Source organism: Desulfoluna sp. CYM3A, assembly GCF_056829965.1.
This window is the reverse complement of the sequence record NZ_CP186556.1, coordinates 5,153,754-6,068,835: the sequence shown is the minus strand read 5'-3', so window position 1 is coordinate 6,068,835 and position 915,082 is coordinate 5,153,754. Positions and strand designations below refer to the sequence as shown.

General features: G+C 59.1%; 831 protein-coding genes, 8 tRNA genes and 48 pseudogenes (2 of these 887 only partly in view). 454 read left to right on the top strand and 433 right to left on the bottom strand.

Going from position 1 to position 915,082, the window contains the following annotated elements; genetic code table 11:
- The 4 genes from serC to ACOYW1_RS30525 all read left to right on the top strand — a co-directional run.
- Window positions 1-188: the end of a 3-phosphoserine/phosphohydroxythreonine transaminase gene (gene serC / locus ACOYW1_RS30540; protein ID WP_482420931.1), read on the top strand. Its footprint begins 898 nt before the window's first position; 188 of the gene's 1,086 nt are visible here — the last part of the coding sequence; the start codon falls outside the window, past its left edge; the stop codon is at window positions 186-188.
- Window positions 189-265: 77 nt separating this feature from the next.
- Window positions 266-928, top strand: coding sequence for a uracil-DNA glycosylase (ung, locus tag ACOYW1_RS30535; RefSeq protein ID WP_482420930.1), 663 nt, complete (start codon window positions 266-268; stop codon window positions 926-928).
- Between the two features lie 89 nt (window positions 929-1,017).
- On the top strand, window positions 1,018-1,542 hold the full coding sequence (locus ACOYW1_RS30530) for a peptidylprolyl isomerase (RefSeq protein WP_180137404.1): 525 nt from the start codon (window positions 1,018-1,020) through the stop codon (window positions 1,540-1,542).
- Between the two features lie 65 nt (window positions 1,543-1,607).
- Window positions 1,608-2,255: a metallophosphoesterase family protein gene (locus ACOYW1_RS30525; RefSeq protein WP_482420929.1), complete on the top strand. Its 648-nt coding sequence runs from the start codon at window positions 1,608-1,610 to the stop codon at window positions 2,253-2,255.
- Window positions 2,256-2,332: 77 nt separating this feature from the next.
- Here ACOYW1_RS30525 and ACOYW1_RS30520 read toward each other — a convergent pair.
- Window positions 2,333-3,334 (bottom strand): annotated as a pseudogene (locus ACOYW1_RS30520) (DUF3187 family protein); the annotation flags it as partial.
- A gap of 331 nt (window positions 3,335-3,665) precedes the next feature.
- Here ACOYW1_RS30520 and ACOYW1_RS30515 point away from each other — a divergent pair.
- From ACOYW1_RS30515 to ACOYW1_RS30495, 5 genes are all read left to right on the top strand, one after another.
- Window positions 3,666-4,649, top strand: coding sequence for an ABC transporter substrate-binding protein (locus ACOYW1_RS30515; protein ID WP_482420928.1), 984 nt, complete (start codon window positions 3,666-3,668; stop codon window positions 4,647-4,649).
- Window positions 4,650-4,910: 261 nt separating this feature from the next.
- Entirely contained in the window at window positions 4,911-5,798 is an 888-nt protein-coding gene (locus ACOYW1_RS30510) for an ABC transporter permease (protein ID WP_482420927.1), read from the top strand.
- Window positions 5,795-6,589: an ABC transporter ATP-binding protein gene (locus tag ACOYW1_RS30505; RefSeq protein WP_482414500.1), complete on the top strand. Its 795-nt coding sequence runs from the start codon at window positions 5,795-5,797 to the stop codon at window positions 6,587-6,589. Before ACOYW1_RS30510 ends, ACOYW1_RS30505 begins: the two co-directional genes overlap by 4 nt.
- A gap of 21 nt (window positions 6,590-6,610) precedes the next feature.
- A complete protein-coding gene (locus tag ACOYW1_RS30500) occupies window positions 6,611-7,165 on the top strand; it encodes a hypothetical protein (RefSeq protein ID WP_482420926.1) in 555 nt (184 codons plus the stop codon).
- A 390-nt stretch (window positions 7,166-7,555) separates the two neighbouring features.
- Window positions 7,556-8,545, top strand: coding sequence for a 4Fe-4S binding protein (locus ACOYW1_RS30495; protein ID WP_482420925.1), 990 nt, complete (start codon window positions 7,556-7,558; stop codon window positions 8,543-8,545).
- Window positions 8,546-8,900: 355 nt separating this feature from the next.
- Here ACOYW1_RS30495 and ACOYW1_RS30490 read toward each other — a convergent pair whose 3' ends face one another.
- The 6 genes from ACOYW1_RS30490 to ACOYW1_RS30465 form a co-directional block, all read right to left on the bottom strand.
- Window positions 8,901-9,074, bottom strand: coding sequence for a hypothetical protein (locus ACOYW1_RS30490; protein WP_482420924.1), 174 nt, complete (start codon window positions 9,072-9,074; stop codon window positions 8,901-8,903).
- A 119-nt stretch (window positions 9,075-9,193) separates the two neighbouring features.
- Window positions 9,194-9,805, bottom strand: a complete 612-nt coding sequence (locus tag ACOYW1_RS30485; RefSeq protein WP_482420923.1) for an MBL fold metallo-hydrolase — start codon at window positions 9,803-9,805, stop codon at window positions 9,194-9,196.
- 6 nt (window positions 9,806-9,811) lie between these two features.
- Window positions 9,812-10,714 carry a DUF3141 domain-containing protein gene (locus ACOYW1_RS30480; RefSeq protein ID WP_482420922.1) on the bottom strand — a complete coding sequence of 301 codons (903 nt, stop codon included), beginning with the start codon at window positions 10,712-10,714 and terminating at the stop codon, window positions 9,812-9,814.
- Window positions 10,708-11,931: a DUF3141 domain-containing protein gene (locus ACOYW1_RS30475; RefSeq protein WP_482420921.1), complete on the bottom strand. Its 1,224-nt coding sequence runs from the start codon at window positions 11,929-11,931 to the stop codon at window positions 10,708-10,710. Before ACOYW1_RS30475 ends, ACOYW1_RS30480 begins: the two co-directional genes overlap by 7 nt.
- 202 nt (window positions 11,932-12,133) lie before the next feature.
- Window positions 12,134-12,604 (bottom strand): universal stress protein, encoded by a 471-nt coding sequence (locus ACOYW1_RS30470; protein WP_482414495.1) that lies wholly within the window; start codon window positions 12,602-12,604, stop codon window positions 12,134-12,136.
- A gap of 108 nt (window positions 12,605-12,712) precedes the next feature.
- Window positions 12,713-13,786, bottom strand: coding sequence for a formylglycine-generating enzyme family protein (locus ACOYW1_RS30465; protein WP_482420920.1), 1,074 nt, complete (start codon window positions 13,784-13,786; stop codon window positions 12,713-12,715).
- A gap of 396 nt (window positions 13,787-14,182) precedes the next feature.
- On the opposite strand from ACOYW1_RS30465, the gene ACOYW1_RS30460 reads away from it, so the two are divergent.
- The 4 genes from ACOYW1_RS30460 to rocF all read left to right on the top strand — a co-directional run bounded on the left by ACOYW1_RS30460 (window position 14,183) and on the right by rocF (window position 16,137).
- Window positions 14,183-14,383, top strand: coding sequence for a hypothetical protein (locus ACOYW1_RS30460; protein WP_482420919.1), 201 nt, complete (start codon window positions 14,183-14,185; stop codon window positions 14,381-14,383).
- On the top strand, window positions 14,371-14,535 hold the full coding sequence (locus tag ACOYW1_RS30455; protein WP_482420918.1) for a hypothetical protein: 165 nt from the start codon (window positions 14,371-14,373) through the stop codon (window positions 14,533-14,535). The genes ACOYW1_RS30460 and ACOYW1_RS30455 overlap by 13 nt, the downstream gene beginning before the upstream one ends.
- Window positions 14,532-15,263, top strand: a complete 732-nt coding sequence (locus ACOYW1_RS30450; RefSeq protein WP_482420917.1) for an ornithine cyclodeaminase family domain — start codon at window positions 14,532-14,534, stop codon at window positions 15,261-15,263. Before ACOYW1_RS30455 ends, ACOYW1_RS30450 begins: the two co-directional genes overlap by 4 nt.
- Window positions 15,264-15,384: 121 nt before the next feature.
- Entirely contained in the window at window positions 15,385-16,137 is a 753-nt protein-coding gene (gene rocF / locus ACOYW1_RS30445) for an arginase (protein WP_482420916.1), read from the top strand.
- A 16-nt stretch (window positions 16,138-16,153) separates the two neighbouring features.
- On the opposite strand, the gene ACOYW1_RS30440 is transcribed toward rocF, so the two are convergent.
- From ACOYW1_RS30440 to ACOYW1_RS30430, 3 genes are all read right to left on the bottom strand, one after another.
- Window positions 16,154-16,687 carry a dihydrofolate reductase family protein gene (locus ACOYW1_RS30440; RefSeq protein ID WP_482420915.1) on the bottom strand — a complete coding sequence of 178 codons (534 nt, stop codon included), beginning with the start codon at window positions 16,685-16,687 and terminating at the stop codon, window positions 16,154-16,156.
- 362 nt (window positions 16,688-17,049) lie between these two features.
- Window positions 17,050-18,456 carry a M14 family metallopeptidase gene (locus ACOYW1_RS30435; RefSeq protein ID WP_482420914.1) on the bottom strand — a complete coding sequence of 469 codons (1,407 nt, stop codon included), beginning with the start codon at window positions 18,454-18,456 and terminating at the stop codon, window positions 17,050-17,052.
- Window positions 18,450-19,304, bottom strand: a complete 855-nt coding sequence (locus ACOYW1_RS30430; RefSeq protein ID WP_482414489.1) for a D-alanyl-D-alanine carboxypeptidase family protein — start codon at window positions 19,302-19,304, stop codon at window positions 18,450-18,452. The genes ACOYW1_RS30435 and ACOYW1_RS30430 overlap by 7 nt, the downstream gene beginning before the upstream one ends.
- Window positions 19,305-19,733: 429 nt before the next feature.
- On the opposite strand from ACOYW1_RS30430, the gene ACOYW1_RS30425 reads away from it, so the two are divergent.
- From ACOYW1_RS30425 to recD2 (ACOYW1_RS30410), 4 genes and pseudogenes are all read left to right on the top strand, one after another.
- Window positions 19,734-20,444, top strand: a complete 711-nt coding sequence (locus ACOYW1_RS30425) for a septal ring lytic transglycosylase RlpA family protein (protein ID WP_482414488.1) — start codon at window positions 19,734-19,736, stop codon at window positions 20,442-20,444.
- Between the two features lie 129 nt (window positions 20,445-20,573).
- A complete protein-coding gene (locus ACOYW1_RS30420) occupies window positions 20,574-21,014 on the top strand; it encodes a D-glycero-alpha-D-manno-heptose-1,7-bisphosphate 7-phosphatase (RefSeq protein ID WP_482420913.1) in 441 nt (146 codons plus the stop codon).
- A 12-nt stretch (window positions 21,015-21,026) separates the two neighbouring features.
- Window positions 21,027-21,602, top strand: a pseudogene (locus ACOYW1_RS30415) (YrrC family ATP-dependent DNA helicase); the annotation flags it as partial.
- Window positions 21,603-21,621: 19 nt separating this feature from the next.
- Entirely contained in the window at window positions 21,622-23,202 is a 1,581-nt protein-coding gene (gene recD2, locus ACOYW1_RS30410; RefSeq protein ID WP_482420912.1) for an SF1B family DNA helicase RecD2, read from the top strand.
- Window positions 23,203-23,218: 16 nt separating this feature from the next.
- Here the strand turns inward: recD2 (ACOYW1_RS30410) and ACOYW1_RS30405 are convergent, their stop codons facing one another.
- Complete coding sequence (locus tag ACOYW1_RS30405) at window positions 23,219-23,653, bottom strand: DUF1178 family protein (protein WP_482420911.1); 435 nt, start codon at window positions 23,651-23,653, stop codon at window positions 23,219-23,221.
- A gap of 440 nt (window positions 23,654-24,093) precedes the next feature.
- Here ACOYW1_RS30405 and ACOYW1_RS30400 point away from each other — a divergent pair, with 440 nt between their 5' ends.
- The 3 genes and pseudogenes from ACOYW1_RS30400 to ACOYW1_RS30390 all read left to right on the top strand — a co-directional run bounded on the left by ACOYW1_RS30400 (window position 24,094) and on the right by ACOYW1_RS30390 (window position 26,502).
- A complete protein-coding gene (locus ACOYW1_RS30400; RefSeq protein WP_482414485.1) occupies window positions 24,094-24,726 on the top strand; it encodes a TIGR04211 family SH3 domain-containing protein in 633 nt (210 codons plus the stop codon).
- A gap of 137 nt (window positions 24,727-24,863) precedes the next feature.
- Window positions 24,864-26,096 (top strand): annotated as a pseudogene (nadB, locus tag ACOYW1_RS30395) (L-aspartate oxidase); the annotation flags it as partial.
- A 121-nt stretch (window positions 26,097-26,217) separates the two neighbouring features.
- Window positions 26,218-26,502 (top strand): hypothetical protein, encoded by a 285-nt coding sequence (locus ACOYW1_RS30390; RefSeq protein ID WP_482423857.1) that lies wholly within the window; start codon window positions 26,218-26,220, stop codon window positions 26,500-26,502.
- Between the two features lie 707 nt (window positions 26,503-27,209).
- On the opposite strand, the gene ACOYW1_RS30385 is transcribed toward ACOYW1_RS30390, so the two are convergent.
- Window positions 27,210-28,076 carry a TSCPD domain-containing protein gene (locus tag ACOYW1_RS30385; RefSeq protein WP_482420910.1) on the bottom strand — a complete coding sequence of 289 codons (867 nt, stop codon included), beginning with the start codon at window positions 28,074-28,076 and terminating at the stop codon, window positions 27,210-27,212.
- Window positions 28,077-28,158: 82 nt separating this feature from the next.
- Window positions 28,159-29,418, bottom strand: a pseudogene (locus tag ACOYW1_RS30380) (adenosylcobalamin-dependent ribonucleoside-diphosphate reductase); the annotation flags it as partial.
- Between the two features lie 127 nt (window positions 29,419-29,545).
- Here ACOYW1_RS30380 and ACOYW1_RS30375 point away from each other — a divergent pair.
- The 7 genes from ACOYW1_RS30375 (at window position 29,546) to ACOYW1_RS30345 (ending at window position 37,163) form a co-directional block, all read left to right on the top strand.
- A complete protein-coding gene (locus ACOYW1_RS30375) occupies window positions 29,546-29,716 on the top strand; it encodes a hypothetical protein (RefSeq protein ID WP_482420909.1) in 171 nt (56 codons plus the stop codon).
- Between the two features lie 309 nt (window positions 29,717-30,025).
- Window positions 30,026-30,421, top strand: a complete 396-nt coding sequence (locus ACOYW1_RS30370; RefSeq protein ID WP_482414482.1) for an acyl-CoA thioesterase — start codon at window positions 30,026-30,028, stop codon at window positions 30,419-30,421.
- A gap of 135 nt (window positions 30,422-30,556) precedes the next feature.
- Window positions 30,557-31,969 carry an MFS transporter gene (locus ACOYW1_RS30365; protein ID WP_482420908.1) on the top strand — a complete coding sequence of 471 codons (1,413 nt, stop codon included), beginning with the start codon at window positions 30,557-30,559 and terminating at the stop codon, window positions 31,967-31,969.
- Between the two features lie 142 nt (window positions 31,970-32,111).
- Complete coding sequence (locus ACOYW1_RS30360; RefSeq protein ID WP_482420907.1) at window positions 32,112-33,845, top strand: VWA domain-containing protein; 1,734 nt, start codon at window positions 32,112-32,114, stop codon at window positions 33,843-33,845.
- 272 nt (window positions 33,846-34,117) lie between these two features.
- The gene (locus ACOYW1_RS30355; protein WP_482420906.1) at window positions 34,118-34,582 is read left to right on the top strand and encodes a DUF3015 family protein; all 465 of its coding nucleotides are present in this window, start codon (window positions 34,118-34,120) and stop codon (window positions 34,580-34,582) included.
- A 64-nt stretch (window positions 34,583-34,646) separates the two neighbouring features.
- Entirely contained in the window at window positions 34,647-36,494 is a 1,848-nt protein-coding gene (locus ACOYW1_RS30350) for an Lnb N-terminal periplasmic domain-containing protein (protein WP_482420905.1), read from the top strand.
- Between the two features lie 183 nt (window positions 36,495-36,677).
- The gene (locus ACOYW1_RS30345; protein ID WP_482420904.1) at window positions 36,678-37,163 is read left to right on the top strand and encodes a hypothetical protein; all 486 of its coding nucleotides are present in this window, start codon (window positions 36,678-36,680) and stop codon (window positions 37,161-37,163) included.
- A gap of 74 nt (window positions 37,164-37,237) precedes the next feature.
- Here the strand turns inward: ACOYW1_RS30345 and ACOYW1_RS30340 are convergent, their stop codons facing one another.
- Window positions 37,238-37,981: a hypothetical protein gene (locus tag ACOYW1_RS30340; RefSeq protein ID WP_482420903.1), complete on the bottom strand. Its 744-nt coding sequence runs from the start codon at window positions 37,979-37,981 to the stop codon at window positions 37,238-37,240.
- A 463-nt stretch (window positions 37,982-38,444) separates the two neighbouring features.
- Between ACOYW1_RS30340 and ACOYW1_RS30335 the strand changes: the two genes are divergently transcribed.
- The 3 genes from ACOYW1_RS30335 to ACOYW1_RS30325 all read left to right on the top strand — a co-directional run bounded on the left by ACOYW1_RS30335 (window position 38,445) and on the right by ACOYW1_RS30325 (window position 41,602).
- A complete protein-coding gene (locus ACOYW1_RS30335; protein WP_482420902.1) occupies window positions 38,445-39,107 on the top strand; it encodes a response regulator transcription factor in 663 nt (220 codons plus the stop codon).
- A gap of 34 nt (window positions 39,108-39,141) precedes the next feature.
- Window positions 39,142-41,187 carry a hybrid sensor histidine kinase/response regulator gene (locus tag ACOYW1_RS30330; protein ID WP_482420901.1) on the top strand — a complete coding sequence of 682 codons (2,046 nt, stop codon included), beginning with the start codon at window positions 39,142-39,144 and terminating at the stop codon, window positions 41,185-41,187.
- A gap of 118 nt (window positions 41,188-41,305) precedes the next feature.
- Window positions 41,306-41,602: an Hpt domain-containing protein gene (locus ACOYW1_RS30325; protein WP_482420900.1), complete on the top strand. Its 297-nt coding sequence runs from the start codon at window positions 41,306-41,308 to the stop codon at window positions 41,600-41,602.
- Between the two features lie 316 nt (window positions 41,603-41,918).
- Here ACOYW1_RS30325 and ACOYW1_RS30320 read toward each other — a convergent pair whose 3' ends face one another.
- The 7 genes from ACOYW1_RS30320 to ACOYW1_RS30290 form a co-directional block, all read right to left on the bottom strand.
- Window positions 41,919-42,362, bottom strand: a complete 444-nt coding sequence (locus ACOYW1_RS30320; protein WP_482420899.1) for a C-GCAxxG-C-C family (seleno)protein — start codon at window positions 42,360-42,362, stop codon at window positions 41,919-41,921.
- Window positions 42,363-42,495: 133 nt separating this feature from the next.
- Window positions 42,496-42,744 carry a helix-turn-helix transcriptional regulator gene (locus ACOYW1_RS30315; RefSeq protein WP_482420898.1) on the bottom strand — a complete coding sequence of 83 codons (249 nt, stop codon included), beginning with the start codon at window positions 42,742-42,744 and terminating at the stop codon, window positions 42,496-42,498.
- Window positions 42,680-43,243, bottom strand: a complete 564-nt coding sequence (locus ACOYW1_RS30310) for a DUF6597 domain-containing transcriptional factor (protein ID WP_482420897.1) — start codon at window positions 43,241-43,243, stop codon at window positions 42,680-42,682. The genes ACOYW1_RS30315 and ACOYW1_RS30310 overlap by 65 nt, the downstream gene beginning before the upstream one ends.
- Before the next feature lie 7 nt (window positions 43,244-43,250).
- On the bottom strand, window positions 43,251-43,700 hold the full coding sequence (locus ACOYW1_RS30305; protein ID WP_482420896.1) for a DUF1499 domain-containing protein: 450 nt from the start codon (window positions 43,698-43,700) through the stop codon (window positions 43,251-43,253).
- Window positions 43,701-44,027: 327 nt separating this feature from the next.
- Window positions 44,028-44,657 (bottom strand): class I SAM-dependent methyltransferase, encoded by a 630-nt coding sequence (locus tag ACOYW1_RS30300; RefSeq protein ID WP_482420895.1) that lies wholly within the window; start codon window positions 44,655-44,657, stop codon window positions 44,028-44,030.
- Between the two features lie 519 nt (window positions 44,658-45,176).
- On the bottom strand, window positions 45,177-45,314 hold the full coding sequence (locus tag ACOYW1_RS30295; protein WP_482420894.1) for a hypothetical protein: 138 nt from the start codon (window positions 45,312-45,314) through the stop codon (window positions 45,177-45,179).
- A gap of 1 nt (window position 45,315) precedes the next feature.
- Window positions 45,316-46,206: a threonine aldolase family protein gene (locus ACOYW1_RS30290; RefSeq protein ID WP_482420893.1), complete on the bottom strand. Its 891-nt coding sequence runs from the start codon at window positions 46,204-46,206 to the stop codon at window positions 45,316-45,318.
- A gap of 591 nt (window positions 46,207-46,797) precedes the next feature.
- Between ACOYW1_RS30290 and ACOYW1_RS30285 the strand changes: the two genes are divergently transcribed.
- The 6 genes from ACOYW1_RS30285 to ACOYW1_RS30260 all read left to right on the top strand — a co-directional run bounded on the left by ACOYW1_RS30285 (window position 46,798) and on the right by ACOYW1_RS30260 (window position 50,567).
- Entirely contained in the window at window positions 46,798-47,211 is a 414-nt protein-coding gene (locus tag ACOYW1_RS30285) for a TetR/AcrR family transcriptional regulator (RefSeq protein ID WP_482420892.1), read from the top strand.
- 28 nt (window positions 47,212-47,239) lie between these two features.
- Window positions 47,240-47,584 (top strand): ArsR/SmtB family transcription factor, encoded by a 345-nt coding sequence (locus tag ACOYW1_RS30280; RefSeq protein ID WP_180137443.1) that lies wholly within the window; start codon window positions 47,240-47,242, stop codon window positions 47,582-47,584.
- Between the two features lie 300 nt (window positions 47,585-47,884).
- Window positions 47,885-49,030, top strand: a complete 1,146-nt coding sequence (locus ACOYW1_RS30275; protein WP_482420891.1) for a permease — start codon at window positions 47,885-47,887, stop codon at window positions 49,028-49,030.
- A gap of 29 nt (window positions 49,031-49,059) precedes the next feature.
- Complete coding sequence (locus ACOYW1_RS30270; protein WP_482414466.1) at window positions 49,060-49,293, top strand: thioredoxin family protein; 234 nt, start codon at window positions 49,060-49,062, stop codon at window positions 49,291-49,293.
- 126 nt (window positions 49,294-49,419) lie between these two features.
- Window positions 49,420-49,791, top strand: a complete 372-nt coding sequence (locus ACOYW1_RS30265; protein WP_482420890.1) for a thioredoxin family protein — start codon at window positions 49,420-49,422, stop codon at window positions 49,789-49,791.
- Between the two features lie 74 nt (window positions 49,792-49,865).
- Window positions 49,866-50,567, top strand: coding sequence for a cytochrome c biogenesis CcdA family protein (locus ACOYW1_RS30260; protein WP_180137447.1), 702 nt, complete (start codon window positions 49,866-49,868; stop codon window positions 50,565-50,567).
- 270 nt (window positions 50,568-50,837) lie between these two features.
- Here the strand turns inward: ACOYW1_RS30260 and fabG (ACOYW1_RS30255) are convergent, their stop codons facing one another.
- The 5 genes from fabG (ACOYW1_RS30255) to ACOYW1_RS30235 form a co-directional block, all read right to left on the bottom strand.
- Entirely contained in the window at window positions 50,838-51,557 is a 720-nt protein-coding gene (gene fabG / locus ACOYW1_RS30255) for a 3-oxoacyl-ACP reductase FabG (protein WP_482414463.1), read from the bottom strand.
- A gap of 17 nt (window positions 51,558-51,574) precedes the next feature.
- On the bottom strand, window positions 51,575-53,089 hold the full coding sequence (locus tag ACOYW1_RS30250; protein ID WP_482423856.1) for an acyl CoA:acetate/3-ketoacid CoA transferase: 1,515 nt from the start codon (window positions 53,087-53,089) through the stop codon (window positions 51,575-51,577).
- Window positions 53,090-53,149: 60 nt separating this feature from the next.
- Window positions 53,150-54,505, bottom strand: coding sequence for a GntP family permease (locus ACOYW1_RS30245; RefSeq protein WP_482420889.1), 1,356 nt, complete (start codon window positions 54,503-54,505; stop codon window positions 53,150-53,152).
- A 267-nt stretch (window positions 54,506-54,772) separates the two neighbouring features.
- Window positions 54,773-55,285: a hypothetical protein gene (locus ACOYW1_RS30240; RefSeq protein WP_482420888.1), complete on the bottom strand. Its 513-nt coding sequence runs from the start codon at window positions 55,283-55,285 to the stop codon at window positions 54,773-54,775.
- A gap of 243 nt (window positions 55,286-55,528) precedes the next feature.
- Window positions 55,529-57,115 carry a sigma-54 interaction domain-containing protein gene (locus ACOYW1_RS30235; protein WP_482420887.1) on the bottom strand — a complete coding sequence of 529 codons (1,587 nt, stop codon included), beginning with the start codon at window positions 57,113-57,115 and terminating at the stop codon, window positions 55,529-55,531.
- Between the two features lie 510 nt (window positions 57,116-57,625).
- Here ACOYW1_RS30235 and ACOYW1_RS30230 point away from each other — a divergent pair.
- The 5 genes and pseudogenes from ACOYW1_RS30230 (at window position 57,626) to ACOYW1_RS30210 (ending at window position 60,326) form a co-directional block, all read left to right on the top strand.
- Window positions 57,626-57,949 carry a LysO family transporter gene (locus ACOYW1_RS30230; protein ID WP_482414458.1) on the top strand — a complete coding sequence of 108 codons (324 nt, stop codon included), beginning with the start codon at window positions 57,626-57,628 and terminating at the stop codon, window positions 57,947-57,949.
- Window positions 57,939-58,202 (top strand): LysO family transporter, encoded by a 264-nt coding sequence (locus ACOYW1_RS30225; protein WP_482420886.1) that lies wholly within the window; start codon window positions 57,939-57,941, stop codon window positions 58,200-58,202. The genes ACOYW1_RS30230 and ACOYW1_RS30225 overlap by 11 nt, the downstream gene beginning before the upstream one ends.
- A gap of 23 nt (window positions 58,203-58,225) precedes the next feature.
- Window positions 58,226-58,533 (top strand): annotated as a pseudogene (locus ACOYW1_RS30220) (LysO family transporter).
- 55 nt (window positions 58,534-58,588) lie between these two features.
- Window positions 58,589-59,416, top strand: coding sequence for an AraC family ligand binding domain-containing protein (locus ACOYW1_RS30215; RefSeq protein WP_482420885.1), 828 nt, complete (start codon window positions 58,589-58,591; stop codon window positions 59,414-59,416).
- 484 nt (window positions 59,417-59,900) lie between these two features.
- Window positions 59,901-60,326: an AzlC family ABC transporter permease gene (locus ACOYW1_RS30210; protein ID WP_482420884.1), complete on the top strand. Its 426-nt coding sequence runs from the start codon at window positions 59,901-59,903 to the stop codon at window positions 60,324-60,326.
- A gap of 4 nt (window positions 60,327-60,330) precedes the next feature.
- Here the strand turns inward: ACOYW1_RS30210 and ACOYW1_RS30205 are convergent, their stop codons facing one another.
- The gene (locus ACOYW1_RS30205; RefSeq protein WP_482420883.1) at window positions 60,331-60,513 is read right to left on the bottom strand and encodes a hypothetical protein; all 183 of its coding nucleotides are present in this window, start codon (window positions 60,511-60,513) and stop codon (window positions 60,331-60,333) included.
- A gap of 78 nt (window positions 60,514-60,591) precedes the next feature.
- On the opposite strand from ACOYW1_RS30205, the gene ACOYW1_RS30200 reads away from it, so the two are divergent.
- On the top strand, window positions 60,592-60,912 hold the full coding sequence (locus tag ACOYW1_RS30200; RefSeq protein WP_482420882.1) for an AzlD family protein: 321 nt from the start codon (window positions 60,592-60,594) through the stop codon (window positions 60,910-60,912).
- Between the two features lie 198 nt (window positions 60,913-61,110).
- Here ACOYW1_RS30200 and ACOYW1_RS30195 read toward each other — a convergent pair whose 3' ends face one another.
- The 6 genes and pseudogenes from ACOYW1_RS30195 to ACOYW1_RS30170 form a co-directional block, all read right to left on the bottom strand.
- Window positions 61,111-61,920, bottom strand: a complete 810-nt coding sequence (locus ACOYW1_RS30195) for an efflux transporter outer membrane subunit (protein ID WP_482420881.1) — start codon at window positions 61,918-61,920, stop codon at window positions 61,111-61,113.
- A 19-nt stretch (window positions 61,921-61,939) separates the two neighbouring features.
- Window positions 61,940-62,470 (bottom strand): annotated as a pseudogene (locus ACOYW1_RS30190) (TolC family protein); the annotation flags it as partial.
- Between the two features lie 42 nt (window positions 62,471-62,512).
- Window positions 62,513-64,816: an efflux RND transporter permease subunit gene (locus ACOYW1_RS30185; protein WP_482420880.1), complete on the bottom strand. Its 2,304-nt coding sequence runs from the start codon at window positions 64,814-64,816 to the stop codon at window positions 62,513-62,515.
- Window positions 64,777-65,580 (bottom strand): annotated as a pseudogene (locus tag ACOYW1_RS30180) (efflux RND transporter permease subunit). The gene ACOYW1_RS30185 and the pseudogene ACOYW1_RS30180 overlap by 40 nt, the downstream one beginning before the upstream one ends.
- Window positions 65,581-65,756: 176 nt before the next feature.
- Window positions 65,757-66,914 (bottom strand): efflux RND transporter periplasmic adaptor subunit, encoded by a 1,158-nt coding sequence (locus ACOYW1_RS30175; RefSeq protein ID WP_482420879.1) that lies wholly within the window; start codon window positions 66,912-66,914, stop codon window positions 65,757-65,759.
- A 436-nt stretch (window positions 66,915-67,350) separates the two neighbouring features.
- Window positions 67,351-67,671, bottom strand: coding sequence for a MarR family winged helix-turn-helix transcriptional regulator (locus tag ACOYW1_RS30170; RefSeq protein ID WP_482420878.1), 321 nt, complete (start codon window positions 67,669-67,671; stop codon window positions 67,351-67,353).
- Between the two features lie 373 nt (window positions 67,672-68,044).
- On the opposite strand from ACOYW1_RS30170, the gene ACOYW1_RS30165 reads away from it, so the two are divergent.
- Window positions 68,045-68,965: an alpha/beta fold hydrolase gene (locus tag ACOYW1_RS30165; protein WP_482420877.1), complete on the top strand. Its 921-nt coding sequence runs from the start codon at window positions 68,045-68,047 to the stop codon at window positions 68,963-68,965.
- Between the two features lie 42 nt (window positions 68,966-69,007).
- Here the strand turns inward: ACOYW1_RS30165 and ACOYW1_RS30160 are convergent, their stop codons facing one another.
- A complete protein-coding gene (locus ACOYW1_RS30160) occupies window positions 69,008-70,123 on the bottom strand; it encodes an NYN domain-containing protein (protein WP_482423855.1) in 1,116 nt (371 codons plus the stop codon).
- Between the two features lie 578 nt (window positions 70,124-70,701).
- Between ACOYW1_RS30160 and ACOYW1_RS30155 the strand changes: the two genes are divergently transcribed.
- Together ACOYW1_RS30155 and ACOYW1_RS30150 are read left to right on the top strand one after the other, a co-directional pair.
- On the top strand, window positions 70,702-71,319 hold the full coding sequence (locus ACOYW1_RS30155) for a LysE family translocator (protein ID WP_482414447.1): 618 nt from the start codon (window positions 70,702-70,704) through the stop codon (window positions 71,317-71,319).
- A gap of 6 nt (window positions 71,320-71,325) precedes the next feature.
- Complete coding sequence (locus tag ACOYW1_RS30150) at window positions 71,326-72,144, top strand: hypothetical protein (protein ID WP_482420876.1); 819 nt, start codon at window positions 71,326-71,328, stop codon at window positions 72,142-72,144.
- Here the strand turns inward: ACOYW1_RS30150 and ACOYW1_RS30145 are convergent.
- The 3 genes from ACOYW1_RS30145 to ACOYW1_RS30135 all read right to left on the bottom strand — a co-directional run bounded on the left by ACOYW1_RS30145 (window position 72,107) and on the right by ACOYW1_RS30135 (window position 74,334).
- Entirely contained in the window at window positions 72,107-72,913 is an 807-nt protein-coding gene (locus tag ACOYW1_RS30145) for an SDR family oxidoreductase (RefSeq protein ID WP_482420875.1), read from the bottom strand. The genes ACOYW1_RS30150 and ACOYW1_RS30145 overlap by 38 nt on opposite strands.
- Window positions 72,914-73,024: 111 nt before the next feature.
- Entirely contained in the window at window positions 73,025-73,738 is a 714-nt protein-coding gene (locus ACOYW1_RS30140) for an enoyl-ACP reductase FabI (protein ID WP_482423854.1), read from the bottom strand.
- The gene (locus tag ACOYW1_RS30135; RefSeq protein ID WP_482420874.1) at window positions 73,654-74,334 is read right to left on the bottom strand and encodes an ecotin family protein; all 681 of its coding nucleotides are present in this window, start codon (window positions 74,332-74,334) and stop codon (window positions 73,654-73,656) included. The genes ACOYW1_RS30140 and ACOYW1_RS30135 overlap by 85 nt, the downstream gene beginning before the upstream one ends.
- 379 nt (window positions 74,335-74,713) lie before the next feature.
- Here ACOYW1_RS30135 and ACOYW1_RS30130 point away from each other — a divergent pair, with 379 nt between their 5' ends.
- A complete protein-coding gene (locus ACOYW1_RS30130) occupies window positions 74,714-75,976 on the top strand; it encodes a hypothetical protein (RefSeq protein WP_482420873.1) in 1,263 nt (420 codons plus the stop codon).
- 64 nt (window positions 75,977-76,040) lie between these two features.
- On the opposite strand, the gene ACOYW1_RS30125 is transcribed toward ACOYW1_RS30130, so the two are convergent.
- The gene (locus tag ACOYW1_RS30125; protein WP_482414441.1) at window positions 76,041-76,892 is read right to left on the bottom strand and encodes an acid phosphatase; all 852 of its coding nucleotides are present in this window, start codon (window positions 76,890-76,892) and stop codon (window positions 76,041-76,043) included.
- Between the two features lie 849 nt (window positions 76,893-77,741).
- Between ACOYW1_RS30125 and ACOYW1_RS30120 the strand changes: the two genes are divergently transcribed.
- On the top strand, window positions 77,742-78,401 hold the full coding sequence (locus ACOYW1_RS30120) for an RIO1 family regulatory kinase/ATPase domain-containing protein (RefSeq protein WP_482420872.1): 660 nt from the start codon (window positions 77,742-77,744) through the stop codon (window positions 78,399-78,401).
- A gap of 20 nt (window positions 78,402-78,421) precedes the next feature.
- Here ACOYW1_RS30120 and ACOYW1_RS30115 read toward each other — a convergent pair whose 3' ends face one another.
- Window positions 78,422-79,009 (bottom strand): methyltransferase family protein, encoded by a 588-nt coding sequence (locus ACOYW1_RS30115; RefSeq protein ID WP_482420871.1) that lies wholly within the window; start codon window positions 79,007-79,009, stop codon window positions 78,422-78,424.
- Window positions 79,010-79,238: 229 nt separating this feature from the next.
- Complete coding sequence (locus tag ACOYW1_RS30110; RefSeq protein WP_482414438.1) at window positions 79,239-80,369, bottom strand: alpha/beta fold hydrolase; 1,131 nt, start codon at window positions 80,367-80,369, stop codon at window positions 79,239-79,241.
- Between the two features lie 869 nt (window positions 80,370-81,238).
- On the opposite strand from ACOYW1_RS30110, the gene aqpZ reads away from it, so the two are divergent.
- The 3 genes from aqpZ to ACOYW1_RS30095 all read left to right on the top strand — a co-directional run bounded on the left by aqpZ (window position 81,239) and on the right by ACOYW1_RS30095 (window position 84,788).
- Window positions 81,239-81,928 carry an aquaporin Z gene (gene aqpZ / locus ACOYW1_RS30105; protein ID WP_482420870.1) on the top strand — a complete coding sequence of 230 codons (690 nt, stop codon included), beginning with the start codon at window positions 81,239-81,241 and terminating at the stop codon, window positions 81,926-81,928.
- 75 nt (window positions 81,929-82,003) lie between these two features.
- Entirely contained in the window at window positions 82,004-83,653 is a 1,650-nt protein-coding gene (locus ACOYW1_RS30100; protein ID WP_482420869.1) for a sulfatase-like hydrolase/transferase, read from the top strand.
- 253 nt (window positions 83,654-83,906) lie between these two features.
- Window positions 83,907-84,788 carry a DMT family transporter gene (locus ACOYW1_RS30095; RefSeq protein WP_482420868.1) on the top strand — a complete coding sequence of 294 codons (882 nt, stop codon included), beginning with the start codon at window positions 83,907-83,909 and terminating at the stop codon, window positions 84,786-84,788.
- A gap of 94 nt (window positions 84,789-84,882) precedes the next feature.
- Here ACOYW1_RS30095 and ACOYW1_RS30090 read toward each other — a convergent pair whose 3' ends face one another.
- Both ACOYW1_RS30090 and ACOYW1_RS30085 read right to left on the bottom strand, forming a co-directional pair.
- Window positions 84,883-85,569: an iron-containing alcohol dehydrogenase gene (locus ACOYW1_RS30090; RefSeq protein ID WP_482420867.1), complete on the bottom strand. Its 687-nt coding sequence runs from the start codon at window positions 85,567-85,569 to the stop codon at window positions 84,883-84,885.
- A gap of 113 nt (window positions 85,570-85,682) precedes the next feature.
- The gene (locus tag ACOYW1_RS30085) at window positions 85,683-86,051 is read right to left on the bottom strand and encodes an iron-containing alcohol dehydrogenase (RefSeq protein ID WP_482420866.1); all 369 of its coding nucleotides are present in this window, start codon (window positions 86,049-86,051) and stop codon (window positions 85,683-85,685) included.
- A gap of 188 nt (window positions 86,052-86,239) precedes the next feature.
- On the opposite strand from ACOYW1_RS30085, the gene ACOYW1_RS30080 reads away from it, so the two are divergent.
- Window positions 86,240-87,151, top strand: coding sequence for an AraC family transcriptional regulator (locus tag ACOYW1_RS30080; protein WP_482420865.1), 912 nt, complete (start codon window positions 86,240-86,242; stop codon window positions 87,149-87,151).
- On the opposite strand, the gene ACOYW1_RS30075 is transcribed toward ACOYW1_RS30080, so the two are convergent.
- Together ACOYW1_RS30075 and ACOYW1_RS30070 are read right to left on the bottom strand one after the other, a co-directional pair.
- On the bottom strand, window positions 87,100-88,239 hold the full coding sequence (locus tag ACOYW1_RS30075; protein ID WP_482420864.1) for a YibE/F family protein: 1,140 nt from the start codon (window positions 88,237-88,239) through the stop codon (window positions 87,100-87,102). The genes ACOYW1_RS30080 and ACOYW1_RS30075 overlap by 52 nt on opposite strands.
- 290 nt (window positions 88,240-88,529) lie before the next feature.
- Window positions 88,530-89,978 carry an alkaline phosphatase gene (locus ACOYW1_RS30070; protein WP_482420863.1) on the bottom strand — a complete coding sequence of 483 codons (1,449 nt, stop codon included), beginning with the start codon at window positions 89,976-89,978 and terminating at the stop codon, window positions 88,530-88,532.
- 137 nt (window positions 89,979-90,115) lie between these two features.
- Here ACOYW1_RS30070 and ACOYW1_RS30065 point away from each other — a divergent pair, with 137 nt between their 5' ends.
- Window positions 90,116-90,271: a hypothetical protein gene (locus tag ACOYW1_RS30065; RefSeq protein WP_482420862.1), complete on the top strand. Its 156-nt coding sequence runs from the start codon at window positions 90,116-90,118 to the stop codon at window positions 90,269-90,271.
- A gap of 42 nt (window positions 90,272-90,313) precedes the next feature.
- Here ACOYW1_RS30065 and ACOYW1_RS30060 read toward each other — a convergent pair whose 3' ends face one another.
- From ACOYW1_RS30060 to ACOYW1_RS30040, 5 genes are all read right to left on the bottom strand, one after another.
- Window positions 90,314-92,191, bottom strand: coding sequence for a methyl-accepting chemotaxis protein (locus tag ACOYW1_RS30060; protein ID WP_482420861.1), 1,878 nt, complete (start codon window positions 92,189-92,191; stop codon window positions 90,314-90,316).
- A gap of 680 nt (window positions 92,192-92,871) precedes the next feature.
- The gene (locus ACOYW1_RS30055; RefSeq protein WP_482420860.1) at window positions 92,872-94,890 is read right to left on the bottom strand and encodes a methyl-accepting chemotaxis protein; all 2,019 of its coding nucleotides are present in this window, start codon (window positions 94,888-94,890) and stop codon (window positions 92,872-92,874) included.
- 363 nt (window positions 94,891-95,253) lie between these two features.
- Entirely contained in the window at window positions 95,254-97,236 is a 1,983-nt protein-coding gene (locus ACOYW1_RS30050) for an acyl CoA:acetate/3-ketoacid CoA transferase (RefSeq protein WP_482420859.1), read from the bottom strand.
- Window positions 97,237-97,451: 215 nt separating this feature from the next.
- Window positions 97,452-97,631: a nucleoside transporter C-terminal domain-containing protein gene (locus ACOYW1_RS30045; protein WP_482420858.1), complete on the bottom strand. Its 180-nt coding sequence runs from the start codon at window positions 97,629-97,631 to the stop codon at window positions 97,452-97,454.
- Window positions 97,628-98,695 (bottom strand): NupC/NupG family nucleoside CNT transporter, encoded by a 1,068-nt coding sequence (locus ACOYW1_RS30040; RefSeq protein ID WP_482420857.1) that lies wholly within the window; start codon window positions 98,693-98,695, stop codon window positions 97,628-97,630. Before ACOYW1_RS30040 ends, ACOYW1_RS30045 begins: the two co-directional genes overlap by 4 nt.
- Before the next feature lie 246 nt (window positions 98,696-98,941).
- On the opposite strand from ACOYW1_RS30040, the gene ACOYW1_RS30035 reads away from it, so the two are divergent.
- Window positions 98,942-99,460: a nitroreductase family protein gene (locus ACOYW1_RS30035; protein ID WP_482420856.1), complete on the top strand. Its 519-nt coding sequence runs from the start codon at window positions 98,942-98,944 to the stop codon at window positions 99,458-99,460.
- Window positions 99,461-99,849: 389 nt separating this feature from the next.
- Here the strand turns inward: ACOYW1_RS30035 and ACOYW1_RS30030 are convergent, their stop codons facing one another.
- From ACOYW1_RS30030 to ACOYW1_RS29995, 8 genes are all read right to left on the bottom strand, one after another.
- The gene (locus tag ACOYW1_RS30030; RefSeq protein WP_482414425.1) at window positions 99,850-100,593 is read right to left on the bottom strand and encodes an IclR family transcriptional regulator; all 744 of its coding nucleotides are present in this window, start codon (window positions 100,591-100,593) and stop codon (window positions 99,850-99,852) included.
- A gap of 587 nt (window positions 100,594-101,180) precedes the next feature.
- Window positions 101,181-101,906: an aspartate/glutamate racemase family protein gene (locus tag ACOYW1_RS30025; protein ID WP_482420855.1), complete on the bottom strand. Its 726-nt coding sequence runs from the start codon at window positions 101,904-101,906 to the stop codon at window positions 101,181-101,183.
- 468 nt (window positions 101,907-102,374) lie between these two features.
- Window positions 102,375-103,745 (bottom strand): FAD-dependent oxidoreductase, encoded by a 1,371-nt coding sequence (locus ACOYW1_RS30020; RefSeq protein ID WP_482420854.1) that lies wholly within the window; start codon window positions 103,743-103,745, stop codon window positions 102,375-102,377.
- A 10-nt stretch (window positions 103,746-103,755) separates the two neighbouring features.
- Window positions 103,756-104,049, bottom strand: a complete 294-nt coding sequence (locus tag ACOYW1_RS30015; RefSeq protein WP_482414423.1) for a (2Fe-2S)-binding protein — start codon at window positions 104,047-104,049, stop codon at window positions 103,756-103,758.
- 7 nt (window positions 104,050-104,056) lie between these two features.
- Window positions 104,057-104,242: a hypothetical protein gene (locus ACOYW1_RS30010; RefSeq protein ID WP_482420853.1), complete on the bottom strand. Its 186-nt coding sequence runs from the start codon at window positions 104,240-104,242 to the stop codon at window positions 104,057-104,059.
- Window positions 104,239-104,805 carry an NAD(P)/FAD-dependent oxidoreductase gene (locus ACOYW1_RS30005; protein WP_482420852.1) on the bottom strand — a complete coding sequence of 189 codons (567 nt, stop codon included), beginning with the start codon at window positions 104,803-104,805 and terminating at the stop codon, window positions 104,239-104,241. Before ACOYW1_RS30005 ends, ACOYW1_RS30010 begins: the two co-directional genes overlap by 4 nt.
- Window positions 104,802-105,212 carry an FAD-dependent oxidoreductase gene (locus ACOYW1_RS30000; RefSeq protein WP_482420851.1) on the bottom strand — a complete coding sequence of 137 codons (411 nt, stop codon included), beginning with the start codon at window positions 105,210-105,212 and terminating at the stop codon, window positions 104,802-104,804. The genes ACOYW1_RS30005 and ACOYW1_RS30000 overlap by 4 nt, the downstream gene beginning before the upstream one ends.
- A 37-nt stretch (window positions 105,213-105,249) precedes the next feature.
- Window positions 105,250-105,630, bottom strand: coding sequence for a RidA family protein (locus ACOYW1_RS29995; protein ID WP_180137486.1), 381 nt, complete (start codon window positions 105,628-105,630; stop codon window positions 105,250-105,252).
- A gap of 425 nt (window positions 105,631-106,055) precedes the next feature.
- Here ACOYW1_RS29995 and ACOYW1_RS29990 point away from each other — a divergent pair, with 425 nt between their 5' ends.
- Complete coding sequence (locus tag ACOYW1_RS29990) at window positions 106,056-107,225, top strand: sodium:solute symporter family protein (RefSeq protein ID WP_482420850.1); 1,170 nt, start codon at window positions 106,056-106,058, stop codon at window positions 107,223-107,225.
- Window positions 107,111-107,500: a hypothetical protein gene (locus tag ACOYW1_RS29985; RefSeq protein ID WP_482423853.1), complete on the top strand. Its 390-nt coding sequence runs from the start codon at window positions 107,111-107,113 to the stop codon at window positions 107,498-107,500. The genes ACOYW1_RS29990 and ACOYW1_RS29985 overlap by 115 nt, the downstream gene beginning before the upstream one ends.
- A gap of 475 nt (window positions 107,501-107,975) precedes the next feature.
- On the opposite strand, the gene ACOYW1_RS29980 is transcribed toward ACOYW1_RS29985, so the two are convergent.
- Entirely contained in the window at window positions 107,976-108,902 is a 927-nt protein-coding gene (locus ACOYW1_RS29980; RefSeq protein WP_482420849.1) for a cation diffusion facilitator family transporter, read from the bottom strand.
- Window positions 108,903-109,190: 288 nt separating this feature from the next.
- Here ACOYW1_RS29980 and ACOYW1_RS29975 point away from each other — a divergent pair, with 288 nt between their 5' ends.
- The 4 genes from ACOYW1_RS29975 to ACOYW1_RS29960 all read left to right on the top strand — a co-directional run bounded on the left by ACOYW1_RS29975 (window position 109,191) and on the right by ACOYW1_RS29960 (window position 112,661).
- The gene (locus ACOYW1_RS29975) at window positions 109,191-109,664 is read left to right on the top strand and encodes a beta/alpha barrel domain-containing protein (protein ID WP_482420848.1); all 474 of its coding nucleotides are present in this window, start codon (window positions 109,191-109,193) and stop codon (window positions 109,662-109,664) included.
- Entirely contained in the window at window positions 109,549-110,409 is an 861-nt protein-coding gene (locus ACOYW1_RS29970) for an oxidoreductase (protein ID WP_482420847.1), read from the top strand. The genes ACOYW1_RS29975 and ACOYW1_RS29970 overlap by 116 nt, the downstream gene beginning before the upstream one ends.
- A gap of 158 nt (window positions 110,410-110,567) precedes the next feature.
- Window positions 110,568-111,875 (top strand): DUF945 family protein, encoded by a 1,308-nt coding sequence (locus ACOYW1_RS29965; RefSeq protein ID WP_482420846.1) that lies wholly within the window; start codon window positions 110,568-110,570, stop codon window positions 111,873-111,875.
- A gap of 63 nt (window positions 111,876-111,938) precedes the next feature.
- A complete protein-coding gene (locus tag ACOYW1_RS29960) occupies window positions 111,939-112,661 on the top strand; it encodes an alpha/beta fold hydrolase (RefSeq protein ID WP_482420845.1) in 723 nt (240 codons plus the stop codon).
- Window positions 112,662-112,929: 268 nt separating this feature from the next.
- Here ACOYW1_RS29960 and ACOYW1_RS29955 read toward each other — a convergent pair whose 3' ends face one another.
- Window positions 112,930-114,867 carry a [Fe-Fe] hydrogenase large subunit C-terminal domain-containing protein gene (locus ACOYW1_RS29955; RefSeq protein ID WP_482420844.1) on the bottom strand — a complete coding sequence of 646 codons (1,938 nt, stop codon included), beginning with the start codon at window positions 114,865-114,867 and terminating at the stop codon, window positions 112,930-112,932.
- A gap of 250 nt (window positions 114,868-115,117) precedes the next feature.
- On the opposite strand from ACOYW1_RS29955, the gene ACOYW1_RS29950 reads away from it, so the two are divergent.
- From ACOYW1_RS29950 to ACOYW1_RS29940, 3 genes are all read left to right on the top strand, one after another.
- Window positions 115,118-116,797, top strand: a complete 1,680-nt coding sequence (locus ACOYW1_RS29950) for a rhomboid family intramembrane serine protease (RefSeq protein WP_482420843.1) — start codon at window positions 115,118-115,120, stop codon at window positions 116,795-116,797.
- Window positions 116,798-116,905: 108 nt separating this feature from the next.
- A complete protein-coding gene (locus tag ACOYW1_RS29945) occupies window positions 116,906-117,454 on the top strand; it encodes a YceD family protein (protein ID WP_482414413.1) in 549 nt (182 codons plus the stop codon).
- A 3-nt stretch (window positions 117,455-117,457) separates the two neighbouring features.
- On the top strand, window positions 117,458-118,030 hold the full coding sequence (locus tag ACOYW1_RS29940; RefSeq protein WP_482420842.1) for a hypothetical protein: 573 nt from the start codon (window positions 117,458-117,460) through the stop codon (window positions 118,028-118,030).
- A 58-nt stretch (window positions 118,031-118,088) separates the two neighbouring features.
- On the opposite strand, the gene ACOYW1_RS29935 is transcribed toward ACOYW1_RS29940, so the two are convergent.
- The 4 genes from ACOYW1_RS29935 to ACOYW1_RS29920 form a co-directional block, all read right to left on the bottom strand.
- On the bottom strand, window positions 118,089-118,988 hold the full coding sequence (locus ACOYW1_RS29935; protein ID WP_482420841.1) for a TIGR01777 family oxidoreductase: 900 nt from the start codon (window positions 118,986-118,988) through the stop codon (window positions 118,089-118,091).
- Window positions 118,989-119,153: 165 nt separating this feature from the next.
- The gene (locus ACOYW1_RS29930) at window positions 119,154-119,345 is read right to left on the bottom strand and encodes a ferredoxin (RefSeq protein WP_482420840.1); all 192 of its coding nucleotides are present in this window, start codon (window positions 119,343-119,345) and stop codon (window positions 119,154-119,156) included.
- Window positions 119,346-119,529: 184 nt separating this feature from the next.
- Window positions 119,530-119,730, bottom strand: a complete 201-nt coding sequence (locus ACOYW1_RS29925; protein ID WP_482414410.1) for a hypothetical protein — start codon at window positions 119,728-119,730, stop codon at window positions 119,530-119,532.
- Window positions 119,723-119,956 carry a hypothetical protein gene (locus ACOYW1_RS29920; RefSeq protein WP_180137499.1) on the bottom strand — a complete coding sequence of 78 codons (234 nt, stop codon included), beginning with the start codon at window positions 119,954-119,956 and terminating at the stop codon, window positions 119,723-119,725. Before ACOYW1_RS29920 ends, ACOYW1_RS29925 begins: the two co-directional genes overlap by 8 nt.
- A gap of 532 nt (window positions 119,957-120,488) precedes the next feature.
- On the opposite strand from ACOYW1_RS29920, the gene ACOYW1_RS29915 reads away from it, so the two are divergent.
- The gene (locus ACOYW1_RS29915) at window positions 120,489-121,931 is read left to right on the top strand and encodes an aspartate aminotransferase family protein (RefSeq protein ID WP_482420839.1); all 1,443 of its coding nucleotides are present in this window, start codon (window positions 120,489-120,491) and stop codon (window positions 121,929-121,931) included.
- A gap of 3 nt (window positions 121,932-121,934) precedes the next feature.
- On the top strand, window positions 121,935-123,143 hold the full coding sequence (locus ACOYW1_RS29910) for an aminotransferase class III-fold pyridoxal phosphate-dependent enzyme (protein ID WP_482420838.1): 1,209 nt from the start codon (window positions 121,935-121,937) through the stop codon (window positions 123,141-123,143).
- A 37-nt stretch (window positions 123,144-123,180) separates the two neighbouring features.
- Here the strand turns inward: ACOYW1_RS29910 and ACOYW1_RS29905 are convergent, their stop codons facing one another.
- The 6 genes from ACOYW1_RS29905 to radA all read right to left on the bottom strand — a co-directional run bounded on the left by ACOYW1_RS29905 (window position 123,181) and on the right by radA (window position 127,871).
- The gene (locus ACOYW1_RS29905) at window positions 123,181-123,747 is read right to left on the bottom strand and encodes a prolipoprotein diacylglyceryl transferase (RefSeq protein ID WP_482420837.1); all 567 of its coding nucleotides are present in this window, start codon (window positions 123,745-123,747) and stop codon (window positions 123,181-123,183) included.
- The gene (locus tag ACOYW1_RS29900) at window positions 123,681-123,956 is read right to left on the bottom strand and encodes a prolipoprotein diacylglyceryl transferase family protein (RefSeq protein WP_482420836.1); all 276 of its coding nucleotides are present in this window, start codon (window positions 123,954-123,956) and stop codon (window positions 123,681-123,683) included. Before ACOYW1_RS29900 ends, ACOYW1_RS29905 begins: the two co-directional genes overlap by 67 nt.
- Window positions 123,957-124,647: 691 nt before the next feature.
- Complete coding sequence (locus ACOYW1_RS29895) at window positions 124,648-124,887, bottom strand: YebG family protein (protein ID WP_482420835.1); 240 nt, start codon at window positions 124,885-124,887, stop codon at window positions 124,648-124,650.
- A 225-nt stretch (window positions 124,888-125,112) separates the two neighbouring features.
- Entirely contained in the window at window positions 125,113-125,847 is a 735-nt protein-coding gene (locus tag ACOYW1_RS29890) for a YebC/PmpR family DNA-binding transcriptional regulator (protein ID WP_180137504.1), read from the bottom strand.
- A gap of 129 nt (window positions 125,848-125,976) precedes the next feature.
- Entirely contained in the window at window positions 125,977-126,603 is a 627-nt protein-coding gene (locus tag ACOYW1_RS29885) for an RlmE family RNA methyltransferase (protein WP_482420834.1), read from the bottom strand.
- Complete coding sequence (gene radA / locus ACOYW1_RS29880) at window positions 126,603-127,871, bottom strand: DNA repair protein RadA (protein WP_482420833.1); 1,269 nt, start codon at window positions 127,869-127,871, stop codon at window positions 126,603-126,605. Before radA ends, ACOYW1_RS29885 begins: the two co-directional genes overlap by 1 nt.
- A gap of 171 nt (window positions 127,872-128,042) precedes the next feature.
- Between radA and ACOYW1_RS29875 the strand changes: the two genes are divergently transcribed.
- From ACOYW1_RS29875 to ACOYW1_RS29860, 4 genes are read left to right on the top strand one after another with little or no spacing between them, the layout of a single operon-like run.
- Window positions 128,043-128,606: a histidinol-phosphatase HisJ family protein gene (locus ACOYW1_RS29875; protein ID WP_482420832.1), complete on the top strand. Its 564-nt coding sequence runs from the start codon at window positions 128,043-128,045 to the stop codon at window positions 128,604-128,606.
- Window positions 128,576-128,857: a hypothetical protein gene (locus tag ACOYW1_RS29870; RefSeq protein WP_482420831.1), complete on the top strand. Its 282-nt coding sequence runs from the start codon at window positions 128,576-128,578 to the stop codon at window positions 128,855-128,857. Before ACOYW1_RS29875 ends, ACOYW1_RS29870 begins: the two co-directional genes overlap by 31 nt.
- Window positions 128,854-129,762 (top strand): lytic murein transglycosylase, encoded by a 909-nt coding sequence (locus ACOYW1_RS29865; RefSeq protein ID WP_482420830.1) that lies wholly within the window; start codon window positions 128,854-128,856, stop codon window positions 129,760-129,762. Before ACOYW1_RS29870 ends, ACOYW1_RS29865 begins: the two co-directional genes overlap by 4 nt.
- Window positions 129,759-129,977 carry a PLDc N-terminal domain-containing protein gene (locus tag ACOYW1_RS29860; RefSeq protein WP_482420829.1) on the top strand — a complete coding sequence of 73 codons (219 nt, stop codon included), beginning with the start codon at window positions 129,759-129,761 and terminating at the stop codon, window positions 129,975-129,977. The genes ACOYW1_RS29865 and ACOYW1_RS29860 overlap by 4 nt, the downstream gene beginning before the upstream one ends.
- Window positions 129,978-130,200: 223 nt before the next feature.
- Here ACOYW1_RS29860 and ACOYW1_RS29855 read toward each other — a convergent pair whose 3' ends face one another.
- The 8 genes from ACOYW1_RS29855 to yedF all read right to left on the bottom strand — a co-directional run bounded on the left by ACOYW1_RS29855 (window position 130,201) and on the right by yedF (window position 135,247).
- A complete protein-coding gene (locus ACOYW1_RS29855) occupies window positions 130,201-130,587 on the bottom strand; it encodes a hypothetical protein (RefSeq protein ID WP_482420828.1) in 387 nt (128 codons plus the stop codon).
- Window positions 130,538-131,152 carry a hypothetical protein gene (locus tag ACOYW1_RS29850; protein ID WP_482420827.1) on the bottom strand — a complete coding sequence of 205 codons (615 nt, stop codon included), beginning with the start codon at window positions 131,150-131,152 and terminating at the stop codon, window positions 130,538-130,540. The genes ACOYW1_RS29855 and ACOYW1_RS29850 overlap by 50 nt, the downstream gene beginning before the upstream one ends.
- Window positions 131,153-131,551: 399 nt before the next feature.
- Complete coding sequence (locus ACOYW1_RS29845) at window positions 131,552-131,827, bottom strand: FmdB family zinc ribbon protein (RefSeq protein WP_482420826.1); 276 nt, start codon at window positions 131,825-131,827, stop codon at window positions 131,552-131,554.
- A gap of 429 nt (window positions 131,828-132,256) precedes the next feature.
- On the bottom strand, window positions 132,257-132,631 hold the full coding sequence (locus tag ACOYW1_RS29840; protein WP_482420825.1) for a hypothetical protein: 375 nt from the start codon (window positions 132,629-132,631) through the stop codon (window positions 132,257-132,259).
- The gene (locus tag ACOYW1_RS29835; protein ID WP_482420824.1) at window positions 132,610-133,440 is read right to left on the bottom strand and encodes a DNA repair protein RecN; all 831 of its coding nucleotides are present in this window, start codon (window positions 133,438-133,440) and stop codon (window positions 132,610-132,612) included. Before ACOYW1_RS29835 ends, ACOYW1_RS29840 begins: the two co-directional genes overlap by 22 nt.
- Window positions 133,424-133,894: an AAA family ATPase gene (locus ACOYW1_RS29830; RefSeq protein WP_482420823.1), complete on the bottom strand. Its 471-nt coding sequence runs from the start codon at window positions 133,892-133,894 to the stop codon at window positions 133,424-133,426. Before ACOYW1_RS29830 ends, ACOYW1_RS29835 begins: the two co-directional genes overlap by 17 nt.
- A gap of 303 nt (window positions 133,895-134,197) precedes the next feature.
- Window positions 134,198-134,437, bottom strand: a complete 240-nt coding sequence (locus ACOYW1_RS29825) for a hypothetical protein (RefSeq protein ID WP_482420822.1) — start codon at window positions 134,435-134,437, stop codon at window positions 134,198-134,200.
- A 216-nt stretch (window positions 134,438-134,653) separates the two neighbouring features.
- Window positions 134,654-135,247, bottom strand: coding sequence for a sulfurtransferase-like selenium metabolism protein YedF (gene yedF / locus ACOYW1_RS29820; protein ID WP_482420821.1), 594 nt, complete (start codon window positions 135,245-135,247; stop codon window positions 134,654-134,656).
- A 402-nt stretch (window positions 135,248-135,649) separates the two neighbouring features.
- On the opposite strand from yedF, the gene ACOYW1_RS29815 reads away from it, so the two are divergent.
- Together ACOYW1_RS29815 and ACOYW1_RS29810 are read left to right on the top strand one after the other, a co-directional pair.
- Window positions 135,650-136,582, top strand: a complete 933-nt coding sequence (locus tag ACOYW1_RS29815; RefSeq protein ID WP_482420820.1) for a tetratricopeptide repeat protein — start codon at window positions 135,650-135,652, stop codon at window positions 136,580-136,582.
- Window positions 136,583-136,628: 46 nt separating this feature from the next.
- Complete coding sequence (locus ACOYW1_RS29810; RefSeq protein WP_482414396.1) at window positions 136,629-137,807, top strand: TraB/GumN family protein; 1,179 nt, start codon at window positions 136,629-136,631, stop codon at window positions 137,805-137,807.
- A 200-nt stretch (window positions 137,808-138,007) separates the two neighbouring features.
- Here the strand turns inward: ACOYW1_RS29810 and purN are convergent, their stop codons facing one another.
- Window positions 138,008-138,403 carry a phosphoribosylglycinamide formyltransferase gene (purN, locus tag ACOYW1_RS29805; RefSeq protein ID WP_482423852.1) on the bottom strand — a complete coding sequence of 132 codons (396 nt, stop codon included), beginning with the start codon at window positions 138,401-138,403 and terminating at the stop codon, window positions 138,008-138,010.
- A gap of 634 nt (window positions 138,404-139,037) precedes the next feature.
- On the opposite strand from purN, the gene ACOYW1_RS29800 reads away from it, so the two are divergent.
- The 9 genes and pseudogenes from ACOYW1_RS29800 to ACOYW1_RS29760 all read left to right on the top strand — a co-directional run bounded on the left by ACOYW1_RS29800 (window position 139,038) and on the right by ACOYW1_RS29760 (window position 148,014).
- Window positions 139,038-140,156, top strand: coding sequence for an EAL and HDOD domain-containing protein (locus ACOYW1_RS29800; RefSeq protein WP_482420819.1), 1,119 nt, complete (start codon window positions 139,038-139,040; stop codon window positions 140,154-140,156).
- Window positions 140,157-140,662: 506 nt separating this feature from the next.
- On the top strand, window positions 140,663-140,989 hold the full coding sequence (gene trxA / locus ACOYW1_RS29795; protein ID WP_482414393.1) for a thioredoxin: 327 nt from the start codon (window positions 140,663-140,665) through the stop codon (window positions 140,987-140,989).
- Between the two features lie 122 nt (window positions 140,990-141,111).
- Window positions 141,112-141,354, top strand: a pseudogene (locus ACOYW1_RS29790) (NAD(P)/FAD-dependent oxidoreductase); the annotation flags it as partial.
- 47 nt (window positions 141,355-141,401) lie between these two features.
- Entirely contained in the window at window positions 141,402-142,094 is a 693-nt protein-coding gene (locus ACOYW1_RS29785; protein WP_482423851.1) for an NAD(P)/FAD-dependent oxidoreductase, read from the top strand.
- Window positions 142,095-142,097: 3 nt separating this feature from the next.
- Window positions 142,098-142,766 (top strand): outer membrane protein assembly factor BamD, encoded by a 669-nt coding sequence (locus tag ACOYW1_RS29780; protein WP_482414391.1) that lies wholly within the window; start codon window positions 142,098-142,100, stop codon window positions 142,764-142,766.
- A 278-nt stretch (window positions 142,767-143,044) separates the two neighbouring features.
- A complete protein-coding gene (gene rpmB, locus ACOYW1_RS29775) occupies window positions 143,045-143,239 on the top strand; it encodes a 50S ribosomal protein L28 (protein ID WP_180137520.1) in 195 nt (64 codons plus the stop codon).
- Between the two features lie 518 nt (window positions 143,240-143,757).
- Window positions 143,758-145,671 carry a DNA topoisomerase IV subunit B gene (parE, locus tag ACOYW1_RS29770; protein WP_482420818.1) on the top strand — a complete coding sequence of 638 codons (1,914 nt, stop codon included), beginning with the start codon at window positions 143,758-143,760 and terminating at the stop codon, window positions 145,669-145,671.
- A 64-nt stretch (window positions 145,672-145,735) separates the two neighbouring features.
- Entirely contained in the window at window positions 145,736-147,094 is a 1,359-nt protein-coding gene (gene parC, locus ACOYW1_RS29765) for a DNA topoisomerase IV subunit A (RefSeq protein WP_482420817.1), read from the top strand.
- A 95-nt stretch (window positions 147,095-147,189) separates the two neighbouring features.
- Window positions 147,190-148,014: a DNA gyrase C-terminal beta-propeller domain-containing protein gene (locus ACOYW1_RS29760; protein ID WP_482420816.1), complete on the top strand. Its 825-nt coding sequence runs from the start codon at window positions 147,190-147,192 to the stop codon at window positions 148,012-148,014.
- A 251-nt stretch (window positions 148,015-148,265) separates the two neighbouring features.
- Here ACOYW1_RS29760 and ACOYW1_RS29755 read toward each other — a convergent pair whose 3' ends face one another.
- Entirely contained in the window at window positions 148,266-149,156 is an 891-nt protein-coding gene (locus tag ACOYW1_RS29755) for a DMT family transporter (protein WP_482420815.1), read from the bottom strand.
- A 412-nt stretch (window positions 149,157-149,568) separates the two neighbouring features.
- On the opposite strand from ACOYW1_RS29755, the gene ACOYW1_RS29750 reads away from it, so the two are divergent.
- The 4 genes from ACOYW1_RS29750 to ACOYW1_RS29735 all read left to right on the top strand — a co-directional run bounded on the left by ACOYW1_RS29750 (window position 149,569) and on the right by ACOYW1_RS29735 (window position 153,266).
- Window positions 149,569-150,057: a DUF4388 domain-containing protein gene (locus ACOYW1_RS29750; RefSeq protein ID WP_482420814.1), complete on the top strand. Its 489-nt coding sequence runs from the start codon at window positions 149,569-149,571 to the stop codon at window positions 150,055-150,057.
- Window positions 149,958-151,766 carry an Lcl C-terminal domain-containing protein gene (locus tag ACOYW1_RS29745; protein ID WP_482420813.1) on the top strand — a complete coding sequence of 603 codons (1,809 nt, stop codon included), beginning with the start codon at window positions 149,958-149,960 and terminating at the stop codon, window positions 151,764-151,766. The genes ACOYW1_RS29750 and ACOYW1_RS29745 overlap by 100 nt, the downstream gene beginning before the upstream one ends.
- 352 nt (window positions 151,767-152,118) lie before the next feature.
- Window positions 152,119-152,415, top strand: a complete 297-nt coding sequence (locus ACOYW1_RS29740; RefSeq protein ID WP_482420812.1) for a DUF8180 domain-containing protein — start codon at window positions 152,119-152,121, stop codon at window positions 152,413-152,415.
- Complete coding sequence (locus ACOYW1_RS29735) at window positions 152,412-153,266, top strand: 50S ribosomal protein L11 methyltransferase (protein WP_482420811.1); 855 nt, start codon at window positions 152,412-152,414, stop codon at window positions 153,264-153,266. Before ACOYW1_RS29740 ends, ACOYW1_RS29735 begins: the two co-directional genes overlap by 4 nt.
- Here the strand turns inward: ACOYW1_RS29735 and ACOYW1_RS29730 are convergent.
- On the bottom strand, window positions 153,248-154,489 hold the full coding sequence (locus tag ACOYW1_RS29730; RefSeq protein ID WP_482420810.1) for a PAS domain-containing sensor histidine kinase: 1,242 nt from the start codon (window positions 154,487-154,489) through the stop codon (window positions 153,248-153,250). The two genes, ACOYW1_RS29735 and ACOYW1_RS29730, sit on opposite strands and share 19 nt — an antisense overlap.
- Window positions 154,422-154,934 (bottom strand): hypothetical protein, encoded by a 513-nt coding sequence (locus ACOYW1_RS29725; RefSeq protein WP_482420809.1) that lies wholly within the window; start codon window positions 154,932-154,934, stop codon window positions 154,422-154,424. The genes ACOYW1_RS29730 and ACOYW1_RS29725 overlap by 68 nt, the downstream gene beginning before the upstream one ends.
- Before the next feature lie 642 nt (window positions 154,935-155,576).
- On the opposite strand from ACOYW1_RS29725, the gene ACOYW1_RS29720 reads away from it, so the two are divergent.
- The 4 genes from ACOYW1_RS29720 to ACOYW1_RS29705 all read left to right on the top strand — a co-directional run bounded on the left by ACOYW1_RS29720 (window position 155,577) and on the right by ACOYW1_RS29705 (window position 159,936).
- Window positions 155,577-156,167 carry a DUF1254 domain-containing protein gene (locus ACOYW1_RS29720; RefSeq protein WP_482420808.1) on the top strand — a complete coding sequence of 197 codons (591 nt, stop codon included), beginning with the start codon at window positions 155,577-155,579 and terminating at the stop codon, window positions 156,165-156,167.
- Window positions 156,164-157,072 carry a DUF1214 domain-containing protein gene (locus ACOYW1_RS29715; RefSeq protein ID WP_482420807.1) on the top strand — a complete coding sequence of 303 codons (909 nt, stop codon included), beginning with the start codon at window positions 156,164-156,166 and terminating at the stop codon, window positions 157,070-157,072. Before ACOYW1_RS29720 ends, ACOYW1_RS29715 begins: the two co-directional genes overlap by 4 nt.
- Before the next feature lie 169 nt (window positions 157,073-157,241).
- The gene (locus ACOYW1_RS29710; RefSeq protein ID WP_482420806.1) at window positions 157,242-158,108 is read left to right on the top strand and encodes a hypothetical protein; all 867 of its coding nucleotides are present in this window, start codon (window positions 157,242-157,244) and stop codon (window positions 158,106-158,108) included.
- A gap of 505 nt (window positions 158,109-158,613) precedes the next feature.
- The gene (locus ACOYW1_RS29705; protein ID WP_482420805.1) at window positions 158,614-159,936 is read left to right on the top strand and encodes an MATE family efflux transporter; all 1,323 of its coding nucleotides are present in this window, start codon (window positions 158,614-158,616) and stop codon (window positions 159,934-159,936) included.
- Window positions 159,937-160,020: 84 nt separating this feature from the next.
- Here ACOYW1_RS29705 and ACOYW1_RS29700 read toward each other — a convergent pair whose 3' ends face one another.
- From ACOYW1_RS29700 to ACOYW1_RS29690, 3 genes are all read right to left on the bottom strand, one after another.
- A complete protein-coding gene (locus ACOYW1_RS29700; protein WP_482420804.1) occupies window positions 160,021-160,929 on the bottom strand; it encodes a cyclase family protein in 909 nt (302 codons plus the stop codon).
- 245 nt (window positions 160,930-161,174) lie between these two features.
- Complete coding sequence (locus tag ACOYW1_RS29695) at window positions 161,175-161,465, bottom strand: type II toxin-antitoxin system RelE family toxin (RefSeq protein ID WP_482420803.1); 291 nt, start codon at window positions 161,463-161,465, stop codon at window positions 161,175-161,177.
- Complete coding sequence (locus ACOYW1_RS29690; RefSeq protein WP_482414378.1) at window positions 161,455-161,706, bottom strand: type II toxin-antitoxin system Phd/YefM family antitoxin; 252 nt, start codon at window positions 161,704-161,706, stop codon at window positions 161,455-161,457. Before ACOYW1_RS29690 ends, ACOYW1_RS29695 begins: the two co-directional genes overlap by 11 nt.
- A gap of 1,311 nt (window positions 161,707-163,017) precedes the next feature.
- On the opposite strand from ACOYW1_RS29690, the gene ACOYW1_RS29685 reads away from it, so the two are divergent.
- The gene (locus ACOYW1_RS29685; RefSeq protein WP_482420802.1) at window positions 163,018-163,803 is read left to right on the top strand and encodes a hypothetical protein; all 786 of its coding nucleotides are present in this window, start codon (window positions 163,018-163,020) and stop codon (window positions 163,801-163,803) included.
- Window positions 163,804-164,263: 460 nt separating this feature from the next.
- Entirely contained in the window at window positions 164,264-165,094 is an 831-nt protein-coding gene (locus ACOYW1_RS29680; protein ID WP_482423850.1) for a deoxyguanosinetriphosphate triphosphohydrolase family protein, read from the top strand.
- Between the two features lie 768 nt (window positions 165,095-165,862).
- Here ACOYW1_RS29680 and ACOYW1_RS29675 read toward each other — a convergent pair.
- The 11 genes from ACOYW1_RS29675 to ACOYW1_RS29625 all read right to left on the bottom strand — a co-directional run bounded on the left by ACOYW1_RS29675 (window position 165,863) and on the right by ACOYW1_RS29625 (window position 176,564).
- The gene (locus tag ACOYW1_RS29675) at window positions 165,863-166,630 is read right to left on the bottom strand and encodes an outer membrane protein (RefSeq protein ID WP_482420801.1); all 768 of its coding nucleotides are present in this window, start codon (window positions 166,628-166,630) and stop codon (window positions 165,863-165,865) included.
- A gap of 508 nt (window positions 166,631-167,138) precedes the next feature.
- Window positions 167,139-167,486 carry a response regulator gene (locus ACOYW1_RS29670; RefSeq protein WP_482420800.1) on the bottom strand — a complete coding sequence of 116 codons (348 nt, stop codon included), beginning with the start codon at window positions 167,484-167,486 and terminating at the stop codon, window positions 167,139-167,141.
- Window positions 167,487-167,726: 240 nt separating this feature from the next.
- The gene (locus ACOYW1_RS29665; RefSeq protein ID WP_482420799.1) at window positions 167,727-168,314 is read right to left on the bottom strand and encodes a hypothetical protein; all 588 of its coding nucleotides are present in this window, start codon (window positions 168,312-168,314) and stop codon (window positions 167,727-167,729) included.
- An 89-nt stretch (window positions 168,315-168,403) separates the two neighbouring features.
- Window positions 168,404-168,751 (bottom strand): TIGR04076 family protein, encoded by a 348-nt coding sequence (locus ACOYW1_RS29660; RefSeq protein WP_482420798.1) that lies wholly within the window; start codon window positions 168,749-168,751, stop codon window positions 168,404-168,406.
- Between the two features lie 633 nt (window positions 168,752-169,384).
- Window positions 169,385-170,311, bottom strand: a complete 927-nt coding sequence (locus tag ACOYW1_RS29655) for a transposase (protein WP_482420797.1) — start codon at window positions 170,309-170,311, stop codon at window positions 169,385-169,387.
- Window positions 170,312-171,710: 1,399 nt separating this feature from the next.
- Window positions 171,711-172,232: a hypothetical protein gene (locus ACOYW1_RS29650; protein ID WP_482420796.1), complete on the bottom strand. Its 522-nt coding sequence runs from the start codon at window positions 172,230-172,232 to the stop codon at window positions 171,711-171,713.
- Between the two features lie 664 nt (window positions 172,233-172,896).
- Complete coding sequence (locus ACOYW1_RS29645) at window positions 172,897-173,349, bottom strand: transposase (RefSeq protein ID WP_482420795.1); 453 nt, start codon at window positions 173,347-173,349, stop codon at window positions 172,897-172,899.
- 218 nt (window positions 173,350-173,567) lie between these two features.
- Window positions 173,568-174,509: a zinc ribbon domain-containing protein gene (locus ACOYW1_RS29640; RefSeq protein ID WP_482420794.1), complete on the bottom strand. Its 942-nt coding sequence runs from the start codon at window positions 174,507-174,509 to the stop codon at window positions 173,568-173,570.
- Between the two features lie 216 nt (window positions 174,510-174,725).
- Window positions 174,726-175,265 (bottom strand): YajG family lipoprotein, encoded by a 540-nt coding sequence (locus ACOYW1_RS29635; RefSeq protein WP_482420793.1) that lies wholly within the window; start codon window positions 175,263-175,265, stop codon window positions 174,726-174,728.
- A gap of 267 nt (window positions 175,266-175,532) precedes the next feature.
- Window positions 175,533-176,162 (bottom strand): hypothetical protein, encoded by a 630-nt coding sequence (locus tag ACOYW1_RS29630; RefSeq protein ID WP_482420792.1) that lies wholly within the window; start codon window positions 176,160-176,162, stop codon window positions 175,533-175,535.
- A gap of 30 nt (window positions 176,163-176,192) precedes the next feature.
- Window positions 176,193-176,564: a hypothetical protein gene (locus ACOYW1_RS29625; RefSeq protein ID WP_482420791.1), complete on the bottom strand. Its 372-nt coding sequence runs from the start codon at window positions 176,562-176,564 to the stop codon at window positions 176,193-176,195.
- Between the two features lie 1,422 nt (window positions 176,565-177,986).
- Here ACOYW1_RS29625 and ACOYW1_RS29620 point away from each other — a divergent pair.
- Window positions 177,987-178,271: a hypothetical protein gene (locus tag ACOYW1_RS29620; protein ID WP_092213129.1), complete on the top strand. Its 285-nt coding sequence runs from the start codon at window positions 177,987-177,989 to the stop codon at window positions 178,269-178,271.
- A 593-nt stretch (window positions 178,272-178,864) separates the two neighbouring features.
- Here the strand turns inward: ACOYW1_RS29620 and hisD are convergent.
- The 4 genes from hisD to ACOYW1_RS29600 form a co-directional block, all read right to left on the bottom strand.
- Entirely contained in the window at window positions 178,865-180,163 is a 1,299-nt protein-coding gene (gene hisD / locus ACOYW1_RS29615) for a histidinol dehydrogenase (protein ID WP_092213131.1), read from the bottom strand.
- A gap of 376 nt (window positions 180,164-180,539) precedes the next feature.
- Window positions 180,540-182,036: a glycosyltransferase gene (locus tag ACOYW1_RS29610; RefSeq protein ID WP_482420790.1), complete on the bottom strand. Its 1,497-nt coding sequence runs from the start codon at window positions 182,034-182,036 to the stop codon at window positions 180,540-180,542.
- Between the two features lie 541 nt (window positions 182,037-182,577).
- Window positions 182,578-183,339 (bottom strand): hypothetical protein, encoded by a 762-nt coding sequence (locus tag ACOYW1_RS29605; protein WP_482420789.1) that lies wholly within the window; start codon window positions 183,337-183,339, stop codon window positions 182,578-182,580.
- Window positions 183,336-183,893: an MptA/MptB family glycosyltransferase gene (locus ACOYW1_RS29600; protein ID WP_482420788.1), complete on the bottom strand. Its 558-nt coding sequence runs from the start codon at window positions 183,891-183,893 to the stop codon at window positions 183,336-183,338. The genes ACOYW1_RS29605 and ACOYW1_RS29600 overlap by 4 nt, the downstream gene beginning before the upstream one ends.
- On the opposite strand from ACOYW1_RS29600, the gene ACOYW1_RS29595 reads away from it, so the two are divergent.
- The 9 genes from ACOYW1_RS29595 to ACOYW1_RS29555 all read left to right on the top strand — a co-directional run bounded on the left by ACOYW1_RS29595 (window position 183,868) and on the right by ACOYW1_RS29555 (window position 193,558).
- The gene (locus ACOYW1_RS29595; protein ID WP_482420787.1) at window positions 183,868-184,719 is read left to right on the top strand and encodes a sulfurtransferase; all 852 of its coding nucleotides are present in this window, start codon (window positions 183,868-183,870) and stop codon (window positions 184,717-184,719) included. The two genes, ACOYW1_RS29600 and ACOYW1_RS29595, sit on opposite strands and share 26 nt — an antisense overlap.
- 367 nt (window positions 184,720-185,086) lie before the next feature.
- Complete coding sequence (locus ACOYW1_RS29590; RefSeq protein ID WP_482420786.1) at window positions 185,087-185,740, top strand: hypothetical protein; 654 nt, start codon at window positions 185,087-185,089, stop codon at window positions 185,738-185,740.
- 1,188 nt (window positions 185,741-186,928) lie between these two features.
- Window positions 186,929-187,831: a 3-hydroxyacyl-CoA dehydrogenase gene (locus ACOYW1_RS29585; protein WP_482420785.1), complete on the top strand. Its 903-nt coding sequence runs from the start codon at window positions 186,929-186,931 to the stop codon at window positions 187,829-187,831.
- Between the two features lie 361 nt (window positions 187,832-188,192).
- Window positions 188,193-188,837 (top strand): helix-turn-helix transcriptional regulator, encoded by a 645-nt coding sequence (locus tag ACOYW1_RS29580; protein ID WP_482420784.1) that lies wholly within the window; start codon window positions 188,193-188,195, stop codon window positions 188,835-188,837.
- 4 nt (window positions 188,838-188,841) lie between these two features.
- On the top strand, window positions 188,842-189,219 hold the full coding sequence (locus ACOYW1_RS29575) for a RidA family protein (RefSeq protein ID WP_482420783.1): 378 nt from the start codon (window positions 188,842-188,844) through the stop codon (window positions 189,217-189,219).
- A 503-nt stretch (window positions 189,220-189,722) separates the two neighbouring features.
- The gene (locus tag ACOYW1_RS29570) at window positions 189,723-190,766 is read left to right on the top strand and encodes a threonine synthase (RefSeq protein ID WP_482420782.1); all 1,044 of its coding nucleotides are present in this window, start codon (window positions 189,723-189,725) and stop codon (window positions 190,764-190,766) included.
- Between the two features lie 309 nt (window positions 190,767-191,075).
- On the top strand, window positions 191,076-192,209 hold the full coding sequence (locus ACOYW1_RS29565) for a DSD1 family PLP-dependent enzyme (RefSeq protein ID WP_482420781.1): 1,134 nt from the start codon (window positions 191,076-191,078) through the stop codon (window positions 192,207-192,209).
- A gap of 135 nt (window positions 192,210-192,344) precedes the next feature.
- Window positions 192,345-192,575, top strand: a complete 231-nt coding sequence (locus tag ACOYW1_RS29560) for an RNA-binding S4 domain-containing protein (protein ID WP_482420780.1) — start codon at window positions 192,345-192,347, stop codon at window positions 192,573-192,575.
- A gap of 32 nt (window positions 192,576-192,607) precedes the next feature.
- A complete protein-coding gene (locus tag ACOYW1_RS29555) occupies window positions 192,608-193,558 on the top strand; it encodes an iron transporter (protein WP_482420779.1) in 951 nt (316 codons plus the stop codon).
- An 893-nt stretch (window positions 193,559-194,451) separates the two neighbouring features.
- Here the strand turns inward: ACOYW1_RS29555 and ACOYW1_RS29550 are convergent.
- The 13 genes and pseudogenes from ACOYW1_RS29550 to ACOYW1_RS29490 form a co-directional block, all read right to left on the bottom strand.
- Window positions 194,452-195,663: an aldo/keto reductase gene (locus ACOYW1_RS29550; RefSeq protein ID WP_482420778.1), complete on the bottom strand. Its 1,212-nt coding sequence runs from the start codon at window positions 195,661-195,663 to the stop codon at window positions 194,452-194,454.
- A gap of 421 nt (window positions 195,664-196,084) precedes the next feature.
- Window positions 196,085-196,234, bottom strand: coding sequence for a hypothetical protein (locus ACOYW1_RS29545; protein WP_482420777.1), 150 nt, complete (start codon window positions 196,232-196,234; stop codon window positions 196,085-196,087).
- A pseudogene (locus ACOYW1_RS29540) lies at window positions 196,164-197,144 on the bottom strand (efflux RND transporter permease subunit). Before ACOYW1_RS29540 ends, ACOYW1_RS29545 begins: the two are co-directional and overlap by 71 nt.
- 2 nt (window positions 197,145-197,146) lie before the next feature.
- Complete coding sequence (locus tag ACOYW1_RS29535) at window positions 197,147-197,620, bottom strand: efflux RND transporter permease subunit (RefSeq protein WP_482420776.1); 474 nt, start codon at window positions 197,618-197,620, stop codon at window positions 197,147-197,149.
- A 49-nt stretch (window positions 197,621-197,669) separates the two neighbouring features.
- Window positions 197,670-199,183: pseudogene (locus tag ACOYW1_RS29530) on the bottom strand (efflux RND transporter permease subunit); the annotation flags it as partial.
- A 73-nt stretch (window positions 199,184-199,256) separates the two neighbouring features.
- Entirely contained in the window at window positions 199,257-199,862 is a 606-nt protein-coding gene (locus ACOYW1_RS29525; RefSeq protein WP_482423849.1) for an efflux RND transporter periplasmic adaptor subunit, read from the bottom strand.
- Window positions 199,831-200,385 (bottom strand): hypothetical protein, encoded by a 555-nt coding sequence (locus tag ACOYW1_RS29520; RefSeq protein ID WP_482423848.1) that lies wholly within the window; start codon window positions 200,383-200,385, stop codon window positions 199,831-199,833. Before ACOYW1_RS29520 ends, ACOYW1_RS29525 begins: the two co-directional genes overlap by 32 nt.
- A gap of 575 nt (window positions 200,386-200,960) precedes the next feature.
- On the bottom strand, window positions 200,961-201,380 hold the full coding sequence (locus ACOYW1_RS29515) for a TolC family protein (protein WP_482420775.1): 420 nt from the start codon (window positions 201,378-201,380) through the stop codon (window positions 200,961-200,963).
- 94 nt (window positions 201,381-201,474) lie between these two features.
- Window positions 201,475-201,774, bottom strand: a complete 300-nt coding sequence (locus ACOYW1_RS29510) for a TolC family protein (RefSeq protein ID WP_482423847.1) — start codon at window positions 201,772-201,774, stop codon at window positions 201,475-201,477.
- Window positions 201,708-202,115: a TolC family protein gene (locus ACOYW1_RS29505; RefSeq protein WP_482420774.1), complete on the bottom strand. Its 408-nt coding sequence runs from the start codon at window positions 202,113-202,115 to the stop codon at window positions 201,708-201,710. The genes ACOYW1_RS29510 and ACOYW1_RS29505 overlap by 67 nt, the downstream gene beginning before the upstream one ends.
- Before the next feature lie 522 nt (window positions 202,116-202,637).
- Window positions 202,638-203,015 (bottom strand): TetR/AcrR family transcriptional regulator, encoded by a 378-nt coding sequence (locus ACOYW1_RS29500; protein WP_482420773.1) that lies wholly within the window; start codon window positions 203,013-203,015, stop codon window positions 202,638-202,640.
- A gap of 241 nt (window positions 203,016-203,256) precedes the next feature.
- On the bottom strand, window positions 203,257-204,474 hold the full coding sequence (gene serB, locus ACOYW1_RS29495; protein WP_482420772.1) for a phosphoserine phosphatase SerB: 1,218 nt from the start codon (window positions 204,472-204,474) through the stop codon (window positions 203,257-203,259).
- Between the two features lie 114 nt (window positions 204,475-204,588).
- Window positions 204,589-205,926: a radical SAM protein gene (locus tag ACOYW1_RS29490; RefSeq protein ID WP_482420771.1), complete on the bottom strand. Its 1,338-nt coding sequence runs from the start codon at window positions 205,924-205,926 to the stop codon at window positions 204,589-204,591.
- A gap of 305 nt (window positions 205,927-206,231) precedes the next feature.
- On the opposite strand from ACOYW1_RS29490, the gene ACOYW1_RS29485 reads away from it, so the two are divergent.
- A complete protein-coding gene (locus ACOYW1_RS29485; RefSeq protein ID WP_482420770.1) occupies window positions 206,232-207,065 on the top strand; it encodes a class I SAM-dependent methyltransferase in 834 nt (277 codons plus the stop codon).
- 105 nt (window positions 207,066-207,170) lie between these two features.
- A complete protein-coding gene (locus ACOYW1_RS29480; protein ID WP_482414344.1) occupies window positions 207,171-207,620 on the top strand; it encodes a CBS domain-containing protein in 450 nt (149 codons plus the stop codon).
- Between the two features lie 109 nt (window positions 207,621-207,729).
- Here the strand turns inward: ACOYW1_RS29480 and ACOYW1_RS29475 are convergent, their stop codons facing one another.
- The 4 genes from ACOYW1_RS29475 to ACOYW1_RS29460 form a co-directional block, all read right to left on the bottom strand.
- A complete protein-coding gene (locus tag ACOYW1_RS29475; protein WP_482420769.1) occupies window positions 207,730-208,908 on the bottom strand; it encodes a thiolase family protein in 1,179 nt (392 codons plus the stop codon).
- Between the two features lie 151 nt (window positions 208,909-209,059).
- Window positions 209,060-209,476 carry a hypothetical protein gene (locus ACOYW1_RS29470; RefSeq protein ID WP_482420768.1) on the bottom strand — a complete coding sequence of 139 codons (417 nt, stop codon included), beginning with the start codon at window positions 209,474-209,476 and terminating at the stop codon, window positions 209,060-209,062.
- A gap of 223 nt (window positions 209,477-209,699) precedes the next feature.
- Window positions 209,700-210,629 carry a Clp protease/crotonase-like domain-containing protein gene (locus tag ACOYW1_RS29465; RefSeq protein ID WP_482420767.1) on the bottom strand — a complete coding sequence of 310 codons (930 nt, stop codon included), beginning with the start codon at window positions 210,627-210,629 and terminating at the stop codon, window positions 209,700-209,702.
- Window positions 210,553-211,458, bottom strand: coding sequence for a 3-hydroxyacyl-CoA dehydrogenase family protein (locus tag ACOYW1_RS29460; RefSeq protein WP_482420766.1), 906 nt, complete (start codon window positions 211,456-211,458; stop codon window positions 210,553-210,555). Before ACOYW1_RS29460 ends, ACOYW1_RS29465 begins: the two co-directional genes overlap by 77 nt.
- A 1,098-nt stretch (window positions 211,459-212,556) precedes the next feature.
- Here ACOYW1_RS29460 and ACOYW1_RS29455 point away from each other — a divergent pair.
- The 6 genes from ACOYW1_RS29455 (at window position 212,557) to ACOYW1_RS29430 (ending at window position 217,509) form a co-directional block, all read left to right on the top strand.
- Window positions 212,557-212,988, top strand: coding sequence for a hypothetical protein (locus ACOYW1_RS29455; RefSeq protein WP_482420765.1), 432 nt, complete (start codon window positions 212,557-212,559; stop codon window positions 212,986-212,988).
- Window positions 212,989-213,028: 40 nt separating this feature from the next.
- Entirely contained in the window at window positions 213,029-213,751 is a 723-nt protein-coding gene (locus ACOYW1_RS29450) for an acyltransferase (protein ID WP_482420764.1), read from the top strand.
- Window positions 213,752-213,943: 192 nt separating this feature from the next.
- The gene (locus ACOYW1_RS29445; RefSeq protein ID WP_482414340.1) at window positions 213,944-214,339 is read left to right on the top strand and encodes a hypothetical protein; all 396 of its coding nucleotides are present in this window, start codon (window positions 213,944-213,946) and stop codon (window positions 214,337-214,339) included.
- Window positions 214,340-214,357: 18 nt separating this feature from the next.
- Window positions 214,358-215,251: a DUF1848 family protein gene (locus ACOYW1_RS29440; protein ID WP_482420763.1), complete on the top strand. Its 894-nt coding sequence runs from the start codon at window positions 214,358-214,360 to the stop codon at window positions 215,249-215,251.
- A 68-nt stretch (window positions 215,252-215,319) separates the two neighbouring features.
- Window positions 215,320-216,336, top strand: coding sequence for a tRNA dihydrouridine synthase DusB (dusB, locus tag ACOYW1_RS29435; protein ID WP_482420762.1), 1,017 nt, complete (start codon window positions 215,320-215,322; stop codon window positions 216,334-216,336).
- Window positions 216,337-216,771: 435 nt separating this feature from the next.
- Window positions 216,772-217,509 carry a hypothetical protein gene (locus tag ACOYW1_RS29430; protein ID WP_482414337.1) on the top strand — a complete coding sequence of 246 codons (738 nt, stop codon included), beginning with the start codon at window positions 216,772-216,774 and terminating at the stop codon, window positions 217,507-217,509.
- A 101-nt stretch (window positions 217,510-217,610) separates the two neighbouring features.
- Here ACOYW1_RS29430 and ACOYW1_RS29425 read toward each other — a convergent pair whose 3' ends face one another.
- The 5 genes and pseudogenes from ACOYW1_RS29425 to hisI all read right to left on the bottom strand — a co-directional run bounded on the left by ACOYW1_RS29425 (window position 217,611) and on the right by hisI (window position 221,201).
- Window positions 217,611-217,910 carry an HNH endonuclease gene (locus ACOYW1_RS29425; RefSeq protein ID WP_482420761.1) on the bottom strand — a complete coding sequence of 100 codons (300 nt, stop codon included), beginning with the start codon at window positions 217,908-217,910 and terminating at the stop codon, window positions 217,611-217,613.
- Window positions 217,911-217,912: 2 nt separating this feature from the next.
- Window positions 217,913-218,812 (bottom strand): GTPase Era, encoded by a 900-nt coding sequence (gene era / locus ACOYW1_RS29420; RefSeq protein WP_180138884.1) that lies wholly within the window; start codon window positions 218,810-218,812, stop codon window positions 217,913-217,915.
- A gap of 12 nt (window positions 218,813-218,824) precedes the next feature.
- On the bottom strand, window positions 218,825-219,439 hold the full coding sequence (gene yihA / locus ACOYW1_RS29415) for a ribosome biogenesis GTP-binding protein YihA/YsxC (protein WP_482420760.1): 615 nt from the start codon (window positions 219,437-219,439) through the stop codon (window positions 218,825-218,827).
- Window positions 219,440-219,683: 244 nt separating this feature from the next.
- Window positions 219,684-220,567, bottom strand: a pseudogene (gene hisG / locus ACOYW1_RS29410) (ATP phosphoribosyltransferase).
- A gap of 184 nt (window positions 220,568-220,751) precedes the next feature.
- Entirely contained in the window at window positions 220,752-221,201 is a 450-nt protein-coding gene (hisI, locus tag ACOYW1_RS29405; RefSeq protein ID WP_482414333.1) for a phosphoribosyl-AMP cyclohydrolase, read from the bottom strand.
- A gap of 329 nt (window positions 221,202-221,530) precedes the next feature.
- On the opposite strand from hisI, the gene ACOYW1_RS29400 reads away from it, so the two are divergent.
- Window positions 221,531-223,996, top strand: a complete 2,466-nt coding sequence (locus tag ACOYW1_RS29400) for a penicillin-binding protein 1A (RefSeq protein ID WP_482420759.1) — start codon at window positions 221,531-221,533, stop codon at window positions 223,994-223,996.
- Here ACOYW1_RS29400 and ACOYW1_RS29395 read toward each other — a convergent pair.
- The gene (locus tag ACOYW1_RS29395; RefSeq protein ID WP_482420758.1) at window positions 223,980-224,471 is read right to left on the bottom strand and encodes a 2-thiouracil desulfurase family protein; all 492 of its coding nucleotides are present in this window, start codon (window positions 224,469-224,471) and stop codon (window positions 223,980-223,982) included. The two genes, ACOYW1_RS29400 and ACOYW1_RS29395, sit on opposite strands and share 17 nt — an antisense overlap.
- Before the next feature lie 75 nt (window positions 224,472-224,546).
- Between ACOYW1_RS29395 and ACOYW1_RS29390 the strand changes: the two genes are divergently transcribed.
- A complete protein-coding gene (locus ACOYW1_RS29390; RefSeq protein ID WP_482414330.1) occupies window positions 224,547-225,719 on the top strand; it encodes a cation:proton antiporter in 1,173 nt (390 codons plus the stop codon).
- Window positions 225,716-227,071, top strand: a complete 1,356-nt coding sequence (locus ACOYW1_RS29385) for a cation:proton antiporter (protein WP_482414329.1) — start codon at window positions 225,716-225,718, stop codon at window positions 227,069-227,071. Before ACOYW1_RS29390 ends, ACOYW1_RS29385 begins: the two co-directional genes overlap by 4 nt.
- 189 nt (window positions 227,072-227,260) lie before the next feature.
- On the opposite strand, the gene ACOYW1_RS29380 is transcribed toward ACOYW1_RS29385, so the two are convergent.
- From ACOYW1_RS29380 to ACOYW1_RS29355, 6 genes are all read right to left on the bottom strand, one after another.
- The gene (locus ACOYW1_RS29380; RefSeq protein ID WP_180138870.1) at window positions 227,261-227,596 is read right to left on the bottom strand and encodes a hypothetical protein; all 336 of its coding nucleotides are present in this window, start codon (window positions 227,594-227,596) and stop codon (window positions 227,261-227,263) included.
- Window positions 227,597-227,598: 2 nt separating this feature from the next.
- Complete coding sequence (locus ACOYW1_RS29375) at window positions 227,599-228,087, bottom strand: PTS sugar transporter subunit IIA (RefSeq protein WP_482414328.1); 489 nt, start codon at window positions 228,085-228,087, stop codon at window positions 227,599-227,601.
- 132 nt (window positions 228,088-228,219) lie between these two features.
- Window positions 228,220-229,644, bottom strand: a complete 1,425-nt coding sequence (locus ACOYW1_RS29370) for a transferase (RefSeq protein WP_482420757.1) — start codon at window positions 229,642-229,644, stop codon at window positions 228,220-228,222.
- A gap of 203 nt (window positions 229,645-229,847) precedes the next feature.
- Complete coding sequence (locus ACOYW1_RS29365) at window positions 229,848-232,001, bottom strand: SulP family inorganic anion transporter (protein ID WP_482420756.1); 2,154 nt, start codon at window positions 231,999-232,001, stop codon at window positions 229,848-229,850.
- A 681-nt stretch (window positions 232,002-232,682) separates the two neighbouring features.
- Window positions 232,683-233,855, bottom strand: a complete 1,173-nt coding sequence (locus tag ACOYW1_RS29360) for a THUMP domain-containing class I SAM-dependent RNA methyltransferase (protein ID WP_482420755.1) — start codon at window positions 233,853-233,855, stop codon at window positions 232,683-232,685.
- Entirely contained in the window at window positions 233,797-235,938 is a 2,142-nt protein-coding gene (locus tag ACOYW1_RS29355) for a Na/Pi cotransporter family protein (RefSeq protein ID WP_482420754.1), read from the bottom strand. Before ACOYW1_RS29355 ends, ACOYW1_RS29360 begins: the two co-directional genes overlap by 59 nt.
- A gap of 443 nt (window positions 235,939-236,381) precedes the next feature.
- Here ACOYW1_RS29355 and ACOYW1_RS29350 point away from each other — a divergent pair, with 443 nt between their 5' ends.
- Complete coding sequence (locus ACOYW1_RS29350) at window positions 236,382-237,005, top strand: single-stranded DNA-binding protein (RefSeq protein ID WP_482420753.1); 624 nt, start codon at window positions 236,382-236,384, stop codon at window positions 237,003-237,005.
- Between the two features lie 96 nt (window positions 237,006-237,101).
- On the opposite strand, the gene glpB is transcribed toward ACOYW1_RS29350, so the two are convergent.
- Both glpB and glpA read right to left on the bottom strand, forming a co-directional pair.
- A complete protein-coding gene (gene glpB / locus ACOYW1_RS29345) occupies window positions 237,102-238,400 on the bottom strand; it encodes a glycerol-3-phosphate dehydrogenase subunit GlpB (protein ID WP_482420752.1) in 1,299 nt (432 codons plus the stop codon).
- Window positions 238,393-239,955 (bottom strand): anaerobic glycerol-3-phosphate dehydrogenase subunit GlpA, encoded by a 1,563-nt coding sequence (glpA, locus tag ACOYW1_RS29340; RefSeq protein WP_218950974.1) that lies wholly within the window; start codon window positions 239,953-239,955, stop codon window positions 238,393-238,395. Before glpA ends, glpB begins: the two co-directional genes overlap by 8 nt.
- 430 nt (window positions 239,956-240,385) lie before the next feature.
- On the opposite strand from glpA, the gene ACOYW1_RS29335 reads away from it, so the two are divergent.
- Window positions 240,386-241,201, top strand: a complete 816-nt coding sequence (locus tag ACOYW1_RS29335; protein ID WP_246317750.1) for a DeoR family transcriptional regulator — start codon at window positions 240,386-240,388, stop codon at window positions 241,199-241,201.
- Between the two features lie 248 nt (window positions 241,202-241,449).
- Here the strand turns inward: ACOYW1_RS29335 and ACOYW1_RS29330 are convergent, their stop codons facing one another.
- The gene (locus ACOYW1_RS29330) at window positions 241,450-242,973 is read right to left on the bottom strand and encodes an OmpP1/FadL family transporter (RefSeq protein WP_482420751.1); all 1,524 of its coding nucleotides are present in this window, start codon (window positions 242,971-242,973) and stop codon (window positions 241,450-241,452) included.
- A 495-nt stretch (window positions 242,974-243,468) separates the two neighbouring features.
- On the opposite strand from ACOYW1_RS29330, the gene ACOYW1_RS29325 reads away from it, so the two are divergent.
- Window positions 243,469-245,079: a sigma 54-interacting transcriptional regulator gene (locus tag ACOYW1_RS29325; protein ID WP_482420750.1), complete on the top strand. Its 1,611-nt coding sequence runs from the start codon at window positions 243,469-243,471 to the stop codon at window positions 245,077-245,079.
- A gap of 562 nt (window positions 245,080-245,641) precedes the next feature.
- Here the strand turns inward: ACOYW1_RS29325 and ACOYW1_RS29320 are convergent.
- Window positions 245,642-247,207 (bottom strand): YifB family Mg chelatase-like AAA ATPase, encoded by a 1,566-nt coding sequence (locus ACOYW1_RS29320; protein ID WP_482420749.1) that lies wholly within the window; start codon window positions 247,205-247,207, stop codon window positions 245,642-245,644.
- 382 nt (window positions 247,208-247,589) lie between these two features.
- On the opposite strand from ACOYW1_RS29320, the gene lpxC reads away from it, so the two are divergent.
- The 7 genes from lpxC to ACOYW1_RS29285 all read left to right on the top strand — a co-directional run bounded on the left by lpxC (window position 247,590) and on the right by ACOYW1_RS29285 (window position 254,935).
- Complete coding sequence (gene lpxC, locus ACOYW1_RS29315) at window positions 247,590-248,456, top strand: UDP-3-O-acyl-N-acetylglucosamine deacetylase (RefSeq protein ID WP_482414317.1); 867 nt, start codon at window positions 247,590-247,592, stop codon at window positions 248,454-248,456.
- A complete protein-coding gene (locus tag ACOYW1_RS29310) occupies window positions 248,453-249,025 on the top strand; it encodes a DUF4390 domain-containing protein (RefSeq protein ID WP_180138846.1) in 573 nt (190 codons plus the stop codon). The genes lpxC and ACOYW1_RS29310 overlap by 4 nt, the downstream gene beginning before the upstream one ends.
- Before the next feature lie 9 nt (window positions 249,026-249,034).
- Complete coding sequence (locus ACOYW1_RS29305) at window positions 249,035-251,335, top strand: ATP-binding protein (protein ID WP_482414316.1); 2,301 nt, start codon at window positions 249,035-249,037, stop codon at window positions 251,333-251,335.
- Between the two features lie 44 nt (window positions 251,336-251,379).
- The gene (locus ACOYW1_RS29300; RefSeq protein WP_482420748.1) at window positions 251,380-252,729 is read left to right on the top strand and encodes a sigma-54-dependent transcriptional regulator; all 1,350 of its coding nucleotides are present in this window, start codon (window positions 251,380-251,382) and stop codon (window positions 252,727-252,729) included.
- A gap of 18 nt (window positions 252,730-252,747) precedes the next feature.
- The gene (gene rsmD / locus ACOYW1_RS29295; RefSeq protein ID WP_482420747.1) at window positions 252,748-253,296 is read left to right on the top strand and encodes a 16S rRNA (guanine(966)-N(2))-methyltransferase RsmD; all 549 of its coding nucleotides are present in this window, start codon (window positions 252,748-252,750) and stop codon (window positions 253,294-253,296) included.
- A 245-nt stretch (window positions 253,297-253,541) separates the two neighbouring features.
- Complete coding sequence (gene coaD / locus ACOYW1_RS29290) at window positions 253,542-254,039, top strand: pantetheine-phosphate adenylyltransferase (protein ID WP_180138840.1); 498 nt, start codon at window positions 253,542-253,544, stop codon at window positions 254,037-254,039.
- Between the two features lie 5 nt (window positions 254,040-254,044).
- Entirely contained in the window at window positions 254,045-254,935 is an 891-nt protein-coding gene (locus ACOYW1_RS29285; protein WP_482414313.1) for a selenium metabolism-associated LysR family transcriptional regulator, read from the top strand.
- Between the two features lie 306 nt (window positions 254,936-255,241).
- Here the strand turns inward: ACOYW1_RS29285 and ACOYW1_RS29280 are convergent, their stop codons facing one another.
- Window positions 255,242-255,829 carry a YqaA family protein gene (locus tag ACOYW1_RS29280; protein ID WP_180138836.1) on the bottom strand — a complete coding sequence of 196 codons (588 nt, stop codon included), beginning with the start codon at window positions 255,827-255,829 and terminating at the stop codon, window positions 255,242-255,244.
- 6 nt (window positions 255,830-255,835) lie between these two features.
- On the bottom strand, window positions 255,836-256,498 hold the full coding sequence (locus ACOYW1_RS29275) for a protein-L-isoaspartate(D-aspartate) O-methyltransferase (protein ID WP_482423846.1): 663 nt from the start codon (window positions 256,496-256,498) through the stop codon (window positions 255,836-255,838).
- Between the two features lie 279 nt (window positions 256,499-256,777).
- Between ACOYW1_RS29275 and ACOYW1_RS29270 the strand changes: the two genes are divergently transcribed.
- A complete protein-coding gene (locus ACOYW1_RS29270; protein ID WP_482420746.1) occupies window positions 256,778-257,089 on the top strand; it encodes a potassium channel family protein in 312 nt (103 codons plus the stop codon).
- Window positions 257,071-257,772 (top strand): potassium channel family protein, encoded by a 702-nt coding sequence (locus ACOYW1_RS29265; RefSeq protein WP_482420745.1) that lies wholly within the window; start codon window positions 257,071-257,073, stop codon window positions 257,770-257,772. The genes ACOYW1_RS29270 and ACOYW1_RS29265 overlap by 19 nt, the downstream gene beginning before the upstream one ends.
- A 22-nt stretch (window positions 257,773-257,794) precedes the next feature.
- On the opposite strand, the gene ACOYW1_RS29260 is transcribed toward ACOYW1_RS29265, so the two are convergent.
- Entirely contained in the window at window positions 257,795-258,382 is a 588-nt protein-coding gene (locus ACOYW1_RS29260; protein WP_482414311.1) for a 5-formyltetrahydrofolate cyclo-ligase, read from the bottom strand.
- Window positions 258,383-258,695: 313 nt separating this feature from the next.
- Here ACOYW1_RS29260 and serS point away from each other — a divergent pair, with 313 nt between their 5' ends.
- The 4 genes from serS (at window position 258,696) to ACOYW1_RS29240 (ending at window position 264,311) form a co-directional block, all read left to right on the top strand.
- Window positions 258,696-259,970, top strand: a complete 1,275-nt coding sequence (gene serS, locus ACOYW1_RS29255; protein ID WP_482420744.1) for a serine--tRNA ligase — start codon at window positions 258,696-258,698, stop codon at window positions 259,968-259,970.
- Complete coding sequence (thrC, locus tag ACOYW1_RS29250) at window positions 259,967-261,475, top strand: threonine synthase (RefSeq protein WP_482420743.1); 1,509 nt, start codon at window positions 259,967-259,969, stop codon at window positions 261,473-261,475. The genes serS and thrC overlap by 4 nt, the downstream gene beginning before the upstream one ends.
- Before the next feature lie 123 nt (window positions 261,476-261,598).
- A complete protein-coding gene (locus tag ACOYW1_RS29245; protein ID WP_482420742.1) occupies window positions 261,599-263,350 on the top strand; it encodes a LysM peptidoglycan-binding domain-containing protein in 1,752 nt (583 codons plus the stop codon).
- Between the two features lie 205 nt (window positions 263,351-263,555).
- A complete protein-coding gene (locus tag ACOYW1_RS29240) occupies window positions 263,556-264,311 on the top strand; it encodes a tetratricopeptide repeat protein (RefSeq protein WP_482414307.1) in 756 nt (251 codons plus the stop codon).
- Between the two features lie 298 nt (window positions 264,312-264,609).
- On the opposite strand, the gene ACOYW1_RS29235 is transcribed toward ACOYW1_RS29240, so the two are convergent.
- From ACOYW1_RS29235 to htpG, 12 genes are all read right to left on the bottom strand, one after another.
- Window positions 264,610-266,835, bottom strand: a complete 2,226-nt coding sequence (locus tag ACOYW1_RS29235) for a type IV pilus secretin PilQ (RefSeq protein WP_482420741.1) — start codon at window positions 266,833-266,835, stop codon at window positions 264,610-264,612.
- 136 nt (window positions 266,836-266,971) lie between these two features.
- Window positions 266,972-267,637 carry a pilus assembly protein PilP gene (locus ACOYW1_RS29230; protein ID WP_482420740.1) on the bottom strand — a complete coding sequence of 222 codons (666 nt, stop codon included), beginning with the start codon at window positions 267,635-267,637 and terminating at the stop codon, window positions 266,972-266,974.
- Between the two features lie 41 nt (window positions 267,638-267,678).
- Entirely contained in the window at window positions 267,679-268,287 is a 609-nt protein-coding gene (locus ACOYW1_RS29225; protein ID WP_180138815.1) for a type IV pilus inner membrane component PilO, read from the bottom strand.
- Window positions 268,284-268,796: a PilN domain-containing protein gene (locus tag ACOYW1_RS29220; protein ID WP_482414303.1), complete on the bottom strand. Its 513-nt coding sequence runs from the start codon at window positions 268,794-268,796 to the stop codon at window positions 268,284-268,286. The genes ACOYW1_RS29225 and ACOYW1_RS29220 overlap by 4 nt, the downstream gene beginning before the upstream one ends.
- Window positions 268,797-268,867: 71 nt before the next feature.
- The gene (gene pilM, locus ACOYW1_RS29215; protein WP_482420739.1) at window positions 268,868-269,368 is read right to left on the bottom strand and encodes a pilus assembly protein PilM; all 501 of its coding nucleotides are present in this window, start codon (window positions 269,366-269,368) and stop codon (window positions 268,868-268,870) included.
- Window positions 269,329-269,937 carry a type IV pilus biogenesis protein PilM gene (pilM, locus tag ACOYW1_RS29210; RefSeq protein WP_482420738.1) on the bottom strand — a complete coding sequence of 203 codons (609 nt, stop codon included), beginning with the start codon at window positions 269,935-269,937 and terminating at the stop codon, window positions 269,329-269,331. Before pilM (ACOYW1_RS29210) ends, pilM (ACOYW1_RS29215) begins: the two co-directional genes overlap by 40 nt.
- Before the next feature lie 741 nt (window positions 269,938-270,678).
- Complete coding sequence (locus ACOYW1_RS29205; RefSeq protein WP_482420737.1) at window positions 270,679-271,365, bottom strand: tetratricopeptide repeat protein; 687 nt, start codon at window positions 271,363-271,365, stop codon at window positions 270,679-270,681.
- A gap of 50 nt (window positions 271,366-271,415) precedes the next feature.
- A complete protein-coding gene (locus tag ACOYW1_RS29200; protein ID WP_482420736.1) occupies window positions 271,416-272,414 on the bottom strand; it encodes an adenosine kinase in 999 nt (332 codons plus the stop codon).
- A 61-nt stretch (window positions 272,415-272,475) separates the two neighbouring features.
- Window positions 272,476-272,919, bottom strand: a complete 444-nt coding sequence (locus ACOYW1_RS29195; RefSeq protein ID WP_482414299.1) for an SH3 domain-containing protein — start codon at window positions 272,917-272,919, stop codon at window positions 272,476-272,478.
- Window positions 272,920-273,009: 90 nt separating this feature from the next.
- Window positions 273,010-273,687 carry a transcriptional repressor gene (locus ACOYW1_RS29190; RefSeq protein ID WP_482420735.1) on the bottom strand — a complete coding sequence of 226 codons (678 nt, stop codon included), beginning with the start codon at window positions 273,685-273,687 and terminating at the stop codon, window positions 273,010-273,012.
- Window positions 273,688-273,879: 192 nt separating this feature from the next.
- Window positions 273,880-274,737, bottom strand: coding sequence for a hypothetical protein (locus ACOYW1_RS29185; RefSeq protein ID WP_482420734.1), 858 nt, complete (start codon window positions 274,735-274,737; stop codon window positions 273,880-273,882).
- Window positions 274,619-275,797, bottom strand: coding sequence for a molecular chaperone HtpG (gene htpG / locus ACOYW1_RS29180; protein WP_482420733.1), 1,179 nt, complete (start codon window positions 275,795-275,797; stop codon window positions 274,619-274,621). Before htpG ends, ACOYW1_RS29185 begins: the two co-directional genes overlap by 119 nt.
- A gap of 465 nt (window positions 275,798-276,262) precedes the next feature.
- Between htpG and ACOYW1_RS29175 the strand changes: the two genes are divergently transcribed.
- The 3 genes from ACOYW1_RS29175 to ACOYW1_RS29165 all read left to right on the top strand — a co-directional run bounded on the left by ACOYW1_RS29175 (window position 276,263) and on the right by ACOYW1_RS29165 (window position 279,395).
- A complete protein-coding gene (locus tag ACOYW1_RS29175; protein WP_482423845.1) occupies window positions 276,263-277,135 on the top strand; it encodes a radical SAM protein in 873 nt (290 codons plus the stop codon).
- 252 nt (window positions 277,136-277,387) lie between these two features.
- Window positions 277,388-279,106, top strand: a complete 1,719-nt coding sequence (gene tkt, locus ACOYW1_RS29170; RefSeq protein WP_482420732.1) for a transketolase — start codon at window positions 277,388-277,390, stop codon at window positions 279,104-279,106.
- Window positions 279,051-279,395, top strand: a complete 345-nt coding sequence (locus tag ACOYW1_RS29165) for a transketolase-like TK C-terminal-containing protein (protein WP_482420731.1) — start codon at window positions 279,051-279,053, stop codon at window positions 279,393-279,395. The genes tkt and ACOYW1_RS29165 overlap by 56 nt, the downstream gene beginning before the upstream one ends.
- A gap of 264 nt (window positions 279,396-279,659) precedes the next feature.
- On the opposite strand, the gene ahcY is transcribed toward ACOYW1_RS29165, so the two are convergent.
- The gene (gene ahcY, locus ACOYW1_RS29160) at window positions 279,660-281,084 is read right to left on the bottom strand and encodes an adenosylhomocysteinase (RefSeq protein ID WP_482414296.1); all 1,425 of its coding nucleotides are present in this window, start codon (window positions 281,082-281,084) and stop codon (window positions 279,660-279,662) included.
- 226 nt (window positions 281,085-281,310) lie between these two features.
- Window positions 281,311-282,249 carry an ArsR/SmtB family transcription factor gene (locus ACOYW1_RS29155; protein ID WP_482420730.1) on the bottom strand — a complete coding sequence of 313 codons (939 nt, stop codon included), beginning with the start codon at window positions 282,247-282,249 and terminating at the stop codon, window positions 281,311-281,313.
- A gap of 300 nt (window positions 282,250-282,549) precedes the next feature.
- Here ACOYW1_RS29155 and ACOYW1_RS29150 point away from each other — a divergent pair, with 300 nt between their 5' ends.
- The 17 genes from ACOYW1_RS29150 (at window position 282,550) to ACOYW1_RS29070 (ending at window position 298,914) form a co-directional block, all read left to right on the top strand.
- Window positions 282,550-282,876 (top strand): Hpt domain-containing protein, encoded by a 327-nt coding sequence (locus ACOYW1_RS29150; RefSeq protein ID WP_482414294.1) that lies wholly within the window; start codon window positions 282,550-282,552, stop codon window positions 282,874-282,876.
- Window positions 282,877-282,916: 40 nt separating this feature from the next.
- A complete protein-coding gene (locus ACOYW1_RS29145; RefSeq protein ID WP_482414293.1) occupies window positions 282,917-284,032 on the top strand; it encodes a response regulator in 1,116 nt (371 codons plus the stop codon).
- A 5-nt stretch (window positions 284,033-284,037) separates the two neighbouring features.
- Window positions 284,038-284,472, top strand: coding sequence for an ATP-binding protein (locus tag ACOYW1_RS29140; RefSeq protein WP_482420729.1), 435 nt, complete (start codon window positions 284,038-284,040; stop codon window positions 284,470-284,472).
- A gap of 86 nt (window positions 284,473-284,558) precedes the next feature.
- Window positions 284,559-285,374 carry a class I SAM-dependent methyltransferase gene (locus ACOYW1_RS29135; RefSeq protein ID WP_482420728.1) on the top strand — a complete coding sequence of 272 codons (816 nt, stop codon included), beginning with the start codon at window positions 284,559-284,561 and terminating at the stop codon, window positions 285,372-285,374.
- Window positions 285,352-285,687, top strand: coding sequence for a hypothetical protein (locus ACOYW1_RS29130; RefSeq protein WP_482420727.1), 336 nt, complete (start codon window positions 285,352-285,354; stop codon window positions 285,685-285,687). The genes ACOYW1_RS29135 and ACOYW1_RS29130 overlap by 23 nt, the downstream gene beginning before the upstream one ends.
- A 191-nt stretch (window positions 285,688-285,878) precedes the next feature.
- Window positions 285,879-286,373 (top strand): hypothetical protein, encoded by a 495-nt coding sequence (locus ACOYW1_RS29125; RefSeq protein WP_482420726.1) that lies wholly within the window; start codon window positions 285,879-285,881, stop codon window positions 286,371-286,373.
- Complete coding sequence (locus ACOYW1_RS29120) at window positions 286,357-287,277, top strand: UbiA-like polyprenyltransferase (RefSeq protein ID WP_482420725.1); 921 nt, start codon at window positions 286,357-286,359, stop codon at window positions 287,275-287,277. The genes ACOYW1_RS29125 and ACOYW1_RS29120 overlap by 17 nt, the downstream gene beginning before the upstream one ends.
- 1 nt (window position 287,278) lies before the next feature.
- Complete coding sequence (locus tag ACOYW1_RS29115; RefSeq protein ID WP_482420724.1) at window positions 287,279-287,863, top strand: UbiX family flavin prenyltransferase; 585 nt, start codon at window positions 287,279-287,281, stop codon at window positions 287,861-287,863.
- A 322-nt stretch (window positions 287,864-288,185) separates the two neighbouring features.
- The gene (locus tag ACOYW1_RS29110) at window positions 288,186-288,437 is read left to right on the top strand and encodes a hypothetical protein (RefSeq protein WP_482420723.1); all 252 of its coding nucleotides are present in this window, start codon (window positions 288,186-288,188) and stop codon (window positions 288,435-288,437) included.
- Window positions 288,425-288,679, top strand: a complete 255-nt coding sequence (locus tag ACOYW1_RS29105; protein WP_482420722.1) for a hypothetical protein — start codon at window positions 288,425-288,427, stop codon at window positions 288,677-288,679. Before ACOYW1_RS29110 ends, ACOYW1_RS29105 begins: the two co-directional genes overlap by 13 nt.
- A gap of 381 nt (window positions 288,680-289,060) precedes the next feature.
- Window positions 289,061-290,884 carry a UbiD family decarboxylase gene (locus ACOYW1_RS29100; protein WP_482420721.1) on the top strand — a complete coding sequence of 608 codons (1,824 nt, stop codon included), beginning with the start codon at window positions 289,061-289,063 and terminating at the stop codon, window positions 290,882-290,884.
- 671 nt (window positions 290,885-291,555) lie between these two features.
- Window positions 291,556-292,968: a sigma-54-dependent transcriptional regulator gene (locus ACOYW1_RS29095; protein ID WP_482420720.1), complete on the top strand. Its 1,413-nt coding sequence runs from the start codon at window positions 291,556-291,558 to the stop codon at window positions 292,966-292,968.
- A 296-nt stretch (window positions 292,969-293,264) separates the two neighbouring features.
- Entirely contained in the window at window positions 293,265-294,632 is a 1,368-nt protein-coding gene (locus tag ACOYW1_RS29090; protein ID WP_482420719.1) for an acyclic terpene utilization AtuA family protein, read from the top strand.
- Complete coding sequence (locus tag ACOYW1_RS29085; protein ID WP_482420718.1) at window positions 294,629-294,946, top strand: DUF4387 domain-containing protein; 318 nt, start codon at window positions 294,629-294,631, stop codon at window positions 294,944-294,946. Before ACOYW1_RS29090 ends, ACOYW1_RS29085 begins: the two co-directional genes overlap by 4 nt.
- A gap of 458 nt (window positions 294,947-295,404) precedes the next feature.
- Window positions 295,405-296,199, top strand: coding sequence for an ABC transporter substrate-binding protein (locus ACOYW1_RS29080; RefSeq protein WP_482420717.1), 795 nt, complete (start codon window positions 295,405-295,407; stop codon window positions 296,197-296,199).
- Window positions 296,151-297,602: an ATP-binding protein gene (locus ACOYW1_RS29075; protein WP_482420716.1), complete on the top strand. Its 1,452-nt coding sequence runs from the start codon at window positions 296,151-296,153 to the stop codon at window positions 297,600-297,602. Before ACOYW1_RS29080 ends, ACOYW1_RS29075 begins: the two co-directional genes overlap by 49 nt.
- A gap of 277 nt (window positions 297,603-297,879) precedes the next feature.
- Window positions 297,880-298,914, top strand: a complete 1,035-nt coding sequence (locus tag ACOYW1_RS29070) for a KamA family radical SAM protein (RefSeq protein ID WP_482420715.1) — start codon at window positions 297,880-297,882, stop codon at window positions 298,912-298,914.
- Between the two features lie 273 nt (window positions 298,915-299,187).
- On the opposite strand, the gene ACOYW1_RS29065 is transcribed toward ACOYW1_RS29070, so the two are convergent.
- The 5 genes from ACOYW1_RS29065 to ACOYW1_RS29045 all read right to left on the bottom strand — a co-directional run bounded on the left by ACOYW1_RS29065 (window position 299,188) and on the right by ACOYW1_RS29045 (window position 306,465).
- Complete coding sequence (locus tag ACOYW1_RS29065; protein ID WP_482420714.1) at window positions 299,188-299,700, bottom strand: hypothetical protein; 513 nt, start codon at window positions 299,698-299,700, stop codon at window positions 299,188-299,190.
- 107 nt (window positions 299,701-299,807) lie between these two features.
- The gene (locus ACOYW1_RS29060; RefSeq protein WP_482420713.1) at window positions 299,808-300,839 is read right to left on the bottom strand and encodes an efflux RND transporter permease subunit; all 1,032 of its coding nucleotides are present in this window, start codon (window positions 300,837-300,839) and stop codon (window positions 299,808-299,810) included.
- Window positions 300,823-303,279, bottom strand: a complete 2,457-nt coding sequence (locus ACOYW1_RS29055) for an efflux RND transporter permease subunit (protein ID WP_482420712.1) — start codon at window positions 303,277-303,279, stop codon at window positions 300,823-300,825. Before ACOYW1_RS29055 ends, ACOYW1_RS29060 begins: the two co-directional genes overlap by 17 nt.
- A 390-nt stretch (window positions 303,280-303,669) precedes the next feature.
- A complete protein-coding gene (locus ACOYW1_RS29050; RefSeq protein ID WP_482420711.1) occupies window positions 303,670-305,130 on the bottom strand; it encodes an efflux RND transporter periplasmic adaptor subunit in 1,461 nt (486 codons plus the stop codon).
- Between the two features lie 21 nt (window positions 305,131-305,151).
- Window positions 305,152-306,465, bottom strand: coding sequence for a TolC family protein (locus ACOYW1_RS29045; protein WP_482420710.1), 1,314 nt, complete (start codon window positions 306,463-306,465; stop codon window positions 305,152-305,154).
- A gap of 618 nt (window positions 306,466-307,083) precedes the next feature.
- Between ACOYW1_RS29045 and ACOYW1_RS29040 the strand changes: the two genes are divergently transcribed.
- From ACOYW1_RS29040 to ACOYW1_RS28985, 12 genes and pseudogenes are all read left to right on the top strand, one after another.
- On the top strand, window positions 307,084-307,563 hold the full coding sequence (locus tag ACOYW1_RS29040) for a hypothetical protein (RefSeq protein WP_482420709.1): 480 nt from the start codon (window positions 307,084-307,086) through the stop codon (window positions 307,561-307,563).
- 980 nt (window positions 307,564-308,543) lie between these two features.
- Window positions 308,544-310,328 (top strand): annotated as a pseudogene (locus ACOYW1_RS29035) (cache domain-containing protein); the annotation flags it as partial.
- Window positions 310,294-311,877 (top strand): cache domain-containing protein, encoded by a 1,584-nt coding sequence (locus tag ACOYW1_RS29030; RefSeq protein ID WP_482420708.1) that lies wholly within the window; start codon window positions 310,294-310,296, stop codon window positions 311,875-311,877. The pseudogene ACOYW1_RS29035 and the gene ACOYW1_RS29030, both read left to right, overlap by 35 nt.
- A complete protein-coding gene (locus tag ACOYW1_RS29025; protein ID WP_482420707.1) occupies window positions 311,874-313,412 on the top strand; it encodes a response regulator in 1,539 nt (512 codons plus the stop codon). Before ACOYW1_RS29030 ends, ACOYW1_RS29025 begins: the two co-directional genes overlap by 4 nt.
- A 177-nt stretch (window positions 313,413-313,589) precedes the next feature.
- Complete coding sequence (locus ACOYW1_RS29020; protein ID WP_281374457.1) at window positions 313,590-313,715, top strand: hypothetical protein; 126 nt, start codon at window positions 313,590-313,592, stop codon at window positions 313,713-313,715.
- A 325-nt stretch (window positions 313,716-314,040) separates the two neighbouring features.
- The gene (locus tag ACOYW1_RS29015; protein WP_482418799.1) at window positions 314,041-315,900 is read left to right on the top strand and encodes an ATP-dependent helicase; all 1,860 of its coding nucleotides are present in this window, start codon (window positions 314,041-314,043) and stop codon (window positions 315,898-315,900) included.
- A 420-nt stretch (window positions 315,901-316,320) separates the two neighbouring features.
- Window positions 316,321-316,734, top strand: coding sequence for a MarR family winged helix-turn-helix transcriptional regulator (locus tag ACOYW1_RS29010; RefSeq protein WP_482418798.1), 414 nt, complete (start codon window positions 316,321-316,323; stop codon window positions 316,732-316,734).
- Between the two features lie 113 nt (window positions 316,735-316,847).
- The gene (locus tag ACOYW1_RS29005) at window positions 316,848-317,255 is read left to right on the top strand and encodes an acyl-CoA dehydrogenase family protein (protein WP_482420706.1); all 408 of its coding nucleotides are present in this window, start codon (window positions 316,848-316,850) and stop codon (window positions 317,253-317,255) included.
- Window positions 317,186-317,995 carry an acyl-CoA dehydrogenase family protein gene (locus ACOYW1_RS29000; protein ID WP_482420705.1) on the top strand — a complete coding sequence of 270 codons (810 nt, stop codon included), beginning with the start codon at window positions 317,186-317,188 and terminating at the stop codon, window positions 317,993-317,995. The genes ACOYW1_RS29005 and ACOYW1_RS29000 overlap by 70 nt, the downstream gene beginning before the upstream one ends.
- A gap of 99 nt (window positions 317,996-318,094) precedes the next feature.
- Entirely contained in the window at window positions 318,095-318,877 is a 783-nt protein-coding gene (locus ACOYW1_RS28995) for an electron transfer flavoprotein subunit beta/FixA family protein (RefSeq protein WP_180138746.1), read from the top strand.
- Between the two features lie 67 nt (window positions 318,878-318,944).
- Window positions 318,945-319,910, top strand: a complete 966-nt coding sequence (locus tag ACOYW1_RS28990) for an electron transfer flavoprotein subunit alpha/FixB family protein (RefSeq protein ID WP_482420704.1) — start codon at window positions 318,945-318,947, stop codon at window positions 319,908-319,910.
- Between the two features lie 235 nt (window positions 319,911-320,145).
- Window positions 320,146-321,132 carry an NAD(P)H-dependent flavin oxidoreductase gene (locus tag ACOYW1_RS28985; protein ID WP_482420703.1) on the top strand — a complete coding sequence of 329 codons (987 nt, stop codon included), beginning with the start codon at window positions 320,146-320,148 and terminating at the stop codon, window positions 321,130-321,132.
- Between the two features lie 450 nt (window positions 321,133-321,582).
- Here ACOYW1_RS28985 and ACOYW1_RS28980 read toward each other — a convergent pair whose 3' ends face one another.
- From ACOYW1_RS28980 to ACOYW1_RS28960, 5 genes are all read right to left on the bottom strand, one after another.
- On the bottom strand, window positions 321,583-321,735 hold the full coding sequence (locus tag ACOYW1_RS28980) for a hypothetical protein (protein ID WP_482420702.1): 153 nt from the start codon (window positions 321,733-321,735) through the stop codon (window positions 321,583-321,585).
- Between the two features lie 35 nt (window positions 321,736-321,770).
- A complete protein-coding gene (locus tag ACOYW1_RS28975) occupies window positions 321,771-322,412 on the bottom strand; it encodes an AraC family ligand binding domain-containing protein (protein ID WP_482420701.1) in 642 nt (213 codons plus the stop codon).
- A gap of 309 nt (window positions 322,413-322,721) precedes the next feature.
- Entirely contained in the window at window positions 322,722-323,117 is a 396-nt protein-coding gene (locus ACOYW1_RS28970; protein ID WP_482420700.1) for a cupin domain-containing protein, read from the bottom strand.
- Window positions 323,118-323,224: 107 nt separating this feature from the next.
- Window positions 323,225-324,559, bottom strand: coding sequence for a cell envelope integrity protein CreD (gene creD / locus ACOYW1_RS28965; RefSeq protein ID WP_482420699.1), 1,335 nt, complete (start codon window positions 324,557-324,559; stop codon window positions 323,225-323,227).
- Window positions 324,560-324,872: 313 nt separating this feature from the next.
- Complete coding sequence (locus ACOYW1_RS28960) at window positions 324,873-325,337, bottom strand: YehS family protein (RefSeq protein ID WP_482420698.1); 465 nt, start codon at window positions 325,335-325,337, stop codon at window positions 324,873-324,875.
- Between the two features lie 487 nt (window positions 325,338-325,824).
- Between ACOYW1_RS28960 and ACOYW1_RS28955 the strand changes: the two genes are divergently transcribed.
- Window positions 325,825-326,862 carry an exonuclease/endonuclease/phosphatase family protein gene (locus ACOYW1_RS28955; protein ID WP_482420697.1) on the top strand — a complete coding sequence of 346 codons (1,038 nt, stop codon included), beginning with the start codon at window positions 325,825-325,827 and terminating at the stop codon, window positions 326,860-326,862.
- A 6-nt stretch (window positions 326,863-326,868) separates the two neighbouring features.
- On the opposite strand, the gene ACOYW1_RS28950 is transcribed toward ACOYW1_RS28955, so the two are convergent.
- The gene (locus ACOYW1_RS28950) at window positions 326,869-327,219 is read right to left on the bottom strand and encodes a hypothetical protein (RefSeq protein WP_482420696.1); all 351 of its coding nucleotides are present in this window, start codon (window positions 327,217-327,219) and stop codon (window positions 326,869-326,871) included.
- Between the two features lie 604 nt (window positions 327,220-327,823).
- A complete protein-coding gene (locus ACOYW1_RS28945; RefSeq protein WP_482420695.1) occupies window positions 327,824-328,621 on the bottom strand; it encodes a hypothetical protein in 798 nt (265 codons plus the stop codon).
- Window positions 328,622-328,975: 354 nt separating this feature from the next.
- On the opposite strand from ACOYW1_RS28945, the gene ACOYW1_RS28940 reads away from it, so the two are divergent.
- Window positions 328,976-331,042 (top strand): methyl-accepting chemotaxis protein, encoded by a 2,067-nt coding sequence (locus tag ACOYW1_RS28940; RefSeq protein ID WP_482420694.1) that lies wholly within the window; start codon window positions 328,976-328,978, stop codon window positions 331,040-331,042.
- Between the two features lie 300 nt (window positions 331,043-331,342).
- On the opposite strand, the pseudogene ACOYW1_RS28935 reads toward ACOYW1_RS28940, so the two are convergent.
- The 3 genes and pseudogenes from ACOYW1_RS28935 to ACOYW1_RS28925 form a co-directional block, all read right to left on the bottom strand.
- Window positions 331,343-332,148 (bottom strand): annotated as a pseudogene (locus tag ACOYW1_RS28935) (crotonase/enoyl-CoA hydratase family protein).
- 182 nt (window positions 332,149-332,330) lie between these two features.
- Window positions 332,331-332,762 (bottom strand): hypothetical protein, encoded by a 432-nt coding sequence (locus tag ACOYW1_RS28930; protein ID WP_482420693.1) that lies wholly within the window; start codon window positions 332,760-332,762, stop codon window positions 332,331-332,333.
- A 98-nt stretch (window positions 332,763-332,860) separates the two neighbouring features.
- Window positions 332,861-333,787 carry a transposase gene (locus ACOYW1_RS28925; protein WP_482420692.1) on the bottom strand — a complete coding sequence of 309 codons (927 nt, stop codon included), beginning with the start codon at window positions 333,785-333,787 and terminating at the stop codon, window positions 332,861-332,863.
- Between the two features lie 229 nt (window positions 333,788-334,016).
- Here ACOYW1_RS28925 and ACOYW1_RS28920 point away from each other — a divergent pair, with 229 nt between their 5' ends.
- A complete protein-coding gene (locus ACOYW1_RS28920; RefSeq protein ID WP_482420691.1) occupies window positions 334,017-335,090 on the top strand; it encodes a PTS sugar transporter subunit IIC in 1,074 nt (357 codons plus the stop codon).
- Window positions 335,091-335,115: 25 nt separating this feature from the next.
- Here the strand turns inward: ACOYW1_RS28920 and ACOYW1_RS28915 are convergent, their stop codons facing one another.
- Both ACOYW1_RS28915 and ACOYW1_RS28910 read right to left on the bottom strand, forming a co-directional pair.
- The gene (locus ACOYW1_RS28915; protein WP_482420690.1) at window positions 335,116-336,366 is read right to left on the bottom strand and encodes a porin; all 1,251 of its coding nucleotides are present in this window, start codon (window positions 336,364-336,366) and stop codon (window positions 335,116-335,118) included.
- Window positions 336,367-336,844: 478 nt separating this feature from the next.
- A complete protein-coding gene (locus tag ACOYW1_RS28910; protein ID WP_482420689.1) occupies window positions 336,845-337,378 on the bottom strand; it encodes a cysteine hydrolase family protein in 534 nt (177 codons plus the stop codon).
- A gap of 175 nt (window positions 337,379-337,553) precedes the next feature.
- Between ACOYW1_RS28910 and ACOYW1_RS28905 the strand changes: the two genes are divergently transcribed.
- Complete coding sequence (locus tag ACOYW1_RS28905) at window positions 337,554-338,180, top strand: MBL fold metallo-hydrolase (protein ID WP_482420688.1); 627 nt, start codon at window positions 337,554-337,556, stop codon at window positions 338,178-338,180.
- A 36-nt stretch (window positions 338,181-338,216) separates the two neighbouring features.
- Here ACOYW1_RS28905 and ACOYW1_RS28900 read toward each other — a convergent pair whose 3' ends face one another.
- Window positions 338,217-338,972 (bottom strand): Rossmann-like domain-containing protein, encoded by a 756-nt coding sequence (locus ACOYW1_RS28900; RefSeq protein WP_482420687.1) that lies wholly within the window; start codon window positions 338,970-338,972, stop codon window positions 338,217-338,219.
- Between the two features lie 159 nt (window positions 338,973-339,131).
- On the opposite strand from ACOYW1_RS28900, the pseudogene ACOYW1_RS28895 reads away from it, so the two are divergent.
- The 6 genes and pseudogenes from ACOYW1_RS28895 to ACOYW1_RS28870 form a co-directional block, all read left to right on the top strand.
- Window positions 339,132-339,371: pseudogene (locus ACOYW1_RS28895) on the top strand (substrate-binding domain-containing protein); the annotation flags it as partial.
- A 121-nt stretch (window positions 339,372-339,492) separates the two neighbouring features.
- Entirely contained in the window at window positions 339,493-339,903 is a 411-nt protein-coding gene (modA, locus tag ACOYW1_RS28890) for a molybdate ABC transporter substrate-binding protein (protein ID WP_482420686.1), read from the top strand.
- Complete coding sequence (locus tag ACOYW1_RS28885; RefSeq protein ID WP_482420685.1) at window positions 339,903-340,334, top strand: ABC transporter permease; 432 nt, start codon at window positions 339,903-339,905, stop codon at window positions 340,332-340,334. Before modA ends, ACOYW1_RS28885 begins: the two co-directional genes overlap by 1 nt.
- A complete protein-coding gene (locus ACOYW1_RS28880; RefSeq protein WP_482420684.1) occupies window positions 340,265-340,603 on the top strand; it encodes an ABC transporter permease subunit in 339 nt (112 codons plus the stop codon). Before ACOYW1_RS28885 ends, ACOYW1_RS28880 begins: the two co-directional genes overlap by 70 nt.
- Before the next feature lie 235 nt (window positions 340,604-340,838).
- Entirely contained in the window at window positions 340,839-340,994 is a 156-nt protein-coding gene (locus ACOYW1_RS28875; RefSeq protein ID WP_482420683.1) for a hypothetical protein, read from the top strand.
- Window positions 340,995-341,061: 67 nt separating this feature from the next.
- Window positions 341,062-341,544 (top strand): ATP-binding cassette domain-containing protein, encoded by a 483-nt coding sequence (locus tag ACOYW1_RS28870; RefSeq protein WP_482420682.1) that lies wholly within the window; start codon window positions 341,062-341,064, stop codon window positions 341,542-341,544.
- Between the two features lie 947 nt (window positions 341,545-342,491).
- Here the strand turns inward: ACOYW1_RS28870 and ACOYW1_RS28865 are convergent.
- Window positions 342,492-343,937 (bottom strand): Do family serine endopeptidase, encoded by a 1,446-nt coding sequence (locus ACOYW1_RS28865; RefSeq protein WP_482420681.1) that lies wholly within the window; start codon window positions 343,935-343,937, stop codon window positions 342,492-342,494.
- A gap of 603 nt (window positions 343,938-344,540) precedes the next feature.
- Here ACOYW1_RS28865 and ACOYW1_RS28860 point away from each other — a divergent pair.
- Window positions 344,541-346,340, top strand: coding sequence for an ATP-binding protein (locus ACOYW1_RS28860; RefSeq protein WP_482418772.1), 1,800 nt, complete (start codon window positions 344,541-344,543; stop codon window positions 346,338-346,340).
- Window positions 346,309-347,625 carry a sigma-54-dependent transcriptional regulator gene (locus ACOYW1_RS28855; protein ID WP_482420680.1) on the top strand — a complete coding sequence of 439 codons (1,317 nt, stop codon included), beginning with the start codon at window positions 346,309-346,311 and terminating at the stop codon, window positions 347,623-347,625. Before ACOYW1_RS28860 ends, ACOYW1_RS28855 begins: the two co-directional genes overlap by 32 nt.
- Window positions 347,626-348,149: 524 nt before the next feature.
- Here the strand turns inward: ACOYW1_RS28855 and ACOYW1_RS28850 are convergent.
- From ACOYW1_RS28850 to ACOYW1_RS28820, 7 genes and pseudogenes are all read right to left on the bottom strand, one after another.
- The gene (locus ACOYW1_RS28850) at window positions 348,150-348,926 is read right to left on the bottom strand and encodes a LabA-like NYN domain-containing protein (protein ID WP_482418771.1); all 777 of its coding nucleotides are present in this window, start codon (window positions 348,924-348,926) and stop codon (window positions 348,150-348,152) included.
- Window positions 348,927-349,383: 457 nt separating this feature from the next.
- On the bottom strand, window positions 349,384-350,139 hold the full coding sequence (locus tag ACOYW1_RS28845) for a glucose 1-dehydrogenase (protein WP_482420679.1): 756 nt from the start codon (window positions 350,137-350,139) through the stop codon (window positions 349,384-349,386).
- Between the two features lie 2 nt (window positions 350,140-350,141).
- Window positions 350,142-351,213: pseudogene (locus ACOYW1_RS28840) on the bottom strand (phosphotransferase family protein).
- A gap of 461 nt (window positions 351,214-351,674) precedes the next feature.
- Entirely contained in the window at window positions 351,675-352,361 is a 687-nt protein-coding gene (locus ACOYW1_RS28835) for a TetR/AcrR family transcriptional regulator (RefSeq protein ID WP_180138696.1), read from the bottom strand.
- 250 nt (window positions 352,362-352,611) lie between these two features.
- Window positions 352,612-353,520: an acyl-CoA dehydrogenase family protein gene (locus ACOYW1_RS28830; RefSeq protein ID WP_482420678.1), complete on the bottom strand. Its 909-nt coding sequence runs from the start codon at window positions 353,518-353,520 to the stop codon at window positions 352,612-352,614.
- Window positions 353,521-353,597: 77 nt separating this feature from the next.
- Window positions 353,598-353,810, bottom strand: coding sequence for a hypothetical protein (locus ACOYW1_RS28825; RefSeq protein WP_482420677.1), 213 nt, complete (start codon window positions 353,808-353,810; stop codon window positions 353,598-353,600).
- Between the two features lie 197 nt (window positions 353,811-354,007).
- Complete coding sequence (locus ACOYW1_RS28820; RefSeq protein ID WP_482420676.1) at window positions 354,008-354,700, bottom strand: histidine phosphatase family protein; 693 nt, start codon at window positions 354,698-354,700, stop codon at window positions 354,008-354,010.
- A 259-nt stretch (window positions 354,701-354,959) separates the two neighbouring features.
- On the opposite strand from ACOYW1_RS28820, the gene ACOYW1_RS28815 reads away from it, so the two are divergent.
- The 3 genes from ACOYW1_RS28815 (at window position 354,960) to ACOYW1_RS28805 (ending at window position 356,818) form a co-directional block, all read left to right on the top strand.
- Window positions 354,960-355,133, top strand: a complete 174-nt coding sequence (locus ACOYW1_RS28815; protein WP_482420675.1) for a hypothetical protein — start codon at window positions 354,960-354,962, stop codon at window positions 355,131-355,133.
- 5 nt (window positions 355,134-355,138) lie between these two features.
- Window positions 355,139-355,729 (top strand): electron transfer flavoprotein subunit beta/FixA family protein, encoded by a 591-nt coding sequence (locus ACOYW1_RS28810; RefSeq protein ID WP_482420674.1) that lies wholly within the window; start codon window positions 355,139-355,141, stop codon window positions 355,727-355,729.
- A gap of 138 nt (window positions 355,730-355,867) precedes the next feature.
- Window positions 355,868-356,818 (top strand): electron transfer flavoprotein subunit alpha/FixB family protein, encoded by a 951-nt coding sequence (locus ACOYW1_RS28805; RefSeq protein WP_482420673.1) that lies wholly within the window; start codon window positions 355,868-355,870, stop codon window positions 356,816-356,818.
- Window positions 356,819-356,890: 72 nt separating this feature from the next.
- Here the strand turns inward: ACOYW1_RS28805 and rnfB are convergent, their stop codons facing one another.
- Window positions 356,891-357,865: an RnfABCDGE type electron transport complex subunit B gene (gene rnfB / locus ACOYW1_RS28800; RefSeq protein WP_482420672.1), complete on the bottom strand. Its 975-nt coding sequence runs from the start codon at window positions 357,863-357,865 to the stop codon at window positions 356,891-356,893.
- A gap of 875 nt (window positions 357,866-358,740) precedes the next feature.
- On the opposite strand from rnfB, the gene ACOYW1_RS28795 reads away from it, so the two are divergent.
- The 11 genes and pseudogenes from ACOYW1_RS28795 (at window position 358,741) to ACOYW1_RS28745 (ending at window position 366,561) form a co-directional block, all read left to right on the top strand.
- Window positions 358,741-359,184 carry a SoxR reducing system RseC family protein gene (locus ACOYW1_RS28795; RefSeq protein WP_180138684.1) on the top strand — a complete coding sequence of 148 codons (444 nt, stop codon included), beginning with the start codon at window positions 358,741-358,743 and terminating at the stop codon, window positions 359,182-359,184.
- Window positions 359,185-359,917: 733 nt separating this feature from the next.
- Window positions 359,918-360,298: a cytochrome c3 family protein gene (locus ACOYW1_RS28790; RefSeq protein WP_180138682.1), complete on the top strand. Its 381-nt coding sequence runs from the start codon at window positions 359,918-359,920 to the stop codon at window positions 360,296-360,298.
- Window positions 360,299-360,452: 154 nt separating this feature from the next.
- Window positions 360,453-360,620, top strand: a complete 168-nt coding sequence (locus ACOYW1_RS28785) for a hypothetical protein (RefSeq protein WP_482420671.1) — start codon at window positions 360,453-360,455, stop codon at window positions 360,618-360,620.
- Window positions 360,596-361,708: a 4Fe-4S dicluster domain-containing protein gene (locus tag ACOYW1_RS28780; RefSeq protein WP_482420670.1), complete on the top strand. Its 1,113-nt coding sequence runs from the start codon at window positions 360,596-360,598 to the stop codon at window positions 361,706-361,708. The genes ACOYW1_RS28785 and ACOYW1_RS28780 overlap by 25 nt, the downstream gene beginning before the upstream one ends.
- A 42-nt stretch (window positions 361,709-361,750) precedes the next feature.
- Window positions 361,751-362,689 carry an RnfABCDGE type electron transport complex subunit D gene (locus tag ACOYW1_RS28775; RefSeq protein ID WP_482423844.1) on the top strand — a complete coding sequence of 313 codons (939 nt, stop codon included), beginning with the start codon at window positions 361,751-361,753 and terminating at the stop codon, window positions 362,687-362,689.
- Between the two features lies 1 nt (window position 362,690).
- Window positions 362,691-363,287 (top strand): RnfABCDGE type electron transport complex subunit G, encoded by a 597-nt coding sequence (rnfG, locus tag ACOYW1_RS28770; RefSeq protein ID WP_482420669.1) that lies wholly within the window; start codon window positions 362,691-362,693, stop codon window positions 363,285-363,287.
- Window positions 363,287-363,535: pseudogene (locus tag ACOYW1_RS28765) on the top strand (Rnf-Nqr domain containing protein); the annotation flags it as partial. The gene rnfG and the pseudogene ACOYW1_RS28765, both read left to right, overlap by 1 nt.
- Window positions 363,439-363,882 carry an Rnf-Nqr domain containing protein gene (locus ACOYW1_RS28760; RefSeq protein WP_482423843.1) on the top strand — a complete coding sequence of 148 codons (444 nt, stop codon included), beginning with the start codon at window positions 363,439-363,441 and terminating at the stop codon, window positions 363,880-363,882. The pseudogene ACOYW1_RS28765 and the gene ACOYW1_RS28760, both read left to right, overlap by 97 nt.
- Window positions 363,883-363,900: 18 nt before the next feature.
- Window positions 363,901-364,468: pseudogene (locus ACOYW1_RS28755) on the top strand (electron transport complex protein RnfA); the annotation flags it as partial.
- 95 nt (window positions 364,469-364,563) lie between these two features.
- Complete coding sequence (locus ACOYW1_RS28750; protein WP_482420668.1) at window positions 364,564-364,752, top strand: hypothetical protein; 189 nt, start codon at window positions 364,564-364,566, stop codon at window positions 364,750-364,752.
- Window positions 364,753-364,854: 102 nt separating this feature from the next.
- A complete protein-coding gene (locus ACOYW1_RS28745; RefSeq protein ID WP_482420667.1) occupies window positions 364,855-366,561 on the top strand; it encodes a protein kinase domain-containing protein in 1,707 nt (568 codons plus the stop codon).
- A 393-nt stretch (window positions 366,562-366,954) separates the two neighbouring features.
- On the opposite strand, the pseudogene ACOYW1_RS28740 reads toward ACOYW1_RS28745, so the two are convergent.
- The 4 genes and pseudogenes from ACOYW1_RS28740 to ACOYW1_RS28725 form a co-directional block, all read right to left on the bottom strand.
- Window positions 366,955-367,098: pseudogene (locus ACOYW1_RS28740) on the bottom strand (hypothetical protein); the annotation flags it as partial.
- A 5-nt stretch (window positions 367,099-367,103) separates the two neighbouring features.
- Entirely contained in the window at window positions 367,104-367,787 is a 684-nt protein-coding gene (locus ACOYW1_RS28735; protein ID WP_482420666.1) for a hypothetical protein, read from the bottom strand.
- A gap of 418 nt (window positions 367,788-368,205) precedes the next feature.
- Entirely contained in the window at window positions 368,206-368,886 is a 681-nt protein-coding gene (locus ACOYW1_RS28730; RefSeq protein ID WP_482420665.1) for a zinc metallopeptidase, read from the bottom strand.
- 55 nt (window positions 368,887-368,941) lie between these two features.
- Entirely contained in the window at window positions 368,942-369,340 is a 399-nt protein-coding gene (locus ACOYW1_RS28725; protein ID WP_482418757.1) for an acyl-CoA thioesterase, read from the bottom strand.
- Window positions 369,341-369,533: 193 nt separating this feature from the next.
- Between ACOYW1_RS28725 and ACOYW1_RS28720 the strand changes: the two are divergent.
- The 5 genes and pseudogenes from ACOYW1_RS28720 to ACOYW1_RS28700 form a co-directional block, all read left to right on the top strand.
- Window positions 369,534-370,349 (top strand): annotated as a pseudogene (locus ACOYW1_RS28720) (HAMP domain-containing protein); the annotation flags it as partial.
- A 136-nt stretch (window positions 370,350-370,485) separates the two neighbouring features.
- Entirely contained in the window at window positions 370,486-372,615 is a 2,130-nt protein-coding gene (locus ACOYW1_RS28715) for an ATP-binding protein (protein ID WP_482420664.1), read from the top strand.
- Window positions 372,599-373,621 carry an HD domain-containing phosphohydrolase gene (locus tag ACOYW1_RS28710; RefSeq protein ID WP_482420663.1) on the top strand — a complete coding sequence of 341 codons (1,023 nt, stop codon included), beginning with the start codon at window positions 372,599-372,601 and terminating at the stop codon, window positions 373,619-373,621. The genes ACOYW1_RS28715 and ACOYW1_RS28710 overlap by 17 nt, the downstream gene beginning before the upstream one ends.
- 49 nt (window positions 373,622-373,670) lie before the next feature.
- Window positions 373,671-374,717, top strand: a complete 1,047-nt coding sequence (locus ACOYW1_RS28705) for an HD-GYP domain-containing protein (protein WP_482418754.1) — start codon at window positions 373,671-373,673, stop codon at window positions 374,715-374,717.
- Between the two features lie 192 nt (window positions 374,718-374,909).
- Window positions 374,910-375,491, top strand: coding sequence for a TetR/AcrR family transcriptional regulator (locus tag ACOYW1_RS28700; RefSeq protein WP_180138657.1), 582 nt, complete (start codon window positions 374,910-374,912; stop codon window positions 375,489-375,491).
- 1,212 nt (window positions 375,492-376,703) lie between these two features.
- Here ACOYW1_RS28700 and ACOYW1_RS28695 read toward each other — a convergent pair.
- From ACOYW1_RS28695 to ACOYW1_RS28595, 21 genes are all read right to left on the bottom strand, one after another.
- Window positions 376,704-377,504 (bottom strand): MBL fold metallo-hydrolase, encoded by an 801-nt coding sequence (locus ACOYW1_RS28695; protein ID WP_482420662.1) that lies wholly within the window; start codon window positions 377,502-377,504, stop codon window positions 376,704-376,706.
- 233 nt (window positions 377,505-377,737) lie between these two features.
- Entirely contained in the window at window positions 377,738-378,196 is a 459-nt protein-coding gene (gene dut / locus ACOYW1_RS28690) for a dUTP diphosphatase (protein ID WP_180138653.1), read from the bottom strand.
- A gap of 358 nt (window positions 378,197-378,554) precedes the next feature.
- Window positions 378,555-379,856, bottom strand: coding sequence for a M16 family metallopeptidase (locus ACOYW1_RS28685; RefSeq protein WP_482420661.1), 1,302 nt, complete (start codon window positions 379,854-379,856; stop codon window positions 378,555-378,557).
- The gene (locus ACOYW1_RS28680) at window positions 379,798-382,011 is read right to left on the bottom strand and encodes a polyribonucleotide nucleotidyltransferase (protein WP_482420660.1); all 2,214 of its coding nucleotides are present in this window, start codon (window positions 382,009-382,011) and stop codon (window positions 379,798-379,800) included. The genes ACOYW1_RS28685 and ACOYW1_RS28680 overlap by 59 nt, the downstream gene beginning before the upstream one ends.
- Before the next feature lie 169 nt (window positions 382,012-382,180).
- On the bottom strand, window positions 382,181-382,483 hold the full coding sequence (locus ACOYW1_RS28675; RefSeq protein ID WP_482420659.1) for a 30S ribosomal protein S15: 303 nt from the start codon (window positions 382,481-382,483) through the stop codon (window positions 382,181-382,183).
- A gap of 289 nt (window positions 382,484-382,772) precedes the next feature.
- Entirely contained in the window at window positions 382,773-383,018 is a 246-nt protein-coding gene (locus ACOYW1_RS28670; RefSeq protein WP_482420658.1) for a hypothetical protein, read from the bottom strand.
- Complete coding sequence (gene truB, locus ACOYW1_RS28665; protein WP_482420657.1) at window positions 382,994-383,680, bottom strand: tRNA pseudouridine(55) synthase TruB; 687 nt, start codon at window positions 383,678-383,680, stop codon at window positions 382,994-382,996. The genes ACOYW1_RS28670 and truB overlap by 25 nt, the downstream gene beginning before the upstream one ends.
- A 9-nt stretch (window positions 383,681-383,689) precedes the next feature.
- Window positions 383,690-384,649 (bottom strand): DHH family phosphoesterase, encoded by a 960-nt coding sequence (locus ACOYW1_RS28660; RefSeq protein WP_482420656.1) that lies wholly within the window; start codon window positions 384,647-384,649, stop codon window positions 383,690-383,692.
- 105 nt (window positions 384,650-384,754) lie between these two features.
- Window positions 384,755-385,135 carry a 30S ribosome-binding factor RbfA gene (rbfA, locus tag ACOYW1_RS28655; RefSeq protein ID WP_180138635.1) on the bottom strand — a complete coding sequence of 127 codons (381 nt, stop codon included), beginning with the start codon at window positions 385,133-385,135 and terminating at the stop codon, window positions 384,755-384,757.
- 142 nt (window positions 385,136-385,277) lie between these two features.
- Entirely contained in the window at window positions 385,278-386,633 is a 1,356-nt protein-coding gene (infB, locus tag ACOYW1_RS28650; protein WP_482423842.1) for a translation initiation factor IF-2, read from the bottom strand.
- 9 nt (window positions 386,634-386,642) lie between these two features.
- A complete protein-coding gene (locus ACOYW1_RS28645) occupies window positions 386,643-388,244 on the bottom strand; it encodes a translation initiation factor IF-2 N-terminal domain-containing protein (protein WP_482420655.1) in 1,602 nt (533 codons plus the stop codon).
- A gap of 104 nt (window positions 388,245-388,348) precedes the next feature.
- Window positions 388,349-389,830, bottom strand: coding sequence for a transcription termination factor NusA (gene nusA / locus ACOYW1_RS28640; RefSeq protein ID WP_482418748.1), 1,482 nt, complete (start codon window positions 389,828-389,830; stop codon window positions 388,349-388,351).
- Window positions 389,830-390,360 (bottom strand): ribosome maturation factor RimP, encoded by a 531-nt coding sequence (locus tag ACOYW1_RS28635; RefSeq protein WP_482418747.1) that lies wholly within the window; start codon window positions 390,358-390,360, stop codon window positions 389,830-389,832. Before ACOYW1_RS28635 ends, nusA begins: the two co-directional genes overlap by 1 nt.
- A 369-nt stretch (window positions 390,361-390,729) precedes the next feature.
- Window positions 390,730-391,059: a MerR family transcriptional regulator gene (locus ACOYW1_RS28630; protein WP_482418746.1), complete on the bottom strand. Its 330-nt coding sequence runs from the start codon at window positions 391,057-391,059 to the stop codon at window positions 390,730-390,732.
- A gap of 199 nt (window positions 391,060-391,258) precedes the next feature.
- Complete coding sequence (gene pheT / locus ACOYW1_RS28625; protein ID WP_482420654.1) at window positions 391,259-393,688, bottom strand: phenylalanine--tRNA ligase subunit beta; 2,430 nt, start codon at window positions 393,686-393,688, stop codon at window positions 391,259-391,261.
- Window position 393,689: 1 nt separating this feature from the next.
- A complete protein-coding gene (gene pheS / locus ACOYW1_RS28620; RefSeq protein WP_482420653.1) occupies window positions 393,690-394,697 on the bottom strand; it encodes a phenylalanine--tRNA ligase subunit alpha in 1,008 nt (335 codons plus the stop codon).
- Between the two features lie 199 nt (window positions 394,698-394,896).
- A complete protein-coding gene (gene rplT / locus ACOYW1_RS28615) occupies window positions 394,897-395,247 on the bottom strand; it encodes a 50S ribosomal protein L20 (RefSeq protein ID WP_180138621.1) in 351 nt (116 codons plus the stop codon).
- A gap of 244 nt (window positions 395,248-395,491) precedes the next feature.
- The gene (gene rpmI / locus ACOYW1_RS28610) at window positions 395,492-395,689 is read right to left on the bottom strand and encodes a 50S ribosomal protein L35 (RefSeq protein ID WP_180138619.1); all 198 of its coding nucleotides are present in this window, start codon (window positions 395,687-395,689) and stop codon (window positions 395,492-395,494) included.
- Window positions 395,690-395,940: 251 nt separating this feature from the next.
- Window positions 395,941-396,435, bottom strand: coding sequence for a translation initiation factor IF-3 (gene infC / locus ACOYW1_RS28605; RefSeq protein WP_281374464.1), 495 nt, complete (start codon window positions 396,433-396,435; stop codon window positions 395,941-395,943).
- A gap of 380 nt (window positions 396,436-396,815) precedes the next feature.
- Entirely contained in the window at window positions 396,816-397,133 is a 318-nt protein-coding gene (locus ACOYW1_RS28600; RefSeq protein ID WP_482420652.1) for a deaminase, read from the bottom strand.
- A gap of 228 nt (window positions 397,134-397,361) precedes the next feature.
- Window positions 397,362-397,922, bottom strand: a complete 561-nt coding sequence (locus ACOYW1_RS28595; protein ID WP_482420651.1) for a type I restriction enzyme HsdR N-terminal domain-containing protein — start codon at window positions 397,920-397,922, stop codon at window positions 397,362-397,364.
- A 499-nt stretch (window positions 397,923-398,421) separates the two neighbouring features.
- Between ACOYW1_RS28595 and ACOYW1_RS28590 the strand changes: the two genes are divergently transcribed.
- From ACOYW1_RS28590 to ACOYW1_RS28580, 3 genes are all read left to right on the top strand, one after another.
- Complete coding sequence (locus ACOYW1_RS28590) at window positions 398,422-399,474, top strand: deoxyguanosinetriphosphate triphosphohydrolase (protein ID WP_482420650.1); 1,053 nt, start codon at window positions 398,422-398,424, stop codon at window positions 399,472-399,474.
- 135 nt (window positions 399,475-399,609) lie between these two features.
- Window positions 399,610-400,116 (top strand): YkgJ family cysteine cluster protein, encoded by a 507-nt coding sequence (locus tag ACOYW1_RS28585; protein ID WP_482420649.1) that lies wholly within the window; start codon window positions 399,610-399,612, stop codon window positions 400,114-400,116.
- A gap of 36 nt (window positions 400,117-400,152) precedes the next feature.
- Window positions 400,153-400,929, top strand: coding sequence for a YkgJ family cysteine cluster protein (locus ACOYW1_RS28580; RefSeq protein ID WP_482420648.1), 777 nt, complete (start codon window positions 400,153-400,155; stop codon window positions 400,927-400,929).
- A gap of 183 nt (window positions 400,930-401,112) precedes the next feature.
- Here ACOYW1_RS28580 and ACOYW1_RS28575 read toward each other — a convergent pair whose 3' ends face one another.
- From ACOYW1_RS28575 to ACOYW1_RS28565, 3 genes are all read right to left on the bottom strand, one after another.
- Complete coding sequence (locus ACOYW1_RS28575) at window positions 401,113-401,310, bottom strand: hypothetical protein (RefSeq protein ID WP_482420647.1); 198 nt, start codon at window positions 401,308-401,310, stop codon at window positions 401,113-401,115.
- A 19-nt stretch (window positions 401,311-401,329) separates the two neighbouring features.
- A complete protein-coding gene (locus tag ACOYW1_RS28570) occupies window positions 401,330-401,929 on the bottom strand; it encodes an SDR family NAD(P)-dependent oxidoreductase (protein WP_482420646.1) in 600 nt (199 codons plus the stop codon).
- Window positions 401,930-402,514: 585 nt separating this feature from the next.
- A complete protein-coding gene (locus ACOYW1_RS28565; RefSeq protein WP_482420645.1) occupies window positions 402,515-403,234 on the bottom strand; it encodes a YkgJ family cysteine cluster protein in 720 nt (239 codons plus the stop codon).
- A gap of 798 nt (window positions 403,235-404,032) precedes the next feature.
- Here ACOYW1_RS28565 and aprB point away from each other — a divergent pair.
- The 6 genes from aprB to ACOYW1_RS28535 all read left to right on the top strand — a co-directional run bounded on the left by aprB (window position 404,033) and on the right by ACOYW1_RS28535 (window position 411,720).
- Entirely contained in the window at window positions 404,033-404,470 is a 438-nt protein-coding gene (gene aprB / locus ACOYW1_RS28560; protein ID WP_180138576.1) for an adenylyl-sulfate reductase subunit beta, read from the top strand.
- Window positions 404,471-404,539: 69 nt separating this feature from the next.
- Window positions 404,540-406,519 carry an adenylyl-sulfate reductase subunit alpha gene (aprA, locus tag ACOYW1_RS28555; RefSeq protein WP_482420644.1) on the top strand — a complete coding sequence of 660 codons (1,980 nt, stop codon included), beginning with the start codon at window positions 404,540-404,542 and terminating at the stop codon, window positions 406,517-406,519.
- A gap of 324 nt (window positions 406,520-406,843) precedes the next feature.
- Complete coding sequence (locus ACOYW1_RS28550) at window positions 406,844-408,115, top strand: CoB--CoM heterodisulfide reductase iron-sulfur subunit A family protein (RefSeq protein WP_482418735.1); 1,272 nt, start codon at window positions 406,844-406,846, stop codon at window positions 408,113-408,115.
- Between the two features lie 6 nt (window positions 408,116-408,121).
- On the top strand, window positions 408,122-410,446 hold the full coding sequence (locus ACOYW1_RS28545; protein WP_482420643.1) for an FAD-dependent oxidoreductase: 2,325 nt from the start codon (window positions 408,122-408,124) through the stop codon (window positions 410,444-410,446).
- Between the two features lie 103 nt (window positions 410,447-410,549).
- On the top strand, window positions 410,550-411,128 hold the full coding sequence (locus tag ACOYW1_RS28540) for a 4Fe-4S dicluster domain-containing protein (RefSeq protein WP_482420642.1): 579 nt from the start codon (window positions 410,550-410,552) through the stop codon (window positions 411,126-411,128).
- Window positions 411,129-411,132: 4 nt separating this feature from the next.
- A complete protein-coding gene (locus ACOYW1_RS28535; protein ID WP_482420641.1) occupies window positions 411,133-411,720 on the top strand; it encodes a hypothetical protein in 588 nt (195 codons plus the stop codon).
- A 778-nt stretch (window positions 411,721-412,498) separates the two neighbouring features.
- Here the strand turns inward: ACOYW1_RS28535 and ACOYW1_RS28530 are convergent.
- The 3 genes from ACOYW1_RS28530 to ACOYW1_RS28520 form a co-directional block, all read right to left on the bottom strand.
- Window positions 412,499-413,770: a sulfate adenylyltransferase gene (locus ACOYW1_RS28530; protein WP_482420640.1), complete on the bottom strand. Its 1,272-nt coding sequence runs from the start codon at window positions 413,768-413,770 to the stop codon at window positions 412,499-412,501.
- 376 nt (window positions 413,771-414,146) lie between these two features.
- Window positions 414,147-414,722 (bottom strand): hypothetical protein, encoded by a 576-nt coding sequence (locus ACOYW1_RS28525; protein ID WP_482420639.1) that lies wholly within the window; start codon window positions 414,720-414,722, stop codon window positions 414,147-414,149.
- A gap of 62 nt (window positions 414,723-414,784) precedes the next feature.
- Complete coding sequence (locus ACOYW1_RS28520; protein WP_482420638.1) at window positions 414,785-415,540, bottom strand: FG-GAP repeat domain-containing protein; 756 nt, start codon at window positions 415,538-415,540, stop codon at window positions 414,785-414,787.
- A 582-nt stretch (window positions 415,541-416,122) separates the two neighbouring features.
- On the opposite strand from ACOYW1_RS28520, the gene ACOYW1_RS28515 reads away from it, so the two are divergent.
- From ACOYW1_RS28515 to ACOYW1_RS28505, 3 genes are read left to right on the top strand one after another with little or no spacing between them, the layout of a single operon-like run.
- On the top strand, window positions 416,123-416,545 hold the full coding sequence (locus ACOYW1_RS28515; RefSeq protein WP_482420637.1) for a hypothetical protein: 423 nt from the start codon (window positions 416,123-416,125) through the stop codon (window positions 416,543-416,545).
- A gap of 47 nt (window positions 416,546-416,592) precedes the next feature.
- Window positions 416,593-416,970 carry a hypothetical protein gene (locus tag ACOYW1_RS28510; protein ID WP_482420636.1) on the top strand — a complete coding sequence of 126 codons (378 nt, stop codon included), beginning with the start codon at window positions 416,593-416,595 and terminating at the stop codon, window positions 416,968-416,970.
- Window positions 416,971-416,987: 17 nt separating this feature from the next.
- On the top strand, window positions 416,988-417,299 hold the full coding sequence (locus tag ACOYW1_RS28505) for a hypothetical protein (RefSeq protein WP_482420635.1): 312 nt from the start codon (window positions 416,988-416,990) through the stop codon (window positions 417,297-417,299).
- Between the two features lie 306 nt (window positions 417,300-417,605).
- Here the strand turns inward: ACOYW1_RS28505 and gatB are convergent.
- Window positions 417,606-419,046 (bottom strand): annotated as a pseudogene (gene gatB / locus ACOYW1_RS28500) (Asp-tRNA(Asn)/Glu-tRNA(Gln) amidotransferase subunit GatB).
- A 303-nt stretch (window positions 419,047-419,349) separates the two neighbouring features.
- Here gatB and ACOYW1_RS28495 point away from each other — a divergent pair.
- The 9 genes and pseudogenes from ACOYW1_RS28495 to ACOYW1_RS28455 all read left to right on the top strand — a co-directional run bounded on the left by ACOYW1_RS28495 (window position 419,350) and on the right by ACOYW1_RS28455 (window position 430,878).
- Complete coding sequence (locus ACOYW1_RS28495; protein WP_482418728.1) at window positions 419,350-419,613, top strand: DUF2065 domain-containing protein; 264 nt, start codon at window positions 419,350-419,352, stop codon at window positions 419,611-419,613.
- Window positions 419,614-419,616: 3 nt separating this feature from the next.
- Window positions 419,617-420,664: pseudogene (gene queA, locus ACOYW1_RS28490) on the top strand (tRNA preQ1(34) S-adenosylmethionine ribosyltransferase-isomerase QueA).
- 408 nt (window positions 420,665-421,072) lie between these two features.
- Window positions 421,073-422,200, top strand: coding sequence for a tRNA guanosine(34) transglycosylase Tgt (gene tgt / locus ACOYW1_RS28485; RefSeq protein ID WP_482420634.1), 1,128 nt, complete (start codon window positions 421,073-421,075; stop codon window positions 422,198-422,200).
- Between the two features lie 577 nt (window positions 422,201-422,777).
- On the top strand, window positions 422,778-423,959 hold the full coding sequence (locus tag ACOYW1_RS28480) for a pyridoxal phosphate-dependent aminotransferase (RefSeq protein ID WP_482420633.1): 1,182 nt from the start codon (window positions 422,778-422,780) through the stop codon (window positions 423,957-423,959).
- 778 nt (window positions 423,960-424,737) lie between these two features.
- Window positions 424,738-424,974: an OadG family protein gene (locus tag ACOYW1_RS28475; RefSeq protein ID WP_180138544.1), complete on the top strand. Its 237-nt coding sequence runs from the start codon at window positions 424,738-424,740 to the stop codon at window positions 424,972-424,974.
- A gap of 18 nt (window positions 424,975-424,992) precedes the next feature.
- Entirely contained in the window at window positions 424,993-427,083 is a 2,091-nt protein-coding gene (locus tag ACOYW1_RS28470; RefSeq protein WP_482420632.1) for a biotin/lipoyl-containing protein, read from the top strand.
- Between the two features lie 58 nt (window positions 427,084-427,141).
- Window positions 427,142-427,561 (top strand): annotated as a pseudogene (locus ACOYW1_RS28465) (sodium ion-translocating decarboxylase subunit beta); the annotation flags it as partial.
- A gap of 106 nt (window positions 427,562-427,667) precedes the next feature.
- Window positions 427,668-428,504, top strand: a complete 837-nt coding sequence (locus ACOYW1_RS28460; RefSeq protein ID WP_482420631.1) for a sodium ion-translocating decarboxylase subunit beta — start codon at window positions 427,668-427,670, stop codon at window positions 428,502-428,504.
- Between the two features lie 824 nt (window positions 428,505-429,328).
- A pseudogene (locus ACOYW1_RS28455) lies at window positions 429,329-430,878 on the top strand (acyl-CoA carboxylase subunit beta).
- Here the strand turns inward: ACOYW1_RS28455 and ACOYW1_RS28450 are convergent.
- Window positions 430,875-431,132, bottom strand: coding sequence for a hypothetical protein (locus ACOYW1_RS28450; RefSeq protein ID WP_482420630.1), 258 nt, complete (start codon window positions 431,130-431,132; stop codon window positions 430,875-430,877). The pseudogene ACOYW1_RS28455 and the gene ACOYW1_RS28450 sit on opposite strands and share 4 nt — an antisense overlap.
- A 50-nt stretch (window positions 431,133-431,182) precedes the next feature.
- Here ACOYW1_RS28450 and amrB point away from each other — a divergent pair, with 50 nt between their 5' ends.
- The 3 genes from amrB (at window position 431,183) to ACOYW1_RS28435 (ending at window position 432,822) form a co-directional block, all read left to right on the top strand.
- Window positions 431,183-432,037, top strand: coding sequence for an AmmeMemoRadiSam system protein B (gene amrB, locus ACOYW1_RS28445; protein WP_482420629.1), 855 nt, complete (start codon window positions 431,183-431,185; stop codon window positions 432,035-432,037).
- A 3-nt stretch (window positions 432,038-432,040) separates the two neighbouring features.
- Window positions 432,041-432,277, top strand: coding sequence for a hypothetical protein (locus ACOYW1_RS28440; protein WP_482420628.1), 237 nt, complete (start codon window positions 432,041-432,043; stop codon window positions 432,275-432,277).
- Between the two features lie 65 nt (window positions 432,278-432,342).
- Window positions 432,343-432,822 carry a hypothetical protein gene (locus ACOYW1_RS28435; protein WP_482420627.1) on the top strand — a complete coding sequence of 160 codons (480 nt, stop codon included), beginning with the start codon at window positions 432,343-432,345 and terminating at the stop codon, window positions 432,820-432,822.
- 358 nt (window positions 432,823-433,180) lie between these two features.
- Here ACOYW1_RS28435 and ACOYW1_RS28430 read toward each other — a convergent pair.
- The 4 genes and pseudogenes from ACOYW1_RS28430 to ACOYW1_RS28415 form a co-directional block, all read right to left on the bottom strand.
- Window positions 433,181-433,254, bottom strand: a tRNA-Gln gene (locus ACOYW1_RS28430).
- A 181-nt stretch (window positions 433,255-433,435) separates the two neighbouring features.
- Window positions 433,436-434,314, bottom strand: coding sequence for a glutamate--tRNA ligase (locus ACOYW1_RS28425; RefSeq protein ID WP_482420626.1), 879 nt, complete (start codon window positions 434,312-434,314; stop codon window positions 433,436-433,438).
- Window positions 434,315-434,366: 52 nt separating this feature from the next.
- Window positions 434,367-434,579, bottom strand: a pseudogene (locus ACOYW1_RS28420) (glutamate--tRNA ligase family protein); the annotation flags it as partial.
- Window positions 434,576-434,833 (bottom strand): glutamate--tRNA ligase family protein, encoded by a 258-nt coding sequence (locus ACOYW1_RS28415; RefSeq protein ID WP_482420625.1) that lies wholly within the window; start codon window positions 434,831-434,833, stop codon window positions 434,576-434,578. The gene ACOYW1_RS28415 and the pseudogene ACOYW1_RS28420, both read right to left, overlap by 4 nt.
- A gap of 269 nt (window positions 434,834-435,102) precedes the next feature.
- Between ACOYW1_RS28415 and rpmF the strand changes: the two genes are divergently transcribed.
- The 14 genes and pseudogenes from rpmF (at window position 435,103) to ACOYW1_RS28345 (ending at window position 444,401) form a co-directional block, all read left to right on the top strand.
- Entirely contained in the window at window positions 435,103-435,285 is a 183-nt protein-coding gene (rpmF, locus tag ACOYW1_RS28410; protein ID WP_180138532.1) for a 50S ribosomal protein L32, read from the top strand.
- An 81-nt stretch (window positions 435,286-435,366) separates the two neighbouring features.
- Window positions 435,367-436,053 (top strand): 3-oxoacyl-ACP reductase FabG, encoded by a 687-nt coding sequence (fabG, locus tag ACOYW1_RS28405; RefSeq protein ID WP_482420624.1) that lies wholly within the window; start codon window positions 435,367-435,369, stop codon window positions 436,051-436,053.
- Between the two features lie 79 nt (window positions 436,054-436,132).
- Entirely contained in the window at window positions 436,133-436,363 is a 231-nt protein-coding gene (gene acpP / locus ACOYW1_RS28400; RefSeq protein ID WP_180138529.1) for an acyl carrier protein, read from the top strand.
- A gap of 132 nt (window positions 436,364-436,495) precedes the next feature.
- A complete protein-coding gene (rpiB, locus tag ACOYW1_RS28395; protein ID WP_482418717.1) occupies window positions 436,496-436,954 on the top strand; it encodes a ribose 5-phosphate isomerase B in 459 nt (152 codons plus the stop codon).
- Between the two features lie 347 nt (window positions 436,955-437,301).
- Window positions 437,302-438,546, top strand: a complete 1,245-nt coding sequence (gene glyA, locus ACOYW1_RS28390; protein WP_482418716.1) for a serine hydroxymethyltransferase — start codon at window positions 437,302-437,304, stop codon at window positions 438,544-438,546.
- Window positions 438,547-438,622: 76 nt separating this feature from the next.
- A complete protein-coding gene (locus tag ACOYW1_RS28385) occupies window positions 438,623-439,078 on the top strand; it encodes a deoxycytidylate deaminase (RefSeq protein WP_180138523.1) in 456 nt (151 codons plus the stop codon).
- A gap of 44 nt (window positions 439,079-439,122) precedes the next feature.
- Window positions 439,123-439,584: a transcriptional regulator NrdR gene (gene nrdR, locus ACOYW1_RS28380; protein WP_180138521.1), complete on the top strand. Its 462-nt coding sequence runs from the start codon at window positions 439,123-439,125 to the stop codon at window positions 439,582-439,584.
- Window positions 439,585-439,647: 63 nt separating this feature from the next.
- A complete protein-coding gene (gene ribD / locus ACOYW1_RS28375; RefSeq protein ID WP_482420623.1) occupies window positions 439,648-440,481 on the top strand; it encodes a bifunctional diaminohydroxyphosphoribosylaminopyrimidine deaminase/5-amino-6-(5-phosphoribosylamino)uracil reductase RibD in 834 nt (277 codons plus the stop codon).
- Window positions 440,471-440,740, top strand: a complete 270-nt coding sequence (locus ACOYW1_RS28370) for a RibD family protein (RefSeq protein WP_482420622.1) — start codon at window positions 440,471-440,473, stop codon at window positions 440,738-440,740. Before ribD ends, ACOYW1_RS28370 begins: the two co-directional genes overlap by 11 nt.
- Before the next feature lie 70 nt (window positions 440,741-440,810).
- Window positions 440,811-441,467, top strand: a complete 657-nt coding sequence (locus ACOYW1_RS28365) for a riboflavin synthase (protein ID WP_482418714.1) — start codon at window positions 440,811-440,813, stop codon at window positions 441,465-441,467.
- Between the two features lie 76 nt (window positions 441,468-441,543).
- Window positions 441,544-442,765, top strand: a pseudogene (gene ribA, locus ACOYW1_RS28360) (GTP cyclohydrolase II).
- A 103-nt stretch (window positions 442,766-442,868) separates the two neighbouring features.
- Window positions 442,869-443,348: a 6,7-dimethyl-8-ribityllumazine synthase gene (gene ribH / locus ACOYW1_RS28355; protein ID WP_482420621.1), complete on the top strand. Its 480-nt coding sequence runs from the start codon at window positions 442,869-442,871 to the stop codon at window positions 443,346-443,348.
- Window positions 443,349-443,750, top strand: coding sequence for a transcription antitermination factor NusB (gene nusB, locus ACOYW1_RS28350; protein WP_482420620.1), 402 nt, complete (start codon window positions 443,349-443,351; stop codon window positions 443,748-443,750). It begins immediately after the preceding gene.
- A 21-nt stretch (window positions 443,751-443,771) separates the two neighbouring features.
- Window positions 443,772-444,401 (top strand): MBL fold metallo-hydrolase, encoded by a 630-nt coding sequence (locus ACOYW1_RS28345; protein WP_482420619.1) that lies wholly within the window; start codon window positions 443,772-443,774, stop codon window positions 444,399-444,401.
- A gap of 134 nt (window positions 444,402-444,535) precedes the next feature.
- Here the strand turns inward: ACOYW1_RS28345 and ACOYW1_RS28340 are convergent, their stop codons facing one another.
- Together ACOYW1_RS28340 and ACOYW1_RS28335 are read right to left on the bottom strand one after the other, a co-directional pair.
- Complete coding sequence (locus tag ACOYW1_RS28340; RefSeq protein ID WP_482418710.1) at window positions 444,536-444,745, bottom strand: rubredoxin; 210 nt, start codon at window positions 444,743-444,745, stop codon at window positions 444,536-444,538.
- 154 nt (window positions 444,746-444,899) lie between these two features.
- Window positions 444,900-445,298 carry a hypothetical protein gene (locus tag ACOYW1_RS28335; RefSeq protein ID WP_482418709.1) on the bottom strand — a complete coding sequence of 133 codons (399 nt, stop codon included), beginning with the start codon at window positions 445,296-445,298 and terminating at the stop codon, window positions 444,900-444,902.
- 590 nt (window positions 445,299-445,888) lie between these two features.
- Between ACOYW1_RS28335 and ispG the strand changes: the two genes are divergently transcribed.
- From ispG to ACOYW1_RS28320, 3 genes and pseudogenes are all read left to right on the top strand, one after another.
- Window positions 445,889-446,965: a flavodoxin-dependent (E)-4-hydroxy-3-methylbut-2-enyl-diphosphate synthase gene (ispG, locus tag ACOYW1_RS28330; RefSeq protein WP_180138487.1), complete on the top strand. Its 1,077-nt coding sequence runs from the start codon at window positions 445,889-445,891 to the stop codon at window positions 446,963-446,965.
- 72 nt (window positions 446,966-447,037) lie between these two features.
- Window positions 447,038-448,551: pseudogene (proS, locus tag ACOYW1_RS28325) on the top strand (proline--tRNA ligase).
- A 194-nt stretch (window positions 448,552-448,745) separates the two neighbouring features.
- On the top strand, window positions 448,746-450,887 hold the full coding sequence (locus tag ACOYW1_RS28320) for a RelA/SpoT family protein (RefSeq protein ID WP_482420618.1): 2,142 nt from the start codon (window positions 448,746-448,748) through the stop codon (window positions 450,885-450,887).
- 231 nt (window positions 450,888-451,118) lie between these two features.
- Here ACOYW1_RS28320 and ACOYW1_RS28315 read toward each other — a convergent pair whose 3' ends face one another.
- From ACOYW1_RS28315 to ACOYW1_RS28305, 3 genes are all read right to left on the bottom strand, one after another.
- Window positions 451,119-452,621 (bottom strand): HD-GYP domain-containing protein, encoded by a 1,503-nt coding sequence (locus ACOYW1_RS28315; RefSeq protein WP_482420617.1) that lies wholly within the window; start codon window positions 452,619-452,621, stop codon window positions 451,119-451,121.
- Window positions 452,622-453,039: 418 nt separating this feature from the next.
- The gene (locus ACOYW1_RS28310) at window positions 453,040-453,723 is read right to left on the bottom strand and encodes a S1 family peptidase (RefSeq protein WP_482420616.1); all 684 of its coding nucleotides are present in this window, start codon (window positions 453,721-453,723) and stop codon (window positions 453,040-453,042) included.
- A gap of 21 nt (window positions 453,724-453,744) precedes the next feature.
- Window positions 453,745-455,394 carry a BCCT family transporter gene (locus tag ACOYW1_RS28305; RefSeq protein ID WP_482420615.1) on the bottom strand — a complete coding sequence of 550 codons (1,650 nt, stop codon included), beginning with the start codon at window positions 455,392-455,394 and terminating at the stop codon, window positions 453,745-453,747.
- A gap of 838 nt (window positions 455,395-456,232) precedes the next feature.
- Between ACOYW1_RS28305 and ACOYW1_RS28300 the strand changes: the two genes are divergently transcribed.
- From ACOYW1_RS28300 to ACOYW1_RS28240, 13 genes and pseudogenes are all read left to right on the top strand, one after another.
- The gene (locus tag ACOYW1_RS28300) at window positions 456,233-457,051 is read left to right on the top strand and encodes an acyl-CoA dehydrogenase family protein (protein WP_482420614.1); all 819 of its coding nucleotides are present in this window, start codon (window positions 456,233-456,235) and stop codon (window positions 457,049-457,051) included.
- A gap of 56 nt (window positions 457,052-457,107) precedes the next feature.
- Window positions 457,108-457,374, top strand: a complete 267-nt coding sequence (locus ACOYW1_RS28295; protein WP_482420613.1) for an acyl-CoA dehydrogenase family protein — start codon at window positions 457,108-457,110, stop codon at window positions 457,372-457,374.
- Window positions 457,375-457,641: 267 nt separating this feature from the next.
- Window positions 457,642-458,427 (top strand): acyl-CoA dehydrogenase family protein, encoded by a 786-nt coding sequence (locus ACOYW1_RS28290; RefSeq protein WP_482420612.1) that lies wholly within the window; start codon window positions 457,642-457,644, stop codon window positions 458,425-458,427.
- Window positions 458,428-458,898: 471 nt separating this feature from the next.
- The gene (locus tag ACOYW1_RS28285) at window positions 458,899-459,330 is read left to right on the top strand and encodes a carboxyl transferase domain-containing protein (RefSeq protein ID WP_482420611.1); all 432 of its coding nucleotides are present in this window, start codon (window positions 458,899-458,901) and stop codon (window positions 459,328-459,330) included.
- 77 nt (window positions 459,331-459,407) lie between these two features.
- Window positions 459,408-460,620, top strand: a pseudogene (locus tag ACOYW1_RS28280) (acyl-CoA carboxylase subunit beta).
- 368 nt (window positions 460,621-460,988) lie between these two features.
- Window positions 460,989-461,408: a biotin carboxylase N-terminal domain-containing protein gene (locus ACOYW1_RS28275; RefSeq protein WP_482420610.1), complete on the top strand. Its 420-nt coding sequence runs from the start codon at window positions 460,989-460,991 to the stop codon at window positions 461,406-461,408.
- Window positions 461,387-462,427, top strand: a complete 1,041-nt coding sequence (locus ACOYW1_RS28270) for an ATP-binding protein (RefSeq protein WP_482420609.1) — start codon at window positions 461,387-461,389, stop codon at window positions 462,425-462,427. Before ACOYW1_RS28275 ends, ACOYW1_RS28270 begins: the two co-directional genes overlap by 22 nt.
- 150 nt (window positions 462,428-462,577) lie before the next feature.
- The gene (locus ACOYW1_RS28265; RefSeq protein ID WP_482420608.1) at window positions 462,578-463,099 is read left to right on the top strand and encodes a biotin/lipoyl-containing protein; all 522 of its coding nucleotides are present in this window, start codon (window positions 462,578-462,580) and stop codon (window positions 463,097-463,099) included.
- 345 nt (window positions 463,100-463,444) lie between these two features.
- A complete protein-coding gene (locus ACOYW1_RS28260) occupies window positions 463,445-464,008 on the top strand; it encodes an enoyl-CoA hydratase/isomerase family protein (protein ID WP_482420607.1) in 564 nt (187 codons plus the stop codon).
- Window positions 464,009-464,085: 77 nt separating this feature from the next.
- Window positions 464,086-464,220, top strand: coding sequence for a hypothetical protein (locus tag ACOYW1_RS28255; RefSeq protein WP_482420606.1), 135 nt, complete (start codon window positions 464,086-464,088; stop codon window positions 464,218-464,220).
- A gap of 202 nt (window positions 464,221-464,422) precedes the next feature.
- Window positions 464,423-465,433 (top strand): acyclic terpene utilization AtuA family protein, encoded by a 1,011-nt coding sequence (locus ACOYW1_RS28250; RefSeq protein ID WP_482420605.1) that lies wholly within the window; start codon window positions 464,423-464,425, stop codon window positions 465,431-465,433.
- Between the two features lie 31 nt (window positions 465,434-465,464).
- The gene (locus ACOYW1_RS28245; RefSeq protein ID WP_482423841.1) at window positions 465,465-466,199 is read left to right on the top strand and encodes an AtuA-related protein; all 735 of its coding nucleotides are present in this window, start codon (window positions 465,465-465,467) and stop codon (window positions 466,197-466,199) included.
- Window positions 466,200-466,859: 660 nt separating this feature from the next.
- Entirely contained in the window at window positions 466,860-467,519 is a 660-nt protein-coding gene (locus ACOYW1_RS28240; RefSeq protein ID WP_482420604.1) for a TetR/AcrR family transcriptional regulator, read from the top strand.
- Window positions 467,520-467,535: 16 nt separating this feature from the next.
- Here ACOYW1_RS28240 and ACOYW1_RS28235 read toward each other — a convergent pair whose 3' ends face one another.
- Together ACOYW1_RS28235 and ACOYW1_RS28230 are read right to left on the bottom strand one after the other, a co-directional pair.
- Window positions 467,536-467,925 carry a hypothetical protein gene (locus tag ACOYW1_RS28235; RefSeq protein WP_482420603.1) on the bottom strand — a complete coding sequence of 130 codons (390 nt, stop codon included), beginning with the start codon at window positions 467,923-467,925 and terminating at the stop codon, window positions 467,536-467,538.
- A gap of 435 nt (window positions 467,926-468,360) precedes the next feature.
- A complete protein-coding gene (locus ACOYW1_RS28230; protein WP_482420602.1) occupies window positions 468,361-468,666 on the bottom strand; it encodes a Dabb family protein in 306 nt (101 codons plus the stop codon).
- 486 nt (window positions 468,667-469,152) lie between these two features.
- On the opposite strand from ACOYW1_RS28230, the gene ACOYW1_RS28225 reads away from it, so the two are divergent.
- The 8 genes from ACOYW1_RS28225 (at window position 469,153) to ACOYW1_RS28190 (ending at window position 478,470) form a co-directional block, all read left to right on the top strand.
- Window positions 469,153-470,823 carry an ABC transporter substrate-binding protein gene (locus ACOYW1_RS28225; RefSeq protein WP_482420601.1) on the top strand — a complete coding sequence of 557 codons (1,671 nt, stop codon included), beginning with the start codon at window positions 469,153-469,155 and terminating at the stop codon, window positions 470,821-470,823.
- A 338-nt stretch (window positions 470,824-471,161) separates the two neighbouring features.
- Entirely contained in the window at window positions 471,162-472,091 is a 930-nt protein-coding gene (nikB, locus tag ACOYW1_RS28220; RefSeq protein ID WP_482420600.1) for a nickel ABC transporter permease, read from the top strand.
- Between the two features lie 10 nt (window positions 472,092-472,101).
- Window positions 472,102-472,956, top strand: coding sequence for an ABC transporter permease (locus tag ACOYW1_RS28215; protein WP_482418691.1), 855 nt, complete (start codon window positions 472,102-472,104; stop codon window positions 472,954-472,956).
- Between the two features lie 34 nt (window positions 472,957-472,990).
- A complete protein-coding gene (locus tag ACOYW1_RS28210) occupies window positions 472,991-473,965 on the top strand; it encodes an ABC transporter ATP-binding protein (RefSeq protein ID WP_482420599.1) in 975 nt (324 codons plus the stop codon).
- On the top strand, window positions 473,962-474,954 hold the full coding sequence (locus ACOYW1_RS28205) for an ABC transporter ATP-binding protein (RefSeq protein WP_482420598.1): 993 nt from the start codon (window positions 473,962-473,964) through the stop codon (window positions 474,952-474,954). Before ACOYW1_RS28210 ends, ACOYW1_RS28205 begins: the two co-directional genes overlap by 4 nt.
- Before the next feature lie 742 nt (window positions 474,955-475,696).
- Window positions 475,697-476,614 carry a peptidase T gene (gene pepT / locus ACOYW1_RS28200; protein ID WP_482420597.1) on the top strand — a complete coding sequence of 306 codons (918 nt, stop codon included), beginning with the start codon at window positions 475,697-475,699 and terminating at the stop codon, window positions 476,612-476,614.
- 60 nt (window positions 476,615-476,674) lie between these two features.
- On the top strand, window positions 476,675-476,932 hold the full coding sequence (locus tag ACOYW1_RS28195) for a M20/M25/M40 family metallo-hydrolase (protein ID WP_482420596.1): 258 nt from the start codon (window positions 476,675-476,677) through the stop codon (window positions 476,930-476,932).
- A 731-nt stretch (window positions 476,933-477,663) separates the two neighbouring features.
- On the top strand, window positions 477,664-478,470 hold the full coding sequence (locus ACOYW1_RS28190; protein WP_482420595.1) for an alpha/beta hydrolase: 807 nt from the start codon (window positions 477,664-477,666) through the stop codon (window positions 478,468-478,470).
- Window positions 478,471-478,482: 12 nt separating this feature from the next.
- Here ACOYW1_RS28190 and ACOYW1_RS28185 read toward each other — a convergent pair whose 3' ends face one another.
- The 3 genes from ACOYW1_RS28185 to ACOYW1_RS28175 form a co-directional block, all read right to left on the bottom strand.
- The gene (locus ACOYW1_RS28185) at window positions 478,483-479,307 is read right to left on the bottom strand and encodes a LysR family transcriptional regulator (protein ID WP_482420594.1); all 825 of its coding nucleotides are present in this window, start codon (window positions 479,305-479,307) and stop codon (window positions 478,483-478,485) included.
- A gap of 3 nt (window positions 479,308-479,310) precedes the next feature.
- On the bottom strand, window positions 479,311-480,030 hold the full coding sequence (locus tag ACOYW1_RS28180; protein ID WP_482420593.1) for an SDR family oxidoreductase: 720 nt from the start codon (window positions 480,028-480,030) through the stop codon (window positions 479,311-479,313).
- 456 nt (window positions 480,031-480,486) lie between these two features.
- On the bottom strand, window positions 480,487-480,771 hold the full coding sequence (locus tag ACOYW1_RS28175) for a hypothetical protein (protein WP_482420592.1): 285 nt from the start codon (window positions 480,769-480,771) through the stop codon (window positions 480,487-480,489).
- 12 nt (window positions 480,772-480,783) lie between these two features.
- Here ACOYW1_RS28175 and ACOYW1_RS28170 point away from each other — a divergent pair, with 12 nt between their 5' ends.
- The 5 genes from ACOYW1_RS28170 to ACOYW1_RS28150 all read left to right on the top strand — a co-directional run bounded on the left by ACOYW1_RS28170 (window position 480,784) and on the right by ACOYW1_RS28150 (window position 484,024).
- Window positions 480,784-481,257 (top strand): hypothetical protein, encoded by a 474-nt coding sequence (locus ACOYW1_RS28170; RefSeq protein WP_482420591.1) that lies wholly within the window; start codon window positions 480,784-480,786, stop codon window positions 481,255-481,257.
- 276 nt (window positions 481,258-481,533) lie between these two features.
- On the top strand, window positions 481,534-482,121 hold the full coding sequence (locus tag ACOYW1_RS28165) for a DUF2589 domain-containing protein (protein WP_482420590.1): 588 nt from the start codon (window positions 481,534-481,536) through the stop codon (window positions 482,119-482,121).
- 74 nt (window positions 482,122-482,195) lie between these two features.
- The gene (locus ACOYW1_RS28160; protein WP_482418682.1) at window positions 482,196-482,780 is read left to right on the top strand and encodes a DUF2589 domain-containing protein; all 585 of its coding nucleotides are present in this window, start codon (window positions 482,196-482,198) and stop codon (window positions 482,778-482,780) included.
- 210 nt (window positions 482,781-482,990) lie between these two features.
- Entirely contained in the window at window positions 482,991-483,305 is a 315-nt protein-coding gene (locus ACOYW1_RS28155; RefSeq protein ID WP_482420589.1) for a hypothetical protein, read from the top strand.
- Window positions 483,306-483,682: 377 nt separating this feature from the next.
- A complete protein-coding gene (locus ACOYW1_RS28150) occupies window positions 483,683-484,024 on the top strand; it encodes a UPF0158 family protein (protein WP_482420588.1) in 342 nt (113 codons plus the stop codon).
- Between the two features lie 110 nt (window positions 484,025-484,134).
- Here the strand turns inward: ACOYW1_RS28150 and ACOYW1_RS28145 are convergent, their stop codons facing one another.
- The 7 genes from ACOYW1_RS28145 to ACOYW1_RS28115 form a co-directional block, all read right to left on the bottom strand.
- A complete protein-coding gene (locus ACOYW1_RS28145) occupies window positions 484,135-484,572 on the bottom strand; it encodes a polyamine aminopropyltransferase (protein WP_482420587.1) in 438 nt (145 codons plus the stop codon).
- A gap of 20 nt (window positions 484,573-484,592) precedes the next feature.
- The gene (locus ACOYW1_RS28140; RefSeq protein WP_482420586.1) at window positions 484,593-484,850 is read right to left on the bottom strand and encodes a hypothetical protein; all 258 of its coding nucleotides are present in this window, start codon (window positions 484,848-484,850) and stop codon (window positions 484,593-484,595) included.
- A gap of 547 nt (window positions 484,851-485,397) precedes the next feature.
- Window positions 485,398-486,219 (bottom strand): EFR1 family ferrodoxin, encoded by an 822-nt coding sequence (locus tag ACOYW1_RS28135; RefSeq protein WP_482420585.1) that lies wholly within the window; start codon window positions 486,217-486,219, stop codon window positions 485,398-485,400.
- A 376-nt stretch (window positions 486,220-486,595) separates the two neighbouring features.
- Window positions 486,596-486,973, bottom strand: a complete 378-nt coding sequence (locus tag ACOYW1_RS28130; RefSeq protein ID WP_482420584.1) for a hypothetical protein — start codon at window positions 486,971-486,973, stop codon at window positions 486,596-486,598.
- 629 nt (window positions 486,974-487,602) lie between these two features.
- A complete protein-coding gene (locus ACOYW1_RS28125; protein ID WP_482420583.1) occupies window positions 487,603-488,229 on the bottom strand; it encodes a sigma 54-interacting transcriptional regulator in 627 nt (208 codons plus the stop codon).
- Entirely contained in the window at window positions 488,117-488,380 is a 264-nt protein-coding gene (locus tag ACOYW1_RS28120) for a sigma 54-interacting transcriptional regulator (RefSeq protein ID WP_482423840.1), read from the bottom strand. The genes ACOYW1_RS28125 and ACOYW1_RS28120 overlap by 113 nt, the downstream gene beginning before the upstream one ends.
- A 72-nt stretch (window positions 488,381-488,452) precedes the next feature.
- Window positions 488,453-489,106, bottom strand: coding sequence for a hypothetical protein (locus ACOYW1_RS28115; protein ID WP_482420582.1), 654 nt, complete (start codon window positions 489,104-489,106; stop codon window positions 488,453-488,455).
- 531 nt (window positions 489,107-489,637) lie between these two features.
- Here ACOYW1_RS28115 and ACOYW1_RS28110 point away from each other — a divergent pair.
- The 10 genes from ACOYW1_RS28110 (at window position 489,638) to ACOYW1_RS28065 (ending at window position 510,194) form a co-directional block, all read left to right on the top strand.
- Entirely contained in the window at window positions 489,638-499,696 is a 10,059-nt protein-coding gene (locus tag ACOYW1_RS28110) for a beta-ketoacyl synthase N-terminal-like domain-containing protein (RefSeq protein WP_482420581.1), read from the top strand.
- Window positions 499,697-499,829: 133 nt separating this feature from the next.
- Window positions 499,830-500,129 carry an acyl carrier protein gene (locus ACOYW1_RS28105; RefSeq protein WP_482423839.1) on the top strand — a complete coding sequence of 100 codons (300 nt, stop codon included), beginning with the start codon at window positions 499,830-499,832 and terminating at the stop codon, window positions 500,127-500,129.
- Between the two features lie 64 nt (window positions 500,130-500,193).
- Entirely contained in the window at window positions 500,194-500,736 is a 543-nt protein-coding gene (locus ACOYW1_RS28100; protein WP_482420580.1) for a Rossmann-fold NAD(P)-binding domain-containing protein, read from the top strand.
- Entirely contained in the window at window positions 500,706-502,616 is a 1,911-nt protein-coding gene (locus ACOYW1_RS28095) for an SDR family NAD(P)-dependent oxidoreductase (protein WP_482420579.1), read from the top strand. Before ACOYW1_RS28100 ends, ACOYW1_RS28095 begins: the two co-directional genes overlap by 31 nt.
- 757 nt (window positions 502,617-503,373) lie before the next feature.
- Window positions 503,374-503,808, top strand: coding sequence for a hypothetical protein (locus tag ACOYW1_RS28090; RefSeq protein ID WP_180138430.1), 435 nt, complete (start codon window positions 503,374-503,376; stop codon window positions 503,806-503,808).
- Window positions 503,809-503,971: 163 nt separating this feature from the next.
- Window positions 503,972-505,099 (top strand): sodium ion-translocating decarboxylase subunit beta, encoded by a 1,128-nt coding sequence (locus ACOYW1_RS28085; protein ID WP_180138428.1) that lies wholly within the window; start codon window positions 503,972-503,974, stop codon window positions 505,097-505,099.
- A 219-nt stretch (window positions 505,100-505,318) separates the two neighbouring features.
- On the top strand, window positions 505,319-506,872 hold the full coding sequence (locus tag ACOYW1_RS28080) for an acyl-CoA carboxylase subunit beta (protein WP_482418663.1): 1,554 nt from the start codon (window positions 505,319-505,321) through the stop codon (window positions 506,870-506,872).
- Window positions 506,873-506,881: 9 nt separating this feature from the next.
- Window positions 506,882-507,082, top strand: coding sequence for a hypothetical protein (locus ACOYW1_RS28075; protein ID WP_482420578.1), 201 nt, complete (start codon window positions 506,882-506,884; stop codon window positions 507,080-507,082).
- Between the two features lie 154 nt (window positions 507,083-507,236).
- Window positions 507,237-509,192 carry a biotin/lipoyl-containing protein gene (locus ACOYW1_RS28070; RefSeq protein ID WP_482420577.1) on the top strand — a complete coding sequence of 652 codons (1,956 nt, stop codon included), beginning with the start codon at window positions 507,237-507,239 and terminating at the stop codon, window positions 509,190-509,192.
- Window positions 509,193-510,014: 822 nt separating this feature from the next.
- The gene (locus ACOYW1_RS28065) at window positions 510,015-510,194 is read left to right on the top strand and encodes a hypothetical protein (protein ID WP_482418661.1); all 180 of its coding nucleotides are present in this window, start codon (window positions 510,015-510,017) and stop codon (window positions 510,192-510,194) included.
- Window positions 510,195-510,310: 116 nt separating this feature from the next.
- Here the strand turns inward: ACOYW1_RS28065 and ACOYW1_RS28060 are convergent, their stop codons facing one another.
- The 4 genes from ACOYW1_RS28060 to ACOYW1_RS28045 form a co-directional block, all read right to left on the bottom strand.
- A complete protein-coding gene (locus ACOYW1_RS28060) occupies window positions 510,311-511,138 on the bottom strand; it encodes a methylenetetrahydrofolate reductase (protein ID WP_482418660.1) in 828 nt (275 codons plus the stop codon).
- A 69-nt stretch (window positions 511,139-511,207) separates the two neighbouring features.
- On the bottom strand, window positions 511,208-511,381 hold the full coding sequence (locus tag ACOYW1_RS28055; protein WP_482420576.1) for a hypothetical protein: 174 nt from the start codon (window positions 511,379-511,381) through the stop codon (window positions 511,208-511,210).
- 11 nt (window positions 511,382-511,392) lie between these two features.
- On the bottom strand, window positions 511,393-513,027 hold the full coding sequence (locus ACOYW1_RS28050) for a long-chain-fatty-acid--CoA ligase (RefSeq protein ID WP_482420575.1): 1,635 nt from the start codon (window positions 513,025-513,027) through the stop codon (window positions 511,393-511,395).
- Between the two features lie 220 nt (window positions 513,028-513,247).
- Entirely contained in the window at window positions 513,248-514,030 is a 783-nt protein-coding gene (locus ACOYW1_RS28045) for an acyl-[acyl-carrier-protein] thioesterase (protein ID WP_482420574.1), read from the bottom strand.
- 523 nt (window positions 514,031-514,553) lie between these two features.
- On the opposite strand from ACOYW1_RS28045, the gene ACOYW1_RS28040 reads away from it, so the two are divergent.
- Window positions 514,554-516,404: a SulP family inorganic anion transporter gene (locus tag ACOYW1_RS28040; RefSeq protein WP_482420573.1), complete on the top strand. Its 1,851-nt coding sequence runs from the start codon at window positions 514,554-514,556 to the stop codon at window positions 516,402-516,404.
- A 452-nt stretch (window positions 516,405-516,856) separates the two neighbouring features.
- Here the strand turns inward: ACOYW1_RS28040 and ACOYW1_RS28035 are convergent, their stop codons facing one another.
- The 3 genes from ACOYW1_RS28035 to ACOYW1_RS28025 form a co-directional block, all read right to left on the bottom strand.
- Complete coding sequence (locus tag ACOYW1_RS28035) at window positions 516,857-518,482, bottom strand: FAD-binding dehydrogenase (protein ID WP_482420572.1); 1,626 nt, start codon at window positions 518,480-518,482, stop codon at window positions 516,857-516,859.
- 351 nt (window positions 518,483-518,833) lie between these two features.
- A complete protein-coding gene (locus tag ACOYW1_RS28030; RefSeq protein ID WP_482420571.1) occupies window positions 518,834-519,109 on the bottom strand; it encodes a hypothetical protein in 276 nt (91 codons plus the stop codon).
- A complete protein-coding gene (locus ACOYW1_RS28025; RefSeq protein ID WP_482420570.1) occupies window positions 519,078-519,431 on the bottom strand; it encodes a TetR family transcriptional regulator in 354 nt (117 codons plus the stop codon). The genes ACOYW1_RS28030 and ACOYW1_RS28025 overlap by 32 nt, the downstream gene beginning before the upstream one ends.
- Window positions 519,432-519,638: 207 nt before the next feature.
- Here ACOYW1_RS28025 and ACOYW1_RS28020 point away from each other — a divergent pair, with 207 nt between their 5' ends.
- The 12 genes and pseudogenes from ACOYW1_RS28020 to ACOYW1_RS27965 all read left to right on the top strand — a co-directional run bounded on the left by ACOYW1_RS28020 (window position 519,639) and on the right by ACOYW1_RS27965 (window position 533,409).
- Window positions 519,639-519,818, top strand: a complete 180-nt coding sequence (locus tag ACOYW1_RS28020) for a hypothetical protein (protein ID WP_180138406.1) — start codon at window positions 519,639-519,641, stop codon at window positions 519,816-519,818.
- A pseudogene (locus ACOYW1_RS28015) lies at window positions 519,733-520,455 on the top strand (biotin--[acetyl-CoA-carboxylase] ligase); the annotation flags it as partial. The gene ACOYW1_RS28020 and the pseudogene ACOYW1_RS28015, both read left to right, overlap by 86 nt.
- Before the next feature lie 67 nt (window positions 520,456-520,522).
- Entirely contained in the window at window positions 520,523-520,930 is a 408-nt protein-coding gene (locus tag ACOYW1_RS28010; RefSeq protein ID WP_482420569.1) for a biotin--[acetyl-CoA-carboxylase] ligase, read from the top strand.
- Between the two features lie 484 nt (window positions 520,931-521,414).
- Window positions 521,415-523,076 (top strand): methyl-accepting chemotaxis protein, encoded by a 1,662-nt coding sequence (locus ACOYW1_RS28005; protein ID WP_482420568.1) that lies wholly within the window; start codon window positions 521,415-521,417, stop codon window positions 523,074-523,076.
- 96 nt (window positions 523,077-523,172) lie between these two features.
- The gene (locus ACOYW1_RS28000) at window positions 523,173-523,406 is read left to right on the top strand and encodes a CcdB family protein (RefSeq protein WP_482420567.1); all 234 of its coding nucleotides are present in this window, start codon (window positions 523,173-523,175) and stop codon (window positions 523,404-523,406) included.
- A 174-nt stretch (window positions 523,407-523,580) separates the two neighbouring features.
- A complete protein-coding gene (locus ACOYW1_RS27995; protein WP_482420566.1) occupies window positions 523,581-524,792 on the top strand; it encodes an exonuclease SbcCD subunit D C-terminal domain-containing protein in 1,212 nt (403 codons plus the stop codon).
- A complete protein-coding gene (locus ACOYW1_RS27990) occupies window positions 524,789-526,474 on the top strand; it encodes an AAA family ATPase (protein ID WP_482420565.1) in 1,686 nt (561 codons plus the stop codon). Before ACOYW1_RS27995 ends, ACOYW1_RS27990 begins: the two co-directional genes overlap by 4 nt.
- Before the next feature lie 58 nt (window positions 526,475-526,532).
- Entirely contained in the window at window positions 526,533-528,239 is a 1,707-nt protein-coding gene (locus ACOYW1_RS27985; RefSeq protein WP_482420564.1) for an SbcC/MukB-like Walker B domain-containing protein, read from the top strand.
- Between the two features lie 761 nt (window positions 528,240-529,000).
- A pseudogene (gene recD2, locus ACOYW1_RS27980) lies at window positions 529,001-530,449 on the top strand (SF1B family DNA helicase RecD2); the annotation flags it as partial.
- Window positions 530,450-530,630: 181 nt separating this feature from the next.
- Entirely contained in the window at window positions 530,631-531,164 is a 534-nt protein-coding gene (locus tag ACOYW1_RS27975; RefSeq protein ID WP_482423838.1) for an ATP-binding domain-containing protein, read from the top strand.
- Window positions 531,165-531,642: 478 nt separating this feature from the next.
- Window positions 531,643-532,182: a hypothetical protein gene (locus tag ACOYW1_RS27970; RefSeq protein WP_482420563.1), complete on the top strand. Its 540-nt coding sequence runs from the start codon at window positions 531,643-531,645 to the stop codon at window positions 532,180-532,182.
- Between the two features lie 693 nt (window positions 532,183-532,875).
- The gene (locus ACOYW1_RS27965) at window positions 532,876-533,409 is read left to right on the top strand and encodes a GyrI-like domain-containing protein (RefSeq protein WP_482420562.1); all 534 of its coding nucleotides are present in this window, start codon (window positions 532,876-532,878) and stop codon (window positions 533,407-533,409) included.
- A gap of 46 nt (window positions 533,410-533,455) precedes the next feature.
- On the opposite strand, the gene ACOYW1_RS27960 is transcribed toward ACOYW1_RS27965, so the two are convergent.
- The 5 genes from ACOYW1_RS27960 to ACOYW1_RS27940 form a co-directional block, all read right to left on the bottom strand.
- A tRNA-Val gene (locus tag ACOYW1_RS27960) sits at window positions 533,456-533,531 on the bottom strand.
- 137 nt (window positions 533,532-533,668) lie between these two features.
- On the bottom strand, window positions 533,669-534,874 hold the full coding sequence (locus ACOYW1_RS27955; RefSeq protein ID WP_482420561.1) for a hypothetical protein: 1,206 nt from the start codon (window positions 534,872-534,874) through the stop codon (window positions 533,669-533,671).
- 15 nt (window positions 534,875-534,889) lie between these two features.
- Complete coding sequence (locus ACOYW1_RS27950) at window positions 534,890-535,870, bottom strand: polyprenyl synthetase family protein (protein WP_482420560.1); 981 nt, start codon at window positions 535,868-535,870, stop codon at window positions 534,890-534,892.
- Window positions 535,867-537,201 carry a 30S ribosomal protein S12 methylthiotransferase RimO gene (rimO, locus tag ACOYW1_RS27945; RefSeq protein WP_482420559.1) on the bottom strand — a complete coding sequence of 445 codons (1,335 nt, stop codon included), beginning with the start codon at window positions 537,199-537,201 and terminating at the stop codon, window positions 535,867-535,869. Before rimO ends, ACOYW1_RS27950 begins: the two co-directional genes overlap by 4 nt.
- A 124-nt stretch (window positions 537,202-537,325) precedes the next feature.
- Window positions 537,326-538,147, bottom strand: coding sequence for a crotonase/enoyl-CoA hydratase family protein (locus ACOYW1_RS27940; protein ID WP_180138382.1), 822 nt, complete (start codon window positions 538,145-538,147; stop codon window positions 537,326-537,328).
- Between the two features lie 467 nt (window positions 538,148-538,614).
- Here ACOYW1_RS27940 and ACOYW1_RS27935 point away from each other — a divergent pair, with 467 nt between their 5' ends.
- From ACOYW1_RS27935 to ACOYW1_RS27925, 3 genes are all read left to right on the top strand, one after another.
- Window positions 538,615-539,637, top strand: coding sequence for a tRNA dihydrouridine synthase (locus ACOYW1_RS27935; RefSeq protein ID WP_482420558.1), 1,023 nt, complete (start codon window positions 538,615-538,617; stop codon window positions 539,635-539,637).
- 308 nt (window positions 539,638-539,945) lie between these two features.
- Window positions 539,946-540,947: an HD-GYP domain-containing protein gene (locus tag ACOYW1_RS27930; protein ID WP_482420557.1), complete on the top strand. Its 1,002-nt coding sequence runs from the start codon at window positions 539,946-539,948 to the stop codon at window positions 540,945-540,947.
- A complete protein-coding gene (locus ACOYW1_RS27925; RefSeq protein WP_482420556.1) occupies window positions 540,877-541,224 on the top strand; it encodes an HD-GYP domain-containing protein in 348 nt (115 codons plus the stop codon). The genes ACOYW1_RS27930 and ACOYW1_RS27925 overlap by 71 nt, the downstream gene beginning before the upstream one ends.
- Window positions 541,225-541,486: 262 nt before the next feature.
- Here ACOYW1_RS27925 and ACOYW1_RS27920 read toward each other — a convergent pair whose 3' ends face one another.
- The 4 genes from ACOYW1_RS27920 to ACOYW1_RS27905 form a co-directional block, all read right to left on the bottom strand.
- Window positions 541,487-542,461, bottom strand: coding sequence for a (Fe-S)-binding protein (locus tag ACOYW1_RS27920; protein ID WP_482420555.1), 975 nt, complete (start codon window positions 542,459-542,461; stop codon window positions 541,487-541,489).
- Window positions 542,364-542,783, bottom strand: coding sequence for a 4Fe-4S dicluster domain-containing protein (locus ACOYW1_RS27915; protein WP_482420554.1), 420 nt, complete (start codon window positions 542,781-542,783; stop codon window positions 542,364-542,366). Before ACOYW1_RS27915 ends, ACOYW1_RS27920 begins: the two co-directional genes overlap by 98 nt.
- Before the next feature lie 3 nt (window positions 542,784-542,786).
- A complete protein-coding gene (locus ACOYW1_RS27910) occupies window positions 542,787-544,169 on the bottom strand; it encodes an FAD-binding oxidoreductase (protein ID WP_180138375.1) in 1,383 nt (460 codons plus the stop codon).
- Between the two features lie 145 nt (window positions 544,170-544,314).
- A complete protein-coding gene (locus tag ACOYW1_RS27905) occupies window positions 544,315-546,009 on the bottom strand; it encodes an L-lactate permease (protein ID WP_482418638.1) in 1,695 nt (564 codons plus the stop codon).
- Window positions 546,010-546,921: 912 nt separating this feature from the next.
- Here ACOYW1_RS27905 and ACOYW1_RS27900 point away from each other — a divergent pair.
- From ACOYW1_RS27900 to ACOYW1_RS27880, 5 genes are all read left to right on the top strand, one after another.
- Window positions 546,922-547,101, top strand: coding sequence for a hypothetical protein (locus ACOYW1_RS27900; RefSeq protein WP_482420553.1), 180 nt, complete (start codon window positions 546,922-546,924; stop codon window positions 547,099-547,101).
- Window positions 547,091-550,321: an ABC transporter substrate binding protein gene (locus ACOYW1_RS27895; protein ID WP_482420552.1), complete on the top strand. Its 3,231-nt coding sequence runs from the start codon at window positions 547,091-547,093 to the stop codon at window positions 550,319-550,321. The genes ACOYW1_RS27900 and ACOYW1_RS27895 overlap by 11 nt, the downstream gene beginning before the upstream one ends.
- A complete protein-coding gene (locus ACOYW1_RS27890; protein ID WP_482418636.1) occupies window positions 550,318-551,769 on the top strand; it encodes a sigma-54-dependent transcriptional regulator in 1,452 nt (483 codons plus the stop codon). The genes ACOYW1_RS27895 and ACOYW1_RS27890 overlap by 4 nt, the downstream gene beginning before the upstream one ends.
- Before the next feature lie 854 nt (window positions 551,770-552,623).
- On the top strand, window positions 552,624-552,926 hold the full coding sequence (locus tag ACOYW1_RS27885) for a Dabb family protein (protein ID WP_482420551.1): 303 nt from the start codon (window positions 552,624-552,626) through the stop codon (window positions 552,924-552,926).
- A 322-nt stretch (window positions 552,927-553,248) separates the two neighbouring features.
- The gene (locus ACOYW1_RS27880; RefSeq protein WP_180138370.1) at window positions 553,249-553,518 is read left to right on the top strand and encodes a hypothetical protein; all 270 of its coding nucleotides are present in this window, start codon (window positions 553,249-553,251) and stop codon (window positions 553,516-553,518) included.
- Window positions 553,519-553,666: 148 nt separating this feature from the next.
- Here ACOYW1_RS27880 and nifJ read toward each other — a convergent pair whose 3' ends face one another.
- Window positions 553,667-557,206: a pyruvate:ferredoxin (flavodoxin) oxidoreductase gene (gene nifJ / locus ACOYW1_RS27875; protein WP_482418634.1), complete on the bottom strand. Its 3,540-nt coding sequence runs from the start codon at window positions 557,204-557,206 to the stop codon at window positions 553,667-553,669.
- 309 nt (window positions 557,207-557,515) lie between these two features.
- Here nifJ and ACOYW1_RS27870 point away from each other — a divergent pair, with 309 nt between their 5' ends.
- Window positions 557,516-557,698: a hypothetical protein gene (locus ACOYW1_RS27870; RefSeq protein WP_482418633.1), complete on the top strand. Its 183-nt coding sequence runs from the start codon at window positions 557,516-557,518 to the stop codon at window positions 557,696-557,698.
- A 759-nt stretch (window positions 557,699-558,457) separates the two neighbouring features.
- Here the strand turns inward: ACOYW1_RS27870 and ACOYW1_RS27865 are convergent.
- From ACOYW1_RS27865 to ACOYW1_RS27855, 3 genes and pseudogenes are all read right to left on the bottom strand, one after another.
- A complete protein-coding gene (locus ACOYW1_RS27865; RefSeq protein WP_482420550.1) occupies window positions 558,458-558,619 on the bottom strand; it encodes a heterodisulfide reductase-related iron-sulfur binding cluster in 162 nt (53 codons plus the stop codon).
- A gap of 62 nt (window positions 558,620-558,681) precedes the next feature.
- Window positions 558,682-560,544 (bottom strand): annotated as a pseudogene (gene ldhH, locus ACOYW1_RS27860) (L-lactate dehydrogenase (quinone) large subunit LdhH); the annotation flags it as partial.
- Between the two features lie 65 nt (window positions 560,545-560,609).
- Window positions 560,610-561,176: a LutC/YkgG family protein gene (locus ACOYW1_RS27855; RefSeq protein ID WP_482420549.1), complete on the bottom strand. Its 567-nt coding sequence runs from the start codon at window positions 561,174-561,176 to the stop codon at window positions 560,610-560,612.
- A 658-nt stretch (window positions 561,177-561,834) separates the two neighbouring features.
- On the opposite strand from ACOYW1_RS27855, the gene ACOYW1_RS27850 reads away from it, so the two are divergent.
- Window positions 561,835-562,566 (top strand): FadR/GntR family transcriptional regulator, encoded by a 732-nt coding sequence (locus ACOYW1_RS27850; protein ID WP_482418630.1) that lies wholly within the window; start codon window positions 561,835-561,837, stop codon window positions 562,564-562,566.
- 86 nt (window positions 562,567-562,652) lie between these two features.
- Here ACOYW1_RS27850 and ACOYW1_RS27845 read toward each other — a convergent pair whose 3' ends face one another.
- From ACOYW1_RS27845 to mobA, 8 genes are all read right to left on the bottom strand, one after another.
- Entirely contained in the window at window positions 562,653-562,805 is a 153-nt protein-coding gene (locus tag ACOYW1_RS27845) for a hypothetical protein (protein WP_482420548.1), read from the bottom strand.
- A 69-nt stretch (window positions 562,806-562,874) separates the two neighbouring features.
- Window positions 562,875-563,543 carry a YkgJ family cysteine cluster protein gene (locus tag ACOYW1_RS27840; RefSeq protein WP_482420547.1) on the bottom strand — a complete coding sequence of 223 codons (669 nt, stop codon included), beginning with the start codon at window positions 563,541-563,543 and terminating at the stop codon, window positions 562,875-562,877.
- Window positions 563,544-564,265: 722 nt separating this feature from the next.
- Window positions 564,266-565,504, bottom strand: a complete 1,239-nt coding sequence (gene mltA / locus ACOYW1_RS27835) for a murein transglycosylase A (RefSeq protein WP_482420546.1) — start codon at window positions 565,502-565,504, stop codon at window positions 564,266-564,268.
- On the bottom strand, window positions 565,501-566,478 hold the full coding sequence (locus ACOYW1_RS27830; RefSeq protein ID WP_482420545.1) for a DNA recombination protein RmuC: 978 nt from the start codon (window positions 566,476-566,478) through the stop codon (window positions 565,501-565,503). Before ACOYW1_RS27830 ends, mltA begins: the two co-directional genes overlap by 4 nt.
- Window positions 566,397-566,915, bottom strand: a complete 519-nt coding sequence (locus tag ACOYW1_RS27825) for a hypothetical protein (protein ID WP_482420544.1) — start codon at window positions 566,913-566,915, stop codon at window positions 566,397-566,399. Before ACOYW1_RS27825 ends, ACOYW1_RS27830 begins: the two co-directional genes overlap by 82 nt.
- A 29-nt stretch (window positions 566,916-566,944) precedes the next feature.
- Window positions 566,945-567,427, bottom strand: a complete 483-nt coding sequence (gene moaC, locus ACOYW1_RS27820) for a cyclic pyranopterin monophosphate synthase MoaC (RefSeq protein ID WP_482420543.1) — start codon at window positions 567,425-567,427, stop codon at window positions 566,945-566,947.
- Between the two features lie 441 nt (window positions 567,428-567,868).
- Window positions 567,869-568,237 (bottom strand): molybdenum cofactor biosynthesis protein MoaE, encoded by a 369-nt coding sequence (locus ACOYW1_RS27815; protein WP_246317739.1) that lies wholly within the window; start codon window positions 568,235-568,237, stop codon window positions 567,869-567,871.
- Between the two features lie 463 nt (window positions 568,238-568,700).
- The gene (gene mobA / locus ACOYW1_RS27810) at window positions 568,701-569,315 is read right to left on the bottom strand and encodes a molybdenum cofactor guanylyltransferase (RefSeq protein WP_482420542.1); all 615 of its coding nucleotides are present in this window, start codon (window positions 569,313-569,315) and stop codon (window positions 568,701-568,703) included.
- Between the two features lie 335 nt (window positions 569,316-569,650).
- On the opposite strand from mobA, the gene pyrR reads away from it, so the two are divergent.
- Together pyrR and ACOYW1_RS27800 are read left to right on the top strand one after the other, a co-directional pair.
- Window positions 569,651-570,190, top strand: coding sequence for a bifunctional pyr operon transcriptional regulator/uracil phosphoribosyltransferase PyrR (gene pyrR / locus ACOYW1_RS27805; RefSeq protein ID WP_482418623.1), 540 nt, complete (start codon window positions 569,651-569,653; stop codon window positions 570,188-570,190).
- Window positions 570,191-570,200: 10 nt separating this feature from the next.
- Entirely contained in the window at window positions 570,201-570,704 is a 504-nt protein-coding gene (locus ACOYW1_RS27800) for a MogA/MoaB family molybdenum cofactor biosynthesis protein (protein WP_482420541.1), read from the top strand.
- 314 nt (window positions 570,705-571,018) lie between these two features.
- Here the strand turns inward: ACOYW1_RS27800 and ACOYW1_RS27795 are convergent, their stop codons facing one another.
- A complete protein-coding gene (locus ACOYW1_RS27795) occupies window positions 571,019-571,561 on the bottom strand; it encodes a phosphate-starvation-inducible PsiE family protein (RefSeq protein ID WP_482420540.1) in 543 nt (180 codons plus the stop codon).
- Window positions 571,562-571,848: 287 nt separating this feature from the next.
- Between ACOYW1_RS27795 and ACOYW1_RS27790 the strand changes: the two genes are divergently transcribed.
- The 6 genes from ACOYW1_RS27790 to ACOYW1_RS27765 all read left to right on the top strand — a co-directional run bounded on the left by ACOYW1_RS27790 (window position 571,849) and on the right by ACOYW1_RS27765 (window position 578,425).
- On the top strand, window positions 571,849-572,667 hold the full coding sequence (locus ACOYW1_RS27790) for a phosphate ABC transporter substrate-binding protein (RefSeq protein WP_482420539.1): 819 nt from the start codon (window positions 571,849-571,851) through the stop codon (window positions 572,665-572,667).
- A 115-nt stretch (window positions 572,668-572,782) separates the two neighbouring features.
- Window positions 572,783-573,760, top strand: coding sequence for a phosphate ABC transporter permease subunit PstC (gene pstC / locus ACOYW1_RS27785; RefSeq protein ID WP_482418620.1), 978 nt, complete (start codon window positions 572,783-572,785; stop codon window positions 573,758-573,760).
- A 2-nt stretch (window positions 573,761-573,762) separates the two neighbouring features.
- On the top strand, window positions 573,763-574,647 hold the full coding sequence (gene pstA, locus ACOYW1_RS27780) for a phosphate ABC transporter permease PstA (RefSeq protein ID WP_482420538.1): 885 nt from the start codon (window positions 573,763-573,765) through the stop codon (window positions 574,645-574,647).
- Window positions 574,648-574,843: 196 nt separating this feature from the next.
- Entirely contained in the window at window positions 574,844-575,620 is a 777-nt protein-coding gene (gene pstB / locus ACOYW1_RS27775; protein ID WP_482418618.1) for a phosphate ABC transporter ATP-binding protein PstB, read from the top strand.
- Between the two features lie 254 nt (window positions 575,621-575,874).
- Window positions 575,875-576,537, top strand: a complete 663-nt coding sequence (gene phoU, locus ACOYW1_RS27770; protein WP_482420537.1) for a phosphate signaling complex protein PhoU — start codon at window positions 575,875-575,877, stop codon at window positions 576,535-576,537.
- A gap of 394 nt (window positions 576,538-576,931) precedes the next feature.
- Window positions 576,932-578,425 carry a glycosyltransferase family 39 protein gene (locus tag ACOYW1_RS27765; RefSeq protein ID WP_482420536.1) on the top strand — a complete coding sequence of 498 codons (1,494 nt, stop codon included), beginning with the start codon at window positions 576,932-576,934 and terminating at the stop codon, window positions 578,423-578,425.
- An 87-nt stretch (window positions 578,426-578,512) separates the two neighbouring features.
- Here the strand turns inward: ACOYW1_RS27765 and ACOYW1_RS27760 are convergent, their stop codons facing one another.
- The 26 genes and pseudogenes from ACOYW1_RS27760 to ACOYW1_RS27635 all read right to left on the bottom strand — a co-directional run bounded on the left by ACOYW1_RS27760 (window position 578,513) and on the right by ACOYW1_RS27635 (window position 607,478).
- Window positions 578,513-580,279, bottom strand: a complete 1,767-nt coding sequence (locus tag ACOYW1_RS27760; RefSeq protein ID WP_482420535.1) for an ATP-binding protein — start codon at window positions 580,277-580,279, stop codon at window positions 578,513-578,515.
- Between the two features lie 58 nt (window positions 580,280-580,337).
- Window positions 580,338-581,036, bottom strand: coding sequence for a response regulator (locus tag ACOYW1_RS27755; RefSeq protein ID WP_482420534.1), 699 nt, complete (start codon window positions 581,034-581,036; stop codon window positions 580,338-580,340).
- 472 nt (window positions 581,037-581,508) lie between these two features.
- Window positions 581,509-581,751: a hypothetical protein gene (locus tag ACOYW1_RS27750; RefSeq protein ID WP_482420533.1), complete on the bottom strand. Its 243-nt coding sequence runs from the start codon at window positions 581,749-581,751 to the stop codon at window positions 581,509-581,511.
- Between the two features lie 493 nt (window positions 581,752-582,244).
- Window positions 582,245-583,024 carry an alpha/beta fold hydrolase gene (locus tag ACOYW1_RS27745; protein WP_482420532.1) on the bottom strand — a complete coding sequence of 260 codons (780 nt, stop codon included), beginning with the start codon at window positions 583,022-583,024 and terminating at the stop codon, window positions 582,245-582,247.
- Complete coding sequence (yjjX, locus tag ACOYW1_RS27740; RefSeq protein WP_482420531.1) at window positions 583,017-583,577, bottom strand: inosine/xanthosine triphosphatase; 561 nt, start codon at window positions 583,575-583,577, stop codon at window positions 583,017-583,019. Before yjjX ends, ACOYW1_RS27745 begins: the two co-directional genes overlap by 8 nt.
- Window positions 583,577-583,954 (bottom strand): annotated as a pseudogene (locus ACOYW1_RS27735) (ketopantoate reductase family protein); the annotation flags it as partial. The gene yjjX and the pseudogene ACOYW1_RS27735, both read right to left, overlap by 1 nt.
- A 15-nt stretch (window positions 583,955-583,969) precedes the next feature.
- Window positions 583,970-584,359 carry a ketopantoate reductase family protein gene (locus tag ACOYW1_RS27730; protein ID WP_482420530.1) on the bottom strand — a complete coding sequence of 130 codons (390 nt, stop codon included), beginning with the start codon at window positions 584,357-584,359 and terminating at the stop codon, window positions 583,970-583,972.
- 416 nt (window positions 584,360-584,775) lie between these two features.
- Entirely contained in the window at window positions 584,776-586,074 is a 1,299-nt protein-coding gene (locus tag ACOYW1_RS27725; protein ID WP_482420529.1) for a helix-turn-helix domain-containing protein, read from the bottom strand.
- A 212-nt stretch (window positions 586,075-586,286) separates the two neighbouring features.
- On the bottom strand, window positions 586,287-588,095 hold the full coding sequence (locus ACOYW1_RS27720) for an acyl-CoA dehydrogenase (protein WP_482420528.1): 1,809 nt from the start codon (window positions 588,093-588,095) through the stop codon (window positions 586,287-586,289).
- Window positions 588,096-588,378: 283 nt separating this feature from the next.
- A complete protein-coding gene (locus ACOYW1_RS27715; RefSeq protein WP_482418608.1) occupies window positions 588,379-589,008 on the bottom strand; it encodes a TetR/AcrR family transcriptional regulator in 630 nt (209 codons plus the stop codon).
- 200 nt (window positions 589,009-589,208) lie between these two features.
- Window positions 589,209-590,216 (bottom strand): radical SAM/SPASM domain-containing protein, encoded by a 1,008-nt coding sequence (locus ACOYW1_RS27710; RefSeq protein WP_482420527.1) that lies wholly within the window; start codon window positions 590,214-590,216, stop codon window positions 589,209-589,211.
- A gap of 145 nt (window positions 590,217-590,361) precedes the next feature.
- Window positions 590,362-590,916 (bottom strand): cyclic nucleotide-binding domain-containing protein, encoded by a 555-nt coding sequence (locus ACOYW1_RS27705; protein WP_482420526.1) that lies wholly within the window; start codon window positions 590,914-590,916, stop codon window positions 590,362-590,364.
- A gap of 352 nt (window positions 590,917-591,268) precedes the next feature.
- Complete coding sequence (gene carB / locus ACOYW1_RS27700) at window positions 591,269-593,416, bottom strand: carbamoyl-phosphate synthase large subunit (protein ID WP_482423837.1); 2,148 nt, start codon at window positions 593,414-593,416, stop codon at window positions 591,269-591,271.
- A 22-nt stretch (window positions 593,417-593,438) separates the two neighbouring features.
- Complete coding sequence (locus ACOYW1_RS27695; RefSeq protein ID WP_482420525.1) at window positions 593,439-594,467, bottom strand: ATP-binding protein; 1,029 nt, start codon at window positions 594,465-594,467, stop codon at window positions 593,439-593,441.
- A 342-nt stretch (window positions 594,468-594,809) separates the two neighbouring features.
- Window positions 594,810-595,946, bottom strand: a complete 1,137-nt coding sequence (carA, locus tag ACOYW1_RS27690) for a glutamine-hydrolyzing carbamoyl-phosphate synthase small subunit (RefSeq protein ID WP_482420524.1) — start codon at window positions 595,944-595,946, stop codon at window positions 594,810-594,812.
- A 286-nt stretch (window positions 595,947-596,232) separates the two neighbouring features.
- On the bottom strand, window positions 596,233-597,303 hold the full coding sequence (locus ACOYW1_RS27685) for an FAD-dependent oxidoreductase (protein WP_482420523.1): 1,071 nt from the start codon (window positions 597,301-597,303) through the stop codon (window positions 596,233-596,235).
- Window positions 597,191-598,573, bottom strand: coding sequence for a GltB/FmdC/FwdC-like GXGXG domain-containing protein (locus ACOYW1_RS27680; protein WP_482420522.1), 1,383 nt, complete (start codon window positions 598,571-598,573; stop codon window positions 597,191-597,193). Before ACOYW1_RS27680 ends, ACOYW1_RS27685 begins: the two co-directional genes overlap by 113 nt.
- 5 nt (window positions 598,574-598,578) lie before the next feature.
- Window positions 598,579-599,685, bottom strand: a complete 1,107-nt coding sequence (locus ACOYW1_RS27675; protein WP_482420521.1) for an FMN-binding glutamate synthase family protein — start codon at window positions 599,683-599,685, stop codon at window positions 598,579-598,581.
- Window positions 599,682-600,212: a 4Fe-4S binding protein gene (locus ACOYW1_RS27670; RefSeq protein WP_482420520.1), complete on the bottom strand. Its 531-nt coding sequence runs from the start codon at window positions 600,210-600,212 to the stop codon at window positions 599,682-599,684. The genes ACOYW1_RS27675 and ACOYW1_RS27670 overlap by 4 nt, the downstream gene beginning before the upstream one ends.
- Window positions 600,176-601,306, bottom strand: coding sequence for a class II glutamine amidotransferase domain-containing protein (locus tag ACOYW1_RS27665; protein WP_482418602.1), 1,131 nt, complete (start codon window positions 601,304-601,306; stop codon window positions 600,176-600,178). Before ACOYW1_RS27665 ends, ACOYW1_RS27670 begins: the two co-directional genes overlap by 37 nt.
- Before the next feature lie 1,022 nt (window positions 601,307-602,328).
- Complete coding sequence (gene asd, locus ACOYW1_RS27660) at window positions 602,329-603,438, bottom strand: aspartate-semialdehyde dehydrogenase (protein ID WP_482420519.1); 1,110 nt, start codon at window positions 603,436-603,438, stop codon at window positions 602,329-602,331.
- A gap of 192 nt (window positions 603,439-603,630) precedes the next feature.
- Window positions 603,631-604,164 carry a tetratricopeptide repeat protein gene (locus tag ACOYW1_RS27655; RefSeq protein ID WP_482420518.1) on the bottom strand — a complete coding sequence of 178 codons (534 nt, stop codon included), beginning with the start codon at window positions 604,162-604,164 and terminating at the stop codon, window positions 603,631-603,633.
- 218 nt (window positions 604,165-604,382) lie between these two features.
- Window positions 604,383-604,709, bottom strand: a complete 327-nt coding sequence (locus ACOYW1_RS27650) for a hypothetical protein (RefSeq protein WP_482420517.1) — start codon at window positions 604,707-604,709, stop codon at window positions 604,383-604,385.
- 36 nt (window positions 604,710-604,745) lie between these two features.
- Window positions 604,746-605,378, bottom strand: a pseudogene (prmA, locus tag ACOYW1_RS27645) (50S ribosomal protein L11 methyltransferase); the annotation flags it as partial.
- 121 nt (window positions 605,379-605,499) lie between these two features.
- The gene (locus ACOYW1_RS27640) at window positions 605,500-605,637 is read right to left on the bottom strand and encodes a hypothetical protein (protein WP_482420516.1); all 138 of its coding nucleotides are present in this window, start codon (window positions 605,635-605,637) and stop codon (window positions 605,500-605,502) included.
- A gap of 494 nt (window positions 605,638-606,131) precedes the next feature.
- Window positions 606,132-607,478, bottom strand: a complete 1,347-nt coding sequence (locus ACOYW1_RS27635) for a radical SAM protein (protein ID WP_482420515.1) — start codon at window positions 607,476-607,478, stop codon at window positions 606,132-606,134.
- A gap of 420 nt (window positions 607,479-607,898) precedes the next feature.
- On the opposite strand from ACOYW1_RS27635, the gene ACOYW1_RS27630 reads away from it, so the two are divergent.
- The 4 genes from ACOYW1_RS27630 to ACOYW1_RS27615 all read left to right on the top strand — a co-directional run bounded on the left by ACOYW1_RS27630 (window position 607,899) and on the right by ACOYW1_RS27615 (window position 611,546).
- Window positions 607,899-608,366, top strand: a complete 468-nt coding sequence (locus ACOYW1_RS27630; protein ID WP_482420514.1) for a hypothetical protein — start codon at window positions 607,899-607,901, stop codon at window positions 608,364-608,366.
- On the top strand, window positions 608,311-610,209 hold the full coding sequence (locus ACOYW1_RS27625) for a DEAD/DEAH box helicase (protein ID WP_482420513.1): 1,899 nt from the start codon (window positions 608,311-608,313) through the stop codon (window positions 610,207-610,209). Before ACOYW1_RS27630 ends, ACOYW1_RS27625 begins: the two co-directional genes overlap by 56 nt.
- Window positions 610,210-610,593: 384 nt before the next feature.
- Window positions 610,594-611,202 carry an HAD family hydrolase gene (locus ACOYW1_RS27620; protein ID WP_482420512.1) on the top strand — a complete coding sequence of 203 codons (609 nt, stop codon included), beginning with the start codon at window positions 610,594-610,596 and terminating at the stop codon, window positions 611,200-611,202.
- Entirely contained in the window at window positions 611,199-611,546 is a 348-nt protein-coding gene (locus ACOYW1_RS27615; protein ID WP_482420511.1) for a TraR/DksA family transcriptional regulator, read from the top strand. Before ACOYW1_RS27620 ends, ACOYW1_RS27615 begins: the two co-directional genes overlap by 4 nt.
- Before the next feature lie 609 nt (window positions 611,547-612,155).
- Here the strand turns inward: ACOYW1_RS27615 and ACOYW1_RS27610 are convergent.
- From ACOYW1_RS27610 to ACOYW1_RS27540, 15 genes and pseudogenes are all read right to left on the bottom strand, one after another.
- Window positions 612,156-612,368: a 50S ribosomal protein L11 methyltransferase gene (locus ACOYW1_RS27610; RefSeq protein WP_482423836.1), complete on the bottom strand. Its 213-nt coding sequence runs from the start codon at window positions 612,366-612,368 to the stop codon at window positions 612,156-612,158.
- A 4-nt stretch (window positions 612,369-612,372) separates the two neighbouring features.
- A pseudogene (locus tag ACOYW1_RS27605) lies at window positions 612,373-612,846 on the bottom strand (50S ribosomal protein L11 methyltransferase); the annotation flags it as partial.
- A gap of 441 nt (window positions 612,847-613,287) precedes the next feature.
- Complete coding sequence (locus ACOYW1_RS27600; protein ID WP_246317736.1) at window positions 613,288-613,668, bottom strand: hypothetical protein; 381 nt, start codon at window positions 613,666-613,668, stop codon at window positions 613,288-613,290.
- Window positions 613,665-614,315, bottom strand: a complete 651-nt coding sequence (locus ACOYW1_RS27595; RefSeq protein ID WP_482418591.1) for a YkgJ family cysteine cluster protein — start codon at window positions 614,313-614,315, stop codon at window positions 613,665-613,667. The genes ACOYW1_RS27600 and ACOYW1_RS27595 overlap by 4 nt, the downstream gene beginning before the upstream one ends.
- Window positions 614,316-614,451: 136 nt before the next feature.
- Entirely contained in the window at window positions 614,452-614,745 is a 294-nt protein-coding gene (locus ACOYW1_RS27590; RefSeq protein WP_482420510.1) for a hypothetical protein, read from the bottom strand.
- Window positions 614,742-615,830: a tRNA uridine-5-carboxymethylaminomethyl(34) synthesis GTPase MnmE gene (mnmE, locus tag ACOYW1_RS27585; protein WP_482420509.1), complete on the bottom strand. Its 1,089-nt coding sequence runs from the start codon at window positions 615,828-615,830 to the stop codon at window positions 614,742-614,744. The genes ACOYW1_RS27590 and mnmE overlap by 4 nt, the downstream gene beginning before the upstream one ends.
- A gap of 330 nt (window positions 615,831-616,160) precedes the next feature.
- A complete protein-coding gene (jag, locus tag ACOYW1_RS27580) occupies window positions 616,161-616,976 on the bottom strand; it encodes an RNA-binding cell elongation regulator Jag/EloR (protein ID WP_482420508.1) in 816 nt (271 codons plus the stop codon).
- Between the two features lie 15 nt (window positions 616,977-616,991).
- Entirely contained in the window at window positions 616,992-618,236 is a 1,245-nt protein-coding gene (yidC, locus tag ACOYW1_RS27575) for a membrane protein insertase YidC (protein WP_482420507.1), read from the bottom strand.
- Window positions 618,208-618,600, bottom strand: a complete 393-nt coding sequence (gene yidC, locus ACOYW1_RS27570; protein WP_482420506.1) for a membrane protein insertase YidC — start codon at window positions 618,598-618,600, stop codon at window positions 618,208-618,210. Before yidC (ACOYW1_RS27570) ends, yidC (ACOYW1_RS27575) begins: the two co-directional genes overlap by 29 nt.
- Window positions 618,601-618,862: 262 nt before the next feature.
- The gene (yidD, locus tag ACOYW1_RS27565) at window positions 618,863-619,111 is read right to left on the bottom strand and encodes a membrane protein insertion efficiency factor YidD (protein WP_425484394.1); all 249 of its coding nucleotides are present in this window, start codon (window positions 619,109-619,111) and stop codon (window positions 618,863-618,865) included.
- On the bottom strand, window positions 619,068-619,424 hold the full coding sequence (gene rnpA / locus ACOYW1_RS27560) for a ribonuclease P protein component (RefSeq protein ID WP_180138225.1): 357 nt from the start codon (window positions 619,422-619,424) through the stop codon (window positions 619,068-619,070). The genes yidD and rnpA overlap by 44 nt, the downstream gene beginning before the upstream one ends.
- A gap of 145 nt (window positions 619,425-619,569) precedes the next feature.
- The gene (rpmH, locus tag ACOYW1_RS27555; protein ID WP_180138223.1) at window positions 619,570-619,704 is read right to left on the bottom strand and encodes a 50S ribosomal protein L34; all 135 of its coding nucleotides are present in this window, start codon (window positions 619,702-619,704) and stop codon (window positions 619,570-619,572) included.
- A 101-nt stretch (window positions 619,705-619,805) separates the two neighbouring features.
- Complete coding sequence (locus ACOYW1_RS27550; protein ID WP_482420505.1) at window positions 619,806-620,063, bottom strand: hypothetical protein; 258 nt, start codon at window positions 620,061-620,063, stop codon at window positions 619,806-619,808.
- 53 nt (window positions 620,064-620,116) lie between these two features.
- Window positions 620,117-621,316, bottom strand: a complete 1,200-nt coding sequence (locus ACOYW1_RS27545; RefSeq protein ID WP_482420504.1) for an Rne/Rng family ribonuclease — start codon at window positions 621,314-621,316, stop codon at window positions 620,117-620,119.
- 28 nt (window positions 621,317-621,344) lie between these two features.
- Complete coding sequence (locus ACOYW1_RS27540) at window positions 621,345-623,873, bottom strand: TIGR03960 family B12-binding radical SAM protein (RefSeq protein WP_482420503.1); 2,529 nt, start codon at window positions 623,871-623,873, stop codon at window positions 621,345-621,347.
- 283 nt (window positions 623,874-624,156) lie between these two features.
- Here ACOYW1_RS27540 and ACOYW1_RS27535 point away from each other — a divergent pair.
- The 3 genes and pseudogenes from ACOYW1_RS27535 to ACOYW1_RS27525 form a co-directional block, all read left to right on the top strand.
- Window positions 624,157-624,927 (top strand): annotated as a pseudogene (locus ACOYW1_RS27535) (amino acid--tRNA ligase-related protein); the annotation flags it as partial.
- Between the two features lie 77 nt (window positions 624,928-625,004).
- On the top strand, window positions 625,005-625,517 hold the full coding sequence (locus ACOYW1_RS27530) for an amino acid--tRNA ligase-related protein (RefSeq protein ID WP_482420502.1): 513 nt from the start codon (window positions 625,005-625,007) through the stop codon (window positions 625,515-625,517).
- 250 nt (window positions 625,518-625,767) lie between these two features.
- Window positions 625,768-626,214: a methylglyoxal synthase gene (locus ACOYW1_RS27525; RefSeq protein WP_482418584.1), complete on the top strand. Its 447-nt coding sequence runs from the start codon at window positions 625,768-625,770 to the stop codon at window positions 626,212-626,214.
- A 480-nt stretch (window positions 626,215-626,694) separates the two neighbouring features.
- On the opposite strand, the gene ACOYW1_RS27520 is transcribed toward ACOYW1_RS27525, so the two are convergent.
- From ACOYW1_RS27520 to ACOYW1_RS27485, 8 genes are all read right to left on the bottom strand, one after another.
- The gene (locus ACOYW1_RS27520; protein WP_482420501.1) at window positions 626,695-627,471 is read right to left on the bottom strand and encodes a response regulator; all 777 of its coding nucleotides are present in this window, start codon (window positions 627,469-627,471) and stop codon (window positions 626,695-626,697) included.
- Window positions 627,472-627,637: 166 nt separating this feature from the next.
- The gene (gyrB, locus tag ACOYW1_RS27515) at window positions 627,638-630,055 is read right to left on the bottom strand and encodes a DNA topoisomerase (ATP-hydrolyzing) subunit B (RefSeq protein ID WP_482420500.1); all 2,418 of its coding nucleotides are present in this window, start codon (window positions 630,053-630,055) and stop codon (window positions 627,638-627,640) included.
- A 6-nt stretch (window positions 630,056-630,061) separates the two neighbouring features.
- Entirely contained in the window at window positions 630,062-630,433 is a 372-nt protein-coding gene (locus ACOYW1_RS27510; protein WP_482420499.1) for a hypothetical protein, read from the bottom strand.
- On the bottom strand, window positions 630,430-631,248 hold the full coding sequence (gene dnaN / locus ACOYW1_RS27505) for a DNA polymerase III subunit beta (RefSeq protein WP_482420498.1): 819 nt from the start codon (window positions 631,246-631,248) through the stop codon (window positions 630,430-630,432). The genes ACOYW1_RS27510 and dnaN overlap by 4 nt, the downstream gene beginning before the upstream one ends.
- Window positions 631,249-631,980: 732 nt before the next feature.
- Window positions 631,981-632,148, bottom strand: coding sequence for a hypothetical protein (locus ACOYW1_RS27500; protein ID WP_482420497.1), 168 nt, complete (start codon window positions 632,146-632,148; stop codon window positions 631,981-631,983).
- 141 nt (window positions 632,149-632,289) lie between these two features.
- A complete protein-coding gene (locus ACOYW1_RS27495; protein WP_482420496.1) occupies window positions 632,290-632,508 on the bottom strand; it encodes a hypothetical protein in 219 nt (72 codons plus the stop codon).
- 3 nt (window positions 632,509-632,511) lie between these two features.
- The gene (locus ACOYW1_RS27490; protein WP_482420495.1) at window positions 632,512-632,865 is read right to left on the bottom strand and encodes a hypothetical protein; all 354 of its coding nucleotides are present in this window, start codon (window positions 632,863-632,865) and stop codon (window positions 632,512-632,514) included.
- Window positions 632,853-633,128 (bottom strand): hypothetical protein, encoded by a 276-nt coding sequence (locus ACOYW1_RS27485; RefSeq protein ID WP_482420494.1) that lies wholly within the window; start codon window positions 633,126-633,128, stop codon window positions 632,853-632,855. The genes ACOYW1_RS27490 and ACOYW1_RS27485 overlap by 13 nt, the downstream gene beginning before the upstream one ends.
- 334 nt (window positions 633,129-633,462) lie before the next feature.
- On the opposite strand from ACOYW1_RS27485, the gene ACOYW1_RS27480 reads away from it, so the two are divergent.
- Together ACOYW1_RS27480 and ACOYW1_RS27475 are read left to right on the top strand one after the other, a co-directional pair.
- Window positions 633,463-633,849, top strand: a complete 387-nt coding sequence (locus ACOYW1_RS27480) for a hypothetical protein (RefSeq protein ID WP_482420493.1) — start codon at window positions 633,463-633,465, stop codon at window positions 633,847-633,849.
- 54 nt (window positions 633,850-633,903) lie between these two features.
- Window positions 633,904-634,533 carry a lytic transglycosylase domain-containing protein gene (locus ACOYW1_RS27475; RefSeq protein ID WP_482420492.1) on the top strand — a complete coding sequence of 210 codons (630 nt, stop codon included), beginning with the start codon at window positions 633,904-633,906 and terminating at the stop codon, window positions 634,531-634,533.
- Here ACOYW1_RS27475 and galU read toward each other — a convergent pair.
- Window positions 634,526-635,386, bottom strand: a complete 861-nt coding sequence (gene galU, locus ACOYW1_RS27470) for a UTP--glucose-1-phosphate uridylyltransferase GalU (RefSeq protein WP_482420491.1) — start codon at window positions 635,384-635,386, stop codon at window positions 634,526-634,528. The genes ACOYW1_RS27475 and galU overlap by 8 nt on opposite strands.
- A 218-nt stretch (window positions 635,387-635,604) precedes the next feature.
- Here galU and ACOYW1_RS27465 point away from each other — a divergent pair, with 218 nt between their 5' ends.
- Complete coding sequence (locus tag ACOYW1_RS27465; protein WP_482420490.1) at window positions 635,605-636,399, top strand: YkgJ family cysteine cluster protein; 795 nt, start codon at window positions 635,605-635,607, stop codon at window positions 636,397-636,399.
- Window positions 636,400-636,562: 163 nt separating this feature from the next.
- Here the strand turns inward: ACOYW1_RS27465 and dapA are convergent, their stop codons facing one another.
- Window positions 636,563-637,600 (bottom strand): 4-hydroxy-tetrahydrodipicolinate synthase, encoded by a 1,038-nt coding sequence (gene dapA / locus ACOYW1_RS27460; RefSeq protein WP_482418575.1) that lies wholly within the window; start codon window positions 637,598-637,600, stop codon window positions 636,563-636,565.
- Window positions 637,601-637,992: 392 nt separating this feature from the next.
- Here dapA and ACOYW1_RS27455 point away from each other — a divergent pair, with 392 nt between their 5' ends.
- The 7 genes from ACOYW1_RS27455 (at window position 637,993) to ACOYW1_RS27425 (ending at window position 644,791) form a co-directional block, all read left to right on the top strand.
- Window positions 637,993-638,616: a tetratricopeptide repeat protein gene (locus ACOYW1_RS27455; RefSeq protein WP_180138195.1), complete on the top strand. Its 624-nt coding sequence runs from the start codon at window positions 637,993-637,995 to the stop codon at window positions 638,614-638,616.
- A gap of 94 nt (window positions 638,617-638,710) precedes the next feature.
- Window positions 638,711-639,841: a hypothetical protein gene (locus tag ACOYW1_RS27450; RefSeq protein ID WP_482420489.1), complete on the top strand. Its 1,131-nt coding sequence runs from the start codon at window positions 638,711-638,713 to the stop codon at window positions 639,839-639,841.
- Between the two features lie 593 nt (window positions 639,842-640,434).
- Window positions 640,435-641,811 (top strand): dissimilatory-type sulfite reductase subunit alpha, encoded by a 1,377-nt coding sequence (dsrA, locus tag ACOYW1_RS27445; RefSeq protein WP_482420488.1) that lies wholly within the window; start codon window positions 640,435-640,437, stop codon window positions 641,809-641,811.
- A gap of 12 nt (window positions 641,812-641,823) precedes the next feature.
- Window positions 641,824-642,984 carry a dissimilatory-type sulfite reductase subunit beta gene (gene dsrB / locus ACOYW1_RS27440; RefSeq protein ID WP_482420487.1) on the top strand — a complete coding sequence of 387 codons (1,161 nt, stop codon included), beginning with the start codon at window positions 641,824-641,826 and terminating at the stop codon, window positions 642,982-642,984.
- Between the two features lie 84 nt (window positions 642,985-643,068).
- Window positions 643,069-643,317 carry a dissimilatory sulfite reductase D family protein gene (locus tag ACOYW1_RS27435; protein ID WP_180138187.1) on the top strand — a complete coding sequence of 83 codons (249 nt, stop codon included), beginning with the start codon at window positions 643,069-643,071 and terminating at the stop codon, window positions 643,315-643,317.
- Between the two features lie 65 nt (window positions 643,318-643,382).
- On the top strand, window positions 643,383-643,592 hold the full coding sequence (locus tag ACOYW1_RS27430; protein WP_482420486.1) for a nucleotide-binding protein: 210 nt from the start codon (window positions 643,383-643,385) through the stop codon (window positions 643,590-643,592).
- Window positions 643,544-644,791, top strand: coding sequence for a cobyrinic acid a,c-diamide synthase CobB (locus ACOYW1_RS27425; RefSeq protein WP_482420485.1), 1,248 nt, complete (start codon window positions 643,544-643,546; stop codon window positions 644,789-644,791). The genes ACOYW1_RS27430 and ACOYW1_RS27425 overlap by 49 nt, the downstream gene beginning before the upstream one ends.
- Before the next feature lie 356 nt (window positions 644,792-645,147).
- Here ACOYW1_RS27425 and ACOYW1_RS27420 read toward each other — a convergent pair whose 3' ends face one another.
- The 4 genes from ACOYW1_RS27420 to ACOYW1_RS27405 form a co-directional block, all read right to left on the bottom strand.
- Window positions 645,148-645,705: a hypothetical protein gene (locus ACOYW1_RS27420; protein WP_482420484.1), complete on the bottom strand. Its 558-nt coding sequence runs from the start codon at window positions 645,703-645,705 to the stop codon at window positions 645,148-645,150.
- Between the two features lie 684 nt (window positions 645,706-646,389).
- Window positions 646,390-648,336 (bottom strand): methyl-accepting chemotaxis protein, encoded by a 1,947-nt coding sequence (locus ACOYW1_RS27415; protein WP_482420483.1) that lies wholly within the window; start codon window positions 648,334-648,336, stop codon window positions 646,390-646,392.
- Between the two features lie 480 nt (window positions 648,337-648,816).
- Window positions 648,817-649,311, bottom strand: a complete 495-nt coding sequence (locus tag ACOYW1_RS27410; RefSeq protein WP_482420482.1) for a cytochrome c3 family protein — start codon at window positions 649,309-649,311, stop codon at window positions 648,817-648,819.
- Window positions 649,312-649,545: 234 nt separating this feature from the next.
- Window positions 649,546-650,283 carry a lysophospholipid acyltransferase family protein gene (locus ACOYW1_RS27405; RefSeq protein WP_482420481.1) on the bottom strand — a complete coding sequence of 246 codons (738 nt, stop codon included), beginning with the start codon at window positions 650,281-650,283 and terminating at the stop codon, window positions 649,546-649,548.
- Between the two features lie 466 nt (window positions 650,284-650,749).
- Between ACOYW1_RS27405 and ACOYW1_RS27400 the strand changes: the two genes are divergently transcribed.
- The 4 genes from ACOYW1_RS27400 (at window position 650,750) to ACOYW1_RS27385 (ending at window position 653,595) form a co-directional block, all read left to right on the top strand.
- Complete coding sequence (locus ACOYW1_RS27400; RefSeq protein WP_218950983.1) at window positions 650,750-651,163, top strand: MarR family transcriptional regulator; 414 nt, start codon at window positions 650,750-650,752, stop codon at window positions 651,161-651,163.
- A 2-nt stretch (window positions 651,164-651,165) separates the two neighbouring features.
- On the top strand, window positions 651,166-651,588 hold the full coding sequence (locus ACOYW1_RS27395; RefSeq protein ID WP_180138172.1) for an iron-sulfur cluster assembly scaffold protein: 423 nt from the start codon (window positions 651,166-651,168) through the stop codon (window positions 651,586-651,588).
- Window positions 651,589-651,594: 6 nt separating this feature from the next.
- Entirely contained in the window at window positions 651,595-652,044 is a 450-nt protein-coding gene (locus tag ACOYW1_RS27390; RefSeq protein WP_482418566.1) for a MarR family winged helix-turn-helix transcriptional regulator, read from the top strand.
- A gap of 255 nt (window positions 652,045-652,299) precedes the next feature.
- Window positions 652,300-653,595, top strand: coding sequence for a hypothetical protein (locus tag ACOYW1_RS27385; protein ID WP_482420480.1), 1,296 nt, complete (start codon window positions 652,300-652,302; stop codon window positions 653,593-653,595).
- A 17-nt stretch (window positions 653,596-653,612) separates the two neighbouring features.
- Here ACOYW1_RS27385 and ACOYW1_RS27380 read toward each other — a convergent pair whose 3' ends face one another.
- The 6 genes from ACOYW1_RS27380 to ACOYW1_RS27355 all read right to left on the bottom strand — a co-directional run bounded on the left by ACOYW1_RS27380 (window position 653,613) and on the right by ACOYW1_RS27355 (window position 658,402).
- Complete coding sequence (locus ACOYW1_RS27380; RefSeq protein ID WP_482418564.1) at window positions 653,613-654,062, bottom strand: hypothetical protein; 450 nt, start codon at window positions 654,060-654,062, stop codon at window positions 653,613-653,615.
- 365 nt (window positions 654,063-654,427) lie between these two features.
- Window positions 654,428-655,651, bottom strand: a complete 1,224-nt coding sequence (locus ACOYW1_RS27375; RefSeq protein WP_482420479.1) for an ABC transporter permease — start codon at window positions 655,649-655,651, stop codon at window positions 654,428-654,430.
- Entirely contained in the window at window positions 655,644-656,657 is a 1,014-nt protein-coding gene (locus tag ACOYW1_RS27370; protein WP_482420478.1) for an ABC transporter permease, read from the bottom strand. The genes ACOYW1_RS27375 and ACOYW1_RS27370 overlap by 8 nt, the downstream gene beginning before the upstream one ends.
- On the bottom strand, window positions 656,654-656,869 hold the full coding sequence (locus ACOYW1_RS27365) for a hypothetical protein (RefSeq protein WP_482420477.1): 216 nt from the start codon (window positions 656,867-656,869) through the stop codon (window positions 656,654-656,656). Before ACOYW1_RS27365 ends, ACOYW1_RS27370 begins: the two co-directional genes overlap by 4 nt.
- A 257-nt stretch (window positions 656,870-657,126) precedes the next feature.
- On the bottom strand, window positions 657,127-657,945 hold the full coding sequence (locus tag ACOYW1_RS27360; protein WP_482420476.1) for an outer membrane lipoprotein-sorting protein: 819 nt from the start codon (window positions 657,943-657,945) through the stop codon (window positions 657,127-657,129).
- A 109-nt stretch (window positions 657,946-658,054) separates the two neighbouring features.
- The gene (locus ACOYW1_RS27355) at window positions 658,055-658,402 is read right to left on the bottom strand and encodes a TehB-like domain-containing protein (RefSeq protein WP_482420475.1); all 348 of its coding nucleotides are present in this window, start codon (window positions 658,400-658,402) and stop codon (window positions 658,055-658,057) included.
- A gap of 364 nt (window positions 658,403-658,766) precedes the next feature.
- Between ACOYW1_RS27355 and ACOYW1_RS27350 the strand changes: the two genes are divergently transcribed.
- The 5 genes from ACOYW1_RS27350 (at window position 658,767) to ACOYW1_RS27330 (ending at window position 665,605) form a co-directional block, all read left to right on the top strand.
- Window positions 658,767-660,083 (top strand): dicarboxylate/amino acid:cation symporter, encoded by a 1,317-nt coding sequence (locus tag ACOYW1_RS27350; protein ID WP_482420474.1) that lies wholly within the window; start codon window positions 658,767-658,769, stop codon window positions 660,081-660,083.
- Window positions 660,084-660,595: 512 nt separating this feature from the next.
- Complete coding sequence (locus ACOYW1_RS27345; protein ID WP_482420473.1) at window positions 660,596-662,224, top strand: transporter substrate-binding domain-containing protein; 1,629 nt, start codon at window positions 660,596-660,598, stop codon at window positions 662,222-662,224.
- A 2-nt stretch (window positions 662,225-662,226) separates the two neighbouring features.
- The gene (locus tag ACOYW1_RS27340) at window positions 662,227-663,486 is read left to right on the top strand and encodes a sigma-54-dependent transcriptional regulator (protein WP_482420472.1); all 1,260 of its coding nucleotides are present in this window, start codon (window positions 662,227-662,229) and stop codon (window positions 663,484-663,486) included.
- A gap of 10 nt (window positions 663,487-663,496) precedes the next feature.
- Window positions 663,497-663,664, top strand: a complete 168-nt coding sequence (locus ACOYW1_RS27335) for a helix-turn-helix domain-containing protein (RefSeq protein WP_482420471.1) — start codon at window positions 663,497-663,499, stop codon at window positions 663,662-663,664.
- A 603-nt stretch (window positions 663,665-664,267) separates the two neighbouring features.
- Window positions 664,268-665,605, top strand: coding sequence for an ammonium transporter (locus tag ACOYW1_RS27330; protein WP_482420470.1), 1,338 nt, complete (start codon window positions 664,268-664,270; stop codon window positions 665,603-665,605).
- A 447-nt stretch (window positions 665,606-666,052) separates the two neighbouring features.
- Here the strand turns inward: ACOYW1_RS27330 and ACOYW1_RS27325 are convergent, their stop codons facing one another.
- The 3 genes and pseudogenes from ACOYW1_RS27325 to ACOYW1_RS27315 all read right to left on the bottom strand — a co-directional run.
- Window positions 666,053-666,850, bottom strand: a complete 798-nt coding sequence (locus ACOYW1_RS27325) for a sulfite exporter TauE/SafE family protein (RefSeq protein WP_482420469.1) — start codon at window positions 666,848-666,850, stop codon at window positions 666,053-666,055.
- A gap of 161 nt (window positions 666,851-667,011) precedes the next feature.
- Entirely contained in the window at window positions 667,012-667,458 is a 447-nt protein-coding gene (locus tag ACOYW1_RS27320; protein ID WP_482420468.1) for a FadR/GntR family transcriptional regulator, read from the bottom strand.
- 112 nt (window positions 667,459-667,570) lie between these two features.
- Window positions 667,571-667,738: pseudogene (locus tag ACOYW1_RS27315) on the bottom strand (GntR family transcriptional regulator); the annotation flags it as partial.
- Window positions 667,739-667,749: 11 nt separating this feature from the next.
- Between ACOYW1_RS27315 and ACOYW1_RS27310 the strand changes: the two are divergent.
- Window positions 667,750-668,055 (top strand): hypothetical protein, encoded by a 306-nt coding sequence (locus tag ACOYW1_RS27310; RefSeq protein ID WP_482420467.1) that lies wholly within the window; start codon window positions 667,750-667,752, stop codon window positions 668,053-668,055.
- A gap of 56 nt (window positions 668,056-668,111) precedes the next feature.
- Here ACOYW1_RS27310 and ACOYW1_RS27305 read toward each other — a convergent pair whose 3' ends face one another.
- The 5 genes and pseudogenes from ACOYW1_RS27305 to ACOYW1_RS27285 all read right to left on the bottom strand — a co-directional run bounded on the left by ACOYW1_RS27305 (window position 668,112) and on the right by ACOYW1_RS27285 (window position 672,990).
- Complete coding sequence (locus ACOYW1_RS27305) at window positions 668,112-668,774, bottom strand: response regulator (protein WP_482418552.1); 663 nt, start codon at window positions 668,772-668,774, stop codon at window positions 668,112-668,114.
- Window positions 668,764-670,296, bottom strand: a pseudogene (locus ACOYW1_RS27300) (histidine kinase dimerization/phospho-acceptor domain-containing protein); the annotation flags it as partial. The gene ACOYW1_RS27305 and the pseudogene ACOYW1_RS27300, both read right to left, overlap by 11 nt.
- Window positions 670,272-670,484 (bottom strand): annotated as a pseudogene (locus tag ACOYW1_RS27295) (HAMP domain-containing protein); the annotation flags it as partial. The pseudogenes ACOYW1_RS27295 and ACOYW1_RS27300, both read right to left, overlap by 25 nt.
- Window positions 670,485-670,930: 446 nt before the next feature.
- Window positions 670,931-671,935 (bottom strand): BMP family lipoprotein, encoded by a 1,005-nt coding sequence (locus ACOYW1_RS27290; RefSeq protein ID WP_482420466.1) that lies wholly within the window; start codon window positions 671,933-671,935, stop codon window positions 670,931-670,933.
- Window positions 671,932-672,990 carry a BMP family lipoprotein gene (locus ACOYW1_RS27285; RefSeq protein ID WP_482420465.1) on the bottom strand — a complete coding sequence of 353 codons (1,059 nt, stop codon included), beginning with the start codon at window positions 672,988-672,990 and terminating at the stop codon, window positions 671,932-671,934. Before ACOYW1_RS27285 ends, ACOYW1_RS27290 begins: the two co-directional genes overlap by 4 nt.
- 126 nt (window positions 672,991-673,116) lie before the next feature.
- On the opposite strand from ACOYW1_RS27285, the gene ACOYW1_RS27280 reads away from it, so the two are divergent.
- Together ACOYW1_RS27280 and ACOYW1_RS27275 are read left to right on the top strand one after the other, a co-directional pair.
- Complete coding sequence (locus ACOYW1_RS27280) at window positions 673,117-673,284, top strand: hypothetical protein (RefSeq protein ID WP_482420464.1); 168 nt, start codon at window positions 673,117-673,119, stop codon at window positions 673,282-673,284.
- Window positions 673,285-673,694: 410 nt separating this feature from the next.
- Window positions 673,695-675,125 (top strand): ATP-binding cassette domain-containing protein, encoded by a 1,431-nt coding sequence (locus ACOYW1_RS27275; protein WP_482420463.1) that lies wholly within the window; start codon window positions 673,695-673,697, stop codon window positions 675,123-675,125.
- 234 nt (window positions 675,126-675,359) lie between these two features.
- Here the strand turns inward: ACOYW1_RS27275 and ACOYW1_RS27270 are convergent, their stop codons facing one another.
- Window positions 675,360-675,782, bottom strand: a complete 423-nt coding sequence (locus tag ACOYW1_RS27270) for an HIT family protein (RefSeq protein ID WP_482420462.1) — start codon at window positions 675,780-675,782, stop codon at window positions 675,360-675,362.
- A gap of 831 nt (window positions 675,783-676,613) precedes the next feature.
- Between ACOYW1_RS27270 and ACOYW1_RS27265 the strand changes: the two genes are divergently transcribed.
- Entirely contained in the window at window positions 676,614-677,111 is a 498-nt protein-coding gene (locus ACOYW1_RS27265) for a hypothetical protein (RefSeq protein ID WP_180138131.1), read from the top strand.
- 239 nt (window positions 677,112-677,350) lie between these two features.
- On the opposite strand, the gene ACOYW1_RS27260 is transcribed toward ACOYW1_RS27265, so the two are convergent.
- On the bottom strand, window positions 677,351-678,871 hold the full coding sequence (locus tag ACOYW1_RS27260) for a sigma-54 interaction domain-containing protein (RefSeq protein ID WP_482418546.1): 1,521 nt from the start codon (window positions 678,869-678,871) through the stop codon (window positions 677,351-677,353).
- 636 nt (window positions 678,872-679,507) lie between these two features.
- Here ACOYW1_RS27260 and dinB point away from each other — a divergent pair.
- The 7 genes from dinB to ACOYW1_RS27225 all read left to right on the top strand — a co-directional run bounded on the left by dinB (window position 679,508) and on the right by ACOYW1_RS27225 (window position 687,090).
- Complete coding sequence (dinB, locus tag ACOYW1_RS27255) at window positions 679,508-680,686, top strand: DNA polymerase IV (RefSeq protein WP_482420461.1); 1,179 nt, start codon at window positions 679,508-679,510, stop codon at window positions 680,684-680,686.
- 1,115 nt (window positions 680,687-681,801) lie between these two features.
- A complete protein-coding gene (locus ACOYW1_RS27250; RefSeq protein WP_482420460.1) occupies window positions 681,802-682,848 on the top strand; it encodes a TonB-dependent receptor in 1,047 nt (348 codons plus the stop codon).
- Window positions 682,849-683,050: 202 nt separating this feature from the next.
- On the top strand, window positions 683,051-683,416 hold the full coding sequence (locus ACOYW1_RS27245) for a hypothetical protein (RefSeq protein ID WP_482420459.1): 366 nt from the start codon (window positions 683,051-683,053) through the stop codon (window positions 683,414-683,416).
- Window positions 683,325-683,993 carry a TonB-dependent receptor domain-containing protein gene (locus tag ACOYW1_RS27240; RefSeq protein ID WP_482420458.1) on the top strand — a complete coding sequence of 223 codons (669 nt, stop codon included), beginning with the start codon at window positions 683,325-683,327 and terminating at the stop codon, window positions 683,991-683,993. The genes ACOYW1_RS27245 and ACOYW1_RS27240 overlap by 92 nt, the downstream gene beginning before the upstream one ends.
- Window positions 683,994-684,312: 319 nt before the next feature.
- Complete coding sequence (locus ACOYW1_RS27235) at window positions 684,313-684,657, top strand: hypothetical protein (protein ID WP_482420457.1); 345 nt, start codon at window positions 684,313-684,315, stop codon at window positions 684,655-684,657.
- A gap of 62 nt (window positions 684,658-684,719) precedes the next feature.
- Window positions 684,720-685,112, top strand: a complete 393-nt coding sequence (locus tag ACOYW1_RS27230; protein ID WP_482420456.1) for a hypothetical protein — start codon at window positions 684,720-684,722, stop codon at window positions 685,110-685,112.
- Window positions 685,096-687,090: an efflux RND transporter permease subunit gene (locus ACOYW1_RS27225; RefSeq protein WP_482420455.1), complete on the top strand. Its 1,995-nt coding sequence runs from the start codon at window positions 685,096-685,098 to the stop codon at window positions 687,088-687,090. Before ACOYW1_RS27230 ends, ACOYW1_RS27225 begins: the two co-directional genes overlap by 17 nt.
- 450 nt (window positions 687,091-687,540) lie before the next feature.
- Here the strand turns inward: ACOYW1_RS27225 and ACOYW1_RS27220 are convergent, their stop codons facing one another.
- From ACOYW1_RS27220 to ACOYW1_RS27200, 5 genes and pseudogenes are all read right to left on the bottom strand, one after another.
- Window positions 687,541-688,491, bottom strand: a complete 951-nt coding sequence (locus ACOYW1_RS27220; RefSeq protein ID WP_482418542.1) for an electron transfer flavoprotein subunit alpha/FixB family protein — start codon at window positions 688,489-688,491, stop codon at window positions 687,541-687,543.
- A complete protein-coding gene (locus tag ACOYW1_RS27215; RefSeq protein WP_180138121.1) occupies window positions 688,491-689,279 on the bottom strand; it encodes an electron transfer flavoprotein subunit beta/FixA family protein in 789 nt (262 codons plus the stop codon). Before ACOYW1_RS27215 ends, ACOYW1_RS27220 begins: the two co-directional genes overlap by 1 nt.
- Window positions 689,280-689,428: 149 nt before the next feature.
- Complete coding sequence (locus tag ACOYW1_RS27210; protein WP_482418541.1) at window positions 689,429-691,495, bottom strand: (Fe-S)-binding protein; 2,067 nt, start codon at window positions 691,493-691,495, stop codon at window positions 689,429-689,431.
- Window positions 691,496-692,004: 509 nt separating this feature from the next.
- A pseudogene (locus ACOYW1_RS27205) lies at window positions 692,005-693,806 on the bottom strand (acyl-CoA dehydrogenase family protein).
- A 78-nt stretch (window positions 693,807-693,884) separates the two neighbouring features.
- Window positions 693,885-694,475, bottom strand: coding sequence for a TetR/AcrR family transcriptional regulator (locus ACOYW1_RS27200; protein WP_482418539.1), 591 nt, complete (start codon window positions 694,473-694,475; stop codon window positions 693,885-693,887).
- A 353-nt stretch (window positions 694,476-694,828) separates the two neighbouring features.
- Between ACOYW1_RS27200 and ACOYW1_RS27195 the strand changes: the two genes are divergently transcribed.
- Window positions 694,829-695,530 carry a potassium channel family protein gene (locus tag ACOYW1_RS27195; protein WP_482420454.1) on the top strand — a complete coding sequence of 234 codons (702 nt, stop codon included), beginning with the start codon at window positions 694,829-694,831 and terminating at the stop codon, window positions 695,528-695,530.
- 129 nt (window positions 695,531-695,659) lie between these two features.
- Here the strand turns inward: ACOYW1_RS27195 and ACOYW1_RS27190 are convergent, their stop codons facing one another.
- The 4 genes from ACOYW1_RS27190 to ACOYW1_RS27175 form a co-directional block, all read right to left on the bottom strand.
- Window positions 695,660-696,250: an ABC transporter permease subunit gene (locus ACOYW1_RS27190; RefSeq protein ID WP_482423835.1), complete on the bottom strand. Its 591-nt coding sequence runs from the start codon at window positions 696,248-696,250 to the stop codon at window positions 695,660-695,662.
- Between the two features lie 373 nt (window positions 696,251-696,623).
- Window positions 696,624-697,052: a substrate-binding periplasmic protein gene (locus ACOYW1_RS27185; protein ID WP_482420453.1), complete on the bottom strand. Its 429-nt coding sequence runs from the start codon at window positions 697,050-697,052 to the stop codon at window positions 696,624-696,626.
- Between the two features lies 1 nt (window position 697,053).
- Window positions 697,054-697,335, bottom strand: coding sequence for a transporter substrate-binding domain-containing protein (locus ACOYW1_RS27180; protein ID WP_482420452.1), 282 nt, complete (start codon window positions 697,333-697,335; stop codon window positions 697,054-697,056).
- Between the two features lie 153 nt (window positions 697,336-697,488).
- Complete coding sequence (locus tag ACOYW1_RS27175) at window positions 697,489-697,998, bottom strand: CD3072 family TudS-related putative desulfidase (RefSeq protein ID WP_482420451.1); 510 nt, start codon at window positions 697,996-697,998, stop codon at window positions 697,489-697,491.
- Window positions 697,999-698,377: 379 nt separating this feature from the next.
- On the opposite strand from ACOYW1_RS27175, the gene ACOYW1_RS27170 reads away from it, so the two are divergent.
- Both ACOYW1_RS27170 and ACOYW1_RS27165 read left to right on the top strand, forming a co-directional pair.
- The gene (locus ACOYW1_RS27170; RefSeq protein ID WP_482418534.1) at window positions 698,378-698,575 is read left to right on the top strand and encodes a rhodanese-like domain-containing protein; all 198 of its coding nucleotides are present in this window, start codon (window positions 698,378-698,380) and stop codon (window positions 698,573-698,575) included.
- 106 nt (window positions 698,576-698,681) lie between these two features.
- The gene (locus ACOYW1_RS27165; RefSeq protein ID WP_482420450.1) at window positions 698,682-699,785 is read left to right on the top strand and encodes a PQQ-dependent sugar dehydrogenase; all 1,104 of its coding nucleotides are present in this window, start codon (window positions 698,682-698,684) and stop codon (window positions 699,783-699,785) included.
- Between the two features lie 166 nt (window positions 699,786-699,951).
- On the opposite strand, the gene ACOYW1_RS27160 is transcribed toward ACOYW1_RS27165, so the two are convergent.
- The 9 genes and pseudogenes from ACOYW1_RS27160 to ACOYW1_RS27120 all read right to left on the bottom strand — a co-directional run bounded on the left by ACOYW1_RS27160 (window position 699,952) and on the right by ACOYW1_RS27120 (window position 707,616).
- Window positions 699,952-701,358, bottom strand: coding sequence for an MATE family efflux transporter (locus ACOYW1_RS27160; protein ID WP_482420449.1), 1,407 nt, complete (start codon window positions 701,356-701,358; stop codon window positions 699,952-699,954).
- A 394-nt stretch (window positions 701,359-701,752) separates the two neighbouring features.
- The gene (locus tag ACOYW1_RS27155; RefSeq protein ID WP_482420448.1) at window positions 701,753-702,757 is read right to left on the bottom strand and encodes an alpha-hydroxy-acid oxidizing protein; all 1,005 of its coding nucleotides are present in this window, start codon (window positions 702,755-702,757) and stop codon (window positions 701,753-701,755) included.
- Window positions 702,758-703,020: 263 nt separating this feature from the next.
- Window positions 703,021-703,314, bottom strand: coding sequence for a hypothetical protein (locus tag ACOYW1_RS27150; protein ID WP_482420447.1), 294 nt, complete (start codon window positions 703,312-703,314; stop codon window positions 703,021-703,023).
- Window positions 703,315-703,709: 395 nt separating this feature from the next.
- Window positions 703,710-704,381, bottom strand: coding sequence for a hydrogenase nickel incorporation protein HypB (hypB, locus tag ACOYW1_RS27145; protein WP_482420446.1), 672 nt, complete (start codon window positions 704,379-704,381; stop codon window positions 703,710-703,712).
- A gap of 34 nt (window positions 704,382-704,415) precedes the next feature.
- Window positions 704,416-704,766 (bottom strand): hydrogenase maturation nickel metallochaperone HypA, encoded by a 351-nt coding sequence (gene hypA / locus ACOYW1_RS27140; protein WP_180138094.1) that lies wholly within the window; start codon window positions 704,764-704,766, stop codon window positions 704,416-704,418.
- Window positions 704,767-704,937: 171 nt separating this feature from the next.
- Window positions 704,938-705,756, bottom strand: coding sequence for a nitroreductase family protein (locus tag ACOYW1_RS27135; RefSeq protein WP_180138091.1), 819 nt, complete (start codon window positions 705,754-705,756; stop codon window positions 704,938-704,940).
- A gap of 249 nt (window positions 705,757-706,005) precedes the next feature.
- Window positions 706,006-706,686 carry a quinolinate synthase NadA gene (locus tag ACOYW1_RS27130; RefSeq protein WP_482420445.1) on the bottom strand — a complete coding sequence of 227 codons (681 nt, stop codon included), beginning with the start codon at window positions 706,684-706,686 and terminating at the stop codon, window positions 706,006-706,008.
- Between the two features lie 82 nt (window positions 706,687-706,768).
- Window positions 706,769-706,903: pseudogene (nadA, locus tag ACOYW1_RS27125) on the bottom strand (quinolinate synthase NadA); the annotation flags it as partial.
- A gap of 62 nt (window positions 706,904-706,965) precedes the next feature.
- Window positions 706,966-707,616, bottom strand: a complete 651-nt coding sequence (locus ACOYW1_RS27120) for a LolA family protein (protein ID WP_482420444.1) — start codon at window positions 707,614-707,616, stop codon at window positions 706,966-706,968.
- Window positions 707,617-707,932: 316 nt separating this feature from the next.
- Between ACOYW1_RS27120 and ACOYW1_RS27115 the strand changes: the two genes are divergently transcribed.
- The 5 genes from ACOYW1_RS27115 to ACOYW1_RS27095 all read left to right on the top strand — a co-directional run bounded on the left by ACOYW1_RS27115 (window position 707,933) and on the right by ACOYW1_RS27095 (window position 714,335).
- A complete protein-coding gene (locus tag ACOYW1_RS27115; protein WP_482420443.1) occupies window positions 707,933-709,096 on the top strand; it encodes a molybdopterin molybdotransferase MoeA in 1,164 nt (387 codons plus the stop codon).
- A gap of 65 nt (window positions 709,097-709,161) precedes the next feature.
- Window positions 709,162-711,087: a molybdopterin biosynthesis protein gene (locus ACOYW1_RS27110; protein WP_482420442.1), complete on the top strand. Its 1,926-nt coding sequence runs from the start codon at window positions 709,162-709,164 to the stop codon at window positions 711,085-711,087.
- Between the two features lie 131 nt (window positions 711,088-711,218).
- The gene (locus ACOYW1_RS27105; RefSeq protein ID WP_482420441.1) at window positions 711,219-712,037 is read left to right on the top strand and encodes an undecaprenyl-diphosphate phosphatase; all 819 of its coding nucleotides are present in this window, start codon (window positions 711,219-711,221) and stop codon (window positions 712,035-712,037) included.
- 67 nt (window positions 712,038-712,104) lie between these two features.
- Complete coding sequence (locus ACOYW1_RS27100) at window positions 712,105-713,457, top strand: phosphomannomutase/phosphoglucomutase (RefSeq protein WP_482420440.1); 1,353 nt, start codon at window positions 712,105-712,107, stop codon at window positions 713,455-713,457.
- 677 nt (window positions 713,458-714,134) lie between these two features.
- Window positions 714,135-714,335, top strand: a complete 201-nt coding sequence (locus ACOYW1_RS27095; RefSeq protein WP_092215676.1) for a cold-shock protein — start codon at window positions 714,135-714,137, stop codon at window positions 714,333-714,335.
- A 95-nt stretch (window positions 714,336-714,430) separates the two neighbouring features.
- Here ACOYW1_RS27095 and ACOYW1_RS27090 read toward each other — a convergent pair whose 3' ends face one another.
- The 9 genes from ACOYW1_RS27090 to ACOYW1_RS27050 all read right to left on the bottom strand — a co-directional run bounded on the left by ACOYW1_RS27090 (window position 714,431) and on the right by ACOYW1_RS27050 (window position 721,733).
- Window positions 714,431-715,054 (bottom strand): DNA mismatch repair MutL family protein, encoded by a 624-nt coding sequence (locus ACOYW1_RS27090; protein ID WP_482420439.1) that lies wholly within the window; start codon window positions 715,052-715,054, stop codon window positions 714,431-714,433.
- On the bottom strand, window positions 715,051-716,298 hold the full coding sequence (gene mutL, locus ACOYW1_RS27085) for a DNA mismatch repair endonuclease MutL (protein ID WP_482420438.1): 1,248 nt from the start codon (window positions 716,296-716,298) through the stop codon (window positions 715,051-715,053). The genes ACOYW1_RS27090 and mutL overlap by 4 nt, the downstream gene beginning before the upstream one ends.
- An 83-nt stretch (window positions 716,299-716,381) precedes the next feature.
- A complete protein-coding gene (locus ACOYW1_RS27080) occupies window positions 716,382-716,564 on the bottom strand; it encodes a hypothetical protein (protein ID WP_482418521.1) in 183 nt (60 codons plus the stop codon).
- Between the two features lie 70 nt (window positions 716,565-716,634).
- Complete coding sequence (gene gatA, locus ACOYW1_RS27075) at window positions 716,635-718,098, bottom strand: Asp-tRNA(Asn)/Glu-tRNA(Gln) amidotransferase subunit GatA (protein ID WP_482420437.1); 1,464 nt, start codon at window positions 718,096-718,098, stop codon at window positions 716,635-716,637.
- Window positions 718,099-718,113: 15 nt separating this feature from the next.
- The gene (gene gatC / locus ACOYW1_RS27070) at window positions 718,114-718,401 is read right to left on the bottom strand and encodes an Asp-tRNA(Asn)/Glu-tRNA(Gln) amidotransferase subunit GatC (RefSeq protein ID WP_482420436.1); all 288 of its coding nucleotides are present in this window, start codon (window positions 718,399-718,401) and stop codon (window positions 718,114-718,116) included.
- Between the two features lie 80 nt (window positions 718,402-718,481).
- Window positions 718,482-719,204: an SPOR domain-containing protein gene (locus ACOYW1_RS27065; protein ID WP_482420435.1), complete on the bottom strand. Its 723-nt coding sequence runs from the start codon at window positions 719,202-719,204 to the stop codon at window positions 718,482-718,484.
- A gap of 62 nt (window positions 719,205-719,266) precedes the next feature.
- Complete coding sequence (locus ACOYW1_RS27060; protein ID WP_482423834.1) at window positions 719,267-719,593, bottom strand: DALR anticodon-binding domain-containing protein; 327 nt, start codon at window positions 719,591-719,593, stop codon at window positions 719,267-719,269.
- Window positions 719,506-720,918, bottom strand: a complete 1,413-nt coding sequence (argS, locus tag ACOYW1_RS27055) for an arginine--tRNA ligase (protein ID WP_482420434.1) — start codon at window positions 720,916-720,918, stop codon at window positions 719,506-719,508. Before argS ends, ACOYW1_RS27060 begins: the two co-directional genes overlap by 88 nt.
- Window positions 720,919-721,322: 404 nt before the next feature.
- A complete protein-coding gene (locus tag ACOYW1_RS27050) occupies window positions 721,323-721,733 on the bottom strand; it encodes a hypothetical protein (RefSeq protein WP_482418516.1) in 411 nt (136 codons plus the stop codon).
- A gap of 371 nt (window positions 721,734-722,104) precedes the next feature.
- On the opposite strand from ACOYW1_RS27050, the gene ACOYW1_RS27045 reads away from it, so the two are divergent.
- Both ACOYW1_RS27045 and ACOYW1_RS27040 read left to right on the top strand, forming a co-directional pair.
- Window positions 722,105-722,192 (top strand) — tRNA-Ser (locus ACOYW1_RS27045).
- Window positions 722,193-722,200: 8 nt separating this feature from the next.
- Window positions 722,201-722,290, top strand: a tRNA-Ser gene (locus ACOYW1_RS27040).
- Window positions 722,291-722,820: 530 nt separating this feature from the next.
- On the opposite strand, the gene ACOYW1_RS27035 is transcribed toward ACOYW1_RS27040, so the two are convergent.
- From ACOYW1_RS27035 to ACOYW1_RS27015, 5 genes are all read right to left on the bottom strand, one after another.
- Window positions 722,821-723,075, bottom strand: a complete 255-nt coding sequence (locus tag ACOYW1_RS27035) for a hypothetical protein (protein ID WP_482420433.1) — start codon at window positions 723,073-723,075, stop codon at window positions 722,821-722,823.
- Window positions 723,076-723,898: 823 nt separating this feature from the next.
- Complete coding sequence (locus ACOYW1_RS27030) at window positions 723,899-724,387, bottom strand: helix-turn-helix domain-containing protein (RefSeq protein WP_482420432.1); 489 nt, start codon at window positions 724,385-724,387, stop codon at window positions 723,899-723,901.
- Window positions 724,388-725,340: 953 nt separating this feature from the next.
- Entirely contained in the window at window positions 725,341-725,859 is a 519-nt protein-coding gene (locus tag ACOYW1_RS27025; RefSeq protein WP_482420431.1) for an SDR family NAD(P)-dependent oxidoreductase, read from the bottom strand.
- A gap of 29 nt (window positions 725,860-725,888) precedes the next feature.
- Complete coding sequence (locus ACOYW1_RS27020; protein WP_482420430.1) at window positions 725,889-726,020, bottom strand: hypothetical protein; 132 nt, start codon at window positions 726,018-726,020, stop codon at window positions 725,889-725,891.
- A gap of 94 nt (window positions 726,021-726,114) precedes the next feature.
- A complete protein-coding gene (locus ACOYW1_RS27015) occupies window positions 726,115-726,825 on the bottom strand; it encodes an MBL fold metallo-hydrolase (RefSeq protein WP_482420429.1) in 711 nt (236 codons plus the stop codon).
- Between the two features lie 444 nt (window positions 726,826-727,269).
- Here ACOYW1_RS27015 and ACOYW1_RS27010 point away from each other — a divergent pair, with 444 nt between their 5' ends.
- Window positions 727,270-727,404, top strand: coding sequence for a helix-turn-helix transcriptional regulator (locus ACOYW1_RS27010; protein ID WP_482420428.1), 135 nt, complete (start codon window positions 727,270-727,272; stop codon window positions 727,402-727,404).
- A gap of 265 nt (window positions 727,405-727,669) precedes the next feature.
- Here the strand turns inward: ACOYW1_RS27010 and ACOYW1_RS27005 are convergent, their stop codons facing one another.
- Entirely contained in the window at window positions 727,670-730,012 is a 2,343-nt protein-coding gene (locus ACOYW1_RS27005; RefSeq protein ID WP_482420427.1) for a bifunctional aconitate hydratase 2/2-methylisocitrate dehydratase, read from the bottom strand.
- Complete coding sequence (locus ACOYW1_RS27000) at window positions 729,991-730,176, bottom strand: hypothetical protein (RefSeq protein WP_482420426.1); 186 nt, start codon at window positions 730,174-730,176, stop codon at window positions 729,991-729,993. The genes ACOYW1_RS27005 and ACOYW1_RS27000 overlap by 22 nt, the downstream gene beginning before the upstream one ends.
- Before the next feature lie 204 nt (window positions 730,177-730,380).
- Between ACOYW1_RS27000 and ACOYW1_RS26995 the strand changes: the two genes are divergently transcribed.
- The gene (locus tag ACOYW1_RS26995) at window positions 730,381-730,773 is read left to right on the top strand and encodes a pancreas/duodenum homeobox protein 1 (RefSeq protein ID WP_180138064.1); all 393 of its coding nucleotides are present in this window, start codon (window positions 730,381-730,383) and stop codon (window positions 730,771-730,773) included.
- 31 nt (window positions 730,774-730,804) lie between these two features.
- Here the strand turns inward: ACOYW1_RS26995 and ACOYW1_RS26990 are convergent, their stop codons facing one another.
- The 4 genes from ACOYW1_RS26990 to ACOYW1_RS26975 form a co-directional block, all read right to left on the bottom strand.
- The gene (locus ACOYW1_RS26990) at window positions 730,805-731,212 is read right to left on the bottom strand and encodes a YkgJ family cysteine cluster protein (RefSeq protein ID WP_482420425.1); all 408 of its coding nucleotides are present in this window, start codon (window positions 731,210-731,212) and stop codon (window positions 730,805-730,807) included.
- 112 nt (window positions 731,213-731,324) lie between these two features.
- A complete protein-coding gene (locus tag ACOYW1_RS26985; protein ID WP_482420424.1) occupies window positions 731,325-735,218 on the bottom strand; it encodes a response regulator in 3,894 nt (1,297 codons plus the stop codon).
- Complete coding sequence (locus ACOYW1_RS26980) at window positions 735,215-735,994, bottom strand: cyclase family protein (protein ID WP_482420423.1); 780 nt, start codon at window positions 735,992-735,994, stop codon at window positions 735,215-735,217. The genes ACOYW1_RS26985 and ACOYW1_RS26980 overlap by 4 nt, the downstream gene beginning before the upstream one ends.
- Window positions 735,889-736,761 (bottom strand): hypothetical protein, encoded by an 873-nt coding sequence (locus ACOYW1_RS26975; RefSeq protein ID WP_482420422.1) that lies wholly within the window; start codon window positions 736,759-736,761, stop codon window positions 735,889-735,891. Before ACOYW1_RS26975 ends, ACOYW1_RS26980 begins: the two co-directional genes overlap by 106 nt.
- Window positions 736,762-737,387: 626 nt before the next feature.
- On the opposite strand from ACOYW1_RS26975, the gene ACOYW1_RS26970 reads away from it, so the two are divergent.
- Complete coding sequence (locus ACOYW1_RS26970) at window positions 737,388-737,732, top strand: DUF3842 family protein (RefSeq protein ID WP_482420421.1); 345 nt, start codon at window positions 737,388-737,390, stop codon at window positions 737,730-737,732.
- 169 nt (window positions 737,733-737,901) lie between these two features.
- A complete protein-coding gene (locus ACOYW1_RS26965) occupies window positions 737,902-738,105 on the top strand; it encodes a CooT family nickel-binding protein (protein WP_180138051.1) in 204 nt (67 codons plus the stop codon).
- Window positions 738,106-738,191: 86 nt separating this feature from the next.
- Here ACOYW1_RS26965 and ACOYW1_RS26960 read toward each other — a convergent pair whose 3' ends face one another.
- From ACOYW1_RS26960 to ACOYW1_RS26915, 10 genes are all read right to left on the bottom strand, one after another.
- A complete protein-coding gene (locus ACOYW1_RS26960; RefSeq protein WP_482420420.1) occupies window positions 738,192-738,731 on the bottom strand; it encodes a hypothetical protein in 540 nt (179 codons plus the stop codon).
- A gap of 206 nt (window positions 738,732-738,937) precedes the next feature.
- Window positions 738,938-739,720, bottom strand: a complete 783-nt coding sequence (locus ACOYW1_RS26955; RefSeq protein ID WP_482420419.1) for a hypothetical protein — start codon at window positions 739,718-739,720, stop codon at window positions 738,938-738,940.
- A gap of 12 nt (window positions 739,721-739,732) precedes the next feature.
- Window positions 739,733-739,867 carry a hypothetical protein gene (locus ACOYW1_RS26950; protein WP_482420418.1) on the bottom strand — a complete coding sequence of 45 codons (135 nt, stop codon included), beginning with the start codon at window positions 739,865-739,867 and terminating at the stop codon, window positions 739,733-739,735.
- 344 nt (window positions 739,868-740,211) lie between these two features.
- Window positions 740,212-740,697 carry a hypothetical protein gene (locus tag ACOYW1_RS26945; RefSeq protein ID WP_482420417.1) on the bottom strand — a complete coding sequence of 162 codons (486 nt, stop codon included), beginning with the start codon at window positions 740,695-740,697 and terminating at the stop codon, window positions 740,212-740,214.
- Window positions 740,682-742,007: an LTA synthase family protein gene (locus tag ACOYW1_RS26940; protein WP_482420416.1), complete on the bottom strand. Its 1,326-nt coding sequence runs from the start codon at window positions 742,005-742,007 to the stop codon at window positions 740,682-740,684. The genes ACOYW1_RS26945 and ACOYW1_RS26940 overlap by 16 nt, the downstream gene beginning before the upstream one ends.
- Before the next feature lie 148 nt (window positions 742,008-742,155).
- Window positions 742,156-743,148: an MBL fold metallo-hydrolase gene (locus ACOYW1_RS26935; RefSeq protein WP_482420415.1), complete on the bottom strand. Its 993-nt coding sequence runs from the start codon at window positions 743,146-743,148 to the stop codon at window positions 742,156-742,158.
- 2 nt (window positions 743,149-743,150) lie between these two features.
- Entirely contained in the window at window positions 743,151-743,567 is a 417-nt protein-coding gene (locus ACOYW1_RS26930) for a secondary thiamine-phosphate synthase enzyme YjbQ (protein WP_180138043.1), read from the bottom strand.
- Between the two features lie 222 nt (window positions 743,568-743,789).
- Window positions 743,790-744,284, bottom strand: a complete 495-nt coding sequence (locus ACOYW1_RS26925) for an amidohydrolase family protein (protein WP_482420414.1) — start codon at window positions 744,282-744,284, stop codon at window positions 743,790-743,792.
- Window positions 744,182-744,628 (bottom strand): amidohydrolase family protein, encoded by a 447-nt coding sequence (locus ACOYW1_RS26920; protein WP_482420413.1) that lies wholly within the window; start codon window positions 744,626-744,628, stop codon window positions 744,182-744,184. The genes ACOYW1_RS26925 and ACOYW1_RS26920 overlap by 103 nt, the downstream gene beginning before the upstream one ends.
- A 426-nt stretch (window positions 744,629-745,054) precedes the next feature.
- Window positions 745,055-746,773, bottom strand: a complete 1,719-nt coding sequence (locus ACOYW1_RS26915) for a class I adenylate-forming enzyme family protein (RefSeq protein WP_482420412.1) — start codon at window positions 746,771-746,773, stop codon at window positions 745,055-745,057.
- 257 nt (window positions 746,774-747,030) lie between these two features.
- On the opposite strand from ACOYW1_RS26915, the gene ACOYW1_RS26910 reads away from it, so the two are divergent.
- The gene (locus tag ACOYW1_RS26910) at window positions 747,031-748,506 is read left to right on the top strand and encodes an HD-GYP domain-containing protein (protein ID WP_482420411.1); all 1,476 of its coding nucleotides are present in this window, start codon (window positions 747,031-747,033) and stop codon (window positions 748,504-748,506) included.
- Between the two features lie 276 nt (window positions 748,507-748,782).
- On the opposite strand, the gene rsgA is transcribed toward ACOYW1_RS26910, so the two are convergent.
- Window positions 748,783-749,850 carry a ribosome small subunit-dependent GTPase A gene (gene rsgA / locus ACOYW1_RS26905; RefSeq protein WP_482420410.1) on the bottom strand — a complete coding sequence of 356 codons (1,068 nt, stop codon included), beginning with the start codon at window positions 749,848-749,850 and terminating at the stop codon, window positions 748,783-748,785.
- 335 nt (window positions 749,851-750,185) lie between these two features.
- On the opposite strand from rsgA, the gene ACOYW1_RS26900 reads away from it, so the two are divergent.
- Entirely contained in the window at window positions 750,186-751,292 is a 1,107-nt protein-coding gene (locus ACOYW1_RS26900; RefSeq protein ID WP_482420409.1) for an NAD(P)/FAD-dependent oxidoreductase, read from the top strand.
- 408 nt (window positions 751,293-751,700) lie between these two features.
- The gene (locus ACOYW1_RS26895) at window positions 751,701-752,528 is read left to right on the top strand and encodes an MBL fold metallo-hydrolase (RefSeq protein ID WP_482420408.1); all 828 of its coding nucleotides are present in this window, start codon (window positions 751,701-751,703) and stop codon (window positions 752,526-752,528) included.
- 276 nt (window positions 752,529-752,804) lie between these two features.
- Here ACOYW1_RS26895 and ACOYW1_RS26890 read toward each other — a convergent pair whose 3' ends face one another.
- The 3 genes from ACOYW1_RS26890 to glnD all read right to left on the bottom strand — a co-directional run bounded on the left by ACOYW1_RS26890 (window position 752,805) and on the right by glnD (window position 758,410).
- Window positions 752,805-754,970 (bottom strand): glutamine synthetase III family protein, encoded by a 2,166-nt coding sequence (locus ACOYW1_RS26890; RefSeq protein WP_482420407.1) that lies wholly within the window; start codon window positions 754,968-754,970, stop codon window positions 752,805-752,807.
- Window positions 754,971-755,437: 467 nt separating this feature from the next.
- Window positions 755,438-755,776 (bottom strand): P-II family nitrogen regulator, encoded by a 339-nt coding sequence (locus tag ACOYW1_RS26885; protein ID WP_180138026.1) that lies wholly within the window; start codon window positions 755,774-755,776, stop codon window positions 755,438-755,440.
- Window positions 755,777-755,809: 33 nt separating this feature from the next.
- Window positions 755,810-758,410 (bottom strand): [protein-PII] uridylyltransferase, encoded by a 2,601-nt coding sequence (gene glnD / locus ACOYW1_RS26880; protein WP_482420406.1) that lies wholly within the window; start codon window positions 758,408-758,410, stop codon window positions 755,810-755,812.
- Window positions 758,411-759,017: 607 nt separating this feature from the next.
- Between glnD and ACOYW1_RS26875 the strand changes: the two genes are divergently transcribed.
- From ACOYW1_RS26875 to metK, 19 genes and pseudogenes are all read left to right on the top strand, one after another.
- On the top strand, window positions 759,018-761,087 hold the full coding sequence (locus ACOYW1_RS26875; RefSeq protein WP_482420405.1) for a methyl-accepting chemotaxis protein: 2,070 nt from the start codon (window positions 759,018-759,020) through the stop codon (window positions 761,085-761,087).
- Between the two features lie 227 nt (window positions 761,088-761,314).
- Window positions 761,315-761,998, top strand: a complete 684-nt coding sequence (locus ACOYW1_RS26870) for an ABC transporter ATP-binding protein (protein ID WP_482418491.1) — start codon at window positions 761,315-761,317, stop codon at window positions 761,996-761,998.
- A complete protein-coding gene (locus ACOYW1_RS26865; RefSeq protein WP_482420404.1) occupies window positions 761,995-763,260 on the top strand; it encodes a hypothetical protein in 1,266 nt (421 codons plus the stop codon). Before ACOYW1_RS26870 ends, ACOYW1_RS26865 begins: the two co-directional genes overlap by 4 nt.
- Before the next feature lie 221 nt (window positions 763,261-763,481).
- Window positions 763,482-763,982 (top strand): tRNA (cytidine(34)-2'-O)-methyltransferase, encoded by a 501-nt coding sequence (locus tag ACOYW1_RS26860; RefSeq protein ID WP_482420403.1) that lies wholly within the window; start codon window positions 763,482-763,484, stop codon window positions 763,980-763,982.
- Window positions 763,983-764,417: 435 nt separating this feature from the next.
- Window positions 764,418-765,182: an MBL fold metallo-hydrolase gene (locus ACOYW1_RS26855; protein ID WP_482420402.1), complete on the top strand. Its 765-nt coding sequence runs from the start codon at window positions 764,418-764,420 to the stop codon at window positions 765,180-765,182.
- A gap of 55 nt (window positions 765,183-765,237) precedes the next feature.
- On the top strand, window positions 765,238-765,483 hold the full coding sequence (locus tag ACOYW1_RS26850) for a precorrin-2 dehydrogenase/sirohydrochlorin ferrochelatase family protein (protein WP_482420401.1): 246 nt from the start codon (window positions 765,238-765,240) through the stop codon (window positions 765,481-765,483).
- Window positions 765,470-765,814 carry a precorrin-2 dehydrogenase/sirohydrochlorin ferrochelatase family protein gene (locus ACOYW1_RS26845; protein ID WP_482420400.1) on the top strand — a complete coding sequence of 115 codons (345 nt, stop codon included), beginning with the start codon at window positions 765,470-765,472 and terminating at the stop codon, window positions 765,812-765,814. The genes ACOYW1_RS26850 and ACOYW1_RS26845 overlap by 14 nt, the downstream gene beginning before the upstream one ends.
- A gap of 241 nt (window positions 765,815-766,055) precedes the next feature.
- A complete protein-coding gene (ccsA, locus tag ACOYW1_RS26840) occupies window positions 766,056-766,757 on the top strand; it encodes a cytochrome c biogenesis protein CcsA (RefSeq protein ID WP_482420399.1) in 702 nt (233 codons plus the stop codon).
- Between the two features lie 40 nt (window positions 766,758-766,797).
- A complete protein-coding gene (locus tag ACOYW1_RS26835; protein ID WP_482420398.1) occupies window positions 766,798-767,316 on the top strand; it encodes a hypothetical protein in 519 nt (172 codons plus the stop codon).
- Window positions 767,216-767,491: pseudogene (locus ACOYW1_RS26830) on the top strand (glutamyl-tRNA reductase); the annotation flags it as partial. The gene ACOYW1_RS26835 and the pseudogene ACOYW1_RS26830, both read left to right, overlap by 101 nt.
- Before the next feature lie 100 nt (window positions 767,492-767,591).
- A complete protein-coding gene (locus tag ACOYW1_RS26825) occupies window positions 767,592-768,065 on the top strand; it encodes a glutamyl-tRNA reductase (protein ID WP_482420397.1) in 474 nt (157 codons plus the stop codon).
- A gap of 113 nt (window positions 768,066-768,178) precedes the next feature.
- Window positions 768,179-768,490 (top strand): annotated as a pseudogene (locus ACOYW1_RS26820) (ACP S-malonyltransferase); the annotation flags it as partial.
- Between the two features lie 58 nt (window positions 768,491-768,548).
- Window positions 768,549-769,181 carry an ACP S-malonyltransferase gene (locus ACOYW1_RS26815; RefSeq protein ID WP_482420396.1) on the top strand — a complete coding sequence of 211 codons (633 nt, stop codon included), beginning with the start codon at window positions 768,549-768,551 and terminating at the stop codon, window positions 769,179-769,181.
- A gap of 84 nt (window positions 769,182-769,265) precedes the next feature.
- Window positions 769,266-769,430, top strand: a pseudogene (locus ACOYW1_RS26810) (TraR/DksA C4-type zinc finger protein); the annotation flags it as partial.
- Between the two features lie 182 nt (window positions 769,431-769,612).
- Complete coding sequence (locus ACOYW1_RS26805; RefSeq protein WP_482420395.1) at window positions 769,613-769,921, top strand: PHP domain-containing protein; 309 nt, start codon at window positions 769,613-769,615, stop codon at window positions 769,919-769,921.
- Window positions 769,908-770,483 carry a PHP domain-containing protein gene (locus ACOYW1_RS26800; RefSeq protein WP_482420394.1) on the top strand — a complete coding sequence of 192 codons (576 nt, stop codon included), beginning with the start codon at window positions 769,908-769,910 and terminating at the stop codon, window positions 770,481-770,483. The genes ACOYW1_RS26805 and ACOYW1_RS26800 overlap by 14 nt, the downstream gene beginning before the upstream one ends.
- On the top strand, window positions 770,480-771,184 hold the full coding sequence (gene rnc / locus ACOYW1_RS26795) for a ribonuclease III (protein WP_482418482.1): 705 nt from the start codon (window positions 770,480-770,482) through the stop codon (window positions 771,182-771,184). Before ACOYW1_RS26800 ends, rnc begins: the two co-directional genes overlap by 4 nt.
- A gap of 35 nt (window positions 771,185-771,219) precedes the next feature.
- Window positions 771,220-772,305 (top strand): elongator complex protein 3, encoded by a 1,086-nt coding sequence (locus tag ACOYW1_RS26790; protein ID WP_482420393.1) that lies wholly within the window; start codon window positions 771,220-771,222, stop codon window positions 772,303-772,305.
- Window positions 772,306-772,446: 141 nt separating this feature from the next.
- Complete coding sequence (metK, locus tag ACOYW1_RS26785) at window positions 772,447-773,619, top strand: methionine adenosyltransferase (protein ID WP_482420392.1); 1,173 nt, start codon at window positions 772,447-772,449, stop codon at window positions 773,617-773,619.
- A 71-nt stretch (window positions 773,620-773,690) separates the two neighbouring features.
- On the opposite strand, the gene ACOYW1_RS26780 is transcribed toward metK, so the two are convergent.
- On the bottom strand, window positions 773,691-774,575 hold the full coding sequence (locus tag ACOYW1_RS26780; protein ID WP_482420391.1) for a hypothetical protein: 885 nt from the start codon (window positions 774,573-774,575) through the stop codon (window positions 773,691-773,693).
- 123 nt (window positions 774,576-774,698) lie between these two features.
- Window positions 774,699-776,267, bottom strand: coding sequence for a SpoIID/LytB domain-containing protein (locus tag ACOYW1_RS26775; protein WP_482420390.1), 1,569 nt, complete (start codon window positions 776,265-776,267; stop codon window positions 774,699-774,701).
- A gap of 130 nt (window positions 776,268-776,397) precedes the next feature.
- Here ACOYW1_RS26775 and ACOYW1_RS26770 point away from each other — a divergent pair, with 130 nt between their 5' ends.
- From ACOYW1_RS26770 to ACOYW1_RS26760, 3 genes are read left to right on the top strand one after another with little or no spacing between them, the layout of a single operon-like run.
- Window positions 776,398-777,183, top strand: coding sequence for an MlaE family ABC transporter permease (locus tag ACOYW1_RS26770; RefSeq protein ID WP_482420389.1), 786 nt, complete (start codon window positions 776,398-776,400; stop codon window positions 777,181-777,183).
- Window positions 777,184-777,197: 14 nt separating this feature from the next.
- Window positions 777,198-777,911, top strand: a complete 714-nt coding sequence (locus ACOYW1_RS26765; protein ID WP_482420388.1) for an ATP-binding cassette domain-containing protein — start codon at window positions 777,198-777,200, stop codon at window positions 777,909-777,911.
- Window positions 777,908-778,816: an MlaD family protein gene (locus ACOYW1_RS26760; protein ID WP_482418475.1), complete on the top strand. Its 909-nt coding sequence runs from the start codon at window positions 777,908-777,910 to the stop codon at window positions 778,814-778,816. The genes ACOYW1_RS26765 and ACOYW1_RS26760 overlap by 4 nt, the downstream gene beginning before the upstream one ends.
- Window positions 778,817-778,868: 52 nt before the next feature.
- Here the strand turns inward: ACOYW1_RS26760 and mobB are convergent, their stop codons facing one another.
- Entirely contained in the window at window positions 778,869-779,351 is a 483-nt protein-coding gene (gene mobB / locus ACOYW1_RS26755; RefSeq protein ID WP_482420387.1) for a molybdopterin-guanine dinucleotide biosynthesis protein B, read from the bottom strand.
- A 407-nt stretch (window positions 779,352-779,758) separates the two neighbouring features.
- Between mobB and ACOYW1_RS26750 the strand changes: the two genes are divergently transcribed.
- Window positions 779,759-780,283: a shikimate kinase gene (locus tag ACOYW1_RS26750; protein ID WP_482420386.1), complete on the top strand. Its 525-nt coding sequence runs from the start codon at window positions 779,759-779,761 to the stop codon at window positions 780,281-780,283.
- A 6-nt stretch (window positions 780,284-780,289) separates the two neighbouring features.
- Here the strand turns inward: ACOYW1_RS26750 and tatC are convergent, their stop codons facing one another.
- Both tatC and ACOYW1_RS26740 read right to left on the bottom strand, forming a co-directional pair.
- On the bottom strand, window positions 780,290-781,093 hold the full coding sequence (gene tatC, locus ACOYW1_RS26745) for a twin-arginine translocase subunit TatC (RefSeq protein WP_482420385.1): 804 nt from the start codon (window positions 781,091-781,093) through the stop codon (window positions 780,290-780,292).
- A gap of 13 nt (window positions 781,094-781,106) precedes the next feature.
- Entirely contained in the window at window positions 781,107-781,406 is a 300-nt protein-coding gene (locus ACOYW1_RS26740; RefSeq protein WP_482420384.1) for a twin-arginine translocase TatA/TatE family subunit, read from the bottom strand.
- 341 nt (window positions 781,407-781,747) lie between these two features.
- Here ACOYW1_RS26740 and ACOYW1_RS26735 point away from each other — a divergent pair, with 341 nt between their 5' ends.
- Both ACOYW1_RS26735 and ACOYW1_RS26730 read left to right on the top strand, forming a co-directional pair.
- On the top strand, window positions 781,748-782,053 hold the full coding sequence (locus ACOYW1_RS26735; protein WP_482420383.1) for a helix-turn-helix domain-containing protein: 306 nt from the start codon (window positions 781,748-781,750) through the stop codon (window positions 782,051-782,053).
- A complete protein-coding gene (locus ACOYW1_RS26730) occupies window positions 781,981-782,559 on the top strand; it encodes an IclR family transcriptional regulator (RefSeq protein ID WP_482420382.1) in 579 nt (192 codons plus the stop codon). Before ACOYW1_RS26735 ends, ACOYW1_RS26730 begins: the two co-directional genes overlap by 73 nt.
- On the opposite strand, the gene ACOYW1_RS26725 is transcribed toward ACOYW1_RS26730, so the two are convergent.
- The gene (locus tag ACOYW1_RS26725; RefSeq protein ID WP_482418471.1) at window positions 782,529-783,050 is read right to left on the bottom strand and encodes an adenine phosphoribosyltransferase; all 522 of its coding nucleotides are present in this window, start codon (window positions 783,048-783,050) and stop codon (window positions 782,529-782,531) included. The genes ACOYW1_RS26730 and ACOYW1_RS26725 overlap by 31 nt on opposite strands.
- Before the next feature lie 42 nt (window positions 783,051-783,092).
- Window positions 783,093-783,845: an S-methyl-5'-thioadenosine phosphorylase gene (gene mtnP / locus ACOYW1_RS26720; RefSeq protein ID WP_482420381.1), complete on the bottom strand. Its 753-nt coding sequence runs from the start codon at window positions 783,843-783,845 to the stop codon at window positions 783,093-783,095.
- Between the two features lie 318 nt (window positions 783,846-784,163).
- Here mtnP and mtnA point away from each other — a divergent pair, with 318 nt between their 5' ends.
- From mtnA to pabB, 7 genes are all read left to right on the top strand, one after another.
- The gene (gene mtnA, locus ACOYW1_RS26715) at window positions 784,164-785,288 is read left to right on the top strand and encodes an S-methyl-5-thioribose-1-phosphate isomerase (RefSeq protein ID WP_482420380.1); all 1,125 of its coding nucleotides are present in this window, start codon (window positions 784,164-784,166) and stop codon (window positions 785,286-785,288) included.
- Window positions 785,279-785,773 carry a siroheme decarboxylase subunit beta gene (gene ahbB / locus ACOYW1_RS26710; RefSeq protein WP_482418468.1) on the top strand — a complete coding sequence of 165 codons (495 nt, stop codon included), beginning with the start codon at window positions 785,279-785,281 and terminating at the stop codon, window positions 785,771-785,773. The genes mtnA and ahbB overlap by 10 nt, the downstream gene beginning before the upstream one ends.
- 176 nt (window positions 785,774-785,949) lie before the next feature.
- Complete coding sequence (locus tag ACOYW1_RS26705) at window positions 785,950-786,747, top strand: protein phosphatase 2C domain-containing protein (RefSeq protein WP_482423833.1); 798 nt, start codon at window positions 785,950-785,952, stop codon at window positions 786,745-786,747.
- Between the two features lie 15 nt (window positions 786,748-786,762).
- Window positions 786,763-787,449 carry an FHA domain-containing protein gene (locus ACOYW1_RS26700; protein ID WP_180137976.1) on the top strand — a complete coding sequence of 229 codons (687 nt, stop codon included), beginning with the start codon at window positions 786,763-786,765 and terminating at the stop codon, window positions 787,447-787,449.
- A 309-nt stretch (window positions 787,450-787,758) separates the two neighbouring features.
- Window positions 787,759-788,349, top strand: coding sequence for an anthranilate synthase component II (locus ACOYW1_RS26695; protein WP_482420379.1), 591 nt, complete (start codon window positions 787,759-787,761; stop codon window positions 788,347-788,349).
- A gap of 53 nt (window positions 788,350-788,402) precedes the next feature.
- Window positions 788,403-789,092, top strand: a complete 690-nt coding sequence (locus ACOYW1_RS26690) for a hypothetical protein (protein ID WP_482420378.1) — start codon at window positions 788,403-788,405, stop codon at window positions 789,090-789,092.
- Entirely contained in the window at window positions 789,004-790,629 is a 1,626-nt protein-coding gene (pabB, locus tag ACOYW1_RS26685) for an aminodeoxychorismate synthase component I (protein ID WP_482423832.1), read from the top strand. Before ACOYW1_RS26690 ends, pabB begins: the two co-directional genes overlap by 89 nt.
- Before the next feature lie 88 nt (window positions 790,630-790,717).
- Here pabB and ACOYW1_RS26680 read toward each other — a convergent pair whose 3' ends face one another.
- Entirely contained in the window at window positions 790,718-791,338 is a 621-nt protein-coding gene (locus ACOYW1_RS26680; RefSeq protein WP_482418465.1) for a TetR/AcrR family transcriptional regulator, read from the bottom strand.
- A 503-nt stretch (window positions 791,339-791,841) separates the two neighbouring features.
- Here ACOYW1_RS26680 and yhbY point away from each other — a divergent pair.
- Window positions 791,842-792,171: a ribosome assembly RNA-binding protein YhbY gene (gene yhbY / locus ACOYW1_RS26675; RefSeq protein WP_482420377.1), complete on the top strand. Its 330-nt coding sequence runs from the start codon at window positions 791,842-791,844 to the stop codon at window positions 792,169-792,171.
- Between the two features lie 172 nt (window positions 792,172-792,343).
- Here yhbY and ACOYW1_RS26670 read toward each other — a convergent pair whose 3' ends face one another.
- Window positions 792,344-792,763 (bottom strand): hypothetical protein, encoded by a 420-nt coding sequence (locus ACOYW1_RS26670; RefSeq protein WP_482418463.1) that lies wholly within the window; start codon window positions 792,761-792,763, stop codon window positions 792,344-792,346.
- 403 nt (window positions 792,764-793,166) lie between these two features.
- On the opposite strand from ACOYW1_RS26670, the gene ACOYW1_RS26665 reads away from it, so the two are divergent.
- The 5 genes from ACOYW1_RS26665 (at window position 793,167) to ACOYW1_RS26645 (ending at window position 798,741) form a co-directional block, all read left to right on the top strand.
- Window positions 793,167-793,457, top strand: a complete 291-nt coding sequence (locus ACOYW1_RS26665; RefSeq protein ID WP_482420376.1) for a hypothetical protein — start codon at window positions 793,167-793,169, stop codon at window positions 793,455-793,457.
- 86 nt (window positions 793,458-793,543) lie between these two features.
- Window positions 793,544-796,561: a hypothetical protein gene (locus tag ACOYW1_RS26660; RefSeq protein ID WP_482420375.1), complete on the top strand. Its 3,018-nt coding sequence runs from the start codon at window positions 793,544-793,546 to the stop codon at window positions 796,559-796,561.
- A gap of 234 nt (window positions 796,562-796,795) precedes the next feature.
- Window positions 796,796-797,476, top strand: a complete 681-nt coding sequence (gene trmH / locus ACOYW1_RS26655) for a tRNA (guanosine(18)-2'-O)-methyltransferase TrmH (protein WP_482420374.1) — start codon at window positions 796,796-796,798, stop codon at window positions 797,474-797,476.
- A 13-nt stretch (window positions 797,477-797,489) separates the two neighbouring features.
- Window positions 797,490-798,065, top strand: coding sequence for an RNA 2',3'-cyclic phosphodiesterase (gene thpR / locus ACOYW1_RS26650; RefSeq protein ID WP_482420373.1), 576 nt, complete (start codon window positions 797,490-797,492; stop codon window positions 798,063-798,065).
- Between the two features lie 31 nt (window positions 798,066-798,096).
- Complete coding sequence (locus ACOYW1_RS26645) at window positions 798,097-798,741, top strand: lactate utilization protein (protein ID WP_482420372.1); 645 nt, start codon at window positions 798,097-798,099, stop codon at window positions 798,739-798,741.
- A 266-nt stretch (window positions 798,742-799,007) separates the two neighbouring features.
- On the opposite strand, the gene ACOYW1_RS26640 is transcribed toward ACOYW1_RS26645, so the two are convergent.
- Window positions 799,008-799,364 (bottom strand): cupin domain-containing protein, encoded by a 357-nt coding sequence (locus ACOYW1_RS26640; RefSeq protein ID WP_482418458.1) that lies wholly within the window; start codon window positions 799,362-799,364, stop codon window positions 799,008-799,010.
- Window positions 799,365-799,563: 199 nt separating this feature from the next.
- A tRNA-Gly gene (locus ACOYW1_RS26635) sits at window positions 799,564-799,638 on the bottom strand.
- A gap of 422 nt (window positions 799,639-800,060) precedes the next feature.
- Between ACOYW1_RS26635 and ACOYW1_RS26630 the strand changes: the two genes are divergently transcribed.
- From ACOYW1_RS26630 to ACOYW1_RS26620, 3 genes are all read left to right on the top strand, one after another.
- Window positions 800,061-800,136: transfer RNA gene (locus tag ACOYW1_RS26630), tRNA-Phe, on the top strand.
- A gap of 22 nt (window positions 800,137-800,158) precedes the next feature.
- Window positions 800,159-800,236 (top strand) — tRNA-Asp (locus ACOYW1_RS26625).
- A 29-nt stretch (window positions 800,237-800,265) separates the two neighbouring features.
- Window positions 800,266-800,343, top strand: a tRNA-Glu gene (locus tag ACOYW1_RS26620).
- A 533-nt stretch (window positions 800,344-800,876) separates the two neighbouring features.
- On the opposite strand, the gene ACOYW1_RS26615 is transcribed toward ACOYW1_RS26620, so the two are convergent.
- The 4 genes from ACOYW1_RS26615 to ACOYW1_RS26600 all read right to left on the bottom strand — a co-directional run bounded on the left by ACOYW1_RS26615 (window position 800,877) and on the right by ACOYW1_RS26600 (window position 805,037).
- Window positions 800,877-801,569, bottom strand: a complete 693-nt coding sequence (locus tag ACOYW1_RS26615) for a zinc-binding metallopeptidase family protein (protein ID WP_482420371.1) — start codon at window positions 801,567-801,569, stop codon at window positions 800,877-800,879.
- Window positions 801,570-801,615: 46 nt separating this feature from the next.
- On the bottom strand, window positions 801,616-802,164 hold the full coding sequence (locus ACOYW1_RS26610; RefSeq protein WP_482420370.1) for a hypothetical protein: 549 nt from the start codon (window positions 802,162-802,164) through the stop codon (window positions 801,616-801,618).
- A gap of 80 nt (window positions 802,165-802,244) precedes the next feature.
- Window positions 802,245-804,497, bottom strand: coding sequence for a PAS domain-containing sensor histidine kinase (locus tag ACOYW1_RS26605; RefSeq protein ID WP_482420369.1), 2,253 nt, complete (start codon window positions 804,495-804,497; stop codon window positions 802,245-802,247).
- 3 nt (window positions 804,498-804,500) lie between these two features.
- Complete coding sequence (locus ACOYW1_RS26600) at window positions 804,501-805,037, bottom strand: gamma carbonic anhydrase family protein (protein WP_482420368.1); 537 nt, start codon at window positions 805,035-805,037, stop codon at window positions 804,501-804,503.
- Window positions 805,038-805,260: 223 nt separating this feature from the next.
- On the opposite strand from ACOYW1_RS26600, the gene sfsA reads away from it, so the two are divergent.
- The 3 genes and pseudogenes from sfsA to ACOYW1_RS26585 all read left to right on the top strand — a co-directional run bounded on the left by sfsA (window position 805,261) and on the right by ACOYW1_RS26585 (window position 808,441).
- Entirely contained in the window at window positions 805,261-806,004 is a 744-nt protein-coding gene (sfsA, locus tag ACOYW1_RS26595) for a DNA/RNA nuclease SfsA (RefSeq protein ID WP_482420367.1), read from the top strand.
- 434 nt (window positions 806,005-806,438) lie between these two features.
- A pseudogene (locus ACOYW1_RS26590) lies at window positions 806,439-807,379 on the top strand (NADH:flavin oxidoreductase); the annotation flags it as partial.
- On the top strand, window positions 807,365-808,441 hold the full coding sequence (locus ACOYW1_RS26585; RefSeq protein WP_482423831.1) for an FAD-dependent oxidoreductase: 1,077 nt from the start codon (window positions 807,365-807,367) through the stop codon (window positions 808,439-808,441). The pseudogene ACOYW1_RS26590 and the gene ACOYW1_RS26585, both read left to right, overlap by 15 nt.
- Window positions 808,442-808,654: 213 nt before the next feature.
- On the opposite strand, the gene ACOYW1_RS26580 is transcribed toward ACOYW1_RS26585, so the two are convergent.
- Window positions 808,655-809,065, bottom strand: coding sequence for a helix-turn-helix domain-containing protein (locus ACOYW1_RS26580; protein ID WP_180137950.1), 411 nt, complete (start codon window positions 809,063-809,065; stop codon window positions 808,655-808,657).
- A 474-nt stretch (window positions 809,066-809,539) separates the two neighbouring features.
- A complete protein-coding gene (locus tag ACOYW1_RS26575; RefSeq protein ID WP_482420366.1) occupies window positions 809,540-810,727 on the bottom strand; it encodes an MFS transporter in 1,188 nt (395 codons plus the stop codon).
- A 454-nt stretch (window positions 810,728-811,181) separates the two neighbouring features.
- Between ACOYW1_RS26575 and lon the strand changes: the two genes are divergently transcribed.
- The 3 genes from lon (at window position 811,182) to ACOYW1_RS26560 (ending at window position 815,352) form a co-directional block, all read left to right on the top strand.
- Window positions 811,182-813,626, top strand: coding sequence for an endopeptidase La (lon, locus tag ACOYW1_RS26570; protein ID WP_482423830.1), 2,445 nt, complete (start codon window positions 811,182-811,184; stop codon window positions 813,624-813,626).
- A 357-nt stretch (window positions 813,627-813,983) separates the two neighbouring features.
- Window positions 813,984-814,382 carry a potassium transporter TrkG gene (locus ACOYW1_RS26565; protein ID WP_482420365.1) on the top strand — a complete coding sequence of 133 codons (399 nt, stop codon included), beginning with the start codon at window positions 813,984-813,986 and terminating at the stop codon, window positions 814,380-814,382.
- Between the two features lie 79 nt (window positions 814,383-814,461).
- A complete protein-coding gene (locus ACOYW1_RS26560) occupies window positions 814,462-815,352 on the top strand; it encodes a TrkH family potassium uptake protein (protein ID WP_482420364.1) in 891 nt (296 codons plus the stop codon).
- A 580-nt stretch (window positions 815,353-815,932) separates the two neighbouring features.
- On the opposite strand, the gene ACOYW1_RS26555 is transcribed toward ACOYW1_RS26560, so the two are convergent.
- Window positions 815,933-817,618 carry a hypothetical protein gene (locus tag ACOYW1_RS26555; RefSeq protein ID WP_482420363.1) on the bottom strand — a complete coding sequence of 562 codons (1,686 nt, stop codon included), beginning with the start codon at window positions 817,616-817,618 and terminating at the stop codon, window positions 815,933-815,935.
- Window positions 817,619-818,016: 398 nt separating this feature from the next.
- Between ACOYW1_RS26555 and ACOYW1_RS26550 the strand changes: the two genes are divergently transcribed.
- The 5 genes from ACOYW1_RS26550 (at window position 818,017) to ACOYW1_RS26530 (ending at window position 821,660) form a co-directional block, all read left to right on the top strand.
- Window positions 818,017-819,288, top strand: coding sequence for a class II fructose-bisphosphate aldolase (locus tag ACOYW1_RS26550; protein ID WP_482420362.1), 1,272 nt, complete (start codon window positions 818,017-818,019; stop codon window positions 819,286-819,288).
- 155 nt (window positions 819,289-819,443) lie between these two features.
- Window positions 819,444-820,001 carry an NUDIX hydrolase gene (locus ACOYW1_RS26545; RefSeq protein WP_482420361.1) on the top strand — a complete coding sequence of 186 codons (558 nt, stop codon included), beginning with the start codon at window positions 819,444-819,446 and terminating at the stop codon, window positions 819,999-820,001.
- Window positions 820,002-820,093: 92 nt separating this feature from the next.
- On the top strand, window positions 820,094-820,549 hold the full coding sequence (locus ACOYW1_RS26540) for a DVU0524 family FlgM-associated protein (protein WP_180137938.1): 456 nt from the start codon (window positions 820,094-820,096) through the stop codon (window positions 820,547-820,549).
- Window positions 820,536-820,844, top strand: coding sequence for a flagellar biosynthesis anti-sigma factor FlgM (gene flgM / locus ACOYW1_RS26535; protein WP_180137936.1), 309 nt, complete (start codon window positions 820,536-820,538; stop codon window positions 820,842-820,844). The genes ACOYW1_RS26540 and flgM overlap by 14 nt, the downstream gene beginning before the upstream one ends.
- A gap of 333 nt (window positions 820,845-821,177) precedes the next feature.
- Complete coding sequence (locus tag ACOYW1_RS26530) at window positions 821,178-821,660, top strand: hypothetical protein (RefSeq protein WP_482420360.1); 483 nt, start codon at window positions 821,178-821,180, stop codon at window positions 821,658-821,660.
- Window positions 821,661-821,824: 164 nt separating this feature from the next.
- Here ACOYW1_RS26530 and hisF read toward each other — a convergent pair whose 3' ends face one another.
- From hisF to ACOYW1_RS26510, 4 genes are all read right to left on the bottom strand, one after another.
- Window positions 821,825-822,604, bottom strand: coding sequence for an imidazole glycerol phosphate synthase subunit HisF (gene hisF, locus ACOYW1_RS26525; RefSeq protein WP_482420359.1), 780 nt, complete (start codon window positions 822,602-822,604; stop codon window positions 821,825-821,827).
- Window positions 822,598-823,227 carry an imidazole glycerol phosphate synthase subunit HisH gene (hisH, locus tag ACOYW1_RS26520; RefSeq protein WP_482420358.1) on the bottom strand — a complete coding sequence of 210 codons (630 nt, stop codon included), beginning with the start codon at window positions 823,225-823,227 and terminating at the stop codon, window positions 822,598-822,600. The genes hisF and hisH overlap by 7 nt, the downstream gene beginning before the upstream one ends.
- A gap of 18 nt (window positions 823,228-823,245) precedes the next feature.
- Window positions 823,246-824,034 carry a nucleoside triphosphate pyrophosphohydrolase gene (mazG, locus tag ACOYW1_RS26515; RefSeq protein WP_482420357.1) on the bottom strand — a complete coding sequence of 263 codons (789 nt, stop codon included), beginning with the start codon at window positions 824,032-824,034 and terminating at the stop codon, window positions 823,246-823,248.
- Between the two features lie 215 nt (window positions 824,035-824,249).
- Entirely contained in the window at window positions 824,250-824,648 is a 399-nt protein-coding gene (locus ACOYW1_RS26510; RefSeq protein ID WP_482420356.1) for a CvpA family protein, read from the bottom strand.
- Window positions 824,649-825,049: 401 nt separating this feature from the next.
- On the opposite strand from ACOYW1_RS26510, the pseudogene ACOYW1_RS26505 reads away from it, so the two are divergent.
- The 9 genes and pseudogenes from ACOYW1_RS26505 (at window position 825,050) to ACOYW1_RS26465 (ending at window position 833,885) form a co-directional block, all read left to right on the top strand.
- Window positions 825,050-826,043 (top strand): annotated as a pseudogene (locus ACOYW1_RS26505) (PhoH family protein).
- Between the two features lie 174 nt (window positions 826,044-826,217).
- On the top strand, window positions 826,218-828,488 hold the full coding sequence (locus tag ACOYW1_RS26500) for an HD family phosphohydrolase (protein ID WP_482420355.1): 2,271 nt from the start codon (window positions 826,218-826,220) through the stop codon (window positions 828,486-828,488).
- Window positions 828,475-828,783 (top strand): rRNA maturation RNase YbeY, encoded by a 309-nt coding sequence (gene ybeY, locus ACOYW1_RS26495; RefSeq protein WP_482420354.1) that lies wholly within the window; start codon window positions 828,475-828,477, stop codon window positions 828,781-828,783. The genes ACOYW1_RS26500 and ybeY overlap by 14 nt, the downstream gene beginning before the upstream one ends.
- A 291-nt stretch (window positions 828,784-829,074) precedes the next feature.
- Window positions 829,075-829,503, top strand: a pseudogene (locus ACOYW1_RS26490) (pyridoxine 5'-phosphate synthase); the annotation flags it as partial.
- A 47-nt stretch (window positions 829,504-829,550) separates the two neighbouring features.
- Window positions 829,551-829,853, top strand: coding sequence for a pyridoxine 5'-phosphate synthase (locus ACOYW1_RS26485; RefSeq protein WP_482423829.1), 303 nt, complete (start codon window positions 829,551-829,553; stop codon window positions 829,851-829,853).
- Window positions 829,854-830,308: 455 nt separating this feature from the next.
- Window positions 830,309-831,421: an NAD(P)H-hydrate epimerase gene (locus ACOYW1_RS26480; RefSeq protein WP_482420353.1), complete on the top strand. Its 1,113-nt coding sequence runs from the start codon at window positions 830,309-830,311 to the stop codon at window positions 831,419-831,421.
- On the top strand, window positions 831,414-831,899 hold the full coding sequence (locus ACOYW1_RS26475) for an ADP-dependent NAD(P)H-hydrate dehydratase (protein ID WP_482420352.1): 486 nt from the start codon (window positions 831,414-831,416) through the stop codon (window positions 831,897-831,899). The genes ACOYW1_RS26480 and ACOYW1_RS26475 overlap by 8 nt, the downstream gene beginning before the upstream one ends.
- A gap of 227 nt (window positions 831,900-832,126) precedes the next feature.
- On the top strand, window positions 832,127-832,624 hold the full coding sequence (tsaE, locus tag ACOYW1_RS26470; RefSeq protein ID WP_482418436.1) for a tRNA (adenosine(37)-N6)-threonylcarbamoyltransferase complex ATPase subunit type 1 TsaE: 498 nt from the start codon (window positions 832,127-832,129) through the stop codon (window positions 832,622-832,624).
- Window positions 832,625-832,667: 43 nt separating this feature from the next.
- Window positions 832,668-833,885 (top strand): aspartate kinase, encoded by a 1,218-nt coding sequence (locus ACOYW1_RS26465; protein ID WP_482418435.1) that lies wholly within the window; start codon window positions 832,668-832,670, stop codon window positions 833,883-833,885.
- 99 nt (window positions 833,886-833,984) lie between these two features.
- Here the strand turns inward: ACOYW1_RS26465 and ACOYW1_RS26460 are convergent, their stop codons facing one another.
- Window positions 833,985-834,443, bottom strand: a complete 459-nt coding sequence (locus ACOYW1_RS26460; RefSeq protein WP_482418434.1) for a PilZ domain-containing protein — start codon at window positions 834,441-834,443, stop codon at window positions 833,985-833,987.
- 347 nt (window positions 834,444-834,790) lie between these two features.
- Window positions 834,791-835,654 (bottom strand): ribosome biogenesis GTPase YlqF, encoded by an 864-nt coding sequence (gene ylqF, locus ACOYW1_RS26455; RefSeq protein WP_482418433.1) that lies wholly within the window; start codon window positions 835,652-835,654, stop codon window positions 834,791-834,793.
- 283 nt (window positions 835,655-835,937) lie between these two features.
- Between ylqF and ACOYW1_RS26450 the strand changes: the two genes are divergently transcribed.
- Window positions 835,938-836,741: a lysophospholipid acyltransferase family protein gene (locus tag ACOYW1_RS26450; protein WP_482418432.1), complete on the top strand. Its 804-nt coding sequence runs from the start codon at window positions 835,938-835,940 to the stop codon at window positions 836,739-836,741.
- A 276-nt stretch (window positions 836,742-837,017) separates the two neighbouring features.
- Window positions 837,018-837,824 (top strand): formate dehydrogenase accessory sulfurtransferase FdhD, encoded by an 807-nt coding sequence (gene fdhD, locus ACOYW1_RS26445; protein WP_482420351.1) that lies wholly within the window; start codon window positions 837,018-837,020, stop codon window positions 837,822-837,824.
- Window positions 837,825-838,413: 589 nt separating this feature from the next.
- Here fdhD and ACOYW1_RS26440 read toward each other — a convergent pair.
- The 8 genes from ACOYW1_RS26440 to ACOYW1_RS26405 form a co-directional block, all read right to left on the bottom strand.
- Window positions 838,414-840,183 (bottom strand): fibronectin type III domain-containing protein, encoded by a 1,770-nt coding sequence (locus ACOYW1_RS26440; protein ID WP_482420350.1) that lies wholly within the window; start codon window positions 840,181-840,183, stop codon window positions 838,414-838,416.
- Between the two features lie 205 nt (window positions 840,184-840,388).
- On the bottom strand, window positions 840,389-844,492 hold the full coding sequence (locus ACOYW1_RS26435) for an acyl-CoA dehydratase activase (RefSeq protein WP_482420349.1): 4,104 nt from the start codon (window positions 844,490-844,492) through the stop codon (window positions 840,389-840,391).
- 345 nt (window positions 844,493-844,837) lie between these two features.
- On the bottom strand, window positions 844,838-845,995 hold the full coding sequence (dsrP, locus tag ACOYW1_RS26430) for a sulfate reduction electron transfer complex DsrMKJOP subunit DsrP (RefSeq protein WP_482418428.1): 1,158 nt from the start codon (window positions 845,993-845,995) through the stop codon (window positions 844,838-844,840).
- Window positions 845,996-846,007: 12 nt separating this feature from the next.
- Window positions 846,008-846,790 (bottom strand): sulfate reduction electron transfer complex DsrMKJOP subunit DsrO, encoded by a 783-nt coding sequence (dsrO, locus tag ACOYW1_RS26425; RefSeq protein WP_482420348.1) that lies wholly within the window; start codon window positions 846,788-846,790, stop codon window positions 846,008-846,010.
- Window positions 846,791-846,792: 2 nt separating this feature from the next.
- Window positions 846,793-847,176 carry a sulfate reduction electron transfer complex DsrMKJOP subunit DsrJ gene (dsrJ, locus tag ACOYW1_RS26420; RefSeq protein ID WP_180137892.1) on the bottom strand — a complete coding sequence of 128 codons (384 nt, stop codon included), beginning with the start codon at window positions 847,174-847,176 and terminating at the stop codon, window positions 846,793-846,795.
- Window positions 847,169-848,758 (bottom strand): sulfate reduction electron transfer complex DsrMKJOP subunit DsrK, encoded by a 1,590-nt coding sequence (gene dsrK, locus ACOYW1_RS26415; protein ID WP_482418828.1) that lies wholly within the window; start codon window positions 848,756-848,758, stop codon window positions 847,169-847,171. Before dsrK ends, dsrJ begins: the two co-directional genes overlap by 8 nt.
- 24 nt (window positions 848,759-848,782) lie before the next feature.
- Window positions 848,783-849,781, bottom strand: a complete 999-nt coding sequence (dsrM, locus tag ACOYW1_RS26410; RefSeq protein ID WP_482418426.1) for a sulfate reduction electron transfer complex DsrMKJOP subunit DsrM — start codon at window positions 849,779-849,781, stop codon at window positions 848,783-848,785.
- A gap of 128 nt (window positions 849,782-849,909) precedes the next feature.
- Window positions 849,910-850,512 (bottom strand): RsbRD N-terminal domain-containing protein, encoded by a 603-nt coding sequence (locus ACOYW1_RS26405; RefSeq protein ID WP_482420347.1) that lies wholly within the window; start codon window positions 850,510-850,512, stop codon window positions 849,910-849,912.
- 793 nt (window positions 850,513-851,305) lie between these two features.
- Here ACOYW1_RS26405 and ACOYW1_RS26400 point away from each other — a divergent pair.
- The 7 genes from ACOYW1_RS26400 to ACOYW1_RS26370 all read left to right on the top strand — a co-directional run bounded on the left by ACOYW1_RS26400 (window position 851,306) and on the right by ACOYW1_RS26370 (window position 857,401).
- Window positions 851,306-852,784, top strand: a complete 1,479-nt coding sequence (locus tag ACOYW1_RS26400) for an NfeD family protein (protein WP_482420346.1) — start codon at window positions 851,306-851,308, stop codon at window positions 852,782-852,784.
- A gap of 18 nt (window positions 852,785-852,802) precedes the next feature.
- The gene (locus ACOYW1_RS26395) at window positions 852,803-853,288 is read left to right on the top strand and encodes an NfeD family protein (protein WP_482418423.1); all 486 of its coding nucleotides are present in this window, start codon (window positions 852,803-852,805) and stop codon (window positions 853,286-853,288) included.
- 73 nt (window positions 853,289-853,361) lie between these two features.
- Complete coding sequence (gene floA, locus ACOYW1_RS26390) at window positions 853,362-854,348, top strand: flotillin-like protein FloA (RefSeq protein ID WP_482418422.1); 987 nt, start codon at window positions 853,362-853,364, stop codon at window positions 854,346-854,348.
- Window positions 854,348-854,944, top strand: coding sequence for a hypothetical protein (locus tag ACOYW1_RS26385; RefSeq protein ID WP_482420345.1), 597 nt, complete (start codon window positions 854,348-854,350; stop codon window positions 854,942-854,944). The genes floA and ACOYW1_RS26385 overlap by 1 nt, the downstream gene beginning before the upstream one ends.
- A gap of 170 nt (window positions 854,945-855,114) precedes the next feature.
- On the top strand, window positions 855,115-856,041 hold the full coding sequence (locus ACOYW1_RS26380) for a lysophospholipid acyltransferase family protein (RefSeq protein ID WP_482420344.1): 927 nt from the start codon (window positions 855,115-855,117) through the stop codon (window positions 856,039-856,041).
- Between the two features lie 378 nt (window positions 856,042-856,419).
- Window positions 856,420-856,635 carry a hypothetical protein gene (locus ACOYW1_RS26375; RefSeq protein ID WP_482420343.1) on the top strand — a complete coding sequence of 72 codons (216 nt, stop codon included), beginning with the start codon at window positions 856,420-856,422 and terminating at the stop codon, window positions 856,633-856,635.
- Window positions 856,592-857,401 carry a lysophospholipid acyltransferase family protein gene (locus ACOYW1_RS26370; RefSeq protein ID WP_482420342.1) on the top strand — a complete coding sequence of 270 codons (810 nt, stop codon included), beginning with the start codon at window positions 856,592-856,594 and terminating at the stop codon, window positions 857,399-857,401. Before ACOYW1_RS26375 ends, ACOYW1_RS26370 begins: the two co-directional genes overlap by 44 nt.
- 258 nt (window positions 857,402-857,659) lie before the next feature.
- Here the strand turns inward: ACOYW1_RS26370 and ACOYW1_RS26365 are convergent, their stop codons facing one another.
- The 4 genes and pseudogenes from ACOYW1_RS26365 to ACOYW1_RS26350 all read right to left on the bottom strand — a co-directional run.
- Window positions 857,660-858,883 carry an OmpP1/FadL family transporter gene (locus ACOYW1_RS26365; protein WP_482420341.1) on the bottom strand — a complete coding sequence of 408 codons (1,224 nt, stop codon included), beginning with the start codon at window positions 858,881-858,883 and terminating at the stop codon, window positions 857,660-857,662.
- A gap of 397 nt (window positions 858,884-859,280) precedes the next feature.
- Window positions 859,281-860,627 (bottom strand): acetyl-CoA hydrolase/transferase family protein, encoded by a 1,347-nt coding sequence (locus ACOYW1_RS26360; protein WP_482420340.1) that lies wholly within the window; start codon window positions 860,625-860,627, stop codon window positions 859,281-859,283.
- A 259-nt stretch (window positions 860,628-860,886) separates the two neighbouring features.
- On the bottom strand, window positions 860,887-861,339 hold the full coding sequence (locus ACOYW1_RS26355; RefSeq protein WP_482423828.1) for an AAA-type ATPase lid domain-containing protein: 453 nt from the start codon (window positions 861,337-861,339) through the stop codon (window positions 860,887-860,889).
- Between the two features lie 18 nt (window positions 861,340-861,357).
- Window positions 861,358-862,492: pseudogene (locus tag ACOYW1_RS26350) on the bottom strand (sigma 54-interacting transcriptional regulator); the annotation flags it as partial.
- 807 nt (window positions 862,493-863,299) lie between these two features.
- Here ACOYW1_RS26350 and ACOYW1_RS26345 point away from each other — a divergent pair.
- Window positions 863,300-863,923 carry a class I SAM-dependent methyltransferase gene (locus tag ACOYW1_RS26345; RefSeq protein WP_482420339.1) on the top strand — a complete coding sequence of 208 codons (624 nt, stop codon included), beginning with the start codon at window positions 863,300-863,302 and terminating at the stop codon, window positions 863,921-863,923.
- A 16-nt stretch (window positions 863,924-863,939) separates the two neighbouring features.
- Here ACOYW1_RS26345 and ACOYW1_RS26340 read toward each other — a convergent pair whose 3' ends face one another.
- On the bottom strand, window positions 863,940-864,098 hold the full coding sequence (locus ACOYW1_RS26340) for a hypothetical protein (protein ID WP_482423827.1): 159 nt from the start codon (window positions 864,096-864,098) through the stop codon (window positions 863,940-863,942).
- A gap of 458 nt (window positions 864,099-864,556) precedes the next feature.
- Window positions 864,557-864,736, bottom strand: a pseudogene (locus ACOYW1_RS26335) (MerR family transcriptional regulator); the annotation flags it as partial.
- Between the two features lie 615 nt (window positions 864,737-865,351).
- On the opposite strand from ACOYW1_RS26335, the gene ACOYW1_RS26330 reads away from it, so the two are divergent.
- Complete coding sequence (locus ACOYW1_RS26330; RefSeq protein ID WP_482420338.1) at window positions 865,352-866,812, top strand: MATE family efflux transporter; 1,461 nt, start codon at window positions 865,352-865,354, stop codon at window positions 866,810-866,812.
- Here the strand turns inward: ACOYW1_RS26330 and ACOYW1_RS26325 are convergent.
- The 6 genes from ACOYW1_RS26325 to pyrE form a co-directional block, all read right to left on the bottom strand.
- A complete protein-coding gene (locus tag ACOYW1_RS26325; RefSeq protein ID WP_482420337.1) occupies window positions 866,696-868,015 on the bottom strand; it encodes a sensor histidine kinase in 1,320 nt (439 codons plus the stop codon). The genes ACOYW1_RS26330 and ACOYW1_RS26325 overlap by 117 nt on opposite strands.
- Window positions 868,012-868,701, bottom strand: coding sequence for a response regulator transcription factor (locus ACOYW1_RS26320; protein WP_482420336.1), 690 nt, complete (start codon window positions 868,699-868,701; stop codon window positions 868,012-868,014). Before ACOYW1_RS26320 ends, ACOYW1_RS26325 begins: the two co-directional genes overlap by 4 nt.
- Before the next feature lie 232 nt (window positions 868,702-868,933).
- Window positions 868,934-870,412: a TolC family protein gene (locus tag ACOYW1_RS26315; protein ID WP_482420335.1), complete on the bottom strand. Its 1,479-nt coding sequence runs from the start codon at window positions 870,410-870,412 to the stop codon at window positions 868,934-868,936.
- Window positions 870,331-873,522: an efflux RND transporter permease subunit gene (locus ACOYW1_RS26310; protein WP_482420334.1), complete on the bottom strand. Its 3,192-nt coding sequence runs from the start codon at window positions 873,520-873,522 to the stop codon at window positions 870,331-870,333. Before ACOYW1_RS26310 ends, ACOYW1_RS26315 begins: the two co-directional genes overlap by 82 nt.
- A complete protein-coding gene (locus ACOYW1_RS26305; protein WP_482420333.1) occupies window positions 873,519-874,691 on the bottom strand; it encodes an efflux RND transporter periplasmic adaptor subunit in 1,173 nt (390 codons plus the stop codon). The genes ACOYW1_RS26310 and ACOYW1_RS26305 overlap by 4 nt, the downstream gene beginning before the upstream one ends.
- A 456-nt stretch (window positions 874,692-875,147) precedes the next feature.
- The gene (gene pyrE / locus ACOYW1_RS26300; RefSeq protein WP_482418407.1) at window positions 875,148-875,708 is read right to left on the bottom strand and encodes an orotate phosphoribosyltransferase; all 561 of its coding nucleotides are present in this window, start codon (window positions 875,706-875,708) and stop codon (window positions 875,148-875,150) included.
- A 294-nt stretch (window positions 875,709-876,002) separates the two neighbouring features.
- On the opposite strand from pyrE, the gene ACOYW1_RS26295 reads away from it, so the two are divergent.
- The 16 genes from ACOYW1_RS26295 to ACOYW1_RS26220 all read left to right on the top strand — a co-directional run bounded on the left by ACOYW1_RS26295 (window position 876,003) and on the right by ACOYW1_RS26220 (window position 890,346).
- Complete coding sequence (locus ACOYW1_RS26295; RefSeq protein WP_482418406.1) at window positions 876,003-876,710, top strand: cell division ATP-binding protein FtsE; 708 nt, start codon at window positions 876,003-876,005, stop codon at window positions 876,708-876,710.
- Window positions 876,707-877,588: a permease-like cell division protein FtsX gene (ftsX, locus tag ACOYW1_RS26290; RefSeq protein ID WP_482420332.1), complete on the top strand. Its 882-nt coding sequence runs from the start codon at window positions 876,707-876,709 to the stop codon at window positions 877,586-877,588. Before ACOYW1_RS26295 ends, ftsX begins: the two co-directional genes overlap by 4 nt.
- A gap of 29 nt (window positions 877,589-877,617) precedes the next feature.
- The gene (locus ACOYW1_RS26285; RefSeq protein WP_482420331.1) at window positions 877,618-878,958 is read left to right on the top strand and encodes a murein hydrolase activator EnvC family protein; all 1,341 of its coding nucleotides are present in this window, start codon (window positions 877,618-877,620) and stop codon (window positions 878,956-878,958) included.
- Between the two features lie 146 nt (window positions 878,959-879,104).
- Window positions 879,105-879,479, top strand: coding sequence for a hypothetical protein (locus ACOYW1_RS26280; RefSeq protein WP_482420330.1), 375 nt, complete (start codon window positions 879,105-879,107; stop codon window positions 879,477-879,479).
- On the top strand, window positions 879,370-880,335 hold the full coding sequence (locus ACOYW1_RS26275) for a S41 family peptidase (RefSeq protein ID WP_482420329.1): 966 nt from the start codon (window positions 879,370-879,372) through the stop codon (window positions 880,333-880,335). Before ACOYW1_RS26280 ends, ACOYW1_RS26275 begins: the two co-directional genes overlap by 110 nt.
- A gap of 135 nt (window positions 880,336-880,470) precedes the next feature.
- Window positions 880,471-881,412, top strand: a complete 942-nt coding sequence (locus tag ACOYW1_RS26270) for a divergent polysaccharide deacetylase family protein (RefSeq protein WP_482420328.1) — start codon at window positions 880,471-880,473, stop codon at window positions 881,410-881,412.
- Between the two features lie 280 nt (window positions 881,413-881,692).
- Window positions 881,693-882,004: a 50S ribosomal protein L21 gene (gene rplU / locus ACOYW1_RS26265; RefSeq protein ID WP_180137843.1), complete on the top strand. Its 312-nt coding sequence runs from the start codon at window positions 881,693-881,695 to the stop codon at window positions 882,002-882,004.
- Between the two features lie 154 nt (window positions 882,005-882,158).
- Window positions 882,159-882,413: a 50S ribosomal protein L27 gene (gene rpmA / locus ACOYW1_RS26260; RefSeq protein WP_180137841.1), complete on the top strand. Its 255-nt coding sequence runs from the start codon at window positions 882,159-882,161 to the stop codon at window positions 882,411-882,413.
- A complete protein-coding gene (gene obgE, locus ACOYW1_RS26255; protein ID WP_482420327.1) occupies window positions 882,410-883,420 on the top strand; it encodes a GTPase ObgE in 1,011 nt (336 codons plus the stop codon). Before rpmA ends, obgE begins: the two co-directional genes overlap by 4 nt.
- Before the next feature lie 222 nt (window positions 883,421-883,642).
- Window positions 883,643-884,782: a glutamate 5-kinase gene (gene proB / locus ACOYW1_RS26250; RefSeq protein WP_482420326.1), complete on the top strand. Its 1,140-nt coding sequence runs from the start codon at window positions 883,643-883,645 to the stop codon at window positions 884,780-884,782.
- 68 nt (window positions 884,783-884,850) lie between these two features.
- Window positions 884,851-886,107 (top strand): glutamate-5-semialdehyde dehydrogenase, encoded by a 1,257-nt coding sequence (locus ACOYW1_RS26245; RefSeq protein WP_482420325.1) that lies wholly within the window; start codon window positions 884,851-884,853, stop codon window positions 886,105-886,107.
- Window positions 886,108-886,161: 54 nt separating this feature from the next.
- A complete protein-coding gene (gene nadD, locus ACOYW1_RS26240) occupies window positions 886,162-886,851 on the top strand; it encodes a nicotinate (nicotinamide) nucleotide adenylyltransferase (RefSeq protein WP_482418398.1) in 690 nt (229 codons plus the stop codon).
- A complete protein-coding gene (gene rsfS / locus ACOYW1_RS26235) occupies window positions 886,848-887,204 on the top strand; it encodes a ribosome silencing factor (protein WP_180137830.1) in 357 nt (118 codons plus the stop codon). The genes nadD and rsfS overlap by 4 nt, the downstream gene beginning before the upstream one ends.
- Window positions 887,205-887,695: 491 nt before the next feature.
- Complete coding sequence (locus ACOYW1_RS26230; RefSeq protein ID WP_482420324.1) at window positions 887,696-888,007, top strand: hypothetical protein; 312 nt, start codon at window positions 887,696-887,698, stop codon at window positions 888,005-888,007.
- Between the two features lie 24 nt (window positions 888,008-888,031).
- Window positions 888,032-889,216, top strand: coding sequence for a 2,3-bisphosphoglycerate-independent phosphoglycerate mutase (gene gpmI, locus ACOYW1_RS26225; protein ID WP_482420323.1), 1,185 nt, complete (start codon window positions 888,032-888,034; stop codon window positions 889,214-889,216).
- Window positions 889,217-889,824: 608 nt separating this feature from the next.
- Window positions 889,825-890,346 carry a type I restriction enzyme HsdR N-terminal domain-containing protein gene (locus ACOYW1_RS26220; protein ID WP_482420322.1) on the top strand — a complete coding sequence of 174 codons (522 nt, stop codon included), beginning with the start codon at window positions 889,825-889,827 and terminating at the stop codon, window positions 890,344-890,346.
- A 7-nt stretch (window positions 890,347-890,353) separates the two neighbouring features.
- On the opposite strand, the gene ACOYW1_RS26215 is transcribed toward ACOYW1_RS26220, so the two are convergent.
- Both ACOYW1_RS26215 and ACOYW1_RS26210 read right to left on the bottom strand, forming a co-directional pair.
- Window positions 890,354-891,094 carry an AAA family ATPase gene (locus tag ACOYW1_RS26215; protein WP_482420321.1) on the bottom strand — a complete coding sequence of 247 codons (741 nt, stop codon included), beginning with the start codon at window positions 891,092-891,094 and terminating at the stop codon, window positions 890,354-890,356.
- Window positions 891,088-891,453, bottom strand: a complete 366-nt coding sequence (locus tag ACOYW1_RS26210; protein WP_482420320.1) for a hypothetical protein — start codon at window positions 891,451-891,453, stop codon at window positions 891,088-891,090. Before ACOYW1_RS26210 ends, ACOYW1_RS26215 begins: the two co-directional genes overlap by 7 nt.
- Before the next feature lie 167 nt (window positions 891,454-891,620).
- On the opposite strand from ACOYW1_RS26210, the gene ACOYW1_RS26205 reads away from it, so the two are divergent.
- Window positions 891,621-892,271 carry a hypothetical protein gene (locus ACOYW1_RS26205; protein WP_482420319.1) on the top strand — a complete coding sequence of 217 codons (651 nt, stop codon included), beginning with the start codon at window positions 891,621-891,623 and terminating at the stop codon, window positions 892,269-892,271.
- A gap of 212 nt (window positions 892,272-892,483) precedes the next feature.
- Here the strand turns inward: ACOYW1_RS26205 and ACOYW1_RS26200 are convergent, their stop codons facing one another.
- A complete protein-coding gene (locus tag ACOYW1_RS26200; protein ID WP_482418393.1) occupies window positions 892,484-893,161 on the bottom strand; it encodes a zinc ribbon domain-containing protein in 678 nt (225 codons plus the stop codon).
- Between the two features lie 503 nt (window positions 893,162-893,664).
- Between ACOYW1_RS26200 and ACOYW1_RS26195 the strand changes: the two genes are divergently transcribed.
- The 4 genes from ACOYW1_RS26195 (at window position 893,665) to ACOYW1_RS26180 (ending at window position 896,586) form a co-directional block, all read left to right on the top strand.
- Window positions 893,665-894,015, top strand: coding sequence for an ArsR/SmtB family transcription factor (locus ACOYW1_RS26195; protein WP_482420318.1), 351 nt, complete (start codon window positions 893,665-893,667; stop codon window positions 894,013-894,015).
- 199 nt (window positions 894,016-894,214) lie between these two features.
- Window positions 894,215-895,318 carry an NADH:flavin oxidoreductase gene (locus ACOYW1_RS26190; protein ID WP_482420317.1) on the top strand — a complete coding sequence of 368 codons (1,104 nt, stop codon included), beginning with the start codon at window positions 894,215-894,217 and terminating at the stop codon, window positions 895,316-895,318.
- Between the two features lie 350 nt (window positions 895,319-895,668).
- Entirely contained in the window at window positions 895,669-895,962 is a 294-nt protein-coding gene (locus tag ACOYW1_RS26185; RefSeq protein ID WP_482420316.1) for a putative quinol monooxygenase, read from the top strand.
- Window positions 895,963-896,070: 108 nt separating this feature from the next.
- Entirely contained in the window at window positions 896,071-896,586 is a 516-nt protein-coding gene (locus tag ACOYW1_RS26180; RefSeq protein WP_482420315.1) for a nitroreductase family protein, read from the top strand.
- 115 nt (window positions 896,587-896,701) lie between these two features.
- Here ACOYW1_RS26180 and ACOYW1_RS26175 read toward each other — a convergent pair whose 3' ends face one another.
- Window positions 896,702-897,379 carry a YkgJ family cysteine cluster protein gene (locus ACOYW1_RS26175; protein WP_482420314.1) on the bottom strand — a complete coding sequence of 226 codons (678 nt, stop codon included), beginning with the start codon at window positions 897,377-897,379 and terminating at the stop codon, window positions 896,702-896,704.
- A 173-nt stretch (window positions 897,380-897,552) separates the two neighbouring features.
- Between ACOYW1_RS26175 and ACOYW1_RS26170 the strand changes: the two genes are divergently transcribed.
- From ACOYW1_RS26170 to ACOYW1_RS26160, 3 genes are all read left to right on the top strand, one after another.
- Window positions 897,553-898,698 carry a DUF362 domain-containing protein gene (locus ACOYW1_RS26170; RefSeq protein WP_482420313.1) on the top strand — a complete coding sequence of 382 codons (1,146 nt, stop codon included), beginning with the start codon at window positions 897,553-897,555 and terminating at the stop codon, window positions 898,696-898,698.
- Window positions 898,699-899,201: 503 nt separating this feature from the next.
- Window positions 899,202-899,573 (top strand): hypothetical protein, encoded by a 372-nt coding sequence (locus ACOYW1_RS26165; RefSeq protein ID WP_482420312.1) that lies wholly within the window; start codon window positions 899,202-899,204, stop codon window positions 899,571-899,573.
- A 492-nt stretch (window positions 899,574-900,065) separates the two neighbouring features.
- Window positions 900,066-901,718: an ArnT family glycosyltransferase gene (locus ACOYW1_RS26160; RefSeq protein ID WP_482420311.1), complete on the top strand. Its 1,653-nt coding sequence runs from the start codon at window positions 900,066-900,068 to the stop codon at window positions 901,716-901,718.
- Here the strand turns inward: ACOYW1_RS26160 and ACOYW1_RS26155 are convergent.
- Complete coding sequence (locus ACOYW1_RS26155; RefSeq protein ID WP_180137812.1) at window positions 901,715-902,002, bottom strand: DUF503 domain-containing protein; 288 nt, start codon at window positions 902,000-902,002, stop codon at window positions 901,715-901,717. The genes ACOYW1_RS26160 and ACOYW1_RS26155 overlap by 4 nt on opposite strands.
- A gap of 167 nt (window positions 902,003-902,169) precedes the next feature.
- Between ACOYW1_RS26155 and ACOYW1_RS26150 the strand changes: the two are divergent.
- From ACOYW1_RS26150 to ACOYW1_RS26120, 7 genes and pseudogenes are all read left to right on the top strand, one after another.
- A pseudogene (locus tag ACOYW1_RS26150) lies at window positions 902,170-902,541 on the top strand (ArsR/SmtB family transcription factor); the annotation flags it as partial.
- 20 nt (window positions 902,542-902,561) lie between these two features.
- Window positions 902,562-903,086, top strand: a complete 525-nt coding sequence (locus ACOYW1_RS26145; RefSeq protein ID WP_482420310.1) for a class I SAM-dependent methyltransferase — start codon at window positions 902,562-902,564, stop codon at window positions 903,084-903,086.
- A gap of 295 nt (window positions 903,087-903,381) precedes the next feature.
- Window positions 903,382-906,951 carry a homocysteine S-methyltransferase family protein gene (locus ACOYW1_RS26140; protein ID WP_482420309.1) on the top strand — a complete coding sequence of 1,190 codons (3,570 nt, stop codon included), beginning with the start codon at window positions 903,382-903,384 and terminating at the stop codon, window positions 906,949-906,951.
- A gap of 720 nt (window positions 906,952-907,671) precedes the next feature.
- Window positions 907,672-910,557, top strand: coding sequence for an excinuclease ABC subunit UvrA (gene uvrA / locus ACOYW1_RS26135; protein ID WP_482420308.1), 2,886 nt, complete (start codon window positions 907,672-907,674; stop codon window positions 910,555-910,557).
- A 563-nt stretch (window positions 910,558-911,120) separates the two neighbouring features.
- Window positions 911,121-911,885: a hypothetical protein gene (locus ACOYW1_RS26130; protein ID WP_482418383.1), complete on the top strand. Its 765-nt coding sequence runs from the start codon at window positions 911,121-911,123 to the stop codon at window positions 911,883-911,885.
- 22 nt (window positions 911,886-911,907) lie between these two features.
- Entirely contained in the window at window positions 911,908-912,723 is an 816-nt protein-coding gene (locus ACOYW1_RS26125) for a DnaJ domain-containing protein (RefSeq protein WP_482418382.1), read from the top strand.
- Window positions 912,724-913,029: 306 nt separating this feature from the next.
- Window positions 913,030-913,842 (top strand): 2-amino-3,7-dideoxy-D-threo-hept-6-ulosonate synthase, encoded by an 813-nt coding sequence (locus tag ACOYW1_RS26120; protein WP_482420307.1) that lies wholly within the window; start codon window positions 913,030-913,032, stop codon window positions 913,840-913,842.
- Between the two features lie 441 nt (window positions 913,843-914,283).
- Here the strand turns inward: ACOYW1_RS26120 and ACOYW1_RS26115 are convergent, their stop codons facing one another.
- A complete protein-coding gene (locus ACOYW1_RS26115; protein WP_482423826.1) occupies window positions 914,284-915,012 on the bottom strand; it encodes a CocE/NonD family hydrolase C-terminal non-catalytic domain-containing protein in 729 nt (242 codons plus the stop codon).
- Window positions 914,954-915,082 carry the 3' end of an alpha/beta hydrolase gene (locus tag ACOYW1_RS26110; protein WP_482420306.1) on the bottom strand. 948 nt of this gene lie beyond the right edge of the window, so the window shows 129 of its 1,077 coding nt (coding positions 949-1,077); its start codon lies beyond the right edge, outside the window; the stop codon is at window positions 914,954-914,956. Before ACOYW1_RS26110 ends, ACOYW1_RS26115 begins: the two co-directional genes overlap by 59 nt.

The window sequence follows — 915,082 nt, the reverse complement described above, 5'->3', positions numbered from 1 at the left end:
CCTTCCGGCTGAAAGACCGTGAGCTGGAGCCCCTGTTTGTCGAACAGAGCCTGGCCTCGGGCCTTGCCGGCCTCAAAGGGCACAAATCCGTGGGCGGTATCCGCGCCTCCATCTACAACGCCGTCTCCGAAGCCTCCGTGGCCGCCCTGTGCGAGTTCATGAACGACTTCAGGCGCAAACACCGCTAAGCACCGGGAAGCCGGAGGGCCACCCGGGCCTCCGGCGAAAACCCCTTGCAATGCAAGAGAGATCACCGCATTATCATATGACTGACCATGCCCTTGATTCGTGGAAAGACCAGGTTCCCCTGCTTTCCCAAAAACCCATTGCCGATGTAGAGAAGGCGGTTTGCAGGCGGCGACGCATTGCCTCGGTCTTTCCCGCCGAAGAGAACGTCTTTCGGGCCCTCTCCCTCACCCCCTTTGACCAGGTCAAGGTGGTGATCCTGGGTCAGGACCCCTACCACGGCAAGGGCCAGGCAGACGGGCTGGCCTTTTCCGTTCCCGACGGGGTCAGGATTCCCCCGTCGTTGCGCAACATTTTCAAAGAGGTGGCCCGGGACACCGGCCGCCCCCTTGACGAAGCCTCAAGTGACCTCTCCCGCTGGGCACGCCAGGGCGTTCTTCTCCTCAACGCGGTGCTCACCGTGGAAGAGGGCAAGGCCGCGTCCCACGCAAACCTGGGCTGGCAGGAGATCACCGACGGCCTGGTCCGCGCCCTGAGCGCCGGCCGGTCCGGCCTCGTTTTTCTGCTCTGGGGAGGCTACGCCCGGGGGAAAAAACACCTCATTGACGAGGCAAAGCACCGGATCCTGGAAGCGCCCCACCCCTCGCCCCTGTCGGCGCACCGGGGATTCATGGGCTGCGGCCACTTCAGCGAAGCCAACCGCTTTCTGGCAGAACAGGGAAAAAACCCTGTATCCTGGTAATCCCAGGCAGCCAGGAGGCTCCAGCACCGACACCAACAACGAAGAAAACCATATTAATGCAAATCCTTCGACCTTAGGAGAAAAACACCATGCAGGATCTTACCGCAGTATTCAAGACCTCCAAAGGCGACATCCGCCTTGCCCTCTTTGCCGAGAAAACCCCCTACACCGTGGCCAACTTCGCCAACCTCGCCAAGCGCGGGTTCTACGATGGCCTCAACTTCCACCGCGTCATCAACGACTTCATGGTCCAGGGCGGCTGCCCCCTCGGCACCGGTACGGGCGGCCCCGGCTACCGCTTTGACGACGAGTTCGACAACAGCCTGCGCCACGAGCGCCCCGGTATCCTCTCCATGGCCAACGCGGGCCCCGGCACCAACGGCAGCCAGTTCTTCATCACCCACGTGCCCACCCCCTGGCTGGACGGCAAGCACTCCGTCTTCGGCAGCGTCATGGGCCAGGCCGATCAGGACGTGGTCAACAGCATCGTCATGGGCGATGAGATCACCTCCGTCACCATCGAAGGGGACACCGACGCCCTCTTTGAAAAATGCGCGGACAAGCTCGCCGAGTGGAACAAAGTCCTCGACAAAGAGTTCCCCGCCAAAGCATAGCCCCGCATAAAACATCGCCCCCGGCAGCCCTGCCGGGGGCAAACCCTTTCATTTGGACCGCGCCCATGCAGATTCTCCTTCTCTCCGACATCCACGGCCACACCGAACACCTTCCCAAACTCAAGGAAGCCATTGACCGGGCGGACCTCGTCTGCCTCTGCGGGGACCTCACCAGCTTTCAGGGCCCTGCCGCCGCCTTGCGGGTGGTCGCTGCCGTGAAAAAGCCCCTGGACCAAATTGTTGCGGTGTCGGGAAACTGCGATGAAAAAAACGTGGAAGAGGGCCTCATCAAAAAAGGGGTGGGAATCCATGGTAGGGTGCGGCAGATAGACGGGGTCTCGCTTTTGGGGCTGGGGGGATCCCTCATCACCCTTCGGCAACGGACGGAAGAAGAGCTGGCATCGACGCTGGAGCTCGCCATGGAAGGCGTTTCGGAAACAGGCCCCCTGGTCCTTATCTCCCACCAGCCGCCGTGGGAGTCCTGCGCTGACCGCCTGGCCTCGGGGGTTCACGCGGGCAGCCATGCCGTGGCGGCCTTCATCGACACCCACCGCCCCGTGGCCTGCCTCACCGGCCACATTCACGAATCCTGCGGCATCGAAAACCGAAACGGCACCCTCATCGTCAACCCCGGCGCCCTGGCCCAGGGCCGGTATGCCATGGTCTCCATAACAAAAAAGGGCGCCGAAGCAGAGCTCGGAACCCTTTCATAACCCAAACGCCTGTGACACAGGGCCTGGCGAATGCACGAAGCCGAACATGCCGGAGTGCACAGCAGCTTGAGGGTGTACCCCAGCTGCAACCCTGCATCGGGGCTGTTGTCGAAAAAGAAGAGGTTTTCGATGATACCGAACTCCAGCACGCCCGGCCCCACCACCTTTTTAAAACCCATGGTCAGCTCCACCACCGGCTCTTCCAGCTCCGGGTAGTCTGCCACGGCCGAAGCGTGGTTGAGGCTGAGGACCCAGGAGAAGGTATCGCTGGGCATGTACTCAATACTGTTCATGGTGGAGTACCTGAAGCGCTCCAGGTCGAGATTTTCGTCCCCGTCCCGGGTGTAGACGGTTCCGCCGATCCCGTGATAACCGGCAAAGGCACCCCGCCGCCAGCTCCAGATCCCCTGCAGGGTCACGTCCGTGCCGCTGTTCTCCTGGCTGTCGTAGATCCGTGAGGTGGGCAGCTTCACAATGGCCCGGGCCGTCAGCATGGGCCACTGGGAGACCAGCATGGAAGCGGAGAGCTGCACGTCCCCGGTGATGACCCGGTTCAACTCATCGCTTTTGTCGTGGGCCACGTTGTTTTTGTCCACCGTGATGTAGTGGCTGGAATCCCGGGGCCAGTCATCCCGATTGTGCTGTCCCACCCCGATCATGGAATGGAACCCCTCGATAAACCCGTCCAGCACCCCACCCCCTTGAATGGCAACGGGAATTTCAAAGCCCAGGGTCATGCGGTCTCCGACCCGGTAAAGGACCGACGGCACAAAGGCCAGGGTCTCCACGTCAAAGAGAAAACTCCCGTGTTTGAGCTCGTCGGTGTCCTTGAAATCGACCCAGTCAACGGATCGGTCCGACTCCACATGATACACCCAGGTATTGAGCCAGCGCACGTCCATGCCCACCTCCACGCGCCCGGGCATGGAATCGGTAAAAGGGCTGGCAAAGGCAGGAACTGTCCGGAAAAATTCACCGGCCCCCAGGGCGGGGACGCGGAAAGGCCCCAGACCGGCTGAGGCAATGGAAGGGGACAACATCTGACAAACAAACAACACAGGTACCACACAAAACAACATCCATCGGCAACGCATCAAACACCTCATACCAACTTAAAAATCTCACGGCCCGGCACACCTTAAGGCGCACATTTCCGTTTTCGCCGGAGCCTTTATCTCCCCCCCGTAAATCCTTGCATGCACCCCTCCTTAGCACAGAGGCACATGAAAAAATACAGGCAAATAGCTACCTGTTCTTATCCATAGAAACATTTTCATTGCGGGGCACGCCTTTTTCTGATTATAGTCTGGCGACACCGACCCCGAAGATGAAGCGCCGCCACCGAAAAACCTGCCGGTTTCACACGGGTCCGTCCCTGCTCACCCCCTGTATCCAAGGAGACATAAAAAAATGAAACGCCTTACTATATTGACGGCAGCCCTGGCGTGCCTCTTCCTCACCACCGCCCCGGCCATGGCAAAAAAACCCGTGGTTATCGGAATCTCGAAAATCGTGGCCCACCCGGCCCTGGACGCCCTTGAAAAAGGGGTCATGGACGGCATCACCGAACGGTTCCCGAGGGCCGTCTTCGACCTGCAGAACGCCAATGGCGAGCTCTCCACCGCCGCCTCCATCGCCCAGAAATTCAAGGCGGAAAAAGTGGACATCTCCGTGGGCATCGCCACCCCTACGGCCCAGGCCCTGGTGAACACCATCAAAAACCACCCGGTGATCTACTGCGCCGTCACCGACCCCGTGGACGCGGGGCTCATCCGCTCCTTCGACCAGGGTGAAAAGAACATCGCCGGTGTCTCGGACCTCACCCCGGTGAAAGAGCAGATCGCCTTTCTGGCAAAGGTGAAAAAAATAAAAACCCTGGGCCACATCTACTCCAGCAGCGAGGCCAACGCCGTGCGCCTGGCCGAGCTGGCCGAAGAGGCCTGCAGGGAACTGGGCATCGCCTTTGTCCCGGCCACGGTGAGCAACTCCGCTGAAGTAAAACAGGCCATCCAGACCATCATCCGGCGCGTGGACGGCATCTACATCAGCAACGACAACACCGTGGTCTCGGCCCTCTCCGCCATCACCGATGTGGCGGCAAAGCACAACAAGCCGGTCATGAGTGCCGACCCCAGCTCCGCCGAGACCATCCCGGTCCTGGCCGCCTGGGGCTTTGATTACTACAAAATGGGTCGCCGCACCGGCCGCCTCACGGCTGACATCCTCTCCGGCACCAAGCCCGAAACCGTCCCCACCATTTTCATGACCGACCCCTCGGACATCGACCTGCTCCTGAACCTCGACGTGGCCGAAGCCCTGGGCCTCTCCTTCCCAGAAGAAGCCGTGAAAAACGCGGCCACCCTCATCAAGGACGGCAAGGTCATCAAACAATAAACAAGGCAACATTTTTGGTAACTATTCAGCTCATAAAACAGCCTCCGGCGGCCACAGGTGAGCCACCTTGAAAGCAGGTTGCGGATGCGTTTTGCCTGGTTTCCTGGTCAAATCACATCCGCCTTTAAAATAAAACTCACCAAAAAGATTTTTTTAAAACCTGTTTGTTAAATTTTTTAAACATTTAGCCCCCGGCAGGGCCGCCGGCGGCAAAGATGGGCTGAATCGTTACACCAACCCACACGCAACTGGATAGACGAAATGATTGAAGGTATTTTTGTTGAGGGCCTGATCTACGGGATCATGGCCCTCGGTGTGTTTTTTACGTTCCGGATCCTGGATTTTCCGGATCTTACGGTGGACGGCTCCTTTCCCCTGGGCGCCGTGATCATGGCCATGTCCATCCAAAAGGGAATCTGCCTGTCGGCGGGGATCCTCCTGGCCTTTTCCGGCGGGGTGGCCGCAGGGGCTGTCACGGCCCTCATCCACAACAAGCTCAAGGTGCCCCACCTGCTGGCGGGGATCCTCACCATGACCATGCTCTACTCGGTGAACATCCGCATCCTGGGCAACCGGGCCAACCTGCCCCTCATGCGCAAGGAGACCCTCCTCACCAAGGCCACGGCCCTTACCCAGGGCACCCTCTCCGAGGCGTGGACCCTGCTCCTCTTTTTCGTGCTGGTGGTGCTGGTCATCAAGGTGCTTTTGGACCTCTTCTTCCTCACGGATATGGGCCTCACCTTCGGGGCCATGGGAGGCAACCCCCAGATGGTGATCTCCCAGGGGGTCAACCCCGCCACGTACAAGATCATCGGCGTGGGGCTCTCCAACGGGCTCGTGGCCCTGTCCGGAGCCTTTGCCGCCCAGTACCAGGGATTTGCCGACGTCAACCTGGGCCAGGGGATCGTGGTCTCGGGCCTGGCCTCGGTGATGCTCGGGGAATTTCTCATCCGCTCCAACCGCATCTCCATGCTCACCCTGCGGGTGGTCATCGGCGCCATCTTTTACAAGGCCATCATGTTCCTGGGGCGCTATTACGGTTACACCATCCACCTCACCCCCAACGACCTGAAGCTTGTCTCCGGCGTCCTCATCATCGGCGCCCTTGTGATTACCCAGATGAAAAAACCGGCAAAGGGGGCCAGATGATCTCCGTAGAAAACGCCACCCTCACCTTCAACGCCGGAACGCCCAACGAAAACCGGGTCTTCGACGCCCTCAACCTCTCGGTGGACAAGGGGGACTTTGTCACCGTCATCGGCAGCAACGGGGCGGGAAAAAGCACCCTGTTCAACCTCCTGGCCGGAACCGTGACCCCGGACGCCGGTCGCATCGTCTTAAGCGGCAAAGATGTCACCAAGGCACCGGAATACGTCCGCGCCAGGACCATCGGCCGCATTTTCCAGGATCCCCTGGCCGGCACCGCCTCCAACATGACCTTGGAAGACAACATGATGGTCTGCCTCAAAAAAGGGTTCAAGGGACTCCGCATCAGCCTCAACCGGGGGCGACGAGAGTTCTTCAGGGAGCAGCTCCGCTTCCTCGACATGGGCCTTGAGGACCGTTTGAAAGATAACGTGGGGCTCCTCTCCGGTGGCCAGCGCCAGGCCCTGACCCTTCTCATGATGGTGCTTTCGCGTCCCGAACTGGTCCTTTTAGACGAACACACCGCGGCCCTGGATCCCCGCAATGCCGACATCGTCCTTTCACTCACCACCCATTTTGTGAAAGAATACGGTCTCACCACCATGATGGTGACCCACAACATGCAGCAGGCCATCAACCTGGGCAACCGACTCCTCATGATGGACGCAGGGGACGTTGTTCTGGACATCCGAGGTGAGGAGAAAAAAGACCTCACCGTGGACAAGCTGGTGGCCATGTTTTCTGAAGTCCGAAACAAAACATTCACAAGTGACGAAGCCCTTTTGTCCCGCTAACAGCACAAACGGAGCCCACACATGACCTCACTCGGACGCGCTTTCCTCTCCCTTGCCGCCCTGCTCTTGTTCACTCTTCCCGCCCACGCCTTTGACGGCGCGGACTACCTGCTGGGAAGTAACGACACCGACCGCACCCACAAGCTGGCCATCGGGATGCGGGTCCACGACGAGATCAAAGCCATCCCGGAGCTTCCCCATGACCAGGGGGACCTGAGCTGGCTCCTCGCCTATGAGTATCACTCCAACGTCGCCTACTGGCAGCTCGCCCTGGGCTACACCCCGGAGAGCAACACGGACAGGGACGCCGAAGTCTTCACCCCCCAGGTGAACCTGATCTTCAAAGAGAGCATCTACCGGCTGGGGCTGGGGGCCTTGACAAGCTACGTGGATGAAGACGGAGAGACCGACTGGACCGACGTGTACTGGCAGGCCATCGCGGGCATCGAAATCTCCCTGGGCACCAACGCCTCCATTGGCCTTTTCGGCTGCTACGTCTTCAACAAGTGGGAGGACATCACCGACTCCGGCGACAACGGCCTGGCAGGCAACCTCCTTCTCTCCTGGGCTTTTTAAAAAAGCAGGCCTCCGGCGGCGATTTGCCCCTGGTTCCCAAGGGCAAATCGCCCAGGTGTTATTCCAAGCCCTCCTTTCCTGACCTAAGTCAATGACAGAAGCCCCCACTGTGTTAAAAAACGACATCAACAACATGACGCCACATTCGGCCACCTGTTCCATCCACCCTGTATCCCCGGACAAGGAGGGATAAGCGCGGATGTAACAGGTCCATGGGTTGCCCCGAGATGTCGCCATCCCGACAGCCCCTTTTGCCTGAGATGTGCTATACACCCTCTACGTGCCACCGCCTTCAAAGGGTGCTTGATTGTCCCGGGATCCCCCGGCACCATCTGCACCCGGCCGGGGCCGATTCACAAAAGAACCGATCAACCCGAGGTAACCAGGTCCATGTTCAGCCGCATTTCCCCCCGTCGTATGTCCCAGCTTTTTTTTCTGTCCCTTACCCTTTTTATCGGATGGCGCTTTGCCCTCTGGGCCGCAGCCCTTGCCCAGGGCAAGATCCCGTCCGTCACCCGGCCTCCTGCGGTGGACGCCTTTCTTCCCATCAGCGGCCTGCTGAACCTCAAGTACACCCTTGCCACAGGCACCATCCACGGAGCCCATCCGGCGGCCCTGCTCCTCTTCCTTGCCGTGTGTGCCTCGGCCCTGCTCGTAAAAAAAGGCTTCTGCAGCTTTGTCTGCCCCGTGGGCTTTGCAGGAGAAATGGCCGGCAAGCTCGGACGCAAGGCAAACCTTGCCCGGCCCCTGCCGCGGTTCCTTGATCTGCCCCTGCGGGGCATCAAGTACCTCCTCCTCGGCTTTTTCCTCTGGACCATCCTCGTCAAGATGCCCGTGCCCGCCATCCGCGGCTTTCTCTCGGGCAGCACCAACCTCACCGCCGATATTCGCATGTTCCGGTTTTTCGCCCACCCATCCACGGGCTCGCTGGTCACCCTGGGCCTGTTCCTTGTGCTGCCCGCCCTGATCAAAAACGGCTGGTGCCGCTACCTCTGCCCTTACGGGGCCCTCCTTGGCCTCCTCAGCGTCTTCAGCATCCTGAAGATCCACCGCAGCGAAAGCGCCTGCACCCATTGCGGACGCTGCGCAAAGGCCTGCCCCTCTTCCCTTGCCGTGGATCAAAAAAAGGTGATGCTCTCCGACGAATGCACCGGCTGTCTTACCTGCGTGACGAGCTGCCCGGAAAAAGAGGCCCTGCGCCTCTCCACCTCCCCATCAGGCACGCCCTGGTCCCCAAAGGCCGTTGCCCTTCTCATGGTGCTGCTCTTTTTCCTCACCGCAGGGTCAGGCCGCCTCTCCGGCAACTGGAAAAGCCACACCTCCGACAGAACGCTCAGGATGGAGGTCATGAAAATGAACATGCCCGAGAGGCGGATGTAAGCGTTACAGAAAAAGCCTCCGGCGGCCCTGCCGGGGGCCAAACTTTTGCCAATTTTATGCGTTGGGTTTGACAAACAGGTTTTCAGGAAATTTTATCTCTGCTCTGCAAAAACCAATTTCGACATGTGCATTCAGAAACATCGTAGCCTGTTACTTCGAAGCCAGTGAACCAGCCCGCACATACCATCAGCGTTTATATCGGGCGAAGCCCGAGTCGAAGGCCCTTGCGCTTTGGCCCGAGGAACGAGGGACAAAACGCAAGGGCAGTAAGCTTTCGAGGTGTTTTCGCTATAGTGGCTTCGCCACCCTCGCCGCCGGAGGCACGCTTTTTGTTTTTTAATGGATCATGACAGCATCAGGAGAGAGGGCCTGTGTGCCGGCTGGCATTGCCGACAAACCCTTTGATGCTGTTTTGGAGGTAGAAAAGCTCCCGAAGCCTCAGGGGCCCTTCCATGTCGAGGAAGGGCAGCACCAGAGGGTCGGTCTCCAGGATGGATTTGAGGACGCTCAGCTCCAGGTCCGCGCCCACCTGTCCCCGGCTGATCTCCGAGGTCGGTCACCAGTCCCACAGCCGCGCTCCCGTGCTGCCAGAGCACCCGTTCCCCGAACTCAAAGCTGCCGTAGTGGCCGTAGCAGAGGCGCTCGGGTTTAAGCTCCATGAGGGTCTCCAGGCTTTGCAGGGAGATATCGTAATAAAAGGGAGGCGGGGTGGAGGGCCGCATGTAGGAGATCCCCGAGCAAACAAGCCCCGGCAGCCTCTCCGGTGAACAGGTAGCGATCCGTCTGGTAGCTCACGTGGTGGGAGGCATGGCCCGGGGTGGGCACGGGCATCACCGAATTGGACATAAAGCTCTCGGCGGGCACAAGCCTGCTTTCGGACACGGGGCGCACCGGTCCGTACTGCACGGCGGTCTCCCCCAGGACCTTGGCCGTGCTGAGTTCCAGTTGATGGGGATTCAGCAGATGGGGGATCCCCCGGCTGTGGCACACCACCTGGGTCTCCGGACACTTGCCATCTCTGCGGCCCCCGGATGGTCCTATATGCACATGGGTCAGCAGGATATAATCCAGGCGGCTCACCCCAAGGGATTCCAAGGCCTTGACCAGGGCCCCTGCCGTCACCGACGGGCCGGTGTCCACCAGAAAGGTGACGTCCCCCACATAGATCCAGGCGGAGAGAAAGCTCTCGTACCCGGCGATGGGGGGATTGAGCCCCACCATAAAAAGGTCATCCGATACTTTGTACAGGATATGTTCCATAGGCTCTCACAGGGTTTGCCGGTCCTTGAGCAACTCTTCCAGATGACTTAGCAGGCGCTTTGCGGCCGGATCCTCACCACCCGGGCCCTGAAGGCTCGCCCGGAATATGGTCAGGGCGGTGAGGCGGTCTTCCGGGGTGCGGAGCAACTCCGGCAAGGTGCTGATGGCCAGCTCCCGGTTGAAATTCAGCAACTGAACCTGCTCACCCACCACCTTTTTGGCCTCCCGTTTGGTCATGTCCTGAAGGTGTTTGCGCCCCTTCATCAAGGCTTTGAGGGTCACCAGCTCCTGCTTGTCCACCACCTGCTTCACGCGGCCCAGGGCCACCAGCCCGCGCATCAGCCCCTGGAAAAAGCCCCCCTCCACCATGCGGGAGATCCAGTGGTCCCCGCCGTTCTCATCCAGGGCCCCGACCCCCACATCCAGGGGGGTGTCCGGCATATCCACGGCTTCCTGAAAGAAAAAGTGGGCCATGGGGTTGTCGTACATGCTGTAGAAGAGGAGTTCGCAGGTGCTGTCTCGAAGGTCCCGGTATCCGTCGAGGAGTGACACCAGGGCATCGGAACACGCACGCTCCACCTTGCGGAAGGTGTTGTCCGCCGGGGCCTCCATGCGGTGCTCCCGCACATAAGGGGTCCAGGCGCTTGCGGCGCGGGCCGCGGGGTTCATGCTGGAGACGGCATAGAGCCGTTGCCTCAACGGGGAGCTCTCCCGGATCAGGGTGGCGGTGAGTTCCGTGCCCCAGGGTTTCATCAAGGGACTCACAGCGGATTCGTAAAGTTCGGCGATCATCTCCGAGGTCTTGCGCACATGCTCAAAGGGCCGGGCGTTATAGTCACCGCCCCCCCCATGCAGATGGGAGAGGTCCCGCACCTCGAAGCGTGCCTCGCCGTCCTCCTTAATCACCATCTCATAGAGACCGGGGCAAGGCGCTTGGCACTCAGATAGCTCGAGTCAGCTCTGTGCTCCCGCTCCACCACCTTCCGCGAGACAAAGATGCCCAGGTGCCCGACCTCCTCATGGAGGAGATACACAATGATCTGGTTGCGTGCCTTGATCTCCTCCACCGAGCCCCAGACCCGCTCGATCCATCCCAGGGCCTGCTCGGGTGGGGTGATGTTGTCTCCCCTGGAGGCAAACAGGATCACCGGGTCCTTGAGCTTCCTCAAATCCACGATCTCGCCGCTGCCCCCTTCCACCTGCCCCTCTTCCAGGCGATTGCCCACAAAAAGGTCCCGGACCACGAACTGGATCTCCTCCTTGGTCATGAAGACAAACCCGTTCCACCACCGTTCGAAGAAGATGTACCGGTCCCTTTCGGTGTCCACCGACTGCCAGAGGTTGTAATCCTTTTTCCAGAGGCTGTTGGAGGGGTTGAGGTCTTCAAAGCCCCAGACCAGCTGGGCCCCGTCAAACAGGCCGTTGCCCAGGTCCGCGGAGAGGGAGGCCAGCCAGACCCCGCCGAAAAGTCCCCCGCGGTAACGCATGGGATTCTGGGTGTCGCGCCCCGCCCAGTAGGAAAGGGGTGACCCGTTAAGAATCAGGGGACCTGTGATGTCGGGACGGTCCGCGGCGATGAGGGCGGCGGCCCATCCCCCCTGGCAGTTGCCGATGATGGCCGGACGTTCCGCCTCGGGGTGGAACATGCGGATCACTTTCAGAAATTCAATATGGGCCTTGAACACATGGGCCAGGGTCTGGCCCCGCACCGGCTCCTGGGTAAAGATAAGAAAATAGACGGGATGGTTCTTGCGCATCACCATGCCCACCTCGGACTCTTTGCGAAACCCTCCGATGCCGGGGCCGTGGCCGGCCCTGGGGTCGATGATCACCACGGGCCGCGCGTCCGGGGCAATCTCCTGCCCCTCCTCAGGGGTGATGCGAGCCAGGGAGTAATTCACGGGATTGTCCAAGTCGCGTCCGTTGAAGATCACCTCGTAGTCAAAGTGAAGCACCGGGGGCAGTCCTTTGCGGTTCTCCTCTATAAAATTGTCGCCCTGCTCTCTTTTGGTGTCGAGGAAAAGGGTCATGCGCTGCCCGAAATCGATCTGGTAGGCAAGGGCCTCCTGCATCAGGGCGGCCCCTTCCGAAAACATGGGCATATAAGCGGTAAAGGGGTTTTCCATGGGTACCTCCCCTGAAAAAAACAAGTGGGTTGTGTGTTGGGGTGACTCATGTCTCAGTGACACCGAGGGCGTGGATGGGCAAAAAACTCTCCGGCTGCTGAGGCCGATGGGAAGACAAGGGCATGGGGCGAACGCCAAAGGGGCGTCTCAGGTATGACTCAACGGGGTCGCGGGGTCGGCCTGCAAAGAGCCGCAGGGGGCTTCAGGCGTCTTTTTCCGAGGGCCGGGCAATCATCACCGAACAGCTGGCCTTGTGGGCCACGCGTTTGGCGATGCTGCCGAAAATCACCAATCCCATGCCGGAAAGGCCATAGGAGCCCAGGACGACGAGGTCGCAGCCCGACTCGTCCAAATGGTTGAGGATCTCCGTGGAGACATGGCCGTCCAAAACCACGTACCGGACCTTCACCCCCCCGGGGATGGTTGCGGCATAGTGCTTCTGGAGCTTCTCCTCCACCTGGAGGACCAGGTTGCTGTCCACGCTGTCGTCAAAGGTCACCGAGGTGAACACGGGGTTATCGAAATCCGTCACCACGGGGTTCACAGGGGGCGGTACCACGTGAAGCACTTCCAGGACCGCATCAAATTTCTTTGCAAGGGTTGCAGCGGTGCGAACCGCCACATCGGCGTTTTTGGAAAAATCGGTGCAGCACGCAATGGTCTGGAAGGTCATGGTCCCTCCTTCATGTCGGCACGGCGGGCCGAAGGGATTCGGCGTGAACCGGCATCGTTGGTGAGGTATCGAGGATGGGCTATATTATAAAGGAGTTGGTAAGGCAAATCAATGTGTATCCCCTGCATGCATCGCCTCCCTTTCCAGGAGAAGCCGAAAGCCCACGTCATCGGCTGAAAACTGCGCTGAGGCAACGGGACGGAGAACCATACCGGCGTCCCCGGGGGCGTCGGCCCATCCTCCCCCCACAATCAGGCCGGGGGAACCCCCGTTGCCGGGATCACCCAGCCACTCCCAGACATTGCCCACCATGTTCACCAGGGCCACGGCCCCGGATCCGGCGGGCCTGGGGCCGCACCGATCGCACCGGGCACCGCCCTGGATCCATGCCCCGCAGGGATATCCCTCGTACCCCACGCAGTTGTTCCCCGAAAGGCAGGGTGTTTCCGGCCCCGAAAGGGTTAGAGCCCGTTGCCACTCCCCGGAGGTGGGCAGGCGGAACCGCCCCAGGCCCATGATGTTCATGCGGGCCACAAAGGTATCGACCTCACGACGGGTAACGCTCTCCACCGGGCAATTGTCTCCGCATGCGATGAACCACGAGGGGTTGTACCCCATCACCATGCGCCACTGGGCCTGGGTGACCTCACTGGCCTGGAGGTAAAGCGGAGGGGTATCCTCCCCGGGAATCCTCACAAACACCATGCCCGGCATCACGGCAACCGTTGCCTCCGGCTCCCCGGCCACCCGCACCCGGGCGCCTGAGGCAAGGGCGGCAAGACGCTCTTGGGCGGATCGCTGCCGGTCTGCATCCCGCTGGGAGAAAAGGACCCTGCCGGTGCCCAGGTCCACCACCTCCAGGAAAAAATCGCCCCGGCTGCCGGTGCCTGCCCAACGTCCCCGGGCTCCGAGTTCGGCCTCAAACACCTCCCCCACAAGGGCCAGGCAATCGGCAACCGAGGCCTCGTCCTCGCCACAGAGCCCCAGGGCAGCGTTCACCCCGTCCCCTTCAAAGAGCCGAAACCCACGGGCCAGATGGGTCACCAGCATCTCCTGGAAATAGGAAACCTCTGCCTCGGGCCTGCCCGGAGCGTCAAAGGGAAACACCACAAGCCCCTGCCCCAGGGCCTGGGAAGCAAAGGCCAGAAAAACCCAAAAGGGAACCAAACGGACCATCGTCATCGCACCCTCCCGGCACGAAACATGTCATGAATCCGATATAAGATGACTGAGAAGTAAATGAAGGGCGACTTGCGCCCCGATCAAGTGGGGGGAAAACTGAGAATCCGAACAGATACGTCGCAACCGGGAAACCCCGGCCGGAAAGGGGCAGTGCCCCGTACACCGTAAGACAAAAACCAGGCAAGCAATGCGTAAAAAAAGAAGACAAGAAGTCCTTTTATTATGACTCAACGTTTCGAAATGTCAACAGATGGCATGGGGTCTTGCGCCCCCTTTTTCGTTTTCCGTGCCGATAACCGGTGGTATAGTGAGGGATCATCACCACCGGTGTCACGCGACGCCACCCCTTCCGATCACCTGAGCATGTCAACCGCCATCCCAACGAGCGAGGCAGCCATGGATCTTATCCCCCCTTACATCCCCCCGGACTTTTCCGCAGAGCCCCTGGCCTCCGCCCCGGTGATCACCACGGAAAAGGCACCCGCCCGCATCCGGCGTCTTGCACGGATTTTCATGCCACCAGCAACCACCCCGAATACGTCCACGTCGCCCCGGGGACCTGGGTCCTTTTGCACAAAAACCGCATGGACACGGTGATTCGAATGGACGGGGAAACACCCGAGGCCGTGGAGGCAAGGCGACTGAAAAAAGGGGACAGGGTGGTGGTGGGCCGGGGAGAGGAGGGGAGAGTGTCGATATCATACTACTGTTTGCAAGGCAGGGGCCGTCCAAAAAATTCGCCTTCATGACCAGAGGCAGCCGGGAGACCCCCTTCTCGCGAAGCTACGATCACCTCTACGACATCCTCCGGCACGAAAAAAAAGAGGGGTTCATCACCTGGGTGCTGGGCCCGGCCGTGGCCTTTGACAAGGACAGCAGAGACGCCATGGCAGGGATCATCCGGGAGGGATACTGCCACGCCCTCATGGCCGGAAACGCCCTGGCCACCCACGACATGGAGGCCGGTGTCTACGGCACGGGCCTGGGCCAGGACATCTACACCCGGGAGCTCAAGCCCCTGGGCCACTACCACCACCTGGACCTGCTCAACAAGGTGCGGAGAACAGGCTCCATCCCCGCAGCCCTTGAAGGACTCGGCATCACCGACGGCATCATGCACGCCTGCGAAACCTGCGGGGTGCCCTACGTCCTGGCCGGATCCATCCGGGACGACGGCCCCCTGCCCGAGGTGGAGACCCACACAGGCAAAGCCCAGGACCGCATGCGGGTCTTTGCCGCCCAGGCCACCTGCGTCATCACCCTGGCCACCCAGCTCCACACCATCGCCTTCGGCAACATGACCCCGTCCTACCGGGTCCTGGACGACGGCACGGTGCGCCCCGTCTTTTTCTACGTGGTGGACATCAGCGAGTTCTCCGCAGACAAACTGGCCAACCGGGGGTCGGCTCAGTCCACGGCCATCCTCACCAATGTGCAGGATTTTATGATCAACCTTGCCAACAACCTGATCCCATGAACCAGACCATCCGCATCATCGGCGTCCCCATCGACCTCGGCCAGCCCCGCCGCGGGGTGGACGCCTGGCCGCCATCAGGTACGCCGGCCTTGCCGAGCACCTCGCCCGCCTGGGCTACCACGTGGAAGACCGGGGCAACATCCACGTGCCCGTGCGGGACACCGTGCCCGAGGTACAGACCGTGGCCGAAATCGCCCGGACCTCGTCGGCCTGCTACGACCAGGCCCGCAAAGCCATTGAAGACGACACCATCCCCATCTTCCTGGGCGGGGACCACACCATTGCCGTGGGGTCCGTGGGGGGCGTCACCCACGACGCCCCCTGCGGGGTGGTGTGGATCGACGCCCACGCCGACTTCAACACACCGGCCATCTCCCCCTCGGGCAACGTCCACGGCATGAGCCTCTCCATCCTCCTTGGCAACGGCCATGAGGCCCTGGTCTGTTGCGGGCGCAGCGGGGCCAAGATAAGGGCCGATCAGGTGGTCCTGGTGGGCATCCGCGATCTCGACCCCCTGGAAAAAGAGGTCCTTGCCCGCTCGGGCATCACCACCTTCACCATGCGGGACATCGATGAGATGGGCATGAGCCGCGTGGCCCGGGAAACCGTCTCCCGCCTCTCCCACCTGGGACGCCTCCACGTGAGCCTGGACATGGACAGCCTGGAACCCGCCGGTGCCCCTGGGGTCGGCACCCCGGTGCCCGGAGGCCTCACCTACCGGGAGGCCCACCTGCTCATGGAGATCCTGGCCGACTCCCACCTCCTGAGCTCCATGGACATCGTGGAGATCAACCCCATCATGGACACCTCCAACCAGACCGCCACCCTGGCCGTTAAACTGGCCGTCTCCCTCTTCGGCAAACGTATCCTGTAAGGCTGACGTAAAAATCTTATCGCTTGCGCCGGTAAAGGGTCTGCACCAAGGCACCCAGATGGACATCGGTGCGCACATGCTCAAAGGCCATGGCCTCGGGAAGGTCACCGAACAGCGGGGTGCCGCCCCCAAGCAATACGGGTACCGTGGTCAGGGTCACCTCATCGACGAGGTCCTCGTTCAGGAACCCCTGCACGGTCTTGCCGCCGTCGATATAGAGGTGGCCATGCCCCCTGCCGTGAAGGGTCTTCACAACCTCTGCAAGGGCGCCTCCAACCAGCTCGGCCTTCCCCTCGTACCCCCTCGGCAACGACGTAAGGGTACGGCTCAGGACATACACCGGTTTGCTGTACGGCCAGTCGCAGTCAAAGCCGCAGACCACCTCAAAGGTCCGTCGCCCCATGACGATGGCGTCGATGCCCTCCATGAAATCCGCCCACCCGAAATCCAGGTTGTCCGGGTTGGGCACGGACTGCAGCCAGTCCAGCCCGCCGTCCCTGTCCGCAATGTAGCCGTCCAGGCTGATTCCTATGTACACACTGATTGACATCGCGGCCTCCTGTATTGAATGAGTGCCGTGCTGAATGACTGGACCCCATCGGCCAACATGACGACACGGGAAAGATACGGTTATGGGAGTGATGACGAGAGAAGAGAAACAAGGCAGGGTTAAGCAGCTGAGTGTCAGCTATGAAAAACAGCCTCCGGCGGCCCTGCCGGGGGCCAAACTTTTAAAAAGTTTGATAAACAGGTCTTATGAACGTCTCGGCTCCGCTGAACGTTATCAGCGAGCCGACGGTTATAAATGTACGGGCATGTATCGAAAAGCGGCCCGCCTGGGGCAAGCCGAATGGGCACAAGAGAAAAAAGCCTGCGAGCACCCCAAACAGGGCCCCGCAGGCTCACCTGTGATTACACGCCATGGGCATCATGGGGAGCGGTCCCGTCGTCGAGTTCTCCCACGAGCTTTCCGGAAGGCCCCTGATCCCGGGTATTTTCCTGCCTGGCCAGGGCCTCCTTGGAGAAATCCACCAGGACCATGCCGGAGAACTTCTCCTGATTGTAGAACTCCACCCGGTAGAGCATGCCTGCCTTGTCCACGGAAAAACGGCGCTGGATGTTGCGCTGGGAGATGGGAATCCCGGATTCGTTGCGGATATTCTTCTGGGTAAAGCCGATGACGTTGACCCTCAGCCCGGAGGTGGGGTCCACGGTGAACTCCTCCCGCACCGGGACAATCTCCCCGAAGGCCACCTGCCTGCTCACCCCGTCCACGGTCATCTGAACGGAATCAACCGAGGTGTCGTACTCGAAATACTCCGGGTGCAGCCAGGTAACGCGCCTGTTTCCGTAATAGATCCGAAACCCCTGGCCGGTATCCACGGCGGCCATGAGGGGATTGCTCGGCGAGAACTCCATGGGGTTCTCTTTTTTCAAGGGGATGTACCGCAGGTTGTTCCGTGCGTTTTTGACGTCCAACACGATGCGTTTGTCGTTGAGGGCAAAGCTCACGTTGTCGTTGATGGCGTGCTTCACCCCGGCAGAGGTCAGGTCAAAGCGCCTCTGGTAGGTGATGTCGAGCTCCTTGAAAAAGGACTCGATGGCGCGGATGTGGTAATACGCCCGCTCATGGGTGGGCAATGACTTGCTGGCCTCGATGCCGAAGGCGGGCTTGTTGTTGCGGATGGTAAAGTAGGTGAGGGTCTTGGCCATCTCCACGTTGCCTTCACGGGTTCTGGTGTTCATGAAGGTGTAGGTGTGGGACGGATCGAGAAGGGCATTGTTGACCTTTTCAACCGTTCGGGTCGCCATCTCCGAGAGGTTGCCGAACCGAACCCCCTCCAGGGCATCCTGGTCCGCGATAACGCACTGCCCCCAGCGGTTGGGGTTGCGCAGTCTGTCGATGTACGTGTCGCGGTAAAACCCGCTTCCGTCATGGAGGTTCAGCACCAGGTCCACCTCATCGTTTAAGATGAGTTTCTTGATCTTTTCGATGGTGCCGTATTCCGGGTCGCTCTCCTTGATATCGGCGAACTTGCGGTTCAGGTCCCCGTAGACGCCTCTGGAGCGCTTGATGATGCTGAGGAAATTGAGGTTGGGAACCACCCAGACGCTGCCGGAGGTGATGGTGTAATGGGTGGTGATGATGGACGCGGCGTTGAAGCCCCCCGGCTCGTCGCCCTGGATGCCCCCGACAATGAGGATCGTGTTTCCGGGAACCCCGGACTCCATCTTGTGGACGGAAAATTCCAGGGATGATGCAAAGGCCGCCGACGTTGATACGATGGCGCAAACGACTAGTACGATGAATCTCAGCATGATTGCAACTTTACCTTAATATGCCATGGTTCAAAACGGACCCCGAGGTAATTCCCTTTGCTGTACCGGAGTTTGATGTAGCCCAAATCTTCGAGTTTTTTGTAGATGGGGGTGTCCGTGAACTTTTCCGTAAAATTGAGCACCCCGAACCCGACCTGACCGACATCAAAATCGCCGACGCCGTGGAAGGAGTATCCCGGGGGAGCCAGGGAGCGGGAGGCCAGGGAAAGGTTGCCGTCGTTGCTGTGGGCTTTGCTCAAAAAGAGCATGAACTGCTTGGTGACGCTTCGCAGGCCCGAGGTGAGAATAACGTCATCCCCGATGTCTTTCTTGATTTTCTTGTACATCTCAAGGGGCAGCCCCTTATACAGGTAGTTTCCCGTGTAAGGAATCTTGACGGCTTTGGGTTCGTCAATGGTGTCGGTGAGGTTCTTCAGGGGCTTGTCCCCCATGAAGCCGTAGAGAAGGCTGTCCTCATAGAAGATCATCTCCATGAAGTCCAGCTCCTTCTTGGTGAACCGCCCCACGCTTGTGTAGGCTTTGGCCGTTTTCACGGCACCATCGAAACTCAACAGGGCAAAGTGACCGTGCCCCACGATGCGTTGGATACGTTTCAGGCGACTCAGGGCGCTTTTGAGGGTCACTTTCTGATCGGCACGAAGAAAGATATCTTCGGTGTGCTTTTCGTCAAAATTCTCAATCTTATTCAGGTAATCCTTGATGTACCGGTCATCGATGGGCTGCACCTCGTCTTTGAACACGGACATCCACGCAGCGTAAGCCGGTGACGGGACCATGGACCCAAGGGTACCTGCGGCAGCAAGCCTCAAAAAATCTCTTCTGTTCATAATCACCAGAAAAATAAAACGTTAGTATCACTGCCGACGCGCCATGTTTCAGCCCGCCCCACAGCCTTTGCCGACAGTGTATAATTGCGTATCAACCTACCATAACACGTCCCCCGGATCAAACCTGCCACAAGAAAATCCAGTCGAAACCAAGGGGACTTTGCATGCCTTCATGCCACTGGAAATTCAGCATTCGCACACACGGATTCCGCCTCATTTTTTCCGCCTTATCCGCGTCGCCGTGTTTTCCTTTCCGAACGGGGCCTGGCCCTGTCTTCTTCCCCCGGGTATAAACCTGTGATATGACCCTTCTGAGATAAAAGCCCGGGCAGAAACACCTCCCATGGGAAAAAGGATTCCCCGCACGCCCCAGCGCCCGACACAACCACACGGTTTCCATCACGTTCCGAATCTCCAAGGAGTCACCATATGAACCGCACCGAACACGCTCTTCTCACCCTGTTCCTTGCAGCGCTCCTCCTGCTGACCTCGGCATGTGCCACCAAACAGCCCGCGCGGACCGCCGGCGCTCCCCGTCCCTACAAGGTCCTGGGCAAATGGTACCAACCCCTGGCAACGGCCGACGGGTACGACGAGGTGGGCATCGCCTCCTGGTACGGCCCCAAGTTCCACGGCAAGCCCACGGCAAGCGGCGAGACCTACGACATGCACGCCATGACCGCCGCCCACAAGACCCTGCCCCTGGGAACCATGGTCCGGGTAAAGCACCTGGGCAACGGCAAAACAGTCACCTTGAAAATCAACGACCGCGGCCCCTTTGTGGGCAAGCGGATCATCGACCTTTCCAACAAAGCGGCCCATGCCATCGGCATGGTGGGCACCGGCACGGCCAAGGTACGCGTCACGGCGCTGAAGCCCAAAAAAACCGCTGCGGCTAAGCCCCTTACCCGGGGTGATTTCGGTGTCCAGGTCGGCGCCTTCAGCAGCCGGAGCAATGCAGAGGCTTACGCAGCCCGCCTTACCGACCGGTACAGCCTCCTTCCCGTCAAAGCCATGGAGGGGCCAGACGGCCTCAACCGGGTGGTGGTGGGACACCTCCTCAACCGGGAAGCCGCCGTGGACCTGAAACTCCGCTTAATGGAAGACGGCTTTACGCAGGCCTTTATCCTCTCCCTATAGGACAGATTCGCATGCCCATCACCACCGTATTCATCGATCGCGACGGGGTCATCAACCAGGACTCCCCCGACTACATCAAAGCCGTGGACGAGTTCCACTTTCTTCCCCGAAGTCCCGAGGCCTTTGCCCTTGAAGGCCCACGGCCTCTCGGCCATGGTCATCACCAACCAGTCGATCATCGGACGGGGCTGGGTGACCCGAGAGACCCTTTCGGCCATCTTTGACAAGATGACAGCGGGCATTGAAGCGGCCGGGGGCTCGGTGGACGGCATCTTTTTCTGCCCCCACACCCCGGACGACGGCTGCGCCTGCCGGAAACCCAAGCCCGGCCTCATCTACGACGCCTGCAACACCCACGGCATCGACCCCGCCTCCTCGGTGATGGTCGGGGACAGCGCCAAGGACGTCCTCTGCGGAAAAGCCGCCGGGTGCGCGGCCACCGTGCTCGTACGAACCGGAAACCCCGACAAAGCCCTGGCCGCACTGGACGCCGAAGGCCAGCGCCCCGACCATGTGGCAGACACCCTCTTCGACGCGATCCGCTGGGTCTTAGACACCTTGGGCTCGTAGCAAGGCAGCTCCATGAACACCATCACCCTGTCCGGACGCATCAAGCGCATCCGCTACCGAAATGAAGACAACAGCTACACCATTGCTGACCTTGTCACCGACGACACCGGGGTCACCATCACGGTGGTGGGGACCCTTGCGGGCATCGACCTGGAAGACCGGCTGCGCCTGTCCGGAACCTGGGAGAAACACCAGCGTTTCGGCGATCAGTTCCGCATCAGCGAGTATGAGCTGATCTTTCCCGAGACCGGGGAGGAGATAAAAACCTACCTCAAGCGCCTGGGGGTCAAGGGCCTCTCCACCCCCAAGATCCGAACCCTGGTGGAACGATTCGGCGCCGAGACCTTAAGCGTCATCGAAACCTGCCCGGAGAAGATAACCGGCCTCAAGGGCTTCGGCAAGAAGACCATGGAGAGCCTGCGCGAGGCCCTCACCCGCCAGATGGAGGTCAAGCGCCTCATCGCCTTTTTAAAGGAACACGGCATCCCCGTGTCCCAATGCGCCCCCATCCACAAACGGTACGGAGCAAAGGCCACCGAGTGCATTAAAGACAATCCCTTTACTCTACTCTTCGACATAAACGGCATGGACTTTAACACCGTGGACCATGCAGCCCTCTCCCTGGGGATCGCCGAAGACGACCCCAGAGGTCCGGGCCTGCCTCCTTTTCGTGCTGGAGCAGTTCACCTCGGACGGCCATGTCTTTGCCCCGGCAGGCAGCCTCATCACCCGCTGCATGGAGCAGCACCACATGGAACACGAGCCCCTCACCGCGGCCCTGGAAGAGCTCAAGGCCAAGGGGCGCGTTGTTTCAGAGCCCCTGGAGCGAAACGGCGAAGCCATCCAGGCCGTCTACCCCAAAGAGCTGTTCCGGGCCGAAGAGGGCATTGCCCGGCGCCTGGCCATGATGCTCTCCATGCCCGAAGAGGCCCCTGCCATCACCCGGGAGGAGATCCTGGAGACGGTGCTGTCGCGGCTGGCCATAAAACTCTCCGACGAGCAGCTCGAAACCCTGGAGGAGATCCTCTGCCACCGTGTGGCCGTCATCACCGGGGGCCCGGGCACGGGAAAGACCACCCTGGTACGCTCCATCGCGGCCCTGTGCGACCACCTGAACCACGAGACCGTCATGGCCGCCCCCACGGGCCGGGCCGCCCGACGCATCACCGAGGTCACCGACAAAAAAGCCTCCACCCTGCACAAGCTCCTGAAATACGACTATGCCACCGGTGCCTTCGAACACAACCGGGACAAGCCCCTTTCCGGCGACGTCTTCATCATCGACGAGGTCTCCATGGTGGACACCCTGTTGATGCACCGCTTCCTGGACGCCGTGCCCGTTGAGGCCACCGTGGTCTTTGTGGGGGATATCTTCCAGCTCCCCTCGGTGGGGCCGGGCAACGTCCTGTCGGACCTCATCGCCTCGGACCGCCTCAAGACCTATGCCCTCACCCGCATCTTCCGCCAGGCCCAGGAGAGCCCCATCGTCATGAACGCCCACAAGGTCCGCACCGGGGAATTCCCGGATGCTCACCCGGAAGAAGGCAAGGGGCCTTCGGAGTTTTACTTCATTGAAACCGGTGATCCGGTGAAGGTGATGCAGCGGGTGGTGGAGCTCTGCGCCAAGCGGATCCCGGCCACCTACGGCTACACGCCCCTGGAGGAGATCCAGGTGCTGACCCCCATGCACAAAGGGGACGTGGGGACCATCAGCCTCAACGTGGCCCTGCAGGAGGCCCTGAACGAAACCGGAGATGCCCTCCAGTCCCTCGGGCGCACCTTCCGCGAAGGCGACAAGGTGATGCACCTGAAAAACAACTACGAAAAAGAGGTCTTTAACGGGGATATCGGGATCATCTGCGAGGTGAACAAAAAAGAGAAGACCCTGAAGGTGAATTATGAGGGAAGGAAGGTGGCCTATGAGACCGAAGAGCTGGACGAGCTGACCCTGGCCTACGCCATCAGCGTCCATAAATCACAGGGTTCGGAGTACCCGGCGGTGGTGGTTCCCGTCACCACCCAGCACTACCCGCTGTTGCAGAGGAACCTCCTCTACACGGCCATGACCCGGGGCAAAGAGCTGGTGATCCTCATCGGCACCCGGCGCGCCGTGGAGATCGCCCTGTCCAACAACCGGCCCAACATGCGCTGCTCCCACCTGGACCGACGCCTGGCCGGGATGGCGTAAGGGCCATCACCGGAAGTCAGGCGTCTTCGGTGCCTTTCTTGGCGGGAAGGGGGACCTTGAACAGGGGGACGCCCTCTTTTTCGAGGACCTTTTCCTCTTCCGGGGAGCTCACCCCCCGGATGTTCCGGGGCTCGGAGACGCCGTAGTGGATCTTCAGGGCTTCCTTGGCAAAGTTGGCCCCCACGTCGTCGAAGTTCTGCTCCATGAACTCCACGATCTTGGCGCTGACGTCTCCCACGGCCAGGCCGCTGCTCTGCCGGGGACCCGACGGGGCGTTCACCGCCTTGGGGATGGCAAAGGTGCTGGGAACGATAAACACGTTTCTGTTGTCGCAAAAGGGACAGGTAACCAGCCCCTGTTTCTGCTGGTCTTCAAAGGCTGTCTTGTCGTCGAACCACCCTTCAAAGGTATGTCCGTTGGCACACTGCAGGTCAAGTGATCCACAGATCATCACCGGTATCGATGGGATCGCTAATGATCAAAATATAGGGTTTACGCGGAATCCGGCCGTCATGGAACGGGTATACATACCATACTTGAACCATGGGTAAACAGTGATTTTTTCCTTCCAATGGGGCGGTGAGTTTGTATATGGTAAACCATCCCGAGGGATGGGAACCACACCGCCCAGGTGACGATACGCCATCGCCACGGGAGATAATGTTTTAGTTAAATTGGGATGTCCATCTGGACCGATTCAACGGTTCACCAGGGGAACGGAAAAGGCGGGTTGCGCCCATGCACCTTTCCGGGCCCCTTAAATATTGACAACACCGGAACGCCTATCCGAACCATGAACCCGGAAAGGGCTGCGACGTCACTTTCCGAAGGTCCCGTTCCAATGCCCCTCACGTGCTCTTGATTCAGGGGCCCAACGCGCAGGAGTCAACCATGAAAATCAAAGCTCTCATTACAGCTTGTCTGCTCTTTTCCGCGGCCCCGGCCGCAGCCCAAACCCTGTACATCACCGACCGTATCAACGCGACCTTTCGGGGCGGCCCGGGAACCGAGTACAGCATCCTGAGGGGACTGCCCTCGGGCACGGCCGTGGAGGTCGTCGAGGACGGAGAAAAGTGGACCCGTGTCACCGTGGACGGAGAGGCCGAAGGCTGGGTCCTGACCCAGTGGCTGGTCCCCACCCCCACCAAAGGTGTGCTCCTTGACAAGCTCCAGGCCAAGCACGACCGGGTCCTTAAGTCCCGCACCGAGCTGAAGGGCCAGCTGGCAGAGCTGAAGAAAGAGAACAACGAGCTGAAAAAGAACCTGACCGATACGGAAAAACGCGCCGCCGAATCCGGCCAGGCGTATCAGGAGCTCAAAAAGAAATCCGGCAACTTCCTGCAGCTGGAAGAGGACTACAAGGAGACCAAGAACCAGCTGGCCAACCTCTCCAAAAAGGCGGACATCTTAAACGACCGCCTGGCCAAGAAGAACATGATCTGGTTCCTGGCCGGAGCCGGGGTCCTGCTCGTGGGCTTTATCATCGGCTCCAGCTCCCGAAAGAAGAGAAGTTCATATTATTAATGTAGGGGATGCGTCCCGCCCGGGACTGCCCGCCACGGGACCGCCCCTTTTCAAAGATGTCCATGGGGCCTCTGCCGGCCGTGCCCGGATAACACGCATCGCACAGCGTCACGATTTTCATCGTTACCGAGGCCTTTATGAACATCACGTCTGATTTTCTCGTTATCGGGTCCGGCGTCGCCGGACTCACCTTCGCCCTGAAAGTCGCCGAACACGGCACCGTCACTATCGTTACCAAAAAGGCGGTCTCAGAAAGCAACACCGCTTACGCCCAAGGGGGCGTAGCCGCCGTCCAGAGCGACATCGACTCCTTTGACCTTCACATCAAAGACACCCTTGACGCCGGAGACGGCCTCTGCAACCGGGACGTGGTGGACATGGTGGTCACCCAGGGCCCCGAACGGGTCAAGGAGCTCATAGACCTCGGAGTCAAGTTCAGCCTCTGCGACGACGACGCCCACAGGGCGCCCGGCACCGACTACGACCTGGGCCGCGAAGGGGGTCACTCGGAAAAAAGGGTCCTCCACGCAGAGGACATGACCGGCCGGGAGATCGAACGCGCCTTGGTGGAACAGGTCCGCGCCACCCCCGCCATCACCCTCCTGGAAGAGCACATTGCCATCGACCTCATCACCGTCTCCACCCGGGTGAAAAGCGGAATGATCACCACCACGAGGGACACCACCTGCTGCGGGGCCTACGTCCTGGACAAGGACGCCGACACCGTCAAAACCATCGCCGCCAAGGTGACGGTCCTGGCCTGCGGAGGCTCGGGCAAGGTCTACCTCTACACCAGCAACCCGGACGTAGCCACAGGGGACGGCATTGCCATGGCCTGGCGGGCAGGGGCTTCCGTGGCCAACATGGAGTTCATGCAGTTTCATCCCACCTGCCTCTACCACCCGGAGGCCAAGAACTTCCTCATCTCCGAGGCCGTGCGCGGGGAAGGGGCCGTGCTGAAAAACGAAAAGGGCGAGTGCTTCATGGAGAAGTACGACCCCTTGAAAGACCTGGCCTGCCGGGACAAGGTCTCCCGGGCCATCGACTCCGAGCTTAAAACCAGCGGGGCCGACTCCGTGTTTCTGGACATCTCCCACAAGGACCCCGCCTTTGTCAAAAAACGCTTCCCCAACCTCTGGCGTCAGGGCCTGAAGTTCGGCTTCGACATGACCAAAGACCCCATCCCGGTGGTGCCGGCCGCCCACTACATGTGCGGCGGGGTGGCCACCGACCTGGACGGGCGCAGCGACATCAAGCACCTCTACGCCATCGGGGAAACCGCCTGCACGGGCCTCCACGGCGCCAACCGCCTGGCCAGCAACTCCCTGCTGGAAGCCCTGGTCTACGCCCACAACGCCGCGGCCAGTGCCATCGAAGACGCAAAGGCCTGGAAGGCATCGGACGTCCAACTCCCCCGCTGGGACGACGTGGGCGCCACCGACAGCCAGGCGAGCCGTGGCTTCATCAGCCAACCGCGCAAGCCGCCGCTTCATGTGGAACTATGTGGGCGTGGTGCGCTCGGACAAGCGCCTCTCCCGGGCCCTGAACCGCATCGAAAACATCCAGAGCGAGATCCGGGAATACTACTGGAACTTCCGCGTCACCGCCGACCTCATCGAGCTGAGGAACATCGCCGTGGTGGCCGAGCTCATCATCCGAAGCGCCATGAAAAGGCGCGAATCCCGAGGGCTCCACTACACCATCAACTGCCCCGAGAAAAACGACGCCGCATGGCTGCGGGAGACGGTGCTGAAACGCACCCTCACCAACATATAAGACAGGAACAACGTAACTGTTCAGCTCAAACAAGCCTCCGGCGGCCCTGCCGGGGGCCAAACTTTTGAAAGTTTGACAAACAGGTTTTAAGCAAGCCTTTCCAGGCTTCGCCGAAATAGGTTCGGCTTTTTCGCTCCATTGGGAATGTTTTTTACGGTGCTTTTTTCGTAAAAGCGCCCCCGGCGGCAAGCTGGACAAAAGATAAAAAGGGCCATGGAGATCACCTCCATGGCCCTTTTGTGTCTGATTCGTAAAAATGACTTAACAGCCTGTTGCCTGACATTCTGCAGGGTGTGCTTGCGCACCATCTGTTCGGAAAACCGACGCCTTTTGCCATGTCTATGCTGCGTGAAGGTCACCCGTGCATGGGGCTTCATGACCGTTACGATCCTTCGGCGGTGCGCAAGCGCACCCTACCTCACATCCCCTGCACCGTCGGCAGCGCGTTACATTCTCATAGGGGCTGTTCCCCAGGAATCCGCGTGTGCCGGCCCCCTACAAGCAACGACATCGTATCCTCTTACGTCGAAGCATGTGATGCCGCCCGCACAAATCATCAGCGTTTATGTCGGGCGAAGCCCGAGCCGAAGGCGATTGCGCATTTTCCTGAGGAACGAAGGAAAATACGCAATCGCAATAAGCTTTCGAGGTGGCTCACCTCGCCGCCGGAGGCAGGCTTTGCCCATAGAAGGCAGGCTTTCAACTCATTACCCGCACTTGGTGTACCCGCAGAGGTGGCAGGTGACGCACCCTTCTTCGTGGGCCATGGCGCCGCCGCAGTCCGGGCAGGGGTCATCGATGAGGGAGGGCTCCACCTTGACGCCGTTTGCCGGGCCTTTGCCTTTGAGGTAGCGTTTCTCCAGCACCCGGCCGATGGCATCGGGGATGGAGAGGACCCGGCCCCCTTTCTGGAACACGGCGTGCTCACCGCCGATGCCTTTCACCTGGTGGACGATCTCGGAGACGTCCACCCCGGAGCGAAGGGCCAGGGAGATGAGTCGACCGATGGCTTCGGTCTTGGCCGTGGTGGATTTGCCGGACTTACCGATGGTGGCAAACACTTCAAAGGGGCGGCCGTCCATCTCGGTGACGGTGACATAGAGCTGGCCCATGCCGGTGCCGATCTTGGAGGTGAAGCCTTCCAGGATCTCGGGGCGCTCCAGCACCCTGTGGGAGGGCTCGGCCGGGGCCGCCTCTTTTTTGGCGTCGGAGACGGAGAGGACCTGGTTTTCCTTGCTGCCGTCCCGGTAGATGGTGACCCCTTTGCAGCAGAGGTCAAAGGCCATGTCGTAGATGTCTCGCACCTCGTCTTCGCTGGCCTGCCTGGGCAGGTTCACGGTTTTGGAAACGGCGTTATCCGTGTGGTTCTGGAAGGCCGCCTGCATGCGGATGTGCCACTCCGGGGAGACGTCGTGGGCGGTGACGAACACGGCCCTTACATCCTCGGGGATCTCTTCCATGTGGGCGATGGTGCCGACCTTGGCGATGCGGGCCATGAGCTCGTTGCTGTAAAATCCCCGGGCTCGCGCCGTGGCTTCGAACAGGGGGTTCACCTCCACGAGCTTCGTCTCCATCCGTCGCCCGGCGCGCACGAAGGCGACCCAGGCTGGAAATGCCGCTGGAGCACCCGGCGATGATGCTCAGGGTCCCGGTGGGGGCGATGGTGGTGCAGGTGGCGTTGCGGTAGGCCCGTGCCTCGTCCCCTTTAAAGACGCTCTTGTCGATGTTGGGGAAGGCCCCCCGGGAAACGGCCAGGTGACGGGAAGCCTCGTGGGCTTCGGCCTGAACAAAGCCCATGACCTTTTCTGCCAGGGCCACGGCCTCATCCGAGTTGTAGGGAATCCCCATCATGAACAGGAGGTCGGCAAAGCCCATGACCCCCAGCCCGATCTTCCGATTGCCCTTGACCATCTCGTCGATGGCGGCAAGGGGGTAGCGGCTCATCTCGATGGTGTCGTCCAGAAAGCGCACGGCAAGCCAGACGGTCTCCTTGAGGGTCTCGTAATCCACCCGCGTTTTGCCCCCCTGGACCGCCACGCACCGGGAGAGGTTCACCGACCCCAGGTTGCAAGCCTCCATGGGCAGCAAGGGCTGCTCCCCGCACGGGTTGGTGGACTCGATCTCCCCGATCTCCGGGGTGGGGTTGTCCCGGTTGATGCGGTCCAGAAAGACGATGCCGGGGTCCCCGTTGAACCAGGCCTGGTGGATGAGGGTCTCGTAGACGGTGCGGGCGTCCAAAGAGCCCCGGGGCTCTCCGTTGCGGGGATCGATGAGGTCGTAGGCCTCCCCCTGGCGCACCGCCTGCATAAAGGCGTCGGTGACCCCCACGGAGATGTTGAAGTTGTTCAGGGCTTCGTTGTCCTCTTTGCAGCTGATGAACTCCAGGATATCGGGATGGTCCACCCGCAAAATGGCCATGTTGGCCCCCCGCCGGGTGCCCCCCTGCTTCACCTGCTCGGTGGCGGTATTAAAAATCTTCATAAAGGAGACCGGCCCCGAGGCCACGCCCCCGGTGGATCCCACCCGGCAGTTCTTGGCCCTGAGCCGGGAAAAAGAGAAGCCCGTGCCTCCGCCGGACTTGTGAATCAACGCCGCGTTTTTCACCGCATCAAAGATCCCCTCAAGGCTGTCGTCCACGGGCAGCACAAAGCAGGCCGCCAGCTGCCCCAGATCGTTGCCCGCGTTCATCAGGGTGGGGGAGTTGGGCAAAAATTTGAATTCCGTCATCAGGCGGTAAAACGCCTCGGACACCTCCGAGGGTTCAAGGCCGCCCTCGTAGTATCCTTCTGCCTCGGCAATACTGCTTGCCACGCGCTGGAAAAGCTCTTCAGGCGTCTCCTCAAGATTCCCTTCGGGATCCTTTTTCAGGTACCGTCTCTCAAGGACCGTTCGTGTATTGTCCGATATTGTCAACATACCGCTCTCTTTCATGATTCCCTCTCGCGTTGTCGCTGTCATCTTCTCTCCGTTATTCACAGGTCATCTCAACCGAATTTTATCATGTATGCTTCCGCCGGTGTCGCCTGAAAGGGGTCGGAACCCCATGGGGGGAACCAACACACCGGACACCAGAGCAGGCAGGAGACTCAAAGAGAATCACCTCTCTTTTTTCTCTCCCATGGGCCGCAACCCGCCTTTTTTTTACTGGATGGGTGTTGTCAGGAAAACGCCTCCGGGAACACCGGCTGTCTCTGGATGGGCTCAACTGCTCTAAATGCCATTTTAGCACAAGATATAGTGGCGTCAAGGCCAATTTACGCAGCATATAGCGGCATTGACATGGTTTGGGTCCGCTGCTATCGTTCTGAGTTTACCGAGACAACACAACCATGACTGACGGTAAGGGGATCGGGACCATGACAGGGAAAACACGCGGTACACAGCCGTTCCGGACGATGCAATCCGCCATCGTGACGAGGCCTTGAACGCCCACCCAGGCAGAGGTATCGGCCATGGCCATTCCCCCTTTGCCGAATCCCGGACTCAGGCAGCCCAGCCCCCCGCCACGCCAACGGAGAGCCGCATGAAAAACCACACCGAGATCAAAGTCAGGGGCTACCACCTGGACCTGTACGGACACGTCAACAACGCACGCTACCTCGAATTCATCGAAGAAGCCCGCTGGGCCCTTTTTGAGGAACACCTGGGCAACCTGGCGGCAAAGGGGTACTCCTTTTTTGTCGTGAACATCAACATCAGCTACCAGAGCCCTGCCACCCTGGGGGACACCCTGGCCATCGAAAGCCGCATCACCCGGTTCGGGGGCAAGAGCTGCACCCTCAAGCAGACCATGACCAAAAAAGGCTCGGGCACCCCGGTGGTGGAGGCAGACGTCACCTTTGTCATTGCCGGTCCCGAAGGCCGCGCCCTGCCCGTGGAAGGGGACATCCGAGAGATGCTGGCCCCCTTTGCCGCGTAAAGGCCCAAACAAGCCTCCGGCAGAGCCGCCGGAGGCATTGGTCTTGTGTGTTTTGTTCTTATGCCGCCGCGTAACGCCCTCCCAGGGGCGGACGCCCCGTCGCCACCTGTTTACGCAATGGATAAATGTGCCGCAATGAAAGAGCATTCCCCCGGAAAATGGACGGTCTTCGCGCTGGTCACCACGGGCAGCTTCATGTCCACCCTGGATTCCAGCATTGTCAACGTGGCCCTGCCCACCCTCATGGGCAGGCTGAACACCACCATGGTGACCATTGAGTGGGTGGTGCTCATCTACCTCATCGCCTTTACCTCCCTGATCCTGAGCTTCGGGCGGCTGAGCGACATTGTGGGACGCCGCCTGGTCCTGGTGGGGGGGCACGGCCTTTTTACCCTCTCCTCCCTGCTCTGCGCCCTCTCCCCGTCCGTGGGCGCCCTCATCGCCGCCCGGGCTCTCCAGGGCACGGGGGCGGCCATGATCATGTCCTGCAGCCAGGCCCTCATCGTGGACGCCTTTCCGGAAAACGAGCGGGGCAAGGCCCTGGGCAGCATCGCCACGGTGGTGGCCGCGGGGCTCACCTCGGGCCCTGCCGTGGGCGGGTTCATCCTCACCCATTTTTCGTGGCGGATGATCTTTGCCGTCAACATCCCCGTGGGGCTCACCGTGGCGGTTCTGGCCGCGCGGATTCTCAAAGGGTCCGAGGCCGACACCCGGCGCGACGAGCCCTTTGACCTGCCCGGCGGCCTGCTCATCGCCCTGTCCTGCGGAGCGCTCTTCACCGGCCTCACCCACGCCCATGCCTGGGGCTACGCATCCTTCCGCGTCCTTGGCCTCACCGGCACAGCCATTGCCCTGGCCCTGATCTTCGTGGCCCACGAAAACCGGACCGTTCACCCGGTCATGGATCCCAGCCTCTTTAAGGAGCGCATCTTCCGGCTGCCGGTTCTCTCGGCCATCGCCCTTTATACGGCCCTGTTCACCATGGTCTTTCTCATGCCCTTTTACCTGCTCTTTCCCATGGGCTACTCCGAAGCCCAGGTGGGCACCGTCATGACGATTCCCTTTGCCCTGCTCTTTGTGGTGCCCCCCTTTTCCGGCGCCCTGGCCGACCGCATGGGCTCGCGGATCCTCTGTGTCCTGGGCATGGGAACCCTCAGCCTGGCCCTGGCCCTGCTGGCCTGGCCCACGGAGGTCACCGCCTTTCCCCCCATCGCCTTCAAGCTGGCCCTGGCGGGTTTTGGCGTGGCCCTTTTCCTTCCTCCGAACAACACCACCATCATGAGCTCGGTGCCCACTCCCCGCCGGGGGGTAGCCAGCAGCGTGGTGGGCGCCGCGCGAAACCTGGGCATGGTCACGGGCGTGGCCCTGGCAGGGGCGGTTTTTAACCACACCTACACGGCCCTGTCCGGGGCCAACGGGCTTGTCACCCAGGCCCTGCAGGGCCCCTTTCTCACGGCCTTTCGCTACGCCCTCTTCTGCGGCGCGGCCACGGCGGCTCTGGGCAGCCTTCTGGCCTGGCTGCGGGGGCCGGACACTCCGACCAGGTGACCCCGGTGTGATCCAGCACATAGACGGATTGAAAACCAGCCGTATAAGCTGCATCTTCACCACCGACAAGGAGGGGCTCCCTCGAAGCCCTGTCCCGGATAATTCACGAGAACACCTTACGGCTCACATCAGGAGGTCACCCATGAAACGACTCGTCCCCCTTCTTTGTCTCATGCTCCTTTTCTGGGGATGCGCGGAAACCCTGAACCATAGATCGGCTCCCCCGGACGCTGTCGAGGCAGAAAAAGCCATGCCCCCCCTCCCCACCTTCAGAATGCACGCAGACGGGGGCTCCATGTCCCGGGAGGTAAAAAGCGCCCCGGTTCGGAAACGGGGCATAGGCGCACCCTCAGCCTCGGGGCTCAAGGCCGCCTACGCCGATGACAACCGGCAGTTCAACCACTTCCTCGATTTTCTGGAGACCTACAAAGAGGTCCCCCACATCCCCGCCGATGTCAGCGAACGCATCACCCTCACGGTCCTGGACCAGAAAGGGCGCACCTTGCCGGACTGCACCGTCCGCATCGCCCTGGAAGGCAAGACGGTGGAAACCGGGAAAACCACAGCCGACGGGATCTTCCGCACATACCCCGCCCTGTACGCGGGCACGGCACAAACCTTGGCGGCCACCTTCCGCTACGCCGGCCTGGAGAAAAAAGTGTCCCTTGATCGCAACGGACGGCGCGAGATAACCGTCACCCTGGACACCCACAGGTCCCTTCCCGCGGCCGTGCCTTTGGATCTCCTTTTTATTCTGGACACCACGGGCAGCATGGGCGAGGAGATCGAGCAGCTGAAAACCAGCATCGACCTCATCAACCTCAACCTTTCTCAGCTCTCAGTGCGCCCGCTGATCCGATACGGCATGGTGATGTACCGGGACGCGGGCGATGAGTACGTCACCAGAACGATCCCCTTTACCACCGACTTGGAAGCGTTCAGGCAGCAATTGTCCCGCGTGCGGGCCGGAGGTGGAGGAGACACCCCCGAAGACCTGGAGAGCGCCCTGCAAAAAGGCATCGACGAGATGGACTGGAACGAGGCGGGCATCCGCCTGGCCTTTGCCGTCACCGACGCGCCGCCCCACCTGGACTACGACCAAGCCTTCACTTACATGGATGCGGCCCGCACTGCCCGGGAAAAGGGCATCAAGATCTTCTCCGTGGGCACCGGCGGGCTCTCCCTTGCCGGGGAGTATGTGCTGAGGCAGCTCTCCCAGCTCACGGGGGGGGCTTACATTTTCCTCACGTACGGGGAGAGGGGGGAAAGCGACGGCGGCGCACCGGGCAGCGTCAGCCACCACACCGGCGCCAACTTCACATCGGACAAACTTGAAGCCGTTATCATCAACATCGCCCGAAACGAGCTGAACCACCTTGTGACCCAGCCGGACGAGACACACGGGGAGTACTTCGAAGGGGTTGCAGGCGGCCAGAAGCCCGACGAGGTCACGGCAGAGCTCTTTGAAAAAGCCGTGGGGCAGCTGGCGGATTACGCGGCCATCTCCCTGTCGGGGAAACCGGCCACCGCCGTCCTCCCCCTGGCCTCGGAACTCTCCGGCCCGGACGCCTCCTACCTCACCTCGGCCCTTCTCATTGCCGCAACCCGCCACCCCCTTTTCACCGTGGTGGAGAGGGACAACACCTCGGCCATGGTAGATGAGATCACCCTGGGACTCTCCGGGTTCGTGGACGAAGAGACCGCGGCAAAGGCGGGGCGCCTCACCGGTGCCGAGCTGCTCATGGCCGGTCGCGTCGTCATCTCCGGTTCCAGGGCCGATGTCATCGTTCGCCTCGTTCGCGTGGAAACCGGAGAGGTACTCTCCGCCACCAGAATTCTCATGGACACATCCCTTCTTCCGTCAGCCTGGGATTGACACCGGGAGCCGACAGCGCACACAAGGCATGGCGCGATACTCGATATCAACAGCGAATCGCGCCATGGCGCATCAATTAACATTTTTTCACGGATGTGATTTATTTCATAGAATCCCGATGAATAATTTACTATGAATGTACACTTCATTGATGATCAAGGATTCCTCCTCAAACCTGAACCCCTAATCTTACTGGGTGGACTGGGTCTTAACCGGAGAGATAATCATCGGTGAAGGTATGATAATGTAATGATTAGTTGAAAGGAAACATCATGAAGAAATGTATTGTAGCACTGGGTGCCCTTCTGCTGGTTGCCGGCACCTCTTATGCGTCCACCGTCAGCGAAAACTGCGGTTGCGGCCTCGGCAAAGAACTCATCGGCGAAAAAACCGGCCTTGCCTGGAACGTCCTCGGCACCTCCCTCAACGGGACCAGCGGGAACCAGACCTTCGGCATCTCCTCCGGGACCCTGGGTTGTGACAAGCCCGAGAGCTTCGTCAGCAACGAGCGCATGGACGCTTTTGTGGCCGACAACATGGACAGCCTGGCTGTTGACATCGCCTCCGGCAACGGCGAGAGCCTCGACGCCCTGATGGAAATTGCCCAGGTATCCGGTTCTGAAAAGGCCGCTGCATGCCAGGCCCTCCAGGCAAACTTCGACACCATCTACCCCACCGTCGACGTTGAGCACGCTGCTGTGTCTCAGTCCATCCGAGGCGTTCTTGCTCAGATCTAGCACAACATCCGCATGGAATTGCCCCCGCCTTTCGGCATGGTATTGCCGCCTGGCGGGGGCTTTTTTGCTGCTTTTTATCGCCCTGGCCCCGGCCCCGCTGTTCGCCGAATCCCCGGACGCAGGCACGGAGGAACTCGTGCGCGTCGCCCGCGAACGAAAGCTCTCCGAGAACCCGTACTGGCGGACCCTGCTCCACTGCCCCGTGGGCCTGACCCCGTACCGGAGCTATATAGACGACCCCGCCTTCTTCCTGGCAAAGACGGGCAAGACCGATGCCGACGCAGAGCTCACCGCCCTGATCCGCACGTTTTTCACGGGCGAGGCCCCCGACGACGTCCCCCTGTGCCGCTTCATCGCCCGATACACCTGGGTATACGACCAGCTGTCCGATGTCCTGGACACCCCGCCCCTGGTGTGTGAGGAGGCCGCAAGGCTCCGACCCTCATCGGCCACCCTGATCTTTCCCACCTATCATCTCAACAACCCGGCCTCCATGTTCGGTCACACCTTTTTGACCATTGAGACCGACTACCAGGCACCGGTGCTGGCCGACGCCGTGAACTACGCGGCCCTGCCCGACAGCCAGAACCCCATCACCTACATGTTCAAGGGCATCGTCGGCTCCTTCAAGGGGTATTATGCCATCCTCCCCTATTACAAAAAAATCCAGGAGTACGGGGACATGGCGCAGCGGGACATCTGGGAGTACCCCCTGACCCTCACCCCGGAAGAGACCCGGCGCATGGTCCTTCATATCCTCGAGCTGAAGGAGAGCTACAGCTACTACTATTTCTTTGACAAAAACTGCTCCTACATGCTCCAGTTCCTGCTGGAGACGGCCCGGCCCGGTCTCTCCCTCACCCATGAAAAAGGGCTCACCGTCATCCCCATCGACACCATCAAGGCCATGCAGAAAGCGGGCCTCATCTCCGAAGCCAGGTACCGCCCTTCCCTGGGAAGCCGCATCCAGGCCGGTGTACGGCGCCTCTCCAAAGACGAGGTAGGCCTCGCACAAGACCTCAGCGACGGCACCCTGCCCCCGGCGGACTTTCTCGCCATGGAGCTTCCCGATCGCACCAAACGTGTCACCCTGGACCTGGTCACCGACGTCACGCGCTACAGACGCGCCAAGAAAAAGCTCTCCCAGGAGGAGTTCAGGCCCCGGTTCCTGGGGACCCTTAAGGCACGCAAGACCCTGGGCAAGGGAAGCCCCGAAGAAAAGGCCGTGCCCGCCCCTCCCGAGCCCACCACGGGCCATGATGCGTCACGTGTCTCCGCCACCTTCGGGGTCCGCGACGGGGACAGCTTCGAAGAGCTCGCCTTTACCCCGGCCTTCACCAACCTGCTCACCACCGACTACACCCGGCGCGAAGGCGTCCAGATCGAATTTTTGCACACCCGGGTCCGCTACGACAACGAGGACAAGGAGCTGGATCTGGAGGCCTTCACCGTTCTGGACATCCTCTCCCTGTCCCCCCGAAATGCCTTTATCCGGCCACTCTCCTGGACGTTCCACGCCGGGTACGAAAAACGGATGACCGAAACCGGAGACATGAAAGGCGCCTACTCCCTGCGTGCCGCAACGGGATTGAGCTGGAACCTCTCGGACGAGAGCCTCTTTTTCATCCTGCCCGAAGCCGAACTCCTCGCCTCCAAAGGCCTGGACAAAGGGGCCTCCGTGGGGCCCGGGCTCCGGACGGGGCTCCTCTTCTCCCCCACGGACCGATGGCGGATGCTTCTTTCCGGCAACATCACCCGGCGCATGCCCGACGACACCACCGAAACCCACGCGGCCTTTGAAACCAACTTCACGGTAAACCGCAACAACCGCATCGGGCTCTCGGTCTCCCGCACCGACGTCGAGAGCCAGCACGCCTGGGAGACCAGCCTCTCCTGGCATCGTTATTTTTAGAATAGAAGGGTAAGTTGCCCCCGGCAAGGCCGCCGGAGGCAACTGAACAGTGGCGCCACCTTGAAACCACCGGCCGTCACCCGGCGTCAACACCGGCAACACATTGCGGTCCTTCCGGCTTCCATGGTAAAAGCCAAATTTAACCACTTGCCATCCATCCATTCACCCCACACCGGTGCGCCCATGAAACCACACCCCCATCGCCGTCCCAAGCCAGCGTGGCTCCTTGCCCTCTACAGGCAAAACGACCGCTATCAGCTCCACCCCATTGCCGTGCACATCCCCAACGGCATGGTGCCGGTGGCCGGAATATTTATGGCCGCAGGCTGCCTCTTTCATATCCAGGCCCTTGTCTTTGCGGCCTACGTGAACCTGGTTGTCATTGCCCTGTCCATGCCGGGGGTCATCCTCACCGGCATCGCTTCGTGGCAGCACCGGTACAAGGGTGCCACCACCGCCCTGTTCCGCACAAAGCTGGTCTGCAGCGCCCTGGTCCTTGCAGGTGCTGTCCTGATCCTTCTCCTCCAAGCCCTGTACCCGGTGAACGTTCACCGGCTCACCGGTTCGGCAAAAGCCCTTGTGGCGGCCTACCTCCTCCTGTTGGTTCCCACCATCCGTGCGGGTTCCCTGGGCGGCAAGCTGGTCTTCGGCGGCCGAAAGCAGATATAAAAAAAGGGGGAACGCGCGTGGACGCGCATCCCCCCAAAATTCACGCGGCCCCATGCGGGCCGTCACCTGCCGCCTTACAGGGACGAGAACATGGACACCTTGGGCTTGACTTCCACGGTCTGCATTTTGGCCAGCCCGTCGGCCAACGCCTTCTGAATCCGCTTCTCGCTCCAGGGATTTCGCAGGAACGAGAGGGTGGTAAACCCTTCGGCCTTGGCCTGGAACACGGCATCCCCCTTCTGGTCCAGGATCTGAATCCCCAGAACGACCCGATAACGTTTGAAGAAAAGGTACTGGTCCTGATCCTCGATCTTGAGGTTGGCAGACAGGAACGCCTCCTTCCTGTTTTTGCCCTTGAGCTCGTTGACCACCTTTTTGCGCAGGGAGGTCCCGGCCATGATGTGGTGGAACTCACGGTTGGAGGTGGCCGGGTGGACCCACTCACAGGTGAGGCTTGAAAGCAGGGCGTCCACCTGGCTGTTTCCGGTCTTGTAATCCTTGATGCGATCGAGTTTTTTTGCCCTGCGCTTGTCGGTTCTGAGGTCAAAACCGAAAGGCTCAAGGGCCTTTCTCATCTCCTTGTACGTATCCATCCCCAGGCTGCCAAAGGAGTCTCCCCCGGCCACCTGCTTGGCCAGATCGATGACATCGGCACCGCCGTCGCTGGTCACCTTGTAGTGCCCCACAAGAACGGGAACATGTTTTTTATCCATCCAGTCCGCGTCCTTCTGGACCCAGGTGGATGCGCAGCCTGTCAGCATCGTGCCTGCCACCAGTACCGTGGCCATGGCCTTCCATCTTCTACAGCCGTTTCTCACAACAAACCTCCGAAATCCCATAAATAAGGCATTCATCTACGGCCCTTTCCCACCCGAGGGCCCTTCACGAAAAAACGTTCCCCGGCCGCCTGGCGCCCCGTTTCTCCTGGGTAAGCCGAGGTATGGCCACAGGCCAATCTTCTGCCGGGGGTAACATCACCCCGCCGGATATATACATGCGGTTCTTCAGTAAAAAAAGTTAAAAGAAGGCCAAAAAAAGTACTTATAGGCACGGCAAAGCCCCTTGATTGACGATTGACTCGACACTTCTTTTTGTCATATAAGCTATGATTATTTTGCTAAAAAGATGACGCAAAGAATCATTTCAGGCAGGTACACTGTGCGCCGTCCCAAAACATGAGTCATGAAGGAACAATGCATTACTCCAATCACACCGTCTCCTCGACACAGGAGGATTATGGTGGTGAATGATCTGAAGTAAGAATCGGACAAAGCGGTTTTCATGAATATACTTGTTGTCGAAGACGAACAGACGGATTTTATCCTCATCAAACACGCCATTGAGCAACTGGGCGCATCGTACACCGTCCTGCACGCCGAAGGGTGCAGGGAGGCTGTCCAAACCATCCACGAAACCCCTGTTTCCCTGGCCCTGGTGGATATTCTCCTGCCGGACGGAGACGGCCACAAGATCACGACTCACCTGCAGAGCCACAACATCCCCTTTGTCATGGTCAGCAGCAAGTCCCTGCCCGAATCCGTGGTGCGCTCCCTGAAATCGGGGGCCGAAGACTACATCCGTAAGCCCTTTGACATCGCGGAACTGGCGGCACGCCTGGAGTGTGTCCTGAGGCGCACCCCGGAGCCCACCGCCACCACGGACGATGAGGCGCTCCCCGGTGCCGCCGCCCTCGACATCGACTTCACCCCCATCGAACACCGGCTCCTTCACCGCCTCCGCCTGCGGTTCGACACCTATGTCCCCTCGGACGAGCTCATCGAAGCGGTCTGGGGAACCGCAGGCCTGGAGACCTCCAAAGGGGCTCTGAGGACCTACATCTCCCACATCCGGAAGAAACTCACCCAGGCAGGCATCCCCCTTGCCATTGTGAGCAAATGGGGGCGGGGATACAGGCTCTCCCATACCGACGGCTCCGACGCATGACCCGCACCGGGCAAGGCGCCCCCGGGACGGCCCCATGAAACTCTCCCTGAAAGTCATCAGCATCTTTTTTATCAGCGTGCTATCCGCCCTGATGGTCATGGCGGTCATCGGCATCAACATCTCCATCAGGCAGTCCACCCGCAATCTCAAAGAGGCGGCCAACATCGCCCTGACCTCCATTGCCACCACCCTTTCCGAAGACATCGGCACGGGGTTTTCCCATGTGAAGGAGATCGCCGAACACCCAACCGTGGCTGCCCTGCTCACCACTCCGAAGGCCCACAGGAGCGAGGCACTGCTCCAGGAGGTCCGAGACCTGTGCCACCACTACCGGCAATTCAATTCACGCTTCAAGTATGTTTACCTCGGCACCCGGGACGGGAGCCTCATCGTGGACAGGGAAATTTCCCTGCCCCAAGGCTACACCCCCATTGTCCGGCCCTGGTACACCGGGGCCCTTGAAAAACCGGGAACCCCCTTCATCAACGACCTGTACAACAGCGTACCCGACGGGCTGGAGATCACCTCCATCTCCCTGGCCGTCAAAGGCCCATCCGGAGAAATCGCAGGGGTGGTGGGGGTGGACTTCCTGTTCTCCCGATACCATACCATCATGCAGAACCTGGCCTTTGAATCCGGGTTTATCGTCATCACCCACAACAACGCCTCCCTCATCGCCCACTCCCAGGACCCTGCCGCCGGCTATACCAGCCTCTCCACCCCGGAGAACAGAGACCTTGCCCGGGCCAACACCGCCGTGAACGGGGAGACCGTCATCATCCACGGCAAACGGTACACCGCCTACACACGGAAGATGGACCGGTACGACCTGAAGATCCTCACCTTTGTCTCGGAAGCCACCCTCCAGGATATCCGAAAAAGCTACATCCTCCTGTACACCCTCACCGCCGGGGTGATCCTTCTCATCGTGGGCATCACCGGGTCCCGCCTGGCACGGAACACCCTGGCCGTGGAACAGGCATCCATCCGGGCCAAGCAGGACTTTTTCAAAAACATGAACCACGAGATCCGAACGCCCTTGAACGCGGTGGTGGGGTTCATCGATCTCCTCAGTGAAACGCCCCTGGACCGGAAACAGAAAACCTACGTAAACCACACGCGTACGGCTTCCAAGCACCTGGCCGGCATTGTCAACGATGTCCTGGATATCTCCAGCATCCAGGCGGGAAAATACCGCATCGTGGATCAGCCTTATCTCTTCCACGACCTCATCGGCCATATCGTGGCCCTGGTGGAACAGACCTTAAGGGGAAAAGACGTTCGTCTCCACGTTTCCGCCTCATCGGAGATCCCCCACGCCATGAAGGGGGACAGCATGCGCCTGAAACAGGTGCTCTTCAATATCCTTCAGAACGCCGTCAAATTCACGGACAGCGGCATCATCTCCCTGCGTATCGGGTGCAAGGCGCAGGAGGACCGGATCTGCCTGGAGTTCACCATCACCGATACCGGATCGGGCATCGCCCCGGAGAACCTGCCCCATATTTTCGATGAGTTCACCCAGTTTGCCGAAACCAACGTCCAGGGAACCGGCCTGGGCCTTACCCTCACCCGCAAACTGGTGGAACGCATGGGGGGAAGCATCTCCTGCACCAGCAAGCCCGGCAAAGGGACGCGCTTCACCTTTTTCGTGGTTCAAAAGGCCGTGCAGAGTTCTGGGGTGCACCCGGACAACCGCCCGGACGTCCCTGCCGTTGCCCCCCTTTCCCAGAACTCTGTCCATGATTTCACGGCCCCGGGGGTATCGGTCCTCCTGGTGGAAGACGATCCCCTGAGCCGCACCATGGTCTCCGAGCTCCTGAAAGGGCACCGCATGGAGGTCCGCACCGCCGAGACCGGCAGGGCCTTCCTGGACACCATGACCTCGGGCCGCACCTTCGACCTTGTCATCACCGACATGAAGCTCCCGGACCTCAACGGCCGCTCCGTCGTGAGGCGTTTGAGGTCCCATGTCCCGTCCCTTGCCCTGCCCCCTGTCATCGCCTTCAGCGCCGTTGACACAGAAGAGAACCTGAAGCAGATCCTATCGAAAACCCATCGACATCGTTACCTTTCGTAAGACGCTGCTGGCATGGATCCCCCGTGAACGCGTCGTCACCGGTGCCCCCCGGCCCAAGGCACCTGCCCCCCTTCTTGCCGGGGAGACATGCCGGGAAAAATACGGCACCGGGCTCTATGTGAAACTGCTGCGCGTTTTTCTGGAGGATCATCGGAAGGGCATACGGATCATGGAGACCATGGTCAGGGAGGAACGATTCTCCGATCTCGAGGTCAGGGTCCATCGATTCAAGGGCGCCCTCCTGAACATCGGCGCCCCGAAGACGGCGGCCATGGCGGAATCCCTGGAGCACAGGCTCGAGGCCGGGGAAGCCATCGGGATCGATGAGCTGGCCCCCCTGGCCGGGGAGACGGCCAGAGTCATGAAGGAGGCCCGCTGCCTCCTGGCCGCCTTGGAAAGAGAAGCGGAAACGTAACCAGAACAAGCCTGCCTTCCATGGTTAAAGTCGAATGAACCACAGGACCAAGAGAGCTCAGCAAAAGCAATAACGATGCCTCCGGCGGCGAGGGTGGCGAGGCCACTTAGGCAAAACACCTCGAAAGCAGGTTGCGAATGCGCTTTCCCCTTCGTTCCTCAGGGAAAATAACATTCGCTGTTGTTTCAGATGAAACTGAATCTGTTTATTGAGCCCGTCGTTATGAGATCCGGCAAAAATTTTACCCCGGCAGGGCCGCCGGGGGCCTGCTTGTTTCACCCACGCTGCCCACAGAAGGCAAGCTGGCGAACACCGGTCACCCCCGCGCCAGTATCGCGTCCAGGCGGCGGACCGCACAGGCCACCAGCTCCTGCACCCGCCCTGCGGCCCGGATCGCCGCTTTGCCCTCGGGGGTGGAGGGGTCAACCCCGCCGTTGAGGGCTTGGCAGGCCAGGGCTCCATGGTCGGCCACAAACCCGTTTCGAAAGGTGTCCACCAGCCCCCTAACCCGATCCCGAGCCCCGGGCTCCGCGATGGTTTCGGGACCTGCCGCCAGGCCGATCACCAGGCAGGCCGAGGTCATCACCCCGCAGGTCCCGCCTCCGGCCCCCATGCCCCCGGCAAGGCCCGACGCCAGCTTCAGGGCACAGGCATGCCCCAGCCCCATCTCCTTTGCATAGGTGAGCAAAAGGGCCTCGGAACAGGAGTACCCGGCCTGAAGAAAATCCGTGGCAACGGCCACGCGCGTTGATGTGGTCATGTATCCCCCTTATGGTATGTCAATTCTTATGCACAGACGGCCTGGCCCCCGAAACGAGTCCCGGACCATGCCCTCAACCCTGCACCACGACGGGTGCACCTGTATTGGACAAATGCGACTTTTTCCAGGGAGGTCAGGCCATGCACTGTGAAGGGGAGTAATCGGCCAGGCTGAGGCACTCGCGGATCAGGTGGGACTGGTCAAAAAAACCGCACCGGGCGGCCACGTCGGCGGCATGGGAGGTGGAGAGGTGCCCCAGGGCACGGGAGAGACGAAACATGCGGGCAAGGTGCTTCGGAGTCACCCCGATGCGCTCATCAAAGAGTCGCTCCAGATGGCGCCGACTCACCCCGCACCGGGCGGCCAGATCCTCCATGCCCATGCGCGCCGCCCTCGACGGCAGATCGGGCAGGCCGGCCGTTGCCACCAGCCCGGGCGTAGGATAAAAAGGCGTTCCTGCGCGCCTCAAAAAAGGCATTGAACCCATGCGCGTAGACCTCCGGCGCATCGCCCCTGTTCCGGGCCACCGCCTCCACGCCCAGGCCCTTGAGTTCCCAGAGTTCGTCAAGAACCACGCACTGCCCGGCAAACTCCATCTGGGGCATGGAGAGAAAGGGGAAGACCCCGCAGGGACAAAACCGAACGCAAAAAAGCCTCAGGTCGCCGTCTGACCCAAGCCCCACCCGACGCGACATGCCCCCCAGAAGAAAAGAAGAGGACACCGTAAAGGGAGCGCGCCCCTGAACGCTTACGGACACGGGATCCCCCAGGTTGAACACCAGGGCCACCCCGCCGAAGAGCTCAAGGGCGGCCTCGCCTTTCAGGTGGCGATACGAAGAAATAAAAGGTGCGAACTCCGGAGGGGGGTCGATGACGGCCATGGGCACCTCAACGGGACACGCTGTTTTTCAAGCGCTCCACGCGCTTCCGGTTGACGCCGAAGTCGCTGTACCCCGTGCGGGAAGCCGATCGGAAATGGATGGTGCGGCTGGCCTCGTCGATATGCACCTCCAGGTCATCCACAAACCGGAAAAGGGCGGAGCGGACCTCGGCATGGAGGTAGGTGTCGGTGCGGGTCACCAGGGTGATGCGGGGGGTCTTCTCAAGGACCGAAACAATGCGCGCCATGGCCTCGGCAGGGGAAACCGTTAGTGGCAGGGGAGCAATCCCATGGGTGTCGTCGTCGGCCTGGGAGGAGACGCAGTTGGGCGAATCCGGGCAGGGGGACAGCCTGCCCTCCATGACGCCCAGGTTATCGGGCTTTTTCCCGGTAAAAAGCGAGCACCCTGAAAAGAGACAAAGGGCAACGGCGCCAAACACAAGGGCCTTGATGGTCATGGGAAACCTCCTGGTATGGGGTAGGGATGGCGATACGACACGTAAGCGTAACCCGGGTGAAACGATACAAGCACCAAAAAACTGCCTCCGGCGGCCCTGCCGGGGGCCAAACGTTTGAAAAGTTTGACAAACAGATTTTATCCAATTTCTCCGAAGCCTTCGCGAATGTCCTCGTCCTGAGGAACAGAGGGCAAGGAGCATCGCAACTGTGGGTCCGGGGATCATCCCTAGCAGCAGGAGGCACGCTTTTGAACCGACTTTAGCCATAGAAGGCAAGCTGAATCGTTACAACCTGTCAAAAAAGCGGCTCTGCCGGGCCTATCCGGGCTATTTGCGAACAAACAGAAACATGTCTGTGGTGATGCTCCCGTCCGGCTCCGGGTAATCGCTCAGATGGGTTTCCTCCACGGCAAGGTGATTCTCAGCAAGCCAGCCCTTCACCGCCTCGGGGTCGTGGTAGGTAAAATGAAGCTTGCGGCCCCCGGAAAAACCGGCGGTCTCGTACCCGTCTTTTTTCCCCACCATGAAACTCAGGTAGAGAGCGCCCCCGGGCGCCAGGCAAGAGGCAACCTCCTTGATAACGCCCCGGGCCTCTTCAGGCGAGATATGCACGATGCAAAACGAGGCAATGACCACATCAAAGGTGCCGAGCCCTGAGAGGTCCCGGATGTCCCCCACCCGAAAGCAAAAATCCCCCGACGGCATATGGGCTTTGGCCAGACTCACCATCTCGGCCGAGAGGTCGATGCCGGTGACGGACGCCTTTCTCTCGGTCATCAGCACGGCGTTGTTCCCCGGGCCGCAGCCGATGTCCAGCACAGCTGCCCCTTCCGGCACATAGCTGTCGCGAAAACGGATCATCATCTCCCGGTACGGAGCGTAATCCATGAACTTATCCGCGTAGGCAGCCGCGGAGTCATCGTAGGTGGAAATGGTGGTCTTGAGGCGAGATGTCATAACGGTCTCCGGGCTAAGGGCTAAGCGGCCAGGGCTAAGGGCTAAGGGCTAAAATAGCCGAATACATTCAGGTATCAACTCAAAAAACGAAACGTCAACACGAAAACCAACGTTTGTTTTACTTATGCCTGCGGGGGCTGAATGTTTAAAAAGTTGTAACTATTCAGCTTGCCTCCGGCGGGTCGCTTTTTTGAAAAAAAGCTCCGCAAAAAACTTTTCGGTAGAAAGGTCAGAACAGTCAGAATCACTGAAATTCATGGCAAAGCTGTCAAAGCCTGTTTGTCAAACTTTTCAAAAGTTTGGCCCCCGGCAGGGCCGCCGGAGGCAAACATAAGCTGAATAGTTACAAAAAGTTTAACACACAGCCTTAAACATTCGTCTTAAGTGAATTCCGGTTTAAATGCGGATGTGATTTGACCCGAGGACGAGGGGCAAAACGCATCCGCAACCTGCTTTCAAGGTGGCACACCTTGCCGCCGGAGGCAGCTTTTTAGCGGCACGGAACCGTAACCTTAGATATTACGCAATGGCTTTCACAGCCTCGGCAAAGGCCTGAATCTCGTTCTCCGTGGTGGCAAAGGAGGCCATGAGACGGACCTCGTTTGTCTGGTTGTTCCAGACATGGAAATGAAACCGCTGCTGGAGAGTCTCGATCATGTCAGCCGGCAAAACGGCAAAGACGGCATTGGCGTCCACGGGCTGGGTAATGGTCACTCCGGGGGCTCCCTTTAGGCCGTCTCAATTTTCGTGCCATGGCATTGGCGTGGAGAGCGTTGCGTCTCCAGAGGCCGTCCTTTAAAAACGCCTCGAACTGGGACCCCACAAAGCGCATCTTGGACACAAGCTGCATGCCCTGCATGCGGCTGTACTGAAAGGCCTCGTCAAACTCCGGGGTAAAAAAGACAACGGCTTCACCGAACATCATGCCGTTTTTGGTGCCGCCGAAGGAGAGGAAGTCCACCCCGGCGTCTTTGGTAAAGGCTGGGAAATCGAGGCCCAGGGAAGCGGCGGCGTTGGAGATGCGGGAGCCGTCCATGTGGACCAGGAGCCCGTTCTCATGGGCGTACTCGCAGATGGTTTTGATCTCATCCACGGAGTAGACCGTGCCGTACTCCGTGGTCTGGGTGATGGAGACCACCTTAGGTTGAACCCTGTGGTAGTCCGGCTCCCGCTCCACCCAGGGCCGTAGCCCTTCCACGGTGAGCTTGCCCTGCTCCGAGGGCACCGTGATGAACTTGCTGCCGGTGAACCGCTCCGGCGCGCCGCATTCGTCCATGTGGAGATGGGCGCAGTCTGAGATAAGCACAGCCTCAAAGGACCGGGTCACGGCGTCGATGGAAAGGATATTGGCGGCGGTGCCGGTCATCACCAAAAAGGCGGAGGCCTCTTTGCCAAAAACCTTTTTGAACCGTTCTGCTGCCACGGCCGTCCAGGGGTCTGTGCCATAGGCACCGGCCGTGCCTGCGGCAGCGGCCGCAACCGCTGATACAATCTCTGGGTGAGCCCCTGCATGGTTGTCACTGGCCAGGCTGATCATCTCGTCTTGCATCTACATCTCCTTCCATACATCAACACGTCCCGGTGCTATCACACCGACATTTCAAGTTCATTGGAAGAAAAAAGGTACCCCCCGGAACACCCGTTGTCAATGGGACAAAAGCCAGGCAGCAGGGTCAACGCATTTACACATTCAGTTGCCTCCGGCGGGTCGCTTTTTGAAAAAAGCTCCGCAAAAACGTTCCGGTAATAAATAAAACCTGTTTGTCAAACGTTTCAAACGTTTGGCCCCCCGGCAGGGCCGCCGGAGGCAAAAATCTACATGCGTTAACCCTGAGCCAGGTAGCACAAAGCATGCTCACCGTAGGGGACTCTGACCGGACAAGGCCTTTGAAGCACTCCGGTACGGAAAACGCCCCCATGGAGACAACACCCAGGACCCGCCATCTTGCATGGGGCCGTGTTTTTCCTGCGCGCCCGGACACCGGACTCCGTTGTGTGAACCCATACCCGCTCTCCTTTTCTGGTTCATATTGTCAATTTAAAAACATGACCCCATGTTCACCCCTGTTTGACAGCATCCCCCCGGGTGTGGGAATAATCGGCAGGTCCATTCACTACCCGCAAAGGAAAAAGAGCGCACATGAAGCCAGGGGACGCAGCAAGCAAGAAAGCCTGGATACAGACAAAAGACAAGATCCTCAAGTCCGCCGAGCGCCTTTTTTCGGATAAAGGCTTCCACAAGACCAACACCAAGGCCATCGCCGCCGAAGCCGGGGTGGCCACCGGAAGTGTCTATGCGTACTTCAAGGACAAAAAGAGCGTCTTCCTTGAAATTTACGGCACCGGCGCGCCGGGCATCGAACAGGATCGGTCCTGCCTCAATGCCTCTTGCCGACATGGTTACGAGGTACGCTTTTCGATGAGGTGGGTCCCCCTGTCACATGACGCCTCTGGGCCACAGACGATAAGCCCGCTGGGAAACAGGGCATTCGGCGTCCGTTTTTTTCCATTGTGTGTTGACATAGAGTCACCCAAACCATATATTGCCATATAACGATATATCAACCATCAGGGAGAACCCGATGAAACCGTTTATCAAAGTGATGAAAGCCCTGTCCGACCCCAGCCGGGTGAAGATCGTCAAGGCTCTGCAACATCGGTCTCTTTGCGTTTGCGAACTGAAAGAAGCCCTGGGCCTGGCCCAGTCCACGGTGAGCAAGCACCTCAAGGTCCTGGAAGAGGCCGAATTGGTGAGCTTTGAAAAGGATGGGCTCTGGGTCAATTTTCAGCTGAACCGCCAGCCGGGAAACACCTATGCCGTGGCCATGCTGGACCAGGTGAGCGACTGGCTCGAAGCCGATGCGGACATCCGGGAGATGCTGGACAGGCTCCCGGACATTGATCGGGAGTTCATCACCCGGGGCTGAGGAGTCTGCCAAATACCCATGAGTGAGTGGGGAGGGCACCGGCCCTCCCGACGATGATGGCAGCACACCGCTTCGTTATGCTGAAAGGACCTGTTTTACCCCTTGGGGCATGACAGGTTCATTCCTCCCAAAGCCCGGGGTTTTATACCGGCTCTGCGGTTTCCCGCGGGGCGGAATGGCACCAATTACATCGCCAAATGGCAATACATAGAATTATAAACCCGGCGGTCACACACGCTTCGCGTCCCTGAATTCACGGATCACCCGAGCTTAGCGTCCCCGCCACCATGGATGTCTGTTATGAAAGAACGCACCAAATTCATCTGGATCGCCGGCCTCTACCTCGCCGCCTACCTCATGCCCTGGGGCTCCCCCACCATTCGCCAGGCAGGCCTGGAGGCTTTCATGATGCTGCAGGAGTACGCCCGGCAGCACGTCCTCACCTGCCTGGTCCCGGCCTTTTTCATTGCCGGGGCCATCAGCGTCTTTGTCTCCCAGGCCTCGGTCCTGAAATACTTCGGCGCCCAGGCCAGAAAGGTTCTCGCTTATTCCGTGGCCTCTGTCTCCGGGGCCATCCTGGCGGTCTGCTCCTGCACGGTCCTGCCCCTGTTCGCCGGAATCTACGCCCGGGGGGCGGGCATCGGTCCGGCCACGGCCTTTCTCTACTCCGGGCCAGCCATCAACGTGCTGGCCATCATCCTCACGGGCCGGATCCTCGGATGGCAGATGGGCCTTGCCCGGGCCATCGGGGCCATCTGCTTTGCCCTGGTGGTGGGGGCCCCCCACGGCCTTTTCTTCCCAGCCACCGGCCCCATGCACCTTCCCGATGAAGAGGAGAACCGAAGCCTTGCCCAGAACGGAATCGTCATGGCTGTCATGGTGCTCATCCTCGTCTTTGCAGCCTTTGCCAAACCGGGCCCCGACGAAGGGGTTGTGTGGCAGACCCTTTTCGGGGTCAAATGGTACCTGACAGGGGGCCTTCTGCTTCTCCTGGCCTGGCTGCTGAAAGCCTGGTTCGACGCCGAGGAACGCACCGACTGGGTGGAATCCTCCTGGGGTTTCATGAAGCAGATCTTTCCCATGCTGGCCATCGGGGTCCTGGCCGCCGGATTCCTCCTGGGGCGCCCCGGCCACCCGGCCCTCATCCCCGAGGCGTGGATTTCGGCCCTGGTGGGCGGGAACTCCTTTTCCGCGAACCTGTTCGCCTCCCTCTCCGGCGCCCTCATGTATTTTGCCACCCTGACGGAGATCCCCATCCTCCAGGGGCTCATGGGAGCCGGCATGGGCAAGGGCCCGGCCCTGGCCCTCCTGCTTGCGGGACCGGCCCTCTCCCTGCCCAACATGATCGTCATCAGCGGCGTCATGGGCGTAAAGAAAACATCCGTCTTCGTAGCCATCGTGGTGGTGATGTCCACCCTCGCCGGCATGATCTACGGAGCCATCTGACACGTGCAAATCAATAAAAGGAAAAAACCATGATCATCAAAGTCCTCGGTCCCGGGTGCACCAAGTGCAACAAAACAGAAGCCATCGTCAAGGAAGCCGTTGCCGAAGCAGGCGTTGACGCCACTGTGGAAAAGGTCACCGACCTTCTGGCCATCGGGTCCTACGGCGTGTTCGGCACCCCGGCGGTGGTGGTGAACGAAGAGGTGAAAAGCGTGGGCAAGGTGCCCAAGAAAAAGGATGTCATCAAATGGCTCACGGCCTGATTCAGTGGCCTTGCTGCATACCTCGTCACCTGCGACCGAACCAACCGTCCGGTACTCTCGCCGCCGGTGACGAGGGGAAGACCTGTCCACACCCGCTCTGAACCACTCATCCCATGGGAGAAAACCATGAAACGACTGATTCTCGTATCAACCGCCCTGCTGTGCCTTGCCGCAACCCCGGCCCTTGCCGACACCACGCCCGCCACCGAAGTCCCGGCCAAAGGCATGGTCACCATGCTTGACCTGGGTGCCCATAAGTGCGTCCCCTGCAAAATGATGGCGCCCATCCTCGATGAACTTCAAAAGGAGTATGAAGGAAGGGCCGCCATCGTCTTCATTGATGTGTGGAAACACAAAGATGTGGCGAAAAAGTACGGTATCCGGGCCATTCCCACCCAGATTTTCTACGACAAAAGCGGAAACGAAGTGAAACGACACGTGGGGTTCATGGACAAAAAAAGCATTGAGGCGGAGTTGAAGAGCCTCGGTGTTCAGTAAACCGCGAGCCACCGCCTGCACGCCGCAGGCAAGGATGTTCAACGCAGTTTAACCATGAAAGGTAAAGCCCCCTGATGCTCTACGACCTTCTCACCACCGTCAACACCTGGATGGCCGGCACCTTCGGGCTGGCCCTTTTCGGCTGCTTTCTCTGGGGCATGATCAGTGTCATCCTCTCCCCCTGCCACATGGCCTCCATTCCCCTGATCATGGGGTACGTGGCTGGCCAGGAAAAAGCACTCCAGGCCCGGAGCGCAGCCCGATACGCCGTGGTCTTTACCCTGGGACTCTTCATCACCATCGCCCTTCTGGGCATCGCCTGCACCCTTCTGGGCCGCATGCTGGGGGACGTCAGCCCCTACTGGACCCTGCTCATGGGCGGCATCCTCATCTGGGTGGCCCTGGACATGCTCGGAGTGGAAGCCTGCGCCATGTCCGGCGGAGCCCTCTCAAAACTCCAGGTCCGGGGGCTCTTCGGGGCCTTTGTCCTGGGCCTTGCCTACGGTATTCTCTCCGGTTCCTGCACCTTCGGGTTCATGGCACCCATCCTGGCCGTCATCACCATCCAGGAAAAAATCGCCGCAGGGATCCTCCTCGTGGTCGCCTTCGGCATCGGCCACTGCGTCCCCATTGCCGTGGCGGGCTCCAGCACCGCCCTGATCCGTCGCCTCCTCACAAGCCAAAGCTTCCAGAGCGGAAGCCTGTGGTTCAAAAAAGGAGCAGGGGTCATCGTGGGGGGCCTGGGGTGCTATTTCATTGTGAGACCGTTTATTTAAGTTAAAACCATGAAAAAGCCTGCCTCCGGCGGCCAGGGGATAATCCCCTGAACCCAGGTTGCGGATGCTCCCCCTCGTTCCTCGGGGTGAAAGCATCCGCGAAGATGTTCACAAAATGCCCCCAAACCTGTTTGTCAACCGATCTAATCGGCAATGTTTGGCCCCCGGCAGGGCCGCCGGAGGCACAATCTCATTAAACAAAAAATCCCCTCCGCCGGAAACAGGGCGGAGGGGATTTCTCATAGGGGAGACTGTATGTGGGAGCGTATCTTACAGCCTCAACCCACCGTTCACCGAGAGACAATGCCCCGTGATAAAGGAGGCCTCATCCGACGCCAGGAAGAGGCAGGCGCTGGCGATCTCTTCGGGCTCACCAAGACGGCCCAGCATGGTCTTCCGGCGAATGGGGTCCAGCACTTTATCGGGAACGGTCTTCATCATCTCGGTATTGATGTATCCCGGCGCCAGGGAGTTCACCCGTACGTTGGCGCCTTTTCGGGCAAACTCTTTGGCCCAGCTTTTGGCCATGGCGATGACGCCCGCTTTTGTGGCGGCGTAATTCGTCTGACCGACGTTGCCGTACTCGCCCACCACCGATGAAATGTTCACGATGGAGCCTGTGCCCTGGTCGATCATCAGGGGTCCCACCAGCTGGGTGAGGTTAAAGACCCCTTTCAGGTTGACGTCACACACCAGGTCCCACATCTCTTCCGTCATCTTCTGAAGCAGGGCGTCCCGTGTGATACCGGCGTTGTTGATGAGCACATCGACCTTGCCGAATGTCCCCACGATGTCCTCCACAAAGGCTTTGAGGCCTTCCCGGTCGGTGACGTTGCAGGTGTATCCGAAGACGCCTTCGCAGTCGTAGTCGGGCTTGGTCATGTCCACCGCGATGACGGTGGCGCCTTCTCTTGCAAAGGTTTCTGCAATGACGCGGCCGATGCCTTGTGCGCCACCGGTGACGATGGCTGTTTTTCCACTCAATCTCATATCAACCTCCACGTGGGTTACTTGGATGGTGTGTCCAGGGTCAATCCCATGAGTCCCGGCTGAAAAATGGCCGGGTTCATGGTTTTCAGGGGCTCGGCAATGGCGGGTTTGAACCCCATGTGCCGCAGAATATCTTTTTCAAGGTCCATGCCCGGGGCGATCTCCGTTAAGGTGAGCCCCTCTGCCGTCAGTTCAAACACGGCCCGTTCGGTGACGTAGACCACCTTCTGGCCCATGCGGTGGGCATACTCACCCGAGAAGGTGACCTGTTCCACCGCCTCCAGAAACTTGCTGCCACGCCCCTCCTCCTCAATGATCAGCTTTCCATCGGCCACAGAGGTCTTCAAGCCGCCCACGGTGAAGGTGCCGCAATAGACCACTTTGCCGGCATTCTGGGAAATGTTGATAAAGCCTCCGCAGCCGGCTACTTTCGTTCCGAACCGCGAAACATTCACATCCCCTTTGCCATCGCACTGGGCCAGGCCGAGAAAGGCCACATCCAGGCCACCGCCGTCGTAAAAATCAAACTGCGCCGGTTGATCGATAATGGCCGATGGGTTGATGGCGGCCCCAAAGCTCAGGCCGCCTGCGGGCACCCCACCGATGGCCCCGGCCTCGGTGGTGAGCACCAGGTTGGTGACCCCCTCTTCATTGGCCACCATGGAGACCCCTTCGGGCATGCCGATGCCCAGATTCACGATGGCATCGGGGACCAGCTCCATGGCCGCACGGCGGGCGATGATCTTGCGTTCTCCCAGGGGCAGGGGGGGAATGCTCTTGCTGGGAATGCGGATCTCGCGAGAGTAAGCGGGGTTGTACTGCTCGGCAAAGGTCTGCATGTGCTCGCGGGGTTCTGCCTCTACAATGGCATCCACATAAATGCCCGGAATGCCCACCCGGCTGTGATCCAGGGTCCCGTTTTCCACAACCCGCTCCACCTGAAGGATCACCTTTCCCCCGGAGTTTTTGGCGGCCTGGGCAATGGCCAGCATCTCAAGGGTCAGGGCCTCCTTCTCAAAGGTGCAGTTGCCCTCACTGTCCGCATAGGTCCCGCGGATCAGGGCCACATCGATGGGCAGGGCGTGGTAGAGGAGCCACTCTTCGCCATGGATACTCACCACCTCCACGAGGTCCTCTCGGGTCACCTCATTGAGCTTGCCCCCATCCATGCGAGGGTCCACAAAGGTGTGCATGCCAACCTTGGTGAGCACCCCTGGCTTTCCGGCGGCAATCTCCCGGTAGAGATGGGAGATGGCCCCTTGGGGAAAGTTATAGGCCTCGATCTTGTTCTCAAGGGCCAGGGTTCCCAGCTTGGGGGCAAGCCCCCAATGACCGCCGATGACCCGGCGGACCAGCCCTTCGTGGCCGAAGTGGTTCAGGCCGCGCTCCTTTCCGTCGCCCTGCCCCGCTGCGTAGATCAGCGTTAAGTCCGTGGGCAACCCGGTGCTGAGAAACGCCTCCTTCACACCCCGGGACAGCGCCTCGGGGTGCATGTTTCCCACAAACCCGCCTGTGGCCGCCGTCTCCCGGATTGATCAGGACAACAGCATGGTTAGAGTTACCTGCTTAGACATCTCCATCTCCTTTGCGCTTTAAACCAAACCGGTGAGCAGGTGAAACACCATGACGCATGTCACCGCGATAAGGGGGGCGGCCACGGTCATGGCTGCCAGGTCAATATAACTCTGCTTGTGATCGAGTTTGCAGACAGACAACAGGGTGATAACGGCACCGCAATGGGGAAGGGAGTCCAGGCCGCCTGCCGCCATAATCATCACGCGGTGCAGCACCTCCGGGTGAATACCCATGGCGAGGAAATCCTTGGAGAGCACCTCAAGGGCGATGGCGGTACCGCCGGAAGCTGAGCCAACGATGCCCGCAAGAAGCGTGGTGGAGATACCGACTTTAAACAGTGAGGGGATGGCCAGGGCCACAATCCCAAGCTTCAAGGTGGTAAATGCTGCCAGGGACTTGATGACACCGCCGTATCCCACCTCGGATGCGGTGTTGAAGATGGGCAGCAGGGATCCCACAGCGCCATCGAAGATGGTCTTGTTGGACTCTCTCAGGTATCGATTCATGGAGATCAGGATGAACACAACCGCCACAGAAAGACCGATCACCACAGGCCAGGTGCCGTTTATGGCATAGCCGGCTGCGGTATACTTTGCCTTCACCGCGTCAGAGGCGAAGTAAAACTTGGTCAGGGCAAAGTTCAATATAAAAACGATGGCGATGGGTGCCATGGCCAGACCAAAGCCCGGAGCGTCCCCTTCAAGGTCCTCGAGGCCTTCGTTCAGATGGACGCCATACCCTTCTCCGGCCAGCTTGGCTTTTTTCGCACGATAGTTCAGAAAACCGGTGCCGCCAAAGAAGATGATCATGGAGCCCAGGAGCCCCAGAATGGGAGCTGCATAGATATCGGTGTCAAAATAGACCGTGGGCATGGTGTTGATGTACTGGGGAGATCCGGGAAGGGCCGTCATGGTAAACGTAAAAGCTCCCAGGGCAAGACATGCGGGGAGAAGGCGCTTGGGGACATCCGCCTCTTTAAGCAGCATGGAGCCGATGGGGTACATGGCAAAAACCACCACAAAAAGAGAGACCCCGCCGTAGGTGAGAAGGGAGGTGGCCACCACCACCGCATAGATGGCGTAGTCGGGCCCGATCTTCTCAGAGATAAAGTGGGCAATGGAACGGGCGGCTCCGGTGGCGCCCATGAGCTTGCCAAAGACAGCCCCTGCGATGAACACCGGGAAATACTTACTGATGTAGCTGGCAGCCGCAGGCATAAAGACATTGGACAGCGCAGACAAAGCGGGGATTTCGCCCGAAAGCAGTGCTGCGGTCATGGCAAGGATCGGTGCCAGAACAAGGACGGTAACACCACGATAAGCGAAGTACATTAAAGCGAACAGCGTTAGGATAATTGCGATAACTCCCAGCATATTCATGCCTCCTTCGAAATTAGCCCGGATATGTCACGAGTTGAATGCCCCCATGGTCAAGGCATCAGAGCTGCAGATGGTTCGGCTTGGCTCAAGGCTCTGATAACGCAGAAGTGGGGTGCACCCGGCTCGCCCGAAGGGTGAGAAAATTGAGCAGAAAACCGTAAATGACATGTTGTGCTTTTGAAACGCCTGATTCTTTCACGGTAACTATTCGTAACGAATTTCATTTTTTCAAATAAACCGTTTTCTCATGAACTACCCGGGTCAGGTGAGTTGCAGCAGGTATAGGATATAAAAGACAGCGAACAGCAGGCAGGTGACCATGCCCCATAACATTCCCTTCATGAAGCCAGGGCGTTTGCCGGCATGGGCCCTGTGATGCTCCGCGATGGAATCCAACCCGTCAGGGTCTCTGAATACGCTGATCAAACGATGAAGAAGGGCCACCGTGAGCAAGGCTTCCACGGTGAGCATTGCAAGGTAGGCCGCTTCAAGATTGGAGGGTAACAGATGGTCTGCAACGGTCAGCAGGCTGCATGCCATGGCCGAAGCCAGCAGCAGGTAATCGTTCTTTCCGGACGTTGCAGCGGGCGAGAGCAGATCTCTGAAGACCATATAGACAAACACCAGGGCAAGATGCAGGTATTTGTTAGGCTGAGGATAGTAAATCTGCTGGGCAAAGATCAGAACGAGAGCGCCCTTAAAAAGAAACTGAAGCCACGAAGCCTCGTGTGCAAAGTAGCGTGGAACCCATGTGGTTGATCGGAAAGACGTCATATTGTTACCTCCTGCGAACCATAAAGCAGGAAGCATGCCACCTGGAAAAGCCCCTTAGAAAAACACAAATCGTGCGATTCAAGGACCTTACAGGCATTCAATATCAATATCGACGTTCACACCCGGGAACAGCACTGTAAAGATAAGTTTACGATATCATCCCATTTCTGAAATGCGTGTTAACTTACATTTACACATACAAGCCGATCTCCCGGAGTGTAAACCAAGGTTTACACCCCCTGCTCACTTCATGCTGTACTTCTCAAGTTTTTTGTGGAGAGCCACTCTGGAGATGCCGAGATCGGCAGCGGTCTTGGTTTTATTGCCGCTGTGGAGAATCAGGCGCTCGGTGATGACCTTCCGTTCCATGTTTTCCAGAATGTACTTGAGCGGCTCCTGGCTGGCGTTGATATTGCCGCCCCTCAAAAAATGGGGCAGGTGCCACGGCTGAATCAACTCTTCTCCCTCCATAATATGGTAGGCTCGCTCCACAACATTCTTCAGCTCCCGGATATTCCCCGGCCACGAATAGGCCTGAAGAAGGCAGCTCGCCTTTGGGGAGACCCCTTTAACCCCCCGTTTCATCTTTCGGTTCAGGGCGCAGATGGCATGGCCCGCGATGAGCTCAATGTCTTCCCGCCGCCTTTTCAAAGGAGGGATGGTTAAGGTGAACACGTTGAGGCGGTAGAGGAGGTCTTCCCGAAACGTCTTCTTCTCCACCATCTCGGAAAGATTTTTGTTGGTGGCGGCAATCACGCGCACATCCACCTGTTTGGGCCGACTTGCGCCGATGTGCTCCACTTCCCCTTCCTGGAGCACTCGCAGGATCTTGGCCTGCATCTGAAGCGGCATGTCACCGATCTCATCCAAAAAAATGGTGCCGTTGTTGGCCAGCTCAAACTTGCCCAGTTTCGTACTGGCCGCTCCGGTGAATGCCCCCTTTTCATGACCGAAGAGCTCCGACTCCAGAAGGTTTTCAGGAATGGCAGCGCAGTTGACCCTGATAAAGGGCTGAAAAGATCGGGGGGACTCCTGATGGATGGCATGGGCGAAGAGTTCTTTGCCCGTTCCGCTCTCCCCGAGAATCAAAACGTTGGAGTCTGATTGGGCGATGACGCGAGCATGATTCTTCAATGACTCCATGCGTGCGTTACGCGTGAAGATCACATCCATGCAATACCTTGCCTTATGAAGCTTGGAGATCTCATTTCGATACCGGTTCAGCTCTTTTTCCATGGTCTTGAGCTTCTTATTGATCTCGCCCAGTTCATCCACATCCTGGAAGATCACCTTGCCCACAACCCCGGCAAGCTTGCCGTCCACCGTATAAGGAATGCGGGAGGCGACCATGTGGTTGCCCTGTATCCGCTGGATATCGTTGAGTTCTGCCACTCCTGTCCTGGCGACAATATGAAGGCGCGTGTTCTCCACCACCTCGGTGACGTGTTTGCCCACCACCTCCTGGTCTCTGACTCCCAGAAAGCCTTTGTAGGCATTGGACATCATGGTGATGTGCCCATGGGCATCGGTGACCACCAGCCCGTCATAAGCCGTTTCAAGAATTTGCTTGAGCAGGGATGTCTCCCGCTGACACGCTTCAAACTGCCGGGATAATTCACCCGCCTGGCTGACATCCTCAACGAGGACCACTACCCTGTCGGGATGACCCTTGGACGCCATGGGGATTACGGAGACCTCATACGTCAAATCACCCAGCATGGCTGTGGCGTTTTTGTCTTCCCCTTCTGCAATGGCATCATCCACACCAAGCTTTGAGAGAAAATCACCGGCTTTTTCATGGGAATTGTAACCGGCAGAGCCTGAAATCAAGTAATGCGCACTCGTATTCAGGCAAAGAAATTCCTTTTTCTTGTTCATCAAAAAAACAGCATTTGAGATGGTATCGAGAATATGGTTCAGGGTATCTGGCTGGTTTGCGACGGCTCTCCCACGGTCAAAACCTCCTTCTTTTCATAAACTTAATATCATCCAGAGTAAGGCTGCCAATCGCATAAAGCGGTTAATCTGCAACGGAGTTTTGTCAATCCCACTGTGTTTATGAAAAAACAGCGTACACCATCGAGTAAGGAATTTCAGGCCAATAAATGACACGACATAAAAAAACAGAACTTAGCAATGTGATACATCTCAGAGGCGCTTGAAACCGGTTCTGTAGATCCACCTTGAAATCAAGCTATTTGGTTGACATTCCCCGGAGCTTCTTCTATATCCGCAGATGCGGTGACGGCGTGATTTCAGCAGGCGCCGCCCGGTGTAATAGTCGCAGAGAAGGCCACCGACCGGCAGGCGTGGTTCCTCGCATGATTTTTGGAGTGGGTTATGGTTGAAATTCTCGTCATCATGGCAGCAGGCATGCTCATCGGCTACCTGCTGCGCCGGAAAAAAGCTCTTTTTCCCATCCTTGACCGCATCGTCATGGCGGTCATCTTTCTCCTTCTCTTTGTCCTGGGGATCTCCGTGGGATTGAACGAGACCGTGGTAAGCAGCATCCACATGATCGGCGTGAAAGCCGTGGTCCTCACCTCAGGGGCGGTTTTCGGCAGCGTCCTGTGCTGCGCCCTGGCCTACCGCTTTTTCTTCGCCGACACCTTTGCACATGCCGCATCCGAATCAGCCGACAAGGAGGTGCCCCATGAAGGGTAGCCTCACCATCCTCTGCTGCTTTATCGCCGGGGTCCTGGCCGGGCTCTTTGCCGAGCTTCCCGCCTGGGTCACCGAATCGGACCTCACCCTCTGGGTCCTTTATGCCCTCATCTTTTTTGTGGGCATCGGCATCGGGGGCGACGCCACCACCTTTTCCGTGCTGAAAAAGAGCAACGTCCGCATCTTTCTCATCCCTGGCGCCATCATCTGCTCAAAGTCCTGGCCGGGGCCGCCGGGGCCGCCGTCTTTCTGACAGGCGTCTCCGTCAAAGACGCCATGGCCATCGGGTCGGGCCTGGGCTACTACAGCCTCTCCTCCATCTACATCACCGAGATGCGCGGGGAGACCCTGGGCACCATTGCCCTGCTCTCCAACATCCTGCGGGAGATCTTCACCCTGCTAGCGCTTTGCTGGCGTGGTTCGGCAGGACCGCCCCCATTGCCTCGGCAGGGGCCACGGCCATGGACACAACCCTTCCCATCATCACCCTGAACTCCGGCAAGGACTTCGCCATTCTCGCCCTGTTCAGCGGTGTGGTCCTGACCATTGCCGTGCCCATTCTGGTGACCTTTATCCTGACGTAACGGATAGGCACAATTTCCCTTGCGATTACGGCCCAGTGGTGCTGACATAAAGGCCATGGCAAAAAAGACAAAAGACGACATACGGATCATCCGGCCCGAACAGCTTCCCGCGGTGGAGCTGCTCACCGGACGGATCCACGATCACGCCTACCGCCCCCACGCCCACGAGGAGTATGCCATCGGCGTGGTGGAAGCCGGTGTCCAGAGGTACCGGGAACCCGGGGGGACCTACCCCGCCCCGGCAGGGACCCTCTACACCCTCAACCCCGGGGACGTCCACGCCGGGGAAGCAGCCACCGAGGCGGGCTATCACTACCGCCTCGCCTATGTGCCGGAAGACCTCCTCCACAGCTACCTGGAGATCGAGCCAGGGGCCTTTCCAAGCCACCCCCACTTCCGGCAGCGCCTGACACAGGACCCCGCCCTGGCCCGGGAATTCCACCGAGTGCTGGCCTCCCTGACCAATCCCGCCACCTGCCGCGTCAAGGCAGAATCCGAGCTGGTGCTCACCCTGCGCGCCCTGTTCCACCGACACGGTGAGCTGGCCCCAAAGGAGCTCCCCGACGCCGGAGCCCATGCCATCCGCCGGGTCAAGGAGTACATCAAGCAGCGCGCGGCCGAGCCCATCACCCTCACGGAGATGGCTGAACAGGCCGGGCTCTCCCGGTACCACTTCATCCGTGTCTTCAAAAAACACACGGGCCTCGCCCCCCACGCCTACCTCACCCAGGTCCGGGTCTTCCAGGCCAAGGCCGCCATCGAATCCGGCCTCGCCCTGGCCGATGCGGCCCTTGCCTCGGGCTTTGCCGACCAGAGCCACATGACCCGTTCCTTCAAGGCCATCTTCGGCATCACCCCCGGCAAGGTGCAGAAACACCACTGAGAATAAGACCAAAGCGTGCCTCCGGCGGCAAGGTGGGGGCACCTTGAAACCCTATGGCGAATGCATGATGGCAGCCATTCGGCCTGCGTTATCGGGGCATTCGCGTGATGTGTGACATTTGGCAACCGTCTTTGAAAAAGAGGCCCATATCATTCTTCGAAAAAACACGATCCAGAACGTTTGTGATTCGCGAGTTTTTCATCATCATATCCAGGCTCTGCCGAACATGTCGGAATTGTTTCGGCGGAGCCTATGAATGATTACTTGAGACCTGTTTATCAAACTTTTTAAAAGTTTGGCCCCCGGCAGGGCCGCCGGAGGCTTTTTTGATTTGAATAGTTACCTTAGAAAGCACAATCAAAAAAGCGACCGCAATTTTGTTCAAGCCACCGGATGACAGTGCGGCTAAGCTTGCCGGGTAAACCTTCCGGGCGGCCCTGGGACGGCCCGGCCTCTTATCCACGTTTTTTGCAGGATGTTGATCATGTCGCGATTTTATGAAGGATGCAGAGATGCGCTGCCCGTGTCGGTGAGTGTGCTGGCCTACGGCAGCGTGCTGGGGGTGCTGGCCGCCAGGAAAGGGGTCTCCCTGGCCCAGCTTGCCGTCATGAACACCGCCGTCTTTGCCGGGACAGCCCAGTTTGTGATGCTGGAGATGTGGCAGGACCACCTGCCCCTCATTGAAATAACCCTTGCCGTTCTGGTGATGAACCTGAGGTATCTTCTTGTGGGCGCTTCCCTGCGTTCCCTCTTTGCCGGGAAACCCCTCTGGAAAAAGCTGGCCTTCATGCACCTGGTGGCCGATGAGAACTGGGCCATGACCATGGCCGCCCAGCGGCGGGGCGAGGCGTCCGTGGGGCATCTTTTCGGCGGCGGGCTTGCGCCACCTTCTGGAGTGCCGGGACTCTGATGGGTCACACCATGGGAGCGGCCATCTCCAACCCCGAGGCCTTTGCCCTGGACTTTGCCTTCATCGCCGTGTTCCTGGCCCTGGTGGTGGGGCTCTGGCGCGGGGCCCGCAGCGACCTTTTCCCCTGGCTCGTGGCCGCGGCGGCGGCCATCGCCTGCGAGAGGCTCTTTCCCGGCAAGTGGTACATCCTGGCGACTGTCCAGCGTTCCTCGGCCGCCGCCCTCACCGGACTCAAGCCCACAACGACACTCCTAGGGAGCCGCCCATGCCTGAGGTCACCATCCCCCAAGCCCTGGCCCCCTGGGTTGCCATCGCCCTGGCCGCCCTTGTCACCTACAGCCTCCGCACCGGCGGCCTCTTTGTCTCCCAATGGCTGCCCGAAACCGGGCCCATGCGCCGGTTCCTGGATGCCCTCCCCGGCACCCTGCTCCTCTCCCTGGTGGCCCCGGGCCTGGCCTCGGCAGGCCTCTCCGGCCTGGTGGCCGGGGGCGCTGTGGTGGGGGTCACCGTCAAAACCGGCAACGCCTTCCTTGCCATGGTGGCGGGCACCGCCATCGTGGCCGGGTTCAGGGCCCTGGGCATCTGATCGAAAAAGGCCTGCCTCCGGCGGTGAGGTGAGCCACCTCAAGAGCTTATTGCCGGAGGCAAGCTGAGCCGTTACACAAAAAAAAACGTTTGCCGCCCCCGGAAAACCGGGGACGGCAAACGTCTTATCGACAAGGAGATGTCGTATTCATGAATGCCGCTGCGGGTGCAGCGGCATTTTTTTATCGCTGCGCCTTGGTTATGAAGTCGCTTTCGCCTGCTCTTCAAGCCCTCCGCCCAGGACCTTGTAGAGGCTGACCCTGTTGGCCAGCTCCTGGCGCTGCAGGTCGATGAGGGTGGTCTGGGAGGCAAACAGGGAGCGCTGGGCGTCCAGGACGCTCAGGAAAGAGTCCACCCCTTCGGTGTAGCGCCTCAGGGAGAGGTCGTAGGCCTCCTGGCTTGCCTGAACCAGCATCCCCTGGGCCTCCAGCTGGCGCCCCAAAGTCTCCCGGGCTGCCAGGGCGTCGGCCACCTCTTTAAAGGCCACCTGCAGGGTTTTCTCATAATTCACCACGGCAATCTCCTGATCAATCTTCGCGGCTTTAAGCAGGGCTTTGTTCCGCCCGCCGTTGAAGATGGGAATGGAGATGGAGGGCCCAAGGCCCCAGGCACCGGCGTCCGAGGAGGAGAAGAGGTCCCCCAGGTCCGTGCTGGAGTAGCCGAGGCTGCCGGTGAGGGCAATGCGCGGATAAAAAGCAGCCCGCGCAGCGCCGATATTGGCGCCTGCCGCCTTCAGGGAAAACTCGGCCTGGAGGATATCCGGTCGATTCAGCAGCACCTCGGAGGAGAGCCCCACGGGGATCTCATCCATAACCGCCGATTTTTCGAGGTTTGCCGCCATGGGGATCCCTTCCAGATTCCGGGTCCCCAGGATCAGCACCAGGGCGTTCTTGTCCAGCTGGACCAGCCGGGTGTACAGCACCGTGTTTACCCGGGCGGACTCCAGGGCGATGCGTGCCTGGGAGAGATCCTGGCGGGTGGCCACGCCGTTCCGATAGCTGTCGACCAACAGCCAGGCAGGTCTGGCGACGCGTCTCCAGGGACTCCTTGGAGAGCGTCAGGGTCTCCATGTCGCTGGTGAGCTGCAGGTAGGCATTGGCCGCCTGGGCGATGAGCGAGATGGTGATGCTTTTCCTGGCCTCTTCGGTGGCCAGGTAGTTATTCAGGGCCACCTGGCTCAGGTTGTCCACCCGACCAAACAGGTCAAGCTCATAGGCGGGCATGGCCAGGCCGGCGGTGTAGGTTTCAGTGGTATTGCCGCCAAAATCCTTTTTGTACTCACCTAACTCGTCGTTGATCTCCGGCAGGAGCTTGGAGCGCTCGATGCGGTAGAGGGCCTGGGTTTTCTGGACGTTCAGGGCCGCGGTCTTCAGGTCCCGATTGTTGGCCAGGGCGGTCTCCACCACCTGCTGCAGGGCAGGGGACTGGAAAAAGCTCCGCCAGGGGATGTCGCTGGCAAGGCCTTGATACCAACTCGAGGCGTTCTCCGAACCCAGGACCAGCTTTGTGCTCACCGAGTCCGGGCGCTTGTATGTCGGGGCCAGGGAGCAGCCCGACATCATCAGGGCCCCGGCCAGCACAACGGTTGCAATTCGTTTCATTTACTTCACCTCACCCTCGCCCAGCTCCAGGGCAGGCTTCTTTTTTCCTTTTAATGACGAGACACGCTCGACGAGAACGAAAAACAGGGGCACGAAGTAGATGGCCAGGAAGGTGGCCCCAAACATGCCGCCGATGATGGCCAGGCCGATGGCGTTCTGGCTGGCCGCCCCCGCCCCGCTGGACTTGGCCAGGGGGAGCACCCCGAGAACAAAGGCCATGGAGGTCATGATGATGGGTCGGAAACGCAGCTTGAACGACTCCAGGGCCGCTTCCATCAAGGGTGTGCCTGATTCGTAGAGTTCCTTGGCGAACTCCACGATGAGGATGGCGTTTTTCGCACACAGGCCCACGGTGGTCAAAAGGGCCACCTGAAAGTAGACGTCGTTGCTCAGGCCAAAGGCCAGGGCAGCCACAACCGACCCCACGACCCCCAGAGGCAGGGCCAGGAGTACGGAGAAGGGGATGGACCAACTCTCGTACAGGGCCGCCAGGCTCAGGAACACGATGATGATGGAGATGGCATACAGCGCAGGGCCCTGGGACCCGGAGAGCTTCTCCTCATAGGAGGTGGTGGACCAGGCGTACCCGATGCCCTCGGGAAGCTCTTCGGCCAGTTTTTCCATCTCGGCCATGGCCTCACCCGTGGAGACGCCGGGGGCGTTGGCCCCCTGGATGTTGATGGAGGAGTATCCGTTGAACCGCTCCAGTCGGGGAGACCCGTAGGTCCAGTATCCCGTGGAAAAGGAGGTGAACGGCACCATCTTGCCCTGGCTGTTTTTAACGTACCACTTGTCGATGTCCGAAGGCTGCATGCGGTCTTCGGCCTGCCCCTGGACATAGACTTTTTTCACGCGGCCGTTGTCCATGAAGTCGTTGACGTACGCCGAGCCCCAGGCCGTCTGAAGGCTGGCGTTGATCTCGCCGATGGACAGGCCCAGTGCCCGAGCCTTTTCCATATCCAGCTCAATCTTGTACATGGGCACGTCGTCCAGGCCGTTGGGCCGTACACCCACCAGTTTCGGGTTCTGACGGGCCTTGGAGAGCAGCTGGTCCCGGGCCTCCATGAGTTTTTCATGCCCGGCCCCCACGTAGTCGATGAGCTGGAGGTCAAAGCCGGAAGCGTTACCAAGGTCGATAATGGCCGGCGGGAAAAAGGCGAAGATCATGGCGTCCTTCACCTGGGACATGGCCTGGGTGATCTGCCCGGCAATCTCCATCACCGTCATGTCCCTGTCTTCCCAGTCCTTGAGGTTGACAAAGGAGATGGCGGTGTTCTGGCCGTAGCCGGAGAAGCTGTACCCCACCACGGTCATGTACTCCCGGAACTGATCGGCCAGGTTGGCGTCCATGTAATCGGTGTACTTCTTCAGGGCCGTGGCGGTACGCGCCGCCGTGGCCGAAGCCGGAGTGGACACCTGGACGATGAGCACGCCCTGGTCTTCGTCCGGCAGGAAACCGGTGGGAATGCGCACGAACAGCACCCCGAGCCCCACAAAAATCATGAGGTAGACCGCCATGGAACGTTTCCAGTTGCGGGCGATGCGGCCCGAAGCCATGTGGCTGCCCCCCCGGGCCTTGTTGAACACCCGGTTGAACCAACCGAAAAAGCCGGTGGTTTTCTCACCATGCCCGGCGGCCACCGGTTTGAGGATGGTTGCGCAGAGGACAGGGGTCAGAATCAGGGCCACGATCACCGAAAAGGTCATGGCCGCCACGATGGTCAGGGAGAACTGACGGTAGATGGCCCCTGCCGATCCGGAGAAGAAGGCCATGGGGATAAACACGGCGGACAGCACCATGCCGATGCCCACCAGGGCGCCGGTGATCTGGTCCATGGATTTCCGGGTGGCCTCCAGGGGCGAGAGCCCCTCTTCGGCCATGACGCGCTCCACGTTCTCCACCACCACGATGGCATCGTCCACCAGCAGGCCGATGGCAAGAACCATGGCAAACATGGTGAGGGTGTTGATGGTGAACCCGAACAGGTGCAGGGTGGCAAAGGTACCCAGCAAAACCACCGGCACCGCCAGGGTGGGGATGAGGGTGGCCCTGAAGTTCTGCAGGAACAGCAGCATCACGAAAAAGACGAGGACAATGGCCTCCAGAAGGGTGTGGACCACGGACTCGATGGAGATCTCCACAAAGGGCGTCGTGTCATAGGGAAAGGAGTAGCTCACCCCGTCCGGCAGGTACTCGGAGAGCTCGGCCAGCTTATCCTTTACCCGCTTTGCCGTATCCAGGGCGTTGGCCCCGGTGGCCAGGCTCACGCCAAAGGCCGCTGCGGGCACCCCGTTGCGTTCCACCAGGCGTAGGTTTCCTCCCCCAGGGAAATGGTGGAGACGTCCTTCAGACGCACCTGGGAACCGTCCTCATTGACGCGCAGGATAATATCCCGGAACTGGTCCGCGGTTTTGAGCCGGGACTGGGCCAGGATGGTGGCGTTGATCTCCTGCCCTTCCACCGCAGGCGCCGATGGCCGCCCGCCACATCAGGGTTGTCTTTGATGGTCCTGCAGCACCTCATTGGTGGAGATGTTGTAGGAGTAGAGACGGTCCGGGTCCAGCCACACCCGCATGGCGTAGGGCGAGCCAAAGGTGCTCACCGATCCCACGCCCTTGACGCGGGAGATGGGGTCCTGGATGCGGGAGGCCACCAGGTCGGCCAGGTAGGTCTGGTCGATATCCGGGTTGGTGGAATGAAAACTGGTCACGAACAGAAAAGAGGTGGACGCTTTTTCCACCACCACCCCCTGGGACTGAACCGCAGAAGGGAGCTGGGGCATGGCGGTCTGCACCTTGTTCTGAACCTGGACCTGGGCGATGTCCGGGTCGGTGCCCGGCTCCAGGGTCACCTTGATCTCCACCTTGCCTGTGGCGTCGGAGGAGGAGCTGAAGTACCGGAGGTTGTCGATGCCGGTGAGCTGCTGCTCAATAACCTGGGTTACCGAGTTCTGAACCGTGTCCGCGGAAGCCCCCGGGTAAAAGGTGCTCACGGAGATCTGTGGCGGTGCCAGTGTGGGGTATTGTTCCACCGGCATCTGCGGAATGGACAAAACCCCTGCCAGCATGATGAGCAAAGCGACCACCCAGGCAAACACCGGGCGATCAAGGAAAAAACGAGACATGACTGTGTGTCCTTACATGACGTAAATCGGTAAGCCCGGTGCGGGTACAGTCCCCCCTTTGTCGGGGCGGACAGACACCGGCACCGGATCTGGATAATCTGCTGTCTGTGGAAGCGGCCCTAATCGACCAGGGCCAGTTTGGCGGGTGAGACCTCGACATCGGTGCCGGGTCGCAGGCGCTGGAAGCCCTCGGTCACAATGGATTCTCCTTCGGAGATGCCGCCTTTCACGATCCAGTTGTTCCCATAGGCTCCGTCCACCTCGATGGGGCGGGGGTGCACCTTGCTCTCCTGATCCACCACCCACACGATCCGTTTCCCGCTGGGCTGAAGAATGGCGGCCTTCTGGGGCACCAGGATCACATCGGCCTTGTCCAGGTAGAGGGTGGCGCTGGCAAAAAAACCGGGGTACAGCTCTTCATTGGGGTTGGGAAACAGGGCCCTTAAGACCACTGAGGCGGTGGTGGGATCCACAGTGACTTCGGAGAACTGGAGTTCCCCCTTGTGGCCGTAAGCCCCGTCCTTGTCCCCGTAATCCAGGGCCACCTCGACTTTTTCGGTGTTAACGCTTTTTGCCTTGAACTCAAAGAGCTTCTCACGGGCCTGCTGCATGTCCACATAGATGGGGTCCAGCTGGGTGATCTTGGCCATCATCTGGGGCTGGTTGGCTGTAACCAGGGCCCCTTCGGTGACCGTTGACTTGCCGATGCGCCCGGTAATGGGGGCGTAGACACGGGTATAGTCCACGTTGATCTTGGCCTGGGCCACGGAAGCTTCGGCCACGGCAATGGCCGCGCGAGCCTTGAGCAGCGCGGCGTGGGCATCGTCGTACTCCTGGCGGCTCACCGCCTTGTCCTCCACCAGCCGGCCGTAACGCTCTTCCCGGGCCCGGGTGGTCTCCAGCTGGGCCTTGGCCTGAAGGAGGTTGGCCATGGCCGAGGCATACACCGCCTGATAGGTGGACGGGTCAATCTGGTAGAGGGGCTGCCCCTTCTTCACCAGGCCGCCTTCCACGAAAAAGCGCTTGGTCACGATGCCCGTGACCTGGGGCCTGACTTCGGCCACCTTAAAGGCGTTAACCCGTGCGGGAACGGTCTGGGTGTACTGAATGGATGTTTTTTTCAATGACATGGCCGAAACGGGGGCCTTGGGGCCGGGCCCCTGGGCCAGGCTGACGGACGGTATCACGACGAGCCCCAGGATCACGGCGCCGATCACGGCCATGACCCCTGCGGGGCGATACGGGTTGCGCAATGCTGATGTTGATCGTTCACTCATGATGGTGTGTCTCCGAATCATACTTTTTTTTGACCTCTTCAGCCCCCGGACCAACCGGGGAACCATGATCGACCGCGCAGAGATAGCGGTCTTTATCCGGCGCGTAAACACGCAGATCGACTAAAAAAGCCCCAAAGGGGCAAGCCTTGGAAACAAGGCGGTTATCCTGATGGTTTTTGGCTCAGTGAAATAGTTAGGAAAACGAAGTGGCCCAAGCCCTTCGGTTCGGGTCGACAGGTCGGCCGCCCTCCTGCCAGGGCCCGGCGTCGTCTCCGAATAACGGTGCCGCCTTGAAAGGAGCAGAATAAAGTGTGTGCCTCGGCATCGGGGAGGCTTTGACGCCCCCTACACCTCGACTCCCAGGTTTGACAAAATCTGAAGGTGGATCCGTTGCATGGTCTCAAGCTCCTCATCGGACAGTCCGTCAAAGACCAGACTAGAAAACTCCGAAGAGATCCGGGGCATACTCATCCAGAACGTCACGCCCCTCACCGGTGAGGAACACAAGCTGCCGGCGTTTGTCCCCGCCGTCGGAGCGACGCTGGACATAGCCCCTCTGCTCCAGGCAGGCGATGATGCGGGCCATGTTGTGCCGGTTTTTCCGGGTGAGCCGTGCCAGCTCACTCTGGTGGACGCCCTCCTGGTTCACGAGCATGGCCAGTACCACGAAGTTCTCCGGTGTGATGGCGGCCCCGGCTGCTTCGAAACGCCGTTGATCCCCTGCTCCAATCTCAATGTCCATCAGATGAATAACCATGCCCCTCGCATCCCTGTTCGGAATCACGGGGTGATCGAACATCACAAATTCTTTGGGTCCTGTCTTTTTTGTTGCCATAGTAACGTTACCATAGCAACATAAATTCCGCAGATCAATAGCCTGCCGTCGATTTTTGTCAACCCGGCTGTTCCCAGAGCCAATCCGAAAAAATTATCTGTTTAAAATCAAGCAACTGCAGTTTTATTCCTCAACAAAAAAAACAACCGGTCCCATTTTTTGCATCGCCAGGGGAACAGGCAGAATTCCAGTGATCCAGGCGCATCCTTTTGCTATGATGTCAGACAATTGCCATCCGACCGACGACCCGTTTGAGCCTGCAACCCACGACCAGCAACCCACAACGAGGTGACCCATGAAACAACCCCGAATAGTGACGGTGTGTTCCCTTTTGATTGTCGGCCTTGCCCTCCTGAACCTTTCCGCATGCACTCCTCCCAAAGAGAAAAACGACACCTCCCCCCAGGCCACCCGGTCCATCACCCTGGGCTCCGGCCTCTGCCTTGAGTACCTGGAAGAGGGGTCCCCCGACGGCATGGCCGTTGTCTTTCTCCACGGCTACACCGACAGCCACGACTCCTTCAGCCGCGTTGCCCCCCTCATGCCCCGGGAGATCCGTGCCTTTTACCTCACCATGCGCGGCCACGGGAACTCGGGCAGGCCCGGAGCCTATGCCATGGAGCTCTTTGCATCGGACGTCACGGCATTCATGGACCGGGTCGGCATTGACAGGGCCGTGGTGGTGGGGCACTCCATGGGAAGCTTCATCGCCCAGGAGGTGGCCCTGTCCCATCCCGAGAGGGTCAGCGGTCTGGTCCTCATCGGCTCGGGGGCCTCGTGCAGCGACAACAAGGTCCTGGCCGAACTGAAAGCCTATGTGGATACGTTGAAGGACCCCATCGACAGGGGGTTTGTGCGGGAGTTTCAGGCAAGCACTGTGGCGGCCCCGGTCCCCGAGGCCTTTCTGGACCACGTGGTGGACGAGAGCATGAAGCTGAAGGCAGATGAGTGGCAGAAGATCCTGGGGGCGCTCATGGCCGTGGACCACCGGGAGCAGCTCAGCGCCATTGCCGCACCCACCCTGGTCCTGTGGGGAGAACAAGACGGGGTCTTCGGCGCGTCCGAGCAGCTTTTTTTGGGCACCCACATCCCGGACGACCCTGAAGCTCTACGCCGACACCGGCCACGGGCTCCAGTGGGAGCGCCCCCAACGCTTCGTGGCAGATCTCTCAGACTTTCTCCAGGCAACACAGCAATAAAAAACGCCCTGTGGTGAGTCACCACAGGGCGTCATGTTCTTCGTTCCGGAAAACCGTTGTCAGGCGAACTTCTGGGGCAAGCGCCCCAGAATGTGCTCGATATAGCTGTCGTCGTCTTCAGGCACCAGCTCCAGTAGCTTGGTGCAGATGTCGATGGCCTCGCTTCGGGAGGCGGGGAGCATCTCCTTGATCTTGTAGATCAGGCTGTACTCGAAGCGGCTGATAAAGGACTCGATGTCGTGGTACTCGGATTTCAGGGCGATGTCCCGGTCCCGGAAGGTGCCGGTGCCCGCAGGCTGCATCTGGAGCATGCTGGAGTGGTTGCACACCTTGATGTACCCGTCGAGTTTCCGGGAACTCACCACGCGCCCGTCGTCAAAGGTCATGCCCTCCAGGTCTTCGACGATGGAGTTGACGGTGAAGGTCTCGGCCCGGACCATGTTGTCGTGGATAAAGGCGAGCATGCCGTCCCGGGAAGCACGGTCCCAGTCGATGTTGAGGCCGCTGAGCTTGGCACGAAGCTTGGGGATAATGTCGTCGGCTTCGTCCCTTTTGGGAGCCCTGTTTTCATACCGGGCAGCCTTGATGTAAAAATCCCCCACGGTCTCGCTGCGCTCCACGGTGGCGACGTCGTCCAGGGCAAGGATCAGGTCGATGAACTTGCGGAACCCGTACCGGGACTCGTCAAAGGACGAGGAGATATGACGGCGGATCAGGGATTTGAGCTGGGCCCCCAGAATCCCCTGCTCCCCCACATGGCGCTCCAGAAGGTCCCGCAGCTGGGCCTTGAAGACGTTGAGCATTTCGGTGTTGCCGCCGCTGTGGGGTCTCAGCTCCGTATCAAAGATATCCTGCAGGCTCTCGTAGTTCACGAAGCGGTCACACAGCTCGGCCAGGTCTTCCGAGGCACAGTTCGCCGGGGAGACCCCCACGATCTCTTTGTTGTGCAGCTTGAGCTTTTTCAGGAGATGGATAAAATCCCGGTCCCCGCTGACAATGACGTACCGGTCGATCTGAGGGCGCTCGTAGATCATCTCCATGGCATCCACGGCCATCCGCATATCCACGGCGTTTTTCTGGCCCTTGCCCAGAACGTGCACCAGCTCCACCCCGTGCTGGTAGAGCTTGAACTGGTGCTGGTTGTAGTCCCGGTGACGCCAGTCCGCATAGGCCAGGCCGTGGTGAGCTTGCCCTGGTCTTCGGAGATCTTCAGCAGAAGGGAGGGGTCAAACAGCCCTTCGTCGCTGTCCGCCGAGTTGTTGCCGCTCAACCCGCAGATGAGGTTTTCAAAATCGATAAGCAGTGCCGTATTTTTCAGTTTCATGCCCTTATGTTATTTCCCGATCGATGGTGCGTTCTTAAAAAAATCACGGCCCGTATCGTCCCGCAACCCCATCACCTTTACCACATGCGACAAAAAAAAACAGGGTGATCCGACACCGCCGCCAAGGCCAGCGCATGAAAAAATCCGTTGCCTCCGGCGGGTCGCTTTTTGAAAAAAGCTCCGCAAAAACGTTCCGGTAAACGTAAAAATCAAGATGGGCCATGCAAGGTGGCTGTGCACACAAAAAAGCGAAGCCTGTTTGTCAAATGTTTCAAAAGGTTGGTGCCCCACAGGTCCTCCGGATGCAACATTTAAAAGAGTCAGCCCTGACCTGCAGCCCCTTGCCCGGCACTCGCGCCTTGAAATTTGCCACAAAGGATGCTCCAATACAGGCTTTACTTCTTTTTCTCAGCATCGGAGCACTGAATCATGGACATCTTTTCCTTAGCAGGGCTGGCCGCCGCCATGGTCGTACTGGCCCTGACGCCGGGCCCGGGGGTCCTCACCACCGTGGCCACCGCCCTCTCACACGGATTTCGCGGTACCCTGAGCCTTATCGCCGGGCTGGTTACCGGAGACATCTGTTACCTTCTCTTCGCCGTCTTCGGCCTCTCCATGGTGGCCGAAGCCCTGGGCGAGTGCTTTATCCTTATCAAGCTCTGTGCAGGGGCCTACCTGGCGTACCTCGGCATCCGCCTCCTTGCTGCGCGGCCCCATGAAACAGCCCGGGAATCCGCCCCATCCTCTCGCCGATCCTACACCAGCGGGCTCTTCATCACCCTGGCCAACCCCAAGGTGATCCTCTTTTACTGCGGGTTCCTCCCGGCCTTCATGGACCTTTCTGCCCTCACCCCCACAGGCATCGCCCTGACAACCCTTACCGTGGCCACGGTGGTCGCCTCGGTGCTTTGCGGCTACGCCCTGCTCGCGTCCCGGGCCCGGGCGGCCATGACCGGGCGCCATGCCGTTGCCGCCGTCCAAAAAACAGCCGGAGGCCTGATGCTCGCCGCAGGCTTCAAACTCGCCACCGACGTCATCACGGAATAAGAGAAAATGAAAAAAGCGACCCCGGTCCTCATGATCGCCGTTGCCCTCATCCTCTGCACAGGGTGCACCACCATGATCTCACGGGTTGTGGAGAAAAGCGCCCTGTCCAGCATGAAGGATAAACCCATCCACGAAGCCTTCTACGTATCCCCTGCCACCCGCTGCGGAGATACCGTCTACAGATGGTACCACCATGACGAGCTGGACAAAGACTTCGGCTCCTGGATCGAGGTGCTGGAGATCAACGGAGAAGAAATCCACCTGGCCAGTTACCCGGAAGGAGATATTTTCCTGCACCGGGTCCACTACTGGGTAAAAAACCACAAGGTGGTCAGGGCGGAGCTGCACTACAAGAACGAGGTCTTTCCCCTGAAGGTGGAACCGGCCCGGCCAAACGGTATGTTCACCGCCTTCGAAGCCCTGGACCTTGCAGTCCCCCAGGAGCTGACCTTAGGTGATACCACATACAGGGTCCACCGCATCGAAACCCTGAGCGTCCACGCCGTCACCTCGGCCATGGGCACCACCCACGGCACCGACTACAAGTCCATCCGGTACATCTCCAACGATGTGTCCATCGGCGCGGTCAAGGAAGAGACCTTCTTCAGCACCCAGGTACTCCGGGACAACTGGGAGTACGTCAAACTGGGCCTGAAGGCCCTGGACCCCATGCGCTCGTCTGCCGACACCCTCATGGGCCTGGTGCGCACCTTCCGGGAAAAAGAGAAAACCAATTTTCAGATTGAATTTTTTCAGGAAAAAAAAGAAAAACCGACGGGACCTGTGGTCACCGCCGGCCAGGCCAGCCGGAAGTGTAAAAGCTAGTCCCCTCACCGCTTCTTATGATCTCCACCCCGCAATCGATGGTGTAGACCATGCCGGAGATGGAGTTGTTTTCAAGAAGGCTCACCGAAAGGCTCGCCACGTCCTCTTTTCTCACGTTGGTTTTCAAGGGGGAGGCGTCCCTTGCCTTTTCCAGGAGCTCCAGGGTGTTGCCCACCTTGGCAAGGGAGTAGGTGGGAACAAAGCCGGGGGAGATGCCGTTGACCTTCATCTTCCTGGCCTTGCCCAGGGACTGGGCCAGGCCCCGCACCATGGATTCCAGGGCGGCCTTGGCCGCACAGACCACGTTAAAATTGGGCACCGCCACCCGCCCCCAGCGAAGGGAAACGGCCAGGATGGAGGCATCCTCCCGGAACACGTCCAGAAGCCTTCCCGAGACCTCCACCAGGGAAAAGGCCCCCACCCGGATGGCATCGGTGAACTCTCCCCATGCCACCTTCACCAGGGGCAGGTTCAGCTTGGCACCGGAGGCCGTGGAGTAGGAGATCCCGTGGACAAGGGCATCGAGCTTCACCCCTTCGGCCTTGAACGCCTCCACAAAGGCATCCAGGTCTTCGTCCTTTCTTGCGTCGTATTTAAAGAGCTTGCGGATTCCCAGGTCCTCGGCCACCTGCTCCACATCCTTTCGGGTCATCTCATCCTGATAGGTTGCATAGAGGGTGTAACCGGCCTTCTTCACCTCGGCGGCAATGGAGGTGCAGAGGCTCTCTGTGTTTCGAATCCCGATGATCAAGGCGTTTTTATCCGTCATGGTCATGGTCTCCTTGAAAAAAGCAGAAGTGCAAAAGAAGGGCGCCTCCGGCGGCCCTGCCGGGGGCCAAACGTTTGAAAATTTGACAAGCAGGTATTGAATGCACTCGCCTCAGGTCTCCTTGCCCACACGGACCAGGACGCTGGACCCGCAATCCACCACATAGGAGCCCCCATTGATGGACGGGTTGGTGATCACCTCGTAGGCGATATTTCCGATGTCCTCCAAGGTGGCGGTGCGATCCAGGGGCGTGGCGCTGCGCACGTGGTTGATGAGGTCTGAAAACCCGCCGATGCCGCTGGCGGCCCGGGTCATGACAGGCCCCGGGGAGAGGGCGTTCACACGAATCCCCTTGCCCCCGAGTTCCGAGGCAAGGCCGCGGACCAGGGCCTCCAGAATGCTCTTGACCGGGCCCATCATGTTGTAACCCTCCACCGCCAGATGGGAACCGATATAGGAGAGGGTCAGGATGCTGCACCCCGGGTTCAAGACGTCCGCGTCCAGCATCCGGCGTGTGATCTCCACCAGGGAGAAGGCGGAAATCCGGGTCGAGTCCCGAAAGCTCTTCCAGGACACCTCGTGGAGCTCTTTTCGTATCTCCGAGGCGTAGGCGATGCCGTGGAGAATGGCGTCAAGGCGCATGCCCCTGGCCCCCAGATACTCAACAATGGCATCCAGCTGCCCGGCATTGCCCACCTCAAAGGGCAGCAGGGCCTCTTCCTCCACCCCCAGGGGGTCGGTCACTTCCCTGACATGGCGCAGGGCCTTTTCGTTAAGATAGGTTGCCACGATCCGATAGCCGTTGCGATGAAGCTCTTCAGCAATTCCGGCGCTGATACTCTCCCGGTTTGCGATACCGATGACCAGGGCGTTTTTCTTTCGCATAGGTTGTCACCTCGCTGTTGGTGAAAAGCGCGTTGAGCGAAGGGGGGATTCCCGAATTCATTCGCCGTCGAAACCGTCTCCGAGGCCGCCCAGATACGGTACCGCACCTCATACCCCTCCGGCGCATAAACCACGATGGGGAGCTTGCTGTTGTAGCGGACCTTCAAGGGGGTGCCCATGACAAAGGCCTCCACCTGGGGGGCGCCTTCGGGCGGAGCCATCATCGTGCTCATCATGGCCGACGATCCCGTCACCTCATAATAGGTGTACCCCCAGCCTTCAAGGGGGCGGGGCTCGATGCTGCTGCCCAGGCGCACCAGGTTGACCCCGTCGGTCATCATCATCTTGCCCGCCATGAGCTCCACCATGCTGGCGTCCTCTTCGTCTTTTGCCTTTTCCGGAAGCACGATCACAAAACGCTCCATGCCCTCCGAAGCTTCCGGAAAGGCTTTCAGCTGCCCGTGCCCGGCACAGGAGACCGACCCGAAGACCATGAGAAACCCCAGAATTCCCGACAACATCACTGTTTTTTTCATCTTGACTCACTCCTCTGCGATAACCGTTCACAGCACTGGCCGCCCCGGGCTCAGGACGACTCTTTCTTCCCCGTTTCCCCGGGAAAAATCCTTTATGCATTCGTACCATGCCATATCCCGAACCGGCGAACATTGATTTGCATCACAGACGTGATATAGCCTTTCCGGTATACAAACGGCACGTATGACGCCCGATCCGCAGAAACAACCACCAGGGGGCCCTGACCGCCATGAAAAAAATCGTCCTTCTTCTTCCCCTTCTTCTCCTGCTTAGTCCCCCCCTCCTCTCGGCGCGGGAGTATACCGGCACAGGCATCTGCCCCACCCGCAACCAGGCGGAAAAAGAGGCCCTTCGCCTTCACCCTTTTGCGCCATCCACGTGGAGGTGGTCAGTGACTTCAGCTCCGTGGTCACCCAACATGCCACCACGGCAGAGACCATGAAAACCAAGCACCTTCAGATCTCATCCCGCCTGCCCCTTCTGGGGGCAACAGTGTCCGTTGTGCCATCAGGCACGGAATTTTCAGCCACTGCGCGCCTCTCCGAAGAGGCCCTGCCCCTGTATTCAAGCGAAATTGCCGTGACCCGCCGGGCCATCACACGGACCCTGGCCAAGGCAGACACCTGTAAAAGCCATGCAGAAAAAATCGCCGTGCTCGAAGAGGCCCTCACGGCCCTCGACCGGTTCCAGCGCCTCAGCCTCGTGGCCCGCCTTTTGGGAGGAGTCGCCCCTGCTGCTTCGGAGGTCACCGAAGCCGGTCTCAAAGCGCGGATCCGGAAACTGGAGCAGAAGGCAGATACCCTTGACGACGGACTGAAACGCATGGCCGGGCACTTCACCCAAAAGGGAATCTATATCTTTCCCCCCGCAACGGGAGCGTCCCGTGAGGTCACCCCCTTTGCAAGCGCCGTCAAAAACCACCTTTCGGTCTTTCTGGACACCTGCCCGACCCCTGCCTCCGCCGCCTTCATTCTCATCGGTGAGTACACCGTCACGGGCCAGGGCATAGAACTCACCTGCCGCCTCATGGACCGGCAGCAGAACACCCTGCAAACCGCCATGGCCTGTTTTCTCCCCTCCGCCTGCCAGGGCTACCGCACGCAACCCGAGACCCTCGATTTTGAAAAGCTCATTGCCTCGGGCCTGGTGGTCTCCAGCGACTTTTCCGTGGATATCAAGACTGCCGACGGACGAACCGACCTCCTTTACACATCCGGTGAGTCCATCACCCTGCTCATCAGGATGAACCGGCCGGGCTACTTCTACCTCATGGGCCACGCCTTCAAGGAAACCCCGTACACCTACCTGGTGGAGCTCAACGATGCCCCGGGGGACCGAAGGTTCATCTCCTACGTGGGCCCGGACGATGCCGGGAAATGGATCGAACTCGGCGAATTCGAAGCTGTGGCCCCCTTTGGTGTGGAGACCGTTCAAATCTATGCCGCCACAGGCGACCTTGAAGCAAACGTCCCCAGCACCTTCCAAGACCCGACCACCGGCCTGTTCAAGGTCGGCAGCCCTGAAACGGGAGGCTCGTCCCCTTCCAAGGCCGTGGCGACCACCCGGGGCCTCATGCGAAAAAAAAAGAAGGAGGCCGCACACGCCGAAGCAAGCCTGACCATCACCACCATGGCACGATAACCCTTCCTTTTCATGAAAAACGGCCACACCAGGCGCAACAAACCGTTTCATTTACCGGTAACCATCAGGGAAGGGGATACCTTGTCAGGGTCTCGGCCTCGGCTTCGCAGTCGCCGGACGGGGCAAGTCCCTTGGCCACAGCCACGGCATACTCGGCCTTGGCCGCTGCCAGGTCCGCGCAGAACGTCGGATCAGCGTGCAGCTTCGCCACGGTAGCCGCCCCCATGAACCGCCCCTCCATCACATCACTGTACCAATGATAGTTACAGATAACCCGACTCTCCCCAAAGGCCCTGCCGCGGGCAATGATCCTGTCGGCGCGTTCCGGGGCAATCTCGGTGAGGATCAGCGCCCAGGCCCACCCAATGGCGGTGTGACCCGACGGATAGGACCCGTCGTTTTTCAAATGGTCCTCATCCTTGGGAAAACAGGTGGGCTCTGCCTTCGCCGCAAAGGGGCGCACCCGCTTGTAGTGGTCCTTGGCCGTGTAGGTGGACAGGCCCGCATCGGCCAGGCTTCGCCTCAACAGGCGATACAGGTAGGGGGTTTCCTCTTTTGTAATGGCGATCCCCAGGGCACAGGAGAAAGTCTCGGCCGCGGCGGGAAACATCAACTCCGCATCCACGGCAGCCAGCTCCCAGCGAGGCGTATCCACAAATTTACTGCTTCGCTTCTGAACATCGGTGTCCAGGCCAAAGGCGGCGGAACCCTCTTCCGGGGGAAGGGGAATCAGGGCCAGACTGTTGGGCAGGGCTTCCGAGGGCAGGTACCCTTTAAGAATTCCCGGCTTTATCTCGGGAACGTCTGCCATGGGTGGGGGCGTGTCGGCCGTTGCACAGGCAGACAACAAAACAGCCCCCATCAGCAAAAGCATGGCACGTCGAAAGAACATCCGGAATCCGTCAGTCATCTTCATAGAAACCTCCAAGTCCTTTTTGTCATTCCATCGTGGGTTCATGCATGCCTCCGATAAAGAGACAAAGAAAACGCAAAGACAGAGCTCTCACGGATGCCGACGGGCAGCGTTCGAAAAATCGGCATGTGGTCTCCGCATGGTGCAGGAAAGGCCGTCTCTCATGGACGGGCACACTCAAAATGGCCGCGTGAATGGGTTGTCAATGATTCGACAACAGGTTATGGCAGGAATAGCAGGATGTTAAACAGAGTACCCTTAGTACCTGATAAAAAACAACAAAAAAAGAAAGACCGCCCCTTTGCGGGAAGTTCCCGGAGAGAATGCGCCCCCGTCCTCGGGGGGTTCTTGAACCCGGATTAAAAGGAGGGTATAATACCCCCCATGGTGCCTTGGACCCCGTCCTGTTTGGAAGAACAAGACAGCCAACGACACGGCAGCAAAAGGACACCATAGACATACGGTTGGACACGAAATAAGAAGAGTGTTTCGGGCACGCCCGGGACGACGACCGTGCACCGCAAGGCACGCAACCTGCGTCATCGATCTTCAGCAATACCCTCCCAGCATGTAGGCACAGCCAGTACACACCGAACCTGACCGTTCATCAGGGTGACGCATCACCCATGGCAGGAGCCCATTTGCCTCGGTAACGAGTCGCCACCCTTTACCCGGCAGGTTTACCATGTTCTCTTTTAAAACCACGCAGTTTCAGGACCTTTCCTGCGGTTCTGCCTCACGCCGCCGCACCTGCGGGCCAGGGCATGGAGCCGTTGTGCCGCTACTGACGGAAGACCATGAACCGATTTATATATCCAACCAACCACACCATGCAGAAAAAGGCCAAAAACCATGGGAAAATCGTTTACTCGACGAGATTTGGAATCCGGTGAGTACAAGGTCATTTCCAAAGGGCGATGGGGCAATGCGCAGCTCTATCAATACACCCAGGGGCAAACCACCTGGGTTGTCAAAGACTTCTCCCGCTGCCCCCCGGCCATCAAAAAAACCTGGGGCCGCCTGATGGCCAAAAGGGAATTTCTGGCCCTGAAAAAACTCAAAGGCCTTGACGGCATCCCTGCCGACCCGTTTTTTCTGGATATGTATGCGGTGTGTTATCAGTACCAGCCCGGTACAACCTTGAAGGAAACGCCTGCGGAGTTGATCAGTGATGACTTCTTTTTTGAATTTGAAGACCTGGTGAAACGCATGCATCGGCACAACATGGTCCACCTGGATATCCGAAACCACCGGAACATCCTGGTGACGGACAAGGGGCGCCCTGCCCTTTTGGATTTCCAGTCCAGCCTGAACCTGGAAAACACCCCCCGGGCCCTGCACAAGCTCATGAAGGACATTGATTTGTCCGGGGTTTACAAAAACTGGCGCAAAAAGAAGCCCGGCTCCCTGGACAGAGCCCGGCAGGAGCACCTGGACGCCTTGAATCGCATTCGCTTTTTATGGTTCCTCAAGGGCTACCCCTTGAGCACAAAAGCAGGCCGCAGGGCCTGACTTCGTCCCTGCGGCTCCCCTCAACCGGATTGGAGAAGAACAGAGACAAAGAGCAGGGCATAAAGCAGACAGGGAAAGGCAATGTTGGTCACCACGTTGTTCTGAACGATACTTTCCCTGTTGAAAGACCACAGCCCTGCCGGGTCAAACCGCTTCATCCCCGGGCGGTACGGGCGCACATCCCGGCAATAGGACGTGTACTCCTCCCCGAACAGATCTTCCAGAATCCGCTCTTCACGCCTTACCCTGTTGACCATGTAAAAGTAGTAGACAATGGAAAACCCTGCCAGCCACCAGGGACTCCCGGTTACCATCACGATGCCGAACACAAACAGAAACCGCCCCAGGTACATGGGGTTTCTTACAAACATATACGGTCCGGTGACCGTGAGACGTTTCCGGGTTTTGATGGTGGACATGCACCACAATTGAATCAGTTGCCCCACCACCGACACCAGCAGGCCGGGCACAAACCAGCCGGGCTCGACCCGGACAAGCAGCAATACGAAAAGCAGCCCCCCCAGGGGGACCCGCAACGCAAGCAAGACTTTTCTCAATGACTTGTTGTTGAAAAGAACATGGATCGGGCCTGCGACATTTTCCGGCATGACACCCCCCTTAAATGGTGATTTTCGCTCTTTTTTTCAACAGCACTGTTTTTATGATATCAATCCCTCAACAAGTCAAACTCTTTTTCGTAACGGCCTATCGCCCAGCGCACCGGAGCCGGTAGGCAACCAAGGAAAAGGGAGAAAAGATGGGGGGCGTGGAAGTCAGGTAACCACCCGGCCCGTACGAAACTGGCGCACAGACCGGATGGTATGGGGAGGGGAAAAATTATTCGAAGGACGCAATAAAGGACTTGATCCGTTCGATCGCCTTGGTGCGGATGGTGTCCTCTTCGCAGAGGATTTCATGGTATGCGGCATGCTTTCCGTTGATATCCGCATCAAACCGGACGTACTCCCTCAGCACACCGGGCCGGAGCCCGTCCGCGAAGGTCTCGTGGCCTTCGGATGTGGTAAAGTGATCGTCCACCGCCTCAAACAGCAGAAGGGGCGTGTTGATTTTCCAGGCATTGCGACGGAGTTTGAAAATGGCGGCATAGCCCTCTTCCAGCCAGCGCCAGGTCACACCGATGATGGCACCACCCGCAAGGAGCTCCGGGTGCTCGGAAAGGTACTCCTCATTGACCAGCCATCGCTTGTAGCTGTGGGTGACGGCCTCGGTGAAAAACCGCTCCTGTCCCTCCTCGTAACCCACGTCCTGCCCGAAATCTTCAGGGGCCTCCTGCTTCAGGCCATACTCTTTTCCCTTGCCGGCAATGACCTTGCCCAGGGCCAGGGCGTATCCGGCTTCATCGGACATCTTGATGAAGTCTTCGGTGTTGATCCCCTGCATGGGCGCGCACAGCACGGCCCCGTCAAAGACATTCGGGTACTTTTCCAGGTAAAGGCTCCCGATGCCCCCGCCCATGGAGTGGGCCACGAGAAAGAGTTTCTCATGCCCGTCCCGCCTCCGGACGATGTTGCTGATCAGGTAGTTTGCATCTTCCACGTAGTCGTCGAAATCCTTTACATACACCTTCATGGGGTCGGGAAGCAGCCGGCCTGAGGCGCCGTGTCCTCTGTGGTCCAGGAGATAGATGGCGCACCCCGTATCCTTCATGTCGTAGACAAACTCAGCATACTTGGTGAGGTTCTCGGATTTGCCGTGGAAAATAACGATGGCCCCTTTGTCCGAGTCTGTCTGAAAGGCCCTGTAAGCGATGTCCACACCGTCGACACCAGTAAAATACCCCTCTTCGCCCGTCTCGAAATACGGCATGACCGTTGATCTGTAATACTCCCTGTGGAGGGCAACCTCCTCCTGGGTATCGATGTCGAACACCTCTTTGCACCCTACGCCCGTGAACATGACACCCACCACGAGCAACACGGCGCACAACCTTGAAATACGATAATTCATGGACAATCCCTCTGTATTGCATTGATATATGGTTCTACATGCCGTCGGGGCGCGAGTTTACAGCCTCCGACGTTCTCCCTTATACGCAACCTTGTTCTTGCCTTGAACACATTCGCGCCGAAGGACTCAAGCGCCCCCAAACAAACAATGTTTTGCGGATAGCCAACAAAATCCACCCCTGCCCGAATGTTCATAACTCAACATCTAATGTTCACAATATTACATCACAACAGAAAGAGTGTGTATACCGTTTTTTATGAATACGGGAACAAAAAAACGATATCACCCCACAGAAAAGATGAAAACAGCGTCACTCGGGCCATAGATAAAAGGGTCTTTTAGCGTCTGGAACCACGGAGAGAAAACCATAAAAATCCTTTAGATTGGCTACAAAGACGATTCCAGGCGTCTCAGCCAACACCCAGAGCATCGACAATTCCCTGCATCCGGCAACTAGTACACGTCTGAAGCATAACAAAGGGCTGATGTATAGCCAAGAACCATCGCACCTTATTTTCGAATTCGAAAAAAGACGAGCCAACCACCGGGCAAAGTGCTATGGAACCATTGGCAGAAGGCGGAAAAGCCCGGCAGACCATATCACACCGTGGGATGCCCCACTCACCTGCGCCGGTAAGGCCTTGCCAAAACACGCCCTTAAGTATAAAATATCATTCCAAATAAAACCGCCACACCGGCCTTCCCCAAGCGCCCCGGCGTAACACCTTCCAAGCCCCATGCCCCCAGAGCCCCTCCAGCCAACCGGCTGTCCGCCAGGCGGTGGCAACATCAAGGCACACCCCTTTTCTTTTTCCAGCCCAACCCTATGCATGTTTTTGCGACCACCCTTACCCGCAAAGGAGCACATCATGAAAGCGTACGGTGCAGAATTTATCGGCACATTCTGGCTGGTTCTCGGCGGATGCGGAAGCGCTGTCCTGGCAGCGGCATTTCCCAACGTGGGAATCGGTCTTCTGGGAGTCTCCCTGGCCTTCGGCCTCACGGTTCTGACCATGGCCTTTGCCATCGGCCACATCTCCGGGTGTCACCTCAACCCGGCTGTGTCCTTCGGCCTCTGGGCCGGGGGCCGGTTTTCGGGAAAAGAGCTGGTGCCCTACATCGTGGCCCAGGTTTTCGGCGCCATTGCCGCAGGAGGAATCCTTTACCTCATCGCCAGCGGCAAACCCGGCTTTTCCCTGGCCGACGGATTTGCGTCCAACGGATACGGAGCGCACTCACCCGGAGGATACAGCCTGCCCTCGGCCCTGGTGTGCGAAGTGGTCATGACCGCCATGTTCCTCATCGTCATCTTAGGGGCCACGGACCCACGCGCCCCCAAAGGCTTTGCCCCCATTGCCATCGGCCTGTGCCTTACCCTGATCCACCTGATCAGCATCCCGGTGACCAACACCTCGGTAAACCCTGCCCGCAGCACGGGGGTGGCTGTGTTTGTGGGCGACTGGGCGGTGACCCAGTTGTGGCTCTTCTGGGCAGCCCCCATTATCGGCGGTATCCTCGGCGCCACACTGTATCGCCTTATCGGCCGCAACGATGCCTGAATGACGAGAGCCCTGCTGTAGCCACCACGGCAAAAAAGCCACCCACCTTAACCTCAGACACACAAGGAGCGTATCATGCGACTCGCAAGACTAATCGGTTTGACAGTCATCGCTTTGTCCATGGGGACCTTTGCCTGCGCCAGCGGCATTGTGCATGACGGCGAATACAATTTCGTCAAAGCCCAACACGTTGACGCATGGGCGGAACAGGACAAGCAAATTGACACAAAGCTGGCAGAAATCAGGGAGAAAAATGGAGGAAAGCGGCCCAACATCCTCTACATCCTCATTGACGATGTGGGATTCGGGGAGTTCGGCATTCCCGAACTCAACTATGTGCGCGGTACCCAGACCCCGCGCATCAACAAGCTGGCCGACGAAGGGCTCTCTTTTATGCGCATGTACACCGAGCCATCATGCACACCGACCCGCACGGCGATGATGACGGGGCGCCACCCCGTTCGAGCCGGACTCAAAGAGGTCAAGGTGGCCCTTATCGGCGAAGGGCTTCCCAAAAGTGAGGTGACCATTGCCGAGGTGCTCTCCAAGGCGGGGTATGCCACGGTTCATATCGGAAAATGGCACATGGGCGACATCAAGGAGTCCTACCCCCACAACCAGGGATTCGATTTTGCAGCTTTCCCCCTGCATCAACAGGCACAACTCTCCTTGATGACCGAAGATGCCGAGCAGGCCAACTCCTTGACCGGCCATGCAAAAAGCTCTTACACGGACAAATTCGCATTGGACAATAAATTCAAACCCGCTGGTCTTGTCACCGGCGTTGAAGCGTACAAGGGCAAGGATGCCCACGAGGTAGGGATGGAGGCTGGCGAGCAGTGGACCCAGGACAAGTACAATGAGATGAACCAGCGCTACCAGACACAGACGCTGGAGCAACTGCGAGCCCTTGCCAATCAGGAGAAACCGTTCTTCCTTCAGTACTGGCCCCTGATCCCGATCAACTTCGTCCGCAGCGACCGAGAGCAGTTCCAAACGCTCAACGGCGGCACCATGGTCGAGAGCATGAACCAGCTTGACGGATGGGTGGGAGAGATCCTCGATGAGCTGGACACCCTCGGTATCGCAGACAACACGCTGGTTGTCCTCATGGGAGACAATGGTCCGTTTCTGATGGGATACCAAGAAATCACGGGTATGAACGACATGATCTACCGCGGTGGCAAATTGGACCACCTTGAAGGCGGGGTCCGAGTCAATGCCTTTGCCCGGTGGCCTGCGGGCATCAAACCCGACACCCTGGCTGGGGACATGATCCACGTCTGCGACCTGTATACGACCTTTGCCCGCTTAGGGGACGCCACCAAATACATCCCCACGGACAGGATCATCGACGGCATCGACCAGACCGCCCTGCTCATCGAAGGGGAAGGGAACGGCCGCAGGGACTATGTGTACATCTATGAGGGGGTTGTCCTGCGCTCCATCGTCAAACAGAAATTCAAGATGCACATGCCGGGCCCCGGCGTGCCCGGAGCCGCCGCTCCGGTCTTTGACCTCGCACGGGACCCCCGCGAAATGACCCCGCTTATCAAGGCGGCATTGTGGTCGGGTGCCAGTTTTCAGGACATGCTCACACGGCACATGATGGGCATCAAAAAATACCCACACGCCAAGATCGGCAAAGGCAAGCCCTATGAAGGCATAGACAACTTGCGGCCTGAATCCCAGGAGGCCGTTGAAACCTTTATGTCATGGCATTGACATAGCAAGAGCCGAAGGGGCGGGGAGGCCGCAAGTCGGACTCTCCGCCCTTTTGCTTTCGTGTGCCTGCACCGGAGACAGAACCGTAGAGCCCCCACATCTCCCCACCCCCCGCAATTTTGTTCAAACCTCAACGATGGTTTCCTGTTATAGTCCCTTTCCACACCCCAGAGTTGCGCAATCCGCTTTCGAGGCTCACACCTCATCGCCGGAGGCGTGTTTTTTTGCCTCAGCACAAAAGGAACCACAAGCCATGACATCATACAAAAGCCACCTCCCCCTTCTCATTTTTGCTGTTTTGGGCGTTGTCTGGGGGAGCAACTTTATCTACATGAAAATGGCTGTGGACCTGATCACCCCCGGTCAGGTTGTGCTCTACCGGGTATGTTTCGGCTTCCTTCCTGTCCTGGCCTATGCAGGTGTCAGGCGGGACATGCGCCTTGCCCACGCCCGCCATGCGCACCACTTTCTGGTGATGTCGGTCCTGGCCACAGCCTTCTACTACTACTGCTTTGCCAAAGGGGCCAGCCTGCTGCTCTCGGGTATTGCCGGGGCCGTCAGCGGAGCCATCCCCCTCTTCGCCTTTGTCATGGCCATTGTCTTTATCCCCGAAGAAAAAGCCACGGTGCGCAAACTGTGCGGCGTGCTCGTGGCCCTTGCAGGGGTGGTGCTCATCGCAAGCCCCTCGGGTCAGGAGGTGCTCACCACCAACCTGGAAGGGGTCGGCTACATGGTGGCAGGGTCCCTGGGAGTGGGGGCGTCCTTTGTGTATGCCCGAAAATTCATCGTCCCCCTGCACATCCCGGCAGCCGCCCTCACCACCTATCAGCTGGGCTTCGGCCTTCTTATCCTGGCCCTTGCCACGGACACCTCGGGCATTGGACGCATCTGGACCTCCCCCCACGCCTCAGCGGGTCTCGTCGTGGGCCTGGGCCTTTTGGGAACCGGCCTGGCCTACATCCTCTATTACTACATCGTGGACACCATGGGGGCGGTTGCGGCCTCTTCCGTCACCTACCTGCCCCCGGTGGTGGCCCTTTTTATCGGTGTTCTCCTGGTGGGCGAACCCATCACGCCCGCAGACTTTGCGGCCACGGGCATGATCTTTGTCGGGGTGTTTCTTCTTAAGGAATAACGATGGAACCCATAAAAACGAAAGAGCCTCAAGAGACATCTTTTTACTTTTTTCCTCAGCCGGCTGTGACTCTTTGGCAGCCCTTTAAGAAGAACTATGCTCCGTTGAGGGCATGGGCCAGGATCCGGCGGCTCACCTCGGGGGTCACGTCCCCGGTCTCGGACAGGGCCACCATGCCGTGGGCTTCCAGGGCTTTCACCACGTCATCAATCTTGTCTTCGGTCACCCCGTAATCTGAGAGCCGGGTACGGATGCCCAGGGACTCGAAAAAGGCCCGGGTCCTTCCGATGGCTTCGTCAATGCGGCTATCCTCATCCCCTTCGGTGATGCCCCACACCCTTTCGGCATACTGGAGCAACTTGGCTCGCTTCTGCTCCTTTCTCAAGGTCCAGATGGAGGGCTGAAGCACGGCCAGGGTCTTGCCGTGGTCGATACCAAACATGGCGGTGAGCTCGTGGCCGATCATGTGGGTGGTCCAGTCCTGGGGGACCCCTGCGCCAATGAGCCCGTTCAGGGCCATGGTGGCGCACCAGACAAGGTTGGCACGGGCGTCATAGTCCTCGGGGTCTGCCAGGGTCTTTTCCCCCACCTCAATGAGAGTCTGGAGGATGCCCTCGGCCGTGCGATCCTGAAAACCTGCCGATACGGGGTAGGTGACATACTGCTCCACCGTATGGATAAAGGTGTCCACGATGCCGTTGGCCACCTGGGTGGGAGGCAGAGTAGCGGTCAGGGTGGGGTCCAGAATGGAAAATACGGGGAAAGACAGGGGGCTGAACACAGGGAATTTGCCCTTGTTGTGGCTGATGACGCCGCCGGAGTTTCATCTCCGAGCCTGTGGCAGGAAGGGTCACCACCGTGCCCAGGGGAAGGGCCTTCTCCACCGGTACCGGGTCAACCTGCAGGCCGAGAGCTCTTCGGGTACTGCTTCTTAAAGCCGGAGGCCAGGGCCACGAACTTGGTGCCGTCCATCACCGAGCCGCCCCCCACGGCCAGCAGGAAATCGACCTTCTCGGCCTTGACCACCTCCACGGCCTTCATGAGGGTGGTATATTTAGGGTTCGGCTCGATGCCGCCAAAGGTCACCACGTCCCGATCTTTCAGGGCTGTTGTTACTTTCTCCAGGGTCCCGAAGCGCTTTACGCTGCCGCCCCCGTAAAGGACCAGCACCTTGGCCCCTTTGGGGACGAGGGTGTCCAGTTCTGCCAGTCTGTCCTTGCCAAAAACAATACGTGTCGGGTTATAAAAATCAAAATCAAGCATGGATGCATTCTCCCATTGGGGTTTCAGTTTATTGCTGTAAATACAATAATACATCGCCTTTTTATTGGAATACACAATCCTCGCGAAATCATGCCCATTCCTGCTTATCAAAGCAGAACCAGGCTCTTTATGGTAGACTGTTTTTTATCCCGGACACCAGGCAAAGGTCACAAGCGCAAGGAAGCACCATGACAAAAACCGCAGAACTCATGAACAGACTCGCACCCTCGGTGGGGCTCAACGACACCCGTCTTGACGGCGTGCGAATCTACAAAGCCACCCAAAGCTCACCACGTTCCCCCCTCCTCTACACCCAGGGCATCATCATCGTTGGGCAGGGGAAAAAACGGGTCTTCTTAGGGGAGACGGCCTACGAATACACCCCGGATCGCTATCTGGTCATGTCGGTTCCCATACCCGCGGAATGCGAAGCCCCGGCAACCGAAGAGGAGCCCTTTCTGGCCATGCTCATCGACATCAACCTCGCCCACGTGAGCACCGTCATCGGCAAAATGGGAGATCATCTTCCCCCCTTTGCCGACACCGGCGACACCAACCGGGGGCTTTTCCTGGCCGAGGCCGATCCCCCCTTCAAAGAGACCACGGCCCGCCTTCTCAACGCCCTGACCTCTCCCATAGAGGCCGAAGTACTCGGAGACGCTCTCCTTAAAGAGCTGTTCTTCCGGGTCATGTGCGGAGACAACGCCGCCTCCCTCTACGCCCTGGCCGTGAAAAACACCCACCTGTCCCGCATCGACAAGGTCCTCAAACAGATCCACAGCCACTATCACCGTCCCATGGACGTGGACCAGCTCGCCGGGCTGGTGAACATGAGCCCGTCTGCCTTTCACCGCGCTTTCAAAGAGGTCACCGCCTCTTCCCCCATCCAGTACATCAAAAAGGTCCGGCTCAACAAAGCCCGGGACCTGCTGGTCCTCTCCGGGGCACGGGTCAACGAAGCCGCCACCCGGGTCGGCTACGAGTCCCCCACCCAGTTCAGCCGGGAGTTCAAACGCTATTTCGGGGAGAGCCCGGTGGTCTTCAGCAATCAGGCGGCCCGCGCCACAGCGTCACAGGCTGGCGCAGCACCCCGCCTGTAGATCACCGCCCCGCACATGGCAGTGAAAGGGGCCACGGTCACAAGGCCGATGCTGCCCGAGAGGGTGTGGATGATCTCAGAGGAGACCCACGGGGTGTTGAGCATGACGGAAAGAGGCACGTTCTGGGCCATCATGGCCATGAGAAGGGAGGTAAAGCCGCCGGAGTAGGCCAGAAGCAGGGTGGTGGTCATGGTGCCGAGGACGGAGCGCCCCACTCGGAGACCGGAACCCATGAGGGCCACGGGAGAGAGGGTGGCGTCCACACGAGCCACCTCGGCCATGCTGGCGGAAATATCCATGGCAAGGTCCATCACGGCCCCGGATGAGGCAAGGAAAATCCCTCCGATAAAAATCAGAGAGAGGGAAAGATCGGCGTGCCCGGCGTAAAGCAGGGCCTCGGAAAAAGGTTTCACGGCCCCATTAAGGTGAATGGCCTTGCCCACCACAAGGGCAATAAGGCAGGTGGCAAGAATCCCCAGAGTGGCCCCGCAAAAGGCGGTGAGCCCCAGACGGTTGAGGCCGCCCACCAGAAAGATCACGGAAAAGTTAAGGATCATCACCACCCCGAAGGAGACGAGCAGAGGGTTCCACCCCGCCAAAAGAGCCGGAATCATTACCTTCCAGATCATGGCTCCCGTCAGCACAAAGGAGACCAGCGCCCGGGCCCCGGTCTCTCCCCCCGTGATGAGGAGCAGCCCGAAAAAAAGGGCCACCATCACCCAGAGCCCCGTAAGCCGGTAATGGTCCCGCGGGGTCACGTGGAGAATCTCTCCGTCTTCCCCCACGGTGAGGACGGCAAGCATGCTGTCCCCTTCCCCGTAAAAGGCGTCGAGCTCCAGCTTGCCCATGAGGTTGGAGGCGGCCGAAACAACCTCTCCGGCATAGGGCCCGTTTTCCACCCGCAACTCCAGCTTCTGGAACCCGGTCTTGATGAGCCCGTGCTGCAACACCTGGCCGTTGTCTGCGGAAAGCACCGTGGCCCTGCACCTCACCCCGCCGTCATCGGGCCTGTCCGCAGGCCAGAAAAGCAGCACCAGGGTCACCAGCACAAACACGCCCAGAGAAACCCGATCCCGTTTTTTTGTCATCTTCACCACCCCTGGTTCGCGAATGCTCCAATCCTCGTGCCTCGGGCTGTCGCATTCGCTTACGGGCTGCGCCCGTGATTAAAGGAATTATTACGGATACAGTCACGGCGAAGCCTCCCGGCGGCCCTGCCGGGGGCCACACTTTTATAAAGTTTGACAAACAGGTCTAAAACAAGCCTTTCCAGGCTCCGTCAGTATTAGTCCAACAGGACAGTTTTTTGCTGAGCTTTTTTTCAAAAAAGAAAAGCGACCTGCCGGAGGCAAGCTGAATGGTTTCCATCGGGTTTCCCTTAAAGATTCATGACGCGGGCGATCTTCCTGGCGATGTCGGTGTTGTCGTAGCTGCCGCCGAATAGGGTGGCTCCTGGGCCGGAGGCGGAGGTGAGGACGGGCACGCCGGTGTGGGAGTAGGTGGTCCAGCCGAGGCCTGCCTTGCGGTTGAGAAGGTGGGTCAACTGCATGGTAAATGGGTCGTAGCTGCCGTAAAGCATGTAGTCGGCCATGCCGGGCTTGAGGGTTTCGCCCCGGAGGCTGGCGTCAAAGGCGCGCTTGAGTTCGGCCACTTCAAAGGGTTTCAGGGCAAGGGGGCCGTTGGCGTCCGGGGCCAGGCCGAAGTGGGCCTTGACCAGCTTCATGGCCGTCTCGAAGCTTCCCTTTTTCTTAAGGTGATCCGCAAAAACGTCGTCGAAAAAGGCCTGGTGGCTCTTGGTCTGACGGTTCATGAGGCTGTAGGAGGTGGCGTACTTGGTGCCGGAAAACCCTAAGGCAAGTCCCCCGCACTCATGGTCGCCGGTGACCACGATAAGGGTCTCGCCGGGGTGCATTTGGGCAAAGGAGGCGGCCACGGCCACGGCGTCGTCAAAGGCAAGGGTGTCCTTGACGGCGGCGGCTGCGTCATTGGCGTGGCAGGCCCAGTCGATCTTGCCCCCCTCCACCATGAGGAAAAAACCGGCCTCTCCGTCCAGAAGCTCCACGGCCTTTTCCGTGAACTCGGCAAGGCTCACATCTTTTCGGTTCCGGTCCATGTCGTAGGGCAGGGCCTTGCCGTCGGGCAAGCGGGGGTTTACGGCGACAGGTTTGCCGAGCCCTTTAAGGCCCAAGATCTCCCGCCTGGTGTCCGCCACGGTAAACCCGTTGGCCTTTGCCGCGGCCAGGGCATTGCCCCGGGGCGCCTCGGACTTTTTCCCCTCGGGGTCCTTCATGCCTCCCCCGCCGAAAAAATCCATGTCGCTTTCGGCCAGGGCGTGATCGATCTCATGGTACATGCTCCGGGAGGGCTCGTGGGCGTAGAAGGCCGCAGGCGTGGCGTGATCGATGGAGACACTGGAGACGATCCCCACCTTATAGCCCCTGCCCTTGGCCCGCTCGGCCAGGGTGGCCACCGGCCGAAAGGAAGGGTCCACCCCGATGCACCCGATGTTGGTCTTCACCCCTGTGGCCATGGCCGTTCCTGCGGCGGCAGACCCCGTAATGAACCGATCCGCCGCATGGGTGGAGGTGACTCCGTGCACGGGCATGGCCTCCATGACCAGGCGCCTCTCTTTGCCGCAATCCTTGAGAAACTCTGTGGCTGCGGCGCGCTGGGGCATGCCCAGGCCGTCCCCGATAAACAGAAACACATATTTCGCCTTTTCCCCTTTGGCGCCCGACAACGGAGCCGCTGTCGCTGAAACAGCAAAAAGCCCTGCGACAAGCACAGTGGTGGCGATGAGGATAGACAAACGACGACATGGTGACATGGGGTCCTCCCGTGATGGAATGGGTAAATAAAAGGAGCGCTGCCATGGGCTCATGCGCGCTCTTTTGTCACGGGAGACTATTATGAAAGGATGTTCGGATTGTGTGAGTGTTTGGTGATGATCCGTTGAAAAGAGCCATGGGCAGGGAACCGCTGGCCATGGGCTCCCTGCCGGTTGTAAAGTACTCCTGTTTTCAGACCTTGAACTGCCCCACCACCGAATTCAACCCACCGGCAAGCCGAGAGAGATCTTCCGAGCGGTCATGGACCGTGCTGCTGCCACCGGTAAGCTGATGTGCCGAGCGACTCACAGCCCCCATGTCCCGGGCAATCTCTTCAGCCAGCGCCGAGCTTCCGGGCCACCTGGCTGTTCACCTCCTGAAGCCCGGCCGAGGCCTGGGCCAGGTTTTCGGCTATCTCCCCCGTGGAGACGGACTGCTCTTCCACGGCTGCCGCGATGGCGGCCACCAGCTCACTGACCTCCTCGATGACCGTTGAGATGCGATTGATCCCCTCCACGGACTGCACGGATGAGGCCTGCACCCCGTCGATGCGGGAGCGAATCTCCCCGGTGGCTTCAGCGGTCTGAGCCGCCAGGGCTTTGATCTCTCCTGCCACCACGGCAAAGCCCTTGCCTGCCTCTCCGGCACGGGCCGCCTCGATGGTGGCGTTCAGGGCCAGAAGGTTGGTCTGCTCGGAGATCTCGGTGATGGTCTCCGTGACCTTGCCGATCTCTGCTGCGGCCTGGCCCAGGGCATCCATGTTTTCCCTGGCCCCATGGGCCTGGTCAACCATGTCCGAGGTCACACCCCGCGCCTTTTCAGAGCGTTCGGCGATCTCGGCAATGGTGGATCGCATCTCTTCGGTGGCCGCTGCCACGGTGTTGACGTTGGTGGCCGTCTGCTCGGACGAAGCCGCGACACTCACCATGACGGCGCTCATCTCTTCGGCGGACCGGGTGACGCCCCCTGCAAGCTCATTCATCTCACCGGCTCCGCCGGACATCTCATCCGACAACCCGGAGAGCTCTGCCCCAGATTCGGTGACCTTCTCCGCATGCAGGGAGAGCTCCCGGATGATGGCATGGATCTTCTCCACAAAGGCATTGAACCACGTGGCAAGAACCCCAAGCTCATCTTTGGATACCACCTCAAGGCGACGGGTCAGGTCCCCTTCCCCTTCGGCGATATCCCGCAGCATGTCAGAGGTGCGGTTGAGGGGCCGGGTAATGGCATTGGCAAACAGAAAAGCAAGCCCCACAAACAGGGCGAGAAGGGCCCCGCCGATGGAAACCACCGCAACCACCATGCTGTGCCCGGAGGCCATCACTTCGTCCTTTTCGATAACCCCCACATACTTCCACCCCAGCCCGGGTGAGGTGTAGACACAGGCATAGTACACGATCCCGTTTTTCTCCAGCTCCGCATGCCCCCCGGACATGCGGTCAAGGGTATGAAAGACAGGGTGATCCAGCTCCGACATCTTTTTAAAATTCGTCTCCGGGGTCTTGGGATTGGCCAGGATAGTCCCGTCCTCCTGGGCGAGCATGGCAAACCCGCGCTTGCCGATCTTGATGTCCAGGACCATCTTTGTGAGGTTTGTCAGTGGTACATCGATCCCCGCCACCCCCACCAGCGCCCCCGATGGGTCAAAGGCCGGTGCCACCACAGAGATAACACCGGCCATGGTGCCGGTGCCGGTCAAACTCTGGTACGCCGGGGTAACAGAAGGAACCCTCTCCTCGACGGCACCCTGATACCAGCCCCTCTTGCGCGGATCATAGCCGGCGGGCAAGGCACCTTTATTCGACGACACAAACCCGCCCCAACGGGTTCCGAAAAACACCTCGTAAAACGCGTCGTTGGATGCCTGCACCCCCGTCAGGGCCCGATAGATCTCAGCATTGACCCGCCCCTCTTTTTCCGGGTCGGCGGAGTGCTCTGGAGCCCCCGGAAGATAGCTCAGCACCGAGCTGTCCGCCCCCTTCAACTCCGGCCTGGCTGCCACGTACGCCACCGATGTTTTCACCATGTCCGCGAACTGGACCATGGCGTTGTCCAGCTGCTTGAGCTCACGGGTTGTTGAATCGACGAAATTCGCCTCGGAGATGGTGTTCACTTTCACCACGGTCACCGCACAGATCACCGCCACGGGAATCAATGCCACGAGAGAAAACGCAGCAATCAACTTTGTCTTGATTGTCAGATAGCTCAAAAAAAACTCCTTCATTTCAAATCCATTGAACCTGTCGATATTCCCTAAGCATTAAGAAACACGACCCCTTCCCACGGGATGGCCCAATTTCATATCGGACCGGAGCTAGAATTCTTTAATATTATTTTGCACACCATACAAATCAATCAAACAAAACGCATGATCTATGCATACAGGCACATAATCAACCCCTTGAGATACAGTAATTAAGCTATTTCGTTTTCACTGCGACACAAGCGAAATCCCTGCACCAACACCACGCACCAACGCAAAAAAAAGGCCCGGCGATTCTCAAAAATCACCGAGCCCTTCCACATGGACGCAGATATGTCTCTTTGCATGCAACCCCATGCAGCGATCAGGCAGGGGCCACCTTTTCCCTGATAGCCGACAGGACGGTCAACGCATTTAAAAAATCAGTTGCCTCCGGCGGGTCGCTTTTTGAAAAAAGCTCCGCAAAAATTTTTCGGTAATCAAGTCGCTTATCTAGTCCGCAGGGGCTGAAGATAAGCGACTTGATAAATAAGAAAAGAAGAGGGGCTATGCCCTGTAGGGACGCCTCCGCAAAAAACAAAACCTGTTTGTCAAACTTTTCAAAAGTTTGGCCCCCGGCAGGGCCGCCGGAGGCAAAAATCTAAATGCGTTAACCCTGCCTGCCAAACATCCCATCAGGCCATCCGTCACACCTTGAACTGCCCCACCACGGAATTCAGCCCACCGGCAAGCCTGGAGAGATCTTCCGACCGGTCATGGACCATGCCGCTGCCGTCGGACAGCTGATGTGCCGAGCGGCTCACAGCCCCCATGTCCCGGGCAATCTCTTCAGCCACACCGGAGCTTCGGGCTACCTGGCTGTTCACCTCCTGGAGCCCGGCCGAGGCCTGGGCCAGGTTTTCGGCTATCTCCCCGGTGGAGACGGATTGCTCTTCCACGGCTGCCGCAATGGCGGCCACCAGCTCACTGACCTCCTCGATGACCGTTGCGATGCGATTGATCCCCTCCACCGACCGCGCGGAAGAGGACTGCACCCCGTTGATGCGCGAGCGGATCTCACCGGTGGCCTCGGCGGTTTGGGCCGCCAGGGCCTTGATCTCCCCTGCCACCACGGCAAACCCCTTGCCTGCCGATCCGGCTCGGGCCGCCTCGATGGTGGCGTTCAAGGCCAGAAGGTTGGTCTGCTCAGAGATCTCGGTGATGGTCTCCGTGACCTTGCCGATCTCTGTGGCGGCCTGGCCCAGGGCATCCATGTTTTCCCTGGCCCCATGGGCCTGATCAACCATGTCCGAGGTCACATCCCGTGCCTTTTCCGAACGCTTGGCGATCTCGGCGATGGTGGCCCGCATCTCTTCGGTGGCAGACGCCACCGTATTGACGTTGGCGGCCGTCTGCTCTGACGAAGCCGCCACACTCACCATGACGGCGCTCATCTCCTCGGCGGACCGGGTGACGCCCCCTGCAAGCTCATTCATCTCACCGGCTCCGCCGGACATCTCATCCGACAACCCGGAAAGCTCGCCCCCTGCCCCGGTAACCTTCTCCGCATGCTGGGAGAGCTCCCGAATGATGGTGTGGATCTTCTCCACAAAGGCGTTGAACCAGGTGGCAAGGGTCCCCAGCTCATCGCTGGAAGCCACCTCAAGGCGACGGGTCAGATCCCCTTCCCCTTCGGCGATATCCCGCAGCATTTCGGAGGTGCGGTTGATGGGTCGGGTGATGGCGTTGGCGATGAGAAAGGCAACCCCCACGAACAGGGCAAGGAGCACCCCGCCTATGGCAACCACCGCAACCACCAGCTTGTGCATGGAGGCCATGACCTCCTCTTTTTCGATGACGCCGACGTATTTCCATCCAAGCTCCAGCAACGTGTAGACGCAGGCGTTATAGGCCACCCCATTCTCTTCCAGCTCCACCCGGCCCTCGGACATGCGGTCAAGGCTTGCAAAGACTGGATGGTCCAGCTCCGACATCTTTTTGAAATTTGTCTCAGGGGCCTTGGGGTTGGCCAGGATAGTCCCGTCCCCCTGGGCAAGGAGGACAAACCCGCGCTTGCCGATCTTGATGTCCAGGGCCATGGTGGTCAGGTTTGTCAGCGGCACATCGATTCCCACAACGCCCACCAGCTCCCCCGAGGGGTCGAAGGCAGGTGCCACAAAGGAGATCCCCCCTGCCCGGACACCGTCAGCTCCCATGCTCTCGTACGCTGACGTGACCGCGGCAGCCTTTGTCTCGGCGGCGGCCGTGTACCACTCCCTTTGACGCGGGTCATACCCCTTGGGCGGCACGGCTTTCTGGGACGACACAAAACCGCCCCATCGGCTCCCGAAGAACACCTCATGGAAGGCGGGGTTGGAGGCCTCGATCCCTGCCAGCATGTGATACATCGCGCTGTTCACCGGCCCTTCCCGCTCCGGGTCGTTGGAGTGGGCCACGGCCCCCGGAAGGTAGTTCAACACCGAACTGTCCGCCCCCATAGCCTCCGGCCGCGACGCCGCATACCGCGCCGACGTCTTCACCATGTCGGCGAACTGCACCATGGCATTGTCCAGCTGCTTGAGTTCTCGGGTCGTGGAATCGACAAAATGGGCCTCGGAGATGGTGTTCACCTCCACCAGCGTCACCGCGCAGATCACTGCGACGGGAATGAGTGCCACGAGGGAAAACGATGCGATCAACTTTTTCTTGATGGTTAAATAGCTCAAAAAGAAACTCCTTTACATCGAATCAATTGGGCTCGCCGCCTTTTCCTGTGTCCCCGGAAAAGAACTCCTGAACCGCGAGCCGGTCTCCATTCATATCGGACGAAAATAAAAATTTCTTAACCGCACCCTCATGACTCAGACCTTAAAAGAGCACCCACTTTCGACAATAATAACAAGATATTTAAACGAGACACCCCTGCCACTCTTTTTTCTAACTACCCCGCCGCAACCTCAGAAAAACCCGCCAAATTCCAATAAAAAATTATCACCCCTCCATTTTCCTAATTTTCAACAAAAAAAAGCCCGGTGGTCTGCGATGACCACCGGGCTTGGGTGCTCCCTTCTTTTCGCAAGGCTCCTACTTCAGCGCGTCAGAAGCCTCCAAAAGTGTTTCGGGAACAGTACGGGCGAAAGATTTCTCGCCTTGAGGGAATCCCCCATCTTCATCCGCATGAAGGTGCTGGTGGTGTAGCGCGTCACGTCGGAGTAGAACCGGTTCATGAGACTTTTCACCATGTCCATGTACTCATCAATGAGTTCGGGGGAGATATCGAAGTTGTCGTAATTGACGATGGCCTTGACCCTGTGCCCCACCGGCGACAAGATGGCCGCCACCTGCTCGTCGATGGTGCGGATTTCATGGCGGGACCGGATGGCCAGGCCCTCGAAGTTGACGTAAAAGACCTTCTGTTCCACGTCATAAACCAGCCGCTGGTCAATGGGGATGGAGAGGAGTTCGTCCTTGAGCCCCATGGGCTCCGGGGCGAAAATCCGGGGGTCCATGGTCCGGGGCGTCTCTGGGATCAGGGGCCGGAAATCCATCTGGGCCAGGATGTCCCGCTCCAGGTCGATGCCCGGGGCGATCTCCGTCAGCACCAGCCCCTCGGGGGACAGGGTAAACACGCATCGCTCGGTGACATACAGGACCGGGTTTCCGGTCTCTGTGGCGACATGCCCTGAAAAGGTGATCTGCTCCACGGCATCCACAAATTTTCTCACCTTCCCCTCCTGATCGATACACAGGGCCCCGTCGCAGACAGACACCTTGAGCCCCCCTGCGGTGAAGGTGCCCACGAATACGATCTTCTTGGCGTTCTGGCTGATGTTGATAAACCCACCGCACCCGGCGAGCCTCGGGCCGAACTTGCTGACGTTGAGGTTGCCGGCCCCATCGGCCTGGGCCAGGCCCAGGACCGTGATATCCAGGCCGCCCCCGTCGTAGTAATCGAACTGGTAGGGCTGGTCGATGATGGCGTCCACGTTGGCGGCGGCCCCGAAACTCAGGCCGCCTGCAGGGATACCGCCGATGACCCCCGGCTCTGCGGTGAGGGTCATGTAATCAAAGACATTCTCCTCGGCGGCCACGTTGGCCACCCCCTCGGGCATGCCGATCCCCAGGTTCACCACGCTGTTGGGGATGAGCTCAAAGGCGGCCCGCCGCGCAATGATCTTTCGCTCATCCAGGGCAAGGGGCTTGATGGAGGAGAGGGGTACCCGGAACTCCCCGGCAAAGGCGGGGTTGTAGGGGACGTCAAAGGTCTGCATGTGGTTTTCCGCCTGAGTCGCCACCACCACGCAGTCCACCATGATGCCCGGGATCTTCACGTCCCGCTGCCTCAAGGCCCCTTTGCCCGCGATGCGCTCCACCTGGGCGATAACAAACCCGTCGTTGTTTTTCGCGGCGATGGCAAGGGAGAGGCTCTCCAGGGTCAGGGCCTCTTTTTCCATGCTGATGTTCCCGTCCGGGTCGGCGGTGGTGCCCCGGATAATGGCCACGTCAATGGGCTGGGTTTTGTAGGCCAGGTACTCTTTGCCGTCAAAGGTCACGAGCTCCACCAGCTCCTCGGTGGTGCGCCCGTTGATTTTACCCCCGCCGTTGCGGGGGTCGATGTAGGTGCCAAGACCCACCCGGGTGATGGTCCTCGGCTTGTGGGCCCCTGCGTCCCTCAGCATATGGGCCAGACAGCCCTGGGGAAAGTTGTAGGCTTCGATCTTGTTGTCCATGGCCAGCTTCTGCAACTTGGGAATCAGTCCCCAGTGTCCGCCGATGGCCCGTTTCACAAGCCCCTCGTGGGCCAGGTGGTTCGCCCCCCGGTCCCTGCCGTCCCCCTGGCCCGCAGCAAAGTAGAGGGTCAGCGCCTCAGGGGACCCGGTGGAGAGGAACCGCGACTCCAGGGCCATGGCCACCTCTTCGGCAAACCCGCTCCCCACGAAGCCCCCCAGACCGATCACGTCGCCGTTCTGGACGATCTCCACGGCTTCCCGGGCCGTCACCACCTTGTTTTTGTGAATAGGCCCAGGCTCCAGGCCGGCGTTAAAGGGATGAGACAGCGTGTTTTTTTCCATCCTGTTCTCTCCTTGTTTTGCACGTGAAGGCAAGCCACTTCAAAAACAGAAATCAACACATCCGACACCAACCGATCCGGTAGACCACGGGGCATCGCCCATAGCCACAACCAGAACAACACATTGATCATACACAAAATATCCCGCAGCGCAACAACCGAAGCCGGGATCCCGACCAGCCGAGTGCGTTCACACGCCCTTCAGGAAGAATCCTTTCATGGCACCATGATCCCCACCATGGCTCCGGTCATCAAGGTGGTCAGGGTGCCGGAGACAATGGACTTCAGACCGAGACCCACAATCTCCTCCCGGCGCTCCGGGACCATGGCGTTGAGCCCGCCCAGCATGATGCCCAGGCTGCCGAAATTGGCAAACCCGCAAAGGGCATACGTCATGATGAGCTGACTCCGGGGGGAAAGGGTCCCCTCGGGAAGATTGGCCAGCCCGGCACGTAGGCCAGAAGCTCATTTAAAACGGTTTTTACCCCCATGAGGCTCCCCGCTGCCGGGGCTTCGGACCAGGGAATGCCCATGAGCCAGACCAGGGGTGCCATGAGCCACCCCAAAATCCGCTGCAGGGTCAGGGGCTCGCCCCCCAGCCCCGGCAGAAGTCCCATGCCCTGATTGATCAGGTGCACCAGGGCGATGAGAACCAGGAGCATGGCCGTGACATTGAGGAAAAGGGTCAGCCCGGCCTGGGTACCCTGATTGACGGCATCCATGCTGCTGGAGACGGTTTGCTCAGGGACAAGAGCACCCGACGTAACAGCCTCGGTTTCCGGCACCATGAGCCGTGCCACCATCAGGGCCGCGGGCACGCTGATAAGAGACGCCGTGAGGATGTGCCCAAGGGCGCCGGGAAGAATGGTGCCCACAAACCCGGCATAAAGGACAAGGACCGTGCCTGCCACGGTGGCCATGCCGCAGGTCATGACGGCAAAGAGCTCGCTTCGGGTGAGCTGGGCCAGATAGGGACGGATCAGCAGCGGGGCCTCCACCATGCCCACAAACACGTTGGCCGCAGCCCCAACCCCCAGGGCACCGCCCACGCCCATGCTGCGCGTCAGGAGCCAGGAGAACCCCTGCACAATCCTGGGCAGGATGCCCCAGTAGAAGAGCAGGGAGGAGAGGGCGCTCATCACAAGAAGAATGGGAAGGGCCCGAAAAGCCAGGATAAAGTCCGCACCCGGCACGCCGGATTCAAAGGGAAGCGGCCCGCCCCCTAAGTACCCGAACACAAACCCCGTGCCCGCCTGGGTGGCCTCCTCCAGGGCCAGTACCACCCCGTTGAGGGCAATAAAAACATCCCGGAACACGGCCCATTTCAACAAAAGAAAGGCCAGGGAGCCCTGAAGCCCCAGGCCGATGAGAATGTTGCGCCCCTGGGACACCCGGCGCTGTTCACTTATCCCCCAGGCCATGGCCGTCAACACCAGCACCCCAAACACACTTTGCAGCATATCCTCCCCCATCACATACATGTCGCCCACAATTAACCTGCCAACTCCCCGGTATCCCGAAAAGCTTCCCTCCATGTGACCAAGGCACAAAAAAGTGCCTGCTTGTCCCGCGTCGCCCCGCTTCCTATACTGTCCACAGGAAACAAGACCGAGAACAGGCCCTCGGCCAAACGCAAATCACACAAAAATAACATTGTACGCGCTGCGGCCGTATTATTCCCACCTTTTTTTATCAGGAGACAGCACATGGATCCCTTCAACATCTTTTATCAACGCAAAAGCGTCAGGAAATTTACAGAAGAAACCGTATCAAGGGAGACGTTAACGCAACTCATCAAGGCCGGCATGGCCGCCCCCACCGCCGGCAACAAACAGCCCTGGGCCTTTGTGGCCGTGGATGACCCCGAGGTGCTGGCGCGACTCGGCGCCGTGCTCCCCTACGCAGGGTTTGTCAAAGGGGCTCCCGCAGCCATTGTGGTCTGCGGTGATCTCTCCAAAGCGTTTGAGGGGGTGGAGGAACCCTTCTGGGTCCAGGACTGCTCCGCCGCCACCCAGAACATCCTTCTCGCCTGTGAAATGAAAGGGCTGGGAGCGGTCTGGACCGGCGTCTACCCCCTGCAGGAACGCATGGACGCCGTAAGCGACATCCTGAACCTGCCCGACCACATCGTCCCCCTCAACGTCATCCCCTTAGGGACCCCGTCAGGCAACCCCAAACCCAAAGAGAAATGGGCCCCTGAAAACCTCCACTGGCAGACATGGTAAGGCACGGGACGGATAATAGCAAAAAACATAGACAAATGGGGAGCCATTCCAGCCCCAAAAGACTGCCTCCGGCGGGAAGGCGGGCCACCTTGAAACCCTATGGCGAATGCATGGAGGCTGTCGTTATACATGCGTTTTCGGAGCATTCGCGTGACGTGTGACATTGGGCAACCGTCTCGCACATATCGCATTCATTCTTCAAAAAAGCACGATGCGAGGCTTTCTGGTCTAGCCTCCGGCAGAGCCGTCGGAGGCCAACTGAGCAGTTACATTTAGGGCTCAGACAGAAATCCTACGTGAATGCCGCTGCGATTTAACCCGAGGAACGAGGGGTAAAGCGCGGCGGCAACCAGCTTTCAAGGTGGCTCACCTTGCCGCCGGAGGCGTTTTTATTTTTTTGCAGGCTGGTTGAGGCGGGTTCGAAAGAAGGCGACCATGTCGTCGAGTTTGTTGTCCCACTCGGCGCCCTTCAAGGCATCCACGGTGACGGAGCCCACCACCTCGCCACCGGAGCACAGGGGAAAGGCAAGGCCCACGGCCCCGTCCACGGCCAGGTCGTAGGCGTAGCCGTAGCCGCGGTTGCGGGAGATCTCGAGGAAGAGTTTCAGGGTATCCCAGCTTCCCACCATCCGCTCCTTGAGCTCGGGCTCGTTGCGGGCCAGGATGGCGTCCCCTTCCTCAACGGGGAGAACAGACAAAATGCCTAAGGTACAGGAGCCGAGCCCCAGGGGGCGTCGTTCCCCCACCCGGCTGGAGAACACCTGGATATTGTGAGTCCCTTCCACGCGCTCCACGCAGGTGCAGTCGTCGTTGTCCCGGGAATAGAGGGATGTGGTGTACCCGAAGGTTTGGGCCGCTTCGTGGGCCAGGGGGGAGAACCGGGAGAGAATCCGCTGGTCGCGGTCGAAATTGGGTCGGATAATGCACTCGTCACCCACCCGGTACCCCTTGGTGGCGGGGTCGCAGGAGACGAACCGGCACTCCTTGAGGACCGAGAGAAGCCGGTGCACGGTGGGGGCTGGAATGCCCAGCCGTTCGCTGATCTCCCGGGGTGAAACGGTCTCCTCGCTCTCCTCCACGATAAGGGTGAGGATGTTGAGGATCCGGTATGCGCTTTGAGCTCCTTTAATCATAATGGGGTGAATCTACCAGCTCCCCTTTCAAGGGTCAACAGGGGTTCGTCAATGCGCCGGAAAGTGGCCTGATATGGTTAAAGTGGGTGGAAAAAAAGGCCTCCGGCGGCCAGGTGGGGGCACCTGGAAACCCCATGGCGAATGCATGGGTGCAGACATCCTGCAAATGGTTTCGGGGCATTCGCGTGGTGTATGACATGTGGCAGCCGTTTTGGCAGGAGAGACCCATTTCATTTTTCTGAAGACACGATGAAGGGCATTTGTGATTCACTTGACTTTAACCGGAATAACTCCGGCAGCAAGGCGTGCCACATTGAAAGCATATTGCCATTGCGATTTGCCCTTCAAACAAACGTCGCCCTGATCATTGTTTAAAGCATCGACGGATTTACATCCCCCCCCGGAACACCCTTGCCCCCTGGAGCGCCGCACTCCGGTGCGGCACGGGTAACGACGGACTAAAATGCCGCACCGGAGTGCGGCGCTCCGTTTCGGTCGAGCGTTCTCGATTTTTTTGACGGTCACGGCAGAGCCGCCGGAGGCATCGTTCACATGACGGGCCTTCCCATGGAAATCACGTCAGGCCATTACAGCCCGTGGTACCTCTTGCGTTTCACGGCGTAGCGAGCGTACTCGATGAGGCCGTCGATGTCGTAGACCGGGCAGCCGATGCGCTCCTGAATGCTCCGGGCAAAGGCGGAAAGGTCGGTGCACTCCAGCACCAGGGCGTCAAGATTGTGCTCTGCCATCAGAGCCTCAGCCGCTCCGCAGATCTCAGCCTCCAGTCGGTCCATGTCAAAGTCGGTGCGCCTGGCCTCGATGATGGTCTCCCAGAACTCGGGGCAGCCTTCCATGCCTTTGATGACCACGTCGTTGATGTCTCCCCCCACCTGGGCAAAATGCATGGGGGTCAGGGCATCCCTGCTGGCTGTAAGCACCCCGATGACGGCATCCGGCCCGTGGAGCGTCCGCACCATGGGAATCTGGATAAGGCTGGAGACAAGGACCGGAATTCTCACCGCCTCGGTGAGCTCCTTCTGAAACCGGGCAAGAAACCCGCAACTGCCCGTGATGGCCATGGCCCCCTCCCGCTCCAGCGCCCTGGCCGCCTCGATAAAGGGGGCCACCAGCTCCGGGGTGGGGTTGAAAAGAAGCGTGGGCACATCGATCCCGCGCAACACCTTGTAGGTGACCGGAAAATCAAAGGTCACCGGATTCCTCAAATGCCCCGGGGGCTTGGGAAAATAAGACTCCAGACACAGCACACCAATGGGGGTGTCCGTATGGAGAAGACCGCCCTTTAAAATCATCATCCCTCCTTGCTATGTTCGAAAAGCATGCCTCCGGCGGCGAGGTGAGCCACGTCGAAAGCTCATTGCCCTTGCGGTTTCGCCCTCGTTCCTCGGGCCAAACCGCAAGGGCCTTCGGCTCGGGCTTCGCCCGATATACTAAGTTGACGGCTGACACGGGGTGTCGCACAGGCTTTGAAATACCTGGATACGTTGCCGTGCCTTGAAGATTATCTGGTTTTGCCTGTGTGCCCCAGATTCGGGAATGCTTTTTCGCCAAAGGATCCGTATGACGATGCCCTGCGATAAGCGAAACAGGGACCGGATTGCGATCCCTGACTTGCACGTGCACCCCCACATCAAAATCATCACGGGCGAAGCCCGTCAGCGAATGTGAAGGGCGAGGAACGAGCCCTGAGCATTCGCGCCCCTGGGGTGCAGGGACGATCCCTCCTGGCTGCTGGAGGCACGCTTTTGCTTTTTCGTTTTTCCTTAGTCCCCGCCCCCGAGGCCACAGATCTCGCCGAAGAGGACCGGGCGCATGGGGGGGCGGATACGCAGGGAGCCCACGTCGGGGACCTCGCGTTCCAGGGCGTTTGCCGCGATCTCGGCCAGGGCCGGGCCGCACATGCGTCCCTGGCAGGGGCCCATGCCGCAGCGTGTCCTGACCTTGATGTCGTTGACCTCGTGGCACCCCTCTTTGACGGCCTCGCGGATGGCCGAGGCCGTAACCCCTTCGCAGCGGCAGACCAGGACATCGTCGTCCACCTCGTAGAGGTCTTTGCGGGGAGCGAACCAGCCATCCACAAACTTTCGCGGGGCCAGGGCCTTGCTCAGCACCTTGCGCGGGCGGGTGCGCTTTCGTTTGGCGTCTTCATCGGTGAGCACCCGAAGGGAGCGGGCCACATCGATACCTGCCAGCTCGCCTTTGGCCGCGGCTGCGGCGGCGCCGTGGACAAAGACCCCGTCCCCGGCCACGTAGATGCCTTCCCGGCTGCTTTTCCCGTTTTCATCGCACACCGGGTACCAGTAGCGCTGCACCGGGTTCCAGGCGTGGTCGAGGCCCAGGGCCCGGCTCATGTGGGTGCGGGGCAGGATCCCTTCATGGACCAGGAGGATGGCGGCGCTCACGCTGCGGGGGGTGCCGTCCACGGCAAAGCTCACCCGCTCCAGGCGATCCTTGCCAAAGGCGGTGATATCCGAGCCGTTCCGATAGATGGGCACGCGGCTTCGGGTCATCTTGGCCACCATCTTGAGCCCTTTGAAGAGAAAGGGGATGTCCCGGAGGGCCATGGGCATATGGGGAGCGGCTTTCATGATGTTGGCCTTGGGGGTGGTGTCTACCACAGTGGCAATGTCGGCTCCCAGCTCCAGGAGATGGTTGGTGATCAGGGGAATCAGGGGCCCGTTCCCTGCCACCACGATGGGGCCTTTGGGCACCACCGAGGCGCTTTTGTAGAGGATATCGGCGGCACCGGCGGCCATGACCCCGGGCAGGGTCCATCCGCTAAAGGGCACGGGGCGCTCCATGGCCCCGGTGGCCACAACAATATTTTGGGTCTTGTACTCCCGGGTCTGGGCGTCCCGGGTGGCCAGGACGCGTCCGGGTTCTGCAAACCATACGGTGCTGCGGGGTTCGTAGGCCGCCCCGCTCTTTTGAAAGCGCCTTAGAATCCGAAGCCCTTCGGCCCGGTCCTCCTTCTGGAGAAAGCGCCCCTTGGCTCCGGGGGCGTCCACGGAGCGGTAAATCTGGCCGCCTGCAAAGGCCTGCTCGTCCAGGAGCACCACCTCCAGGCCGCACTCCGCTGCGGCTGCGGCGGCGGAGAGTCCCGCGGTCTGGGCCCCAGAACGACAAGGTCCCACTGCTGCTGGATCATTTCCCCTCCCGCTCCGCCGGTTCACGCCGGACGGTCATTCCCTCTTGGACGATGGTAACGCAGGACTGCTGGTTGGGCCTGCCGTCGATCTCCATCATGCACTCAAAGCAGACACCCATCATGCAGTAGGGGGCCCTGGGCTCGTTGGTTACGCTGTTCTTGCAGGTGTGCCTGTCGTGGGAGTGTCCCAGGACAGCGGCGGCAACGGAGATGCCTTCCGGAACCGTCATGGATTCACCGTCCACGGTGATGGTGACGGTCTGCTCCGCCTTGGCTGGTTTCTTGCTCATGGTTTCCTCACTTGGCCCCGGTCTTGTTGAACCGTGAAAGGCTGAAAATCTTGCCGTCCTCGGGCAGCCCGTTGCCGAGCACGTAGTCGGGGAGGGTTGCCACGTGGATCCCGGAGAGGGTCACGGCGCTGTGACAGTTGAAAACAAAGACGTTGTCGTGACCGGGCACGGTGTCGTAGATGGGGAGTGTCATGGACATTCAGCAATTCGCAGGCAGCTCCAGCACCGGATCACGCGGAGCTTTGCCAGGTCGGGCCAGACAGACACGGCCCACCGCCCTTCCGAGGCCACGGCCTCGGGGGTAAAGCCGGTGTCCGTGCCCACGTACTCATGCTTGTAGCCCACCATGATGGTCCCCCCGGGGGTCTGGGTAAGCCCCAGGATGGGAATGGGCAGCACGTTGTCCTTCACCCGCTCGGTGAGGAGATCCTGGGCGCGGTCCGGGGTCACGGGCACCTTGAGGTCAAACCAGGCCCCCAGCTGCCGGTTGCTCAGGCCACCGGCCAGAACCAGCTTGTCGCAGGCGATCTCTCCCCGGCTGGTGGTGACAAGGTAGCCGGAGCCCTCGCGCCGGATCGTATGGGCGCGGCATTCGGGAAGGAAGGTTCCCCCCAAATTCACCATGGCCTTGCGCATGGCAAACATCATCTTAAGGGGCTCCAGAAAACCATCCTCTTCGCACCAGGCAGCGCCGCACACCTGGTCGCCAAAGGTGATCTTCGGGAGCAGTTTTTCCAGCTCGGACCGGCTGATCATGGTGCCGTTGTAGCCAAAGTCCCCCGCCTCTTTGCGAAGCCCTTCGATGTACTCGGCCCTCCGGTCTCCTTCTCCGACACAGGGATGAGGCCGCCGGTGGGGTTGTAGGGGATGTGGATGCCCGAGGTCTCTTCGAGTTCGGCGATGAGCCCGGGGAAATGGCGGGAGGAGTTAAAGCCCCAGCGCATGTACTCGGGGATCCCCAGGGCCTTGGATTGCACCCAGATAAGGCCCATGTTGCTGCGGGAGGCGCGGTCCACCACCGGGGTGTCGTCGATGACGCACACGCGGACGCCTTTTTTCGCCAGGCCGAACCCAACGCCGGCGCCGGTGACCCCGCCGCCGATGACGAGCACATCCACCTGCCTGCGATCCGCCGATTTTTTCGATCTGTTTCCTAATATCATCGTCTCTTGGCGATCCTGTACTCCGATGATGGCCTGGTTAGGACGCCTTAAAGGCGATGCAGTCCACTTCCACCTTGCAGTCGCACATCATGGAGGACTGGATGGTGACCCGCGCCGGTGCGTGGGCAGGTGAGAATCGGGCGGCGAACACCTTGTTGAACTCGGGGAAATCCCTGGGATCGTCGATCCACACCCCTACCCGGACCACGTTGTCCAGGGTGTATCCGGCGGTTTCAAGGACCTTCACCATGTTGTCAAAAGCGAGTTCCGCCTCTGCTTTCATGCTGCCGGCCAGCAGCTCACCCTTTTCGTTTCGCGGGACCTGACCGCTGACATAGAGCCAGCCGTCGGCCTCCACTGCCTTGGAGATGGGAAGCCCCCCGCCGGTGGGGGTGCCGTGGCGTTTGATGTCTGACATGCGACCTCCGATAAATCATATTATGAGAAAAGTTCATATTATGACCAAGTGTATACGCCACAGTTTTTCAAAGTTCAAGAAAAATCAATGCATTTGAAAAACGATCCCGCCAGCCACATTTTTATCATATAATGATAACAAGATCACATAATGAATATTTCCCATTGACAGAAATCAGATATATCAGATATTGTTCTGGAAATCGAAGCGACAAATGGCGTACACTTTTGAACATTGATGATGGCCCGACCCGCGGTTCAACCCAGGCAACGGCGCCTGCCGTACAGACCGAACCATCATCATCTTCTCCGGCCCCCACCAGGGAAACCGAGGTGTCTGTCGCTTTGATGAGAGTTCACCCGCACGGCCTTATTTAAGGCCGCGCCCGTCTCTTTCATCGAATCTACGTAGGAGGTAGAGGAAGTATGGCAGTATCCACGTTGGACATGATACTGATCTTCGGGTATTTCGCACTGGTACTCGGCATCGGCGTCTTTTCCATGAAAAACATCAAAGATTTTGACGACTACTCCGTAGCCGGCCGTTCCATCCCCATGGCCATCCTCTTTGCAACCGTTGCTGCCACCCTCTGCGGCGGCGGTTCCACCATCGGGCGTATCGCCTTTGTCCACAAACAGGGCATCATCGTCCTCATGGGCATCTCGGGCATGGCCCTGGGCCAGGTTTTAAGCGGGCTCTACATCGCCCCGAAGGTGCGTGAGGCCGGCGCCAACGTCTACACGGTGGGCGACCTGTTCGGCAGGAGCTTCGGCCGAAGCGGCCGCCTGGCATCAAGCATCGTGGCCTTTGCATTTGTCATCGCCCTGTTCGGGGTACAGATCCTGGCCATGGGCCGGATCCTCCAGACCGTCACCGGTATTCCCCTGATCCCGGCGGCCGTCATCTCCTCAGTGATCACCATCGCCTACACCTGGGCAGGCGGCATGCTGGCCGTTATCCTCACCGACGCCATCCAGTTTGTGGTCCTGGCCCTGGGCATCACCCTCTGCGCCTTCCTCTCCCTGAACCAGGTGGGGGGCATCAACGAAGCGGTGCAGACCGTCATCGCCATGGGCCCCGAGTTTGCCGACAAGGTGGACTTCTTTCGCTCGGACTGGAGCACCACCAAGATCTTCGCCTTTTTCCTCACCTTCATGTTCGGTGAGATGGCCGCGCCCTACTTCATCCAGCGCTACGCCACCGGCGCCTCCCCCAAGGACAGCAAGTGGGGGGTCACCATCTTCGGCGGCTACTACATGTTCTTCCTTGTCACCACCCTGGTCATCGGCGTGTGTTCCCTGGTAATCCAGCCCGATGTAAGGCCCGACCTGGCTCTCACCACCCTGATCCGGGAGACCCTGCCCCCGGGCATCTCCGGCCTTGTCTTCGGCGCCCTGCTGGCGGTGGGTGATGCCCACAGGCGATCCTCGGCATCAACACCGCAGCGGTTATCTTCACCCGGGACATCTACAACGAGTTCATCAACCCCAAAGCCAGCCAGCAGGAGCTCCTCTCCTGGACCAAGAAGATCACCATCGTCATCGGTGTCGGCGGCGTGGGCATTGCCCTGGCCTTCCCCAAGATCTTCGAGCTGATGATCTACGTCTACAACCTCTGGGCTCCCGCCGTGATCCCGACCCTGCTCGTGGCCCTCTTCTGGAAGAAAGGCATCTCCCCTTACGTCGGCGCCCCGGCTGTGGTGGTGGGCCTTTTAACGGCCTTTGTCTGGGGCCCCAAGGTTCTCGGCGATCCCCTGGGCCTGCCCTCCAACATCGTGGGCATGGCCGCCAACATCCTCACCATGGTCGTGGTGCACCAGATGACAAAGAACACGACACCGTCCCGAAACTTTCAACCGGAGTCTATCTAAAGGAGGGTGACCCATGCTTGAAGCCATTATCTACACATCCCTTGCCATCAACGTCCTTGCAGCGGGCTATGTGACCCTCGGCATCGTGAAATACATTCTCAGCATCAATAAATCCTGACCCCAGCCCCGAAGGCGCCCACCCCCTGAACGGGGCGCCTTCGGACTTCCTCCCCTGAGATGTGCAAAACGGGCGACCCATCACTACCGATGGTGTCGCCCGTTTTGCTTTGCAGCGAGTACCTGTAAAAAAGCCTCCGGCGGCCCTGCCGGGGGCCAAACTTTTGAAAAGTTTGATAAACAGGTTTTAAAAATCAATCCAGTTCAATTTGAATCAAAGACGAATGTGTTTTTCCCTGAGGAACGAAGGGGAAAACGCATTCGTAACCTGCTTTCGAGGTGGCACACCTCGCCGCCGGAGGCAGGCTTTTCCATGCACTATAACCATAGAAGTCAAGACGCCGGGGTGCAGAGGTATTTAATGATCATGGGGATCGCGCCTGCAGGACGCATCGGCGATGAGGGATTTGTCGTCGCAGACCTCCAGCTCGGGCTGCAACAGGACATGGGCAATGTGAAACCTTTGGCGCAGGCGCTCTTCCATGGCGGCAAGGATGGTGTTCACCCGACTCAAGGGGAGGTCTTCATGGAAGTCCACATGGGCCTCCAGGTGGATGTCGGTGTCGGTGAGCTGCCAGACATGGAGATGATGGATGTTGCGCACCGCCTCCTCTTCGAGCATGGCCGCTTCCACCGTTGAAACGTCCACGGAAGGCGGGGAAAACTGCATGAGCACGGCCAGGCTCTGCATTACCAGGCCCCAGGAGGCGTAGATCAGGTACAGGGCGATGCCCACGGAGAGCAGGCTGTCCAGGCGGTGCACCCCGAACACGGCCACGGCAACGCCCCCTGCCAGAACGGCCACGGAGGTGATCATGTCCGTAAAAAGGTGCAGGGAGGCGGAGCGGATGTTGAGGCTGCCCTCGGCTTCTTCCTTTAACAAAAGGACACAGAGCCCGTTGAGGGCAATGCTCAGGATCGCCAGGAGGATCACCGGTCCAGCGGACACGGCCACCGGATGAATAAGGCGAACCACGGCCTCCTTGATAAGGAGCAGGGCAATGGCCATGAGGGTGACGCTGTTGATCATGGCGGCCACCACCCCGGCGCGCCGGTACCCAAAGGTTTTCTCCGGGGTAGAGGTTCGGGTGATGAGTTTTTCGGCGATGGCACTGATGATGAGGGCCACCACGTCGCTGGCGTTGTGGAGGGCGTCGGAGAGAAGGGCCAGGCTGCCCGAGAGAAGGCCCCCCGCCACCTGGGCAACGGTGATGACGACGTTAATGGCGATGGTGGCCCCCAGGCGGCTTCCGCTGGGGGCATGGTGATGGTGAGCGTGGCTCATGGAGACCTCCCGAAAAAGAAGAGTTGGGAGGGTCACCGACAGCCGTCGGCGGCAGTGCGCAGGAGCCCCGGCATGGGTGACCGCTGGACCAACCGCCTGATTGTGAAGAAAAAATTCTCGCTTATTGTACCGTGCATTCAAAAAAAGCGAAAGCGCCGATATTCGCGGGTTCCTGAAGCCACACCAAGGGGAACCCCACCACCTCTCCCACTTGCATTCCACGATTTCGGGCTTACGTTTCGTCAGAACGCAATCCCCACCCATCCATTTTGAATCAAGGGAGACCCCATGAAGACGGAACCCAACCCCCTGGCCGCCCCCCTCACCCTCCCGTGCGGAGCTGTTCTGAAAAACCGCATCGTCAAATCCGCCATGAGCGAAATCATGGGAGACCGTGGCCACGGCCCCACACCGGAGCTTCATCGCCTCTACAGCCGATGGGCCCGGGGAGGCACCGGTCTTCTGGTCACCGGAAACGTCATGGTGGACAGGCGAGCCCTGGGGGAGCCCAACAATGTGGTAATTGAAGACGACCGCCACCTGGAAGCCCTGTCCCGATGGGCCGAGTGCGGCAAGGCAAACGGAGCCCACATCTGGGGTGCACGTATATCCGGGTCGCCAGTCCCCCTTTCTCTCCCCGGAACCTGTGGCGCCTTCGGCCATCCCCTACGCATCGGACCTCAAGCGGGCCTTCAACACCCCGCGGGCCCTCACCGACGCGGAGATCCTGGAGATCATTCACCGATTTGCCAAAGCCGCTGAGACCGTCAAGCGTGCCGGTTTTACCGGGGTCCAGATCCACGGAGCCCACGGCTACCTGGTCAGCCAGTTCCTCTCGCCCCTGTACAACCACCGCACCGACCGCTGGGGCGGAGACATCACCGGGCGCATGCGCTTTGTCCTGGAGACCTACCGGGCCATCCGGCGGGAGGTAGGCCCTGAGTTTCCCGTGGGCATCAAGATCAATTCATCGGATTTCAAGCAAAACGGATTCACCGAGGAGGAGGCCCTTGTGGTGATCCGCGCCCTGGACGCGGAGGGCATCGACCTGGTGGAGGTCTCCGGGGGAAACTACGAGGCACCGGCCATGATGGGCGGGAGAAAAAAAGAGGGAAGCCCCTACTTCCTTGAGTTTGCCGACCAGGCGGCCCGGACCGTCACAGCGCCCCTGGTCCTCACCGGCGGCTTTCGATCCGACGAGATGATGAAGACGGCCCTTTCCGAAACAGCCGTTGCCATGGTGGGCCTTGCCCGTCCCCTGGTGGTGGACCCCGAGCTACCGGGCAAGGTGCTTAACGGGAACACGGTCACCAGCACGGTCCGGCGCCTGACCACCGGCGTCAAGCTTTTGGACCGCATCACCATGCTGGAGATCACCTGGTACGAAAACCAGCTGCGCTACCTGGGCATGGGCCAGGAGCCCAGGCCCCATGAAAACGTCTACAAGACGGTCTGGAAGATCCTCTCGGGCATGGGCACCATGGCCTTCAAGAGGCGTCGGGCCTAATCGCACCGGGCACCGCCATTGTAGCGCATATTCAACCACTTTTACGCTTCCGTCGCCCTTTTTTATTTTACTCCCAATCAATTGCTGATATGTTGACCATCATTGTTTTTGCAGTTATTTCAATCCCGAAACCCTGACACATATCTCACGGAGATTTTATGAAAAAAGTACTCGGCGGCATTATCCTTCTTGTTCTCGTTCTTCTGATGGGCGCCCCATGGTACATCGGCAAACAGGTCGAAACCTTCTACACCCAGCTTACCGATGAGTCCCTGATGAATAACCCATCCATGGACATCAAGGACCTGGACTACCAGAGGGGCTGGTTCTCTTCTGTCATCACCGGGGACATCATCCTCAAGGCCATGGGGGAAGACCTGGCCCTTCCTGTAACGATCCGCTTCAAGAGCGAGGTCACCCACGGGCCCGTATTCTGGTCAGCTCTTTCTTCCGGTTCCCCCTTCGGCCTGGCCCTGGACCGTTCCTCCGCCTGGCTTGAGCCCGTTGCCGAGGAGGTGGATGAAAAGACCATGGCCAACGTCCGGGAGATCCCCTCCTTTGAGATGGAAAGCCACATCGGCTTCGACAAGACCATCTCCAGCGTCTACAGCATCGCAGCCTATGCCAAGGCCTTTGAGTCCGCCAGCAAACCCGCGACCATCGACTTTGCCGGACTCAACGGAAACGGCACGTACAACTGGGCCTCCAAGGACTTCGACTTTGAGGCGGAGATGCCCTCCTTTACCATCAAGGAAAATGAGACCGAAACCTTCATCGTGGACAAGATTCTCCTGTCCGCTGCCAAGGCGGGCGGCGACACCAACGCACGATACGACATCGACCGCATCGCCTTTACCAGTACGGAGTCCAACATCCGCTTCAACCTGGACAAGGCCTATGTGGCGGCCATGAGCAAGGAGGCCGAAGAGGTCTACAACTCCACCTTTGAAACCGGCTTCGACAACCTGACCAACAACGACCTGAGCTTTGCCCCGGCCAAGCTCGAAATCATGCTGGACAACCTGGACAAAGCATCCATGGACACCCTCCGGGAGACCATAAACGATGTCGCGGCCTCCGGCAGCATGAACTCCGATATGTACGGCATGATGATCATGGGCAAGCTGATGGAACTGCTTCCCGAGATCCTCAAACGTGATCCCAAGCTCACCCTGGCCACCCTGAGCCTGGGCACCGGAAAAGACGAAACCCTCACCGCCACCGGCTATGCTGAGATCATCGGGGAGCAGGCCGCCAACCTCCCCTCCATGACCATGCTCATCCAGGCCGTGGACGCCGAGTTCGAGGCCTCCCTTCCCAAGGCGTTCCTCAACACCTTTATGGACCTGGGCCAGCTCATGCAGCTCATGGACCAGGGGCTCCTCGTCTCCGACGAAAACTACTATCGCACCAAGGCCACCATCAAAGAGGGACACGTCACCATCAACGGAAACACCATTATGTAGCGTCCCCATAAAAAAAGCCCCCGGCTTCTCGCCGGGGGCTGTTCCCGCAAGGGAGATCCCGCCATGCCACAGACCATCGTCAACGGCATTTCCATGCACTACCAATCCCACGGGGACGGCCCTCCCCTCCTCCTGATCCACGGCCTGGGCTCCAGCCTCAGGGACTGGGAGTATCAGGTGGACCACTTTGCCCCCCGGTTCCGGGTCCTCACCGTGGACCTGCGGGGCCACGGCAAAAGCGACAAACCCAAAGGGCCCTACGCCATGTCCCTGTTTGCAAAGGACGTGGCGGCCTTCCTCAAAAAAATCGCCGGGGAACCGGCCCATGTGGTGGGGCTCTCCATGGGAGGGGCCGTGGCCTTTCACCTCGCCCTGGACCACGCCCACCTCGTCAAATCCATTGTCATCGCCAACATGAGCGGCATGGTGCCGGTGGACACCTTCACCCGAAAGCACCTCTACTACAGCCGCCTGATCCTCTCAGCCCTCATGGGCCCGGGGGCCGTGGGCAAATTCATCGCAAAGCACGTCTTCCCTGCCCCGGAGATGGCACCCCTTCGGCACACCATGGAGGCCAGATGGGCGGAGAACCCCCGAAGGCCTTACCTCGCAAGCCTCAGGGCCCTGAAAAACTGGAGCGTCATGGACCGGCTCCACCGCATCGCCTGCCCTGCCCTGCTCATCCACTCCGAGCACGACTACGCCCCCCTGGACCACAAAAAAGAGGTGGCCGCGCGCATGCAAAACGCCACCCTCGTGGTTAAGCCAGCACCCACCACGTGGTGAACGTGGAGGAGCCGGCCTCATTCAACGCCCTGGTCATGAATTTCCTCAAAAACCTGGAAGAGCGCCCCGCTGAGTAAAGGACGGGTTTACCAAACAGGTTTTAAAAACAGACTCAGTTCAATCTGAATCAATAGCGAATGTGATTTTCCCTGAGGAACGAAGGGGAAATCGCATTCGCAACCTGCTTTCGAGGTGGCACACCTCGCCGCCGGAGGCACGCTTTTTGAGCCGACTTTAACCATAGAAGGCATTTTTTCTGCGCGACCCTTTACCCTTCGGCAACACGGCTGAGGTTGGCGTGGATGTCCGCCACGGCCCCGGAGAGGTCCTGGAGGAGACCCGAAGCGTTGTGGGTGTTGGTGCTCTGCTGCTCCACGGCCGCGGCAATGGAGACCTGGTACTCTTCCAGGGTCGCCACATAGCCGCGCAGGGCGTCCATGGCCTGGTTGACGTTCTTGGAGGCGGAGACGATCTTTTCCGTGATCTCGCGGATGCGCACCACGGCCCCGGCCGTGGAGTCGGCCAGGCCCTTGACCTCGGTGGCCACCACGTCAAAGCCCTTGCCTGCGTCCCCGGCCCGTGCGGCCTCTATCTTGGCGTTTAAGGCCAGCAGGGAGAGGTTGTCCACGGTGTCGTTGATAAACTGAAGGACGTCGGGAATTTCCTGGCTGGCAGCCTGCAGGCCGCTGAAGGCCTCCCCGGAATCGTCCACGTTGCGCGACGCCTCTTCGGCAACGGACTTACTCTGCTGGACGTCCCGTGAAATCTCGGCGATGCTGGTGTTGAGCTCGTCAATGTTGCCGGAGATGCTCTGCATGTTGGTGGAAAGATCCCGGGTGGAGCGATCGATGGAGGCAATCTCTTCATCCTGCATGGCCCGGGCATTGATGCGGTCGATGAGCTTTTGGTTCTCATCCATGATAAAGTGGGCGCAGTGCTCCGGCTTGTTGATGCCGTTGAAGATGGCCAGGGCCATGCCTTCGCAGGAGTTGTAGCCGCAGGCCGAACAATTGTAGAGATCCGCTGCGGTGTGCTTGCCCATGCTCCCGTAGACAGCCTTGAGTTCGGCCTCGGAAGGGGTGCGGATGATGTTGTCCGCGCTTCGGTCGGTGTAGCTCCGGGTGTAGAGTCCGGGCTCCCAGTAAGCGTCCAGGAGCTTCTCCAGGCTCTTTCTCGTCCTCGCCTCGGCCCCGGGACCTGATTTCCGGTAGCCCTCCTGCATGGCCCGGCTGCGTTTTTCCACCTCGTGCTCCAGGCGGTCCGGGGACAGGTCCCGGGCCGGGGTCGCCGTGCCTCCGTTGCAGCCGTGGTCGCAGTTCAGGCAGTCCACCAGCTGGGGGGCCACCCCCTCTTTAACGCTCTGTTTCAAGGTCTTCAGGTACGGATAGACCACGGTGGGTCCTTCGATCTTCCGGGACCGGGTGTCGGCCCCGCCCTTCCAGCGCGCCACCGTCCGAAGAAGGCCACCGGGGCTGGAGAACAGCACGGCCCGCTCTGCGGGCGGGTTGGCAAACGCCACCTCAGGAAAATCCCCCAGGCGAATGCCTTCCCGCTGGAAAAAGTCGGAGAGCTCCTTCATGGTGACGTTGTAATCCCCCATGCCCACCTCTGCATACTCGCGCTTTTTGGCAAGGCAGGGAGAGATCACCACGATTTTATGGTGTGCCAGTTCCGGGTGAAACCGTTTGATCATCTTCATGGCATGGAGCATGGGGCTGTCTGCCGGGGCAAGGTGGGGAATCAGTTCGGGGGCGTAAAGCTCGATGAAGTTGACAATGGCCGGGCAGGGCTGGGCGATGACGCAGGAAGGGGAGTCGGCCTTCATGTGTTCCAGGTAGCTCTTGACGGTGAGTTCCGCCCCGAAGCTCACGTCAAACACCGCAGATACCCCTCGGGACCGGAGCCATCCATTGAGGTTGAGGGTTCGCCCCGGAAAGGCGCACGCCACGGCAGGGGCCACCACGGCCACCATCTTCTCCCGCCCCAGGTCACGTAAAAAGGCCGGGGTATCATCCAACACGGTGCGGGCGTCATGGGTGCAGACCCGCACACACTCTCCACACCCGATGCACATGGCGTGATTCACAACCACACCGTCCCCGGAGGCGTCATTACAAAACTTCACCGGACAGGCGGCGATACAGACATAACAGTTGACACATTTCTCCTGATCGATTGAAATCACTTCAGCAAGGGATGATCCCATATTTATATCGACTCCTTAATTCAGTTTTTCAAGACAGACCCCTCATATCAATTGACAAAAGCGAGCAGTATCGCCCAAACAGATCAACCGAGCCCCCCCGTGATCTTGGCCATCTATACCTTCATTAACGGCTGAATTTAAGCAGGCCTTAAGAAAAATAACGAAACGCGGTACCCGAGAAGGTTACCGCTGCCCCCCGTTTCTGTGATAAAAACAGCATTAAACCGTTCACCCAACCCACAGGAACGCCATGGAACCTCTGCTGACGCACCTGACACGACAAAGGGCCAGGGAAATCGAGCTGCTGTTGACCACCGAAGGAATCGCCCACCGCATCGATGCCGAGCACGGGCGCCTGACCCTTCTGGTGGCCCCGGAGGACGCCCTGCGCTGCGAGTCCCTCATCGCCACTTACGACGCGGAGAACCGTCCACGGCCGGAGCGGACATGGACCCTTGCCCCCTCCTGGTCCGGTTTCTTCGCCGCCGCCGTGATCCTGGCCGTCTTTCTTAAGACAGGCCCCCTGGACAGCCTCCAGGAGCCGGTGAAGCTCTATGCCGCCTACTCCTCGCGAATCCTTGCCGGTGAGTGGTACCGGACCTTAACCGCCCTGTTTCTCCATTCGGACTGGCCCCACCTGCTGGGCAACATGGCCGGGCTCATTATTTTTTCCACGGGTGTGTTCCAGATCTGCGGAGACGGGGTGGGCTGGTTTCTCCTGCTGGCGGCCTCGGCCCTGGCCAACGCGGTGAACGCCTTCTGGTTTGCCGGCATGGGGCACATCTCCTTCGGAGCCTCCACCCTGGTCTTTGCCTCGGCAGGCCTTCTGGCCTCGGGCGGCACCCTCAAGCGCCTCCTCTCCCATGCCCCGCCCTGGCGGGCCCTGATGCCCCTGGGAGCCGGACTGGCCATCCTTGCCTTCACCGGTGTGGGACCGGGCTCCGATATCTCCGGCCACCTGCTGGGGTTTGGCTTCGGCCTCGGGGCCGGGGTCCTTCCGGGCCTGATCCCAGAAAAACAGGGGCCCCTCTTGCAGGCGGCGGGCCTTGCCGTATGCACCTGCCTGCAGCCTCGCCTTCTTTTCCGGCCAAGGGGGTACCCTGTGAAAAAACGGATGTTCCCCCTTGTGGCCGTACTCCTCCTGCTCACCTCCTGCACCCTGCTCCAGGACCTCCAGGAGGCTGCCCCCTATCCCGAGGGCCCTGCAGCGCTGGGCCCAAAGTTCACCGTGGTTACCTGGAACGTGGCCAAGGGCAATGAGAGCTCCGGCCAGGAGGTCACCGAGGTGCTGGAAACCCTCAGCACAAACCTCACCTCCCCCATCATGGCCCTTCAGGAAGCCACCGGGGAGATGCTCGCCCTTTCGGGCCTGGGCGCCCACTTTGCCCGGAGCTTTCGCTGGTGGTGGAGCGATGCTGATTCAGGGGTGGCCCTCATGGCACCTGTAGCGCCCCTTTCCGCTCGTCCCATCGCGGTCAGGCCCCGTGAACTGGGGTTCATCACCCCCAAAATGGGGCTGGCGGCGGTCTACCCCATTGCAGGTGAAGACGGCACGCCCCACAGGCTCCTGATCATCACCCTCCACGGGCTTAACTTTGAGATATCCGCCCGGGGCCTCTCGGCCCAGATGGCAGCCGTCCGTGACGCGGTGGAGGCATTCAGGGGACCGGCCGTGGTGTGCGGGGACTTCAACACCTGGAGCAACCGTCGGCTCGCCGTGGTCACCGAGGCCCTCCCCGGCTTCACCGAGGCACCGGTTCACGGCGCTCGCACCGGCACCTCACGCCTGGTGGTCCTCGCCGGGGGCGACAGCAAGCTGGCCATCGACCGCATTTTTTACCGCGGCCTTCGCCTTGACGGCCCGGCCACGGCCGTGCACACCACCCTCTCCGACCATGTGCCCGTCCGGGCACGATTCACCCTGCCGTGACATTTACAACAAGGCGCCTTTCTGCTCTAATGAGCCATTGAACCGGTCGCTTGTTTGTCAGGCGGCCCTTCTCAACCATCAACACCCTTGCCACACATGGAGATCATCATGATCCTCAATATATCCGTTCTTTCAGAAAATTGGAGCGAGTTCTCCGCCAGCGAGCCCGCCACCCGTTTTTCCGTCCTCTCCGATCTGGAAAGCAAAGGCGAGGTTCGCTTCACGAGCCCCCTTGACATTGCCCTTTCAGCACGTACCCAAGGGGGCCAGGTGGAGGTCAAAGGGACCGTTTCCGTCACCGTGGAGCATCCCTGCGGGCGATGCCTCGAACCCTTCACCGAAGCCCTCACCGCCGATGTGGACCTGCGCTTTGTGGAAGAAGGGGTCCATGCATACGAGACCAAAGTGGCCGACGAGGTGGAGCTCACCGAAGAGGCCCTGACCCGGGAGACCTTCAGCGGAGATTCCATCGACCTCTCCGCCAACCTCCAGGACGAGGTGATCATGGCCCTTCCCCAGAACCCGATCTGCAACGCGACCTGCAAGGGCCTCTGCCGGGAGTGCGGGAAAAACCTCAACCAGGGAGCCTGTGACTGCGATGTGGCCACCGGGCACCCCGCCTTTGCCAAACTCAAAGTCCTGAAAGGGGGAAAGTAACCCATGGCGCAACTCCAGGGATTCTCCGACTACAAAAAAACGCACTACCACACCTCCAGCTTCGACGCCCTTGAGGCCGGCGGGGAGCCCACCCGGTTCCTCCTGCACGGCGGCGCGTCCCTCACCGGACCCGTCACCCGCCAGACCCCCTACGACATCTATGTCGCCGGGGATGAAGGGGAGACCCTGATCCCCAAGGTGGAAGTCAAGTGCCACTTTCCCGCCTCCTCCGAGGAGGCCCTCACCAAGCTCATCAAAGTCGACAAAAAAGTCAAAGCCATGGACCTGGGGCCCATTCACGCCCCTGCCCATCGCTACTTCATCAAGAACAAGACCCTTTACCCCCTCATCAAAGAGAGGCAGGTCATGTTCATCACCCTGCTGGAGGGGGAGATCATCAAAGGGCTTGTGGAGAATTTTTCCCGATATGATATCGAAATGCGGATGAAAGGCGGGGTGGCGATTACCGTGCTTCGCCACGCGGTCTATGATATGCGGGATAAAAAAGGGCGCTGCTACCTGAAGAGCTTTCAGAAGCAGGCAAGGGACTGGCAACGCAGCGAGCTGTTTGCCTGATAACGAGGGCATTCCCCATGGTGGGCAATGCCCCGGATACACTTGCCAGGCATGGGAATCACGCCAGGAGATCTTTCAAGGCCCCTTCCAGGGAAGGAAAGGCAAAGGAAAAACCCCAGGAAGATAGTTTTTCCGGGACCACGCGCTGGCTGGCGATAATCTCATCCCCCAGTTCACCCATGGCCATGCGCAGGGCAAAAAGCGGAACGGAAAAGGGAGCCGGACGCCCGAGGGCACCGGCCAGGGCCTTGGAAAAATCCCGGTTCCTCACCACATACGGGGCACAGAAGTTCACCGGGCCTTCGGCGCTCTCCTGCCCCATCAGAAAAAGAAGGGCCCCCACGAGATCGTCCATGTGGATCCATGGAAACCACTGATCCCCACCGGCCAAGGGCCCGCCCAGGCCCAGTTTGTACGGGGTGAGCATGGCATCCAGGGCACCGCCACCCAGGCCGAGGACCCCGCCGAACCGCATGATCACCACACGCCCGCCCTTTTTCGAAGCGGCCTGGGCTTCGGCTTCCCAGCGTCGGCTCACGTCGGCAAGGAACCCGTCACCGCCGGAGGCATCCTCGGCAAGCAGTGTGTCCCCCCTGTTTCCGTAGTACCCCACGGCAGAGGCGCTGAAGAGGGAGGTCTTCCCGTCGGAAGGCAGGGCCTTCACCACGTTTTCCGTGGTGAGCAGGCGACTGTTGACGATCTGCTCTTTTTTCTCTTTGTTCCAGCGGGTAAAGATGCTGCGGCCTGCAAGGTTAATCACCGCGTCGCTGCTCGCCACCGCCTCCTGCCAGGGTCCTTCCACGGTGGTGTCGCAGGCTATCGCGCGAAACATCTCCCCTTCGGGGATGGCTGACTTGCCGCTGCGCCCTGTCACCGTCACCTCGTGCCCTTCGTCCAAAAGGCGCCTTGCCACCGCCGTCCCTATAAAGCCGGTTCCCCCTGTGATCAGAACATGCATGCCGTCGCCTCCCATGGGTTTCGCCGGGGGAAAAGCCCCCCTTGAAAAACAATTCGCCGACAAATCGATCTCCGACCAAGAAAGGCCCCGGAAAGCAGCCGCCACCTTATCGGCAAGCGGCGCCCCCAGGGCCCGTGACTCGTGCCGCCATGGTTTGCGGCATCACTATTCCCAGGTGATACAATCGGCGGGGCAGGCGTCCATGGCTTCTTCAATCAACCCCACGTCCCCTCCCTCGGCCATGACCACCAGGGCCTTTCCTGCGTCATCGTCAAATTCAAACACGTCCGGCGCGATCTCAACACAGGCCTCACATCCCATGCACTCCTCTTCGTCGATTACAACACGCTTTCCCATACTCTCCTCCTGTTGATAGTGAACTGCTGCTGTTTTTTCGATACCGGGAACACGGACACAGCGCATAGGCACCAGGCACGGACGCCATGCGCCGGAAAGGGAGTTCCCCTTTCCGGTGTCCACTCACGAACGTCCGTTAGCGTATGCGGAATGCGCACTGCGTTCCCCGCGGGTTGTGATGCGCTTACGCCAGGGTGACACCCCACCCCACTCGAAAGCGTTTGCTGCATCTGGGACAAATCAGGATAATCTCAGCCCGTGGTGCCTTGAGGACAGAAAAAGAGACGTGAAATCCGTCTTCATACCCGCAGGCATCACAGCGACTGAACTCTTTTTCCACGTGGACGAATTCCGGGACATGGGCCCCGGTGTCTTGATCATTCATCAATCGGTACCGGGTTGCACACGTCTTTTTCACTGACGGCGCTTCTGCCGCAATCGTTGCAGAAGAACTTGAACTCCAGTATCTGGGGCTTGCATACGTGCTTTTCGTTGGCCACCTGCTTGCCGCAGTGCTCGCAGGCATAAATCTTCCCCACCTCCGTAGGATCACAGAGGTGTCCTTTCTCCATGGTCACCTTACCGCAGGTTTTGCATTCGTAGGCTGTCATGATCGCTCCTTTCCCTTACTCCGCTGAGTCGGGGATATAGAAACATGGGGTCACGGGGCCTTTTGCCCCTTGCCCGGGGCCTGAACCCCTGTGGGCGGGAACACGGGGACGGCGCAAATCGCAAGAGATGGCCGCACACACCGCGCTGGAGGAAAAAACACCGAGCCACGCCATCTGAAAAACTGAGGCGGGCCCGTCAAAATGCAGAATCAACTCCGGGGGATAACGCGATTTAAGCCTGTCTAAATCTGCACGAATCCCATACACTTGTCAACACCATGTTGCCCCTGATTCCCGGGGAATCGCCCCGGTTCCAGAACGCCTCTGCCAGCACGGCTTTTCAGAAAAATCCACAGGTTAGAAACGATTCCCTTGACTATCAGGACAAAACTAGCAAATAGTAGATTGGGAGTGGAAACGGTCCTTTCACCCGTCCATGCACAACGTCCCTCCCTTCCCCCCGGCCCACCCTGGCCTGTTTGGAACACCCCGATACCTGACGTTTACCCATCGCGATTCAGCTGGAGGTGCCATGCAGAAACCGTTGACGAGTCCCGCCCCGCAGTCACCCGATACCCCGGAACGCGCCCCCTTGAAACCCGAAGAAAAACGGGCCGTGGTCAAGCGATTTTCAACACATCTCAACAAGGGCCAGTTGCGTTACCTCAGGGCCGGTCACCTGGATATCCTGGAACGCCACCGCAGCGACCTGGGCTTTACGGATCCGGAAACCGGACGCGTCATGGTGGACTGCTTTACCTCGGCCGGCTGCTTCAACGTCGGACGCAGCAACCCGGCCGTCCAACGTGCCATTGAGGAGGCCCTGACCACCTGCGACATGGGAAGCGGCCACCTTCTCTCCGAGGAGATCCGCCTGGCAAGAAACCTGACGGCCCGGGCTCCTGCCGGGCTCACCCACCTCTTCTTTGCCGCAGGGGGCGGCGAGGCCGTGGACTGCGCCCTGAAGCTGGCCCTGGGGGCTTCGGGTAAAACCGGGATCATCGCTACCCAAAAGGCCTACCACGGCCACACGGGCCTGGCCCTTTCCGTCAACGGCAAAGACCACTACAGACGCCACTTTGAGCCCCTCATGCCGGGGGTTCGCTTTGCCCCCTTCAACGACCTCGGGGCGGTGCGGGACATGGCCGGGCCCGATACAGCCGCCGTCATCATCGAGCCGGTCCAGGGCGAAGCGGGCATCCATGTGGCAACCCAGGCCTATATTCAAGGCCTCAGGGAGCTGTGTGACGAGCTGGAGATTTTCCTTATTTTTGATGAAGTGCAGACGGGCTTCGGCCGCACCGGGGCCCTCTTTGCCGCGGAACACTACGGGGTCTCCCCCGATATCCTGGCCACAGCCAAATCCATGGGCGGGGGCCTGTTCCCCAACGGCGCCGTGCTCTACGCCATGAACGACAAGGTGACCCGGTTCCTGGAAGCCTGGCCCGCCTTTCACCTCTCCTACAGCGGAGGCAGCGACATCGGCTGCCGGGTCTCCCTGGCTGTGCTGGACGAAATCGAACGCCTGGATCTCTGCCGCAACGCACGGGAACGGGGAGACGAGTTCCGCCGAGCCCTGGAGGAGATCCGTGGGGAAAACCCCGGCATCATCCGGGAGGTGCGGGGCATCGGCCTCATGGTGGGCATCGAGTACCTCCACGAGTTCATGGGGCCCATGATGTCCAATGCCCTGGCCGAAGGGGGGATCTTTGCCGCCTACTCGGGAAACGCGCCACAGGTTATGCGCTTCATGCTGCCCCTGACCGTGAGCCGGGAAGAGATCGAGCAGGTGGTGGAGGTGATCCGCCGGGCCATCCGTACCATGAAAACCCTGCTCCCCGTGGCCCTGCCCGCCGCCAAGATCCCCGGGATCCTTCCCCTTCTCAACAGCGAAAAAATCCAGACCGTCACCTTCAACTGGCTGCGCACCTTAGAGACCGCCGCCCACCTCATGACCCGAAAGCGCAGGAGGTAACCCATGGACCATGCATTCGAAGAGCCACTGCCCTTCAATCCCGGCACCCTGAAGCGAATGAAGCGTCTTGGACACGACTTCCTTGAAAGCGCCCCCGACGGCAGCTGGATTGAGGATTCGGAAGGGACACGCCTCCTGGACGCCACATCAGCCGGTGGTATCTGCAACCTGGGCAGGCGGCCCCCGGCCCTTACCGAGGCGCTTAAAAAGGCCGCCTTTGCAACGGACCAGGGCAACTTCCCCCTCATCTCATCGGAAAAGGCGGACCTTGCAGAAGCCCTTGCGGGCTTTGCGCCGGAAGGCCTCTCGCGGGTGATGTTCAGCGTGGTGCGCGGCGAATCCATGGATTTTTCCTGCAAGCTGGCCAGGGGAGCCACCCGGCGCACGGAGCTCATCTCCCTGTCGGGATCCTGGTTCGGCCACACCGGCTTTGCCATGGCCCTGTCCGACCGCCGGGACAAGCACCTCTACGGCAGCCTGATCCCGGAAACCCGCACCATCCCCTGGGGAGACCCGGCCCGGGCCGAAGAGGCCGTCACAGAAAAGACCGCCGCCCTTGTCCTGGAACCCGTTCAGGCGGAAAACCGGGGGCGCACCGCAACCAGGGAGTACCTCTCGGCCCTCCGGGCCATCACCCGCAACAAAGGCGCCCTGCTCATCTTGGACGAGACCCAGTCCGGCTTCGGAAGGTGCGGACACCGGTTCGCCTGCCTGGAGCTGGGGGTGACCCCGGACATCCTCATCACCGGGGAAGCCCTGGGCGCAGGAATTTTTCCCATCTGCGCTACCCTCTTCACCCCGAAACTCCACCGCTTCCTCAACGCCCATCCATTGATTCACCTCTCCACCTTCGGAGGATCAGACGTGGGGTGCTGCGTGGCCCTTGCCGCCCTGAGGGAATACGAACGCCTCGCTCCCTGGGAAAACGCCCAGGCCATGGGAGACAGACTGAAAGAGGGCCTTACCCGGCTCCTGGCGAAGTTCCCGGACCTCCTCACCTCGGTGGACGGTATGGGCCTGCTCCTGGCCCTCACCTTTGCCTCCCAGCGAAAAGCCGTTGCCTTCTGCCGTATGGCAACGGGCAACGGGCTCTTTACGGTTCCCCCGGGGCCGTGGCCTGTGAAAGCGTGGTCCTGCGCCCTTCCCTTCTTCTCACAAAGGAGGAGGGAGACATTCTGCTGCATGCTGTGGAAATGTCACTTCAGGAATTGAAAGAGGCCTCCTCGGCGGAGGCCCCTGGGGGATGATATCAGGCGGAAGGTTTTGAGGCGGATAGCCTGCGAAGGCCGAGCACCAGGAGGACAAGGCCCGCAAGGACCATGGGAATGCTCAGCATCTGGCCCATGCTGAGGAAAAACCCTTCGACCCAGGGGGCCTGGCAGCGGGGTTCCAGCAGAATCCGGCTGGAAAAAATCACCACAAGGAACACACCCGACAAGATGCCGCGCCCCCGGCTCGCCCCGGCCCTGTCGCAGGTAAACAGAAGCAAAAAGGTTACAAAGCAGACCAGGGATTCGTAAAGCTGGGACGGATGCCGTGGAAGCGTGTCCACCCGGGCAAACACTATGGCCCAGGGCACCTCTGAGTAAAGCCCCACGATCTCGGAGTTAAAAAAATTTCCCAGGCGCACCAGGGCCCCGCCAAAGGCCGCAGGCACCGCCAGCACATCCAGGAGGAAAAAAAAAGGTGCCCCCTCCCGACGGGTAAAAAGCCACAACGAGAGAAGAAACCCACGAGCCCCCTGACGGGCTAACTCCAGACCATGAGGATCTCCAGAGGGTGGGCAAAAAAGAACCCCGGCTCGTAAAAAAAGCAATGGGCAAGGCGGGCCCCGGCAAGGGTCCCTACCATGAGGTATAAGAGCAGGGCATCGGTGTTGACAGCCACCCCGGCCCGGGCCGTTCGACGCTCCGTATAAAAAAATCCGAAAAGAAAGGCAGAGGCAAAAAAAAGGCCGTACCAGCGAACCGCCAACGGTCCGATGGACAAGAGCTCAGGGGAGATGTTCCAGACCATATGGTCCATGGGATTCGTTCCTTTCCGTTCAGTGAAGCAATGCTGAAAACTGCCTTATAGGGTTAAAGTAACTGGCAAAAAGCGTGCCTCCGGCGGCGAGGTGAGCCACCTCGAAAGCATATAGCCCTTGCGCTTTGTCCCTCGTTCCTCGGGCCAAAGCGCAAGGGCCTTCGGCTCGGGCTTCGCCCGACATAAACGCCGATGGTTTACGCGGGTTGGTTCACAAGCTTCGAGGTAACAGGAGGTGTTGTTGTTGCTTGTCCATTGTGAATCTAACCGCACGAACGTCTATGGTGAAAGTGAGTGAAAAAAGCAGGCCTCCGGCGGCCAGGGAATTTTTGGCCTAAGTGGCTTCGCCACCCTCGCCGCCGAGCTATTCCGGTTAAAGTCAAGCGAATCACAAACGTTCTGTATCGTGTTTTTAGAAGAATGAAATGGGCCTCTTCTGCAAAGACGGTTGCCAAATGTCACACATCACGCGAATGCCCCGATAACGCGGGCAGAATGGTTGCCTTCATGCATTCGCCATAGGGTTTCAAGGTGCTCCACCTTGCCGCCGGAGCATGCGTTCCAGCAGATAGTTGACCGTCGGAGGCAGAACTGTTTCCAAAAAGCAAAAAAGCCGGCCCCGAACACTGTCGGGAAGACCGGCCTTTTTCGGTAAAGGCCCAAGGCAGGTCCTTTACGGAAGAGCGTGCTGTTACGCTTTTTTCTTCGGGGTTCGGGGCGTCTTGGGTGCCGCCGTTTTCCTGGTAGGTTTCGGCGGTGCCTCGGCCTCGGGTTCCGCGGCTTTGGGACGGGGAGAGGCGCCCTTGAGAATGGCCGCAACCTGGTCCCTGTGTTCTGCAAGGTACATGGAGAGGCTCTCCAGGGTCTCGTCCGAGAGTTCCACGCCGGATGCACCGATGAAACCATTCAAGTTCTCGGCGATATCGAGCATGCGGGCATTCACCTCTTTTGGTGGTAAACGTCATCTTTTTTCGACCCCATCGCGAACCACAACATATTTTACGATGACTGCCATCTGTCTCCTCCGAAGGTCGGTTCGGGTCATGGCGGCGGGCTCAGCTGCCCGCCGTCGTCCACCCGCCGTCGGCACAGGTGCCGGAAAAAGGAGTCACAGGGTCCGAGGCCTTAGGCCGACCCCGTCCCCTTGTCCGGGGCCTTATGCCAGGTCGTCGGGAATGTCTGCGTTGGTGTGGACGTTCTGAACGTCGTCGCAATCGTCCAGCATGTCCATCATGCGGACCATCTTCTCGGCGTCCTTGCCTTCCAGGTCGCTCATGTTCTGGGGGATCATGGTCACTTCGGACATGACGGTGGGGATGGAGGCAGCGTCGATGGCTTCCTTCACCTCGTTGTAGTCCTCGGGGGCGGTGATCACCTCGAAGTTCTCGCCTTCGTCCTTGACGTCCTCGGCGCCCGCTTCGATGGCGGTCTCCATGAGGGCCTCTTCATCCACGGCGTCCTTGGCAACCACGATGAGCCCTTTTTTGTCGAACATCCAGGATACGCAGCCGTTGGCGCCGATGTTGCCGCCGCACTTGGTGAAGATGTGGCGGATCTCGGCGATGGCGCGGTTCTTGTTGTCGGTGAGGGACTCCACGATCACAGCAGCGCCGCCGGGACCGTAGCCTTCGTAAACGATCTCTTCGTAGTTTACCCCTTCAAGTTCACCGGTGCCACGCTTGATGGCACGCTCCAGGGTGTCCTTGGGCATGTTTTCGGAACGTGCCGCTGCAACGGCAGAGCGCAGGCGCGGGTTGGCGGAAGGATCGCCTCCGCCCATGCGTGCCGCCACGGTCACTTCCTTGATCAGCTTGGTAAAGATCTTGCCGCGCTTGGCGTCTTCGCGACCCTTCTTGTGCTTGATGTTGGCCCATTTACTGTGTCCAGCCATAAATCCTCCTATTGGTCATGCCTACTGCCAGGCCATCGTCACGCGTGTGCCTGATTCGCCATAAAGGCGGTGTGCATTCAATAATGTTTCGATATCGCTCTATGTCAAAAGGGCATGCAGACGCCCTGGTCACTCTTTCCTGCCGATGCCGATGACGTAAATCTCTTTGCTCTGCTTGCGGCAGCTCTCGGGCTTAAAGATCTTCACCTGCCGGAAGTGCCCCTTGACGTGGGTCACGTAGGCGTCAAAGTCACCACCCTGAAAGATCTTGCAGACAAAGTGCCCCCCTGGGGTAAGCCGCTCAAGGGCCACGGAGAGGGCCATCTCGCAAAGCTCCAGGGAACGGGCCGCGTCCACGTCCTTCATGCCGGTGGTGGCCGGGGCCATGTCGCTGATCACCGCAGAAAAGCCGGAGGAGAAAGCCTCTTCCAGCTCCGGGGTCAACGCCAGGATGTCCCCCACAAGGGCCTCGGCATGGGTAGGCAGCTTAACGGTCACCGGCTTCAGGTCGATGCCCGTCACGTGCCCGCTGCCGCCGGTGAGCTCCGCAGCGTAGAGGAGCCAGGAACCCGGCGAGCATCCGAGATCCAGCACCTTAGCACCTTTTTTTATCAGAGTAAACTTGCGTTGTATTTCCTGAAGTTTATAGACACTTCGAGCCGGGTACTTCTCGTCCCTGGCCTTGCGGGTGTAATGATCTTCCCACTGTCCCTTCTTCTTGGGAGGCCTTGAAATTTTTGCTTTTTTTACTGCCATTAAAATAATATCTCCATGGCCTGGGCCACGTGGCGAACGCCGCTGACCTTGAGGCCGTCAATCTTTTTCAGGCGCTTGGCGCCCGATTCCGGCACGATGAAGTGTGTGAACCCCATTTTCCGTATTTCGGCGGCGCGTCCCTCCAGCTGGCTGATGCCCCGCACCTCGCCGGTGAGCCCCACCTCCCCCAGAACAACGGCCCCTTCAGGAAGGGGGCGGTCCAGAAAGCTGGAGGCTGCGGCAGCCAGGATGGCCAGGTCCACGGCAGGCTCGGTGACACGCACCCCGCCGGCCACGTTCATGAAGATGTCCAGCCCGGCCAGGTTCATGCCGATCTTCTTTTCCATCACCGCCACCAGAAGGGCCACACGGTTGCTGTCCAGACCCAGCACGGTGCGCCTGGGGGTTCCCAGGCCCGACCGGCTCACCAGGCCCTGGACTTCTACGAGGATGGGCCGGGTGCCCTCCATGCTGGCCGTCACCACGGATCCCGGCGCACTCTCCGGCCGCTCGGCAAGGAACAGGGCCGAGGGGTTGGGCACCTGGGCCAGGCCCCCGCCCCGCATCTCAAAGACGCCGATCTCGTTGGTGGAGCCGAAACGGTTCTTCACGGCCCTCAGGACCCTGAAGATGTGGTTGGTGTCCCCTTCAAAGTAGAGGACCGTGTCCACCATGTGCTCCATGACGCGCGGGCCTGCGATGGCTCCGTCCTTGGTCACGTGGCCCACGAGGAAGATGGGGATCCCGCTCTTTTTGGCCGCCACCATGAGCTTCATGGTGGTCTCCCGCACCTGGCCCACACTGCCCGGGGCCGATGCCAGTTCGGCATTGTACATGGTCTGCACCGAGTCGATGACCACCGCCGCGGGTTTCTGGCTCTCCAAAAGGGCAAGGACGGCGTCCACGTGGATCTCGGTGACCACCATCAGGGAACCTGACGAGACACCCAGGCGCTGGCTCCGCAAATGGATCTGGCCCTTGGACTCCTCCCCGGAGACGTAAAGGACCCGGCGGCCGTCCCGGGCCAGGCCGTCTAACGCCTGGAGCATGAGGGTGGACTTGCCGATGCCGGGGTCCCCTCCGATGAGCACCAGAGAGCCCGCCACAATGCCGCCCCCCAGCACCCGGTCGAACTCGGGAATGCCGGAAGGCATGCGGGGTTCTTCCTGGGTCTCGATGGCCAGGATGCTCTCGGGTTCCAGGGCGGCCACGCGCTTGGCAGACGGTGAGGCCTGGAAGCGATCCCCTTCGGTGACCACTTCCTCCACCAGGGTATCCCTAGCAGTTCCAAGGTGCCATCCGACTTGGGGGTCTGATACCCGCACGACTGGCAGCTGTAGAGGCTTTTTCTTCTCTTTTTCACGGTGTCAATTCATCCCGGCTTCTGGTAAGATGGCTGGCCTGTAAAGGCCGTGGAATAATTATAGTTGGTAAAGGCAATGATTGACTACCACATCCATACATTGTTGTGCAACCACGCCGTCGGCGGCATCCGAAGCTACGTAGACGCCGCGGTCCGCGCCGGTTTGACCGAAATCTGCTTTCTTGAGCACTTCACCCTGGACCGCACCGACGCCGCCGGCGCTTCCATGGCCCCCGGAGAGGTCCCCTTCTATGTCTACGCCGTCCGGGAGATGAAAGAGGCGTACAAAGACCGCATCACCATCCGCACCGGCCTGGAGGTGGACTTCTGCCCCGAGGCTGTGCCGGCCCTCACCGAGATCATCGACCGTTTTGAATTCGACCTCATCGGCTGCTCCATCCACTTTGTGGACGGCATCAACATCCACCAAACGCCTCGGCCATTCCCGACAAAGACTTCGACGCCCTGTGCAGACGCTATGTGGAAAGGGTCCGCCAGATGGTGGAGACGCCCTTCTTCGACGTGGTCTGCCACCTGGACGTCATCAAAAAAAGCGGTCGCCCCCTGCCCGCCGATGTGGAAAAGGGCCTTGCAGAGGTCATCGACATCATGGCCCAACAGAACCTTGCCCTGGAGGTGAACACCGGCGGCCTGGCCCATCCTGCAAAGGATTATTATCCTTCCGAGGCCCTCATTGCCCGGGCCGTAGCACAGGAAGTTCCCCTGACCACGGGGTCCGATGCCCACAAGGCCCAGGCCGTGGGTGCGGGAATTCCCGCTGCCATGGACACCCTCCGAAACCTGGGCGTTACCCACCTGGCCCGGTTTGACCGCCGACAACGTATTCTCGTCCCCATGGACACTCAACCGACCCCACAGGAGTCCCAATGACCCGTCGCCTGCTTGTCACGTTTTTCCTGGCCCTGATGCTCCTGGGGCTTGTGCCGCCCTCCGGCCATGCCGCCACCAAGAGCCCCGACCCGTTTAAATCGGTACGAGCAAGACTGGTCAAAGACGGATTCCCCGAAGAGAAGGTGGACATCTATTTTCAGGAAGGCCTGCGCCTCTTTGCCGTTAAAGGGGTCTCCGGCTACTTCATGCACAACGAAGGCAAGCTCAACTACGGCCGCTTCCTCACCAAAAGCTCCCTTGCCACGGGCCGGGCCTACCTGAAGCGTCACGCCGCATCCCTGGATGCGGCCGAAGCAGCCTACGGCGTGGACAAGGAGATCATCACCGCCGTCCTCATGGTGGAAACCGCCCTGGGCAATTACATCGGCAACCAGCGGGTCTTCAAGATCCTGGCCACCCTGGCCTCCCTGTCGGACAACACCGCCAAGGCACACCTCTGGCGGGAAGTCCCCCCCAATCGGCGCATCAGCCGCAAGCGCTTTGAGAAAAAGACAAAGGACAAGGCCCAGTGGGCCTACCGCGAACTCAAAGCCCTCCTGACCTACAGCGACCAGGTGGGCAAAGACCCAAGGAAGTTCATCGGCTCCTATGCCGGGGCCATGGGCATTCCCCTCGTACCCAGCACGGCATCCTCCAGCTTGGTGTGGACGGAGACGGACAAGGACGGCATCATGAGCCTCTACACCCACGAGGACGCCATCGCAAGTGTGGCCAACTACCTGCGCCACTTCGGCTGGAAACCCGGCATCGAACGCAAAAAAGCCATCAAAGTGCTCATGCGGTACAACCACAGCATCTATTACGCAAACACGCTCCACGACATCATGGATGCCCTGAAAAACCAACCCCCGACGCAACCAATCCGCCGAGGAAACACCCCATGAACGGACTGACCAGCTCCACCCTCGGCACCTGGGTCGTCATCGGCTTCGTCTTCTTCACCCTCACCATGCTCGCCTTTGTGGATGTTGCCAGAAAAGACTTCGGCACCACCGGCAAAAAAGCCCTCTGGGCCATCGTCGCCCTCATCCCCTTTGTGGGATGGCTCCTCTACCTCGTCCTGGGAATGCGAAAGGGCACCGTGACCAAAGCGGAGTAACAAAAAACAGCCTCCGGCGGCGAGGGTGGCGAAGCCACCATTGCGAAAACACCTCGAAAGCTGATTTGCCCTTGCATCCTCGTTCCTCGGGCCAAAGCGCAAGGGCCTTCGGCTCGGGCTACGCCCGTCAAGCGAATGTGATCGGCCTGAGGAACGAAGGCCGGGAGCATTCGCGTCCCTGCAGTGCTAAGGGGATTTATCCCCTGCCCGCCGGAGGCTTTACCTATAGGCGTTGAAGCAAGTAGAAACAGACATGGCCCATGCGTTTGAGGGCGGTAAGTTCATTGAGGGTTGTGCGCCGGTCGTAATCTAGGGGCGAGAGGTAAAGGGGGGCGTCCAGGGTGCGTCGGGAGGCCACAAACCGTGCCAGGGATGCGTGATGGGATTCGGGCAGGCCTGAGCCGGTGATCATGTTAAGGGAAACCGACACCCCGCTGAACTGTCTGTTGACCTCGTCGGCCCGTGCCACGGCCTCGGAGACCAGGGACAGGGGAGTGGGCCGTCCCAGGTAATTCAGGGTGGTCTCATCCAGGGACTCGATCCCGGTATTGATACGCACGTCAAAGGGCAAACGGTCCAGGGCCTGCCACTGGGCATCGGTCACCTTCACAAGGGCATCGGGACTTCCGAAGAGAAAGAGGCCCGGTGCATCCGCCAGCTTGGCCCTCTTGCAAAAAAGGGCTCGCAGGCTTCTGCGGCCCGGATGGCGTCTGCCCCTGCGGCAAGGGCATCATGCTCTCCCAAGAACACCCCACCCATGTCAGCCAGGTCGCCTTTGAAATAATCAGCGAGCCCTCGACCCCTTCCACCACATGTTCGCCTGTTTCCACGGAAAACCCATGCCGGGACTTCACCCCGCAGAACCGGCAATGGTAGAGACAGCCTTTGGCCAGGCGCAGGGGCAGGATATCGTAGTCCACATGACGGCAGTCCGGTGGCAGAACCGTCACAGGCCCGTGGGTCAGGCTGTGGAAGTGGTTTGCCAGGGCAGACAGGGCCTTTCGGGAGTTTTTCCGGGCCACGCGGCTCAGGAGTTCAGCCACTTCTGGTGGCGCCCCGCTGGCAGCGTCACCCGCCCAGGCTGTCAGCTCGTCCAGTGCATGCAGGGCTGTGTTCAGTGTCCCCTGGGGGTAGGCCTTCTCACCGATCACCCCGTTGCTGGAATAGGGAAACACCGGGATGTAGTGCTCGCCGATGGCCGAAAACGCCCCGTTGTACCCACCGCCGAATCGTCAACCCCGACCACCCCCGCCGTGCGTTTGAACCAGTCCCCGTCGTTGGGCCGGGTTCCCCGGACGTCCCTCTTGGAGGGACTACGGATCACTCCTTGGGGGCTGAACTGAAACAGGTAGGCGGGTGTCCGGATCTCATGGTACAGGCCGTACCTCACCGCCCAACTCGCCTTGAGGTACCTCACCGCCCCCACAAGCCCTATCCGCACCGTGATCCCGTCCCGTGATACAGCTTCCCCCTTACCCAGCCGTTGCCCTATCCCCCACTCACCATTCACTACTTCTGTTTAAACAAAACACCATAAGCCGTGCCGGCGTCTGGGGCGTTTCAAAATCGTGCACTTAAACGGAAAGTCCTGCGTTACTCCTGGCCTCCCAGGGTGTCAGTGATCTCCAGGAACCGCTGGAGCACTGCTGCCGTTTCTGGATGCCGGACTGGTTTGCCGGGTTGCCGCCGGAGGCAGCCGCCCCCATTTTGAAATTGGTGGTGCTGATGACCCGCTCAAAGCTCTGGGAGCCGCACTTGGGGCACTTCAACTCCTCTTCGTCGTTGCTGCCCATAACGAGCAGTTCAAAGAACTCTTCACACTTGCTGCACTTAAATTCGTAAATGGGCATAGATTCCCCGCCTTTGCATCGTCTCACCGCAGCTTCGCCGCGGAGTATATCCAAAAAACATCCCGCGCCATGCGGGATCAAATCCTTCGTCAGTTCCGTACATTATGGGTACTTTTTAAGTGTTGTCAAGGTCGGTGCAGGGTTAACGCATTCAGATTTTTGCCTCCGGGCGGCCCTGCCGGGGGCCGAACTTTTTGAAAAGTTTGACAAACAGGTTTGTTTTTGAGGATGCGTCCCTACAAGGCATGGCCCCTCTTCTTTTTTTATTACCGGAACGTTTTTGCGGAGCTTTTTTCAAAAAGCGACCCGCCGGAGGCAACTTCTGAAGGTTTAAATGCCGGTCCCCCAAGACCGGTGCCTGCTTTTTAGGCCTTAGCCCTTACCCGGCTGTTTCCAGCATCTCGCGGGCATGCTCCAGGGTAGCGCGGGTCACTTCGACCCCGCCGAGCATGCGGGCCATCTCGCTTCCTGCTCGGAGAGGGGGGTGATGGAGGTGCAGGTGCGCCCGGCCACCACCTGCTTTTCGATGCGGTAGTGATGGGTACCGAACTTGGCGGTAGAGGGGCGGCGGGTGATGCAGAGCACCTGGTGGTGGCCTGCGATCTCCTTGATCTTCATGCCCACCACCTCGGCCACGCCGCCGCCGATGCCGGAGTCCACCTCGTCAAAGACCACGGTGCCCACGGCGTCCCCTTCGGCCAGGATGGTTTTCACGGCCAGGACCACGCGGGAGAGCTCGCCGCCCGAGGCGATCTTGGCAACTGCGTCCACGTTGGGGGCGATCATGAAGACCGCGCGATCCATGCCGGTCTCTCCCATGCGGACCCCTTCGGGGCCTTCGGCGGTGCCGCCGGACTCCGCGCCCGGGGGGCAACGGCCACATGGAACCTGGCCCGGGGCATCTCCAGGTTTTTCAGCTCTTTTTCCACCAGAGAAGAGAGTTTGCCCGCGGCCTTTTGCCGTTTTTCCGAGAGGGTGAGGCACAGGGCATGGAGGGTTTCACGGGCCTCGCTGATGGCCGCCTCCAGGCCCTCCATCTCCACCTCCAGGTTTTCCAGGGCCGCCAGCTCGGTTTCAATGGCCTGACGGCGATCGATGAGTTCCGAGAGATCGGCGGAAGCGCCCACATACTTGCGCTTGAGTTTGTTGAGGAAGTCGAGGCGCTCTTCGGCGGCATCCAGGGCCCGTTCGTCCACGGTGATGCCGTCGCGGTACTGCTGGAGGTTGCGGGAGAGGTCTTCCACCCGGTAGCAGAGCTCTTCGGCTTCGGACAGAAGGGGCGCCATGCCGCTGTCGGCTCCGGCCCCTTTCTCCAGCTCTTTTTTCAGCTGGGTAACCTGCTCGTAGACCGCGCCCTCGGCGGTATACAGGGTGGCCACCCCGTCGCCTGCCGTGCGCAACAGGGACTCGGCGTTTCTCAGGCGCACCCGTTCGGATTCGAGGAAAGTGTCCTCCCCCGGCTCCAGGGCTGCGGCGTCCAGCTCTTCCTTTTGAAAACGCAGGAGCTCTTCCTGCTCTTGCTGGCGCTGCTTCAGGGCCTCTTTTTTGCGGAGGGTTTCAAGGAGGGGGGCCAGGGCGTGGTAGGCCTTAGCCACCTTATCGCGCAGGGGCATGAGCCCTGCAAAACGGTCGGAAGAGGAGGTGGAGTTCCTCCTTTAAAAGGGCCTGGTGTGCGTGTTGACCGGAGATGCTGGCAAGGTTTTCCGTAAGTTCGGCCAGGAGCTGCATGGTGGCAAGGCGACCGTTGATATAAACCCGGTGACGGTCTGTTGCCGAGATCACCCGGCGCACGAGGAGCCCTTCGGCAGGGTCGTGCCCCATGGCGGTGAGCCTTTCGGCGGTGTCGCTCCCTTGCGGAACGGCAAAGTGCCCCTCCACCTCGGCTGCGGCCTCTCCGGTGCGTACAAGGGACGCGGAGGCCCGGCCTCCGAGAAGAAGGTTCAAGGCGTTGATGATGATCGACTTGCCCGCACCGGTTTCCCCGCTGAGAACGGTCAGTCCCTCGTCGAACGAGATGGATAGATCATCGATGATCGCGAAATGTCGAATGGAAAGTTCTGTGAGCATGGGCGATGCCTTCCCCCCCGGAATTGACGTGATGTCCACAATACACAGCAGCCCGCCCAAGGCATGGGGCGCCGGTATGTTATGTCACAGCATCCCGTCTTTGTAAAGCAGGCCCGGGGTGGACAACACAGGGAGGCCCATGAAAAAAGGTGGGACCAGCAGCAACGATAACCTCTTGAAACACCGGGTCTTCAGTTCATGAAGCCCTTGAGAAAGGCCCACAGCTTGCCGCACTCCAGCTCCAGATCCGCCAGCTTTGACTCCAGCTCATTGAGCTGGCCTCCCCGGCCCGTTTTTTCCAGTTCAAAGGCCGCTGCAGCTGCGGGACGTGCCGCGATAGGTGAGGCTCCCTTTCAAGGCGTGTGCGGCCCGCTCCAGGGACTCGCCGTCCCCTTTGGCCGAGGCATCACGGATGGCCGCAATCATTCCGTCGTATTCCCGGGAGAAATCCACAAGGCACTCCCGGATCAATGTCCGGTCGCCGCCCATGATGTCCATGAGCTCGTCAACGTCGATGGGAGCCTCGTCGTGGGTTCGTTTCATGGATGAGGGGGTTCCTTCGCGTAAAATCGCATAAAAGGGGGAGACCCTACGGGGCCAACCCGTTGAAACGTCAGACAACCATCCCTGCCACTTCCCTGAATATCTTTCTGGCAAAAAAGTATACCGAAGCCTTTTCACGGGGTCAAAACAAATCATGGGCGCGGCAGGAGCCGAACCCATGAAAGCAAACCCTCACCCACCTTGCATCGCCGGGGGTCAGATATTGATCACCTTGTCCGCCACCTGGAGGCTGGTGACGATATCAAGCATGTTGGTGGTAATGCCCGCGCCCTTGTCCTCCATGAGGCCGAAGTGTTCGAGGCAGGTGCCGCACACCAGGAGGCTGACTCCGCTTTTCTCCAGGGCGGAGAGCTCGGCCAGGGTCTCGGTGTCCCGGCAGACAAGCTTGACGCCCTCGTTGACGAGCATGATCCGCCAGAGGCCATCCCCCATCTCGGGCAGGGTCTTCAGAAAGTTGAGCATGAGCTTGCCGCCCAGGTCCAGATCGCCGGTGCCGATGGTGTTGTGGGTGATCATCACCAGGACAGACCCTGTAGAAGCGGTCCCTTCGGAAGCCGCGGGTGACGCCCCGGCTTCGGTGCGTCGGCCGGAGACGGTAAAGAGGTCGTCCCCCCCTTCCGTGGCCACGGCAAAGCCCTGGCCTTCCAGAAAACGAGTCACATTTTCCGCCGCAGCCCTGTTGTCCACCTGTACGGCGAGATCAAGGCAGTCGGCGGTTTCTTCCAGATACGCCTTGGTGCGAATCACGGGCTGGGGACATGCCAGCCCTTTAAAATCGAGTGTTTCCATGATATTCCTTCATCGGGTGTCCGAAAACTGTCAACGCCATGTATCACGGGCACGACGCGGCCCGTCCGAATTGCATAATCTCCGCCCCAAAGGGCCCTGTCCAATTGTTTCTATCGATACAAATCCGCGTATCCATAGACAGCGTCCCTACCGGATCCTCTGGAGTTTTTTGGTGACAGGGTCAACGTGATGGGTGTATATATGATGGCCTTGCATTGCAAGGTATTGGAGCCACACCACATACTATATACCGGGCTTCCCCGCATGCCGGGCTCATGATCTTGTAGAGAGTGGCCTTGGGATGCCTTATTACTTGAACCCATCGCCGCCCCGCTCGACGCCCGTGATGAGCCACACAAATCACTGCCTCGGTTCACGCTGATCACAGGAGGTAACATACCCATGAAACCCCTTGCGCTGTTCATATCGGTTGCGATCCTCGCCGGATGCTCTGCCTGCGCCACCGGCGGCAAGGCCCCCGCGCCCACCAACCCGTTTTATACCAAGGGCGCACGCGCCGTGGAGACCGGCGACCGGCTCGCCATCCAGGGCTGTTCCCAGAAGGCGGTGGAGAGTTACTTCAAGGCAGTGGAACTCTTTACCCTGGCCGACGACCAGGACGCCCTGGCAGCCTGCTTCAACAACCTCGGAAACCTCTACCTGGAAAACGGGCAGGAAACAGAGGCCCTGGTCTATTACGAACAAGCCCTGTGGCTCCACGGCAACAGGGACAACACCCGGGGCGAAGTCCGGGTGCTGACGAACATGGCCGCCGCCCACCTGATGGGCGGGTCTGCGATTCTGGCGGAGAACCGGCTGGACCTGGCAGACAGCAGCGCCCTTGAGGCGGGGTTCTCCTGGCCCCAGGCACAGGTTGTGCGGGCCAACCTCATGCGGGAAACCGGTGACGCACAAGGGGCACTGGTCATGCTTCAGGCCCTTGCCCAAAAAGAGCAAAACCCGTCCCCCGCGTTCGAGGCCTCCCTGAACGTGGCCCTCGGCAAATGCCACCTTTACCTGGGACGTTTTGACGAGGCTTTTACCGCCTTCTCCAACGCCCTCAAGGCGGACCAAAAACGGGGCGCCCTGCTCCGCATGGCCGGAGACCTTCGGGAAATGGGCCGCTGCCTGGCGCTCATGGAGCAATCCGAAGACGCGGCCTGGCACCTTCAACGGGCCCTTGGCATTGCCCTGCTCCTGGGCGACGAAACCGAACAGGAGATCACCGAAGCCATGCTGATCGACCTTCCCGGGGAAATAGGCAGCACGCCCGTCCCCGATTACTTTTTGGAGCGTTGGGCCCAGGGCGACAGCAGCGCATCGCCCTGCGACTGACCCGGAACCCCACTGACATGTGAACCACAAGGGATACCTTAGTATAATGGAATCAACGGAACAAAACACAGAGATGGTCAAACGCCTGACGCGAGACGGCAAGGAGTACATCATCATCGGCACCGCCCACGTCTCCCGAGAAAGCGCCGAACTCGTGGAGCGCGTCATCGAAGAGGAGAAGCCCAACGCCGTGTGCGTGGAGCTCTGTCAGGCACGCTATCAGTCCATGACCGAACGGGACGCCTGGCGCAACATGGACATCATCAAGGTGATCCGGGAGAAGAAATCCTTTCTCCTCCTGGCCAACCTGCTGTTGGCCTCGTTCCAGAAAAAGGTGGCTGAAAAATTCGACATTCGCCCCGGGGAGGAGATGATCCGCGCGGTGGCCAAGGCAGACGAAGTGGAGGCTGAGCTGGTGCTCGCCGACCGGAACGTCCAGACCACGTTGTCCCGGGCCTGGCACTCCATGGGCTTTTTCAAGAAGGTTTCCCTGCTCTTCCAGATGCTTCTTTCCGTGGGCAGCGCCGACGACATCGAAGAAGAGGAGATCGAAAAGCTCAAAAACCAGGACATGCTGGAGAGCGTGCTGGAAGACGTGGGCAAGTCCCACCCGGCCCTTCGGGAGATCCTCATCGACGAAAGGGACCGCTACCTGGCCCACAACATCCGCCACGCAGCCGGAGACAAGGTCGTGGCCGTGGTGGGGGCAGGCCACCTGCCCGGCATCCTGCGCTACTTCGACAACACCATCGATATCACCACCTTAGATGAGGTCCCCCCGCCGGGAAAGACCGGTAAGGTCCTGAAGTGGGGCCTGCCCCTTCTGGTCACCGCCCTGATCATCTACGGGTTTTCCAGTGGCGGCGCCGAAGCCGGTGCCGGCATGATGGGCTGGTGGATCGCCGCCAACGGCATCCTGGCCGGTATCGGGGCCATCATCGCCTTCGGCCACCCCGCCACCATCGCCTCGGCGGTCCTTGCCGCTCCCCTGACCTCCCTGAACCCCATGGTGGCCGCAGGCTGGGTCTCCGGCCTCGTGGAGGCCTTTGTGCGCAAGCCCAAGGTCATGGACTTCGAGAGCCTGGGGGACGACATCCTCTCGGTCAAAGGCTTCTGGCGCAACAAGGTGACCCGGGTCCTCCTCGTGGTGGTCTTCACCAACCTGGGCAGCACCATCGGCACGGCCGTGGCCCTGCCCATGATGGCCCGAATCCTCAACGGATAAAGAGCAACAAATGCCTCCGGCGGCCCTGCCGGGGGCTAAAGACTTTTAAAAAGTTTAACAAACAGGTTTTAAGAGCCGTATCGATTCATTCGAAGAGGTTCGTATATTGATCGACATCGCCTTACAAAACACAAAGGCCACGCCCATGCAGTCGCACGGACGTGGCCTTTTATATTTTTCTACCAAGCGTTTTCGGCAGATCAATCCTTCTCGGGGAGAATCTCCACCACGCGGGTGCCTTCACGCTCCACAACATTCAGGCGGCCTTCGGCGTAAAGACGGATACATTCGGGGAAAAGGCGCCACTCTTCGGCCAGGCCTTTTTTCTTGACGGCGTCCAGGTCGTCCCCCGGCTCAATGGAAAAGCTGCTCTGGCCGATGATGGGGCCGGAGTCCTCGCCGTAGTCCACAAAATGAACGGTGCAGCCCCCCACCTTGCAGCCGTAGCGGAAGGCTTTGTACCAGTAGCTGATACCGGGAAGGGCGGGGAGAAGGGCCGGGTGGATGTTCATGATGCGGGGCCGGTTCGGGTCGGTGTTGAGGGCATCGATAAAATAGGGGGTCAGGACCCGCATGAACCCGGCCAGCACAAGCAGGTCGATCTTGTAGCATACGGGCGGCCAGCAGGGCCGATTCGGCCATGGCGCGCTTCTCCAGAAAGGCCCTCAGGGAGTCCGGATCACTGCCTTTCATCAGGCTCTGGCGGGCGGCCACGGTCTCCAGACAGAAATCCTCGGGCAGGGGAGCCCCGTCCCGCCAGCGGCCAAAAAGGGCGCCGTAGTCGGTGACAAAGGTGGGAATGCCCGCCTTATCGGCCCGTTGCAGGCCGCCTGCATCGGGGTTGTCCGAGCCCACACAGGCGATATTCACATCCAGGTCGCCCACGGCCACCAACCAGTGACAAATCCGCACGTCGACCCTCCCCCAGAAACCAACACACCGATGTTCATCTTAGAATTCCCTTTCATCCGACTCCTTTACCTGGTTTTGTCGTGCGGTCCCGCAGCAAAACACCTCTCTCGGGAGCGACCATCTCTTTTTCTTTTGACCGCCCCTCGCTGTTTCCCTATACTTTCGGCTCTTGCACAGACACCAGGGTTCGAGCCAGGTTCAACGGCACACCGGGGAGTAACGACGAATCAGATCCATATAGCACGGCAACCGATCTTTGATACACGCACGCAGGTCTACGGTTATGAGCTTCTCTTTCGAAACGGCAGACACAATGCCATGCCCGAAGAAATGGACGGGGACATGGCCACGTCTCAGCTTCTCTCCAGCAGCTTCTTTACCATAGGCATCGACACCTTAACAAACGGAAAGTATGCCTTTATCAACTTCACCGAAAAACTGATAAACGACGGAATCCCAAGCCTTTTCCCCCTAAAACAGACCGTCATCGAGGTGCTGGAAACCGTACCCGCCACCCCCAAAGTCGTGCGCGCCCTGGCCGAAGCCCGGGCCCGGGGGTACACCGTAGCCCTGGATGATTTTGTGCTGGACGCCGCCTCCAGCCCCTTCCTCGATGTGGCCGACATCATCAAGGTGGACCTTTTGGACACCCCGCCCGAGAAGGTGGAAGCCCTGGCGCGCTCCGCCCGAAAACGGGGGATCACCCTCCTGGCGGAAAAGGTGGAATCCCGTGAGGTGTTTGCCTGGGCCGCCGGACTGGGCTTCAGCCTTTTCCAGGGGTACTTCTTCTGTCGGCCGGAGATCATCTCCGGCAAAGAGATCCCCGCGTCCAACCTTACCCTGCTGCGGCTGGTGGCCGAGATCAACCGCTCCGACGTGGATGTGGAAGCTGTGGAACGCCTCGTGGTGACGGACGTGGCCATTGTGTTCAAGCTCCTCTCCCATTTGAACAGCGCCTGGTACGGCCTCAAGCATCCGGCCTCCTCCCTGCGGGAAGCCCTTCGCATGCTGGGCCTTGACGAGGTGCGCCGCCTGGTGGGCCTTATCGCCATGGGGAACATCGCCTCGGACGTCCCGGAAGAGCTGCTGCGCGTCTCAGCGGTGCGCGGGCGCATCTGCGAGCTTGCCGTGGGCCATTCCAGCCTGCGGACCGACCCTGCGGAGCTTTTCACCCTGGGGATCTTCTCCCTCATCGACACCATTTTGCATCGTCCCATGAAGGAGGTGCTCAGCCACCTGCCCCTCTCACCGGCAACCGTGGCGGCCCTCACCAGCGGCACCGGCCCCCAGGCCCCCTTCCTTCGGTTTGCCAAGGCCTTTGAACAGGGCCAGTGGATTGAAATGGCCAGGGAGGCCCGCACCGTCAACCTTGCAGAACATCACATCGGAAAGATCATCACAGACACCCTCACCTGGAACCAAAGCCTTCCGGTGTAAGGGGAGCCGGTACAGGGCAAACGCATTTAGAGTTTGCCTCCGGCGGCCCTGCCGGGGGCCAAACGTTTGAAAAGTTTGACACACAGGTTTCATTTTTTTGGGTGTGTCTTGATTACCGGAACGTTTTTAAGGAGCTTTTTTCAAAAAGCGACACGCCGGAGGCAACGGAATTGTTAAAGGCGCTGGCCCTGGAATCCGGTACAAGGGGCCTTTCCCATTCGCGCCAAAGAAGGTATACTCAATGAAATCCAGGCCCCGCAAAAGCCAGAGCGTGTAACAACATCGCCGGCCCGCAGCCCGGCACCAACGCCCACCCCATATCGAGGCCCCCATCTACCGGGGATGCCGACGTTTTTTACGCTGCCTCAGGCCGCCCCGCCCGTCGGAGGATTCACCCACCCGGGATTCCCGAAGGGGGCCACTTGACAAGCCCGTGAAGCGTAAATATATTTCAACGCAAAGAAAATCATCGAAAAACAACCCATATCAAGTAAAGGAAAACGATCATGGCTGAAGGTATCCTCAATATTACAGATGACACGTTTGAAACTGAAGTGATGAGCGCCGACCTTCCCGTTGTTGTGGACTTCTGGGCCCCCTGGTGCGGCCCCTGTCGAGCCATCGGTCCCATCATCGAAGAGCTCTCCGGCACGTACGACGGCAAAGTAAAGTTCGTAAAATGCAACGTGGACGACAACCCCCTTTCCCCCAGCCGCTATGAAGTGCGCGCCATCCCCACCCTGCTCTTTATCAAGGGCGGCGAGGTTGTGGACACCATCACCGGCATGACGGCCAAGGCAAAGCTGGAAGAGACCATCGGCAAGCTTCTCTAAGACTGACCCGATGACCGCGCCCTGCACAGCGCCCCGGCCCGGGGCATGATCCGCAGAACACGCGCAGGCATCATACGGACGGAGCACGTCCGGGCGTATACGCGGCCCGCTCTTTTCGCCGGATGGCAAAGGAACGGGCCGCACCGTCATCAGTGCCCCGTCGATTCTGGATGGAAGACATGGCAGAAAACAACTACGACCTGATCATCATCGGCGGTGGCCCCGCCGGCCTCACCGCAGGCATGTACGCATCCCGCGCACGCCTCAACACCGTCCTGGTTGAGAAAGCCGCCACCGGCGGCCAGGTTCTCATCACCGACTGGATTGAAAACTATCCCGGCTTTCCCGAGGGCATCAGCGGTCCCGACCTCTCCGACAAGATGCTGGAGCAGGCCCGCCAGTTCGACCTCAAATTCGAATACGGCGAGGTGGAAAAGGCCGAACTCGAAGGCGAGGTAAAGTCCATCACCGTCGGGGGCGGGCAGTTGCGCTCACGGCAAAGACCATTATCATCACCACCGGGGCTTCCCCCCGCACCCTGCACGTGGGCGAGGATAAATTCCACGGCAAGGGCGTCTCTTATTGCGGCACCTGCGACGGCCCCTTCTTCAAAGACAAAACCGTCGTGGCCGTGGGCGGGGGCGACACCGCCGTCCAGGAGAGCCTCTACCTCACCAAGTTTGCCAAAAAGGTCTACCTGGTCCACCGACGCGACCAGCTCCGGGCCGCCAAGATCCTTCAGGAGCGGGCCCTGGCCAGCGACAAGATCGAGATGGTCTGGGACTCCGTGGTCACCGGCCTGGACGGATTCTTCGGGCTTGAAGGCGTCACCGTGAAAAACGTGAAGACCGAAGAAGAGACGAGGATCGCCGCGGAAGGCTGCTTCATCTGGATCGGTATTCTGCCCAACACCGACTTTCTGGGCACTGCCCTGGACATGGATGAGTGGAATTTCATCAAGACCGACGCCAACATGGCCACCAACATCCCCGGTGTGTTTGCCGCAGGCGACGTCCGGAGCACCCCCCTGCGCCAGATTGCCACGGCAGTGGGCGACAGCGCCATTGCCGCCACCTCGGCTGAACACTACATAGAAGGGCACTGATCCATGAAGCGTCTGATCTCCCTCGTACTCATCGCCTTTGTTACGCTCGCCTTTGTCTCCTGCGGTTCCAAGACCAAAGAAGAGAAGCTGGCCCCGGAACTGGCCGAAGACGCCAGGGTCCAGTTTGAAAAGGAACGCTACGAAGAGGCCATCAAGATCTACACCAAACTCAGGGACTGGTACCCCTTTGACAAGCTGGCCGTGGAGGCGGAGTTCAACATCGCCGAGGCCCACTTCAAAATGGAAGCCTACGACGAGGCCGCCATTGCCTACGAAGAGTTTGAAAAGCTCCACCCCCGGCACGAGTCCATTGACTACATCATCAACCAGCAGGCCCTTTGTTACTTCAACCGGCTGGACACGGTGGACAGGGACCAGGCCCAGGCCATCAAGGCGATCTCCATCTTTACGCGCCTGATCAGGCAGTACCCCGAGAGCGCCTATGTGGATGAGGCGAAGAAAAAGAGGGAGGTCTGCCTGAAGAGCCTTGCCGGTCACGAAATGTACGTCGGCCGCTATTACCTGAAGAACAAAAAGTACAAAAGCGCCCTTCACCGTTTCCAGACGGTGATCGACGCCTACGCCGGTCTCGGGTATGACGAAGAAGCCCAGAAGCTGGCGACTCAGTCCCGGGAAAAGCTGGCCGAAGAGGAAGCCAAGGACGCCGAATAGGCCTGTTTCCCCGTGCGGTCACCCCCGTAAGCAACCCGCAGGAAGCAAAAGGGCGGGCGCTGAAGCGCCGGCCCTTCTTCCCGTTTGATTCGAAGCGATAAAAAGGCTTTACACGGCCTGACTTTTGTTTTATACAGACTCGTTATTTTTTTACGTCACCTGACGCCTTGACGGGTTCGTAAAAAAGAGCCGGTAAACCACTTGTGTCTTGCCGAATGGATATCCGGCCCTACCGGCCGTTTTACAAAGCCATCAACGTGAAAAAAGGAGTGTGCAACATGTCCAAGATGTGTGAAATATGTGGCAAAAAGCCGATGGTTGGCAACAACGTGAGCCACGCCCACAATGTCAACAAGCGCCGTTTCAATCCCAACCTTCAGAACGTTCGTGCCCTCAAAAACGGCACCGTGAAGAAGATGACCGTATGCACCAGCTGCATCAAGTCCGGCAACGTGATCAAAGCCGCCAAGTAGTGGTTTTCGCTCAGGCTTGATTGACCGGTTCATAACGCGTTCGGTGGGTGGGTCCCGACTCCGGCACAAAGAATTTGCCGCGCCGGCAGACCTGCCTTTTTGCCGTTGGAACACCGCCTGACACCGACCGCCGCCGATCCCGTCATCATCCCACGTACCGCCCGCAGAAGACCTCAGGCTCTCTTGACGCCATCAGCACCCATTCGAGAGAGCCTGTAGTGTTTTCATCCGCCCTTCCCAGCTTCACAACCCGTCGTTATGTCTCACGATAGGTCCCTGTCCTCCCCGTCCCCACAAAAAAATTGCGAAAACTTCAAAAAAGGTTATGATACCGAAACCGGAGCGCCATGGCGGCCATCTTTGGTGCTGCCTTCCACGGCCGGCCTTCGTCACCAGCGGCCCATCTTCCGGTATCGGCAAACCCCACGGCACACGCGGCACGCGCCGCCCCTGCCGGATGTATCCCTTGCGTTTAAAAGACGTTGAATCGGATTTTCTAGGAGTGTTGTTTCACCACTATGGACTTGCATGAAAAACGATATGATGCGGATGCCATCGAGGTCCTCAAGGGCCTTGACCCCGTCAGGCGCCGTCCGGGCATGTACACCGACACCGACCGCCCCAACCACCTGGCCCAGGAGGCCATCGACAACAGCGTGGACGAGGCCATCGCCGGGTACGCGGACAAGGTCTCGGTGGTGCTCTATGAGGACGGCTCCCTGGAGGTGAGCGACAACGGACGCGGCATGCCCGTGGACATCCACCCCGAAGAGGGGATCACCGGTGTGGAGCTCATCATGACCCGTCTCCATGCCGGCGCCAAGTTTTCCGGCAAGAACTACACCTTTTCAGGCGGCCTTCACGGCGTGGGTGTCTCGGTGGTCAACGCCCTGTGTACCCGTGTGGAAGTAGAGATCCGGCGGGACGGCAAGAAGTACGCCATCGCCTTTGAGCACGGAGAGACAGTCTCTCCCCTGACCCAGGTGGGGGAAGTGGGCCGAAGAAACACCGGCACCACGGTCCGGTTCTGGCCCGACGCCAGCTACTTCGACAGCGCCAAATTCTCGGTGAGGCGACTCATCCACATCCTCAAGGCCAAGGCCGTTCTCTGCAAAGGCCTCACCGTCTGCTTCCGGGACATCCCCGGGGGAGAAAAGCACCGCTGGTATTATGAGGACGGCCTCTCCGCTTACCTCACCGAAAGCCTGGGCGACTTGGAGCAGGTCCCCTCCCCGCCCTTTATCGGAGAGCTGGAAGGGGACAGCGAAGCCGCCTCCTGGGCCGTCACCTGGCTCCCCGAAGGGGGCACCGTGGTGGCCGAGAGCTACGTCAACCTCATCCCCACGGCCCAGGGCGGCACCCACGTCAACGGCCTGAGGAGCGGCCTGCTTGCCGCCTTGAGGGAGTTCTGCGACATCCACAAGCTGCTGCCCCGGGGCGTGCGCCTTGCCCCTGAAGACATCTGGGAAAACTGCGCCTACGTTCTCTCCGTAAAAATGGCCGACCCGCAGTTCTCGGGCCAGACCAAGGAGCGCCTCTCCTCGCGTCAGGTCGCCGCCTATGTCTCGGGCATTGCCAAGGACGCCTTCAGCCTCTGGCTCAACCAGAACACGGCCGAAGGGGAATTCCTGGCCGAGATGGCCCTGGCCAGGGCCCAGAAGCGCATGAAAGCCGGTAAAAAGGTGGCGCGCAAGAAGATCACCCAGGGCCCGGCCCTTCCCGGTAAGCTGGCCGACTGCGTGGAGACCGACATCGCCCGCACCGAGCTCTTCCTGGTGGAGGGTGATTCCGCAGGGGGCTCGGCCAAACAGGCCCGTGATCGCCAGACCCAGGCCATCATGCCCCTGCGCGGCAAGATCCTCAACACCTGGGAGGTGGAGCCCGAGATGGTTCTTAACTCCAAGGAGATCCACGACATTGCCGTGGCCCTTGGCGTGGACCCCGGCTCCGACGACCTTAAGCAGCTGCGCTACGGCAAGGTGTGCATCCTGGCCGACGCGGACTCCGACGGCCTTCATATTGCCACCCTGCTCTGCGCCCTGTTCCTCAAGCACTTCCGCCCCCTGGTGGAAGAGGGCCATGTGTATGTGGCCATGCCGCCCCTCTTCCGCATCGACATCGGTAAGGAGGTGCACTACGCCCTGGACGAGTCGGAAAAACAGGTCATCCTGGACCGCATTGCCAAGGAGAAGAAGCGCGGCACCGTCAACGTGGTGCGATTCAAGGGCCTGGGCGAGATGAACCCCTTGCAGCTCCGGGAGACCACCATGGCCGAGGACACCCGGCGGCTTCTCCAGCTCACCACAGGGGACGAAGACGACGCCCCGGACGCCCTGTTCGACATGCTCCTGGCCAAAAAGCGCGCCTCGGACCGCCGCACCTGGCTGGAGACCAAAGGCGACCTCGCCGAAGCCAACACCCTGGTGATATAAATATCCCCTGAGGCCGGACGCCTGCTTTTGCAAACGGTTTTCACCATAGAAGGCATTTTTCTAAATGAAGCACGAAACACATTTCACCGAAGAGGGTGGCGAGCAGCAGCCCATTAAATATTTTGCCGAGGATGCGTACCTGGAGTACTCCATGTACGTCATCCTGGACCGCGCCCTGCCCCACATCGGGGACGGGCTCAAGCCGGTCCAGCGGCGCATTGTCTACGCCATGAGCGAGCTGGGGCTCAAGGCCACGGCCAAGTACAAGAAGTCGGCCCGTACCGTGGGCGACGTCCTGGGCAAGTTCCACCCTCACGGGGACTCGGCCTGCTACGAAGCCATGGTGCTCATGGCCCAGGATTTTTCCTATCGCTACCCCCTGGTGGACGGCCAGGGCAACTGGGGGGCCCCTGACGACCCCAAATCCTTTGCCGCCATGCGATACACCGAGTCCCGCCTCTCCCCTTACGCCCAGGTGCTTTTGGACGAGGTGGGCCACGGCACGGTGAACTGGATCCCCAACTTCGACGGCACCCTTCAGGAACCGGCCGTGCTTCCGGCCCGGCTGCCCAACCTGCTTTTGAACGGCACCACGGGTATTGCCGTGGGCATGTCCACGGACATCCCGCCCCACAACCTCCGGGAGGTGGCCGATGCCTGCGTGCACCTTCTCTCCCACCCCGAGGCCGACACCCGGGACCTCCTTGAACACATCAAGGGCCCTGACTTTCCCACGGAGGCCGAGATCATCACCCCGGCCGAGGACCTGCGCAAGCTCTACGTCACAGGCCACGGCTCTGTGAAGATGCGAGCGGTGTGGAGCCGGGAAAACGGGGATATAGTCATCACGGCCCTGCCTTACCAGGTCTCAGGAGCCAAGGTCATCGAGCAGATCGCCGCCCAGATGCAGGCCAAAAAGCTGCCCATGGTGGCGGACTTAAGGGACGAATCCGACCACGAAGCCCCCACCCGCATCGTGGTGGTGCCCCGTTCCAACCGTATCGACAGAGAGGCCCTCATGGACCACCTCTTTGCCACCACGGACCTGGAGCGCAACTACCGGGTCAACATGAACGTCATCGGCACCTCGGGCAAGCCCCAGGTCAAAGGGCTTGTGCAGCTCCTCTCCGAATGGCTGGAGTTCCGTAAAGACACGGTCACCCGCCGCCTCACCCATCGCCTGGAGAAGGTGAGAAAGCGCCTCCACATCTTAGACGGCCTGTTGGTGGCCTTCCTCAACATCGACGAGGTCATCGCCATCATCAGAAACGAGGACAAGCCCAAGCCCGCCCTCATGGAGCGCTTCGGACTCACCGACCAGCAGGCAGAAGCCATCCTGGAGCTGCGCCTGCGCCACCTGGCCAAGCTCGAAGAGATGAAGATCCCGGGGCGAGCAGGAAGAACTGCAAGAGCGGCAGGCTGAAGGTAGCCAGCTCAGGCAAGCGCCTGGTCAAGCTCATCCAGAAAGAGATCAAGGCCGACGCCAAGCTCTACGGCGACGACCGCAGGTCCCCTGTGGTGGAGCGCCAGGAAGCCCAGGCCCTCTCGGAAAAGGACCTCATGCCCACGGAGCCCGTGACCCTGATCCTCTCCAAGAACGGCTGGGTCCGCTCGGCCAAGGGCCACGACGTGGACCTGTCCCGCATCAAGTACAAGGCAGGGGACGAGCTCCTCTGCGCCGCCGAAGGCAAAAGCTCCCAGTTCGCCGCCTTCATCGACTCCACAGGGCGAAGCTACAGCCTGGAGTCCCATACCCTGCCCTCGGCCAGGAGCCATGGCGAGCCCCTCACCGGCCGCTTTGCACCGCCTTCAGGGGCCACCTTCCGGCACATGGTCACCGGAAGCCGCAAGGACCTTCTCCTGATGGCCTCGGACGCCGGGTACGGGTTTATTGCCAAATTCGGCGACCTCCTGAGCAAGAACAGGGCGGGCAAAGCCCTTCTCACCCTGCCTGCCGCAGCCTCGCCCATTCCGCCCCTTGCCGTCCCCACGCTGGACGACACCCTGCTGGCCGCCATCACCAGCGAGGGCCGCATGATCATCTTCCCCTTGCGGGACCTGCCCATGCTCCCCAAGGGCAAAGGCAACAAGATCATCAACATCCCATCGGCAAAAGCCAAGGCCGGGGAAGAGCTGGTCATCCGCCTGTTCACCCTGCAGAAAGAGAGCAGCATCATCATCTACGCGGGCAAGCGCCACCTCACCCTCAAGCCCGGCAACGTGGCCGAGTACATGAGCTCCCGTGGCTTACGGGGCAAAAAACTCCCCCGCGGCTACCAGAAGGTGGACCGCGTGGAAGTCAAGGAACCGGAACAGCCCATGCTCCTCACAGACCCGGATTGATCCAGCCCTCCGCTCCCCCCCTTTCAACAAATAACGCCCTGCCCCCCACCGGCAGGGCGTTTCTTTTCCCCCTTCCCCCTTTCCCCCTTTTCCCCTTTCCCCTTTAGCCTTTCCCCTTTAGCCTTTAGCCTTTAGCCTTTTGCCTTTTGCCTTTTGCCCTTCACCTCCACGACCCCAACAAAAAACGCCCCGTCAACACCGACGGAGCGCTTACACTCACTATTCACTATTCACCCTTTAGCCTTTAGCCCTTAGCCTTTAGCCTTAGCCCTCCCCCCCTTCCACCTCTCCGACACCACCATCCCCAAAAGAATCAGCGCCGCCCCCCCGTACTCCATGCGTCCCATGGCCTCACCGGCCAGGACCCATGCAAACAGGGCGGCAAAGACCGGCTCCAGGCAGAAGATCAGGGCGGTATCCGAAGGGGAGACCCATTTCTGAACCGTGGTCTGGATAAGAAAGGGAAGGACAGTGGCCAGAAAGGAGCACAAAATCAGGGCCACGGCGATCTCCGGTTTCCAGGAGAACAGGGGCTGGCCCTTGGCAAGGGCTGCGCCCCCGCAGAGCACGCCGATGGTCCCCAGCTGGACCACGGCAAGCCAGTAGCTGTCGCACCGGGACGCATAGCGGCCGGTGTAGAGGATGTGCAGGGCGAAAAACACGGAACAGGCCAGGGCAAGGAGGTCCCCCCGGTTCACATGGGCGAGGCCTTCGCCGCCCAGGAGGCCGCACATCAGATAGATTCCGCCCACGGCCAGGATCGCGCCCACGGCCTTGGGGGCTTCCAGGCGGCGTTTGAGCAGGGGCACGGCCAGGATGGGTACCCACACCACGTTCAGGCCCGTCAGAAAGGCGGTGTTGGATGCTGTGGTGTCGATGAGGGCCACGGTCTGGAGGGCATAGCCCATCACCACCAGCCCCCCCAGAAGCACGCCGCGTCCCAGGGTGTAGGCGTTCAGCGGGGCCTTGGCCAGGGGCCGCGCCACAAACAGAAGCCCAAAGGCCAGAAGGAACCGCTGGGCCAGGAAAAAGGCGACCGGGACATCGTCCAGCGCCTCTTTGATCACGGTAAAGGTCATTCCCCAGAAGAAGGCCACCAGAACCAACCCGGCCATGCCCACGAGACGTTTGTTGCCGTTCATGCATCACTCCATCAAAAATCAACTGACTGTATATCAACGCTGCGCTGTGCCGGGGGCCCCGAGAGCGCTCCGTAAAAACGTACCCGGCCCCTCCCATACACCATGGAAGGGGCCCGAAAGAATTGAGTCTACACCATCTTTGGCCGTGGCTGTTAACCAATTTTCATCCTGCCGCCCATGGCGGTGGACCGATTGACACCAACATGCCGATCTGATAGTTTATTTCCGCAACCTTATCAACCCGCAGATCCTGCCCAACAGCCCAGGATTTTGAGCCCAAGACACACCGGGACGGATTCTCGCCAGAATTCCTGCATCGTAACCCACCGGGATACCGCTGCAAAACCGGATTTTTTCTTTCCCCCCCAGCCACAAGGGGATTCACGCGTCATTCAAGGTGGTAACCGAATCGATGAAGATTGAAGTTGGAGGCCAGATACAGGGGATTTCCCTCAGCTCATTTCTGCAGATCGTCCAGATGGACAAGACATCCTGCACGCTGAAAATCTACGCCAATGATGACGTCGGCTACCTCTGGATCAACGACGGCAACCTCGTGGCCGCCGAATCCGGAGCCCTCCACGGTCTCGACGCGGTGTACGAAATCATCTGCTGGGACGACACCGTCATTGTCATCGACAACGCCCCGGCCCCCGAGCACAATATCACCACCCCCCTTCTCACCATCCTCATGGAGGGTCTCAAACTCCGCGACGACAAGGCGGCCAAAGCCGCCGCAGAAGGAACACCACCCGCCCCACAGCCCCTTCCGTGGACGACCAGATCGCCATGGAATTTGTCATGGAGGAAAAACCCGAACCCGCAGCTCCTCCGGGTGACCTCCCTCCCCTGCCGGACCTGCCCTCCATGCCCGATGCGACACCGCCTGCCATGCCGGTGACTGCCTCGCTCTCTCCGGGCGTGGACTTGGAACTGGACGAAGATCCCGGGGACGAGGAGGCCGAGGAAGAGGGTGACGGCTCCTGGGTTTATGAATACGAGGATGAGGACCTGGAGGAGCCGTCCAGCCCCATCCGCACCATTCTCATTGTCTTCCTTGCCTGTGTCGTCATCGGCGGCGGCGCCTTCGGCGGCTACATCTGGTACCGTGCCCACACCCTGGAGACAGAATTCAACACCCTCATGGCCGACCTGGCCTCCATGAAGCAGTTCCGGCAGCAGAAGGCCCTTCTGGAATCCTATCTCAACAGCCATGTGATCAACCGGTTCACCCTGCAGGTCACCGAGCGCCTCAACGAGGCAAATGCCCTTATGGAGATGGACCGCCGCATCGACACCCTGCCGCGGGACGGGGAATTTATCGACACCTCCGTGGGCATGATGAAGAAACACCTGAAGGAGAACCAGGGCACCCCCTTTGCCACGGCCATCCGATCCAAGATCAAGAGCCTTCCCGCCCAGCTGGACGACCTGGATTACCAGAAACTCCGCCAGGCAGAAGACCGCAGCGCCCAGGAGCGGCTTGGGCTCTACCGGGCCTATCTCTCCGATCACCCCAACGGCAAACACATCCGACCGGTCACCAACCTGGTGGCATCGGTGAGCGACGACTATTACCTGATGCTCAAAACCAAGGCCCCCACCTGTTACAAAACGGAGAACTGGGAACCCTGCATTGCCCTGGCCGACACATTCACCGCCGAGTTCCCCGAAGACAGCCGCTTCAACGAAGTGTGGCTGATGCGCGGCGAGATGATCGACACCATCGAGTTCAACAGGCTGAAACGTGAGACTGCGGGCCTCTCCTTTGAAGACGCCCGGGCCATGTACATCTCCTTCCTCCAGAACAATCCCCACACCACCCAGGCCTCGGAGATCAGAAAAGAGATCGCCTCCCTCGCCCGAAAAGCGGACCAGCAGGGTCAGTGGAAAGAGGTCAGGACGGTTGCGGACAACCCCAAGAAGCCCATCTCTGTTCGCATTCAGGAGGTGGAGCTCTACATGGATCGCTACCCGGACGGCGCCTTTATCAAGGAGGCCCGGGCTTTGAAGGGTGAGCTGGAGTCCCAGAGGGGGCGCCTCCTGGCAGAGGAGCAGGCCTCCCGCCAGACCCTCCTGGCCCGCCAGGCAGAGGCCCGGCGCCTGGAAGAAGAGAAGAACCGCCTCCTGGCCCAGCAGCAGGCCCAGGCCGACGCCCGGCGCAGACAGGAGGCTGCCGCTCGCATTGCCGCACGGGAAGCCGAGATCCGCACCCTTCTCCGGGACAAGGGCAACCGATTCCTGGACCACAGGAACGGCACCTTCACGGACACCCAGTCCGGCCTCACCTGGATGATCCTGGACTCCAGGAACTTGGGGAATGGCTGCATGCCCTTTGCCTCGGCCAAGGCCTGGGTGGAGCGCCTCTCCATCGGCGGATTCACCGACTGGCGCATTCCCCTGCCCAACGAGCTGGCCCTGCTTTACAACGGCAAACCCTACTACCCCACCAGCGGAGCCCCGTGGTACTGGACCTCGGAGCTGGAGACCGGTGCCTGGGGCACCAGCACAGAAGCCGTCACCTTCAACCCCAACAACAAAGAGACCTACGTCCGGGAAGCCCATCCCCTGACCGGCTGCGGCTTTGTTCATGCCGTTCGGACCCCCTGACCTCCTGTTCAACGCGCTGATAATGCGGAAAAGGGGGACAGTCGATCCGCCCGAGGCGTGAAAAAGACAAGCTGAAAACCGTGAATTGAATTTTCATTTTTGGAAATATCTGCGTTTCACACGGGAACCGGACCCCATGATGCTTTATTCATTCTCCCGGCCCGTCTTTTCATGAAATCTCCGGACGAACGCTTTTGTTTGACACCCTCCTTCAAGTGTGAAAAAGTTTTTGCCCAAGGGCCTTGCCCCCCATCCCCTGCCACCGGCCACACCGTGCGCGCCACGGGGAATTCCCACCATTCGGTCTGTTATGCGAAGCCGCCATTATAAAAAATACTTTTAGGAGGGTTGCATGCCACACGATCACGATCATCATCACGACCACCACCACAGCCACGGTCACAGTCACGACCACGACCACCAGAACGACTCCGCCCCCCTTTCCTTGCAGGAACAGCTGGCCACCCTGCTCACCCACTGGGTCAATCACAACGACGCCCACAAGGGCAATTACCTCACATGGGCAGAACGTGCCCGGGAAGGCGGCTACGAGAACGTGTGCCGACTGCTGGAAGAGGTTGTAGGGCTCACAGAGGCTGTCTCGGAAAAACTCAAAGAGGCTCAAAAGGAGGTCGACACCGCCCCATGACGCCTCCTGTCTCCGACATGAAAAAAGCGCACCCGAAGGCCTCGGATGCGCTTTTTATCTATTACATCGAAGGGGTGATCCACCCGGCCACGCCCGTGGATCATCCCGACTTTCTCGGCAACTGGGTGGAGGACGCCTCCACCTTCCTCTTTTTCGGGAGCCCCGCAGACGAGGTGGTGGAGCGCCTGACCCGAGCCGCTGCCCACCTCACCCTCATCGACCGCTACGACATGACCTACGACCAGTGGCAGGGAGGAGACGCCGAGCCCTTCACCGCGGGGCCCCTTACGGTGCGGCCCTTTCGGCGGGGTGCAGCCCCTGTGGGCAGCCCCGCCCCCGATGAAATCTTCCTTGATGCCGGGGTGGTCTTCGGCAACGGAGCGCACCCCACCACCAGCTGCTGCCTCTCGCTGCTGGCGGAGATGGGCCCGGGGCTTTCCGGCAAAACCGTTCAGGACCTGGGCACGGGAACCGGTCTTCTGGCCCTGGGCGCCGCACGCTTAGGGGCAAGCCGGGTCCTGGCCGTGGACCTGAATCACCTTGCCGTTCGCACAACCCTTGAAAATGCCCGGGTCAACGGGCTCTCGCACCGAATCCTGGCCGTCCAGGGACGTGCCGAGGAGATGGTGCACGCACCGGCGGATCTCGTGGTGGCCAACATCCACTACGACATCATGAAACACCTGGTTGTCTCGGAAGGGTTTCTCGGAAAACGGGAGGCGATCCTCTCCGGCCTTCTTACCACCGAAGCCGGAAAGATCGAAGCACAGCTTGTCTCACAGGGATACACCATTGCCGCCCACCATGCACAGGATGGGATCTGGCACACCTTTCACGTAAAAAGAGGGTAATACTGGTCTCTCTCCTTGCGGTCGTTCATCTCCTCGATCTGTTCGGCGGGGATCTCAAAAAAGAGGTGGGTGCCGTCACCGGGAGCGGACTCGATGCGTGCCCTCCCCTTGATCAGCCTCACCCGGTTCTCCATGCCCCTTAACCCCATACGCTTCTCCCTGAGACCATCTTCCATGCGGCGAGCCACATCAAATCCCGTGCCGTCGTCATCGATGCGCAGGATCACGTGGGGGTGGGCCGCCACCAGCCGGATAATCACCCCGGCTGCACCGGCATGTTTGCGCACGTTGTTCAGGGCCTCCTGGATGATCCGCTGGATGTGGTGCTGCTGCTCCTTGTCCAGGTTCACATTGTGCATCCCGGCCGTGTAAAAATCCACCGTGATACCGAAGCGCTCGCTGAACTCATCGCAATAGTTGTAGATGGTGTCCACCAGGCTCATATTGCCCGTGGTGGGGGGCTGCAGCTCGTAGGCCATTTCACGGACCGTGTTGATGGAGCTCTGGAGGATCCCTGAAAAACCGCTGACGGTCTTTTCAAACTCCGACGGGGATTTCCGGGCCGCGTCCACCAGGGTGTCGCAGCTGATCTTCAAGGTGGCCAGCTCCTGGGCCACGTTGTCGTGCAGGTCGTAGGCAATGCGCTGTCGCTCCCCCTCCTGGGCCAGAACCAGCTCTCCGGTCAGGGTCCGGATGCTCTGCTCGGCGTCTTTTAACGGGGTGATGTCGTGGGAGTAGAAGGCCACCTGCTCCACCACGCCCCGGGTATCGAACACCGGGTAGATAACGTTGGAGAGCACCAGGCCGTTGTTGTCGTCTTCAAAATGAACGGGGTGGCCGCTTTTCACCACGGCCTTCACCTGCTTGCGTCGAAAACGGGCCAGGTCCGGGGAAAAGAAGTCGTAAAACGGTTTGCCCTTGGCGTGGTTCTGGCTGATCTTGAGCCGACGGGAAAAGGAGCTGTTGATGGCCAGGATATTGCCTTCGATGTCCAGCAGCGCCGCCGAGTCTCTGGTGGCGTTGAGAAGGGCCGAGGCCAGGGCCTCCCTTTTCTTGAGTTCCATGGTCAGCTCCACCTGGCGCATGGAGCTGATGAAGAGCCCCTCCACGGTTTTCAGGAACCGGGTAATCATCTCCTCGGGCCACAGGTACTCCTCATCCGGCCCTCCGAACAGGAAAATCCCCCCCTCCTTGCCGTCCCGGCTGTTGAGATAAAGCCCCACCAGCGCCCTGAACCCATAATCCGAAAAAAACTGCCGCTGCTCGAACGTGGAATATGGTGATTTCTGACTTCTGACTCAAGATAGTGATTTTCTCTTCACGCATGGGAGGGAGGAAAACAGAAAAAGCCCGGGGCGAGATGGACTCGAAGCTCCCTTCGGGATCTTCCTCGGAGGTCCACTCAAAAAACAGGGCACACTCCACCTGGCCCTGGGGCATGATAAAGGCAACGCCCCGCTTGGCCCCGGCAAACCGGGCCACCCGTTTCAGGGCCTTTTCAATAACATCGCCGGTCCATTCCCCGGTTACGTTCATAAAGTCAGACGACACAGCAGCAAGCATCTGATCCAATGCCCTGCGGTCGTTGAGGGTCTCCCGAAGTGCCTCGTTTTCGGTGATAATATCGGCCAGGGACTGGCCTGTCGGCAGTTGAATCACTTCCGTCATGATTTCCTCCAACTCGTGTCAGGGGCCATCGGAAGGGAAAGATACAACACTCCCATCAGCCTTGGAAAAAAGGTGAACCGGCAAACCGGTACCAACGGAATGTCACTTGGAAAGACTCGATTCGACTCGAGGAGAAAAGATGAAACACACCAGAGGTTCATGTGATGAACTCAGACATAGTACAAAATCATCATGGTGTCAACATCACATATCCTGATCAACCATTTTAACACACTGATTCAAATAAAGAATCGCCATTCCCCAAAACCCGCGCCCGCACAGACGCCCTAATCAAGAAGCAAACCGAGAAAATCCAACCGAAACACCACGCCCGAATTTAACCACCTGAAAAGGCACACAATGAAACCCTGATACAAAAAACAGCAGTTAGAATATTAATGAGGAATCGGGCAAAAAGGCAATCCACGGCAAACCCAACGGGATAACGCCTGCAATCGTTCCTTGCGGCACATCGTTGTAAAAGGCGTTCTCACGCCCAAAACAATCTGATACAATATCAAGAATATACCACCCCCCCACCCCTCATCTCCAGCCCCCTTCCGGCAGCATCCGGAGACAAACCGACACGCCGGGCACCCACCCAACAACCTGCTTCATGCTCCCAACCAAGGAGGATACCCCATGGTCCACCTCTACCGTCGGTCTTTGTGGATAAAAACGGTTCCCGCAATACTCCTGGCCCTTCTTCTCACGGCCTGCGCCACAACGTCAGGCAAGGAGGCCACGGCTCCCCCCGCAGGAGAGACCATTGAGACTCGCATCGGTGCGCTTGAATTTACCCATGACTTTGCCAATGGCTACCCCACGGCCGAGACCCAGGCGCTTCTCCTGGAAGAGATGGACTTCCAGCGGGCCTGCCAGGCTTACCTTTGGGCCATCCCCCTCATTGGCATGGAGCAGTGGCAGCACGCACACCTCCGGCAGCTCGGCGCGGAAAACGGGCAAATCGTTTTTATGGAGTCCTACGAGGACAAGCTCGGGGGGCTGACCTTCAACACCACGACGCCCTACGTCGTCGTCTTCATCGACTTAAACGAGGGCCCCTGGATCATGGTGATACCTGAAGGCGAGGTGCGTGGCGCGGCCAACGATTTCTGGCAGATCGGGGTCATGCAGATGACCAAACCGGGCAAATACCTCTTTGTGGCGCCGCCGGATGGCCCGAAGACGCGGAAGGCGGAGAGTATACCGTGGTGCGGATGCCCACCATGAACATCATGCCGGGCGTCCGCCTGATGTCCCAGGACCGCAGCGAGCGCATGGCCCTCCTGGAAAAAATCGACGTGTACCCTTACGCCGAACGGATGGATCCCCGACCCCGCGGCTACATCACCCCCGACGGAAAAGCCTGGCAGGCCTGGCACCCACGTGGCATCGCCTACTGGGAACGACTGGCCGACATCATCAACCGGGAGCCGGTTCACGAACGGGATCGCTTCTGGCTGGCCATGCTCAAACCTTTAGGCATTGAAAAGGGAAAACCCTTTGCCCCCACGCCGAACCAGAAAAGGCTCCTGATCGAGGCCACCCTGGTGGGTGAAGCAATGGCCAAGGCCAATGACTTCTTCAACCCCCGCCTGGAGGACGCGCATTACATGGACGGCTCCCACTGGGAATTTGCCACGGTCTGCACACCGGAACAACGCCGGGAGCATTACGATGACCTTGATGAGCGCGCCGCCTGGTTCTACGAAGCCGTCACCAACGATCCCATGATGCACGGCCAGAAAACCGGCAAAGGCCAGGTGTACCTGGCGGCCTATCGCGACGGCGACGGGGACTGGCTGGACGGTGCCGTCGACTACACCCTGCATGTTCCGCCCAACGTTCCGGTCAAGGCGTTCTGGTCCCTCACCGTCTATGATGTCTCGACCCGTACCATCATCGTTAACGACACCAAGCTGGCCGACCGCTCCTCCCGCATGGACCTGCACGAAAACGCAGATGGCTCCGTCGATCTGGCCATCGGCCCGAACAAACCGGAAGGCGATAAGGCAAAAAACTGGATACAGACCATGCCCGGCAAAGCCTGGTTCCCCTATTTCAGGCTCTACTCCCCCGACCAGGCCTTCCTTGACAGAAGCTGGGTCCTGCCGGATATCGAAAAGGCGAAGTGACCAAAACACCAGGAGGGAAGCTGGCTCCCGACCCCGGATGGCCCTTTCTGACCCTGCCGGAGCCAGAGCTCCTTCCCGTGAAGAGTTGAAAGGTCATGAATCACATGCCTGACTGCCCCTGCACCTGGCAAAATGAATAAAAACGGAGGGAACCGCAATGATGTCACACATGACACATCGTATAGTCGACAGAGCCCCGGCGCGTTTTTTGATTCACGCCGTCAGGGTAGCGCTGTTTGCATGCATCCTGATGGGTGTCCACCTCCAGGCAGCCCTGGCGGAACCGGAAGGCCAGGACGAGGCCGGAGCCTCCGCATCCAACGCAGAGGCGCAGGCCAACAACCCCCTGGCCAACATGAAGGCCTTCAACCTCCAGAACTATTACATCGGCAAGATCACCGAGTCCGACGAAGACGCCAACCAGTTTGTGTTCCGCTATGCCCAGCCCATAAGTATCGGGGACACCTCCTGGCTGATGCGGGCCTCGCTGCCGGTCAACACCTTTCCGACACCGCCCGACGGAAGCAAAGAGACCGGCCTGGGTGATTTCAACATTTTTGCAGCCTACCTCTTCGACACCGGTAACCCCGGGATCAGCGTGGGTTTAGGGCCACAACTCACCGCCCCCACGGCAACAGACGATGACCTGGGCTCTGAGCAGTGGTCGGCCGGGCTGGCCCAGGTCACCTTTGTGGCCACCTCCCCTGTGTTCCAGTACGGCTACCTGCTGACCTGGCAGGCCAGCTTTGCCGGTGAAGACGACCGGGACGATGTCAACGTCGGGGTGTTGCAGCCCTTTGCGTTCTTCCAGCTTGGGGACGGCATCTACCTGCGGGCGGCGCCCCTGTGGGTCTACAACTTTGAAAAAGACTATTATTCCGTCCCCATGGGCGTCGGCATCGGGAAAGTCATCAAGAAAGGCTCAACGGTCTACAACTTCTTTGTCGAACCGCAATACTCCGTGGCCGACGACGGCCCCGGCCAACCCCAATGGCAGATCTTCTTTGCTCTGAACATGCAGTTTCTGGGCGGATAAATCGCCCATGGAGCCCTCTTGACAGAATCATGTTAAGCGGCCCCCTTGTTGTCAGCCATTCAACACACAAATTGCTTGATTCCATCCGGCATTCAAGCACCCCCAAAGCATGCCCCGGTGCTTTGAATTATCAGGAAGGTATTCCAGGCCCTGAACCTTCACAAAGAGGCGTTATAGGCGCTTGCGTGCCCATTGGAAGCATAGGCCCTCCAATGACACGCAAAAGTCAAGAGGATGCGCTGATCGCACTGTCATGATGTATCGCAGGCGACCGTTTCAAGGAGTACCCCTTCAACAAGTCTCCTTTCTTACCCTCCCATCTTTTGGTAATCCTTCAACTTAAAATAAAATCCTTTTGCTTTTTTAAGTAAAATCCATTGACCTTCCCCTTACGGGAAGGTTTACGGTTTCGCTGGCTCGCACCATACATCTGGCAAGACATGGGCAGGCCCTATTGTGTGTCCCGAAAAGGTGTTGCAGGAAAATGATGATGGGGAGGTGGTAGGTGGAGCAGAAGAACATGGCCAATCAATTCATCAGGTATGTCATCCCGTCCATGATGTCCATGGTCCTGGTGGGGATGTACATGATCGTGGACGGGTACTTCTTATGCCGTGCCATGGGCGACGACGGCCTGACGGCCATCAACCTGGCCTGGCCCCTGCTGGCACTGATGACAGCCATCGGTACGGGAATCGGAACCGGCGGTTCCATTATCATGACCATCCGCAGTGCCGGAGGCGACGAAACCGGAGCCCTGAGAGCAAAGTCATCCACCCTGGTGCTTCTCTTCACCATCTCCCTTGCCCTCATGCCCCTGTACTTTTTTCTCATCGACGATCTGTTGACCCTGCTGGGTGCCAGGGGCAACATCCACGCATACGGCCTCGACTACATGCTCGTTATCACCTTTGGGTCCCTGTTTCAGGTGATGGGGGCAGGCCTTGTGCCGGTGATGAAAAATATCGGGATGCCCGTCTACGCCATGGTGATGATGGTGGTGGGGATGCTGATCAACATTGTCCTGGACGCCTGGTTCATGCTGGGCCTTGGCATGGGGCTGGAAGGGGTTGCCTGGGCCACGTGCATCGCCCAGGCCGTTGTGGCGCTGATGGGTATCGGCCCCATCTTGAAATCCAAACTGGGCCCGGACTGGTATCGCCTGGAGAGAGACACCACCCTCGAAATGCTGAAAATAGGTATCTCCCCCTTCGGGCTTACCATCGCACCGGCCATCGTCATCATCCTGACCAACTACCAATGCCTGAACTACGGCGGCAATGCAGCCGTTGCCGTCTATACGGTCATGTCTTACGCAGCCTATGTCATCTACAGCATCATGCAGGGCCTTGCCGACGGCATCCAGCCCCTCATCAGCCACTGCACGGGTGCAAAGGATAAAAAAGGCCTTGAAACCGTCTTGAGAAAAGGCCTGATCCTGGGCTTTGCCCTCAGCGGCTTTTTCATGGTGGCTTTTTATGCCACACGGTACAGCTTTCCTATTTTCTACGGCGTCTCCCACGAGGTGGCCACGGCATGCATGTCTGCCATGGTGGCGGTGGTTGTCTCCGCCCCTTTCATCGTGGTGGCACGGGTGATGTCTGCCTATTTCTACGCCATGGACGACGGTAAAAACGCTTCGATCCTCGTCTACGCCGACCCCTTGGTCTTCACGCCCTTTTTTGTTGTCACCCTGCCCATGGTCATGGGCGTTGAGGGGATCTGGTACTCCTACCCGGCAACCCAGGTGGCCCTGACCGTCCTGGCCCTGGCACTGAAAGCCACGGCCGGTACCCAGCAAAAGGCCGTTCTGGCAAATCCGATTTAGGGAGTGCCGTGCGCCCAGCATGGCGAGGCAGCCCAGGTTAAAGCCACCCTTAGGGCCTATGGCGTTGGCCGCATCACACCGTTTTTATCCCGCTTCAACGGATGGGCCTGGACAGGCAATGGTGCGCCGGGGGCACCCTCCAAACCGAAACGCCATGGGGCCACTGTTTTGGAGCAACGGCAATATATCGCGCGTAGCCGCCTGTGCCCCCCTGTGGCTTTGCAAACCCGATGTATTGGTGCCCCGCCCCTCCGGGACTTTATCGAGATTGGCAACCCCTTCTGCCTGGGCAAAATGGTTGTGCATCAGCCAGTATTCCCCTTCGAGTGTGGGCGTTGTATCCGTGTCCAGGGGCTCATGGCCGTGGAACAGAATGTGCCGCTTCAGGTGAAGAAACTTCAGTGCCTCAAGGCCGACCCCGGGGAAGGGCTTTTTGTTGAACCGCTCGGTATCCGCCCACTGCTTGTACCAGTCCGACCGCACCATCACCACAGCCCCTTCAGGAATGCGCCCATACGTCTTTTCCCAGGCTTTGATGTCTTCGACCTGAAGGTGGTAGCCCTTGTCTTTTTTCACTTTGTCATGGATATCAATGACCACCAGGGGGCGAATGGCATAGGTCGCCGGAATATCGCTTATGGTCGCCCCGAGTTTGTCCCAGTGGGCCGGTGGGTCAAGCTGGGTTCCGTACTGATCCGTCGTGAGCATGTACGCCGTGGCAACAAAGCCGTGCTTGTCGTAGGTAAATTCCTGCCCGGCGTCCACGTACCCGTCGATGCCTTTACCCGCCCTGGCCGGTTTGAATGAGGCATTGGAAAATCCCGGCCACACCGGCTGCTCTGGTTCAAAGGCATGGGTAAGATCAATGTACTTGGCGCTTTCAAACACGTCGGAATAGACACCCCAAAGCCCCGGGGCTGCCCCACCTGCAGACGCAGGAAGACCGGCAAACAGAACAACACAGAAAACCACCACACAGACCAGCTTTTTCATGATGCTTCCCCCTTCAACGTGAATGGATTTGGGGGGCCTGCGACAAAGCCCCCTGGTCGGAATACGTGCTCTTCTCTTCAATGAAATAATGCGCACTGCCATGGGATGTGAACATCATAAGGCCCTATCAGCCCTCGATCTATTGCTCACGAGCCCCAGCGCATGCTTTCACTCGTAGGGTGGGCAAAGCGCCAGCGTGCCAACCTCCCCCCTCAATAACCCGAAAAAGTCGGCCTGCCTCTCCATTAAACTCCAGACCTCAGTTTGGCGACTTCATAGATCTTGTTGCCCTCACGTTTGCCGATGGCGATTACCAAAACGACAATTTCATCATCAATCACCTCATAGACCAAACGATAGCCGGAGGTTCTGAGTTTAATTTTATAATGGTTATCGAATTTCCTAAGTTGATTTGCTTGGATTTTAGGGCTCTCAAGAATCTCTTCCAGCTTTTTCTTGAACTGGATCCTGATGGTGTTATCGAGCTTTTTCCACTCCTTCAAGGCTGTTGGCAGGAACTTGAGTTTATAGGTCATCTAATGATACCTCGACAGCACCACCTTTTTCTGATTTTCGCTCAAGAACAATTTTACCGAGTTCATAGTCTTCGATTTTATCGAGGAGAGCCTCGTATGTCGCAGCCGGGACCAGATAGGCCGTCGGCTTGTTATGATTCAGAATGGTAATTGCGCTGCCCTCGGCCTCTTGGATAAGGGCACTCGGATTTTTCTTGAGCTCAGAGATGCTTGCCGAAAACTTAGCGTATATGGGCTCCATGGATAGCCTCCTCGGCCATATGACCATTTAAAGGTTCTTATTATTGGTCATATTATAGCGCCATAATTCAGTCCAGGTAAAGTTCCAAAACACTTTAATAATGACAAAAAGGCCCTATCAAGCATCCCAATACAAATAACAGAGGGTGCTAACGTCAAATGTCATTTTTAACGTCAACTATAGCCCGGATATTTCACGAATCGATCGCCCCCATATCCAAAGCATCAAATCAGCAGATGTAGCGTTCTACCTCAAAGCTCTGATAACGCAGAAGATGGGTGCACTCGGATCGCCCGAAGAGTGAAAAAATAAAACAGCAAACCCTGATTTATACTTTGCATTTTCAAAAATTCTGACATTTTCGTTATAGCATTCTGAAATCATATAGCTTTCATCTTGGCTGTTTGTTTTCTCGTGAAATATCCTGAATAAGGTCTCCCACCTTTTGCTCACGAGCCCCAGCGCATGCTTTCACTCGTAGGATGGGCAAAGCGCCAGCGTGCCCATCTTTGTCCAAAACGAACGCCATCAATTGACATAACACCTGAATAAGAATATACATACAGTCACACACTGCGACACCTAAGCGAATGCATAAACTCTCAAAATGCTTCCTTGCATAATTCAATCTCAATGTGTCTAACCCGGATATTTCACGAGCCGAGTGCACCCATACTCAAGGCATCAGAGCTGCAGAAGTCGTGGTTTTATAAAAGCTCTGATAACGCAGAAGATGGGTGCACTCGGCTCGCCCGAAGGGTGAGAAAATCAAACAGCAAACGTCGATTTACATTTTGCATTTTCGAAATAGCGGATATTTTTATTACAGCTATCTGAAATAATAGCATTTTCCTTTTGGATAGTTGCTTTCTCATGAAATATCCGGGCTAAAAACCTCTGATAAAGACGAATGATGGCATGCAACTCGACCTGCATGATGTCCACCTGGAGGCTTGCTGCGTCCGCTCCATTGAGAAGATAAATGAAATCCTAAGTTCCAACAAGTTACTACAAAATCTATTGATACCGACTGTTTTTGCATCTTGCTTTGTTGGTCCCAACAAAGGCTCAAGTGTTACGACATTTTATTCCATCGGCTCAACAGATTGGGCTCTACTGGCTGAGGCTTCGGCAAGACTGGGGAATTTTGCACAACATCAAATCGCAACCATCTGTTGCCATGAATGTGTGTTGTTACACTCCTCTGGAAAACTGCACAAATTCTGGAGAGCGATGTACGAGTCTTTTTCCTGAAGTGACTCTTAATCGGGCACCCGCAACCCAGAAATACTAAATGATACCGGAGACTTTATGAACAAGCTAAAAATACCCCACCTGCTTCTCATGCCGCTGTTCCTGTTACTCTCATCATATGCGACAGCAGATACACAAAATACAATCGAACCAATACCGCAAGAAGAAGCGTTGGGCTATTTGACGCTACGGGATGCCCCTATGCCTGGGATTCAAAAGGCCTGGAGGCAACACATTGATGCTTACTCGGGCATGCCCCTTTCCGAGTACAGAGAGGTTATCAAGGCACTTTACCATGACCTGACCCTCTCCTACGAGGCATACGATGCGTGCCTTCAACAGGTCAAGGAACGACGGGAGAAAGCTTCAGATATCTGGATTAAAGAGTTGCAAAAACGGATCCCCAGGGAAGAAATCATAGAACATAAGGCGGTCATAAAAAAAGCCCTCGGCGCAATGCATTTAATGGCCATGACCCGGGCTTGCCATGAGGAAGAGAAAACCGTCGTAACCAAGGAATCCTACCTCACCCATGCCATATCAGAAATATTGAAAAGTCAACTGGTGTTCATTAAATCACAGAGCACCGATACCCAGAATGCATTACAAGAATATACTGAAAAGATCGGCACTCGTCTCCAGTCGTTGGGGCACCCTGTTGTAAGAACAACCGTTGCAGCAAACGGATTCAACGCTCACATATACGAGCGCACCTTAGAGACATGCCAAAAAAAAAGCCCCGAAATCGTCGGTCTCCTTCGAGAGATGCCTTCCCTTCAGGAGCCCTTTGATGTATTCGGGGCCATGGATCACCTTGACAACTTGTCCCTCTCGAGACATTAACCCAAAACACTGGGTTATTTTCCCTTCTCTCAATGAAGCGCGGAAACAAGGAGGCTCCGTTATGGGGGGACAAATCATAAACAAAATTCATATCGCGGGCCACAAAATATGACTGTAATACAGACTCTAAAATAACAATTTTACTGAAATACAATTCTGCACAGCCCTTCCCTGGATATTACAGATACGAAGCATCTCCCGTCTAAACCACAATCGTGTCCAGTTGAATATAGATTGCGCACTCTACAAAAACATTATATTATTTAAAAAAATCCAGCACATACCTTACCAAAAAAGTTCCATAACATAAATTCAAAACCATTGAGTTGTTTGCTTTCCAAGAAGGTGAATCAAAATGAACAACATCCCCCTACAGCCATACGCAATTTCTGAAAATAATACTCGTGGAAAGAATATCAGAAGAGGAATATCATCATTCGGATATTCGAGGTGATTTGACATAGACAGGGACAGAATACTTCATTCAATGGCATTCCGACGACTTGAGGCTAAGACCCAAGTAGTCCTAACTCACGAAAATGATCATAGCAGGACAAGACTTACCCACTCATTAGAAGTAGCTCAAATATCTGAATCAATCGCCATACATTTCGGACTGAACAGATTTGCTACTATTGCAATCGCATTAGGACATGATATTGGCCATGCCCCATTCGGCCACATCGGTGAAAGAACATTCAGCAAAATCCTTCGAGACTTTGGACTCAAACCTTTCAAACATAACTATCAAGGTATTCTGATTACCAATAGGTTAGAAGAAAGGTATCATTGTCAGAATGGTCTAAATTTAATGTGGGAAACAAGAGACGGTATCCTGAAACACTCAAGTATCGATAAAAAATATGACATTTCATACTATGATAAGAGCTTAACAGAAACTCCCGGATGGCCGTCGACACTTGAAGGACAAGTTGTCCGGCTGGCAGACGAAATTGCGCAACGAACGCATGACACAGATGATGCTCTTAGGACTGGTAGGGTAACAATTGATGAATTGTTAAAGCAACCAATTATTCGAAAAGCCATACAAATGAACACGTCATCAAATCATCGAGATCTATCCTCTAAGTTCAAAGAAAATGAAAATTTAATAATTTCAACAGTTGTTGTTTACCTTACAAAGTACTATATAGGCAAAACAATTAAAAACATTAGACACAACCTCAAACACCTAAAAATCAATAACTACGATGACGTTCAAAAGTCTAATGAATTAATCATTACGACTGGGATGACGAGCTTAAAGAGATCGATAATCTTTTCTATGTAAAATTTCTGAAGCCCAGATTTTATGAGCATTATGAGATTAAAAGAATGGATTCCAGAGCAGAATATTTTTTAACACAAATATTCAAAGCTCTTCGCAAAAATCCAAAACATTACTACAAAAACATATATAAAGAATACAAAAAAAGTATTACAGATTCTTTTATCAAAAAAGATCACATCTGAGAATAGTGACTTATCAAAAGAAATCATTCGATTCCTTAATAAAAAGGAACTCGATTGCGCTGATGTATGTACATATATCCCTAAATCAGAGCACCCAAACTATGGAGAAAGACACTACGCTCCATGCCCTTTGGTGAAATTTAATGAAAACGCGTGTGAGGGTATTCGAGTAATAATAAATTATATTGGATGTATGACAGATCGTTTCGCACACAGACAATTTTCAAACCTTTATTTACCACCTGAAATATCAAGGTTATAGTATTTGGCAGGCCCCTTTAGGATCTGCCAAAGCGTTAAGAAACATTTTTCTGAGCAAACAATAAAATTGAAAACAGAACACGACCAGGCCTACAATACTCCTTTCACAGAAAATTCTTGGAAAAGCTGAACCCGGACATTACCCAGATTAAATACCTCTATATTCAAAGTATCACAGTTATCAGTGCAGTTGTTTTACCTTCAAAACCCTCATAGTGTAGAAAATAAATGCCTCCGGCCCGGCCAAAGGGAATAGCCCTGAGCAAAAAACAGCAAATTACATGCTATTGCTTTGGCCAAGCCGTTTTGCCGTGAAACATCCGGGTTAGAACCTCTTTACCAAACCAACCCGAAAAGAATCTGCTTCAAAATCTACGTTATGATTAAAGCCGTCATCAGGAAGGTTTGGAAGCCTACTCTCTACTTCAAATATGTCATCAAACTTGTAGTAAGCATATTCCGCTTTGATTCCCCAGCCATTGGAGATTTGGTATTCATAGCCTACTCCGGCGGTCCATCCCCAAGACGTTTCACTTTCATCAACCTGGGTCTGTTGCAATGAGTCTTTGAAAGAAAATTCATATGAGAATTTTGAAAGCGCTACGCCACCCATCACATAGAAGAGGGAATTTTTGTAAGCATACCCGATTCGAGGTGTGAGGCTCACCATCCAGTCAGTCTCAAAGGTTGTGGAAAGGTAAAAGGTATCACCGTTGGTATCGTATGTGTAAACTAAAGGGTACCTCTGAGAAAATGAAGAATACATAACGGCTGCTTCCAACCCAAGCACGATTGAATTGAGCTGATAATCCCCCCCAAAAAAGAGACTTCCGGACATATTTTGTGCATCGATCTCCTTCGAGGCTGCCGGATCGAGCTGAGCGGCATCACGAATGGGCGTAAAGTATGAATCTGCTACAGTGGTCACGGAAGGGTTCGCCTCTCCGTCAAGGGCTCCGACTGTGGCTCCGACATAAAAGCCTGTCCAGTCGGAATCAGCCACCGCGCATGTAGCGGCAAGGCAATACAGTATCACGGTAAAAACAAGAGACGTTGTCATGCGAAAAGCAGTCGATGCGAATTGATTCTTCATAAGCCCTCCTTGTGGATAGTCCTTAAATAGTCTAATTTGCTCGATTTCAAATCATTACGTTTGAGTTGGAACGGACACCAACCATCCCATCCCGGTGAGAGGCCCCTATGGATTCTACAGAACCAGAGAGAAAGGAAATAAGTTCATCCTCAATGATTAACTGCACGAGGAACTCATACGTAATTGGCGGAGCCTACCCCATATGAAACTGACTTGTAAATATCATATTGTAATCGCTACAATGAAGCTGTGCACATGGTGTATGCATGGAGCAAAAAAAACAGCAAAGAGGGCTGGGTTCCTACTCATTCGACACAATCTATTTCTTAACCCGAATATTTCACGAGCCGAGTGCACTCATAGTCAAAGCATCAGAGCTGTAGAAGTCGTGGTTTTATTAAGGCCCTGAGAACGCAGAAGAAGGGTGAGAAAATTGAGGTGCTCGTTATTGATGACAGGGTCGACTGACACAGCGTTAAGGAAAGAAGCAACGCAACCAATCCCCATCCTAACCTATCACACCAAATGCACCGGCGGCAGAAGGATCGGCAAGATGCACGTATGCCCCGGCCTGAGTGGCTTCAGCCATGTGCTCCTTATCTTCCGGTTCGAACACGATCAAAACGGGTAGAGTCTTTAATTCAGGGGTGTTACGAACCTCGTTAAAAAATGCGATGCCACTCATAATCGGCATATTCCACGTTGTGACAACGAAATCATATGCCTCCTCTTTCAGCATGGATAAAGCGGCATGACCGTCATCGGCTTCAAATGTATTTGTAAAGCCATTATCTCGCAACAAGGCCTTGATAAATCGTCTCTTTGCAGAGGAATCATTCACAATGAGAACCTTCATATCCTTGTCCAAAGCAATCCCCCCTGTAAACATTCGAACTGTCGGCTGTGCCTCCGGCAGAGCCCGTTCAAATATAATCCCGCAAACCGTTTTACGTTGCCCTCTCCTGCCGCTCAAAAGGCCTGGACGGCAGAAGAGAGGGAACATGGCTGTTAAACCCTATCCCGGATATTTCATGAGTCGAGAGCACCCATATTCAAGTCATCAGAGCTGCAGATGTCGAGGTTTTATAATAGATCTTCAATCATGCCACGTTTCGGTTAGCAGCTTTTCCACCCTTGAATAACTATCCTCTGCATGTGCAATGGCTTTCTTGATTTGGCTCCAGTTTATAAACTCGTTCTGCCATTCATCAGGCCGATTTGCTGCCAACTCAAGGATCCCATTGGCTTTCTTAACACTTTCTTTAAATTTTCTTTCATATGTCCGCCGTTCAGAGGTATATTCCGCTGAATTTTTTGGAAACGGTATCATCAACTCGAATCTTATGGGCAACACCATCTGCAACACGATGAGTTTGCACGTCCTGACAACCTTGCCATTTTTATATGAAAGCTTGGCACTTACCCATATCTCTTTCTGATAGTCCTGGGCATCCAACAAATACGCAGCATAATTGCCAATTTGTGCCTTTGTAAGAGACTGACTCAGAATATCCCAAAATTCGTCATGCATTTCCCTGGTTACAAAGCCATTAAGGGCAGTCGTCCTATAAAAAATCTCTTTCTGCTCAGGGGGATAGTTTATAGCGTGCACTTCAGCTTGAGGTGTAAAAGCGAAAATCACAAAACATAACAACGTGTTTTTAAGCAACTCTTCCATTTCCATTACACATACATAAAAAGAGACTCCCCTGCTTATAAGGGGGCAAATACACACGTCATCTTATCCTCAAGCAGAACACAATAGAAATAAAACTAACTGAAAAACTTTCCCTTAAAAAAATTTTCATGTCCAAGTTTCTTTGCAGTCATCCGAAACATAACGCAACCGTCCGGGCATACAATGTCCTTGTTGTATTTACCATTTCCACCGATGTTCTCTAAATCCCCCCCACTTCTGACCGCCTCCATGATCGGGAACATCATCATCATTACTTTGGAGCAGATACCCTGACCATCCTTATTCACAGGGCAGCCATACGTGCAGGTGTACTTATCTCCAATTTCCTCACCGTTTCTGCAATATCCCTCTGTTTGATCACCTCGAAGAAACCCTGTCACCTCGATGTCCCATTCATATTCTTCATCATACCATTTTTTCACAATCAACCTCCAAGCTATTGTTTGTAAACCTGAAAACTTATTCCATTTGATGTACCCTGAGATGAAACTTCAAACCGCGCAGACTACTGAGATGGCTTACTCACTTAGCACAAACCCGCTTTCTATGTCTTTTGTGCATTTCTACTTTTGCCAAACACTGTCTCAGCAAACCGTATCCTTGTAAAACGCCGCTTTTACGTATAAGGTTTCTGCCTGTTTTTCAGACACAATCAACCATCAATCAACACACCGTCACTATCTCGGCTTTGACACTGATGTGGTGATCCTCAAAGGTATAACTCACGCAATGATTCGCCCAGCTATCAAAACAGTACTTCCACTCTTCAGCATCCTCCTGGCCGCTGCGATCGTGGTTGCCGACCCCTACGATCAAATCCTTCACAACACACAGGAAAACACCCTGCCGTCGGCTCCTTGTTCCCATCAGGATGTTTCAGGGTCCCCCCGAGCCTACTACACAGGAGAATCGGGCCAGCGTCTGTTGAACCCCGCCACAACGCAGGGGTTTCCCACCACCCGTCAGGCCGTGTGGAAAAATCCGCCTCTGAGAAGCGACTATCCGAACTAAGGCCCATCCCAAATGAACGCCTGCACGTCCCTCAATGCTTACGCTCAAGCCTCAGTCAGTCGCTTTAGAGAATACATCCCCTCAATTCCTTTGACACGCTGCGGGATCTTTTCCCGCGTCGTCTGGAACCGGTCTTTAAAGGTTTCGTAGCGGGTTTCGACAAATGCCCTGGACCCGATAATCCCCGAATCCGTAAAATACCGGGACCTGTATCGAAGGCGTCTGACGCGATTCATCTCGAACCCTCGCACCGTCTCTTCATCCAGAACCTGTTTGGATATCCGCGCTTTCCCCCTCTTCTCGATGGCTCCGGCATGGTAGAGATACTCTCTGTATGTCCTGAGCTGCGTTGAGGCATCGTCGACACCGAAATCAGGGCTCCCCAGGTCCGACGAGAGAAAGCCATCCTTATTGCCGGTCTGAATATGATATCCGATTGAGCACCAGCGATAGTCCTCTGGGCGTTTGACGATACCGGCCCTCACCGCATTCAGATCGATGTAGGCAAGACAGTGGATCAAGGTGTTTCCCTGCTCAACAATCACGCTCTTAAAGCGCTCTCCCCAAAGAGTCCCCTTTCGCTTTTTACGTTTATTGTAAAAGCACGAAAACCGTTGCTTGATATCCTTCACATAGGCCGACAGGCTGCAGAACCGCTCCCGGTACTCCGTAAGCCGCCCCTCGGGAAACGCCGCGTCTTCACCATAAAGACGCTGAAACCGCCGCCGCACCTCCTCATCGGAAATCATGTCGCAAGGGCTCACCTCAACCAGCAGATGAAAATGATTTCCCATAACGGCAAACCCCAGGACGTCCACACAATAAACCGATGAAAATGTCTGAATGATGCGAACCAGCTCGTCCTTTTCAACCTTCCCGAACGGAAGGCCGTCCAACGCAGTGCGGCTGATCACATGGTAAGCGGCCTTCTGACCTGAATCCGTCACGACCATACGGGGAACTCGCGGCATAGCACCCTCCTTCACGGTCTTGCAGAATTTGATGTGGCTTTGGTTTTGGTGAGTCGATTTTGATATGATTACGGAGTGATATTGATTTATAGAACTAAATCACGGATGGGCATGAGAAGGACAGCATAAAGAGCCTGTCCTCTGTTTTTCTATTGCAACCCACCTCGCAGGCCCGAGGTGGGTTACCGCTTGCGCGCTAAAAGCAATACTCTATGAGGCCAGCGCCTACCGAATACCAAGCTCTTTGAACAAAGGATAGATGTGACCTTCGGCCGCTGGTAATCCTTATTGTTAAGCTGCGTTTAACTCGGGAAGATTTATTCCAATTTTTTAAAACTCATAAACAGTTCCCATACCAACAGACTTTACTTTAAAACCATCTGCAATGAGGTCTTTTATGTATAATTTATTGTATATAAACATAAAAACCAAACTACTAATATTGAATGTAAAAATTGCAGCTAAGAAAATAATAACAGCCCACTTCCAGTCCCCACGAAACAATGGCGGAAAAAGCCAAAGAAGAAGACTGTCCAAGAAAAACCTACAGGAGCTTCTTTGATCTGCCCCGTCTGAGGGTTCTCAAGTACAATTTTTGTATAAGCCATTTGGTACCCTGACTGATGATGAAAAAGTTAAATATCAAATACTTAATATACACAAAATCAACAATCTTCAGTTTCATAACGCATTATATTGAGTGCACTCTGAGAAACCCAGATAATACATTGAATTTTCGTCACTTCGATTATTCAAAGACCAAAAACGGAAATTCGATGCAACCACTATCCACCTTCTGAAGTTCACCACTGTCGAAGAACAAATTTCGGAAACTCGCGTATCTGACCATTTCTTATTGGGCATGGATAGACACCCCATCAAAAACAGCATTTTTTTACAGAGCTTACATCCAAAGATGCACGACCAGCGCCTTTCCATCTATCGACATCGAAATATCTTAAGTCATACGCTTTAAAAACCAAATTATCAATATTGAAATACTTATTTCACTTCACAGAGAACTTTATCCAACACATCGTAATGACGCCATATGATCTATGTCGACATTTCTCGCAAGAAAGATTTAATTATTAAGCAAAGCATTATCTATTCCTGTAAATCGTTACTGATACTAACCTTTACAGAGACTGCTCATTGCCGCCGATGGCATCGCTTTTGTTTTTTTAATTTGTTGCGCCTAATGCGGATTATGATACTATGCGAGGGATAAACGTGAATGCTATAGAATGAATAGGCGGAAATTATTTCAAGAATCATCGAAATAAATAACATTACGAAATGAAGCATCCAGACCATCACCGAGCCCCTTTAGAAGCATCAATACAAATCCGAGGGTCGGACAAGAAGGAGAAGAAACGAATGGGGAAGGGAGAAGTGATTAGAGAACAAAGAGCCTGCCCCCTGTTTCTATAAATGTTGGCCCAGACAATAAAAATGTTTCGTCATAAATTGATTCATACTTGATTACAATTTTCAACCATAGAATATCATGCATAAATTTCGCTTTCCCTTGGTTATCTTCCAATATTTTATATATTTCAAGTAGCCGATATGAATCTCCTGAAGCCATAGCCTGCTTATTTCCCGGGAAATACATTTTTTTATCAAATTGGCCTATTTCGAGTTCTTCATCGAGATTGATCGCTATTTCATCTGAATTTTTGCCTAAGGACTTATCATTAAAAGTTATTTTGTAATCAGTAATAATGGCGGGCCCAATTCCAGTATTATTCAGATATAAAACAAAATCCTCATTTTCTGATTTCACATCAAAATTTAATAATGGCCTGACTGAAAGTTTGTTATGCTTTCTCGTAATACACCCTTGCCATATCGTCGCACCCAATGCGCTCAAAGCTATAAATACAGCAGCAATGGAGACTATGAGTTCATAATCCATAATACTCCCCAATATATTGAATTAAAGATCATTGGAGCGTGTGTAAACCGAAAGCGTTTCCATACAGACTTAAAAAGCAGAAAGGGGCAGCGATTATAGTTGCAACGTAGCATAAATAGCCTGTTCCCTGATTCTATTATCCGAACTAAGGCCCATCCCAAATGAACGCCTGCACGTCCCTCAATGCTTACGCTCAAGCCTCAGTCAGTCGCTTTAGAGAATACATCCCCTCAATTCCTTTGACACGCTGCGGGATCTTTTCCCGCGTCGTCTGGAACCGGTCTTTAAAGGTTTCGTAGCGGGTTTCGACAAATGCCCTGGACCCGATAATCCCCGAATCCGTAAAATACCGGGACCTGTATCGAAGGCGTCTGACGCGATTCATCTCGAACCCTCGCACCGTCTCTTCATCCAGAACCTGTTTGGATATCCGCGCTTTCCCCCTCTTCTCGATGGCTCCGGCATGGTAGAGATACTCTCTGTATGTCCTGAGCTGCGTTGAGGCATCGTCGACACCGAAATCAGGGCTCCCCAGGTCCGACGAGAGAAAGCCATCCTTATTGCCGGTCTGAATATGATATCCGATTGAGCACCAGCGATAGTCCTCTGGGCGTTTGACGATACCGGCCCTCACCGCATTCAGATCGATGTAGGCATAGATAGATCAACATGCTTCCGTGCCAACAATCACGCTCTTAAAGCGCTCTCCCCAAAGAGTCCCCTTTCGCTTTTTCAGCTTATTGTAAAAGCACGAAAACCGTTGCTTGATATCCTTCACATAGGCCGACAGGCTGCAGAACCGCTCCCGGTACTCCGTAAGCCGCCCCTCGGGAAACGCCGCGTCTTCACCATAAAGACGCTGAAACCGCCGCCGCACCTCCTCATCGGAAATCATGTCGCAAGGGCTCACCTCAACCAGCAGATGAAAATGATTTCCCATAACGGCAAACCCCAGGACGTCCACACAATAAACCGATGAAAATGTCTGAATGATGCGAACCAGCTCGTCCTTTTCAACCTTCCCGAACGGAAGGCCGTCCAACGCAGTGCGGCTGATCACATGGTAAGCGGCCTTCTGACCTGAATCCGTCACGACCATACGGGGAACTCGCGGCATAGCACCCTCCTTCACGGTCTTACAGAATTTAATGTGGCTTTGGTTTTGGTGAGTCGATTTTGATATGATTACGGAGTGATATTGATTTATGGAACTATCTCACAGAAAGGGGCGAGGGGTCCAGCATAAAGAGCCTGTCCCCTGTTTCCTCTCGTTGATGACACACGAACGAAGCGAGGGGACTGAGCGGTCCTTTAAATCGACTTGTTAGAAACGATTTAGGATTTTCCTAAAAAATAGAACAAAATCTCAACTATAGCTGACCAACTTATTTTACTTTTTTTCTTTGGTTTTGTTATTTTGGTTCTTTTATTTTCTTTAGTAGAAGTAATTTCATTCAAATCGTTGGAATCTTCTTCAAGATGCCACGTTGGTCTGTAGCTTCCAATTACATACCCATTTATTTTTTGAATTATTGGCTTAATACCAACAGCAATATCTTGGTATTCACCTTTTACTTTTTCATATGATGTTCGGTAATCCCATTTTGGGTCTTTTTTTGGGTTTATGCTGTCTGGAAGTTTTTCTAACGTTTCAAAAACAGATTGCCTGTTTAGGACAGGGCATAGACCGTAATCATTGATCGCAATTTCAAGATCATGTTTGATTCTATTTTTGTCAAAATGCCACTTTCCAGAATTATCGAATTTGCCATAATCAAGCCAGCCACCACCCCATTGGCTTATTGGCATATTGAGCTTTTTACACCCCCAAATATTAGCTTCATAATCTCTTTCTCCAAAGCAATATTGGTCAGGTTTATAGGCTTTTTGTCTGTTACGATAGCAGCCCACCCCATGATATGTGAGATCCTTCTTTGAGGCTGGTTGCCCAGCAATGAGCATTTGAGAGGATTTCCAAGAGCCAACCAAATCATAGAGATTAATAAGTAAATCAACCTCTGTTATAGGTAATGAAATTTTGTATTTAGTTTGTTTACCTTCTCCCGAAACAACATACGAAGGAAGATTTTTACAAATTTGAATGGCTTTATCAAAATTTGAAGATGAACTTTGCCCAAATGTTATTTCAACATTTGCAGTATGATCTTGTTGAATAGGTGACATAACTCGATCTGCTTCTGTCACAGGATCACCACATTGAGAACAAAATTTTGCTCCTTCGTTAATTCCTGCACCGCATTTGTCACAGACTAACATTTCATCTCCTTAAACGTACGTATATTGATTAAGTTTCTAACGCCGCAAATAATCGTAGCATAAAGAGCCTGTCCCTTGATTCCTTGATTCCTTGATTCCTTGATTCTATTATAGCGTTTCCATACAGACTTAAAAAGCTAAAGGGAAACAGTGACTTATTTGCAACGTAGCATAAAGAGCCGTTTTACTGTTTCTCTATGTTTTGTCCCCTGTTGTTTATAATACGTCATTTAATTGTGCATCGGTAAGAAAATCTTGGATACACGCTGAAATTACTTTTGTAATCATTAAGTGTTCATATCCTGGGGCTCTAGTGGCTTTGGAAGTGTGGTTAACTTTTTTTGTATATATTAGTTCATTGTTGCGTTTAATGTTAAAAGTCACCTCTAACTCAAAACTTTGAGTACTTATTCCAACCCAATCATAATAAAACCGATCTATTGTACCTAAAACGGTAACATTCGAACTATTTGAGAGGGTATACCCCGAATAATGAAGCTCTTTTCGAACTGCATCGGCGAAAATACTTTCAACATCATCGGAAAATACAACATTACCAAGGGCTGAAGCTTTTTTTTCAGGTTGATTTTTTTGAACTATACCTTGAGTTGAAGCTCTATAATCAAATTTTTCTATTGAAATACTGCCACTACCTTTCGATAAATTCGAAGGATAATAATTAATTGGTATTATCGTTGAGCAGCCCAAACAGAAGAAACAAACACCGAAAACAATGGCCGATACAATTTTTTTCATTAAGCCTACCTGTATCTCAAAAATTAAATATAGCCTTAAAAACAAATACCTACTAAATTTCGATACTATCAAAAAATAAAATTGAGTAAACTCTGAAATAATAGACCTTAACGCGTCCCCCCCCCCGTGGGGTACCAATGCAAGATAGCGACACAAAGAGTCTGTCCACTGTTTCTCTGTTTCTTTAAGAATCAAAATGCGCTTAGACGCCAAAATGTCAAATGTGTAGGCCTGACCCCGTCACGCTCTTAAGTTTTTTGTTGGCTTTTAAGAACTCCAATATTTTGTAAATATGATATTTGCTATAACCCCAGTTGAAATGCTCGTAATAATCGAAAAGATGAAGAGTTTAAATTTATTTTCATATTTTTTTAATACCATCTTTTTCTTTTTTTCAGCTTCTTTATTTAACACAACAAAACTTGGCATTTCGGCAGTCACGCTACTACCAGCCCAAACCCCAAAGGTTATTGAAAATATGAATGAGAAAACTAAAAAGACAATAACAGCAAAAAAGTAGCGAGCCCAAAGGCCGGAAGACATAATGTCAATTAATAAATCGACTTTTCCATCAAGGCTTGGGCTTTTTGCGATATATTGGTTTATTGTCGTCTTCTGTAAGGCACACAATTTTGACGCTGTGAAAAAACAAGCAAGAACAGATGTAGCAAAAAACGACAAACCAACAAATAGAGCTATTTTTCCATCATTATTCTGTATGAAGTTTCGAAATTTTGATTTTGTTGATAGTAATGTTTTTATATGACCTGAAAGTAACGCTTCCATATCTGCACCCCAAGTACGGGCGGTATGCTTTATATGAAAAGTGACGAGACCCGATTTTAAAGACGCTCGTTTGGCCAAAAGTACTTTTTCATCATCTTCGGCAATTGTCAATCTTGCCACCCGATGGCATAAATGATACCTCTATAGATTGCTTTTCGGGTGGTTTTCGAGATCTTGAAACGAAAGTAAATAGGACCATTCGAGATGTATTTGTGTTGAGGCGACTGGTCTTACTTCCTTATAGGAAGATAGATCATCTAAGCTACGAAATAAAACTGAAGAATTATCTTCAAATACAATTCTTGCAGAAAATTGTATTAATGAATTTTTGTTCTGTTGTGATATTCGTTGTTCTATCAGAAGATAAAGGTCTTCAATATCTTCATATTGAATATCGAAAGCACCTCTGAGCGCTTTGGAAATAGTTTGAGGCTTACCTAATAAACTAGAGATAAAAGATGCAAACTCTCTCTTATCAAAAGGTAGAACAACAGCTCCATCTGAATTTTCCATAATTTCATTCGGTAGAGACTGTCTTTATAAATTTCTGACATGTAATTTCCTCATGATTTGAAGCCAACATTGTGAATACCCGGCCAAATTTTCTATGTATCCCCCATATAAAATGGACAATTTTCCAGGGTATCGGTTATTCAAGGGTTAAAAGTGGAAAATCGAAGGGGTTATTTTCCATGTGTTGAAGTTCAATACTGTCCAACAAAGATTTCCGTTATCTCGCGCACCAAAACACTTTGCACGCTGAGCAAAAACCACATCCCATCAAGTACCAAAACCTCTGTTTTACAGCATTATCACCAGCCAGCAGACTTCCCGCATCCACAAAGGGGTATTGATACACCCCGATGGCAATGTCCACTTTTGTGGCTTTAATACGGTGATACCCGGAAAATTTTCCACCTTTGCTCTTGGACACGGATAGTTTTCCATGTTTGCCCCTTGATACCCCCATCGAAAACAGCTTCGCAGGCAATGTAATGCATCACCTTTCCAGCCGAAGACCACCGAATCATTTCAAGTCATACGCCTGAAATTTCGAATTTTCAATCTGAAAAACTCATTTTCCCGTAGAAAGAACTTTATCCAACATACCGTAAACCAATCATATGGTTCATTTCAATATATCTCGAAATAACGAAGCGATTATGCAATACGGCGTTCTCTTTTCCTGCATAGCGCCTCGGAAACCAGCTTTCAAGGTGGCCCACCTTGCACCCGGAGACATCGTTTTTGATGTTTTTATTTTTGAAGCGGCCTCAAAGCAGCTGATGAGACCACTTAAACCTGGCGGTGAACGCTTCAGAAAGGTTAGACCGATGTTATTTCAGCAAAAATCGAAATGAATAACAGCATGATTTAGTGACAAAAAAACTATTGACACGTCAAAAGGATGGAATTAGGGTGAGAGGTAATAACTAGTTATTACGAAGATCATGGAATGCATGTTGCGACCCGACAGGATGCGCGAACATCCTGCCAGGCCTGACCAAAACAACCTTTGAAGGAGGTCGTTATGGCTACACGATTTTTTACACCACACTCACCCCCATTTCAAGTCGTATTTTCCTCGTCACGCGCAATCCAGCGCGCCTTTCACCAACACTATCGCCGTACAAAATGGCCCTTGATCACGCGGGTTTCTGACTGACAGGCGGAGTTGCGCCCCTTCGGAGCCTTGTGTTGTGCTGCGGCAGGCCCGGCCTTCTGGTTTGGGCTGGGTTTTCTCTTTTTCCTTTTGCCGGGGGGGCGCAAAATCAGGTCATAGGTTAATAGGGCATAGGATATTTGCGGCTGGACGTCTTTGTACTCAATACAAAATACGATTCGCCGGAAATGCGAACGATCCTCTGCCAAGGTCTCCCCTTTTCCTTTGACCTATCTCCTATCACCTCTATCACCTGTTTTAAAGGAGCCACCATGACTTCACCGGACAGCCAGCCCGGCCCTGTCATGTTTTCCGGGTCGGAGATTGCTGAGCTTTGCGATGCCATCAAGGACGTTCATCGCCTCCTCACATCCGTGGGGGCGTTCTTTTCTGAACTGGAAGCTGCCGAGGCCCCGGGAGGAAACGGCCTTCAGATCGATTTCAAGAAATGGGGACTCAGAACCATCACCGAGGACCTTTTGGAGCGGCAATACAAGGCCGTGGATCGGATTGTGGCGTTTTATAGAGAGGAGCAGGAACGGATGGGGGAAAAGTGAATAGGGAATAGTGAGTAGTGAATAGGTTGGGAAGAGCTGTGGGTCGGGAGGGCCTGCGGTTTGGGGAATAGAAGGGTGGAGAAAGGTGAGTAGCAAGTGGTGAGTGGTGAATAGGTTGGGAAGAGCTGTGGGTCGGGAGGGCCTGCGGTTTGGGGAATAGAAGGGTGGAGAAAGGTGAGTAGCAAGTGGTGAGTGGTGAATGGGTCGGGAAGAGCCGTGGGTGGGGAGGGCCTGCGGTTTGGGGAATAGAAGGGTGGAGAAAGGTGAGTAGCAAGTGGTGAGAGGCGAATAGATTGGGAAGAGCCTTGGGTGAGGAGGCTTGCGGCTTGAGGGACCGAAGGGGGGAAAAGGGCGGGGTCGTGCCGGGAGGTGGGAGGGTGCGGCTCCGTTCCTTTTGGGGAAAACACGAGATAAAATTGGTTTAAGAGACAGTTCCGGGAGATTGTGGGGTTGAAATAGAGGGGTGCGGTTAAAGAGGGGGCGGTGGTTTTTGCTAAATAGGTCATCTGAGGCGGGGGCGGTGCGCACGGCGCACCCTACGAGGAAACAAACCGGCACCCGGATTCGGGTGCCGGTTTTTAATAGGCGCTAAATCAGGAAACCCTGACTTTTACAGAGCGGGCGTGGCCGCTGAGGCCCTCGGTTTCGGCGAGGAGCATGACCTCTTCGGCTTCTTTGCGGAAGGCGTCTTCGGAGTAGCAGATCAGGCTGCTCTTTTTGGTGAAGTTCTCCACGGACAGGGCTGAGGAGAACCGGGCGGTACCGGCTGTGGGCAGGACGTGGTTGGGGCCTGCCACGTAGTCGCCCATGGGCTCGGGGGTGTAGTGGCCCATGAAGATGGCCCCTGCGTTTCGGATCATACCCACCACTTCAAAGGGGGCTTTCACGAGGAGTTCCAGGTGCTCGGGGGCCAGGCGGTTGGCCAGCTCGCAGGCGGACTCGATGGAGTCGGTGACCATGATGGCGCCGTAGTCCCGGATGGATGCCCCTGCGATCTCTTTACGGGGCAGCTCTTCCAGCTGGCGGTCCACTTCGGCGCGGACCTTCTTGGCCAGCTCTGCGTCGGTGGTGACGAAGATGGAAGAGGCCAACGGATCGTGCTCGGCCTGAGAAAGAAGGTCGGCTGCGGCCCATACCGGGTTGGCGCTCTCATCGGCGATGGCAAGGATCTCGCTGGGGCCTGCGATCATGTCGATGCCCACGGTGCCGGAGACCAGCTTCTTGGCCAGGGTCACGTAGATGTTGCCGGGGCCCACGATGACGTCCACCTTGCCCACGGACTCGGTGCCGTAAGCCAGGGCGGCCACGGCCCAGGCGCTGCCCGCCTTGTAGACCACGTCCACGCCCGTGCGCCGTGCGGCGGCCAGGAGGTGCTTGTTGACGGTGCCGTCGGCCATGGGGGGCGTGACCATGGCGATGTGCTTGACCCCTGCGATCTTGGCGGGGATGGCACCCATGAGCACGGAGGAGACCAGGGGCGTCATGCCGCCGGTGGCGCCGGGCACGTAGACACCGGCGGCGTCCACGGGGTTGACCACCTGACCCAGGGTGACCCCTTTGCGGGGCATGTCGATCCAGGAATTCTCAAGCTGCTTGCGGTGAAAGGACTCCACCTGGGTGGCGGCCAGATCCAGGGCCTTCATAAAATCGTCGTCCACCGACGCAACGGCCTCGTCGATCTCGGCTTCGGTGACCACGAGCTGAGAAAGAGTCATCTCCGGGGCGTCGAAACGGCGGATATAATGTAAAAGAGCTTCGTCGCCGCCTGTGCGAACCGCCTCGAGAATATCGATAACGCCCTTTTCGTCCTCTGCCGTGTATCCCAGGCCACGGTCCGTGATGGCACGAACCTTGGCTTCAGCCTCTACCGAAGGATAGTTGAAAATGTCCATGATGTCCTGTCTCCATGCCCGCCTTGTGGGCAGATTGTCTCTTGCTATATAACTCGGTCAATCCGTCGTAACATAGGGGTAACTGTTCAGCCTGACGTCGCCTTCGGCAGCCCTGTTTAAATCATCCGGCAAACAGGTAGTTAATGACCACTGCCAACGCAGCGGCCGCATTCCCGTGCGTCCCGTCCCTGCATCGCGACCTGTGGGCGCAGAGGAAAGCCGGGTAACCGGAACGTTTTTAAGGCGCTTTTTTGCAAAAGCGTCCCGCCAAAGGCATCGCTGAATAATCACAAAAGGCCTGCATTATACCCGGAGCCACCCTCTGTGTAAACCGGCTTTCCCCTTGCATAAACCGAATATCCGCAGAGAAGGTTTTCTACCTGACGAACGGATCCAGGGACGAAGGCGCGCATTCCCCCGCGAACCGGCTCTCCCGGGCCAGGATGGCCCCGGTGAGAAGATAGCCCGCAGGCACGGCCAGGGCCAGTGGAATGGCGTACAGGGCCAGGGTGTCCAGGGCAAAGAGCATGGGAAACGCCGTTGCCACCAAAAGGACAAAGGCCACCATGGCCCTGCCGAAGGTGGCACGGCCTGCCCCAAGGGTCTCCCGGGTTGCGGTGTCTTTGGAGGTTCCGTACTTGGGAGTTCGCTTAAACTCTCCGTGGCTCTGGAAGAAGCCCTGCACCGCTGCCCGGGCCAGGAACGGGGCCACTCCGATGCAGACCAGGGGGATCATGGGCACGTAGCGCACAAGATGCCGGGTGCGTGGCTCTGTAAAGGCATACACCGTGTAGTAAAAGAGGATGGCCCCGCAGCTTCCGGTGAGGGCGGCCACCCCGGGGATCCAGGCCAGGGACGCGGCCCGCGTGCCGTGGACCATCAGGGCGGGCCAGAGGGTCACCGTGGCAACAGCTCCTGCCACCCAGCCCAGGCCACCCAACAGATGAAAGATTGCCTCCACCTTCACCCGCCGGGGCAAGGCTGTGCTGAGAAGACGGGGCAACACCTTCACCGCGGTCTGGCTGGCCCCCTTGGTCCACCGCTGCTGCTGGGAGATAAAGTCCGTGAGGGTGGGCGGCAGCTCGGAAGGCACCACACACTCTCCGTAATAGGAAAGCCGCCATCCGGCCATCTGGGCCCTGTAGCTTAAATCAAGGTCTTCGGTGAGGGTGTCCGCACGCCAGCCCCCTGCCCCGATGATGGCCTCTTTGCGCCACACCCCGGCCGTGCCGTTGAAGTTGAAAAAGCGCCCCCCCGCATGTCGGGTGGCGTGCTCGATATCAAAGTGCGCGGACAGGGTCAGGGCCTGGACCCCGGTGACCAGAGAAGATTCATCGTTTAAAAACCCCCATCGTGCCTGGACCATGCCGATGCCCGGGGACGTAAACCGAGGCATGGTCTTCAGCAGAAAATCCGAAGGCGGGATAAAGTCGGCGTCAAACACGGCAATATAGTCGCCCCGGGCCTCTTCAAGGCCTGCTGCCAGGGCCCCTGCCTTGTACCCCTTGCGGCTGGGCCGCCTCAGCACCGAGGCCGTCACCCCGCGCGCTTTCAGCCGGGCCACGCCCTGGTCCACCACCTCCCGGGTTCCGTCCGTGGAGTCGTCCAGTACCTGGATCTCCAGGCGATCCAAAGGCCAGGAGAGAGCCCCTGCCGCCGCAATCAACCGCTCGGCCACGGCCTCTTCGTTATAAAGGGGAAGCTGCACCGTCACCACAGGCACCTCGTCCGGCACGGCCGCCACGCCCCCTCTCCGGCGCCGTACACCAAGCCACTCCCGCAAAAGAACCAGCCGGTGCACACCGTACAGGGCCACCAGGACCACGGATATCAGGTGAAGGAGATACATCGCGTGAAACAGCAGATCGCTCATAAAAGGCCCTCTGTGATCGAGTTAGGAGATAAAACAGCAAAAAACGATGCCTCCGGCGGCAAGGCGAGCCACCTTGAAAGCTGGTTATTAAAACGATTTAGCCCTCGCTTGGCTTCGGCCTGCATGGCAAAGGTAGGGTGCACTCCGTGCACCGACATCAAAGCCCGGCATATCTCGAAGGCATCAGTAACATCGAAACCCTGGGGAACCCGGGCATGGTGCACAGAGTGTACCCTAAAGGCGGTGTCATCGCTGCCACCATGGTGGCCCAGGCGATGGGCACGGCTCCAAGGCCGTGGCCATCCCAACGGGTTCGGCTTTGCCTTTGCCCATCCTACGTATTTTCGGCACATCACCGCCGGTCGCCGTATGTCACCTAAGGATGTCGGGTCTCTCCTGCAAAAACGCTTGCCGTATGTCACACGGCACGCGAATGCTTAGATAACGCTTCGAGAATGATTGCCTCCATGCATTCGCCATAGGGTTTCAAGGTGCCCCCACCTTGCCGCCGGAGGCGTTTTTTACAGCATCAATACAAAAATCATGCGTTGGTTTTGCCCTTCCACCAGACCACCAGCAGAGCGCACACCGGCACACTGAAAATCCAGAAAGGAATCCAGGCCCCTTCGGACCAGACCCCGGCGGACAGGTAGTCCGTAAGCACATTATACCCCAGAAGGGGGGTCAGGGTCATGAGGTAGGCCGGGGCCACGCCCACGCGACCTGCCCCCATCAAAGGCAGGCACATGGCCAGGTAGAGGCCATACCAGGGGTGCAGGGTGGGGGTGACAAGGAGCCAGGCAAAGGCCGCCCACCCCATGAAAAAACCGGGGGTTGAGGGGGACCGAACCTGACGGTAAAGCAGCCCGGAAAAAGCGCAGGCCAAAAGGGCTGCCATGGTCAGACGGGCCAGGCCGTTCATGCCGGTTACGTCCCGCGCCGTGCGAAAGAGAAACCCGGAAAACTCCCAGGTGGTGCCGTACACCCGAAGGGTCTCCAGGGCGTGGGCGGCCTGGGGCAGATAGGGCACCACCAGAAAGACGGACACCACGGCCCCGCCAAGTGTCGCCCACCCTGCCCGCCTGCCTGCGGCAAGGAGCAGAAAAGGGGCGAACATGGCCGGGATCAGCTTCACCCACACGGCCACGGCAAAAAGGCCCCCAGCCCAGATCGCCCTTTTCTGGCCCCTGGCCGTGGAGATCAGCAGGGTGGCGGCCAGAAGAAAGGGAAGGGCCAGGGCGTCGATGTGGCCGGACCAGGCGATCTCCCAGACCACCAGGGGGTTCCAGGCGTAGAGGATCACCCTGTGGAGCGGTGGTCCTCCCCGGCCGGAGCCGTGAGAAACAGGACAATCACCGCAAGATCTGCGGCCACCAGCAGGGCCTTCATCCCGGCCATGCCCAAGGGAGCGGAAAAACGAAAGAAAAACTGGGCCGCAGGGGGATAGAGGGTGACCAGCGAGGGGTGGTTGACCTTTGTGGCCAGCTCAGCCAGAATAGTCTCTGCAGCGGATTCGTCACGGCCGGGCATAAGCAGTGATGCGTAATGCTCGGGAGACCGTGCATAGGGGCTCTCCCCTTCTACCTGGACCATCCCGTCAAAGAGGTACCTGTAGATATCGTCCGACAACACAGGGGGAGACACCACAAAGGGCAGCCGAAGCAACAGGGCAACGACCAGAAGGGTCGAGGCCTTCAAAGGCCAGGTGCCGGACTCGGCCAGACGGGCATTCGCATAAACCAATCCCCCCTGAACGCAGGCAGCCGCCATGAATATACCCATGGCAAAGGGGCGGCTGCAAAAGAGCAAACCCATCCAGGAGGCAAGACAGATGCAAAAGAGACTTGCGACTCTCATACCCATTCTCATGTTGGTGGTCTCGGTGTGTGTCGTTGGAGTGCCCGCAGGGGCGGTGGAACGGATCACCCCGGGCTCGTTGGATACCATGGAGGAAAAACCCGTTATCCTGGATGCCCGGCCGAAAAAGGCGTGGGCCAAAGGGCACATCCCGGGTTCCTTCTCCTTTAACTGGGAAGAGTATACAAAAACCGATGACCAAAAGATACCTTACAGAACCTTTCCTCCCAAAGAGATGGCCGAAGCCTTAGGAGCATTGGGTATCCAGGCGACGTCGCCCATCGTCATCACCGGAGATGCAGACAAGTCCTGGGGCGGCGAAGGCTGGATCGCCTGGTTCCTTGAGTGGCTCGGCCATCAGGGCCCGGTTTACCTCCTGAACGGAGGCATGCCCGGCTGGATCGATAAGAACCTTCCTTTGAAGGAGCAACCCGAAGGGCTTCAGGATACCCCCTTGAGGACCCTGTACACACCGACCCCAGATGCCACCGTCTTTATCACGGCCGAGGACCTTCGGAACAACCCGGACACCTACACCCTGGTGGATACCCGCTCCTTCGCGGAGTGGCTCACCGGCCACATCCCCGGGGCCGTCCACATCTCCTGGAAAAAGATGGTCGATAAAAACTCCCGCACCCCCATCTCCCCGGGGGCCATGAACGCCCTTCTTGCCAAGAAAAAAGTCCCCCTGGACAAACCCGTGGTCTACTACTGCACCGGCGGGATCCGCTCGGGCTGGGCCTGGTTGGCCCACACCATGGCAGGGCTCCCCACCGCCTTCAACCTTGAAGGGGGGTATGAAGAGTGGCACGCGACAGAGCATTAACCCGAATAGTCTGTAACATCCTGTAGGGTGTGCTTGCGCACCATGTGTTCGGAAATCCCATCTCTTTTGCCAGGTCTAAGCTGCGCGTAGGACACCCGTACATGGGTTTTCGTGGCCGTTCCGATTTATCGACGGTGCGCAAGCGCACCCTACCTCACATCCCCGACACCGTCGGCAACATGTCAAATCCACATAAGGGCACGCTTGCGCAACCCGCTTTCATCGTAGCAGACCTTGCCGCCGAAGGCCGCTTCAGGAGAGCTGAATCATTTCAATGCCGCCTCCGATAATCGCCAGCAATTCTTTTTGGCGCATGGTAGATCATGGCCAGACGACACAACCACGTGACCGATAAAAGGAAGAAGCCATGAATACCGTATTTGCGCCAGGGTGCGCGCTGGCCATTGAAAACCCCGGGGCGGCGGACCGCCTCTTGACCCTTCTGAATCAACACATGGGGCCCACCCAGCGGCTTGATACCTGTTGCAGGAATTCTCCGGAACTGCCCCCCGGCACCACCGTGATAAATGTCTGTGCGGGGTGCGACAAACGCTACAGGGAAAACTACCCGGACTGCACCACGATATCCCTTTGGGAGATTCTCGATAAAGAAGATTTCTGGACCTTCCCGGACCACAAAGGCGCATCCATGTCTGTGCTTGACCCATGCCCTGTGCGAACGGAGAACAGGGTCCATGGGGCCGTGCGCTCCCTGCTTGAAAAAATGAACATCCAGGTCAGGGAAGCCGACAAGACCAAAAACAAAAGCATCTGCTGCGGGGACAGTGCCTGGGGCGTGTTGCCAACAGAGAAAATCATAGAAAAAATGACCCAGAGAGCGGATCAGATGCCCGAAGAAGACGTGGTGGTCTACTGTGTATCGTGCATCAAATCCATACATAACGGGGGGAAGACCCCGCACCATCTGGTGAATTTGCTTTTCGGCCAGCCCACAGCCCCCGGCACATGCGATCCCGATCAGTGGCATGCTGAGTTGGAAGCTTATGTCCGATCACACTGACCAACACCCCAGGTCTACGGAGACTCCGTGGAGCCATAAGATATGGAGCGCCGCACTCCAGTGCGGCATAGCCACGGGACACGAAAAAAGCCGCACGGGAGTGCGGCGCTCCACCAGGCGCTATCGCCCGGCCCGGGGTACCACGACACGTAAGATTCAAAATAAAAGCAGAGTAAATGAACCCGGCTTTAGGGGGCAATGTCGCCTTAAAGCAGCGCCCCAGGTCTACGGAGACTCCGTGGAGCCATCAGTATTGAGGACGCCGCACTCCAGTGCGGCATAACCACGGGACACGAAAAAAGCCGCACGGGAGTGCGGCGCTCCACCAGGCGCTATCGCCCGGCCCGGGGTACCACGACACGTAAGATTCAAAATAAAAGCAGAGTAAATGAATCCGGCTTTAGGGGCAATGTCGCCTTAAAGCAGCGCCCCAGGTCTACGGAGACTCCGTGGAGGGCGTAGGATCTGGAGCGCCGCACTCCAGTGCGGCATAGCCACGGGGCATGAAAAAAGCCGCACGGGGGTGGAGCACTGCCATACAGGCGCTATCGCCCGGCCCGGGGTACCACGACACGTAAGATTCAAAATAAACAGAGTAAATGAATCCGGCTTTAGGGGGCAATGTCGTCTTAAAGCAGCGCCCAGGTCTACGGAGACTCCGTGGAACCATAAGATATGGAGCGCCGCACTCCAGTGCGGCATAGCCACGGGACACGAAAAAAGCCGCACGGGAGTGCGGCGCTCCACCAGGCGCTATCGCCCAGGCCCGGGTACCACGACACGTAAGATTAAATATAAAAGCAGAGTAATCAAACCGGCTTTAGGGGGCAATGCCGTTCCAGAGCGGCGCCCCAGGTCTACGGAGACTCCGTGGAACCATAAGATATGGAGCGCCGCACTCCAGTGCGGCATAGCCACGGGACACGAAAAAAGCCGCACGGGAGTGCGGCGCTCCACCAGGCGCTATCGCCCGGCCCGGCGTAACCATTGATATATCGCAGAACCACACAATAAAAAGGAAGTAAACTGCGACATATCGCGGATGCGATCCTCTCACGAAACAAGAGCCCCGCCAAACGGGCCTTTCGCCATATGGCATGCTTGCCTGATTTTTTCCTACGCCGCGCCACCGCACTGCGATGCCGACGGCAAGACCATCTCAATACACCCCACTTTAAGGAGAGACGGATGAAGAAGGTAGAACGCGTGTTGATTGTCGGGGCAGGAACCATGGGCCAGCAGATCGGGTACCAGTGCGCGGCGTGCGGCCTGGACGTGACCCTCTACGATACCAGCGAAGAGGCGCTGGCCAAGGCCCTCACCACCATGGAAAAAATTGGCAAAGCCATGGAGGCCGGGGGCCGGGTAAGCCCGGAAGCGGCCGGGGACGCCATGGCCCGCATCCGCACCACAACCGACCTTGCCGAGGCCGGAAAAGACGCGGACCTGGTGAGCGAGTCCGTGCCCGAAGACCCCAGGCTCAAAGCCTCGGTCTTTTCCTCCCTGCACGCCATCTGCCCGGAACACACCCTCTTCACCACCAACACCTCCACCCTGGTGCCCTCCATGATCGCCGAGCACACCGGGCGGCCCGACCGGTTCGTGGCCCTTCACTTCCACGACGTGCGCATCACCAACATCGTGGACATCATGCCCCACCCCGGCACCTCTGAGGAAACACTTGCGGCTGTCCGCGAGTTCGTCTTCCAGATTGAGCAATACCCCATCGAGCTCAAAAAAGAGCAGCACGGCTATGTGTTCAACACCATGCTCTCCCAGCTCTTCGGCTCCGCCCTTACCCTTGCCAGCCGCAAAGTGGCCTCCGTGGAAGACATCGACCGCGCCTGGATGGGCATCATGAAAACCGCGGTGGGCCCCTTCGGCATCATGGACTCCATCGGCCTTGAGACCATCTGGAAAGTGACGGATTACTGGGCCCAGGTTACCAAGGACCCGCAGAGCCAGAAAAACGGCGAATTCGTCAAAGCCTACGTGGACGCAGGAGACCTGGGCGTCAAAACCCAGAAAGGGTTCTACAGCTACCCGGACCCCGCCTTTATCAGTCCGGAGTTTATGAAGGGGATTAAATAAAATTCTCTTGTTTTGGCATGCCGCACTCCGGTGCGGCATGTGCCACGTCCCCCGAAAAAGCCGCACAGGAGTGCGGCGCTCCATCTTTCATCCCGCCCCACGCGATGCCCAAACACATAAAGCGTGGCATCTTCCGCTCCAGGCCATTACCCCAGCCCTTTGGAGCGCAGCACTCCGTGCGGCATACGCCACGCCTCCCCAAAAAAACCACCCACCGGCGTGCGGCGCCCTCACCCCTCTCCCATATATTTTTTTATTGCCTTTTGTATAATTTTTTATACAATACACCCATAAATCATGGCAAAAATCGAATTTATAGATTTTTTTATATTTCAAACCAATATAAAAACCCAGGAATCCCATGCAGAGCCCGGACACCCGACTGAGATCGTACATCCCCGTCGCCGACATGATCGCCAGCACGTTTGGAAAGCACTGCGAGGTGGTCATCCATGACCTCTCCATGCCCCAGAACTCGGTGATCTATGCCGTCAACAACCACGTCACCGGACGACAGGTGGGCCAGTCCTTTGACCACCTGATCAAGCAGGTGCTCCTTTCGAAGCAGTTCAAAGGGGACATGACCGCCAACTACAAAACCGCCACCGAGGACGGCCGGGAGATCAAATCCTCCACCGCCCTGATCCGGGACGCCACAGGAGAGGTCATCGGTGCCCTGTGCATCAACTACGACCTCTCGGCCATGGGGCCTCTCAAGGCCTTTCTCGACGACTTCCTGCCCGTGGAAGCAGAGCCCGAGGCCCCGGCATCGGCCCCCGTGGAGAACGTGGTGGAGATCGTGGACGACCTCATCGAAAAAATCATCGCCCAGGCAGACACAGCCGCCATGAAGAAAAAAGAAAAAATCCGGCTCATCGCCTTCATGGAGAGCAAAGGCATTTTCCTCATCAAAGGAGCCATGGACAAGGTGGCGGCCCGGCTGGGCATCTCCAAGGTCACGGTCTACAGCTACTTAGATGAAATCAAAAAAAACAAGGCAAGGTAACCCCATGGACACCATCACCACAGACAACGCCCTGAAACCGGCCGGTCACTACAGCCAGGCCATCGTCCACAACGGCATGATCTACACCTCCGGGCAGCTGGCCTTTGATGCCGAGACCGGAGAAAAAAGAAAAGCAACCATTGAAGAGGAGACCCTCCAGGTCCTCACCAACCTGGAGCTGGTTCTCAAAGAAGCGGGCAGCAGCAAGGACAAGGTTCTCAAAACCACCCTCTACATCTCGGACATCGCCCTGTGGGACCAGGTGAACCGCGTTTACGCCGAGTTCTTCGGCGACCACAAGCCCGCCCGCTCCGTGGTGCCAACCCACGGTGAGCTGCACTTCGGGTTCCATGTGGAGCTGGAGGCGGTGGCCGCTCTTTAGCAAACAAATCGCTCTGGTTCTTCTTGGCTATGGTTTGGCACGCAACCTATAAAAAACCGGGAAAAATCCACCGAAACGGAGCGCCGCACTCCGGTGCGGCATTTTAGTCCGTCATTACCCGTGCCGCACCGGAGTGCGGCGCTCCAAACCACCCTTGCCGCCCAAGGCAGCGTTACTCAACACCGAGGGGCAGAGGCAAACCCTGAGACCGGATATCTTTCGTTCCCAGGCTCCGCCTGGGAATGATGCATGGAGGCCCTGCCTCCACAAAACGAGTAAAACGCTTAAAACGTTAAACAAACAGGCTTTTGCTCTGACGTTCGAGGCTCCTGCGAGACTTAAACCAGGAAAATTTTTTGCGGAGCTTTTTTTCAAAAAAGCGACCCGCCGGAGGCATAAAACAACCCTCACCGAGGACACAGCATGGCACGATACATCGATCCCAAAACCAGCGAGACCTTTGCATAACAACCGCCTGGAGAGCCCCTTCGGGTGGTCCCCTGATGCTCACCGAACTTCCCGGCATCACGCGCGAACAGATCGACACCTCGGTTCGCTCCATCTGGCGATACCGGGCAGCCTTTCCCTTTGAGGTCAAAAAGCCCATCACCATGGGTGAAGGGTGCACCCCCCTCGTCACCAAAACATTCGGCGGGGCGTCCTGCTCATTCAAGCTGGAGTGGTTCGCACCCACGGGCTCCTTCAAGGATCGCGGCACCTCGGTGATGCTCTCCATGCTCAAGGCCCAGGGCATCACCTCGGTGCTGGAAGACAGCTCCGGCAACGGGGGCTGCTCCGTTGCCGGGTACGGGGCCGCAGGGGGACTCTCCACCTGCATCTGCGTGCCCGAATCCACCTCCCCGTCCAAGATCGCCCAGGTGCGGGCCTACGGCGCCGAGGTGGTGCTGGTCCCCGGCCCCAGGGAGGCCACCGAAGCAGCGGCCATCGAAAAATCCGCCGAGATCTTCTACGCCAGCCACAACTGGCACCCCTTCTTCCTCCAGGGCACCAAGACCCTGGGCTACGAAATCTGGGAAGATTTTGGCTATGACTTGCCGGACAACATCGTCATCCCCGGCGGGGCCGGAAGCAACGTCCTGGGATGCTATATCGCCTTTAAAGAGCTCATGGCCGCAGGGGAGATCAAAAAGATGCCCCGGATTTTTCTCTCCCAGCCCGCCCACTGCGCCCCGGTGCACGCCAGCTTCCAGGCCGGTGCCGAGGAGTACGTGGAGACCGACTTTGCCCCCACCGTAGCCGAGGGTACGGCCATCAAGCGCCCTATCCGTATGAAGCAGATCCTGGCGGCCCTGCGGGAAAGCAACGGCGGCACCGTGGCCATCCCCGAAGAGGAGATCATCAAAACAAGCCTCGCACTTGCCCGCACCGGCCTCTACACCGAGCCCACCAGCGCCCACGCGGCAGCGGCCTTTACCCGGCTCCTGGAAACGGGAACCATCAAAGCAGACGAAAAGACCGTGGTGATCTTGACGGGCACGGGCATCAAGACCACGCCGTTTTATGAGGCGCAGATGGCTTCGGAATAAAAAAAGCGCCTCCGGCGGCCAGGGGATGATCCCCTGGACCCCAGGTTTGCAAATGCTACGGGGCTAAAGCCCCTCCTCATTTGCGGACGGGCTGCGCCCGTAAAGCTTGTTTGCTTCGCTCCCAGGCTCTGCCTGGGAGTGTCCCGGCGCCCGAGAAGAGCTGCCTTGCCTGAAGGTAAAAGCGAACGCGGGATGACACACCGCAGGCTCAGGCGACATCTACATGGAGGCAGAGCCTCCGAGGCGTTCCAGGCGGAGCCTGGGAACGAAACAATGGTTAGAAACACGGGTCACATGGAGACAAAACCAATGCATCTGACGACACTGGAAACCCCTTGCCTGGTCCTGGACAAGGCCAAGCTGCAGAAAAACATCCGAAATCTAAGCGCGCGCATGAAGGCCCTGGGGGTGAACCTGAGGCCCCACGGCAAGACAGCCAAGAACATTGATGTCATGACCATGGCCCTGGAAGGGCAGGAAGGAGGCATCACGGTCTCCACCCTGAAAGAGGCGGAATACTATTTCGAAAAGGGCATCACGGACATCGTGTACGCCGTTGGCATTGCCCCAGTGAAGCTGCCCCGGATCTTTCGCCTCATGGACAAAGGGGCGGAGATCACCGTGCTCCTGGATTCTGCCGAGCAGGTGCGGTTCGTGGCCGAGGCTGCCGCTGAGCACGGGGTGACGGTTCCGGCCCTCATCGAGCTGGATTGCGACGGGCACCGGTCCGGCATCACACTGGAAGGGGACGATCTTATTGCCATCGGCACCCTGCTCCATAACGAGCACGGGGTCTCCCTCAAAGGCGTGCTCACCCACGCAGGGGAGTCTTACCAGTGCCGCTCCACCGAGGCGATCCGCGCCATGGCAGAGCAGGAGCGAGCCATGGCCGTGGCCTGTGCCGAAGCCCTGCGAGCATCCGGTCTCCCCTGCCCTGTTGTGAGCGTGGGTTCCACCCCCACCTCCAACTTTGCCGAAGACCTCACAGGCGTCACCGAGGTGAGGGCCGGGGTCTACATGTTCTATGATCTTGTGATGGCGGGTCTCGGGGTGTGCAAGGAAGAGGATATTGCCGTCTCGGTCCTGGCCTCGGTCATCGGCCACCAGAAGCGAAAGGGCTGGGTCATCACCGACGCGGGCTGGATGGCCATGTCCCGGGACAGGGGCACGGCAGCCCAAGCCCTGGACCAGGGCTACGGAAGGGTCTGCGGTGTGGACGGAGCCCCCTTAAGCGACCTCATCGTCTCCGGTGCCAACCAGGAGCACGGCATCGTCTCCCACAGAGAAGACAGAGAGATCCCCTGGGCATCCTGCGGCATCGGGTCCATGGTCCGCATCCTGCCCAACCACGCCTGCGCCACAGGGGCCATGTACGACCGCTACCATGTGGTGGATGAAACCGGAGAGGTCGTGGACACCTGGCACCGCGTCAACGGGTGGTAGGAAATGAATGGGTTCGCCCTGTTTTTCCCTGTTCTTTTGGTAACATTTCGTGTATTTCGTCTGCTCTATGGATAATCCGTACAAACCCAGGTGCCGTTGCGAAATCGGCACCCCACACATAAAGGACGACAAACCATGACCGAACTCATCGCCATCAGACAAGAGCCCATCGAACTCTTCAAAGTCATCAAACTCGCCAACTGGGTCGCGGCCGGGGGCGAAGCAAAATTCGTCATCTCCGAAGGGCTGGTGGAACTCAACGGCCAGGTGGAAACCCGCAAGGCCAAGAAAGTCTACAACAACGACGTGGTTACCTTTCAGGGGATGTCCTTGAAGGTGGTTGTCGTGGAGAGCCAGGAAGAGTAAACAGCGGAGCATCGCAGTCAAGGTTGGATAGCATGATAAGCAGGGCAACAGTTGCGCAAGCCGCCCGGGAGGGCGTCGCCAAGGGATGGTTCGGGTTTCTCTGGATGATGAAGATCCTCGTCCCCATCTCCTTTTTTACCCTGGTGCTGGACTACACCGGCATCATCACAAAGCTCGATTTTATCCTCTCCCCGGTGATGGGGTTTCTCTCACTGCCCCCGGTGGCGGCCCTGCCCCTGATCATTGGCCTGCTCACCGGCATCTACGGGGCTGTTGCCGCCATGCTCGTACTGCCCATGGCCCCGGAACACATGACCCTGGTGGCCATATTCCTCCTCGTCAGCCACAACCTGATCCAGGAGAGCGCCATCCAGGGACAGGCCGGTCTTAACCCGGTGAAAGCCACCCTCCTGCGCCTCACCACCTCGATCATCACCGTGGCCATCTGCGCCCTGGTGCTGAACCCGCCGGATGTTGTGCCTGCAGGCGCAGGCCTTGCCGCAGCTTCCAAAGGGGCCTTTGCCCCCCTTGCCAGGGCGTGGGCCATTGCAACCGCCGCCCTGGCCGCCAAGATCCTGGCCATTATCATGACCATCATGGTGGCCCTCCAGATCATGAAGGCCGGAGGGGCCATCCCCGTGATCCTGCGCCCCCTGGGGCCCTTTATGTCCGTCATGGGCGTGGACAGGAAAATGGGCATCCTCTGGCTCACCGCCACCCTCTTCGGCCTCTCCTACGGGGCCGCCGTCATCGTGGAAGAGACCAAGGAGAACGCCTTCACCGACCAAACGGCCACCCAGCTCCACCTCTCCATCGGCATCAACCACGCCATGATCGAAGACCCCGCCCTCTTTCTTCCCCTGGGCATAGGCGCGTTCTGGCTCTGGGTCCCCAGGCTCATCGCCGCCATCACCGCTGTGCAGCTCCTGAACCTGTGGCACCGCATCCGGTCACCCCGCACCAGGGAAGCCAAGGCAGCTTAGGCAAACGCCGGCGTCCATGGTTCCCCCGGACATGATGGGCACGGCGCCAAGACCGTCCCCATCCCAACGGATTCGGCTTGGCCTTTGCCCATCCTACGCACCTTCGGCATATCCACCACGGTCGCCCTGTGACATCCGTAGGATGGGCAAAGCGGAGCGTGCCCATCTTTGCACCATGAACCCGCACCACCCAAAAGCCATAACATATTGGGTCCCACGCACAACATCCCCAGCACGGGCATCTTCACCACACGCGATGGGCACGGCGCCAAGAGCGTCGCCATGCCAACGGGCTCGGCTTGGCCTTTGCCCTCCTTACGCGCCTCGGCATATCCACCACGGTCGCCCTGTGACATCCGTAGGATGGGCAAAGCGAAGCGTGCCCATCTTTGCATCATGAACCCGCACCACCCCAAAGCCATAACATCCCGACATGGGCACCGTCACCACACGCGATGGGCACGGCGCCAAGAGCGTCGCCATGCCAACGGGTTCGGCCTTGCCTTTGCCCATCCTACGCACCTTCGGCATATCCACCACGGTCGCCCTGTGACATCCGTAGGATGGGCAAAGCGGAGCGTGCCTGCTTGCTCGGTGAACCCGCACCACCCAAAAGCCATAACATCCCGACATGGGCACCGTCACTACACGCGATGGGCACGGCACCAAGAACGTCGCCATGCCAACGGCTACGGCCTTGCCTTTGCCCATCCTACGCACCTTCGGCATATCCACCACGGTCGCCCTGTGACATCCGTAGGATGGGCAAAGCGGAGCGTGCCCATCTTTATTTCATATGCGATGGGCACGGCGCCAAAACCGCCGCCATGCCAACGGTTACGGCCTTGCCTTTGCCCATCCTACGCATCCTCGGCTTATCGCCACAGGTCGCTTTAATCAGCCGATTTCAACCCCATCATCTTCCTGGCCGCGACCAGACGCTCTGGCAGGTGCTCGTCTTCCAGTTCGTCCACCAGCTCAGAGAGGACTTCGGGGATGTCGATGTGCTGGGGGCATTTATCCAGGCACTCCCCGCACTGGACGCACTGGGACGCGTAACCTGTGCCACCGGGCCTCAGGACGCCGCCGAGGCGAAGGGCGTAGAGAAACTTTCCTTCCTCTTTCTTTCCGAACAGGTGCACCTTGTTGAACACTTCAAAGGCCGCAGGGATCATGACCCCGACCGGGCAGGGCATGCAGTACCCGCAGCCGGTGCAGCCCACGCGCATGATCTCATGGTAGGTGTCGGCCACCCGGTTCACCAGCTCACACTCTTCGGGGGTCAGGGAACCGGGCAGGGCGATCTCTGCGATGGCAAGATTCTCCTTGATGTGGGCTTCGTCGTTCATGCCCGAAAGGACTACCGTCACCTCGGGGCGGTTCCAGACCCACTGCAGGGCCCAGGCCACGGGCGTGCGGGAGACCGGCGCCTCGTCCCAGATCTTTTGGATGGCCGGAGGCGCCTCGGGGGCCCCTAAGTTCCCGCCCCGCAAGGGCTCCATGATGATCACGCCCAGGTTCTTTGCGGCCGCGTATTCCAGACCTTCGGTGCCGGCCTGGTTCTCCTGGTCCAGAAAATTGTACTGGATCTGGCAAAAGGTCCAGGGGTAGGCGTCCACAATGCGTTTGAAATCCTCCACGCTGCCGTGGAAGGAGAACCCTGCGTTCTTGATTCTGCCATCGGCAAGGGCCGTATCCATGAAATCGATAACACCCAGGCTCTCCAGCTTATCCCAGCTTTTGCCGTCCAGGGCATGGAGCAGATAATAATCGATGCAATCCACCCCGAGCTTGTCCAGCTGGGTGTTCAGGTACGTGTCCATCTCCCCGCGGTTATTGACCAGCCAGGAGGGCAGCTTGGTGGCGACCTTCACCTTGTCCCGGTAGCCGTCTTTCAGGGCACGGCCCAGGATGGTCTCGCTCTGGCCGCCGTGGTAAGGCCAGGCCGTATCCAGATAGTTGACGCCGCTGTCCACGGCAGACCGGATCTGCCGGATGGCCCGGTCCTCATCCACCTGGCCCTCTTCGGTCATGGGCAGGCGCATGGCCCCGAACCCCAGGGCGGACAGCCTGTCGCCCGTTTGCGGAACATGCCTGTACTGCATGGTTTCTCTCCTTTATCGTCGGTATGGTGTGGGATATCGTTTGCCGGATTTTCGCTTGTGGGAAAGTATCCCGTTAAATGTGACGTCAGTCAACCGGGCCCTGTTGGCTTTTTCCCGTGCCCCGCAGTCTGCGTGCTCTTTTCCTCAAGAATTCAAAAGCTCGAACAGCCAGGAAAAACATGGTGCCCTGATGAGACGTCGGGTGGGCCAGCTCCCTGAAAGGGTGCCGTTCTACTTTAGGGCATAGCCAACGTGTCCTAAAAAAACGGGGCGAATTGGCATCACGCCAACCGCCCCGTTTTTGCAGGAGATTTATCTTCCCAAAGGGTGTTCAAGCCTTCAGGCGTCAACAACCGGCAAGAAAGCCGCTTGAATCACAGGTACGATGAAAAGGCAAAAACCGGCCCTGCATGGTTTGGCATCAATCCTCCATATCCATGGACACCGCCGCCTTTTCGGCACCAGCCCCTTTGCCGCGCCTGAGTGTGTTGAGCGCCGCCTCACTCACACGCTGGCTGAGGACATAAAATACCGGCACAAAGAAAATCAGGAGGATGGTCGCCGAAACCATTCCGCTGAATGTTGCCGTCCCCAGGGCCTGGCGGCTTTTCCTCCAGCCCGGAGGCGATAAGCAAGGGGACGAACCCCATGATCATGGCAAGGGCCGTCATCAAAATGGGACGAAACCGGATGGTGGCGGCTTTCATGGCCGCCTCTGTGATGCTATCGCCTTCATCCCTGGAGGCCTTGGCAAACTCCGTGATAAGAATGGCCGTCTTGCACGCCAGGGCCACGAGAAGCACCAGGCCGATCTGGGTGTAGACGTTGATGTCCAGCCCCCTTAGGAAAACGGCGTCCACACAGGAGCGCCAGGGGCACGGCAAGGATCACCGACAGGGGCAGCGTCCAGCTCTCATATTGGGCGCAGAGCACCAGGTAAACGCAGAGGATGGCCATGAACAGGGCCACCAGGGTTTTGCCCCGTGAAATTTTCTCCTGGTAGGACATGTTGGTCCACTCATACCCCATCCCCGGGGAGAGGGTTTTGCCTGCCAGCTCCTCCATGATGTCCATCACCTCACCGGAACTGACGCCGGCCGCCCCTGCCCCGTGAGAAGGGCCGACGGGTAGAGGTTGTAGCGGCTGATGATCTGGGGCCCGAAGCTCTCCTTCACATGGGCGAGGGTCCCCAGGGGAACCATCTTGCCATCGGCATTTCTCACCTTCAGGCTCGACACCTGCTCAGGGGTCTCCCGGTAGCGGGCATCGGCCTGGACCCGAACCTGGTATGTCTTGCCAAAGAGGTTAATATCGTTGATGTAGACCGAACCCAGGTTGGCCTGCAGCGTGGCATACACATCGCTCAGGGAGACCCCCAGGGTTTTGGCCTTGGTGCGGTCCACCTCCACCTCAAGCTGGGGCACATTGGCCCGAAAGGTCGAAAACGCACGGGCCAGCCTCGGGTCCTGGGCTGCGGCCATCATCAGGTTGGTGGTCTCGCGCTGGAGTGCATCAAGCCCCAGGCTCCTGCTGGTCCTGAACCTGCATGTTGAAGCCGCCGGCGTTGCCCATGCCGAGAAAATAGCCAGAGGGGAAAGGCAAAAACAAAGGCATCCTGAATCGGTGCCACCGCACGTCGCACCTCAGCCAGCACCTCGTCCACCGTCACCTTGGAATGAGCCCGCTCCTCCCAGGGGTCCAGGACAATCCAGAACGCGTTGGAGGCGTGAGAGGTGCTGTCCATGATGGAAAACCCTGCAATGGAGAGATGGTGATGGATACCGGGAATCGTGGAAAGCTTCTTGTTGATAACATCCACCACCTCTTTGGTGCGCTCCATGGACGCGGCATCCGGAAGCTGGACGCCCATGAGGGCCCACCCCTGGTCTTCGTTGGGAACAAACCCCTTGGGCAGGGTCACGAACCCGTAGCTTGCCACCATGGGTGATGCCCGCAAACACAAGCACCATCACCATGCCGCGGCGTAAAAGCATCGCCACGACCCGGCCGTAAGCCCCCTGGACCTTGTCGAAGAACCTGTTGAAGCCCCGGGCAAAGAGATTGGACCCGGAGGATTTTGTCGGGCGCAACAGAAGCGCGGAAAGTGCAGGGCTCAGGGTCAGGGCGTTGATGGCCGAAAACACCGTCGCAACGGTAATGGTGATGGCAAACTGGCGGTAGAGCTGCCCCGTGGCCCCGCCCATAAAGGCCGTGGGGACAAAAACCGATGCCAGCACCAGGGTGGTTACCACAATGGGCCCGGTCACTTCCTTCATGGCAAGAATGGCCGCTTCCCTGGGGGGGACCCCTGTTTCATCGAGGTGACGCACCACGTCTTCCACCACCACGATGGCGTCGTCCACCACGATACCGATGGCAAGGACGATGCCGAAGAGGGACAGCATGTTGATACTGATCCATGGCGTACATCACGGCAAAGGTCCCGATGAGAGAGACCGGAATGGATGCCATGGGAATAAGAATTGCCCGCCAGTTCTGTAGAAACACAACGATTACCAGAATAACGAGGGCCACGGTGATCAGAAGGGTTTCGAGGACCTCGTCAATGGACTCATCCACAAAGGTCGTGGCATCAAAGGTAACAATGTGCGCCATCCCTTCGGGGAAGTCCTTTGAGAGCTCATCCATGAGCCCGCGGACCTCATCGGCAGCCGCCGGGCATTGGCCCCCGGCTGAAGAGTCAATCCGATGGCTGCGCTGGGGTAGCCGTCGAGGTTGGTGAACATCACGTAGTTCTGCCCGCCGAGTTCCACGCGACCGATGTCCTTCAAGCGCACCAGGCGCCCGCCGGGGAGGGTCTTGATGACGATGTCTTCAAACTCGGAAGGGTCATCCAGACGGCCTTGAACGGTGAGTGTGTATTGATGTGACACATCCCTGTCCGCAGGAAGCTGGCCAAGCTGGCCCGCGGCCACCTGCACGTTCTGTTCCCGGACCGCGGCCAGCACATCCGTGGTGGTCAGCCCCCGTGCGTCCATCAACTCGGAATCGAGCCAGATGCGCATGGCGTAGTCACCGACATCGTAGGTGCTGACATCCCCCATCCCCTCGACTCGCTTGAGCTTATCCACAAGATGAATCGAGGCATAGTTGCTCAAATAAAAAGCATCATACCGGTTATCGGGGGAGACAGGGCGATGGACGCAAAGATGTTTGCCCCCCGTTTTTTCACGGAAAGGCCCATGCGCTGGACCTCCTCGGGCAACTGGGACTCCACCTGCGCCACCCGGTTCTGGACGAGCACCGAGGCCACGTCCATATCGGTCCCCCCCTCAAAGCTGATGTCGAGGGAATACTCTCCGTTGTTGGTGCTGGTGGACGACATGTAAAGCATGCCATCCACACCGTTGACCTGGTTTTCAATGGGCTGGGCAACGGTTTCGGCGATGACCTTTGCGCTGGCACCGGGATAGGTCGCCGACACCTGAACCCGCGGCGGCGCGATTTCCGGGTACTGTTCAACGGGAAGCAGCTTGGCGGTGATAACCCCCATCAACATGATCACGATGGACACCACCGTGGCGAAAATGGGGCGATCAATAAAAAAACGGCTAAACGCTGGGTATTATCTCCTAAACAGACGGGGTTTCGGCTTTTGTCCGTACCGAAGCGGTTTCATTCTCTTCCATGGGGGTAACGGGCAAGCCTTTCCTGGCCCTCTGGTTCCCATTGATGATAATGCGGTCATCCCCGCCGATTCCGCTGGTGACCACCCGCATGCCGTCCACCAGCCCCCCAAGGTAACCTTCGGTGCACCACCGTGTTGGTGTTGTCGGCAACCAGCAGAAAGTCTCCGCCCTGGTCCCTTCCAGGGCCGTGTCGGGAACAAGCAGGGCCATGCGGGCGCCCCCCACGGGAACCGCAATGCGCGCGAAAAGGCCGGGAAGAAGTGTGCCGTCCCTGTTGTCGAAAACGGCCCGCACCCTGAGTGTGCCGGTCTCGCCGTCCACATGGGTCCCGACATAATCGATGGTTCCGGTCACCCCGGGGGTGTCGTTGCCGGAAAGCGAGAGCGTCACAGGGGCTCCTTTGGTAATCGGAGAGGCCGTGTCCCCAAGCTGGCGATACCGAATCACCTCTTTTTCGCTCACCATAAAATGGGCATACACCTGGTCATCGTTCACAATGGTGGCAAGCTCCGTTCGCTCACCTGCGCCCACAAGGTTGCCCAGATCCACCAGGTTCCGTCCGATGTGCCCGCTGATGGGAGCCGTGGATCGGGGTCTGCAGGACAAGCTCAAGCTCAGCCCGGTTCACCGTGGCCTTTGCAGCCGCCACCGCCGCCTGTGCCGTGGAGAGGGTCGCCTGAGCTTCCCTCACCGCCACTTCACTGACCGCCCTGTTTTTAAAGGCCAGCTCACGCCGCTGGCAGGTGGTCTCGGCCAGCTTCAGCTCTGCTTTTCGGATCACAAGGGCTGCCCTGGCCTCTTCCAGGCGCGCCCGATACGGATCATCATCAATGGAAAAAAGGAGATCCCCTTTTTTGACGCGTGCCCCCGGGACAGAAAATGCATCGTGTCCAGGGTACCCTCCACACGGGCCCGTATGGTCACAAAGGCCAGGGCCTCTGTGGAGCCCGTAAATGAATCGTAATGGGTGACCTGCTGTTGAAGCGGCTTGCTCACGGTCACAGACGGGGGAGCCGGGGCCGGCAGGGATGCCAGTGGCCTGCTCCCGGGAGCAGCCGACAAAGCCCGACATCGAGGCTGCCAGAATAATGAAAATGGGTAATGTATGACGAAAACGTGTGGTCATTTTTTTCTCCTTATGTTGCCTCCGGCGGGCAGGGGATGATCCCCTGCACCCCATAAGGCGAAGGCATAATGGGTGACAATCTGTAAAAGCTGTCGGGCATTCGCGTGAAGTGTGAAACGTGGCAACCTCCTTTGGGTATAGGCCGGTTTCACTAGTCGCGTTTCGATTCGATGAAGACAGCGTTGCCTTACCGGTAGATGCGTGTGACACCAGACGCATACACCAACGGCTCTTGTGTCGGGCGAAGCCCAAACGAAGGCTTTTACGGCTTTTCCCGAGAAACGAGGGGGACATCGCAAAGGCAATCAGCTTTCGAGGTTTTTCGTGACAGTGGCTTTGCCACCCGCGCCGCCCGAGGCAGGCTTTGAGGGCTGCCAGTCCTCCACCGAGCGCCTTGTACAACCGCACAAAATTGGCGGCGCTATCGCCTCGCGCGGCGGCCAGTTGATTTTCAAAGTTAAACTGATCGCGCTGAGCATCCAGCACGGGCTGAAAGTCCAAGACGGCCCTGGGTGTAGAGATCAGGTGGAGGCCGCCGAACGGCGGGCTGCCGCCACCGAGCGCTCCAGGGCCGCCAGACGGACCCGGTCTTCCACATAGGCTTTCAGGGTGTTTTCCACTTCCCGAAGGCCATTTAGAACGGTCTGCTCATAGGTAAAAAGGGCTTGCCTGGTGACGGCGTCCTGGGCTTTGACTAAGTTTTTGAGGCGCCCTCCGGAAAAGATATTCCACCGCAGAGAGGGCCCGAAGGAGAAGGCCCGGCTGGCCGCATCAAACAGATCTGCGGAGTCCACGGATTCAAACCCGAAGGAACCGGTCAGTGAAAAACTGGGGTAAAGGGCAGCCGTGGCAACGCCGATGCGGGCGGTTTCGGCGGCCAGCCGACGCTCCGCCCTTCGGATATCCGGCCGTTGCCGCAAGAGGTCGGCGGGAACCCCCACGGTGACCCTCGCCGGGGCAACGGGATGGGCTTGGACGCCATGAGTTCCTCATGGAGGGATCCTGGGGCTTTGCCCAGCAAAACGGCCAAGTTGTTCACACCCTGGGAGATGGCAATGCGAAGCGGTGGGACCTCGACTCAGCCCTTGCCAGGAGGCTTGTTGCCTGAGCAAGATCAAGGTTGGTGGCCAAGCCGTGGGCCAACCGCGATTCGGTGAGGGCCAGGACCTCTTCCTGTGAGGTGATGTTGGCCTCTGCAGCGGCCAGGCGGGCCTGGGCGGTGCGCACATCAAGGTAAGTGATGGCCACCTGGGCGTAGAGGGTAATCATCACATCGGTGCGGTCCTCTTCGCTGGCCTGGTACTCTGCTTCGGCAGCCTCAACGGACCGCCTGATGCGCCCGAAAAGGTCGAGCTCCCCCAGCTGGCCCCGATGGCCGGAGCGTAAAGGGTGTCTGTGCTGCCGGTTCCGCCGACGTTTTCGCTCTTGCGACTCCTGGTGACGCCCACCGAGGCATCCACCGTCGGGAGGCGATCCCCACGGACCACGCCAAGGCGCGCACGCGTCTCTTCCACCCGGGCCATGGCGGTGAGAAGATCCCGGTTGTTCTCCGCCGCCTCTTTGATGTACCGGGAAAGCAAGGGGTCTTGAAAAAGGGTCCACCACTGCTCAACCTGGCTCCTGCCGGGCAGAACAGCAGGGTCCGGGGGTTCATGCCAGCTGGCCCCCACCTCCATCTGGGGGGCCCTTGTAGTCCGGCCCCACCGTGGCGCACCCCGCCAAAAGAGCAAGGGCGAGCACCGGCAGGAGCTGCCGCCATGGGATAGGCCTGGGTAAACGAAAGATCATGATACGGTTCTCCATAGTTGCAGGGTAAGACCCCCATCGTTCAAACATCGATCGAATATTCATTCGATTTTATAGATTGAATATTCATTCGACAGCAAGACAAAAAAAGTCCCCGCACAAGCGGGGAACACTCTAATTTATACGCGACCTTTCCTCACGGACAGGACGCGACACGCCTCCGGGCACTGAGCGGGTCAGGGCGACATCATGCCCCTACCTGCGAATGGCCTCCCAGAGGGCTTCGATGATTCGATCCACCAGCTCATCGGAGAGTTCTATAAAACCAACGCTTTGCTTCTCGGCAAGGGGTGTTCGCCACATCGCTTATAAGGGTCCCGATGACATCATCCGGAAAATCTTTGATGATCATCTCGTCCCTGGCCCTTTGGACGATATCGATGAGAGGGGCGTTAGAGACGCACCTCCTCCTCCTGCATTTCAGACGTATAATAGGGGGAGGTGTAGAACTGCTGCACGAAACAGGTTTCCATGGGATGTCTCAGGCTGTATCGAAAACACGACTCGCAGATGGACTTCATCTGGGCACTCAGGGGCTGTAAGATATCAAGCTCCTGATAGATCGCAGCCACAGCCTTCTCTTTTAATAAACGATACAGCTCCAGAATCAGCTCATCCTTTCCGCCTTTGAAATAATGATAAATGATTCCGGTGCTGACGCCGGCCTCCTTGGCCACCTTGGACATGGCCGTTCCGTGGAAACCGTTTTCAACAATGAGGCGAAGGGTCGTCTCAAAAATTGCATGTCGTTTATCGTCGATATGATCCATAGGGTCCTTCTCAATCCCGAACTGAGATTGAACGTTCGTTCGGTGCGTATAATGGGCAAAATCAATGCCGATGTCAAGACAAAATAGCGTTCCAACATCGCTGCACAGAGCCAGCGGGACGAACCGTCAGCCCAACAGTCCTCAATCATTTGAATGCATTGGCCCACCAATCGTTCTAATCTTCACATATGTGCCTTTTTGAAACTCCGTTAAAAAACGCCCCGCCGGGGACACCCCGGCCCTATATCAACGTATCCCGATCTCTAACGCCCACCAGATACAAAATACTGTCGAGGCCAAGGGTGGAGATGGACTGGCGGGCGCCCTGTTTCACCACGGGTTTGGCGTGGAAGGCGATGCCGAGGCCTGCCAGGTTGAGCATGGGCAGATCGTTGGCCCCGTCACCCACGGCAATGACCTGCTGGAGGTTGATCTCCTCTTTTTTGGCGAGCATCTGGAGGAGCTCGGCCTTTTTGGCGGCGTCCACGATGTCCCCCACCACCTTGCCGGTGAGTTTGCCGTCCTTGATCTCCAGCTCGTTGGCGTAGACGTAGTCCACGCCCAGCTTTTTCTGGAGGATCCGGCCGAAATAGGTAAAGCCCCCTGAAAGGATGGCGGTTTTGTAGCCGAACTGGCGGAGGTTGGCGATGAGGCGCTCAGCCCCGTCGGTCATGGGGATTCGCTCGGCCACTTTCTGCATGCTCTCTTCTGAGAGCCCTTCCAGGAGCCCGAGCCTGCGCCGCAAGCTCTCCTTGAAATCGATTTCGCCCCGCATGGCCGATTCGGTGATGGCGGCCACCTTCTCCCCTACCCCGGCTTCGGCGGCCAATTCGTCGATGACCTCGGCCTGGATGAGGGTGGAATCCATGTCAAAGGCCACCATGCGGCGATTTCGCCTGTAGGGGGTCTCCTCCTGCAGGGCGATGTCGATGCCCAGGCGAGAGGTGATCTCCAGGAATTTTTTGCGGATTCCCTCCAGCTCGTCGGGGGTGCCGCGCAGGGAGAGTTCGATGCAGACCGGCTTTTCGGTCTTCTCCACGTCGGTCAGGGGCATGCGGCCGGACAAGCGGGTCACGCCGTTGATGTTGAGCCCGCTCTCGGCCAGGACCCGGGTCACCTCGGCCATGTGCACGGCCGTGACCTTGCGGCCCAGAAGGGTCACGATGTACCGCTTCTTGCCGGAGGCCGCCACCCAGTCCCGGTATCGGGCATCGGAGATGGGCCGAAATTTTACGTTGATGTCCAGATCGTGGGCCGCAAAAAGCACCTCTTTGACGATGGGTGCCGCCTCATGCTTGACAGGAATCCGAATGAGAATACCCAATGAGAGATTATCGTGGATCACGGTCTGGCCCATGTCCAGGATCTCCACATCGTATTCAGCCAGAATACCTGTCATTTGTGCGGCAAGGCCGGGCTTGTCCTGGCCGTAGATATGGATCATGATCAATTCGTGCATGCTGGGCTCCGATGGGGATGATACGTCACGGGTTGTTTGGATGAAATTATTGTCTCAGACGGCGCATTATATAGCATTCCTGAGAGGGTATGAAAAGGTGCGATGCGTCCTAATTTAAAGTCTCTGGATCAGGTAAACATAGGCGGGAAGCCCGCTTGCTTCCTTGATCTCGTGGAACATGGGCAGCACCTCTTCGCGGCGCTGGGTCTCCACCAGGGGCGAAAGATAGACGCAGCCCTTGGCCCCCTCTTCCCGGGAAACCGACCCCAGAAGCGCCATGATGGATGCGTGATGGGCTTCGGAAAAGGTGGTGCCCAGAAGAAAATTGGCGGTGACGTTCACCGACGGGTAGCGGGCGTTCACCGCCACCATTTTGTGCAGGGCCTCGGTGACCATGGCCGCGGTAATGGGCTTGCCGAGCATCTTCAGGGTGTCGTCGTCCGCGGATTCCAGGCCCAGGTTGATGTAAACGGTGCAGGGCAACGCCTCAAGGGCCTTGAAGGTCTCGTCCCCGGCCTTGGAAAACGAGGCGCAGCTCCCAAAGAGAAACACCGAGGGGGGCGCCCCTTTGGATACCCCGAAGCCAAAGGCCTCACAGGCGGTCTGCGCAGCATGGGCCACCCGCTCTCCACCCGCGGCCAGGGCGTCGTGATCCCCCAGGAACAGGGCGTTAAAGTTTTGGAGGCTTGAGCCGTAGTACCCCTTCAGGGCCTCGATCTGGGCGGCGATCTCCTCGTCGCTCCTGGGGGCAAAGGGAGCCCGGGATTTCACCGAGCAGAAGCGGCACTTGTAGAGGCAGCCGTCGGCGATGTTCAGGGGGATCACCTCGTAATCCACATGGCGGGTGTCCGGGGGCAAAACGCTCACCCGGCCGCCGATGATGCGGTGCAGGTCTTCGGCCCGCCGGATCAGGGCCGAGTCGTCGTTGGCTTCGATGACCAGCTCCACAAAGGCGCGCATCTCAGGGGCCAGTCCCTCAAGTGAGGTGGTGCAGAGGGTCCCGTAGACCTGGGACCAGGCGGAAAAAGCCCGGGCAATGCCCGGCTCCGTGTACGGGGTCATCTCCCGGATGGCGTTGCTCTCATAGGAGAGGCAGGGCAGGTAGTCCTCCCCCACCCAGTCCTTCACCCGGCCCTGGCCCCTGTCCAGACCCACGGAGTAGTAAACCCAGTCGTTGCCCCAGCTCCGCTTCAGCCACTCCCAGGGATGGGGCCAGGCCCGCGTCAGCCCGCGCATGTAGCGGATCTCTCCGGTGGGGTTGAAGTGAAAGGCAAACTCCCGGCTCCGGATCTCGCCATAGAGCCCGAAACGCGCCGGGTAGGTCCCCTTGGCCGTGGGAATGGCCCCCCTAGTGTTGATAATCACCACCAGGTTCCCCAGGCAGCAGGAGCTCATCTCATCATCGTCCATCACCGATTCCGGCTGTTGATTCAAATCCGTGGTCACCGTCATGAACTCTCTCTCCTAACGGGGGCTGTTCATACATTAAGGGGATAAATAACGCACCAACCATACAAGAGATTGACATGTCCATCCACCACATTTATAGTCAGCGGATCATGAAAACCATCTAAGACATATCCCCTTCTCTCTATTTGGGACGCGCGGTGGCCAAGGCCCGGGACCGGTGAGGTGCGCCTTTACGACAGAGCCCCGCCTTTTATTTACGCGCCGCCCCTCCTGCACCGTATGTCATCTTCAACATAAGACAATTCCGGCACCGCTCCGTCAAAGGACGGCCGGACCATGAGGTTTTCATGAACATCAAGCAACTCATCGACGCATCCAAAAAGCCCGAACTCTACGCCCCTGCGACAGCCACCATGTGGGACGACCCGTACATCGGGGCCCGGCTCCTTGAAACCCACCTGAGCCAGGCCACAGACCTCGCCAGCCGAAAAGAGTCGACCATCACGGACACGGTAAACTGGATCCTGGGTCAGGCCCCGGACAACCCCCTTAACATTCTGGACCTGGGCTGCGGCCCCGGCCTCTACTGCGACAAGCTGGCCCGGCTCGGCCACAGGCTCACCGGAATGGACATCTCCGCCACCTCCATCAAATATGCCCGGCAAGCCGCCCGGAAAAGCGGGCTGGAGATCTCCTACCTGAACCAAAACTACCTGGAGCTGGACCATGACAGCCGGTACGACCTCATCATCATGATCTTTTGTGACTTTGGGGTCCTGACTCCTTCACAGCAGAACCGCCTCCTTGCAAAGATCCACCGGGCCCTGGTGCCGGGCGGGGTCTTTGTCTTTGACGTCATGAACGAAGGCGTTCTCGCCACCCTTCCCGAGCCGCAATGGGAAGCTTCGGACAAGGGATTCTGGAGGGACCGGCCCTACCTCGCCCTGTCCCGGTCCTTTTGCTATGAAGAGCAAGGGGTATGCCTCAGCCAGCATATCGTGGCGGATGAATCCGGCTCGGTGGATACCTACCGCTTCTGGACCCATACCTTCTCCCACGAAACGCTGCACCGCCTGCTGTCGGCCCGGGGGTTCCGAAACATCAGCTGCCATGACGGGCTCTTGCCCGACAGCGATGCCCACCGATCCCGTGACGTGACCTTCTGCGTCACCCGCAGGTAAGCCCCGGCGCATGTGCTACGGGAGTCATTGACAGATACAGGAGCCCAGGCCTAAACTAAGGAAAAGCAAGATAAGGAAACGTTGATACCGAAGGAAGGGCGGCCCATGAACATTTCAGAGATCATGTCCAAGCGAATCGTCACCGTGGAACTCGACGACACCCTGCGGGTCGTCCGGGATATCTTTGCCAACGTGGCCTTTCACAACCTGCTGGTGGTGGAGAACAAACGCCTCTACGGCGTCCTCTCCGACCGGGCCCTGCTCAAGGCCCTCAGCCCGAACCTGGGCACTGCCGCAGAAACTCAGGAAGACCGGGCCACCCTGAACAAGAAGGTGCACCAGGTAATGAGCCGCGAGCCCATCACCCTGCCCCGGAATGCTTCGGTGCGGGATGCCGTGCGCCTGTTCAACACCGAGACCATCACCTGCATCCCGGTTGTGGACGACGACAACCGGCCCGTGGGCATCATCAGCTGGCGGGACATCATCAAGATGCTGGGGGCCATGATCGAAGAAAAATCCAAAAAGCACCGCTGTCCCCACGCCCGCGGGTAAAAGCCCGCCACACGCCATACCTTAAATCAGATAAAAAAAAGGGCCGCCTCGCACAAGCGAGACGGCCTATAACTTGCAATCAACGGATCTCCCTGAAGGGAGGCATCAATTAGAAGCCTTCAACCCTTTCAAAGATGGCGCATGCGCCCATACCGCCGCCGATACACATGGAGACGATACCGTACTTGCCACCGGTACGCTCCAGGTTGGCAATGAGGGTAGCGGTGAGCTTGGCACCGGTACAACCCAGGGGGTGACCCAGGGCGATGGCGCCGCCGTTGAGGTTGATCTTGGACTCGTCGAGGCCCAGCTCTTTGATGCAGTGCAGGGACTGGGTAGCAAAAGCTTCGTTAAGCTCGATGACGTCGATGTCTTCAACCTTGAGGCCAGCTTTTTCCAGAGCCTTGGGAATGGCGTACTTGGGACCAACACCCATTTCGTCGGACTTGCAACCGGCTACGGCGTAAGTCACGAGCTTTGCAAGGGGCTTGAGGCCGAGACGCTCGCATGCTTCCTTGCTGGCAAGGAGGGTAGCGGCAGCGCCGTCAGTGGTCTGGGAAGAGTTGGCTGCGGTAGCCACGCCACCGGCCTTGAAGGGGGAGTTCAGTCGGGCGATCCCTTCAACGGTGAGTGCCGGCGCGAACGCCGTCGTTTCGACCATGAAGGTCTCTTTCTTGAAGGTACCGTCAGCCTGCTCAACAAATTTGTATGCGGGAACGGGTACGATCTCGGTGAAGTAGCCTTTCTCCTGAGCTTCAACCGCCTTGTTTACGGAGCGAACTGCGAACTCATCGCACTCCTGACGGGTGATGCCGTAACGGTCAGCCACGTTCTCAGCGGTTACACCCATGGAGATGTAAGCCTCGGGCTTAACTGCGGAGAATTCAGGGTGAGGGCGGGGAGTGTGACCACCCATGGGAACGTAGGTCATGGACTCAAGACCGGCACCCATGGTGAGATCAGACCAACCGGCCTGGATACGAAGGGAGGCCAGGGCGATGGCTTCGATGCCGGAAGCACAGAAGCGGTTCACGGTGGCACCGGACACTTCGTCGGGGAAGCCAGCCATCTGGGCTGCGACACGGGCAACGTTAAGGCCCTGCTCACCTTCGGGGAAGGCGCAACCGCACATGACGTCGTCGATCTCGAGGGGATCAACCCCAGCTTTTTCGACACAAGACTTCATGATAAAGGAGAGGAGGTCCTCAGGACGGGTCTCCTTGAACTGACCCCTCTTATTCTTACAACCAGGCGTTCTCACTGACTGGACGATGTATGCATCTCTCATGTTCTATTCCTCCATTTTCCTGATGCCCTCTTTTCCTGCATCCGCCGGAGTGAGGCACAGGGCGGGCGACCCGCCCTGTGCGTCACGGCGTGATGCATGTACTCTTCACAGGCATCGAAATTGAACGTAAGGCTATTGGCCAACCCGGCTATTAGTTACGGAGAGGTTTGCCGGTTTTCAGCATGTGCGCGATACGGGCAACGCTCTTCTCTTCCTTGAGGAAGTCGATGAAGGCTTCACGCTCGAGCTTGAGAATGGCTTCTTCGCTCACTTCGGTGCCGGACTTCACGTCGCCGCCTGCGATAACGTAGGCGATGCGCTTGGCCAGCATGGCGTCATGCTCTGACAGGAACCCACCGTTGAGCATGTTGAAGATCTCTGCGTTGACCATGCCGTAACCTTCGCGGCCGATAACGCGGACTTTCTTCTTCATGGGGGGTGCATACCCGTCTTCCACCATACGCAGGACCTCTTTCTTGGCTTCGCCGATGAGGAGATCGCGGTTCATGACGATGCGGTCCTTGGTGGGGGAGAGGTGACCGTTTGCAACGGCGCCTGCAGCACTCATGGAGACAGCCGCCATGGCGATCTTCATGAAGGTGGGGATGAAGAGCTTGGCAAGGTCGGTGTCTTTGTCGGTCCCTGCGGGAAGAGAGGTGATGTACTTCTTCCAGAGGTTAAGGCAACCGCCGCCTGCGGGCAGGAGGCCAACACGGAGCAGGATCTGTACAGCTCGGAGTGGGCAACGATCTTGTCAGCAGAGAGGCACACTTCGCAACCGCCGCCGAGGGTCATGCCGTAGGGGGCAGCCACAACGGGGAAGGAAGAAACCACGGCCGGCAGAGCATACCCATCTGGCCTTTTTCGAGGAAGGCGTCGAGCTCGTCGTAAGCCTTGTCTTCTGCTTTCTTGAGAACGAAGGCGAGGTCTGCACCGGCGGAGAACGCACCGGGCATGCCGCCGGCCTGGTTACCGATAACAAGGCCTACACCGTGCTCATCTACGTAATCCAGGGCGCCGCCCATGAAGTCGATGATTTCGCCGTTGAGGGCGTTCATCTTGGTGGTGAACTCGAGGCAGTAAACGCCGTCACCGATGTCAACGAGAGAAGCAGAGGGGCAAGAGAGAGCCACTTTGCCGTCTGCCTTGGCAGCAGCCAGGGACAGAGCGGAAGCTGACAGGGGTACGTCTACGTAAGCAGCCTTGTCGAAATCGTAGTACTGGGGAATACCCTTTTCTACGCGGTAGAAGCTCTCAACGCCTGCGTCGAGCATGGCTTTTACTTTGGCGGAGACGGGGAGCCCTTCGGCTTCCATCTTCTCAACGGACTTGCGTACGCCGATGGCATCCCAGGCTTCGAAGGGACCTACATCCCAGCCGTAGCCCCACTTCATGGCGTTGTCGATCTCAACCAGGGAGTCGGCAATCTCGGGAATGCGGTTGCCACAGTAAGTCATGGCGTTGGCGGTGCACTTCCAGACAAACTTGGCGCCTTTGTCGTCGCCGTACACGATGGCCTGCATCTTCTCTGCGGGGGTAGCGGCCTTTTTGGCAGCGTCCAGGCAGGGGAAAGAGGGCTTCTCGATGTCGATGTACTCGCCGGTGGCGGGGTCAAGCTGCTTCTTGAAGCGCTTGCCGTTCTCGTCACGGCCTTTCTTGTAGAAGCCTTCCTTGGTCCAGCTTGTTGTCGGCGAGCATCTTCTTAACGAAGTCGGGGACAACAACGGTGTCGCGCATTTCGTCGTCGGGGCAGAGCTCGTAGGAGTTGTCGGCGACGTGAACCATGGTGTCGAGACCTACCATATCGGCGGTGCCGAAGATGGCGGTACGGGGACGACCCATTGCGGGACCGAGCAGTGCGTCGGCTTCGGCCATGGTGATGTCGTCTTCAACAACGGCCTGGAGTACGCGGCCGATGCCCTGGATACCGATACGGTTACCGATGAAGTTGGGGGTATCCTTGGCCCAGACAATCCCTTTACCAAGGTATACTTCGCCGAAGTTGGCGATGAAGTCGAGGACTTCCTGCTTGGTCTCCGCTCCGGGGATGAGCTCCAGAAGGTGCATGTAGCGGACGGGGTTGAAGAAGTGAGTGCCGAGGAAGTGCTCTTTGAAACCTGCGGAGAGGCCGTCAGAGATCTTGGCAAGGGGAATACCGGAGGTGTTGGAGCTGATGATGGCATCGGCTTTTCTCACCTTGTCGATACGAGCGAAGAGTTCCTGCTTGATCTTCAGGTTCTCTACAACCACTTCGCAGATCCAGTCGCAATCGGCGAGCTTGTCGAAGTCGTCGGTCAGGTTGCCGGTCTCGATGAGAGCAGCGTCCTTCTTGGTCATGAACAGAGACGGCTTGGCAGCCAGAGTGGCTTTCAGACCGTTGTCTACCATGCGGTTACGTGCCGCAGGGTCGTTCTTTTCCTCATCGGTGAGGTCAAAGGGGACGATGTCCAAAAGGAGCACCTTCACGCCTGCAGCAGCCAAGAGAGCTGCGATGCCGCCGCCCATGATCCCGGACCCGATCACTGCAGCTTTTCTGATTTTTCTACTCATAATTCCCTCCTGTGCATAATAAATTACAATCACGCCATGAAATGAATGATCGTTCAATTTATATATTGACAGTGAATGTTGTAACAGACCGATTATTTGTATGTCAAGAGAAAACAAGTCTCTTTCAATTGCCTCTTATCAGGACATGCATAGGCCTTAATATATGGTCTTTTACAAGTTTTTTTCTCCCTTTTAATCGCTTCGGCACATACTTTGTATACATACCATTTAAGTCAATGATACCAGGTGAATGAAACATCATTCAACAACCGCTTCCCGGACAAAGAAACCCCGGGTAACCCTCCCACTTCAATCCGGATATCCAAGTTCCCCCTTGATTCCGACACCCCCTTCTGCTAAACATCATCGGTATATTTTACCAATCGGTACAACACCCTGATCTGCGGGACCCGGACCCGACCGGAACCCCTTTGCAGAGCAGATGAGCTGGGAAAGTGAGGTGGCGTTCATGGAGTTTAAAAGATTGGACAAGGACAGGGTGGCGACCCTGGATCTGGAATCGGTGGCAGCCTCGTGGTTGCAACCAACTCCCCTCGGGCGAGATTCCCTGGAGCGACGGAGACAAGACCGACCCCTGGGATCACGTGGAATCGGCCATGGGCCTGTCCGTGGGCGGCCACATCGCTGAGGCGCGCAAGGCCTTTGCCTGGCTGGCCGCCATGCAGCTGGACGACGGAAGCTGGTATGCTTCCTATAAGAAAGGTGTGCCCGAGGACCAAACCCACGACTCCAACATGAGCAGCTATGTGGCCGTGGGGGTTTACCACCATTTCCTTATTACAAAGGACCGTCAGTTCCTCGCCGATTACTGGCCCACCCTGAAACGGGGCCTCGACTTTGCCCTCTCCCTGCAGGCCCCCGGCGGTGAGATCCACTGGGCAACCAGCCCGGACGGGGAAGTGGACCCCATGGCCCTGCTTACGGGCTCCAGCTCCATTTTCATGAGCCTCAAGTGCGGGCTGGCCATCGCCCGCGAGCTGGGCCACGACATGCCCAATTGGTCCGAAGGCCTCCGCCGCGTGCGGGAAGCCATCCGCACCGGCCGACGCTACCAAAGTCACCAAGTCCCGCTTCTCCATGGACTGGTTCTACCCCATCCTCTCCGGCGCCCTCACCGGGGCCGAGGCCCAGAAGCGGCTGGACAAGTACTGGAAAAAATTCGTCGTGGAGGGCCAGGGGGTGCGGTGCGTCTCCGACGAGCCCTGGGTTACCGTTGCCGAGACCGCCGAGTTCATCCTCGCCCTGTCCGCCATGGGCCACAGGGACAAGGCCGAGATCATCTTTGACTGGATCAAGGACTCCCGGTTTGACGACGGCTCCTACTGGTGCGGCTACACCTTCCCGGACATGGTAATCTGGCCCGAAGAGAAGCTCTCGTGGACCAACGGTGTGATGCTCATGGCGGCCGACGCCCTTTTTGACCTGACCCCGGCCGGGCGGCTCTTCTCCCATGACTTCTGGGCATCCCACGAGGCCCTGGCAGGCGAGAGCTTTGCCGAATGCCTGTAACCGAATAGAATCAACCCCACACTGCGCCGGGACGTTTGACGTGAAAAAAGACCACAGACCCTATTGGCTGAAACGCCTCTACATCCTGTTTCAGAAATACTATGCAAACCGATATATCCGCCCCCAGCTCGACTTCATGGGCCGGGGCGGCGCTTATATGAAACCCTGGCACCTGGAACTCTTCGGCGGCCCCGTCCGCATCGGCTCCTACCCCACGGTCATCGCCGCACCGGACCGAAAGGTGCGCCTCACCGTCTGGTCCGCCGACCCCGACGTCAAAGGCATCACCATCGGCGACTACTGCCTGGTCTGTCCGGGGGTGCGCATCCTGGCCGCCTCGGAGATCACCATCGGCGAGAGCTGCATGATCGCCAGCGGCGCCTACATCACCGACTCGGACTGGCACGGGATCTACGACCGCAGCCTGCCCATCGGCAAGACCTGCCCTGTGGTTCTGGAAGAGAACGTCTGGGTGGGGGACAGCGCCATCATCTGCAAAGGGGTGCGCGTGGGAAAAAACAGCATCATCGGCGCCGGAGCCGTGGTGGCCTCGGATATCCCGGCAAACGCCATCGCCGTGGGCAACCCGGCACGTGTCGTCAAGTACCTCGACCCCGACACCAAGCTTCGTACCCGGGGCGAATGGCTCTCAAATCCCGGTCAGCTGGCCCGGGAATTCGATATCATCGATCGGGATCAACTCCGCGGGAACTCCGTGATCGGATGGGTGCGAGCCCTTCTCTTTCCCCGCCCCGGGGACTGAAAAGCAGGCCTCGGACGGCCGGTGTCCCGCACCGAACAAGGCTGTTGTTCCCGACGCGGTATCCCATGAATACCAAAGCGCATCTTTTCGATTTCCAATTTGGCGAAAAAGGTGCATAATGCAATTTCGCAAAAAAGGGGCTTTTGCCTTTTTTTCATTGTAAAACACCCGGTTGGAAGCAAGGAGCGTGACATGTCCGGTAGCATGACGTTCGAAAAGGACATCGTACTGATCTATTACGAAGACACCCCCCTGGCCTTCGCTCGTATTGAGGAGATCTGGGAAGATGACAAACCCGATTGGTTCCACGTCAAACTGCTCTTTCTGCAGATTCCCGTGCACTCGGCGACCTGGATCCTCAAGGGGGCGTACATCGATGGGGACGAATTCACCATGGGCGGCAAGCGCATGCGCCTCGAAAAAGTCGTCTGCCCCGAAGTGGACCAGGACGAGGAGTGGGACGACGAGCCCCTGACCGAGATGCAGGAAGTGCCCGCGATGGAGGAACACCTCGCCGTCAACGACGCCGAGCCGTCACCGCAACAGCCCGATGCCAAAGTGATTCAGTTCCCCTTCGGGAACAAGTAGCCCCTTTCGGAAAGGTGGATGGCAACACGCAGTTCCAAACGACACGTCCTCTCCGTTTCCCGGCGCAGCGATATCCCGGCCCACTACCTGGACTGGTTTATGGACTCCGTCGCAGCCGGAGAGGCCCTCGTTGATCACCCCTATACCGGTGAAACCCGGCGGGTTGCCCTCACCCCGGAGAGCGTTCATACCCTTGTGTTCTGGACAAAGGACATCGGCCCCTTCCTGAAAAGGGGCTGCGATGACAGCCTCCGGAATAAAGGGTTTCATCTCTACTTCAACCTCACCGTCAACAGCACGGACAGACTTCTGGAACCCGGCGTCCCCCCCCTGGACCGCCGCCTGGAGGCCATGGTCGAGCTCTGCCGTCGCGTGGGCCCGGACGCCGTGGCCTGGCGCTTTGACCCCATCTGCCACTACCGGGACGCAACCGGTACCCCCTGCGACAACCTCCACGATTTTTCCCGCATCGCAAAGGCGGCCCGCGACGCCGGGATCCGCCGCTGCATCACCAGCTTCGCGGATCTCTACCCCAAAGTGGTTCGCCGCTGCCGGGCCGCGGGAATCGAGTTGACGGATCCTCCCATCCATGAGAAAGTAGCCGTCGCTTTGCGCCTGAACCGGGAGCTGCAAGCCCTCGACATCGATCTGTTTACTTGCTGTGAGAACGCGCTCCAGGACGCCCTGCCCTTCGGCAGCGGCATCACGCCGTCCGCATGCATCCCCGGGCCGCTCCTGGCCGGGCTCTACGGGGGCGATCTCTCCCTTGCACGGGACTCGGGCCAGAGAAAAGAGGCCGGGTGCCGGTGCACCCAAAGCAAAGATATCGGCTCCTACACACGGCACCCCTGCCCCACGGGCTGCCTGTACTGCTACGCCAGTTCCGCGAAGGCTCCTGCCCCCAAGGCTTAAGGGACGGCGCATTCGCCCGCAAAAAACAAACGCCCGGGCAGGGTACGCCCGAACCATAGAGACGAGAGATGACACGTTTTACCATTGGAAACATCAAGCTGGACAGCCCCACGGTGATGGCCCCCCTGGCCGGCATCACCAACCTCCCCTTCCGCCTCATGGCCAAAGAGATGGGGGCCGGCCTCGTGGTCTCGGAGATGGTGAGCGCCAACGGCCTCATCTACGCATCGGAAAAGACCTACCGCCTCATGGACAGCCGCCCCGAAGAAAAGCCCCTGTCCATCCAGCTTTTCGGATCGGACCCGGCCATGATGGCCGAGGCGGCCCGACGCGTGGAGGCCGCAGGGGCCGAGATGATCGACATCAACTGCGGCTGCTCCGTCAAAAAGGTCCTCAAGACCGGTTCGGGCTCGGCTCTCATGGGCGAACCCGCCCTGGCCAGAGAGATCTTCAAGGCCGTCAGGGACGCCATCACCATCCCCCTCACCGTCAAGATGCGCTCAGGCTGGGACGCCTCCGGGGACGACGCCCTGCTTTTGGCACGGTTTGCCGAAGAGGCGGGAGTCGATGCCGTGGCTGTCCACCCGCGCACCGCAAAGCAGGGCTTTCGCGGTCATTCGGACTGGTCCGTCATCAAGCGGGTCAAGGAGGCCATGGGTATCCCTGTCATCGGCAACGGCGACATCCTCACCCCGGAGGACGCCCTTCGCATGTTCGAAACCACCGGCTGCGACGCGGTGATGATCGGACGGGCCGCCATCGGCGATCCAGCCCTGTTCAAACGCATCAACGCCCTGTTATCCGGGGATATCGTAAAGCCGTCACTGGTTGACCACTTCGCCATGATGGAACGATACTTCACCGACACCCTCGACTACTTTACCGATGAATTTATCGCCTGCAAGACCATGCGAAGCCGCCTGGGATGGTTTGTCAAAGGCCTGCCCGGATGCAGCAGTTTCAGGAAAAGGGCCGTTACCCTGTCAACGCGGGAAGAAGGGCTCTCCCTCATCCGTTCCTATAAGGAGAAACTCTGCCACGGCGAGATGCATGAAAAGGTGGTGGCCACCGGACTCTTCGATTAACAGCCCCGTTTAACGGGGCTGTTCGCGATTTACCTCCTCATTTTCTCCCTTCTTTTTTCTAATATACCTTATCAAAACGTACCCTCTGCGAATACTCATCACTTCCTAATAATCGCCTAAAAAACGATTCCGTTTGACACCATGAGAAATATCTGTTACCAAAAAAAATCCGCATAAAAAGAGAATTGTCGCCCCAGAAGGGACGGCAAACGTTCCCGGACGACATGCCCATCCCATGGTGAGTTTGCCGATAAAGGAATGATTTATCACCGCAATTTTTATGACGGCGCCACCCCGGAGCCACCCGATGCCTGCCTTGATCGCACGCCGGGCGACCCCGCATCGGTAACACATATTTCGCCGATTCACATGACGCCGAGCAACATCTTTTGCCATAGGAGTTGCGCACCATCACCAGGCACAGGAGTATTTTTCATGAGCGATTTTCTCCAATCCATTCGCAACCAGTCCAAAGACAAGCGATACCAGCACAACCACCAGTCACGCCGTCCCTACGATCACAACAACGGCGGTCACTCCAATCACCACCACAACCAGCAGAACCATCACAACAACCAGCAGCAGTACCAGAACAATCAGAACAACAGCAACAACTACCACAACCACCATCGCAACAATAACGACAACCAGAACAACTACCACCGGAACAACGACAATCGGCGGTACCACCAGCGGCCCCGCAACGACTACGCCCAGAAGGATGAAAACCTCGGCCTCATCAAAGACCTCCTGGAGACCATGGTGACCCAGCAGAACCAGGCCATGGAGATCCACGAGCGCAGAGCCATCGCCGAAGAGCGCAAGGCCGAGGCCATCGAAGAGATCGCAAGCATCATCAGTTCCCTTGCAGGGGCCGAATTCCCCACCATCGACAAGGTTGTCTCCGGCATTGACGCCGTGGCCCGTGAGTACGAGGACGAGCTGGGCCTTGTGGACGAAGAGCCCATGGACGACCTCCCCGAGCAGGAGGCTGCCCCGGCCGCCGAGATGTCCAAGGACGAAATCATCGGCATGATCCACAAAATGCGCGCCCAGGGCTCCACCTACAACGAAGTGGCCGCCCACCTCACCGAGCTGGGCCTGCCCACCTTCTCCGGTCGCGGCAAATGGCACGCCCAGACCATCCATCGGCTCTGCCAGCAGGAAGGCTAAAGACCTCCGTCCCCAAACAAAAAAGGCCGGTACCCTGGAGATATCCAGGTACCGGCCTTTTTTTATTCGTCTTTACGCCATGGGGAGCGACCCGCGTCATTTTATACGCTGCTTTTTTTCACACCCTCCAGCCACGCGTCCCACTCCATGGGCAGCAGCTGTTTCTTCTTGGTGTTGCATGTCTTGCAGCAGGGCACCACATTGCCCTTGGTACTCATTCCGCCCCGGGCCACAGGGTCCACATGGTCCATGGTCAGCTCCGCCGGTTTCACCGGCTGCTCGCACCAGTGACACACGCCCTTGGCGCAGCGGCGCTTCCACCACTGGCTCTGGCGAAGCTCCCGCGCCTTTCGCCGCTCTCGCTTGATGTGCGCTTCATCGGCACCAATAAACCAGTCCATCGCTAAATTCCCAGGCGTCGGATGGCCTTGGTGTCCTTGCACCAGTTCTTCTCCACACGGACAAAGAGCTTAAGGAAAACCTTTTTGCCCACCATCTCCTCGATGGCTTTTCTCGCCTCCTCGCCAATGGCCTTGAGCTTGGTTCCCTTTTTGCCGATGATGATCCCCTTCTGGGAATCCCGCTCCACGTGGATGGTGGCCTCCACGTGCACGAGTTTCTTCTCCCGGGTGAAGGTGTCCACGGTAACAGCCGTGGAGTAGGGAATCTCCTGGCCGGTGAGGCGAAAGATCTTTTCCCGGACCATCTCTGCCACAAAGAAACGCTCGGGCAGGTCGGTGATGACGTCTTCGGGGTAGAAGGGAGGGCCCTCGGGCATGATCTTTGCGATCTCCGAGAGCAGGGAGTCCACCTGGTCTCCGTGCTTGGCGGACAAGGGGATAATGGCATGAAAGTCGTGGATGCTTCGCCACTTTTCGATGTGGGCCAGCACCTCGGGCTTCTTGATGCGGTCCACCTTGTTGAGGGCCAGGATCACGGGCCGGTTCACCTTCTTGAGCTGGCCCACGAGGTAGGCGTCCGACTCCTCGTCGGGCTCATGGACGTCGGTCATGAAGACCACCACGTCCACGTCGCCCAGGGCGGTGAGGGCCACATCCACCATGCGCACGTTCAGGGCGCGGTTGGACTTGTGCACTCCGGGGGTATCCACAAAGACAAGCTGCATCTCTTCCCGGTGCACCACGCCGAGGATGCGGTGACGCGTGGTCTGGGGTTTTCGGGAGGTGATGGAGAGCTTTTCCCCCAGCAGCTTGTTCATCAGCGTCGATTTGCCTGCGTTGGGCGCACCCACCAGGGCCACGAAGCCGCTTTTAAATCCGTTGAAATCGTGTGTGTTTTCCATATGGGTGGTCCCTTACTCCTGGTCCATGGGGGCCGAAGGCGGCGCGATCAACTCGGTGATGGCCTGCCAGACCTCGTCTCTGCCGCTTCGCGTCAGGGCGGAAAAAACGATCATCTCGCGGCTCTTCAGCCCCAGCTCCTTGGCAATGCGCGACACATTGCTCTGCCGCTTGTTGTTGGAAAATTTATCGGCCTTGGTCAGCACCACCCGAAAGGGGATGCCATGGGCCCGGAACCACTCGATGAGGTTGAACTCATCCTCCCGGGGCGACCGCCGGATGTCGATGAGGAGCAGCGCCCCTTTCAGGGAGCGGCGCTCGGCCAGGTAGCGTTCCACCATGGGGCCCCACTCGCGCACCACGCGCTTGGGCGCCTTGGCATACCCGTAACCGGGCAGGTCCACAAAGGTGATCTCATCGTTGATGTCAAAAAAGTTCACCAGCTGGGTCCGCCCGGGGGTGGAGCTGGTCTTCACCAGGCGCTTGCGAACCGCCACCGGGCGCGAGTTCATCAGGGAGGATTTCCCCACGTTGGAGCGGCCTGCAAAGGCGATCTCCGGGAGCCGGAGCTCGGGGTATTGATCCGCCTTCACCGCGCTGGTCACAAACTCGGCTGACAGGATTTTCATGGTCTGTTTCTTTCCCGGCGGCCCGTGCGCAGGTGCATCATGCCGCGGCGTCATAAACCGCAGAGCGTTAAGGCGCCACAGTTTCTGGTATACAACGAAAAGCCCGGGCCATACGGCTCCGGGCGTATATGTCAATCAGGTTCGGAGGACGGGAAACGTCTCTTTCTTCCGAATGGTTTCATACCCTTACCACAACCCCAAGGGCACTTGCCACAAAAAAGAGGCCTCCCGCCGCGGGAAGGGCTTATTTATTGATCACCTTGTTCAAGGGGTACTCAATGATCCCTTCGGCACCTTCCCTGAGGAGCTTGGGGATCAGGTCCCGCACGGTCCCTGAGTCCACCACCGTCTCCACGGAGAGCCAGTCGCTCTGATAGAGGTGGGCCACGGTGGGAGCGTGGAGGCTGGGCAACAGGCCCACCACGTTTTCCACATCCTCTTTGGAGACGTTCATCTTAAGCCCCACAAGCTTTCCGGCCACCAGAGCCCCTTTCAGGAGCATGGCCATCTCTTCAATCTTCTCCCGCTTGGCAGGATCCGCCCAGGCCGCGCGGTTGGCGATGAGCTGGGTGTTGGTCTGCATAAGCTCGTGGATCACCCGCAGGCCGTGGGCCTTGATGGTGCTCTCCGTCTCTGTGATCTCCACGATGGCATCTGCCAGGCCGGAGACCACCTTGGCCTCGGTGGCGCCCCAGGAGAACTTCACCTTCACGTCGATGCCCTTCTCGGCAAAGAACCGCTTGGTCACCCCCACCAGCTCCGTGGAGACGGTCTTGCCCTGGAGGTCTTCCAGGGTCTGTACCGGAGAGTCGTCGCCGCGCAGGTCCCCACCCACCGGGCGGGCTTGGCGCTCACCTTGGAGTAGACCAGGTCCGTCACCACATGGACGTCGGACTGGTACTCAGCGATCCAGTCCCTGCCGGTGAGCCCCACGTCCAGGGTGCCGTTTTCCACATTAAGGGCCATCTCCTGGGCCCGGCAAAGGGCACAGGTCATGGTGTCGTCGTTGATGTCGGGGAAATAGCTTCGCCCGCTCACCGACACGTTCCAACCCGCTTTCTTAAAGAGGGCAAGGGTGGCCTCCTGGAGGCTGCCTTTGGGAAGTCCAAGTTTCAACTGCTCGTTCATACACACTCCATGCATGAAGGCTTCGTCAAACCACCGAAGACTTCGGTCTGTGCCCGGCTCGCGGCAAACGGCCATACACCAACATCAAAGGCCCCCGCCCGGCCGGGCGTTGATCACCAAATCGTGTGGCCGCCTCCGTCTTCTATCCCCATAGAGCATGGGCAGACCACGCCTTTTTTATCTCTTACTTCTTGTACACTTCGTCCGGGTCAAAGAGGGGCTCTCCGGTCACCACGAGCTCTTCCCCTTCCACCTTCCTGAAAAAGCAGCTCTTGTACCCCAGGTGGCAGGCGGCCCCGCCCTTCTGGACCACCTTGAGCAGAACGGTGTCTGCGTCGCAGTCGATGCGGATCTCCTTGACCATCTGCTCGTTGCCGGAGCTCTCGCCCTTGACCCAGAGCTTGCCCCGGGATCGGCTGAAGTAGGTGGCCTTTTTGGTCTCCACCGTGAGCTTAAAGGCCTCTTCGTTCATAAAGGCCACCATGAGAACGTCCCCGCTCTCCCAGTCCTGCACCACGGCCGGGAGAAGACCGTCAAATTTCGTGTAATCCAGTTCCACCATCACCTCGTCTCCTTCCACAGGTATCGTTTTCGCGCCGGGCGGCACACGCCCCCGCACATCACGCTGTTTCACACCAGAATCCGCCACGGATCGTCCCCGACGGTACGTGCCGTCACCGAAAGGACACCACCAGGGGTCCCGGCCGGTTACACGCCGCAGAGCCCCGGCGTCCGAGCCGGGCATGCCCCTTTGCCTAATCGCTGCCTCCGCCCTTGTCAATTGCTTTTTCATTCCCGCCCCTTGCATCGGGGTCCAATCCTTGATAGTTTTTTTCGATTGTACAACGACATCCCACAACGATCCCATGCCCTCCTCCCCCAGGGAAAGAGAGGCTGTATACAGTGGGGGGACAATGCCATGGCGCCGACACCCCCGATATCATTGCTAACAAAGAGATTGTCATGACCGATACCCCAGATCACCGCGACCCGAACACCACCGACGCTCCCCCCCCTGAACCCACCCCCAGAAAGCGGCGTATCCTGCGCTTTCTGCTGCGAGTTGCGCTCCTGGGGTTCTGTCTCGCCCTGGTTTCCGGTATTTCCATCTACCTCTACTTCAGCGCCGACCTGCCCAAAATCACCCAGCTGAAGGATTACAGGCCCCCCACGGTTACCGTGGTCACCTCGGACGACGGCCGCAAAATCGGGGAATTCTTCCGGGAGCGACGCATTGTCATTCCCCTGTCCGAGATGCCCCCCCAGCTGCTCCAGGCCTTTGTCTCCGCCGAGGATGCGCGCTTTTACAAGCACCGGGGCATTGACCTGTTCAGCATCATCCGGGCCTTTACCAAAAACCTCAAGGCCGGTGCCATTGTCCAGGGAGGCAGCACCATCACCCAGCAGGTGACCAAGTCCTTTTTCCTCACCCCGGCCCGGAACTACAAACGAAAGATCAAGGAAGCGATCCTGGCCTACCGGCTGGACAAGAGCTTCAGCAAAAACGAGGTGCTCTACCTCTACCTGAACCAGATCTACCTGGGCCACGGCGCCTACGGGGTGGAGGCCGCCGCGGAAAACTACTTCGGCAAGTCCGCCAAGGACCTGAACCTGGCCGAATGCGCCATCCTTGCAGGACTCCCCCAGGCCCCCAGCCGATACTCCCCCTTCCGCTATAAGGAGAGGGCCAAACAGCGGCAGATCTACGTCCTCAACCGCATGGTGGAGGAGGGCTACATCACCAACATCCAGGCCACCGAGGCCATGGCCACCCACCTGGACATCAAACCCAGGCGAAACTGGTACATCGAAAAGGTCCCTTGCTACACCGAGTACGTCCGACGCTACGTGGAGAAAAAATACGGCGCCGACGCCCTCTACGAAGGGGGCCTCAAGATTCAGACCGCCGTGAACATCGAGATGCAGAAGATCGCCCGGAAATCCGTCACCCAGGGCCTTGAGGCCCTGGACCGTCGCCAGGGTTACCGGGGCCCCCTGGGCCACCTCACCCCGGCCGAGGCCGAACAGACCGCCACCGACCTCGCCCGGGAGATGGAGGGCAAGACCATCTCCGACGGCACCATCTTAAAAGGGGTGGTGGAGAAGGTGGACGACAAAAGCGGTGAGGTACTGGTCCGATGCGGCAACCGACGCGGTGTCCTGCCCCTGGCCAACATGAAATGGGCCAGAAAACCCAACATCCACAGAGGCTACTGGGAAGACCGCATCAAAAATCCCTCGGAGGCCCTCACCCAGGGCGACCTCATCCTTGTCAAAATCGCAGGCAAATACGACGGCAAGGGCGAATGGGGAACCGAGAACCCCGGCACCGACACCCAGAGCCTCCTCAGCAAGTCGGAGCTCTGGTCCCTGGCCCTCCACCAGGACCCGGCCTCGGAGGCGGCCCTGCTCTCCATCGAGGCAGACACCGGCTACGTCAAGGCCATGATCGGCGGACGTGACTTCCAAAACAGCCAGTTTAACCGAGCCATCCAATCCAGGCGGCAGCCGGGCTCCGCCTTCAAGCCCATTGTCTACGCCGCCGCCATCGACAAGGGGTACACCCCGGCCACGGTGATCATCGACTCCCCGGTGGTCTACCTGGATGAAGACCGGGACTTCACCTGGAAGCCCAACAACTACGAGCGCACCTTCCACGGCGCCACCCTGCTGCGGGAAGCCCTCACCAAGTCCATGAACATCATCACCATCAAGGTCTTGAAAGAGATCGGGGTGAACTACGCCATCGACTATTCCAGAAAGCTCGGCATCACCTCCCCCATCAACCAGGACCTCTCCATTGCCCTGGGGTCTTCCGGGGTTTCCCTTTTGGAGCTGGTGCGGGCCTACTCGGTCTTCACCAACCTGGGCTACCTGGTGGAACCCACCTTCATCACCCGCATCGAAGACCGGGACGGAAACGTCCTGGAAGAGGCCGTGCCCATAAAAAACCAGGCCATTGAGCCGTCCACCGCCTACCTCATGACAAGCCTTTTGAAAAGCGTGGTGGAAGAGGGCACGGGCAGGCGCGTGCGCAAGCTTGGACGCCCTGCCGCCGGGAAAACCGGCACCACCAACAACCTCTACGACGCCTGGTTCATGGGCTACACCCCCACCTACGTCACCGGGGTCTGGGTGGGCAACGACAAGAAAGCGCCCCTGGGCAAAAGCGAAACCGGCTCACGGGCCGCCAGCCCCATCTGGCTGAACTTCATGAAGGGGATCCTCGCCGACAAACCCGTGAAGGTCTTTGAGGTGCCCGAAGGGGTGGTCTTTGCCAAGATCGACACCGAAACCGGTCTCCTGCCCGGCCCGGACACAAAAAAAACCCTCTTTGAATGCTTCAAAGAGGGCACCGTTCCCACCGAGCAGTCCCAGCCCCTCACCCGGGAGGCGGACCGCGACGAAATTTTTAAAGAGAACCTGTAACGGCAGATTCCAGGGCATCAATCTCGGCCTCGCTGAAGACCCGGATGCCGTGCTGTTCAAGAAGGGCCGCGGTGACGCCGCGGCCCGGGATACGGGTGCCCTGAAAGCGCCCGTCATAGATGAGGTGGCTCCCGCAGGAGGGGCTTCTTTCCTGGAGCAGAGCAAAGCGGATGCCCTTTTCCAGGCAAAAGGCCAGGGCCTTTCGGGCGCCGTCCACAAAGGCTTCGGTCACATCCTCCCCCTTCTCCGAGACAACGCGGGCCGTGCCGTCCAGCACGGCCTTTCCGCCCCCCTCACCGATGATCTCAGCCGGATCCCGGGGGGTGACCAGTCCGCCCTCCACCTCCGGGCAGAACAAAACAGCCTTTCCCTCCGCCAGCCACTTTTTGAGCCGTTTGTCCACATCCTCCACGGGAATTCCGTTGTACCGAACGTTTTCTCCCGCCAGGCAGGCGCTGATCATCACATGAGGCATGTTTACTTTTCCTTCCATCCTTCTATATAATTGCCCAAACAAAACCATGCCCTTCACCCTGACGCAGGATGAGACATGTCCCTTTTCATCACACTTTCCACGATTCTTTTTCTGGCCCTCATCGGCTACCACCTGGTCTACGGGAGCCCGGGCAGTCGCTTTCATCTCTCGGGGGCGGCCTTTCTCCTGGTAGGCTACCTCCTGGGCCCGGACCTCCTTGGGATCCTCGACGAACAAACCGCCACGGAGCTCTACCCCCTGGACGGGCTGGTCACCGGGTGGGTGGGGCTGATGTACGGCCTGCAGCTCGACCTTCCCTTCATGAGACGGCTCTCCCCGCCGTTTCTGGTGGCCGTGGTCCTGGACACCGGCATGACCCTTCTTCTCTTCGTGGCCGTCATCCTGCTCTTTTTCCCCCTGCTGGAGCCGGGGCACACCCTCTCCCTGGCCCTGGTAACGGCTGCCACGGCCGCCTGCAGCTCCCAGGCCGCCCTGGTCATGGCCAGCCCGGGCCTGAGACCCACCCGGGCCGTCACGACCCTGATGCGCATTGCAACGGCGGGAAGCCTCCTCAGCCTCGGGGTGTTTGCGGCGGCCTTTTTCTTTTGCGCCCCCAACCCTTTGCCGGACCGGCTCTCCATGTCCATCCAGACCGACCTTCCCATGGTCCTCATGAGCACCGCCGCCCTGGTGGTACTCTACACCCTCTTTTTCTCGGAGCGGCGCCCCAGGGAAGAACTGCTCCTTATTGTCACCGGCATGGTGGTCCTCACGAGCGGGCTGGCGGCAACCCACCATTTTTCCCCTCTGCTGGCCAACGCCATCACCGGTTTTTTCCTCGGAAACACCACCCGGTACAGGGACCGCATTTTATCCATGGTGATCATCCTTGAAAAGCCCCTTTACCTGCTCCTGCTTATTTTACTGGGAGCCCGGGCCGTCACCTTCTCCCAGAGCCTTGTGCTGACGGCGGTCCTTTACCTTCTCCTGCGCTCGTCAGCCAAGCTGGCCGGGGGGTGGCTCATCTCTCACCTGCACACCGGCGTGGCCCTGCCCAGGCGCGCTGGCATTGCCTTTATGGAGCAGGGAGGCCTGGCCCTGGCCCTCTGCTTTGACGCCCAGCACGCCTTTCCAGGACCGATCACCCACAACCTTGTCACCGCCATCCTCCTGGCCACCCTGGTCAGTGACCTCTCCGGACGGCTTACCTGGGGCGAGCTGGTCCCCAAAAGGGAGACCACGCCATGACCCCGCGCCCCGCCACCCGCATCGTCCGAAACGCCATCACCCTGGCCATGGCCGTGGCCCTGTGCGCCTGGTCCATGGAGATCCCCATCGACAGCAGCTGGCAGGTGGCCGGAGCCATCAACATCACCCTGGCAGCCACCCTGCTCTGCGGCTTTCTCACCGCCGAACTCCTCGCCCACCTGGGCATCCCCAAAATCACCGGCTACATCCTAGCGGGGGTGGTGGCAGGCCCCCACGTCACACAGTTCCTCGATGTGGACACCGTGGAAAAGCTCCAGCTCATCAACGAGATCGCCTTAAGCTTCATCGCCCTGCACGCCGGGGCCGCCCTGGACCGGACCCTGCTCTCGGGCCGCAGCCTGGCCCTGGGCCTCAACTTGGCCTTTCAGTGCCTGCTGGTTCCCCTCATCGTCTTCGGCGCCATCATGGTCACCGCCCCCCTCTTTGCCTTCACCGCCCAGATTACCCAGGCCCAGCTCCTGGCCCTGGCCCTTTTGTCGGGCATCATCGCCATCGCCAGATCCCCCTCGTCGGCCATGGCCATCATCACCGAATGCCGCGCCCGGGGCCCCTTTACCGAAACGGCCCTGGGCATCACCGTGGCCATGGATGTGCTGGTGATCGTCCTGTTCACCGCGGCCCTGGCCCTGCTCTCCCCCCTTTTGGACGGAAGCCGCGCCACGGGCTGGCACCAGGCCGGGGTCCTGGTCCTCGAACTGGCAGGCTCCCTTACCATGGGGGCCCTTCTGGGCATGGGCATCAACGCCTTTTACAAGCGGGTGGGAAAAGACCACGCCCTTTTTCTGCTCTTCATCGCCTTTACCGTCACCCGCCTCTCTGTGCTCACAGGGCACCAGCTCAGCGCGTTTACCGCCCTCCACCTCAGCCTGGAGCCCCTGTTGATCTGCATCGCCGCAGGCTTTGTGGTGCGCAACGCCACCCCCTTCGGCGAAGAACTTGAAGGGGACCTCATGCGCCTCTCCCTGCCCATCTACGTGCTCTTCTTCTCGGTGGCAGGGGCCTCCCTGGACCTTGGCGCCCTGGCCATCTGCTGGCCCCTGGCCCTGGTCCTGGCCACCTCCCGCGCCGCAGGGCTTGCCATCTCCACCCGCCTTGCAGGGCGCATGGCAAACCTCCCCGCACCGGAACGCCGCCTCGCCTGGATGGCACACCTCACCCAGGCCGGGGTGGCCATCGGCCTCACCCAGATCATCGCACGCAAAGACCCGCTCACCGCAAGCTACCTCACCACCCTCACCCTGGCCGTCATCACCATCAACCAGTTCATCGGCCCCGTGGCCTTCAAACGCGCCCTGGTGCTGACCGGAGAAGAGGGAAAAGACCGGCGGTAAAGCCTGCCTCCGGCGGCCCGCGGGGGGCTAAACTTTTAAAAAGTTTAACAACAGGCTTATAAAAAACATTTTTATAGATGTCGTTTTAAATGCGGATGTGATTTGACCCGAGGAACGAGGGGCAAAGCACATCCGCTACCTGCTTTCAAGGTGGCACACCTTGCCGCCGGAGGCATTTTTTAAAGGGAATCAAACCAGGTTGGAGAGGGGACCGCCTTCGGTCATGGGGGTGACGGTATAAAAACCGCGTTCTTCGCGTCGGCCGGAGATGGTGCGGCCCACGAATTTTTTCAGGCGGCGAAGCAGGGCATCGGTCTCCACGATGGAGAAGATGGCGCGGCTGCGGGTGATGCCGCCCCCTGCCATGAGACGGAAGCCCGCAAACAGGGGCACATGGTGGCTGATGATCTCCAGGGCGTCGGTGGCATCCACCACGGCGCTCATGGTGACGCCCAGGTCCATGAAGCCGGTGATGAGTTCATCGGCGGTCTCTTCGCTCTGCACCACAATCATCATCTGGTACACGGCTACACCTCCCCGCCGTACCAGGCAATCTCCGCATCCTTTTCAATTCGCCGGATGGTCTCCCAGAGGGTCCCGGCATCCGAGGACTGGCGAATGGCCTCGGGGAAGGCCTGCTGCTTGCACAGGCGTGCGGTACGGGCCAGGATCTGAAGATGCTCCGACGGGTTGGTGGTGGGAATGATCAGGGCCAGGACCACGTCCACGGGCTCATCATCGATGGAGTCAAAGTCCACGGGCCGGGTGAGGCGCAGGAGAAACAGGGTGGTGCGGGTGCACAAAGGCGACGTGGTGTGGGGCAGGGCAATGCCCAGGCCGATGCCGGTGGTGAAGCTCTCTTCACGCTCCCGGAAGCCGGACAAAAGGGTGGGGGCATCTGCGGCAAGGCCGGAGGCCGCCGCTTTGTCCGCCAGGAACGCCAGCACGTCGTCCTTGCCGGGCAGGTGAACCCCCACGTAGATATGGTTCACGTCAAGGCATTCTCGAATCTTCATGGCGCCCCCTTTCCCCTAAGTTAATTGGGAGATGCATGGCCAAAGAATACCCAAGGCCGGGCATCATTTCAAGGGGGACAGCGCCCCGTCCCCCTTGAACGGTCCCTGAAAACCAGGGACCGGATTTCTTCCTTAGGGCTGGATATCAATGGTGGGAAAAATCCCCTTGCTCTTGCCTGTCAGGTAAGGCTGCAGGGTGTTGAAGGAGATCATATGCCCGGCCTGGGCATGACCCCTCACCTTGCTGACATCCCCGAAGAAAGCGCCGTTGGCCTCCAGGATATGGTCGATGCGGTGCTCGAAGGCGTGCACCAGATCGTATCCGCTGCCGGAGAACGTCAGATTGCCCAGGGTCACCTCGCCGGTGACCTCGGAGAGGTCGTCCAGGGAGATGCTGTGATTCTTCAGGTCGTCGGCGTTTCGGATATACCCCCAGACCGCATGGCGCTCTGGAATGGTCAGGGGCTCTTCCACGTCGATGATGGTGTGGGGCATCACCATGGAACCGGCGCCGATGGAAACAGGCATGCCGGGCTTGCCGTTGATAAAGGAGTTGAACCCCACAAACACCCGCTCACTTAAATTGGCGTTGATGATCTTGGCGCCATGGGCGGTGACATCGTTCTTCTCCAGCATGGAGTTGATGACGTAGGAGTGCTCCTGGGCGTTGGTGCCCGGCCCCATCCAGGCATTGTCCAGGTAGGCCCGCTGGGAGACGAGGACATTTTCATGGATGTGGGTGTCCCCGGCCACGTAGGCGTACCGGTTGAGGGCAGACTTGCTGGAAACAGTCACCGGCGTCGTGCTCACAGCCGAACTGTAGATATCGCTGTAATCCCCTTTCCGGTCCTCCATGAAATCCCACAACACCCCTTCCGGCTTGCCGCCGGGAACGTTCTTGATGTAGCGTGCCAGCACCTCGGGATCATAGGTGTACTTGAATTCAAAGGTGCCCCCGTTGATCCAGATGGTGCCGTCGGGGATCTCTTCATGGTAGAGGTCCGTGGCGCTCTGGACAAAGGCAAAGGTCCCCACCTTGCAGCCGTGCAGAGAGGTCAGGTCCACGGTGGCAAAGGGGGCGATATAGCACCCTTCCACCGGGGCGCCGTGGATGTTGGAGTAAAAGCTGGCGATGGTGTTCCGGATCAGGAACTCCTCCGGGGCTTCGGGGTCGTGGGAGTAGTTGTGGATCAAGGCCTTGATGAGGTAGCTGTCCTTGATATGGATCTCTTCATCCTTTTCCACGGGAACTTCCGCGCCCTGGAAGAGCATGGTGTCCCCTTTGCGCTTGAGCTCGTCCCCCCGCACATCGGTCTTGTACAGGACGGCGTTGTCCGTAAAGCACTTGCCGAGAAAATAGCTGCCCGCCAGGCTGGAGTTCTTGAAATTGACGTGGAGGGGGTGGTGGCTGGTGACGCCGTAAAAGGCGTTGAAGCGAAGCATCTGCTTAAAGGGAACCACATCTTTGGCATAGGGTTCCGCATCAAACGAAAACGTTCGCAGGTTCACGTTGACCCGGGCGATCACGCGATCAATGAGTTTTTCCAACTGTTTCATCTTGTGGTACCTCCTTTTTTCGATTGCCGCCACAGGAAAGGGGGGTTTTGCCCCCATGCCGTCCTTTTGAAAAAAAACGGCGGCATGGTCGTCCGGGCTTCAAACGGTCCATGGACCGTCCTGTTCGGCAATGTTGTCCTTCGTTGCCGGGGGACGGGCACATGGCCCGTCCCCCCTCGTCTTGCACCTTGGTTCGGCCTTGATCAGGCGCTGGCTGCCTCTTCCGCAGGCAGATACTTGGAAAGGGGACACCCGCCACAGGCGCCCTCTTTGTGGATCTGCTGGTAGATGGCGGTCAGGGCCCTCTCCCCGTTGGGGTAGATGTTCTCCTTGCCGATGGTCTCCAGGAGATGGGTCCGTTCCAGAACGGCGACCACCTCCTCCTTCATGGAGCTGAAGGAGATACCGCGCCCGCTCTCGCGCACCGTCTCGATGAGGATTGCCAGGGCCTCTTCCCCGGAGGCATCCACGTCGTTGATGCCGCTGGACTCGATGAGGATGTGACGAAGGTCCGGCTTTTCGGTGATGAACTCCAACACCTTGTCCTCAAGATACGAGGCGTTGGTGAAGATCAGGGGGCCATCGAACCGGACAACGGCGATGTGCTGGCACTCCTTGAGACCGAACTTCACAGAGCTTCGGAAGGTCTGGTCTTCGGATCTGGAGAGCAGTGCCACGCGAGGCCGCAGGTTCTTGTAGATGAAGACGATGAAGGTCAGGGCGACCCCCACCATGATCCCCTCTTCCAAGTGCGGAGCAAAGTAGAGGGTGCAGATGAAGGTGATGACGCTGATGGCGCCGTCGGCCCGCTTGGCTTTCCAGGCGTGCACAAAGCCTTTCACGTTCACCAGCCCGATCACCGCCATCATGATGACCGAGGCCAGCACCGCCTGGGGCAGATGGTAGAGAAGGGGGGTGAAAAAGAGCAGGGTCAGGGCCACCATGAGGCTGGTAACCACCGAGGAGATCCCGCTCACCGCGTTGGCCTGGAGGTTCACGGCAGACCGAGAAAAGGAGCCGGAAACCGCGTAGCTCTGGCCGAAGGAACCGATGATGTTGGCCAGGCCCTGGCCGATAAGTTCCTGGTTGGGGTCCAGCTTCTGGCCGGTCTTGGCAGCCATGGCCTTGGCAATGGCGATGGCCTCCATGAAGCCCAGAAGGGAGATGATCACGGCAAAGGGCAGCAGCTGGATAAAGGCCCCCAGGAAGGTGGTGTTGTCGGGCAGGGTGGGAATGCCCACCTTGAGGCCCTTGGGGATGTCCCCCACCGCATGCCTCTTCAGGCCGTCCAGGGCCAGGGGCTTGTTCCCCACCTTGAGGCGCCACTTACGCCCGTCGGTCTCCATGCCCTGGGGTTCTTTGCCGCCCACGTAAAAGGCAGGGCTCTCCCCGGCCTCCTTGGGTGCGGAGAAATGAACCAGGCGCAGCTCTTCCCGCAGGGACCCCGAGGAGGTCTTCAGGGTGTCGATGCGGGCATTGATCCGTGCCAGCTCATAGTCCAGCTCCATCTTCTCGGAGCTGGGAATGGGCCCTTCGGATTGATCCTCCACAGCCTTGAGCCGGGTGTTGAGGGCGGCACGCTCTGCCCCCAGAGTCGCAATCTCTGCAACATCCCGGTTAAACGCGTCGATCTTGGCGGTGATGGCCGGGGCCTTGATGCTCTCCACAGGTACGAACACATCGTGGTTGAACTTAAAGGCAAAGGAGATCACCGTTGTGACGGCAACGGCCACCAGCACGTTGGGAATCTTGGGATTGACCCGTTTGAGGATCACCATGATGGCGATGGAGAAGACCCCCATGGCGAGGGTCGGAAGGTGGGTGTAGTGAAGGGCCGAACGGCAGACATGGAGAATCGTCTCATAATGATGAGGCGCCTTGTCCACATAGACCCCGAAGAGCTTCGAGAACTGGCTCGATGCAATGATGATGGCCGCCGCGTTGGTGAACCCGTTCACCACCGGGTGGGAGAGAAGATTCACCACCAGGCCGAGGCGCAGCACGCCCAGCAGGAACTGAAAGGTCCCCACGGTGAGGGCCAGCAGCACCGAGTAGGCGATGAATTCGGTACTCCCTGCCGTGGCCAGCGGTTCAAGCGACGCCGCCGACATCAGCGACACCACAGCCACCGGTCCGGTGGCCAGTTGGCGGCTGGAGCCAAAAAGCGCCGCCACCATGGGCGGCAGAAATGCGGCATACAGGCCGTAGTAGGCCGGAAGCCCGGCCAGCTGAGCGTATGCCATCGATTGTGGAATCAAAACCATGGCCACGGTAATGCCGGCCACCACGTCGGTTCTGAACTTTCCTGTGTCGTAGTCCTTGAACCAGAGCAGAAATGGAAACACTTTGGTCAACATAACGATACTTCCCCCTGAAAATCAGAAAATTAAATACATAAACCTCTTTCTTCCTATTCTTAAAAGGAACTTCCCTGTCCTTTTATATCCGGTGTCCAAACCGCAGAGGGTCTTGCACAAACCCTGCCGGTTGTTCATAAAACAACAAACGCCATCACCTGGAGCGTGGTTTCGTCCCTTGTGCTCCAGCAGGCGTCTGTTCCACTTACGATTACTTGCCGAAAAGCACGTATTGGCCTTCCCAAACCAAATAAAAAGTTCTTTTCGAGCAATTAGAATGCAGATATATGACGATGAAAGTTTTGTCAATTGTAAAGCCGCTAACAAAATGATTCCCTTCAACTTTTTCTTGAAGGAGTACCGGGGGAACGCAAAAACAAACGCCGGATCGGCGAATAGGTCCGGTCAATAATCCCATTGATTTTTTATCAATCCCCGACGCGAACATCTCCCCGCGCGCCTTCCCATCCGGCAAAGCGGACAACCACACCGAAAATCCGGTCCCAGACTCGGAACGACGTTCACCACGCGTAGGGTCCTTTTGGGATCGATCCGCATCAGAAAAAAGGCGCAATCGCACAAAAAACAGAGCAGTTCCGATATGTCGAGGGATGAATCGGGCAGGAGGGATCCAGGCGCACGGTCATGCGCCCGGACAGATGAAAAGCGGAAGAAAAGGCGTCAGGAAAGACGACCGACAAGGACGGTGAGATCCAGCCCCCCATGGGACATGGGATGCCCATGGAACCCCTTGGGCATGGGCCGGGGAACCTGCTGCTTGGGCACGGCCAGGGCAGCGGTCCATCCGCGCCAGTGGGTGGCGAGATGATCCAGCAGGCGCACCACAAAGGCATCGTTGCCTCCTTTGATCCGCTTGCCGTAAGGCGGGTTGAAAACCACCACCCCGGGCTCAGAAGCAAAGGAAGCCGGATCCAGGGCGAAAAAATCCCCGGCCCTGATCCCCACGGCCTTGCCGAAGGGCAGCCCGTCCAGGGAGGCCCCGAGGCGATCCACAGCCCCCTGGTCCAAATCCGAGGCAAAAATCACGGGGGCCGACACCTCGCGCAGCCCCTTTTGGGCCTCTCGCTTCATGTGGGCAAAGCCTTTCTCCCGAAAAGAAGGCCAGGATTCAAAGGCAAAATGGCGATACATGCCCGGGGGCGTGCGGGTTGCCCGCATGGCCGCCTCCAGGCTGAAGGTCCCGGCTCCGCACATGGGATCTGCCAGGGGCGCCTCCCCGGTGTACCCGGCCAGGGTGAGGATGGCTGAAGCCAGAGTCTCCCGGATGGGCGCCCTGCGCCGCCGCTTGTACAAAGGCTCCCCCACGGCATCCAAAGAGAGGGTAAAGCGATCGTCCTCACCCCTCAGGTAAATCTTCTGGGGCACCTGCCCCTCCCCGCTGGGCAGGGCCTTTTCCACCACACCTGCCACCCTCTGGGCCACGGCGTCGGTGTGGTAGAGACGGCAGTGGTGGGAAGTCACCACCACTTCAGGGATTGCATGGGCAGGAAGCCAGAGCTCCCAGGGAATTTCAGCGACCCGCCGCTCCAGCTTCTCAAAGTTCTCGGCCTTGAAGCTCGCCAGGCGCACCAGGATGCGGTTGGCAAGGCGCAAGGAGAGAGCCGCCTGCCACATGGCCTCCAGACGTGCGGTAAACTCTACGCCACCGGTGACCCGCGTTACGGAAATGCCCAGACACTCCTCGGCCTCCTGGGCCAGCAGCCCGCCGAGGCCCGGCGCGGCACTTACATAAAAGGTGTGCTCTCGGCCCGCCACACGACGGCGCACCCTCTTTTCAAAGGCGGTGTCGCCTTTTTTCGTCTCCTGAGGTGTTTCCAGTCTCCGGTCCTCCAAAAATAAAAAACATCAATAAAAAACAAGCCTCCAGCGGCGAGGTGAGCCACCTCGAAAGCAGATTGCCCTTGCGCTTTGCCCTCGTTCCTCGGGCCAAAGCGCAAGGGCCTTCGGCTCGGGCTTCGCCCGAAACATATGCTGGTGGTTTGTACGAGCGATACGACAAGCCTTGAAGGGCTAAGATTCGTTGTCGCAACTCGTTAATTATCAGCGTTAACCGGACTACCTCCAAGGAGGCCGGGCAATTTAAAAACCTGTTTATCAAGCTTTTCAAAAGCTTGGTCCCCGGCAGGGCCGCCGGAGGCACATTGATTAAATCAGCAGCGCCTTCTCCCGGGTTTCGGTCTCCAGGAAGGTCTTGGCGATATTGGATGAGTAGACAATGATCTGAACCATGAGGTTCATCAACTCGGTATTCTCGCACCTCGTGCAGTTCGACGGAGGCCTCCTGCTTGCCCACCAGCCGGTCGAGGTGGTGGACCCGGTACTGAAGCTCCAGATCCAGGTACTTGCGCTCCTTGACCATGATGCGGTTGGCCTTCTCCAGGTCCTGTTCGGCAAAGGCCTCTTTCAGGAGACGGATCTGCTTGCACACCTTCTGGTGGTAGATAGTGAGCTCTTCCCTGCCCTCTTCGGAAAAGTCATGGGCCAGGGCATGCTTTTTCCGGATCAGGGGCAGCACGTTGCGGTGAATGATATCCCCGATGCTCTCCATGTCCCGGACAATGGAGACCATGGCGTAGACCACGCGCAACTGGGCGTCCGAGGCCCCGCTGCGCGCCACCTTGAGCAGGTAGTCGGTGATCTTCTCCTCCAGAAAGTCGATCTCCTCTTCGCGCATGTCGATGCCCTCCATGAGGGTCAGCTCCGGGTAGACCTTGTCCCGCTTGGGACTCTGGGTCACAAAGGGGATAGCCACGGCCTTGAGCAGGTACTCCAGGGCCGCTGCCATGCGTGAGATCTCGGAACGGGCCAGGTCCACGGCCAGGGCCGGAGAGAAGATCTTGCTCTCATCCAGGAAGGTGGTGGTGTACCTGGGGATGGGGCAGGAGGTCTCCGGCAGCATCCGCACGATGAGCCTGGCAAAGGCGTCGCTGAAAGGCAGCACAATCACCCCGATGACGATGTTGAACACGGAGTGGGCGTTGGCGATCTCACGGGCAATGTCGGAGTTGAACTCAGCCCCCAGCCAGGCAATGCACCAGGTGAACTCGGGGATAAACCCGATAAAGATCATGACCCCGATGACCCGGATCATCACGTTGGCCAGGGCCACCCGCTTGGCGTCCCGGTTGGCGCCGATGCTGGCAAACCCCGCGGTGACACAGGTGCCGATGTTGGCTCCCAGGACCATGGGAATCGACGCCTCCAGAGAAATGAGCCCCTCAAGGCCCAGCACGATGAGGATCCCGATAAAGGCGGTGGAGCTCTGGATCAGGGTGGTGAGCACCACCCCGATGAGAAGGCCCAGGAACCGGTTCTCAAGGCTTGAGAGAAGGGTGATCACCTCCTGGCTGCTGCGCAGGGGCCGCATGGAGTCCCCCATGAGCTTAAGCCCGTAAAACAGGACCCCGAATCCCAAGAGCACGTCACCAAAGGATTTCACCGAGTCCCTTTTGGCAAGGAGCCGGATGAGAAAACCCGCCACGATCATCAGAAGGGCGTAATCGGTCACCTTGAAGGCGATGAGCTGGGCCGTGATGGTCATGCCGATGCCCGACCCGATGAGCACCCCGATGGTCTGGATAAACTGCATAAGACCGGCCTGGACAAAGCCCACCAGCATCACCGAGGTGGCGCTGCCCGACTGCACCAGCATGGTGACCACGATGCCCAGGAGCATCCCCCGGTATTTGTTCTTGGTCAGGTTGGCCAGGATGGTTCGAAGCCTGTCCCCGGCCGCCCGCTGCATGCCGTCGCTCATGAGCTCCATGCCGAAGAGGAAAAAGGCCAGCCCCCCCATCAGCCCCATGATCTGAAATCCCCAGTGAATCTCCGAAAGACCGTCGGCCCAGGCATCCGCCGCAAAAAAAAGAGTGCCTGCCCCCACGAGCCAGGCCCATACGTTCCGTTTCGACCTCATCCAACACCTGCCATCTCAAGAGTGGTCATTCAGCGCCCGTTGTCCGCGCCCTTCAGGCCATACCCCGTTTTGGAAAAAACCGTCACAGCATAGGCGCGCATCCCCTTTTCGGGGTCCCACCATCCCTGCAGTTTTTTTTAAAAGCCGCCATGGGAGCTTCTCTCCGGTTCGGCTATGGGATTTCATCATCTTAGTGAAGGCACTTGGCAACCGTCAACAGGATTTACGCTCCCTGAAGAAGCCCGCCCGCCCCGGTTAACCCCGCCTGTGGCCCGGAAATCCGCCCCGGCATGGATAGGCGAGCAGATTGACAACCCTTTCCATATCTTGTATCTAATCCATTCATAATGGCTTGTTCGACTTTTTGCGAAGCTGTCATTACTTAATTGATCTGTAAATAAAGGGCTCCGGCCCATTCGATTTGACCTTCCAAGGAGGCATCCATGGCCAGTTTAAACAAGGTGATGATTATCGGAAACCTGGGCAGGGACCCGGAGGTGAGCTACACCCCCAGCGGTCTTGCCATTTGCAAATTCAGTGTCGCCACCACCGACGTCCGCGTGGACCGCAACAGCGGAGAGCGCAACGAGCGAACAGAGTGGCACCGCATCACCGTGTTCGGGAAAACAGCAGAAAACTGCGGCCGGTTCCTTGCCAAGGGACGGCAGGTCTACGTCGAGGGACGCCTCCAGACCAGCTCCTATGAAAAGGACGGCATCACCCGATACTCCACCGACATCATCGCCAACCAGGTCACCTTCCTGGGCGGCCGCAACGCAGACGGCGGCGGCCAGCAGGGCGGCGGCTTCGGCGGAGGCCAGAACGGCGGCTACCAGGGCGGCGGATACAACCAGAACCAGAATCAAAACCAGGGCGGTGGCTACGGCAGCGCCGGCGGCTACCCGGGCAGCTACAGCGCGCCCCAGCAGCCCGCACAACAGCCCGCACAACAGCCCCCCCAGCAGCCTGCGGCCCAGCCCCAGGGCAACGGCTTTGACCAGGGCGGAAGCTTCGGCGGCGGTGATCCCGGTTTCACCAACCCGCCCGACGACGACATCCCCTTCTAGGCCCTGTTAAAACGCCCGGGACCCAACGCAAAAAGCCCCCTTGCAGCGCAAGGGGGCTTTTTTTGTTCAACACACGCTTATCAGTCCGCAGAAGACTTACACGCTGCAGGATTCCGCGGCCCTGAAGGCGGTGGCAATGGAGATCCCTGCCCCGCTCTTCTCCCGTTTCCAGTCCTGGTGGGCCAGGATACTGCCGGCCACAAAAAGGCTCGGGTCCACCACGTTGCCGTCGCTGTCCAGGGGGCGCATGGCCGTATCGGCGATGATCCCGGCCCGGTTCACGGCGTGGCCTTCGGGGTGGAAGAGGTCGCATCGGTGCCAGGCGTCCCGGCTCTGGGGCTGGGAGACATACAGGTCCAGAAGGGGCTCGGTGATCCGGAGCCGGTCCCCGGCCAGTCCGCCACCCATGAAGCGACCGGTGGCCAGGATCATCTTGCGGGCCGAAACGGTCCGCTCCTCGCCCCTCAGGGAGGCGGTCACGGTGAACCCGCCCTCCCCTTTGGAAGCCTTTGTGACCCGCCCGCCCACGAAGGTCGCAACACCATACCTTGAGAAGGCCCGGTCCAAGGCTTCTCGCAGCCGGACGCCGGCGGCCGTGGGGGGCATGCCGGGGATTTCAAAACAGGGAACGCCCAGGGCCTTTTCCATATAGGCCAGGGTCTCGCGGCTCTTCTCCATGCCGAGGACCGGGGGAAGGCCCACGGCCTTGTGCCCGTCCAGGTGGGGACGAATGGCCTCGATGAGCCGATCGCATGCTTCGGGAAGGTCCAGCTCCCGCGCCAGGGCTTCGGGGTAGATGTCCCCGGGACGCCCCAGGCCTTCGGGTGCAACCACAACCGATGAGAGCCCCGGCCAGATGGGGGCAGCCGACTGAGCAACCTGGCTCGCCTCAAACCCTTTGAGCCTTCGGATTCCCACAATAAGGGTCTTGAGCCCCTGCTCAAGGGCCGTTGCCCCTGCGACCATGGTCTCGGGCAGGGCATAGCTGGCCTTGAGAGACCCCACGCTGGTCACCACCCGGGCGTTGGTTTCACAGATTCGATAGCCCAGCCCTTCCTCTTCCAGAACCGCCAGGAACCCTTTAAAGGCCTGGGCAATGGCGTCAGCTCCGACCTTTCCGTAGGGGTGGCCGGGCCCCTGGCTCACCAGGTCCTGAACGGTCTGCCAGGGAGCTGCGGAGTACGCCTTGTCACCGGGCAACATGCCCGCCAGGTCAAACAGGCCACTGGACAAGGGCAGCTGGCTGCCTGTGCCCACCACGGCAACCTTGAGCCCCTTTTTTGCCGCAAAGAGAGCTGCCGCGCTTCCGGCAAGTCCGTTTCCCACCACCACGACGTCTCGCTGGCCGTCCCAGGGGTCTCTGGCCGTACGGCCCATATCCGCTGCATTACTCATGCCCCACCTCCATTCCAAAGAGTCCGCACTGCAGGGCTTCATGAAGCTCCGCCCGGGCGAGGTTCTCTCCCCAGGAGACGGATCGCATCCCCTTCCAGCGCTCCTTATAAAAACGGGCCAGACCGGAGAGGCCCTCGTCCCCTGTCACGTGCCCCTGGCCGTACATCCAGGCGGCCAGCCTCAGACCACAGAAGCTCCCCTGACAGGGACCTTTGCCCACGCGGCTTCGCAAGCCCACTTCCACAAGGCCCCGGGCAAGGCCCTGGCTTTCCAGGGAGGCCACCAGGGAACCGATGACCGATTCGGAGACCATTTCACACTCGCAGATCATGCCGTCACCGTCCTGATGACCGGACATCCACTTTTTCGGGGCCGCGCCGGGCTCGGTCCACATGGCGTCGCCGCTGGCCGGCAGGATGCGGGTACGGGTCAGACAGGGTCCGCCTGTGCCGAGGTAATGGCAGACGGCGTCCGCAGCCCTTTCCGCCATGAGCCGGTAGGTGGTGAGTTTGCCGCCGGTGATGGTAAACAGGTTTTCCACCCCCTCCTCCGCATGATCCATAAGGACAAACCCTCGGCTCACGCTTCGATCGTCTCCGCCGGAGGCGGCGCCGAACAGGGGACGTACCCCGCTGTAGGCCCGGATCATCCGCGTCCGTTCAAGGATCGGCAACAGGGGAATGGCCTCCTCCACCATGCGATCCACTTCATCGGTGGTGGGCCAGGCCGCATCCGGGTCATCCACATGGGAGGACGTGGTCCCCACAATGGAGACGGTGCCTCCGGGCACCACAATGTCCGCGTCCGAGGGGGGACGCAGGCGGTTCACCACCCGGGTGGTGAGGCGATGGTCCGTCACCAGGAGGCTCCCCTTGGAGCACCGCACCTGGGTCGTGGCCCCGGCAATGGCCGCCACCTGGCCTGCCCAGGCGCCGGCGGCGTTGACCACGCAGGAGGTCTCTACCTCCACGGTCTCGCCCGTTGCCCGGCGTTTCAAAAGAGCATGGGTCACCTTGGATCCCTTACGGGTCACCCCTGCCAGCTCGGTGCCGCAGAGGAGCTCCGCCCCGTGGCTCAGGGCGTCGGAGACGTTGTCAAGGGAGAGTCGAAAAGGATCCACGGTGGCGTCGGCGACCTCGTAGGCCGCAACAATACCGCCGGTGAGGTTCGGCTCCATGGCACGCGCTTCGGCCACGTCGAGCTGCCTGTGGGGCATATCGCTCTGACTGAGAAGGCTCTCAAAGTCCGCCATGTAATTTTCGTCATCCCCTTCAACACCCACAAACAAGCCGCCGGTGGCCTCGATGCACTGAGGGGCCATCTCACGGAGCAGGGCGTTTTCATCCCTGCACTCTTCGGCTGAGTGCCGATCCGAATAGAGATACCTCGCCCCGCTGTGGAGAAGGCCGTGGTTGCCCCCCGACGCGCCGGAGTTGACGTCCCCGCGCTCCACCAGCAACACCTTCAATCCCCGAAGCGCCAGGTCGCGCGCTACGCCGCACCCGGTCGCTCCGGCCCCGATGACCGTTACATCCGCTTTTATTCGCTTCATCATCCCATGATGTCCGCCCAGATGATTAAGGACCTGCCCATCAGTGCAACAGCGCCCCCGTATTCCACACACGGACCGAGACCGCACGTCAAAAGATCCCCCGCAGCTCAGGATGTTCGTTTTCCAAAACAGACACACATTTCGGATACCCGGCGGACACGCTGCGGTAAACCCTTTGGTTTTCAACCATAAACTTCTTGGCATTTCCAGCGCGTCCGGTTCCCTGACAAGGTTCGGAATCGATCCTTTGACCATCCACATCCAGCAGATTGTTCACAATACAACATAAATTTTCGGATTTGAAAACCCAAAACTATTGCTTCCGGCACAGAGAATCGGGATAATAGCTCTTGAGAAAAAGGAATTACGATGCTATCACACATTAAACTTTGCAGGTTCGTTCTCATCAAAACCGAAAATAAGGAGAGTAGAGGTGAACACCGGGGATCGGGAATACAACGCAGCAGATGTCATTCGAACGCTGCCGAGGCGTCAGAAGGCGATCTATGACATGGTCCTTGAAAAGGGCTTTGTCTCCATCGAAGGGCTCTCCCAGCACTTCTCCGTGACGCCCCAGACCATCCGGCGGGATATCAACAACCTGTGCAGCGCCAAGCTGCTCCAGCGTTACCACGGAGGCGCCGGTCTCCTGAACAGCGTGGAAAACTTCACCTACTCCACCCGAAAATCGCTGTGTTCGGAAGAGAAAATCCGCGTGGCCCAGCACGTGGCCCAGTTCATCCCCAACAACGCCTCCCTGTTTCTGGACATCGGTACCTCCACCGAAGAGGTGGCTCGGGCCCTGGTGGACAAGACCGGCCTGCGGGTCATCACCAACAACCTCAACGTGGCGTCCATCCTGGGGCAGAACCGGGGCTTTGAAATCCTGGTCTCCGGGGGCGTGGTCCGAAACCACGACCTCGGCATCACCGGGGAGGCGGCCATCGACTTCATCAGCCAGTTCAAAGTGGATTTCGGCATCATCTCGGTGGCGGGCATCGACCCCGACGGCACCCTCATCGACTTCGACTACAACGAAGTGCGCATCGCCCGGGCCATCATCAGCAACTCCCGCCAGGTCTTCCTGGTGGCCGACCACTCCAAGTTCAACCGAAGTGCCATGGTGCGCATCGGCAACTTGGAAGAAGTAGACGCCCTGTTTACAGACCGCACGCCCCCGGCCTCCTTCCTTGAGATCATCAAGCGAGGCGATGTGAAGCTGCACATCGCGCATGGCGGCAAGCACTGACCCCTGAAACAACTGAACGAACCACCGCCGCATTCGAACGCAAAAAGGGCCGCCCCCATCCGGGGCGGCCCTTTTTTTTTGCCGATGCACGGCTTTTTTTGTGCTCACAACCACTGTCTGCAGTGACGACCCGGACCCCAGGGAGAACCAGCCGTCGCTGCAATGCCGGGGAAGGGGCCAATGGCGATGGCGGGGTGCCCCTCCCCCGAGGACACCGACGGTCGCCGGTGCCGGGAGACTGGAAAAAATCAGAAGCGGGCTGTCAGGGTCACGCCCCCGCCCACGATGTAGCCGTCGGCGCTGGCTGAAACCACGTTGCCTGCAAAGCTTTCGTTGAGGTTCGTGCTCTCGCCACCCACCACACGGGCCTGCTCGATGTCCGTGTACTGGAACACCGCATCGATGGTGTAGCGACCGAAGTTAAACCCGGCCCCCAGGGAGTAGGTCTTTTTGTCCGCATCGGGCCACTGCATGTCCAAGGTGTTGTCGGGGATGGGCGTGGGGTCGTAGAAGTAACCGCCGCGCACGGTGATCATGTCGTTGATGATGTATTCCATGCCGAAGCGGAGCTGCTTGGTGTCTTCCCAATCCCTTTCATAAGCTTCTTCCATGCCACTCTGTATGGGATCAGCACCAGGAAACACGCCAATGTCTATGGGGTTGGACAGCTTGGACACCTGGTCCTTGTTAATGCTCCAGTCCGTCCAGACCAGGTCGCATTCGATGGAGAACTTGTCATGGGGCTGGTAGCGCACACCGGCCTGTATCTGCTGGGGGTGATTGTAATCCATCGTTGCCGTTGCAACCTTGACGCCGTCTTTAAACACGTCGCCTTCAAAATCGGCATCGCACTCGCTCCGGTAAGTCAAACCGAGGGTAATGGTCTCCTTGGGCTTGTACATCACACCGATGTTGTACGAATAGTTTACATCATCTTCCAACTCCATGCCGATGGCGGCCTGATGGTCGGGGGAGGGAAGATTCCCAAATTCACTTCCGTCCACGATCCCGGCTGCGCTCAGCTGGGCTGAGTAGGCCGCTGCTTCCCCATACTTTTCAGGATCCAAGGCAGCTGCACCGGCGTACACTACTGCTGCACCCGCTACATTTGTTATCGCTGGCCCTCCCGTTTTTTTGCTGATCGTATCGGCATTGTCGATCAGTTTCCCCACAAACTCAGTGGTATTGGAAATCAGATACTTACTTGTATCTGCACCGGCCTCGGACTTGCCGATGGTAACCCCCACACCAAAGGAGAGCTTATCGTTCACCTTGTACGAAAGGGAAGGCGTCACGCCATATCGCTTATAGTAAGAGTGATAGGCACTGTAAGAACCCGGGTTTTTCGTAGGGTCCTTTTCCCAGTCCAGCTCCATGCCCCAGGGTGCGTACGCTGCAACGCCCAAGGCGAAACGCTCGCTGATCTTCTGGGCATAGCCCAGATGAGGGGCCACCAGAATGTCGGACTCGTCGCTGAAATCCGTGGGCTCAATGAGGTTTTGCGACATGTCCGAGCGGTTGGTCACCGTAAACTGGGACATCTCGATGGTGGGGTCCACCGCAAGGGCTCCCACGGAAAAGACCTTGCCCTCAATCTGGGAGAGGCCCGCCGGGTTGTAGTACGCGGCAAAGGGGTCGTCGGCCGTGGCCGCATAGGCCCCACCCAGGGCGGTGGCCCTGGCACCGATACCGTATGTATCCACCGAACCTGCATAAGCCATCGTGGAAGCGGCAAGCACACAAACCGCCGCACAAGCAAAACGTTTCACCATTGTTTCCTCCTTACACATAGCATGTCAACATAGCAGCGACGCTCGAAACCCGGGACCGAAATCATCCCTTCATACCAGTGCCCCATCCATAAACACCGTCCCACCGTCACACCTACTCGCCCTCTTCAGGGAGATTTCCGGCAAGATATCTGGGATGTTGCGACCCAGCACACCGATCTCAGAGTCAAAAAACCGACCGTACGGAACACTACACATCAGGTGCATATTAAAGCCCGGTTCAAAAGTTAATGACGCCTTCTACATATGCGACCAGCGTTCACTCAAACCGCGCAGCACTGTACCACTCTTCTACCGGAAGTCAATTGTGCAACCATCGTGCCACTGCGTGAACAATGGTTATTGAGTAATCATTCCACCACATTCACAGAATCCCGGAACGGACAGGTTACACGCCATTTCGTTTCATATTGAAATCATAATTTCAAAATGATACAAAGTTTAAACCCTGAGCCCACTTTCACAGAGGTGATCATTATGCTTTCCGACCCCTTCTCTCCGTCGCAACTCATCACCCGGGACCCCCAATACGGGTTTCCCCTTTTCGGTCCCAGCCGTGTCCTGGGCGTCAGCATCGCCACCCTGGAACGGTTTTACCGGGACTTTACCGAAATGGTGGACAAAAAAACCCGCCGACGCATTGCCGAAAACCTGGGCTACGAGGTCGGCCTGGGCCAGGCCACAACCCTGTCCGGGCTCTGCGCCTTTTCATCGGCCTCGGAGCACCTTCACGCAGGGAGCAGGCTTCGAAACTTCACCGGCTACTGCAACGAACGCATCACCTCCCTGGACATCACCCCCGAGGGAAAGCTGGTGCGATTCAGCGGCCGGTGGGCCGGGTCCTTCGAAACCGCCATCTACCTCAAAACAAACAGCCGCAAAAACAGGGGCCATGCCGGGCGACCGGTGTGCCTGGCCCTGTGCGCAATCCTCAGCGGGTACGCCTCGGCGGTGTTCGGAGAAAAAATTGTGGTGAGGGAAACGGCCTGCCAGGCCATGGGGACAGAGGAATGCCACTTTGAAGGAAAACCGGCGACGGAATGGGACATGGGCGAGGCCCCGCCGTACATGGACGATGAGGGCGACCACGCCCTGGAGAGCAACATCACCAAGCTGAGGGAAATCCTGGGCCTTGAACATCGCCCGGCCGCGGCCCCGCCCTTTTTCGCAACAACCGACCCGGTGTGCAGGGATTCCGGCTTTCGGGCCGTGCTGGATCGCACCGACAAGGTGGCCCCCACCGACGCCACGGTCCTTATCTTAGGGGAGAGCGGGTCGGGCAAGGAGGTTGTGGCCCGCCGGATCCACGCCGGATCCCGCCGCAGCAATGCCCCCTTTCTGGCCATCAACTGCGCGGCCCTGCCCCCGGAGCTCCTGGAATCCGAACTCTTCGGCCACGTGCGCGGAGCCTTTACCGGCGCTGAAAAAACAAAAAAAGGGCTCTTTGTCTCCGCAGGGGAAGGCACAATCTTCCTGGACGAAATCGGGGACATGCCCCTGCCTGTCCAGGGCAAGCTCCTGCGCGCCCTGCAGGAGAGGGAAGTACGCCCGGTGGGTGGCCTGGAAGACATCCCCGTCAAGGCCCGCATCGTCGCCGCCACCAACCGCGACCTGGCCGCCATGGCCCGGGAAGGCTCCTTTCGCCAGGACCTCTACTACCGGTTGTCGGTCTTTCCCATCACCCTGCCCTCACTGGCCCAGCGCAAAGCGGACATCCTCCCCCTGGCCCACGCCGCCTTGAAAAAACGGGCCCCGGATCACCCGGGGTTCTCGTCAGAGGCAGAAAAAGCCCTGCAAAGCCACACCTGGCCCGGCAACGTCCGCGAGCTTGAAAACTGGGTGGAACACGGCCTCATCCTCGCCGGCAACACCCCCATCGACACCGATCACCTCCCGGAAGCCCGGCGCACAACCCCATCCGGCGACAGCATCGACGGCGACCTCCCCAGCCTGGAAGACCTCACCCACCGCTACATCCACAAGGTCCTGGCCCACACCAACGGCAACAAAAAAGAGACCGCCGGCATCCTGGGCATCGGTACGGCAACCCTGTGGCGACACCTTAAAAAGGAAACGATGGGGGGCTAAGGGCTAAGGGCTAAGGGCTAAGGGCTAAGGGCTAAGGGCTAAGGGCTAAGGGCTAAGGGCTCATAGGTGCCGGAGGAACGGATGTCAAGCCCACGATTCGGCACCTCGTCACCCTTTCTAATGATGCCTCCGGCGGCCCTGTCGGGGGCCAAACTTTTGCCAATTAGATGTCTTGGGTTTGACAAACAGGTTTTGCTTGGGTTTCACAAAAATCTTCGCGAAAGCTCTTCCCCTGAGGAACGAAGGGGGAGGGCTTTCGCAACCTGGGGTCCAGGGGTGGCGAAGCCACTTAGGCCAAAAATCCCCTGGCCGCCGGAGGCAATGCGGATAGATCCACATTGGACAAGTAGCAATAACGTATCCTGTTACGTCGAAGCTTGTGAGCCTACCCGCATAAACCCTCAGCGTTCATGTCGGGCGTAGCCCGAGCCGAAGGCCCTTGCGCTTTGGCCGAGGAACGAGGGACGAAGCGCAAGGGCAATAAGCTCGAGGTGGCTCACCTCGCCGCCGGAGGCTTGCTTTGCCCCCGACTTTAACCATAGAAGGCATCGCTGCCTGTGTTTTAACTGGGGCAGGTTGCTTCCCAGGGTTCCCGTTCGTCGGCCCGGGAAAAGATCTCCCGGTACTGGATGGCTTCGGCCACGTGGGGGGTATCGATGGCATCGGCGCCTTCGAGGTCGGCGATGGTGCGGGCCATTTTCAGGCAGCGCATCCAGGCGCGGGCTGAGAGACCCAGGCGTTTCACCGCGGCTTCAAGCAGGTCCCGGGAGTCCGGGCCCACCTGGCAGAAGGCTCTCACCTCGCGGCTTCCCATCTGGCCGTTGAACCGGACGGGAAGGTCTTTGAACCGATGTGATTGCCGGGCCACGGCGGCCACCACCCGCTCCCGCACCGCGGCTGAAGCCTCTGCCCCGGTCTGTTTTCGTCCGGAGAGCTCGTCAAAGGAGACGGCGGGCACCTCCACATGGAGGTCGATGCGGTCCAGCAAGGGGCCGGAGATGCGTTCCTGGTATCGTTCCACCTGCACGGAGGAGCAGCGGCATTCCCGGCCGGGGTGGGTGGCGTATCCGCAGGGGCAGGGGTTCATGGCACAGACGAGAAGGGTGTCGCTGGGGTAGGTAACCTTGATGCGGGCCCGGGCGATGTGGACATCCCCATCTTCCAAAGGCTGCCTCAGGACATCCAGGACCCGCTTTTTGAACTCGGGCAGCTCGTCTAAAAACAGCACCCCGTTGTGGGCAAGGCTCACCTCCCCGGGCATGGGGTTTTGGCCCCCACCGATGAGGCCCGCATCGGAGATGGTGTGGTGGGGGGAACGCACCGGGCGAATGGTGACCAGGGGCGTGTTTCTGTCCAGAAGGCCCGCTGCCGAGTGGACCCGGGTGGTCTCCAGGGCCTCGCCAAAGGAGAGGGGAGGCAAGATGGAGGGAAGGGCGCGGGCCAGCATGGTTTTCCCGGAACCCGGCGGCCCGTTCATCAGGAGGTTGTGGCGCCCGGCCGCCGCGATCTCAAGGGCCCGCTTGGCATGTTGTTGGCCCACGATGTCTGAAAAATCCACGGAGCAGGTCCCGGCACCGGGCTCCAGCCCCTCAAAGGGCGGCTCGGGCATCAGGGGATGGATGCCCTTGAAAAACCCCACGGCCTCGGAGAGGCTTCCCACGGCAAAGACCCTGATGCCCCGCACCACCGAGGCCTCGATACCGTTGTCCCTGGGGACCATCACCGCGTTCATCCCGCGACGCCCGGCCTCCATGGCCATGGCCAGGACGCCTCGCACCGGCTTGACTCGTCCGTCCAGGGCCAGCTCCCCGCAGATCAAAAAGCCCGATGCCGCGCCCTGGGGCACCATGCCCGTTGCCGTGAGAACCCCTAAGGCCACGGGCAAGTCAAAGCCCGTGCCCTCCTTGCGCATGTCGGCCGGGGCCAGGTTGACGGTGATGCGATCCCTGGGAAACTGGAAGCCGGAATTGGTCACCGCCGCCTTGACCCGCTCCCGGCTCTCCCGCACGGCGGTCTCGGCAAGCCCCACCGTGGTAAAGGCCGGAAGTCCGCGGGCGATATCCACCTCCACATCCACCACCCGGGCTTCCACCCCCACCAGTGCACTGCTGAAAACCCTGGCCAGCACGCCCCCTCCTTTTCATCCCCCAGGGAGCCCCGGGGCTCCGGGATGACAATGACTTTGATATTTCATGGTATTTGATATATAAACCCACTAAGTTGAGATTTTTCCGAATAATCAGGGGCCACGGACCACGGCACCCACATCCACCCGCGTGTGTCGACTTTACGAGTGATACCACGCACAGACAGACGGCCCTTCCGGGGCATAGGATGTCGACACGCCTGATGCGTTTATCGGACAAACCCATCACACAACCATGCACAAACGATTTGGATACGTCGGGAAAGACTCTCAAGGGACACTGAAACGATCGGACACGATCAAAACGACGATATCGGGCGGCCTTTTTCAGGCCCCCGCAGACGATACGGTGATGACAATTTACATGAATCAACGCACCTTAGCAAAACCTTTTTCATGCTCGGGAACCGGCGTCCACTCCGGTGTTCGGGTCAACCTGACCGTCCATCCGGCCCCCGCCAACCACGGCATCCGGTTCCAGCGCAGCGACCTCCCGGACAGCCCCACCATCCGGGCCCTGTTCCGAAACGTCGTAGACACGAGCCTTGCCACGGTCATCGGCCAGGAGGGCGCCATTGTCTCCACCATCGAGCACCTCATGGCCACCTTCGCTGGCCTTGCCATCGACAACGCCCTGGTGACCATCGACGGGTATGAGATGCCCATCATGGACGGCAGTGCCCGCGTGTTTGCCGAAGGCATCATGGAAGCAGGCATCGTGGCGCTGGACAAACCCCGGAGCTTTCTGGCCATCACCAAAAAAGTGGAGCTCTGCGAGGGGGACAAGCGCGTGACCGCCGTGCCGTGCGACCACTTCTCCATCACCTGCGGCATCGCCTTCAATCACCCCATGATCAACGAACAGAGCGTCACCCTGGACTCCCGGGACAACACCTTCCTCACGGACATCAGCCCGGCCCGCACCTTCGGGTTCTACCGGGACATCAAAATGCTCAAGCTTTACGGGCTGGGGCGTGGCGCGGAGCTGGACACCGGCATCGCCCTCACCGACGACGGCATCATGAACGAAGGGGGCCTGAGGTTCCCCGATGAGTTCGCCCGCCACAAGCTCCTGGACTGCCTGGGTGATTTTTCCCTCTTGGGGATGCCGATCCTTGCCCACATCACCACCAGCAAGTCCGGCCACGCCTTTAACCACGCTTTCCTGGAGACCCTGTTCGAACACAAGGACTCCTGGGAGACACGCACGGTGGAAGCCGACGCCCTATGAAAAGCCGACTCTCAACCCTTGCCGTCTGTGTGGTGCTCCTGATCCTTCTCCTTGCCGCAGCCGCAGGGGCTGCGTCCCAGGACCCTCGGCTCGCAAGCCTCACCATCACCAACACCCGGGACCACCTGCTCCTTTACACCGAGCTGGAGGGGGCCTTTGTGGAAAAGGTGGAGACCGCCGTCCAAAGCGGGGTGGAGACCACGGTCTCCTACGACATCGACATCTTCGAGCAGAAGCGGTTCTGGTTCGACAAGCGCATCGCCTCCATCCGGGCCGAACACCGGGTCAAGTTCGACGCCATGAAAAAGGTCTACACCATCACCCGCTCCTGGGCCGAGCCCCAGAGCCTCACCACGGAAAACTACGAAGAGGCCAAGCAGGTCATGAGCCGCTTGGAAGGGCTGCGCGCGGCCGCCCTCACCGACCTGACACGCGGGGAAGCCTACCAGGTCAGGGCCAGGGCCCGCCTGGAAGAGTTCACCCTGCCCGTCTACCTGAAGTTCATCGGCCTCTTTGCCGATCTGGACGCCTTTGAAACCGACTGGCGACACGCCGCCTTCGTCTATTAAGAGGTGGCCATGACCCCACCCCTTGACACGCCCCCCACCGAGTCTTCACATAAAACCGGTTCTTCCCCCGGCCGGATGCCCATGGACTTAAGCATGAAGCGTCCCTCGGCCGAGGCGGAAAAAAAGCGGCAGAAGCGGGAGTTCCTCTTCATTGCCCTTCTCATCGTGACCGTGGGCCTCATCTCCTACGCCATCAGCAAGGCATCAAACTACGGCGCCAACTTTCCCATCTCCAACACCCTGTTGATGTTCATTCTCATCAACATCAACATGATGCTGCTGCTGACCCTGATCATCCTGGTCTTCCGCAACCTGGCCAAGGCTTACTTCGACAGGCGGAAAAAGACCATGGGCTCCAAGCTCCGGGTGAAGCTCGTCATCGCCTTCATCTCCCTGACCCTGGTGCCCACGGTGGTGCTCTTTTACTTTTCCATGCAGTTCATCTCCACCAGCATCGCCTACTGGTTCAACGCTCCGGTGGAACAGGCCCTGGAAAACTCCCTGTCCATCGGTCGGGAGCTTTACACCCACATTGAAAAAAACAACGCCTTCTTCCTGGATCGCATCGCCTACCAGCTGGACAAAAAGTACCTGAACTCAAGCAAAAAAAGCGCCCTGTCCAATTACATCGTGGTGAGCCAGCGCGCCTTCAATTTAGACGCCATCGAGGTCTACGGCAAAAACACCGATCGCCTCACCTTCTCCATCTCCTCGGACACCGCCCCCACCACCCTCAACCTCATCGCCGCCGGGGAACTCCAGAAGGCTGCCCAGTCCAAGGGGATCCACACCCTCATCGAAGAGAGCGGGGGCCAGGAACTCATCCGCAGCATCGCCACCGTCCCCTTCCGGGCCGATCGCCAGAACGCACGGGCCTACGTGGTGATCACCATCCGGGTCTCCAGGGAGCTGGTGGGCAACATCTCCTCGGTGACCCGGGGCTTTGAAGAGTATCAGCAGATCAAGCTGATGAAAAAGCCCATCCGCACCACCTATTTCATCGCCCTGTCCATTGTGGCCCTGCTGGTCCTCTTCTGCGCTATCTGGTTTGCCTTTTACCTGGCCCGCTCCATCACCATCCCCATCATGGAACTTGCCAAGGGCACCCGGCGCGTGGCCGAAGGGGACCTCTCCTTTCACATCGACGTGGTGGCAAACGACGAAATCGGCAGCCTGGTGGTGGACTTCAACAAGATGACCCGTGACCTCGGGATCAGCCGGGAACAGCTGGCCCTGTCCGCCCGCATGCTTAAAGAGCAGAACCTGGAGATCGAAGAGCAGCGGCAGTACATGGAGATTGTCCTGCAGAGCGTTTCGGCCGGGGTCATCTCCCTGGACCCGTCGGGCCATGTGGCCACCATCAACAAGTCTGCCGAGCGCATGCTGCAGGTCAAGAGCAAGCATGTGATCCGCCACCACTACACCGAGCTTTTAGGGGACCAGGAGAGCCAGACCGCCAAGGAGATCTCCGAAAAACTGGAGAACTCGGGCAACGGCATCAACTTTCCCGTCTCCCTTGCCATCAGCGGCAAGCCACGGAGCTTCAACGTCCACTCCACCACCCTCCGGGACGACAACGGCAACCCCATGGGCCTGGTCATCGTCTTTGACGACATGACGGAACTTGAAAAAATCCAGCGCCTTGCGGCCTGGCGAGAGGTGGCAAGGCGCATCGCCCACGAGGTCAAGAACCCCCTGACCCCCATCGCCCTGTCGGCCGAGCGCCTCAAGCGCCGCTACTCCAAGGTGGTGGCCGAGCCGGTCTTCGACGAGTGCACCCGCACCATCATCGAGCACGTGGACCTCATCCGCAACCTGGTGAACTCCTTTGCCTCTTTTGCCCGATTCCCCACCGCCAACCCTGAGCCCTGCGAGCTGCCTCCCATCGTGGAAGACTGCCTGGTCCTTTACCGGGAGGGCCTCCCCGATATTGAGTTTACAGTTGAGTTTGTAAATGATATTCCCCTTTTGAATCTCGACCGTCAGTTGATCAAGCAGGCCCTCATCAACCTGATCGAAAACGCCGTGGCGGCTGTTCGGGGACGGGGGCGAATCGCCCTATCCCTTTCGTACAACAGCCTCAAGCAGGTGGTCACCCTGGAGGTGGCCGACTCCGGAACCGGCATCCCCGATCCCGTCAAAGCCCGGCTCTTTGAGCCCTACTTTTCGACCAAAAAATCCGGGACCGGCCTGGGCCTTGCCATCGTCAACTCCATTGTTTCCGACCATAACGCCGAAATCCGGGTGCTGGACAACGATCCCACCGGCACCCGCTTCGTCATTGAATTCCCGGTACAGGCCCCGGCCTGATCCCGGCTTCGGCTCACCAAGAGCCCGCCCAAGGAGAACACCTTATGTTTCCAACCCTGCTTATTGTGGATGACGAACAGCCCATCCTCCATTCCCTTGAGGGGCTGCTCTCCGACGAGGGGTTTAACGTCCTGACCGCCCCCAACGGATATGAGTGCCTGAAGACCATCGACGCCGAGCACCCCGACCTGGTGCTGCTGGACATCTGGATGCCGGGCCTGGACGGCATCGAAACCCTGCGGGAGATCAAGAAGTCCCACCCGGACATTCCCGTTATCATGATCTCCGGCCACGGCACCATCGACACGGCGGTCACCGCCACCAAGTACGGGGCCTTCAGCTTCATCGAAAAGCCCATCAGCATCGACAAGGTCATCGTGGCCATCAACAACGCCCTGAACTTTCGCAAGCTGGAAGAGGAGAACCGCTTCCTGCGGACCCGCATGATCGCCAAAAACGCCATCGACGGCTCCAGCCCTCCCATCCTTGCCCTGAAGCAGCAGATCATTGCCGCCGCCCCCACCGAAGCCCCCATCCTCATCACCGGGGAGAACGGCACCGGCAAGGAGCTTGCCGCCCGGACCATCCACCAGTTCAGCACCCATTCGGAGAGCCCTTTAATCACGGTCAACTGCGCGGCCATCCCGGAAGCCCTTTTTGAAAGCGAGCTCCTCGGCCATGAAAAAGGCGCCTTCGAAGGGGCCAAGGCCAAGCACATCGGCCGCTTTGAGCTGGCCGACGGAGGCACCCTCTTCTTCAACGAGATCGGGGACATGACCCTGGCCAACCAGGGCAAGCTGCTCCAGGTCATCGAAGAGAAACGCTTCTGCCGCCTGGGCGGGAGCCGGGTCATCGACGTCAACGTGCGCATCATCGCCGCCACCAACAAGGACCTCAGAAAAGAGATCGAAGAGGGACGCTTCAGGGAAGACCTCTACTTCCGCCTCAATGGCGTGCCCCTGGACATGCCCCCCTTGCGCAACCGGCTGGAGGACCTCCCCCTGCTGGTGGGGCGCTTCACCCAGGAGTGGTGCAAAACCTCTGAGTCCGAGCCCAAAGCCTTTGAGCAGGACGCCATGGAAGCCCTGGCCGACCACAACTGGCCCGGCAATGTGCGGGAGCTGAAGAACCTGGTGGAGCGCCTGCTCATTACGGTCAATAAAGAGACCGTCGCCCTGGCCGATCTCCCCACGCCCTACCGCGCCCCGGAGGCAAAAGAGAGCGCGGACAGCCTCTCTGAGCTGGCCGATATCGCCGACTTCCGGGAGGCCAAAGAGGCCTTTGAGCGGGAGTACATCAAACGGCGCCTCGCAGAGTGCGACAACGACACGGCAGCAGCAGCCAAAAGCCTGGGCGTCAGCAAGGGCCACATCACCAAAATTCTCAAATCGTAAGGGCATCAGGCATCATCCATGCGCATCATTGGCGGAGAACGACGCAAGAAAAAACTCCTGGCCGTCCCCGGCATGGCCACCCGGCCCACGGCGGACCGGGTCAAGGAGACCCTCTTCAACATCATTCAGAGCCACATCCGGGGGGCCTTTGTCCTGGACCTCTTCTCAGGCACCGGGGCCCTGGGCCTCGAAGCCCTGAGCCGGGGGGCGGACCATTGCCTCTTCGTGGACAACCAGAGGCAGGCCTTAGAGACCTGCCGGAAGAACATCACCGCCTGCGGCTTTGAGGAGAGAAGCACCGTCATCAAGTGGGACATCGCCCGCAACCTGGGCTGCCTCTCCCGCTACCCATCCCGGCTGGACCTGGTGTTCATGGACCCCCCTTACCGTAAGGGCCTGGACGACCTGGCCCTGGCCCACCTCATCCAAGCCGGGGCCCTGGCCCCGGAAGGGCTTGTGGTGGTGGAACACGCCGCAGACGAGGCACCGTCGGCGCCCGACGGCCTGGCCATCACCGAGACCCGGCACTACGGCTCCACAGCTCTCTCCTTCCTCTCTCCCCATTAAGGGCTCCCCGAAAAATACGGGCCTTCCGGCACGTCCCGGGCAACCCCCCTTAATTCATGGGGTTCCCGCCACCTGCTGCCGCGGCATTCACTGCCGCGGTGGCGGAACCGGTTGCACGGCCCCGTCTCCTGCCCCTCTAACATATGCAATTTCCGATGAAAAAGGTTGTTCCCCCTCTTTTTTTTGTGTTAGAGCTTCTCTGACATTGGGCCCACTGTTCATTCAGCGAAAAAGGATCTGACACCATGGAGACAATCGCCGTTTACCCCGGTTCCTTCGACCCCCTCACCAATGGCCACATCGATCTTGTGGAACGTGGATTGAAAATCTTCGACAAAGTGGTCATCGTGACCCTCAACAACAGGGCAAAAAAGCCCCTCTTTTCCGTGGAGGAGCGCCTGTCCATGATCCGGGACTGTTTTCAGGGAATGGATTCCGTGGAGGTGGATGCCTTTGACGGGCTGGTGGTGGATTACGCCCGGAAGCGAAATGCCAACGCCATCCTGCGCGGGATGCGGGCGGTTTCGGACTTCGAGAACGAATTTCAGATGGCCATGTTCAACCGGCGGCTCAACCGCGATGTGCAGACGGTCTTTCTCATGACCGGCATGCGCTGGATCTTCACCAGCTCCTCCGGTATCAAGGAAGTGGCAAGCTTCGGCGGGGACGTCTCCGGCATGGTGCCCCCCTCCATCGAGAAAAAGCTCAAAGATAAATTTCACCAGGCATACAGCAAGGGTTAACGGGCATGGATTTCTGGCAACTGACCATATTCTGCAAGGTGGTGGAGCTCAAGAGCTTTTCCCGTGCAGCCGAAGCGATCTACCTCTCCCAACCCACGGTGAGCAGCCACATCAAGGACCTGGAGGAGCACTGCGGGTTCCGCCTCCTGGACCGCCTGGGCAAGGAGGTGCTGCCCACCAAGGCCGGCACCCTGCTCTTCAGCTACGCCAAGCGCCTGCTGGCCCTGCGGGACGAAGCCGAGACCGCCCTCTCCCAGTTCCGGGGCGTCACCAAGGGCTCTTTGACCCTGGGCGGAAGCACCATCCCCGGCGGATACATCCTGCCCGAGATCATCGGCCGGTTTGCCAAGGCCCACCCTGAAGTCCAGGTCTCGCTTATCATCCGGGACACCCGGGACATTGCCGACGGCATCTTGAACGGTGACGTGGAGCTGGCCGTCACAGGGGCGCCCCTTTCGGACCCGGCTATCTTTCAGGAGCCCCTTTTCGAGGACGACATGCGCCTCATCGTCCCCGCCGATCACCCCTGGGCCAAACGAAAAAGCATCCCCGTGGAGATGCTGAAAACCGAACCCTTTGTCACCCGGGAAAAGGGATCCGGCACCCTGAAGTCCCTGGACCAGAGCCTCTCCGACGCCGGGTTCAACCCGTCTGACCTCAAGATCGCCGCCCGCATGGGCAACACCGTCTCCGTGTGCGAGGCCGTCAAATGCGGGGTGGGGGTCTCCATCCTCTCCACGCGGGCCGTGGAACGGGACATCCAGGCCGGCCTGCTGGCCGCCATCGCCATCGAAGGGGTGAACCTCAAGCGCTCCTTTTACCTCACCCGCCACAAAAAGCGCACCCCCTCCCCCCTGGCAGACGCCTTTGCCGCCTTTCTCAAGAAAACAAGTTAAAAGCGAGCCTCCGGCGGCGAGGTGAGCCACCTCGAAAGCTGATAGCCCTTGCGCTTTGCCCGACATAAACGCAGATGGTTTATGCGGGCTGGCCCGCAAGCATCCAGGTAAGAGGACACGATGTCGCTACGTGTCCATTCTCGGTTTCACCGCACGGCATCCGGCGACCACATAGGGCTAAACAACACGTCCTGCGTTTTAACCTTTCTTCCTCGGGTTAAGACACGGAGGCATTGATAAAGCCTCGATACCGCTTGCAGCGATGGGTTCCGCCATGCAGTTTCAAACGCCCCCCTAGCGCGTGCCCTACATCACGTGGGCAATAAGGACAAACCCGCCCACGAGAAGGACGGTAAAGGCGGTGACCACCAGGTTGAAGTACTTGTCAATAAAGGCTTTGATGGTGGGGCCGAAGAGGTAGATGAGCCCGGCCACCAGGCAGAAACGACCGGCCCTGCCCACGGCGGAGGCAAGGACAAAGATGGGAAAATTGATGGAGAAGAGCCCTGCGGCGATGGTGAACACCTTGTAGGGAATGGGGGTAAACCCGGCGATAAAGACCACCCAGGCGTCCCAGGTGTTGTAGAGGTGTTCCACCCGGGCGAACTTGTCGGCAAAGCCGAAGAGGGCCACGATGCGGTCCCCGATGGCGGCCATAAACTGCCAGCCGATGAGGTACCCGAGCATGCCCCCCAGCACCGAGCCTGCGGTGCAGATCAGGGCAAACCGAAAGGCTTTTTTGTGGGCGCCCACGGCCAGGGCCACAAGGAGCACGTCCGGTGGAATGGGAAAAAAGGACGACTCGGCAAAGGCGATGAGGAAAAGGGCCCAGCTCCCGTAGGGGGACTCCGACCAGCTCAACACCCAGTCGTAAAGACGACGCATGATCTGCATCGGTTGTTACTCCTTCCAGCCGAACTCCCCGATGAGGGGAACAAATCGGCATTTGCCCATGTTTTCGTGCACCAGCTCATCCCCCGCCCGCGTGATGCGCAGCAGGTCCTGGGTATCGGCGCCCCCCACCGGCATGACCAGGCGACCGCCGTCTGCCAGCTGATCGGTGAGGTGAGTCGGAATCTCCGGGGCCCCTGCCGTCACGATGATGGCGTCAAAGGGGGCCTCTTCGGGCCAGCCCGTGGTGCCGTCTGAAAACCGGGGTACGATGTTGAAATAGCGCAGGGTGTCAAACACCTTCCGCGCCCTCATGTACAGGGTGTGAATCCGCTCAATGGTATACACGCGATAGACCAGCCGGGACAAAATCGCCGCCTGGTAGCCGGAGCCGGTGCCCAGTTCCAGAACCCGGTCATCCGGTGACAGACAGAGGGCCTGGGTCATCTCGGACACGATGAAGGGCTGCGAGATGGTCTGCCTCTCTCCGATGGGGAGGGGAAAGTCTCCGTAGGCCCGATCCATGAGGGCTTCACTGACAAAAAGGTGACGGGGGACCTCCCCCATGACCTTCAGCACGCGGGGATCGCTGATACCGCGCCCGGCGATCTGACGCTTGACCATCTCCTCCCGCTGGCGTGCGTATTTTCTCTCCAACACATCCATGCCCATCCCTTCCAACCCTTGCTTGATGAAAATATCGTAAGCGGCGAACACCGGCAGCACCGGGCCTTGATATTGCCTACGACCTCTCCGTCAGTCTACTAGAAATTTCGTCTGGGCTGTGTATAGCACAACTTATTAACGAATAGTATTGGAAATACTGCTTTTTTTTCTGTAAAATGGGGGATCTTTTCACCCGCAAAAGGCAAGACGCTGAAGGTGATTTTCCTTTAAACACAGGATGTTGCAACATCAAACATCCGACTGTCAACGACAGGGACGGATCCATTGGAAGGGCTCAAGCAGGTCGTTATTTCGGTCATTCTCCTGATGCTCATCATCACGGTGGGCATCGGCGGGTTTATGACCATCGAAGGGTGGGGCATCACCGATGCCGCCTACATGACCCTGATTACCATCACCACCGTGGGTTTCGGAGAAATACACCCCCTCTCCCCCGTCGGTCGGCACTTCACCATGGTCATCATTGTCCTCGGGACCAGTTTTTTCATTTACGTGGGCGGATCCGTGGTTCAGTTCATGGTGGAGGGCCAGATACAAACCCTCATGGCAGGTAGGCATTGGAAATCACCCGTCTGAGAGACCACCACATCATCTGCGGCTACGGCCGCATCGGCCGTGTCCTTTATCACCAGCTCATGGCCACCACCCCCATGGACATCGTGGTCATCGAAAAATCACCGGAGCTGGTGCCCCACATGGAAGCGGACGGCGCCCTGTACATCTCTGGCGATGCCGCCTTGGAGGAGAACCTCATCCGGGCTGGCATCAAAAAAGCATCCTGCCTCGTGGCAGCCCTGGCAACAGACACGGACAACGTCTTTCTCGTGCTCACGGCCCGACAGCTCAACCCGGAGATCTTCATCATGGCCCGCTGCTGCTACAAGGAGTCCCGGTCCAAGCTCATCACGGCCGGGGCCAACATGGTGGAGTCTCCCTACGATATGGGGGCCGCCAACATGGCCCTGAAACTGCTCCGCCCGACGGTCACAAACTTTCTGGAGCTGGCGCTCCAGGACCGAAACAAGGACATCCAGATGGAGGAAATCGTCATCCACGAGGACTCCGAACTGGTCAACGTAATGCTTCAGGATTCGGGCATCCGGCAACGATTCGACCTGATCATCATCGCCATCAAAACCCGGGAGGGAACCATGCTCTTCAACCCCTCCTTTGAAACCGTCCTCAAGCCCGGAGACACGGTGATTGCCGTGGGCAAAGGGACAAACCTGGCAGGCTTGCAGGCTGCGCTCCAGCCTTGAGGAACGGAGAACCCGGCCCACATCAAATCTTGTAGATGGTCCGGGTATCGGTAACGATAATGTCGATGTGCTTGTTTCTCGAATCGGTGGGGACCTGGGCAATCACCTGCTCTTCAAAGGCGATGGCCACCTTTCGGGTGGTGATGGGGAGTTTCTGGACAAACTTGTCGTAAAACTTGTCCCCGATGCCGATGCGGCCGCCCTTTTCATCAAAGGCCTGGCCCGGCACGATGGCAATGTCGATGTGATTGATGGGAACGGTCTTGCACCGGCCGGGATCGGGGACCAGGCAGCCGTCGGGGCCGTCAATGAGATCTTCGGGGCTGTTTTCCACTTTATACAGGGTGGTTTTGCTGGACTCCCGATTGAACACGGGCAGCACCACGACCTTGCCCCCTTCCAGGGAACGCTTGATGATATCAAGGGTTTCCACCTCGCTCTGCTTGGCCAGGTAGAGAAGCACGACCTTGGCTTCCATGAAGTTGGCAAAACCGAAGAGCCGCTCTTCAATGGTCTTCTGCTTTCGAGACTTCTCCTCGGGCGGAAGCGCATCCAGAACAGCTTCCACCTCAGCGATTATTTCCTTTTTTTTCTCTCCGGCATCTTCCATATATAATCTCCAGTCTTTTTCGCTAAACACATAAAATCAGTAATGATTGGTAATTTTCAAAGCTATTGACTGCCACCATGGACCGTGATAGTAATTTTAAGTTTTTAAAAACAAAAAACCACAATGCCGACCATACCACGAAACGGCATGATATCCGTGGTCCAGCCCGGTCCTCGGTCCATACCATAACACAATACGATATGGGAATCGACAGCTCTGACACAAAATCGTGGTTGTGTGTCCTGCCGAGGCTCTGTAAGGCCGGGTTGCCAAGCGTCCACCATCCCACGTTGCCAGAACAGGTACCTTAATTATGCTTGAACTCAAGTACGTCAGAGACAACCTCCAGACCGTGGAGGATGCCCTCAAAAAACGAGGCGGCAAAGCCGATCTCGCCACCTTCGCCACCTGCGAAGCCAAACGCCGTGAACTCATCGGTGAACTCGAAGCGCTCCGTAACCAGAGAAACACGGTCTCCGACGAGATCGCCGCCATGAAAAAATCCGGGGAGAACGCCCAGCCCCAGATTGATATGATGAAGTCGGTCTCCACCCGCATCAAGGCCCTGGACAAAGAGGTCAACGAGGCCGAAGCCACCCTGCAGGAGATCCTCATGGGGATCCCCAACATTCCCCACCCCTCGGTCCCCGAAGGCAAAACCGACGAGGACAATATCCTGCTGCGCACCGTGGGCACCCCCACCTCTTTTGCGTTTGAGCCCAAGGCCCACTGGGACATCGGCGAAGGCCTGGGCATCCTGGACTTCGGCCGGGCCTCGCGCATCACCGGCGCCCGCTTTCCCCTCTACTTCGGGGCCGGGGCACGGCTGGAGCGGGCCCTCATCAACTTCATGCTCAACCTGCACACCGAAGAGCACGGGTTCTCCGAGGTGCTGCCCCCCTTTATCGTCAACCGCAACAGCCTCAAGGGCACGGGCCAGCTCCCCAAGTTCGAGGAAGACCTCTTCAAACTGGAGGGCCAGGAGTACTACCTGATCCCCACGGCCGAGGTGCCGGTGACCAACATCCACGCAGGCGAGATCCTCACCGACAAGGACCTGCCCATCCGGTACACGGCCTACACCCCCTGTTTCCGCTCTGAAGCAGGCTCCTACGGCAAGGACACCCGCGGCCTCATCCGCCAGCACCAGTTCAACAAGGTGGAGCTGGTCAAGCTGGTTGACCCGGCCACCTCTTACGACGAACTGGAGACCCTCACCCAGAACGCGGAAAAGGTCCTCCAGCTCCTGGGCCTGCCTTACCGGGTGGTGACCCTCTGCAGCGGCGACCTTGGTTTCTCCTCTGCCAAGACCTACGACATCGAAGTGTGGATGCCCGCCCAGGACACCTACCGGGAGATCTCCTCCTGCAGCAACTTTGAAGACTTCCAGGCCCGCCGCATGGGCATCAGGTTCCGCCCCGAGGGCGAGAAAAAGCCGCGCCTGGTTCATACACTCAACGGCTCCGGGCTGGCTGTGGGCCGCACCGTGGCTGCCATCCTGGAGAACTTCCAGCAGGAAGACGGGACTGTCAAAATCCCTGAAGTGCTCGTACCCTACATGGGCGGCAAGGAGGTTATTGCCAAATGAAACCATCGGATTTTCCAGAAGACATCCGGGACCTGATCCTTCCGTCCCCGGAAGGCACCATGATCTACCGCTGCCTGGGCTGCGGCAGCGAACACGGCATTGACGAGCTGCTCTACGTCTGCCCGGACTGCGGCAGCGTCATGATGCTCCACGAGACCTCCAACCTGGCGGCCAAAAAAGCAGACGGCCCCACCTGGCGAAAGATCCTGGACTACCGGCGCATGCTCAACATCCCCGCACTCAAGGGGATCTACCGGTACCACGAGTTCCTCGGCCCTGTGGTCCCCCTGGACGCTGTGCTCTACCTGGGCGAAGGACACACTCCGGTGGTGGAAGCCAACACCCGCCTCCAGGAACTTACCGGTGCCCGTTTCTTTTTCAAAAACGACGGCCAGAACCCCAGCGCCTCCTTCAAGGACCGGGGCATGGCCAGCGCCCTCTCCTACATCAACTCCCTGGTGAAAAAAGGGAGCATGAAGGAGATCCTGGCGGTGTGCGCCTCCACCGGAGACACCTCGGCGGCTGCCGCCCTGTATGCCTCCTACCTCACCGACGGAATCAAGTCCGCCGTCCTGCTTCCCCAGGGCAAGGTCACGCCCCAGCAGCTCTCCCAGCCCCTGGGCAGCGGGGCCAAGGTCTTTGAGATCCCGGGCGTGTTCGACGACTGCATGAAGGTGGTGGAGAACCTCTCCTCCCGCTACGACGTGGCCCTGTTGAACTCCAAGAACGCCTGGCGCATCCTGGGCCAGGAGTCCTACTCCTTTGAGATCGCCCAGGACTTCGACTACGCCATGGAGAACATGGTGGTGGTGGTTCCCATCGGCAACGCCGGGAACATCACGGCGGTGATGAACGGCTTCCTGAAATTCTACGAGGCAGGCATCATCGAGACCCTCCCCAAAGTCATCGGGGTGCAGTCACACCACGCCAACCCTGTTTACAAGTACTACCTGGAGCCGGACACGGCCAAGCGGGAGTTCAAGCCCGTCACCGTCAAGGCCAGCGTGGCCCAGGCGGCCATGATCGGCAACCCCGTCTCCATGCCCCGGGTCATCAACGTGGTGGAGACCTACAACCGCCTTTCCGAGAAGAAAAACGTCTTCTTCATGGAAGTCACGGAGCAGGCCATCATGGACTGCGAGCTCCTGGCCAACCGCAACGGCCACATTGCCTGCACCCAGGGCGGCGAGACCCTGGCAGGGCTCATGGAGGCCGTCAAGCAGGGCATGATCACCGACGGTGAGACCGCTGTCATCGACTCCACGGCCCATGCCCTGAAGTTTTCCGGCTTCCAGGAGACCTACTTCTCCGGAACCTTCCCGGAAGAGTTCGGCATTACCCCGAACCCGGAGCTGGTCAACGCACCTGAGGATGTCAAGGCCGAGGGCCTCACCGAGTTTCCCGCGTCCGGGGCGCCCCTCACCGGGGAATCCTTTGAGCGATTTGTCCGCCTGACGGCCGATGCCATCGCCACCCGCCTGGACCTTGCCCGTCAAACATCATAAATTATTGCAGGGCAGGGGCCTTTTCCCGTGAAAAGGCCCCTGCCCCGTCAAATCCCAGGCCCCTTCCCGGTTCATGCCGAGCCATGGACGGGGCCTCAGTCCACCATGGAGGCCCCGGAGCCTATGGGTTGTAGGATCAAACGGCTGTTGCCCCTGCTGGTTCTTCTCGTCATCTGTATCGTTGCGTCCGGCCACGCCCGGGCCGAGGTACTCTACAAGCGCTATTACGTCCAGAACGTCAACGGCCGGGATGTCCTCAGCGAGCCCTACACGGTGCGCCCCAACGACTATGTCATCAAGATCCTGAAGCGAAAGGGAGAGATCTCCCACACCAACTTTCCGCTGTTTTTGAACATATTCAAGCTCATCAACCACCACATCGCCGACATCAACCGCATCCACCCCGGCCAGAGAATCTTCGTCCCCCTGAAATGGCTGGAACCCGACGCCCTTCCCGGGCAGCGGCGAGGGGTCGTGGACCTTCCCTTTATTACGGCGGCACCGGTCAAGCAGCTCATCACCCAGGGCGCCAAAACCCACAAGGTGGCCCCCGGAGACTCGGTCTCCCGCATCATCTCCAACCAGTTCGGGCCCACGGGAAGCCGGACCTACCGGGAAGGCGTCAAACTCTTCCGATTGGTGAACCCCACGGTCAAGGACCTCAACCGCATCTACATCGGCCAGGCACTCAAGATCCCCGATGCGTCGGTTCTGAATGAACAATGGTACGCCTCTGTATTTGAAGCAGACGGTGAGGTGGTGTTAAACGCCTCCCCCACCGATGCCTCGACACCGGAGGAAACCGGGGACACCCAGTACGACGAAGAGGAGGCAGACGGCCTGAAGGATCCCTTTGACGCCCTTGCCAAGCTCCTGGGGGGTGTTCTCCTGAACCGAGGGCGATACTACTTTCCCGACGCCGAGGGCACGGATTTTTCCGTGAACCTGTCGGAAACCCCCATCCTGCAGCTTCCCGAAGGGCGACGAATCCTCTTTGTCCAGAACGGCCTCTCCCTGTCCGCAGAGCGACGGCGTATCATGGCCACCCATTTCAAGAACCTGCAGTTCACCGACATCTCCACCGAGCCCAGCCTGCCCCTGCTCCTTGACGCGGTTCAGCTTGCGTACCCAAAAATGCGCCTGCCCATGCCCCTCTCCTTTTCCGAAGAAGGCATGAACCTCTCCCTGAAAGCGCGCTGGGCGTTTAAGTACGACCGGTCCAAATCCCCGGAGGCTTTCCGGGGCATCATCGTCTCGGACCTTTCCGACCCCTCCGGGCGATTTCCCGTTCCCCTGACCGCCTACTTTCGAAAGCACGGCCTTGTGCTGCGGGAATCCCTTCAGGGCGAAGCCCTTCCGCCGGTCTTCTATGCGGTGGAAAAGAGCACCTCACTGAAACGGATTGTCCCCCGCACACGCAAAATCTACGTTGAAAAGCTCGCCAAGGCCCTGGGCCTTATGTACGATTCCAACATCACCATTTCATTTTCCTATGCCGGTACCCAGCTGGAGACCACCTCCAACATGATACGGGATCCCCAGGGAGAAGGCGCCCTGGTGGACTTCGGCCAGCTCTACGGCGATGCTGCTTTCGCCATCGAAAGCTCCGGCCTCAAGGTGGTCTCCATCCGAAAGGGAGACTATCTTTTCAACGCCACCCTGAGGCTTCTCTCCAAGCTGGGCATTCCACATGAGAAAAACCCGCGCTTCGAGTTCGGAAAGGCGGGTGACGGCCTTTCCTGCGCCCTCACCGTGGACGGCATCCTGGTCAAGCCCGCCCCCCTGGTCAAAAAACTCATCGTCGCCTCCACATTGCCTGACCCGGTCATCGCCCTCCTTGAAGAGCAGGGCATGGGGATTATCCAGGTCCGATAGCCCGAACCTTTTTGAAAAAAGGGACCCGCCGGAGGCAACTGGCAATTGCAATAAACCGAGATTCATGGCACGTTGCGCTATAGGCGCAAACACAGCGTTTTCTCCAAAGATACCTCCCTTCACGGGGGCTTGACCATGACCCATAGGCGATACGAATCGCAACGATCCCGACCATCGCACACACCACCTAAATACCGGGGGCATCATGAATTCATCTGCACGCATCCTGCTCGTTCTTCTGGCCGCGGCCCTGCTGGCCGGTTGCGCCAGCAAAACACCCATGTTGAAAAAGCAATCCGAGGCCCAGCGCAACCTGGGTGAGGCCTACCTGAGCCAGGGCGACTACACCGCCGCCCTCAAAGAACTCCTTGAGGCCGAGAGCCTCTACGCCGACGATTACCTCCTTCAAGACGACCTGGGCAAGGCCTACACCGCCAAAAAAAGGTACGAAACGGCCCTCATCCACTTCCAGCGATCCATCGACCTGCAGCCCGACTACGGCCCGGCCAAAAACAACATGGGATCGGCCCTGTTGCTGATGGAACGATGGGACGATGCCATCGAAATCCTCAATCAGGTGTCAAACAACATCCTGTATGCCACGCCCCACTACCCCGTCTACAATCTCGGGTGGGCGTACTATAACAAAAAAATGTACGCCAAGGCCGTCGGCTACTTCAACAAAGCCCTGGAGATCCACCCGGAGTTCGTCCTTCCCATGCGGGGCATTGCCCTGTGCCACATGGCCGAAGGGCGCCTTGCCGATGCCACGCACTGGTTTGAAAAGGCCGTCGACACCGCCCCCAGATTTCAGCAGCTTCACTACGAACTGGCAGGGGCCTACCTTCGCTCCGGTTCCTATGAAAAGGCCAAAACCACGCTGACAGCAACCATCGCCATCAACGACCAGACCCCCATTGCCGCCAAAGCGCAGCGTGAGCTCGCGGCCCTTTCCATTTAACCCTCCCCTTCCAACGGCACGGCCCCGGTCTCTCACCGGGGCCATGGGCCACGTGAGACCTTTCGCCACGGGCCAGTGATGCGCTCCGTAAGAGCCACGTATAAGGCATCCCCACACTCAAGAGAAACGAACTGCCTCCTCCACCAAGCACGTCCGGGTGGTTCGGCCCGGGCCCTCCCCCGCACATACGTCTACCACCATAAAAAAAGGGAGCGAGGTGTTTACCACCTGCTCCCTTTCGTTGTTCAAACCACTCTTTGGTATTTCCCCCTGCCACGAAAAGCAGGGGGAAGCATGTCTAAATTTTCAATTCATCCATTTTCACCACACGGGGGGTGAGGAAGACCAGCAGCTCCTGCTTCTCTTCCGTACGCGTACGGTTCTTGAAAAGCCAGCCCAGAACGGGAATCTGGGACAGCACCGGAAAGGCCGATTCGGCAAAGGTCTTGTTGGACTTGATGATGCCGCCGATGACGATGGTCTCCCCGTCGTTCATGATCAGCTCGGTCTCCACCCCTTTGGTGTTGAGGCCCGGGATCCCGTCGGTGATGCTGCCCACGTCGTTCTTGTCGATGAGCACCTGCAGGGAAATCCGATCGTCGGCCGTCACATGGGGGGTCACCTCCAGCTTCAGCTCCACCTCTTTAAACTCGATGTCCACGTCACCGTCTTCAACGGTCTGGTAGGGAATCTCAACCCCCTGCTTGATGGTGGCCTTCTTGTTGTCCAGGGTGAGAACCTTGGGTGAGGAGACAATCTTGCCGGTGCCCTTGGTCTCCAGGGCCGTAAGCTTGGCATCCAGGATCAGGGTGTTGCCGGTGAGCCGTGAAAAGTTGATGCCGATGCTGTTGGTGGTGTCCACCCCGTAGTCCATGGCCACGCCGTAGCCGTACACACCGCCCAGGGTGCCGCTCTCGTTGCCCTCTCCAACGGTGGGATACCCCTCGGTCTGGGCGTTCCAGGTCACACCGAAGGCCCGGGTGAAGTTGGATGAGGCTTCCACAATCCGAGCCTCGATGATCACCTGGGGCGTGATCCGGTCGATCTGGGTGACAATTTCACGGGCCTGGGCGATCTTTTCCGCGGTGTCGGTGATGATCAGCTGGTTGGTCCGTATGTCCACACTGACGCTCCCCCGCTCCGGGGTGAGGATGCGCTCGATATGGGGCCTGATGTCCGCGTCTGCGTTGGAGTAACTGATGAGGATGTACTCCGTGAACATGGGGGCCATGGCCTTCTGGATCTCTTTGGAGAACTGCTGGGAGGCGATGTACTGAAGTCGGGCCGCCTCCTCTTCCTTCAGGGTTTTTAAGGTGGCGATGCGAGTGATGCCGTTTTCTTTCACCGATCCCAGCATGTTCATCTTGAGCACCAGGTCCAGGATCTGGTCCCAGGGAACCGGGTTCTGAAGGGTCATGGTGACCTGGCCCGTGACATCCTTGTCGATGGCAAAGTTCTGCCCGCTCACGGCCCGGATGATGCGGAACACGTTTTTGATGTCCGTCTCAAAGAAATCCACGGCGATTTTCTCGCCGGTGTAGGTTTTGGACTTGCCCACGGAGATCTCCGGTTCCGCGTCCGCCACCACCACGTCCGGAACCGGAGCGGCACCCACAGCCCCTTCAGGAAGTACGGTCATACCGGCGTCCGCCCCTTGGGGCAGGTCCATCACATCGGCTCCGGTAATCGCCTCTTTCCAGCTGGGCAGGTTGGCCTCGTCCTCTTTCTGGGGAGGCACGGTGGTGGGGTCGATGCTTACCTCAATCTGGTCGCCGCTCTGGGTCACCAGGTACGGTACGGCGTCCCTGAGTTCGATGATAAACAGGGCGTCTCCGGCCATCCGGTCCGTCTGAACCGGCAGAATCCGGTTCACGGCGCTGTTGAACCGCGTGGTGATAATGGGGCGCTTGCGGGAATCGGGCAGGGTGGTGTCGGCGAGCTTGATGTAGAGAGTCTTCTCATCTTTCTTGCTCACCTTGTAATCCACCGGGCCGGTGGTGCCGATCAGGATGGTGGATGCCCCGCTCTGGCTGCTGGTAAAATCGATCTGGCTCACCGTGGCAGGTCCCACGGCAACGGGCTGAAGGGGCGGTGCCTCTACCGTTTTCTCGGGCTGAACCGCCACAGCCTCGGACTCCACCGTCATCTCAGCCACGTCGGCCTCTGCCGGTGCGTCCTCAGGGACCAGGGCCACCTCGGGTACGTCCGCCCCCACGGAGGTGAAGATCACATCCAATCCGTTTCCGTTGCGAACCACGTCGTACTCCGCCTCTTCCGTAAGGAGGATCTTGATCTGTGTGGCGCTTCCCTTGCGGGAGGTTGCGATGGTCTCCACCACCTCATAGTTCGCCGGCGACTGAACCGCCCCTTCCGCCACATCCGTGTCGGGAAAATGCAGGACAACCCCCGGGGGAAGGGACTGGGGTATCATGGCATAGGTCAACATGGCACTGCCCTGGATGGACACAACCACTTCATCGGAGTTTCCACGGGTGTCCACACCGGTAATGACCCGCTCAGCCATGACAGATTGCGTCTCGACAGCAGGCGTGATCGCACCCTTATCGGATGCACAGCCGCCGGCCGCAAGCGCCGCGAAAAAAACAAAAAGCACGACTGAAGCTGCCTTCCAGCGCAACGTTGAGGTCTTGTCAAACATATTAGTCTTCTCCAAGAGGTTTCTGAAGTTTAAGTTCCCGTGTCCGAACCACAATTTTTCCGAGGAAATTCTCCACTTCTTCTTCAATAACCACCCGGTCCCTGGTGATCTCCACTACCTGTCCCGAGTTGACGCCCATATAGGTTCCCTTACGAACCACATACCCTTTGCCGCCGGTCTCTTCCACCATGGCCATGCTCCGGCCCGGCATGCTCACGATCCCCACGAGTTTCAGCTGGCCGATATCCAGCTTTTCCAAGGGGGTCAACCGGGACATCCTGCTCTGGCGTATCGTGGGGCGCGCCTCTCCCTCAACGGCCTGGGAGCTGATGCTGCCCCGTGCGAACAGAGGCTCAAAGGGGTCCACGCGCCCTGCGGGGTCGTAACTTGTTTTCCCGTAGAGCATCTCGTCCGAGGCCTTTTCCGAGAGAACCTCCGGCTTGGTGGTCTTGCCCGAATCAGCCGGTGGCAGCCCGGCCACGGCCGGGATCTGCGTCGCATCCGCCGCCTCGGGCTCGGGTTTGGCCTTGGCCTTGATCGGCACCGTCTCCTTTTTCGATACCTTGAAGGTCTTGACGGTGTCCCGGGACTGTGATGCGTCGTCCGCCCTGTCACACCCTGAAAAGAGAGGCCCGGCAAGAAACGCAACCGTCACTATCGATGTCATGATCTTTTTTTGCATGGCTCACGATCTTTGTATTTGATGGATTATTTCTTCTTTGCAGGCTCTTTCTTATCGATGAACTTATACGTCACAGCCGTACACTTCGTTGAAATTTTTCCCTCTTTGTACCCGCCGATCTTGATGTCCCGGATGTTGACGATACGGTTCAAACCGGTCACCTTGTCCATGAACATCACCGTGTTGTGAAAGTTCCCCTTCACATGCAGGCTCACGGGAATTTCGCCGTAAAACTCCTTGTTCACCTCTTTCTGGGGCTGAAAGAGGATAAACTCAAGCCCCGTGTCCTGGCCGGATTGGGAGATACTCGTCAAAAGTGAGGGAATCTCCTTTTTTTCAGGCAGGGCCCGCATCACTTTCCTGAATTCCGCTTCCTTCATTTTCCACTCCCGCTTGAGGGAGGCCAGGCGGGCGGCTTTTTTCCGGGCTATCTCAAGCTGGGTCCCAAGGGACTGAAGCGTCTGCTTCTGCTGCTTGATCTCTTCGTATTTGGGCAGGATGGAGAAGTAGAAGATCGACCCGATCAGGACGATGCAGGTGATGGCGCAGATGGCGATCCGCTGAATCTTGTCGAGCTCTTCGACCCTTTTGAACAGGGGGTCCATCGACTGAAACGCTGAGGACTTGTTCATCATTTTACCTTCATACCGGTTGCATTGGTGTTTTTTTGTTTCAACTTGGCCCGGGTGCACACGATCTCAAAATTCTTCATGGCCACGCTCTTTTTCGACGCCCCCAGTTTCAGGAACCTCAGGCTTGCGCTGGAAAAATACTCCGATGTTTCGAGTTTCCGTGTGAAATCCGCCACGGTGATCTCGTCCAGGGCCGCTCCCTTGAGGGTAATCGTCCTTCCTGCCTCGTCGTAGCTCTTGATCCACATGCGATCGGGAATCACCAGCTCCGTCATGGCGCTGAGAACCCGGACAGGATCCTTGCGAACCACCTGAAGGGATTCAATGATATCTATTTTCTTCTGAAGCACCTTGTTTTTCTTGTTAATGGCGTCCACCTCACGGGCCTTTTTCTTGAACTTGTTCAGCTCGGCCTGGGTGTCGCTCACCTCCTGTTTATACTTCTCCACCGCCGCCCCCACGCTCAGGGCGTACGCCCCCATTCCCACCCCGATCAAAATGATCAGGAGCACGAAGATGGACACCTGACGGCGGACATTCTCTTTGGTTCGAGCATCTCGAAAAGGCAGTAAATTGATTCGTATCATTTGTCGTTCACTTTCCTTATCGCAAGCCCCATGCAGATGGCCGCCTGAGGCGCCATCTGCTTGAGATAGTCATCGTCAATGCGCCCGTCTCCCAAATCCACGCCCTTGAACGGATCGATGGTTTCAACCTCGGTGGAGGTCCTCAGCGCCAGCATCTTTTTGAAATCGGCGATGTTGCCGCCACCTCCGCTGATCAGGATCTTCTGGATCCTCTCCTCGGGGTAGGTGGAATAGAAAAAGTCCAGGGCCCGGCTGATCTCGGTACACCAGTCCGCAATGACGGCCGATTCGATGTCTTTGAGCTCTTCATTGGAGATTCGTTCGCCATTGTTGTTCAGCTTGATCTCCTCGGCTTCGTCGGCAGAACAATCCAGCATGGAGGAAATTTTCTGGTTTGTCTGGCCGCAGCCCAGGGAAACATCCCGCATAAACAGGGAATTTCGCCCTTTGAGAATGTTCAGGGAGGTTTTGCTTGCGCCCACGTCGATGAGGGCCACGAACTGAACCTGCAGATGTTCACCAGCCCCATGTACCCGAGTTCGTAAATGTTCTGAAGGGCAAAGGCATCCACATCCACGATGCAGGAGGCCAGGCCCGCCATGTCCAGGACATTCACATAATCGGCGATCATCTCTTTTTTGGCGGCCACGAGGAGCACGCTCATCTGGTTGGGGTTGTGCTCACTCTCGCCCATGATTTGAAAATCGAGGTTAACGTCGCTGATATCAAAGGGGATGTACTGTTCGGCTTCGAAGTGGATGGTGGACTGGAGGGCCTCCTCGGTCATGGTCTGGACGTTGATTTTCTTGACCACGACCGAATACCCCCCGATGGAGATGGCTGCGTTGGGGGTCTTGATATTGTAGGCCCGAAGGGCCTCCCGAACGGTTTCCGCCACCTCCTCGGGGTCTCGGATGACCCCCTCCTCGATGGCGCCGCTGGGCATGTCGTAAAGGCCGAACCGCTTTAACGCATACCCGTTTTTCGTATCAGCCACCTCAGCCACCTTGATGGCACTGGACCCGATATCAAGACCGATCAGCTGATCTTTTTTACCAAATGTCATAAGTACACCCTAATACAGGAATGGAATTTTACGGACCTCATGCGCATGCCCCATCGGGCACACGATGACTCCACGGAGGGCAACACGCCGCATCTGCGGTGCAACAGATTTGAATCTCGGATTTTCGCGTTGATGTTGAAACGGAGCGGCGTACGCCTTGCGAAAACCTGTTTATGATTTTATTAATTGTCAGATACATATATTCGAGTATTGCTATAATGAAGTCAAGGGAAATATATAACTCGCTTGGATAACTGACATATATTGTGCAGTAGACAAATTTAAATCAAGATATTGTATTCATAGCTCGCTCTTCATTCCTTTTTTTCATATTATAACAATATCCGACAAAGGTAAAAATGATGGGGTTGATTGTGACGTGACGAGCAACGGCTCCAAGGCCAGGACAATGCCTAAGTCAAGGCGAAAGAGGAGCACATTCCGGAAGATTTGGTGAGTCCTTTAATGCGGCCTTTTTCTCAAAAATGGGGGGAACGATCAGGCCAGGACGTGGATAAAGATATACTATATCTTTACGATTATCCACTCGCACATGATTCTGTCAAGGATTTTCCATTGTGAGGCAGGTGAAAAGAGGGGACGATGGGCGTTCCGGGCACAGGGGCAAATAAGCAATGCAACGCCCAAACAAAACGGCGCCCAATAAGGGCGCCGTCTCTGTGATCGCGCGGCGGGGCCAAGGCCTGTGGGCCAGGCCAGAGAGGCCTCACCGCAATGCACTTAGTACTGACCGGCGACCTTCTCCGCCGCCAGGTCTTTATACAGAGAGGTCGAAGGGCTCTCGAGGATTTCGCGGTAAAGGGACTCGGCCCCCTGGGTGTCGCCGCTCTTTTCCTTTATACGCGCCAGAAGAAACGTTGCCTCCTCCTGCTTGACAGAGGCCGCACTGGCCCGCACCTTTTCATAAATGGAAGCGGCTTCATCGGCTTTCCCAAGCCCCTCCAGGGCCTGAGCCTGACCACACAGGGCAATGTTCCGAAGGGCACTGCCCGAGTCGAAGCCCTTGGCAGCCGACGCGTACCAGGCGGAGGCGGACTCGAAGTCACCGCTTTCAAAGGCCAGCCCGCCGTACCAGAGCAACGCGGCGTCGTAGGTGGCGGCCCCGCCCTTTATGCTCGCAAGGGCCTCAGGGGCTTGCCCCAGCCATCGCTGCAGGGCAACCTCACGGCCTTCCTTGGCCTCAAGGGCCTGAAAATCCACTTTCAGTGTCTGAAACACCAGGGACGCCTGCCGGGCAGCCTTATGGCGATACAGACCCGTCCCGGCAACCAGGACCAGGCACAGGACCACACCGGCAACCCCCAGGGTCACCTGGGATTTGTGTTCCCGCGCAGCAACAAGGGTTTTCTCAACAAATTCTACGAACCGATCCTTTTCGGCCACGGCCTGGGGGTTCTCTTTCTGCATCTCGCACCATCCTCCACAATAGTCTCGTCGTAAACCGCCCGCGCCTTGCTTCAGGATGCGGGCAGCGTGTTTCTGATGCGGGCCCATCCCGCCTCGGGAATATCTGCCCCGGTGACACAGCACACCTCATACCCGCAGGCCGAAGCGATGTTGCCGCACGTCTCGGCTGAATAACCCATGACCATGCCGTAAAGGAAACCGGCGGCCCAGAGATCGCCCGCCCCCGTGGTGTCGACAATGGTCCCCCCGGATACGGGCGCGACCTCGGTCACGACGCCGCCAACGGCAATGCGGCTGCCGCGGGACCCGAGCTTTAAAACGGCGACATCGGCACACCGACTCATCTCGTCCAGGGCCGCGGCCTCGTCGGAGAGCCCGGTAAAGGCACGGGCTTCGTCTTCGTTGGCGATAAGGATGTCCACAGCAGGGATCACCTCCTCCTTGATAAAGGAGAGGGCCTCTTCCACCACGGTAAAGCTGGCCAAGTCCATGGCCACGAGGGCGCCTGCCTCTTTGGCCGAGGCCAGGGCCTTGGTCATGAGGGACTGGTTGAAAACAAGGTAGCCCTCGATGAGGACGATGGCGGCCCCTGCAAATGTCTCCGGGGAGATCTCCTCGGGGGCCAGTTCCGAGGCCGCCCCCAGATAGGTGAACATGGAACGCTGGGCATCCGGTGTAATAACAGACAGAACGCGCCCCGTGGGGGTATCGGACATCACCAGGTCCGGGGTCACCCCGTTTTGCTTCAGGTCTTTTTCAAAGTGCTCGCCGTAGCTGTCCCGGCCTCGCTTGCCCACAAAGGTGGCAGCTCCGTTCAGACGCCCCACCCCTACGATGGTGTTGCAGGCAGCCCCGCCGGGGACCACCGTCACCTCTGAGGTGACCTTTTCAAGGACCCCGTCGGCAAAAGAGCCGTCCACAAGGGTCATGCCGCCCTTGATGTCGCTGATCCCCTTCAAAAACGCGTCGTCTTCGAACACCAGAAGGTCCATCAACGCAGAGCCCACCCCGACAATGCTCTTTTTCTCTCCGCTCAACTTGTCGTACATAGTCAACAACTCCTGCAACCCCGCCCCGGGTATCAGCGGGGCATTAAAAAAACGGTGCGGCTTACCACACCAGCGATTTGTGAATCCACCCCTTGTCACCGTCAGCGTGCTGGACCTGGATCCAGTTGCCTTTGCGGCTCAACACCTTGAACGGCACCCCGCTGTCCACCACAAACGCCAGGGGCTTCTTGGTTCCCGGCCCCTTTCGGACATTGCATCTCTCTTTTATGGTGATCACGGTGCGGGTCTTACCCACCAGCTTCTTGTAGATCCAGCCGGTGTCGCTTTCGAAATCCTTGACATAATACCAGGACCCGGCCTGGTCCAGAACCAGGAGCGGGTAGTGCTTCTCGACCCCTTTCCAGACAATCTCATGCTCGGTTCCGGGACCGGTTCGGACATTGGCCGACTCAACGCTGACACTGACGCGCTGAGCTGCCGCACACAAGGCGGGTGCCGCCAGCAGCACCGCCAGCACGAAAGGAATCATCCTGCGGATTCGCATCTGTTACTCCGTTTTATGATGGTTGTTGTGATCGAAGCAGACCGGCTGCCCGACGCGCTACGCACCGGGACAGGGCTGGGCCCCTTTCGTTCAGTGGATGGGCTCCACCATGATCTTCTGGGCCATGCCCCGGCCAAGGATGTACCGCTTGTTCTCCACGGCAATGACAAACTGTCCCCGACCCTGGCTGGTGATCACCTCAATGACGTCTCCCCGCCGGATGCCCATGGACAGCAGGCGGGCCTCCAGGTTTTCACCGCACTGGTACTCTCGGATGATCAGCCTTTCGCCAGGCTTTGCCAGCATGAGGGGCATGAGGGGCACCCTCTTCTTCAGGCAGGCAGAGCAGATGCCGTAGATGTCCATGCGATGCTGAAGCATGTGAAACCCGTGACGGGCTGCGATGGCCTCCTGGAGCCTCTCCAGATGGGCATCGGCAAACTCGGTGATTCCGCCGCATCGGGTGCAGATCATGTGGTCGTGGTGGTCCCCCAGGTGCCGGTGCTCGTAGAGTGTCCGGCCGTTATCGAATCGATTCTCCTGGGCAAACCCGTAATGGCACATCAACTCAAGGGTCTCTCGGAGGAAATCCGTGTCCACCGTGTGCCCCTCTTCGGCCAGGAGCCGGGCCAGGTCATCGGCGGTGATGTGCTCTTCCGTTTTCAGAAACGTGTCAAGAATGGTGAAACGTTCGTCAATATTATCAATCCCCTCTTCCTTGAAGAGGGTGATAAACTGCTGTTTTTCAAGGTCATGAATCTGCATCATTGTCATATGTGCCTCCGCCCCGGAGGATAGTACAGCGTCTATAAGATGTCAACCGACCGAAACAGGTGATCCGCCCTGTTTTCAGCCGCCTTCCAATGGGGCCGCCATGAAAAAAGGCCCGCCCTCCCACGGGGGGGAAAGCGAGCCTTGTCTCGTCGGTCGGGATAAGCTGCGGGCGATGCCCGGGCGGCGCTACAGCGCCTTGGCCATCAGGTCACCCACGCGCTTGGAGAAGAGGGCCGGGTCTTCCACGCGTCCCCCTTCGCTGATGATGGCCAGGTCATACAGAAGCTGTGCATGATCCGGCAGCACGGGGTTTCCGGCGTCCTTTTCAAAGAGGGACTTGACCGCGTCAACCAGGGGATGATCCCCGTTGAGCTCCAGAACACGCTTCTGCTTGGGCATTTCCTGGCCCGAGGCCTTCATGATTTTTTCCATGTAGGCGCTCATGCCCAGGGCGTCCCCGGAAAGGCAGGAGACGGAGTCCTTGAGGCGGCTGGAGAGCTTGACCTCTTTGATCTCTTCGTCCAGCTGCTTCTGGAGGTACTCCATGAAGTTCTTGAAGGCCTCTTTCTTGTCGTCATCCACCTCGGTGAGGTCGAGATCGCCCATTTCCGCGCTCTTGAGCTTCTTGCCGTCGAACTCGGGCAGGGACTGAACCACCCACTCGTCCACAGGGTCGCTCATGAGAAGGACCTCGTAGTCCTTGGCCTTGAGGGCCTCCAGGTGGGGGCTTCCGGCCAGGGAGACCAGGTCTTCGCCGGTAATATAGTAGATGAACTCCTGGTCCTCTTTCATGTTCGCCACGTACTCTTCAAGGGAGACATAGGCCCCGTCGGACTTGGTGGTCTTGTAGCGGATCAGCTTGGCCAGCTTGTCTCTGTTGTCGTGATCCATGGGGATACCGGACTTGATGGCCGCGCCGAACTCGTCAAAGAAGGTGTCGTAGCTCTCTTTCTCCATCTTGGTGAAGAGCTCCAGGACCTTTTTCACCAGGTTCTTGCGGATGTTTTGCACCAGACGGTTCTGCTGGACGATCCCGACCGTCACGTTGAAGGTTCCAGTCGAAGGCTTCACCACCCCCTTCGATGAAGCCCAGGTACTCGGGCATCAGCTCGGTGCAGTCGTCCATGATGAAGACGCGCTTGCAGTAGAGGTGGATGCCGTTCTTCTTCTCGCTGTAGTACATGTCCATGGGCGCCTTGGAGGGCACATAGAGCAGGGCATCGTACTCGGTGGTCCCCTCGAACTTCATGTGGATCTTGTCCAGGGGGGCGTTCCAGTCGTGGCTGATGTGACGGTAGAACTCGTCGTACTCCTCGTCGGTGACCTCGCTCTTGGGCTTGGCCCAGATGGCCTTCATGGTGTTGAGAGTCTCGTCGGCGCGGACCTTTTTGGTGGTCTCTCCGATGGGCTTGCCGTCGGAATCCTTGATGATCTCCTCATCGGGAAGGGGCTCGGTCTTCTCCACGTTCATGATCACCGGGTAAGCCACAAAGTCGGAGTGCTGCTTGACCACGCGCTTGATGGCCCACTCCTCGGTGAAGTCCTCTTCCAGGCCCTCTTCCTTGAGCTGGAGAGTGATGGTGGTGCCGTGATCCTTTTTGGCGCAGGTCTCCAGGGTGTAGGCCCCCAGCCCGTCGGACTCCCAGCGCACCGCCTCGCCCTCGCCCGCCTTGCGGGTCTCAACCGTCACCTTATCGGCCACGATAAAGGCACTGTAAAAACCCACGCCGAACTGGCCGATGAGTTCAGGGGCAATGGCGTCGCCCTTCTTGGACTCTTCCATGGCCTTCATAAAGGCCGCGGTGCCGCTCTTTGCGATGGTGCCCAGGTTCTCCACCACCTCGTCACGGGTCATGCCGATGCCGTTGTCCGAGATCACAAGGGTCTTGTTGTCGCTGTCCGGCGTGATGCGAATATGAAGGTCGCCTTCCCCTTCCAGCAGCTCGGTGTGGGTCTGGGCCTCGAAGCGAAGCTTGTCGATGGCATCCGACGCGTTGGAAATCAGCTCCCGGAGAAAGATCTCCTGGTTGGAATAAAGGGAGTTTACGATCAGGTTCATCAGTTGCTGAACTTCCGTTTCAAACTGACGCGTCTCTTTGCTCATGGTCTCTCCTCACATCATGTGTGTTCATGGTTGTTCCGTGGTGCCGCAAGGACGTCCCGCCTCTGTCCGGCGGGCGCCCGAAAAGGCCCGAATATGTTTTCCCTGCCCCCGGCAGAGATATAAACCACATAAAATTTTATGCAGAATCAGGTGATGTCAAGCGCACCGGCCAAAAAAAATCGAAGCCCGGCCCCCGCCTTGAAAGAGCTTGCACCCCGCCATGAATCTACGATAATGTGGCGTAATCATTCAACCCGGAGCCCTTTTCCCGGAACCAGAGGGCCCAAGCCCGTTGATTTTGTTAAGGGTTCAAAAAAATGTGCCGCGCCCGGCATCCCGGCCACCTCCACCGGCCCGGAGCCCGCTGCACCGGATTTATTACGACGACCGAAGCCGCGCCCGTCCAACCCGGGCGGAGAGCGCGCTTCCACACACGATCGGACACACGCTATGAATGAGTACGGCATGGATTACGAAGGCATGATTTTCAGGCCCCCTTCGGAGGCTTACAGCATCCTGCTCCAGGTGACGGTGGGCTGCTCCCACAACAAATGCACCTTCTGCGAGATGTACAAGGAAAAGCGAATCTTCAAGATCAAAAGCGACGAGCAGATCATGAAGGACCTCGCCTTTGCGGCGAAGCACCACCGCCACGTCCGGCGCCTCTTCCTCTGTGACGGCGACGCCCTCATCCTGCCCCAGAAACGCCTGGTGCACATCTTGAAAGAGATCAGGCGACAGCTCCCCTGGGTGGAACGGGTGGGCACCTACGCCAACACCAAGAGCATCGCAAAAAAAAGCGTGGAACAACTCAAAGAGCTGAAAGACTTGGGGCTTTCCATCGCCTACATGGGCCTTGAAACCGGTGACGACGAGACCCTTACCGCCATCAAAAAAGGGGCGGACTCCGCCCGCATGATCGAGATGGGCACCAAGATCCGGTCCGCCGGCATCAAACTCTCGGTGACCGTCCTTCTGGGCATCGCTGGCCGCGAGCGCTCCATGGTCCACGCCCGGGAGACCGGTCGGGTCATCTCGGCCATCGATCCCGAGTACGTGGGGGCCTTGAGCCTCATGCTCACCCCTGGCACCCCCCTGTACCAGGATCACCTGGACGGCAAATTTCCCGTGCTGGAGCCCGACGAACTGCTCCATGAACTGGGTGCCATGATCGCAGCCACCCACATGACCGACGGCCTCTTCCACTCCAACCACGCATCAAATTACCTTCCCATCCGGGCCAAACTGCCCGAAGAGAAGGAGAAGACCCTTGCCCTTATCAATCGGGCCCTTGAGGGAAAAGTGGCCCTGAAACCGGAGCATTTGCGGGCCCTGTAATCCATTGATTTGGTTTGACAAAGGGGAGCGCCCCCTGTAAAACCAGTGGCTCAACGAATCATTCGGGCAAATCGACATCCGCGCCCCCGGAAAGGACGCCTCCCCGCGGAGGAGACCTGAGCCGCGCTTCTGCGTGTATTTAAGGAGCGTTGCCGCGTCCCGTCTCCGGTGAGGCCAGGTGTCGGTCTGCCCCAAGACGTTTGCCATACTCTATTTTTCAGTTTGTAATACTCAGTAAGGAGACAGTACGCCATGAGCGACAGCCAGCTCACCCTTGACGATCTTTGCATCAACACTCTGCGCACCCTGGCCATGGATGCGGTTCAAAAGGCCAACTCCGGCCACCCGGGTGCCCCCATGGGGCTGGCACCGGCCGCCTATGTGCTCTGGACCAAACACCTCGCCCACAACCCCAAAAACTCCGCCTGGCCCGACCGCGATCGATTTGTCCTCTCCGGCGGCCACGGATCGGCCCTGCTCTACAGCCTGCTCCACCTCACCGGATACGGCCTGAGCCTGGACGACCTCAAGTCCTTCCGCCAGTGGGAGAGCAAGACCCCCGGCCACCCCGAATACGGGCACACCAACGGGGTTGAGGTCACCACCGGTCCCCTGGGCCAGGGCATTGCAAACGCCGTGGGCATGGCCATGGCCGAACGCCACCTGGCTGCCACGTACAACACCGACGAGCACACCATCGTGGACCACCGCACCTACGTGATGTGCGGTGACGGGGACCTCATGGAAGGCGTGGCCCTGGAGGCCATCTCCATGGCCGGCCACATGGGCCTGGGCAAGCTCACCTGTCTCTACGACGACAACCAGATCACCATTGAGGGCGGCACAGACATCGCCTTCACCGAAGACGTGGCAGCTCGCTTCGAAGCCTGCGGCTGGAACACCATCCGCGTAGAAGACGGCAACAACCACGAAGCCATCGACGCGGCCCTCACCGAAGCCAGGTCCCAGGACGAGAAGCCCACCGTCATCCTCATGCGCACCACCATCGCCTACGGCAGCCCCAACAAAGGGGGCACATCCGGCGCCCACGGCGCCCCTCTGGGCGAAGAGGAGATCCTCCTCACCAAAAAAGCCCTGGGCTGGCCCTCCACCGAGCCTTTCTTCGTACCCGAAGAGGCCAAGGCCGTCTATTCCGCCTGCATTGAAAAAGGTGCAGAGGCCGAAAACCAGTGGCAGGAACGTTTCAACGCCTACGCCAAGGCCCACCCCAAGCGCACCAATCAGTGGGTGGACGGCGTCAGCGGCTTCCTCACCTTCGGCTGGGACAAGGAGATCCCCACCTTCACCCCCGAAGACGGCAAGATCGCAACGCGCTCTGCGTCCGGCAAGGTCCTCAACGCCATCGCCCCCAACCTGCCCGGCCTTGTGGGCGGCTCCGCCGACCTGGCGCCCTCCAACAACACCTTCATGAACGACTGCGGTGAGTTCCAGAAAGGCGCTTACGAAGGCCGCAACATCCGCTTCGGCGTCCGTGAACACGCCATGGGGGCCGTGATGAACGGCATGTTCGTCCACGGCGGCGTCCGCCCCTTCGGCGGCACCTTCCTCGTCTTTGCCGACTACATGCGCCCGGCCATCCGCGTGGCCAGCCTCATGAAGCTGCCCATCATCTACGTGTTCACCCACGACAGCATCGCCGTAGGCGAAGACGGCCCCACCCACCAGCCCGTGGAACATGTGGCCGCCCTGCGCGCCATCCCCGGCCTCACCGTCCTGCGACCGGGATGCGCCTCCGAGACCGCCGACGCCTGGCGCGTGGCCCTCAAGATCACCGACGGCCCCACGGCCCTTATCCTCTCCCGCCAGGGCCTGCCCGTCTCCGACCGCAGCCAGGCCGAGGGTTCAGGGCGCCTACATCCTCAAGGACACCGAGGGAACCCCCGACGCCATCCCTATGGCCTCCGGCTCCGAGGTGCACATCACCGTGGAAGCCGCCGAAAAACTGGCTGAAAAGGGCGTCAATGCCCGCGTGGTGAGCATGCCCAGCTGGGAGCTCTTCGACATGAACCCCCAGAACTACAAGGACTGGGTCCTCACCCCCGAGGTCAGAACCCGCGTGGCCGTGGAAGCAGGCATCGCCATGGGCTGGGAAAAATACGTGGGAGACAAGGGCACCGTCATCTCCATGGAGGGCTTCGGCGCCTCCGCCCCCGGCGGCACCCTCCTCAAAGAGTTCGGGTTCTCAGCCGACAACATCGTCGAAAAGACCCTGGCCCTCATCGAGAAAAACAAGGCATAGGTTCGCACATGCTCCGGGGCGCGTTCCTCGCGCCCCTTTCAAAAGGCAGCACAATTCAAGAGCCAAAAAAAACCATTTAGTGATAGCCCCAGGCGGCTCTGCCGAGGAGCGCTAAAAAGAACGGAATGGTTACAATAAAAAAGCCCGACACCATTAAAGCATGGTGTCGGGCTTTCTTGTTTTTTACGGGCGAGGGCCCAGAGCATTCGCAACCTGGGGTGCAGGGGATTTATCCCCTGCCCGCCGGAGGCTGGCTTTTGGCCCTTAGTAACGGTAGTGATCCGCCTTGTAGGGACCTTCCACGGGCACGTTGATGTAGTCTGCCTGCGCCTTGGTGAGGGTGGAGAGCTTGACGCCGAGGCGGTCAAGGTGGAGACGGGCCACCTCTTCGTCCATCTTCTTGGACAGGGTGTAAACCTTCACCTCGTAGTTGCCGGTGGCCAGCTCGATCTGGGCCAGGGTCTGGTTGGTGAAGCTGTTGCTCATAACAAAGCTGGGGTGGCCGGTGGCGCAACCCAGGTTCACCAGACGGCCTTCGGCCAGAACGATGATGGAGCGGCCTGAGTTCAGGGTCCACTTGTCCACCTGGGGCTTGATGTTGAGCTTGGTGCAACCGTCGTTGGACTCGAGGTAGGCCATGTCGATCTCGTTATCAAAGTGGCCGATGTTGCAGACGATGGCTTCGTTCTTCATCTTCTCCATGTCGGCGCCGGTGATGACGTGGTAGTTGCCGGTGCAGGTGACGAAGATGTCGCCCTGGCCCACAGCGTCTTCCAGGGTCACGACCTCAAAGCCTTCCATGGCGGCCTGAAGAGCGCAGATGGGGTCGATCTCGGTGACCAGGACTCGGGCACCGTAGCCACGCATGGAGCGGGCGCATCCCTTGCCCACGTCGCCGTAACCGAGGACGATGACCACCTTGCCGGCCAGCATGATGTCGGTGGCACGCTTGATGCCGTCGGCCAGGGACTCCTGGCAGCCGTAGAGGTTGTCGAACTTGCTCTTGGTGACGGAGTCGTTGACGTTGATGGCGGGGAAGAGAAGCTCGCCGCGCTCTTCCAGCTGGTAGAGGCGGTGTACGCCGGTGGTGGTCTCCTCGGAGACGCCCTTGATCTTTTCAGCCATCTTGGTCCACTTGGTGGGATCCACCTTGTAAGCGGCCTTCAGGCGGTCCAGCAGGCACTTTTCTTCGGCGTTGCCGGGCTCACGGTCGAGGAGGGAGGGGTCTTTCTCGGCCTTCACACCTTCGTGGATCAGCAGGGTGGCGTCGCCGCCGTCGTCCACGATGAGGTCGGGACCGCTGCCGTCAGGCCAGGTCAGGGCCATCTCGGTGCACCACCAGTACTCTTCCAGGGTCTCGCCTTTCCAGGCAAACACCTTGGCGGATTCGTTGGCGGCAATGGCTGCGGCCGCGTGGTCCTGGGTGGAGAAAATGTTGCAGGAAGCCCAACGGATGTCCGCCCCGAGCTCCTTGAGGGTTTCAATGAGCATGGCCGTCTGAATGGTCATGTGAAGGCTGCCGGTGACCTTGAGGCCCGCCAGGGGTTTTTCGGGTCCGTACTTCTCGCGGGAAGCCATGAGGCCGGGCATCTCCAGCTCGGAGAGCTGCATGTCCTTGTTGCCCCAGTCCGCCAGGGAAATATCGGCCACCTTGTGTGTAAGGGTCAAATCGAGTTCCTGAAACGCCATGTCGCGTCCTCCTTAAAGAATGTCTGTAGTCAATGACTGTTTGGTCTTTGGGTTGTTTTAATTCGGTATATATAAAAAGTTTGAACAAATGCCATTTTAAATACGGATGTGATTTGACCCGAGGAACGAGGGGCAAAACACATCCGCTACCAGCTTTCAAGGTGGTACACCTTGCCGCCGGAGGCTGTTTTTTTTCCACTGAATAGTTACAAAAGTTGCTCGCCAATCAGGTCGCCCCCACCTTGCCGCCGTCGGCTTTCACTGCCTGGCAGATCATCACCGCAGGCCCCCGGGCAGGCGCAAAATGCCGGGTGCTCTCCACGGCAAACCCGGCCTCGCGGATCCAGGCCAAAAGCTCTGCTTCGGAAAAACCGAGCCAGCGATCTCCGAAGCGGTCCCTAAGGGACTCGTCGGCGTGCCGGCCAAACTCGGCCACGAGGAGCCGCCCCCCGTCGGCCACCACCCGTCCGGACTCGTTGAGGGCCAGGCGCGGATTGTCCAGGTGGTGCAGGGCCAGGGAGATGACCGCCAGGTCCGCTTCCCCGTCCCCCATGGGGAGATGTTCGAGTTCCCCGAGGCGCAGGTCGAAGCCGCCGCCCAGGGCCTGAAGCCTTTTTTCCGCCTCCTTGAGCATGTTGGAGGAGCTGTCCACCCCCACCACCTGGGAAACCCGCTCGGAGAGCCGGGCCATGAGGGCCCCGGTGCCGCACCCCAGGTCCACGGCCGTGCTGCAGGGCCGGATATCGGCCATGAGGGCCTCGTTCAAATCAAAGTCACCGATGAGGTCCACTTTCAGGTGTTCCCAGCGGGGGGCGATGTCATCAAAGAATTTCTGGCGGCGGAGCCTGCGCTCAAAGACAATGGCTTCGGCCCGGGCAAGGTCGTCCTCCATGAGGGCCTCCCCTTGCGACAACGACTCCACCAGGGTGGCCACCAGGGCCCCTGCCCCTTCGTTGGCTGCCGAATAAAAGGCCCACACCCCGTCGCGCCGACAGGAGAGGAGCCCGCAATCCGTGAGGATTTTCAGGTGCCTGGAGATCCGTGACTGCCCCATGTCCATAAGCCCGACGATCTCGTTGACGCTCATCTCATGGTGCAGCAGAATATGGTAGAGGCGGATGCGCGTGCTGTCCGCCATGGCTTTGAAATAGATCAGACTTTTCATCCCCGAAGGATCCCCCTGCCGTGAAAATATCCATATATCAAGATTTATTGATATATAGAGTTTCCCTACTCCTGTCAAGTGGTTGCCCGCTTCCCCATCCGGAAAATCACCTTGCACCCCGATGACGCCACAGCTATAATTAGCGATGCGAGCGCTACACAGCCCCGACCGACAAGGCCCTGCACCGGCCTTCCGCATGATTTCCCGCCACGGCTGGAAATCGGCCCCTGTCGTTCAACCGACATGACCCTGTTTTGCCCCGACCAGCCACCCTGACGGGCGATCGAAGGACTGACACCCATGGATTTAAAAGCAATCGGAGAAGATCTCGGCCTGGAAGAGAGCGAGTTCCTTGAAATCGTTGAGCTCTTCCTGGAAACGGCGGAAGCCGATATCACACGCCTCAAGCAGGCCATCGACGGCCACGACATGCAGACCCTCACCGAGGCGGCCCACTCCCTTAAGGGATCCGCCGGCAACCTGGGTTTTACCGAAATCTATCGTCTGTCCAAAGAGATCGAAACCGCGGCACGAGAACACACCCTGGACAGCCTTGGCCCTGTCCTGGAATCCATCGAAACCCTGAAGGGAGATATTAAAGACGCCCTGAACGCCAAGACAGCCTGACCAAACGCCGACGGCAGGCCGTCCCCCATCGAGGTGAGCCATGTCCCCCAGCTTCACCATTCTGGTCGCCGACGACAACTCCGTGAACCGTCTGCTCATGGCCAAGACCCTCCAAAAGGAGGGATACCGCATCGTCACGGCCGATTCCGGTAAAGAGGCACGGCACCTGGCCGATGAAGAGCCCCCCGACCTCATCCTCCTGGATATCTGCATGCCGGGAGAAAGCGGGTTCGACGTCATCAAGCACTTCAAATCCGATGCCCGCACCGCAGCGATTCCCGTCATCTTCCTCACGGCCCTTACCGATGTCGACTCCAAAATCGAAGGGTTCAACTTAGGGGCCGTGGACTACATCACCAAGCCCTTCCACCCCGAGGAACTTTCCGCCCGGGTCAGCCTCCACCTGAAGCTCTCCATCGCCACCAACTCCCTGATCAACAGCCAGGCTGAAAAGCTTCGCCAGCTCACCGAGGCCCAGGCCTCCTTTCTCATCACCCCCGAGCAGGAGCCCGGCGCCCGCTTCGGCGTGCACTACCTGGCCCTCCACGAGGCCGGGGGTGACTTCTACGACGTCCTGCACATCTCCGACCACATCTACGGGTACTTCATCGCCGACTTTTCAGGCCACGACATCAGCACCGGCTACCTCACCTCCTCGGTGAAGGGGCTCCTCAAACAGAACTGCACCCAGATCTACACCCCCCTGGAGAGCATGAACCTCATCAACGGGGTCCTGGTGGAGATCCTCCCGGCGGAAAAGTACCTCACCGCCTGCTACGCACGCCTGAACCGACGTAAAGGGATCATGGAGATCGTCTTTTCAGGGCACCCGCCTGTCTGTTACGTGCCCCAGGGCGGTCCCCCCGAGCTCGTGGGGGCCGACGGCGACCCCATGGGCATGTTCCAAAGCGCCCTGTTCGGCCTCACCACCCTCACCGTCTCCAAGGGCGACCGGGTGTACATCTATACCGACGGTCTGGTGGAGTCCCCGTCCACCAAAAAAGTCTGGCACAGTGAAACGGAAAAGATGCTCGAAGCCTGCGACCGGGCGCGATCCGAGCCCATCACAGCAGCTCCCCGTTCCGTCTCGGATTACCTCTGCCCCAACCGGGAAGCCCAGGAAGACGACGTGGTCATCCTCGCCATGGAGATCTGAGCCCTATGAATCCTTTTGTCGTGACAAAAAAAGCTGACGGCCTGGAAATCGACATGCAGGCCTCCCTCGCCCTGGTGGACCGCGCCGTGGATGAAGTCACGGCATTCTGCAGGCAGCGCGGCATCTCCAACGCTCTTTTTGCCATCATCATCACCATGCGGGAGGGGCTCACCAACGCCGTTCGTCACGGCTCGTCCCTCTCCCCCGACGCCCAGGTCCGCTTCTCCATCTTCCTGGCCGACGACACCGTTCACATGGAATTTGAAGACAAGGGCCCGGGGTTTGACTGGCAGACCATGATCGACAGCCAGGCTGCCAGTGATTCCGAGGGGGGACGAGGCATTGAAATCATGAGAAAATACTGCCACAACATGGCCTACAGCAAGCGGGGCTGTCATCTGCACCTCACCATCCGGGTCGCAGCAGAGAGGTCCGACTGAGATCAAGGGGGCGGCCGGGCCCGATTTTTTTGCTCAGCCGTCAATAATGATTGATAAAACACTCACAATTTTCTACCTTTACAGCCATGGGACACGTATTCAACTTTCAGGAAGCCGGGCAATATGCCCAATGGCTTGAAATGGATCGGCACCGGGACGCAGCCGAGCGCCAAAGCCAGCTGATGGTGAAGCTCATCAAGCCGGCCTATGGAGACCGGCTCCTGGACATCGGCTGCGGAACCGGGATCACCCTTGCCTGCCTGGACCACATCAAGCCGGGCCTGGACCTCACCGGCCTGGACGCATCCACCTACATGCTGGATATCGCCGGAGAAAAGCTGAACCACCGCGCCGATCTCTTCAAGGGAAGCGCCGAAGCCCTGCCCTTTGAAGACAACGCCTTCAACTTTGCCGTCCTCAACCTCACCCTGGAGTTCGTGGACTCCCCGGAGAAAGTGATCGCCGAGGCAGCCCGCGTGGCCAAGGACCGCCTCTACATCGGCTTTTTCAACCGCCTCTCCTTAGGGGCCGTGCCCTCCCTGGGCAAGGGTCTCCACGGAAACGCCGTCTATGCCAAGGCACGGTTTCTCTCCACCTGGGAGGTCCGGCAGATTATCCGGGGCCTTTTGGGCAAGGTGCCCCTGACCTCCCGCACCATTACCTATCATCCTCCCTCGGGAGGCCGGCTCCTGGGGCGTCTCTTCCACCGTCTGCCCTACGGGGCGTACACCGGCCTGTCCGTCAGCCTGGTCCCCCGGTTCACCACCCGTCCCCTGACGCTGTTCGCCGACAAGCCCCACCCACGGAACATGAGCATCGGGGAGCAGTACTTCAAACCCGATCCCCATATCCTCCTAAACCTTGGCCAAGGAGCCCATCATGGTCGAAGCCCTGTTGTATGAACGACTGGAAAACAATGCGGTGCGCTGCAACCTCTGCAGCCACCGCTGTACCATCAAGGAAGGCCAAAGGGGACGGTGCAGTGTTCGGGAAAACCAGGGGGGCACCCTCGTCTCCCTGGTCTACGGCCAGCTGGTGGCCGCCGCCTCCGACCCGGTGGAAAAAAAGCCCATCTGGCACCTGGCCCCGGGGAGCCTCTCCTACTCCGTGGCCTCCGTGGGCTGCAACTTCAGCTGCAGCTTCTGCCAGAACGCCGAAATCTCCCAGCTCGCACCGGACGACAACGGCCGCACAGGCATCACCGTCACCCCGTAGGGGCGACGGCGCCGAGTGCCGAGCCCGGGCCGCAGCATTGCCTCGACCTAGACGCCCAACCCGCCGCCCCGCCGGTTGTCCTGAACCGCCCGCCTGGCCCGGAAGCCGGGCCCTCGACCATCCTGGTCACCAACGGCTTCCTCACCTTTGAGGCCATCGACCTTCTGGCCCCGTACCTCACAAGCGCCAACGTGGACTTAAAAGCCTTTACCGAGGCCTTTTACACCCGCTATTGCCGGGCATCCCTGGAACCCGTCAAGGACGCCATCATCTATCTGAAACAACAAGGGGTGGCCCTGGAGATCACCACCCTGGTGATCCCCGACCTCAATGACGGCGCCGATGAACTCAAAGAGATCGCCCGATTCATTGCAGAAGGGCCGGGCATCGACACCCCCTGGCACCTCAGCCGCTTCTACCCCACCTACCGCATGACCGATCATCCCCCCACCCCCATGGAAACCATCCTCATGGCTCGGGATATTGGCATCGAAGCCGGATTGCGCTATGTATACACGGGCAATCTTCCCCACAACACGGGGGAAAACACCTTCTGTTACGGCTGCGGCAAAGCGGTGATCCAGCGATCGGGGTACCGGCTTACGGCCGTGGATATCAAGGACAACCGCTGCAGCTTCTGCGGCACCTACATTGACGGTATTGATATTGATGGACAGACTTCGTAATCGGCTCACAGCGGCCTTCACCTCCCCTTCTGCCGCAAAAGTCAAAGAGACCCTCATCGTTTACGGGCGCATGATCAAGTTCAGCCACACCATCTTCGCCCTTCCCTTTGCCCTCTCCGCCGTGGTCCTTGCCACCGCCGAAGCGCCCCTCACCATCGGAAAACTCTTCTGGATCCTGGTGGCCATGGTGGGTGCCCGCACCGCTGCCATGGGCGTAAACCGCATCGTGGATGCCGACATCGACAGCAGCAACCCCCGCACGGCCATGCGGGAGATCCCCAAAGGCGAGATCGGCAAAAAAGAGGCCTGGCTCGTGGTGGCCGGATCCTCCCTGCTCTTTGTCTTTGCCGCGGCCATGCTCAGCCCCCTGTGCTTTAAACTCTCCTTTCCCGTGCTGCTCCTTCTGGGGGCTTACTCCTTTACCAAACGATTTACCTGGCTCTGCCACATCTACCTGGGCTTTGCCATCTCCCTGGCTCCCCTGGGTGCCTGGATCGCCATCACCGGAGGCTTTTCCGGCGGTATCCTCATCCTGACCCTGGCCCTTCTCACCTACATCGCAGGCTTTGATATCCTCTATGCCTGCCAGGACAGCGACTTCGACCGGGAAAAGGGCCTCCACTCCATCCCGGCCACCATGGGCATCAAAAAGGCCCTGAAAATCTCCACCTGGATCCATGTCGCCACCTTCGGGTTCATGCTCCTGCTCTGGCCCGTCTTCAGCCTGGGCTGGCCCTACGGCCTGGCCGTGGCCCTCATCGGAGCCCTTCTCGTGGTGGAACACAAGCTGGTGAACCCCGACGACCTCTCCCACGTCAACATCGCCTTCTTCCACATGAACAGCATCATCTCCGTGGTGCTCTTTCTGGGGATCCTGGCCGGCCACCTCACAAGGGGCGCCTAAGATGAAACGCATCGTCACCGCCCTCACCGGCGCCTCGGGCGCCCTCTACGGCCTCCGGCTGGTGAAAGCCCTGGCCGAGGCCGGTGCGCACATCGACCTCATCGCCTCGGACGCCGCCTTCATCGTGGCCCAAGAGGAGCTGGGCCTCCCAAAAGAGGCCTTCCTGGAAAGCCTGCTCGGATTCGGCCCTGAAAGCATCGAGATCCACGCGGTGAACGACTTCACCGCCCCACCGGCCAGCGGCTCCTGCCCGGTCCACGCCATGGTGGTGGCTCCCTGCACCATGGCCACCCTGGCCGCCATTGCCACAGGCAACGGCCACAACCTCATCCACCGGGCCGCAGACGTCACCCTGAAGGAAAAACGCCCCCTGATTATAGTCCCCCGGGAGATGCCCTACAGCCTCATCCACCTCAACAACATGACTGCCGCAGCCACAGCAGGCGCAACCATCCTGCCCGCCTCCCCGGCCTTCTACTCCAGGCCCGATACCCTGGAAGCCCTGGCCGATACCGTGGTGGCCCGCATCCTCGACCACATCGGCGTCACCCCCGCCGAAGACCTGGTAAAGCGGTGGAAAAGCTAATAAGCGGAGAAAGTCTCCGACGGCAAGGGGGTGAGCCCCTTGACCCCAGGCTCGCACAGTTCCGGCTCGTTCCTCACCCCTGCACATGTGCTGACGGGCTTCGCCCAAAAAAACCGTTGCGATTTGGCCCGAAACATCAGGAAGACAATGAGCAAGTAGCGACAACGTATCCTGTTCCCTTAAATCTTGTGAGCCAGTCCGCAAAACCATCATCGTTTATATCGGGCGTAGCCCGAGCGCACGGCCGTTTGCCCTGAGGTCAGGCAAAGCGCAAGGGCAATCAGCTTTCGAGGTGGCTCACCTTGCCGCCGGAGGCATCTCCATGGATAAAACATCCAAAAGAGCAGCAGAACTCCTCGACCACGCGCACATCATGACCCTGGCCACGGCCTGTGACGGAAAGCCGTGGGCGGCGGCTGTCTATTATGTGGGGCACAAGGGGAGCCTTCTCTATCTTTTTCGAGCCCGGATTCGAGACACATCACAGAGGGGAAAGGAGAGGCGGCTGCGGCAACGGTCCACGAAAACCCGTTTCATTTCCAGGAGATCGAAGGCCTGCAAATGGAAGGGGTGATCACCAAAGCAGGCTTGACGCCAAGGGCCATGGGAGCCTTTTCCCGGTATGTGAAGCGGTTCCCCTTTCTCAAGGACCTCTTTGCCCCGCAGCACCTGGGAAGCCTTGCCGGTTTCCTCGCCGCAGGCAAACCCAAGTGGTACCGATTTACCCCGCAGACGGCCCTCTACCTTGACAACAGCGAGGGTTTCGGACACCGTGTGGCAGTCAACCCGGAAGCGCTTTTTCCTCAAGAGGAATAAAAAGGACAGGCCTCCGGCGGCAAGGTGTGCCACCTTGAAAGCAAATAGCGGATGTGATTTGCCCCTCGTTCCTCGGGTCAAATCACATCCGCATTTATAACGGCATTCATGCAACTTTTTTATGACCTATTTGTTAAACTTTTTAAAAGTTTAGCCCCCGGCAGGGCCGCCGGAGGCATAAGCTGAATAGTTACCTGAAAACAAATGAAAGGCTGTTGGAATCCACGGGACTTTAACCGGAGACAACCTGATTAGCGGCTTTGATCTTAACCTATCCACGGGCGAAGCCCGTCGGCCAATGGGATCGACCTGAGGAACGAAGGTCGGGAGCATTGGCGAACGTGGGGTCCAGGGGATCATCCCCTGGCCGCCGGAGGCACCATGACCTATGCCAGTATGAGAGAGTGTGTGGAGGATTTGGAGGCCAACGGCCACCTGATTCGTATCAAAGAAGAGGTGGACCCGTACCTGGAGATGGCGGAAATCCATCGCCGGGTCTATGCGGCAGGGGGGCCTGCCCTGTTCTATGAGAAGGTCAAGGGGTCTCCCTTTCCAGCGGTATCCAACCTGTTCGGAACCCTGGAGCGATCCCGGTTTATCTTTCGCCACACCCTGGACCGGGTCTCCCGCATGGTGGAGGCCAAGTCAAACCCGGCTTCCCTTTTAAAACACCCGCTGAAAAACCTCATGCTGCCCTTTGCCGCGGCCTGCGCCCTGCCCCGAAAGGTAAAAGAGGCACCGGTCATGGCGTGCACCACCGACCTCTCCAGCCTCCCCCAAGTCACCTGCTGGCCCGACGACGGCGGCCCCTTTGTGCTCCTTCCCCAGGTCTACTCTGAGGACCCGAAAAAGCCGGGAATCCTCGGCTCCAACATGGGCATGTACCGCATCCAGATGGCGGACGACTACGAAAAAAACCGGGAGGTGGGCCTTCACTACCAGATCAAGCGGGACATCGGGCGTCACCACGCCCACGCCATTGAAAAGGGTCAACCCCTGAGGGTTTCTGTCTTTGTGGGGGGGCCGCCTGCCCACACCTTTGCCGCGGTGATGCCCCTGCCTGAAAACCTGCCCGAAGTGGCCTTTGCAGGGGCCCTTGCCGGGCGGCGTTTCCGCTATGCCAAAGCAGGGGGCCACACCCTCTCGGCCGAGGCCGACTTCTGCATCGTGGGCACCGTGGATCCAAAAGCAGTAAAGCCTGAAGGGCCCTTTGGAGACCACATCGGCTACTACAGCCTCACCCACCCTTTCCCCTTTTTGAAGGTGGAAAAAGTCTACCACCGCAAGGACGCCATCTGGCCCTTTACCGTGGTGGGCCGCCCCCCTGCCGAGGACACCAGCTTCGGGGCCCTCATCCACGAGATCACCGGCCCTGCCGTGCCCGATTCCATCCCCGGGGTGTCGGCCGTCCATGCAGTGGACGCCGCTGGGGTCCACCCCCTGCTCCTGGCCATGGGCAAAGAGACCTATGTGCCCTACGCCAAAGACGACGCCAAAAAGCCCATGGAGCTCCTCACCCTGTCCAATGCCATCCTGGGCTTTGGCCAGTGCTCCCTGGCCAAGTATCTCTTCATCGTGGACGAAGGGGACAACCCCGCCCTGGACATCCATGACGAAAAAGCCTTTTTGGTCCACCTTCTGGAGCGCATGGATTTTTCCAGAGACATCCACTTCCAGACCCGGGCCACCATGGACACCCTGGACTACTCCGCCGAGGGCCTCAACGAAGGCTCCAAGGTCGTCTTTGCCGCTGCCGGAGAGAAAAAACGGCCCCTTGCCACCACCCTGTCCCCGGACCTCTCCCTGCCCGAGGGCTTTTCCAATCCCCGCCTTGCCCTGCCCGGCGTGGTCATGGTGGAAGCGCCCCCCTTCACCGATACCGAAACAGGCGAAACCACAGCCCAGGAGCTGGCCTCTCACCTGGCCCAGGCCGACACCACGGGCATGGCCCTCGTGGTCCTCACCGAGGACGCCGAGTTTGCCGCCGCCACCCTCAATAATTTTCTCTGGGTCACCTTCACCCGCTCCAACCCCAGCCACGATATCCACGGGGTGGGGGCCACCACCATCCACAAACACTGGGGATGCAACGGCCCCGTCATCATCGACGCCCGGCTCAAACCCCACCACGCCCCGCCCCTCATCGAAGACCCGGAAGTTTCCGCCCGTGTGGACGCCCTGCTCCGTAACAACGGCATCCTGTAACGCAAATTAAAGCGGATGAAAAAATCCAGCCTCCGGCGGCGAGGTGGAGCCACCTCGAAAGCATATTGCCATTGCGCTTTGCCCTTCGTTCCTCAGGGCAAAGCGCAATGGCCTTCGGCTCGGGCTACGCCCGACATAAACGCTCATGGTTTGTGCGGGCTGACTCGCACGTTTCGAAATTTCAGGAGACGTTGTTGCCACTTATTCATTATCGATTTAATGCTATGACAAAAACAATATATACACGCGGTGAGCGTTACCGATCGGTGTATTCCCATCACCAATCTAACGGCTAACATGAGATGGTGTATGATTATCTTACGGCCGAGCCCTTAACCGTCCTGCCGGAGTTATCCCGGTCAACGTCAATCGATGTCTCCAGAGCAATAATAAGGGCCTCTCCTGCAAAAACGGTTGCCACATGTCACACATCACGCGAATGCCCCGAGAACAGTCGTAAAATGAACACCTCCATGCATTCGCAACAGGGTTTCAAGGTGCCCCCACCTTGCCGCCGGAGGCACCTGAATCGCTTTATTTTTTTCATCAGGCCTTCATGCGCTTTTGAGGCACAACCGCGTTGACAACAAACACGGGCGTTTCGTATGGTCGGGATGAGTCTTGTTGGTTTGGGCGGAAAAGGCCCTTTCTTTGGCATGTTTGAGGTGTGTATGGCCCGAGTACTGATTATCGATGACGACGAAACCCTTTGTTACTCCCTTTCCAGGGTGGTGCGCTCCGCCGATCATGAGGCCCTGACGGCCCAGACCCTGCACGAGGGGCTGGCCCTTGCAGAGACAGGGGATGTGGACGCGGTGTTCCTGGACGTGCGCCTGCCCGACGGCAACGGCCTGGAGGCCTTGCCGACCCTGCAGAAGGCCCCATCCGCCCCGGAGGTGATTATTCTCACGGGCCTGGGAGACCCGGACGGCGCCGAGCTTGCCATGATCAACGGAGCCTGGGACTACATCGAAAAAACCGCCTCGAAAAAAGAGATCACCCTCACCCTTGCCCGGGCCTTGCAATACCGCCGGGAAAAGGTCTCGGCCATGGAGCGCAATCCGGTGGTGGCCCTGAACCGCGAGGGCATCGTGGGGGAGAGCCCTGTGATGAACGACTGCTTTGACCTGGTGGCACGGGCCGCGGCCAGCGACGCCAGTGTCCTCATCACCGGGGAGACCGGCACCGGCAAGGAGCTCTTTGCCCGGGCCGTCCACGCCAACAGCCTGCGGCAGGACGCGCCCTTTGTCATCGTGGATTGTGCCTCCATTCCCGAATCCCTGGTGGAAAGCCTCCTCGGCCACGTCAAGGGCGCCTTTACCGGGGCGGACCGGGACCGCGTCGGCCTCATCGCCCAGGCCCACAACGGCACCCTCTTTCTCGACGAGGTGGGGGAGCTGCCCATGTCTCTGCAGAAAGCCTTTCTGAGGGTCCTGCAGGAGCACACCATCCGGCCGGTGGGAAGCCGGGAAATGGTGACAAGCCATTTTCGGCTGGTCTGCGCCACCAACAGGGACTTGGAGGCCATGGTCAAGGAGGGCACCTTCCGCAAGGACCTCCTCTACCGCATCCACGCCTTCTCCCTGGAGTTGCCCCCCTTGCGCCAACGGGTACGCCGCCAGATCGCCTCCTACCACATCGCCCGGTTCTGCAAAGAGACGGGGCGGGACCAGAAAGGGGTCTCCTCGGACTTCTTCGACGTCCTGGAAAAGCACAGCTGGCCGGGCAACGTCCGGGAGCTGGTGAATGTCCTGGACCAAGCCCTCATCTCCTCCCGCCATGAGCCCACCCTCTTTCCCAAGCACCTGCCCATGAAACTCAGGGCCCGGGTGGCACGGGCGCGGGTCAGCCATGGCGACCACCCATCCGATGCCCAAGGCCCGGAGGTAACCCCGCATTACGACCCCGAGGCCATGCCTCCCCTCCAGGCCTATCGGGACCTCGTCTGCGCCGAAGCCGAAGCCCGCTATCTCAAAGACCTCATGGCAGGCAGCGGCGGCAACGTGAAAAAAGCCTGCGCCACGGCAGGCCTCTCCCAGTCCCGCCTCTACGCCCTGCTCAAACGGCACGACATCTCCCACTGATGCCCATCCCCATTCCTGCCCCGCAAGAAAAATGCCTGCGGGGCAGGAGAATCTCAGGCTTCCCCTCGTCCCACGCCCAACCCCATTTCCGGCACAAACCTCATCCATTTCAACATATTGCACCCTGACATCCCGATTTGGTACGGCTGTTGCTATTTCTCTTGGGCAACGATGTCTTTGGATGCGCCTCCTGGCCCCAGGATGCCGCCCGATCATAAGACCGGCCCGATCGCGCCGCCCCACCAGCGCCCCCGGACTCCGGCCGTACGCACCATCAAGAGAAAGGATCATGCAGGATGCAAGAACTCAGGGTGTTGTCACCAACCGCCATACTGGGATACGGATTCCCCATGGCCTCCTTTGAGGAGGGCATGAAGCGAAAACCCCATGTGATTGCCGTGGATGCCGGTTCCACGGACCCCGGGCCCTACTATCTGGGCGCGGGCATCTCCTTTACCGATGCCACGGCTGTCAAGCGCGACCTGGCCGTCATGATCGAGGCAGCCATGAAGGCAGGCATCCCCGTCATCGTGGGAACGGCCGGAGGCGCGGGCGGAGAGCCCCATCTCGCCGAGGTGGTGGAGATCGTCCAGGCCATCGCCCGGGAAAAAGAGCTGACCTTTCCCATGGCCGTGATCCACGCGGAAATCGACAAAGAGACCGTGGCCCGCAAGATGGCCGAGGGCAAGGTGAGCCCCCTGCACCCCGCCCCCGAACTCACCGGCGAGGAGCTGGACCGCACCGAACGCGTCGTGGGCCAGATGGGCCTGGAGCCCATGATCACGGCCCTGGACAACGGAGCCCAGGTAATCATCGCAGGGCGCGCCTACGACCCCACGGTCTTTGCCGCATTGGCCGTCAAAGAGGGCTTTGATACGGGTCTGGCCCTTCACATGGGCAAGATCCTGGAATGCGCGGCCATCGCCGCCACCCCGGGCAGCGGCAGCGACTGCATGTTCGGGTACCTGGCCAAAGACCACTTTCGCCTGGAACCCCTCAACCCCATCCGAAAATGCACCACCCTTTCGGTGGCCGCCCACACCCTCTACGAAAAGACCGACCCCTATCACCTGCCCGGCCCCGGCGGCCTCATCGACCTGTCCGAGACCACCTTCGAACAGGTCACCGACAGCATGGTCAAGGTCTCGGGCTCCCGGTTCGTGCCCTCAAAGGCTTACACCATCAAACTGGAAGGGGCCAAGCGGGTGGGCTACCGCACGGTCTCCATCGCAGGCACCCGGGACAGCATCATGATATCCCAGATCGACACCATCATCGAAGAGGTCAAAGAGCGGGTCAGAGACAACTTCTCCGAGGCGGGTTTCACCTACCACCTGGACTTCAAAATCTACGGCAAAAACGGGGTCATGGGCAGCCTGGAGCCATGCACGGACATCCCCGGCCACGAGATCGGCATTGTCATCGAGGCCGTGGCCGATACCCAGAAGATCGCCAACACCATCTGCGGGTTCGCCCGCTCCACCATGCTTCACTACGGATACAAGGGCCGCATCTCCACGGCGGGCAACCTGGCCTTTCCCTACTCGCCCTCGGACTTCAAAGCCGGTGAAGTCTTTGCCTTCAGCCTCTACCACATCGTGGAGGTGGACCCCCATGAACTGTTTCCCATCGACTACGTAACGGTTGGAGAGGAGCGCCCATGAAAACCACACTCAAAGAGATTGCCGACGTCATCAGAAGCAAAAACGCCGGCCCCTACGAACTGACCTTCGATATCATCTTCAAAACCCAGGAAGACTTTGAAGCGGCCTGCTCCAAAAAAATCATCAACGAAGAGGTCATGGCCGGGCTCTACCGCATCCCGGTCTCCGACGTCATCAACATCATCGAGTTCAAACCCGCCAAAGCCATCAAAGCCACCATCGTAAGACCCATGGCCTCCGGGGAACTCGGAGAAACCGACGTCTACGGCGCCCAACAACACGCCCCCCTGGTGGACCTGGTGGTGACACTGTAATCGGCAGAAAACCGATTGAAAACCTGCCTCCGGCGGCCCTGCCGGGGGCCAAACTTTTAAAAAGTTTGACAAACAGGCCTTAAATCGCCATTTCCTGGCGCCGCAAAAACAATCACGATATTTGCGCACCCGTGCGTCGTTGTAATCGCCCGAAGGGCGATCACAGCGACGCACGGATGCATTAGGAAAGTTTTTTGCGGAGCTTTTTTTTAAAAAAGCGACCCGCCGGAGGCAACTGAATTTTTACATGCGTTGGCCCTGACCTGGAACGGCCCCTCGGTTGACGCCTGCGGGGCATTTATCATAGGAAAAAGAGTGCGTGCCGGTTTGGGACGCTCAGGACATAAGGGGGTTCCATGGTGTGCAGGTGGGTACTGTTTTTCTGGTGTATTGGGGTCTGTGTTGCGCCGTTACGCGCTGCCGGGGCCTCGGAGGGGAAAGACGTTCGGGACGTATTGGTGCTCAACTCGTACAGCCCCGGGTATGTGTGGTCGGACTGGAAGACCAAGGGCATCCGAAAGGTGCTGGATGCTGAGGGCAGCTCGGTCCGTCTCAGCTTTGAGTACATGGACACCAAGCGGTACAAGCCGTCGGAGATCTTCGACACCCTCAAGAAGGTCTACCGGCTCAAGTACGCGTCGGTCTCCTTTGACGTGATCATCGCCTCGGACAACAACGCCCTGGATTTTCTGCTCCTGTACCGGGCCGCCCTTTTCCCCGGGGTTCCGGTGGTGTTCTGCGGGGTCAACGACTTTTCCAGGGCCATGCTTAAGGGCCAGACCGGCTACACGGGCATTGCCGAGGACTACGACCTCAAGGGGACCCTGGACCTTGCCCTGGCCATCCACCCGGAGACCACCCATGTGGCTTATATCTCCGGGGGCGGCACCTCCAGCCACATCATCCGTGATCAGTTCGAGAGCCTCATCCCCGGCTACGCATCCAGGGTTGAGTTCATCCGCCTCTCCATGATGTCTCCCGACGACCTGAAAAAAGCCCTGGCGGACCTGCCCGAGCATACCGTCATCCTCTACCTCTCTTACTACGTCACGCCCGACGGCACCCGGTTCACCGTGGCCGAGGGCCTCTCCCTTATTTTCGAAGCAGCCAGAAAGCCCATCTACGGTATCTGGGACTACACCCTGGGCAACGGGGCCTTGGGGGGGCCGGGTGCCGCCAGGAGCAGGCCTCGGAGGCCGCGCGCATGGCCCTCAAGGTGCTTGACGGCATCCCGGTGGATGACCTCCCGGTGATGCGGGAAAGCTTCCTGGACCCTATTTTCGACTACACCATGCTTGATTACTTCGACATCTCCATGGGGCGACTCCCCGAGGGAAGCGTGGTGATCAACGAACCGGTGACGGTCTACTACCGCTACAAATACGTCATCTGGGCCACGGTTCTTTTTCTCATCTATCAATCAGTGACCATCGTGGTCCTCATGCGCATCATCGCCCGCAGGAAACGTGCGGAGGAGAGGGAAAAGGCGCTGGAGGCCCAGCTTCGCCAGGCCCACAAGATGGAAGCCATGGGCACCTTTGCCGGGGGCATCGCCCATGACTTCAACAACATTTTAGGCGGCATCGCCACCTGCACGGAGCTTGCCGCAGACGAGGTGGAGGACAAAAGCCCGGTGCAGGAAGACTTGTCCCAGGTCCTCAAGGCCGTCAACCGGGGAAAAAGCCTGGTTCGCCAGATCCTCACCTTCAGCCAGAACAAGGACCGGGAGATGCAGCCCGTGCAGATGCGCCTCATCCTCATGGAGTGCACGCAGCTGCTGAAAAGCTCCATCCCCTCCACCATCGACGTGCGGCTCAACGTCCAGGCAGAGGCCGGGTTTGTGCTGGCCGACCCCACCCAGATCCACCAGGTGATCATGAACCTGTGCACCAACGCCAGTCACGCCGTGGCCAACCAGAAGGGGTGCATCGAGATCTCCCTGGAGGCCGTGGAGCTGGACCGCAAAGCCTCCCTGCGCCACCCGGACCTCCACAAGGGACGGTACTCCCGTCTCACCGTGCGGGACAACGGCCAGGGCATCGCCCCCGAAAACATGGAACGCATCTTCGACCCCTTTTTCAGCACCCGCAAAGAGAGCGGGGGCACGGGCCTTGGCCTCTCCATGTCCCACGGCATCATCAAGAACCACGGCGGGGCCATCACCGTGGCAAGCCATCCGGGCCGGGGAACCATCTTCTCGGTGTTCATCCCCTGTGCCCACGGGATAGCAACCGTCCCCGGGGAGACCACCGCCGCCCCCAACGTTCACACCCAGGGCACGGTGATGCTGGTGGACGACGATGAGCAGATGCTCTACGGCACGGAAAAACTCCTTACCCGCATGGGCTACGAGGTGGCGGCCTTCTCCGGAAGCCTGGAGGCCCTCAAGGCCTTTCGCACCGACCCCATGCGCTACGACCTGGTCTTCACCGATCACATGATGCCATTTTTAAACGGAATAGAACTCGCTGCAGAGCTCCTGACCCTGCGCAGCGATATCCCCGTGGTGCTCTGCACGGGCTACCAGGACGAGCTCCAGGCCCTCACCCCGGACGTCCTGGAACAAAACGGTATCTCAGAGGTCCTCTCAAAACCCTTCAAACGACGGGAGCTGGAAACAATCCTTCCGGGCCTTTGCAAGGCCAACTCATTGTGACAATTCAGTTTGCCTCCGGCGGGTCGCTTTTTGAAAAAAGCTCCGCAAAAACTTTCCGGTAATCAAGGCGCTTATCTCCAACCCCGCAGGGGCTGGAGATAAGCGCCTTGAAAGAAAAGGGGGCTATACCCTGCAGGGACGCATCCTCAAAAAACAAAACCTGTTTATCAAACTTTTCAAAAGTTTGGCCCCCGGCAGGGCCGCCGGAGGCTAAAATCTAAATGCGCTATCCTTTCGGCCTCTGTGCCTCACATCACAACTGTGATAAAAGGCCCTTATGAACTGGAAAGAGATGCTCGACAAATCGGTGGTATCGGCAAAAGAACTGGCCGATGTCCTGGGAGAGGAGACGGACGAAGTCGCCCGTGTGGCCGGGGTTTACCCCATGCGTATTAACCCGTACTGGCTGAAACTCATGAAAAAACCCGGGGACCCGTTGTGGCGACAGGCCGTGCCCTGCGCCGACGAGCTTTCGGACTCCCCCTTGCTGGAGGACCCCTTGTGCGAGGAGAAGGATTCTCCGGTTTTCGGCCTGACCCACCGCTACCCGGACCGGGTCATCTTTCTCGTCTCCAACCGATGCGCCCTCTACTGCCGCCACTGCATGCGAAAACGAAAGGTGGGCAAGCACCAGGGCGCGGTGACGAACGCCACCATCGAAGCGGGCCTGGCCTACATTGAACAGACCCCTGCGGTGCGAGACGTCATCGTCACGGGCGGGGATCCCCTGCTCCTGGAAGACGCAAAAATCGACGCCATCTTAAAACGCCTCTCCGCCATACCCCACGTGGAGATGATCCGCATCCACACCCGGGTGCCCTCAACCCTTCCCATGCGCATCACCGAAGAGCTCTGTGCCGTGCTTTCCCAATATGAAAAGCTCTGGATCAACACCCATTTCAACCACCCGTCAGAGTTCACCCCCGAAGCAGAAAAGGCGCTCAGGCTCTTGAACCGAACCGGAGCGCCCCTGGGCTGCCAGACCGTGCTTTTAAAAGGCGTCAACGACGCCCCCGAAACCATGGCCGAGCTCATGCGCAAGCTCACCAAAAACCGGGTGCGACCCTACTACATCCACCACGGAGACGCCGTCAAAGGCACCGGTCACTTCCGCACCTCCATCGAAACCGGCCTGGCCGTGGTCAACGGCCTGCGCGGCCACCTCTCGGGCCTTTGTGTGCCCGCCTACGTCATCGACCTGCCCGGCGGCGGGGGCAAGGTGCCCCTGCTCCCCGACTCCATCCTGGCCAGGGACGAAAAAAGCCTCACCGTGAAAGGCTACGACGGCAAAACCTACACCTACCCACTTTAAGCAGGGGCTACAGCCCCTGCACCCCAGGTTCGGGAATGCTCTTTCGCCTTCGTTCCTCAGGCTCATCACATTCCCTGACGGGCTTCGCCCGTGTTGACTATGACTTCCGAGGCTTCACCAAAATAATATCGCACCCGCGCTTCGTTTAAATTGCCCCGAAGGGCGATCAAACGAAGCGCGGATGCATTCGAAAAGTTTTTTGCGGAGCTTTTTTTCAAAAAAGCGACCCGCCGGAGGCAAATTGAATCGTTATCCCTTCGCCTCCTTTGCCCGTTACTTTGTCATGTGCGTAAACGAGTCCTTCACCACCTTGTCGCCGGCTTTGACCTTCACCTTCAGGGTGTAGGTCCCACTCTGTTTCATCTCCACATCCGCGCCGTGTCCACCGCCCATGGCCATGGCCATGGTTTTGACCTCTTTGCCAGCGGGGTCGGTGATGACGAATCCGACCTTGGCGTCATGGACCATGACCCCGTTTTTCCCTTTCACATCCAGCATCAGATGGTGGGAAGCCACCTTGCCGGACATGGACTCCATGCCCTCCATATCCTTCATGCGCTGGTGCATGTCGATAAGGCGGTAGGTAAGTGTCAAGTCGTCAACGGTATGGGTGCGGATAACCTCCCCCATACCCATGTCATGGCCCTTCATGTCCATGGAATGATCCATGTGCATCTTATCTCCGTGATCCGAAGATCCGTGCTCATGTCCACCGGCCGAGGCCAGGGAAAAAAGTCCCAGGGTCAACAGAGCCAGCAGGCTCAAGATCAATGCGTGTCGTTTCATGAATTACGTTTCCTTCTATCTGTGTTGGTTGTTACCTGTCGGCCCCGTGGCACCTTTGCCCGGGACCGACCTTTAAACTCTTCAGGCGCCGGGACGTTGGCCCCGGGTCATTTGCGAACCTGTATCTCCCTGGCCTTGATCCCGTAATAGATGGCCGGGATGATGATGAGGGTCAGCACGGTGGAGGAGACAAGCCCGCCCACCATGGGAGCTGCAATGCGCTTCATGATCTGGGCGCCGGTGGCGCTGCCCCACATAACCGGCAGCAGGCCGATGAGGGTGGTGGCAACGGTCATGAGCTTTGGCCGAACCCGCTCCACGGCCCCTTCGATGACAGCCCCGTAGAGATCGGCAGGGGTGTTCATCTTCCCTTCGGCAAGGCGCCTGGTGTAGACCTCATTTAAGTAGACAAGCATCACCACCCCGGTCTCTGCGGCAAGACCTGCCAGGGCGATAAAGCCCACCACAACAGCCACCGAGAGGTTGTAGCCCAAAAGGTAGATGAGCCAGATCCCGCCGGTAAGGGCAAAGGGGAGGCTTGCCATGACCACGGCGGCCTCGGTGAGGCTTCCAAAGTGGAGGTAGAGAAGCACAAAGATGATCACCAGGGTGGCCGGCACGATGAGCATCAGGGATTGCCTGGCTTTTTCCATGTACTCGAACTGACCGGACCAGACGATGGAGTACCCAGGAGGCAGGGTCACGTGGCTGCTCACCACCTCCTTGGCCTTCTTCACATAGGTGCCCACGTCCATGCCCTTCAGGTCCACGTAGACCCAGGCGGTTCGCCGGGCGTTTTCGCTCTTGATGCCTGCCGGACCGTCTTTAAAGGAGAGGGTGGCAAGCTGGGCCAGGGGCACGTGGGCGCCTGACGGGGTGGGCACCAGAACCCGGCCCAGGCTCTCCAGATCGCTGCGGTACTCACGGCTGTAGCGCAGGTTCACGGGATAGCGCTCCAGGCCTTCAACGGTCCAGGTGATGTTGAGCCCGCCGATGGCGGTCATGATCACCTCCTGCACGTCGTCCACGGAGAGGCCGTAACGCACGATGTGGTCCCGGTTGATGTCGATATCCAGATATTTTCCCCCTGTGACCCGCTCGGAGTAGACAGACAGGGTCCCCTCAAGGGGCCGAAGCACCAGCCTCCGCCCGGGCCCCCAGCTCTGAGAGGGTCTCCAGGTCCGTGCCCATGATCTTGACCCCCACCGGGGTCTTGATGCCCGTGGAGAGCATATCGATGCGGGTTTTGATGGGCATGGTCCAGGCGTTGGTGAGCCCGGGGAACTTCACGGCCTGGTTCAGCTCGTCGGCCAGCTCCTCCATGGTCAGGTAGCGCTCTTCGGGGAAAACCCAGCCAAGGGGCGTTTTCAAGAAACCGGGCCAGCCTGAAAAAAACCGGGGCACAGGCCGCTTGCGCCACTCATGGAGGATTTTTCCTTTTTTCTCCTTGGGAAACACCAGGGAGAGAGGGCGAGCCAGCCACCCCGGCCAGCCGTCGTAAAACCGGTCCACCACCAGGGTCTCGTACTCCACCTTTGGCCGCAGCACGATGGTGGTCTCAATCATGGACAAGGGAGCCGGGTCCGTGGACGTCTCGGCACGGCCCACCTTTCCCAGGGTGTGGCGCACTTCGGGAAAGCGCTGGATGATCTTGTCGGTCTGCTGCAGAAGCTCCCGGGCCTTGGTCACCGAAATGCCCGGCAGGGTCGTGGGCATGTAGAGCAAATCTCCCTCGTTCAAGGGAGGCATGAACTCACTGCCCAGCCGGGAGGCTGGCACATAGGTGGCGGCAATCACAAGGGTGGCAACGATGATGGTCAGCTTACGATGGGCAAGCACGCCATGGATTACCGGCCGATAGAGGCGAATAAGAACGCGGCTCAAGGGGTTCTCTTTTTCGCTGAGGATCCTCTGGGGCAGCGCCACCATCACCACGAGAACACCCGCCACCAGGGCGACCCAGAAGCTCCAGGAGGGCATCGGAACGCCAAAGGAGCGGGCGACCAGCACCCCCACAGGGGGCAGCACGCCAGCCAGGCTGTAAATAAGGCGACGACGCCCTTTTGGCTGGTCATCGGCGATCCCTTTTTCCCTGACAAAAAAGGTCATGAGCACCGGGATCACCGTCACCGCAAGGACCGAAGAAGCAGCCATGGCAAAGGTTTTGGTATATGCCAGGGGGCGGAACATGCGCCCCGACTGCTCTTCCAGGGTAAAGACCGGCAGAAAGGAGACGGTGATGATCAAGAGGCTGTAGAACAGGGCCGGGCCCACCTCCCGGGAGGCATCGATGATGATCTGACGGTAGAGCGTGCCGCTCCGCTCCATGTGCTTGTGGGCGTTCTCCACCAGCACCACCGAGGCGTCCACCATCACCCCGATGGCAATGGCGATGCCCCCCAGGCTCATGATGTTGGCGTTGATGCCCAGGGCATACATGACCGTAAAGGAGATGAGAATCCCCACGGGCAGGGTGAAGATGGCCACAAAGGCGGACCGGAAGTGCAGGAGAAAGATCACGCAGATCAGGGCCACCACGGCCATCTCTTCCACCAGCTTCACCGTAAGGGTGGAGACGGCCCGTTCAATGAGGCCGGAGCGGTCATAACCCATCTCAATGGTCACCCCTTCGGGCAAGCCCGCTTCCAGTTCCATGAGGCGGGTCTTCACCCGTTCGATGGTGGCCAGGGCGTTCTCACCGTAGCGCATCACCACGATGCCCCCCACCACCTCACCTTCACCGTTCCACTCCAGAACCCCGCGCCGCAACTCTGGGCCGATCTTTACCCGGGCCACGTGCTTCAACAGGATCGGCGTGCCTTTTTCATCCACGCCCAGGGAGACCTTCTCCAGATCCTCCACCGAAGAGAGGTAGCCCAGGCCCCGCACCATGAACTCCGTCTCAGCCATCTCCACCAGGCGCCCTCCCACGTCGGTGTTGGACCGTTCAATGGCCTTGCGTATCTGGCCGATGGTCAGGTTGTAGGCATTCAGCCGCGAAGGGTCCACCTCCACCTGGTACTGCTTCACAAACCCACCGATGCTGGCCACCTCGGATACGCCGGGCACCGCTGTGAGTTCATAACGCAGGTACCAGTCCTGGATGCTGCGGAGCTGCTGGTTGTCCAGGGTGCCCGAAGCATCTTTAAGCACGTACTCGTACACCCACCCCACGCCCGTGGCATCCGGCCCCAGGCCCGGGGTCACCCCGTCGGGGAGGCGCCCGGCCACCACGTTGAGATACTCCAGCACCCGGGAGCGGGCCCAGTAGATGTCCGTGCCGTCTTCAAAAATGATGTAGACAAAGGAGAGCCCGAAAAAGGAGTAACCCCGCACCGACTTGGCATAGGGCACGCTCAGCATGGCCGTGGTCAGGGGATAGGTCACCTGGTCCTCCACCACCTGGGGCGCCTGGCCGGGCACGTCCGTGTAAACAATCACCTGCACATCGGACAGGTCGGGAATGGCGTCCAGCGGCATCCGGGACATGGCAAGGAGCCCCGCCGCCACCGCAAACAACGTGGCAAGAATCACCAGGAACCGGTTCCGCACAGACCATATAATCAGTTTTTCAATCATCGTTTTTCGCCTTGATCAGAAAAAAATCGCTAAAAAACGCCTCCGGCGGCAAGGGGCTGAGCCCCTTGACCCCAGGGTCGCGAATGCTCCCGGCCTTCGTTCCTCAGGCCGATCACATTCGCTGACGGGCTGTGCCCGTGCTAAACACCGAGGGCAAGGTGCAATAAACGGAATCAAGATATCTTTCGTTCCCAGGCTCCGCCTGGGAATGATCTTTGGAGGCTCTGCCTCCACGCTTAAAATTGCTTCGCCCTTGTCGAAAAATGAGAAAATGCAAAAATTCCACACCACCCATCACGGGCGAAGCCCGTCAGTAAATGTGACGTCCCTGAGGAACGAAGGGACGGAGCATTTACGAACCTGGGGTGCAGGGGATTTATCCCCTGCGTCTTACATATCCTCAAAAAAATCATCTTCTTTGGAATCCATCGACCTGGCCTCGGGTGCCGGCGGGTTGACGGCCTCCATCATCTTGGCCACGGCTTCTTTGAGCTGGGATTCCGAGTCCAGGAGGAACTGGCCGGAGACCACCACCTGGTCCCCGGGGGCAACCCCTTGCAGCACATGGAGGCGCCCGTCATCCAGGGTCACGCCGGTGAGGACGTCCCGGGGGGTGTAGCGCCCCTTTCCGGTACGCACGAACACCGTCTCTTTGCTGCCGGAGCGCAAGACGGCCTCGGAGGGAATCACCACCCCTGTGTCGCCGGTGCCGGTTTCGATGGTGACGTTGGCGTACATATCGGGCTTTAAAAAGGCGTCCTCGTTGTCAAACTCCATGCGCACGGTGATATCGCGGGTCTTGCCCTCCATAAATGGATAGACAAAGGCCACCTTGCCCGTCCGGCTCTCCCCGGGGCTGAAGGGAAGCACCATGGAGGCCTGCTGACCGGCCCTAACCCTCGCCACTTCGTACTCGTAGACATGGGCCTCCACCCAGACCCTGGAGAGGTCCGAGACGGTGAACAAGGTGGTACCCGCCTCGAAATACCTGCCTTCCACGGCCCGTTTGTCCACCACCACCCCGTTATAGGGAGAGGTGATTGTCACGGTGTCCAGGGCCCGCCCCCGCTTCTCCGCCCGACGAATCTCGGACGGGGCCATGGCATAATTGAGGAGCTTTCGCTTTGCCGAGGCCAGGAGCCTCTCGTTGTAACCGCTTCCCGGACCACCCAGCCGCTGCCGGGCGTGGAGGTACTCCTCCTGGGCGGCGATGAGCTCCGGGGAGTAGACCGTGAACAACGGGTCGCCCTTTTTCACATTCTGGCCTTCAAAATTGGCGTGGAGGGTCTGGATCCAGCCGGAAAACCGGGGGCTGATATCGTAGGTCCGGGTCTCGTCCCAGGTGACGTGGCCCCAGGTATGAACGCTGCGGGCCAGTCGGGCGCGCTCCGCAGCCTGGATGCGCACCCCCATGTTCTGCTCCACCACCGGGTCGATGCGAATTTCCACCCCGCCCACCAGTTCATCCTCGTACACGGGAACCAGATCCATGCCCATGGCGCTTTTGCCGGGGGCATCATATATCTCGGCAGGATTCATGGGGGCCCGCCAATAGGCCACCACCCTCTCTTTGTCCTGGGCCAGGGCAGGTGCCTCCACCGCTTTCGGGATCAGGGCCATGCCGCACACCGGGCAGTCCCCGGGTTCATCCAGCACAATGAAAGGATGCATGCTGCAGGTCCACAACTCGGCTTCGGTCTCATGGACATGATCCCCGTGGACCACAGGAGTCGACCCGGCCCCCTTCTGTCCCGGTCTCTGCAGGAACAGAACCCCCACGGCCAAAACCACAAGAGCCACAACAAGCCCCATGCCCCAGGGCCACCTCGTAAAACGTATGTTCCGTATCATCTGTTTCTCTCCTCCGCGGGATTACTGGCCTTGGGGAGCTTGCGGCTCCACACTCTTTAAAAACGGAGCGACACCGGGAAAGGTCCCCCCGGCCAGCGCCATGAGTCTCATCTCTGCCAACAGGGCGTCCTTGAGATACTGTCTTGCCGTCAGTTCCGCCCGCATGGCTGCCATGGCAGCCTCGATCATGTCCGTGTAGGAGACACCCCCCACTTCGTAGCGGGACACCAGGGCTTCGGAGAGCTGGCGCGCCCTTGGAACGAGGTCTTCAGTATAAAAAAGGTGACGATCCACGGCCGTTCCCATCTCTGTAACCACACCGCCCACCAGATGGGGCAACTCCAGGCGATACCCCTGATACCGCAAGAGAGCCGCACGCTCCCCCGCCCTTCTGGAGGCCACAAGCCGGTCTTCCCGCCGCGCCTTCCAGACAGGAACAGGAATGGAGGCGGACAGGGACACAAAATCGTCCCTGCTGTTGCCCATGGGGTCATCTTCCCGCTGTCCGTAGGCCAGGCTGACATCCACATCCGGCATGGTCTCCTTTTCCGCCAGGGAAACGGCAACCCGGCTCAAGGACACCTCATGCCTCAACAGCTCCAGGCGGGGGTTTCCTGCTTCGGCCTGGGCCACCCAGGCTTCTGCCGACCGAAGCTGCGGCAGGTCCAGGCGGCTCTCGGGTATGACCGGGCCGTAAACATCCCGCTGAAGCAACAGGTTGATCCGGATCTCCAGCCTGCGACGCTCTCCCTCAAGGGCCAGCCTTTCGTTGGTAAGCCCGCTAAGCTCCAGTTCCCCCGAAAGCACCGCTTCCTGAATCTCCCGACCTGCGCCGTACCGTGAAGCCGAAACATGGATCAACTGGCTCACCAGTTCAAACAGCTCCCTGTTGAGCCGAAGGCTCTCGGTCACGAACCAGAGCTCATAATAGGTGCCTGCCACTTCCCGCTGGAGGGCAAGGACCTTTTCCTTCATCCCGGCCTCGGCCCGTCGGGCTTCAAGGAGGCGGGACTCGGCTGCCAATCCCCGTTTCCCCGGCCAGGGGAGCCGCTGGGTCACGGAGACCTGTTTCTGGGTCATGGGCTCCTGGTCCAGGTCAAAGCTATCCACCGGCACGTTGATAAGCCCCACCCCGAGCCTGGGGTTGGGAAGGGCTTCTGCATACTCCGATGCCGCCCTGAGCCCTGAAACCCTCTCCCGATCGGCACGGATCTCTGCGTTGGCTTCCACGGCCTCGAGAACCAGCTCGGCCAGGGCTTCCTCACCGGCAAGCCCAACGGCTGGAAACCATCCCCACGCCAAAATACATATTGCTATGGCAATCATTCTCATCATGCTTCCATCCCATCAAAAATCTGTTCCATCCCCGTAACCAGGCTCATCCGAAGGACAAAAAACAATCAGAAAAGCGCCACCAGTTACGCGTTGCACTTCGAAGCACCAAAACGTCCATGGCCAGCCAGCCTGTAGTAAAATCTTATGGACCTGACCTGGCCGTTTTTTCATGGGGTATCCGGGATAGACGCCACCTCTACCCGTTTCAGTACTTTCCCGCACCATGCTCATGAGCAACAGCCGTGCCACGACCCGATGATTCAGGGACTTTGCGCGGTTTCGGTTTCCATTCAGCGGGTTAAACCGAGCCCCATGTCCAGGGGAGATGAACGCCCGTTGCACACTATTCTTCACCTCTCTGAAGAGTATTCATCAGGATCTGGGCAGAGACAGGAAAAAGATGGGGCCGAGAAAGGGGCCGGAAAACGGCTCGAAAAACGGCACGGCACGGGCCCGTTCAAAACCTCGCCCCCCCCATACCGGTTTAACCAGTCCCCATGGCACGGTTCATGAAGACTCTTATTACAAAAAGACCGAATCACCCTGCAAAAAAGGGTGCTGGTTCGCCGTCCTCATCCGGGCCGTCGGACACAACACATACACTGGAGATTTTTAACCATGAAACAAATCACCTCGTACACAAAACACCTTTTTTCAGCAGCCCTCGTGCTGCTTGCCCTGACCGTGACTGCCGGTACCGCGTCCGCCGGATTTTTTGATTTTACCCAAGGCCGCGTGGCCCAGCCGGGGACTGATCTTCACGCCCTGGGCACCCAGGCACTGAGCACGGGGTTGGGTGGTATCAGCTACTTTACAAATGGTGAGGGGCGAGTCATTGAAGTCCGGGCCAAAGAGATGCCCAACGGCGACCTGCGGGTTTCCCAGCGAAGGGTCTACATCCCCAAAAATTACGTGGCCAAGACCCATGACCAAACCCTGAAAGCAGAGCGCATCCGCAATAACCTGGCCGAACTTGCTGACCAGCAGCCCTGGGTTGGGGGCTATGCTCTCCTGCCGCAAAACGAAGGGGCCAAGGCGTACAAATACGGTGTCATGGTGGAGACTGAGCTCCGACGAAACCACCAAAGCGACAACTGAGACGTTTGAGTCGCTGACGTTATCCATCCAACGGTGAAGTGGGGGCCCCTTACAGGGCCTCCGCTTTCTCACTCTCTCCCTGAGCCTGCCCTCCGGGCTCAGGCCTCAGACGTAGTGTCCCTTACGCCCGGCAGCCCGAGGCTGCAAAGGCCCGAAGGCACAATGGCAGCTTCTTTAATAAACGATCGTTTATTTACCCAAGAAATTGTTTAAAACGTTTCCCCTTTCATACCGGGACGTTGCCCCCGAGAATATTTATTCCGCCATGCGCTGCGCTCCGGTCACGGGGAAGACCGGCTGTTGAAAACGAGCCACTGCTACCCAAACCGTGCCCCCGACGCTTTCCTCCCCCATGCAGCCCTCTCAGGCAGGACCCATTCCCCCAAAAGCGCCGTCCATGGGCAGGGCCCTGGTCTTGTTTATAAACAAATGTTCGTTTATTTATTTTTATGTCAATAAGCAAAAACCGCCTAAAATCACGTATAATTATGGAGCACATCACATCAGCCGGACCCCGCCTTTTTTGGCCCGAAACGGCCTGTTGCCGTAAGGGAGGCCACCTTGACACAATCCGGCCGATACCGTATTCTTTTTACGTGATGAACGCCCACAGGCCGCACCAACACAGAGCTTTGTCATCACCCCATGGCCCCTTCCCCGTCCACGATGAGCCTTTGCCGGAACCGGACTCCCCACGGGCATGAAATAGCGGCCCCTTGCATCTCCCAACCCGATCCCCGCACCTGAATCCTGAACCGGCACCGACGACACCGAAAACGCCTGAAGTCGACAGGCTCGCGCCTGGCTCACCTCAAAGCCAGGGATCCCCGTGCCATGCCACCCTTCCAGACGAGAAGGTCCAAGCGCCACCGCAATGTGGTCGCCGTGGCACAGAGGCAGCCATTCATTCGGAAAAAAACTGCCTCCGGCGGCCCGGTCCGGCGCCAACCCGTTAACACGTACGACGACCAGGCAACCAAATGATGGCGGCCCCACCGCTGCAGACATGCCTGCCTTGCAACCGCCTTCACCCTTTTCCCGCAGCGGCATTCCAACAAACCGACCCCACGGGTTCACGGGGTCCAGGAGCTCCCATGGCGTCTCCGGTGCACCGCACATATGGCTTGACGGCCCTTTGCCTCCTGCTGCTGGGGTGCCTTCTTGGAACGCCGGGCCACGCGGACGGGTCGAGCCTTGCCCGGCGTGTCCTTCTCCTGCACTCCTACCACCAGGGATACGCATGGACCGACGGCATCACCGAATCCATCACCCGCGCCTTTGAGGGCAGGAACATCGAGCTCCAGGTGGAATATCTGGACAGCAAGCGTCGTTCCGTGGCCCAAATAACCGCCCCGAGCCGGGACTTTCTCGCCAGGAAATACGCCTCCAGCCAGCCCCATGCCATCATCTGTTCGGACAACAACGCCCTGAACTTCCTCAGGCAATACGGCCCGGAACTTTTTCCCGGTGTTCCCGTGGTCTTCTGCGGCATCAACAGCTTTGTCCCGTCCATGCTCCAAGGCTTCGACGGTAACATCACCGGCGTGGTGGAGCAGCCCGACCCCCTGGGCACCGCAAGGCTGGCCCTCTCCCTCTTCCCGAAAACCAGGCGAATCATCGTCATCACCGGCATCACCCCCACGGCTAAAAACATGCAACAGCTGACGCAACAGGCCTTTGAAGAGCTGAGAGGCAAGGTGGAAACGCTGTGGTGGAACGGCCTCTCCCGAGAGGACCTCACGCGGGAGCTCAAGGGCCTGGGCCCAAGGGACGTGGTCCTTCTCCTCCTCTTCAACCGGGACGGCGCCGGGGAGTACTTCTCCTACGAAGAGGGCGCCAGGATCATCGCCCAGGCGTCACGGGCTCCCGTATTCGGGCTCTGGGACTTTTTCCTGGGAACCGGTGTGGTGGGCGGGCGCATGGCAAGTTCCATGGACCAGGGGCAAAGTGCGGCGGCCCTTGCCTTGAGGATCCTTAAGGGAAAGGAGGCGGACCAGCTTCACATCATCGACTCCAGCCCCAACCTGTACATGTTCGACAACGCCATGCTGAAAAAATTCGATATCCCCAAAAAAGACCTGCCCCTGGGCAGCGTGGTGTGGGGGGAGTCCGAAGGGGAACTGCCCCGCCCCTTTTTTTACATCAACACGGTCATCCTGTTTCTCTGTTTTGTGGCCGTCATCTACATTCTGCTGATATCGGCCCGGCTTCTCAGGAAACGGAGAGCCCTACCCCAGTTCTCATCCCAGATCTCCCAGATGGTCATCGCCGTGCCTGCCATGGTCCTGATCCTGGCCACCCTGCTCTGGGCAGGGCAGGACTACCTCCAGTTCCGTGACAACAGCCGAAGCCTCCGCCTGAAACTCATGGAAGAGCTGCGCAGAACCATTTCGTATCAGGTCAACCGGGCCATGGAAGACATTGCCTTTCAGAGAAAGGCCGAGCGGGCCCGCCTGCGCCGGGACCTGAAATCCCGCACAGAAGAGGCCCTGGGCATCACCACCCACCTCTACAACACCCACCTAGAGCAACCGAGAAAAGAGATCGAAAAACGGATCTATGATGCCCTGTACGCCCTGCGTTGGAACGACAAGCGCGGCTACTACTTTGTTCTGGACATCACAGGCCGGATGATTGTCCACCCTCTGCTCCCCGACCTCGAAGGGCGGGAGCTGGCCGACCTCACTGATGAAGACGGGGTCCTGCTGATCCAGAACTTCATCGCCACCATTGCAGGAAACCGGCCAGGGCTTCAGTCAGTACAAATGGGCCAAGAGCCCCGAGGAGAAATTCCAGAGCCCCAAACTCTCCCACCTTCGCCTTTTCGAGCCTCTTGGCCTTATCATCGGCACCGGCGAATACTTAGACGACATCCAGGGCGACACCGAGGCCCTGGCCCGGCAGCAGCTGGAGGGCATCTCCTATGCAGGTGGCGAGGGGTATATTTTCGTGACGGCCTACGACGGCACCCTCCTGGTGAACCGCACCCGCAAGGACCTCATCGGAAAAAACCTGTGGGACGATACCGACCCTCACGGCATGAAAACCGTTCAGGAGTTCATTGCCGCGGCCAAGCACCCGGACGGGGGGTTCGTGACCCACGCCTTCCGAACCCCTCCGGACCCCACCCTGATGAAAAAAATAGCCTATGTCCGCGGGGTGGATGACTGGCAATGGGCCGTGGGATCCTGCCTTAACCTGGACCGGCTCGACGACGCCGTGGCCCTGGCCAAGCAAAAGATGGTCACCAACTTTTCGGCCCGGCTCGGCCTGATGCTGGCGGCCATGGGAGCCCTGGGCCTGTTCTGCACCTGGCTGGGACGCCGGTACTCCACCCGCCTGGTGACCCAGTTCCAGACCTTTCAGGAGGACTTCACCACCTCCGAGGGCAACTCCCTGGATATTACGGTGTACGGCCACGCCGAGTTCCGGGACCTGGCCGTGGGGATCAACGAGGTCCTGGAGGAGCGGCAACGGGTCTCCACCGTCCTTCTCAAGCAGCAGTCCCTGCTGGAGGCCATCTTCGCCTCCACCACCGACCTTCTGATGCTCAAGGACAAAGGCGGGGTGTATCGCATGGTCAACGACGCCTGCACCGCCTTTATGAAAAAAAAGCGCGAGGCCATCGAAGGGCGCACCGACTGGGAACTCTTCTCCCGGGACCAGGCCGAGCTCTTCTCCAAGGGGGACCGTGAGGTGCTGGAGCAGGGCCAGCCCATCACCGATGAGTGGACGTTCAGCAGAGAGGGGACCCTCAAAAGCCTGCTTATCTCCAAAACCGCCGTGCTGGAGGGCACCGGCAGGATCACCGGGGTCCTGTGCTCCGCTCGGGACATCACCACCGTCCGCCTGGCCCAGGAGGAGCTGCAGCAGAGCGAAGAACGTTTCCGGCGCCTCTTCCGAGACACCGCCGACTCGGTCTTTCTCATTGAGGGCAACCGGTTCATCGACTGCAATGAGGCGGCCCTGCACATGCTGCGCATGCCGTCCACCGAGGAGGTCATCGGCACCCACCCATCCCGCTTTTCTCCCACCCACCAGCCCGACGGCACGCCCACGGCCCCGGCCATGGACGCCCTCTTCTCCAAGGCCCTGGCCCAGGGCCCCACCTCCTTTGAGTGGATGCACCGGCGGGCAGACGGCGAAGCCTTCTGGACGGACGTGAGCCTCACCCCCATCGCCTTTCAGGACCGCCAGGTGCTGCACTGTGTCCTGCGCGACATCACCGAGCGCAAGCAGATGGAGCAGCAGCTCCGGGACGCCCTGGGGCCGAAGAGGCAAGCCACGCCAAGAGCACCTTCCTTGCCAACATGAGCCACGAAATCCGCACCCCCATGAACGGGGTCATCGGCATGACCGGCCTCCTCCTGGAAACCCGGCTCACCGACGAACAGCGCCAGTTCGCCGAAACGGTCCAGGCCTCCGGGGAGTCCCTTCTCGCCCTTCTCAACGACATCCTCGATTTCTCCAAGATCGAGGCGGGCAAACTCAACCTGGACCTTCTGGACTTCGACCTGCGGGCCATGCTGGACGACTTTACCGGGCTCATGGCCGTCAAGGCCGAGGAGAAGCACCTGGAACTCATCTGCGCCCCGGCCCCGGAGGTGCCCCCCTTCCTCAAAGGGGACCCCGGCCGCCTCAAGCAGATCCTCATCAACCTCACGGGCAACGCCGTAAAATTCACGGAAAAAGGGGAGGTCTCCGTGCACGTGGACCTCCAGGAGGACACCGGCCAGGAGGTGCTCCTCAAGTTTTCCGTCAAAGACACCGGCATCGGCATCTCCCCGGCCAAGCAGCCCATGATCTTCCAGAGCTTCCAGCAGGTGGACCCGTCCACCACCCGCCAGTTCGGGGGCACCGGCCTGGGCCTGACCATCTCCAAGCAGCTGGTGGAACTCATGGGCGGAGAGATCGGTGTGGCCAGCCGGGAAGGCGAGGGGTCCAACTTCTGGTTTACCGTGCGCCTGGAAAAGCAGAAATCCCAGCCCGAGCCCCTGCGCCTGGCCGAACTCGACGGCCTGCGCATGCTGGTGGTGGACGACAACCACACAAACCGGCGCCTCCTCACCACCCAGCTCACCGCCTGGGGCATCCAGGCACGGGCTGTTTCCGGCGGGGCAGAGGCCCTGGCCGCCCTTGACCGGGCCAAGGCCGATGACACGCCCTATCACCTGGCCATCCTCGACATGCAGATGCCCGGGATGGACGGCGAGGCCCTGGGGCGGGCCATCCGTACCAACCCGGTCCACCGGGGGACCCTGCTCCTCATGATGACCTCCATGGGCCAGAGAAGCGACGCCCGGCGCCTGGAGGGAATCGGGTTTTCCGGCTACCTCATCAAGCCGGTCAAACAAAAAGATCTTTACGACACCCTGGCCGCGGTGGTGGGCAAGGGCCCTGTGGACAGCGGGCGCGCCCCCATCATCACTCGCCGCCTGGTCAAGGAGAACCAGCGCCGCAACGGCCACGTCCTCCTGGCCGAAGACAACCCCACCAACCAGAAACTCGCTGTGCTCCTGCTCCAGAAAATGGGCATCCACACCCATGCGGTGACCAACGGCAAAGAGGCGGTCCAGGCCCTTTGCCATACCCCTTACGACCTCGTCCTCATGGACGTTCAGATGCCCGAGATGGACGGCTATGAAGCCACGCGGCTCATCCGCACCCAGGGGTCCGGGGTGTTGAACCCGGAGATCCCCGTCATCGCCATGACCGCCTTTGCCATGAAGGGAGACCGGGAGGCCTGCCTGGACGCCGGCATGAACGATTACCTCAGCAAGCCCATTCGCAAGGCCGAACTCTCCCGCATCCTGGACCGCTGGCTCCCCAACAGGGGGCAGCCCTCCTGAGCGGGGCGCGCCCTCCCGGGGCCGCGCCAACCCCCTGAAAATAATTATGTCTTGACATCCTTCCAGCACAGCGATTATCACTAAATTACGCTGTTCATCCCCAACAACCCACCGTGTGCGCCCCGGCTCCACACCGCTGCCGTGAACCACGGGCGCCCGCGCATCGGAACGCAGCCCATGGTGTTTGTCATCACATCAGCCGCCCTGGCCGGGATCATCCTGGCCCTCTACGCCCAACCCCATGCCCGGCGCATGAAGGAAAAACGCCGCGCCAAAAGCCGAGGCTGCCGCCTGATCCCCTGAAAGCCCCGCAAAGGCGGGCCATCCCCCCTCTTTTTCGGCCCTTGTGGCCCATTTTTAGGTTGATCCACCGGACGCATTGTCGTATCGTCTTGGCACCTTAGCCGGCCCCTTTACTTCCAGAGGGGCCGTTTCTGTCTTGGGCCGCCGGAGCCCGAAGGATTCAGGTAATACCAGCGTGAGCAAACGCAAGCTGCGGCCGCCCGGCGATGACATGTGACATCGGCCCGTTACCTTGGACGTGTGGAGGTGCAGGGGCCTTCGCATGGCCTGAGTCCCTTTCGTTCTCCTCACTCCCCCTCAACCGTCCTCACGGAGTACATATAAAATGGAATTATCTCAGCAACAGGCGGCTGCCGTAGAGCATCTCGGCTCCCCCGCCCTGGTTGTGGCCGGTGCCGGCTCGGGCAAAACCCGAACCCTTACGGCACGGTTTGCGCGGCTCATGGAGCGCAACGTGGACTCCAGACGCATTCTGGCCATCACCTTCACCAACAAAGCCGCTGGGGAGATGAAGACCCGTCTCATGCAGATGACCGGTTGCATGGACACGGATTTCCCCTGGGTGCGAACCTACCACAGTGCCTGCTACACCATATTAAAGAAACACTGCACCAAGCTGGGCTACCGCATGCCCCTGGAGATCTTCAGCAGCTACCACCAGCAGAAGACCATCAAGGAGATTGCCCTGACCCAGAACATCGACAAGAAACACGCCCCGGCCATCCTCTCCGAGATCTCACGGGCCAAGAACTCCGGCAACGTCAACCGGTACTTCGACGCCCTGCCCCTCATCACCCGGAGCCGAACCGAAGGGATCTACCGGGAGTACGAGCGCATCTTAAAAGAGAAGAACGCCCTGGACTTCGACAACATCCTCTGCCTCACCCGGGACCTGCTGCGGGACCACCCCGAAGTCCAGGCCGAGTACCGGGAAAAGTTCCAGCACATCCTCGTGGACGAGTACCAGGACACCAACAACCTCCAGGAGGAGATCACCCGCCTCCTGCTGGGCCATGAAAACCTCTTCTGCGTGGGTGACGACTGGCAGGCGGTTTACGGGTTCAGAGGCAGCAACGTCAGCCACTTCCTCTCCTTCCCCGACAAGTATCCCAACGCCCGGATCTTCCGCCTGGAGCAGAACTACCGGTCCGCAGACGAGATCGTCCAGCTGGCCAACGGCATCATCGGCTTCAACGAGAGCCGCATGGACAAGCACTGCTTCTCCGAAAAACGAGGGGCTGTCATCCAGGCCCGCACCTTCTTCAACGAGTTTGAAGAGGCCGAGTGGGTGGCCCGAAAAATCCGTACCGAATTCCGCAGCGGGGTGGACTACGAGGACATGGTGGTGATGTACCGCACCAAGGCCCTCTCCCTCTGGTTTGAAAAGGCCCTGCGCCAGCTCCAGATCCCCTATCAGATGGTGGGCTCCAAGGGATTCTTCGAGCGCAAGGAGATCCTGGACCTCAACTGCTTCCTCCTGGCCGCAGCCTTTCCCGGGGACGACGTGGCCTTCGAGCGCATCGTCAACACCCCCAAGCGCGGCATTGGCCCTTCCATGATCACCAAGATCTCCCAGGCGCGGGTGGGCCTCATGAGCCTGCAGGAATCCGCCAGGCAGATGGTCAAAAACCGCGTCCTCTCCAAAAAAGTGCACGATGGCCTCACCATGATCTTCGAGCTCCTGGACGCCATCAAGGAGATGCCCCCGGCCCTGGCCATCCAGGAGATCCTGGACCGCACCGACTACCTGGGGTACCTCGAGGGGTACTGCAAGACACCGGATGAGTTCAACACCCGCAAGGACCAGGTGGAGGAACTCCTCCACACCGCCTCCCTGAAGGAGAACCTGCTGGACTACCTGGAAGACGTAAACCTGATCCAGGAAGACAAGGACGACGATGACGGGGGCGGCAAAGGGGTCCACCTCTCCACGGTCCACGCCAGCAAGGGCCTGGAGTATCGCATGGCTTTTATCGTGGGCCTGGAAGAGCAGCTCTTCCCCCACTGGCGATCCATGGAGAGCGACCGCGAACTCGAAGAGGAGCGCCGCCTCATGTACGTGGCCGTCACCCGGGCCGAAAGCCACCTCTACGTCACCTCCGCATCGTCACGGCGGAAAAAGCGCACCAAAAAAAGCCGCTTCTTCTACGAGCTCGACGAAGCCATGGACGAACTGGGAATCTGATCCCCCTCAAAGCGCCCCGGCACCCAGTCTGCCGGGGCGCTTTGCCGTTGAGCCCCCCTGCCCCACCCCACCCTCTTTTTTACCGCCTGTACACATTTTTCTTGACACAAGGGTCGCCGAAGAAATACCTTTGCATACAAACTAATATACAGAGACACCAATTTTAGCTTTTCTCAGATAATATTTTCAATTTATTAACTAAAACACAAAAATAGGGCGCAAGAGCAAGATCAAGGGAAGTTATCCTTACAAACTTTAACCCGACATCATCGTGCCGGACAGCCCCATACTGAACATTGATCATGTCTCCAAAATAGAGGCCCGCTACAAAGAGCCCCGGAGCGGCCCAAACCCCGCTCCGCCAGGCAAACGCCTCTTATCGGAAGACATCACACGGACACACGCAACCCACGGGATCACATGATAAAAACGTACAAAGACTGCATCTGCTTCCTGTTTGCCAAGGCCAACCAGAAGTCACAGGCCGTCTTAAAGAAAATGCTCAAACCTTACGGGCTGACTCCGGTCCAGATCCTCATCCTCGAAGCCCTGTGGGAGGACGACGGGTTAACGGCAGGGGACTTAAGCAAGCGCCTGATCCTGGACAACGCCACCCTCTCCGGGGTCCTGGACCGCCTGGCCGACGCCGACTGGATCTCCAAATCGACCGACGCCGAGGACAAACGGGCCATCCGGATTCACCTCTCGGCCAAGGCCCGGGAGTACCAGGAGGACTTGCTCCAGGCCCGCGAGCACGTCAATGAAACGATTTTGCAGAGCTTTTCCCAGGAGGAGAAGCTTCTTTTAAAACGTCTTTTAAAGGACTTGAGGTAAGTGTATTGCGGCGGATGGAAAGCGCCGGGGGTGCCCGCCGAGCCCAGGCCTTCATTGGAGCCGCTTCATAAACGCCCACACCCTTACATCAATGAAGAAGGAAAGGAATTGAAATGGATTTCAACTTATCACCACTGAACAAGATGGTCATCAAAACGGCAAAGGCGTTCTGTGAGACAGAGATCCCCGGGATAGATGCTTACATGAAAGAGCACAAAGACTATCCGCCCAATCTCCAGGAGATCTTTGCAAAGCACAAGATGCTCGGCATGGACGTTCCCAAAAAATACGGGGGCATCGGCGCCGACAACTTCAACCTCATCCTCATTGCCGAAGAGGTGGGCAAAACCGGGTCCACCTGCATGCTCCCCTTCTTCATGAACAACTCCGTTGCAGAGACCATCTGCCACTGGGGCACCGAAGAGGTGATTGAAAAATTCGTTCCGCCCCTGTGCGACGGCACCGCCTGGGCTGCCATCGCCTTCCACAGCCCAACACCGGTTCCGACCCCCGCGCCCTGACCCTCACGGCCGAGCCCGACGGCGACGACTTCATCTTAAACGGCACCAAGCGCTTCATCAGTATGGCCAACAAGCCCGGCTACGGCATCTTCTTTGCCAAGGACCTCTCCATGAAGGGCAAGCCCTTCGACACCACGGCCTTCATCGTGGACAAGATGTCCCCGGGCATTACCTTCTCCGGCCACTACGAGCTCATGGGCCTGGACGGCGCCGACACCTGCGATGTCTTCTTCAAAGACGTCCGCGTGCCTAAGGCCAACATCCTGGGCAAGCGAGCCGAGCCAACTGCCGTTCTTCTGCGCTGGATCGCCGGTGAGCGTATCCAGCAGTGCGCCGCCACCATCGGCGGAGGCCAGGCAGCTTTAGACGAATCCGTGAAGTACGGCAACGAGCGCGTGGTGGGCGGCTTCCCCATGGGCTACATGCAGGGTTTCTCCTGGATGCTGGCCGACATGAAGACCCGCGTCGAGGCGTGCCGCCTCATGTGCTACAAAACCGTCAAGCTCCAGGACGAGAGCAAGAAAGGCTTTGAAGCCGCCTCCTCCGAGCTCAAGGTCTTCACCGTGCCCATGATCCAGGAAGTGTGCCGCCAGGCTGTTCAGTTCCACGGGTCCTACGGCTACTCCAAAGAGTACAAGGTGGAAAAACTCTTCCGTAACGCCATGCACGTCGGCGTTGTCGCTTCAAGCCTTGAGATCAACAAGACCATTGCCGGCATGACGATCCTGACTCAGAAGTAAGGCACGCGGCGACACGCCGGCCCGGTGCCCGTGGGCGACACAGCCCATGACGCGATCACACGCGAATCGACGACTTTACCGATTAAGAGGACTTCTAAGATGAAAATCATTGTATGCATAAAACAAGTTCCCGACGTAACCGAGGTAAAATGGGACGAAAACGGCTCCCTGATCCGATCCGGTCTTCCCAGCATCATCAACCCCAACGACAAGAACGCCATTGAGGCGGCCCTGACCCTGAAAGAGGAGAAAGGCGCTGAGGTGACCGTTGTCTCCATGGGTCCCCCCCAGGTTGAGGAGGCCCTCCGGGAGGCCCTGGCCATGGGATGCGACCACGCGGTGCTCCTGACAGACCGCAAGTTCGGCGGCGCCGACTGCTGGGCAACGGCCTACACCCTCGGCCTTGCCATCAAGAAGCTGGGCAACTTCGACCTGATCTTCTCCGGCGTGGAGGCCATGGACGGCAACACCGCCCAGGTGGGCCCCGAAATCGCCGACTTCCTGGAGCTGCCCCTGCTCTCCTATGCCGAAAGCATCGAGGTGGGTGACGGCACCGTCAAGATCCACCAGAAAATGGGAGACCTCACCCGGGTCATCGAAGGCCCCATGCCTGCCCTGATCACCTGCGAAAAAGAGCTCAACGTACCCAGGATCCCCCGCATGGACCTGGTGTTCGAATGCTTTGAAAAAGAGATCCAGGTCCTGGGCATGGCCGATGTAGACGGCGAGGTGGGCAACTTCGGCCTCAAGGGCTCTCCCACGCGCCTGCGCAAGGTCTTTTCACCCAAGCGCGCCAAGGCTCAGGTGGAGTTTCTCGACGGGACGCCCAAAGAGTCCTCGCAGAAGCTGGTGGAAAAACTTCAGGAAATCAATGCCATCTAAGGTAATGTTTGTGGTTTTGCTAAAAAAATACCAGTGCATATAAAGGCGTATGGGTATTCGTAGACAGGTGCAAGATCCACTAAGCCGCTCCACCCTTTCATTGGAGATCCTCGGAGAGGGCCGCAAGCTCGCCGACAAGCTGGGCAGCGAGCTCACCGCCGTCATCCTCGGGGAGAACGTTGAGGAAACCGCCAAGGAGCTCATCGCCTTTGGTGCCGACAAGGTGCTCATGGCCGATGCCCCGGTCCTGGCCGATTACCGCACCGAGCTCTACACCGACATCATCTGCAAGGAAGCCGAAGAGCGAAAGCCCGACATCCTTCTGGTGGGCGCCTCGGCCACGGGCCGCGACCTGGCCCCGCGCATCTCCTTCAGGCTCCACACCGGCTGTACCGCAGACTGCACCGAGCTTGACATCGACGAAGAGAAGAAGATCCTCGTCTCCACCCGTCCGGCCTTCGGCGGCAACGTCATGGCCACCATCCTCTGCCCGGACCACCGTCCCCAGATGTCCACCGTACGTGCCGGCGTCATGGCCGTTCCCAAGAAAGACGAGTCCCGCACCGGCGAGATCATCAAGATTGAGGTCACCGCCAAGGAAGAGGACGCACAGGTCAAGGTTCTGGAAGTGAAGCAGCACGAGGCCTCCTCCCAGAACATCCAGGAAGCCATCCGCGTGGTCTCCGCCGGCATGGGCGCCTGCTCCGGCGACTGCTTCGATCAGCTCAAAGACCTGGCCAAGGAGCTGGACGCCGAGATCGGCGGCACCCGCCCCGTCTTTGAAACCGGCCTCATCTCCCACGACGTCCAGATCGGCCAGACCGGCAAGACGGTCCGTCCCGAGCTCTACCTCGCCGTGGGCATCTCCGGCACGGTCCAGCACACCACAGGCATGGCTGATTCCCGTACCGTCGTTGCCATCAACAAAGACCCCAACGCCGAGATCTTCAAGTTTGCCCACTACGGAATCGTGGGCGACGCCAAAGACGTGGTGCCCCAGCTCATTGAGCAGCTGAAAGCCGTCAAGGCATAGGGCACACGATCTAAGAAAAGCGGGGCCCGGCTGGAGAGAGGGGTCCCGTTTTGGCCATGAACGCGGCAGCTTAAGCGGCAATGAAGCCTCCGGCGGGTCGCTTTTTTGAAAAAAAGCTCCGCAAAAAACTTTCCTCAGGCCTGGAAGGTTTACTCAAAACCTGTTTGCCAAACTTTTTAAACGTTTGGCCCCGGCAGGGCCGCCGGAGGCAATTTTTTTTCAGGAAGGAGGATCAGTGATTCAGACAAAAATAACTGAGATGTTCGATATCGAGTACCCCATCATCTGCGGTGCCATGATGTGGATCTGCAAACCCGAGCTGTGCGCCGCCATCTCCAACGCCGGGGGCATGGGCAACATCACCGCGGCCATCTACAAGACCGAAGATGAATTCCGGGGCGCCTTGAGGAAAACCCGGGAGCTGACGGACAAGCCCTTCACCGTCAACATCACCCTGCTGCCCTCCATCAACATCACCCCCGAACACCACAAGATGTACCTGACGGTCTGCGCCGAAGAGAAGGTGCCCGCCCTGGAGATCTCAGGGGCGCCCATCGACAAGGCCTGCGGCATGGAATACATCGACATGCTGAAAAAAGCAGGGGTCAAGCTCTTCCACAAGGTGGGCTCCGTCCGCCACGCCATGCACGCGGAAAAAGCCGGATATGACGGCATACTTCACGGCATCGAAGAAGGGGGGCACCCCCTGAACGACGACGTCACCACCATGCTCCTGACCCCCCGCATCGTGGAGTCCGTGAACATCCCCGTGGTGACCACCGGGGGCATCGCCAACGGCAAAACCATGGCCGCCGCCCTGATGCTCGGGGCCGACGCCGTCATGATGGCCAGCCGGTTCATGGCCACCAAAGAGTGCGATATCCACCAGAACATCAAAGACGAGCTGGTGAAACGCCAGGAGCGCGACACCACCCTCATCTGCAAGTCCGTGAACCTCCAGGGCCGGGCCCTGATCAACGAGACCACCAACGCCGTCCTGGACGTGGAAAGCAAAGGCGGCGGCCTGGAGAAGATCATCCCCCTCATCACCGGGGACAAGTGCCTCAAGGCCTGGGAGACCGGAGACGTGGACGTCGCCCCCATGATGGTGGGCCAGTCCATCGGCCTCATCGCGGCGGCCACTCCCAAAGAGCTCCTCGCCTCCATGGCGGCTGAAGCCGAGGCCGAGATCAACAAGCTCCACCGCAAGCTCATCGCCTAAAGCCTTTCGGCTAAAGCGATTCAGCGCATCCAAATCAATAAAAAAGGCGGAACCCATTGGGGTTCCGCCTTTTTTATTTCCTGAAGGCCCTGAAAACCAGACAGATATCTCTGCAAAGACGACTGCCGAATATCACGAACCACGCCGCCGAGGGCTGGCTTTTCCCACCCACTTTAACCATAGAAGGCAGTGCGGTTAAATCGATAATGGACAAGGAGCGACATCGTATCCTCTTACCTCGAAGCTCTAACCTGCCCGCACAAACCATACCGGAGCATTTTTATCTCGGGCGTAGCCCAGCCCGAAGGCCCTTGCGCTTTGGCCTAGAAACGGAGGGGAGGGCGGGAAAAGCGATCCTGCTTCGAGGGTGGCTCACCTCGCCGCCGGAGGCCTGCTTTTCCCCCCACTTTAATCATAGAAGGTCTCCGGTTTTGCCGCGCACTCGTATGTCTACAGGTTGTCCCGCACAAAGCGCCCCGGCGTGGTCCCCACCACGCGCTTGAAATGATACGTCAAATGGCTCTGATCGGAAAACCCCGCAGCCAGGGCGGCCTGGTAATGCCCGCCCCCGGCCGAGAAGGCCCCGCGCCTGAGCGGTGACACCGCCGATGGGTGAGGTACCGATGGGGAGACATATGTCATCGCCGGGTAAAAAGACGCTGCAGGTGAAAAGGGCTGAGGCAGGCAACGGCCGACAGGGTGGCCAGAGTCAGGGGCTCTGCGTGGTGGGTGCGGATGTGGTCCCGCACCCGCGCCATGGCCGCATCCTGCCGTCCCACCGCACACACCTCCGGCGGATCCTGGGCAAAGGAGAGGATGATTTCGGAGAGCAGGCCGTAAAGAAGGCTCTCCTTGTCAAGGGCTGGGGCCAGGGGATCGGAGAGCATCCTGAAAAAGCGCTCAAAATCCCGGGAAATGATTTCATGTGTTGCGTGCACGCAGCCGAACCACACCCCGGACACGCTCTTTTCCGAGATCTCGGAGGCCACGCGGGCCAAAACCGCCGGCTCTACCGACAGGAGGCGATAGCTGTGGGCGCCCTCCTCCCCGGAAGCGCAGGCATGCACCTGACCGGGGTTCAGAAAGAAAAGCCCGCCCCTTAAAATGCGCGCTTCGCCATGCTCGTGGGCGATCACCCGAACGCCCACGTCCACCATGCCCACAACAGCGGTTGTGTGACTATGGGATTCAAAGGTGTTGGACACGTCCTGCCCTGCCACCGCTTCCACGCCGCATAAAAAGGGAAGGCTCGAAAATGTGATGCGCTCCCGTGTTGCCATGGTCTCTTTTTTGGCCTCCGAAAATCAGCCTCCGGCAGGGCCACCGAAGGCAATGCGATTAAATCGATACTGGACAACCTGTGACATCGTATCCTGTTACTTTTAAGCTTGTGAGCCAGCCCGAACAAACCATCAGCGTTTACGTCGGGCGAAGCCCGAGTCGAAGGCCCTTGCGCTTTGGCCCGAGGAACGAGGGACGAAGCGCAAGGGCAATCAGCTTTCGAGGTGGCTCACCTCGCCGCCGGAGGCACGCTTTTGGAGCCGACTTTAACCATCGAGGACAGGCCTTTTGACGGATCTCTCAGTTGCTCAGGGCAAGGCAGGAAAAAACGTGGCGCGAAGCAGGAGCCCTTTGTCTCCAGCTTTGACGCCATGGGCTTCCCCCTTGGGTATCACGGCAAGGCGCCCCATGTGGTAGGGGTGGTGCTTTCCGTCGAGCTCAAGGGAGCCTTCCCCGCCCAGAACCTCATGGAGCTCCCACTCTTCCCCGTGGACGTGGGACTCCAGGGTGCAGCCGGGATCGATGCGAACCATATGGGCGCTCAGCGCCCCGTCCGTGCCCTCTCCGGAGACAAGGGACTTTAAGTACACCCCTTTAAAGTGGGGGTGAGCGTTCCACGGCCCGGTCTGTTTCGGGGAGTCTTCTCCCTTGTACGTAACAGATCCGTTGGCCATTGCCGCAAACAATTCCTTTTCCATTTCCATGGCATCCTCCAAGTCAAAAAATTCGGTTGGGTCGTGTTGACGTCACGGCAACACTACCTGCCCGCGTCTCTGGAATCTTGGAGGATCTTGCAAAATACTCTGCCGCTTCAGTCTGCGTCTTCCTTTTCCAGTGCGTACCAGTCGATGCCCCGGGTGATGTACATGACCACCGAGAGCACGAGAAACAGGCCGACACTGCCCATGATCAGGGCGTAGTCTTCAAGCTGGAGCACAATGTAGAGGTAGGCATAGAGCACGGTCAGGATCCCGAACACCGTGACGGTGAAGCGGTTGTTGCGCAGAATCCCCCGGGAGTATCCCGTGATGAGGGCCGTAACCGCCGTTGCCGAGATGATGTAGGCCAGGTCAAAGTTAAGATGCTCGGAAATGGAGAGGAGCAGCACGTAAAAGAGCAGCACGGCCAGCCCGATGAGGATGTACTGAATCGGGTGAACCCTTTTCTTGCTGATGATCTCCGAGAAGAAAAAGGCGGCAAAGGTAAAGACGATGAACATCACCGCGTATTTTGAGATGCGGATGGACTTCTGGTAGATGTCCGCCGTCACCAGAAGGTTCACCCCAAAGGCGGAGTCTCCCACCTTGTACTGGTTTCCAGACCACACTTGGGGGTAGTTCCGGTTCAGATGGAGCACCGACCAGTCCGCGGAAAAGCCCCGGTCCGTCACCTCCCGTTGGCTGGGGAGAAACGAGCCGTTAAAACTCGGGGAAGGCCAGCTTGACGCCAGGGTCACACGGGTGGTCTCCCCCACGGGGATAAAGTGGAGCTCTTCGCTGCCGTTGAGCTTTAGCCTCAGGGAGAAGGGCGTTTTGGCCCGATCCGGGGAAAGGGGGATGGCGCACTGCACCCCGGAGGAGGCAATGTCCGTGGTTTTAAGGCCCGGGCCTGCCTTGTAGGTCGCCTCCCCGCAGGTCACGGAAATGGTGTCCCGGATCCCCCGCATGTCCGAAATCCCCACGGAAAAAACCGCCTGGTCCCAGAGCACATGGTCGGGGTCGATGCCGGAACGGGTCAGGTCCGGCAGGGCAAAGGCCCCGGAGATCTCCAGCCCGGAGGTGTAAAGCACGGCCTCGTAGAGGCTTCGGTAGCGGACCTCGGTAGCGAGCTGCCCGTTGATGACCACCTCCTCGGGCAGTACATGAAGATACCGCAGGGTGTAGGTCAGCTTGTCGTCTTCATCCCGGAAGTAGGACTTGTAGGGAACCGTAAAAAAAGGCCCGGTGACGGTCTGGCTGTTGCCCCACTTGGCGTTGATCTCGTACACCACGTCGTCGCGCCGGAACTCCCGCTCCCGCATCAGGGATGAGACCATGGACATGGGAATAAGCAACACCAGGACCAGCAGGCCGATGGAGACCACCTTCAACGTGGCCGAGTTGCGGATAAAATGGCCGGTTTTTTTCATTGTCTCCTGTTTTTTCATATCCTCTCCTGAAAACCTGAACGTAAAAGAATTGCCTCCGACGGCAAGGTGGGGGCACCTTGAAACCCTATGGCGAATGCATGGAGGCAGACATCATGCGAACGCTTTCGGGGCATTCGCGTGGTATGTGGTGGCAACCTTTTTTGCAGGAGAGGCCTATTTCATTCTCCTGAAAACCGAGTGAAAAGCATCGGGAATTCGCTTGGCGTTAACCGGAATAACTCCGGCGGCAAGGAGTGCCGGTAGCGGGTGCTTTTTACCCCTCGCAGGACCACCGGAGGCATCGGATGTGTAACTATCTATGTTTTAATTCTTACTGTTTCACGCGATACGTCACCTGCACCCCTTGGATAAAATTACGCAGGATCTGGTCCTTGCACTCCCGGTAATGCTTGTGGCCGGGCTTTCGGAAAAAAGCGCTCAGCTCGTGCCTGCTCATGCCGAAATCCGCCCGGGCCATGATCGCCAACATGCCCTCTGAGGTGAGGTTCAGAGCAATCTTCAACTTTTTAAGGATAAGATTGTTTGTCAGGCGCGTCTCGGGTTCAGGCTGAGGGCCTTCTTTCCGGCCCCGGTTATGGACGATAAGCCCGTTTAAAAAGCTCGCCAGCTTGCGGTCGGAGAGTGCCTCAAAGGAAGGATCCTCCTCCCGTTTCAACCAGGCGGCAGCCTGCTCCCGGGAGACCTCAAGGCCCCCTGAGCCGAAGAGCTCCGCCATCTTCGGATCGCTGAAGTCAAAGGCATAGCGAATCCGCCTCAGTATATCGTTGTTGTCCATCGTGTGGTCCTTGTTTTCTCGTAACTATTCAGCTCAAAAAAACAGCTCAAAAAAAAAAACAGCCTCCGGCGGCAAGGTGTGCCACCTTGAAAGCAGGTTGCGGATGTGTTTTGCCCCTCGTTCCTCGGGTCAAATCACATCCGCCTTTAAAGTAAAAATTCACTCAAAAAGATTTTTTAAAACCTGTTTGTTAAACCCGCCTTTATAAAATCAGGCAAACGTTTAGCCCCCGGCAGGGCCGCCGGAGGCATAAGCTGAATAGTTACGTTTTCTCCATCAAAAAAAGGGGTATGGTAACGATTCATAGGCCACCCCGCCATGCGCATTTCCCTTTACATCCCATATGCATCTGCATTAGTAAACCGATGCGGTCTGTTTCCTTTTCTAAAATATAAGGATTTGCTTCTCCACGGTTTATGTTAGGGCATAGCCCTTGCCCCATGGTTCCATCCGTCTGACGCTATAGAAAAAAGTTGGTGATATGAGATTGACTGATTTGCGATGTGCCCTGCCTGATTTACTTCACCCTGTGTTTGTCTTCTTTTTTATCCTCCTGATCTTGACACCCACCGCCTTTGGGGACTGCCGGGGCTGCTGCTCCGGCCACGGCGGCGTGGTCTGCCAAGACGGGGTGACGATCTGTGGTGACGGCACGCCCCTGTCGGAAGCCTGCCAAGCCAAGGGCTGCATCGGGTGCGACTCCGAATCCCCTGTGATCGCCCAAAACGATGCGGGCCCGTGGGCCGAGCCCCTGGCCGTGGCCAACTTCAATATCCAGGTGTTCGGTGTCTCCAAAACAAAAAAGCCCAAGGTGATGGAGGCCCTGGGATCCGTTATCTCCCACTTTGACGTGGTGGCCGTCCAGGAGATCAGGGACAAAAGCGGAAAAGCCATCCAGCCCCTGGAAGAGCAGGTGGACGCCCTGGGTCGGGACTACGAAACGGTCCTTGGGCCGCGCCTCGGGCGCACCTCCTCCAAAGAGCAGTACGCCTACCTCTACAGGACCGATGTCCTTGAGTTCATCGAGGCCTACACCTTTGACGATTCACGCGAAGATACCTTCCACCGGGAGCCTTTCATCGCGCAGTTCAAGGCACGAGAGAGCAATTTTTCCTTTGTCCTCATCACCCTCCACACCGACCCGGACGATGCCACCACGGAGATCAACGCCCTGCCGCAGGTGGTGACCGATGCCCGTGCCCATTTCCCGGAAGAGACCCGCTTCGTGATCCTGGGGGACCTCAACGCGGACTGCGCCTACTACGATGAAGACGAACTCTCTTCTCCCCTGAGGGGCGAAGGGTTCAGGTGGCTCATCACCAACGGCATGGACACCAACCTCGCCCGGTCTGCCTGTGCCTACGACCGCATCATCATCACCGAGGAGACCGCCCCATACTTCACCGGCACCTCCGGGGTCTTTCCCTTTGACGAGATCCTGGGCCTGTCAGCCAAGGAGGCCAAAGCGGTCTCCGATCACTACCCGGTCTACGGGGTCTTCACCACAACACCTGCCGGGCAGTAGATAAACTCACGATGAAGACCCGAACACGATCTCCTTTCCGTCCACGAGAAAGCGGGCCCCTGACTTGTCCATGACGATCCGAACTGTTTCAAACCCGTCCAGGGGCGCCGAAGCCCCGTTCCATTCCAGCCGGTCCTCCCGGATCACAATGCGATGGGTATTGCCGTCCACCCTGGCCGTCACCCGGCACATTGAGCCTTCGGCATAGCTCAAGGCCGAGACCACATCGCCAGTAAAGGTATAGGTCACGGTTTTTCCGTTGAACGTGGACGTACCGGAAGATGTGTCTGCAGACGCAAGCCCGGTGCAGGCAACGAAGAGAACAACAAAGATAAAAGCACGCACAAAACGGTGCATATAAAAAAACCTCACGTGGGTGTGGTTGGTTGAAGCGTATGCCTTCTTTGGGAAAAAGCATGCCTCCGGCGGCCAGGTGGGGGCACCTGGAAACCCTATGGCGAATGCATGGGAGCAGACATCCTGCAAACGGTTTCGGGGCATTCGCGTGGCGTGTGACAACCGGCATCCGTTTTTGCAGGAGAGGCCCATTTCATTCTTCTGAAAGCACAATAAAGGGCATTTGGGATTCCCTTGCCTTTAATCGGAATAACTCCGACGGCAAGGCAGGGCCGCCGGAGGCAGGATCTACATACGTTTGCCCTGGACGGTAAGGTGAGCCAAGGCAGGTTGTGAGCGTGCTTTCATGGTATTTTCCGCTCACGTGGCTTCGGCCCTATCGTTGCAAACGTTTCCCAGAGTCCTTCATGTTATGCCAGAAATCGGGGTATTGGGTGTGTGATGTGCATTACACATGCAGAAATCCATGGCGGGAAAAAGGCGAAAGTCGTGTCATGGGGATTGACCGGAGTGCATTGGTGGGCTTTGTCGCTGCGGTGTCTCGCGATGCGTTCCCTGTAGGAAGGAATTTTCGGGCCACCAGCCTTTCGGCCGGGGCCCGGTATCAGGAAGACGGCATGCCCTCGATGACCTGGGCGGCCAGGTGCTTTATCACCCCGGTGCCTTCAAGGTCGGGCTCGCGCTCTCCCCTGGCTTTCTCTTTGAAGTGCCGGATGCCATCCCTGTCGGATAGGGCCACCCGTCCCTCAATCCACCGAAGGGTCCCATCTTCGGCATGGAACACCACGGCGGGCCCGAAGACCTCCTCTCCGGCCCCTTGGGTGAGGCGCCCCCTGACAAGGCAATGCTCAATGGCAAAGAGCGCCGGCTCCGGCCCGAGCGCCAGCAGCTCCCCGAACAGGGCCACACTCTCCTCCACAGAGTCGGTGTCCTTCCACTCCACGGCGGCCCTCCCCTCGTATTCGAGCTGCTTGATGTCGACCTCGGTAAAGGAGAGGTCCAGTCGCGAAATGGCTTCTTGGTAGACACTCTCCACCGACGCCGCCTTGCGGCTGACCACCACATCCGAATCGCTTAAAATGCGCATGGCGTTACGGATGCTGATCATCTCTTTTAAGGTGGGCTCTTTGCGCATGACCACATCATCCACGGTGCTTTTATACACGGGCAGATCGTTATCCAGAACAAGGAGAGTCTGCGGCTCATCCCCTGTGGTACCTTCAGGGAGGTAGAGCTCCATTCCCCGGACCTCGCGGCTCCTGAACCCGGCGGCCACAAGGAGCCCACGCATGGCTTTTTTATCGACCTTTCTACCGCTGCCCACAGGACCGAGGCTGGCAATCACCCGCAGCCTCATGCGGTCCAGCGCCAGCTTTTCCAGAAGATTCTCTTTAAACGACATGGCGGCTCCTTCTGTTGAGGGTTGTCGCCCATACCAAAATTCAGCGGCAACACATTCCTGCCCCCCTGTTTTTATCAAGCAACATGGGCTTTTGTCCTAAATATAGAACACCTGCGAACCGATATAATAAAGTACATCGTACAAATTAATGTTCGCTCCTAAAAAACGTGCCGTTCAATCGCTGCGGAGACGATCCCGATCCCCTGCGGGAATTCCTCTGTCCTTCCGTCAGACGAGGTGCGTACCATTCAGGACAGAGCGACATAGCACAGCCTCCTGTTCCATAACCGTATAACATGTAACGAAAAAAATAAAACGCTGCAATACACGCGAATCGACACAAGGAGACTTCTCATGTTCAAAAAACTCAAGTTGAGGGGAAAAATCGTTCTTCTCATCTCCCTGGTGGCCCTCGTCGCCTTCACCGTGTCCATAACGGTCATGACAACCAAGACCCACCGCATGGTCAAAGACGAAGCCCTGGCAAAGGGAATCGAACTGGCCAACCGCCACGGCAATGAGGTCAAGGCATTACTGGAGCTGCCCCTGGAGTCGTCACGCACCATTGCCCGAGGCATCATGGGCCTGAAGGACCAGGGGAGCGTGCCCGACCGAGCCGCTTTAAACCGCCTGCTCAAGGGGATCATCGCCAACGACCCCGAGCTCCAGGGCATCTGGGCCTGCTTCGAACCGGACGCCTTAGACGGCAGGGATGCCGAGTTTACGGGCACGGCCAACCATGACGACTCCGGCCGCTACATTCCCTACCTCTACCGCCTGGGATCGCCCCTCACCGTGGACAAACTCACCGACTACACGATCCCGGAGACCAACAATTACTATGTCATTCCCCAGCGAACCGGCAAAGAGTACATCACGCCACCCACGGTCTATACCATCAGCGGCAGGGAGGTCATCCTCACCAGCCTGACGGCTCCGGTGATGGAAAACGGTGGGGCCATCGGGGTGGTGGGGCTTGATATCCAGCTCAACAGCCTCTCCGACATGGTGGCCGACATCACCCCTTACGGAACCGGATATGCAGCCATCATTGCGGCCAACGGCACCTATGCAGCCCATGTGGACAAGAAGCGCATCGGCCAGTCCATCGGAGATCAGGGCCAGTGGGCCAGGGCACGTGAAGCGGTCAAAGAGGGCAAGCCTTTCCGCTTCACCGATCACTCAGCGCACCTTGACACCGATACCTTAAGGCTCTTCGTTCCTATCGAGATCGGCAACACCGGCCAGCACTGGTCCTTTCTCGTCACCCTGCCCCTGGACAAGGTGATGGCCAACGCCGACAGGATCCTTGTCACCAACATCACCATCGGGGTGCTCTCCTTTCTGATCTTTGCGGCCGTGGCCTGGGCCATCGCCACCTCCATTGTGGGGCGCATCAAGGAAAACGCAGCCATGATGAATGATATTGCCAAGGGGGAAGGGGATCTGACCAAGCGCCTTGAGGTGCGCTCCGAAGACGAAATCGGCGACCTCTCCTCGGGGTTTAACCTCTTTATGGAAAAACTCCAGGGCCTCATCCGGGAGGTGGCCTCAGGGGTCTCCTCGGTAAACGATGCCTCCGCTGGCCTTTTGTCCATGTCCGAAGAGCTTGCCGGGAGCGCGGACAACGCCTCCTCCCGCTCCACACGGGTGGAGCAGTCCTCGCGGGACATGACCGAGAACCTCACCGGAGTGGCGGCCGCCATCGAACAATCCTCCACCAACATCGCCATGGTGGCAACGGCAACGGAAGAGATGTCCGCCACCATCAGCGAAATCGCCAAAAACACGGAAACCGCCCGGGGGGTCTCGGCCACTGCCCTGGAGCGCACCCACGGCACCTCCCGGGAGATGGACGCCCTCCGCAGCGCGGCCGAGGAGATCGGCAAGGTTACCGAGACCATCACCGAAATCTCTGAGCAGACAAACCTGCTGGCCTTAAACGCCACCATCGAAGCGGCCCGTGCCGGAGAGGCCGGCAAGGGATTTGCTGTCGTGGCCCACGAGATCAAAGAACTGGCCGCCCAGACCGCAGAGGCCACACAGGGCATCAAAAAAATCGTAACAAGCGTCCAGGCAACGGCCACGGCATCGAGCACCGGCATCCTGGAGATCACCTCGGTCATCACCGAAGTCAATGACATTGTGGCCACCATCGCAGGGGCCGTGGAAGAGCAGTCCGCCGCCACCAGCGAGATTGCCGAAAACGTGAACCAGGCCTCCCTGGGCATCCAGGAGGTGAATGAAAGCGCCGCCGGATGCACGGTCATGGCAGGGGAGATCGGAAACGACATCGCAGAGGTCAACAACGCCGCTGAAGGGGTCACCCGCATCGGGGGCTCCCTCCGGGCCAGCGCCGAAGAGATGCGCACCATGGCCGATCAGCTGGGCTCCCTGGTGGGCCGCTTCAAAATATCTTAGCACCGCACAGAGCACGCCGGGGCACACAGGCGTTGTGCCCCGGTTTTTTTTTAGTTTTTTTAGGGGACAGGTTTTTTATGTTTTATATTCTGACGTAATCTGCTGACGCACAATGATGAAAGATGCACAGGGATTTTTTGGGGGACAGGCTCTTTATGTCCTGGCGCAATCCTCTATAAACCAATAAAAGATACCCAAGGGTAGTCTGGCTGCAGAAGGACCCTCTGCCCGCCGTCAAAAGGATTCCTGTAAAAGGCAAGCCAGCCGGAAATGAGCCCTTCATGTATTGTTCATAGATAGTTAAGACGCACCGGCCTTGCCACCAAAGGCTCCGTGCCGTCCGTTGCCTGCCACAAAGGCCCTGGCCCCTTTCAAGGCGTCATCATTGTCAAACACCTCGGCGGCATTCATGAGTTCATGGTCAAGGGCTTCATCAATGGGCATGGTAAAATGACTCAAGGCATTGCGCCTGTCGCACATCAGTCCCTCAAAGGGGAATCCTGCCATCTCCGCAGCAAGATCTTCGGCCTCCTCCCGCACCGTCCCATTCGCCACCACCCGTGTCACAAGTCCATAGGAGAGTGCCTCTTCTGAATAGACCGGACGCCCGGTAAGAATCATCTCCATGGCCCGCCCATGGCCAATAATACGAGGAAGACGCACGGTGCTCCCGTTGCAGAGGGGAAGCCCCCATCGTCTGTTGAAAAAGCCGAGTACTGCGCTCTCTTCGGCGATGCGAATGTCGCAGAAGAGCAGCTGGGCAGCGCCACCGCATACCCGGAGATGGCCGCGATCACCGGCTTGGAAAGCGACAGGCGCGAAATACCTAAGGGACCGTCCCCTTTTTGCCGTATCGGGTTACACCCCTCAGCCACCATGGCCGATAGATCCCCACCGGCGCAAAAGTGACCGCCCCTGCCGCACACAACGGCTACCCGGGATTCCGGATCGTTTTCAAAGTCCAAAAAAGCTTCCGACAACTCGCGGGCAGCCCGGCTGTCGATGGCGTTACGGACATGGGGGCGGTTGATTACAAGTGCTGTTACGGGGCCTTTTCTTTCAATACAAACGGATGGGGAATCAGGGACGCTTAAAACAGGCTTCATGGCACACCTTCTGTTGTTGAGTGATCGGAAGAAATAGCTCTAAACCGATCTGTGGGTGCCTTCAAGAAAAAAGTAGGGACAGGCTCTTTGTGTAACAATTGACGAATACAGGCCAAGAACCGTTAAAGGCCACGACGATTCTTTTTTGTCATGGAATCAAAGAGAAAATGCCGATGTCGTTCTCAATGAATATCGTCCAACAGCGGGCCAAGCAAAACAGCCCCGTTGGGAAGCAACAGGCTGTCATACGTAAACACAAATCCATCATACCTATCTGCAATCCTGAACAGGCTTTCCCAGATTGCAGGGTTATCTTGGAACTCTTTATCGGTAATCAGCCCAAGCACGATGCGCGTATGGCCAATGGCATGGCAGACACCTTCTTTTGTCTCAGGATCCCGGACACTGGAAGAGATATACCCGAGAAAACGGTCTATGTGGGCGGACACGAGGTTTCTGTCCATAACATTAAACCGGACGATATCTTCCCCTACCCTCACATCAAAAAACGTTGGCGGTCTGAATAACCCCTTGTCACTTTTAACGTCTTCAAACAACTCCGCAAGATCAACCATCGTATCGTACTGAATGTAAATTGCGCCGTTTGCCGGCATGTAGTCTCCTTATGTGTGAACAGGGGAATAAGTAAAACAGGGGACAGGCTCTTTATTTAATCAACAGCTTTAGTAATCAACGGTTACGGTTCACCAAGTCAGACATCAGTCAATCGTTTCAGGGAGTACATGCCCTCAATGCCTTTCACCCGTTTCGGAATTTTATTTCGTTTTGCCCGAAAACGCTCTTTAAATACCTCATATCCTGCTTCAACGAATGCCTTTGAACCGATGATACCTGAGTCCGTGAAATAACGGGTTCTGTATCGAAACCGCCTTACCCGGTTCAAGTCAAACCCTTCGGCGGTCTCTTCATCCAATACCTCCTTAGAAATCTTCGCAGCCCCTGTCTTCTCGATGGCTCCCACATGATAGAGATATTCCCTGTATTTACGAAACCGCATAGCGGGATCTTCCATGCTGAAATCAGGCATCCCAAAGTCCGTCGAAAGAAACCCATCCCTGTTTCCTGTCTGGGCGTGGTACCCAATGGAGCACCAGCGATAGTCCTCAGGACGCTTCACGATCCCGGCTCGCACCGCATTGAGATCAATGTAAGCCAGGCAATGGGTCAGGGTATCTCCCTGTTGAACAATCACACTCTTGAACCGCTCACCCCAGAGGGTCCCTTTTCTCTTTTTTTGTTTATTATAAAAACAGGAAAATCTCTGCTTAATATCCTTAACATAGGCAGAAAGATTGGAAAACCGTTCCCGATACTCATTGAGGCTTCCTTCAGGGAACTCCACATCATCACCATAGAGAAGCCGATAACGCCTTCGCACCTCGTCGTCCGACACCATAGACCCTGGCTGGATCTCTACTAACAAATGAAAATGATTGCCCATGACGGCAAACCCCAGGACCTCTACACAATAAACCATGGAGTACCTCTGGATGATACGAACCAGCTCGTCTTTCTCGACACGGCCAAAGGGAAGACCGTCAAGGGCGGTTCGACTGATGATGTGGTATGCTGATTTTTCACCTGAATCTGTTACGATCATACGGGGAATACGTGGCATGAGTCCTCCTTTCTGAATTTGTAGGATCAATAATCGGGCTGGCAGACAACAGTCTTTTCCCAAATAATAAAAAGCAGATGCACACACCAGAGCCATCGATTGGGGTATTAAAAGATGTCCAGCATAAAGAGCCTGTCCCTTGACTGTTTGAAATCTCGGCCGAATTGTGGTTAAACCCAACTACTTCTAAAGACAACAATCAATAACTTCAGGGGGATGGTGCAGGAGCATGTCACAGGGACGTTTATTTCGAAAGTTTGTCAACCGGTATCTCATTGACGGCCTGAGCGGTATGGCGCTGGGGCTTTTTTCCACCCTTATCGTGGGGCTCATCATCAAACAGATCGGAGCGGGCATCGGGGGAACCACCGGCGGTGTGCTGCTTCAGATAGGGGGGATGGCCCTTGCCATGACCGGGGCAGGCATCGGCGTGGGGGTCTCGCACAAGCTGGGAGCTCCCAACCTGATCATCTACGCCTCGGCGGTGACCGGGATGTTCGGGGCCTTTGCCGGTAAGATCCTGGCCGGAAGCGTCTTTGTGGGGCATGCTGTTCACCTGGCGGGGCCGGGGGAGCCCCTCGGCGCGTTTATCGCCGTGCTGGCAGGCATTGAGGTAGGACGCCGGGTATTCGGCAGGACCCGGCTCGACATCATCATCACCCCCATGGTCACCCTGGTGAGCGGCGGAATTATTGCCCTTCTCATCGGGCCGCCCATCTCCACCTTCATGACCTACCTGGGCGACATCATCCTCTTTGCCACCCACCAGCAGCCCTTTGTCATGGGGGTCATCATCTCGGTCTGCATGGGAATTTTCCTCACCCTGCCCATCAGCTCGGCGGCCATCTCCATCATCTTAGGCCTTAAGGGCCTCGCCGCAGGGGCAGCAACCGCAGGATGCGCAGCACAGATGGTAGGTTTCGCCGTGGCCAGCTACCGGGAAAACAAGGTCAACGGTCTTTTCGCCCAGGGCCTTGGCACCTCCATGCTCCAGATGCCCAACATCGTAAAAAATCCCAGAATCTGGATCCCGGCCATCGCGGCCAGCGCCGTCACCGGCCCCATCGCCACCGTGCTGTTCGGCATGGAGAACAACCCCAGCGGCGGGGGCATGGGCACCTCTGGCCTCGTGGGCCAGATCATGACCTGGAACACCATGATCGGCGCCCAGCACCCCGCAATACTCTTTCTCAAAATTGCTCTGATTCACTTCATTTTTCCGGCGGCCATCGCCTACGGCGTCTCGGAATACCTCCGTCGCATCGGCTGGATCAAGTCGGGAGACATGTGGCTGGAACCCTGATCGCCGCCGACCCGGAAACAAGGCATCAGAACTTGATCCGCGCACCTGTGATAAGTGCGTGGATCGACTCGTAACTGCTGATATCGGCGTCCAGGTCATAAAAATAGTACCCGGCGTAGAGCTCGGCACCGAAATCTTTGACATCCTGGACCACCTGGGCGCCGATGACATCACCCTTGCCGTACTGCCGGGCAATGCTGCCATCCAAAGTCAGGTTGTCGTCGTACTGGCCGAAGTCCACGGAAAAGCGCGTCTCCCCAAAAGAGGCAAACATGGCCTTGTAGCCCAGCTTGAGGTAATAGAAGGTCCCGTCATCAGCACGGTCTTGCTTGTACTCCTGAAGACCGCTGGCAAAGGCTGCGTTGAAACCGGAGTCAAAGAGTATCGCCACAGAACCGTCGTATTGATTCTCAACAGTGTCCGACGCATCGCTGGGCCTGGCATATGCGATGGCAGCCAGCACCTGGATATCAGCCAGCTCACCGTCGTACCTCAACGCCAGATCGCCGCCACCGTCGGCCACCCAGGAGCCCGAGGCCATGAACCCGGCAAAGGAGGGAGAGTCGTATCGCATCCTATCGTCCCTGCCCAACCCATCCATGCTGTTGTAGATTTTTGATATGTTGATACCCGTCAAGCTGTTCAAGTTCTTGTCGTAAAAAATAAGGCCGCCTGCGTAATCGCTCACGGCAGATGCGCCTGCCAGGTAAGTTCCCGAAAGATCAAGGCTGGTGGTGTCATCCGAAGCCGTGGACCCATGCCCCATGGACAAGGTTCCCCACCTCGTGTGCTTCATATACAGGTCTACATGCCTGCGCTTGAAGGTGTTGTCTACGTCATCACCCCTGGGGTCATCCTGGCTCACACCATCACTAAGGTTCAAATTGAGCCCGGCTTCCAGAAGGGTCCCGAACATGAGTTCGTCGGAAACCTTGATGGTTCCGCGAATACCAAATCGGGACTGGGAAGCCGCGTTGTCCACCTGGTACACGTCGGCATCATTTCCGTCATCGGCGGCAAGGAGGGCACGGTTGATATGGCCGTACAGCACCACGGACGACGCCTTGTTCCCACTGAACACAAAGGGCGCCCGAAAGCTTCCCCCGTCCTCTTTATCAGAGGTCAAAGCGTCGATGGTGGCCCTCATCTCTTCAAGGGCCTTGGCCTGATCGGCAAGTTGTGTCTGCATTTCGAGGAGCTCTTTTTCCGGAGCGCCATATGCCGTGCCGCCAAGGGCGGCCAGGGCAAAGACCGAGAGAATGAAAACGTGAATCAACTTCTGCTTCCTGCGTTTCATGGCAATCCCTTTCCAAATGAGGTTACTGGTCAATCACCGCGAATCATGCGTTCACCACCAAAAGCGATGCAAAAAAACAGATATTGCAGAACAAGGTCATAAGACCTTATTTATAAACAACGTTTCATGGCTAACCAAAAAAACAGACGGAGCAAACCTCAGGAATCAGCCCTATACGGCCTGGCTGACGGCACCGATTGACTGCACTGTGTTCGCCCATGTTCCGAAAAGGCGCTGCAGGGATCGCAGAAAAGCTCACCTGCCATCGCACCTGCTCGGCCCGGCCCATCGGCATGGGCCCCGGGGAGCTTTACTCAAAATCAATACTGAAAAGGAAGAGATGTACGAGACGTTATGACTTGTTCACAACAACATTGCACACAAAGAAAAAAAGATCAATCGGATAAACACGTTATACTGACTGAGTCATTTATTTTCTGTTGTGATATGTCCCTCGTCAAACCACGATTTCGCCGGAGAGTATTGCGTCAATGGGCACTCCGTAGCTCCTGATGGCGGGGAGGGTGGCGTTGTGGTGCGCCCGAATAACATCGCCGGAAGCGTGTGATTTGTCATGGGTGGTATGTGCATCGGCGGCCAAAGTCACATGATATTTCAATCCGGCAGCCCTGCGGGCGGTGGTGTCCACACAGAACTCCGTGGCGTATCCGCAGAGGATGAGGTGAGTTGCCCCCAGCTCATCAAGAAGTTCGGTAAGGCGGGTTCGCAAAAAAGAGTCCGGGGTGGTTTTGCGAATCACATGGTCCCCGGGTTCCACCCGAAGCCTTGGATCCAGCTCCCAGCCGGAAGAACCATAGACGAGGCCACCGCTTTGGGTCTCATGCTGCACAAAAATCACCGGCACCGAAGCACTTCGGCAGCGCGATGCCAGTTCATTGATGCGAGATATCACGTGCTTCGCATCAAAAGGAACGGGCTCTGGCCCGAAGAGCCCCTTTTGAACATCAATGACCACCAACGCTGATTTCATCACACCCTCCTTAAATGCACGCCAACATCAAAACCTGCCGACGCCCCATGGACATCGCCCCGCCCCCGGGTTACCCTGTGGTCCGATCCCTGAGCACTCCCACCCATGGGGTGGTATACCATCGAATCAGAAAAAACCATAGCTAAGAGCCATCGACCCTTTGACAGGAGCCCCCATGAACATACATCAGATTCGCCTGGCAAAAATGGCCACCTTTGCCTACATCGTTGAAGACAAAGCCACACATCGCTGCCTTCTGGTGGATCCGGCCTTTGAGGTAAAACGGATTCTACGGGAGGTCCACATCCTTGGACTGGAGGTGGTGGGACTCGTCAACACCCACTGCCACAGCGACCATACGGCAGGCAACCGGGCGGTGGTGGAGGCCACCGGTGCTCCCTTGATGATTCACCGTGACGACGCCAAGGCGCTTTCCGGCATGGGAAACCGCACCCTCACACGGGCCCTGGGAGGCAAGGGATCGCCCAAGCCGTCCCGGCTGCTGAAAGACGGCGCCGTCATCGAGGTGGGAAAGGGCCGCCTGACGGTCCTTCATACGCCCGGGCACACCCGGGGAGGCATTTGCCTCTACACGCCCGGCCACGTTATCACCGGGGACACCCTGTTTGTGGGAGGGGTGGGCAGAACAGACCTTCCCGGGGGCAGCCTGAAAATCCTGAAGCGCTCCCTGCGCGAAAAGATCTTCACCCTGCCGGGGGACACGGTGATATGGCCCGGCCATGACTACGGCGCAAAGCCCACCTCCACAGTGGGCCGAGAGAAGGCCACGTTAAGAGTGTAATCGTCCATTAGAAGGCAGGTGGTTTTTCAACCAGGATTAACCGATGGGCTGCACGGCGCACACTTTGCGGCTGAAGCGATGGATCACCGGAGTGCCCTGCCCGTGCCGGACAGCACGCACAACGGCGGCCTGGTCTTCAGGAACGGTACCTGCCAGGATGCGCACGGGAAGATGGCTAAAGGCCTCGGGAACCACCGGGGTGCTGGGCCCAAGCATGATGACCCGGGTCATGTCCCGGGGCAGCAGGGCAAGGAGCTCTTCGGTGCTGCGATTCAATATGGAGGTGGAGGTGAGCAACAGCACCTCGGCCCAGCCGTTGAGTTTTTGAAGAAAGGAAGGGCGATCACCCACGCCCTGGGTGTCGTCCAGAACCTCCACAGAAGCGCCCCGGGCCGTAAACTTTTTCATAAGTGGCCGAAAGAACCCCACCATGGCCACCCGGGTCTCGGGGCCGATGGCAAAGGAATCCATCCAGCCCCCGTCCCCGGCATCTTCCGGGTACCCGCAGGCCTCGTGGTAGTTCAGGGCGTTGACCAGGGCCAGGGCCATGGTGCGATGAAGTGGCACGCCGGACTGCAAAAGGTCCAGAAGCTCGGTGGCTGGCAGGCCTTCAAAATCCCGGTACTCCCCGGCCTTTCCGCAGCCCAGGGACGAAGGGTCTGTCCAGGCCAGGCCGATGCCCCCGTCGTCGGTGGTCACGGCCGTGTACTTCAGGCCGATGGTCACAGAGGTCACAATGGTACGGCTCGCCTTGTCGGAAAAATGCGCCGACAGGTTTCGAATCAGTTGCATGGAACTCTCCTCATATTCGTTGGCCATGGGCCTTTCGGACGCACAAAAAGCCAAAAAGGAATTGACCGATTTCTTACCAAATGCAATGTGAGTATGTCAAATGACGTTTAAAAACGCTATATATACGCCAGACAAATACTCGCAAAGGAAATCCGACTAATGAAACCGTTCACACGCACAGCTTCCCTCATGGCCGCCGCCCTGATCTTCCTGTCAGGCCTGGACGTTGCACGGGCCGATGTGGTGGTGTTTGCCGCCGCATCCACCACCAACGCAATCACAGACATCGGCGAACTCTATGCCGCCCGAAAGCTTGGCCGCATGGTTCCCTCCTTTGCCTCCTCCTCCACCCTGGCCAAACAGATCGGAAACGGGGCGCCCGCTGATGTCTACCTGTCGGCAAACACCAAATGGATGGATTACATCGCCCAAAAGGGCCTGGTGGGCCAGGAGAGCCGTCATCTCTCCCGCGAAAAACCGTATCGTTCTCATCGCGCCGGCGAAAAGTGCCCTCACGGACATGGTTGTCAAACAGGGTTTTTCCCCTGCCTCGGCCCTGGGCGAAACCGGGCGCCTGGCCATGGGAGACCCCGGCCACGTCCCGGCGGGCATGTACGGCAAAAAGGCCCGCAGAGGCCTTGGTCTGGACGAGGTCAAAGACCGCCTGGCCCCCATGAAAGATGTTCGGGCAGCCCTGGTGCTGGTGGAGCGCGGTGAATGCCCCTTGGGCCTCGTCTACGCCACCGATGCGGCCATCTCGAAAAAAGTGCGCGTGGTGGGGACCTTTCCCGAGTCCTGCCACCCGCCCATCGTCTACCCCGTGGCCGCCGTCAAGGGAGGCAACGCCGAAGAAGCCCGGCGATTCCTTGACTTCCTGCAGACCCCGGAGGCCCGGGCTGTCTTTCAAAAATACGGGTTCGGCGTCAGGTAATGGGCATTTTTACCCTCACCGCCCTGGAGCGTGAAGCCGTGACCTTAAGCCTCCAGGTGGCAGGCTGGGCCGTGGTGCTCAGCCTGCCCGTAGGGATCTTGACGGCCTGGGCCCTTGCCAGGGGCCGGTTTCCCGGAAAATCCATTCTGGAGGCACTGGTCCACCTTCCCCTGGTCCTGCCGCCTGTGGTCATGGGGTACCTGCTGCTGGTGCTCCTGGGGCGAAACGGTGCCATTGGAGGCCCCCTCTTCACATACCTGGGTATCTCCCTGGCCTTTCCCTTTACCTGGAAAGGGCAAACGGCTGCAGCCCGGCCCACGGCCCTTTGCCTGTCTGCGCCGTACGCCTCTCCCTGGAGAGCGTGGACCCCGGGCTGGAAGCCGCGGCCCGCACCCTGGGCGCCGGACCCGTCGCGGTCTTCTTCACGGTGACCCTGCCCCTCATGGCCCCGGGAATCCTCACGGGAACCCTCCTGGCCTTTGCCCGGAGCCTGGGGGAATTCGGTGCCACCATCACCTTTGTCTCCAACATCCGGGGAGAGACCCAGACCCTGCCCCTGGCCCTCTACACCCTCACCCAGGTGCCGGACGGCGAGACCGGTGCCATGCGCCTGTGCATCCTGTCGGTGCTCATCGCCATGGTGGCCCTCATCGTTTCCGAAACCCTTGCCCGCCGAGTCGCAGCCCGCATGAAGGCATAAATGAGGGGTAACAACTCAGCTCCGAAAAGCAGCTTCCGGTGGCAAGGTGTGCCACCTTGAAAGCAAGTTGCGAATGCGCTGTCCCCTTCGTTCCTCAGTGAACATCACATTCGCCTTTGACTCAGATTAAGCTGAATCAGTTGTTAAAACCTGTTCATCAAACGTTGCAAACGTTTGGCCCCGGCAGGTCCGCCGGAGGCATACGCTGAACAGTGACAAGGAAGGATTCAATCCCGTGCTGAATTTACAGATCCACCATACACAGGGTCGGTTTGTCCTGGATGTGGCCTTTGAGGCCCCCGGAACCGGGGTCACGGCGCTTTTCGGCCCGTCCGGGGCGGGAATCGCGGCGAAGATGGCGGCGGCGGCGGCCGCTGCCGCACCGCGCTAACGGGCTCTGTCTCTTTGATTCGAAACAGGGCATTGACCTGCCCCCGGAAAAGAGGCGCATCGGGTATGTGTTTCAGGAGGGACGGCTCTTTCCCCACCTCTCGGTGCGGTCCAACCTCACCTACGGCATGCGAAGGACACCCGCGGCCCTTCGTTTTGTGGATTTTAATGAGGTGACCTCCCTTTTGGGCATCGGCCATCTCCTCACCAGGCGACCGGCAGGTCTCTCCGGAGGGGAAAAACAGCGGGTGGCCATCGGCAGGGCCCTTTTGACCAGCCCGGCCATGCTCCTCATGGACGAGCCCCTGGCCTCTCTGGATACGGCACGAAAGGCCGAAGTGATCCCCTATATCAAAAAGCTCGCGGCCCACGTCTCCATCCCCGTTCTCTACGTCAGCCATGCACCTGATGAAATCCGCGCCCTGGCAGCCCACGTAGTGGCCCTTGACAACGGGGGAGTCACCGCTGAAGGCTCACCAAAGGCTCTTTTCTCAGAAGGAATGCTCTCTTCCCCATGGAGTACCGGGCCCATGGCCGTTGCGTCCCCCTGATCGCTGTTTCCACCACGCACTCGCCCAAAAAGCAAAACCCCCGGGGCACCGTTGCCCAGGGGGTTTTACACCACTACAATTTAGGAGAATATAAGGATGATTTTTTTCCCTGAACCGCCCCCTTAAGGGCGCTTCAGAAAAGGGTCTTGCTGTTTTCAGATTTCGGGGGGTGCCTTGCGGCACCCCCTTCAACCTTATGGAGATAGGAGGATGAAGAATATATGTAAACACCGTGTTGACGACCCGGGCCACCGGATCGCGATGAGGAGATTCTTTAAAACAGCTTCCGAAGGACCCGGCTCAAAGGGATTTCCAAAAAAGGGGGAAAAGAGGTTTCTTTGGGTTGTTTTGCGTTTTGTTCGGTTGAGCCGGGCCTTCGAGAGGCTTGTCTTGGTTAATTTGCAACCCGCGTGCCAAACCAAGATTTATTTTTGGTAAAAGTACATAACAATCCTTTATAAAAGGACATACCCATAGCAAAAAAATTCAGCATACGTTTTTCCCCTTTGCAGAGCTCGCCACCTCGCCCTTGCACTTATACTTTTTAACCACATGATTACCCCCTCACCCCAACGCTTTGGTTACTTTGTAGCCACCTGCCCCAGCAACGCACGAAGACAGGCACGGCATGCCACACTGGAACACCACCTTACCGATAACGAGTCTGCTTGCCTTCTATGGTTAAAGCAGGGAGCAGAAACAAGCCTCCGGCGGCCAGGGGATGATCCCCTGGCCCCCAGCTTGCGAAGGCTTTTTTGAGCTGAATGTGACCCGTGCCGGATCCAGGGCCAGGGCCAAATGCAACTCCGGCACCATGCCACGGGGGTTTTACGTATTGCACCACTGCAATTCAGGAGAATAAAGGATGAAGCTATATGTGAACACCGTGACGGCCCGGGCCACCGGGCCGCGATAGGATGGTATGTATTTCAGGTTTGGATCATGGTCTATTTCGTGAACCGGACCAGGGCATACCCCCGGCCTCTGCGGATGATGAGCATGTCCACCTGCTCACCCTCATCAATGCCCTCCAGCACCTCGAAGTAATCGTCTTCGGAGCGGATGGGCGTGTGATTGACCTCTTTGATGATGTCACCGTGGACCAGGCCGATCTGGCTGCCTTTGCTTCGGGGCTTCACCCCGGTGATGAGGACCCCCTGGGTGTCGGACAGGTTGAAGCGCTTGGCCATCTCCGGGGAGATGGAGGCGATGTCGATGCCCAGATCCGTGTCCCCGCTGCCCATACCCTGGGCGCCTGCGGTCCTGCGATCTTCACGCTTGCCGATCTTGACCTTCACGGTCTTCTCTTTGCCGTTCCTGAGAAAGGTGACCTTGACCTTGTCCCCCACCTTCTGGGAGGCCACAATGCCGGTGAGGTCTTTTAAGGTCTCCACTTTTTTGCCGTCGATGGAAAGAATGATGTCCTTGGCCCTGATGCCCGCCTTCTCCGCAGGATCGCCCTTGAAGGCGTCCATGATCATGACCCCTTTGGCACCGGGAAGTCCGTAGTATTTCACCACGTCACCTTGAATTATTGCCTGGATGGAGACCCCGAGCCACCCGCGGGTCACGTTGCCGTCCTCCTTGAGCTGGGCAATGATACCCGCCGCAAGCTTCACGGGAATGGCGAACCCAAGCCCCTGGCCGCCCTGGATAATGGCGGTGTTGATACCGATCACCCGGCCTTCAAGGTCCAGGAGGGGGCCCCCGCTGTTCCCGGGGTTGATGGAGGTGTCGGTCTGGATGTAGTCGTCATAGGGCCCGCTGCCCAGGACCCGCCCCTTGGCGCTGACAATGCCGGTGGTAACCGTGTGCCCCAGGCCGAAGGGATTGCCGATGGCCATGACCCACTGGCCCACCTTGATCTCCTGGGTGTCCCCCAGCTCAAGGGCGGGAAGCTCTTTATCGGCATCGATCTTGATCAGGGCCAGGTCCGTACTGGGATCACGCCCCGCAATGGTGGCCTCGTACTCATGGCCGTCCTTGAGGATCACCTTGATCTCCGTGGTGTTCTCCACCACGTGGTTGTTGGTCACAATGTAGCCCGAGGGATCCACGATAAAGCCCGAGCCCAGGCTGCGCTGCTTGAACTCACGCTGGCGCTGATCCCCGAAAAACCGTTCGAAGAACTCGTTCATGGGATCGTTGGGGTCCATGCCCTGAAAATGCCGGGAGACACGGCCACCGCCGTTGACGGTTTTCTCGGTACGGATGTTCACCACGGACGGAGAGGCTTTCTCCGCCAGCTCGGAAAAATCGGCGGGGATCATCTTGACGGCTTCCGCCCTGACGGGAACGGCCGTCAGGAGCACGGCCAGGGAAAGCATCATCAGGGCAGCGATACGTAAAGGGTGTGACGATTGCGGGATGGCTGTTTCTCGTGTGTGCATCATCTATGGGGTAGCTCCGTTGTTAAACGTTGTCGTCTCGTTTTAAAAAATCTTCCGAAGGGCCCGGCTCGGAGGGGTTTTCCAAAAGGGGGAAAAGAGGCTTCTTTGGGTGTGTTGCGTCTTGCTGAACAAGCCGGGCCTTCGGAAGGCTTGGAGACGAGTAGTGCAACCGCTGTGCCAAGCTTTGAAGTCAACCCACAGAAGCATCCCGTAACCGACTGTCATCATAGAAAAGATAAACAGCCTTCATGGTTCTTCAACAGCCGCGTTCTTTTTTTTCTTGCAGGCCCGGGCCACATAGTGGATACTTTTTAGCCATATGATTCCCATGTAACCGGATGGCCGTGGTTATTTTTTAACCACCTGTGCCAAAAAACGCCCGCTTTGCCTCAAAGCGGTACAGCTCCCGTTTGTCCATCAAAACGGTCTCGGGGCCTGTATCGGCCTTTCAGGTAAGGGTCTTGAAGCCAGGTCTCACCAGGCAGGGCCCGGTGGCGCATGGCCTGGCACCGGTTTTGCTATTCAGATTCCATTGGGCTTTATGCACCATCCCCCGGTCCGGTGACCGGGCCATGCCCTGAACCATTATAAAACAAGAGAGACGGTATGCCATCGGAACGGAAATTCTGGTCGGAAGTCCCGCCCTGGATCTTTATCGGAGCGGTCGTGGTGCTTCTGCCCATCTCCTCCTGGGTCACCTTTGACAAAATCAAGCGCCAGCGGGAAAACAGTATCCAGCTCCTCATCGAAAAAGGGGCGGCCTTGATCCGCTCCTTTGAGGCCAGCACCCGTACAGGCTTCATGGCCGACAGCTTCCGGGAGAACCGAAAACTCCAGAAACTCCTCTTTGAAACAGCCCGCCAGCCCGACATCTCCTATATCCTCGTGGCCCAGGACGATGGCCGCATCATCGCCCACAACAAAGCCTCCCTGGCAGGCAAGCACCTGAACCTCACCTACCAGGGCAAAGAGCTGGACTTGAAGCGAATCGCCGGGTCCGGCCGCCTTTTCTGGCAGATCATTCATGAAGAGGGGGGCAAGCAGACCCTGGTCATCTTCCGCCGATTTACCCAGGAGGCCTCCAGCCTCTTGCGGATGCAGATCTCCAAGTACGACAACCGGGTCCTCCCCGATGCCGTGCTCCAGCTGGAAAAGGCCCCGGAGCGCATCATCTTCGTGGGCCTGGACATGAGTTCCGTGGAAAAAGCCGGAAAAATCGAGATGCAGGACTCCCTCATCTCCGGGGTGGTGCTGCTCCTGTCCGGGTTCGGGGGGGTGATCCTCCTGTTCATGATCCAGGCCTACCAGTCCACGCGAAGCTCCCTCTCCCGAATAAAGGCGTTTTCCGATACCATCGTGGAGAACCTGCCCATCGGGCTCATGGCCTTTGACAGTTCCTTTCGGATCCTCTCCTTCAACCACGTGGCCAAAAAGGTGATGCAGCTGCCGGACAACACCACGGGCAAAGAAGCCCGGGCCCTCTTGCCCGGGGAGTTCACCGATCGCATCCAGGAGCTGAAATACGGCATCGGCATGGTGGAGGACCAGGTGGAATGCACCACCCCCCAGGGGGCCTTTCTTCCCCTTCAGGTAAGCGCTGCGCCCTTGAGGGACGAAGAGAACCTGGTCACCGGGTACCTCTGCCTCTTCAAAGACCTCACCGAGGTGCGGAGCCTGAAACGGGAAGTGGAGCGAAGCCGCCGCCTGGCCTCGGTGGGTAAGCTCGCCGCGGGCGTGGCCCACGAAATCCGCAACCCCTTGAGCTCCATCAAGGGATTTGCCACCTATTTCAGTGAGCGTTACAAGGACAACCCCAACGACCTGAACATCGCCCAGATCATGATCAAAGAGGTGGACCGCCTCAACCTGGTGGTGGGCCAGCTCCTGGAGTTTGCCCGGCCCGTGAGCCTCTCCCCCAAGCGGGTGGAACTTGATCCCTTCATCGATAACTGCGTCAAGCTTGTCAGCATGCGGGCAAGGGAGCGGGGCATCACCATCGCCACGGTCTTTGACGACGCACCCGAGACAGCCCTCTTCGACCCGGACAAGATCAGCCAGGTGCTGCTCAACCTCTTTTTAAACGCCATTGAGGCAACAGAACCAGGGGGCAGTATCGATTTGAACGTCACCCGCCCCGTGGGATCGACCAATCTGGTCCTCACGGTAACCGACACCGGGTGCGGCATCTCCGATGAGAACCTCGCCCATATTTTTGACCCCTATTTTACGACCAAAGCATCTGGAACCGGGCTGGGACTGGCCGTCAGTCACAACATCGTGGAAGCCCACGGTGGCGAAATCCGTATCAAGAGCATCGAAGGTGAAGGCACCGCCATCACCCTGGTCATCCCAACCAAAGCGGAGCAGACAGATCATGACAAAAAACTTCTCGATTCTGGTTGTTGACGACGACACCTCCCATCGAACCATGCTGGCCACCCTTCTCACCGGGTGGGGCTACACCATCTTTGAAGCCAACGACGGCGAGCCCGCCATCGAGATGGTCAAGGAGCGTTACTTCGACCTCATCCTCATGGACATCCGCATGCTCAAGGTCTCGGGCCTGGAAGCCATGGAGAAGATCAACCAGATCAACCCGGCCATTCCCATCATCATCATGACCGCCTACTCCTCCATTGAGACGGCGGTGGGGGCCTTAAAAAACGGGGCCTACGACTACCTCACCAAGCCCATCGACTTCGACAAGCTCCGCCTCACCATCGAACGGGCCACGGAACGCCAGCGCCTTCAGGAAGAGAACCAGCGCCTGCGCCTCTCCTTAAAAGAGCAGTTCGACCGGCAGAACATCATCGCCCGAAGCAACGTGATGACCCAGCTCCTGGACACCGTGGCCCAGGTGGCAACCTCCGAGGCCACGGTCCTCATCACCGGGGAGTCGGGCACCGGCAAGGAGCTCATCGCCGGGGCCACCCACTACAACAGCACCCGGCGGGAAGGCCCCTTTGTGAAGATCAACTGCGCGGCCATCACCGAGACCCTCCTGGAGTCCGAACTCTTCGGCCACGAAAAGGGGGCCTTCACCGGCGCCCAGCGCCGCAAGGAGGGAAAATTCGTCCAGGCCCACGGTGGCAGCATCTTTTTGGACGAGGTCTCGGAGATGCCCCTGTCCATGCAGGTGAAACTCTTGAGGGTCCTGCAGGAACGGGAGATCACCCGGGTGGGGGGCGAAGAGGTCATCCCCATCGATGTCCGCGTCATCACCGCCACCAACAAAAACCTGGCGGACCTTGTGCGGGAGGGAAAATTCAGGGAAGATCTCTACTACCGGCTCAACGTGGTGGACCTCTACCTGCCCGCCTTGAGGGAGCGGCGCGACGACATCCCCCCCATCGCCCAGCACTACCTTAAAAGCCTGGCTGAGAAAAACCGCAAAGAGATCTCCGGGTTTACCCCGGAAGCCATGGACATGCTGGTGCGCTACCGCTGGCCCGGTAACGTGCGCGAACTCATCAACACCGTGGAACGCGGGGTCGTCCTCTGCCAGAGCCCCTACGTGGGCATCGAGTCCCTGCGCCTCATGGAAGAAGAGCAACTGGAACCGGCCCACGCCACCGCCGGGTTTTCCGGCGAAGTCCGGCCCCTGGAAGAGGTGGAAAAAGAGGCCATCCTCTTCACCCTGGACGCCACCGGAAACAACAAAAGCGAGAACACAAGGCATGGGCGTTCATAGAAAAACCCTGCACAAAAAGCTCAAAGCCTACGGGGTGATGCCATAGGGCAGAAAACGGCCTCCGGCGGCCCTGCCGGGGGCTAAACTTTTAAAAAGTTTAACAAATAGGTCTTAAAAAACCATTTTTGATGAAACCTCTTTTGAAGGCGGATATGATTTGACCCGAGGAACGAGGGGCAAAGCGCATCCGCAACCTGCTTTCAAGGTGGCACACCTTGCCGGGGCCAAACGTTTGAAAAGTTTGACAAACAGGTCTTGACAGCGTTGCCATGAATTCCAGCGATTCCGACTGTTCTAACCTTTCGGAAAGTTTTTTGCGGAGCTTTTTTTCAAAAAAGCGACCCGCCGGAGGCAAGGAAATAACAAAAAAGGGCTCGTGATCTTAAAAGATTCACGAGCCCTTTTCTTTTCCCTTGCCATGTTCTGTGATCATTTATCGCGCAGCGGCAAGCAGCACCCACATCCCCGCTCACGGGCGCAGCCCGTCTGCACATGTGAAGGGGCAACACCCAGGAGCATGTGCGTTATCTGTTTTTCCAGTCAAACACCTGGATGTTTTCCGCCTTGTATTTGTCCGGGCCCTGCTCAATGGCGTCGAACTCCAGGATGACGCCTTCGCGTTTGTAGCGCATCAGCTGATCGCTGACGATCTTGGGCTCGAAGTCGTTGACGTGGCAGAAGACATTGCTCTGCACCTCACCGACACCCAGACCGGTACGCATGTTGAGAAACCCGTACTCGCGGCCCTCTTTGACGGAATAGATGATACCGCGCTGCCGGCGTTTGTTGTCGAACCGGCTGGGCATGAGCCCTGGCACGAGAAAACCTGAAAAACTGTTGTCCACTTCCCGGCGCAGTTCGGAGCTGGTGTTGTCAAAGGAGAGCAGGTCCACACGCTTTCCCCGGTTCTGAAGCGCCCTGACCAGGCGCAGGAAGTCGCCGTCCCCGGTGCCGATGAGCACGTAATCGAGGTTTTCGGACTGGAGCAGAGCATCCACGGCCAGGTCCAAGTCGGCGTTGGCCTTGACCACGGTGTCCCCGTCGTCGTTGAAGTAGCGTTTCACGGTTTTTAAGATCAGGTGAAAACCGGCCCGGCGCATGGCATTTCGGTACTCTTCACTGCGCATGCGGTATTCGTGGTCAAACTCCTCCCGGTCGAAATCCGCGGCCAGATAGGCGTTGGCCCGTACAATGGTGGTGTCCTGGGCGGAAACCAGGTCGCGAATGACACTGTAACGCATGCCCCACCCACCATTGAAGCTGAGGTTGTCTACATCAAGAAAAATACCTGCCTTGAGCATAATGTACAAATCTCCGATACATGCGTGGGACGATTTCTCCTAAATCAATTAAAAAAAAGCCCCCCCGAGCAAACGATCCGGCACGCATAACATAATAAACGGCCTTACCGGCGGAAAACAGCGACGGGGTCAAGGTGCGAATCATCCATTGAAGCTCTCAACCACCGCCCTTTTCCGGGGAGGAGTCATTCATAATCTGCGATCACCCTGGCGCACACCATGAAATCCGATGTGCACCGCCATATAGTGTAGGAATATCATTCACATCTTTACCATAGTTTTTCATTTGCCACAAAGGGGGAACATTTTTTAAAACCACGCGAAAAGCCATTATCCTTGAGGGGCTATCCCCTCGGCAGCCCTTTCCCGCCCATGTCGTGTCGCCAAAACAAAAAAAGGCATGCCCCCGGAGCTCTCTCCGAAAGACACGCCTTTACCGTTAGAAAAAAGAAAATAATCAGGCCAGCATGCCCCCGTCCACCACCAGGGAACTGCCCGTCACATAGGAGGCCGCGTCCGAGACAAGGTAGAGGACCGCACCGGCCATCTCCGAGGGCTCGGCCACGCGGCCTGCAGGGATCTGGCGGTTCACCTCCTTCATGATGTCCTCATTCCGGGTGATGGCAGAGGCGAACTTGGTGTCGGTCAGGCCCGGAAGCAGGGCGTTGACCCGGATGTTGTCCGGGGCCATCTCCTTGGCCAGGGCCTGGGTCATGGCGATCATCCCCGCCTTGCTCACGGAGTAGACCCCTTGGAAAAACGCAGGCCGAACCCCGTTCACCGACGCCACGTTGACGATGGCCCCGCCACCCCTCTCCTTCATCAGGGGAGCGGCGTTCCGGATAAGAAAAAACGGGCCCTTGAGGTTTACGTCGAAGATCTTGTCCCACTCTTCGGCGTCCACCATGGGCCCGAAGTGGGGATTGGCCGCGGCGTTGTTCACCAGGATATCCAGCCCTCCGCAGAGGCGCTTGACCTCTGCCGTCAGCTGGGCAATCTGTTCAAGGTCCCCGGTGTGACAGGCCACGGCATGGGCCGTGCCCCCCGCCGCTTCGATTTTTGCCTTTACCGCTTCAAGCCCCTCGATCTTACGGCTCGAAAGCACCACCGTCGCCCCGGCCTCTGCAAGGGCCATGGCAATGGCCTCTCCGATGCCCCGGCTTGCGCCGGTGACCAGCGCTGTTTTCCCTTCAAGTGAAACCGATACAGCCATACCTACCTCCCATGATCCATTGATTTCCGGTTCAGTACATATGAAAGAGCGGTCCTCTCAAGGATCTGCACCGCAAAAATCAGCATGGCAAACCGCTTGTCCCTGGTGAGGCCCTTGTGGTACCGCTGGTAAATCTGCTGGGCAATAACGGCCAGGCGAAACAGGCCGAAGCAATGGTAGTAATCAAACCCCGAAACATCCCGGCCCGTGAGCCTGCCGTAGCGAGCCACCATCTCGGACCGGGAGAGCGCCCCGTCCATGTTCGTGGGCATAAGGCGGATCATCTGCATCTCTTCGGGGTCGTCTTTCTCCACCCAGTAGGCCAGGGAGTTGCCCAGGTCCATGAGGGGGTCGCCATAGGTGGCCATCTCCCAGTCCAGGACCCCGATGATCGCCATGGGATCGGCCTCGGACAACACGATGTTGTCCAATTTGTAGTCGTTATGGACGATGGTGGGCTGCGGCGTGTCTTCGGGCATGTGGTCCGCAAGCCACCCCATGACGGCTTCGAAGTCCGGGGCGTCGTCGGTCCGGGCGTTGCGGTAGCGCCTGCTCCACCCCTCCACCTGACGCCTTACATACCCTTCGGGCTTGCCCAGAAAATCAAGCCCCGCCTCTTCCACGTCGATGCCGTGGAGAGCCATCTGGACGTCCAGCACCCTTTCGCAGAGCCCTTTCGCCTGGGCCGGGCTGTAGGCAAGCCCTGCGGGCAGGTCCTTTCTCAGGATGATCCCCTCCATGCGCTCCATGACGTAAAAAGGACACCCCATCACCTCCGGGTCCTCGGTGTAGTACAACGACTAGGGCAGTCAAATGGGGCCTTAAAGAGCTTAAGATACGGTACTCGCGCCCCATGTCGTGGGCGCTCTTGATCCTGGCCCCGAAGGGAGGCCTGCGCAGGACCATCTCGGTCTCTCCCACGCGCACCAGATAGGTAAGGTTGGAAAACCCGCTGGGAAACTGGGTCAATGTCAGGGGGCCGGAAAGCCCCGGGATGTTGGCCACCAGGCAATCATACAGCTTGCCCTCGTCCAGCCCTTCTCCGTCACGAATCGCCTGTGCTGTGTCCTTCATGCGCTCTCCTCTTCCATATCTCTGAATTAGGCAGACAGAAAAAACAGCCTCCGGCGGCCCTGCCGGGGGCTAAACTTTTAAAAAGTTTACCAAACAGGTTTTACGACTATCTTTTAAGGCTCCGCCGAGACAACCTCGACAGGTTGTCATGTTCCATGGGGAACGTTTTACGGTTCTTTTTTCCCAAAACGAGGACATGCGGTTGATACGATATCCAGCAAAATACCGATGCGTATCCTGTGACGTCGAAACTTGTATAGCAACTCGCAGAAACCACCAGCCTTTATGTCGGGCGAAGCCCGAGCCGAAGGCCCTTGCGCTTTGGCCCGAGGAACGAGGGACAAAGCGCAAGGGCTATATGCTTTCGAGGTGTTTTCGTTATCGTGGCTTCGCCACCCTCGCCGCCGGAGGCACGCTTTTTGCCGGTCACTTTAACCATAGAAGGCAGCTTTTCCTTGAGCTTATGCTAACCGAGAGAAGGCCATCTCGATGACGGCGTCAGCGTAGGATTCCACGGAGGTGCCCCGTTTTTTGAACTTCCAGCGTTTCAGGTACCAGTCCTGCTGCATGGCTTTTATGAGCCCTGCGATCAGGGCGGCATCGCAGGGGGCAAACGCCTTTTCCGCGATGCCCTCTTCAATCTGATCGGTGAGGGCTTTTTCCGTTGCCGCTTCCATGGCAAGGGCCCGGCTGACATCCTCTTTGCCCAGGTGGCGGGACTCCATGAAGCTGAAAAAAAACCACGGCCGGGCCACCTCGCTCAGGTAGATGTGCGCCCGGATCAGGGCAGCGAGTTTGTCAAAGGGGTCGGTGAGGTCTGTGACGCTCTCCCGTAAAAAACGCTCCAGAATCCGCCGTCCCTGCCCCTGGATCAGGGCAAGGAGTTCTTCTTTGCTCTGGATATACCCATACAGCCCGCCCATGGAGAGGCCGCTTTCGGTGCACAGGTCCCGCATGCTCATGGCCTGGAACCCCTTCTCCATGGAAATGGCGAACACCGCCTGGATGATCCGCTGGAGGTTCTTCACCGCCGTGGCCTCTTTTTTCACACGGATGGACCCTGCGTTTTCCCGGAACAGCTCCCGGATCATCTCCTCCCTGGAGACCTCGAACTTCTCTTGAAATACACGATAATCTTTCGTCGTCACGTCAGCCCCTTGCCCTTGTCTCATACTGATATTACCCAAACTAAAAACGAATGGTAACCATTCAGCTTATGCCTCCGGCGGCCCTGCCGGGGGCTAAACTTTTGAAAAGTTTAACAAACAGATTTTAAAATCATATTTTACGTTTACGCCGACAAAAATGCGGATGTGATTTGACCCGAGGAACGAGGGGCAAAGCGCATTCGTAACCAGCTTTCAAGGTGGCACACCTTGCCGCCGGAGGCTCTTTTTTCTACCTCACCTCCCGTCCTTCATAGCTCCGCAGGATCCGTTTGGCCAGAGAGGTTTTATGGACCTCGTCTGCACCATCGTAGATACGGGCGGCGCGTTCGTGGCGGTAGAAATAAGCCAAGATGGTGTCGTCGGTCATGCCCAGGCCACCGTGGACCTGCAGGGCCCGGTCCACAATGCGGTTCATGGTGTTGGCCACAACGAACTTGATCATGCTGATGCTGTCCCGGGCCTTGGCCGCCCCCACGTTGTCGATCTGCCAGGCGGCGTGGAGGGTCATGAGGCGGGCGGCCTCCATCTCGGCTGCGGATTCGGCGATCCAGCCCTGGATGATCTGGCGGGTGGCCAGGGTTTTCCCGTTGGGGGCGATGACCCGCTCGTTGGCCCGCTTGCACATGAGGTCAAAGGCCCGCCTGCAGATCCCCAGCCAGCGCATGCAGTGATGGATGCGTCCCGGGCCCAGACGCTCCTGGGCAATGACAAACCCCTGGCCTTCGGGTCCCAGAAGGTTTGTTTGAGGCACCCGGCAGGACTGATAGAGGATCTCGGCGTGGCTTGCGTAGCCGTTGCCCTCATGCCCCATCACCGGGATGTTGCGCACGATGTTGAACCCCGGGGTGTCGCCGGGCACGATGATCATGCTGGCCTGGAGATACGGGGGAGCGTCCGGGTTGGTGACGGCCATGACAATGGCAAAGTCAGCTCCGTCGGCGCTGGTGGTGTACCACTTGTGGCCGTTTATGACGTAGTCGTCCCCGTCTTTCTCCGCCGTGGTCTCCAGCATCACCGGATTGGATCCCGGCATGTCCACCTCGGTCATGGAAAAGCAGCTGCGAATGTCGCCCGATACCAGGGGATTCAGGTAACGTTTTTTCTGCTCGTCGGTGCCGAACATGTGAAGGATCTCCACGTTCCCCGCATCCGGGGCCTGACCGGAACGGAAGATGACCAGGGGGAACGCCCCAGAGCCTAGGAACTAGGCCGTGTTCAACCAAGAGAGCCCCATGCCCCCGCACTCCACAGGAAAGTGGGCGCAGACACCATCTGTCGGACCATGGCCTGCTTCTCCCGAATCTTCGGCAGCATGTCGTTAAAGTCATGCACGAGGTACTCCGGCTCCATGGGAATCAGCTCCCGATCCACAAACTCGTTGATCATCGAGACGATGATCTCAATGCGTTCCGATACGCCAAAATCCATGACGGTCTCCTCGATTTAGAGTTTAGCCTGATTTATAAAACCGGGTTTGACAAACAGGTCTTAAGCAAGCCTTTCCAGGCTCCGCCGAAATAATTTCCACTTTTTCACATTAGAAAAGTTTTTTGCGGAGCTTTTTTTCATAAAAGCGCCCCCCCGGAGGCAAGCTGAATAGTTGCCTGAATAGTTACGCCAAATCTTTATCTATACGTCACCCACTCCTGGCCCAGAAGGGCCAGATGGGCGGACACGTTTGCGTTCATAAGACGTATCCCTCGTTTGCCGACATGCAGGGTGGAATACCCCCCGTTTACAAGCTCCCATGAAAGGATCATGGACTCCGACGGCGACAGGTTGAGGGCAACCCCCAGGGCCATGGCAATGGCACCGCCCGACGAAAAGACAGCGACGGTTTCCCGGGGGGCAAGGCCTGCTGCAAGGCCCTTGAGACCGGAGCGGACACGCCCGGCAAACGCGCCAAAGGACTCCACCCCCGAAGGCAGGGGCATGCCGCCCATCCAGAGAGAGAGGGCCTCTTCAAAAAACGGCTGAAAGGTATGGTTGGAGAAACGGGCTTCAAGGGCCTCTGTCAGATGGGGATGGCTTCGGGCAATGAGGGGATGGGCAGCCTCAATGATGCCCATGTGGTCGTATTCGTTAAAATCGGAACAAACCGCCACATCCCGGGGCGTATTCATCACGGACAGGGCCAGGGCGGCCGATGCCTGCTGGCGCTTCGGCTCTCCTGCCACCACCCGGTCAAAGGAGACCTTGCAGGCGCTGAAGTGGTCCCCCACCGCTTTGGCCTGGGCTTTTCCCAGGTCGGTGAGGCTGTCATAGCGCTGGCTTCCAAAGGCGGCCTGCCCGTGCCGTATGAAAATGATTCGGGCCATGTCCGTATCCCCTTCGTTCAGGTGAGATGACCGGTCGCGGAGATGTGCCAGTGAGGAAAGGCTGGCCCGCGACCGGCCACACGGATCATCGGCAGCCCCTGCCTGGCGCTGCCGTGGTATCGCTGCTGAATCACACTCTAAAAAGGTCGACGCCAACCTGTCAAGAAAAAAACGAGCGCTCGCTTTTTTGTTGAAACCCTTTTCCCCCCACGCTACAGTAACCATGTACCCACGAAACCGGAAAAAAGGGGGAGGTCCCATGCACATCGCTGTGCTCATCAAGCAGATCCACAACACCGGTTCCACGCAACTTCAGCCGAACCCGGAGGCATCACCCGGGGACTTTCGCATCAACCGCCTGGACGAACACGCCCTGGAAGAGGCCCTTCGCATCAGGAAAAAGAGTCCGGGAGAGGGGTCACGCTCACCCTGATCTCCGTGGGCCCCCACCGGGTCACCGAAGCCCTGAGGCGAGGACTCGGCATGGGTGCCGATAAAGCCATCCAGATCAAGGCAGACATTGAGCCCCTCTGCGCCACGGAAACGGCCGCGGCCCTGTTCCCGGTCCTTGACGACCTCAGGCCCGATCTCATCCTCTGCGGGGCCATGAGCGAAGACCTCATGCAGGGCATGACCGGCCCGGCCCTTGCCGCCATGCTGGGCATCCCCCACACCTGCCAGGTCGTGGAAAAGCTCCGCATCACAGAATTCCCCCGCACCCTGGAGGTCACCCGGGACGCCGGGGCAGGCATGCGGCAGGTGGTGAGCCTGCCCTTTCCCTGCCTTGTCACCGTGCAACAGGGCTTCAACACCCCACGCTACCCCAACATTGCCCACATGATCAAAGCGCGCAGCCATCCCATTGAGTGCCGAAGTGCGCCACCGGCAGCCCCAGCGGTCACGACCCCGGTCACCGGCACCTCCCCGCCGGTGCAAAGGGGCCGTGGCATCCGCATCAAGGGATCACCGGAAGAGCAGGCCGCACATTTCATCGCCTATCTCAAGGAACGTCAGGTGTTGCCAGAATAAAAAAAACAGGCCTCCGGCGGCGAGGTGAGCCACCTCGAAAGCATATTGCCCTTGCGCTTTGTCCCTCGTTCCTCGGGCCAAAGCGCAACGGCCTATAACCTATAACCTATTTCCTATTATCTACTTTATCCTGACATCATGATCACACTCATCATCGACATCTCCGGCACTCATCTGCCCGCCGTCTCCATGGAGCTGGCAGCCTTGGCCCTGCGGCTGAACAAAACCGAAACATCCGGCATCATGGCAGTGGTGTGCGGAAAAGAGGCGGCCCTTGGCGCCCGCCGGTTTGCCGAAGCCTCGGGAGTAGACACCCTGGGGTTGGTGTGTGACCCGGAAGCCCATCCTGCTGCGGACATGGCAACGGCCCTCAGGGCGATGCTCCCCGCACAAGGGCTCCGGCATCTCCTGTTGCCCCACACGCCCTGGTCCATGGAAGTGGCCCCGGTCCTGGCTGTGGGTTTGGGGCTCCCCACGCTTCCCTGCGTGACGGGATACGACACGGAAACAGCGACCTTTTTTCGCAGCGCCGGGTCAGGCACCTCCCTTCTGCACGTCAAGGCCCCCGCTGGCGGGGTGATCACCTTGCAGGCCGGGGCGCTCTCCCCTGCTCCGGACGCCGATGTTCCGGGGCGTGTCACTGTCCGCCCTTTGGCTGTGGCCCCGGGTCCGGTCCGCATCCGCTCCACATCGGCTCGGGAAAGAGGAAACGCTGACCTGTCCGGCGCCCGGGTGGTGGTCTCCGTGGGCCGGGGCATCGGCTCACAGGAGAACCTGTCCCTGTTCCGCCGCTTTGCCGACGCCCTGCCCGGCGCCGCCACAGGGTGCTCACGCCCCCTCGTGGACATGGGCTGGATGCCCTACCCTTGCCAGGTGGGGATCACGGGCACCGCCATCACCGCGGATCTCTACATCGCCCTGGGCATCTCCGGCTCCACCCAGCACCTTGCAGGCATTCCCCGGGGCACCACCGTGATCTCGGTGAACCGCGACCCGGATGCGGCCATCCACGCCGTCAGCGACCTTATCGTTGAAGCCGATATCCTTCCCTTCATGGAGGCGGCCCTGACGCTTTTGGCGACAAAATAAAAAAGGGGCACCGACCCTAAGGTCGGTACCCCTTTATTTCATGCACAATGTGGTGCGCTCACCCTATTAGAATCAGGCTTCGGCTTCTGCCGCTTCCTTCTTCTCCTCTTTGGGTGCGTCTGCTTCGGGAGTCTCTGCTTTGGGCGCCTCAGCCGCTTTTTCAGGTGCGGCCTCGGTGGCCTTGGGCTCGGCCTTCTCTTCAAGCTCGGTCATCTTTCCGGTGAGGAACTTGATGGGTGCGCCGTAGCCGGGGGCGATAACCCCGGGCTTGCACTGGACCTGGAGACAGGGTGCGTCTTCACAGAACTGGCACTTGTCGTAATCGATCTCGCAGAGGTTATCCACCACCTTCATGGCGTCATGGGGACAGGCCTTGACGCAGAGACGGCAGCCGATGCAGCCCACGTTGCAGACCTTTTTGGTCTGGCCGCCCTTCTGGCGGTTCTGGCAGCCGATGACGCTGACGGCGTTATCGGGGACCAGGACCATGATGTCCCTGGGGCAGGCCGTAACGCAGAGGCCGCATCCCACGCAATTGTCCACGTTTACCTTGGGCACGTTGAGCTCGCCGATGACAAGGGCGTCAAAGGGACAGGCGCGTACGCAGTTCCCCAGGCCAAGGCAGCCGTATTCGCAGCCTTTTTCACCGGCAAAGAGGTTGGCCGCGGCTTCGCAGTCGTTTAAGCCGTTGTAGATATATTTGGTGGTGCTGTTGGTTTCGGGACACCCCTTGCAGCGGGCCACGGCCTTTACAGGCTTGATCTCCGCAGCTTTTTTTCCGGTGAGCGCGGCAATTTTCTGGGCCACCTCGTTGCCACCGGGCGTACAGAGGTCAGGGCGCACTTCCGGGTCTTCCACCACGGCTTCGGCGTACTGTCCGCACCCGGCATAGCCGCAGTTGGCGCAGTTACCCGCAGGGAGGATGTCGGCGACCTCATCAATAAGAGGGTTGGTCTCGACGGCAAGTTTTTTGTCGGCAAGGGCAAGCAGAAGGCCGATGGCAGCTCCCAGCCCACAAAGTACCAGTAAAGGAATCACAATGGTCATAACTACCCCATAGAAGGATATTAGGTGTTGGTTCCGGCAACCCCGGGGTCGCCTTGTATCACCCGCCACACAGTCTTGATAAACGTGTCACACGTCGATGAGCCGACGGGTCGTCCCGACCTCGGTAAGCCATGAGGTCGAGGTCACTTTACAGCCGGTTTCCAAAAATGTAAATACCCGACTTTTCACAACGATACCATTTTAGCAAAATGGTGACCCGGATAAAATGTGCCGACACATGGAATGGCCCCGTTGCCATACGTCCTGTGGCTCCACCGGGGACATGCCCTGCATCGGGCTTTTCCGGCCACCCCTTTCCATAACGGGTAAAGCCCCGTCTTTGTCCACTACTTCTTACAAAAATTATGCCACTTTTTCAAATGCATCTTTTTTCCATTGTTCCCCCGGACACCGCGCAACAACGCCAAATGTCTCCCCTTCCAAGCGTGCAACCCACCTGTTTTCCAAAAATCCGTACACAGGCCCGTCCCCATCCGTTATTTCGGACATCCTTCAGTCCCCAAGGCCCCCGTCCCCCCTTGAAATCATGGGATAATTTTTTCCCACCCACTATGGCACGCATGTTGTAATGTTTCTCTCCTGCCTGCATTGGCATCGGACCCGCATCGTCCCGGCCCCTTGTTCTGAGACTGGAAACCATCCCCCCGTTTTTCACTCTCTTGACCCGTTTGGCCGCTGTCGACGATGCGGGTTCCTCATTTTCGGATGCCTTAGCCCCGATCCCCCTGCCCCAATCAGCCCCCTCCGGTGCCACGGTTACCGGACCTTTGATTTTTATGCGGGCATCTTATATGGTGCCATGTGCCCCTGCGGAAAAATGCGGGGATGGACCCAATCACCTTGAAGGACACACCATGAGACAAGAAGAAGGCATCGTCATCAAAACAGCATCCCACGGCCGCGCCTGGGTGGAAACCGTCCGCACCTCCGCCTGCGAGGGCTGTGCCTCCAAGGGATCCTGCCATGCCTCGGGAAAATCCATGGAGGTGTGCGCCATCAACGATGCCGGAGCCCACATCGGAGACCGGGTCCTCGTCTCCATCGGCACCGGCACCCTCATCAAGATGTCCCTTCTGGCCTATATCTTTCCGGTATTTGCCCTCATGGCAGGGGCGGCCGCCGGAAACACCCTGGGCCCGGCCCACGGAATGAACCCCTCCCTTGCCGCCGGTATCGGTGGATTCGGAGCCCTGGCCGTCTCCTTTGTCATCATCCGTTTCTTTGAGGGGAAGATTGCCCGGGGGGACTCCTACACCCCACGCATTACTCGCATTCTTCCCGGAGCGCCCCTGGCCTGACAACGGTCCTATCACGCAACCAACGTCCCTTCAGAGGAACCTTTTTTCAAGACGGCTCTCCTCTTTTTTCCGGAATTGCTCCTGTAAATGAGACCTTTTTTGTCCTGATTTGCGGAGGCAAGCCATTGTCAATCGCAGCTTTCCGCTCCTCCGAAACAAAAAATCCCCCTCCCGTTGTCAAATTGCCAACCACTACACCGGATACGAATGTTTTCTGGTACAGTTCTTGCGATTAATTGCTTGATAATTTTTCACCTGGCCCAAGGGTGTGCCCGGTTTCATCATAGATTCACAGGGGTTCCCCCGGAACGGCCAAAAAACAGGGATTTCTCAGGCACGTGGAGTACACGGGACGGTTACCTCAATTTTGTCGGGCGTGCCGCCCCGGACAAAGGTGTCATCACATGAAGGGGGTATAGTCGGGGACCCGGTAGATCAAAGCAGCATCATCCGCACGCGGCGACCTCACCGGTCACGATACGTGACGCCGGTCAGCTGTCCGGTCGCTGTTTTCATGGACGCCCACGGTCCTTACCGCTTGACGCTGCCGTGAGAAACACACTCACTATTTAACCACCCAGGACTTAAGTTGGAAGAAGGGATGCAACACCCGTCGACACGCCGGAGGGTTTTGCACATGGGCGCCGGGCCTCGGCTCGCCCATGGCCGGAAAACCAAGGGCTCGCGTCTTCCGCCCAAGGCCTGCAAGGATGAGAGAGGAAGTTGACTTAGGATGCGCCCAGAAAACGAGAGGAAACTGGCCGTCATACTGGGATTGGTTCTGCTGGCGACAGCGGCGCTGTGCTACACGGTGCTGAAGCCTGACGCGCCGGAAGAACCGGTTCGTATGCTCTTCAAGGGAAGCGCGGGGGATGTGCTTTTTACCCACCAGATCCATGTCAATGAGTACGACACGGACTGCGCTTCATGCCATCACAACCTGGATGACGGTGATGAAGAGTACAACTGCAGCGAATGCCATGAACCCGGCGCGTCGGAAGACGACGATGTGATGGGTCGAACCGACGCCATACACGCCCAGTGTATCGGTTGTCATGAAGAGATGGGGGCAGGTCCCGCCGAATGTGCGGAATGCCATGCCACGCCAAAGTAACGGGCCTATTCGTCATGAGATGACGCCACCGCCCACGCCTTGACGACCCCCTTGCCGGCGCCTGAAAGGCCATGGGCCCGACCCATGGGAACGTTCCGGGCGGCTGGACTCATCACCAAAACACCATCACAACACAGGGACTGAGACTACTACAATGATACGACGATCGTTTTTCGGCTACCTGGCGGCAAAACTGCCCTACGAGACGGTGCAGGGCGGACTTCCCGACCCCGTGGACACCGGTCTCCCCGGGGAAGTCACCCTCCAGATTGGGGTTCAGTGTCACAGAAAAGCCTCGTGGATAAAAAGAAAACCATCCTGAAAAAAGGGGTGGAGGTTCAACGGGGAGCCCTCTACGGACTGTTTGATGAAGAGAAGCACGACCTGACCGCGCCGGTCTCCGGCACCGTCGGCAGCGTGGAAACCCGCACCGGCAACTACGGACGGCACTTCGCCCTGGTGAACATCGCCACCAGCGAAGAGGGTGAGCCTTCCCCGGCCTTTTCCGAGGCCCTGGACCAGGACCCCAAAGGCGAAACAAGCCTTGCCTTTCTGTCCCACCTTCCCGGACGCCCGCCCTTTGCCCGGCTCGGAAGCGACAGCATCCACACCGTGATCCTGAGCGCCATGGAAAAGGACCTCTTCACCAACGTCAACCAATACGCTCTCCAGGCCCGCAAGGCCGACTTCAAGCGCGGCGCGGACTTCATCAAGGAGCTGGCCCCCAAGGCCCGCGTGGTCCTGGTCCTTCCCCAGTACCTGGAGGCCGAAGCCGGAGAAACCGGCTGCGAGACCGTGGGCGTGAAAAACCTCTACCCCAACGGCAACCCCCTCCTGCTGGCCAAGCGCCTGTCCGGCACCCCGGTGGAGGCGGGCAAAACCCTGGAAGAGGCCGGCTTTCTCTTCTTCAGCGCCGAGTCTGTGGCGGCCGCCGGAAAGGCCCTTCGCACCCGAAGCCTTCCCCAGGAAAAGCTCGTCAGCCTCACCCTTAAGGACAAGCAGACCAAGCTGGTCAATGCCCGCATCGGCACCCCCATCTCCCGGATCTTCGAGGCGGTGGGCGAGACCCTTGTGAAGCGGGACCACCTCATCGTGGGCGGCCCCCTCACCGGCATGTCGGTCTACACCCCGGACTTCCCCGTGGACCCCGACACCGACGCCATCCTCTGCTACGGCCCGGAAAACATGCCGCGCCTCACCGACACCTACTGCATCAACTGCGGCAAGTGTGTGCGTGTCTGCCCGGCCAACATCCCGGTCAACCTTCTTATCCGCGTGCTGGAAAACGGCCTCTACGAAGAGGCCGTGGAAAAGTACGATCTCGACGCCTGTGTGGAGTGCGGCCTCTGCAGCTTCATCTGCGTGGCCAAGATGCCTGTGCTTCACATCATGCTGGCGCGGCCTCCATGAAGTGTGTGAAACGGGAGGCTCACGATAGACAATTAGACCAAACTGATTGTATCCCACGCGCCCTTCTACCGGGACGCCTGCACCGTCATGAAGCGCAGCTACCTCATCATGGCTGCTGCCCTTGTGGCCCTGATCCCCGGCTGGGTCATGTTCGGCGCCCCTGCCCTGGGTGTTTCCGCCCTGGCCGTGGCCTCGGCCATCTTCTGGGAGCTGACCGCCAACACCCTCATGAAGCAGCAGCCCACCGTCGGTGACGGCAACGCAGCCATGGTGGGCCTCATCCTCTCCATGCTGCTGCCCGCAACCGCTCCGTGGTGGATGGTCATCACCGGCACCTTTGTGGCCATCATCATGGGCAAGGTGGCCTTCGGCGGCATCGGGGGCAACCCCTTCTGCCCGCCGGCCCTTTCCGCGGCGGTCCTCACCGTGTCCTGGCCCTCCCTCATGAACTTCAACGGCATGCTCGTGGATTACGACATGATGTGGACCATGGTGGATCCCCTCATCAACGTAAAGTTCTTCGGCGCGGGCATGGCCGAGCTCTACCCCCCCATGGAACTCCTCATGGGCCACCAGGCCGGTGGCATCGGAGCGGTCTGCGGAGCCGGGCTCATTGCCGGCGGCATCTTCCTGATGATCCGCGGCATCAACCGATGGGAGATCTCTCTCTCCTTTCTGGCGGGCGTCTTTATCAGCGCCTGGCTGTTCAGCATGAGCAACCCGGACCTTTACGCAGGACCCGTCTTCCACCTCCTCAGCGGTTACACGCTGGTGGCCGCCTTCTTCCTGGCCACGGAAGACGCCTCCTCTCCGGTAAACGTCGTCCCCATGCTCATCTACGGCTTCGGGGGCGGGGTGCTCACCGTGCTGATCAGAAACAAAGGGGCCTGGGTGGATGGTGCCCTGTTTGCCGTGCTTCTCATGAACCTGGCAAACCCCATCCTCGACATGATCCGACCGAAAGCATTGGGAAAGGTGTAACATGAACGATATGTTTAAGATGGTACTGGTTCTCGCCGTCCTCACCTCCGTCTCGGGCGGGGTGCTGGCCGGGGTCCGAACCCTGACGATGGACCGCATCGAGTACCAGCAACTCAAATTTCAAAAGGAACCGGTCATTCGAACCATCCTGGCGGATGCGGACAATGACCCCATGGCCGATCGTTTCAAGGTCAAAGACGGCGAAGTGTCCCACACCATCTTCCCCGCCAAGATCGGCGATCAGAACATCGTAACCCTCGAAGCCTTCGGCAAGGGTTTTTCCGGCCCCGTGGGGCTGCTGGTGGCCTTTGACATCGACAACGACACCATCGTCGGCAGCGGGGTTACCATCTCCAGCAACCCCGGGTTTCGGCTGGCGGAGGACCCCTCCTTTGTGGCCCAGTTCGAAGGAACCGGCATCGACCAGACCGCCTCGGTGAGCAAGGACGGCGGCGACATCGACGCCATCTCCGGCGCCACCATCACCAGCCGTGCCGTGTGCGTGGCCGTCAACGAAGCAGGCGCCCTCTACACGCGCCTGAAGCCGGAGCTGGTAAAACGCATGGACAACCTCGCGTCTGAAGGAGGGAGCAACTGATGGCCAAGTCATTATCCCAGGAGTTCGTCAAGGGTCTCTGGGAAGAGATCCCCCCATTTCGCCTGGTGCTGGGCCTCTGCCCGGTCCTGGCCGTCACCCGGTCCGTGGAGAACGGCATCGGCATGGGCATCGCCACCACCTTCGTGCTGGTCTGCTCCAACCTGCTGATCTCCATGCTGCGAAACATCATCCCCTCGAAGATCCGCATCGCCTGCTTCATCACCATCATCGCCACCTTCGTGACCGTGGTGGAGTTTCTCATGCAGGCCTTTGCCTACCCCCTCTACCTGAAGCTGGGGATCGCCCTCGTCGATACCGTGCCGCTGGGCTCGTTACTGGGCCGCGCGCCGAAGCCTTTGCCTGCAAGAACGATGTCGCCCACTCCCTGGCCGACGGCCTGGGTATCGGCCTGGGATTCACCCTCTCCCTGGCTGTGTTGGGTACCTTCCGCGAAGTGCTCGGTGCAGGGACCTTTCTGGGGCACAGCGTTTTCGGAGACGCCTTCCAGCCCTTCACCTTCATGGTTGAGGCCCCCGGCGCGTTCATCGGGCTGGGCATTCTCCTCTGCCTCATGAACATCGCATCGTCGAAATAGAAAGGAGGGCGAGACACCATGACCGAATACATTTTGCTGGCCATCAGCTGTATCTTCGTCAACAACATCATGCTCACCCAGAACCTGGGGGCCTGCCCCTTCCTGGGAACCTCCAAGAGCATGGACACCGCCGTGGGCATGAGCATGGCCGTCATCTTCGTTCTCGTGATGGCGGGTATCACCACCTGGACGGTGGAAGCGGCGATTTTGAAGCCCCTGGACCTTCAGTTCTTAAGGACCGTGGCCTTCATCCTCATCATCGCCTCCCTGGTGCAGTTCGTGGAGATGTTCCTTAAAAAGAGCATGCCCTCCCTGTACGCGGGCCTCGGCATCTTTTTGCCCCTTATTACCACCAACTGTGCGGTAATGGGGGTCTGCCTCATCAACATCAACGAAGAGTACACCTTCATGCAGGCTCTGATCTCTTCGTTCTGCTACGCCACAGGCTTCGGCCTGGCCCTGGTCCTCTTTGCAGGGGTCCGGGAGCGTGGGGTGGCTGACCAAGTACCGCCCCTTGCGGGACACCTCCATCGGCCTCATCACCGCAGGCTACCGTGCCCTGGCCTTCTTCGGCTTCAAGGGCGTCAGGGGACGCCGATCTACCCTGAGGCGAGATCTGTCTAAACACGAAAAAGGGCGGCCCGTTACAGGGGCCGCCTTTTTTGTCTCCGGTGGCGCTTTTTGAAAAAAGCACACAAAAACTTCCCGGGAATTAAAACACGTCCCTTAGGATTACCTGCGGGGCTGAAGGGACGTGCCTTGGTAAGCGAAAAAATGAAACCTGTTTCTCAAAAACATTCAAAAATTTTGCCCCGGCAGGGCCGCCGGGGGCAAAATCTAAATGCGTTTGCCCTGTTTCAAAACCCTTGACCCGCAGCACCTATTCTGACAACGTGTTTCTCATAAAGCGCACATGTGTTTTCCAAGGCACCCCTTCACAGCCCCTCAATGACCGACCAAGAGACCCTGACCATGACAAACACACCGTCCCAGGACACCCCAAACCTCCCCATCGGCACGGTGATCCACGACAAGTGGATCGTCCTCGAGTTTGTCGCCAAAGGCGGCATGGGCGAGGTGTACAGGGCCCACCAGGTCAACCTCAAACGCGACGTGGCCATCAAGGTCATCTCCCGGGAGTGGCTCCTCTCGTTCCAGGGGGACGATGAAGAGCTGGATACGGCCCTTAAGCGCTTCAGGCGGGAGGTGGAAGCCATGGCCTCCATCCGGCACCCCTGCGTCATCCAGGTCTATGACCACGGCCTCTTTACACCGCCGGACGGCAAGGAGGCCTTGGAATTCATCGCCATGGAGTTTGTGCCCGGGGCCACCCTGCGGGACACCATGACGGAAAGCGGTTTCGACCCGGAGGACGAATCGGCGGCCCGGTGGATCCGACACACCTTTCTGCCCCTTCTGGAAGGGGTGGAGGCCATACATGCCGGGGGCATCGTCCACAGGGACCTGAAGCCCGAAAACATCCTCATGGACGGGGCCACCCCGAAGATCTCCGATTTCGGGCTGGCCCGCTCGGGAAAGTGGCAGGGCCTCACCCACACCATGGATATGCTGGGCACCCTGCAGTACATGTCTCCGGAACACATGGCCGATGTCCGCCGGACCACCCACCTGTCCGATGTCTACGCCCTGGGCAAAATCCTCTTTGAGGCCATGGCCGGGCCCGAAGCCTTAAGGTCCCTCACCTTCAAACAGGCAGGGCTCCCGTCCCCGGAGTCCCCCTTTTTTGAAGAGATCCACCGGATCATCGCCTCGGCCACGGCCGAGGCTCCGGAAGAGCGCACCGCCACGGTGGCGGAGCTGAGCAGCAGGCTCACAGGGGCCCTCTCCCTCACGGGCAGCCCGGCCACGGCTTCACCGAAAAAAACGGTGCCCGCCCTATACAGATGGGCCATCCTCTGCCTTGTTGCGCTGCTGTGTGCCATCCTTGTCTGGCACTTCTCCGGCCCGGAACCGGCGAATCACCTGGCGGCGGAACGCCCAGGGCGGACCTTTCCGGGGGGCCAGCCCCTCCTGGCGGAAAACAACACCACCATGTTTCGCATCAGCCCGCCCAGGGCCGAAGAGGGAGCCCCGGCCCCCTTTTACATGTCGGAAACCCAGGTCACCAATCTCCAGTTCATCGCCTTTTTGAACCAGCAGCCCAGGGCACGGGTCACCGTGGACGGCAACCGGGTCATGGGAGACGGCAGGCTCTGGATGCTCATGAAAAAACAGCATCTCCCCCCGCCTCCGGGGACGTCCGACCACCAGGCCCCCATTGCCTTTAAAAAGGGACAGTTTGTTCTGGTAAGCGGAGACAGCGCCGCCTGCCCCGTGGTCAATATCTCGGGATACGCGGCCCTTGCCTATGCCGAGTTCTACGACAAGGCCCTTCCCACCTTGGACCAGTGGGAGACGGCAGCAGCGGTGCCTCCGGCCGACGATGCCACACCGGAGCGCCTCCCCTTTCCCTTCCCCGTGCTTGTCTTCAAGCCCAACACCTTCGGCATCCGAGGCGTGGGTACGCCCGTGATGACCGAGTGGGTGCTGGCCGAAGGGGACGTGGCCGCTGAACCCGTCCTTGCACGCCCCGCCATGCACCCCAAAGCCGACGGAAGCGACACCTTCCCAGACGTGGGCTTCAGGCTGGTGGCCCCGGTAACACCGGCCAGCGATTAGTCTAAGGCCCGGCGTATCAAAAAGACCAAAACCTAAATGCGTCTCGCCCTTCCTTGTGTAGAGACTGCTCACCACCACGATAAGACAGGCCCAGGCTATAAAACGCCCCCAGATTGGTGAGAGGCTGGGGTCCCGCAACACCCCGGGAAGCCGGGTAAGGTCCCGGCAGAGGCCTGCGGCAGAAGGAAACAAAAGAAGAGCGAAAAAAGCGGAAAAAAACAGGTTTCGATACAGGGTTCCAAGAAAAGAGCGCCCCGCGCCCAGGGCATGGACCAGAGGCAAGAAAGCGTCCTCCGGGGCGCCATGGGGTGGGTTGTCCTGGTCCACAGCCAGGTCGGCTTCCGCCATGGCCGGAGCGTCTTCCGGGCCGTCCCCCACCACGCAGAGATATTTTCCCCGGCCACGCAGGGCAGCCACGGCCCCGCCCTTCTCCCCGGCAGGCAAATCGGCCAGCACCCCGTCCATGCCCAGTTGCGTAGCCAGGACACCGGCGGAGGCAGCAGGTGCCCCGGTCAGAAACAGCACGGTGAGCCCCATCTGTTTCAAGGAGGCCACCGCGGCCTCGACCATGTCCATGGGGTCGGAACGGCAGAATCGCGAACCGTTTTTTCGGATGCCACCACCAGGGTGGTGTTCCCGTCGGCTTCCAGGGCGTCCAGCACCTCTCCTTCGTGGTGAAAGCAGACGCCGTGGGACACCAGCCAGCTGGCCTTGCCCACCCGGACGATCCGGCCGTCCACCACCGCCTCCACCCCTTCACCGTGGGGTTTAAAATCGGTTGCCCGGCTTCGGAAATTACCCACCCGCTCGGCGTACAGCGCAACGGCCTTTGCCAGGGGATGGTCTGAATCTGCTTCCGCTGCATCGGCAAGGCGCACCAGCCGGGATTCGGTCTCACCGTTCATGGGCACCGCATGGATCACCCGGGGCCGTCCCCGGGTCAGCATTCGGCTGCTGGAGAAAACCACCGTATCGACCCGGCCGAACTGCGCCAGCGTCCCAGGTTGCCTTTCCCACAGAACTCCGGTTGGGCCTTTTCGCCACACGGCCACGGGCAGGGCCAGCCCCACGACACAGGGAAGGGCAAGCATGAGCACCATGGCTCCGCGCCCCAGGGCAAACGCTGACATTCCGATGGCGGAAACCCACGCCCCGCAGGTCACCACCGCAGCAAGGGCCAGGACGGCAACCAGCAGCAGCGCCGCCTGACTCGCAGCTCCGGGCATGGCAGCCCCACATCCTTTATTCACATGTTCCGAGCCACTGCCAGCGACACGTCCGTTGCCGTGCCCCACCATGCCTGGTGCCCTCATCTCTGCTTCGCCCATCTTACCCCATCCGTCCTTAATATAAAAAAACACCCGCTACCCACCGGGCACGGCGACACGATAATCGAACCTGCGGGGAATGGCAATGCCGCACAACCGGTCACCCAGGGCAAACGCATGTAACAATTCAGTTGCCTCCGGCGGGTCGCTTTTTGAAAAAAGCTCCGCAAAAACGTTCCGATAATCAAGGAGCTATGCAAGGTTGCTGTGTACACCAAAGAGATAAAGCCTGTTTGTCAAACGTTTCAAAAGTTTTGCCCCCCGGCAGGGCCGCCGGAGTCAAAAATCTAAACGCGTTGGCCTAGCCGGTCACCCCTCAGCGACGCAGCACCCGGGCCCAGCGCCAGACATTGAAAAAACCGGCCAAGGCCGCAGCCACATAGGTAAGGGAACAGGCCACAAGGATTCGTCGGGCGGCGGGAAGGTCCTCTTCAGGAATGTAGGGACCCGATTTAAGCAGGGGCAGGGCGCGGCGAAAGCTGGCGTCCAGCTCCACGGGCAGGGTGACCAGGTGGACGAGCACCGGCGTAATGAGCAGAATTCCTGCTCCCACCAGGATCAGGCGCCCCATGATTGGGGCCTTGAGCACCACACCCACAAGGGGAAAAACGATAAAGATCAGGGTGCCGCAGCGATCCACGGCCTCCGACAGCTTGATGAGACGCCCCCGGGCAAAAAAAGGGGGATAACCCCGGGCGTGCTGGAGGGCATGGGCCACTTCATGGGCGGCCACCACCACGGCGGAAAGGGTCCTGCCCTGGGCAAAGGCCGGCCGTAACCCCACGCACTTTTGCCCAGGATCGTAATGGTCGCCCAGCAGGGAAACCTCGGCCCGCACCTCCTTCAGCCCCAGGTCCTTGATCAGAAGACGGGCAAAATCCAGCCCGGTGCCCGAAAAATAGGCCTCCCGATTGTAACGGGCAAGGATGTATCGTGCCCAGGCCTGGGGCCCGAAGAGAATCACCAGGATAAGAAGCGCTGCAACAAGAAAAATCATGAACACTCCCGTAACATAAAAGGGCACGGGCCATCCGCAGCCCTTGGGGTGCAGATCAGGCGGTCAGGGTCCCTCCGGCCAGGGACCGGTACCGCACCTCGGCGGGGAGGTCGCACTTTTTCCCCTGCTCGTCCAGCCTGACAAAGGTGATGGTGGTGGAAAACACATGCCTCTCATCCGTGGCACCGGGCTCGTCGGAGAAGACCTCCACCCCGTACCTCACCGAAGAGCCGCCCTTTTTCACCGGCTCGATCTGAAACCTCAGGATGGCCCCGCTGATCACCCTCTGCTTGAATACGATATCGTCCATGCCGATGGTCACCAGGGTGCAGCCGGGAAAATCCCGGGACGCAACAAGCCATGCGTATTCATCGATCCATTTAAGCAGGGCCCCTCCAAAAAGATAGCCGTGGTGATTGAGGTGTTCGGGACGAACAATGGCATAGGTGTCCATAAGCGATTCTCTCCAGCGTCACTTGTTAAAAAGCGCCTTGCCCTGAGCCCTTCGGCCCGGAGGATTCGGCACACAAATCCTGTCGCGTGTCTGCGGCTCCCCTGCGGGCACACCCTTACCGGGCCGAGATAAGAGCCTTCTGCACTCTACACAGGCTCTTTCCGGGTTTCAATGCAGATTTTCTCACCCCTTTATGGCCGCTCCTTATCTGTGGTATACTGATTCATTGAAAACACCCCCTGCGATGCCTGCCCCGCCCCGTCACCCCGGAACCGGAGTCTCCCTGCAGGCCCTCTTCGCCATCGCACACCCCGACCCAAAAAGACCGGCACCATCCCTTCCCTTGCGGCTCTTGTGCCCATGCGCCGCCGCCCAAAGGAAACCTGCCATGAGCCTTCGCCTTAAACTGACGCTTTTTATGGCCTTGTTTACGGCCACCCTCCTCGGCGCATATCTCGCATGGTGGCTCCCGGCGTACACCCGGCGGGTCGAGTCCGACCTGATCACCCTGGGGGAGGCCGAGGTCGCCCTTCTTGCCGAGGCCATGCGGCCCGGCATCCTCTCCGCCCCGCCGGGGGGCCTCGTAGGGGCCCTGGAGCACACCCTTGAGACCTCTCCGGTCTGGAGCCGCATCATCCTGACCGACGCCCGGGGAAAACAGGTCTATCCCCCCACGCCAGAGCCCCCTGAAACCACGCCCCTGACCTGGTTCGAAGCCACCATCACCCACGGCATGGTGGAGATTGCCACCCTGCGCCTCGGCGCCAATGTCAAAGCCCTCACAGCAAAGCGCACCCAGGCCGCCGCCCGCATGGGCCTTTTGCTCATTGCCCTGCCCGGCATCCTTACCATGGCACTGCTCCTGTACACGACCCGGCGGATTACCCGCCCCTTGAACCGCTTGGGTGTTGCGGCACACCACATCGCACGCGCCGATTTTAACGTCGCCCTTCCGGGGGCCACAGGCGATGAAATCGGTCTGCTGACCCACGCCTTTGACACCATGAAAACCCGCCTTGCGCAGCGGGAACAAAAGGGCACCGAAGACCAGCTGCGCCTTTCGGCCATCATCAACAACGCAGCGGCCGGCCTCATCACCATCGTACGCGCTGGCCTTCCGATCCCTCAACCAGGCGGCGGAACAGATGTTCGGATACGCATCCAAGGATGTCCTTGGGCAAAACATCCGCATCCTCATGCCCCGGCCTTACCGAAGGGAGCACGACCGATTCATACGGCGCTACCTCCAGTCCGGAGAAAAACGAGCCATCGGCATCGAACAGCAGGTCAAGGGCAGGCGAAAAAACGGCGAGGTGTTTCCCATCTGGCTCGCGGTCTCGGAGATGAAGCAAACCGAAGAGCCCCTGTTTGTTGGATCTATCCTGGAGATCACCCAGCAAAAAAGCGCAGACGCGGAACTGATGAAACATCGGGACAACCTGCGTGTCATGATCCATGAGCGTACCAAGGACCTGGAAATCGCCATGGAAAAGGCCGAAGCCGCCAACCGGGCAAAATCCAACTTCATCTCCAACATGAGCCATGAAATCCGCACCCCCATGAACGCCTTGCTGGGCTTTCTGGCCCTGGCCCTGGAAAAAGACGACTTGCCAACAGAGCTTCGGAGTTACCTGGAAGTCGCCCACCGCTCCTCCTGGAGCCTTTTGGGACTTCTGGACGACATCCTCGACATCTCCAAACTCGAAGGAAACCGCATGGAGCTGGAGTTCACCCCCTTTGATCTCACCGCCCTGTTGCGGGACATCTCCCAGACCATGGCGGCAGCCGCCCGGGAAAAGGGTCTCTACCTGCGGTTATACATGGACACGCCCATGCCACGATACTGTTCAGGGGATCCCATGCGGCTCAGGCAGGTCCTCTTCAACCTCCTCTCCAACGCCGTCAAGTTCACCCACAAGGGGGGTATCACCATTCATGTGGAACCCCTCACCGGCACGGACATCCATTTTGCCATCAACGACACGGGCATCGGTATTCCCGAAGACCAGCTGAAACGTATCTTTGAGCCCTTTGCCCAGGCCGATGACTCCACCACCCGACGATACGGCGGCACCGGCCTGGGGACCGCCATTGCCAAACAGCTCACCGAACTCATGGGCGGCAGCATCTGGGTCAAAAGCGAGGTGGGCAAGGGAAGCACCTTTCACCTGACCATCGCCCTGCCGGAGGCCACAGCACCCCACCAGGCCCCGCCGCAACCCCACGCCTCTGTGCCGGCGGCCCTTTCCGTCCTCGTGGCAGAAGACATCGATGAAAATGCCAAGCTCATCATGATCCGCCTGGAGCAGCAGGGACACGGGGCCGTATCGGTTACCAACGGGCAGGAGGTTCTCAGGGCCCTTGCCGAGACGCCCTTTGACCTGATCCTCATGGACGTTCACATGCCGGAAATGGACGGCCTGGAGGCCACCCGCAGAATCCGCTACGGCGATTCCGGCAAGGCTCCCCGAACCATCCCCATCATCGGGCTCACGGCCAGCGCCGGGAAACAGGATGTTAAGGAGTGCCTGGACGCGGGCATGGATGAAGTGGTCACCAAGCCCATCGACTTCTCGCGCCTCTTTGCCGCCATGGAAACCACCCTCCCCCGTGAAGGCCTCTCCCCACTGGCCGCCCCCGAGCCCACTGACGGCTCCGGCGGCACATGGCCGAGAATTGCAGGGGTCGACATGCAAAAGGCCATGGCCACCTGGGGAGACCGGACCGTATACTTCAAAGCCCTCTCGTCATTCGTACAGAAATTCAAAGCAACCCCTCAGGCCATGCTCCGAGCCGTCGAGCAAGGGGGCACAGATGGCATCCACCAGAAACTCCATGCCATCAAGGGGGCGTCGGCCAACCTCTGCATGACCGAGGTTCACAGGGCCTGCCAGGCCCTCACCCCCTTGCCGGGCCCCGACGAAAGCCATAAAACGCGTCCTCTTCTCCTCACCCTCCACGGCGCGTTCCAACGGTTGGCCCAGGCCCTGACACTTCCGGACCGGAAGGCCCCCACCGCGGCCCACCCCGAGCGCTCCCCGGAGGAAGCGGCAACCTGGTTTGCCGAGCTGTTCAACGCTCTGGAAACCGACAACCCGGACCGGGTGGCCCCCCTTCTGGAACCGACTGTCGCCTGTATCTCCGAGGCACACACCCAAACCATCCAGGACAGGGTGGACCTGTTTGACTTCCGAGGAGCAGAGGAAGAGGCCAGGAAAACAGCCCGAGACATGAACATTTACCTAAACGGGGAAGCCCATGGCGCAAAAACATAAAATACTCGCGGTGGACGACGAGCCCGGGAATCTTCAGATCATCCGGCTCATCCTCAAAGACCACTACGACCTGGCCTTTTCCACCAGCGGGCGGGAGGGGCTCCATGCAGCATACAAGCATCGACCGGACCTTCTGCTCCTGGACGTGATGATGCCGGACCTCAACGGGTACGACCTGTGCCAAAACCTCAAGGCAGACCCCAGGACCCGGCGTATCCCCATTATCTTCGTCACGGCCATGGGGGATGTGGAGGACGAAAAAAAAGGGCTGCAGCTCGGGGCCGTGGACTACATCACCAAACCCATCAGCCCCCCCATCCTCAAGGCCCGGGTCAACACCCACCTGGCACTCTATGACCAGAACCGGGAACTCGAACATGCCGTGGCCCGCCGTACCCGGGACCTCCACTCCAGCCGGTTGAAGGTTATCCAGCGCCTTGGACGGGCCTCGGAATACAAGGACGACGAAACCGGAGCCCACATTATCCGCATGAGCCACTACTCCCGGATGATCGCCCTGGCCGCCGGTCTCTCCCAGGAGGAGGCACAGCGCCTCTTCACCGCTGCCCCCATGCACGATGTGGGCAAAATCGGCATCCCCGACAACATCCTCCAGAAACCAGGGCCCCTCACAGCCGAAGAATGGGTCATCATGAAACGACACCCCGCCATCGGAGCGGAAATCATCGGCGAGGACGACTCCGAACTCCTGAAGTACGCCCGCACCATTGCCCTGACCCACCATGAAAAATGGAACGGCTCAGGGTACCCCGGAGGCCTTGCCGGCGAGGCGATTCCCTTTGAAGGACGCATCGTGGCCCTGGCCGATGTCTTTGATGCCCTCACCAGCAAGCGCCCGTACAAGGAGGCATGGCCCGTGGAAAAAGCCATGGCCCATATTGCCGACGAATCCGGCGGCCACTTTGACCCGGCCCTGGTCAAGGCCTTCATGGGCATCAAAAAACACCTGCTCTGGGTTCTCAACAAATGGGGCGACAAGGTATGACCCATTGCACCCGTTGCCCGGACAACCCATCCTTACCAGGAGACCTTCCGTGGAAAAATGGACCATTTTGACCGTGGATGATGAGCCCATCAACCGAGAGGTCATCAAACATATCCTCAAAGATCACTACCGGCTGATGTTTGCCGAAAACGGGTTTAAAGCCATGGCCCTGGCCACAGGCAGCCTGCCGGACCTCATCCTACTTGATGTGATGATGCCGGAGATGAGCGGCTACCAGACATGTGCCGCCCTGAAAAAGGACCCCAGGACCCGGAATATCCCCGTTATCTTCGTCACCGCCATGACCGACATCGAAGACGAAACCACGGGCCTGGAAATGGGTGCCGCCGATTACATCACCAAGCCCATCAGCCCTGCCATCCTCAAAGCGCGCATCGCCACCCACCTGGCCCTCTACAACCAGAACCGCACCCTGGACGCCAAGGTCAAGGAGCGTACCAAGGAGCTCAACAACACCCGCCTTGAAATCATCCAGCGGCTGGGAAGGGCCTCGGAGTACAAAGACGACGAAACCGGGCTCCACATCCTGCGCATGAGCCACTATGCCCGGCTGCTCGGTCAGGCCATCGGCCTGCCCGAAGTGGAGGTCAATCGCCTGTACAATGCCGCCCCCATGCACGACATCGGAAAAATCGGCATCCCGGACCGTATCCTCCAGAAACAGACCGCCCTCACCGAAGACGAATGGCGCATCATGAGGCGCCACCCCAAAATCGGAGCGGAGATCATCGGCCCAAACCCTTCCCTTCTCCTTCAGATGGCCCGCACCATTGCCCTGACCCACCATGAGCGCTGGGACGGCAGTGGGTACCCCCGCCGACTCAAAGGCGAAGCCATCCCCATCGAAGGCCGCATCGTGGCCGTGGCCGATGTCTTTGATGCCTTGACCTCCAGGCGCCCCTACAAAGAAGCCTGGGACGTCAGCCGGGCAGTGGACTACCTCCGAAAAGAGTCGGGCCACCTCTTTGAGCCAAACCTGATCAGCCGGTTCATGGGCATCCTTCACCAGGTAATCGAGATAAAAGAGCGCCTCGCCGACCACCCGGACGCCGTGCATCGTGCGGCAGCCAACTGAAGCCTTTTCCTGTGGATAACCCGATTTTGCATGGTTTCCGTGGTTGGCAGAACAAACTAACCGAGCATGACTGACCGGCCACAACCAACCAGTATTCCAGTCGATAATGCAACCGTTCCACCTGAAACAATGGAGAGGTTCCGGGGATATCCACCCCTTGACATTAAATGAATGATCGTTTATTAAACTCCCATGAGACCCAAAGACGAAACCAAACGAGAGGCCATCCTAAACGCCGCCATGGTGCTGATCAACACCCTGGGGCTGGCCCACACCTCCATGTCCAAAATCGCACGGGAGGCAGGGGTCTCCCCCGCCACCATCTACATCTATTTTGAAAACAAGGACCACCTCCTCCTTACCCTCTACGTGGAGGTCAAACGGGAGATGAGCCGGGCCATCCTGGACAGCCTGGACGACGACCTGGACATCCGGGACGCCTTCCGCTTCATGTGGGAAAACCTCTACGCCTACTACCTGGCCTACCCGGACCACTTCGTCTTTGCCGAACAGTTCTGCAACGCCCCCATCGCCGATGCCGTGGAGGAAGAGGAGGCCAAAGGCTTCTTCGCACCCTTCACCCACCTCATCGAGCGAGGCCAGAAAGAGGGCATCCTTAAGCAGGTTCCCATGGAACTCCTCGTGGCCTTTGCCTTCCACCCCCTGACCCAGCTGGCCAAGCAACACGTCAAAGAGGGAATCGCCATGGACGACGACGGCCTCGAAGCCGCCTTCTCCTGCGCCTGGGACGCCGTGGCCGCCCCCGAGGCATAAGCCACGTGCCTGAAAAAAGAAAAAAAAACCTATTCAGTTGCCTCCGGCGGGCAGGGGCTACAGCCCCAGTATCGCAAATGCTCCGGGACTCGTTCCTCGCCCTGCGCATTTGCTGACGGGCTACGCCCGTAAGGTGTTGCTGAGATTAAGGGGCAATAGTCCGTATCAGGATGTTGCTCTCCTTAGGGAATGATGCACGAAGGCTCTGTCCCCACGTTCATCATCCAAGGCACCGCCTTTGCCTCTCTTCTTTTTTGCCCCCGACCCACGCCAGTTTTATCCCCTGTATCAGCAACACGAGATATTTTTTGATGATAACCCGACTGCACGATTTGAAAGCTCCCCAAACACGCCCTCTCTCGTTCAGCAACCGGTAACAAAGAGATGAAAAAGGAGGGTTATTAGCTGGTTACAAATAAACAATCGTTCATTCATGATAAAGTTTTCCAAACTTTCTGTGTACTGTCATGGCGTAAAACCGAATCCTTTGCTCCCAAAGGCACTCTATGTCACATAGCTTGTGCCACACACCTTGTACCCTTAGAAAAGGAAACCCGTTATTCCTTGGGGATAGGCTTACTCAAAGAACATCTTCCTGTTCAGCCCCCTTCCTAACATCCCATGGCAACGGGACCACACTTTTCATCGAAAAATGCTAAACGATCGTTCTTTTATTATATCTTTACCGAAGCAGTATGATGATAATAGAGCCCAAGACCATTGCATCCGATCCCACAAACGTCCACGTCTAACATAGGCCCTCCACACTACCCATCCCTCCATTATGGACACTTACAAACAAACGACCATTCGTTTATTATAAACACATCAAATAAACACGGCGTTTTTATTCATGTTTGACTTCTATTACCGTTGGCTTCGGCGGCTCGCGGGGGCAATGTGACCCTGAATGGCTATACCGACCAGAGCATACGGGCGCAGCCCGTCAGCACATGTGACGAGCCCGAGGAACGAGGGCTTGGAGCATGTGCGATACTGGGGTCAAGGAGCTCAGCCCCTTGCCGCCGGAGTTATTCCGGTTAAACTTCTTCAGCGTGTTTTTAGAAGAATGAAATGGGCTTCTCCTGCAAAGACGGTTGCCAGATGTCACACATCACGCGAATGCCCCGATAACGCGGGTAGAATGGCTGCATCCATGCATTCGCCTCAGGGTTTCAAGGTGCCCCCACCTTGCCGCCGGAGGCAGGCTTTTTATGCTTCTAAAATGAGATCACGGGGGTGGGCAGGTGTTGCTTGGCCACGGAGATGGAGGTGTTGCTGCCGCTGAGAACGCTGTAGGCGGCGGCAAGGGCAAGATCGGGGGTGTTGTTCTCCTCGCTCAGGTGGGCAAGGACAAGGTGGGAGAGCCGGGATCGGTCCACGGCATCCAAAAGGGTGGCGGCCTCTTCGTTGGAAAGATGGCCCACGCGGCTGCGCACGCGCTGTTTCAGGGGCCGGGGTTGTCGTAGAGGAGGTCCCAGTAATATCGTAGGACTCCAGGATCAGGGCGTTGCAACCCGACAGGTGCTCTTTCACAAGATGGCCCGCGATGCCCAGGTCGGTGGCGATGCCCAGGACCGAACCGGACGGGGTGGTGACCCGAAACCCGGAGGTATCGGCCGCGTCATGGGAGATGGAAAAGGGGTGGATCTCCATGGCCCCCACACAAAAGCGCCTGCCGCACTCCATGGCCTGAATGTCCATGGCTTTGGTCTTGCCGAGCTTCTTGACCGACCCTGTGCGGGTGGCCTCGGTGATGAACAGGGGGATCCCGAACCTGCGGCACACCACCCCCACGCCCCCCACATGGTCGGTGTGCTCATGGGAGACCACCACGGCAGAGAGGGTCGTGGGATCGAGGTCCCGCTCAGCCATGCGCCGCTCCAGCTCACGGCCCGAAAGACCGCAGTCAAACAAGACCGCGGTCTCGCCCCCCTTTACGTACAGGGCGTTGCCCTTGCTCCCGCTGGCAAGCTGGCAAAAACAGTTTTCCGGTTCCTGAATCTCAGTCATCTCATGTCATCCCAAAGAATAAAAGGCCTCCGGCGGCCCTGCCGGGGGCCAAACTTTTGAAAAGTTTGACAAACAGATCTTAACAGCTTTGCTATGAATTCCAGCGATTCTGACTGTTCTAACCTTTCGGAAAGTTTTTTGCGGAGCTTTTTTTCAAAAAAGCGACCCGCCGGAGGCAGGCTTTTCACGACCACAGAGGGCACCGTTTTTTTGTTTTGATCTTGCGCCGGTCCTTATACGCCGGTGTGTCCGAAGCCGCCATCTCCGCGCTCTGTGGCGTCGAGGTCGTCCACCACGGTGATCTCGGCCTGCCAGACACGGGTCACGATCATCTGGGCGATGCGCTCATTGCGATTGATAATAAAGGGTTCGGCGCCAAAGTTAATGAGGGCCACCTTGACCTCGCCCCGGTAATCGCTGTCGATGGTGCCCGGTGCGTTGACGATACCGATGCCGTGCTTGACGGCCAGGCCGCTCCGGGGCCGGATCTGGGCCTCAAATCCCTTGGGAAGGGCCATGGAAAACCCGGTGGGGATCAGGGCCACGGCACCGGGTGCCAGGGTCACGGGGGCTTCATTGGCCGCATGGATATCCATGCCCGCGGCCTCTTCGGTCATGTAACGGGGCAAGGGTACGTCGCTGTTTTTCTGCGGGTCAAGGCGCTTGAAGGCCACCCGGGGTCTGTCGGTCATATCGGCTCCATATAATAAAAAAATGCGTAACTAATCAGTTCAAAAGCGCCTCCGGCGGCCCTGCCGGGGGCCAAACTTTTGAAAAGTTTGACAAACAGGTCTTAAGAAAGTCATTCCAGGCTTCGCCGAAAGAAATTCGTCACTTCTTTTGGAAAGTTTTTTGCGGAGCTTTTTTTCAAAAAAGCGGCCCGCCGGAGGCATGCTTTTTTTCAGCACCCTTGCCCATAGGAGACTCGTTTTACGGAGCGGCAAAAAAATACCGTAACAGGCAGAGACAAAAAAAGGTACCCCCACACAGGAGGTACCTTTAATTTTTTTGGTGTCATGGGGAGCCGGCCATGGGGTCAGCCGGACGCCATCACAACCCGAAGACCTTTCGGATCTCTGCTTCGGAAGGGTCGGGACCGAGGACGGCCACGGCGGGTTTCTGGCTGAAGGCCATGTCCGCGACCTTTCGGACCTCTTCCACGGTGACGGCCTCGATCTGGGCCACCACCTCATCCAGGGAGAGCTGGCGTCCGAAGTGGAACTCGCTGGAGGCAAGTCGTGCCATCTGGCTGTCCACGCTCTCGGAGGCCAGGAGGATATTTCCCTTGGTAAAGGCCTTGGCCTCGTCCAGGGTCTCCTGGTCCACGCCGTGCTCGCAGAGCCTCATGAGCTCCTGGTTCGTCACCTCCAGGCATTCGGTGAGCCGGTCCGGGCTGACGCCCGCGTAGACACCGACCATGCCGCTGTCCACGTAAGACGCGTTAAAGGAGTAGACGTTGTAGGCAAGGCCACGCTTTTCCCGGATCTCCTGAAAAAGCCGAGAACTCATGTTCCCGCCCAGGATGGTGTTCATCAGGGAAGAGGCAAAGCGCATCTCGTCGGTGACGGATAGGCCGGGCCACGCCAGGCTCACGTGGGTCTGCTCGATCTCCCGGGACAGGGCCTTCACCCCGGACAGGGGGGCAGGCACCTTCCGCACGGGAAATCCGTCCCGGGCCTTGATGCCTTCAAAGGCCGGGGCCAGAAGGGAGACAATCTCCTCGTGGTCCACATGGCCTGCGCAGGAGATCAGCACCCGGTCGGGCTGGTAGAGATGGGAAAAGAACCGAACAAGATCCTCCCGCCCGTACCCCAGGATCTGCTCCCGGGTGCCCAGAATGGACCGCCCCAGGGCGTGATCCCCCCAGAAGCACTCTTCGAGCAGGGTATGGATATGATCCTCGGGGTTGTCCTCCACCATGCCGATCTCAGAGAGAATCACGGGCCTTTCGCTCTCCACCTCTTCCTGGGAAAAGGTGGAGTTCAAAAAGATATCGCTGAGCAGGTCCGCCATGGTGACGAGGTGCTCATCCATCACGCGGGCGTGATAGCAGGTGTTCTCCATGGAGGTAAAGGCGTTGGTCTGCCCGCCAATGGCGTCGAAGGCCTTGGCGATGTCGTAGGACGACCGCTTTTGGGTTCCCTTAAAGAGCATGTGCTCGATGAAGTGGGAGAGCCCGCCTTCGGGCACGGCCTCGTCACGGGCGCCTGCGTCTACCCAGACGCCCATGGAGACGGATCGCACATGGTCGATCCGTCTCGAGACGATGCGTACGCCGTTTGTCAGTGTGGTCTTATCGACGGCCCCTGTCATTGCCCCCTCGACCACCTCGTCCGCCGCGTCCGCGGTCATCCCTTCGGCCGCCCCTGTCGTCCCGGCGTCCGCCGCGATCATCGCGGTGGGGACGTGCATCTTCCCCTTCGGGGGCGGGCAGGACTGCCTTGTGGCTCAGGCGGATTTTTCCGTCGCGGGTTACCTCAAGGACACGGACCTTGAGCTTGTCCCCTTCGCTGACAATGTCGGAGACACTGTTCACGCGGTAGTGGGCCAGCTCGGAGATGTGGACGAGGCCGTCCACGCCCGGGCGGATGGTGACAAAAGCGCCGAAGTCAGCAATCTTGGCCACGGTGCCTTCGTACTCTTCACCGGGCTCGGGATCGGTGCCGATGTCGTTGACGATCTGAACCGCTTTGGCTGCGTCTTCGGCGTTGACGGCAGTGATCTTCACGGTGCCGTCATCGGAGACTTCCAGGCGGGTGTTGGTGTCGGTCTGGATCTGGCGGATGTTCTTGCCGCCGGGGCCGATGATGTCTCGGATCTTGTCCGGGTTGATCTTGACCACGTGCACCTTGGGTGCATGGACAGAGATCTCCTCACGGGGTGCGTCGATGGCGTCGAGCATCCTGTCGAGGATGTGGAGACGACCTTTACGGGCCTGCTCCAGGGCCTTGACCATGATCTCCTTGGGGAGTTCGTTGATCTTGATGTCCATCTGAAGGGCGGTGATGCCCTCGGAGGTACCGGCCACTTTGAAGTCCATGTCACCGGTGTGGTCTTCATCCCCGAGGATGTCGGAGAGGATGGCCACCTTGTCGCCCTCTTTCACGAGGCCCATGGCGATGCCGGAAACCGGCTTGGAGATGGGCACGCCGCCGTCCATGAGGGCCAGGGTGCAGGAGCACACCGTACCCATGGAGGAGCTGCCGTTGGACTCGGTGACCTCGGAGACGAGGCGCACGGTGTATTCGAAGTCTTCCTTGGAGGGAAGGATCGGCTCGATGGCACGGAAGGCCAGGGCACCGTGACCGATTTCACGTCGGCTGGGTGCACCCACGCGCTTGCACTCTCCCACGGAGTAGGGAGGGAAGTTGTAGTGCAGCATGAAGGGCTTGGTGGTGTCCCCGGAGAGGGTCTCCACACGCTGCTCGTCCATGCCGGAGCCCAGGGTCAGGATACCCATGACCTGGGTCTCGCCGCGGGTGAACAGGGCGCTGCCGTGGGGGCGGGCCAGAACGTCCACGTCGCAGGTGATGTCGCGGATCTCGTCAAAGGCGCGGCCGTCGATGCGGTGCCCGTCTTCGAGGATGATGGCGCGGGCCACCTTCTTGCTCAGGGAGCTGAAGATATCGGAGATCTCGTCCTTGCGCTCAGCCATCTCTTCGGAGAGGCCTTCGATGAGCTCGGCTTTAACGGCTGAGACAGCGGCTTTACGGGCCATCTTGTCCTTCACCTGAAGGGCTTCGCGGACCTTGGCGGCCGCCTGGCCGTCCACAAAGGAAACCAGGGACTCGTCCACGGCAGGGGCTTCCACCACGCGCTTTTCACGGCCCACAGCCGCACGCATCTGCTCCTGGATATCAATGAGGGGCTGGATGGCGTTGTGACCTGCTTCCAGGGCCTCGATCATCTCGGCTTCGGAAACCACTTTGGCCCCGGCTTCCACCATGGTGACACCGGTCTTGGAACCGGCCAGCACGATGTTGATGTCGCACTCTTCCATCTGGCTCAGGGTGGGGTTGATGACGAACTCACCGTCCACACGGGCCACGCGTACGGCACCGATGGGCCCTTCAAAGGGCAGTTCGGAGATATGCAGGGCCGCGAAGGTGGCGATCATGGCCAGCACATCGGGCTCGTTCTCTTTGTCCATGCTCATGACGGTGGCGATGACCTGGGTCTCGCAGCCGTACCCGTCGGCAAAGAGGGGTCGGATGGGGCGGTCGATGAGGCGGCAGGTGAGAATCTCTTTCTCGCTGGGACGCCCCTGCTCACGCCTGAAGTAGTTGCCGGGGATACGTCCGGCCGCGTAAATCTTCTCCTGGTACTCCACGGAGAGGGGAAGGAAGTCGATTCCCTCCTTGTTCTTATCGGCCCCTACGACGGTAACCAGCACACTGGTTTCGCCCATCTGTGCGATGACGGCCCCGGAGGCCTGCTTGGCGATTTTGCCGGTTTTAAGGGTCAGTGTCTTTCCGTTCAGCTCGGTTTCAAAGCTGTATTCTTGCATCTATTGCTCCTTGGTTAGGTGAAACCGCTGCGTTCATTTGTGAGGCCCCTCATCGAACGTCCTCATAAATAACGGCACGCGTGAGCCATCCACCCATATGACGGGGGTCGATACCTCAGGTGTGCTTATTTAAAAGGAGTTCGGTTTCGGGTTGCCTCGTGTGCGGCGGTCAAGGGGTATGGGAGTGCGGAGGGCACCGGAACCATTTCCGGTGCCTTCCGCAAAAACCATCTATCGTTTGAGGCCGAGTCGTGCGATCAGCTCCAGATGCAACGAGTGATGTTTCTTCTTCATGTAGTTTGAGAAGACGACGGCGACGGCCGACGAGAATCAACGCCAGCAACGTGAGTGGTGGTCTTTCTTCCTCGTGTACCTTCACGTGCTCGGTGAGGTACTTGATTCGGTCGGTCAGAAGCGCAATCTGCACTTCGGGGGAGCCGGTATCGGACTCGTGGGTTTTCGGACCGCTCATGCACGTTCGAGTTTCTCGTCAGTGGTAAATACGATGGTCTCGCCTCCAACCGGGTGCGCACCCTTCGGAGGAACGTTTTCTGTCCGCCGCACGGCACCGTGAATGAATAAAATTGGAATAACTGAAAACCGGCAAACCGTTCGGCAAACCAACACCCGCCAGCCGCCTTCTCCGATCCGATATTCCATTCAGACCGGCTGCATCATTCGGGCGGTTGCTTCTGCTCGCATAAGTGCGACCGTAAGTCCCCCACAGGGAACCCCGACGACACAGAAGGATAATTATACCTTTATGCGTTAAAAACACAACAATATTTATGATGTGCCCCGTATTTTGCCGACTCCACCACGGCAATCAAGGCGCCGTGGCCGTCCAGGACACGGCAGAAATCAGCCCCGGCCTCCTGTCCGCAAGGCGTCCAGGCCAAAGGGTTCCCGTTCATGACCAGGGCCCGGGTGGCCTCGTCCACCACCATGGACGGCAGGTGGGAGAGGGCCTCGGCCATGGGAATCATGGACAGGTCTTCCCGTTCCATGGTCTCTGCCTCGGAAAGGGGCAGGGCCTCGTCCACATGAAACCCGGAGCTCTCGATACGGCGAAGGGCGGCGGGGAAGGCGCCCCGCATGCCTGGGACTCTGCCATGTCCCGGGCCAGACTGCGGATGTAGGTCCCCTTGGAACAGCTGACCTCAAAATCGATGTGGGGAAAGGAGAAGGCCACGAGCCGGTTTTCATGGAGAGTCACGGGACGGGGGGGCTTTTCCACGGCCTGCCCTTTTCGGGCCAGCTTGTAGAGGGGCACCCCGTTGTGTTTGAGGGCCGAGTAGATTGGCGGAACCTGCATGAAGTCCCCTGTAAAGGCGGCACACAGGGCCTCTGCTTCGGGAAGTCCCAGGCGCACCTCAAGGGCGGCCATGGCCTCGGCGGACTCGGTGGTGAGCACCTCGCCGTCGGGGTCCAGGGTATCGGTGAGGGTCCCCAGGCCAAGGCGGGCTGCGTAGCGCTTGTCTGCATCAAGGAAAAAGCGGGAGAGCCGGGTAGCCTTTCCCACGGTGATCACCATGAGGCCCGTGGCAAAGGGGTCCAGGGTGCCCGCATGGCCCACCTTGGAGAACTTGAACCGCTTTTTGATGCGGTAGACAACCGATGCCGACGAGATTCCCGCCGGCTTGTCGATCAATAAAATACCGTCGTTCATCTGTCTTATCTAGAATGCGTCGGAGATCCGAAGCACTTCCTTTTTGATGTCCTTGAGGCTGGTAAAGGAGGTAAAGGCGGCTGCGCCGGGATGGCCGCCGCCACCGTAGGCCGCGGCAATGATCCCAACGTCCACGGGACCGTTGGAGCGCAGGCTGACGTGGTAGTGGGGCTTGGGCCTGTCCCCGGGCAGGGGCCGGGACTCCTGGATGAGAACGGCCACCTGCACATCTTCAATGTGCTTGGCGTAGTTTACCAGGCCGTTGATGTCGTCCACGCTGGTCTCAGTCTCTCGCAGCATCTCCTGGGTCAGGTACATGACGGAGAGCTTGCCGTTGTCGGAGATCTCGATGGTGTCCAGCACCATGTTCAGGAGCTTCGTTAGGGAGTAGGTGGCAAACAGGGTCTGGGCCACCTTGTAGGAGTCCACCCCCGTCTCCACCATGCGCCCGCAGATAAAATAGGCCTCCGGGGTGGTGTTCTGGAAGAGAAAAGAGCCGGTGTCTGTGAAAATGGCCGTGTAGATGGCGTACGCCATGGAGACGTCGATGGGCACCTTCAGGTCCGTCACCAGGCGGTAGACGAGCTCTCCGGTGGACGAGGCGGCAGGGTCCACCATCTGGTGGAGACCGAAGCCGGTGTTGGTCACGTGGTGGTCGATGTTAAGAACGGTGGGTATCCGGCCCACTTCGTCGGCATGGGACCCCACCCGGGACAGATCGCTGCAGTCCAGGACCACGGCGGTGTCGTAGGACGAGAGGTTGCCGGGATCAGACATGATTCGCTCGATGCCGGGAAGAAAACGAAAAATGGCGGGAATGGGGCTCTCATTATAAAGCCGCACGTTTTTCCCCATCAACGACAGGGCGCGTCCCAGGGCCAACAGCGACCCGATGGCATCACCGTCGGGTCGGATATGGGTCACTAGGAGCAGGCTCCTGCTCTGTTTCAGGGATTCCAGAATCATCATCCTGATGGCCTCGCATAGCTCTGAACGATCCGTCTGTATAAGGTCACAGGAAAAACCACGGCACCCTGCGCACCAACGCGTGACGTCGTCGCTGAAGTTACCGGGTTACGACTCCGACTCGCCTTCTGATTCGGAGTCACCATTGACCGAGAGAGTTTTGAGGACCTCGTTGATATGCGAACCGTAGTCAAAGGATTCGTCATACACGAAGGTCAGCGACGGCATGAACTTCAGCCCGAGCTTGCCGGCCAGGGATTTTCGCAGAAACCCCGAGGCACTTTTGAACCCGGCCAGGGCGTCGTACTTGGCTTTTTTTCCACCGGACACGCAGAAAAAAACCTGGGCATGGCGCAAGTCGTCGGTGAGCTTGACGCCTGTCACGGTGGCCATATCAAGGCGGGGATCGCTCACCTTTTTGTGCAGCAGTTCCGAAAGGGTGGACTGAATTTTAACGCTGACCCGTTCAGCACGAGAAAACGGCTTCATACTGGGTATGTATCCTTATGGTGTCAAACGCTGAAATGCCCCGTCATGAAAAACCGGTAAGGCGTATGGCGAGGCATTGCAGCGTGGAAGTCTTTTCAGAAATACCAGAATAGAATGCCGGCCCGAAGGCCGGCAGGATGCGCTAATCGAGGGAAGGTTTGATCTCTTCCAGGTAGTAGCAGTCGATGGTGTCACCGAGCTTGACATCGTTGTAGTTCTCGATGCCGATACCGCATTCGTAGCCCTGGGCCACTTCTTTGGCATCGTCTTTGAACCGCCTGAGGGAGGCCAGGTTGCCGTCGTAGACGATAACCCCCTCGCGCAGGAGGCGGACCTTGTTGCCGCGGACAATCTTGCCTTCGAGAACGTAACACCCGGCAATGGTCCCTTTCTTGGGAATCACAAAGGTGTCGCGAACTTCGGCACGACCGAGGATCTTCTCCTCGAAGGTGGACTCCATGAGTCCGACCATGGCGTCTTTGAGGTCCTTGATGGCATCGTAGATGATGTCGTAGAACCGCATGTCCACGCCCTCTTCCTTGGCCATGTTCTGGACCTTGGTGGCGGGGCGGACGGCAAAGCCAAGGATAATGGCGTTGGAGACCGCAGCCAGGGAGACGTCGGATTCGGTGACGGTACCGGTGGCGGCGTGGATCACATTGACCTTCACCTCGCTGGTGGAGAGCTTGCCGAGGGACTCCCGGAGGGCCTCGATGGAGCCGTGAACGTCGGCCTTGATGATCAGGTTGAGGTCCTTGACCTCGCCCTCTTCCATCTGCTCGAAGAGACGATCCAGGGTCACGCGGCTGTTCTTGGCCAGCTCGCGGGCACGGGCCTTCTGGAGGCGGTGCGCACTCACCTGTTTGGCGTCTTTGTCGTCTTTGACCGCAACCATCTCGTCGCCGGCTTCGGGAACACCAGTGAGGCCGATGATCTCAACAGGCATGGAGGGACCGGCCGTGGTGACCTGCTCGCCCTTGTCGTTGAACATGGCTCGGATCTTGCCGTGGTACATGCCGCAGACAACGGACTGCCCGGACTTCAGGGTACCTTCCTGGATCAGGACCGTGGCCAGGGGGCCGCGACCGATGTCGAGCTTGGACTCCACCACGTGGCCGATGGCCAAACGATCGGGGTTGGCATCCAGCTCCAGAACTTCTGCCTGGAGAAGGACCATATCCAGCAGATCGCCGATACCTTCGTGGCTCTTGGCCGAGACGTTGACGAAGATGGTGTCTCCGCCCCAGTCTTCCGCCAGGACGCCGTGATCGGAGAGCTCTCGCTTCACACGATCCGGATCGGCATCGGGCTTGTCGATCTTGTTCACCGCAACGATGATGGGCACCTCGGCCGCCTTGGCGTGGTTCAGGGCCTCAACGGTCTGGGGCATGACGCCGTCGTCGGCGGCAACCACCAGGATAACCAGGTCGGTGACCTTGGCACCGCGGGCACGCATGGCGGTAAACGCCTCGTGACCGGGGGTGTCGAGAAAGGCGATGGCCCCGTTTTACAGATGGTCAGCACCGATGTGCTGGGTGATGCCCCCGGCTTCCCCTGAGGTGACGGAGCTTTTACGGATCACGTCAAGCAGAGAGGTCTTACCGTGGTCAACGTGGCCCATGATGGTGACCACGGGGGATCGAGTCACACGCTTCGAGGGATCCTCGTCCACGGAGGAGGTGCTCAGAATGGTCTCTTCTTCAAAGGCCGCGCGCTCCACTTCAAAACCGAATTCCACGGCAACGAGCTCTGCGGTATCGTAATCGATGGTCTGGTTCACCGTGGCCATGACGCCCATGCCCATGAGCTTGATGATCATGTCGTTGGCCTTGATGCCCATGCGCTTGGCCAGTTCGGCCAGCACGATGGTGTCATCCACCTTGATGCGTCGCTTGATGGCCTTGGGTACGGTAATCTGGGTCTTCTGGCCCACGGGCTGCTGCTTGTGCCTGCCGCCCTTACGGCCTTTGCGGCCCCGGCCTTCGGAGTACAGGGCGTTGCCCTCTACCACGGTCTTCTTACGACCCTTCTTGCGAGAGCCAAAGGCGTCTCCGCCGGTCTCGTTACCACGCCCGCGACGGCCCTTCTTGCCGCGTGAATCACCGGCCATCTCGCCACCCGTGGGGGGCATCTGGGGCTCATGGGTTCGCTCGTTGCGATCGTGGGTGTTGTTATGGGGCGTCGACGGTCGGGAGTAACCGTTACCACGATGGGTTGACGCCTCTTTGTCCCGGAGGAACGCGGGCTTGGTCCCGGGCTCGGGGAGTTTGATAATCTTGGCAGCCGTGAACTTCTTCACTTTCTTGCGTTTCTTCTTGGGCTCATCTTTATCAGCCGCAGAAGCATCCGCCTCATCAGGTTGTCCCGTCTTACCGCCTTCTCCGGCTTCAGCTGCCGGAGCCACATCTTTTTCAGCGGCCTTTTCAGCCACCGGTGCCGCCTCTTGGGCGGGTTCGGCTTTCATTTCTGTGACACTCTCCTCTTCGTTCTTGGCCTCGACAACGGGTGCTTCCGGCGTCTCGGCAACGGGAGCTGGCGTCACGCTTGCGGGCTCAGGGGCGACCTCGGGGGCTGCGGGCTCTTCCTGGGAAGGCGTCTCAACCTCGGGGCGCTTGATGATGCGGGCCGGCTCACTTTTCTTGGCTTTCTTGGGTTTCACGGGCTCGGTGGCCGCCTTGGCCTCGGCCTCGGCTGCTTCGTCCTCTGCCTCGACCACAGGCGTCTCCGCCTTTACCACCTCTTCAACAGGGGGAGTGGTCTCGGAGGCGGCTTCGTCAGCGGTTTCCGGCTGAGGAGGCTTCACCTCGGGGCGCACCACCTCTTTTTCCGCCACGGCGGCGGGCTCCACGTCGGAGGCGCTTTCTGCCTCGGCGTGTTCTGCATCGTTACTGCGCTTGCGTCGCCTGATGACGGTCTTTCGAACGCGCTTGTCCCGAGTCTCCGGATCTTTATCGCCAAAGAGGTTCTTTCGGATCAACTCAACGGTATCATCCTCAAGAGAACTCATATGACTTCCAACCTCAATGCCCATGGCCTCAATCTTGTTGAGCAACGCACGGTTGGTCATATTCAGGCTTTTGGCAAGTTCATAAACTCTGATTTTTGCCATTCACTCCCCCTAATATATTCTGCAATATATTCTGCAACAACTCCCTGTTCACACGGCTTACCGAAAAACCAATCCTTGTGTGACGCCCGCCCGGGTTTTAAGGCTTACGCGTCGAGATTCGGCTCGGGGTCTGATTCCTGCTCCGGGCTATCGCCCTCCTTGTCGGCCTCATCGGCGTCCAGGGGTTCCGGCTCGGGTTCTGCTTCCTGCTCCGCGCTCTCGTCTGCACCGTCGGCCTCTTCGGCCACCGGCGTATCAAGCTCGGATTCCTCCGACATCTCGTCTTCGGGGATGTCGCTCGCAGCGGCGTCGTCTGCCGCTGACTCATCATCTTCTTCGCTTCCCGTCGCCGCAGGCTCCGGGTTTCGGGCTGATTCAAGGACCAGGGTTGCCCGCTCCTCGTCAAAGCCGTCGATGTCGAGAAGATCGCTCATGGAGGCTTCCGCCACATCATCGACGGTGTAGTACCCGCTGGAATGAAGGGCCTCGGCCTGGGCTGCACCGACACCGGGAATGCTCATGAGGTTGTTGAACTCATCCTTGAGCGACCGGCTGTGCTCTTCTTCGCTAACCACATCCAGCTGCCATCCAGTCAGAATGGATGCGAGCCGGACGTTCTGCCCTTTCTTTCCGATGGCCACGGAGAGGTAGTCCACAGGGACGATGACCTCCATGGTCATGGTGTCTTCATCGATGATCACCTTGGCGATCTCCGCAGGTGCCAGGGCGTTGCAAACATAACGGGCGGCATCTGGGTGCCAGGGGATGATATCGATCTTCTCCCCTTTGAGTTCCTGGACCACGTTCTGGACGCGGCTTCCCCGCATGCCCACACAGGCGCCCACGGGATCGATGTCCGAATCGATGGAGCTGACGGCGATCTTGGCACGCACGCCGGACTCCCGGGCAGCACCGTTGATCTTGACCACCCCTTCCATGATTTCGGGGACCTCGGTCTTGAACAGGGCAATGAGAAACTCCGAGCTGGCCCGGGTCAGGATGACCTGGGGACCACGGGATTCCAGGAGGATATCTTTGATGAGGGCACGGACCCGATCGCCTCGGCGGAAGGTCTCCCGGGGGATCTGCTCCCGCACGGGAAGCACGGCCTCGGTGTTGCCGAGGTTGACGATGAGGTCCCCCCGGTCCACACGCTGGACAATGCCGTTGATGATCTCTCCCTTGCGGTCGATGAAGCTTTCATAGATGGCTTCGCGCTCGGCATCCTTCATCTTCTGGATGATGACCTGCTTGGCAGACTGGGCGGCAATACGACCGAAGGTGGAGGTGTCGACCTTCAGGCCGAGGCTGTCCCCCATCTCGCAATCCCGATCCAGCTTTCGCCCCTCTTCGATGGTGATCTCCACGTCGGGATCCACCACCTCATCGACGACTTCCTTGAACTGGAAGACCTCGATCTCACCGGATTCTTCGTTATATTGAACCTCAATGTCGGCATTTTTGCCCAGTTTTTTCCGGGCTGCAGACGCAAGGGCTTCTTCCATTGTCTTGATCAGCACATGAAAATCGATACCCTTGTCTTTGCTGACCTGCTCAACAACTCGTTTGATCTCTGAAATTTGCATCAGCTCTCTCCAATATTTCCGACAAGTCTGGCACGTTTGATGTTCTCAAGGGCAATCTCGTGCGTTGTTCCATCCACGTCCATGCACACCATCTCACCCGGGGCCTGCCCGAGGAGTGTGCCTTTGAAACGGCTTCTCCCTTCAATGGGGGAATGGGTCGTGATGACAGCCATGCTCCCTTTGAAGCGATCGAAATCCGCTGGTTTGGAAATGGGTCGGTCAAGGCCCGGTGAGGAAACCTCCAGACGGTATTCACCGCGGATGTCCAGGGAGACGTCCATGAGGTCGCCCAACTGGCGGCTCACATTGGTGCAGTCGCCCAGGCTCACCCCGCCCTCTTTATCTATATAAAGGCGTAGAATCGTCTGGCCGAACTCGGTCACGGTCTCCATGTGAACAAGCTCCAGCCCTTCGCCCTCGCACAGGTCATCGGCAAGGCGCCGCGCCTCGGCGAGGTGCCGTCCGGTGATAGCCGATTGCGATCGGCCCTCTTTTTTTCGATTTTTCTGTTTCTTGGAGCTGGTACCCATACCGTTTATCCGTTCAACCCACTGTAACACAGCGCAGTAAAAAACAAAAAACGGGCGTTTTGCCCGTTCCCGAATGCAACAGACCTTCATGTCACGGCATCGCCCGAGTGAGCAGACACCACTGCCGAATGGCCTCAAGGAACGGGGCTCACCCAGCAAAAAGCCCCGAAAATGGGACTGTTTCAAGGGGCGCACGGGTGGTAAATACGACAGGGCCAAACCCTTCGACGCCAGTTACCGGCGGGTTTTACCCCCCCGGAGCAAGCGTTGCGCGCAGCTCCCTCAAATTTCCAGCCTATTCTAATAAGATAAAAAAAGTGTATTGTCAATATATTAATCAAGGAGGCCGCGCCCGAGGCCTTGTGCCGCCTAAACCATGGCCCGAATCAGCCGCAATTCGTCCACAATCCCCTTGAGAAAATCCTGGGTGGATGTCGGGGCGGCATCTTTTTCCTTCCCCTTGCCCCCGAGCATTTTTTTGGCGCCTTCGATGGTATAGCGCTCATCGTGGAGCAGGCGCTTGATCTCAAGGATTGTGTCGATGTCTTTCCTGCGGTACATGCGCTGCCCCGACTCCGTGCGTTTGGGACGGATGGCGGAAAACTCGCCTTCCCAAAAGCGCAGGACATGGGACTCCAGCCCCGTCAGGCTGCTCACTTCGCTGATTTTGAAATACTTTTTCTGAGGAACAATACCCATTTTATCCTCCCCGCCTTGCGTGTCCTGGTAACCGGACCGTCACCGCGTCCAGCCCGCGCCAACCTCCTTTTCGGCACTCCAACCACGTTTGCGTCGCGCCCCGGCCCAAGGCCGGGGCGCCTCAAAAAAAAGGGGCGCCAAAGACGCCCCTTTCCTGCCCGATCACAGCGTTCCTGTGTTGTCGGTGCCTTAAATGGAATCAGGGAAGGACAGCATCGAAACGCTTTAACAGCATCTCCATGATCCGGGTGTGAATCTTATTGACCGCCTTGTCGTTGAGGGTCTTGTCCGCAGATCGGTAAACCACCCTGAAGGTAAGGCTCTGCTTGCCTTCGGGAATGTTCTCCCCGGCGTACCGATCCAGAAGCCACGCACGCTCAATGAGGGGCTGCTTCTCATCCAGGATGGAAGCCACCGCATCACCAGAGCGGACGGACGCCTCGCAGATCATGGTCACGTCCCGCGTCACGGAAGGAAATTTCGGAATGGCCGTGGCCTGACGATCTCCGGAGATACGCTCCGCAAGGGGCGCCATGGCCAGTTCAAAAACAAAGACATCCTGTTTGAGCTCAAAGCTCTTCAGCACATCGCCGTGGACCTTGCCAGCAAGACCGATCACCTCATCGTCCAGCAGAATCTCAGCCGTGTACCCCTGACGGGTATAGCTGCAATCATCCGCCGCCATGGGCCGGAAGGCAACCCCGGAAACATGCAGGGCCTCAAAAAAGCCTTCGAGGGCACCCTTGAGGTCGAAGAAGTCGCACGACTCTTCCTTGCCGAACCAGGAGGCAGACCGACGGTCACCGGTGACAAGACCGGCAAGCATTTCCGGCTCCTGGGGAAGGGTTTCACCTTCTCCTGCGATGAAGGTAGCCCCCACCTCGAAAAGCCGCAAGCTGCGCTCCTGAACGCTGATGTTTCGAGCGGCAGAAGAGAGAAGTCCGGGCACAAGGGAGGTTCGCATCACCTTCTGCTCTTCGGAAATGGGATTGAGGATGGTCACCAGGCGCCTGCGGGGGTCTGCCTCTGCAAGGCGCAACCTGTCCACGGCGTCTTCCCGGATAAAGCTGTAGTTGACGGCCTCGTTGAAGCCGAGCCCCACAAAGGCGCCGCGTACTGCCTGACGCGCCTCAAAAGCGGGAGGGTAACTCTCCTTGGCAGCCACGACCTTGGCGTAGGAGGTCTCGATATTGTTGTACCCCCAAAGCCGGGCTATCTCCTCGGAGATGTCCTCGGGCCGTTCCACGTCCACACGGAAGGAGGGGGGAACCACCTCCAGGGTGTTGGCGTCTGAAACGGTGACGGTAAATTCGACGCGGGCAAGGTATCCTGCCATCTCATCGGCCGACAGAGACGTTCCGAGGCGCCTGTTCAGGGCGTTCACGTCCACGGTGATGGTCCGGGGCGCATAGGGCACGGGGTTTTCGTCAATGAGGCCTTCCACCAGGCGCCCGTTGCCGAGCTCTGCCATAAGGGCCGTGGCCCGATCCAGGGCATACACAACGCCCTCGGGGTCGGTACCGCGCTCGAAGCGATGGGACGCATCGGAATGGATCCCCGTAAGCTTGGAGGTCTTTCGGACGGAGGTGGGATTGAAGCAGGCGCTCTCCAGGAGTACGCGGGTGGTCCCCTCCTCGATCTCGGAGTTCACGCCCCCCATGACCCCGCCGATGGCAACGGATTTCTCGCCGTCACAAATCATCAGCATCTCGGCGTTGAGCTTGTGCTCTTTTTCATCCAGGGTGGTAAAGGCCTCCCCTTCTGCTGCGCGCTTCACCACGATGCGGTTCTCGGCAAGGCGGTCAAAATCAAAGGCGTGCAGGGGCTGACCGGTCTCCATCATCACGAAGTTGGTGATATCCACGATGTTATTGATGGGCGTCAGGCCCACGGAGAGAAGTCGCCGCTGGAGCCAGGCCGGAGACGGCCCCACCTTGACATCAAAGACCAGACGGGCGGCATACCGCCAGCACAGATCCGCGTCTTCGATGGTCACCGAGGTGTGATCACCGATGGTACCCAGGGATGCGTCGGCCTCGGGAAGGGACACTGCCGGACGGGTAAGCGCCACGGGAGGTTCCTGGAGAGAACCGGCTTCACGGGCCACACCCAGCACGCTGAGGCAATCGGGACGGTTGGGAGTCAGGTCAATCTCCACCATGGAGTCGAACAGGTCCAGGGCTTCTTTAAGGGGCGTACCGGGCACAAGGTCGGTACCGAGCTCCATGAGACCGGAGGCATCGGTGTCCAGCTGAAGCTCCCGCGCGCTGCAGAGCATGCCGCCGGACTTCTCACCGCGGATTTTCCCCTTCTTGATCTTCACACCCCCGGGCAGAACCGCGCCGGGAAGGGCGCAGGGCACCACAAGGCCTTCGGCTGCATTGGGCGCACCGCAGACGATGCCCACGGGCTCGTCGGCACCCACGTCCACCTGGCAGAGCCGGAGCTTATCGGCGTTGGGATGGGGTTTTGCCTCGACAATCCGGGCCACGACCACGCCGTCAAGGGAGTCATACAGAGGGGTTACGGAGTCCACCTCCAGGCCGGCCATGGTGAGCCCGTCTGTGAGGCCTTCGAGACCCATCTCCAGGGGTATGTATTCTTTTAACCAGCTTAGACTGAATTTCATCTTAGAATTGCCTCAGGAACCTGATGTCGTTTTCAAAATACTTCCGAATATCATCCACGCCGTATTTGAGCATGGTGATACGCTCGATGCCCATACCGAAGGCGAAGCCGCTCACCTTGTCGGTGTCGTAGCCCACGTTCTCCAGAACAGCGGGGTGCACCATGCCGGAGCCGAGGATCTCAAGCCAGCCGGTATGGGAACAGACTCGGCAGCCCTTGCCCCGGCAGATCACGCACTTGATATCCACCTCGGCGCTGGGCTCGGTGAAGGGGAAAAAGCTGGGACGGAACCGAAGGGAGATGCCGGGATCGAACATCTGATGGATAAAGGAGGTAAGAACGCCCTTCAAATCCCCGAAGGAGACGTCTTTGTCCACATAGAGGCCTTCCACCTGGTGGAACATGGCCGTATGGGTCAAATCGGAGTCACACCGGTACACCTTGCCCGGAGCGATGATCCTGACGGGAGGCTCGCTCTTTTCCATGACGCGGGGCTGAGTCGGGGAGGTGTGGGTCCTGAGCACGGTTTCGGGCGAAATATAAAAGGTATCCTGCATATCCCGGGCGGGATGGTGCTTGGGAATGTTGAGGGCTTCAAAGTTGTAGTAGTCGCTCTCGACCTCGGGCCCCTCCACCACGGAAAACCCGAGACGGGTAAAAATCTCACAAATTTCCGTAGCAATGCGGGTGATGGGATGAAAGGAGCCGACCTCGGCACGGCGCCCGGGAAGGGTGACATCAATCCCCGGGTCAGACGCCTCGGCCTCGGCCGCAAGGACGCTCAGGCGCTCTGCAACGGCATTTTCGAGCCCGCGCTTCATCTCGTTGGCCCGCTTGCCCGCCAGGGGACGCTCCTCCGCAGGGAGGGCGGAGATATTTTTAAGGTACTGAGTCACAAAACCCTTTCGACCCAAATACTGGGTGGAAAGGGTTTTCACGCTTTTCTCATCGGAGGCCGCCTCAATGTCGGAAAGGGCCTCACTGTAGATCTGTTCGATATTAGTTTCCACGGTCGCGCTACGTATCCAGTTTGGATGGCCTCAACCTTCAAGAGGGTCGGGACCTGTTAAAAAAACGAGGCAAGGCAGCGTGCTTTGATGAAAGCGAGGCCGCCTTACCCCGAAAAAGGCCCATCCGAAAGAGCGGGTCGACATGCGTGGCACCAAGGCCGTCAATGCACGACCCGACTGTGGCAGGGAATCGATCTCCTTAAAGCTGCTGGGACGCTCGCTCTGCAATCACGGAAAACGCTGCAGGGTCGGAAACGGCCAGTTCAGCCAGGACTTTACGGTCCAGATCGATGTTGGCCAGCTTCAGGCCATGGATAAACTTGCTGTAGGAGAGACCGTTCATACGCGCGCCGGCGTTGATACGGGCGATCCAGAGTCTACGGAACTCGCGTTTTTTCTGCTTGCGGTCGCGGTAGGCGTACATCAACGCCTTGTCTACGGAGTCGGCCGCGGTGCGAAACAGTTTGCTGCGACCGCCACGAAAGCCTTTGGCCAGCTTAAGAACCTTATTTCGACGCTGCCTCGCTTTAGTTCCTCTTTTAATTCTCATTGTCTTTCTATCTCCTTCGTTACATCACGGCCTGACCGTTTACCTACAGTGGCCCGTGATGTCCGCCGTTTTTTTCGGCGATGCGGTTGCACCTGAATCTTAAACGTCCAGCAACGGTTCAAAATCTCATTTTCGATTCCGTTGATCGGCCCGCTTGAACCTGATGACCTCCGGATCCCGTACGGCACGGCCGTTAAGGGGCTGGGGTTCCAGGCGGGGACAATCGCCTCTGCTTCAAGGAAGGCTACCCGTTGGGGAGCATTCTCCTGACAGCTTTAACGTTGGTTGCATCAAGAACCTGTGCAAGCCTCAGAGACCGCTTGCGCTTGGTGGTCTTCTTGGTGAGGATGTGGCTTGAGTTGGACTTGTTGAACTTGTATTTGCCGGAACCGGTCTTCTTGAAGCGCTTTGCAGCTGCTCTGTTGGTCTTGATCTTGGGCATGGTGTAAAACCTCTTTCACATTTAAGGTGGCGCAGACATCTGCCGCCCGAAGGCCGAAAAACCACAGGCGAACCGAACGTGTACGGTACCGCCTGCGCCGAATGTCATCACGTTGACGCCCCGAACCGGGAAACGGGGACCCCGGAGTCGAAGGCATTATGATGACCCCGCAAAAAGCCGCAAGTCACCGGCCAGGTCTCCGGCATACCGGAAGACCACGGAGGGTGACCTTTGTGCTTTGCGAAGGCATCTTACTTGGGAGCGAGGATGATGAACATGGTACGCCCTTCAAACTTGGGCATCTGCTCTACCGTCGCGACGTCTGCAGTCTCTTCGGCGACACGGGCAAGCAACTCGCGTCCCAGGGCGGAGAGGGTAATTTCACGCCCGCGGAACATGCAGGTTACCTTGACCTTGTTCTTCTTGCCGATAAACTTTTTGATGTGACCGACCTTGGTCTGCAGGTCATGGTCACCTGTCTTGGGCCGGACCTTGATCTCCTTCATCTGGAAGGAGCTCTGCTTCTTCTTGGCCTCCTGCCGCTTCTTGGTCTCTTCGTACTTGAAACGACCAAAATCCATAATCTTGCAAACAGGAGGATTCGAGTTCGGTGCCACCTCAACAAGATCGAGTCCGCCTTCAGCGGCTGTGTTCAATGCCTTCTGAATGGGAAGCACGCCAAGCTGGGTTCCGTCGGAACCGATAACGCGTACTTCTCTTGCTCTGATCTTGTTGTTGACGTTGATTTTGCTGCGGTTAGCTATGTTCTCCTCCTCGTGGTCTACTGTTTCAAGCTATCATTCCGCAATCACAGTCTATTTTGCGGATAATGTATCATCAACAAACGTTCTATTTATAGAAGATTTGGCACAAATGCAAGAAAAAAGTTACTTTTTCCGGGTTGTTAATCCCTGAAACCACAGGGAACAACAGCGGAACGTGACACAGCCTGTCAGGTCTACACTCCAGGAAGCTGTCCTTCCAGTACCCGTTGTCCGGGTTGGCAAAAAACGCCTTGAACAAGAACTTGTTCCGAAGGACGCGCCCCCGGACCTCGACCCCGGACTGGGCGTACAGGGGCCCCACACTGGAAAGGTCACAGGACGCCCCGCCCCCCATGGCGTCTTCATAGGCCCATACCACACGGGAGACCCCGCTGAGCAGAATCGCCCCAAAGCACATCAGGCAAGGCTCCATGTGTGCAGTACAGCGTGGCCTTGGCCCCCTGGGCAAGCCCCCCGGATTCCAGAAGACTCCTCAGGGCCGTCACCTCGGCGTGGTCCAGCTCATTGCCGGGCCCTGCGGCCGTGCCGCTTCGTCGCCCCGTGGCCACCACACGCCCCCCTGACACAACCACGCACCCTACGGGGAAATCCCCTCCCTCAAGGGCCTTTCGGGCCTCACCAAGGGCGACCTCCATCCAACGGATATCGTCTTCAGACACACTCACACTCCCAATTTAATTTTTTTGCCTCCGGCGACCCTGCCAGGGGCCAAACATTTAAAACGTTTGTCAAAAAGGTTTTGTTTTTTGAAGCGAGTGCCCTAACCGGTCACAGTCCCTCATATTTTTTCATTTATCAAGGCATTTACCGCAACGTTTTTTGCGGAGCTTTTTTTCAAAAAAGCGACCCGCCGGAGGCATAAGCTGAATAGTTACCACAATAAACCATCACTCCAGCCTGCAGATGGTGGTATCGCAGGGACAGCTGTCATCCACCTCGCAGGCATGGAGAAGCCGAAGGGCCATCTCCCTGCGCCGCTCCGGCACCGGCGCCATGGGCGCCTCCGAAGCCAGGGCCTCAAGCTCGCCCGCCCGGCCGGGGATCGCATCGAATCCGCTCCCCTTCACCTTCCCAGTGACGGCGTCCAGCACATCGGCGTCCTCGCCGTTGGTCACCACCACCACAGGAATCTCATGGGGAGCCAGCACCAGGCACAGAGCCTGGCCCGAGCGGTGGCGGGTGACAATGGAACCTGGCCGGTAGCGGACCACCATGGCCGCGACCCCACCCGACGAGACGATAAAATCCACAGGAAACCGGGCCTTCTTCTCCCCGGCCCCCACCTCCACAACCCGGGACGCATCAATTTCACCCGGGGCAAACCCGCACACATCCATAAGATGCCGGGCAATTTTCTGGCGATACCGCTCGTCATGGGTATCCGTCAATGTTTTGCCCGTCAGGCAGTCCGTCAGCGTCCCCAGAATCAGGTGATGACCTTCGCTCATATGCGCCTCCTCGACCATCAAATCCCTTTGACCATCTTTCAGCTTAACCGATTCAGCAGGGCGAAACAAGAATTGCCGCGCCTCCCCCCGGGGCAAACACATTCAGGCATTGCCTCCGGCGGCCCTGCCGGGGTCCAAACTTTTGAAACGTTTGACAAACAGGTTTTGTTTTTTTGCGGGCTGCACCCTGCAAGGCATAGCCCCTCTTCATTTTTTAATTACCGGAACGTTTTTGCGGAGCTTTTTTCAAAAAGCGACCCGCCGGAGGCCCCCCTCGGACAAAAGCCCTGCCAAAGGCGTCCACACTGCGGCTTTCAGGGCTTCACCTTGTATTTACCCCTCAACCTGTTATATAAAGGTTATTTTATTTTGCCATGGTGCGCCATGGCCGCTCGCATCCAGTGCAAAGGGGGCACCACATGCAAGCCCCGACCAGCCGCTCGTTTCCGGCGCATTGCACGCCACCCGAGATGGTTCTGAAAAGAGGGACAAGGCCATCATGACATCACGTGAAGAGTTCGAAAAAAGGGAGGAGAGCTTTCTCTCCCCCTACGGGCTGCCCAGCTCGGCGGATCAGAGCGGCGCGGAAGAGGCCTGCCCCATCCGGAGCGACTTTCAACGCGACCGGGAGCGCATCGTCTACTGCAACGCCTTCAGACGCCTGAAACACAAAACCCAGGTCTTTCTCTCCCCGCTGGGGGAACACTACCGCACGCGCCTCACCCACACCCTTGAAGTGGCCCAGATTGCACGGGCCGTGGCCCGCGCCATGCGTCTCAACGAAGACCTCACCGAGGCCATCGCCCTGGGCCACGACCTCGGCCACACTCCCTTCGGCCACAGCGGAGAGACGGTCCTGAAGGAGATCTACTCAGGCAACTTCTCCCATCCCATCCAGAGCCTTCGGGTCATCGACATCCTGGAAAAAAACGGGGCGGGGCTCAACCTTACCCTGGAAGTGCGCGACGGCATCCTTAAGCACTCCAAGGGATACGGCACCATCATCCCGGAGTCCAAACGGGAAAAGGCCTGCACCGCAGAAGGCCAGGTGGTCCGCGTGGCCGATATCATGGCCTACCTGAACCACGACCTGGACGACGCCATCCGAAGCGGGGTCATCTGCAAAGAGCAGATCCCCGAACGATGTGTCCGGGTCCTCGGCAGCAACCACCCGGAGCGGGCCACCACCATGGTCCGGGACCTCATCTACGCCTCCCACCCGGAAAACGGAGAGCTGAAGCTCCAGATCACCGACGAGGTGCACCGGGCCATGGACGAGCTGCGCAATTTCCTCTACCACAACGTCTACCGGTCTCCGCAGGTCCACAACGAGTTCGTCAAATCCAAAAAGATCCTGAGGGAGCTCTACACCTTTTTTCTCCAGGACACCAACGAGACCATCTTCTCACACGAGCTGGCCGCCCTGGAAATGCCGAACCACAACACGATCCGCTCCAAAGAACGCTCCGTCTGCGACTTCATCGCCAGCATTACCGACCGATACGCCCTGGAACTTTACGAGCGCCACTTTTTTCCGTCGTCGCTGGTATAAACCACAATGGGCCCGCACAGCCAGCCGAGGCCCCATACACGAGACACAAGGCAAAGACACCATCAAACAAAGCGCCCCCTGATCAAAATTGACAACCCCGAATGGGCCCACCGGATCAAGCACCTTTTCGATAAAATGGATCGCAGCTATGCTGCGGCCGCATCGACAAGCGGGTTCACCTGCGCAGGCTGCGAGGACAACTGCTGCCTCTCCCTGTTTTATCACCACACCCTCATGGAACTCTTCTACCTGAAAGAGGGCCTTGCCACCCTGCCGGAAGAGACCCTTGCCACCGTCACTTTCCGGGCCCAGGAAGCCGCACCCCTGCTCCACCAGCGAGCCAACGGCGAACGGGATGAAAAGGTCCCCTGCCCCCTCATGGAAGAGGGACAGTGCATCCTCTACGAACATCGCCCCATGGTATGCCGGCTCCACGGCGTCGCCCACATCCTTGAACGGCCCGACGGCACCGTCATCGACGGCCCCGGATGCGCCCGGTACGAACAGGCCGACACCCAAAGCCTGCCCCTGAACCGCACCCCCCTTTACCGGGAGATGGCCATCCTTGAAAAAGAACTGAGGGAAGAGACCGGCTTTGCCGACCGACTGAGACTCACCATCGCCGAGATGATCCTGCTTTAATTAAAAAAAAGGCGACCCGCCGGAGACCATAAGCCCATGAAACACCTTGATACCCCCACCCTGGACGGCCTTGAAGGCCGCATCAAAGAGGGCGAAACCTTCCGGTTCCGCTGCCACGCAGGCCTTGAATGCTTCAACCGCTGCTGCCGCAACCTCAATCTTTTCCTGAGTCCCTACGATGTGCTGCGCCTCAAGCAGGGCCTGAACATCACGGCCGGAGAATTCATCGACCAATACACCGATGCCGTACTCAGAGAAGGAAAGGCCCTCCCCGAGCTCCTGCTCCGCATGAACGACAACGACGAAGCCACCTGCGTCTTTCTCTCCGAGGCCGGCTGCACAGCCTATGAATTCCGCCCGGACACCTGCCGCACCTTCCCCTGCGAACACGGAGTCTACTACAACGCAGAGGGCACAAGAGAGCGTGTCCTCTTCCTTCGCCCCCCCTCTTTTTGTCGTGGCATCGACGAAGAGCAGGAGCTGACTCCGGAGGCGTGGCAAAAAGACCAGAACGCCGAAAAACACAACGCCATGAACGAACTCTGGGGAGAGGTGGAAACCCTGCTCTCGGGCAACCCCTGGGGCGCAGAAGGCCCCAAGGGCCAGCGCGCCAAAATGGCCTTCATGGCCGCCTACAACGTGGATGATTTCAGGGAATTTATCTTTGGAAGCTCGCTTCTGAAACGCTGCAAAATCAAAAACGATCTCAAGATGAAACTGAGAAGGGATGACGTGGCCGTCATGAAATTCGGCTTCGAATGGATCCGGGTTTTTCTCCTGGGCATGCCGTCAAAAATGATCCACATGAAATAAAAGCAGGTGCCTCCGGCGGCCCTGCCGGGGGCTAAACCTTTAAAAAGTTTAATAAATAGGCCACAAACAACAGTCACATGAATACCGTTATAAATGCGGATGTGATTTGACCCGAGGAACGAGGGGCAAATCACATCCGCTATCTGCTTTCAAGGTGGCACACCTTGCCGCCGGAGGCTTGCATTACAGCTTTTCCACACCTTCCGGCATCTCCCACACCCGATCTCCACCCAGGACATACCCGCCGTCGAGGCGAATGACGAACCCGTCATAAAAAGGGGCGTCAAACGCAATTAGCCGCCTTACCACATCGTCCGGCGTGCCGGTGCGGCCCAGGAGGGTATGGTCCACCAGGCCCTTTTTGACCTTGTCCGGGTGCATGCCCCAAGCCTGCCGTTACTTAATTGCCGTGACGGGTGTCCATAACCCCCAGCATCAGCTCATTAACCCGGACATTGGGTGCGCCAAGCCGAGCCCAGGTTTCGGTGAGCAGGGAGATACCACGGTTCAGGGCGGAATACCCCTCGTTAAACAGGTAGCTGGCAGGACCGCTTCGCCCCACCACCCCCGCAATGGACGTAAGGTTCACAACGCATCCGTCAGGAGCTTGTTTCAGGTAAGGCAAAGCCGATTCAAACACCCAGCGCTTGGCCGTGAGGGTGGTTGCCACCTCCAGCTCCCACTGGTTCTTTGTGTAGGTGCCGTGGACCACGGGCATGCCGCCCCGCTCGATGTTGTTGATGAGGATATCCAGTCGCCCGAAGCGATCAATTACGCGCTTGATAAGCCCCGGCACCGCCTCGGTGTCGGTTAAGTCCACGCGAACGATCTCATGGTCGCACCCCACCTCGGCAAAGGCAGCCTCCATGGCCGGAAGGCTCTCCTCCCAGTCGTGCCAGGTCAACACCGTCCGAATCCCGCGGCGGGCCAAAGAGAGCCCGATCTCCCGGCCGATGCCCTTCACCGCCCCCAACACCAACGCCACACGTTCGTCAGTCATCTTTCAAATCCCCTTTCAGTCAGCCCAAAGCGTGCCTCCGGCGGCGAGAGGCGAGCCACCTCGAAAACACATAGTGTCGTTCGTCCTCGTTCCTCGGGCCAAAGCGCAAGGGCCTTCGACTCGGGCTTCGCCCGACATAAACGCCGATGGTTTATGCGGGCTGGCTCACAAGCTTCGACGTAACAGGATACGTTGTTGCTACGTGTCCATTTTGGATCTAACCGCACTGCTTCCGGCGGCCCTTCCGGAGGCCACCCCCCTTAAAAAGGCTGACAAACAGATCTTAAACCATCATGCCACGGCTCCACCGTAACAGTTCAGGCGCGATCCCTTTAGAAGCATTTTTGCGGAGTTTTTTTCAAACAAGCGTCCCTAAATGCCCTTCATCTGCTTTGCAGAAAAATAAAATAGGCATCTCCTGGAAACAAGCGGTTGCCATATGTCACACTCCACGCGAATGCCTCGAAAACGCCTGGACGCACGCAACACACTTCCATGCGTTCGCCATAGGGTTTCCAGGTGCCCCCACCTGGCCGCCGGGAGGCAGGCTTTTTATCACCCACGTTGGCCTGTCCGCACTTTACATCACGACGCCCGTCGGGTGCCGAAGAGGCGCTCCCGGATCCAGCCCATGGCCTCACCGAGGAGGGCTTCGTCGTCGTCGAGGACGGCCTGTTTGCGTTCTGCATCCAGGGAGATGGTCCCGTCGGCCACCTGGCCTCGGAACCCGTCGAGATCATAACAGGCGAGTTCGAAGGCCTTGCGGTCATCTCCTTCCAGTCGGCCGGGCATGTGCTGCTGCTTGAGGCTGATAAGCTCCATCATTCGGTCGTTGTGCTCGTTGTAGGCCACAAGGCCCTGGCTTTCCATCCAGCGCCTCGTGTCTACATCGCCGATGAAGCCCTCGCAGATGGGGTCTTCGATGACGGCAAAGTATTCGGTGATCGAACCGTCTTCCCGGGAGCGGGCCAGGGCTCGGGCCAGGGGAAAGAAGCGACAGGAGGCCGGGCGGTCGTCATACACGGCGCAGCCTTTGTCGGTCACAAAGGGACAGGCGTTGTGTTCCCTGGTGGATGTTTTAAAAGAGACCACGGGGAGGCCGGTGCTATCCCCTGTGTATATAAAGGTATAGGTATCGAGGAACTCGCGGGTGGACATCTTGAGGGCCCGGCTCAGCCGGAGGATGTCGTACGGGTAGAGAAACTGGTTGAGATCGCAGCAGCACTGGTTGAAACACCCTTTCTGGGCGCCGCATGCAAAGGTAAAGGATTCGTCGATTCCAATAAACTGTGGTTCACCGCTCATAACACCTCCGTCCGGGGCCATGCCCCCCAAAACATATTGTGCCGGGACCGGCCCCGCCCCATTGGGTATGGCGGCACCGCATCCCGACTGTATTTCTTGAGCCTTGTGCCGGAAAGCCCCCCCTCCCGGCCCCGGTGCGGCATCGCTCCGGAGGCACCATGGTCCCCCAGCCCGGTACCAATGTCAAGACCGCCTGAGGGGTGGCCCGGCACTGAACGTCAATTCACTGATGGAAACCTTCAAAATTATTGATTTACTAGAACATCGTTCACGCCGACTTATGATAAATTCCTTTTAACAACCCAAAATTTATTCCTTGAAAAGCACCATAAACCCCCGCATCTTAGAGATGTTACCTCACGCTCCGCCCCCCTCATCCCCGTGCAACGCTTTCCATTTAAAATCCGACAGATACCTATATCTGGTATGAACTACCACTCATTATAGAAGATGTGGAAATACCACGAAAAACACAGTAGATAGCTCTTTTTTCTGGGAATTTCAGCCTCTAAAAATGGTTGACAAGGGTCAGACCCGGTGATACTTTGCAGCTTAATTATTATCATGGGAAGTAACCCAAAACACTATCACCTATTAGAATAAAGCAATTTGAGAAGAACATTATATATCGGCGGAGAGGACGAACTCTGCGGATACATAATTTTTTTATTATCGTAGCCAAGAGGTGTAACACCTCAGGCAACAGTGTCAGTGGCGATACCTCCATTTTGGGAGTTTCGCCAAAAGTTAACGAGGCATTGAACAGGTGATCAATGCCCTATCAGGGAGGTATAGCAAATGCCAAGCTATGTAATCGCTGAAAAATGTGACGGTTGCAAAGGCGGGGAGAAGACAGCATGTATGTACATCTGCCCCAACGACTTGATGGTTCTGGACCCCACTGCCATGAAGGCCTACAACCAGGAGCCCGATCAGTGCTGGGAGTGCTTTTCCTGCGTTAAAATCTGCCCCTCACAGGCCATTGAAGTACGCGGCTACTCCGACTTCGTGCCCATGGGCTCCAGCATCATGCCCATGATGGGCACCGAGGACATCATGTGGACCTGTAAGTTCCGTAACGGTGTCGTCAAACGCTTCAAGTTCCCCATCCGAACCACCGCCGAAGGTTCCGCCAATGCCTACGAAGGCCTCAAAGGCAAAGACCTCAGCTCTGCCCTCCTCTCCACTGAGGAAGCGGACGGCAAGACCCTTGCACAGCCCCTTGAGCTTGCATAGGTCTTTTTGGTCACCACGAAGGTGTTTCTGATTACGATTCAAAAAATTTCTTTTTAGGAGGAAATGACAATGGCATTACCTAACAAGCCTTTGGGAGAACTGAAAGCTGTTCGCGACCCTGAAGTCGTCGAAATGGAAGTGGATATTCTGATTGTTGGCGGCGGCATGGCTGCCTGCGGTACGGCCTTTGAGGTCAAGAAGTGGGCCAGCGACGACACCAAGATCCTTCTCGTTGACAAGGCCGCCATGGAGCGTTCCGGTGCGGTTGCTCAGGGCCTCTCCGCCATCAACACCTACATCGGCGAGAACACCCCCGACGATTACACCCGCATGGTCCGTAACGACCTCATGGGTATCATCCGTGAAGACCTTTCCTTTGACGTAGGCCGCCACGTGGACGACTCCGTTCACCTCTTCGAAGAGTGGGGCCTCCCCATGTGGAAGAAGTCTGCCGACGGCAAGAGCATGGACGGCAAAAAGGGCCTCAAGATGGGCCTCCTTAAAGATGGCGCCACTCCTGTTCGTACCGGTAAGTGGCAGATCATGATCAACGGTGAATCCTACAAGCGTATCGTTGCCGAAGCAGCCAAAAAGGCCCTCGGTGAAGAGAACATCCTTGAGCGTGTTTTCATCGTCGAGCTTCTCAACGACAAAAACGATCCCAAGAAGATCGCCGGCGCCGTTGGTTTCTCCACCCGTGAAAACAAAGTCTACATCATCAAGTGCCAGACCATGATGTGTGCCTGCGGTGGCGCGGTTAACATCTACCAGCCCCGTTCCGTTGGTGAAGGTAAAGGTCTCGTGATGATCCGCATGGAGAACGCAGGTTCTACCTACACCATGTGTCTCCGTGCAGGTGCTGAGCTCTCCATGATGGAAAACCGTTTCACCCCCGCCCGTTTCAAAGACGGTTACGGCCCCGTGGGTGCTTGGTTCCTCCTCTTCAAGGCTCACCTTGAAAACGGTATCGGCGAAAACTACGCCGCCACCGACCGCTCCAAAGAAGAGCTGGCAAACTACGCTCCTTACGGCACCGCAGCCATCACTCCGACCTGTCTGCGTAACCACCTGATGCTCTTCGAGATGAAGGCCGGTCGTGGTCCCATCATCATGAAGACCACCAACGCCCTGCAGAAACTCGGCGAGACCATGGACAAGAAAGAGCTCAAGCACCTCGAGTCCGAAGCTTGGGAAGACTTCCTTGACATGACCTGCGGCCAGGCCAACCTCTGGTGCGCCACCAACACCGAGCCCGAGAAGAAAGACTCCGAGATCATGCCGACCGAACCGTACCTCCTCGGTTCACACTCCGGCTGCTGCGGTCTCTGGTGCTCCGGTCCCGATGAGGACTGGGTACCCGAGTCTTACAAGTGGGGCGTCGGCGACAAGGTCTACAACCGTATGACCACCGTTCCCGGCCTCTTCACCGCTGGCGACGGCGTTGGCTGCTCCGGTCACAAGTTCTCTTCCGGTTCTCACTACGAAGGTCGTGTGGCTGCCAAGGGCATGGTTCAGTACATCACTGACAACCCCTTCAAGCCTGAACTGGCCGAGACCAAAGAAGAGCTCGTCGACCTCGTATGGAAGCCCGTCCGTACTTACCTCGACAACAGCGAGTTCACCACTGCTCAGAACGTGAACCCCAACTACTGCAAGCCCGACGGCATGGCCCTTCGTCTCATGAAGGCCACCAACGAGTACGGCGGTGGTACGGCCACTTACTACCAGACCAGCTCCAAGGCCCTCGAAATCCTCATCGACGACCTGCTCAAGATGATGCACGAAGACTGCGAAAAACTCGCAGCCGGCGACCTGCACGAGCTGATGCGCTGCTGGGAAATCTTCCACCGTCTCTACACCGTAGAAGCTCACGTACGGCACATCCAGTTCCGTAAAGAGACCCGTTACCCCGGTTTCTACTACCAGGCAGACTTCCCCGGCCAGGATGATGAAGAGTGGTTCTGCTTCGTTAACTCTGCCTACGACAGGAAGTCCGACGAGTGGACCATGAAGAAAGAGCCTTACCACAGAATCATCCCCATGAAGTAATTCTAAGGGAAGCTGTGATGAAGTAGCTTAAATAAGCCTCCAGATGTCCCTTGCGATGTCTGGAGGCTTTTTTTAATGCCCCGCGCTCTTTCATGGGACTGAATTTATTTTTTTGTTGTAAACACTTTTTCCTTCGCCGAAATGTTGTGTCCAGATTTTTGCGGGCTTCAGCTCATACGCCGGAGCCCGACGGAATGTGGACACGCACACCAAGGTGACCAAGGAGAAGGTGAACAGCACCATCTTGTCCCCGGAGTCCACAAAAAAGAGTTGCGAATACGATGGTTTCGACAGTTTATAAACATTTATGCATGGAGGGATAGCATGACAATCGACAAAGCAGCCCCTGCTAGTGCAAGCATTTTGGTCGTTGGCGGTGGGATCAGCGGACTGACCACCACCCTCGAAGCCGCTGAAACCGGCCACGAGGTCATCCTGGTTGAAAAAAACGCCTACCTCGGCGGGCGTGTTCTCCAGTTGAACCAGTACTTCCCCAAACTCTGTCCTCCCACCTGCGGGCTTGAAATCAACTTCCGCCGGATCAAGGACAACCCTGCCATTCACGTGCAGACCATGACCGAAGTGGTGAAGGTCGAAGGGACCCCCGGCAACTACGAGGTGACCCTGAAAACCCGCCCCCGCTACGTCAACGACAACTGCACCGGCTGCGGCGCCTGCGCCGAAGCGTGTGAAGGTGAAATCGAAAACGAGCTCAACTTCGGGATGGATCGCACCAAGGCAGCCTACCTGCCCCACCCCATGGCCTTCCCCGCCAAGTACGTCATCAGCGAGTACATCAGCGCCGACGACAAGAAGAAGTGCGAAGAGGCCTGCAAGTACGGAGCCATTGATTTTTCCATGACCGAGACCACCACCACCGTGAAGGTGGCCTCCGTGGTCTGGGCCACCGGATGGAAGCCCTACGACGCCACCCGCATCGACAACCTGGGCTTCGGTCGCCACCAGAACATCATCACCAACATGATGCTGGAGCGCATGGCCTCCTCCACCGGCCCCACCGAAGGCAAGATCGTTCGTCCCTCGGACGATGCAGCCCCGAAATCCGTGGTTTTCGTGCAGTGCGCAGGCTCCAGGGATGAGAACCACCTGCCCTACTGCTCCTACATCTGCTGCATGGCCTCCCTCAAGCACGCCACGTACCTGCGCGAGCAGTACCCCGACTGCGAGGTCACCATCTACTACATCGACCTCCGCGCACCGGGCCAGCGCTACGAAAAATTCTACAACAAGCTCAAGGAAGACGAGAAGGTCTTCTTCGTCAAGGGCAAGGTGGCCGAAGTGGCTGAGGCCGACAACGGCTGCGTCACCGTGGTGGCTGAAAACGCCGTCACCGGCAAAAAAGTGCGCCAGACGGCCGACATGGTTGTCCTGGCCACGGGCATGGAGCCCAGCCTTGCAACAGACAAGCCCCAGGCGGATCTCACCTTCAACGACAACGGCTTCATCATCAACGATTATGACAAGGGCGGCATGTTCGGGTGCGGCTGTGCCAACAAGCCCGCTGACGTTGTCTCTTCCAACCAGAATGCTACAGGTATGGCCCTGAAAGCGATTCAAACCGTAGTAGGGAGGTAAATAACCATGGCAAAAAAATATGGTGTATATATCTGCACAGGTTGTGGAATCGGCGATGTCCTCAATATTGACGAGCTGGCGGGTGTGGCTGAGGACGAGGGCTACACCGTCAAGCGTCACGAATGCCTCTGCGGCAAAGAGGGCCTTGAGATGCTCAACGCCGACGTCAAAGACGGCGTCAACGCACTGTCCATCAACGCCTGCTCTCGCCGGGTCAACTACGACATCTTCAAGTGGGACGACTGCCTGGTAGACCGCGCCAGCATCCGCGAGCAGGTGGTCTGGAGCATGAGCCGCGAGAAGTACCCGGCCAAAGGCCCCGAAGACGACGATTACTTTGTGGACAACATCCAGCTGGCCGCCAACGACTACATGCGCATGAGCCTGGCACGTCTCGAAAAAATCGAGCAGCCCGAGCCCTTCAAGCTTGAGAACCAGAGCAACAAAATCCTGGTTATTGGCGGCGGCATCACCGGTATCAACGCGGCCATCGACGCAGCCAAAACCGGCGCCGACGTCACCATCGTGGAAAAAGAAGCCAAGCTGGGCGGCTGGGCAGCCAAGATGCGCAAGCAGATGCCCCAGTGCGAGCCCTACACGGAGCTCTTGCCTCCGGTCATCGGCGACACCCTCGCCAAGCTTGACGGCTTCTCCAACATCACCGTCAAGACCAGCACGGTGGTGGCCCGTATCGCCGGCCAGCCCGGTGACTTCACCGTGACCCTTAAAAAGCCCGGCGAGAAGATCCCCTTTGACGTGCCCTTCCCCCTTCCCGATGAGATGAAGGTGGACGAAGCCGGCAACGAGCTGGACGCCGAATCCCTGGCTGAAAAGTACAAAGAGTACAACGAAGGCCGTGAGGACATCCTCCACCTCGACCCCGAAGGTGAAAAATTCGGCGCCGTGATCCTGGCCGCCGGCTGGCGCCCCGCCGAGCTCACCGCCGAGGCTTACCCTCACCTCTCCATCGACGATCCGGACGTGATCACCAACGCCCAGTTTGAAGAGATGGCAGCCGCAGGCAAGCTGACTCGCCCCTCCGACGGCAAAGAGGCCAAAAACGTGGTCTTCATCCAGAGCCCTGGTGCCGGCAGCGACCGCGACTTCGAGTACGCCGGTTCCGTTACCAGCCTCGTGGCCCTGAAGCAGGCCAAGTACGTCCGCGAAGACTACGAAGACGGCAAGGCATACATCTTCTACCAGCACATGCGCACCCCCGGTCTCACCGAGGAGTTCTACAAGAGCATGCAGCAGGACAACGGGGTCTTCATGACCAAGGGCGACATCGCCTCCGTTACCAAAGAAGGCAAAGCCTTTACCGTTGAAGCCAACGGCACCCTTTTGGGCGACAGCCTCAAGGTGAAGGCCGACCTCGTGGTCGTTGCCGCCGGCATGGTCCCCGTCACCGTGGACGACGCCGTCATTAACCTGGCCTACCGCCAGGGTCCCGGCTTCCGCGACAACGACATCTTCGACGGGTACGCAGACTCCAACTTCATCTGCTTCCCCTACGAGACCCAGCGTACCGGCATCTACGCCGCCGGCGCCATCCGTCGGGCCCAGACCATGGAAGAGTCCATCGAAGACGCCTCCGGTGCGGCCCTCAAGGCCATCCAGTGCCTTGAGTCCGTCAACCGCGGCGTGGCCGTGCACCCCCGAAGCGGGGACATGACCTTCCCGGACTTCTTCTTCCAGCGCTGTACCCAGTGCAAGCGCTGCACCGAAGAGTGCCCCTTCGGCGCCCTTGACGACGACGAGCGCGGGACCCCGAAACCCAACCCCACGCGTTGCCGTCGCTGCGGTACCTGCATGGGTGCCTGCCCCGAGCGTATCATCGGCTTTGCCGATTACAGCATCGACTCCGTGGGCTCCCAGGTCAAATCCGTCTGGGTTCCCTCCGAGGACGACTACTACGAGCCCCCCATGCGTATCCTGGGCCTGATCTGCGAGAACGACGCTCTGCCCGCCCTGGACATGGCCGCCATGAAGAAGCTCGGCGTCGACGCCCAGATTCGCTTCATCCCGGTTCGTTGCCTGGGTTCCGTCAACGTGGTCTGGATCAAGGACGCCCTCTCCCAGGGTATGGACGGTGTCTTCCTCCTCGGCTGCAAGCACGGGGACGACTACCAGTGCCACTTCGTCAAAGGCTCTGAGCTGGCCGATGTCCGTATGAAGAAGATCGGCGACGCCCTGGCCTCCCTCGCCCTCGAGGAAGAGCGCGTGGCCCAGTTCGAGATCGCCATCGACGAGGCAGACAAGCTGCCTGAAATCGTCAACGGCTTTGTCGAGCAGGTGGTGGCCCTGGGTCCGAACCCCTTCAAGGGCTTCTAAGACCCGGCTCTTATGATGCAATGATCGGAGCCTCCCCTGATGCTTTCGGGGGAGGCCCCTTCAAGCGAGTTTCTAACGCAGAAAACGATGAGGAGGAATTCTCATGTCCGATAAAACCCTTGTGAATCCAAACCTGGAGTTCATTGATGAAGTGGTGGGACTCGGTGGCGACTCCCTGAAGAAGTGTTTTCAGTGTGCAACCTGCGCCGTGGCATGTCCCATCGCCCCCGAAAACTCACCCTTTCCCCGAAAAGAGATGATTGCGGCCTCCTGGGGCCTCAAGGATCGCCTGGTGGGAAGCGCCGACATCTGGCTCTGCCATGCCTGTGGCGACTGCTCTACCCTGTGCCCCCGCGGGGCTCAACCCGGCGACGTGCTCTCGGCCATTCGCTCCTATGCCATTACCGAGTACGCCCAGCCCAAAAAACTGGCCAAAATGGTCACCGACAAGAGCAAGTTCTGGATCCTTACGGCCATTCCGGCTGTCTGGTTCGCCCTCATGGCCATCATTACCATGACCATGGGCGGCACTATGGAGAAGATCTTCGGCTTTTTCGGCGCCCACTGGGTGCATCACACCGATGCCCCCATCGCCCAGGCCCGTTTCATCTCCTCCTGGCTGGTGGACATTACCTCGTGCCCCTGGCCATTGCGGACTGGTCCATCTCTACCTGGGCCTTAAGCGCATGCTCAACGACATGCACGAAAACGCCCTGGCCGAAGGCAAAACCGACAAGCAGGACCTGGACATCAAAGCATTCCTGAAAACCATCCCCGCCGTGATTCCCAAGATCCTCAAGCACACCCAGTTCAACGAGTGCGGAGAGAACAAGGCTCGCGGCACCGCCCACATGATGGTCCTCTACGGATTCGTTGGCTGCTTCATCGCCACGGCCATCGCCGGCTCCCTTCTCTACTTAGCCGGAACAGCCGGTCCCTACTCTCAGGTCAACCCCCTCAAGTGGTTCGGTAACCTGGGTGGCATCCTCATCGTCCTGGGCGCAGCCCTGATGATCAAGGACCGTCTCGGCAAGAGCGAGACCAGCAACTACAAAGACTGGTACCTCCTCGGCCTGGTCGTTCTCCTGGGCGCCACCGGTCTCCTCACGGAGATGGCCCGCCTGGCAGGCAGCACCTTCGGGACCTACCTGCTGTACTACATCCACCTGATCGCGGTCTTCCACCTCTTTGCGTATGTGCCCTTCTCCAAGCTGGCACACTTTGTTTACCGCATTGTGGGCATGACCTACGCAGAGTATGCGAACCGCCAGTAGTGGCTGAAGCTGCATCTGAATAAAAAGGAGAGCCGCGCAAAGCGCGGCTCTCCTTTTTTTATTTGCCATGCTGAACAGGGCAGGGTAGCCCCCCAAAAGCCATGGCAGACCAAATTCCTTCCAGAGCCGCCGCATCTTCCCGACAATTTCGGTCTCCAATGCCTACCCACTATCCATAGGGAAACACGAAACGCTTATAATGAGAGTTTCATCATCGCCCCACCCTTCCTATGCCTGAATAAAGATTCATTCCATTTTGAGCCTTTTTGATGCCTTGAGCAGCCCTCCGGCACCCATCGCCCACAGACTTTCTAAGCCCTGTATGCGCTCACTTTGTGGCATTATAGAAGGTTCACACCCATCGTTACGGGTGCACCACTCCCCTTTACGGACCGCCTGGTATCAGTCTATGTTACGACGAATAGCGATTCAGACGATGCTTTCTATGGTTCAAGGGGATGGATAAACAGGCCTGCGGCGGCAAGATGGAGTCGAAACCCTGTGGCGAATGCACGGAGGTTGACATCATGCAAACGTTTTCGGTGCATCGCGTGGAGGGGGATTGTGGGCCACCGTTTTTTAAGGAGAGGCCCATTTCATTCTTCTGCAAACCCGATGGAGGTCATGCGGAATTTGCTTGGTTTTAATCGGAATGACTCCGGCAGCCCTACCAGGGACATAAGCTGAGGCGTTACAAAATAAAAAGGGCGGTGCATCTCTGCACCGCCCTTTGACAAGCAAACAAACGATCTCACCCCGTCAGGAGTGAACACCCATGCTATTTACCGAGAGCGGCAGCGTGGGTTTTGATCTCAACTTTTTCAGTGAGACCGGCATAGTACTCGCGGAGGATGACGAGAACTTCTTCACGACCGAAGTGATCGGGAATCTCGGTGCCTTCGGAGAGGCCTTTACGCAGCATGGTGCCGGAAAGGATAACGCGGTCTTCTTTGCTGTGGGGGCAGGTACGCAGGGAAGCCATGCCGTCGCACTTCTTGCAGTAGAAGGTCCAGTCGATCTTCAGGGGCTCGCAGAGGAGGCGTTTGCCTGCATCTTCGGGCATGGGGATCTTGTCGAAGAGATCCTGGGCTTCGAACATGCCGTAGAAGTCGCCAACACCAGCGTGGTCACGACCGATGATCATCTTGGAGACACCGTAGTTCTGACGGAAAGTGGCGTGGAGGAGGCCTTCACGGGGGCCAGCGTAACGCATGTCAAGGGGATACCCGCCCTGGAGAACGTTCTCTTTGACGAAGTACTTGTCAACGAGGGTGTCGGAGATGGATTTCCTCGTACTTCCGCGGGGATGTCGCCGGGCTAAGAGTACCCACAGAGGGAGTGGATGAACGCCGTCGCATACCTCGGCAGCAAGCTTGGCCAGGTACTCGTGGGAGCGGTGCATGGGGTTACGAAGCTGCAGGGCAGCAACGGTTTTCCAGCCGCGCTCTTCGAAGATAGCACGGGACTGTGCGGGGGTCAGATAAACACCCTTGTACTTCTCGGGGTAGTCGCCTTCGGAGAGAACCTTCACGGGACCGGCCAGGTTGAAAGCCTTCTGCTTCATAACCATCTGAACGCCGGGGTGATCATCTTCGGCGATTTTCCAGAACTCTTCAGCAGTGGGGGTGCCTTCGCCCATGAAGACCTTCTCGCACTCGTAGCGCTTGTCGGCTTCGGTCATCTCGTATTTTTCGGTGACCTTCATGGTGGCCATGATCTCGCCTTCGGCGGTCACAAGGGCAATCTCTTCGCCGTCGGTGATGGCGTCAGCGTCTTCTTTGGAGGCGTCGAGGGTCACTGGGATGGGCCAGAAGGTCCCGTCAGCCATGAGGAAATCGTCACAAACACCTTTCCAGTCGGCTTTGGTCATGAAACCGGTGAGGGGGCTGAAACCGCCGATGCCCATCATGATGAGGTCGCCTTCGGCGCGGGGGCTGATGGTGATTTTCTTGAGCCCTTCAGCTTTTTTGAGTTCAGCTTCCTTTTCAGCACCTTCGAGAAGGCAAATGGTCAGGCCTTTCCCACCATGGGGAGCAACTAAGTTGGACATGAGCACGTCTCCTTTCATTAAAAAAAATGACTTGGATATAATTCGAATAAATGTTCTTCACATTTACTTCATGTGCGTTATCTCTATTATTAAAGTAGATGAATAGGAAACAAGGCCCGCTTTGTCAAGTTGAATTTAGGACTTTCATCAACACAGATGATGATAGACGTTTTATCACATCCTGAATTTTGCTTTATTTTTAACCAGTAATTGATCCACCCCATATGGTGCATTTTCAAAACCGCCACACCACCTGTAGAGCCAAAGACCGACATGAAAAAAGATCAAAAAAAAGGCACCGCCCCTTGATGATAAGGAGCGGTGCCGTCTTTTTCATGTCAAATCAGCCTCTACGGGCAGATATGTCCCCTTTTAATTACTTCAGGGAAGACAAAACAAAGTAGGAGCGACCTTTCCCTGAAAGACCGGCCTTCTTGTTGAGAACACCGCCGAAGACCTCCAGCTCGCCGTCTCCGTCGATATCCACGATATCAAAATCGACCAGAAACCCCTTAAAGGCTGCCGAGCTTGCAACCGGTGCCAGCTCGTAGCCGTTCCAGCCTACAACCACAACACGACCATTTTTGTAGCGTTTCAACCCCTGGAACAGATGCCCCAGAGAATCTTTGTGCTGAAGCACGCCCACACCTTTCAGGTTCCCGTGATCCACAGATTGAACCCGGGAAACCAGGTAGCGCCGTTCCTCACGCTCTTTGGACCCTTCGGTCTTGGAGAGAAAAAACCGGGAGCCGCCATAATTTTCGTCGCTACGGTACACACTGGAATGGTCGGAAGCGTCGTTCCAGAACCCCAGACGACCACCCTCGGAAAGAAGGTAAATACCGTTGCCATCACCTTTCAACACGGGGGCCGTGTCCCAGCCAAGGACATTGAAAGCCCCATTCATCTCAAGGGGATGACCCAGTTCAAGGCCCTTAGACCCCAGACTCACCCGGTGTGTCTCCCCAGTAATCGATGCCGTCGAGTCTCTGTGCAATACAGGTTCGTTCCCCATCAGGCAGGGACACAACGGCCAAAGGAACGGCGCGGGTTTACCCACCGGTACCAGGGTGGTTCCGTTGTGACGAAACACCAGAGTAAAGGGGTCCTGGTTCCACAGCGTGAACGGCGGAAAGTAAGAGCTCTGACTTGCCATCTCCCGTCAAAATCCAAAGTATCCATGCGGACCGGTTTCAAATAATCGGGGTAACTCACCCTGTCGTACCGAACAATGGCCTTTTTAGATACGTTGAAAAGAAGCAGGGTTCCCCTTGTTGCGGCCACGGCTTCCACCACCCCATCTCCGTTCAAGTCCGCAGCAGCCACGCTCTGGACTTCCATGGAAAAAATATCGCTTCGCACGGTATCTTCTTCAGTAGGCACAGGCGAAGGGGTTGGCACTTCCTTTTTGACAACCGGTGCTGGTATCGGAGTCGCCTTGGGCGCCTCCACCCCAGCTGTCATTTTACCGGCCACCTCATCTGCCAACTCACTCACAAAGCCAATGAGCTCTGCTTCTGTGCCAGACCGGGAAAAATGGAAGCCCTTTTGTTCCATGGATGCGCCGAGGTTGGCGGTGCCGCCGAACAGGGTGACGCTGATATCAAGGGAGGGCCCGTCACACTCAGTGAGAACGGAGACCCCGGCCTCCCCCAGTCGGTTGGCCACCATCTGGGCCACGCCGGTTTTCAGGTACCCGCTGGCCTCGGGGCCGTTGTAGGCCACCTCGTCAATGGACAGGCAGGGCTGCTCCCATGGCCATCCCCCCAAGCAGGAGGACCATGGTTGCCACCATACCGGCAACCCGCTTCTTCATGTGGAATCTCATAGACATCCTCTCCCGGCAAATACGCCGTGTTCATACCTATTTTATATAAGGTCGCTTTACATAAGTAGTGTATTGACAATACACAGAAACTTCACTTTTTTTAGACTATCATCATATCCACGTTGGGTGAAGTTTTTTCTACCCGCAAAACAGCACTACGCCACCAACCTGTTTTTATTAATGATTCTCTCGAAGGGCACCCTTCCAAAATCGTAAAATTATATTGACATTCCCATTGAAATTTTTTAAAAACTTAATCTTAATTAAGGTAACATAATGGATGTGTTGCTTTATGTTATCCGGTTGCTGCTTGTTGTTACACCCGGAAATCTTCGTATTTTTCTAACGATTTCCAAACAGTATGGTGCTACCTTCCTGCGAAACCGGAGTCATGGTCAACACCGGCAATGCCGCGCATGGAGCCTTGCGATCGGTCTGACGCGCCTTCAGGGACCTGTCCGAAGCTAAGAATGCCAACGCGCCGGGGAGACTATTTGAAACCTGAACGATAAGGAGATTTATTAATGTTCAAGAAAGTGTTCGCTGCAATGCTCGCCGGCCTTTTCATCAGCGCTCCTGCGTTTGCAGAAGTGAAGATGAACGGTTCTTTTTTCATTAAGGGGAATGGAGTCCAGAACCCTGAGACCGGTAAAGACTACCGTTACTATGAGTCTGACCTCGAAATTAAATCCAGCATCATCGTTAACGAAAACACCTCCGTTGACATCACTGCTGAAGCATTCAACACCATCTGGGACAACTCAGCCAACATCGCTGGCGGCAGTGCCAACGACGACGGCCAGAATTACTTTGAAGTCAGCAAAGCTGCCATGACCCACAAGTTCACCACCGGCACCACCTTCATCGGCGGTATCGACAGCAACCTTGACGCATGGGGTACTGCTTTCGGCGACAACGCCGAGCGTATGTACTTCATCCAGGGCTGACCAGGCCACTCCCTTCGGTACCCTGACCTTCAAAACTGAAAAAATCAATGAAGTCGACAAAACCGATGACGATGCCGATGTTGATGGCTACCTCGTTTGGCCTGACTACCAAAGCTGGCGCCTTCACCATTCAGCCCGCAGTCTACTACCTTGACGCTCAGTCTGCCTGGACCGATGACCTTGGTGTCCAGGGACTCTCCGCTGGTTCCTCTGCCATCAAAGGCCAGGTTGCCGTAACCGGTAAAATTGGTGCCATCAACCTCGAATCCGAGTTTGGTTTCGCGTCTTACGATGACGACGCCATTGGCGGTTACGACGGTTCTGTATTTGGCCTCTGGGTTGATGCAGGTACTACCGTTGCAGGCCTCGGCGTTAACGCCGGTATCCTTACTCCGGCACCAACAATGAGTTTACTTACTACGTAGGTGACGAACTCTGCCCCATGGAAGTACTGGGCGATGAAATCCTCCTCGAAGGGACCACCCTCGCTCGCGTCAAGGTCTCCAAGGCTATTACTGAAACTGTTTCAGTAGACACTGCCCTGGCCTACGCAATGACCAACTTTGACAAGGACGAGAACCTCGCGCGTTCCACCAGCACTGGCAACATCAAGTTCGACAATGTTTACGAACTCGATGTTAACGCTTACTACAAAGCATCTGACGCCGTAACCCTCTCCACTGGTATTGCTTCCTTGACGGTGATGACGCAAACGAAGAGTCCTTCGAAGACGAAGGCGTTTGGGGCTACGTAAAAATGAACGTTGCTTTCTAATTTTAGGAATGCATAGTTCTTAGCCATTAAAAAAGGCCCGCCGTTTGGCGGGCCTTTTTTTGTTTCCAAGCCTTTTCACAAGCCCACTGGAACCTCACGCAACGCAGCTCACCGCGCCGCCCCTACCCACTTCGCCAAACGCGCTTATACCAAAATAGAAAGCCCCTGCTATATATCCACAGCAGAGGCTCCAATAACACAAAACCTATCTATCAAATTTTTTAAAAATTTCGCCAGCAGGGCCGCCGGAGGCTGATTGCACCGTTAAATCTATTTTTCTGAACCATCAACCATTCAGTTTCTCGTTCAGGAGCTGATTCACCAACTTGGGATTACCCTTGCCCTTGGTGGCTTTCATGACCTGGCCCACAAAAAAGCCCATGAGCTTCTTCTTACCTCCACGGAAGGCCTCCACCTCTTTGGGGTTGTCGGCCAGGAGCTTGTCCACGATGCCTTCGATTTCAGAGGTGTCTGATACCTGGGCAAGGCCCTTCTCATCCACAATCACCTTAGCCTCTTTACCGGTGGCCGCCATCTCGTCAAAGACGGTCTTGGCCATGGTGCCGCTGATAACATCTTCCTGAACAAGGGAAAGGAGCCCTGACAGCATCTTTGGAGACACGGGCACGTTGCCAAGGTCCATACCGTCGGTATGCAGAAGCCCCAGGACGGATCCCATAACCCAGTTGGCAACCATCTTGGCCTGCTTGGGCTTGGAGCCGAAGATGGCCAGGCAGTTGTCGAAATAGGTGGCCAGCTCGATGGACGAGGTGAGGACCTCGGCATCCGCCGCTGGCAGGTTCAGCTCGTCCACGTAGCGCTTCTTCATGGCATCGGGGAGCTCGGGCAGGCTGCCTGCGATCTCATCGTACCAGGCGTCGTCGATGACCACGGGCAGGAGGTCGGGGTCCGGGAAGTAGCGATAGTCGTGGGCGTCTTCCTTGCTGCGCATGGAGGTGGAGATCTCCTTGTCGGCGTTCCAGAGGCGGGTCTCCTGGATCACCTCGCCACCGTTATCCAGAATATCGGCCTGACGGTTGATCTCATATCGAATGGCCCGCTCGATGTTCCTGAAGGAGTTTAAGTTTTTCATCTCTGTGCGGGTACCGAACTCTTCTTGGCCCCTGGGCCGCAGGGAGACGTTGGCGTCGCAGCGGAGGCTCCCTTCTTCCATGTTGCCGTCGCACACCCCAATGTGGCGCACGAGCTGATGGATTTTTCTCACCAGGGCACCGGCCTCCTGGGCGCATATCCGGCTCGGAGACGATCTCGATGAGGGGCACCCCGGCACGGTTAAGGTTCACCAGGCTGATGGGACGCATGGGGTCGTGATTGAGCTTGCCCGCATCGTTTTCCATATGGATCCGCGTGATACCGATGCGCTTGGTGGAACCGTCTTCCAGATCGATGTCCAGATGACCGTGCTCGGCAATGGGCAGGGCAAACTGGGTGATCTGGTACCCCAGGGGAAGGTCCGGGTAAAAGTAGTTCTTACGGGCAAAACGGTTCACCCGGTTGATGGTGCAATTGGTTGCAACCCCGGCCTTGGCCGCATAGGCCACCGCGGTTTTGTTGAGCACCGGAAGCACCCCGGGCATGCCGGTACAGACCGGGCAGGTCTGGCTGTTGGGCTCCGCCCCGAAGGCGGTGGAGCACCCGCAAAAAATTTTCGTTTTGGTTTTCAGCTGCGCATGTATTTCAAGGCCAATGACGACTTCATATTCCATATCCGACTCCGCTGCATGGGCGATATCATAACAAAGAACCGGTCCATCAAGCCGACAGACCGGTATGTATATAAAAGGAAGGATTATAGAAGATTTCAGGTTTGATGACAAACCCTTATTCATGGTCGAGGGACTTTCCCGACACAACAGATCGTTACGCACCACCAGACTCATCACGGCCCTTCCCATCCCCTCGCCACCAAACACGGATACCAAAAATATACGTTTTGACAAACCCCGATCTCCATACTATAAATACGGGTTTTTCAAACTGTTTTGCGCCGATGTCAAGGTGACCGGCACATGAAACGAACCACACCGGACGGGACAAACCACGAACACCGCTCGTCCCCACCGATGTGTCAAGGCACGGCAGACCATATGAAATATTTTCTTTGCGTTATCGGAATGGTGATGATTGTTGAGGGACTTCCCTGGTTCGGCTTCCCGAACAGGGCCCGCCAGATTCTCCTGACCCTGGCCGCCCAGCCGGAAAATCGCCTGAGAAGCATGGGGCTGTTCATGATGCTTGGAGGGCTTGCCCTCGTTTATCTGGGGAATATGTAAGAGATGTACCAACTCAGTGATTATCGATTCGACCTTCCGGAAGAACTCATCGCACGCCACCCGGAAAAAAACCGTACCGACTCCAGGCTCCTGCACCTGGAGCGTCACACCGGTTCAAGGCACCACCGACATTTTTCCGATCTCCCGGGCCTCCTTAATAAAGGAGACCTCCTGGTGGTGAACAACACCAGCGTCATCCCCGCCCGGCTCATGGGCCACAAGGAGACCGGCGGCAAGGTGGAGGTGCTGATCCTGGACTACCGGGAAGGTATGGCCGCCATGAATCGCGACGGGGCTTTCTCCTGCCGGTGCCTGCTCAAGGCATCCAAGCGGGTCAAACCCGAGACGCCCATCCGCTTCGGAGAAGGCTTTTCCGCCGTTGTGGAAAGCTTTGACCAGGGCATTTACCGCCTCCGGTTTGCGTGTGACGGCGACTTTGACCGCCTCCTTGAAACCCACGGCAACATGCTGCCCGTACATAAAGCGGGACGCGGACGCCTTTGACAAAAAGACCTACCAGACGGTCTACGCCAAAAACCGCGGGGCCGTGGCCGCCCCCACCGCAGGGCTCCACTTTACGGGGGACCTCATGGAGACCCTGAAAGCCAAGGGCGTTGAGATCGCCGAGCTCACCCTCCACGTGGGATACGGTACCTTCGAGCCCGTGCGGGTGGACGACATCCGGGACCACGCCATCCACACCGAATGGTACGAAGTCTCCGAAGCCACCGCAGCCGCCATAAACAACGCCAAAGCCGAAGGCCGCCGGGTTATCGCTGTGGGCACCACCTCGGTGCGCACCCTGGAGTTCGCCACCGCCAAAGACGGCACCCTTGCACCCGGGGCCGGCCCCTGCGATATCTTTATCTATCCCGGCTACCAGTTCAAATGCGTGGATGCCATGGTCACCAACTTCCACACCCCGGAGTCGACTCTCCTCATGCTCGTCTCCGCCTTTGCCGGAAGAGACACCATCTTCACCGCCTACGAAGAAGCCGTCAGGCTGAAATACCGCTTCTTCAGCTATGGCGATGCGATGTTTATTGACTAAAGCGGACCGAAAAAGCATGCCTCCGGCGGCGAGGTGAGCCACCTCGAAGCGTATTGCGACTGCACTCTCCCCCTCGTTCCTCGGGTAAAAGTGCAATCGCCTTCGGCTCGGGCTTCGCCCGATACAAACGCTATCGATTGATGCAAGCAGCGTCACAAGCCTCGAAGTAACAAGATTAGCGTAACGTGAGCAGTATCCTCGTTAGCCGTAAAAGCGTTTCGACTTCAAGCAACCTCTTTCAGGCAAGCGCCGGAGGCAACCGTCATATAAAAACAGCCTGTTCTACACGGGCAAAGCCCGTCAGCGAATGTGACAACCTGAGGAACGAAGGTTAGAGCATTCGCAAACCTGGGGTGCAGGGGCTTTAGCTCCTGCCCGCCGGAAGCAGCTTTTACATAAAGGAAAACCATGAGACTTACGTATACCAAACAAGCTCAGTCCACAGAGTGTCGGGCACGGGCAGCCACCATCAAGACGCGCCGGGGCGAGATCAAAACCCCCATTTTCATGCCTGTGGGCACGGTGGGGTCGGTGAAGGCCGTGTCGGTTGAGGACCTTGAAGAAGCCGGCGCCCAGATCATCCTCGGCAACACCTACCATCTTTATTTAAGGCCCGGCACCGAGGTGCTGGACGTTTTTGGCGGGCTCCATGATTTCATGAAATGGAAGCACCCCATTTTAACGGACAGCGGGGGGTTTCAGTTCTTTTCCCTGGCCAAGCTCACCAAGCGGACGGAAGAGGGGGTCTCGTTTCAGTCTCACATCGACGGGTCCCGGCACCTCTTCACCCCGGAAAAATCCATTGAGGTGCAGAACCACATCGACTCGGACATCATGATGTGCCTGGACGAGTGCACGCCCTACCCGTCGGACCACAAGGCCACCAAAGAGTCCATGGAGCTCACCACCCGATGGGCCCAGCGCTGCTATGATTTCTGGCAGCAGGAGACCGACCTGCGCAACAACGCCTTCGGCATTGTCCAGGGCGGCATGTACAAGGACCTGCGCACGGCGTCGGTGGAGCAGATCTGCGGCATCGATTTTCCCGGCTACTCCATCGGCGGCCTCTCCGTGGGCGAGCCCAAGGATCTGATGATGGAGATGGGCGAGCACACTCTGGCCCAGATGCCGGACCTGAAACCCCGCTACATCATGGGCGTGGGCACCCCCTCGGACATTGTGGAGCTGGTCATGATGGGCGCCGACATGTTCGATTGCGTCATGCCCAGCCGGAATGCACGAAACGGCAAACTCTTCACCTCCGAAGGGGCCCTCAACATCGCCAACCAGCGGTATCAGAAAGATGAAAAACCCCTGGACCCGGTGTGCACCTGCTACACCTGTCGCAACTACTCCAGGGCCTACCTGCGCCACCTTTACAAATCCAAGGAGCTCCTGGCCTACCGCCTCAACACCATCCACAACCTTCATTATTATATGAACCTCGTGGGGGAAATCAGGCAGGCCATCCTCGAAGACCGCTTCATGGCCTGGCGCAAAGGCTTCTACGCCGCCATGGAGGGCGGGATTCAGTAGTGAAACAAAAACGTGCCTCCGGCGGCAAGGTGGGGGCACCTTGAAACCCTATGGCACGGGCTCCGCCCGTTGCTTACGGAAGAGGGTGGCCAACCTCCGGCATACAAGCGGAGTCCGCCCTTTTCACGAGTGTGCCAGAAGCATCAACCAACTGTAGGGTGCGCTTGCGCACTATTGATGAGCCTTGTGATCGCAATACGGCTTCAGAGCTTCCAAAGTTTGCGATGCATGAAGCTTCATTAGCCCAACCCATCAAAGGGTTTCCCAACAACATGCGGTGCGTAAGGGCACCCTACCTGATGGGGCATCAGCAACGCCGATTCTCCCCCCGTTTTCTCAGTCCCCTTCCTTCGTATGCATAAATTTCTTTGATTTTTTTCCACATCCTGTGAAATAAAAGTGATTCACACCGATCTCATCAAACGTTTCGTTTCGTTTGGTTTGCAGCAGCCGTATCGGTTCCGAGGTAAAAACATGGACGCCGCGACGATACCGCCTGCCGGGACACACCGCAGGCTTCGTGGCTGATATGCGTTCTTTTCATTCACCACAAGAGATAGACGGACCGGAGGATTTCATGACCATTTCGACCAAGATCAAGGGTGCCATCGAAAAATCATCATTTATCCGCAAAATGTTTGAGGAGGGAGCCCGCCTCAAGGCAGAGCACGGAGCGGACAAGGTGTACGACTTCAGCCTCGGCAACCCCTACCTCGCCCCCCCGGCTGAGTTCAAGGAGAGCCTCATGAAGGTGGCGGCCTCTTCCGGTGAAGGCATCCACTCCTACATGCCCAACACCGGCTACCCCTTTGTGCGCGAGGCCGTGGCCGGGTTTGTCTCCGAGCAGCAGGGGGTCACCTTGGATGAAAACGACATCGTCATGACCTGCGGAGCGGCCGGCGCCCTCAACGTGGTTCTCAAGACCCTCCTTGATCCCGGCGACGAGGTGATCTGCCCGGCGCCCTACTTTGTGGAGTACAATTTCTACGCCGACAACCACGGGGGCGTTGTAAAGACCGTTCAGACCAACCCGGATTTCACCCTGGACCTGTCCGCCATCGAAGAAGCGGTCTCTGAAAAGACCAAGGCCGTCCTCATCAACACCCCCAACAACCCCACCGGCCAGGTGTACGACAAAGCGAGCCTTGATGCCCTGGGAGACCTTCTGGCCCGCAAGAGCCGGGACATCGGCCATCCCATCGTCCTCATCTCCGACGAACCCTACCGGAAGATCACCTACGCCGGGATCACCGTGCCCTCCATCATGACCAGTTACGCCAACAGCGTGGTGGTGACCTCCTACTCCAAGGACATCTCCATCCCCGGAGAGCGCATCGGCTACATTGCCATCCACCCCGACTTCGAGGGCAAGGGCCTCTTTCTGGGCGGCCTGGCCCTGTGCAACCGTATCCTGGGGTATGTCAACGCTCCGGCCATCATGCAGCGGGTCATCGCCGACATCCAGGGGGTCAACGTGGACATGACGCCTTACGAAAAAAACCGGGAGCTTCTGGTGGACGGCCTCACCGAGGCCGGGTATGAATTCACCGCCCCCAAAGGGGCTTTTTACCTCTTTCCCAAGTCCCCCATCGAAAACGACGTGGAGTTTGCGCGGGAACTCCAGGAGGAACTGATCCTCGTGGTACCGGGCAGCGGATTCGCAGGGCCCGGCCATTTCCGTATCTCTTTCTGCGTGGACGCGAAAACCATCACCGGGGCTCTCCCGGGATTTGCCAGGGTGATGAAAAAATACAAGTAGTTACTCCTCGAGGAAAACCGCGATAAACTCCGTTCACATTCCTTTCAGAGGTTACCCGGCGGAAAGATGTTTTTTCATCTGCATCTTTCCGCCGGATTTTTACCCGTCCCCAGCCAGGCACCTTCGAACCACACGAAATGAAAGCCAATCAGCGCATCCTCCGTAGGGTGCCCCTATACCGCAGGCCCTCACCACAAACCCGTCCCCTTCCGCCCCCAATATTCATGAATTCCACTGCTTGCCAAGTTCCCCGCCCCATCGCCTCCTGTCAATACCAAGGTATCATCCTACAATAGCTCGTATTTTTTTACTTGACATTGTCGCCCAAATATACAAAATTGTTCGATTCTAGTAATATACTTTCAGTGCCTACATGGCCAATACCTCGATCTGAACGACACATTTAACGTACGTCTGACGACAAAAAAGGAATTGGGAGCCGTCTCAAGGTGACACGTGTCACCCCAAGGGAGTACTGCCCCCTAAGGGTCCATTGCCTGCCGATTTTTCGGGGGTTTGACCCGCCTTTACCGATATTGAAGATTGATGCGCGAATGCCCCCTGCCCGATGGGATACGGGCAGGTGCCGTTCGGCATACATGGATGCCGTGGCAACACGGGATCATCATGAGAAAAGATGCTTTCGCACCGGGCGTGGCTTTATTGCCTGCCGCGGGATGTATCGACCGCACCGTCGACCCCGCACATTCACCCTGTGAACCCACACGTGAAACGCCTCCGGTCAAAGACATCGATTATTATGTGGAGGGGATAGAGTATGATAGTTGAAGGTCTGGGATTGATGGTTGCAGGCATGGGGGTGGTCTTCGCGTTTCTGACCCTCCTGGTCTACGCAATGAAAATCTCGGCAAAGGTGTTAGAGCGATTTACCGATGCCGAAGTGACGGGTGGACCTTTGGAAAAACCAAAAACCGCAGTGTTTCAAAAGGCTGGAGATGACCTGACTGAAATCGCGGTGGCCATTGCGGCTGTAAAAGCCTGCGCGCGCAGCTAACGAAAGGGATAGAAGATTATGGCTAAGAAATTAGTTCGTTTCATGAACACAGCGTTTCGTGATGGTTTTCAGTCGGTCTACGGAGCGCGAGTATTTACTGACGATTTTATGCCTGCCGTTGAAGCGGCAGCCGCAGCGGGCTGCAACTACTTTGAAGCAGGCGGCGGCGCGCGGTTTCAGGCACTCTATTTTTACAGCAACGAGTGCGCCTTTGATATGATGGACAGGTTCCGCGCGGCCGCTGGCCCCGACGCAGACCTGCAGACCCTGGCGCGAGGCATCAACGTGGTCGCCCTGGACTCTCAGCCCAAGGACATGATCAAGCTGCACGCCGAAATGTTCAAGAAGCACGGCATCTCCACCATCCGTAACTTCGATGCCTTGAACGACGTCAACAACCTGATCTACAGCGGCCAGTGCATCGCCGAAGCAGGCCTCAACCATCAGGTGGTCATCTCCATGATGGCCCTGCCTCCGGGCTGTACCGGCGCCCACGACGCCGATTTCTACGTCGACATGCTCAAGCAGATCATGGATGCGGACATTCCGTACCACTCCATCTGCTTCAAAGATGCCTCCGGCACCAGCTTCCCGTCAACGGTCTACGAGACCATCAAACGGGCCAAGGAAATCATTCCGGCGGACATTCCTGTTCAGTTCCACACCCACGACACCGCCGGTATCGGTGTCATCGGGTACAAGGCCGCCCTGGACGCGGGCGTGGACGTCATCGACCTCTCCATGGCTCCCTGCTCCGGCGGTACCTGCCAGCCCGACATCATGACCATGTGGCACGCCCTGCGCGGCACCGAGTACGAGCTGGACTGCGACATCGACAAAATCCGTGAGGCCGAGGAAGTCTTCAAAGAGTGCATGAAGGACTACTTCCTGCCCCCCGAAGCCAAGGCAGTCGAGCCCATCATTCCCTGGTCTCCCATGCCCGGCGGCGCCCTTACGGCCAACTCCCAGATGATGCGTGACAACAACATCATGGACCGCTTCCCCGAGATCATCGAAGCCATGGACGAAGTGGTTCGCCTGGGCGGTTTCGGCACCTCCGTAACCCCCGTGAGCCAGTTCTACTTCCAGCAGGCCTTCAACAACGTCATGATGGGCAAGTGGAAGAAGATCGCCGAAGGTTACGGCAAAATGGTCCTCGGCTACTTCGGCAAGACCCCCGTTCCCCCTGATGCCGAAATCATCAAGATCGCCTCCGAGCAGCTGGGCCTTGAGCCCACCACCCGCAGCCCCCTCGACATCAACGAGGAGGATCCCAACAAGGGCATCCCGTCTGCCAAAAAGCAACTCGAAGACAACGGCCTGCCCACCACCGATGAGAACATCTTCATCGCGGGCGCCTGTGGCGACAAGGGCATCAACTACCTCCTCGGCAAAGCCACCATCGGCGTTCGTAAGAACGTGGCCGAAGCACCCAAGGCTGAAGCCAAGGCAGCCCCGGACGGCTACACCGTCACCGTGGGCGGCAGCACCTACGCTGTCAAAATCGACGGCAACACCGCCGTGGTTAACGGAAAAGCATACAACGTCAATGTGGCCGAAGGCCTCGCCGCCGCTCCTGCCGCTGCAGCCGCCCCCGCGGCTCCCGGCGTGAAAGAAGCGGTCAAGGCCCAGATGCCCGGTGCCGTGGTTCGCATCTCTGCTGCCAAGGGCGCCCAGGTCAAGGCCGGCGACACCCTGCTCGTCCAGGAAGCCATGAAAATGGAAGTGGAGGTGAAAGCCCCCGTGGACGGTACCGTGGCCGATATTCTCGTGGCCACCGGTGACCAGGTGAACGCCGATCAGGTCCTCATCCAGATCGAAACCGCCGGCGCTCCCGTCGCAGCCGCAGCACCTGCTGCAGCGGCCGCCCCTGCACCTGCCGCCCCCGCCGGGGCCGGAGAAGAGGTGAAGGCGCAGATGCCCGGTGCCGTGATCAAGGTCCTGGTTGGAAACGGCAGCGCCGTGAAGGCAGGAGACACGCTTCTCGTTCAGGAAGCCATGAAGATGGAAGTGGAGGTCAAGGCCCCCGTTGACGGCACCGTCACCAGCGTGGCTGTTTCCGCGGGCGATCAGGTGGCCTCCGGCCAGAGCCTGGTCACCATTGCTTAAGGTGATTCTCCATCGCACTCTTTATGCCTTCAAACGACTGAACGGACAGGATAGGACCATGACTCGATACATGAGATTGACACATAAAATCTCCACCAAGCCCCTGGCGATTGTGGCAGCCCTTGTCGCTCTCTGCCTCTTCAGCGGGGTCTCCATGGCAAGTGCCGCCAGCGCGCCAGCGCCGGCTCCCGCCGCGGACGCCTCCATGGGGAAAGTGGAAAAGCTCTGGAAAAGCACCGGACTCAATGCCTTTGTCAACGGTGTCAAAGAAATCTTTGCAGAGAAAACCATCGACAACCACCAGCTGATTCCCCTGGGCATCGGCCAGCTCATCATGATTGCCGTAGGCTGCATCCTGATCTGGCTGGCCATCAAAAAAGGGTTTGAACCCCTGCTTTTGATCCCCATCGGCTTCGGCGGCATTCTTGCCAACATTCCGGTGGCCGGCATTGCCGGACCCGAAGGGTTCCTCGGCCTCATCTACGGCTTCGGGATCAAGACAGGGCTCTTTCCCCTGCTGATCTTCATGGGCGTGGGGGACGACCGACTTCGGCCCCCTCATCGCCAACCCGAAGACAGCCCTTTTGGGGGCAGCCGCCCAGTTCGGCATCTTCACCACCCTCATCGGCGCCCTGGTGCTGAGCCAGGTGGTTCCCGGCATCGACTTCTCCCTGCAGGACGCCGCCGCCATCGGTATCATCGGAGGCGCGGACGGCCCCACGGCCATCTTCCTTGCGGGACGGCTATCGCCGGACCTGCTGGGTGCCATTGCCGTTGCGGCTTACTCCTACATGGCCCTGGTGCCCATCATTCAGCCGCCCATCATGAAGGCCTTCACCTCCAAGGAGGAGCGAGGCATCGAGATGAAACAGCTTCGCCACGTCAACAAGGTGGAAAAGATTGTCTTCCCCTTGATGGTCCTGGGCATCTGTATCCTGCTCCTGCCGGATGCAACGCCCCTGATCGGTATGCTGATGTTCGGCAACCTGCTTAAAGAGTGTGGCGTGGTGGAGCGCCTCTCCAAGACCGCCGCCAACGAGCTGATCAACATCGTCACCATCCTGCTGGGCATCTCCGTCGGCTCCAAGCTGGCTGCGGAGAAATTCCTGCAGCTTGAAACCCTGGGGATCCTCCTCCTCGGTCTCGTGGCCTTTGCCATCGGTACCGCGGCAGGTGTTCTCCTGGCGAAGCTGATGAACCGCATGAGCAAAGAGAAAATCAACCCCCTCATCGGCGCTGCCGGTGTCTCCGCCGTTCCCATGGCAGCACGCGTGGTCAACGGTGTGGGTGTTGAAGAGAACCCCCACAACTTCCTGCTGATGCACGCCATGGGCCCCAACGTGGCCGGCGTCATCGGTTCGGCGGTTCGCCGGGCTATCCTGGCCGGTAAGTACAACCTGATCCAACGGATCTCGACATAAGAAAATCCCAAAGCCCCGTTCCTCCGGAACGGGGCTTTTTTTATGCCAAAACGCTTCGTAACTATTCATCTTGCCTTCTATGGGTAATGCGAGCGGGAAAGAAAGCCTCCGGTGGCGAAGTGAGCCACCTCGACAGCTGATTGCCCTCGGGCTTCGCCCGGCATAAACGCTGATGATTGTGCGGACTGGCTCACAAGCGGCGAAGTCAATGAATACGTTGTCGCCACCTGCCTGTTGCCGATTTAACCGCACCGACTCCGGCGGGTCGCTTTTTGAATAAAAGCTCCGTAAAAACGTTCCGGCTCAATGCCCGTTTTGTTTAAACAAGTCGGCTCACCCAAACTCGACCGGTCCACGCCATGCGCAAGTCCTGTTTGTCAAGAATTGGTGAACGTTTGGCCCCCGGAAGCTGTTTTACGCTTAACAGTGACAAACCCAGAAACGGTCCGGCTCACTCAGGCCCGCCATTTAAACTACAATTGCAATGCGTTAGAACGCCACCGCCTTGACAGCCCGAAAAAAAGCATGGTAGACAATTCATGACTGAGCGACCGTTCAGCCTCCTTGCGCAGCCCTGCCACACCTTCTCGTCCCGGCCCCACGGCTGATCGCTCAGGGGCGTGCCCCAGGCACAACTCAGACCAGGAGCAAAGCACCCGACTCACATGCAACCGGCACGGCTTTTCCGCTGCAGGTTTTCGGCCCAAAAATAGAAGGGGCCCATTCCCCTGATTCAGCTTTCATGATAATAATGTTCACCCCGATTATCACTTGCATGCAAAGCGCATCGCTATCATCAACCGGGAACCCCCCAAGGAGGCCGCATGAATCGCGTCCAGAACAAAATCCACAACCTGAAAGAAAAAGACGCACAGACGCTGATCATGGGCGGAGCTCCGGCCGTAGAAAAGCAGAAGGCCAAAGGCAAGCTCACCGCCAGGGAACGCCTGGACCGCCTCTTTGACAGAGGCACCTTCCGGGAAATCGACCGCTTTGTGACCCACCGATGCACCCACTTCGGCATGGAGGGTGTGGAAATCCCCGCCGACGGTGTCATCACCGGACACGGCCTCGTGGGAGGACGCCCCGTCTTTGCCTATGCCCAGGACGTGACCTCCCGGGCAGGCAGCCTGGGTGAGATGCACGCCAAAAAAATCTGCAAGATCATGGATATGGCCATGAAAGCCGGGGTGCCCATCATCGGCATGAACGACTCCGGCGGCGCACGCATTCAGGAGGGGGTGGATGCCCTGGCCGGGTACGGAGAGATCTTTTTTCGAAACGCCTCGGCCTCCGGGGTCATCCCCCAGATCTCGGCCATCATGGGGGCCACGGCGGGCGGGGCCGTCTATTCGCCGGCCATGACCGACTTTGTCTTCATGGTCAAAGAGACCAGCCACATGTTCATCACCGGCCCCGACGTGATCCGCTCGGTCACCGGCGAAGACGTGGGCTTCGACACCCTGGGCGGTGCCGTCACCCACTGCACCAAAAGCGGGGTGGCCCACTTTGCCTGCGAGGACGATGAAGAGTGCATCGACCGCATAAAACTACTCCTGTCTTACCTTCCGGCCAACAACAAGGAGACCGCGCCCCGGGCCCTTTCCGAGGAGCCCATCCACCGCCTCTGCCCGGAGCTCGACACCCTGATCCCCGAAAACCCCGTGAAGCCTTACGACATGTTCGACCTCATCCGGGCCGTTGCCGATCACGGAACCTATTTTGAACCCCACAGCCTCTTTGCCCCCAACATCATCACCTGCTTCATCCGCCTGGGGGGCCGCACCGTGGGGGTTATCGCCAACCAGCCCAAGGTCCTGGCGGGGTGCCTGGACATCGACACCTCGGACAAGGCCAGCCGCTTTATCCGCTTCTGCGACGCCTTTAACATCCCCCTTCTCACCATTGCCGACGTGCCCGGCTTTCTTCCCGGCATCCAGCAGGAGTGGGGAGGGATCATCCGCCACGGTGCCAAGCTCCTCTGGAGCTACTCCGAAGCCACCGTGCCCAAGCTCCTTCTCATCACCAAAAAAAGCTGCGCACCTGATTCGCCATGAGCTCCCGCCACCTGGGGGCGGACATGGCCTTTGCCTGGCCCACGGCCGAAATCGCCGTCATGGGAGCCCAGGGCGCGGCCAACGTCATCCACAGAAAAGAGATCAAAGGCGCCGACAACCCCGAGGCCATGCGCAATGAAAAAATCTGCGAATACAACGACCTGTTCCTCACCCCTTACATCGCCGCTTCCCGGGGCTATATCGACGCCGTCATCGTCCCTTCAGAAACCCGCAACCATCTCATCGATGCCCTGGACGTCATAAGCTCAAAACACGAAACCCGACCGCCCCGAAAACACGGAAATATCCCGCTTTAAAAAGCATGCCTCCGGCGGGTCGCTTTTTTAAAAAAAAGCTCCGCAAAAAACTCTTCTAAAGCACCCGCGCTACGTTTTGATCGCCCTTCAGGGCGATCAAAACGTAGCGCGGATGCGAAAATGTCGAAATTGTTTTGGCGTAGCCTGTAAGGCTTTAAGACCTGTTTGTCAAACTTTTTAAAAGTTTGGCCCCCGGCAGGGCCGCCGGAGGCCACCTGAATACGTTGCTGCGCCCCCTTCTTTTTCTTCCCCAAAACCCCGTGATATACTACCTTATAGAGACAAAAATTCAGGAGGAAAGAGCATGGGTGCACGAAAACGCGCGGCCCTTCGCGGGCAATGGTATCCGGAGAGCCGGGAGGCCTGCTTCAAGGAGGTGGAAGGGTATCGAAAGGAGGGATGGCTGAAACGCCCCTCGGGGGACGCATTTCAAGCAGGGATCGTTCCCCACGCCGGATGGTTTTTTTCCGGCAGCATCGCCTGCCGGGTCATCGAAACCGTGGCCCGGGGTGACTTGCCGGACCTGGTGGTCCTGTTCGGGCACCACCTGGGGCCGTCGGAGCCCACCAGCGTCATGGCCGAAGGGACCCTGGAAACCCCCTTCGGAGACCTGCGGGTCCACGAGGCGTTCTCAGAGGCCCTGGGAAGCACCCCTTATGTACGGCGAGAGATGAGCCCTTTCATGGCGCCTGAAAATACCCTGGAGCTTCAGCTTCCTTTTATCCGGTACTTTTTCGGGGAGACTCCGGTCTGCCTCATGGGGGTGGCCCCCAACAAGTGTGCGGAACCCGTGGGCGAGTCCGTGGTGGACGCAGCACGCAGCCTGGGCCTCACCGTCAAGGTCATCGGCTCCACCGACCTCACCCACTACGGCCCAAATTTCGGGTTCACCCCCCAGGGCAAGGGGGAAAAGGCGAGGGCCTGGGTCTGCGATACCAACGATCGAGAGGCCATCGACCACATGACAGAACTTGATGCTGCCTACTTCACCGACGAGGCCCTGGCCCGGCGCAATGCCTGCTGCGCAGGTGCCGTGGCAGCCACCCTGGCCGCAGCCCGGTCCCTGGGCATCCCCCGCGGCCTTGAGATCGCTCACACCACCAGTTTTGACAAAAGCCCCTCGGACAGTTTCGTGGGATACACCGGGGTGGTATTCTAAGCCATGAACATTCCAAAATACTGGGCCAAAGGCACCACACGACACGACGTTCGCATGCGAAACATCCTCACGGGCAAACCCATGGCTCCCCTTGCCTGCTGGGGCTGGTCCGACACCAGCCTTGCCGACGCCAGGGAAAAGGGGCGCAAACGGGCGGACGCCGTTGCCGAAATGATCCTCAAGGGCAACCGGCCGGACACCTACCTCTATGGCGATCGCCCCATGCGGGAAAACGCCTGATAAAGTGGACATCGGAGGACGGCACGACCTGGGCCGCCGTCACCCTCAACGGATACGGATGCCGGGTGCTCAACACGGCACGGGCCATGTTCATCGACGTGGACCTGCCGATGCCGTCCCTGTGGGACTGGCTCAAATACAGGGCACGCATGCTGACCGGCTCCCGGTGCCTGCCCCCTCGGCAGCAAAAGGAGTATGAAGCCCTGTCCAAGGTGGAGACCATGGTAAGGGCAGACCCGTGTTTCGGTATCCGGGCCTATCGCACCCGGGGAGGCCTCCGTTACCTGGTTACCCACGCCCACGCCGACCCCACCTCTGAGCTCACCTCCGGCATGATGGAGGTCCTGGGTGCCGACCCCCTTTACATGCGGCTCTGCAAGACCCAAAAATGCTTTCGGGCCCGCCTCACCCCCAAACCCTGGCGGTGCGGGCTTCCGGCCTGCACGTCTAGTACCCCTGGAGGGATGAAACAGCAGAGCAGGAAGCTCGCCAATGGCTATCAGCCTATGGGGACAAAACCAGAGACCTGGCCACCTGTGAATTGATCAACCACTTCGGCTCTGATGCCATGGACGAAGAGATCTCCCGCGTCGTCTCCTTCCACGACAAAGCGACCCGGGCCCAGTCCGGTCTTGAGCTTGCATAAGCCGGATGCACGTCAACAATATTTGTAACTATTCAGCCCATGCCTCCGGCGGCCCTGCCGGGGGCTAAACTTTTAAAAAGTTTAGCAAACAGGTTTTAAAAAAAGGGACATGAATGCCGTTTTAAATGCAGATGTGATTTGCCCCGAGGAACGAGGGGCAAATCACATCTGCTATCTCGCCATGAAAACACCATGGCCTTAGTCCCCATAAACACAAAAAGCCCCTTCGATTGCTCGAAGGGGCTTTATTTTTTAATTGGCTGGGATGCAGGGATTCGAACCCCAATAGACGGAATCAGAATCCGTAGTCCTGCCATTAGACGACATCCCAGCAGGCAACTCAATTGGTTGCGAGAGGGTATATAGTCCGGTGGGGCCGATTGAGTCAAGCAAAAATTTCGCCTTTTTCAAGCCCCCTTCCGAGGGCTTACCCTAACCCTCTTTGGGCAAAGGGCATTTTTGCCCTGAACAAGGCGCAGAAAAAATCTCCGGCGCCTTGTCCGCCCGGATCGCTACCCCAGGCTCCGGATATGGGCCACGGCGTCGTCGATACGCTTTAAGGTCTCCTCTTTGCCGAGGACGTCGAGCATCTCGTACATGTCGGGGCTGGCACCGGTGCCGGAGACGGCCAGGCGCATGGGCATGGCCACCTTGCCGAATCCCACCTCGAGCTTGGCCACCACGGCCTTGAAGGTCGCGGCCAGGGCGTCCTGGGTAAACTCGGTCTCGGCCAGGGCCTCTTTCATCGCGAGGAGCACATCCGCAGCCTCGGGCTTGAAGGCCTTTTTGGCCATCTTGGGATCGTACTCTTTCACCCCTTGGAAAAAGAACCGGGCGTTCTCGGCCATCTCCACCAGGGTGTGGCTTCGGGGGGCCAGGGTCTTTACGGCCTTTTCCAGCTGCGCGCGGTCGTCGGCCACAATGCCCGCCTTCTCAAGGAAGGGCAGGAGGGCGTCGGTGATCTCCTCGGTGGGCTTGGCCTGGATGTGCTCGTGGTTGATGGCCATGAGCTTGTCCTGGTCAAAAACGCCGGGGGAACGGCCGATGTTGTCCGGGTTGAACTTTTCGATGAGCTCTTCGCGGGTGAAGAACTCCTGGTCCCCGCAGGACCAGCCCAGGCGCGCCAGGTAGTTGATCATGGCATCGGGAAGGATCCCCATGTCCCGGTACTCGGTGACGCTGGTGGCACCGTGCCGCTTGCTCAAACGGGCCTTGTCCGCCCCAAGCACCATGGGCACATGGCCGTAGGTGGGCACCTCTTCTCCCATGGCCTTGACGATGAGGACCTGCTTGGGGGTGTTGTTGACGTGGTCGTCGCCCCTTAAGATGGTGTTCACCTTCATGGTCAGGTCGTCCACAGCAACAGCCAGGTTGTAAGTCGATAGAGTCACTACGCTGGATGATGAAGTCGTCGAGTTCTGCGTTGGGAATGGAGATCCGCCCCTTGACCATGTCGTCAAAGGCGGTGGACCCGGCCAGGGGCACCTTGAAACGCACCACGGCCCCCTCGGTGGGCCCCAGGTTTCGCTCGCGGCACTTCCCGTTGTACTTGGGTTTCTCCCCTTTGGCCCGTGCGGTCTCCCGCATCTCGTCGATCTCCTCGGGGGTGCAGGTACACCAGTAAGCGTGGCCGTCTTCAAGGAGCTTGTCGATCACCTTTTTATAAAGGTCAAAACGCTTGGTCTGATAAAAGGGGCCGTAGCCAGTGGATTGCCCAGCCACTCCAGCCCGTCGAAGATGGCCTGAACCGACGCCTCGGTGGAACGTTCCAGGTCTGTGTCTTCGATGCGGAGGATGAAGGTCCCGCCGGTTTTCCGGGCGTAGAGCCAGTTGAACAGGGCGGTGCGTGCTCCGCCGACATGAAGGTAACCCGTGGGGCTCGGAGGAAACCGTGTTATAATCTCACCCATAGCATCTCCTGTGGTATCTATTTTTTTAAAAAAAATTTTGCCCTTCAATCCGCACCCGCTCGAAAAAAAAACGTTGTGGATCGATAGGGATCTGCGCTATCTACGGCTCATGGCCAATTACCACAGTTGCTTTGCCAGCACAAGTAGCCAAAATCTAAGCACGTGAATATTCTTGACAATCGCCTTTAAATAAAATAAATAAGGGCGGTTAAGACTGTTCCATCATTATACATAATTTTTTAAAGAAATAAATGAGTTAGGAGATAACCATGGCAGTACCTAAGCGTAAGACCTCCAAAGCCAGATCGCGAAAACGTCGCACCCATTACAAGACTGACGCCCCCAACGTGTCCGTCTGCCCCGAGTGCGGTGAGCCCAAGATGATGCACCAGGCATGCCCCGACTGCGGCACCTACAAGGGTCGCAACGTACTGGCAGAAGACGAAGAGTAGCGATCACACGATGTGTCGAATCCGCACGCGAGTAACAACGCGTGCAAGGCGCCACGTTTTTTTCCCTGGAGTGTAGGGTCTATGCCTGACACCAATCCACGCAGTATCGTCGTCACCGGAGGGTCCCGGGGCATCGGCCGAGAGGTCTGCCTCGAATTTGCCGGTCCCGATACCCGCATTTACTTCAACTACGCGTCCTCCGAGGAGGCGGCACGGCAGACCGAAGCCCTTGTCGCTGAAAAGGGTGGTACGGCCGTTGGCGTCCGTGTGGATGTCACCTCCGAAGCGGAGGTCTCCGCCTTTATCAAGAAGGTGGTGGACGAGACCGGGCGCGTGGATGTGCTGGTCAACAATGCCGGTGTTACGCGGGACGGGCTTTTGGTCCGCATGAAAGAGTCTGATTGGGACACGGTGTGCGACACCAATCTCAAAGGGGCTTTTTTCTGCCTGAAAGCCGCGGCACGGCCCATGATGAAGCAGCGTTCCGGCCGCATCATCAACATCACCTCCATGGTTGGGGTTACGGGCAATGCCGGCCAGGCCAACTACTGCGCCTCCAAGGCGGGGCTCATCGGCCTTACCCGTTCAGCGGCCCGCGAGCTGGCCTCCAGGCAAATCACGGTCAATGCCGTGGCACCGGGGTTCATCGATACCGACATGACCGCCGCCCTTTCGGAGGAGGCCATCGGATCCATCATCGCCCAGATCCCCATGCAACGTACCGGCTCACCTCCAAGATGTGACCGGTGTTGTAGTCACCGCCTCTGAGCGGCAGCGCCTCGTCCACGGACAGGTACTCCATGTCAATGGGGGCATGTTCACAACATAACGACACAATGAGGTAGCGATGTCCGTAGAAGACAAAATCAAAAAAGTAGTCTCTGAAAAGCTGAAAGTCGAAGCCGGTGACGTGGTTCCCGAAGCACACTTCGTCAACGACCTGGGAGCCGACTCCCTGGATCTCGTGGAGCTGATCATGTCCATGGAAGAGGTCTTCGATATCGAGATCTCCGACGACGAGGCGGAAAAGCTCGTTCGCGTCAAAGACGCCATCGAGTACATCGAAGCGCGCATGTAGCGCGGCCGGCCGCAAGGCCGACTCGGCAAGGCTCCCCCTTCATGGGGAGAAGAAACAAAAAGACCATGACGATCAGGTTGACAGGGTGGGCCGTTCCCACCCTTCCTTGTATCTATAAGGCACGATAAGATCATGAGTAACGACACAACCCCGTATGAGACCGAAGTCATCATCGGATGCGACCACGCCGCCTACCCCCTGAAGGAGACCATAAAAGTCTTTCTGGAGAAAAAGGGCGTCAAGGTGGTGGACGCGGGATGCCACGGGCCGGAGTCCGTCAACTATCCCGATTTCGCCAAAGAGGTGGCCGGCAAGGTCTCCGACGGGACACACCCGAAGGGCATCCTTCTGTGCGGCACCGGCCTCGGCATGTCCATGGCCGCCAACCGCTTCAAAGGTGTCCGTGCGGCCCTGGTGAGCGACGGTTTTTCCGCGCGCATGAGCCGCATGCACAACAACAGCAACATCCTGGTCATGGGCGCCCGCGTCATCGGCGAATCCCTGGCCCTGGACCTTGTTCAGATCTGGATGGAAACCCCCTTTGAGGGAGGACGTCACCTGGATCGCATCCAGATGTTTGAGTCCTTCTGATCAACAGGGAAAACTGCACGGCAACACCGCTTTTCTATGGGGAGCGAACCCTTGAAAGCAGGGCCTGCATGGCGGGATTCCCGGCGACAGGGGTCGCAGGCGGTGAGCCTGATCGCGGTGACCCACGTCGAAGGCAACCTGCCGCCCTTGGGGATAAGGGCTGAAAGGGAAGACACCCGGCACGGACCGAACTCACGCTGTTCGTCCGCCGCACACCGGTCGGTCCCCACGGACCCCGGCAGCGCTTCGACAAGCCATTCGACGTGGCGTCCTTCACCAACCGAAAACCCGGCTGACAAGCCAAAACCGGCTGACGCGCCGAACACACGGCTGAAGAGGAAGCAAAGGTGAACCTGAAGTGTATTAGAGATGTGGACCCGGATATTGCCCTTGCCATCGAGAACGAAATCTCGCGGCAACAGAACAACCTTGAACTTATCGCATCGGAAAACGCGGTGAGCACCCCGGTCATGGAAGCCATGGGCACCCCCCTGACCAACAAGTATGCCGAAGGGTACCCCGGCAAGCGATACTACGGCGGCTGCGGCCACGTAGACACCGCCGAGGCCATTGCCATCGAACGGGCCAAAGAGCTCTTCGGCGCGGCCTATGCCAACGTCCAGCCCCACTCGGGTTCCCAGGCCAACATGGCGGCCCTTTTCGGGATGCTTGAGCCCGGCGACACTGTCATGGGCATGGACCTCGCCCACGGCGGTCACCTGACCCACGGCAGCCCCGCCAGCTTCTCCGGCAAGTTGTTCAACTTTGTCCATTACGGCGTGGAAAAAGAGACCGGCATGATCGACCTCGACCATGTGGAGTCCATGGCCCGCGAGTGCAAGCCCAAACTCATCATCGTCGGGGCCAGCGCCTATCCCCGCACCCTCGACTTCGAAGCGTTTTCCGCCATTGCCCAGCGCACCGGCGCCGCCCTCATGGTGGACATGGCGCACATCGCCGGCCTGGTGGCCGGTGGCGTCCATCCCAACCCCGTCCCCTACGCGGACGTGGTCACCTCCACCACCCACAAGACCTTAAGGGGTCCCAGGGGCGGCCTGATCCTCTCCGGCAAAGACCTCACAGGCGTCATGAACAAGCAGATCTTCCCCGGTATCCAGGGCGGTCCCCTCATGCACGTCATCGCGGCCAAAGCCATCGCCTTCAAGGAAGCGGCCACCGACGAATTCAAAGCCTACCAGGCACAGATCGTCAAAAACGCCGCGGTCCTGGCCGACGCCCTCATGGAGAACGGGTTTGACCTGGTTTCCGGCGGTACCGACAACCACCTCATGCTCCTGGACCTCACCCGCATGGACATCACGGGCAAGGACGCCGAAGAGACCCTGGACCGCGCCGGCATCACCGCCAACAAGAACGTGGTCCCCTTCGACACCCGCAGCCCCTTTGTCACCAGCGGGATCCGCATCGGCACCCCGGTGCTCACCACCCGGGGCATGAAGGAAGCCGAGATGAAGCAGGTGGCGGGTTTCATGGCCAAAGCCCTGACCAACAAGGACAACCCCGCCGTCATCGACACCATTCGACAGGAGGTGAAGGCCCTCTGCAACGCCTTCCCTCTGTTTACCGACTAACAGGTCACCGACCCGTTGATCGAAGGGAGGGCCGGCTCGCAAAGCCGGACCCTCCCGCCGCCAAGGAGCCGCCCATATGGAACCGGAACAGACTCGCCCCTCATGGGCCCAGTACTTCATGGACATCACCGAACTGGTGGCCAAGCGCTCCACCTGTACACGCCGTGCGGTGGGAGCCATCCTTGTCAAGGACAAGCGGATCCTGGCCACGGGCTACAACGGCGCCCCCAGCGGGGTGCGCCACTGTGCCGAGACCGGATGCCTGAGAAAGCAGCTGGGCGTCCCCTCCGGGGAACGCCATGAGCTCTGCCGCGGCGTCCACGCAGAACAGAACGCCATTGTACAGGCCGCCCACTACGGGGTGTCCATCAACGGCGCCACCCTCTTTTGCACCAACCTCCCCTGCTCCATCTGCGCCAAGCTGCTGATCAACGCAGGGGTGAAAAAGATTGTGTACCAGTCGGGTTATGCCGACGCGATTTCCGAAGAGATGCTAAGCGAAGCCGGTGTTGAAGTGATTCAGGTCCCCTGAACCGGAGTATTGGCCCACAAGACCACTGTCACAAGGAGAACGCCATGAAATGCCCCTACTGCGCCGAAGACAACACAAAAGTCGTGGACTCTCGGGACACCAAGGATAAAAACGAAATCCGGAGGCGCCGGGAGTGCCTCGCCTGCGGCAGGCGCTTCACCACCTACGAGCACGTGGAAAAACTCCCGGTCATGATCGTGAAAAAAGACGGCCGCCGGGAAGAGTTTACCCGAAGCAAGGTGGCCGCAGGCCTTTACAGGGCCTGTGAAAAACTCGATATCAGCGTCAACGTCATCGACGCTTACTTAGACGAGCTGGAGCGGGACCTGCGGGAGACCGGAGAAAAAGAGATCCCTTCTCAGAAGATCGGTGAGAAGGTAATGATCTGGCTCCACGGCAAAAACGACATCGCCTACGTCCGCTTTGCTTCCGTCTACCGGGAGTTCAAGGACGTCAACGACTTTGTCATGGAGCTCAAGGGGCTCCTCTCAAAGGAGTCGCAGTAGCCGGGCCGTCCCCGGCACGTTAAAGGGACGGCGCTTTACAAACAGCGCAACAAAGGGGGAGCCATGGAGGCTCAGGAGTACATGGAGATGGCCCTTGCCCTGGCGGCACGAGGCATCGGATGGACCTCCCCCAACCCCGCGGTCGGGGCTGTGGTGGTCAACAACGGACAGGTGGTGGGGCGCGGCTGGCACAAGGCCTGCGGCGGCCCCCATGCCGAGGTCTTTGCCATTGATGAGGCAGGAGACCGGGCCGAAGGCGGCGACATCTATGTTACCTTGGAGCCCTGCAACCACACCGGCAAGACCCCTCCCTGCACCGAAAAGATCTTGAACGCCGGGATCCGGCGTGTCTTCATTGCCATGGAAGACCCCAACCCCGTGGCCTCGGGCGGTATCGAGCGCCTCAGATCCCAGGGGGTCGAGGTGACCTCCGGCATCCTCCGGGAAAAAGCCGAAGCCCTCAACGAAGGGTTCATCAAGCACGTGCAGACGAACCGCCCCTTTGTGGTGGCCAAAAGCGCCGCCACCTTAGACGGCCGCACCGCCGCATCCACGGGCCACTCCCAGTGGATCACCGGCGAATCCTCCAGGCGCCATGTCCACGAGCTCCGGCACGCCGTTGACGCCATCATGGTGGGCATCGGCACGGTCAAGGCTGATAATCCCTCCCTCACCCCGCCCAACCCCGGGGGAAAAGACCCCATCCGCATCATCCTCGACAGCCACCTCACCATTGACGATCAGGCGAGGGTGTTGCAGCTCAATTCCGATTCTGATACAATAATCGTTTGCGGTAAGATCCCAACGGAAGCCGAGGAGACCCTCCGGAAAAAGGCGCGCCTTGAGGCTTCTGGAGCGCGGGTTCGAGGTCCCCTTAGGTATCTATGTGGATCTTGACCGACTCATGGCAACCTTGGGAAAAGAGAAGATCCAGAGCATCCTCCTCGAAGGGGGAGCGACCCTTCTCAAATCCGCCCTGGACGCAAAGATCGTGGACAAGTTCCGCATCTACATCGCGCCCAAGCTCCTCACAGGAGACGACGGGTTTCCCGTCACCGCAGGCAAGGGGCCCCTCTCCATGGACGAGGCCCTGACCCTTTCCCGGGTTGCTGTTCGACACTTTGACAATGACGTAATGATCGAGGGCTACCTGTAAAGATGCCGATCGCCCTGCGGGGCGTGCCAGCCGTTTCAGGACCAGCTTTCTTGAGAAGAGGCGATGAGGTATGTTCACCGGAATTATTGAAGGATTCGGCACCATCAGGGACATCCGCCCCACAGGCCAGGGGTCCCGCTTTGCCATCGAGGCAGACTTTCCCCTCGACCGCGTCAAGATCGGGGACAGCATCGCTGTGAACGGCTCCTGCCTCACCGCCGTGGTCCTGGACGGCCGCCGCTTTGAGGTGGACGTGGCCCCCGAAACCATTAAACGCACCGTCTTTTCCAGCATCCACGTGGGTTCCCGCGTCAACCTGGAGCGTGCTCTGCGCCTCTCCGACCGCTTAGACGGCCACATCGTCTCCGGCCATGTGGACGGCGTGGGCACCATTGTCAGCAAAGAACGCCAGGCCAACGCCGTCATCGTCACCATCGCCGTGGAAAAGCACCTCTCCCGCTACATGATCGAAAAGGGCTCCGTGGCAGTAGACGGCATCAGCCTGACCATCAACGCCGTCACCGACACCACCTTCACCCTGAGCATCATTCCCCACACCGCAGAAATCACCAGCATCGGCCAGAAGCCGCCCGGTTCCATCGTCAACATCGAAACCGACATGGTGGGGAAGTACATCGAAAAATTTCTCATGACGCCCAAGCCCGATCAGAAGCCCCAAGCCCCTTCCATCGACATGGCCTTTTTGGCCGACAAGGGATTTTTGTAAGCCGACGACGCAAGAAAAAGGGACCGATGCGGGTCCCTTTATATAGTGAGAGCAAGAGGAGTAAGAGGAGTCTGATATGCCCGTTATATCCATCGAAGAAGCCATTGAAGAGATTCGCGCAGGTCGCATGGTCATCCTGGCCGATGACGAAGACCGTGAAAACGAAGGAGACCTGACCATGGCCGCCGAGGCGGTCACTCCCGAGGCCATCAACTTCATGGCCAAATACGACATGCGCTCGATCCGCCTGCCCATGTCCTCGGCAACTGCTACTACCTGGACCTGCCCATGATGGTGGACGACAACACCAGCCAGTTCGGCACCGGGTTCACCGTCTCCATCGAAGCCAAAAAAGGGGTCACCACCGGCATCTCCGCCGCGGACCGCGCCACCACCATCCTGACGGCCGTGGCCGATGAGACCAAGGCGGCCGACATTGCCCGCCCGGGCCACATCTTCCCCTTACGCGCCCGTGACGGCGGGGTCATGGTCCGCGTGGGCCAGACCGAAGGGTCCGTGGACCTGGCGCGCCTTGCCGGTCTCAAGCCCGCCGCCGTTATCTGCGAGATGATCAGCCCACGACGGCACCATGGCCCGCATGCCCTCCCTGGAGGAGTTCAGCAAGGAGCACGGCATCGGCATCTGCACCGTGGCGGACCTGGTGGAGTACCGCATGAAGAAGGAGTCCTTCGTCAAGCGGGCCGCCGAGACCGCCACCACCGCCATCTCCTGGTGGTGGACTTCAAGATCATCGCCGTTAACGACTGGTACAACCACCCACATCGCCAACTGCCAAGGGGAGATCAACCCGGAGGAGCCCGTCCTCGTACGCGTCCACTCCGAGTGCATGACCGGCGATATCTTCGGGTCCATGAAGTGCGACTGCGGCGATCAGCTCCAGCGCGCCATGGCCCGCATCAACGACGAAGGCTCAGGGGTCATCCTCTACCTTCGCCAGGAAGGCCGCGGCATCGGCCTGGTGAACAAGCTGAAAGCTTACGAGCTCCAGCGCCAGGGCTACGACACCGTGGAGGCCAACGAAAAGCTCGGCTTCAAGGCAGACCTGAGGGATTACGGCATCGGCGCCCAGATGCTCGCCGACATCGGCGTGCGCAAAATGCGTCTCATGACCAACAACCCCAAGAAGATGGTTCAGAAGGACGGCACCTCCCGTTGTGGAGCAGGTGCCCATTGAGGTGCACACCAACGTCTACAACCAGGGCTACCTGACCTGCAAGAAGCTGAAGATGGGCCACACCCTGAACATCGAGCCCAAAAAAGACTCCCACAACATGTAGGGAGTCCCCAAGGACAACAAACCCGGAGCGGTCGGCTTGCCGGTCGCTCCTGTTTTCACATTTTAGACTGACACCTATAAACCAATAGGGAAAGGGACTCACCATGCCCAATATCATCCAGTCCAGCCTGACCTCCGAAGGCAAAAAATTTGCCATCGTCGTAAGCCGTTTCAACGACTTCATCACCGAACGCCTTGTGGGCGGTGCCGTGGACGCCCTGACGCGCAGCGGCACAAAAGATGAGGACATCGACATCATCAAGGTCCCCGGTGCCTTTGAGATTCCCCTGCTGGCCCAGAAAGCCGTGCAGACCGAAAAATACGATGCCGTCATCTGCCTGGGTGCCGTCATCCGCGGGGCCACTCCCCACTTTGACTACGTCTGCGCCGAAGTATCCAAGGGCGTGGCCCATGTCAGCCTGGAAGCCAACATCCCCGTCATCTTCGGGGTCGTCACCACCGATACCATCGAGCAGGCCATTGAACGGGCCGGCACAAAAGCCGGGAACAAAGGCTTTGACTGTGCCCTGTCTGCCATCGAAATGGCCAACCTCATGACCGTCATGGATGAAGGACAGAAGTAAATGGGAGTAAGACGAGGCGCACGGGAGCTTGCGTTGCAGGCTCTCTTTTTTGCGGATATAAAGCCCCAGGCCCGCCGCGACGCGCAGCTCTTTCGGGACAACTACATCACCGACGAGGCGTATCTGCCCTTTTTCGATACCCTCACCGAAGGTGTTCTGGACAACCTGGAAGAGATCGACGCCGCCATCGCAAACCGATCCAAGAACTGGAAGGTCTACCGCATGTCTTCCGTGGATCGCAATGCCTTGCGGGTCGGGGTGTTTGAGATCATGTTCCTTGAAGATGTCCCGGACAAGGTAGCCATCAACGAGGCCATTGAGATCGGCAAACACTTTGGAACCGCAGAGTCGGGCGCCTTTATCAACGGTATCCTCGATGCCGTGTCCGCTGACAAAAGCTAAACTCTTTAGGAGGACCCGACCTTGTTGATCACAGACCTTGTTGTGGGACCCATCGGTGCAAACTGCATCATCCTCGGATGCGAAACCACCCGCGAAGCAGTGGTTATCGACCCCGGCGACGACGCCTCACGTATCTTGAAGGCCCTGGCCGATGAAAAGCTCACCGTTAAAGCCATCATCAACACCCACGGCCACTTTGACCATGTGGGGGCCAACAAGCGCCTGAAAGAGGCCACGGGCGCCGATCTCATGATCCATGAAGCCGACGCGTCCATGCTCCAGGAGCTCTCGGTGACGGCCATGGCCTTCGGGCTCAAGGCGGAAAACTCGCCCCCGGCCGACCGTCTCCTCACCGACGGGGACACCATCACCTTCGGCAACAAGACCCTGGCGGTCCTCCACACACCGGGCCATACCCCCGGCGGGATCACCTTGTACTGCAAGGACGAGAAGGCGGCCTTTGCTGGGGACACTCCATCGGAAGAACCGACCTCCCCGGCGGCAACTACGCCACCCTCATCGCCAGCATCAAGGAGCAGCTCTTTTCCCTGCCCGATGATACCGTGGTCTACACCGGCCACGGCCCCAAGACCACCATCGGCACCGAAAAGCAGTACAACCCCTTTCTCAAGTAGAAGGGGGCGGGCATGACGCCCTAACTCCGGTACCAAATCAAAACGGGCCGTATCCCATCCAAAAAAAGATGGGATACGGCCCGTTTTTTTTCAGGCGTCACAGCGGTAACGATTCAGCTCAAACAAGCCTCCGGCGGCTCGCCTGCCTCCCTACCCCTCCTCTTCCGCCACCGAGCCGGGACCTGCCAGGGGCCGGAAGCTCTTTTTGGAAGCCTGGCAGAACGGACAGGCCCAGTCATCGGGCAGATCCTTAAACGCGGTGCCGGGCGGGGTGTTGGTTTTGGGTTCCCCTTTGTCGGGGTCGTACACATAACCGCAGTTGTGGACCTGGCATTGATACATGTCTTTGAGTGAAGCCATGGAAGCACCTCCTGAAAGGATTGACGAGGGGTCGACACCACAAATCATGTCGGGCTGCTGTCTGGACCAACGAAAGGATACTACGGCATAGCCTACCAAGTTTTTTGGTATTGTTCCAAGATGTTTTGGCGAGTACTGGTTATCCGCCCCCGGCTTAAACAAACGCTCCCAGCTGACATGCCCGGATCTTGACCCCCGTCTTTTCGCACGCCCCGGCCAGAAGGGCCCGGGAGAGACCGTCCTCCTTTGCCTTGGCAAAAATTTCCCTGCAGGTGACATGCCCCTTTGCCTCGGCGCTTTCGTCCAGCCATGCCGCCACCTCATCAGAGATGACCTCGGGGATCTGGATCCGCTTCTGCTTGCCGGGCCCAAACCCGAAGAGCCCCAGCTGGCAGGTCTCTATACGAATTTCGAGTTCATCAAGGCATGACCCGGCCTCCCCGGGGGTCACACCACAGCGCAGGGCCGTGGACAAGGCCAGGGCACAGCTGATGCGCCCCTGCCTTGCAGCCCCCTTCAACTCCTTGACTACCTGGTCTTTTGACACTGCCATTGCGCTACCTCCCCGTACACAGATCGTTCCTCGGTTAATTTACCCCAAGCCCCCATAAAACGGGCCTTTTCCACACCTCATTTCCCTTGCCATGGGCTGTGCTGTTCTGATACTCTTTTCCAACATTTACCGTAACGGCTCCCGCCAAAAACAACGCACTCCACTCATCCCGACCGGCAGGTGGCATCCACGCTCCGGTGGTGACCATCGTCTCCAAGACCATGGTCACGGGCACCGCCCCGTGGCGCACGGGATGTTTGCCTGTTTTTCCGTGTCGTTACATAAAGGAAGACCCCCGGATGCATCCCACGGGTCGCGCCCCGCGGAGCAAGTCGCCGCCGGACAAGGCGGCAACCCCGTGAATCAAGTGATCTGTTTGTTACATTTCCGGGAGCCCGACGTTCAGACATGCATCACGACGAGAGGGAACCGTCTGGTTTGCCCACAGCCCGTCTGATACAATAACAGTTGGAAGGCGCTTTCGCCAAGCCCCACGGCACCGCGCCGGGGTGAGTCTGCCCCGGCCCGCAACGGCCCACCCTGCCGAAGCCGTATGGCACCGACCCCTTCCGACGAAAGAGATACGACCCATGTCCCTGGTTCAGACACGAAAAAAAACACGAACCCTCCGTGTCGGAGGGGTGGCCGTGGGCGGTGACGCCCCCATCTCGGTGCAGTCCATGACCAACACCCGCACCGAAGACATCAAGGCCACCGTGGCCCAGATCCACCGCCTGCAAGAGGCGGGGTGCGAGATCGTCCGGGTGGCGGTCCCCGGCATGGAGGCGGCCGAAGCCATCGCCGCCATCAAAAAAGAGATCGCCATTCCCCTCATCGCAGACATCCACTTCGACCATCGGCTGGCCATTGCCGCCGCTGAAAACGGGGCCGATGCCCTGCGCATCAACCCGGGGAACATCGGCAGCCGGGAAAAGGTCGTCAAGGTGGTCACCTGCGCCAAGGAGCGCGGCTTGCCCATCCGCATCGGGGTCAACGCCGGGTCCCTCTCCCAGGAAATCCTGGACCGGTTCGACGGGGTCACCCCCGAGGCCATGGTGGCCAGCGCCATGGAGAACATCCGGATCCTTGAGGAGCTCGACTTTTTCGACATCAAGATCTCCCTCAAGGCGTCGGACGTCACCCGCACCGTGGAGGCCTACCGCCTCCTCTCCGGCCAGGTGGACTATCCCCTGCACGTGGGGGTTACCGAAGCGGGCTCCCTGTTTCCCGGGGTGGTCAAATCGTCCATCGGCATCGGCATGCTCCTCTCCGAGGGCATCGGGGACACCATCCGCGTCTCCCTTACACGGGACCCGGTGGAGGAGATCCGCGTAGGCCAGGAGATCTTAAAATCCCTGGAGCTCCGGCGCTTCGGCCCGGAGATTGTCTCCTGCCCCACCTGCGGCCGCTGCAACATCGACCTGTTCTCCATCGTGGAACAGGTGGAACAGGCCCTCATCGGCCGAAAGACTCCCATCAAGATCGCCATCATGGGATGCGTGGTCAACGGCCCAGGAGAAGCCCGGGAAGCCGACATCGGCGTGGCGGGCGGCCATGGCATCGGGATTCTGTTCAAAAAGGGACAGGTGGTGAAAAAATTCCCCGAAGATCAGTTGGTGGAGGTGCTCCTGGCCGCTATCGATGATTTTGAAAAAAACAAAGCTTAACGACTCAACAGCCCATACAGAAACGATCACGGCCTGCATTAAAAACCGGCCGATATACCCATGAGGACGACAATGGCAAAAAAGGTACAGACAGCGATTACCCCCACCCGAACCGAAGACTACCCCCAGTGGTACCAGCAGGTGGTCAAGGCCTCCGACATGGCCGAAAGCTCCCCTGTGCGCGGGTGCATGGTGATCAAGCCCTGGGGCTATGCCCTCTGGGAAAACATCCAGAAGTCCATGGACGCCAAATTCAAAAAAACCGGTGTGCGAAACGCCTACTTTCCCCTCTTCATCCCCTTGAGCTTCCTTGAAAAAGAGGCCGAGCACGTGGAAGGCTTTGCCAAGGAGTGCGCCGTGGTGACCCACCACCGCCTTGAAGCAGGGCCCGAAGGGGGCCTGGTGCCCGCCGGGGAGCTCGCCGAGCCCCTCATCGTGCGCCCCACCTCCGAGACCATCATCGGGGACTCTTTTGCCAAGTGGATCACCAGCTACAGGGACCTTCCCGTCCTCATCAACCAGTGGGCCAACGTGGTGCGCTGGGAGATGCGCACACGGACCTTCCTGCGCACCAGCGAGTTCCTCTGGCAGGAGGGGCACACCGCCCACGCCACCTCTGAAGAAGCGATTTCCCGCACTGAACAGATGCTGGAGGTCTACGCCAATTTTGCTGAAGAGTACCTCGCCATGCCGGTGATCAGGGGCCGCAAATCCGACTCCGAGCGTTTCCCCGGCGCCGTGGACACCCTCTGCATCGAAGCCATGATGCAGGACCGAAAAGCCCTTCAGGCTGGGACCTCCCACTTCCTCGGCCAGAACTTCGCCAAGGGATCGGGCATCACCTTCCAGAGCGCCGACGAGAAAGAAGAGTACGCCTGGACCACCTCCTGGGGCACCTCCACCCGCCTCATCGGCGGCATGATCATGACCCTCTGACCACGACTACGCCCCCCCGCATCGCCCCGGCGACATCGGGGTCTTCTTCCTCCATCTTCCGCAAGCCTGAAGAGAAAGAGGAGGTGCTGGCCTACACCAGAAAGCTTGCCGAAGAGCTCTCCCAGGTGACCTACCACGGCCGCGCCATCGAGGTGGAAGTGGACGAGCGCGAGATCGGCGGCGCCCGAGGCTGGGACTGGATCAAAAAGGGCATCCCCGTCCGCGCCGAGATCGGGCCCCGCGACATGAAAGAGGACTCGGTGTTCATGGCACGCCGGGACCTTTCCCCCAAAGAGAAGCGCGGGGTCAAGCGCGAAGAGCTTCTGGCCACCCTGCCCGCCATCCTGGACGAGATCCAGCAGGCCCTTTTCGACCGGGCCCTGGCCCACCGGGAAGCCAACACCCGTCCCGTGGACGACAAAGAGGCATTCTACGCCTGGTTTACCCCGGAAAATGAAGAGAAGCCCGAAATCCACGGCGGATTTGCCCTCTCCCACTGGTGCGGGGACGGTGCCTGTGAAGAGAAGATCAAAACCGACCTGAAGGTCACCATCCGATGCATCCCCTTTGAAGGCGACGAGGAAGAGGGAACCTGCATCTGCTGCGGCAAGTCCAGCAAAAAACGGGTGATCTTCGCCAAGGCATACTAATGAATACCCCAAAGGGGCCGACACATCCGGTGACGGCCCCTTTGGTTTTTGTTTGATGTCAACGTAACGATACGGTTTTTCTTTAAAACGTTGCGCTCTAACGCGTCGCGTTATCAAAGACTGAGTCGTTACATGTTAAAAAAACCTTAACGTAAAAAATGGCCCCGGGGCCACGTGGTGAGGCAGCAGTACCGATGATCCGTATAAACGATATCCTGGACAGAATCATAGAAATCCATCCCGATGCCGACCTGGACATCGTGGAAAGGGCTTACATCTTTTCCGCGCGCGTCCACGACGGCCAGACACGCCTGTCCGGAGAGCCCTACCTCACCCACCCCCTGGAAGTGGCCTACATCCTGGCCGACATGAAACTCGACGTGGAGAGCGTGGCTGCCGCCCTGCTCCACGACGTGGTTGAAGACACCCACGCCACCGAAGAGGAGATCGCCCAGTACTTCGGCACCGGGGTGTGCCATATCGTGGCCGGGGTCACCAAACTCAGCAAGCTCAGCTTTGCCACCTCCCAGCAGCGCCAGGCCGAAAGCATCCGTAAGATGATCCTGGCCATGGCCAACGACATCCGCGTCATCCTCATCAAGCTGGCCGACCGCCTCCACAACATGCGCACCCTGAAGTTCCACAAGCGCGAGGAGAAAAAGCGGCAGATCGCCAAGGAGACCATGGACCTTTACGTGCCCATCGCCTCCCGCCTGGGGATCTACTGGCTCAAACAGGAGCTGGAGGACATTGCCTTTGAAACCCTGCAACCCGAAGAGTACAAAAAAATCAGGGAACAGGTAAAAGACGATCAGCTGTCCCAGGAAGAGGTGGTCTCCTCCACCAAAAACCGCATCAAGGAGCTCATGGAGGACGCAGGGCTCCACGGCCAGGTCATGGGACGCTACAAGCAGCTCTACAGCATCCACCACAAAATGGTCTCCCAGCAGCTCACCTTTGATGAGATCTACGACCTCGTGGCCTTCCGCATCATCCTGGACACCATCCCCCAGTGCTACACGGCCTTGGGGATCATCCACAGCACCTGGAACCCCATCTCCGGAAAATTCAAAGACTACATCGGCGTGCCCAAGCCCAACATGTATCAGTCCCTCCACACCACGGTGGTGGGGCCCGGGGGGCACCGCATCGAGGTGCAGATCCGCACCAAGGAGATGGACAAAGTCGCCAAATCCGGCATCGCCGCCCACTGGTCCTACAAAGAGGGCAAGGTGGCCGACGAGAAACTGGGGGAAGCCTACGCCTGGGTCCAGGACCTGGTGGAGAACCAGGAAAACGTCAAAAACCCCGGCGAGTTCATGGAGAACGTCCGCATCGACCTCTTCCAGGACGAGGTGTACGTCTTCAGCCCCAAGGGGGAGATAAAAACCCTGCCCAAGGGCGCCACCCCCATCGACTTTGCCTACGCCATCCACACCGAAGTGGGCAACCAGTGCAGCGGCGCCAAGGTCAACGGCCGCCTGGTCTCCCTCACCTATGAGCTCCAGACCGGTGACGCCGTGGAGATCATCATCACCAAGGGCAACACCCCCAGCAAGGACTGGATCGGCTTTGTAAAAACCGTAAAAGCCCGCGCCAGGATCCGGCATTTCATCCGCTCCGAGGAGAAAGAGCACAGCGTGGCCCTTGGCAAGGACCTGCTGGAAAAAGAGTTCAGGAAGCACGGCCTCAACTTCAACAAGCTCTCGGCCACGCCGGAGATGGAAGAGGCCGCCGCCGCCTTCGGCTTCAAGGGCGCCTCCTCCCTCGTGGAAAACGTGGGCTACGGCAAGGTGACCCCCCGCCAGGTGGCAAACCGCTTCCTTCCCCAGGAGAGCAAGCAGGACAAGCCCGAACACTCCCTCTTCCACCGGCTCATGGGCCAGTACAAAGAGGGGGATGCCGTCATCGTCAAGGGCATCGACAACATCCTCATCCGCCTGGGCAAATGCTGCAACCCCGTCCCCGGGGACGAGATCACCGGCTACGTTACCCAGGGCCAGGGCATCACCATCCACCGCAGCAACTGCACCAATGCCCTCACCATGAGCCCGGAACGCTGCGTGGACGTCACCTGGGCCAGCGAAACCCAGGAGAGTCTTCCCGTCAGCATCCTCGTGCGATCCCAGGACCAGGTGGGCCTGCTTGCCAAGATCACCTCGGCCATCAGCGACAGCCGCGCCAACATCGTGGACCTGGTCATGAGCCGCCAGGACCAGGGCGGCTACGAATGCACCTTTACCCTCAACGTCAGCAACACCGATCAGATCAAAAAGGTCATCCAGAACATCAAGCGCATCCGCTCCGTCCGAGAGGTGCGACGCATCGGCGACTGATGTGCCTTGGGCGGCCCTGCCGGAGGCTAAACGTTTAAAAAAGTTTAATGAACGGGTTTTTAAAAATTCTTTTAATAAATTTTTACTTTAAAGGCGGATGTGATTTGACCCGAGGAGCGAGGGGCAAAACACATCCGCAACCTGCTTTCAAGGTGGCACACCTTGCCGCCGGAGGCTGTTTTTTTTTTGAGCTGAATAGTTACCTCACTTTAAACCCTGCGTCAGTAGTTGTCACCCCGCCCGAAGCACCTCGTCCTCCCCGGCCTTGTCCTCAAAACAGCCTGCAATCTCCACAAATCGGTGTTCACAGGCCACAAAGGCATCCACCACAGCGGGATCGAAATGGGTCCCCCGGCCCTCCAGGATAATCTTGCGAGCCTCTTCATGGGGACAGGCCTCCTTGTAGACCCTTTGGGACCGCAGGGCGTCGTAGACATCGGCCAGGGCCATGAGCCTTGCCGAAAGGGGGATGTCCGAACCCGCAAGTCCCCGGGGGTACCCGCTGCCATCCCACTTCTCATGGTGACTTCCCGGATGCCAGGGCACAGGCCAGAAACGAGGATGCTGGCGCCGGGTTCCCATCTTCAGCTCAGCCCGCCGGATCGCCTCCTCCCCCTTGAGGGTATGGAGCTTCATCACGGCAAACTCCTCTTTGGTCAGGGGACCCGTTTTCAAAAGAATCGCGTCTGGCACCCCCACCTTTCCGATGTCATGGAGGGGAGCGGTCTTGTAGAGAAGATCCACCACCGAAGGGGGCAGCACCCCGCCGTAGGCAGGCACCTGTGCCAGGGTCTCTGCCAGGAGCTTCACGTAATGCTGAGTTCGCCGGATATGGGAGCCGGTTTCGTTGTCCCGGGTCTCGGCCAGGGAGGCCATGCTGTTGATGATCACGTCCCGCAGCCGCTCTACCATGAGGTTCTGCTCTTTAAGCCCTGCGATCATCCGGTTTGTGTAGCTGGCAATAACCCCGAGCTCGTTGTTGAAGGCCACAGGCACCCGGGTGTCGAAATCACCGGCGGACACCGCCCTGAGGGTTCGGGTCTCTTCCTCCAGAAACAGGTGAATGTTCCGGGCATAGGTCATGACGATGTTGGCCGTGTACCCCATAAGAATGGTGATGATAAAGGCCTGGTTGAAAAAGACCGACTTCCTGTCCTCAGCCGTCATGATGTGGCTGTCCAGCCAGCAAAAATCATTGAAATAGACGACAATCATGGTAACGGTCACCGCCGTAAGAGAGGCCACCGTCACCAGCACCAGCTTTCTGGACACGGAGACAAAGTGACCCGATGTGGTAAAAAGCCCCCGCCCGATCTTCATGGCCAGTCGACGGTTGTGGATCAACCCCAGGTCCGCCCCGACAAAAAAGCCCAGGCTCAAAAAGCCGGTGATCACCTCAACCGAACTCCTCGTCCCGCCACCCCACCAGATGTCCAACAACACGCTGACGAGAAGCCCCACCAGGCCCAAAAGCGCCACATCCAGAAATAAGAGCCCGGCCACCTGCAGCCGGGGAGGCGTGATACAAAACACGAAACGACTGAGACACCACCTTGCCCCGCGCATCAAAATCAATGCAATGCCCATTAAGAGAAACCATGGCACCTCCGGCACCGATGCAACCATGGGACAGATCCCAATTCCGTAGCCTCCCATGACGGCAAGGACCAGCATATAATGAACCGAGGCCCGCGGGTCGTACTCCTGGCTCTCGGCAACGGTATTGCAACGCATGTAAACAAACTCCCGGAGGATTGCTGAGGTTCAGCTCAAAGCAACTTCCGACGTAAAAATGATGCCGAATCGCTATAGAGCCATTCAACCCTGATCGCATGGGGACCGCGTCCCCCCCCCAGGGTAAACGTCAAGCCGCACCCGTCATGATGCAGGGAACATTTTCACCCGGGATCTGACGTGTGATATACCTGCCCATTCCCACTGTCAACATCTGTTGACAAATCATGGACAATCTGCGCCAGACCAGAGCCCTACCGGTCGTAAAAAAAATAAAACCGGGAGCATAACCATCCACGCGGGGCCTTGGCAGCCACACGTCCATATGCACCCGGCAATGCACGTCACGCACAAAAAAAACGCCCTCGGTTCTCACCGAAGGCGTTTTCATGTTTCTCAACAGATCACATCAGATTCGTCAGGAGACCTCGAGCCCCTTTTGTTCCATCAAGGCCAGGCCGTACTCAATGGAGACGGCATAGCTGATCTGGGTGTGGTACCCCGAAGGCCGACTGCCCCGGGCAAAATCACCCCCGTCTTCAACCGGGGAAAATCGCCCGATGACCACCCCGATAACCCGGCCGTCATCGGCATTCACCAGGGGGCCTCCGGCCACGCCGTCAAACACCATGGTGTCGAAAAGCAAAAGCCGCTTTCCGTTCCTGGAGCACACCTTGGAACTCAGAATCGCACTCTGGGCCACGAGGTTGTGCATTTCGTCGTGGCCGAAGGGAAACCCGAGGCTGAGAAGGCTGGTGCCTATAATCAGGTTCTCGGTGGTCCCCCCAAGGTGGTCCGGGGTCCGGATACGCAGGTTTCGATCGATCTCCAAAAGCGCCACATTGTGGACCGTGTCCGCAGCCGCCACCGAGACGCTCATGGCCGACACCCGGTCCAGGCTGATGGGCATGAAATCGTCCGGGTTGCTCGTGGGAACCACCATCAAGCCTTCGGGGTCCTCCTCAATGAGGTGGGCTGCCGTCAGCAGGTACCCGTCGTCGTGCATGAGAAAGGCCGTCCCCAAAAACACAACGGAGCTCTCCTTCTTCCGCACCAGCATCATGCACCCGCCTGCAAATTTCTGACTCACATCCTGTAACATCGCTTATCCTCCTTTTGCAGATCAGGCGCTCTTCTTACGCGCAAACACAACGTGGGGCGCCTCGGCACCCTCGATCTCAAACTCTTCGCCCTTCTTTTTCCCGGTCTTCACGCTGAAGGTCTGGACCCCGATGTACTCGTTGAGCCCTTTCTTCAGGCTCACGCACATGATGATCAGGACAATGCCGAAGGGAAGGCCCGTGGTGATTACCGCAGACTGCAGGGCGGCCAGGCCGCCGCAGAGCAGCAGGGTCGCCGCCACCACCCCTTCCAGGATGGCCCAGAAAAGACGCTGGGGAATGGGGGGATCCGGGTTACCGCCGGCGGTGATGATGTCGATGACCATGGACCCCGAATCCGACGAGGTCACGAAAAAGCTCACCACCACGAGAACCCCCAGCACACAGGAGATGCCGGATAAAGGAAAGTGCTCAAGAAGGACAAACAAAGAGACCGGCACGTTCTTGGCCACAGCCTCGGCAATGCCGCCACCACCGAACATCTCGATGAACAGCGCGGAGTTCCCGAACACCGTCAGCCACACAAAGGTGACAAAGGCCGGAATGCAGAGGACCCCCATGATAAACTCACGGACGGTACGCCCCTTGGAGACTCGGGCGATAAACATCCCCACAAAGGGAGACCAGGCAATCCACCACCCCCAGTAAAAGACGGTCCAGCCGTTCTGCCAGTTGGTGTTCTCAAAGGTTTCGCTCCAGGTGGCCAGCTTGGGAAAGTTCTGAATGTAGGATCCGATGTTTTCGAGGAGACCGTTGAAAATAAAGAGCGTGGGACCGCACACCAGAACAAAGAGCAACAGCCCCGTGGCCAGCCAAACATTGAGCTCCGAGAGCCTTCGGATACCCGCATCCAGCCCCTTCACCACAGACGTCGTTGCAATGGCCGTAATCCCTGCGATGAGCCATAGCTGGGTGGTGGCACTCTGCTCCCACCCGAAAAGGTGGGCCAGACCGGCGTTGATCTGCTGAACACCGAACCCCAGGGACGACGCCACACCAAAAAGGGTGGCCACCGTGGCCAGAATGTCGATGAGTGACTGCTTCAGAGCTGTGGGGCATCCCGAGAGAAGGGGGTAAAACACCGCGCGGATGGAGAGGGGAAGCCCTTTGTTAAAGCTGAAAAAGGCCAGGGCCAGCCCCACGATGGAGTAGACGGCCCAGGGGTGGAATCCCCAGTGGAGAAAGGTGATGGCCATGGCGGTTCGCGCCGCTTCCGTGGGGCCATCTGAAGGAAACGGGCTGGCACCGAAGTGGTACATGGGCTCTGCCACCCCGTAAAAAAGAAGGCCGATGCCCATGCCCGCGGAAAAGAGCATGGAAAACCAGCTGAGGGTGCTGAAATCAGGTTCGGCGTCTTCCCCCCCGAGCCGAATATCTCCGTACCGGCTGAACATCAGGTAGAGGGCAAAAAAGAGAATGATGTTCATGGTCCAGACAAAAAACCAGCCTGCATTGGAGGAAATCGCCGACTGAAGCGGCCCAAAAAAATCGCCGACCTTCTGATGAAAAAAAATGGTGAACACCACAAAGCCAACAATAATGGCTGCTGAGGTGAAAAAAACCTGGGGATGGACATCAAAGCGGGGAGACGCGCCCGAAGGCGCAGAAGAGGCATCGGAAGCCCCCTGAGGGTTTAACTCGCTGTCTGTCATAAGAAAAATCCACTGAGTGTTTCAAGAAACCCGAAGGGCGATGAAGATCCCTGGCCGCCGACCCTATTCTAACAGGGCCTTCAGAGCATCATGAAACCCTGCAGCACACCCGAGGAAATCAAGCCATAAACCTGATTTCCTCGGGTGTTGCTGCCGGAAAGCTGCCGTGCGGGTCCCATGCAAAATATGCCTGCAGATCCTTCTCGCCTCTCCGGAACAACCGGAATCCGCCCCACGGGCATTAAGGACAACCTTACCGGGGGCCGGGAAAACATGCGGGATGATCACTCACTTCATACCTTACACGAGCAGCATACCACCCGAAATTTAAAATACTAAGAAAGCAATAAAGCAACAATTTGTTTTCAAATAACTTTTCAAAACTTGGTCACGCATAAAAAGCGAGGCAAAGTCAGTCATCTCGCAAAAACCGGAACAGGCTAACATAAATAAAGGGACTTTAAAACCCTTGTAATTATGATGCTAACAGCGCCCCATCCCCGCCTTATGGCGCAGACGTACGCCCATCAAGGGAATCTCGCTATACACGTAACCCTCTGTTTCACAGTTTTAAATTTTCGGACAACGGGACATTTGCAACACAAGGATTCCTAATATTAGATGGGAATTCAGCGCCACACCGTATTCGGCCTGCCGCCCCTGAAAATCTCGCGTGATACCCGACCCTTGCCCCGGATCTCCCCACTCTTTTCTTGACTTTTGACATGAATTATATTTTTATTCTGAATATTATTCAATTCTGGAATTGCGTTTTATCCAAGCTTCCCGCCGGCCCTGCCTTTTCGCCGGATCCATCCATCCCACCCCTGGAGGCCTTATGGAATTCGCGTTTACCAAAGATCAACTGATGTTCAAAAAAGAGGTGATCCGATTTGCCCGGAAAGAGATCGTCCCACGGGTTGAAGAGAACGATCGCAACCACACCTTCGACTTTGACGCCTTTCGGAAAATGGGAGAATTCGGCCTTCTGGGCCTCCACCTCCCGGAAACCTACGGAGGCTCCGGCGCCGACGTGGTCACCACGGTGCTGGCTGGAGAAGCCCTGGGAGAAGCAGGAGTGGACGGAGGGCTCACCCTCCTCTCCTACGGCGCCCACTCATTCCTCTGCGCCGACACCCTCTGCTGCCACGGCACCGAAGCCCAGAGGCAGAGATACCTGCCGGACCTCATCTCCGGCGCAAAAATCGGCTGCATGGGGCTCACCGAACCCAGCGCCGGCTCCGACGTCGCCTCCATGAAAACCACGGCCACCAGAAAGGGCGACACCTATGTGTTGAACGGCAGCAAAACCTTCATCACCAACGGCCCTGATTGCCCGACGCCGGCCCTCATCTACGCCAAAACCGACCCGACCAAAGCCCACGACGGCATCTCCGCATTCATCGTGGAAAAAGGCACCCCCGGCTTTGAGGCAGGCCCTCCCATGAACAAACTGGGCTGCAGAAGCTCCCAGACATCGGAACTCTTCTTCTCGGACTGCGCCATCCCTGCAAAAAACCTGGTAGGCACCGAAGGCACGGGCTTTCTCATGGCCATGCAGACCGTAGAGTGGGACCGCAGCGCCCTGCTCTCCCCCATGGTGGGCGGCATCAACCACGCCCTTGCCCGCTCCGTGGCCTACGCCAAAGGACGGTAAGGAGTCCGGGTGCCCCTCATCGGCGCGTTCTACGCCACCAAGAGAAACTCGCCTCCATGAAGATTTTTGCTGTAGCGGCCAACTTGTCTACCGCATCGCCTGGTGCAAGGGAACAGGGCAAGCCCGTCAACCACCTGGAAGCAGCCGTGGCCAAACTCTTTGTGGGGGACTGGCTCCTGGGCCCAAGCAACGATGCCCTCCTGCTCCACGGCGGATACGGCTACTGCCACGAGTACGGCATGGAACGCATCTTCAGGGACGGACGCCTCGCCCCCATCGGCGGCGGCACCTCCGATGTCCAAAACGCACCCTCGATGATATAGGGGGACCTGCCCATGAATTTCGACCACACCCGGGAATAAATGCTAACCTGTTCCTCTCCCTTGAAACCATCCTCGGCACCCACCCCGACGAGCACCCGAAAGCCCTCATCGACCTGCTCTCGGACACCGGCTACACCACCCTGGACGCCCCCGGCCTCTCCACGGCCCTTCCCTGTGCACACGAACGCCTGGCCCGAAGCCTAACCCCACCGCCTACCGCACGATTGAATACGGCCTGCGCATTCCAGCGCCCCCTTCCAGAGCGGTTTGGCCAAAAATCCTGGCACGACAGACTGGCGGACCCTGTCCAAAACGGAACGTCTTGGCCACCGAGCCCTTCCACACCCCTCCGGTGCCGAAGGCCTCACCGGAACATCCCACAAAAACGAGACCCTCATATCCGGTACCTTAACGGGCATCCCCGGCGCCGACATCGCCGACCTTATCGTGGCCGCAGGCACCGTGGACGAAGCCCCGGCCCTTTTTCTCATCGAACACGGAACCCCGGACATCTCCCTCACCCGGGGAGCCACCGGCCTGTTTACCTTAACGGCCCGCGGCGCAAGCCTTGCCCATACCCACGTATCCGTCCTTGAGCCAAGCGCCCCCATGGCCCCCCTTCTCACCCTCCTGAAAACCCAGCTCCAGGCATCCGAAGCCACCGGCCACGCCGCTGCCCTCTTCGAGCAGGCCAAAAAAGCGGCCAAAACCAAACCCGACGGTGGCAAGCCCCCCATCGCACGCCAGGAAGTGGGCTTCACCTTGGCCACCATGTACACCCTGCTCCAGACCAGCCGCCTCATGAACGCCAACGCCTCAGCCCTCATCGCCACCGAAGAGAGCGACGCCGCCATGGCCGCCCACTGCGCCCGGGTCTTCTGCAGCGACGCCGCCGAAGAGATCGTCTCCTCCGCCCTCTCCGTCATGGGCGAACAAGGCTTTGAAAAAGGAGGCCCCGCCGACCGCCTGGCAACCATTCAGGCCCTGCGCGTGGAAGGCGCCTCCGTGGGCCAGACCAAAGAGGCCATCGGCAACATGCTGCTGAAATATTAACGGGATAAAACGCTTCGGCGGCCAGGCTGGGCACCTGGAAACCCATGGCGAATGCATGGAGGCAGCCAGGTAAAAATGCCTCCGGCGGCCCTGCCCTGGGGCCAAGCTTTTGAAGCTCTGCACAAACAGGTTTTGAAGTTTCCCGACTCCTTTGGAGATAGGCCGGTTTAAGCCAAATAGTCAACGAGTTACGATAACGGCTAATTTTAGCCCTTTAAGGCTTGTTGCATCGCTCTATACAAACCACCAACACAGACGTTTGGGTGAAGCCCGAGCCCAAGGCCCTTGTGCTCTAGACCGAGGAACGAGGGACAAAGTGCAAGGGCAATCAGCTTTCGAGGTGTTTTTCGTGATAGTGGCTTCGCCACCCTCGCCGCCGGAGGACAGGCTCTTCCTTGCACTTTAACCATAGAAGGCACGCTTTTGTTTTTTTCCTGTGCCCTAAAAAATGATTCCAAATACGGAGGATATATGGCTGTTATCAGATCTGCGGTGGATACGACGTCTGAGACCTACCGGAAGAATGTGGAGGCGATGTCCGAGCGGGTAGGTATGTTGAAGGAACGGCTCAAGGAGGCACGGGAGGCCCGGTCGGACAAGGCAAAATCCCGGCTGGCCCAGCAGAACAAGCTGTCGGTGCGGGAACGCCTCGACCTTCTCTTGGACCGCAACACGCCTTTTTTGGTGGAGTTGGGAGCCCTGGAGGTGGACGGCCAGTATGACGGCAAGGTCCACGGAGCGGGCAGCGTCATGGGCATCGGGGTAATTCACGGCCGGGAGGTGATGGTCCACGCCAACGACCCAACCATCAAGGGGGGTACGGTCTATCCCATGGGGGGTGAAAAATACCTTCGGCGCCAGGTGTGGCCATGGAGACCGCCTGCCCACGGTCTACCTCATTGATCGGCGGCCTCTGACCCCTGCAGTCCGAGGTGTTTCCCGATATCGACGACGGAGGCCGGGTCTTCTACAACCAGGCCATGATGTCCAAGATGGGAATCCCCCAGATCACCTCGGTCATGGGCCTCTGCACGGCCGGTGGCCGATATCCCGGCCATGAGCGACGAGGTGGTCCATGTAAAGGGCACCGGCGCCGACCTCCCTGGCTATGCCCTGGTCAAGGCCGCCACCGGCGAAGAGGTCACCGCCGAAGAGCTGGGCGGGGCCGACCTCCACTGCCGGGAGTCCGGGGTCTCGGACTACCAGGCCCAGGACGATGCCCAGGCCCTTGCCATGGTGCGCGAGTCCGTCCGCCAGCTTCCCGGAAACGGCAAAAGCACCATGCCCATGGCCGAGCCCACCGAGCCCCTCTACGACCCCGAAGAGCTCTACGGCATCGTCAGCCATGAGCTGAAAATACCCTACGACGTCCGGGAGATCATCGCCCGCCTCGTGGACGGCAGCGACTTCCACGAGTTCAAGCCCCTCTACGGCCCCACCCTGGTGTGCGGCTTCGCCCATATCCACGGCTACCCCGTAGGCATCCTGGGCAACAACGGCATTCTCTTCTCCGAGAGCGCCCTCAAGGCCACCCAGTTCATCCAGCTCTGCGACCGGCGCGGCACCCCCCTGGTCTTCCTCCAGAACATCAACGGCTACATCATCGGCAAAGCCTACGAGGCCCAGGGCATCACCAAGGACGGCCACAAGATGGTCAACGCCGTGGCCACCGCCTCGGTGCCCAAGTTCACCGTCATGGTGGGCGCCTCCTTCGGCGCCGGAAACTACGGCATGTGCGGCAGGGCCTACAGCCCCCGACTCCTCTGGACCTGGCCCTGCCACGAGATCGGTGTCATGGGCGGAGAGCAGGCCGCAGACGTCCTTGTCACCGTCAAAAACGACCAACTCACTCGGGAAGGGCAGCCCCCCTCTTCACCGACGAGATGGTCGATCAAATCAAGGTCCCGGTCATGGACGCTGCCCGAAAGGAAGGTGACGCCTACTACAGCACCTCCCACCTCTGGGACGACGGCATCATTGACCCCAAAGACACCCGCACCGTCCTGGCCCTCTCCATCTCCGCAGCCCTCAATGCCCCCCTGCGCGACGACAAAGAGGGGTTTGGAGTATTTCGCATGTAAGGGGAAAAGCCTCCGGCGGCGAGGTGTGCCACCTCGAAAGCGGGTGGCGAATGCTCCCGACCCTCGTTCCTCGGGTCGATCACATTCGCTGACGGGCTGCGCCCGTGGGTAAAGAGACTGAGAAACAAAACGTATCGAAAACGCTAAAACGGCCTTAAAAAAAGTAAGAGACCTCACCAAAGGCACCAATATTAAGTCCTATTTGCGGCAAAAATATAACACCGTGACCACACTCTTACGAAGCTTGTGAGTCAGCCCGCATAAACCATCGGCGTTTATGTCGGGCGAAGCCCGAGCCGAAGGCCCTTGCGCTTTGGCCCGAGGAACGAGGGACAAAGCGCAAGGGCAATCAGCTTTCGAGGTGGCTCACCTCGCCGCCGGAGGCACGCTTTTTAACCCGATGTTAACGACGAGGCAAAAATGACTCAAACCATTGGTAAAGTATTGATCGCCAATCGAGGGGAAATTGCTGTTCGGATTATGCGCACCTGCCGTGAGGTGGGGATTGAGACGGTGGCGGTGTATTCGGAGGTGGACCGCAAGGCGGCCCATGTGCTGGCAGCGGATGAGGCGGTGTGTATCGGGCCTGCCGAGGCGGCGCAGAGTTATCTCAACATGGACGCCATTGTTGGGGCGGCACGTAGCACGGGGGCTCAAGCGATCCACCCGGGGTACGGATTCCTGGCGGAGAACGCGGAGTTTGCGGAACGATGCAGCGCCGAGGGGTTTCTCTTTATTGGGCCAGATCCTGAGGTGATCCGCCTGCTGGGGGACAAGACGGCGGCAAGGAAAAGGTTATCGGCAGAAGGGCTTCCCATCATCCCGGGGACCTTGGGGGTGAGGCCTCCCTGGAAGAGCTGGAGAAGGCGGCCCTTGCCATGGGATACCCCGTGGTGGTGAAGGCGGCGGCCGGTGGCGGGGGCAAGGGGATGCGAACCGTGGCGCGGCCTGCGGAGCTGGAGGCAGCACTGGCGGCAGCTGCGGCCGAAGCATTGGCTGCCTTCGGAAGCGGGGAAGTTTACATCGAAAAGTATTTAGAAGGCCCCCGCCACATCGAGGTGCAGGTCCTGGCCGATACCCACGGCAACGCCATTCACCTTATTGAGCGGGAGTGCTCGGCCCAGCGCCGCCACCAGAAGATCGTGGAGGAGTGCCCCTCGCCGGTGGTGGACGAGGCGCTCAGGCACAGCATGGGCATGGCTGCGGTCAACGCGGCCAAAGCCGTGGGATATACCAACGCAGGCACCTTTGAGTTCCTGGTGGACCAGGAGATGAACTTCTACTTTCTGGAGGTCAACACCCGCCTTCAGGTGGAGCACCCCGTCACCGAGATGGTCACCGGCGTGGACCTGGTGAGAGAGCAGATCCGCATTGCAGCGGGCGAGCCCCTGGCCTTGTCCCAGGAGGACATCATCCCACGGGGCCACGCCGTGGAGTGCCGCCTCTACGCCGAAGACCCGGCAAACAACTTCATGCCCTGCCCCGGCACCCTCCGGACCCTGATGGAACCCTCAGGGCCCGGCGTTCGCGTGGACAGCGGGGTCTACCAGGGGTGGACCGTGCCCATGGAGTACGACCCCATCCTCTCCAAGGTCATCACCTTCGGCCAGGACCGACAGGCCGCAACCCAACGCATGGTCCAGGCCCTGAAGCAAACCGTCATCACCGGCATCAAAAGCCCCGTGCCCTTTCTCATCGACCTTCTGGAATCCGAAGCGTTCCGGAACGGTCAGGTCAAAACCGACACCATCGACACCACCCTCTCGGGCTGGGCCCCGACCCGCCCGGAGGTGGAAGCCCTGCTCGCCTACGTGGCCCATGACCTCTTCGGCCAGGCAAAGGCTGCACAGCCCCAAAGCCCTCGGCCCACCCGTCCCCCTGGACCCGGCTCGGGCCTTTTCGAGATAAGCAGGGGATAAATCCCTTGCACCGCAGGCTCGCGAATGCTCCCGGCCTTCGTTCCTCAGGCCGATCCCATTCGCTGACGGGCTTCGCCCGTAATCATCATAAAAGGCAAAGCGCTTCACCAAAAGCCATCAAACAAAGGTTCATTCCACATGGAGAAGGCCATGGACTACCGATGCAAAACAGGAGACACCGAAACAGTCCTCACCTGTACCGCCCACAAGGACGAATTCACGACTGAAATCGACGGAACCCCCTACACCGTCTCGGCTGCGCCCGTGGATGAGACAAAACTCCATCTGTTTATCAACGGCCGGAGCCTCCTTGCCCATGTCGAGGAGATCGAAGGCGGCAAGCGTGTCACCATAGGCGGCGTTCCCGTGGAAATCTTCGACGCGGACCGGCTTGCCCACGCATCAAGCCCCCCCGACGAGCTGCCCGGAGACGTCACTCCGCCCATGCCCTCGGTGGTGGTGGCCGTCCTCGTGGCCCCAGGCGACCAAGGTGGAAGGTCTCCTTCCGCCACCGTCTCCGCCATGAAAATGGAGACCACACTGGCAGCCCCCTTTGACGCCAGGGTCTCGGCCATCAACACCAACCCGGGCGATCAGGTGATGCCGGGTGAGATCCTTGTAAGCCTTGATGCCAAAGGGCAGGAGGAAGAAAAAACAGGAACCGGCGGCTAAACCGGACAATCAGCAATGTTAAAATCACGACTCATGCGACGTCGACGCTTGCGACCCTGTCCAAAGAGACCGTGTATCTATTCAGCTCAAAAAACAGCCTCCGGCGGCAAGGTGTGCCACCTTGAAAGCAGGTTGCGGATGCGCTTTGCCCCTCGTTCCTCGGGTCAAATCACATCCGCCTTTAAAGTGACATTCATAAAAATGTTTATTTATGACCTGTTTGTTAAACTTTTTAAAAGTTTAGCCCCCGGCAGGGCCGCCGGAGGCATAAGCTGAATAGTTACGGCGTTTTTTCCCAGCGTTGATCATCAGAAGGTATCGCTTTCCACACCAAAGGAGATTGCCATGACGGACGCACCCCACCTGCTTTACACGGTCACGGATGCCGTGGCCTGCATCACCATCAACCGCGAGGCCCGTAAAAACGCTTTGAGCCCGGAGGCCATCGCCCTTTTCCACGATCATCTGGACGCCGTGGAGACGGATGCCTCGGTACGGTGCGTCCTCATCCGGGGTGCGGGATCCCGGGCTTTCTGCACCGGGGCGGACCTGGGCTCGGCCATCAAGACCGATGGGGATGCCCTGCCCACGGCCCTGGCCTACGCCCGGCTGCTCCACAGGCTCCACACCTTTCCCAAGCCCACGGTGGCCATGGTTCAGGGGTACTGCCTGGCCGGGGGCATGGGCCTGATGCTCGCCTGTGACATGATCCTGGCCGACGACAAGAGCCGCTTCGGCACCCCGGAGGTCAACGTGGGGCTCTTCCCCATGATGATCGGCGCCCTCATCTTCCGCAACGTCCCCCGCAAGAAAGCCATGGAGATGATCCTCACCGGGCGGGTCGATCGAAGCGTCCGAGGCCATGGCCATGGGCCTTGTCACGGCCCTGCACCCCACAGAAACCCTTGAGACCGAGACCCGTGATCTTCTCTCCCTGCTGGCGGGCAAAAGCCCCATCGGCCTGCGCTTGGGCAAGGATCGTGTTCGTGGAGACCCTTCCCTTTGACAAAGCCGTCGACAGCCTCGCCCAGGCCCTCACCCGCGTCATCGCCACACAAGACGCCGCCGAAGGCCTCAAGGCCTTTATGGAAAAACGGACACCGGAGTTTACCGGGACATAATAAAAAAAAGCCTCCGGCGGCAAGGTGTGCCACCTTGAAAGCAGGTCGCGAATGCGCTTTGCCCCTCGTTCCTCGGGTCAAATCACATTCGCCTTTAAACGAGATCGCTTCAAAAATGAGTTTTTAAGACCTAATTTGTTTAACTTTTTAAAATCTTAGCCCCCGGCAGGGCCGCCGGAGGCATAAGCTAGCAGGAGGCCTCATGCCACACGAACATGCTGACGAAAACTTGATCATTGCCAATTGCAGCGGGTTTTACGGGGATCGGTTCTCGGCCATGAAGGAGATGGTGGAGGACGGGGAGATCCATGTGCTCACCGGGGATTACCTGGCAGAGCTGACCATGGCCCTGTTGTTCAAGGCCCGGCGCAAGGATCCGTCCCTGGGGTATGCGGGAACCTTTTTAAAACAGATGGAAGAGGTGATGGGCACCTGCCTGGAGCGCGGAATCCGCGTGGTGGCCAACGCAGGAGGGCTCAACCCCAGGGGGCTTTGCGCGGCCCTTGAAAAGGTGGCGGCGGCATTGGGGCTTTCACCGGTTATTGCCTGCATCGAAGGAGACGACCTCATGCCCAACCTTGCAGGCCTTCAGAAGGGCGGAGAAAGCTTTTGCCACCTTGACCGGGGCACGCCCCTGTCCGAGGGCGGGGTCTTTCCCATCACGGCCAACGCCTATCTGGGAGGATGGGGCGTTGCCGAGGCCCTGGGGCAGGGGGCGGATATCGTTATCGGCGGACGCCTTGCCGATGCATCCCTTGTGTCCGGTCCCTGCGCCTGGCATTTCGGCTGGAAACGGGACAACTGGGACGCCCTGGCAGGGGCGGTGGCGGCCGGTCACGTCATTGAGTGCGGTACCCAGGCCACCGGGGGCAACTACTCCCATTTCGAAGAGGTCCCCTCCTGGACAAAGGTGGGCTTTCCCCTGGCCGTCATGGAGGGCGACGGCTCGTCGGTCATCACCAAGCACGAGGGCACCGGAGGCCTGGTCTCCGTGGGTACGGTCACGGCCCAGCTTCTCTATGAAATTGAATCGCCAGCCTACCTGAACCCGGACGTCACGGCCCGCTTCGACACCCTGTGCATTGCCGATGACGGAAAAGACCGGGTGCGGCTCTCGGGCTGCAAGGGGTCATCGCCCCCTGCCACGGCCAAAGTGTGCATCAACACCATCGGAGTAGGCTACCGGAACACGGTCGTGCTCCACGGGCCTTGACCCGGACGCAAAAGCCCGCATCGTGGAAGAGATGCTCTTTGACGGCCCCGAAGGGCGGAAGCGGTTTGCTTCGGTGGAGACCCAGCTCTTACGCAGCGCCCACCCCTGCCCCCGATGCATGGAAGAGGCCATGAACCTCCTGCGCATCACTGTGCGGGACCCGGACGAGAAAAAAGTGGGCCGCGCCTTCACAGCAAAGGTGGTGGAGCTCGCCCTCTCCTCCATCCCCGGCTTCAACCTCACGGCCCCTCCGGCACCTGCCGTCCCGGAGATCATCCACTGGCCCGCCCTCATCCACAAAGGCAACCTCTGCGAAGCCGTCCACATCCACAACACCACCCTCCTCGTGGACCCCGTAGAGGGCAATGGCGCAGGAGCCCTGCCCCCGGATACGCCCGGTGACGAAGCGCCAACGACAGGTGCAACCGTCACCCTGCCCATGGGCCACCTGTTCGCCACCCGCTCCGGGGACAAAGGAGGCAACGCCAACCTCGGCGTCTGGGCCAGGACCCCCGAGGCCTTTCACTTCTTGCAGGAGACCCTCACCCCGGCGCGCCTCAAAGAGCTCCTGCCCGACCTGGCCCCCTTTGCCGTGGACCGCTGGTCTCTGCCCAACCTGAACGCCGTCAATTTTTATATCCGGGGCCTCCTGGGCGACGGCGTGGCAGCCTCCTCCCGCATCGACGCCCAAGCCAAAACCCTGGGGGAATACCTCCGGTGCCAGCCCATGGAGGTACCGAAGGCGTTGGGAGACGGAGTGAGATAAGTCGGCTCAAAAAGCGTGCCTCCGGCGGCGAGGTGAGCCACCTCGAAAGCTGATTGCCCTTGCGCTTTGTCCCTCGTTCCTCGGGCCAAAGCGCAAGGGCCTTCGGCTCGGGCTTCGCCCGATACAAACGCCGGTGGTTTAGGCGGACATGCTCTCTCCCATCGACGGTATGGGATACGCTATCGTAACTTGTCCATTATCGGTTTAACCGGAAGAACTCCAGCGGCATGCTGTGCCATCTTGAAAGCAGCTTGAGGGTGTGCCGTATGCACTGCTTGATTTACGAGGCACGATGACGGTTCGCGTTGCGCTAATCGGTGCGGGAGCCGCACCCTACAGGCCACGGATACTCCGATGCGGCTCGAGCAAAACGTAAGAATACGCCGTGCGTACCGCGTGACGCACGATGCACGCTGGCGGATCGCGTTGCGCTAATCGGTGCGGGAACCTCGCCCGACGGGCCACGGCGACTCTGATGCGGCTCGAGCAAAGCATAGGATACGCCTACGCCGTGCGCACCGCTTAACGTACTATGCACGCTGGCGGCTCGCGTTACGCAAAACGGTGCGGGAACCGACCATACTTTGCCTTGGCCCGCGTTGTGGGGTTTGCTATGGAATGTGGATGGATTGCGCGGAAATACAGACTTTGGAGAGCTTGATGCAGGAAAACACGGACACCACCAGACAAGAAAAACCCTCAACGGCCAGGCGCAGGCGGGAAAAAGCCCACCGGGAGCGCACTATTCTCGATGCGGCTTTAAATCTCTTTGTGGCAAAGGGTTTTCACAAGACCAGCGCCAATGAAATCGCCAACGCCGCCGAAGTGTCCGTGGGCACGGTCTACTTCTACTTCAAAAACAAAGAGGCCCTTCTCATCCGCCTCACCGAAGAGCTCTCTTATGAACTCAGGAAGCTGGTGGGCTCGGAGTTTACCAACTCCGACGGCACCCTGGATGGGTTCAGGCGGGCCGGGATCTCCTTCTTTAAAGATTTCTGCATTCCTCACCCTGAAAAGGTCACCCTCCTCTTCCGGGAAGCGGTGGGACACAGCCAGGCCGTAGAAAAAGCCAGGAAAAAAGGCTTTACCCAGCTCACCGAGGATGTGCGGAAGGCGATTCTAGTCATGGCGGAAAACATGGACCGGCCCCTCACCGACCCGGAGTCGGCGGACGTCATGGCCGTCAGCATCGTCGGTATCTACGAGCGAGTGGCTTACAACTATCTCTTCTGGAACGATGACAAGGCGGATATCCTCAAGGTAGGTGACGACGCGGTGACCTTTCTCATGGCCGGAGTGGAGCGGTTTATCAACCCGTAAGGGCATGCACCTTCTTTTACGACTCCGGAGCAGGTGATTCCGCTTTCCGGGCAAGCTCCTCATGGAGCCAGCTGGGGACCGGCTCATTGAAGTAGGCCCTCACCACGGCGTGGCCGATTTCATGACGCAGGATACGGATCTCACACTCCATGGGGATCACGATGAGGTTCTCCACGGCTGCATAAAAGGCGGGCACCTTCGTGGGGCGTCCGAAGATGCGGTTGTGCTCCTTGGACACGGCCTCTCGGTCCGGAACGATCAGGATGCTGTAATCTGTCTGGGAGGGATAAAGCTGGAGGGTGTTTGATACCTCACGCTCCAGCTCCACCGTGTTCACTTTCCATTCCGAGGTAGACGCACAACCCATGATACTCAGCACACAGGTAAAAACCATCAAATATTTCATAGCCGACTCCTGTTTTTAGTAGAACATGATGCCCCATGTCTAAAACGGACACTTGACCGATAGAGTCGGATGCAAAAAGAAGAGCTGAGCCTTTGGTACACGAATCGCGAAAACTTGGGGGTTGCTTATTCATTTTGCACGTTGTGTTCCACTATTGGTAAAAAACAGATCGGTTCAATCAAAATATCAATAATTATTAAAATTCAGAGACTTACACAGAACAAAGAAATATCTTCACTTTCCACAGCAGAAGCACGGCCCTTACACACTGTTTTTCCACGACCACTATCGTGGATGAATACCTGTTGTTCAACATGATGAATCACACCTCGTTCAATAAATTGTACATTTTAGACAAAAAAAGCCGTAATCGATCCAGCGAAGGATCAATCACGGCCATTAATATATTATTCGAAAACATCTGCTTTAGATTTTTTATGACACTTCGTAATCCACCACCACCCTATCGGAAATGACGGATCGGATATAGGCCAGAACCTCCAGGTGCTCGGGATGCCCCGCGTAGACGCTCAGGGCCTCTTTGCTGACATGGGTGGTGGTGAGAACCACGTCAAAAGCCGCTTCCGTGGGGTTGAAGTTGATGCCCACCTCCACGGTTTCCAGCTCGGCTATCTTCTGAGGAAGGGCCTCCAGAAGGGTTTTCATTTTATGCATCGCGTCGTTTTTGTCCTCTGCGCTCAGGTCCTTATTTCTTCGAAATGCGACGACATGCTTGATCATCTGATCCTCCTTTTGGTGTTGTCCCGGCGCCACGGCCGGGCTCGTGGTTGCCCACCCCCCGTCTGTCCTGACACTCCTTGATCCGGCCACTGCACCGCAGCGCCCATCGGGGGAAAGTGTACCAGCCGCCATGCAACCTGTCAGCCCATTTTCACGCTCATTATACCCCTACCACACACACCCATACCACCACACAACCCATTGATACATCCCCTATTGCCTAATATTTGATACGGGTCGTCGCCCTTGGGAAAGCCCACGAAACGCTTCCCTCACACACAGGCATGTCTCTTTCTTAATCGGTTTTCCGGCTTATCGGACAACATTCCGATATACCGGGCAAAACGGCCAAGCCGTATTATTTTATCAGTCAGATTAGTTGATTTAAATTCCATGGACGTAAAATCAGACAAAAAAATTGACAGGGCCTACCTATTAATGAGAATCAAAGTTCATCTTATTTTTTATAATCACTGGAGGTTTTCAATGAATCGAACGCTCTCGTTCAGCCGTCTGGCCAAGGGCGGCCTGGTGGCCCTGCTCGCCTGTCTGATTGCAGCGCCCAACGCCCTTGCCCGTACGTCCAAGCACCCCGATACCCTTGTTGTCGCCACCACCTACGACGCAAAAACCCTTGATCCCTATATGACCAACGACGTGGCCTCGTCCAACGCCATGCGCCAGATCTATGAGACCCTGGTGGCCATCGACGCCGAAGGAAACGTGATTCCCTCCCTGGCCGAAAAAATCGACCGCGTTGACGGAAAGACCTATCGCTTTACCCTGAAAAAAGGGGTCACGTTCCACAACGGCGAGACCCTCACCGCAGACGACGCCCTCTACAGCCTGAAGCGTGCCTACGAAAGAGGCGCTTCCGTTCGCCACATCCTGGGTGTCATCGACCCCGCAGGCTTCAAAAAAATCGACGACCTCACCTTTGAAGTGAAGACCAAGGAGGCCATGAGCTCCTTCCTGGCCGCCCTCACCCACTTCGGCGGCGGTGTCATCCTCAACCAGAAAGCCGTGGAAGCAGCCGGCGACGACTACGGCTTCAAGCCCGTAGGCACCGGCCCCTACAAGCTTGCCTCCTGGAAAAAAGGCGACCGCATGGAGCTTGAGCGCTTCGAAGCCTACCACGGCACCAAGCCCGAGTTCCCCAAGATGGTCCTGCGCGTGATCCCCGAGGCTTCCAACCGAACCATCGAGCTGGAGAGCGGCGATGTGGACATCTCCTTTGAGGTCTCTTCCCTGGACGTCTCCCGCGTAAAGGCCAACAAAAACCTGGAGCTCCTCACCCTGGTGGACACCGCCACCACCTACATGGGCTTCAACTGCAGCAAGGCCCCTTACGACAATGAGAAGCTTCGTCAGGCCCTGACCCTTGCCATTAACATCCCCGGCAGCGTCAAAGCCGTGTTCCGTGGCAACGCCTTCCCCGCCTACGGTCCCATCGCTCCCAACGTCAAGTACTCCAACAACGACCTTCAGCCCTCCAAGACCGACATCAAAAAGGCCAAAAAGCTCCTTGCCGAAGCCGGTTACCCCAACGGCCTGACCACCACCCTCTGGACCAACTCCAAGAAGGTGCGCGTGGACATGGCCACCATCATCCAGGCCCAGCTCAAAAAGATCGGCGTCACCGTCAAGATCCAGGTTCTGGAGTGGGGCGCCTACCTCCAGGGTCTGAAGGACAACAAACACGAGCTCTTCATCGTGGGCTGGACCTGCCAGACCCCCGACCCGGACATGGCCGTGTTCCCCACCTTCCACTCCTCGCAGATCGGCGGCAACAACTTTGCAGCCTTCGGCGATGCTGAGGTGGACGCCCTGCTGGACAAAGCCCGCATCACCCCCGACGGTGCCGAGCGAAAGGCCCTCTACTTCGACATCCAGGACAAGCTCCGTGAAAAAGCGCCCTGGGTCTTCCTGGCCAACAAGAAGATCGCCTACGGCATGCAGAACTACCTGGAAGGGTTCACCCCCAGCCCCTACGGCTTCCACGCCCTCTACGAAGTGAAAATGAAGAAGAAGCAGAAAGAAGCATGCTCTTCAGGGTGCAGCTTGCACACCATGTGGTGCCAGGCTGCACCCACGCTTTTTTGTAAGAAACATGGTAACTATTCAGCTTATGCCTCCGGCGGCCCTGCCGGGGGCTAAACTTTTAGAAAGTTTAACAAACAGGTTTTAAAAAATCTTTTTGAGTGAATTTTTACTTTAAAGGCGGATGTGATTTGACCCGAGGAACGAGGGGCAAAACGCATCCGCAACCTGCTTTCAAGGGCGGCAACACGCCGTTAGGCTGTTTTTTTTGAGCTGAATAGTTACGAACATGTCCATTTTCAGGAAAAGGCCTTCTGAAGAGTCACTTTGGAGGCCGCCTTGCTTTTCCCTGAGGAACAAGGGAAAAGCAAGGCGGCAACCAAAAGTTTTTTGCGGAGCTTTTTTTCAAAAAAGCGACCCGCCGGAGGCGTTTTTTTTAAACGAAGGAGGTCGAATTGCTCGGCTATATTCTGAGACGATGCGCCATGCTGATCCCCGTGATCCTTGGCGTTGTCTTTATTGTTTTTGTCATGATGTACGTCACGCCCGGCGATCCGGCCCGTATGGTGTTGGGGGAGCAGGCGCCCCAGGAGGATGTGGACAACCTGAGGGCGGAGATGGGCCTTGACGACCCCTTTCTCTTTCAATTCGGACGCTATGTCTACAAAGCCGTGGTACACGGAGACATTGGCCGTTCCTATATCACCAAGCGCCCCGTGTGGGACGAGCTGATGACGGCCTTTCCCATCACCTTGAAGCTCGGCAGCTTCTGCCAGGGCATCGCCCTTCTGGTGGGAATCCCCTGCGGCATTGTCACGGCCGTGAAGCAATACTCCATCTTCGACAACATCGTCACCCTCTTTGCCCTCATCGGCATCTCCATGCCGGTATTCTGGCTGGGTCTTCTTTTGATCCTGCTTTTTACGGTAAAACTCGCCTGGCTGCCGCCATCGGGTTTTGACTCCCTTGCCGCCATGATCATGCCCGCCGTGACCCTAGGCCTCCAGAGTGTTGCCATCATCACCCGAATGACCCGCTCCAGCATGCTGGAAGTGGTTCGCCAGGACTACATCCGCACGGCCCGCTCCAAGGGCCAGAAAGAGAGCGTGGTGATCCGCAAGCACGCCCTGCCCAACGCCTTGGTCCCGGTTGTCACCATCGCCGGTATCCAGTTCGGCATCCTCCTGGGCGGCGCTGTCTTGACCGAAATCATCTTCTCCATCCCGGGGCTGGGACGCCTCATGGTGAGCTCCATTGAAATGAGGGATTACCCCATGGTCCAGGGGGGCGTTCTCTTCATCGCCCTGGCCTTCTGCCTGGTAAACCTGGGAGTGGACCTGCTCTACGCCTGGCTCGACCCCCGTATCAAATCCCAGTACACGTAAAGGAGCCTCCGTGCAGACCAAGAAAAATTCTCTCTGGGGCCAGGTCTTCGGCCGCCTCAAAAAAAACCGCATGGCCATGATGGGCCTTTTCATCCTCTTTGCCCTGCTGCTCACGGCCCTCTTTGCCAATGTCATCGCCCCCTTTCCCTTTGACGAGCAGGACCTCTTCGCCACCCTGGAAGGGCCCTCTGCCGCCCACTGGTTCGGTACCGACGAGTTCGGAAGGGACATCTTCAGCCGCATCATCTACGGCAGCCGCATCTCCCTGCAGGTGGGCTTCGTGGCCGTGGGATTTTCCGTCCTGGCCGGAGGCTTCATCGGCGCCGTGGCCGGTTATTACGGTGGCCGCACCGACAACATCCTCATGCGCCTCATGGACATCCTGCTCTCCATTCCCCAGCTGCTGCTGGCCATCTCCGTGGCTGCTTCCCTGGGGCCGGGCCTTTTGAACCTCATGCTGGCCGTGGGCATCGCCGCCATTCCGCAGTACGCCCGCCTTGTCCGGGCCTCGGTCCTCTCTATCCGGGACCAGGAGTTTGTGGAGGCTGCCGTCTCCGTAGGATCCAGCGACCTGCGCATCATCTGTCGCCACATCCTGCCCAACTGCATGGCACCCATCATCGTCCAGGCCACCCTGGGCGTGGCCTTTGCCATTCTCATTGCAGCGGGCTTAAGCTTCATCGGCCTCGGCCTGGAGCCCCCCACCCCCGAGTGGGGCGCCATGCTCTCCGGCGGACGCGAGTTCATCAGGGACTACCCCTACATGACCGTCTTCCCCGGCCTGGCCATCATGATCACCATCCTGGGCCTCAACTTCCTGGGCGACGGCCTCCGGGACGCCCTGGACCCGAAGCTCAAAAACTAAGTTTGAAACCAGCTCTGATTTGGAGTCACGATATATGTCCGACACACCTTTGCTATCCATCCGGGACTTAAGCGTCCGGTACAGCACCGACAACGGCGCGGTGAAAGCCATCTCCGACTTTCACCTCACCATCGACAAGGGCGAGACCTTGGGGCTCGTGGGAGAGACCGGCGCGGGCAAGACCACCATGGCCCTGTCCGTCATGCAGCTCATTGCCGACCCTCCCGGGCGCATCACCGGAGGGGAGATCCTCTTTGAAGGAAAGGACCTCACCAAGACCTCCGAGGCCGACATGCGCAAGATCCGGGGCGGCAAGATCGCCATGATTTTCCAGGACCCCATGACCTCCCTGAACCCCATCATCCCCGTGGATGAGCAGGTGGCCGAGATGATCGCCCTGCACAACAAGGTCTCCAAGGAAGAGGCCCTCAAAAGGGCCCTTGCCATGCTGGAGACCGTGGGTATCCAGCCCGACCGTGCCGGGGAGTACCCCCACCAATTCAGCGGGGGCATGAAGCAGCGTGTCATCATCGCCATTGCCCTGGCGTGCAACCCGGCCCTGCTCATCGCCGACGAGCCCACCACGGCCCTGGACGTCACCATCCAGGCCCAGGTGCTGGAGCTCATGAAGGCCCTGAAGAAAAAATTCGACACGGCCATGATCATGATCACCCACGACCTGGGCATCGTTGCCGAGACCTGCGACCGGGTGGCCATCATGTACGCGGGCCGCATCGTGGAAGAGGCCACCACCGAGCTGCTCTACGCCGACCCCAGCCACCCCTACACACAGGGGCTGTTTGCCTCCATCCCCAACGTGGAAGAGGAGCGCGAGAGCCTCGCCGTGATCCCGGGCCTTCCCCCGGATCCCACGGACATGCCCAAAGGGTGCCCCTTTCACCCCCGGTGCGACAAGGCCATGCCCCGCTGCAGCACCGAGATCCCGCAACCCGTCGTCCGCGAAGACGGCCACATGGTGGCCTGCTTCCTGGAAGGAGGTGACGCATGAGCGCCCCGTTTATCCAGGTCAAGAACCTGAAAAAGTACTTTGACACCAAAAAAGGGCCCCTCCACGCCGTGGATGATGTCACCTTCGACATCAACAAAGGGGAGACCTTAGGGCTCGTGGGCGAGTCCGGCTGCGGGAAGTCCACCACGGGCCGAGCCGTCATCCGGCTCCTGGAGCCCTCCTCCGGGGAGGTTCTCTTCAACGGCAGCGACATCCTGCCCCTGCCCAAAAAAGAGATGAAGGCCATGCGCGCGAAGATGCAGATGGTCTTCCAGGACCCCTACTCCAGCCTCAACCCGCGCCTCTCGGTCTCGGAGATCATCTCCGAGCCCTTAGACGTCAAAGGCCTCGGCTCCAGCGCAGACCGCACAAAGCGCGTGGCCGAGCTCATGGACATCGTAGGCCTTGGATCCAGGCTCGCCAACGCCTACCCCCACGAGCTTGACGGCGGCCGTCGCCAGCGCGTGGGCATCGCACGGGCCCTGGCCCTGAACCCCGAGTTCCTCGTCCTGGACGAGCCCGTGTCCGCCCTGGACGTCTGCATCCAGGCCCAGGTCCTCAACCTTCTGGACACCCTCCAGAAAGAGATGGGCCTCACCTATCTCTTCATCTCCCACGACCTCTCCGTAGTCCATCACGTCTCTGATCGCATCGCCGTGATGTACCTGGGCCGCATCGTGGAGATGGCCGACTACAAGACCATTTTCAACGCCCCGGTCCACGCCTACACCAAGGCGCTCCTTTCGGCCATCACCATTCCCAAGCCCAACCTCGACCGGGAACGGATCATCCTCGAAGGCGACGTGCCCAGCCCCATCAACCCGCCCCCGGGCTGCCGTTTTGCGGGCCGCTGCTACTACGAGAAGATCGGCGCCTGCACCAGCGAAACACCGGCCCTCAACGAGGTGTCCCCCGGCCATTTCGTGGCCTGCCACCTGGCCGAACAGGTCATGGCGGACCAGATGCAGGGTGAAGCCAAGGCAGTGTAAGGAAAAACCAAAAGCCTGCCTCCGGCGGCGAGGTGAGCCACCTCGAAAGCTGATTGCCCCTGCGCTTTCCCCTTCGTTCCTCAGGAAAAGCGCAGGGGCGTTCGCCGCGGGCTCCGCCCGAAGACAACTTTAACGCTTTGGAGCGCCGCACTCCCGTGCGGCATTGCGATGACGGACCAAAAACGCGTCAACATTTGCCGCACCTGCAAACGTTTGGCTCAAGAGTTTAACCATTGAGCTCGCGCCACAAGGCAAATTGGCCTGAAACTGCTTATAAAAACCTGTTTGTTAGACTTTTTGAGTTTAGCCCCCGGCAGGGCCGCCGGAGGCATAAACTGAATAGTTACAGAGAATTTCCGGTCTTTTTAGGAAGGGACACAGGCCTGCTCCCTGAAAGCCATAGAATGACACCAGTGAAACGAAGACAACGCAATGGGTATTCGTTAAAACCATCGGTGACCGGGCGTGGAATCGCTATGCTCCTGCCGTTACAACAAACGACTCGCCAGCTCCCCCTTTTCATCCCAGCCTTTCCCGTGGCATGATCGAATCAGCCCGCCATTGCATGTGTAAGGACTCGCGCAAAAAATAGATGCCCACTTTTTATGAAAGAGGCCGCAGTGATTTGACCCGAGGAACGAGGGGCAAAGTGCTGCTGCAACCCGCTTTCAAGGTGGCTCACCTTGCCGCCGGAGGCACGTTTTTTGTCCCTTTCTCTATGCATCGAATCAAAGGAGACACCATGTCTGAAGCACGCATCAACACACTTGAAGAACGATTTGTCCGATACTGCAAAGTCGACACCCAGAGCGACTCAACCTCCCCCACGGCTCCCAGCACGGCCTGCCAGCTCGACCTCTCCCGGATGATGGTGGAAGAGCTGAAAAGCGTGGGGATTGAAGACGCCTATCTTACGGACTACGGCGCCGTGTTCGGAACCCTTCCGGGCAATGTGAAAGACAAAAAAATCCCCACCATCGCCTTTGTGGCCCATGTGGACACCGCCCCCTCCTTCCACGCCGAAGGGGTCAAGCCCATCGTGCATCACAGCTGGGACGGCACCACCATCGTGCTGCCCGACGACCCGGCCGTGATCATCGACCCGGATGAGAACCCGCACCTGAACGGCAAAAAAGGCGAAGACATCGTCACGGCAAGCGGCACCACCCTTTTGGGGGCCGACGACAAGGCGGGCATTGCCATCATCGATGCCATCGACTATTTGAACGAACACCCGGAGATTCCCCGCGGCGACGTGCGCATCTGCTTTACCCCGGACGAAGAGATCGGCCGGGGCGTCAGCGACGCCCTCATGGAAGACATCCACGCAGACTTTGCCTACACCCTGGACGGAGAGAACCCCGGGGACCTCGTGGCCGAGACCTTCTCCGCCGACCAGGCCGAGATCAACATCAAGGGTGTCTCCATCCACACCTGCTGCGCCAAGGACCGCCTGGTCAACGCCCTCTACCTCGCCTCCAAGATCATCGAACTCCTGCCCAAGCACCGCCTGAGCCCCGAGTCCACCGAAGGCCGGGAAGGGTTCATCTTTACCGAAAGCATCTCCGGCAACGCAGCCGAAGTCACCCTGAAACTCAACCTCCGGGACTTTGAGCTGGAAGGCCTTGAAGAGCAGGCCAACCTCCTTCAGGAGATGTGACCTGCGAAAACCGAGCCCCGCGCCCGCATCACCTGCAACATCCGGCCCGAGTACCGCAACATGCGCTACTGGCTGGAAAACGACATGCGCCCGGCCGACATCGCCAAAAAAGCCTACGTCGATGAAGGATTTATCCCCAACATGCTCGCCTTCAGAGGCGGCACGGACGGCTCCCTCATGACCGAAAAAGGGATCCCCACCCCCAACATTTTCTGCGGCATGCAGAACCCCCACGGCCCCATGGAATGGGTCAGCCTCCAGGACATGGATAAAGCATTGCGGATCTGCGCGCGTGTTGTGGGATACTGGGCGGAATAAAGAAGGATAAAAAAAGCCTCCGGCGGCCCTGCCGGGGGCCAAACTTTTGAAAAGTTTGACAAACAGGTTTTAAAAAACAGATTCAGGCCAATCCATATCAAAGGCGAATGTGATTTTCCCCGAAGAATGAGGGGTAAAGCGCATTCGCAACCAGTGATGCCCGGTTAGGTCTTTGCACATGGCTTTTTACGCTTTTTTGATCGTTTTTTTTTGACCACTATACATCCTTTTCTATGATGAAGACCCGAGTTGAAACGTAGGGTGCGCTTGCGCACCATCGAAGCACAGTATCGCCCACCGAAGCCGAGGTGACAGAGGCCGCGTATTGCTTGGATATGACGATGGGTGGCGGTCTTTCAGGCAAATGGTGCGCAAGCACACCCTACGGTCCTCGGTTCCCGGAACGTAAGACATGACAAGCGACCTTCAAGAACGATGATGGGCTGAATAGTTACGATTAATTTAATGCAAAAAGCTAACCGGACACTACTGATTCGCAACCTGCTTTCGAGGTGGCTCACCTCGCCGCCGGAGGAAAGTTTTTCCATGCACTTTAACCATAGAAGTCATCGCTTTTTCTCGCTCCCAGGCGAAGCCTGGAAACGAAGGCGAAAGAGCATTCCCGAACCTGGGGTTGAAGGGATTTATCCCCTGGTTTTTTGAACTGGCTTTGCCCCTTGAAGGCAAACTGAACGGGTTTATGGCGCCTAAAACAAACAGGACACGCACCCATGATTCTAAAAGGTTCCTTTTATTCACAGACCCTTGAAATGGAAACGGGATTGTCCATGCTGGCTCCCAACAGCTCTCTTACCAAGGGCAACCACAGCGTGGTCTACCTGCTCCATGGGCTCTGCGGCAGAAACGACGACTGGCTCCATTACTCCATGCTGCCGGTGTACGCAGAACGATTCGACTGCGTCTTTGTCATGCCGGAGGTGGCCCGAAGCTTTTACACGGACATGGCCTACGGCCAGCAGTTCTTCGGGTACATTACGCAGGAGCTGCCTGCCGTCTGCGCCTCGGTGTTTCAGATATCATCACGCCGCGAGGAGACCTATGTCATGGGCACCTCCATGGGTGGGTACGGCGCGTTGAAATGTGCCCTGAAGGACCTGGATACCTACGCCCGCGCGGCGTTCTCCTCTCCCTGCCTCTTTCTCAAGGAAGGTCTGGATGCCCAGAGAGACCCTGCCAACCGGCCTTGTTTGGAGAAAACCTACGGACAACAGCTCCTCAACGATTTCGAGGCCGCCTTTGGCCCCGACCTCACCTGGAAGCCGGAGCACGACATCCTTGCCCTGGCCGCAGCGGCGGCCCAACGAGGGACCACACCACGGATCTACGCCGCATGCGGCGCCCAGGATCCCATGTATCAGGAGAACAAACGATTTGAAGGCGAAATGAAAAGGCTAGGCCTGGATTTTTCCTTTGAGGCGTGGGACGGGGAACACAACTGGGTGTTCTTTAACAGCGCCCTGGAAAGAGCGCTGGGTTGGTTTTTCATCGAAACGCAGCACGAAGAAGCCGAAGACTAATCGGCCTTTCCATCATCTTGCAAGGCTGTCGGCCAGTTGGCGGATAACCGGAGCGGTATCACGGCCTGCGGAGTAGCACAGGCCGATACGCCGGAACATCCGGGGCCCGTCAAAGAGACGGGTCACGATCTGGCGACCATATTCGGCCACGCCGTCCGGCAAAAAGGAGATCCCGAAGCCTGCCTGGATCAGGTGGAGAACCTGCCCCTTGTGCTCGGCCCTGCAGGCGATATTCAGGCTGATGCCCTCCCCTGCAAGGATACCCATGGTCTGCTGATGGGCCTCACAGGGCGGACACTCCACAAAGGGGTAGGTGTGAAGCATCTCAGAGGTAATGAGGCTCTGTTCCAGGGGATGCCCGTCGGGGATACAGACCCTGTAATCTTCTTCCCACAAGGGGATAAACAGCTCATCCTCCCGTTTAAAGACGTCCAGAGTAATGCGTCCGTCAGCTTCGGCATCATGGTCCACGATCTCCGGCTGGATACCGGGTATCGATTGGCGCGCGTGGGACAACACAGCCTTGAGATGGGTGGGGCTCAGGTCCGGAAAGAGCCCCAGCCTCACCTTCAGGGGCGCCCCGCCTTTTGAAAAAAGGGAGGCTATCTCAGCGGCGTCCCGAACCAGCTTCTTGGCAGACGGGTAGAGATGATGGGCCGCATCGGTAAGGCGCACCCCTTTTTTGTGGCGCTGGAAAAAGGTAACGCCCAGGGTTTCCTCAAACTGTTTGATCGCCGTGGACAAAGAGGGCTGAGAGATGTTGCACCGCCGGGACGCCCCGGTGATACTCTTCTCCTCGTACACGGCGATAAAGTAGCGCACCAAGCGAAGGTCCATGGATCAGGGCTCCTGCTTGGTCGTGGCAATAACAATTTCCCGGATGCACACGGACTGGGGCTGGGCATAGGCAAAGCCAATGGACCGGGCGATGTCGTCGGCGGACAAGACCCCTCCCATCTCCTCTTTCCAGCTCTGGTAGCCGTCGACAATCTCCTCGGAGGTGGTGTGGCCCAGCAGCTCGGTTTCGACCGCACCCGGCGCGATGGTGGTCATGCGGACATTGCTTGAGGCCACTTCTTCCCGAATGTTTTCCGTCATGGCATGCACGGCAAATTTGGTTCCGCAGTACACGGCGTGATTGGGGAAAGTCTTGCGGCCTGCCACGGAGCTGATGTTGATGACCGTGCCGGAATTTCTCTCCTTCATGCCCTTGAGAATCACGTGAATCCCGTTCAAAAGTCCCATCACGTTCACATCGAACATAGTTTTCCACTCTGCAGGGTCCTGAACATCTGCCTGGCCCAGGAGCATCACACCGGCGTTGTTCACCAGGCAATCACAGGGACCGTACTGTGCTTCTGCCTTTTCCACGGCCTTCTTCAAGGCGTCCAGATCCGTTACATCCACGGCCTCACACAGGGTGTTGGGAAAATCCAGGGCCTTGAGGCGATCAACGCGACGCGCCACCAGGAGAAGAGGGTTCCCAAGGGCAGAAAAATGGCGTGCGGTTGCCGCACCGATACCAGAGCTTGCGCCCGTCACAATGACAAGAGGTTTCATAGCTTATCCTTTTTTCAATTACGTTTACAAAGGGTTAACGTGTTTTTAAAGCCATTATCAACGGAGCTTCTGAGAAAGTAAAATACCGTTTCAATATGTGAAGCATAGCCGAAAACTATGACACCAGAAAAAAATCAGTAAACGCCCTTGGCCTTTCCCGAAACAACCCCGACACCCTCCTCAACATTTATTTTTGTATGCTCCCCTTGATCTTTTTCCCAGTTTCCCGGTGGCCCACCTCGGAAACAAACCTATAGTATTTTTAAATAACAACAAAATAAAATTGTAACTATGAAATACATAATAATTTAAATTTATGTTAAGCAAAAAACATCGACATAGCTCACTGGTTTCATAGCCAAACGGAGATAAAAAGCCTGGCACCAGGACAGCCCTTGAATGCCCCGATTTAGGTAAAACCATGGACATTCAAGGTTAGCTTACCCCCTTAATGCTTCAGCCCCCCACACGGAGTATTCCTATGAAAATAACTGACTCCTCCTTGCTTTTCTCCTCATCCCGCTGGCCTTTGCCGCCTGCGATGACAACGACTCCAAGTCGGTGGTGGACCCGGAAAAAGCCGCGCATTTCGACTATATTCTTGAACAAAGTTCCGACATGATAGCCGTATACGGTTCCAAAACCATAAGCAAAGCTCAGTATGATCGTGTCGTCACAGACGTTCGACACGTTCTTTCCACCTTGGACAGCCAAATCAAAAACGGGCTTTTCGCCTCCCATGCCAAATTGCTTGTGGTGAAAGATGAAGCCGAAGTGGAAGGGGATATCAGCTACTACACCAAACTGCTCCCTCTTGAAGCCATTTTCGCCGACAACGGGGGCACGGACGAGTCGCTTCCCTCCTCCACCGATGTGGGGTTATCCAATACAAAACTCGAAATGATGTACCTGTGCGTCTACTACTCTCTCCTCACAGACCCCAGCCTCTCCTCCATTTACGAAGAGCTCAAGGCAGCCTACAAAGAGGCCAGCGACAACGGGATTTTCACACCGGGGGATGCATACAAAGACGGCTATGTGGACGAAATCCATCAAAACGCCTCAGACCAAAACGCCTTGAAGTACGGAAGTTACCTGTATAATCTTTACAAAATCTATTTTGGAAACCAGGCTGGGGCCCCTGGAGAGTTTACCATCACCACCAAGGCACAGCTGAAGGCCCAGAACGTGAAGGGCCACGACTTCATCCGAAACTACTTTGAATAAGACCATCAAGATAGCGTCTGAAGCGTAAACGCGTTCTTTCCCCTAAGAGCGCGTTTTGCTTGGACCTGATCAGCGACGGTGGTATATTGGGTAACAAGATACGACCGCAAACGTGCGGATACCTACGACCCTGAAACAGCGTTTTTTCGCTCCATCCTTTTTTCACCTCCAGAACCATCCGACACATGGCAACGACCCGTAATCATGGCAGCAGCTGGCTTGGCTTCGTCATGACCTGACACCTCGAGTTGGTCTGCTTCTGCGCAAGGAGACACCATGGCAAAAGGATTTTCGATTAATGAATTGCTTGAGGCGATCCAGTATGCGGTGGTTGAGGCCCAGGAAGTCGCTGAAACGCAGCATGCACGGCAAATCGCGGAGTATTTCACGGACACCGGGGAACCCGTCACCATTCCTCTGAAGCTCCCCAACCCCCACCCCGAGGCAGGAAAACTCGACGACAACGGCAACGAAATCGCCCCGGCCATGGTGTCGATGGACGTCCCCAAGATCACCCTGGTGCCTCAGAATTCCATTGTTCTTAAAGAGCTTGAAGTGGAAATGGAAGTCCCCATCGGCAGCCTTGATATCACGGAAGAGGACCCCGACGCCGAAGAGGCCACAGCTCCCTTAAGCGAGGAGGAGTGGGAAAAAAAGAAGATGAGCCTGAGGCTGGCAAGCCGAAAGTCCAAACGGGCCATGGTGGATCGGATGAAACGGCGGCTTCAGGTGGCCGGAGGCGGCTCCTTTTTTGGGGGGCGTAACAAGAAAACCGCCAGAATACGCATCACCTTTGAAGGAGGGGAGCCCCCCGAGGTGGTGGCACGCATCGAACAGAGCCTTGCAAAGTTTGTGGAGACATAAGGGGGGCAAGGGATGAGGGTCTGGATGATTGGATGATGGACACACATAAACGCAATCAGTCAAGGAGGTTGGTTATGGGTGACATGGCAAATCAATTCAGCGGGCTCCCCATGGAGTCCCTCATCGGCGGGCCGCTTCAGGCGGCATGCAACGCACAGGTGCAGCTGGCCAAGGCCGAAACGCAGTTCATCAACGAAGTGGGCCTGATTAAAAACGGCAGCGACGACTCGCTGACGACTCGCACAGTGGATTTCGAGGCCACACGGCCGGTGAACCTTCCCGACGGAACCATTACGTCCGAAACCATGAACATCAAAGCCCCGGTGCTTTCCATCGTACCGATTCCCGCTCTGTTAATCGACGAAGTGGATGTCAAATTCAACATGGAAGTCAAGACCAGCGCGGAGTCCTCGTCCCAAACGGACGCAAGCGCCTCTTTGTCGGGCAAGGCGGGGTGGGGGCCTTTTTCCGTAAAAATCAGCGGATCGGTCAGTACCCACCGGGAAAACACCCGCAAGACAGACAACAGCGCCAAGTACGAGGTACATGTTCACGCCAGCCAGTCCGAGCCCCCGGAAGGCCTCATGCGGGTGCTGGATCACCTCATCACTGCCTGCGAACCGCGCTCTGTCACAGAAGCCAAAACCGAAAGCAAATAGAGCGGTTCTCTGCGAGAACACACAAGGGGCGGTGGCGGTCCAATCCGGACCGCCACCGCTTGCGCTCCCCTTTTGCCATGCTGCCCGTTTCCCTTGATGCGGCAGCCTTCAAAGGGAGACGTCCTGCATGCCCCCCAACGGAATCATGCACCATGATTTTAAAACCATCAACCTCTCCGGAATGACGCGGGACAAGGAGGCACACACCCCATGGGACGCAAATTTGGTCTTGATGAAGTCACGCATATCGAGCGTATCGTGGTGGGCCCAACCCGGGTAGACAGGCTTCCCTCCCAGGATGAAATCAATGCCCAGATGGACTTTGTGAATCGCTGCCTCTCCGAAGGCCGCGGGCAACTGGTGGGCACGGAAAAAGGGGTCATGGTCATCCAGGCCGGGGACCAGCAGCTGATGGTCCAGCATACGGTCTACCATATCGGATTCAGGCGATCTCCCATCTGGCTTGCGCACCGCCGTCCTGCCAGAGGCCAAGGCCCATCCACTCCCACCGGAACCCTGCCCTGACAATAAAGGGCGCATACCGTCACCAGGCACTCCCTCACAAAATCAAAAACCGCCTTGAAACAGCGCGGTTTTTTTATTTCATGCGAGTTCCGTGGACCCTCCGAAGGTTATCGTCCAGCCGACTATTTCAAGCGTAACAAACACGCACATTTGACAAAATCACCCACAACCCCGAAAATCAATTCTCTACGACACCAAAACCAACACAAATCCACAGGCAATCTTTTCACCATACGCCCAAAAGGAGCCCCATAACTCTACCTGTTAAACTGAGCGACGTCATCGAGCAGCTGGAACTACAGTCCGAGGAATTTGAAGCGTTTTTCAACAAAAAAACCGGAGAATTTATTCTGGTAAACACAGATTACATCTGCATTGTGAAAGACGGCGAAGACACCTCAGGCCACCCGGATTGGGAACAAGAGGTCATTGACGAGGTCCGGGAATTTCTGGACACCCAGGGGGACCACATTGCCCTGCCCACAAAGTTTGAAATCCACGCGTACCGGATCATGGAGCGATTCTGCCAAACGCTCCCGCAGGAAAACATTCGAGAGGCCATGTGCAACGGTCTACAGGGAAGAGGTGCCTTCAGGAGGTTTCGGGACAACCTCCGCCGCTACGGCATCGAAGACGATTGGTATCGTTACTTAGGGGAAGCCCACAAAGAGATTGCTGTGGCCTGGTGCGAGGACAATGGTATCACGTACACACCGTGATACGCCCCACAACCCTTCGCCTTTAAAAGGGTTTTTAAAACCTGTTTATCAAGCTTTTCAAAAGCTTGGCCCCCGGCAGGGCCGCCGGAGGCTTAAACTGAATAGTTACGTTACTTTTTCCCGACATAAACCCCATTTTCAGCGGTGTTCCCCTGGATGGGGTTCTCAAACGCAACCACATGCCCGTGGACCTCATCAAAAACGCTGGCTAACGTATCCAGAAATCCCTTCTCCGGGGCATCGTTGGACCACATGGCAAAGATGCCGCCATGCTTGAGGAAGGCGCGGAGGCGCGTCAGCCCCTCTACGGAATAAAGGTCTGCGTGGGACGGGTTCAGCAGGGCGTCCGGGGTATGGTCGATATCAAGAAGGATGGCGTCAAACTGATGACCCGGATCATCCGGATCAAAGCCATCGCCCCGTGCAAGGGCGAAAAAGTCTGCGTTGAGGTAGCGACACCTGTCATCGTTGGAGAGCAGTGCGCCGTTGGGTACCAACTCCCGCTGGTGCCAGTCAATGACCGGGGCCAGCGCCTCAACCACCGTCATGCGGGCCACCTGGCTGTATTTCAATGCAGCCGCAGCAGTGTACCCCAGGCCCAAGCCTCCGACCACGATATCCCATGCATCCCCTGCAAGGCCTGCCAGCCCCAGATCCCGTTAAGCGCCACTTCGGCGTCATGAAACAGAGAAGACATGAGAAATTCTTCATTGAGTTTCACCTCATACACCTCACGCCCGCCCATTTCCAGCGCTCGCCGCCGCCTCAGGATCAATTCTCCAAGGGCCGTCTGCTGATAATCCAGTTCTTCAAAAAACGCACTCATCGTATCTCTCCTGTTCAATAAAGCCGCGACGCGGCATATCGCTTTTCCACCTTATTCAAAAATGCAGGCAGCCTTTATAGTTGATTCTCTACAGTATCGATTTTCTACAGGAAAGACACAAAAAAATTACCCAGCCAGGCGCCAATAGGCATGGACTCACCGATGAGCCCTTTCGCTATAGGTCATAACGAATGTGAACACCCTGAGGAACGAAGGGTGAGAGCATTCGCAACCTGGAGAGCTGGGGATGTATCCTCTGCCCGCCGGAGGCAGTGCGGTTAAAGGTGCCTCCGGCGGCCCTGCCGGGGGCTAAACTCTTAAAAAGTTTAATAAACAGGTTTTAAAAACAGATTCGGTTTAATTTGAGTCAATAGCGAAATAGATCCTGAGGAACGAAGGGGAAAGCTCATTCGCAACCTGCTTTCGAGGTGGCGCACCCGCCGCCGGAGCATTGCTTTCTTTTTTTCCTGAGCTCTCTTTGCCCTGTGATTCATCAGACTTTAACCATAGAAGGCACGCTTTTTAGCCCTTTAATCGTTCTTCCACCTCAGACAAAAAACTCCGGCTCTTTCCGATCATCAAATTCAACCTCGAGCTCATGCTTATGCCGAAGGTAGTTCTCGTCGTCGTAGTACTTGGCCTGAACCGGGCATGCTTTGATGCAGGCCCCGCATTTGATACAGATGCCGTTGATGGTCGAGACATCCTCAGGATCGATGGAGCCCATGGGGCAGACGGTGACGCACAGCTTGCAATCGGTGCAGTCGGAGCTGGTTTTGGGGGCGATTTTTCGGATGTCCACGGGCACCCCATCCGGATTTTTTGGCTTGTAATAGGGCCGGTAGGGGCGATGGCCTTTGAGGGAGACCGGGGCGGCTGGGTCAGGGCCTGACAGCTTTGCTGCGATCTTGTCCGCAAAGTCAGCCACGAGGGCATTGTCCTTGTCATCGGGGCGTCCTTTTCCCAGGGTTTTGGAAAAGGAGTGCTCGCCCACGAAGGCGCCTCCGGCAAGGATGGAAAAGCCCTTTGCCTCCAGGATATCGGCCAGCTCCACAAGGGCATCGTCGTAGTGCCGGTTACCGAACAGTACCACAGGCACAGCCCTTGCCCCCCGGCCTTCGATGGTGTCCAGGTATTTCAGCAGCACATTGGGAACCCGCCCGGCATAGACCGGAACCCCGAAGACCACAAGGTCCTGGGGACCAAAGGAGACCACATCTTTCCTTGCGCCCGGCAGGGTAAAGTCCTTCTGTTCCACCTCTGCGCTGCCGGGTATCTTTTCCGCCAGGGCCGTTGCCAGCCCCCACACCACGTGCCGGGTTGTGCCCGTGGGGCTGAAGTACATGGCCTGGATCGTTGATATCGTCATATCGCCCGCCTTTCATACGTTACAAACGCCTCCGGCGGCCCTTCCGGGGGCTAAACGTTTAAAAAGTTTAACAAATAGGTCATAAAGAATAGTTACATGAATGCCGTTATAAATGCGGATGTGATTTGACCCGAGGAACGAGGGGCAAATCACATCCGCTATCTGCTTTCAAGGTGGCACACCTTGCCGCCGGAGGCTGTTTTTTGGAGCTGAATAGTTACCAGTTATTAAGCATTCCACTATTCCTACTACCAACGCCAGAAGAATAGCCACCGTCATTGGCAAAAAGCAAAAAAAAAGCGATTCCGGCAAAGAGCCGAAACCGCTTTTCACAGCCATTTTTAAAGCCAACCCACCAGCAGATGGGCCGGGTTCTTTACCCGGACACTCCGGGAGCAGCCACCACAGTATTGGGGGTGGGTTCTTTTTTGACGGGAAGGTATCCCTTGCCCTTGAGTTCAAGCACCAGGGAGTTGATATAATTTTTGGCGATCTCTTTTTCTGCGGTTGAAAGGTTTTTGAAGAGGCCCACGGGCAGGAGGGGGAGCCACCACACCTGGGTCACTTCATCCCGGGAGAAAAAGGATTCGGCCTTTTGCCCGTGCTCATAGAGGGTGGCCACCCATTCGGAGTCGGAAGTACCACACGGGAAGAAGGAGCTAAACCCGGCAAGAGTGTAGGACCCGCTGGCTTCATTGGGGCTGGGGTTCATGGTCACGTCGAAGCGAATATGAAAGTCCCCCGGGTCCGGCACCTCTTTGACGCTATTGAAGTAGCCGTTCTCGGCAAAAGCCTGCTATGCCCCTGCTAATTTCAGATTCCGTGGCCATCCACTCCGATCCCGCTCAGTGTCACCCCATGCATAGAGACGCTTGCGCTCCCGCAGTGGTCCGTCAGTTCACCAACGCGCGTCATGTCCCCCCTGGCATCCGCACTCAATGACACCGGCTGGCATTCGGTAACCGGAATATCGTGCTTGACAATAGACGCGCACCCGCTGAGTAAAAACGAAGGGCCATCACCAGGCCGCCTTCATATACCTCATCCCTCTTTTCCTTTCACCTGCAATACCAGATACCACCCACGGCACGGATATCTTATTTCTCAGACATCGCCCATCAGGCCACAAAAGGATCAGGTTTCATCGATGCCCAATGCGACCGAACCGACCCTTTTTTTGGCCGATTCTTCAGTAATTGTCTACTTATTTTTGTAAAAGTTGATTCAGTTGCCTCCTGGTGTGTAGGCTTAAAAGGCTTGCTTCAAACCTGTTTGTCAAACTTTTTAAAGTTTGGCCCCCGGCAGGGCCGCCGTGAAAGGCTTCTTTGAACTGAATAGGTACCCTTAGTTTTTTGATTTTCATCACTTTCCTATACCCCTGCCTCATTCCTCCTCCCCATCCAACCGATCCTGCCACTCCACCACGTACTTTTTGACGGTCCTGCGGTCGAGACTGGTGCGTCGGGCCACCTCTTCGAATTTGCCATATTTCTGGTAGAGCATGTGGCAGTAGGCGGTGACGAGTTCGTGGGCGGAGAGTTCGCCCCGTTCCAGGTCGCCGAAGCCTTCGGGGACCTGTCCGGTGTGGCGGGCGGTCTGGGAGGCGTCTCCGTGGTAGCTGCGGTTAAGGAAAACGCGCCGGATGCACTGCTCCAGCTCCCGAACGTTGCCGGGCCAGGGGTAGCCTTTGGGAAGATCGGTTTCGATGACGTCCAGAACCATGTCCGTGAGGTTGGCTGAGCGCTTGCCCACGGTGCGGGCCACGAGGAGTTCCACAAGGTCCACCAGCTCCCGCTTGTCCTCTTCGATGCGCTGGCGCAGCGGAGGCACGGTGATGACGTCCGAACAGAGGCGGTAGTAGAAATCATCCCTGAACCGGCCTTCGCTTCTCAATTGCTCAACGGGCTTGTTGGTGGCTGCGATGACCCGGCCTTTGAAGCGCACCTCGTTGTGGCTCCCCACGGGTGAGAAGACGCGCTCCTGGAGCACCTGGAGAAGTTTGATCTGCACGGGACTGGACAGACCTCCCCACTGTCGCAAAAAGATGGCCCCCCAGGGGCTGCACCGGGACATGGAAGTCGTCGATGCCGGTAAAGGAGCCTTTGCGGTGGCCGAAAAGCTCGCTCTCGATGAGGGCTTCGGGAAACCGGGAGAGGTTGATGGAGAGAAACGAGCGGGTAAAGCTCTCCTTGAAGCAACCCCGTTTGCGGTCGTAGTCAAAAGTGCTGCAGCGTCACGGCGGGTGCGCCTGCCTGCTGCGGCCGGTTTCGCCTAATATCAGGGTGGAAAAATCCTCCATGCGGTTCCAGAGGATCCCGCTGTAGAGCTCCATGTCGTGGGTGAAGACGTTGTTCCAGAGCCGGTAGCGCAGGGCCACCATGGACTCGCTGGGCCCCACCAGGGAGTAGTGGATAAAATGATAGGCGCGGCGGAGCTGGTAGCATCCCTCCACGGTTCGGATGGCTTCGTCGCGGTCCAGGCCCGCGGCCTCCAGGCCGCTGATGGCTTCCCGCAGGAAGCTGGCTCGGATCTGGTGCTCTCCGGCCCTTGCCTGGGCCTTGATGAGGCGGTCGAACTCTTTTCTGTATCGGTAAAAAAAGACAAAGGTCACCACCCCGGTAAGGAGCTTGCGATCTTCGCCCTTGTACATTCGAAGGTCCAGGCGGTTCTCTTTTTCCATGCGATCCCTGTTTTTACTCTCCACACGCTTCACCGCCGCCTCCACGGCGCGGGACGGGGAGGTTGATTCCGGGACCCCGGCGATCTTCCGGTCCAGGACGATCCGCTCTTCCCCAAAGGGGTTGACCCGGGGGGCGCGGCCCACCAGGGTAAACAATTCGCGTTCTTCCGGGGTGAGTTCTCCGACTCGCGTACTTCGTTTGAGCATCACTGGCATATTCCTTTCCCCACACTGTTCCTTTCATGCACACCGAGTGCACGGGGTGTCGACTTTTTACCATAGCACCCTCCCAAGGTACCCGGCAAGCATGGGCATCAAAGGTCGGCAAATCGAGAGCTTACCCCAGTTTAAAATAAATGGCACGCCTTTTGCATCCGTTTGGGACTCAAAATTTATGAATGCTATTCATTTTTTTCTGCATCAGGGCCATATTCAACGGCCCGCATCACGGGCGCCGAGTCTGCCCGGCCAAGACAGCATGTATTCACGACCGCCTCACGTAAACGTAATTATTGTAAGATTATTGGCCCCAAGACCCCATGGCGCTCAAACACGATGCAGAAGATGACACAACCCCGGCCCCTACGAGCACTCTAGCCCCTTCGGGTCCGGACTACAGAAGCTTCAAACCATCAAACGAAGTCTCAGGATCCACTGCCTGCACACCCGGCCACAAACCCCACAGGCGCTTTCGACATCGGCTATTTCCGCGCGCTCTCCAGGGCCGGCGTGCTCCCTGTGTTCGACACCGAAATGATGGACGAAAAAAACGCCATTGAAGGCGTGAAAACCCTTTCCAAGGAAGGATTCCCCTTCGGCGTCCGGCTCCGCACCTCCATGGGCGGGCTGATTCACTTCCTCGACACCAGCAGCATCCCCACCCTGGACCTGGTGGTTGTGGCGGCAGCGGCTGCCAAACACTTCTCCGCCATCTCCAAGAGCCGCCTGGGCTGCAAGGTGGTGGTGGAAGCCGTGAACCTGGGTACCACCTTTCCCCTGGCCGACGGCAAGCCCGACGCCGTGGTGGTCCGCGGTTCGGAAGCGGGCGGATGCATCTCCCGCTACACCTCTTTTATCCTGCTCCAGTGGTACCTGGAAAAGAGCGAGTTTCCTGTCTTCGTCCACGGCGGTGTCGGTTTCCACACCGCTGCTGGCCTCTTCGGCGCCGGTGCCTCGGGCGTCGTCCTCGACTCCCAGCTCTACCTCACCGACGAAGCGCCGGTGGCCCCGGCCTTTAAAGAGCAGCTCAAAAAACTCGAAGAGTTCGACTCCATCTCCATCGGACGCACCCTGCCTTTTCGCTTCCGTTTCTTCTGCAAGCTCGCCACCAAGGTGGTCAAGGAGCTCGGGGAGATGGAATCCGCGCTCCTCAATCACGCGGACGAAGCCGAGGTGCTGCGCCGCGAAATCGAAAAGCGGTTCACCCCCATCAACACCGAAGGGGCCAACCCGGTCCAAAGCCTCTTCTTCCTGGGGCAGGACGGGGTCTTTGCCAAGCGCTTTGTGGCCGAAGGCACGGATGTGGCCTCGGTCATCGACCGCTTTTTCACCCGCGTGGGTGAACTCACCGCCCTGGTGGATGCCCACGATCCGTTAAAAGAGAACTCTCCCCTGGCCCAGGAGCTCGGCACCCGCTACCCCATCATGCAGGGCCCCATGGCCAACATCAGCGACAACGCCGACTTCGCCGAGACCGTCTTCCGCGAAGGGGGCCTGCCCTACTTTGCCATGGGCAGCCTCCCGGCCGACCTGGCCGAGAAGATCATCGAAGAGGGCTCCCGCAAGGTGCCTCGCTTCGGTGCGGGCCTCATCGGCATCGAAGCCCTGAACAAGGCCGTTGCCGGTCACATTGAGACCGTGAAAAAATACAAGGTCCCCTTTGCCCTGTTTGCCGGGGCTATCTCCTCCCAGGCCATTGAGCTGGAAGCAGCGGGCACCAAGACCTTTTTGCACACCCCGGCCTCGGGGATGCTGAAAAACGCTCTGTCCTCGGGCTGCAAGCGCTTCATCTTCGAAGGCACCGAAGCGGGCGGCCACGTCGGGCGCCTGAGCAGCCTGGTCCTCTGGGAGATGGGCATCACCCACCTCCTGGCCCAGCCTGAAGAGGCCCTTGCAAACCAGACCGCCATCTTTGCAGGGGGCATCGCCACCCGCACCGGCTCCTGGTTCATCTCCGCCATGTCCGCGGTCCTGGCTGAAAAAGGGGCCAAGGTGGGCATCCAGCTCGGCACCCCCTACCTCTTCACCGACGAGATCGTTGAAACCGGCGCCCTGATGAAAAAATACCAGGACGTGGCTCGGGAAGAGATCACCACCCTGCGTATCGGTACCACCGTGGGCCTTGCCTGCCGTACCATCAAGACCCCCTTCTCCATGGAGATCGTGGCCAACGAATACCAGCGCATCGTGGAAGATCTTTCCTCTCGCACCCGTCAAGTGTGCCTTCTCAAGAAGGACAACATCGGCTCGCTTCTCATCGCGGCCAAGGGCTTCTCCCCGGATTTTGACAAGCTCAAGAAGGGCGAGCCCCTCTCCTACATCACGTACAACGACGACGAGGCCTTCCACAAGGGCAACTACTCCGTGGGCAACAGCCTCGCCTTCTTTGCTGAGACCACATCGGTCAAGGCGGTTCACGACGGCCAGATGCAGAGCAAGGAAGGCCTCTCCGCCAACTTAAACGAGCTGGAAGTCATGACCGCCAAGTGCGGGATGATGAACGATGAGATCGCCATCATCGGCATGGGCTGTGTCTATCCCGACGCCCATGACACCGACGACTTCTGGAAGAACATCGAGTCCAAGCGCTACTCCATCAAAGAGGTGGACCCGGCCCGCGTGGACCTTGCGCCGTTCTACAACGAAAACCGCAAGGCCATGGACAGCACCTACACCAAGATCGCTGCCACCGTGGACGACTTCGTCTTTGACCCGGCTGCCTACGGCCAGGATCCCAAGGCCGGGCAGCAGATCTCCCGAAGCCAGAAGATGGCCCTCACCGCCACTTTCGAGGCACTGGAAAAAGCAGGGTACCCCCAGGGCAAGGGCCTTCCCCTGGCCACCACCGCGGTGATCATGGGCAGCTGCCTCGGCAACGAGACCAGCCACCATCTCAACCTCAAGTACTACTACCCTGAGCTGCGCTGGCACTTAGAGCAGAGCGACGCCTTCAAGGCCCTTACCGAGGACGAGAAGGTCAAAGTCCTGGCCCACCTCAAGGACCGCATGGCCGGTGACTACCGCAACGAATCCCCGGACTGCGCCACCCTGAACATCGAAGCCTCCCGCGTGGCAGCCGCCATCGGCGCTTTGGGTGCCAACTACGTGGTGGACGCGGCCTGCGCCACAAGCTTTGCCGCCCTGGACTCCGGTATCAAGGAGCTCCTCTCCGGCAGCCACGACGTGGTCATCACCGGCGGCATCAACACCAGCATCAACCCCGAGACCTTCATCGGCTTTGCCAAGATGGGGGCCCTCTCAGCCAAAGGCTCCTGGCCCTTTGACGAGCGTTCCGACGGCTTTGTCCTGGGCGAAGGCGCCGGTGTGGTGGTCCTCAAGCGTGCCAAGGACGCCCTGCGGGACGGAGACACCATCCTGGGTATCGTCAAGGGCGTGGGCGGCAGCTCCGACGGCAAGGGCAAGGCCATTGCCGCACCCAACCCCGACGGACAGGAGTACGCCCTGAGGCGCTGCTTCGACCAGGCCCGTGGCCTCACCTTCGACGACGTGGACTTCATCGAAGCCCACGGCACCTCCACCATCCTGGGGGACATCACCGAGATCAAGACCCTGAAGCGGGTCTACGACACGGGCAGACCCAAGGGTATCAGCTCCGTGAAATCCCAGATCGGCCACCTCCTGGGCGGTGCGGGCGCAGCAGGCCTTATCAAGGTACTTCTGGCCATGAAACACGGCATCCTGCCCCCCAACGGCCAGTTTGAAAAAGCATCCCCCAAGCACGAGCTGGACGACAACTCCAAGCTCTACATTATCAAGGATGCCAAGCCCTGGACCACTGAATCCGGAAAACCCAAGCGTGCGGCTGTCTCCGCCTACGGGTTCGGCGGCATCAACTACCATGCGGTGGTGGAGGAGTTCACTTCCGACTACCAGCCCCCGGCGCGAACCATCTTCCCGGACACCACCTGGGATTACAACGACGACCGCATCGTGATCAGCGGCATGGGCACCGTCCTTCCCGGCGGCCTCTCCACGGACCAGTTCTGGGAGACCCTGGTGGACGGCAAGAAGATCCTCTCCGAGATGCCGGAAAACCGCCTGCACCTCGACTACTTCGTGGATGAAGAGAACGACTTCAGCCTGCCAAGGGTCAAGGCCGGGGTGATCCCCGACTACACCTTCAACAACCTGAAGTATCGCATCCCGCCCAAGACGGCCAAGTCCATCGACCGCGCCCAGTTCTTCGCTCTGGACGCCGCCACCCAGGCCATTGACGAAGCCTGCGGCGGAGACCGCGAGAAGATGTTCGGCAAAGCCAACAAGACCGCCGTCATCATGGGCAGCATCAGCGGGGAGAAGCACGTGGAGAACATCGTGCGGACCCGCGCCCCCCTGGTTGCGAGCTTTATCGCCGAGACCCCGGGCGTGGACCCTGCCAAGGCAGCCAAGGCCGGGGAAGCCCTCATGGAAAGTATCCGTGAGCGGTTCATGGAGAACAACGAGGACACCACCCCGGGCCTTCTCACCAACATCATCACCGGACGCATCGCCAACTTCTTCGGCGCCAACGGGGCCAACTTCGTGGTGGACGCAGCCTGCGCCTCCGGCGGCATTGCAGCCGACCTTTCTGTAAAAGGCCTGAAGGCCGGGGACTTTGACATGGTCGTGGCAGGGGGCGTGGACGCCAGCTTCTACCCGGCCATCATGATGGTCTTCAAGCGCCTCGGGGTTCTCACCGACGCCGAGACCTTCATTTGCGACAAGCGGGCCAAGGGCATCCACCTGGGCGAAGGGGCCGCAGCCCTGGTGCTCACCACCTATAAAAAGGCCAAAGAGCTGAACATGCCCGTGTTCGCCGAACTCTCTGAGATCGGCTTCCGCTCCAACCCGGCCCGTAACCTCTACGCTCCCTCCGAGGCCCTGTTCCGCGAGGTGACCACCCGCCGCTTTGATCGCTGCGACGTTATCAAAGAGGACGTGGCCCATGTGGACCTCTTCGGTTTCTCTTCCCTGATGCTCGACCAGGTGGAGCTCCAGGCCGCTTCCAAGAGCTTCGGCCACAAGACGCGCCTGGGCAACATCAAGCCCGAGTTCGGCTACTACAAGGGCGCCAACCCGGCCATTGCCCTGGTGAAGCTGGCCTTGATGGCCAAGCACGGCAAGCTGCTGCCCCACCACAGCCACTCCTCGGAGCATTCCATTGTGGCGGACCGCTACAACCTGGTCCCCGGCCTCGACCTGGCAGACGCCCCCAAGGGGCATCGCCTGAGCCTCGGTGCCAACCTCTTCGGCTTCGGTGCCAACCACGGCCACGCCGTTGTCAGCACCCTGCCCCGGTGGATGTCCGAGGAGGCAGCCTCCTTTGCCGAAGAGGCAGCCACCGAAACCGTGGCTGCACCCATGCCCCACGGTGAGGTCCACGCCGGAGAATCCTGCGCCCTACTCTGCGGCCAGGGTTCCCAGTACCCGAAGATGATGCAGCCTGTCTACGAAAGCAACGCCTACGTCAAGGAGATGTTCGACAAGGCCGACGCCCTCTTCCGAAAAGAGCGGGGCACCTCCCTTCTGGAGGTGATGTTTGCCGACGAGGACGCGAGGATCCACTCCACAGACTTCACCCAGCCCGCGGTCTTCCTGGCCACGGCAGCGGTGTTCGACCTGCTCTCCGAAGCCGGGTTTGACTCCGACTACCACATCGGCCACAGCGTGGGTGAGTACTCGGCCCTTTACACCAGCGGCATCCTCTCCTTTGACGATGCCTTCCGCCTGGTGATGAAGCGCTCCGAGCTCATGAAAAAAGCGGACCAGAACACCCCGGGCCGCATCCTGGTGCTCTTCAAGAACGCCGAAGAGGCCGCGGCCCTCATCGCGGAGTCCGGCATCGGCGACATTTACGTCACCAACAAGAACAGCACCAAGCAGACGGCTGTCTCCGGTCTCGAAGGGGCCATCGACACATTCTGCGGGTTCCTGACACAAAAGGGTGCCATGTTCCGAAAGCTCCCCTTGACCGGAGCGTTCCACACCCCTATCCTCAGGGCCGCCGCCGACGAGCTGGCCCGGTTCATCGAAGGCATGGCCTTCAACCGGAAGGGCTTTTCCAAGGTGATCTCCAATGTCACCGGACTGCCCTACCCCAATGACGAGGCCGCGGTAAAACGCCTCCTCATCAACCAGATTATCTCTCCGGTGGAGTTCATAAAATCCGTGGAAACCGTCCACGCAGCCGGGGTTCGCACCTTCTACGAGGTGGGAACCGGCAAGATCCTCACCGGGCTTTTAAAATACATCCTGCCCGAGGGCTACACCGCTCACCTCTCCGTGGACAAAGGAAAGGGCGAGGCGGCCTCCCTTGAGGCACTTATCGAGACCATCAGACCCGTTATGACCGACACTGTTCAACAAGACACACCCGCTGCACACGCAGCCGCCGCCCCCAAGGCCCCGACACCCGCGGCCGTGCCCGTGGCCTCCGCGCCTTCCGAGGCCGAAGGCACCTTTTCCGGCGACCACGACGACTTCAACGCCTTTTTGCAGGACAACTCCGAGAGCCTGAAGGCCCTCATCGAAAAAGAGTACATCAAATCCCGCCGCGAGAAGCGCCTGCGCGAGGTGGAGACCTTCGGGTTCTACACCGGTTCCATCTCCATCGCCGGTGTCTCCATCGGCCTGCCCGGTTCTTCCGGACGCGTTTTTGACGAGGCCAACTTCGACAAGATCATCGCAGGCCACAACTGCATCGAGAACCTCACCGAGGCAGAGCGCGGATTCATGCTGGACAAAAACATCGTGCGGATCCACAAGGCGCCCAACGGCAACGCCCGCATGATGGCCATCAACTCCCCCGAGGAGGTGATCCAGCTTGCCGGTAAGCTCGGGTACTTCCACCACAGCGACTTCGGCATCAAGTACAACTACGACATCAGCATCAACTTAGGGATCGCAGCCGGCATCAACGCCCTGCGCGACGCAGGCATCCCCCTGGTGCGCAACTGGACCACCGGGCCCAGCGGCAAGCGCATCACCAACGGATTTGCCCTGCCCGAAGAGATGCAGGAGACCACCGGCGTCATCATGACCTCCCTGTTCCAGGGATGGGAGACCCTCCTCACCGAGGTGGAAAACTACTGCCGGGACAAGTTCTCCGTGAAGCCCTTCAAAGAGATGGAGAAGATCTACTACTATCTCATGGAGACCGTGAAGGACACCGAGCTCAAAGGGCGCCTCACCGACTGGTTCTTCGGCCTCAAAAAGGACCAGCCCGAGACCCCCTACCAGTTCAACCGGGAGCTGATCATCAACGCCATCGCCCTGGGCTCCGCCCACTTTGCCCAGATGATCAAGGCCAAGGGTCCCAACCTCCTGCTCTCCGGTGCCTGCGCCTCCACCACCCAGGCCTGCGCCACGGCCGAGGACTGGATCCGCACGGGTCGCTGCGAGCGCGTCATCGTCATCGGCGGCGAGGCAGCCACCAACAAGGCCCAGGTGCCCTGGATCGCCTCCAGCTTCCTCTCCATGGGGGCTGCCAGCATCAAGAAGACCGTGGCCGAAGCAGCCAAGCCCTTTGACACCAACCGCAACGGGACCATCCTGGGCGCCGGTGCCGTCTCCCTCATCGTGGAGCGAAAAGACTCCCTGGCAGGCAGGGGCCAGCGCGGCCAGGCCGATATCCTCGGCTCCTACATCGGCAACAGCGCCTTCCACTCCACCCGCATCGACCAGGAGCACCTGGCTCGTGAGCTGAGCCGCTTTGTTTCCCGCATCGAAGCTCGCCACGGCCTCAAGCGTGACCAGTACGCCGAAAAGGCCCTGTTCATGTCCCACGAAACCTACACCCCGGCACGGGGCGGCAGCGCCGACGCCGAGATCAAGGCCCTGCGCGCAGCCTTTGGTGAGCACGCCTCCAAGGTGACCATCGCCAACACCAAGGGCTTCACCGGCCACACCCTGGGCGCGGCCATTGAAGACGCCGTAATGGTCAAGGCCCTGGCCAAGAACCAGGCGCCCCCCATCGCCAACCTCACGGACCTGGCCGAAGAGTTCTCCGATCTGACCTTCTCCCGAGGCGAGGAGAAAGACCTGGAGTACGGCATCCACTTTGCCGCGGGCTTCGGCTCCCACTTCGCCTTCCTCTTTATCCGGGAGGAGGCCGAGCTCAGCCGCGAGAACAACGCCGACTACTTCAACTGGCTCAAGCACATCTCTGGCGAGGAGTACCCCGTTCTGGAGGTGGTGGACCACACCTTGAGGGTTCAGTCCGACACCACCCCCGGGGGCCGCAAGACCATCGAAGCCCCAGTGAACGTCAAGGCCCAGGCCGCACCCGCTGAAAAGCCCGCGCCCGCTCCGGCCGCCCAGACCGCAGCCCAGGTTCAGGAGCAGAAACCTGCCCCCGCTGAATCAGCGCCCGCCGCAGCCGCCTCTGGCGCTGTGGAGACAGTGAAGAAAATCATCGCAGAGGAGACCGGGTACACCACGGACATGCTCGAAGACGACCTCGACCTTGAGGCCGACCTCGGCATCGACACGGTGAAGCAGGTGGAAGTCTTCGGCAAGATCTCCGCTGAGTTCGGCCTGGACGTCCCCGAAGACCTTCAGCTCCGGGACTTGAACACCATCGCCAAGCTGGCTGGCTACATCTCTGCACAAGGAGGTGCGGCTGCCGCTCCGGCTGAGGCAGCTCCCGCAGCACCGGCAGTAAACGCCTCCGGCGCCGTGGACGCGATTAAGAAAATCATTGCTGAGGAAACCGGCTACACCACGGACATGCTGGAAGACGACCTCGACCTGGAAGCCGACCTCGGCATCGACACAGTGAAGCAGGTGGAAGTCTTCGGCAAGATCTCCGCTGAGTTCGGCCTGGATGTCCCCGAAGACCTTCAGCTCCGCGACCTCAACACCATCGCCAAGCTGGCTGGCTACATCTCTGCACAAGGAGGTGCGGCTGCCGCTCCGGCTGAGGCAGCTCCCGCAGCACCGGCAGTAAACGCCTCCGGCGCCGTGGACGCGATTAAGAAAATCATTGCTGAGGAAACCGGCTACACCACGGACATGCTGGAAGACGACCTCGACCTGGAGGCGGACCTCGGCATCGACACGGTGAAGCAGGTGGAAGTCTTCGGCAAGATCTCCGCTGAGTTCGGCCTGGATGTCCCCGAAGACCTTCAGCTCCGCGACCTCAACACCATCGCCAAGCTGGCTGGCTATATTTCTGCACAGGGCGGCGCAGCAGCTGCCGCCCCTGCTGAAGCAGCTCCCGCAGCCCCGGCAGTAAACGCCTCCGGCGCGGTGGAGACAGTGAAGAACATCATCGCTGAAGAAACCGGCTACACCACGGACATGCTCGAAGACGACCTCGACCTGGAGGCGGACCTCGGCATCGACACGGTGAAGCAGGTGGAAGTCTTCGGCAAGATCTCCGCTGAGTTCGGCCTGGACGTCCCCGAAGATCTTCAGCTCCGGGACCTCAACACCATCGCCAAGCTGGCTGGCTATATTTCAGCACAGGGCGGCGCAGCAGCTGCCGCCCCTGCTGAAGCTGCCCCCGCAGCCCCGACAGTAAACGCCTCCGGCGCCGTGGACACTGTGAAGAACATCATCGCAGAAGAAACCGGTTACACCACGGACATGCTTGAAGACGACCTCGACCTTGAGGCGGACCTCGGCATCGACACGGTGAAGCAGGTGGAGGTCTTCGGTAAGATCTCCGCTGAATTCGGCCTGGACGTTCCCGAAGACCTTCAGCTCCGGGATTTGAACACCATCGCCAAGCTGGCAGGGTATATTTCAGCACAGGGCGGCGCAGCAGCTGCCGCCCCTGCTGAAGCAGCTCCCGCAGCCCCGGCAGCAAACGCCTCCGGCGCGGTGGAGACTGTGAAGAACATCATCGCAGAGGAGACCGGCTACACCACGGACATGCTCGACGAGGACCTCGATCTTGAGGCGGACCTCGGCATCGACACGGTGAAGCAGGTGGAAGTCTTCGGTAAGATCTCCGCTGAGTTCGGCCTGGACGTTCCCGAAGACCTTCAGCTCCGGGATTTGAACACCATCGCCAAGCTGGCTGGCTATATTTCAGCACAGGGCGGCGCAGCAGCTGCCGCCCCTGCTGAAGCAGCTCCCGCAGCCCCGGCAGCAAACGCCTCCGGCGCCGTGGAGACAGTTAAGAACATCATCGCTGAGGAAACCGGCTACACCACGGACATGCTCGACGAAGACCTCGACCTTGAGGCGGACCTCGGCATCGACACGGTGAAGCAGGTGGAAGTCTTCGGCAAGATCTCCGCTGAGTTCGGCCTGGACGTCCCCGAAGACCTTCAGCTCCGCGACCTCAACACCATCGCCAAGCTGGCTGGCTATATTTCAGCACAGGGCGGCGCAGCAGCTGCCGCTCCTGCTGAAGCAGCTCCCGCAGCCCCGGCAGCAAACGCCTCCGGCGCCGTGGACACGGTGAAGAACATCATCGCGGAGGAGACCGGCTACACCACGGACATGCTCGACGAAGGCCTCGACCTTGAGGCCGACCTCGGCATCGACACGGTGAAGCAGGTGGAGGTCTTCGGTAAGATCTCCGCTGAATTCGGCCTGGACGTCCCGAAGACCTTCAGCTCCAGATGAACACCATCGCCAAGCTGGCAGGGTACATTGCCGCTCAAGGGGGAGCAGCACCTGCTGAAGCCGCCGCTCCCGCAGTTGAGGCTGCCCGGCTGCTTCCGGTACGGCGCCAGCCGCCACCGGCGTTGTCTCCGCCATCAAGGGCATCATCGCCGATGAGACCGGCTACACCGTGGACATGCTGGACGACGGCCTGGACCTGGAAGCCGACCTCGGTATCGACACCGTCAAGCAGGTGGAAGTCTTCGGCAAGATCTCGGCCCACTTCGGCCTGGACGTGCCCGAAGACCTGCAGCTCCGGGACTTAAACTCCATCGAGAGCCTGGCAGCCTACGTCACCGACAGGGCCCATCGAAGCACCGGAGAATGGTTCACCTTCCGCTCCCGCGGCCCCTGCAGGATCCGGGGTCACGGACTTAGGCGTCCCTTCCTTTGAAGAGGGCGGGGTCAACCGCTACGCCATCCGCGTCAAGCAGCTGGGAGAACGATCAGGCGTCCATGTGGACTTGGCCAAAAAGACCATCCTTGTCACCCAGGACCGTCACGGATTTGCCGACCAGGTAAAGCTGGTGGTGGAAGCCCGGGGCGGCCGCGTCATCACCATCGGATCTAAGGACAGCACCTACGCCTGTGATCTCGCCGACCACGAAGCCCTTGTCGCCACCCTGGCCGAGATGAAGAAGCGAGAGCCCTCGGTGGACGGCCTCCTGCACCTGTCTGCCATGGACGGGTACCTGGAGAGCTGCCCCAACGGGGTTACCACCGACGCTGAAGGCGCCATCAAAGGTTTTTTCCTTATCCTGCGGGAGCTCCAAGAGTCCCTGAACCGCGAAGGGGCCCTCATCGGCGCCCTCTCCGTGGGCTCTGTGGTCTTCCCTTACGGAGACGCGGGCGGCGCCAAGAGCCACCCCGCCTTTGCCGGACTGTCCGGAATGCTCAAGACCATCAGGTCGAAAACGCCCTGGTCCGTATCATCGACCTGGCCCCCGGCATCACCGCAGCAGATGCCCGCATGGCAGCCGCCGCCTTCATGGGCGAGCTGACCAACGGCAGCCGCCGCGTGGAGACGGGCCTTGAGAGCGGAAAACGCTTAGGCCTCAGGCTGGTGGCCGAGTCCTCGTCCAAGGGCACCCCGCTCATGAAAGCCGGGGACACCGTGGTGGTCACCGGCGGCGCCCGGGGCATCACCTACGACATCCTTAAAAAAGTCGTGGCCCACGCCCCCTGCAACCTGGTGATCCTGGGTCGCTCGGACATCGAGGGCCTTGCCCCCGAGTTCGCCACGGGCGACCTCTCCGAAGGGGCGGTCATGGCCAAGCTCCGCGCCACCATGAAAGGGGCCAAACCCCTGGAGCTGAAGCGCGCGGCAAGCAAGATCGTCAAGATCCGCGAAACCCGGGACAACCTCGACACCCTGAGGCAGGCCGCCCAGAGCGTGGCCTACCACGCCGTGGACGCGGCAGACACCCAGGCCGTCACCCAGGCCATGGCGGGCTACGCCAAGATCGACGGGGTCATCCACGCCGCAGGCCTGGAAGAGAGCGCCATGATTGAGAAGAAAGAGCTCTCCTCCTTCAACCGGGTCTTCAACACCAAGATCAAGGGAGCGGAGAACCTCTTCAAAGGCCTTGAAGGCAAAACACCGCGTTTTGTCATCACCTTCTCCTCGGTAACCGCACGCTTCGGCAACGAGGCCCAGGTGGATTACACCTGCGCCAACGACATGCTGGGCCGCATGGTCCAGCGATTCGGAGCGGAAAAAGGCTGCATCGCCAAAGTCATGGACTGGACCGCCTGGAGTGGCAGCGGCATGGCCGCCACCAACGACACCGTGAAGAAGGTCCTCGAATCCCGAGGGCTCACCTTCCTGCCCCTGGACCGGGGCGTGGACTTCTTCATGGGCGAGCTGGCAGGCACCGAAAGCTGCGAGAGCCTCTTCACCGGACCGGACATCGCCTTTGACCGGGACTTCATGTTCGAAGAGGTGGACGCCGCCGAGTTTGACAGGCAGACCCCCTTCATCGACGAGGTCAAGGCCGAGAGCGACGACAAGATGGTCTTCACCCGGGTCCTGGACCTGAAGCGGGACCTCTTCCTGAAAGACCACAGCATGAAGGACGTGCCCATCTTCCTGGGCGCCACCGGCATCGAGACCATGGCCGAAGCGGCTTCCCGCCTCTTCCCCCGGTCCGGCGCACGGCTTGAGAGCGTGACGGACTTCTCCATCCCCTACGGCATCAAGATCCTCAAGGAGCGCCCCAAGGAGCTGGAGATTGAAACGGAGAAGAGCGACAAGGGTGAGGACGCCCTCAACTGCCGCATCACCTCCACCTTCCGCAAAGGGAAGATCACCGGCAAGACCACCCTGCACTACGAAGGGACCTTCCACTTCACGGACAAGCCCGTGGAGGACCGCGTCATGGCCCTGCCCGAGTTCACGAAAGTGAAGCTCGACGGCACCGTGGACGAGCTGGTCTACCATCCGGAGCGCCTCTTCATGCACGGATCTTTCCGCACCATCCGGGACATCGCCTCCTTTGACGGCGAGACCCTGGTGACCAAGGTGATCCACAATGGTGAACGTGAATTCTTCAAGGGCGAGACCCGCCCCGAGTTCTTCACCGACGTCATTATGGTGGATGCCATGTTCCAGACCGGCGGCCTCTTCGAGTTCTTCACCACCAGCGAGCTGGTGCTGCCCTACGGCCTGGAGAAATTCGAGTTCGTCCGCCCCGTGGAGCGCGGTAAGGAGTACTACTGCATCACCCAGCGTGTGGCCTCCGACGATCGGACCAACACCTACCGCATGGTCCTCACCGACCTCACCGGAAAGGTCTATCTGGATCTGACCAACTTCCGCATGGTGAAGCTGTCCCGACTCGACGACAAGCACAAAATCAGCGGCAAAGTGTCCGCCGCCTGATCAGAATAAACACCCCGGAGTCGCACCATGCGGCTCCGCTTTATGAAGCCGCTGTTTCCACCGGAAAGGGCGGCTTAGTTGTTTTGTCCGCAGAGCCTCCGGCGGCAAGGTGTGCCACCTTGAAAGCAGATAGCAGATGTGTTTTGCCCCTCGTTCCTCGGTCAGAATTACCTTAATTCAAAAATTCACTCAAAAAGCTATCCGGCAACTAGCCGCCCAGGCCCCCGGAGGCATCGATTCTGAGTTGTTGCATCAAGGGCGTTGATGTTACCAGCGGCTTGCGAGTATACTATAGACCTGTTCAGGAACGTTTTTCCGGATCGGCGTCTCAGCACACCTGCAGGCACTGAATCGATCCCCGCACATTGCAGCGACTGCGACTATTCTTCACACCCCTCCTCAGACTCCGGCCCTTTCCCCTGCCCGGCATGAACACGATCTGGTTTTGCGTCTCAAGAAACGTATAACCCTTGCACCTCTCCGACCCGATTCCCGTCGAGCCATTTTTTTATTGTGCCCGGATTTACATTGGCACGTAATATGCTTACTTTTACCTGTGACCTCACAAAAGGCCTGATCACCTCCAGGATAACGGACGGACCCCCTCAATGATACATCACAGATACAGGATGTTACCCCAGCGAGAGACCCGCCACGAGGCATAGGCCCCTGGAATCCACGCATCAACACCCGATGCACATCATGTGCTCTCATATGCATGAGGCGCCTCGGGACCAACATTTTCGGAGAGTAACAGATGCAGATTGCGACACTTATTGAACAGGTTTCTGCACACAACGGCTGGAACATGGCCCTGGCAGGCATCATTATCGTCTTTTCCTGTCTCGTCATCCTGGCCCTGGCCATTTCCCGCATCCATAAAATTCTTGAGTTTATCGAGAACCGGGACCAATTGCGCCTCAACATACGTCAATTCTTTATGGGCCGCGAAAAAGAGAAACAGGTGGCGTCCCTCCTGACCCCCAGCCTGGAGCTGGAGGCGGCCCGCTACAAGCGTCTCACCCCCTTCTTAGGGGAGAGCTTCAGCCTCAAAGGGCTCATCCGTTTTGCCGAAGGCCGGGGCATCACCAACCCGCCCCCGGAAAAGATGGTTCGCCAGTTCCTTGAGGTGGGCCTGCTGAAAAAAGAGGTGCGCAACCTCTTTACCTGGGAAGAATCTGCGGCCAAGTAGCCCGGGCCACTGAAGGGCCCTTTGCCCGCACCGCCCGACCCGAGACCAATCCCGCAACGCACGGCCCCTGCCGGTCGCCGTTGCTAAAAAGCGAAGGATGAGAACGCGCCCGCCGACCGTCACGTTCCGGCGATCCGCCGCCTCATGAAGACATAGACAACTTATGGAAGATCTGTTTTTACAGTTTTTAAACAACACCGGGTTCGCCCTGGTGGACTACCGCCAGATCATCATGCTCTGCGTGGGCTCCCTCTTTATTTACCTCGGCATCGCCAAGCACTACGAGCCCCTGCTCCTGGTGCCCATCGGTTTCGGGATCCTCATGGGCAACATCCCCGTCATCCACGGCATGGGGCTCAGTATCTACGAAGAGGGCAGTGTCCTCAGCTACCTCTACTACGGGGTGACCAAGGGCATCTATCCGCCCCTGATCTTCATGGGCATCGGCGCCATGACCGACTTTTCCACCATGCTGGCCCGGCCCTCCCTCATGCTGCTGGGAGCCGCGGCCCAGGCGGGTATCTTCATCACCTTCCTGGGAGCCCTCATGCTCGGGTTCGGTCCCGGTGAGGCCGCTTCCATCGGCATCATCGGCGGTGCGGACGGCCCCACGGCCATCTTTCTCACCTCCAAGCTGGCGCCCAAGCTCATCGGCCCCATTGCCATCGCGGCCTACTCCTACATGGCCCTGGTTCCGGTGATCCAGCCCCCCATCATGAAGCTCCTCACCACCAAGAAGGAACGCCTCGTGAAGATGCGGGAGCCCCGAAAGGTCTCCAAAAAAGAGCGCATCATCTTTCCCATTGTCGGACTGATCTTAAGCTGCCTGCTGGCCCCGGCCGCCCTGCCCCTTCTGGGCATGCTCTTCCTCGGGAACCTCCTGAAGGAAGCCACGGTCACCGAGCGCCTGGCCGAAGCCGCACGCAACACCGTCATCGACACGGTGACCATCCTGTTGGGTATCACCGTGGGGGCGAGCACCCAGGGGGACATCTTCCTCACCAAAGAGTCCATCGGCATCTTTGTTCTGGGGGCCCTCTCATTTGGCGTTGCCACGGCCTGCGGCCTGCTCTTTGCCAAGGGCATGAACCTCTTCCTCAAAGAGAAGATCAACCCCCTCATCGGCGCTGCCGGCGTCTCGGCTGTGCCTGACTCAGCCCGGGTGGTCCACACCGTGGCCCAGCAGGAGGACCCCACGAACTTTCTCCTCATGCACGCCATGGCCCCCAACATCTCCGGGGTTATCGGCTCTGCCATCGGCGCAGGGGTTCTCTGGAGTTTTCTCAGTTAAAAAAAGCCCCCGGCGATCCTGCCGGGGGCTAAGCTTTTCCCCCATCTCTAACAGGGTTTGACACACAGGTTTTTGCAGGCGGCGCAGGCCGGCCTGCCTTCTGTTGGCTAACCACGGCTTTCGGCCCAGTTGAGCAAGTAAACCAGTTTACAGGGAGCTTTGTATTGACACAAGCGGCCCGCCGAAGGCCTACCGCAAGGAGCGAAAAGACGTTCTATTATGAAAAAAGTCAGCGATAAAATCCTCGATCTGAAACAACGAAAGCACCTCATCATGCAGATGGGGGGCAAAAAAGCGGTGGAAGCCCACAAAGCCAAGGGCAAATTCACAGCCCGAGAACGGTTGGACCTCTTTTTCGACCGGAACACCTTCCGGGAGGTGGACATGTTCGCCACCCACCGCTGCACCAACTACGGCATGGAGGAAGTGTCCATCGCCAGCGACGGCGTGGTCTGCGGCTACGGCCTGGTGGACGGTCGCCCGGTCTACGCCTATGCCCAGGACTTCACCTCCCGGGCGGGAAGCTTAGGGGAAGTCCAGGCCCGGAAGATCTGCAAGGTCATGGACATGGCCATGAAGTCCGGGGTACCCATTGTGGGTATCAACGACTCGGGCGGTGCCCGCATCCAGGAGGGCATCGACGCCCTGGCCGGTTTCGGAGAGATCTTCTTCCGAAACTCTGCCGCCTCAGGGGTCATCCCCCAGATCTCAGCCATCATGGGACCCTCCGCGGGCGGCGCCGTCTATTCGCCTGCCATGACCGACTTCATCTTCATGGTGAAAAAGACCAGCCACATGTTCATCACCGGCCCCGAAGTGATCAAGTCGGTCACCGGGGAAGACGTGGACTTCGAAACCCTGGGCGGAGCCGACACCCACGCCACCAAAAGCGGCGTGTGTCACTTTGCGTGCGAAGACGAAACCGAGGCCATCAGCGACATCCGAAAGCTCCTCTCCTACCTGCCGTCCAACAACATGGAGGATCCCCCCCTGATCAAGGGCGAGGACTCCGGGCGCCGCTACATCCCCGAGCTGGACACCATCATCCCGGATTCGCCCTCGGCTCCCTACGACATGCGCGCTGTGATCCGCCACCTCGTGGACGACGGCTCCATCTTCGAGCCCCACATGACCTACGCCCCCAACATCATCACCTGCTTTGCGCGCTTAGGGGGACGAAGCATCGGCATCATCGCCAGCCAGCCCAACGTTCTGGCCGGCTGCCTGGATATCAACGCATCGGACAAAGCGGCCCGGTTTATCCGGTTCTGCGATGCCTTCAACATTCCCATTCTCACCATTGCCGACGTTCCCGGATTTCTCCCGGGCACCCAGCAGGAGTGGGGAGGCATCATCCGCCACGGCGCCAAGATGCTCTGGAGCTACGCCGAAGCCACCGTGCCCAAGCTCCTGCTCATCACCCGGAAAGACTACGGGGGTGCCTACATTGCCATGAGCTCCAAGCACCTGGGCACAGACTTCGCCTTTGCCTGGCCCTCGGCAGAGATCGCGGTCATGGGTGCCGAAGGCGCGGCCAACATCATCCACCGCCGGGAGATCAAGGACGCCCTGGACCCCGACGAAAAGCGCCGGGAGAAGGTGGAAGAGTATCAGGAGCTCTTTTCAAACCCGTACGTGGCAGCCCAGCGGGGCTATGTGGACTCGGTCATCGTACCCTCGGAGAGCCGGGTACGGCTCATGGAGGCCCTGGAGATCTGCTCCACCAAACGTGAGATGCGGCCGCCCAAAAAACACGGCAACATCCCCCTTTAAGGAGCTGTCATGGAGACCCACGCACGAAAGCAACTCGAACTCAGGAAAAAAGCGGCCATCAGCGCTGTCCTCACCCTCTTGGCCACCGAACAGGCAGAGGATACCGAGCCCGTCGTGGCTGAGCGGTCCAATGCCTGGGGCCTTTCCGGGCGCAGCCAGAGCATGGAGCTGAGAAACCTCATGCAGCTGCGTTCCCTGGGGCGCAGGTAACCGGTGGCCCCGTCACCGTGAGGCAGAACCCAACACCCACTCGTCACGCGGGCCCCGTCCGCCAGTGATATAAGGCCGGACCCTTCGCGAACCCTAGCGCCGGAAGACCCACACGTCATGGCGCAGGAGGAACCACAGGAGCACAACGATAAATATGAGCCAATCAACCATTCGAATATACGACACCTCGTTCACCGCCGGACAGGAGAGCCTCCTCTCCGGCCTCATGCGCACGTCTGAGATGGAACGCATCGCCCCCTTTCTCAACCGAGCCGGTCTCTACGCCGTGGAGGCAACCCGGGGGTTCTCCTTCAAGCACACCCTGGCCGAACTCAACGAGAACCCCTTCGGCCGCATCCGGGCCATCAAACGGGCCATGGACGACACCCCCGTTGCCATGACCCTTTCCGCCCTTCACATGGCCGGGCGATCAGCCGCCCCCCTGGACCTGATGAAGGCCTTCCTGGGCAGCGCCTTTGAAGCCGGGGTCTCCATTTTCCGCATCTTCGATCCGGTGAACGACCTGAGGAACCTCTCCGCACCCCTGGAAACCGTTAAGGAGCTGGGAGCCACGGCTGTTGCCGCCATCCTTATCCCCACCTCGGGAAAGCGCACCCCCTTTGACGAGATCGCCCAGATCGCCGTCCGCATCCAGGCGCTCGGCGCCGATGCCGTCTGCCTCATGGACACCGAAGGCTTCCTCTGCCCGGACAGCACCAGAAAACTGGTGAGCCGTATCAACGAAGCGGTCTCCATCCCCGTGCACCTCTCCATCGCCAACACCGCCATGTGCGGCACGGCCGCGGCCCACGCCGCCTTTGAGGCCGGGGCAGCCGTTGTGGAAGCCGCCCTCTCCCCCTTTGCCGACGGCGGGGTCACCATCCCCTCCGAAGGCCTCATCAACTCGCTCAACATGGCCCGTGAAGGCGCCCTGGAGCCCCTGTGCGAAGCCGCTGCCCTCTTTGAAGAGGAGATCCGACCCCGGCACCTGAGCACCCTGATGAAGCGTTCCAACCTCCACCTGCGCAGCCTGGCCCTGAAATACCGCATCCCGGTGACCACCCTGCGCGTGGCCGTGAACCAGCTGGCCGAGATCGACAAATCCGATCTTATGGACAAGGTGGTGGCCGAGATCCTTGCCGTGCGAAACGACCTGGGCAACATCGCCCTGAAGTTCCCCCTGGATGAGATGGTGGTGACCCAGTCCATCAACAACGTGGTCTTCGACAACGTGGAAGCCCGCTACTCCATCGCCACCACAGCGGTGAAGGACCACTGCTACGGCATGAACGGCCGCCCGACCGCAGCCATTGACCCGGCCATCATAAAAACCGTCCTGGAAGGCTACCCCAGGGGCGAGGCCCCCACCACCGAATTTCCCCCGGAGCTTCTCCCTGCCGCCCTCAAGGGTGAGGAAGGCCGTAACCCCCTGGCCAACGGCCTGGAGGACGAGGTGATCATGGCCCTCTTCCCCGTGGAAGGCAAACGCCACCTGGAGTGGCAGAAAGGGGTAAAGCGCGTTCCGGAAGGGGCCAAGTTCCTCTCCCTGGAAGAGGCCCTGGACCGCGCCGCCATCGCGGAAAAGATCCTCGACGGGGATATGGACGCCCTTGCCCGGAAGTCCAACGCCCCGGACCAGAGCCCCTATGCAAGGACCTTCAACGTCTTTGTGGGCGGTGACCACTTTGAAGTGGCCGTGGACGAGGTGGGAGGCCCCACCGTCCTGAGCCACGCCCCGGTGGCTGCCCCCGCGACACCGGCCGCACCGGCCCCGGTTGCTCCGGCACCCGCCCCGGCCCAGCCCGCGGCTCCGGCCCCTGCGCCCGCGCCCAAACCTGCAGCACCGGCCCCTGCGCCCGCCGCCCCCAAACCCTCTGCAGCACCTGCCGCAGGAGGAGGGGCCACCCTCACCGCCCCCATGCCGGGTGTGGTTCTCCGCTACGAGAAAAAGCCTGGTGACAAGGTGGAAAAAGGCGACGTGGTCGTGGTCCTGGAAGCCATGAAGATGGAGAACGTCCTCTCGGCTCCGGCCTCCGGCACCGTCGGGGACCTCCCCTGCCGCGAAGGAGACACCGTCTCCACCGGCGATGTCCTCTGCGTCATCGAGTAACCCCCCCCGCCGCACACACGAAGCCCCCTGGCGCATGGCGCCAGCGCGTTGTTTGTACCCCGCCTCTTTCTTTGCCCAACCCGGATATTTCACGAGTCGAGTGCACCCATATTCATCAGAGCTGCAGATGTAGTGGTTTACCTCAAAGCTCTGATAACGCAGAAGATGGGTGCACTCGGCTCGCCCGAAGGGTGAGAAAATCAAACAGCAAACGTCTATTTATATTTTGCATTTTCAAAATAGCTGACATTTTTACTCCAGCCATTCGAAATAATAGTGCTTTCCTTTTGGCTGGTTGCTTTCTCATGAAATATCCGGGCCAGGTGTCTCAATCGTCTTTACTCCGCGAAGTGTACCCGTATATGGGTTTTCATGACCGTTACGATTCTTCGGCGGTGCGCAAACGCACCCTGCCCCATGGCCCTGATTTATTTTCTCACCGGCCACACTATTCAACACCCTGAACTCACAGAACATTCGCCATTCATTTTTGCCTTTTTGCCGTACATACCTGTCACCGGGTGCACACGCCATGACCATGCCGGCACCATGGTCATTTTTCTATCCGGCTGATATCAATAGATATTTCATTTTTGCGCATCCCTTGGCACGCCTTTTGACTCTATCCTTCCAACGAAAGCAAATGCTTATGGCCCCAACGCTGCGGCTTGCCGCATCCGGGACCGACATTCAACCAGAACCTACCTGGGCCAGATCTTCACAGCCCTGAGATCCGGAAGCCAAAGGCCCGGAAGGCGCGCCGGGCATGACAGCGTCCTGACCACGGCACGGAAGCTCACCCACAGACAAAGGAGGCACGCCATGTACGACATTGAAATCGGCAACACCGACCTGTCGGTGCTGAAGCAGTACCTCACCGACCTCAAAAAACGAAGCACCGTGCGAACCCATCGCAAGGCGCTCAAGAAGGTCAAGCGTCAACTTGAGCGGATCTTCTCCACCAAGAACCCCACGCTCCCGGCCATCCCCTGGGGCTACTGATTCCACCCGGCCCGGGTGCGTTCCCACGTAAACAAAAAAGGCCCGGCACAAAACGGTATTTCCGTCTTTTGCCAGGCCTTCCCCCCACTCTCTGTACGTGAAACGCACCCGGGCCCTTACCCTGCGTCTTCCCCTTCCCTTGGCAACACCCCGTGCAGAATCTCAAAATGATCGAAGGGCGGCATGATGCACACGCCGTCATAGCATTTCCGGGCGGCGGCCAACAGGTCGCGGGCCAGGCGAATCCCCTCGGCCGTGGGGTTCCCGGCCGTTGCCATGGCGCTCCTCACCTCATCGGGCACCTCAATGCCCGAGACCTTGTGGTGAAGAAAGGCGGCATGGCGGAACGTGCGCAGGGGAAGAATCCCGAGCATGACCGGAATCCCCAGGGGGGTGAGGGCGCCTGCCAGGATGTCGGCATCCCCCGGGGTGTAGACGGGTTGGGTCACCACGAACTGAGCCCCGGCAGCAACCTTCTCCTTCAAGCGCTTGACCGCGATACCCAGGCGCAGCTCGTCGGTGAAGGGGTTCATCACCACCCCGACCTTTAACCCGGCCTGCCTGGCCATGCCGATGAGCTCCGTGAGGGAGATATCCCGAACCGAACTGGTCATGCCCTTTTCGGCCAGGGGCACAAAGTCCCCGGTCATGGCCAGCACCGTGGTAATACCCAGGGCCTTTGCCCCCCAGAGGATCCCCTGGAGGCTCAACCGGTTGTGGTCCCGGGTGGTGACATGGAGGGTGGCGGGCCGCTTCAGTTCGTCCTGGAGGATCCGGCACAGGGAGAGGGCATCCATACGGGGCTTGGCCACCGGATTGGTGGCCACGCTGAACCCGGTAAAAGAAAGGTCATTAATCCCCTCAAGGGCCGTAAGTAACGGTTCCACATCGGCCCCGGCCGGAGGCACCACCTCCACCACCACCTCAAACCTGTTGTGTGTCATGGGTCGGCTCCGTTTCGATCCTGTGAAAGAGCCCTGCTCAGGCGGCAGGCGTCACCGAAAACCGACGGCTCAAAACCACCGCCGCCACTCCGGCCAGCCGAGTTCTTCCGCACAGGAGGGCTCCCGTGTGATGTCCTTTAAAAACGCCCAGGTCTCGCTCAGGTCCCGGATAAAACCCGGACCGGCCCCCCGGGGCTCCTGCTTCAACGGTTGAGACGTACGTGTCGACTTGTCCTGTTCCATGGCAAACCTCCTTATCGAAAGGCACTGCGCATGCTTTTTTTGTCCAGTTTCCCCACGCTGGTCTTGGGGATATCGTCTACAAACTCTAAGGCGTCCGGTACCCCGTATCGAGGGATGTCCCCCTTTTCAGCAGCACCCTGAAGATAGGACTTCAGGTCTTCAGCTCCCACACTTCCCACGTATTCGGGCTTCAGGTGCACGATCATCATGGGCCTTTCCCCCCACGTTTCATGGGGCACCCCGATGGCCGCCGACTCCAGCACGGCCTCGTGGCGGCTCAGGATGTTTTCCAGGTCCAGGGACGAGATCCACTCACCACCGCTTTTGATGACATCCTTCATGCGATCCGTGATCTGAATGTAGCCGTCCGGATCGATGATGCCCACGTCCCCGCTGTATAGCCACCCGTCCCGCCACAGCTCGGTGCTTCGCTCCGCATCGGCCACATACCCCTGTGTCAGCCAGGGCGCCCGGAAAACCAGCTCCCCGGTGGAAACCCCGTCATGGGGGAGGAACCGGCCCACCTCGTCCACCACCTCCACCTCGGCAAGGGGAACCGGGCGCCCGGTTTTCACCACGGTCTCCATGAGCGCGTCGCGGTCCAGGCTCTCCCAGTCGGCCCCGGGCATGCCCAGGCTGATGAGGGGGCAGGTTTCGGACATGCCGAACCCCGCATACACCTTGATTCCGATCTTCCATGCATCTTCGGCCAGGCCCCTGGGGAGCCTTGCCCCGCCGATGATCACCTTCCAGTGGGACAGATCAAAGGAGGCCACCGCCGGATTGGAGGTAATCATCTGAAGAATGGTAGGCACGCAGTGAGAGAAGGTCACCTTTTCGCCCACGATGAGCTTCAGGAGCATGGGCGGCTCGTACTTGCCGGGGTACACCTGCTTCACCCCCAGCAGGGTGGCCAGGTAGGGCATGCCCCAGGCATGGACATGGAACATGGGCGTCAGGGGCATGTACACGTCCCCGGAGCGAAAGCGCCCCACCGAGTCGAAGGCTCCCAGGGCCGCCGCACCGGCCAGGGTGTGGAGCACCAGCTGACGGTGGGTAAACGACACCCCCTTGGGGTTGCCTGTGGTGCCCGTGGTGTAAAAGGTGGTGGCCACGGTACGTTCATCCAGGTCGGGAAACTCATAAGCCGGGTCCCCGCCCCCAAGCACCCCCTCATAATCACCGGCAACTGGAAATGACGGGCTGACGCGGCTCTCCCCCTCCTGCATCAGCACCACGGACTCCACCGTCTCCAGGCGGGAGCGCATGGCCTCCACCAGGGGCAGAAAATCGGTGTTCACAAAAAGCACCCGGGCACGGGCGTGGTTCACCGTGTAAACCATCTGCTCCAGGGAGAGGCGCCAGTTGACCATCTGCAGCGTGGCCCCGGTCATGGGCACGCCGAAAAAACATTCGAGGAACCGGTGGCTGTCGTAATCCATCACCGCCACCACGTCTCCGGTCGAGACGCCCAGCTGCCCCAGGGCTGATCCCAGGCGGCCGATACGCTGACGAAAATCCCGGTACGTGAACCGTACCTGGTCCCGATAGACAATTTCCTGCTCCGGTGAGTAAACAAGCGGCGTATTCAGAAGTTTCTTGAGAATAAGGGGGTAGTCATACGGCTCGCCGGGCTGATAGACCATGGATGATCCTCCTGTGCCTGGGGGTGCATGCTGCTGTTACGGAATCTGATGGGAGAGAAAAAGCCGAAAATCAATGAAAAGGAATGCCTTAATCATAGACAGAGAACATTGCGACTGTCAACCACCAGGTACAGTCATGGCATCACATGCAGAGGAGATATGGGAAAGCGACTCCCCCTGGACGGAGGTAACGAGCTTGTGATGCGCCGGCCCCGCCCGGCTAACAAAAGGACTGAAGCGCCTCCGGCATCTCAAAGGCCTCCATGGGCTGCCAGACGGTCCGCATGCGCATGAGCTCCCCTTCGCCGTTTTTGCCGGAGATACGATGAAGAAACGCGTTATCGTCGGTTTCATCGACCTGGGCTTCGGAAACAACGCCCCGGCCGCGGGAGATCTCCCGGATAAAGCGCACCTCCAGCCGGGTGGGAAGGTGATGGCTGAGATAGGATTCAGGAAGGGCCTCCAGGGCCCAGCCGATGTAAATGGAGTTGTTCACGTGGCGGTTGAAATCAAGGTCTGAGATCCGCACACGGAAATCGGTGGTGTGCGCAGGCTCCTTGACCGGAAGGATCCGCTCAAAGCTGTCGGGGATGGCCCCGCCACCGGACAGCTGCTCAGGAGAGAGACACCGGCTCAGCCGTGTGGGTTTCCGGGTGGTGTAATCCATGATCACCCAGGCGCTGTTCACGGTGATGAGGGTCTCGCCCCAGGCATCCGTCACCCGGAACTCCCTTAAGTCGTAGAGATCGTTCAAGGGCGACCGCCAGGAGGTGAGGGTCACCTCCTCGTTCCAGAAAGGATAGCGCGAAACCCGCACCTGATACTTCAGGAGCACCCAGGTACGGTTCTTGGCCAGAAGCTCTGCAGCGCTCATGCCCAACTGAGAAGCATGCTCGCAACCGCCGTCCTGAAGCCAGTCAAAGAGGCTCTGCACCTTGAGCAGCGCCCGGGGGTCCACCTCGGAGAGCCTCACCTTCATTTTTCGTGAGAATATATCGGTCATGGCGTGTACGTTTCGATCCAGGGTTAAAGGTCAGCTCGCGGGCCGCATCAGGATTGAAATCGAACCGGACCGTCACTTTCCCGCCGTCCGTTTCGGGCGTCCCGCATCCGCCGTTTACCATACCCCATCTGCCTGAAGAATCAACAATAGTATGCCCCTTATTCCTCCTTGACATCACTGTGTGATGGCGTTACCGTAGCGGCGTCGTCTTGTTGGATACTTATTAAAATTCATAATTATCATAAGTATTTTTGATAGAACAAGCGGACCGCATCCCGCTGAGCAACCCGGAGATATCACCCCATTCCGGGCCATGGCATGGTGCGCCCTCCCTTCGTATCAACCGCAACAAGCCCCATTCTAAAGGTTGTTATCCTTTGATTGGCCACGACCGAAGCAGCGCCCCGTCGCTGCCCGTGCCGCCCCATTGCCGCCTTGCCGTCACCGGCAACCCGACAGACCAATCAACCGATACGCATGACTCATAAAAAACTGGTGATTGTCTTCCTCAAGGAGTTGTCAGATGTTTTCGCTTTTTGTTCCGGAATCGGTGCGTGCGTTCAAGGAGGGGATCTCAAAAAAGATCCTCGTCAGTGACGTCATGGCCGGTGTCATCGTAGGTATCGTGGCCCTGCCCCTGGCCATTGCCTTTGCCATTGCCTCGGGGGTCAAACCCGAACAGGGAATCTTCACGGCGGTTGTGGCCGGCTTTATCATCTCCTGTTTCGGAGGAAGCCGGGTCCAGATCGGCGGCCCCACCGGGGCCTTTATCATCGTGGTCTTTGACATCGTGGCCCAGTACGGCTACGAAGGCCTGGCCGTGGCCACCATGATGGCCGGGGTCATGCTTCTCATCATGGGTTTCTCCAAGCTGGGGGCCACCATCCGGTTTATCCCCTACCCCATGACCGTGGGCTTTACCAGCGGCATTGCCCTCATCATCTTCACCACCCAGATCCCGGACTTTTTCGGGCTCACCCTGGCAAACACCCCGGGTGATTTCATCGGCAAGATCGGCGCCTATATAGCGGGCATGGACACCCTGAACCTCCAGGCCCTGGCCGTGGGGGCCGTGACCCTTGCCATCCTGCTCTTCTGGCCCAAGGTCACCCGAAAAGTGCCCGGCTCCGTGGTGGCCATCATCGCCACCACCGTCCTCACCGCCCTTATAGGCCTCGACGTGGAGACCATCGGGAGCCGTTTCGGCAGCGTGCCCTCCTGCCTGCCCTCCCCGTCCATTCCCGAGGTCAACTGGGAGATGATCAAGCAGCTCAGCTCTCCGGCCTTTACCATCGCCATGCTCGCAGCCATCGAGTCCCTTCTTTCGGCTGTGGTGGCCGACGGGATGATCGGCAAACGCCACAACGCCAACATGGAGCTGGTGGCCCAGGGCCTGGCCAACTTCGTGGTTCCCCTCTTCGGGGGCATCCCCGCCACCGGGGCCATCGCGCGAACCGCCACCAACATCAAAAGCGGCGGCACCACACCGGTGGCCGGCATGGTCCATGCCGTGACCCTGCTTCTCATCCTGCTCTTCTTCGGCAAATGGGCGGTGCTCATCCCCATGGCCACCCTGTCGGCCATCCTCATGATGGTGGCCTACCACATGAGCGAGTGGCGCTTTTTCGTCAAACTCCTCAAGAGCCCGCCCTCGGACATCGCCGTCATGCTGGTGACCTTCGGCCTCACCGTCTTCGTGGACCTCACCGTGGCCATCGAGGTGGGTGTGGTCATGGCTTCCCTGCTCTTCATGAACCGCATGGCCAACCTCACCCGCATCAAGCGCCGCACCGACGACTTTGAAAACGACCCCCACGCCCTGGCCTGCCGCAAGGTGCCCCGCCGCGTGGAAATTTTCGAGATCAACGGCCCCTTCTTCTTCGGGGCAGCCAACCGCTTCAAGGACACCCTGCGGGTGGTGCGTGAAAAACCCCAGGTGCTTATCCTGCGATGCCGCCACATCCTCATGATGGACGCCACTGCCTTGAGGGCCTTAGAAGAGATGGTGGACGAGGCCAAGCGGGAAAAAACCCTGCTCATCCTCTCCGGCGTCCACGCCCAGCCCCTCATCTGCCTCGAACAGTCGGGCCTCTACTACAAAATCGGCGAGGACAACGTCTACACCAACATCGACGACGCCTTGAACGGCGCACGGCGGTTCCTCGGCCTCGAAGAGATCCCCCGCCCCGTCCCCTTTGTCCCCACCGTCAGCCGGGAAATCGAGAGCCGTGGAAGGACAGTAAAACGTAAACGCCTCCGGCGGCCAAGGGCTGAGCCCTTGGAACCCAAGTTCGCGAATGCTCGGCAGCCCTCGTTCCTCGGGCTGTCACATTCGCTGACGGGCTGCGCCCGTAACAGAAGCCGGAGCGTTTAGCTCGCCTTCGTTGACGATTAACCAAAACAGGCCGTGGATGATCCATTCGGATCTCCCACGGCCTGTTTTGGTATGTATAGAACGTCAGCCACCACCCCGCAGGTTACATGTGATCCCCTCCCATTACCAGGTGATACCCTCGATTTTTCGGATGAATTTGGTATACGCGATGCGTTCGTTCTGGTGCATGGAATGCACCCTACGGAGCAGGGTACTTCCAATCGTTCTGCTCCATTTCCGACAGCGTCAGAGTGAACCCGACATTTGATGGACATGCGAAGCTTATGAAAATGCCTGCGTAGCCACCAGCCTTGATGGCGGGCGCAGCCCGCGGCGAACGCCCTTGCGCTTTTTCCTGAGGTACGAAGGAAAAAGCGCAAGGGCAATCAGCTTTCGAGGTGTTTTCGCTATTGTGGCTTCGCCACCCTCGCCGCCGGAGGCCTGCTTTTCTCCTACAATCCCTTGCCACAGATATGGTGGGCGGCGATGCGGCCCATGAGGATACAGGAGCCGAGGAAGGTGCCTTCGAGGGAGCCTTTGCCGTGGATGCCCCCACCGCCGAAGCCGGCGGTTTCGCCGGCGGCGTAGAGGCCTTCCATGGGGTCTCCGTCCTTGTTCAGGACCCGGCAGAAGAGGTCGGTCTGGATGCCGCCCAGGCTTTTTCGGCTGAGGATGAACTCGCGCACGGCGATGAGGGGGCGGGCTTTGGGGTCGTCGATTTTTCGAAACTTGCAGGTTCTTAGGCGGTCGCCCCGGTAGGTGCGGAAGTTGGCGATGCGGCGGAGCTGGTCGTCATTGAAAAAGGCCGGGCCCCGGTCAATCTGGGCGTCGTAGGTTTTGACAGCCTCTTTCAGGGCGTCGCGGTCCACGGTCAGGGGGTTGCCCATGTCGTTCATCCTGTCCACCAGCTCATCCAGGGAATTTGCGGCGATGAAGTCCCGGGACTCGGTCAGGAGTCGTTTCACCAGCTCGGTGTTGCCCAAAAGGAGCTCTTTGACAAGGCGCACCTTGTCCCTGTTACGAAAGGCTTTCATGTGCTCGCTCCCGGAGACGGCAAGCTCTTTGGCGGCAATTTTCCAGTTCATGATTTGATAGGAGTATTTTCCGGGCTGCCTGCAGATCTGCTCCACCAGGTAACGGGTGTCGGTGTACCCCACGAGGGGGGCCGGATCCATGATGCGCTCCCCCAGGGCGTTGACCCAGAGGGCAGACCGAGGCGGCACCAGGCTGAGCCCCTTGCCCGGCATATCCGCGTCGGGGTAGTCCACCCCGGCTGCGTAGTGCCACTGCTTGTCCAGGTGGGTGATGGTGGCCCCGGCAGCTGCGGCAGCGTCGTGGATCAGGCCGTCTGCGTAACGGTGGGAGCCGTTAAGGAGCTTGTCCGGGGGCTCGCCCCAGGGGGCGTACCAGTTCTCCCGGACCTTGGACAGATCACCGCCGCACACGCCCCCTGCGGCCAGGATCACGGCCTCGCCCGTGGCGGAAAAAGGCTCCCTGGTCTCCTCCATGGTTCCCCTCACGCCGGTGACGACCCCGGCCCTGAGGTCGAGCGCCTCGACCCTGCATCCGAAATGCACCTCCAGGTTCCTCCGGTGAGGGTGGCCGCTCAACCCGGCTTCCATGGCCTCAATGATCCCGAACCCCGTGCCCCAGGCGATGTGCCAGCGGGGCACTGAATTCCCGGGTTTGAAAAGCCCCCGCTCCGGCCAGTTGACCACGGGAAGGAAGGTGACCTTCCGGTCCTTGAGGAACTCATGGATGATGTCCCCGGACCGGTGCACATACAGCTCGGCCCATTTCCTGGGCCAGTGGGCGTCCTCCTCGAAATCGGCGCAGCTCAGCCAGTCGGCCAGGGCCAGTTCCGGGGAGTCCCGAATTCCGTTTTTTCGCTGCAGGGGCGTATCCACCATCATCACCCCGCCAAAGGACTCCTTGGCAAGGCCCCCGAACCGCTCCGGCACATCCCGGTCCAGGATCACGACCTTTGCCCCCAGCCCGAGGAGCTCAAAGGCGGCGGTCATGCCCGCCAGCCCCCCGCCCACAATCACCACATCCGCTTCAAACCGCCTGTGCGCCATCTCTCCCCCTTGTTCCATCGGTTGATTCAGGATTCACACCAGACATGCTCAGCATTTCCTCCTGTCGGTTAGCCTGAATTAAAAGCAGGCGGCCACCGCGCCAACCTAAAACAGACCACACAGTCTGTTTGTGAATTGTCACACCTTAAAACAATAAAGTAAAGAACTTATCCCACTCAAAGAAACATTGTTCCACAATACAAACGAAAAACATCATCTCCAGCCAGACCCGCAGCGTGGGCGTGCCGTGGCGTTGCCGGTTTCTCGGAGAGGGAATGGATTTTCAGGGAGAACAACTCAGGTAAGACAGGTCCCCGGCGGTCCTGCCGGAGGCAAACGGCATGGTTCCGTTCAAGGTATGGAAGCAGCGGTATGCCGAATAATCGAAGCCCAGGCCTGCCTGAGATGGCGGTAGTGGTCGGGACGGTCCAGGGAGAGGGATTGGATGGCCATACCCCGCAAAAGATAAAGGGAGAGGTCCAGAAGGTCTTTGGCCATGGCATAGGTGGCGGCATCGGGAAGCCGTGAGCGCCAGATGGCGTCCAGCTCGTCGAAAAAGCCTTCGATGACCGGTGTCAACCGAGTCCGCAGATCGTCATCGGTGCGGCAGGCGACGTTGAACTCCACCCAGACATCCCGGTTCGTAATTCTGATAAAAACGGTTCCAGACCTCCTCCAGAATCGTTTCCAGATCAGGGGCTTCGGACGCCAGGTGGCCCCCCACCTCCCGGGCCTCTTCAAGGGCAATGGCCAAAAGGGCCTTGGCACTGTCGGCCACCATGGCCCGCTTGGTCTCATAATGGTGGCTCCAGGCCCCGCGGGAGACGCCGGCCCGGTCCAGAATCCGGGAGAGGCTGGCCCCTGCGTAACCGTAGTCCTGGAGGCACGACAGGGTGGCGTCCACCAGTTTTTTCCGTGTCCTGAGACTTCGCTCCTGTTGGGTGCTCATGGGTTTGGCCTTCCCGTGGGGATCACGTTGCCCTTTCCGGGGGTTGTGTGATAAGTAGCTCGAAGAGAGTGCGGCAGGCCGGGTACCATGCACGAGAAGGACCGAAGCAAGAACAAGACAGGAGTCTTTTCTTTTCGACCCCAAAACCCTGCCGCAGACACCCCAATGGTTCGTAAATAATTCATAGAAATACAGGAAACACACCCCATGGGCAACAAGAAGAGCAAGAAGAACAACGTGGATCCGGAGCGTCAGATGGCCCTGGATGCCCTTCCCCCCAACATCCGGAAAAGCCTCACCGATGAAGAGGTGGAACTCTTCCTCCACGCCGAGGTCTGGCCGGAAGAGATGTGCGAAAAGCTCAACGAATTCCTCAGCCCGGAATAGCGTCGGCATCGCCCCTCCCGGTTTCCCCTTCGCTTCCCGGGGCCCCCACGGGCCCGGCGAAGCGTCTCCGGGGACCGAGCCCAAATCCTTTCACCCCATGGGAGCCACCATGACCTTGTCTGGAAAACGCCAGGACCTTTTGTCCACCCTGCGCAGCCGCACCGGCCACTGGGTCTCCGGAGAAGAACTCAGCGGCGAACTCGGCATCAGCCGTGCCGCCATCTCCAAACACATCTCCGCCATCAAGGGGCTCGGCTACGCCATCTCCTCGGCGCCGGGCAAAGGGTACCTCCTCACCGAAGCCCCCGACCTTCTCCTGGCCGAAGAGGTCCTCTTCGGGCTGGCCACCTCGGTCATGGGAAAAACCGGCATTATCCACCACCACCTCACCGACTCCACCAACACCCGGGCCCGGGAACTGGCTCGCGACGGCGCTCCCGAGGGCACCCTGGTGGTGGCCGAATCCCAGAGCGCGGGCCGCGGCCGGAAAGGTCGCTCCTGGCTGGCCAGGCCCGGGGAAGGCCTCCTCTTCTCCCTTGTGCTGCGCCCGGACATGGACCCGTCACGCGCCGCCCTCATCACCCTGATGACAGCCGTCTCCGTTGCCGAGGCCCTCATCCGCGAGACCGGCATCGATGCTGGGATGAACCTGCCTGAACGACATTCTGGTGGGGGGGAGAAAACTCGCGGGGATCCTCACGGAGATGAGCATGGAGCTCGACGCCGTGGACTACGTCATCACCGGCCTGGGCCTCAACGTCAACACCCCCGCCGAAGCGTTTTCCCCGGACATCCGGGACATCGCCACATCGGTCATGGCCGAATCCTCCGCCACCTTTTCCCGGGTCGCCCTCCTGCAGGCCATTCTCTCCAGCTTTGAAACCCACTACCATACCCTGGCCACCCAGGGCCCGGAGTCCATTCTCACCCGCTGGAAGGAACTCTCCGACATTGTGGGACGACGGGTGCGGGTCTCCATGATGCGTGAAGAGATCGAAGGTCGGGTCACGGACATCGACGCAGACGGCGTGCTGCTGGTAACCACCGATGACGGTGAGGCCCTGCGGATTCTCTCCGGAGATGTCACCTACCTCGACCCTTCCGGGCACTGACGTTACCAGCCCGAAAAACAGCACCCGGCGTTTCCGTGAAACAGGTTGACCACCTTATCGAGCGTTCGCTCTATGCAACCGTCGTTCTATATTCGAAATATCTATTTACCCTTTCTTGAGCCTCCCGAGTCCATATCCAGAACCTCCCTGTGCAAAAACTTTGTATACATAGTTTTTCTTTGACAAAAACCATCGATATCCTTTACCGTCTTATCAATCTAGAAATACCATAGCTGAATAATTCTTTATTTTCGGACTATCATACTCGCCGTACAGCGGGTTAGTAACGAACAATACAGTGTCAAACAAATAGAACGAGACAAGTATAAAGAGTAATCACTGAACAGACACAAAACACAAACGCCCGTTAAATATACGTTGAACAGGAACCGATATTAAAAAAGAGATCACCGATACCAAACGAAACACACCGTACGGACACAAACGTATCTGACATACAATTTACCAGTGGAGGGGAAACCATATGTGGCAATCGCTGAGCACAGGGAAAAAAATCTGGTGCAGTCTGTTGATCCTCATGGCGGGTTACGCCATTACCACGGGCGTCGGGCTCATCGGCGGCTATTCCATGCGGGGGGAGCTGAACCAAGTCTCAGACACCATGTTCCCTGCAGCCATGGAATCGTTGACCACCCTTGCCAAGTTCAAGGCCCAGGTCAAACTCTACGGTGATGCCGTCATGGCCGGTGACACCGAACTCCTCGAAGCTGCTGGGCAGCGAGCAGATGAGGTCATCTCCCACCTGGACGCCATTGCAGGGCTGGACCCTGGAGCAGCACCCGAGGCCCGGGCCCTGGCCCAGCAGATCCGCTCCTTCTCAGATAAAGCCCTTACCATCTACACCCGCGTGGCCGAAGACTTCGAAGGCACGGACACAGAAGCAGCCCGTGAATCCCAGGCCCTGGCCAATGAAACCAAGGTCCTCACCGAGGCCCTGGCCACCTTGTCCAAAACCCGCTCCGAGGCCCTCCAGAGGCGACTCCACGACGTGGGCCAGGAAGCCGGCCACCAGCAGATGATGAACCTGGCCCTGTTCATCGTGGTGGTCGTGGCCACCATCCTTTTTAACCTCATCATCATCCGCCGCTTTATCACCGGGCCCCTGTCGGACACCGTGGAGATGGTCAAAGACATCGCCCAGGGCGAAGGGGACCTCACCAAGCGCCTCACCGTCCACAGCAAGGATGACGTGGGCCAGCTCGCCTTCTGGATGAACAAATTCATCGAGAACCTCCAGAGCATGATTGCCCGCATCGCAGACAACGCCACCTCCCTCAACGACTCCGCCGAAGAACTCACCCGCCTTTCCGGGAACCTCAAAGAGGGGGCCCACGGAGTCAAGTCCAAGTCCGAAGCCGTTTCCACCGCCTCGGACCAGATGAAGGGCAACATGGACTCTGTGGCCGCCGCCATGGAGCAGGCCTCCACCAGCACCACGGCCGTGGCCGCCTCCACCGAAGAGATGACGGCCACCATCCGCACCATCGCCGAAAGCTCGGAAAGGGCCCGGGAAATCACCATGGAAGCCGTGACCCAGTCCCGCAACGCCACCGAGCGCGTGGGTGAGCTGGGCAACCAGGCCGAAGCCATCGGCAAGGTCACCGAGGCCATCACCGACATCTCCGAGCAGACCAACCTCCTGGCCCTGAACGCCACCATTGAGGCGGCCCGTGCCGGTGAATACGGCAAGGGGTTTGCCGTAGTGGCCGCCGAGATCAAGGACCTGGCCCGCCAGACCGCCGATGCCACCCGGGACATCCGGGACACCATCGTCAACATCCAGACCTCCACCCAGGCCACCATCGGGGACATCGAAGGGATCTCCGGGGTCATCGACAAAACCAGCGACATCGTCTCGGAAATCGCCTCCTCCGTGGACTCCCAGGCCCAGACCACCCAGGGCATTGCCGACAACGTCACCCAGATCTCCAGCGGCCTCTCCGAGATCAACGAAAACGTCGCGGCCACCTCCGGCCTCTCCTCCACCATCGCCCAGGACATCGAAGACGTCAGCCACGCCTCCGGCGACATGAACGAGAGCTGCGCCCGATCCGACGAAGGGGTCTCCAGCATCCTGTCCATGAGCGAAAACCTCACCTCCATGGTGGGCCGGTTCAAGGTCTGATCACAGAGAGCCCACGCCAACCTGGAAACAACCATTAAAAAACCTCCGCCGGGCACCGTTGCCTGCGGAGGTTTTTTGCCTTGGTTAGACTGGGTTGTGACTCCCATATCAAAGCAATCCCGCCTCATCACCACCCCCATTGAGAGGCTGCCCCCTGTGCTGTCCATTGAAAACACCCCCCACGTTCTTTTGACGCCCCAGCTCTCCACCATCCCGGCATCTGAGCTTGGCGACGCCATTTGCACCCTCCATGAACACCGCCCCGCCATCATCGGTGCCCTGGATTTTCTATTTACCGGTTACGAAAGGCACGTGCTTATCCCCGTTTGACACCCCCACACCGGGCTGCTAATTCTGGATATCAAATCGTTTCCCCCCGGCAGGGCCGCCGGAGGCCGCTTTTGGAAGCCGAATCGTTACCCTATTTTTTACGGGCACAGCCCGTAAGCATATGTGAGGAGCCCCATAAGCGAGGGGTCGGAGCATATGCGAAACCGGAGAGCCATGCACATCATCCACACCTCGGACTGGCACCTGGGCCAGCACTTCTTCGACCGGGATCGCTTTGAGGAACACGAGGCGTTTCTGCGCTTTCTCCTTGCTACCATTGAAACCCGCCGGGTGGACCTTCTCATTGTCTCCGGCGACATCTTTGACACGGCCAATCCGCCCAGGGAGGCCGAGCGCATGTACTACCGGTTTCTCACCCGCCTTGGGGCCATGGGGACCTGTTCTGCGGTCATTGTGGGAGGCAACCACGATTCAGCCCCCCACCTGGACGCCCCGGCCACGGTGCTGGAGACCCTCAACATCAGGGTGGTGGGAGCCCTGCCAGAAAGCGCGGAAGAGGCGGTCTTTCATGTGCCCTGCCTGCGGGATGAAACCGATCCCGGTGTGTGGGTGGCGGCTGTTCCCTACTTACGGGACCGGGACGTGAGAAAGGCAGTGGCCGGGGAAAGTTTTGACGAGCTGTCGGCGCGAACCCGCGCAGGCATCAGGGCAGCTTATACAGAGATCGCCGGGGTGGCCCGCGCCAGAAGCAACGGCACCCCGGTCATCGGCACCGGCCACCTCACGGCCCTGGGCTCTTCGGTCTCCGACTCGGAGCGCACCATCCACATCGGCAACCTGGGCAGCATCTCCGGAGGAGACTTTCCCGATACCTTCGACTACGTGGCCCTGGGCCACATCCACACACCCCAGGCCGTGGGGGGCAGCCAGACCATCCGGTACTCGGGCAGCCCCATTGCCTTAAGCTTCAGCGAAGCAAGCCAGCCCAAGGAAATTCGGCTTATTAACACGGCAGGCGACACCCTCACCCAGGAGGCCGTCATCGTCCCCACCTTCCGCCCCCTGCTGCGCATCAAAGGCGACGCCGATGCCCTCAAGGAAAGCCTGGCAACCCTTGAGGTAAGCGAAGAAGGCCTCACGCCCTGGGTGGAACTCACCGTCAAAGGGAGCCTTCCCTCCTCCACCCTCAACGAAGAACTGAGGACCCTGGCAGGAGAACACGGCGCAGAGGTCCTCAAGGTGGGTCTTGATACCTCGGGGCGCCCTTCTGCCGAGCTTGCACCGGAGGATCTCTCCATCAACGAGCTGAAACCCGAAGAGGTCTTCCAACGGCGCCTGGAGGCCTATGAGGGCGACGTGCCCGCCGACACCCTGGGCCAGTGCTTTGCTCACCTTCTCACCCTGGCCCAGGAGTCGGAAAAATGAAAATCCTCCACCTTACCTTCCAGAATCTCAACTCCCTGAAAGGCCGTTTCGACATCGATTTTTCCGAAGGCCCCCTGGCCGAAGCAGGCATCTTTGCCATCACCGGCCCCACGGGCTCCGGCAAGACCACCATCCTGGATGCCATCACCCTGGCCCTCTTCGGCAAGGCAGCCCGGTACGACGACAACAAACGCAACAACCCGGAAAACATGATGTCCCGAGGCACCGGGGAGTGCTTTTCTGAAGTGAGCTTTGAGTGCGGAAAGGGAATTTATTCGGCCAGGTGGGACCTTGCCAGGGCCCGCAAAAAACCCGACGGCCGCATCCAGGGGACCAAGCGCCAGCTGGCGGACGCCTCCGGCGATGTGCTGGAGACAAAAATCAGGCTGGTGGACGAGGCCGTCACCGAACTCACCGGTCTCGATTACCACCGGTTTCTCAGATCCGTGCTCCTCGCCCAGGGCCGGTTCAAAGAGTTCCTCGACGCTGGCATCAAAGACCGGGGAGAGCTCCTAGAGCGCATCACCGGCACCGAGATCTACTCGGAGCTGAGCATCCTGGCCCACGAAGCGGCCCGGGAAAAAGAGGAGGCGATCAATGACGCCCGCACCGCTGCCAACCTCATCTCCCTTCTCTCCGAAGAAGACCTGAAACATCTCGCCGAAGAGCACGGCTCCCTTGCCGAACTGAAACAGGCCTTTGAAAGTGAGCTGAAAACCCTCACCGGCCGCCTGGACTGCCACACAGCCTGGGTAAAGGCAACAGCAGAAAAAGAGACCCTCGTAAAAGATCAACAGGCCTGGACAGAGCAAAACACGGGTTTTCAGCCGCAACGTGATAAGCTGAAACGCCATCAGGCAGCGTCCCCCCTTGCCGGGGACCTGAAACTCTGGGCCTCTAAAAATAATACCCTGACAACCCTCAAGGGCCAGCTGGCAGAGCTCAAGACAGCCCACACCAACGCCCGACACGGTGCAGCCACCGCCTTTGCATCGGCAGTTGCGGCCTGCACAAACCAGATCCAGGCCATTGAAACCAGAAGAGGCAAGGGTCTTGCTCAAAAAGAGGCCCTCACGCTTGACATAGCCGCCATGGAAGCCTGGCAGCAAGCCCACAGCAGCGATGAAGCCATCGAAAACGAGCTTGCCAAATTGCGCAACAACGCCGAAGAAATCCGGTCCATGGCCCAGGGCCTGATGGAAGCGGACAAAGCAGCGGGCCTCACCCTTCAATCCATGGATCGCCTCCAAAAAGAGATGGCAACAGCCAACACCGAGGAGGCCCAAGCCAAAAAAGAGCTCGCCGAAAAAGAGAGCATCGCAAAAAACCTGGCCGCAGAGCTTTCCGCCCTCAAGCCCAAGGCAGAGTGGACCCGGCAAAAGGAAGCGGCTGAAAAAATGCGCGGTGCCCTTGAAGAGCTCACACGCCTCATGGACACCCACCTCGCCCTCTGTACGGAACAAGAAACGCTGAAGGCCCAGCGATCAGAGCAGGAGGCCGAAAAAAAACGCCTGGACGCCGAAGCTGCCGAGTTGTGCAAAGCCCTGGAGACCGAACGAAGGATCCTTTCTCACAAAGAAGTGCTCCACACCCAGGCCACTGTCATCGCCAGCCTGGAGGAAAGAAGATTACAACTCGTGCCCGGAGAGGCGTGCCCTCTGCGGGCCACGACCACCCCTTAAGACACGACCTCCCAAAACCCTCGGACACCGAAGCGGCTTTAAAAACACAAGAAAAACCGTGGCCGACCTGGAGAAAAAAGAGCGGCACTATGAAAAATGCCTCACGGCCACCGCCGCCACCCTCAAAGGCCTTGATGCGCAGCTCACATCCCAGGAGAAAAAAGCCAGCGAGATAAGCAAAAATGTTTCCCGCATCACGTCTGAGAAGACCATTGAAATAGCCATCGGTGACCGGCCGAAACTTGATGCCCTGATCTCCAAAAACAGAGAAACACTCGACGCCATTGGCCGCCAGCTCAGCAGCATCGAAACCCTGGAGACCAAACTCACCGCAGCCGAAAAAGCGTGCATCGCAGCCCGCGGAAAAAGCGAGGCCATCGCTGCCCGGCTCGTGCAGCTGAACGCCTCCCTGGCCGACACAGCCGCCCGCCTTGAAGAGCAAAGGGCTCACCAGGCGCGACTCAAAAAGGACACCCACCAGGCCCTATCCGCCTTTGGGCAGTCCCTTGCCCGGTGGGACCTTACGGCAACATCACCCGAAGAGGCGTCCAAGGCCCTTGCCGCCCTGGAAACCCGGGCTGCAACCTGGAGATCAAAGGGAGATGCGCTGAAAACGGCCCGGCATACCCTGACAACCACCGAGGCCGGCCTTGCCACCCTTGCCGATCAAATCACCCGCATCAAAACAGAACGCAGCGAATGGACCGATAAAAGCACCCCCTTCAGCGACATCGAGGTTGCCCCCTCCACGGTACCCGACGCGCTCCTTGCAGACCCAGCACGCCGCACCCTCTGCGAGAAGGCCCTCACCACGCTCTCCGCCCTTGCCACCCGCATCGCCACCACCGAACGTGAGCTTGCCGATGGCGAAACATCACGGGAAGCGTTTCACGTGGAACTGACCGCCAATGTCATCAAACGGGGTTTTTCAGACATCACGGACCTGGAATCGGCCCTCCTGGATGAAGACACCCTGGCAGGCCTCCAAGCCGAAAGCCAGCGCCTCGAAACCCAGAAAGTCCGCCTGGAGACCCTGACCCGCCAGACCGAAGAGGCCCTGGCCCGTCTCGCCGAGAAAAAGCCGCCCACAGATGAAGAAGCTTTAGAGCTCACCCGGCTGAAACAGGAAAAAGAGAAGGAACGGGACAACCTCTTGAAACGCATGGGCGAAATAAGCGCCGCCCTTGCCGCAGACAAAAAAGCCCGTGCAGACCAGGCCGATCAGCTCAAACAAATCGACGCATTGGAAGCCGAAGCCCGCCCCTGGCTGGTTCTGAAAGACCTCATCGGCTCCTCCAACGGAAGCAAGTTTTCCACCTTTGCCCAGGGCCTTACCCTGGCCCAGCTGGTGAGCCTGGCCAACAGGCACCTCGTCACCTTGAACCCCCGCTACGAGATCCAGCGAATCCCGGGGGAAGACCTGGAACTCGAAATCATCGACCGCTACCAGGCCGATGCCGTGCGCCCCACCAAGAGCCTCTCCGGTGGCGAGTCCTTTCTCGTGAGCCTCGCCCTGGCCCTGGGCCTCTCGGAAATGGCCGGCCGAAAAACCCGCATCGAAAGCCTCTTCATCGACGAAGGCTTCGGAAGCCTCGACTCAGATACCCTGGACACGGCCCTGGCCGCCCTGGAAAACCTGCGCCTGTCAAGCCGCACCATCGGCGTCATCTCCCACGTGGAACTCCTCAAAAACCGCCTGGGAACCCAGATCGAAGTGACCCGCACAGCCGACGGCCACGCCACGCTGGCGATTGTGGATGGATAGCTAAGGGAAAAAGCCTCCGGCGGCGAGGTGGAGCCACCTCGAAAGCTGATTGCGCGTGCGCATTTTCCTTCGTTCCTCAGAAAAATGCGCACGCGCCTTCGGCTCGGGCTTCGCCCGATACGTGAGCTGGCAGTTTGTACAAACGGTCCCACAAGCATTGGAAGGCCAGGATGCGCTATCGTAACCCGTTAAGAATCAGCTTTAACCGGCCTGCTTCCGGCGACAAGGTTTAGCGCCTTGAAAGCACAGGCCGCAGGCAAAGACAAACCGCTTATCGCGCCGTAGCCCGTTGACGTAGAACAAATAGTGCCACATAGACACGAGCACAGGTGGTTTCCTCGGGTCAACTCACATCCCACCTCAACATCCTTGTCCCCTGGAGCGCCGCACTCCTGTGCGGCACGGGTAACGACGGACTAAAATGCCGCACCGGAGTGCGGCGCTCCGTTTTGGTCGATCTTTCGTGGTTGTTTTGGAATCCGTGGCAGGGCAACGGAAGGCACACACCGAATCGTTACTTTTTAATTTTGCTCTTCCCTTGAATCTTGGCATTTCGCCGACTATGTAGTCTATTAGTGAATAACGTATAAAAGAACGGTTTCAACGTTCCGATAAACACGGGCGAAGCCCGTCAGCGAATGGGACAACCCGAGGCACGAGGGTTGGAGCATTCGCAATCCTGGGGTCAAGGGGCTCAGCCCCTTGCCGCCGGAGGCACGCTTTTCCACCGACGTTAACCATAGAAAGGCTCGCTTTTCATCATGACCGAAACCCTTTGTGGAGAGATTGTTCGCACCACGTTTACCAGTGAGGAGACGGGGTTTACCATTGCCAAGGTAAAGGTGAAGGGGCGTGGTGAAGTGACCATGGTGGGGCCGCTCATGGGGCCTCCGGACGGTACGTTTATCGAGGCATTGGGGCGATTTGAATCCCACTCCCAGTACGGGTTGCAGTTCAAAGTCGACAGATTCTCCACGGCCCTGCCGGTGACGCCCAAGGGCATCGAAAAGTACCTGGCGTCCAAGGCCATCCACGGCATCGGACCAAAAATGGCCGAAAAGCTTGTGGCGGCCTTTGGAACCAAGACCCTGGAGGTCATCGACAAGGAGCCGGAAAAGCTTCTGGATGTGGAGGGCATCGGCAAAAAGAAGGCCGAGCAGATCTTGTCCGGCTGGGAAGAACAGATGGACGTGCGCCAGGTGATGGTGTTTCTCCACTCCCACGGGGTGGGATCTGCCTTTGCCACCCGCATTGTGAAGGCCTTCGGCAAAAAGGCGGTGTCTGTTGTGACGCGAAACCCTTACGCCCTGGCCACGGAGGTGGCGGGTATCGGGTTTCTTACGGCGGACCGCATTGCGCGCTCCACCGGGTTTGCCATGGACGCCCCCCAGAGGATCCATGCGGGGCTTCTCTACGTCCTCTCCCACGCCACGGACGAGGGCCATCTTTTCCTGCCCGCGGACCAGCTCCTCCAAAAGGCCGTAGAGCTTCTTCAGCTCCCGGCCGAGCCCATCGGGCAAGGCATCGCCCATCTTGCCGAACACGAAAAGGTGATCACCAAAAAGGTGGACAACCCGGAGATCAGTGAGGCCGTCTACCTGCCCTGGCTCTTTCACTCGGAGCGGGGCATCGCCAACACCCTTGCCCAGGTGGCACGGGGAAAAAAATTTCCGGTGTTCGAAGATGCCCAAGGAGAAGTGGCTGCCATGGAAAAACGCCTCTCCATCCGCCTTGCCCCCCGCCAGCGGGAGGCGGTGCAAGGAGCCCTCACGGCCAAGGCCATGGTCATCACTGGCGGCCCGGGCACGGGCAAGACCACCATCATCAAAGCCATATTGAAAATCTACCACAAGGCCGGTGCCAGGATGCTCCTGGCCGCCCCCACGGGCCGTGCGGCCAAGCGCATGACCGAATCCACGGGCTTTCCGTCCAAGACCATCCACCGGCTCCTCGAATTCAGTTTCCAAAAGGGAGGCTTTCAGCGAAACCGGGAGAACCCCCTCCTGCGACGTCCTGGTGGTGGACGAGGCCTCCATGATCGACGTGCCCCTGATGTTTAACCTCTTGAAAGCCGTGCCCGACACCGCCACCCTCATCCTGGTGGGGGACGTGCATCAGCTGCCCCCGGTGGGCCCGGGCAACGTGCTCCGGGACATCATCGCCTCCAAATGCATCCCGGTCACCACCCTCACCGAAATCTTCCGGCAGGCTGAAAAAAGCCTCATCGTGGTCAACGCCCACCGCATCAACAAAGGGGAAAAACCTTTTTCCGGTACCCGGGAGCCGGGCGGGGATTTTTTCATCATCGAGAGAAACGACCCCGAGGCCGTGGCCCGCACCATTGTCGAGCTTGTGGCCCGGCGGATTCCCCGGCGCTTTAACCTGAACCCCATGGAAGACATCCAGCTCCTCACCCCCATGCACCGGGGCTCTCTGGGGGGCGAACGCCTCAATCAGCTCCTCCAGGACACCCTCAACCCCAGGCCCCCGGGAGCCCCGGACGAAGCCGGGTTCAGGTTCCGCCTTGGGGACAAGGTGATGCAGCTTAAAAACAACTACGACAAAGACGTCTTCAACGGGGACATCGGCCGCGTCGTGGACGCAGACCCGGCCGCAAAACGCGTCACCGCACGGTTCGACGACAACCAGGTCACCTACGAGGCCGCCGAGCTGGACGAGATCACCCTGGCCTACGCCGTCTCCATCCATAAATCCCAGGGATCGGAATACCCGGCCGTGGTCATCCCCGTCTCCACCCAGCACCAGATCATGCTCCAGAGGAACCTCATCTACACCGGCATCACCCGAGGCAAAGAGCTCGTGGTCCTCGTGGGCTCCTATAAGGCCCTTGCCATCGCCGTCCGTACCAACAAAACCATCAAGCGCTTTACCCGATTGACGGAACTGCTTCAAACGGTTGTGTAGCGGCAGGAAAAACCATGCCTCCGGCGGCGAGGTGGAGCCACCTCGAAAGCTGATTGCGCGTGGGCATTTTTCTTCGTTCCTCAGAAAAATGCCCACGCGCCTTCGGCTCGGGCTTCGCCCGACACAACCGCTGAAGGTGTGTGCGGCCTGGCTCACAAGGTTCGACCCAACTGGATACGTTGTCGTTACTTGACCATTATGGATTTAACCGCACTGCCTCCAACGGCCCTGCCGCGAGGCAAGGAGTTCAGATGTTCGAGAAACGTAACTATTCAGCTCGCCTCCGACGGGTCACTTTTTTGAAAAAAAGCCCCGCACAAAAACGTTCCAAAAGACGTGATGAATTTCTTTCGGCGAAGCCTGGAGTGACGTTCTTAATACCTGTTTGTCAAACTTTTTAAAAGTTTGGCCCCCGGCAGGGCCGCCGGAGGCAAACTGGAACTGAATAGCTATCTTGATTTTTCCCGAAAGGATGCCCATGAACCCCATGTTAGCCACTCTCTTCCGCCACATTCTCAGAAGCCTTCTGCGGCTCCGCGTTCTTTGGCTGCGCACCCTCAAGCGAGGGCCCCACGGCGAGGCGCCTCACCACCTCTCCCCAGCGGAGCTTGCGGCGCTCGGAAATAAAGACGGCCGGTTCAAGCGGCTTTTTTCGCCGACGCGCACGCCCCAGGTCACCGAGTCTTCCTGTTCGGCGGCGGCCGTGGCCTGCGTTATCAACGCCATGGATGAAGGGGAAAAACCGCGCATCCAAAACCAGATGGATCTTCTGGAGACGATCCGTGCCGGGCGCTGGAAGGAGCGCCTTTCGCCGGAAGGATGGCAAGGCCGCCGGGGGCTGCCCCTGGAGGTCCCTGGGGAGGTGGTACCGGCGGCCTGGCTGACCACGGACATTCACGCCGACCGAGGTGGTGCCCTTTTACCCGGAAGAGTCCCTGGAAACCCGCATGGCACTGGCCGGAACCCTTCTGGATCGGTTTGCCAACGACCCCGGCCTCTATCTCATCGCCCACTTTAGCCTGCAAGGTGCCTTCCTGCCGGCGACCATTCCCCACATCTCGCCAGTGGGCCGCTGGAACCCCGAGACACAGACCGTCCTCATGCTGGACGTGGACCCGGACCAGCCCGTCCCCTACGCAGGCTTCCTCTGCCCGCTTCTACGGCATCGCCAGTCACTACGGGGGCCTCCTGAAGCCCTACGGATACGGCCACGGCGGCCTGGTGGTCATCACAGCCGACTAGGCGCATGCTCCCGTCCCTTCGTTCCTCAGGGGCGTCACATGTGCTCATGGGCTGCGCCCGTGGGACAGTTGCCAAACGGCCTTCATCGTATTTCCAGAAGAATAAAATCAACCTCTCCTTCAAAAACGGTTGCGACACATCCACGCCAACGCCCCAGAACACTGACATAATGACTGCCTTCATGCATTCGCCACAGGGTTTCCAGGTGCCCCCACCGGGCCGCCGAAGGCAACTGAATTTTTACATGCGTTGCCCCTGGCCGGAAGCATTGCTCTTCTTGTCCCCACCTGGTTGTTGTGATAAAGGATATTTGCATCTGCTTACAATGGAATCAGGAAGAAAAGGCGGGTGCAACAGCACCGGCATCAGGGGCTGAGGCCCTTCTCTGCCGGGCCCTCACCCACCCACAATGAGGAATAGCGGATGAAACCGATACTCTCCGTCACGCTCATCGCCCTGGCCGCCATTGTTGCCATCCTTTCCTGGCGTTGGTTTTGCCCCCATCACCTTATCCGAGCAGACCATCCCCTCTTTCAGCTTTGCGTACAAAAAACAGACGGGCAATTACCGCCAAAGCGGGCGAACCATGAACGACATGTACCGGGAACTCGATAAGGAGGGCATCTCCACCACGCAAGGGGTGGGCCTCTACTTCGACAACCCCAGAAAAGTGGAGGTAAAGAACCTGCGTTCCCTGGCCGGATGCATCCTGCCTGACGAAAGCATTGAAAAGTGGGAAGGGCTTCGGGCAGACTACCTGATCGGCACCATTCCCGGCGCAACCCTGCCGGTGATCACCTTCCCTTACAGAGGAAAGCTCTCGGTGGTGCTGGGGACCTTGAAGGTCTACCCAAGGCTCAATGCATGGTTCAAAACCCACCCTGATCAAAAAGGGCCGGTCATGGAGATTTACGATGTGTCCAAAGGGGAGATTCGATACGTTGTGACACGCCCCATGGGGGGCGAGGTGCTGGATGCGCTCTGGCGGGCAGAGCGGCCTTAAGGCAATAAAAAAAGGGATCCAGAAAACTGGATCCCTTTAATATGCATGGTAGGCACGACCAGACTTGAACTGGTGACTTCTACCGTGTCGGGGTAGCGCTCTACCAACTGAGCTACGCGCCTTCAGGTGTTACCTGTAAAAACAAGATACATTTAGCAGCGATGGGCCGGGAGTGTCAAGGGAAAAAGACCGAGCGCCCGAAAAACAGACCATCCCCGAGGTATTTCTCAAAACCTCCTCTCCAAAGGAGGATATGCCCTTACTGCATGAAGGTGTTTTTCCCTCCGGCCACCATGTCCACCTTGATGTGATCCCTGGAGACCTCGGAAAGGGTAATGGAAAACCCGTTGTAGTTCCTGGCCAGGAGCTGCTCGGCGAGCAGCCTGCCTTCCCCTGTGAAGTTCACCACCATCACCGCCCGCTCGATGCGACGCTCCCTGGGCCTTACGGAAATCACCCCTTTGAGCCCCTCCATATCGCGGGAGAGCTGGGTAAAATTCTCGAAAAAATTGGTGCCCTCCACCACCACCTCAATCATGGTGGTGCGGCTCTTCTTCTCCTTCATGGCGTCCACGATCTGGGCCGAAAGATCCCGGCCTGCGTCTGCGGCCGCATCGCTCATGGCCCGGGTGCCTACGTCCACAGGGTCGGTGCCCACGGCAATGCTGGCTCTGAGAACACCGTCTGTGGACCGGTCCGAGCCCACAAGAAACCCTTCCAACTCAACGGACGCCCTGATGGATCGTTCATCCCCCATGACGTTTCCGGACGGCTCGGTCCAGGCCCGTCCAACCACCACCACATCGGCACCAAAGGCCCGGCCGATGCGCAAGGCCTCCTCCCGGTGCACCAGCCCGTCGGGCCCCAGGGGAGTCGCGTCGTCGATGATCGCCCGATGGGGAAGCACCTCAAAGCCACGTTTGGCCATAATGCCTGTAATGGCATCATCGGAGACCGTGGAGATAATGGACATGCCCGGCCCCCACCAGTGCACAAAAGAGTCGCTACCCGACAGCTTTTCCGAGACCAGGAACAGCAGCTTGGGCTTGTCCGTGCCCTCAAGGACGATGCCCGAAGAGGTGAGACGCTCTTCCAGGCGATCCATGGCCACGGAGGCTTCCACGGCCACATGGTAATAGGTGCCGGAACGTCGCTCCGCCACCACCTTGTATCCGTCGATGTAGGTTGCAGGGGACTCGGTGAGTATCTCGGTCACCGCCTCGAAGTGTGCTGCCACGGCCCGATCCGAGAGGATATCAAACAACGCCTCTTCCACGGCGGTGTACAATCCCTCCTTAACCGCCTTGTCCTTGGCGTCCGGGATGTTGCTGCGGGCAATCACGCCCTTGCCCAGGGCAAGAAAGACCTTGAGGGAGCCTTCCCCTTCCGCACGCAGGGCGCAGGGCAGTGTCAGGGAAAGGGCGAGAAGCATGGCCATAGTCCATGAAAAGATCCGTTTCTGCATCAGGTGCTCCATCCTTTATGATTTTCGTCCCAGGCTGTAGTCCCCCACGAGAAGCAACAGCTCTTTTTCACGGCTGTGGGGAAGCCCTTCCAACGCTTTCTTGGCCTGTGCCACGTGGTCGCTGGCGCAACGCTCGGTGTACCCGATGCCGTCAAGTCTTGTGAGCATGGCCACCAGCTCGGCAAAGGCGTCCGCTGTAAAATCGGGGTCGGCCATGATGGCCTCCATGCGCTCTTTCTCACCGTTGGAGGCTTTGGAAAGGGCATAGATCACCGGCAGGGTGAGTTTTCCTTCCCTGAGGTCCGCCCCGGGCTCCTTGCCCAGGCTGGCCAGGTCCGCGGTGTAATCCAGCAAGTCGTCGGCCATCTGAAAAGCCATGCCGATGTGCCATCCGTAGCGCCCCAGGGCGTCCACCACCTCGTCGGGCTGACCGGCCAGGTGAGCGCCGGTCACGCAGGCCCCTTTGAGAAGCACGGCGGTCTTGCGCTCGATGACATCCAGGTACTCGGCCTCGGTGAGGTCCATGCGCCCTTTGTTGTAAAGCTGCTGGATCTCCCCCTGGCTCATGGCCTCGGTGATCCCGCAGATCTCGTCAATAACGGCAAAATTGCGGGTCTCGGCCGTGAGCGTAAGGCACCGGGCCAGGATAAAATCCCCGGTAAGGACCGCCTCGGGAGCTCCGAACACCCCGTGGGCCGCGGGCTTGCCCCGCCGCATCACCGCCTCGTCCACCAGGTCGTCGTGGATAAGGGTGGCAGCGTGAAGGTACTCAAAGAGCACGGAGTAGCGGGCAAGGTCCTGGCGATCGGACCCGCAGGCCCGGGCAGCCAGGATCATCAGCAGGGGGCGAAGGCGTTTCCCCCCGGAAAAGAGGAGGTGCCCCGCCACCTCTCCGGCCAGCTCAGCCCAGGGATTCAGGTTCTCTTTCAACGCGGCTTCGATGGCGGCAAGCTCGCCGGCCACCTCGCCCAGGATTCTCGCCTTCAAATCGCTCATACCACTTCTCCTGACAAATCGTAGACGATGGCGTCCGTGATGCGGACGTCCACAAAGGAACCGACGGTGATCCCGTCACCGTAGACAAAGGTGACGCCGTCCACCTCCGGGGCCTGAAAAAAGGTGCGGCCGACAAAGACGCCCTCTTCGGGGTTCTCCTCGATGAGCACCTTGGTGACCATGCCCACCCGCGCCATGTTCCGGCGGGCCGAGATCTCCTCCTGGGCGGCCATGAGGGTGTCCTGCCGCATCTGGGCGACCTCTTCGTCCACATGGTCGGGAAGGGCGTGGGAGGCCTGCTCTTCGGAATCGGAATAGGTAAAGACACCCAGGTGGTCGAACTCCACCTCGGTGATGAAATCGAGCAGCTCCTGAAAATCCTCTTCGGTCTCCCCGGGAAAGCCCACGATGAGGGTGGTGCGCAGGGCCACGCCCGGGACCTCTTTTCGGAGCCGTGCAAAAAGGGCCTTCAGGTCCGCCTGGGTGTAATGGCGGCCCATCTTCTTGATGATGGGATCCGAGGCGTGCTGGATGGGGATGTCAAAGTAGGCGCAGACATTCTCCCTGTCGGCGGCCAGCTTGATGGTGGCATCGTCCAGGGTGTCCGGAAAAGCGTAGAGGAACCGGATCCACGCGTCCGGTGCCTGGTCGGACAGGGTCTCCAGCACCTCGGCGAGCTTACCGGGTTCGCCCAGGTCCTCCCCGTAATCGGTGGTGCTCTCGGCCACGAGGTTCAGCTCCTGAACACCCGCGTCCAGAAGGCGCCCTGCTTCGGCCGTAATATCCGCAACGGAGCGGCTGCGGTACCGGCCCCTGAGGCTGGGGATGATGCAGTAGGTGCAGTGCCTGCTGCAGCCCTCGGCGACCTTGAGGTAAGCCAGGGGGCCTGTGGTGGTGATGCGCGGCGAATGGGTCCGGGCTGGGGAGGTGCTGTTGGGATCGGGAAACAGGCAGGTGGCTTTGCCTATGCGCCCGTCCACGGCCATGAGCCGGTTAACCTCCTCGGCGATGCGCTCGTACCCACCGGTGCCGATGAACAGGTCCACCTCGGGAAGCTCGGGCACGGCATCTTCCTTGAATCGCTGGGGAAGGCAGCCCGCCACCACCAGGTAGCGACAGGTCCCCTTTTTTTTGTACTCCGCCATCTCCAGGATGGTGTCGATGGATTCGTCCACGGCGGACGTAATGAAGCTGCAGGTGTTGATGATGATGACATCCGCCTCTTCCGGTGAATCGATGATGGTGCAGCGGGCCTCGGTGAGGTGGCCCAGCATCACTTCGCTGTCGACGAGGTTGCGCGCGCAACCCAGGCTGACCAGGTAAATGTTCATGGGATCTTAAAAAAACTCCTGATACAACGGCCCGTACCCAAGCACCGTGGATCGCCCGGGCGCTCTTTTTCCAAAAAAAGGGCGCCCGGGGATCATGGGAGAATCAGGGGACTTGCCGTCTGGGCTAGTTGCCCGTAAAAACCGGTTTTCGTTTTTCCGCAAAGGCGGTAAACGCTTCAATCAAATCGTGGGACGGAATGATGTTTGAGCTTATGGAAGCCACGTACTTGAGCCCCTCGGCCACAGTGGATTCGGTGGCGTGGTTGAGGACGTCCTTGGAGGCCTGCACCGCAATGGGCGGGTTGGCCGCGATGGTGTCGGCCATGGCCTGGGCCTCGGCAAACAGGGTGTCAACGTCCTTGTACACCTCATTGACCAGGTTGACATCCAGGGCGCGTTGGGAATCAATGCTCTTGGCCGTGTAGGCCATCTCCCGGGTCACCCCCTGGCCCACAATGAAGGGGAGGCGCTGGAGCACGCCCACGTCGGCCACAAAACCAATGGCGGTCTCCTTGAGGCAGAAGGTGGCGTCTTCCGTGCAGAGACGTATGTCGCAGGCGGTGACAAAATCGAGGCCGGCTCCGATGCAGTGGCCGTGAATGGCCGCGATCACGGGCTTGCGGCACTTCTCCATGGCGCTCATGGTCTCCTGGAGAGGGTAGATCTTTTTAAGGAGCTTCCACTTGAGCCCCCCTTTCTGCTCGTTCTCCATCAGCTCGGGCATAGCGCCCACCATGCCGATGAGGTCGATGCCCGCGCAGAAGCAATCCCCCTTGCCCGCCACCACGATGGCGCGGATCTCAGGGTCTTCGTCCAGCTCCTTGAACACGGCCGGGGAGTCCATCCAGGCGTCCTGGCTCATGGCGTTCTTTTTGTCCGCCCTGTTAAACCATACCCAGGCCACATGGCCTTTCTTTTCCACCAGATAGTACGTGCTTTCGCTCATCTCTTCCTTACTCCTTCTCTGTCGTTACACCAGAATCATCGCGTATCCATATCATCAGAGTCGTTTCCACTCATGCCAACGAAGGTCGAAGGTATCCCGTAACTATAGTACACTATCTAACCAAGATCAATCGGCATCCACCTTCCCGCCCCCTGCCGAATATGCTATGGTTCGCGAATGCTCCTCCCCCGTACCCCGGGGGATCACATTCCCTTGCGGGCAGTGCCCGTAAAGAAGGTTGACGCGCCCCAACCATGGATGTTGCGCCAGCATCCCGGTGAGATGCGTATGCCGCCAGTGGATCGCCTTGTGAAAAAATGAGGAGCCGAACGAACGTTTTTTAAAACCTGTTTATCAAACCCGACTTATAAAATCGGGCAAAAGTTTGGCCACCGGCAGGGCCGCCGGAGGCATGCGTTGACCATAACCCCAATAAAGAGAGACGTCGCAACACGGCAACACGAGCTATGACCACCATACCTGAAACCATAAAAACCCCCATCACCATCGGGGGCAAAGAGATCCCCAACCGCCTCTTCCTGGCCCCCCTTGCCGGTCTCGGCCACGTGGCCATGCGGCAGATCATCGACGAATTCGGCGGCTGCGGCCTCTTCTTCTCGGAGATGTGCAGCGCCAAGGCCCTGCCAGGAGAAAACCGGCTCATCTCCCCCATGTTCCGCTGGCGGGACCAGGAGGCCAAGCGCCTTGTCATGCAGATCGTGGGTGCCGCCCCACAGGAGATGGCCCTTGCCGCCGAGCGCATTGAAAAAGAAGGTCTTTTCGGAGTGGACATCAACTTCGGCTGCTCCGTGGCCGGTATCTGCAAAAAGGAGAGCGGGGCCGCTGTTCTCCGTGACCCCGACCGGGCCGAGGCCATCGTCCGAGAGGTCCGCAACGCCACCACCCTGCCCCTGTTCGTCAAGTACCGCACGGGCTGGACAGACGACCCTGTCTTTGCCTCGGACATGGCAAAACGCTTTGAAGACGCCGGTGCCGACGCCCTGGTCTTTCACCCCAGGGTCTCGCCGGACCGCCGCAGCCGTCCCCCGAAGTGGCAGCACATAAAAGCCGTGAAGGAGGGCGTCACCATCCCCGTCTTCGGCAACGGCAACGTCTTCACCCCGGCGGACCTTACCCGCATGGTGGACACCACCGGCTGCGACGGTGTCTCCCTGGGACGCATCGCCATTGCCCGGCCCTTTGTCTTTGCCGAGATGCTGGAGGGCAAGAGCTTCGGCCCCGACATCTACCCCCAGGTGGCACTGCGCTTCCTCGATCTGGTGGAAGAGGCCTTTGACCCGGCTTACGCCGTGCGCCTTTTCAAGAAATTTGTCATCTATTTTTCCGCCAACTTCAAATTCGGCCACCCCGTGTTCAAACAACTCGCCTACGCCGACACCCTGGACGGCCTGCGGGAAAACGTCCGCCAGACCTTTGCCGAACCCCTGGACCTGGCCGCCACTCCCAACCTCAACCTCTTTACGGCCTGATCAAAAAGCCTTCAGGCTCCATTCTTTTGATCCGATAAGAAACGTGTCTGATAAAAATGTACCGAATTCAGCTTATGCCTCCGGCGGGTCGCTTTTTGAAAAAAGCTCCGCAAAAACGTTCCGGTTGCATCGTCTTCTGCCGCCCTGCCCCGTTGGGGCTGGGCGGCAGAAGACGATGCCTGTTCGTTACGCTCAAAACAGTCAGGTAATCGGTAACGTTCGGCCGGGCTGCCGGAGGCGATTTTCAGCTAAATAGTTACATAAAAATAAGCCTTTTCTGATTTGATCAGTATGTGGAGCCTTACCCCATGTTGCGTGAAATTTACGTCGACTTAAACAACGTCTTTCTCTCCCTGTCCGATGCCATCGACCTGGCCAACCCGAGCATAGCCTGCCACCAGATGCGCTGTGCCTACATCGTCTGGCAAATGGGAAAAGCCGCCAAACTCTCCAAAGAGCGCATCAAGCGGCTCTACATGGCGGCCCTGCTCCACGACATCGGGGCCATGACCCCCAAGGACAAAATACGGCTCCACACCTTTGAGGAATCGGACATCCTGGCCCACTGCCTCCGGGGTGAGGTCCTCTTCGAATCCGTCCCCCTGCTGGCCCCGGCCGCGCCCCTTATCCGCCACCACCACCGCAACTGGAGCGACTGTGAGGCCCCCATCGGGGACCCGGACGTCCTCGACGCCCAGATCCTCCACCTGGCAGACTGGGTGGAAAGGCTTATTCAACGGGACGCCTTTATCCTCAGCCAGATGGAGGTCATCACCACACAGATCCGCACCATGGAGCACACCGTCTTTCACCCGGACGTCGTGGAGCTCTTCATCCGCACCTCGGACCGGGAGGAGTTCTGGCTGGACCTCTCCTCAACCCGGCTCTACGGCCTGCTCCTTCGAAACGGCCCCTTGCGGTCCATCGAGACCCCCATTGAAGAGATCGGCTCCATTGCCCGGGTCATACAGAAACTCATCGACTTCCGGTCCCCCTTCACCGCCACCCACTCCGCGGGCGTGGCCGAATGCGCTTCCCTTCTCACCCATCACTTCGGCTACATGGAGAGCGAAGTCAAACTCATGCGCCTGGCAGGCCACTTCCACGACCTGGGCAAGCTCATCATCCCCAATGCCATCCTGGAAAAGCCGGGCAAGCTCACCCGGGAAGAGTTCCAGGTGATGCAGGACACCGAAATTCACCTACGAGGTAATCCACTCCATCGACCGCCTGGAGCGGGTGGCCGAATGGGCGGCCTTTCACCACGAAAAACTCGACGGCACCGGCTACCCCTTCCGCGTGGGGGCTGAAAAGATCAACACCGGCGCCCGCATCATGGCTGTTGCCGACATCTTCACCGCCCTCACCGAAGACCGCCCCTACCGCACCGGCATGCCCCTGGACAAAGCCCTGGGCATCCTGAAAAGCCAGGCAGACAACGGCAAAATCGAACCCCGGGTGGTGAGCCTCTTGGGCGACCACGCCAAAGAGATCTCCCAACAGGTCAAGGCCACCCAACTCGAATCCATGCGCTTCTACACCGAACACTTCACCGACGCCGTCCTCGCCGAGCATCACGTGGCCTAAGTTAGAAAATGCCTCCGGCGGCGAGGTGAGCCACCTCGAAAGCTGATTGCCCTTGCGGGCAAAGCCCGCCAGGGAATGCGATGGGCCTGAGGAACGAAGGCCCGAGAGCATTCCCGAACCTGAGGTGCAGGGGCTCAGCCCCTGCCCGCCGGAGGCGATTTTCCATTTTTTTCCACCAACCAAAAACCCCCGCCCCTGTGTTCACAGGAGCGGGGGTTTTTTGATTCGGCATCACGCCGATGGAGAGGCGCTTTGGTGGGGTTTAGAGTGCGTCGGCGTAGAGTTCGATGACGTGTTTGACGGCCACGTGGTCGTGGGCCTGGGAGAGCATGTCTGTCATCTGCATCATGCAGGCCGGGCACCCGGTGGTGACCACGTCGGCGCCGGTGGCGAGGATGTTCTCCCGCTTGCGGCCGCCGATGCGGCTGGAGGTGTCGTAGTGGGCCAGGTTGAAGCTGCCGCCGTTGCCGCAGCAGGTGTCGGCCTCGTTCATCTCCACGAACTCGTAGCCGGGAAGGCCTTTAAGGATGGCCCGGGGCTCCTGGGAGACGCCGATGGACTTTTTCAGGTGGCAGGGATCGTGCCAGGTGACTTTTTTGGTCGCTGCCTTGCCTGCCTGGGCGGAGAGATCCACGTTAAAATGTTTCACGAGGAACTCGCTGATGTCCATGGTGCGATTGGCAACCCGCTGGGCCTTTTTCTCCGCCTCAGGAGAGATCTTGGCCGCCATTTTGGGCCAGAGCTTCTTGATGGTGGAGGTGCAGGTGGCGCACGGGGTGACAAGCACGTCGTAGTTGCCACTGGAGAAGGGCTTCAGGTTGTGTTTGAGGAGTTTCAGGAAACTCTCCTCGTCGCCTGAGGCCAGGGTGGGAATTCCGCAGCAGGCCTGGTTCTTGGGCAGGTAGATACCGCATCCGTGGTGTTCCAGCACCTTGATCACGGCGTGGCCCACCTGGGGGAGCATCTTGTCCACCACGCAGCCCGGGTAGAAGGCCACGCGGATGTTTGCGGTGCCCTTGCCCGTGTCCATGCCCGAGTAGTCCTTGCGGAAAGGCCGCTTGGCCAGGGGCATGAAGTGGCGGTCCCCGATGAGGGGGGACATGATCTTGGAACAGGAGGTCCCCAGGAAGGTGTCTGCCTCACTGGTCATAAGCCCCTGGAACTTGGAGCCCATGGAGAGAAGCCCGGAAAAGAGCCTCGGATGTACCAGAGTACCGCGAAAAATGGCCTTTTTCATGGGCGACAGGCCCGATGTAGCCGGTGAGGATGGCCCGGGCCTTGATAAAGATATCGGTAATCTTTACCCCGCTGGGGCAGTTGGCCTCGCAGGAGCCGCACAGGAGGCATTTTTCCAGACGATCCTTGACCTCCACGGGGCTGTCGATCATGCGTTTGGCCAGGCTGTCGATGAGGGCCAGCTTGCCCCTGGCCACGTCCCCTTCCAGCATGGAGTCCTTGAACACGGGGCACACCGACTGGCACATCCCGCAGCGCATGCAGGTCACCAGCAGGTCGTCCAGTTCGGCAAGGGTGGTTCGGAGATTGGCGATGTCTTTCATGGCTTAATCTCCTATGACCTTACCGGGGTTGAGGATGCCCTTGGGATCCACCGCCTGTTTGATCTTGTGGAAATAGGTGAGGGACTTCTCGCCCACCTCCCGGGCCATGAACCCGGCCTTGGCGATGCCGATGCCGTGCTCCCCGGAGAGGGTGCCCCCCAGCTTGAGGGCCAGGTCGAAGATATCCTCGATGGCGGTCTCCACCTTGTGCCACTCTTTTTCGTTTCGGCGATCACACAGGATGGTGGGGTGCAGGTTGCCGTCCCCGGCGTGACCGAAGGTGCCGATGGACAGGCCGTACTTGGCGGCCACGGTGTCCAGGCCGCGCACCATCTCGGGAATCTTGCTCCGGGGCACGGTGGCATCTTCGAGGACCAGGGTGGGCTTGAGCTTGGCCAGGGCCGACAGGGCCGCCCTTCGGGCTTCCCACACCTTGTTCTTCTCCTCTTCGTCCTTGGCCACCTGGATGCGGGTGGCGTTGTGCTTCTTGCAGATCTCCTCCACCTTGGCGGCGTCATCGGCCACCTGGCCTGCGTGGCCATCCACTTCGATGAGCAGGAGGGCCTGGGCCTCGGTGGGCAGGCCTGCCTTGGCGTAGTCTTCCACGGCACGGATGGTGAAGTTGTCCATGAACTCCAGGGTACAGGGGACGATCTTGGCAGCGATGATGGCGGCCACGGACTCGGTGGCATCAGCCACGCTGTCGTAGACGGCCATCATGGACTTGGAGGCGCTGGGGGGCGGAACGAGCTTTAAGGTAATCTCGTTAAAGATCCCCAGGGTCCCTTCGGAGGCCACCATAAGGCCCCCCACATTGTACCCGGTGACACACTTCACGGTCTTGGAGCCGGTCTTCACCAGGTTGCCTTCGGCGTCGAAAAAATCAATGCCCATGAGGTAGTCTTTGGTGACACCGTACTTCAGGCCCCTAAGGCCCCCTGCGTTTTCCGCCACGTTGCCCGCCAGGGTGGAGACCTTCTGGCTGCCCGGGTCCGGGGGATAGAAGAGCCCCTTGGCGGCCACGGCCGCGGCAAAGTCCGCGGTGACCACGCCGGGCTGGACAATGGCGTACATGTCCGCTTCGTTGATCTCGATGATCTTGTTCATGGCGTTGGTCAGAATCACCACGCCGTTTTTAAAGGGGATGGTCCCCCCGGAGAGATTGGTTCCGGCACCGCGCACGGTGACGGGGATGCCGTTTTCGCCGCACAGGCGGATGGCTGAGCCCAGCTGTTCGCTGGAGTCGGGCCGCAGGACCAGCGCAGGCATCACAGGGTCCAGGACCGCTGCGTCGTATGCGTAGTTCATGCGGGTGACTTCGTCACTCATTACGTTTTTCTCACCCAGCAGGGCCTCGAACTCTTTTTTCAAATTCTCAGAAATCATATAGCCCCCTCCCACAGGTTCCTTATGTTTCTTATGGGTTTTTGTCTCACAACTCAGGTCCGGACATGAAAAGGGGGCCCCTGCCGGACCAAGCCTGGTGGGGCCCCCTGGTGTTTTTTATACGTATGGCTTCTGTGCGGCCGGGTTAGAAGACCCCGGGGAACAGAACGTAGCAGAAAACGGTACCGATGGTACCGGCCATGATGCCGTAGAGTACCAGCGGAATCATGGTGCGCCGAATGATGGTGCCTTCCATGCCCACCAGACCTACGGTGGCGGAGACCGCAACCACGTTGTGGACACAGATCATGTTGCCCATGGCACCGCCCACGCCCTGGAGGGCGACAATGATCTCACGGCTGGCGCCGATGGTGGTGGCCAGGCCGTACTGGAAGTCGGCAAACAGAAGGTCGGACACGGTACAGGAGCCGGTGATAAAGGATCCCAGTGCACCCACATAGGATGCAAACATGGGCCATGTCTTACCGGTGATGGACGCCACAGCCTCTGCCATGGTCAAGGGCAGGGAGCTGTAGCCCAGGACGTTGTGCCCGGACTGCTTCATGATTTCTACCATGGCCACGGCAAAGAGCATGGCGATGGTGGGGTTCTTCATGCGGATGAAGCTCTCTTTCCATGCGCCGATAGCTTTTTCCGCCGGAATTTTGTGGAGAGCGATGGTGATGAGGGCCACCAGCATGAACGGAATGGTACCGGGCAGGTAAAGGAGCTTGGTGGCAAAGTTAACGCTTTCATACCCCAGGATATGGGGGAAGCTGATTACCCATGAGGTGACCCATCCCTTAAAGGGCAGGGAACTTAAGCGGGTAAGCACCAGGATCACGGCAATAAGAACATAGGGCATCCAGGCCATGAGCTGGCTCATGCGGGGCTTGAGATCCGTTTTGCCGGGCTCGATTTCACCGACCCAATCCTTGTCCCAGGAAGCGCGCTCGCCAAACTCCCAGATCTCTTCAGGCATGAAGAGCCCTTTTTTGGCGGCGGTCACAACAATACCGAGGCTCACGAGGCCACCGATAAGAGAAGGGAATTCAACGCCGACCAGAAAGGCGGTGGAGAGATAGACAACATCGAAGGTAACAGCGGTAAAAAGAGCAAATTTCCAGGCGCCCAGGCCTTCACTCCATTTCTTGTTCTTGCCGAAATAGCGGGTCAAAAAGCAGATCACGAAGACGAGAAGGAAGCAGGCGATGATGGCGTGGGTGATGGCGGCCCACTGGCCCACATGCTTGAGGAACCCATCAAAGGTGGTGAAACCGGTCTCGACAGCTCCGTCCGCCAGGGCCTGCTCGATGGGGGTTCGAAGGGTTTTAAAACCGAACCAGACCGGGGTACCGACGGCGCCAAAGGTTACGGGAACAGAGTTAAAGATCAGGCACACACACACCGCCGCCAGGGCGGGGAACCCCAGTCCCAGAAGCAACGGGGCCGCGATGGCTGCCGGCGTACCGAAACCTGCCGCACCTTCGATAAAGGCACCGAAGGTAAAGGCGATGATGATGGTCTGGATTCGGCGGTCCCGGGAGATTCCCAGGAACCCGTAACTGATCGTCTCCATGGCCCCGCTCACCTGCATGGTATACAGGATGATGATAGCCCCGAAGACGATGATCAAGACGTTAACGGCACTTCCGAAACCCGCAAGGGTCGACGCCGCAACAAAACCGGCCGGCATCTTCCAGACGGCCATGGCAATCACGGCACAGGCGGCCCAGGCCAAGGGCATCGCCTTGGTGGCAGGCCATTTCATACCAACCATGAAGATCAGTACGATGGCAATGGGAATAAAGGCAATGAGTGCTAATACACCTAACGACATTTCAAATCCCCCTAACTTTAGATTTGAGTGCGATGAACCCTGCACGTGCAGAGCATGTTAGGTACCCACGTTCACCCGCCTACACCATGGGGACGGCCCCGAGCCGTAAGAGAAGGAATGCAGATAAAGCCACAAAACGCTTCCACACCCGAGTTTCAATTTCCGTGCCTACAGCCCATCCTTTTTTGTTTCGCCTTATCCGACGCGACGTTAGCCAGGGCCGGGGGTTGAATATCGTCCCGGGCGTGTAACGGTGTTCCCCTTAAAAACGCTCGGCCCTTTCCCGAAAAACAAACCGGTCTGACCAATTTCCCGGGATTTCCATGCGTGGGACGGTTCCAAAAAAAGGACTTCCTGTACCATCTACTCCGCCCCGGGCCTTCGGGGCTTTTGGCTTCTCCGCCATGGAACATGCCGACGAGCAACCCGAGATATCCCATCGTATTCACCTGAAATAGAAGAGTAAGCCGCCATCAGGCGAGTTGCCGATCCCGCCCCAAAAAGCAACTGGTTTCAGGTAGAATCGGCCGGGTCTTTTTTTGCGGACCCACTGCCCGGGGAGGGGGCGGCGCCCTTTCTCCTCATTGCCAGGTGGTGTAAGGTGATGAGGAACATCCGGTGTTTTCCACGCCACGGGGCCTTCGGGTTCCCGATCCCATCCCGGCCGGGGTCTTCCAAAGCGCTCACAGCACGTCACGGGAAGCCAAACCAGGGAACACTGGAAGGGGAGCGGCTGGCATGGATCTTGAACATTCAATTCTGTAGGGAGAGGCGAGGATCAAGGGGTACGGGAGCGTCCCCATGGACACATGGTACGGCGGGCGTTTTCCGGTATGCTTTGTCCATAATACGCTGATTTTCCGAAAAAAGGTACCATTGAGCAAACAGGATCCAAAAAGAGAGAGGAAGGTCATGATTCGCACGGTTACCCTCTGGCTGGCAGCAGCCGCGGCTATTTTCCTGACAGCCACACCGGCGTTGGCCGGTAAGACCAATGTGCTGATCCTCAACTCCTATGAAAACGGCTACGCGTGGTCCGACAAGATCCTGGAGGTCTGGTTAGGCCTTCAAAGAAAGCGGCGTGCCCATTGAGCTGCAGGTGGAGTACATGGACTCCAAAAGGTACCGGGGCGATGCCGTGGAGGAGACCCTGCTGGCCCTGTACCGGCACAAGCTCACCTTTTTCCGCCCCGATATCGTCATCGTCTCGGACAACAACGCCTTCCGATTTGCCGTCACCCACCGCCAGGCCCTCTTCCCGGAGGTCCCCATCGTCTTCTGCGGGGTCAACAACTACAGCCCGGAACTGCTCCAGGGCCAGACCAAGATCACCGGTGTGGCCGAGTCCGTGGATATCTCGGGCAACATCGACATCGCCCTGAAGCTTCACCCCACCCGCAACCGCATCGTGGTGATCACCGACTCGTCGGCCACGGGGGTGGCGGTGAGCAGTGAGATCCGGGAGATCTATCCCGACGCCCACCGGCAGCTGCACATCGAATTCATCAACATGGCCAACCGGGACAACCTCTTTCAAACGGTCCGCGGGGCCACCGACGACACCATCTTCTTTTTCATTCCCCAGTACAGCGCAGGGGACGGCACCTTTTACGGCACCGCCGACATCGTTCCCGACCTGGAGAAAAACTCCCGGGCCCCCATCTACAGCTTCTGGAAATTCATGGTGGGCGAAGGGACGATGGGGGGCCGTGTCACCAGCGGTCGCCTCCACGGCGAGACCGCTGCCCACATGGCCCTGGAGATCCTGAGCGGAACCCCGGTCTCGGAGCTTCCTGTCTCCTACGACGCCCAGTACAGCTGGATCTTTGACCACAATCAGCTCAAAAAATTCAACATCCCCCTGACCGCCCTGCCCGACGAAGCCGAGATCCTCAACATGCCCCAGCCCTTTTACCGGCTGAACCGGGAGCTCTTCTGGGTGCTGGTGGTGAGCTTTGTCACCCTCACCGTGGTGCTGATCTTCCTGGTCATGAACATCATCATGCGCCGCCGGGTGGAGGAGGACTTAAAGGACCAGCTCTCCTTTCTGGAGATCTTCATGGAGACCGTGCCCGTCCCCATCTATGTCAAGGACCTCAACGGCCACTACCAGGGGGTGAACCGGGAATTTGAAAAGTGGTTCGGGGTAACCCGCGCAGAAATCCTGGGCCACACCGACGACCTCTTCTACCCCAAGGGGGTCCCGCCCCTTTCCGATGAGAGCGACACCCACCTTACCGCGGAAAACGGCATCCGGGCCCACCACGCAAGCATCTTCAAGCACGGCAGCGACAACCATCACGTGATCCTGCACAAAGCCACCTACCGCAACGCCAAAAACGAAATCTGCGGGCTCGTGGGGGCCATTCTGGACATCAACGACATGAAAAAGGCGCAATGGGACCTGCAGAAGGCCGAGGAGCGGTACCGGAGCATCTTTGAAAACGCCACCAAGGGCATCTTTCTCTCCGATCTTTCCGGCCGCCTCCTGAACATCAACAACGCCTTTGCCCAGATGCTGGGGTACGACGGGCGAAAGGAGGCCCTGGCCCATGTCGACAAGATCGAAAACCACTACGCCACCGAGGAGACCCGGAAAAAGCTCCGGGAGATGATCCGAAAGGGCGACACCATCCAGGGGCTGGAGATCGAATTCTACACCATCGGCGGCAAAAAGCGGTGGGCATCCCTCAATGCAGGCCTGGTGAGGAACAAGCACGGAGAGATGGAGCACATCGAGGGCATCGGCGAGGACATCACCCAGAGAAAACTTGCGGAGATCGCCATGGAGGAGTCCAAGAACAAACTCCAGATCGTCCTGGACAACATCCCCCAGCTGGTCTACTGGCAGGACCCCTCCCTTACGTACGTGGGGGGCAACCGCTCCTTTAAGCTCTTCTACGACCTGGACCCGGCCCAAGAGGTCAACGTCACCTATACGGATCTCATGGCCGAGCCCGAGGACATTCGCAACTCCTGCGAGGTGGATCGCACTGTTATCCGCTCAGCATCCCCTCGTTACCGGATCCGCCGCAACATCAAAAAGCGCAACGGCAAGGAGGTGTGCCTGGAGATCAACAAGATCCCCTTGAGCGATGAGCACGGCCACATCACGGGCATCCTGGGCACGGCCGAAGACATCACCAAGAAGGTGAACCTGGAAAAGCAGCTCGTGCAGTCCCAGAAAATGGAGGCCCTGGGCACCCTCTCCGGGGGCATCGCCCACGACTTCAACAACATCCTGACCTCCATCATCAACTCCACGGAGCTGGCCCTGGAGGACATCGACCCCACGGCCATGGCCGCCGACGACCTCAAACGGGTCCTCAAGGCCAGCTCCCGGGGCAGCGAGCTGGTCAACCGCATCCTGGCCTTCAGCCGCCCGTCCCGGGAGGAACACCAGATCGTCAACGTCACCGACGTGGTGGCCGAGGCCCTCTCCCTGTTCCGCTCCACCATTCCGGGGAACATCGAACTCAATGAGATCAAGAAGTGTTCGGAGTGCATCTGCCTGGCCGCCCCCACCCAGCTTCACCAGATCATCATGAACCTGTGCACCAACTCGTTTCACGCCATGAAGACCGGGGGCGGCACCATCACCGTCTCCGTGGCTCCGGCCGAGGTGGACGACCACCTGGCCGACCTGCTCAGCATCCAGGCCGGGGAGTACTGCCGCGTCACGGTCTCGGACAACGGCCCGGGCATCCCTTCAGAACTCATGGACAAGATCTTCGACCCCTTCTTCACCACCAAGGAGAAGGGGGTGGGAACAGGCCTTGGCCTTGCCGTGGTTCATGGTATACTCAAGGGACACCGCGGGGGCATCCACGTCAGCAGCCTGCCCGGCATCGAAACCACCTTCGACATCTACCTGCCGAGGACGGAGAAACCCGATGTCCCGGCAGCCCAGCGCTCTTTCTCCCCTGCCACGGGCAGGGGCACCATCCTGTTCGTGGAGGATGACGAGGAGCAGCAACAAACCGTTCCCCGGGTTCTGGAGCGCCTGGGGTATCAAGTGCTGGTGGCTGGTGACGCCGCCACAGCCCTTGCCATCATCACCGCCCAGACCGAGGCCGTTGACCTGGTGATCACCGATTTTGACATGCCGGGGGACAACGGTTTTGTCCTTGCCGCCAAGCTCTGCAACATCGTACCGGCCTGCCCTGTCATCATCGTTTCGGGCCGCCAGAAAAGCCTCTCCATGGATCGCACGGAAAACGTCCGGAGCGTTCTGATCAAACCCTACAACCGCCAAAGCCTGTCCGAGGCCATCAACAGCGCCCTGCATCAGCAGCCCAAGGAGACCCCATGACCACCATCCTCATCATCGACGACGACATCGAGTTCTGCGAAACCATGGAAAGCCTCGTGGGGAGGATGGATCACCGCTGCGTCACCGCCCACACCCTGAAGGCAGGCTCGGACTTTCTCGCCGGAAACGACGTGGACGTGGTGTTCCTCGACGTACGCCTCCCCGACGGCAACGGACTCACGGCCCTGCCCCTCATCAAAAAAGCCCCTTCCGAGCCCGAGGTGATCATCCTTACGGGCCAGGGGGACCCGGACGGCGCGGAGCTGGCCATCCAGGGCGGCGTCTGGGATTACCTGGTGAAGCCCACCTCCATCAAACAGACCCGCCTGAGCCTCTCCAGGGCCCTGAAGTACCGGCAGGAGAAACAGGCCGAGACCCCGGTGGCCCTGAACCTGGACAACATCATCGGGGTGAGCCCGTCCATGCGCAAATGCTTTGACCTGGTGGCCAAGGCCGCCGTCTCCAATTCCCAGGTGCTCATCACTGGAGAAACAGGGACCGGCAAGGAACTCTTTGCCCGGACCATCCACGAAAACAGCGCCCGGGCAGGGCACAACTTTGTCATCGTGGACTGCGCGTCCCTCACCGAGACCCTCCTGGAAAGCACCCTCTTCGGCCACCGCAAAGGGGCCTTCACCGGGGCGGATGCCGACCGCACCGGCCTGGTAAAGGTGGCCGACGGCGGCACCCTCTTTCTGGATGAGGTGGGGGACATGCCCCTGTCCATTCAGCGCTCTTTCTTGCGGGTGCTCCAGGAAAAACGGTTCCGCCCCGTGGGCCAGACCCAGGAGGTGACCAGCAACTTCCGCCTCATCGCCGCCACCAACCGCAATCTGGAAGAGATGGTGGAAAAAGGCCAGTTCCGAAGGGATCTCCTCTTCCGCCTCTGGGCCGTTCACCTGGAGCTGCCCCCCTTGAGAAGCCGCAAAGGGGACATCAAGCGCCTGGCCATGTTCTTTGTGGACCACCTCTGCGAGGAGTACGGTGTGCCCAACAAGGGCTTTGACGCCGAGTTCTTCGAGACCCTCTCCGCCTACGACTGGCCCGGCAACGTCCGGGAACTCTTCAACGTCCTGGAGATGGCCTTCATCACCTCGGGGCGCACCACCACCCTGTATGCCATGGACCTGCCCAGCAACATCCGCATCAAAGTGGCCAAGGCCACCCTCACCCGGGAATCGGCGAGCACACCCGAGGCCGCCCCCGGGGACACCAACCCGCCCGTAAGCCGTATCCTCTCGGAAACCGAAGCCCAGGTGAGCCGCCATTTCGGAAACCGAATTCCGGAGATCAAGGAGTTCAAGGGGATCATGGAAGAGCAGTACCTGCGGGAGCTCATCCGCCACACCGGGGGCAACGCCAAAAAAATCATGCAGATTTCCGGGCTCTCCAAGTCCCATTTTTACACCCTTCTTAAAAAGAAGGAGATCTCCATCTCCTCGGACTAGCCTCCCTTGGCAGGGTTGAGCACCGAATCGGTCAAGGTACCTTCGCCCCTGTGCGCATGCTTTCTGGGGCGAAGGAGGCCCGCCGGTCCTGCCGTGACGTATTTTTTTTACCAGGAAGAGGCGATACCCGAGCCATGAGGCAAACCACTGTTTCCCTTTCGGACGGAGTTCTGAATTTCGGACTTTCGGTCCTATTTTTCATAAGATGCGGCCAAAGGCGGCACGGTTTTTCCGATACACCGGAAGCCCCGTACTCCCAACACCTTACCTATCAACGCGTTACACTTTTCTATTGTGCATGGCATAATATTTGTATATTAACAAAGACAACCTGTTAGATTCTCTTTCTCCTGCTGGGTTTAACAGTGTTACACAGAAATACTCCAAAACTGCGTCTGATGGGGGGGACCCGTCCGGGTCCCCCCCATCAATCTCCCTTCGACCCCCATGCGCAGCGTCCCAAACTTCAGCCGTCTTCCCGTGCAGCACCACCGATGGCCGATCTGCATCCGGCAGCCCGGTTTTTCAATCGACGCACCATGAGCACGGCGGGACACATGAACCGAACAACACGGCTCTTTTCCGGGGCCTTTAACCATCGTCAATGAAAACCGACATCCTGTCTTCCGTGGGTTCCCTTCAGCCGGGGAACCTGAAGCCCGGCATCACCTTTCGGCCCGTCCCCATGGCGACCAGCGGTTGATGCCGGGCTTCATCTTTTTTTTTGGTGCCCAAAGGTGATATACCCCACGGATCGTGAACAGACGCCCTGCCATTCTTGCCGGGACGCCAGGCGGGAATGGTTCCAACGCACAACCGGACGGGTAACGAACCCGTTTTTTAAAGGAGGAACCATGCTCAAACATATTGTGATGCTCAAACTTAAGGACGAGGCCAAAGGCGCCAGCGCCGCGGAAAACGCAAGCAAGCTCAAAGCCATGCTCGACGCCCTGGTGGGCAAGATCGATGAGATTCGGGCCTTTGAAGTGGGGATCAACATCTTCTCCGGAAGCCAGACCGCCCACATCTGCCTCTACTCCGAGTTCGACGATGAAGAGGCCCTGGACCGCTACGCCAACCACCCCGAGCACCAGCGGGTCGTGGCCTTTATCCAGCAGGTGATGAGCGAACGCCGCGTGGTGGATTACCACGTCTGATCCTTATCCCTCTTCCCTTTGTTCACCCCCACAAGGGGGCCGTCCGGTCCCCCTTGTGCCCTACCCGCGTCCACACCGGAGCCCCAGAGGTTCCCGGCCTTCTTCTTCCCCACTTTTTTTGTGCCGCCCCATTGCGTGAAGACCTCCGTCCGCTGGCCTTTTCCATGAGAACTGGGCCCCATTATGCTGCACTGCAACATTTTTATACTTGACACAAGCACAGGCTGCGTTACATTGTTTATCGAAACAATACGAAGATGTTATACATCCACTTCACCCAAGCCAACCCATCCTTAACCCATCCATATAACGGAGGTGCAGCATGAGCGAGACCACCAGTTTTATCCGCAAGGCCTATGAGTTCAACAAAAACGGTTTTGAAAATGCTTACAACGCCATGGGCTCATTCCAGGAGCAGGCAGAAGAGGTCACCCTCCGGCTTATCGGTGACAACCCCCTCTTCCCCGAGCCGGCCAAAAAGATCGTCAAGAGCGGTTTTGATGCATGCAAGCAAGGCCGTGAGACTTTCAAGGGCCAGGTGACCAAGAGCCAGAAGGCCTTCGAAGACCTCTTGACCACAGCCAACCTCTGATCCCGGGCCTTGGGTTAGCCACCGCCTTTTCAAAAACAAAAAAGCCGCCCTTTCCAAGATAATCCGGAAAGGGCGGCTTTTTTTTATTCGACGCGCATCAGGTGATGCGCGTTTTTTTCGTTTTATACGGTGTCAGCTCACCGGGGGCCTACTCGCCGCCCATGTCACGCTCAGCGAGGTGCTTGTACATTTCGTACTTCTTGAGCATGTCCTCTTCGATCTTCGCACGAAGGGCTTTGGACTCTTCGGGGAAGCTCTTTTCCAGGGCTGCGTAACGGTTCTCACCGCCCAGGAACTCCTGGATGGTGCCGTTGGGCTCTTTGGACTCAAAGATGAAGGGGTTCTTGCCTTCGTCTTTGAGGAGGGGGTTGTACCTGTACAGGGGCCAGTAGCCGCACTCAACAGCCAGCTTGGACTCTTCCTGGGTTTTGCCCATGCCTTTCTTGATGCCGTGGTTGATGCACGGAGCATAAGCGATGACCAGTGAGGGACCGGGGTAAGCTTCGGCTTCCAGCAGGGCCTTCAGGGTCTGCTGCTTGTTGGCGCCCATGGAGATGTAGGCCACGTAGACGTAACCGTAGCTCATGGCGATGGCGCCGAGGTCTTTTTTGGAGACCTTCTTGCCGGAGGCTGCGAACTTGGCGATGGAACCGGTGGGGGTAGCCTTGGAGCACTGACCGCCTGTGTTGGAGTAGACTTCGGTATCCATAACGAAGATGTTGATGTCTTCGCCGGAGGCCAGGACGTGGTCCACGCCGCCGAAACCGATGTCGTATGCCCAGCCGTCGCCACCGAAGACCCAGAAGGACTTCTTGGTGAAGAGGTCGGCCTGTGCAGCGATCTCATCGATCAGCTCGTTTTCCAGGGGCTCGACAACCAGGAGGGCTTCCATGGTCTGGCCGGCTTTCTTGGAACCTTCGGCGTCGTCCATGTTCTCGACCCACTCGCCCATGGCAGCCTTGAGCTCATCAGAGATCTCAAGTTCCATGGCAGCCAGGACCTGGTTCTTCAGGGCCTTGCGGCGATGGGTGATGGCAACCTGCTTGCCGTAACCGAACTCTGCAGCGTCCTCAAAGAGGGAGTTGCCCCAGGTGGGACCGAAGCCATCCTTGTTGACGCAGTAGGGAGACGAGGGAGCAGAAGCAGCCCAGATGGAGGAGCAACCGGTGGCGTTGGCCACGAACATGCGGTCCCCGAAGAGCTGGGTGATGAGCTTGACGTAAGGGGTCTCACCGCAACCGGAGCATGCACCGGAGAACTCGAGGAGGGGCTTCTGGAGCTGGCTGCCTTTGACGCTGGTCTTGGGCATAACCTCATCTTTGAACTCGATGGTCTCGGAGAACTCGTGGTTGGGTACTTCAACGGCGGTCTGGGTAGCCAGGGGCTTCATGACCAGGGCAGGGGTCTTGGCAGGGCAGATGTCTGCACAGTTGCCGCAACCCAGGCAGTCCAGGGTGTTGACCTGAATACGGAACTTGTACTTGCCTTTGAGCTCCTTGCCGATGGCGGGCAGGGTGGTGAAGGTTTCGGGTGCGCCTTCCAGCTCCTCATCGGTAGCCACAACGGGCAGGATGGATGCGTGGGGGCAGACAAAGGAGCACTGGTTACACTGGATGCAGTTTTCAGCGATCCACTCGGGAACCTCGATGGCCACACCGCGTTTCTCGTACTGGCTGGTGGCAACGGGGAAGATGCCGTCGGGCTCGAAGGCGCTGACGGGCAGGGTGTCCCCTTTCTGGGCCAGAATGGGCTTCATCACGTCGGTGACGAACTCGGGCAGATCAGCCTGGGCGGGCTTCTCGATCTCAGCTTCGGCCCAGCTCTCGGGAACAGCCACTTCCACGAGCTTGTCCATGGCCTGATCCACGGCTTCGATGTTCATGTTGACGATCTTGTCGCCCTTCTTGCCGTAGGTCTTCTTGATGTCGGCCTTGAGGTACGCGATGGCCTCATCGATGGGAAGCACGTTGGCCAGCTTGAAGAAGGCGGTCTGCATCACCATGTTGATGCGGTTGCGCAGGCCCACTTCACCGGCGATCTTCACGGCGTCGATGGTGTAGAACTTGATCTTCTTGGTGGCCAGGACGCGCTTCATGCTGCCGGGGAGACGGGTCTCCATCTCATCGGCGCTCCAGGAGGAGTTGAGCACGAAGGTGCCGCCCTCTTTGATCCCTTCCAGCACGTCGTACTGGTTGACGTAGGCGGGCACGTGGCAGCCCACGTAGTCGGGGGCGGTGACCAGGTAGGTGGAGCGGATGGGTGTGTCACCGAAACGCAGGTGAGACACGGTGATGCCGCCGGACTTCTTGGAGTCGTAAGAGAAGTAACCCTGGGCAAACTTCTCGGTGTTGTCCCCGATGATTTTGATGGCGCTCTTGTTGGCGCCTACAGTGCCGTCGGAACCGAGGCCCCAGAACTTGGCCTGAACCGTGCCCTCGGCATCGGGGTGAATCTCGTCCACCACGTCAAGGGAGGTGTAGGAGACGTCGTCCTTGATGCCCACGGTGAAGTGGTTCTTGGGTGAGGTGGCCTTCATGTTGTCGTAGACAGCCTTCACCATGGAGGGGGTGAACTCCTTGGAGCCGAGGCCGTAGCGGCCTGCGGTGATCTGGGGAGTCAGGACGTTGCTCTCCATGAAAGCGGTGCAGACGTCGAGGTAGAGGGGGTCGCCGATGGCGCCGCGCTCTTTGGTACGGTCCAGAACGGTGATGCGGTCGCAGGTGGCGGGCAGCACGTTGAGGAAGGCTTCGGTGACAAAGGGACGGTAGAGACGAACCTTGACCAGACCGATGCGCTCGCCCTGGGCAGAGAGGTGATCGATGGTCTCTTCGATGGTCTCACAGGCAGAGCCCATGGCCACGATGACGCGCTCGGCTTCGGGGTGGCCCACGTAGTCGAAGGGGCGGTACTTACGGCCGGTAACCTCGTACACCTTGTCCATGTAATCGGTGACGATGGCGGGGATGGCATCGTAGTAGAGGTTGGCAGCTTCGCAGCCCTGGAAGTAGATGTCGGGGTTCTGGGCGGTGCCGCGGATCTCGGGGTGCTCGGGGTTCATGGCGTTGGCCTTGAACTCCTGAACGGCGTCCATGTTCACCAGCTCTTTAATGGCGTCGTACTCCAGCACGTCGACCTTCTGGATCTCGTGGGAGGTACGGAAGCCGTCGAAGAAGTGGAGGAAGGGCACGCGGCCTTCGATGGTGGCCAGGTGGGCTACCAGGGCCATGTCGTGGGCTTCCTGAACAGAGTTGGAGCAGAGCATGGCAAAACCGGTCTGACGGGTGGCCATGACGTCCTGGTGGTCTCCGAAGATGGAGAGAGCGTGTGAAGCCAGGGCTCGGGCCGTGACATGGAAGACACAAGGGAGCAGCTCCCCTGCGATCTTGTACATGTTGGGGATCATCAGCAGGAGGCCCTGGGAAGCGGTGAAGGTACTGGTCAGCGCACCGGCTGCAATGGCACCGTGAACCGCACCCGCCGCACCGGCTTCGGACTGCATCTCCTTGATGGTGAGGGTTTCGCCGAAGGCGTTCTTCTTACCGCCGGCAGCCCACACATCGGCGTTCTCGCCGATGGGAGTAGAGGGGGTGATCGGATAGATGGCCGCCACGTCGCTCAGGGCATAGGCCACATGGGCCGCTGCCGTGTTACCGTCAATCGTCTTTTTAAACTGTTTCGTCTGATTCACAAGAAGACTCCCTTGTCTTTGTTTGTTCTCATGCCGCAGCCCTGGCTGGTGCGGTCCGCCGGCTGCACCGCCCCGAAGGGGACGGACGGATGCACGTCGTTGTTATATGAACCCCGCCTGAGTTAACGCAAACGGAGTGTGTTGCCTGTGTCGGTGCTGCCGGTTGGCACAAAAATCAAAATCTCTGCCTCCGGCCCCCGGACCAATCAGAAAAAACCGCCTGAAAAACCAGGCAGTTGATTGATATGGGCATTATGAGAAGTCGAAAACCACCCATGCGGAGTGGAATTTTTCATATAAGGAAAGAAGGTGAAAAATGTTCTGGTGTTTTGGCATTACGCCCGCACGGGCGGTTTTCGACAACCCGGGAAACATACAAAAGTCGTGCCACAATTTCAAGCAAACAAAGCTTACCTGCTGGGATCCCGTGATCAAGCAGAATGTACCTTAAAAAAACGACGCAAAAAAAAGGCTATTTCAATAGGAGGTTAGCGTCAGGAGAGGAGGAACCTTGTGGTTGAAACGAAAGGGAAATCAATTTTGCCAAAACACGTTTTTTGGTCCCCAGGGCCCGCATTGGTCGCCCCGGGGACTGTTATCCACGCGAAACAGCCGTCCGTTGCGTATCCCGCGGTGAGCACCATGGACGCCATGACCGATGGCCATACACCCTGTGAACGAAACGTCATGAAATGATCCACGTTACCGGCTGCAACGGGCCTCTCAGGCGGCGTTGCGCCCCTTGGGCCCCGAAAAAGGGACCACAGAAATATATCCGTATATAACCGGCATGTTAATCACATATCCTCCATTTTTAACATCTTTGATTCACCGGGAAAAGTCCGATTTTTCGAACCCCGCGTATGGAAAAAAGGAAGGCCCCGTTCCGGGCAAAGGACCCTTTGGGCCGGCTCCCCTCTGGGGTGGATAAAAAAAACCCGCCCCGGTGACACCATGATCCTGTGGGAGGGGGCTATGGTCGTCAACACCGGGGCGGGCGAGGTCAGAACAATCAAATGTGGTGGGTCTTTTTTCAGCACCCCGTTGCCTTGGGGGGCCAACCGTTTAATACGTTTGACAAACAGGTCGTAAATACCTTTTTTCCGGGTCTCTCTGAAACAAGACCGGCATGTTCCTGAAAAATTTTTTTTCGGATCTTTTTTTAATAAAGCGACCCGCCGAAGGCATAAGCCGACTAATCGGGTGCTAAACCAGGGGGTCACCGGGCACGTTCGTGCCCGGAGCCCCTGCTTATTTCTTTTCCTCCAGCAGAACCTCGGCCATGTGCTTGACGGTGACGTTCATGCCCCGGGCCTTGATGCCGCCTTTGAGCTGGAGCACGCACCCCGGGCAGTCCGTGACCAGGGTGGTTGCCTGGGTGGCTTCCACGTTGTCCAGCTTGTGGGCCAGCATGTTTGTTCGATCATGGGGAAATCCACGGAAAAGGACCCGGAAAAACCGCAGCAGACCTGGCTTTCGTCGCACTCCGTAAAGTTTACCCCGGCTTTTTCAAGAAGGGCCATGGGGGCCTCGGTGACATCCAGGCCCCGCACCAGGTGACAGGGATAGTGGTAGGTCACCTTGCGTCCCAGGTTCATGAAGTCTTCGGCCTTTACTTTGACCACGTCGTTCATAAAGGAGCTGAAGTCGATGAGCTTGTCGGCCATGGCCTGGACATCGGCTGGCACCGCACCCTTGGTTGTCAGGAGCTTGGGAAAGTTCTCCTTGATGTGGGAACCGCAGGAGGCGCACAGGGTCACGATGTAGTCGTAGTTGCCCGCATGAAACGCCTTCACGTTCTGGGCGGCGATCTCCTTGGCCGTGTCCATCTGAGCCATCATCATGGTGGGAAGGCCGCAGCAGGTCTGGTCCATGGGGTAGTCCACGGCGATGTTGTACGCCTCGCAGAGCCTGGCAAAGGCCTTGCCGTGCTCGGGGTAGATGAAATCCCCGGCGCAGCCGCCGAAAAGGGCCACCTTCAGAGCGGGTTTGGTTACCTTGGGTTTCACCTTTTTCCAGTCGTCCCGAAGGGAACGGTCGGCAATGGCCGGAAGGCGCCTGAAGTTGTGCTCTCCCATGAGAAAGGTGGGCAGATGGCGGATGTAAGGCCCTTCGGTGGCCGGGCCCTGGATCTTGGAGGCGGTCTTCAGGGCCGCGTGAAAGAGCCGACGGTTTTTAAGGAGCATGGAGGTCATACGGGTCTTGAAGGGCTTTTTGCCGTCTTCGTCCTGAACCTTGGCGTACACGTTCTTAATAAGGTAGGGCAGATCGATCTTGGACGGGCAGACGCTCTTGCAGGACTGACAGTTGAGGCAGCACTTCACGATCTCCCGGGCTTTTTCCTTGCCGTGGAAAAAAGGCGTGAGGATCAGGCCGATGGCACCGATATACACATGCCCGAAGGTGTGTCCCCCCACCATGCGGTAGATGGGGCAGACGTTGGCGCAGGCCCCGCACCGGATGCATCGGAGGGCCTCGGCAAAGATCGGGTCCTTGGCCAGCTCCAGGCGGCCGTTGTCCAGAAAAACGATGTGCTGGACCTTGCGCCCGGAAGGCCCGGTGGCGCACTCGTTGGTGCCCTTGATCCAGGTGACGTAGGAGGTAAGGGCCTGGCCTGTGGCGTTTCGGGGAAGGATCTTCAGGATCTTCATGGCGGCAGCCATGTCCGGCACCAGCTTGTCAAAGCCCATGAGGGCCACGTGGACCCTGGGCAGGGTGGTGGTGAGGCGGGCGTTGCCTTCGTTGGTCACCAGGCCGATGGCCCCGGTATCTGCGATGGCAAAGTTCCCCCCGGAAACCCCCATGTCCGCGTTGATAAACTTGGGACGCAACTCCTTGCGGGCCACCTTCACCAGACCCTCGATGTCCTCGGGATCCTGCTTTCTGGCGGTAACACCGGAAAAGAGTTCCCCCACCTGGTACCGGGAGAGATGGATGGCGGGCATCACCATGTGGGAGGGGCCTTCGTGGCGCATCTGGATGATCCACTCTCCGAGGTCGGTCTCCACCACCTCGTAGCCGTCCTTTTCCAGGTGGTCGTTAAGGAAGGTCTCTTCGGCGGTCATGGACTTGGACTTGACGATGCTCTTGACGTTGTTCTCTTTGGCGATCTCGGCGATGATCCGGTTGGCCTCGTCGGCATCCCGGGCCACATGGATCACGGTGCCTGCGGCCTCGGCGTTTTTCTTGAAGGCATCAAAAAGCTCGGAGAGATGGGGGATGCCCTCGTCCTTCATGCAGGCCACGTCGTTTCGCAACCCGTCAAGATCGAGCTCGGCAAAGGCGTTGGCACGGGACTGGCGGTAGGCCACGGAAAAGGTGTTGAGGGTCTTGCGCATGAAGTCCTTGTCCAGGGACTCCTTGATCTGCTTTTTAAAGGCTTTATCGGTTTCAGGGGTATGGATCATTTGTCACCTCCGTCCGCAAGGTCTGCCAACAAAATATGAAGTCGTTCAGGCCCGTGCACCCCGATGGTGAGGATCCTCTCGATGTCCGCGGTGCGGCTGGGCCCGGTGATAAAGGCCACGTAGCCCGCGCCCTTTTTGAAATGATCGCTCATGAACCCCTCCAGGGCGTCCATGTCCGGGACCACCTTGTCCGTGGGAAGGACTGCCACATGGGTTTCGCTGAGCATGGTGGCCAGGCGAAGCTCCTCGGAGTCGGAGTTGAGTACCAGGGTGCCGGTGTCGGCGATGCCCCGGTCCGCCCAGGTAAAGGCCGTGTGGATCCCGGTCATGTGGGCCCGCAGGGGGGACTCCAAAAGGACAATCCCCTTTTCGGCGCAGGCAGAGGCCAGGGCCTCACGCGCTTTCCCCTCCATGCCCGGGGCCGCCATGGTGGTGCCGCCCTCCTCCGCCGTCAGATTAACCGCGTAGGTTATCGCCTCATCAAGGGATGCAGCCGGCGCCACAACCGCAGCCACCTTCTCCGCCCCCGCTTTCATGGATTCAAGAATCTCACCCTGACTCACGTTGCCCTCCTTGCTTGTGGATGCCTCGGCCCGGACCGCCCCGCTTATGTGGGGCCCCTGACACGTGCGCCCTCCGTTACCCCGGAGGCCGCCGCCTTAAAACGCCTGGGACCAGGCACCCTTCGTTACCGCCTGAAACGAATCGGGACGTCGTCGTCCCTTCAAACACCCATCGGCGCCTAACGCGCCGAACAGCCTGCTGAACAGCGTTCGTTTCAAAGGCATTGTCCTGATGGCATGGCAACGGCCCGAAGCCCTCTTTCCCCCCGGACCTCTTCCGCGTGTGGAAGCTGGTCACGCGCCTGGGGTTGCCACCATGTCGTCATTGGTACTACCAAAAATTGGTAGTACCAATATGAAGCACACATTACCCCCCTGTCAAGAAAAAATCCAAAACCCACAGGAAATACACCGCCATAACCCGAAAAAGCCACGCCTGATTTGTTTTGATTCCCGGTGCGGATTTTGATAAAACACCAAGTCAGAAGGGGTTCAGCAAAAAGGTACGACCATTTTCAGGCCAAAAAACCCCACACAAAAAATCCGCCTGCGTGATAACGAATGGCGGATCATCGCCCCCGGGCCCTGCAGAGCATCCGGGACGCAAAAAACGGTACGGCTTTTTATCAGACGTTCTCCAAGCAAAGGACCCGACCCCATGAACAGCCATCTGGCCCCTGTCAAACCCAAACGCGTTGCCGACCAGGTCTTTGAACAGATCCGTGACCTCATTTTCCGTGGAGACCTGAAACCGGGGGAGAAGATCATGCCCGAGCGGGAGCTCATGAAAGAGATGGGCGTAAGCCGGAACTCGGTGCGGGAGGCCCTGAACAAGCTCGTGGCCATGGGGCTGGTGGATCAGCGACAAGGCCAGGGCACCTTTGTGCGCGGCCTCGGGTCGGTGCAGGACAACCCCATCATGGACCTCATGGCCTCCCACAACGCCACCATCACCGACCTCCTGGAGGTGCGCATGGGCCTGGAGTGCAACGGCGCGGCCCTGGCAGCGGAAAAGGCGACCCTGGACGACATCCGCACCATGGAGAAAAGCATCGCCACCATGGAGGAAGCCATCGCCGAAGGGCGGGTGGGCACCGACGAGGACGCCCACTTCCACATGGCCATCGCCCACGCCACGAGAAACCCCCTGCAGGTCCACATGATGAAGTACTTCCACGACTTCATCTTCTACGGCATCAACGAAAGCTTAAAGCGCTTCTTCGACATGCCCGACCGCACCGAAGAGATCCTCACCCAGCACCGCCGCATCCTTGAGGCCATCGCACGGCGCGACAGCGGCAACGCCTATGCCGCCATGGCCGAACACATTCTGTACATCAAAGATTTCTTTGAGCATACCCGGGAGGGGAACATGCCGGCGGTGAAATAAAAGCCGAAAAAGCAGGCCTCCGGCGGCGAGGTGTACCACCTCGAAAGCGGGTTGCGAATGCTCCGAGCCCTCGTTCCTCGGGCACGTCACATTCGCTGATGGGCAAAGCCCGTAAAAACAAAAAAGCCGACCTTGATCCACGCACCAGGAACCCGGCACCGATCCTCTTCTTCAATAAGAAGACGGGCCGCCCTTTTCAGGTACGGCCCGTCCATCAACTCAAGGTTATCCAGGACCACGTCCTTGCCATCCTCAAAAATCTCGGTAGCTACGCGAAGTGCGCTGAAAAAAACTCAAAGGCCTTTCGCCTACCCTGCCTGCTCTTTTTGGAACATCAGCTCCACCCCCAGGCAGCCGGTCATAAAGCCGTGTTTTTTGGTGGCGGGGTATTCCCGGCAGATGGCGGGCTTCACATCATGGATGGCGCATTTGGCTTTGCCCCCTCCCATGGTGAGAAAGGGACAGGGGTCCTGGGGCTCGCCTGTGCGGGGGTCGATCCAGATGGTGTAGCCCCCGTCCGCCTTGTCTTTGCCCACCCAGGCCAGGAGATCGTCCCGTCCGGCCTTCTTCCACATGGCAATATCCTCGGCGGTGAGGGCACGGCTGTAGTCCAGGTTGGTGCAGCACTGGCCGCACTGGAGGCATGTAAAGTCGTGGAGTTCAGTGGTTAAGGCCACCCCCTCTTCCCCTTCGGGCCCCCTTGCCTTTCGCACATCCGACCAGAACATGAGGGAAAAGGCCCGGCACAGGGTCTCCTCGGTGAGGGTTGGGCTGTTCAAAAACTCCTGGACCAGGGCGATCATCTCGTACAGGCTCCCCTCCCCCCCGCTCATGACCTCCCGGAAGCGCTCCGGCCACCCCCCGCCGGCCATGGCAGCCATCTCTTCCAGGGTGTCCTCCTGGAGACCGTACTGCTCCAGGTCCAGGCATACGGCATCTTTGGCTTCTTCTGTGGTCAAAAAGATCTCAGCGTCCATCCGGTCCCCCTTTTTCATGAAACCTTCGTCATTTCAGGTATGCAAGTGCTCAGCGGGTGGTGTTGGTCAGGCCGTCTTTTGCGGGCGGCTGCGGGCCCGGTTCCAGGGCACGAGAAGGAAACCGGGTGCGCTCAGGTCGGATGCAAGACACAAAGTTCCGACCCAGAAGGGTAATCGATGAGGAAAATCCGCCAACGCCCGGGGCGTCGACAGTCTGACACCATTGAATCACCGGGCCTGTCGGTTGTCAAATCAATTCACGGGAGAGATCATTGCTCAATCACATGAAATAACTATTGAACCAAACCAGAGATCAACTCAATTTGAGTGCGGGGGTAAAAATTAAGGAGGAAACCGAAAGATTGGGGTGCGGCCTGTCCGAGCCGAAAGCCCTGCCAACGAGGGAGAACGAGAGATTAACCACCCGTTATAACTTTGTTTTTTAGCAACAACTTTGACTGATCTTGAAACGTTTTTCCAGGAAAGATAAGGTAAATATACGCTAAATGAAAAATTGAGATTACCGCCGAGCTTCAACACCATTCATGTAACCTTGGGCAGGGTGAAGGCCCGAAAGGTTAACGTACAACAATGGGAGTTCCGGTGGTATTCGGGGAGGTTTGCTCACTCTCCAAGGGTGGCCCGCTGGCAGGGGCCACCCTTTTTTTGTTGTCACATCCGCTTTCGAGGTGATTTCGTGTTCGTGAATTTGCCTTAGGGCGTCACCTCACCGAGGGCTTCAACACAAGAAAATAGAGGGATCCGGTCTGCTTCATGTGGCCAGCCGTAAGTTCCGCCTCTTCCCCATGGCCGGTGAACAGATCCACCCGCCCCGGGCCTTTGATGGCCCCGCCCGTGTCCTGATTCATCACGAACCTGCCGAAGGACTCCCAGGAGAGCACTTCATCCGTCCTTGTTTCCCCGGGTTTTTCCGTGGTGATAAAGGCGATGCCGCAGGCGGGAAAGGGCCGCTTGTCCGTGGCGATGGAGCGGTTGGGGGTCACGGGCAAGTTGTAGCAGCCCAGGGGCCCCTTGGCCTCTTCCATAAAAAAGACCATGCTGGGGTTGTAGTTGAACACCTCCTGCCTGCGCTCCGGGTTCTCCTCCAGCCACCTGCGGATGGACTGCATGGAGACAGCCTCCCTTTCCAGGAACCCCTGCCGAATCATGTACCTGCCGATACTGCGGTAGGGGTGGCCGTTTTTGGTCTGATAGTGAACCCTGAGTTCCTCCCCGTTGTCCATGGTGATGACCCCCGAACCCTGAATTTCCAGGAAAAACAGATCCACGGGGTCATCCACCCAGGCCAGGGGCTCGGTGCGATCGAGAAGAGCGCTGCCGTTGTCCGCCTCATGACGGGTGTAGTAGGGCACCACCGTTCCCTTTTCCGTCACCCGGCCGATGAGGTGCCGCTTTCCCGACACCTTGACCCCGGGAAACCGGGAGATATCGATGGTCACCAGGTCGTCTGGCCGTGTGAGCACGGGATAGCGGTACCGGTCGGTCTCTTCGGTGTGGCCGAAAAGTGAGGCTTCGTAGTACCCGGTAAAGAGCACCTCCCCTTTTCCGTCCCGTCCCGTGGACCGGTACACACGATAGTTGTCCCGGATAAATCCCGCAACCGCCCCAGGGGAAGGGTCCTCGTGGATGGCGTAGAGAAGGGCCACGGCCGAGCGAATCATCTCCGAGACACTGTAGCGGTCCTCTCCCACAGTAAAGGTACGCGTCTTGGGAATCCTGTTGTAGTAGACCAGGCTCCGAAACAGGGCCTCTTCAAGGCCCTCAAAATCCAGGTCGTCCTCAAAGGAGGGGTACCCCGCCTCCCCCGGAACCACGGGCACCAGCGCAGGAAGCGCCTTGCTCTTCTCTTTGCCCGTGGTGATGCAGCCAAAGCACAGAAAAACCAACGCAGCAGCCACGAGCCACCACCGTGCACCGGTTCGTTTAAAGGCGTCCATCATCCTGCCTCCACCTTTCTGGGCACCGTTTCGACGGGATCCGGTGCTTCAATAACGGCCGTATCCTTCTCCCGCACCCCCAGCTCTTCAAACCGCCGGGCCGAGACAAAGAGGCGCCGCTCAAAGGAGCCTGCCAGCTGGTTGTAGGTGGAGGTCACCTTGCCGATCTCCCCGCCCAGCTTGTTCAAATGGGAAGCAAAGGTAACCACGCGGCTGTAGAGCTCCTTGCCCAGCTCCTGGATCTCGTGAACGCTTTCGGCGGCCTGCTCCTGGCGCCACCCGTAGGCCACGGCCTTGAGCAGGGAGATCAGGGTGGTGGGGGTGGCCAGCACCACCCCTTTTTCAATGCCCTCTTCAATAAGGCCGGGCCGCTTGGCAAGGGCCGCGGAGAAAAAGCTCTCCCCCGGGATAAAGAGGACCACAAATTCCGGTGCGGGCTTGAGACCCCCCCAGTACGCCTTACCCGAAAGAACCTGCACATGGTGATGAAGGGCCCGGGCATGTTCGTCCAGATGTTTCGCCTTTTCCCCTTGGGTGGTGGCCTCCATGGCCCTCAGGTAAGCGGCCAGGGGGACCTTGGAGTCAACCGCAATGCGCCGCCCCCCGGGGAGCTGTACCACCATGTCCGGTCGCATGGCACCGGCCTCGCCCTTCATGCTCACCTGCTCGAAAAAATCGCACCGGTCTACCATGCCGGAGAGTTCGGCCACCCGCTTCAGGGTGATCTCCCCCCAGCGGCCGCGCACGTTGGGCACCTGCAACGCCCCGGAGAGCTTGGTGGTCTCCTTCTGGAGCACGGCATGGGTCCGGGCCAGGGTCTCCACCTGCTCGGTGAGGGCCCCGTACGCCTTTTCCCGCTGCATCTCCATCTGGCGGACCTTCTCGTCGTAGGCTTTCATGGCCTCGGCCACAGGGGCCACGATCTCTTTGACCGCCTCCCCCCGACGGGTAAAATCACGCCGGGCCTCGCCGACCACCGCCTCCAGGGTCTCCTTGGAGAGCTGGGCAAAGGTCTTTGCGTTGTCTGCAGGGCATCGGCGGAGAGGGCCTTGAGCATCTCCTGGCAGGTCGGTTTCCTGGGCGAGCGAGGCCACCTTTCACGCGCGGACTCCCGCTCCTTCACAAGCTCTGCCTCAAGGCGCGCCATGCGGGACCGCAAGGCGATCTCTGTTTCTCCCTTCTGATGAAGGGCCGCGTCCCTCTCTTTGATGCCCTCCTCCAGGGTGAGAAGATTGGTCAGGCGGCCCCGGGCCTCGGCCGCTTCATCAGCCAAGGCAAAAAGGCGTTCCTCCTGGGCATCCCGGCTCTCCAGGGCCTCGTCCAGGGCGCGGGCCGTCCGGCGATGCCGGAGTCCGGCAAGGCCCCAGGCTACGGCCGCACCGGCCACCAGCCCTGCACCAAGGGCGGGATGCATCAGCGTATCCAGCAAGCCACTAAATGCCATCACGCCCCTTCCCGCTGATACACGCCAGACTTTCCGCCGCTCTTGGCCATGAGACGAATCCCCTCAATGGTCATGCCCTTGTCGTAGGCTTTGCACATGTCGTAGATGGTCAGGGCAGCCACAGACACCGCATGGAGGGCCTCCATCTCCACCCCGGTCTCCCCTTTCACCCGCACCTCGGCCTCAATGCGAAAGGCATGGTTCTCCGGCTCAGGGGTAAAATCGACACGGGCCCCGGTGATGAAGAGCGGATGGCACATGGGAATGACCTCGCTGGTCCGCTTGGCCGCCATCACCCCTGCAATGCGCGCGGTCTCAAGGACGTTGCCCTTTTTCACCCGGGTATCCGTGATCCGCTCAAAGGTGTCGCGAGTCATGACAATGCGGCCCTCGGCCACGGCCCGACGGTCCGTGGCCGCCTTGTCCGTGACATCCACCATGCGAACCGCGCCGTCCTCATCAATATGCGTAAATTCTTTCATGAAAAAATCCTTTCTTATAAACCAGGGGATACATCCCCTGGACCCCAGGTTCGGGAATGCTCTTTCGCCTTCGTTCCTCAGGCTCATCACATTCCCTGACGGGCTTCGCCCGTATATGGGGCGGTGAAGGGTATTCAGACGCCCTCGCCTGAATCAATCGCTGCCGTAATGATTCAGCTTATGCCTCCGGCAGCCCTGCAGGGGGCTTCACGTTCCCCCGAGTTTAGGAATTGGCCTTCATAAACAGGTCATTAAAAAATATTGGTATGAATGTCGTTTTAAAGGCGAATGTGATTTGACCCGAGGAACGAGGGCAAAGCGCATCCGCTACCTGCTTTCAAGGTGGCACACCTTGCCGCCGGAGGCTTGCTTTTGCTCCCGACTTTAACCATAGAAAGGCTGTTTATTTGAGCTGAGCAGTGCCCCCCAGCCTATGCCAATCTAGCTTTCGGTAAAATGCTCTGTCTTGGAGGTCACCTCGGCTTTGACGGCGTTTAAGAGCCCTTCAAGGGTGGCCAGCACGTTCTCGCGGATGTCCCCTGCCACCACAATGGCCATGACGTCATCCCCCACGGCCAGTGGCTTCTCCTCTTCAATGGCAATGAGGATCTCCACGATGCCCGCCCGGCTCCGGTACTCGGCCATGAGCTCGTCAAGGCGTGCGTGGTTCACATGGACCGTGAGGCCTGTGACGGGGCGTCCGTCACGGGAGCTTTCCCGAACCACCCCGTTGTGGGCCAGTACCATGCCCGCCTTGCCGAAATCAGGGTGGGCCTTTATCTCTTGAATCATCTCAGCGATATGAATCATTCTTTTTCCTTATGTGTTTAACCTGGTTTGTAAGGACGTGATTACCCCCTGCTTGTCACCGGGTTGGCCGCCGGAGGCAGTGCGGTCAAAGATGCCTCCGGCGGCCCTGCCGGGGGCCAAGCTTTTGAAAAGCTTGACAAACAGACTTTAAAATTGCCCCCCTACCTTGGAGGTAGTCCGGTTAAAGCTGATAATTAACGAGTTCCGATAATGAATCTTAGCCCATCAAGGCTTGTCGTATCGCTCGTACAAACCACCAGCATATGTTTCGGGCGAAGCCCGAGCCGAAGGCCCTTGCGCTTTGGCCCGAGGAACGAGGGACAAAGCGCAAGGGCTATATGCTTTCGAGGTGTTTTCGTTATCGTGGCTTCGCCACCCTCGCCGCTGGAGGCACGCTTTTTCCACTCACTTTTACCATAAGAAGGCTGTTTTTTTCTGCGGCTTTGACCATAAGAAGACAACGTTAACTCTCGCCCTTCCGGGCAAGCATGTCCAGGGCCCATTGGTAGTCTTCGGGGGTGTTGATATTGAAAAAGCTGCGCAGCTCCGGGTCGATGCGCCGGATCTCCTCTTCCGGGACCTTGCGGGTCCTCTTCTTGCGAAAGAGACTCTGGATCTTGTAGCGGCCTTCGGCCAGCCGGTTTTCGGCCAGGGTGAGGTTTTCTCGGGAGTAGGCGGCGCAGAGGGGCTCCATGCCCTTGGAGGTCTCGGGCACCACGATGGTGGCGCCGTCCGTGCGATACGAGAGCACCAGCTCCACCATATCCCGGGAGAGAAAGGGGTTGTCGCAGGGGGCCACAAAGATCCAGGGGGTTTCCGCGTGGAAGAGGGCGGCGTGGATGCCGGCCAGGGAGCAGCGCTCGGGGAAGAGGTCCGAGACGACCTTGACGTCAAAATCAAGAAAGTCCAGGGGGTTGTTGGAGACCACCAGCACCCGGCCGAAGATGTCCTCAAACAGGGAGAGGGTGCGCGCCATGATGCTCTGCCCCCCGATGTCGAGGAGGGCCTTGTTTGTTCCACTCATTCTGGAATTCAACCCACCGGCCAGAATCACGCCGGTACAATCAAAAATCCCCATTGCACTCGTTGCTCCCTCTTTGGTTTCTGAGGGGAGTCTGTCAAAAATAATGCGCAAAATCAAGGCATTTCAAAGAGGTCAAACCAAGGCGTTTACGCCCCATTTCGCCACATTTGACTTGATCAATCACCCATCAATAGGATAAAAATAAGGGGTTGATGCCTGCGGCACCGGCCGCTTGGCATCCCACCTCCATCGGACTGCGAGCCGATGGCATCGTCAACCCTTTGCATGCCCGTATGTGAACTGCCCTTCCACACCCACGCGTGACGATCCCCCGACAAGGTATCGGCGAAATGTTCCTACACAGGCATCCACCCATTGGGAACCCTGCTATGACCACCGCAACCGTTCTTCTCGATGCCACGGACATTAAACGTGCCATCACCCGCATGGCCCACGAAATCATCGAGCACCACCGAGGGGCCCAGGGGCTCGCCCTCATCGGGATCCAGACCCGCGGCGTCTTCATCGCCCGCCGCCTGAAACGCGAAATCGAAGTCATCGAAGGGCTTGAGGCCAACTCTCTTCCCTGCGGTGAGATGGATATCAACCTCTACCGCGACGACTGGACCCGCATCAGCCACCAGCCCATCGTCAAGCCCACGGAGATCCCCTTTGAGGTCAACGATCGGGAGATCCTCCTGGTGGATGACGTTCTTTATACCGGCCGCACCATCCGTGCCGCCATGGACGCCCTCATGGACTTCGGGCGCCCGTCGCGCATCGGCCTGGCCGTCCTGGTGGACCGGGGACACCGGGAGTTTCCCATCCAACCCGACTACACCGGCAAGAAAGTGGACAGTGAATACGAACAGCATGTCGACGTCCTGCTCAGCGAGCACGATGACTCTGACCTGGTAACCCTAAACTGAGAGGTAGCCTATGGGAACCCGAGAGCACAGAAGCCAAAGCAAGAAACAACTGAAAGTAGCCGTCGTCTCCGTCTCTTCCACCCGCACCATGGACACGGACGAGAGCGGCGCGTGGATTGAAAAACTGGCTAAAAAAGAGGGCCATGAGGTGGTGGACCGCCTGGTGGTCATGGACTCTGAAGGGGAGGTGCGAAAGGCCATCCGGGACATCATCCGCGATCACAACGCCGACGGCATCATCGTCACCGGCGGCACCGGCATCACCGCAGGGGACCTTACCTTAGAAGCGGTCCGGCCCATGTTCAGGAAAGAGCTCACCGCCTTCGGCCCCATCTTCGCCCAGCTGAGCTTTGACGAAATCGACTCGGCAGCCATCCTCTCCCGCGCCACCGCGGGCATCGTCTCGGACACCGCGGTCTTTGTCATCCCCGGAAGCCTGGCCGCCTGCAAACTAGCCTGCAAAAACCTCATCTTCCCGGAACTCGGCCACGTCTCCAAACACGCCAGAGGATAAAGGGTCACACATGATGCCTCCGGCGGCAAGGTGAGCCACCTTGAAAGCCTGTTGCCGCCTGGATCTACCTCGTGCGTCCACGGCGTAGCCGGATTCATAAGGGTAAATCACAGCGGTATTTTTCGTAAAATTGGGCCTTAATCATCCTTTGGACCGCGACCTGCAAAGAGCCGATTCCTCAAAGCGCACTCCGCACACCAACATCAAAGCCTTGGGTGGCCCGGACACAGTGCACAGAGTGCACCCTACGGGCTGTCGGCCTTTTGGGGCGATGTCATCAAAAACACCCTGGTGACCAGACGATGACCAGGGTCTTAAATTGTGCTGGTGTGGAGCCGGTCATCCTGTGTCGTCGGGCTACGTCGCGGCAAACGAGGGCTGGGAGCATTCACGACCCCGGGGTGTATCGGACGGCAAGGGTGCGGATGACGCCCAGGCTCACAAGGAGCAGGGCAAATCCGGTGAGGACCTCCCAGGAGGGACCCTTGGCTTCGTCCGGGTAGGACGATCACCTCGCGCACCACAAAGAGAATGGCCGGGTCCATCATGGTGTGGAGCCGGATGCGCCGGGTGCTGAAAAAGTCCACGAACCCCCTGAAGAGCTCCAGCATGACGAGAAAGGAGAGGATCTCGGCCACCACAAAGGTGAACCCCTCTCCGTCCATCATGTGGAGCAGGTGCCTGGCGTCCAGCAGTGTTTTCCCCAGGCCTGCGGCCAGCACCACGATGATATAGACGGTCATGATATTGACCATCACCTCCTGGGTCTTGAAAAAAATCGCTCTGGGGTGAATGGTTTCCAGAATCCGGCCGGTCCGTGCCGGCCCCTCTTGGTCTCTGTTTTTTTGCCACGCCATCTAATTGTTCCATGGGATCAAGGGTGCACCGGGTATGTGTGAAACATGTCAGCATCCTGCAAGAACTCGGCGATCAGCGCTTCCGACACAGGCATTTTCCCCCGAACCTCGCCCCCAAGGGCAAACACATCAACCGCTCACAACGCCCTAACCAAACCCTAACACGCCGACACTATCTTCCTGTGGAACATGTCAAGGCCCACCGCCCCCAAGGTGCGGAAAACATGCCGTTGCCCGACGGCAACGGCTCGCGACATACCATCACCAACCTCCACAGGAGAGATATCATGAAAAAAAGTCTTTGGTTCACCGCCCTTGTTTCCACCGTTTTCCTTGCGGCATCCGTTGCCACGGCATCGGCCGAAAGGCTTGTTCTCAAAGGATCCACCACGGTTCTTCCCATTGCCCAGAAAATCTCCGAGGCGTACATGGCCTCCCACCCTGAGGTGAAAATCTCCCTTTCCGGGGGCGGCTCCGGTAACGGCATCAAGGCGGTCATCGACCAGACCGCAGACATCGGCAACTCCTCCCGCTTCATCAAAGGCAAAGAGGTGAAGCTGGCCACGGGTAAAGGCGTGCTTCCCGTGCCCCACCGCATCGCCCTGGACTGCATCGTCCCGGTGGTTCACCCGGACAACCCGGTAAAGGACCTCTCCCTGGATCAGCTCAAGCAGATCTACCTGGGCAAGATCACCAACTGGAAGCAGGTGGGCGGCTCGGACAAAAAGATCGTGGTGATCTCCCGGGACAGCTCCTCGGGCACCTTTGATGCCTGGAAGAGCCTGGTCATGAAAAAGGAGCGGGTCACCCCCCGCGCTCTGACCCAGCCCTCCAACGGCGGCCTGGTGACCCAGGTGGCCACCACCAAAGGCGCCATCGCCTACATCGCCCTGGGGTACATGAACGAAGAGGTGAAAGCCATTCGGGTAAACGGGGTCATGGGCTCTGCGGAAACCACCCTCAACGGCCGCTACCCCATCAGTCGCCCCCTGTTCATGTTCACCAACGGATGGCCCAAAGGAGAAACCCTTTCGTTCATCAACTTCATCCTCTCCAGAAAAGGCCAGGCCCTGGTGGAAGAGGCCGGAAGCATCTCCCTTTACTAACCAAGACACCTCCCGCTGAGCGGGACCGTGGGTTCACGAAGCCGACTCGCCAGCCCAGCACACGGCGCGTCGGCTGCGTGTTCGCTTTTTTGCCCCAAGCCAAGGACGACCTTTCATGACACACAGCGAGTCTACCGCAGCACCCCACGCCCCGGTGTCCCCCCCGGGCCGGGTTCCACGTGAAACAACCGCCCCGGAGCGGGGAAGCCTCACCGGGCGGCGCACCGCCGTAGGGGAGTGGGTGGCCGAATCTTCCCTTCTGATCATCTCCCTGATCTCCATCCTCATCCTGGGCCTGATCATGCTCTTCCTGATCCTGGAGGGAAGCCCCACCTTCTCCTTTGTCTCGGTGCGGGAGTTCATCGGCGGTGTGCTCTGGTACCCCACGGACGAGCCCCCTGCCTTCGGCATCCTGGCCCTTATCGTGGGCTCCTTTGCCGTGACCCTGCTCTCCTCCCTCATCTCGGTGCCCTCCGGGGTGATGACGGCCATCTACCTCTCGGAGCTGGCCCCGCCCAGGGTGGCGGAGTGGCTCAAACCCGCCATCGAGCTTTTGGCCTCCCTTCCGTCGGTGGTCATCGGTTTTTTCGGTATGGTGGCGGTGGCACCCCTCATGCAGAGCCTCTTTGACATCCCCACGGGACTGAACATGTTCACGGCCTCCATCATGCTGGCCTTCATGTCCATCCCCACCATCTGCACCATCTCCGAAGATGCCTTGCGAAGCGTCCCGGTCACCTACCGGGAAGCCTCCCTGGCCCTGGGCGCCACCCCCTTTGAGACCATCTCCAGGGTCACGGTGCCCGCGGCGCTCTCCGGCATCACCACGGCCATCATCCTGGGCATGTCCCGGGCCATCGGCGAAACCATGGTGGTGCTCATGGTGGCCGGAGGCGCGGCCATGGTGCCCGAATCCCTCTTCGACCCCATCCGCCCCATGCCGGCGAGCATCGCCGCGGAGATGGGGGAGGCACCATTCCGGGGGGACCACTACCACGCGCTCTTTGCAACGGGCATCACCCTGTTCCTCTTCACCATCATTTTTAACGTCCTGGCCATGGCCGTCTCCCGCAAGTATCGGCTCAAGGGGTAATCATGACCTTTTCCATTTCCCAACGCATTCAGTCCGGAAGGCGCGGAACCACCCAGACGCTCTGGTTCACCCTCTTCCGTGTGGCCGCAGCCATCAACGTGTTGGCCCTTTTTTCCGTGATCCTCTTCATCATTACCCGGGGCCTCTCCGCCATCAGCTGGGAGTTCCTCACCCAGATGCCGAGGAACTCCATGACCGAAGGAGGGATCCTTCCCTGCATCGTGGGCACCGCCTCCCTGGCCTTCGGAGCCCTTGCCATCGCCTTTCCCGTGGGGGTGGGAACATCCATCTACCTCAATGAATATGCCGGCCAGGGCAAGATCGTCTCAGTCATCCGGTTTGCCATCGCCAACCTCGCCGGGGTCCCCTCGGTGGTGTTCGGCCTCTTTGGCCTGGCCTTCTTCTGCACGGTACTCAAGATGGGGGTGAGCCTTCTGGCAGGAGCCCTGACCCTGGGGGTCATGAGCCTGCCCGTCATCATCGGGGCCGCGGAAGAGGCCTTAAAAGCCGTGCCCGATACCTACCGGGAAGCCTCCCTGGGGCTCGGGGCCTCCAAGTGGCAGACCATCTGCCGGGTGGTGGTGCCGTCTGCCCTGCCGGGGATCCTCACCGGATCCATCCTGGCCCTGGGCCGGGCCGCGGGCGAAACCGCCCCCATCATGTTCACCGGTGCCGTCTTCTTCACCCCGGACCTGCCCACCTCGATTTTCGACGAGGTCATGGCCCTGCCCTACCACATCTACGTCCTGGCCACGGCAGGCACCCACATCGGAGAAACGCGCCACCTTCAGTACGGCACGGCCCTGGTCCTCATCGCCCTGGTCCTCGGCATGAACCTGTGCGCCATCCTCCTGCGCTCGCGCCTGCGCAAACGGAGCCGCGTATAAGGGCACCTAAAGTTAAATAAGCCTCCGGCGGCGAGGTAGAGTGCAAGGGCCTTCGGCTCGGGCTTCGCTCGACATAAACGCTCATGGTTTCTACGGGCTGGCTCACAAGCGTCGAGGCTACAGGACACGTTCTCGCCGCGTGTTTTTAAGCAGAACCGTTACCGAAAAACGTATCATTCATAAAAAGTGACTTAACATGACCCAACAAAACGAGACCCACGACACCATTATCCACGCCAGGGACCTGAGCCTTTTCTACGGAGACTTCCAGGCCCTCCACGGGATCACCCTGCCCTTTGCCGAACGGCAGGTCACCGCTCTCATCGGCCCTTCGGGGTGTGGAAAGAGCTCTTTTCTCCGGTGCCTGAACCGCATGAACGACCTCACGGCCGGCACCCGCAGCGAGGGGGAAGTGATCTTTGAGGGGAAGAACATCCTGGAGAAAAAAATCGACGTGGTCTCCCTCAGGCGGCACATCGGCATGGTGTTCCAAAAACCCAACCCCTTTCCCAAGAGCATCTACGACAACGTGGCCTACGGCCTCAAGGTAAACGGCATCACCAACAAATCCATGGTGGCCTCCCGGGTGGAGCGAAGCCTGATCCAGGCCGCCCTCTGGGACGAGGTCAAAGACCGGCTCCACAAACCCGCCCTGGGACTCTCCGGGGGGCAGCAGCAGCGCCTCTGCATTGCCCGGGCCCTGGCCGTGGAACCGGAGATCCTGCTCATGGACGAGCCGGCCTCGGCCCTGGATCCCATCGCCACCCAGAAAATCGAAGAGCTCGTCCTGGAGCTCAAGGAGCGCTACACCATCATCATCGTCACCCACAACATGCAGCAGGCGGCCCGGGTCTCCGACACCACCGCCTTCTTCTACATGGGCAAGCTCGTGGAGGTGGGGGACACCAACACCCTCTTCACCAAACCGGTGAAAAAAGAGACCGAAGACTACATCACCGGCCGGTTCGGGTAAGGGAAAAAGCTTGCCTCCGGCGGCGAGGTGAGCCACCTCGAAAGCAGGTTGCGAATGCGCTTTCCCCTTCGTTCCTCAGGGAAAATCACATTCGCCTATGCTTCAAATTAAACCGAATCTGTTTTTTTAGCCTGTTTATCAAACTTTTCAAAAGTTTGGCCCCCGGCAGGGCCGCCGGAGGCCTCATTTTTAAGCATTTATTGATTTTTTACCTTCAAGGAGGCACCCGGTGTACCGGGTGATAGAGAGTAACCATGACCATCCATCTGCAACGGGAACTCGATAAAATCCGGCGTATGCTCCTCTCGTTGGGAGCCCTCACCGAAGACCGCTTCCGGCTGGCCATCCGCGCATTAAACGACATGGACCTGGACCTGGCCCGGGAGATCATTGAAAAAGACGAGGAGATCGACTTAAAGGAGGTCCAGATCGAAGAGGAGTGCCTCAAGGTCCTGGCCCTGCACCAGCCCGTGGCCGGTGATTTGCGATCCCTGGTGGTGGTCATCAAGATCAACAACGACCTGGAGCGCATTGCCGACCAGGCCGTCAACATTGCCGTACGCATCAAAACCCTGGCGTCCAAAAAAAATCCGGGCTTCACCTACGATTACACCGAAATGGCGGACAAATCCGGCCTGATGCTCAAAATGAGCCTGGATGCCTTTGTCCGCCAGGACGACGAGATGGCCGAAAAGGTCCGCTTCATGGATGAAGAGGTTGACGCCATGCGCAACGCGGCTTACGACCGCATCAAAGAGGCCATCTCCCAAACCCCGGACGAAGCCGGGTACCTCATCAACCTCTTTCTTGTCTCCCGGCACCTGGAACGCATTGCCGATCACGCCACCAACATCGCAGAAGAGGTGATCTACATGCGCAAGGGAGAGATTATCCGCCACACAGAAGCCCTGGATTAACCCCGTTGCCGACCGAGCCCCTTAACAAGGGGCTCTTCGGCCCCCCTCAGCATTTCTACGTCCCCGCCCCATGAAATTGTCTTGACTTTTCCGACTTTATAACCAATGTTCTTTAATTAAAACACTCAACCAACACAATAAACATACGCTTCAAAACCTGTCCTGTCTGGTGAAGGACGGGTCCGCCCCTGCACCCTTACAACCCAAACCACCCGACTACGGCCCCATTCCGACGGGCCCATACAGCAGAGAGCCATGGTCAGAATCAACAACCCGCGGGTCGCCCTGTTCCTGACCCTGGTGCTGGTGTCAGCCTTCACTCTCCCCATTACCGGCCTGGTGGGAGAAGCTCCCCTTGCCACCGATGACCCGGTGACGGCGGCAGCCGCCCTGCATGGCCTCGGCCCCATCCCTCACCCTGGCCACGGTTCAGGAGTACCTCGCAGGCCTTCCCCCGCTCTACCCCCTTGCCGCGGCCGCATTGTCCCATGCCACAGCCCCCTTTCTGGAGGGCATGGCTCCCCTTCGCCTGACCTCGGCCCTTTTCAGCCTGGGTACCCTGGTGCTCTTCTTCACCTTTGCCCTGCGTTACGGAAAAAGCAGGTTTGCGCTCCTGGCCACAGCCCTTCTGGCCACCATGCCCGGTTTTGCCTTCGGTGCCGGGTGGATCGGCCGGGACCCGGCCCTGCTTTTTTTCCTGATGGCTTCGGTGACGGCAACCTTTAGAACCTTTGTGGACGATTCACCGCCCTGGATCCTCATGGCGGGAACGGCAACGGCCGGAGCCTTTCTCACCAGCTCATGGGACGGGCTCCTGCTCATCGCCTGTGTCTGGGCCGCGGGCATTGTCTGGTTTATCAGCTCCCGAGGCCCGGAAAGAACCAGCCATGTCAGCCATCTCTTTTTTCACCTGGCCGCCCTTCTGGCCATCCTCGTCCTCACGAGCGGAGGCATGGTTACCCTGGTCATCGGCCATACGGTGGCCCCCATTACACAGGGGTTCTGGCTCCCCGCATCACCCCCCGGCCCGCCTCCGGCACCCACCAAGCTGGCCCTGCAGATCCTTGCCCAGACCTGGCCCTGGACGCCCTTGTTCTTTATCTATGTGGGGCTCGTTACAGCCCGCACCTTACGGAGCGGTACCCTGTCTCCAACCCCCATGTTCATTATCTTCTGGTTCCTTGCCTCCCTTCTCCCCACCATCACCGGTGAGACGGGGCTCAGCCCGGTACTCCCCCCCCTGGCCCTCATGGCAGCCTTTGTCCTGAAGGACGGAATACCCATGTGGGTACGCCCTTTTGCCGCAGCCTGGTCCTGGGCGGTGATTCTGATCCTGTTCATCCTGGCCTTCTCCCCGGGCCTGCGCCTTTTTAGCCTTCGCACCGACCACGCCATCCTGCCGGGGCTCCTCCGGGGTGACCTCGTCTCTCCCTTTGCCGCCGCAGGGCTGGTCCTGGCCGCCGTCACCTGCGTGGTGAAGGCCATCCCCCTCACCCGCACGGGGCGACTCCTCACCGTCACCGCCATCCTCTGGGTAACCCTGGCCAACGGCCCCTTTTCCGCCATGACCGGTCACCGGGCATCGGAGATCCGCCCCCTGATCACCGCCATCCAAACCCACCCACACAAGGGCACCGCAGCGTACGGGGTGGACCGCCGCCTCCGGGCCTCCCTCTGTTTTTACGGGCGGCTTCACCTGCTCAACACCGACAACCTGGATCGCTGCTTTGACATCCTCAAAGGAGGAGACCCCGATTATGACACCCTGCTCATGCAGTCCGATGCCGCGGATCACCTCCCGGAAGCCCTCTCCATGGTCCCGGTGACCATTGTGGAAAAGGTTCCCCTTGAAAAGGGCGGAAGTCTCCTGTTTGTACGGGGACGATAAAGCAGAATCGCAACAAAAAACCCGGAGAGCTGGGCGGTGTGGGTTCGCTCAGCTCTCCGGGTTTGTTTTTCCTGGTCCTTTGGTTTCTCAGCTTGGAACAACCAGGGTAAAGGTGGAACCTTTTTCAGGGGTGCTTTCCACCCTCACCTCTCCGTTGAGCAGGTGCATCACGTGCTTGACGATGGCAAGGCCCAGGCCTGTGCCCCCAAGCTTTCGGCTCCGGGCACTGTCCACCCGGTAAAAGCGCTCAAAGAGCCGGGGAATGTGCTCGGCAGGAATTCCGCACCCCTGGTCCGACACCCGGATCTCCACCCTGTCCTCGGTTCGTGCCACAGCCACGGTGACGGTGCTCCGGGCCGGACTGTACTTGATGGCGTTGTCCAGTAGGTTCACCACAGCACGCTCCAGGAGCATGGGGTCGAAGGTGGCCATCACCCCTTTGGCCCCTGTCACCTCCAGCGTCACATCCTTGGCGTCGGCGCTTCCCGAAAGAAGAAGAAGGCTGGTCTCCAGCACCCCGTCCACCTGAGACGGCGTCAGGGAAAGCTCCCCCTGCTGCTGCTCGATGCGGGAGAGTTCCAGAAGGTCCTCAATGAGGTGGGTCATCCGCTCCACGTTCTTTTCGATAATGGTGTAAAAGCGATCATGGCTCTCGGGAAGCTTCTCTTTTTCCAGCAGGATCGTCTCCACGGCGCCCTTGATGCAGGTCAACGGGGTGCGCATCTCATGGGACGCGTTGGAGGCAAAGTCCCGGCGCATACTTTCCAGCCGACGCATGCGGGTGACGTCGTTAAACACGATGAGGGTTCCCAGGCGCGCCTCCCCCACCCCCTTCAGGGGCGTGCTCCGGCTGTGGAGCAAGGTCTCCCTGTTGTCCCAGAGCTTGATGTACCTTTTCCATGCCTCGGCCTGCCCTGCTGCGTTTTTCGCAAAACCGAGGAAAGCGATGTTGCGGATCGCTTCGGACACCCCGAAGCCCACGGCCTCCCCCGGCACCAGGCCGAAAATCCCATGGGCCGCCGCGTTCATGCTGATGATGGAAAAATCCGCGTCCACGGCCATCACCCCTTCCACCATGCTCGACAAAACGGCCTCCATCTCGTTTCTCTGGCGGGTGGTGGTGCGGATGCGCTCATCCAGCTGATGTGCCATCAGGTTCATGGACTCGGCGAGCCCGCCGATCTCTAAAGAGTCAGGGACGTAAAGCTTGTGGCTGAAGTCCCCTTCGGCAAAAAGGCGCGCACTCCGCTGCATGTCGGAGATGGGGCGGCTGATCTTCCGGGAGACCACGAGACTTATGAATCCGGCCACCAGGGCGGTGGCCAGCCCCCAGAAGATGATGCGTTTCTGAACGGAGCGGACTTCGCCTTCAAGGGCCGTCATGGGAAGCGCCGTACGCACCACCCCCAGCACCACGTTGTCCTGCTCAATGGGAATGGCCACATACATCATGTTGGTGGTCAAGGTGGCACTGAAGCGAATGGACAAGCCCGTCACGCCTTCCAGGGCCTTCACCACCTCCGGGCGGGAACCATGGTTCTCCATGGCGGCCGAATCCTTTGTGGAATCCCCCAGGACCCACCCGTCCCGGTCAATGACCGTCACGCGGCTGCCGGAGCGTTGGGACGACGCCTTGCAGTAAGCGTCGATGTCGGCTAAACGATCCCCGTCCATGAGGGGGCCCACCCGAAGTCCCATGACCCCGGCCAGGGACTCCAGGTCCCGGAGGGTCTGCTGGTGATAAAAGGAGGTCATGGAGGAGATGGCCAGAAGGCTTACCGCCGTAAGGGCCAGGACAAGGATCCCCACATAGGAGGGAAAAAGCTGCCAGAAAAGACGTTTACGCTGCATCATGGATCTATCATTGCCTGTGTATAAGGGGTAAAAAAGAAACCGCGGCCTTGACCGGATGTCAGACCTCTTTGAACCGATAACCGATGCCCCGGACCGTTTCGACATATTGGCTGCAGGGCCCGAGTTTCTTGCGCAAACCGGCCACAATCACGTCCACGCTGCGATCCGTAACCGCATAGTTGTCCCCCCGGATGCCGTCCACGATCTGGGACCGGGTGAAAACCCACCCGGGTCGCCGGGCCAGGAGCAGCAGCAGGGAAAACTCGGAGAAGGTGAGTTCCACCGCCTGGCCCTGCACCTTCACCTGGACCCTGCCGGGACGAATCTCGATCTCCCCCAAGAGGAGCACCTCGTCCATGGTCGCGTCCCTTTCCCCCTTGTCGGTGCGTCTCCTCACCGCCCGGACCCGTGCCAGGAGCTCCCGGGGGCTGAAGGGCTTGGCCACGTAATCATCGGCACCCAGCTCCAGGCCGGTGACGATGTCGGCCTCTTCTCCCTTGGCCGAAAGCATCACAATGGGAATATCCGCGGTGGCAGGGCTCCCTTTGAGGCTGCGGGTCACCTCCAGCCCGTCGATACCGGGCAGCATGAGGTCCAGGACAATGAGATCCACGGTTTCACGCCTGGCGATCTCCACGGCGCGCTCCCCGCTTGCCGTACAGGTCACCTTGTAGCCTTCCCGTTCGAGGTTGTATTTCACCAGGTCCAGAATGTCCTCTTCATCATCCACGACCAGCATATGTGCTTTGGGTTTCATCACGTTCTCCATGGAAAGGGTGGCTTTGACGGCCAACGAGCCCGTCAAGGGTGCTGTAGGTTGTAAACCCGTTGTGTTAGGCTTGTGTTAGGCAGGTGTATGGATCGTGTAATCTCCCCGTTTTCCAAGGGCCCCCATGCCGCCACGGGATAAAAAAAAGGCGAGGTTCCATGGAACCTCGCCTTGTTGTCGTAGCCCCGGCACCCGAAGGCCGGGGCCTTTGATATGGTTACCTATCTTCGGGAAATCCCCTGGGAAAGATGTACCGTGAGATGCGCGCCAGAAATCCGATGCGCCGATCCCCGGGCCGACGCCGAAAGAGCCCTTTCCCCTCGAAAGTGCCCCGTTGACGCCGTTCGTCGCCCCGGCGTCTCCATTTCGGATAGGTATCAAAGTGAAATCGCTTGTTATTCCCGTCTCTCCTCTCCTGGGTTTCTGCCATACGGCCCCCCTTTGCCGTTTCGACGGTACCTCATGCGGGGCCTTTATCGCAGGAGCTGCTCCATCGGCCCATGCGAAACCATCCGAAACGACGCTCACTGGAACGTCTCCGTTCCAAAATACACCGATTCTCCACCCCGCCCACTTCGGCGCTGTGGAGCACCCCATACCCCTGTCGGCGCTCAAACGGTTCACGCCGATCCAGCCCGAAGCGCCGCTCCAACGTCGCAAGGCGGGACATCGCTTCCGGGTCGAGATGAATAATGGTACTCATAGGACCTCCCGGCACAGGGCGTGTCAGGCACGAAACGACTCACGGCACCGGGCTTTGGCCCACGGCCGTGACCGCCCTTTGCAGGCGACGCACCGCCCGCAAGGATTCCGCGCCTATCCAACTGATTCCACTTCAATATACACCCCTTACCCCAAAGGTTCAAGGCGGGTTCACACCCCGCCAGAGCCAACGCATTTGTAACTATTCAGCTCAAAAAAAACAGCCTCCGGCGGCAAGGTGTGCCACCTTGAAAGCAGGTTGCGGATGTGTTTTGCCCCTCGTTCCTCGGGTCAAATCACATCCGCCTTTAAAGTAAAAATTCACTCAAAAAGATTTTTTAAAACCTGTTTGTTAAACCCGCCTTTATAAAATCAGGCAAAAGTTTAGCCCCCGGCAGGGCCGCCGGAGGCATAAGCTGAATAGTTACAAGTATTTAACGATTCAACTTGCCTCCAACAGGGCCATCGGAGGTAAAAACTCAATGCGTTTGCCCTCACCCGGCTGCGCCATCGTAAAAATCAACCAGGGCGGCCACCACCTCGTCCCGCTTCTCGTGGTGGGCCACGTGGCGGCAGTCGCTCACCTTAAGGGCCGTGGCCCCGGCCACCGAGCGGCAGATGGCCTCCACCTGGCCCCAGGTGCCGTACTGGTCGTGTTCCCCCTGGATCACCAGGGTGGGGGCCGTCACCGCGGAGATGGCCTCGGTGATATCCCAGGTTCGATGGGAAGGGGAAAGCCAGGTGTCGGCCCAGCGCCTAAAGGCTTTTTCCGTGTTGTCCCCATGGTGCCGTGCGAGTTTTTCCCGAAAGGTGCCCTCGGCAAAGTAGCTGTCGGCATCGGCAATGCCGTCGATGGTGAGCTCGTCCACATACACATGGCAGGCCTCCACCACAATCCCGGCTGTCCGGTGGGGAAACATGGCCCCGAACAACAGGGCAATGGTGCCGCCGTCGCTGTGGCCGAAAAAGAGGGCCTGGGAAAGGCCCAGGGCATCAAGCACCAACGGGAGCATGGTCTCCGCCTCAAAGGCGGGGTACTGGGAGTTGGCTTCCCACTCTGTCAAAGGGGATGATTTGCCGTATCCCCAACGATCCCATGCCCAGACCGTCCGGCCCGTGGCCCGGCTGAGGACCTCGGGAAAGTCGTGCCACATGCCCACACACCCCAGCCCTTCATGCAGCAGCACGATGGGCACGGCACCGGGGCTGTCCCCTTTCACACACACGGTGTAAAGGGTCTGGCCCAGAACAGAAAGCGTCTGCTCCTCACGCATGGGCCTCTCCTTTTACGGAGGCGGCAAGGGCCACCAGGGCCATGGTTACGGCAGGGACCATGTAATCGGCACGGGTCACGGCCCCGTTTGAGAGAAGGCCGATGATCCCTTCGGCATAGCCGATACGCCGGCTCTCTGAGAGCCCGGCCCGGTGCACGGCCTCGTCCAGCTCGCAGCCCCCGTCCACAACCATCCGACACACCTCGCCGGGGAGCTCAAAGGCCGGCCCCACGCCCCGGTGAAACCGCTGGCCGTCATAGATCACGCAGGCGGTGAGGTTCATGTATCCGGTCTCGGTTCCGGCAACGGGTACCAGGCCCGACTCCAGTCCCACGCCGAAGCCGGAGCCGCCGTAGGCCCCCTGGGCTCTGTTGTCGGCCCCGCTGAGGGTCTCCTCATAGCCCACCGGCTGGTCCGACACCCCGGAGGGAGAGGCCACCGACACAAACGAAAGGTTGTTGAATCTGTTAAAGCCTTGAAAAGCCCTTTTTACCGCATCAAGCTTGTTGGGGTTGGCCGATCCCACGGCCACCCGAACACTGTCCTCTGACATCACGCACAATCCTTTTCCATAAACCCGATGATATCCAGCACCGTCTGGTTCACGGGCACCGGCACCCCGTGTTTTTCCCCTAAGCGCACCACCTCGCCGGTGAGGGCGTCGATCTCGGTCTTCTTGCCCGCCTTGAGGTCCTGGAGGGTCGACGAGACGTGGGTGGCTGCCGTGGGAAGAAGGTCGCCGGTGAGTACCTGAAAATACTCCTCCGGGGTCTCCCACCAGGTACGGTAGCCGGCCGCTGCCATCACCGCAAAAATCTCGTTGACCACGGACCGCATCAGGCGCAGCCCTTCGGGGTGGTCGGAGAGCTTGCCGTAGGGCACACCGAAGATGGCCCCCAGAGAGTTCAGGGAACCGTTAAAAAGCATCTTGGCCCAGAGGTCTCCTCAGCCAAGATCAAGCCTGGCTGACCTGCTGGCCGCCTCTACGACCGCCACCAGCTCCCCGTCCATGGACCTCTCCAGATGCCCCATGGAGATGGGGGCCACATGGACCGTAATGTGGCTGGTGTTGGGTGCCGGCCGGGAAAACCCGGTGATGACCCGGGCATTGTAAACCCGGTCGGGATCCACCCAGCGGGAAACCCGCTCCCGGTTGCCCCAGCCGTTCTGGCAGAGCACCACGCAGGTGGCTGGCCCCAAAAGCCCGGGAACCGCTGAAAGGGCCTTTCCCGCCTCCCCCGTGGCGCTGGACTTGGTGCAGACAAGCACATAATCATAGGGCCCGCTTGCCGAAAAATCATCCGGGGACACCCCGGCCCGCACGTTGCGAAACACCGCCTGCCCCAACAGCCCCGTGCGCTTGAGCCCCTCTAGGCAATGACGTCAGCGCCCTCTTTCCGGGTCACAATATCCGGGGTCACCCCCGCCTCAGCAAGGCACGACGCCAGTCCCAATCCCACGGCACCGCCCCCAAACACCAGTACTTTCATATTATGAATATCCTTTCGCTGCCTCCGGCGGGTCGCTTTTTGAAAAAAGCTCCGCAAAAACGTTCCGGTTGCATCGCCTTCTGCCGCTCAGCCCCAGTGGGGCTGAGCGGCAGAAGGCGATGCCTGTTCGTTAATTTTATATAGTCGAATAGGTACGATCTTCCAAAAGGTCCAAGCAATTCACAAAAACCAGTTTGTCAAACGTTTTAAACGTTTGGCCCCCGGCAGGGCCGCCGGAGGCTTTTTTTCTTCCCGTACGCTTTACACCTGGCGCAGTTTGAGCCAGAGGATCACCGCTTTTTCCTCCCCTTTGTTTTTCCAGCGGGAGGGGGTGCGTTCCACCAGGTGGATGAGGGAGCCTTCCACGGCTTCGAGGTCGCGGCTGCCGCTCTGGAAGAGGACGCTGCCCTTGATGACGTAGCCCACCTCTTCGCACTTCTCGTCGAAGAAGTGCTGTTTGATGACCCGGCCCGGCTCGATCTCCAGGAGCCACACCTCAAAGCCCGTGTCGCCGCCCGAGGGGATCACCTGGCGCACGGATCCGCCTTTTCCTGTGATGCCCGGGATGTTGATGTCCTGCCACTGGGAGGGCTCGTAGACCGGGGTGGCCTCTTCGGCGGAGTTGTCCGAGAAGAAGGAGCCTGTTTCCACGGCAAGGAGCTCTGCCATGCGGAAGAGGGCGGGAAGGGAGGGGTAGATCTGGCCGTTTTCAATCTGGCTGATGGTGCTGGGGGTGACCCCCACCTGCTTGGCCAGACCGGTCTGGGAGAGGCCGGCGGAGGTGCGGAAGTGCTTGAGGCGGCTCCCGATGTCGATGCGGCCCCAGCCCTTCTGGTCCCCGGAGCCGAACACCACCTCCCCGTCCCGCACCCAGTAGCCCTGGGGCTTGTTCAAGGGGCCGTGTTCCCGGCCTTCGGCTTTGATGAGGTTGAAGAAGAATTTGCCTCGTTTGACGGAGAGCTCAATTGGATTGACCTGGGCGATCTGGGCGATACCCGCCTTGAGCCGGTCGCTGTGGGCCCGATGCTCGATGAGCCAGTACGCAATGGTGCTCAGTTCATAAAGCTTGGGGCAGGTGCGGGTGTAGAACTTCAGAATCCGCTCCTCATCGCCCCAGAGGTCCTGCATGCCGGTGATGGACTCAAAGATAAACCGGGTGTCCAGGCCGTGGTCCGCCAGATTGCTTTCCAGGGCGTCGGAGAGGGCCGAAGGATCCGAGGGGTTCTCCACCAGGATCACGTTGGCGTTTCGTTCCCGCGAGCTGTAGTACTTGAGGAACAGCTCACTGCCCCCGCCTTTGCCGTGGGTGAAACAGTCCAGGATGGTGAGCCCGGGGGCGTCGGCCAGGGGTCCCAGCTTTTTCACGAGGTTGTTGGGAGACCGGTCGAAACTGACATAGATCACCGGCTTGTCTTCCCGTGCGGATGCTTCCATGAGTTTCAGGCAGTAGTCGGAAGCCAGGCTCCCGGAATCATCATGCCAGATGACGTTGTCTCCCACCCGAAGTCCGTCAAGTATCTCGTCCACTTTCCCGATGCCGGTTCCCGCTTTTTGGTGCATTCTTACGTCCTCAAAATGGTTGTGAGCCCTAAAATTAAAGATCCCGTTCATGGTTCGCCACGCATGCGGCCGGAAGCGTCCCCTCCTAACGCCCGCGCCGGTAACACGCGTCTCCCCATAATAACAAAGCCCGGAAGAGGATGCGAGGCACACTCTTCCGGGCTTATATATAGCACTGATCAGGGATGAAATCCCCTATAACCTCTTATCGGTTAGCCGATGAATGCGTCTTCGGGCATCTCCATGATGGAGCCGGTGAGGCCTTTGACAGAGTCCATCTTGCCGAGGCCGATGGGCAGCATGTGCTCGATGAAGAACTTGGCGGTAACCACCTGACCTTCGTAGAAGGCTTTGTCCTTCTTCTTGGCTTTTTCGATCTTGGGCTGAGCAACGGCAGCTCTCCAGAGGTGCATCCAAGCCATGATCAGGTCACCGCAGCACTCCTGGAAGAGGGTAGCGGAACCGAAGGCGTCGAGGAGCTTCTCGCTCATGGCGGCGCCACCGATGGCCATGGCGCACTCACCCACTTTGTTCAGGGCGGCTTCAACCTTGGCAGCCAGGTCTTCGAGACCGGCTTCCTTGGCCAGGGCGATGGCAGCCTGGATCTCACCCATCAGGTCCATCATGGGCTTGCCTTTCTTCATGCCGAGCTTACGGCCGAGGAGGTCCATGGCCTGGATCCCGTTGGTGCCTTCGTAGATGGAGGTAATCTTGCAGTCACGAAGGAGCTGGGCCTGGGGATACTCTTCGATGAAGCCGTAGCCGCCGTAGATCTGGATACCCAGGGAGCAGACTTCGAAGCCCTTGTCGGTGCCGTAGCTCTTGGCAACGGGGGTCACGATCTCGATGAGGCCGTTGTACTTGTCACGAACTGCTTCGTCTTCGGCGGTGGAGACCATGTCGAAGCAGAAGCCCATGTAGTAGAGCAGGGAACGCATGCCTTCCACGTAGGACTTCATGATGAGCAGGTTGCGACGTACGTCGGGGTGCTGGATGATGGGCACACCCTTGGGCTCGGCGTCGAGCATGGAGAGCAGGTTGGGGCTCTGGATACGCTCTTTGGCGTAGTTCACGGCGTTCATGTAAGAGGTGGTGGCAAAACCGTGACCCTGGAGAGCAACGCCCTGACGGGCTTCGTTCATCATGAGGAACATGGCCTTCATGCCCTTGTTCTTCTCACCGATGAGGGTACCGCGGCACTTGCCCTTGCCGCCGAAAGCGATGGAGCAGGTGGCGTTGCCGTGGATGCCCATCTTGTGCTCAACACCGGTAACGACAACGTCGTTGTCTTCGCCGAAGCTGCCGTCGTCGTTGACCCAGAGCTTGGGCACGATGAACAGGGAGATACCGCGGGTCCCTGCGGGGGAGCCTTCGATACGGGCGAGAACCGGGTGGATCACGTTGGGAACCATGTCGGAGTCGCCGCCGGAGATGAAGATCTTGTTGCCCACGATGTTGTAGGTGCCGTCGTCGTTGGGGGTGGCCACGGACTCAAGGGCGCCCACGTCGCTGCCTGCGTTGGCTTCGGTGAGACACATGGTGCCGCCCCACTCGCCGGAGTAGAGCTTCTTGAGGTAGAGCTCCTTCTGCTTGTCGGAACCGAGGCTGGCGATGATGTTGCCGCAGCCGTGGGTGAGGCCGGGGTACATAAGGAAAGCGCAGTTGGCGCCGGTGAAAAGCTCACCGCAAGCCAGGGAAACAGAGTGGGGAAGGCCCTGGCCGCCTACTTCCGGGGCATCGGCCATGGCAACCCACTCGTTCTCGCAGAAGAGCTTGTAGGGCTTGTGGAATGAAGGGGGTACCTTCACCTGGCCGTTTTCCAGCTTGACGCCCTCTTCGTCACCGGTCTTCTGGGTGGGAAGAATTTCATTGACGGCGAACTTCCTGGCTTCGGACAGAACCATGTCGATGGTTTTCTTGTTGAAATCACCGTACTTCTCGGTCTCTGAAAACTGAGCAACGTTCAGCATTTCGTGAAGAACGTAATCCTGGTCCCTGCGGTCTGCAATCTGTTGTGCCATAACAAAATCTCTCCTTATATTAAGACATTTTAAGATTATTTAAGGCATATTAAGGGCCTTGTCAGCTCTGAAATCTAATGAATTCCCTTCCAATACAGCACTTTCGACCAAATCATTATTACTCAAAGCAGAACTATGTTTATGGTTTTACACAAAAAACCATTTTCTCGTCTGCCTTGTGCGGCAACGCCCTGCACAGGCCTGAAATAAGCCAATTGTCAGCGTTAACGCGGTATTATTCCAGATTTTTACCTGTCGGTCAATAACTATCCCGACCTCTCCCTCACTTGGAGACACAAAAGCCGTTGGTGAGAAGCTCAAAGGCACGATTCAACCAGGCTTCGATGTCATACGTCTCCCTGCTCCCGGAGACCCAGGGCCAGATGGCAGAAAAGATCACCCCGTAGAACAGGGCCGAGAGGTCTTCGGCGGGGTAGGGCCTGAACTCCCCTTTTTCAACCCCCTCCTGAAAAATCTCGGTGTAGGTCTCCACCATCTTGTCGTTGAGGCGATTGATGTCGGCGTTGAGCTCTGGGGAGAGGATCATGTCGACGCTGCTCCGCAGGGAGATATACACCCGCACAAAGGCCTGGTTGTTCCTCAGAAACCGGGCATTGGCCTGGAGACATGCGTACGCTCTGTCCCTGGGGGCCAGATCCTTTCGCGAAGCAGCCTCGGCAATGAGGCGCCCAAGGCGGATGCCCCGGTCCATCACCATGTCATGGAAAATCTGCTCTTTTCCACTGAAGTACTTGTAGATGGTGCCCAAAGGGTATTCGGACTTCTGACTGATCTGAGCCATGGTGGTCCCGTAGTACCCCCTCTCCGCAAAAACGGAAAGTGCTGCTTCCAGAATCTCTTCCCGACGCCGTTTGTACTCCCGTTCCTTTCTACTCAGTCCCGAATCCGCCACGCCCCCTCCCAGTTAGTGAAGTAAATTTTATTATTATTTTGACTTATAATTCTGTCAAGTTGTTTCTCTACGAACCATCGGAAAACCGCGGAGGGCGGGCTGTTCCGGCACCCTCCCCCTGTCGCTGAAATCTACCTGATCTGGTATCAGGGGTGCGTATGTTACCCAATACCTTGGGGAATCGCCCGCCCTGCCCCGACTCACTTCGGGGTGATCTCCTCCTTGAGCAGGCAACACGCCACGCGCCACTCCGGGGTCCCATTTTCTTTGTATACAATGTTTCCGGGCTGGATGATCCGGTTCATGACGCACCCCTCGGCAATGGAGAGATCAAAGAGATCGGTCTCGTTGATGCGGGGGGCGTCCTTAAGCTTTCCGTCTTCGATGACCATGGAGTGAACGGGAAAATCTTCGCACAGGGGGCAGCGGTAGACCCTGCCGTTGGGAAAGAGAAAGAGGTTGTCGGCCACATGCCCAGCGCACTCAAACGCCTCGTCCTCCTCCAGGAACACCTTGGGCCAGGTGACCTTGATTCCCCTTCGGGCCACCTCTTCGGCAACCTTGGGGACCACCTCCATCCAGTTGTCCCGGGTGACGCGCATAAGGCCTTCCTCTTCGGCCTCTTCCCGGGCTGAGTTGCCTCGGATTCCCAGCACCTGGATAAAAAAGTGATTCACCCCGAGTTCTTCCAGGAGGTCGGGCATCTGATCGAGTTCGTGGAGGTTGGCCCCGCTCACCGTGTAGATCAGGCTGGTGGAAAAGCCCTTGGCCACCCCTTTTCGAATGCCCGCCATGCAGGTCTCCCAGGAGCCCTTGCCCCGAATGGGGTCATTGGTGGCGGCGGTGGCGCCGTCCAGGCTGAAGGAGAGGGCGTCTACCTCGGCCGGTGTCACCTTGTCGAGGATGTCGTGAAAGAGGTAGCCGTTGGTATCGATGGTGATGGAGGCGTAGCCCAAAGCCCTAGCTTTTTTCACGGCCCGGGCAAGGTCGGGATGCATGGTGGGCTCCCCGCCGAGGAAGATGATATTGGCCTCCTTGGAGCGCGTGGCAAACAGGGCCAGCCACTCTTCGATGGTCTCAATGGGCAGGGTCTGGGTTCCGTGCTGGGTGGGGTTGATATAACAGTGGCGGCAGGAGAGGTTGCAGGCCGTCAGGATATGGAAAAAGACGTTGGTGGCGTCTTTGGTAAAGGATACGGTCTTTCTCATTGTTTGTCCTTCTCATCCGGACCTTCAGGCAGGGGAAAAGACTCCCCACGGCAATCTGCCGATCCGAACACGGACAAAAAACGCGGCACAGGAAGAAATGGGGTTGTGACTCCCTGGTATTTCCCGGAGCTGTCTCAGTCGGCCATCATTGCTGGGAGCCTTCGATGTGGCGCCTGATGATGACGTTCATTTTCTCTTCTCTGATGCGCTGAAGATCCTGTTTGGTCTTGATCAATTCCTCGTTGGTTGCCCGAAGGCGAATGGACATGTACTCGGCAAAGATGCGGTAGAGGAGCAACAGGAAATCGAGGCGTTCGTCGTGATCGGACCCGTCCCCTTCCAGCTTCTCCCCGGCCATGGTGTTAACGGCGATGCAGGTGGTTCGTCCCACGGCCGTCACCGTGGCGGATCGCTTCAGGGAGTCGATGATGCGCATCTCCCCGAACAGCTCCCCGATGTTGGTCAACCGGGTAATCTCCACATCCTCTTTGGATACACGGACAGAACCGGCCAGTAAAAAATAGAGCCAGGGATCCCGATCCCCTTCTTTGATGATCTTCTCACCGTCCTCGTACTCACGGATTTTACTCAGCTTCAGGAGTTTACCGAGGTAACGGGTTTCGAAATTCTTCAAAGCCGGAATGCTCATGAGTTTCTGGATATTCTGGATATTATCCTTGAGATATCGCGTCTCAATCATGAAGCCTCCTGCCTCCTTTCCATAGAGAAATCCACAGCGGTCCCGTCGGCACATCCGACACAGACTTCAAATTAATCCCTGTTTGCAGATTATTCAATAAAAATTGTCACTATTCAGCTCAAACACGTCTCCGGGGGCCAAACTTTTAAAACATTTGACAAACAGGTCGTTGGTGAGCCCTTCCGGGCTTCACCGAAATAAATTCGACCGGTTCCTGAAAAAATGGTGTGCGGCCTGCCGTGAGCTAGCCAAATACGGGGGACAGGCGAAGAGCCTTCCGGGCCATTATTGCCCGGGTCAATGATGGGGAGTGTGAAAGGCGCGGCAACGCCGCGCCTTTCAATGGGCGGGATTAGCTATGGTAGTCCTGGAGCGGTTTCACCGCGCAACTCTCCTCTTTCAAGCGGGCAATGGCGCGGGCAACGGCCATGGCACCGGTGAGGGTCGTGGCAAAGGGCACCTTGAACTTCAAGGCGGCCCTGCGGATCTTGTACCCGTCATGGGTGGTCTCGCTTGTGCCGGACGGGGTGTTGATCACCAGCTGAATCTCGTTGTTCTTGATGGCGTCCACCACGTGGGGGCGTCCCACCGAGACCTTGTTCACCAGCACGTTGGCCACCCCGTTCTTGGTGAGGAAGTCCGAGGTGCCGCTGGTGGCCATGATGGTAAAGCCAAGGGCCTTGAACAGAGAGGCCGTGGGCAGCATCTGGCCCTTGTCCCCCTCCTTGACGCTGATAAAGACGGTGCCCTCGGTGGGCAGGTCGTCTCCGGCAGCGATCTGGGCCTTGGCGTAGGCAATACCGAAGTCATCGCCGATGCCCATAACCTCGCCCGTGGACTTCATCTCGGGACCCAGCAGGGTGTCCACATGGGGGAACCGGTCAAAGGGCATCACCGCTTCTTTCACCGAGATGTGGCTGGGGACGAACTCCTTCTCCAGCCCGACCTCCGCAAGGGTCTTGCCCAGCATCACCTTGGTGGCCAGCTTGGCAAAGGGGATGCCCGTGGCCTTGCTCACAAAGGGAACGGTACGGGACGCCCTGGGGTTGACCTCGATGATGTAGAGGCGGTTGTCCTTGATGGCATACTGAACGTTCATCAGGCCCACCACGCCGAGCTCCTTGGCCATGGCGCGGGTGGCTTCGTGGATCTCGTTGAGCAGACGGTTGGGAATGCTCATGGGCGGGAGCACACAGGCCGAGTCGCCGGAGTGGATCCCCGCCTCTTCGATGTGCTGCATAACCCCTGCGATGATGGTTTTCTCTCCGTCGGAGATGGCGTCCACATCAAGCTCCACCGCATCTTCCAGGAACTTGTCGATGAGCACGGGGTGGCCCGGTGAGGCCTCCATGGCTTCGCGGATAAACCCTTCCAGATCCTCTTCGGAGTAGACCACACGCATGGCCCGGCCGCCCAGAACGTAAGAAGGACGCACCATGACGGGGTAGCCGATGCGGCGTGCCTCCACCAGGGATTCCTCGTAGTTCATGGCGATGCCGCTCTCGGGCTGGGTGAGTTTCAGCTTCTTGAGCATGGCCTGGAACTCGTCGCGGTCTTCGGCGCGGTGGATGCTCTCGGGCTGGGTGCCGATGATGGGCACCCCGGCGGCCTTGAGGCCCAGGGCCAGGTTCAGGGGAGTCTGTCCCCCGAACTGCACGATGACCCCGTAGGGGTTCTCCTTTTCCACGATGTGCAGGACATCCTCTTTGGTGAGGGGCTCGAAGTAGAGCTTGTCCGAGGTGTCGTAGTCCGTGCTCACGGTCTCGGGGTTGGAGTTGACCATGATGGACTCCACCCCCTCTTCGCGCAGGGCAAAGGAGGCGTGAACGCAGCAGTAGTCAAACTCGATGCCCTGGCCGATGCGGTTGGGTCCGCCCCCTAAGATCATCACCTTCTTATTATCTGTGACCCTTGCCTCGCACTCCTCTTCATAGGTGGAGTAGTAGTAAGGGGTCGAAGCCTCGAACTCGGCGGCACAGGTGTCCACCAGCTTGTAGACGGGTCGGATGCCCAGGGCGTAGCGCTGAGCACGAACCCAGTCTTCGTCCGTACCGTTGAGCACACCGATCTGCACATCGGAGAAGCCGTTGCGCTTGGCGCGTTTGAGAAGGTCGGCGTCCATCTTCTTTCCGGCCTCGCGGATCACGTCTTCCATGTCGCTGATGCGCTTGATCTGGTGGAGGAACCAGGGGTCCACCTTGGTCATGGCGTGGATCGCCTCCAGGGAGATCCCCGCCTTCATGGCCTGGCGCAGGTAGAAGAGGCGCTTGGAGTTGGGGGTCACCAGGTGGTGCTCGATGTCGGTCTTGGAGAGCTCCTCCACCTCGCGACCGTCGCTGCCCAGGCCGAAGCGTCCGATCTCCAGGGAGCGGATCGCCTTCTGGAGTGACTCGGTGAAGGTACGGCCGATGCTCATGGTCTCGCCCACGGACTTCATGGCCGTGGTGAGGTAGTCCTCGGTCTCGGGAAACTTCTCGAAGGTCCAGCGGGGCACCTTCATGACCACGTAGTCGATGCTGGGCTCAAAGGAGGCCAGGAGCTGCTCGTGACGTCGGGGCTCTTCCAGTCGTCCAGGGTGGGAAGCAGCACAACAGCCAGTTTGGCGGCAATCTTGGCAATGGGCTCGCCTTGGAGGCCAGGGCCGAGCTTCGGGAGACCCTGGGGTTCATCTCCACCACGATGATCTCGCCGTCTGCCGGGTTCACGGCAAACTGAACGTTGGAGCCGCCGGTGTCCACCCCGATCTCGCGCAGGATGGCGATGGAGGCGTCACGCAGCTTCTGGTACTCCTTGTCCGACAGGGTCTGGGCCGGGGCAACAGTGATGGAGTCCCCGGTGTGGACCCCCATGGCGTCCAGGTTTTCGATGGAGCAGATGATCACGACGTTGTCCGCCTTGTCCCTGACCACCTCCAGCTCGTACTCTTTCCAGCCGAGGACGGACTGCTCCAGCATCACCTGGGTGTTGAGGCTTGCCTCAAGACCTGCCTTGCAGAAGGCCTCCAGCTCCTCGGGGTTGTAGGCCACGCCCCCGCCGGTGCCGCCCAGGGTAAAGCTGGGCCGGACGATGATGGGAAAGCCGATCTCATCGGCAACCTGCCTCACCTCGTCCATGGTGGTGGCAAACCCGCTTCGGGGAATGTTCAGGCCGATCTTGTTCATGGCGTTGCGGAAGAGCTCGCGGTCCTCGGCCTTCTTGATGGTGGCCACGTCCGCGCCGATCATCTCCACACCAAACTTATCCAGAACGCCCATCTCGGCCACGCCGATGGCGGTGTTGAGGCCGGTCTGCCCCCCCAGGGTGGGAAGGATGGCGTCGGGCCGCTCCTTTTCGATGATCTTGGCCAGGGTCTCCGGGGTCACCGGCTCAATGTAGGTGCGATCGGTCATGATGGTGGCAGGGTTGGAGTTCACCAGAACCACCTCGTACCCCTCTTCCCGCAGCGCCTTGCACGCCTGGGTCCCGGAGTAATCAAATTCACACGCCTGGCTGATGATGATGGGCCCGGCGCCTACGATCAATATCTTATTTATGTCGGTGCGTTTTGGCATGATCCCTTGCCTCTACTAATCTATCGGTTATGGTTGCCTCCGGCGAGCCTGCCGGGGGCCAAACGTTTGCCCAATGTATATGAGCTGGGTTTGACAAACAGGTTATAAACACGTGAGGTGCCTTCGTCTTCCTGACCTGCACAGGTTTAAACATGACCGGAAGCATTTTGACCTCATTCAAGTCACCTCAGCCTCACCACGGGCGAAGCCCGTCAGCGAATGTGATCGACCTGAGAAACGAAGGTCGGGAGCATTCGCGAACCTGGGGTCCAGGGGATCATCCCCTGGCCGCCGGAGGCAAACTTTCGGGCATAAAAAAACAGGGCAACAAGTGCCCTGTTCTTAAACAGTGAAACGTTCCATCATGGAAACAAACTCATCAAACAAGTACTGGGCATCGTTGGGCCCCGGAGACGCCTCCGGATGGTACTGCACACTGAGCACGGGGTGAACCTTGTGTCTCAAGCCTTCCACGGTGCGGTCGTTGAGGTTCACATGGGACACTTCCACGTCGGCTGCGGACAGGCTGTCCATGTCGGCTGCAAATCCGTGGTTCTGGCTGGTGATCTCCACCTTGGATGTTTCGGTGTTCTGCACGGGCTGGTTGCCGCCGCGGTGGCCGAACTTCAGCTTGTAAGTCTTTCCGCCCAGGGCCAGGCTCATGATCTGGTGGCCGAGGCAGATGCCGAAAATGGGGCGGAACCCGATGAGGGCCTTCACCGTCTCCACGGCGTAGGTCACGGGCTCGGGGTCGCCGGGGCCGTTGGAGAGAAAGATCCCGTCGGGGTTCATGGCCTTGACGGTCTCGGCGGTGGTGTTGGCGGGCACCACGATCACCTCACAACCTGCGGCTTCCAGAAGGCGGATGATGTTGAACTTGATGCCGAAGTCAAAGGCCACCACCGCTTTTTTCTCGCCTCGGGCGGTAAAGAGACCCTCTGCCAGCTCTTCCTGAATGAAGACCGGGGTGTCGTTGACCAGGCGGTAGGGCTTGTCCGTGGAGACGCCGCTGGCCAGGTCACACCCTTCCATGGAGGGCAGTGCCTTGGCTTTTTCCACAAGGGCCTCGGGGTTGGCCACATCCGTTGAGATGATGCCGCGCTTGGCGCCGTGGGTTCGGAGGTGCAGGGTCAGCGCCCGGGTATCGAGTTCATCGATGCCCACGACATTGGCTGCCTTGAGGTAGTCAGCCAGGCTCATGTCGGCCCGCCAGTTGCTGTAATCGTCCTGATACTCACGGACGATGAGGGCGGAGGCCTGGATCCGGGAGGACTCCACGTCCTCACGGCTTACGCCGTAGTTTCCAATGAGGGGATAGGTCATAGTGACCATCTGTCCACGGTAGGAGGGGTCGGTGAGAATTTCCTGATACCCCGTCATGCTGGTGTTGAAGACAACCTCTCCACCCACCTCGCCGGGACCTGTAAAGCTGCGGCACGAAAAAATTCGTCCGTCTTCGAGGGCAAGCAGTGCTTTCATGAAAGGTGATTCCTTATTTGACAAACGATGCGGGACACCAAAAGGGCGGCCCTGCATGGCCCGTCCATAATGCATGAATCATGGTGAGACGGATCACGTGGATCCATCGTCATTACGGCTCTTTGAAGGGGTGTTTTCCTTTACCGGAGTCCGCGCGCAACTATCCCGCTTCTTACGCAGGCGGTAAAAAGCGGGATAGCAATAAACCAAATGGAAACTGTCAGCTGTTGTGTCGGTGAAGATAAAAGGGCGATCCCCTCACCTTGAAACCGATGTAAAACCGGTTTTACCCCATGGGGGTGTTGGTGATCAGGGTCCAGATCCCGCACGGGCAGGCATCGGCGCAAAATCCGCAGCCAATGCAGCGATCCGTCTTCACCACATACTCAAAAGGCGAGCTCGGATTCCCCGTCTCGCGTCTTTCAATCGCCTCTTTGGGGCACAAGGTAACACAGATACCACAGTCTCTGCAACTCCCACATGACGAACATTCGGTTCCGCAGGTCTGGAGATCCTCAAAGACGGAGAGCCTGGGGTCGAAATAGGCCAGGTTCATGCGGTCCTTGGCGATCACCTCCCGGGGGTCCCGTCCGGACGGACGCTTGCCCTTGCTGATGGCGTCGATGGTCTCTGCAGCCCGCCTGCCAGCGCCAATGGCGTCGGTGATGAGCCCCAGCCCCGTGATATCGCCGATGGCAAAGATCGAGGGGTCGGTGGTCTGGCCGTTCTCGTCCACGGAGACGTAGCCGTTCTGAGCGATGGTGACGCTTCGGGGCAGAAACTCCGCATCGGCAACATCCCCGATGGAGAGGATTACGGTATCGGCTTCAAGGAGTTCACCGTCCGTAAGGAGCACGCCCTTGTCTGTAATCTCCCGGGTAAAGCAGGGCCACTTGAAGATGGCTCCGGCCTGTTCCGCGGCCTCTTTCTCTTCGCCAAAGGCAGCGGGTTCCTGGATGTCGATGAGGGTGACCGTTTCGGCACCGCAGCGCACGGCCTCGGTGGCGGCATCACAGGCGGAGTTGCCCGCCCCGATGATCACCACCTTTTTGCCGGGCTTGGCCTTGTCTTCCTTGGCGTCGGCCAGAAAGTCGTTGCCGGTGACGAGGCGCTCTTTTCCGGGCACGTCGAGCATGCGCGGCTTCTGAGCCCCTGCCGCCACCACGATAAAGTCGTTGTCCGCCTTCATGCGGTCCAGCTCCACAGCCGTCAAGGGCTGCTGAAGATGGATATGGGGCAGGATCTCACTGATGCGGGCCAATTCCGCGTCCAGAACCTCTTTGGGGATCCGGCTCTCGGGGATCACCGAGGCGATCTTCCCGCCCAGGGTGGGCGGCCTTGCAGACCACGGGATCATGGCCGGCCATGCGCAGCTGCCAGGCCACGGAGACCCCTGCGGGACCACCGCCGATGACCGCCACCTTGCGGCCGGAGACCTCGGGCACGCTGGGCACCTGGGCGGCAATGCTCGCCTTGCCCAGCTGCTTGATGTCGATGGAAGGCATAAAGGCCGACTGCTTGGTACAGGCTGCCATGCAGGGGTTGGGGCAGAGGTAGCCGCACACCGTCGCGGGAAAGGGCGTGTAGTGAAGGGCCAGCTCCACGGCCTCGTCCACCAGGCCGTTTCGCACCAGGCCCCAGCGCTGCTGCACGGGAATGCCCGAAGGACAGGCGCCCTGGCAGGGAGCCACATACTTCTGGTTCTCCCACACCGGCACAAAGCGCCGGAGCTCCCCTGTGGTGATGACGGGAATATGGCTCATGTCCAGGTCGGTGAGGTCTCCGATGAGCCCTCCCTCCCCCAGCTCGCTGTCCCACACCTCATGGCGGAAGGATGCCATGGACCGGGTGGCGCTCCCCATCTTCTCCTGGGGAGTCCGGGCCACCAGGAGCTGCCAGTCGTCGCGACGGGCCAGTTTGGTGTAGGCGTCCTCTTTGCCCACGCGCGTCAGAAAGGCCTTCAGGTTCGTGGAAAGCCATTCCCACGCCTCATCGGAGATGGGCGCCATGCGGGCATCGCCCTGGCTGTACCCTTTGATGGGGCCGCGGAAAAAGACGCGCCCGCCCACCATGCCCACCAGGGGACGGTAGCCCAGGACGTTCTCTTCGTTCTGGGGATTCCAGCCGCAGACCACGGCGGTACCGCCTGCCATGAACTCGCCGAAGTAGTCCCCGGCCGACCCCAGAACCCAGAGTTCGGGGGGTTCAAAGCGGGGGTTCTCTTTGGTCATGGTCATGCCGCGGGCACCGATGTTTCCGGCAACGGACACCCGGCCCTGGGCCATGGCGTTGCATGCACCGTTGGAGGCGTTGCCGTGGATGATGATCTCGGCCCCGGCGTTAAGCCAGCCGATGTCGTCGGAGGCCGCCCCCATGATTTCAATGGTTGTATTGGGAAATCCCATGGAACCGGTCCGCTGGCCGCAGGTACCGGTGATCCTGACGGAAATCTTTTCATCGCCGGCGCCGTGCAGGCGCCCGCCGATGCCGTGCTGCCCTAAGGCATCCACCTCTATCTGGCGGTATCCCTTGGCGATGGCCTTCTGGATCTTCTCTTCCAGCAGGCGCGACGCAATACGGGTTCCCTCTTCCTTTCCATGGATGGTAATTTTCGTCTTGCTCTTCATGTCGGTTACACCATGTATTTGATATCGAGACGTTCTGCCGCGTCGCGGTCGTCAATTCCCAGGGCATCGGACATGCCGATGGGCAGGGAGGTGGATCGGCCAAGGGGTGCGATGATCTTCTTGAGCTCGGTGTCAAAGGAGACATACATGTCCACCACGCGCTGGGCCACATGCTCCGGATCGAGCCTTCGGTAGAGCCTCGGATCCTGGGAGGTGATCCCCTTGGGGCAGATGCCCAGGTTGCACACATTGCACCGGTCGGTTTCGGAGCCGATACACCCGGCCGCCGCCTGCATGATGTACTTGCCCGTCTGCACCATGCTGGCCCCCAGCATGATAAGAGACGCCGCGTTGGCCGCCAGGTTCCCGTTCTTGCCGATGCCGCCGCCGGCAGCCAGGGGCAATTCGTTCTCCATGCCGATCTCCACCAGGGTCTTGTAGCAGTCCCTTAAGCTCGATGCGATGGGGTGGCCCATGTGGTTCATGGAGACGTTGTACGCCGCCCCGGTGCCCCCGTCTTCCCCGTCGATGGCAAGGCCAGCCGCGTAGGGGTTTCGGGTGAGGTTGTTCAAGACCGCCAGGGAGGTGGAAGACGCGGAGATCTTCGGATACACCGGCACCCGGAATCCCCAGGCCATGGACATGGACTGGATCATCTTGGCCACGGACTCCTCAATGGAGTACTGGGTCTGGTGGGTGGGCGGACTGGGCAGGCTCACCCCTGTGGGGACGCCTCGGATGGCCGCAATCAGTTTATTGACCTTGTGCCACATCAGAAGACCGCCGTCCCCGGGCTTGGCGCCCTGGCCGTACTTGATCTCGATGGCGCAGGGGTCCACCTTCATCTCCGGAATGGCGTGGATGATCTCGTCCCAGCCAAAGTAGCCGGAGGCCACCTGGAGGATGACGTACTTCAGGAACTCGGAGCGGAGCAGGCGCGGAGGGCAGCCGCCCTCACCGGTGCAGATGCGCACGGGCATGCCCAGCTCTTCATTGAGGTAAGCCACCCCCATCTGGAGACCTTCCCACATGGTGGGGGAAAGAGCCCCGAAGCTCATGCCGCCGATGACAAGCGGGTAGATCTCCCGCACCGGTCCTTCCTCGCCCTTCATCTGGCGCTGGATCTGCTCCTTGGGGGGCAGCACCCGGCCCGAAGGGTCTTGATATCAAACTCGTGGCGCCCGGCATCCAGGGCCGGGTCCGTGAGCATGGAGATACGGGTGAACTTGATGCGGTCCAGGATCCCTGCGCCTTCGGCCTTCCTTCGACCGCCCCGCTTCAGGGGCTGGCCGCCCTGGTCGATGTGGTAGCGCTGCTTGTCCGCTTCGTCGTTTCGTCTCGGAAGGATGGCGTCGTTGGGACAGACCTGGGAGCACATGGCGCACCCGATACAGGCGTGCTTGGGCTCGGTCTTCTGGCGAATGCCGTAGAACAGGGAAAATTTGTTTTCCACCTTGCCGCTGAGCCCCATGGGGACGTCGACGTGCCGCTTGCGGAAGACCCCCAGCTCAAGGGCCTTCACAGGGCAGACTGCCGTGCACTGGCCGCATAGGGTGCAGGCATCCTTGTTCCAGTCGATCTGCCAGTGCAGATCCTTGATGCTTAATGAGGAAGGTGTAATCGTTCCGTTTGCCGACATATCTGAACCTCCTGACGATCGGGACCCACAATGGCCGTGTCGAGATACATGGGTTGAAAATCTTTGGACTTGTCTCGGTCGGGAATGGCTGAATCCAGGCCGCAAATCTCAGATGAGTAGGCGTAGATTCCGGGCCGTCCCCCGATGACCCCGGGGCGCAGCTTCTTTCTGTCCTGCACCATGAACAGGCTGTGGTCCGGGAGGCTCCCGATGACACAGTTGGGCCCGTCGATGATCAGGCGCCTGCAGGTGTGCTTCAGCTGGGTGAGCAGATCGCTGTTGGCGTGGGAAGCCAGAGCTTCTCCTGCCAGGGGGGTGATGATGTGCTTGTAGAACTCCAGCCCCAGGCCCAGCTCTTTTTGCATGTAGTGCAGAATATGGGTGAACACCTCGGAGTCGGAGTTGAACCCCATGTACCCCTCAAAGCCCCTCTTCTGAAGGAATTCCCGGATGGGAATAAAGGCGGTGTTCTCCCCGTTGGTCATGGTGGAGAAGCCCTGGACAAAGAAGGGGTGACACGCGTAGAGGTTGATGGCGTAGTTGGTGTTCTGGCGTCCCTGGGCCATGATGATGCGGGCCTGGATGTCGTTGGCGTCAAGCTTGAGGTAGCGTCCGACAGTCAGGGGATCGCCGATCTCTTTGATCATGATGACATCGGGCCAGAAGGAGAAGACGATCATGTCTTTCTCCTCTTCACCCATGGCGCGGAGCTCCAGGCGGATGCGGGTAAGCTCCTCCTGCTTTTTCTCCCAGCTCCAGTCCTCCCACTCCTCGGGGTATTCATAGGCGCGGATGAGATAAACGTCCCGCTTGGGCACCCCTTCGGGGGGGGTCTTGTCGAGTTTGAAGGAGATCTTGTATTTGGTGATAAACCCCTTCTCCATCATCTTGACGTCAAGGCGACGGAGCCCGGCCTCGGTAAAGATCCCCGAGAGGATGGGCGCATCCTTCATGGTTTCAAACGGTCCGCCGAGGTCCCTTAAAAAGAGCCCGACACCGGAGCCGTCATGGCCTTCCCGCATCACATCCAGGGCCTCAAGGGCCACCATGGGCGATACGGGATCTTCGCTGGTGATTGCAAACAAACGACACATCTTTGTCTCTCCTTACACGGGTGCGAATCCATATCTCACACGAGAAAAGATCATTTCACGCCAGCGAGACATCCGCCGGCGCAAAGTGATCTCGAAGATTTTCAAACAACCCCCTTGGTCCCACATCGGTTAGCTGCCTCCATGCCTGACTGAGGCATGGGGCCTATTCTCTGCCGGGTATCTCCCTTTTTACTGCGGCCAACGGGGCCACAAGACGGAGACATCCAAAGCCACCACTCCCTATGGGGCGGGCTCTTGGCCGTCCTTTCGGGAAACACCGCAAGGTGGTATGCATGAGATAAACCAGGTCGTGGTTTCGCAAAAGCCATCGCTGGGAAGCTCTTCCGAAACCGTCCATCGTGGGTGGTAAATCGGTATTATTACCGAACTCGAACAAGAAAAGCAATAATTTTAGTTTATTAGACAGATATATCAGATACCAGATACGAAATACACCCATTCAGCCATCGTGCCCTGTTCCGCGTTACGAAGCCGGCGACGGGCGAGGTTCCGGGGTCAGATTTTTTGGTAGCAAATCTGAAAAAAACGCATTCGCAACAGTTAAAGTGACGATATTTGCGTGATATCAAAAGTATCAGATTCCATCGATGGTCTGACTCCCGGACTCCATGCTGCGGGGACGGGGCACGTATAACCTGCCCAAGGCTCCATATTCAAGGCCATGATAACTGCCTCCATGCATGTGCCACAGGGTTTCAAAGTACCCCACCTTGACGCCGGAGTTATTCCGGTTCAAATCAAGGGAATCCAAAATACCCTTCATCATGTTTCCAGAAGAATAAAAGAGGCTTCTCCTCCAAACACGGTTGCCACATGTCACACCCCACGCGAATGCATCGATAACGCTTGCAGAGTGGCAGCCTTCATGCATTCGCCACAGGGTTTCCAGGTGCCCCCACCTGGCCGCCGGCAACAAAAAAAGCCCCCGGCAGGTATGCCGGGGGTTTTCTTTACAACTGACAAATCTCTTTATGGGATGCTTCCCGCAGGAAGCAAAGGGATCAGGCGGAGAGCTTCTCCACAGCAATATTCAGCATGCGGCGCACGGGCTCGGCCGCTCCCCAGAGGAGCTGGTCACCCACGGTAAAGAGGCTGATGACCCCGGGACCGAGGTTCATCTTTCGGATACGGCCCACGGGCACGGTGAGGGTCCCGGTGACGGCCGTGGGGGTGAGGTCTTTCAAGGTGGCTTCCTTGGTGTTGGGGACCACCTTCACCCAGTCGTTGGCTGATGCCAGGAGGCGTTCCACCTCGGCGATCTCCAGGTCGTCCTTAAGCTTGACGGTTATGGCCTGGCTGTGGCAGCGCATGGTACCGATGCGCACGCAGATACCGTCGATGGGAATGGGCGTCTCGTTTTCCAGGATCTTGTTGGTCTCGGAAACCCCTTTCCACTCTTCGCGGGTCTGACCATTCTTCATGGGGCTGTCGATCCAGGGGATGAGGCTGCCGGCCAGGGGGGCACCGAAGTTGTCCGTGGGAAAGGCGTCGCCCCGCATGGCACCGGCCACGGCAGTGTCCACGGCAGCCACAGGGCCGTCAAGGATGGGCTGTGCCGCTTCATTGATGGCGCCCATCTGGGAGACCAGCTCTTTCATGTTTTTGGCGCCGGCACCGGAGGCCGCCTGGTAGGTCATGGTAGAGAGCCACTCCACCTGGCCCGCCTCAAACAGGCCGCCCAGGGCCATGAGCATGAGGCTCACCGTGCAGTTGCCGCCGATGAAGTCCCGAATGCCTGCATCAAACCCTTTGTCGATGACCTCACGGTTTACGGGATCCAGGACGATGATGCTTTTTTCGGACATACGAAGGGCAGAGGCCGCATCGATCCAGACACCGTTCCATCCGCCCTCGCGGAGCTGGGGGTGTACCTTTTTTGTGTAGTCGCTGCCCTGGCAGGAGACGATGACCTCCATGCCTTTAAGGATCTCCACATCAAACCCGTCCTGGAGCACCGGGATCTCTTTTCCGATATCCGGTCCCTTCTGGCCTGCCTGGCTGGTGGTAAAAAAGACCGGGTCGATGCCCTGAAAATCATTTTCCGACCGCATTCTCTCCATGAGAACCGAGCCGACCATTCCTCTCCATCCGACGATACCTACCTTCACCATGATTTTCATGCTCCTTACGATATGTTTGAATAACGATCAGCCTGGGTCATCACACAGTTTCCATCCCCCCTTCAGGGCCTCGGAAGCTGATCGGTGTGGTGTCACATCGCCCAGGCAGCCGCATTGTGCGCCTCAACGAGTGCATTAATATGAAACCTGCTTAGCTGAACACGGCCCCCACTCTTTGCTTTGTCAATCCATGCCCTGGATGATCCGCAGCAGCTTCTGGGCCAGGGGGGACCCGGCTCGGTGCAGTTTCCGGTATACCTCAAGCGCTTTTTCCATCTGAGCTGTTTCGTCATAAGCCATGCCCAGCCGAAAGGTGGTGGGCAGGTCATCGGGCTTCAACTGAGATGCCTGATAAAAAGCGGACAGGGCCCCGAAGTAGTCCCCGGTCTCCTCCTGAAGGTTGCCGAGACGATAGTGGATCTCCCAGCTCTCCGGGTGGCGTTCGGCCCCCTTTTTCAGCACACTGACGGCCTTCCAGCGTTTCTTGAGCCGAAGGTAGCAGTCGCTCAGGAGCAGGGTCGCCGACTCATTGCTCTCGGCCTCGGCCTCCAGGGACTGCTTGAGCGCCTTCGAGGCCTCTTTGTATTGCTCCTTTCCGTACAGGGTCCGCCCCTCGTTAAAAAGGGGCCCGGCGTACAGGGCAGAAGACCAACCGGCAATCAGAAGGGCCGCCAGCCATATGCACCCCCACCTGCGATTCCTGCGAGATATCATCATGATTCATTCCATCCGTTCACTGATCCGGTTCACATCATGTCGCCGCCCCTTGAATACAGAAGAGCACCCACAGATATCGACAAAGCCATATCGCTTGGTCAACACGTTGCGTGGTCATCATGAAAGATGTCGGCGATTCTCAAGGAAGCATTTCCCAGCGGCGAGGTACATACGATAAAGATCTTATAGATAAACACAAAACGTCAAGAAACGGCAAGCTATTCCTGACGCGCCTGCTGTTTTAAGGCATGGCCCCCGGGGGCGGGAGTGCTCTTTTCTGCTTTCGTTTGTGGAGCCGTGGCCCGGTGAAATGGGCTGGCTGGTGACATGATGATGGGCATGTGAAATTCACCTGGCTTTAACCGGAATATCTCCGGCGGGACGCTTTTTGAAAAAAGGTCCCCTTCGCGTTCAGCTTTGCGTAAAAAAATATTCTGGCGCAGGTGAAAAACGAAAAAGGCGAGGCAGTGTTGCGGGGCGTCAACAAAGAAAACCAGGCTGTCAAACCCAGCTTGAAAAATAGGCAAGGGGATGGCCCCCGGCACGGCAGCCGGGGGCTTCTTTTTTTTTGAACGGAACCGTTACGATGCTTTTTTCTTTGCCACCATCACGAGCCAGGACTCTTCAAGGTGACTCTCCACCAGGTCAAACCCGGTCTCTTCGAGGCGGGCTTCCACCATGGGGCCCTTCTCATCCAGAATCCCGGAAAGGATCACCAGGGAGTCGTCGTGGACCACCTTGTGGATGTCACCGAGAAGCTCCACCACCACCTCGGCCAGAATATTGGCCACCACCAGGTCATAGGCTTTTCCCGCCTGGGAGATGAGATCGGCGCAGATAACCGAAAAACAATCCGGCACCTGGTTGAGGGCAAGGTTCTCGGCGGCGGTCTCAACAGCCACGGGATCGTTGTCCACCCCCAGCCCCTCTTTTGCCCCGCACAGGCTGGCCGCCACCAAAAGAATCCCGGATCCGGTGCCCACATCCAGGACTGTCATGCCCTCTTTGGTGTGGTGCTCGATCATCTCCACACACAGTCGCGTGGTGGGATGGGTGCCCGTGCCGAAGGCCATGCCCGGATCGATGGAGATCACCTTCTCGCCTTCGGCGGGCTCATACGCCTCCCAGGTGGGACGCACCACAAACCGCTCGGTGAGATGAACCGGCTTGAAGTTCTCTTTCCAGGCCTCGTTCCAGTCCGTGTCGGGAATGGTATCGGTGGTAACAACACCGGGGGGTGGTGTTGTCGAGGGTGGCCGGCTTGTGGAGGCTGCGGGGGGGGGGGGGGGGGGAGACGGAGATCACAGTGACAGCGTATCGATTGTGCTCCTAGCGTTATCCAGATGCACCTGGGCAGCCGTCCGGAAGGTAGCGACTGATGATCCCCACTGCGGTAAATTCATCGGCGATGAGCTCATCAGCCGGAAGGTCCCCTTTCGGGGTATAGGTCACGCGTATCTCAAGCCATGCCATGGCGGTATTCTCCTTAACTGTGTTGCTGATTTGGCCCCTGGAAAACAACCAAAAGCGATGCCTTCTATGGTTAAAGGGACCGACAAAAAGCGTGCCTCCGGCGGCGAGGTGAGCCACCTCGAAAGCTGATTGCCCTTGCGCTTTGTCCCTCGTTCCTCGGGCCAAAGCGCAAGGGCCTTCGGCTCGGGCTTCGCCCGACATAAATGCTGATGGTTTATACAGGATAGCTCTCAAGCTTCGACGTCACAGGGTACATTGTCGTTACTTGCTCATTGTTAATTTAACCGCACTGCCTCCGGCGGCAAGGTGTGCCGTACCTGAAGCAGGTTGCGGATGTGTTTTGCCCTCGTTCCTCAGGACGAAGAAGATCGTATCCACCTTTAAAGTAAAAATTCACTCAAAAAGATTTTTTAAAACCTGTTTGTTAAACCCGCCTTTATAAAATCAGGCAAAAGTTTAGCCCCCGGCAGGGCCGCCAGGAGGCATAAATGAAATCAGTATCCATTTCTTGGACCCGCTTGCTGCCTTGCCCACGGCTTTCTTGGGCACGTTCCGGCCCCCGGGCGGGTGTCGTACATCGTGCGGGAGGGGTTGAAGTAGCCGTGTTTGAGCTTTGGAAACCGTTTTTCCAGCTTCATGATCATGCGCCGGATGCCCACGGGCAGGCCTACGGGACCGGCTTCCTGCATCAGGGTGTAGTACCTCAAGGGGTCAAAGTTGAGGTTGCGCCACTGGATGAGGTCCACGGAGCACGCCTCCACAAATGCGTTTAAGGCCTCCACCTCCTCCAGGCAGTCGGTGACTCCGGGCACGTTGAGGTAGTTGATGGCCTTGTAGGCCCCGTGCTCCTTTGCCACGGCAAAGCTCTCCACCACATCCTCGAAGCAGTAGCCATTGGGACGGAAATAGGCGCTGTAGATCTCTTTTCTCACGCTGTTCATGCTCACCCGGATGGAGTCCAGGCCTGCGGCAAAGAGGCGGTCCAGCACCTTGGGCAGGCTGCCGTTGGTGTTCATGTTGATGGTCCCAGTGGTGTTTTGAGCACGGATCAGGGCAATGGCCGGTTCAATCACATCTGCGGCAAGGAGGGGGTCTCCTTCGCATCCCTGGCCAAAGCTCACCACCCCGTCGGGTACCCGTTCAAAGTGGGTCAGGGCCACCTGGCTGATCTCTTCGGGGCTGGGGGTAAAATCGATGCGGTCCTGGCAGGAGGAGAGGGAGGGGCCGCTCTGAAAAGAGATGCACCCCAGGCACCGGGCGTTGCACTGGCGCGAGGTGGGCAGCGGGGCTTCGCATCGACCAATGTAAAGGTTCTTGGCCGCCGGGCACCCGTAAGAGAGGGCGCAGCGCTCCAGGTGACGGAACAGGCGGTTGTCGGGAAACCTCTCGCGCATCTCCTCCACCCCATCCTTGACCTTGGGGATAGGCATGAGGCGGAGCTCCTGGCGTTCTTCCGCATCCACCCTGAAGGAGGCCGTGCGAAACCCCTCGTCATACCACCCCACGGCGCAATAGGAGAAGAGAGGCAGGGGCTCTGCGCCGTCCTCTTCCACAGCCGCAGCCTGAGCGGTGTTCACGTATCCCGGGGAGTTGAAGGCCGCCACCGGAAAAATGCGCTCTTCGGGATTGTACGGGTTGTGGGAGAGGGTCTCTACCACGCCCTCTTCCATGTTCCAGACCAGGGCGTACCGGTCGGGAAGCCGCATCAGCTCGCCTCCGTCCGGCATAAACAAGGTCTCCCCCACGGTGAGGGGAATGAGCATCTCTCCGCATCGTCCCACGGCGGCGTAACCTTCCAGATCGAAGATTTCACCTTTTTCGTTTGCCACCAGGGCGGTCACCAGCCTCTCTTTACCATGCGCTCTTACCACTGGAATTGTTTCCCGTTATCTATTATATTTAAAAGGATTTATCAAAAATATTGCCTAAATGGGCCTCTTGCCTGTATATAAGGTACATCCTAAAGCGGGATGCCCTGGTTGTAGCACAAAGGACCGGGGCGTCAAACCGTCTTTTTTTCACAGGATGACCGCTCCGATATCCCCCCCACCGAAGGATCGCGATGCCGGCAGGCCGCACCCGCATCCATCCATCGACGAAAGGGATGTGCTCTTCGAAGGCCTCATCGGAATCTGAGCCATCCAAAGCGATCAGGGCACGACTCCCCGAGCCACACGTACGCCTGACTTTACGCACCGTGGCCATGGTCTCAATCACCAATCACACGCAACATAACTGAAACGATTTGGGAAGAAATACGATTGATACGAAACCTATTTAAACGCATAGCGGAATTTGTCACAGGATCGAGCAAGGACGACGACTCGTCGGCCATACCGTTCGCGGAACTCTCACGCAAAAAAGCGGAAGAACAGGCAAAAAAAGAGCGGGCTGAACGAAAACGACGGCCCCGGGACAAGAAGAACACCGACCAGAACAAGGACGCGGCCAAGTCCAAACGCGGTGATTCCCGACAGCGCTCCAAGGGCAAGACAACCAAGCAGGCCCCTGCCAAACGCGCCTCCGAAGGCCAGAAACCCCGTGAAGAGAAAGCACCAAACCGGAACGGCCGCAACTCCCAGGGCCAGCGACCCCAGCGGGAGGCCTCTCCCAAGAAAGAGGCCCCAAAACGTAACGGGGCCCAGAAGCAGCCCAAAAAGCCTGCCTGGAAGCTTGAAGATTTTCAGGTTCCGGAAAAAGAAGGCGAGGTCCGTTTTCACGACCCTTGACCTGCCCATCAAGCTCATGCAGGGCATTGCCGACCTGGGCTTTCAGTACGCCACCCCCATTCAGGCAGGCTGCCTGCCAGAAACCCTGAAGGGCCGGGACGCCATCGGTAAAGCACAGACCGGTACCGGAAAGAGCGCGGCCTTTCTCATCACCATCATCAACCACATTGCAAAGCACCCCATGCGTGGCGGCCCCGAGCGCGGATTTCCCCGTGCTCTGATCCTTGCCCCCACCCGCGAGCTGGCCCTGCAGATCGAAAAAGATGCCCGGGCCCTCTGCAAATTCACCCCCTACACCATCGTCTCCCTCTTCGGGGGCACCGGTTACGACAAGCAAAAAAAAGGCATGGCCGGTCCCGTGGATATCATCGTGGCCACCCCGGGCCGCCTCATCGACTTCAAGAACCAGAGGCTGGTGGACCTCTCCCGCGTGGAGATCCTGGTCATCGACGAAGCCGACCGCATGCTGGACATGGGCTTCATCCCCGATATCCGCAAGATTGTCTACGCCACTCCCCACAAAGAGCAGCGCCAGACTCTCTTTTTCAGCGCCACCTACTCCAGTGATGTGATGCGCCTGGCCGAGCAGTGGACCCGGGATCCCCATCACACAGAGATCGAGCCTGAAACCGTGGAGTCCGCATCCGTGGACCAGAAGATCTTCCTGGTCACCACCGATGAGAAGTTCCCCCTCCTCTACAACCTCATTACCTTGAGAAAGCTCACCAAGGTTCTGGTGTTCACCAACCGAAGGGACCAGGCACGAAACCTTGCCGAGCGCCTCAACAAGCTCAAAATCAAGGCCGACCTGCTCTCCGGAGAAGTGGCCCAGAACAAGCGCATCCGTGCCCTGGAGGATTTCCGCTCCGGCAAGGTCGAGGTGCTCGTGGCAACGGATGTGGCCGCCCGCGGTCTCCACATCGATGAGATCAGCCACGTCATCAACTACAACCTGCCCCAGGACCCCGAGCACTATGTCCACCGTATCGGACGTACCGGCCGGGCAGGTGCCACCGGAACCTCAGTAAGCTTTGCCTGTGAGGACGACTCCTACTACATCCCGGCCATTGAGGAGCTCCTCGGCCACAAGCTGAGCTGCGAGTACCCCGCTGACGAACTGATCCAAGAGGTGAAGTCTCCGTCACGAAATCAGCGCCAGAGATCTCGAAAGCCCCAGTCCTCACGTCAGGAGCCCAAGGCACCGGAAGCCGATACCCAGAAGCCCGACCTTGAAAGTGCCCAGAAAGAGGAGACTCCCCGTGAGGAGTCCGCCCCCAGAGAGCCTCGTAAATCAAGGTCACCCCGTTCAAAAAAAAGCCCGGCCAAGGCCAAGGGCCCTGCCTCCCACTCTCCCTGGCTCGATCCCATCGCCATGGAAGAGCCGCCGGAAGATGAAGGAACCTCGGATACCCCAGAGACCTCCACTGTAGCCATGCCCGAGTTAACCCTTACGGACAAACCCGAGCCTAAAGCGGCCCCTGTGGAAGAGCCTGAAGCTGCTCCTGCGGAAGAGCCTGAAGCTGCTCCTGCGGAAGAGCCTGAAGCTGCTCCTGCAGAAGAGCCCGAGGCTGCTCCCGTGGAAGAGCCCGAGCGACTCCTGCGGAAGAGCCCGAAGCGACTCCTGCGGAAGAGCCCGAAGCGGCTCCTGTGGAAGAGCCCGAGGCTGCTCTTGCGGAAGAGCCTGAAGCGACTCCTGCAGAAGAACCCGAGGCTGCTCCTGCGGAAGAGCCTGAAGCTGCTCCTGCAGAAGAGCCCGAGGCTGCTCCCGTTGAAGAACCTGAGGCGACTCCTGCAGAAGAGCCCGAGGCTGCTCCTGCAGAAGAGCCTGAAGCTGCTCCTGTAAAAGAGCCTGAGACGGCTCCTTTGGAAAAGTCTGAAGCAGCCCCTGCAGAAGCACCTGTCCAAGAGGAAAATGAACCCAAGGCCCCTTCGCGTCAGCCGAAGAGTCCCCGACCGGTTCGCCAGACCCGCCGTCCCAACGCACCTAAGTATCGCAAGCGTTCGGGAGGCCGGTACACGAGCAAGCCTCGCACCGACAGATAACCCCCCCTGATGACACAAAGCGCCGCTTGAAAAAGCGGCGCTTTTTTTTTGGTTTTTTGATAACAATGCATGTGAACCTCCGGCCACCCGGAAGGGCTCCATGGATTCGTTTCCTCCGGGTCATCGGTTTTCTTCACACAAGCCATCGCGTGGCAACGCGATCCAACTGGTTGAGGTGCTCCCAATGAACCAACCCGTCAAGCTGCTGCTCTTTGATATCGGCGGCGTCTTTATCCAGCTCACCGGTGTGGACCAGATGCTTTCATGGACAAAGGGCCTCCACACGGAAACAGAACTGTGGAGGCTCTGGATCAATTCCCGGGCCGTAAAAGAGTTTGAAACCGGTCGGATCACACCCGACACCTTTGCCGCTGAGTTGATCCGTGAATTCTCTCTTCCTGTGGATGTCCCCACCTTTCTGGAAGCCTTTGTATCCTGGACCACCCAGCCTTTTCCGGGGTTTGATGAGCTCATGGCCGAGCTCAACGGCGACTACCAGACCGCCTCCCTTTCCAACACCAACGAGCTTCACTGGAACAACCTCTGCGAGAGCCTGCACATCCACCGGTTCTTTGACCACAACTTCCCCTCCCATGAACTGGGATACATGAAGCCTGACAAGGCCTCCTTTTGCCACGTCCTCGACACCCTCCAGGTGGCCCCGGAAGAGACCCTTTTTTTCGATGATACTCCTGTCAACATCGACGCAGCTCGCGCCCTTGGTATCAAGGCCCATCAGGTCTGCGGCGTGGACAACCTCTCTCAAACACTCAAGGAGCTCGACATCCTGTGACCCCACTTCAGCGCCAGGGACTCAAAGCCCATATGGAATCGGAACTCACGCAGCTCAAAGAGGAGCTCGCTGCCACCGAAGCACACACCAAGCCCGCTGTAACCCCGGACAGTGCCATCGGGCGTATCTCCCGGGTGGAGGCCATGCAGAGCCGCCACATCGGAGAAGCCTCAGCCCGGGCAAGGAAAGCGCGTATCGCTCGACTGGAGCACGCCCTGGCCCATGTGGATGACGAGGACTACGGCCTCTGTATTGCCTGCGAAGAGCCCATTCCCCTGGCCCGCCTGCGCCTCATACCCGAAGCCACCCACTGCGTGGCTTGTGCCGCTGACATGGAGAGCTAAAGACACTCTCCACGGGTGCCTTCCGGTCGGCCTGGTCGGCACCCCACACCTTTCTGTGGATGATGTTTCACGTGAAACACCATCCACAACACCACGCTCTATCCCAACAAAACCTCTGTTAAATCGCCCTTCATAATTGCCTCCGGCGGGTCGCTTTTTGAAAAAAGCTCCGCAAAAACGTTCCGGTCGAATGGCCGTTATGGGTAGACCAATCGGCTCACCGAAAGTTCCCGGCAGACACAGGACGCTGCCAAGATCTGTTTGTCATACGTTTTAAAATGAGGAACCCAGCAGGACAGCCGGGACAAAGATGAGCTGAATGGTTACGCGTCATAAAGATCAAGGCAACCGGTACCGCGCACCTGCTCACGGGTTGCTTCCAAAAAGCCCGGGTTGTGATCCGATAAAAAGATGTCAGGGGATCACAAAGGGTAGGGATGGGACAAACCTGCCCTCAATGTGCACAAAATGCGGGTACATTCGGGCAAATAACCGTATATAATCAGTGCATTATAAAGAAATTGGTCAAAATCACAAGATCTCGGCCTCTTTATGGGATAACTATCCATAATCAGAAAAGAGGGCAAAACGGGAAATTATAAGCAGATATCAAAGAGAGCTCTTTTTCATGTGCAATCCCACCCATCCCTGGCGGGTTTTTTCCGCTTTGAGATCAAAATGAGACGCGTAAGCCTCTATCACCCTGCCCTCTTCCCCTGACTTGATGCCCGACAGAACCAGATCCCCTCCCGGTGCAGTCCACCGGTGGATGGAGTCCTCCAGGGAGATCAAGGTGGGGTATCTCAGGTTGCGTGACCACATCATAATTGTAGTCAGACAAAAACCCATCGGCGTGATGGACGTGAAGACAGTGGGAGCACCCGTTGAGCACGGCGTTTTCCCGGGCATCGTGCATGGCAATGGGATCAATCTCCGTGGCGTCCACATGGGAGCACCCGAGCTTGATGGCCAGAAGGGAGAGCACCCCGGTGCCGGTTCCCAGGTCCAGAGCACGGTCCCAATGGGAACCGTTGTTGTGTGCAGTGGTCATAAACTCCGCACAGAGGCGGGTGGTGGGGTGGGTTCCGTTGCCGAAACTGATCCCCTCTTTCATGGTGATGCAACAGAAACCGTCGGTGGAGGAAGGAAGGTGGGGCGGGGCCAGAACAACCCCCGGGACCAGGGGATGGTACCGGTTGAGGGACGGAACCACCACGGTGCGTCCCAGCTGCTGGCGATAGGCGAGATGGTTGTTCTCCACGCAGCGGGTCAGACAGGCCCGGGCCGTCCGTCGGTTCATGCCGTGATCGGCCATGAGGGTGGCCATGATCTCAGCGGGTGTCAGGGAACGGGTGGTCCCATTTACATGGGCAATCACAACATCATCAACACAGATCGTTTCCATACAGTTCCCTGCTTTGCCTCGGGCGGCTCGCTTATTGAAAAAAGCTCCGTAAAAACGTTCCGGTTGAATGGCCGTTATGGTTAAAACAGCCGGTTCGCCGAAAGCTTACGGACGGTCCACGTGGTTCGTAAGACCTGTTTGTCAAACCCAGTCCATAAAAGTGGTGAAAGATTGGCCCCCGGCAGGAGCGCTGGAGGCATTTTTTGGGAGCTGAATAGTTCCCTTGGGTCTAACAAACAGGTCATAAAAAACATGTTTATAACTGTCATTTAAACGCATCCGCACCCTGCTTTCAAGGTGGCACACCTTGCCGCCGGAGGCTTATTGCTCCCCTGATTAATCAAAGGTCAGGGTCTTCCCCTCTTTTTTCAAGAGCTCGTCGTACCAGTGAACAAATTCAAAGGCAGCGCGCACCTTGTCGGTGTTGTTCATCACCCCCATGGCCATCTCCATGACCGACTGGGAGTACTGATTGGACGGATTTTCGGGACCCACCTCGGCCAGGAACTCGCGGATGAGCTGGTCCACGGTGCGCTCGGAACCGTCCACCCGGATATCCAGGGGGTCCTTGGGATCACCAAAAGGGTTCCAGTTCTCGTAGCCCTGCTTCATGATCATCTTCTGGCCCCGTTTTCCCATGGAGTCGAAGATGGCCTTCTTCTTGGCCTCGACCTCCTCATCGGTAAACTCGTTGTGGGTCATGCCGACGGTGCTCATACCTTGACCTCCACCCCTAAGTACTCTTCGTTGAAATCGGTTAACAGGACCATGGACAGGGGCATGAGCACGCTTCCCATCTTGGTGAAACGGGAGTCGAGCTTTCTCACCAGTTCCGCTGAGACTTTGTAGAGACGGTTGTAAACCAGATCCATGTTGAGGGTGGGGTAAGCCTTGCCCTGGTCAAACCCGGAGAGACCGCAGGTGTGTCCCTGGCCCCCTGCGGAGGTGGGGATCCCGTACACCCGGCAGGCGATGGGACGGTAGTCGTACATCAGGCAGGTCCCCTCTTCCCCGAGAAGGGGGCAGCGCATGCGCGCTTTGGAGACCTCTTCGATGATGGCCGCATCTGTCTCTCCGGCTTCATGGCGCTTGTACGCTTCTTTCTTGAGCTTGGCCAGAGCCCGATCCACGGTGTTGGCACGTTCGGTGATCTCAAAGCGGGCCTTGCCCGTGAACTGCTCATCAAACTTGCTTTTGATGTAGAGGGCCTCCACAAAGGTGAGGTCGAACAGGGCATGGCAGCAATCGTCGCAACCGGCCTTGCAGGTCACCTCGGTGGGAAACTCTGAGCTGACCTTGGTGAACACCTGGCCGACCTGATCCACCAGCGCTTCGTAACGGGTAAATGCCTCTGAAAAATCCATGACCATTCCATCCTATATCTTTGGCCCAGGATGCCGTCACCCCAAAAGGGTCGGCAGTCCCCATGACGGTCCTGCCCTTGTCCTGGGTAATCAATGTTTCACGTGAAACAACCGGCCACCTTCCGCAGGCGCCGGTCTATTTTCCAATACAGAAATTACTGAAGATCTCATCCAGAATATCCACCTGAACCTCCTCGCCCAGGATCTCACCCATCAGGTCCATGGCCGAACGGATGTCGATGCTGATGGCATCAAAAGAGAGATGAGAATCTATACCCTCTACAGCATTTTCCACATTATTTAAAGCCTTTCTTACCAGGGCCACCTGCCGCCTGTTGGGAACCAGGGCGCTGCGGTCCTCGGGAAGCCGGGCCAGGATCCTGGCCACCACCGCCTCCTTGACAGCGGTAAGCCCCTCCCCGGTCTTCACAGAAACCACCAGGTATTCAATGCCCTGCGGCATGGCCCGTTGGCCGCCCCCCCGGGGGTCAGATCGGCCTTGTTCACCAGCACAAGACACTGGCGGGTGGCCACATGCTCCCGGATCTGCTCAACGGACTCGCCCCCCAACCCTTCAGACCCGTCCACCAGATAGAGAACCAGGTCCGAGGCCTCGATGCTGGAGAGGGTCCGCTCGATGCCGATCTTCTCCACAGGATCATCGGTATGCCGGATCCCAGCGGTATCGGTGACCTGAAAAGCAATGCCGTCGATGTGAATAAACTCTTCGATGAGGTCCCGGGTGGTGCCCGGCACATTGGTGACAATGGCCCGGTCCTGTCCGGAGAGGCGGTTCAGCAGGCTCGATTTTCCGGAGTTGGGGGGGCCTGCAATGACCACGCGGATCCCATGACGGAAAATATCCGACTGATCGAAATTCTCGATGAGTGAGACCAGGGTGGGAACCACGGAGCCGGAAAGCTGGTCCCGAATGGCCTCGGCCTGGATCTCTTCATCCACGTCATCGGGAAAATCAAGGATCGCCTCCAGGGTAACGGAAATCTGCTTAAGGGTCTCCCGAAGGCCTGCAACGGCCTCTCCGAGCTCTCCTTTCACCATGGAGATGGCCATCTCATGGGAGGTGGTGGTCCGGGCGTTGATCAAATCGATAACGGCCTCGGCCTGGGAGAGGTTGATGCGCCCGTTCAAGTAGGCTCGCTTGGTGAACTCCCCGGGCTCGGCAAGGCGTGCTCCGGCTTCGATGAGAAGGTCCAGGATCTGACGCATGACCACGGGGCTGGCGTGGGACTGGATCTCCACGCAATCCTCAGCCGTATAAGACTTGGGTCCTTTCATGTAAAAAAGGATCACCTCATCCAAGGCGACCCCTTTGCCGTCCTCAAAGGTGCCGTAATAGACCCGGTGACTCTTGGGGTTGGTGACGCCGGAGGCGGACCTGAAAAAGGTCATGGCAATAGAAACGGCCTTCTGTCCGGAGACCCTTATAATGCCGATGCCGCCACGCCCAACGGGCGTGGCAATGGCTGCAATGGTATCAAGATCCAAATAGCTCATAGCTCTTTTCTGCTGTTGTGTTGTTATACCTGCTGATCATAATGCCTCCGGCGGCCCTGCCGGGGGCCAAACTTTTAAAAAGTTTGACAAACAGGTCTTAAGCAAGCCTTTCCAGGCTCCGCCGAAATAATTTCCCCTTTTTTACATTAGAAAAGTTTTTTGCGGAGCTTTTTTTCAAAAAAGCGACCCGCCGGAGGCAAAGGGAGACCACGTCACAAAGGAAATTTATCACATTTAAACTACCACGTCGCCTGCGGGGCGACCATAAAAAAAGCCCGTTTGACCGGGGAACGGCCAAACGGGCTTTAATAGCGTCAAAATCCAGATTATCTATCTGTTTTTATTGCGCATTCCCTTATTCCTCTTGGGGAAAATCACAAGGCGTCGGTAGTATCCCTCGCCCATGGACTGGGTCCGCACTCCGCGATCATCCTTCAGGGTAAGATGGATGATGCGGCGGTCGTGGGAAGACATGTGCCCGATGGTGTGGGGCTTGCCTGTTTTCTTGACCTTTTCAGCCATGCGCTGGGCGTGCTGACGGAGTTTTTCCTTGCGCATCTCCAGGTAGCCTTCGATGTCCACCTGGACCCGCACACGCTCCATACTGTGCTTGTTGATGATCTTGTCCAACAGGTACTGGATCGCTTCGAGGGTCTGGCCTTTTTTACCGATCATCACGGCCGCGTTGCCGCCGGTGACGTTGTAGGTGAGGATATCCCCTTCCACGCTGTAGGCGATCTCGGACTCCTCGGAAATAAAGGAGGCGATCTCTTTTAAAATCTCCACACCCGCCTCGGCAGGTGTGAGTCCTTTGAAAAATCCCTCTTCAAAGGTCCGCTCGGTGTACTCGTAGGTGCGGTCTTCCCCTTTGAAGCCATCGGGTTCCGCAGTGGTGCGTTCCTCGGACTTGGGAGTCCCGAAGGCCTCGTCTACGAGGGATTTGGCTGCCCGGCCCTGCTTGGCCCGGGTCTGTTTGAGGGTCACGGAGATCTTGGCTTTTTTGGCCCCGAAGAGGCCGAACAGACCGGCACTCCCCTTGGTCACCACGTTGTAGTCCAGCTCCTCTCTCGGGATATCGAGTTCCTGCAAGGCAGCATCAATGGCTTTTTCCACGGTTCTGCCCTCAAATTCCCTAAGCGAATTCATACACTCCTCCAGAGGTTACGAGAGTTTCTTGGTGATATAGTACTGCTGAGAAATCGAAAGGATGTTGTTTACAAGCCAGTAGAGTACGAGCCCGGATGAAAAGTTCACGAAGATAACCGTCATCACGAGGGGCATCATCATCATCATCTTGGCCTGGGTGGGATCCCCGGTGGAGGGGGACATCTTCTGCTGGAGAAACATGGTGGCACCCATCAGAAGCGTCAGGACCGGAATCCCGGAGGGCTCGGCCATCATGGGGATGTTGAACCCGAAATGGAAGAGACGGTCCGGAGCGGACAGGTCGGTGATCCATCCGAAAAACGGAGCGTGACGCAGCTCAACCGCGGAGTAGAGCATGCGGTAGAGGGCAAAGAAGATGGGCATCTGCACCACCAGGGGCAAACAGCCGCTCATGGGGTTGACCTTGTAGGTCTTGTACAGGGCCATCACCTCCTGGTTCATGCGCTGCTTGTCGTCTTTGTACTTCTCCCGGAGTTTGGCCATGATGGGCTGGAGCTTTTTCATCTCGTGCATGGAGGTGTAGCTCTTGTTGCCAAGGGGCCAGAAGATCAGCTTGATGAGAATGGTCAAAAGGATAATGGCGATGCCGTAGTTGGCAATCACATGATCGTGGATCAGGTTCATCAGGCTGAGGCAGGGCTTGGCGATGATGTCAAACCAGCCGAAGTTCACCGCCTTGTGCACGGAAGAATCGAGCTTCTTGAGCATGCGGTAGCTCTTGGGGGCTGCCAGGATGTCCACGGTGAGGGTCTTCTCCCCGCCGGGCTGGATCATGCCCGTGGGCAGGTTCATGGCTGCGGTGATCACCCCGCTGTTGTCGGCCAGGGCCATGGAGGTACCGGCAACACCCTTGGGAATGACGGCGGTCATAAAGTAGCGGCTCTGCTGGGCCACCCACTCCACGTTCCCTTTAAAAAGGTTCTTGTCCTCGATCTTCTTCACCTTGACGTTTTCAAGGTGGCCGTCCACAAAACCGCTGGGACCTTCGAACCCGTAGGTCCTGCCGCCTTCCACCGTGGAGATCAGGCCGAAGGCCAGGTTATCGTTGATGGCAAGGGAGCTTCCGTTGCGCAGGGTCACCGTGGAGCCGATGTCGTAGGAGTCCGGGCTGAAGTTGAAGCTGCGGACCACTTCCACGCCGGAGGCGCTGACCCAGCGGTAGGTAAGGCTGGCACCGTTCTCGCCGACCAGAACCTTTTCCTTGTCCACTTCAAACAGGGCATCCACTGCGCCTTCCACACCGCTGCCCGTCACCATTGCCAGGTTGACGGTTAGTGGCTGCCTCGGGCACGAGGTTTTTAAAGGCGTCCCCTTTCAGGGTCTCTTTGTATTTCTTCAGTTCGAACCGTTTAACCGCGGCTCCGCGGTTGGTGAACTCGATGCGGTAAAGGGGAGACTCCACCACGGTGATGTTTTCCGCCACCACCGTCACAGGCTTGATATCCACGGCAGGTGCTGCCGGCTCCCCGGGTTGGGCCACGGGTTGTTCCACCTGTGTCTCCTGGGGAACGTCCACGGGCTTTTGGGGGGGAAAGAGAAAGTTCCACCCTACAAACACAATGATGGAAAGAATGATTGCTGCAAAGAGTCTGACTTGTTCCATTAGGTTCTCCGTTGTTCATCTTCTTTGTATAAGAAAGATGGTGCCTTGTTCATGTGCCAATGGCCCGTCCCTGCCCCGTGGGTTCACAAATGGTGCAACATCAAGGTGCCTGTTGCCGGGCGCTGGAATCTTCTGGACGGTTTCGTAATATTACGGATGATGCACGGCACAGCCATTCATGCGCAGAGGGGCTGGCGTGATCATCGGGTGTTTGCGGGTTCTTCTGGTCGGTGGGTGGGTGCTGAAGCTCTGATGAAGGATTTTATGGAAGCGGGTCGAACCCTCCGGGATGAAACGGGTGGCACTTGAGAATGCGTTTCACCGCCAAAAAGGACCCCTTAAGGATTCCATACCGTTCATAGGCCTCAATGGCGTATGCCGAACATGTGGGATAAAAACGGCATCTGGGACCAATCAAAGGGGAGATCAAATACTGATAGGCCTTTATCAATCCGACAAAGACCTGCTTAAGACTCAGTACTTGCTTTAATTTTTTGAAAAATATGCTCAAGGGATAAAAGGGTCTCTTTATTGCTGAGTTGAGCCGCTGTGCGCTTGGCAATAAGTTGGATATCCCGATTCTCAAAAAAGTGTCGACCGTTTTTCCGAAAATACTCGCGTACAATCCGTTTGATGCGGTTACGCGTGACAGCACCCCCAACCTTTTTTGATACAGTGATGCCTATGCGGGATGTCTGAAGGTTGTTTTCCAGGATATTGGCAACGAAGTGGCGGTTATGGACGGCTGCCCCTTTTCGGTAGAGTTCCTGGAACTGATGTCTCTTGAGAATCCTCAGCTCTTTTGTAAAGGCGTTCGCTCGCAAGTCTTATGTATCCCTGTATCATCGTACACTCCGTCGTGCCTCGTTCCGGCGGACCGTAAAGCAAGCCGTTACCGGCCTGCCGATCCCCCAAACGAGGCCCTCGGAGCTACCCTTTAACGAAGGCATCATAAAAATCAAGTGCGTATCAGGCGGACAGGCGCTTACGGCCTTTCGCACGACGACGCTTGATAATACGACGACCACCGGGAGTGGACATACGATTCATAAAACCGTGCTTTCTGGATCGCTTAAGGTTGCTTGGCTGAAATGTTCGTTTCATATGTGAATACCCCTATTTTACGTTTGATTTCACACTTTTGTGACGTTAAAATAAACCCGGTAACTTAATCATAAAATGCGACGGGTGTCAACAGCCATATTTTACTTGAATTTCTCGGTGAGTTCAAACTCTTCACGGTGAAAACGGCGGATGGGATAGATTTCGATTTTCTTTCCCAGCCGGTACTCTATGGCGCTGATGGTGCTGACCTCGTCTCGATGCAGGTAATCGGCCATCTCTTCACTCACCTTGAGGGTAAAAATATCCCCCATCATGTCCCGGGCGTGACGATGGATCTCCCGATAGATCTTCTGGGAGATGGTGGTTTTTGAGATGGTGTATCCGTCCCCGTAACACAAAGGACACTCCTCACAGAGCATCCGGGTCAACGATTTTCTTACCCGCTTTCGGGTCATCTGGTAGACCCGATCTCGCTCATGGGAAGGATGTTTGTCCGGCACTTGTCCTTTTTAAACGCCTCCTTCAAGGACTCAAAGACACGCTCCCGGTTCTCCAGATTCTCCATGTCGATAAAATCGAGGATGATGATTCCCCCGATGTTCCGGAGGCGCACCTGGGCGGAAATTTCCCGGATCGCCTCCAGGTTGGTCTTGAAAATGGTCTCTTCAAAGTTGTGCTTGCCCACGTAGCGACCGGTGTTGACGTCGATGGAGGTCAACGCCTCGGTCTGCTCGATGACAATGTACCCCCCGCACTTGAGCCACACCTTCTTTTTCAGGGCACGGGTGATATCCCCTTCCAGGTTGAAGGCCTCAAAAATAGGCTCGGACCGATCGTAGTACTCCACCTTCACCTTGAGCTCGGGCATGATCTTTCGGATGAAGTTGTTCACCGAATCGAACCCGAACTTGTTGTCGATGGTAAGGCGGTCCGCCTCGTGGGTCAACAGGTCCCGAATGGCGCGAAAGGTCACGGTGAGGTCTCGGTGGAGACGGTAGGGAGCCGAAAAGCTCCGGTACCGTTTCTTGATGTTCTCCCAGGAGTTGACCAGAAGATCCATCTCCCGCTTGAGCTGCTCTTCGGCGATCCCTTCCCCTGCGGTGCGAAAAATATACCCGTAAGGGACATCCCGCTTGTCGCTGATCAGGTCCCGCAAACGGGTGCGCTCCTCCTCGCTGGAAATGCGCTTGGAGATACCGATGTGGTCCACGTTGGGCATGAGCACCAGGTAACGGCCCGGCAGGGAGATGTAGGTGGTGATGCGGGCCCCCTTGGTGCCGATGGGGGACTTGACCACCTGGACCATGATCTCCTGGCCCTCACGGAGCAGCTCTTCAATGGGAATCTGCCGGCCGGTGTTGTCCGGGGCAAACTCCTTGTTGCCGTTTTCACTGTACGGCGCCTCGTGTTCCCCGATGTTCTGCTTCTTCTGAACGTCGTCCACATAGATGAAGGCCGCCTGGTTGAGGCCGATATCCACAAAGGCGGCCTGCATGCCCGGCAGGACACGCTGCACACGGCCTTTATAGATATTGCCGTTGATGTTGGTATCATCGCCGCGCTCCACAAAAAGCTCAACGATATTACCATCTTCCAGGAGGGCCACACGGGTCTCCTGTTCCGTTACGTTAACAACCAGTTCCTTGTACATGTATAGGGACCACGATTCGGTTATCGGGTTAAGAGACTTCGTCAATCCGGCAGATTTTTACCAGACCCAGGTGAGCAGCGGCGTCATCGGCAAGGGAGAAAATATGCTTCACTGCGAGATCAGGACGGATGACCACACCATCAATCCCTTTCAGATCGATGGTCAACTGAGAGGGGGAATGGATCTCCACCCCTCTGACAAACAGCTTCAAATCAACCTCTTTTATATTTCCTTTTTTGCCCTTTTTTTCAATTATAAAATTATTTAATTCCATAAATTTACTTAAACAATGGGCATCAAAAAGATCAGATCGCGCGTGTACCTTGTATCTGAACGTATCGTCTTTCGGGCCTTTGGATTTAACAAAGGGCTTGATATCCCGAATTTCTATTCCTTCAACAAGATGTTGGTTCAATTTATTTTTTATCTCACATGAAGAGAGCTCAGAGGCCACGGAAACCACGAACGTCTCCTCCAGGCTCTCCATGCCCAGGGGCATGGGATCGGAAAAGGTAATCCGGGGCCGGGGGTTGTACCCGTGAGACTTTTCGATGGTAAGGCCGGCCCGACGAAAGGCCTTGGTGACGATGTTGACCAGCTCCAGGTGACCGAAAAAACGGGCATTGCCCACCTTGGTATAGGCCATGCTGTACTTCACGAAGGGGCCCGGTTCAGAGGCCTGAACCGGGGCAGCCGGAGCCTCGTCTTCCAGGGGAGCGCAGATCACGGGCCGGATGGTCTTGAAATCGCAGATCCCGCAACCGGAACAGTCTCCGTAGCGGCAGTCCGGGGTCAGGGAGGCACACAGGGCCCTTGCCCTCTCCTTCTTCAGGTACGCCTTGGTGACTCCGGAGTCGATGTGATCCCAGGGCAACGGCTCGTCCAGGCTGCGATGGCGACGGCATAAAAGATCCCAGTTCAGCCCTTCCTCTTCAACGGCCTCACGCCAGAGCCCAAGGTCCATGTACTCGCTCCAGCCATCAAGGCGGCATCCCTTTTCCCAGGCCCGGATCAACAGGGAGGTCAGGCGACGGTCCCCGCGGGACCAGATCCCCTCCAGCCAGCTGATGTCCGTGCTTCCCCACTTCAGGGTCACACCGCGCATGCGTAGGCTCTCTTTGAGCCAGCAGATCTTCTCCCACGCCTCGTCCCGGGTAATCTGCCCCTCCCACTGAAACACCGAGTGGGGCTTGGGAATAAAGGTGGAGACACTCACGTTGATGGCCGCCCTCTTGTTCCGGGTAAGACCGCGCAAGGTCTTCACCAGATCCACAATGCCCTGGAGGTCTTCATCGGTTTCCGTGGGAAGCCCGATCATGAAGTAGAGCTTGATGGTGGTCCAGCCCAGTTCAAAGGCGCTCTTCACCGTGCCGATGATGTCCTCTTCGGAGATCCCCTTGTTAATCACGTCCCGAAGGCGCTGGGTCCCCGCTTCCGGGGCGATGGTAAACCCGGTCTTGCGAACGTTCTTGATGATCTCCATGAGCTCACCGGTCAGGCGGCCCGCCCGGATGGAAGGAAGGGAAACCGCCACCTTCTCCCCATCGGCACAGCACCCCGAGGTGATCCCCCGCATGAGCTGGGCCAGCTGCTCGTAGTCCCCGGTACTTAAAGAGAGAAGGGAGATGTCGTTGTACCCCGTGGTCTCAAGGGATTCGCCGCTTAAGCTCAAGAGATCGTCCACGCTGCGCTCCCTCACCGGCCGGTAAATCATGCTGGCCTGGCAGAAACGACAGCCGCGGGTGCATCCCCGGGAAATCTCAAGGCGAAGCCGGTCATGCACAGGCTTGCCAAAGGGAATCACCGGCTTTTCAGGAAAGGAGTCCTTGGAAAGCTCAGGGACAATGGCCCGTTTTACCCTGGGAACCGACGGGTTCCTGGGCTTGACCACGGCCACCGTGGCGCCTTCGTCGCCCATGGCCTCGTAACTCACATCAAATCGCGAAGGCACGTAAACCCCGGCGATCTGCTCCACCTGGCTGAGCAGGGCCTCTTTGTCCGCACCGCTCTTGCGCCAGACGGCAATGGCCTCGGCCACCTCCACCAACGCCTCTTCCCCGTCCCCAATAATCAAAAAGTCGAAAATATCGGCCACGGGCTCGGGGTTGAAGGTGCAGGGGCCCCCTGCGATCACCAGGGGATGGGATGCATCCCGGTCCTTGGCAAGGAAGGGAATCCCGGACAGGTCCAGCATGGTCAGGACGCTGGTGTAGTTCAGCTCGTAGAGGAGGCTGAACCCCACCACATCAAAGTCACCCAGGGGCGTCCGTGTCTCCAGGGAGAAGAGAGGCTCTCCCTTCTCTTTGAGCAGGGCCTCCATGTCCGGTGCCGGGGCAAACACGCGCTCGGCATAAATGTTCTCCCGCTTGTTGAGCAGGGCATAGAGAATCTGGATCCCGAAATGGGAGGTGCCGATATCGTAAAGGTCCGGAAACGCCAGCACCATATGCAGGTCCACGGCTTCCGGGTTTTTCACCACACGGTTCACCTCGGTCCCCAGATAACGGCTCGGCTGGGCCACCTCGGTGAGGATATCTTGAATCGTTGTATCGTCCATGTTACGTTATTTTATAACCTTCTGAAATCTTGAGGGTTTTATTTTACATCGAATTGTAAACATTTCATAATAGACCACATTTCAATAAAATACCATATGCTAAATCCCCAGGGTTAACGCATTTAGATTTTTGGCTCCGGCGGCCCTGCCGGGGGACAAACATTCTGGCCGTCTGCACATGTGACAACCCCGTGATAAATCTTTCTTGTTGTCCGGGGTGGGCCTGGGTATTACACTACGGTCTACCTTTAATTACACGAACCAACCAACACACAGGTGTTTTATGAATCGAACAAAAATCAAGGCGCTTCTGGCACGAACAGCTCCCCTGGAAAAAGTCCTGATAAAAGGTTGGGTCCGCACCCGGCGCGACACCAAAGAGTTCTCTTTTCTTGAAATCAACGACGGCTCCTGCCTGGCCTCCATCCAGGTGATCGTGGACGCAGGCAGCCCCGGCTCCGAACACCTCCCCGACCTCTCCACCGGAGCGGCCGTTGCCGTCACCGGAGAGATGGTCCCCTCCCCCGGCAAGGGCCAGGCCTTTGAGATCCGCTCCCATGCCCTGGAGTTCGTCGGAGGCTCCGGAGGAGACGCCTACCCCTTACAGAAAAAACGACACAGCGACGAGTTCCTGCGCACCATCGCCCACTTAAGGGCCCGTACCAACAAATACGGGGCCATCATGCGAATCCGCTCCCGCACCAGCCACCTGATTCACCGCTTTTTCGAGGAAGAGGGATTTTTCCTGATCCACACCCCCGTCATTACCGGGTCGGACTGCGAAGGCGCGGGCGAAATGTTCCGCATCACCACGGTCAAGGGAACCACACCAGCCTCCGAAGATTTTTTCGGCAAAGAGACCAACCTCACCGTCTCTGGCCAGCTCTCCGCTGAGATGATGGCCCTGGCCCTGGGAGATGTCTACACCTTCGGCCCCACCTTCCGTGCAGAAAACTCCCACACCAGCCGCCACGCCGCCGAATTCTGGATGCTGGAGCCTGAGATGGCCTTCTGCGACCTGGCCGGCAACATGGATGTGGCAGAATCCCTCATCAAATATGTGGTGAAAGGGGTCCTTGAAACCTGCAGCGAGGACATCGCCCTCTTTGCAAACTTTTGGACAAAACCCTCATGGCCACCCTCACCTCTCTGCGGGACAACACCTACGAGCGCCTGCCCTACAAAGAGGCCGTGGAGATCCTTCAAAAGGCTAAGAAAAAATTCGAGTACCCGGTCTCCTTCGGCACCGACCTCCAGTCCGAACACGAACGCTACCTGGCCGAAGAGCACTTTAAAAAGCCGGTCTTTGTCTACAACTACCCCAAAGGGATCAAGCCTTTTTACATGCGGGTCAACGATGACGACGAAACCGTGGCCGCCATGGACCTTCTGGTCCCACGCATCGGCGAGCTCGTGGGCGGAAGCCAGAGGGAAGAGCGGGAAGATGTCCTGCGCAAACGCATGGCCGAGATGAACCTGCCCGAAGAGGAGTACTGGTGGTATCTGGACTCCCGCCGCTTCGGCTCAGTCCCCCACAGCGGCTTCGGACTGGGCTTCGAGCGGCTGCTCATGCTCCTCACCGGCATCACCAACATCCGCGACGTCATCGCCTTCCCCAGAACCCCGGGAAGCATCGATTTTTAGAAAGCAAGCCTCCGGCGGCCCAGGTGGGGGCACCTGGAAACCCTATGGCTCCGTAAAAACAAGCTACGCCGTGACAAGCCGCAAAAAAAGAACTGCTGGGAAAGTGTCTGAATTGTTTCGGCGTAGCCGCGAAATGATGCTTTAAAACCTGTTTGTCAAACTTTTCAAAAGTTTGGCCCCCGGCAGGGCCGCCGGAGGCTTGTTTCCCCTGTTTGACCATGAAAACCGTTTTTCAGAAATGAGGAGAGATATGGAAGCCAGGAAACGGATTGCCCTTGTGGCGCACGATGAGATGAAACCCAAGATGATGGCCTGGGCCTTGACCCACAAAGCGGAACTGGAAAAGCATGAGCTCTACGGCACCGGCACAACCGGCGGGCTCCTGACCTCAGAGGTGGGCCTTGAAGTGACCTGCCTGAAGAGCGGGCCCCTGGGCGGGGACCTGGAGCTGGGCAACCTCATCGTCAACGACGGCCTGGACATGCTCATCTTCTTCTGGGACCCCATGACCGCCCAGCCCCACGACGTGGACGTCAAAGCCCTCCTGCGCATCTCCGCCGTCCACAACATCCCCATCGCCTGCAACCAGGCCTCGGCAGACTTTTTTGTCACCAGCCGCTGGTTCAGCTCGCCCTATGAATCAGCCCAACCAGATTACACCGCCCACATCAACCGAGCCGTCCAGGCTGACACATAACAAAAAAAGCAGCGAAAAACATGCCTCCGGCGGCGAGGGTGGCGAAGCCACTATTGCGAAAACACCTCGAAAGCAGGTTGCGAATGCTCCGGGGCTCATCCCTCGCCCCGTCACATCCGCTGACGGGCTTCGCCCGTGACTTAACAGCACTGTGGATGACATGCTTCAAAGGCGAAGCCTATAAACGAGCAAAAACCTGATAAAAGATATTCGCGATTCGCTTAGCGTTGACCGAAATGGGCTCTGGCGACAAAGTATGCCACCTTGAAAGTAAACTGCGGATGCACTTTGCCCCAAAAAGCGACCTGCCGGAGGCAAGCTGAGTCGTTACTTCAGAGGAATGACATGGACCTCTCCTGCAAAACCGGTTGTCACATGTCACACCACGCGCGAATGCCTCGAAACCAAGTGCATCATGTCTGTCTCCATGCATTCGCCATAGGGTTTCCAGGTGCCCCACCTGGCCGCCGGAGGCGGTTTTTAAGAAGGGCTCCGCAGGAGTTTGCGGACTTCGTCGGAGAGACGGGCGAGGCTGAAGGGTTTTTTGATGAACCCGGTGTTGGGTTCGGTGAGGAAGGTTTCCACCCGCTGGTCTTTTCGGTACCCGCTGGAGATGAGTACCTTGACCCCGGGGTCGATGTCTTTGAGCAGGTGGTAGGTGTCGATGCCGTCGATGCCCGGCATGATGAGGTCCAGGATAACCAGGTCGATGGTCCCCTTTTCCCTTTTGTAGAGTTCCACGGCTCCGGCCCCGTTTTCGGCGGTGATCACGTCCAGTCCGATCTTGGCCAGCATCTGGGCTCCCACGTCCAGGATAAGGGCTTCGTCATCCACAAGCAGGACCCGGTGGGTCTCCGGTGAGGCCTGGCGGTAGATATCCATGCCGCGGCGAGAACCGCCCGGGGGACGTGCAAGTTCCCTTTCATCCGGCAGGGACGAGACCGAAAAGGCCTTGCCCTCGGAGTCTGTGCTTTTTTCCACCACATTGAGGAGTTTTTCGGTGAGGCGGGTTCCGCTTCTGATGTAGCGCTCCATGTTTTTGAGACGCTCGTGGAAGGGATCATCCGCGTCCGTGTCGTGGAGCATGATGGAGATGTTCCCCTGGATCACCATCATGAGGTTGTTGAACTCGTGGGCCACGCGCCCGAAGATGCGGTTGCGCTCCTGGGAGATCTCTTTTTCGCGCAGGGAGTCAAGCTCCGCTTCCAGGGCGGCTATTTTCTTTTCCAGTTCTCGATATGTGGGGGTCTCAGCCATTATTGATCTCTTTTCGGGTAAAAAAGTCCAATCCCACGCCGGGCCCAAAAAACCAAAGGGCCCGGACAAAACCTGCCGCACACAAAGAAAGGTGATCCCTTCATCGTACCCCGGCGACCTTGCGCGAGCCCTTTAGAACAAAACGTATCCCTTTGGATACCTGCGGTTAAATATCCAGGGACGAGACCTCAAGGGCGTTCTTCTGGATAAACGCCCGCCTGGGTTCCACCTCTTCCCCCATGAGCAGAGAAAAGATGTCATCGGCATTTTCCGCATCGTCGATGGTCACCTGGAGCAGGGTTCGACGGTCGGGATCCATGGTGGTCTCCCAGAGCTGGTCCGGGTTCATCTCACCGAGACCCTTGTAGCGCTGGATGTTGATCCCTTTCTTGCCGTCCTTCATCACGAGGTCGAAGAGCTCAAAGGGGTCTGTTGCGGTGTGGACCGTCTCGCCGGTTTCGCTGTTGGTGACCAGCACCTCCCCGTCCATGACAGCCTGGATTTTGGCAAGGCTTGTGACGGCGGCGATGTATTCGGAGGAGTAGAAGAGCACACGCCCCACCTCCATGGTGCCTCCCATGTGAAGGGTCACCTCGTCGTCATCGGCCTTGACATAGAAGCGGTAGCGCTCCCTTTCCGGGTTGTAGGCCAGATCGCCCACGTCGAATCCGCTGTCCACGACGCGGCAGCGGAAGGCTTCCATCTTCTCACGCTCGCCGCAGCTCTGTCGATCATGCCCTCTTTGAGGCGCCCCCATGAGGAGCCTGCGGTCGTAACCCCGGCGCTCCATGGTGTCCATGGCCTGCACAAAGGTGGACAGGTCCATGAGCATGTTGAAAAGCTCTTCCCCGGAGATCTCGGTGCCCCCCGCCGTGATGTTGCGGTTTTCAAAAATACGCTTGAAGATAAAGTCCCGGTACCCGGTTTCGTCCTTTAAGTAGACGCTGCTCTTGCCCTTGCCCACCTTGTAGAGGGGGGGCTGGGCAATGTAGAGGTACCCGCGCTCGATGAGGGCCGGCATCTGACGGTAGAAGAAGGTCAGCAGCAGGGTACGGATATGGGATCCGTCCACGTCGGCGTCGGTCATGATCACCACCTTGTGGTACTTGATCTTCTCGATGTCGTACTCTTCGCTGCCCACGCCGGTGCCGAGGACGGTGATGATGTTCTTGATCTCATCGCTTCGTAAGATCTTGTCGAACCGGGCCTTCTCCACGTTGAGGATTTTGCCTTTGAGGGGAAGAATGGCCTGGGAACGCCGATCCCTGCCCATCTTGGCAGAGCCCCCTGCGGAGTCGCCCTCCACGAGAAAGAGCTCGCGGAACTCGGGCTCGGAGTACTGGCACTCGGCCAGTTTGCCGGGCAGGGTGGAGTCGATGAGGGCGCCCTTGCTACGGGCCAGGTCACGGGCGCGCTTGGCCGCATCCCGGGCACGGGCCGCTTCCACCGCTTTGGTGATGAGCTTTTTGGCCACCGACGGGTTCTCCTGGAGAAAGTCGGCAAACTTTTCGTTCACCAGGGACTCCACCACCCCTTTGACCTCGCTGTTGCCCAGCTTGGTCTTGGTCTGGCCTTCGAACTGGGGCTCGGGAACCTTGACGCTCACGATGGCGGTGAGGGCCTGCAGATGGTGTCGTCCCTGGAGATCTTGCCCTGCATGTTCTTGGGCACGTTGTCGCTGGTGGCGTAGGTGTTCACCGTACGGGTCAGGGCGCCTTTTTAGAATTCGGGAAAGGTGAAGCTCCCTCCTTGTGGGGGTGTGGATGTTGTTGGCAAAGGAGTAGATCTTTTCGTTGAAGGTGTCGTTGTACTGAACCGCCACCTCCACCTGGATCCCGTCCCGCTCTCCACCGAAGGTGATGGGCTCGTGAAGGGCTGTCTGGGACCGGTTAAGGTATTCCACAAAGCTCTTGAGGCCCCCTTCATAGTGAAAGGCCTTTTTCTCATCGGAGCGCTCGTCTTCGATGGTGATGCGGATCCCGCTGTTCAAAAAGGCCAGCTCCCGGAGCCGTTTGGTGAGGATATCGAGGTTGAAGTTGTCGTCGTTCATTACCTCGGTGTCGGCCTTGAAGTGGACCCTGGTCCCCCGTTTTTCGGTCTCACCCGTCACCTTAAGGTCGCTGGTCTTCTCCCCTTTGGCAAAGGACATCTGGTGGATCTTGCCGTTCTGGTAGATCTCCAGGTTCAGGAAAACCGACAGGGCGTTGACCACGGAGATACCCACGCCGTGGAGACCACCGGAGACCTTGTAAGACTTGTCGTCGAACTTGCCCCCTGCATGAAGCTTGGTGAGAACCACCTCAGCCGCGGTCATGTTCTCGGTTTCGTGCATGCCCGTGGGGATTCCACGCCCGTTGTCTTCAATGCTGATGGAGTTGTCCGGGTGGATGACGATGGAAATGGTATCGCAGTAGCCTGCCATGGCTTCATCGATGCTGTTGTCCACCACCTCGTAGACCAGGTGGTGAAGCCCCTGGATATCCACGTTACCGATATACATGGACGGTCTTTTCCGGACTGCTTCGAGTCCTTTCAATACCGTGATACTGTCTTGGTTGTAGCTGTTGGTCTGTTCTTCTGTCATGCGTCTCTATAGCCTTTGGCCCACGTGTTGAGTTGATCCCCTGCGTCCCTGCCGTGTCGATGAAAGGGAAAGGATCAGATCTTCATGGGCATAATGATGCTCAAAAAGCGCTTCGCTTCCACCCCTTCCACAAGGCAGGGGGCGCTGTCTGAGGTTCACCAGAATACGCTCATCGTTTATCACATTCAATGTATCGATTAAATATTTGGGGTTGAAGGCCACCTCCACCTCGTCCCGCTCAAAGGCGATGGCCATGTCCTCTTTGGACTCCCCAAGGTCCGGGTTGGTGGCGGTCACCTCCAGCCGGTTATCGGAAAAGTTGAAGATGACGCTGTTGTAGCTGTCGGACGAAAGGATGGACATACGCTTGAGCATCATGGAAAAGGTCTTTCGGCTTCATCCTCGATGTCAAAGGCGTCGTCTTTTTCGATGACCTGCTCGTACTCGGGAAAATCCCCTTCCAGGAGCCCGATGATCACCGTCTCCTTGGCCATCTTGAAGATCAGGTAGTTGTCCTTGACCCCCACCTCCACATGCTCTGCATCTTTGTCGAGGATCTTGGCCGCCTCCATGAGGCCCTTTTTGGGAACGATGACGCTCTCACCGGGGACAAAATTGGCGTCTTCTCCGATTTCCACATCCACCTTGCACAGGCGGCGGCCGTCCGTGGAGACCATGCGCATCAGGTTCTGGCCGCCGCGCTGGATCCGTTCAAAACAGACACCGGTGATGTGGGCCCTCTTTTCATCGGAGGGTGCCTGGATCATCACGGTCTTTTCGATCATCTCACGCACGCCACCCGTGGGGACGCGGGCAAAGACCACTTCGTCCACCCTGGGGACATCGGGGAAGTCGTCCGGGCTCATGCCGACAATATGGTAGACGATGTTGTTGTTCTTGATCTCGATCCACTGGCGCTCGATCTCTTCGATGAGAACATCTTCACCCGGAAAATTCTGGACAATCTCAAAGAGCTTCTTGGCATTGATGGTGATGGCGCCTTCCCGCTCCACATCCGCGGTGTAGTGTCCTTCAAACCCTGTTTCAAGGTCCGTAGCCACAAAGGAGATGCCTTGGCCTTCCCCTTTGATCAGAACATTGGCGGTAATGGCCAGGTTGCTTTTACGTCCTGTAATCCCCTGTACCCGTCCAAGAATGGTGGAGATATCTTTTTTGGCTATTTTGAATTTCATGAGGTTTTCCAAAGTTTCATGCTGAATCCGTGGTTCGATGGTCGGTGCAACCGGTACTGGTGTCCGAAGGTGCAGCCGGGGTGTGGTCGAGACTGGGATCAGGTCGTTCAATCAAGGGGTTTGGATTCAACGATTCGGTTTGTGAATGAAGGGGTCCAGGACCTGATCACCCCCTATGTCATAGTAAGTTATACCGAAATTATCAATATAAAAAAAAGTCATTTACCCCTTTTTTGGGGATCTTCTGGGGGGCTTTTGGGTCTGTGTTTGGAAAGTGGTCTAACTTTTTAAAAATTCTTTCCGTTTTCATTATGCGGAATGTGTGAAGGCAGCCTTTCCGGCTGCCTTTTTATGTTGGGTGTGTTTCAGGGACAGGAAGTGTGAATAGGTAGGGGGTATGTTCTTATTTTTAATTTTTTATAAAAGATCATCATAATAAAGGGTGTTGATAAGTGACATAAGTAGGGTAAGAGCCTTAAATAAAAGAAGATAAAAATGTCAAAAAACGGATTTATTCGGTCTAAAGCGTTGTTGAAAAGCACCTGCTTTTTGACAGGTTTTTAAAAATTGTTGATAACCCTGCAGGTTTTGAACAATCCGTGAACCGGTTTTGGACAACAAAAAAGGGGCGCGGAAGACCGCACCCCTTGGGATATTCGTGTAAACCCCCTGTATATACAGGGGGTTTTGGTTATGAACAGGTTATGAACAATAAGAAAAACCTTTTTGTTTCTAAGATGTTAACCAGACCTTGATGGCGGGAACCGTCTCTTTTTTCCAGGCCTCGGAGATGCGCAGCCGCACAAAGTCACGGAAGAGTCCCCCGGTAAGGTCCACAATCTCCCGGGAGAGAAAGAGCTTGTCGATGACGGCCCCTTCGGTTTCATCGCCCGATTCCACCGGGGGCGTCTCAGGGGTTTTCAGGCCTGTGATGTTGAAATTTTCGCCCTTAAGGGTAAAGGTCCAGCCTAGGTCCCCTTTTTGTCCACGGGGGTGTTTAGGTAACAGGACCCCTTCCGGGTAGGCGGTTTCTGCCTCGCTTCAAGTCTGCGTTGCTCTCGCCGTTGATGGTAACGCCTCCTCCGGTGCCTTCGCTTCCCGATCACTCCGAACGATACGGTTGCCCACGGTGAGCTGTACGGGCATGCCCTCGTCGTCCTTGAGGCGCTCGGGGTCATTTTCCAGGGTAAACCAGAGCCAGGTGAGGAACTCATGGCCGAGGAATTTGTATTTGTTGTATAAGACAGCGATGTCGAGCATGGGTTACTCCGTAAAATCTTCTGGGGTGATGGACGAGAGGCGGTCCCGGTCCGTGTCGGAGAGGGAAAAGGTCAGGTCGGCCTGGGTGTAGGGAAACAGGCGAATGAGTTTCAGGCCGGAAAAACTTTTGTTGAAAAGGGTCTCGAACTCTTCGTTGGCGGCCTTTTGGGTGGAGTAGAGCCACACCTCCTGCTCCTCGTACTGCCACACCACGTCAAAGACGTTGGGCGTGGGCGGGATGCGGATGGTGAGGACGTTCATGACGTGCTCTTTGATCTCGCTTTTTTCGTTTTTCGACAAAAACTCCCGGTCGCTTTCAGCCAGGCGTTTGGCCGAGGCAATGGCTACCTGCTGCACAATGTCGAGGTGGGGATGGACTTTTTGTCGATACGCATGCCAAAGACGTAGTGGGTGCCGATCTGAAAGGTGGCGTCGTCGAAATCGGGGGTATAGGGGGCCTCAAAGGAGGTCCAGCCCACGGCCATGTCCTGGGCTTCGTTGTCAATATCGGTGATGATCTGTTTTTTTAGCCCTTTGCGAACCTGCTCGGTGGGGTTTTCCGAGAAGCTTCCCTCCACCCGGTATCGGGCGATGGTCTGGGTGGCTGATAACAATCCCATAGGGTAGTCCTTCGTGGTGTCGGTTGGTTGTGTTGATAACCCGGCGGCATCGTTTCCTGTGCACAAGGGGTGTAACAAAAAGGGGGCCGGGTTGATGAGGGGCACCGGAAAGAAGGGCTTTCCAGGCGGCCCAAAGGCATTTTATATCGTGAATACTGGAGCCAAACAAGGCATTATATCTTGATTTTTAAGGGGGCTGCCCCGTATACCTCGTTTACGGATTGCGCTGTGAACCCATTATTGAGAAATGGAAGAAAGGGCGCATCCAACCTGTGAAAAAGGCCCCATACCAGGGGGGACAGCCCCATAGCCGATGTAAAAATGGAGTTTAACGATGACGAAAAACTGTGTAAAATCAATGAAACTTGAAAACGGCCTCACCTTGATACTTGAAGATGCGTCCCGAAGGATCAGCGAAGACGCCTTTGTGGTGACGGCCCTTTTTTCCATTGAGTTCGAAGTGACCGAGACCGAGGCTACTGCCGTGGGCCTTTCCCTTTCCGAGTTGACCAAGGCCTTGGGGGGAACCACAGCGCGCTATGAAAAACGGCTGGAGCGCAATTTTATTGCGGCGTCTGACAAAGAGAGGGTCTTTGACGAGGTGACAGGGTCCTTTCTCAAAACCGGCCTGGCGTATCTGTCACACCCTTCATTTACAGGGGGGGTGGTCCGGAAAACCCTTGTGGAAAAACGGGGACGGTACAACAGCATCGGGTCGTGACACAAATGAAGGTCCAATTTGGTACAGGGGGGCGGTATGGCGCGGAGTCGGTGGATGATTGTGTTGTGGGTGGTCATGGGATGGACCGCTGCGGAGGCCGACATCTATATCTACAGGAACGCCTCGGGCACCCTGTGCTATACCGATTCTCCGGACGCCCGCCAGATCGACCTCATGGGGGCACGGCCCATGGGGGGGCAGAAAAAGAAAACAACGGGGAGAATGTGGAGCTCGTCGGCCTATGACGCCATCATTGTCCGTGCCGCCGAGGCCCACAGCATTTCCTTTGCCCTGGTGAAAGCCGTCATTCACGCGGAGTCGGGGTTTAACCCGAGGGCCCTCTCCCCCAAAGGGGCCAAGGGGCTCATGCAGTTGATGCCCGACAACGTCACCTATTACAAAATCAAAAACCCCTATGACCCCTATGAAAACATCATGGGGGGCACAGCTTACCTCAAGAGCCTGCTCACCGATTTCAAGGGCAACCGGAAACTCGCCCTGGCCGCCTACAACGCAGGTCCCACCACCGTCAGACATCACAAGGGCATCCCGCCCATTGCCGAGACCCGGGCCCAACGCCGCCAAAGTGAAACGTTTCATTCTGATCAGCAGCCATTGATTAAAGGCATCAGCACAGGGTGGGGCGAGAAGGTCGTTCCCCCCTCGCCCGGGGTGATCAGTTGAGGAGGGTCTGGAGGTAGGCGGTGAGGCGGCCCTTGATCTCCGGGTTGTCCATGGCGTAGGCGATGTTGGCCATTTGAAAGCCTGCCTTGTCCCCGCAGTCAAAACGGGTCCCTTCAAAGAGAAAGCCGTAGATGTCCTGGGTGGTCAAAAGTTTTTCCATGGCGTCGGTGATCTGGATTTCACCGCCGGCACCGGTCTCTTTGGCTTCCAGGAGGTCGAAGATCTCCGGGGTGAGAATGTAGCGGCCGATGATGGCCTGGTTGGAAGGGGCCGACTCCGGGGCGGGTTTTTCCACAAGGCCCTGCACTCGGATGAGGCTGCCGTTTTCACTGGCGCCATCCACAATGCCATACTTATCCGTCTGGCTCGGGTCCACCTCCATCACCGCCACCATGGAGGACTGGGTGTCGTCAAAGGCCTTCATCATCTGGGAGAGGACAGGGTTTTCTGCCTTGACCAGGTCGTCGGCAAGGAGGACGGCAAAGGGCTCGTTGCCGACCACGTCCCGGGCGCACCAGATGGCATGACCCAGTCCCAGGGGTTTGTTCTGACGGGTGTAGATAATGGTTCCGGTTTCAGGGACCAGGGCCTCCATGAGTTCCAGGGTCTGGTCCTTGCCCGTCCTTCTAGACTCCAGTTCGTGGGAGTGGTCGAAGTGGTCTTCCAGGGCCTCCTTGCCCCTGCCGGTGACAAAGATGATCTGCTCGATGCCGGCGGCCAGGGCCTCTTCCACGGCGTATTGAATCAAGGGTTTGTCCACCACGGGGAGCATCTCTTTGGGGAGGGCTTTGGTTGCCGGAAGGAATCGTGTGCCGAGACCGGCAACTGGAAACACCGCTTTTCGTATTTTCATAGAGTCGAATCCTGATGGTTTGATGTTGTGAAATTGTGAGTAGACGACGGCGGGTAGTGAGACTTTTTTGTTATACGGTGAATGGCGTCCGAAATCAAGGGGTGTCGGTAAATTTTTATTGTAAAACCGGAGTGAAATTATTATGTTACTCCTTTTTTGGGAACTAAAAACACATATGGGACGTGTTTTTGACATAGAAGGAGTGAGGAGCGATCAATATGAGTGAATCTGAAAAAAAGGCAGACATCGTACCGGTGCGGTTGGGACGCAGCTCCGGTTTTCAATTTGAATGCCACAAAGGTGTCAGCTGTTTCACCAAATGCTGCCGGGGGATCGATATCATCCTGACCCCCTACGACATCATTCGCCTGAAAAACAAGCTGGAACTTCCGTCCGAAGAGTTTCTGGCCATCTACACCGAGCCCCAGCTGTTTGAAAAAACCGACCTTCCCGTGGTGACCCTGAAACTTCTCGATGACGAGATCCGGTCCTGTCCCTTTGTGCGGGACGAAGGCTGCCTTGTCTACGACGACCGCCCCACCACCTGTCGTTACTACCCCTTAGGGGTCGGCAACCTCAGCCACGGCGAAGACGGCGGTGACGACGACAAGGATTTTTTCTTTTTCGTCAACGAGCCCCACTGCAAAGGGTTTGAAGAGGCCAAGGAGTGGACCGTGGATTCCTGGCGAAAAGACCAGGGCGTGGACATTCACGACGAGATCAACGCGGGCTGGGCAGATCTTATCGTCCGGAAGCGCAGCTTTCCCCCCAACATCCAGTGGACCCCCAAGGCCAAAGAGATGTTCTTCATGGCCTGCTACAACCTGGATGCCTTCAAGCGGTTCGTCTTTGAGAGCCCTTTTCTCGACAAATTCGAGGTGGATCAAGATCGTATCGAAAAGATGAAGACCGACGAATTGGCGCTGCTTGAGTTTGGTTTTCTCTGGCTCAAGGACGTTTTTTTCTTAAAGGAAAACGAGGATAAGCTGTTCAAGCCGAAGAACCCGGCATAGTCTGGGACGATGGCAGCCTTTTTTAAGGCTGTTTTGATAAAAAAGGGTCAATTGTTCATAACTTTTCAGGTAAAAGGCCTTTGATACCGTTTATTGTTCATAAAAAAAGCCGACTCCCAAAGGGAGCCGGCTTTTTTTGTGCAGTTAAGTCTTCAGGGGGCCGTTAATAGGTCTCGTCGTAGACAAGGCTCTCCAGAAGGGCTTTGTCGGTGAGGCGGGCCTTGATATCCACCCCGAAGAAGGACTCCACCGGAGCCAGGAGCTCGGGGTTGTTGTCCATCACCTCGGTGAGGTAGCCCACCACCACGTCAAGTCCCTTGCGGGTCATCTTGCCCAGGGGCTTGCGGCAGGATCCCGAGGGCATCCCCAGGAGCTGCATGGCGGTTTTCACGGCCAGGGGGTTCCGGGCCAGGCACTTGACCTCGCCGAAGGGGGTCTCCTCCATGGTGACCACGCTGGTGAGTTTGAACAGCGGGGTGAGGGCCTTGTGCAGGGTCTCGGCTTCATCCATCTTGCCTTCGGCCACAAGCCTGATGAGCTTGGAGGCAGGCCCGGGTACGATGTTGGAGGCCACGGAGATGACACCGGAGGCGGCAATGGCCGGGTCGGTCATCATCTCCACCACCAGGGCGTCGTCTCCCGAGAAGATGTTGAAGTCGGGGCCGCAGACTTCGCGGGTGCGCTTCATGTTGTCCAGGTTGCCCGTGGCCTCCTTGACGGCTGAGACGTTGGGGCACTCCCGGTGAAGCAGGGCGATGTCTTCGGGAAGCATCTGGGCGCCGGTGCGACCGGGGATGATGTACGGAATCACCGTGATGTCCGGGAAGGTCCGGGCCACGGGGGTGACATACTCTTTTCTGATCTCAAGGGAGCTGGGGCCGTTGTAGTAGGGGTCCACGAGGAGGACCGCGTCCACACCGGCTTCCACGGCGTGCCGTGTTGCTGAAAGCGCCTCGTTGGTGTTGTTGCTTCCGGTGCCCGCAATACAGAAACATTTCCCCTTGGTCTGTTTGGAAATAATCTCTATCAGGCTGTTGTGTTCGTCCCAAGCGAGTGTGGGGCTCTCGCCGGTGGTTCCGACGGCCAGGATTCCTGTGATGTCGTTTTCGATCTGAAAGCGACACAGTTTTTCGAGGCCCTCGTAGTCCACAAGATCATTTCTAAAAGGGGTGATCAGTGCTGTGTAGCAGCCTTTTTTCATTGTCTTACCTCTGGCTTCGCAAATGTGACTGTAAGGTGGCTAAAGATTACAAACCTTGGAAAAATATAAAAAAAAAGAATGGTGTGTCAATACCAAAGGCTTGATTTCAAGGGGAAGGCCCCTACCTTTGTTGGTTTGGGATCCCCACCGGAACCTGTTTCGCATGAAAGGGGCCAGACCCTTTCGATTTGATTTGACAACCTTGGGAGGGCGTTATAGTTTGTGAATTTATTAAAAAAAAAGAAACCGAAGAGGCGGGTTGCACCTTTATATAAGGGGGTGTGCCCACTTTTTTCTGGCCGTGACATAAAAAAAATACCCGGTTCTGAGCGAGGGGTGCCCGGTTTGGGGTTTCTTCTCGTTTTTGATGGGTTACCAGACAAAGAGGGATCATGCAAAAGCCGAAGAACGCGCAAGAACATATTGCTCAACTGAGGGATGCCATTGCCGGAAATCCCGATTGCGGAAACAGCCACTACAACCTGGGCGTGGCTCTGATGGGATTGAAAAAATATGATGAAGCCGAAGCCAGCTTCAACGAGGCCGTGGGATGCAGTCCCACCCTCGCCGAAGGCTATGTGATGCTCGGCAGCATTGCCCTGCAGCGTGAAGACGTGGAGGGCTGCCTTTATTATAATAAGCTGGCCACCAAGTCCCGGGCCGGGTTTGCCGTTGGGTACGGCAACATCGGTTTCATTGAGCTGCAGCGCGGCAACGTGGACGAGGCCATCAAGAACCTTCAGAAGGCCATTGTGCACAACTCCAAGTTTGTCCAGGCGTACACCACCCTGGCCAACGCCTACCTGATGAAGGGCCTGGTGGACGAGAGCATCACCACCAGCAAGAAGGCCCTTGAGGTCCAGCCTGATTTTCCCATTCCCCACCACAACCTGGGGATCGCCTATATTGAAAAGGAAGAGTACGCCAAGGCCATTGAGCATTTTGACATAGCCCAGTCCATGGGCTACGAGGTGCCTGAGGCCTTGCTGAAAGAGGTGGAACCCCACCGCAGCTAAGCACTCGGATTCAAGGCCCCCTGCACACACTGCAGGGGGCTTTTTTTATGGCAAATACCTGCCCTGCAACCTGAATTTGATGAAGAAGCAACCCATGAAGATTACCTGGAGTCTGCCCGGTCACAGCCGCGGCGGTCAGATCGATGAAGCAGTCCTTGCCACCCCGCTGCCCGCGGACCGTACCTGCGGGGAAGCGACCTTGTGCTACGGCCACTATGTCCGTGCCGTAGAGACCGTCCTTGAAAAAGAAGCCGCAGGCAGGGGAACCGGTCTGTTTCGCGCCTTGTTCTCCGCTCCCCTTCCCACCGTGGGATCTGTCCATGTGGAGATCCTCAAGCACGGGCATTTTTACCATCCGGCCCGCATGACCGTGTGCTCGGATGCAGGAGAGAGATCCCTGGTGGTGAACCTGGCCGTGACCCCCGAAGGGGGAGCCTGCGCCGAAGGGGAGTTTGCCCTTTTGAAACAACTCTCCTGCCGAAGTGCGGCCCTTCCCGAGGTGTACGCCCTGGACGCCGTGGACGTGGACACCCATCGCGTGGTCCTTTTTTTCGGGGAGTGGTTTGAAGGCTTTCACGAGTTTCACCAGACCCGCCAAGACGGGAAAGACCGTGTGGTGGTGTGGGCCGGTGACGATCACGTCCTTTTACCCCCTCACCAGGAGGCCTCGGTGTATCGTCAGGCCGCCGATATCCTGACCCGGCTCTACAACCCCCTGACCTTTGAGCTGGTGCAGCCCTGGCACCATGCGGCAGGGGATTTTGTGGTGAACATCGATGGGGAAGACCCTAGGGTTCGCCTCATCACCGTGCGGCAGTACACGCCCATGGCCGATGTGGAGGAGCCCGGGGCCGAAGAGCTTCTGGAAGGAGCCCTCTATTTTCTCATGCTCCTGAGCCTGCGGAACCGGTTGGATCGCTACGACGGCATCGGTGAGGTTGCCTGGGTGGGAGATCACTGCGTGCCCGCCACCCTCCAGGGGTTTTTCGACGGGGTGGCCCACCTCACCGATGTGGGGCCCCTGGAGGGCTCCTTCGGTGACTGGGTGGGGCGGTATCTGGTCGCCCATACACTGGAAGATTTTGTTGAGACAGCCTGCGGGGTGGTTTCGTCCTTCAACCCAGGGGCTTCGGAAATGGGGGTGGTGACGGCAAAGGCTGCCGAGCACGGGGCCGCGTTTTATCGTGCGGTCCAGCGGATGAATACCGAGGAAAACAGAAAATAATTCTGATTTATTTGTTCATTTAAATTGAATAAAGCTAGGCATATCTTCAAAGGCGGACCCCCCATGGGGTCCGTTTTTTTTATGTTTAAAAGTAAGTATTGAGATAAGAAATCAATGGGTTGATGTGTGGGGGGAGATAGCCTGCGATGATGTGACTCGCCGTGAAACACGATGAGATATTCCCTGAAAGGTGTTATTTGCAGAAGGGGTCTGTTTTTGACCCGATTTTATGATTGCGATGTAGATATCGATAGGTCTCAATAGATTAACTCGTCTCACAATTTAACGGGAAGGCGATGCGCGGGCATGAGGCCTTGAAAGGCCTTTGGAATGTAAAGCCTTAATAACCACGGGAAAAAGCTTTTTTATTGACAAGAAAAGGCAATAACTTTATACCATGGAGTTTGATAATAGGGCCATTATAGTTGATTAATGGAAATTGCATAGACAGTAGCAGCTGGGACGGTTTGTTTTGGCTGTTATTTTATGTGGTTTAAGGTTTAAGGTTTGAGTGACTTGGCAATCAAAGTCAAATGGTTTCATTTGATTTCGTCTTGTTGAGTTAAAATTATTTATTCAATGGAGGTAAGGCAATGGCAAAGCATGAAACCCCTTTGTTGGACGAGCTGGAATCCGGGCCGTGGCCAAGCTTTGTGTCCGACATCAAGCAGGAAGCCGAAGTCAGGGCAAAAAACGAAAAAGGAATTGATTTTCAGATTCCTGCTGAAGCTTGCGACGACCTGCTCGGTCTTCTGGAACTCTCCTACAAGGACGGCACCACTCACTGGAAGCACGGCGGCATCGTAGGTGTTTTCGGTTACGGCGGCGGCATCATCGGGCGTTACAGCGACAAGCCCGAAGAATTCCCCGGCGTGGCTTCCTTCCATACAGTACGTGTGGCTCAGCCTGGTGCAAAGTACTACACCACTGAGTACCTGCGTAAACTGATGGATCTGTGGCAGTTCCGTGGTTCCGGTCTCACCAACATGCACGGTTCTACCGGCGACATCGTTCTGCTCGGTACCACCACGCCTCAGCTGGAAGAGATCTTCTACACCCTGACCCACGAGATGGATCAGGACCTCGGCGGTTCCGGGTCCAACCTGCGAACCCCCGCTGACTGTATCGGTCAGTCCCGCTGCGAATACGCCTGCTACGACACTCAGGAGCTCTGCTACTTCCTGACCATGATGTACCAGGATGAGCTGCACCGTCCCGCGTTCCCCTACAAGTTCAAGTTCAAGTTCGACGGTTGCCCCAACGGCTGCGTGGCCTCCATGGCCCGTTCCGACCTCTCCTTCATCGGTACCTGGAAAGATCAGATCCAGGTGGACCAGGCTGAAGTGGCCAAGTACGTTGACGGCACCAACCCCGCCAACGCCGGCGCTCACAGCGGTCGCGACTGGGGTAAATTTGATCTGGACGCCGAAGTACTCGCCCTGTGCCCCACCGAGTGCATGAAGTACGAGAACGGTGAACTCAAGATCAACGACAAAGAGTGTAACCGTTGCATGCACTGCATCAACGTTATGCCCAAGGCTCTGAAAGTCGGTAAGCAGCGTGGTGTTTCCATCCTCGCCGGCGCCAAGGCCCCCATCGTTGACGGCGCTCAGATGGGTACCCTCGTGGTTCCCTTCCTTGAAATCGACCAGACCATGAACAAGCAGCTGGCCGACTTCGACTCCGAAGAAGAGTGGATGGAGTACCTGGAAGAGAAATACGAAGCGCTCACTGAAGTCATCGAGTCTGTCTGGGATTACTGGATGGAAGAGGGCAAGAACCGTGAACGTCTCGGCGAGCTGATGATCCGTCAGGGTCTCCAGAAATTCCTTGAGAAGATCAACATGGAGCCCCAGGCCGTACACGTCGATCATCCCCGTACCAACCCCTACATCTTCTGGAAAGAAGAAGAAGTTGAAGGTGGCTGGGACCGTGACATCAACGAATACAGAAAGCATCACGCACGCTAGGAGGGGTATACCATGGCTTTTATTTCCTCAGGATACGATCCCGAAAAACCGATGGAAGGTCGAATCACGGACATTGGCCCGAAGCATTACGACCAGTTCTATCCCGAAATTATCAAGAAGAACAAAGGCAAGTGGAGCCACCACGAGATCCTCGAGCCCGGCGTTCTGGTCCACGTGGCTGAAAGCGGTGACGAAGTGTTCACCGTACGTTGCGGCGGCGCTCGTCTCATGAGCTCCACCCACATCCAGGAGATCTGCGACATTGCTGACAAGCACTGCGACGGTCGTTTGCGTTTCACCACCCGTAACAACATCGAGTTCATGGTGGATTCCAAGGACAAGGTTGAAGCCCTCAAGGCTGATCTTGCCCAGCGCAAATTCCCCGGTGGGTCTTACAAGTTCCCCATCGGCGGTACCGGCGCCGGTATCTCCAACATCGTCCACACCCAGGGTTGGATTCACTGCCACACCCCCGCCACCGATGCCTCCGGCACCGTAAAGGCAACCATGGACGAAGTGTTCTCTGATTTCCAGGATCACAGACTGCCTGCCAAGCTCAAGATCTCCATGGCTTGCTGCCTCAACATGTGCGGCGCGGTTCACTGCTCCGACATCGCCATCCTCGGTTACCACCGTAAGCCTCCCATCTTGGATCACGAGTACCTTGACAAGGTGTGCGAGGTTCCCCTGGCTGTAGCTTCCTGCCCCACCGCGGCCATCAAGCCCGCCAAGGTAGAGCTCCCCAGCGGCGAGACCGTTAACTCTGTAGCGGTTCGTAACGAGCGTTGCATGTACTGCGGTAACTGCTACACCATGTGCCCCTCCATGCCCCTTTCCGACGCCGAAGGCGACGGTATCGTGCTCATGGCCGGTGGTAAGGTGTCCAACCGTATCAGCGCACCCAAGTTCTCCAAGGTTGTTGTGGCCTTCCTGCCCAACGAAACCCCGCGCTGGCCTTCCATGACCAGAGCCATTGACGAGGATCAGATGAGCAGTACGCCAAAGGCGCCCGTAAGTACGAGCGTTTCGGTGACTGGGCTGAGCGTATCGGTTGGGAGCGATTCTTTGACGTGTGTGAACTCGACTTCACCCACCACCTCATCGATGACTTCCGCGATGCTGCGTACCAGTCTTGGCGTCAGACCACTCAGTTCAAGTTCTAATTCACGCTGAGCACGCATCCATTTCGTATGGAAATGGATAACTTGCAGGGGACCTGGTCTCCAGGTCCCCTGCCCTATAAATTGGAGGTCCCCAATGGCATTAGAAAAAGAAGCAGCCAAAGAGGTCATCATCGAGAAACTGACCAAGAAGTCCAAATCCAAGTCCAAGTTCTACTTGAAGGATTTCTACGCATTCTTCCCCGATGAGAAGCCCCGCGCCGTAAAGAATATCGTGAACGCCCTCGTAAAAGACGAAGTTCTCGAGTACTGGTCCAGTGGTTCCACCACCATGATCGGTCTTAAAGGCCAGGGCAAGCAGGCCGGCGCAGAAGGCGAAGAGTAATCTTCCCCTGTTTCGCTGACAGGCTTTCCAGCGTATTTGTCTAAGACTCCCAAGTGCAGTGATTGATGAAATCTGAAAGAATCAGCAGTATCCCAGGCCTTTTTATTTCCGCGCTTCGCGGTGGATCAGGGAAAACCATTCTGACCATTGGCATCACCGCTGCACTGAGGAGTCTTGGCAAACAGGTTGCCCCCTTTAAAAAGGGGCCCGACTACATCGATGCCGGGTGGCTCTCCCTGGTGAGAAATGCTGCTACAACCTCGATACCTACCTGATCGACCACGACACCGTGGTCTCCTCCTACCTTGCCAATTCAGCCAAGCTGGGCGCGGACATCGCCATTGTGGAAGGCAACCGCGGCCTTTTCGACGGCATCGACATCGACGGCAAGACCAGCACCGCAGAAACCGCAAAGCTTCTCAAGGCACCCGTGGTCCTCGTTCTGGACTGCTCCAAGAGCACCCGCACCATGGCAGCGGCCGTCCTGGGATGCCTCCACTTCGACCCGGAGCTTACCATCGGCGGGGTGATCCTCAACCGCATTGCAGGCCCGCGGCACAAGAACAACCTGATCAACAACATCGAATACCATACCGGTGTGAAGGTGATCGGGGCGGTGCCCAAGCTCAGGACCCATGATTTCCCCGAGCGGCACATGGGCCTTGTTCCCACCCCTGAACACGACTGGGCCTTTGAGTCCGTAAAAAACGCCGAGACCATTATCCGGGATAATGTGGACGTGCCGGGTATCATCTCCCTTGCGGAAACAGCCGAGCCCTTTGAGCGCATCGTCAGAGTCCCCGAGGTCGAGGCCGCAGGTACCGACGATCGACCTGTCATCGGGGTGATTCGCGACGCCTCCTTTCAATTTTACTACCCGGAAAACATCGAAGCCCTGGAGGCCGAAGGCGCCCGCGTGGTGATGATCAGCCCCTTAAGGGACACCGAGCTCCCCGACGAGCTTGACGGGGTCTATATCGGCGGGGGATTTCCCGAGACCCACGCCCGTGAGCTGGGTGAGAATGTGAGCTTCCGCCAGAGCCTTCTTGCCCGCATCAAAGAGGGTATGCCTCTCTACGCCGAGTGCGGCGGTTTGATCTACATGGGAGAAGAGCTCGAAGTGGATGGAGAGATCCACCCCATGACCGGTCTGTTTCCCCTCTCCTTTTCCGTGTCCAAAAGGCCCCAGGGACATGGGTACGTGGTGGCCGAGATCACCGGGGAGAATCCCTTTTTTGAGGTGGGAACCCGTATCAAGGGCCATGAGTTCCGTTACTCCAAAATCACCCGATGGGACCGGGAAGACAATGACGCCGCCTTTACCATGGCACGGGGCACGGGCATGGCCGACAAGGCCGACGGCATTACCAGGTACAACGCCCTGGCCACCTACACCCACATCCACGCCTTGGGCACCCCTGCCTGGGCACCCTCCTTTGTTTCCAAAGCCTTAGAATACAAAAATCGATCTTAACAATCCCGGCTGATGCGGCCCGCTCCGGAGCACGACCACCCCCATTGCCTCGCCACCTTCCACAGAAAGCGGTGCCGTCGCGCACGTAGGCTCTTTCATTAAACCACTATGTCGACGGGTTGTATCTGTAAGGTTACGGCAGGCGTATGCCCGCAAGGAGATCTCGATGGATATTTTTTTTGAGGGATTTGTGTGCTTGTGGGGCGGGATCAAGGGATGACCGGCCATCACGCCGGAAGGTGCGGAAGCCGCACCCGCACATGGGAACACCTGTTTAAAAAACGGCATGTCCCGTGCGGGCGGGCTGGGTGCACCCTCCGGCGCCTGGTAAGCCCAAGGGGCCTTTTAGCAGGACATTAAACCTGCTTGAAGATATCCCCAACCATGCGGGGATTCCAGGTACCCCGGCCGGATCGGGTGGGGACCTTGGCCTTTAAAAAGGCCGTGGCGATGCGGGTCTGGGTGAGGCCCTGGGTTTTGAATTCGGCCATCACCTCCATGAGGCGGTCCTTGAAGGCCCCTTTGTCTTCGGCACCCATGACGGCAAGCTCTGCGGCCACGCTGTCCAGGTCGCTGTCACTGGGGGTGGCGGGCTCTGCTACAGGGGCCGCCGGTGCAGGCTTTTCCGCCGCAGGAGCAGGTGCGGCTTCAACCGCAGCCTTGGGTGATACGGCAGCAGCAGGGACCGGCTGAGCCTCGGGGGCCTTGGCCACGGGCTGGGCCGGTGCAGGCTGATTACCCTTCATGGCCGAGTCGCGTTTTTTCTTCTGCTTGAGGAGCCACTGGGTCACCTGCTTGGCCTTTCGGGTGGTAACGGCCTTGAGCTTCATCTCTTTTCGGTACATGACCGCGTCCATGACGAGGACCCCGTGGGGATCGGTGAGGACAGACCCGGGAAGGTCGGTGCTCTCCACAGCCCATCCGTCGTTTTCCAGCCAGTAGATGCGCTTTCCTTCTGTCCATGGGGCCTTTGCCGATGACGCCCTTGATCCAGACCCAGCCTTTGTCGCAGCGGTTCTGGATGAGGCCGCTCATGAGGGCCACGCTGCGGTTCTGGCTCTTTTCATGGATATGGTAGAGGTTTTCGGCCATGATGGACTGGACAGCCAGTTCCATGCGCTCAGATTCAATGAGATCTCCCAGCAGGGAGAGAGGTTTGCACGCTCTTTTCGATTTACCGGGTTTGAAATGAACCCTGATCTTTACATCCTTCTTCAACGGTCTCACTTCCTGTCATGACTTGCTGTGCGTTTGCTGTGACGGCTTGGAACACAAAACGGCCCACGGGAACACATAGTAAGAATCGCTTCCCCCGACAAAGGGAAAACCCGCCTTAACCCTTGGCTGATTTGACTCAATACCCAGGCGGATCGCAACGATGAACGGGGTCTATGTGTTGTCGTGGGCCCTTAAAAAGCCGCACCGAAGGAAATCATTTGGCGGTATCACGGGTGAGACCCCTGTCTCCCCTACCGAAGAAAAATGCTTTCACTTCAAGATGATGGGTTTGAGAAATCCATACCATAAATTCTCTTTGGAGACAAAAAAAATGGGGGGCCAAAGCCCCCCAGGTTCAAAAAAAAGTCACTTTTTCACTTTCAGACCTTGAAACGGCTCACCAGACCGCTCATTTCATCGGAGAGCGTGGCCAGGTTATCGGCGTCGGACTGAACGCGGCTGCTGTTGTCTGCAAGGAATCTGGCCTGGCCGTTGACCTCCTCCATCTCCTCGGTGATTCCGTGGGTCTCTTCGCTGCTCTGGGAGATGGTGCGGGTGACCTCGTCAATGCCCATGGAGGTCTGGGCCACGTTGTCGGCAATCTCCCGGGTGGTGACAGACTGCTCCTCAACAGCAGCGGCGATGCCCGCTACAATTTCGCTCACATTGGAGATGATGGTGTCGATTTCGGCGATGTCGCTGCTGGCCGCGTCCGTGGAGTCCTGGATTCCCCGGATTCGGTCGGTGATTTCCCCGGTGGCCTCGGCCGTCTGGCGGGCCAGGTCCTTGATCTCCCCTGCCACCACGGCAAAGCCCTTGCCGGCCTCTCCGGCCCGGGCCGCCTCGATGGTGGCATTCAGGGCCAAGAGGTTGGTCTGGTCCGATATCTCGGAGATGGTCTCGGTTACCACCCCGATGTCCCGGGCGGCCGCGGCAAGCTGTTCGACCCCTTTGGCCACCCCGCTGGCCTTGCTGGCCGCCTGGGTGGAGATTTCCCGGGCGCGCCCTGAATTACCGGCAATCTCCGTGATGGTGGCGGTCATCTCTTCGGCGGCCGAAGCGATCATCCCCACGCCCGCCGAAGACTGGTTCATGGCGGCGGCCACATCGGCCATGTGGGCGTTGAGCTCCTTGCCGGAGGTGGTGACGGAAACGGCCTTGTCGCTCATGTCCCCGGAGGCGGTTTTCATCTTGTGGGTGACCCCGGAGAGATCGGTGGAGGCCCCGTCGATGATCTTGGTTTTGCCGGCAATCTGGGTGATGAGGTCCTGGAGGTTGCCCACAAAGGTGTTGAACCACTGGGCCAGCTCGCCGATTTCGTCCCCGGACTGGATGCGGATGCGCATGGTCAGGTCTCCCTCCCCCTGGGATATATCCCTCATGCGGGAGGCAATACGCTTGATGCGGGTGACCACCATGGCCTGGGTTAAGGTTCGGACCACGAGCCAGATCACCACCATGGTGATGGTGGCGATGATGATCAGCTGGTTCCGGAGGGTGACGGCTGCGGCAAACACCTCCTCAGACGGCGCATTGATGACGGTGATCCAGCCGGACAAGTTCTCCTGCTTAAAGACGGAGATCTTTTCCTGGCCTTTGAAATCATAGGTCCTCAGCCCATTTTTCAGTTTGAGGATCTCCTTGCTGAAATCGAACATGTTGCCGTTGAGGGTGAGGATCTTGCTCTTGTCCGGGTAGGCGATGACCGCCCCGTTCTCTTCCATGACAAAGGCATAGCCTGTCTCTCCCACCTTGATGGGGTCGATGAAGAGCTCGGTGACGGTGTTCATTTTGACCACGAGGCTGATGACACACACCACGGCGCTGTTCGCCGTCAGGGGCAGGGATTCCACGTAGACGGGCTCGCCGCTTACCTTGCTCTTGATTACCCGGGAGGTGACGGGCTGGCCCTTGAGGGCTTCCTTGAAGTAGGTCCGGTCCGAAATATTCAGGGAGTTCTCCACCCCGGGGACTGCCGAGGCAATGATGGTTCCGTCCGGCAGGGTGATCAGGAAGTTTTCGATGCTGGGAAAGGTCTCAAGGATGCGGGAGAGCTTCTCATGAACGGCCTTGCGCATCAGGGTGTCCTGATTGATGGCGAAGTTTCTGTACAGGGTGTCCGACCCCCAGTAGTGCAGCAGGGAACGGTTGTCTCGGATGAATTTTCCCAGGACCTCGGAGGTTGCCTCGGTCAGTGAGGTAAGCTGGGTGTGAACGCTCTGCTTGAGAGCATTTTTGGAGCTGACATACCCGAGGGTGGTGATGGCCACAAGGCCCGTGAGGATGATGAGCAGGACAGGTATAAGGAATTTTAGGCGTAGCTTCATGTGCGGTTCTCCGTGCCAACGTTGAAATATAAGGGGTGAAGAAAGGCTCTTCACATATTGCCTAACGAAGAATAAAAAAAGGCCGGGTCGGGCAGCTTTATTTTGCTGATAACGCCATGGAAGTCGCGTTTCGTTTTGCCCGTTGTGAGATGTTGTATACTTAGTTCAATCTCACTAATGTAGTCTTAACGGCACGGAACTATGTTTACTTAAGAACTAATTCGGAATTTTTCGAAACTTTTTTACAATGAAGAATAAAACAGAGGAAACCTGTCGTTATTTTAAGTGATTACCGGATTGCTGACAGAAGGGATCACCCGCGGTCTTTTCGTGTAGATTGGGTAAGTGAACGCCGGAGAGGAAGGGATGGGTGGGCAAAGAGCCGCCGGGAAGCGGAGGGCGGGAGCAGGCAATGAAAAAGGCGCTTTTTCCTGAAAAGGAAAAAAGCGCCTTTAAACAGATGCCCTGAATCAGGGACGACTACTTTTTAATTTTGCCTTCGGTGTGGCATTTTTTGCAGCTTGTGGGGGCCGGCCCTTTGGCTTTCTTGTCTTTGGCCTTCTTCTTGAACTCTTTGTTGAAGGCTTTGTGACAGGTGATGCAGTTGTCATGGACGGCCTCAGCATGGTACTGACGCTTTTCCTTGCCCTTGAGCTTTTTCTTGCCTTTGCCCTTGGGAGCCCGGCCGAGCTTGTCGTGGCACTCGATGCAGCGCTGGACATCATCACCCATGGTGAGCTCCAGGGCTTTGCCGTTTTCATCGTGGTGGCACTCACCACAGCCGATCTTGTAATCTTCGTGGTGTTTCTTGTGAGTAAACGGTACCGGGCTGTACTTGTGTCCGCCGGCTTCGGTGTACTCTTTGGTTTTCATGTCAAAGGTGTCTTCCACGGTGGTCCCTGCCCAGAGAAGACTCACCGCCGCAAGAGAGACCACAAGGGCGGACAGCAGCGTAATCAAACGGGTTTTGTTCATTTTTAGTTTCCTTTCCTCTCCCAGTCGGTGACGGTTCGGTACGAAAGGTGCAGCCCGTGGCTGTGTCGTCAACTCCGCAGCGGCCGTCCCGGTTTAAAGCGTGATTCCCCTAAAATCACCATTTACAGAAATTATAAACGGGGTGATCTTATCAGGGGGAACTTTCAATGTCAATTGGTTCTCAGTGGATTTATCCAGTAGAAAACTATGGATTTATGATGTGTTTATAAAAGGTTACCCTTGAAGGGCTTCCTTCGGGTCCGGGCGTGGAACCGGGGTGGGAACCGGGATATCCCGGGGGTCGGAGACACCGGATTCGAAATAGCGATCGGCCTGGTACATCATGGCATTGAGCCGGTCGTCAAGCAATTGGCGCGCCTCTTCACAGACCTCCCGGGAGGCGCCCTCTTCCACATGGATGGGTTCGGCGTACATGAGCATGATGCGGGAGAAGGGCTTGGGGATGATGGTACGGTCCCAGCTTCTTAAGGTCCAGTGGTTGTCGCAGCTCCACATGCCGGCCTGGATGGGGCGGCCCGATTTCTGGGCCAGGGCCACGATGCCCATCTTGGAGATATAGGCAGGGCCGGTGGGGGCGTCGCAGGCCAGGGCCGCAGGGTGGCCTTTTTGGACGTAGGGCACCATCTCCAGCAGGGCTTCGCGGCCCCGTTTTTTGGAGGATCCCCGCACGGAGATCCAGCCAAAGGCTTCGACATAGCGGGAGGCAAGCTCACCGTCCCGGCTCATGCTGGCCATCACCACCACCTCTTTGAAGCGGTAGTACCAGATGTAAGGAATCAGGCGCTGGTGCCATGTGACATACAGGACATTGCCGTGGGTGCGGCCCCGTTTGTGGGCGGCGCCAGCGTCTTTGCCGAAAATCTCCAGTCGGCAGGTGGCAAAAAGAAGGGAAAAAAGGACCCGTGAAAGAAGGCCGATTGCGTAGGACAAAGGGGGACTGAGCTTCTTCAATGATCGTCTCCATGGGTTTAATCTGCGGGTCTGGACCCGATGGGAAAATTCCTGGGTCGCTATTCTATCCTCGGGGTGTAAATTGATCAATTGAAAAAGCCTGTTGGAAATTTGAGGGTGTTCGAGGTACACTCATGGGCCTTGGGACCCTTTGGATAGGGACCCTGACGCCCGGTCACCGGATAAAATCCATTGCAGTTTTCTTCAATTATGCTATTGCATCGGGTGGCGCGGACGGTGCCGTTTCCGTATTGTATAGTGAGGGTAAATCGGTCGGTTAGCTCTGGTTTCCGGAATGCATGCCCCACGGGGGCCTGCCCGTGACGGAGGGCGCGTCTGTTCAGTGGGCCGAACCGCTTTGTGATCAACCGGGGTACGGCCTTCTGTGTTTTGGATATTGCCCTCTGGATTCAGGGTGTTGGGTGGATCCCAAGGGGTGTGGATACTTTTTTTGCAGGAGGCATCGGTGAAAGTCAGGCAACTTGCCCGTCAAATTGTTGAGTTTTACGAAAAGATTTCCTCCTGGGAGAATTCGGTGGTTAAGGGGAGCGGGTTGACTCCTTCCCAGATGCACACCATAGAGATCGTGGGCCACGAAGGTCGTCTTCGCATGCGGGAGCTGGCCGAGAAAAAAGGGGTCACCACGGGAACGGTGACGGTAACGGTGGATCGCCTTGAAAAAGAGGGGTACCTCCGGCGGGAAGCCCATGAAAAAGATCGCCGTTCCTATGAAATTGTGCTGACAGACAAAGGCGAGGCGCTTTTCAGGCGCCACCATGAATATCATGTGAGCTTAACCGAAGAGATGGCAGCGGCCCTCACTGAGGAGGAGATGGTTCTCTTTTCCGGGATATTATCGAAGGTCAACGGAGTATTTTAATCATGGATCATCACGAGCAGAATTTTCTGGAGCAGCATTCAGACGAGTATATTGAAATGGCGTACAGCTACGAAAGGCTGGAGCGCGTGGAGAACCCCGACGGCTACGGCAAGCGCGTTGGGGACTGCGGGGACACGGTGGAGATGTTCCTGACCATCGAAGAGGAGACCATCAAGCACGTCGCCATCCAGATCGACGGATGCCTCAACACCATCGCCTGTGCCAACACCGTGGCCTCCATGACCGAGGGGCGGACATTGGAAGAGGCCTGGGAGGTGACCCCTGAAAAGGTTGCCGGCTACTTAAAGACATTGGAAGAAGATCATTTCCACTGTGCGGAACTCTCCGTGGGTGCCTTTTTTCTTGCCCTGAACGATCATCGCAAGAAGACCCGAAACGGATGGAAAAAGACCTATACCCACTGAGGTGTTATGGACGAAACCCCTGACAACCGCCTTTTTTTTCTCATCAACCGAAGCCGTCATGTGCTGCTGAAGTGGGCCGATGCCATCCTGATGGAGAAGCTTTCCGTCACCTCGGCCCAGCTTGCAGCCCTTTTTATCCTTGAAAAGGAAGACGGGTGCCTCTTAAAAGAGCTGAGCCGGGGGCTGGGGCTGAACAATTCAGCCATCACAGGCCTGGTGACCCGCATGGAAAAAGCAGGGCTCATTGAAAAGCGCAGCTGTCTGGAAGACGGGCGTGCTTTCCAGGTGTATATTACCCCCAAAGGGGCCCGAACCGCCGCCCTTGCCCTGCCCCTGGTGGATCAATTCAACGAGTTCGCTTCAGAGGGGTTTACCCCGGAGGAGATGGAGACGGTGTGCCGTTTTCTCGGTTCTGTCATCCACAAAATCTCCTGTGCCCAGACCCGTCCCTCCTGATTTGGCTTCCTGCGAAATTCTATCCTGTTTTGTGCTTGAAGTGATGGGTTGCAGCGTTGTTTTTCGGGATGGGTCGCACTTTACTTGCCAAACCTCTGTCTGTTTGTTCTGAAAATCGGTCTTTTTTATCGTTAATGAGTGCTTTTTGCCCTTGGCGTGGGTGAATGTTGAAAACTTTTTCTAGCTCGCCCTTCCGAAGGCCTGGGATTCATAACTTTTCAACAGGACCCTGCCTGAAACCAGCCACAGGACACAATGACGTTTCCCCTGCTCACAGAATGGACCTTCTGGTTATGGGTGGCTCTGGTACCTGTGGTGGCGCTGGCCCTTGTCCGGGCCGTGCGCATCATCGGCTGGGCTCTCTCCCTTACCCGTGAGATACGCGCCCTTGAGGCGCGGGCCAAAACCGCACCGGATCATGAGGCTGCCGCCCTTGGCGTGGTGGTCTCTCACTGCAGGGCGACCCTTCGCTCTTTCTCCCCCGACCTTCCAAGCCTTGACGATCTTCACGGCTACCTTACCGAAGTTGCCGCCGCCTTTCACCCCGAGGCGCCTCGCCCGGAACTGAGGGTGTCTGTGGGCCACCTGATCCGAACCCTGAACCGTTCCCTGGATCGCTTTGACGCCGTGCTCGAACGGCCTGGCCTGGCTCGCCTCAGCCGGGTGAGAGTTGCCACGGTCAAGACCAGCACCCGTCGGTTGAAACGGGTCACCGGCTTTCCTCCGGTGCGCTGGTACCTCCGTTTCAGGCGCTGGATTTCCGGCATGAACGTGTTTCGCCTGCTTCTCCTCCCCGATCCCGTCTCCTGGCTGATTACCCTCTCCGGAAATCTCTCCCTCATGGTTCTGGGCAAGTGCCTCCTGACCGACCTTCACCTTTTTGTGGGCACCACCGCCCTGGAACTCTATGGCTCACTGGGTGCCGAAGGGGAGTCCTCCGGCGGGGAGCCTTCTCCCGAGGCCATGGAAGAGGTTTTAAGGGAACTCGAGGGGCTCGACGATGCCCCGCCCGCAGCCATGGATCCTGCTCTTGCCCCCCTTCGCAGACGGATCACCGGGGTGTCGGCGCTTTTTCATCCCACCCCCGGCCTCTCTGTATTTGGGAAAACCGTAAAAGAGTCCGCTGAGCTCCTTGCCCAGAAGCACTTCCCCGAGGCGGACTCTCCCCTTGATGAGGCCAGAATCGGTCCCATCCTGGAGCGTACCCGCCACCTTCTGGCGCAGCTGGGCAAGGGAGAGTCTCTGCCTGTTGCCGGGCGTCTCTTTCGTGTCCGCCTGGACACCCTGGCAACGGTTCGCCGGTATGCCGAAGAGAGCCTGCCCAAAAGCCTCAAAGAGGCCGTCACCCACGGGAAAAAAGCCTATGGCTGGCTCAAGTGGCCCCTGACCGCTTACCGTCTTACGGCCAGGGGCGGGCTCCTCAAGGTGGCTGCGGGCCTGGGATGGCGTACTGCCGGAAAGGGCGTCACCCTCTTTTTGTACGGGCGCCTCTACGACTACGCCATGGAAGACGTAGACAGCGTGATGAGGCGATCCAAAGAGATGGCCTGACAGCCACGCAAGGTGGTTTAGAGTTTGGGCACGGGCCGTGAGGTTGCCTGGAAGTCCCTCATGAACATCTCCGGAATACTCTGGGACTCAAAGGTCTCCTGTCCCTCTTTCATGCCGAACAAAGAGAAGCAGAAGCCGATGGCCGCGGCACCGTTAAAGACAACCCGGGCGGCGCTTACGGATTGAAGGGCCGGGGTGGACACGAAACTCCAGAGGGCCGGATCCAGTGAGACACCGGAGTCGGTTGCCTGGCCGCTGATGGTGGCCAGGCCGGTCTGGGTGTTGATGCGGCCGCTGAGCTCAAAAGTGTAGCTCATAAACGAGAGCTGGCTCCCGGTCTGGAGGACTTCATCACTTCCTTCCGTGGTCGTGGCAATGGTCATGGTCTCGGTGATGGACTGATAACTGCCACGCTCCGGGATAAAGATGGTGACGTTGTAGGTGCCGTCAAACTTTTGCTGTGCCATGGTGATCTCCTTTGGGTCGGACAAACGAAGGTTAAGGGATTGCTGTGCCCATGGGGCGACATCTGCGCAACCGCTGGTGCGGCAACAGAAAGAAGGTGGGGCTGTCTGTGGCGGAGAAGGAGGCGATGGTGGGTGCAGAACGGCGGTGAATACAAGGGGGCCCATGGGAATGAATGTTTGGGTAAACCTTGTAATTTATAGGGGTTGATGGGTGCTCTGTCAATGTTTAAGATGCGTTGATTTTTCGATGTTGAACGGGCCATGGTACGGGATGCCGAACCCAGCCGGAAAACCAGGGGATTCCCAGTCATCAGGCCACACCGGACCCGGGTGCGATTTTATGAAAATCGCGATCATTCCAGCTGTTATGTATACCGGAGGGCCTCCACCGGGGTGATGCGGGCTGCTTTGGTTGCCGGGTAAAGGCTGACAACCAGGCCCAGGGTGACGATAACCCCGTTGGCGGTGAGGATGTCCGTGGGGGTGAGCACCGGGATGATGATGCGGGGCATGCCCCACATCTCGGTTCCCGCGGCAAGGGCGGAGAGGTCGATGCCGTGAATGGCGATGAGAAAGACCGTGGCAATACCCAGGACATTGCCTGCCGTAAGGCCCAGGAGCAGCAGGAAAAGGGACTCCAGGAGAACCCCCCGGATGATACCCGAAGGGCTCATGCCCAGGGCCCGGATAAGGCCGAATTCCCGGATTCGCTCGAAGACGGCCATGAGGGTGGTGTTGACAATGCCGAAGCCCATGGCAATAAAGACCACCCCGTACCAGATGTAGATAAAGGAGTCCGATAGCTTCAGGTACGCGGCCAGCATGGGCAGGCGCTCCTGCCAGGTGGTGACGGAGAGGGACTCGGTGTTGAGGACTTGGCTTATGGCCCTGGCCACCTCTTTTTCTTCTCCCATCTCAGGCAACACAATGGAGACCTCCGAGAGGCGGTCCCCCAGCCCCAGCATCTGTTGTGCAGCCCCAAAGGGGACAAAGAGATAGGTCTTTTCGGTTGCTTCCAGGTCCGCGTCAAAGACCCCCACGATGCGAAAGGCTTTGGAGGCGATCTCTCCTTTTGTGTCCTGGCTCATGAGGATGAGCTTGTGACCGATCCTGGCCTCGTAGGCGTTGAGAAGGGCCCGTCCCACCACCACCTTGCTTTTGTCCGAAGCCTTAAGGGGGCGCCCTTCGGTGACGGCCCCGCCGATAAACGAGACAAAAGGCTCGCGCTCCGGGTCCATGCCCACAAGGGTTACCCCGCCGGAGTGGCGCGCGTTGGCAGCCACGGCCCCTACGCGGATGCGGCCGGTCCAGTGGCTTCCCCGGGGAAGACGTGTCGAGAGGGCCTCTTTGTCGATGGCGCCCTCACCAAGGGAGTAATCCACCACCGGATCGTCCATGTACTCGGGGTGCTGGATCTGGATGTGGCCGGTGAGGGTCTTGATGCCGTTGCCCAGCATCTCCCGCTGCATGCCCCGGGTCAGGGCGCTTAAGAGGATGATGCTCCAGATCCCGATGACCACGGCCGTTGTGATCACCAGGGTGCGCCTCGGGTTGCGCCAGATGTTGCGCCAGGCCAGTTCGTTATGCATGGTGCATCGCCTCCACGGGGTTCATGTTCCGGATCTTCAGGGCGGGAAACAGAGCGGAAAACAAGGTGATGGCAAGGACGGCCACCGGGCCGATGGTGGCCGAGAGCAGCGAGAGCTTGGGGTAAAGGCGGCCGCTGATGCCGTATGCCTTCATGATCTGGTCACTTCCCGGGATGAGGATGCCGTGGGACTCGAACCAGAGGGTCAGGGCTGCTCCAAAGGCGATGCCCACCGCAAGGCCCGTTGCCGTCATGAAAAAGGATTCGGTTAAGACCAGCCCCATGAGGCGTCCCGGGGTGGTGCCGATGGCCATCATCACCCCGAACTCCCGGGTGCGCTCGAAGATGGCCATGACAAAGGTGTTTAAAATGCTGAAGGCCACCACAATAATGAGGATCAGGTACATGATGAGCCCGCTCACCAGGTCCATCTGGATGCTCTGGAGAAGCCCGGGGATGAGATCCATCCAGTCCAGGGCCACTGGGGGGGGGCCGTTGTGGGGCAGCTCCGCCAGCTTGGCGCTGAGCTTCGCCTTCAAGGGCGCCACCTCCGACAGGCTGCTGGCCCGGATGGCCACCTCGTGCACCCCGCCTTCCATGGTAAAGAGATCCTGGAAAAAGGCCAGGGGCAGGAGCACCACGTTGCGGTCATAGGCATCCAGCCCCGACTCGAAGATTCCCTGAACCGCCACCACCGTGGCCGCCACCGATCCGTCCCGGCCCTGTCCCAGAAGCGTCAGCTCATCCCCCACCCCCACCTTGAGGTTCCGGGCCAGGGTCTCCCCCACCAGGGCCGCGTCTTCCCCTTTGAAATAGCTTCCCTGCCGGATGATGGCTGCCAGGGTGGAGACTTTCTTTTCGCGCTCCGGGTCCACCCCCGTGACCATGCACCCGTAGGTCCGGCTGCCGCTGGTGACCAGGGCAAACCCGTTGGCCCTGGGCGCTGCTGCCACCACCCGCAGGTCCCCGTCCAGCAGAGCCGCTTCGGTCTCATCATCCCAGTTCAAGGCCAGGCGCACCTCCCGGTTTTGGCCTGCACCTGAAGGTGCCCGGTGCGCAAGGAGACCGACGCGTTGATCATGGTCTCGTAGGTCCCAAACTGAAAGGAGAGCATAAACACCAGCAGGAGCGCTGCAAAGGCAATGGCGGCAATGGTCAGCAGCGTGCGCCTCGGATTCCGCCAGATATTCCGCCATGCAAGGGCGATGTCTGTGTTCATTGTAAGGCCTCATGGGGGCGGGGGGTTAAGAAAAAAAGTAACTATTCAGCTCCAAAAACAGCCTCCGGCGGCAATCAGATAGCAGATGTCATTTGTCCCTCGTTCCTCGGGTCACATCACATCTGCATTTAAAACGGCATTCATGTACCTTTTTTTATGACCTGTTTGTTAAACTTTTTAAACGTTTAGCCCCCGGCAGGGCCGCCGGAGGCATAAGCTGAATGGTTACGAAAAAAAATGGGTTTTTCTTGCGACCCTTATTTTCCCACCTTGATCAGGTTGGCCCGGGTAAAGGTGTTGGCCGGGAGTTCCCGGGTAAAGGTGAGGGCGTCGTAGACCATGACGGTGTATTCGTCCTGTGTGTCGGTCTTGGCCATCTTCCAGGTCATGGGAAAGAGCTTGCCGTCCACGGATTGGATATCCGAGGCCGTCATCTCCTTGACCGGTTCCAGCTCTTCATCAAAGAAGGTCTCTTTCAAGAGAATGTGGTCGTCCCGGATTTCAAGGGTGATCCTGCCCCAGATGACCGGGGCATCGGGCTTGGGGTCGGACTGAACGTTATAGATGGTGTGGCCGCTTTGGGTGGTCTGTCCCGTGAGGCTGTGGGTGTAGTCGTAGATGAGGCTGTCGGTCTTGGCCAGGTCGTTGTTGGAGAAATCCGAGCCCTGCCAGCTCTGGCTCATCATGGAGGGGGGCAGCTTGATGATTTTGTTGACCTTGGGGTTGTAGATCCACATGGTCCGCCCTTTTTTCAGGGTGCCGTTGCCCCTGTCCTTGGCCGGGGACTTGATGACAAAGAGGCTCTCGGATTCTCCCTGGGTCCAGGCGTCGAGGGAGACGGTGCGCTGCCAGGTGGGGCGGTGGATGGTCATGGTGAGCCGGGAGACGGAGGCCTCCCCGCGCCAGTAGTCAAAGGCGGCCCGGACAATGGATTCGGCTGATTCTCCGGTGCAGGGGGCGGGCATGAGACACAGCACCGGCAGGAGAAGGGCAGCCAGGACGCGTGTCAGAAAAATCACGCGCCGTGGGGCGTGGTAGCTTTCTTGGAAGGTGCGGTGGGGGAAAAGCAGTTTCATCGCGGGCTCCTGGGGTGGTGGGTTGCCTCAGGCGGTCGCAAGGATAACGCGGCCATGTCTCCCCTGTTTTTGCACAGCAACAGATGGATTTCAATGGGTAATCACAGGGCTATATAAAATCCTCCCCGGGACGGGACGCCTTGGAATCGAGCCCTTGAAGGGTGACGGGCAGGGTGTAGAATTCCACCCGCAGTTTCACGGGACCGGTAATCACCACGTGGTGATAGCGCTCCGGAAAGATGACCACGGGGTGATCGGGGTCGCAGTCGATGGGGTGGTCCTGATCGTCTTCCCAGACGAACTGGCAGGCCCCCTCTTCCACCACGAGAAGCCCGCACTTGCCCTTAGGGGCCATATGCTTTGCAAGGATGCCCGGTGCAATGGTGGTTTCGTCCATGGTGGGGGTGGCACCGGCGCGTTCTGCGCCGGGAGGCAACTGGGCGTTCTGGAAGTTCATGGGTACCTCCTTGGGTGGGGGATTCATGGGGGCTGAAAGCCGGGAATCGGGCTTTCGGTTGTTAGAAGATAAGCACCCCTGCCCTTTTTTCAAACCCTTATAACCTGCGACCCGTTATAACCTGGGGGACGCAGGGTATCTGTCTGGTTTTTATGGTGGATACCCATGTACTGGGCGGCGGCGCTTTCAACAGGTTATATCCCTTCCGAGGGTGCGCAGGGAGCGCCTTAATGGAAAATATGCCCGTGATAACAGGGGGTCATGCATTTAACGGGCCGGTTGGCATCGTCTGTGCTCTACTTCTATTCAATCAAATTAATTTGGGTTGCATTTAAGTTTTATTCATCAAAGATGGGGAATAGACATGACACAGATAAGCAGTGAAAAGAAATCAGGCCTGTTTGGGTGGTATTTCAACACAAACCTTTTGCTCCGTATTCTCATCGGCCTTGTGGCCGGTGCAGTGGCTGGCTTGATCTTCGGCCCCAAGATCGCGGCCGTGGCCCCCCTGGGAACCGCCTTTGTCCGTCTGCTGAAAATGATCGTGATGCCGGTGGTGATCTTCACCCTGGTGGTGGGCGCGGCCAGCGTGCATCCCTCCCGCCTGGGACGCATCGGCGTCAAGGCCCTGGTTCTCTATCTGTTGACCTCGGCCTTTGCCGTGGCCATCGGCCTTGTCTTTGCCAACCTCTTCAACCCCGGATCGGGCATGGAGCTGGTGGGCATTGCAGGCGCCAAAGGAAAGTCCGTGACTCCGCCCTCCATGGTGGATACCCTGCTCAACATCATTCCCACCAACCCCTTTGGAGCCATCACCTCCGGCAAGATGCTCCCCACCATCTTCTTCGCCATCTTCTTCGGCATCGGCCTCTCTCACCTGCGGGAGAGCGACGACGACCGAATTCAAAACGCCGCCCAGACCATGTTTGCCTTCTTTGAAGGCGGCGCCGAGGTCATGTACAAGGTGGTGGGCTGGATCCTTGAGGTGGCCCCCATCGGTGTGTTTGCCCTCATCGCCGTGGTCTTCGGAAAGCAGGGAGCCCAGGCCTTCGGCCCCCTGGCCCTGGTGACCCTTACCGTCTACGCTTCCTTTATCTGCCATGCGGTGTTTGTCTACGGCGGCCTTTTGACCCTTTACGGTATCAACTTCTTTGAGTTCCTCTCCCGAGCCCGCGCGGCCATCATCACCTCCTTTGTGACCCGAAGCAGCGGCGGCACCCTTCCCGTCAGCATGGAAGTGGCCGAGAAGAACCTCGGGGTTTCCCGCGGGGTCTACTCCTTCTCCCTGCCCCTGGGCGCCACCTTAAACATGGACGGTGCCGCCATCTACCAGGGGGTCTGCGCCATCTTTGTGAGCCTTGCCATCGGCGCTCCCCTGGCCCTGGACATGCAGCTGACAGTCATTGCCACCGCGGTTCTCATCTCCATCGGTTCTGCCGGGGTCCCCGGTGCCGGTGCCATCATGCTGCTCATGGTCCTGGAGTCCGTGGGCCTTAAAGTCGAGCCCGGCTCCGCTGTTGCCGCAGCCTATGCCATGATCTTCGGCATCGACGCCCTGCTGGACATGGGACGAACCTCCCTGAACGTCACCGGCGACCTGGCCGTGACCTGCGCAGTGGCCAAGTCCGAAGGGGAACTTGACCAGGCTGTCTGGGAACAGGGAGCCTCCGTGGAGCTCTAATCCGTCTTTCTTGTAAGGTCTGACGAAACGGGTCGGATGCGTTTTTCCCGCCGGGAAATAAGGTGTCCGGCCCGTTTTGTTTGGATGGCTATTCAGCCCGACACCGCCTTCCATGGTTATATAGGTTGGGTTTGATAAACAGGTCATCTGAACGCCGGACCGGCGAAAGGTATGGGCAATCCGACCGGTGTATACGTACCGGAGATTCAACCGCGAAAAATGTTTTGCGAGCTTTTTTAAAAAAGCGACCCGCCGGAGGCCACTGAATCGTCTCTTTTTTTCTATGGTTTTGCCATCTGGGGCAAGGGGTTGAAAAGATGAAACCCGTATTGACAGAAGAGCCCTCGGGGGCCATAACCAAGGACAGGTGTCAATGGTTTACCCAAGGAACATGTCGGTTATGAGAGGTTGTCGTTATTTTGCTTCAGGGACCGTGTCACGCGGCCCCAAGTGCCCGTGGGCAGCACGGTGCGCCGCCCTTTTTCTGCTTTTTCTTCTCCTGGCCCAGGCCCTTGCCCCCCGAGCCGCCCGGGCCCCACCGCACATTTCGTAACAAAACCTACATCGTGGGCGGCGACTACTACTATCCCCCGTATGAGTACCTGGATGAAGAGGGCAATCCCAAGGGCTACAACGTGGAGCTCACCCGAGCCATTGCCGAGGTCATGGGCCTCAACATCGAGATCCGCCTGGGCAACTGGAGCGAGATGCGCACCGCCCTTCAACATGGGGAAGTGGACATGCTCCCGGGCACGGTGTTCACCGAAGAGCGACTGTCCGTGTTCGATTTTGTCCCCCACGCCCTGATCCACCAATCCATTTTTTACCGCAAAGGCTCCAGGCCGGCCAAGAGCGTCGACGACCTGGTGGGCTCCGAGGTCATTGTCCAGGAAGCCGGATCCATGCACGACACTCTGGTCAAGCACGGCGGCATCATGGTCATTGTTTCGGACACCCATGCCAACGCCCTGAGGATGCTGGCCGCAGGCCAACACGATTACGCGGCCGTGGCCAACCTGCCGGGGCTTTATCTCGGGCGCAAACATCGCCTCTCCAACATCGTCACCTCGGGCAAGACCGCGGTGAGCTTCAAGTACTGCTACGCTGTAAAAAAAGGGGATGCAGAGCTTCAGGCCCGGCTCAACGAGGGGCTCTCCATTTTGAAGAACACGGGGCGATACCAGGAGATCTATGACAAGTGGCTGGGGGTTCTGGAGCCGAGGACCCCGTCGTGGACGCGCATCATCAAGCTCAGCATGGTGGTGGTGATCCCCCTGGTGCTGATGATGGGCGCCATCCTCATGTGGAACCGCACCCTGAAGCGGGAGGTGGAAAACCGTACCCGGGAGCTCCACCTCCAGCAGCAGCAGCTCATCCAGGCGGACAAGATGGCCTCCCTGGGGATTCTGGTCTCCGGGGTCGCCCATGAGATCAACAATCCCAACAGCCTGGTGCTTTTGAACACCCCGGTGATCATGGATTCCTTTGAAGACCTGTGGCCCATTCTGGAGGCTTACTATCAGGAACACGGGGATTTCTGGGTGGGGGGGCTGGAGTACACCCGCATGCGTGAGGAGATCCCCTACATGCTGGCGGAAATGCAGGCCGGGGGCAAGCGCATCAAGCACATCGTGGAAGACCTGAAGGACTTTTCCCGCATCGACAACTCCCGCCAGATGGAGATCATGGATTTGAACGAGGTGGTGCGTGCGGCCACGCGGCTGGTGGATAACTCCATCAAAAAGGCCACCCACTCTTTTTCGGTCTCCTGCGGCGAAGGGCTGTACAAGGTTCGGGGCAACCCCCAGCGCATCGAGCAGGTGGTGGTAAACCTGATCTTGAACGCCTGCCAGGCCCTTACCGCACCGGAACAGGCCATCTCCCTTCAGACCTTCAACAGCCCGGACCGCAAAGGGGTGGTCCTGGAGGTGCGCGACCAGGGCAGCGGCATCGACCCGGACCACCTGCCCCACCTCACCGATCCCTTTTTTACCACCAAGCGGGACACCGGCGGCACCGGCCTGGGCCTTTCGGTGTCCACCACCATCGTCAACGAACACGGCGGGGTGCTGTCGTTTGCCTCCGAGCCCGGCGCAGGCACCACCGTCTCCCTTCGACTCCCCATGTTCAAAAGGATGTGACCGTGATTCCCAAAAAATCCCTCTACCCCTCATTCAAGGTGCTGATCGTGGACGATGAAGAGCCGTTTATCCGAAGCCTCTCCATCGCCCTGGAGCGGTCGGCCGGCATCAACAACCTCACCCGTTGCCAGGACAGCCGGGAGGTGATGGGGATCCTCTCCCAAGGGGGCTTTGGCCTGGTGCTCCTGGATTTGAACATGCCCTGGCTCTCCGGGGACAAGCTCCTGTCGTCCATCATCGAGGAGCACCCCGATGTGGTGGTGATCATTATCAGCGGCATCAACCAGATCGAACCGGCCGTGCGGTGCATGAAGCTGGGGGCCTACGACTACTTCGTCAAGACCAACGAGGAGGACCGCCTGGTCATGGGCGTGAACCGGGCCATTCAGATGGTGGAGATGTCCAAGGAGCACAAGGAGATCAGAAGCCGCCTTCTCCACGACCGCCTGGAACACCCGGACGCCTTTGAAGAGATCTTGACCGGCGACAAAGCCATGCGGGCGGTGTTCCAGTACATGGAGTCCGTGGCCAAAAGCGCCATGCCCATCCTTATCACCGGGGAGAGCGGCGTGGGAAAAGAGCTCTTTGCCCATACCGCCCATCGTCTCAGCGGGGTGGCAGGCCCCCTCATCTCCATCAACGTGGCCGGCCTGGACGACAACGTTTTTTCCGACACCCTCTTCGGCCACGCCCCCGGGGCCTTTACCAGCGCCCACGGGGTACGCAAAGGGATGGTGGAGCAGGCGGCCCAGGGCACCCTTTTCCTCGATGAGATCGGAGACCTGAGCGTCACCTCCCAGGTGAAACTGCTTCGCCTTATCCAGAACGGAGAGTACTACCCCCTGGGGAGCGACCGGCCCAAGCGCTTAAACGCCCGCATCGTGGTGGCCACCAATCAGGACCTGGACAAGAAGCAGGCCAAAGGCGAGTTCCGCAAGGACCTCTACTACCGCCTCTGCGCCCACCACGTGCATATCCCCCCCTTGCGGGAGCGCAAAGGGGATATTCCCCTTCTCCTCAACCACTTCCTCGGCGAAGCCGCCGACGCCCTGGGCAAAAAGCGGCCCACCTACCCCCGGGAGCTGGAGACCCTCCTTGCCAACTACCCCTTTCCCGGCAACGTCCGGGAACTCCAGGCCATGGCCCATGACGCCGTGAGTACCCACAAAGCCAAAATGCTCTCCCTGGACGCCTTTAAACGCAAGATCGGCTCCATGACCCTTCCCGCCCATGACCAACGCCAAGCCCTAGCCCTCCCCTGAGGACGACAGCGTGTTCGTGGCCACCAAATCCCTGCCCTCCGTCCATGACGTCACAGACCTCCTCGTGACCGAGGCCATGAAGCGCGCCGACGGCAACCAGTCCATCGCCAGCCGCCTCATCGGCATCTCCCAGCCCGCCCTAAGCAAGCGCCTCAAAAAAATGAAGCAGAACGACTAAGGGCTATGCTCAAAAAGCGTGCCTCCGTCAGCAAATGTGTAGGGGCGTTAGCCCCGGAGCATTTGCGATCCTGGGATCCAAGGGCTCAGCCCTTGGCCGCCGGAGGCCGTTTTTTGAATCGAAGGCTTGTCTTTTAGTAACTATTCAGCTCAAAACAGCCTCCGGCGGCAAGGTGTGCCACCTTGAAGCAGGTTGCGGATGCGGTTCCGCCCTCGTTCCTCGGGTCAAATCACATCCGCCTTTAAAGTAAAAATTCACTCAAAATGATTTTTTAAAACCTGTTTGTTAAACCCGCCTTTATAAAATCAGGCAAAAGTTTAGCCCCCGGCAGGGCCGCCGGAGGCATAAGCTGAATAGTTACGTCTTTTAAAGGTTTTATCGAGGGGCGAAAAACAACAAAACTGCAATCAATACGGCTTGTGAATTACATAAGTGTAACTTTCTTTGCGGTGTTGTCGTGTGTGGATTTTCATGGAACCGCTGAATTTCGAGATGACGTGTCAGGCCGTGGTGATGGCACGGAACTTGATTGGGGATATCCCCGAAATCATGAAGAAATTTTCCGTAAGGGATTTATTGTGAACTTTCTGATGGGGATAAACGATGAGACATTGGGTTCGAACAGCGGTGATGGCGGCAGGGGCATGGGCGACGCTCAAAGGGGCGGCCTTTGCCCTCACAGGGGACGGGGTGGACACGGGCAGCACGAGTTGGATGCTTATCTCAACGGCCCTGGTGCTTTTGATGGTGCCGGGCCTGGCCATGTTTTACGGCGGGCTGGTGCGGACCAAGAACGTGCTCTCCACCATGATGCACACCTTTGTGGCCCTGGCCGTCATCGGGGTGCTCTGGGTGGTGTGTGGATACAGTCTTACCTTCGGGGAGAGCATCCTGGGCGGATTATGGGGCTGGAACCCTGACTATTTTCTGCTCTCCGGCATCGATTCCCGGGTGACAGGCGGGATCCCCGATTACATCATCGCCATGTTCCAGGGAAAATTTGCCATCATCACCCCGGCCCTGATCAGCGGGGCCATTGCCGAGCGGGTCAAGTTCAGGGGGTACATCGCCTTTATCGCCCTGTGGTTCCTTTTTGTTTATGCCCCCTTGTGCCACTGGATCTGGGCACCGGACGGCTGGCTTTTAAACACCGGTGCCGCCGGGGTTATCGACCTTGCCGGGGGGCTGGTGATCCACGTCTCCGCAGGGATCAGCGCCCTGGTGGCCGCCCTGTACTTAGGGCCCCGTAAGGGGTTTCCGAAAACAGCCTTTCACCCCAACAACCTTGTCATGACCATGATGGGCGCAGGCCTCCTCTGGGTGGGATGGTTCGGGTTCAACGCCGGCTCCACCCTGGGCAGCGGCCTGGACACGGCCCGGGCCCTGGCCATGACCCAGATCTCCGCCGCCGCAGGCGCCCTCACCTGGCTGGCCATCGAGGCGTGGATCTTTAAGAAGGCCACGGCCCTGGGTTTTGTTTCGGGCATCCTGGCAGGCCTTGTGGTCATCACCCCGGCCGCCGGTGTGGTGCTGCCCGGCGGTGCCCTGATTCTGGGAGCTCTTTCGTCCTGCCTCTGCTACTGGGCCCTGACCCTCAAGCCCAAACTCGGCTACGACGACTCCCTGGACTGCTTCGGCATCCACGGCGTGGGCAGCGGCCTGGGCGTTCTCATGCTCTCCTTTTTTATCCGGGACAGCTGGATGGACGAGGCCTCCGCCGCCGCAGGAAAAGCCTGGGGCCCCTTTGACCAGCTCCTTGTCCAGCTCACCGGCATGGGCGCAACCATCCTTCTGGCCGCCGGTGTCACCCTTGTCCTGTGCATCGTCATCGAAAAGACCCTGGGCTTCCGCGTGGACGAAGAGTCCGAAGTCATCGGGCTCGATCAGGTCCTCCACGGAGAGACCGGCTACGGGTTGGGCGGTCAAAAAAGGCTTTCGTAACGGGCAACGTGGTTGAAAAAACAAGCCTCCGGCGGCAAGGGGCAAGCCCCTTGACCCCAGGTTCGCGAATGCTCCCGACCTTCGTTCCTCAGGTCGATCACATTCGCTGACGGGCTTCGCCCGGAAAGGGTGACCGGTTTCTGGGCTGCCTTGAACGATGAAATAAAAGAGGCCGTGTGACGCCCATGGGGTGACACACGGCCTCTTTATTTAGTCAGATCCTGAAGTTGCCTCCGGCGATCTTTCTGGAGGTATGGACGTTAATGCCGATCGTCGTCACGCTACGGTAACGTATCCTGTTATTGGGACGTTTGTGGTCCGGGCCGCATACACCCGAATCCCGGTTTGAATGCCATTGCGATTTTGACCTGAGGAACGAAGGGCAAAAGCGCAATGGCAACCTGCTTTCAAGGTGGCTCACCTTGCCGCCGGAGGCGTTTTTTTGTCTTAAAACACGCTGATGAGCATGCGGGTGGCCACCACGTAGAGGAGGATGGCGAAGATGCGTTTGAGTTTGTCTACGGGAAGGCTGTGGGCGAGTTTGGCGCCTAAGGGGGCGGTGAGCACGCTGAAGCAGATGATGCCGAAAAGGGCCGGGAGGTAGACAAAGCCCAGGGAGAGGTCGGGAAGGTCCGGGGTGCCCAGGCCGTTGAGGATGTAGCCGAAGGCCCCTGCCAGGGCGATGGGCAGGCCGATGGCCGACGAGGTGCCGATGGCGTGGTGGACCGGGATATTGCACCAGGTGAGGAAGGGAACCGACAGGGTGCCGCCCCCGATGCCCACGAGGCTGGAAAAGGAGCCGATGACGCCCCCTGCCCCGAAGATGCCTGCGGTGCGGGGAAGCTGCCGGGAGGCCGCGGGTTTTTTGCCCAGGATCATCTGGGTGGCCACGTAATAGAGAAAGGCCACAAAGATCCCTTTGAGGATGTGGGTGGGGAGGGTGGAGGCCACGCAGGACCCGGCAAAGGTCCCCACGATGATGCCCGGGGTGATGCGCTTGAACACATCCCAGCGCACGGCACCGCGCTTGTGGTGAGCCCGGAAGCTGGAGACCGACGTGAAGATGATGCTGGCCAGGGAGGTGCCCAGGGCCAGGTGCATCATGAGCTCCTGGGGGATGTGCTGAAGGGTGAAACTGAAGACCAGCATGGGCACGATCACCAGACCGCCCCCGATGCCGAGGAGTCCTGCCAGGACGCCGGCGATGGCGCCCACAACCGCGTAAATCATAAACGATGTCAGCATAATCCCCTTATTGTCCTATTCTGGATTCTAAAAGCAGCCTCCGGCGGTCCTGCCGGGGGCGAAACGTTTCAAACGTTGAACAAACAGGTTTTGCTTGGGCTTTGCGGAAGCCTTGGCACATCATTTCACCCCGAAAAACCAGGGATGAAGCACAGGGGCAATCAGCTGTCCGCCGGAGGCCATTGTGACTCCTCCCCTTCAAACACGGCCTGCTCCACGGTTTCAAGGTGGCGGCGCATGGCGGCTTCAGCCCCTGCGCTGTCTCCCCGTTCCAGGGCATCGATGACCTCCACGTGGGCGATGACCGACAGGCGGCTGCGCTCGGGGGTCTGGAGTGCTTCGGTGCGGGACTCCGTGAGGATGGAGGTGAGGTTTTTCACCACATTGAGCAGGATGCTGTTGCCCGATGCTTCGGCAAGGCAGAGGTGAAAGGCCTGGTCTATGTCTTCGGTGGTCTCACCTGCCAGGGCCCGTTTTCTGTGTTTTAAGACGAGCAGCTTGAGGCGGACGAGCTGCTCTTCGGTGATGTGAAGGGCTGCCCGGGCAGCAAGCTGGGGTTCGATGATGCGCCGGACGTCGAAGATCTCGGCGAGGCGTTCGGTTTTCAAGGGGACCACCCTGGCCAGGTGGGCGGCCAGGGCCGACTCGTCGGGCTCGGAGACAAAGGTCCCGGCTCCCCTGCGTGTTTTCGACCATTCTTGCTGCTTGGGAGACGTTGTTCCGGATGGCCTCTCGGATGCAGCTCCTCTGCAGTATGCCGAAGTGTTCGGCCAGGCTTCGCTCCGAGGGAAGCCGGGTGCCCGGCGGCCACTCGTCGCTCTGGATGCGGGCGGCAATGGCTTTGGCCACCGTGTGAAAGAGGCGGCCCTCCGTCTCTATTTTGGTCATACCAATACTCCATGAAGATGTTTTTTGGTATGACCAATATCACGGCCTTCAGACCACTGCAACCTCAAAAAATGCGAGAGGCAACGGATTGTTCAAAAAACCGCAAAAGTTATGAACAATGGGGGTGTTCTCTGAACGTTGTTTTTGGAGTTGTTCTGGCTGGGTTTTGGCTGGTTGTAGATGGGTTTTCGATGTGTTTTGTTGGCGGGTGCGGCGTATGGTTTGTGTTTGGGGTGTATGCTGTGTTTTTGTTCTTTTTCGACGCACCCCTTTGCCCTTCCGGCGTGCCGGATACCCCTGTTTCAGGGCAGGAATGATACCCGTGGCCATGGTTTTGCAGCCCTGATGCTTATGACATGCGTTTTTAAGGCGGTCACACGCTGTCGTCGGGGACATCGGAGAGATCTGAAAGGTCGAGGTCGGGGTAGAGGCGTCTGGCGCAGTCGGCGCAGATGCCGTGGGTGAACCCCAGCTCTGAGTGGGTGGAGAGGTACTTTTCGATCTGGTGCCAGTAGCCGTCGTCATCGCGCACTTTTTTGCAGGAGGCGCAGATGGGCAGGAGGCCGCGAAGGGTTTTGACATGGGAGAGGGCTTGCTGGAGCTCTTCGATGAGCCGGGCCTGTTTGGCGATGAGGAGGCGCACCTGCACATGGGTGCGGACCCTGGAGAGGACCTCTTCCCGCCTGAAGGGTTTGGGGATGTAGTCCTGGCCCCCGCATCGGAACCCTTCCACAATGGCCGTGGTCTCGCCCTTGGCCGTGACAAAAACCACGGGGATGTCTTCGGTGAGGGGATCGGCCTTGAGGGCACTGCAGGTGGCAAACCCGTCGGGGCCCGGGGGCATCATCACGTCCATGAGGATGAGATCCGGGAGAAAGTGGCGGGCCACCTCAATGGCCTTGGTGCCGTTGGTGGCAAAGGCGAGGTTGTACCCTTCCGGTTCCAGGATTTTCATGATGAGGTCGATGTTTTCCGCCTTGTCGTCCACGATGAGGATTCTCGGAGGGGCGGGGGTGTGCTCGTCAGGGGTCTGCATGGGGATCTCCTTGGGCGGCTGCATCCATCAGGGCGATGATGCCGTCCATGTCGTATTTTCGCATCAGTCGGGCCATGGTTTCTTTGGCCTCTCCGTCCAGTTGTTCCATAAGCTTTTTGAGTTCGCTGATTTTTCCGAACCGGGCTGCCTCCCGCACGGCGTGGCGAAGGTCCGGCGGCAGGTCGACGGCCATGGGGGGCAATGGGGGCGGTGGTTTGGAAACGGGTTTGAAGGCCACGGGGAGCAGGGTTTCCACAGCATCGGTCACGTCATCGATGCGAAGGGGTTTGGGAATGCAGTGGTCAATGCCCTTTTCCTGGGCGAGCTGCTCCTTGAGTTCAAAGACATCGGCGGTGACCAGTACCGTGGGGACGGGTGCCGGATCTTTTCTGGCCCTGGCCTTCCGGGCCGTATCCAGGCCGTTGAGGCCGGGCATGTGGTAGTCCACAAAGAGAATGTCCGTGGGGCGGGTGTCCAGCTGAGCCAGGGCATCCCGTCCGTTGTCCACGGTGGTGACGTCAAAGCCCAGCCCTTTGAGGATGGTGGCAAGGACGTCCCGGTTGTGCTGGTTGTCGTCCACCACCATGGCCGTGAGGGCGCCGTTTTTATCCAGGGTCCTGGGGCTTGGGGGTGATGGTGGCGCGGGCAGGCTTTCCATGGGCACCTGGGGCAGCTTGAGGGTGAAGTGGAAGCGGCTTCCCAGGCCCTCGCCCGAGGTCAGCTCCAGTTTTCCTCCCATGAGTCGGACATAGCTGTCGGAGATGGGCAGGCCCAGGCCGGTGCCCTCTTCCCGGGCGTCGGTGTGGCCGGCGAAAGGGCAGAAAAACGGCGGGCCATGCCGTCGGGGATGCCTGTGCCGGTATCCCGGACCTCGAAGTGAAAGAGGTCCGGGGCGGTCTCTTGCACTCGGAGGCGGATGGCGCCGGAGCCGGTGAATTTGACGGCGTTGTTGAGCAGGTTGATGAGCACCTGGCGAAGTTTGCCTTCGTCGCCCTCCACCGGAAGGCAGATGCGCCCTTCGGGCCCCGAGACTTCCCAGGCAAGGTTTTTGTGCTTGCACCTCAGGGCAAAGAGGGTGTCCAGATTGGTGAGCAGGGCCATGAGGTCGAAGGGGATGACCCGAAGGTCCATTTGGCCCGCTTCGATCTTGGAAAAATCGAGGATGTCATTGATAACCCCCAAAAGGTGGGTTCCGCTCTTTTCAATGGTGTCCACGGCGTGGCTGGTGTCCGGGTCACCCAGCTCCTTTTGCTGGAGGAGCTGGGCGTAACCCAGGATGGCGTTTAAGGGGGTGCGGATTTCATGGCTCATGTTGGCCACGAAAATGCTCTTGTACCGATTGGCCACTTCAGCCTCTTCCTTGGCTTTGTGCAGGGCCTCTCCCATGGCCTCTTTCTCTTTGATCTTCTCCTGCAGGAGACGGTTGGTCCCTTCAAGCTCCCCGGTCCGTTCCTCCACCTCTTTTTCCAGGTGGGCATAAAGGTGCTTGAGGCTGCTGCTCATCTCCTGGAAGGCATGGCACAGGTCGCCGATTTCATCGGTGCGGACATCTAAATCGGGCTTGACGAATTCCCCCCGGGAGAGGGCCTTGGCCATGGTGGAGAGGGTGACCACCGGGGTGACAATGCTCTTGGACAGGAAAAGATGGAGGCTTACGGCCACCAGTCCCAGGATGAGAAAGCTGCCCACGCTCAAGGTGATGGCGTCCATGCGGAGCTGGGCCACGGCGGTGTCGGTGAAGATCCCGATTTCGACCTCACCCAAGGGCACGCCGGTGTCGGAGGTGATGGCCTTGGAGGCGATGAGGATGTTGCTGCCGGTACGGCGCTGTTTTTTTGTGACATCTTTTCCGCGGATAATGGTCTTGATGTTGATGAGGGAGTTGCCGGAGGTGTCGTAGATTTCACAAAAGGCCACCTGGGGGAACTGCTCCACGCTCAACGCCACCTCTTCCAGGATGAAGTAGTTGTATTTTTCCAGGGGCTGCACGCTGAACTCTGCCACCAGGGCGGTGAGCCGCTCGGTCTGCCGGGTGAGGTCCCCCATGAGCTGGTGCCGCTGCTTGTCCAGGATCAGGGCCCCGGACAGGATCAGGGCCACCAGGAGGATCAGGAGGATCCCGGTGGTGATCTTTCGCTGGAGTGTCCAGGCAAAGGTCATGGCGCTCCTTTTGGCGGGGCAGCGGTTCGGGGAAGGCGGATCTCACCGGCGATGATCTTCAGGCGCACCTCCTCCAGGCGGTCGAGGAGGGCTTCGGGGATCCGGGTGCGGGTGTAGGTCATGGGGGACAGGCCCACCCCCTCTTCCAGGAGGCCATAGTGGCGAATGCCGGGGCGAAAGCGGCCCATGGCGATTTTGGCCACCTCTTTGTAGGTGGCGATGTCCAGGCGCTTCATCATGCTGGTGAGGACATGGCCCACGGCAAGGTGGTCCTGATCCGAGTCCACACCGATGACAAAACGGTCGGCTGCCCGGGCCGCCTGGATGACGCCGTTGCCCGTCAGGCCTGCCACGGAAAAGATGGTGGTGGCACCGCGCTCGTACATTTCGGTGGCCACGGCATGTCCCCTGGCGGGGTTATTGAACCCGCTGTAGTCCGGGGCTTCGGAGATAAAGGCCACCTCTATGGGGATTCCCGGAGAGGCGTAGCGGACCCCGGCGCGAAACCCGGTGAGAAAGGGGGCCATGACCGGTATGTCCACGGCTCCGATGTAGCCCACCTTCTGGGCGCCGGGCATGGAGGCTGCCAGGAGACCGGCCAGAAAAGATCCCTCTTCCACGGCAAACACCGTGGAGACAACGTTGGGGAGGCCCTTGATGGGGACATCGTGCATGATGAAATAGACGTCGGGGTGGCGCTTGGCGTAGGTGGTCACCAGCTCCTTGAATTCAAACCCGTTGGCCACGATTACCTGCACCGGTCGCTTGAGGAGGCGTTGCATGGCTTGTTCGGCCGCGGCCTGTGATTTTTCCATGTCCTCCACCACCACGTCGATGCCCAGGTCCTGTTTGGCCTTGATGAGACCGGCGTAGGTCATGTCGTTGAAAGATTGATCGCCGATGCCGGAATGGCCCACGAGAAACCCCACGGAGAGGGAGGAGCCAGAGACGGGGATTGCAGGTACCAGAAGGGCTGCCAGAAAAAGGATGAATGATTTCATGGGGCGGCCTCCTCGCACCGGTGCACGGTGAGTTTTCCTGAGATGATGTCGGACTCCGCCAGCTTCAGCTGCCGGTGGATCGCCTCGGGGATCATGTCCCGGGTGAACCGCATGGGGCTTAAGCTGACGCCGCCGTTTTTCAGGTTGTACGGGCTCTCTCCGGGCTGGAAGCGTCGGGAGAGGATTTTTTCCACCTCCATGAGGGAGGCCCGGTCCAGGCGCTTCATCATGCTGGTGAGGATGAGCCCCCTGGCCATGTGGTCCTGATCGGCGTCGACGCCGATGACGTAGCGGTCGTGGGTCCGTGCGGCCTGGATGACCCCGTTGCCCGAGAGCCCGGCCACGGCATAGATGATGTCCACTCCCTGGCTGTAGAGGGCGTCGGCCAGGGCGTAGCCGGCATCGGGGTCGCTGAAGCCGGAGTAGTCACCTGCCTCGGTGATGTAGCGGGTGGTCACGGTGGCCTCGGGGTTGGCGAATCGAACCCCCTGGGTGAACCCCATGTGAAAAGAGCGGATGGCGCACATGCGGACACCGCCGATGAACCCGATGCGTCGGGTTTTGGTCATGGCGCCTGCCAGGACACCGGCCAGGAAAGACCCCTCGTGGTTGGCAAAGGTGGTGGAAACGATGTTGTCATAGCCTTGGATAAGGTGGTCATTGATGATGAAGGTGATCTCAGGGCGTTGGGATGCCACGGTCTTGACCAGGGGGAGAAGGCCCGCACCGTTGCAGACCACCACCGTGGCTCCGGCGGAGAGCAGGGTGTCCAGGGCCTCTGCCCGGGAGGCGTCATTTTCTTCGGCCGGTGCGTAAGTGAGGCGAATGCCGTATTGCTCGCGAGCCTTGGCCAGCCCGATCCAGGTCATGTCGTTGTAGGACTGGTCCCCGAGTCCCCCGCCCCCGGCAAGGAACCCCACGGTGAGGGATTCGGCCCCGCAGGTTCCCCACAGCATCAGCACAAGGGCCAGCAGCGGGAGAAGGCCCGCTCGGACGATGCGACCAGGGTGGAGCGTGGTGTGGCGCCGGCAGTTGTGGGACGAGGTGATACGCATGTTGTCCTGCTGTTGTTAAAAATATGGAAACCGAACCCCTGTGAGGCATTCGTTGCCGACCATCAGGCCAGCCATGGGGCAAGGGGGCGTGGAAAAAGGGTGGGGAGGCGGATTCAAGGGGTGGTCATGGCGTTGGGCCTGTTTAAAAAATTACCATACCGACCTGTAAATAAAAAGGCTGTTTTTCTATGGATCTCAATGGGTTTGGGTGAAAATGGTGCCTCGGGCGCCCCTTGGGAAGGGGTGGGAGAGGACAGGGATAGGAAAGAGATGAAAAAAGGTGAAAAGTTATGAACAATTGGGGCTTCTGGCGGCGTGTTTCACGCGTTTATGAGGGAACCCAGGTGGAAAGTCGGTTCTGATGTGAGGGTTGTGGTGTGTGGAGGGGTTGTTGTTGTGAATATCGGTGTCTTGTCATGTGTTTTTCGGGTTTTGTATTGGTTTAGGGTGGAGTAATGGTGGTTTTACGGTGGGTAATCCCTCTCTGATGGGGTGAAATGGGCAGGCACAACCCGGCTATGGGTGATATCCCTCGATGTACCGGGGGCTCCTGGGGCAGCATGGGCGGAATGGACGGAAAAAGAATCGTACGATACAGCTCAAAACAGCCTCCGGCGGCCCTGCCGGAGGCTTGCAAAGAATCTCCCTTAAAGTTTGGTCCATGGCTGTGCTATATACGCCCCATGGACATGACACTTTCATCCGTGGACTATCGTATCGCAGGCAACGCCTGGCTTCGTGACATCAACCTCACCCTCTCACCGGGGCAGGTATGGGCCGTCACCGGACCCAACGGCTCGGGAAAATCAGCCCTGGGAACCCTGCTGGCCGGCAAGGCCGAGCCCACCTCCGGGAGCCTCACGGGCATGCCCGAGGCCGTGGGACACCTCTCCTTTGAGGAGCACCTGGCCACCATTGAGCGGGAAATCCGGGAGGACGACACCGATTACATGGACCGCATCGACCCCGGCCGTTCTGCTCTGGGGTTTATCATGGAGCAGGTGAAGGACGAGCCCAAGGCGCGCCTGTTGGGGGAGTCCTTTGGGCTGGCTCCCCTGTTTGAGCGGGGCCTGCGCTTTCTCTCCACCGGAGAGATTCGAAAGACCCTCATCTGCCGGGCCCTGATGAAAGATCCCACCCTCATGGTCCTGGACGACCCTTTTTGCGGCCTGGACAAAGGGGCCACAGCTTCTTTAGGAGAGCGCATCCACGGGTTGTCACGTGCCGGGGTGACCCCGGTGCTCATTTTGGGGCGGGAAAAGGAGATGATGCCCTGGGTGACCCATGTGGCCGAGATGAACCAGGGGCGACTTGTGTACTGCGGCCCTGCAAAAGGGTGGGCCCAAAAGCGACCTGCCAAGGTCGCTCCGGCCCCTGCGGCGCTTTCCGATGCCTGCTTTGTCCCGGCGGAAGACGCCACGGTGTTCATGGAAGGAGAGCCCCTGGTCCGATTTCAGGACGTGTCCGTGGCCTACAACGGGCGGCCCGTGGTGTCAGGGGTGAATTTTGCCCTGAGAAAAGGGGAGCACCTCATGATCACCGGCCCCAACGGCTCGGGAAAATCCACCCTGCTCTCCATGATCAACGGGGACAACCCCAAGGCCTACGGCAAAGACATTTCCCTTTTCGGGCGCAGGCGGGGCACCGGAGAGAGCATCTGGGAGATCAAAAAAGAGATCGGTTACCTCTCCGCCGAGTTCCAGATTGGCTACAGAGCTTCTGCCACACCCTTCTCCGCCATCCTTTCGGGCCTCACCGACTCCATCGGCACCTACCGGCGCTTTTCCCCAAAAGAGAAAGAGGCGGCCCTTGCCTGGCTCGACGCCATGAACCTCTCCCATCGCAAAGAGAGCCCCTTACGCAGCCTCTCCTCAGGGGAGCAGCGCATGGTCCTCATTGCCCGGGCCATGATCAAGGCCCCTGCCCTCCTCATCCTGGATGAACCCTGCCAGGGGCTGGACGATGCCAACAGCCGCTTTGTCCTCGACCTGGCCGACCGGGTGGGCATGAGCGGAAAAACCACCTTGATTTACGTCACCCACACCGAGACCGACACCCTCTCCTGCATCACCCACCACCTGCGCCTGACCCCCGACCGGGAAACCGGCAGCACCGCACGGGTCGCACAGGTTTAACCAGGCCAACGCATGTAACTATTCAGCACCAAAAAACAGCCTCCGGCGGCAAGGTGTGCCACCTTGAAAGCAGATAGCAGATGTGATTTGCCCCTCGTTCCTCGGGTCAAATCACATCTGCATTTAAAACGGCATTCATGTAACTAGTTTTTTATGACCTGTTTGTTAAACGTTTAGCCCCCGGCAGGGCCGCCGGAGGCAAACATCTCAATGCGTTTGTCCTGCAGGTCACACTCAAGCCGATAGAAAATCGTTGCCAAGCTGGGTTTTGAGGGTGTTGATGAGCTCCTGTGCCTCGGTATCGGTGTAGGGCTCTGCGCCGGGGGCTCCCCAGACCGGTGCGGGCCAGCAGTAGTCGGAGGCAAAGCGGCCCACCACGTGGATGTGGAGCTGGGAGACGACGTTGCCGATGGCGGCCACGTTGAGTTTTTCTGCGCCCAGGTTCTCTTTGGTGAGGCGGGAAAGGGTGCAGACCGCCTTGTGCACGGCACCTTGAAGGGGGGCTCCAGCTCGTAGAGCTCGGGTCTTGTGGGTGGGGGGCACAAGGATGAACCAGGGGACCTTTTTGTTGTTCATGAGAAGCAGGCAGAGCCCGTTTAAAGTACCCAGGGTGAAGCAGTCATGGTCCAGTCGGGGGTCGAGGGAAAAGTCGGTCATGGGGATCTCCGATAAATAAAGGGTGAACGGCCGGCTCAAAGGGATTCGAAATGTAATTGTTTCGTATCTGTTTGCCTCCGGCGGCCCTGCCGGGGGCCAAACTTTTGCCAAACTATATGATCTGGGTTTGACAAACAGGTCTTGTAAACGCTTATGCTTTTATAAAGCGTTGCCGGGTAAGCCCATTGCTTCACATCGAACAGATATGCAACCGGGATGTTTTTGCGGAGCTTTTTCAAAAAACGAATACCCCGGAGTTATCCCGGTTTAAGTCAAGTGAATCCCAAGTGCCATTTATCGTGTTTTCGGAATAATGAAAGGGGCCTTTTCTGCAAAAACGATGGCCATATGTCACACACCACGCGAATGCCCCCGAAAGCGTGTGTAAGGCGACTGCCTCCATGCATTCGCCATAGGGTTTCAAGGTGCCCCACCTTGCCGCCGGAGGCAGGCTTTTGGTAACGACTTTAACCATAGAAAGCAATCTGAATAGTTTCCCCGAATTCAGGGCAAAGATCAACGGCAGCCATGTGGCTTAAGGGGTGTGTCATGGTGAGGAACGTTTGTGCTTGCTCGTATTTTGCCTTTAAAGCAGGGGTAAAGCTAAGGGGAAAACCAGCCGAAAAGGGGAATGTGGGGCTGGGTGTTGCGGTCCCTTTAAATCAACCTCCCCCTTTGCCGCTCAGCCCCAGCGGGGCTGAGCGGCAAAGGGGGAGGCGACCGGAACGTTTTTGCGGGGCTTTTTTCAACAAGCGGCCCGCCGGAGGCGTAACCGACAAGTGATGCTCTGATTCGGGTGGATCTATAACGACGCAGCGTGGGAGAGAGGTGATGGCACAACCCGGGTGGATCCGATATCGGTTTTTGATGATGGTGCTGGGGGCCTGCCTGATGGCCTCCTGTGTGGCGCGGGTGGAGCCTGTGGACAGGCGGCAGGCCTATCTGATGTCGCGGCAGATTCACAAAGAGGAGCAGTTTCTGGAGGTCCGCCCCTTTCTCTCCCAGTTCGGGGACATCCCGGTGCCGGGCGAACTCTATGAGGTGGCCGAGCACACCCTGCTGATGGAGACCCGGGGCGAGAAGACCGGGCTTATCGTCTACACAGGGCGGGTCCTGAAAACCTCCCTGGAAATCTTTTTCAGGGCCGAGCTCAAGAAGAGGGAGTGGACCCTGGTGACGGCCTGCGCCTCCGAGCCTTCCACCGTGCTTCTTTTCAACAAGAAAACCCGCTGGTGCGTCATCATCCTCGACGCGCGGGGACCCCACACCGATGTCCGCATCGGAGTCTCCCAGGACCTGGGCCTTGCCCCGCGCCTTGTGGGCCACTGAAGAACAGATCGCTTTATCAAAAAATAATGCCGCAGTGAGTTACCCGAGATTCAAGGGGCAACGTGCTGCGGCATTTTTTTTGAAACATTTGGTAAGCAGATTTTGTAAATAGTCAGTTGCCTCCGGCGGGTCGTTTTTTTGATGGACCCGCTTTAAATAAATCAGGCAACCGTTTGGCACCCGGCAGGGCCGCCGGAGGCAACGATGAACGGAATTGTTACCCAGATTCTAAGCAAGCCCTATCTGTAATCCTTGTAATGAATATCGTATTTCTGGGCCTTGTAGGAGAATTTCCTGACGGTGGTGCCCAGCATCTGGGCGGCGGCGGTGATGTTCCCCCGGGTGTTTTTGAGGGTATCGATGATCATCTCCCGCTCCAGGTTGGCCGTGGCCTCTTCCAGGGTTTTGGCCGGCAGGGTGCCGGACTCGGTGCCGGTCTGGAGGGTGGGCGGCAGGTGGTAGCCGTGGATTACCCCTTCGTTGCAGAGGAGCACGGCCCGCTCAATGCAGTTTTCCAGCTCCCGGACGTTGCCGGGCCAGTGGTAGCTCATGAGCATGTCGATGCCCGGGGTGGAGATGCGCCGGATCTCCTTTTCGTTCTCCTTGGCGTACTTTTCCACAAAGTAGTCGGCCAGAAGGAGGATATCGGTTTTGCGCTCTTTCAAAGGGGGAAGGAAAATGGGGAAGACGTTGAGCCGGTAGTAGAGGTCCCCCCGAAAGGTCCCTTCGTCCACGGCCTGTTCCAGGTTTTTGTTGGTGGCCGCGATGATCCTGACGTCGCTTTTGAAGGTGCGGTGGCCCCCCACCCGCTCGAACTCTTTCTCCTGCAGGGCCCGTAAGAGCTTCACCTGCACATCGAGGCTGATGGAGCCGATCTCGTCCAGAAAGAGGGTGCCCTTGTGGGCCAGCTCGAATTTTCCCTGCTTCTGGTTGATGGCGCCGGTAAAGGCACCCTTTTCATGGCCGAAGAGCTCACTTTCGATGAGGTTCTCGGGCAGGGCCGCGCAGTTGACCTTGATAAAGGGGTGTTTGGCCCGGTTGGAGTTGTAGTGGATGGAGTTGGCCACCAGCTCTTTCCCCGTCCCGCTCTGGCCCCTGACCAGCACGGTGGCGTTGCTTTTGCACACCTGGGAGATCATCTGGTAGACCTCCCGCATCTTGTTGGAGTTGCCGATGATGTTGGTGAACCGGTACTTGTTCTCCAGCTCCGTTCGCAGGCGGGTGTTCTCTTCCTTGAGCTTTTCCTTTTCCCGGTTGATCCTCTCCAGGTTGATCACATGGGTGGCGATCATGGTGGCCACCACCGAGAGGATCTCCGTGCCTTCGGTGAGGGAAAAGCTTGCCTCAAAGGGCCGGTCCACGCTCAGGGCGCCGATGACCCGCTTTCCCTTGATGACCGGTACGCAGAAGAAGGAGTATTCCACCCCGTTGTGCTTACGGGAGGCGGTGCGGTCCAGAAAGAGAGGCTCTTCGCTGATCTTGGGAATGGCAACGGGCTCGCCTTTTTCAAAGACGGTGCCGGTGATCCCTTCACCGGGCCGGTATTTGCCCTTGCGCATGGCGCTCTTGGAGAGGCCGTGGGCCACCTCGATGTTGATCTCGTTACGCCTGGAGTTCAGGAGCGTGATGGTGCCCCGCTCCATATCCATCCCCTCTTCCAGGATGTTCAGCACATTGTACAGGGCGTTTTTGAGGTCGAGGTGCTCGTGGAGGGCTTTGCTGATTTCAAAGAAGAGTCTCGTTTCGTTCAGGCGTTTCATGCCGTCTCCCAAAGGCTCTGAAATGGCATCGACTCCCCGGCAGGGCCGAGGGGGGCTGCCTTTTGATAAGGGGGCCGGGCGACAGGCCTTTTGCCTGCCGTCGGGCGGGGGCGGCTGACTGAAGGCGTCTCCTTCCCGAGTCGCCGCCATGGGTCAGTGATAGGGAAAAACCGGGGTGAAGGCAACAAATTTGTAATTTTTGGCGACTAAATTTCAAGGGGCCGGAGCACGGAATATCCGGCGTCTTTAGGGGGGTGAAAGAGGTGGATCCCCGGGGTTTCAGAACGGTTCTCATGAGCTTGCCCCTGGCGCTCTGTCGGCTCATTGTCATCACCGGGTACCGGTGGAGGGGAATGTCGGTGTTGTCAGTTGTGGTGAGCATGCTCCGCCAGGAATTTGGTTCCCTTTTTGGATATGGTATAAGATATCTGATATATTATATATCATTATGCAAAACAGTGCTCGGTTTCTCCAGGGCCAACGCATTTGGATTTTTGCCTCCGGCGGCCCTGCCGGTTTCCCCACCCCGTGTTGAAAAGCAAAGGGGGCGGTGCTACCTTAATATGTGTGCAGGCAGGAGGGCGGGCTCGCTTTGGCTCCACGCCATTTTCTAATGATCGTTTACGGGAATCCGGCATGATTCTTCACCTTGACATGGATGCGTTTTTCGCCGCAGTGGAACAGCTGGACCATCCCGAGTTGCGCGGGCAGCCCGTGGTGGTCTCCGGCCACTCCGCCCGGTCCGTGGTGTCCACGGCAAGCTATGAGGCCCGCCGTTTCGGGGTGCACTCGGCCATGCCCCTTTATGAGGCCCTGAAGCTCTGCCCCCATGCCCGGGTGGTCTCCGGCAACCGGCGGCGCTACAAGGAGATCTCCGCCCGGGTTTTTTCCATCTGCCGGGAGTACACTCCGTTGGTGGAGCAGGTCTCCATCGACGAAGGATACCTTGATGTCAGCGGGTGCCAGGGCCTCTTCGGTCCCCCCGAGACCATCGCCCGCACCCTTCGAAAGCGGGTGGCCGAGGAGACAGGCCTCACCTGCAGCGTGGGCGTGGCCCCCTTGAAATTTCTGGCCAAGGTCGCCTCGGACATCAACAAGCCCGACGGCATGTACGTGATCTCTCCCGAAGCCATGGACGCCTTTCTCAATGGCGGCGCCCGTGAAAAAGGTCCCGGGGGGCTGGTGGAGGCCAACTGTGTGGCCCTCCTCGAAGAGCTGGGCATCCGGACCCTGGGAGATGTCAGGCAGTACCCTGCACAGGCCCTTACCAACAAGATGGGATCTGCCGGTGAGCGCCTCACTGCTCTGGCCTGGGGACAGGACCGCTCCCAGGTGTCGGCCGAGGCCGACGAAGCCAAGAGCATCAGCAGCGAGACCACCCTGGATAAGGACACCACCGACCCGGCCCTTGTCCACACCCGTTTCCTTGCCCAGGCCGACGAGGTGGCAGCCCAGCTCCGCCGCAAAGGCCTTTTTGCAAGGCGCGTGGCCATCAAGCTTACCTTTGCCGACTTCCGGCGCATCACCCGCCAGGCCACCCTGGACACCCCCACCCACCTCTCCGGCCGCATCTACGAAGAAGCCGTGGCCCTTTTCAACAGGGAATGGAAAGGCCAGCGCATCCGCCTCGTGGGCCTCGGCTGCTCCCAGCTCACCCACGACGAATCCGCAGCCCCCAGCCAGCTGGACCTCTTCGGCCAGGTCGCCCGCCGCCAGGCCCAGGACGACGGCTGGGAAAAGGTGGAGCACAGCGTGGATGCCATCCGTGAAAAATTTGGAAAATACGCCGTCACACGGGCCCGGGTGAAAAAATAAAAAAGATGACGATTCAGCTTGCCTCCGGCGGCCAGCTTTTTGAAAAAAGCTGGACCAAAAATGTTTCGGTTGCATCCCTTTTTTCTACATCCCCGCGAAGCTGAGGGAAATAAGGGCTTAAAGAGCCGCTGAGTCCAAAGCATATGGCTCATCAATGTCAGAGACACAACCGGAATCCCCCTTAAGACCTGTTTGTGAAACCCAGTCTATAAAATTTGGCAAAAATTTCAACCTCAGCAGGGCCACCGTAGGTTTTGTTGGCCTGAGTAGCCGAAAACAAGAAAGGTTGTGGATGTCCCTGCCCAGAAGTAAGGGCAGGACATCCGACCACTCCAACGGAGCTGGACTTCGGGCAGCGGAGTCCGTTTTCCAGATCCGTTGGGGGCCCGGCGCCAGAAGCTGGAGGAGAGTTTCACCTCCATGGCCCGTTCCGGTCACCGAGGACATCGACACACTCCTTATTCGAGGTCTTTTTCCCTTCTCTGATGAGGTGAGCCGTGGAGGGCGGCTTCGTGGGAGAAAGGGGCTTGGAGCCGGTGTGATGTGACCCGTTCTCAGGAGGACTGTTTCGGCCTGTTTGAACGTGTTGCGTCTCTGGTGTTTGACTTGTGAGGGGTGTGAAAACATCGGAAAATAAATTTTGGTTTTTTAGATAAAAGAAAACATAACACGACGATGACTGGTGACTCACGGCTTGAAAGTTCAGCTTCTATAAGCTTGTAAATGTTGTGTCAATTAATTTTTTCGATTGCAGTATAAAGTTAGGGAGTACGAAAAGAAGCAAAAGGGCCAATGGCTAAAAAAGGTGACTTTTCAAAACTTGCCCCTTTACCGTGTCCAATAATTTGGGGTGCCTAATTTTATTTGGTGTCCAGAGTTAGCAGCGGAGTGTTTATCGTTGTTTTTCAAGTCATCATAGAAAGGGGTGTCGTCATCCGGCAGCCACTGTGCCTTTTTCCGGCCCGAAAGGTACAGAATCAGGGTCGCCGTATTACCTCGCGTGTCTCTTTCAATGGGTGACCTGAACTTTTCGGTCATGGACCCTGTTGCCACGTCGCCATATGCGCATAGAGCCTCGGCCAGTTATGAGTGCTATTTCAGGAGTTGTTTCAGACATGAAGTTGAGGAGTGTGATGGTTGCCGGTACCCTTATCGGCCTGATGTGTTCATCCGGTGCGCTGGCAGTTGAAGGGGAGCAACAACCCAATGGAGGCAAAGACACGGTCAAAGAGTTTCAGATGGAAAACAGTACGGTTACCGGTGAATATATCGAGATAGAAGCCATCAGCAGCACGAAAAATATCAAGGTGATTACCAGGGCGGACATGGAGAATAAGGGCTATGAGAGCCTCTCCGAGGTTTTAGATGATGTTCCGGGCATCAACGTGAATAAGACCGGGTACGGAGAAATTGATATTCGAGGGCAGGGGAGCCGCACCGCCAGCCGTAACATCCAGATCATGGTGGACGGGGCGCCCATTGGAGTGCTTACCCAGCACCCCTTCAAAACCGACTACAACATCATCCCCGTCGATCAGATCGAAAAGATAGAGATCATTGAAGGTGGCGGGGCTGTTTTGTACGGTAGCGGCACCGCAGGCGGAGTCATTAATATCACAACGAACCTGAAGGGGATGAACAAGCCCCAGACCTCCGCAGGGTATGAGTACGGTTCTGAGAATGAGCACCGCTGGTTCGCCAACGTTGGTTTTCAGCCTTCGGATAAACTGGTTCTCCAGGCCAACTACTCTGGAGAAAATTCAGATCTTTACTTCAAGAACACCTTCAGAAAGAGTGATTACTTTGGGTTGGGTGGTGCCTACAGGCTCACGGACAACCAGATTCTCTTCGTGAAGTACACCCATTTTGAAGAGGAAGGGGACTATGTCTACAACGTAAACAAAGAAAAACTGAGGGAGGAGGGCAGGCAGTATGTCCCCACTAAGAGAAGAGTCATCGTTGCCTACGATGAGGTGACGGGGGATTACACCTTCAAGGATGTGGATGGGTACAACCAGAGCGACAGGGAATCCAACGGCTTTAAGGTAGCCCACAGCATCAATTTTACAGACAACCTTTCTCTTATGACAGACCTTGTCTCCCAGGAGGGGACATTCCGAAACACCCACTATGAGACAAGGATACGGATTATGAGAGCTTAGGGGCCAAGCTTAAGCTGAACTGGCGCTACGGTGATCAGCAGAATCTTTTGGTGGGCGTGGACCGTATCCATCAGGAATCGACCTTCGAAGAGTATCAGCACAGTAAGAAGGCAAGCCTCTCTTTCAATTAGGAGAAAGATGTCCAGGCCCTTTTTATTCACAACAAAAGTCTCGTCTTGGCAGTTTCGAGTTTACCCAAGGGGTGAGGTGGGACGCCACGGATTGGGAGACCACCAAGCCCGAGGGGTCGGGAAGCAAGTTTGCAGGCACATCGTCCACCTTCGACAACGAACGGCGAAATGAAGCCTATGAGTTGTCGTCCGCCTGGCTCTATTCCGACACGGGACGCCTTTTTGCTAGGTACGAGCGGGGGTTCACAACCCCCGACGGCATTCAGATAACCGACGATGTGTACGTGGACAGCAAAACGCGCATCTTCCAGCCCACGGAAGCCGAAGACGAGATCTACGACACCTATGAAATCGGTATGCGGGATTACTTTCTTAACACCTTTCTCTCTTGCCACCGCCTACATCACCACCACGGACAACGAGCTCAATCGCGTTAAGGTTGTCAATGACATCGGGGCCGCCAGCTGGAAAAAAGATCGGAAGACTCTGAACCTTCTGGAGACGGAACGCTACGGCGTGGATGTATCCGCGGAACACGTGTTTGGCCGGTTGACGCTTTCGGAAAGCTACGCCTGGTCCATGGGCAAGACCGATTACAACAGCAAGGGGAAAGCCATTATCGATGCAGGCAAGAAGATCGACTGGACCGACAGCGGCCTGGAAAAGGTTCCTGAGCACAAGGTGGTCCTCACCGCAGATTACGATCTGACCCCGCAGTTGAGCGCTGGGATGACGTATAAGTATACCGGCGGGTATAAAAACTATTTCGATAAAGGGGATAAACCCGAAGACGACCTGGTGGACAGTTACGAGCTCACGGACCTGAGCCTGCGCTATGCCATGAAGGGGGGGCTTACCCTCTATGGCGGGGTCAACAATCTGTTCGACGAAACGTATTACCGCTATGTTTCCAGCGGGAGCAGCTCGTCAACAGTCTGGCCTGCCTTTGGTCTGACCCGTACATTGGGGCCAGGTACACCTTTTAGATCCGGGGTTGTCGTTTTTACTTTGTAAAATATTTTCTCGATGCACCCGCATTTCGCTTTGGTCACCCTTCGGGGAGGTCAAAACGAAGCGTGGGTGCGAACATGTCACACCCCACGCGAATGCTTTGAAAATGGTTGCATGAAGTCTGCCTCCATGCATTCGCCCCAGGGTTCCCAGGTGCCCCCACCTGGCCGCCGGAGGCTGGCTGTTCTGTTGGTTGTGCCTTTGGCGGTGAGGCATCTGTTTGGCCCTGAGAGGGCTGTTTTATTTTGTCCTTTTGTTTTACCTGTCGTACAAATAGTGGGTGATCAACGGTATCTGCTCTTTCTCGACACAGGTGAAATTTATGAGACGCTACATTCGATTTGTTATTGCTCACCCCCTTCTCGTCCTGGGGGTGCTTGCCATCATCACGGCCTACCTGGCCCCTGGCCTGGGGCTTCTGACTTTCAACAACGCCCTGGAGGCCTTTATGCCCCGGGACGATCGCGACTACCTTCAAAACGAAGCAGCCAAGGAGATCTACGGGGACAACAGCCGGTTTTTTATTATCGAGGTGTCCGGCAAGGCCATGACCCCTGCTTTTTTTGGCCGGGTGGAGAGCCTGGTGGAGGACCTTGAGGCCTACAAGGACTACCCTTCCGTGGAGATGGACGCAGGCCTAAAGCGCTTGACGACCCCGGCCCAATAACTCCCAGCCTCTGCCGAGGCCCTTCTGGAAGACCTTTCCCCCGGCCCCAGTTCCAGCGCCTGGTGGCCCGCAAGCTGGATGCGGGCCAGCCCCTGGATACCGAGGCTCTGGATGCCCTTGTCCTGTCCGTGAAAGAGAGCCTGGCCCTCATGGCCGAAGCCCCGGTGAAGCGGGTGGTCTCCCCCATGAGTGTCTCGGATATCCGCGCCGAGGGCGATGATTTGTTCACGGGCAAGCTCCTGGAAGAAGACGACGACGGAAAGCGGATCATGCCGTCAACCGGGGAAGATGTGTCGGCTGTTCTGGAGCGCATGCGGGCCAACCCGGCCTTTCGCCACGGGATCTATGCGGAAAACGCTCAAGGGGAGATCACGGATTTCGGCATCGTGGTGACCTTCAGCAAGCGTCCCCGGGTGGACCGTATTTCCCGGGAGGTCATTGCCACATCCTGGTGAGGCGCAGCAGGACCTCAAGGTGATGCCCCAGGGCTCCCCTGTGGTAAACGGGCCTCGCCAACACACGGACCTTCGCCGGTTTTTGCCCCTGGTGGTGCTGGTGATGGGGGTGACCTTTTTCATCAATTTCCGGTCGCCCCTGGGGTTTCTTCTGCCCCTGTGCTCTTTGGTGCTTTCCACGGTGTGGATCATGGGGCTCATGGGGCGGTTTGGTTACTCCATCACCCCTTTGGGGATCTCCCTTCCTCCCCTCATGGTCTCGGTGGGCAGCTCGTATGCCATCCACATCTACAACCAGTTTCTTGCAGACTCCCGGCTCATGGAGGAGAAGGGGTTTTCCGAGGGGCTCTGCCTTGCCATGGAGCACATCAGCCAGACCGTCCTCTTTGCCGGGGTGACCACCATGATCGCCTTTGCCACCCTTGCCACGAGCCGCCTGTCCGCGGTGCGGGAGTGGGGGCTCCTTTCGGCCGTTGGCGTGGTCTTCTCCGTGATCCTGGCGTCCTCCCTTATCCCGGCCATTCTCACCCTGGTGGGCAAGGTGCCCCAGGCGCCCGTGAGAAAACGCAGGCGCCACCCCGTGGACCGCTGCATCCACCTCTTCTCCTGGCTGGTGACCCGGCATCCCCGAAAGGTGGTGGCGGGCACCCTTTTTGTCCTGGGGCTTTGTGTGGTGGGCATGTACCGCCTGGAGGTGGAGTCCGACTTTCTCCTCTATTTTAAGAAAAACGACGAGATCCGCGTCAGCGCCCGGGCCGTGGGAGAGAAGTTCAAGGGCCGCTCCGGCTTCAACCTTCTGATCGACAGCGGAACCCCCGGCGGGGTCCTGGACCCGGCCTTTCTGAAACAGGTGGAGGCCATCCGCCGGGAGTTGACCCGGCCGGAGCGTGCGGACTGGTGCATCGGCCGCACAGATTCCCTCACCGATTTTCTCATGGTGATGCACCGGGCCATGAACGGGGACGACCCGGCCTTTTATCGCCTGCCCGATTCCGCGGGCGATGTGCTGGACTATTTTGAGATCTACGGGGGCGAAGACGACAACGACGACGGCAGGCCCGATGAGTTCGAGGCCTATGTGGACCCGGACTGGCAGGTGATGAACCTGTTGTGCCGCCTCTACAGCGGGGACGGGGCCTCGGTGGGCACGACCCGCACCGGCCGGATCATGGGTGAGATCGAGGCCTGGCTGGACAACTCCTTGCCCGAAGGGATCACCGCCCACATCACCGGGTTTCCCAAGATCGACGTCAAGGTCACCGATTACATTGTGAAGGGCCAGCTCTCCAGCCTCCTGTTGAGCCTTGCCGTCATCTTCGGCATTGTCCTGGTCAGGTTCCGATCGGTGCACGCCGCCTTGCTCTCCATGGTGCCCATGGGGGCTGCGGTGATGATCAACTTCGGGATCATGGGCTGGTTCGGAGTCCACCTGGACATGCTCACCAGCATCATCGCCTCCATCACCATCGGCATCGGGGTGGACGACACCATCCATTTTCTTCTGGCCTACCGTCACCACGCCAAAGCCAACCTCTCCAAGGAGGAGTCTTTGCTGCGCACCCTGGCCGTGTCGGGCCGAGCCATCAGCTACACCTCCCTGGCCCTTGTGGTGGGCTTTCTCGTGCTGGCCACCTCCAACTTCGTGGCCGTGGTCCTCTTTGGCCTGCTCATGGCCGTGACCATGACCGCCACCACCATCGGGGCCCTTCTGGTGCTGCCCTCCCTGATCCTTCTCACCGGGTTCTACCCCCGGCCTGCCGTGGCCGAAGGGATGGCACCCAAAAAGGTGGACCGCCTCATCTCCCTGTTCCGATCCCTTGAAAACAGGCCCGGTGCACTCAAATGCACCGAGGAGCCAAACCTACGAACAGAGCGAAGAGGCCTACCAGAAGGAGCAGGCCGCCTGGCTTGCCGAGGTGAAAAAGAGGAAAGAGAAGAACGGAAAATAAAAGCGATGCCTCCGGCGGCCAGGGGATAAATCCCCTGGACCCCTGGTTCGCAAATGCTCCGGGGCTCGTTCCTCGCCCTACGCACTTGCTGACGGGCTGCGCCCGTGTGGAATAGACAAGAGCGTGTAGCATGACACCTCAAAGGCTGAAAATCGGCCCATGCACTGACGCGGCTCACACACCGGAAGACATGGCATCACCCGTGATGTGCAGGGTGCATTTTATGCACCAGGGCGAATGTCTCTCAGCTGTCGAATTGAGACGGACCATGGCCGCCGGTATGTACCATGGTGGGCATGACACTTTTGCTCCCTCTGCGAACCATCCAATGCCCCCGTCTTTCCCCCTGTTGCGACCCATGGAGAGAGGGGCTCTGATGGCTGTGGTGTCCCACCAAACACAAAAAGGGCGCATCGACATGGTCGATGCGCCCTTTGGCTTTTCAGGTCAGAGAGCGGGAGCAAAGCCCCGCAAGTCTCTTAGAGGTCGTTGACGGCCTCGGTGAGTTCGGGGAGGAACTCGAGGATGTCGGCAACGATACCCACGTCCGCCACCTGGAAGATGGGGGCGTTTTCGCTCTTGTTGATGGCGATCATGAAGCCACCCTTGATGCCGCCCAGGTGCTGGAAGGAACCGCTGATGCCGCAAGCAAGGTAAACCTTGGGCTTGACGGTGCAACCGGAGGTACCAACCTGACGTGAGGGCTCGAGCCACTTGGCGTCGACGATGGGACGGGAGCAGGAGACTTCGGCGCCTGCGCCGAGGGCTTCGGCCAGCTCGTGGGCCATCTCGATGTTGTCCTCGTCTTCGATACCGCGGCCGATGGAGACGAGCAGGTCGGCTTTGGTGATGTCCACGTCGCCAGCCTCGGGCTCAACGATTTCGATGAACTTGCGCTTGGCGGACAGATCGCCGGCTGCAGCAGCTTCTACGCTGCCGCCAGCGGACTTGGATTCATCGGCTGCGAAGGTGCCGGGGCGAAGGGCCACGACAGCGCCGTTGGAAGCGTCCACGTCCACGTGGGTGTTGACTTCGCCGCCGAACTCCTGGCGTACGGTCTTGAGGGTGGTGCCGTCGGCTTCGAGACCGATGATGTCGGAAACGTAGGCAGCATCCATCTTGATGGAAAGGCCGGGGGCGCAGTCCATGGCGAAGGTGTTGTTGGCGAAGAGGACGATGGACCCTGCGGGGATGACGGTGAGCAGGGCTTTGCGAACCACTTCGGCGTTGGGGTAGGCCAGGGCGGCGTCGTCAATTTTGATGACTTTGGGGAAGATCTTGGCGGCTTCGTCGGCCACGGCGTCGATACCGGAGCCGGTGACGATGGCGGTGACATCATCGCCTACGGCCTTGGCAGCCACGACCAGTTCCATTGCAGAATCATCAAGAACGCCATCGGTGTGTACCAAATATGCAAATACCTGTGCCATTACTGCAGCCCTCCATTCGCCTTAAGGATTTCGATGAGTTTTTCGATGATCTCCTCGTTGCTTCCTTCAAGCATCTCAGCGCCATCACCGGCCTCGGGAACGAAGTAGTCGGCCTTCTTGACCTTGGCACCGGCTTCGCCAACGGCGGCGGCGTCAACGCCCAGATCGGCAGCGCCGAACTCGGGGATTTCAACACCGGAGACCTGACGGATACCGCGGATACCCACGTAGCGGGGCTCGTTGATACCGGTCTGGATGGAGAGAACGCAAGGCATTTCGATTTCGTTCATCTCCTGGTTGCCGCCCTCGATCTCACGACCGACGGTGAGCTTGCCGTCACCGGTCTCAATTTTGTTGACCAGGGACGCATAGGGGTAGTCGAGCATGGCGGCGAGCATGCCGCCCACAGCGCCGGCCCCTTCGTCGGCCTGGGCGCCGGTGAAGATGAGGTCGTAGTTGCCTTTGTCCACGCAGCCCTTAAGAATGGTGGCCACGCCTTTGCAATCGGAACCCTCGAAGGCGTCGTCGGTCAGGAGGATGCCTTTGGCAGCGCCCATGGCCATTTCACGACGGAGCACTTCGTCGGACTCGTCATCGCCAACGGTGACAACCGTTACGGTGCCGCCGACCTTGTCAACAATCTGAATGGCTTCTTCGACAGCGTAGTTGTCCCATTCGTTTACGGAGAAAACCAGATCGTCACGCTCGATGTCGTTGCCTTCGGCGTTCATTTCGATCTCGTTTTCAGCCGAGTCGGGAACTCTTTTGACACATACTAAGATTTCCATGTTATTCCTCCCAAAAAGTTAATATATACCCGAATCTTGACAATCTCGTATCTGGTGCGCCGTCAAGGGCTTACGCCCTGTGGGCGGATAGAGGCACATGATTCACAGGAATATACATGGGGCCGCCCGCGCGGCCCCATTTTGGTTGACTACTTTTCCATGTGCTGCTCAATGAGCTCGGTGAGCTCGATGGCTTCCAGCTGATCGTCGAGACCAGCCACCTTGATGGCATCTTCCATGTTGACCATGCAGAAGGGGCAGGCACAGACGATGACGTTGGCACCGGCTTCGTGGGCCATCTGGACCCTCAGCACGGCCATGCGCTCTTCTTCATGGGGCTCGTAGAAGAGCATGAGCCCGCCGCCGCTGCAGCAGAGGGAGCGGTCTCGGTTTTTCTCCATTTCTACCATCTGGAGGCCCGGAATGGCGGCCATGGCGTCACGGGGATCATCGTAGATGCCGTTGTGACGGCCCAGATAGCAGGGATCGTGATAGGTGTAGACCTTGGAGGGGTCTTCCACCGGCTTAAGCTTGATGGTGCCGTCCTTGACCTTTTTAACGATGACCTCGGAGATGTGCTCCACGGGGAGATCCAGCTCGGGGTAGTCGTTCTTCAGGGCGTTGTAGGCGTGGGGGTCGGAGGCGATGATCTTCTTGGCCCCGGACTCGTTGATGGCTTCGACGTTCTGCTCTTTCAGCTGCTGGAAGAGCATCTCTTCACCAAAACGGACCACCTCGTTGCCGCTGTCCTTCTCCTGCTTGCCGAGAATGAAGAAGTCTTCTTCGGCGGCGTCCAGGATCTTGGAGGTGCACTTGGCGATGTTGACCATGCGGTCGTCGTAGCTGGTGATGGAGTCCACGAAGTAGAGGGTGTCGGTGGTGTCACCGTTGTCCATGACCTTGACACTGCACTCTTCGGCGAACTCTTTGTCCTTGGTCCAGTCCGCACGCTTCTTCTCCACTTTACCCCAGGGGTTGCCTCGCTTGCCGAGGGCCTTCATGGGTTTCTGGAGGGTCTGGGGCACTTCGCCTTCGTCCACCAGGCCGCGGCGCAGGTCGACGATCTTGTCGATGTACTCGATGCCCAGGGGGCACTCCTGCTCGCAGGCACCGCAGGTGGTACAGGACCAGATTTCGTCGGCGGTATAAATGGAGCCAATGAGGGGCTCGCTCTTTTTCAGCTCACCGCGCAGGGGATAGTTCTTGAACATGTAGTCCCTGGCCTTGATGGTGATAAAGCGCGGGGAGAGGGGACGACCCACCAGGTTGGCCGGGCACTGGTCGGAGCAGCGTCCGCAGTCGGCACAGGTGTAGAAGTCCAGCATGTGTTTCCAGGTAAAGTCCTCGATCTTCTTGACACCGAAGGATTCCAGCTCGTCGAGCCCTTCGGCGGTGATGCCGTAAACCACGGGCTTGATGTTCCCGCGCTGGACGCGCATGAAGAGCACGTTGAACAGCGAGGTGATGACGTGGAAGTGTTTCCCCAGGGGCAGAAAGCAGAGGAAGAAGAAGAAGAGGGTGTTGTGGCAGTAGTAAGCCAGAACGTGGAGGAACTGCAGCAGGCCGTGGGGCGCGCTGGCAAAGACCTTGGAGAAGAACCAGGCCAGGGTCAGGGGAGCCAGGAAGGCCTCGTGACCGGCTGCCACGAGAACCGCTTCAAACAGGCTCTCGGTGAGCATCAGGCCCATGATGATGCAGCAGACGAACACCGCCTCGGCGGTGTGGTCGTGGCCGTACTTCTCGGGCACCGCGTAGCGGGCGGGCTTGAACACGCCGCGGCGGATGGCCGCCACGAGACAGGCAAAGAAGACGGTGGTGGCCGCGTAGTCCTTCAGGACGTTGTAAACAGCGCCCAGGGGCTGATCCGGAGCCAGCCCGGGAAGGGCAAAATCCGGGAACATCCCTATGACCACAAGGGAGCAGGTCCGGAGCGCCAGGGTCAGGAACCCGAAGAAGATCAAGATGTGGAGCACGCCGGCGAACATGTAGCGGGGCTGTTTGATCTGTCCCAGCCAGACGACCAGAACGTTTTTAAGCCGCGCCGGAATGTTACCAAACCGGCTGTTGTCAGGTGCCGCCTTGACGAGGGGGGCCAGACGTTTTGCGATGATGTAAGCAAAGATACCCACACCGACAACCACATAGAGAAACGAAATCAGCCATCCTGGGATAAATCCCAAAATCATTGAATGGGCAGGTGAAATAAGATGTTCCATACTTAGCTTTCCCTCTCTCCCTTAGTTGAAATGATACAATATCCTCAAACAGCACATAGTAATCGTGCCATTTTACTCCATAATTAAAATGAATAACCCTTCAAATGTAAATGACAAACACGGTTCCGTCAAGTAAAAAAGCTTTCACCATTTCAATCGTAAGCTTTATTGGGTAATTACACCCTTTCCTGGTATAAAGGCAAAGGTTTTATGGCATTCTGCCATGCCTCGATCAAAAAGTAGGAGAGTGAGACAAATGTTCCTTGGTTGTGCATAAAATCGAGGCAAGCGGCAAGGGAAATCGGGGTGTGCCAGGGGAAGAAATGCAAGAAAAACGCATGGCCCCGGTGCCCCTCCCGGAAAATGAATGGAGCATGTTTGTGCCAGCTCGCTTATGCCGTTTTTTTCAATGCTTGCCTCCCTTGGGGCGGTTGGCGGAGAGGGGCCCGGGAACGCCGCCCCCCTCCGCGTCAGCCTGTGGCACCGTGTGCCGCACCGTTAGGGCATCGTTAGCAGATGAACGACTCCTCGGCGATGTCCACGATGGCGCTGTTGGTGGCCTTGATCATCTCCATTTTGCCTTCGGTGACGGGGAGCACGCAGCCGGTGAAGAAGTCGAGGCTCTTGATCTGGCCTTCGTAGAAGGGGATGTCCTTCTTCTTGGCCTTTTCAAGGCCCTTGGCCGCGGAGGTCCCTCGCCAGAGGAGCATCCAGGCCATCACCACGTCGCCGGTCACCTCCAGGAAGGGGTGGGCGTAGGCAAAGGCGCTCTGCACCTTCTCGCTCATGGCGGTTTTGCCCATGTGCATGGCCAGCTCGCCGAGCTTCATGAGGGAGGCCTCCACCTTGGCGGCAAAGGGGGCCAGGACCTCGTACTCTTTGGCCGCGGCCACGGTTTTGCCGATCTCGCCCATGAGGTCCATGAAGACCTTGCCCTTTTTCATGCCGAGCTTGCGGCCCAAAAGGTCCATGGCCTGGATGCCGTTGGTGCCTTCGTAGATCATGGTGATGCGGCAGTCGCGCAGGAGCTGGGCCACGGGGTACTCCTCGATGAAGCCGTAGCCGCCGTAAACCTGAACGGCGTGGCTGCACATCTCAAAGGCGCGGTCCGTGACATAGCCCTTGGCCACCGGGGTGAGGATCTCGATGAGGCCCTCGTACATGGCCTTGGTCTCTTCGTCCTCGGCCACGTGGGTGTAGTCCCGCAGCAGGCCCATGTAGTAGATGGTGCTTCGCATGGCCTCCACGTAAGCCTTCATGGTGAGGAGCTGGCGCCGCACATCCGGGTGCTGGATGATGGGCACACCGCCGTCCTTGGGCTTGGTGAGGTTGGCCCCCTGGACCCTCTGCTTGGCGTAGTCCAGGGCGTACATGTAAGCGGCGGTGGCGCAGGCAAAGCCCTGCATCCCCACGTGGAGGCGCGCCTCGTTCATCATGAGGAACATGTGGGCCATGCCCTTGTTCTCTTCGCCGATGAGGGTGCCCACGCACTGGCCCTTGCCGCCCAGGGTGAGGGAGCAGGTGCAGTTGCCGTGGATGCCCATCTTGTGCTCGATACCGGTGCAGACCACGTCGTTGAAGGCGCCCAGGCTGCCGTCTTCGTTGACGAGGTACTTGGGCACGAGGAAGAGGCTGATGCCGCGGGTGCCGGCGGGGGCTCCTTCGATGCGGGCCAGGACCGGGTGGATGATGTTGTCCACCATCTCGTGCTCGCCGCCGGAGATGAAGATCTTGGAGCCGCTGATGGAGTAGGTGCCGTCATCGTTCTTCTTGGCCACGGTCTCCAGGGCCCCTACGTCGGAGCCTGCGCAGGGCTCGGTGAGGAGCATGGTGCCGCCCCACTCACCGGTGTAGAGTTTTTTCAGGTAGGTGGCCTTCTGCTCGTCGGTGCCGAAGGACTCCACGAGCTTGCCGGCGCCGTGGGTGAGGTTGCCGTACATCATGAAGGGGTAGTTGGCCCCGTTGAAGTACTCGGCGGCTGCCTGGCCCACCACGTGGGGCATGCCCTGGCCCCCCCACTTGGGATCTTCGGTCATGGCCAGCCACTCCCCTTCGTTGAAGAGGTCGTAGACGCGCTTGAAGGAGTCGGGCACGATGACCTTGCCGGCGTCGAAGGTGCACCCCTGCTCATCCCCGTCCTTGTTGATGGGGAGAAGCTCTTTGACGGCCAGGTTGCGCGCTTCGTTGACGATCATGTCCACGGTTTTTTTGTTGAACTCGGCAAACCTGTCGTTTTTGCTTAAGTTGCCCACCTCGAACTGTTCATGCACGACAACTTGCGGCAACATCGCTCTGAAATGACTTGAGCCATGTTTCCTTCTCTCCTTAGAACCTAATGTTGTTAAAGGCGCGGCCAAGATGGCCCCGCCGTTCTCTTTCATGTGGTCGGTTACGACTCGGTGTTGCCGATGCCTCGCATGTATAGGTCCACCAGGGGGTCGGCCATGGAGGCCAGATCGTAACGGCCGCCGGCCAGGACCCAGGTGTTGATGACCTCTTCCACGGCCCCTAAGATGAAGCGCTTGACCAGGCCGAGGTAGAGGTCTTTGCGCATGCACCCCTCCTCCTGTCCCTTCTCCACGATCTCTCCCACCAGGTTGCGGTACTGCTTGGAGATCTGGTTGATCTGTTCGGTGAGGGCGTCTGATTTTCTTACCTGACGGGATTCGGCCTGGAAGACCACGGCCAGCCCTTTGTCGGCCTGGAAGGCGGTGAGCTGGTTCCGGATCAGGCTGCGGAGCTTCTCTTCGGAGTGGTCGCAGTGGGCCACGGCATCGTAGAACTGGTCAAAAATCTGCTTGGCACGAAACGAGAAGATCTGGAGGAGGATGTCCTCCTTGTTCTTGAAGTAGAGGTAGATGGTGCCGTCGGCAACACCGGCTTCCCGAGCGATCTGAGCCACGGTGGTCTGGTAGTAGCCCTGCTTGGCAAAGACGGTGATGGCTGCTTCTATGATAAGATGATATTTGTCTGATTTCATATGGTTCCAGTTGATACGCCTGGGAATTTGGGGGAAAACCGACTCCCCGGTTGATTATGAATGAATGCCCATTCAATACTATGAGAAATGGCGCATTTTTGTCAAGGCAATTTCTTATGATCCCTGTGTCTCCGTTGTTAAATCAGCGTGATACGAGAGGCGAGTATTTTATTTGGCGGCATGGAAATTGCTTTTATAACTAAGGTCCGGAAAAGGAACACAGAAACGGTATCGGCCCGGGGGCCTGGAGGGCCTGTGCTGGAAAAAGGGACCCAGGAAGGGTATAAGCGAAAAGGGGCCGCCTTTGAGCGGCATGGATCAACCAAGGGAGACGAATATAAGGATGAAACAGTTTGCGGTCATCGGCATTGAAGGGGTACCACGGATGGTACCTGGCCTGCCACCTCTATGAGAAGGGCCATGAAGTCCTGGCCATCGACGCGGACGCGGGCCTGGTCCAGAAGATCAAGGGGCACGTGAGCCGGGCCCTGGTGGCCGACACCACGGACCCGGAGGCCATCGCCGGCCTGGGCCTTGCCGAGATGGACCGGGTGGTTGTCTGCATCGGTTCGATCCTGAGCAACTCCATCCTGACGGTGTTGAACCTTCAGGAGCTCGGGGTCACCAACCTCATGGCCAAGTCCATCAGCGAGCCCCATACCCGAATTCTCCATAAGATCGGTGTTGGGGAGGTCTTTTTCCCGGAAAAGGACCTGGCCATCTCCATGGCCGAAAAGCTTCACACCCCGGACATGCTGGACTACCTCCCCTTCATCGAGGGCCACGGCATCGTGCAGATGGCCGTGCCCGCCCCCTTTATCGGAAAAAGCCTCAAAGAGCTCAACCTCATCAACCGCTTCGGGGTGCAGGTGGTGGCCATCAAGGAGTTCGTGCCGGAGAAGATGCACATGATCCCCACCGCGGATTTTGTCCTCAAGGAGAGCGACATGATGGTGTGCCGACGGATGCAAGTCGAGAAGATCAGGAAGGTCGAGGGGGTAAAAGGAGGAAAGGGCAAAAGGGGAAAGGCGAAAAGGCAAAAGGCTAAGGGCTAAAGAGCAGGGTGGCAAGGGGGTTAAGCTGTCTCCTGCCTTGTGCCGAGCATGTGCGACTCTGGGGCTGTAGCCCCTTGCCGCCGGAGGCGTTGTCTTGTCCTTCAAAGAAAAGGCGTTTGTCTTCCCGCATCAGGCTGCGGGGGAAAACGCCTTTTGTTGTTCCAGGCGCCTGGAGAGTCGGGAAACCGCGTAGATGAGGGCAAAGTAGAGGAGGCCCACGGCAAGGTAGACCTCAAAGGCACGGAAGGTGCGGGTGTAGATGAGCTGGCTGGCCCGGGTGAGTTCGGTGATGGCCAGCACCGAAACCAGGGAAGACTCCTTGAGGGTGGCTGAGAAGGCATTCACCAAAGGGGGGGTGGCCGTTCGGAGGGCCTGGGCACCACGTAGCCCAGGGCCTGGAGGCGGGAAAGGCCAAGAGCCGTGGCCGCTTCCTTTTGGCCGGAAGGCACGGAAAAAAGGGCGCCCCGGATGATCTCGGAGATGTAGGCCCCACCGTTGAGGCCCAGGGCCCAGGACCCCCGCCGCAGTGCTGGACAGGGTGATGCCGATGGAGGGCAGGCCGTAGTAGATAAAAAAGAGCTGGATGAGAAGGGGCGTGCCCCGAAACACCTCCACATACGGGGAGAGAAGCCTTCTGAACAAGGGGCTCTCCGAGCGGAGGACCCCCACCCCGATGCCCAGGGCCAGGGCCAGGATAAAGGCGGCTGCCGAAAGGCCCAGGGTTACCTTGTGAGCCCATCCATGAGAAGGGGCCAGCCCCGCTGGAGCACGTCAAATTGAAAGTCTTCCATTGTATGTGACTCCTGTAACGATTGCGATAATGGACACGTTGCAACAACGTATCGTGTGACTTCAAAGCGTGTGAATCAGCCCGCACAAACCCTCAGCGTTTCTGTCGGGCGAAGCCCGATCCGAAGGCCATTGCGCTTTGGCCCGAGGAACGAGGGACAAAGCGCAATGGCAATAAGCTTTCGAGGTGGCTCACCTCGCCGCCGGAGGCAGGCTTTTCTTACCCACTTTAACCATAGAAGGCATGCTTTTGATTACATGGCCAGCCAGCGGTCATGGATGGCGGCGTATTCGCCGCTTGCTTTCAGGCGGCCGAGGGCTGCGTTGACCTCACCGGTGAGGGCATCAGGCGCCTTTTTTCATCACGGCCACGAATCAGCTTAGTCAGGGGCGCGCCCACCACCTTAAAGGACGAGTCCACCTTGTTCTGGCGTAGGGCGTAGGTGATGCCCACCAGCACCGCGTCGATGCGGCCGAACTTTAAGTCGGCAAAGGCCTCGGGGTTGTAGTTGTATCGCTTGAGGCTCTTGAACCGCTCTTTCATGCCGTCGGCCAGCTGCTCGCTTTCGGAGCCCACCTGAACCCCCACGGTCTTGCCCGAGAGGTCGGCAAGGCCTTTGATGTCCTTGTTTTTGGCGCTGACCACGATGACGTCTGCCAGGCGGTAATAGACGTCGCTGAAGTTGGCGTTGGCGTGGCGGGCCTCGGACTTGGACATGCAGGTGAGAAGCATGTCAAAATCCCCCTTGCCCAGGCCGCCCAGGAGTCCCCTCCCATTCAGCGTCCACAAAGCGCACCGACGCCCGTATTACCTTGGCCAGGGCTCTGGCCAGGTCCTCGTCAAACCCTTCAAAGTTACCGTTTTCAGGGTTTTTGGACTCAAAGGGCGGGTACTGGGCGCAAAAGCCCACCACCACTTCCTTTTGGGACCGGATTTTTTCCAAAGATCCGTCGGATGCCAGGGCAACGCCGCTGATAAAAAGTGACGCAAAAAGCGCAGATATGATTCGTTTCATGGGTTTCTCCTTTTTGATGCCTCCGGCGGCCCTGCCGGGGGCGAATTGTTTGAAAAGTTGGATAAACAGGTTTTAAAATCGGTTTTTCAAGGCTCTGCCAAAAGTCGTCGACAAGCTTTGGTGTGTAGGGAACGTTTTTTGCGGCGCTTTTTTTCAGCTTTCATCCACGGCGTCAAAGGGGGCGCAGAGGCCGTTTTCCTGCATCAGGGCGGAGAGTTCTTCAAAAAAGACCCCCATGCCCTTGACCATGGCGAGGTTGGCCATCTGCTCGGGCAGGGTGGTGCTCCCTGTGATCTCGCCCCCTGTGTAGCCGGTGCAGGTTTTCCGCACCCCGCAGTTGGGGCTTCCGTCCATGCCCACCACCCCTTCAATGGTGCAGCCGTCGTCGACAAGGAGTTTCAGCTGGTCCACCACCGGTGCCAGGAGGGTGCGGCAGTGGGCCCTGAAAGCCGGGACATCGTACTGCTCTTTGGTCATGCCCCAGCGCTTCATTCCGAGGTAGGAGAGCTCGGGGCAGGGGAGCTGCACCAGCCCCACGCCCTTTTCAAGGCAGGGGGCGATGACCTCCTGGTAGGTCCCTGCGGTTCGAGCCAGGGGATGGATTTTGGCGTTGGCGTTGAGGATGCAGTGGCACACCACCATCACGCGTTTTTTTCGGTGCATGGGAGCCTCCCGGGCTGTGACTGGTCATTGTTGGGGGTATTCGGTGGGGTGAAGGAAAGTCGAAACCGGGAGAAGATGTCAAATTGTTTGAATAGATGTTTTCGTATCGATTTATAGAAATGATCTATGCGGCTGCCGAAAGCTTTGAGGGGTAAGGGATTTCAACATCTCTGGATCGTTGAGTTTTGCAAAAGGTATGGTAAAATAGAACCCAAACCCTTTCCATGAGTCCTCCCATTTATTGTCCCGCGATTTTTTTTGCGTCTCCTCCTGCCGGTCCGGCGTAGCGTCCCAAAGCCGTTTTGGGGTTTTTCGTCGGGTGCGCTGTCAGGGCACCCGTTTTCTTCAACCCCTTCTATGGATGACAAAAAGGTGGACCATGAGCGACATACCCCGCGTGACCCCTCAGGAGATGCAGGGCAAGCTGGCCCGCAAGGCGGCCTGGCTGGTCTGTGCCTATGAGGCGGAGGAGAGGTTCAGGCAGATGCACCTGGACGGGGCCATATCCCTGGAGCGGTTTCAGAGGCGCCTGCCCATGATGCCCAGGGCCACTGAGGTGGTGTTTTATTGCAATTGACCCGATGAACACAGCGCCGCAGGTCTTGCGGCCACATTGATTGCCGGAGGGTTTCCCAATGCCAAAGCACTCAAGGGCGGGGTGGAGGGGTGGAAGGAGGCGGGGCTTGTGGTGCTTTCCCCGTAAACGGTTGGCTGGAATCATTCTCGTTGCCCTGCTCGGGCTTTCGTCACCCGGGGGCGCGGCACCTGCCATGGACCTGCCGGAAGGGTTTCACATCTCGGTGTTCACCGACCAGGTTCCCCATGCCAGGGCCCTGGCCCGGGGACCTTCCGGGGTCTGGTTTGTGGGGACCCGCCGGGATCGGGTCTATCTGGTGAGTGACGACGACGGAGACGGACAGGCTGAGTCTGTGCGGGTGCTTCTCTCCGGCCTCAACCGCCCCAACGGGGTGGCCTTTCGGGACGGGGACCTTTTTGTGGGAGAGATTCACCGCATCCTGCGCTACCCCAGGATCATGGATCGCCTTGATGCACCGCCGAAGCCTGAGGTGGTGGCCCGCTATCCGGACAGGCGGTGGCACGGCCTCAAAGTGATTCGCTTTGGCCCGGACGGGTTGCTCTACGTACCCGTGGGTGCTCCCTGCAACGTGTGCGACACCTCCGGCACCCTGTTCGGAACCATCACCACCTTAGATGTTGCCACGGGAAAAGTGGGGGTGTTTGCCCGCGGGGTGCGCAACTCCGTGGGCCTGGACTGGCACCCCGGCACCGGGCAGCTCTGGTTCACCGACAACGGCCGGGACCACCTGGGCGACGACCTGCCGCCGGACGAATTGAACCATGCCCCGCAGCCCGGTCTTCACTTTGGCTTTCCCTACCGCCATGGCGCCGACCTTTCGGACCCGGGCTTTAAAACCGTGCCCGACGGGCTCTCCCTCACCCCGCCTGCTCAGCCCCTGGGACCCCATGTGGCCTCCCTTGGGATGCGCTTTTATTCAGGCACACGGTTTCCCCCCGAATACCGCAACCAAATCTTTATCTGCGAGCACGGTTCCTGGAACCGCTCGGAAAAGATCGGGTACCGCATCTCCCTTGTCCGCCTTTCCGGCAACACCCCCGTCTCCTACGAGCCCTTTGCCACAGGCTGGCACCGTGGCGATGAGGTCTTCGGCCGCCCCGTGGACCTTGAGGTGATGGGGGACGGCAGCCTCCTTGTCTCAGATGATCACGCCGGAACCCTCTATCGGATTGACTGGAAAGGGATGTAAAAAGCAGGCCTTCGGCGGCAAGGTGGGGGCACCTTGAAACCCTGTGGCGACTGCATGGTGGCAGCCATCATCCAACCGCTATCGGGGCATTCGCGCAGGGTGTGACGCCTCTCATGTACCGCCGCCTGTCAGCGAGTGCGACATGTCGACCTTGGGTTCCAAGGGCTCAGACCTTGGTCGCCGGAGGCGTGTCTGCTTCCACCAGCCGCATGGAGCGCCAGGGGCCGTTGATGTAGCGGGCCACGGTGGCCAGGCAGAGCCCGGCGATGTAGACGGTGGGGCAGCACCAGGCAAAGGTGAGGCCAAGGCCCAGGGCGAGGACGCCGGTGCCTGCGGGAAGGATCATGAGGGTGAAGGCGCAGATGAGGGTGGCCCACATGATGTAGCGGGTGTCCCCGGCCCCGGACAGGGCGCCGGAGGCCACAAAGCCCACGGTGTCGAAGAAGAGGTAGACCACCACGAACCGGAGGCAGACGACCCCTGCCTCCCGCACCGGGGCAAAGGCCTCGGGGCTTCCCCCGGCCGGGGCAAAGAGGTTGATGAGGGGCTCGGGGGCAAAGAGAAAGAGGGCGCACAAGGGCAGCACATAGACCAGGGCCAGGTGCAGGGAGGCAAAGGTAACGGACTCGGCTTTTTTGAGCTCCCCGCCCCCAAGGTGGTTGCCCACCAGCACGCTGGTGCCGCTTGAAAAGGCGTAGAGGGGCATGAAGGCCAGGGAGTTGATGGACAAGGCGATGTTGGTGGCGGCAAGGGCCGTTTCCCCCAGGCGGCCCACCAGGAAGACAAAGAAGGTAAAGGCAAAGATATCCAGAAAGAGGTGAAGCCCGCCCGGAAGCCCGTAGTGGAGGACTTTTTTCATGAGGGACGGCACGGGCACCCAGCGGGTGAACCCCAGCCCCTGGCCCCCTTCCCGGGCCAGGACAAGCCCCGCAAAGAGAAAGAAGATGAGGGCCGAGGCGCTCACCGTGGCAAGGCCCGCCCCGAAGATGCCAAGCTCCGGAAAGGGACCGATGCCGTTGATCAGGGCATAGTCCAGGGGAATGTTCATCACCATGCCGATGATGTTCACCACCATAACGGGGCGGGTGCGCCCCATGCCGGAGAAGTAGCCGGAGAGGGCCGAGCTTGCCAGGCTGAAAAAAGCCCCCAGGCAGAGGGTGCGGAAGTAGATGCGCTCATAGGCGGCGATGGTCTCCCCGTGGCCCGCCAGGTCGAAAAGGGGCCGGGCGCAAAAGGAGTAGCCGAGCATCACAACGGCTGCCAGGAGGCTGAGCCAGAGTCCCTGCCAGAGGCAGCTTCCGATGCGTCCCTCCATTCCGGCCCCCCGGTACTGGGAGATAAAGACGCTCACGTAGCCCACGGTGCCCAGAAAAAGGGAGAGGGGGAGAAAATAGGCGATGCCTGCCGGGGTGGCGGCGGCCACTTCGGCCACGGAGTGGTTTCCCACAAAGATCCGGTCGGTGAACTCCATCACCGTGGTGGAGGCCATGCCCGCCACCAGGGGCAGGCTGACGTCAAGGACGCGGCGGTAGTCGTCTCGATGGGCGGAAGGCCCGGTAAATTTCAATGCCATAACGTTTTGTCACGCTCTTAAAAAAAAACAGCCTCCGGCGGCAAGGTGTGCCGCCTTGAAAGCAGGTTGCAGGTGCGCTTTGCCCCTCGCTTGTGGCGCCGTAGCCCATTGACGTTAATCGAATGGTGACCCATAGCCATGGGCGTAGGCGGATTCTTCGGGGAAAAGCACATCTGCCTTTCAAATAAACGTCGACCTTGATCATCCGTTTGGGCCATGGCGTATTGACATCATCCCCCGAACACCCTTGCACCCTGGAGTGCCGCGCTCCGTGTCGGTCGATCTTTCTCGGTTTTTTTGAAGATCGCAACCCAAACGATCAAAGACCTGTTTATCAAACGTTTTAAATGTTTGGCCCCCGGCAGGGCCGCCGGAGGCGTTTTGTTTGCGTTTTTTACCGGAGAATCCCCGACTCCACCCGGTTCACGTTGTCGGTGCCGGTGAGGATCATGGCCTGGAGGAGCTGGGTCCGGAGGGTGTCGATGTAGGTTTCCACCCCTTGCTGGAGCCCGCCCACGGCGGCGATGGAGAAGGGGCGGCCGATCATCACCCCGTGGGCGCCCAGGGCCAGCATCTTCAGGATGTCGCTTCCACTTCGGATGCCGCCGTCCACCAAAACGGTCATCTCCGAGCCCACGGCCTCGGCGATTTCCGGGAAACCATCTTGCCGGGCGGAGTCCAGCACCCGGCCGCCGTGGTTGGAGACCACGATGGCTTCGGCCCCGGCCTCTTTGGCGCAGAGGGCGTCATGGACGGTCATCACCCCTTTGAGGATGAACTTCATGGAGGTGGCCTTCATCACCTGCTCGAGGTCGGCCACGGTCATGGGGGTGACCGGGCGGCCCATCTTGGCCAGGGTGACCAGGCCGGCCGCGTCGATGTCCACGCCGAACACGGTGGCGCCGGTTGCTTCGGCTTTCTCCAGCTTGTCGAAGAACTCTTTTTCTTCCCAGGGCTTGATAAAGGGGATGCCGTGGCCCCCGGCCTTTTCGATGGCGGCGTTGCCCGAGGCGTGGATGATCTCCGGCACCCCGTCGCCGGTGCAGCCGATGAGCCCCTTGGCCTTGCACCCTTCCACGATGGCGTCGATGTAGGCCCCTTCGGTGACGTCGCCTCCGCCCATGTTAAAGGAGACCCCGCCGATGGGCGCGGCCAGAAGGGGCATGGACAGGGAGAGTCCCAAGAATTCGGTATGGGTAATGGGGGCCTTGACGCCGTGGACGAGTTTCATGTTGAACCGTACCGAGTCCAGGGCTTCGAGGTTGGCGTGGAAGGCCGAGCCCGTGCCCAGCCCGCCCATGCCCGGTACTTCTCCGGCACAGGCCTTGCCGTTGCACACCGGACAGACCCTGCAGTATCCCTTCATCTTTTCTCGTGCTGATTTTCTGATGGTTTCCATGGTCGACTCCCTTGTTTCGCGTTGAGGTGTTCCTGGCGTATCGGAAAAGAGGGGGGCTCACCACCGCAGCGGCGGCCGTAATTCTCCATTGGCCCACCTTATTATGGGGGAAGGCCCATTGGTCCGACAATGCCCTCCGACGGGTTCCGGGGCCACCGGAAGCCGTGGCAGGGTGTCTCTTTCCTACACCGTTTCGTTTGGAATGACAATGGGATGGCTGAGGTGTCCGGGAGGGGGCGCGCGCCTTCGCCCCCTCCCAGGTCTCAGTGTGCTGCTGCTCCGGATCTTAAATCGACGGGTCGGGGCGTATACCAGGTGGGGGCCCCTTGAAAACAGAGGGAGGCTGCGTAACGGTCACCGGGGACGGCGGGGAAGGGGCAGCGCTCAGTGCGGTTGTCACAGGAGGGACTGGATCCGTGGTTGATGATGGAGAGCGGGGCCATGGCGTCGACGGGCCCGCACCCAGGCCCGGGGCCACCCAGGGCAAGGCGCAACGCAGCCGAGGTGGAGCGGGTAGGTGGGGGGGCGGCAGTGGGCCGGCACAGGGTCGGGATCATGGGCTCTCCGGGATGTCCGTTCGTCTATCGATTGTCGGTCTGTGGGGGGGCGATGGAACGGTTGTGTCCATTCGGATCGATAGTATCAACTGTGAACATTGTTATATCATGCGAAAAAAAAATGCAAGCCCGATTCACCCTTCCGCCAGGGTCAACGCATTTAGAGTTTTGCTTCCGGCGGCCCTGCCGGGGGCAAAACGTTTGAAAAGTTAGACAAACAGGTTTTGTTTATTGAGGCTTCGTCCCTACAGGGCATAGCCCCTCTTCTTTATTAATTACCGGAACGTTTTTGCGGCGCTTTTTTCAAAAAGCGACCCGCCGGAGTTAACTTGATTTTTAAATACGTTGGCCCTTCCCCTCCCGCGATAACTGAGGGAGGGGAATGGCTTGCCGGGTCAGTTGTTGTGGGTTTTGACTTGCTCTTTGAGCCAGTCCGCCCAGGCGTCCAGGCCTTCGCCGGTGCGGCAGGAGATGTCAAACAGGGTGCAGTTCGGGTTGACCTTGCGTACCCCTTCTTCAAAGCGCGTGCGGTCGAAGTCGAAGAGCTCGCAGGTGTCGATTTTGTTGATGAGGACCACATCGCACACCGAGAACATCAGGGGGTACTTCAGGGGCTTGTCGTCCCCTTCAGGCACCGACAGGACCATGACGTTGACGGCAGAGCCCGTGTCGAATTCGGCCGGGCAGACGAGGTTGCCCACGTTTTCCAGGATGATGAGGTCGAAGTTTTCCGAGCCGATGGCCGAGAGGCCGTCTGTAACCATGGTGGCGTCCAGGTGGCAGAAGCCGCCGGTGCGCATCTGAACGGCGGTGACGCCGGTTTCAGCCACCTTTTCCGCATCCACCATGGAGTCGATGTCCGCCTCCAGCACGCCGATGGAGAGTGCTTCGCCCAGGCGGCGGACGGTCTGGATCACCGTGCTGGTCTTTCCCGCCCCGGGGGAGGCCATGAGGTTCACCAGAAAGGTTTTTTCCTGTTTCAGGCGGGCCCTGAGCTCTTTGGCCACCTTGTCGTTGTCGTCCAGAACGTTTTCTTTGACTTCGATGAGCCTGACGTTGTCGCCCATGGTTTTTTCCTTTGTGTCTTTTTTTCTGGCGTCCTTACTGGGCCACCATGTTTTTGACATAATACTCTTTGCCCGAGAGGATTTCGCCTCCCTTGTTGCCGCAGTGGGGGCAGACGCCGAAGGTGTCGTGGGCGGGCTCCGTGGAAAACTCCCGGGCGCATCCGCTGCAGCGCATCACCACGTCCCCCCACTCGATCTCCAGTTTGGCCCCTTCGGCCAGGGTGCCCTTGGTGAGAAAGTCGAAGTAGTGCTGCATCCATTTTTCTTCCAGGTCGCTGAGTTTTCCCACCTTGAGCTCGATGGCCGCCACCTTGGTGACCCGGTTCAGGGCTGCGTGTTTCATCACCACCCTCAGGATGCTGTTCATCACCGGCAGTTCATGCATGGTCTTTTCCTTACATTGTTCGGCCCAAAAAAAACTCCGACGGCCCTGCCGGGGGGCAGACGGTTTGTCGCCTTTGCCAAAGCCCTCACCTTGAGGCACGAGGGGGAGGGCTTTGGCTGTTCGAGGCGCTTTTATCCGGCTAATCTGAGCGTGGAAGCCGGTGTTGCCGGGTTACACCCAGGCCACCTCCGGGGTGTTGCGGGGGGGCATGCGGTGGTAGGCGAATTTCGGGTGGCCCACCATCATGGCGCCGTAGTTGCCGGTGGTCTCACCTAAGTTCAGGGCCTTCTGCAGCGGGGGCCAGAAGATGGCCGCGGCGTTGAAGAACCCGTTCCAGCAGCCCCCCAGCCCCAGGGAGGGGAGCATGAGCTCTAAGTAGCTCATGGCGATGGTGCAGGCGGCCTGGCCTGTGGGGTTGCGCTTGTCGGCGTTGACGAGGATGAGGTGGGGGGCGTTTCGGTTGATGGTGTCCATGCCGAAGTCCCAGCCGGCCACCACAAGGTCCAGGTGGAGCTTTTTGGCGGTGTCGGGCTGCTCTTTGATCATCCACTTCATCCAGTCGATGACGTGGCCGCAGAGCTCCTTGACCTTGTCGGTGTCGTAGATCACCTGCCAGCGTACGGGCTGGAAGTTGTGGCCGGACGGGGCGTGGCTCGCCACGCGGATGGCGTCTTCGATGAGGGCCTTGTCCACCGGGGTCTTTTTGTAGTTTCGGATGGAGCGGCGGCTCCTCAGGAACTGCTCGGCCTGGGCCGGGGAGGCGCTTAAGTCCTTTTCCACGGCAAGGCAGCCCTCAGGGGACAAGGTGGCAAGGGAGAGGGCCCCTTTGGGGCAGACCGCCACGCAGTGGCCGCAGTTGATGCACATCTTCTCCGCCCCTTTGGCCGGGGTGGGGGTGCCCTCCTTCATCTGGATGATCATCATGGGGCACTCTGCCGCGCAGATGCCGTCTCCGTTACACAACGCCTGGTCCACCGTAAACAATGCCATTGGTCTTCTCTCTCCTTTGTGTTCGTGGGGCCCTATCCCCACCCAAATTATTTTGTATGCTGTGTAAGAGAAATCATATCCCCTTGCGATGATCAACCTTTTTCATTTTCTTGTCAAAAGGGGATGATGGCTGTTGGGGGCGGGGTCGGGCGGGTGTTTACGGGACGGGATAATGCTTTGTAGGCGAATGAATTTGGCCGGGGTACCGCCCCGTGGCCGGAAGGGGAGGCCCTTCCGGCCCATGGGGGACTACTTCATGGCGATCATCTTCTCCACGGCGGAGAGGGCCGGGACGCGGATCTCCTCCGGGACCTTCACCTCCCCTGAGAGGGTCTCAAGGCAGGTGACGATGTCGTTTAAGCGGATGCGTTTCATGTCGGCGCAGGTCATCTCCAGGGAGGCCGGGATAAAGGTCTTTTCCGGATTCTGCTGGGACAGGGGGTAGAGGATGCCCACCTCGGTGCCCACGATGAAGGTGGTGGCAGGGGACTGTCCGGCATAGGTGAGCATGCCCGAGGTGGAGGTCACCACGTCGGCCACTTCGAGAACCTCCGGGGGGCACTCGGGGTGGGCCATGAAGACGGCGTCGGGGTGCTTGGCCTTGACGGCCAGGGCGGTCTTGGCCGTTAAGGTGTTGTGGAAGGGGCAGTACCCTTCCCAGAGGTGGACGGTCTTGTCGGTCTGGGAGGCTGCGTACTGGGCCAGGTTGCGGTCCGGGGTCATGAGGACCTCTTTCTCCTTTAAGCTTGCCACCACCTTGACCACGTTGGCGCTGGTGCAGCAGACGTCGGAGATGGCCTTCACCGCCGCCGAGGAGTTGACGTAGGTAACCACGGGCACGCCGGGGAGTTCGGCCTTGCGGGCAGCCAGGGCTTCGGGGGTGACCATGTCGGCCATGGGGCATCCCGCCTCTTTCACGGGCAGGAGCACGGTTTTCTCCGGGGTTGAGGCAGTACTCTGCCATGAAGTGAACCCCGCAGAAGACGATGACCTCGGCGTCGGTGGCGGCCGCCTTGATGCTGAGTTCCAGGGAGTCGCCGCAGAGATCCGCCACATCCTGGACCTCCGGCAGCACGTAGTTGTGGGCCAGGAGGATGGCATTTTTCTCTTTGAGCAGGGCTCGGATGGTTTGTTTGGTTGCTTCCATTGCTTGGGGTACTCCTTGCTGTGGGTCCTTGGGCGGCCGGGGCCGTGACACGTGAGGCTGAATTACTCCAGGGGCGAAACCACGGCCCCTTCGGGGATCTCAAAGGTGAACCGGGACAGTTCCGGCAGGGTTCGCACAAGGTGGCTGAAGGTGAGGGTGGTCTCTTCCCCGGTTTTTGTGGTGGAGACCACCCGGGTGATATCGTAGGTACCGGCATGGATGAAGAGCACCACCCGGCCCAGGGGGTCGCTCTCCTGCTTGGGGGTCAGTTCCAGGCGGAAGCTCTCCTGTTCCCGGGTGGGGGGGGCAGGGGTGAAGCGCTCGGTGACGGTTTCCACATCGGCCAGGAAACGGGCGCCGCCGTTCTGGCCGAAGAAGGCCTCGGCCGAACCGGTCCACACCTGGGCATCGTCGAGGCTGTGGACCCAGAGGGTCTTGCCGTCGGTGACGTAGTGGAGGCGGTCCGGGGTTTCGTACTCCCAGCGCACGCGGTTGGGTTTGCGGAACCACACCTGTCCTTCGGCGGTCTCCACGATGCCGATGGCCTTCAAGGGCGATTCCTGGAAAAATCGGGCGGAAAAGCCCTCGGCGCCCAGGCGGCTGGCCACGCGTTGAATAAGGGTTGCGGCATCAGGGGCCGGGGCCGTTTTTGTCTCCGAAAAGGCGGAGACGGGGATGAGCAGGAGACACAAAAGGAAAAGAGTCCGTTTCACAAACACCCTCCATAATAGGGTTGGGGTAAGGGGGATTTATCGGTGCCAAGGCCATCCCTTACCCAATTTTTCCAACCATAGCAAGGCCTTTTGCTCTGTTACAAATCTCTGATTTGAACTCCGGTAAGGGGTATGGTATCACGTAGGGAAACGATGTCCGCGTCACTCATGCCCTGCCGCAGGAGAGACTGCCCGGGCATGCCGGGCACGCATCCCCATCGCCCACCCCACACAACCATGGAATCACCGCTTCATGACAGGATTTTTCAACGTTTCAGATTTGGATGATGTGATCGCCCGCGTCGGGAGTTTTCCCGTGACAGGCGCCGAAGAGGTCCCCCTTGAGGCGGCCCTGGGCCGCACCCTTGCCGGGGAGATCGCATCGGATGTGGACATCCCCGGTTTTGACCAGGCCTCATGTCCGGACGGATACGCCGTCGGGGCCGATACCTTCGGCGCCTCCGACGGCTCTCCGGCCTGGCTTCGCCTGACCGGCACCGTGGCCATGGGCGAAGAGCCCGATTTCGTCCTGGGCCAGGGGGAGGCGGCAGCCATCTCCACGGGAGGCATGCTCCCCGACGGGGCCGATGCCGTGGTGATGGTGGAACACACCGATCGCGTGGACGAGGCCACCATCGAGGTCTACCGGAGCGTGGCCCCCGGCCATCACGTGATTACCCGGGGGGAAGACTTTGAAAAGGGGCGCGGGATTCTGGCTCCCGGCACCCTGGTGGGACCGGCGGAAGCCGGCCTGCTGGCCGCTGCGGGCTGCACCACGGTGGCCGTGCGGAAAAAGCCCCGGGTGGGCATCGTCTCCACCGGAGACGAGGTGATTCCCGTGGGGCAAACCCCTGTTCGGGGGCAGATCCGGGACATCAACACCCACACCCTTTCGGCCATGGTCACCGAGGCCGGGGGCGATCCCCTCTCCTTCGGCATCGCCGGTGACGGCGAGGGGGAGCTGGAGCCCCTCCTTGAAAAGGCCCTGGCCTCCTGCGACATGGTCCTCATCTCCGGGGGCAGCTCCGTGGGCATGCGGGACCGCACCCTAGCGGCCATGGAAAAGGCGACGGAGAGCCAGGTGCTGGTGCACGGCATTGCCATCAGCCCGGGAAAGCCCACGATCCTGGCCCGTATCGGCGACAAGCCGGTGTGGGGCCTGCCCGGCCACGTGGCTTCGGCCATGGTGGTCTTTGAGGTGGTGGTGCGCCCCTTTTTGCTGGCCGCGGCCGGTGCGTCTTTCAAGGCACGGCCTGTGGTGCCGGCTCGCCTGACCCGCAACATCGCCTCGGCCCAGGGACGCACCGATTTTGTCCGCACCCGCCTTGTCGCCGAGGGCGACGGCTACCGTGCCGAACCCCTGCCCGGCAAATCCGGCTTGATCCACACCATGGTCCATGCCCACGGGCTCATCCGCATCAACCGCGACACCGAGGGGCTCTACCGGGATGCCATCGTCTCGGTTCGCCTGCTGCCATAGGCCCGGGGCGGTACGCATGCCGACCTGTTATTTGACGATCACTTAGGAACAAAGGGCATATCCCCATGGACAGAAACGTCTACCTTGACATGATCTCCCTTGACGAGGCGCAGCAACGGATTGCGCACCACTTTGGCTCTCGGCGCATGCCGACGGTCACGATCCCCTCGGCCCGGGCCGCAGGCCGCGTTCTGGCCGAGCCGGTGTTTGCAAGGGCCTCTTCCCCGGGGTACCACGCCGCGGCCATGGACGGCATCGCCGTGCTGGCCGAGGCCACCTACGGCGCCTCGGAAGGCCGTCCCCGCACCCTGGTGGTGGGGGAGAGCGCCTTTCCCGTCAACACCGGGCATCGCCTGCCCGAAGGGTGCGATGCCGTGATCATGATCGAGGCCGTCAACCCTGTCTCCGACACCGAGATGGAGATCGAGGCCCCGGCCTACCCCTTTCAATACGTCCGAAAGATGGGAGAGGACATTGTTGCCACCGAGCTTCTTTTCCCCACGGGCCACCTGGTCACCCCGTACTGCGTGGGGGCCTTGATCACCGCAGGCATCTTTACGGTGGCCGTTCACGAACGACCCCAGGTCCTCATCATCCCCACGGGCTCAGAGCTTGTGACCCTTGACCGGGAAGGCATGGCCACCCCGGAGCCGGGGCGCATCTTTGAGTCCAACTCCCACATGCTGGCCGCCATGGTGGAGAAAGACGGGGGCGAGGCCCTGGCCCACCCCATCATCGAAGACGACCCCGACGCCATCTCCGCCTGCGTGGTCAAGGCGGCCGAGGACGGGGTCGACGCCATCGTGATCATCGGGGGCTCGTCGGCGGGCTCTGCCGATTATGCCCGAACCGTGGTGACCGGCCTGGGGCGCCTTCTGTTTCACGGGGTCACCATCATGCCGGGCAAGCCCGTTTTGGCAGGGGAGGTCAAGGGGGTGCCGGTGTTCGGCATGCCGGGGTATCCGGTGTCGGCCATTGTTGCCTTTGAACAGTGCCTTTCGCCCCTGCTGGCCTCCCTGGCAGGGCGCTCCTTTGAGGCCAAGCCCACCCTGTCGGCCTCACCCTCCCGCAAGGTGGCCTCCAAGCTGGGGGTGGAGGAGTTTCTCCGGGTGAAGCTCGGCCGGGTGGGGGAGCGGGTCATCGCCACCCCCATCGCCGGGGGCGCAGGGACCCTGACCAGCATCACCGAGGCCGACGGCATCATTCGGATTCCGGCCCATGTGGAGGGGCTTGCCGCAGGCACCGACGTGGCCTGCGAGCTGCTGCGGCCCGCCTCGGCCGTGGGGCGCACCCTGGTGGTGGTGGGAAGCCACGACAACACCCTGGACCTTCTGGCCGACGAGATCCGGCGGGACGCAGGGGACGTGCGCATCTCCTCCAGCCATGTGGGGAGCATGGGGGGGCTCATGGCCCTGAAGCGCCGCACCTGCCACCTGGCGGGTATTCACCTTCTGGATCCCTCCGACGGCAGCTACAACCGCTCCTATGTGGAGACCTACCTGCCGGATCGCCGCCTTACCCTGGTGAACCTGGTCACCCGCGAGCAGGGGCTCATGGTGGCCAAGGGAAATCCCAAGGGGATCCGCGGCATGGAGGACCTCACCGCTGACGGTGTCCGGTTTGTCAACCGGCAAGGGGGCTCAGGCACCCGTATCCTCCTGGATTATCGCCTTAAAACATTGGGAATTGATGATAAATTGATTGACGGCTATACTCGGGATGAGTATACACACATGTCTGTGGCCGTGGCCGTTCTCTCCGGAACCGCCGATGCCGGCCTCGGCATCTATGCCGCCGCCCGGGCCCTGGATCTTGACTTTATTCCCGTGGTGACGGAACAGTACGACCTGCTCATCGACAACGACTACCTTGACACCCCCATGGTGACGGCCCTTCTGGCCACCATCCGTTCCCAACGATTCAAAACGCGCGTCCTGGCCCTGGGGGGCTACAGCACGGACACCACCGGCGAGGTGGTGGCGACATTTTAGGGCCGACGGCCCATGGAAGGGGAGTCTCCCGGGGTCTGTTTCCCATCGGTGTGGGGGAGACGAAGGGGACTCCATACGTGTTAATCGCACCCCCTGTCTGATCATACGGGCAGGGGGCCAGATCAAAAGGCATGGCTTTGGGACTTTTTCATTCGCTTTTTTTAGGGTTTATTCAAGGGCTCACCGAGTTTCTTCCGGTGAGCAGCTCCGGTCACCTCGTTTTGTTTCAGCGCTTTTTCGGCCTTGAGGAGCCGGAACTCTTCTTCGATATCTGCCTGCACTTAGGCACCCTGGGGGCGGTGTGCTTCTTTTTTCGCCGGGATATCGCGGCCCTCGGCCAGGCGATACTGGCTGCCGTGGCCTGCCGGGGAAAGCTGGGGAGCCTGTCGCCTGAAGAGCGCTCTGAGCTTGCCATGGTAGGCCTGATTCTGGCCGGGAGCGTTCCCACGGCGGTGCTGGGGGTGATCATCAAGGAGCACTCCCACGTCATTTTCTCCTCCCTGCTGGTTGTGGGGGGGATGCTCTGCATCACCGCCCTGCTCCTGTCAGCCACGGCCCTGATTCCCATGGAGGGGGACCGGAAGATCACCCTGCCCAAAGCCCTTCTCATCGGCCTGATCCAGGGCATGGCCGTGCTGCCGGGCCTTTCGCGCTCCGGCTCCACCATTGCCCTGGCCCTTTTCATGGGAGGAAGCCGGGAGCGGGCCGCCCGCTTCTCCTTTCTCCTGTCCATTCCGGCCATCGTCGGAGCCAGCCTTCTGGCGATCCTGGACATTTCGTCCACGGTTCTGCCACCCTGGTGGGTGATCCTTTCCGGCACGGCCATGGCCGCTGTTACAGGCTATCTGGCCCTTCGCTTTCTTGTCTACATCGTGGGGAGGGGAAAGCTTCACGTGTTTGCCCCCTACTGTCTTGTTGTGGGGGTTGCCGCCCTGGTGGTGGGATGGTGATCCGGCAGGCCCCTTTCACCTGATTTTTTTTCATGACCAACGCACAACCATTGCTTGAGGAGTGACCATGAACCCGACTATTTTCAGAGAATACGATATCCGTGGTGTGGCTGGTGAGGATTTTAACGAAGACGACGCCCGGCGCATCGGCAAGGCCGTGGGGACCTACCTCAAGGGGAAGGGCAAGACCCGGGTCGCCGTGGGCAAGGATTGCCGGACCACCTCCGATCTCTACACCGAGGAGGTGATCCAAGGGCTGCTCTCAACGGGCTGCGACGTGACGGAGCTGGGGTACTGCGCCACGCCCGTTCTCTACTTTTCCATCCATCACCTGGGCCTGGAAGGGGGCGTGATGGTCACGGCCAGCCACAACCCACCCGAGTACAACGGCTTCAAGCTCTGCTGCGGCACCGACTCCATCCACGGCAAGGAGATCCTGGCCCTTCGGGACCTCATCGATGCCGAAGATTTTGCCCATGGGGAGGGCACGCGTCAGGCCATCGACATACTGACCCCTTACCTTAAAGAACTCTCCGAGCGGGTCTCCCTCTCCCGTCCCCTGAAGGTGGGGGTGGACGCGGGCAACGGATCTGCCGGCCCCATCGCCCTGCCCCTTTTGGACCGGTTTGACCTCGAGGTGCACCCCCTTTACTGCGAGATGGACGGCACTTTTCCCAACCATGAGGCCGACCCCACGGTGCTCGCCAACCTCTCCGATCTTGTGGAGCTGGTCCGGGAGAAGAAGCTCGACCTGGGCATCGGCTACGACGGGGACGGCGACCGCATCGGCGTGGTGGACGAAACCGGGGCCATCATCTACGGGGACCAGCTCATGGTGCTGTTTGCCCGGGAGATCCTGGGCAGAAAGCCCGGTGCCACCTTTATCTCCGAGGTGAAGTGCTCCCAGGTGATGTACGACGATATCCGCGCCAGGGGCGGCAACGCCATCATGTGGAAGACCGGCCATTCCCTCATCAAGCAGAAGATGAAGGAGACCAAGGCCGAGCTGGCCGGTGAGATGAGCGGCCACATCTTCTTTGCCGACCGCTACTTCGGCTACGACGACGCCCTCTACGCCACCCTGCGCCTCCTGGAGATCGTGGCCGACCAGGGCAAGCCCCTCTCCTCCCTTCTTTCCGATCTGCCCAAGACCTACACCACCCCGGAGATTCGTCGCGAGTGCCCCGATGAGGTGAAGTTCTCCATTGCCGGGAAACTGAAAGACCGGTTTGTGGCCTCCCACACCGTCATCGATGTGGACGGGGCCCGGGTGCTCTACGACGACGGCTGGGGGCTGGTGCGTGCCTCCAACACCCAGCCCGCCCTGGTGCTGCGTTTTGAAGCCCTGAGCGAAGAGCGGCTGGGGGTTATCCGTTCCGAGATTGAAGGGGCCCTGGAGGAGATCATCGCCGCCGGATAAGCCCGTTTTTCAATGCCCCTGGCCGTTTATGGCCGGGGGCTGGGCTCCGGGGGATCCAAGGGATGGCTTCATTGGAAATTCTCCGTTTTCCTCTTTTTTCGCGAAATAGAATGGTCATTTCGCAAACCATGAAAAACAACAACATATGGCAAAAATTGGTAAATCCATATCAATATGATGTGTTTCTATATCGCCCATTGCTATACCGTATTGACTTTTTGAGATTTTTTGCTTGATTAAGATCGGTAACCCATGTTAAAGACACATAAAAGTAGCGTAAAGAGGAATACCCGAGATTCGCACACGACCACAAGACAATTTCTATAGATTCTGATTTCCCGAAAGTAAACTGAAGGGTGCCCCCCCTCCTCAAAAGCAAGGCCCCTTTGTCGTATCCGCAGCATGCGATTTCGGAGCAAACGTTCACGACACCCGGCCATCAGTCTTCATGCTGAACATCGCGGGTAGCTGTCGCCCAGCGCCTCTTTTCAAGATAGCTTGTTTGATACCACTTCCAACCACCGACACCGCATACACATTCCCCTTGCCGATATCATGGTGGATCGCTTTGTTTACGGGTCCCCTGGTATATTTCGGCAGGCGGGATAGATAAAAAAGCGCTTTTGGAGTTCTGGCCGAAAGCGTCGTGAGTCAACCATAACAAGGAGGAAGGTGTTTTGGCAGAAGGAACAGTAAAATGGTTCAGCGACAAGAAGGGGTACGGGTTCATTGAACGGGAAGATGGATCCGACGTGTTTGTTCACCATAGCTCCATCGACATGCCGGGGTTCCGTACCCTGTCGGAGGGGGAGAGGGTCTCCTTTGAGCTTGAAGAGAGCGATCGAGGGTGTGCTGCAAAAAGCGTCATGCGGCTGTAGCACATGACAAAATAAGGACAATCGACTCCAAGAGGGGCCTGTACCGCGATGAGAGAGTGGCGGTGCAGGCCCCTTTTTTTGTTTTGGCGGTGGGGCTATCGCTTGAAAGCGCGTTCCAGGCTCCCGGTGCTCCAGCGGATCCAGGTGGGGCGGCCGTGGGGGCAGAAGGACGGGTCCCGGCAGGCGTCCAGCTCGGTGAGGAGGCGGTGGACCTCCTTGGTGGAGAGGGCCTGGCCCGCCCGGATGGCCCCGTGGCAGGCCATGAGGATGAGGCACTCGTCCAGGCACCGCTCCAGGGTGTCCCGCTGGCCCATGCGCACCATGTTTTCGGCGATTTCGCTGATGAGCCGGGCCATGCCGTCGGCAGCCAGCATGGCGGGAACGGATTTCACCACAAAGGTGGTGCCCCCGAAGGGTTCCACCTCCAGGCCGAACCGGGCCAGCTCCTCGAGGATGCCGGTGAGGGCATCGGCCTCCCGAAAGCCCAGCTCCACGGTTTCAGGTACCAGCAGGCGCTGGGAGAGAACGCTCCCCTGGCCCTTGAGCTGCTCGAACACCACCCGTTCGTGGGCGGCGTGCTGGTCGATGAGGATGAGGCCGTCCCCGGCATCGCAGAGGATGTAGGTGTCGGCGTACTGCCCGATGATCCGAAGGTGTGCGAACTGCCCGGCGTGGTCCCCTGTGGGGGGGAGGGGGGCGGGTTCCGAGGGCTCCGTCACCTCTTCCGGGACATGGGGGAGGGGCTCTGTGGGGGCTGTGGGTTCTGCCGGAACGTAGAGGGGCTCGGCGTCCGCCTCTTCCCGGCGGCAGAGGGGGAGCACAGCTCCGGGGCGGCGGGCTCTTCCACAAACAGGGCACTGGGCTCGGCCACCCGGACGTCGAGGTCATCCCGCCTTGGCATGGGCATGGACGGCGGAGTGCTCGGGGCAAAGCCGGCGGCGGGCCGTCCGCTGCCGAACTGCCGGGAGGCGGCTTCGGCCTGGGCCAGGGCCTCCTTGACCCCGTCTTCCACGGCCAGCCCCACGGAGGAGGCATCCCTAAAGCGTACCTCATTTTTGGCCGGGTGCACGTTGACGTCCACCCAGTCGCAGGGCAGGGTGATGGAGAGCATGCCCATGGGAAAGCGGCCCTTCATGAGGCGGGGCCTGTAGCCCGAGAGCAGGGAGTTGAGGACCACCCGGTCTTTGACAGGCCGTCCGTTGACATAGAGAAAGATCTTCTGGGTGGTGCTGCGGGTCACCTCCGGGGAGGAGACAAACCCGCTGACGGTGAGCTCCCCCCGGGTGAGGGAGACCTCGGCCAGGTGACCCCGGACGTCGCGGCCCAGCACCTCTTCCACCCGCTGGCGCAGCTCCTCGGTGGCCGGCCAGCTCTTGACCGCCTTGCCGTTGTGGGTGAGGCGAAAGCGCACCTGGGGCCAGGCCAGGGCAATGGCCGACACCGTGTCGGCGATGTGGCCCATCTCCGTACCCTCCCCTTTGAGGAATTTTCGTCGGGCCGGGGTGTTGAAGAAGAGGTGGGCCACGGAGATGAGGGTGCCCTTGGGGGCCCCGGTTTCCGAGACCTTGGTCACCTTGCCCCCTTCCATCTCCACGGTGCAGCCCACGTCCAGGTCCTGGGCCCGGGTGGTGAGGGAGAACTTGGAGACCGAGGCGATGCTGGGCAGGGCCTCTCCGCGGAAGCCCAGGGTGGAGATATTGAAGAGGTCCTCGTCCGTGTAAATCTTGCTGGTGGCGTAGCGCTCGATGGCGAGCATGGCGTCGTCGGCGGCCATGCCGCAGCCGTCGTCTGCCACGCGGATGAGGCGCCTGCCTCCCTTTTCCACATCGATGGAAATGGAGCGGCTCTTGGCGTCCAGGGCGTTTTCCACCAGCTCCTTGACCACGGAGGCGGGCCGTTCCACCACCTCGCCTGCGGCGATTTTGTTGGAGAGGATATCCGGGAGGATGCGAACCTTGCTCATAGGGGGGCTCCAGAAGGCACCGGGGGGCCCGGCGCCATAAAGGGCGGGCCCCATGGGAAAGGGCCGCCCCCTTGGTGTTTCGGTTACGTCCGGGGGGCGTCGGCCAGGAGCCGGGCCAGGGTGTCCGACTCGGCAGGAGAGAGGTTGAACCGCATGCCGGCCTCGTCCACCAGGGCGAGGCGGCCTTTGTCCGGATGGTCCTTCTTCTCTTCCACGGCCCAGGAGAGGGCCTTTTTCATTCGGTCGCTAAGCGGAACAACAGACATGGACGCCTCCCGGAAGGGGTGCTGGGGGCCGCAAGGGGAACACGCCCCCTCAAGGCCCCGGTGTGGGGGGTTAAAGGGCCGGACGCCTGCCCACAAGGCCTGCGGCCCGCTCAAAGTGCCAGGCTGCCTTGAGGAGGGTGGCTTCGTCAAAGTGCCGCCCCAGGAGCTGCAGGCCCACGGGAAGGCCGTCGCCGGTGAATCCGCAGGGCACGCTCATGCCGGGGATGCCGGCAAGGTTGGCCGAGAGGGTGAAGATGTCCGAGAGGTACATCTTCAAGGGGTCGTCGGCGCCTTCGCCGATGATCCCTGCGGCCGTGGGCGCTGCCGGCGAGATGATGAAATCGCAGGTGGAAAAGGCCTTTTTGAAGTCTTCCAGGATGAGGGTACGCACCTGGGAGGCTTTTTTGTAGTAGGCCTCGTAGTAGCCCGAGGAGAGGGCGTAGGTGCCGATGATGATGCGGCGCTTCACCTCGTCCCCGAAACCTTCGGACCGGGTGGTCTTGTAGATGGAGAGGAGGCCCTCGTCGTTGCGCTCGCTCATGCCGTAGCGGATCCCGTCGTAGCGGGCGAGGTTGGAGCTCGCCTCGGACGGGGCGATGACGTAGTAGGCGGCCACGGCGTACTCGGTGTGGGGCAGGGAGACGGGCACGCAGCGCGCTCCCAGGGATTCCAGGGTGGCCTTGGCTTCAGTGACCGCCTTCATGACGTCTGCGTCCACCCCGTCGGCTTCCCAGTACTCGGCGGGGATGCCCACGGTCATGCCGGCCAGGCCCTTGTCTTCCCCCTCTTTCATGAGCTGGCGGAAATCTTTGGGCACGGAGGTAGAGTCCTTGGGGTCATGGCCGCTGATGGCCTCCATCATCAAGGCGCAGTCCTCCACGGTCTTGGTCATGGGGCCGATCTGGTCCAACGAGGAGGCAAAGGCCACCAGCCCGTAGCGGGAGACCCGTCCGTAGGTGGGTTTCATGCCCACGATGCCGCAGTGGGAGGCGGGCTGCCGGATGGAGCCCCCGGTGTCGCTGCCCAGGGAAGCCAGGCAGAGGTCGGCTGCCACGGCCGCGGCAGAGCCCCCGCTGGAGCCGCCGGGAAAGCGGGTGAGGTCCCAGGGGTTGCGGGTGGCCTGAAGGGCGGAGTGTTCGGTGGTGGAGCCCATGGCAAACTCGTCCATGTTGAGCTTGCCGGGAAAGACCGCTCCGGCCTCTTTGAGGCGGGTCACCACCGTGGCGTCGTAGGTGGGCACAAAGTTTTCCAGCATCTTGGAGGCGCAGGTGGTCTTCACCCCTTCGGTGCAGAGCAGGTCTTTCAGGCCCACGGGCAGGCCGGTTAAGGGATGGGCGTCCCCGTTGGCCAGGCGGGCGTCGGCTTCGTCGGCCTGTTTTAAGGCGCCCTCTTTGTCCACGGTGATGTAAGCGCCCACCTTTGCGTCCACGGCCTCAATGCGGGAGAGCACGGCCTCGGTGAGTTCCCGGGAGCTTGCCTTTTTATCTCGAAGAAGCCCGTGGGCTTCGGTCAGGGTCATCTCTTGCAGTGACATTGCCTCTCCTTTCATCTAACCCACCACCTTGGGAACCACAAACATCGCATCTTCCTTGTCCGGTGCGTTGGCAAGGGTCACCTCCGCGCCGGGGTGGGTGTGCACCACATCCTCCCTGAAGGCGTTGGTCAGGTCGATGGCGTGGGTGGTGGGCTCCACGCCGTCGGTGTCGGCTTTCTCAAGGGTGTCCACATAGGAGAGAATGTCCCCGATCTCTGCGGCCAGCTTCTCCACGTCTTTGTCGTCCACGTTGAGTCGGGCCAGGTTGGCCACGTAGAGGACCTCTTCTTTCGTGATCTTCATATCGGATTCCTTTGTCCGGCCCGGCTGCAGGGAGCTCCCTTTGCCGGACCTGTCATATCGGTGTTGCCGCGCGGCCCTTTCTACAGCTTGACGACATAGGCCTTGCGTTTGAGTCGGGCGAGGCGCGTGAGCTCTTCTTTGGCCTGGTCGCGCTGGGTAAAATGCCCCACGCGCACCCGGTACCAGGTCTGGCCCTTGCTGTTTTTTGCCGCCATGACGTAAGCGGAGAGCCCTTTTTCGCGAAGGGTTTGGGCCTCGGCCTCGGCGGCCGTCTCCTTAATGTGGGCCGCCACCTGAATGGTGTACCCGGAGGTGGGCGGGGCCATGGAGGGCGACGCTTTCTTCGGGGCCGGTGCTACCACCGCAGGGGGCGGAGCGGGGGCCTTGACTGCCGTTGCCTTTGGCTTCGGGGGGGCGGGGCTCGCAAGGGGAACCGCCGCCTGTCCCGGGGCCAGCACGGTTTTGTCGGCCTTGGTCATCCGGCTGGATTTGGTGATGGCCTCTTCGCTCTGCTTGACCTCGGTGTAAAAGGAGAGGGGCACATCCGGGGGGACGGCCTCCGGGGGCAACGTCTCCTTGTCGGGCTGGGGGATGGCCTGCTTGTCCGGGATCACGGCCAGCTCCCGCTGCACCGCCGTGGGGATGAGCTCCACCTCGATGCTGCCGCGGCCCACCAGCACCCCCAGGAAGAAGAGCCAGCCGAAGAGGAGAAAAAGGGCCGTGCTCCAGCCCAGGGTCTCCCGGCTGCTCAGGGTGATGAAGGGGGGGCGGGCTTTGGGTTTTGCCTTTGCCGCGTTTGCCATGGTTCCCTCAAGGGTTGTTGGTCCGAAAAGGCCCCGGCAGATGCCGGGGCCTTTAAGTCACGTTACATCTTCTCCGGTGCCGACACACCCAGAAGGGCCAGGCCGGTCTTGATCACCTGGCGCACCGAGGCCACCAGCCTCAGGCGGGCGGCAGAAAGCACGGCGTCGTCGGTGAGGACCTTGTGCTTGTTGTAGTAGCTGTGGAAGGCCGAGGCCAGGTCCATGAGGTAGTAGGAGATGCGGTGGGGCTCCATGAGCTTGGCCGCGGTCTCCACCACCTCGGGGAAGCGGAGCATCGCCTTCATGAGGGCGATCTCCTCGGGCTGGGTGAGGCTCTCCATGGGTGCGGCCGACACGGTGAGGCCCCGCTCTGCTTTGGCCTTCTCCAGGATGCTGGAGATGCGGGCGTGGACGTACTGCACGTAGAAGACCGGGTTGTCGTTGGTCTTCTTCTTGGCCAGCTCCAGGTCAAAATCCAGGGGGCTGTCGTAGTGGCGGGAGAGGAAGAAAATGAAGCAGCAGGGCAGCGCCACCTGGCTGCGCCACGTCCTTGAGGCGTCGAGTCCGCCTGGAGCAGCTGGCGAGGTTCGCCCCCGCGCAGAAGGTTCACCAGCTGGACGAGGATGACGTCAAAATCGTCCTTGTTGTGCCCGGTGGCGGTGATGGAGGCGTTGATGCGGGGGATGTAGCCGTGGTGGTCGGCCCCCCACACATCGATGAGGCGCTGGTAGCCGCGGTCGAACTTGTTCATGTGGTAGGCGATGTCCGAGGCAAAGTAGGTGGTCTGCCCGTTGCTTCGCACCACGACGCGGTCTTTTTCGTCTCCGTACTCCGAGGTCTTGAACCAGAGAGCCCCGTCGTTTTCGTAGAGGGTGCCCTTGGCCTTGAGGGTCTCGATGGTCTCGGGAACCAGGCCGTTGTCGTAGAGGCTCTGCTCGCTGAACCAGCAGTCAAAGGGGACGCCAAAGGCCTCCAGGTCGGTCTTGATGCCTTCCAGGATCAGGGAGGCGGCGTGGCGGGCGCAGAGGAGCACGGCCTCGTCTTCGGGCAGCGCCAGAAGGGAGTCGCCTTTGTCGGCCTTGACCCCTTGGGCCATGTCGATGATGTAGGCGCCCTGGTAGCAGTCCTCGGGAAAGTCCACGGGGTTTCCGCAGAGCTCTTTGTAGCGCAGGAACAGGGAGAGGCCCAGGGTGCGGATCTGGCGACCGGAGTCGTTGATGTAGTACTCCTTGTCCACATCAAAGCCTGCAAAAGAGAGAATGCGGGCCGTGCTGTCGCCCACGGCTGCGCCGCGGCCGTGGCCCACATGAAGGGGGCCCGTGGGGTTGGCGCTGACAAACTCCACCATTACCTTTTTGCCTTCTCCCAGGGTGGAGGCACCGTAGGTGTCGCCCTTGTCTTCCACGCGGGTGACGGCATCAAGCCAGGCGCCCTTGTTCAGGAAGAGGTTGATAAAGCCGGGGCCGGCAATCTCCACCTTGTCCACGATGCTGCCGGCAAGGGCCATCTCGGCCACCAGGGCCTCGGCGATTTTCCGGGGGGCCATCTTCTGGGCCTTGGCCATGACCATGGCGATGTTGGTGGCAAAGTCACCCTGGCTCTCCACCTTGGGCTCTTCCACGGTGAAGGGGGGGAAGGCATCGGAGGACAAGGCCCCCTTTTCAAAAGCCGCACGGGCGGCCTGTTCGATCAACGTCTTTATTGTCTGCTTCATCGGATCTGCTTTACGTTAGGGTTCATGACGGCCTGGCACAGCCATAAGGTCCGGGGAAACCCCAACACAACCGAGGCGTGCTTGCCAAAACACCGTGTGGCCGCACCTTGTCTGGAAATTGAGGTCGCCATGGGGTGGGTCGTCCTGCGCGGGCGGGCTGCCCTGGGCAGCCTTTTTCATGTCGATACGGGTGCCGGCTCGGCACGCCAAGGGGTCACCCGGCTTTCAGGGGGGCTTGCGCTTGGGTGCGGCCGGGCGTAAACGCCATGCCAAAAGCCCCATTTTAAAAGAACATTATGTAATAAATAGTTTTCCCCCGCAAGTCAAGGCGCGGAGGCCCCTTGGGCGTGCCCATAAAAAAAGGGCCGCGGAAGTCCCGGCCCTTTTTTCTCTTTAAAATCGGATCACGGCTCCACTTCGGGGGTGCTGGTCTCGTCGGTGTCGTCTAAGAGCTTGTCGATCTCCACCAGCTCTTTTTCGTCGGTGACCAGGGCCTCCTGGGGCTCTTCCTGGGCGCTTTCCAGGGCGTCGTTGTCGCAAAAGGCGATCTTGACGGTGGTTTTCTCGTCTGCCCCGAACATGGAGAGGATCCCCTCGGCCAGGGTGTTGGCGGAGAAGGCGGGGGGGAAGAAGTCGTGGTTGCGGAACATGGCGATGAGGGCGTCGGCACCCCCGGGCAGGGCAGCCTCCACGACCTCCAGGGGAAAGCTCTCCTGGTGGAGAACGCTGAATTTGCCCACATCGGTCTCGGCCATCTCCTTTAGGGTCAGGGTGCCTGCTTCAAGGTCCTTGTCAACGACGTACTTTTGATCCATGGTTTATCTCCGAATGGTTGTTCCGCCCGGCGTGCCGTCGGGACAGAAGGTACAGACTCTTTATCATATAAGGTGGGGCCCTTGCTTTGGGTATGGGCTGGCCCCAGAAAAAACGCCGGGCTTACCATCTGCGGGGGCTTCCCCCGACATTTTAGCCGCGGCGATAGGCAAAACCCGCCAGGGTCCCAGGTGGGCCCCTCGGGGGGTCATCAGTTCATAATAATAAGCGAAAATCTTTCGATGTCAACACACAGAAGGGATCAGGGGTTTTGGGGGCTGGTTCCGGGCTGTTTTCCCTTTGGGGGAAATAGTCCAACAAAGCTGTTGACCTCTGCCGGATCTAATGGTAATTAGTCCGAGTGAATTTGAGTGGAGGAGTGGCCGAGTGGTCGAAGGCGGCGGTCTTGAAAACCGTTGAGTGTCAAAGCTCCGTGGGTTCGAATCCTACCTCCTCCGCCAAATGATGCGGAGAAATGGCCGAGTGGCTGAAGGCGCGCCCCTGCTAAGGGCGTATGGGTTAACGCCCATCGAGAGTTCGAATCTCTCTTTCTCCGCCACCATCGCTTATAAAGCCCCAACAAGGTGAACTCGCTCGGGCTCTTTGTTTTTGGAGGTTCCAAAACCTCCTGGAGACCACATTTGGTCCAAACGTGGGGCTTTCCGAGGGCAAATGGAGGCTCTCTCCCCTTGCATCTCAAATTACGCATGAATACCTTTCGCTTCCCTTTGACAATTCCACGGCTTTCAGGGCAAGTCTTGGCTGCCGGTATATGTACTCATCCCTCTGTACGGGTGGCATGGCATCGATTCATTCCTTGCTGGTCTGAGTATGTAGTAAGGTTCTGGTCTTTTTTTTAGTTCGGATGTGTCTTCGGTTGCGAGTGTATCTACGATGATGGCGACAACCTTACAAGGTTGGCATTTTAAGTTTTGTCGGAAAAAGAAAAAGGCCAGCATGTTCTGGTTAACATGCTGGCCTAAATATGAAAGCCGGAGATTTTTAGACGGTGAATCTTAAAACACGCATCTCTGAACTTTAATGCATCTAAAATAGATTAAGTTTGTGGTCTCTTTTTAATCTAATGATCTACTGGAACATATTAAGTTTATCTTGATTGTTCTTAGCTTTTTCATAGTATGTTGAGCTATTTTTCAAATAATCCAACAACATCTTAACCGAAGATTCTGGTAAAATCATTTTAACTACTGGAGAACTACCGCTTGTACTTAAGGATGATTGGGACATGGCATTATAGTATGAAAATGTCATCTCCAAGCCCCATATTTTCCCTTCATCAATAGAAGCAAAGTTCAGCGCAAGTCCATAAGAACTTACTGTCATGCTATTGTCTAAACGTAGTCAAGATGCTTTGTGATTTCGACTTTTTCCGCCTGTGAACTGAAGAAATGGCTTTTTCAAGGTCCATGATCATTTGTTTCATAAGAAGAACTTCGTCAAGGCATAAGTTAAGAGTTCCAGAGCCATTGTAATCTACAATTAAACAACTTACATTATTTGGATATGCCTTGAGTCGGACTGAGTCAGATGCTACACCGCGAAGATACTCAAAACTTCTTGCTGCAGGTATTTCAGCTACAGAAATAGGGGTTCCTTCCTTTTTAACATAGTGAGTTACGCCACAACCTGATATTAAACCCACAACACACAAACAAAACGTAATTTTCAAAAAAAACTTGGACAATTTCAAACCTCTTAATTAACAGTCATTAGTAAATAAATTTAAAGGCGAACATCACATAAAAAGAGATATTGCAAAGCTTTCTAATACACTAACTAATGACAGAGGATCAAGGCTCATCAACTATTTTATTTCTATGAAGAATTTATGTGGCTTTAGTGGTAACATTTCAGACGAAAAGTTTTGTAGAGACTGTCTAAATTACTGATTGCTTCTCTTCTGTTTTTGAACAGCCATTTTTCAAATATGTGTAAATTCCTGGTAGAGGAACTTAACCACCTGAGGTGTGGATTTTCCCCTTGCTCCTCGTATTTTGCCAATCACACGACTCGTTTCTACTCGACGTGTTGGCTGACGGACGATTACCCCGTTGCTTTCAGCAGGTGGCAAGGACAGGGTATCGGCCGTGGGTAAGCGCCGTCTTGGGCTAATGAACGGCATACTGTTTTCTGAACTCAGAGGGCGTCATGCCAACCTTCTTTTTAAACATTCGGGAACATGGTACTTGAACCCCAACTGATACGCGGTTTCCGATACGGTGCGCTGAGGCTCGAGCAACAGGTCCTTTGCCTCATCAATGAGGGCGAGCTGGATCAGTTCCTTGGCTGTTTTTCCCGTTTCCACCTTTAAGGTGTCGCTTAAATGACGTGACACCTTCATTTCCCTGGCAATGTCAGCGGGTTTCGGGGGGCCCTCCTCCAGGAAACGATGGGACTCAAAGTAGTTGGCAACCTTGGTCTCGAATTTTCGAAGGAGCTTTCCTGACAGATCCGACCTGTGGATAAACTGGCGTTTGTAGAATCGGCTTGCGTATTTCAGCAGGGTGTCGATTTGGGAGAGGATGATCTCTTTGCTGAATTCATCCTGGTTGTTTTGATACTCCGCTTCCACGACCTTGAAGATGGACTGAACCAGCAGCTCTTCCCTGGGGAGAGGGTGGAGGGCCTCGTTCAATTGTGTATAGAAACTGCAATTTTTAATACGGTTTCGTATCGCGTGTCCTTCGATGAAATCCTCATGAAAACAGATGGTGGCACTTTGTGAGCTGACCACAAGGTTTCGTGCGAACTCGACCTTCTCGCCCTTGGAGCCGTGAAGATCATGGTTCCGTTCTGGAAATCATACTTGGTTCGGCTGTAGAGCAGCTCCCCGGAAACAAGGGTTTTCAGGGAGATGGAGTAGAAATCCGTGGACAAGGCAAAGGGCTCCGACGGAATGCATGCATGGTGGCTCGCATCGCATGCGGCATCATCGGTAACCACGCTGAGCATGGGGTGCTCGGGGGCCGGTAGGTTGAAGAATGTATGGTAGTCCGCAATACTTCCGAAATGCACTTTTTGCATAAGGCTCGCGTATCCCTGCGCTTTTATTGTGTGACCATCCGACACATGGACCTTTTACGTCTCATCATACCGTTGGTGTGACCCATTGGCAATTTTCAAGGTTGCAATGGCCTGGGCACCCTGAACCTGGCGCTTTGCTATGGCGACCATGCCAGGCCGGTCTTCTCTTCAGAAACGGTCCATAGCTTTTCGGCCACCCCGCGATCCAGCACATGGGGAAGGAGCCTGCATGTGCCGATGGGACCGGCCATTTCCCCCTTTTTGTGGGCCCATAAAAGGCTTCTGGCTCAAGGCCCTCTTCCGTGGCGCACAGGACTTCGGGCCACGAGCCTTTTGGGCGGATTGCGCAAAGGGAGACAAGATTTTAAACAGTATTTTTGTGGCCAGGTTGGCTTCTTCCTGGGCCAGGGTGGTTCGGGCTGCCCCCGGATGGCACACCAACACCTGCACCTGTTCCCGGCGTCTGTGATACGTCGCTGCAACTCGTATGCAAAGACCATCTGGGCCAGCTTGCTGTGAGAGTACGTATTCATGGGAACGTAGTTGCTATTGAAGTCAAGGTCTTCAAATTGAATGCACTTCGAGCCCCATCCGATACCCCAGGCTCCCGACGACAACGATGCGTCCCCCGGAGGCTTCCACATGGTTAAAGAGGAGTCCGCATAAGAGGAAGTGCCCGTAATGGTTCACCCCCAGTTGGCTCTCAAAGCCATCCACGGTGAGCTCCTGCTTTGCCACCTGGGCGATGGCCGCGTTGCATATGAGGGCATCGATCCGGGGAACCTCTTTGTTGACGGTCTCTGCGGCTTGGCGGACGGAGTCCAGCGAGGCCAGGTCCAGTTGGATAAAAGAGACATCTGCAGCAGGGAACTGGTCTTTGATCTTTGCGATGGCTGTCTTGGCCTTTTGGGGATTGCGGCACAGCATCACCACCTTTGCGCCTTTGCCGACAAAGACTTTCGTTGCCTCAAAGCCCGCACCGACATTGGCACCGGTGATGACGTATGTTTTTCCCTTCAGGGATGGCAGGCGTTCAGGGGTCCAGCCCTTGGGCCCGAAGGGGTTCTTTTCTGACTTTTTCATTTTTTCCTCTTTTTACGGCGTAGGTATGTTTAGTCGGTTTCGGTTGCCAGAGCCGTGGAACTGGCAAGGCCGGGTGCTTGCTTGGGCCTCCACCAGGCTGTTTGGGGCAGCGCCTTGCCGATGGTCACGGTGTCTCCGGCCATGGGGGTGGCAAGGGTCACGCCCTTTTTTTCCTGCGGCCTTGAGGGCGCGCTCCATGGGCTCGAACCAGTCGTGGATCGCAAGGTTGAAGGTGCCGGAGTGGATGGGAACCGATTACCCGCCTTGAAGACGCTGCCGGTGGGCCTGAACGGACTCTTCAGGCTGCATGTGGATGTCGGGCCAGAATGGGCTGTAGGCCCCGCATTCCATGAGGGTGAGGTCAAAGGGGCCCAGCTTTTCGCCGATGGCTTTAAAGGCCGAGGTGTAGCCTGAGTCGCCACTGAAAAACACCGAGTGGTCAGGGCCGGAGATGGCCCATGAAGCCCAGAGGGTTTTGTTGCCGTCCCTGAGCCCCCGGCCGGAGAAGTGACGCGCCGGGGTGGCGGTGAGGGTCAGGCCCGGCACAGGGGAGATTTCATCCCACCATGCCAGCTCGCTGATGGACGAAGGGGAAACCCCAGGCCGAAAGTTTTTTGCCACCTTTAAGGGCACGATGAAATGCCCCACCCTGGGGATCAATTGCCGGATGCTGGCCTTGTCCAGGTGATCGTAGTGGTTGTGGGAGATGAGGACCACGTCGATGTCGGGAAGCTGGTCAATGGTGATGGGGGGCCGCGCCAGGAACCGCTTGGGACCGACAAGGGGAAACGTTCGCCTGCTGAACATGGGGTCGGTGAGGATGGTGTGCCCGTCTACCTGAAGAAGCACGGTGGCGTGTCCCACCCAGGTGGCATGAAGACCGCTGGCCTGCCTTTTGATGGCTTCTGCGGATGCCTGGGGGTGAGACGGTGGCTCGGTTTCGGGAAATCGTGTCTCCTTTCCCAAGACATAGGCTTTGAGCGTGCCAACATACCCCCCTGGTTTTGCCAGGCGAGTTTACCTCCTGGTTGAAAAATGTCCCGTCAGAGTACTGGCTGAACTCTTCAGGGGGCGTTAGCTGGTTGATGTCGAGGGGCTTGCTGCAGATCTGGGTGCACCCGGTGAGGCCCAGCAAGGTCATGAAAAGGGCCCCGTTTAACCGGGCTTTCGCCTGAAGAGTCGCCTTCGGGAAAATTGTTATGGATACGGGATGTTCCGTCCTTATGGAAAGCGTGTGTTGTGACATCAGCGGCATGGCGTTGACCCATGGCATGGGACGTCATATGGGGCTGATGGTATCGATTTGATGTGATTGTAGGTCGATAGGCGGCTGGCTTCAATAAACAGAATCACGGAAATCGGATACTTTTCGACATATCTTTGTTTCAGCAGGTGACTGAAGAGAGTCCCTTGCGATATTTGAAAAAAACACGCCTGAACAAGGCAGGGCTCCTGATTGATCGGGAAGGTCTCCGCGTGGGGGATGCGGCGGAGCTGGTGGGGTGTGAGAGGGTGTCTCAGTTTGGCCGGGAGTTTAAAGCCTAGGTTCAGGTTTCCCCTAAGAGGCCTGCTGTGCCGGGGTTTTGAGGCGGTTCCGTATAAACGATCTGTTTTTGTCCGGGTATTTAGAGCGTCAATCAAAAAGGGCCCCTTCCCGTTTAGGAAAAGGGCCCTTTGATTTTTTAACCGAAGGCGGCCCATGGCGGGCAATGTCCCACGGGCGCAGCCCGTCAGCAGATGTAGAGGGACGAGGGACGAGCCCCGGAGCATGTGCGACCCTGGGGTCCAGGGGATGTATCCCCTGGTTTTTTTATTCTTTGTCCTCCGAGAGATCGATGAATCGGTAGATCTCGCCTTCCCGTCCTTCAAGGGCCGCCATCTCGGTGAAGTAGGTGGCGGGGTCGGGGAGTTTGCCCAAGCGGGCGGTGACGGCGGCCAGTTCGGCGGAGCCTAAAAAGACATTGGCGCCGTCGCCGATGCGGTTGGGGAAGTTGCGCGTGGAGGTGGAGAGCACGGTGGTGTTCGGGGCCACGCGGGCCTGGTTGCCCATGCACAGGGAGCAGCCAGGGGATCTCCATGCGGGCGCCGGCACAACGCGAGGGTTGTAGAGGCCTTCGCGCCGGAGCTGGTCTTTGTCCATGACCGTGGGCGGGGTCATCCAGAGGCGCACGGGCACTTCGCCGTCTCCTTCGAGGAGGGCGGCGGCGGCCCTGAAGTGGCCGATGTGGGTCATGCAGGAGCCGATGAAGACCTCGTCGATGGGGGTGCCGGTGACCTCGGAGAGGCGCTTGACGTCGTCGGGGTCGTTGGGGCAGGCGAGGATGGGCTCGGTAAGGGTGGCAAGGTCGATCTCGATGACCTCGGCGTACTCGGCATCGGTGTCGGCGGTGAGGAGAGACGGGGCGTTGAGCCAGGCCTCCATGGCGTCGATGCGGGCCTTTAAGGTGGCTTTGGCTTCGTAGCCTTGGGCCACCATGGACTTTAAGAGGGCCACGTTGGAGCGCAGGTAGCGGCTCACCTGGGCCTCGGAGAGGCGGATGGTGGCGGCTGCTGCCGAGCGCTCGGCCGAGGCGTCGGTGAGCTCGAAGGCCTCGTCCACGGAGAGGTGGTCCAGCCCTTCGATCTCTAAGATGCGGCCGGAGAAGATGTTCTTCTTGCCCTCTTTGGCCACGGTGAGCAGGCCCTTTTCAATGGCGGCAAGGGGAATGGCGTTGACGATGTCCCGCAGGGTGATGCCGGGTTTGGGGGTGCCGGTAAAGCGCACCAGCACGGACTCGGGCATGTCCAGGGGCATGCGGCCCATGGCGGCGGCAAAGGCCACCAGGCCGGATCCAGCCGGAAAGCTGATCCCCATGGGAAAACGGGTGTGGGAGTCGCCGCCGGTGCCCACGGTGTCGGGCAGGATCATGCGGTTTAAAAAGGAGTGGATCACCCCGTCGCCGGGCTTTAAGGCCACGCCCCCGCGGCTGGTCATGAAGCCGGGGAGGGTGTCGTGCATGGCGATGTCCACGGGCCGGGGGTAGGCGGCGGTGTGGCAGAAGGACTGCATCACCAGATCCGAGGCAAAGGAGAGGCAGGCCAGCTCGGTGAGCTCATCCCGGGTCATGGGGCCGGTGGTGTCCTGGGAGCCCACAGTGGTCATCTTGGGCTCGCAGTAGGTGCCGGGGCGGACCCCGTCCATGCCGCAGGCGCGGCCCACGATCTTCTGGGCCAAAGTAAAGCCTTTGCCCGTGTCGGCGGCGGTGGCGCGGAAGAGGTCGCTCTCCTCAAGCCCTTTGGCTTTTCTGGCCATGGCGGTCAGGTTACGGCCGATGATGAGGGGAATGCGTCCCCCGGCCTGCACCTCGTCAAAGAGCACCTCGGTTTTGAGGGCAAAGCGGGAGAGCACGGTGCCGGCTTCGTCGGTGACGGTGCCTTCGTAGGGGCGGATGGTGACCACCTGGCCGGTGGCAAGGGCGGTGACGTCACACTCCACGGGCAGGGCCCCTGCGTCTTCCAGGGTGTTGAAGAAGATGGGAGCGATCTTGCCGCCCAGAACCACGCCCCCTGCACGCTTGTTGGGGACAAAGGGGATCTCGTCGCCGATGTGCCAGAGCAGGGAGTTGGTGGCGGACTTGCGGGAGGAGCCGGTGCCCACCACGTCGCCCACAAAGGCCACGGGGTGGCCCTTGGCCTTGAGCTCTTCGATGGTGGCAAGGGCGTTTTCGTCGCGGCTGGTGAGCATGGACAGGGCGTGCAAGGGGATGTCCGGGCGGCTCCAGGCCTCTCCGGCCGGGGAGAAGTCGTCGGTGTTGCACTCGCCGTCCACTTTAAAGACCGTCACGGTGAGGGCTTCGGGCAGGGTCTTTTTCTCGGTGAACCAGAGGCCGTCGGCCCAGGCCGAGAGGACCTTCTCCGCTGCGGGCAGGTTTTTGGCGGCCTCCACCACCTTGTCGAAGACGTCCGGGACGATGACAAGGCGGGCCAGGGCGTCGGCGGCCGGGGTGCCCAGCTCGGGGTGGGCCAGAAGGTCAAAGAGGGCGCCGGTGTTGTAGCCGCCCCCCATGGTGCCCAGAAGGGCCACGGCCTCTTTGGGGGCAATGAGGGGGCTTTTCTGCTCGCCTTGGGCAAGGGCTGCGAGAAACTCTGCCTTCACCTTTGCGGCCGGGTCCACGCCGGGGGGGACCCGGTGGGAAGGTCCAGGAGCTCTTGTTCCTGGCCTGCGGGGGGATCCGCAAGGAGCTCGCACAGGGCTGTCACCTGGGCGTCGGTGAGGGGTTTCGGGGGAATTCCCATCTCTTGCCGTTGGGCCTCGCTTTGTCTGTATGCGGTAAGCATCGTCACACTCCTGATTGGTTTGTCACACGTCGTTGGTCAACATCCTCGGGCTCTTGATACCGGGTTTCGGGGCGCTTTTTGTTTGACCGGCGGCTTTTCCGTGGTATATGGTTTCTTTCCTTCAAAAATCATGTGGGATTCCGATGGTAACTCACCGGGATCACCTGTAACTCATAATCAAACATGACCAAGGAGCACCCACCCATGAGCACGGATACATTTCGGTCCCTGTTTACTGCCGATTTTCTCGCTGAGGTATTTCCGGCTGATCTTTCCGACCAGTTTTTTGAAGCACTCTACGGCGATGCCGAAGACGGGGCTTACGATATCTCCCTGGTTTATGCAGGCGAAGGGGACAAGAGCCTTGAGTTCGAGCTGCACCTGACCCAGAGGCCGGGCAAATGCCTTGTCTGCAGCCTCACCTACGGCCTGCCCGAGGTCTTTACGCGGCACCCCCTGATCAACCTTAAGGGGCTGGTGGCCAAAATCGACGCCGCCCTGGGCGAGTCCGCAACCTGCGGGGAGTGGCGCATCGGCCGGACCCGTGAGGTTTCCCGGGCCCTTCATGTGGTGCCCCTTTCCATCTCCCTTGCCTGATCGGCCAGCCGCCGGTTTCTTATCCCCATGGTCAGCGATGGTCCGGGCTGCTTTCGTCAAGGATGACGCCCGGGCACTCCGCCGCCGCCTCGTGGGGCCTCTCCCGAAAGTAGTCCCAGAAGGGAAAGGTCCGGCACTGGGCGGGACGGGCCTCGTAGGCCGAACACCCCCCTTTGTTCCTGTCGTAGAGAAGGCAGGCAAAATTCTCTCCCTCCTGCCGCTCTCCGATGGAGACGCGGTACCCCACTTTTTTTAAATAGTCCCGTGCAAAGGCCTCCGGGGTCATCCCCAGGGCATGGGCCAGGGCCCGGCTTTCGTCCCGGGTGACCCAGATGTTTCCGGACTCCCCGTTGCAGCAACGCCCCCCGCAGGTCTCGCAGGCGGCGGGGTCAAAGGCAAAGGGGAACCCTTGACGGGTCAGTATGGTTGGGTTCGTCATGCGATTCGTATCTGTTTGTCTGTTGTGGGTAAGCAGGAGGCACTTCCGTGCCGTAAAGGCCCCCATGGGGCTTCGTTTTCTACCACATATCCCCATGGGTTGGAAAGGGGGATCATCCGGTGAGCAGGGCGAGTCGGTGCCGGGCCCCGTCGAAGTCGTACGCGTCGATGAGCTCTGCGACCTCCTGCATGGCGGCAAGGGTCGCCTCCTGCTCTTTGCCCTGCAGGTGTCGGATCAACGCCCCCACGGTCTCGGCTGAGCCCACGGGGTCGGCCTCGGTCAATTCGTCCCGGAGGCGGGCCACCATGGTGTCGCGGGCCTTTTCGGGGGGAGACGCGGGGACTTTCGGGGCAGGGGCCGCTGGCCGCTCCAGGGTCTCCACGGCAGAGAGCACGTGGGAAAGGGCCCGGGAAAGGGCCGGTTCCAGCTCCCGGGCGCTGGAAAGGTCCTCCCGGGCCGCGGTCTCTTCCATGGCTGCGGCCTCGGCCGAGAGGATGTCGGCGGCGATGTTGGCGGCCACCCCCTTGAGGGCGTGGGCCTCCATGCGCAGGGCGGCAAGGTCCGAGGCGTCCAGAAGCCCGGCCAGCTTGCGGGCAAAGTCCCGGTACTCGGCCTGGAAGCGCTGGAGCACCCGGTCGTAGAGGGCCTCGGAGCCCAACCGTTCCACCCCGGCGTCGAAATCGAGGACGCATCCTCCGGCAAGGGGCGTGTCGTGGTCGGTCGCTGCGTCGGTTCCCACGGTGTGGCGGGCGATGACCTCAAAGAGGCGTTCCCGGTGAATGGGCTTGGCCACGTAATCGTCCATGCCCGCGTGGAGGCAGCGCTCCTTGTCTCCCTGCATGGCGTGGGCGGTCATGGCCACGATGGGCAAATCGGGCATGGCCAGGTTGTCTCGGATCATGGCCGTTGCCTCCAGGCCGTCCATGATGGGCATCTGAAGGTCCATGAGCACCAGGTCGAAGGGGTGGGTCTCCACTTTCTTGACCGCTTCCAGGCCGTTGGCGGCGGCGGTGACGTCAATACCCCAGCCTTTGAGGAGTTCGCTGGCCACCATCTGGTTCACCGGGTTGTCCTCCACCAGGAGCACGGACAGGCCCCTCAGGTCCCTGGGGGCGGCCGAAGAGGACGTCGGGCCGGTGGCCGTGCGGGGGGCGCCGAAGATCTCCATGACGGCGTCGAACAGGGCCGAGGGTTTGACCGGCTTGATGAGAAAGTGGGCAAAGCCGCTGCGCCGGGCCCGGACCACCTCCTCTTCCCGGCCAAAGGGGCCGATGAGAATCACCCGGGGGCTGTCTGCCCCGCCGCTTTTCACCAGGTCCGTTGCCGTGTCGATGCCGTTGATGCCGGGCAGTTGCAGGTCGATGACGGCCAGGCTCAAAGGGGGATAGCTCCCCTTTCGAAAGTGCTTCAAGGCCTCTTCCCCGCTTTCGGCCTCTGCCACGGTGAAGCCGAAGCCCGTGAGGTCGCGGGCCAGGACGGTGCGCGTGGCGCTGTTGTCTTCCACCAGGAGCACGGCTCCCCTTCGCATCTCATGGGGAATGAGGGTGGGCTGGGCGTGGGTGTCCATGAACCGGATGCGGGCGGTGAAGCAGAACCGGCTTCCCCCGCCGTGGACCTGTTCCACCCAGATGGCCCCGCCCATGCGCTCCACGATGTTGCGGCAGATGGCAAGGCCCAGGCCCGTGCCGCCGTATTTGCGGGTGGTGGAGCCATCGGCCTGGCTGAACACCTCGAAGAGGCGGTCCGACCGCTTGGGGTCCACGCCGATGCCCGTGTCCCGGACGGCCACAAAGAGCTCCACGTGGTGCTCTTCCTGCCGGAGGCAGGTGGCGGTGATGGCGATCTCCCCTGCCTCGGTGAATTTAAAGGCGTTGGAGAGAAGGTTGGCCAGCACCTGGCGAAAGCGCAAGGGGTCCCCGATGAGCTCGTCGGGCACCTCCGGGTCGATGTCCACCACCAGCTCGATCTCTTTTCTTACGCAGCTCTCGATGAACAGGTCGGTGACCGCCTCCACCACCTCGGCCAGGCGAAAGGGGATCTCCTCGAACCGGAGCTTGCCCGCGTCCATTTTGGAAAAGTCTAAAATGTCGTTGATGATCTGGAGCAGCGAGCCTGAGGAGGAGCGGATGATGCCCAGGTACTCGCGCTGGCGGGGGGTGAGGTCCGTGCGCATCATCAGGTCGCTCATGCCGATGATGGCGTTCATGGGGGTGCGGATTTCGTGGCTCATGTTGGCCAGGAAGGTGCTCTTGGTGACGGCTGCTTCCTTGGCCTCTTCCACGGCCAGCTCGGAGCTGCCGATGGCCTTTTCCAGCTGGGCGGTGCGCTCGGCCACCAGTTCTTCCAGGCGGTTGCGGTGGGCGGTGAGCTCTTCGTTTTGCCGGTTGATCTTCTCTTCGGCCTGCTTTTGCCGGGTGATGTCCGTGACGATGGCCATGGTCGCCGGGCGCCCGCCCATGGTGACGGGGGTCTCGGAGATGATGACGTCGATGATATCGCCGTCTCTGTGGCGGAGCCGTGCCTCGTACTGGCCCGAGGGACTTTGACCCTGGCGCCGGGCGCGGAGCCTGTCATCCATCATGGCCCGCCCCGTGTCCGCATCGGCGAACAGGTCGATGACGGGCACGGTGTAGAAGGCCTCGCCTTCGTAGCCGCACATGGTCATGATGGCCTGGTTGGCGTAGGTGATTCGGCCGTCGACCTCCACCACGATGCCGTCCCTGGCGTTGTCCACCAGGCTGCGGTAGGTCTCTTCGGAGTCCCGGAGGGCCCTGACGGACTCGGTGCTTTGGCGCTGCCGGGCCTGCTGTTTGTCGTGCATGGCCCAGGAGAGACAAAGGATCAGGAAGCCGTAGCCCATCTCCAGGCCCCAGCGGGAGAGGGGGCCTAAGGGCACCACCCCGTAGAGGCTTCCTGCCGAGAGGGCGCCCCCGGCCAGGAAGAGGAGCCAGGCCATCAGGAAAAAGCGTGTGGGGCGGCCCCCTTTGGCGGCCATGGCCGCTCCCCCTGCCAGCATCACCAGGACAGTGGCGATGCCCGTGACCGTGGTCCACTGGCTGATGATGCGGTAGTCCAGGATCGGGGCGCAGGCGGCAAGGCCCAGGCAGAGTACCAACCCGGCCTTGATGAGGCGGTCCAGGTCCGGGCAGAGGGTGCGGGTTTCCAGAAAGCCCCGGGAGAAGAGCAGGGCAAAAAAGGTGGCGGTCGCAAGAAGCAGGGGGTTGGCCGTGTTGGCCCAGTTCGGAGCATCCGGCCAGAGGAACTGAAAGGCGTGACCGGCGTGGACCATGGCGTGGAGGGTCAGGGCGAGGGCAAAGAGCAGCAGGGAGAGCCGGGTGCGCTTCCGGGTGACCAGAAAGGCAAAGAGGGCGTGGGCGGCCATGGCCAGCATGACCCCGTAGAAGAGCCACGACAGGGGCGGGCCACCACGGTTTGTGGCGGGAAAGGCGTCGGCGTTCCAGACCCGAACGGGCAGGACCATGGCGCCCCGGGTGGTGATGCGCAGAAAGACGGTGGTCTCCCCCGGGGGCAGGGTGACGGGAAAGGCCACGGCCGGGTGGGCCAGGGGCCGCTCGGCAAAGGGGTGGGTGTCGCCGCTTATCTCACGCTCGAAGCCTTCGGGGCCGGGGTGGTAGAAGATCACCTCGTCTAAGGGCGGGTAGTCGATGGTGATGACCGCGTCAAAGGGGGCGTCGCCACGGTTGGCCAGGGTGAGGCGGCCCCACAGGGGGTAGCCCATGAACCCGAAGGCGTATTCGAGGTTTTCCAGGGGGGCAAAAAGGGTGTCGGGACGGGCCGCCTCGGTGACGGTGAGGGTTGCTTCGGCGTCGGCATGCCAGAGCAGGGACGGCCCCGGCGAGAGGCTGGTTTCAAGGTCGGTGACGTCCAGGGCTGCGGCCCGGGCCGTCAAGGGCATGAGGAGCACCAGCAGGGCGGCACAGAGCCGGGCAAAGGGACCGGCGCAGCGATGGGTGGGGAGAGGGCGGGGAGCCCGTGTCGGTGTCATGGGAGGGGCCCTTCCTCACCGTCGGGCATGAGGGCCACCACACGGCTCGGCCCTGCAGAGCCGCCCTTGACCTTCAAAGGGAAGCAGCAGACGGTAAAGCCCTGGTCCGGGAGGCGGTGGAGGCCCGCCAGGCGTTCCAGGTGGCAGTACGGGGTCTCGGCCCCTTGGTAGTGGGATTCCCAGAACTCACCCTTTCCGGTTTTGGCGCGCCTTGCCATGTGGGAGAGGGGACCGTCCCACCCCCAGGCGTCGATGCCCGTGATCTTGACCCCCCGTTTTGTGAGCAGGGCCGTGGCCCCCCGGGTCACCCAGGGACCGGCGGTAAAGTACGCGGGATCTCCCAGGAGCCGGTCCATGCCCGTGCGGATGAGCACGATGGTCCCGGCGGTGATGGTGATCCCCCGGGCCTCTTCCCAGGCCGTGATGTCAGCTTCGGTGATGGCCTCTCCGTCTTTTTTGTGGCTCATGTCCAGGCAGACCCCCGGGGAAAAGCACCAGGAGAGGGGAACCTCGTCGATGGTCATGGCGCGCTTGCCCCCGGCGTCCGGGGCGTAGTGCCAGGGAGCGTCCAGATGGGTGGTGCCGTGGGAGGAGAGGGAGAGGGTGTCGTTGGCCCAGCCGAGGCGGCGGCGCAGGAACCGGGGCGTCAGGCCCGTGAGAAGAAAGACGGTCAGGGCGCCGAAGCGGTGGCCCTGGCGTTTGACACGGGTACGGGCCCACCAGGGGGCCCAGGCGGTGTCGGAATCCAGCGGGGCAGACAGGTCGAGGATCTCCATGGCGTCTCCGGTGGTGGGGCGGCCCTTGGGAGGGCGGCCCCGTCTGGATGGTCAGGGGCTAAGCCGGGGGGTGCAGGTCGTTGTTCAAGCAACCCTTCCCCGAGACCCTCTGGGGACGGCGTCGAGGCCGCGCCGGCGTACTCCTGGGCCAGCTCTTTGGCGGCTTCGGCGTTGGCCGCTCCGGGGTATCCCCCGGAATTGAGGTGAATGCGCATCACCTGGCCGTCGGTGAGGGGCAGCTCGCCCTGGTGCCCCGCGGACTGCAGGCGCCCTTCCAGGTAAGTCGTCATTTCGGCAAGGCCCATGGGGGGCAGGGGAACCTCACGGATGCCGTCATGGGCGGGAACCAGGTGGCGCAGGGTGTCCAAAAGGGCGGCCGTGTGGGGCAGCCCCGTTAAGATGACCTGTTTGAACTGGCGCGGCTCCCCCTCATCGGTGGTCTGCTTGATGAGGGCGGCCAGGGCGTCGGGCTCCAGGCGGTGGGCGTCGTCCACCATGATGACGGGCAGGTCGTCACGCATCATGGTGTAGGCCCGCAACGGGGCGCAGCCTGTGGGCAGCTGGAGGGTGCAGACACTCCAGCTCTCTTCATCTGCGGCCAGCACCTGTTTGAGCAGGAGGGTTTTTCCTCCCCCCGGATCAGCCGTGATGAGGACCACGTTGTGGGGAGCCTCCATCAGGTTGCGCACCAGGGCGACGGTTTCAATGAGCTTGGTATATGGAAAAAACGAGGCCTCGTCCACGTAGTCGTCGAAGGGGTCCCGCATGAGATGTAACGCTTCAATATAAGACATAGAACAGCACGCTGTTTGGAGTGTGTCATGGCCGCCGGAAACGAACCGATGGTGGATGATAGCAGGAACAACGTTCCTTTCCCTGCCCGTGGAACATGCAACAACGGGGTTTTCGGGCCAGGGGCGCTCCGGCTGCGAAGTTTCTTTGAGGGGCTCCTTGTGTTCTCCAGGGTCCCTTCGCCGGGTGGTGCCTGGAAAAGGATCACCTTTTCAAGCACGTCCTTAATTTAAATTCTCATTTTTGCCGGAATATCAATTTTTTTTCAACTCTTGATTCCTTTTGATAGGAAAAAACGGGCCCGTTTCTCTGCGTTGCGAGGCTGCCCGAAACCGGGTGCCTGCACCAAGTAGAGGGATAAAGGGGCTGTCTGGCGTGGGAGGCTCCGCACATCTCGGGGCCTGCGATTTTTACGCGACGGCATTGACGGGGAGGAGGCGGGTTTGATTAATGGATGAACCGAAGGGGGTTATGTCGGCTTTACCTAAACCACGGCTTTGATCCACCGCCCAGATACACCAGGCAGTTTGCCGATGTCAGAAATTGCGCGATCGACGGCGCAGGCGCAGATCCGGAAGCGCCATCATCATGATGCTCAGGTTTGTTTGCCGAGAAGGTGGAGATCATCGCCCTGGGCACCAACGCCGTGGCCACGGCGCAGATGCTCAAGGCCGGTGCCAACCGTGGGGCGTCCGGAGAAAACGCCATTGTCCGGAGCGTCCAGCATTGCGATGTGGCCACCGGGCCCTTGGGGATTGTCATGGCCCATGCCCTAATGGGGGAGGTGACTCCGGCCATGGCCGAGGCCATCTCCGGCTGTGCGGCCAGAAAGGTGCTGCTGCCCCTGTCCCAGGACAACGTGGAGGTGGTGGGGGTGCACAAGGCTCCCTTGCCCCACCTGGTGGATGAGTTGATTGAATCGGGGTTGAAAACCCTGTTGAATTGATGCCCTCGCAGCCAGCGCCGCTTATGCGGTGTTTTTCTTGACGGTGCGAGACCGGCATGTTTCAGTATGACACCGGCGATTGACGCGCGCATGGACCCAGCAGGGTTCATGCCCTTATGGATAAACGTAGAAATGGTTGCCGGATGAATCGCGTAAACGGAGGTATCCCATGTGTGAAGCCAGTGCCTATATCATTACCGACGGCGAGCCGAAACTGATTATGGAGTCGGTGGACGTGGCCGTTCCCACGGAAGAGGGGGAACTCAAGCTCATCAATATTTTCGGCGAGCAGCGCTTCATCAAGGGGGCCATCGAGTCCCTCTCCCTGGTGGATCATAAGATCTTCATCCGGGAGACAGGGGCCGCTCTCTGACGCAGGCAAGGCGCAGGCCTCTAAGCCCGCGCCCCCTCAAATGGCCTTTTTCCATGCCCGTTACCCCTGGAAGGTATCGCATGTATTCAATGAACTCGGAGAGGAGCCGACGGCTGACCACAAAGATGTGGCCCGCGTTTTTCTCGATGGTTCGGTTCAGCCCCCCCTTTGTCTCGGTTCGTCTCTCTTCGGTTCCCCACAGCTCGCTGGGTCGCCACAGGCCCCGGCGGTGAGAGACCGGGACGAGGTTGGTAGTCGAAAAGGGCCACGCCCATGCGTGAGAGGGAGGTCATGGACACGGGCTTGCCGTGGAGCTCCGGAACGGGAGAGGAGAGGGGGTAGGTCCCCTTTTCGATGGCGCTGTCCATGAAGAGGTCTCCGATCCAGGTGAGGTGGGAGCGCGTGCCGAACCGGGTGCCGTGGGTGAGCCAGTAAAAGAAGGGGGCCGCTTCCAGGAGCTCTTCCGCCTTTCCCGCCCGCTGGTAAAATCCCCGCCTGACAAAGTACCGCACCCCGGGCTGGATCTCGTTCATGCCCGCATCGATGATCTGGGGTGGCACCCCCACCCCGCCGTACATCTCCGCAATGAGGGCCGGGTCGTAATCGTGCCGTATCACGTCCCGCATGGGCCCCTGGCCGCTCATCCCGTCGTTGAACCGGATGGGGGATAACCGCCCCCACCGGGTTATACCCAGTGCGCTTTCAGGCCCCTTCCTCTCGCTGGTTCCGGGCCAGCCAGGGGAGCAGCAGAGTCCCCCCCATGCAGTATCCCATCACACAGATCTCTTCCCCCGGATGTTCCTTTTGGGACCCAGCCCATGTTGGCCTTGCCCTACCCGTTTTTCCAGAAATCCAGGTCCAAGCCGTCGGATTTTTCTCCTGGCTCCCCGGCGTTGTTCCAGGCAGATGCTGCAGCCCGGCGCCCAGACAGGGCCTCCACGCATTTCCCCGGGACGAACAGGGACCCGGCTCGTCGATCAGGGGGCTGGCAAAGGCAAGGAGCTGGCTCGGCCCCTTGGGGGGTGAGGTACCGCCGGAGGGTGCAGGGCCCCAGGCGGGAGCCCTTCACCACCTCGTAGGGGGAGACCCCGATGATGCCGCCGGTGGTGCGCTCGGAGAAATCCTTGACGTAAAAGGCGTCGTGACGAAACAGGTTCTCCAGGCGCTTTCTGGCGATGGTGAGGTAGGTCTCAAAGGAGAGGGTTTCGCCTTCGGCGTAGGGCAGAGGCCCGTCGACGCGCTCTTCGGTGACGGCCATCACCAGGGTGGTGAGGAGCTCCCGCAGGGCTTTCAGGGCCGAGAGGCCGAAGGTGCCGTAGGCACACTCCAGATAGCGAAAGTTTTCCACCTGCTGGCTGAACCGGCGCCTCAGGGCGCTGGTGACCATCACCTGGCGGGCTTTATCTTCCGAAAAGTGGCCGGTTTCATCCATGAACTCTCCGGTGACGTCCCGGAGCATGGAGGCGTAGAGGCGCTCCACCAGCTCATCGGAGTAGACAAAGGTGTCCGGGTTGTCCCCCCGCATGGAGGCCACCTGGGCGTGGGTGCGGATGGGGCGGGTGACGGTGGCCTCCAGGGTGTCGTGGCTCCACTGGGCCCAGGTGGAGCCGGGCATGGCCAGGCTCCTTCATGCCGTCGCATCAAGCGAGCGCACGGCGCCGCCCACGATGCGGCTCATCATGGGGATGTGGGTGTCGTACCCCTCCCGGTTGTCCACCGGGGAATAGACCAGGGAGCGAAGCATTCTGTCGGAACGGTTCATGGCATATCCTTGTCTGTTCGGGGAGGCCCCCGAAGGGTGTGTTTTGGGGTGTCGGGTTGGCGTGCTCTGTGGGAATGCGTGTGCCCAGGGCCTTGGCGTGGCCGCCTTGAAGGGGCAAAAGGGCCGCCTGGCAGGTGGGCCCTTGTCACTGCCATAGTAGCTCAAACCATGGGATTTGCGTAGGAAAAAGTGAGGAGGGGACGCCCTGGGGTGGCCGCTGCCGGCGGAAGGTGCCGGCAGCATGGGCGGGAGTCTTTACTCCTTGAAGAGATCGAAAAATTCCAGGGTCCTGCCTTTAAAGAGCAGGTCCTGGGAGCGCTGGGTAAAGGCCAGGGCCTCCCGGGTCATGCGGTGGTTGTGGATGGGCATGGGGTCACCTCAAAGAGCGGGTCCAGGGGGCCCTCGCGCAGGTAGGTTTTTGTCTCCCCCGACCCAAGGAGGTTGATCTCCACCACGTGGTCCCCTTCCACCCAGCCCAGAAGGCCATGGTGGTAGTAGTCGGCAGCCCGGGGGCCGGGTTTCAAGAGGGATCGGCCGGTAAAGGCGGGGATCTCACCCCCCAGAAGGTGGGCCACGGTGGGGGCGATGTCCCGCTGGGAGACCAGGGCGTTGATGGCCCCGGGGGCCACCGAGCCGTCGGTGGCAAAGAGGGTAAAGGGAATGAGGTACTGGGTCAGGGCCGGCCCTGTGACCTTTGCGGTGTGGTCGGCCAGCAGGACAAAGAGGGTGGGGCCGAAGGCGGGGTCTGCCTCGTAGGCGGTGATGAACCCTTCCAGGGCCTCGTCTGCAAAGCGCAGGACGCTCAAGTTCCGGTTCAACGGGGTGTCCATGCCGAAGGCGGGGGCCACCGAAGGGGGCAGGGAGTCGTGAGGGCGGGAGCGTCGGCACGGCCAAGGTATGCTTTTGTGGCCTTGAGTTTTTTCAGGATAAAGGCGTAGAGGTCCTGGTCGTAAACCCCCCAGCGGTTGGTGCCTAAGGATCGCTCACTGATCTCCTCCTTGCCGTAGCTCTCCTGGAACCCCAGCCTCTGGGCAAAGGCCCCGGTGCCGCTGGTGTCCTTGCGGGTTCCCTGGAAAAAGAGGGTGCTCCAGCCTTTGTCCGAAAGGCTCTGGGCCAGGCTCCGGTAGGGGTAGGTGGTGAGCTGGCTCTTGGCCAGGCTCTGACCCAACGGGTTCTGGTAGGAGCAGAAGGTGGTGAAGATCCCTTCTGTGGTGCGATGCCCCCCTGCCACCATGGCGTCGGCCCGGAGTCCCCGGGTGGCGAGGTTGTCGAAAAAAGGGGTGGTCTCGTGCTCGTACCCGTAGCTCTTCATCAGGGCCGCAGGCCAGCTTTCCAGAAGGAGCACCACCACGTTGACGGGCCGAAAAGTCAGGGCCTCTTTGGTGGGGGCGTCCGGGTAGAGACGGGCAAGGGTCCTTCGCTGGTCGTCTGTGGAGACGGGGGCCGGCATCGGGATCTGGGTTATCTTGTCCCGGTTGCGAAAAAGGTAATAGAGGCCGCTGTAGCCGCCGTTAAGGGCCAGGGTGGCCTGGACAGGATCCCCGATTTTGTAAGCAAACAGGGGCTTCATGGGAAGGCCGGTGACCCCACCGCGTACGGAGATGACAAGGACGGCCGCCACCACCAGGCTGGCCAGGCCCCCCTTGATGAGTCCGAGCCGGGCCGGGGTCTCCTTGAGGACCCAGCCCCGGGCTTTGAAGATGGTCCCAAGGGCCAGCCCCAGCAAAATGAACCCTCCCAGGGTGACGGAGGCGTACTGGGTAAAGGCCGTGGCCACGAGGCTCCCAAAGTCCGTGGCCGCGTCGGAGAGTTCGTAGCCGATGTGCCGGCTGGCATCATGGAAATACATGATGTCCGAGGTCTGGAGAGCCACAATGGCTGTTGCGGCAAGGCCCAGTGGGGCTAAAACCCATCGTTTTTTCTTAAGGCTCAGCACGGCCCCTATCAGGAGGCACAGAAGGGTAAAAATGGCCGCCTGGGCCAGGTCAAACCGAAGGCCCCAGATCAGGCTGTAGGCGGCTTTGGAGGCGGAGAGCCCGGCAAAACTTTCCCGATGGCAAAGGTAGAAGAACACCCGCAACAGGGCGCCAAGCCCGGTTAATCCCAAAAACGATACCGTGAACAAACGAAGCCATACCATGAACTCTTGAACTCTCCATAATGGATGATGGGGTTACGAAAACCTGCGTTTTTATCCGTGTGAACCTCACACGATTGGCGGAGTCTACCCCATGAGCCGTGGCAATGTAAATGCTTGAAATACGGTATGCTGCGGTGAGAGCGCTTCCTTACGGCGTATGGTACCGCCAGAGACCCTTTTCTGCGGTGCGGGCCAGGTCTCCTTCCCGGAGAAGGTAGAGGAGGGTGGCCTCGATCCAGCCCTGGGCAATGCTTCGTTTCAGGGGGGCCATGCGGGGGTAGTAGTCTCGGACCAGGCTCCGGCCGGTGAGACCTTCGGGCCCTGCGGTTTCCACCTTTTCCCGGATCTCGGCCAGCCGTTTTTTTCGGTGAGAGATAAGATGGGTGGTGCGCTTGATCGGATCGGTGACGGGCCGCCCGTGGGCCGGCAGGATGAGGCGCAGGCCGGGCAACTCCCGGATGGTCTCCAGGGTTTTTTGGTAGGCGACAAGGTCGGATCGGGGCGGACCCAGCCAGGTGGTGATGTCCGCCAACACGTTGTCACCGCCCAAAAGGAGGCCCGCCTCTTCATTCCAGAGCATGATGTGGACGTCGCAGTGGCCGGGACCGGCCAGGACCTCCCAGATGCCGGCGTCGGTTTCAAGGCGGTCTCCCACGGCCAGGGGAGAAAAGGGCCCGGTGACCGCTCGGATGCCCATGGAAAGGGAAAAGGCCTCGTCCATGAGGCGGCCTCCCAAAGACCTTAAGGCCTCTTTCACGGCACCTGCCCTGGGACGAAGGGCGCTTGCCCCTTCCCGGTACGCTGCCCGGTAACACGCCCGGGTGCGGACCAGGGGCACCATGGCCTCGGTGAGACGCACTGTCATGCGGTGTCGCTCCGCCAGGGCCGAGGCCCCGGAAAAATGGTCCCAGTGGGCGTGGCTTGGAAGGACCTGCCGCACCCGAGAGTCGGTCCGGTTCTCCAGGTCCAGGAGACACCGGGCCACATGGGCCACAGCCCCCCTGGTGCCGGAGCCCGCGTCAAAGAGGAGCCCGTCTTTTCCGGGCAGGGCGTAGAGGTTCATGGTGAAAGGGACCCAGCCCTTGCGCACCTGCTGGCGGATCCGGAACACCCCGGGTGCCATCTCATCATAACCGGCCATACCTAATCTCCGATGATCTTCACAAGGACCCGCTTGGGGCGCCTGCCGTCAAATTCGCCGTAAAAAATCTGCTCCCAGGTGCCGAAATCCAGGGCGCCCTCGGTGACGGCCACCACCACCTCCCGGCCCATGACCTGCCGCTTCATGTGGGCGTCGGCGTTGTCCTCCCCCACGTTGTGGCGGTACCCGCTCACCGGCTCATGGGGGGCCAGCTTTTCCAGCCATACCTCGTAGTCGTGGTGGAGCCCTTTCTCATCGTCGTTGATAAACACCGAGGCCGTGATGTGCATGGCGTTGACCAGCACCAGGCCTTCCTTTATCCCGCTTTCCGCAAGGCACGCCTCCACGTCCGGGGTGATGTTGATAAAGGCCCGCCGGGCAGGCACCTCAAACCAAAGCTCTTTTCGATAACTCTTCATGGATGGTCTCGTTTGTGTTCAGGGTAAACTCAAGGAAAATCAAAAAGGCCTCCGGCAGCAAGGCGGAGCCGGGATCGCGAAAACACCTCGAAAGCATATTGCCCTTGCGCTTTGTCCCTCGGTCCTCGGGCAAAAGCGCAAGGGCCTTGGATTCAGACGGCGTCCGTCAGGCAATGTGATGAGCCAGAGGAACGAAGGCTCAAGAGCCATTTCCGACCTTACTTATATTCCCAGCAGGTCCGCAGCGTTTTTTCCTAAGATTTTTTGCCTCAGGGCCTCATCTGCCACGTGGCCTTCGACCTCTTTGAGGTAGCGGGAGGGCCGGATGAGGGGGTAGTCGCTTCCGAAGAGGATGCGGTCTTCGCCTGCAAGGCGGGCCGCGGCCTCATAAATCTCGGCATCGTAGAGATAAGGGGAGGCGGCGGTGTCGAACCAGAGGTTGGAAAGGGTCTGTTTGGCCTCTTTCTTGAGCAGGTTGAAAAAGAAGATGCCCCCGCCCCAGTGGCAGAGGACGATGCGGTTGTCCGGGTACCGGGCGGCCAGGTTGTAGATCTGCCCCAAGGTGATGGGGGTCTTGCCCGGGTAGGCGTGGCCCACGGGCTCGTTGGCGTGGATCACCACGGGCACATTTGCCTCCCGGCAGAGCCCCATGACGGGCTCCATGAGGTCAAGGGCCTCAGCATCGATGCCGGAGTGGTAAAAGGCAAGCTCCCCCACCCCTTTACATTATCATCCAGGCAGCGGGCGGTCTCGGCGGCCGCGCCCTTGGCGCCCAGGTCAAAACAGGCCATGCCGATGAGCCGGTCCGGATCGTTTCGTACCGCCTCGATCACCGCGTCGTTGTTGTCCCGGAACCTTTTTTCGCTGCGCCAGGGAAACCCGAAGATCACCGATTTGTCCACCCCGTCTTCGTCCATGACGGCGATGAGGGCCTCGGCGTCCACCATGGCGGACTTGGGGGATTCGTAGAGCAGGGCGAATTCGGGCTCGTCGGCCAGGTGGGCGGCGCGGTTTTGTATCACCTCGTCCTGAAACACATGGGTGTGGAAATCAATGACCATGAAAATCTCCTCCCGTGGAATGCGTTTGGTAAAAAAGAAGCACAATTTCCACGTGTTGTAACACCGCTGACGGAAAATGAAAACGTCAAAGCCGGTGCAGGGCCTTTGTGTGACCCTGGAAGGTACGCCGGGGGCAACCCGTTTTTGCGATGTTTTGCCTCAAGGATGAAACGCTCTCAATGGTGGAGGCAGAGCCTCAGTGCATCATTCCCAGGCGGAGCCTGGGAACGAAAGCTATCCTGATACAAGCTGTTGCCCCTTGCCCTCGGTATTCACCACGGGCGAAGCCCGTCAGGGAATGCGATGAGCCTGAGGAACGAAGGCGAAAGAGCATTCACGAACCTGGGGTCCAGGGGTGGCGAAGCCACTTAGGCTAAAAATCCCCTGCCCGCCGGAGGCTTGTTATTTGTTTTTGCCCTGTCCTTCCTACCTGTCCCATCCCCCCTGCTGCCTGAGCTCTTCCACAATCTCTTGGGCCTGGTGGGTGAGGGTCAGCAGGTCCACCTTGTTGACTTTGTTGACGGGGAACTGCTCGCCCACGGGCCAGAAGTGGACGTGGCAGGGGCGCTTGTAGGAGGCGATCTGTTTGCAGTGGGCGGCCAGCTCCTCTTCGGTGACGCACCCCTCTTCCGTGGGCTGCACAAAGGCAAAGACCCCGTCGGTGAAGAGGTCGTGGGGGGCGCCCACCACCTGGGCCTGGCTCACCTTGGGGTGGCGGGTGAGGTGGTCGGCCACCTCGTCCGGGAAGACCAGGTAGCCCTTGGGCTTGATGACAAACTTGCGGCGCCCGGCAAAGACGATGGCTTCGTAGCCGCCCATGGGTTTTAAAGAGCCCATGTCCCCTGTGTAGAGGATACCTTCGGTGGTGCGGCAGGCTCGGGTGGCCTCCTCGTTGTTGACGTAGCCCAAAAAGACAATGCCCCCCTCCACGCAGATCTCGCCCACCTCGCCTTTGGCCACCTCCTCGCCTGCGGTTCCGTCCGGGTTCATGGGCTTGCGGATGGTCACCGGGGCCAGGTCCGGAAAGAACTGTCCCACCTGGCCGGACATTTCGGAAACGGAGATCCCCTTGGGGGTGGCGGAGAAGAAGCCGCCGGATTCGGTCATGCCGTAGGCCGTGCCAAAGAGGGGGGACATCTCGGCCAGCTGCTCTAAAAAGGCCGTGTCCACGGCGCTGCCGCCGTAGAGGGCAAACCGCAGGCTGCTGCGGTCGTAGGATTCGTAGTCGGGCAGGGCCCAGAGCATGCGGAAGTGGGTGGGGACTCCGCCGATGAAGGTGCTCCGGTAGGTTGCCATGGCTTCCATGGCCTTGTCCGGGGAGAAAAAGCCCATGGAGCACACGGAGCCCCCCGCAAACCAGGCGCTCATGGGGCCCTGGGAGGTGCCTGCCACGTGGCTGGTGGGCATGACGTTTAAAAGGCGGAAGTTGGTGCCGTAGAGGCTGGCGCCCCGGCCGGCCACCATGTTGTTGATGAGGATGTTTTCGTGGCAGAGCAGGGCAGGCTTGGGGTCCCCGGTGGTGCCGGTGGTGAAGATGATAAGGGCCGGGTCGCGGGTGGTGAGGGTGTTTTCCACGCTGCGCACGGCGTCTTTGAGGGCGCCGTCCTGTCTGAGGGCGTCAAGGGCCTCTTCCCCGAAGAGGCTGTCGAACCCAAGGGATCCCTCGGCCATCTCCTCGGGCAGGCCAAAGGGCATCCACTGGACGATGTGGGCAACCGAGGGACACGCCTTCTTGACGGCTTCGACCACCTCGGTGAAGTCTTTCATGGGGGTGGTGCCCGGACAGAAAAACGCTTTGGCCTGCACCTTGCCGATGTCCCGCACCACCTCGTGGGGCTGGAGGCGGATGTCCACAGGAGAGATGATGACCCCGGCCTTGAGGCAGCCGTAGACCAGGAGGAAGAACTCCGGCACGGCCAGGAACTGGGTGACAAGGATGTCGCCTTTTTCAAGCCCCATTTTTGTCAGGGCCATGGCGTAGAGGTCGCTGGCCTCGTCAAACTCCCGGTAAGAGAAGCGTTGCCCGGTTTCCGCCGATATCAGGGCGTCGTTTGTGGGGGTCTGCTTTGCCCATTTTCGCACATAATCCGAGATGAGGGGGAGCTGCCAGCTGTCGTAATCTTTGATCTCCGTATCTGTCGTCATTTTCTCTCTCCTTTGCCTTTGTTCGCATACCAAACAACCATCAAGGTCATAAACCTCTGACACGGGTGGTGTAAAGCTTTTTGGGGCAAGGAGAGCCCGGAGCGGAAAAGCCTGCGGCCAGGGGCATGGGGCCAAAGGGCGGAAATAGAACCCTGGCAGGGCTGCAACGCGTTGACATAAAAACGTATTCCATGCCACGATTGGGGTGTGCCACTCCCTTTAACACGCAAGGGCTTTCCTTTTTTATGGAGGTGTTCATGCGATACCGGGTTGTCAGCGAAGAGCTGGAGCACGACGGTCGGGCCTCGATCCATTTTGCCCTGCTCGTCTGCGTCATGGGGGTGTACGGAGGGCAGGTGTGCCCGGTGGTGGAGAGTTTTCCCCTCTGGCTCTGGGGACTTCACCTGCTGGTGCTGCTTTGTGTGTGCCGGGGGCTTCGCATGGCATCAAGCCGGTGGGTCTTTACGCGGGTGGGGCTCCAGCGGCAGGTGGGGGTGCAGCTGGTGGTGGACCTTTCCCTCTTTGCCCTGGCCGGGTACGGCATCGGGGTCCACAACATGGTGCGCTACGGCGCGGACATGGAGAGCACCCTCAGGCTGGGCACCGGGTTTCTGATCATGGGTTTTTTCATCGGCGCGGACCTGGCCCTGACCCAGGATCGCCTCCTGGCCCTGAGGCGCGGGGGCAACCCCCTGGCCGTTGCCGTGCCGCTGTTGACGGTCCCCCAGAAGTTTACCCTGGTGACGGTGATCTCCCTGTTTTCCGTGATGGTGATCCTCTACTTCGTTATCTCCTTTGACCTGAACTGGCTCATGACCGTGGGCATCGACAACCTGGCCATGGCGCGGCGGGCGGTCCTGGCCGAGATCGGCTTTATCATCCTCATCCTGGCCGCCTACACGGCCAACCTCATCGTCACCTACGCCAAGAACCTTCGCCTTTTTGTCTCTGAAGAGACCCGGACCCTCACGGACGTGGCCCAGGGAAACCTGGACACCCGGGTGCCCGTGGCCTTTAACGACGAGTTCGGTATCATCGCAGGGTACACCAACCGCATGATCGAGGGCCTTAAAGAGCAGAACGCCGCCATGGAGCTGCTCCGGGATGTGATCATCAACAGCATGGCCACCCTGGCCGAGACCCGGGACAACGAGACCGGTGCCCACCTTCGCCGCACCCAGCACTACGTCCGCCTGCTGGCCGAAGAGATGGCGGAGTCCCACGACCTGGATGGTCGTCTCATCGATCTTTTTTACAAGACGGCCCCGCTGCACGACATCGGCAAGGTGGGGGTGCCCGACGCCATACTCCTGAAACCCGGGCCCCTGACCGAGGCGGAGTTTGAGATCATGAAAAAGCACACCACCTACGGGGAGGAGGCCATTGCCCGTGCCGCCGAGCAGATGGGGGAAGACGCCGCGTTCCTCATTCATGCAGGGGAGATCGCCTCGGCCCACCACGAAAAGTGGGACGGCAGCGGCTACCCCAGGGGCCTGTCCGGCACGGCCATCCCCTTGTCCGCCCGGCTTATGGCCCTGGCCGATGTTTACGACGCCCTGTGCTCGGAGCGTGTCTACAAAAAAGCCCTCTCCCACGAAGAGGCCAAAATGTTTCTCATGGATCAGGGAGGCTCCCACTTCGACCCCGACGTGGTGGCGGCGTTTCTAAGGTGTGAGGCGGCTTTTATCCGGGTTGCCGAGCGGTTCCGGGATGAGGTAGAGACAACGCCTTGATGGTGGGTAACGTGAGTGGAAAAAGCAGGCCTCCGGCGGCCCTGCCGGGGACCAAGCTTTTGAAAAGTTTGATAAACAGGTTTTGTTGTTTGAGGATTCGTCCCTGCAGGGCATAGCCCATCTTCTTTTTTACTTTATCAAGGCGCTTCTCTTCAGCACCTGTGGGGCTGAAGAGAAGCGCCTTGATTACCGGAACGTTTTTGCGGAGCTTTTTTCAAAAAGCGACCCGCCGGAGGCAGCTGGACTTTTAATTGCGCTGGCCCCGGAGCCGAGCCCTTAGGTTCTTTTTTTCGCGTCTTTGAGGTATTTGGCCACGTCCCGCCATTTTTCTTTTTCGATGCGGTCGGCGGTTTTGGCGTCCCGGTCGGAGAGGAAGGTGAGCTCCAGGCGCATTTTAAGGAAGTTGGAGAGGCGGTCCGGGGCCAGGGTGCCCTCTTCCACGGCACGAATGACGTTGCAGCCGGGTTCGTGCTGGTGGGAACAGTCGTTGAAACGGCATCCTGCGGCGAGGTCTTCGATGTCGGGGAAGGTGTCTTTGACGCCGCCCTCTTCGTCGGAGAGGGAAATTTCCCGGATGCCGGGGTTGTCGATGATCATGCCCCCGGAGGAGAGAAAGATCATGTCCCGGGTGGTGGTGGTGTGCATGCCCTTGCCGTCGAAGTCGCTCACCTCGCCCACGATGCGGATCTCATCACCGGCGATGGCGTTGACCAGGCTGGACTTTCCGGCACCGGAGGAGCCCATGAGGCAGACGGTCTTTCCTTCGCTGATGTACGGGGCCAGCTCGTCCACGCCATGGCCGTCCGTGGAGGAGATGAGGTGTACGGGCACGCCCACGGCAACCTCTTCCACCTCGGCCTTGAAGGGGGCGGGGTCCTCGTGGAGATCGGCCTTGTTCAGGATCACCACCGGGGCCATGTTGCTGTTGTAGATGAGGGTGAGGTAGCGCTCGATGCGCCGCAGGTTGTAGTCCCGGTCCAGGCCGGTGACGATGAAGACCGTGTCGATGTTGGAGGCGATGACCTGCTTGGCCTTGGGGGCGGCGTCCAGCTTGCCCCGCCGTCCGGCGGCTCCCCTGACCAGCTGGTTTTTCCGGGCAAAGACCCGGGTGACCACCCCGTCCTTTTCAATGACAAAATCACCGGGCACGGGAAAGAGAGTGTTCTTGCCGTGGCCCCGGACAATGCGCCCACGGGCCTTGACCACCACCTCTTCCTCTCCGTCATGGATGCGGACGTGGTTTTTCTGCAGGCCCGTGACCCGCGCAAGGCGGCCGTTGACCTTTTTCAGGGCCTTTTTCTGGTCTTCAAAAAACTCATCCCATCCCATGGTGGAAAGGTGCATCCGTTCTTGTCTCCTTGGCTTGCGGGGGCTTTTGCCTCCGGCGGGTCGCTTGTTGATAAAAGCTCCGCAAAAACTTTTCGGTTGAATGTTCGATACGTTTAAAACGCGCCAGCGTGCCGCTAACGTTCGGTCTTCGGCAGGGCCGCCGGAGGCGGTTTTTTGTGTCCTTTGGCTCTTGCTTACCCAAAGCCATCATACACCATGATGGCTTTTTTTGCGCCTGCCTCCTAATACTCCGCGGCCCCATTTCCTTGCCCTGATCGCCCTGAGTGATATAACCGAACGCAAGCGGGTGTCAACGTTTTCCAACCCAGGATCAAGGAAATGAAATCACCATGGATTTTGACGTGACCGTTGTGGGAGCCGGGGTGGTGGGGCTGGCCGTGGCCGAGGCCCTTTCGAAAGCCGTTGGCCGGGTCCTTGTCATCGACAAAGAGGAAGGCTTCGGCCGGGGCGTGAGCAGCCGCAACAGCGAGGTGATCCATGCGGGGATCTACTACCCCCAAGGGTCCCTCAAGGCCCGGCTTTGCGTGTCGGGCAGGGAGCTGCTCTATGGGTTCTGCGGGCGTCACCGGGTGCCCCACCGCCGCTGCGGCAAGCTGATTGTGGCCACCTGCAACGAGGAGATTGCCGAGCTGGACCGCCTTGAAGTCAACGCCCGCGCCTGCGGGGTGATGGATTTAGAGCGGCTCACCGGGGATCAGGTCCGGGCCATGGAACCTGTCGTCCGGGCCGAAGAGGCCCTGTATTCGCCTTCTACGGGCATTGTCAGCGCCCACGGCCTCATGCGAAAACTCTTCGCCCGGGCCAGAAAGGCAGGCACCCTCTTCTCCTTTGAGACCGAAGCCGTGGCCGTGGAAACCGAAGCCTTTGGCAGCCGCCTGACGGTGCGCTATCGGGACGGCCGACAAGAAGCCGTCACCACCCGGCTTTTCATCAATGCCGCCGGTCTTTTTTCAGACCGCGTGGCAGGCCTTACGGGGGTCCCTGCAGAAACAGCGGCCCTTCACTGGTGGAAAGGGGAGTATGCCGCCCTGGACCTGCCCCGCGGGCATCTTTCCACCCTGGTCTACCCGGTGCCCGAACCGGCCAACCAGGGCCTGGGCACCCACGCCACCTTAGGCCTCGACGGCACCGTCCGCCTGGGCCCCAACGCCCTGTACCTTGCCGACAAAGCCGAGGACTACCGGGTCGACCCCAGCCATCTCGCCGATTTTCACCGGGCCGCAAGCCGCTACCTCAAAGGGATTACCCCTGCCATGCTTCGCCCGGACATGGCAGGCATCCGCCCCAAGCGCCAGAAACCAGGCGACCCGGTGGCAGACTTTCTCATCCACAGCGATCCCCTCAAAGGCCAGGTCCACCTCATCGGCATCGAATCCCCGGGCCTCACCGCCTCCCTTGCCCTTGCCAGGGAGGTGTGCGCCCTGATCGGGGGGTAGGCAGGGGCTGGGGAAAAGCGCCTCCGGCGGGCAGGGGCTACAGCCCCTGCACCCCAGGGTCGCGAATGCTCCGGGGCTCGTACCTCGCCCCGTCGCATTCGCTGACGGGCTGCGCCCGTTGTTTGTTGTGGTTGTGTCGGTTGTTTTTCTGTCTCTGTCAAGGGAGAGAAGTGGACAGGAAAAGCATGCCTCCAGCGGCCAAGGAATTTATAGCCTAGGTGGTTTCGCCACCCCAGGACCCCAGGTTGCGAATGCGTTTTCCCCTCGCTTCTCGGGGAAAATCATGTCCGCCTTTAAAACGGCATTCATGCAAATATTCTTTTAAGACCTGTTTGTTCAACTTTTTAAAAGTTTAGCCCCCGGCAGGGCCGCCGGAGGCATCCTCAAACGCCACCCAAGGAGCATCTGATGAAACTGACCGTTCTCGTGGACAACACCACGATCATTGACCGCTATTTTCTGGCCGAGCCCGCCTTTTCCGTTCTGATCGAAGCCGATGGGCAGAGGGTGCTCTTTGACTGCGGGTACAGCGACATTTTTTTGAGGAACGCGGAGAAGATGGGGGAGGACCTGCTGCATCTGGACCATCTGGTGTTTTCCCACGGGCACGCGGACCATACCTGGGGGGTGGAGCCCTTGATGCGGGCCTTTTCCGTGGCGGCCATGGAGGGGCGGCCCCACCACCGGCCACAGGTGACGGCCCATCCGGATGTGTTTGTAACCCGCACCTTTCCGGGCATGGGGGAGATCGGGTCCCTGGTTTCGGCGGCAAAGCTCGGGGAGCACTTTCCCATGGGACTGACCCGGGAGCCGGTGCAGCTGACGGAGCGCCTCTGGTTTCTGGGGGAGATTCCCCGGGAGAACGACTTTGAAGGAAAAAGTCCCCAGGGGGTCATGAATGGGGCGCCGGACATGCTTTTGGACGACACGGCCCTGGCCTGGAAGGGGGACGATGGGCTGGTGGTGATCACCGGCTGCTCCCATGCCGGTATTTGCAACATTGTGGAGCAGGCCCGCCGGGTGTGCGGAGAGGAGCGGGTGACCGACATCGTGGGAGGGCTTCACCTGCTTTCCCCGAGTCCCCGCCAGCTGGAGGGGACCCTCGCCTACATCAAAGCGCTCAACCTGTCGGCCCTTCACGCCTGTCACTGCACGGATTTTCCCTCCCGCAAAGCCCTGGCCGAAGTGGCCCCCCTGCAGGAGGTGGGGGTGGGCCTGGTGTTGAGGTATGACTGATCCCCGGGCATTCCTGGGCAATGGGGGGGGGGACAGAGCAGACGGTGTGGAAAGGGACGGGACGTTTTCGGCACGATACCGGGGGAGCGAAACGACAAAGGGGAGGCCTTTTAAGGCCTCCCCTTTGTCGTTTTGGCACAGGATCATGCCGGCGTGCGGGTCGCCCCCGGGGGATTCCGGGGGGCGGGCCCTTTGCGTTCGATCCATCCGCATAAAAAGAACGCGCACGTTGCCTGGGAGGGGCCGGTCAGCCGTGAAAGCCACCGGCACCCGAGATTATTTAACGAAGAGCATCTCCTGGTAGGTGGGCAGGGGCCAGAACTCGTCGGCCACCATCTCTTCGATGGCGTCGGCCACGGCCCTAAGCTCACACATGGCGGGGATGATCTTATCGCAGCAGTGTTTGGACTCGGCCAGGGTGTCGGCGTGCTCTTCGGCGATGAGGGCTTTGAGGTTTGCCGAGGCAGCCCGGAGCTCTGCAGAGAGGGTGGTGATCCGCGTCAGGGACTCATCGTCGCAGGGCAGGCCCAGCTCCCGGAGCTTGAGACAGCTGTCTGCCAGCATGGCCTGGTGGGCCACGGCCGCGGGGTAGATCTGGGTGTCGGCCATTTTGATGGAGGTCTTGGCTTCCACGGCGATCTTGAGGTTGTACTGCTCAAGGTAGATCTCCGTGCGGCTTTCCAGCTCTGCCTTGGACAGGACGTTGAAGCGGCTGAACAGCTCCACGATGTCGTCGTCCATAAGGGTGGGCAGGGCGTCCGGGGTGGTCTTCAGGTTGGGAAGGCCACGCTTTGCCGCTTCTTCCTGCCAGGCGTCGGTGTAGCCGTCGCCGTTGAAGATCACCTCGCCGTGGGCGTCGACGATCTCTTTGATCACCTCTTTGACAGCGTCGTTGAGCTTGGCGCCGTCGCCGCCGGTGCGCCGCTCCAGCTCGGTGGCAATGTAGTCGATGGAGTCGGCAAAGATGGTGTTCATGGCCACAAGGGGCCCGGACACGGACTGGGCAGAGCCCACGGCACGGAACTGAAGCCAGTCCATCGGCGAAGATGGTGGCTGAATGGCCGCGTCCTTGGGAAGGTTGGGCAGGGAGTCCACGCCGATGTTGAGGGTGCCGCCGCCCTTGGAGGAGGTGGCATCTCCGTTTTTAATCTGCTTGAAGACGTCGGTGAGCTGATCCCCCAGGAAGATGGAGATGATGGCCGGTGGCGCTTCGTTGGCACCCAGGCGGTGGTCGTTGCCCGCTGTGGCCGCCACCGCCCGCAGGAGCTTGGCGTATTTGTGGACACCTCGGATGACCGCGGCGCAGAACACGAGGAACTGGGCGTTCTCGTGGGGGGTGTCCCCGGGGTCGAGGAGGTTGCCCTGGGAGGCGTTGCCAAAGGAGTAGTTGACGTGCTTGCCCGAGCCGTTGATGCCGGAAAAGGGCTTTTCGTGCAGCAGGCAGGTGAGGCCGTATTTCCGGGCGACCTTGCGCAGGGTAACCATGACCAGCTGCTGGTGGTCTGTTGCCAGGTTGGCGGTTTCAAAGACCGGGGCCACCTCGAACTGGGAGGGGGCCACTTCGTTGTGCCGTGTCTTGACGGGGATGCCGAGCTTGCAGAGCTCCCGCTCCACCTCGCACATGTAGGCCAGGACGCGGTCCGGGATGGCGCCGAAGTAGTGGTCGTCAAACTCCTGGCCCTTGGGAGCCGGGGCACCGAAAAGGGTGCGGCCGGCGGTGAGGAGGTCGGGGCGGGCCGTGACGAAGTTGCGGTCGATGAGGAAGTACTCCTGCTCGGCGCCGCAGGTGGAGTTGACGATTTTGTTGGAGTCGTCCCCGAAGAGCCTCAGGATACGCTGGGCCTGGGTGTTCAGGGCCTGCATGGAGCGCAGGATGGGGGTCTTTTTGTCCAGGGCCTCGCCGGTCCAGGAGACAAAGGCCGTGGGGATACACAGGGTGGCCCCGTTGGGGTTTTCCATGATGTAGGCAGGGCTGGTGACGTCCCAGGCAGTGTAGCCCCTGGCTTCAAAGGTTTCACGCAGGCCGCCGTTGGGAAAACTGGAGGCGTCGGGCTCGCCCTGGATGAGGGTGGACCCGGAGAATTCGGCGATGGCGTTGCCCGCCAGGTCGGGCATGAGGAAGCTGTCGTGCTTCTCGGCGGTGAGGCCGGTGAGGGGAAAGAAGACGTGGGCGTAGTGGGTGGCGCCGTTGTCCAGGGCCCAGTCCTTCATGGCCGAGGCCACCACGTCCGCCACCGAGGGGTCCAGGCGGGTTCCCTCTTCCATGGTCTTGCTGATCTTCTTGAAGATGTCCTTGGGCAGGCGCTTCTTCATGATGGAAATACTGAAGACATTGTCTCCGAAGAGATCAATGGACGATGAGTTTTTAAAGTCAATGGTTGTCTCGAACGAGTAGTTGTTGATGGCCCTGATGGCTTCCCTTCTCACCGTGTTGCCGTTCATAATGCTCTCTCCGTCTTGTGGATTGATGAAGCACCGTTGCCCTGGGGGGCGTTTGCGCGGTTTCGTTATGGTTGTCCCGAAACAGTTCCGCAACGGGTTACGGGGGGATGGTATTGCAACAGGTGTGCCAAGATGTGGGTTGGTGGGGTAGGATCCTGTTATCCAAGAATATTTCATTTAAACCGTCAGGGCAAGGATGAATTCTCGAAATGACATTTTTGTGAAAAGTTTGCGGGTAAGTCTTACAAATTTGTGAATTGTTCCCGGTTCGTTCTCGGGGTATTTGTCGGATTCTCGCGGTTTTTCAGGGGAGAGGGGGGCTGGACGGGCCTGTTCCGGGGGGCTGGGCAGGGTGCCTGGGTGTGCCGGGGGCCAGTTAACAAAAATGTAAGGGGGGAAATCCACAGGGGGGACCCGCGGCCCCCCCTGTTTGCCCGTCATGCGGGCGATGCCTTGCCGTTTCGTGGTTAGAGGGCGTCGTAACCCTCTTCACCGGTGCGGACCCGGATGGCGCGCTCCACGGGGATGATGAAGATCTTTCCGTCGCCGATTTTGCCGGTGTTGGCCACGTTGCGGATGGTCTCCACAATCTGGTCCACCCGGGACGCCTCGGCGATGATCTCAATCTTGAGCTTGGGCACAAAGTCCACATCGTATTCTGCGCCGCGGTAGATCTCTTTGTGGCCCTTCTGGCGGCCGTAGCCCTTGACTTCCGAGACGGTCATTCCCTGAATGCCGATCTCCCCCAGGGCCTCTTTGATTTCGTCGAGTTTAAACGGTTTGATAATCGTTTCGATTTTGCGCATACCCCACTCCTTTTCGTTCTGATCGCGTGTTTTTTATAATCTCATTCGTAAAATGGCTTCGAGGATGGCTTCCTTGACCCGGGCGATGGTATCGGCCCCGGTGACCTTCTGGCCGTCCACGGTTCTGACGTAGAAGATGTCCACCACCTGGTCCACGTGGGTGGTGATCTTGGCGTAGTAGATGTTGAGGTCCAGGTGAAAAATGGCATCGGTGACGGCAAAGAGCAGGCCCGGAAAGTCGTCGGAGTAGACCTCGATGATGGAGAAAAAGCTCGACCCGAGGTTGTCCAGCTCCACCCGGTCGGGTTTGTCGGAGATGGTGACCTTTTTCCGGATGGCCGGGTTGAACTCCTTTTCCATGAGGGCCCAGTGAATGTCCAGGCGGCCGTCTAAGGCCTCTTTGATGTTTTTTTCCACCCGCTCCCAGCGTTCTTCCTCCCGGGTGAGGTCGAAAAAGGGCTTGACCGTGAAGATGTCCAGGGCCGTGGAGTACCCCCAGGTGTAGACCTGGGCGTAGAGGATGTCGAGGTCGTTCAGGGTAAAGACCCCGGCAAGTTTGGAGAAGAGGCCGGGCCGGTCCGTGCCGCACACTTCGGCACGCCGGGTGGCGCTCCCTTCCTTTTTCTTGATGCTTAAGGTCACCCCCTCTTTGCCCATCTTGCAGTAGAGGCGCAGGTGCTCCACGATCTCCTCCACCGAGGCGTAGAGGAGGTAGCGGGGGGGCATGGTGTGCAGGTATTTTTCGATTTTTTCCGTGTTCACCAGCTTCAGGACGGCCTGCTTCTTTTTTTCGATGCAGCGTTCGCTCTTGGCGGTGGCCAGCTCGCCCTTTTCGATGATGTCCAGCACCTTGAAGAAGAGGTCGCGGAGCAGATTCTCGGTCCAGGCGTTCCAGGCTTTGGGGCCGGTGGAGATGGAGTCTGCCACGGTGAGCAGGTAGAGCATCTTGAGCCGGTTGGGGTCTCGGATGGTCCGGGCACAGGAGACCACGGTCTCTTCGTCGTCAATGTCCCGCCGCCGGGCCACGTTGACAAGGTAGAGGTGGTGCTGGATGAGAAAGACGATGTCATCCACCTTTTTCTTGCCCATACCCCAGGAGAGCAGGAGTTTTTTGGCCAGGCGGGCCCCGGAGATGCCGTGGTCTTCTTCCCCTGGAACCCCTTTGCCGATGTCGTGGAGGAGGGCTGCCCAGAGGAGCCGCCCCTTGCCCTGGACCTCGCCGAAGATCTTGCCGTAGAGGGTGCAGAGCTCGGATTTGGGGTTTGAAAACTCGTTGATGGTCTGGACGGTGTAGAGGCTGTGCCGGTCCACAGGGTAGATGTGGTAGCGGTTGTACTGGATCCGGTTGACGATGCCCTCGAAGCTGGGGAGCAGGGTCTGGAGGAACCCGGAGATCAGCATCTTTTCAAGGACGTTGAATTTTTCCGTGGCCGTGGAGAGGATCCGCTCCATGGCCTTCATCACCGTGACATCCCGCCTGAAGCCCCGGACCAGGTGGCTGAACTCGCCGATGGTGCGCAGGGCGTCGGCGCCCAGGGCGTACTGGAGCCGGGCGCTCTCTTCAAAGAGGTCCATGATGAGGGAGGGGCGGTTTACCACCTCGGCCGGGTCGGCGAAGTTCACGAGGCCGCCGTCGGAGACGATGCCGGGCTTGCGGGAGCGCTTGAGGAGGCTCCGTCCCAGGAACCCCTTGGTGGAGCGGGTGCACTGGGTGAGCATGAGGGTGAGGTGGTGCTTGATGAACTCCATGTGGCCGTGGAGTTCCCCCATGAAACGTTCCACGGGCTTCTGCCCGTGGGTGTGACCCCGAAACCGCATGGCTTCGGCCAGCTCCACCTGGTGCTCGAAGTGGATCTGGTCGAGTTTGCGCCCGCTCATGAGGTGAAGGTGGTTTCGTACCTTCCAGATAAAGGCCAGGGCCTCTTCCAGCCGCTTGAACTCCTTGTGGGAGAGAAACCCGGCGTCTGCCATCTGCAGCTGCCCGGCCGCCACCAGCACCCGGGAGAGCCAGTACATGCTGTGGTAGTCCCTGAGGCCCCCCTTGCCGTTTTTGATGTTGGGCTCCATCAGGTAGGAGGCGTCCCCGAAGGTCTCGTGGCGGCTCCGGCACATGTCGTTGATCTGGGTGACGATGCGCTTGGGGTTGCCCTCCACGAACCGGCTGCGGAACTGCTGGATAAAGGCGCTGTAGATGGGGGACATCCCGCAGAGGAAGCGGGCGTCCAGGATGGAGGTCAGCACGTGGAGGTCGTTTGCCGCCATCTCCAGGGACTCGGAGATGGAGCGCGTGGCATAGCCCACCTCCATCTTCAGGTCCCACAAGGGGTAGATGACTTCCTGGATGAGGCCGCCTGCTTCGTCGGGGACCTCTTTGTCAAAGAGGAAAAGGATGTCCACGTCGGAGTGAAGGCAGTGCTCCCTCCGGCCGTATCCCCCTAAAGCCACAATGGCAAAGGGGTGGCCTCCCATGGCCAGGGCCTGGCCGGTTTCACTCTCACCAAAGCTCTGGGAGAAGTAGTTGTCCACGGCCACGGTGCTGTCCATGAGCAGGGCGCTGCCCCGCCCCTTGCGAACGAGGGCTTTTAGTTTTTCGCGTGATTTTTTCAGCTCGACGGCTGCCGATTGTTCCATCATCCTGCTCCGATATCACCGGTGGCCGCCTGCCCTGGACCATCCTGCAGGCAAGAGGGAAAAAAGGGGCGCCTTGCTGAGGCGGGAACGGTTCCCGCACCAGGGGGCGGTTTCCTTGCGGCGGCCCGGTGATCCATCTGTCTGAATTGCTCTTCACTGTACGTGGCTATCATATTTCCATTTTCGGAATTTTTCAAACACCAAAATGATGTGACAATTTTGTATTTTTTAATCCCTGGCCCAGGCACCGGTGGGGCCCCTGGGGCTCACCGGCCCCCTGAGGCCGTGCAGGCCCGCGGGCGGCCCTTTTTTTTATGGCTTATCTGGTAGGAAAAAAAGAAGTCAACAATTTGTCAATCATCCCTCAACCATCCCGCAGGTTTTGCCGAAACCCTTTAATAGATTGGTTTTAGAAAAGTTCAGCCACCTGTTGCCTGAGCAATCCCATGACAACCGTGCGGCCTGAACAGGAGACCCGATGACGCCATGCGTCTTCCCCCCCGGGTCCGGTGAGCTTCCCCTCCCGGCCCGGGGAGCACGGCATTCGGGTTTTGATGTGGTTTCACCCCAATGCGGTCCTTTCAGGGGGCCGCCATGTAAGGATGGATGTATGTTCAGCAAGCTCAATCTCAAGGCCAGGCTTCTGCTGTTTGTCTGCCTGGTTACTGTGGTTTCGTTTTCGGTTACCGTTTGCGTGATCTCCTTTAAGGCCTTTCACTCCTCCCGGGAGGCCACCCTTGCCACCACCCGTGAGATGGCCTACCGCCACGGCGGTGAGGTGGGGGCGCAGATTCAGATCGCAGCCGACGCAGCCCGGTTCATGGCCGAGGCCATGGCCGGCATGGCAAGCGGCGACACCCCGCCGGAGCGGGCCCGCCTCAACACCCTTTTAAAGGGGGTGTTCGACAAGAATCCGGATTTCTGGGCCGTCTACACAGGCTGGGAGAAGGACGCCCTGGACGGCCGGGACGCGTCCTTTGTGGACACCCCGGGCAGCAACGGGGAGGGGCGCTACCAGGCCTTGTGGCTTCGCGGGGTCTCGGGCAACACCCTCTCCACCCTGAAGACCTATGCCCAGGGCGATCCCAAGGGCAAGTGGTACTGGATCCCCATGACCTCGGGCAATGTCTACGTGTCGGAGCCCAACGTGTACAATGTGGGGGGAAAGGATCGGATGCTGGTGAGCATCGTGGCCCCCATCCGAATCAACGGCACCTCCGTAGGGGTCTGTGGGGTGGATTACGCCATGGACCGGTTTGCCGACATGGTGGGTAAGATCGCGCCCCTGGGCGCCGGATATGGGGCCCTGCTCTCCAATGAGGGCAAGGTGGCGGCCTATCCCGAGGCCGATGCCGTAGGCAAGAACATCCGGGAGCTCGGCATGTCCGAGGAGGTTGCGGGGGCCGTTGCCGCAGGGCAAGAGACCCGGTTCGTCTCGTCGACCAATGCCCTGAACAAGGAGGCCTTCACCGTCTTGACCCCCATCGCCGTACCCGGGTGCGCCACCTCCTGGAGCCTGGCCGTGACGGTTCCCATGGACAAGGTGCTGGCCGGGGCACGCCACATCCGAAACATCAGCATCCTCATCGGTGTGGTCTCGGTGCTGGCCATGGTGTGGGTGGTGCATCTTGTCACGGGCGCCATGATCCTTCGGCCCATTCGCCAGGTGTCCGAAGGGTTGAAGGACATCGCCCAGGGGGAGGCGGACCTCACCAAGCGGCTCTCCATTGCACGGCACGATGAGATCGGGCAGCTGGCCGGGTGGTTCAACACCTTCATGGGGAACCTCCACGGGGTCATCTCCGATGCGGCCCGGAGCGCCCGGGAGGTGGGGGAAGCCTCGGTGACTTTGTCGGGAATCTCCGGGACCCTGGCCGGGGCCACCCAGGAGACCGAAGAGCGGGTGACGGACGTGGCCGATGCCACCCGCACCCTGAGCGACAACATCGATGCCGTGTCCGCGGCCATGGAGCAGGCATCGGCCAATGTGAACACCGTGGCCACGGCCACCGAGGAGATGACCTCCACCATTGCCGAGGTGGCCCGCCAGGCCGAAAGCGCCCGGGGGGTCTCGGAGACGGCGGTGCGGCAGTCCACGGGGGCTTCCGATAAGATGGGACGCCTGGATGCGGCCGCCGCGGACATCGGAAAGGTGACCGAGGCCATCTCTGAGATCTCCGAGCAGACCAACCTGCTCGCCCTGAACGCCACCATCGAAGCTGCCCGGGCAGGGGAGGCGGGCAAGGGCTTTGCCGTTGTTGCCGGTGAGATCAAGGCCCTCTCCAACCAGACGGCCGAGGCCACCCGGGAGATCCGGGAGCGCATCGCAGGGATCCAGAAGGTGGCCACCGAGTCGGTGGGTGAGATCAAGGGGGTGTCCGGCACCATCCGGCAGGTGGACGGGATCATCGCGGCCATTGCCACGGCCGTGGAGGAGCAGTCCGCGGCCACGGGGGAGATCGCCCAGAACATCACCCAGGCGGCAGGAGGCATCGGCCATGTGAAGGACAACCTGGGCGAGTCCGCCGGTCTGGCCTCCCGCATCTCTGGAGAGATCGCCGACGTCAACCAGGCCGCAGGCGATATCAACCGCAGCAGCGCAGAGGTCCAGGCCAGTGCCGGGGACCTGGCCGGGCTCTCCGAGGGGCTTGGCGGCCTTGTGGTGCGGTTTAAGCTGTGATACCACAATAATAACGGTGTCCTGAGGTGGCCCGGGGATCCCCCCCGGCCACCCCGGGGCCGTCCGGTCAATACCCGCTTGAGCCAATGCAGGAACGGATCTTAAAGACTCCTGCGTGTCACACCTTTCAACGACTTGCCCCCCGGCAGCATCGCCGGAGTCGATTTTCAGCCGCAGCATCAGTGTGTTTTCATCCTTGCGCATTTCCTTAAAATTTAAGGAGGACCATGACCATGGTGGAGGTGACGGAGGTTCGGAAAGTTTACAGGCAGGGGGATGTGGAGGTGCCGGCCCTGTCCGGTGTCTCTTTGTCCATCGATCCGGGGGCGTTTCTGGCCCTGGCAGGGCCTTCGGGCTCGGGGAAGACAACCCTTTTGAACCTCATCGGGGGGCTGGACGTGCCCGACGGCGGGCAGATTACGGTGGACGGTCTGGACTTAGGGACCCTTTCGGCAACGGCCCTCACCGAGCTTCGCCTTCACCGCATCGGGTTTGTGTTCCAGGCCTACAACCTGATCCCCGTGCTCACGGCGGTGGAGAACACCGAGTATGTGATGCTGCTTCAGGGGGTGCCCAAAAAGGAGCGCCGGGAGCGCTCCATGGCCATCCTGGATGAAGTGGGGCTCTCCGGGCTCTACCACAGGAAACCGTCGGAACTCTCCGGGGGGCAGCAGCAGCGGGTGGCCGTGGCAAGGGCCGTGGTCTCCGGCCCGGCCATCGTTTTGGCAGATGAGCCCACGGCAAACCTGGACTCGGCAACGGGAGAGGGGCTCCTTGCCATGATGCGGGAGATGAACGAGGCTCGGGGCGTGACCTTTGTCTTTTCCACCCATGACGCCATGGTGATGGGGGCGGCCCGGAAGGTGGTCCGGATGAAGGACGGCCGCCTGGACGGGGACCGGGAGTTGTGAGGGGCTGGTGGGGGGCCGTTGCGGCAGCGCTGGTCCTGGTAAGCTCTACGGGAGCGTCGGCCTTATCCGTGGAGGTGGGGGGCCAGGTGAAGGCTGCTGCCCGGGGAATCGCCTACGACGATGACGACGTGCGCGGCACCCTGGATCCTGTGGGCGAGTCTCCCTACGACGATTTGGAGAGCAGCGCCGGGTTCCGGGTGGCTTCCCGGACGGAGATCGTCCCCACCCTCACCCTGGATGTGGACTACGAGCTTTTCTACGAAGGGGGCGATGCCACCAAGCGCCGATCAGACCTTGCCGGGGCAGGCCTTTCCGTTCCGGGTGACGCCCGGGGCGATGAGGACCGGTACCGTCTCTTTGACCTCACCTCCGTGATCTCCGACTCCTCCCACCACCGCACCGTCCATCGCCTGGACCGCCTCAGCTTCAACAAGGAGCTGGGAAACCTCGATCTGCGCATCGGCCGCCAGGCCGTCACCTGGGGGGGCGGGCTTCTCTTCAACCCCATGGACCTTATCAATCCCTTCTCCCCCACCGACACCCTCCGGGACTACAAGGCAGGGGATGACCTGGCCTCCCTTCGGTACACCACGGCCCGGGGCATGGAGCTCCAGGTCATCGGCCGCCCGGGTCGCGAGGCCGCCACAGGCGACGTCTCCTCCGACGGGTCGAGTTACGCCACCAAGCTGCACGGCACCTTCGGCAGCCTGGAGGGGGACATCCTCCTGGGCAACCAGCGGGGACACAGCCTTTCCGGGGTGGGCTTTTCCGGGTATGCCGGGGAGGCGGCCTGGCGGTCGGATCTTGTCGTCTCCGACGAGGACGGAGGGACCCTGTCGGCCGTGGTCAACATGGACCTCTCCTGGGTGGCCTGGGAGAGGAACTGGTACGGTCTTGTGGAGTTCTACCACAACGGCTACGGCACCTCGAACTACGCGGCCGCCCTCACCGACCCCGACACCCTGGAGCGCCTGGACCGCGGGGAGGTCTTCACCCGGGAAGTCATCCTCGCCGCCAGGATCCAGCTGGAGGCCCACCCCCTGGTCAACCTTACCCTCACCGCCATCACCAACACAGGGGACCCTTCGGGGATTCTCCAGCCCTCGGTGATCTGGGATGCTCGCCAGGACCTTCGCCTGGACATGGTGGCCCAGCTGCCCTGGGGCGGCTCCGAAACCGAGTACGGGGGTTTTTCCCTTCCCGGCGGGGGCTGGCTTGCCCCGGCCGAAGAGCTTATCGTCCGGGGAACCTGGTTTTTCTGACGCCGGGCAATGGGTTGGAACGTTTGACAAACAGGATTCAAAAGCGATATCCGTGGTGCCGGTGCCGGTGCCGGTGCCGCAACGGGGCTGTGTGCCAGGAATGAATAAAGCCGGGTAACGCTCACTCAAGGCCTGTGTGTCTAATTTTTTAAATGTTTGGCCCCCTGCAGGGCCGCCGGAGGCAGCGGACGCGTTGCCTTAATATTAGGGAAGGATGTGTTGTGATAGGTCGACAGGAAGGGGAGCCGGAGCGCCATGTGGTGCTGGTGGCCCCTGAAGTCCATTGGAATACGGGAAATGTGGGGCGGACCTGCCTCGGGGCCGGCGCGCGCCTGCACCTGATCAAGCCCCTGGGGTTCTCTCTGGACAGCGCCCAGGTGAAGCGGGCCGGGCTGGATTACTGGGAGCATGTGGATTTGTCGGTGTGGGACAGCCTGGACGCCTTTACTGAGGCCATGGCACCCGAAGACGGGGAGGTGGCCCTTTTTGCCAAGCTCGGGTCCCGGCCGTTCTGGGAGATGCCCAGGCCAAAGCGACTGTTTCTCTTTTTCGGTTCCGAGACAAAGGGGTTGCCCGCCTCGGTGCTGGATCGGTACCCGGACTCCCGGTACCACATCCCCATCAACCGGCAGATACGCTGCCTCAATCTCTCCACCAGCGTGGGCATCGCCCTTTACGAGAGCCTTCGCGTGGAAGGTCTCTCCCATGGCTGGGCCACCTGACGCGCTTCTCGCCCCCAAAAAAAAATGGGCGACCCATTGCGGGTCGCCCTTGGCGTGAAACGGAAGGGAAATATGTGGCGGGTAAACAGGTGATCATGATTATAGGGTGGGGGCGAATGTGAGTCCATAAGGGCAGCCCTTCATTTTACCGGGAGGATCTCCCTGTCCCCCCGTTTTTCTGGGGCCGACCCTCAAGGCCCTGCGTATCTATTCAGCTTTACAAACAGCCTCCGGCGGCAAGGTGTGCCACCTTGAAAGCAGGGTGCGGATGCGTTTTGCCCCTCGTTCCTCGGATCACATCACATCCGCCTTGAAACGACATCCATAAACATGTTTTTTTAAGACCTGTTTGTTAAACTTTTTAAACGTTTGGCCCCCGGCAGGGCCGTCGAAGACACTCACCATCCACCACAAAAGAAGGGAGGCCCCTCACCCATGGCACGAATCACCCTCCTCGGAACGGGGACCTGCGTCCCCTCCCTAACCCGAAGTGCCTGTGCGGCCCTGGTGCAGACCGGGACCGAGACCCTGCTCATCGACTCCGGCCCCGGGACCATGCGCCGCCTGCTGGAAGCTGGGGTCTCCATCGACGAGCTCACCGGTATCTTTTACACCCACATGCACCCGGATCACACGGCTGAGTTGGTGCCCCTGCTGTTTGCCACCAAGTATCCGGCCTGCACCCGCACCCGTCCCCTTCCCATTTACGGAGGCAAAGGATTCGGTGCCTTTTTCGAACAGCTTAAAGGGGTGTACGGGGAGTGGATGGACCCGGGCCCGGGCCTGGTTCGCCTCACCGAGCTCTCCGTGGAGCAGGAGGACCTGTTTCACCAGGGAGACCTGGCCGTGAGAACGGCCCCGGTGGCTCATCGCCCGGAGAGCCTGGCCTGCCGGGTGGTGCTCTCCGGGGGGCGCTCCGTGGTTTTTTCCGGGGACACCGGCCCGTCCGAGAACCTGGTTTCCCTTGCCTGGGGAGCCGATATTTTTGTGTGTGAGTGCTCCACCCCGGACGCTGAGGCCGTTCCCAACCACCTGACCCCCTCCCTTGCCGGGGAGGCGGCAAAAGCCGCGCAAGTCGGGATGCTTGTGCTGACCCATTTTTACCCGGCCTGCGACAAAGTTGATGTTGAAAAAGAGTGCCGCAAAACATATGATGGGCAGCTGGTCCTCGGAGAGGACCTGAAACCCTTTGATCTTTAAAGGTGATCTGCGCCGGTTTGGCGGCGCGCGTCACAGACTGAAAGAGAGCAGACCCATGCGATACTATCCCGTAAGCCTTGATATTATGGGGAAGGCGTGCCTGGTGGTGGGCGGTGGTGCCGTGGGCACCCGAAAAGTCGAGACCCTGGTGCGCTGCGGAGCCCATGTGACCGTGGTGAGCAAGGCCTTTACCGATGAGCTGAAAACCATGGCGCAAGACGCTCCCGTCACCCTGGAGGAGCGGGCTTACGTCCCTTCCGATATGGACGGGAAGTTTCTGGTGATTAGTGGCCACAGATGATCAGGAGTTCAACACCCGGGTGAGCCGGGACGCCGAAGCGTCCTGCACGCTCTGCAACGTGGCCGACTATCCCAGTGCCTGCAACTTTATCCTCCCCTCCATCGTGCAGCGGGGGGACATGACCCTGTCCATCTCCACCTCCGGAAAGAGCCCCGCCTTTGCCAAGTGGATGCGTCGGCGCCTGGAGACAGAGTTCGGAGACAGGTTGAGGGAGCCTGACTCGTGGGCTGGCGTGCGGCGTCGGAGAAGCCTTTCGCCGACCCACGCCAGCCCGAGGCTCACAAGCCCCTTTTTGAGGCGCTCATCGCCGGCGGGCTCCTTGGGATGGTGAAGGCCGGAGATAAAAAAGGGGCAGACGCCTTCCTCACCGAGGTGCTGGGAGAGGGCTACACCTGTGAGACGCTTGGTTTTTCTCTGTAATCACGACACCGTATGGTATCGGCTTCAACCATGGGAGGCGGGATCATGGACATACTGACAGCGGCGCTCTACCTGGCCAGTGCGGTGGCCTACCTGCTCTACCTCTTTTTTCAGAAGGAGAGGGTCCAGGGCGATTCTCTTTGGGGCGGGGTTTGCCGTTTCACACCCTGGGGCTTGTCATTGCCTCGGTGCAGACCGGGTACCTGCCCGTGCACAACCTGCGTGAGACCCTGGGGCTGGCCGCCTGGGCCGTGGCCCTGGTGTTTCTTTTCTTAAGGGCCCGGTATCGCATCAAGGTAATGGGGGTCTATGCCGCCCCCCTGGCCCTTCTGGCCTACACAGCGGCCTTGCGGGTCCCGGACCTGCCGCCGACACAGCCCGAGGCGGTGTACGCCAACTTCTGGTTTTTTGCCCATGTCATCACCATCTTCGTGGGGGAAGCCGCCCTGGCCATGGCCTGCGGTGCGGGTATTCTCTATATCCTCCAGGAGAACGCCATCAAGGAGAAGAAACGGGGTTTCTTTTACCGTCGCCTTCCCTCCCTGGAGCAACTTGACGGCATCGGGTATGCCAGCATCATCGCCGGCTTTACCGCCCTGACCCTGGGGCTGGTCACCGGCCTGCTTTACTCAAAGATCATCTGGCACCGGTTCATCAGCTGGGACCCGAAAGAGGTCTGGTCCGGAATCTCCTGGGTGATCTACGCCGTGCTCCTCCACGAACGGCTCGTGGGAGGGATGCGGGGACGCAAGGCCGCCTGGCTCGCCATTGCGGGGTTTGCGGTGCTGCTTTTTACCCTTTTCGGGGTCAATTTTTTCATGGAAGGTCACCACGGGGAGTTTACCCGGTTTTAGGTGAGTTCATCCGGTTTTAACGGACGAGAGACACGGCGTTATGCGAGAAATTGTACTGACAGGTTTGAATCACAAGACGGCCCCGGTTGCCCTCAGGGAGCGCCTTGCCATGAGTCGGCAGGAGTGCATGGAGGCCATCGACGCCCTGAGGGAGCATCCCCATGTGGACGAGGTGCTGCTCTTTTCCACCTGCAACCGGGTGGAGGTGCTCATGGCGGCCAAGGACGGCAACGCCGCCCTGGACGCTGCCAAAGGCTACATTGCCACCCTCAAGGGGCTGCCCGTGGAGGAGTTCGACTCCTGCCTCTACGAGTACCACCGGGAAGAGGCCGTGCGGCACATGTTCAATGTGGCGGCAAGCCTTGACTCCATGGTCATCGCGCTTCTCCACATTGTCCTGGGGGCTGCGCAAGGATGCCTATCACCTCACCGCTTCCAAGAAGGCCACGGGTCCCCTTCTCAACCGGCTGATGCACCGCACCTTCCATGTGGCCAAGCGGGTGCGCAGCGAAACGGGCATTGGCGACAGCGCTGTTTCCATCAGCTACGCGGCCATTGAGCTGGCCCGGAAGATCTTCGGCTCCCTGGAAGGGCGCAAGATCCTTCTGGTGGGGGCCGGTGAGATGGCGGAGCTGGCCGTGGAACACCTGATCCAGCACCAGGCCGGGGACATCTTTGTGGCCAACCGGACCCTCAACCGCGGGGTGGAACTGGCCCGGCGCTTCAACGGAAGCGCCATTGCCTTAGAAGAGATCCCCGAGACCCTCACCGAGGTGGACATCATCAGCTCCGCGGATTACCACCTGCGTCATTACCCGGGAGATGGTCAAGCCGGTGATCAAGCGCCGAAAGGGGCGCTCCATTTTTTTCATCGATATTGCCGTGCCTCGGGACATCGACCCGGCCATCAACCGGCTCTCCAACGCCTATGTGTACGACATCGACGACCTGAAAGAGGTCATCGACGGCAACATCGAAACCCGACGGGCCGAGGCCATCAAGGCCGAGCGCATTGTGGAGGAGGGGGTGGTTGGCTTCTCCCGCTGGGTGGAGGGGCTCCGCACGGTGCCCACCATCAAGGCGGTGCGTGAGAAGGTGGCTTCCATTGCCGAAGGGGAGGTGGAAAAGACCCTGTCGGGCATGGCGGGCCTCTCCGAGGAGGAGAAGGCCGCCATTCGCCGCATGGGCCAGGCCATCGTCACCAAGGTGGTGCACGATCCCATTAGGTTTATCAAGGACGGTTGCCACAACCGGGACGAATCCCGTGCCCTGAGCTATGCCCGCAGCTTATTTAACATTCACGATTAGGCCGGCAACGGCGTGCAGAAGGGGCCCGGGCGGTCTTTCTGCAATATAGGGGAGGTCCAGACGTGACACAGACCGCTTTTCTTTTTCCCGGACAGGGGTCCCAGGCCATCGGCATGGGAGAGGATATTTACCAGGAGTTCGGGGTGGTGCGCGAGGTCTTTGAGATGGCCGACGAGATCACCAAGTCCCACCTGACCCGCCTCTGCTTTAAAGGCCCCATGGACGAGCTCACCCAGACCGTCAACCTGCAGCCTGCGGTGACTGCTGTGAACCTTGGCTTTCTGGCCGCCCTGGCCTCGGTGGGGGGCGACCGGTTCGAGGTGGCCTGCGGCCACAGCCTGGGCGAGTACGCCGCCCTTTGCGCTGCAGGGGTTGTCTCCCCGGAGGACACCCTCACCCTGGTCAAGAACAGGGTCCGTGGCTTCATGGACCTGGAGGCCCGCAAGCACAAAGGGGCCATGGCCGCGGTGCTGAATCTCGACTATGCCACGGTGGACGCTCTGGCCAGCGAGGCCCCCTGCGTGGAGGGGGGCACCGCCCACCAGAGGGGTCTGGGCCGCCAACCACAACGGCGAAATGCAGATCGTGGTGAGCGGCGATCCCGACTCCGTGAAGCGGTTCGGTGCCGCCGCCCGCGAAAAAAAGGGGCGCGCCGTTCCCCTGAAGGTGAGCGGAGCCTGGCACAGTCCCCTGATCCAGGGGGCGGAGGAGCCGTTTCGCCGGGTCCTGGAATCGGTCTCTTTTAAGGGGCCTGCCAAGGGGCTTTTGTTCAATGTGACGGCTGAACCCGAAGAGGATCCCGTGGCCATGAAAGAGAATATGGCCCGCCAGCTGGTGAACCCCGTGCGGTGGTACGACACCATGACGCGGCTCCTCGAAGACGGGGTGACCCGGTTTGTGGAAGTGGGCCCCGGCAAGGTCCTGTCGGGCATTGCACGAAAAATCGTCCCGTCAGACGGCTCCTGCGAGGTGGTGAATATCTCCACCATGGCAGAGTGGCGTCCCTTGGATGAATACCCTGGCATAATCTCTTTTTTCTCTCATCAATTCGGTGTGTTGTTTCGCTTTTTCGGTGCCCTTGCCTCCCTCGCGGGGCCGGGGCGCCTTCCTCAATAGATCTTTACAAAATTCGTAAACTGTGTTTACAGTAGGCAGGTTAAACAAAAATTCGCCAACCAAGCTCAGAGGAGAGGTTTGAGTATGGATCAGGAAACACTGGAATATTTCAGGAAGTTTTTAACTGATCGGCTTAATGACCTTCTGGAACAGGCTGACAGCACTGTTGAAGGAATGACTGCCCAGAAGGAGAGCTTCCCCGATCCCACGGACCGAGCATCGCACGAGGAAAACAGGAACTTCATGCTTCGTATTCGCGACCGCGAACACAAGCTGATCAAGAAGATAAAACAAGCCCTGGAGCGTATTGATAACGGGGTTTTCGATATGCAAACCCGAAGAGTATGCATACCCATTGAGCGACTCAAGCACCCCCGTCACCACGCAGTGCATCGACTGCAAGACCCGGGCGGAAGCAAGGGAAAAAGCCCTTGGCCTCTGATCGCGCTTCGGCGGGGATCGACCTTCACATCCACACCACCGCCTCGGACGGGTCTCTGTCGCCGCAGGAAGTGGTGCGACGTGCCCGCAGAGCCGGCCTGGCCGCCATTGCCATCACCGATCACGACACCGTGGAGGGAGTCCGTCAACTGATATCACACGGACTCCCGGATGATTTGGGTTTTATCACCGGGGTTGAGATCAGCTCCCTTCCCCCTGCGCCATATCGCAGCAAGGGCAGTTTCCATATTCTTGGTTACGGTATCGACCCTGAGGCCCCGCCCCTTGCGGGACCCTGATCTCTGCGTCTCGGCGCGAGACGCGAAACCCCAGATGATCGACCGCCTTAACGAGCTCGGCATGGATCTGACCCTGGCCGAGGTGTCGGCCGAGGCCGGCGGTGCCGTGGTGGGCCGTCCCCACATGGCCGCCGTGATGGTGCGGAAAAAATGGGTGGGCTCGGTTGCCGAGGCCTTTGACCGGTACCTGGCCACAGGGCGTCCCGCCTATGTAGAAAAGGGTCGCATTGATTTTGAAAATGCGGTAAGTCTCATTCGTGCCGCAGGGGGGCTCCCCGTGCTGGCGCACCCTGTGACCGTGGGGCTTTCCCCGGATGACCTCAAAGGGCTCCTTGAGAGCCTGGCCCGCCTGGGCCTGGCCGGTGTGGAAGCCTACTACTCCACCCACCCTCCGGAGCTCACCCGTTTTCTTCTCGGCTGCGCCAAGTCCTTGGAACTTGTGGTGACCGGCGGGTCGGATTATCACGGGGCATATAAAAAAGGTATCGAGTTGGGCGTGGGGCGAGGCGATCTCCATGTACCCTTTGATTGTTACGCCACCTTAACCGCTGCATTGCCATGAATCACATTGAAGACCTGTCACAGTTGGAGGCCCACCTCAACTACACCTTCGGCGATCGAAGTTTCCTTGCCACGGCCCTGATGCACAGCTCCTATGTCAACGAACAGGGAGATGCCGTCTTGGAAGACAACGAACGCCTGGAGTTTTTGGGGGATGCCGTTTTGAACCTGGTTGTGGGCGACGCCCTGATGCACAACTTTCCCGAGCTCAACGAGGGAAACCTGTCTCGCATGCGCTCCAACCTGGTCAACGAGACCCAGCTGGCCGAGATCGCCAGGCAGCTGGAACTGGGGCAGTTTATCCGCCTCGGCAAAGGCGAGAGCCAGACCAACGGCCGGGATAAGAATTCCATTCTCTCCGACGTCCTTGAGGCGGTCATCGCCGCGGTTTACTTAGACGGCGGGTTTGATGCGGCCTATCGGCTCATCAGCCGTCATTTCAAGCCCCTCCTGAGCGGTGCGCGCCCCTCGCGGCTCAACAGCGACAGCAAGAGCCTGCTCCAGGAATACTCCCAGGTCCACCTCAAGGAGATTCCCCGCTACCGCGTGGTCTCTGAGATGGGGCCGGACCACGACAAGACCTTTCAGGTCTGCCTCAAGACCCGCGATATCGAGACCATGGGCTACGGAAAGAGCAAGAAGGCCGCCGAACAGGATGCCGCCCGTATTGCCCTGGATCTTTTGAAGGAACGGGGGCTTTAAGTCCATGGCCCCTTTGAGCCGTCGGTGACCCGCCCATGGCCGCCGACACCCCCCGCCCCTTTGTCGTTCCCCTCTTTATTCCCCATGCGGGATGCCCTCACCACTGTATCTTCTGCAACCAGCATGCTGTCACCGGGCTAAAGCGCGCAGGCGCCCCTGCCATGCCCTCCCTTGCCGCCATGGAAGGGGAGATCGAGCGATGGCTGGAATGGTCTGCAAACCGCCATCCCGTGGAGATCTCCTTTTACGGGGGCACCTTTCTGGGGCTGCCTTTTGAAACGGTGAGGGCCTGCTTGGACCTGGCCCATGGCTACGTCAAGGCAGGGCGTATCCAGGGGATTCGTTTTTCCACCCGCCCCGACACCGTCACACCGGAGACCCTTGAGCTTCTGGCCGGGTACCCCGTCACCACGGTGGAGCTCGGGGCCCAGTCCATGGAAGATGCCGTGCTCACGGCCAGCACCCGGGGCCATACGGCCGCAGACACCGAGAGCGCCGCAGCACAGTTAAAGGCAAAGGGGTACGTCACCATTCTTCAGATGATGCTGGGTCTTCCCGGGGAGACCCCGGCCCTCTTTCGCTCTTCCCTTCAGCGCATCCTTGACCTCGATCCCGAGGGCATTCGCATCTACCCCACCGTGGTCCTGAAGGGCAGCGGCCTGGCCGCCCTCTGGCGTGACGGGCGCTATGAGCCCCTTGCCCTGGAAGAGGCGGTGCAGCGGGGCAAGGAGGCGTGGCTCATGGCTGCCCGACGAGATATCCCTGTGATCCGCATGGGCCTCCAGGACAGTGAGGAGATGCGCCTGACCCATGTTCTGGCCGGGCCCCATCACCCCGCCTTCGGGCATCTGGTCCACAGCGCGCGGTTTCTGGACATGGCCGAGGCCCTTGCCCGGCGGCTTTTTTCACCGGGCGATGCCCCCGTGTTTCGCGTTCATCCCAAAAGCGCCTCGCGCCTTCGGGGGAATAAAAACAGCACCCTGGAAAGCCTTAAGGCGCGATACGGCCTTGCCGGTATTGAGGTGGCCCTGGACGATACCCTGGCCGAGAGCTCTCTGGCCGCAGGCGGCTGGGTGGTGGACTCGGTACGACAATGCTTTGCAAAAGATCTGGAAAGTTGATAAAGAACATCGGATGATCAGCAGTGCTTTCCATGAAAACTCAAGCCAACCGGGACGCCTGCTCATCTGACTCCCGCCCGACAGACACCGGTCGATTCATACGAAGCGATTTAGATTTCAAGTGTTCCAAAGGAGCAGAGAATGACCAACGCAAACTACTTTTTTACTTCGGAGTCCGTAACGGAGGGTCACCCCGACAAGGTGGCCGACGCTATTTCCGACTCCATCCTGGATGCCATCATGGCCCAGGACACCCGATGCAGGGTTGCATGCGAGACCCTGGTCACCACCGGCATGGCCTTTATCGCCGGTGAGATCACCACCAATTGTTACGTGGACATGACCCAGATTGTCAGGGACACCATCCGCGAGATCGGCTACGACTCCTCGGACATGGGCTTCGACTGGCAGACATGTGCGGTGATCTCCAGCATCGACAAGCAGTCCGAAGACATTGCCCAGGGCGTTAACGAAGGCGAAGGCCTCTTCAAGGACCAGGGCGCCGGCGACCAGGGCCTGATGTTCGGCTACGCCATCGACGAGACCCCTGAGCTTATGCCCATGACCGTGGTGTTCGCCCACAAACTCACCCAGCGCCTTGCCGAGGTGAGGAAAACCGGCGTGCTTCCCTACCTTCGCCCCGACGGAAAAGCCCAGGTCACCATTGAATACGAAGACGGAAAAGCTACGCGCGTGGACACCGTGGTGGTCTCTTCCCAGCACACCCCCGAGGTGAGCCACGAAGACCTTCAGGAAGGCATCATCAAAGAGGTGGTGCTCAAGGTCATCCCCCTTGAGATGATCGACGACAAGACCCGCTTCTTCATCAACCCCACCGGGCGGTTTGTTGTGGGTGGCCCCATGGGCGACTGCGGCCTCACCGGCCGTAAGATCATCGTTGATACCTACGGCGGCCGAGGAAGCCACGGCGGCGGTTGCTTTTCCGGAAAAGATCCCTCCAAGGTGGACCGAAGCGCCTCCTACATGGGCCGTTACATCGCCAAGAACATCGTGGCCGCTGGCCTTGCCAAGGAGTGCGAGGTCCAGGTGGCGTACGCCATCGGTGTTGCCGAGCCCGTTTCTGTCCTCGTGGACACCATGGGCACCGGGGTTATCCCCCAGGAGCGCATCGCTGAGATTGTCCGCGAGGTCTTTGACCTGCGCCCGGCAGCCATCATCGAGCAGCTCGACCTTCTGAAGCCCATTTACAAAATGACCTCGGCTTACGGCCACTTCGGACGTACCGACAGCGAAGGCTTTACCTGGGAGCGCACCGACAAGGTGGACATCCTCCGGGAGAAAGCCGGTATCTGAGGTTTTGCCGTATCACGGGTCTGACGGGTAGATTATTAAAGGGGCGCCTCCCTCATGGGGGCGCCCCTTTTTTATTTCCGGCGCTTGTCCGGGGGTGGGTCCAGGACAATGACGACCCGGCACTGGCTGAGGAAGGTGGTGTGGGAGACGTCTGAGCGGATGCGGGCGGCGTCCTGGCTGCTGATGATGATGTCGGTGCGGGCGCCCTCGGTGGTGCCGATGCCGGTGACCATGAGGGGGTTCTCTCCGGCGGAGAGGCCCTGGCCGGCCCGGGCCAGGGAGCTTTCGTAGACAGCCACCCCGCGCTGGACCGCGTATTCCCGGCTGATGACGGTGGGGCCGTAGACCTCTTCCCCGGATTCGGTGACCACGCGCGGGGCAAGCCCGGGGATGACGTCTACCCCTCGGGCATCGACGATGAGGCCGGTATAGGCGTCGTGGGTGGAAAGGGCATCCGAGGCTTCGGACGTGAACAACGGCCTGATGGGGTTGATCTGCCGGATCTCTTCCGGAAGGATGAGCTGGGAGAAGGCTCCCCTGAGGGGGAGGGTGAGGGTGACTTGGACGGAACCGTCCGTGAGGAACCGTTTTTCCGTCATGGGGGTGGACAGGAACATCAGGTCCACCTGGGCGACCACCTCCCGGCTGGCTCCCATGACATCACCGCCGGTGGTGTCGCCGTGGATGGTCAGGTGCCGGAGGATAGACGAAAGGTTGGACCGGGCCGCCTCAACGGCCCGGTTGACGTAATGCTCCCTTGCTTCGGGGGAGGCAGGCTGCCCGGCCTTCTCATTGGGGGCATGCATCCCTTCGGCCCGCACCGAGCCGTTGCTCCAGTCGATGAGGCCGTGATCAAAGTTTTCTGTTATCCCCTGGCCCGCGGCACCGAAGAGGGGCCCGGAAGAGAGGAGCGTCAGCGCTCCCAGGAGAACAAGGGTCATCAGGCGTCGTTTCATGACGGGCCTTATAAAAAGGTCGTAGACAATACCGCTCAGGGGAAAACCGAAGGGCCCTTGGAAAAAACACCGATTCCGGGGTCTTTTGACGGGGCCCGTGTCGTGGTTCGCAAAAACCCGATATCAGCGAACCCCTTCTTTGTCAATGGTGACCAGCGAGACGTTTTTGTAGTAGTGGTGCAAAATGGTGTCGTAGGTGAACCCGGACGCGGCCATTTTCCGAGCCCCCCACTGGCTCATGCCCACACCGTGACCGTAGCCGCACCCCTCGAAGGTGAAGTGCCTCTTTTTCCGGGTGACCGAGAACCGGGCGCTCTTGATCACTTCGGGGCCCATGGCCAGCCTGAATTCGTTGCCGGTGAGCTCAAGGCGTCCCCGGGAGGTGCTGATGATCACCCGGCCGTTGCGGCCGGAAGGGGAGGGCTCACTGGTTTCCAGGGAGATGATTCCCCCGGGGCGGTACCCCTTTTCCCACAACTTTTTGACCATGCTGTCGGCGCCGATCTCCCCTGTCCAGCAGGCGTCCGGGGCCAGTCGGCTGAAGCTGTCCTTGACCCCCTGCAGGTAGGGAAGGGCCGCTCCCCAGACCGCGTCGGCGCTTTCGGTCATGCCGCCGCTGTTGGCGTGGAAGCAGGCGATGATGGGCAGGCCCTGAAAGGCGAGGTAGTGTCCCTTCGTGCTGTCCACCGGGGCGGTGGTCTCCGGGGTCTCGGCATCGGCGCCACCGTAAACCTGAAAGGCGGTGGTGGCCTCCAGGTCAAAGCGGGCGTGGGCCTTGCGGTTGAGGAGGGTGTGGTAGGTGTAGGAGCGTGAGGCCACGGCCTGGGCTTTGAGGGCCTCTTCCGGCCAGAGGGGGCTCATCTCTTTGGGGAGGACCCCGTAGAGATACTCTTCCACCGGCAGGGTATTGACCACGGTGATGCCCTCTTCATCCGGCCAGAGGGTCACCTCGCCGCGGTAGGCGTGTCCGTCCACCCGGGGGCGCCCGGAGCCGGGCCCCAAGGTCAGGGTGAGGTTGCCGGCCACGACCCCGTTGACCACCAGGCCGTCCTGACCGGTGGTGACGGTGACCGGCCCGTTGCCTTCAAACAGGGGGGTGCCGTCCCGAAGCACGGTCATGGGCTCACCGGTTCGGCCGAGGATCACCTGGTCCACCTGGTGGCGAAGCAGGACCCGGACCTTTTCCGGGAGTTTTGCCATGGCTTTGTCCTGGGCCTCCGGTGCGGGCTGTTCACCGGCCAGGATCTCGGCCTGGCGCAGCCAGGCCCGGGCCGAGGAGCTGCGCATGTGCTCGGGGTAGAGCTCCACAAAACGCTGGAAGTGGGTCACGGCTTCGGCAAAGCGGCTGTTGCGGTAGGAGACCGCCCCCAGGGCAAAGCGGGCGTCGATGATCACCGCGGTGTCGGGGTAGGTGGTCTCGATCTGTTCCAGGCAGGCCACGGCCGTGTCAGGCAGGTTCAGGTTACGGCTGTAAAGAACGGAGAGAAAGAGAAGGGCCCTTGCGCGTTCCTCTCGATCGGTGCTGCCTTCCAGGATGCGTCGGTAAAGGGCCGCGGCTTCGAGGGAACTGCCCTGTTCAAGGAGGCCGGAGGCCTCTTCGAAGAGGTCGTAGCGGGGTGCGGATGCTGCAAAGACGGGCGGGACGACGAACAGGAGCAGGCAGAGGGTGACAAGGTATTTCAGGCGAATCATGGGGTGAGTTCCCTCCGGGTGAAACGGTTAAAATCGGTTGATCTTTGTCGATTGAATTGACTATACTTTTCCGGCAGAACAAGAGTAGCGGATAATGCGGATATTGACAACCAATCCACAGGGGCTTGCGTTGAAATGGATCGGACGAACATGCGGCTATGTCGGGCGAGTCACCCTGGACTTTGTGGGGATGGCCCTGGTTCGGGCCGCCTTTACCCTGCGTATTCTCACACTTCTGGTGAGGCGCCCGGCCGACGGGCGTGCCCAGGTGAAGCGGGCGGTGGTGGAGCAGATCTACTTTACGGCTGTCCAGGCCCTGCCCCTGATCATCCCCTTGGCCCTGCTCGTGGGCAGCGCCATGATCATTCAGTTTACCAAGGTCTCCGGGGAGTTTGAGCTCGGAAAGGCCGCCGTCATCCTCGTTGTCCGTGAGATCGGCCCCCTCATCACCGCCCTGGTGGTCATCCTGCGCTCGGCCACGGCCGTCACCGCCGAGATGAGCTGCATGACCGTGTTCAACGAGATCGAAGCCATGGAGATGTCCGGGGTGGATCCCATGTGGGTTCTCTCCTACTCCCGGTTCACGGGCATCACTTCGGCGGTGGTCTGCCTCTTCGTGGTCTTTGACTTAGCCGCCCTGTTTGGTGGCCAGGTGGTGGCCTGGGCCACCACAAGTCAGTCCGGGGACATCTTTATCTTTCAGGTGGCCAAGGCCATCAGCGGCACCGACCTGGTGGTGAGCCTTGTCAAGGCACTGCTCTTTGGCCTGATTATCACGGTGGTGAGCCTGTTCCACGGTTACACCACCGTCCGCAAGGTCTCCCGTATCCCCGTGAGTGTTTCCCGGGCCGCCGTGGAGAGCTTTTTTGCCTGCATGCTGGTCAACGCCTTTGTCTCCATCGTTTTTTACCTGTAGAGGATGCCATGCCCATGTCGACACCTGCCGCCGGGGATGCCGGTACAGATCCCACACCGGTGGTCCGGTTGACGAATCTTTCGGTGGAGGACACCTGGAAGGGCAGGACCCTTACCGACCTGGACCTCTCCCTGCCCCCCGGGGCGGCGGTTCATCTCTCCGCCGACAATCCGGCCGACGCCCACCTGCTGCTTCGGTGCCTTGCCACCTTGAGCTGGCCCACCCGGGGCCGGTATTTTTTTGGCGGCGAAGAGCTGCCCTTTACCTGGTATGAGAAGCTTCTTCCGGTGAAGCGCAGGATCGGGTACCTCTACCCCATGGCTGCCATGGTGAGAAACCGCACCGTGGAGGAGAATCTCGATTATCAGGCCCACTATTTCAGCGACACGGACCTCGTCCGCCACCAGGGGCTCAAGGAGGAGCTGGTGAGGGCCTTCGGCATCCAGGACGCCCTTGCCTTCTGCCCGGAGCTGGTGAGCGCCATGGAGCAGCGGCGCGCCATCGCCGTGCGGGACATTCTCAAGGAGCCCCTGCTCTTTCTGGCCGAGTACCCGGAAGAGTTTGTGGGGCGCGGGTATTTCTCCTGCTTCATCGCTGAGATCCGGAAGGTCCTCTCGCGGGGGGGCGTGTTTGTCTACACCACCAACTACCGCGGGTTCGGCAAAGAGCTGACCCCCCTGGATCTTCGCCTGGAAAACGGCACGCTCGTAAAGGAGCTGGCACCATGATTGTTCGCTACGATACCCGCGAAAAGGTGGTGGGGGCCTTTATGCTCTCCATCATGATCCTTCTGGCCCTCACCGTGCTGGCCATCGGCCGGAGCAAGGACTGGTTCCGGGAGAAGGTGACCTACTTCACCACCTTTAAAGAGAGCTACAACCTGGAGACCAATGCGGCGGTGAAGCTCTTCAATGCCGATATCGGCAAGGTGACGGAGGTGAGCCTCGTGGGCAATGTGGTCCACGTGCGCATGGCCATTTTTGCCGAATACGCCCCGCGCATACGAAAAGACTCCGTTGCCACGGTCCAGAGCGTCAACTACATCGGCAACAAGTACATCTCAATCACCCCGGGCACCCCGGAGTCGCCCGAGCTCCTGGCAGACGAGGAGATCTCTTCGGAAGAGCAGCCGTCCGTGGCCGACCTCCTGGCAAAATTTGAGGTGGAAGAGACCGCCAAGAAGGTGATCCGGGCCGTCCAGGATGTCTCGGAGGTGGCCACCCTGCTCCGGGATCCCGAAGGGCCGTTGTTTGAGGCCTTGAACAGCATCAACAACTCCTTGAACGCCGTGGAGGTTCGCGTGGGGGCCATCCTGGACAGCCTGGCCGTGGCCGTGGACAAGGTGCCCCACACCGTGGACCTGGTGGATCGGGACCTGGAGAAGGTCCACGAGATCGGCATGGAGATCCAGACCAACATCGCCCTGTTGCAGCAGGTCCTTGAAAACGTGGAGGTGGGAAGTCGGGACGTGCCCACCATCACCGAGACAACGGTCAAGGGGATTGAGGAGATCCGGGTGGGGGTGGAGCAGATCGACGAGGTGGTAAAATCCCTTAAAAAGAGCATCCTCATCCGGGGCAACCTGCCCCCGGGACCCGAGGTGAAGGGGCAGGACGCGGGGAGCCGTCCCTGACCCATGGGGGAGAATCGCTTTGGAGCCACCGGCAGGCATGCCGGTGGCTTTTTTATGCCAGAAAGGTCTCGGCAATGAAGTCGGCGACGCCCTGGGGATCGTCCGGATCCAGGGTGGGCAGGCCGTCTGCCTGGGGGGCATCGGTGATGCGGGCCACAAGCCTGGTGAGGCCTTTTAAGGGGGCTTTTCCCGTTTCCCGCCTGTGGACCTCGATTTTGGGGCGGGCCGAGCCCTTGTAGCCTTCGGTGATGATGAGGTCCAGGTCCGCCATCTGTCCTTCCAGCTCTTCCAGCCGCACGGGCGTGACCTTTTTCACCAGGGCGTAGGCTGTCTCCGAGGCCACCATCACGGCGTCGGCTCCGGCCTGCTGGTGTTTCCAGCTGTCTTTTCCTTCGTGGTCCATGGAAAACCCGTGGGCCGTGTGCTTGATGACGCCCACCCGAAAGCCTTTTTGCTGCAGCAGGGGGATGATGCGCGTGATGAGGGTGGTTTTTCCGGACCCCGATGTGCCCACGATGGAGAGGGTGACAGCCATGTTTTTGTCCTTGGTTTGGATGGTTGGCCGCTGCCGACGGGCAGGGACATCGCTACCCTAAAAGATGGCCTTCGGCCTTGTCAAGGCCAATGAGGCCCCGGGGCAGGGCCAACGCATTGACCAATTCCGTTGCCTCCGGCGTGTCGCTTTTTGAAAAAAGCTCCGCAAAAATAAGAGGGGCTATGGCCGGTTGCGACGCGTCCGAAAAAATCAAACCTGTTTGTCAAACTTTTCAAAAGTTTGGCCCCCGGCAGGGCCGCCGGAGGCTTCTGGACCCCGGGTTTTGGCCTCACCGACATCTTTTTTTGTGCATTGGGAAGGATCCTTTGAAAGCGCGGAGGCAATGGGGTATTCTGGCCCCCTTGAAGGCTTTGGATTCACGAGATGTAATGTCAGGAGCGCAACGCATGATAAAGAAAAACGTGGTACTTACCGGCATGCCCGCCGCGGGCAAGAGCACCGTGGGGGTGATTCTGGCCAAGCGCCTGGGCCTGAACTTCACCGACAGCGACGTCTACATCCAGACGTGCGAGGGGCGGCGTCTTTCGGAGATTATCCGGGAGGAGGGGCTGGACAGATTCAAGGAGATTGAAGAGGGGCGTCTGTGCGAGATGGCGGTCACCGGCACGGTCATCGCCACCGGGGGCAGTGTCATTTACGGGCAGAGGGCCATGGACCACCTGGCTACAGACGGGGTCATCGTCTACCTTCACACCCCCCTTTCCGTTCTCATGGAGCGGCTCAGCGACCTGGGCGCCCGGGGCGTGGTGATCCAGCCGGGGATGAGCGTGGAGAGCCTTTACCAGGAGCGCCATCCCCTGTACATGGGGCGCGCTCACATCGTGATTCCCACCGACGGCCTCACCCCGTCCGGGGTGGCAGACGCCATCCACGTGGCCTTGATCAAGAGGGGAGGCGAAGCCTGGCGGTAGATCCGCTTAGGCGTCCTCTTTGGGGGCGTCTTCATCGCTTTGGATCGGGGGCTCGGTTTCGGGCTCCTCATCCTCATCGGCAGCGCCCAGGGGCCGCCTCCCAAAGGCCATGGCTCCGAAGATGCTCAGCTCGTAGAGGAGGATCATGGGGGTGGCCAAAAGGATCTGGGTGACCACGTCCGGCGGGGTGAGGATGGCCCCGAAGACAAAGAAGAAGACCACGGCGTACTTGCGGTTTTTACGCAGGAAGGCAGGGGTCACCAGGCCCAGGGCGGCCAGGATGGTGATGAAGATGGGCAGCTCAAAGGCAAGGCCAAAGGCCATGAGCAGCTTGGATGCAAAGGAGAGGTACTCCTTCATGGTGGGCAGGGCCCGCAACGACTCCGAGGCAAAGCCCAGGAAGAACTTGAACCCGAAGGGGAAGACAAAGAAATAGCCGAACAGGGCGCCGCCGGTGAAGAAGACGACGGAGAGCAGGACGGCCGGTGCCATGACCCATTTTTCCCGCTTGTAGAGACCCGGTGCGATGAACATCCAGATCTCGAAGATGATCACCGGGCTGGCCAGAAGCAGTCCGGCCAGGAGGGAGACCTTGAGGTAGGTGAAAAAGGCCTCGGGCAGACCCGTGAAGATGATGGCGTCGCCCTTGGGAAGCACCTCGATGAGGGGGCGTGTGAGGAGGTCGAAGATCACCTCCTTGAAGCCGTAGGCGACGGCCGCTCCGATGGCGATGGCGATGAAGCAGCGGATGAGCCGGGTTCTCAGCTCGTCCAGGTGCTCGGTAAACGGGAGTTTGTCCTCTTCCTGCATGATCCGTGTCTCTTTATAGGTGATCTCGGGGGCAGGATGAACGTGAACCCTCGGTCTGTTTCGGCGTTTCCGTGTCGGGGGAGGCGTCGTCTTTGGCGGCCAGGGTCACTTTTTTCATTTCACCACCGGCCTTTTCGGTGGAAGGGGTCTCTAAGTCCACCGTAAAGGTCTCCTTGAGATCGCTTGTTGCCTTGCGAAATTCTCCAAAGGCTCTGCCGAGGGTCTTGGCCAGTTCCGGCAGCTTTTTCGGGCCGATGACAATGAGTGCCACGGCCATGATCAGGAGGATTTCGGGCATCCCCATTCCAAACATGGTGGTCATCTCCTTGAAAAAATTGAGAGTTGTCTCGGGTAAAACGCAAGGACGGTTGTACTTGTTTTGGGGGGCGGTGTCAAGGTGAAGGGCCGCGGCTACAGGGTGAACGCATTTAACAATTCCGCTGCCTCAGGCGGGTCGCTTTTTGAAAAAAACTCCGCAAAAACGTTTCCGCTGCGCTTGTCCGCAGCTGAGGGCATTTGAGTGATTTACGGGAAAGATTTGGGGTCCGATTGACAGGGGTCCGGGGAATGTACTACAAGGGATTGGCTGAAACATAAAGGGGTTGGGTTGGGTGCGCCGCTGTCGGGCGCCGTCTGAAACGGTTTTTGTGCTGTATGGAGGCGATCATGGCAATTCAATCGGTAAAACGGGCACTTGACATACTCTCCCTCTTTACTCCGTCCCAGCCTTCCCTGGGCATCACCGATATGGCCCGCCTTTTGGGCCTTGCCAAGCCCACCATCCACGGCCTGGGGACCCCAATCTTGCCGATGAGGGGTTCCTCAGCCAGAGCGATGAGACGAAAAAGTACGCCCTGGGCCTCAGGGTGTATGAACTGGGGACCTGCGTGGTCAGCCACCTCAGGGTCAACCAGATCGGCGGCCCTGCGGCACGGCGCCTGGCACGGCAGACCGCCCTGATGTCCCGCATTGCCATCTGGGATCGGGGCATGGCCCTGGTGACCTTGAACCAGCTGCCCAACGACCCCTCCCTTCCCTTTACCAACCTGGGCCCCAAGGTCCCGGCTTATTGCTCGGCCGTGGGAAAGGCCATGCTCTCCACCCTGCCTGTGGATGCCCTTGACGCCTATTTTGATCGCACCCGGATGACCCCTTTGACCCCCAAGACCCTCACCGACGAGGGGGCCCTGAGAAAGGAGCTTGCCACGGTTCGGAGCCGGGGCTACGCCCTGGAGTCCGAGGAGTACATCATGGGCCTGGCCTGCATCGGCGCTCCTCTTTTTGATCACACCGGTCGGGCCGTGGCCGCCATCAGCGTCTCCGGTTCCCCGGAGCTTCTGGAATCCAAGGAGGTGCCGGCCATTGCCACGGATGTGATGCGGACGGCCGGCGAGATCTCCTTTGCTTTGGGCTTTACCCCGGAATCGGTTCCCGATCAGTCGCCTTCGAATTCACACATGGCGTAGATGGGCGTGTCCCCGGTTTTGGCCCGGCCGCCCAGGTCGGGAAGCTCCACGATAAACCCGCACTCCACGATATCCCCGCCCAGGCTGTTCACCAGCTTGATGGCGGCTTCAATGGTGCCGCCGGTGGCGATGAGGTCATCGATGATCACCACCTTCTCGCCTTTTTCGATGGCGTCTTCGTGCATCTCCACTTCGGCCTCCCCATACTCCAGGGCATAGGACTCCTCAATGGTTTTCCAGGGCAGCTTGCCTTTTTTGCGCACCGGCACAAAGCCCACGCCGAGCTGGTAGGCCAGCACCGCTCCGAAGACAAAGCCCCGGGCGTCGATGCCCACAACCTTCTGGATGCCTTTGTCCTTGTAGCGTTCGTAAAAGAGGTCGCAGGCCTTGCGGTAGGCCTCGGGGTCCTGCATAAGGGTGGTGATATCCCGGAAAATAACGCCCTCGATGGGCCAGCCGGGGATGGAACGAATGGTCTCTTTGATGTTCATGCTCTTTCCTGACATGGGGTTATATCGATATTTACTGTTTTTTTATGGGGTGCCGATCCTGGGAATGGCTTTGGTGAGAAGCCCTTTGACCCGGTCGGTGTTCTTGTGGAAGACCTCGAGGATCTCCTCCCAGGAGACGGGGGCCTCGTCCTCTTTCCAGCAGTCGTAGTCGGTGCTCATGGCCACGGCAGCGTAAGGGATACCGGCTTCGTTGGCCAGGGCCGCTTCGGTGGCCACGCTCATGTTGATGACGTCGGCGCCCCAGGCGCGGAACATCCTGGACTCGGCGCGGGTGGAGAAGCGGGGGCCTTCGATGGTCACCACGGTCCCTTTTTCGTGGGTGTGGTTGCCGTGGGTCATGCTGGTTTCGTAGAGCACCTTGCGAAGATGGGCATCAAAGGGGGTGGCCATGCCGGTGTGGACGGCGCCTCCGGAAAAGTCTTCGTGGAAGGTGTTGCACCGCTTGCGGGTGAAGTCGATGAACTGGTCCAGGATCACAAAGTGGCCCCGGTCGATCTCTTCGCGCAGGCTGCCGCAGGCCGTGGTGGCCACGATGTGGGTGGCGCCCATCTCTTTCAAGGCGTGGATGTTGGCCCGGTAGTTCACCTGGCTGGGGCTGTACTGGTGCCGTCGGCCATGACGGGCCAGGAGCAGGACCCGGCACCCGTCGATGACGCCTCGGGTGATGGGGGACGAGGGCGCGCCGTAGGGGGTGGTGAGGGTGACCTCCTCGGCCTGTTGCAGGATGTTCGGATCGTCGAGTCCCGATCCGCCGATGATACCCACCTGAATCATGTGCATCTCCTTAGGGAATGTCTGTGGCCTCGTGTCGGTGCATGGGCGATGCGCTGAGAAATCATGACGCGCCAAGGCCGGCTCCCGAGGGGTTGTCAACCCGTTCGGTTTTCACTCAATCGTGCGGCCGAAAGGGCGGGGCCGGTGACGCTCCGGTGGCCCGGATTCCCTTGAAAACCGCCGGATACCGCTATACGAGGCCCTTGAATTATGGTAATAAGGCTTATACGTTAATACGTGATATGAGACAATATTTTTGTTCCAGCCCCTTTGCTCACCCCCGGACAGGGGGGAGCCCACGATAGATATGAGGTCCCTATGAAGGTAGACGGCAAAGAAATGCGCCCCATCTGGCTCAGCAGCGACAACCCTTTGGAAGTTCATGTGATTGATCAGCGGATGCTCCCCCACGAGCTGGTGATTGCTCCTTTAAAGGACGTGGACGACACCATCCATGCCATCCGGGAGATGTTTGTCCGGGGGGCTCCCCTCATCGGCGCCACCGGTGCCTGGGGTGTGTACCTCGCCTGCATCAACGCCCCGGGGGGAGAGGTCTCTGATGCCTGGGTGCAGGCCGAGGCCGACCGCCTCAAGGCCTCGCGCCCCACGGCGGTGAACCTGGCCTGGGCCGTGGATCGCATGACGGCGCGCATCGCTGCCGTGGAAGGCGAGGGCCAACGGGTGCGCACGGCCCGGGAAGAGGCTGCCGCCATCACCGACGAGGAGGCGGAGAACTGCCGCCTCATCGGAGAGCACGGCGTCTCCCTCATTGAGGCCATCAGCAAGAAAAAAAACGGGGAGACCGTCAACATCCTGACCCACTGCAACGCCGGGTGGCTGGCCTGTGTGGAGTACGGCACGGCAACCGCCCCCATCTACGAGGCATTCAACCGGGGGATCGATGTCCACGTCTGGGTGGACGAGACCCGGCCCCTGAACCAGGGAGCCCGGCTGACGGCCTGGGAGCTGGGCAAGCACGGGGTGAAGCATACCGTCATTGCCGACAATGCCGGCGGCCATCTCATGCAGCACGGCATGGTGGACCTGGTCATCACCGGCACCGACCGCACCACCTGGACCGGGGACGTGGCCAACAAAATCGGAACCTACCTAAAGGCCCTGGCCGCCAAAGACAACGACATCCCCTTCTGGGTGGCTCTTCCTTCCTCCACCTTTGACTGGGAGATGAACGACGGGGTTGGCGAGATTCCCATTGAGGTACGCAACCCCGATGAGATCCGCTACATCCAGGGAAAGGTGGACGGCAAGCTGGTACAGGTGCTGGTACCCCCCGCAGGGTCTGCCTGCGAAAACCACGCCTTTGACGTCACCCCGGCCCGCCTGGTGACGGGGTTCATCACCGAACGGGGCCTGTGCGAGGCCAGTGGGGAAGGGGTCCTGGGCCTTTTTCCCGAGAAGGGAAAGGAGGCGTCATGTCGCTAAGTGATCAGGAAAAACAGGTGATCTCAGCCATTCAGGGGGACATCCCCGTGTGCGAAAACCCCTACCGGGAGCTGGCCGCTGGGCTTAACATGAGTGAAGAGGCCTTCCTTGAGGTCCTGCAGGGGCTGAACGACAAGGGGCTCATCCGCCGTTTCGGGGCCACCCTGCGCCACCAGAAGTCGGGGTTCACCGCCAACGCCATGGTGGCCTGGCAGGTGGAGGAGGACCGGGTGGAAGAGGTGGGGTCCACCATGGCCACCTACAAAGAGGTGTCCCACTGCTACCGGCGAAACCCGGCCGAGGCGTGGCCCTACAACCTCTACACCATGATCCACGCCACCAGCAAAGAGGCCTGCCTCGACACGGCGCGCCGGATCTCGGAGCAGGCCGGGGTGGCTGTCTACCGGGTGCTCTTCAGCAAGCGGGAGCTCAAGAAGATCTCCATGACCTACTTTTCCCAGCCCGGGGCGTCGGCAGGAGCCTGATGCCTGGCTGACCCCGTAAGAATGGTCGTTTTGGCTTGTTTAAGGTGTTTGGACGTATTACCTTGTCACCTGGTCGAGCCGACCCCCTCCTTAAATGTTTTGTGAGCCCTTTGGATACCCAATCTCCTGACGGCGTTCCGGTGAGCCGGGGCGCCCCTGTGATGAGAAAAGGCTTGATGACCATGCATGTGGAACATGTCGCCCTTACCGATACGGGATGCAGGCGATCCCGGAATGAAGACGCCTTTTTCGGCTGCGATGCGCTGAAGCTCTATGTGGTCTCCGACGGCATGGGGGGGCACAGGGCCGGGGACGTGGCAAGCCGCCTGGTGGTGGAGGGCATGCAGGAATACATCCGGCGGGAGGCGCCCCGGAAAGGAGGGGCGCTGGCCCCTGCAGACTCCGGGCTCTCCTGTCAGGCCGCATGCCTCGTGGACGCCATCGGTTATGCCAACCGGAAGGTGTGGGACGAGGCCCGTCGCCGGAGCGAATGCGAGGGCATGGGGGCCACGGTATCGGCGGTGTGGATCTGCGGAGATACTTTTGTGGCGGCCAACGTGGGAGACAGCCCTGTCTACTGCGTCCACGGCCAGGCCATCGAGATGGTGTCCGTGCCCCACACCCTCCCCAAGGAGGGCGACCACGTGTTGACCCGCGCCGTGGGAGTGGACCGGGAGGTGCAGGCCGACGTGTGCGAGAGCCAGTGCTATGGCGGGGATCGCTTTGTCATCTGCTCCGACGGGTTGAGCAACCTGGTTTCCGAGGAGGAGATTCTGTTGACGGTGTGTCAGCAGTCCGCAGAAGAGGCCTCCCGGTCCCTGGTGGAGCTTGCCAAGGCCCGGGGCGGGGACGACAACATCACCGTGATGGTGGTGACGGTGGGTGCGAAAGGGGCCGTTTCAGGATGGCTGCGCCGGGTGTTCGGGCCCTTTTTGCCAGGTATGAAAACGAGCGCACGGCGCCATGGGGCATGATGAAAGGATAATTCGATGCCGGTAGTTCAGTTGCAGTACAAAGATCGGGTGATCAGTCGACACAGGGTGGAGCCGGGGGGAAGCCTGACCATCGGCCGGCACCCGGAAAGCGATGTGGTGATCGACAACGCCGCGGTGTCGGGAAAGCATGCCAAGATCGACGGCCTGGAAGGCGGCTATTTCATCACCGACCTCAAGAGCACCAACGGCACCTTTTTAAACAGCATCATGATCACGACCAGCCAGCTCCGGCACGGCGACAGCATCGTCATCGGGCGGCACCGGTTGATTTTCGGGTACGCCAAAGGAGAGGCCCGGCCGGAAAAGGAGCGGGCGCCCCTGGACAAGACCGTGGTGATGGACGCTGGCAGGCATCGCACCTCGGTTCCCTCGGCAGACGTCAACGCCTACCTCTCCGTTCTCAAGGGTGGAAGCGGCGAGATCCCCCTGACCAAAAAAGTGACCAAGGTGGGCAAGGACCCGGTGTGCGATATCGTGGTCTCGGGCTTTGGCGTGGGCAAGGTCTCCTTTACCATCAGCAAGATGCCCAAGGGGTTCCAGGTGAATTACATCAGCGGCTTCAAGCGTCCCAAAGTCAACGGCGAGCCCTTGAAGACCTCGTTGAAGCTCCGGGAGTTCGACACCGTGGACATTGGTGCCATGCGCATCCAGTTTGTCTACCGGGAGTCCCTTTTTATGTAGCGTTTGAAACCCTGTGGCGAATGCATTGGCGTCATGTGTGACATGTGGCAACCGATTTTGCAGGAGAGACCTGCATTTAAAATTCTTGTAACTATTCAGCTCCAAAAAACAGCCTCCGGCGGCAAGGTGTGCCACCTTGAAAGCAGGTAGCGGAAGTCATTTGCCCCTCGTTCCTCGGGGCAAATCACTTCCGCATTTAAAACGGCATTCATGCAACTATTTTTTTTATGACCTGTTTGTTAAACTTTTTAAAAGTTTAGCCCCCGGCAGGGCCGCCGGAGGCTTTTTTCAACAAAGAGTGAGGTGGACGTGGCCACACTGCTTGTCGTCGACAACTACGACTCCTTTACCTACAACCTGGTCCAGATGTTCAAGGGCATCCCCGGGCTCACCACCAAGGTGTTCCGAAGCGACGCCATCTCCCTGCGCCAGGCCGAAGTCCTTTCCCCCGATTACATTCTCATCAGCCCGGGGCCCAAATCACCGGCCCACGCCGGGATCTCCATTCCCATGATCCGTGCCTTTTACAGGCGGGTACCCATCCTGGGGGTCTGCCTCGGCATGCAGTCCATCAACGAGGCCTTCGGAGGGAAAACCGTCCGTGCCCCGGTGCCGGTCCACGGCAAGCAGAGCCCTGTGGCCCATACGGGCTCGGGGGTCTTCAAGGACGTGCCCTCCCCGGTGCGGGTGGCAAGGTACCACTCCCTCATGGTGGAGATGGCCGACGAGGCCCCCCTGGAGATCACGGCCCACTCCGAAGACGGGGTGATCATGGGCCTTGCCCACCGCGATCACCCCTTGTGGGGGGTGCAGTTTCACCCGGAGAGCTTCATGACCGATCACGGCCGGACCATGGTCGCCAACTTTCTCAATCTCGGCCCCTTGAAGGGGCATGCATAGCCGTTAAAATTCATGGCGCCGGTTTCAGCCCGGCGGAAGCAGGGAGGCCCACGGTGTTGGACAGGCTTTTCAATTCATGGCCCCACGGCCTGGTGATCACGCGCAGAGCGCTGACGTTGACAGAACCCTTTGAGATCCTTGCCTCCCGGTTTGCACGGGACGAGGGCACCGTGGTGCTGCTCAGCGGGGGAGAACTCGACTCCGCCCGATATCATATGCTGGCCACCATGCCCTTTCTGACCCTTTCCGGGTACGGTGAGGAGATGACCCTTGCCGTAAAAGGGCGCACCGAGCGCTTCACCGCCGACCCCTTTGACGCGGTGCGGGCCCTGTCCCGGCGGTTTCCCCTGGACGGAGAGAACGATTGGGGGCCGGTGGCCTCCGGTCTTTTCGGGTACCTTGCCTACGACCTCAAAGATGCCGTGGAAAAACTGCCCCGCACCACCCTGGACCGCCGAAGGCTGCCCCAGCTCTGGTTTGCCGCCCCACAGGCCCTGGTGGAAACTGCGTCACGGCGAGGTCTCTCTCTGGGTGACGGCGGCAAGCCGGGAAGAGGCGGGCCGCACCGAAGAGGCCTTCCTGGAGCGGCTCAAAGGCCCTGCCCCTGCCCCGGGGCGCTTCGGGGGTATCGGTGGGTTCACATCCAATTTCGACATGCCCGGCTACATGGCCGCCATCGAGCGGATCAAGGAGTACATCCGTGCCGGGGACATCTATCAGGTCAACATGTCCCAGCGGTTTGAAGGGGGCTTTACCGGAGATCCCTACGCCCTGTTCACGGAGCTCTTTGCCGCCAACCCCGCGCCCTTTTTCGCCTATGTCCAGGCAGGCTCCCACCAGATTGTCTCCACCTCCCCGGAGCGGTTCCTCAAGCTGGAGGGACAGGCCGTGGAGTCCCGGCCCATCAAGGGCACCCGTCCCCGGGGCAAGACCCCGGAGGAGGATGCGGCCCTTCAGCGGGAGCTGGAGACCAGCCCCAAGGATGACGCCGAACTCTCCATGATCGTGGATTTGATGCGCAACGACATCGGCAAGGTGTGCCGGGCGGGGAGTGTTTCCGTGGTCCGGCACAAGAAGGTGGAGGCCTACAAAAACGTCTTTCACCTTGTCTCCACTGTGGAGGGAGAGCTTGATCGCGGCGCCGATGCCGTGGATCTGCTCCGGGCCACCTTTCCCGGGGGGTCTATTACGGGCTGCCCCAAGATCCGCTCCATGGAGATAATCGACGAGCTGGAGAGCGATTGCCGCCATGTCTACACCGGGTCCATGGGGTACCTGAGCTTCCACGGCACCATGGACCTGTCCATCGCCATCCGCACCGCGACCCTCTGCGAAGGGCGGGTGAACTTTTCCGTGGGGGGCGGGGTGGTCTACGACTCCGACCCCGAGGCGGAGTTCCATGAGACCCTCCACAAAGGAGAGACCCTCATGAACGCCTTTACCGGGCATCGCAAGGGAAAGGCCCGGGAGACGATGGTGTGGCTGGACGGTCGCCTGACGTCGGCAACAGGGGCGGGGTTTCCCGTCATGAGCCGTGCCGTGCAGTACGGGGCCGGGGTGTTTGAGACCCTGCGTGTGGAAAAGGGCAGGGTTCCTTTTCTCAGCCACCACCTGTCACGCCTTCACAAAAGCTGGGCCGGGCTTTTCGGGGGAGACCTGCCCGAGTTGACCTGGGAGGCCATTATCCTGGAGGTTGTGGAGGCCAACGGACTTGCCGGAAAGACCGCGGCGGTCAAGATCATGCTGGGGCAGGGGGAGGATCAGAGCCAGGCCTTCGGCGGTCACGTGGCCGTCACGGCCCGTCCGTATACCCACCGCCTGGAGGTGGTGCAGAAGCCGGGGCTCAGCGTGGTCTCCTTTCCTTCGCATCGGATGACCTCCCTGGCCGATCACAAGAGCCTGAACTACCTTCTGAGTCTCAAGGCCCTGACCTATGCCGAGGGCATGGGGGCTGATGAAGCCCTGTTGATGAACGGAGACAACTCAGTGTCGGAGCTGGCCACGGCCAACCTGCTTGCCCTGTCCGGGAGCCGGGTGATCCTTCCTGCCTCGCCCCATGTGCTTCCCGGGGTGCCCAGCTCCAGGGATCCTGATCCCGCAGCAGCAGCAGCAGCAGAGACAGAGGAGCTGCTTGCGGTCGATCTGGTTGCCATGGACGGGGTGGTGGCCACCAACGCCCTCATGGGGGCGGTGCCGATTCTTGAGGTGGATGGGCAGGCTGTGAAAGGGGCGGTGACAGGGCTATGCGCGGATATGAATGCGGAGCTGGGGATTCGGTGAGGTGGCTGACCAAACAAAAAAGCAGGCCTTTCGGCCTGCTTGGTTTGCTTGGCGGGGTGCCTCGGGTAACCGGGCATGGTCCGGGCGGCTAATCGTCGATGCTGGCGGCCCGAAGCATCTTGCAGAGGAGGGCGGAGAGTCGGTTGACGTGCTTTTCGATCTCTTCACGGGTTCTGCCGGGGTAGTTCCTGAAGGTCATCAGGATGCCGTTGAGGGAGGCGTAGAAGGCGTGGGCGTGGATGCGGTCGGCACAGGCAATGCCGTTGCGCTGGAGCACCTTCTCAAATTTGTTCAGCATGGCGCGCTGGACGCCGTTGTATTTGCGGAGCAGGTCCGGGGTCATGGACCCCTTGATCATGAGGTAGCTCATCATCTGGAAGGTGGGCTCTCGGTCGATCAGGTACCTGATCAGCGATTCCGAGAACTCTTCCAGGGTGAGTTCCTCGTTTGATTCCAGCAGATTCCCGAGCCACTTTTCCATCTCCCGGAGGTCCTTGATGAAGGCCTCCACAAAGAGATCTTCCCTGCTGGGGAAATACCGGTACATCGATGCGGGGGAGACGCCGACAGCGGCTGCAATGTCCCTGACGCCGATCTCATCGAAGGGTTTCTTGCCGAAAAGTTCCAGGGTGGCTTCAATGAGAATCTCTCGTCGAGCCTCCCGCTCTCCTTCTTTCAGCTTGAGAAACTTTGATTTATTGTCCATCATGTCCAAGAATCCTGATTGTTGCGTTTAAACTTCCCTTACCCGCATGCAAGCGGTCACTTCCATCGTGCGCAAAAATATCCATAGAGGAAGGTACAGCTCCGAATTGTGACGGATTGATCCAGCTTGTGTGGAAGGGGCTTTGATAAAACCTCTAATGACAGATATCGCTGTTTGGAAGGATTCGAGCTGAGCTGAGCTGTGTAATGGCTTCCAGAAATGAAAACGATATACCGTAAAGTTAACACCAGTATACCAGACGGAATGTGACTTATCAAGGAGAATTGACAGGGTTGCCTTGCCATGGGACGCGGGCAAATGTATGATGCGTTTTTTGGCTGTTTCCCCTGCCCTGGGCTGGGGTTATGCTTCGAAGACAAGGCCGCGGACAGACGGTTGAACAACGGATACGATGGGCTCCTTTGCCGGAGCCATCGGTACGTCACGCACACACCGGCGAGATGCCGGAACCATAAAGCCCGAAAGGGCCCGGGAGAGACAAAAAAGTGAAAGAACTACAGGGGTTTCAGAGAAAATATTTGCGGGGCCTGGCCCACGGTATCAAGCCGGTGGTCTTTGTGGGACAAAAAGGGGTGACCGATGCTGTGATCCTCTCCATGGAAGAGGCCTTGAACGCCCATGAGCTGATCAAGGTCAAGTTCATCGATTTCAAGGAGAAGGAGTCCAAAGAGACACTCTCCGAAGAGCTGAAGGAGCGCACGGGCAGCTGCCTGGCCGGAATGATCGGTCACATGTCGATCTTTTACCGCCCCCACAAGGACCCGAAAAAGAGGCATATCGTGGTACCCAAAACACGGAAGGATATTCCGGCATAGCCGCATACCGGCGGATTTCCGACGAATCAGGCTTGATAATTGATCAAAAAAAGGCGAGGGCCCCGAAAAGGGCACCCGCCTTTTTTTATTTGGGCGGACGGAACGACTCAACGCCTGAAAAGCTGCCTCCGGCGGCAAGGTGTGCCACCTTGAAGGCAGGTTACGAACGATATTACGCTGCGTTGGTGCAGGCTTCGTCAAAGCGGGCCTTGAGGTAGGCCAGCTTGTCCGCGTCGAACTCGTCCATGTCAAAGCAGTAGCCGTCGCTTCCCTTGAGGCCGTCGGGGATGAGGTCCCCCTCTTCGTCCGGGTCGGTGATCATGTCCCCGTAAAAGCAGACGGAGAGCCAGCGCTCGGCCGGGTCGTCGTCAATGACATCCACCATGACGAAGAGGTCGCGGTCGGTCTGGGCCGCGTGGCGTGCCCTGAGGGAGTAGCTGACGCCGGGGCGGCTGTGGAAATCCAGGGTGACGCCCTCTTTGGTGTTCAGATAGTCTTTGAGGCTGAGGAAGGCTTCTTTCATGCGTGTATCCGTCTCGGTCCAGCTTTCGGCGAAGGCGTTTACGGCATCGAGAATGGTCGAATCGGTCATGGTCGGGCTCCTTGGTGATGGGGTCTGGGAAAAAGAAAGAGAGGAAGACGGCCCGGGCTGGCCGTGGGTCTCGCTGCTTTTTGCCCTGGCCCGTAAGTAATCGGCGCTGTGGGTGCAGGGCCGTGGGTTTTTATAAGGTACTTTGCATGTAAATGGGGAGTATAAAAGATGGCTCGCCGCGGTGTCAAGGCAGGTGTTTATTGGCCGTTGATGTCTCGGGATTTCCGGTGTATAGGGGTAACCGACATAAAAGAAACGGCAATACGGCAAGGATGTTCTACCGGGAGGGAAACCATGGGGTGCGGGGTGTTGGAAGAGGCCGGTTACACGGAGAACCTTTACCGGGGCGTTCTACGCGGCGACCTTCGCCCGGCACGAAATCTGGCACGGGCAGCGGGCGGATGTGGGGGCTCTGGTCCGCATGGCCGCAAAGGCTCCGGCCGTGGTGGAGGCGCTGAAGGCACGGCTTGCCGACGGCGATGTCTCTCCCCGTCCCTTTACTTCGGTGAAAACCCCGTCCGGCACAGGATGCCTCATCGACACCTTGGACCAGGTCCTCTGGGTGGCCTTGGTCCAGGCCATGGGCCCCCGGGTGGAAGCCCTTATGCCCCGGTGGAGCTACGGGAGCCGACTGCACCGGTCCGAGTGGATCCATCGCAGCGGGGGCATGGCCCGGTTCCGGAAGGGTGGGTAGTATCGACGCAGACGGCTCTTTTGTACCGCCACCCCACACGGGTCTGGCCGGCCTACCGCCGCCATATCCTCCAGGCGACTCGGGCCATGACCGGCCTCCAGAGCGAGCTGGATATCCCCGGCTTTTTCCGGGGGGACGAAGGGCGGATCCTGCTGGATGAATCAACCCCCTACCTTACCGGGGCCCCGGGCGAGGGACCGGTGAGGCGGCTTCACTGGGCCAGCTTTGCCCTGGACACCGGGGCTGCAGATCCTGTGGCCGCAGCGCTCAGAGGGTTTGCCTCGGTCTCTTCCCACATTGGGGAGGAGACGGTTGAGCTCCTGCAGCGCATGCTCTCCTTTGGGGGCCACGGGGTGCCGGAGGAGCTTTCTGTCTCCGGGTTTCTCCACAATGTCCGCATGCTCCCCGCGGACCGCAGCGCAGAGGCCGCTCTGGAGGCCGAGGGCATGAAGGGGGCTGTGGCCCACTTTCGCCATGACCTGGAGCACGTGATCATTGCGCGGGATGCCCGGCGCCTGACTCGGTGGATCGACCTTTATGAGAGCCTGCTGGCAAAAGAGGGGCTCGGGATCATCCGCCGCGATACCCTCTTGCCCCCCGGCCTGGGCGCCAAGGGGGCGGACTCCGACCACGGGGTGCGGCTGGACGCCATCAACCCCCTGCCTGAAGTGACCCGTCCCGTGGAGGCCATGGCCTCTATCCACACCACCGACTACACCCTCCTTGACCGCGCGGGGAAACGGGACTACATCGCCCGCCTTGAGACCTTGCTTCTCGACCCCTTTGCCGGGACAGGGCTCTCCGAGCGCCTGCGCATCGATTTTGCCTCGGCCCTTCTTTCGCGACGGGCTGCCCATGCCTCGGAGCCCGACCACTCGGTGGTCTGCTCCCTGGAGCGGGTCGGCGGCGAGGTCTCCGAGGCAGAGGCGGGGCATCGCCTTTACCGTCAGCGCGCGGCATCGGTTCGCCAGAGGCGGCGGAGCCTTCTGGTCCTGCTGGAGGCAGCAGAGCGCAATCCCCGGGTGCCGGCCCTTTGGAGCCGGGCCCTGGGCCATATGCGCCGAAGCGGATTCACCTCCCTGGCTCCCCTCCTGGATCGCCTTCCCCTGGACCGGGACCACGCCCCGTATCTCACCGCATTGGTCCTGGGGCGGATGGCCCGTGAAGTGGGGATCTGCATGGAGACGATTCTGGATGCCCGGCGCCTGGAGAGCTACAGGGCCGATGCCCGGGGCTTTTTGGAGGCCGTGGCCCGGGAAGGGCTCACCTTTGGGGCAGCGGGTCCTGCCTGGGTGGACTCGGCGCGAAAGGCGTTGGGGGAGGCCCTGTGCGCCGCAGGGGAACTCCTTGTGGAAGCTGGGCTGGCTCCGCTCCGGGCCAAAGGGCTGCCCGCAGACCCGGACCCTGAAGGTGTCGCCGCTTTTCGGCATTTCATGGCCAGGCATCGTTCCCGGGGGCCGGTGCCTTTCGGTTTGGGTCACAAGGTCCCCTCCCCTGCACCGGGGGAGGTCTCCCTGATGCAGTGGGTCGGGGGGCTGACCCCGGATTCGGCTGAGGGGTTCGACCCCCGGGCCTCGGAGTGGACCGCCCTGTTTGTGGTGCGGGAAGCGTGCCGTGGGCTTATGGCACAGGGGCCGCGCTTTCTCCGGCCTAACGAGGTCTTTGTTCCGCTGTCCTGGGCAGGGCACGGGAGCGAGGGAGCCTCCTGGGATGCCTGGCGCCACCAGGTGACCGAGGAGTTGCCCCGCGTCCTTCCCGACACCCAAGGCGAACCGTGGGGGCCGCCGGTGGAGGCCCTGGGAGACAAGGCCCGGGACTGGGAAGCCACACGGGGCCTGGCGCTTCTGCTTTTGGGCATCCTTCGGCGACGCTTTGACCTGCCGGTGGGGCTGGCCCATGCCTTCGGCCATCTGACGGATGAGCCCGTTCACGGCCTTGTGGAGTCCCTTTCCATCTCATCTGAAACAAGGCGGCTCCTGCTGGGGGTGCTGGAGCCCAGGCAGCTGGAGACCCTGATCCTAAGGCGGCAGGGGGCCGATCCCCAAGGGGACGACGCAAGGCTTGATCCGCCCGTGTGCGGAGCGCTGCCCGAGTTCATGGAATTGCTGGAACGTGCCATGCAGGCCCTGGAAGGCCATCAGGCCGGAGGCCGCACCCGCCACGCCCGGCAGCTGATACCCGTCTCCATGGTCCACCACGCCACCGCGGCCCGGGATTTTGCCCGGGGCGAGTATCGGCCCATGATGCGGGTGGGCTTTATCCAGACCACCACCGATGCCCGGGCTGCCTGGCGCAACGGTCCCCGCATGAGCCGGGCCGAGGGAGATCGCGCCTGGCACCAGATCCGGGAGGGGTTCCGGATTCTCACCCAGGCGGGGCCTGCGCCGTCATTTATCATCATGCCGGAGCTGGCCCTTCCCGTGCACCGGCTGGAGAGCCTCAAACGCCTCTCCGTCCGAAGCGGGGTGGCCGTGGTCACCGGCGTGGATTACCTGGTGGACCCCGCGGCCCGGCAGGTGCGCAACCGGGCCGTGGTTACGGTTCCCAGGCACTGGCTGAACCCCCGAAGGGCCGGGCGGTGCAGCACCTTCTGGTTCGGCAAGAGCTTTATGGCCCCTCCGGAGGCCAGCGGCATCCAAAAAAGCGGGAACACCTTTGTGCCCGATCCGGCGGTGTGGATCATCGATGCCGGTGCCTACGGGCGCATTGGGGTGTGCATCTGCTACGACTTTATGGACGTGGAACGCTACGCCATCTACCGGGGACGGATCCACCACCTCTTTGTTCTGGCCTACAACCGGGACATCGACTCCTTTTATCATCTGGCCGATGCCCTCTCCAAAACCCTCTTCTGCAACGTGGTGATCTGCAACACCGGTTTCTACGGCGGGAGCCTGGCGGTCTCCCCCTACTACGAACCCTGGCGGCGGACCCTTTATCGCCAGGAAGGCGCCAACCTCTTTTCCGTGCAGTCCGTGGGCCTGCCCGTGGCCGATCTGGCCCACGCCCAGGGCGGCGGGGTGGGAGACCCCCGGCTCTTCAAGAGCCTTCCGCCGGCCTATCAGGTCCCGGGCTCGGCAATGCACCGTCCCTTCGAGCCCTAAGCCGGCCCCGAAGTGGCCCTTGGGGTGTTTGTTGGGAGGTTTCAGAGAATTGACCAACGGCGAGGCCGTCGGGGCGCATGCTTTTTTATGCGTGGCGTGTTACAAAACAGGGGCGTCCCGGAAGGGTTTTGCGGCGTTTTTTAAGTGGCCCGCCGGAGGCTTTTATTGCAACGATGACCAAAGAGGGCTGCCTTGAGCTGAATGGTTACATGGATATGAAATGGAACAACGCGGATGACACCGGAACGTTTTGAAAAGTTAAAGGCCATCCTCACGAGCCGTCAGATGGATCTGACCGTGGTGATGGAGAATGTGCACAAACCCCATAACCTGGCGGCCGTGGCACGGAGCTGCGACGCGGTGGGGGTGTTCGAGACCCATGCCATCAGCGAGATGCAGGATGTGGTGCTGCGGCCCAGGGCGGCCAGCGGGAGCCGGAAGTGGGTGGGCGTCAGGCGCCACGGCAGCGTGGATGAGGCCTACGGCCATTTAAGGAGCAAGGGGTTTCGCATTCTCTGTGCCCATTTTGACGAGGAGGCCGTGGATTTTCGCTCCGTGGATTTTACCCAGCCCACGGCCCTTGTGGTGGGGGCGGAGCTGGAAGGCATCACCGACGAAGCCGTGGAAAAGGCCGACGGGTCCATCATCGTGCCCATGCTGGGCATGGTGCAGTCCCTCAATGTCTCCGTGGCAACGGCCCTGATTCTGTATGAAGCCCAGAGGCAGCGCCAGGAAAAAGGAATGTACGACGAGCGTTCCATGGACGACGAGACCTACCGGACCCTGTTGTTCGAGTGGGGCTACCCCCGGCTGGTTCCTTATTATAAAAAGCAGGGCAAACCCTACCCCGCCATGGACGATGAGGGGTACCTGGTCCTGGAAGAGCCCAGGGGAAAAGGACTGCCCCTTCCCTGAGGCTGGAGCTGCCATGGCCCATGAATCGATGTGTCGCCTGTTTGTGGGAATTCCCCTGACCACCGGGGTGCGCAGGCACCTGGTGGCTGCCCGGAAGGACCTGGTCAGTGCTGTTTCCGGAAATGCGGTGCGGTGGGTGGCTGAAGCCAACCTTCACCTGACCCTGAAATTTCTGGGGGAGCTGCCCCCGGGGCGCCTGGTAGAGCTCTCCCGGGGACTTGCCGACGCCCTGGCCGGTTGGCCGGCTCTGGCGGCCCGTGTGGACGGGGTGCTCCTGCTGCCCGGAACCCGTCGGCCCCGTGTGGTGGCCGCAGGGGTGGCGGGCGGAGAGCCTTTGCTGCAGCTGGCTGAATGCGTGGAGGAGTGGGCCCTCGGGGAGGGCGTGCCCCGGGAGAAACGAGGTTTTACGCCCCATGTGACCCTGGGCCGCGTGCGAAATCCGGGCGTCTCCTTGCCCGGGCTTGCCCGTGGGCGTATCATGCCCCTTGCGTGGGAGATGGACCGGGTCTGCCTGTATGAGAGCCGACTCACGCCCACAGGGGCCGTCTACCGCGTGCGCCACACCGTGATCCTGGAGATGCCCCGATAACAACGAGACCCTTGATGGAAAGGAGAGACCCATGACCTCAGAGGAAAAATCATGGCTGCTGGAGAGGCGGGCCCACCGCTGCGTAGAGAATCTTGTCAAGCACCGGTTTGACGCCCATTTTCTGGAGAGCGGGGCGGAGGTGACCCAACACGTGAAGCCCCTGCTGGAGGCTGCCGCCACCGTAGGGTTCGGCGGTTCGGATACTGTCCGGTCCCTGGGGCTGCACACCCTGGCTGCAGAGATGGGCAAGACCCTCTTTGATCACCACAGGCCCGACCTCTCCTATGACGAGACCCTGGCCATGCGAAAGGGCCAGCAGGGTTGTGACCTGTTTTTTACCAGTGCCAACGCCCTGAGCGAGACCGGGGAGATCATCAATGTGGACGGCATCGGCAACCGCACCAGCGCCATGGCCTTCGGCCCCTCCCGCGTGGTGGTGGTGGCCGGTACCAACAAGATTGCCTCGGATCTTCACGGGGCCCTGCGCCGCATCCGGGAGGTGGCTGGTCCCATGCGGGCCAAGAGCCTCGGGGTGGAAACCCCTTGCGCCGTCACCGGCGTCTGCTCCGACTGCAACGCCCCCATGCGCATCTGCAACATCACCACCATCCTTCACCGCAAACCCATGCTCACCGACGTCACCGTCCTCATTGTGGGCGAAGAGCTGGGGTATTAATAGGCCTCCGGCGGGTCGCTTTTTGAAAAAAGCTCCGCAAAAACTTCCCGGTAACATCATTTTTCGCACCGGTAACCACGGCTTGTCGTATCGCTCGTAAAAACCACCAGCATATGTTTCGGGCGAAGCCCGAGCCGAAGGCCGTTGCGATTTGGCCCGAGGAACGAGGGACAAAAACGCAACGGCAATCAGCTTTCGAGGTGGCTCACCTCGCCGCCGGAGGCATTCTTTTTTTCAGTAGCTTTGACCATAGAAGGCAGGTTTTTTTAAAGCTCGGGCGCGCCCTTGGGGACGAGGCAGACGAAGGTCAGGGGAGAGGTGCCGGTGTTTCGGATCTGGTGGGGTACGCCGCCGGGTACAAAGGCCACGGATCCTTTTTTTACGGGAGTCCAGGTGCCATTGGCCAGGACCTCCCCGCAGCCTTCGTGGAAGAAGATTTCGTGTTCCCAGTCGTGGGTATGGCTGGGGGTGTGGCCCTCCGGGGCCAGCTCAAACAGGCGCATGCAGAAGTTTTCGGCCCCTGTTTCCCGGCCGATGAGGATGCGGCCGGTGACCCCTTTGGCCGGGCCGTTGTCAAAGGTTTTTGCCTCTTTGTCCTGCGCGTTGAATACCTGGGTTTCCATTGGCGTCTCCATAAATAATGAGGGTGCGTTGCTTTGGGGGACCGGGCAGCCGGTACCGGAATGCTTTTTATATCACAGGTTGGGGGACACAGGGAAAGGGGCCTTGGGAGCATGGCAAGGTCGCGGAGGGCAAAAGGCGCAGGACCAAAACAAAAAAAGCCCCCGTATCCTTGCGGATCCGGGGGCTGTATCGTCATGTTGGAGCGGGAAACGAGATTTGAACTCGCGACGTCAACCTTGGCAAGGTTGCACTCTACCACTGAGTTATTCCCGCTCAGCACGGGAGACTTTATACCCCCATCCCTTCCGCGGAGTCAACCCCAAAATCCAAAAAAAATGGATTTGGCCTTCATTGGCCCAAAGGCGGGCTCTCTGGCGCCTCCGACCGAAGGACTATGGAGCAGGGGCGTCGCCCATCCGCTTTTTCCCTTCCCGGAGGGTGGGCGTCCCCGGAGAAGGGCGTTGCGGAACAGGTGTGTTCCCTGATGGGTGACGCAAGGCGTGTGGGTGCGGGGTACCAATCGCCGGAAGCCTCCGGCGTTAGGGGCCGAAAGGCCTTGAGGTCGTAAATTTCTTTGTGTGGTAACCGGGCGCAATCATGCAATTTTTAATTGGGAGGTCACTTTTTTGCGGAAAAAGCGCAGCTTTTGGTTGACACCATGGGCAAATTTCTTTAAACCTTCTCTCGTTTGGTGAGCCCAGGTAGCTCAGTCGGTAGAGCAGGGGACTGAAAATCCCCGTGTCGGTGGTTCGATTCCGCCCCTGGGCACCACCTGACAACCTTTTTAGGTTGCGGGGGTGTAGTTCAGTTTGGTTAGAACGCCAGCCTGTCACGCTGGAGGCCGCGAGTTCGAGTCTCGTCACTCCCGCCACAAACCTGAAAGAGAAAAGAAATCTTTGCGTCCCCATCGTCTAGCCTGGTCCAGGACACCGGCCTTTCACGCCGGCGACAGGGGTTCAAATCCCCTTGGGGACGCCACATTTCTCTTCTTTTTCGGTTTTTTTTTGCGTAAAAATCCTGAAAAAGGTTTCACTTCACCCATATGATGTGCCGGCTTCGCCCCATTTGGGCGGTGCCATCATGGCCGTCGTATTCATATATAGTATGCTCTGCTTTTGTATTGCATATCCGGTTTCACAGGCCGGGGTCCGCGTCTTCCAAACGCCATAACTCTCTCCTGAACCAAAGCACGCAAGGGTTTCGTCGCCCACGCGTGTGGCACTGTTTTGTCTGGGCGCGGGCCCGCCTGTGAATTCTCCGGAAACCTCTCTTATCCCCACACACGTTTTCCCCTTTAGATCCATCTCTCATCACGTCTGTGCGTAACGATTCCGTTGCCTCGAGCGGGGCTTTTTTTGATAAAATCTTCTACAAAAACGTTCCGTAACGACAAAACCGTCGGCTTGTCGATCTCTTACGGCCTGAACGAGGCCCTCGCACGATCTGTTTATCGAATTTTTCGAAAGCCAAGCCCCCGGCAGGGTTGCCGGAGGCTATTTTGAGCTGAGAGATTACGCCCTGGTTTGAAAAAATTCGGTCATGGCCCGGTACAGGTAAAAGGCGTCCTCGCACCCGGCGGTTTCCCGGATGGAGTGCATGGCCAGCATGGGCACCCCGACATCCAGGGTGGGAATGCCGGTGGCAGCGGCTGTCAGGGGGCCGATGGTGGTGCCGCAGGGCATGTCGTTTCGCATGGCAAAGGCCTGGACCGGGACCCCGGTGCGCCGGCAGATCTCTTTGAAGTACGCTGCGGTGGTGCTTGACGTGGCGTAGCGCTGGCTGGCGTTGTACTTGATCACCGGGCCCCGGTTGAGGCGGGGGCTGTGATCGGGGTCGTATTTTTGCGGGTGCGCCGGGTGGACGGCATGGGCGTTGTCCGAAGAGACCATCAGGGAGCGCGCCGATGCCATGGCCCGCTCTTCCGGGTCCGGGATCAGCCGTTCCAAGACCTGCACCAGAAAGTTTCCGCCCGCCCCGGCCGGGGTGTGGCTTCCCACCTCTTCATGATCATTGAACACCACCAGGCTGGGCGCTTCATCCGTGGCCCCCACCATGGCGTGGGCCAGGGTGAAGCAGGAGAGCAGGTTGTCGATGCGGGCTCCGGTGATGAACTCCCGGTCCCAACCCAGGAAAGCCGGGGGCTGGGCATCGTAGAGGGAGAGCTCGTATTCCAGAATGGAGCCGCTGTCCACGACGATCTCCATGGTGGCCAGCTCCTTTTGCAGCAGAGCGCGGAGATCTCTCGGGAGTTCACCCGGAAGGGCCGTGAGGGGAGGCAGCTCGGTTGGTCACCTGTCGTTGTTGGCGTTTCGGTCCAGGTGGATGGCCAGGTTGGGAATGACGGCCACCGGGCGTTTCAGGTGGATGTGTTGTTGCGCCACGGGGATTTTTGTCGCCGTCCCGGGTGGTGCTTACCCGCCCGGCCAGGGAGAGGTCCCGGTCGAACCAGGTGGTGAGCAGGGGGCTTCCGTACACCTCCACCCCCAGGCGGTTGCCGCCGTTGTTTTGCATGTCGGGAGAGGGCTTTACCTTCAGGCAGGGGCTGTCCGTATGGGCACCGGCCATGGAGATGCCTGTGTCGCAGAATGGGCTGCGGCCCGTGGTGAAGGCGATGAGGGAGGAGTCGTTCCGGGTGACCACGTAGCGCTTTCCGGGGCGCAGGTCCCATCGGTCTGTTTCGTGGAGCCGCTCAAAGCCGTTTTGTTCAAAGAGGCTCACCAGAAGGGCCACGGCATGGTAGGGAGTGGGAGACGCGCCGATAAAAGAGAGGAGTTCGTCGTTAAACTGAAGCTTGTTCATGTCGGGGTCCTTTTTTGCCCGTGGGCGAATGGTGGTTGATCCAAAAGTGTACCACCGCCTGGGCTGCGCTGTCGAGCCCCTCAGGCCACGGTGCGCTCCCGGACGGTTCGCTCGGCAGGGACCTCGATGCGCAGGCGCGTGCCCGCGCCCAGGGACGAGGTCAGCTTCATGGTGCCCTTGAGGAGGCTCACGCGCTCTTCCATGCTTCGGACACCCATGCGCTTTTCATTGACTGCTTCGGTGAGGCGTTCGTTGACCACAAATCCCCGGCCGTTGTCCTCCACGTTTAAGATAAGGTGGGGGTGGGAGGCGGTGAGACGGATGGTCACCCGGGTAGCGTCCGCATGCTTGCGCACGTTGGAGAGGGCTTCCTGCACCAGGCGGTAGAGGTTGATCTGGGTGTCGTAGGAGAGCTTGAGTTCCTGGACCCCTGCGGTGAACAGGTCGATGGGCAGGTTGAAGTGGGTGGTCTGCTCTTCGCAGTAGCGCCGGATGGCCGTGATGAGACCCAGCTGCTCCAGCTCCGGGGGTTGCAGGTTGTAGGCCAGGCCCCGGATGCTGTCGATGGAGCCCCGAAGCAGCCGAGACAGGGCCCGGGTTTTTTCCAGGAGGACGGGGTTGGTCTCGGAGAGTCCGTCCAGGAGGGTGTCCCAGCCGATTTTCAAGGTGGCCAGGTTCTGGGCCACGTTGTCGTGGAGGTCTCGCGCAATGCGCTGGCGCTCGTTTTCCTGGGCCTTGATCAGCTCCTGGGAGAGGGTTCGGATCTGGCGCTCCGCCGCCTTGAGGTCGGTGATGTTGGTGATCACCACAAAGCTGCCCCGGTTGGTGCCCTCCTTGTCCACAAGGGGCTCCGGCGAGATCTGGATGTGAAGGGTCTTTCCTGAGGCCGTGGTGAGCCGGGCCTCGTAGGAGGTGCGTTCCCCCCGGGCCTGGGTGGTGAGCTTCTCTTTGGAAAGGGAAGGGGGCTCCGGGGACATGACAAAGGAGCCCAGTTTGCCGGTGAGGGTCTCCCGGCTGTAGCCTGTCATGGCGCAGAGGCAGTCGTTGATGTAGGTGAAGCGCCCTTGGGTATCGAAAATGGCCAGGCCTTCGTTCATGTTCTCCACCAGGAGCCGGTAGTGGGTTTCGGCCTTGGCCAGGGCCGCTTCGGTGGCGATGCGTTCGTTGATCTCCCCTTTGAGGCGGATGTTGATGTGCTCCAGCTCCTCGGTGCGCTCCGTGACCCGCTCTTCCAGGCGCCTTCGTGATTCTTCCAGCAGCGCCTCCCCCTCTTTTCTCTGGGTGATGTCCCGGGCGATGATGAGGATCATCTCCCGGTTGTCCACGTGGAGCATGGAGGCATGGAGCTCCAGGTGGATGTCTCTGAAGCCCTTGAGGGAGACCTTTTCCAGTTCGCAGGGCCCGGAGCGGCCGCAGATGAGGGTTTCGCGAAGCATGCGCTCCACCTGGAAGAGGTTGTCGCCTTTAAGGACTTTGAATTCATGGGGCCGCTTGTGCTTGACACCCTTGGACGTCCTGCCCATGAGCTCCAGGGCGGCGCGGTTGACGCGGTTCACCTTGCCGGTGGGGTCGGTGAGGATGTAGGCGTCCGGGGCGTATTTGAAGGTGTTTTTGAACTCCCGCTCCGATCGGGAGAGTCGCCGCATGATCTTTTCCCGCTCGCGGATTTCCCGCCTGAGTTCCTCGTTGGACCGGGTGACCTCCTGGAAGAGGAGGTAGTCCCGGATAAAGGTGGTGGCCACGGTGCGCGAGATTACCCCACCCAGCAGGAAGAGGCCGATGAGGTGCATGTTTTCAAGGAGAAAGGGGCTCAGGGAGCCCTGGGTGACCCGGACCGAGGCCAACAGGCAGGTGAAGGTCCAGGCAAAGGAGAGGATCAAGGGCCCGGGGGGGAGGATCAGGGCGGTGCAGAGGCCGAAAATGGTCAGGTAAAACCGGGTGATCCCACCCACCGAGGCGTACTCCACACCCGCCACCACCGAGAGGGTTCCGCCCAGGCTGAAGACGGTCATTCCCAGCAAAAAGGGGGCGTGCCATCCTTTTTTACGGTGGTCGATGCGCCGATGGATCAGTAGCAGGGTCAGGGCGGTGGCGATGATCACCGCGCCCATGGACAGGAAGAGGCCGTGGTGGTCGGGGGGGCCGAGCCTGCGGGCCATGATGGCCCGGAACGACGAGAGGCCTGTGGTGGCCACGATGACCGCGGCAAACACGAGGTTGAGCCGCTTGGCGTTGGTGAGCCGTACGTGGGTGTTAAAGTCGGCCAGCATGGCCTCGGGAATCGGGGCCCAGTGGCGCTGAAGCCCTGCCAGGGTTGCGGAAAGGGGCTTCATGCCTTACTCCATGGGTTTGAAGAGGCGGGGCTGGCCGTAGATGCGGGACTTTTCCACATAGATCTCGGCCGAGGCGCGGATCACGTCCAGCACCTCCTCGGAGAGGGTTTTCTTGACGGTGCCCGGCATCCCCGCCACCAGGGAAAAGGGGGGGATCACCGCCTGCTCCAGGACAACGGAGCCGGCGATCAGGGCTTCACCGGAGCCTGTACCCACGCGGGCCCCGTTCATCACCACGGCGCCCATGCCGATGAGGCAGTGCGATTCAATGGTGCACCCGTGGAGAATGGCCCGGTGGCCCACGGTCACCCCTTCCCCCACGGCAAGGGGGCGGCCCGGGTCCACGTGGAGCATGCACAGGTCCTGGATGTTTGTGCGGGCGCCGATGGTGACGGTATCGCCGTCGCCCCGGATGACGGTGTTGAACCAGACCGAGACCTCTTCGGCGAGGGTGACGCGTCCGGCCACCACCGAACCTGCCAGGTGAACCGCGGAGGGGTGGCAGCAGGGGCTGTGCTCTTTCAGGCTGTAGAGGGGCATGGGGCTCTCCTTGCCGGAGGCGGCGGGTGATCCCGCCGGGTTTTGCGGGCCGCGGCCTCGGGTGTTGACGCCGGCCCGGGGTGATGAGAAGGTGAGCCGAAGCGGTAACATTGTGTGTCAATGGCGCGTGCTCGGGGAACAGGCAGGCATATCGTAACTGCCTGTTCGTTAAGGCATAAGTCATAATGCATTTTATCTTGTTTTACAACCGTATTGGAGGATTATGGGACGGTCTGCAGCCGGTGAGTCAAAAGAGGAAAAAAAGGCCTGGGTGGAACTGCCCGAGTTGTATTGCGGCGTGCTTGTGAAACGTTACAAGCGGTTTCTCGTGGATGTGCGCATGGAGGACGGCACCCTGGTAACGGCCCATTGCAACAACACAGGGTCCATGAAGGGGTGTTCGAAGCCCGGATCCCGGGTCTGGCTCAGCCACCACGACAATCCACGGAGGAAACATGCGTACTCCTGGGAGCTGGTGGAGGCCGGGGACTGCCTGGTGGGCATCAACACCCTGCTTCCCAACCTGCTGGTCGCCCGCGCCATTGAGGCCGGGGCCGTGCCGGCCCTGGCCGGCTACGACAGCCTGCGCAGGGAGGTGACCGTGGCCAAGGGGACGCGTCTCGACATGGTCCTCTACAAGGAGGGGCATCTCCCCTGCAACGTGGAGGTGAAAAACTGCACCCTGGTACGGGACGGGGTGGCCGCCTTTCCCGATGCGGTGACGGAGCGGGGCAAAAAACACCTGCTCACCCTGGCTGAGCTCAAGGCCAGGGGGGAGCGCAGCGTGATCTTTTTTTTCATTCAGCGGCCCGACGCCCGGAGCTTTACCCCGGCCGACGACATCGATCCCGCTTACGGCAGGGCCTTGCGGGAGGTGGCATCCAAAGGGGTGGAGATCGAGGCGTGGCGAGCCCGTGTGACGGAAGAGCGCGTCTCTTTGGAGTGCCGTCTTCCGGTGAGTCTTTAACCGCCGGGGGCTTTTTCCCTTGACAGGCCCCATGAGAAGCAAATACTTTGTACACAAACCATGTGAGGGCGCCTTCTGCTTTCGAAAAGTCGCGGTTGATTGTTTGATGTTCCTGTAACGGGTGGAATCAACCGGGTTTTTTGGGTGTGGTGCAGGGTGGGGCCTCTCCGGCCGGCCGCTGGCGCCTACAGTTGTATAACTCGAATAATGGACGGCCGCATCTGCACCGGGCACCGTACCGAGGTGGGGCCCGATGCTCCATGAACCGACAAGACCTGTTTGGCCCGAAGGGTGAGAAAATCGAAAAGAAAACCGTGAATTATATTGTGTGGTTTTTACGTGCCTCAGCTTTTCTCGATAACCACCTATCATAATGCTTTATTGCTTCGGCTCGGTCGTTTTTTATGAAATATCCGGGCTAAGAAGGGGGACCCATGAGAGATCCGATATATGAACCGATTCGCATCAACGGGCTGGAGCTGAAGAACCGCATCTGCCTTCCGGCCATGCACCTGGGCATGTGCGAGGATTTTCTGGTGAGCGATCGCCTGGTGGCATTTTATGCGGAACGGGCCAAGGGAGGGGCCGGTCTCATTGTGGTGGGAAACGCCACCGTGGACGAGCGATCCGGCAACTCCCTGTACATAGGTGCCCATTCGGATGCCCATCTTCCTGGCCTCACCCGGCTGGCCGCAGCCATCAACGGCAACGGGGCCTGCTCCGCCGTGCAGCTTAATCACGCCGGGCGGTACAGCCACTCCCTGCTCATGGGGGGCAAAAGCCCGGTGGCCCCGTCGGCCATTGCCTCCCGCATGACCGGCGAGGTGCCCGAAGCCCTGACCCCGGAGGGGATCCGTGCGGTGATTAACGCCTTTGCCGACGCAGCGGCCCGCGTGAAACAGGCGGGGTTCAATGCGGTGGAGGTCCTGGCCGGAACCGGGTACCTCATCAGCGAGTTCCTCTCGCCCCTGACCAACACCCGGGACGATGCTTACGGGGGTTCCCCGGAGAACCGCATGCGCCTGGGCCTGGAGATTGTTGCGGCCATCCGCGGGCGGGTGGGGACCAGTTTCCTGTGATGGTACGCCTGGACAACAACGACTTCATGGAAGGGGGCACCCCCCGGGAGGAGCTGGAGTCCTTTGCCGTGAAGCTGGTGGCGGCGGGGGCCGACGCCCTGTGCGTCAAGGGGGGCTGGCACGAGGCCAGGGTGCCCCAGCTTACCCCCAATGTGCCCCGGGGCATGTACGGCTACCTTGCCCGCAACGTGAAAGAGAAGGTGGGGGTGCCCGTCATCGCCAGCCACCGCATCAACGACCCGGCCGTTGCCCGGGAACTCATCGACGAGGGATGCTGCGACATGGTGGCCATGGGCCGGAGCCTCATTGCCGACCCGGACCTTCCAGAAAAGGCCCGCACCGGCCGGGAAGATGAGATCCTCCACTGCATTGCCTGCGCCCAGGGCTGCTTTGACAACCTGTTCAAGCTCAAGCACGTGGAGTGCCTCTGCAACCCCCGGGCAGGTCACGAGTGGGAAACCCCTCCCCTGAAGGCGGCCGATCCCCGGCACGTCATGGTGATCGGCGGGGGCGCCGCCGGGATGAGCGCAGCCCTTTCGGCACATGCAAAGGGCCACGTGGTGACCCTCTATGAAAAGGGGGCGCGCCTGGGCGGGCAGCTGCACCTGGCTGCGGCACCTCCGGGAAGGCGCGAGTTTCTGACCCTGGCCGAGGACCTGGCCAATCAGCTGGCGGCCACGGACATCCGCCTGATGCTGAATACCGCGGTGGACGAGGCCCTCATCGATGCGGAAAAACCGGACCATGTCATCCTGGCCACCGGGGCAGAGCCGTTGACACCGCCCATCCCCGGGGTGGGCAGTCCCCAGGTGGTGCAGGCCTGGGATGTCCTGGCCGGAAGGGCCCGTACCGGGAAACAGGTGGTGATTGTGGGCGGGGGGGCCGTGGGGGTGGAGACGGCCCTTTTCCTGGCGGAGAAGGGGACGCTTTCGGCCGAGGCCCTGAAGTGCCTGCTGGTTAACGGCGGGGAGTCTCTGGAGACCTTGAGGGACCTGGCCTCCCGAGGCTCCAAGAAGGTGGTGCTCATCGAGATGGAAGGCAGCGTGGGACGGGACATCGGAAAAAGCACGCGGTGGGGGATGCTCCAGGAGATGAGACGAAGCCGTGTTGCCGTCCGTACCGGCACCCGGGCCCTTGCCATCACCGATGAGGGGGTTCGTGTTCAGTGCGGGGAAGAGATTCGCGTCCTGGCTGCAGACACCGTGGTCCTGGCCTCGGGGGCCGTTCCGGTAAACCCCTTTGAATGGGTGGTGAAAGCAAAGGGAATCCCCTGTGACGTCGTGGGGGATGCCGGGGGCATCGCACTGGCCTTTGATGCCGTGCATCAGGGGTTTGCCGCCGGGCGGGCCGTGGACTGATGGGCCTGGGAAGGGGCACGGGGGCAGGCTGCGCGGTTATCTGCGGGCTGCTGCCGAGCTAATGGGCCCGACCCCAATTTCTTTGGTGTCGTGTCGGAGCCCATTGAATATCATCGTGGCGGCCGTTTGGTGTCGGTCCGGGGCGGGTGTCCCGGGCCGAGTGCTTGTGTGTGCAAAAGGGTCCCGCCCCTGAGACGGGCGGGCCAAGGCGCTTTAGGCGACCCTGTTGTATTTTCCCGAGCGGAAGAGTTCCAGCAGATGGATGTAATATTCCCTGGGGACACGGTGGTTGCGGAGCCGTTCGCAGAAAAGGTCCTCCATCTCCGATTTGGTGACCCGCAGGTCGTCGTCGGTATAGAGATCCAGGAGGGCTTCAAGCTCCTCTTTTTCCGGTACGCCGCGCATCAGGGTGTAAGGCGAAATGCCCAGGGCTTCCGCGATTTCAGCGATGCGATTGATGGAGACACCCACGTGGCCGTTTTCCAGCTTGGCCACATACGAGCGAGAGGTGCCGATCACCTCAGAAAAGTCCTTCTGGTCATGGCCTTCCAGTTTTCGCCAGAATTGCATGGCTTTGCCGATGGACTTTACAACCTGCTTACCTTTGCCTGAGTCATGTTCCATGGTGTTTTATCCCCCTTGGTGAGTAAAAAATCAAGAACGTCCGCCATAATTTTCCACTCGTATGAAAATCTGGGTAAAAAACGGATATAAAAAAATATTTTTCCCATTTCAATAGTGAAATTATTGTTTTTTCTTTGACCCGTGGTCAGCAATCGACCCTGCCTGCATATACTTACTGTCATCGTGCCCATTTAGGACGAGTTGCCGGAGGGGGATCGGAACGATGTTTTTTTTACCACCCGGGCAGTTTTCGAGTAAAAAAGGTCGGGCAGGGAGCATTTTGTGAGTGATGGTACCTCAGGGCTGTTGCTGGGTGCTTGAAAGGCGTGTTTTTATTCCCTCTCTGTGCCCTTTAGGGGGGCGTGGCGGGCTGTGGTTTGTCTCCAATCTATACCGGAATGGTGGGTAAGAGCCGGAAAGTTCCGGGAAAAAAGGTCTGAAAGGTAGACATTTCCCGTGCTGTTGCGGGGAGGGTCAGGGGCGCGGGGACCGGGAGGCGACCAGGAAGAGCAGGGCCGCGGCACCCAGGGAGATGCCGGCGCTCATGAGAAAGAGGCCGGCCCCGTATCGGTCGTAGAGCCAGCCGTTGACCAGAAAGCCTGCCATGAGCCCCAGACCGTAGGAGACGGCGTTGTTGGCCACCTGGGCCACGGTGCGGTTGCCGGGGGTGGAGAGGCGGTCCGTGTAGAGGATACAGGCAATGTGAAACAGGGCGTAGGTTGCGGCATGGAGGAGCTGGGACAGGAGAATGGCCGCCGGAGAGGTGAAGGCAAAGAGCACCACCCACCGGAGGGCCGCCAGGAGACAGGCAATCCAGAGGGCTCGGTGGATGGGAAGGTGATTGAAAATCCGGGACGAACCCGTCATGACGGCCAGCTCTGCAAGGGTGGCCAGGGCCCAGGCCAGGCCGATGAATCCCGGGCCGTACCCCGTCTGTTCCAGGTGAATGGAGAAGAATCCGTAATAGGTGCCGTGGCCGGCCAGCATGAGGAAGTTGGCCAGGAGGAACCCCAGGGTCCTGCGGTTGAAGAGGCTCCTTATCTCCGAGGCACCGGCGGGCCTCAGGGGGGAGAGGTCCCTGGGCACGGCTGGGGTGCAGAGGGCCAGCATCAGGGAGGCCAGGAGGATCAGGGGCGGCACAAGGCGGGTGGAGCCGATCTCCATGACCTTGCCCATGACCATGACCACCCCGATAAAGCTCAAAGACCCCCAGGCCCGGATGCGTCCGTAGGCGTTGGGGTCTGCGCCGGGGCGGTTCAGGGCCTCCATGGTGAAGGCTTCCAGAAAGGGGATGACCGGACCGAAGAAGAGGGCATAGACCACGGTGACGCCCAGCATGGGCAGAAAGGTGTCGGTGAAGAGGTAGCCCCCGAAGGCAAGGGCGCTGAGAAAGCTGGTGAGGATGAAAACGGGCCGCCTCAGGGCAAGGCGGTCGGCCAGGGCTCCCCAGAGGATGGAGAAGAGGACCATGACCACGGTGCGGGTGGAGTTGATGGCCCCGATTTCAAAGCCGGACAGGCCGATGTTGTGGCAGAAGAGGTTGAAGAAGGGCAGGAAGATGCCCATCATGCCGAAGTAGAGGAAATAGTGGGCCGACAGAACGACCGAAGGGGGGCGGGCTCCCGATGGGATTGTGCTTATGTTGCGAGGGGTTGGGCCCATCTTTCCTTTACATCAATCCTGGGAACGTGGTATTTATTGATAACCCGGCGATTTAATCCAACCCAAAGGTTTTGTTTTGGTTCCATGAGCACCGCAGGGCGAAGTGCGTCCTGTCGTCTCCTCAATGGTTGCCGGATTGATTGCAAGCGGTACCCGTGGCGAGCTGGCTTGAAACCCTGGGGCTGAAGCCCTTTCAGGCGGTCGCTTTCTACGCTGCCGTGTCCCGGCGTTTCCGCCGGCAACTCCCTTAAAACCGGATCACGCGTTTTTTATCTTCATTCTCTTCTTCCTTGTCGAGCGTTATAGCACACCCACCTGACAATGCACACCACACGCCATGTAAAATCCTCCCCCGTAACGGTTTGATTTCCCGGGGTGGGTCACACAACCCGCAGGGTGCTTTTCCCCTGTTCTTGATTTTGGAGGCGACCATGTCCACGGTTCCAGCGGGACCCTGGCACCTGAAGAGATCCCGGAAGAGCTCTCGATTCTCCCCGTCTATGATGTGTCCCTTTTTCCCAAGATGGTGCTGCCGCTTCAGGCCACGGAAGGGGCTGCTTCGGATCTGGTGGAAGACGCCATGCAGGGAAGCCGGATCATCGGGCTGCTCTTGTCCAAGAAAAAGAGCCCCGAAGGCCGCCACATCCCCTCGGAACTCCACCAGGTGGGAACGGTGGCCATGATCCTTAAGATGGCCAAAGAGGACGACGGCAAGATCCAGATGATGGTCCAGGGAATGGGGCGGTTCGGGACCCGTGACTACGTTCAGGAGCGGCCCTTTCTCCGCGCCGGTGTGGAGTTGATCCACGACATGCGCATGGACGAGAAAGAGGCCGGAGCCATGGCGGCCAACCTGCTGACCCAGTACCAGAAGGTGGTTAAGCTCACCCCGGCCCTGCCCCAGGAGCTGGGGGAGATGGCCCGTTCCATTCCCGACCCCGGCACCTTGGCGGACATGATCACCTCCACCATCAACGTCGGGCTTGAGGAGAAGCAGGCGGTGCTGGAGCTTTCCCGGGTCCGGGATCGCTTGAAAAAAGTGACGGAGCTGGTGAACTACCAGCTGGAGATCCTGGAGATCGGTACCCGAATCCAGACCCAGGTCAAGGAGGACATGAGCAACAAGCAGAAGGAGTTCTACCTGCGCCAGCAGATCAAGGCCATGCAGGAGGAGCTGGGGGAAGAGGGGGAAAACGCGGCCGAGGTGTCCGAATACCGGGCCCGCATCGATGCGGCCAACATGCCCGAGGAGGCGAAAAAGGAGGCGGAGCGAGAGCTCTCTCGCCTGGCGCGTATGCACCCCTCATCGTCGGAGTACACCGTGGCCATCACTTACCTGGAGTGGGCCACCTCCGCCCCGCGGTGGCAGGCAAGGACAACTCGTGGACAACCTGGACATCGTGCGGGCGAAAAAGGTGCTGGACGACTACACTATTTCGGGCTCAGCAAGCCCAAGAAGCGCATCATAGAGTATCTGGCCGTCCGTAAGCTCACCCAGGCCTCCAAGGGGCCTATTCTCTGCCTTGCCGGGCCTCCGGGCACGGGAAAGACCTCCCTGGGGCGCTCCGTGGCCCGGGCCATGGGCCGGGAGTTCATCCGCATCGCCGTGGGCGGGGTCCGGGACGAGGCCGAGATCCGGGGGCACCGGCGGACTTACGTGGGGGCGCTGCCCGGGCGGATCATCCAGGGGCTCCGGCGCGTGGGGTCCCGCAACCCCGTGGTGGTTCTGGATGAGGTGGACAAGATCGGCAACAGCTTCCAGGGAGACCCCTCATCGGCCCTTCTGGAGGTGCTGGATCCCGAACAGAATCACACCTTCACCGATCACTACCTCGACGTACCCTTTGACCTCTCCCACGTGATGTTCATCACCACGGCCAACGTGCTCCATACCATTCCCCCTGCCCTTCTTGACCGCATGGAGGTTCTGGAGCTGCCCGGCTATACCGACGACGAGAAGGTGAAGATCGCCAACCGCTACCTGATCCCCAAGCAGCGGCGGGCCCACGGCCTCTCCGCCGGGAACTTTTCCATGACCAAAGGGGCCGTGAAAAAGATCATCTCCGGGTACACCCGGGAGGCTGGCCTTCGGAACCTGGAGCGGGAAGTGGCCGGGGTGTGCCGGGGGGCTGCCACCCTCATCGCCCAGGAGGAGGCCGAGAAGGTGGCCGTCAACGTGGTCACCGTGCCCAAGTTTCTGGGTCCGGAAAAGTTCAGCCACGACGTCAACGATCGCATCAGCGTGCCCGGCGTGGTCATGGGCCTGGCCTGGACCCCTGCAGGCGGCGAGATCCTCTACATTGAGGTGACGGCCATGAAGGGAAACAAGGGCCTCAACCTCACCGGCCAGATGGGTAGCGTCATGAAAGAGTCGGTGAGCACCGCCCTCTCCTTTGTGCGGAGCAACAGCAGGGGCCTGGGCATCGACGACGAGATCTTCAAGGGCATCGACCTGCATGTCCATGTGCCCGCAGGGGCCATTCCCAAGGACGGCCCCTCGGCCGGGGTGGCTATGATGACGGCCCTGGTCTCCCTTCTCATCAACCGGGTGGTGAGAAAGAACCTGGCCATGACCGGGGAGATCACCCTAAGGGGCAAGGTGCTGCCCGTGGGCGGGGTCAAGGAGAAGGTGCTGGCCGCCCATCGCGTGGGGGTCAAGACCGTGATCCTGCCGCGCCAGAACGAAAAGGACCTGGCCGAGCTGCCCAAAAAGGTGGTGAAGGCCCTGACCATCCACCTGGTCTCCGACATGGTGGAGGTGCTGGAACTCTCCATCGACCGCCGCACCGCAGGGGAGCGGCGGGCCGCCCAGAAACGGGTCTCCCAGGACCGGCGCTATGCCGAAGGAGACCGCCGCCGACCGGCCATGGCAACGCCCATGCGCGGGAAAAAGAGCTGAAGCCCAGGGGCGGGCATGCACCTTCGCCTTCGTTAACCGACCCGCCGGAGTCAGCCTGGCTATAGCGGATACTCAACGGGTTACGAGAGCGAGTCCTGGCCCTTAAAGGCTTGTGGGACAGCTCGGACAAACCATCAGCTTATGAATCGGGCGAAGCCCGAGCCGAAGGCGCTTGCGTATTTTCCTGAGGAACGAAGGAAAATGCGCAAGCGCAATGAGCTTTCGAGGTGGCTCCACCTCGCCGCCGGAGGCTCTTTTTTGTTTTTTTTGACTCCTCATTGACCATAGAAGGCAATCTGAATAGTAACAGAACGTCACCAATTGCCATGATTTCCGCACTCTGGTACATAAGTGTGGATGAAAATCGTCTACACCGCGGGCGGCTGTTGCGCTCAATCCCCGGCCCGCCGCCTCATCCTATCCTTTATGTCCATGATCGCCATCGGCGCGTTGCTGCTGATGCTCCCCGCCTCGTCCCGCACGGGGTCCCTCTCCTTTGTGGATGCCCTTTTTACCGCCACCTCAGCCGGGTGTGTCACCGGCCTTTCGGTGCTGGATGTGGCCTCAACCCTGACCCTCTTCGGCCAGGGGGTGCTCCTTGCCCTGATCCAGCTGGGTGGCCTGGGCATCATGACCATCTCCACCCTGTTGATCCTGGGCGCCCGGGGACGGGTGGGCTTTGCCGGAAACCTCATTATTCAGGACAGCTTCACCACAGCGGAAAAAAGAGCCCTGCCGATATCCTGCGGGCCGTGATCCGGGTGACCGTCATCATTGAGCTTCTGGCGCTCTTTCTATCCGGTTTTACCCGGTCTCCCCCACCGCAGCCCGTGCCTTGTGGCTCTCGGTGTTCCACAGCGTCAGCGCCTTTTGCAACGCCGGGTTTGCCCTCTATCCGGACAGCCTCACCCGGTTTCGGGGAGATCTCCTTGTCAACGGCACCATTTCCTTTCTGATCATCGCAGGGGGCCTGGGCTTTCTGGCCGTTTCAGAGCTCCAGGGGCGTCTGCGCCCCGGGCGCTGGCGCTGGGAGCGGCTCAGCCTCCATACCCGCCTGGTGGTCACGGCCTCGGCCATCCTCCTCCTTGCAGGAACCCTGGTCACCCTGCTCCTGGAGTGGCGCAACACCCTGGCCCCGTTGCCCATGCATGAAAAATTCCTGGCCGCCTTTTTTCAGTCCGTGACCCTTCGTACCGCAGGCTTCAACACCCTTGATTTCGGATCCATGGCCAACGGCACCCTCTTTTTGTCGCTGATCTTCATGTTCATCGGCGCTTCGCCGGGCTCCTGCGGCGGCGGGGTCAAGACCACCACCGCAGCCACCCTCTTTCTCATGGGCCGGAGCCGCCTCAAAGGGGCGGCCCACGTCTCTGCCTTTTCCCGGACCATTCCCGCCAAAAGTGTGGAGAAAGCCACCCACCTCATGATGATGTCCGTTGCCGTGGTGATCCTCGGTACCCTGGTGCTCCTCTCCAGCGAGATGGGGAGCCTTGCCCACACCCAGAGCCGCGGCCGCTTTCTTGAACTCCTCTTTGAGAGCGTCAGCGCCTTCGGCACCGTGGGGCTCTCCATGGGCGTCACCCCCACCCTCTCCACCCCGGGCCGCCTCTGCGTCACCCTCCTTATGTTTGTCGGCCGCCTCGGCCCCATGGCCATTGCCGTGGCCGTCAGCCGCGACATCGCTCCCCCCCACCGCTGGGCCGAAGAAGACATCATGATCGGGTAAGGGGAAGTCATGAAGGAAATCGATGGTCGAAGTGGCCGGAAAAATCATGCCTCCGGCGGCGAGGTGGAGCCACCTCGAAAGCGGATTGCGCGTGCGCATTTTCCTTCGTTCCTCAGAAAAATGTGCACGCGCCTTCGGCTCGGGCTTCGCCCGATACATAAGTTGGTGGTTTATGCAAATTATCCCACAAGCCTTGGAGGGCCAGGATGCGTTACCGTAATCCGTCGATGATCAGCTTTAGCAGGCCAGCCTCCGGCCGATAGGGAGGCATCCCCTGGACCCCAGGGGCGGGACGCCGGGTGTCCCCTCTTGATGCATTTGGCTCGTGTAAAGCAATACGCAAAATCCATCAGCGTTTATGGTGGGCATAGCTCGCAGGGAACGCTTCTGGGCTTTTTTTGAAAAATAAAAAGGGCTTAACGATGATTTACATGGTTGGGTTTTAACTATGAACACCCCACTCCACTGACTACGGGCGAAGCCCGTCAGCAAATGTGACGTCCCTGAGGAACGAAGGGACGGAGCATTTGCGAACCTGGGTGCAGGGGATGTATCCCCTGCCCGCCGGAGGCATGCTTTTTTAGCTTTTCCCCTGCACCATCTGGACGGCCATGCGGTGGGTGGGGAGGTCCCAGGCCATGGAAGCGGCGGTTTCCAGGCAGTGTTGTTCCAGGGCCATGGCGATGAGGGGGTGGTCTTCGGCGCAGGAGCCGGGGAAGTCGGCGAGGATGGAGAGCTCCAGGAAGGAGGGGAGGGTGCGTCGGTATTGCACGGAAAGGTCCTCCGGGATCCAGCGGGTTTCGGCGAAGCGTGTGGTGAGGCTTTTTTCAAGGGTAGAAGGGATGGTGGTGGCGGCTTCGGTTCGGTGGCGCGGATCCAGTCGGAATCGGGCCTCCAGGCGGAACCCCTGGGAGAGGTTGGTGGGGGCCAGGGACAGGAGCTCCGCCGGGGTGATCCGGCGTATGGCTCCGCCCAAAAGGCGCAGGCTCACCACATCGGGGCTCTGCACCGTCACCTTGGCGTGGGTGGTGTCGGAGAGGAGCACCCAGTCTCCGCTCAGGGTGGGGAACCAGGGCTCGTCCGGGTGCCAGGGGCGGGAGCGCAGGTCAAAGAGGTCTTTCAGGGGCAGGCGCAGTCGGCCGCCCTGGAGGGCCTGGTTTTCCAGTTCCGAGTAGAGGTTGATGCTGGTGACTTTGTACGGGACCCCCTGGTAGATGAGGCGCTCTCCCTCGCGCACCGCCCCTAAGTTAAGGAGCATGCGGACCTGGCCCCAGACCTTGGGAATGGCCTCCTTGGAGGTCCAGACCAGTCCGAACACAAGGATCAGCAGGATGGAGAGCAGGACCCAGTCGCTCACCAGGTAGAGGGAGCCCATGGTGAAGAGGAGGGCAACGGTGACAGTGACGATCATGTAGCTTAAGTCGAAGATACGGGCGTAGACGGTCTGGGCCTTGCCGTAGAGGCGGCTGTGCTTTTCGATGACGGACCTGAACTTGCCCATGGCAAAGAGGGTGCCGAAGAGGACGGCCAGGGCCATGAGGAGGTTGCGGCCCCGGCTTTTGAAGAAGAGGCGGGTGACGTCCTGGAATGATCCCGACAGGGTTCGTTTGGTGGCCTCCTTCTCCTCCAGCTTCAGCTCTGCCAGGCCCTTTAAGGAGATCAGCTCCTGTTCGCGGTGTCGCCACTTGGAGGCCAGGGTGTCCAGCTCCAGGGCCAGGGCCGGGGAGAGGTCGGGTTTGGCCTGCAGGTCGGTGATATTCTTCATGGCTGTGGCAATGCGGGAGAGCTCCTCGTCATAGCCCTCCAGGGTGCTGCGTAGCCCCTGGATTTCCCGGGGACGGGACGTCATGTGCTTGATTTCCATGATCAGAGGGGCTAAAAGCTCTTTGAGTTCCGTGTTCCACTCAAAGGAACTGGCCCCGCCTGCCTGGGCCGTGGCTGATTTTTCCACGCCGGTGGCCAGCTGTTCAAATCCCTCTTCCAGGGCGGTGAGTCGGGTGCTGAGACGGGTGATACGTGTTCGGTAGCGCTCCTCCTTGCCCAGGGCCTCCGGGCTGGAAAGGGCGCTTTGGGCCTCTGCCACCTCCCGTTTGACCTGGTCCATGGTGGTGAGGAGCCGCGTGAGCTGATCGACTTTTCGGTCGGGGCTCTCTGCGGGTGCCGACACCGGAACGTCGGCCCGCACAGGGGGGGCTGAAAAGAGGCAGAACCCTGCCAGGAGAAGGGCAAGGGCTGATACGACGAGACGTGGAACGGCGCGTGTCATGGGGACTCCCTGGGAAAGAGGATGAAAGAAGAATCAGGGGCGGACTGGGGACGCCCGGGCATCCATGTACCCGAAACCATGTATGCCATTGTACCCCTCAAAGTCAAGAAACGCTATTCCTGAGATACCTCATTGAAATCGTGAAAAAAACACGGGTTGACAATTGGGGCTTCCGCTGTTTTTTTCTTTACAATTGCTTTACAATAATAAAATATATTTTGGATTGTAAAAAGTTAGATTGTCAGACTGCAGCCGCCCCGGGCGGGCAAAGGCTGCGTTTACAGTTCCGACGGCAAGGCAAGGCCAGGAAGGATCGCAGTATCGGCTTTTTACATGTTTTTCAACCGCGACAAAGGGGCCCTGTCGGTCCCTAATATACAAGGAGAAAAAGAGAGACCATGTCTGACTTTGATCGCGCACTCAAAATCGGTCGTCCCCCCACAGTAGAAAAACTTTTTCCCAACTCCAAGGCTCTGCTCGTGAGTGGTCGGTACATCGACCGCGCCATGCGAAAGAAGGGCGGGGCCATGACCATTGCGGCCAACGGGCGCAGCCACCTTGTGATTCGCGGCGTTCTGGCCGCGGCCCAGCGTGCCGATGCCGCCATCATCATCGAGATTGCCAAGTCCGAAGGCGGGGCCAACGCCTATTGCCCCACCAGCCTCTGGAACATGGCACGCCAGGTGGATGCGGTGATGAACGAGCTGGGGGTCACCGTGCCCGTGGCCATCCACACCGACCACTACGCCATCAAGACCCAGGCCGACCTCGAGGCGGGCAAGGTGGAGATCCCCTCCATCTTTGACGCCGGGGTCACCTCCATCGCCATCGACGCGTCCCATCAGCCCGATGACGAGAACCTGTTGGCCAACATCGCCATCAACCCCTACATCCCCGAGTGGGCCGGTCTGGAGACCGAGGTGGGTGAGATCAAAGGCACCGAGGGACTCTCCTCACCGGAGGAGGCCCTGTTCCTCATCCAGGGGCTCAACGCCCATGACATCCATGCGGACTGGATCGCCCTGAACAACGGCACCACCCACGGCATTGAGGCCAGCGGCTCCGGCATCAACGTGGAGCTGACCGAAGAGATCCACAAGGCCCTGGAGCCCTACAAGGTCTCCGGTGCCCAGCACGGCACCAGCGGCAACGACTCCGACCGCCTGCGCGCCATCGCCGAAAAGACCGCCACCACCAAGGCCAACGTGGCCACGGCCCTTCAGCTCCTCTCCTGGGGCATGGAGGTCAACGAGTTCGGCAACGCGGTGATGGATGAAAACGGGGACCTCATCAAGATCAAGGGCGAAGGCCTTGGCGAAGAGCTCTGGGCGGAGATGAAGGCCTATGCCGATGAAAAGGGCATCAAGGGCAGCAACTTCAAGAAGCTGAACCTCCCCTTTGAGAACAAGATCCTCGGCCAGGCCCGTGAGATCCGTGAGCGCATGACCAAGCGTGTGGAAGAGTTCACCTACACCCTGCTCACCGAGGTTTTCAACGCCGGCGGTACCGGTTCCCTGTGTGTCCAGGACATCCTGGAGACAGGTTCTTACAACCCCGGCCCCAAGGCCGAGGTGGTGGAGGACAAGGCAGAGTGGACCGAAGAGAAGATCCGCGCCAAGGCCGCACTGATCTGCTCGGACAAAGGACCCGAAGGTGACTTTGACGAGTAGCAGGCGGCAACGGATCCCATGATCCGAACCCTGGGGACGCGTTGGTCTGCGGTTTGTTCCGCGGCCTTCGGTTTTGTCCCTTCAGTCTGCTGAAAGCGTTTCAGGCGGCCCGATGTGTGATCGGGCCGCCTTTTTCTTTGTTTTTGGGAGGGCCCATGGCACCTGATGCAATGCACTCCGCGTGCAGCAATCCAAAAGATTCCGTGACCACGTCTCGACAGAAGACCCATTGCCCCTTTTGCGGGGGGCTCCTCTCCAGGCGTTTTGTGGAGGGGCGGGATCGCCTCTACTGCGAGGCCTGCGCCACCCCCTTGTATGAAAATCCGGTTCCGGCCTCCTGTGTGGTGGTGGTGGACGACAAGGAGCGGCTTCTCCTCATCAAGCGCAACGTGCCTCCCAAGGTGGGGATGTGGTGCCTTCCCGGAGGGTTCATGGAGCTGGGGGAGTCCCCGGAAGAAGCTGCCGTGCGGGAGCTCCGTGAGGAGGCCGGCATCGACGGCCGCATCCAGAGCCTGCTGGGGGTGACCACCAACCCCAACCCAGATTACGGCACCGTCCTGCTCATGGGGTACCTGATTCGGTCCTGGACCGGTGTGCCCGTTGCCGGGGATGACGCGGACGACGCCTGCTTCTTTCCCCTGGACGACCTGCCGGAGGTCGCCTTCCGCAGCCATCGGCATTTTATCCGGAACTATCTTCTGACCCGCAACTGACGGGCTCCACGGCTTCCCTGTTAATTTTGTTTGTTTTTTTCCTTAATGTCTGGGCAATTTTTGCCGATGCCAAGACTAAGGAGAAAGATGTCATGCATGTACCGTCATACCAGATAAACAATGTTTTAAAGACTTACAGCAAGCAGGTGAGCCAGAATAAGGCATTGAATCGTCAGAAAGATCTCGGTCTTGACAATGCACCGACCCATGATAAGATTACCTTATCGGCGGAAGGGAAGCGGAAGGCCGTTATCGACAAAGTGGCTTCTGACATCATCAATCGCCTGACCACCACCGGCGCATCCGGTGACAAGGACGTGGAGGCGGCCGCCCAGGTCTGGAAAGAGAAGGGCGGGGAGTCCGAGCTCGAACGCAAGAAAAACGGGCGGTTTGTGTACAACTACATCGGTGAAAACGATGAAAAGACCACCAGCACACTCACCGTCGGCAACAACGGTCCCCAGGGACAGAGGATCCGCTCCCTGATGGACCATTACAGACGCGAGGACGGAAACCCCGACCCGGAGGAGAGACATGAAAATCTCTGAATCAAATGCCAATTACGGCAGGCAGCTCTACATGCGAGAGGTGTCGGAAGCCAACCCTGCAAAGCAGGGGACGCAGGCCGGTAAGGGTCCAGAGCGTGCTGCGCAGGACAGGGTCACCCTCTCCAGGGATTCCCGTGACATGCAGATCGCCCGTGACGCCATGATGAACACCCCGGACATCCGCACCGAAAAGGTGGAGGAGCTCAGGAACGAGGTGAAGGAGGGGCGCTACGCCGTGCCCGCAGACAAGGTGGCCGACAAGATCATCGCCTCGGCCATCAACGAGTACGTCTGACCGCAGATCCTGGTACCGTGACCCCGGCCGACTCTTTATTACAGACAGCCCGACGGCACCGGTGGGAAAAATTTTCCCCTACACCGGTGCCTTTTTTTATCCAAAGGGCGGCACAAGCCCCGTCAATGGCGGGCTTTGACGAAAAACAGCCAGAAAGCTCCATCTGTGGCACACCTTTTGAATAGGTTTGAGGGTGGCAGGCTTTGCTTCGTACCGTGGGGCAAGGCGTACAGATAATCCGTCGGATCGCGTGGCGGGCGTGTTTAACCGGAACCGGAAACGCGCGCAAGGGGGTGAGGCCCCGGTCAACCGATCCCACCACAGGAGTCCACCATGAAACTCAATTCCATCAACCCCATGGGGCCCGCGGGAACCGCGAAACCCGCAGCAGGCGCCGCCACGTCCCGGGAAGGGGCCGCCTCCTTTGATCAGGTGTTGAACCAGGCGTCCCGGGAACAGGCCGGCCCTTCCGAGGGGACTGCAACCAAGGCCCCGGGAGCTGTTTCCGCCGCTGCTCCCCTGGGCGAGATCCGTGCGGTGATGCCCCCTGTTATTCCTGCAGCAGGCCCGTCACCCACAGCCGAGCGCACCGCCGCCCTGTTGAATCTTCTGGAAGACTATTCCCAGAAGATGGAGTCCCCGGATGTGCCCCTGAAAGAGGTGGCGTCCCTGGTGGGGGAGATGGGGGCCCTGGCCACGGAGCTTGCCGCCTCCTTAAGCGATGAGCCCGACCCCAAGGTACGGGAGCTGGCCGAGCAGAGCGCGGCCCTGGCCGGTATCGAAGCCGTGAAGTTCAGGCGCGGTGATTATGTCTGATCCCTTTAAGGGCGTACATTTTAGGCCTTGATGATGAAGGCCGCTGAGATTTTACACAAGGCGCGGGTGTCCGCAGCGACACGTACAAAAAAAGGCCGAAAACGATTTGAAAAAGATCGTTTTCGGCCTTTTTGTTTTTTATGGGGGTATTGGCGAGCCGGTTGTTACCAGCGGTGCCTGACCTTGACCCCGGCGTCATGGAGGTAATCCTTGATGCCCGGGACCGTGTAGTCGCCGTAGTGGACCATGGAGGCGATGAGGGCGGCGTCTGCCTTGCCGTTGGTCAACACTTCCCGGAGGTGTTCGGGCTCTCCGGCACCCCCCGATGCGATGACGGGGATGTCCACGGTTTCGGAGATGAGGCGGGTGAGGTTTACCTCGTAGCCGGTCTTCATGCCGTCGGCGTCGATGGAGTTGAGGCAGATCTCGCCGGCTCCCAGCTCCTGGGCCTTGAGAGCCCACTGCACCGCGTCCATGCCCATGTGCTTTCTGCCGCCGTTGATGACGATCTCATAGCCCGAGGGGATGGCTTCGCTTACTTCCACCTGCTTGACGTCCATGCCCAGGACCACGCACTGGTTGCCGAAGGCCTCGGCGCCCTGGCGGATGATTTCAGGGTTTTTGACGGCCGCGGAGTTGACGCTCACCTTTTCCGCACCTGCAAGGAGCACGGCACGCATGTCTTCCACCGTACGGATGCCCCCGCCCACGGAAAAGGGGATGAAGATGGTCTCGGCCACGCGGCGGACCACGTCGATCATGATGTTGCGTTTTTCATGGGAGGCGGTGATGTCGTAGAAGACGATTTCGTCGGCGCCTTGCTCGTAGTAGAGCTTGGCCATCTCCACCGGGTCCCCGATGTCCACGTTGTTCTTGAATTTGATGCCTTTGGTGGTGCGCCCTTCGCGCACGTCCAGGCAAGGGATGATGCGCCTGCTTAACATGGTTGCCACCTGCAGAAGTTGTCTAAGATTTTAAGGCCGGCCTTGCCGCTCTTTTCCGGGTGAAACTGGGATGAGACCAGGTTCTTGTGGCCCAGCATCACGGGAAAGGTGATCCCGTAGGTGCACTCGGCCAGGGCATGGGTCCGGTCCTCGGGCTCTGGGTAGTAGCTGTGGACAAAGTAGAACTCGTCCTCTTCGGTGATCCCTTCCAGGATGGGGTGGTCTGCCACGGGGCGGATGCGGTTCCAGCCCATGTGGGGGATCTTCAGCCGGGAGCCGTCGGTGTCGTTCATCTTTGCGGGGAAGGCTTCCACCTCCCCGCCGAGGAGGCCGAGGCAGGGGGTGTCGTGCTCACGGCTGTGGGAGAGGATGATCTGGGTGCCGAGGCAGATGCCCATGAAGGGGCGGCCCGACTCGTAGACCTCATGGATGACGGTGTCCAGGCCGGTGCGCTTCAGGCTTGCCATGGCGCTGCCCGCCTGGCCCACGCCGGGGAAGATGACCCGTTCGGCCTCGCGGATGGTCCGGGCGTCACCGGTCACCACACAGTCGCGCCCCAGGGACCGAACGGCCCGCTCGACGCTGGTGAGGTTGCCGGCTTCGTAGTCGATGATGGCTATCATGGTGTGTCACATCTCCAGTTACGTGTTGGGGGCATCATCTGCCCCATCGTTGATCTCTTTGGCGCGCTCCCACATGGCGTCCACAGAAGAGGAGCTGCTTCGGTCCGGTCGCTGTCCCTCTTTGGCCAGGAGTTGCTCCATGAGGCGGTAGCGTTTTTCAAACTTGGCCACCGAGGAGGCCAGGGCTGCGTCGGCGTCGATACCGGCAAAGCGGGCCACGTTGACCAGGGTGAAGAGCAGGTCGCCGAACTCTAAGGAGGCGGCCTTTTTGTCCCCCGAGGCCAGGGCCTCGTTGAACTCGGTCCACTCCTCGTCCACCTTGTCCATGACCCCGTCCATGTCGTCCCAGTCAAATCCGGCCTCGGCCGTGACCTTGGAGACGTCCCGGGCCCTCATGAGGGGCGGGGTGCCCGAGGTGACCGTGTCCAGGAGGGAGGCGGGGGCCTCGGCCTTCTCCTCTTCCTTGACCCGGGCCCAGTGGGTCTTCACCTCATCCACGGTGTCGGCACTCTCTTCCCCGAAGACGTGGGGGTGGCGCCGGATCATTTTGCGCTGGTTGGCCTTGACCACTTCGGGAAACGAGAGCCCGTGGGCCTCTTCCAGCAGGTGGATGAGAAAGACCATCTGAAACCAGGTGTCTCCAAGCTCATCGGCCATTTCACTGATGTCCCCGCCGTGGATCGCTTCCTGGAGCTCGTAGCTCTCTTCAATGAGGTACCGGACCATGGAAACGGGGGTCTGTTTACGATCCCAGGGGCAGCCGTTATCGGCCCTGAGGCGCTGGATGAGTTTTCGTGTGTCGTTCACAAGGGTGACCTTTTAATAAAAAAGGCCCTGCACAGGGCAGGGCTGGTTTTTTCGGGGGTGGGGACGGGTCGGCCGGTGGCGCTATAACCGCTTTTCCCAAATCTTTCTTGCATCTTCGATTTTGGAGGTGAACTCCTGGCGAAGGTCCTTGGACGCAAAGCCGGAGAGGGCCTCCGAGACGATGGTGATGTAGGGTGCTGTCTTGGACTGCCGGATCAGGGGAGAAATCCTCGTCGAGGAAGGTGGCAAAGACGATGGCTACCACTCGCGGTGGAGATCAAGACGCCCTTGACCAGGCCGAAGCCAGCCCCGCAGAGACGGTCCACCCAGCCCAGGAACACCACCTTGAGGAGGTACTTGACGAGGATGCCCAGGGCGGAGACAGCGGCAAAGACGGCGCCGAAGATGACAAGAAAGCTGATGATGTTGAGCCAGGCCGCAGAGTCGATGAACCGGCTGAGCTGGTCGGCCAGCAAGGGGTAGTAGTTGTAGGCGGCGAAAAAGCCGCCGAAGACCCCGATGATGGCGGAAGCTTCCTTGACGATTCCCCGAAAGGCGCCCCGGATCAGGCAGAAGGCGATTACGATGCAAAAGGTGATATCCAGTGGGTTCATCAGCGGGCCTCCATGGTGAGATGCGCCTGGTAAAACGGTAAGGTGAAAGCGTCGAATGCCACGGCACGGTGCGGCCTTCGCACCGATCAATCTGCTTGCTTAGCAGAAGCTGCGGCGGGGAGTCAAGGCATTTTTCCTTGGGTTAAAGGGGGTTACGTTTCAGTTTGCATTCGGCAAATCATGTGTGCTAAGAATGCATACATGTCAAAATGACTTTCACTCTCAGGCAGATACCCCCGAAATGGTGACCCTGAGGGGCACCGGGCGGCTGTACCGTTCCGGTTTTCTGACGTTACCACCGTTTTTGATTTTCCCTGCTGAAATCGGGTCAGGCAACATATAAGGGAACGCCCGGCTTTGTTTCATGTTGTGACAGGGCAGGGCATCGCGAAGGCTCATACATGGAAGAAAATTTGGAGAACAGCACCAGCGAGTTGTCGTTTTCAAACAACGCGCACGTCATACAGCTGTTCGGTGAGAAGAACCGTCACCTCACCAAGATCGCAGACGCCCTGGCCATCACCATCCATGCCCGGGGCAACAAGGTGACCCTTCAGGGGGATGCCGTGGCCCGCAAGCTGGCCGTCACCCTGCTGAACCAGCTTTATTCCCTCGTCAAAGAGGGGCTGCCCCTCTACCCCAGCGACATCGATCACGCCATTAAGGCGGTGAGCGGTGATCCCGAGGTGAACCTGAAGTCCATCTTCATGGACACGGTGTTCACCACCGCCACGAAACGCCCCATCACCCCCAAGAGCCCCCATCAGAAAGCGTACATCGATGCCATCAGGGAGCACGACATTGTCTTCGGCATCGGCCCGGCAGGGACCGGAAAGACCTATCTGGCCATGGCCATGGCCGTCGCCGCCCTGACCAGTGGCCAGGTGAACCGCATTATCCTCACGCGTCCGGCCGTGGAGGCCGGGGAGTCTTTGGGGTTTCTGCCCGGTGACCTGGCCGAGAAGGTGGACCCCTACCTTCGCCCCCTGTACGATGCCCTGCACGACATGCTGCGTTACGAAAAGGTGACGGAACTCATGGAGCAGGGAGCCATTGAAGTGGCCCCCCTGGCCTTTATGCGGGGGCGGACCCTGAACAACGCCTTTATCATTCTGGATGAGGCCCAGAACACCACCTCCGAGCAGATGAAGATGTTTTTGACCCGCATCGGGTTCAACTCCAAAGCGGTCATCACCGGTGACGTGACCCAGGTGGACCTTCCCAACGGAAAGGTGCCTGGATTCAACAGGCGGTATCCTTAAGGGAATTCGCGGGATCTCGTTTGTGGAATTCACCAAGGACGACGTGGTGCGCCACAAGCTGGTGATGAAGATTATCTCGGCCTACGAGAAGAACGACCTTTCCAAGCGTCGACGCGCGGAACAGGCACTTTAAGAGGCGTACGATACAAGATGAATCTTCGACCTGAGAAGCGACTTCCCTTTCGGGAGTCGGTCCGTGCATATTTTGTGACCAGCGGCCATGTGCTCTGGATCCTGCTGGGGCTGATCACCCTGTTTTTTACCCGACGCACCCATCCTATTTTCCGCCACCAAGTTCTCCTACAGCGTGGGAGACATCGCTGAAAAGAACATCAAGGCCCCCCGTGACTTTCTGATCCAGGACGACGCCGCCACCGAGGCGAGCCGGAAGCTGGCCATCCGCTCGGTCCTGCCCGTGTACGACAACAACACGGAAGTGGTGGGCCGCCAGGTGGCCAATGTCCGGAGCGCCTTTTCCGAGTTTCGGACCATCCTGACCCAGCCGCCGGTTCCCCCGCCTCCTCAGCCCACGGTGGAGCCCGGCAAAGAGTCCACGGCTGCGGCCACGCCCCTGGACGAGGTGTGGCTGAGAAAGCAGGAGTTTGAGGACAAGATGGGCATTGAGGTGAGCCGGGGCGCCTTCCAGGTCCTTGAGACCCACCTCTTTTCCAAGACCATTGAGGACCTCATCTGCCGCATCTACAGCGAGATCATGACCAACGGGGTGGTGGCCAACAAGGAACTCCTGCTTCGCCAGGTGGACAGGGGCATTACCCTGCGCACCGTGGACGGCAAGGAAGAGTCCGTGGCCAAGAACCTCAAGGCCTACTACGGCCTGGAGCAGGCCCAGACCATGGTGCGCATCGTGGCCGATCCTCTGTTTAAAAAAGAGGCCGCGGATGTGGACTACACGGCCCTGAACCTCATCGTGGATTTCACCCAGCGCATGCTGCAGCCCAACATCACCTTGAACGGCAGCGAGACCGAAAGCCGTGCCAGGCGTGCCGCCGAAGAGGTGAAGCCGGTCCTTTTCAAGGTCAAGGTGGGGGAGATGATCCTGCGTGAAGGGGAGCGGGTCACCGAGCTTCAACTTGCAAAACTGCAGGAACTCCAGCATCAGACCCGGAACCGCCACCTGTTCTCCCGAAGCATCGGCGCGGCCATGGTGACGGCCTTTTTCCTCATGATCGCCTTTCTGGTCCACTACCGGCCGAAAAACGAGGGCATCGAAGACCGCAACAAGAACATGTTCTTTCTGGCCACGGTGCTTGTCACCTTTCTGCTGGTGGCCAAGATCTCCCTGTCCGTGCCCGGTGTCATCGGGGCGTCGGTGGAGTTCGATATCCATGAGATCTCGGTCTATTTCGGCATGCCCGTGGCTGCCGGGGCCATGGCGGTCTGCCTTTTCATGGGCATGGAGGCGGCCCTCTTCTTCTCCATTGTCTTTGCCGCCCTGGTGACCCTGGTGTTTGCCAACCAGTTTCCCATGTTTATCTATATCTTCCTGAGCTCGGCCATGGCCGCCTTCTGGCTGAAAAACTGCCGGGAACGCAAGGTGTTCATCAAGGCCGGTGCCAAGCTGGGGCTCCTCAACGTGGTCCTGGCCACCGGGGTGGTGACCTACACCAGCGACATCTCCCTGGAGATCTACCTGTGGAGCGCCCTGTTCGCCTTTACCGGGGGGATCGCCTCGGGCATCGTCACCGCAGGCATTGCTCCCCTTCTGGAGATGCTCTTCGACTACACCACGGACATCAAGCTCCTGGAGCTGGCCAACCTGGACCAGCCCATCTTGAGGCGGCTCATGATCGAGGCCCCGGGCACCTACAACCACAGCGTCATTGTGGGGACCCTGGCCGATGCCGTGGCCTCGGAGATCGGGGCAAACCCCCTTTTGGCGAGGGTCTGCGGCTACTACCATGACATCGGCAAGATCGAGAAGGCCCAGTACTTCATCGAAAACCAGAGTGACGGGAAGAACCGTCACGACAAGCTGGCCCCCTCCATGAGCGCCCTGATCCTTACGGGGCACGTCAAGGCCGGTATTGAGATCGCCAAGCAGTACCGCCTGGGCAAGCCCATCATGGACACCATCCAGCAGCACCACGGCACCAGCATCATCGAATTCTTCTACGAAAAGGCAAAAGCCCAGAAAGAGGACTCCGAAGAGACGGTGAACCCCGACGACTTCCGGTACCCCGGACCCAAGCCCCAGACCGTGGAGGCCGCCATCGTCATGATGGCCGACGTGCTGGAAGCGGCAACCCGCTCCCTGGACAACCCCACCCCGGCCCGTATTCAGGGCCTGGTGCAGAACCTGATCAACAAGATTTTCGCCTCGGGCCAGCTCGACTATTGTGAGATCACCTTAAAAGACCTCCATATCATGGCCAAGCGATTCAACGTGGTGCTCAGCGGCATCAACCACCACCGCATCAAATACCCCGAAAAATCGGGCAACGGACAGAAGGCAAAAAATGGAGATTCAAATCGACAATCGGCAGGAGATGCACCCGGTCCCGCAGAGCGCGATCCTGGAGAAGGGGAAGGTCATCTTAAACGCCTTGGCATTAAGTGACCGGGAGCTCTCCCTCTCCTTTGTGGATGATGAGGAGATGCGCGAGATCAACGGCCAGTACCGGGGAAAAGACGCCACCACCAATGTCCTCTCCTTTGCCATGGACGACGGCGACTCCTCCTTTGTCTCCCCCCTTCTGGGGGATGTCATCATCTCCTGCGACACCGCGGCCCGTGAGGCGGACGATCGGGGCGTGACCCTTGATCAGCGCTACAGCCAGCTCCTGGTCCACGGCATTCTCCACCTGGCCGGGTACGACCATGAGCTGGGGGAAGAAGGAGGCGGCCATGGCTGAAGAGCGTGGAACTCCTCAGCCTCATCGAACCCGGGGCCGGGCTGGACTATTTTTGATTCGCAAGACACCTCAACGATATGTAAGGGCTCCAATCCGGAGCCCTTTTTTTATGGGGCGTGGCAAGGCAGGGAACCTGTTGTCATCAATCCTTCTTGGAGAACTCGCAGGAGGTGATCAACGGGGGTTGATCCGGGATAACCCCGGTGTTACACTCCGGAAAAAGCAGCCGGGTACCGCCCTCTGCGGCCCCTGCTTTTCCATGCTCGACAACTCCTTCGCTTTGCCTATTCCATGTTCGACGCAAGCGGAGCCATCACAACCAACCGATCCAATTGGGAGTACCCATCCATGGCAGGACTTGCAGTCAATATCGATCACATCGCCACCCTTCGTCAGGCCCGCAGGGCCACCTACCCCGACCCCGTTGCCGCTGCCACGCGTGCTGAAATGGCCGGTGCCGACGGCATTGTCGCCCACTTGAGAGAAGATCGCCGCCACGTGCAGGACCGCGACATCCGCCTGCTTCGCCAGGTGATCCAGACCCGCTTCATCCTGGAGATGGCCGCCACCGAAGAGATGCTGGCCATCGCCCTGGACATCAAGCCCGAGCTGGTGACCCTGGTGCCTGAAAAGCGCGAAGAGGTGACCACCGAAGGGGGCCTGGACCTGCTGGCCCAGAAAGCCCACATCGCAGAAGCCGTCAAAGAGCTTCAGGACGGGGACATCCCCGTGAGCATCTTCATCGACCCGGACCTAGACCAGATCCGCTGCGCCAGGAGGCGCGCTCGATCATCGAGATCCACACCGGGGCCTTCTGCGACGCCGTCACCGACGCTGAAAAACGCGAAGAGATGGATCGCATCAAAGTCGCCGCCAAACTCGGCCACGAACTGGGCCTGGGCGTCAACGCCGGCCACGGCATCAACTACGATTCCGTGAAAGCCTTTAAAGAGGTCCCTGAGATCGACGAGTACAGCATCGGACACAGCATCATCGCCCGTGCCTCCATGATCGGCCTGGACCAGGCCGTTCGCGATATGGCCCAGCTCGTGAAAGAGCTGCATAACTAACTGCAAAAACGCCTCCGGCGGCAAGGTGGAGGCACCTTGAAACCTGAATGCGAATGCACGAAGGCCATCGGTACCCAAACGGCTTCGAGGCATTCGCGTGGAGGGGGACATATGGCAAACGCCTTTGCAGGAGAGGCCTTTTCTATTTATATGTAATACCCGGTGCGAGTTTTTTTGATTGGTTCCCCTGTCTTCCTGATTCACATCGGGTAAACCCGATAATCAACGGGTTACGATAAGGAGACCTTACCCTTCAAGGCTTGTCGTATCGCTCGTATAAACCACCAGCATATGTTTCGGGCGAAGCCCGAGCCGAAGGCCCTTGCGATTTGGCCCGAGGCACGAGGGACAAAGCGCAAGGGCAATCAGCTTTCGAGGTGGCTCACCTCGCCGCCGGAAGCTGGTTTTTTTCTGCGATTTTGAGCATAACAAGGCATATTTGTAAGGAGGCTCCCATGCAGGTCACCACCTCAAAACAGATGCAGGAGATCGACCGTCGGACCATTCTTGAGATCGGCATTCCCGGGCGCGTGCTCATGGAGAGTGCTGGGCGCGGGTGTGTGGCGGCCCTTGACCGGTTGGCCGGGGGCAGGGCTCTTTCGCGTGTTGTTGTGGTGGCGGGCCGGGGGAACAACGGGGGGGATGGCTTTGTGGTGGCCCGGTACCTGGCCGAGCGCGGGGTGGAGGCCCTGGTGTTTGTGGTGGGGGGAACCGACGGTATCTCCGGAGAGGCCTTTGAGAACCTTTCGCTACTGGAGGCCCTGGGCGTTGCGGTGGTGGAGGTGGTCGAAGAGGTGGACCTGACGGCCTTAAAGCGAGCCTTGTCCCACTGCGACATGGTGGTGGACGCTTTGTTCGGAACCGGCCTTCAGCGGGAGGTCACCGGCCTTTACGCAGAGGTGGTTTCGGCCGTGAATGCTTCCAAAGGCCCGGTGCTGGCCGTGGACATTCCTTCCGGGGTGTGTGCGGACACGGGCCGGGTTCTGGGGTGTGCGGTGATGGCCCAGGCTACGGCGACCTTCTGCCTGCCCAAGGCGGGGCATTTTCTTTATCCGGGCCGGGAGCATTGCGGCGAGCTGACCGTTGTGGACATCGGCATTCCAAACCGGGCCGTGGAGCAGGCCGGGATAGCCTGCCGCCTGATTACAAGTCAGCAGGTCATGGGTCAGATGGCTCCTTTCAGCCCCCACGCCCACAAGGGCACCCGGGGACATCTTGCCTTGATGGGGGGCTCTTCGGGAAAAAGCGGGGCCGTGACCCTGGCTGCCGGAGCCGCGGTTTCCGGTGGTGCCGGGCTGGTGAGCGTGGCCCTTCCCGAGTGCATCAACACCGCCTTTGAGTCCCGTTGTCTGGAAGCCATGAGCCTGCCTTTGCCCCACGGGGAGGACGGCAGCTTTCACCCGGGATGCGGTGAGGCTTTGGCCGGGTTTCTTTCGGGCAAGGACGCTGTGGCCGCGGGGCCTGGCCTGACCACCACAAAGGGGGCACTGGCCGCCCTTGCCGCTCTTCTTGAGTTTTCCGTGGTTCCCTTGGTCCTGGACGCCGAACGCCCTGAACCTTTTGGCTGAAAAGCCCGAGCTGATGCGCGAGATCAAGGCCGAGGCCGTGGTCACCCCGCATCCCAAGGAACTGGCGCGGCTCACCGGCGCATCGGTCCGTGAGATCCAGGAAGATCGCCTGGGGGCTGCCCGGGCCTTTGCCGAACAGACAGGGCTCCATGTGGTCCTCAAGGGGGCGGGTACCGTGGTGGCTCACCCGGACGGCAGCTGCGCCGTCAACCCAACGGGCAATGCCCTTCTGGCAACCGGCGGCACCGGCGACGTGCTCACCGGCCTCATCGGCGCCCTTTTGGCCCAGGGGTTTTCCTGCACAGAGGCCTCGGAGATGGGTGTGTACCTCCACGGCGAAGCCGCCAGCCGCCTCATGGACCAGGGGCTTCAGACCGGCATGGCCGCCTCGCGCCTCATTGATCTGTTGCCCGGCGTCCTCTCCGACGCCATGGCCGGCAACCTTGAATTCCGAGCCCCCGAAGCTCGGGTCATCTAAATGGGCGCCTCCGGCGGGTCGCTTTTTGAAAAAGCTCCGCAAAAACTTTCCGGTATGTCCGTAATGTTTAAAACAGTCGGCTCACCGAGAGCTTTCGGCCGGTCCGCGTCGTTCGTAAGACCTGTTTGTCAAACTTTTCAAAAGTTTGGCCCCCGGCAGGGCCGCCGGAGGCTGTTTTCAACCCTTTGACCCGGCGGCCGGTGATGTGCCGCAGCATGGCAGAATCAATGACCCAACATTCATCGTATATCGGCGAGTTGCTCGCCCGGGGCCGCGTGGTCCTGACCACGGCATCCACGGAAGAGACCGAAGAGGTGGGACGCCTCATGGGCTGTGCCGTGAGCGGTCCCCTTGTGCTCACTCTGGCCGGGGATCTGGGCAGCGGAAAGACCTGTTTTGCAAGGGGACTTGCCCGGGGCCTGGGGGTGGACGAGGCGTATCACGTGACGAGCCCCACCTACACCATCGTCAACGAGTACCCGGGGCGTCTGCCCCTGTTTCACCTCGACCTTTACCGGCTGGGCGGGGGGGATGAACTGGAGGAGATCGGGTATCGGGACATGCTCCAGGAGGGCGGTGTCATCGTGGTGGAGTGGCCCGAGCGCTCCGATGACACCGAGCTCGGCACGGATCTGGTGGTCACGATTCGGGAAGAAGGCCCGGACGAGCGCGTGATCACCATGGCGTGTGTGCATCCGGATGTGGACTTGAAGGCGCAAGTCTGATACAAGACCCTGAAACATATACGGCTTTTACAATGGAGAAACAATGGCACTGATCGTACAAAAATATGGCGGCACATCCGTCGGGGATCTGGAGCGCATTCACAATGTGGCCAAGCGCGTTGCCAGGGCTTACGACGAGGGGAACGACGTGGTGGTGGTGCTTTCGGCCATGAGCGGCGTTACCGACAGACTGATTGAGATGGCCCATCAGGCCTCGAGCAAGCCCTGCAAGCGGGAGATGGACGTGCTCCTCTCCACCGGCGAGCAGACAACGGTTTCCCTGATGTCCATGACCCTTCAGGAGATGGGCTACAAGGCCGAGTCACTCCTCGGGTTCCAGGCGGAGATCCAAACGGACAACGGGGCGGGAAAGGCCCGGATCATGCGCATCGGCGCAAGCCGCATCAAACGTCTTCTGGATGAGAAGAAGATCGTCGTGGTGGCCGGGTTCCAGGGCATGGACTGCGACGGCAACATCACCACCCTGGGGCGCGGCGGGTCCGACACCTCGGCTGTGGCCATTGCCGCGGCAGTGGGAGCCGACGCTTGCGAAATCTATACGGACGTGGACGGGATCTACACCACCGATCCCAGGATCTGCGATAAAGCGAGAAAACTTGAGAGGATCTCCTATGACGAGATGCTCGAAATGGCAAGCCTGGGGGCCAAGGTCCTTCAGATTCGCTCCGTGGGCTTTGCCAAGAAATACAACGTGCCGATCCACGTTAGATCATCTTTCAATGAGGAGGAAGGGACCATGGTTGTCAACGAAGATTCCGGCATGGAGCAGCTTGTCGTCTCCGGTGTTACCTTAGATAAAAACGAAGCGCGCATCACCGTCAAGAAGGTTCCGGACCAGCCCGGTGTCTCGGCCAAGATTTTCTCTCCCCTTGCCGCCTCCGGCATCCAGGTGGACATGATCATCCAGAACACCCGCTCCGGCGGTGAGACCGACTTGACCTTCACGGTCACCAAGGCCGACTACCAGGAAGCCATCGAGATCACCCGTCGGGTGGCCGAAGAACTTGGGGGCAAAGAGGTCCTCGTGGCCGACGACATCGCCAAGGTGTCTGTCATCGGCGTGGGCATGAAGAACCACTCCGGCGTGGCGTCTCGCATGTTCCAGGCCCTGGCCGATGAGAACATCAACATCCGCCTGATCACCACCAGCGAGATCCGCATCTCCTGCGTCATCGACGAACGCTACGCCGAGCTGGCCGTGCGCATTCTCCACGACGCGTTTAAGCTGGACGAGCTGTAGGCCCTGCCTGCAGGCATCCTGGGTGCGATTTACATAAAAAAGGCCCGCCGATGAGGCGGGCCTTTTTGTGTTTTGCGCTTGGGGTCGTGAAAAAAGAAACTAGTTTTTCCGTTTTAACGGGCCAGCCCCGTCCGGGTCTGCCAAGGGGCGCTTGAGGTGGGAGAGGTTGCCGTCGATGGTGCGGTCAAAGGAGACGGCAAAACCGTTGCCTTCGCCCCGGACCACGGTGCCGGAGACGCGGATGTGTTCCCCTTCGGGAAGTTCAAAGGAGAGGATGATCTTCTCGCCGGATTCGGCCACATCCGGGGTGTCGATGAAGACCCCTTCGGTGCTGATGTTTTTGATAAATCCTGTGTATGCCCTACCCTTTACCACATAGACCGCCTCGCCGTAGTACTCGAATCGCGGGGACTTCCGTTTCTTCTCGAAGTGTTTCTTTTCGACAAGCTCCAGAAGATCCATGATTTCTGCCTGGCCCATTTTGAGGATATGGGAGATCAGGCGGGAGGTCGCTTCAGACAGGGACATCTCTCTTTTTGCTTTGGATCGCTTTTCCATAGGTCCTGAGTTATGCATCTCTATCTGTGGATAAGAAGAAATGATTTGTCCGGGCTCGGATAGACATTACCAAACCGATTATCGATGCGGGACGCCTTGTCTTCAGGCGTATGAATCAAAAAAACACTGGCAAAAAGCTCACTGGATTTGACCACCCCGTTAAGGTCCGGGTGCGGGCCTTGAATACACCTCTTATTCCTTTTTCCGCTTCAGTATATCTAAATGAGTTGTCTCCGGTTTGTCAATCGGTTATCGGCATAAGGGTCAGGATCGCATGACGATTTTTTCCGGTTATCTGCCATGCAATCCCGTGTGGATTGAAGATTTACTTGCTCGGGCAGGGCGCTTTACTCATCGTCTTCATTTTCTTCATTTTGATAATCTTCGGGCCAGTCCAGGGAAATGCGGCCCAGGTCACCGGCTTTGATCTCTTTGCAGACGATCTCAGCGGCCTTGTGCAGGTCCACCACCCCGCCCTTGCGAAGGCAGCCCCGTTTTTTGCCGATTTCAGCCAGGAGATCCAGCCCCTCTTCGGGAACGGTTTTGAGCTTGTATCGCCCCACCAGCAGCTCCCGGTAATGGGTGAGAAGGTCCACCACGGCCTGGGGGGCAACCTCCAGGTAGTCCAGGGCCGTGTCCCGCACGGCGCCGGTTGCGCCCAGCCGGATGCCGCCCCGATGGTCTGCGAGGTTGGGCCAGAGCACCCCGGGGGTGTCGGCGATGTCAAAGCCGTCCCGGCCTCCGTCGATGCGGACATGCTGCTGGTGGCGGGTTACGGCGGGCTCGTCCCCGGTCTTGGCCACCTTTCGGCCTGCCAGGGTATTGATGAAGGTGGATTTCCCCACGTTGGGGATGCCCACCACCAGGGCCCGGACCCCGCGTTTCATGTCGGGTGGAGCCAGTGAGGCGGCAAGGTTCTTTACCTTGTCCACCTCTTTTTTCTTGAGGGCCTCGATGGCCACGGCCCGGGTGTTCGCCTCTTTTTCCATGGTCTGGATCCAGCGGGCGGTGACTGCCGGGTCGGCGAGGTCCTTTTTATTAAGGACTTTGACGCAGGGTTTGGAGCCCCTGAGCTCTTTGAGCATGGGGTTGGAACTGGATACGGGAATGCGGGCGTCGATGATTTCGATGACCACGTCCACTTTTTTCAATGCGCTGCGAATTTCATCGCTCGCTTTTTTCATATGGCCGGGGTACCACTGGACCGCCATATTGCCTCCTCACAGGTTGCGATATCGTCACCGTGGCGTCGCATCTTTTCGGAATGAACGAAAAGGGGATCGCACGGGGTCTGGTTGCGTTTGGATGAAGGGGGGAACCTTTGCTGGTCAGGACCCCTTGTGCAATAAAAAAGTTTGTTTTCTTCATAGCATGGAGAGGGTGGTCAATGAAACGAGATTCAGAGCTGACGCCTTGAAATAAAGATCACTTTGTGCCACAAATAGAACGACGGTTTCATAAAATAGACATTGATGAAAAGGGGACCGAATCCTCATGTTGAATCGACTGATTTCCACTTTGTTTCTGGCTTACATCGGCATTACCTGTGTCTTTTTCTACCTGGGTGCGGTGCTTATCTGGCTGGTGACCCGCCCCTTTGACAAACGGCTCGTGGTGCTTCACCTTTACTCCTGTTTCTGGGCCTCGGTCTATATCTGGACCATGCCTGCCTGGCGCATCTCCACCAGGGGACGCGGCAAGGTGGACTGGAAGAAGACCTACATGGTTGTCTCCAACCATCAGTCCCAGCTGGATATTCTGGCCGCATTTACTCTGTTTTTCCCCTTTAAGTGGGTCTCCAAGGCCGAGATCTTCAAGGTGCCCTTTGTGGGGTGGAACATGGTGATGAACCGGTATGTCCGCCTGAAGCGTGGGGACAAGGAGAGCATCGCCGAAATGATGGATGTCTGCGAAAAGACCCTGAGGCAGGGAGCCTCGGTCTACTTTTTCCCGGAAGGCACACGGTCTTTTGACGGGCACCTGAGGCCTTTTAAGCCCGGGGCCTTCATCCTGGCCCACAAGCTGAAGCTGCCCATCTTGCCCATCGCCATCAACGGGACCCGCAAGGCCCTGCCCAAGCACAGCATGAATTTCCATGGCAAGCATCACCTGGACATTGAGGTCCTGGATGAAATCCCCTACGCGGATTACGCCCATCTCTCCGTGGAAGAGACAGCCGAGATGGTCCGACAGCTCATCGGTTCCCATGTGGAAGAGCACGTGTGTGCAACGGAGACCACCGTGACCGGTGGAAAGGCCAGGCGAGCCGGGAACCAGGGGCTCACCGCAGGGTCCTGATCCGCATCCATACCGGGCAGCGGATGTGATGTCTCATGGCTGCCCGGTTAAGAGATGCCTCCGGCGGCCCTGCCGGGGGCTAAACTTTTAAAAAAGTTTAACAAACAGGTCTTAAAAAAACTGGTTGGTGAGTAACTCCTGATTTTTAAAGGCGAATGTGATTTTCCCTGAGGGACGAGGGAAGCGCCTTCGCAACCAGCTTTCGAGGTGGCACACCTCGCCGCCGGAGGCTCGGTTTTTGTTTTTTTGGCTATTTTACTTATCAAGGAAGGCATCATGAAGAGTCACGGTACCCAGCGGATTTGTCACATTGTGTCCGGTGAGGTGCGGGAAACCACCCAGGAGCTCCTGGCCGAAGAGCCCCTCTCCATCCGCGTGCAGGGCACCCCCTACACCGTGGTGATGCGCACCCCCGGCGATGAGATCGCCCATGTGGCGGGGTTTTGCCTGGGGGAGGGCATCGTGGATGCGGTGGAGGATTTCGGGACCCTTGCCTTTTGCGATGAAGACGTCAACGTGGTCACCGTGACCCTGACCCCCCAGCGTAGCGATATCGTCCCGGAGATCCTGGACCGCCGCGGCTTTATCAGCCAGACCAGCTGCGGGATCTGCGGCAAGGAGCTCATCGACGACCTGCGCCAGGCCACCTCAACGGTGGACGCTTCACCCGTAGCCTTTGATGTGGTGAGTAACGCCCTGGACGAGCTAGGTACCCACCAGCCCCTGCGAAAGATCACCCGGGCTTCCCACGCCGCGGCCCTGGCAGATGCCTCCGGCACGATCCTCTCCATTGCCGAAGACGCCGGCCGTCACAACGCCCTGGACAAGGCCGTGGGCAAGCTCTTCCTTGAAAAAAAACTGGGCCAGGCCCGTTTCCTCGTCCTCTCCTCCCGCATCAGCTACGAGATGGTCCAGAAGGCTGCCCGCGCCGGTATCGCCATCATCGCAGCCGTCTCCCGCCCCACCGCCCTTGCCGTGGAACTGGCCGAAGGCCTTGGCATCACCCTCTGCTCCCTTGCCCGGGGCGAAGGACTTTTTGTCTATACCCACCCCCATCGAATCCAGATCCAATCACCAGAATAACGCTATCAACGTGAATGAAAAAGCGCCTCCGGCGGCCAGGTGGGGGCACCTGGAAACCCTATGGCGAATGCATGGAGGCAGCCATGATGCTATCGCTTTCGGGGCATTCGCGTGGGGGGTGACGTGGGGCAACCGCTTATGCGGGAGAGGCCGTTTCATTCTTCTGAAAACACGATGAAAGTCATTTGGGAGCCGTTTGACTTGAACCGGAATAACTCCGGCGGCAAGGTGTGCCACCTTGAAAGCAGGTTACCGCCGGGCTTTGCCCCTCGTTCCTCGGGTCAAATCCCAGCGGTATTCTGGTGAATCATTGTCTGTTTATGTAAATCAGCCGGTTAACCAACGCACCCGAACAAGATGAAATAGCTTTCAAAACCTGTTTGGCAACCTTTTGCATAACTATTCAGCTTGCCTCCGGCGGGTCGCTTTTTTGAAAAAAAGCTCCGCAAAAAACTTTTCTAATGTGAAAAGGTGGAAATTATTTCGGCGGAGCCTGGAAAGGCTTGCTTAAGACCTGTTTGTCAAACTTTTTAAAAGTTTGGCCCCGGCCAGGCGGCAGGGCCGCCGGAGGCACGTTTGCTTGGTTCTGTCAAAACGTATGAAAGATACCGGCGTTGAAAGTCCAGCCGCCCAGGTCGATGGTGTTGTCGCCGAATCGGTCAATGACGGAGTAGACGGTTTCGAGGATGACCCCGGCCTTGTTGTCAAAATAGGGGTCACGGGTGAAGAGTTTGATGCCGGCGCGTCCGTGGTACCCTGCCACCCCGTAGTCCCCATCATCCCATGCATCCACCTTATGGGTATCGCTCGTCTCCCTGTAGTACCAGTAGTCCAGCCCTCCGCCTGCAAAGAGAATGACCTCTTGTGCCACGCGACTCTCCCAGGTGAGGCTTGCCGTGAGCGGGACAAGGATCAGCTCGGTTTCGGCCTTGCTCTCCTGGCCTGAGTCCGTGCGTTTGGTGCCGGTGCGCTTCACGTAGCCTGCTTCCAGGGAGGCTGTGAGGGGGCCGCTCAGTGATCGTTGGTAGAAGAGGGTGCCGGAGATGGCGTTTTCACCGTAGATGTCTTTGTAACGGTCGTCTGTGAGGCGGTGGAAGCCTGCCTTGATGCCGATGGTGTTGGGGTCTTCGGTGTGGCCGGTGGCGGGCGGGAGCAGGAGAAGGGTGGCCAGCAGGAGGGGGATGCCCCGGGGCTTTACGGCAAGGCCAAGGACCGCAATGGCCAGGGCCATAGGGACGACGGGGAGTGGCCGGGGGGTGGCCCTCTCTTGGGAGGCGTGGACAAAGCAGCCACCTTCAAAGGTTTCCGGGTCGTCCAAAAGGGCGTGCACTTCTTCCACGAAGATGGAGACGCTTTCGTCGGACTGGGGGGCTTCGTTGATGCTGGTGTCGATGGCCGAAACGCGAAAGGTGTAGTGGGTATCTTCGGCAAGGCCGGAGATGACGGCATCATCTTCGGGTGAAAAGTCCTGCTGGTCGGTCAGGTTGGCGGGGTCTGTGCCGTAGTACACCCTGTAGACCGACAGGTCGGCCATGCCGTCGTTGTTTCCGTCAAAGAGGACGCGTACGCTCAGGTTTTCAAGCAGTTCAGGGGGTTGGTCGTCCTGGGAGAGGATGGGTGTCTCCGGGGCCAGGTTGTCCCGGGTCTGCCCTGCGGCGAAGGTATCTACCACCAGCCAGGACGACGGGTCGGAGTTGCCCTGGGCGTTGGTGGCCGTGACCCGGAATCGGTAGCGGGTGTCGGCATCGAGGCCGGAGTAGGTGGCGACGTCGACGTCGATGGGAGAATCCGGTGTGAGGGAGACGCTTTGAAAGACGCCTGCGACTCGTTTTTCCACGCTGACCGTATAGGCGGTGACATTGTCTGAGTCCGCAGCTTTGTCCCAGCTGATGGTGATGCTGGCATCGGTGCGCAGGTCCAGGGCGAGGTTGACCGGGGCAGGGGGCACCTCGGGGTCGGTATCCGTGGTGATGGATTCGATGCCGGAGAGGGCGCTGTCCCGGTCGCTTTCAAAGGCGGAAATGGCCACATAGTAGGTTGTGTCGGGTTCCAGGGTCACCCCGGAGGCGGCACCGATGGTAAAGCTCACATCCTCGCCTGCGTCCACCGGGTCCGTGAGCCCCAGCTCGCTGTTGGTTCGCTTCAGGGGATTGGTTTCGTCCGTGACCTCGGTTTCGGTTTCGCCCCAGAAGATGGTGTACCCGTCGGCATCGGCCACGGTTTTCCAGGAGACGGTGATGGTGTTGTTGGTGGCGGACAGGGTCGGGTCATCCGGGACATCGGGCAGGGCAAGGGCAACGGCCGCCAGACACAGGAGGACGACGAAAAAAACCGGGGACACCAGGCGGTGCGGTTTCATGGAGTGCTCCAAAGGGGATTGACCAACGTGATTGTAAGATGGGTGTTTTTATAAGGAATGAATTAATGGTTGATTTTACGGTTTTTTCCGTACGGTGTCCAGTTTTTCAGGAGGCGGCCCAAGGCCGCCTTTTTAAAACCTGTTTGGCCACCTTTTTAAAAGGTTGGCCCCCGGCAGGGCCGCCGGAGGCTCTTTTCCTCGCCTCTTACCCCGCCTTGCGGGTGAGGTAGAACATGTGGGGATCGATCATGCGGTTGGGTTTGTTGGTGCCGTCGTAGAAGAGGTCGATGACGGGCACGCCGTAGCGCTCCTGGATCTTGCGGAAGATGGAGGCGCTGATGACCCCGGGGCAGCAGAAGACCGGGTTGACGTGGATCACGGCGGAAACAAGGCCGTGCTTCACGTAGTAGAGCATTCTGCCTAAGGAGACGGCGGTCTCACCGGCGATGAAGCTGGTGAGGCCGAACTCTTCCATGAGGGCCTGGCATTCGTCCAAGGGGGGCTCGGTGACCCCTTCGAGGAGGCCTTCGAAGATGGCTTCGAATTTTTCCTCGTAGCCGGTCATGGTGGCCAGGAGTTTCTCCCCGGTATCGCTTTGTCGGGTGTCGGCAAAGATGGAGTGGACCACCAGCTCGTTGTAGGAGGGGAGGATGATTTCACCGCCCAGGGCTTCGGCGTGGTCGCAGATGGCTTCGTTCAAGACCTCGTTGTACTTGGCGTACATGTCCCCGAGGATACCGATGCGGGGTTTGCGTTCAGGTGTCAGGGGCAGGGTGTCGAAGAGCTCCCGCACTTTTTCCGCAGCAGTCATAAGGGATTTCCGGTTGCCAATGTGCCAGGCGATGATGGCCTCTGCTTCGTTTACGGCCTTCATGGTGGCCCCTTCCTCGGTTTCGTAGGGGAGGAAGCGGAACCTCAGCTTGGAGAGGATGGAGCTTAAGATGGTCACCGAGAGGAGCTGGGCGTTGTGCCGGGCGGAGATGCCCGGTACGGCGGCCTGTCCGTTGGTGTTCATCACCTTGATGCCTGCAAAGCCTGCCTTGGCGCCAGCAGCCTTGATGAGGTTGGCGTACTGGTTGAAGTTGCAGGAGAGGCAGATGTTGGGCAGGTAGACAATGGCGTTGTCCGGGTTCAGGTCCCCCTGCGAGAGCCTGGAGACCACCGAGCCCACGATGGCCACGTTGGGCAGGCACTCCCCGCCGCTGGCAAAGCGGTATCCGAGGTTCAAAGTGGTGTTGTCCATGGGGAGGACCTCGGCCTTGTAGCCTGCGGCCTTGAAGACCTCGGCCTGGAGGCGGTTGATGCGGGCGTCCACCATGGGGATGAGGACGGTGTCTCCCTCTTCGGGGGTGTCCGGGGCAAAGGTGGTCCTGGGGATGACGATCTCGTTGCTTTCGGCTTTCCTGCGGTCGTAGTCGGCCACAAAGGTGTCGATGGCCGCTTCAATGCGGGTGAGGTAGCCCACGTCGCTTGCGTGCTCGTCCAGCTGGAGGATGAGGTAGGGCTTGCCCATCTTCTCCATGGCGTCCTTGATGTGGTTCATCAGGTAGGCGTCCGGGCTGCATCGGAAGCAGGTGAGGAAGACCGGGTAGAGGTCGGGGTGTTTCCTCACCGCGTCCAGGGCCAGGAGGATCTGCTGGCCGAAGTACCAGTGCATGTTGGCCAGGTGATCGGGCAGGTCATCGGGTGTGGGCGTCAGGTCCAGCATGGACTGGGAGACGAGCTCAAAGCCCATGGACTCCATGCGGGCGGGGATGCCCAGGTTGACCCGCTTGTCGAAGAGGGCGTAGGGGCGGCCCAGCAGGAGAATTTTTGGTTTGTCGCTCTGGGCGGCCAGGCGTTTGGACCCTTCGGCTGTCCAGGCTGTCTTTTGTGCGGTGAAGGCCTTTTTGGCGTCGATGAAGGCGTGGACCACGGCCTCTTCCGAAAGCCCCAGCACCGGCGCAAGCTCGGCGGCGAGGCGCTCTCCCACGATCTCGTCGGCCACGTTGTTCATGCGGACGGTGGGGTGGAGCAGGCGGCCGCCAAAGTCCATGCCGGGCAGGTTGTTGATGATGGTGGCCGCATAGGAGGAGTAGTAGCAGAAGTAGCTGTCCGTGCTCTTCTCCGCAAAGGGCTGCTCCATGGGAAGGGTCTCAAGGAGGTTCTGCTCGCTGATGAGGGTGGGCAGAAAGATATAGTCCACATCCGGGCGATCCAGGGCCGCCACCATGCCGTGGGTGAGGGCCATGGGGGTGCAGAAGTCCGCGTTGATGAGCTTCATGCCCTGGGCCAGTTTTTTGGCCGTGCTTTTTTCCACCACCACCTTGAAGCCCAGGCGCTGGAAGAGGTCCTTGAACAGGGGGGCGTACTCCACCATGAAGAGGGTCTCGGGGATGCCCACGGTTTTTTGGCCTTCGGCCGCTGTGTCCTCGGTTTTGAAGGTGGCCTTGAACTGTTTTTCAAGGCGGGAGACGGTCTCTTTTCCCCCCACCTTTTTCTCTTCGTAGTCCCTGCCGCACTTCAGGCCCCAGGCGTTTTTCTTGCCTCCCACGGTGTAGACCCGCAGCTCGCACCGGTTGGTGCAGAGCTCGCAGATTTCGGTCTCCACGGTGCAGGAGAAATCGATGCCCGTGAAGGTGGAGGTCGCAAGGCCTGCATCTTTCAGGGCCACGGCGCAGCCCAGGGCACCGGTGAGGTGGCAGAACTTGGAGACGCGGACTTCCTGGCCCAGCTCCCGCTCAAAGCAGGCCACCAGGGCTTTGTTGCGGGCTGTGGCCCCCTGGAAGTAGACCCGGCTGCCGGGGGTGCTTTTGCCCACCACCTTGGAGAGGTAGTTGTCCCGGACGCTGTGGAGCACCGCGGACATGATTTCTTCCCGTTTCCATCCTTCGGCCAGGAAGGTGTTCAGGTCCCGCTCCATGTAGACGGTGCAGCGGTCTGAGGTAAAGGGTGCCTTGGCCCCTTCCACGATGTCGGAGATTTCCGGCAGGGTCATGTGGAGCCGTTTGGCCTGCTCTTCGATGAAGGATCCGGTGCCTGCGGCGCAGACGTAGTTCATGACGGCGTGGGTCACCACCCCGTCGTTTAAGAGGGTGAACTTGGAGTCCTGGCCGCCGATTTCGATGATGGTGTCCACGGCAGGGTCCAGGAAGGTGGCGCCCTTGGCGTGGGCCGTGATTTCGTTGATGGCAAGGTCGGCGCCCACGACCTCTTTGATGAGCTCCCGCCCCGAGCCGGTGGTGGCCACCCCGCAGATGACGAGGTCCACCTCTTTGAAGAGCTCTTTTACCTGGCCGAAGAGGCGGGTGACGGCATCCACGGGGTCGCCCTGGGTGCGGCCGTAGAGGCCTGCCAGAATGGCGCCCTCTTTGTCCGTAAGGACCGCCTTGGTGCTGGTGGAGCCTACGTCGATGCCCATGTAGGCCTCACAGTTGTTGGGGAGGGTGAAGTCGATGCCGTCGGCCTCGTAAGCAGAGAGCCCGTCAAACTCCGGGTAGTGGGGCATGTTCGTGTCCAGGCTGGGACGCACGGAGCGCTCCCGGCCCATGCGGGCGATGAGGTTCCTGCTTGACTCCCAGGGCTGGTCGGCCAGGGAGGCCGCCCCGATGGCGTTGAGGGCCTGGGCGTTTTCAGGGACCGTGACGGCAAGGCCAAGGGCCGCCTCCACCTCCCGGACAATCTTGGCGTTGGCCGCCATGCCGCCGATAAAGAGCAGGTCCCCGGTGAGCTCGCGCCCCCTCACGGTGTTGGCCAGGACGCTTCGGGCCACCCCTTCGCACAGGCCGGTGGCGATGGCCTCTTTGGCGTAGCCCTGGGCCTGGGCGTGGATGATGTCGCTCTTGGCAAAGACCGCGCAGCGGGTGGCAATGGACGGGGCCTTGCCGGTGAAGGCAGCGGCCTTTTGGGCAAGGGCTTCGGTGGAGAAGCCTAAGCGCTCGGCCTGCTGGTCGATGAAGGAGCCGGTGCCCGAGGCGCAGTCGGAGTTCACCACATGCTCCATGTAGTTGCCCTGGTCGTCCAGGCGGATGAGGTAGAAGCTCTCGCACCCGATGGAGAGGATGTTCCGGCAGGTGGTCTTGAGAAAGGACGCGGCCTCCACCGAGGCAATGACCGGGTCAAAGACGCGGGCCTCGGAAAGGGTGATGTTGCCGGTGATCCCGAACCGGGTGATGGTGCCGCCCGCTTCGGCTTCCATGGCCTGCCTGGTCCGGGCAAGGGCCTCTTCCAGGTTGCCGTTGTGGAGGGTGCTGCCGCTGGCAACGACGCGATGGGCGTCGAGGACGGCGTAGTGGATATATTTGGATCCGAAGTCAAGTCCTGCTTTCATGGGTGGGCACCTCTTGTCTTTCTCTCTCGTAAAGGTCGTGCCCCCCCGGAGGTGGGGGATCAGATGGGGCTGAGGGTGGCGGTCCGGGGGGAAGGGGTTCGAGTCTAGAATATGTGTTCTACGTTAACGCATGCGCTTTTTTAAACATTTTCTTTGGGGTGAGTCAAGATCAAAGGGTTGAACGACACCGGTGGGTCGAATCGAATTTAGGGTGGGGGATCTTTGTTTCTATAGGGGTGAAACACGAAAACGGAGGCCCAGGCTGCCCCTGAGATCAGGAGAGCGGGTTTTCTTAACAATCCAGTTGGCATTCCGGATTAGTACAACCTGTCGGATGCAACGGCCTTAGGCGTTGACCTCTTCTTTGATCTTGGTGGCGATCTTGTAGAGGATGGTCACGACCAGAAGGCCCACTGCGTAGACACCTACGGTGATGAGGATCTCCAGGGGAGTGGGGACGTACTCATGGTAGGTGTGCATGGGGTTGGGCACAAAGCCGCCGGCGATCATGCCCATGCCTTTGTCGATCCAGGTCCCTAAGAACACCATGATGCAGAGGAAGGGCATGTACTTCTCGTTGTTCCGGATCTTGGGAATCACAAGAAGGATAATGGCCGCAAACATCAGGAACATGGAGGACCACATCCAGGGCACAAGGGCTGCCTTGTCGCCGTGGCCGAAGAAGAGATACTTCATATGGTCCATGTGCTCGGGGATCTTGCTGTAGAAGACGGTGAAGACTTCGCACAGGAAGAAGAACACGTTGGCGATGAGTGCGTAGGTGATGATCTTCATGAGGGTCTGCATCGCTTTTGTGCCGGGATCGAAGTTGGTCACTTTGCGAACGATGAAGCAAAGGAGGATCAACACCGAGGGACCGGCGGCAAAGGCCGAGGCCAGGAACCTGGGAGCCAGGATCGCCGTGAGCCAGTAACCGCGACCGGGAAGGCCGCTGTAGAGGTAGGCTGTCACGGAGTGAATCCCGAAGGCCCAGGGGATGGAGACGTAGATGAGGAACTTCACCCACTTGGGTGCGGGAACCGCATTGCGCTCAGCTTCCAGGAGCTTCCAGCCGATGATGATGTTCAGGAAGAGATAGCCGTTGAGAACAATGGCATCCCACATGAGCATCGAGTGGGGCGTGGCGTTTAAGATCACGTTCATGGCACGCGTGGGCTGACCAAGGTCCACCACGATGAAGAGCATGCACATGACCACGGCGGCCACGGCCAGGAATTCACCGAGGATGGTGATGCGGCCGAAGGCCTTGTAGTCGTGCAGGTAGTAGGGCAGGACCAGCATCACGCCCCCGGCGGCAACACCGACGAGGAAGGTGAACTGGGCAATGTAAAAGCCCCAGGAGACGTCCCGGCTCATGCCGGTGACACCGAGACCGAAGTGCCACTGCTCCATGTATCCCATGAAGGCCACCGCAATGACGGCCGTCAGACCGGCAAGCCACAGCCAGTAATTTCTGCTTCCGCTTAATGCTTTTTCAAGCATGATGACCTCCCGTTAAACGATGTAGAAGACCGAAGGCCCGGTACCGAGACTGGCCTTTCGCCGAATGGTGTAGTTCTCTTTGAGGACCTTGCGAACTTCCGATTTTTCATCGGAGAGGTCGCCGAAGACGATGGCGCCTTCAGAAGCCTCCACGCAGTAGGGATTCTTACCAACGGCCAGTCTTTCCGCGCAGAAGTTGCACTTCTCCACGACACCCTTGGTACGGGTGGGGAACTCGGGGTTGGTGGGCTTCCCGTCTTCCAGGCCGTTTCTGGGGTCCTGGAAGTTGAAGCTGCGGGAGCCGTAGGGGCAGGCAGCCATGCAGAAGCGGCAGCCGATGCAGCGGTGGAAGTCCATGAGAACGATGCCGTCTTCCCGCTTGAAGGTCGCCTTGGTGGGGCAGGCCTGGACGCAGGGAGGGTTCTCGCACTGGTTGCAGAGGACCAGGATGGGGGCGTGGTGAGCCTTCTCAGACTGGAACTCGTTGGGCTGCTGGGTAAAGGCGTGCTCGTAGTGCTCTTCCCAGATCCACTTGATCTCGTGGTTTTTGTTGTTAAGCTCGGGAACGTTGTGGTTCAGGTGGCATGCCTTCCCGATCTTTTCGTTCAGCTCGTGGGTGAGCTTGCGGGTGTCGATGACCATGCCCCATCGATCCGCTTCGGTGACCTTCTGGTCTTTGATGGCTTTGCCTGAAGGGATGAAGTACTCGCCGATGGCATGCGCATTGGACGCGGCTGTCAGGCCCAGTGCGGATACGCCGGCGATCTTCAGGAAGCTTCGTCTGCTCTCTTTCATCACTACTTCTCCTTCGGATTCACGTGGCAATCCCAGCAGTAGGGGTTAACAGAGGCGTACTCATGGCACTTGTCGCAGAAGTCCGCCTTGTTGGTGTGGCACTCAAGGCAGGTGTTGGACAGGCTCATGTTGTACTTCTTGCCGTCATCCGCCACATAAATGCGGTGACCGTCGCGAACCACCGAGTTTCTCCAGCCGTCCAGAAGCTGCATGTGCTCCTTGGCCATCTGGTCCTTGGGGAGGATACATGCTCCGGCGGCTTTGGCTTCCGGAGCGATAACCAGCTCCGGCGCAGGCTTGGCCGATCCCGTGTTGTACCAGAACGGGAAGGAGACCAGGACGGCGAAGATGGCCACTCCGGCTAATATTTTACCTTTATCATTCATCAGAATCACCCTCCGCTCCAGGTAAATCCTCAAACCTCAGGTTTGTGGTTCGTTCAATTTCACCGTCCATGACCAGGGCGTTGGCTACCAGCTCGTGGAGGCCGGTGACTTCCACGCCGGGTACCCAGTAGTCCATGAGGGGGGGCAGAGCCGCCCTGTCGATGGCGCACATGCAGGCCAGGGTGTTGACGTCGTACTTGTCGTGAACGTATTTGACCGCGTTGGCACGGGGCAGGCCGCCTCGGAGGCGCTGTTCCATGATCTCTTCGGTGTTGAGGCCCGCACCGGAGCCGCAGCAGAAGGTCTGCTCGCGGATGGTGTTGACAGGCATTTCGTGGAAGTTGTTGCAGACGCTCTTCAGCACGTAGCGGGGCTCGTCGAGCATGCCCATGGCACGGGCCGGGTTACAGGAGTCGTGCCAGGTGACCTTCAGGTGGTCGTTGCGGCTCGGGTCGAGCTTGAGCTTGTTGTGCTTGATGAGGTCGGCGGTGAACTCAGCGATGTGGATCATCTTGGTGGACGCGGCGTTCTCAAAGACGGTACCGGTGATGGGGTTCACCGGGGTCTCCAGGAAGTTGGCCGGGCCGTTCATGGTCCCCATGTACTGGTTGATGACGCGCCACATGTGGCCGCACTCGCCGCCCAGGATGTACTTGACGCCGAGGCGCTCGGCTTCGTGGTACATTTTGGCGTTGAGTTTTTTCATCTGGTCGGCGGAGGTGAAGAGGCCGAAGTTGCCGCCCTCAGACGCGTAGGTGGAGAGGGTGTAGTCCAGGCCGATGTGCTCGAAGAGCATCAGGTACCCCATGAAGGTGTAGGTACCGGGGTCGGCGAAAGCGTCACCAGACGGGGTCACAAAGAGGATCTCGGCACCCTTGCGGTTGAAGCTGGGGTTGATCTTGACGCCGGTGATCTCTTCGATGTCTTCGCAGAAGAACTCAATGATCTCTTTGAAGTTCTGGGGCTGGATGCCGAGGTGGTTACCGGTTTTGGAGCAGTTGGCCACGGGATCCTTGATCCAGTTGATGTTCACGCCGAGGAGGTTCAAGAGCTCGCGGCCCATCATGGTGATCTCGGCGGTGTCGATGCCGTAGGGGCAGAAGACGGAACACCTTCGACATTCGGTGCACTGGTAGAGGTAGGAGAACCACTCTTTGATGACCTGGGGGGTCATCTTCCGGGCACCGCCGAACTTGCCGAGGAGCTTGCCCACGGTGGTAAAGTCGTTTCGGTAGATGCTTCGGAGCAGCTCGGCCCTTAAGAAAGGCATGTTTTTGGGGTCACCCGAGCCGATGTAGAAGTGGCACTTGTCGGCGCAGGCACCGCAGCGGACACAGATGTCCATGAAGACCTTGAGGGAGCGGTACTTGTCCAGGCGCTCCTTGAAGCCTTCGTGAATGATCTGCTGCCAGTTTTCGGGAAGCTGCCAGTCCTCGTCGGCGGGGGACCAGTCGCGACCGTTGGGGAGCCCAAGATAGTCCAAGGTCTTGGCCTTGGCGGGATAGCAGAACTTGCCTTCGGACAGGTCCGGCGGCGTGTCCATCCACGACTTCTTGGGAACAGCGTTGTCTATTTTGATCATCTCTTCCGGTTTGATATCCACGATTTATGACTCCTTTTCCACTGGGAGACCCGCCTCGATCATCTTCTCTCTGAACTCGTTTTCGTATTTCTCGTAGGTTACGAAGGGAAGATCGGGGTTCCAGGGGTTGATGTGTCTCTTGGCTCGGCTGTTGTTGGCCATGTTTCGGGTGGGAGAAAGGAAAATACCACCGGCATGCATCAGCTTGCTGAAGGGGAAGTATACGAAGAGTACGCATACGCAGAACAGATGCACGTAAACGAAGGGGTCAATGTTGGCCGGAATCGTGGGGTGCAGTGTCGCCAGGCCCATGGTGAGCTCTTTGACGGCCACTACGTCCACCCTCAGGAAGTATCGCATGTAGATGCCGGTACCTGCGATGGCAATGATCAGGAAGAGGGGGAAGTAATCGGCTGCCAGGGAGGCGTACCGGAGGTTGGGTTTGGTCACGCGCCGCAGGAAGAGAAAGCAGGCCGCGGCAAGCAGGACCACCCCGGAGAGCAGTACGATGGGAAGGCCGATCTGGAAGAAACCGTCGATGAATTCCAGGGCTTCGATGCAGAACGGCACAGGCTCCAGGAAGAAGCGCATGTGACGGACGAGCACCGCCAGGAAGCTGTAATGGAATGCCAGGGCAAACAGCCAGAGCCAGATTTCCAATTCATAAGAGATCCGGTCACCCTTGATTTCGGCCTTGGTGTTGCGGAACAGAGACCTGAAGGTCAGGATCTCAAAGGCCATGCGGCCCACCACACCGAGTCCGGTGTAAGGGTTCTCAAGCTTGTCATGCTTGATCCAGGGCAATGATTTTTGCTGACCGCAGGTGGTCGGGATGCGGAAGGGAACCGGTGACTTGGCCCACTTCATGATACGCCAGATAAAACCGCCCAGGAACACGACAAAGGCGATGTAGGGTATCAGGATCCCAAACACTCCCTGCAGCGCAGGCGCACTGCCGCCCAGAAAGGCGAGTGCACCCAGCACAACGACCGCTACCAGGGACAACACAATATTAACGTTCATACCTTTTCCTCACCCTTTGGTGCTTGATCAAACGAACGCACCCGGATTGAAAGTTTGTAAAAGACGGACACAACCTCACATGTCGGGAAGGCCGGCAACCCTCCCGGAGAGGCTGACACACCCCCGCCCTACAGCCCTCGATCCGGTTCCTCGTCCGATTTCTCAAAGCCCCCGTTTTTATAAACATCATGTGGTAAAATTTCGGTCCCGACTTCGGGAACCTCACACAATATATCCTTGTTCTTCAAAATGTTGAGCGTGCGGGTACGCACCTCGCTGGCCCGCAGGCGGTAGATCTGTTCCCGGCAGGCCATGTAGATGTCAAAGGCCGCCAGGCTGATCCGGTCCACGCGGTTGTAGAAGCCGTCGAGATCCTTCTGGGTCACCTTGCCCTCTTTGATCTCTTTTTTCAGCGCTTCTTTCACCACGGTTTTCAGCGCAAAGACAAAGGCCACCCCTTCGCTGGGGACAAAGGCCTGCACCGCACGCAGTCGAATGAGCGGGTCGAGCTTCTGGCGGAGTACCTCGGGGTCGGGCTCGTTTTTCGCGGCCACCAGGTTAAAGACGTCGGTGAACCCTTCCTTGGCCATGGCGCCGATGGGGTTGTTGAAGGGGTCTTTCTCCTTCATGATGAATCGGCTGCCGTCGGAAGAGTAGTTTCCGGCAAAACGGGCGGTCCATGCGCTGATGATCTCTTTGGCATGGCTGTCGAGGTGTTTGTAAATACCCATGGTTCCTCGCACCCGCCTGCATGCGCACGCGGGTTTCCTAAGAATTACATTTGTAACAGCAACTTAATGATGAAACGGAACTTTCCGAGTTTAAACGATTGATATAGAACAATTTCCGTTTTTGTGTCAAGAACTACTTTCCTTTCAAACGAGGCTGAAGTATGCACCGTTAAAGGATATTGCGTTTGCCTACCCGTAAGGATACGAACCTGTTTTTCCTTCGTTACCTTTCACGGTTTTGATAGTATAAACGGTATCAAAAGCCATGGCTTACCCCAGGGCGAATCCTGCGGGATTCATGCTCTGTTCGCCGCCGGGCAGTGGGCTTGCCGGGCCGGAGGCCAAGGTGACAAAGGAGAAAATCGCAGGGTAACCCGGCCATGCTCGTCGGTTGTCGGCGCACTGGTTTGCCGCCGGGCACCGTGCTCCGGTGCAGCGCGGCTTCCTTCGTCCTAAGGCTCCATCGTTTGATTATGTTCCTGATAAACCGCCGCACTATAGCAGAAGCGCGGGACCAAATAAATGGTGCTCAAACGTGAATTATTTTGATTTCATTGTTCATTTGGCTTGATGGATGGTTGCGGTTCGTAGGTCACGTGATCTTGCACGGTTTTCCCTTTTCCTGTATATACGAATAGTCAATCAGGTGTCATCCGGCGATTTTACCTCACCACGGAGGCAAACCCGGTGGCACCCTTCATTTATCGGGTTGTCAGGGCCATACTACCCTGCTCCGGCAGCGTGTCGCCCTGCTCCCGGCATCGCTCTCTTTACCTGAACCCCAGGCATCACCATGCAAAAGTTGACCTCTTTTCCTGTTGCGGCATGTTTTTTCTTTGGATGGCTCCTGTCGTGTCTTCTGCCGACGGGGCCGTTGTGCGCCACGGCCCGGGCCGAAGGGCCCGAGGTCCTCGTCATTCCAATCTCCGGTGAGGTTTCTCCGGCCATGGCCGCCTTTGTGGAGCGGGCCACACGGGACGCCGAAGGGGCTTCCCTGGTGATTTTCGAGATGGACACCTTCGGCGGTCGGGTGGATTCGGCCTTTAAGATTGTCGACGCCATCACGGCCCTTGAATCCCCCAGCGTGGCCTGGGTGAAGACAAAAGCCATCAGCGCCGGGGCCCTCATCGCCCTGTCCGCCGACGCCCTGACCATGTCTCCGGGCACCACCATCGGGGACTGCGCCCCCATTGCCGTGAGCCAGGAAGGCCCCAAGATGCTGGGAGAGAAGTTCCAGTCCCCGCTGCGGGCCAAGTTCCGCGCCCTGGCCCGGAAAAACGGATACAGCGAAGCCCTGGCCGAGTCTATGGTGACCGCCGAGCTTGAGATTGTGGCCTACGAGGCCGACGGCAAAACCGTCTATCTGGAGAGGCAGGCCTACGAGGACTTGAAGGAGAAGCCCGACCACGTGCGAACTGTGGTGCGGGAAGGCGAACTGCTGACCATGGACGATGTGGAGGCCAACGAATTCGGCTTTTCCAAGGCCACCTTGAAAACCCTGGCCGAGGTGGTGGCCGGTGAGGGCAAGGGCGGGGTTGTGCCGGAGCGCGTGGACCCCTCCTGGTCCGAAGACCTTTCCGGGTGGATCCTTTCCATCGCCCCCATTCTCATGATTATCGGGCTGGGGGCCCTCTACACCGAACTCAAGGCCCCGGGCTTCGGGATCTTCGGCATCGTGGGGCTCAGTGCCCTGGCCCTTGCCCTGTTCGGCCATCACATTGCGGGCCTTGCCACCTATGCGGAGATCATCATCATCGTCATCGGCGTGCTTCTCCTGGTGGTGGAGATTTTCGTGCTTCCGGGCTTCGGTCTGGCTGGCATGATCGGTTTTCTGCTGGTGATGCTGGGGCTGATCCTCTCCCTGCAGGATTTTGTGATCCCCGACCCGGACCTGCCTTGGGAGGGCGACCTGTTCCGGGTTAACCTTCTTACCGTGGTGGCCTCCTTCGGCGCCTCCCTTCTCATGGCCATGGCCATGCTGCGCTACCTTGTCCCGGCCATGGCCGGGCGGGTGAGCGGGCCATACCTGGACGCGGACTTAAAGGCCTCCCATGCCGATTCCAAAGAGACGGCACGCATTGAAGAAGGTGCCACGGGCGTGGCTTTGAGCCCCTTGAGGCCGGCCGGAAAGGCCGCGTTTTACGGCGAGCCCTTTGACGTGGTCACCCGGGGTGATTTTATTGATCGAAACGAGCATGTTGTGGTCACCGCCGTGGAGGGGAACCGTGTCATTGTGGCCCGGAAAGAGTCCCCTTCCGAACCTGTTGCATAAAGGAACCCAGCCAAGCCCATGAAACTTGCCTTAACCGTCATTGTCCTTCAAGTTCTTGGGGTTGCCGCCATCATCGCTGAGTTTGTCATCCCCTCCTTCGGGGTGATCTCCGTGGTGGCCGCGTCCCTGTTCGTGCTCTCGGTGTATATGGTTTTCACCGAGGCCTCCACCCAGATGGGGTACGCCCTGCTGCTGGCCGATATTTTTCTTATTCCCGCCGCCATTTTCATCGGGGCCAAGGTGCTGGAGCACTCCCCGGTGACCCTGAAGAAGCAGCTTAAAAGCGAGGAGGGGGCCACGTCCCAGAAAAAGGGGCTGGATCATTTCCTTGGCCTTGAGGGCGAGGCCGTCACCGACCTTCGGCCCTCGGGGGTGGCCCTTCTCGGGGAGGAGCGCATCGACGTGGTGACACGCGGTGAGTACATAGAAAAAGGGAGCCGTGTCTCCGTTCTTTCGGTCACGGCCAACTCCGTTGTGGTGAAGCAGCTGATAGCGGCTGAATGAGTCCTTACTGTTTGAAACCCGGCCCTTCGTTATGGAAGGGCCCTGTATATAACGTGAAAATCAGGAGAACGTAATGTCCCCAAACATGATTTTAACCTTTGTCGCCCTGGCCATCGTGCTGGTGATTCTTTTTGTGGTCGCCTCTGCCATCAAGCTTTGGATCCAGGCCCTGGTGTCCGGTGCCCATGTGGGTATCCTGAACATCGTCTTCATGCGGTTCCGGAAGGTGCCGCCCAAGCTCATCATCGAGTCCAAGATCATGGCGGTGAAGGCAGGTATCGACATCAGCACCGACCTGCTGGAATCCCATTACCTGGCCGGGGGCAACCTGGCCCGTGTGGTCCAGGCCCTTATTGCGGCCGACAAGGCCAACATCGACCTGGAGTTCAACCGGGCCGCGGCCATTGACCTGGCCGGGCGCGACGTGCTCGAGGCGGTTCAGATGAGTGTTAACCCCAAGGTCATCGAGACGCCCAAGATCGCGGCCATGGCCAAGGACGGCATTCAGCTCAAGGCCATCTCCCGCGTGACCGTGCGGGCCAACATCGACCGCCTGGTGGGCGGGGCCGGTGAAGACACCATCCTCGCTCGCGTGGGCGAGGGCATCGTCTCCACCATCGGCTCTTCCGAGAACCACAAGCAGGTTCTGGAGAACCCGGACACCATCTCCAAGACCGTTCTTGCCAAAGGTCTTGACTCCGGCACGGCCTACGAGATTCTGTCCATTGATATTGCCGACGTGGACGTGGGCAAGAACATCGGCGCCGACCTGGAGACCGACCGTGCCGAGGCGGACAAGAAGATCGCCCAGGCCAAGGCCGAAGAGCGTCGTGCCATGGCCTACGCCGTGGAGCAGGAGATGAAGGCCAGGGTCCAGGAGATGCAGGCCAAGGTTGTGGAAGCCGAGGCGCAGGTTCCCCTGGCCATGGCCGAAGCATTCCGCAGCGGCAACCTGGGGATCATGGATTATTATAAAATGAAGAACATCATGGCCGATACCGATATGCGCAGCGCCATTGCAGGCGATGAGAAAGGACCGGATGACAAGGAGACCACCTGATGGGCGGTATCAAGTTCCTTATCACCCTCGTGGTGATCTACCTCGTCTTTCGCTCCGTCATGCGGAAGATCATCTCAACGGTGAACCCGGAAGGGGGCGATAGCCCCAAGAGGGGGAAGCTGGGGGACATCATCGCCCAGATGAAAGAGGAGATGGAGAAGGCCCGGCTCGAGGCAGAGCGTGAAGCCGCGGGCGAGGAGGACGACTTCCTGGATGACGACCCCTGGGCCGACCTTCGGGAGGATGCGGAGACCCTGGAAGCGGACTCCGACATGTCCGGAGAACGCTGGGATGCCGATGACGACAGGCCCTCTCTCCACGAGCGCTGGGAAGCGGACGAGGAGAGGCCCTCTCTTCATGAGCGATGGAATGAAGAGGATGAGAGGCCCGCTCTCCATGAACGCTGGGACTCAGCTGAGGAGGGAACTTCTCTCTGGGACAGCCCGGAAGGGAGGCGCCCTGCACGGCGGTCGCTTTCAGAGGAGCCGGCGCCCGGCACCGACACCTGTGCCCGGAGCGGGAAGCGCCGCACGAGGCTGAAAGAAGCCATCGTCTGGAAGGAGATCCTTGATCGGCCCGTGGGGCTTAAGTCCTGAGTCTCCGCCTTCCGGCGGTGCAGAACAAACAGTGTGACAGACGGTTGTGAGCCGCACGGGGATTCCGCTAGTTGTCCGTCGCCGTTCCCCTTGGTATGGTTGGCCCGGGGGGGACTATATTCTTTTGCGTAAAAAACCTTGGAGGAGTTTTCAGCACGAAGGATGTAGTGATGACCATAAAACACTATTTCGAACACATGACCTACCACCTTATCGGACTGACCCTGACCCTCATTGGTCTGATCCCCCAACACCGAGCCGACCGGCTCGCCCATTTTCTCGGACATGCCTGGTTCAAAGGCGACACACGGCGCCGCATGGTGGCCATGGACAATCTCACCCATGCCTTCGGGGACTCCATGGACCAGCAGGAGCTTACGGACCTTGCCCGGCGCAATTTTGTCAACACGGCCCGGATGCTCTTTGAGCTGGGGCAAAGTACCCGGTGGCCCCTGAAGAGCGTCAGTGACCACTTTCGCTACTACGGCCACCACCACGTCATCAACGCCCACAAAAAAGGCAAAGGGGTGCTGGTGGTCATGGCCCACATGGGCAACTGGGAGTTCCTGGCCCCGGCCATCGTGGCCTCAGGGCTCCAGCCCGCCGGGTACGCACCCCTGGCTTATGCGCCCCTGGATCGCTACACCAAAGACATGCGGGAAAAATTCGGTTGCCGTATGTACCCCACCCGCAAGGCCGTGGATGGTATCCTCAGCGAACTGGATCAGGGTAACCTGGTGGGCCTTCTCATCGACCAGAACGCCAGCAAGCCCCACCAGAGGGTCTTTGTGGATTTCATGGGCCGCAAGGCCAGCGCCCACAAAGGCCTGGCCCAGCTTGCCGCCGTCACCGGGGTGCCGGTGGTCTCCTTTTTTGTGGTGCGTGAGCACGGCAAGTTCCGGGCGGAGTTCGGCCCGGAAATCCCCGTGGTGGACACCGGAAACCCCCAGCAGGACCTTGTGACCAACACCCAGGCTTTCAACCGGGTCATCGAGTCGATGGTGCGCCGTTACCCGGATCAGTGGCTCTGGGGGCACCGTCGCTGGAAGACCCGCCCGGAGGAGGAGCCTGCCCCCGGCGGCCCTGTCGTGGGTTGAACATTTAAACCGTTTAACAAACAGGTTATAAAAAAGATTCAGGCCAATCAAAAGTGAAATTCCCTCGAAGCCTGTTTACGAGGTGGCTCACCTCCCCGCCGAAGGCCTCTTTTCGGTTTATTCCCCAAGCCCTCTTGTCCCTGCCGTTCATTCGACTTTGCTCCCGGAGGGCAACGATGTTTTGATGGGTTGTCCTTCACATTATCCCACACGCGTTCGCCCTGCACGAGATCCTGTTTGCCATTGCCAAACCCCTGGTGTGTCAGTATAGTTCTATCCTTTTAGAAGGAACGTTTGAAGGGTGGCGGTACCGTCCTTTTCCCTGTGGAAGGCGCGGGCGCTGTTCTGTGATGAGACACCTGGGTGTGGATGTGTGGAATGGAATATCTGGTATACAAGGTCGTTCGTCTGTTGTTTCTGTTGTTGGGGCTCATCCCCGAGCCCGTGGCCGGGAAAATGGCCAGTGCCATCGGCGGTATCTGGTACCGGCGGGACAAGCGCCACCGGGAGGTGGCCATCAAGAACATTAATGATTGTCTTCGGCAAGGAAATGTCCGAAGAAGAGATCCGGGAACTGAGCCGGAAGGCCTTTGATCATATTGCCCTGGTCCCCTTTGAGATGGGACGCAGCCTTCGCTGGAACTGGGCGGATCTGAAGGCCCGGTTTCGGATTTACGGAATTTTTCACCTGACGGCGGCCCACGCCAAGGGCAAGGGTGTTCTGGTGCTGACCTGTCACATGGGGAACTGGGAGTTTCTTCCTGTCTCCATGGGGGCCACGGGGTATCAGATCTCGGCGGTGTACCGCCCCCTGGATTTCAAACCCATGGACCGGTTTATCCTGGAGATGCGGGAACGCTTCGGCTGCCGCATGTACCCCACCAAAAAGGCGGTGAAAGGCATCCTGGATGAACTCTCCCAAGGCAACGCCGTGGGACTTTTGAGCGATCAGAACGCCCCCAAGCCCCATCAGAGCGTGTTTGTCACCATGTTCGGCAAGACCGCTAGCGCCAACAACGGCATCGCCCAGCTGGCCCTCACCACCGGCGCTCCGGTGATCCCCTACTTCGTGGCCCGGGACGGCCGGTTCGTCCGGGGTGAGTTCGGCCCGGAGATTCCCCTGGTGAATACCGGTGATTTCGAGGCGGATGTCCGTACCAATACCCAGAACTTCAGCTATGCCATGGAAAAGATGGTTCGACCTGGTAGCGGGTCCACAACCGCTGGAAGACCCGACCCCGGGATGAAGCGCAGGGGTGAGAAGCTCATGGTTGCTCCGGCGGCCTGCGGGCTAACTTTTAAAAAGTTTGACAAAACAGGTCTTAAAAAAAATAGTGAAGAAACCCCGGTTTGGAGGTGAAATGCTGATTTTTCTGAGGAGCGAAGGGGAAAACGCATTCGCAACCTGCTTTCGAGGTGGCACACCTCGCCGCCGGAGGCGAGCTTTTATCTTTTACCGTCATAGACGGCATGCAAAAGGCCCAGGCCACCCTTTTTCTATCCCCGGCTGCGGGTGACTGAGAACCAAAAAACGCCTTCGGAATATCCGAAGGCGTTTTTTTATACCTGTCGGCTGGTGAGGCCGAGGGCCAGGTATGAGGGTGGACGGGTTCTGGTCTTACCTGAAGGCGTACTGGACGCCTATGCCGATGATCCAGAGATCCTTTTCATAGGTGATGCCGTGGCTGTCGGTGTCGTCTTCGTAAAAGAGCTTGGTGGCCCCCACGTCAAATCGGAGGCCTTCAACGGGCTCGGCCATGAATCCTGCGGAGATGCCGTGGTAGACGTTTTTGGAGAGGGCCGTGCTGTAGTCCTCCGGGTCCACACCGGCGTCGGAGTAGGAGTAGCCCGCACTCACGGCAAAAGCGGGGGTGACGGCGTACTCAAAGGCACAGGCCACCTCCACCCCGTTGTCCAGGCCCTCTTCGGCCCCCTCCCAGTCGATGTCGTCATGCCAGGTGTAGCTCACGTCCGTGGCCAGGGTGAGGGCCTCGGTGGCCTTCCAGGAGACGCCCAGTGCGGTCATGGCGGGGAAGTCTTTTCGGGTTTTGTCGCCTTCGGCCCCAAACATTAGAGATTTCGATAAGGCAGGCGCTACTGTCCCTTCGATTTTGTCCACCTCCCACTCCACCCGGGTGCGGAACTCGTGGCGGAACCCGATGTTGACGGTGGGGCTGGGGGTGTAGTTCAGCCCGACGATGGGGGCAAAGCCCGTGCCGGTCTTTTCGTAGTCCAGGATATCCCCTCCGTCGATTTCGTAGGTGTTGGTCCCGTAGACCAGGCGGCCGGTCAGCGACAGGGAGAAGGTGTCGCTCACGGCGCAGGCACCGCCGACATAAGCCCCCACCCAGGCGGAGGCCACCTCTTCGGATACGGCGGGGCCGATAGAGCGTTTCATTGCAGCGTAAGCTAGCTGTTTTGTGGTCACTCCCTTTTCTTTGTTGAGTATTCCGTTGTCATACTCCAGGGCCCCTCCCCCGCCGATGACCCCGAATCCCGTAAATGCGCTCCATTTTTTGCCGTTTTTCACGGCAAAGAGGTTGGGCACCACCGTGGTGAGGGTGGTGGTCTCGTGCCGCACCCCGTCCTTGGTGTGGCTGTACTCCTTGGGCAGGAACTGGTTGCCCGCCATGATAAAGGTGCCCTCACCCAGCCGGATGGTGCCGGCCGGGTTGTAGAGGACCGCATCCACGGAGTCGGTGGCTGCCACACGTGCGGGCATGCGGGTCCAGTCCGCGCTCAAGTTGGTGTTGTTTTCGATGAGGGTCGCTCCGGCGGTGGATGAGAGGGCCACCCCCGCAAGGAGCGTTAGAACAGCAGCGATACTTTTTTTCATCTTCATACCTGATCCTTAATTTTCCTAAATCTTAGATAATGGATTCTCAGGTTCATTTGCTACTTGTGATCCCTGAGAGAACATGACAGACAACTGTCCGCCTGGTTCGGCTATCGCCTTGCAGTGGGGCTGTTTCGCCAAACCATATCCGCAACATCGGTTGGGTGGATATTTACTTTAGTTAGACATCTAAGTAATATTGGGTGTGAATAATTTTATCTTAATTTTAACTGCAGCTATTCAGTTCGTTACACGTAACTGGAAAGCGGTTTAGGTGACCCCCCTTAAAAAAAAAGATTCAGGTGAATCTCAACCCAGGGCAAAGGTGATTTTCCTTCGCAACCTGGGGGGCTGGATCCTTGGGGCGTATTCCCTGGCCGCCGAAGGCTCTTTGGCCCGTGCATTATTTTTTGTTGGAGTGCCGCCAGATTTTCATGGCTTCCGCCTCCTTGATGAGCCCTTCCCTGAAATCGGGGTGGGCGATGCTGATCATCAACTCGGCTCGTTTCCAGGTGGATTGGGCCCTTACCTGGACGGCCCCGTATTCCGTGACCACATAATCGGTCATGTGGCGGGGGATGGTGGTGATGGAACCCGGGGCAAAGGTGGGCAGGATGCGGGACTGGAGTTCCCCTTTGGAATTGGTGAAGGTGGAGGTAAGGCAGATGAAGCTTTTACCGCCCTTGGACCACTGGGAGCCGATGACAAAGTCCCACATGCCTCCGTTGCCCGAGACCTGGTTGGTGCCCAGGCTCTCGGCGTTTACCTGGGTGTAGAGGTCCACCTGCAGGGCGTTGTTGATGGAGACAAAATTATCGAGTTTGGCGATGACCCGGGGATCGTTGGTGTAGTCTGCCGGGTAGGAGGCCGCGGCCGGGTTGTTGTCCACGAAGTCGTAGAGGCGCTTGGAACCCATGGCAAAGGTGTAGGGAACCCGGTACCGGTCCAGGCTTTTGCAGGAGCCGTTCATGCGGCCGGATTCGATCATGTCCACGTAGGCGTCGGAGAGCATTTCCGTGTGTCCCCCTAAGTTTTTCAGGTCGGACTGGGCGATGATTTTGCCCACGGCGTTGGGCATGCCCCCGATGCCGAGCTGGATGCACGAGCCGTCTGTGATGTGGCCCACGATGAGTTCGGCGATGGTGCGCTCCTGTTCGTTGGGCTCGGGGCTGGGCAGATCGGCCAGGGCCAGATCGGCAGGGGCCTCCACCACATAGTCCACGGCGGAGATGTGGACGGCCTCTTCGGCTCCGCCCGGGCAGACGGGCAGGTTGGGGTTAACCTCGACGATGACGCAGTCTGACTCTTCCATGGCCGCCAGGGTGGCGGAGTTGTGGAGGCCCAGGTTGAAGTAGCCGTGGTCGTCCATGGGGCAGACCGTGCAGATCACCACGTTGCGGTGGGGGGCCACGCCATCCCGGAACCAGGAGGGGGCCTGATGGTACATGATGGGGTAGTAGAACCCCACGTTGAAGTCCCGCTGCAGCACCCGTGAGATCTTGCTGAACTGAAGGTCGTGGTAGACAAAGCTTTCGGGGTGCTTGACCACTTCGGGCACCGGGGGCAGGGTGACGGCCACGTGAACCTCCACGTCCCGGAGTTCCTCATGACGGGCCGCCAGGGCGATGTCGCACACCACGGGCTTGCCGTTGAAAAATCCGTAATCCACCACGTCCCCTGATTTGACGATCTGTACCGCTTCCTCGGCGGGAACGCATTTTTGACTGTACTGGCTGCTGTATCGGTTCATACTTCTCCTCCTTTGCACCGTCGGAATTCGAAAATCAGAATTTCTCAATTGCGAATAATGTTTTTATGAACAAAACAAACGAATTGACGAACGGAGGATATGGGTATTTATAACAAGGGGATGAAGCTTGGCGGGGCTGGAAACCGTCGAGAATGCCCGAGGCGTGGCACAGGTGCCACGTCCGTTGAGGGGAGAGGGCATAACAGTCACGAATTATAGATACAAATCGTTGGTGTGGCAAAAATGTCCCGTCGGGGGACTATTCGATTCCGTAGCCTTTGAGCTTTCGAAACAGGGTTTTTCGGTGCACCCCGAGGAGCTCTGCGGCCCGGGCTTTTTGCCAGCGTGTTGATTCCAGGGTGCGCAGGATGTGAGCTTTTTCCACCTCGGCAAGAACGTCGCTGAGAGGCCTGGGACATCCCTCTTCCCGGGGTTCCGGCGGCAGGTCGGCATGGGGCTCCGGAGACGGCAGGTCGAGGCGGCTCATGGTGATGTATCGGTGAATCACGTTCTGGAGTTCCCGGATGTTGCCGGGCCAGGGGTGGGCCTGGAGCCTGCTCATGACATGGGAGGGGATTACGGGGAGCTTCTCTCCGGTGACCAGCTTTTCCAGGAAGTGGTGGATGAGAAAGGGAAGGTCGTCGAGGCGGTCCCGCAGCGGGGGCAACGTGATGGGGATGACGCTGATGCGGTAGAAGAAGTCTTCGCGCATGCGGCCCTGCTTCACGAGCTCTTCGGGATTTTTGTTGGTGGCGGCAATGATGCGGATGTCCGGGTGGACCGGTTCGCGGCCCCCCACGGGGAGGAAGCCGCCTCCTTCGATGGCTCGCAGGAGCTTGGCCTGCATGTTGAGGTCAATCTCCGAGTTCGTCCATAAAGAGGGTGCCGCCGTGGGCCAGTTCCAGGAGCCCTTTTTTGTCCCGGTCCGCCCCGGAGAAGGCGCCTTTTTTGTACCCGAAGAACTCGCTCTCCATGAGTTTTTCGGGAATGGCAGCGCAGTTCACGGGCACGAATTTTCCTTCGGACCGGTCGCTCAGGTCGTGGACCGCCTTGGAGACCAGCTCCTTTCCTGTGCCGGACTCTCCGTAGACGATGACGTGGGCGGAGGTTCGGGACGCCTTGAGGATGGTCTCCAGAACCTCCTGCATGGGTTTGCTCCGACCGACGATGGTTCCCATGGCGTGGGATTGCCTGACCCGGGTCTCCAGGTGATGGAGGCGCTCGGTGAGGGCCCGCTCCCGCCTTTTCCGTTCTGTGATGTTGCGAAGGATCCCCAGCACCTCGCTTCCGGCCAGGGCGATGATCCGGGCCTCGTACCACTGGGTGCCCCGGACCTCGGCCCATTTGAATTCGAAACGCTGGACTGTGTGGTGGGCAAGGGCCCTGCCGATGGCGTCCATGGCCTCTTTGAACTTTTCCCGGGGCAGAAAGTCGGAGAGGTGGCTGCCGGCGTAAGGGGCCTTCCCTTTGACCATGGAACTCCTCGGGCCCTTGTAAGTGGTGATGCGGCCGGTTTCCATGATGCGGATGATGGTGTCGGGGATGGCGTTTAAGATACCCCGGGTCACCTTTTCGCTCTCCTCGAGGGCCTCCTGGGCCCGGACCCGCTGGGTGATGTTGTTGAAGAAGGTGAGGCTGGCGGGGCGCCCGTCCCAGACGATCTCGATGGCGTGGATCTCGAACCAGACGATCTCCCCGTCCTTGGTGATGAGGCGGAAGGGGTAGACCTGGGGCACGGGCTGGTGGTTCATTCGTTTTCGGTAGCGAGTGTCCACAAGCGTCACGTCGTCCGGGTGGACAAAGTCTCCGTAGGGACGGCTGACCAGCTCGTGGGCCTCGTATCGGAGGGCGATTTTTGACGGCATTGGCGTTGACGTTTCGAATGATGCCGTCCTGCAGCACGATGATTGCGTCGCTTGAGTTTTCGAAAAGGGGAAGGTTGTCCGTCTCAAAGCCCATGGCATTGCTCCGTCTGGTTGTCTCCGATTTAAAAGGGGTACCCCCGAGACCTACTAAATGGCGGAGCATAAGGAAAGGGTGTTCTCAAAATAGGGGGCCATTGTCTCCACAGCTTTTGCTGAAAAAATCAAAATAAATGATTGTTCGGTTTTCTGACTCTGTGGATAGGTGGCCGGGTTTTATTGCGATGAAACAGTGACGCCAATGCACTGATGCTATGGGCTCTTGTGATGTGCAGGGTGGATCGACCAACTCTCAGGCGAGAGTCTCAATCCACATAGAATGTGGGAGATCTTAAAATGAGTGAATATTCGTTTAAGGGTAATTGCAGGAAAAATTCAAGGCAGTTGGGTGGTGCGGGCATGGTGGTCCAGAAAGGGCCGCGGGCTGGAAGGCTCGGCAACAATGGGCGGGTCGTGGGCACCGGATTTTATCAACGGGGTGCCGCCGGGCCAACGGGGGGAGCCTCCCCCGGACAGTGGGTGGGTTGAAGCTTTTGAGCAACACGACGAATAAACGAATGCTCATTTGGGCGGACCGGACAATAACCTGTGTTGACTCTTACGCAGGCAATCCTTGCCTTTAATCTGTTGGAAGCTATAGAAGAAGAAGGCATTGCCGTGGCGACATGTGGTCCTTTATCTGTGCAGCACGGCATCTTTTCAGGAATCAATTAAATAAATAAACATTCGTTCGTTTAAGAATACCATAAAATGAACATGTTGGGAGCCTTTGCCATGGACGACAGCACACGGGACTATTACGAGCAGGAGGCGCAGCGGTTCTTCGACGCCACCGTGAACATCGACCCCACCCCCATTCTTACCCCCCTGGCCGAGGCGCTTTTGCCCGGGGCCAGGATCCTTGATATCGGCTGCGGGTCCGGTCGGGATCTTCTCTGGTTAAAGGAGAGGGGCTTTCACCCCCACGGACTGGAGCCTTCCGCCGTCCTGGCTTCCCTTGCCGAACAGCACTCGGGCTGCCCCGTGACCGTCGGGGAGCTTACCACCACAGATCTCCTGGATCGCCCCTGGGACGGCATCCTTGTTTCCGGGGTGCTCGTCCATCTTCCCCACAAGGCGGTGCCCGGTCATCTTCTCCGTCTTGCAGGGGCCCTGGCAGACGGCGGTCGCCTGTATGTTTCGGTGAAAGAGGGCGAAGGGGAAGGTGCCGATGCCGATCACCGCACCTTTTATTACTGGCAGGATGCCGATTTCAGGGTGGTGGCAAGCCAGGCGGGCCTTGAGGTGTGCTCCATGGGCCGGTCCGCATCGGCCCGGGGCAATACCGATATCTGGCTGGGGTATCTCTTGAAAGCGGAAGGGGCAAAGCCGTAAGGGGCGCCCTGGTGACTTACGGGGAAGGAACTTTGGTCACCGGCATGCGGATTTCGATGAGGTAATCGTCTTCACGGGGGACGGCCAGGGAATCGAGGAGGACTTTTTCAATGGCGGTGTTGCCGGTTGTGTAGCCCTGCCGGGCGATATGCGCCCACAGTTTTGCCCTGGACAGGGAGAGCTCTTCAAAACGCCCCTTGTGGTAGAGGTACGCATACTCCCCTGCCGGAATGGTTGCCCCTGTGGCTCCGGCAACATGGAGGGCGACGCTTTGAAAGCGTTCATCTGCCTCCGGGGAGACCTCAACACAGGTCGCTCAAGGGAAAGCTGGTGGTACTCTGCCTGGTCGTTCCCGCGGGTGGCTTGAAACAGCTTTTTGATGGCAAGCTCCAGGGCATAGAGGTCATGGGGCGCCTCCACCGGCTCCCGGACGACATGCATGGTGTCGAACCACCGGATGCCCATGTCCATGGGAATGATGGTTTGCCGGCTTTTCAGGGCCGTGATGATGGTAGACTGCGAGGCGGTTGACGGGTTTGCTCTCATCTCAGGAGCTCTTGCTGAATCACAGAATGCCTCCTGGTCTTCCAGAATCGTGATTCGCTCATCAATGGACTCTTTGGTCAGGTAGGTTTTGATCTCTTCAAGCTTCATCCCCAGGCTTTTCAGGGAGAGGATCACATCCAGGTCTTCGAACTGGTCCAGGGTGTAGTACCGGTATCCTGTTCTGCTGTGGACCTCCCTGGGCTTAAAAAGGCCGATCCTGTCGTAGTGGAGCAGGCTCTGCTTAGAAATGTTGTGCAACCTCGCCATCTCTCCGGCCATAAATTTAACCTGCATGACGTCTCCTTTTTTCTTGACCCTATAGCAACTATATACCTTAAGAGATGACCGTTTTCATATCGTAATTTTTTAGCTTAATGCCTTCGCTGCCCTTGCCGCCGGAGGCAGTTCGGCAAAAGATGCCTCCGGCGGCCCTGCCGGGGGCCAAACTTTTAAAAAGTTTGATAAACAGGTCTCAAGTAATCATTCATAGGCCTCCTATCCGAGCAATTCCGACAATCGCACACCCGCGCTTTGTTTTGATTGCCCTTCGTGGTCATCAAAACGAATCATGGATGCATTAGAAACGTTTTTTGCGGAGCTTTTCTTCAAAAAAGCGACCCGCCGGAGGCAACTGAATAGTTACACAGGTTTTAAAAAACAGATTCAGTTAAATCTGAATGAAAGGCGAATGTGATTTTCCCTGAGGAACGAAGGGGAAAGCGCATTCGCAACCTGCTTTCAAGGTGGTACACCTTGCCGCCGGAGGCTTTTTTGTTTTTTTCCCTCTATAGAAGGCAGCCTTTTAACCGATGAAGCGTTACTCGACATACATTCATGAGAGCGAAGACCAAGATGGAAGAGCATTTTAAAAGAGAGTGGAGCATGGGTGATTTCCTCCGGTTTGTCACCCCGTCCATATTGAGCATTATCACCATTTCCTTTTACATGGTGGTGGATGGCCTGTTTGTGTCCCGGTATGCCGGGCCCCTTGCTCTGGCCGCCATGAACATCATCATGCCCTTGTTCAGTTTTTGCTTCGGCATCGGCATCATGGTGGCCGCCGGGTCCAGTGCCATCATCGGCATTGAGCTGGGGGAGGGGAATCGGGACGGCGCCAACCGCCACTTTTCCCTGGCCTTTGCGAGCCTTGTGGTGGTGGCGGTGATAATTCTTGTGATGCTGAAGGGGGTGGGGGTGGAACGGATCTCCCGGCTCCTGGGGGCCACGGATACCCTGCTTCCTTACTGCGCCGTGTACCTCAAGGCCTTTGGGGTCGGGCTCGCGGTTGTGGTGCTGCAGATTTTTTTCGAGTTTTTTATCCGCCTGGACGGCAAGCCTGTGTGGGCCTTTTACATCACCCTGGCAGGCGGGTTTACCAATATCCTTCTTGACTACCTGCTCATCGTGCGCCTGGACATGAGGCTCCACGGTGCGGGCGTGGCCTCGGCGGCAGGTATCGGGCTCTCCGGTGCGATCGGGGTCTTCTATTTTTTGAAGCGCTCTGTTTCCCTTACCTTCACCCGGCCAACGCTTGATGTCCCGTTTCTCCGGGATACCGTCCTGAACGGCTCTTCCGAGATGATCTCGGAGATCGCCAGCGGGGTCAAAACCCTGGTCTTCAACCTGGTGATCATCACGTATGCCGGAGAAAAGGGCGTGGCGGCCCTTTCCATTATTATGTACCTCTACTTTATGCTCTCTTCCCTGTACATCGGCCTCAGCATGGGGGTGGCTCCGGTTCTCAGCTTTAACTACGGTGCCCGGAACGTGGAAAAGCTCAAGGGCTTGATTGGCCACTCGTTCCGTGTCATCGGCGTCACGTCCCTGGTCACCTTTGTACTCACCTGGGTGTGGGGCGGGCAGGTTATCCGCCTGTTTGCCGAGGGGCAGCCCGTGGTGACGGCTGTTGCCGAAGGGGGGCTTCAGATCGTTACCTTCACCTTTCTGATCAACGGGTTGACGATCTTCAGTTCGGCTTTTTTTACCGCGATGAACAACGGGAAAATTTCCGCGCTCCTCACCTTTTTGCGGACCTTTGCCTTTACCCTTGGCTTTGTCTGGTTTCTCCCACGGGTCATGGGGCTGCCCGGGGTCTGGTTGTCGGTTCCTGCGGCAGAGTTGGCCACCCTTGCCGTGTGCCTCTGGTTTGCCAGGGCCTACCGGGGGGTGCGCGCCAGATGGCGGGGAGCCCCTTGCGCCTCGGGTCTCCAAGGCGTAAAAACCCTTCTAAAAGGTGATGCGGATTCGAGCACCGTTGGCCCCGGAAGAGATGGACAGGTTCCAGCCTGCCTGGTCGCAGACCCGCTTGACGATGGACAGGCCGATGCCGTGCCCCTGGCTTGATTTTCCCCTGACAAAGGGGTCGGTGACCTGGTGGATGATGGTCGCGTCGATTCCCGGCCCGGTGTCTTCTACCTCGAACCGGGTGGTGCTGAGGCGCACAAGGACGGTCCCCGCCCGTGTGTAGGTGCAGGCGTTGCGGATGAGGTTGGAGACGGCCATCTTGAAATCGGGACCGGACACGGCAAGGGCCGGATTGCCGGTGCACTCGAAGGAGAGGATGACGCCCTTTCCCTCCACGAGGTAGCTGCTCTCCTGTATGGCCTCCTCCACCAGGGTGTCGGCCGCAAAGGATGCGGCACCCATGGCGGTTTCCTCCCGTGCCTTCATCAGCAGGCTTTCAATGAGGGTTTCCATTTCCGAGACCGAGCGATCGATGCGTTTCAGCGGGCGCTGGATGCTTGTTTTGTCATGCTCCGGGAGCTGTTCCATGAGCTCCACAGCCCCTTTGATAACCGTCACAGGGGTCCGGAGCTCATGGCTGGCGTCCCGGGTGAACTGCTGTTCCCGCTCGATGAAGGCCCGGATGCGCTTGTTGGTGCTGTCCATGGCCCGGGCCAGGGCCCCCACCTCATCGTGGGCGTATTCCGTGGAGAACCCCACGGGCAGGTCTTCGGGCCGGGAGCGGCTCACCCGCTCCAGGAGCCTGGCCATGGGGTGGATCAGCAGATGGGCGTTGGCAAGGCCCACGATGATGCTTAAAGCCGCCGCCACGAAAAAGCCGTATCGAAACACCCTGTCTATCTGGTCATGGAGGCCGAACCGCGACTCAAACCCCCCGTCATCGATGATGAAGTAGAGTTTTTTCTCTTGTCCGGGCAGGCTTCGGATGAGGTACCGGTGGAAGGCTGGCCCTCCGATGCCGTCGGGCCTGCTTGAAAAGTAGGTCCCGTCCGGAAGGCCCCGAAGCAGGTCTCGAAAGTTGGGCGGGATGTCCTCGATCTCATCGTAAATATTGATGAACAGGCTCCGGGTGAGAAAGGGGGCCTTGCCTTCGTCGTAGTTGCTCAGGTAGTTCTTGATCTCCTCTTGGACGCGGAAGTTTTCCATCTTTTTATGGATGCGGCGCATCTGGTGGGAGACGGCCAGGCCGTATCCCAGGGTGAGCAGGGAGCCGAAGAGGACAAAGGAGAGAAAGACCCGAAACGCGTGGGTTTTGAAAAACCTCGGTTTGAGCTCCATGGGCGGGCGTCGGTGGCGCGTCATGAGGTTGCCTCCACCCGGTACCCGATCCCGTGGAGGGTATGGAGCAGCGGGGCGTCAAAGGGTTTGTCGATTTTGGTGCGCAGGGTGTAGAGGTGGGACCTCAGGGCATCGCTCCCCGGCGGGGTGTCTCCCCAGAGGGCATGCTCAAGCTCCCTGCGGGTGACCACATGGGGGGAGGCCTCCATCAGGCGTTTCAAGAGGGTGAGGCAGGTGTGGTTCAGTTCAATTTCACGGCCCTCTCGGTGCACCTTGAGGGTGGCGGTGTTCAGGGTGAGGTCTCCCACCTGGAGCAGGGCGGTTGAAGGCTTGCTGCTTCGCCTGGACAGGGCCAGCACCCGTGCGGCCAGCTCTTCCAGGGCAAAGGGTTTCACCAGGTAGTCGTCGGCCCCGGTGTCAAACCCGGCCAGCTTGTCGTCCAGGGTGTCCCGGGCGGTGAGCATGAGGACGGGGGTGGCTTTTCCTCCCTCCTGTCGGAGTTTTGCACAAAGGGTCAGGCCGTCCATGCCCGGAAGCATCAGGTCCAGGATGATCACGTCGTACGCCTCGGTGAGGGCCAGGTGCAGGCCGGTGATGCCGTCCATGGCAAAGTCGGTGAGGTGGCCGCGGGCGTCGAAGTAGTCGCCGATGTTTTCGGCAATGTCCCGGTTGTCCTCGATGATCAGAATGCGCAACGTGTTTTGTGTCATGTCCGTGCCTTCTCCGTTGCAGGGGATACATCCCCTGCATCCCAGGTTCGCCTTGCCTCCGGCGGGTCGCTTTTTTGAAAAAAAGCTCCGCAAAAAACTTTCCGAAAAATTAGAACAGTCAAAATCGCTGAAATTCATGCCAAAGCTGTCAAGGGCTGTTTGTCAAACTTTTCAAAAGATTGGCCCCCGGCAGGGCCGCCGGAGGCGCATTTTTCACCCTTGCGTTGATATCTCACCTGGTCAGGTTTGTTCCGGTGACAGACCGGATCTTTTCCCATGCGGTGAGGAGGCTCACCCGGGCGTCCACGAGGTCGCCTTCGGCGCTGACCAGGTTGTTCTGGGCTTCGTTGAGTTTGACCACGCCTGTTTTTCCCGCACGGTACTCCTCTTCCACCAGGTCCCGGCTCTGCCGGGTCAGGGCCACGGTCTCCTCCTGAAGCTTAACCTGCCTGAAGGCCGTGTCAATCTCTTCCACGGCCTCCCGCACCTCTTTTTTCACGGTCAGGGCCACATCCTCCATAGTGTGTCGGGCTTCCCGTCGGGCCGCTTCGGCCTCCGTCACCTTTGCCCGGGTTTCGCCGCCGGAAAAGAGGTTCAGTTTGACGGTGACCCCGATGCTGCTGCCGAAGTCATCTCCCTCGTAGCGTGCGTCGTCCTCCCGGGAGCCGGACAAGGCCCCGGTGAGGCTGACGGTGGGGTAGTAGCCGGAGCGGGCAACACCCACGGCGCTCTCCGCCTGTTTGACGGTTGAATCGCTCTGGGCAAGGTCCGGGCGCAGGGTCAGGGCCGTGGTGATCAGGTCTTCGGTGACAAGGGGGGCGGTGTCCCAGGTACCTGTTGTTTCAAGGGGGGCCAGGGTGAGGTCCTCGGGCAGGGCGGCCTCGTCAATGCCCATGAGGGCCGCCAGGCCGGTGAGGGCCACGGCATGGTTTTTTTCGGCGGTGAGCAGGGTTGCCGCGGCCGTGTTGACCTTGATCTTGAAGTTAAGCACATCGCTGAGGGAGCCTGCCCCTGCTTTGTGGCGGGCCTCTGCCTCCTTCAGTTGCCTTGCGTTGTACGCTTTGTCCGACAGGGCAATGGAAATATTTTCCTCTGCACTCTGGAGGGTGTAGTAGCTCTGGGCCACGTTGAAGATCAGGAGGCGCCGCGCATCTTTTTCCGCTGCCACCGAGGCTGTCTCACCGTACCTGGCCGATTTGAGGTCATAGGATCTGCTGAATCCGTCAAAGAGGGTGAGGGTGGCGGAAAGGGACGCATCGTAGGTCTCCCCCTCGTTGGACAGCGTGGCGTTGGGCGCGTCCTCCGTGTGGGTGAGGGAGGTGGTGGCATCGAGGCTGGGAAACCAGGCACCTCTTGCCTGACCTGTTGTCGGGCCTGTTCGATGCGATCCTGCACCGCCTGGATGGATGGGTTGCCGGAGACCGCAATGTCCTGGGCCGTGGCCAGGTCCAAAACCTTGAGGGAGGCAATGGGCTGCTGGCTCGCCTGGTCGGCTGCAGCCGGAAGGGCCGTGGCCAGGGCGAACAAACTGAGATAAAAAAGAAAACGAGCTTTCAAAAACATGGTTGTGTACCTGTGCATCGAGGATTTCAAAAAGGGGCCCCCGGCGGGACTGCCGGGGGCGCGGTGTCAGGTGTCGTTGCCTGTGTGGACAGGCTCTTGGGACCCGTGATTCCCTGGGGCGCGTGCCATCAGGCGTGCGAGGGCACAATGGCCGTCATGGAGGACCACCATGAGGGCCGGGACCAGCAGGAGAGTGAGGACCGTGGCAAAGGTGACCCCTGAGGCCAGGGAGACCCCCATGGGAACCATGGTGGCGGCGGCCGGGTCGGTCTCCAGGATCAGCGGGAGGAGTCCGCCCACGGTGGTGACGCTGGTGAGCATCACCGATCGGAACCGCCGGACACCCCCGGAGACCACGGCTTTTACCAGGGGCATGCCTTCGCTTATGTTGGTGTTGATGCGGTCGATGAGGACGATGGCGTCGTTAACCACCACCCCGGAGAGGGCCACCATGCCGAAGACGCTGAACAACGAGAGGTTCAGCCCCATGACTGCATGGCCCAGGGCCGCGCCGATGAGGCCGAAGGGCACGGTGAGCAGGATGATCAGGGGCTGGGCATAGGAGCGGAACATGGCAGCCACGATCATGTAGATGCTCAAAACGGCCAGGGGGTACCACAGGGCGAGGCTGCCAAAGGCCTCCCGGTCTTTTTCCGCATGGCCCTTCAGCCTTATCTCCACACCCCTGTTTTTCTCAAGTTCGCTGAAAAAGCCGCTTTCCAGCTCTTCCAGCACCTCCCCTGCAACGAGCTTGGTGCTGTCCACGTCGGCGCTGACCGTGACCTGGCGTCGGTTGTCGGTTCGTGTGATGGTCGAGTACCCCGGACGGATCTCCATGTCGGCAACGGCCTTCACCGGCACCATGGTGCCGTCGGGGGCTTTCACCATCAGGTCCTTGAGGCTTTCCAGGGTACTGCGTTCTTCTTCGGTGTAGGTGACTTTTACGTCCACCTCATCGTTTCCCCGCTGGATCTTGACGGCCTCTTTGCCGAAGTAGGCGGCAAAGGCCTGATTGGCAAGGTCTCTGACCGTGATCCCCAGGTTTCGGGCCTCCGGTTTCAAGGTGAAACGGATTTCGTTTTTACCGGGGGAGCTGTCGCTTTCGATGCGGAAGACGCCGTCTATTTGCCTGAGCCTTTCCATGACGTCGTCAGCCGCTGCGGTGAGGGCGTCAAGGTCGTTTCCTTCCAGGGCGATTTCGATGTCCCCGCCCGGAGGCCCGCCGCCCCCTGAGGTGTAGGTGAGCTTCTCCACACCGGCGATGGCCCCCACCTCCTGTTCCCAGGCCAGGCAGAGGTCCCGGGTGTGGATGCCACGCTCCGAGGCGTTGAGCAGGGAGACCTGCACTCCGCCCAGGTTGGCGCCGGTGCTTCCCATGGAGCCCATGTGGCCATTGACAGCCTTGCCGGTGACGGAGAGCATGTGGTTCACCAGGGGGGCCCCGGAGGCGGTGTCGGTCTTTGCCGCCAGGGAGTGCATGCCGGCCTCGATGCGGGCCACCGCGGCCTCGGTCACCTCGTAGGGGGTGCCTTCGGGGAAGGTGAGCTGGGCGGCCAGTTCAAATCCGTCGCGCTCGGGAAACATGTTGTACTTGAGGAGGCCGCCCCGAAACAGGCCGATGGTGACCAGGGCCACGGCCACGGCTACACACACGGCCGGGTAGCGATGGGCGAGCACCCTGGTCAGCAACGGCCGGTAGACGGTTTCGGCCACCCGCTCCATGCTCTCCACGCTCCGGGTGTGAAAGGACTCCAGGGCCCGAAGCGGGGCAAATCGTGACGGGGTTTGCCTTTTGGGATCCGGCAGGGTCGACAGGTGGGCCGGCAAGAGCATCAGGCACTCCACCAGGGAGATCACAAGGCAGGCGATGACCGCCACGGCAAGGCAGACAATGACCTTGCCCATGGTGCCTTTGATATGCATCAGGGGAACAAAGGCCAGCACCGTTGTTGCCACGGCGGCAAGGACCGGCATCCCCACTTCCATGAGGCCGTTTACGGCTGCGGCAAGGGGGCCTGCGCCGTTTTTCCTTTGAACGTAGACCGCCTCGCCCACCACAATGGCGTCGTCGGCCACGATGCCCAGGACCATGATCAGGCCGAAGAGGGAGACGGTGTTGATGGTGTACCCGGTGAGCCAGAGGATGGCCAGGCCCCCGGAAAGGGAGATGGGGATGCCCATGCCGGCCCAGAAGGCGAGGCGGGTGTCGAGGAAGAGCCAGAGAACGGCAAAGACGAGGATCAGGCCCATGATGCCGTTTTTCCGGAGGATGCCGATGTTGGTCCGGATCTCTTCGGTGTTGTCGGAGAGGATCGAAATGTGAGCTCCGGGGGGCAGGGTGCGGTTGGCTTCGGTGACGTAGCGGGTGACCCGGTCGGCGATGGCGATGGCGTCTTCCTGCTCGGTTTTGGATACCACCACCAGGGCCATGGGGTTTCCGTTTGACCGGATGGCCAGTTTGTCCTGCTCAAAATCGTCCTTGATGGTGGCCAGCTGACCCAGGGAGAGGCTCTCCCCACCGGTCCCCGCCACCACCACAATGTCTGCCAGCTCTTTTCCGGAATAGCGCTTGCCCATGGTTCGGACGCTGAACTCCTCGCCCCTTGTCTTCACCTTGCCGCCGGAGAGGTTCAGGCTGGAGTTTGAAATGGCCGTGGCCACATCAGACAGGGTCAGGTCGTATCTTCGAAGGACCTCTTCGGAGAGCTCCACCGTTATCTGGTAATCCCGGGTACCGGTGACCTCCACTTGGGAGATCTCCGGGAGGTGCTTGAGCTCGTCCTCCATGGTATCGGCCCAGGTCTTGAGGGTCTTTTCATCCATCTCTCCGCTTACGCCCAGGGTCATGACCGGAAAGATGACGGTGGGCACGTTGACCACCGGGTTGTCCGCGTCGTCGGGGAAGGTGGAGATCTGGTCGATTTCGTTTTTTACCCGGTCGTAGACCTTTTCCGTGTCGTACCCGTATTTGACGGTGATCACCGTGGACGAGCTGCCCTCCGTGGAGGTGGTGGTGTAGGTGTCGATGCCCTCCACCGAGTCAATGGCGTCTTCCACCTTGCGGGAGATCCCCTCTTCCGTGTCTTCAGGGGAGGCGCCGTCCCAGGCGAGTTTGACGGTGACGGTGTCCAGGGTCATGGAGGGGAAATCTTCCCGCACCATGAGGCGGGCAGCTCCCAGGCCCGCAAGCAGGATGATGATCAGCAGGATGTTGGCAAACACCGTGTTTCGGGCAAAGGCTTCGGCTATTTTTTTCATCGGGTCCCTCCCGAGGCCAGCTCTTTGGGGACGGCGATGGTGAGCAGGGCGTTTTCAAGGGGGCTTGCCAGGCGGCTCGTGATCACCCGGGTGCCTTTGGCGAGCCCGGCCGACACATAGGTGAACCCATCGTGGGTGTAGGCTGTTTCCACGGCCACGGTCTTCAGGCGTCCGTTGCTGTTGATGCGCACGGTGCCGTCGGAGGTGACGGCATGGGAGGGCAGGGGAACCAGGTTTGGCAAGGGCTTGCCCGGGATGGTGACCCGGCAGAACATGCCCTCGGTGACGGGAAATCCTTCCTGGGCCAGCCGGTCTATTCGAACGGCCACATAGACGGTGCGGGATGCGGCGTCATAGCGGACGACCCTGTCCAGGGTGCCGGAGGCCGTTGCCGCGCCGTCGTTCCAGGAGACGAGGCAGACTTTTGGGACCAGGTTGCCAAACCAGGTGGCAGGGGCCGGGCCGTCTTCAAACTCCAGGAACATGGCGGCTTCGTCGCCCTTGATGGGAACGGACACCTCCAGGAGGGCGTCGTCGGCAAGGGTCACCACCTGGGTCCCGGTGGTGACGTACTGATCTTTTTCAATGGAGACGGATTTGACCCGGGCCCTGAAGGGGGCGCGGACCGTGGACTTTTTCAGGTTCAGTTCGGTTTCGGCCAGGGAGTGGGCCAGCTGGTCCACGGCATCCCGTGCCGTGTTGTAGGCCTGCTCTGCGGATTCCACGTCGGAGAGGCTGCCGGTCTTCATGGCGTCGAAGAGCTTTCGGGTTCGCTCGAACTCTTTTTCCAGGAGGTCCCGATTTCGCTTCAGGGTCACGAGGCGGCGTTCAGCCGTGGTTTTATCCAGGGTGAGGGTCTCGGTGTCCAGTTGAAAGAGGGTCTCTCCTGCCTCGATCACCTCTCCCTCCTCCAGGCGGGGGTGAACCGCCACCACCCGGCCGGAAACCTCCGGGCTCAGGGCCACGGTATTCAAGGCTGTGACTTCACCATACCCTGAGATCACGGTCTGAACCTCCCGGGGCATGGCCTCGGTGACCTCCACGATCAGGGCGGACTCTTCAATGGCTTTTGCCCCGGGGGGGACCCGGAGCCCGGCCAGGGCCTTCATGGCACAGACGCCCGCCAAGAGAACGGCGCCGCAGAGAAGGGCGCTGGTTGCTTTTTTCATCGGTTGTTCCTTGTCTTGCGTTTTGCTTGGGGGGTTGAAAGGGCGCAGGCCGCCCTCGGGGGGGGGATGAGGGCGTCTGCGCGGCTTATCGAGGGGCCCGAAGGCCCGCCTCAATGCAAGACAGGCTACGTGAAAGGGTGTGAAACAGACGTGAAACCCATGTGAAATTTTCGTGAAACCAGAGGTTCGCGAATGCTTCAACCCTCGTCCCTCGGGGGGTCGCATTCGCTTACGGGCTTGGCCCGTGGTGAGCGGTGAATTGCCTCCGGCGGCCCTGCCGAGGCAAGCTGAATCGTAACAAAAAAAGCCATGAAGAAACTTATCTCCATGGCTCTTTAGCGTTTTTTTACGGGCGCAGCCCGTCAGCACATGTGAAGAGGCGAGGAACGAGCCTCTGAGCATGTGCGAACCCTGGGGTGCAGGGGATTTATCCCCTGCCCGCCGGAGGCCTTTTCGTTACAGGGAAACCCCCAGGTGCTTCATGAGGTCGTCGCGGGTGATGATGGAGCGGACGTCTTCCACGTGCTCCTTGATGTTTTCCACGCCGCCTTCCTGTCGATCGATGAGGGTGATGACGCGGACGACTTCCAGGCCCTGGACGCGGGCGCGCTCGATGGCCTTTATGGTGGAGCCGCCGGTGGTGACCACGTCGTCGATGATGACGACTTTCTCGCCCTTGGCCATGTCTCCTTCCACCCAGTTGATGATGCCGTGGTCCTTGAGTTCTTTACGAATCGAAAAGGCCTTGATGGGCTTGCCGCCCAGCTCGGAGGCAAAGGAGGTGGCCACGGCAATGGGGTCGGCGCCGAAGGTGAGACCGCCGATGCCGGTGATGTCGAGATCCTTGACGGCGTCGAAGACGAGGTTCCCTACGAGGTACATGCCCCGGGGGGAGAGGGTGGTGGGCTTGCAGTTCACGTAGAAGTGGCTCATTTTGCCCGAGGCCAGTTTAAAGGTGGGCTCTTCGGAAAATTTGAAGGAGGTTTTGCAGACAATATCTAAAAGTTCGTTTTTCATGGAAGGTCCCCTTAATGAGTTCTGGATAAAAATCGGTTGCTTTTGTCCTAGGTGATGGCTATGTAAAAAGGTCACGGACAATATCCGACCTGTAGATACAGGAAACCTCCACTGATGGAAGAAGCCATTTGGGATAGTCAGTGGAGGCTCGCACGTAAGGAAAACCGTTTTGCGGCACTCCTTGACTCGTGCAAGTCCAATTACCAGAAAATGGGGTGAAAAATCAACGGGAATCGTTTCGGTGGAAATGGATTTTTCCCAATGGGTCCCGCCCTTTCCCCCGGACCGGAGCCTATGACACAGCCAGACCCTGCGGACGACGCCGTCATCCGTCTCTTCAATGTCAGCAAGCGTTTCGGCGCCAAGCTGGCCCTCTCCAATATTACCCTGGATATTCACAAAGGGGAGTGGCTTTATGTAACCGGCCCGTCGGGCGCCGGCAAGTCCACCCTCCTCAAGCTTTTTTACCTGGGCGAGAAGACCACCAGCGGCCAGGTTCTTGCCTTCGGCACCAACATGAACCGGCTGACGTCCAAGGAGGTGCCCTTCCTGCGCCGCCGGTTCGGCATCATTTTCCAGGATTTCAAGCTCATCCCCAACCGCAACGTCTTTGAAAACGTGGCCCTGGTCCTGGAAGCCCGGGGGGAGCCCCGGAACATGATCGACAAGCGCACCCGGAACATCCTGCGCCACGCGGGCATGGACAAGCGCATGGATGCCATGCCCGCGAGCCTCTCCGGCGGGGAGCAGCAGCGGGTGGCCGTGGCCCGGGCCATTGCCGGTCAGCCGGACGTGATCCTGGCCGATGAGCCCACGGGCAGCCTGGACCCGAAATCCGCGGAGATCATCATCGGCCTTCTGGCCGCCTACCATGAAAAGGGGGCCACGGTGATGGTGGCCACCCATGACCGGGAGCTCCTGGCCCGGAAGCAGGGGCGGATCATCCGCCTGGAAGAGGGGCGCCTGGTGGCGCCGGAGCCCGTGGGAGGAGGACGCCCATGAGACGCCACATGAAGCGAACGCTCAAGGATTTTACCAGTCACGCCTTTCTCCACGGCATCACCGTGGTGACCATTGCCCTTACCATTCTTATTGCAGGGGCCCTGCTCCTGGTGGTGGAAAACGGGGAGGCGGTGATCTCCTCGTGGAAAAACGGGGTGCGGGTCATGGTTTATTTGAAGGACGGGGCCGCCTCCGCCGATGTGGAGGAGGCCGGCCATGCCCTGGAAACCATGGGCGGCGTGGCCAGGGTCTCTTTTATCTCACGGGACGAGGCCCTCACCGACCTGATGGAGAGCATGGAAGGGCAAAGCTCCCTTTTTGAAGGGCTGGGGGAGAACCCCCTGCCCGATGCCTACGAGGTGGAGGTGACCCCCGAGGCCGCGGAGTGGGAGCAGGTCCAGGCCATGGCCGCGGCCATGGTGAGGCTTCCTGCCGTGGACGATGTGGAGTACGGGCGTTCCTGGCTGGCGCGGGTCTCCCATCTGCTGGGCATGGTGGAGCTGGCCGGTGTGGCCCTGGCCGGGCTTTTTTTCATCGTGGCCCTGTTTATCGTATACAACACCGTGCGCCTGGCCCTTTACTCCCGCAGGGACGAGATTGAGATCATGCAGCTTGTGGGGGCCACGGGTGCCTTTATCAAGATTCCCCTCTACCTGGCCGGGGTGCTGGAGGGGGCCATGGGATCGCTCCTGGCCCTTTTGGCCCTGTTCGGGGCTTACGCGCTCTTTGCATCGGGCACGGGGGGCGGAGCCGAGGCCTTTGACCTGTCATTTCTCTCTCCGGTTTCCATGGGAGGGGTCTTTCTCTACGGGATTTTTGTGGGATGGTTCGGATGTTTTTTGTCTCTTCGAGAATTTATGAAAGAAGCCTCCTCCTGATCCTGGGGCTTTTTCTTCTGGGGGGACCGATGGCTGCCCTGGCCGGAGGGCCGGATCGCGTTGTTGTGGTGGCCGACACCCTCAACGTGCGGCGGCACCCCACGGCCTCGGCCGAGGTGCTCTGGACCCTGTCCCGGGGGGACGTGGGCCAGGTGGAGCGCCGCGCTGGGGACTGGGCCCTTGTGCGTGTGGACAGGGGGCGGGGGTACATCGCCGTCTCCGATGGGCTGGCCGTTCTCTACACGGAAAAGGCCCCCCGCACCGTGAAGAAGAAGGGGGGCAAGGTTGCTCCGGTCTCCGAGAAGGGGGCCAACACCTCTTTGGCCGGGATCCGTAAGGCGGTGCGGGCCGAGGAGAAAAAGCTCCTGGCCGTGCGCAAGGAGGAGCGGGACGTGATCCGCGAGCTGGACCGGTTCAACGCCTCGCTGTCCCAGGCCCGGAAAAAGGAGCGGGAGCTCAACCGGGAGCTGGCTGCGGTGGAGGTCAAAGTGTCTGAGGCCCTTAAGGCAAAGAGCCGGGTGGAGGCAGATATCCGTGTGGGGCGAAAGCGGCTCATGGCCCGCCTGGTGGCCTACCATAAGTTGAACCAGATTGGCGAGATGAACACCTTTGCCGCCTCGGGTTCCTTCCACGACATGGTGGTGAAAAAGCGGGCCCTGGTCCGCATCCTGGGCAGCGATGCTGTGTTGCTGACCCGGTACACCGCCTTGCTCCGGGAGCGAAAAGGCGTGGAAGCGCAGCTCGCCGCCGAGCGTTCGGCCCTGGCGGCTGCGGCGTCCGAGCATGGAAAGGTCCTGGCCGATGTGGAGGCACGGTATCGCAAGCGGGCGGCCATGCTCAAGGAGGTCCGGGAGAAAGAAAAGCTCAGCCTGGCGGCCATCGCCGAGATGAAGGAGGCCGAAAGGCTCCTGGAGGCGAAGGTGGCGGAGCTGGCCAAGGCGAGGAAAGCCCTTTCCTCGAAAAATCGCTTTGTTCGGTATAAAGGCTTGTTGAAATACCCTGTAACCGGTAAAATTGTCTCATCATTCGGGCGCCACAAAGATCCCCGCATGAACGTCACCACCTTTGAAAACGGCATCAGCATCCGGACCCAGCGAGGGGAACCGGTACGTGCCGTCTCTTCCGGTGAAGTGCTCTTCGCAGACTGGCTGCAGGGGTACGGCAACCTTCTCATCATCAACCACGGTGAGAGCTGGTACACCCTCTACGCCCACACCGACGAGATGTTCAAAACAAAAGGCGATCGCGTGGACGCACGGGAAGTGATCGCCACCGTCGGGGACTCCAGCCTCTCCGGGTATCCCGATCTCCATTTCGAAATTCGACACCACGGCAAACCTCTCAACCCCGGTCCCTGGTTTAAAAAATAAGGGGCGGCATTCCCATGGCGTAAGCCTGGAAGGCCCCCCTTTGTGGCCCTGCGTGTATGCTGCACGGGCGCAGTCGCCCCTCGACGCTGTTCGGGGGGCTTGCGCCGGCCCCGGCGTTTTCACATCCTTTTAGGAGATACCTGCCTATGAAGCGCATGTATATGATCGTGATCCTCATTGCTCTGCTCGTTCCCTTTGCCGTGTCCGCGGCAGAGAACGGCACCTACCGGAACCTGCGGATCTTCACCGACGTCATCGAAGAGATTGAACGGAGCTATGTGGACGAGCCCGACTCCGAAAAGCTCTGCGAGGGCATGAAGGGGATGATCGACGTTCTGGACCCCGTGGGCTGCCCGCGGCCCGCGAAGCTGCGGAGGACGAGGCCGGGGGACACTCTCCGGGGTGGGGCTGGTGCTGGCCATTCGAAACGAGAAGCTGACGGTGGTCTCGCCCATCGAAGGCTCACCGGCCAAGGAGGCCGGGATTCGGAACGGGGATGTGATCATCGCCGTGGACGGTGAAAAGACCGCTGCACTGACCATGGAGGAGTCCATTACCCTCATGCGGGGGCCCAGGGGGAGCATGGTGACCCTGACGGTGCTTCAGAAGCAGGGGGGAAAAGAGGTGGACCTTACCCTGCGCCGGGACGAGATCCCCCTGCAGTCCGTGGCCCACTACGAGCTGAAGCGGGGGTTCCCCTTTATCGCGGTGACCTCCTTCAACGACAACACCGCCCGGGATTTTGAAGCGGCCCTTCTGGCCCATGAGGCCCGGGGGCCGGTGAAGGGGCTGGTCCTGGACCTTCGGGACAACCCCGGCGGCATCCTTCAGCAGGCCGTGGATATGGTGGACCTTTTCCTCGATGAAGGGGTGATCGTCTCCATCAAGGGGCGAGACGAGGAGCAGCGTCAGGTGTGGCGGGCCACCACCGAGAAGGCGGTGCGCAGCTTTCCCGTGGTGGTGCTCATCAACGGCGGGTCGGCCAGTGCATCGGAGATCGTGGCCGGGGCCATGAAAGACCACAAGCGGGGGCTTATCCTGGGAACCACCAGCTTTGGCAAAGGGTCTGTCCAGAACATCATCCCCCTCTCCGACGGGTACGGCCTGAAGCTGACCGTGGCCCTCTACTACACCCCCTCCGGGGTCTCCATCCAGGCCCGCGGTATTGTGCCCGATGTGGAGCTTCCCTTTCAGGAGATGGCCTTTACCCCGGAAGAGAAGCATCTGGCGGAGCGGGATCTGCCCAACCATATTGAGGTCAGCGGGGATCAGGAGGAGGAACCCCTGCTCAAGGCACCGGAACGCCTGAGACGGGACAATCAGGTGCAGCGGGCCCTGGAGCTTCTGCTCAGCCGGGATATTTTCGGCAACGGGTGATGGGGTCTGGCGCTTTTTCCATGACCTTGCCCCCTCCTTGGGGTATGAAGGGGCGACAAAAAATAAAGACCGTCGGGTCGATAACGAAAGTCACCGTGGGGTGGCCGTCACGAGCGGAACCGGGAAAGGGAGACCATGGCAGGGGCCAAAAAAAAGAAGAAAAAAGGGAGCGCAAAGGCGCCCTCCAGCAGTTCATTCGGGCGGGTGGCCTTTGCCATATCGCTTGTGGCGTGTATCGTGGTGGTGTCAGGCCTTTTGCTGATAAAGTACCTGCCCCCCAGGATGGTGCCCCAGAAGCACGCGGCGGTGCGCAAGTCCGACCTTGCCACCATTCCCCCCCAGTACGAGGTGTTTGAAAAGCACGCCGTGCCCCACCGCAAGGATCGTCCTGTGGTACCGCCGGCGCCCCACAAGCCGACCCTGGTCCTGATCATCGACGACATCGGGTACAGCGAGCCCGCGGCCTATGACCTCATGGCCCTGGACCCGAATATCACCCTCTCCATTCTTCCCGGCAGCCCCCACGGCAAGGATATTGCCGGAGTGGCCCGGAAAAAGGGGCTGGAGCTTATGCTTCACCAGCCCATGGAGCCCAACGAATATCCCAGGGTGGATCCCGGTCCCGGGGCGCTTTTTGAGGCCATGGACCCGGACCAGCTGCTCCAGACCCTGGAGGCGAACCTCACGGCCTACCCCGGGGTCAAGGGAGTGAACAACCACATGGGTTCGCGGCTCACCTCCCTGTCTCCGCAGATGTACCAGGTGATGACCCTTTTAAAGCAGAAGGGGCTCTACTTCATCGACAGCCGCACATCGGCTAAGACGGTGAGCCGTTCGGCGGCCCGGCTCATGCAGGTACCCTTTGCCGAGCGGGATGTCTTTCTGGACCATGTCCAGTCCCGTGATGCTGTGGTGCGTCAGGTAAAGAAGATGCTGACCATTGCCGAGAAGCACGGCAGTGCCGTGGGAGTCGGCCATCCCCACAAGGTCACCTGCACGGTTCTTGCCGAAATGATGCCGGAGATTCACCGGAGAGTGACCCTGGTGCGCCCGTCAGCCCTGGTGGCGCAACCGTGATTCCGTGAGCAGGAAAGCTTTGGGTTGAATTTTTTTTTTGCCGTGGTATTGTAGGGGATTGACCATGATGTGATCATGGTCCCGCGTGGGCCGGTATGACAGCCCACAACATGTGAGACCCACAACGGAACCCCGGATTTGTCGGCATTTTCACGGGTGAGGGCTACCCTTACGCGAAAAATGCAAAATATTTCTTGACAAATCGCTTAAGGTTTTTAGAATGGTTGGGTTTTTTTGATCCAGAGGCTCAAGTTAGAAAGCACAATTGGGAGAATAAACTATGTATGCTGTAGTTGCTACGGGCGGCAAGCAATATAAGGTTCAGGAAGGCGAGATCCTGCGAGTTGAGAAGCTCGCCGGGGACGTCGGATCCACCGTGACCTTCGATCAGGTCCTGATGACCTCCGACGGCACCGATGTTGCCCTGGGAGCACCCGTTCTCGAGGGAGCCGAAGTGACCGGCACCATCGTCGAGCAGGACAAGTCCAAGAAGGTTCTTGTATTCAAGTACAAGCGCCGCAAGCGGTATCGCAAGATGCAGGGCCATCGTCAGCCCTATACCGCCGTTAAAATCAACACGATCAAGGCGTAAGTCGGCCGCTCCGCGTGCGGAGCTTCCGCAGGACGTGATGCCGGCAGAAAAATCAGTGAACAACAGAGGTGCCCTCCCCTTGCGGTGGGCATTGGGTTTTTTTAGCGGCAGCACCTCCATACAGACACCTACACGGCTTTAAGGAGTATTCGAAATGGCACATAAAAAAGCTGGCGGCAGTACCAAAAACGGTCGCGACAGTAACGCGCAGCGACGCGGGATCAAGAAGTACGGTGGCGAGGCGGTTAAATCCGGCAACATCCTTGTTCGTCAGGTTGGCACCTCCATCCACCCCGGCAATAACGTCGGCCTTGGCAAAGACTTCACCCTCTTTGCCACCATCGACGGTGTGGTCAAGTATGAGCGCATGGGTCGCAGCCGCAAAAAAGTCAGTGTATATGCCGCGTGAAATTCATAGACGAAGCAACCATCACTGTTCAATCCGGTAACGGAGGCAGGGGCTGCGTCAGCTTTCGACGAGAGAAGTTCATCGAATTCGGAGGCCCCGACGGCGGAGATGGCGGCGACGGCGGTGACGTGGTTCTCGAAGCCACGATCAACACGCGCACCCTGTACGAGTTCAGGCACAAGCGCCTGATCAAAGCCGACAACGGCGGCTACGGCATGGGTGCCAACCGACACGGCAAAAACGGTAAAGATATCGTTGTATATCTCCCTGCCGGCACGGTGGTCAGCAATGCAGAAACCGGGGAGATCATTCATGACTTCGTGAACCCCGGTGAACGCTTTGTGATCGCCAAGGGCGGTCAGGGGGGGCGCGGAAACAAACGGTTTACCACGTCGCGCAACCGAGCCCCCCGTTTTGCTCAGACCGGCGAAGAGGGCGAAGCCCTGACCATCCACCTCGAGCTGAAACTGCTTGCGGATGTGGGGATCGTCGGGTTCCCCAATGCCGGAAAGTCGACCCTCATTCGAGTCTCATATCCGTCGGCCCGCCCCAAAACGGCCGACTACCCCTTTACCACCCTGACCCCCAGCATCGGTATGGTTCAGCATGAGTGGGGTGAACCCTTTGCCGTGGCCGACATTCCCGGCCTCATCGAAGGGGCCCATGAAGGCGTGGGCTTGGGAACGACGTTTCTCAAGCACATTGAACGCACGCGTATGCTGGTGCACCTCATTGATGCCTCAGCCATCGACCCGGACAATCCCCTGGCCCAGTATGATGCCATCAACCGGGAGCTTTTTCTCTTCAGCGACACACTCAAGGAGAGGGAACAGCTTGTGGTTCTCAACAAGCTGGACATCACCGGGGCGGAGGAGAACGCCGATGCCTTTGAAAAGGCATTGGGAGACACGCCTGTCCTTCGTATTTCAGCGGCGTCGACCCAAGGGGTGGACACCCTTAAGGCGAAGTTGAACCAGGCGGTCAACGGCACCGAACGGGATGAGTAAGACCGGCGCTTAGCGCGCCGTCTGTCTCATGCCGTTTTTGTCGTTTCGACGGCCCGGTTGCCTTGGCTTGTTCGATTCTTTTGCGAGACCCCCGTGGACGATGCGTTCGTGATTCGTCACCGCCAGAGCGCCTCGCAATATGGCCATGTGCTGTACCGAGGACCTGAATCATCGCATATCGCAACGCGATATGGCCTGTTTGACGTTTTGCGAGGCTATCTCATGGATAAAGACCAGAAACGACTTTTTGACCACGCCCGTCGGGTGGTGGTGAAAGTGGGGAGCGGGGTCCTCTCCTTTGACGGGGGGATCAACCACAATGTGGTGGCCTCCATCAGCCGCCAGATGGCTGCCCTGAGCCAGGGGGGACGCGAAATGATCCTCGTCTCCTCCGGTGCCGTGGCCGCAGGGGTCGCCAAGGTGGCCCTGGGGCGCAGGCCCGCCAGCATGCCTGAGAAACAGGCGGCGGCCGCCGTGGGCCAGGCAGGGCTTATCCTTGAGTACGAGCTGCGTTTTGCCGAGGCCGGTCTCAAGGTGGCCCAGGTTCTTCTCACGCGCAACGACCTCTCCCACAGGGGGCGCTACCTCAACGCACGGAACACCCTCAATACCCTTCTTGCCTGGGGGGTGATTCCCATTATCAATGAAAACGACACCGTGGTAACCGACGAGATCCGTTTCGGCGACAACGACAATCTCTCGGCCATGATCGCCCTTCTTCTGGACGCGGACCTGCTCATCAACCTCACCGATATCGACGGCCTGTACGACGGCGATCCCCGAACCAACCCGGATGCCAAACGCCTTGAAATCGTGGACAAGATCACCCCGGCCATTGAAGCCTCTGCCAAGGGACGTCCCGGCGTCATGGGCACCGGCGGCATGTGGACCAAGATCGAGGCGGCGAAAAAGAGCATGGCCTCGGGGGTTCCCATGGTCATCGCCTGCGGCTCCCGGCCCAAGGTCCTCACCGATCTGTTCCAGGGCGTGGCCCAGGGAACTTTTTTCGTGCCCCGCGCCGACAAGCTGGGGAGCCGGAAACGGTGGATCGGCTTCACCTCCCAGACCTTTGGCGAGGTCACCGTGGACGACGGAGCGGTCAAGGCCCTTGTGGAACGTGGAAAAAGCCTTTTGCCCAGCGGTATTCTCAATGTCTCCGGAAGCTTTGACGTGGGCGCGGCCGTGGCCGTGTGCGACGCCCGGGGAAACGAGCTGGGGCGTGGGCTGACCAATTTTAACGCCGAGGACATCCAGGCCATCAAAGGGCTGAAGACCGACCAGATTGCCGAGCGCCTGGGATCCAAGGAATACGATGAGGTGATTCACCGGGACAACCTGGTGGTCACTGTGGCGGCCCCTTAAGGGCGGTTCCGGATACGCAGGAAGCATCCATTTCATCCTCTTTCATCTGACCAGGGAGTGACAGACCCATGAGTGTAGAAGCGACTATTGTTGAGATGGCCAGGAAGGCGAAAAAAGCGGCCCGTGACGTGGCCGCAGCCACCACGGACCAGAAAAACCGTGTCCTTTTTTCCATTGCAGAGAAGATTGAAACCCGGGCAGACGCCATCCAGGCGGAAAACAGGAAAGACATCGAACGGGCCCGGGAGATGGGCCTGTCCCCGGCCATGATCGACCGGCTTACCATCACGGATGGCACCATTGCCTCCATGGCAGGGGGCCTTCGCGAGGTGGCGGACCTGGCCGATCCCGTTGGGGAAGTTACCTCCACCGAGGAGCGACCCAGCGGCATCAAGGTGTCGCGTGTGCGCATTCCCCTGGGGGTCATCGGCATGATCTACGAGTCCCGCCCCAACGTCACCATCGACGCGGCCGGGCTCTGCCTGAAGGCGGGCAACGCCATTATCCTGCGGGGAGGTTCCGAGGCGTTCCATTCCAACACGGTCCTTGCCGAATGCATTGCCGATGCCCTTACGGAGAACGGCCTGCCCAAAGAGGTTGTGCAGCTTATCCCCATGCGGGATCGCGAGGCGGTGAACATCCTGCTCAAGCAGGAAGATTTCATTGACGTCATGATCCCCCGGGGCGGCGAAGGCCTGATCCGGTTTGTGACGGCCAACTCCCTGATTCCCGTGCTCAAGCACTACAAGGGGGTCTGCCACGTCTACGTGGACAAAGAGGCGGACCTGGAAAAAGCCAAAGCCATCTGCATCAATGCCAAGGTGCAGCGACCCGGTGTCTGCAACGCCATGGAAACCATGCTCGTTCACAAAGAGGTGGCGTCCGCGTTCCTGCCCCTGGTGGGAGAGGCCTTTAAAGAGGCCGGAGTTACCCTCAAAGGGTGCCCTGAAACCCGCAAGCAGCTGGCCTGGGCCGAAGAGGCCGTGGAATCCGACTGGCCCGCCGAGTACCTGAACCTCACCCTGGCCGTGAAGGTGGTGGACAGCGTGGACGATGCTCTGGACCACATCGCGGCGTACAACTCCGGCCACACCGAGGCCATCGTCACGAAAAACGAGGAGACGGCCAGGCGGTTTGTCCAGGGTGCCGATTCGTCTGCGGTCATGGTCAACGCTTCCACCCGGTTCAATGACGGGGGCGAGCTGGGCCTGGGCGCTGAGATCGGCATCAGCACCTCCAAGCTCCACGCCTTCGGCCCCATGGGGCTCGAAGAGCTGACAAGCCGAAAATTCGTGGTCTACGGAGACGGTCAGATCAGGGGCTGAAGCCCCGAGGGTGCGATTACCCCGAGAGAGCGGTGGGGAACTAGTCTGGTGGGAATGGAAGAGACAAACGAACAGAGCAGGCCAGGCCAGGTGGTTGTTTTCGGCGGCACCTTCAATCCGGTTCACCTGGCCCACACCCATGTGGTCAAAGAGATCTTGAGGCTTCTGGAGCCCGATGGGCTCTATGTGGTGCCTGCCGCTGTGCCGCCCCACAAACCGGGCAAAAAGATCGTTTCAGCCGAGCATCGCATGGCCATGCTGAAGATGGCCATGGCCGGGCTGCCCGTGGTGCTCTCGGACGTGGAGCTGAAGCGCAAGGGCACCTCGTTTACCGTGGATACCCTGCGCACCCTGCGGCAGGAGGTGGGCCCGGAATCGGAGCTCTACCTCACCATGGGGGTGGACGCCTTTTTTGATTTTCACACCTGGCGGGACGAGAAACTGATTCTCTCCATGGCCGGGATTATTGTGGTGAACCGCCCCGGGACTCCCCACGGCGACCTGCCCGTCGGAGAGCTGCAGAGCTACCTGACGGACCGTATCGATTCCGGATACGCCTGGGACCCGGCGCAAAAGCGCTTCGTGCATCCGACCTTGTGCGGGATCGTACCCCTCTCGGTGACCCTGGTGTCGCCCTTGTCCTCCACGGATGTCCGAACATGCATTGAACAGGGAGACCGTCCGACGGATCTGCTCCACCCGGAAGTTCTCCGATATATCGAAGATAAAGGATTATACAGATGACCCAAGAGCTGGATCCCCGACTCGTCTCCATCATCAAGGCGGTGAAGGGTCGAAAAGCAGAACATATCAAGGTGCTGGACGTGCGCAAGCTCACTTCCTACACCGACGTCTTCATCCTGGCCAGCGCCCGCTCCACACGGCAGGCCGCCGCCATCGGTGAATACATCAAAGTCGAACTGAAGAAAGAGGAGATCAAGCCCATTACCGTGGATGGCCTCGATGAAGGCTCCTGGGTGCTCCTCGATTACGGGGACGTCATCGTCCACGTGTTCTATGAAGAGACCCGCGATTACTACGATCTCGACGGGCTCTGGGCAGATGCCGTGGTCATCGACCACGAGGGCATCGAGTAGCCCATGGCGTGACCGGTTAAAAAGGGTGCCTGCGGGCACCCTTTTTGCGTTTGGGAGAAACGCAGGTTGATAGGACATAGGTCATGGGCCTGCCATCACCATCACCTGACGACGCCTGAATAACCTGCAGCTTACGAATCGGGCGAAGCCCGGCCGGAAGGCCACAGTGCAAGGGCAATCAGTTTTCGAGGTGTTTTCACTACTGTGGCTTTGCCACCCTCGCCGCCGGAGGCAACCAGGTTAAAGACGCCTCCGGCGGCCCTGCCGGGGGCCAAACTTTTGCCAATTTAGATGCCTTGGGTTTCACAAACAGGTTTTGCTCAATTTGACGAAAATCTTCGCGGAAGCTCTTCCCCTGAGGAACGAAGGGGGAGGGCTTTCGCAACCTGGGGTCCAGGGGTGGCGAAGCCACTTAGGCTAAAAATCCCCTGGCCGCCGGAGGCAGGCTTTTACCGGCCTTGCTGAATTGCGATCGAAAAAAGGAGAGACCATTGACGACTGTACGACCCTGCATGTTGATGATACTGGACGGCTGGGGCCTTCGGGACGATGCCGAGGGAAACGCCGTGGCACTGGCAAAGACTCCGAACCTGGACGCCCTTGCGGCGAATTGTCCCTCCACCACCCTGGCCTGCGCCGGAGAGGCTGTGGGGCTTCCTGAAGGGATCATGGGCAACTCCGAGGTGGGACACCTCAACCTCGGGGCCGGGCGCGTTGTGTACCAACCCTCCTGCGCATCGACCGGGCCATTGAGGACGGCAGCTTCTACGACAACGAGTACTGTTCGTAGCCTACTATGCTGAAGGCAAAGGGCACCACCCTGCACCATGGGGCTTGTTCCACCGGCGGGGTCCACAGCCAGCTCACCCACGATGGCCCTCGTACGCATGGCTCGTGACAAGGGCATTGAGTCCGTGCGGATTCACGCCATCCTTGACGGCAGGGACACCCCGCCGGACAGCGGCAAGGGTTATATCGAAACCCTGGACGCCTTTCTGGCAGACTTTCCCAACACGCGTATTGCCACCCTCTGCGGCCGGTTTTACGCCATGGACCGGGACACCCGCTGGGAGCGCACCGAAGCGGCCTACCGCCTCTACACCGAAGGCGAGGGCATGGCTGAAACCCATGCAGCAGAAGCCGTGGCCCACGCCTACGACCGCGGGGAGACCGATGAGTTCGTCAAGCCCGTGACCCTGGGAACCGACGCGGGCACCATCACCGACGGCGACGCCGTGATCTTCTTCAACTTCCGCGCGGACCGCGCCCGCCAGATCACCCGGGCCATGACCGTGGACGCATTTGACGGGTTTTCCCGAAAAATCAAGCCCACCCTGGCTTCCTATGTCTGCATGTCCCTCTACGAAGAGAGTTTCGGGCTGCCCATGGCCTTCGGGCCCCAGCACCATGAGGCCATCCTGGGTGAGGTGGTAAGCAAGGCCGGCGTTCCCCAGCTGCGCATCGCCGAGACCGAAAAATACGCCCACGTCACCTACTTCTTCAACGGCGGGGAGGAGAGCCCCTTTGACCAGGAAGAGCGCTGCCTCATTCCCTCGCCCCGGGAGTTCCCCACCTACGACCTCATCCCCGAGATGAGCGCCGTGGCCGTGGCCGACGAGCTCATCCGTCAAATCGAAGAAAAGGATCACAAGCTCATTGTGGTGAACTTCGCCAACATGGACATGGTGGGCCACACCGGCATCATCGAAGCCGCCGTCAAAGCCGTGGAGACCGTGGATACCTGCGTGGGACGCGTGGTCAAAGCCTTCAAGGCCAAGGGCGGGGCCCTGCTGGTCACCGCAGACCACGGCAACTCCGAGCAGATGACCGACGGCAACGGCGGGGCCCACACCGCACACACCCTCAACCCCGTGCCCATGATCCTCGTGGACGGAACTGGCAACAGCGCCACCCTGAAACCCGGCAAACTCGCCGATGTCGCCCCCACCCTCCTGGACCTCATGGGCCTTGCCAAGCCCGATGCCATGACCGGTGAGTCCCTGATCAGGTAGGGCTAAATAAGCTAAAAATTGCCTCCTATGGTTAAAGCCGATTCAAAAAGCGTGCCTCCGGCGGCGAGGCGGAGCCACCTCGAAAGCTGATCGCGCGTACGCATTTTCCTTCGTTCCTCAGAAAAATGCGCACGCGCCTTCGGCTCGGGCTTCGCCCGACATAAACGCCGATGGTTTATGCGGGCTGGTTCACAAGCTTCGACGGAACAGGATACGTTGTTGCCACTTGTCCATTGTGGATTTAACCACCCCCGCCCTCCGGCGGGCAGGGACTACAGGGGCACAAAGGCTCCGTCCCTTTGTTCCTCCGGTTCGTCACATTTGCTGACGGGCTGCGCCCGTGTCTATGCGAAATCGTCCAGCCAAATGCCTTTCATTGTGGTTCCAGAAGAATGAAGTGGGCCTCTCCTGCAAAGACGGTTGCCTTATGTCACACATCACGCGAATGCCCCTGTGGCGATTGCATCATGGTTGCCTCCATGCATTCGCCATAGGGTTTCCAGGTGCCCCACCTGGCCGCCGGAGGCATGTTGTTGGTTTTTCCTTGCAGCTTTCCATTGGCAGGGGTAAATTCCTTGTTTCGCATATTAAACAGGAAGGAGAGGACCATGGCGTTTCTGACAGATCTCGAGTTCATGAAGGATTTCATCACCGGCAACAGGGTTCCCCTTGTGGGGGCTGAGCTCAATCGCCAGCAGGTGGAGCAGTATCTGGTGGAGGTACTTGGTTATGAGAAGGATGCCGTGGAGGTGGATCGGAAGCTTGAGTTCACCGCTGCCGGAGAGCCTTGGAAAACCAAGCTGGACCTTGTGGTCCGCGTGGGGGAGACCCCTGTGATGGTGATCAAGTGCGCGGCAGGTTCCCTGGGCTCCCGAGAAAAAGAGGCGGTCTCTGCTGCCCGTATCGCCTTTGACGTCCCCGTTCCCCTGGCCGTGGTTTCCGACGGCAACACCGCCCTGGTTTTCGATACCCTCACCCGCAAGCAGGTGGGCGAGGGTCTGAGCGCCATTCCCACCCCTGCCCGGGCCGCTGAGATCGCTGCCGCTCCTTCCGAGCCCCTTGCCCCCAAAGAGCTGGACCGCGCCCGCATTGTCTTTCGCTCCTACGACTCCATGAACATCAACCGTTAAGGCGGCGTTACCTCAGCCTCAGGATCCACCGTTTGAAAAGGGGGTCTGCAATGGACCATGAGCCGTTGTGGACCACCTCGTCCCGGGTGAGGAGGGAGTTCAGGGCCCTGGTGGCCTGGGAGGGCGTGGTGAAGCCCACGCGTTGAAGGTTCTGGGATGAGAAGAGCTTTTTCCCCTGGCATTGGGCCACGAGTTTCACGGCCTTTTTCTGGTTGGGGGTCATGGCTTTGAAGAGGTTGATGAACTCGATGGCCCGCCTCTCCAGAATGGTGGCTTCCAGGGCATCCAGGCCCAGGGGGCCGAGGCCCTCCTCCCAGAGGTGATAGAGAAATTCCTGAACATACATGGGGTGGTTTTCGCAGCGTTCCACCACCTCCCGGATGACGATGTCCGGTATGTTTTTTTTCCCCTTTTCAAACAGCTCGTTTGCCCAGGTGAGAAAGTGGTCCGTGCTGATTTTGGGCAGGGGGTAGCTGGCGGCGAGTTTGTAGAAGGCGCGGTTGGTATCGCTGAACATGGACGAGAGCAGGTGGCGCTGGCTGCCTGAGAAGATATAGGCGATGCGTCCGTGCCCCTGGATCTCTTTTCGGAGTTTCTTTTCAAAGGCCGGGTCCCCGTAAGCCGTGACCTCCTGGAATTCATCGAACGCCACCACGAGCCGCTCTTTTTCCGAGAGGCTGTGGAGCAGCTGGAAGAGTTCCGTGAGCACAGGGCCCTGGTCGCCACCGTGGAAAGAGGGGCTCACCACGGGCAGGCCGTTGACCGGGTCCAGGCTGAACTGGAAGTGGAAGGGTGGGGCGGCACTCTTTCCCGCAGCCAGGCCATGGTCCGCTCAATGGGGGAGAGGCTTCGCGTCAGGGACTGGACCACGGAGGTGATAAACTCCTCCACGGTGGTGGTGCCGTACAGGTCGATGTAGTACGGGGTGATACCGTCCAACTCTCCGAGGACCTTGTGCAGGAGGGATGTCTTCCCGAAGCGCCTGTGGGAGTAGAGGAGCACGTTCTGGGAGTTGCGGATGTAGTGCGTCAGGTCCGAGCACTCTTTGGCCCGGTTGCAGAACGAGGGGGCGCTGGCGATGCCGGTGAAATGAAAGGGGTTCTCCATGATGTCTCCGTTATGATACGCACAATGTGTTACGCATAATGCGTAACACTTTATGTGTAGTGTATATCTATCTGTATTTGATGTCAATGGCGTGAAATATCCGGGTTAGGGGCACATGTCGCCGGTCGGCTCTGTTCACGGTCTCTGACACATGGGGAGGAAAATCCATGGCACGATTTGTGGGGATTGATGTGCAGGTGAAACGGCCCTGTTGCTACGCCGTCTCCGATGAGGAGGGTGTCATCGTGGACTCCGGGTGGTTCCGGGATGCGCTTTGGATGAAAGAAGAGCTGCCGCGTCGTTTTGACGGCCACGCCCTGCATGTGGCCATCGACGCCTGCAGGGTACCCCTCACCGAGCCCCGGCCCTGGTACTGGGAGCGTTCCAGGGGAGAGTGGCGACCAAAGACCCCTCGGGACAGGGGATACGGCCGCCACTGCGAGGTGGTGATCAGTGCCCTGGGACTGGGCAGGCCCCAATGGACCCCCACCCTGGATGCGGCACCGGAGTGGATGAAAGTCGGTTTTTCCCTGTTCCAGGCCCTGGACCCGATAGCCGCCACCCACGAAGCCTTTCCCTCGGCCATCTACACCCTTTTTCAGGGCAACACCGACATGCGCCTCACCCTCGATTTTTCCCAATTCGCCCCAGGGCCCAAGGACATGCTGGACGCCTGCCTGCTGGCTGCCTCCGTGCGTCGATTCGCCGCCGGCCACGGGGCAGAGGTGGGGGGCGGAGACGGGCTGGGTACCATCATCCTGCCCGGTCCCATCCCCGAGAACAGCATGCCGGAGCTCTTTTGCTGGCCGGGGAAATAGGAAATTAGGTGATAGGTGATAGGTGATAGAGGGTAGGAAAATAGGTTATGGGGAATAGGGAGGCCTCCGGTGGGACCGCCGGAGGCAAAGGCAAACCGAAGCCCTTCCATCCTGCAAACAAAAAGCCCCTCGGCACATCGTCTGTGCAGAGGGGCTTTTTTTGTTGATGCAATGGCGTATGGTTTGAGTGGGGGCAGGGCGTAAAGGGCCGCTTACTGGCCTGCCACCTCTTTGTTGCAGTGCTTGCAGATTTTGGCCTGCTTTTTGATGATCTCTGCGCAGAAGGGGCACTCCCGCGTGAAGCAGCGGTCGTGGATTTTCTTGATGGCCTCGTTGACGGCGTCCTGGAGCTTGGCCATGCCGAACTTGGTGTTGCGTAAGGGGTCGATGGCCTCGGTGTCGGCGAGGTCACCGAGCATCTCAGCGGCCTTGAGGCGAACCCTGCCGGGTTCGGAGGGGTCCAGGGTCATCTTGAGGAGCTGGACAAGGTCGTGGTTCACATAGCAGTCGGCGAGGATGGAGAAGCCGGATTTGATGGCCTGCTCCTGAGCTGCCTGCTGGGCCATGGACTCGTCGGTGATGATTTGGCCTTCCCCGCCCATGTGGCTGAATACGGGCAGAAGCTCGAAATTGTCCGTGCCGGGATAGTTCATGCAGCGGTAGGAAGAGACCTGGCCCACCTGCTCCATGAGTTCGTCCCAGCCCCCCTTGAAGAGCGGGCATTCGTCGTTGAAACAGATAAAGAGAAAGGGCTCGCCCCAGCCAAGGCCGTCCCCGCAGGTAATTTGGGGAACTTCCCAGATTTGCATCTCCTGATTGCAGTGAGGGCACTTGGGTTTTTCAAGTGCCAGGACCCTTTCCAGAGCTTCTTCGCGGGTTTCGATGTTCATCACGTTCTCCCTTTCTCGCTTTTTCTCTTATGTATCGTCCGGGCCTGCTGTTTTCTACAGGTGCATCATTTTTTTTGATGAATCTGATCAGCTCAAATAGTAACTCCCAATGGCTGTTTGTCAATAGCTGGGCCACATCTTTGACGGGGTAGATTCGGATTATTCTGTCTGGGCTCGAATTTTGAAATCGTTGCCGCTCGTTAATCTGATAATCATAAACGACCCTCTTGTGCAGGGTATGTCACGGGTAGCGAAACAGTCAAACGAAAAGCCTGCCAGACCAAAAATCGGAGCCGGCCAGTGGAAGGAGATATTGAGCCTGCCACTGGTTCATGTCGTTTGCTTGTGGGCTCCCTGAAATCCTTTGGAAATTGCATGGAGGAAGGCGGTCCCCTATAGTTATCGAGGCCTTCGCGGGATGCGTGGCATGAGGGAACCGTTTTCGAAAGCCCTGTTTGTCATATTTTTAAGCGCTTGGGTCCGGTCGGTACGCCGGAGATTTTTTGGATCTTGACCATATCGAAATAACGCGATATTTAGATTCTATGGATACAAATGAAATTTTCAAGTCTCTTGCCAATCCAGTGAGAGTTCGAATTCTCTCTTGGCTGAAAGATCCTGACACCCATTTCCCTCCGATGCTCCATCTACCGGACGAAGAACAGGGGAAAGGGTATGTGTGTGTTGGGGCGATCCAGGAAAAGGCAGGGGTGAACCAATCAACGGTGTCACATTACTTGGCTCTGATGAAACAGGCGGGGTTGCTCTCCAGCCAGCGGATCGGTCAATGGACCTACTACCGGCGAAATGAAGAAACCCTCAAAGAATTATCTGATTATATAGCAGATCTTTAATGGATACCAGCTTTCTTGCAGACGTTGTTTTTTTGCAAACAAGCATATCGAAAATTATCAATATCCCGATTAATTAATATCCTGTTACGGGTATCTTTCTTAAACACGACGCATTGGGTTTGTCCCAATGTATTTTTTTAACGTAGTACATCGAGAATTATCGATATCTCAATTAATGAATATGAATACAGGAAACCTTATGAAAACTCTTTTCGATACGACCCATATTGGGTCCATGACCTTGAAAAATCGCCTCTGGCGTTCCGCCACCTGGATGAACATGGCAGATGAGAAGGGCCACTTGACCAAGGACCTGGAGCAGGTGTACCTGGATTTGGCCCGCGGAGGCGTGGGAACCATCATCACCGGCTACGCCTTCGTGCTTGAGGGGGAGCAGCCCAACCCCGGGATGCTGGGCATTTATGATGATACCTTTGTTCCCGAATACCGGGCATTCACCCAAAAAATCAAGGCGGAGGGGGCCAACATCATTCTGCAGATCGTCTACGGGGGATCTGCCACCGATTTCAAGCCCGAGGGCCGGGAGATCTGGGGGCCCTCGGCAGTCCCCCACCCCCTTTATCAGGTCACTCCCACTGAAATGACGAAGGCAACGATCCGCACCGTGATTGAGGCCTTTGCCCAGGGGGCAAGGCGGGCTAAAGCCGGAGGGTTTGACGGGGTTCAGATCCACGGGGCCCATACCTATCTTTTAAGCCAGTTCCTCTCCCCTTATTTCAATCGCAGGCAGGATGAATACGGTGGCTCCATAGAAAACCGAAGCAGGATTATCTATGAAATCCTTGAGGCTGTCCGCAAGGAAGTGGGAGCCGACTATCCTGTGTTTATCAAGATGCACTGCTCCGACGACTGGGACGAGAACGGCCTCACCATGGAGGAGAGCCTGGTAGTGGCGAAAGAGCTTGAAAAAAGAGGGATTACCGGCATTGAGTTCAGCGGCGGAAACCTGGATGTCAACGATTACCCCAATGCCGGCCCCGCTCGTACCGGGATACTAAAACCATCCAACCAATCCTATTTTGCTGAAAAAACCGCAAAAATTGCCCAGCACGTGAACGTTTCGGTCATTTCCGTTGGGGGCCATCGAACACCAGAAAAGCTGGAAGATATACTGAATACAAGCCAAATCAGCTATTTTTCCCTGTCACGACCCCTGCTTTCCGAACCAGGCCTTGTGAACCGATGGCAACAGGGCGATCTGAGTAAACCACGGTGTATCGCCTGCAATAAGTGCTGGGGCAAAGATGGGAATGTCTGCATTCTGGATCGATCGTCCCGATAACAAGCCCCATCGAAGAGAGGGAACCGAACGGGTTGCTTGGGGCGGGGTGACATATCATCTGGTGTGAACAGACGTAAGCCTTCTTATGGTTAAAGTCGGGAGCAAAAGCAAGCCTCCGGCGGTGAGGTGAGCCACCTCGAAAGCTTATTGCCATTCTGCCATCGCTCTCGGGGGATTCGCGTGATGTATGATATGGGGCAGCCTTTTTGCAGGAGAGGCCCGTTTTATTCTTTTGAAAACACCATGCAGAGCACTTGAAACGTGCTTGACTTTAACCGGCATAACTCCGGCGGCAAGGTGGGTGGGGGCTTGCCTGAACTGAAGACTTATAACAAACGAAGGATGGGAACATGAATCACATCGCGGTAGTCGCCGTACTAAAAGCAAAATCAGGCCGAGAGAAAGACCTTGGAGAGGCGTTGGGAGAACTCGTTTCCCCCAGCAGAAAAGACGAGGGGTGTCTCTCGTACGACTTGCACCAGGGGGCAGATGACCGCTCGGTGTTTATTTTTTACGAGCGGTGGGAGAGCAGGGAACGTCTTGAGCAGCACCTTGCTCAACCCCACATGACTTCCTTTGGTGACAGAGCGGGGACGCTCCTGGAAGGCCCCGCCGACATCAAGGTGTTGGACATCCTCTCTTAGAGGATCATCATTAAAACGTAACGGGGTAATGATCCCCTATGCCGGCTTTTAGAAAAGAGTTGGTTTCCAACCCAGGCGTTTTATGACGCCGAAAAGGATTGACGCAGTATGGATATTCAAGACGCCATTTTTTATCGCAGAAGTGTACGAAAATATACCGGTTCACCTGTCTCGGATGAGCAGGTTACCCGCCTCCTCGAGGCGGCCATGATGGCCCCTTCCGCAGGCAACGCCCAGCCTTGGCAGTTTGTGGTGGTCAGAGAAAAAGAGACCCTCTCCAAAATCAAGGAGATCAACCCCTACGCCGGCATGTCCGGGAATGCACCGGTGGGCATCTTGGTCTGTGGGGATCTTTCCCTCGAAAAATACCCCGGCTTCTGGGTGCAGGATTGCTCCGCGGCAGTGCAAAACCTGCTCCTCGCCGTTCATGCCGAAGGGCTGGGGGCTGTCTGGACCGGGGTTTACCCCTTGGAAGAACGGGTTGATGGTTTTCGCAAGCTTTTTGCGCTGCCCGAGCACATCGTGCCCTTGGCCTTTATTCCCGTCGGAGAACCGGCACATGAGCCCAAATCCGAATCGCGGTTTGATAAGGGGAGAGTGCACAGGGAGACGTGGCAAGGCTGATGCGTGGCCCAATCAGGGCCAACGCGTGAACCATTCGGTTGCCTCCAGAGGCCCTGCCGGAGGCCATTGTGGGCGATGCTTGAGCAGCGTTTTGTGAGAGACCCCACCTGGAAATCTATCCCTTCCGGGTTTGGATCTCCTGCATCATGGCTCCCACGGCATCGCGGTGGGGAGGCGGCACCATGAGGACCTGGGCCGGCCGGTTGGCAACGAAGGCCTCGTTTGGTGATGTCAGGGTTTCGACCTCGTGTGCTGTGCGGTTGTCTTCGTTTTCCAGGAGCAGGAGAATGTCGGTGAGGTTGCCGGTGAGGCCCTTGTCGTCGGTGTGTTCAATGTACTGCATGAGCACGTTGTTGACGGTGAGGGTCATCTCGTCCATCTCGGCAAAACCTCCGGTTTCGCAGCGGCTCTGGGAGACCATGCTCCGACAGGCAAAGGGGCGGGCCTCGTAGGCCTGGCAGAGGCCCTCTTCGGAGAGAAGGGGGCAGGCTCCCCAGCCCGGATCGCTGGGCTCTTCAGGGACCTCTTCACCGGCCATGCACATGTCGGTGAGACCGTTGATGGTGTACGTTGGAATCTGTCGGGGCTTTTCGGCCTCCTGTCTGACCCGCTCCATGAGATGGGGGGCTTCCCGGTTGATCCAGTCAAAGAGACGCCGTCCTTCCAGGGTGGTGAGGGTGACGTTTCGTGTACAGCAGGTGGCACAGCCTTTGGCGCAGGCGAGGTTATTGTCGGCCATTCGGGCCTCGTGGACCGAATAGATAATGTCGAGGGTCTTCAGCCGGGCATCCATGAAAAACATCCTCCTGTGGCACGGGTGTTCCGGTGCGGCCGGGCAGGCCGAATCCCGTGTTGAAACATCCCGTTCTCTTACTTGAAGCGGTGTATGGCATGTGGCATAGTGATGGTTTAGCCATCCCCGACCTACAGGTTCTTATCCGATGATGCAACGAAAAAGGAGATCCCATGGCTTCCACCGTCTATCACATTGACCTGCGCGCCACCTTCCAGGAAAGCCTTCCCGAGAAGATCGGTCGCCTGGTTGAGACCGCAGGCCTTGACACCGTATGCGCCGACCGCGAGCTCACCGCGGTAAAGATTCACTTCGGCGAAAAGGGCAACACCGCCTTTATCAATCCCGTGTTCGTGCGAAAAATCATCGACAAGATCAAGGAGACCGGGGCCTCCCCCTTTCTCACCGACACCAACACCCTCTATGCAGGCACCCGGAGCGACACCCCGTCCCACCTGAACACCGCCGTGGAGAACGGGTTCGCCTACTCCGTGGTGGGAGCGCCGGTGATTATCGCCGACGGGCTCAGGGGCCACAGCGACGAAGAGGTGGTTGTGAACGGCAAGCATGTGGAGACCGCCTATGTGGGGGCGGATATTCACCACGCCGACGCCCTGGTGGTGCTCTCCCATTTTAAAGGGCATGAACTCTCCGGGTTTGGTGGGGCCCTGAAGAATCTGGGCATGGGGTGTGCCTCCCGGCGCGGGAAGCTGGCCCAGCACTCCACGGTGAGCCCCAAGGTGAAGCGTAAGAAGTGCATCGGCTGCGGCATGTGCGCCAGCCATTGCCCGGTGGAAGCCATTGCCCTGGAAGAGATCGACGGCAAGAAAAAAGCGATCATCGACCCCGAGACCTGCATCGGCTGCGGAGACTGCATCATCGTCTGCCCCACGGGTGCCGTGCAGATCCAGTGGAACCAGTCGGTGCCCTCCTTCCTCGAAATCATGATGGAGTACGCCAAGGCCGCCCTGGTAGGCAAAGAAGGGAAAACCCTTTTTGTCAGCTTCATCACCGATGTGTCGCCTTTGTGCGATTGCATCGGCCACAGCGACGTGCCCATTGTCCCCAATATCGGCATCCTCGCCTCCACAGACCCCGTGGCCATTGACCAGGCCTGCGTGGACCTTGTCAACGCCCAGGCCGCCAACCCGGGCTCCTGCCTGAAAACCAACACCGCCCCCGGCGACGACAAGTTCAAGGGCCTCCACCCCCACGTGGACTGGCCCCTCCAACTGGCCCACGCCGAAGAACTCGGCCTGGGATCCAGGGACTATGAGCTGGTGAAGCTGGAGTCCAAAGGGCTGAAGCTTAAAGGGTAAGATTCAGATGTGAACGTGAATATGGAACGTCTTCTATGGCTAAAGACGGTGGAAAAGCAGCCTCCGGCGGCGAGGTGAGCCACCTCGAAAGCATATTGCCATTGCGTTTTGCCCTTCGTTCCTCAGGGCAAAACGCAATGGCCTTCGGCTCGGGCTACGCCCGACATAAACGCTGATGGTTAAAGTGGCCAGGAAAAGCCTGCCTCCGGCGGCTAGGTGATGATCCCCTGGACCCCAGGTTGCGAAAGCTTCTGTGAAATTGAGCAAAGCCTGTTTGTCAAACTTTTCAAAAGTTTGGCCCCCGGCAGGGCCGCCGGAGGCATCTTTAACATGGCAGTCTCCGGCGGCAAGGTGGGGCACCTTGAAACCCTATGGCAGGCTGTCCTTAGGGGCATTCGCGTGAAGGATGACGTTCGACAACGTCTCTACAGAAGAGGCCCATTTCATGTTTCAGGAAACACGATACCCGCTCTTTTGGCGTTTGTCATAAAGGAGGACAGACCATGGTGATGTTCCTGACCGCCGTCGGACTGATTCTTTTTTTCGGCGGGGTGGTGGCTGTTGTGTGCGATCCGCCCCGAAAGATGCTCAAGCTCATTGCCCTGGTGATTTTTTCAGGGGCCGTTCTGATGGGCGGGGCAGCCTATGTCGCGTATCAGCATGAGACATACCAGGCAAAGCTGGCAGACCCTTGGGGCTCCGTGGAAGAGATAGAGAGGCACTCCCCCATCAAGATCGGGGAGCGGTGGTACCGCATCGAGTTGATCCAAACCACGGGGCCGGATGATCAGGCCCGTCCGAATGAGCCTATTTTTGCGTGCCACTACGTAGTTCAAAAAAGCCTCCGGCGACCCTGCCGGAGGCAATACGCTTAAAGTCAAACGAACTTCAAATGTCCTTTGTCGTGTTTCCAGAAGAATGAAATGGGCCTCTCCAGAATAAGCCGTTGCCCCATGTCACACATCACGCGAATGCCCTGTGAGCATCCGTATAACAGCGACCTTCATGCATTCACCATAGGGTTAAAAGGTGCCCCACCCTGCCACTGGTGGCAGTGCGGTGAAACCTGCTAAGAAGCAAAATGATGGATGCGTATTCTGTGACTTCGAAGTCTGTAAAGCAGCTGGCATAAACCATCAGCGTTTATGTCGGGCGAAGCCCGCAGCCCAAGGCCCTTGCGCTTTGGCCCGAGGAACGAGGGACAAAGCGCAAGGGCAATATGCTTTCGAGGTGGCTCCACCTCGCCGCCGGAGGCATGCTTTATCCGGTGAGTTTGACCATTAGAAGGGGTTGTAAACATGAAGGGGAGACGCAATTTGCAGAGGAGTCGGGTACTGAGCAGAGGATTATGGGCGGGGTTGGCTTGTGTGGTGGGGTTTATCGCGCTGTTGTGTCTGGTGCCCCCAGTGAGCCGGGATGCCCTGGTGCATCACCTGGCGGTGCCCAAGCTCTATCTTAAAGCCGGGGGCATGGTGGAGATCCCCACCATGGAGTGGGCGTACTATCCCATGAACCTGGATGTGCTTTACTGGGCAATCCTGGCCCTGGGCAGCGATATCCTGCCGAAGTTTATCCATTTTGCCTTTGGCCTGGGCACGGCCGTGCTCTTGTACCGGTACCTGCGCAAGGCCCTGGGCGGCCCTTGGGGGCTGGCCGGGGCTTTTTTGTTTTTGACCACGCCCGTGATCATGAAGCTTTCCACAACGGTGTATGTGGACCTCGGGCTGGCTTTTTTCTCTCTGGCGGCGACCCTGGCCCTTTTCCGGTGCCGAGAAAACGGCTTCTCCGGGTGGAAGGGGGTGGCCTGGGCCGGGGTGCTCTGCGGCCTTGGGCTGGGGGTGAAGTACAACGGGCTGCTGGTGCTCCTGATCCTGTCTGCCCTGGTGCCCCTTTTGGTAAGCCGAACCGTGCCCAAGGAGGCACATCGGGATGCCAGGGCCATCGGGCTTGCCGCGCTTTTTGTGGTGGCGGCCCTGCTGGCTTACGGGCCCACGGGGATCCGTAACACGGTGTGGACGGGCAATCCCATCTATCCCCTGTACAACGGCACGGTGCAGAAGGTGAGGAAGGCACTGTTTGAGCCTCCGCCAAAGGCCCCGGTGGTGGCTGTGAAGGCCTCTGCCTCGCCGAAGGAAAAGGGGCCTGGGCGCATGCACCCGCTTCAGGTACGGCGGTTGATCTATGACGAATCCTCCCTGGACCTGGCCCTGCTGCCCGTGAGGCTTTTTTTTCAGGGACAGGATGGCAACTCTCGGCTCTTTGACGGGCGGTTTTCACCCCTGCTCTTTCTTTTTGTCCCTCTGATTTTTTTCTGGCGACGCATGCCCGATGCCTGGCGCAGCGATGTGGGTTGCCTCCTGTTTATCTCCTGGATCTATATTGGCCTGGCCATCTGCCTCACAGCGGTGCGGGTGCGGTACCTGGTGCCTGTGGTGCCTCGAGTCGCGCTGCTGGCCGTGTACGGTCTGAAGCTTTCGATGGATACCCTGGGGCAGGCGGCACGGCCCATGGTGCGACGGGTGGGGCTGGCCTGCCTGGCCCTGTTTGTGGCCTACGGCCTTTTTGTGAACGGAGCCTACGCCGCCTACCTGTACCGCTACGTCAATCCCCTGCCCTATCTGGCGGGGGAGGTGGACCGGGACAGCTATGTGGCGCGGTATCGCGCGGAACATGATGCCTTTCGGTTCGTCAATCAGGCCCTGGTCCCGACGGACCTGCTCTATTTTATCTACCTGGGAAAGCGTGGCTATTACTGCGATATCCCCTATGTGCCGGACAGCGGGGGGCATTTGAGAGGGTTGTTGAACCGGGGGACGGCCCTTCGGTCTGCCGATGAGATGGTTGGTTATTTGAGGGCAAAGGGGATCACTCACCTCGTGATCAACATGTCCATTGTCTGGCCCCACCTTACGGAAGACGGACGGCCTGGTGAAGCCGAGGGCTTTGACCGGTTTCTGAAGACCAGGACCCGGCTGCTGTACCAGAGTCGGGGGGTGTATGTGTTTGCGTTGAAACCTTAGACATGAATAATCTCCATCTCCGAACCTGAAAGAACGGCCAGCCCCCAGGCCTCCACCGCATCCACGATCTTGTCCAGACGGGAGTTGATGAGGCGGGCGTCGTTGCCCACGATGGTGACGCCCACCTCGGCGCTCTGGTGGAGGTCGTTCAGGCCCGTTTCTGCGGCAGCAGCATCAAACTGGCTCCGGATGCGGCCGACGATGCCCTTCACCACCTTTCGTTTTTCCTTGAGGCTGGTAACCCCGAACAGCTGAAACTGCAATTTCAGTACGCCCACAACCATGGTGGCCTCCCCTGGGTTTGTGCTGGTGGGTGTGCGTTCTTTTCCTTTTGCCTCACTGCTCATTGGGTACCACAGCCCGCCTTCCAATCCAAAGAAAAATCATTGACAGATAAGGGTTTATCACTGTATTCGAATGTGGTGATATTAACTGACAACGGAGCAAACGGATGAAAGAGATGGCTTCCCTGTTGCGGATCGTGGCCGATGAAACCCGGCTTCGCGTGCTGCGGCTCCTGTCTGAGACCCCTTTGAACGTCACCGAGCTGACGACGATTCTCGGACTGGCCCAGTCCGGGGTCTCCAAGCAGGTGGGGACCCTCAAGAAAGCCGGGCTGGTGCGGGAGCGCCGGGAAGGGCTGAAAACCTTCTATCGCCTCTCGGAAGAGGGCGAGGTGCCGGAAGAGGGGCGACCCCTCTGGGCCCTGCTGATGGAACGGGTTCGCAGCACCGAGGACAGCCGCCACGACCTGGTGCGCCTGGCCGACGTGCTGAAAGCCCGGGAGGGCGACACCCCCATTCTCACGAAGCCGCCCGGCTCCTCGTGAGTCATGACGGCTCCTTGCACCGCAATCGGATCACCCTTTTGCCTCCCATGGAGCGGGCCGTGGACCTGGGGTGCGGCGGCGGGGTCCTCACCGCGGAACTGGCCCGGGCCTGCGACGAAGTGTTGGGCGTGGACATCAGTGGTTCGGCCCTGTCTGCGGCACGGGCCCACGCCGAGCGCGTCGGGCTTACCAACGTGCGGTTCGTGGAAGGGGACATGACGACCCTGGACCTGCCGGACAGCTGCTGCGACGTGGCTGTCCTCTCCCAGACCCTCCATCACCTGCCCGACCCCATGGTGGGCCTTCAGGTGGCGGCACGGCTCCTCAAGGCCGGGGGACGCCTGATCCTCATGGAGCTCCTGCCCCACGACGAGGCCTGGGTCACGGATAAGCTGGGCCACCTCCACATGGGGTTCGCCGCCACCGACCTGGAGTCCATGATGGAAGAGGCAGGTTTTCGGATCACCTCCCTGGAGACCCTCCCTCCCTCACGCAGCGAACGCTTCCGGGCCGTTCAAGCCTGTGCCGTGTGGGAATGAGTGGCAGGAAAAAGCTTGCCCCCCGGTTCGCGTCCAGGGGATAAATCCCCTGGGCCACCCCTAGGATCGCACATGCTCCCGTCCCTTCGTTCCTCAGGGACGGAGCATGTGCTGACGGATTTGGGAATCTGAAAAAAGCCGGTACACGATGGCACTCGAATAGATTGAAATGACGCTTAAAACCTGTTTGTCAAACTTTTTAAAAGTTTGGCCCCCGGCAGGGCCGCCGGAGGCAAACGCTTTTCGGTTTTACAGATTTTATGGATACGATTTACATACGAAGGTGTGATTGACGATGACGAAGCACGAAGAATTTTTGCGGTATGTGAAGGACAACGTGGTGTTCCTGGACGGTGCCATGGGGACCATGATTCAGCAGTTGGGGCTCACCCCTGCGGATTTCGGGGGGGAGTCGTATGTGATGCTGAGCGACCTGCTCAGTTTTTCCCGGCCCGATGATTTGATGGACATTCACCTGCAGTATCTGCGGGCCGGGGCCCATGCCATTGAGACCAACACCTTTGGTGCCAGCGCCCTGCGCCTTGAGGAGTACGATTTCACGGACCTTGACACCACGGCGTTTCGCGGCGTGCCCGAGGGTGTGGACCTGGCTTCCCTCTCCTCCCATGAGATGGCACGGGAGATGAGCCTTGCGGCAGCGGCCGTGGCACGTCGGGCCGTGGATGCCCACAAGGCCGATGCCGATTACGACGGCCGTCCCCTGTACGTGGTGGGGTCCATCGGACCGTCCAACTACGTGCTCTCTCCCACGGACGCCGACCTCAAGCGGGGCACCTGGGAGCTCATCGAGGAGAACTTTTTTCACCAGGTCACGGCCCTCATCGACGGCGGGGTGGACATCCTCCTGCTGGAGACCCAGCAGGATATCCTGGAGCTGAAAGCGGCCGTGGCCGGAGCCAAGAAGGCCATGGACGAAAAAGGCGTGCGCCTGCCCCTCATGGCCCAGGTGACGGTGAACGAATTCTCCCGCATGCAGATCTTCAACACGGAGATCGTGGCGGCCTCCACCACCCTGGCCGCCTGCGGCGTGGATGTGTTTGGCATCAACTGCTCCATCGGCCCGGATTTGATGGAACCCACCATCAAGAAGCTGTCCGAGACCCAGGACATTCCCATTTCCGTGCTTCCCAACGCGGGCATGCCCGAGTCCGAGTTCGGCCGCACCGTCTACAAACTGGGGCCGGACCTCTTTGCCGATCAGCTGGAAAAATTCGTCACCCGGTACGGGGTGAACATGGTGGGGGGATGCTGCGGCACCAGCCCGGACCACATCCGTGCTGTCTCCGAGCGCCTCAAGGGCGTGGCACCTGCCCGGCGGCAGCCCGACGGCCTCCTGCGCCTCTCCGGCCCCCAGGAGAGCGTGGCCATCGAGGAGGGAGAGTTCCTGCGCATCGGCGAGCGGCTCAACGTGCGCGGCTCCAAAAAGGTACGGGACGCCGTGGAGAGCGAAGGCCCCATGGACGTGGACGCCCTGGCCGAGGTGGTGCGGGAGCAGATTGAAGATCTGGGGACTTCGGTCCTCGACGTCTGCATGGATTCCAACGTGGTGGACACCGCCGAGGTGCTGCCCGAGGTGATCCAGGCCATGACCGGCGACTTCCGTGGCGTCATGAGCATTGACTCCTTTGATCCCGAGGCCCTGGCAGAAGGGGTGAAGGCCTATCCGGGCCGTCCCCTGATCAACTCCATCTCCATGGAGAGCGTGGAAGGCAGCATCAGCAAAGCCGAACAGATTTTGAAAACCACGGCCTTTCATTCGCCCCTGTACATCGGCCTCTGTGCCGACGACACCGGCCCGGCCCAGAAGGCGGACGAAAAGGTGCGCATTGCCAAGGCCATGGCCGATGTGTGCGGCACCTACGGCATCGCTCCCCGCCAGCTCTTTGTGGACATCAACGCCTTTCCCATCGGCTCTGAGTCCGAAGAGGGGCTCAACTTCGCCATGGAGTCCCTCAACTCTATCCCGAAGATCAAGGCCCTGGCACCCGGTCTCAAGACCACCATCGGGGTGAGCAACCTCACCAACGGCCTGGCCAAGAAACCCTACATGCGCATGGTGCTGACCTCTGTCTTCCTGGACGAAGGTAAAAAGCTCGGCCTGGACGCGGCCATCGTCAACCCCAACCACTACGTGCCCGTGGAGAGCATCGACAAAAAGGACTATGACCTGGCCCTTGCCATCATCCTCAAGCGGGACATGGACGCCTATGCCGAGCTGGAAGAGGTGGCCGAAGCCAAGAGTGGCCTGCGCAAGGTGAAAAAGAAGAACTACGACGACCTGCCCGCAGACGAGGCGGTGTGTGAGCGCATCAAGGACGGGGTTCGCGAAGCCCGGCCCGGCACCCTGGAGGTGCGTGGCGCAGAGTTTGCCTACAAGGACGCCGTGGTGGTTCAGGCAGCCGAGGCCCTGAAGACCATCGAGCCCATCGACTTCATCTCCGGCCACCTCATGGCGGCCATGGAAGAGCTGGGAGCCCGGTTCGCCCGTGGCGAGGTCTCCCTGCCCCACCTGCTCAAGTCCGCCGACGTCATGAAGCAGGTGATGACCTACATCGAAGCGGTCCTGGGCACCTCCGAAGGGGGCGCGGTCTCCTACAAAGGAACCCTGGTGCTGGGCACCGTGTTCCAGGATGTTCACAGCATCGGCAAGGACCTCACCCGCACCCTGCTGGAAAACTACGGCTACCGGGTCATTGACCTGGGGGTCCAGGTTCCCCTGGCGGATTTCATCGAGACCGCCAAGCGGGAGAAGGCCGACGCCATCGGCATGAGTTCCCTTCTGGTGCAGACCGCCGGCCACATGATCACCGTGGCGGCCATGGCCAAAGAGGCGGGGCTGGACCTTCCCATTCTCATCGGGGGCGCTCCCGTGAACATGAAGCACGCGGCCTCCGTGGCCATGGCAGGGGACGAGAACCCCGAGGCCATGAGGAAAGACGTCTTCTACTGCGACTCCTCCATGACCTGCGTCAACGTCATGGAGCACCTCTGTTCCGATGACCGCGACGCCTTTATCGAGGCCAACGGTGAGGCCCTTAAAGCCGCCCTGGGTGGAAAGCCCAAGGCAGCACCCGAAGAGCTGCCCGCCCTGGGGATCTCCTTTGAAGGGCTCAGCGACTCCATCTGCCACGGCACCATCACCTTTTCACCCAAGGTGGAGGACATTCCCCTCAACCGAAAATCCCTGCTGGCCCTGAACTGGCGGGAAGGCAGCCGCAGCAAACGCCTCGAGCGGGGGCTCACCGACGAGGCCGCCGATGCCGAGATTGATGCCTGGATCAAGGATGCCGGAGAGAACGGCTGGGTGGTGCCCAAAGGGCGCGTGGCCCTCTACCCATGCAACAGCGAGGGCGACGACCTCATCGTCTACGACCCCGACGCCCATGACGTGGAGCTCTGCCGCATTCCCATGCCCCCCATGGCCGTGGACGGCAAAAAGGTGAGCCTGGCCCGCTACTTCCGTCCCGTGGGAGACGGCGTCACCGACGTGGTGGGTTTCCAGATGGCAACAGCCGGAAAAGCCTCAGCCTCCCAGGTGAACGCCTTCCAGGAAGCCAACGAATCCGCCTCCGCCCACCTCCTCCAGGGCGTGGCCGATCGCGTGGCCGAAGACTTCGCCGCCCTGCTCAATGAGCGGGTCAAGAAAATGGCAGGATTTTCCAACGGAAACGGCAAGCGCTTCAGCCCCGGTTACCCCGGTGTGAACATCGAAGCCAACCGCCAGATCTTCGACCTGCTGGGAGGCGAAAGCCTGGGCGCCGTCCTCACCGACGCCGGCGGCTTCTACCCCACCAGCTCCACCGCCGCCATCGTCTGTTTCCACCCGGAGGTGAAATATTTCTAAAGGCGAAAAAGCCTTGCCTCCGGCGGGCAGGGGATAAATCCCCTGCACCCCAGGTTCGCAAGAGCACCGTCCCTTGTGCCTCAGGGGCGGTGCTTTTGCTGACGGGCTGCGCCCGTGATCAGCGGTGTGGTTTTATAATGATGCCTTCAGGGCAAAGGCTGAGTCGTCGGGCCAGGGGTACCAGACCTTGATCAACGATGCCTTGAGGGGGGAGTTGGCTCTTGCCGATGCCCCGTTGACGGAGGCACGGCTTCGTGAGGTGATCCGTGAAGAGCTGAGTGGTTATGGGAGGAGTCGTGATGGTATCTCCTCTGTGCTTTAGCTTTATTACGGTTTTCGGCAGGATTATTTCTGGCTGGAGTGACGGATGGGTCTCGACCCTTGATGCGCAAGGGGGCGGCAATGAACGAAAAAAGCAGCCGCCGTTTCCAGTGTCAATCGCCTTGACAACAGCCGGTTCAGGTACCACATTGTAGGGGTTTCACGATGCGTTGCGCATTGTGAGACCCCTTTGTTTTTGGCTTGAAAACACCAGCGAAAAGCCAAGCCCAAGGCTTTGTCTGCCACGGGCGCAGCCCGTCAGCGAATGTGAGCGGCCTGAGGAACGAAGGCCGGGAGCATTCGCCTTCTGGGTGCAGGGGATCATCCCCTGCCCGCCGAAGGCTTTTTGGGTTTTTGCTGTTTTACAGTTGAAGGTGGTGACGGACGATGGACGAGACAATGGATACCAAAGGTGTGGAGCTGGACGCGGTGCTTGTGAAGGGTGCCCGGGAGCACAACCTCAAGAATATAGACATAGCCATCCCCAAGAAGAAGCTGGTGGTGGTGACCGGGGTGTCGGGCTCGGGCAAATCGAGTCTGGCATTCGATACAATATATGCCGAGGGGCAGCGGCGGTATGTGGAGTCGCTCTCTGCGTATGCCCGCCAGTTCATCGGCCAGATGGAAAAGCCCAAGTACGAGACCATAAGGGGGCTTTCTCCCACCATCTCCATCGAGCAGAAGGCGGCGAGCAAGAACCCGCGGTCTACGGTGGGGACTATCACGGAGATTTACGACTACCTGCGCGTGCTCTTTGCCCGTGTGGGGGAGCAGCACTGCATCAAGTGCGGGAACAAAGTGGGCCGGGGCGATGCCGAGTCCATGGTGAAGCAGATTCTGGAGCTTCCCCCTGCCACGAAGATCCTGATCCTGGCCCCCTTGGTGGAGAACCGAAAGGGGGAGCACAAGGACCTCTTTGAGCAGCTGCGCAACGATGGCTTCGGCCGTGTGCGCATCGACGGGGTGGTCCATGAGCTGGAAGACGTCCAGGGCCTGGCCAAGAACAAAAAACACAACATCGAGGTGGTGGTGGACCGCCTGGCCATCAAGAAGGGCGAGGAGTTCCGCAAGCGCCTTACGGACTCGGTGGAGACGGCCCTGAAGAGCGGCAGCGGGGAGATCATCCTCCACGTGGTGGGCCGGGAGGACATCCGCATGAGCGAGGCGCGATCCTGCTGCGGCATCGCCTACCCCGAGCCCGAACCCTCCCTCTTCTCCTTCAACTCTCCCCTGGGCATGTGCCCGGAGTGCAACGGCATCGGCACCCACCTCGTCATGGACGAGGAGAAGATCGTGCCCGATCCCTCCCTGACCATCCGTCAGGGTGCGGTGGTGCCCTGGAAGAACTACTTCCTGAAGCAGGAGGACCTGGGCTCCGGGGGCTGGGGTGTGAGCCAGCTTCTGGCCATGGAGGAGCAGTGGGGCATCGACTTCGACACCCCCTGGGAGCAGATGGACCTCTGGATGAAGGAGATCATCCTTTTCGGCTCCAACGGCAAGACCCTGGTGGTGGACTGGAATTCCAAGTCCGTGAAAGGGGAGGTGACCACCTCCTTTGAAGGACTGGTCCATGAGATGATGCGCCGCTACCACCAGAGCCACTCCGAGCGCCGCAAGAAGTGGTACGCCTCCTTCATGAGCTCCAAGCAGTGCCGGAGCTGCGAGGGCCGCAGGCTCAAGCCCGAGGTGCTGAACATCCTCATCGACGGGGTCTCCATCATTGACGTCACGGCCATGACCATCACCCAGGCCCACGATTTTATCAAGGACCTGGACCTGTCGGGCAACCGCCGGGTCATCGCCGAAGAGCTGGTGAAAGAGATTGGGGACCGTCTGGGTTTTCTGGTGAACGTGGGCCTTGATTACCTTACCCTGGACCGCAGCGGCCCTACCCTGTCCGGCGGCGAATCCCAGCGGATCCGCTTGGCCTCCCAGGTGGGCTCCGAGCTTACCGGTGTCCTTTACATTCTGGACGAGCCCTCCATCGGCCTGCACCAGCGGGACAACGTCAAGCTCTTGAAGACCCTCTGCCACCTGCGGGACATCGGCAACAGCCTCATCGTGGTGGAGCATGATCAGGAGACCATCGAGTGCGCGGACTGGGTGGTGGACATGGGCCCCGGCGCCGGCCATCTCGGCGGGCAGGTGGTGGCCGAGGGGACCCCGGACTCCCTCATGGACCAGCCCCACTCCCTCGCCATCTTGTCGGGCAGGCGCGCCATCGAGGTACCGGACACGAGGCGTCCCGTGAAGAAGAAGGGCCACCCCAAGGTGGTGGTGAAGGGGGCCGTGGAGAACAACCTCAAGGGGGATGACGTGGCCATTCCCCTGGGGCTCTTTGTGGCGGTGACCGGGGTCTCCGGTGCCGGAAAATCCACCCTCATCAACCAGATCCTCTACCCGGCCCTCTCCCGCCGTCTCAACGGGGGCACCATGCAGGTGGGGCGCCACAAAAAGATCGAGGGGCTGGAGCATCTGGACAAGGTGATCAACATCGACCAGCGGCCCATCGGCCGCACCCCGCGCAGCAACCCGGCCACCTACACCAAGGTGTTCGACCATATCCGGGATCTCTTTGCCATGCTCCCCGAGTCCCAGGCCCGGGGGTACAAGAAGGGGCGTTACTCCTTTAACGTCAAGGGCGGGCGCTGTGAGACCTGCTGCGGGGATGGTTTCCTCAAGGTGGAGATGCACTTTCTGGCCGATGTCTACGTCCCCTGCGAGAGCTGCAAGGGCAAGCGGTTCAACGAAGCCACCCTGGAGATCAAGTACAACGGCCACTCCATCAGCGATGTTCTGGATCTTTCCGTGCGACAGGCCCGGGATCTTTTCGAGAACCATCCCAAGATCACGGCCATCCTGGACACCTTGCTGGACGTGGGCCTCGGTTACATCAAGCTGGGGCAGGCCGCCACCACCCTCTCAGGCGGTGAGGCCCAGCGCATCAAGCTGGCCCGGGAGCTCTCCAAGCGAAGCACCGGACGGACCCTTTACATCCTGGATGAGCCCACCACCGGCCTTCACTTCGAGGACGTGCGCAAGCTCCTGGAGGTGCTCCAGCGGCTTACCGAAGGGGGCAACACCGTGCTGGTCATCGAGCACAACCTCGACGTGATCAAGAGCGCCGACTGGATCGTGGACATGGGGCCCGACGGCGGTGAAGGCGGCGGGTGCGTGGTGGTGGCCGGCACCCCCGAACAGGTGGCTGCCTCCGGAAAAGGGTACACCGCGCCTTTTCTGGCCGACATGCTCCATGTGGACGGTCTGAAGAAGCTTGCCAATTGAGACATGGGTCGGTGACGTATTCTCTTTTGCCGGGGTTTCAGCAGGTTGCCTGCGATAAAGACCGACGGCGGCGCCAGAGACGGGGCGCCGCCGTTTCCCCTGGTCACGGTGTTGCGGGGATGAAAAACCGGGTCTTGCAGCGTCGGTCGTGGTATACTTTATATCATATGACTTGAGGCGCGTGCCCCACGCCCCCCCTGTAACCACCTGAAACAGGGCGCGTATCTCCGCAGCAGAGCCCTTCCCCGGATTGACAAGACAGGGCTGTTTCAGTATCATGAACGGCTTGATATTGGGCGCGGAGGGGCGATTGAAGGGCATCCATGCTCCACCGCAGACCATGCATCGCGAGTGCACAGCAACCCGCCCGGGGGATGGCAACACCACCCCCGCACCGAGGGAGGAGACCTGTACTGATGGCCTCGCAGACTCATGGATCAAGCCATTCTCTCCTGTCGGGAGGGGCGGTAACAGGTAAGGCGTAGGGTGGTGCGAGGCGCTATTTCACGTCGGCTAATTACAACGCATCATTAATTGGCGCTCAGAACCACGGGGTTGTTGACATGGAATCAGAAAACAGAAACCGCATCGGGGTGGCCTCACTCTTTGATGCGGAAGAGATAAAAGAGTACTTCAATACCTTTTTTATTCTTCTCTCGGGTATTGAATTCGTCATTTTTGTGGCGCACTTCATCGGCTCCATCGGCCCGGAAAGCGGCCCCTTCCCCTGGAAACAATACTTCTTCGTCTCCTTCATCGCCCCCCTTGTCATGGTGTTCCTCATCGGCCTTGTGGTCATCGGCTTCAACTTCTATCTTTTCGGCAATGCCCCGGACATGGAACCGGAAGAGGGGGCAGACGGCGAGGAGGAGGGACGCGGGCGCGGAAACCTGGGGCGCACCTTTCAGAGCTTTGTCTCTGTGATCCATCAGCTCCCGGCTTTGGCGGGCATCTTCATCCTCGGGCTCGGCTCGGTGGTGCTCTACAAGCTCGACGTGATCCTTGCCACCATCGGCCATGTGGGGGAGCGCACCGCCTACTACCTCTTCATCGGCCTGGGCGCCCTGGTGGCCGGAACCCTCATCTTTCTTCTCTTCTGGCTTTTCTGGAAATTCAAGCTGCAGAAATACCAGATGGAGCAGCGGTGGAACTACCGCAACCGGGTGATGGAGAAGACCGGCCTGATTATCCTGGACAACAACACGGTGATCAACGAAGAGGGCAAGGTGTTGGTGACCGACGAGAGCCTTAAGCAGATTGAAGGCGATATCATCGATGAGAAGCTGCTTCCGGAGTTCGAGGACGTGGAAGAGCGCATCTCCCAATAAGACTATTTTTATAAGCAGGTTCATGGAACAGACCGACTACTACGCCACCCTCGACGTCGCCAAGGACGCCGACGCGAACACCATCCGCGATGCCTATCGAAAGCTCGCGTTGATTCATCATCCCGACCGCAACCGGAACAACCCCGAGGCTGCGGAGAAGATGAAAGCTGTCAACGAAGCTTACGCCGTCCTTTCCGACCCGGACAAGCGGCGCAATTACGACGCCATGCGCAGTTCCTACGGCTCCGGTGCCGCCCATCGTTTCCGCCAGGATTATACCGATCAGGATATCTTCAAGGGCACGGACATCCATGCCATTTTCGAGGAGCTGGCCAAGGATTTCGGGTTTCGGGGGGGCGATGCCATCTTCAAGGAATTTTACGGCAGCGGCTGGAAATCCTTCCATGCCTCACGGCCCGGGTTTTTCATGAAGGGCTCTTTTTTCAGGTCTTCGGGGGGCGGTGACCCCCGGAGCGTGGGTGAAAAAGGCGGTGGCGGGTTTTTAGGCGGACAGGCCGCCTCCCTTTTGGGCTCCCTTCTCTCCAAGGGGTCCAAAAAGGGCGGGGACGTCATGGACACCATCACCATCGAAAAAGCCCTGGCGGCCTCCGGCGGCCCTTTTGCCTACTTTCACAAGGCCCGGGGAAAGAAACTGGTGGTGAAGATTCCCCCCGGCGTGCGGGAAGGACAGAAGATTCGCCTCACCGGCATGGGAAAAGAGGGCAAAGGGGGCGGGCGGCCCGGGAACCTCTACCTCAAAGTGGTCTACCGGAAAAATCTCTGGGAGCGCATCGTCAGCCTGGTAGGGGCGGTGGGGCGCTTCGGCAACTCTAAATAGCAACAGTTTTAAGGTTTTTTCGGTCAGGGTGGATCAAAGGTATAACCCCTGCTTGACAAGGGGGACGGTGTTCTGGTAACACATTTGTTCATGAATCGATCACTCACCCACACCCGCGCATTTTTTTGGTTTTTCTGGTTTTTTACCTGCGCCTGGGGTGTTTGCCGATCGTATTGAACCAACCAAAACGACTAAGCAAAGGGCCGCAGGCGACGACAAGCCGGCGGCCTTTTTTTGTTTTTAAAAACCACACACCCACCAGCCGCCGCCGAAGATCAACCCTGCAGAGCCGATGAAGGAGGAGCCATGCTTCTTGGAAAAGCCATCAGACTCGAACGCGTCTTCAACCGCAACACCGGAAAAACCATCATCGTCCCCATGGACCACGGCGTCACCGTGGGCCCCATCTATGGGGTGGTGGACCTGAAGGGCACCGTGGACAAGGTGGCCGAAGGCGGCGCCAACGCCGTGATCATGCACAAAGGACTGCCGCGCCGGACCCATCGGGGCCACGGCAACGATATCGGCCTCATTATCCATCTTTCGGCAAGCACCGTGCTCTCTCCGTTCCCCAACGCCAAGACCCTGGTGGGCTCCGTGGAAGACGCCATCCGCCTGGGTGCCGATGCCATCTCCATCCACGTGAACTTAGGGGACGAAAAGGAGATGGAGATGCTGGAGTCCTTCGGCCGCATCAGCTCCGAGGCCGCCTCCTGGGGTATGCCGCTCCTGGCCATGGTCTACGCCCGGGGGGCCGGGATCCGGGACGAGTACGACGTGGAGGTGGTGAAGCACTCGGCGCGCCTGGCCGAAGAGCTCGGAGCCGACGTGGTGAAGGTGCCCTACACCGGCTCCCCCGAGACCTTTTCCAAGGTGGTGGACGGCTGCTGCATCCCTGTTGTCATCGCCGGAGGGCCCAAGATGTCCAGTCACCGGGACATCGTGCAGATGGTCTACGATGCCAACCAGGCCGGAGGTGCGGGCCTCTCCATCGGCCGCAACGTTTTCCAGGACGAGAACCCGGCCCTCCTCGTAAAGGCCTTGAACGGCGTGGTGCACCAGGGGAAAGGCGTGGATGAGACCATGGATTTTCTGGAGGCCCATCTTCAAGGGGCATAGCCGGAGACGGCTCCCGGGAAAAAGCCCGGGCAGGGAAAACAAACGAGGCAGGCTCACACATGATAAGCGCCGCTGCAGACAGATTGCAGCGGCGCTTTTTTTGTGACGATTCAAACGCCTGCCCCCGGCGGCAAGGTGTGCCACCTTGAAAGCAGGTAGCGGATGTGATTTGCCCCTCGTTCCTGGGGCAAATCACATCCGCATTTAAAACGGCATTTATGCATATATTTTTTTATGACCTGTTTGTTAAACTTTTTGTAACTATTCAGTTGCCTCCGGCGGGTCGCTTTTTTGAAAAAAAGCTCCGCAAAAAACGTTTCTAAGAAAATGTCGGAATTGTTTCGGCGGAGCCTATAAATGATTACTTGAGACCTGTTTATCAAACTTTTTAAAAGTTTGGCCCCCGGCAGGGCCGCCGGAGGCTGTTTTAAACAGGGCCGTTTACTGCAGCCACGGAATTTCGAGGAACGAGCCTTCTCCGTAATGGAAGGTGATGTCGAATCCTTCGTCCGAAGGCCTGCTGTAGGAGATGTCAAAGGTGTCGATGGCCACGGCCAGGCGGTGGCCCTTGGGAACATTTGCTGCGGTGGTGATGAAGTTGAACTCGTAGGTCTTGGCCATGCCCGGCTCCGCACTGGGCATGAGCCGGTCGGACTCCAGCAGGACCAGGGGAGCATGGGAGATGAGGGTCCCGATGCCCAGGGCATCCACGGTGTAGAGGTGGGCGATGAGCTGCACCCGCTGGGCAGACGGTGTGAGGGTAAGGCTCAGGGTTGGGGTGCCCGCCAGGGTGCGGGTTGTGCTCACCCGTTCCGTGGCAAAGACGATGGCTTTGCTGCGGCTGGAAAGCGGCAGGCTGGCCGTGATGTTCAGGGCCTGGGTGTGGGCCTCCAAAAGAGAGCTGAGCAGGGGGATCCCCAGGGTGAGGCCCGAAACAAGGCCAGAGGAGATGGTATCCGACTCATCCCCTGCGTGGGTTGCCAGTCCCCCTCTGTAGCTGTACCAGGGCCGGTGGGTGAGGTAGCGCTTCTCCGGGACGATGTCGTTTTCTATGGGGGGCCGTGAGATGCCTTCGAGGTGGGTGCCGTTGATGTCCTTGATGTAAAGGTGATCAAGGTAGTGGCGGTCTGTGGAGCTTTTGTTGTCGATGGAGATGGGCGGGTTGTCCATGATCCCTGTGTCCATCTCCTTGAGGTGCTCGTCGAACCAGGCGTAGGCACGGTTTCCGGCGTGTGTGGCC

What these genes read in the sequence shown, in the direction of transcription:
- yihA (WP_482420760.1), bottom strand. Translation starts at nt 219,439, where the DNA reads ATGAAAATCCTGTCAGCCGAGTTTGTGACCAGCGCGGTGAAGGCGGAT.
- rpmB (WP_180137520.1), top strand. Translation starts at nt 143,045, where the DNA reads ATGTCCAAGATGTGTGAAATATGTGGCAAAAAGCCGATGGTTGGCAAC.
- ACOYW1_RS27240 (WP_482420458.1), top strand. Translation starts at nt 683,325, where the DNA reads ATGAAATCGGTATGCGGGATTACTTTCTTAACACCTTTCTCTCTTGCC.
- ACOYW1_RS30205 (WP_482420883.1), bottom strand. Translation starts at nt 60,513, where the DNA reads ATGTACCACTTGCCGGGAAAGAGCCTCTCGCAGGCGATGGCCGCCGCC.
- truB (WP_482420657.1), bottom strand. Translation starts at nt 383,680, where the DNA reads ATGAACGACGGTATTTTATTGATCGACAAGCCGGCGGGAATCTCGTCG.
- ACOYW1_RS28680 (WP_482420660.1), bottom strand. Translation starts at nt 382,011, where the DNA reads ATGCAAGAATACAGCTTTGAAACCGAGCTGAACGGAAAGACACTGACC.
- ACOYW1_RS26220 (WP_482420322.1), top strand. Translation starts at nt 889,825, where the DNA reads ATGGCGTTTCTGACAGATCTCGAGTTCATGAAGGATTTCATCACCGGC.
- yedF (WP_482420821.1), bottom strand. Translation starts at nt 135,247, where the DNA reads ATGGAAACACTCGATTTTAAAGGGCTGGCATGTCCCCAGCCCGTGATT.
- ACOYW1_RS27050 (WP_482418516.1), bottom strand. Translation starts at nt 721,733, where the DNA reads ATGGATCAAAAGTACGTCGTTGACAAGGACCTTGAAGCAGGCACCCTG.
- ACOYW1_RS29190 (WP_482420735.1), bottom strand. Translation starts at nt 273,687, where the DNA reads ATGATGCAGATTCATGACCTTGAAAAACAGCAGTTTATCACCCTCTTC.
- ACOYW1_RS27305 (WP_482418552.1), bottom strand. Translation starts at nt 668,774, where the DNA reads ATGCAGACCCCTGACGAGCACACCCCCGCCCCTCCGAGAATCCTCATC.
- ACOYW1_RS28510 (WP_482420636.1), top strand. Translation starts at nt 416,593, where the DNA reads ATGAAGTCGACAAAACCGATGACGATGCCGATGTTGATGGCTACCTCG.
- galU (WP_482420491.1), bottom strand. Translation starts at nt 635,386, where the DNA reads ATGAAAATACGAAAAGCGGTGTTTCCAGTTGCCGGTCTCGGCACACGA.
- ACOYW1_RS28865 (WP_482420681.1), bottom strand. Translation starts at nt 343,937, where the DNA reads ATGATGCACACACGAGAAACAGCCATCCCGCAATCGTCACACCCTTTA.
- ACOYW1_RS27640 (WP_482420516.1), bottom strand. Translation starts at nt 605,637, where the DNA reads ATGGCATGGCTTGAGATACGCGTGACCTATACCCCGAAAGGGGACCTT.
- ACOYW1_RS27995 (WP_482420566.1), top strand. Translation starts at nt 523,581, where the DNA reads ATGCACATCATCCACACCTCGGACTGGCACCTGGGCCAGCACTTCTTC.
- ACOYW1_RS27955 (WP_482420561.1), bottom strand. Translation starts at nt 534,874, where the DNA reads ATGCAGAAACGGATCTTTTCATGGACTATGGCCATGCTTCTCGCCCTT.
- mnmE (WP_482420509.1), bottom strand. Translation starts at nt 615,830, where the DNA reads ATGAGCTATTTGGATCTTGATACCATTGCAGCCATTGCCACGCCCGTT.
- aqpZ (WP_482420870.1), top strand. Translation starts at nt 81,239, where the DNA reads ATGAAAGCGTACGGTGCAGAATTTATCGGCACATTCTGGCTGGTTCTC.
- rpiB (WP_482418717.1), top strand. Translation starts at nt 436,496, where the DNA reads ATGAGTAACGACACAACCCCGTATGAGACCGAAGTCATCATCGGATGC.
- ACOYW1_RS29625 (WP_482420791.1), bottom strand. Translation starts at nt 176,564, where the DNA reads ATGGAAAATTCAGATGGAGCTGTTGTTCTACCTTTTGATAAGAGAGAG.
- ACOYW1_RS29280 (WP_180138836.1), bottom strand. Translation starts at nt 255,829, where the DNA reads ATGCAGATCATGCGTCGTCTTTACGACTGGGTGTTGAGCTGGTCGGAG.
- ACOYW1_RS30005 (WP_482420852.1), bottom strand. Translation starts at nt 104,805, where the DNA reads ATGATCAGCCGGTCCGAGCTGGAAAAACTGCTCCCGAAGATCACCTTT.
- ACOYW1_RS27235 (WP_482420457.1), top strand. Translation starts at nt 684,313, where the DNA reads ATGAGACGCTACATTCGATTTGTTATTGCTCACCCCCTTCTCGTCCTG.
- ACOYW1_RS28075 (WP_482420578.1), top strand. Translation starts at nt 506,882, where the DNA reads ATGGAGACCCACGCACGAAAGCAACTCGAACTCAGGAAAAAAGCGGCC.
- thpR (WP_482420373.1), top strand. Translation starts at nt 797,490, where the DNA reads ATGGCCCATGAATCGATGTGTCGCCTGTTTGTGGGAATTCCCCTGACC.
- ACOYW1_RS29140 (WP_482420729.1), top strand. Translation starts at nt 284,038, where the DNA reads ATGAATCCTTTTGTCGTGACAAAAAAAGCTGACGGCCTGGAAATCGAC.
- ACOYW1_RS26895 (WP_482420408.1), top strand. Translation starts at nt 751,701, where the DNA reads ATGAAACTGACCGTTCTCGTGGACAACACCACGATCATTGACCGCTAT.
- ACOYW1_RS29930 (WP_482420840.1), bottom strand. Translation starts at nt 119,345, where the DNA reads ATGGGAAAGCGTGTTGTAATCGACGAAGAGGAGTGCATGGGATGTGAG.
- ACOYW1_RS27525 (WP_482418584.1), top strand. Translation starts at nt 625,768, where the DNA reads ATGGAAGCCAGGAAACGGATTGCCCTTGTGGCGCACGATGAGATGAAA.
- ACOYW1_RS27410 (WP_482420482.1), bottom strand. Translation starts at nt 649,311, where the DNA reads ATGAACAAAACCCGTTTGATTACGCTGCTGTCCGCCCTTGTGGTCTCT.
- ACOYW1_RS30240 (WP_482420888.1), bottom strand. Translation starts at nt 55,285, where the DNA reads ATGACGTCTTTCCGATCAACCACATGGGTTCCACGCTACTTTGCACAC.
- ACOYW1_RS27310 (WP_482420467.1), top strand. Translation starts at nt 667,750, where the DNA reads ATGAAGATGTTTTTTGGTATGACCAATATCACGGCCTTCAGACCACTG.
- ACOYW1_RS27065 (WP_482420435.1), bottom strand. Translation starts at nt 719,204, where the DNA reads ATGGCAAACGCGGCAAAGGCAAAACCCAAAGCCCGCCCCCCCTTCATC.
- ACOYW1_RS29665 (WP_482420799.1), bottom strand. Translation starts at nt 168,314, where the DNA reads ATGGAAATGGAAGAGTTGCTTAAAAACACGTTGTTATGTTTTGTGATT.
- ACOYW1_RS30300 (WP_482420895.1), bottom strand. Translation starts at nt 44,657, where the DNA reads ATGACATCTCGCCTCAAGACCACCATTTCCACCTACGATGACTCCGCG.
- ACOYW1_RS27325 (WP_482420469.1), bottom strand. Translation starts at nt 666,850, where the DNA reads ATGCTGACATCGTTTATGATTTACGCGGTTGTGGGCGCCATCGCCGGC.
- ACOYW1_RS28010 (WP_482420569.1), top strand. Translation starts at nt 520,523, where the DNA reads ATGAGCATGGAGCTCGACGCCGTGGACTACGTCATCACCGGCCTGGGC.
- ACOYW1_RS26735 (WP_482420383.1), top strand. Translation starts at nt 781,748, where the DNA reads ATGGAGGCGATCATGGCAATTCAATCGGTAAAACGGGCACTTGACATA.
- ACOYW1_RS26725 (WP_482418471.1), bottom strand. Translation starts at nt 783,050, where the DNA reads ATGAACATCAAAGAGACCATTCGTTCCATCCCCGGCTGGCCCATCGAG.
- ACOYW1_RS30150 (WP_482420876.1), top strand. Translation starts at nt 71,326, where the DNA reads ATGAAAAAAGCGACCCCGGTCCTCATGATCGCCGTTGCCCTCATCCTC.
- argS (WP_482420434.1), bottom strand. Translation starts at nt 720,918, where the DNA reads ATGAAGCAGACAATAAAGACGTTGATCGAACAGGCCGCCCGTGCGGCT.
- ACOYW1_RS30290 (WP_482420893.1), bottom strand. Translation starts at nt 46,206, where the DNA reads ATGCAAGACGAGATGATCAGCCTGGCCAGTGACAACCATGCAGGGGCT.
- ACOYW1_RS26765 (WP_482420388.1), top strand. Translation starts at nt 777,198, where the DNA reads ATGTCGACACCTGCCGCCGGGGATGCCGGTACAGATCCCACACCGGTG.
- ACOYW1_RS28790 (WP_180138682.1), top strand. Translation starts at nt 359,918, where the DNA reads ATGCGCCCAGAAAACGAGAGGAAACTGGCCGTCATACTGGGATTGGTT.
- ACOYW1_RS26555 (WP_482420363.1), bottom strand. Translation starts at nt 817,618, where the DNA reads ATGACACGCGCCGTTCCACGTCTCGTCGTATCAGCCCTTGCCCTTCTC.
- ACOYW1_RS26950 (WP_482420418.1), bottom strand. Translation starts at nt 739,867, where the DNA reads ATGAACCGTTCCGACAGAATGCTTCGCTCCCTGGTCTATTCCCCGGTG.
- ACOYW1_RS29915 (WP_482420839.1), top strand. Translation starts at nt 120,489, where the DNA reads ATGCAGAAACCGTTGACGAGTCCCGCCCCGCAGTCACCCGATACCCCG.
- pstB (WP_482418618.1), top strand. Translation starts at nt 574,844, where the DNA reads ATGACCCAACAAAACGAGACCCACGACACCATTATCCACGCCAGGGAC.
- ACOYW1_RS29595 (WP_482420787.1), top strand. Translation starts at nt 183,868, where the DNA reads ATGCAAAAGAGACTTGCGACTCTCATACCCATTCTCATGTTGGTGGTC.
- aprA (WP_482420644.1), top strand. Translation starts at nt 404,540, where the DNA reads ATGGCATTACCTAACAAGCCTTTGGGAGAACTGAAAGCTGTTCGCGAC.
- ACOYW1_RS30225 (WP_482420886.1), top strand. Translation starts at nt 57,939, where the DNA reads ATGAAGGGTAGCCTCACCATCCTCTGCTGCTTTATCGCCGGGGTCCTG.
- ACOYW1_RS26965 (WP_180138051.1), top strand. Translation starts at nt 737,902, where the DNA reads ATGTGTGAAGCCAGTGCCTATATCATTACCGACGGCGAGCCGAAACTG.
- ACOYW1_RS29135 (WP_482420728.1), top strand. Translation starts at nt 284,559, where the DNA reads ATGGGACACGTATTCAACTTTCAGGAAGCCGGGCAATATGCCCAATGG.
- sfsA (WP_482420367.1), top strand. Translation starts at nt 805,261, where the DNA reads ATGGGACGGTCTGCAGCCGGTGAGTCAAAAGAGGAAAAAAAGGCCTGG.
- ACOYW1_RS29570 (WP_482420782.1), top strand. Translation starts at nt 189,723, where the DNA reads ATGCTCACCGAACTTCCCGGCATCACGCGCGAACAGATCGACACCTCG.
- parE (WP_482420818.1), top strand. Translation starts at nt 143,758, where the DNA reads ATGGACTTGCATGAAAAACGATATGATGCGGATGCCATCGAGGTCCTC.
- ACOYW1_RS30435 (WP_482420914.1), bottom strand. Translation starts at nt 18,456, where the DNA reads ATGCTGAGATTCATCGTACTAGTCGTTTGCGCCATCGTATCAACGTCG.
- ACOYW1_RS27285 (WP_482420465.1), bottom strand. Translation starts at nt 672,990, where the DNA reads ATGCGTATCACCTCGTCCCACAACTGCCGGCGCCACACCACGCTCCAC.
- ACOYW1_RS29745 (WP_482420813.1), top strand. Translation starts at nt 149,958, where the DNA reads ATGGAGGAAAAACCCGAACCCGCAGCTCCTCCGGGTGACCTCCCTCCC.
- ACOYW1_RS29610 (WP_482420790.1), bottom strand. Translation starts at nt 182,036, where the DNA reads ATGAGCGATCTGCTGTTTCACGCGATGTATCTCCTTCACCTGATATCC.
- ACOYW1_RS28040 (WP_482420573.1), top strand. Translation starts at nt 514,554, where the DNA reads ATGTTTTCGCTTTTTGTTCCGGAATCGGTGCGTGCGTTCAAGGAGGGG.
- ACOYW1_RS29935 (WP_482420841.1), bottom strand. Translation starts at nt 118,988, where the DNA reads ATGCATGTTCTGATCACAGGGGGAACCGGCTTTATAGGGACGGCGGTG.
- ACOYW1_RS27185 (WP_482420453.1), bottom strand. Translation starts at nt 697,052, where the DNA reads ATGCTTCTCACCTGCATGTCCAAGTCCGAGGCCCGCCACGCCAACGCC.
- ACOYW1_RS27930 (WP_482420557.1), top strand. Translation starts at nt 539,946, where the DNA reads ATGTTGCGTGAAATTTACGTCGACTTAAACAACGTCTTTCTCTCCCTG.
- ACOYW1_RS29780 (WP_482414391.1), top strand. Translation starts at nt 142,098, where the DNA reads ATGAAGCGTCTGATCTCCCTCGTACTCATCGCCTTTGTTACGCTCGCC.
- ACOYW1_RS29200 (WP_482420736.1), bottom strand. Translation starts at nt 272,414, where the DNA reads ATGTACGACAAGTTGAGCGGAGAGAAAAAGAGCATTGTCGGGGTGGGC.
- ACOYW1_RS27990 (WP_482420565.1), top strand. Translation starts at nt 524,789, where the DNA reads ATGAAAATCCTCCACCTTACCTTCCAGAATCTCAACTCCCTGAAAGGC.
- rsfS (WP_180137830.1), top strand. Translation starts at nt 886,848, where the DNA reads ATGACCCAAGAGCTGGATCCCCGACTCGTCTCCATCATCAAGGCGGTG.
- ACOYW1_RS26460 (WP_482418434.1), bottom strand. Translation starts at nt 834,443, where the DNA reads ATGGAAAAGCGATCCAAAGCAAAAAGAGAGATGTCCCTGTCTGAAGCG.
- ACOYW1_RS27380 (WP_482418564.1), bottom strand. Translation starts at nt 654,062, where the DNA reads ATGGCACAGCAAAAGTTTGACGGCACCTACAACGTCACCATCTTTATC.
- ACOYW1_RS29155 (WP_482420730.1), bottom strand. Translation starts at nt 282,249, where the DNA reads ATGAAAAGTCTGATCTATTTCAAAGCCATGGCGGACAGCACGCGCATC.
- ACOYW1_RS29695 (WP_482420803.1), bottom strand. Translation starts at nt 161,465, where the DNA reads ATGACCTATAAACTCAAGTTCCTGCCAACAGCCTTGAAGGAGTGGAAA.
- ACOYW1_RS28885 (WP_482420685.1), top strand. Translation starts at nt 339,903, where the DNA reads ATGGGCATTTTTACCCTCACCGCCCTGGAGCGTGAAGCCGTGACCTTA.
- ACOYW1_RS27355 (WP_482420475.1), bottom strand. Translation starts at nt 658,402, where the DNA reads ATGAACTTCCAGAACGCCCAGTTGCCTCCCGGCGCAGAACGCGCCGGT.
- ACOYW1_RS27815 (WP_246317739.1), bottom strand. Translation starts at nt 568,237, where the DNA reads ATGATTCATATCGCTGAGATGATTCAAGAGATAAAGGCCCACCCTGAT.
- ACOYW1_RS26960 (WP_482420420.1), bottom strand. Translation starts at nt 738,731, where the DNA reads ATGCGGGACGTGATACGGCACGATTACGACCCGGCCCTCATTGCGGAG.
- rnc (WP_482418482.1), top strand. Translation starts at nt 770,480, where the DNA reads ATGAATCACATTGAAGACCTGTCACAGTTGGAGGCCCACCTCAACTAC.
- ACOYW1_RS30175 (WP_482420879.1), bottom strand. Translation starts at nt 66,914, where the DNA reads ATGAGTGAACGATCAACATCAGCATTGCGCAACCCGTATCGCCCCGCA.
- ACOYW1_RS30505 (WP_482414500.1), top strand. Translation starts at nt 5,795, where the DNA reads ATGATCTCCGTAGAAAACGCCACCCTCACCTTCAACGCCGGAACGCCC.
- ACOYW1_RS28540 (WP_482420642.1), top strand. Translation starts at nt 410,550, where the DNA reads ATGTCCGATAAAACCCTTGTGAATCCAAACCTGGAGTTCATTGATGAA.
- fabG (WP_482414463.1), bottom strand. Translation starts at nt 51,557, where the DNA reads ATGAGATTGAGTGGAAAAACAGCCATCGTCACCGGTGGCGCACAAGGC.
- ACOYW1_RS28820 (WP_482420676.1), bottom strand. Translation starts at nt 354,700, where the DNA reads ATGGCCCGAATCATTTTCATACGGCACGGGCAGGCCGCCTTTGGAAGC.
- ACOYW1_RS26705 (WP_482423833.1), top strand. Translation starts at nt 785,950, where the DNA reads ATGACCATGCATGTGGAACATGTCGCCCTTACCGATACGGGATGCAGG.
- ACOYW1_RS29950 (WP_482420843.1), top strand. Translation starts at nt 115,118, where the DNA reads ATGGAACCTCTGCTGACGCACCTGACACGACAAAGGGCCAGGGAAATC.
- ACOYW1_RS26750 (WP_482420386.1), top strand. Translation starts at nt 779,759, where the DNA reads ATGATAAAGAAAAACGTGGTACTTACCGGCATGCCCGCCGCGGGCAAG.
- ACOYW1_RS28585 (WP_482420649.1), top strand. Translation starts at nt 399,610, where the DNA reads ATGGATCGCAGCTATGCTGCGGCCGCATCGACAAGCGGGTTCACCTGC.
- ACOYW1_RS26295 (WP_482418406.1), top strand. Translation starts at nt 876,003, where the DNA reads ATGACACAGCCAGACCCTGCGGACGACGCCGTCATCCGTCTCTTCAAT.
- gpmI (WP_482420323.1), top strand. Translation starts at nt 888,032, where the DNA reads ATGGGGCTTGTTCCACCGGCGGGGTCCACAGCCAGCTCACCCACGATG.
- ACOYW1_RS29055 (WP_482420712.1), bottom strand. Translation starts at nt 303,279, where the DNA reads ATGATTGAAAAACTGATTATATGGTCTGTGCGGAACCGGTTCCTGGTG.
- ACOYW1_RS29225 (WP_180138815.1), bottom strand. Translation starts at nt 268,287, where the DNA reads ATGATGAACAAGTCCTCAGCGTTTCAGTCGATGGACCCCCTGTTCAAA.
- ACOYW1_RS30275 (WP_482420891.1), top strand. Translation starts at nt 47,885, where the DNA reads ATGAAAGAACGCACCAAATTCATCTGGATCGCCGGCCTCTACCTCGCC.
- ACOYW1_RS30335 (WP_482420902.1), top strand. Translation starts at nt 38,445, where the DNA reads ATGAATATACTTGTTGTCGAAGACGAACAGACGGATTTTATCCTCATC.
- ACOYW1_RS28920 (WP_482420691.1), top strand. Translation starts at nt 334,017, where the DNA reads ATGTCACAGGGACGTTTATTTCGAAAGTTTGTCAACCGGTATCTCATT.
- ACOYW1_RS29655 (WP_482420797.1), bottom strand. Translation starts at nt 170,311, where the DNA reads ATGCCGCGAGTTCCCCGTATGGTCGTGACGGATTCAGGTCAGAAGGCC.
- ahbB (WP_482418468.1), top strand. Translation starts at nt 785,279, where the DNA reads ATGTCGCTAAGTGATCAGGAAAAACAGGTGATCTCAGCCATTCAGGGG.
- ACOYW1_RS27210 (WP_482418541.1), bottom strand. Translation starts at nt 691,495, where the DNA reads ATGGAACATCTTATTTCACCTGCCCATTCAATGATTTTGGGATTTATC.
- ACOYW1_RS27760 (WP_482420535.1), bottom strand. Translation starts at nt 580,279, where the DNA reads ATGATGCAGCGTAAACGTCTTTTCTGGCAGCTTTTTCCCTCCTATGTG.
- ACOYW1_RS28365 (WP_482418714.1), top strand. Translation starts at nt 440,811, where the DNA reads ATGTTCACCGGAATTATTGAAGGATTCGGCACCATCAGGGACATCCGC.
- ACOYW1_RS30000 (WP_482420851.1), bottom strand. Translation starts at nt 105,212, where the DNA reads ATGATATTAGGAAACAGATCGAAAAAATCGGCGGATCGCAGGCAGGTG.
- nadD (WP_482418398.1), top strand. Translation starts at nt 886,162, where the DNA reads ATGGAAGAGACAAACGAACAGAGCAGGCCAGGCCAGGTGGTTGTTTTC.
- ACOYW1_RS29325 (WP_482420750.1), top strand. Translation starts at nt 243,469, where the DNA reads ATGCTTTCCGACCCCTTCTCTCCGTCGCAACTCATCACCCGGGACCCC.
- ACOYW1_RS28855 (WP_482420680.1), top strand. Translation starts at nt 346,309, where the DNA reads ATGACAAAAAACTTCTCGATTCTGGTTGTTGACGACGACACCTCCCAT.
- hypA (WP_180138094.1), bottom strand. Translation starts at nt 704,766, where the DNA reads ATGCATGAACTGCCGGTGATGAACAGCATCCTGAGGGTGGTGATGAAA.
- mtnA (WP_482420380.1), top strand. Translation starts at nt 784,164, where the DNA reads ATGAAGGTAGACGGCAAAGAAATGCGCCCCATCTGGCTCAGCAGCGAC.
- ACOYW1_RS27510 (WP_482420499.1), bottom strand. Translation starts at nt 630,433, where the DNA reads ATGATGCTCAAGCGTATGTCCATCCTTTCGTCCGACAGCTACAACAGC.
- ACOYW1_RS26175 (WP_482420314.1), bottom strand. Translation starts at nt 897,379, where the DNA reads ATGGATGCCCGGCTGAAGACCCTCGACATTATCTATTCGGTCCACGAG.
- ACOYW1_RS26775 (WP_482420390.1), bottom strand. Translation starts at nt 776,267, where the DNA reads ATGATTCGCCTGAAATACCTTGTCACCCTCTGCCTGCTCCTGTTCGTC.
- ACOYW1_RS26540 (WP_180137938.1), top strand. Translation starts at nt 820,094, where the DNA reads ATGCATGTACCGTCATACCAGATAAACAATGTTTTAAAGACTTACAGC.
- ACOYW1_RS29470 (WP_482420768.1), bottom strand. Translation starts at nt 209,476, where the DNA reads ATGAGTGCTGCAGGCGCCGTTGCAAACGGTCACCTCTCCCCCACCAAG.
- aprB (WP_180138576.1), top strand. Translation starts at nt 404,033, where the DNA reads ATGCCAAGCTATGTAATCGCTGAAAAATGTGACGGTTGCAAAGGCGGG.
- phoU (WP_482420537.1), top strand. Translation starts at nt 575,875, where the DNA reads ATGACCATCCATCTGCAACGGGAACTCGATAAAATCCGGCGTATGCTC.
- ACOYW1_RS29825 (WP_482420822.1), bottom strand. Translation starts at nt 134,437, where the DNA reads ATGAAACGAACCCACGACGAGGCTCCCATCGACGTTGACGAGCTCATG.
- fabG (WP_482420624.1), top strand. Translation starts at nt 435,367, where the DNA reads ATGCCTGACACCAATCCACGCAGTATCGTCGTCACCGGAGGGTCCCGG.
- carA (WP_482420524.1), bottom strand. Translation starts at nt 595,946, where the DNA reads ATGAAAGCACTGCTTGCCCTCGAAGACGGACGAATTTTTTCGTGCCGC.
- ACOYW1_RS28475 (WP_180138544.1), top strand. Translation starts at nt 424,738, where the DNA reads ATGATAGTTGAAGGTCTGGGATTGATGGTTGCAGGCATGGGGGTGGTC.
- ACOYW1_RS30280 (WP_180137443.1), top strand. Translation starts at nt 47,240, where the DNA reads ATGAAACCGTTTATCAAAGTGATGAAAGCCCTGTCCGACCCCAGCCGG.
- ACOYW1_RS27495 (WP_482420496.1), bottom strand. Translation starts at nt 632,508, where the DNA reads ATGCTCGACATCGCTGTCTTATACAACAAATACAAATTCCTCGGCCAT.
- ACOYW1_RS29740 (WP_482420812.1), top strand. Translation starts at nt 152,119, where the DNA reads ATGCCACACGATCACGATCATCATCACGACCACCACCACAGCCACGGT.
- ACOYW1_RS27755 (WP_482420534.1), bottom strand. Translation starts at nt 581,036, where the DNA reads ATGAAACCCAAAGCACATATGCTGGTCGTGGATGATGAAGAGGACATT.
- ACOYW1_RS28730 (WP_482420665.1), bottom strand. Translation starts at nt 368,886, where the DNA reads ATGATTTTTCTTGTTGCAGCGCTTCTTATCCTGGTGATTCTCTTCGGG.
- hisD (WP_092213131.1), bottom strand. Translation starts at nt 180,163, where the DNA reads ATGGACATTTTCAACTATCCTTCGGTAGAGGCTGAAGCCAAGGTTCGT.
- ACOYW1_RS29990 (WP_482420850.1), top strand. Translation starts at nt 106,056, where the DNA reads ATGGCAGTATCCACGTTGGACATGATACTGATCTTCGGGTATTTCGCA.
- ahcY (WP_482414296.1), bottom strand. Translation starts at nt 281,084, where the DNA reads ATGGCGTTTCAGGAACTCGATTTGACCCTTACACACAAGGTGGCCGAT.
- ACOYW1_RS29865 (WP_482420830.1), top strand. Translation starts at nt 128,854, where the DNA reads ATGACCCGTCGCCTGCTTGTCACGTTTTTCCTGGCCCTGATGCTCCTG.
- ACOYW1_RS28695 (WP_482420662.1), bottom strand. Translation starts at nt 377,504, where the DNA reads ATGACTGAGATTCAGGAACCGGAAAACTGTTTTTGCCAGCTTGCCAGC.
- ACOYW1_RS26480 (WP_482420353.1), top strand. Translation starts at nt 830,309, where the DNA reads ATGCAGGTCACCACCTCAAAACAGATGCAGGAGATCGACCGTCGGACC.
- ACOYW1_RS29940 (WP_482420842.1), top strand. Translation starts at nt 117,458, where the DNA reads ATGGCGCAACTCCAGGGATTCTCCGACTACAAAAAAACGCACTACCAC.
- ACOYW1_RS30085 (WP_482420866.1), bottom strand. Translation starts at nt 86,051, where the DNA reads ATGCTTGATTTTGATTTTTATAACCCGACACGTATTGTTTTTGGCAAG.
- era (WP_180138884.1), bottom strand. Translation starts at nt 218,812, where the DNA reads ATGGAAAACACACACGATTTCAACGGATTTAAAAGCGGCTTCGTGGCC.
- ACOYW1_RS29480 (WP_482414344.1), top strand. Translation starts at nt 207,171, where the DNA reads ATGAACATTTCAGAGATCATGTCCAAGCGAATCGTCACCGTGGAACTC.
- dsrJ (WP_180137892.1), bottom strand. Translation starts at nt 847,176, where the DNA reads ATGAATGATAAAGGTAAAATATTAGCCGGAGTGGCCATCTTCGCCGTC.
- ACOYW1_RS30370 (WP_482414482.1), top strand. Translation starts at nt 30,026, where the DNA reads ATGAAAAACCACACCGAGATCAAAGTCAGGGGCTACCACCTGGACCTG.
- ACOYW1_RS29555 (WP_482420779.1), top strand. Translation starts at nt 192,608, where the DNA reads ATGATAAGCAGGGCAACAGTTGCGCAAGCCGCCCGGGAGGGCGTCGCC.
- ACOYW1_RS28945 (WP_482420695.1), bottom strand. Translation starts at nt 328,621, where the DNA reads ATGTCGTTTAAAGAGAATCTTCTGGAAAAGCTGGCGCTGGACCGCATG.
- ACOYW1_RS27915 (WP_482420554.1), bottom strand. Translation starts at nt 542,783, where the DNA reads ATGAAAGACATCGCCAATCTCCGAACCACCCTTGCCGAACTGGACGAC.
- ACOYW1_RS27850 (WP_482418630.1), top strand. Translation starts at nt 561,835, where the DNA reads ATGAACAGCCATCTGGCCCCTGTCAAACCCAAACGCGTTGCCGACCAG.
- ACOYW1_RS29425 (WP_482420761.1), bottom strand. Translation starts at nt 217,910, where the DNA reads ATGGACTGGTTTATTGGTGCCGATGAAGCGCACATCAAGCGAGAGCGG.
- nusA (WP_482418748.1), bottom strand. Translation starts at nt 389,830, where the DNA reads ATGCAAATTTCAGAGATCAAACGAGTTGTTGAGCAGGTCAGCAAAGAC.
- ACOYW1_RS26645 (WP_482420372.1), top strand. Translation starts at nt 798,097, where the DNA reads ATGACCTCAGAGGAAAAATCATGGCTGCTGGAGAGGCGGGCCCACCGC.
- ACOYW1_RS27480 (WP_482420493.1), top strand. Translation starts at nt 633,463, where the DNA reads ATGACGAAAAACTGTGTAAAATCAATGAAACTTGAAAACGGCCTCACC.
- hypB (WP_482420446.1), bottom strand. Translation starts at nt 704,381, where the DNA reads ATGGGCGACAACGTCAGGCTCATCGAAGTCAAAGAAAACGTTCTGGAC.
- ACOYW1_RS28205 (WP_482420598.1), top strand. Translation starts at nt 473,962, where the DNA reads ATGAGCGCCCCGTTTATCCAGGTCAAGAACCTGAAAAAGTACTTTGAC.
- ACOYW1_RS26990 (WP_482420425.1), bottom strand. Translation starts at nt 731,212, where the DNA reads ATGACGAACCCAACCATACTGACCCGTCAAGGGTTCCCCTTTGCCTTT.
- ACOYW1_RS29650 (WP_482420796.1), bottom strand. Translation starts at nt 172,232, where the DNA reads ATGGATTATGAACTCATAGTCTCCATTGCTGCTGTATTTATAGCTTTG.
- ACOYW1_RS29750 (WP_482420814.1), top strand. Translation starts at nt 149,569, where the DNA reads ATGAAGATTGAAGTTGGAGGCCAGATACAGGGGATTTCCCTCAGCTCA.
- ACOYW1_RS27280 (WP_482420464.1), top strand. Translation starts at nt 673,117, where the DNA reads ATGGCGTTGGGCCTGTTTAAAAAATTACCATACCGACCTGTAAATAAA.
- rplU (WP_180137843.1), top strand. Translation starts at nt 881,693, where the DNA reads ATGTATGCTGTAGTTGCTACGGGCGGCAAGCAATATAAGGTTCAGGAA.
- ACOYW1_RS28250 (WP_482420605.1), top strand. Translation starts at nt 464,423, where the DNA reads ATGCCACACGAACATGCTGACGAAAACTTGATCATTGCCAATTGCAGC.
- floA (WP_482418422.1), top strand. Translation starts at nt 853,362, where the DNA reads ATGTCCCCAAACATGATTTTAACCTTTGTCGCCCTGGCCATCGTGCTG.
- ribD (WP_482420623.1), top strand. Translation starts at nt 439,648, where the DNA reads ATGGAGGCTCAGGAGTACATGGAGATGGCCCTTGCCCTGGCGGCACGA.
- ACOYW1_RS28415 (WP_482420625.1), bottom strand. Translation starts at nt 434,833, where the DNA reads ATGGGTGAGATTATAACACGGTTTCCTCCGAGCCCCACGGGTTACCTT.
- asd (WP_482420519.1), bottom strand. Translation starts at nt 603,438, where the DNA reads ATGGTGAAGGTAGGTATCGTCGGATGGAGAGGAATGGTCGGCTCGGTT.
- ACOYW1_RS29115 (WP_482420724.1), top strand. Translation starts at nt 287,279, where the DNA reads ATGAAACGCATCGTCACCGCCCTCACCGGCGCCTCGGGCGCCCTCTAC.
- ACOYW1_RS27975 (WP_482423838.1), top strand. Translation starts at nt 530,631, where the DNA reads ATGGAAGACATCCAGCTCCTCACCCCCATGCACCGGGGCTCTCTGGGG.
- ACOYW1_RS27330 (WP_482420470.1), top strand. Translation starts at nt 664,268, where the DNA reads ATGAGACATTGGGTTCGAACAGCGGTGATGGCGGCAGGGGCATGGGCG.
- ACOYW1_RS30170 (WP_482420878.1), bottom strand. Translation starts at nt 67,671, where the DNA reads ATGGTTATTCATCTGATGGACATTGAGATTGGAGCAGGGGATCAACGG.
- ACOYW1_RS26115 (WP_482423826.1), bottom strand. Translation starts at nt 915,012, where the DNA reads ATGGACAACCCGCCCATCTCCATCGACAACAAAAGCTCCACAGACCGC.
- ACOYW1_RS30515 (WP_482420928.1), top strand. Translation starts at nt 3,666, where the DNA reads ATGAAACGCCTTACTATATTGACGGCAGCCCTGGCGTGCCTCTTCCTC.
- ACOYW1_RS27540 (WP_482420503.1), bottom strand. Translation starts at nt 623,873, where the DNA reads ATGGACGATACAACGATTCAAGATATCCTCACCGAGGTGGCCCAGCCG.
- ACOYW1_RS29310 (WP_180138846.1), top strand. Translation starts at nt 248,453, where the DNA reads ATGAAAAGCCGACTCTCAACCCTTGCCGTCTGTGTGGTGCTCCTGATC.
- ACOYW1_RS30460 (WP_482420919.1), top strand. Translation starts at nt 14,183, where the DNA reads ATGGATCTTATCCCCCCTTACATCCCCCCGGACTTTTCCGCAGAGCCC.
- acpP (WP_180138529.1), top strand. Translation starts at nt 436,133, where the DNA reads ATGTCCGTAGAAGACAAAATCAAAAAAGTAGTCTCTGAAAAGCTGAAA.
- ACOYW1_RS26185 (WP_482420316.1), top strand. Translation starts at nt 895,669, where the DNA reads ATGAATCACATCGCGGTAGTCGCCGTACTAAAAGCAAAATCAGGCCGA.
- ACOYW1_RS29815 (WP_482420820.1), top strand. Translation starts at nt 135,650, where the DNA reads ATGAAACCCCTTGCGCTGTTCATATCGGTTGCGATCCTCGCCGGATGC.
- ACOYW1_RS29385 (WP_482414329.1), top strand. Translation starts at nt 225,716, where the DNA reads ATGACCCCGCGCCCCGCCACCCGCATCGTCCGAAACGCCATCACCCTG.
- ACOYW1_RS29445 (WP_482414340.1), top strand. Translation starts at nt 213,944, where the DNA reads ATGTCCGGTAGCATGACGTTCGAAAAGGACATCGTACTGATCTATTAC.
- ACOYW1_RS26930 (WP_180138043.1), bottom strand. Translation starts at nt 743,567, where the DNA reads ATGAAGAGTTATCGAAAAGAGCTTTGGTTTGAGGTGCCTGCCCGGCGG.
- ACOYW1_RS28145 (WP_482420587.1), bottom strand. Translation starts at nt 484,572, where the DNA reads ATGACGGTGGTTGAGGCGCTGGCCCCGGTCATTGACTGGCACCAGCGG.
- ACOYW1_RS26345 (WP_482420339.1), top strand. Translation starts at nt 863,300, where the DNA reads ATGAACATGTTGGGAGCCTTTGCCATGGACGACAGCACACGGGACTAT.
- ACOYW1_RS27865 (WP_482420550.1), bottom strand. Translation starts at nt 558,619, where the DNA reads ATGCTGGCCCACAAGCTGGACAACGTGGAAGCCACCCAGGCAACCACC.
- mltA (WP_482420546.1), bottom strand. Translation starts at nt 565,504, where the DNA reads ATGATGGACGCCTTTAAACGAACCGGTGCACGGTGGTGGCTCGTGGCT.
- ACOYW1_RS26395 (WP_482418423.1), top strand. Translation starts at nt 852,803, where the DNA reads ATGAAACTTGCCTTAACCGTCATTGTCCTTCAAGTTCTTGGGGTTGCC.
- ACOYW1_RS28285 (WP_482420611.1), top strand. Translation starts at nt 458,899, where the DNA reads ATGGCTGTTATCAGATCTGCGGTGGATACGACGTCTGAGACCTACCGG.
- ACOYW1_RS29370 (WP_482420757.1), bottom strand. Translation starts at nt 229,644, where the DNA reads ATGAAACAGTTGGAAAAACTCATTGATCGCGTGATCGCCCGGGTCAAC.
- ACOYW1_RS27215 (WP_180138121.1), bottom strand. Translation starts at nt 689,279, where the DNA reads ATGGAAATCTTAGTATGTGTCAAAAGAGTTCCCGACTCGGCTGAAAAC.
- ACOYW1_RS26585 (WP_482423831.1), top strand. Translation starts at nt 807,365, where the DNA reads ATGGTGGCCATGGGCCGGAGCCTCATTGCCGACCCGGACCTTCCAGAA.
- ACOYW1_RS30100 (WP_482420869.1), top strand. Translation starts at nt 82,004, where the DNA reads ATGCGACTCGCAAGACTAATCGGTTTGACAGTCATCGCTTTGTCCATG.
- ACOYW1_RS26875 (WP_482420405.1), top strand. Translation starts at nt 759,018, where the DNA reads ATGTTCAGCAAGCTCAATCTCAAGGCCAGGCTTCTGCTGTTTGTCTGC.
- ACOYW1_RS27545 (WP_482420504.1), bottom strand. Translation starts at nt 621,316, where the DNA reads ATGTACAAGGAACTGGTTGTTAACGTAACGGAACAGGAGACCCGTGTG.
- ACOYW1_RS27155 (WP_482420448.1), bottom strand. Translation starts at nt 702,757, where the DNA reads ATGGAAACCATCAGAAAATCAGCACGAGAAAAGATGAAGGGATACTGC.
- ACOYW1_RS27035 (WP_482420433.1), bottom strand. Translation starts at nt 723,075, where the DNA reads ATGACAGTAAGTTCTTATGGACTTGCGCTGAACTTTGCTTCTATTGAT.
- ACOYW1_RS27150 (WP_482420447.1), bottom strand. Translation starts at nt 703,314, where the DNA reads ATGATCCCGACCCTGTGCCGGCCCACTGCCGCCCCCCCACCTACCCGC.
- ACOYW1_RS30365 (WP_482420908.1), top strand. Translation starts at nt 30,557, where the DNA reads ATGAAAGAGCATTCCCCCGGAAAATGGACGGTCTTCGCGCTGGTCACC.
- tgt (WP_482420634.1), top strand. Translation starts at nt 421,073, where the DNA reads ATGAGACTTACGTATACCAAACAAGCTCAGTCCACAGAGTGTCGGGCA.
- ACOYW1_RS26320 (WP_482420336.1), bottom strand. Translation starts at nt 868,701, where the DNA reads ATGACACAAAACACGTTGCGCATTCTGATCATCGAGGACAACCGGGAC.
- ACOYW1_RS29965 (WP_482420846.1), top strand. Translation starts at nt 110,568, where the DNA reads ATGAAAAAAGTACTCGGCGGCATTATCCTTCTTGTTCTCGTTCTTCTG.
- ACOYW1_RS30095 (WP_482420868.1), top strand. Translation starts at nt 83,907, where the DNA reads ATGACATCATACAAAAGCCACCTCCCCCTTCTCATTTTTGCTGTTTTG.
- ACOYW1_RS28340 (WP_482418710.1), bottom strand. Translation starts at nt 444,745, where the DNA reads ATGGCTTCACTCAAAGACATGTATCAATGCCAGGTCCACAACTGCGGT.
- parC (WP_482420817.1), top strand. Translation starts at nt 145,736, where the DNA reads ATGAAGCACGAAACACATTTCACCGAAGAGGGTGGCGAGCAGCAGCCC.
- uvrA (WP_482420308.1), top strand. Translation starts at nt 907,672, where the DNA reads ATGGATACCAAAGGTGTGGAGCTGGACGCGGTGCTTGTGAAGGGTGCC.
- ACOYW1_RS29640 (WP_482420794.1), bottom strand. Translation starts at nt 174,509, where the DNA reads ATGTTAGTCTGTGACAAATGCGGTGCAGGAATTAACGAAGGAGCAAAA.
- ACOYW1_RS28480 (WP_482420633.1), top strand. Translation starts at nt 422,778, where the DNA reads ATGACCATTTCGACCAAGATCAAGGGTGCCATCGAAAAATCATCATTT.
- mtnP (WP_482420381.1), bottom strand. Translation starts at nt 783,845, where the DNA reads ATGATTCAGGTGGGTATCATCGGCGGATCGGGACTCGACGATCCGAAC.
- ACOYW1_RS29330 (WP_482420751.1), bottom strand. Translation starts at nt 242,973, where the DNA reads ATGGTGAAACGTTTTGCTTGTGCGGCGGTTTGTGTGCTTGCCGCTTCC.
- ACOYW1_RS26575 (WP_482420366.1), bottom strand. Translation starts at nt 810,727, where the DNA reads ATGGGCCCAACCCCTCGCAACATAAGCACAATCCCATCGGGAGCCCGC.
- ACOYW1_RS28195 (WP_482420596.1), top strand. Translation starts at nt 476,675, where the DNA reads ATGCGCTACTGGCTGGAAAACGACATGCGCCCGGCCGACATCGCCAAA.
- ACOYW1_RS26530 (WP_482420360.1), top strand. Translation starts at nt 821,178, where the DNA reads ATGAAACTCAATTCCATCAACCCCATGGGGCCCGCGGGAACCGCGAAA.
- ACOYW1_RS29600 (WP_482420788.1), bottom strand. Translation starts at nt 183,893, where the DNA reads ATGAGAGTCGCAAGTCTCTTTTGCATCTGTCTTGCCTCCTGGATGGGT.
- ACOYW1_RS27790 (WP_482420539.1), top strand. Translation starts at nt 571,849, where the DNA reads ATGAAAAAAAGTCTTTGGTTCACCGCCCTTGTTTCCACCGTTTTCCTT.
- ACOYW1_RS28515 (WP_482420637.1), top strand. Translation starts at nt 416,123, where the DNA reads ATGTTCAAGAAAGTGTTCGCTGCAATGCTCGCCGGCCTTTTCATCAGC.
- pstC (WP_482418620.1), top strand. Translation starts at nt 572,783, where the DNA reads ATGACACACAGCGAGTCTACCGCAGCACCCCACGCCCCGGTGTCCCCC.
- ACOYW1_RS29520 (WP_482423848.1), bottom strand. Translation starts at nt 200,385, where the DNA reads ATGTCGGGCTTTGTCGGCTGCTCCCGGGAGCAGGCCACTGGCATCCCT.
- ACOYW1_RS27465 (WP_482420490.1), top strand. Translation starts at nt 635,605, where the DNA reads ATGAGTGAATCTGAAAAAAAGGCAGACATCGTACCGGTGCGGTTGGGA.
- ACOYW1_RS30200 (WP_482420882.1), top strand. Translation starts at nt 60,592, where the DNA reads ATGCCTGAGGTCACCATCCCCCAAGCCCTGGCCCCCTGGGTTGCCATC.
- ACOYW1_RS30495 (WP_482420925.1), top strand. Translation starts at nt 7,556, where the DNA reads ATGTTCAGCCGCATTTCCCCCCGTCGTATGTCCCAGCTTTTTTTTCTG.
- ACOYW1_RS30385 (WP_482420910.1), bottom strand. Translation starts at nt 28,076, where the DNA reads ATGGAGACGAAGCTCGTGGAGGTGAACCCCCTGTTCGAAGCCACGGCG.
- ACOYW1_RS29430 (WP_482414337.1), top strand. Translation starts at nt 216,772, where the DNA reads ATGAGCGATTTTCTCCAATCCATTCGCAACCAGTCCAAAGACAAGCGA.
- trmH (WP_482420374.1), top strand. Translation starts at nt 796,796, where the DNA reads ATGACACCGGAACGTTTTGAAAAGTTAAAGGCCATCCTCACGAGCCGT.
- ACOYW1_RS26155 (WP_180137812.1), bottom strand. Translation starts at nt 902,002, where the DNA reads ATGGTTGTGGGCGTACTGAAATTGCAGTTTCAGCTGTTCGGGGTTACC.
- ACOYW1_RS28050 (WP_482420575.1), bottom strand. Translation starts at nt 513,027, where the DNA reads ATGGTCTATCAGCCCGGCGAGCCGTATGACTACCCCCTTATTCTCAAG.
- ACOYW1_RS26615 (WP_482420371.1), bottom strand. Translation starts at nt 801,569, where the DNA reads ATGGAGATCGTCGTGGACAGCGGCTCCATTCTGGAATACGAGCTCTCC.
- ACOYW1_RS27000 (WP_482420426.1), bottom strand. Translation starts at nt 730,176, where the DNA reads ATGCTTACCGCATACAGACAAAGCGAGGCCCAACGGCAAGAGATGGGA.
- ACOYW1_RS26980 (WP_482420423.1), bottom strand. Translation starts at nt 735,994, where the DNA reads ATGGAGATCCTCGACCTGTCTGCCCCGCTGGATTCCGACACCGCCTGG.
- ACOYW1_RS29260 (WP_482414311.1), bottom strand. Translation starts at nt 258,382, where the DNA reads ATGGAAGATGCCGGAGAGAAAAAAAAGGAAATAATCGCTGAGGTGGAA.
- ACOYW1_RS29550 (WP_482420778.1), bottom strand. Translation starts at nt 195,663, where the DNA reads ATGCAGTACAGGCATGTTCCGCAAACGGGCGACAGGCTGTCCGCCCTG.
- ACOYW1_RS28005 (WP_482420568.1), top strand. Translation starts at nt 521,415, where the DNA reads ATGTGGCAATCGCTGAGCACAGGGAAAAAAATCTGGTGCAGTCTGTTG.
- ACOYW1_RS29900 (WP_482420836.1), bottom strand. Translation starts at nt 123,956, where the DNA reads ATGGACCATATGGTCTGGAACATCTCCCCTGAGCTCTTGTCCATCGGA.
- ACOYW1_RS28095 (WP_482420579.1), top strand. Translation starts at nt 500,706, where the DNA reads ATGGCAGCCGCCGCCTTCATGGGCGAGCTGACCAACGGCAGCCGCCGC.
- ACOYW1_RS29245 (WP_482420742.1), top strand. Translation starts at nt 261,599, where the DNA reads ATGGGTTGTAGGATCAAACGGCTGTTGCCCCTGCTGGTTCTTCTCGTC.
- ACOYW1_RS28550 (WP_482418735.1), top strand. Translation starts at nt 406,844, where the DNA reads ATGACAATCGACAAAGCAGCCCCTGCTAGTGCAAGCATTTTGGTCGTT.
- ACOYW1_RS29105 (WP_482420722.1), top strand. Translation starts at nt 288,425, where the DNA reads ATGGAAGGGGTGATCACCAAAGCAGGCTTGACGCCAAGGGCCATGGGA.
- ACOYW1_RS29365 (WP_482420756.1), bottom strand. Translation starts at nt 232,001, where the DNA reads ATGTTGACCAAAGTGTTTCCATTTCTGCTCTGGTTCAAGGACTACGAC.
- ACOYW1_RS26330 (WP_482420338.1), top strand. Translation starts at nt 865,352, where the DNA reads ATGGGTGATTTCCTCCGGTTTGTCACCCCGTCCATATTGAGCATTATC.
- ACOYW1_RS26405 (WP_482420347.1), bottom strand. Translation starts at nt 850,512, where the DNA reads ATGGGTATTTACAAACACCTCGACAGCCATGCCAAAGAGATCATCAGC.
- yjjX (WP_482420531.1), bottom strand. Translation starts at nt 583,577, where the DNA reads ATGTCAGAGGACAGTGTTCGGGTGGCCGTGGGATCGGCCAACCCCAAC.
- gatC (WP_482420436.1), bottom strand. Translation starts at nt 718,401, where the DNA reads ATGAAGATCACGAAAGAAGAGGTCCTCTACGTGGCCAACCTGGCCCGA.
- rsmD (WP_482420747.1), top strand. Translation starts at nt 252,748, where the DNA reads ATGCGCATCATTGGCGGAGAACGACGCAAGAAAAAACTCCTGGCCGTC.
- ACOYW1_RS28675 (WP_482420659.1), bottom strand. Translation starts at nt 382,483, where the DNA reads ATGAGCGGTCCGAAAACCCACGAGTCCGATACCGGCTCCCCCGAAGTG.
- ACOYW1_RS29375 (WP_482414328.1), bottom strand. Translation starts at nt 228,087, where the DNA reads ATGAAGATTCGAGAATGCCTTGACGTGAACCATATCTACGTGGGGGTT.
- ACOYW1_RS28530 (WP_482420640.1), bottom strand. Translation starts at nt 413,770, where the DNA reads ATGTCCAACTTAGTTGCTCCCCATGGTGGGAAAGGCCTGACCATTTGC.
- ACOYW1_RS28070 (WP_482420577.1), top strand. Translation starts at nt 507,237, where the DNA reads ATGAGCCAATCAACCATTCGAATATACGACACCTCGTTCACCGCCGGA.
- ACOYW1_RS29585 (WP_482420785.1), top strand. Translation starts at nt 186,929, where the DNA reads ATGAAGAAGGTAGAACGCGTGTTGATTGTCGGGGCAGGAACCATGGGC.
- ACOYW1_RS30465 (WP_482420920.1), bottom strand. Translation starts at nt 13,786, where the DNA reads ATGACGATGGTCCGTTTGGTTCCCTTTTGGGTTTTTCTGGCCTTTGCT.
- ACOYW1_RS29675 (WP_482420801.1), bottom strand. Translation starts at nt 166,630, where the DNA reads ATGAAGAATCAATTCGCATCGACTGCTTTTCGCATGACAACGTCTCTT.
- mobB (WP_482420387.1), bottom strand. Translation starts at nt 779,351, where the DNA reads ATGGCTGTCACCCTCTCCATCGTGGGCACATCGGGGTCCGGAAAAACC.
- ACOYW1_RS28310 (WP_482420616.1), bottom strand. Translation starts at nt 453,723, where the DNA reads ATGTTACAGGATGTGAGTCAGAAATTTGCAGGCGGGTGCATGATGCTG.
- jag (WP_482420508.1), bottom strand. Translation starts at nt 616,976, where the DNA reads ATGAATTCGCTTAGGGAATTTGAGGGCAGAACCGTGGAAAAAGCCATT.
- ACOYW1_RS29305 (WP_482414316.1), top strand. Translation starts at nt 249,035, where the DNA reads ATGACCCCACCCCTTGACACGCCCCCCACCGAGTCTTCACATAAAACC.
- ACOYW1_RS27180 (WP_482420452.1), bottom strand. Translation starts at nt 697,335, where the DNA reads ATGAAACGAATCATATCTGCGCTTTTTGCGTCACTTTTTATCAGCGGC.
- dsrM (WP_482418426.1), bottom strand. Translation starts at nt 849,781, where the DNA reads ATGAACGTTAATATTGTGTTGTCCCTGGTAGCGGTCGTTGTGCTGGGT.
- ACOYW1_RS26915 (WP_482420412.1), bottom strand. Translation starts at nt 746,773, where the DNA reads ATGACGACAGATACGGAGATCAAAGATTACGACAGCTGGCAGCTCCCC.
- ACOYW1_RS26380 (WP_482420344.1), top strand. Translation starts at nt 855,115, where the DNA reads ATGACCATAAAACACTATTTCGAACACATGACCTACCACCTTATCGGA.
- ACOYW1_RS30305 (WP_482420896.1), bottom strand. Translation starts at nt 43,700, where the DNA reads ATGACCATCAAGGCCCTTGTGTTTGGCGCCGTTGCCCTTTGTCTCTTT.
- ACOYW1_RS29390 (WP_482414330.1), top strand. Translation starts at nt 224,547, where the DNA reads ATGTCCCTTTTCATCACACTTTCCACGATTCTTTTTCTGGCCCTCATC.
- ACOYW1_RS29195 (WP_482414299.1), bottom strand. Translation starts at nt 272,919, where the DNA reads ATGCGAATCCGCAGGATGATTCCTTTCGTGCTGGCGGTGCTGCTGGCG.
- pheT (WP_482420654.1), bottom strand. Translation starts at nt 393,688, where the DNA reads ATGAAATTCAGTCTAAGCTGGTTAAAAGAATACATACCCCTGGAGATG.
- ACOYW1_RS28905 (WP_482420688.1), top strand. Translation starts at nt 337,554, where the DNA reads ATGAACATACATCAGATTCGCCTGGCAAAAATGGCCACCTTTGCCTAC.
- ACOYW1_RS28910 (WP_482420689.1), bottom strand. Translation starts at nt 337,378, where the DNA reads ATGAAATCAGCGTTGGTGGTCATTGATGTTCAAAAGGGGCTCTTCGGG.
- ACOYW1_RS27160 (WP_482420449.1), bottom strand. Translation starts at nt 701,358, where the DNA reads ATGGCATTGAAATTTACCGGGCCTTCCGCCCATCGAGACGACTACCGC.
- ACOYW1_RS27025 (WP_482420431.1), bottom strand. Translation starts at nt 725,859, where the DNA reads ATGAAAAAGTCAGAAAAGAACCCCTTCGGGCCCAAGGGCTGGACCCCT.
- ACOYW1_RS29045 (WP_482420710.1), bottom strand. Translation starts at nt 306,465, where the DNA reads ATGATGAGAATGATTGCCATAGCAATATGTATTTTGGCGTGGGGATGG.
- ACOYW1_RS29890 (WP_180137504.1), bottom strand. Translation starts at nt 125,847, where the DNA reads ATGGCTGGACACAGTAAATGGGCCAACATCAAGCACAAGAAGGGTCGC.
- ACOYW1_RS26550 (WP_482420362.1), top strand. Translation starts at nt 818,017, where the DNA reads ATGTCTGACTTTGATCGCGCACTCAAAATCGGTCGTCCCCCCACAGTA.
- ACOYW1_RS26835 (WP_482420398.1), top strand. Translation starts at nt 766,798, where the DNA reads ATGCGAGAAATTGTACTGACAGGTTTGAATCACAAGACGGCCCCGGTT.
- serS (WP_482420744.1), top strand. Translation starts at nt 258,696, where the DNA reads ATGCTTGAACTCAAGTACGTCAGAGACAACCTCCAGACCGTGGAGGAT.
- ACOYW1_RS30245 (WP_482420889.1), bottom strand. Translation starts at nt 54,505, where the DNA reads ATGCTGGGAGTTATCGCAATTATCCTAACGCTGTTCGCTTTAATGTAC.
- ACOYW1_RS28155 (WP_482420589.1), top strand. Translation starts at nt 482,991, where the DNA reads ATGGGACGCAAATTTGGTCTTGATGAAGTCACGCATATCGAGCGTATC.
- ACOYW1_RS28245 (WP_482423841.1), top strand. Translation starts at nt 465,465, where the DNA reads ATGCTCTTTGACGGCCCCGAAGGGCGGAAGCGGTTTGCTTCGGTGGAG.
- ACOYW1_RS28645 (WP_482420655.1), bottom strand. Translation starts at nt 388,244, where the DNA reads ATGGCAAAAATCAGAGTTTATGAACTTGCCAAAAGCCTGAATATGACC.
- ACOYW1_RS29685 (WP_482420802.1), top strand. Translation starts at nt 163,018, where the DNA reads ATGAACAAGCTAAAAATACCCCACCTGCTTCTCATGCCGCTGTTCCTG.
- carB (WP_482423837.1), bottom strand. Translation starts at nt 593,416, where the DNA reads ATGAAGGTGCCCCGCTGGACCTTCGAGAAGTTTCCCGAGACCGAGGAC.
- ACOYW1_RS26790 (WP_482420393.1), top strand. Translation starts at nt 771,220, where the DNA reads ATGGCCGCCGACACCCCCCGCCCCTTTGTCGTTCCCCTCTTTATTCCC.
- ACOYW1_RS27135 (WP_180138091.1), bottom strand. Translation starts at nt 705,756, where the DNA reads ATGGCATTGTTTACGGTGGACCAGGCGTTGTGTAACGGAGACGGCATC.
- ACOYW1_RS28165 (WP_482420590.1), top strand. Translation starts at nt 481,534, where the DNA reads ATGGCAAAAGGATTTTCGATTAATGAATTGCTTGAGGCGATCCAGTAT.
- ACOYW1_RS27485 (WP_482420494.1), bottom strand. Translation starts at nt 633,128, where the DNA reads ATGGGATTGTTATCAGCCACCCAGACCATCGCCCGATACCGGGTGGAG.
- ACOYW1_RS27885 (WP_482420551.1), top strand. Translation starts at nt 552,624, where the DNA reads ATGCTCAAACATATTGTGATGCTCAAACTTAAGGACGAGGCCAAAGGC.
- ACOYW1_RS28715 (WP_482420664.1), top strand. Translation starts at nt 370,486, where the DNA reads ATGTTCGGATACGCATCCAAGGATGTCCTTGGGCAAAACATCCGCATC.
- ACOYW1_RS29960 (WP_482420845.1), top strand. Translation starts at nt 111,939, where the DNA reads ATGCCACAGACCATCGTCAACGGCATTTCCATGCACTACCAATCCCAC.
- ACOYW1_RS30310 (WP_482420897.1), bottom strand. Translation starts at nt 43,243, where the DNA reads ATGGCCGTCATCGACCCCCCTCCGGAGTTCGCACCTTTTATTTCTTCG.
- ACOYW1_RS28590 (WP_482420650.1), top strand. Translation starts at nt 398,422, where the DNA reads ATGACATCACGTGAAGAGTTCGAAAAAAGGGAGGAGAGCTTTCTCTCC.
- ACOYW1_RS29020 (WP_281374457.1), top strand. Translation starts at nt 313,590, where the DNA reads ATGGTGTTTGTCATCACATCAGCCGCCCTGGCCGGGATCATCCTGGCC.
- ACOYW1_RS29015 (WP_482418799.1), top strand. Translation starts at nt 314,041, where the DNA reads ATGGAATTATCTCAGCAACAGGCGGCTGCCGTAGAGCATCTCGGCTCC.
- ACOYW1_RS30345 (WP_482420904.1), top strand. Translation starts at nt 36,678, where the DNA reads ATGAAACCACACCCCCATCGCCGTCCCAAGCCAGCGTGGCTCCTTGCC.
- ACOYW1_RS30265 (WP_482420890.1), top strand. Translation starts at nt 49,420, where the DNA reads ATGAAACGACTGATTCTCGTATCAACCGCCCTGCTGTGCCTTGCCGCA.
- ACOYW1_RS26700 (WP_180137976.1), top strand. Translation starts at nt 786,763, where the DNA reads ATGCCGGTAGTTCAGTTGCAGTACAAAGATCGGGTGATCAGTCGACAC.
- pilM (WP_482420738.1), bottom strand. Translation starts at nt 269,937, where the DNA reads ATGACATTTGGTAAAAAAGATCAGCTGATCGGTCTTGATATCGGGTCC.
- ACOYW1_RS26365 (WP_482420341.1), bottom strand. Translation starts at nt 858,883, where the DNA reads ATGAAGATGAAAAAAAGTATCGCTGCTGTTCTAACGCTCCTTGCGGGG.
- ACOYW1_RS26120 (WP_482420307.1), top strand. Translation starts at nt 913,030, where the DNA reads ATGCTTCTTGGAAAAGCCATCAGACTCGAACGCGTCTTCAACCGCAAC.
- ACOYW1_RS30405 (WP_482420911.1), bottom strand. Translation starts at nt 23,653, where the DNA reads ATGATCTGTGGATCACTTGACCTGCAGTGTGCCAACGGACATACCTTT.
- ACOYW1_RS27260 (WP_482418546.1), bottom strand. Translation starts at nt 678,871, where the DNA reads ATGAAACGCCTGAACGAAACGAGACTCTTCTTTGAAATCAGCAAAGCC.
- rnfB (WP_482420672.1), bottom strand. Translation starts at nt 357,865, where the DNA reads ATGACCATTGTGATTCCTTTACTGGTACTTTGTGGGCTGGGAGCTGCC.
- ACOYW1_RS27695 (WP_482420525.1), bottom strand. Translation starts at nt 594,467, where the DNA reads ATGCCAAAACGCACCGACATAAATAAGATATTGATCGTAGGCGCCGGG.
- ACOYW1_RS29085 (WP_482420718.1), top strand. Translation starts at nt 294,629, where the DNA reads ATGAAAACCACACTCAAAGAGATTGCCGACGTCATCAGAAGCAAAAAC.
- ACOYW1_RS26760 (WP_482418475.1), top strand. Translation starts at nt 777,908, where the DNA reads ATGATTGTTCGCTACGATACCCGCGAAAAGGTGGTGGGGGCCTTTATG.
- ACOYW1_RS29715 (WP_482420807.1), top strand. Translation starts at nt 156,164, where the DNA reads ATGAACATCATGCCGGGCGTCCGCCTGATGTCCCAGGACCGCAGCGAG.
- ACOYW1_RS28860 (WP_482418772.1), top strand. Translation starts at nt 344,541, where the DNA reads ATGCCATCGGAACGGAAATTCTGGTCGGAAGTCCCGCCCTGGATCTTT.
- ACOYW1_RS26325 (WP_482420337.1), bottom strand. Translation starts at nt 868,015, where the DNA reads ATGACGCGCCACCGACGCCCGCCCATGGAGCTCAAACCGAGGTTTTTC.
- ACOYW1_RS30500 (WP_482420926.1), top strand. Translation starts at nt 6,611, where the DNA reads ATGACCTCACTCGGACGCGCTTTCCTCTCCCTTGCCGCCCTGCTCTTG.
- ACOYW1_RS26370 (WP_482420342.1), top strand. Translation starts at nt 856,592, where the DNA reads ATGTCCGAAGAAGAGATCCGGGAACTGAGCCGGAAGGCCTTTGATCAT.
- ACOYW1_RS27450 (WP_482420489.1), top strand. Translation starts at nt 638,711, where the DNA reads ATGAAGATTACCTGGAGTCTGCCCGGTCACAGCCGCGGCGGTCAGATC.
- ACOYW1_RS30125 (WP_482414441.1), bottom strand. Translation starts at nt 76,892, where the DNA reads ATGAAGATGACTGACGGATTCCGGATGTTCTTTCGACGTGCCATGCTT.
- ACOYW1_RS29670 (WP_482420800.1), bottom strand. Translation starts at nt 167,486, where the DNA reads ATGAAGGTTCTCATTGTGAATGATTCCTCTGCAAAGAGACGATTTATC.
- ACOYW1_RS28570 (WP_482420646.1), bottom strand. Translation starts at nt 401,929, where the DNA reads ATGACTGACGAACGTGTGGCGTTGGTGTTGGGGGCGGTGAAGGGCATC.
- ACOYW1_RS27800 (WP_482420541.1), top strand. Translation starts at nt 570,201, where the DNA reads ATGGGAACCCGAGAGCACAGAAGCCAAAGCAAGAAACAACTGAAAGTA.
- ACOYW1_RS27395 (WP_180138172.1), top strand. Translation starts at nt 651,166, where the DNA reads ATGGATCATCACGAGCAGAATTTTCTGGAGCAGCATTCAGACGAGTAT.
- ACOYW1_RS30440 (WP_482420915.1), bottom strand. Translation starts at nt 16,687, where the DNA reads ATGTCAATCAGTGTGTACATAGGAATCAGCCTGGACGGCTACATTGCG.
- glpA (WP_218950974.1), bottom strand. Translation starts at nt 239,955, where the DNA reads ATGATGAAGCGAATAAAAGCGGATGTAACGGTCATCGGGGCCGGAGCG.
- ACOYW1_RS29235 (WP_482420741.1), bottom strand. Translation starts at nt 266,835, where the DNA reads ATGGCTGAGCGGGTCATTACCGGTGTGGACACCCGTGGAAACTCCGAT.
- ACOYW1_RS27705 (WP_482420526.1), bottom strand. Translation starts at nt 590,916, where the DNA reads ATGATTGAGACGCGATATCTCAAGGATAATATCCAGAATATCCAGAAA.
- pyrE (WP_482418407.1), bottom strand. Translation starts at nt 875,708, where the DNA reads ATGAAAAACGAACTTTTAGATATTGTCTGCAAAACCTCCTTCAAATTT.
- ACOYW1_RS29885 (WP_482420834.1), bottom strand. Translation starts at nt 126,603, where the DNA reads ATGGCAGTAAAAAAAGCAAAAATTTCAAGGCCTCCCAAGAAGAAGGGA.
- ACOYW1_RS29725 (WP_482420809.1), bottom strand. Translation starts at nt 154,934, where the DNA reads ATGACGGAAGTGATTCAACTGCCGACAGGCCAGTCCCTGGCCGATATT.
- ACOYW1_RS27080 (WP_482418521.1), bottom strand. Translation starts at nt 716,564, where the DNA reads ATGTCTGTTGTTCCGCTTAGCGACCGAATGAAAAAGGCCCTCTCCTGG.
- ACOYW1_RS30480 (WP_482420922.1), bottom strand. Translation starts at nt 10,714, where the DNA reads ATGGTGATTAAGGAGGACGGCGAGGCACGCTTCGAGGTGCGGGACCTC.
- ACOYW1_RS26210 (WP_482420320.1), bottom strand. Translation starts at nt 891,453, where the DNA reads ATGGAGAACCCCTTTCATTTCACCGGCATCGCCAGCGCCCCCTCGTTC.
- ACOYW1_RS28595 (WP_482420651.1), bottom strand. Translation starts at nt 397,922, where the DNA reads ATGAGCGAAGGTCATCACCTGATTCTGGGGACGCTGACGGACTGCCTG.
- ACOYW1_RS26200 (WP_482418393.1), bottom strand. Translation starts at nt 893,161, where the DNA reads ATGAACATCGAAACCCGCGAAGAAGCTCTGGAAAGGGTCCTGGCACTT.
- mutL (WP_482420438.1), bottom strand. Translation starts at nt 716,298, where the DNA reads ATGAGCAAGGTTCGCATCCTCCCGGATATCCTCTCCAACAAAATCGCC.
- ACOYW1_RS28235 (WP_482420603.1), bottom strand. Translation starts at nt 467,925, where the DNA reads ATGAAATATTTGATGGTTTTTACCTGTGTGCTGAGTATCATGGGTTGT.
- ACOYW1_RS27600 (WP_246317736.1), bottom strand. Translation starts at nt 613,668, where the DNA reads ATGAGCACCGTCGGCATGACCCACAACGAGTTTACCGATGAGGAGGTC.
- ACOYW1_RS30390 (WP_482423857.1), top strand. Translation starts at nt 26,218, where the DNA reads ATGTGGAACTATGTGGGCGTGGTGCGCTCGGACAAGCGCCTCTCCCGG.
- ACOYW1_RS29690 (WP_482414378.1), bottom strand. Translation starts at nt 161,706, where the DNA reads ATGGAGCCCATATACGCTAAGTTTTCGGCAAGCATCTCTGAGCTCAAG.
- ACOYW1_RS26885 (WP_180138026.1), bottom strand. Translation starts at nt 755,776, where the DNA reads ATGCGCAAAATCGAAACGATTATCAAACCGTTTAAACTCGACGAAATC.
- ACOYW1_RS26850 (WP_482420401.1), top strand. Translation starts at nt 765,238, where the DNA reads ATGCGATACTATCCCGTAAGCCTTGATATTATGGGGAAGGCGTGCCTG.
- ACOYW1_RS28745 (WP_482420667.1), top strand. Translation starts at nt 364,855, where the DNA reads ATGACAAACACACCGTCCCAGGACACCCCAAACCTCCCCATCGGCACG.
- ACOYW1_RS26435 (WP_482420349.1), bottom strand. Translation starts at nt 844,492, where the DNA reads ATGAAAGCAGGACTTGACTTCGGATCCAAATATATCCACTACGCCGTC.
- ACOYW1_RS28710 (WP_482420663.1), top strand. Translation starts at nt 372,599, where the DNA reads ATGGCGCAAAAACATAAAATACTCGCGGTGGACGACGAGCCCGGGAAT.
- ACOYW1_RS29895 (WP_482420835.1), bottom strand. Translation starts at nt 124,887, where the DNA reads ATGCTCGATATCGCCGAGAACTTGAATGGTTTCATCGGTGCATCCGGC.
- ACOYW1_RS27765 (WP_482420536.1), top strand. Translation starts at nt 576,932, where the DNA reads ATGGCCTCGGCCCCATCCCTCACCCTGGCCACGGTTCAGGAGTACCTC.
- ACOYW1_RS30230 (WP_482414458.1), top strand. Translation starts at nt 57,626, where the DNA reads ATGGTTGAAATTCTCGTCATCATGGCAGCAGGCATGCTCATCGGCTAC.
- ACOYW1_RS28735 (WP_482420666.1), bottom strand. Translation starts at nt 367,787, where the DNA reads ATGCCCGGAGCTGCGAGTCAGGCGGCGCTGCTGCTGGTTGCCGTCCTG.
- ACOYW1_RS27270 (WP_482420462.1), bottom strand. Translation starts at nt 675,782, where the DNA reads ATGACCGACTTTTCCCTCGACCCCCGACTGGACCATGACTGCTTCACC.
- ACOYW1_RS29565 (WP_482420781.1), top strand. Translation starts at nt 191,076, where the DNA reads ATGCATCTGACGACACTGGAAACCCCTTGCCTGGTCCTGGACAAGGCC.
- ACOYW1_RS27670 (WP_482420520.1), bottom strand. Translation starts at nt 600,212, where the DNA reads ATGTCGGCAAACGGAACGATTACACCTTCCTCATTAAGCATCAAGGAT.
- ACOYW1_RS29755 (WP_482420815.1), bottom strand. Translation starts at nt 149,156, where the DNA reads ATGAACGGCAACAAACGTCTCGTGGGCATGGCCGGGTTGGTTCTGGTG.
- ACOYW1_RS27655 (WP_482420518.1), bottom strand. Translation starts at nt 604,164, where the DNA reads ATGATGATATCTCGCAGGAATCGCAGGTGGGGGTGCATATGGCTGGCG.
- modA (WP_482420686.1), top strand. Translation starts at nt 339,493, where the DNA reads ATGGTTGTCAAACAGGGTTTTTCCCCTGCCTCGGCCCTGGGCGAAACC.
- ACOYW1_RS28900 (WP_482420687.1), bottom strand. Translation starts at nt 338,972, where the DNA reads ATGCAACTGATTCGAAACCTGTCGGCGCATTTTTCCGACAAGGCGAGC.
- ACOYW1_RS27940 (WP_180138382.1), bottom strand. Translation starts at nt 538,147, where the DNA reads ATGAGCGAAAGCACGTACTATCTGGTGGAAAAGAAAGGCCATGTGGCC.
- ACOYW1_RS26170 (WP_482420313.1), top strand. Translation starts at nt 897,553, where the DNA reads ATGGCTTCCACCGTCTATCACATTGACCTGCGCGCCACCTTCCAGGAA.
- ACOYW1_RS28080 (WP_482418663.1), top strand. Translation starts at nt 505,319, where the DNA reads ATGAAAAAAGTCAGCGATAAAATCCTCGATCTGAAACAACGAAAGCAC.
- ACOYW1_RS28320 (WP_482420618.1), top strand. Translation starts at nt 448,746, where the DNA reads ATGATCCGTATAAACGATATCCTGGACAGAATCATAGAAATCCATCCC.
- ACOYW1_RS30035 (WP_482420856.1), top strand. Translation starts at nt 98,942, where the DNA reads ATGGATCCCTTCAACATCTTTTATCAACGCAAAAGCGTCAGGAAATTT.
- ACOYW1_RS26510 (WP_482420356.1), bottom strand. Translation starts at nt 824,648, where the DNA reads ATGAACCCACTGGATATCACCTTTTGCATCGTAATCGCCTTCTGCCTG.
- ACOYW1_RS28185 (WP_482420594.1), bottom strand. Translation starts at nt 479,307, where the DNA reads ATGGACCTTCGCTTGGTGCGCTACTTTATCGCCGTGTACGAGGAGAAG.
- recD2 (WP_482420912.1), top strand. Translation starts at nt 21,622, where the DNA reads ATGCAGCCCTCTCCCTGGGGATCGCCGAAGACGACCCCAGAGGTCCGG.
- ACOYW1_RS26165 (WP_482420312.1), top strand. Translation starts at nt 899,202, where the DNA reads ATGGTGATGTTCCTGACCGCCGTCGGACTGATTCTTTTTTTCGGCGGG.
- rnfG (WP_482420669.1), top strand. Translation starts at nt 362,691, where the DNA reads ATGAACGATATGTTTAAGATGGTACTGGTTCTCGCCGTCCTCACCTCC.
- ACOYW1_RS27350 (WP_482420474.1), top strand. Translation starts at nt 658,767, where the DNA reads ATGACACAGATAAGCAGTGAAAAGAAATCAGGCCTGTTTGGGTGGTAT.
- ACOYW1_RS27935 (WP_482420558.1), top strand. Translation starts at nt 538,615, where the DNA reads ATGACCACCATACCTGAAACCATAAAAACCCCCATCACCATCGGGGGC.
- ACOYW1_RS30360 (WP_482420907.1), top strand. Translation starts at nt 32,112, where the DNA reads ATGAAACGACTCGTCCCCCTTCTTTGTCTCATGCTCCTTTTCTGGGGA.
- ACOYW1_RS27720 (WP_482420528.1), bottom strand. Translation starts at nt 588,095, where the DNA reads ATGGCACAACAGATTGCAGACCGCAGGGACCAGGATTACGTTCTTCAC.
- ACOYW1_RS27375 (WP_482420479.1), bottom strand. Translation starts at nt 655,651, where the DNA reads ATGCATAACGAACTGGCCTGGCGCAACATCTGGCGCAACCCGAGGCGC.
- ACOYW1_RS29040 (WP_482420709.1), top strand. Translation starts at nt 307,084, where the DNA reads ATGAAACAAATCACCTCGTACACAAAACACCTTTTTTCAGCAGCCCTC.
- ACOYW1_RS28385 (WP_180138523.1), top strand. Translation starts at nt 438,623, where the DNA reads ATGGAACCGGAACAGACTCGCCCCTCATGGGCCCAGTACTTCATGGAC.
- ACOYW1_RS27265 (WP_180138131.1), top strand. Translation starts at nt 676,614, where the DNA reads ATGGCACAACCCGGGTGGATCCGATATCGGTTTTTGATGATGGTGCTG.
- ACOYW1_RS29580 (WP_482420784.1), top strand. Translation starts at nt 188,193, where the DNA reads ATGCAGAGCCCGGACACCCGACTGAGATCGTACATCCCCGTCGCCGAC.
- ACOYW1_RS26180 (WP_482420315.1), top strand. Translation starts at nt 896,071, where the DNA reads ATGGATATTCAAGACGCCATTTTTTATCGCAGAAGTGTACGAAAATAT.
- ACOYW1_RS30315 (WP_482420898.1), bottom strand. Translation starts at nt 42,744, where the DNA reads ATGGGCATGGAGGATCTGGCCGCCCGGTGCGGGGTGAGTCGGCGCCAT.
- ACOYW1_RS27890 (WP_482418636.1), top strand. Translation starts at nt 550,318, where the DNA reads ATGACCACCATCCTCATCATCGACGACGACATCGAGTTCTGCGAAACC.
- ACOYW1_RS29300 (WP_482420748.1), top strand. Translation starts at nt 251,380, where the DNA reads ATGTTTCCAACCCTGCTTATTGTGGATGACGAACAGCCCATCCTCCAT.
- ACOYW1_RS27170 (WP_482418534.1), top strand. Translation starts at nt 698,378, where the DNA reads ATGAGCGACATACCCCGCGTGACCCCTCAGGAGATGCAGGGCAAGCTG.
- ACOYW1_RS28225 (WP_482420601.1), top strand. Translation starts at nt 469,153, where the DNA reads ATGAATCGAACGCTCTCGTTCAGCCGTCTGGCCAAGGGCGGCCTGGTG.
- ACOYW1_RS27530 (WP_482420502.1), top strand. Translation starts at nt 625,005, where the DNA reads ATGGCCACCCTCACCTCTCTGCGGGACAACACCTACGAGCGCCTGCCC.
- ACOYW1_RS27430 (WP_482420486.1), top strand. Translation starts at nt 643,383, where the DNA reads ATGAAATCTGAAAGAATCAGCAGTATCCCAGGCCTTTTTATTTCCGCG.
- coaD (WP_180138840.1), top strand. Translation starts at nt 253,542, where the DNA reads ATGGAGACAATCGCCGTTTACCCCGGTTCCTTCGACCCCCTCACCAAT.
- ACOYW1_RS28180 (WP_482420593.1), bottom strand. Translation starts at nt 480,030, where the DNA reads ATGAAACCTCTTGTCATTGTGACGGGCGCAAGCTCTGGTATCGGTGCG.
- ACOYW1_RS30025 (WP_482420855.1), bottom strand. Translation starts at nt 101,906, where the DNA reads ATGATGATTTTAAAGGGCGGTCTTCTCCATACGGACACCCCCATTGGT.
- ACOYW1_RS28115 (WP_482420582.1), bottom strand. Translation starts at nt 489,106, where the DNA reads ATGCTCAAACGAAGTACGCGAGTCGGAGAACTCACCCCGGAAGAACGC.
- ACOYW1_RS29500 (WP_482420773.1), bottom strand. Translation starts at nt 203,015, where the DNA reads ATGGATCATATCGACGATAAACGACATGCAATTTTTGAGACGACCCTT.
- ACOYW1_RS30425 (WP_482414488.1), top strand. Translation starts at nt 19,734, where the DNA reads ATGAACCGCACCGAACACGCTCTTCTCACCCTGTTCCTTGCAGCGCTC.
- ACOYW1_RS29350 (WP_482420753.1), top strand. Translation starts at nt 236,382, where the DNA reads ATGGCCAGTTTAAACAAGGTGATGATTATCGGAAACCTGGGCAGGGAC.
- glnD (WP_482420406.1), bottom strand. Translation starts at nt 758,410, where the DNA reads ATGATGGAACAATCGGCAGCCGTCGAGCTGAAAAAATCACGCGAAAAA.
- ACOYW1_RS29005 (WP_482420706.1), top strand. Translation starts at nt 316,848, where the DNA reads ATGGATTTCAACTTATCACCACTGAACAAGATGGTCATCAAAACGGCA.
- dsrP (WP_482418428.1), bottom strand. Translation starts at nt 845,995, where the DNA reads ATGCTTGAAAAAGCATTAAGCGGAAGCAGAAATTACTGGCTGTGGCTT.
- ACOYW1_RS30115 (WP_482420871.1), bottom strand. Translation starts at nt 79,009, where the DNA reads ATGCCGGAAAATGTCGCAGGCCCGATCCATGTTCTTTTCAACAACAAG.
- dut (WP_180138653.1), bottom strand. Translation starts at nt 378,196, where the DNA reads ATGACCGACAGACCCCGGGTGGCCTTCAAGCGCCTTGACCCGCAGAAA.
- ACOYW1_RS27795 (WP_482420540.1), bottom strand. Translation starts at nt 571,561, where the DNA reads ATGGCGTGGCAAAAAAACAGAGACCAAGAGGGGCCGGCACGGACCGGC.
- ACOYW1_RS27475 (WP_482420492.1), top strand. Translation starts at nt 633,904, where the DNA reads ATGATTGTGTTGTGGGTGGTCATGGGATGGACCGCTGCGGAGGCCGAC.
- ACOYW1_RS30065 (WP_482420862.1), top strand. Translation starts at nt 90,116, where the DNA reads ATGGGCAGGGAACCGCTGGCCATGGGCTCCCTGCCGGTTGTAAAGTAC.
- ACOYW1_RS27435 (WP_180138187.1), top strand. Translation starts at nt 643,069, where the DNA reads ATGGCATTAGAAAAAGAAGCAGCCAAAGAGGTCATCATCGAGAAACTG.
- ACOYW1_RS29710 (WP_482420806.1), top strand. Translation starts at nt 157,242, where the DNA reads ATGACACATCGTATAGTCGACAGAGCCCCGGCGCGTTTTTTGATTCAC.
- ACOYW1_RS30475 (WP_482420921.1), bottom strand. Translation starts at nt 11,931, where the DNA reads ATGGAAAACCCCTTTACCGCTTATATGCCCATGTTTTCGGAAGGGGCC.
- ACOYW1_RS26660 (WP_482420375.1), top strand. Translation starts at nt 793,544, where the DNA reads ATGACCGGCCTCCAGAGCGAGCTGGATATCCCCGGCTTTTTCCGGGGG.
- ACOYW1_RS26740 (WP_482420384.1), bottom strand. Translation starts at nt 781,406, where the DNA reads ATGTTTGGAATGGGGATGCCCGAAATCCTCCTGATCATGGCCGTGGCA.
- dinB (WP_482420461.1), top strand. Translation starts at nt 679,508, where the DNA reads ATGATTCTTCACCTTGACATGGATGCGTTTTTCGCCGCAGTGGAACAG.
- ACOYW1_RS27665 (WP_482418602.1), bottom strand. Translation starts at nt 601,306, where the DNA reads ATGTGTCGTTTGTTTGCAATCACCAGCGAAGATCCCGTATCGCCCATG.
- rpmH (WP_180138223.1), bottom strand. Translation starts at nt 619,704, where the DNA reads ATGAAACGAACATTTCAGCCAAGCAACCTTAAGCGATCCAGAAAGCAC.
- ACOYW1_RS26855 (WP_482420402.1), top strand. Translation starts at nt 764,418, where the DNA reads ATGGCACGAATCACCCTCCTCGGAACGGGGACCTGCGTCCCCTCCCTA.
- ACOYW1_RS28850 (WP_482418771.1), bottom strand. Translation starts at nt 348,926, where the DNA reads ATGCTCAAGGCAGGTATTTTTCTTGATGTAGACAACCTCAGCTTCAAT.
- ACOYW1_RS26985 (WP_482420424.1), bottom strand. Translation starts at nt 735,218, where the DNA reads ATGACACCGACACGGGCTCCCCGCCCTCTCCCCACCCATCGCTGCGCC.
- ACOYW1_RS28045 (WP_482420574.1), bottom strand. Translation starts at nt 514,030, where the DNA reads ATGACCGATATATTCTCACGAAAAATGAAGGTGAGGCTCTCCGAGGTG.
- ACOYW1_RS29910 (WP_482420838.1), top strand. Translation starts at nt 121,935, where the DNA reads ATGGACCATGCATTCGAAGAGCCACTGCCCTTCAATCCCGGCACCCTG.
- rsgA (WP_482420410.1), bottom strand. Translation starts at nt 749,850, where the DNA reads ATGCACCTTTCCACCATGGGATGGGATGAGTTTTTTGAAGACCAGAAA.
- ACOYW1_RS27610 (WP_482423836.1), bottom strand. Translation starts at nt 612,368, where the DNA reads ATGTGGTCACGCAACCTGAGATACCCCACCTTGATCTCCCTGGAGGAC.
- ACOYW1_RS26995 (WP_180138064.1), top strand. Translation starts at nt 730,381, where the DNA reads ATGAGCACGGATACATTTCGGTCCCTGTTTACTGCCGATTTTCTCGCT.
- proB (WP_482420326.1), top strand. Translation starts at nt 883,643, where the DNA reads ATGGATAAAGACCAGAAACGACTTTTTGACCACGCCCGTCGGGTGGTG.
- ACOYW1_RS26680 (WP_482418465.1), bottom strand. Translation starts at nt 791,338, where the DNA reads ATGATGGACAATAAATCAAAGTTTCTCAAGCTGAAAGAAGGAGAGCGG.
- ACOYW1_RS28140 (WP_482420586.1), bottom strand. Translation starts at nt 484,850, where the DNA reads ATGAGTGCGTTTTTTGAAGAACTGGATTATCAGCAGACGGCCCTTGGA.
- ACOYW1_RS29830 (WP_482420823.1), bottom strand. Translation starts at nt 133,894, where the DNA reads ATGCTCACAGAACTTTCCATTCGACATTTCGCGATCATCGATGATCTA.
- gatA (WP_482420437.1), bottom strand. Translation starts at nt 718,098, where the DNA reads ATGTCACTGCAAGAGATGACCCTGACCGAAGCCCACGGGCTTCTTCGA.
- ACOYW1_RS26780 (WP_482420391.1), bottom strand. Translation starts at nt 774,575, where the DNA reads ATGAAACGACGCCTGATGACCCTTGTTCTCCTGGGAGCGCTGACGCTC.
- ACOYW1_RS29810 (WP_482414396.1), top strand. Translation starts at nt 136,629, where the DNA reads ATGGAATCAACGGAACAAAACACAGAGATGGTCAAACGCCTGACGCGA.
- ACOYW1_RS28210 (WP_482420599.1), top strand. Translation starts at nt 472,991, where the DNA reads ATGTCCGACACACCTTTGCTATCCATCCGGGACTTAAGCGTCCGGTAC.
- ACOYW1_RS29130 (WP_482420727.1), top strand. Translation starts at nt 285,352, where the DNA reads ATGGTCGAAGCCCTGTTGTATGAACGACTGGAAAACAATGCGGTGCGC.
- ACOYW1_RS28930 (WP_482420693.1), bottom strand. Translation starts at nt 332,762, where the DNA reads ATGCCGGCAAACGGCGCAATTTACATTCAGTACGATACGATGGTTGAT.
- pabB (WP_482423832.1), top strand. Translation starts at nt 789,004, where the DNA reads ATGCCCGGCTACATGGCCGCCATCGAGCGGATCAAGGAGTACATCCGT.
- ACOYW1_RS27110 (WP_482420442.1), top strand. Translation starts at nt 709,162, where the DNA reads ATGGACAGAAACGTCTACCTTGACATGATCTCCCTTGACGAGGCGCAG.
- ACOYW1_RS26975 (WP_482420422.1), bottom strand. Translation starts at nt 736,761, where the DNA reads ATGCGGGACCCCTTCGACGACTACGTGGACGAGGCCTCGTTTTTTCCA.
- ACOYW1_RS29050 (WP_482420711.1), bottom strand. Translation starts at nt 305,130, where the DNA reads ATGATACGGAACATACGTTTTACGAGGTGGCCCTGGGGCATGGGGCTT.
- ACOYW1_RS26890 (WP_482420407.1), bottom strand. Translation starts at nt 754,970, where the DNA reads ATGAACGGCAACACGGTGAGAAGGGAAGCCATCAGGGCCATCAACAAC.
- ACOYW1_RS30450 (WP_482420917.1), top strand. Translation starts at nt 14,532, where the DNA reads ATGACCAGAGGCAGCCGGGAGACCCCCTTCTCGCGAAGCTACGATCAC.
- ACOYW1_RS29840 (WP_482420825.1), bottom strand. Translation starts at nt 132,631, where the DNA reads ATGGATCGCGCGGTCTTCATGATCGCCCCCAACGTGGACGCAGTTGCC.
- ACOYW1_RS30330 (WP_482420901.1), top strand. Translation starts at nt 39,142, where the DNA reads ATGAAACTCTCCCTGAAAGTCATCAGCATCTTTTTTATCAGCGTGCTA.
- ACOYW1_RS26280 (WP_482420330.1), top strand. Translation starts at nt 879,105, where the DNA reads ATGAAGCGCATGTATATGATCGTGATCCTCATTGCTCTGCTCGTTCCC.
- ACOYW1_RS30145 (WP_482420875.1), bottom strand. Translation starts at nt 72,913, where the DNA reads ATGACGGATAAAAACGCCTTGATCATCGGGATTCGAAACACAGAGAGC.
- ACOYW1_RS28160 (WP_482418682.1), top strand. Translation starts at nt 482,196, where the DNA reads ATGGGTGACATGGCAAATCAATTCAGCGGGCTCCCCATGGAGTCCCTC.
- ACOYW1_RS29065 (WP_482420714.1), bottom strand. Translation starts at nt 299,700, where the DNA reads ATGAAACGACACGCATTGATCTTGAGCCTGCTGGCTCTGTTGACCCTG.
- rplT (WP_180138621.1), bottom strand. Translation starts at nt 395,247, where the DNA reads ATGAGAATTAAAAGAGGAACTAAAGCGAGGCAGCGTCGAAATAAGGTT.
- ACOYW1_RS29720 (WP_482420808.1), top strand. Translation starts at nt 155,577, where the DNA reads ATGGTCCACCTCTACCGTCGGTCTTTGTGGATAAAAACGGTTCCCGCA.
- ACOYW1_RS29150 (WP_482414294.1), top strand. Translation starts at nt 282,550, where the DNA reads ATGGATTTAAAAGCAATCGGAGAAGATCTCGGCCTGGAAGAGAGCGAG.
- ACOYW1_RS26465 (WP_482418435.1), top strand. Translation starts at nt 832,668, where the DNA reads ATGGCACTGATCGTACAAAAATATGGCGGCACATCCGTCGGGGATCTG.
- ACOYW1_RS27710 (WP_482420527.1), bottom strand. Translation starts at nt 590,216, where the DNA reads ATGAGAAAGACCGTATCCTTTACCAAAGACGCCACCAACGTCTTTTTC.
- ACOYW1_RS29205 (WP_482420737.1), bottom strand. Translation starts at nt 271,365, where the DNA reads ATGCAGAAAGAGAACCCCCAGGCCGTGGCCGAAAAGGATCGGTTCGTA.
- ACOYW1_RS28815 (WP_482420675.1), top strand. Translation starts at nt 354,960, where the DNA reads ATGCACATCGCTGTGCTCATCAAGCAGATCCACAACACCGGTTCCACG.
- htpG (WP_482420733.1), bottom strand. Translation starts at nt 275,797, where the DNA reads ATGAGCAAAGAGACGCGTCAGTTTGAAACGGAAGTTCAGCAACTGATG.
- ACOYW1_RS29945 (WP_482414413.1), top strand. Translation starts at nt 116,906, where the DNA reads ATGATCCTCAATATATCCGTTCTTTCAGAAAATTGGAGCGAGTTCTCC.
- ACOYW1_RS29845 (WP_482420826.1), bottom strand. Translation starts at nt 131,827, where the DNA reads ATGCCCATTTACGAATTTAAGTGCAGCAAGTGTGAAGAGTTCTTTGAA.
- ACOYW1_RS27105 (WP_482420441.1), top strand. Translation starts at nt 711,219, where the DNA reads ATGGCTTTGGGACTTTTTCATTCGCTTTTTTTAGGGTTTATTCAAGGG.
- ACOYW1_RS30320 (WP_482420899.1), bottom strand. Translation starts at nt 42,362, where the DNA reads ATGACCACATCAACGCGCGTGGCCGTTGCCACGGATTTTCTTCAGGCC.
- ACOYW1_RS28565 (WP_482420645.1), bottom strand. Translation starts at nt 403,234, where the DNA reads ATGAGCGGTGAACCACAGTTTATTGGAATCGACGAATCCTTTACCTTT.
- ACOYW1_RS29090 (WP_482420719.1), top strand. Translation starts at nt 293,265, where the DNA reads ATGCAAGAACTCAGGGTGTTGTCACCAACCGCCATACTGGGATACGGA.
- amrB (WP_482420629.1), top strand. Translation starts at nt 431,183, where the DNA reads ATGGGTGCACGAAAACGCGCGGCCCTTCGCGGGCAATGGTATCCGGAG.
- ACOYW1_RS30210 (WP_482420884.1), top strand. Translation starts at nt 59,901, where the DNA reads ATGTCGCGATTTTATGAAGGATGCAGAGATGCGCTGCCCGTGTCGGTG.
- ACOYW1_RS28660 (WP_482420656.1), bottom strand. Translation starts at nt 384,649, where the DNA reads ATGATGATTCTGGAATCCCTGAAACAGAGCAGGAGCCTGCTCCTAGTG.
- ACOYW1_RS29735 (WP_482420811.1), top strand. Translation starts at nt 152,412, where the DNA reads ATGACGCCTCCTGTCTCCGACATGAAAAAAGCGCACCCGAAGGCCTCG.
- ACOYW1_RS26640 (WP_482418458.1), bottom strand. Translation starts at nt 799,364, where the DNA reads ATGGAAACCCAGGTATTCAACGCGCAGGACAAAGAGGCAAAAACCTTT.
- ACOYW1_RS29560 (WP_482420780.1), top strand. Translation starts at nt 192,345, where the DNA reads ATGACCGAACTCATCGCCATCAGACAAGAGCCCATCGAACTCTTCAAA.
- ACOYW1_RS30165 (WP_482420877.1), top strand. Translation starts at nt 68,045, where the DNA reads ATGAAACAACCCCGAATAGTGACGGTGTGTTCCCTTTTGATTGTCGGC.
- nrdR (WP_180138521.1), top strand. Translation starts at nt 439,123, where the DNA reads ATGAAATGCCCCTACTGCGCCGAAGACAACACAAAAGTCGTGGACTCT.
- ACOYW1_RS28065 (WP_482418661.1), top strand. Translation starts at nt 510,015, where the DNA reads ATGTACGACATTGAAATCGGCAACACCGACCTGTCGGTGCTGAAGCAG.
- ACOYW1_RS30075 (WP_482420864.1), bottom strand. Translation starts at nt 88,239, where the DNA reads ATGACAAAAAAACGGGATCGGGTTTCTCTGGGCGTGTTTGTGCTGGTG.
- ACOYW1_RS30485 (WP_482420923.1), bottom strand. Translation starts at nt 9,805, where the DNA reads ATGGAACATATCCTGTACAAAGTATCGGATGACCTTTTTATGGTGGGG.
- gyrB (WP_482420500.1), bottom strand. Translation starts at nt 630,055, where the DNA reads ATGACAGAAGAACAGACCAACAGCTACAACCAAGACAGTATCACGGTA.
- ACOYW1_RS27595 (WP_482418591.1), bottom strand. Translation starts at nt 614,315, where the DNA reads ATGGATTTTTCAGAGGCATTTACCCGTTACGAAGCGCTGGTGGATCAG.
- ACOYW1_RS30070 (WP_482420863.1), bottom strand. Translation starts at nt 89,978, where the DNA reads ATGTCACCATGTCGTCGTTTGTCTATCCTCATCGCCACCACTGTGCTT.
- ribH (WP_482420621.1), top strand. Translation starts at nt 442,869, where the DNA reads ATGCCCAATATCATCCAGTCCAGCCTGACCTCCGAAGGCAAAAAATTT.
- hisH (WP_482420358.1), bottom strand. Translation starts at nt 823,227, where the DNA reads ATGATAGCCATCATCGACTACGAAGCCGGCAACCTCACCAGCGTCGAG.
- ACOYW1_RS29240 (WP_482414307.1), top strand. Translation starts at nt 263,556, where the DNA reads ATGAATTCATCTGCACGCATCCTGCTCGTTCTTCTGGCCGCGGCCCTG.
- ACOYW1_RS30015 (WP_482414423.1), bottom strand. Translation starts at nt 104,049, where the DNA reads ATGAGCAAGAAACCAGCCAAGGCGGAGCAGACCGTCACCATCACCGTG.
- ACOYW1_RS30030 (WP_482414425.1), bottom strand. Translation starts at nt 100,593, where the DNA reads ATGATTAAAGGAGCTCAAAGCGCATACCGGATCCTCAACATCCTCACC.
- ACOYW1_RS29875 (WP_482420832.1), top strand. Translation starts at nt 128,043, where the DNA reads ATGATTGACTACCACATCCATACATTGTTGTGCAACCACGCCGTCGGC.
- ACOYW1_RS29460 (WP_482420766.1), bottom strand. Translation starts at nt 211,458, where the DNA reads ATGAGTAGAAAAATCAGAAAAGCTGCAGTGATCGGGTCCGGGATCATG.
- ACOYW1_RS29025 (WP_482420707.1), top strand. Translation starts at nt 311,874, where the DNA reads ATGAGCCACGAAATCCGCACCCCCATGAACGGGGTCATCGGCATGACC.
- ACOYW1_RS30510 (WP_482420927.1), top strand. Translation starts at nt 4,911, where the DNA reads ATGATTGAAGGTATTTTTGTTGAGGGCCTGATCTACGGGATCATGGCC.
- ACOYW1_RS29645 (WP_482420795.1), bottom strand. Translation starts at nt 173,349, where the DNA reads ATGCCGCGAGTTCCCCGTATGGTCGTGACGGATTCAGGTCAGAAGGCC.
- ACOYW1_RS26400 (WP_482420346.1), top strand. Translation starts at nt 851,306, where the DNA reads ATGCAAAAGTTGACCTCTTTTCCTGTTGCGGCATGTTTTTTCTTTGGA.
- ACOYW1_RS27360 (WP_482420476.1), bottom strand. Translation starts at nt 657,945, where the DNA reads ATGAAACTGCTTTTCCCCCACCGCACCTTCCAAGAAAGCTACCACGCC.
- ACOYW1_RS29975 (WP_482420848.1), top strand. Translation starts at nt 109,191, where the DNA reads ATGAAGACGGAACCCAACCCCCTGGCCGCCCCCCTCACCCTCCCGTGC.
- ACOYW1_RS28270 (WP_482420609.1), top strand. Translation starts at nt 461,387, where the DNA reads ATGGGATACCCCGTGGTGGTGAAGGCGGCGGCCGGTGGCGGGGGCAAG.
- ACOYW1_RS28685 (WP_482420661.1), bottom strand. Translation starts at nt 379,856, where the DNA reads ATGACCGCGGACGCGGCGGACGAGGTGGTCGAGGGGGCAATGACAGGG.
- ACOYW1_RS28230 (WP_482420602.1), bottom strand. Translation starts at nt 468,666, where the DNA reads ATGATCAAGCATGTCGTCGCATTTCGAAGAAATAAGGACCTGAGCGCA.
- ACOYW1_RS28725 (WP_482418757.1), bottom strand. Translation starts at nt 369,340, where the DNA reads ATGGACACCTATGCCATTGTTCGTCCCGAACACCTCAATCACCACGGC.
- ACOYW1_RS29110 (WP_482420723.1), top strand. Translation starts at nt 288,186, where the DNA reads ATGGATAAAACATCCAAAAGAGCAGCAGAACTCCTCGACCACGCGCAC.
- ACOYW1_RS29095 (WP_482420720.1), top strand. Translation starts at nt 291,556, where the DNA reads ATGGCCCGAGTACTGATTATCGATGACGACGAAACCCTTTGTTACTCC.
- dusB (WP_482420762.1), top strand. Translation starts at nt 215,320, where the DNA reads ATGACACGTTTTACCATTGGAAACATCAAGCTGGACAGCCCCACGGTG.
- ACOYW1_RS27880 (WP_180138370.1), top strand. Translation starts at nt 553,249, where the DNA reads ATGAGCGAGACCACCAGTTTTATCCGCAAGGCCTATGAGTTCAACAAA.
- ACOYW1_RS27825 (WP_482420544.1), bottom strand. Translation starts at nt 566,915, where the DNA reads ATGCATCCCGCCCTTGGTGCAGGGCTGGTGGCCGGTGCGGCCGTAGCC.
- ACOYW1_RS28580 (WP_482420648.1), top strand. Translation starts at nt 400,153, where the DNA reads ATGAAACACCTTGATACCCCCACCCTGGACGGCCTTGAAGGCCGCATC.
- ACOYW1_RS30375 (WP_482420909.1), top strand. Translation starts at nt 29,546, where the DNA reads ATGGGGGGAACCAACACACCGGACACCAGAGCAGGCAGGAGACTCAAA.
- ispG (WP_180138487.1), top strand. Translation starts at nt 445,889, where the DNA reads ATGTCCCTGGTTCAGACACGAAAAAAAACACGAACCCTCCGTGTCGGA.
- tsaE (WP_482418436.1), top strand. Translation starts at nt 832,127, where the DNA reads ATGACCCAACATTCATCGTATATCGGCGAGTTGCTCGCCCGGGGCCGC.
- thrC (WP_482420743.1), top strand. Translation starts at nt 259,967, where the DNA reads ATGAAACCATCGGATTTTCCAGAAGACATCCGGGACCTGATCCTTCCG.
- ACOYW1_RS28575 (WP_482420647.1), bottom strand. Translation starts at nt 401,310, where the DNA reads ATGCACCCGGACAAGGTCAAAAAGGGCCTGGTGGACCATACCCTCCTG.
- ACOYW1_RS28260 (WP_482420607.1), top strand. Translation starts at nt 463,445, where the DNA reads ATGACGGACGCACCCCACCTGCTTTACACGGTCACGGATGCCGTGGCC.
- ACOYW1_RS27900 (WP_482420553.1), top strand. Translation starts at nt 546,922, where the DNA reads ATGATTCGCACGGTTACCCTCTGGCTGGCAGCAGCCGCGGCTATTTTC.
- ACOYW1_RS29070 (WP_482420715.1), top strand. Translation starts at nt 297,880, where the DNA reads ATGAACTGGAAAGAGATGCTCGACAAATCGGTGGTATCGGCAAAAGAA.
- ACOYW1_RS26600 (WP_482420368.1), bottom strand. Translation starts at nt 805,037, where the DNA reads ATGCCCCTCTACAGCCTGAAAGAGCACAGCCCCTGCTGCCACCCCTCC.
- ACOYW1_RS28505 (WP_482420635.1), top strand. Translation starts at nt 416,988, where the DNA reads ATGGAAGTACTGGGCGATGAAATCCTCCTCGAAGGGACCACCCTCGCT.
- ACOYW1_RS28995 (WP_180138746.1), top strand. Translation starts at nt 318,095, where the DNA reads ATGAAAATCATTGTATGCATAAAACAAGTTCCCGACGTAACCGAGGTA.
- dnaN (WP_482420498.1), bottom strand. Translation starts at nt 631,248, where the DNA reads ATGAAATTCAAAATAGCCAAAAAAGATATCTCCACCATTCTTGGACGG.
- ACOYW1_RS26205 (WP_482420319.1), top strand. Translation starts at nt 891,621, where the DNA reads ATGGCACGATTTGTGGGGATTGATGTGCAGGTGAAACGGCCCTGTTGC.
- ACOYW1_RS29395 (WP_482420758.1), bottom strand. Translation starts at nt 224,471, where the DNA reads ATGCCTCATGTGATGATCAGCGCCTGCCTGGCGGGAGAAAACGTTCGG.
- ACOYW1_RS29010 (WP_482418798.1), top strand. Translation starts at nt 316,321, where the DNA reads ATGATAAAAACGTACAAAGACTGCATCTGCTTCCTGTTTGCCAAGGCC.
- ACOYW1_RS26940 (WP_482420416.1), bottom strand. Translation starts at nt 742,007, where the DNA reads ATGGTATGGCTTCGTTTGTTCACGGTATCGTTTTTGGGATTAACCGGG.
- ACOYW1_RS29490 (WP_482420771.1), bottom strand. Translation starts at nt 205,926, where the DNA reads ATGACGGTGACCACGGATTTGAATCAACAGCCGGAATCGGTGATGGAC.
- nusB (WP_482420620.1), top strand. Translation starts at nt 443,349, where the DNA reads ATGGGAGTAAGACGAGGCGCACGGGAGCTTGCGTTGCAGGCTCTCTTT.
- ACOYW1_RS28300 (WP_482420614.1), top strand. Translation starts at nt 456,233, where the DNA reads ATGGAATTCGCGTTTACCAAAGATCAACTGATGTTCAAAAAAGAGGTG.
- ACOYW1_RS27675 (WP_482420521.1), bottom strand. Translation starts at nt 599,685, where the DNA reads ATGAAGGGCGAGGAAGGACCGGTGCGGGAGATCTACCCGCTTGTCATC.
- ACOYW1_RS28970 (WP_482420700.1), bottom strand. Translation starts at nt 323,117, where the DNA reads ATGGAAATGGAAAAGGAATTGTTTGCGGCAATGGCCAACGGATCTGTT.
- ACOYW1_RS28940 (WP_482420694.1), top strand. Translation starts at nt 328,976, where the DNA reads ATGTTCAAAAAACTCAAGTTGAGGGGAAAAATCGTTCTTCTCATCTCC.
- ACOYW1_RS28265 (WP_482420608.1), top strand. Translation starts at nt 462,578, where the DNA reads ATGGACTACCGATGCAAAACAGGAGACACCGAAACAGTCCTCACCTGT.
- ACOYW1_RS30525 (WP_482420929.1), top strand. Translation starts at nt 1,608, where the DNA reads ATGCAGATTCTCCTTCTCTCCGACATCCACGGCCACACCGAACACCTT.
- ACOYW1_RS29870 (WP_482420831.1), top strand. Translation starts at nt 128,576, where the DNA reads ATGGCCCAACAGAACCTTGCCCTGGAGGTGAACACCGGCGGCCTGGCC.
- ACOYW1_RS29920 (WP_180137499.1), bottom strand. Translation starts at nt 119,956, where the DNA reads ATGACAGCCTACGAATGCAAAACCTGCGGTAAGGTGACCATGGAGAAA.
- hisF (WP_482420359.1), bottom strand. Translation starts at nt 822,604, where the DNA reads ATGTTAAGCAGGCGCATCATCCCTTGCCTGGACGTGCGCGAAGGGCGC.
- ACOYW1_RS27680 (WP_482420522.1), bottom strand. Translation starts at nt 598,573, where the DNA reads ATGAAGAGCAAGACGAAAATTACCATCCATGGAAAGGAAGAGGGAACC.
- ACOYW1_RS29860 (WP_482420829.1), top strand. Translation starts at nt 129,759, where the DNA reads ATGAACGGACTGACCAGCTCCACCCTCGGCACCTGGGTCGTCATCGGC.
- ACOYW1_RS26610 (WP_482420370.1), bottom strand. Translation starts at nt 802,164, where the DNA reads ATGAACAAGCTTCAGTTTAACGACGAACTCCTCTCTTTTATCGGCGCG.
- ACOYW1_RS27725 (WP_482420529.1), bottom strand. Translation starts at nt 586,074, where the DNA reads ATGCACCAAAAAGCGGGAACCGGCATCGGGAAAGTGGACGAGATACTT.
- ACOYW1_RS27175 (WP_482420451.1), bottom strand. Translation starts at nt 697,998, where the DNA reads ATGCACCGAAAAAAACGCGTGATGGTGGTGTGCCACTGCATCCTCAAC.
- ACOYW1_RS28190 (WP_482420595.1), top strand. Translation starts at nt 477,664, where the DNA reads ATGATTCTAAAAGGTTCCTTTTATTCACAGACCCTTGAAATGGAAACG.
- ACOYW1_RS27950 (WP_482420560.1), bottom strand. Translation starts at nt 535,870, where the DNA reads ATGAGCGATTTGAAGGCGAGAATCCTGGGCGAGGTGGCCGGCGAGCTT.
- ACOYW1_RS27200 (WP_482418539.1), bottom strand. Translation starts at nt 694,475, where the DNA reads ATGAAATCAGACAAATATCATCTTATCATAGAAGCAGCCATCACCGTC.
- ACOYW1_RS27100 (WP_482420440.1), top strand. Translation starts at nt 712,105, where the DNA reads ATGAACCCGACTATTTTCAGAGAATACGATATCCGTGGTGTGGCTGGT.
- ACOYW1_RS29800 (WP_482420819.1), top strand. Translation starts at nt 139,038, where the DNA reads ATGCCCGAAGAAATGGACGGGGACATGGCCACGTCTCAGCTTCTCTCC.
- ftsX (WP_482420332.1), top strand. Translation starts at nt 876,707, where the DNA reads ATGAGACGCCACATGAAGCGAACGCTCAAGGATTTTACCAGTCACGCC.
- ACOYW1_RS28700 (WP_180138657.1), top strand. Translation starts at nt 374,910, where the DNA reads ATGAGACCCAAAGACGAAACCAAACGAGAGGCCATCCTAAACGCCGCC.
- dsrA (WP_482420488.1), top strand. Translation starts at nt 640,435, where the DNA reads ATGGCAAAGCATGAAACCCCTTTGTTGGACGAGCTGGAATCCGGGCCG.
- ACOYW1_RS27840 (WP_482420547.1), bottom strand. Translation starts at nt 563,543, where the DNA reads ATGGACGCTGAGATCTTTTTGACCACAGAAGAAGCCAAAGATGCCGTA.
- ACOYW1_RS27250 (WP_482420460.1), top strand. Translation starts at nt 681,802, where the DNA reads ATGAAGTTGAGGAGTGTGATGGTTGCCGGTACCCTTATCGGCCTGATG.
- ACOYW1_RS26385 (WP_482420345.1), top strand. Translation starts at nt 854,348, where the DNA reads ATGGGCGGTATCAAGTTCCTTATCACCCTCGTGGTGATCTACCTCGTC.
- ACOYW1_RS29440 (WP_482420763.1), top strand. Translation starts at nt 214,358, where the DNA reads ATGGCAACACGCAGTTCCAAACGACACGTCCTCTCCGTTTCCCGGCGC.
- ACOYW1_RS30010 (WP_482420853.1), bottom strand. Translation starts at nt 104,242, where the DNA reads ATGACACTCCCCATCTACGACACCGTGCCCGGTCACGACAACGTCTTT.
- ACOYW1_RS27220 (WP_482418542.1), bottom strand. Translation starts at nt 688,491, where the DNA reads ATGGCACAGGTATTTGCATATTTGGTACACACCGATGGCGTTCTTGAT.
- pyrR (WP_482418623.1), top strand. Translation starts at nt 569,651, where the DNA reads ATGACCACCGCAACCGTTCTTCTCGATGCCACGGACATTAAACGTGCC.
- ACOYW1_RS26360 (WP_482420340.1), bottom strand. Translation starts at nt 860,627, where the DNA reads ATGAACCGATACAGCAGCCAGTACAGTCAAAAATGCGTTCCCGCCGAG.
- ACOYW1_RS29475 (WP_482420769.1), bottom strand. Translation starts at nt 208,908, where the DNA reads ATGAGAGATGCATACATCGTCCAGTCAGTGAGAACGCCTGGTTGTAAG.
- ung (WP_482420930.1), top strand. Translation starts at nt 266, where the DNA reads ATGACTGACCATGCCCTTGATTCGTGGAAAGACCAGGTTCCCCTGCTT.
- ACOYW1_RS27685 (WP_482420523.1), bottom strand. Translation starts at nt 597,303, where the DNA reads ATGATCCCGTGGTCTGCAAGGCCGCCCACCCTGGGCGGGAAGATCGCC.
- ACOYW1_RS27365 (WP_482420477.1), bottom strand. Translation starts at nt 656,869, where the DNA reads ATGAACACAGACATCGCCCTTGCATGGCGGAATATCTGGCGGAATCCG.
- ACOYW1_RS28135 (WP_482420585.1), bottom strand. Translation starts at nt 486,219, where the DNA reads ATGACGATATCAACGATCCAGGCCATGTACTTCAGCCCCACGGGCACA.
- mobA (WP_482420542.1), bottom strand. Translation starts at nt 569,315, where the DNA reads ATGGGGATTTTTGATTGTACCGGCGTGATTCTGGCCGGTGGGTTGAAT.
- ACOYW1_RS30530 (WP_180137404.1), top strand. Translation starts at nt 1,018, where the DNA reads ATGCAGGATCTTACCGCAGTATTCAAGACCTCCAAAGGCGACATCCGC.
- tkt (WP_482420732.1), top strand. Translation starts at nt 277,388, where the DNA reads ATGAGCGACAGCCAGCTCACCCTTGACGATCTTTGCATCAACACTCTG.
- glpB (WP_482420752.1), bottom strand. Translation starts at nt 238,400, where the DNA reads ATGAGTAATGCAGCGGATATGGGCCGTACGGCCAGAGACCCCTGGGAC.
- ACOYW1_RS27455 (WP_180138195.1), top strand. Translation starts at nt 637,993, where the DNA reads ATGCAAAAGCCGAAGAACGCGCAAGAACATATTGCTCAACTGAGGGAT.
- ACOYW1_RS29505 (WP_482420774.1), bottom strand. Translation starts at nt 202,115, where the DNA reads ATGGAGGTGGGGGCCAGCTGGCATGAACCCCCGGACCCTGCTGTTCTG.
- ACOYW1_RS30455 (WP_482420918.1), top strand. Translation starts at nt 14,371, where the DNA reads ATGGACACGGTGATTCGAATGGACGGGGAAACACCCGAGGCCGTGGAG.
- ACOYW1_RS28825 (WP_482420677.1), bottom strand. Translation starts at nt 353,810, where the DNA reads ATGGATTTTGGCGTATCGGAACGCATTGAGATCATCGTCTCGATGATC.
- ACOYW1_RS29120 (WP_482420725.1), top strand. Translation starts at nt 286,357, where the DNA reads ATGGACAGACTTCGTAATCGGCTCACAGCGGCCTTCACCTCCCCTTCT.
- ACOYW1_RS29955 (WP_482420844.1), bottom strand. Translation starts at nt 114,867, where the DNA reads ATGGGATCATCCCTTGCTGAAGTGATTTCAATCGATCAGGAGAAATGT.
- ACOYW1_RS29575 (WP_482420783.1), top strand. Translation starts at nt 188,842, where the DNA reads ATGGACACCATCACCACAGACAACGCCCTGAAACCGGCCGGTCACTAC.
- ACOYW1_RS26580 (WP_180137950.1), bottom strand. Translation starts at nt 809,065, where the DNA reads ATGGAACATGACTCAGGCAAAGGTAAGCAGGTTGTAAAGTCCATCGGC.
- ACOYW1_RS28315 (WP_482420617.1), bottom strand. Translation starts at nt 452,621, where the DNA reads ATGCGTTGCAATACCGTTGCCGAGAGCCAGGAGTACGACCCGCGGGCC.
- ACOYW1_RS30155 (WP_482414447.1), top strand. Translation starts at nt 70,702, where the DNA reads ATGGACATCTTTTCCTTAGCAGGGCTGGCCGCCGCCATGGTCGTACTG.
- ACOYW1_RS28805 (WP_482420673.1), top strand. Translation starts at nt 355,868, where the DNA reads ATGATCACACTCATCATCGACATCTCCGGCACTCATCTGCCCGCCGTC.
- flgM (WP_180137936.1), top strand. Translation starts at nt 820,536, where the DNA reads ATGAAAATCTCTGAATCAAATGCCAATTACGGCAGGCAGCTCTACATG.
- ACOYW1_RS30110 (WP_482414438.1), bottom strand. Translation starts at nt 80,369, where the DNA reads ATGAATTATCGTATTTCAAGGTTGTGCGCCGTGTTGCTCGTGGTGGGT.
- ACOYW1_RS30355 (WP_482420906.1), top strand. Translation starts at nt 34,118, where the DNA reads ATGAAGAAATGTATTGTAGCACTGGGTGCCCTTCTGCTGGTTGCCGGC.
- ACOYW1_RS28925 (WP_482420692.1), bottom strand. Translation starts at nt 333,787, where the DNA reads ATGCCACGTATTCCCCGTATGATCGTAACAGATTCAGGTGAAAAATCA.
- ACOYW1_RS29620 (WP_092213129.1), top strand. Translation starts at nt 177,987, where the DNA reads ATGACTTCACCGGACAGCCAGCCCGGCCCTGTCATGTTTTCCGGGTCG.
- ACOYW1_RS26285 (WP_482420331.1), top strand. Translation starts at nt 877,618, where the DNA reads ATGGCTGCCCTGGCCGGAGGGCCGGATCGCGTTGTTGTGGTGGCCGAC.
- ACOYW1_RS27415 (WP_482420483.1), bottom strand. Translation starts at nt 648,336, where the DNA reads ATGAAGCTACGCCTAAAATTCCTTATACCTGTCCTGCTCATCATCCTC.
- ACOYW1_RS29175 (WP_482423845.1), top strand. Translation starts at nt 276,263, where the DNA reads ATGGATTACGAAGGCATGATTTTCAGGCCCCCTTCGGAGGCTTACAGC.
- ACOYW1_RS30470 (WP_482414495.1), bottom strand. Translation starts at nt 12,604, where the DNA reads ATGACCTTCCAGACCATTGCGTGCTGCACCGATTTTTCCAAAAACGCC.
- ACOYW1_RS28950 (WP_482420696.1), bottom strand. Translation starts at nt 327,219, where the DNA reads ATGCACCGTTTTGTGCGTGCTTTTATCTTTGTTGTTCTCTTCGTTGCC.
- ACOYW1_RS30215 (WP_482420885.1), top strand. Translation starts at nt 58,589, where the DNA reads ATGGCAAAAAAGACAAAAGACGACATACGGATCATCCGGCCCGAACAG.
- ACOYW1_RS27520 (WP_482420501.1), bottom strand. Translation starts at nt 627,471, where the DNA reads ATGGCTGAGACCCCCACATATCGAGAACTGGAAAAGAAAATAGCCGCC.
- ACOYW1_RS29835 (WP_482420824.1), bottom strand. Translation starts at nt 133,440, where the DNA reads ATGCCCCTGCGCGATAAGGTGGCTAAGGCCTACCACGCCCTGGCCCCC.
- ACOYW1_RS28960 (WP_482420698.1), bottom strand. Translation starts at nt 325,337, where the DNA reads ATGGACAACAACGATATACTGAGGCGGATTCGCTATGCCTTTGACTTC.
- ACOYW1_RS26355 (WP_482423828.1), bottom strand. Translation starts at nt 861,339, where the DNA reads ATGCGCGAAGACTTCTTCTACCGCATCAGCGTCATCCCCATCACGTTG.
- trxA (WP_482414393.1), top strand. Translation starts at nt 140,663, where the DNA reads ATGGCTGAAGGTATCCTCAATATTACAGATGACACGTTTGAAACTGAA.
- ACOYW1_RS28085 (WP_180138428.1), top strand. Translation starts at nt 503,972, where the DNA reads ATGGAAGATCTGTTTTTACAGTTTTTAAACAACACCGGGTTCGCCCTG.
- ACOYW1_RS29400 (WP_482420759.1), top strand. Translation starts at nt 221,531, where the DNA reads ATGACCGATACCCCAGATCACCGCGACCCGAACACCACCGACGCTCCC.
- ACOYW1_RS26945 (WP_482420417.1), bottom strand. Translation starts at nt 740,697, where the DNA reads ATGGACACCCCGTTGAACCGGAACTTGAGCGTCCTGCGCTTTGCAGAC.
- ACOYW1_RS27905 (WP_482418638.1), bottom strand. Translation starts at nt 546,009, where the DNA reads ATGTCGTTAGGTGTATTAGCACTCATTGCCTTTATTCCCATTGCCATC.
- creD (WP_482420699.1), bottom strand. Translation starts at nt 324,559, where the DNA reads ATGAAAAAACAGGAGACAATGAAAAAAACCGGCCATTTTATCCGCAAC.
- ACOYW1_RS28845 (WP_482420679.1), bottom strand. Translation starts at nt 350,139, where the DNA reads ATGGCTGTATCGGTTTCACTTGAAGGGAAAACAGCGCTGGTCACCGGC.
- lpxC (WP_482414317.1), top strand. Translation starts at nt 247,590, where the DNA reads ATGAATCAACGCACCTTAGCAAAACCTTTTTCATGCTCGGGAACCGGC.
- ACOYW1_RS26605 (WP_482420369.1), bottom strand. Translation starts at nt 804,497, where the DNA reads ATGAAGCCCCTTTCCGCAACCCTGGCAGGGCTTCAGCGCCACTGGGCC.
- ACOYW1_RS26440 (WP_482420350.1), bottom strand. Translation starts at nt 840,183, where the DNA reads ATGAAACCGCACCGCCTGGTGTCCCCGGTTTTTTTCGTCGTCCTCCTG.
- ACOYW1_RS30045 (WP_482420858.1), bottom strand. Translation starts at nt 97,631, where the DNA reads ATGACGTATGCCCTTTGCGGGTTTGCCAATTTCGGCAGCCTGGGCATC.
- ACOYW1_RS26270 (WP_482420328.1), top strand. Translation starts at nt 880,471, where the DNA reads ATGGCAGGGGCCAAAAAAAAGAAGAAAAAAGGGAGCGCAAAGGCGCCC.
- ACOYW1_RS28035 (WP_482420572.1), bottom strand. Translation starts at nt 518,482, where the DNA reads ATGGCGCACAGGCGGTTTGAAGCGGATGTGGTGATTGTGGGCGGGGGG.
- ACOYW1_RS26375 (WP_482420343.1), top strand. Translation starts at nt 856,420, where the DNA reads ATGGAATATCTGGTATACAAGGTCGTTCGTCTGTTGTTTCTGTTGTTG.
- ACOYW1_RS26920 (WP_482420413.1), bottom strand. Translation starts at nt 744,628, where the DNA reads ATGGTCATTGATTTCCACACCCATGTGTTTCAGGACGAGGTGATACAA.
- ACOYW1_RS30120 (WP_482420872.1), top strand. Translation starts at nt 77,742, where the DNA reads ATGGGAAAATCGTTTACTCGACGAGATTTGGAATCCGGTGAGTACAAG.
- ACOYW1_RS29230 (WP_482420740.1), bottom strand. Translation starts at nt 267,637, where the DNA reads ATGACATCGATAGTGACGGTTGCGTTTCTTGCCGGGCCTCTCTTTTCA.
- pepT (WP_482420597.1), top strand. Translation starts at nt 475,697, where the DNA reads ATGTCTGAAGCACGCATCAACACACTTGAAGAACGATTTGTCCGATAC.
- ACOYW1_RS26955 (WP_482420419.1), bottom strand. Translation starts at nt 739,720, where the DNA reads ATGCCCGGCTCCACCTGGGCCCAGTGGAGCCACGACACCCTGGAGGCC.
- dsrB (WP_482420487.1), top strand. Translation starts at nt 641,824, where the DNA reads ATGGCTTTTATTTCCTCAGGATACGATCCCGAAAAACCGATGGAAGGT.
- ACOYW1_RS29635 (WP_482420793.1), bottom strand. Translation starts at nt 175,265, where the DNA reads ATGAAAAAAATTGTATCGGCCATTGTTTTCGGTGTTTGTTTCTTCTGT.
- ACOYW1_RS29285 (WP_482414313.1), top strand. Translation starts at nt 254,045, where the DNA reads ATGGATTTCTGGCAACTGACCATATTCTGCAAGGTGGTGGAGCTCAAG.
- ACOYW1_RS26310 (WP_482420334.1), bottom strand. Translation starts at nt 873,522, where the DNA reads ATGAAAAAAATAGCCGAAGCCTTTGCCCGAAACACGGTGTTTGCCAAC.
- ACOYW1_RS26870 (WP_482418491.1), top strand. Translation starts at nt 761,315, where the DNA reads ATGACCATGGTGGAGGTGACGGAGGTTCGGAAAGTTTACAGGCAGGGG.
- ACOYW1_RS29100 (WP_482420721.1), top strand. Translation starts at nt 289,061, where the DNA reads ATGACCTATGCCAGTATGAGAGAGTGTGTGGAGGATTTGGAGGCCAAC.
- ACOYW1_RS28535 (WP_482420641.1), top strand. Translation starts at nt 411,133, where the DNA reads ATGCTCAACGACATGCACGAAAACGCCCTGGCCGAAGGCAAAACCGAC.
- ACOYW1_RS28295 (WP_482420613.1), top strand. Translation starts at nt 457,108, where the DNA reads ATGAAGATTTTTGCTGTAGCGGCCAACTTGTCTACCGCATCGCCTGGT.
- tatC (WP_482420385.1), bottom strand. Translation starts at nt 781,093, where the DNA reads ATGCAGGAAGAGGACAAACTCCCGTTTACCGAGCACCTGGACGAGCTG.
- ACOYW1_RS28975 (WP_482420701.1), bottom strand. Translation starts at nt 322,412, where the DNA reads ATGGCAACACGGGAGCGCATCACATTTTCGAGCCTTCCCTTTTTATGC.
- ylqF (WP_482418433.1), bottom strand. Translation starts at nt 835,654, where the DNA reads ATGGCGGTCCAGTGGTACCCCGGCCATATGAAAAAAGCGAGCGATGAA.
- ACOYW1_RS30050 (WP_482420859.1), bottom strand. Translation starts at nt 97,236, where the DNA reads ATGGAAAAAAACACGCTGTCTCATCCCTTTAACGCCGGCCTGGAGCCT.
- rpmF (WP_180138532.1), top strand. Translation starts at nt 435,103, where the DNA reads ATGGCAGTACCTAAGCGTAAGACCTCCAAAGCCAGATCGCGAAAACGT.
- ACOYW1_RS29275 (WP_482423846.1), bottom strand. Translation starts at nt 256,498, where the DNA reads ATGGGCATGGATGTGTTGGAGAGAAAATACGCACGCCAGCGGGAGGAG.
- ACOYW1_RS30430 (WP_482414489.1), bottom strand. Translation starts at nt 19,304, where the DNA reads ATGAACAGAAGAGATTTTTTGAGGCTTGCTGCCGCAGGTACCCTTGGG.
- ACOYW1_RS30135 (WP_482420874.1), bottom strand. Translation starts at nt 74,334, where the DNA reads ATGAAAAAAACAGTGATGTTGTCGGGAATTCTGGGGTTTCTCATGGTC.
- ACOYW1_RS26545 (WP_482420361.1), top strand. Translation starts at nt 819,444, where the DNA reads ATGGCACCTGATGCAATGCACTCCGCGTGCAGCAATCCAAAAGATTCC.
- rpmA (WP_180137841.1), top strand. Translation starts at nt 882,159, where the DNA reads ATGGCACATAAAAAAGCTGGCGGCAGTACCAAAAACGGTCGCGACAGT.
- ACOYW1_RS28495 (WP_482418728.1), top strand. Translation starts at nt 419,350, where the DNA reads ATGAAACGAACCACACCGGACGGGACAAACCACGAACACCGCTCGTCC.
- ACOYW1_RS29485 (WP_482420770.1), top strand. Translation starts at nt 206,232, where the DNA reads ATGAACATCAAGCAACTCATCGACGCATCCAAAAAGCCCGAACTCTAC.
- ACOYW1_RS29455 (WP_482420765.1), top strand. Translation starts at nt 212,557, where the DNA reads ATGGACTGGTTCTACCCCATCCTCTCCGGCGCCCTCACCGGGGCCGAG.
- ACOYW1_RS29995 (WP_180137486.1), bottom strand. Translation starts at nt 105,630, where the DNA reads ATGTCAGACATCAAACGCCACGGCACCCCCACCGGCGGGGGGCTTCCC.
- ACOYW1_RS28335 (WP_482418709.1), bottom strand. Translation starts at nt 445,298, where the DNA reads ATGGCAGTGTCAAAAGACCAGGTAGTCAAGGAGTTGAAGGGGGCTGCA.
- ACOYW1_RS30270 (WP_482414466.1), top strand. Translation starts at nt 49,060, where the DNA reads ATGATCATCAAAGTCCTCGGTCCCGGGTGCACCAAGTGCAACAAAACA.
- ACOYW1_RS30080 (WP_482420865.1), top strand. Translation starts at nt 86,240, where the DNA reads ATGACAAAAACCGCAGAACTCATGAACAGACTCGCACCCTCGGTGGGG.
- ACOYW1_RS27385 (WP_482420480.1), top strand. Translation starts at nt 652,300, where the DNA reads ATGACGTTTCCCCTGCTCACAGAATGGACCTTCTGGTTATGGGTGGCT.
- ACOYW1_RS29165 (WP_482420731.1), top strand. Translation starts at nt 279,051, where the DNA reads ATGGCCTCCGGCTCCGAGGTGCACATCACCGTGGAAGCCGCCGAAAAA.
- ACOYW1_RS28440 (WP_482420628.1), top strand. Translation starts at nt 432,041, where the DNA reads ATGAACATTCCAAAATACTGGGCCAAAGGCACCACACGACACGACGTT.
- ACOYW1_RS28275 (WP_482420610.1), top strand. Translation starts at nt 460,989, where the DNA reads ATGCGCACCTGCCGTGAGGTGGGGATTGAGACGGTGGCGGTGTATTCG.
- ACOYW1_RS27745 (WP_482420532.1), bottom strand. Translation starts at nt 583,024, where the DNA reads ATGCGTGAGGAGCAGACGCTTTCTGTTCTGGGCCAGACCCTTTACACC.
- ACOYW1_RS27750 (WP_482420533.1), bottom strand. Translation starts at nt 581,751, where the DNA reads ATGAGTACCATTATTCATCTCGACCCGGAAGCGATGTCCCGCCTTGCG.
- serB (WP_482420772.1), bottom strand. Translation starts at nt 204,474, where the DNA reads ATGCACGAATTGATCATGATCCATATCTACGGCCAGGACAAGCCCGGC.
- fdhD (WP_482420351.1), top strand. Translation starts at nt 837,018, where the DNA reads ATGAAGAGTCACGGTACCCAGCGGATTTGTCACATTGTGTCCGGTGAG.
- ACOYW1_RS30040 (WP_482420857.1), bottom strand. Translation starts at nt 98,695, where the DNA reads ATGCTGCAAAGTGTGTTTGGGGTGCTGGTGTTGACGGCCATGGCCTGG.
- ACOYW1_RS29980 (WP_482420849.1), bottom strand. Translation starts at nt 108,902, where the DNA reads ATGAGCCACGCTCACCATCACCATGCCCCCAGCGGAAGCCGCCTGGGG.
- ACOYW1_RS26140 (WP_482420309.1), top strand. Translation starts at nt 903,382, where the DNA reads ATGACGAAGCACGAAGAATTTTTGCGGTATGTGAAGGACAACGTGGTG.
- ACOYW1_RS28785 (WP_482420671.1), top strand. Translation starts at nt 360,453, where the DNA reads ATGATACGACGATCGTTTTTCGGCTACCTGGCGGCAAAACTGCCCTAC.
- ACOYW1_RS26910 (WP_482420411.1), top strand. Translation starts at nt 747,031, where the DNA reads ATGCGATACCGGGTTGTCAGCGAAGAGCTGGAGCACGACGGTCGGGCC.
- ACOYW1_RS26130 (WP_482418383.1), top strand. Translation starts at nt 911,121, where the DNA reads ATGGAATCAGAAAACAGAAACCGCATCGGGGTGGCCTCACTCTTTGAT.
- ACOYW1_RS26900 (WP_482420409.1), top strand. Translation starts at nt 750,186, where the DNA reads ATGGATTTTGACGTGACCGTTGTGGGAGCCGGGGTGGTGGGGCTGGCC.
- rpmI (WP_180138619.1), bottom strand. Translation starts at nt 395,689, where the DNA reads ATGCCCAAGATCAAGACCAACAGAGCAGCTGCAAAGCGCTTCAAGAAG.
- ACOYW1_RS29700 (WP_482420804.1), bottom strand. Translation starts at nt 160,929, where the DNA reads ATGAAAAAGCTGGTCTGTGTGGTGGTTTTCTGTGTTGTTCTGTTTGCC.
- ACOYW1_RS30400 (WP_482414485.1), top strand. Translation starts at nt 24,094, where the DNA reads ATGAAAATCAAAGCTCTCATTACAGCTTGTCTGCTCTTTTCCGCGGCC.
- ACOYW1_RS27910 (WP_180138375.1), bottom strand. Translation starts at nt 544,169, where the DNA reads ATGATTTCTGAGAATTTGAAAAAAGAGTTCGAGGCCCTGCTGGGTGAG.
- ACOYW1_RS29545 (WP_482420777.1), bottom strand. Translation starts at nt 196,234, where the DNA reads ATGGTTTCGGCGACCATCCTCCTGATTTTCTTTGTGCCGGTATTTTAT.
- ACOYW1_RS29925 (WP_482414410.1), bottom strand. Translation starts at nt 119,730, where the DNA reads ATGAATGATCAAGACACCGGGGCCCATGTCCCGGAATTCGTCCACGTG.
- rimO (WP_482420559.1), bottom strand. Translation starts at nt 537,201, where the DNA reads ATGAACATTTACCTGGTCAGCCTGGGTTGCGCGCGCAACCTCGTCGAC.
- ACOYW1_RS30295 (WP_482420894.1), bottom strand. Translation starts at nt 45,314, where the DNA reads ATGATCGAGACTCTCCAGCAGCGGTTTCATTTCCATGTCTGGAACAAC.
- ACOYW1_RS29355 (WP_482420754.1), bottom strand. Translation starts at nt 235,938, where the DNA reads ATGAGGTCGAAACGGAACGTATGGGCCTGGCTCGTGGGGGCAGGCACT.
- ACOYW1_RS26245 (WP_482420325.1), top strand. Translation starts at nt 884,851, where the DNA reads ATGAGTGTAGAAGCGACTATTGTTGAGATGGCCAGGAAGGCGAAAAAA.
- ACOYW1_RS28635 (WP_482418747.1), bottom strand. Translation starts at nt 390,360, where the DNA reads ATGGGTACCAGCTCCAAGAAACAGAAAAATCGAAAAAAAGAGGGCCGA.
- ACOYW1_RS30260 (WP_180137447.1), top strand. Translation starts at nt 49,866, where the DNA reads ATGCTCTACGACCTTCTCACCACCGTCAACACCTGGATGGCCGGCACC.
- ACOYW1_RS28025 (WP_482420570.1), bottom strand. Translation starts at nt 519,431, where the DNA reads ATGAGCACCCAACAGGAGCGAAGTCTCAGGACACGGAAAAAACTGGTG.
- dsrO (WP_482420348.1), bottom strand. Translation starts at nt 846,790, where the DNA reads ATGAAAGAGAGCAGACGAAGCTTCCTGAAGATCGCCGGCGTATCCGCA.
- ACOYW1_RS29145 (WP_482414293.1), top strand. Translation starts at nt 282,917, where the DNA reads ATGTCCCCCAGCTTCACCATTCTGGTCGCCGACGACAACTCCGTGAAC.
- ACOYW1_RS26815 (WP_482420396.1), top strand. Translation starts at nt 768,549, where the DNA reads ATGCCACGGTGGACGCTCTGGCCAGCGAGGCCCCCTGCGTGGAGGGGG.
- ACOYW1_RS28305 (WP_482420615.1), bottom strand. Translation starts at nt 455,394, where the DNA reads ATGACAGACAGCGAGTTAAACCCTCAGGGGGCTTCCGATGCCTCTTCT.
- ACOYW1_RS28240 (WP_482420604.1), top strand. Translation starts at nt 466,860, where the DNA reads ATGCAGGAAAACACGGACACCACCAGACAAGAAAAACCCTCAACGGCC.
- ACOYW1_RS28545 (WP_482420643.1), top strand. Translation starts at nt 408,122, where the DNA reads ATGGCAAAAAAATATGGTGTATATATCTGCACAGGTTGTGGAATCGGC.
- ACOYW1_RS29075 (WP_482420716.1), top strand. Translation starts at nt 296,151, where the DNA reads ATGGCCCTCAAGGTGCTTGACGGCATCCCGGTGGATGACCTCCCGGTG.
- ACOYW1_RS26935 (WP_482420415.1), bottom strand. Translation starts at nt 743,148, where the DNA reads ATGGCCGGTTATGATGAGATGGCACCCGGGGTGTTCCGGATCCGCCAG.
- ACOYW1_RS27620 (WP_482420512.1), top strand. Translation starts at nt 610,594, where the DNA reads ATGAACCAACCCGTCAAGCTGCTGCTCTTTGATATCGGCGGCGTCTTT.
- ACOYW1_RS28090 (WP_180138430.1), top strand. Translation starts at nt 503,374, where the DNA reads ATGCAGATTGCGACACTTATTGAACAGGTTTCTGCACACAACGGCTGG.
- ACOYW1_RS28175 (WP_482420592.1), bottom strand. Translation starts at nt 480,771, where the DNA reads ATGGGAGGCGAAAAGCCCGTTTTTGATTTGGCTGTCCAAGGTGGAAAG.
- ACOYW1_RS27970 (WP_482420563.1), top strand. Translation starts at nt 531,643, where the DNA reads ATGAACCCCATGTTAGCCACTCTCTTCCGCCACATTCTCAGAAGCCTT.
- ACOYW1_RS26670 (WP_482418463.1), bottom strand. Translation starts at nt 792,763, where the DNA reads ATGACCGATTCGACCATTCTCGATGCCGTAAACGCCTTCGCCGAAAGC.
- ACOYW1_RS27290 (WP_482420466.1), bottom strand. Translation starts at nt 671,935, where the DNA reads ATGAAATCATTCATCCTTTTTCTGGCAGCCCTTCTGGTACCTGCAATC.
- ACOYW1_RS28060 (WP_482418660.1), bottom strand. Translation starts at nt 511,138, where the DNA reads ATGACACACAACAGGTTTGAGGTGGTGGTGGAGGTGGTGCCTCCGGCC.
- ACOYW1_RS28795 (WP_180138684.1), top strand. Translation starts at nt 358,741, where the DNA reads ATGAGACAAGAAGAAGGCATCGTCATCAAAACAGCATCCCACGGCCGC.
- dsrK (WP_482418828.1), bottom strand. Translation starts at nt 848,758, where the DNA reads ATGATCAAAATAGACAACGCTGTTCCCAAGAAGTCGTGGATGGACACG.
- ACOYW1_RS26125 (WP_482418382.1), top strand. Translation starts at nt 911,908, where the DNA reads ATGGAACAGACCGACTACTACGCCACCCTCGACGTCGCCAAGGACGCC.
- metK (WP_482420392.1), top strand. Translation starts at nt 772,447, where the DNA reads ATGACCAACGCAAACTACTTTTTTACTTCGGAGTCCGTAACGGAGGGT.
- ACOYW1_RS28670 (WP_482420658.1), bottom strand. Translation starts at nt 383,018, where the DNA reads ATGGAACGGGAAGACCTGTCCATGATTCCCATGGCCGAGGCCCTCTCC.
- ACOYW1_RS29590 (WP_482420786.1), top strand. Translation starts at nt 185,087, where the DNA reads ATGAATACCGTATTTGCGCCAGGGTGCGCGCTGGCCATTGAAAACCCC.
- moaC (WP_482420543.1), bottom strand. Translation starts at nt 567,427, where the DNA reads ATGAAAGAATTTACGCATATTGATGAGGACGGCGCGGTTCGCATGGTG.
- ACOYW1_RS27390 (WP_482418566.1), top strand. Translation starts at nt 651,595, where the DNA reads ATGGACGAAACCCCTGACAACCGCCTTTTTTTTCTCATCAACCGAAGC.
- rbfA (WP_180138635.1), bottom strand. Translation starts at nt 385,135, where the DNA reads ATGAAGCCGTTTTCTCGTGCTGAACGGGTCAGCGTTAAAATTCAGTCC.
- ACOYW1_RS28020 (WP_180138406.1), top strand. Translation starts at nt 519,639, where the DNA reads ATGGGCAACAAGAAGAGCAAGAAGAACAACGTGGATCCGGAGCGTCAG.
- ACOYW1_RS28470 (WP_482420632.1), top strand. Translation starts at nt 424,993, where the DNA reads ATGGCTAAGAAATTAGTTCGTTTCATGAACACAGCGTTTCGTGATGGT.
- ACOYW1_RS28630 (WP_482418746.1), bottom strand. Translation starts at nt 391,059, where the DNA reads ATGGGTATTGTTCCTCAGAAAAAGTATTTCAAAATCAGCGAAGTGAGC.
- ACOYW1_RS30285 (WP_482420892.1), top strand. Translation starts at nt 46,798, where the DNA reads ATGAAGCCAGGGGACGCAGCAAGCAAGAAAGCCTGGATACAGACAAAA.
- ACOYW1_RS28055 (WP_482420576.1), bottom strand. Translation starts at nt 511,381, where the DNA reads ATGGAACAGGACAAGTCGACACGTACGTCTCAACCGTTGAAGCAGGAG.
- pstA (WP_482420538.1), top strand. Translation starts at nt 573,763, where the DNA reads ATGACCTTTTCCATTTCCCAACGCATTCAGTCCGGAAGGCGCGGAACC.
- ACOYW1_RS26305 (WP_482420333.1), bottom strand. Translation starts at nt 874,691, where the DNA reads ATGAAAAAAGCAACCAGCGCCCTTCTCTGCGGCGCCGTTCTCTTGGCG.
- yidC (WP_482420506.1), bottom strand. Translation starts at nt 618,600, where the DNA reads ATGGAACAAGTCAGACTCTTTGCAGCAATCATTCTTTCCATCATTGTG.
- ACOYW1_RS27920 (WP_482420555.1), bottom strand. Translation starts at nt 542,461, where the DNA reads ATGAAAAAGGCCATTTTTCGCGGTACTCTGGTACATCCGAGGCTCTTT.
- ACOYW1_RS26190 (WP_482420317.1), top strand. Translation starts at nt 894,215, where the DNA reads ATGAAAACTCTTTTCGATACGACCCATATTGGGTCCATGACCTTGAAA.
- ACOYW1_RS26565 (WP_482420365.1), top strand. Translation starts at nt 813,984, where the DNA reads ATGAAAATCGTCTACACCGCGGGCGGCTGTTGCGCTCAATCCCCGGCC.
- ACOYW1_RS26450 (WP_482418432.1), top strand. Translation starts at nt 835,938, where the DNA reads ATGTTGAATCGACTGATTTCCACTTTGTTTCTGGCTTACATCGGCATT.
- dapA (WP_482418575.1), bottom strand. Translation starts at nt 637,600, where the DNA reads ATGAAAAAAGGCTGCTACACAGCACTGATCACCCCTTTTAGAAATGAT.